General features: G+C 36.7%; 751 protein-coding genes, 15 tRNA genes, 2 other RNA genes, 6 pseudogenes and 2 riboswitches (1 of these 776 running past the window's edge). Of the genes and pseudogenes, 413 read left to right on the forward strand and 361 right to left on the reverse strand.

Annotation, left to right across the window (positions count from 1 at the left end):
• On the reverse strand, positions 1-207 hold the 5' portion of the coding sequence (locus SOI85_RS05860) for a winged helix-turn-helix transcriptional regulator (protein ID WP_320663486.1). The gene continues 444 nt to the left of window position 1, outside the view; only the first 207 of its 651 coding nucleotides appear in the window; its start codon is at positions 205-207; its stop codon lies beyond the left edge, outside the window.
• A 252-nt stretch (positions 208-459) separates the two neighbouring features.
• Between SOI85_RS05860 and sufB the strand changes: the two genes are divergently transcribed.
• Genes sufB through SOI85_RS05880 form a run of 4 tightly spaced genes read left to right on the forward strand, consistent with a single transcriptional unit; the run spans position 460 to position 5,236 of the window.
• Positions 460-1,902: a Fe-S cluster assembly protein SufB gene (gene sufB, locus SOI85_RS05865; RefSeq protein ID WP_320663487.1), complete on the forward strand. Its 1,443-nt coding sequence runs from the start codon at positions 460-462 to the stop codon at positions 1,900-1,902.
• 51 nt (positions 1,903-1,953) lie between these two features.
• Complete coding sequence (gene sufC, locus SOI85_RS05870; RefSeq protein ID WP_320663488.1) at positions 1,954-2,739, forward strand: Fe-S cluster assembly ATPase SufC; 786 nt, start codon at positions 1,954-1,956, stop codon at positions 2,737-2,739.
• Positions 2,740-2,741: 2 nt separating this feature from the next.
• Positions 2,742-3,989: a Fe-S cluster assembly protein SufD gene (gene sufD, locus SOI85_RS05875; protein ID WP_320663489.1), complete on the forward strand. Its 1,248-nt coding sequence runs from the start codon at positions 2,742-2,744 to the stop codon at positions 3,987-3,989.
• Positions 3,986-5,236: a SufS family cysteine desulfurase gene (locus SOI85_RS05880; RefSeq protein WP_320663490.1), complete on the forward strand. Its 1,251-nt coding sequence runs from the start codon at positions 3,986-3,988 to the stop codon at positions 5,234-5,236. Before sufD ends, SOI85_RS05880 begins: the two co-directional genes overlap by 4 nt.
• Here the strand turns inward: SOI85_RS05880 and SOI85_RS05885 are convergent.
• Positions 5,233-7,194: an alpha/beta hydrolase family protein gene (locus SOI85_RS05885; protein ID WP_320663491.1), complete on the reverse strand. Its 1,962-nt coding sequence runs from the start codon at positions 7,192-7,194 to the stop codon at positions 5,233-5,235. The genes SOI85_RS05880 and SOI85_RS05885 overlap by 4 nt on opposite strands.
• Positions 7,195-7,259: 65 nt before the next feature.
• On the opposite strand from SOI85_RS05885, the gene def reads away from it, so the two are divergent.
• The 6 genes from def (at position 7,260) to SOI85_RS05915 (ending at position 11,503) form a co-directional block, all read left to right on the forward strand.
• On the forward strand, positions 7,260-7,865 hold the full coding sequence (def, locus tag SOI85_RS05890) for a peptide deformylase (protein WP_320665134.1): 606 nt from the start codon (positions 7,260-7,262) through the stop codon (positions 7,863-7,865).
• A gap of 72 nt (positions 7,866-7,937) precedes the next feature.
• Entirely contained in the window at positions 7,938-8,114 is a 177-nt protein-coding gene (gene rpsU / locus SOI85_RS05895) for a 30S ribosomal protein S21 (protein ID WP_320663492.1), read from the forward strand.
• A 244-nt stretch (positions 8,115-8,358) separates the two neighbouring features.
• Positions 8,359-8,700: a histidine triad nucleotide-binding protein gene (locus SOI85_RS05900; protein ID WP_320663493.1), complete on the forward strand. Its 342-nt coding sequence runs from the start codon at positions 8,359-8,361 to the stop codon at positions 8,698-8,700.
• 103 nt (positions 8,701-8,803) lie between these two features.
• On the forward strand, positions 8,804-8,992 hold the full coding sequence (locus tag SOI85_RS05905; protein ID WP_320663494.1) for a hypothetical protein: 189 nt from the start codon (positions 8,804-8,806) through the stop codon (positions 8,990-8,992).
• Positions 8,993-9,256: 264 nt separating this feature from the next.
• Positions 9,257-11,248 carry an ABC transporter ATP-binding protein/permease gene (locus tag SOI85_RS05910; protein ID WP_320663495.1) on the forward strand — a complete coding sequence of 664 codons (1,992 nt, stop codon included), beginning with the start codon at positions 9,257-9,259 and terminating at the stop codon, positions 11,246-11,248.
• Positions 11,249-11,311: 63 nt separating this feature from the next.
• Entirely contained in the window at positions 11,312-11,503 is a 192-nt protein-coding gene (locus tag SOI85_RS05915) for a chlorophyll a/b-binding protein (RefSeq protein WP_320665135.1), read from the forward strand.
• 11 nt (positions 11,504-11,514) lie between these two features.
• Here SOI85_RS05915 and SOI85_RS05920 read toward each other — a convergent pair whose 3' ends face one another.
• Positions 11,515-12,483 carry a Ycf66 family protein gene (locus tag SOI85_RS05920; RefSeq protein WP_320663496.1) on the reverse strand — a complete coding sequence of 323 codons (969 nt, stop codon included), beginning with the start codon at positions 12,481-12,483 and terminating at the stop codon, positions 11,515-11,517.
• An 81-nt stretch (positions 12,484-12,564) separates the two neighbouring features.
• Positions 12,565-12,741, reverse strand: a complete 177-nt coding sequence (psbX, locus tag SOI85_RS05925; RefSeq protein ID WP_320665136.1) for a photosystem II reaction center X protein — start codon at positions 12,739-12,741, stop codon at positions 12,565-12,567.
• A gap of 76 nt (positions 12,742-12,817) precedes the next feature.
• Here psbX and SOI85_RS05930 point away from each other — a divergent pair, with 76 nt between their 5' ends.
• Entirely contained in the window at positions 12,818-13,153 is a 336-nt protein-coding gene (locus SOI85_RS05930; protein ID WP_320663497.1) for a YggT family protein, read from the forward strand.
• 20 nt (positions 13,154-13,173) lie between these two features.
• Here SOI85_RS05930 and accC read toward each other — a convergent pair whose 3' ends face one another.
• On the reverse strand, positions 13,174-14,517 hold the full coding sequence (gene accC, locus SOI85_RS05935; RefSeq protein WP_320663498.1) for an acetyl-CoA carboxylase biotin carboxylase subunit: 1,344 nt from the start codon (positions 14,515-14,517) through the stop codon (positions 13,174-13,176).
• A 117-nt stretch (positions 14,518-14,634) separates the two neighbouring features.
• On the opposite strand from accC, the gene SOI85_RS05940 reads away from it, so the two are divergent.
• Both SOI85_RS05940 and SOI85_RS05945 read left to right on the forward strand, forming a co-directional pair.
• A tRNA-Leu gene (locus SOI85_RS05940) sits at positions 14,635-14,716 on the forward strand.
• A gap of 37 nt (positions 14,717-14,753) precedes the next feature.
• A complete protein-coding gene (locus tag SOI85_RS05945; RefSeq protein ID WP_320663499.1) occupies positions 14,754-16,025 on the forward strand; it encodes a glycosyl transferase in 1,272 nt (423 codons plus the stop codon).
• Positions 16,026-16,040: 15 nt separating this feature from the next.
• Here SOI85_RS05945 and SOI85_RS05950 read toward each other — a convergent pair whose 3' ends face one another.
• Genes SOI85_RS05950 through SOI85_RS05965 form a run of 4 tightly spaced genes read right to left on the reverse strand, consistent with a single transcriptional unit; the run spans position 16,041 to position 21,421 of the window.
• A complete protein-coding gene (locus SOI85_RS05950) occupies positions 16,041-17,081 on the reverse strand; it encodes a PRC-barrel domain-containing protein (protein ID WP_320663500.1) in 1,041 nt (346 codons plus the stop codon).
• A 60-nt stretch (positions 17,082-17,141) separates the two neighbouring features.
• The gene (smc, locus tag SOI85_RS05955) at positions 17,142-20,750 is read right to left on the reverse strand and encodes a chromosome segregation protein SMC (RefSeq protein WP_320663501.1); all 3,609 of its coding nucleotides are present in this window, start codon (positions 20,748-20,750) and stop codon (positions 17,142-17,144) included.
• Positions 20,751-20,787: 37 nt separating this feature from the next.
• Positions 20,788-21,192 (reverse strand): hypothetical protein, encoded by a 405-nt coding sequence (locus SOI85_RS05960; protein WP_320663502.1) that lies wholly within the window; start codon positions 21,190-21,192, stop codon positions 20,788-20,790.
• A gap of 19 nt (positions 21,193-21,211) precedes the next feature.
• Positions 21,212-21,421 carry a hypothetical protein gene (locus SOI85_RS05965; protein ID WP_320663503.1) on the reverse strand — a complete coding sequence of 70 codons (210 nt, stop codon included), beginning with the start codon at positions 21,419-21,421 and terminating at the stop codon, positions 21,212-21,214.
• A gap of 108 nt (positions 21,422-21,529) precedes the next feature.
• Here SOI85_RS05965 and SOI85_RS05970 point away from each other — a divergent pair, with 108 nt between their 5' ends.
• From SOI85_RS05970 to SOI85_RS05980, 3 genes are all read left to right on the forward strand, one after another.
• Entirely contained in the window at positions 21,530-21,748 is a 219-nt protein-coding gene (locus SOI85_RS05970) for a hypothetical protein (RefSeq protein WP_320665184.1), read from the forward strand.
• A gap of 187 nt (positions 21,749-21,935) precedes the next feature.
• Entirely contained in the window at positions 21,936-22,385 is a 450-nt protein-coding gene (locus tag SOI85_RS05975) for a glycine zipper domain-containing protein (RefSeq protein WP_414477781.1), read from the forward strand.
• Positions 22,385-22,771: a phage holin family protein gene (locus tag SOI85_RS05980; RefSeq protein WP_320663504.1), complete on the forward strand. Its 387-nt coding sequence runs from the start codon at positions 22,385-22,387 to the stop codon at positions 22,769-22,771. Before SOI85_RS05975 ends, SOI85_RS05980 begins: the two co-directional genes overlap by 1 nt.
• Here the strand turns inward: SOI85_RS05980 and SOI85_RS05985 are convergent.
• Positions 22,768-23,904 (reverse strand): THUMP domain-containing class I SAM-dependent RNA methyltransferase, encoded by a 1,137-nt coding sequence (locus SOI85_RS05985; RefSeq protein WP_320663505.1) that lies wholly within the window; start codon positions 23,902-23,904, stop codon positions 22,768-22,770. The two genes, SOI85_RS05980 and SOI85_RS05985, sit on opposite strands and share 4 nt — an antisense overlap.
• A 440-nt stretch (positions 23,905-24,344) precedes the next feature.
• Here SOI85_RS05985 and SOI85_RS05990 point away from each other — a divergent pair, with 440 nt between their 5' ends.
• Positions 24,345-26,195 (forward strand): ABC transporter ATP-binding protein, encoded by a 1,851-nt coding sequence (locus tag SOI85_RS05990; protein ID WP_320663506.1) that lies wholly within the window; start codon positions 24,345-24,347, stop codon positions 26,193-26,195.
• Between the two features lie 352 nt (positions 26,196-26,547).
• Here SOI85_RS05990 and SOI85_RS05995 read toward each other — a convergent pair whose 3' ends face one another.
• From SOI85_RS05995 to SOI85_RS06005, 3 genes are all read right to left on the reverse strand, one after another.
• Positions 26,548-26,865 carry a hypothetical protein gene (locus SOI85_RS05995; protein WP_320663507.1) on the reverse strand — a complete coding sequence of 106 codons (318 nt, stop codon included), beginning with the start codon at positions 26,863-26,865 and terminating at the stop codon, positions 26,548-26,550.
• A 138-nt stretch (positions 26,866-27,003) separates the two neighbouring features.
• The gene (locus SOI85_RS06000) at positions 27,004-27,468 is read right to left on the reverse strand and encodes a nucleoside 2-deoxyribosyltransferase (RefSeq protein ID WP_320663508.1); all 465 of its coding nucleotides are present in this window, start codon (positions 27,466-27,468) and stop codon (positions 27,004-27,006) included.
• A gap of 6 nt (positions 27,469-27,474) precedes the next feature.
• Positions 27,475-27,861: a phosphoribosyltransferase gene (locus tag SOI85_RS06005; RefSeq protein ID WP_320663509.1), complete on the reverse strand. Its 387-nt coding sequence runs from the start codon at positions 27,859-27,861 to the stop codon at positions 27,475-27,477.
• Between the two features lie 303 nt (positions 27,862-28,164).
• Here SOI85_RS06005 and hemG point away from each other — a divergent pair, with 303 nt between their 5' ends.
• Positions 28,165-28,716 (forward strand): menaquinone-dependent protoporphyrinogen IX dehydrogenase, encoded by a 552-nt coding sequence (gene hemG / locus SOI85_RS06010; protein WP_320663510.1) that lies wholly within the window; start codon positions 28,165-28,167, stop codon positions 28,714-28,716.
• Positions 28,717-28,961: 245 nt separating this feature from the next.
• On the opposite strand, the gene SOI85_RS06015 is transcribed toward hemG, so the two are convergent.
• The 3 genes from SOI85_RS06015 to SOI85_RS06025 all read right to left on the reverse strand — a co-directional run bounded on the left by SOI85_RS06015 (position 28,962) and on the right by SOI85_RS06025 (position 30,256).
• The gene (locus SOI85_RS06015; RefSeq protein WP_320663511.1) at positions 28,962-29,354 is read right to left on the reverse strand and encodes a hypothetical protein; all 393 of its coding nucleotides are present in this window, start codon (positions 29,352-29,354) and stop codon (positions 28,962-28,964) included.
• A 304-nt stretch (positions 29,355-29,658) separates the two neighbouring features.
• Entirely contained in the window at positions 29,659-29,898 is a 240-nt protein-coding gene (locus SOI85_RS06020; RefSeq protein ID WP_320663512.1) for a hypothetical protein, read from the reverse strand.
• Positions 29,899-30,076: 178 nt separating this feature from the next.
• Positions 30,077-30,256, reverse strand: a complete 180-nt coding sequence (locus SOI85_RS06025) for a hypothetical protein (RefSeq protein ID WP_320663513.1) — start codon at positions 30,254-30,256, stop codon at positions 30,077-30,079.
• 347 nt (positions 30,257-30,603) lie between these two features.
• On the opposite strand from SOI85_RS06025, the gene SOI85_RS06030 reads away from it, so the two are divergent.
• Together SOI85_RS06030 and SOI85_RS06035 are read left to right on the forward strand one after the other, a co-directional pair.
• Positions 30,604-30,909 (forward strand): hypothetical protein, encoded by a 306-nt coding sequence (locus SOI85_RS06030; RefSeq protein WP_320663514.1) that lies wholly within the window; start codon positions 30,604-30,606, stop codon positions 30,907-30,909.
• A 17-nt stretch (positions 30,910-30,926) separates the two neighbouring features.
• A complete protein-coding gene (locus SOI85_RS06035) occupies positions 30,927-31,202 on the forward strand; it encodes a hypothetical protein (RefSeq protein WP_320663515.1) in 276 nt (91 codons plus the stop codon).
• A 70-nt stretch (positions 31,203-31,272) separates the two neighbouring features.
• Here the strand turns inward: SOI85_RS06035 and SOI85_RS06040 are convergent, their stop codons facing one another.
• The 5 genes from SOI85_RS06040 to SOI85_RS06060 all read right to left on the reverse strand — a co-directional run bounded on the left by SOI85_RS06040 (position 31,273) and on the right by SOI85_RS06060 (position 35,669).
• Positions 31,273-31,905: a HupE/UreJ family protein gene (locus tag SOI85_RS06040; RefSeq protein ID WP_320663516.1), complete on the reverse strand. Its 633-nt coding sequence runs from the start codon at positions 31,903-31,905 to the stop codon at positions 31,273-31,275.
• 10 nt (positions 31,906-31,915) lie between these two features.
• Positions 31,916-32,063: riboswitch (cobalamin riboswitch) on the reverse strand.
• A gap of 113 nt (positions 32,064-32,176) precedes the next feature.
• A complete protein-coding gene (locus SOI85_RS06045) occupies positions 32,177-32,914 on the reverse strand; it encodes a HEAT repeat domain-containing protein (RefSeq protein ID WP_320663517.1) in 738 nt (245 codons plus the stop codon).
• Positions 32,915-32,922: 8 nt separating this feature from the next.
• A complete protein-coding gene (locus SOI85_RS06050) occupies positions 32,923-33,813 on the reverse strand; it encodes a formate/nitrite transporter family protein (RefSeq protein WP_320665138.1) in 891 nt (296 codons plus the stop codon).
• A 55-nt stretch (positions 33,814-33,868) separates the two neighbouring features.
• Positions 33,869-34,012: a ferredoxin--nitrite reductase gene (locus SOI85_RS06055; RefSeq protein ID WP_320663518.1), complete on the reverse strand. Its 144-nt coding sequence runs from the start codon at positions 34,010-34,012 to the stop codon at positions 33,869-33,871.
• 43 nt (positions 34,013-34,055) lie between these two features.
• Positions 34,056-35,669, reverse strand: coding sequence for a ferredoxin--nitrite reductase (locus tag SOI85_RS06060; RefSeq protein ID WP_320663519.1), 1,614 nt, complete (start codon positions 35,667-35,669; stop codon positions 34,056-34,058).
• Between the two features lie 474 nt (positions 35,670-36,143).
• Between SOI85_RS06060 and SOI85_RS06065 the strand changes: the two genes are divergently transcribed.
• Positions 36,144-36,776 carry a CbiX/SirB N-terminal domain-containing protein gene (locus SOI85_RS06065; protein WP_320663520.1) on the forward strand — a complete coding sequence of 211 codons (633 nt, stop codon included), beginning with the start codon at positions 36,144-36,146 and terminating at the stop codon, positions 36,774-36,776.
• Positions 36,773-37,588: a uroporphyrinogen-III C-methyltransferase gene (gene cobA, locus SOI85_RS06070; RefSeq protein WP_320663521.1), complete on the forward strand. Its 816-nt coding sequence runs from the start codon at positions 36,773-36,775 to the stop codon at positions 37,586-37,588. Before SOI85_RS06065 ends, cobA (SOI85_RS06070) begins: the two co-directional genes overlap by 4 nt.
• Positions 37,589-37,713: 125 nt before the next feature.
• Here cobA (SOI85_RS06070) and argJ read toward each other — a convergent pair whose 3' ends face one another.
• Positions 37,714-38,955: a bifunctional glutamate N-acetyltransferase/amino-acid acetyltransferase ArgJ gene (argJ, locus tag SOI85_RS06075; protein WP_414477782.1), complete on the reverse strand. Its 1,242-nt coding sequence runs from the start codon at positions 38,953-38,955 to the stop codon at positions 37,714-37,716.
• 43 nt (positions 38,956-38,998) lie between these two features.
• On the opposite strand from argJ, the gene coaE reads away from it, so the two are divergent.
• A complete protein-coding gene (gene coaE / locus SOI85_RS06080) occupies positions 38,999-39,619 on the forward strand; it encodes a dephospho-CoA kinase (protein ID WP_320663522.1) in 621 nt (206 codons plus the stop codon).
• On the opposite strand, the gene gatB is transcribed toward coaE, so the two are convergent.
• Positions 39,616-41,091: an Asp-tRNA(Asn)/Glu-tRNA(Gln) amidotransferase subunit GatB gene (gatB, locus tag SOI85_RS06085; protein WP_320663523.1), complete on the reverse strand. Its 1,476-nt coding sequence runs from the start codon at positions 41,089-41,091 to the stop codon at positions 39,616-39,618. The two genes, coaE and gatB, sit on opposite strands and share 4 nt — an antisense overlap.
• A gap of 101 nt (positions 41,092-41,192) precedes the next feature.
• Here gatB and thiO point away from each other — a divergent pair, with 101 nt between their 5' ends.
• Positions 41,193-42,299, forward strand: a complete 1,107-nt coding sequence (thiO, locus tag SOI85_RS06090; RefSeq protein WP_320663524.1) for a glycine oxidase ThiO — start codon at positions 41,193-41,195, stop codon at positions 42,297-42,299.
• 2 nt (positions 42,300-42,301) lie between these two features.
• Here thiO and ndk read toward each other — a convergent pair whose 3' ends face one another.
• Positions 42,302-42,760 (reverse strand): nucleoside-diphosphate kinase, encoded by a 459-nt coding sequence (ndk, locus tag SOI85_RS06095; RefSeq protein WP_320665140.1) that lies wholly within the window; start codon positions 42,758-42,760, stop codon positions 42,302-42,304.
• 145 nt (positions 42,761-42,905) lie between these two features.
• On the opposite strand from ndk, the gene speA reads away from it, so the two are divergent.
• Positions 42,906-44,858, forward strand: coding sequence for a biosynthetic arginine decarboxylase (gene speA / locus SOI85_RS06100; protein ID WP_320663525.1), 1,953 nt, complete (start codon positions 42,906-42,908; stop codon positions 44,856-44,858).
• 1 nt (position 44,859) lies between these two features.
• On the opposite strand, the gene alaS is transcribed toward speA, so the two are convergent.
• Entirely contained in the window at positions 44,860-47,523 is a 2,664-nt protein-coding gene (gene alaS, locus SOI85_RS06105) for an alanine--tRNA ligase (RefSeq protein ID WP_320663526.1), read from the reverse strand.
• Between the two features lie 350 nt (positions 47,524-47,873).
• Here alaS and SOI85_RS06110 point away from each other — a divergent pair, with 350 nt between their 5' ends.
• The 5 genes from SOI85_RS06110 to SOI85_RS06130 all read left to right on the forward strand — a co-directional run bounded on the left by SOI85_RS06110 (position 47,874) and on the right by SOI85_RS06130 (position 56,232).
• Positions 47,874-51,032 (forward strand): DEAD/DEAH box helicase, encoded by a 3,159-nt coding sequence (locus SOI85_RS06110; protein ID WP_320663527.1) that lies wholly within the window; start codon positions 47,874-47,876, stop codon positions 51,030-51,032.
• Positions 51,033-51,035: 3 nt separating this feature from the next.
• Positions 51,036-51,926: a hypothetical protein gene (locus SOI85_RS06115; RefSeq protein ID WP_320663528.1), complete on the forward strand. Its 891-nt coding sequence runs from the start codon at positions 51,036-51,038 to the stop codon at positions 51,924-51,926.
• A gap of 167 nt (positions 51,927-52,093) precedes the next feature.
• Positions 52,094-53,851 (forward strand): diflavin flavoprotein, encoded by a 1,758-nt coding sequence (locus SOI85_RS06120; RefSeq protein WP_320663529.1) that lies wholly within the window; start codon positions 52,094-52,096, stop codon positions 53,849-53,851.
• A complete protein-coding gene (locus SOI85_RS06125; RefSeq protein ID WP_320663530.1) occupies positions 53,851-55,659 on the forward strand; it encodes a diflavin flavoprotein in 1,809 nt (602 codons plus the stop codon). Before SOI85_RS06120 ends, SOI85_RS06125 begins: the two co-directional genes overlap by 1 nt.
• Positions 55,660-55,707: 48 nt before the next feature.
• Positions 55,708-56,232 (forward strand): NAD(P)H-dependent oxidoreductase, encoded by a 525-nt coding sequence (locus SOI85_RS06130; RefSeq protein ID WP_320663531.1) that lies wholly within the window; start codon positions 55,708-55,710, stop codon positions 56,230-56,232.
• 103 nt (positions 56,233-56,335) lie between these two features.
• Here the strand turns inward: SOI85_RS06130 and mrdA are convergent, their stop codons facing one another.
• From mrdA to cbiD, 6 genes are all read right to left on the reverse strand, one after another.
• Positions 56,336-58,153 carry a penicillin-binding protein 2 gene (gene mrdA, locus SOI85_RS06135; protein WP_320663532.1) on the reverse strand — a complete coding sequence of 606 codons (1,818 nt, stop codon included), beginning with the start codon at positions 58,151-58,153 and terminating at the stop codon, positions 56,336-56,338.
• Positions 58,154-58,160: 7 nt separating this feature from the next.
• The gene (locus tag SOI85_RS06140; protein WP_320663533.1) at positions 58,161-58,562 is read right to left on the reverse strand and encodes a hypothetical protein; all 402 of its coding nucleotides are present in this window, start codon (positions 58,560-58,562) and stop codon (positions 58,161-58,163) included.
• 14 nt (positions 58,563-58,576) lie between these two features.
• On the reverse strand, positions 58,577-59,188 hold the full coding sequence (locus SOI85_RS06145; protein ID WP_320663534.1) for a hypothetical protein: 612 nt from the start codon (positions 59,186-59,188) through the stop codon (positions 58,577-58,579).
• A gap of 466 nt (positions 59,189-59,654) precedes the next feature.
• Entirely contained in the window at positions 59,655-59,849 is a 195-nt protein-coding gene (locus tag SOI85_RS06150; protein ID WP_320663535.1) for a hypothetical protein, read from the reverse strand.
• A 186-nt stretch (positions 59,850-60,035) separates the two neighbouring features.
• Positions 60,036-61,622 carry a glutamine-hydrolyzing GMP synthase gene (gene guaA / locus SOI85_RS06155; protein ID WP_320663536.1) on the reverse strand — a complete coding sequence of 529 codons (1,587 nt, stop codon included), beginning with the start codon at positions 61,620-61,622 and terminating at the stop codon, positions 60,036-60,038.
• Positions 61,623-61,674: 52 nt separating this feature from the next.
• Entirely contained in the window at positions 61,675-62,844 is a 1,170-nt protein-coding gene (gene cbiD / locus SOI85_RS06160) for a cobalt-precorrin-5B (C(1))-methyltransferase CbiD (RefSeq protein ID WP_320665141.1), read from the reverse strand.
• 55 nt (positions 62,845-62,899) lie between these two features.
• Between cbiD and SOI85_RS06165 the strand changes: the two genes are divergently transcribed.
• On the forward strand, positions 62,900-64,042 hold the full coding sequence (locus tag SOI85_RS06165; protein WP_320663537.1) for an alanine--glyoxylate aminotransferase family protein: 1,143 nt from the start codon (positions 62,900-62,902) through the stop codon (positions 64,040-64,042).
• A gap of 91 nt (positions 64,043-64,133) precedes the next feature.
• Here the strand turns inward: SOI85_RS06165 and SOI85_RS06170 are convergent, their stop codons facing one another.
• Complete coding sequence (locus tag SOI85_RS06170; protein WP_320663538.1) at positions 64,134-64,556, reverse strand: hypothetical protein; 423 nt, start codon at positions 64,554-64,556, stop codon at positions 64,134-64,136.
• A gap of 549 nt (positions 64,557-65,105) precedes the next feature.
• On the opposite strand from SOI85_RS06170, the gene SOI85_RS06175 reads away from it, so the two are divergent.
• Positions 65,106-65,519, forward strand: coding sequence for a DUF6554 family protein (locus SOI85_RS06175; protein WP_320663539.1), 414 nt, complete (start codon positions 65,106-65,108; stop codon positions 65,517-65,519).
• Between the two features lie 176 nt (positions 65,520-65,695).
• Positions 65,696-66,097 (forward strand): HNH endonuclease signature motif containing protein, encoded by a 402-nt coding sequence (locus SOI85_RS06180; protein WP_320663540.1) that lies wholly within the window; start codon positions 65,696-65,698, stop codon positions 66,095-66,097.
• Between the two features lie 5 nt (positions 66,098-66,102).
• Here SOI85_RS06180 and SOI85_RS06185 read toward each other — a convergent pair whose 3' ends face one another.
• Positions 66,103-66,321, reverse strand: a complete 219-nt coding sequence (locus SOI85_RS06185) for a hypothetical protein (protein WP_320663541.1) — start codon at positions 66,319-66,321, stop codon at positions 66,103-66,105.
• Between the two features lie 30 nt (positions 66,322-66,351).
• Here SOI85_RS06185 and SOI85_RS06190 point away from each other — a divergent pair, with 30 nt between their 5' ends.
• Positions 66,352-67,257, forward strand: coding sequence for an SDR family oxidoreductase (locus SOI85_RS06190; protein ID WP_320663542.1), 906 nt, complete (start codon positions 66,352-66,354; stop codon positions 67,255-67,257).
• 55 nt (positions 67,258-67,312) lie between these two features.
• Positions 67,313-68,338 carry a 4-hydroxythreonine-4-phosphate dehydrogenase PdxA gene (gene pdxA / locus SOI85_RS06195; protein ID WP_320663543.1) on the forward strand — a complete coding sequence of 342 codons (1,026 nt, stop codon included), beginning with the start codon at positions 67,313-67,315 and terminating at the stop codon, positions 68,336-68,338.
• Here the strand turns inward: pdxA and accB are convergent.
• Complete coding sequence (gene accB, locus SOI85_RS06200; protein WP_320663544.1) at positions 68,325-68,831, reverse strand: acetyl-CoA carboxylase biotin carboxyl carrier protein; 507 nt, start codon at positions 68,829-68,831, stop codon at positions 68,325-68,327. The genes pdxA and accB overlap by 14 nt on opposite strands.
• Positions 68,828-69,391, reverse strand: a complete 564-nt coding sequence (gene efp, locus SOI85_RS06205; protein ID WP_320663545.1) for an elongation factor P — start codon at positions 69,389-69,391, stop codon at positions 68,828-68,830. Before efp ends, accB begins: the two co-directional genes overlap by 4 nt.
• A gap of 63 nt (positions 69,392-69,454) precedes the next feature.
• Here efp and SOI85_RS06210 point away from each other — a divergent pair, with 63 nt between their 5' ends.
• The gene (locus SOI85_RS06210; protein WP_320663546.1) at positions 69,455-70,531 is read left to right on the forward strand and encodes a peptidylprolyl isomerase; all 1,077 of its coding nucleotides are present in this window, start codon (positions 69,455-69,457) and stop codon (positions 70,529-70,531) included.
• An 11-nt stretch (positions 70,532-70,542) separates the two neighbouring features.
• On the forward strand, positions 70,543-71,523 hold the full coding sequence (thiL, locus tag SOI85_RS06215; RefSeq protein ID WP_320663547.1) for a thiamine-phosphate kinase: 981 nt from the start codon (positions 70,543-70,545) through the stop codon (positions 71,521-71,523).
• An 11-nt stretch (positions 71,524-71,534) separates the two neighbouring features.
• Here the strand turns inward: thiL and gap are convergent, their stop codons facing one another.
• Entirely contained in the window at positions 71,535-72,557 is a 1,023-nt protein-coding gene (gene gap, locus SOI85_RS06220; RefSeq protein ID WP_320663548.1) for a type I glyceraldehyde-3-phosphate dehydrogenase, read from the reverse strand.
• 189 nt (positions 72,558-72,746) lie between these two features.
• On the opposite strand from gap, the gene murC reads away from it, so the two are divergent.
• The 3 genes from murC to SOI85_RS06235 are packed head-to-tail and all read left to right on the forward strand — an operon-like array spanning position 72,747 to position 75,463.
• On the forward strand, positions 72,747-74,177 hold the full coding sequence (gene murC / locus SOI85_RS06225) for a UDP-N-acetylmuramate--L-alanine ligase (protein WP_320663549.1): 1,431 nt from the start codon (positions 72,747-72,749) through the stop codon (positions 74,175-74,177).
• A complete protein-coding gene (gene murB, locus SOI85_RS06230; RefSeq protein ID WP_320663550.1) occupies positions 74,174-75,085 on the forward strand; it encodes a UDP-N-acetylmuramate dehydrogenase in 912 nt (303 codons plus the stop codon). The genes murC and murB overlap by 4 nt, the downstream gene beginning before the upstream one ends.
• A 24-nt stretch (positions 75,086-75,109) precedes the next feature.
• Positions 75,110-75,463, forward strand: coding sequence for a YbaB/EbfC family nucleoid-associated protein (locus SOI85_RS06235; RefSeq protein ID WP_320663551.1), 354 nt, complete (start codon positions 75,110-75,112; stop codon positions 75,461-75,463).
• On the opposite strand, the gene rsgA is transcribed toward SOI85_RS06235, so the two are convergent.
• The 5 genes from rsgA to msrB form a co-directional block, all read right to left on the reverse strand.
• Entirely contained in the window at positions 75,441-76,376 is a 936-nt protein-coding gene (gene rsgA, locus SOI85_RS06240; RefSeq protein WP_320663552.1) for a ribosome small subunit-dependent GTPase A, read from the reverse strand. The two genes, SOI85_RS06235 and rsgA, sit on opposite strands and share 23 nt — an antisense overlap.
• Complete coding sequence (locus tag SOI85_RS06245; RefSeq protein WP_320663553.1) at positions 76,366-76,614, reverse strand: sulfurtransferase TusA family protein; 249 nt, start codon at positions 76,612-76,614, stop codon at positions 76,366-76,368. The genes rsgA and SOI85_RS06245 overlap by 11 nt, the downstream gene beginning before the upstream one ends.
• Positions 76,615-77,742: a molecular chaperone DnaJ gene (gene dnaJ, locus SOI85_RS06250; RefSeq protein WP_320663554.1), complete on the reverse strand. Its 1,128-nt coding sequence runs from the start codon at positions 77,740-77,742 to the stop codon at positions 76,615-76,617.
• 39 nt (positions 77,743-77,781) lie between these two features.
• A complete protein-coding gene (grpE, locus tag SOI85_RS06255; protein WP_320663555.1) occupies positions 77,782-78,561 on the reverse strand; it encodes a nucleotide exchange factor GrpE in 780 nt (259 codons plus the stop codon).
• 75 nt (positions 78,562-78,636) lie between these two features.
• A complete protein-coding gene (gene msrB, locus SOI85_RS06260; RefSeq protein WP_320665142.1) occupies positions 78,637-79,080 on the reverse strand; it encodes a peptide-methionine (R)-S-oxide reductase MsrB in 444 nt (147 codons plus the stop codon).
• 129 nt (positions 79,081-79,209) lie between these two features.
• On the opposite strand from msrB, the gene dusA reads away from it, so the two are divergent.
• Positions 79,210-80,205 (forward strand): tRNA dihydrouridine(20/20a) synthase DusA, encoded by a 996-nt coding sequence (gene dusA / locus SOI85_RS06265; RefSeq protein WP_320663556.1) that lies wholly within the window; start codon positions 79,210-79,212, stop codon positions 80,203-80,205.
• 27 nt (positions 80,206-80,232) lie between these two features.
• Here dusA and SOI85_RS06270 read toward each other — a convergent pair whose 3' ends face one another.
• The 6 genes from SOI85_RS06270 to SOI85_RS06295 all read right to left on the reverse strand — a co-directional run bounded on the left by SOI85_RS06270 (position 80,233) and on the right by SOI85_RS06295 (position 86,722).
• A complete protein-coding gene (locus SOI85_RS06270) occupies positions 80,233-80,979 on the reverse strand; it encodes an RNA-binding protein (protein ID WP_320663557.1) in 747 nt (248 codons plus the stop codon).
• A gap of 125 nt (positions 80,980-81,104) precedes the next feature.
• Entirely contained in the window at positions 81,105-82,484 is a 1,380-nt protein-coding gene (gene argH, locus SOI85_RS06275) for an argininosuccinate lyase (RefSeq protein ID WP_320663558.1), read from the reverse strand.
• A 50-nt stretch (positions 82,485-82,534) separates the two neighbouring features.
• Positions 82,535-83,944: a SpoIIE family protein phosphatase gene (locus tag SOI85_RS06280; protein ID WP_414477783.1), complete on the reverse strand. Its 1,410-nt coding sequence runs from the start codon at positions 83,942-83,944 to the stop codon at positions 82,535-82,537.
• 59 nt (positions 83,945-84,003) lie between these two features.
• Positions 84,004-85,317 carry a signal recognition particle-docking protein FtsY gene (gene ftsY / locus SOI85_RS06285; protein WP_320663559.1) on the reverse strand — a complete coding sequence of 438 codons (1,314 nt, stop codon included), beginning with the start codon at positions 85,315-85,317 and terminating at the stop codon, positions 84,004-84,006.
• Positions 85,317-85,952: a transcription antitermination factor NusB gene (gene nusB / locus SOI85_RS06290; protein ID WP_320663560.1), complete on the reverse strand. Its 636-nt coding sequence runs from the start codon at positions 85,950-85,952 to the stop codon at positions 85,317-85,319. The genes ftsY and nusB overlap by 1 nt, the downstream gene beginning before the upstream one ends.
• A gap of 23 nt (positions 85,953-85,975) precedes the next feature.
• A complete protein-coding gene (locus SOI85_RS06295) occupies positions 85,976-86,722 on the reverse strand; it encodes a DUF502 domain-containing protein (protein ID WP_320663561.1) in 747 nt (248 codons plus the stop codon).
• A 210-nt stretch (positions 86,723-86,932) separates the two neighbouring features.
• Between SOI85_RS06295 and queG the strand changes: the two genes are divergently transcribed.
• From queG to SOI85_RS06310, 3 genes are all read left to right on the forward strand, one after another.
• Complete coding sequence (gene queG, locus SOI85_RS06300) at positions 86,933-87,889, forward strand: tRNA epoxyqueuosine(34) reductase QueG (RefSeq protein ID WP_320663562.1); 957 nt, start codon at positions 86,933-86,935, stop codon at positions 87,887-87,889.
• Positions 87,890-87,900: 11 nt separating this feature from the next.
• Positions 87,901-88,785 carry a tetratricopeptide repeat protein gene (locus SOI85_RS06305; RefSeq protein ID WP_320663563.1) on the forward strand — a complete coding sequence of 295 codons (885 nt, stop codon included), beginning with the start codon at positions 87,901-87,903 and terminating at the stop codon, positions 88,783-88,785.
• A gap of 79 nt (positions 88,786-88,864) precedes the next feature.
• A complete protein-coding gene (locus SOI85_RS06310; RefSeq protein WP_320663564.1) occupies positions 88,865-91,336 on the forward strand; it encodes a DNA topoisomerase (ATP-hydrolyzing) in 2,472 nt (823 codons plus the stop codon).
• A 6-nt stretch (positions 91,337-91,342) separates the two neighbouring features.
• Here SOI85_RS06310 and purF read toward each other — a convergent pair whose 3' ends face one another.
• The 7 genes from purF to SOI85_RS06345 form a co-directional block, all read right to left on the reverse strand.
• On the reverse strand, positions 91,343-92,803 hold the full coding sequence (purF, locus tag SOI85_RS06315) for an amidophosphoribosyltransferase (RefSeq protein WP_320663565.1): 1,461 nt from the start codon (positions 92,801-92,803) through the stop codon (positions 91,343-91,345).
• A gap of 63 nt (positions 92,804-92,866) precedes the next feature.
• Complete coding sequence (gene purL, locus SOI85_RS06320) at positions 92,867-95,263, reverse strand: phosphoribosylformylglycinamidine synthase subunit PurL (RefSeq protein WP_320663566.1); 2,397 nt, start codon at positions 95,261-95,263, stop codon at positions 92,867-92,869.
• A 3-nt stretch (positions 95,264-95,266) separates the two neighbouring features.
• Positions 95,267-96,022 (reverse strand): PRC-barrel domain containing protein, encoded by a 756-nt coding sequence (locus SOI85_RS06325; RefSeq protein WP_320663567.1) that lies wholly within the window; start codon positions 96,020-96,022, stop codon positions 95,267-95,269.
• A gap of 1 nt (position 96,023) precedes the next feature.
• Positions 96,024-97,157, reverse strand: coding sequence for a DNA polymerase III subunit beta (gene dnaN / locus SOI85_RS06330; RefSeq protein ID WP_320663568.1), 1,134 nt, complete (start codon positions 97,155-97,157; stop codon positions 96,024-96,026).
• Positions 97,158-97,534: 377 nt separating this feature from the next.
• The gene (gene thrC / locus SOI85_RS06335) at positions 97,535-98,641 is read right to left on the reverse strand and encodes a threonine synthase (RefSeq protein WP_320663569.1); all 1,107 of its coding nucleotides are present in this window, start codon (positions 98,639-98,641) and stop codon (positions 97,535-97,537) included.
• 1 nt (position 98,642) lies between these two features.
• Positions 98,643-99,179, reverse strand: coding sequence for an alpha/beta hydrolase (locus tag SOI85_RS06340; protein ID WP_320663570.1), 537 nt, complete (start codon positions 99,177-99,179; stop codon positions 98,643-98,645).
• 39 nt (positions 99,180-99,218) lie between these two features.
• A complete protein-coding gene (locus tag SOI85_RS06345; RefSeq protein ID WP_320663571.1) occupies positions 99,219-101,069 on the reverse strand; it encodes an ABC1 kinase family protein in 1,851 nt (616 codons plus the stop codon).
• Positions 101,070-101,147: 78 nt separating this feature from the next.
• On the opposite strand from SOI85_RS06345, the gene SOI85_RS06350 reads away from it, so the two are divergent.
• The 3 genes from SOI85_RS06350 to SOI85_RS06360 all read left to right on the forward strand — a co-directional run bounded on the left by SOI85_RS06350 (position 101,148) and on the right by SOI85_RS06360 (position 108,167).
• Entirely contained in the window at positions 101,148-102,833 is a 1,686-nt protein-coding gene (locus SOI85_RS06350; protein WP_320663572.1) for a DNA repair protein RecN, read from the forward strand.
• A gap of 44 nt (positions 102,834-102,877) precedes the next feature.
• Positions 102,878-105,820, forward strand: coding sequence for an excinuclease ABC subunit UvrA (gene uvrA / locus SOI85_RS06355; RefSeq protein ID WP_320663573.1), 2,943 nt, complete (start codon positions 102,878-102,880; stop codon positions 105,818-105,820).
• Positions 105,821-106,037: 217 nt separating this feature from the next.
• Positions 106,038-108,167 carry an HAD family hydrolase gene (locus SOI85_RS06360; protein ID WP_320663574.1) on the forward strand — a complete coding sequence of 710 codons (2,130 nt, stop codon included), beginning with the start codon at positions 106,038-106,040 and terminating at the stop codon, positions 108,165-108,167.
• On the opposite strand, the gene purT is transcribed toward SOI85_RS06360, so the two are convergent.
• Genes purT through SOI85_RS06380 form a run of 4 tightly spaced genes read right to left on the reverse strand, consistent with a single transcriptional unit; the run spans position 108,157 to position 111,078 of the window.
• The gene (gene purT, locus SOI85_RS06365; RefSeq protein WP_414477784.1) at positions 108,157-109,341 is read right to left on the reverse strand and encodes a formate-dependent phosphoribosylglycinamide formyltransferase; all 1,185 of its coding nucleotides are present in this window, start codon (positions 109,339-109,341) and stop codon (positions 108,157-108,159) included. The genes SOI85_RS06360 and purT overlap by 11 nt on opposite strands.
• Positions 109,342-109,380: 39 nt before the next feature.
• Positions 109,381-109,626, reverse strand: a complete 246-nt coding sequence (locus SOI85_RS06370; RefSeq protein ID WP_320663575.1) for a hypothetical protein — start codon at positions 109,624-109,626, stop codon at positions 109,381-109,383.
• Positions 109,627-109,638: 12 nt separating this feature from the next.
• A complete protein-coding gene (gene mraY / locus SOI85_RS06375; protein WP_320663576.1) occupies positions 109,639-110,757 on the reverse strand; it encodes a phospho-N-acetylmuramoyl-pentapeptide-transferase in 1,119 nt (372 codons plus the stop codon).
• 42 nt (positions 110,758-110,799) lie between these two features.
• Positions 110,800-111,078: a DUF3134 domain-containing protein gene (locus SOI85_RS06380; RefSeq protein ID WP_320663577.1), complete on the reverse strand. Its 279-nt coding sequence runs from the start codon at positions 111,076-111,078 to the stop codon at positions 110,800-110,802.
• Positions 111,079-111,137: 59 nt separating this feature from the next.
• Here SOI85_RS06380 and SOI85_RS06385 point away from each other — a divergent pair, with 59 nt between their 5' ends.
• From SOI85_RS06385 to SOI85_RS06395, 3 genes are all read left to right on the forward strand, one after another.
• Complete coding sequence (locus SOI85_RS06385; protein WP_320663578.1) at positions 111,138-111,335, forward strand: hypothetical protein; 198 nt, start codon at positions 111,138-111,140, stop codon at positions 111,333-111,335.
• 68 nt (positions 111,336-111,403) lie between these two features.
• Positions 111,404-111,607 carry a cytochrome B6 gene (locus SOI85_RS06390; protein WP_320663579.1) on the forward strand — a complete coding sequence of 68 codons (204 nt, stop codon included), beginning with the start codon at positions 111,404-111,406 and terminating at the stop codon, positions 111,605-111,607.
• Positions 111,608-111,699: 92 nt separating this feature from the next.
• Positions 111,700-112,905 (forward strand): argininosuccinate synthase, encoded by a 1,206-nt coding sequence (locus SOI85_RS06395; RefSeq protein ID WP_320663580.1) that lies wholly within the window; start codon positions 111,700-111,702, stop codon positions 112,903-112,905.
• Here SOI85_RS06395 and rpsF read toward each other — a convergent pair whose 3' ends face one another.
• From rpsF to SOI85_RS06410, 3 genes are all read right to left on the reverse strand, one after another.
• Positions 112,906-113,382 (reverse strand): 30S ribosomal protein S6, encoded by a 477-nt coding sequence (gene rpsF, locus SOI85_RS06400; RefSeq protein ID WP_320663581.1) that lies wholly within the window; start codon positions 113,380-113,382, stop codon positions 112,906-112,908.
• A gap of 80 nt (positions 113,383-113,462) precedes the next feature.
• Positions 113,463-113,924, reverse strand: a complete 462-nt coding sequence (locus SOI85_RS06405) for a Tic20 family protein (protein ID WP_320663582.1) — start codon at positions 113,922-113,924, stop codon at positions 113,463-113,465.
• A gap of 19 nt (positions 113,925-113,943) precedes the next feature.
• On the reverse strand, positions 113,944-114,840 hold the full coding sequence (locus SOI85_RS06410) for a shikimate dehydrogenase (protein ID WP_320663583.1): 897 nt from the start codon (positions 114,838-114,840) through the stop codon (positions 113,944-113,946).
• A gap of 123 nt (positions 114,841-114,963) precedes the next feature.
• Between SOI85_RS06410 and dnaK the strand changes: the two genes are divergently transcribed.
• Positions 114,964-116,862, forward strand: a complete 1,899-nt coding sequence (gene dnaK / locus SOI85_RS06415; protein WP_320663584.1) for a molecular chaperone DnaK — start codon at positions 114,964-114,966, stop codon at positions 116,860-116,862.
• Here dnaK and SOI85_RS06420 read toward each other — a convergent pair.
• A complete protein-coding gene (locus SOI85_RS06420) occupies positions 116,855-117,955 on the reverse strand; it encodes an FAD-dependent oxidoreductase (RefSeq protein WP_320663585.1) in 1,101 nt (366 codons plus the stop codon). The two genes, dnaK and SOI85_RS06420, sit on opposite strands and share 8 nt — an antisense overlap.
• A gap of 115 nt (positions 117,956-118,070) precedes the next feature.
• On the opposite strand from SOI85_RS06420, the gene purU reads away from it, so the two are divergent.
• Both purU and SOI85_RS06430 read left to right on the forward strand, forming a co-directional pair.
• Positions 118,071-118,925: a formyltetrahydrofolate deformylase gene (gene purU / locus SOI85_RS06425; protein ID WP_320663586.1), complete on the forward strand. Its 855-nt coding sequence runs from the start codon at positions 118,071-118,073 to the stop codon at positions 118,923-118,925.
• Positions 118,922-120,232 carry an O-antigen ligase family protein gene (locus tag SOI85_RS06430; protein ID WP_320663587.1) on the forward strand — a complete coding sequence of 437 codons (1,311 nt, stop codon included), beginning with the start codon at positions 118,922-118,924 and terminating at the stop codon, positions 120,230-120,232. Before purU ends, SOI85_RS06430 begins: the two co-directional genes overlap by 4 nt.
• Positions 120,233-120,271: 39 nt before the next feature.
• On the opposite strand, the gene SOI85_RS06435 is transcribed toward SOI85_RS06430, so the two are convergent.
• Positions 120,272-121,612 (reverse strand): ClC family H(+)/Cl(-) exchange transporter, encoded by a 1,341-nt coding sequence (locus SOI85_RS06435; RefSeq protein WP_320663588.1) that lies wholly within the window; start codon positions 121,610-121,612, stop codon positions 120,272-120,274.
• A 7-nt stretch (positions 121,613-121,619) separates the two neighbouring features.
• Entirely contained in the window at positions 121,620-124,217 is a 2,598-nt protein-coding gene (gene acnB / locus SOI85_RS06440; protein ID WP_320663589.1) for a bifunctional aconitate hydratase 2/2-methylisocitrate dehydratase, read from the reverse strand.
• A gap of 118 nt (positions 124,218-124,335) precedes the next feature.
• Between acnB and SOI85_RS06445 the strand changes: the two genes are divergently transcribed.
• A complete protein-coding gene (locus SOI85_RS06445; protein WP_320663590.1) occupies positions 124,336-125,406 on the forward strand; it encodes a 3-deoxy-7-phosphoheptulonate synthase in 1,071 nt (356 codons plus the stop codon).
• Between the two features lie 19 nt (positions 125,407-125,425).
• On the opposite strand, the gene SOI85_RS06450 is transcribed toward SOI85_RS06445, so the two are convergent.
• The 4 genes from SOI85_RS06450 to SOI85_RS06465 form a co-directional block, all read right to left on the reverse strand.
• Positions 125,426-126,079 carry a dolichol kinase gene (locus tag SOI85_RS06450; RefSeq protein ID WP_320663591.1) on the reverse strand — a complete coding sequence of 218 codons (654 nt, stop codon included), beginning with the start codon at positions 126,077-126,079 and terminating at the stop codon, positions 125,426-125,428.
• Positions 126,080-126,087: 8 nt separating this feature from the next.
• On the reverse strand, positions 126,088-127,116 hold the full coding sequence (locus tag SOI85_RS06455; RefSeq protein WP_320663592.1) for an RpoD/SigA family RNA polymerase sigma factor: 1,029 nt from the start codon (positions 127,114-127,116) through the stop codon (positions 126,088-126,090).
• A 212-nt stretch (positions 127,117-127,328) separates the two neighbouring features.
• Positions 127,329-129,437 (reverse strand): polyphosphate kinase 1, encoded by a 2,109-nt coding sequence (gene ppk1 / locus SOI85_RS06460; RefSeq protein ID WP_320663593.1) that lies wholly within the window; start codon positions 129,435-129,437, stop codon positions 127,329-127,331.
• 41 nt (positions 129,438-129,478) lie between these two features.
• Positions 129,479-130,783 carry an MFS transporter gene (locus SOI85_RS06465; protein WP_320663594.1) on the reverse strand — a complete coding sequence of 435 codons (1,305 nt, stop codon included), beginning with the start codon at positions 130,781-130,783 and terminating at the stop codon, positions 129,479-129,481.
• A 64-nt stretch (positions 130,784-130,847) separates the two neighbouring features.
• On the opposite strand from SOI85_RS06465, the gene SOI85_RS06470 reads away from it, so the two are divergent.
• Entirely contained in the window at positions 130,848-131,324 is a 477-nt protein-coding gene (locus SOI85_RS06470) for a GNAT family N-acetyltransferase (RefSeq protein ID WP_320663595.1), read from the forward strand.
• Here the strand turns inward: SOI85_RS06470 and SOI85_RS06475 are convergent.
• A complete protein-coding gene (locus SOI85_RS06475) occupies positions 131,321-132,376 on the reverse strand; it encodes an anthranilate phosphoribosyltransferase family protein (RefSeq protein ID WP_320663596.1) in 1,056 nt (351 codons plus the stop codon). The two genes, SOI85_RS06470 and SOI85_RS06475, sit on opposite strands and share 4 nt — an antisense overlap.
• On the opposite strand from SOI85_RS06475, the gene cobA (SOI85_RS06480) reads away from it, so the two are divergent.
• The gene (gene cobA, locus SOI85_RS06480) at positions 132,375-133,160 is read left to right on the forward strand and encodes a uroporphyrinogen-III C-methyltransferase (protein ID WP_320663597.1); all 786 of its coding nucleotides are present in this window, start codon (positions 132,375-132,377) and stop codon (positions 133,158-133,160) included. The two genes, SOI85_RS06475 and cobA (SOI85_RS06480), sit on opposite strands and share 2 nt — an antisense overlap.
• An 11-nt stretch (positions 133,161-133,171) precedes the next feature.
• Here the strand turns inward: cobA (SOI85_RS06480) and SOI85_RS06485 are convergent, their stop codons facing one another.
• From SOI85_RS06485 to gcvT, 7 genes are all read right to left on the reverse strand, one after another.
• The gene (locus SOI85_RS06485) at positions 133,172-134,002 is read right to left on the reverse strand and encodes an aminotransferase class IV (protein ID WP_320663598.1); all 831 of its coding nucleotides are present in this window, start codon (positions 134,000-134,002) and stop codon (positions 133,172-133,174) included.
• Positions 134,003-134,006: 4 nt separating this feature from the next.
• Positions 134,007-135,332, reverse strand: a complete 1,326-nt coding sequence (locus SOI85_RS06490; protein WP_320663599.1) for an anthranilate synthase component I family protein — start codon at positions 135,330-135,332, stop codon at positions 134,007-134,009.
• Positions 135,329-136,009 carry a 7-cyano-7-deazaguanine synthase QueC gene (gene queC / locus SOI85_RS06495; protein ID WP_320663600.1) on the reverse strand — a complete coding sequence of 227 codons (681 nt, stop codon included), beginning with the start codon at positions 136,007-136,009 and terminating at the stop codon, positions 135,329-135,331. The genes SOI85_RS06490 and queC overlap by 4 nt, the downstream gene beginning before the upstream one ends.
• A 66-nt stretch (positions 136,010-136,075) precedes the next feature.
• Positions 136,076-136,699, reverse strand: coding sequence for a 7-carboxy-7-deazaguanine synthase QueE (locus SOI85_RS06500; protein ID WP_320663601.1), 624 nt, complete (start codon positions 136,697-136,699; stop codon positions 136,076-136,078).
• Positions 136,699-138,366, reverse strand: coding sequence for a CTP synthase (locus SOI85_RS06505; RefSeq protein ID WP_320663602.1), 1,668 nt, complete (start codon positions 138,364-138,366; stop codon positions 136,699-136,701). Before SOI85_RS06505 ends, SOI85_RS06500 begins: the two co-directional genes overlap by 1 nt.
• Positions 138,367-138,466: 100 nt before the next feature.
• On the reverse strand, positions 138,467-140,290 hold the full coding sequence (gene aspS, locus SOI85_RS06510) for an aspartate--tRNA ligase (RefSeq protein WP_320665145.1): 1,824 nt from the start codon (positions 140,288-140,290) through the stop codon (positions 138,467-138,469).
• A gap of 73 nt (positions 140,291-140,363) precedes the next feature.
• Positions 140,364-141,476, reverse strand: a complete 1,113-nt coding sequence (gene gcvT, locus SOI85_RS06515) for a glycine cleavage system aminomethyltransferase GcvT (protein WP_320663603.1) — start codon at positions 141,474-141,476, stop codon at positions 140,364-140,366.
• Positions 141,477-141,607: 131 nt separating this feature from the next.
• Here gcvT and SOI85_RS06520 point away from each other — a divergent pair, with 131 nt between their 5' ends.
• Positions 141,608-141,838 (forward strand): metal-binding protein, encoded by a 231-nt coding sequence (locus SOI85_RS06520; protein ID WP_320663604.1) that lies wholly within the window; start codon positions 141,608-141,610, stop codon positions 141,836-141,838.
• Here SOI85_RS06520 and speB read toward each other — a convergent pair.
• From speB to SOI85_RS06540, 4 genes are read right to left on the reverse strand one after another with little or no spacing between them, the layout of a single operon-like run.
• Positions 141,825-142,739, reverse strand: coding sequence for an agmatinase (speB, locus tag SOI85_RS06525; RefSeq protein WP_320663605.1), 915 nt, complete (start codon positions 142,737-142,739; stop codon positions 141,825-141,827). The two genes, SOI85_RS06520 and speB, sit on opposite strands and share 14 nt — an antisense overlap.
• On the reverse strand, positions 142,736-143,599 hold the full coding sequence (speE, locus tag SOI85_RS06530; protein ID WP_320663606.1) for a polyamine aminopropyltransferase: 864 nt from the start codon (positions 143,597-143,599) through the stop codon (positions 142,736-142,738). Before speE ends, speB begins: the two co-directional genes overlap by 4 nt.
• A 14-nt stretch (positions 143,600-143,613) precedes the next feature.
• The gene (gene mazG / locus SOI85_RS06535; protein ID WP_320663607.1) at positions 143,614-144,441 is read right to left on the reverse strand and encodes a nucleoside triphosphate pyrophosphohydrolase; all 828 of its coding nucleotides are present in this window, start codon (positions 144,439-144,441) and stop codon (positions 143,614-143,616) included.
• A 52-nt stretch (positions 144,442-144,493) separates the two neighbouring features.
• On the reverse strand, positions 144,494-144,964 hold the full coding sequence (locus SOI85_RS06540; RefSeq protein ID WP_320663608.1) for a metal-binding protein: 471 nt from the start codon (positions 144,962-144,964) through the stop codon (positions 144,494-144,496).
• Between the two features lie 57 nt (positions 144,965-145,021).
• On the opposite strand from SOI85_RS06540, the gene SOI85_RS06545 reads away from it, so the two are divergent.
• A tRNA-Val gene (locus SOI85_RS06545) sits at positions 145,022-145,093 on the forward strand.
• Positions 145,064-145,474, forward strand: a complete 411-nt coding sequence (locus SOI85_RS06550) for an AIR synthase (protein WP_320663609.1) — start codon at positions 145,064-145,066, stop codon at positions 145,472-145,474. The genes SOI85_RS06545 and SOI85_RS06550 overlap by 30 nt, the downstream gene beginning before the upstream one ends.
• 63 nt (positions 145,475-145,537) lie before the next feature.
• Here the strand turns inward: SOI85_RS06550 and SOI85_RS06555 are convergent, their stop codons facing one another.
• Positions 145,538-146,323: a metal ABC transporter permease gene (locus SOI85_RS06555; protein ID WP_320663610.1), complete on the reverse strand. Its 786-nt coding sequence runs from the start codon at positions 146,321-146,323 to the stop codon at positions 145,538-145,540.
• 53 nt (positions 146,324-146,376) lie between these two features.
• Here SOI85_RS06555 and SOI85_RS06560 point away from each other — a divergent pair, with 53 nt between their 5' ends.
• Complete coding sequence (locus SOI85_RS06560; RefSeq protein WP_320663611.1) at positions 146,377-146,778, forward strand: transcriptional repressor; 402 nt, start codon at positions 146,377-146,379, stop codon at positions 146,776-146,778.
• 16 nt (positions 146,779-146,794) lie between these two features.
• Here the strand turns inward: SOI85_RS06560 and SOI85_RS06565 are convergent, their stop codons facing one another.
• Both SOI85_RS06565 and SOI85_RS06570 read right to left on the reverse strand, forming a co-directional pair.
• Positions 146,795-147,484 carry an ABC transporter ATP-binding protein gene (locus SOI85_RS06565; RefSeq protein ID WP_320663612.1) on the reverse strand — a complete coding sequence of 230 codons (690 nt, stop codon included), beginning with the start codon at positions 147,482-147,484 and terminating at the stop codon, positions 146,795-146,797.
• 76 nt (positions 147,485-147,560) lie between these two features.
• Positions 147,561-147,821, reverse strand: coding sequence for a hypothetical protein (locus SOI85_RS06570; RefSeq protein WP_320665146.1), 261 nt, complete (start codon positions 147,819-147,821; stop codon positions 147,561-147,563).
• 56 nt (positions 147,822-147,877) lie between these two features.
• On the opposite strand from SOI85_RS06570, the gene SOI85_RS06575 reads away from it, so the two are divergent.
• The 3 genes from SOI85_RS06575 to SOI85_RS06585 all read left to right on the forward strand — a co-directional run bounded on the left by SOI85_RS06575 (position 147,878) and on the right by SOI85_RS06585 (position 151,836).
• Positions 147,878-148,336 (forward strand): protein phosphatase, encoded by a 459-nt coding sequence (locus SOI85_RS06575; protein ID WP_320663613.1) that lies wholly within the window; start codon positions 147,878-147,880, stop codon positions 148,334-148,336.
• A 64-nt stretch (positions 148,337-148,400) separates the two neighbouring features.
• Positions 148,401-151,199, forward strand: coding sequence for a valine--tRNA ligase (locus tag SOI85_RS06580; protein ID WP_320663614.1), 2,799 nt, complete (start codon positions 148,401-148,403; stop codon positions 151,197-151,199).
• A gap of 16 nt (positions 151,200-151,215) precedes the next feature.
• Positions 151,216-151,836: a TVP38/TMEM64 family protein gene (locus SOI85_RS06585; RefSeq protein WP_320663615.1), complete on the forward strand. Its 621-nt coding sequence runs from the start codon at positions 151,216-151,218 to the stop codon at positions 151,834-151,836.
• A gap of 186 nt (positions 151,837-152,022) precedes the next feature.
• On the opposite strand, the gene ligA is transcribed toward SOI85_RS06585, so the two are convergent.
• Both ligA and SOI85_RS06595 read right to left on the reverse strand, forming a co-directional pair.
• Positions 152,023-154,113 carry an NAD-dependent DNA ligase LigA gene (gene ligA / locus SOI85_RS06590; RefSeq protein WP_320663616.1) on the reverse strand — a complete coding sequence of 697 codons (2,091 nt, stop codon included), beginning with the start codon at positions 154,111-154,113 and terminating at the stop codon, positions 152,023-152,025.
• 23 nt (positions 154,114-154,136) lie between these two features.
• Positions 154,137-154,559 carry a hypothetical protein gene (locus SOI85_RS06595; RefSeq protein ID WP_320663617.1) on the reverse strand — a complete coding sequence of 141 codons (423 nt, stop codon included), beginning with the start codon at positions 154,557-154,559 and terminating at the stop codon, positions 154,137-154,139.
• Positions 154,560-154,676: 117 nt separating this feature from the next.
• Between SOI85_RS06595 and SOI85_RS06600 the strand changes: the two genes are divergently transcribed.
• Both SOI85_RS06600 and SOI85_RS06605 read left to right on the forward strand, forming a co-directional pair.
• Positions 154,677-155,222, forward strand: a complete 546-nt coding sequence (locus SOI85_RS06600) for a SprT family zinc-dependent metalloprotease (RefSeq protein WP_320663618.1) — start codon at positions 154,677-154,679, stop codon at positions 155,220-155,222.
• Between the two features lie 108 nt (positions 155,223-155,330).
• Positions 155,331-155,852 carry an RNA helicase gene (locus tag SOI85_RS06605; protein WP_320663619.1) on the forward strand — a complete coding sequence of 174 codons (522 nt, stop codon included), beginning with the start codon at positions 155,331-155,333 and terminating at the stop codon, positions 155,850-155,852.
• Between the two features lie 2 nt (positions 155,853-155,854).
• Here SOI85_RS06605 and SOI85_RS06610 read toward each other — a convergent pair whose 3' ends face one another.
• The 5 genes from SOI85_RS06610 to SOI85_RS06630 form a co-directional block, all read right to left on the reverse strand.
• Positions 155,855-156,412: a chorismate lyase gene (locus SOI85_RS06610; protein ID WP_320665147.1), complete on the reverse strand. Its 558-nt coding sequence runs from the start codon at positions 156,410-156,412 to the stop codon at positions 155,855-155,857.
• Between the two features lie 29 nt (positions 156,413-156,441).
• Positions 156,442-158,451, reverse strand: coding sequence for a tRNA uridine-5-carboxymethylaminomethyl(34) synthesis enzyme MnmG (gene mnmG / locus SOI85_RS06615; RefSeq protein WP_320663620.1), 2,010 nt, complete (start codon positions 158,449-158,451; stop codon positions 156,442-156,444).
• 37 nt (positions 158,452-158,488) lie between these two features.
• On the reverse strand, positions 158,489-159,904 hold the full coding sequence (dnaB, locus tag SOI85_RS06620) for a replicative DNA helicase (protein WP_320663621.1): 1,416 nt from the start codon (positions 159,902-159,904) through the stop codon (positions 158,489-158,491).
• A 70-nt stretch (positions 159,905-159,974) separates the two neighbouring features.
• Positions 159,975-160,433 carry a 50S ribosomal protein L9 gene (gene rplI / locus SOI85_RS06625; RefSeq protein WP_320663622.1) on the reverse strand — a complete coding sequence of 153 codons (459 nt, stop codon included), beginning with the start codon at positions 160,431-160,433 and terminating at the stop codon, positions 159,975-159,977.
• Between the two features lie 47 nt (positions 160,434-160,480).
• Positions 160,481-161,413: an acyl-CoA desaturase gene (locus SOI85_RS06630; RefSeq protein ID WP_320663623.1), complete on the reverse strand. Its 933-nt coding sequence runs from the start codon at positions 161,411-161,413 to the stop codon at positions 160,481-160,483.
• Positions 161,414-161,493: 80 nt separating this feature from the next.
• Between SOI85_RS06630 and SOI85_RS06635 the strand changes: the two genes are divergently transcribed.
• The 5 genes from SOI85_RS06635 (at position 161,494) to SOI85_RS06655 (ending at position 167,318) form a co-directional block, all read left to right on the forward strand.
• Positions 161,494-162,216 (forward strand): hypothetical protein, encoded by a 723-nt coding sequence (locus SOI85_RS06635; protein WP_320663624.1) that lies wholly within the window; start codon positions 161,494-161,496, stop codon positions 162,214-162,216.
• Between the two features lie 11 nt (positions 162,217-162,227).
• The gene (locus tag SOI85_RS06640) at positions 162,228-163,529 is read left to right on the forward strand and encodes an aminotransferase class I/II-fold pyridoxal phosphate-dependent enzyme (RefSeq protein ID WP_414477813.1); all 1,302 of its coding nucleotides are present in this window, start codon (positions 162,228-162,230) and stop codon (positions 163,527-163,529) included.
• 23 nt (positions 163,530-163,552) lie between these two features.
• Positions 163,553-163,942 carry a glycine cleavage system protein GcvH gene (gene gcvH / locus SOI85_RS06645; protein ID WP_320663626.1) on the forward strand — a complete coding sequence of 130 codons (390 nt, stop codon included), beginning with the start codon at positions 163,553-163,555 and terminating at the stop codon, positions 163,940-163,942.
• Positions 163,943-164,029: 87 nt separating this feature from the next.
• On the forward strand, positions 164,030-166,915 hold the full coding sequence (gene gcvP / locus SOI85_RS06650; RefSeq protein WP_320663627.1) for an aminomethyl-transferring glycine dehydrogenase: 2,886 nt from the start codon (positions 164,030-164,032) through the stop codon (positions 166,913-166,915).
• Between the two features lie 142 nt (positions 166,916-167,057).
• A complete protein-coding gene (locus SOI85_RS06655) occupies positions 167,058-167,318 on the forward strand; it encodes a hypothetical protein (protein WP_320663628.1) in 261 nt (86 codons plus the stop codon).
• On the opposite strand, the gene SOI85_RS06660 is transcribed toward SOI85_RS06655, so the two are convergent.
• The 7 genes from SOI85_RS06660 to rpmI form a co-directional block, all read right to left on the reverse strand.
• A complete protein-coding gene (locus SOI85_RS06660; RefSeq protein ID WP_320663629.1) occupies positions 167,319-168,473 on the reverse strand; it encodes a glycosyltransferase family 1 protein in 1,155 nt (384 codons plus the stop codon). It abuts the gene before it with no gap.
• Positions 168,474-168,500: 27 nt separating this feature from the next.
• Positions 168,501-169,697, reverse strand: a complete 1,197-nt coding sequence (locus tag SOI85_RS06665) for an NAD-dependent epimerase/dehydratase family protein (protein ID WP_320663630.1) — start codon at positions 169,695-169,697, stop codon at positions 168,501-168,503.
• A gap of 59 nt (positions 169,698-169,756) precedes the next feature.
• Positions 169,757-169,924 (reverse strand): high light inducible protein, encoded by a 168-nt coding sequence (locus tag SOI85_RS06670; RefSeq protein ID WP_320663631.1) that lies wholly within the window; start codon positions 169,922-169,924, stop codon positions 169,757-169,759.
• A 93-nt stretch (positions 169,925-170,017) separates the two neighbouring features.
• A complete protein-coding gene (locus tag SOI85_RS06675) occupies positions 170,018-170,821 on the reverse strand; it encodes a thiazole synthase (protein WP_320663632.1) in 804 nt (267 codons plus the stop codon).
• A gap of 34 nt (positions 170,822-170,855) precedes the next feature.
• Complete coding sequence (locus SOI85_RS06680; RefSeq protein WP_320663633.1) at positions 170,856-171,413, reverse strand: tetratricopeptide repeat protein; 558 nt, start codon at positions 171,411-171,413, stop codon at positions 170,856-170,858.
• Positions 171,414-171,548: 135 nt separating this feature from the next.
• Positions 171,549-171,896, reverse strand: a complete 348-nt coding sequence (gene rplT, locus SOI85_RS06685; RefSeq protein WP_320663634.1) for a 50S ribosomal protein L20 — start codon at positions 171,894-171,896, stop codon at positions 171,549-171,551.
• A 63-nt stretch (positions 171,897-171,959) separates the two neighbouring features.
• A complete protein-coding gene (rpmI, locus tag SOI85_RS06690) occupies positions 171,960-172,157 on the reverse strand; it encodes a 50S ribosomal protein L35 (protein WP_320663635.1) in 198 nt (65 codons plus the stop codon).
• Between the two features lie 164 nt (positions 172,158-172,321).
• Between rpmI and SOI85_RS06695 the strand changes: the two genes are divergently transcribed.
• Positions 172,322-173,815 (forward strand): SpoIID/LytB domain-containing protein, encoded by a 1,494-nt coding sequence (locus tag SOI85_RS06695; RefSeq protein WP_320663636.1) that lies wholly within the window; start codon positions 172,322-172,324, stop codon positions 173,813-173,815.
• 27 nt (positions 173,816-173,842) lie between these two features.
• The gene (locus tag SOI85_RS06700; protein ID WP_320665148.1) at positions 173,843-175,162 is read left to right on the forward strand and encodes a glycosyltransferase family 2 protein; all 1,320 of its coding nucleotides are present in this window, start codon (positions 173,843-173,845) and stop codon (positions 175,160-175,162) included.
• Here SOI85_RS06700 and SOI85_RS06705 read toward each other — a convergent pair.
• The 4 genes from SOI85_RS06705 to tig all read right to left on the reverse strand — a co-directional run bounded on the left by SOI85_RS06705 (position 175,159) and on the right by tig (position 180,563).
• The gene (locus SOI85_RS06705) at positions 175,159-176,898 is read right to left on the reverse strand and encodes a DNA polymerase III subunit gamma/tau (RefSeq protein WP_320663637.1); all 1,740 of its coding nucleotides are present in this window, start codon (positions 176,896-176,898) and stop codon (positions 175,159-175,161) included. The genes SOI85_RS06700 and SOI85_RS06705 overlap by 4 nt on opposite strands.
• A gap of 95 nt (positions 176,899-176,993) precedes the next feature.
• Complete coding sequence (gene clpX, locus SOI85_RS06710; protein ID WP_320663638.1) at positions 176,994-178,355, reverse strand: ATP-dependent protease ATP-binding subunit ClpX; 1,362 nt, start codon at positions 178,353-178,355, stop codon at positions 176,994-176,996.
• Positions 178,356-178,466: 111 nt separating this feature from the next.
• On the reverse strand, positions 178,467-179,117 hold the full coding sequence (gene clpP / locus SOI85_RS06715) for an ATP-dependent Clp endopeptidase proteolytic subunit ClpP (protein WP_320663639.1): 651 nt from the start codon (positions 179,115-179,117) through the stop codon (positions 178,467-178,469).
• Between the two features lie 36 nt (positions 179,118-179,153).
• Positions 179,154-180,563, reverse strand: a complete 1,410-nt coding sequence (gene tig, locus SOI85_RS06720) for a trigger factor (RefSeq protein WP_320663640.1) — start codon at positions 180,561-180,563, stop codon at positions 179,154-179,156.
• Positions 180,564-180,727: 164 nt separating this feature from the next.
• Between tig and SOI85_RS06725 the strand changes: the two genes are divergently transcribed.
• From SOI85_RS06725 to SOI85_RS06735, 3 genes are all read left to right on the forward strand, one after another.
• On the forward strand, positions 180,728-181,759 hold the full coding sequence (locus SOI85_RS06725; protein WP_320663641.1) for an aspartate-semialdehyde dehydrogenase: 1,032 nt from the start codon (positions 180,728-180,730) through the stop codon (positions 181,757-181,759).
• Positions 181,756-182,658 (forward strand): 4-hydroxy-tetrahydrodipicolinate synthase, encoded by a 903-nt coding sequence (gene dapA / locus SOI85_RS06730; RefSeq protein WP_320663642.1) that lies wholly within the window; start codon positions 181,756-181,758, stop codon positions 182,656-182,658. Before SOI85_RS06725 ends, dapA begins: the two co-directional genes overlap by 4 nt.
• 90 nt (positions 182,659-182,748) lie before the next feature.
• The gene (locus SOI85_RS06735; RefSeq protein WP_320663643.1) at positions 182,749-184,737 is read left to right on the forward strand and encodes a ribonuclease J; all 1,989 of its coding nucleotides are present in this window, start codon (positions 182,749-182,751) and stop codon (positions 184,735-184,737) included.
• 5 nt (positions 184,738-184,742) lie between these two features.
• Here the strand turns inward: SOI85_RS06735 and tilS are convergent, their stop codons facing one another.
• Positions 184,743-185,756 (reverse strand): tRNA lysidine(34) synthetase TilS, encoded by a 1,014-nt coding sequence (gene tilS / locus SOI85_RS06740; RefSeq protein WP_320663644.1) that lies wholly within the window; start codon positions 185,754-185,756, stop codon positions 184,743-184,745.
• An 86-nt stretch (positions 185,757-185,842) separates the two neighbouring features.
• Here tilS and SOI85_RS06745 point away from each other — a divergent pair, with 86 nt between their 5' ends.
• Both SOI85_RS06745 and uvrB read left to right on the forward strand, forming a co-directional pair.
• Complete coding sequence (locus SOI85_RS06745) at positions 185,843-186,613, forward strand: DUF561 domain-containing protein (RefSeq protein WP_320665149.1); 771 nt, start codon at positions 185,843-185,845, stop codon at positions 186,611-186,613.
• Between the two features lie 80 nt (positions 186,614-186,693).
• A complete protein-coding gene (uvrB, locus tag SOI85_RS06750) occupies positions 186,694-188,730 on the forward strand; it encodes an excinuclease ABC subunit UvrB (protein WP_320663645.1) in 2,037 nt (678 codons plus the stop codon).
• 1 nt (position 188,731) lies between these two features.
• On the opposite strand, the gene SOI85_RS06755 is transcribed toward uvrB, so the two are convergent.
• Positions 188,732-190,492, reverse strand: coding sequence for an aspartate kinase (locus SOI85_RS06755; RefSeq protein WP_320663646.1), 1,761 nt, complete (start codon positions 190,490-190,492; stop codon positions 188,732-188,734).
• Positions 190,493-190,542: 50 nt separating this feature from the next.
• Positions 190,543-191,550 (reverse strand): DNA polymerase III subunit delta, encoded by a 1,008-nt coding sequence (gene holA / locus SOI85_RS06760; RefSeq protein ID WP_320663647.1) that lies wholly within the window; start codon positions 191,548-191,550, stop codon positions 190,543-190,545.
• Positions 191,551-191,607: 57 nt separating this feature from the next.
• Between holA and SOI85_RS06765 the strand changes: the two genes are divergently transcribed.
• Positions 191,608-192,240, forward strand: a complete 633-nt coding sequence (locus SOI85_RS06765; RefSeq protein ID WP_320663648.1) for a precorrin-8X methylmutase — start codon at positions 191,608-191,610, stop codon at positions 192,238-192,240.
• A gap of 32 nt (positions 192,241-192,272) precedes the next feature.
• On the opposite strand, the pseudogene mutS reads toward SOI85_RS06765, so the two are convergent.
• Positions 192,273-195,057, reverse strand: a pseudogene (gene mutS / locus SOI85_RS06770) (DNA mismatch repair protein MutS).
• A 159-nt stretch (positions 195,058-195,216) separates the two neighbouring features.
• Between mutS and psbZ the strand changes: the two are divergent.
• The 3 genes from psbZ to SOI85_RS06785 all read left to right on the forward strand — a co-directional run bounded on the left by psbZ (position 195,217) and on the right by SOI85_RS06785 (position 196,107).
• Complete coding sequence (gene psbZ, locus SOI85_RS06775) at positions 195,217-195,414, forward strand: photosystem II reaction center protein PsbZ (RefSeq protein ID WP_320663649.1); 198 nt, start codon at positions 195,217-195,219, stop codon at positions 195,412-195,414.
• Positions 195,415-195,470: 56 nt separating this feature from the next.
• A complete protein-coding gene (ribH, locus tag SOI85_RS06780) occupies positions 195,471-195,947 on the forward strand; it encodes a 6,7-dimethyl-8-ribityllumazine synthase (protein ID WP_320663650.1) in 477 nt (158 codons plus the stop codon).
• Between the two features lie 88 nt (positions 195,948-196,035).
• Positions 196,036-196,107 (forward strand) — tRNA-Gly (locus tag SOI85_RS06785).
• A 412-nt stretch (positions 196,108-196,519) separates the two neighbouring features.
• On the opposite strand, the gene SOI85_RS06790 is transcribed toward SOI85_RS06785, so the two are convergent.
• The gene (locus SOI85_RS06790; protein WP_320663651.1) at positions 196,520-196,990 is read right to left on the reverse strand and encodes a GNAT family N-acetyltransferase; all 471 of its coding nucleotides are present in this window, start codon (positions 196,988-196,990) and stop codon (positions 196,520-196,522) included.
• Between the two features lie 170 nt (positions 196,991-197,160).
• Here SOI85_RS06790 and secA point away from each other — a divergent pair, with 170 nt between their 5' ends.
• A complete protein-coding gene (secA, locus tag SOI85_RS06795) occupies positions 197,161-200,004 on the forward strand; it encodes a preprotein translocase subunit SecA (protein ID WP_320665150.1) in 2,844 nt (947 codons plus the stop codon).
• Positions 200,005-200,053: 49 nt separating this feature from the next.
• Here the strand turns inward: secA and cysE are convergent, their stop codons facing one another.
• The 4 genes from cysE to miaA all read right to left on the reverse strand — a co-directional run bounded on the left by cysE (position 200,054) and on the right by miaA (position 203,509).
• Positions 200,054-200,800 (reverse strand): serine O-acetyltransferase, encoded by a 747-nt coding sequence (gene cysE, locus SOI85_RS06800; protein WP_320663652.1) that lies wholly within the window; start codon positions 200,798-200,800, stop codon positions 200,054-200,056.
• A gap of 20 nt (positions 200,801-200,820) precedes the next feature.
• Entirely contained in the window at positions 200,821-201,807 is a 987-nt protein-coding gene (locus SOI85_RS06805) for a GntR family transcriptional regulator (protein WP_320663653.1), read from the reverse strand.
• A gap of 131 nt (positions 201,808-201,938) precedes the next feature.
• A complete protein-coding gene (gene infC, locus SOI85_RS06810) occupies positions 201,939-202,547 on the reverse strand; it encodes a translation initiation factor IF-3 (RefSeq protein WP_320663654.1) in 609 nt (202 codons plus the stop codon).
• A 62-nt stretch (positions 202,548-202,609) separates the two neighbouring features.
• Entirely contained in the window at positions 202,610-203,509 is a 900-nt protein-coding gene (gene miaA / locus SOI85_RS06815) for a tRNA (adenosine(37)-N6)-dimethylallyltransferase MiaA (protein WP_320663655.1), read from the reverse strand.
• A gap of 169 nt (positions 203,510-203,678) precedes the next feature.
• On the opposite strand from miaA, the gene gyrB reads away from it, so the two are divergent.
• The 6 genes from gyrB (at position 203,679) to SOI85_RS06845 (ending at position 209,381) form a co-directional block, all read left to right on the forward strand.
• The gene (gene gyrB / locus SOI85_RS06820; protein WP_320663656.1) at positions 203,679-205,655 is read left to right on the forward strand and encodes a DNA topoisomerase (ATP-hydrolyzing) subunit B; all 1,977 of its coding nucleotides are present in this window, start codon (positions 203,679-203,681) and stop codon (positions 205,653-205,655) included.
• An 8-nt stretch (positions 205,656-205,663) separates the two neighbouring features.
• Positions 205,664-205,990, forward strand: a complete 327-nt coding sequence (locus SOI85_RS06825; protein WP_320663657.1) for an SH3 domain-containing protein — start codon at positions 205,664-205,666, stop codon at positions 205,988-205,990.
• On the forward strand, positions 205,983-206,378 hold the full coding sequence (locus tag SOI85_RS06830; RefSeq protein ID WP_320663658.1) for a CrcB family protein: 396 nt from the start codon (positions 205,983-205,985) through the stop codon (positions 206,376-206,378). Before SOI85_RS06825 ends, SOI85_RS06830 begins: the two co-directional genes overlap by 8 nt.
• A gap of 43 nt (positions 206,379-206,421) precedes the next feature.
• A complete protein-coding gene (locus tag SOI85_RS06835; protein ID WP_320663659.1) occupies positions 206,422-206,751 on the forward strand; it encodes a CrcB family protein in 330 nt (109 codons plus the stop codon).
• 109 nt (positions 206,752-206,860) lie between these two features.
• The gene (gene mgtE / locus SOI85_RS06840) at positions 206,861-208,285 is read left to right on the forward strand and encodes a magnesium transporter (RefSeq protein WP_320663660.1); all 1,425 of its coding nucleotides are present in this window, start codon (positions 206,861-206,863) and stop codon (positions 208,283-208,285) included.
• 94 nt (positions 208,286-208,379) lie between these two features.
• Positions 208,380-209,381: an RpoD/SigA family RNA polymerase sigma factor gene (locus SOI85_RS06845; protein ID WP_320663661.1), complete on the forward strand. Its 1,002-nt coding sequence runs from the start codon at positions 208,380-208,382 to the stop codon at positions 209,379-209,381.
• Here SOI85_RS06845 and SOI85_RS06850 read toward each other — a convergent pair.
• Positions 209,366-210,280, reverse strand: coding sequence for an alpha/beta fold hydrolase (locus SOI85_RS06850; protein ID WP_320663662.1), 915 nt, complete (start codon positions 210,278-210,280; stop codon positions 209,366-209,368). The genes SOI85_RS06845 and SOI85_RS06850 overlap by 16 nt on opposite strands.
• On the opposite strand from SOI85_RS06850, the gene mutT reads away from it, so the two are divergent.
• Positions 210,260-211,462 carry an 8-oxo-dGTP diphosphatase MutT gene (gene mutT, locus SOI85_RS06855; protein ID WP_320663663.1) on the forward strand — a complete coding sequence of 401 codons (1,203 nt, stop codon included), beginning with the start codon at positions 210,260-210,262 and terminating at the stop codon, positions 211,460-211,462. The genes SOI85_RS06850 and mutT overlap by 21 nt on opposite strands.
• Before the next feature lie 38 nt (positions 211,463-211,500).
• Complete coding sequence (locus SOI85_RS06860) at positions 211,501-212,517, forward strand: carbohydrate kinase (protein ID WP_320663664.1); 1,017 nt, start codon at positions 211,501-211,503, stop codon at positions 212,515-212,517.
• Here SOI85_RS06860 and tsaE read toward each other — a convergent pair.
• Positions 212,498-212,989 carry a tRNA (adenosine(37)-N6)-threonylcarbamoyltransferase complex ATPase subunit type 1 TsaE gene (gene tsaE, locus SOI85_RS06865; RefSeq protein ID WP_320663665.1) on the reverse strand — a complete coding sequence of 164 codons (492 nt, stop codon included), beginning with the start codon at positions 212,987-212,989 and terminating at the stop codon, positions 212,498-212,500. The two genes, SOI85_RS06860 and tsaE, sit on opposite strands and share 20 nt — an antisense overlap.
• Before the next feature lie 24 nt (positions 212,990-213,013).
• Between tsaE and ahcY the strand changes: the two genes are divergently transcribed.
• Positions 213,014-214,447 carry an adenosylhomocysteinase gene (gene ahcY / locus SOI85_RS06870; protein ID WP_320663666.1) on the forward strand — a complete coding sequence of 478 codons (1,434 nt, stop codon included), beginning with the start codon at positions 213,014-213,016 and terminating at the stop codon, positions 214,445-214,447.
• A 50-nt stretch (positions 214,448-214,497) separates the two neighbouring features.
• Positions 214,498-215,154, forward strand: coding sequence for a DedA family protein (locus SOI85_RS06875; RefSeq protein WP_320663667.1), 657 nt, complete (start codon positions 214,498-214,500; stop codon positions 215,152-215,154).
• Positions 215,155-215,167: 13 nt separating this feature from the next.
• Here SOI85_RS06875 and SOI85_RS06880 read toward each other — a convergent pair whose 3' ends face one another.
• Entirely contained in the window at positions 215,168-215,560 is a 393-nt protein-coding gene (locus SOI85_RS06880) for a single-stranded DNA-binding protein (protein WP_320665151.1), read from the reverse strand.
• 141 nt (positions 215,561-215,701) lie between these two features.
• Between SOI85_RS06880 and SOI85_RS06885 the strand changes: the two genes are divergently transcribed.
• From SOI85_RS06885 to SOI85_RS06910, 6 genes are all read left to right on the forward strand, one after another.
• Positions 215,702-216,754, forward strand: a complete 1,053-nt coding sequence (locus SOI85_RS06885) for a rod shape-determining protein (protein ID WP_320663668.1) — start codon at positions 215,702-215,704, stop codon at positions 216,752-216,754.
• A 13-nt stretch (positions 216,755-216,767) separates the two neighbouring features.
• Positions 216,768-217,511 carry a rod shape-determining protein MreC gene (mreC, locus tag SOI85_RS06890; RefSeq protein WP_320663669.1) on the forward strand — a complete coding sequence of 248 codons (744 nt, stop codon included), beginning with the start codon at positions 216,768-216,770 and terminating at the stop codon, positions 217,509-217,511.
• A 2-nt stretch (positions 217,512-217,513) separates the two neighbouring features.
• Positions 217,514-218,041, forward strand: a complete 528-nt coding sequence (locus tag SOI85_RS06895) for a rod shape-determining protein MreD (RefSeq protein WP_320663670.1) — start codon at positions 217,514-217,516, stop codon at positions 218,039-218,041.
• A 170-nt stretch (positions 218,042-218,211) separates the two neighbouring features.
• Positions 218,212-218,952: a response regulator transcription factor RpaB gene (gene rpaB / locus SOI85_RS06900; protein WP_320665152.1), complete on the forward strand. Its 741-nt coding sequence runs from the start codon at positions 218,212-218,214 to the stop codon at positions 218,950-218,952.
• A gap of 51 nt (positions 218,953-219,003) precedes the next feature.
• Positions 219,004-220,512 (forward strand): lysine--tRNA ligase, encoded by a 1,509-nt coding sequence (gene lysS, locus SOI85_RS06905; protein ID WP_320663671.1) that lies wholly within the window; start codon positions 219,004-219,006, stop codon positions 220,510-220,512.
• Positions 220,513-220,578: 66 nt separating this feature from the next.
• Positions 220,579-220,833 (forward strand): hypothetical protein, encoded by a 255-nt coding sequence (locus SOI85_RS06910; protein WP_320663672.1) that lies wholly within the window; start codon positions 220,579-220,581, stop codon positions 220,831-220,833.
• Between the two features lie 131 nt (positions 220,834-220,964).
• Here SOI85_RS06910 and smpB read toward each other — a convergent pair whose 3' ends face one another.
• Positions 220,965-221,459 (reverse strand): SsrA-binding protein SmpB, encoded by a 495-nt coding sequence (gene smpB, locus SOI85_RS06915; RefSeq protein WP_320663673.1) that lies wholly within the window; start codon positions 221,457-221,459, stop codon positions 220,965-220,967.
• Positions 221,460-221,509: 50 nt separating this feature from the next.
• Between smpB and ruvB the strand changes: the two genes are divergently transcribed.
• The 5 genes from ruvB to thiC all read left to right on the forward strand — a co-directional run bounded on the left by ruvB (position 221,510) and on the right by thiC (position 226,405).
• A complete protein-coding gene (gene ruvB, locus SOI85_RS06920) occupies positions 221,510-222,562 on the forward strand; it encodes a Holliday junction branch migration DNA helicase RuvB (protein WP_320663674.1) in 1,053 nt (350 codons plus the stop codon).
• Positions 222,559-223,368: a tetratricopeptide repeat protein gene (locus SOI85_RS06925; RefSeq protein WP_320663675.1), complete on the forward strand. Its 810-nt coding sequence runs from the start codon at positions 222,559-222,561 to the stop codon at positions 223,366-223,368. The genes ruvB and SOI85_RS06925 overlap by 4 nt, the downstream gene beginning before the upstream one ends.
• A complete protein-coding gene (locus SOI85_RS06930) occupies positions 223,368-224,543 on the forward strand; it encodes an amidohydrolase (RefSeq protein WP_320663676.1) in 1,176 nt (391 codons plus the stop codon). The genes SOI85_RS06925 and SOI85_RS06930 overlap by 1 nt, the downstream gene beginning before the upstream one ends.
• A 17-nt stretch (positions 224,544-224,560) precedes the next feature.
• A complete protein-coding gene (locus SOI85_RS06935) occupies positions 224,561-224,779 on the forward strand; it encodes a DUF3188 domain-containing protein (RefSeq protein ID WP_320663677.1) in 219 nt (72 codons plus the stop codon).
• A gap of 77 nt (positions 224,780-224,856) precedes the next feature.
• A riboswitch (TPP riboswitch) is annotated at positions 224,857-224,961 on the forward strand.
• Between the two features lie 43 nt (positions 224,962-225,004).
• Positions 225,005-226,405, forward strand: a complete 1,401-nt coding sequence (gene thiC / locus SOI85_RS06940) for a phosphomethylpyrimidine synthase ThiC (protein ID WP_320663678.1) — start codon at positions 225,005-225,007, stop codon at positions 226,403-226,405.
• A 60-nt stretch (positions 226,406-226,465) separates the two neighbouring features.
• Here thiC and tkt read toward each other — a convergent pair whose 3' ends face one another.
• Genes tkt through acpP form a run of 3 tightly spaced genes read right to left on the reverse strand, consistent with a single transcriptional unit; the run spans position 226,466 to position 230,015 of the window.
• Positions 226,466-228,475 carry a transketolase gene (gene tkt, locus SOI85_RS06945; protein ID WP_320663679.1) on the reverse strand — a complete coding sequence of 670 codons (2,010 nt, stop codon included), beginning with the start codon at positions 228,473-228,475 and terminating at the stop codon, positions 226,466-226,468.
• A gap of 44 nt (positions 228,476-228,519) precedes the next feature.
• Positions 228,520-229,767 (reverse strand): beta-ketoacyl-ACP synthase II, encoded by a 1,248-nt coding sequence (fabF, locus tag SOI85_RS06950; RefSeq protein WP_320663680.1) that lies wholly within the window; start codon positions 229,765-229,767, stop codon positions 228,520-228,522.
• Between the two features lie 5 nt (positions 229,768-229,772).
• Positions 229,773-230,015 (reverse strand): acyl carrier protein, encoded by a 243-nt coding sequence (gene acpP / locus SOI85_RS06955; RefSeq protein ID WP_320663681.1) that lies wholly within the window; start codon positions 230,013-230,015, stop codon positions 229,773-229,775.
• Positions 230,016-230,206: 191 nt separating this feature from the next.
• Between acpP and psaC the strand changes: the two genes are divergently transcribed.
• Positions 230,207-230,452 (forward strand): photosystem I iron-sulfur center protein PsaC, encoded by a 246-nt coding sequence (gene psaC / locus SOI85_RS06960; protein ID WP_011295528.1) that lies wholly within the window; start codon positions 230,207-230,209, stop codon positions 230,450-230,452.
• A 79-nt stretch (positions 230,453-230,531) separates the two neighbouring features.
• Entirely contained in the window at positions 230,532-232,433 is a 1,902-nt protein-coding gene (glmS, locus tag SOI85_RS06965) for a glutamine--fructose-6-phosphate transaminase (isomerizing) (RefSeq protein WP_320663682.1), read from the forward strand.
• An 11-nt stretch (positions 232,434-232,444) separates the two neighbouring features.
• On the opposite strand, the gene SOI85_RS06970 is transcribed toward glmS, so the two are convergent.
• Positions 232,445-233,887 (reverse strand): mannose-1-phosphate guanylyltransferase/mannose-6-phosphate isomerase, encoded by a 1,443-nt coding sequence (locus SOI85_RS06970; RefSeq protein ID WP_320663683.1) that lies wholly within the window; start codon positions 233,885-233,887, stop codon positions 232,445-232,447.
• Positions 233,888-233,929: 42 nt separating this feature from the next.
• Complete coding sequence (gene rimM / locus SOI85_RS06975) at positions 233,930-234,472, reverse strand: ribosome maturation factor RimM (RefSeq protein ID WP_320663684.1); 543 nt, start codon at positions 234,470-234,472, stop codon at positions 233,930-233,932.
• Between the two features lie 46 nt (positions 234,473-234,518).
• Between rimM and SOI85_RS06980 the strand changes: the two genes are divergently transcribed.
• Positions 234,519-234,707, forward strand: coding sequence for an NAD(P)H dehydrogenase subunit NdhS (locus SOI85_RS06980; protein ID WP_320663685.1), 189 nt, complete (start codon positions 234,519-234,521; stop codon positions 234,705-234,707).
• Here SOI85_RS06980 and SOI85_RS06985 read toward each other — a convergent pair.
• Together SOI85_RS06985 and rnpB are read right to left on the reverse strand one after the other, a co-directional pair.
• Positions 234,704-235,456: a ribonuclease III family protein gene (locus SOI85_RS06985; protein ID WP_320663686.1), complete on the reverse strand. Its 753-nt coding sequence runs from the start codon at positions 235,454-235,456 to the stop codon at positions 234,704-234,706. The genes SOI85_RS06980 and SOI85_RS06985 overlap by 4 nt on opposite strands.
• Before the next feature lie 52 nt (positions 235,457-235,508).
• Positions 235,509-235,921, reverse strand: an RNA gene (gene rnpB / locus SOI85_RS06990) — RNase P RNA component class A.
• Positions 235,922-235,958: 37 nt separating this feature from the next.
• Here rnpB and SOI85_RS06995 point away from each other — a divergent pair.
• The 3 genes from SOI85_RS06995 (at position 235,959) to SOI85_RS07005 (ending at position 237,111) form a co-directional block, all read left to right on the forward strand.
• A tRNA-Arg gene (locus tag SOI85_RS06995) sits at positions 235,959-236,032 on the forward strand.
• Positions 236,033-236,276: 244 nt separating this feature from the next.
• On the forward strand, positions 236,277-236,615 hold the full coding sequence (locus SOI85_RS07000; protein WP_320663687.1) for a hypothetical protein: 339 nt from the start codon (positions 236,277-236,279) through the stop codon (positions 236,613-236,615).
• 37 nt (positions 236,616-236,652) lie between these two features.
• Complete coding sequence (locus SOI85_RS07005) at positions 236,653-237,111, forward strand: hypothetical protein (protein WP_320663688.1); 459 nt, start codon at positions 236,653-236,655, stop codon at positions 237,109-237,111.
• Between the two features lie 26 nt (positions 237,112-237,137).
• On the opposite strand, the gene SOI85_RS07010 is transcribed toward SOI85_RS07005, so the two are convergent.
• A complete protein-coding gene (locus SOI85_RS07010) occupies positions 237,138-239,666 on the reverse strand; it encodes a glycogen/starch/alpha-glucan phosphorylase (protein ID WP_320663689.1) in 2,529 nt (842 codons plus the stop codon).
• Positions 239,667-239,826: 160 nt separating this feature from the next.
• Here SOI85_RS07010 and SOI85_RS07015 point away from each other — a divergent pair, with 160 nt between their 5' ends.
• From SOI85_RS07015 to SOI85_RS07035, 5 genes are all read left to right on the forward strand, one after another.
• Complete coding sequence (locus tag SOI85_RS07015) at positions 239,827-241,206, forward strand: cation:proton antiporter (RefSeq protein WP_320663690.1); 1,380 nt, start codon at positions 239,827-239,829, stop codon at positions 241,204-241,206.
• 138 nt (positions 241,207-241,344) lie between these two features.
• Positions 241,345-242,241 carry an alpha/beta fold hydrolase gene (locus SOI85_RS07020; RefSeq protein WP_320663691.1) on the forward strand — a complete coding sequence of 299 codons (897 nt, stop codon included), beginning with the start codon at positions 241,345-241,347 and terminating at the stop codon, positions 242,239-242,241.
• A 25-nt stretch (positions 242,242-242,266) separates the two neighbouring features.
• Positions 242,267-243,121, forward strand: coding sequence for a galactose mutarotase (locus SOI85_RS07025; protein WP_320663692.1), 855 nt, complete (start codon positions 242,267-242,269; stop codon positions 243,119-243,121).
• 67 nt (positions 243,122-243,188) lie between these two features.
• Positions 243,189-244,367, forward strand: coding sequence for an alpha-hydroxy acid oxidase (locus SOI85_RS07030; RefSeq protein ID WP_320663693.1), 1,179 nt, complete (start codon positions 243,189-243,191; stop codon positions 244,365-244,367).
• Positions 244,368-244,406: 39 nt separating this feature from the next.
• The gene (locus SOI85_RS07035; RefSeq protein ID WP_320663694.1) at positions 244,407-245,765 is read left to right on the forward strand and encodes a four-carbon acid sugar kinase family protein; all 1,359 of its coding nucleotides are present in this window, start codon (positions 244,407-244,409) and stop codon (positions 245,763-245,765) included.
• Between the two features lie 13 nt (positions 245,766-245,778).
• Here the strand turns inward: SOI85_RS07035 and SOI85_RS07040 are convergent, their stop codons facing one another.
• Positions 245,779-247,203 (reverse strand): NADP-dependent isocitrate dehydrogenase, encoded by a 1,425-nt coding sequence (locus SOI85_RS07040; protein ID WP_320663695.1) that lies wholly within the window; start codon positions 247,201-247,203, stop codon positions 245,779-245,781.
• An 80-nt stretch (positions 247,204-247,283) separates the two neighbouring features.
• Here SOI85_RS07040 and SOI85_RS07045 point away from each other — a divergent pair, with 80 nt between their 5' ends.
• The 4 genes from SOI85_RS07045 to SOI85_RS07060 all read left to right on the forward strand — a co-directional run bounded on the left by SOI85_RS07045 (position 247,284) and on the right by SOI85_RS07060 (position 250,180).
• Positions 247,284-247,991: a heme oxygenase (biliverdin-producing) gene (locus tag SOI85_RS07045; protein WP_320665153.1), complete on the forward strand. Its 708-nt coding sequence runs from the start codon at positions 247,284-247,286 to the stop codon at positions 247,989-247,991.
• A 123-nt stretch (positions 247,992-248,114) separates the two neighbouring features.
• Entirely contained in the window at positions 248,115-248,813 is a 699-nt protein-coding gene (locus tag SOI85_RS07050; protein ID WP_320663696.1) for a 15,16-dihydrobiliverdin:ferredoxin oxidoreductase, read from the forward strand.
• Positions 248,814-248,848: 35 nt separating this feature from the next.
• Entirely contained in the window at positions 248,849-249,625 is a 777-nt protein-coding gene (locus tag SOI85_RS07055) for a phycoerythrobilin:ferredoxin oxidoreductase (protein ID WP_320663697.1), read from the forward strand.
• A gap of 75 nt (positions 249,626-249,700) precedes the next feature.
• The gene (locus SOI85_RS07060; protein WP_320663698.1) at positions 249,701-250,180 is read left to right on the forward strand and encodes a low molecular weight protein-tyrosine-phosphatase; all 480 of its coding nucleotides are present in this window, start codon (positions 249,701-249,703) and stop codon (positions 250,178-250,180) included.
• On the opposite strand, the gene SOI85_RS07065 is transcribed toward SOI85_RS07060, so the two are convergent.
• The gene (locus SOI85_RS07065) at positions 250,164-251,723 is read right to left on the reverse strand and encodes a bifunctional pantoate--beta-alanine ligase/(d)CMP kinase (protein WP_320663699.1); all 1,560 of its coding nucleotides are present in this window, start codon (positions 251,721-251,723) and stop codon (positions 250,164-250,166) included. The two genes, SOI85_RS07060 and SOI85_RS07065, sit on opposite strands and share 17 nt — an antisense overlap.
• Before the next feature lie 131 nt (positions 251,724-251,854).
• Here SOI85_RS07065 and purM point away from each other — a divergent pair, with 131 nt between their 5' ends.
• On the forward strand, positions 251,855-252,889 hold the full coding sequence (purM, locus tag SOI85_RS07070; RefSeq protein ID WP_320663700.1) for a phosphoribosylformylglycinamidine cyclo-ligase: 1,035 nt from the start codon (positions 251,855-251,857) through the stop codon (positions 252,887-252,889).
• 156 nt (positions 252,890-253,045) lie between these two features.
• Positions 253,046-253,669: a histidine phosphotransferase gene (locus SOI85_RS07075; protein ID WP_320663701.1), complete on the forward strand. Its 624-nt coding sequence runs from the start codon at positions 253,046-253,048 to the stop codon at positions 253,667-253,669.
• 238 nt (positions 253,670-253,907) lie between these two features.
• Here the strand turns inward: SOI85_RS07075 and SOI85_RS07080 are convergent, their stop codons facing one another.
• From SOI85_RS07080 to SOI85_RS07090, 3 genes are all read right to left on the reverse strand, one after another.
• Entirely contained in the window at positions 253,908-254,339 is a 432-nt protein-coding gene (locus SOI85_RS07080) for a hypothetical protein (protein ID WP_320663702.1), read from the reverse strand.
• A 401-nt stretch (positions 254,340-254,740) separates the two neighbouring features.
• Entirely contained in the window at positions 254,741-256,114 is a 1,374-nt protein-coding gene (locus tag SOI85_RS07085) for an MBL fold metallo-hydrolase (RefSeq protein WP_320663703.1), read from the reverse strand.
• An 809-nt stretch (positions 256,115-256,923) separates the two neighbouring features.
• A tRNA-Cys gene (locus SOI85_RS07090) sits at positions 256,924-256,994 on the reverse strand.
• On the opposite strand from SOI85_RS07090, the gene SOI85_RS07095 reads away from it, so the two are divergent.
• Positions 256,959-258,266 (forward strand): lipid-A-disaccharide synthase-related protein, encoded by a 1,308-nt coding sequence (locus tag SOI85_RS07095; protein WP_320665154.1) that lies wholly within the window; start codon positions 256,959-256,961, stop codon positions 258,264-258,266. The genes SOI85_RS07090 and SOI85_RS07095 overlap by 36 nt on opposite strands.
• Positions 258,267-258,317: 51 nt before the next feature.
• On the forward strand, positions 258,318-258,587 hold the full coding sequence (locus SOI85_RS07100; RefSeq protein WP_320663704.1) for a hypothetical protein: 270 nt from the start codon (positions 258,318-258,320) through the stop codon (positions 258,585-258,587).
• 20 nt (positions 258,588-258,607) lie between these two features.
• Here the strand turns inward: SOI85_RS07100 and SOI85_RS07105 are convergent, their stop codons facing one another.
• Positions 258,608-259,252 carry a ribonuclease D gene (locus tag SOI85_RS07105; protein WP_320663705.1) on the reverse strand — a complete coding sequence of 215 codons (645 nt, stop codon included), beginning with the start codon at positions 259,250-259,252 and terminating at the stop codon, positions 258,608-258,610.
• Between the two features lie 213 nt (positions 259,253-259,465).
• On the opposite strand from SOI85_RS07105, the gene SOI85_RS07110 reads away from it, so the two are divergent.
• Complete coding sequence (locus SOI85_RS07110; protein WP_320665155.1) at positions 259,466-260,017, forward strand: cofactor assembly of complex C subunit B; 552 nt, start codon at positions 259,466-259,468, stop codon at positions 260,015-260,017.
• A gap of 97 nt (positions 260,018-260,114) precedes the next feature.
• Here the strand turns inward: SOI85_RS07110 and hemF are convergent, their stop codons facing one another.
• Positions 260,115-261,161 (reverse strand): oxygen-dependent coproporphyrinogen oxidase, encoded by a 1,047-nt coding sequence (hemF, locus tag SOI85_RS07115; protein ID WP_320663706.1) that lies wholly within the window; start codon positions 261,159-261,161, stop codon positions 260,115-260,117.
• Between the two features lie 73 nt (positions 261,162-261,234).
• On the opposite strand from hemF, the gene SOI85_RS07120 reads away from it, so the two are divergent.
• The 8 genes from SOI85_RS07120 (at position 261,235) to SOI85_RS07155 (ending at position 271,716) form a co-directional block, all read left to right on the forward strand.
• Positions 261,235-262,311 (forward strand): Mrp/NBP35 family ATP-binding protein, encoded by a 1,077-nt coding sequence (locus SOI85_RS07120; RefSeq protein ID WP_320665156.1) that lies wholly within the window; start codon positions 261,235-261,237, stop codon positions 262,309-262,311.
• A gap of 8 nt (positions 262,312-262,319) precedes the next feature.
• Positions 262,320-263,591: a rod shape-determining protein RodA gene (gene rodA / locus SOI85_RS07125; RefSeq protein WP_320663707.1), complete on the forward strand. Its 1,272-nt coding sequence runs from the start codon at positions 262,320-262,322 to the stop codon at positions 263,589-263,591.
• The gene (locus SOI85_RS07130) at positions 263,588-264,958 is read left to right on the forward strand and encodes a sensor histidine kinase (protein ID WP_320663708.1); all 1,371 of its coding nucleotides are present in this window, start codon (positions 263,588-263,590) and stop codon (positions 264,956-264,958) included. Before rodA ends, SOI85_RS07130 begins: the two co-directional genes overlap by 4 nt.
• Positions 264,959-265,087: 129 nt before the next feature.
• The gene (locus SOI85_RS07135) at positions 265,088-265,513 is read left to right on the forward strand and encodes a photosystem I reaction center subunit II (RefSeq protein WP_320663709.1); all 426 of its coding nucleotides are present in this window, start codon (positions 265,088-265,090) and stop codon (positions 265,511-265,513) included.
• Between the two features lie 64 nt (positions 265,514-265,577).
• Positions 265,578-267,104: an anthranilate synthase component I family protein gene (locus SOI85_RS07140; RefSeq protein WP_320663710.1), complete on the forward strand. Its 1,527-nt coding sequence runs from the start codon at positions 265,578-265,580 to the stop codon at positions 267,102-267,104.
• Positions 267,101-268,234, forward strand: coding sequence for a glutamate--cysteine ligase (gene gshA / locus SOI85_RS07145; RefSeq protein WP_320663711.1), 1,134 nt, complete (start codon positions 267,101-267,103; stop codon positions 268,232-268,234). The genes SOI85_RS07140 and gshA overlap by 4 nt, the downstream gene beginning before the upstream one ends.
• Positions 268,235-268,239: 5 nt before the next feature.
• The gene (gene ppc, locus SOI85_RS07150) at positions 268,240-271,257 is read left to right on the forward strand and encodes a phosphoenolpyruvate carboxylase (RefSeq protein WP_320663712.1); all 3,018 of its coding nucleotides are present in this window, start codon (positions 268,240-268,242) and stop codon (positions 271,255-271,257) included.
• Between the two features lie 3 nt (positions 271,258-271,260).
• Positions 271,261-271,716, forward strand: coding sequence for an N-acetyltransferase (locus tag SOI85_RS07155; protein ID WP_320663713.1), 456 nt, complete (start codon positions 271,261-271,263; stop codon positions 271,714-271,716).
• 19 nt (positions 271,717-271,735) lie between these two features.
• Here SOI85_RS07155 and SOI85_RS07160 read toward each other — a convergent pair.
• Positions 271,736-271,809, reverse strand: a tRNA-Arg gene (locus tag SOI85_RS07160).
• Positions 271,810-271,910: 101 nt separating this feature from the next.
• Between SOI85_RS07160 and recF the strand changes: the two genes are divergently transcribed.
• Together recF and speD are read left to right on the forward strand one after the other, a co-directional pair.
• Positions 271,911-273,008 carry a DNA replication/repair protein RecF gene (gene recF, locus SOI85_RS07165; RefSeq protein WP_414477814.1) on the forward strand — a complete coding sequence of 366 codons (1,098 nt, stop codon included), beginning with the start codon at positions 271,911-271,913 and terminating at the stop codon, positions 273,006-273,008.
• 26 nt (positions 273,009-273,034) lie between these two features.
• A complete protein-coding gene (gene speD, locus SOI85_RS07170) occupies positions 273,035-273,496 on the forward strand; it encodes an adenosylmethionine decarboxylase (protein WP_320663715.1) in 462 nt (153 codons plus the stop codon).
• Positions 273,497-273,519: 23 nt separating this feature from the next.
• Here the strand turns inward: speD and larE are convergent, their stop codons facing one another.
• Positions 273,520-274,359, reverse strand: a complete 840-nt coding sequence (gene larE / locus SOI85_RS07175) for an ATP-dependent sacrificial sulfur transferase LarE (RefSeq protein ID WP_320663716.1) — start codon at positions 274,357-274,359, stop codon at positions 273,520-273,522.
• Positions 274,360-274,433: 74 nt separating this feature from the next.
• Here larE and SOI85_RS07180 point away from each other — a divergent pair, with 74 nt between their 5' ends.
• Positions 274,434-275,639, forward strand: coding sequence for a cob(I)yrinic acid a,c-diamide adenosyltransferase (locus SOI85_RS07180; RefSeq protein WP_320663717.1), 1,206 nt, complete (start codon positions 274,434-274,436; stop codon positions 275,637-275,639).
• Between the two features lie 15 nt (positions 275,640-275,654).
• Here the strand turns inward: SOI85_RS07180 and moeB are convergent, their stop codons facing one another.
• Both moeB and SOI85_RS07190 read right to left on the reverse strand, forming a co-directional pair.
• Positions 275,655-276,800, reverse strand: coding sequence for a molybdopterin-synthase adenylyltransferase MoeB (gene moeB / locus SOI85_RS07185; protein WP_320663718.1), 1,146 nt, complete (start codon positions 276,798-276,800; stop codon positions 275,655-275,657).
• Positions 276,801-276,804: 4 nt separating this feature from the next.
• A complete protein-coding gene (locus SOI85_RS07190; protein ID WP_320663719.1) occupies positions 276,805-277,341 on the reverse strand; it encodes a M67 family metallopeptidase in 537 nt (178 codons plus the stop codon).
• Between the two features lie 122 nt (positions 277,342-277,463).
• On the opposite strand from SOI85_RS07190, the gene SOI85_RS07195 reads away from it, so the two are divergent.
• Positions 277,464-277,820, forward strand: coding sequence for a CAAD domain-containing protein (locus SOI85_RS07195; RefSeq protein WP_320663720.1), 357 nt, complete (start codon positions 277,464-277,466; stop codon positions 277,818-277,820).
• Here the strand turns inward: SOI85_RS07195 and SOI85_RS07200 are convergent, their stop codons facing one another.
• Positions 277,821-278,711, reverse strand: coding sequence for a fructosamine kinase family protein (locus SOI85_RS07200; RefSeq protein WP_320663721.1), 891 nt, complete (start codon positions 278,709-278,711; stop codon positions 277,821-277,823).
• A 34-nt stretch (positions 278,712-278,745) separates the two neighbouring features.
• On the opposite strand from SOI85_RS07200, the gene crtD reads away from it, so the two are divergent.
• Positions 278,746-280,260: a C-3',4' desaturase CrtD gene (gene crtD / locus SOI85_RS07205; RefSeq protein ID WP_414477815.1), complete on the forward strand. Its 1,515-nt coding sequence runs from the start codon at positions 278,746-278,748 to the stop codon at positions 280,258-280,260.
• Here the strand turns inward: crtD and SOI85_RS07210 are convergent.
• A complete protein-coding gene (locus SOI85_RS07210) occupies positions 280,257-281,123 on the reverse strand; it encodes a prephenate/arogenate dehydrogenase (RefSeq protein WP_320663723.1) in 867 nt (288 codons plus the stop codon). The genes crtD and SOI85_RS07210 overlap by 4 nt on opposite strands.
• 75 nt (positions 281,124-281,198) lie before the next feature.
• On the opposite strand from SOI85_RS07210, the gene SOI85_RS07215 reads away from it, so the two are divergent.
• Both SOI85_RS07215 and SOI85_RS07220 read left to right on the forward strand, forming a co-directional pair.
• Positions 281,199-282,644, forward strand: coding sequence for a helicase (locus tag SOI85_RS07215; protein ID WP_320663724.1), 1,446 nt, complete (start codon positions 281,199-281,201; stop codon positions 282,642-282,644).
• 36 nt (positions 282,645-282,680) lie between these two features.
• Positions 282,681-282,929 carry a DUF2839 domain-containing protein gene (locus SOI85_RS07220; protein WP_320663725.1) on the forward strand — a complete coding sequence of 83 codons (249 nt, stop codon included), beginning with the start codon at positions 282,681-282,683 and terminating at the stop codon, positions 282,927-282,929.
• Positions 282,930-282,993: 64 nt separating this feature from the next.
• Here the strand turns inward: SOI85_RS07220 and recA are convergent, their stop codons facing one another.
• The 5 genes from recA to SOI85_RS07245 all read right to left on the reverse strand — a co-directional run bounded on the left by recA (position 282,994) and on the right by SOI85_RS07245 (position 286,690).
• Entirely contained in the window at positions 282,994-284,130 is a 1,137-nt protein-coding gene (gene recA / locus SOI85_RS07225; protein ID WP_320663726.1) for a recombinase RecA, read from the reverse strand.
• Positions 284,131-284,187: 57 nt separating this feature from the next.
• A complete protein-coding gene (locus tag SOI85_RS07230; RefSeq protein WP_320663727.1) occupies positions 284,188-284,964 on the reverse strand; it encodes an HAD family hydrolase in 777 nt (258 codons plus the stop codon).
• A gap of 16 nt (positions 284,965-284,980) precedes the next feature.
• Positions 284,981-285,052: transfer RNA gene (locus SOI85_RS07235), tRNA-Gln, on the reverse strand.
• Between the two features lie 145 nt (positions 285,053-285,197).
• Positions 285,198-286,208 (reverse strand): LdpA C-terminal domain-containing domain, encoded by a 1,011-nt coding sequence (locus tag SOI85_RS07240; RefSeq protein WP_320663728.1) that lies wholly within the window; start codon positions 286,206-286,208, stop codon positions 285,198-285,200.
• 20 nt (positions 286,209-286,228) lie between these two features.
• Positions 286,229-286,690 (reverse strand): NAD(P)H-quinone oxidoreductase subunit N, encoded by a 462-nt coding sequence (locus SOI85_RS07245; protein WP_320663729.1) that lies wholly within the window; start codon positions 286,688-286,690, stop codon positions 286,229-286,231.
• Positions 286,691-287,065: 375 nt separating this feature from the next.
• On the opposite strand from SOI85_RS07245, the gene rplC reads away from it, so the two are divergent.
• The 30 genes from rplC (at position 287,066) to prfA (ending at position 303,642) form a co-directional block, all read left to right on the forward strand.
• The gene (rplC, locus tag SOI85_RS07250; RefSeq protein WP_320663730.1) at positions 287,066-287,722 is read left to right on the forward strand and encodes a 50S ribosomal protein L3; all 657 of its coding nucleotides are present in this window, start codon (positions 287,066-287,068) and stop codon (positions 287,720-287,722) included.
• The gene (rplD, locus tag SOI85_RS07255; protein WP_320665157.1) at positions 287,722-288,357 is read left to right on the forward strand and encodes a 50S ribosomal protein L4; all 636 of its coding nucleotides are present in this window, start codon (positions 287,722-287,724) and stop codon (positions 288,355-288,357) included. Before rplC ends, rplD begins: the two co-directional genes overlap by 1 nt.
• Complete coding sequence (locus SOI85_RS07260) at positions 288,350-288,652, forward strand: 50S ribosomal protein L23 (protein ID WP_320663731.1); 303 nt, start codon at positions 288,350-288,352, stop codon at positions 288,650-288,652. The genes rplD and SOI85_RS07260 overlap by 8 nt, the downstream gene beginning before the upstream one ends.
• A gap of 16 nt (positions 288,653-288,668) precedes the next feature.
• Entirely contained in the window at positions 288,669-289,532 is an 864-nt protein-coding gene (gene rplB, locus SOI85_RS07265) for a 50S ribosomal protein L2 (protein ID WP_320663732.1), read from the forward strand.
• A gap of 35 nt (positions 289,533-289,567) precedes the next feature.
• Positions 289,568-289,843, forward strand: coding sequence for a 30S ribosomal protein S19 (gene rpsS, locus SOI85_RS07270; RefSeq protein WP_320663733.1), 276 nt, complete (start codon positions 289,568-289,570; stop codon positions 289,841-289,843).
• 4 nt (positions 289,844-289,847) lie between these two features.
• Complete coding sequence (gene rplV, locus SOI85_RS07275) at positions 289,848-290,234, forward strand: 50S ribosomal protein L22 (RefSeq protein WP_320663734.1); 387 nt, start codon at positions 289,848-289,850, stop codon at positions 290,232-290,234.
• Positions 290,234-290,965: a 30S ribosomal protein S3 gene (gene rpsC, locus SOI85_RS07280; RefSeq protein ID WP_320663735.1), complete on the forward strand. Its 732-nt coding sequence runs from the start codon at positions 290,234-290,236 to the stop codon at positions 290,963-290,965. The genes rplV and rpsC overlap by 1 nt, the downstream gene beginning before the upstream one ends.
• 14 nt (positions 290,966-290,979) lie before the next feature.
• Positions 290,980-291,459, forward strand: coding sequence for a 50S ribosomal protein L16 (gene rplP, locus SOI85_RS07285; RefSeq protein WP_320663736.1), 480 nt, complete (start codon positions 290,980-290,982; stop codon positions 291,457-291,459).
• 2 nt (positions 291,460-291,461) lie between these two features.
• The gene (gene rpmC, locus SOI85_RS07290; RefSeq protein ID WP_320663737.1) at positions 291,462-291,671 is read left to right on the forward strand and encodes a 50S ribosomal protein L29; all 210 of its coding nucleotides are present in this window, start codon (positions 291,462-291,464) and stop codon (positions 291,669-291,671) included.
• 17 nt (positions 291,672-291,688) lie between these two features.
• Positions 291,689-291,955, forward strand: a complete 267-nt coding sequence (gene rpsQ, locus SOI85_RS07295) for a 30S ribosomal protein S17 (RefSeq protein ID WP_320663738.1) — start codon at positions 291,689-291,691, stop codon at positions 291,953-291,955.
• The gene (rplN, locus tag SOI85_RS07300; protein ID WP_320663739.1) at positions 291,952-292,317 is read left to right on the forward strand and encodes a 50S ribosomal protein L14; all 366 of its coding nucleotides are present in this window, start codon (positions 291,952-291,954) and stop codon (positions 292,315-292,317) included. Before rpsQ ends, rplN begins: the two co-directional genes overlap by 4 nt.
• Complete coding sequence (gene rplX / locus SOI85_RS07305; protein ID WP_320663740.1) at positions 292,318-292,683, forward strand: 50S ribosomal protein L24; 366 nt, start codon at positions 292,318-292,320, stop codon at positions 292,681-292,683. It abuts the gene before it with no gap.
• A 104-nt stretch (positions 292,684-292,787) separates the two neighbouring features.
• Positions 292,788-293,327 carry a 50S ribosomal protein L5 gene (rplE, locus tag SOI85_RS07310; protein WP_320663741.1) on the forward strand — a complete coding sequence of 180 codons (540 nt, stop codon included), beginning with the start codon at positions 292,788-292,790 and terminating at the stop codon, positions 293,325-293,327.
• A gap of 17 nt (positions 293,328-293,344) precedes the next feature.
• The gene (gene rpsH / locus SOI85_RS07315) at positions 293,345-293,746 is read left to right on the forward strand and encodes a 30S ribosomal protein S8 (RefSeq protein ID WP_320663742.1); all 402 of its coding nucleotides are present in this window, start codon (positions 293,345-293,347) and stop codon (positions 293,744-293,746) included.
• A gap of 15 nt (positions 293,747-293,761) precedes the next feature.
• Complete coding sequence (gene rplF, locus SOI85_RS07320; protein WP_320663743.1) at positions 293,762-294,301, forward strand: 50S ribosomal protein L6; 540 nt, start codon at positions 293,762-293,764, stop codon at positions 294,299-294,301.
• A 35-nt stretch (positions 294,302-294,336) separates the two neighbouring features.
• Entirely contained in the window at positions 294,337-294,705 is a 369-nt protein-coding gene (gene rplR, locus SOI85_RS07325; protein ID WP_320663744.1) for a 50S ribosomal protein L18, read from the forward strand.
• A gap of 15 nt (positions 294,706-294,720) precedes the next feature.
• Positions 294,721-295,347 carry a 30S ribosomal protein S5 gene (gene rpsE / locus SOI85_RS07330; RefSeq protein ID WP_320663745.1) on the forward strand — a complete coding sequence of 209 codons (627 nt, stop codon included), beginning with the start codon at positions 294,721-294,723 and terminating at the stop codon, positions 295,345-295,347.
• Between the two features lie 5 nt (positions 295,348-295,352).
• Positions 295,353-295,802 (forward strand): 50S ribosomal protein L15, encoded by a 450-nt coding sequence (gene rplO / locus SOI85_RS07335; RefSeq protein WP_320663746.1) that lies wholly within the window; start codon positions 295,353-295,355, stop codon positions 295,800-295,802.
• A gap of 61 nt (positions 295,803-295,863) precedes the next feature.
• On the forward strand, positions 295,864-297,183 hold the full coding sequence (secY, locus tag SOI85_RS07340) for a preprotein translocase subunit SecY (RefSeq protein WP_320663747.1): 1,320 nt from the start codon (positions 295,864-295,866) through the stop codon (positions 297,181-297,183).
• A 42-nt stretch (positions 297,184-297,225) separates the two neighbouring features.
• Positions 297,226-297,774 (forward strand): adenylate kinase, encoded by a 549-nt coding sequence (locus tag SOI85_RS07345; protein WP_320663748.1) that lies wholly within the window; start codon positions 297,226-297,228, stop codon positions 297,772-297,774.
• 47 nt (positions 297,775-297,821) lie between these two features.
• Positions 297,822-297,938: a 50S ribosomal protein L36 gene (rpmJ, locus tag SOI85_RS07350; RefSeq protein ID WP_011125841.1), complete on the forward strand. Its 117-nt coding sequence runs from the start codon at positions 297,822-297,824 to the stop codon at positions 297,936-297,938.
• Between the two features lie 114 nt (positions 297,939-298,052).
• Complete coding sequence (gene rpsM, locus SOI85_RS07355; protein ID WP_320663749.1) at positions 298,053-298,418, forward strand: 30S ribosomal protein S13; 366 nt, start codon at positions 298,053-298,055, stop codon at positions 298,416-298,418.
• 55 nt (positions 298,419-298,473) lie between these two features.
• Entirely contained in the window at positions 298,474-298,866 is a 393-nt protein-coding gene (gene rpsK, locus SOI85_RS07360; RefSeq protein WP_320663750.1) for a 30S ribosomal protein S11, read from the forward strand.
• 54 nt (positions 298,867-298,920) lie between these two features.
• Complete coding sequence (locus SOI85_RS07365) at positions 298,921-299,856, forward strand: DNA-directed RNA polymerase subunit alpha (RefSeq protein WP_320663751.1); 936 nt, start codon at positions 298,921-298,923, stop codon at positions 299,854-299,856.
• Between the two features lie 37 nt (positions 299,857-299,893).
• On the forward strand, positions 299,894-300,244 hold the full coding sequence (gene rplQ, locus SOI85_RS07370; RefSeq protein ID WP_320663752.1) for a 50S ribosomal protein L17: 351 nt from the start codon (positions 299,894-299,896) through the stop codon (positions 300,242-300,244).
• A gap of 36 nt (positions 300,245-300,280) precedes the next feature.
• Positions 300,281-301,150, forward strand: a complete 870-nt coding sequence (gene truA, locus SOI85_RS07375) for a tRNA pseudouridine(38-40) synthase TruA (RefSeq protein ID WP_320663753.1) — start codon at positions 300,281-300,283, stop codon at positions 301,148-301,150.
• Between the two features lie 159 nt (positions 301,151-301,309).
• On the forward strand, positions 301,310-301,762 hold the full coding sequence (gene rplM, locus SOI85_RS07380) for a 50S ribosomal protein L13 (RefSeq protein WP_320663754.1): 453 nt from the start codon (positions 301,310-301,312) through the stop codon (positions 301,760-301,762).
• Positions 301,759-302,169, forward strand: coding sequence for a 30S ribosomal protein S9 (gene rpsI / locus SOI85_RS07385; RefSeq protein ID WP_320663755.1), 411 nt, complete (start codon positions 301,759-301,761; stop codon positions 302,167-302,169). Before rplM ends, rpsI begins: the two co-directional genes overlap by 4 nt.
• A 46-nt stretch (positions 302,170-302,215) precedes the next feature.
• Entirely contained in the window at positions 302,216-302,491 is a 276-nt protein-coding gene (gene rpmE, locus SOI85_RS07390; RefSeq protein WP_320663756.1) for a 50S ribosomal protein L31, read from the forward strand.
• 56 nt (positions 302,492-302,547) lie between these two features.
• Entirely contained in the window at positions 302,548-303,642 is a 1,095-nt protein-coding gene (gene prfA, locus SOI85_RS07395; protein WP_320663757.1) for a peptide chain release factor 1, read from the forward strand.
• An 8-nt stretch (positions 303,643-303,650) separates the two neighbouring features.
• Here prfA and SOI85_RS07400 read toward each other — a convergent pair whose 3' ends face one another.
• On the reverse strand, positions 303,651-304,157 hold the full coding sequence (locus SOI85_RS07400; protein ID WP_320663758.1) for an HNH endonuclease: 507 nt from the start codon (positions 304,155-304,157) through the stop codon (positions 303,651-303,653).
• A 93-nt stretch (positions 304,158-304,250) separates the two neighbouring features.
• Between SOI85_RS07400 and alr the strand changes: the two genes are divergently transcribed.
• The 6 genes from alr (at position 304,251) to SOI85_RS07430 (ending at position 308,488) form a co-directional block, all read left to right on the forward strand.
• Entirely contained in the window at positions 304,251-305,435 is a 1,185-nt protein-coding gene (gene alr / locus SOI85_RS07405; RefSeq protein ID WP_320663759.1) for an alanine racemase, read from the forward strand.
• Between the two features lie 69 nt (positions 305,436-305,504).
• Positions 305,505-305,593: transfer RNA gene (locus SOI85_RS07410), tRNA-Ser, on the forward strand.
• A 259-nt stretch (positions 305,594-305,852) separates the two neighbouring features.
• The gene (locus tag SOI85_RS07415) at positions 305,853-306,884 is read left to right on the forward strand and encodes a hypothetical protein (protein ID WP_320663760.1); all 1,032 of its coding nucleotides are present in this window, start codon (positions 305,853-305,855) and stop codon (positions 306,882-306,884) included.
• A gap of 98 nt (positions 306,885-306,982) precedes the next feature.
• Positions 306,983-307,492: a hypothetical protein gene (locus SOI85_RS07420; RefSeq protein ID WP_320663761.1), complete on the forward strand. Its 510-nt coding sequence runs from the start codon at positions 306,983-306,985 to the stop codon at positions 307,490-307,492.
• Positions 307,493-307,640: 148 nt separating this feature from the next.
• Positions 307,641-307,775, forward strand: coding sequence for a hypothetical protein (locus SOI85_RS07425; protein WP_320663762.1), 135 nt, complete (start codon positions 307,641-307,643; stop codon positions 307,773-307,775).
• 251 nt (positions 307,776-308,026) lie between these two features.
• Positions 308,027-308,488: a hypothetical protein gene (locus SOI85_RS07430; RefSeq protein WP_320663763.1), complete on the forward strand. Its 462-nt coding sequence runs from the start codon at positions 308,027-308,029 to the stop codon at positions 308,486-308,488.
• 37 nt (positions 308,489-308,525) lie between these two features.
• On the opposite strand, the gene SOI85_RS07435 is transcribed toward SOI85_RS07430, so the two are convergent.
• A complete protein-coding gene (locus SOI85_RS07435) occupies positions 308,526-309,419 on the reverse strand; it encodes a serine hydrolase (RefSeq protein ID WP_320663764.1) in 894 nt (297 codons plus the stop codon).
• A gap of 19 nt (positions 309,420-309,438) precedes the next feature.
• On the opposite strand from SOI85_RS07435, the gene SOI85_RS07440 reads away from it, so the two are divergent.
• Positions 309,439-310,185 (forward strand): C40 family peptidase, encoded by a 747-nt coding sequence (locus SOI85_RS07440; protein ID WP_320663765.1) that lies wholly within the window; start codon positions 309,439-309,441, stop codon positions 310,183-310,185.
• Positions 310,186-310,218: 33 nt separating this feature from the next.
• The gene (locus SOI85_RS07445) at positions 310,219-311,184 is read left to right on the forward strand and encodes a glycosyltransferase family 2 protein (protein ID WP_320663766.1); all 966 of its coding nucleotides are present in this window, start codon (positions 310,219-310,221) and stop codon (positions 311,182-311,184) included.
• Here SOI85_RS07445 and SOI85_RS07450 read toward each other — a convergent pair.
• On the reverse strand, positions 311,139-311,606 hold the full coding sequence (locus SOI85_RS07450; protein ID WP_320663767.1) for a hypothetical protein: 468 nt from the start codon (positions 311,604-311,606) through the stop codon (positions 311,139-311,141). The genes SOI85_RS07445 and SOI85_RS07450 overlap by 46 nt on opposite strands.
• A gap of 129 nt (positions 311,607-311,735) precedes the next feature.
• On the opposite strand from SOI85_RS07450, the gene SOI85_RS07455 reads away from it, so the two are divergent.
• From SOI85_RS07455 to SOI85_RS07465, 3 genes and pseudogenes are all read left to right on the forward strand, one after another.
• Entirely contained in the window at positions 311,736-311,855 is a 120-nt protein-coding gene (locus tag SOI85_RS07455; protein WP_320663768.1) for a photosystem I reaction center subunit VIII, read from the forward strand.
• A gap of 39 nt (positions 311,856-311,894) precedes the next feature.
• Positions 311,895-312,422, forward strand: coding sequence for a photosystem I reaction center protein subunit XI (locus tag SOI85_RS07460; protein ID WP_320663769.1), 528 nt, complete (start codon positions 311,895-311,897; stop codon positions 312,420-312,422).
• A 76-nt stretch (positions 312,423-312,498) separates the two neighbouring features.
• Positions 312,499-312,669 (forward strand): annotated as a pseudogene (locus SOI85_RS07465) (photosystem I reaction center subunit XI); the annotation flags it as partial.
• A 153-nt stretch (positions 312,670-312,822) separates the two neighbouring features.
• On the opposite strand, the gene psaB reads toward SOI85_RS07465, so the two are convergent.
• Both psaB and psaA read right to left on the reverse strand, forming a co-directional pair.
• Positions 312,823-315,051, reverse strand: a complete 2,229-nt coding sequence (psaB, locus tag SOI85_RS07470; protein WP_320663770.1) for a photosystem I core protein PsaB — start codon at positions 315,049-315,051, stop codon at positions 312,823-312,825.
• Positions 315,052-315,076: 25 nt separating this feature from the next.
• The gene (psaA, locus tag SOI85_RS07475) at positions 315,077-317,383 is read right to left on the reverse strand and encodes a photosystem I core protein PsaA (RefSeq protein WP_320665158.1); all 2,307 of its coding nucleotides are present in this window, start codon (positions 317,381-317,383) and stop codon (positions 315,077-315,079) included.
• A 593-nt stretch (positions 317,384-317,976) separates the two neighbouring features.
• Between psaA and cobJ the strand changes: the two genes are divergently transcribed.
• Positions 317,977-319,710, forward strand: coding sequence for a precorrin-3B C(17)-methyltransferase (gene cobJ, locus SOI85_RS07480; RefSeq protein WP_320663771.1), 1,734 nt, complete (start codon positions 317,977-317,979; stop codon positions 319,708-319,710).
• Positions 319,711-319,782: 72 nt separating this feature from the next.
• Positions 319,783-320,652 carry a lipoyl synthase gene (gene lipA, locus SOI85_RS07485; protein ID WP_320663772.1) on the forward strand — a complete coding sequence of 290 codons (870 nt, stop codon included), beginning with the start codon at positions 319,783-319,785 and terminating at the stop codon, positions 320,650-320,652.
• Here lipA and SOI85_RS07490 read toward each other — a convergent pair.
• Both SOI85_RS07490 and gltB read right to left on the reverse strand, forming a co-directional pair.
• On the reverse strand, positions 320,645-320,962 hold the full coding sequence (locus SOI85_RS07490; RefSeq protein WP_320663773.1) for a YciI family protein: 318 nt from the start codon (positions 320,960-320,962) through the stop codon (positions 320,645-320,647). The two genes, lipA and SOI85_RS07490, sit on opposite strands and share 8 nt — an antisense overlap.
• Positions 320,963-320,964: 2 nt before the next feature.
• On the reverse strand, positions 320,965-325,554 hold the full coding sequence (gene gltB / locus SOI85_RS07495; RefSeq protein WP_320663774.1) for a glutamate synthase large subunit: 4,590 nt from the start codon (positions 325,552-325,554) through the stop codon (positions 320,965-320,967).
• A 380-nt stretch (positions 325,555-325,934) separates the two neighbouring features.
• Here gltB and rpsL point away from each other — a divergent pair, with 380 nt between their 5' ends.
• From rpsL to SOI85_RS07530, 7 genes are all read left to right on the forward strand, one after another.
• Positions 325,935-326,309: a 30S ribosomal protein S12 gene (rpsL, locus tag SOI85_RS07500; protein WP_320663775.1), complete on the forward strand. Its 375-nt coding sequence runs from the start codon at positions 325,935-325,937 to the stop codon at positions 326,307-326,309.
• Between the two features lie 39 nt (positions 326,310-326,348).
• Positions 326,349-326,819, forward strand: a complete 471-nt coding sequence (gene rpsG / locus SOI85_RS07505; RefSeq protein WP_320663776.1) for a 30S ribosomal protein S7 — start codon at positions 326,349-326,351, stop codon at positions 326,817-326,819.
• A gap of 92 nt (positions 326,820-326,911) precedes the next feature.
• Positions 326,912-328,984, forward strand: a complete 2,073-nt coding sequence (fusA, locus tag SOI85_RS07510) for an elongation factor G (RefSeq protein WP_320663777.1) — start codon at positions 326,912-326,914, stop codon at positions 328,982-328,984.
• Between the two features lie 61 nt (positions 328,985-329,045).
• Positions 329,046-330,239 (forward strand): elongation factor Tu, encoded by a 1,194-nt coding sequence (gene tuf, locus SOI85_RS07515; protein ID WP_320663778.1) that lies wholly within the window; start codon positions 329,046-329,048, stop codon positions 330,237-330,239.
• A gap of 142 nt (positions 330,240-330,381) precedes the next feature.
• Positions 330,382-330,702, forward strand: a complete 321-nt coding sequence (rpsJ, locus tag SOI85_RS07520) for a 30S ribosomal protein S10 (protein ID WP_320663779.1) — start codon at positions 330,382-330,384, stop codon at positions 330,700-330,702.
• Between the two features lie 66 nt (positions 330,703-330,768).
• Positions 330,769-331,431, forward strand: coding sequence for an LON peptidase substrate-binding domain-containing protein (locus tag SOI85_RS07525; protein ID WP_320663780.1), 663 nt, complete (start codon positions 330,769-330,771; stop codon positions 331,429-331,431).
• Positions 331,431-332,369, forward strand: coding sequence for a methyltransferase domain-containing protein (locus tag SOI85_RS07530; protein WP_320663781.1), 939 nt, complete (start codon positions 331,431-331,433; stop codon positions 332,367-332,369). Before SOI85_RS07525 ends, SOI85_RS07530 begins: the two co-directional genes overlap by 1 nt.
• 1 nt (position 332,370) lies before the next feature.
• Here SOI85_RS07530 and pheA read toward each other — a convergent pair whose 3' ends face one another.
• The gene (pheA, locus tag SOI85_RS07535; RefSeq protein WP_320663782.1) at positions 332,371-333,210 is read right to left on the reverse strand and encodes a prephenate dehydratase; all 840 of its coding nucleotides are present in this window, start codon (positions 333,208-333,210) and stop codon (positions 332,371-332,373) included.
• 53 nt (positions 333,211-333,263) lie between these two features.
• Between pheA and SOI85_RS07540 the strand changes: the two genes are divergently transcribed.
• On the forward strand, positions 333,264-333,794 hold the full coding sequence (locus SOI85_RS07540) for a DUF1997 domain-containing protein (RefSeq protein ID WP_320665159.1): 531 nt from the start codon (positions 333,264-333,266) through the stop codon (positions 333,792-333,794).
• Here the strand turns inward: SOI85_RS07540 and SOI85_RS07545 are convergent.
• Entirely contained in the window at positions 333,791-334,378 is a 588-nt protein-coding gene (locus tag SOI85_RS07545; RefSeq protein WP_320663783.1) for a ribonuclease HII, read from the reverse strand. The genes SOI85_RS07540 and SOI85_RS07545 overlap by 4 nt on opposite strands.
• Before the next feature lies 1 nt (position 334,379).
• Complete coding sequence (locus tag SOI85_RS07550; RefSeq protein ID WP_320663784.1) at positions 334,380-336,275, reverse strand: Rne/Rng family ribonuclease; 1,896 nt, start codon at positions 336,273-336,275, stop codon at positions 334,380-334,382.
• A gap of 458 nt (positions 336,276-336,733) precedes the next feature.
• Between SOI85_RS07550 and SOI85_RS07555 the strand changes: the two genes are divergently transcribed.
• The 3 genes from SOI85_RS07555 to SOI85_RS07565 are packed head-to-tail and all read left to right on the forward strand — an operon-like array spanning position 336,734 to position 339,173.
• Entirely contained in the window at positions 336,734-337,963 is a 1,230-nt protein-coding gene (locus tag SOI85_RS07555) for an LL-diaminopimelate aminotransferase (protein WP_320663785.1), read from the forward strand.
• A 53-nt stretch (positions 337,964-338,016) separates the two neighbouring features.
• Positions 338,017-338,328 (forward strand): ATP-dependent Clp protease adapter ClpS, encoded by a 312-nt coding sequence (clpS, locus tag SOI85_RS07560; protein ID WP_320663786.1) that lies wholly within the window; start codon positions 338,017-338,019, stop codon positions 338,326-338,328.
• 5 nt (positions 338,329-338,333) lie between these two features.
• Positions 338,334-339,173 carry a CPBP family intramembrane glutamic endopeptidase gene (locus SOI85_RS07565; RefSeq protein ID WP_320663787.1) on the forward strand — a complete coding sequence of 280 codons (840 nt, stop codon included), beginning with the start codon at positions 338,334-338,336 and terminating at the stop codon, positions 339,171-339,173.
• On the opposite strand, the gene SOI85_RS07570 is transcribed toward SOI85_RS07565, so the two are convergent.
• Together SOI85_RS07570 and SOI85_RS07575 are read right to left on the reverse strand one after the other, a co-directional pair.
• On the reverse strand, positions 339,146-340,738 hold the full coding sequence (locus SOI85_RS07570; RefSeq protein ID WP_320663788.1) for a photosystem II high light acclimation radical SAM protein: 1,593 nt from the start codon (positions 340,736-340,738) through the stop codon (positions 339,146-339,148). The two genes, SOI85_RS07565 and SOI85_RS07570, sit on opposite strands and share 28 nt — an antisense overlap.
• 376 nt (positions 340,739-341,114) lie before the next feature.
• A tRNA-Thr gene (locus SOI85_RS07575) sits at positions 341,115-341,186 on the reverse strand.
• A gap of 36 nt (positions 341,187-341,222) precedes the next feature.
• On the opposite strand from SOI85_RS07575, the gene SOI85_RS07580 reads away from it, so the two are divergent.
• Complete coding sequence (locus SOI85_RS07580) at positions 341,223-341,492, forward strand: DUF3493 domain-containing protein (protein WP_320663789.1); 270 nt, start codon at positions 341,223-341,225, stop codon at positions 341,490-341,492.
• 55 nt (positions 341,493-341,547) lie between these two features.
• Here SOI85_RS07580 and infB read toward each other — a convergent pair whose 3' ends face one another.
• From infB to SOI85_RS07600, 4 genes are all read right to left on the reverse strand, one after another.
• Positions 341,548-345,135 carry a translation initiation factor IF-2 gene (gene infB / locus SOI85_RS07585; protein ID WP_320663790.1) on the reverse strand — a complete coding sequence of 1,196 codons (3,588 nt, stop codon included), beginning with the start codon at positions 345,133-345,135 and terminating at the stop codon, positions 341,548-341,550.
• Positions 345,136-345,197: 62 nt separating this feature from the next.
• Complete coding sequence (locus tag SOI85_RS07590; RefSeq protein WP_320663791.1) at positions 345,198-345,476, reverse strand: YlxR family protein; 279 nt, start codon at positions 345,474-345,476, stop codon at positions 345,198-345,200.
• Complete coding sequence (gene nusA / locus SOI85_RS07595; protein WP_320663792.1) at positions 345,473-346,900, reverse strand: transcription termination factor NusA; 1,428 nt, start codon at positions 346,898-346,900, stop codon at positions 345,473-345,475. Before nusA ends, SOI85_RS07590 begins: the two co-directional genes overlap by 4 nt.
• 56 nt (positions 346,901-346,956) lie before the next feature.
• The gene (locus SOI85_RS07600) at positions 346,957-347,421 is read right to left on the reverse strand and encodes a ribosome assembly cofactor RimP (RefSeq protein ID WP_320663793.1); all 465 of its coding nucleotides are present in this window, start codon (positions 347,419-347,421) and stop codon (positions 346,957-346,959) included.
• 225 nt (positions 347,422-347,646) lie between these two features.
• Between SOI85_RS07600 and SOI85_RS07605 the strand changes: the two genes are divergently transcribed.
• Positions 347,647-348,750, forward strand: a complete 1,104-nt coding sequence (locus SOI85_RS07605) for a trypsin-like peptidase domain-containing protein (RefSeq protein ID WP_320663794.1) — start codon at positions 347,647-347,649, stop codon at positions 348,748-348,750.
• 37 nt (positions 348,751-348,787) lie between these two features.
• Positions 348,788-349,501 (forward strand): ribose 5-phosphate isomerase A, encoded by a 714-nt coding sequence (gene rpiA / locus SOI85_RS07610; RefSeq protein WP_320663795.1) that lies wholly within the window; start codon positions 348,788-348,790, stop codon positions 349,499-349,501.
• Here the strand turns inward: rpiA and hisD are convergent.
• The gene (gene hisD, locus SOI85_RS07615) at positions 349,479-350,825 is read right to left on the reverse strand and encodes a histidinol dehydrogenase (RefSeq protein WP_320663796.1); all 1,347 of its coding nucleotides are present in this window, start codon (positions 350,823-350,825) and stop codon (positions 349,479-349,481) included. The genes rpiA and hisD overlap by 23 nt on opposite strands.
• 128 nt (positions 350,826-350,953) lie before the next feature.
• On the opposite strand from hisD, the gene rpsT reads away from it, so the two are divergent.
• The 13 genes from rpsT to SOI85_RS07680 all read left to right on the forward strand — a co-directional run bounded on the left by rpsT (position 350,954) and on the right by SOI85_RS07680 (position 366,384).
• Positions 350,954-351,256 (forward strand): 30S ribosomal protein S20, encoded by a 303-nt coding sequence (gene rpsT / locus SOI85_RS07620; RefSeq protein ID WP_320663797.1) that lies wholly within the window; start codon positions 350,954-350,956, stop codon positions 351,254-351,256.
• A gap of 80 nt (positions 351,257-351,336) precedes the next feature.
• Positions 351,337-352,113 (forward strand): TatD family hydrolase, encoded by a 777-nt coding sequence (locus SOI85_RS07625; protein ID WP_320663798.1) that lies wholly within the window; start codon positions 351,337-351,339, stop codon positions 352,111-352,113.
• A 291-nt stretch (positions 352,114-352,404) separates the two neighbouring features.
• Complete coding sequence (gene rpoB, locus SOI85_RS07630) at positions 352,405-355,698, forward strand: DNA-directed RNA polymerase subunit beta (protein WP_320663799.1); 3,294 nt, start codon at positions 352,405-352,407, stop codon at positions 355,696-355,698.
• Between the two features lie 46 nt (positions 355,699-355,744).
• Positions 355,745-357,652, forward strand: a complete 1,908-nt coding sequence (locus SOI85_RS07635) for a DNA-directed RNA polymerase subunit gamma (protein WP_320663800.1) — start codon at positions 355,745-355,747, stop codon at positions 357,650-357,652.
• Positions 357,653-357,694: 42 nt separating this feature from the next.
• Positions 357,695-361,816, forward strand: a complete 4,122-nt coding sequence (locus SOI85_RS07640) for a DNA-directed RNA polymerase subunit beta' (protein ID WP_320663801.1) — start codon at positions 357,695-357,697, stop codon at positions 361,814-361,816.
• Positions 361,817-361,884: 68 nt separating this feature from the next.
• Positions 361,885-362,037 (forward strand): high light inducible protein, encoded by a 153-nt coding sequence (locus SOI85_RS07645; protein ID WP_320663802.1) that lies wholly within the window; start codon positions 361,885-361,887, stop codon positions 362,035-362,037.
• Complete coding sequence (gene rlmN, locus SOI85_RS07650; protein ID WP_320663803.1) at positions 362,034-363,101, forward strand: 23S rRNA (adenine(2503)-C(2))-methyltransferase RlmN; 1,068 nt, start codon at positions 362,034-362,036, stop codon at positions 363,099-363,101. Before SOI85_RS07645 ends, rlmN begins: the two co-directional genes overlap by 4 nt.
• 18 nt (positions 363,102-363,119) lie before the next feature.
• Complete coding sequence (locus tag SOI85_RS07655; RefSeq protein WP_320663804.1) at positions 363,120-363,245, forward strand: hypothetical protein; 126 nt, start codon at positions 363,120-363,122, stop codon at positions 363,243-363,245.
• 30 nt (positions 363,246-363,275) lie between these two features.
• Entirely contained in the window at positions 363,276-364,085 is an 810-nt protein-coding gene (locus SOI85_RS07660; protein WP_320663805.1) for a HEAT repeat domain-containing protein, read from the forward strand.
• Between the two features lie 88 nt (positions 364,086-364,173).
• A complete protein-coding gene (locus tag SOI85_RS07665; protein ID WP_320663806.1) occupies positions 364,174-364,377 on the forward strand; it encodes a DUF2997 domain-containing protein in 204 nt (67 codons plus the stop codon).
• Positions 364,377-364,769, forward strand: a complete 393-nt coding sequence (locus SOI85_RS07670; RefSeq protein WP_320663807.1) for a DUF1257 domain-containing protein — start codon at positions 364,377-364,379, stop codon at positions 364,767-364,769. Before SOI85_RS07665 ends, SOI85_RS07670 begins: the two co-directional genes overlap by 1 nt.
• 9 nt (positions 364,770-364,778) lie before the next feature.
• Positions 364,779-365,138, forward strand: a complete 360-nt coding sequence (locus SOI85_RS07675; protein WP_320663808.1) for a ferredoxin — start codon at positions 364,779-364,781, stop codon at positions 365,136-365,138.
• Between the two features lie 25 nt (positions 365,139-365,163).
• On the forward strand, positions 365,164-366,384 hold the full coding sequence (locus tag SOI85_RS07680) for an aldo/keto reductase (protein WP_414477785.1): 1,221 nt from the start codon (positions 365,164-365,166) through the stop codon (positions 366,382-366,384).
• Here SOI85_RS07680 and rsmG read toward each other — a convergent pair.
• The gene (gene rsmG / locus SOI85_RS07685; protein WP_320663809.1) at positions 366,381-367,124 is read right to left on the reverse strand and encodes a 16S rRNA (guanine(527)-N(7))-methyltransferase RsmG; all 744 of its coding nucleotides are present in this window, start codon (positions 367,122-367,124) and stop codon (positions 366,381-366,383) included. The genes SOI85_RS07680 and rsmG overlap by 4 nt on opposite strands.
• 89 nt (positions 367,125-367,213) lie before the next feature.
• Here rsmG and SOI85_RS07690 point away from each other — a divergent pair, with 89 nt between their 5' ends.
• Together SOI85_RS07690 and SOI85_RS07695 are read left to right on the forward strand one after the other, a co-directional pair.
• A complete protein-coding gene (locus SOI85_RS07690) occupies positions 367,214-367,726 on the forward strand; it encodes a J domain-containing protein (RefSeq protein WP_320663810.1) in 513 nt (170 codons plus the stop codon).
• Complete coding sequence (locus SOI85_RS07695) at positions 367,704-367,970, forward strand: DUF3143 domain-containing protein (RefSeq protein ID WP_320663811.1); 267 nt, start codon at positions 367,704-367,706, stop codon at positions 367,968-367,970. Before SOI85_RS07690 ends, SOI85_RS07695 begins: the two co-directional genes overlap by 23 nt.
• A 19-nt stretch (positions 367,971-367,989) precedes the next feature.
• On the opposite strand, the gene bioA is transcribed toward SOI85_RS07695, so the two are convergent.
• From bioA to SOI85_RS07720, 5 genes are all read right to left on the reverse strand, one after another.
• Positions 367,990-369,294, reverse strand: coding sequence for an adenosylmethionine--8-amino-7-oxononanoate transaminase (bioA, locus tag SOI85_RS07700; RefSeq protein WP_320665161.1), 1,305 nt, complete (start codon positions 369,292-369,294; stop codon positions 367,990-367,992).
• 426 nt (positions 369,295-369,720) lie between these two features.
• The gene (gene bioD / locus SOI85_RS07705; protein WP_320663812.1) at positions 369,721-370,398 is read right to left on the reverse strand and encodes a dethiobiotin synthase; all 678 of its coding nucleotides are present in this window, start codon (positions 370,396-370,398) and stop codon (positions 369,721-369,723) included.
• Positions 370,365-371,117, reverse strand: a complete 753-nt coding sequence (locus SOI85_RS07710; protein ID WP_320663813.1) for a methyltransferase domain-containing protein — start codon at positions 371,115-371,117, stop codon at positions 370,365-370,367. The genes bioD and SOI85_RS07710 overlap by 34 nt, the downstream gene beginning before the upstream one ends.
• Positions 371,114-371,830 carry an alpha/beta hydrolase gene (locus SOI85_RS07715; RefSeq protein ID WP_320663814.1) on the reverse strand — a complete coding sequence of 239 codons (717 nt, stop codon included), beginning with the start codon at positions 371,828-371,830 and terminating at the stop codon, positions 371,114-371,116. Before SOI85_RS07715 ends, SOI85_RS07710 begins: the two co-directional genes overlap by 4 nt.
• A complete protein-coding gene (locus tag SOI85_RS07720) occupies positions 371,827-372,969 on the reverse strand; it encodes an 8-amino-7-oxononanoate synthase (protein ID WP_320663815.1) in 1,143 nt (380 codons plus the stop codon). The genes SOI85_RS07715 and SOI85_RS07720 overlap by 4 nt, the downstream gene beginning before the upstream one ends.
• Before the next feature lie 173 nt (positions 372,970-373,142).
• Here SOI85_RS07720 and SOI85_RS07725 point away from each other — a divergent pair, with 173 nt between their 5' ends.
• Positions 373,143-375,875 (forward strand): DEAD/DEAH box helicase, encoded by a 2,733-nt coding sequence (locus tag SOI85_RS07725; RefSeq protein WP_320663816.1) that lies wholly within the window; start codon positions 373,143-373,145, stop codon positions 375,873-375,875.
• Between the two features lie 15 nt (positions 375,876-375,890).
• Here the strand turns inward: SOI85_RS07725 and SOI85_RS07730 are convergent, their stop codons facing one another.
• From SOI85_RS07730 to SOI85_RS07740, 3 genes are all read right to left on the reverse strand, one after another.
• Positions 375,891-377,285 carry a class II fumarate hydratase gene (locus tag SOI85_RS07730; protein ID WP_320663817.1) on the reverse strand — a complete coding sequence of 465 codons (1,395 nt, stop codon included), beginning with the start codon at positions 377,283-377,285 and terminating at the stop codon, positions 375,891-375,893.
• 124 nt (positions 377,286-377,409) lie between these two features.
• Complete coding sequence (purB, locus tag SOI85_RS07735; RefSeq protein ID WP_320663818.1) at positions 377,410-378,705, reverse strand: adenylosuccinate lyase; 1,296 nt, start codon at positions 378,703-378,705, stop codon at positions 377,410-377,412.
• A gap of 43 nt (positions 378,706-378,748) precedes the next feature.
• On the reverse strand, positions 378,749-379,009 hold the full coding sequence (locus SOI85_RS07740) for a hypothetical protein (protein WP_320663819.1): 261 nt from the start codon (positions 379,007-379,009) through the stop codon (positions 378,749-378,751).
• Positions 379,010-379,106: 97 nt separating this feature from the next.
• Here SOI85_RS07740 and SOI85_RS07745 point away from each other — a divergent pair, with 97 nt between their 5' ends.
• On the forward strand, positions 379,107-379,910 hold the full coding sequence (locus tag SOI85_RS07745) for a TlyA family RNA methyltransferase (RefSeq protein ID WP_320663820.1): 804 nt from the start codon (positions 379,107-379,109) through the stop codon (positions 379,908-379,910).
• Here the strand turns inward: SOI85_RS07745 and SOI85_RS07750 are convergent.
• Positions 379,907-380,245, reverse strand: a complete 339-nt coding sequence (locus SOI85_RS07750; RefSeq protein ID WP_320663821.1) for a P-II family nitrogen regulator — start codon at positions 380,243-380,245, stop codon at positions 379,907-379,909. The genes SOI85_RS07745 and SOI85_RS07750 overlap by 4 nt on opposite strands.
• A 42-nt stretch (positions 380,246-380,287) precedes the next feature.
• Positions 380,288-380,518 (reverse strand): hypothetical protein, encoded by a 231-nt coding sequence (locus SOI85_RS07755; RefSeq protein WP_320663822.1) that lies wholly within the window; start codon positions 380,516-380,518, stop codon positions 380,288-380,290.
• A gap of 97 nt (positions 380,519-380,615) precedes the next feature.
• On the opposite strand from SOI85_RS07755, the gene queF reads away from it, so the two are divergent.
• Positions 380,616-381,020, forward strand: a complete 405-nt coding sequence (gene queF, locus SOI85_RS07760) for a preQ(1) synthase (RefSeq protein ID WP_320665162.1) — start codon at positions 380,616-380,618, stop codon at positions 381,018-381,020.
• On the opposite strand, the gene SOI85_RS07765 is transcribed toward queF, so the two are convergent.
• From SOI85_RS07765 to SOI85_RS07775, 3 genes are read right to left on the reverse strand one after another with little or no spacing between them, the layout of a single operon-like run.
• The gene (locus SOI85_RS07765) at positions 381,021-382,316 is read right to left on the reverse strand and encodes a cytochrome c biogenesis protein ResB (RefSeq protein WP_320663823.1); all 1,296 of its coding nucleotides are present in this window, start codon (positions 382,314-382,316) and stop codon (positions 381,021-381,023) included. It abuts the gene before it with no gap.
• A 4-nt stretch (positions 382,317-382,320) separates the two neighbouring features.
• The gene (locus SOI85_RS07770) at positions 382,321-383,031 is read right to left on the reverse strand and encodes a cytochrome c biogenesis CcdA family protein (RefSeq protein ID WP_320663824.1); all 711 of its coding nucleotides are present in this window, start codon (positions 383,029-383,031) and stop codon (positions 382,321-382,323) included.
• A 46-nt stretch (positions 383,032-383,077) separates the two neighbouring features.
• Entirely contained in the window at positions 383,078-384,226 is a 1,149-nt protein-coding gene (locus tag SOI85_RS07775; protein ID WP_320663825.1) for a putative peptidoglycan glycosyltransferase FtsW, read from the reverse strand.
• Positions 384,227-384,611: 385 nt separating this feature from the next.
• On the opposite strand from SOI85_RS07775, the gene SOI85_RS07780 reads away from it, so the two are divergent.
• From SOI85_RS07780 to SOI85_RS07825, 10 genes are all read left to right on the forward strand, one after another.
• A complete protein-coding gene (locus tag SOI85_RS07780) occupies positions 384,612-385,154 on the forward strand; it encodes an ATP synthase subunit I (RefSeq protein WP_320663826.1) in 543 nt (180 codons plus the stop codon).
• Positions 385,155-385,210: 56 nt separating this feature from the next.
• Positions 385,211-385,936, forward strand: coding sequence for a F0F1 ATP synthase subunit A (gene atpB / locus SOI85_RS07785; protein ID WP_320663827.1), 726 nt, complete (start codon positions 385,211-385,213; stop codon positions 385,934-385,936).
• A 168-nt stretch (positions 385,937-386,104) separates the two neighbouring features.
• Positions 386,105-386,353: an ATP synthase F0 subunit C gene (atpE, locus tag SOI85_RS07790; RefSeq protein WP_011125758.1), complete on the forward strand. Its 249-nt coding sequence runs from the start codon at positions 386,105-386,107 to the stop codon at positions 386,351-386,353.
• An 89-nt stretch (positions 386,354-386,442) separates the two neighbouring features.
• Positions 386,443-386,904: a F0F1 ATP synthase subunit B' gene (locus SOI85_RS07795; protein WP_320663828.1), complete on the forward strand. Its 462-nt coding sequence runs from the start codon at positions 386,443-386,445 to the stop codon at positions 386,902-386,904.
• Positions 386,901-387,416: a F0F1 ATP synthase subunit B gene (locus SOI85_RS07800; RefSeq protein WP_320663829.1), complete on the forward strand. Its 516-nt coding sequence runs from the start codon at positions 386,901-386,903 to the stop codon at positions 387,414-387,416. The genes SOI85_RS07795 and SOI85_RS07800 overlap by 4 nt, the downstream gene beginning before the upstream one ends.
• Positions 387,416-387,964: an ATP synthase F1 subunit delta gene (gene atpH, locus SOI85_RS07805; protein WP_320663830.1), complete on the forward strand. Its 549-nt coding sequence runs from the start codon at positions 387,416-387,418 to the stop codon at positions 387,962-387,964. Before SOI85_RS07800 ends, atpH begins: the two co-directional genes overlap by 1 nt.
• A gap of 46 nt (positions 387,965-388,010) precedes the next feature.
• Positions 388,011-389,528, forward strand: coding sequence for a F0F1 ATP synthase subunit alpha (gene atpA, locus SOI85_RS07810; protein WP_320663831.1), 1,518 nt, complete (start codon positions 388,011-388,013; stop codon positions 389,526-389,528).
• A 30-nt stretch (positions 389,529-389,558) separates the two neighbouring features.
• Positions 389,559-390,509 (forward strand): F0F1 ATP synthase subunit gamma, encoded by a 951-nt coding sequence (locus SOI85_RS07815; protein WP_320663832.1) that lies wholly within the window; start codon positions 389,559-389,561, stop codon positions 390,507-390,509.
• Positions 390,510-390,542: 33 nt separating this feature from the next.
• Positions 390,543-390,722: a hypothetical protein gene (locus SOI85_RS07820; RefSeq protein ID WP_320663833.1), complete on the forward strand. Its 180-nt coding sequence runs from the start codon at positions 390,543-390,545 to the stop codon at positions 390,720-390,722.
• Positions 390,723-390,783: 61 nt separating this feature from the next.
• Positions 390,784-391,902 (forward strand): DUF3326 domain-containing protein, encoded by a 1,119-nt coding sequence (locus SOI85_RS07825; protein WP_320665163.1) that lies wholly within the window; start codon positions 390,784-390,786, stop codon positions 391,900-391,902.
• Here SOI85_RS07825 and ald read toward each other — a convergent pair.
• The 5 genes from ald to SOI85_RS07850 all read right to left on the reverse strand — a co-directional run bounded on the left by ald (position 391,883) and on the right by SOI85_RS07850 (position 397,238).
• Complete coding sequence (gene ald / locus SOI85_RS07830; RefSeq protein WP_320663834.1) at positions 391,883-393,022, reverse strand: alanine dehydrogenase; 1,140 nt, start codon at positions 393,020-393,022, stop codon at positions 391,883-391,885. The two genes, SOI85_RS07825 and ald, sit on opposite strands and share 20 nt — an antisense overlap.
• Positions 393,023-393,084: 62 nt before the next feature.
• Positions 393,085-394,776: an NAD+ synthase gene (locus tag SOI85_RS07835; RefSeq protein WP_320663835.1), complete on the reverse strand. Its 1,692-nt coding sequence runs from the start codon at positions 394,774-394,776 to the stop codon at positions 393,085-393,087.
• Positions 394,777-394,779: 3 nt separating this feature from the next.
• A complete protein-coding gene (locus tag SOI85_RS07840) occupies positions 394,780-395,361 on the reverse strand; it encodes a nicotinate-nucleotide adenylyltransferase (RefSeq protein WP_320663836.1) in 582 nt (193 codons plus the stop codon).
• Complete coding sequence (locus SOI85_RS07845; RefSeq protein WP_320663837.1) at positions 395,358-396,686, reverse strand: GTP-binding protein; 1,329 nt, start codon at positions 396,684-396,686, stop codon at positions 395,358-395,360. Before SOI85_RS07845 ends, SOI85_RS07840 begins: the two co-directional genes overlap by 4 nt.
• Positions 396,687-397,052: 366 nt before the next feature.
• Complete coding sequence (locus tag SOI85_RS07850) at positions 397,053-397,238, reverse strand: hypothetical protein (protein ID WP_320663838.1); 186 nt, start codon at positions 397,236-397,238, stop codon at positions 397,053-397,055.
• Between the two features lie 183 nt (positions 397,239-397,421).
• Between SOI85_RS07850 and SOI85_RS07855 the strand changes: the two genes are divergently transcribed.
• The gene (locus tag SOI85_RS07855; protein ID WP_320663839.1) at positions 397,422-397,637 is read left to right on the forward strand and encodes a hypothetical protein; all 216 of its coding nucleotides are present in this window, start codon (positions 397,422-397,424) and stop codon (positions 397,635-397,637) included.
• Positions 397,638-397,775: 138 nt separating this feature from the next.
• Here the strand turns inward: SOI85_RS07855 and SOI85_RS07860 are convergent, their stop codons facing one another.
• A complete protein-coding gene (locus tag SOI85_RS07860) occupies positions 397,776-398,750 on the reverse strand; it encodes a CNNM domain-containing protein (protein ID WP_320663840.1) in 975 nt (324 codons plus the stop codon).
• Positions 398,751-398,851: 101 nt separating this feature from the next.
• Here SOI85_RS07860 and SOI85_RS07865 point away from each other — a divergent pair, with 101 nt between their 5' ends.
• On the forward strand, positions 398,852-400,174 hold the full coding sequence (locus tag SOI85_RS07865; protein ID WP_320663841.1) for an aminopeptidase P N-terminal domain-containing protein: 1,323 nt from the start codon (positions 398,852-398,854) through the stop codon (positions 400,172-400,174).
• Between the two features lie 39 nt (positions 400,175-400,213).
• On the opposite strand, the gene SOI85_RS07870 is transcribed toward SOI85_RS07865, so the two are convergent.
• Entirely contained in the window at positions 400,214-401,002 is a 789-nt protein-coding gene (locus SOI85_RS07870) for a TIGR01548 family HAD-type hydrolase (RefSeq protein WP_320663842.1), read from the reverse strand.
• Positions 401,003-401,071: 69 nt separating this feature from the next.
• Here SOI85_RS07870 and SOI85_RS07875 point away from each other — a divergent pair, with 69 nt between their 5' ends.
• Entirely contained in the window at positions 401,072-401,575 is a 504-nt protein-coding gene (locus SOI85_RS07875) for a 30S ribosomal protein PSRP-3 (RefSeq protein ID WP_320663843.1), read from the forward strand.
• A 50-nt stretch (positions 401,576-401,625) separates the two neighbouring features.
• Here the strand turns inward: SOI85_RS07875 and atpC are convergent, their stop codons facing one another.
• Positions 401,626-402,033 carry an ATP synthase F1 subunit epsilon gene (gene atpC, locus SOI85_RS07880; RefSeq protein ID WP_320663844.1) on the reverse strand — a complete coding sequence of 136 codons (408 nt, stop codon included), beginning with the start codon at positions 402,031-402,033 and terminating at the stop codon, positions 401,626-401,628.
• An 80-nt stretch (positions 402,034-402,113) separates the two neighbouring features.
• Positions 402,114-403,574 (reverse strand): F0F1 ATP synthase subunit beta, encoded by a 1,461-nt coding sequence (atpD, locus tag SOI85_RS07885; RefSeq protein ID WP_320663845.1) that lies wholly within the window; start codon positions 403,572-403,574, stop codon positions 402,114-402,116.
• Positions 403,575-403,800: 226 nt separating this feature from the next.
• On the opposite strand from atpD, the gene groES reads away from it, so the two are divergent.
• Complete coding sequence (gene groES / locus SOI85_RS07890; RefSeq protein ID WP_320663846.1) at positions 403,801-404,112, forward strand: co-chaperone GroES; 312 nt, start codon at positions 403,801-403,803, stop codon at positions 404,110-404,112.
• 74 nt (positions 404,113-404,186) lie between these two features.
• Entirely contained in the window at positions 404,187-405,824 is a 1,638-nt protein-coding gene (gene groL, locus SOI85_RS07895; protein WP_320663847.1) for a chaperonin GroEL, read from the forward strand.
• Between the two features lie 214 nt (positions 405,825-406,038).
• Here the strand turns inward: groL (SOI85_RS07895) and secG are convergent, their stop codons facing one another.
• The gene (gene secG / locus SOI85_RS07900) at positions 406,039-406,269 is read right to left on the reverse strand and encodes a preprotein translocase subunit SecG (RefSeq protein ID WP_320663848.1); all 231 of its coding nucleotides are present in this window, start codon (positions 406,267-406,269) and stop codon (positions 406,039-406,041) included.
• Between the two features lie 14 nt (positions 406,270-406,283).
• Complete coding sequence (gene gpmI, locus SOI85_RS07905; protein WP_320663849.1) at positions 406,284-407,906, reverse strand: 2,3-bisphosphoglycerate-independent phosphoglycerate mutase; 1,623 nt, start codon at positions 407,904-407,906, stop codon at positions 406,284-406,286.
• 162 nt (positions 407,907-408,068) lie between these two features.
• Between gpmI and pyrR the strand changes: the two genes are divergently transcribed.
• Positions 408,069-408,623 carry a bifunctional pyr operon transcriptional regulator/uracil phosphoribosyltransferase PyrR gene (gene pyrR / locus SOI85_RS07910; RefSeq protein ID WP_320663850.1) on the forward strand — a complete coding sequence of 185 codons (555 nt, stop codon included), beginning with the start codon at positions 408,069-408,071 and terminating at the stop codon, positions 408,621-408,623.
• A 39-nt stretch (positions 408,624-408,662) separates the two neighbouring features.
• On the opposite strand, the gene SOI85_RS07915 is transcribed toward pyrR, so the two are convergent.
• Positions 408,663-410,264 carry an Hsp70 family protein gene (locus tag SOI85_RS07915; protein ID WP_320663851.1) on the reverse strand — a complete coding sequence of 534 codons (1,602 nt, stop codon included), beginning with the start codon at positions 410,262-410,264 and terminating at the stop codon, positions 408,663-408,665.
• A 185-nt stretch (positions 410,265-410,449) separates the two neighbouring features.
• On the opposite strand from SOI85_RS07915, the gene SOI85_RS07920 reads away from it, so the two are divergent.
• The 3 genes from SOI85_RS07920 (at position 410,450) to SOI85_RS07930 (ending at position 411,650) form a co-directional block, all read left to right on the forward strand.
• Entirely contained in the window at positions 410,450-410,677 is a 228-nt protein-coding gene (locus SOI85_RS07920) for a DNA-directed RNA polymerase subunit omega (protein WP_320665164.1), read from the forward strand.
• A 3-nt stretch (positions 410,678-410,680) separates the two neighbouring features.
• The gene (locus SOI85_RS07925) at positions 410,681-411,061 is read left to right on the forward strand and encodes a DUF1818 family protein (RefSeq protein ID WP_320663852.1); all 381 of its coding nucleotides are present in this window, start codon (positions 410,681-410,683) and stop codon (positions 411,059-411,061) included.
• A 304-nt stretch (positions 411,062-411,365) separates the two neighbouring features.
• A complete protein-coding gene (locus SOI85_RS07930; protein WP_320663853.1) occupies positions 411,366-411,650 on the forward strand; it encodes a DUF2811 domain-containing protein in 285 nt (94 codons plus the stop codon).
• Between the two features lie 11 nt (positions 411,651-411,661).
• Here the strand turns inward: SOI85_RS07930 and SOI85_RS07935 are convergent, their stop codons facing one another.
• Positions 411,662-412,138 carry an EVE domain-containing protein gene (locus SOI85_RS07935; protein WP_320663854.1) on the reverse strand — a complete coding sequence of 159 codons (477 nt, stop codon included), beginning with the start codon at positions 412,136-412,138 and terminating at the stop codon, positions 411,662-411,664.
• A 471-nt stretch (positions 412,139-412,609) separates the two neighbouring features.
• Entirely contained in the window at positions 412,610-412,789 is a 180-nt protein-coding gene (locus tag SOI85_RS07940; protein WP_320663855.1) for an SHOCT domain-containing protein, read from the reverse strand.
• 275 nt (positions 412,790-413,064) lie between these two features.
• On the opposite strand from SOI85_RS07940, the gene SOI85_RS07945 reads away from it, so the two are divergent.
• The 3 genes from SOI85_RS07945 (at position 413,065) to SOI85_RS07955 (ending at position 415,321) form a co-directional block, all read left to right on the forward strand.
• Positions 413,065-413,202, forward strand: a complete 138-nt coding sequence (locus tag SOI85_RS07945; protein ID WP_320663856.1) for a hypothetical protein — start codon at positions 413,065-413,067, stop codon at positions 413,200-413,202.
• Between the two features lie 32 nt (positions 413,203-413,234).
• Entirely contained in the window at positions 413,235-413,897 is a 663-nt protein-coding gene (locus tag SOI85_RS07950) for a tetratricopeptide repeat protein (protein ID WP_320663857.1), read from the forward strand.
• Between the two features lie 140 nt (positions 413,898-414,037).
• Positions 414,038-415,321 (forward strand): S1C family serine protease, encoded by a 1,284-nt coding sequence (locus SOI85_RS07955; RefSeq protein WP_320663858.1) that lies wholly within the window; start codon positions 414,038-414,040, stop codon positions 415,319-415,321.
• Positions 415,322-415,687: 366 nt separating this feature from the next.
• Here SOI85_RS07955 and SOI85_RS07960 read toward each other — a convergent pair whose 3' ends face one another.
• Positions 415,688-415,828 (reverse strand): hypothetical protein, encoded by a 141-nt coding sequence (locus SOI85_RS07960; RefSeq protein ID WP_320663859.1) that lies wholly within the window; start codon positions 415,826-415,828, stop codon positions 415,688-415,690.
• Positions 415,829-416,242: 414 nt separating this feature from the next.
• On the opposite strand from SOI85_RS07960, the gene SOI85_RS09745 reads away from it, so the two are divergent.
• Both SOI85_RS09745 and SOI85_RS07965 read left to right on the forward strand, forming a co-directional pair.
• Positions 416,243-416,335, forward strand: coding sequence for a chlorophyll a/b-binding protein (locus SOI85_RS09745; protein ID WP_414477786.1), 93 nt, complete (start codon positions 416,243-416,245; stop codon positions 416,333-416,335).
• 44 nt (positions 416,336-416,379) lie between these two features.
• Entirely contained in the window at positions 416,380-416,565 is a 186-nt protein-coding gene (locus SOI85_RS07965) for a hypothetical protein (RefSeq protein WP_320663860.1), read from the forward strand.
• Between the two features lie 410 nt (positions 416,566-416,975).
• Here SOI85_RS07965 and urtE read toward each other — a convergent pair whose 3' ends face one another.
• The 8 genes from urtE to SOI85_RS08005 all read right to left on the reverse strand — a co-directional run bounded on the left by urtE (position 416,976) and on the right by SOI85_RS08005 (position 423,961).
• Positions 416,976-417,683 carry an urea ABC transporter ATP-binding subunit UrtE gene (gene urtE / locus SOI85_RS07970; RefSeq protein WP_320663861.1) on the reverse strand — a complete coding sequence of 236 codons (708 nt, stop codon included), beginning with the start codon at positions 417,681-417,683 and terminating at the stop codon, positions 416,976-416,978.
• The gene (gene urtD / locus SOI85_RS07975) at positions 417,683-418,435 is read right to left on the reverse strand and encodes an urea ABC transporter ATP-binding protein UrtD (RefSeq protein WP_320663862.1); all 753 of its coding nucleotides are present in this window, start codon (positions 418,433-418,435) and stop codon (positions 417,683-417,685) included. Before urtD ends, urtE begins: the two co-directional genes overlap by 1 nt.
• Positions 418,432-419,559 (reverse strand): urea ABC transporter permease subunit UrtC, encoded by a 1,128-nt coding sequence (gene urtC / locus SOI85_RS07980; protein ID WP_320663863.1) that lies wholly within the window; start codon positions 419,557-419,559, stop codon positions 418,432-418,434. Before urtC ends, urtD begins: the two co-directional genes overlap by 4 nt.
• Positions 419,560-419,562: 3 nt before the next feature.
• Positions 419,563-420,720 (reverse strand): urea ABC transporter permease subunit UrtB, encoded by a 1,158-nt coding sequence (urtB, locus tag SOI85_RS07985; RefSeq protein WP_320663864.1) that lies wholly within the window; start codon positions 420,718-420,720, stop codon positions 419,563-419,565.
• Between the two features lie 78 nt (positions 420,721-420,798).
• Positions 420,799-422,076: an urea ABC transporter substrate-binding protein gene (gene urtA, locus SOI85_RS07990; protein WP_320663865.1), complete on the reverse strand. Its 1,278-nt coding sequence runs from the start codon at positions 422,074-422,076 to the stop codon at positions 420,799-420,801.
• A gap of 143 nt (positions 422,077-422,219) precedes the next feature.
• Positions 422,220-422,828, reverse strand: a complete 609-nt coding sequence (gene ureG, locus SOI85_RS07995) for an urease accessory protein UreG (RefSeq protein ID WP_320663866.1) — start codon at positions 422,826-422,828, stop codon at positions 422,220-422,222.
• Positions 422,828-423,499 carry an urease accessory protein UreF gene (locus tag SOI85_RS08000; RefSeq protein WP_320663867.1) on the reverse strand — a complete coding sequence of 224 codons (672 nt, stop codon included), beginning with the start codon at positions 423,497-423,499 and terminating at the stop codon, positions 422,828-422,830. The genes ureG and SOI85_RS08000 overlap by 1 nt, the downstream gene beginning before the upstream one ends.
• A 21-nt stretch (positions 423,500-423,520) precedes the next feature.
• On the reverse strand, positions 423,521-423,961 hold the full coding sequence (locus tag SOI85_RS08005) for an urease accessory protein UreE (RefSeq protein ID WP_320663868.1): 441 nt from the start codon (positions 423,959-423,961) through the stop codon (positions 423,521-423,523).
• Positions 423,962-424,063: 102 nt separating this feature from the next.
• Here SOI85_RS08005 and SOI85_RS08010 point away from each other — a divergent pair, with 102 nt between their 5' ends.
• Genes SOI85_RS08010 through ureC form a run of 4 tightly spaced genes read left to right on the forward strand, consistent with a single transcriptional unit; the run spans position 424,064 to position 427,379 of the window.
• Positions 424,064-424,984 (forward strand): urease accessory protein UreD, encoded by a 921-nt coding sequence (locus SOI85_RS08010; protein WP_320663869.1) that lies wholly within the window; start codon positions 424,064-424,066, stop codon positions 424,982-424,984.
• A gap of 52 nt (positions 424,985-425,036) precedes the next feature.
• The gene (locus SOI85_RS08015) at positions 425,037-425,339 is read left to right on the forward strand and encodes an urease subunit gamma (protein ID WP_320663870.1); all 303 of its coding nucleotides are present in this window, start codon (positions 425,037-425,039) and stop codon (positions 425,337-425,339) included.
• A gap of 8 nt (positions 425,340-425,347) precedes the next feature.
• Entirely contained in the window at positions 425,348-425,665 is a 318-nt protein-coding gene (locus SOI85_RS08020; RefSeq protein WP_320663871.1) for an urease subunit beta, read from the forward strand.
• Between the two features lie 4 nt (positions 425,666-425,669).
• On the forward strand, positions 425,670-427,379 hold the full coding sequence (ureC, locus tag SOI85_RS08025; protein ID WP_320663872.1) for an urease subunit alpha: 1,710 nt from the start codon (positions 425,670-425,672) through the stop codon (positions 427,377-427,379).
• A gap of 310 nt (positions 427,380-427,689) precedes the next feature.
• On the opposite strand, the gene SOI85_RS08030 is transcribed toward ureC, so the two are convergent.
• Complete coding sequence (locus tag SOI85_RS08030) at positions 427,690-427,881, reverse strand: hypothetical protein (protein WP_320663873.1); 192 nt, start codon at positions 427,879-427,881, stop codon at positions 427,690-427,692.
• Positions 427,882-428,233: 352 nt separating this feature from the next.
• Between SOI85_RS08030 and SOI85_RS08035 the strand changes: the two genes are divergently transcribed.
• The 4 genes from SOI85_RS08035 (at position 428,234) to SOI85_RS08050 (ending at position 431,204) form a co-directional block, all read left to right on the forward strand.
• Complete coding sequence (locus SOI85_RS08035; protein ID WP_320663874.1) at positions 428,234-429,013, forward strand: GTP-binding protein; 780 nt, start codon at positions 428,234-428,236, stop codon at positions 429,011-429,013.
• A 10-nt stretch (positions 429,014-429,023) separates the two neighbouring features.
• Positions 429,024-429,842, forward strand: coding sequence for a metallophosphoesterase family protein (locus SOI85_RS08040; protein ID WP_320663875.1), 819 nt, complete (start codon positions 429,024-429,026; stop codon positions 429,840-429,842).
• Positions 429,839-430,552 (forward strand): phosphoesterase, encoded by a 714-nt coding sequence (locus tag SOI85_RS08045; RefSeq protein ID WP_320663876.1) that lies wholly within the window; start codon positions 429,839-429,841, stop codon positions 430,550-430,552. The genes SOI85_RS08040 and SOI85_RS08045 overlap by 4 nt, the downstream gene beginning before the upstream one ends.
• A 274-nt stretch (positions 430,553-430,826) precedes the next feature.
• The gene (locus SOI85_RS08050) at positions 430,827-431,204 is read left to right on the forward strand and encodes a SaoD/DsrE family protein (RefSeq protein WP_320663877.1); all 378 of its coding nucleotides are present in this window, start codon (positions 430,827-430,829) and stop codon (positions 431,202-431,204) included.
• 87 nt (positions 431,205-431,291) lie between these two features.
• Here SOI85_RS08050 and SOI85_RS08055 read toward each other — a convergent pair whose 3' ends face one another.
• On the reverse strand, positions 431,292-431,495 hold the full coding sequence (locus tag SOI85_RS08055; protein WP_320663878.1) for a hypothetical protein: 204 nt from the start codon (positions 431,493-431,495) through the stop codon (positions 431,292-431,294).
• A gap of 106 nt (positions 431,496-431,601) precedes the next feature.
• Between SOI85_RS08055 and rpmJ (SOI85_RS08060) the strand changes: the two genes are divergently transcribed.
• A complete protein-coding gene (gene rpmJ / locus SOI85_RS08060) occupies positions 431,602-431,718 on the forward strand; it encodes a 50S ribosomal protein L36 (RefSeq protein ID WP_320663879.1) in 117 nt (38 codons plus the stop codon).
• A gap of 194 nt (positions 431,719-431,912) precedes the next feature.
• On the opposite strand, the gene arsJ is transcribed toward rpmJ (SOI85_RS08060), so the two are convergent.
• A complete protein-coding gene (gene arsJ, locus SOI85_RS08065) occupies positions 431,913-433,172 on the reverse strand; it encodes an organoarsenical effux MFS transporter ArsJ (protein WP_320663880.1) in 1,260 nt (419 codons plus the stop codon).
• Between the two features lie 327 nt (positions 433,173-433,499).
• Complete coding sequence (locus SOI85_RS08070; protein WP_320663859.1) at positions 433,500-433,640, reverse strand: hypothetical protein; 141 nt, start codon at positions 433,638-433,640, stop codon at positions 433,500-433,502.
• Positions 433,641-434,054: 414 nt separating this feature from the next.
• On the opposite strand from SOI85_RS08070, the gene SOI85_RS09750 reads away from it, so the two are divergent.
• From SOI85_RS09750 to SOI85_RS08090, 5 genes are all read left to right on the forward strand, one after another.
• Positions 434,055-434,147: a chlorophyll a/b-binding protein gene (locus SOI85_RS09750; protein ID WP_414477786.1), complete on the forward strand. Its 93-nt coding sequence runs from the start codon at positions 434,055-434,057 to the stop codon at positions 434,145-434,147.
• 44 nt (positions 434,148-434,191) lie between these two features.
• Positions 434,192-434,377, forward strand: coding sequence for a hypothetical protein (locus SOI85_RS08075; protein ID WP_320663860.1), 186 nt, complete (start codon positions 434,192-434,194; stop codon positions 434,375-434,377).
• A 204-nt stretch (positions 434,378-434,581) separates the two neighbouring features.
• Entirely contained in the window at positions 434,582-436,057 is a 1,476-nt protein-coding gene (locus SOI85_RS08080; protein WP_320663881.1) for a PspC domain-containing protein, read from the forward strand.
• Positions 436,058-436,391: 334 nt separating this feature from the next.
• Entirely contained in the window at positions 436,392-436,874 is a 483-nt protein-coding gene (locus SOI85_RS08085; protein ID WP_320663882.1) for a hypothetical protein, read from the forward strand.
• A 243-nt stretch (positions 436,875-437,117) separates the two neighbouring features.
• Positions 437,118-437,819, forward strand: a complete 702-nt coding sequence (locus tag SOI85_RS08090; RefSeq protein ID WP_320663883.1) for a hypothetical protein — start codon at positions 437,118-437,120, stop codon at positions 437,817-437,819.
• 53 nt (positions 437,820-437,872) lie between these two features.
• Here SOI85_RS08090 and SOI85_RS08095 read toward each other — a convergent pair whose 3' ends face one another.
• The gene (locus SOI85_RS08095; RefSeq protein ID WP_320663884.1) at positions 437,873-438,268 is read right to left on the reverse strand and encodes a thermonuclease family protein; all 396 of its coding nucleotides are present in this window, start codon (positions 438,266-438,268) and stop codon (positions 437,873-437,875) included.
• Positions 438,269-438,463: 195 nt separating this feature from the next.
• Positions 438,464-439,651, reverse strand: a complete 1,188-nt coding sequence (locus SOI85_RS08100; RefSeq protein WP_320663885.1) for a serine hydrolase domain-containing protein — start codon at positions 439,649-439,651, stop codon at positions 438,464-438,466.
• A 319-nt stretch (positions 439,652-439,970) separates the two neighbouring features.
• Between SOI85_RS08100 and SOI85_RS08105 the strand changes: the two genes are divergently transcribed.
• From SOI85_RS08105 to SOI85_RS08115, 3 genes are all read left to right on the forward strand, one after another.
• On the forward strand, positions 439,971-440,453 hold the full coding sequence (locus SOI85_RS08105) for a hypothetical protein (RefSeq protein WP_320663886.1): 483 nt from the start codon (positions 439,971-439,973) through the stop codon (positions 440,451-440,453).
• Positions 440,454-440,559: 106 nt separating this feature from the next.
• A complete protein-coding gene (locus SOI85_RS08110) occupies positions 440,560-440,802 on the forward strand; it encodes a hypothetical protein (RefSeq protein WP_320663887.1) in 243 nt (80 codons plus the stop codon).
• Between the two features lie 170 nt (positions 440,803-440,972).
• Entirely contained in the window at positions 440,973-441,302 is a 330-nt protein-coding gene (locus SOI85_RS08115) for a hypothetical protein (RefSeq protein WP_320663888.1), read from the forward strand.
• 1,257 nt (positions 441,303-442,559) lie between these two features.
• On the opposite strand, the pseudogene SOI85_RS08120 reads toward SOI85_RS08115, so the two are convergent.
• Together SOI85_RS08120 and SOI85_RS08125 are read right to left on the reverse strand one after the other, a co-directional pair.
• A pseudogene (locus SOI85_RS08120) lies at positions 442,560-443,420 on the reverse strand (DnaB-like helicase C-terminal domain-containing protein); the annotation flags it as partial.
• Positions 443,421-443,578: 158 nt separating this feature from the next.
• Positions 443,579-443,764 (reverse strand): hypothetical protein, encoded by a 186-nt coding sequence (locus tag SOI85_RS08125; RefSeq protein WP_320663889.1) that lies wholly within the window; start codon positions 443,762-443,764, stop codon positions 443,579-443,581.
• Between the two features lie 419 nt (positions 443,765-444,183).
• Between SOI85_RS08125 and SOI85_RS08130 the strand changes: the two genes are divergently transcribed.
• The 7 genes from SOI85_RS08130 (at position 444,184) to SOI85_RS08160 (ending at position 446,495) form a co-directional block, all read left to right on the forward strand.
• On the forward strand, positions 444,184-444,393 hold the full coding sequence (locus SOI85_RS08130; protein ID WP_320663890.1) for a hypothetical protein: 210 nt from the start codon (positions 444,184-444,186) through the stop codon (positions 444,391-444,393).
• Between the two features lie 70 nt (positions 444,394-444,463).
• A complete protein-coding gene (locus tag SOI85_RS08135) occupies positions 444,464-444,643 on the forward strand; it encodes a hypothetical protein (protein ID WP_320663891.1) in 180 nt (59 codons plus the stop codon).
• A gap of 215 nt (positions 444,644-444,858) precedes the next feature.
• Complete coding sequence (locus tag SOI85_RS08140) at positions 444,859-445,170, forward strand: hypothetical protein (protein WP_320663892.1); 312 nt, start codon at positions 444,859-444,861, stop codon at positions 445,168-445,170.
• 203 nt (positions 445,171-445,373) lie between these two features.
• Complete coding sequence (locus SOI85_RS08145; protein ID WP_320663893.1) at positions 445,374-445,568, forward strand: hypothetical protein; 195 nt, start codon at positions 445,374-445,376, stop codon at positions 445,566-445,568.
• Between the two features lie 59 nt (positions 445,569-445,627).
• Positions 445,628-445,789, forward strand: a complete 162-nt coding sequence (locus SOI85_RS08150) for a hypothetical protein (protein WP_320663894.1) — start codon at positions 445,628-445,630, stop codon at positions 445,787-445,789.
• 340 nt (positions 445,790-446,129) lie between these two features.
• On the forward strand, positions 446,130-446,291 hold the full coding sequence (locus tag SOI85_RS08155) for a hypothetical protein (protein WP_320663895.1): 162 nt from the start codon (positions 446,130-446,132) through the stop codon (positions 446,289-446,291).
• 72 nt (positions 446,292-446,363) lie between these two features.
• Complete coding sequence (locus SOI85_RS08160; protein WP_320665165.1) at positions 446,364-446,495, forward strand: DUF2905 domain-containing protein; 132 nt, start codon at positions 446,364-446,366, stop codon at positions 446,493-446,495.
• Positions 446,496-446,880: 385 nt separating this feature from the next.
• Here SOI85_RS08160 and SOI85_RS08165 read toward each other — a convergent pair whose 3' ends face one another.
• Together SOI85_RS08165 and SOI85_RS08170 are read right to left on the reverse strand one after the other, a co-directional pair.
• A complete protein-coding gene (locus tag SOI85_RS08165) occupies positions 446,881-447,111 on the reverse strand; it encodes a hypothetical protein (RefSeq protein WP_320663896.1) in 231 nt (76 codons plus the stop codon).
• A gap of 548 nt (positions 447,112-447,659) precedes the next feature.
• Positions 447,660-449,444, reverse strand: a complete 1,785-nt coding sequence (locus tag SOI85_RS08170; protein ID WP_320663897.1) for a tetratricopeptide repeat protein — start codon at positions 449,442-449,444, stop codon at positions 447,660-447,662.
• Positions 449,445-449,968: 524 nt separating this feature from the next.
• Between SOI85_RS08170 and clpS (SOI85_RS08175) the strand changes: the two genes are divergently transcribed.
• Entirely contained in the window at positions 449,969-450,265 is a 297-nt protein-coding gene (gene clpS / locus SOI85_RS08175) for an ATP-dependent Clp protease adapter ClpS (RefSeq protein WP_320663898.1), read from the forward strand.
• A gap of 46 nt (positions 450,266-450,311) precedes the next feature.
• On the opposite strand, the gene SOI85_RS08180 is transcribed toward clpS (SOI85_RS08175), so the two are convergent.
• Positions 450,312-451,103: an SIMPL domain-containing protein gene (locus SOI85_RS08180; RefSeq protein WP_320663899.1), complete on the reverse strand. Its 792-nt coding sequence runs from the start codon at positions 451,101-451,103 to the stop codon at positions 450,312-450,314.
• 477 nt (positions 451,104-451,580) lie between these two features.
• Here SOI85_RS08180 and SOI85_RS08185 point away from each other — a divergent pair, with 477 nt between their 5' ends.
• Positions 451,581-451,928 (forward strand): hypothetical protein, encoded by a 348-nt coding sequence (locus SOI85_RS08185; protein WP_320663900.1) that lies wholly within the window; start codon positions 451,581-451,583, stop codon positions 451,926-451,928.
• A gap of 398 nt (positions 451,929-452,326) precedes the next feature.
• On the opposite strand, the gene SOI85_RS08190 is transcribed toward SOI85_RS08185, so the two are convergent.
• Positions 452,327-452,575: a hypothetical protein gene (locus SOI85_RS08190; protein WP_320663901.1), complete on the reverse strand. Its 249-nt coding sequence runs from the start codon at positions 452,573-452,575 to the stop codon at positions 452,327-452,329.
• A gap of 208 nt (positions 452,576-452,783) precedes the next feature.
• Here SOI85_RS08190 and SOI85_RS08195 point away from each other — a divergent pair, with 208 nt between their 5' ends.
• Genes SOI85_RS08195 through SOI85_RS08205 form a run of 3 tightly spaced genes read left to right on the forward strand, consistent with a single transcriptional unit; the run spans position 452,784 to position 454,092 of the window.
• Positions 452,784-452,948 carry a hypothetical protein gene (locus SOI85_RS08195; protein WP_320663902.1) on the forward strand — a complete coding sequence of 55 codons (165 nt, stop codon included), beginning with the start codon at positions 452,784-452,786 and terminating at the stop codon, positions 452,946-452,948.
• Positions 452,949-452,977: 29 nt separating this feature from the next.
• Entirely contained in the window at positions 452,978-453,889 is a 912-nt protein-coding gene (locus SOI85_RS08200) for an OsmC family protein (protein ID WP_320663903.1), read from the forward strand.
• Positions 453,890-453,933: 44 nt separating this feature from the next.
• Positions 453,934-454,092 (forward strand): hypothetical protein, encoded by a 159-nt coding sequence (locus SOI85_RS08205; protein ID WP_320663904.1) that lies wholly within the window; start codon positions 453,934-453,936, stop codon positions 454,090-454,092.
• Positions 454,093-454,108: 16 nt separating this feature from the next.
• On the opposite strand, the gene SOI85_RS08210 is transcribed toward SOI85_RS08205, so the two are convergent.
• On the reverse strand, positions 454,109-454,483 hold the full coding sequence (locus tag SOI85_RS08210) for a hypothetical protein (protein WP_320663905.1): 375 nt from the start codon (positions 454,481-454,483) through the stop codon (positions 454,109-454,111).
• A gap of 326 nt (positions 454,484-454,809) precedes the next feature.
• Here SOI85_RS08210 and SOI85_RS08215 point away from each other — a divergent pair, with 326 nt between their 5' ends.
• The 5 genes from SOI85_RS08215 (at position 454,810) to asnB (ending at position 461,914) form a co-directional block, all read left to right on the forward strand.
• Positions 454,810-456,312, forward strand: coding sequence for a metal ABC transporter solute-binding protein, Zn/Mn family (locus SOI85_RS08215; RefSeq protein ID WP_320663906.1), 1,503 nt, complete (start codon positions 454,810-454,812; stop codon positions 456,310-456,312).
• 106 nt (positions 456,313-456,418) lie between these two features.
• Positions 456,419-457,801: a GTP-binding protein gene (locus SOI85_RS08220; protein ID WP_320663907.1), complete on the forward strand. Its 1,383-nt coding sequence runs from the start codon at positions 456,419-456,421 to the stop codon at positions 457,799-457,801.
• Positions 457,789-458,862 (forward strand): hypothetical protein, encoded by a 1,074-nt coding sequence (locus tag SOI85_RS08225; protein ID WP_320663908.1) that lies wholly within the window; start codon positions 457,789-457,791, stop codon positions 458,860-458,862. Before SOI85_RS08220 ends, SOI85_RS08225 begins: the two co-directional genes overlap by 13 nt.
• Positions 458,863-459,086: 224 nt before the next feature.
• On the forward strand, positions 459,087-459,959 hold the full coding sequence (locus SOI85_RS08230) for a PD-(D/E)XK nuclease family protein (RefSeq protein ID WP_320663909.1): 873 nt from the start codon (positions 459,087-459,089) through the stop codon (positions 459,957-459,959).
• Positions 459,960-459,997: 38 nt separating this feature from the next.
• Positions 459,998-461,914: an asparagine synthase (glutamine-hydrolyzing) gene (asnB, locus tag SOI85_RS08235; RefSeq protein WP_320663910.1), complete on the forward strand. Its 1,917-nt coding sequence runs from the start codon at positions 459,998-460,000 to the stop codon at positions 461,912-461,914.
• Between the two features lie 73 nt (positions 461,915-461,987).
• Here asnB and SOI85_RS08240 read toward each other — a convergent pair whose 3' ends face one another.
• Entirely contained in the window at positions 461,988-462,920 is a 933-nt protein-coding gene (locus tag SOI85_RS08240; RefSeq protein ID WP_320663911.1) for a putative sugar O-methyltransferase, read from the reverse strand.
• Positions 462,921-463,157: 237 nt separating this feature from the next.
• Positions 463,158-463,856: a methyltransferase domain-containing protein gene (locus SOI85_RS08245; RefSeq protein WP_320663912.1), complete on the reverse strand. Its 699-nt coding sequence runs from the start codon at positions 463,854-463,856 to the stop codon at positions 463,158-463,160.
• Positions 463,857-464,520: 664 nt separating this feature from the next.
• Here SOI85_RS08245 and SOI85_RS08250 point away from each other — a divergent pair.
• The 3 genes from SOI85_RS08250 (at position 464,521) to folE (ending at position 466,830) form a co-directional block, all read left to right on the forward strand.
• Complete coding sequence (locus SOI85_RS08250) at positions 464,521-464,673, forward strand: hypothetical protein (RefSeq protein ID WP_320663913.1); 153 nt, start codon at positions 464,521-464,523, stop codon at positions 464,671-464,673.
• 3 nt (positions 464,674-464,676) lie between these two features.
• The gene (locus tag SOI85_RS08255) at positions 464,677-465,543 is read left to right on the forward strand and encodes an EamA family transporter (protein ID WP_320663914.1); all 867 of its coding nucleotides are present in this window, start codon (positions 464,677-464,679) and stop codon (positions 465,541-465,543) included.
• Between the two features lie 552 nt (positions 465,544-466,095).
• On the forward strand, positions 466,096-466,830 hold the full coding sequence (gene folE, locus SOI85_RS08260) for a GTP cyclohydrolase I (protein WP_320663915.1): 735 nt from the start codon (positions 466,096-466,098) through the stop codon (positions 466,828-466,830).
• Between the two features lie 358 nt (positions 466,831-467,188).
• Here folE and SOI85_RS08265 read toward each other — a convergent pair whose 3' ends face one another.
• Positions 467,189-467,383, reverse strand: coding sequence for a hypothetical protein (locus SOI85_RS08265; RefSeq protein WP_320663916.1), 195 nt, complete (start codon positions 467,381-467,383; stop codon positions 467,189-467,191).
• Positions 467,384-467,541: 158 nt separating this feature from the next.
• Between SOI85_RS08265 and SOI85_RS08270 the strand changes: the two genes are divergently transcribed.
• The 3 genes from SOI85_RS08270 to SOI85_RS08280 all read left to right on the forward strand — a co-directional run bounded on the left by SOI85_RS08270 (position 467,542) and on the right by SOI85_RS08280 (position 468,973).
• Positions 467,542-467,751 (forward strand): hypothetical protein, encoded by a 210-nt coding sequence (locus SOI85_RS08270; protein ID WP_320663917.1) that lies wholly within the window; start codon positions 467,542-467,544, stop codon positions 467,749-467,751.
• A 396-nt stretch (positions 467,752-468,147) separates the two neighbouring features.
• Entirely contained in the window at positions 468,148-468,330 is a 183-nt protein-coding gene (locus SOI85_RS08275; protein WP_320663918.1) for a hypothetical protein, read from the forward strand.
• Positions 468,331-468,583: 253 nt separating this feature from the next.
• Complete coding sequence (locus tag SOI85_RS08280; RefSeq protein WP_320663919.1) at positions 468,584-468,973, forward strand: DUF3804 family protein; 390 nt, start codon at positions 468,584-468,586, stop codon at positions 468,971-468,973.
• A gap of 102 nt (positions 468,974-469,075) precedes the next feature.
• Here SOI85_RS08280 and SOI85_RS08285 read toward each other — a convergent pair whose 3' ends face one another.
• Complete coding sequence (locus SOI85_RS08285; protein ID WP_320663920.1) at positions 469,076-469,234, reverse strand: hypothetical protein; 159 nt, start codon at positions 469,232-469,234, stop codon at positions 469,076-469,078.
• A 140-nt stretch (positions 469,235-469,374) separates the two neighbouring features.
• Between SOI85_RS08285 and SOI85_RS08290 the strand changes: the two genes are divergently transcribed.
• A complete protein-coding gene (locus SOI85_RS08290) occupies positions 469,375-469,563 on the forward strand; it encodes a hypothetical protein (RefSeq protein ID WP_320663921.1) in 189 nt (62 codons plus the stop codon).
• A 92-nt stretch (positions 469,564-469,655) separates the two neighbouring features.
• A complete protein-coding gene (locus SOI85_RS08295; RefSeq protein WP_320663922.1) occupies positions 469,656-470,135 on the forward strand; it encodes a hypothetical protein in 480 nt (159 codons plus the stop codon).
• A 22-nt stretch (positions 470,136-470,157) separates the two neighbouring features.
• Here the strand turns inward: SOI85_RS08295 and SOI85_RS08300 are convergent, their stop codons facing one another.
• From SOI85_RS08300 to SOI85_RS08340, 9 genes are all read right to left on the reverse strand, one after another.
• Positions 470,158-471,873 carry a protein adenylyltransferase SelO gene (locus SOI85_RS08300; RefSeq protein WP_320663923.1) on the reverse strand — a complete coding sequence of 572 codons (1,716 nt, stop codon included), beginning with the start codon at positions 471,871-471,873 and terminating at the stop codon, positions 470,158-470,160.
• Between the two features lie 303 nt (positions 471,874-472,176).
• Positions 472,177-472,506 carry a hypothetical protein gene (locus tag SOI85_RS08305; RefSeq protein WP_320663924.1) on the reverse strand — a complete coding sequence of 110 codons (330 nt, stop codon included), beginning with the start codon at positions 472,504-472,506 and terminating at the stop codon, positions 472,177-472,179.
• Between the two features lie 49 nt (positions 472,507-472,555).
• Positions 472,556-473,161 carry a hypothetical protein gene (locus SOI85_RS08310; protein WP_320663925.1) on the reverse strand — a complete coding sequence of 202 codons (606 nt, stop codon included), beginning with the start codon at positions 473,159-473,161 and terminating at the stop codon, positions 472,556-472,558.
• A gap of 74 nt (positions 473,162-473,235) precedes the next feature.
• Positions 473,236-473,415: a hypothetical protein gene (locus tag SOI85_RS08315; RefSeq protein ID WP_320663926.1), complete on the reverse strand. Its 180-nt coding sequence runs from the start codon at positions 473,413-473,415 to the stop codon at positions 473,236-473,238.
• Entirely contained in the window at positions 473,406-473,552 is a 147-nt protein-coding gene (locus tag SOI85_RS08320; RefSeq protein ID WP_320663927.1) for a hypothetical protein, read from the reverse strand. Before SOI85_RS08320 ends, SOI85_RS08315 begins: the two co-directional genes overlap by 10 nt.
• A gap of 324 nt (positions 473,553-473,876) precedes the next feature.
• Positions 473,877-474,122, reverse strand: a complete 246-nt coding sequence (locus SOI85_RS08325; protein WP_320663928.1) for a DUF1651 domain-containing protein — start codon at positions 474,120-474,122, stop codon at positions 473,877-473,879.
• A gap of 35 nt (positions 474,123-474,157) precedes the next feature.
• Positions 474,158-474,448: a galactose oxidase gene (locus SOI85_RS08330; RefSeq protein WP_320663929.1), complete on the reverse strand. Its 291-nt coding sequence runs from the start codon at positions 474,446-474,448 to the stop codon at positions 474,158-474,160.
• A gap of 230 nt (positions 474,449-474,678) precedes the next feature.
• Entirely contained in the window at positions 474,679-475,104 is a 426-nt protein-coding gene (gene arfB / locus SOI85_RS08335) for an alternative ribosome rescue aminoacyl-tRNA hydrolase ArfB (RefSeq protein WP_320663930.1), read from the reverse strand.
• Positions 475,105-475,254: 150 nt separating this feature from the next.
• The gene (locus SOI85_RS08340) at positions 475,255-475,596 is read right to left on the reverse strand and encodes a DUF1330 domain-containing protein (RefSeq protein ID WP_320663931.1); all 342 of its coding nucleotides are present in this window, start codon (positions 475,594-475,596) and stop codon (positions 475,255-475,257) included.
• A gap of 152 nt (positions 475,597-475,748) precedes the next feature.
• Between SOI85_RS08340 and SOI85_RS08345 the strand changes: the two genes are divergently transcribed.
• Entirely contained in the window at positions 475,749-475,907 is a 159-nt protein-coding gene (locus SOI85_RS08345; RefSeq protein ID WP_320663932.1) for a hypothetical protein, read from the forward strand.
• 153 nt (positions 475,908-476,060) lie between these two features.
• On the opposite strand, the gene SOI85_RS08350 is transcribed toward SOI85_RS08345, so the two are convergent.
• From SOI85_RS08350 to SOI85_RS08390, 9 genes are all read right to left on the reverse strand, one after another.
• The gene (locus SOI85_RS08350) at positions 476,061-476,330 is read right to left on the reverse strand and encodes a DUF3764 family protein (RefSeq protein ID WP_320663933.1); all 270 of its coding nucleotides are present in this window, start codon (positions 476,328-476,330) and stop codon (positions 476,061-476,063) included.
• Between the two features lie 82 nt (positions 476,331-476,412).
• Positions 476,413-476,721 (reverse strand): DUF3303 domain-containing protein, encoded by a 309-nt coding sequence (locus tag SOI85_RS08355; protein ID WP_320663934.1) that lies wholly within the window; start codon positions 476,719-476,721, stop codon positions 476,413-476,415.
• 246 nt (positions 476,722-476,967) lie between these two features.
• Positions 476,968-477,927: a glycosyltransferase family 2 protein gene (locus SOI85_RS08360; protein ID WP_320663935.1), complete on the reverse strand. Its 960-nt coding sequence runs from the start codon at positions 477,925-477,927 to the stop codon at positions 476,968-476,970.
• Between the two features lie 188 nt (positions 477,928-478,115).
• Complete coding sequence (locus SOI85_RS08365) at positions 478,116-478,805, reverse strand: nucleotidyltransferase family protein (protein ID WP_320663936.1); 690 nt, start codon at positions 478,803-478,805, stop codon at positions 478,116-478,118.
• Between the two features lie 131 nt (positions 478,806-478,936).
• On the reverse strand, positions 478,937-479,203 hold the full coding sequence (locus SOI85_RS08370) for a hypothetical protein (protein WP_320663937.1): 267 nt from the start codon (positions 479,201-479,203) through the stop codon (positions 478,937-478,939).
• 157 nt (positions 479,204-479,360) lie between these two features.
• On the reverse strand, positions 479,361-479,492 hold the full coding sequence (locus SOI85_RS08375; RefSeq protein WP_320663938.1) for a hypothetical protein: 132 nt from the start codon (positions 479,490-479,492) through the stop codon (positions 479,361-479,363).
• Positions 479,493-479,527: 35 nt separating this feature from the next.
• Positions 479,528-479,773, reverse strand: coding sequence for a hypothetical protein (locus SOI85_RS08380; protein ID WP_320663939.1), 246 nt, complete (start codon positions 479,771-479,773; stop codon positions 479,528-479,530).
• A gap of 157 nt (positions 479,774-479,930) precedes the next feature.
• A complete protein-coding gene (locus tag SOI85_RS08385) occupies positions 479,931-480,071 on the reverse strand; it encodes a hypothetical protein (protein WP_320663940.1) in 141 nt (46 codons plus the stop codon).
• Entirely contained in the window at positions 480,064-480,318 is a 255-nt protein-coding gene (locus SOI85_RS08390) for a hypothetical protein (protein ID WP_320663941.1), read from the reverse strand. Before SOI85_RS08390 ends, SOI85_RS08385 begins: the two co-directional genes overlap by 8 nt.
• Before the next feature lie 190 nt (positions 480,319-480,508).
• Here SOI85_RS08390 and SOI85_RS08395 point away from each other — a divergent pair.
• Together SOI85_RS08395 and SOI85_RS08400 are read left to right on the forward strand one after the other, a co-directional pair.
• Positions 480,509-481,252: pseudogene (locus tag SOI85_RS08395) on the forward strand (potassium channel family protein); the annotation flags it as partial.
• Positions 481,253-481,410: 158 nt separating this feature from the next.
• Positions 481,411-481,668, forward strand: coding sequence for a hypothetical protein (locus SOI85_RS08400; protein ID WP_320663942.1), 258 nt, complete (start codon positions 481,411-481,413; stop codon positions 481,666-481,668).
• Positions 481,669-481,725: 57 nt separating this feature from the next.
• Here the strand turns inward: SOI85_RS08400 and SOI85_RS08405 are convergent, their stop codons facing one another.
• Positions 481,726-481,953, reverse strand: a complete 228-nt coding sequence (locus SOI85_RS08405; protein WP_320663943.1) for a hypothetical protein — start codon at positions 481,951-481,953, stop codon at positions 481,726-481,728.
• A 142-nt stretch (positions 481,954-482,095) separates the two neighbouring features.
• Between SOI85_RS08405 and SOI85_RS08410 the strand changes: the two genes are divergently transcribed.
• Both SOI85_RS08410 and SOI85_RS08415 read left to right on the forward strand, forming a co-directional pair.
• Positions 482,096-482,251 carry a hypothetical protein gene (locus tag SOI85_RS08410; protein ID WP_320663944.1) on the forward strand — a complete coding sequence of 52 codons (156 nt, stop codon included), beginning with the start codon at positions 482,096-482,098 and terminating at the stop codon, positions 482,249-482,251.
• Between the two features lie 103 nt (positions 482,252-482,354).
• Positions 482,355-482,765 (forward strand): MAPEG family protein, encoded by a 411-nt coding sequence (locus tag SOI85_RS08415; RefSeq protein WP_320663945.1) that lies wholly within the window; start codon positions 482,355-482,357, stop codon positions 482,763-482,765.
• On the opposite strand, the gene SOI85_RS08420 is transcribed toward SOI85_RS08415, so the two are convergent.
• The 4 genes from SOI85_RS08420 to SOI85_RS08435 all read right to left on the reverse strand — a co-directional run bounded on the left by SOI85_RS08420 (position 482,762) and on the right by SOI85_RS08435 (position 484,601).
• On the reverse strand, positions 482,762-483,700 hold the full coding sequence (locus SOI85_RS08420) for an NAD(P)-dependent oxidoreductase (RefSeq protein WP_320663946.1): 939 nt from the start codon (positions 483,698-483,700) through the stop codon (positions 482,762-482,764). The two genes, SOI85_RS08415 and SOI85_RS08420, sit on opposite strands and share 4 nt — an antisense overlap.
• An 80-nt stretch (positions 483,701-483,780) precedes the next feature.
• Positions 483,781-483,870: a hypothetical protein gene (locus SOI85_RS08425; protein ID WP_320665166.1), complete on the reverse strand. Its 90-nt coding sequence runs from the start codon at positions 483,868-483,870 to the stop codon at positions 483,781-483,783.
• Positions 483,833-484,438 (reverse strand): DUF938 domain-containing protein, encoded by a 606-nt coding sequence (locus SOI85_RS08430; RefSeq protein ID WP_320663947.1) that lies wholly within the window; start codon positions 484,436-484,438, stop codon positions 483,833-483,835. The genes SOI85_RS08425 and SOI85_RS08430 overlap by 38 nt, the downstream gene beginning before the upstream one ends.
• Complete coding sequence (locus SOI85_RS08435) at positions 484,428-484,601, reverse strand: hypothetical protein (RefSeq protein WP_320663948.1); 174 nt, start codon at positions 484,599-484,601, stop codon at positions 484,428-484,430. The genes SOI85_RS08430 and SOI85_RS08435 overlap by 11 nt, the downstream gene beginning before the upstream one ends.
• Before the next feature lie 567 nt (positions 484,602-485,168).
• On the opposite strand from SOI85_RS08435, the gene SOI85_RS08440 reads away from it, so the two are divergent.
• From SOI85_RS08440 to SOI85_RS08450, 3 genes are all read left to right on the forward strand, one after another.
• Positions 485,169-485,300, forward strand: coding sequence for a hypothetical protein (locus SOI85_RS08440; RefSeq protein WP_320663949.1), 132 nt, complete (start codon positions 485,169-485,171; stop codon positions 485,298-485,300).
• 36 nt (positions 485,301-485,336) lie between these two features.
• A complete protein-coding gene (locus tag SOI85_RS08445; RefSeq protein WP_320663950.1) occupies positions 485,337-485,522 on the forward strand; it encodes a hypothetical protein in 186 nt (61 codons plus the stop codon).
• Positions 485,523-485,931: 409 nt separating this feature from the next.
• The gene (locus SOI85_RS08450; protein WP_320663951.1) at positions 485,932-486,255 is read left to right on the forward strand and encodes a hypothetical protein; all 324 of its coding nucleotides are present in this window, start codon (positions 485,932-485,934) and stop codon (positions 486,253-486,255) included.
• Positions 486,256-486,459: 204 nt separating this feature from the next.
• Here the strand turns inward: SOI85_RS08450 and SOI85_RS08455 are convergent, their stop codons facing one another.
• On the reverse strand, positions 486,460-486,903 hold the full coding sequence (locus SOI85_RS08455; RefSeq protein ID WP_320663952.1) for a hypothetical protein: 444 nt from the start codon (positions 486,901-486,903) through the stop codon (positions 486,460-486,462).
• 6 nt (positions 486,904-486,909) lie between these two features.
• Entirely contained in the window at positions 486,910-487,128 is a 219-nt protein-coding gene (locus SOI85_RS08460) for a DUF3721 domain-containing protein (protein ID WP_320663953.1), read from the reverse strand.
• 230 nt (positions 487,129-487,358) lie between these two features.
• Here SOI85_RS08460 and SOI85_RS08465 point away from each other — a divergent pair, with 230 nt between their 5' ends.
• The 4 genes from SOI85_RS08465 to SOI85_RS08480 all read left to right on the forward strand — a co-directional run bounded on the left by SOI85_RS08465 (position 487,359) and on the right by SOI85_RS08480 (position 489,662).
• On the forward strand, positions 487,359-487,733 hold the full coding sequence (locus tag SOI85_RS08465; protein ID WP_320663954.1) for a DUF2237 domain-containing protein: 375 nt from the start codon (positions 487,359-487,361) through the stop codon (positions 487,731-487,733).
• 323 nt (positions 487,734-488,056) lie between these two features.
• Entirely contained in the window at positions 488,057-488,419 is a 363-nt protein-coding gene (locus SOI85_RS08470; protein WP_320663955.1) for a hypothetical protein, read from the forward strand.
• 119 nt (positions 488,420-488,538) lie between these two features.
• Entirely contained in the window at positions 488,539-488,781 is a 243-nt protein-coding gene (locus SOI85_RS08475) for a hypothetical protein (protein WP_320663956.1), read from the forward strand.
• A 518-nt stretch (positions 488,782-489,299) separates the two neighbouring features.
• Positions 489,300-489,662, forward strand: a complete 363-nt coding sequence (locus SOI85_RS08480) for a hypothetical protein (RefSeq protein WP_320663957.1) — start codon at positions 489,300-489,302, stop codon at positions 489,660-489,662.
• 16 nt (positions 489,663-489,678) lie between these two features.
• Here SOI85_RS08480 and SOI85_RS08485 read toward each other — a convergent pair whose 3' ends face one another.
• The gene (locus SOI85_RS08485) at positions 489,679-490,515 is read right to left on the reverse strand and encodes an A24 family peptidase (protein ID WP_320663958.1); all 837 of its coding nucleotides are present in this window, start codon (positions 490,513-490,515) and stop codon (positions 489,679-489,681) included.
• 101 nt (positions 490,516-490,616) lie between these two features.
• On the opposite strand from SOI85_RS08485, the pseudogene SOI85_RS08490 reads away from it, so the two are divergent.
• A pseudogene (locus SOI85_RS08490) lies at positions 490,617-491,165 on the forward strand (ammonium transporter).
• A 376-nt stretch (positions 491,166-491,541) separates the two neighbouring features.
• Here the strand turns inward: SOI85_RS08490 and SOI85_RS08495 are convergent.
• Complete coding sequence (locus SOI85_RS08495; RefSeq protein WP_320663959.1) at positions 491,542-491,709, reverse strand: hypothetical protein; 168 nt, start codon at positions 491,707-491,709, stop codon at positions 491,542-491,544.
• Between the two features lie 626 nt (positions 491,710-492,335).
• Between SOI85_RS08495 and SOI85_RS08500 the strand changes: the two genes are divergently transcribed.
• On the forward strand, positions 492,336-493,643 hold the full coding sequence (locus SOI85_RS08500; protein ID WP_320663960.1) for a divalent metal cation transporter: 1,308 nt from the start codon (positions 492,336-492,338) through the stop codon (positions 493,641-493,643).
• A gap of 93 nt (positions 493,644-493,736) precedes the next feature.
• On the forward strand, positions 493,737-493,994 hold the full coding sequence (locus tag SOI85_RS08505; RefSeq protein WP_320663961.1) for a DUF1651 domain-containing protein: 258 nt from the start codon (positions 493,737-493,739) through the stop codon (positions 493,992-493,994).
• A gap of 31 nt (positions 493,995-494,025) precedes the next feature.
• Here the strand turns inward: SOI85_RS08505 and SOI85_RS08510 are convergent, their stop codons facing one another.
• Positions 494,026-495,204: a DegT/DnrJ/EryC1/StrS family aminotransferase gene (locus SOI85_RS08510; protein WP_320663962.1), complete on the reverse strand. Its 1,179-nt coding sequence runs from the start codon at positions 495,202-495,204 to the stop codon at positions 494,026-494,028.
• Positions 495,205-495,312: 108 nt separating this feature from the next.
• Here SOI85_RS08510 and SOI85_RS08515 point away from each other — a divergent pair, with 108 nt between their 5' ends.
• From SOI85_RS08515 to SOI85_RS08525, 3 genes are all read left to right on the forward strand, one after another.
• Positions 495,313-495,636 (forward strand): hypothetical protein, encoded by a 324-nt coding sequence (locus tag SOI85_RS08515; protein ID WP_320663963.1) that lies wholly within the window; start codon positions 495,313-495,315, stop codon positions 495,634-495,636.
• A gap of 117 nt (positions 495,637-495,753) precedes the next feature.
• Entirely contained in the window at positions 495,754-496,464 is a 711-nt protein-coding gene (locus SOI85_RS08520; protein ID WP_320663964.1) for a hypothetical protein, read from the forward strand.
• Between the two features lie 91 nt (positions 496,465-496,555).
• Positions 496,556-496,999, forward strand: coding sequence for a hypothetical protein (locus SOI85_RS08525; protein WP_320663965.1), 444 nt, complete (start codon positions 496,556-496,558; stop codon positions 496,997-496,999).
• Here SOI85_RS08525 and SOI85_RS08530 read toward each other — a convergent pair whose 3' ends face one another.
• Complete coding sequence (locus SOI85_RS08530; RefSeq protein ID WP_320663966.1) at positions 497,000-497,356, reverse strand: DUF1499 domain-containing protein; 357 nt, start codon at positions 497,354-497,356, stop codon at positions 497,000-497,002. It lies immediately after the preceding gene.
• A gap of 261 nt (positions 497,357-497,617) precedes the next feature.
• Between SOI85_RS08530 and SOI85_RS08535 the strand changes: the two genes are divergently transcribed.
• Entirely contained in the window at positions 497,618-498,151 is a 534-nt protein-coding gene (locus SOI85_RS08535) for a hypothetical protein (protein WP_320663967.1), read from the forward strand.
• Positions 498,152-498,219: 68 nt separating this feature from the next.
• Here SOI85_RS08535 and SOI85_RS08540 read toward each other — a convergent pair whose 3' ends face one another.
• Positions 498,220-499,734, reverse strand: a complete 1,515-nt coding sequence (locus SOI85_RS08540) for a cryptochrome/photolyase family protein (RefSeq protein ID WP_320663968.1) — start codon at positions 499,732-499,734, stop codon at positions 498,220-498,222.
• A 589-nt stretch (positions 499,735-500,323) separates the two neighbouring features.
• Between SOI85_RS08540 and SOI85_RS08545 the strand changes: the two genes are divergently transcribed.
• Positions 500,324-500,596 carry a DUF4090 family protein gene (locus tag SOI85_RS08545; protein ID WP_320663969.1) on the forward strand — a complete coding sequence of 91 codons (273 nt, stop codon included), beginning with the start codon at positions 500,324-500,326 and terminating at the stop codon, positions 500,594-500,596.
• Positions 500,597-500,949: 353 nt separating this feature from the next.
• Entirely contained in the window at positions 500,950-502,026 is a 1,077-nt protein-coding gene (locus SOI85_RS08550; RefSeq protein ID WP_320663970.1) for a chlorophyll a/b binding light-harvesting protein, read from the forward strand.
• A gap of 86 nt (positions 502,027-502,112) precedes the next feature.
• On the opposite strand, the gene SOI85_RS08555 is transcribed toward SOI85_RS08550, so the two are convergent.
• Positions 502,113-502,295 carry a Nif11 family protein gene (locus SOI85_RS08555; protein ID WP_320663971.1) on the reverse strand — a complete coding sequence of 61 codons (183 nt, stop codon included), beginning with the start codon at positions 502,293-502,295 and terminating at the stop codon, positions 502,113-502,115.
• 74 nt (positions 502,296-502,369) lie between these two features.
• Here SOI85_RS08555 and SOI85_RS08560 point away from each other — a divergent pair, with 74 nt between their 5' ends.
• The 3 genes from SOI85_RS08560 (at position 502,370) to SOI85_RS08570 (ending at position 504,506) form a co-directional block, all read left to right on the forward strand.
• Positions 502,370-502,627, forward strand: a complete 258-nt coding sequence (locus SOI85_RS08560; protein ID WP_320663972.1) for a hypothetical protein — start codon at positions 502,370-502,372, stop codon at positions 502,625-502,627.
• Positions 502,628-503,016: 389 nt separating this feature from the next.
• Positions 503,017-504,060, forward strand: a complete 1,044-nt coding sequence (locus SOI85_RS08565; RefSeq protein WP_320663973.1) for a chlorophyll a/b binding light-harvesting protein — start codon at positions 503,017-503,019, stop codon at positions 504,058-504,060.
• An 86-nt stretch (positions 504,061-504,146) separates the two neighbouring features.
• The gene (locus SOI85_RS08570) at positions 504,147-504,506 is read left to right on the forward strand and encodes a hypothetical protein (RefSeq protein ID WP_320663974.1); all 360 of its coding nucleotides are present in this window, start codon (positions 504,147-504,149) and stop codon (positions 504,504-504,506) included.
• 26 nt (positions 504,507-504,532) lie between these two features.
• Here the strand turns inward: SOI85_RS08570 and SOI85_RS08575 are convergent, their stop codons facing one another.
• From SOI85_RS08575 to murD, 5 genes are all read right to left on the reverse strand, one after another.
• A complete protein-coding gene (locus SOI85_RS08575; RefSeq protein ID WP_320663975.1) occupies positions 504,533-504,658 on the reverse strand; it encodes a hypothetical protein in 126 nt (41 codons plus the stop codon).
• 224 nt (positions 504,659-504,882) lie between these two features.
• Complete coding sequence (locus SOI85_RS08580; protein WP_320663976.1) at positions 504,883-505,113, reverse strand: hypothetical protein; 231 nt, start codon at positions 505,111-505,113, stop codon at positions 504,883-504,885.
• A gap of 77 nt (positions 505,114-505,190) precedes the next feature.
• Entirely contained in the window at positions 505,191-505,556 is a 366-nt protein-coding gene (locus tag SOI85_RS08585; protein ID WP_320663977.1) for a hypothetical protein, read from the reverse strand.
• Between the two features lie 229 nt (positions 505,557-505,785).
• Positions 505,786-506,094 carry an MATH domain-containing protein gene (locus tag SOI85_RS08590; RefSeq protein WP_320663978.1) on the reverse strand — a complete coding sequence of 103 codons (309 nt, stop codon included), beginning with the start codon at positions 506,092-506,094 and terminating at the stop codon, positions 505,786-505,788.
• A 109-nt stretch (positions 506,095-506,203) separates the two neighbouring features.
• Entirely contained in the window at positions 506,204-507,610 is a 1,407-nt protein-coding gene (gene murD / locus SOI85_RS08595; protein WP_320663979.1) for a UDP-N-acetylmuramoyl-L-alanine--D-glutamate ligase, read from the reverse strand.
• Between the two features lie 107 nt (positions 507,611-507,717).
• On the opposite strand from murD, the gene SOI85_RS08600 reads away from it, so the two are divergent.
• On the forward strand, positions 507,718-507,864 hold the full coding sequence (locus SOI85_RS08600) for a hypothetical protein (RefSeq protein ID WP_320663980.1): 147 nt from the start codon (positions 507,718-507,720) through the stop codon (positions 507,862-507,864).
• A 29-nt stretch (positions 507,865-507,893) separates the two neighbouring features.
• Here the strand turns inward: SOI85_RS08600 and SOI85_RS08605 are convergent.
• From SOI85_RS08605 to SOI85_RS08615, 3 genes are all read right to left on the reverse strand, one after another.
• A tRNA-Val gene (locus SOI85_RS08605) sits at positions 507,894-507,965 on the reverse strand.
• A 68-nt stretch (positions 507,966-508,033) separates the two neighbouring features.
• Positions 508,034-508,822 (reverse strand): photosystem II S4 domain protein, encoded by a 789-nt coding sequence (locus tag SOI85_RS08610; protein WP_320663981.1) that lies wholly within the window; start codon positions 508,820-508,822, stop codon positions 508,034-508,036.
• A 56-nt stretch (positions 508,823-508,878) separates the two neighbouring features.
• Complete coding sequence (locus SOI85_RS08615; RefSeq protein ID WP_320663982.1) at positions 508,879-509,451, reverse strand: hypothetical protein; 573 nt, start codon at positions 509,449-509,451, stop codon at positions 508,879-508,881.
• Positions 509,452-509,552: 101 nt separating this feature from the next.
• Here SOI85_RS08615 and serA point away from each other — a divergent pair, with 101 nt between their 5' ends.
• The 5 genes from serA to SOI85_RS08640 all read left to right on the forward strand — a co-directional run bounded on the left by serA (position 509,553) and on the right by SOI85_RS08640 (position 513,319).
• Positions 509,553-511,139: a phosphoglycerate dehydrogenase gene (serA, locus tag SOI85_RS08620; protein ID WP_320663983.1), complete on the forward strand. Its 1,587-nt coding sequence runs from the start codon at positions 509,553-509,555 to the stop codon at positions 511,137-511,139.
• Positions 511,136-512,044, forward strand: a complete 909-nt coding sequence (prmA, locus tag SOI85_RS08625; RefSeq protein WP_320663984.1) for a 50S ribosomal protein L11 methyltransferase — start codon at positions 511,136-511,138, stop codon at positions 512,042-512,044. The genes serA and prmA overlap by 4 nt, the downstream gene beginning before the upstream one ends.
• Before the next feature lie 130 nt (positions 512,045-512,174).
• Complete coding sequence (locus SOI85_RS08630; RefSeq protein WP_320663985.1) at positions 512,175-512,474, forward strand: ferredoxin; 300 nt, start codon at positions 512,175-512,177, stop codon at positions 512,472-512,474.
• 126 nt (positions 512,475-512,600) lie between these two features.
• Positions 512,601-512,978 carry a hypothetical protein gene (locus SOI85_RS08635; protein WP_320663986.1) on the forward strand — a complete coding sequence of 126 codons (378 nt, stop codon included), beginning with the start codon at positions 512,601-512,603 and terminating at the stop codon, positions 512,976-512,978.
• Positions 512,979-513,127: 149 nt separating this feature from the next.
• On the forward strand, positions 513,128-513,319 hold the full coding sequence (locus SOI85_RS08640; RefSeq protein ID WP_320663987.1) for a hypothetical protein: 192 nt from the start codon (positions 513,128-513,130) through the stop codon (positions 513,317-513,319).
• Positions 513,320-513,434: 115 nt separating this feature from the next.
• Here the strand turns inward: SOI85_RS08640 and SOI85_RS08645 are convergent, their stop codons facing one another.
• A complete protein-coding gene (locus SOI85_RS08645; RefSeq protein ID WP_320663988.1) occupies positions 513,435-513,989 on the reverse strand; it encodes a pentapeptide repeat-containing protein in 555 nt (184 codons plus the stop codon).
• 75 nt (positions 513,990-514,064) lie between these two features.
• Entirely contained in the window at positions 514,065-515,021 is a 957-nt protein-coding gene (rnz, locus tag SOI85_RS08650) for a ribonuclease Z (RefSeq protein WP_320663989.1), read from the reverse strand.
• Positions 515,022-515,123: 102 nt separating this feature from the next.
• Between rnz and SOI85_RS08655 the strand changes: the two genes are divergently transcribed.
• Positions 515,124-516,329 carry a SpoIID/LytB domain-containing protein gene (locus SOI85_RS08655; protein ID WP_320663990.1) on the forward strand — a complete coding sequence of 402 codons (1,206 nt, stop codon included), beginning with the start codon at positions 515,124-515,126 and terminating at the stop codon, positions 516,327-516,329.
• A 112-nt stretch (positions 516,330-516,441) separates the two neighbouring features.
• Here SOI85_RS08655 and truB read toward each other — a convergent pair whose 3' ends face one another.
• A complete protein-coding gene (truB, locus tag SOI85_RS08660) occupies positions 516,442-517,374 on the reverse strand; it encodes a tRNA pseudouridine(55) synthase TruB (protein WP_320663991.1) in 933 nt (310 codons plus the stop codon).
• A 102-nt stretch (positions 517,375-517,476) separates the two neighbouring features.
• Here truB and SOI85_RS08665 point away from each other — a divergent pair, with 102 nt between their 5' ends.
• Positions 517,477-518,223 (forward strand): class I SAM-dependent methyltransferase, encoded by a 747-nt coding sequence (locus SOI85_RS08665; protein ID WP_320663992.1) that lies wholly within the window; start codon positions 517,477-517,479, stop codon positions 518,221-518,223.
• A gap of 39 nt (positions 518,224-518,262) precedes the next feature.
• Here the strand turns inward: SOI85_RS08665 and rpmA are convergent, their stop codons facing one another.
• A complete protein-coding gene (gene rpmA / locus SOI85_RS08670) occupies positions 518,263-518,526 on the reverse strand; it encodes a 50S ribosomal protein L27 (RefSeq protein ID WP_320663993.1) in 264 nt (87 codons plus the stop codon).
• Positions 518,527-518,564: 38 nt separating this feature from the next.
• On the reverse strand, positions 518,565-519,026 hold the full coding sequence (rplU, locus tag SOI85_RS08675) for a 50S ribosomal protein L21 (RefSeq protein ID WP_320663994.1): 462 nt from the start codon (positions 519,024-519,026) through the stop codon (positions 518,565-518,567).
• Between the two features lie 167 nt (positions 519,027-519,193).
• On the opposite strand from rplU, the gene kaiB reads away from it, so the two are divergent.
• Both kaiB and kaiC read left to right on the forward strand, forming a co-directional pair.
• On the forward strand, positions 519,194-519,511 hold the full coding sequence (gene kaiB, locus SOI85_RS08680) for a circadian clock protein KaiB (protein WP_320663995.1): 318 nt from the start codon (positions 519,194-519,196) through the stop codon (positions 519,509-519,511).
• A gap of 100 nt (positions 519,512-519,611) precedes the next feature.
• Positions 519,612-521,141 (forward strand): circadian clock protein KaiC, encoded by a 1,530-nt coding sequence (gene kaiC / locus SOI85_RS08685; RefSeq protein ID WP_414477787.1) that lies wholly within the window; start codon positions 519,612-519,614, stop codon positions 521,139-521,141.
• Between the two features lie 12 nt (positions 521,142-521,153).
• On the opposite strand, the gene SOI85_RS08690 is transcribed toward kaiC, so the two are convergent.
• Positions 521,154-523,217 (reverse strand): ATP-binding protein, encoded by a 2,064-nt coding sequence (locus SOI85_RS08690; protein WP_320663996.1) that lies wholly within the window; start codon positions 523,215-523,217, stop codon positions 521,154-521,156.
• A 5-nt stretch (positions 523,218-523,222) separates the two neighbouring features.
• A complete protein-coding gene (gene purD / locus SOI85_RS08695) occupies positions 523,223-524,548 on the reverse strand; it encodes a phosphoribosylamine--glycine ligase (RefSeq protein ID WP_320663997.1) in 1,326 nt (441 codons plus the stop codon).
• Between the two features lie 202 nt (positions 524,549-524,750).
• Here purD and purC point away from each other — a divergent pair, with 202 nt between their 5' ends.
• From purC to msrA, 7 genes are all read left to right on the forward strand, one after another.
• Positions 524,751-525,518 (forward strand): phosphoribosylaminoimidazolesuccinocarboxamide synthase, encoded by a 768-nt coding sequence (purC, locus tag SOI85_RS08700; protein ID WP_320663998.1) that lies wholly within the window; start codon positions 524,751-524,753, stop codon positions 525,516-525,518.
• 29 nt (positions 525,519-525,547) lie between these two features.
• A complete protein-coding gene (locus SOI85_RS08705; protein WP_320663999.1) occupies positions 525,548-527,818 on the forward strand; it encodes a BamA/TamA family outer membrane protein in 2,271 nt (756 codons plus the stop codon).
• On the forward strand, positions 527,782-528,669 hold the full coding sequence (gene lpxC / locus SOI85_RS08710) for a UDP-3-O-acyl-N-acetylglucosamine deacetylase (RefSeq protein WP_414477788.1): 888 nt from the start codon (positions 527,782-527,784) through the stop codon (positions 528,667-528,669). The genes SOI85_RS08705 and lpxC overlap by 37 nt, the downstream gene beginning before the upstream one ends.
• 6 nt (positions 528,670-528,675) lie before the next feature.
• Complete coding sequence (fabZ, locus tag SOI85_RS08715; protein WP_320664000.1) at positions 528,676-529,131, forward strand: 3-hydroxyacyl-ACP dehydratase FabZ; 456 nt, start codon at positions 528,676-528,678, stop codon at positions 529,129-529,131.
• Between the two features lie 5 nt (positions 529,132-529,136).
• Positions 529,137-529,988: an acyl-ACP--UDP-N-acetylglucosamine O-acyltransferase gene (gene lpxA / locus SOI85_RS08720; protein WP_320664001.1), complete on the forward strand. Its 852-nt coding sequence runs from the start codon at positions 529,137-529,139 to the stop codon at positions 529,986-529,988.
• Entirely contained in the window at positions 529,988-531,166 is a 1,179-nt protein-coding gene (lpxB, locus tag SOI85_RS08725) for a lipid-A-disaccharide synthase (RefSeq protein WP_320664002.1), read from the forward strand. Before lpxA ends, lpxB begins: the two co-directional genes overlap by 1 nt.
• 69 nt (positions 531,167-531,235) lie before the next feature.
• On the forward strand, positions 531,236-531,796 hold the full coding sequence (gene msrA, locus SOI85_RS08730; RefSeq protein WP_414477789.1) for a peptide-methionine (S)-S-oxide reductase MsrA: 561 nt from the start codon (positions 531,236-531,238) through the stop codon (positions 531,794-531,796).
• A 44-nt stretch (positions 531,797-531,840) separates the two neighbouring features.
• Here the strand turns inward: msrA and SOI85_RS08735 are convergent, their stop codons facing one another.
• On the reverse strand, positions 531,841-533,337 hold the full coding sequence (locus SOI85_RS08735) for a leucyl aminopeptidase (RefSeq protein ID WP_320664004.1): 1,497 nt from the start codon (positions 533,335-533,337) through the stop codon (positions 531,841-531,843).
• A 38-nt stretch (positions 533,338-533,375) separates the two neighbouring features.
• Entirely contained in the window at positions 533,376-533,975 is a 600-nt protein-coding gene (locus SOI85_RS08740) for a GIY-YIG nuclease family protein (protein WP_320664005.1), read from the reverse strand.
• Positions 533,976-534,171: 196 nt separating this feature from the next.
• Between SOI85_RS08740 and SOI85_RS08745 the strand changes: the two genes are divergently transcribed.
• From SOI85_RS08745 to pyrF, 3 genes are read left to right on the forward strand one after another with little or no spacing between them, the layout of a single operon-like run.
• Positions 534,172-534,498 (forward strand): DUF1825 family protein, encoded by a 327-nt coding sequence (locus SOI85_RS08745; RefSeq protein ID WP_320664006.1) that lies wholly within the window; start codon positions 534,172-534,174, stop codon positions 534,496-534,498.
• 45 nt (positions 534,499-534,543) lie between these two features.
• On the forward strand, positions 534,544-535,791 hold the full coding sequence (gene tyrS / locus SOI85_RS08750) for a tyrosine--tRNA ligase (RefSeq protein WP_320664007.1): 1,248 nt from the start codon (positions 534,544-534,546) through the stop codon (positions 535,789-535,791).
• A gap of 13 nt (positions 535,792-535,804) precedes the next feature.
• The gene (gene pyrF / locus SOI85_RS08755) at positions 535,805-536,536 is read left to right on the forward strand and encodes an orotidine-5'-phosphate decarboxylase (protein ID WP_320664008.1); all 732 of its coding nucleotides are present in this window, start codon (positions 535,805-535,807) and stop codon (positions 536,534-536,536) included.
• On the opposite strand, the gene plsY is transcribed toward pyrF, so the two are convergent.
• The 5 genes from plsY to SOI85_RS08780 are packed head-to-tail and all read right to left on the reverse strand — an operon-like array spanning position 536,533 to position 540,696.
• Positions 536,533-537,153, reverse strand: coding sequence for a glycerol-3-phosphate 1-O-acyltransferase PlsY (gene plsY, locus SOI85_RS08760; RefSeq protein ID WP_320664009.1), 621 nt, complete (start codon positions 537,151-537,153; stop codon positions 536,533-536,535). The two genes, pyrF and plsY, sit on opposite strands and share 4 nt — an antisense overlap.
• Positions 537,154-538,191 (reverse strand): DUF3086 domain-containing protein, encoded by a 1,038-nt coding sequence (locus SOI85_RS08765; protein ID WP_320664010.1) that lies wholly within the window; start codon positions 538,189-538,191, stop codon positions 537,154-537,156. It abuts the gene before it with no gap.
• The gene (locus tag SOI85_RS08770; protein WP_320664011.1) at positions 538,191-538,598 is read right to left on the reverse strand and encodes a DUF3119 family protein; all 408 of its coding nucleotides are present in this window, start codon (positions 538,596-538,598) and stop codon (positions 538,191-538,193) included. Before SOI85_RS08770 ends, SOI85_RS08765 begins: the two co-directional genes overlap by 1 nt.
• The gene (locus SOI85_RS08775) at positions 538,598-539,344 is read right to left on the reverse strand and encodes an ABC transporter permease (protein WP_320664012.1); all 747 of its coding nucleotides are present in this window, start codon (positions 539,342-539,344) and stop codon (positions 538,598-538,600) included. Before SOI85_RS08775 ends, SOI85_RS08770 begins: the two co-directional genes overlap by 1 nt.
• On the reverse strand, positions 539,341-540,696 hold the full coding sequence (locus tag SOI85_RS08780; protein ID WP_320664013.1) for an MFS transporter: 1,356 nt from the start codon (positions 540,694-540,696) through the stop codon (positions 539,341-539,343). Before SOI85_RS08780 ends, SOI85_RS08775 begins: the two co-directional genes overlap by 4 nt.
• A 138-nt stretch (positions 540,697-540,834) precedes the next feature.
• Here SOI85_RS08780 and SOI85_RS08785 point away from each other — a divergent pair.
• Positions 540,835-540,905 (forward strand) — tRNA-Gly (locus tag SOI85_RS08785).
• 11 nt (positions 540,906-540,916) lie between these two features.
• Here the strand turns inward: SOI85_RS08785 and SOI85_RS08790 are convergent.
• Positions 540,917-542,953, reverse strand: coding sequence for an isoamylase (locus SOI85_RS08790; protein ID WP_320664014.1), 2,037 nt, complete (start codon positions 542,951-542,953; stop codon positions 540,917-540,919).
• Positions 542,954-543,503: 550 nt separating this feature from the next.
• Here SOI85_RS08790 and SOI85_RS08795 point away from each other — a divergent pair.
• The 5 genes from SOI85_RS08795 (at position 543,504) to SOI85_RS08815 (ending at position 546,050) form a co-directional block, all read left to right on the forward strand.
• The gene (locus tag SOI85_RS08795) at positions 543,504-543,779 is read left to right on the forward strand and encodes an HU family DNA-binding protein (RefSeq protein ID WP_320664015.1); all 276 of its coding nucleotides are present in this window, start codon (positions 543,504-543,506) and stop codon (positions 543,777-543,779) included.
• A gap of 64 nt (positions 543,780-543,843) precedes the next feature.
• Positions 543,844-544,227, forward strand: a complete 384-nt coding sequence (locus SOI85_RS08800; RefSeq protein ID WP_320664016.1) for a glutamate--tRNA ligase family protein — start codon at positions 543,844-543,846, stop codon at positions 544,225-544,227.
• 742 nt (positions 544,228-544,969) lie between these two features.
• Positions 544,970-545,239 (forward strand): hypothetical protein, encoded by a 270-nt coding sequence (locus tag SOI85_RS08805; RefSeq protein WP_320664017.1) that lies wholly within the window; start codon positions 544,970-544,972, stop codon positions 545,237-545,239.
• Between the two features lie 300 nt (positions 545,240-545,539).
• Positions 545,540-545,698, forward strand: a complete 159-nt coding sequence (locus SOI85_RS08810; protein WP_320664018.1) for a hypothetical protein — start codon at positions 545,540-545,542, stop codon at positions 545,696-545,698.
• A gap of 109 nt (positions 545,699-545,807) precedes the next feature.
• Entirely contained in the window at positions 545,808-546,050 is a 243-nt protein-coding gene (locus SOI85_RS08815) for a hypothetical protein (RefSeq protein ID WP_320664019.1), read from the forward strand.
• 6 nt (positions 546,051-546,056) lie between these two features.
• Here SOI85_RS08815 and SOI85_RS08820 read toward each other — a convergent pair whose 3' ends face one another.
• Complete coding sequence (locus tag SOI85_RS08820; RefSeq protein ID WP_320664020.1) at positions 546,057-546,281, reverse strand: hypothetical protein; 225 nt, start codon at positions 546,279-546,281, stop codon at positions 546,057-546,059.
• Between the two features lie 60 nt (positions 546,282-546,341).
• Positions 546,342-546,632: a high light inducible protein gene (locus SOI85_RS08825; RefSeq protein WP_320664021.1), complete on the reverse strand. Its 291-nt coding sequence runs from the start codon at positions 546,630-546,632 to the stop codon at positions 546,342-546,344.
• Positions 546,633-547,476: 844 nt separating this feature from the next.
• Between SOI85_RS08825 and SOI85_RS08830 the strand changes: the two genes are divergently transcribed.
• Positions 547,477-548,727 (forward strand): glycosyltransferase, encoded by a 1,251-nt coding sequence (locus SOI85_RS08830; protein WP_320664022.1) that lies wholly within the window; start codon positions 547,477-547,479, stop codon positions 548,725-548,727.
• Between the two features lie 81 nt (positions 548,728-548,808).
• Positions 548,809-549,528, forward strand: a complete 720-nt coding sequence (locus SOI85_RS08835; RefSeq protein WP_320664023.1) for a sugar transferase — start codon at positions 548,809-548,811, stop codon at positions 549,526-549,528.
• A gap of 14 nt (positions 549,529-549,542) precedes the next feature.
• Here the strand turns inward: SOI85_RS08835 and cbiB are convergent, their stop codons facing one another.
• From cbiB to SOI85_RS08860, 5 genes are all read right to left on the reverse strand, one after another.
• The gene (gene cbiB, locus SOI85_RS08840; RefSeq protein ID WP_320665169.1) at positions 549,543-550,553 is read right to left on the reverse strand and encodes an adenosylcobinamide-phosphate synthase CbiB; all 1,011 of its coding nucleotides are present in this window, start codon (positions 550,551-550,553) and stop codon (positions 549,543-549,545) included.
• Between the two features lie 6 nt (positions 550,554-550,559).
• Positions 550,560-551,549 (reverse strand): ketol-acid reductoisomerase, encoded by a 990-nt coding sequence (gene ilvC / locus SOI85_RS08845; protein WP_320664024.1) that lies wholly within the window; start codon positions 551,547-551,549, stop codon positions 550,560-550,562.
• Positions 551,550-551,702: 153 nt separating this feature from the next.
• Entirely contained in the window at positions 551,703-552,311 is a 609-nt protein-coding gene (locus SOI85_RS08850; RefSeq protein ID WP_320664025.1) for an ATP-dependent Clp protease proteolytic subunit, read from the reverse strand.
• A gap of 68 nt (positions 552,312-552,379) precedes the next feature.
• Positions 552,380-553,051, reverse strand: coding sequence for an ATP-dependent Clp protease proteolytic subunit (locus SOI85_RS08855; protein ID WP_320664026.1), 672 nt, complete (start codon positions 553,049-553,051; stop codon positions 552,380-552,382).
• A 68-nt stretch (positions 553,052-553,119) separates the two neighbouring features.
• Complete coding sequence (locus SOI85_RS08860; RefSeq protein WP_320664027.1) at positions 553,120-554,199, reverse strand: PIN/TRAM domain-containing protein; 1,080 nt, start codon at positions 554,197-554,199, stop codon at positions 553,120-553,122.
• 109 nt (positions 554,200-554,308) lie between these two features.
• On the opposite strand from SOI85_RS08860, the gene hemW reads away from it, so the two are divergent.
• A complete protein-coding gene (hemW, locus tag SOI85_RS08865) occupies positions 554,309-555,559 on the forward strand; it encodes a radical SAM family heme chaperone HemW (RefSeq protein ID WP_320664028.1) in 1,251 nt (416 codons plus the stop codon).
• Here hemW and panB read toward each other — a convergent pair.
• A complete protein-coding gene (panB, locus tag SOI85_RS08870; protein ID WP_320664029.1) occupies positions 555,528-556,298 on the reverse strand; it encodes a 3-methyl-2-oxobutanoate hydroxymethyltransferase in 771 nt (256 codons plus the stop codon). The two genes, hemW and panB, sit on opposite strands and share 32 nt — an antisense overlap.
• A gap of 44 nt (positions 556,299-556,342) precedes the next feature.
• Here panB and ffs point away from each other — a divergent pair.
• An RNA gene (gene ffs / locus SOI85_RS08875) (signal recognition particle sRNA small type) lies at positions 556,343-556,439 on the forward strand.
• Between the two features lie 20 nt (positions 556,440-556,459).
• Here the strand turns inward: ffs and ftsZ are convergent.
• From ftsZ to SOI85_RS08905, 6 genes are all read right to left on the reverse strand, one after another.
• Positions 556,460-557,581 (reverse strand): cell division protein FtsZ, encoded by a 1,122-nt coding sequence (ftsZ, locus tag SOI85_RS08880; protein WP_320664030.1) that lies wholly within the window; start codon positions 557,579-557,581, stop codon positions 556,460-556,462.
• A gap of 185 nt (positions 557,582-557,766) precedes the next feature.
• A complete protein-coding gene (locus SOI85_RS08885; RefSeq protein WP_320664031.1) occupies positions 557,767-558,561 on the reverse strand; it encodes a cell division protein FtsQ/DivIB in 795 nt (264 codons plus the stop codon).
• Between the two features lie 15 nt (positions 558,562-558,576).
• Positions 558,577-558,987 (reverse strand): hypothetical protein, encoded by a 411-nt coding sequence (locus SOI85_RS08890; protein WP_320664032.1) that lies wholly within the window; start codon positions 558,985-558,987, stop codon positions 558,577-558,579.
• Positions 558,988-559,033: 46 nt separating this feature from the next.
• A complete protein-coding gene (locus SOI85_RS08895; RefSeq protein WP_320664033.1) occupies positions 559,034-560,098 on the reverse strand; it encodes a D-alanine--D-alanine ligase family protein in 1,065 nt (354 codons plus the stop codon).
• A gap of 29 nt (positions 560,099-560,127) precedes the next feature.
• Entirely contained in the window at positions 560,128-561,531 is a 1,404-nt protein-coding gene (miaB, locus tag SOI85_RS08900) for a tRNA (N6-isopentenyl adenosine(37)-C2)-methylthiotransferase MiaB (protein ID WP_320664034.1), read from the reverse strand.
• A 108-nt stretch (positions 561,532-561,639) separates the two neighbouring features.
• Positions 561,640-561,712, reverse strand: a tRNA-His gene (locus SOI85_RS08905).
• Between the two features lie 178 nt (positions 561,713-561,890).
• On the opposite strand from SOI85_RS08905, the gene SOI85_RS08910 reads away from it, so the two are divergent.
• Together SOI85_RS08910 and SOI85_RS08915 are read left to right on the forward strand one after the other, a co-directional pair.
• Complete coding sequence (locus tag SOI85_RS08910; protein WP_320664035.1) at positions 561,891-563,186, forward strand: amidohydrolase family protein; 1,296 nt, start codon at positions 561,891-561,893, stop codon at positions 563,184-563,186.
• Positions 563,183-564,526 carry an FAD-binding oxidoreductase gene (locus tag SOI85_RS08915; protein ID WP_320664036.1) on the forward strand — a complete coding sequence of 448 codons (1,344 nt, stop codon included), beginning with the start codon at positions 563,183-563,185 and terminating at the stop codon, positions 564,524-564,526. Before SOI85_RS08910 ends, SOI85_RS08915 begins: the two co-directional genes overlap by 4 nt.
• On the opposite strand, the gene SOI85_RS08920 is transcribed toward SOI85_RS08915, so the two are convergent.
• The 4 genes from SOI85_RS08920 to murA all read right to left on the reverse strand — a co-directional run bounded on the left by SOI85_RS08920 (position 564,523) and on the right by murA (position 568,456).
• Positions 564,523-565,773 carry a Mur ligase family protein gene (locus SOI85_RS08920; RefSeq protein ID WP_320664037.1) on the reverse strand — a complete coding sequence of 417 codons (1,251 nt, stop codon included), beginning with the start codon at positions 565,771-565,773 and terminating at the stop codon, positions 564,523-564,525. The two genes, SOI85_RS08915 and SOI85_RS08920, sit on opposite strands and share 4 nt — an antisense overlap.
• On the reverse strand, positions 565,774-566,955 hold the full coding sequence (locus SOI85_RS08925) for an aspartate aminotransferase family protein (protein WP_320664038.1): 1,182 nt from the start codon (positions 566,953-566,955) through the stop codon (positions 565,774-565,776). It abuts the gene before it with no gap.
• 8 nt (positions 566,956-566,963) lie between these two features.
• Positions 566,964-567,045, reverse strand: a tRNA-Leu gene (locus SOI85_RS08930).
• A gap of 34 nt (positions 567,046-567,079) precedes the next feature.
• Positions 567,080-568,456: a UDP-N-acetylglucosamine 1-carboxyvinyltransferase gene (murA, locus tag SOI85_RS08935; protein ID WP_320664039.1), complete on the reverse strand. Its 1,377-nt coding sequence runs from the start codon at positions 568,454-568,456 to the stop codon at positions 567,080-567,082.
• Positions 568,457-568,747: 291 nt separating this feature from the next.
• Here murA and SOI85_RS08940 point away from each other — a divergent pair, with 291 nt between their 5' ends.
• Genes SOI85_RS08940 through trpC form a run of 3 tightly spaced genes read left to right on the forward strand, consistent with a single transcriptional unit; the run spans position 568,748 to position 571,926 of the window.
• The gene (locus tag SOI85_RS08940; protein ID WP_320664040.1) at positions 568,748-569,590 is read left to right on the forward strand and encodes an RNA methyltransferase; all 843 of its coding nucleotides are present in this window, start codon (positions 568,748-568,750) and stop codon (positions 569,588-569,590) included.
• Positions 569,591-569,592: 2 nt separating this feature from the next.
• Complete coding sequence (locus tag SOI85_RS08945) at positions 569,593-571,035, forward strand: dihydrolipoyl dehydrogenase (RefSeq protein ID WP_320664041.1); 1,443 nt, start codon at positions 569,593-569,595, stop codon at positions 571,033-571,035.
• 6 nt (positions 571,036-571,041) lie between these two features.
• The gene (gene trpC / locus SOI85_RS08950; protein ID WP_320664042.1) at positions 571,042-571,926 is read left to right on the forward strand and encodes an indole-3-glycerol phosphate synthase TrpC; all 885 of its coding nucleotides are present in this window, start codon (positions 571,042-571,044) and stop codon (positions 571,924-571,926) included.
• Here the strand turns inward: trpC and SOI85_RS08955 are convergent, their stop codons facing one another.
• Together SOI85_RS08955 and SOI85_RS08960 are read right to left on the reverse strand one after the other, a co-directional pair.
• Positions 571,927-572,097 (reverse strand): chlorophyll a/b-binding protein, encoded by a 171-nt coding sequence (locus SOI85_RS08955; RefSeq protein ID WP_320664043.1) that lies wholly within the window; start codon positions 572,095-572,097, stop codon positions 571,927-571,929.
• A 1,002-nt stretch (positions 572,098-573,099) separates the two neighbouring features.
• Positions 573,100-573,345, reverse strand: coding sequence for a NifU family protein (locus SOI85_RS08960; protein ID WP_320664044.1), 246 nt, complete (start codon positions 573,343-573,345; stop codon positions 573,100-573,102).
• A gap of 75 nt (positions 573,346-573,420) precedes the next feature.
• Between SOI85_RS08960 and SOI85_RS08965 the strand changes: the two genes are divergently transcribed.
• Both SOI85_RS08965 and lepA read left to right on the forward strand, forming a co-directional pair.
• On the forward strand, positions 573,421-574,920 hold the full coding sequence (locus SOI85_RS08965) for a malate:quinone oxidoreductase (protein ID WP_320664045.1): 1,500 nt from the start codon (positions 573,421-573,423) through the stop codon (positions 574,918-574,920).
• A gap of 80 nt (positions 574,921-575,000) precedes the next feature.
• A complete protein-coding gene (lepA, locus tag SOI85_RS08970) occupies positions 575,001-576,809 on the forward strand; it encodes a translation elongation factor 4 (protein ID WP_320664046.1) in 1,809 nt (602 codons plus the stop codon).
• A gap of 14 nt (positions 576,810-576,823) precedes the next feature.
• Here the strand turns inward: lepA and SOI85_RS08975 are convergent, their stop codons facing one another.
• Positions 576,824-576,982 carry a hypothetical protein gene (locus tag SOI85_RS08975; protein ID WP_320664047.1) on the reverse strand — a complete coding sequence of 53 codons (159 nt, stop codon included), beginning with the start codon at positions 576,980-576,982 and terminating at the stop codon, positions 576,824-576,826.
• A 142-nt stretch (positions 576,983-577,124) separates the two neighbouring features.
• On the opposite strand from SOI85_RS08975, the gene SOI85_RS08980 reads away from it, so the two are divergent.
• Positions 577,125-577,928: an ABC transporter permease gene (locus SOI85_RS08980; RefSeq protein WP_414477816.1), complete on the forward strand. Its 804-nt coding sequence runs from the start codon at positions 577,125-577,127 to the stop codon at positions 577,926-577,928.
• 28 nt (positions 577,929-577,956) lie between these two features.
• On the opposite strand, the gene SOI85_RS08985 is transcribed toward SOI85_RS08980, so the two are convergent.
• Positions 577,957-578,646, reverse strand: coding sequence for a TrmH family RNA methyltransferase (locus SOI85_RS08985; protein WP_320664049.1), 690 nt, complete (start codon positions 578,644-578,646; stop codon positions 577,957-577,959).
• A 194-nt stretch (positions 578,647-578,840) separates the two neighbouring features.
• Between SOI85_RS08985 and SOI85_RS08990 the strand changes: the two genes are divergently transcribed.
• Entirely contained in the window at positions 578,841-579,029 is a 189-nt protein-coding gene (locus tag SOI85_RS08990; protein WP_320664050.1) for a hypothetical protein, read from the forward strand.
• Positions 579,030-579,063: 34 nt separating this feature from the next.
• On the opposite strand, the gene SOI85_RS08995 is transcribed toward SOI85_RS08990, so the two are convergent.
• The 3 genes from SOI85_RS08995 to SOI85_RS09005 all read right to left on the reverse strand — a co-directional run bounded on the left by SOI85_RS08995 (position 579,064) and on the right by SOI85_RS09005 (position 583,032).
• A complete protein-coding gene (locus SOI85_RS08995) occupies positions 579,064-580,977 on the reverse strand; it encodes a tetratricopeptide repeat protein (protein WP_320664051.1) in 1,914 nt (637 codons plus the stop codon).
• A gap of 144 nt (positions 580,978-581,121) precedes the next feature.
• Positions 581,122-582,462 carry a carbohydrate porin gene (locus tag SOI85_RS09000; protein WP_320664052.1) on the reverse strand — a complete coding sequence of 447 codons (1,341 nt, stop codon included), beginning with the start codon at positions 582,460-582,462 and terminating at the stop codon, positions 581,122-581,124.
• A 384-nt stretch (positions 582,463-582,846) separates the two neighbouring features.
• Positions 582,847-583,032, reverse strand: a complete 186-nt coding sequence (locus tag SOI85_RS09005; protein WP_320664053.1) for a hypothetical protein — start codon at positions 583,030-583,032, stop codon at positions 582,847-582,849.
• A 220-nt stretch (positions 583,033-583,252) separates the two neighbouring features.
• Here SOI85_RS09005 and SOI85_RS09010 point away from each other — a divergent pair, with 220 nt between their 5' ends.
• Positions 583,253-584,575 (forward strand): 16S rRNA (cytosine(967)-C(5))-methyltransferase, encoded by a 1,323-nt coding sequence (locus SOI85_RS09010; protein ID WP_320664054.1) that lies wholly within the window; start codon positions 583,253-583,255, stop codon positions 584,573-584,575.
• Here SOI85_RS09010 and SOI85_RS09015 read toward each other — a convergent pair.
• The 3 genes from SOI85_RS09015 to SOI85_RS09025 are packed head-to-tail and all read right to left on the reverse strand — an operon-like array spanning position 584,568 to position 587,578.
• Positions 584,568-586,385, reverse strand: a complete 1,818-nt coding sequence (locus SOI85_RS09015; protein WP_320664055.1) for a PBP1A family penicillin-binding protein — start codon at positions 586,383-586,385, stop codon at positions 584,568-584,570. The genes SOI85_RS09010 and SOI85_RS09015 overlap by 8 nt on opposite strands.
• Before the next feature lie 10 nt (positions 586,386-586,395).
• Positions 586,396-587,343: a chlorophyll synthase ChlG gene (gene chlG / locus SOI85_RS09020; protein ID WP_320664056.1), complete on the reverse strand. Its 948-nt coding sequence runs from the start codon at positions 587,341-587,343 to the stop codon at positions 586,396-586,398.
• 16 nt (positions 587,344-587,359) lie between these two features.
• On the reverse strand, positions 587,360-587,578 hold the full coding sequence (locus SOI85_RS09025) for a DUF2862 domain-containing protein (RefSeq protein WP_320664057.1): 219 nt from the start codon (positions 587,576-587,578) through the stop codon (positions 587,360-587,362).
• Between the two features lie 71 nt (positions 587,579-587,649).
• Between SOI85_RS09025 and hisF the strand changes: the two genes are divergently transcribed.
• Together hisF and ubiE are read left to right on the forward strand one after the other, a co-directional pair.
• Positions 587,650-588,423: an imidazole glycerol phosphate synthase subunit HisF gene (hisF, locus tag SOI85_RS09030; RefSeq protein ID WP_320664058.1), complete on the forward strand. Its 774-nt coding sequence runs from the start codon at positions 587,650-587,652 to the stop codon at positions 588,421-588,423.
• A 60-nt stretch (positions 588,424-588,483) separates the two neighbouring features.
• Complete coding sequence (gene ubiE, locus SOI85_RS09035) at positions 588,484-589,185, forward strand: bifunctional demethylmenaquinone methyltransferase/2-methoxy-6-polyprenyl-1,4-benzoquinol methylase UbiE (protein ID WP_320664059.1); 702 nt, start codon at positions 588,484-588,486, stop codon at positions 589,183-589,185.
• An 11-nt stretch (positions 589,186-589,196) separates the two neighbouring features.
• Here ubiE and SOI85_RS09040 read toward each other — a convergent pair whose 3' ends face one another.
• Positions 589,197-589,664, reverse strand: a complete 468-nt coding sequence (locus SOI85_RS09040; RefSeq protein WP_320664060.1) for a DUF721 domain-containing protein — start codon at positions 589,662-589,664, stop codon at positions 589,197-589,199.
• A 117-nt stretch (positions 589,665-589,781) separates the two neighbouring features.
• On the opposite strand from SOI85_RS09040, the gene SOI85_RS09045 reads away from it, so the two are divergent.
• Both SOI85_RS09045 and SOI85_RS09050 read left to right on the forward strand, forming a co-directional pair.
• Complete coding sequence (locus tag SOI85_RS09045; protein WP_320664061.1) at positions 589,782-590,585, forward strand: PspA/IM30 family protein; 804 nt, start codon at positions 589,782-589,784, stop codon at positions 590,583-590,585.
• A 37-nt stretch (positions 590,586-590,622) separates the two neighbouring features.
• Positions 590,623-591,378: a biotin--[acetyl-CoA-carboxylase] ligase gene (locus SOI85_RS09050; protein WP_320664062.1), complete on the forward strand. Its 756-nt coding sequence runs from the start codon at positions 590,623-590,625 to the stop codon at positions 591,376-591,378.
• Between the two features lie 14 nt (positions 591,379-591,392).
• Here SOI85_RS09050 and SOI85_RS09055 read toward each other — a convergent pair whose 3' ends face one another.
• On the reverse strand, positions 591,393-592,094 hold the full coding sequence (locus SOI85_RS09055) for an ABC transporter ATP-binding protein (protein WP_414477790.1): 702 nt from the start codon (positions 592,092-592,094) through the stop codon (positions 591,393-591,395).
• Positions 592,087-593,619, reverse strand: a complete 1,533-nt coding sequence (locus tag SOI85_RS09060; RefSeq protein ID WP_320664064.1) for an NAD(P)H-quinone oxidoreductase subunit N — start codon at positions 593,617-593,619, stop codon at positions 592,087-592,089. The genes SOI85_RS09055 and SOI85_RS09060 overlap by 8 nt, the downstream gene beginning before the upstream one ends.
• Before the next feature lie 165 nt (positions 593,620-593,784).
• Between SOI85_RS09060 and topA the strand changes: the two genes are divergently transcribed.
• Genes topA through SOI85_RS09085 form a run of 5 tightly spaced genes read left to right on the forward strand, consistent with a single transcriptional unit; the run spans position 593,785 to position 599,960 of the window.
• Positions 593,785-596,553: a type I DNA topoisomerase gene (topA, locus tag SOI85_RS09065; RefSeq protein WP_320664065.1), complete on the forward strand. Its 2,769-nt coding sequence runs from the start codon at positions 593,785-593,787 to the stop codon at positions 596,551-596,553.
• On the forward strand, positions 596,553-597,056 hold the full coding sequence (locus SOI85_RS09070) for a hypothetical protein (RefSeq protein ID WP_320664066.1): 504 nt from the start codon (positions 596,553-596,555) through the stop codon (positions 597,054-597,056). The genes topA and SOI85_RS09070 overlap by 1 nt, the downstream gene beginning before the upstream one ends.
• 56 nt (positions 597,057-597,112) lie before the next feature.
• Positions 597,113-597,745: a DUF2232 domain-containing protein gene (locus SOI85_RS09075; RefSeq protein ID WP_320664067.1), complete on the forward strand. Its 633-nt coding sequence runs from the start codon at positions 597,113-597,115 to the stop codon at positions 597,743-597,745.
• Positions 597,746-597,762: 17 nt separating this feature from the next.
• Positions 597,763-598,935 carry a nicotinate-nucleotide--dimethylbenzimidazole phosphoribosyltransferase gene (locus tag SOI85_RS09080; protein WP_320664068.1) on the forward strand — a complete coding sequence of 391 codons (1,173 nt, stop codon included), beginning with the start codon at positions 597,763-597,765 and terminating at the stop codon, positions 598,933-598,935.
• Positions 598,936-598,955: 20 nt separating this feature from the next.
• Entirely contained in the window at positions 598,956-599,960 is a 1,005-nt protein-coding gene (locus tag SOI85_RS09085; protein ID WP_320664069.1) for an ABC transporter substrate-binding protein, read from the forward strand.
• On the opposite strand, the gene SOI85_RS09090 is transcribed toward SOI85_RS09085, so the two are convergent.
• Positions 599,949-601,085 carry an aldo/keto reductase gene (locus tag SOI85_RS09090; protein ID WP_320664070.1) on the reverse strand — a complete coding sequence of 379 codons (1,137 nt, stop codon included), beginning with the start codon at positions 601,083-601,085 and terminating at the stop codon, positions 599,949-599,951. The genes SOI85_RS09085 and SOI85_RS09090 overlap by 12 nt on opposite strands.
• Positions 601,086-601,201: 116 nt before the next feature.
• Between SOI85_RS09090 and SOI85_RS09095 the strand changes: the two genes are divergently transcribed.
• A complete protein-coding gene (locus tag SOI85_RS09095) occupies positions 601,202-601,846 on the forward strand; it encodes a riboflavin synthase (RefSeq protein ID WP_320664071.1) in 645 nt (214 codons plus the stop codon).
• Positions 601,847-601,867: 21 nt separating this feature from the next.
• Here SOI85_RS09095 and SOI85_RS09100 read toward each other — a convergent pair whose 3' ends face one another.
• The 4 genes from SOI85_RS09100 to SOI85_RS09115 all read right to left on the reverse strand — a co-directional run bounded on the left by SOI85_RS09100 (position 601,868) and on the right by SOI85_RS09115 (position 605,425).
• Complete coding sequence (locus SOI85_RS09100) at positions 601,868-602,221, reverse strand: AbrB family transcriptional regulator (protein WP_320664072.1); 354 nt, start codon at positions 602,219-602,221, stop codon at positions 601,868-601,870.
• A gap of 97 nt (positions 602,222-602,318) precedes the next feature.
• Positions 602,319-602,933: a cytochrome c oxidase subunit 3 gene (locus SOI85_RS09105; protein WP_320664073.1), complete on the reverse strand. Its 615-nt coding sequence runs from the start codon at positions 602,931-602,933 to the stop codon at positions 602,319-602,321.
• A 3-nt stretch (positions 602,934-602,936) separates the two neighbouring features.
• A complete protein-coding gene (ctaD, locus tag SOI85_RS09110; RefSeq protein ID WP_320664074.1) occupies positions 602,937-604,604 on the reverse strand; it encodes a cytochrome c oxidase subunit I in 1,668 nt (555 codons plus the stop codon).
• Positions 604,601-605,425 carry a cytochrome c oxidase subunit II gene (locus SOI85_RS09115; RefSeq protein WP_320664075.1) on the reverse strand — a complete coding sequence of 275 codons (825 nt, stop codon included), beginning with the start codon at positions 605,423-605,425 and terminating at the stop codon, positions 604,601-604,603. The genes ctaD and SOI85_RS09115 overlap by 4 nt, the downstream gene beginning before the upstream one ends.
• 251 nt (positions 605,426-605,676) lie before the next feature.
• On the opposite strand from SOI85_RS09115, the gene SOI85_RS09120 reads away from it, so the two are divergent.
• The 5 genes from SOI85_RS09120 to SOI85_RS09140 all read left to right on the forward strand — a co-directional run bounded on the left by SOI85_RS09120 (position 605,677) and on the right by SOI85_RS09140 (position 610,299).
• Complete coding sequence (locus SOI85_RS09120; protein WP_320664076.1) at positions 605,677-606,603, forward strand: COX15/CtaA family protein; 927 nt, start codon at positions 605,677-605,679, stop codon at positions 606,601-606,603.
• Positions 606,596-607,600: a heme o synthase gene (locus SOI85_RS09125; RefSeq protein WP_320664077.1), complete on the forward strand. Its 1,005-nt coding sequence runs from the start codon at positions 606,596-606,598 to the stop codon at positions 607,598-607,600. The genes SOI85_RS09120 and SOI85_RS09125 overlap by 8 nt, the downstream gene beginning before the upstream one ends.
• A gap of 85 nt (positions 607,601-607,685) precedes the next feature.
• On the forward strand, positions 607,686-608,699 hold the full coding sequence (locus tag SOI85_RS09130) for an ABC transporter ATP-binding protein (protein ID WP_320664078.1): 1,014 nt from the start codon (positions 607,686-607,688) through the stop codon (positions 608,697-608,699).
• A 45-nt stretch (positions 608,700-608,744) separates the two neighbouring features.
• Positions 608,745-609,599, forward strand: coding sequence for an ABC transporter permease (locus SOI85_RS09135; RefSeq protein WP_320664079.1), 855 nt, complete (start codon positions 608,745-608,747; stop codon positions 609,597-609,599).
• Between the two features lie 4 nt (positions 609,600-609,603).
• Positions 609,604-610,299, forward strand: coding sequence for a hypothetical protein (locus SOI85_RS09140; protein WP_320664080.1), 696 nt, complete (start codon positions 609,604-609,606; stop codon positions 610,297-610,299).
• A 65-nt stretch (positions 610,300-610,364) separates the two neighbouring features.
• Here the strand turns inward: SOI85_RS09140 and groL (SOI85_RS09145) are convergent, their stop codons facing one another.
• A complete protein-coding gene (groL, locus tag SOI85_RS09145; RefSeq protein WP_320664081.1) occupies positions 610,365-612,101 on the reverse strand; it encodes a chaperonin GroEL in 1,737 nt (578 codons plus the stop codon).
• A 128-nt stretch (positions 612,102-612,229) separates the two neighbouring features.
• Here groL (SOI85_RS09145) and SOI85_RS09150 point away from each other — a divergent pair, with 128 nt between their 5' ends.
• A complete protein-coding gene (locus tag SOI85_RS09150; protein ID WP_320664082.1) occupies positions 612,230-612,409 on the forward strand; it encodes a hypothetical protein in 180 nt (59 codons plus the stop codon).
• Positions 612,410-612,411: 2 nt separating this feature from the next.
• Here the strand turns inward: SOI85_RS09150 and fabG are convergent, their stop codons facing one another.
• A complete protein-coding gene (fabG, locus tag SOI85_RS09155) occupies positions 612,412-613,164 on the reverse strand; it encodes a 3-oxoacyl-[acyl-carrier-protein] reductase (protein WP_320664083.1) in 753 nt (250 codons plus the stop codon).
• Positions 613,165-613,371: 207 nt separating this feature from the next.
• Between fabG and ispD the strand changes: the two genes are divergently transcribed.
• Positions 613,372-614,049: a 2-C-methyl-D-erythritol 4-phosphate cytidylyltransferase gene (gene ispD / locus SOI85_RS09160; RefSeq protein ID WP_320664084.1), complete on the forward strand. Its 678-nt coding sequence runs from the start codon at positions 613,372-613,374 to the stop codon at positions 614,047-614,049.
• On the opposite strand, the gene SOI85_RS09165 is transcribed toward ispD, so the two are convergent.
• Entirely contained in the window at positions 614,036-614,935 is a 900-nt protein-coding gene (locus tag SOI85_RS09165; protein ID WP_320664085.1) for an LD-carboxypeptidase, read from the reverse strand. The two genes, ispD and SOI85_RS09165, sit on opposite strands and share 14 nt — an antisense overlap.
• A gap of 8 nt (positions 614,936-614,943) precedes the next feature.
• Positions 614,944-615,855, reverse strand: a complete 912-nt coding sequence (locus tag SOI85_RS09170) for a 4-hydroxybenzoate polyprenyltransferase (protein ID WP_320664086.1) — start codon at positions 615,853-615,855, stop codon at positions 614,944-614,946.
• A 57-nt stretch (positions 615,856-615,912) separates the two neighbouring features.
• On the opposite strand from SOI85_RS09170, the gene SOI85_RS09175 reads away from it, so the two are divergent.
• Entirely contained in the window at positions 615,913-617,550 is a 1,638-nt protein-coding gene (locus tag SOI85_RS09175) for a Ppx/GppA phosphatase family protein (RefSeq protein WP_320664087.1), read from the forward strand.
• A 5-nt stretch (positions 617,551-617,555) separates the two neighbouring features.
• On the opposite strand, the gene SOI85_RS09180 is transcribed toward SOI85_RS09175, so the two are convergent.
• The 5 genes from SOI85_RS09180 to petC form a co-directional block, all read right to left on the reverse strand.
• The gene (locus SOI85_RS09180) at positions 617,556-618,065 is read right to left on the reverse strand and encodes a helix-turn-helix domain-containing protein (protein WP_320664088.1); all 510 of its coding nucleotides are present in this window, start codon (positions 618,063-618,065) and stop codon (positions 617,556-617,558) included.
• Positions 618,066-618,292: 227 nt separating this feature from the next.
• Positions 618,293-619,045 carry a precorrin-4 C(11)-methyltransferase gene (cobM, locus tag SOI85_RS09185; protein ID WP_320664089.1) on the reverse strand — a complete coding sequence of 251 codons (753 nt, stop codon included), beginning with the start codon at positions 619,043-619,045 and terminating at the stop codon, positions 618,293-618,295.
• Entirely contained in the window at positions 619,045-619,962 is a 918-nt protein-coding gene (lgt, locus tag SOI85_RS09190) for a prolipoprotein diacylglyceryl transferase (RefSeq protein WP_320665170.1), read from the reverse strand. Before lgt ends, cobM begins: the two co-directional genes overlap by 1 nt.
• A 19-nt stretch (positions 619,963-619,981) precedes the next feature.
• Positions 619,982-620,914, reverse strand: coding sequence for a cytochrome f (gene petA, locus SOI85_RS09195; RefSeq protein WP_320665171.1), 933 nt, complete (start codon positions 620,912-620,914; stop codon positions 619,982-619,984).
• 44 nt (positions 620,915-620,958) lie between these two features.
• Entirely contained in the window at positions 620,959-621,495 is a 537-nt protein-coding gene (gene petC, locus SOI85_RS09200) for a cytochrome b6-f complex iron-sulfur subunit (RefSeq protein ID WP_320664090.1), read from the reverse strand.
• A gap of 96 nt (positions 621,496-621,591) precedes the next feature.
• Here petC and SOI85_RS09205 point away from each other — a divergent pair, with 96 nt between their 5' ends.
• A complete protein-coding gene (locus SOI85_RS09205; protein ID WP_320664091.1) occupies positions 621,592-621,921 on the forward strand; it encodes a DUF3067 family protein in 330 nt (109 codons plus the stop codon).
• On the opposite strand, the gene tatC is transcribed toward SOI85_RS09205, so the two are convergent.
• From tatC to SOI85_RS09220, 3 genes are all read right to left on the reverse strand, one after another.
• A complete protein-coding gene (tatC, locus tag SOI85_RS09210; RefSeq protein WP_320664092.1) occupies positions 621,872-622,642 on the reverse strand; it encodes a twin-arginine translocase subunit TatC in 771 nt (256 codons plus the stop codon). The genes SOI85_RS09205 and tatC overlap by 50 nt on opposite strands.
• 167 nt (positions 622,643-622,809) lie before the next feature.
• The gene (locus SOI85_RS09215) at positions 622,810-623,061 is read right to left on the reverse strand and encodes a hypothetical protein (protein WP_320664093.1); all 252 of its coding nucleotides are present in this window, start codon (positions 623,059-623,061) and stop codon (positions 622,810-622,812) included.
• Between the two features lie 12 nt (positions 623,062-623,073).
• Entirely contained in the window at positions 623,074-624,801 is a 1,728-nt protein-coding gene (locus SOI85_RS09220) for an NFACT family protein (RefSeq protein ID WP_320664094.1), read from the reverse strand.
• 57 nt (positions 624,802-624,858) lie between these two features.
• On the opposite strand from SOI85_RS09220, the gene gmk reads away from it, so the two are divergent.
• A complete protein-coding gene (gene gmk / locus SOI85_RS09225; protein ID WP_320664095.1) occupies positions 624,859-625,416 on the forward strand; it encodes a guanylate kinase in 558 nt (185 codons plus the stop codon).
• Between the two features lie 11 nt (positions 625,417-625,427).
• On the opposite strand, the gene psaJ is transcribed toward gmk, so the two are convergent.
• Complete coding sequence (gene psaJ / locus SOI85_RS09230; protein ID WP_320664096.1) at positions 625,428-625,559, reverse strand: photosystem I reaction center subunit IX; 132 nt, start codon at positions 625,557-625,559, stop codon at positions 625,428-625,430.
• Between the two features lie 48 nt (positions 625,560-625,607).
• Positions 625,608-626,162 (reverse strand): Photosystem I reaction center subunit III, encoded by a 555-nt coding sequence (locus tag SOI85_RS09235; RefSeq protein WP_320665172.1) that lies wholly within the window; start codon positions 626,160-626,162, stop codon positions 625,608-625,610.
• Positions 626,163-626,242: 80 nt separating this feature from the next.
• Here SOI85_RS09235 and tsaD point away from each other — a divergent pair, with 80 nt between their 5' ends.
• The 3 genes from tsaD (at position 626,243) to SOI85_RS09250 (ending at position 628,926) form a co-directional block, all read left to right on the forward strand.
• A complete protein-coding gene (gene tsaD / locus SOI85_RS09240; protein ID WP_320664097.1) occupies positions 626,243-627,310 on the forward strand; it encodes a tRNA (adenosine(37)-N6)-threonylcarbamoyltransferase complex transferase subunit TsaD in 1,068 nt (355 codons plus the stop codon).
• Between the two features lie 30 nt (positions 627,311-627,340).
• Positions 627,341-627,520, forward strand: coding sequence for a high light inducible protein (locus tag SOI85_RS09245; RefSeq protein WP_320664098.1), 180 nt, complete (start codon positions 627,341-627,343; stop codon positions 627,518-627,520).
• 203 nt (positions 627,521-627,723) lie between these two features.
• Positions 627,724-628,926 (forward strand): cation:proton antiporter, encoded by a 1,203-nt coding sequence (locus SOI85_RS09250; protein WP_320664099.1) that lies wholly within the window; start codon positions 627,724-627,726, stop codon positions 628,924-628,926.
• A gap of 4 nt (positions 628,927-628,930) precedes the next feature.
• On the opposite strand, the gene gltX is transcribed toward SOI85_RS09250, so the two are convergent.
• The 5 genes and pseudogenes from gltX to rplS form a co-directional block, all read right to left on the reverse strand.
• The gene (gene gltX / locus SOI85_RS09255) at positions 628,931-630,364 is read right to left on the reverse strand and encodes a glutamate--tRNA ligase (protein ID WP_320664100.1); all 1,434 of its coding nucleotides are present in this window, start codon (positions 630,362-630,364) and stop codon (positions 628,931-628,933) included.
• Between the two features lie 18 nt (positions 630,365-630,382).
• Positions 630,383-630,456 (reverse strand) — tRNA-Asp (locus SOI85_RS09260).
• Between the two features lie 220 nt (positions 630,457-630,676).
• Positions 630,677-630,865, reverse strand: a complete 189-nt coding sequence (locus tag SOI85_RS09265) for a hyperconserved protein Hcp (RefSeq protein WP_006043540.1) — start codon at positions 630,863-630,865, stop codon at positions 630,677-630,679.
• Between the two features lie 36 nt (positions 630,866-630,901).
• Positions 630,902-630,974: transfer RNA gene (locus SOI85_RS09270), tRNA-Trp, on the reverse strand.
• 61 nt (positions 630,975-631,035) lie between these two features.
• Positions 631,036-631,425, reverse strand: a pseudogene (gene rplS / locus SOI85_RS09275) (50S ribosomal protein L19); the annotation flags it as partial.
• Positions 631,426-631,993: 568 nt separating this feature from the next.
• Between rplS and map the strand changes: the two are divergent.
• On the forward strand, positions 631,994-632,830 hold the full coding sequence (gene map, locus SOI85_RS09280; protein WP_320664102.1) for a type I methionyl aminopeptidase: 837 nt from the start codon (positions 631,994-631,996) through the stop codon (positions 632,828-632,830).
• Positions 632,831-632,840: 10 nt separating this feature from the next.
• Here map and SOI85_RS09285 read toward each other — a convergent pair whose 3' ends face one another.
• Positions 632,841-633,587 (reverse strand): SDR family oxidoreductase, encoded by a 747-nt coding sequence (locus SOI85_RS09285; RefSeq protein ID WP_320664103.1) that lies wholly within the window; start codon positions 633,585-633,587, stop codon positions 632,841-632,843.
• Between the two features lie 188 nt (positions 633,588-633,775).
• On the opposite strand from SOI85_RS09285, the gene SOI85_RS09290 reads away from it, so the two are divergent.
• The 5 genes from SOI85_RS09290 to SOI85_RS09310 all read left to right on the forward strand — a co-directional run bounded on the left by SOI85_RS09290 (position 633,776) and on the right by SOI85_RS09310 (position 637,197).
• Positions 633,776-634,867 (forward strand): phosphotransacetylase family protein, encoded by a 1,092-nt coding sequence (locus SOI85_RS09290; protein ID WP_320664104.1) that lies wholly within the window; start codon positions 633,776-633,778, stop codon positions 634,865-634,867.
• A gap of 39 nt (positions 634,868-634,906) precedes the next feature.
• Entirely contained in the window at positions 634,907-635,425 is a 519-nt protein-coding gene (locus SOI85_RS09295; RefSeq protein ID WP_320664105.1) for a DNA recombination-mediator protein A, read from the forward strand.
• Between the two features lie 156 nt (positions 635,426-635,581).
• Entirely contained in the window at positions 635,582-636,079 is a 498-nt protein-coding gene (locus SOI85_RS09300; protein ID WP_320664106.1) for a YajQ family cyclic di-GMP-binding protein, read from the forward strand.
• Positions 636,080-636,113: 34 nt separating this feature from the next.
• The gene (locus SOI85_RS09305) at positions 636,114-636,317 is read left to right on the forward strand and encodes a hypothetical protein (RefSeq protein ID WP_320664107.1); all 204 of its coding nucleotides are present in this window, start codon (positions 636,114-636,116) and stop codon (positions 636,315-636,317) included.
• A 73-nt stretch (positions 636,318-636,390) separates the two neighbouring features.
• Positions 636,391-637,197 (forward strand): prohibitin family protein, encoded by an 807-nt coding sequence (locus tag SOI85_RS09310; RefSeq protein ID WP_320664108.1) that lies wholly within the window; start codon positions 636,391-636,393, stop codon positions 637,195-637,197.
• 81 nt (positions 637,198-637,278) lie between these two features.
• Here the strand turns inward: SOI85_RS09310 and hemL are convergent, their stop codons facing one another.
• Complete coding sequence (gene hemL, locus SOI85_RS09315) at positions 637,279-638,619, reverse strand: glutamate-1-semialdehyde 2,1-aminomutase (RefSeq protein ID WP_320664109.1); 1,341 nt, start codon at positions 638,617-638,619, stop codon at positions 637,279-637,281.
• A 222-nt stretch (positions 638,620-638,841) separates the two neighbouring features.
• On the reverse strand, positions 638,842-639,675 hold the full coding sequence (gene xth / locus SOI85_RS09320) for an exodeoxyribonuclease III (RefSeq protein ID WP_320664110.1): 834 nt from the start codon (positions 639,673-639,675) through the stop codon (positions 638,842-638,844).
• 74 nt (positions 639,676-639,749) lie between these two features.
• On the opposite strand from xth, the gene SOI85_RS09325 reads away from it, so the two are divergent.
• From SOI85_RS09325 to larC, 3 genes are all read left to right on the forward strand, one after another.
• Positions 639,750-640,052, forward strand: coding sequence for a hypothetical protein (locus SOI85_RS09325; protein WP_320664111.1), 303 nt, complete (start codon positions 639,750-639,752; stop codon positions 640,050-640,052).
• A gap of 68 nt (positions 640,053-640,120) precedes the next feature.
• The gene (locus SOI85_RS09330) at positions 640,121-640,786 is read left to right on the forward strand and encodes a hypothetical protein (protein ID WP_320664112.1); all 666 of its coding nucleotides are present in this window, start codon (positions 640,121-640,123) and stop codon (positions 640,784-640,786) included.
• A gap of 86 nt (positions 640,787-640,872) precedes the next feature.
• The gene (gene larC / locus SOI85_RS09335; protein WP_320664113.1) at positions 640,873-642,108 is read left to right on the forward strand and encodes a nickel pincer cofactor biosynthesis protein LarC; all 1,236 of its coding nucleotides are present in this window, start codon (positions 640,873-640,875) and stop codon (positions 642,106-642,108) included.
• 30 nt (positions 642,109-642,138) lie between these two features.
• Here the strand turns inward: larC and SOI85_RS09340 are convergent, their stop codons facing one another.
• Positions 642,139-642,591, reverse strand: a complete 453-nt coding sequence (locus tag SOI85_RS09340; protein ID WP_320664114.1) for a hypothetical protein — start codon at positions 642,589-642,591, stop codon at positions 642,139-642,141.
• Positions 642,592-642,685: 94 nt separating this feature from the next.
• Here SOI85_RS09340 and SOI85_RS09345 point away from each other — a divergent pair, with 94 nt between their 5' ends.
• The gene (locus SOI85_RS09345; protein ID WP_320664115.1) at positions 642,686-643,084 is read left to right on the forward strand and encodes a hypothetical protein; all 399 of its coding nucleotides are present in this window, start codon (positions 642,686-642,688) and stop codon (positions 643,082-643,084) included.
• Here the strand turns inward: SOI85_RS09345 and SOI85_RS09350 are convergent.
• From SOI85_RS09350 to SOI85_RS09370, 5 genes are all read right to left on the reverse strand, one after another.
• A complete protein-coding gene (locus SOI85_RS09350; protein ID WP_320664116.1) occupies positions 643,073-644,665 on the reverse strand; it encodes an iron ABC transporter permease in 1,593 nt (530 codons plus the stop codon). The genes SOI85_RS09345 and SOI85_RS09350 overlap by 12 nt on opposite strands.
• Positions 644,666-644,699: 34 nt before the next feature.
• On the reverse strand, positions 644,700-645,743 hold the full coding sequence (locus SOI85_RS09355; protein ID WP_320664117.1) for a GTP-binding protein: 1,044 nt from the start codon (positions 645,741-645,743) through the stop codon (positions 644,700-644,702).
• 76 nt (positions 645,744-645,819) lie between these two features.
• Positions 645,820-646,110 carry a 4a-hydroxytetrahydrobiopterin dehydratase gene (locus SOI85_RS09360; RefSeq protein ID WP_320664118.1) on the reverse strand — a complete coding sequence of 97 codons (291 nt, stop codon included), beginning with the start codon at positions 646,108-646,110 and terminating at the stop codon, positions 645,820-645,822.
• A 77-nt stretch (positions 646,111-646,187) separates the two neighbouring features.
• Positions 646,188-646,643, reverse strand: a complete 456-nt coding sequence (locus SOI85_RS09365; RefSeq protein ID WP_320664119.1) for a secondary thiamine-phosphate synthase enzyme YjbQ — start codon at positions 646,641-646,643, stop codon at positions 646,188-646,190.
• 44 nt (positions 646,644-646,687) lie between these two features.
• Entirely contained in the window at positions 646,688-646,873 is a 186-nt protein-coding gene (locus SOI85_RS09370) for a hypothetical protein (RefSeq protein WP_320664120.1), read from the reverse strand.
• 95 nt (positions 646,874-646,968) lie between these two features.
• Between SOI85_RS09370 and SOI85_RS09375 the strand changes: the two genes are divergently transcribed.
• Together SOI85_RS09375 and SOI85_RS09380 are read left to right on the forward strand one after the other, a co-directional pair.
• Positions 646,969-648,534 (forward strand): carboxypeptidase M32, encoded by a 1,566-nt coding sequence (locus tag SOI85_RS09375; protein WP_320664121.1) that lies wholly within the window; start codon positions 646,969-646,971, stop codon positions 648,532-648,534.
• A gap of 26 nt (positions 648,535-648,560) precedes the next feature.
• On the forward strand, positions 648,561-649,148 hold the full coding sequence (locus tag SOI85_RS09380; RefSeq protein ID WP_320664122.1) for an inorganic diphosphatase: 588 nt from the start codon (positions 648,561-648,563) through the stop codon (positions 649,146-649,148).
• A gap of 1 nt (position 649,149) precedes the next feature.
• On the opposite strand, the gene hemC is transcribed toward SOI85_RS09380, so the two are convergent.
• Entirely contained in the window at positions 649,150-650,097 is a 948-nt protein-coding gene (gene hemC, locus SOI85_RS09385; RefSeq protein WP_320664123.1) for a hydroxymethylbilane synthase, read from the reverse strand.
• A gap of 91 nt (positions 650,098-650,188) precedes the next feature.
• A complete protein-coding gene (gene rpoD / locus SOI85_RS09390) occupies positions 650,189-651,529 on the reverse strand; it encodes an RNA polymerase sigma factor RpoD (protein WP_320664124.1) in 1,341 nt (446 codons plus the stop codon).
• A gap of 396 nt (positions 651,530-651,925) precedes the next feature.
• On the opposite strand from rpoD, the gene priA reads away from it, so the two are divergent.
• Positions 651,926-654,181, forward strand: coding sequence for a primosomal protein N' (gene priA, locus SOI85_RS09395; protein WP_320664125.1), 2,256 nt, complete (start codon positions 651,926-651,928; stop codon positions 654,179-654,181).
• A 61-nt stretch (positions 654,182-654,242) separates the two neighbouring features.
• Here priA and SOI85_RS09400 read toward each other — a convergent pair whose 3' ends face one another.
• The 3 genes from SOI85_RS09400 to SOI85_RS09410 are packed head-to-tail and all read right to left on the reverse strand — an operon-like array spanning position 654,243 to position 656,204.
• Entirely contained in the window at positions 654,243-654,722 is a 480-nt protein-coding gene (locus SOI85_RS09400; RefSeq protein WP_320664126.1) for a hypothetical protein, read from the reverse strand.
• A gap of 2 nt (positions 654,723-654,724) precedes the next feature.
• The gene (gene argB / locus SOI85_RS09405) at positions 654,725-655,597 is read right to left on the reverse strand and encodes an acetylglutamate kinase (protein WP_320665173.1); all 873 of its coding nucleotides are present in this window, start codon (positions 655,595-655,597) and stop codon (positions 654,725-654,727) included.
• A 31-nt stretch (positions 655,598-655,628) separates the two neighbouring features.
• On the reverse strand, positions 655,629-656,204 hold the full coding sequence (locus SOI85_RS09410; protein ID WP_320664127.1) for a DUF2854 domain-containing protein: 576 nt from the start codon (positions 656,202-656,204) through the stop codon (positions 655,629-655,631).
• A 53-nt stretch (positions 656,205-656,257) separates the two neighbouring features.
• Here SOI85_RS09410 and SOI85_RS09415 point away from each other — a divergent pair, with 53 nt between their 5' ends.
• Positions 656,258-656,443 carry a hypothetical protein gene (locus SOI85_RS09415; protein ID WP_320664128.1) on the forward strand — a complete coding sequence of 62 codons (186 nt, stop codon included), beginning with the start codon at positions 656,258-656,260 and terminating at the stop codon, positions 656,441-656,443.
• 19 nt (positions 656,444-656,462) lie between these two features.
• On the opposite strand, the gene SOI85_RS09420 is transcribed toward SOI85_RS09415, so the two are convergent.
• Positions 656,463-656,945 carry a single-stranded DNA-binding protein gene (locus SOI85_RS09420; RefSeq protein ID WP_320664129.1) on the reverse strand — a complete coding sequence of 161 codons (483 nt, stop codon included), beginning with the start codon at positions 656,943-656,945 and terminating at the stop codon, positions 656,463-656,465.
• Between the two features lie 29 nt (positions 656,946-656,974).
• Between SOI85_RS09420 and SOI85_RS09425 the strand changes: the two genes are divergently transcribed.
• Together SOI85_RS09425 and cutA are read left to right on the forward strand one after the other, a co-directional pair.
• Complete coding sequence (locus SOI85_RS09425) at positions 656,975-657,769, forward strand: precorrin-6A/cobalt-precorrin-6A reductase (RefSeq protein WP_320664130.1); 795 nt, start codon at positions 656,975-656,977, stop codon at positions 657,767-657,769.
• 40 nt (positions 657,770-657,809) lie between these two features.
• A complete protein-coding gene (cutA, locus tag SOI85_RS09430) occupies positions 657,810-658,157 on the forward strand; it encodes a divalent-cation tolerance protein CutA (protein WP_320664131.1) in 348 nt (115 codons plus the stop codon).
• Here the strand turns inward: cutA and SOI85_RS09435 are convergent.
• From SOI85_RS09435 to SOI85_RS09450, 4 genes are all read right to left on the reverse strand, one after another.
• On the reverse strand, positions 658,141-659,148 hold the full coding sequence (locus tag SOI85_RS09435; RefSeq protein ID WP_320664132.1) for an adenosine kinase: 1,008 nt from the start codon (positions 659,146-659,148) through the stop codon (positions 658,141-658,143). The two genes, cutA and SOI85_RS09435, sit on opposite strands and share 17 nt — an antisense overlap.
• A 45-nt stretch (positions 659,149-659,193) precedes the next feature.
• Positions 659,194-660,507, reverse strand: coding sequence for an adenylosuccinate synthase (locus SOI85_RS09440; protein WP_320664133.1), 1,314 nt, complete (start codon positions 660,505-660,507; stop codon positions 659,194-659,196).
• A gap of 96 nt (positions 660,508-660,603) precedes the next feature.
• On the reverse strand, positions 660,604-661,038 hold the full coding sequence (gene psb27 / locus SOI85_RS09445; RefSeq protein WP_320664134.1) for a photosystem II protein Psb27: 435 nt from the start codon (positions 661,036-661,038) through the stop codon (positions 660,604-660,606).
• A 25-nt stretch (positions 661,039-661,063) separates the two neighbouring features.
• Positions 661,064-662,875: a proline--tRNA ligase gene (locus SOI85_RS09450; protein ID WP_320664135.1), complete on the reverse strand. Its 1,812-nt coding sequence runs from the start codon at positions 662,873-662,875 to the stop codon at positions 661,064-661,066.
• Between the two features lie 141 nt (positions 662,876-663,016).
• Here SOI85_RS09450 and SOI85_RS09455 point away from each other — a divergent pair, with 141 nt between their 5' ends.
• From SOI85_RS09455 to lepB, 3 genes are all read left to right on the forward strand, one after another.
• Positions 663,017-663,478, forward strand: coding sequence for a resolvase (locus SOI85_RS09455; RefSeq protein ID WP_320664136.1), 462 nt, complete (start codon positions 663,017-663,019; stop codon positions 663,476-663,478).
• 203 nt (positions 663,479-663,681) lie between these two features.
• Positions 663,682-664,200 carry an inorganic diphosphatase gene (locus SOI85_RS09460; protein ID WP_320664137.1) on the forward strand — a complete coding sequence of 173 codons (519 nt, stop codon included), beginning with the start codon at positions 663,682-663,684 and terminating at the stop codon, positions 664,198-664,200.
• Positions 664,201-664,305: 105 nt separating this feature from the next.
• Positions 664,306-665,007 carry a signal peptidase I gene (gene lepB, locus SOI85_RS09465; protein ID WP_414477791.1) on the forward strand — a complete coding sequence of 234 codons (702 nt, stop codon included), beginning with the start codon at positions 664,306-664,308 and terminating at the stop codon, positions 665,005-665,007.
• Here the strand turns inward: lepB and SOI85_RS09470 are convergent.
• Entirely contained in the window at positions 664,997-666,244 is a 1,248-nt protein-coding gene (locus SOI85_RS09470; RefSeq protein WP_320664138.1) for a dihydroorotase, read from the reverse strand. The two genes, lepB and SOI85_RS09470, sit on opposite strands and share 11 nt — an antisense overlap.
• 13 nt (positions 666,245-666,257) lie before the next feature.
• Positions 666,258-667,589, reverse strand: coding sequence for a histidine phosphatase family protein (locus SOI85_RS09475; RefSeq protein ID WP_320664139.1), 1,332 nt, complete (start codon positions 667,587-667,589; stop codon positions 666,258-666,260).
• 108 nt (positions 667,590-667,697) lie between these two features.
• On the opposite strand from SOI85_RS09475, the gene SOI85_RS09480 reads away from it, so the two are divergent.
• The 4 genes from SOI85_RS09480 to SOI85_RS09495 all read left to right on the forward strand — a co-directional run bounded on the left by SOI85_RS09480 (position 667,698) and on the right by SOI85_RS09495 (position 672,491).
• Positions 667,698-669,038: a CPBP family intramembrane glutamic endopeptidase gene (locus tag SOI85_RS09480; protein WP_320664140.1), complete on the forward strand. Its 1,341-nt coding sequence runs from the start codon at positions 667,698-667,700 to the stop codon at positions 669,036-669,038.
• 91 nt (positions 669,039-669,129) lie between these two features.
• Positions 669,130-669,606: a hypothetical protein gene (locus SOI85_RS09485; protein ID WP_320664141.1), complete on the forward strand. Its 477-nt coding sequence runs from the start codon at positions 669,130-669,132 to the stop codon at positions 669,604-669,606.
• A gap of 29 nt (positions 669,607-669,635) precedes the next feature.
• The gene (locus SOI85_RS09490; RefSeq protein ID WP_320664142.1) at positions 669,636-671,387 is read left to right on the forward strand and encodes a penicillin-binding protein 2; all 1,752 of its coding nucleotides are present in this window, start codon (positions 669,636-669,638) and stop codon (positions 671,385-671,387) included.
• A 99-nt stretch (positions 671,388-671,486) separates the two neighbouring features.
• Complete coding sequence (locus tag SOI85_RS09495) at positions 671,487-672,491, forward strand: transaldolase (protein ID WP_320664143.1); 1,005 nt, start codon at positions 671,487-671,489, stop codon at positions 672,489-672,491.
• A gap of 56 nt (positions 672,492-672,547) precedes the next feature.
• On the opposite strand, the gene SOI85_RS09500 is transcribed toward SOI85_RS09495, so the two are convergent.
• The 5 genes from SOI85_RS09500 to SOI85_RS09520 form a co-directional block, all read right to left on the reverse strand.
• Positions 672,548-673,681 (reverse strand): NAD(P)/FAD-dependent oxidoreductase, encoded by a 1,134-nt coding sequence (locus SOI85_RS09500; protein ID WP_320664144.1) that lies wholly within the window; start codon positions 673,679-673,681, stop codon positions 672,548-672,550.
• Positions 673,678-674,226 (reverse strand): ribosome recycling factor, encoded by a 549-nt coding sequence (gene frr / locus SOI85_RS09505; protein ID WP_320664145.1) that lies wholly within the window; start codon positions 674,224-674,226, stop codon positions 673,678-673,680. The genes SOI85_RS09500 and frr overlap by 4 nt, the downstream gene beginning before the upstream one ends.
• Positions 674,227-674,284: 58 nt before the next feature.
• Positions 674,285-674,992 (reverse strand): UMP kinase, encoded by a 708-nt coding sequence (gene pyrH / locus SOI85_RS09510; protein WP_320664146.1) that lies wholly within the window; start codon positions 674,990-674,992, stop codon positions 674,285-674,287.
• A gap of 299 nt (positions 674,993-675,291) precedes the next feature.
• A complete protein-coding gene (gene cobO, locus SOI85_RS09515; protein ID WP_320664147.1) occupies positions 675,292-675,984 on the reverse strand; it encodes a cob(I)yrinic acid a,c-diamide adenosyltransferase in 693 nt (230 codons plus the stop codon).
• A 32-nt stretch (positions 675,985-676,016) separates the two neighbouring features.
• Positions 676,017-677,315, reverse strand: coding sequence for a site-specific integrase (locus SOI85_RS09520; protein WP_320664148.1), 1,299 nt, complete (start codon positions 677,313-677,315; stop codon positions 676,017-676,019).
• A gap of 146 nt (positions 677,316-677,461) precedes the next feature.
• Here SOI85_RS09520 and hemH point away from each other — a divergent pair, with 146 nt between their 5' ends.
• The 3 genes from hemH (at position 677,462) to SOI85_RS09535 (ending at position 680,978) form a co-directional block, all read left to right on the forward strand.
• Positions 677,462-678,637 carry a ferrochelatase gene (gene hemH, locus SOI85_RS09525; RefSeq protein ID WP_320664149.1) on the forward strand — a complete coding sequence of 392 codons (1,176 nt, stop codon included), beginning with the start codon at positions 677,462-677,464 and terminating at the stop codon, positions 678,635-678,637.
• A 140-nt stretch (positions 678,638-678,777) separates the two neighbouring features.
• Positions 678,778-680,637, forward strand: coding sequence for a biosynthetic-type acetolactate synthase large subunit (ilvB, locus tag SOI85_RS09530; protein ID WP_320664150.1), 1,860 nt, complete (start codon positions 678,778-678,780; stop codon positions 680,635-680,637).
• Positions 680,634-680,978 (forward strand): nuclease, encoded by a 345-nt coding sequence (locus tag SOI85_RS09535; protein ID WP_320664151.1) that lies wholly within the window; start codon positions 680,634-680,636, stop codon positions 680,976-680,978. Before ilvB ends, SOI85_RS09535 begins: the two co-directional genes overlap by 4 nt.
• Here the strand turns inward: SOI85_RS09535 and pgeF are convergent.
• From pgeF to SOI85_RS09550, 3 genes are read right to left on the reverse strand one after another with little or no spacing between them, the layout of a single operon-like run.
• The gene (gene pgeF, locus SOI85_RS09540; protein WP_320664152.1) at positions 680,968-681,717 is read right to left on the reverse strand and encodes a peptidoglycan editing factor PgeF; all 750 of its coding nucleotides are present in this window, start codon (positions 681,715-681,717) and stop codon (positions 680,968-680,970) included. The genes SOI85_RS09535 and pgeF overlap by 11 nt on opposite strands.
• A gap of 4 nt (positions 681,718-681,721) precedes the next feature.
• Positions 681,722-682,618 carry a Tab2/Atab2 family RNA-binding protein gene (locus SOI85_RS09545; RefSeq protein ID WP_320664153.1) on the reverse strand — a complete coding sequence of 299 codons (897 nt, stop codon included), beginning with the start codon at positions 682,616-682,618 and terminating at the stop codon, positions 681,722-681,724.
• Positions 682,615-683,874 carry a S1 RNA-binding domain-containing protein gene (locus tag SOI85_RS09550; protein WP_320664154.1) on the reverse strand — a complete coding sequence of 420 codons (1,260 nt, stop codon included), beginning with the start codon at positions 683,872-683,874 and terminating at the stop codon, positions 682,615-682,617. Before SOI85_RS09550 ends, SOI85_RS09545 begins: the two co-directional genes overlap by 4 nt.
• A gap of 68 nt (positions 683,875-683,942) precedes the next feature.
• Here SOI85_RS09550 and SOI85_RS09555 point away from each other — a divergent pair, with 68 nt between their 5' ends.
• The 5 genes from SOI85_RS09555 (at position 683,943) to SOI85_RS09575 (ending at position 688,540) form a co-directional block, all read left to right on the forward strand.
• A complete protein-coding gene (locus tag SOI85_RS09555) occupies positions 683,943-684,761 on the forward strand; it encodes a creatininase family protein (RefSeq protein ID WP_320664155.1) in 819 nt (272 codons plus the stop codon).
• A 100-nt stretch (positions 684,762-684,861) separates the two neighbouring features.
• On the forward strand, positions 684,862-685,590 hold the full coding sequence (locus SOI85_RS09560) for an aldehyde oxygenase (deformylating) (protein ID WP_320664156.1): 729 nt from the start codon (positions 684,862-684,864) through the stop codon (positions 685,588-685,590).
• A gap of 158 nt (positions 685,591-685,748) precedes the next feature.
• A complete protein-coding gene (locus SOI85_RS09565) occupies positions 685,749-686,789 on the forward strand; it encodes a long-chain acyl-[acyl-carrier-protein] reductase (RefSeq protein ID WP_320664157.1) in 1,041 nt (346 codons plus the stop codon).
• A 27-nt stretch (positions 686,790-686,816) separates the two neighbouring features.
• The gene (locus SOI85_RS09570) at positions 686,817-687,806 is read left to right on the forward strand and encodes an acetyl-CoA carboxylase carboxyltransferase subunit alpha (RefSeq protein WP_320664158.1); all 990 of its coding nucleotides are present in this window, start codon (positions 686,817-686,819) and stop codon (positions 687,804-687,806) included.
• Between the two features lie 26 nt (positions 687,807-687,832).
• On the forward strand, positions 687,833-688,540 hold the full coding sequence (locus SOI85_RS09575; RefSeq protein WP_320664159.1) for an SDR family oxidoreductase: 708 nt from the start codon (positions 687,833-687,835) through the stop codon (positions 688,538-688,540).
• Between the two features lie 54 nt (positions 688,541-688,594).
• Here SOI85_RS09575 and SOI85_RS09580 read toward each other — a convergent pair whose 3' ends face one another.
• Positions 688,595-689,254, reverse strand: a complete 660-nt coding sequence (locus tag SOI85_RS09580) for a phosphoribosylanthranilate isomerase (protein ID WP_320664160.1) — start codon at positions 689,252-689,254, stop codon at positions 688,595-688,597.
• 62 nt (positions 689,255-689,316) lie between these two features.
• Between SOI85_RS09580 and SOI85_RS09585 the strand changes: the two genes are divergently transcribed.
• Complete coding sequence (locus SOI85_RS09585; protein WP_320664161.1) at positions 689,317-690,588, forward strand: site-2 protease family protein; 1,272 nt, start codon at positions 689,317-689,319, stop codon at positions 690,586-690,588.
• A gap of 7 nt (positions 690,589-690,595) precedes the next feature.
• On the opposite strand, the gene SOI85_RS09590 is transcribed toward SOI85_RS09585, so the two are convergent.
• On the reverse strand, positions 690,596-691,312 hold the full coding sequence (locus SOI85_RS09590; protein WP_320664162.1) for a lipoyl protein ligase domain-containing protein: 717 nt from the start codon (positions 691,310-691,312) through the stop codon (positions 690,596-690,598).
• A gap of 345 nt (positions 691,313-691,657) precedes the next feature.
• Between SOI85_RS09590 and SOI85_RS09595 the strand changes: the two genes are divergently transcribed.
• Positions 691,658-692,077 (forward strand): hypothetical protein, encoded by a 420-nt coding sequence (locus tag SOI85_RS09595; RefSeq protein ID WP_320664163.1) that lies wholly within the window; start codon positions 691,658-691,660, stop codon positions 692,075-692,077.
• A gap of 77 nt (positions 692,078-692,154) precedes the next feature.
• Positions 692,155-693,171: a protochlorophyllide reductase gene (locus tag SOI85_RS09600; protein ID WP_320664164.1), complete on the forward strand. Its 1,017-nt coding sequence runs from the start codon at positions 692,155-692,157 to the stop codon at positions 693,169-693,171.
• A 13-nt stretch (positions 693,172-693,184) separates the two neighbouring features.
• On the opposite strand, the gene bchL is transcribed toward SOI85_RS09600, so the two are convergent.
• The 4 genes from bchL to SOI85_RS09620 all read right to left on the reverse strand — a co-directional run bounded on the left by bchL (position 693,185) and on the right by SOI85_RS09620 (position 697,679).
• Positions 693,185-694,072, reverse strand: a complete 888-nt coding sequence (bchL, locus tag SOI85_RS09605; RefSeq protein ID WP_320664165.1) for a ferredoxin:protochlorophyllide reductase (ATP-dependent) iron-sulfur ATP-binding protein — start codon at positions 694,070-694,072, stop codon at positions 693,185-693,187.
• Positions 694,073-694,252: 180 nt separating this feature from the next.
• A complete protein-coding gene (locus SOI85_RS09610; protein WP_320664166.1) occupies positions 694,253-695,854 on the reverse strand; it encodes a ferredoxin:protochlorophyllide reductase (ATP-dependent) subunit B in 1,602 nt (533 codons plus the stop codon).
• 4 nt (positions 695,855-695,858) lie between these two features.
• Positions 695,859-697,115 carry a ferredoxin:protochlorophyllide reductase (ATP-dependent) subunit N gene (locus tag SOI85_RS09615; RefSeq protein ID WP_320664167.1) on the reverse strand — a complete coding sequence of 419 codons (1,257 nt, stop codon included), beginning with the start codon at positions 697,113-697,115 and terminating at the stop codon, positions 695,859-695,861.
• 192 nt (positions 697,116-697,307) lie between these two features.
• Positions 697,308-697,679, reverse strand: a complete 372-nt coding sequence (locus tag SOI85_RS09620) for a hypothetical protein (RefSeq protein WP_320664168.1) — start codon at positions 697,677-697,679, stop codon at positions 697,308-697,310.
• Between the two features lie 98 nt (positions 697,680-697,777).
• Here SOI85_RS09620 and SOI85_RS09625 point away from each other — a divergent pair, with 98 nt between their 5' ends.
• Positions 697,778-698,551 carry a BMC domain-containing protein gene (locus SOI85_RS09625; RefSeq protein ID WP_320664169.1) on the forward strand — a complete coding sequence of 258 codons (774 nt, stop codon included), beginning with the start codon at positions 697,778-697,780 and terminating at the stop codon, positions 698,549-698,551.
• On the opposite strand, the gene rdgB is transcribed toward SOI85_RS09625, so the two are convergent.
• A complete protein-coding gene (gene rdgB / locus SOI85_RS09630; protein WP_320664170.1) occupies positions 698,548-699,135 on the reverse strand; it encodes an RdgB/HAM1 family non-canonical purine NTP pyrophosphatase in 588 nt (195 codons plus the stop codon). The genes SOI85_RS09625 and rdgB overlap by 4 nt on opposite strands.
• A 351-nt stretch (positions 699,136-699,486) precedes the next feature.
• Here rdgB and SOI85_RS09635 point away from each other — a divergent pair, with 351 nt between their 5' ends.
• The 9 genes from SOI85_RS09635 (at position 699,487) to SOI85_RS09675 (ending at position 707,185) form a co-directional block, all read left to right on the forward strand.
• A complete protein-coding gene (locus SOI85_RS09635; protein WP_019476633.1) occupies positions 699,487-699,798 on the forward strand; it encodes a BMC domain-containing protein in 312 nt (103 codons plus the stop codon).
• A 68-nt stretch (positions 699,799-699,866) separates the two neighbouring features.
• Positions 699,867-701,282 (forward strand): form I ribulose bisphosphate carboxylase large subunit, encoded by a 1,416-nt coding sequence (locus SOI85_RS09640; RefSeq protein WP_320664171.1) that lies wholly within the window; start codon positions 699,867-699,869, stop codon positions 701,280-701,282.
• A 96-nt stretch (positions 701,283-701,378) separates the two neighbouring features.
• Complete coding sequence (locus tag SOI85_RS09645) at positions 701,379-701,720, forward strand: ribulose bisphosphate carboxylase small subunit (RefSeq protein ID WP_320665175.1); 342 nt, start codon at positions 701,379-701,381, stop codon at positions 701,718-701,720.
• Positions 701,721-701,824: 104 nt separating this feature from the next.
• Positions 701,825-704,206, forward strand: a complete 2,382-nt coding sequence (locus SOI85_RS09650) for a CsoS2 family carboxysome shell protein (RefSeq protein WP_320664172.1) — start codon at positions 701,825-701,827, stop codon at positions 704,204-704,206.
• A 7-nt stretch (positions 704,207-704,213) separates the two neighbouring features.
• The gene (locus SOI85_RS09655; RefSeq protein WP_320664173.1) at positions 704,214-705,743 is read left to right on the forward strand and encodes a carboxysome shell carbonic anhydrase; all 1,530 of its coding nucleotides are present in this window, start codon (positions 704,214-704,216) and stop codon (positions 705,741-705,743) included.
• 1 nt (position 705,744) lies between these two features.
• Positions 705,745-706,020, forward strand: a complete 276-nt coding sequence (locus SOI85_RS09660; RefSeq protein ID WP_320664174.1) for a carboxysome peptide A — start codon at positions 705,745-705,747, stop codon at positions 706,018-706,020.
• Positions 706,020-706,271 carry a carboxysome peptide B gene (locus tag SOI85_RS09665; RefSeq protein WP_320664175.1) on the forward strand — a complete coding sequence of 84 codons (252 nt, stop codon included), beginning with the start codon at positions 706,020-706,022 and terminating at the stop codon, positions 706,269-706,271. The genes SOI85_RS09660 and SOI85_RS09665 overlap by 1 nt, the downstream gene beginning before the upstream one ends.
• Positions 706,253-706,891, forward strand: coding sequence for a BMC domain-containing protein (locus tag SOI85_RS09670; RefSeq protein ID WP_320664176.1), 639 nt, complete (start codon positions 706,253-706,255; stop codon positions 706,889-706,891). Before SOI85_RS09665 ends, SOI85_RS09670 begins: the two co-directional genes overlap by 19 nt.
• A 45-nt stretch (positions 706,892-706,936) precedes the next feature.
• Complete coding sequence (locus tag SOI85_RS09675) at positions 706,937-707,185, forward strand: 4a-hydroxytetrahydrobiopterin dehydratase (protein ID WP_320664177.1); 249 nt, start codon at positions 706,937-706,939, stop codon at positions 707,183-707,185.
• Between the two features lie 7 nt (positions 707,186-707,192).
• Here SOI85_RS09675 and SOI85_RS09680 read toward each other — a convergent pair whose 3' ends face one another.
• The 3 genes from SOI85_RS09680 to gloB all read right to left on the reverse strand — a co-directional run bounded on the left by SOI85_RS09680 (position 707,193) and on the right by gloB (position 708,693).
• Entirely contained in the window at positions 707,193-707,417 is a 225-nt protein-coding gene (locus SOI85_RS09680) for a DUF3136 domain-containing protein (RefSeq protein ID WP_320665176.1), read from the reverse strand.
• Between the two features lie 90 nt (positions 707,418-707,507).
• Positions 707,508-707,903: a Rid family detoxifying hydrolase gene (locus SOI85_RS09685; RefSeq protein ID WP_320664178.1), complete on the reverse strand. Its 396-nt coding sequence runs from the start codon at positions 707,901-707,903 to the stop codon at positions 707,508-707,510.
• 31 nt (positions 707,904-707,934) lie between these two features.
• A complete protein-coding gene (gene gloB / locus SOI85_RS09690; protein WP_320664179.1) occupies positions 707,935-708,693 on the reverse strand; it encodes a hydroxyacylglutathione hydrolase in 759 nt (252 codons plus the stop codon).
• Between the two features lie 50 nt (positions 708,694-708,743).
• Here gloB and hisG point away from each other — a divergent pair, with 50 nt between their 5' ends.
• From hisG to SOI85_RS09705, 3 genes are all read left to right on the forward strand, one after another.
• Positions 708,744-709,397: an ATP phosphoribosyltransferase gene (hisG, locus tag SOI85_RS09695; protein WP_320664180.1), complete on the forward strand. Its 654-nt coding sequence runs from the start codon at positions 708,744-708,746 to the stop codon at positions 709,395-709,397.
• On the forward strand, positions 709,397-711,190 hold the full coding sequence (locus tag SOI85_RS09700; protein ID WP_320664181.1) for an ABC transporter ATP-binding protein: 1,794 nt from the start codon (positions 709,397-709,399) through the stop codon (positions 711,188-711,190). Before hisG ends, SOI85_RS09700 begins: the two co-directional genes overlap by 1 nt.
• A gap of 62 nt (positions 711,191-711,252) precedes the next feature.
• Positions 711,253-711,759 (forward strand): GNAT family N-acetyltransferase, encoded by a 507-nt coding sequence (locus tag SOI85_RS09705; RefSeq protein ID WP_320664182.1) that lies wholly within the window; start codon positions 711,253-711,255, stop codon positions 711,757-711,759.
• A gap of 26 nt (positions 711,760-711,785) precedes the next feature.
• On the opposite strand, the gene SOI85_RS09710 is transcribed toward SOI85_RS09705, so the two are convergent.
• Together SOI85_RS09710 and SOI85_RS09715 are read right to left on the reverse strand one after the other, a co-directional pair.
• Positions 711,786-712,490 carry a TIGR04283 family arsenosugar biosynthesis glycosyltransferase gene (locus tag SOI85_RS09710; RefSeq protein ID WP_320664183.1) on the reverse strand — a complete coding sequence of 235 codons (705 nt, stop codon included), beginning with the start codon at positions 712,488-712,490 and terminating at the stop codon, positions 711,786-711,788.
• On the reverse strand, positions 712,475-713,080 hold the full coding sequence (locus SOI85_RS09715; RefSeq protein WP_320664184.1) for a TIGR04282 family arsenosugar biosynthesis glycosyltransferase: 606 nt from the start codon (positions 713,078-713,080) through the stop codon (positions 712,475-712,477). Before SOI85_RS09715 ends, SOI85_RS09710 begins: the two co-directional genes overlap by 16 nt.
• Positions 713,081-713,165 lie beyond the last annotated feature (85 nt).

Genomic DNA, 713,165 nt, shown 5'->3' on the forward strand with positions numbered 1-713,165 from the left:
ATGCCATACATTTGAAGGTCTACCTGGTCCTAAAGATATAGAAATAGACTCAACTAAACCATCATTCTGCAAACTTCTCAAATGGCGCCTAATCGCCTGAACAGAAATACCCAAAGACAAGGACAGGCTAGATGCACTCAACTCTCCCTTCTCTAAAAGCAAAGAGAGAGCAGCTTCTCTAGTGGGGACTTGAACCTGTCCAATCATTAGCAAATTCTAACTTGCGATGATAATCACCCATTAATTCCCATCATTAAATCAATATACGAAAATGACAAGATCATTGGCTTCTAATTAGTGTGACGGAGGGTCTATGATACGAAACAAATTGGTTTCGTAAATGAACATCTAATAACTCTCGCTTGCTGTCTAAGGTATTGCACATGCAATGCTTACCTTGAAAGCAAAAATTTTTATTTTTCTCAACTCTCACTGCGATGAACTTGAAATCCAAAAATCATGAATAATTCCAATACAGTAGAAAAACTTGTTTCAAAGCCATATAAATATGGATTTATCACAGATATAGAAACTGAGAAAATAAGAAAAGGTATAAATGAAGATGTAATTAAGCTTATTTCAAGTAAAAAAAATGAACCTGAATTCCTTCTTAAATTCAGATTAAGAGCATATAATCAATGGTTAAAGATGAAAGAGCCTGAATGGGCTTTATTAAATTATCCAAAAATCAATTATCAAGATATTATTTATTACGCAGCGCCTAAACAAAGTGAGAAAAAAGAGAGCTTGGACGAGGTTGACCCAAAATTATTAGAAACATTTGAAAAACTTGGCATTCCAATAAGTGAACAAAAGCGTTTAACAAATGTTGCTGTTGATGCTGTTTTTGATAGTGTCTCAATAGCAACTACATATAAAGAAAAGCTTGCAGAACATGGAGTAATATTTTGCTCAATTACAGAAGCTATTAAAGAATACCCTGAGTTAATTGAAAAGTATTTAGGCAGTGTGGTGCCTATTAATGACAACTTTTTCGCTGCTTTAAACTCAGCTGTATTTAGTGATGGCTCTTTTGTTTTTATACCAAAAGGCGTCAGTTGTCCAATGGACTTATCTTCATACTTCAGAATCAACTCTGGAGATACAGGGCAATTTGAAAGAACATTAATAATTGCGGAAGACCGAGCTTCAGTTAGCTATTTAGAAGGATGCACTGCACCAATGTTTGACACTAATACTCTTCATGCCGCTGTTGTAGAACTGATAGCTCTTGAGGATTCATCTATCAAGTATTCGACTGTGCAAAACTGGTATGCAGGGAATGAAGAAGGTGTTGGAGGTATTTATAACTTTGTCACCAAGAGAGGTCAATGCCGAGGGAAAAGGAGCAAGATCAGCTGGTCACAAGTCGAAACCGGTTCAGCTATTACATGGAAATATCCAAGTTGTATTTTGCAAGGAGACGAGTCAGTAGGCGAATTTTACTCCGTAGCTCTTACCAATAATCATCAAAAAGCTGATACAGGAAGCAAAATGATTCATATTGGAAAGAAAACTCGTTCTACTATCGTAAGTAAAGGTATAAGTGCAGGTAATTCCAAAAATAGTTATAGAGGACTTGTTCATATAGGAGCTCAAGCCAAAGGTGCAAGAAACTACAGTCAATGCGATTCAATGTTAATAGGAGACAAAGCTGCAGCGAATACTTATCCCTATATTCATTCAGGGCAACCTCAATCAAATATTGAACATGAAGCAAGCACATGCAGAATTTCTGAAGACCAATTATTTTATTTGCAAAGTCGAGGGATAGTCTTTGAAGAAGCCATTTCCATGATGGTAAGTGGATTTTGTCAAGATGTATTCACTCAATTACCTATGGAGTTTGCTGCAGAAGCTGACAAATTACTTGCTCTAAAGCTAGAAGGATCTGTAGGTTAGTGATTCTAAGTAATTTCCATATCAATTAAATAATCTATTTATTAAACAAAAGTGACTAATCTAGAAACACAATTAATTCTTGAAGTAAAAGATCTTCATGCTTCTGTTGAAGGTCAAGTAATACTTAATGGAGTCAATCTGAAAGTAAAAGAAGGTGAAATTCATGCAATAATGGGAAGAAATGGCAGTGGCAAAAGCACTCTTTCTAAAGTTATCGCTGGTCACCCTGCTTACGAAATAACTGCTGGAGAAATTACTTATAGAGGCAAAGATTTACTCAACATGGAACCAGAAGAACGGGCACAAGCGGGAATCTTCTTAGGCTTTCAGTATCCAGTTGAAATACCTGGGGTTAGCAATCTTGAATTCCTAAGAGTTGCAACGAATGCGCGTCGTAAAGAACTCAACAAAGAAGAGCTAGACACTTTCGCTTTCGAAGACTTCGTTAAAGAAAAATTAGATATCGTCCAAATGAATCCTTCATTTTTAGAAAGAAGTCTTAATGAAGGTTTCTCAGGTGGAGAAAAGAAGCGTAACGAAATTCTTCAAATGGCAATGCTAGAGCCATGTATATCTATTCTTGATGAAACTGACTCAGGTCTTGATATAGATGCATTGAGGATTGTTGCATCAGGAGTCAAAAGATTGTCGAAACCAACAACATCAACAATATTAATAACCCACTATCAAAGACTTTTAAATGAGATTACTCCTGATTTTGTTCATGTAATGTCTGATGGGAAAATCATAAGGACAGGAAATAAAGAGCTAGCAATTAAATTAGAAAAATCAGGCTATGACTGGCTTGAAGAAGAGCATGAGAATACAAGGAACTAATAATGATTGACTCTGAAATATCTCTAAAATGGTTGGAATCTCTTAAGGAGCCAAATGGCAAACTGAAAAAGATTCAGGAAAATGGTCGAAAAAATTTTTATAAAATAAACTTTCCAAGTAATAAGGATGAAGATTGGAGACTAATTAATATTAATAATTTAAAAAGCTTTCTGAGAGTATCTAAACCTAAAGAATCGAAGGCGAAGTTCAAAGAGCAATATCCTATTCTTAAAACGACTTTAAAAAATATCTATAAAATTGAGCTAGATCCTTCCAATAATCTAGATAAAGAAAAATCCTTACCTAAAGGCATAGAAAAATTAACACAATCTGAGCTTGACGTATATTTAGGTAAGGCAATTAATGATTGCAAGCGTGATTCAAGTTGGCCTATTTTACTCAATGAATCCTCTGCAAATCAAGTTATTGGGTTAAAGGTAAAAGGCAATAGTTTACCCATCATTGAAATTGTTATTCCAGCAATAGAAGATTCCGTTAGTTCTACAAGACTAATTATAAAAGTCGAGGAAAATACAAATTTAGATTTGGTTCAAGTAATTCTTGGATCCAAAGATTCTGCTCAAAGTAACTTGACTGAGATAATTGCAAGCAAAAATTCACATATAAATCATGGCTTAATTGCCCTAGGAGGAGGGGATGCAAGTCTGCTTTCAAATTTAGCAATTACGCAAGAAGTCTCAAGTGAATATTCCTTTACATTCCTGCAAGAAGGCTGGAGATTTAGTCGATTAGAACCAAGTTTCTTACAAAATTCTGGTGGCGCAAAGACGACATTAAAAGGCCTGCAAATTTCTTCTAAAAGTCAAGAAATTTGCACTCATACCTGGGTACGTTTCAATGGTCCTGAAGGTGAGCTAGATCAATTAAATAAAGCATCGGCAAAAGATAATTCCCACACATCCTTCAATGGTGTAGTTCAGGTACCTAGAGCTGCACAAAAGACTAAAGCATCTCAATTAAGCAGGAATCTAATGCTTTCTAAGAGAGCTAAAATCGATACTAAACCAGAATTAGAAATTATTGCTGATGATGTTAGGTGTACTCATGGAGCAACTGTCAGTCAATTACAAGAAGATGAACTTTTTTATTTAATGAGTAGAGGAATTGGATCGAAGCAAGCAAACAAATTACTTCTTGAAGGTTATTACAAAGAAATTTTGACTGGCCTTCCATTATATGAAGATAGATGGTCATTTTTAAATAACCTTATAACTGAGAATAGCAAATGAATAATTCAAAATTTACGGAAAAAGTGAGAGAAGATTTTCCATTATTCTCTTCATTTAAAAAAGACAATAAAAAGATTATTTATTTAGATCATGCGGCAACAAGTCAAAAACCTAAGCAAGTAATAGATGCTTTAAAAAACTATTACAGTTTTGAGAATGCCAATGTTCATAGAGGCGCACATCAACTAAGTGCTAAAGCAACTGAAGCATTTGAACAAGCAAGAGATATAACAGCTCGATTTATAAATGCTAAAACTTCTAAAGAAATTGTATTTACTAGAAATGCAACAGAAGCAATAAACTTAGTCGCTAATTCATGGGGGGAAATGAGCCTTAGAGAAGGAGATGAGATTCTTTTAACCTTAATGGAACATCATAGCAATATAATTCCCTGGCAAATGATTGCAAAGCGCAAGGGATGTACTATTAGATATGCAGGTATTACTGAGAATGGAGAGTTAGATCTTGATGATTTACGCTCTAAACTAACTAATAAAACACGTTTAATTAGTTTAGTACATATCAGTAATACACTTGGTTGTTGTAACCCAATAAAAGAAATTTCTAACTTAGCTCATAATCTCGGAGCACTAGTTTGTTTAGATGCTTGTCAAAGTTTGGCTCATAAAAACATTAACGTAATAGATTTAAATGTTGATTTTCTAGCAGGTTCATCTCATAAACTTTGTGGTCCTACTGGCATTGGTTTCTTATGGTCTAAAGAAAACATTCTTGACTCTATGCCTCCTTTTCTGGGTGGAGGAGAAATGATTGAGGATGTATTTTTAGAATACAGCACTTGGGCAGATCTACCGCATAAGTTTGAGGCAGGAACACCTGCGATAGGAGAAGCAATTGGTCTTGGTGCAGCATTAAAATATTTAGAATCCATTGGTTTAGAAAGCATTCAAAAGTATGAAAGAGAAATTACAGAATATTTATTCGAAAAATTACACAGTATAGAAGAGTTAAATATTCTTGGCCCCAATCCAATCAATGATCAAAGCCGCGGTGCTCTAGCATCCTTTAATGTCAAAGGTATTCATTCAAATGATATTGCTGAACTTTTAGATAATCAGGGAATTTGCATTCGAAGTGGGCATCATTGCTGTCAACCTCTTCACAGGTACTTAGGATTAAACTCAACTGCAAGGGCTAGTCTTAGCTTCACATCAACCCAAGAAGAAATTGATATTTTTACTAATGAACTTATAAAAAGTATTAATTTTATAAAAAATAATTCTTAACCACCTAAATGCTTTTTAAAAAATTTCTCTGTTAAATCTAAAATATCTATTTTGACTTCAGTTCCGCGAAAACCATGTGCTTCATTTGCAAAAGAATAGTATTCTACTGGGATATTATTTTGTGATAGTTCTTTTACAATCTTATCGGTATCGCTAGACAAAACTACTTTATCTTTTAATCCTTGGAAAAAGATAACAGGAGAAAATATCTTGCTTAAATTATTTATTGGAGATCTATTCTCATATTTATTAGAATTATCTTTTAAACTCCCAACTAATGTATCAAGATAATTTTCTTCAAATCGATGCGTAGATTGAGACATTGATATTAAATTAGTTACTGGATACCTACAAGAAGCAACCTTAAATAGATCTGTGTAAGCCAAGCATGATAAGGCAGTAAAACCCCCTGCACTCCCTCCTTCAATTGCAATCATATTCTTATCTATCTTGCCAAGTTTTATAATAGATTTTGTTGCACATATGCAATCAATAACATCAGCTTCTCCCCAATTCTGATTTAATCTTTCTCTATAATTTCGACCAAAGCCAGTTGAACCGGAGTAATTAACATCAAGTACTGACCATCCTCTGGTGGTCCAAAACTGAATTTCTAAATTTAAAGAAGACTTAGCCATGGCAGTTGGTCCACTATGAATTTTAACCAAAAGTGGAGATAGTTCATTCACAGTATTAAGTGGAGGGTAATACCAAGAATGAGTAAGTTCGCCTAAATAACCTTGAAACCAAAAAGGCTCTGGAGAGCTAATTTGTTGCCGTTTTATCTCCAATTGACCTGAATATGAATGGCAAAAAGAATCATTTAGTAAATCAACTTCTAATAATCCTTGAGTGGAATAAGAATTAGCTGCAATTGCAACTACTCTATCTTTATCTGCCGCTAATCCTGCTAAATCATTAAATGGTTGTCTAATAACATCAACAGAACCTTTAAGAGAAAACTTAGAAAGATCCCAATTACCTTCAAAACATCTTGCTACAATAATTTGTTCATTGGCGACAGCAAAAGTTGACATCCCAAAAACCCATTGAGGCATTGCACAATCTGCTTTCATTGGCCATAGTCTTCGCCATAAAGGAGCACTGTATAATTCAGAATCGACTCTTGCTATCATCAAATTCCACCAACCAGTTTGATCTTCTGCAACGATAATTTCATCATTAGAGAACCAAAGAGGCTGAAAAACAGAGACTTTTTTCTCCTGAGTATTAGTTTGACCTGCACAAACTCTGATTCTAGAAATACTTCCACAAGATTCAATTACAGCAAGAACAAGGCAACTGGCATCCCATGGCATAAAAGACTTATCCCATTCAACCCAAGCAATTAGATTGCATTTAGGGTTCAACGTTAAGTAACCAATAAAATCTTTTGGTTTATACAAAATTGATGGATTTTGTCTCTCTGCCTTCAGACAAAATTCAACAAGGTAATCTTTATTGTCTTTTTCCATTACCCCTATCCAGCGATTCATTCTTATATCAATAATTCCACCAGACAAGATATGGTCTCCTACTTTAGAAAGGCATTTAGATCTTTGAACTGGAGTCAAATAATTATTTGAATTTTTTTTGCATGAATTATTAATTGACCATATTTGAAACCACAAACAACCATCCCTCGAATCTATCCAACTAATTAAAAATATATTTTCTTTTTTGGTTACAGCAAAGACCCCTCCTCCATAACCATGGATTTGACTACGTAAATTTATGGAGAATGGGGTTAACTCTTGCGGCTCACAATGTTTTTGCTTCCAAGGTTTAACTAATGCTGTTGTACGTCCTTCTTCCTGAGGTCTCTGTTCTAACCAAAAGACAAAATCTTCTATTATTCTAGGCTCCTTAAAACTTGATGTTTCTCCAACCGCCTGCGAAGGAGTTAAAGGTTGAAGATCTTTTTGAGAGCTTTCACTCCCATCTACAATAAAATTCATCGATGCAATAGGTCTTAAGTTCTCAAAAGCGAGTAAACTCTCATTTGTATTAAATGAGAGTACCTTTGGCTGGAAGCTTTGCTCAACTTGCAAAAAAAGCTGAACTCGAGAATGTATCTATAACAGTGCCAAAAGAGCCTGTTGATGATCCGCCTCTAGAAATTTATCAATTAGGTAATGAGGTCTTAAGGAGCACAGGAAATCGCATCAGCAAAGTAGATGCATCTATGAGAGATTTAGCAAAGAACATGCTTATTAGCATGTACTCAGCTAAAGGAATTGGTCTAGCTGCACCTCAAGTAGGAATTCAAAAACGAATCTTAGTAATTGATCTAGATATTGAAAATCCAGCTACTCCTCCACAGGTATTTATCAATCCAGAAATAATTACATCAAGTGCAACTATCGATACTTATGAAGAAGGATGCCTGAGTATTCCAGGCGTATATCTTGATGTAATAAGGCCAACTGCGATTAAGGTTGGTTATAGGGATGAAATGGGAAGGCCAAAAAAAATGAACGCAGATGGACTATTAGCTAGATGTATCCAACACGAAATTGATCATTTAAATGGAATTCTCTTTGTAGATAGGGTTAAAAATGAAGAGAATCTCATTAAAGAGTTAGAAGAAAATGGTTTTTCCCATAAAGACGTACAGAAGATTGCGTAACTAATAAATGCTGATTATGCATGGTTGAGTTCAATCCCTTGCTATCATTAATCACACTAAAAGTTTTATTGGATGTCTCAAGTTACCATTGGAGAAAACGAAGGAATTGAATCAGGGCTAAGAAGATTCAAGCGACAGGTATCCAAAGCAGGTATTTTTGCTGAATTGAAACGGCTGCGTCATCATGAAACGCCTGTAGAAAAGTACAAGCGTAAACTTCAACAAAGACTCAGACAACGTAGGAAATAATTGAGAGAGCCTTTGAAACTACTATTTTCCAAGGAAAATATCAGAGTAAAACTAAATTAGAGTTAATAATTAAAAACGAAAATTCTGAATGGTGCAGTCAGGGAATGGTAATTAAATAGATTGGGATATACACTCTGCAATTCAGATATACCTCAGGACCCCCACCTCAATGGGAACTGAGTATTTTAGTTAAAAGCACTGAAAGGTAAGATCTTTAGAATGCGCCAACTCTTTCTAATACTTGATGACTGAAGAAACAATTTTTAATCGTATTTTAAAAGGAGAAATTCCTTGTGATGAAATCTATAGAGATGAGCTTTGTCTAGTTTTTCGTGATATTCAGCCGCAAGCTCCAGTTCACCTACTTGTAATTCCGAAGAAAAATATACCAAGTCTTAAAGAGGCAAGCCATGAAGATGCGTCTTTATTAGGCCATTTACTTCTAGTAAGTGCAAAAGTTGCTAATAAAGAGGGTTTGGAAAGTTGGAGAACCGTTATCAATACTGGTGAGTCAGCCGGTCAGACAGTCTTTCACCTCCATCTTCATGTGATTGGGGGCAGAGATTTACTGTGGCCACCTGGCTAATAGAGACAACATTCTGGAATTGCAATCATTTAAATCACTGGCCAAACAAAATCTTATGTGCAAGCTACTTATGAGTTATAGATGAACCCATTGGAAATTTATAATGCAATCCCAAGAAAGTTTTTCAGTTTCTGCGACTGAAGATCGATTAAAAGAGCTATTTCTTTCACAATGGAGCAGTCTGAGCTATAGCCAAAAAAAATGTCTTAGAGAGATAATGAGCCGTTGTCAGCTAGAAATGGCAATGGCAAGTATTAATAAATACTGCCTTTCTCATTATTTGGATTCTTGATAGAACTATTACTGGAATAAATAGGTTTGACATCCACATCCTTCAGTCATCTTATGTACCTGAATGGATTGCATGAATTGTGGGAATTCATTGATTATGCTTATTGAATAAAGCGATTTATGTAATTACGCTAAAACGATATTGATTAAAATTAAACTATTAAGACTTTAAGGACGATATAGTTACTTGAAATATTTGGTTTACTGTATTGATGGTCAGATAAACCTTTACCAACTTCTTTCTCAAGAATACAAATAAATTAAAATGCAAGAAAATCTAAACATAAATAAAAAAAATATTAATATAACCCTAGAACAGCTAAGGAGATTAGCCCAGCCTTTCTTCCTTCCTTTAGATCAAAGTAATGGTTGGCAGTTTATCTGGCTACTTGTTTCATTACTCTTTTGTGTAGGAGGCTTAGTCCTTGTTTTACTAACTGGGCTAATTGAAAGCTTAGATAATATACAACCTCTTCTTACAGAAAAATATCTTGGAGGTGTTGTAAATACTATTGAACAAATATGGTCAAGTTGGTGGGGTTGGTTTTTCTCGGCACTGTTTATAATTGGAACAACAAGTTTCTTTAGTTTTCGTCATCAATTAAGGAACAAAAGATGGCTGCATTGGTTATTCCTAGGAATAATTGTTTTAATGCTACTTGCTGTAAATGGTATAAATGCAGGCATTGGATTCATTGCTAGAGACCTTACAAATGCTTTAGTAGCAAAGCAACAGGAAGGATTTTATAGAATACTTCAGATATATGCATGTTGTTTCATAGTTGCTTTACCAATAAGAGTATCTCAAATATTTTTTACTTATAAGTTAGGAATTATTTGGAGAGAATGGCTATCTAAAAGTTTAATTTCAGATTATATGAATAATAAAGCTTATTATATCCTTAATCCAAATGATGAGCAATCTACAGATGTTGACAACCCAGATCAAAGAATAACTGATGATACAAGGGCTTTTACAGGACAAAGTTTAACATTTACTCTTGGAGTCTTTGATGCATTGCTAACATTTTCACTGAATATTATAATTCTTTGGAGTATTAGCACAACACTTACCTTCTCTCTTTTTGGTTATGCAACTTTCGCAACATTGATATTAATAATTGCGGGTAAGAATCTAGTTAGAATTGATTATGACCAACTCAGATATGAAGCAGATTTTCGTTATGGTTTAGTACATATTCGTGACAATGCGGAATCTATTGCTTTTTATGCAGGTGAAGAACCTGAAAAAACAGAAACTCAAAGGAGACTTGGAGAGGTTGTTAGAAATTTCAATCTTTTAATTATCTGGAGAGTCATCATTGATGTAATGAGGCGCTCAATTAATTATGCAGGAAATTTCTTTCCCTACCTAATAATGGCAATCCCATATTTTGCAGGTGAAATAGATTATGGAAGATTTATTCAAGCAAGTTTTGCTTTTGGTATGGTTGAAGGTTCTTTATTTTTTGTAGTTAATCAAATTGAAGAGTTAGCTAAATTTACAGCGGGCATAAGTAGACTTGAAGGATTCCAATCGGAAGTTGAAAATGTAAATAATAAATTGCCCGAAAATGTAAATAATCAAGAATCTGAATTCAGTGATTCAATATTAATTAATCATACTAATTTATGTCCTCCAGGAAGCCTAAACCCAATCATATCTGATCTTAGCTTAAGCATTTCTAATTCAGAAAGTTTGTTGGTAGTAGGTCCATCAGGATGCGGGAAAACCTCTCTTCTAAGAATGATAAGTGGATTATGGAAACCCACCAATGGATCAATCAAGCGACCAAAAAAAGAAGATCTACTATTTATTCCTCAAAAGCCATATTTAATTCTAGGTTCTCTAAGAGAACAATTATGTTATCCAGCAGAAGAAACTAAGTTTAGTGAAGATCATCTAAGATCAGTTCTATCAGAAGTCAACCTTGAATCACTTTTAGAAAGGTATCCAAATCTTGATATTACGCAAGACTGGTCAAGAATACTTTCGCTTGGGGAACAACAAAGATTAGCGTTTGGCCGACTACTACTAAATTCGCCTAGATTTGCCGTTTTAGATGAAGCGACTAGTGCTTTAGATGTAAAGACTGAAAGAAAGTTATATGAACTTCTTAAGAAAAGAGATCTCGCTTTTATTAGTGTTGGGCATAGGCCAACACTAATTGAATTTCATTCATCAGTATTAGAGCTTTTGGGCGAAGGTGCTTGGCGTCTTATTCCCTCAACAAACTACAAATTTGATCAACTATGAAGAAGGTTAATTTTCATGAATAACGAAAAAACAAATCTCGAAGAATCTTTAGAGGAAGAAATCATGTTAGAGGAAAGCAAAAAAACCCTTAAAGGGACACCAAGTGCCACCACTACAGATGTTCCAAGTTTTGGTTGGAGTAATTATGCAGAAAGAATCAATGGGCGATTTGCGATGATTGGTTTTATATTTATTTTATTTATTGAACTCTTAAGTAATAAGGGATTTCTCTTTTGGTCTGGTTTTTTAAACTAGATTCCTTCTTTTTAATCATCAAACCTAGAAGTATTGTCTCTATTTCTGTTCTGAGATGAACGAGGAGAACGGCTATATGTTGAACCAGATGAAGATCTTTTAGCAGATGAATTACCTAAATTAGATCCAGGTTTGTCTTGAGGCCTTCGTTGAGTAGGAGGTTTAGAAGAGGAAAAAGCTGCATCTTCAATTTTTGGATTAGAGATGTTTCTCTGTGCATTGCTAGCTCTCCTTTTCGGTAGTTTCATATCTTTAGGAGGCGAATCAATATCTTGAGAACTCTTTCTTCTTCTAAGTGGAGGCTCTTCATTAGATAAAGGCCTAGTTCCCCTTCTTAGATCTTGGCGAGCATTTCTACGAGATCCAAAATTTGATCGTTTTTCATCTTGATAATCATTTTTTCTAAATCTTTCTCTTCTTCTTCTTGGGTCTTCTGTATCCCCAAAACTATCTGTTTGAGTCCTTCTCCTTCTACCTACTCGACTTTCTGCTTCTTCAGGTATAGCAACTCGGGAAGCTCGTCTAGTTCTGTAAATATCCCTTTCTGAAGGTTCTTCTTCATATTCATTCCTACTAGAGAATCGTCGATTTATTCGCTGAGGTTCATCAAAACTATCAACATTATCCTCCCAGTTACGTCCTCTTAAGCCTTCGACACGAGAAGGATCAGAAGGCATTGGATCATCGAAATATGATGACCTTCGAGCTTGATCTGTAGCAACACCCCTTAGACGAACACTTTCATAAGCAAAAAATACTGTTGTGCCAGCTAATAAAAACTGACCAAACTGAAGGATTGGATCTAGTCTCCAACCCTGGAAAAACAGGATTCCACCACAAAGCAGACCAATTGCAGCAAAGAAAACATCGTAATCACGCGCAAGAGCTGGCTTAAAAGACCGCATGAAATATAAGCCTGCCCCGCAAATAGCGAGAACAATGCCAACAATGCTGGCCCAATTCAGACTGGCATTGACCAAGGTTGCGCGCCCTCCAAAGAAAGAACTGTAGATTGAAAATCAATCTCAGTACATACAGTCTAAGAAAAGCGCAAGAGTTGACTAGCGGCCACGAGTTAATGCGTCATTCTGGCTAACCCAGATAAGAGCAAATGCTGCTGGTACAACAATCAAAGCGCCAGCAGCCAGGAAGCTGCCAATCATTCCAATAGCTGAATTTGTAGCGACCTCGCCTGAAAATCCAGTGGTGAGGAAGGTGTCTAATAATGGAAAAGCCATTGCAGCTGTTTCTGAAGCAATATCGAACAATATTACGAAGTAACGGCTTGTTTATACGATGTATTAGTAATTAGTGATGCTTTTCAGAACAGAAATGTCTTCTTTCATGAGTTTCCTGCCAATATTCAATTTAATTTTGGGGCTAGTGCTTGCAATATTTATATTGGGATTCCTTTTAAGGATTATTCTCACTTGGTATCCTCAAATCAACCTTAACAAGGGATTTTGGCCTCTAATTGCATGGCCAACTGAACCATTTTTAGCATTCACACGAAAATTTATAAATCCAATAGGAGGAGTGGATATAACCCCTGTCATATGGCTTGGCATAACAAGTCTTTTTAGAGAATTACTTGTTGGTCAGCAAGGTTTACTGACACAAATCCTTAGAAAAAGTGAACATTTAATTTAATTTTTTGATCAGGCAAGAAATCACATCATCTGTTGTTCAACAAATTTTGTATGAACGTCTCCTTCTAAGAATTCAGATCTACTAAGTAAAGTCAAATGGAAGTCAATAGTTGTAGGTATACCAGTAACTGCGCATTCATTTAATGCTCTTTCCATTCTTTTAAGAGCAGCCTGTCTATCATTCCCCCAAACAATTAGTTTCCCAATCAAAGAATCATAAAAAGGAGGTATTTCATACCCCGTATAAACATGGCTATCTACTCTGACACCAGGTCCTCCAGGAGGAAGCCATCCTGTAATTCTTCCTGGACAAGGTCGGAAATTATGTGATGGATCTTCAGCGTTTATGCGACATTCAATTGCATGCCCATTGAGATGAATATCTTCTTGACAAATTTGTATTGGGTCACCTCCAGCTATTCTCAATTGTTCAGAAATTAAATCAATCCCAGTAACCATTTCTGTAACTGGATGCTCTACTTGAATACGTGTATTCATTTCCATGAAATAAAAATTACCTTCCCGATCTAAAAGAAACTCCACAGTTCCTGCACCCTCATAATTAATACTTTTTGCTGCAGAGACAGCTGCTTCGCCCATGCGAAGTCGTAATGAATCATCTAAAGCAGGGCTAGGGGATTCTTCTAATAATTTCTGATGCCTTCTTTGAATAGAGCAATCGCGCTCCCCTAGATGAACGACTTTTCCAAATTTATCTGCCAAAATTTGAACTTCTACGTGGCGAGGACGATCTATAAATTTCTCCATATACAAACCAGAATTACCAAAGGCGGCCTCAGCTTCGCCTTGAGCGGCCTTAAATAGAGATTCAAGCTCATCTGGACTATTTACTAATCGCATCCCTCTTCCGCCTCCGCCTGCGGTGGCTTTGATCATTATTGGATAGCGCATGTCAGCGGCTAATCGTGCTGCCTCTTCACAATCTGCTAGTAAACCCTGGCTACCCGGAACAGTAGGCACACCAACTTTTTCCATGGTGGATTTTGCCGTAGATTTATCTCCCATCGATCTAATTGAGCTTGGAGAAGGACCCACAAAAACAATCCCATGGTCATTACATATTTCGGCAAAACGATCATTCTCAGCAAGGAACCCATAACCAGGATGAATTGCATCAACTCCTCGAGAAGTTGCAGCCGCAATGATGTTTGGAACATTTAAATAGCTTTTATTGCTCGGTCCATCGCCAATACAAACTGCTTCATCAGCGAGCTGGACATGCAAAGCATTTCTATCAACTGTGCTGTAAACAGCAACAGTTGATATGCCCATCTCCCTGCAACTACGAAGGATTCTCAGGGCAATCTCGCCCCGATTAGCTATTAGAAGTTTTCCTATCGGCATCCAATCTGCTGAAAGCCTAAGAATGATCGTATCAGCGCTAGCTCCCCTCGCAGTAGAAAAAATAAAATAGGTTGACCGTTATGATCGTTTTTACTGAGTCTTTAGACTTGGTTTATTGCGGATGTGGCGGAATTGGTATACGCGCACGCTTGAGGGGCGTGTGGCTTCGGCCTTGCGAGTTCGAGTCTCGCCATCCGCATAAATTTCTTAAACCACGAACCATTATTTGCAAAGGAATGCAAGAAGCTTCACTAGTAGTGGTGATGGTCTCAAATGGTCCAGGAGAGTTATCAACCTGGGTAAAACCTTTAGCTGAACAATTACATTCAAGGTTGTTGATCAGACCAAGATATAACAATTCATCAGTCAGTCTGAGACTAGTTTTGGTGCCTTGCCCAAATTCAACTGGAACAGAAAAGAAAGCAGCTTCTAAATGGAATCAATTTGAACAAATCACTTCAGCAAAAAACTTTTGGAGCTTATTAATAAATCCTAGAAAATATGGATATTGGCCTTCTAAAGGTTTGGTGATTTTTTTAGGAGGTGATCAATTTTGGAGTGTATTACTTGCAGCAAGATTGGGTTACTTGAATACAACCTATGCAGAATGGGTCGCTCGCTGGCCTTATTGGAATGACCGAATATTTGCAATGTCAGAAAACGTAAAAAAACAACTACCAAAGAACTTAAAAAAACGTTGCATAGTTGTTGGTGATCTCATGGCAGATATTTCCAATCAAGCAAAAATAAAAAAACCTCTCCCAGAAGGAACATGGATAGCTCTATTGCCAGGGTCAAAAAAGGCAAAGTTAAGTATAGGAATACCCTTCTTTCTTGAACTTGCAGATCAACTAGCAGAATTAATGCCAAATTGCAGATTTTTTCTTCCTGTAGCACCAACAACTAGTGTCAATGAAATTATATCTTTAAGCACTTCGGCTAACCCAATTGCAAAAGAATATTCTTCAGGAATTGCTAAAATGGTGGATTCCAAAAATGAAAAAAGTTGGAGTAAGTTAATCACAAATTCTGGAACAGAAATATTTTTAAACGAAGAGTATCCTGCGCATACTTACTTAAGTCAATGCAATCTAGCACTTACCACAGTAGGGGCTAATACTGCTGAATTAGCAGCATTAGCAGTCCCAATGATTGTTGTAATACCTACACAACATTTAAATCTAATGGAAGCATGGGATGGGTTATTAGGAATTTTTGCAAGACTTCCATTTTTAAAAAAATGTATTGGAATTGCAATCAGCTTATGGAGACTAAGGCAACAAAGGTTTATGGCATGGCCAAATATTTCTGCTGGAAGGATGGTTGTACCAGAGAGAATGGGAATAATTAGCCCTAAAGATATTGCAAAAGAATCATACGAATGGCTTTCATCTCCACAGAAACTTAATGATCAAAAGCAAAATCTGATAAAACTTCGAGGATCTAAAGGTGCTGTGAAAAAAACTAATGATGAAATAATAAAGTTAATTAATTCTATAAAAAAATAGCCTTATAGAAAAAATTTACCAAGGGTCCTCAATAGGATTATCAATTATTTTTTTAAGGTCTTCTTTTCTCTTACTTTCAAAATTCTTGTCATTTGGAATAGGTTCTATATCTAAAGGATCTTCAATTTGCCTGGCAATTCTTCTACTTGAAGCTTGTTCATTTATCGTTGATTGATTTTTAATAACTAACTCCCGCTCAAAATCTACATTAGAGGTATTCGTTTCTTCATCATTAAAATTATTATCTAATGGAATATTCCCTTCATCTATATATCTTAATTTTTGCGTTTCTTCTTGAATATTCTCTCCAAGTTCAACATATTCAAATTGTTCTTCTTCAAAGTTTTCCTCCTGAGAAGCTTCTAAAACTTTTTGAGACTCTTCAATAAGTTCTCCTGAACCCAATTGATTTTCAACAGGAACAAGATTGACTCTATATCGTTCTCTTTCTCTTTCGTCCCAACTTGATCCACCAACTCCTAACTTCTCCAAAACTCCACTATTAAGCTGCTTGAGATTATCTTCAGCTCCTTCGTAAACAATAATACGATCAGCGCCACTGCTTACAATCTCATCAACTTTAATTTCCCAAGTACTCAAGACTCCTTCGCCTAAAAGTGGGACCCCTAAAGCTCCCATAACCAAAGTTATCAATTCTCCTGTTTCTATATCAAAAGAAAATCCAAGTACTCTTCCTAATTGCTGTCCTGATTCAGTAATTACCTCACAATTAATAACTTTGCTATAACGATCCGGAGTGAAATCTTCACTCAAAGAATCTATTGAATCAACAAGAATTACATCGCCAACCTGACATATTCGATCAAGTGTCATCCAACGAGGCAAACCTGGCAAAAATCTAGTTAAAGGGTTATCTCTTAAACCAAGAGCAATTACCTCTCTTCTATCAATATCTACAACAACCTCTCCAACAACTCCCAGTCGGCGTCCACCATCTCTAGTAATTACTTGGGTGCCCATCAACTCTGATCGCAACCAGAGCCTGTCACTCGGTACGGAGTTAATTGGATCAATTGGAGATTGAGTATTGGTCAAACTCGGTTTTCAGTGATGGGTTATCAATTCATTTTGGCGCAAAGACCAAATTGAAAAAGTTCAAGCTGCAATAGGCAAGCCAACTACCTGCGTATGGGCACCCCTTGCTTGAGTAACTCCAATAGTACGAGTAGATGCACCAATCATTGGGCGGCGATGACTAACAACTAAGAATTGTGCCTCAGTGGATTGCTTAGCAATTAAAGCAGATAACCTTTCAACATTCACTCCATCCAAAAAGCTATCCACCTCATCTAATGCATAAAAAGGTGAAGGACGAAAACGCTGTAAAGCGAATAGAAAACTTAATGCAGTTAAAGATTTTTCTCCTCCTGACATAGCGGCAAGTCGTCTTACCGATTTACCTTTGGGATGCGCAACCAAAGTCAGTCCTCCCTCTAAAGGATCTTCCATATTTTCAAGTTGAAGATGTCCATCTCCTTCAGAAAGATTTGCAAATATTTCTCTGAAATGAATATCAACTGCCTCGAAAGCTTCCATAAATGCTTCCTGACGAAGAGTTGCAACAGTTTCAATCCGAAGCAATAGTTCTGTTCTTTCTTCAGATAAAACATCCAATCTTTGGCATAAATCCTCTAATCTTTTTTCTAGCTTGCCAAGCTCTTCAAGTGCCAACATATTTACTGGTTCAAGAGATTCCATACGGCGCTGTAAATTTTCCAAATCAGCTTGATGAGCAACTAATCCATTGGTTCTTATAACATCAGAAATTTCAGGTAACGGATCAGGCAATTTTTGTTTTAATTCTTGGAGACGAATATTTCCATTGCGAATCTCTTCTTCCAAAGAAATTCTTTCATCTCTAAGACGATCGAGATTCCATTGTGCCTCTTGCAAAACTTGTCGTTGTTTTGCAACATCGGCCTCCACTAGATCTCGTGTGCGCCGTTGTTCACCAAAATGTATTTCAAGATCTTTTTGTTCATTTGAAAGCTGATTTCTTCTTCGATCAATATCAATATTTTGTTGTCGCCAAGTCTTATGAGAGCTAGAAAGTTTTTCTACTGATTCTTTTAACCTATTTTCCTCAATTAATAGACTATTCATCTGATCTTGTAGACGTTCTAAAGAAAACTGATGCTGCCTAGATTCATTAACTAGGTTATCTCTGTGTAACCTTGCCTTATCTAATGCAGAGTCTGCTGACTCAAGGTCTATTTGTAATTGCTTTAAGTTTTCACCATCAACATCTTTATCTAAAAACTCTTCGTTTTTTTCTATCTTTTCTATTGCAGATAACAATGGTTCAATCTCTTTAATGACTAAAGCTAGATCATTCTTATAAATATCTTTTGAAGAGTGAAACTCTTGAAGCCTATTTTTACGTAAATTTTGTCTTTCTAAAAGAGGTTCATTAGAAGTTTGACTAGAAGTTCTCTCAGTTTCTAATGCAACTTGACGTTCGTTCAACTTGACTAAATCAGTTCGTAATTCTGACAGTAGTTTATTGAGTCGAGCCTCTTCTAAAAAGCATTTTGCAAGAGTTTCTCCAAGTAGAAGTAATCTTTCACGCATTGGTTCCAATTCATCTCTTTCTTTGCTAATTCCAAAAGATAATCCACTGCTTTTAGCTGCAAAACTTCCGCCTGTCATCGCGCCATTCTTTTCAAGTAACTCGCCTTCCAAAGTCACAGTCCTTTTTCTTCCTAGCTGAATACGTGCAGAATTTAGATCTCGATAAACTAGTGTTTCTCCAAAAACATAATTAAACACATTCTCATAAATAGATTCAAATTTAATCAAATCAACTGCTCGCCCAATGAAAGGCTCATCAAGAGAAATAGAAGATGTGAAAGTATTTCTTTGTATTGCTTTATTAATTCCTAAAGGTCCTTGATTGATTTTATTAAGTGGTAAAAATGTCAATCTTCCTGCTTTTCGTAACTTTAATAATTCAATGGCTTTTGCAGCAATTTGATCATTATCAACAACAATTTGACCCAGTCTGGCTCCTGCTGCTACTTCAAGAGCTTGGCGATAGCAGTCATCAACTTCGCCCAATTGAGCAACTGGTCCATGAATTCCATCTAGTCCGGCTTCTAAAAGAAGCCGTAAAGCACCAGTACCTCTGCTTTCCTGCAATGTTTCTCTACGACTTTCTATACGAGCAATGTCTCTTTCTAATTTCGTTTGTTCTTGCTCCATTCTCTGACGAGTTCTTTCTTGAATAGAAACATCGTCTGACAAATCTTTTATACATTTTTTCTTTTCTGTAATTTCAGATATCAATGATTTCCATGCATTGTCTAAAGAAAGTAGTTTTTCATGAACTTTTTTATTATCGCTAATATCTCTTTGTTGAGCCTCTTCTAATTCTTCAAGTCTTGTATCTAATTGAAGTAATTTTTCCTCAATAGTTTGCTTTTTTTCTATGAGAGGTCGAAGAGAAGATTGAATCTCTTGTTTATAAGAACTTCTCTGACGCTGATTCTCCAACCAAGCGCCAGACCTTCCTGCAACCTCAGATAACCTTCTCCGTGAAGCATCAACAGCTGCCTCAGCATTTTGACAATCATTTTCTGCCTTTTGAATAAGGTCTGGATCTATAAATGTTTTACTACTTTCTTTTTTCTCTTCTATTTTATCTCGTCTAGATAATAAATCCTTTCTCTGTTCATGTAATTGCTCTCCTTCCTGTTTGTGGATCTGAGCTTGACGATCTAACTCTTTAGATTGGGTATCTAATCCAGCAATCTCTGCCTGAATTGAAAGCAATTTATCTTCACCAAGGTCTTTTACTATCTGCTGCAAAGTTTTTAATTTTTCAACCGAAGAAGATAATTTTTCTTTTAGCTCTGTAATTTCACATTCGTCTTTCTTAGCTTTTTCACCTAATTGTTCATGGCGAGATTGTAAACCAATTAAGCCTTTTTTAGCTTCTTCAAAAATTAACACTAATTCTTGCTTTTTCCCAATTTGAAATTTTTCCTTTAAATCCCTGTAGATACGAGCTTTCTCGCAATCTTTTTGTAAGCGTTGCTGACCAACCAGCAATTCTTGTTCAACTATTCGACAACGTTCTTGTCGCTCATGAACATCATCAAGCTTGAAGCGTGTTTGCTCAATTCGACTATCAAATAAGGCAACTCCAGCTAACTCATCTATTAATCCACGACGATCTTTATTACTCATTGAAACAATTCTAGTAACGTCTCCTTGCATAACTACATTGCTCCCTTCGGGGTCAACTCTGAGTCTTCTTAATTGAGTTTGTAATTGCTGAAGATTACATATTTCACCATCTGAGTAATAGGTAGAGCTATAAGAACCTCCAGGCATAATTCTCAATTTACGCGTCACTGTCCAATCCTTTTGGTCAGATTTAATCCAAGGACCCTCTTGAGAAGGTTCTAATCCTTCCTCTGCACTATCAGGCTTCCAATCCGTTAGATCAAATCTCACGCTAACTACTGTTTCTGCTGATTTACCTGCTTTTAAGACACCACTATTGACTAAGTCTGGCAATCGATCAGCACGCATTCCTCTACTCGTAGCCAAGCCCAAACAAAATAAAACACCATCTAGAATATTGCTTTTACCTGAGCCGTTTGGCCCAGTAACAACAGTAAAATCTTGCTCTAGAGGGATTTTCATAGTCCCTCCAAAGGACTTGAAATTCGAAAGTTCAACCTGATTGATGTAAACCAACAGGCAGAGCCCGAAATCGATTAAAGACTAGCGAAACTTACGAGAAGCTCAAGTTGAAATTATCAATTTTAGATTTTTGAGAAAAAATTTTACAGAAGCCCGATTTAATTACTATGTATCCACAGATTGTTTTGCTTTGCAATTGAACACTTAGCTCATCTAACCGTTCAATTGGAAGCTGTCCAATAAAGACTCCAGACTCTATTCTGCTAGCCCAGCCTCTCCCTCCTGAAACTTGAGCTTCCTTCTTCTCTAACCATTGAAGTTTATGCAAGGGAGAATGAATTGCTTCGACTTTTTTTCCATCTAAAACTGGTATTTCTAATAACTTCCAGGTTCTACAAGCATTTCTATCCTCTATAAGTAGATCAAAGTGTATTTTTTTTTGATCATCAGGGGCATTAATATGCTTTAACAGCACCCATCGATTTCCTGTAGACATTAAAAGAAATAATCTAGTGTTAATTATTTATTTTTCTAGCTTTTTCTAATTCAACTGCTCTTAATGTAGCCCAATTTGCAATGGCCGTTTTTTGCTCATTTATTTTTACTAACTCAAGTGCTATTTCCTTTAAAAGATGAATATCTCTACAACTCTGGATAGTTCGAGATAATCTCTCAGTATGGAATTTAAGCTGAAGAGTTGGTTCTATTGAATCTTGAATAGTCACATGAGCTAAATTTGTTTGATCTTGAAAATTGAGAAAACAAATAATGAATAATATACCTTTATTGGATTATCCAATAAAAGGATAAAAAGTTTCTTTCAGAATCATTGAATGAAAGAGAAAACACTCTTTCAAAGTTTCTTAAGAAAAATTGTTCAATTGTCTCCCTGCGGAACAAAGCGCAAAGCAATCAATAGGAGACTTCCTGCTCCAGCAAATGCAGCTAAAATCATGCCAAAACTAGTAGGCAAGGTACTGGACGCAAAAAACATTGCTAATACTCCACCGTCCATGGTCAAAAAAACTAGAGAATATATACAAGACCTTTAGCACTAAATCACTTCTCATCGCAATAAATGTAAGCAAAGACGACGGAGAAATTTTAAAAAGGGCCAATATTTGAGTTTTTTTTAAGAGAAAAGGAAATTTAAGCTGCTTTGATTTGAAAAAATCGACCTTTAGAAGGGTTTCGATTCAGCAAAAGCCTAACTAGGCTTGAACAAAGTTTCTGGGGCTTATGGAATCAGTGAATTCTAATTCCCACGATCAAAGTCAGATGGATCCTCCTCCTGAAAAAGAGGAGCAATGGTTCAATGATCATTTTGAAAGCGTACTTCCTCAAATTCAAGAACGATGGCCGGATATGGCAAAACAAACTTTAGAAGCCACACGTGGCAGCTTGGATGAATTGGTGCGTGTCATTTCTCTTCACTCAGGTAAAACAAGTTATGGGGTCAAAGAACAACTTGAAGAACTGTTCAACACAGCAAGTAATCGAACAAAAAACCTAGCTGAAAATTTAGAGCCTCTTGAAAAACAATTGGAAGATTTATTAGATGAATTAAATAGTTCACTGCGCCCAAGAATAGAAAAACCTGTCCGCCAAAGACCCTTACTTTCTATTGGAATTGCAACTACTGTTGGTGTTCTACTTGGACTACTTCTGGCTGGAGGGAGGAAATCCTAATGACTGAATATAAAAGCAAAAAAAACTTTGGTGCAGCAGCAAGAGTCACAGCACTAGCTAATTCAATCATGGATTTACATGTGAGAATTGCTCTGCAAGAAATGGATAGAGAGAAGCGACGTCTCATTAGTGGTGGAGTTTTCTTGGCTTTAGGAGGAATATTAATGCTATTTACATTACTTTTTCTTCATCTATTACTGGGAATATTAATGGTATCAAAATTACAATTCTCAATAGAATTAACTATTTTATTAATTGCTTTTATGGATGTAACTTTAGCTGGTATAAGTTTAAGGGTAGGAGGTTATTTAGCCAGAGGTCCATACTTGCCAGAAACTTTAGAGGGTATTAGCAAGACGACAAAAGCCGTACTCGGAAAAAATTAATTAATTCTATAATTTAACCACCTACAATCAATACCTCCGTTGCTAATAGGCATACGTTTAGTTGCTTTCATTTTAAGGAATTTAGTTAAATTAGCATTACCACTCAATAGCCATAAATTCCAACCAGATGCTTTCGTTTTGCAATATATACCAAGCTCTTTATAAAGTAATTCTAACTCATTTTGATTCCCTAGCCTTTTTCCATATGGAGGATTACATAACAATATTCCTTTTTCATCAGGCAAACTTAAATCACCAAAATGTATATTTTTAACCTCTATAAATGACTGCAAATTCGCTTCAGCAATATTAATCCTTGCTTGCTCAGCAATATCAAAATTCTTTTCACAGCCGATGATTAATGGAAGTTGATTAGTTTTAGGTAAATGCTGTTTAACAATTTCTTTTTCATTAGCCCACAGCTGAGAGTCAAAATCCAACCACTGCTCAAATAGAAAAGATTGCTTAAGGCCAGTTTGTAATCCAAGGGCAATACTTACTGCCTCAATTAAAAAGGTTCCAGAACCACATAAAGGATCAATTAGCGGTGTTGAGTAATTCCATTGTGTTGCCCGAATAAGTCCTGCTGCAATATTTTCCTTGAGTGGCGCTAAACCCATTGCAGGTCTAAATCCTCTTCTATGCATACTATGAGTAGAGCTAGCAAAACTTAAAGCTGCCTTACCTCCTCCAAGATGAAGATGTATACAAAATTCAGGTTTATCTAAATTTACGTTTGATCGCAAACCAAAATATGATCTCTGTACATCGATAATTGCATTCTTAACTTGTAAAGCTGAGTAATGATTACTGGGTAAACCATAGGTGCTGCCTGAAACATCTACTCTAAAGCTCAAAGAAGGATGTATCCATTCCTTCCAATCAAAAGCTCTTTGAACATTTTCATAAAGAGATTCTGGGGAATTACATTGAAATTCTGCTATTTCTCTTAAAAAACGAAAGGGTAATCTTGCACAGAGATGAACTCTATAGAAGCAAGACCAATCCGCATTGAATAATACACTTCTACTTTTTGGGACAACTGACTTAGCACCTAATTCTATTAACTCTTTTGCCCCTTCTTCTTCAAGACCTTGGGGCAATACAGCTATTAATTTCATTGATTGACTCATCGATCTAATCTAAGAAATATCTATCTGTAGGTATATAAATAAATCTATTGCTTCAATATTCGTATTGCTGCAAGAATGTAACTGTCTATTTTCGAATGGACTAGGTGATCCACACCGGTTTCTCGGACAGCGGTTCGATTCCGCTCAGCTCCATTAATTAATAATCTGGGGCTGCAATGGTTTCGACGGGGCATTAGGAGGGTGACTGAAGCCTGCTCGGTAAGAGCAAACACATAAACGCTAACAACATAGTTAGTTTCTCTCGTCAGAAAGCACTTGTTGCGGCCTGACCCTTATAGGGAGATGGGGTTAGATCAGCCTTATTAACCAAATGATCCATGGAGCCTGAAAGGGCTCCTCTTTATTTTTGTAATCGCACACAGCCGTCGAACTGGCCTGAGCACATAAAAGTAACTCACAAGAATGAGTAACTTCGGTAAATGATTAGAAGCAGTAAAACCTTTGATCTTCTTTGGAGGCTTCTGAAAGTTCTTTCTTTCAGAAGGAAAAGATCGATTGGTCTACTGTTACCTGTATCTGCTATTGCAGGATTAGCAGACTTATTCGTAGTAGGACTAATTTCTAGACTATTTAGTCTTGTTGTCGGTCAACCTAATAAACCTTCAATACCCTTTCAAGAACTTGTCCCAAATGATCCAGTAGCAAAAATTTTATGGTTAGTAATTTTTTATATAAGTATGAATTGGTTGGCATCATTTTTAAAATTCTTCTTAAGAGCATGTCAAGAAAAACTTACTGCTTCTATATGGCTAGATCTATCAGAGCTAGCACAACAAAAGTTAATGGCCCAAAAATATGAATTCTTTTTGAATAATAAGACGAATGATTTATCAGGAAAAATTCTATTAAATATTTCACGAGCATCAGAAAAAGTAATTTTCCCTCTATTACAAATAAGTAGTGGTTTATGCATAGTTGCTTTTATTTGCTTGGCGATTCTAATAGTAGGCGAACCAAGAGCACTTTATTTAATTTTTAGCTTACTAGTTTGCTATACATTTATATCACTGATAGTCACTCCTTATATCAGATCAGCCAATAAAGAAAGAATTTTATTAGAGACAGAAACTAATAATGTCTTAACTGAATCTATCAAGGCTATAACTGATGTACATTTAACTAATTCTGAACTTTATTTTGAGAAAAAATATGCCAAAGCTGGTGAAAATGCTATACCTTTTTTATGGAAGGCTGAAACACTGCCAACACTTCCCAGAGCAATTATAGAACCATTCGGAGTCACTCTAATCTTTGCAGTAGGTTTATTTCCTTTAATAAGTAATAAACAACCTTCAAACCTTGTTGAAATTGTACCTTTTGTTGCAACTATTGCAGTAGCATCTCTAAAGTTAACACCTCCACTTCAAGATCTATTTCAGGGTTTAACTAGACTCAGGGGAGGACTACCAGATCTTGAGGAGACTCTAAAATTAGTAGAATTACCAAATGAAAGATTGATATTAAGAAGCAAAGGCGTTACATCACCTGAAGGTTTAGAACCTAGAAAAAATATTAGTTTAAGTAACTTAAAATATAAGTATCCAAATAATAATAATTACGTTTTAAAAAATATAAACATCACTATTCCAGTAGGAGCAAGAATTGCACTTGTAGGAAAAACTGGTAGTGGAAAAACAACAACAGCAAACCAATTACTCTCTCTATTAAGACCATCATCAGGTTCATTACAAGTTGATGGTATTGAAGTTAGTGAGTCTGAAATTCTTTCATGGCAAGCTTGCTGCTCTTATGTACCACAATCTATTAATCTCCTCAATGGAAGTATTCTAGAAAATGTTGCCTTTGGTATTGAAGAAAATAATATCAGTATTGAAAGAGTATGGGACTCATTAAAAGCTGCCCAAATTGATAATGTTGTTGCTGATTTACCGTTAGGCCTATATACCTCTGTAGGTGAAAATGGAATTAGATTATCAGGTGGACAAAGACAACGAATTGCCTTAGCGAGAGCATTCTATAAAAACTCTCATTTTCTAGTTCTTGATGAAGCCACTAGTGCACTGGATACAAAAACAGAAGCAGAAGTAATGAATGCAATAGAGCTAATTGGTCGTAGATGCACAATTGTTATAATTGCACATAGACTTTCAACGATAAAAAAATGTGATTGTATTTACGAATTCGAAGATGGAAAAATTAAAGCCTCAGGTAATTATGAAGAATTAATAGATAGTTCAAAAACATTTGCAGAAATGATCAGTACTGAAGAAAAGAAACACCATGAAAGAAGTAATGAGATAGATCTATAGATAATTTATTTATGTAGATTGATTAACTTGAATCATTTTCTTAAGCACTTTATCTAACGTACTAAGCTCACTATTCAAATCAATAAGCTTTTGAGTAATAGTTTCTTTAGAAAAGCTTATATTACTTGCGATATGTTGGTTAACTTTATATCTTCAGTAAATATCTATAATAAGAGAAAAACTGAAAAGCATGAAATGATTAAAACAAAATTGAGGCTAATATAATTTTTTTAATTTTAAAACTCTGTGTAAATAAAGTCACTCAGAATATTTTTCTATAAATCTAAAAATTATCCTTAAGTATTAATATACTTAATGATAATTGCTTTTACTAGAACTAGTTCAAATTAATTTATTCTTCTGAGTTTTCAAATTGCTTGGCAAGTTTTAATGCCTTGCGAATAATTAAATAACCTCCATACACTCCTGCAATTAAAGGGATAATAATATATGGATTAGGGCTGTAATTCGCATAGTCCTTAACTCCATCAACATATTCAACACCGGAGCATTGTAAAGAGAAAAAACTTATAAATATTATAGACCAACCAATTATAGAAAGTATTCCTCCTTTCTTATCTCCCTCATAGAACCTGTCTAGGCCTAATCCCCAGCCTACTGAAAGAAGAACTCCTCTCGTGATAGCGTTTTTTTCTTGCTTACGAAGCATTGTCCAATAATTTGTAATTTCAACAGTGACAATAACGGAATTATTTGATTTCTGCTTAAAGAGTCAGAAAAATTTGTTAATCCAGAAAAATGAATGTCAAAAGATGATCCAAAATTATTAGCTTGATGAAAAATATATTTATGATTTGAGCCATTTGTAAAGTGATTTGTCTTTGGTTCGAATATCTATGAGGGAAGTATAAAAGTAATCCTCCCAACCAATGGCGGGAAGACCTGCAAACACCATTAAATTAAGTGGATAATCTTCTGAATCTGTACAACGACGAAAATCATCACGAAACAAAAAAATTGGTTTACCTAATGCTATTGCTGCACCCAATTCAATCATCACTCCTTCATCTGGTGGAGTTCCATTAATAATGGCAAACATACCATCAGAGTTTTTAACATCTTCAAGATCAGAAATAGCAACCTTATGTGCCCAACCTTTACGAGAAGTATCAATTTGATTATTTCTTTGGAAGGGTTCCCAAACTTCAGCTCCTATTGCTTCAAGTTCGTCAATAAATTCAGGAAGAAGTTTTTCACGCCATTGCTCCGCAAAACCATATGGAGATGCTAAATAAATAATTTTTTTAGGCATTTACATTCAAAGGCGACGACTTTTGTAAGAACACTCATCTTCAACTGCAAAATCTATATTCTCCCAAGGAAAAATAATCCATTCATGAGACTCGGATACATCTATAGCATTCCACCACTTTGGTTGAACTTTGCTACACCAAACAAAAGCTGTCATATCTGCATGGTCAAAGACTTCGCTAAGTGTTGTCCCAGTTTCGTAGACATCGTCAACGACGAGACATCCAGTTTGAGGATGATCAAGGAAGGGGATATTCAAAGCATGGCTAAGCGCAACCGCTAAACAAATACCTCCTCGAGGAATTCCATAAACACCACAAAATTCTTTTTTATCACAAGCCAAAACAATGCTTTTAATACAGATATCAAAGTCGTCCCAACTGAGTATTCTCATATGAAGAACTAATAATTACAGTAACAAGGATGAACAAAGAGATGTGTAAGAGAAGAAATAGAGTCTATATGCTAAGAAAATTATTTTAACAGCTCTCCTAAGAGCATTCATTTAAATGTAAATATGCTTTTTGTGTTCCATAGAAAGATAAAGTGGGTGGCTCTATAGTTTTAGCCATCTTTAAATCCAGACATACTTCTATAGACTAAAATAGACCGATTTCAATATTCTTAAAGATTGAATAATTCATAGAAATTGATAATTCTCAAATTTAGGTATTTGGGTTAGTAAACTGCAGGGAGTTTGAAACTTCAAGACGTGGCTGTAGAGAAATCTAAACTTCTAATTCTATATTCTAGTATTGACGGGCATACCAAACATATTTCTGAATATATTAAAGATAAATTAGATCAAGAAAAAGAAATATCAATTTCTTCTATGGAAGAATATAATCAATTTAACCTGGATGCATTTGATGAAATAGTTATCGGAGCAAGCGTAAGATACGGTTATCATAGGAAAAATGTTTATGAGTTTATTGAAACACATAAACAACTATTAGAAAGAAAAAAATCTGGTTTCTTTTCTATTAATCTAACAGCACGAAAACCAGAAAAAAACGCTCCTGAAACTAATCCCTATATTATCAAATTCCTAAAAAAAGTTAACTGGAATCCATCTATAAAAGAAGTTTTTGCAGGAAGGTTAGATTATCCAAGTTTAGATTGTGCAAATAAGCTAGCCATTTTGTTCATAATGGTTATTACTAATGGTCCTAAAGATATTTCACAAGTATATGAGTTAACAGACTGGGAAAGAGTTGATCGATTTGTTAAATCTATTTCAAAACTCTAGTTTCAATAGAGTATGAATACAATACTCTATTTTGATGTCACCTAATATACGATATCAAAATATAGAGCAAGTAGAAAGATTTTTAGAAAGTATAAGTATTTAAAATCTTTATCAAGATTTTAAATAAATGCAATGATTATGTAATAAGAATAAATCTATGGATAAGTTAATTAAACTTAAAGTGAAAAAAGATGATAAAAGAATAAATCTTAATCATGGTATTTTATTATCATTGATTCTTTGTACTAAGTTCGTAAGGATAATCTTGCCAACAAGCCCAGCTCTCTTCTTTTTACTGAAATTAGATTACCTTTAGGTGTAAGAAAAACTTTCTCAATAACCTGGCCTTTGATTACAATTATCTGTACTATTTGACCAGAAAATCTACCACGAGTCCAATCAATATTGTCTTTATGATGATTATCTGCTTTTTTATTTGATAATGTCGGTAATTTAGAGTCCTTAATCTGCGATATTGTTTTGTTTTTAGTAGGTATTATAGATTTTTGCAGCAACCTATTTAAGTTAGATCGTACTAATTCTATTTCAGTTGTTTCTCTATAAAACCTTGAAGTTACCTTCTCTTGAATTAATCCATATGTAGATTCAAGCTGTTTTGCTACATGTTGATATCTCAACCCTAGTGTCTTCTGCTTATCCCGCAAATACGTCTTAACAGCCATCTCATTATTAAGTACTAAACTTTTTTATCGTATATATGATTAGATTTCCAGATATTGAAATACTTTTAATTCATACGACAAAAAGCAAAATTACATTTGTAGAACAATTATTCTCATATGCTTTAAAAAAGTAAACAGGCCACGATTGATATTAATGAAACAGATAGCTTCACCGACAACGTTTTAGGAATAAAAGAGATTCTGTTAATCCAATTCTTATAGTTAAAAGTAAGGAAGAGAACCAGGGACTAAAGGGTTCTTATTTCCCTCCATTACAAAAACGGACAGCCGCAGATGTACGGCTACCAGCTTCTCTTAGATCTTCAACGCAATTATTAAACAATTTTGACTCCTTAGTAACTGAAGCAAAACCTAATGCAATTAAAGAAAGTGATAATGCGGAAACGAAGCTAGAACCTAACTGAACAAAACCATAAGCAATCATTACATGCCTGTTTTTCTGACACTTTTTTGAATCGGTTTTAATCTCGTCAGTCATTGGAATTAGTTAAGTATATATACAACATTAGTAAAAATATGATCAAGAAGTAAAAAAATCCCCTTTTAAAGAAGCTTTTCTAATAATCATGAAAACTCTGTTCCTTGGCTATGCATCCAAGAAGATCGGGACCTGTTGGCTTAAGTATTATTACCTGTAGATTAATTGCCTGCAATATCTAATTATTTGGTCTTATGGTTTCAGACATCATAGGCAGTGGTTTATTAGTTATTTGAAATCTTGGTTTATTTAGAGTCTGCTTAAAACTACCAAAAACCATAAATATCAAAGGCGCAATAAAAGCAGTTGCAGCAATGAGAGCAAATACTTGAACGGGCTTTACCAAAGTTTTTTTCACTAATTGATCTCCACATTGGCCGCAGATCATTACTCCATCTCTACTCCGTTTATGAAACTGATAACGTGGTGAACAATAAGGGCAATAATATTGATGAATTAATTTCAAGAATCTTCTCTAACTTTAGACAATTAAAAAAATTATAGGATCTAGACAAAACTGAAGACAAGTCTAATAAGCTGTAAAGCTATTAAAAAGAAAAATAACCACATTAATGTCATTCCCAATTTGTTGTGAAATGATCCTTTCCTGTATTCAGATGGTCGAGAATCAAAACGCATTAAAAGTTTTATCCTTTTTTATATGATATAAGACTGTTGTATCGAGTACAAAAAAAAGCTAGTAGTGTGGCGAATAAAGATTTCTATAAAATATTCAAAGGCTTTAGAGATGAATATTATTGCTTAAATATAGTTCCAAGAAAAGAAATGGGACTTAGTAGAATAGAAATGGTAACCATTGTTTTTAAATACCAAAAGCTTTTGTCTTTGCTTACTCCTATTCAACAAGCAGGGTGTGAGAGGTCTTCGGACAAGAAATCAATGGATGTCATGGCCCATGGTAGATGTTTTGAATTATTGAAGGGTCCGATATGTTTCTTTGCAAAGAAACTATTTCTGGAAATCTCTAAACTAGCGTTCCTTTTAAACTAATGAATGAAGATGAACTAATGATTAAATACTCAACAGGAGAGATCCTCAATGAAAATGAAATAAACTACTTAGAAGATAAACTAATTATTTTAGTTAACGAAGTAAGATTATCCCATGCTCGACCTACAATCGCAAATGATCACATATGTAATTTTTTGGGGATAAGGAATGAATCATTTAAAATGAGTTGCATTGCAACTATCCTCGATAGAATTAAACCTATAGACAATAATATGTGTAGAGAACAACAGGTTTTTCATGTCCTTTTACAAGCTAAGTTTCTTTACTATTGATCTTCATTAACGAATAAATTTTAAGGCCTATAATGTTTCATTTCTTCTAACATCTCTTAAGTGCTAGAGATTATTGAATAAGAGCAACCCAAGAAAACGCAACTCCTATTCCTATCCAGATACCAGCAAAGACATTCTGTCGATTTACATCAAAACTATTTATCACTTTTTGAGATGCTGCAGTGACAAGTAGCAGTAAAGATCCTTGGCCAAGAAAAAGACCTACGAAATAACCTATCAGAGGAGTCGATTCAACCCCAACAATGGTGTTCCCCAGTAAATAGCCGTGTAAAGCAAACATTGGAAGGAGCCACTTTGAACTCAAAAAATTGAGAACAATGCAACCTTCTATGGCTAACGATAAAGAGACAATTGCCTCTATCCACGGAGTAAGCAAATAAGGTAAAGGCTGCAACTGCGCAAATGCACTTCCTCCTAAACCAAAAGCTAAAAGAGGTAAAACCCATCTCTTCGTACTTTTTAATCCCAATAAGGCAATACCTAACATAAAAAGCAAATGGTCTGGTCCAAGCAATGGATGTCCAACACCACTAACTAGAGATTGCCAAACTGACAGATCCGAACCATCTCCCATGCCGAAGGGATGATGGGCTAATCCTGGAGAAACTACAGCAATTAACAAAAAACAACAAGAAGCTAAAGCGAAAAGCAAATACTTACGCACAAAAAAAGTAAGAGTCATAGACCGATCCTCGTCGAATTTGAAATAAGGCGGGCATTCTGACTGATATCGATGAATTTCGATAGTTCACAGCTGCGGGACAGCAGCGGATTTACACCGCTTTTCCCCGTTACCTCCAATGGCTGATATCCATTAGAACCTATTAACATTAATCTAATACTTCTCATCCGAAAAAAAAGAAGATAAAGGTTAAATTAGAAATTAAATCCTTTGAAGTCAGTAGATTTGAGAACTAGATAGTATCATTAGCATTTGAAAATTTCTTCAGGAGTCAAATCATGCAGTCTAACGAAGAATTTATATGTTGATGTGAGATTTGTTTTTGCGCGATACTTCTATGAGTTTCACTCACGAATTGTTGTGATAATTTAGACAATGACTCTACACTTTGTATGGTTCCAATAGAGCCCAAAGCTATCAAAGCAGTTTCTACTATTTTGTCAGTCCCATTACGTGCAATTTGACTGATACAATCAATGATTTCAACTTCATCTCGACGCTGAAGTATTTTTATAACCTGTATAACTACTTCTTCTCGAAAATCATCTAACAAATCCACAACTATATCCAGTAGTTCATTTACAGTCAGCAAATGAGCTTTAAAACTTAGCAAATTTAAACCGGCTAAACGCATCTGCATTGAATTTTCACCTAAGATTCTTTTAAGTTCTTGCGTGGAAAGTATTGCACCCCAACAGGCGAGAGCTCTGACAAGAATAATGTTAGGTTTAGCTTGTTCTCTTAAAAGCTGCAACAAAAAGTTGCAGGCTCCTTCTTGATGACATAGACCTGCAGCATGTATTAACTCAGGTTGATTACCATAGACATCGATAAGCACCTTAATCACATCCCAACCTTCTTTCGCTAAAAGCCCTAATCGTTCTCCAATAGTCCAACGAAGTTCATCAGATAAATCTAATGAATAAACACCCTTTAACCAATCTGCTGATATTAAGGTGGATTTATTCGTATTAAACCTATCCCATATTTGAGTTTCTGTAATAATCATCTATCAAACTAACGTGCCCCTAGTTCCGCAGCCAATTCTCTTTCTAATTTCTCATCATGAACCTTAGGTAGAACATTACTCATTTTGGTTCTATGAGTGCTATAGAAAAGCATACCAATAAAGACCATCCCACCAACAATATTGCCTAGAGTTACTGGCAGAAAATTCCAAAAAATAACTTGGTTAAAGCCAACCCCTGAACCTAGTAAAGGTCCAGCTGTATGAAGAAACATATTCACTACTATATGTTCCATACCCATAGTTTGGAATGCGGTAATAGGAAGCCAACAAGCAAGGATTTTGCCAGGAACACTTTTACTAACTAAAGCCATTGTCACGCCAAGGCAAACCAACCAATTGGCAATAACACCCCGTAAAAAAGCTAAAAACAATCCTGTGCTACCTAATGCTTGATACTTAACCAAAACATTTGACTTATTTATAGCAATAATTTTTGCAGCGACTACAGCCCAACCTTTCCCTCCCGCCGCCGCAGCTAGCGGTTCAACAGTACCTGCACTAGTAAGGCTAATAGACAATAAAAGTGCAACAAGAGCTGTTCCAAGAAAATTACCTATCCACACCCATATCCAATTCCTAAACGTTGCTTGCCACGTACTTTTACCCGCCCAGGTTGCCATAGGTAACAGAGCAAAGTTACCAGTCACTAATTCCATTCCAAAAAGAACAATGCTTGCAAAACCAAAAGGGAATAGTACTGAGCCCAAAAAAGGCATACCTGATTGAATCCCTACAGTAATAGCAAGGCATGTAGCCAATCCAAGAATGGCACCGGAATAGAAGCCACGTAGCAATAAATTTTTGATACTTACATTAGATTTTTTCCCTCCTGCCATTATCATCCCATCTACTAATTCATTCGGCAGGACATAGTCCATCTGGGAAGGGTTTGATTGCATTTTGATTTGTAAATTGTTTTTTTGGTGAATACTTTTAGCCGCTTATACGATTCATTAATTTAGAAAAGAAATCCTGGCCTCCATTAACTTCCTTAATTGAAGGTTCATCATTGACTAAAGCAGAAATCCAATGAAAGAATGAAGAGAAAGAATTTTGTTTTTTTGATTTTGTATCCATGAGTTGAATAAAATAATTTTAAAGTTGAGAAGAAAGTAATTAACTAATCAGTACTAGCTTCTCCGAGTTCACTAAACCAATTCATAAAACGCGAAAAAAAATCATCATTATTTTGTAGCCTGGGTAATGCTTTATAATTATCAATCAAAAGTTGCTTAATAGTATCTTTCAATTCATAAATAGGAACTGATTTTTTATGTAATTTACCTACTTTATTAACTGGTCCTTGCATCCCGCCAATAGCAATATCAAATGCCTCAACTGTTTTGCCATGTTTGTCTTTGGTTCTTTTACCAGTCAAACCAATAGCTCCCATGTATGCCTGACCACAACTATTGGGACAACCGGTCCAATGAATCTTTAATTCCTCTGGCAGGATTAGCTCATTATCTAATTCTTCTGCGATTTTTTGAGCTTGATCTTTGGTGTTGACTAATGCAAATCCGCAATAAGTCTTCCCTGTACATGAGACAGTTCCAGCAGATACTTTACGAGGGTTTAAAGGGAATTTCCTTAGTAAATTATCATTTTTGAAATCAAATAGATTTTCCTCAGGAATATCAATAATGATTATATTTTGATCTTCAGTAAGTCGTAATTCTCCAGTCCCATACTTGTTAATAAGATCTGATAAATCTTGAAGATCATTCGATGTAAGCCTACCAACGGGAACATGAATACCAGCATAGAATTTACCTTCTTGCTTTTGATTATTAATACCAAAAAATGATCTAGGTTTCTTGCTAAAGTATGAACCTGGGTCTTCCTGAAGTTCTCCAAATTTCTCTTCTACTAAAGAACGAAATTTTTCAATCCCTATCTGATTTAAATAACTCCTAAACCTACCTTTTGGCCTTGCAGACCTTTCTCCATTATCTCTCCATATAGTTAAAATTATTTGAGTTAATTGACAAATTTGATCTTCTTGAATCCAAGCATTCAATGGAATCGCATAATCATTTAAAACAGAAGATAGAATACCTCCAACCCAGACACTAAAACCTAATTCTCCATTATTAAAAACTGGATGAAAAACTAAATCATTGTGTAAAAGAAAATTGTCACTTGCCCCTGCAACAGCTGTGTTCCACTTCCTTGGAAGATTGGAGAATTCTGGATTACCTTGACCATTTTTTGTTAGAAATTCATTTAACTTAAATGTATAAGGTCTGGTATCAATTACTTCTTCTGGATCTACTCCTGCCAAAGGATTACCTGTTACATTTCTTGGATTATCAAATCCTGATTGTATTGTTTCTATACCTGCCAATTTCAATCTTCTAAGTATTTCTGGCAGATCACTTATCAGAATCCCTCGCAGCTGTAAATTTTGCCTAGTGGTTATATCGCAGTTTCCATTCTCACCATATCTGGCAACAATTGAAGCTATGATACTTAGTTGGATTGAATTAAGAACGCCATTTGGTATTCTTAATCTCAACATAAACTTTCCTGGGGTCTTAGGTCTCCAGAACATTCCATACCATTTTAATCTTAATTGTAAGTCTGTTTTATCAATATTTTCCCAGCCTAGTCTTGCAAATTCCTCTAATTGACTACCTACTTCTAATCCATCTTTTTCATGCTTATCTTTTTCAATCTTATTTAATTTTTTATCTTTGAGATAATACTTTAAAGGTTTAGAAATTGTCGTCATTGATACATTTTTTTAGAAAGTAAATCTAATTGAATTTAAATTGAACACATCCAGTTAATTGAATGATCGATATTTAAAATCGAATTAGTATTATTAACTCTCATGGTGTGCATATCTTTTGTATCTGAAATTACAATTTATAAATTTTGATTAAAATAATTTTTTAGTATAAATGACTACCTAAAGCGGTACCTGTTTTTTGCTATTTACTAATCAACTTGATCAATGATATTGGCGTCCGATTTCACCAAAAGCTGTAATAGTTCCTCTTTTCAGCATTTCCCAGACGTGCTTCATCGCAGCCAGGTCTCTATGAAAAGTGGTCTTAAATTTTCGAGTTCTTTTCACTTTATGAATTCTCAAGTCACTAATTATAATGTTAATAGTATACATAGTTCCTCTATAATTTCTTCGTATAATAAAAACAAAACTAATTTTAGCTCAACATCTTTATCTAAAAAAAATCCGTTGCGAATGATACCAAAAATTAAGAATGTTAGTCCATTTCGAAGCTTGAGATTAATTATACATGGCTCATCAGGAGGTTATATCCACCCATTAGTAAATTACGTCATCAAACAAGTAGAATATCTTAGAGGGTCTAGTGTTGATCTAGAAGTACTCACACAAAAGAAACCTAAACATTCAAGATCTTCTTCTGTTCTAGTGGTTCCATTATTGTTACTGCCTGGCAAACATGTGCAACATGATATTCCTCAAATATGTAAACGTTTAAATCATGAAGGGATAAATACACAATTACTGCCTTTTTTAGGTTGCTGGTACCAATGGATTTCAATATTAAAATATTTCATTAATATTGAATCCCAAATCGGAAAACCTATACTACTTCATCATCCATTAAATAATAGTATTGGTTCAAGTTATTTAGAAAAGTTAAACAGAACATTAAAAATACCCATTGAGCCATGGAGCAAATGGAGTAAATTAAGAGAAAAAGAAGATCCAATATATACCCCAATTCCTTTTTCATTAACACCTAATAAAAATACAAAAAATTTAAGAACACATGACTCAATTTCATCTTTATTAGAAATTGATATCTTCTTATTTGGATTAATTAATATTTTGACTCACTTACCATGAAAAAAAACAATAATGGAACAATTTATTTAGTAGGAGCAGGTCCAGGAGATCCTGATTTACTAACAGTCAAAGCAAAAAGATTGCTAACTGAATGTGATGCCTTGGTTTATGACGCTTTAATACCAAAAGAATTTCTCAAATATACTCCTGATTCATGTAGACATTTTTTTGTTGGCAAAAGACGTGGTAACCATTCACTTGATCAAAAGCAAATCAACAAATTCTTAGTGGAAATATCAAAAGACCACAATTCTGTAGTGCGTCTTAAAGGTGGAGATCCTTTCTTGTTTGGTCGAGGGTGTGAAGAAGCAGAGTGGCTAATTAAACATAATATTCAGGTTCAAGTAGTACCTGGTATTACTTCAGGTATGGCGGCACCTACTTACATGGGAATTCCTTTAACACATAGGGAAACAGCATCGTCAGTTACATTCGTGACAGGTCATGAGGGAAAGGACAAAAAACATTCTTCAGTAAAGTGGCGTAGACTTGCAAACGCCTCAGATGGAATAGTCATTTATATGGGTATGCATAATCTTAATTACATTATTAATGAGCTGATTGCTGGTGGTTTAGATCCTGAAACGCCATCAGCCATAATTCATCAAGCGACGTTAGCCAATCAGCAATATATCAAAGCACCATTAAATAAACTTTTACTAAAACAGAGATATAGAGGTATAGAATCTCCTTCCATAATAGTAATTGGGAAAGTAATTACTCATCAAATTAAAAAATGTGCACCTGAACCTACAGGTTTGAATTTGTCTAAGCTAAATAATTTAATAGCGTTAAAAGCAAAGCTTATCTAATTTTTAAATTCGAAAGAAATTGTCTATCACGATCTGTATGCAATACATTCCAAAGTACTTTTACTTTGTAGTTACTCCTCTATCTAAATGTGCTTATATCCGCTGTCCTGTAATAGATCTTGAGCTTAAGTAGTATAATCTGCATTTATCCTTATATATTCCTCCGATAAGTCACAACCCCAAGCTACGGCCTCTCCTTTACCTTTGCCAACTTTAAGTCGAATTGTAATTGAATTATTCTGCAAATAATTATCGTTAAATTTCTCCTTCATATACTCTGAAACTTTAGAACGATCAAAAAGAATTGGTTCGCCTCTGCTAACTAATTGAAAAGATCCAATCCATAAATCAATTTCGTCGGATGATAATGGCACTCCTGCTCTTCCAGTAGCAGCTACAATCCTTCCCCAATTTGGATCATGTCCATTAATCGCTGTCTTAACTAATGAAGAACTAATAATTGTTCTGGCTATCAAGCGCGCATCTTCCGAAGTTTTACAACCTTCTACTTTAATCTCAAGCAAAGAATTTGCTCCTTCACCATCTCTAGCAATAGCTTTGGCTAAATGTTGAGATGTCTTGAGTAATCCCATTTCTATATGTTCTAGGAATTTATCTGCAACAGGTTCACCAGAAGAAAAGGCTAAAAAAGAATCATTAGTACTTGTATCTCCATCAACGCTAATTGCATTAAAAGAAGAGTTCACAACTCGTTGGATCATTGTCGACCATAAATCAAAAGATACACCAACATCACAAGTTAAGTATGCAAGCATCGTTGCCATATTGGGGTGAATCATACCTGAACCTTTTGCCATACCTCCGATTCGGACTCGTCTGCCATCTACAAATGATTCATAGGCTATTTGTTTATCAACAAGATCTGTTGTAAGAATTGCTTGAGCAGCATTATTACCACCAGAATCATCTAAACTAGAAACAAGTTTTTCCAATCCATTTAATAATTTTTGCATAGGTATTGCTTCGCCTATGACACCTGTCGAACACATCAAAACTTGCGAAGTAGGTAAACCTAAGTGATCTGACAAATCATTAATAGCTCTATAAGAGTCAATAAATGCTTGTTTACCTATACAAGCATTGGCTTGACCAGAGTTAATAAGAACAGCTCTAACTTTACCTGCGCATTCTTTAAGCTTTTGTTGACAAATATCTACACATGCAGCACGAATTGAAGATTGCGTAAAAGTGCCTGCACAAATAGCATCCTTTGGAGCCAAGAGTAGGGCTAAGTCTAATTTACCAGAGCTTTTTAAACCAGATTTTATTCCAGCAGCTCTATATCCTAACGGACTAGTTATACCTCCACTAATAGGAGACCATAATGATGGGGGGGAAGGAGTCACAACCTTCAAGAACAAACTTCATTAATACTCATCGTGATCCATTATGGAAAAGTTTCAAGAAGAAATTGACATCCCTAAATGTATAGGAGACCAAAGGCGTATTGGCATCACAGGTGGTATAGCCAGTGGTAAAAGTACTATTGGAAGTTATCTAGAGAAAATTAAAAATCTTCCAATTTTAGATGCTGATGTTTTTTCAAGAGAAGCTCTCAAGCCAGGAACTAATGCTTATCACTCGGTAATTCAAAGATATAAAACAGGAGTTCTCAAAAACAAACTTATAGATAGAAAAGTACTTTCTAAGATTATCTTTAATGATGCAAATGAGCGATTATGGTTAGAAAGTCTTATTCATCCGATAATTTACAATAAGTTTTCAGAGGCAATACAATGTCATCAACAATCAAAAATCCTAATAATGATAGTGCCATTATTATTAGAAGCAAATTTCACAGATTTATGTACCGAAGTATGGGTAGTTAATTGTTCTAAAGAGCAACAATTAAAAAGACTTATAACGAGAGATAGTTTAAATAAAGATGAAGCCATTAAAAAAATAGAGGCCCAATGGCCATTGGAAAAAAAAATAAAATTTGCTAATTTTGTTATTGATAATTCTTCTGAATCAAACGTATGGAAGGAACAAATAGACAATTTAATTTAAGATGAGAGCTTCTTGCTTAATATTTGATTAGCCTTTTTGGGATCGGCTTTACCTTTTGTTTCTTTCATTAACTGACCAATAAAAAATCCTTGCAGTTTTGTCTTTCCTTCACGGAATGCTTGCACTTCATCAGGATGATTAATCAAGATTCTATCAATAATCTCTGCAAGAAGATCGGAATCACTAATCATTCCTAGTCCACGTTTATCAACTATCTCTAAAGGAGATCCACCTTGATTCATTAATTCAGGCAAGATATCTTTTGCGATCTTGCCACTAATCTGCCCGTTAATTATCATCTTAACCATTTCAGCCAGTTGATCTGCTTTAAAAGGAAGGTCTTCAAAGCTCTGCTTAGTTGCTTTTAAATGAGCTGAAATATCGCCAGTAATCCAATTACATGCTGCTTTAGGTTCAGCACCAGCTGCTACAGCATTTTCGAAATAAATAGCCATACCAGATTCATCAGTTAACACTCGAGCGTCATACATTGAAAGGGCATATTCTTTGGCATACCGATATCTTTTAGCGGATGGCAACTCAGGTAATTCAGAAGACCACAGTTGAAGCAATTCTTTTGTGATCTCAATAGGTCCCAAATCAGGATCAGGAAAATAACGATAATCACTACTACCCTCTTTTGACCTCATGCTCTTAGTTAATTGCTTACTTTCATCCCAAAGACGTGTTTCTTGAATCACTGATTCTCCAGCTTCATACGCTTTAATTTGTCGTTCTATCTCATATTCACAAGCTTTCTGAATAGCCGAAAAAGAATTCATATTCTTTATTTCTACCTTTGTCCCAAAAGGAGCTGTGGAACTAGGCCTCACTGAAATATTAACGTCACATCTCAAAGAGCCTTCTTGCATATTCCCATCAGATACGCCTAAATATCTAACAATTCTTCTTATTTCTGCAGCATACTCTGACGCTTCTCTCCCAGTTCTAAGATCAGGCTTACTAACTATTTCTGCTAGAGCAACCCCAGCTCGATTGTAATCAACAAGAGAATGTGTAGAACCTGCTAATCGATCACTTCCGGCATGGACTAATTTGCCTGCATCTTCTTCCATATGAAGACGCTCAATGCCTATTTTTTTTATATAGGTTTCTTTCCCTTTTTCAGCAACTTCAACTTCAATCCAACCATTCTCAGCTATTGGCTCATCAAATTGAGAAATCTGATAATTTTTTGGTAAATCAGGATAAAAATATTGTTTCCTATCAAATTTACTGTGCTCAGCAATGTGTAAATTTAAAGCTAAGGATGCTTTAACTGCATACTCCAATACTTTCTCATTCAAAACAGGGAGAGTTCCTGGCAATCCACAAACAACAGGATCAATATGAGTGTTAGGCTCATCACCAAAATTAGTAGATGCTGAAGTAAATATCTTGCTATTAGTTCCTAATTGAACATGTGTTTCCAATCCAATAACAGGCTGCCATGCACTATTGGTTTCAGACATTAATTTTGACTTAGATGCTTAAATCTTATGGAATCAAGGTCCATTCAGGCTATATATGCTGAACTTAAACAAAACAAAACGCTACTTTCATACCCAATAAGATGGGGGTTCATTCAACAGACCAGTTACTAATTATTGGTGGTGGCTTAATGGGACTTTCTGTCGCTCATAGCCTTGCCAAGAAAGGAAAGAAGGTGATTATTTTTAGCCGAAGAAGGAATGAAGCTGCAGGCTTTGTAGCAGCGGGAATGCTTGCTCCTCATGCCGAAGGACTAACAGGACAGATGCTTAAACTAGGTAAATTAAGTCTTCAGCTTCAATCTAATTGGGTTGCAACAATTGAAAAAGATAGTGGTTTAGATTGTGGTTTAAGGAATTGTGGAATAGTTGTTCCATTTAGAAATTTTGCAGAAAGAGATAAATATCCAACTGCTCAATACGGAGAATTATTAGATCGAAATGCACTATTAAAGGAAGCCCCAGGCTTACATCCTCAATGGAAAAGCGGAATTATTTTTCATCAAGATGGTCAAATTGATAATCGACGTCTTTTAATGCGAGCACTTGAAAAAGCTTGCTTTGAATTAGGTGTGCAATTCCAAGAAGGGGTAAAAGTTCTCAAGTTAATTAATAGCTCTAAAGGATTTGAAGGTGTTCAAATTCAAAATGCAGAAGGAAAAATTAAATCTATTCATAGTAAAGAAGGTGTTTTATGTAGTGGTGCATGGGCAAAAGAATTACTCACAGACCTCCCAATATTTCCAGTAAAAGGACAAATGTTATCTATTCAAGGGCCTAGAAATGCACTTAAAAGAGTAATTTTTGGGCCAGGAACTTATTTAGTCCCTCGTCAAGACGGGTTAATTATTGTAGGAGCCACAAGTGAAAAAAATGCTGGATTCGATGAAGGATTAACTCCAATTGGTCAAACCCAATTACAAGAGGGCATTAGCTCTCTTCTTCCAAAAGCAAGTAATTGGCCACATATGGAACGCTGGTGGGGATTTCGACCCTGCACGCCTGATCAAAAGCCAATTCTAGGAGTTTCATCTATCAAAGGCCTCTGGCTGGCAACTGGCCACTATCGTAACGGGGTCTTGTTGTCAGCTATTACTTCATATCTTTTGCAAAAAATTATTTGCAACGAGAATCTAAATACAGAGGAAAAAGAAATTTTGAAAACTTTTAAATGGGATAGATTTCAATAATATTATTCTTCCTTTCTCCATATTTGATCTGCTGGTGTCCAATCAGCAAGTTCAGAGCTTTCAAACCACAATGCAATCTCAAAATTTGCAGTATCTAGTCCATCTGAACCATGAATTACATTTCGACCAATATTTACGGCCAAGTCACCACGAATAGTGCCAGGTTCAGCTTCTAAAGGTTTCGTTGCTCCTATTAACTTTCTTGCACTAGATATAACACCATCTCCCTCCCAAACCATTGCAACCACAGGGCCACTTGTAATGAAAGCGACTAGATCAGAGAAAAAAGGACGATCTTTATGAACCCCATAATGTTTTGAAGCCAATTGCGTGCTTGGTACTACTTGCTTAAGTCCTATTAATTTAAATCCTTTGCGTTCAAACCGTCCCAAAATCTCTCCAACCAAACCACGTTGAACCCCATCAGGCTTAATCGCAATAAAAGTTCTTTCAGCAGACATAGAATCAAAAGGCCAGAATGAGGCTATCGTCATCTTCTGACCACCCACTTGGCAAGCAAAATCTGACAAGAAATACAAGTTTTCTTAGATTTTGTCTAATAATTAAACAGCCAAATCATTATTTCAAACACAACTCTTTACTCTCTTGAACAAAGAAGGACTTACTTCTGAAGATACATGGAATGTTTCCCACAGCTCATCGTTATACGGGCTAAATCGTTGGGGTGAAAAATATTTTTCAATTAATTCACTAGGAAATATCGTTGTAAAGCCAAAAGGAGAAAATGGAGAAACACTTGATCTCTTTGAACTGGTGAAAGAATTAGAAGGAAGAAATCTTAAATTGCCTTTATTAATTAGGTTTGATGACATTCTAGAAGATAGGATAAAAAGTATAAATACAGCATTTGAGCAAGCAATAAAAAAATATAAATATGAAGGCATCTACCAAGGTGTCTATCCTGTCAAATGCAACCAACAGCAACAGGTTGTTGAAACGTTGATGAAATATGGACGACCATGGAATTTAGGATTGGAAGCCGGAAGCAAAGCCGAGCTCTTAATCGCTTTATCTTTGATTAGTGATCCAAAAGCTCTTTTAATTTGCAATGGATATAAAGATAAGAGGTATATAGAAACAAGTATTCTCGCTAGACAGCTAGGTCAGCAACCTATATTAGTTATCGAACAAGCAGATGAAGTAGAACGAATAATAAAAGCGAGTAAAGAGCTAGGTGCTGCACCCTTAATAGGTATTAGAGGGAAACTTTCAACTCAAAGTAATGGCAAATGGGGGGAGTCTATTGGAGATAAATCAAAATTTGGACTTTCTATTCCAGAAATATTGCAAACTGTGGAATCTCTCAAACAGGCGAACCTCCTTCACGAGTTAAGACTTTTACATTTCCATGTAGGAAGTCAAATCAATGACATAGCTATTTTTAAGGATGCTTTGCAAGAAGCAGGGCAAATCTATATCGAACTAAATAAATTAGGTGCACCTATGGGATACCTCGATGTAGGCGGTGGCCTTGGAATCGACTATGACGGGAGTCAAACGTCGACTGCAGCATCAACAAATTATTCTCTCCAAAATTATGCTAATGACGTAGTGGCAACTATTCAGGAGTGCTGCCTCGGTCGTGATGTAAGTCCACCCAATTTAATTAGTGAAAGTGGTAGAGCAATAACTAGCCATTTTTCTGTACTTATTTTTAATATCCTTAGTGAAAGCAAAGTACCGTCAAATGTTCCTTCAAAGCCTGATAGTCAAGAATGTCTCATCATTAAGAATCTAAGAGAAACACTCAATTCAATAAATGACTTTTCAGATAGCTCAAAAGTAAAGATAACTCAACTCCAAGAAGCCTGGACTGATGCTCTGAAATTCAAAGAAGATTCATTGGCTGCGTTTCGACTTGGTTATATGAGTATTTTAGAAAGATCCACTGCAGAGCAATTAACCTGGGCATGTGCAAAGTCATTAATTAGAGAAGTTGAAAAAATAAATGGTCAAATCATTCCAAAAGAATTACAAGGTTTAAATTACTATCTTGCAAGAACATATTATGCAAATCTTTCTATTTTTCGATCTGCACCAGACACATGGGCCATTAATCAACTTTTCCCAATTATGCCAATTCATAGACTCAGGGAAAAACCAACAAACTTAGGAGATTTTGCTGATTTAACTTGTGATTCAGATGGAAAGCTATCAAGCTTTATAAATAATGGTCAAGTAAAGCCTTTGTTAGAACTACATGAGTTAAAAGCCGATGAAAGTTATTTAATAGGAATGTTTTTAGGAGGTGCATATCAAGAAGTAATGGGTAACTCTCATAATCTTTTTGGAAGCACTAATACTGCACATATTCGCTTATCTAATGAACGTAGCTATAAAGTAAATCATGTTATTCGAGCCGACAGTAAAGCCGATCTATTAGAGGCTATGGAACATAATCCTAAGCTTGTTCTAGAAAGACTAAGAATAGCTAGTGAGTTGGCAATTCAGGAACGCAGGTTAAGCATCAACGATGCACAACGGCTAATGGAGCATATCGAAATTAGTCTAAGAGAAAGCACATACCTTCAAGAGTAAATCATTCAAACAAGGCAATCAAATTCTGCCTTGCATTGTCTAATGCCAAAGATAATGACTTGGCATCACGTCCACCCGCTTGTGCAATATTAGGCCTACCACCACCACCACCACCGCAATCTCTAGCAATTGGCCCAATAAATTTTCCTGCATTTAAACCTTTCCGAACCAAATTTAGTCCAAAGGCTACTATCAAGGTAACTTTATCAGGATTGTCTAAATCTGGTAAACCACCAAGAATTACAGCAGTATTATCGCCCAATTCATTAAGAAGTTTCAAGGCAGCAGATTGAAGTGAAGTAGCATCAATGCCGTCAAGTTGTTCAATAATATATTGACTATTCCCAATAGAAGTTACATGTTTCTTCAACGCTAATACCCTTGACATAGCTAGCTCTTCTTTAGTCGTTTTAAGGTTAATTTTGAGTTCTTTTATTTCATCCTGCAGTGCACTCACCCTATGAATAATTTGATGAGGTTGTGACTTAAATAGCTCACTCAATTCCTTAACGATCAAATCTCTATCATTTAAATAACTTAAAGCTGATGGACCAGCTACAGCTTCGATTCTTCTAATTCCGGAAGCAATCCCCGATTCGCTAATAATCTTAAAAACACCTAATTCGGAAGTACTTGTTACATGAGTCCCTCCGCAAAGTTCCTTAGAAACTCCTGGAACATCTACAACTCGGACAATATCACCATATTTCTCACCAAACATAGCCAATGCACCTTCTTGCAAAGCTTCATCAATTGGCATGTATTCAATTGCAATTGGATGATCCTCAATGATCCACTTATTTACCAGAGTTTCCATTTCTCTTAATTGACGATTATTAATAGCTAAAGGAGCATTAAAATCAAATCTCAATCGATCAAATGCGACTAAAGACCCTCTTTGCCCAATATTAGAATCAATAACTGATTTGAGAGCAGACTGTAATAAGTGTGTTGCAGTGTGATTAGCTGTTGCGGCACTCCTGGTGAAACTATTAACTATCGCTGTTACTCTATCCTTAATAGCCAATGTACCGTGAATAATCTCAGCTGAATGGACAAAAATATTTTGCACTCTAGTTACATTAGATATATTTACTTTCAAATCATCTCTTATTAAAGATCCTGTATCGCCTATTTGGCCACCAGACTCGCCATAAAAAGGAGTTCTATCAAGGATGATTTTAACTTTATCTCCTACTGTGACACTGTCTGCTACCTGTCCATCAAAAATAATTGACAAGACTGAACTTTGAGACTCTAAAGCTTCATAACCTAAGAAATTAGTTTTTTTCAAGTTTAAGGCAATTTTTTCAATTGCTCCTTGCGCGGTTAAGTCTATTTTTACGGCTGCATCTTTAGCTCGCTTACGTTGTTGATCCATTGCGTCATCAAAACCTTTTATATCAACTGAAAGATCATTTTCTTCAGCTATTTCTTGTGTTAACTCTAGAGGGAATCCATAGGTGTCATACAATTCAAATGCCTGATTACCGGTAATTAAACTTGTATTGCTAGCAATGATTTGATCCAGTAGTTTCTCACCTCTATCTAATGTTTCTAAAAAACGAAGTTCTTCGATTTTAAGTTCAGAAAGAATCAAATTACGTTTACCGACAAGATTAGGATAAGGCTGCTTCATTAAATTGATGGTTGCATTGCCAAGCTCTGCTAAAAAATTTTGTTTATTACCCAGCAATCTTCCATGCCTCACCATCCTTCTAATTAGACGCCTCAAAATGTAACCTCTTCCAAGATTACTAGCAGTAACTCCATCTGCTATCAGATGTATAACAGCTCTAGAGTGATCACCAAGTATTTTTAGAGATGTTTGTTTAGTTTCATCTAATTTATGATAATTGACATTAAATAATTTATTTAATACTTCTATTAATGGAAAAATTAGATCGGTTTCATAATTATTAGGAACTCCTTGTAATATTTGAGCCATTCGCTCAAGACCCAGACCTGTATCAATATTACGTTTTTCTAAGGGTGTGAGTTTGCCCGCTTTATCGCGATTAAATTCCATGAAAACAAGATTATAGAATTCGATAAATCGGTCATCATCCTCAAGATCAATATCTATATTGCCGAGATCAGGTTTAAAGTCATAATAAATCTCGGAACAAGGTCCGCAAGGACCAGTCGGTCCAGAACTCCAAAAGTTATCTTGCTCATCCATTCGAATAATTCTCTTAGGAGTTACACCTACTAAATCACGCCATATAGATTCAGCCTCATCATCTTCTCGAAAAACACTAACCACAAGATTACGGGGATTTAATCCGTAAATATTGGTACATAATTCCCAAGCCCATTGAATTGCTTCTTTCTTGAAATAGTCGCCAAAAGAGAAATTACCAAGCATCTCAAAAAAAGTGTGATGTCTGGCGGTGCGACCGACATTCTCAATATCATTTGTCCTAATACATTTCTGACTGCTCGTTCCCCTTGCTGAAGGCCTTGGCTCCTTGCCCAAGAAGACAGGTTTGAAGGGTAACATCCCTGCAATTGTCAACAATACTGTTGGATCATCAGGGACTAAAGAAGCACTTGGAATAATCTTATGTCCTTTACCAGCAAAAAAATCAATAAACGTACTTCTAATCTCGTCCCCACTCCATGATCGGGACAAATTAGACTTAGATTTTTGCTTAGCTGTCATAACTTAGAAAAATATTAAAAGTGGCTGGCAGGCAAATCCTTTTGGAAAATAACAGCCTTATAGATCATTTTATAAATTAAAGGTAATGATTTGCATAGTTTTATCGTAAAAAGTTTTTAACAGGGTTAATTAAAAGTTCAATAAGGAAATATATGAAGAGCGTAGAGTAGTGTTCTGATGGATCTTCTCAAGAAAAATAGTAAAAACAACTTCCTCTTAGATAAAATAGATGACGAGATAACCTCTAACCTGTCATCATTACTAAAGAACACGTTTTATTATGTTGGATATTCAACGACTCAAGCAGAAATCTTTTTTAAACCTCTAAATATCATGAGTGCGTTGCAGCAATGACATTACTGCACGCCACATGGCTTCCAGCTATACGAACGCGAACAAGTTCTGGACGTCCTGCAATGTTGGTATGGGCTGATAATTGGTGTGTTGCTTCTCCGACTGGGCCAGATATCACTCCAGCTGAAAATCCTTTTTCTCTCCGTCATAAAGAATTACGCAATTGGCTAAAAGAAATAAATTTACTCCCAAATGGAATTATTGACGCAAGTGCTTGCTTAACTCTTCCTACTAAATCTATAAAAGGTAAAACTGATTTAATTTGGCAAGGTCTTCCATTACAAGCCGACGAACCTATTCCTCAAGATTGCGAATGGTGGCCATGGCAAGTAGAAGGACTGGCAATAGAGCCAGCTGCTACTGTTGAATGGTTGTCAAAAATTCCCCTTTCCGGACACCATCAAGCTTTAGGAGATGAAATTCGTTGGTGGAGTCACTTGCAACGGTGGTCTTTAAGTTTAATTGCACGCGGAAGATGGCTACCTCAAGTAGAGCTAAGTAAAGGAGAAGGTTATCCTCATCGGGCACGCTGGGTACCTATATTAAATCAAGAAGATGATAGACATAAACTAGAAGAACTTGCATTGAGACTACCTCTTGTAGCCACCTGTGCTCTGCCATGGAGAGAACCCACTGGGAAAAGAAACAACAGAACGACAAGATTACGTACCGAAGCAATGAGGGAAGCAAATCCAATTGCTTCTTGTCGACCAAGAAGTGGTCGATTAAGAGTAGCAACACTCCTTCAAGATTTAGTTGATGCACAATTACGTAAACAATTTACGACTAAAACGGAGGGACTAGATGGACTATTAACAGCATGGCAATTAGCACTATCTTCAGATACAGGAATTCTGAATTTGAATGAAGAAGAGATTGAGCGACTTGCTAAAGCAAGTAATCATTGGAGAGAAGGTATTAGTGGCAATGTTGCACCAGCTAGAGCATGCTTACAACTGAGTAGTCCCGAGCAAGGAAAAGATGCATGGAAATTACGTTTCTCATTGCAAGCAGAAGTAGATCCAACATTGATTATTCCTGCAACAAGTGCATGGAATGCTGGTTCTGAAGGTGTCCAGCTTGGGGAAATACAAGTCAATCAACCTAGCGAAATACTCTTAGAAGGGTTAGGTAGAGCTCTTTCTATATTTGAACCAATTAAACGCGGATTAGAAAATGCTGTACCAGAATCTATGGATTTATCAGCATCAGAAGCTTTTATATTAGTAAGAACAGCAGCTTCTCTCCTACGAGATGTTGGCGTCGGAGTAGAGCTACCTCCTAGTTTGTCTGGTGGACTAGCAAGCAGACTTGGTATAGCGATTAGGGCTGAGATACCTAAAAAATCTACTGGTTTCTCTTTAGGCGAAAACCTCCAATGGAGTTGGGATCTAATGATAGGAGGAAATTATTTAACACTAAAAGAGTTAGAAACTCTTATGAAAAAAAATATTCCATTAGTAAAACACAAAGGGGTCTGGATTGAATTGCGACCGAATGATATGAGAAACGCAGAAACATTTATGAGTTGCTCTCAAGAAATGAGTCTTGATGATGCTTTAAGGCTTACATCAACTGAAGGAAATACATTCAGAAAATTACCTGTGCATCAATTCGAAGCAGGACCCAGACTTCAAAATGTTTTAGAGCAATATCATCAAAAAAAAGCTCCAGAAGCTTTACCCGCACCTGAAGGCTTTCAAGGACAATTAAGACCATATCAAGAGCGTGGATTGGGGTGGCTCGCTTTTCTTTATCGTTTTGATCAAGGTGCTTGCTTGGCAGATGATATGGGCCTAGGAAAAACTATACAACTACTAGCTTTCTTCCAATATTTAAAAGTGGAAAAGAAACTCAAAAAACCAATATTATTAATAGCTCCTACATCTGTACTGACAAATTGGGAAAGAGAAGCAAAAGTTTTTACACCCGATATCCTAGTCTTGGAACATTATGGTCCAAAAAGATCTTCAACGATCAAATCATTAAATAAAAATCTTATCGGTATAGATCTAGTACTTACTAGTTATGGACTTATGCAGAGAGACAATGAACTTCTGGAACAAATAGATTGGCAAGGAGTAGTCATAGATGAAGCACAAGCTATAAAAAATTCAAGTAGTAAACAAAGCTATGCTACAAGAAGTATTGCTAATCAAGTTAAAAAAAATAGATTTAAGATCGCGCTAACTGGAACACCTGTTGAAAATAGAATTAGCGAACTATGGTCGTTAATGAACTTTTTAAATCCTACTGTCCTAGGCGAGGAAAATTTTTTCCATCAAAGGTATCGACTACCAATTGAACAATATGGAGATGTATCCTCTCTCAAAGATCTTAAAGCAAGAGTAAGTCCCTTCATTCTGAGACGATTAAAAACTGATAAATCTATAATATCTGACCTTCCTGAAAAAGTTGAATTAACTGAATGGGTCAGTCTGAGTGGTGAGCAAAAACAGCTTTATAATAAAACAGTAGAGAAGAGTATTCTTGAAGTAGCAACGGCACCAATAGGGAAACGCCATGGCAAAATTCTAGGATTATTAACTAGATTAAAACAAATTTGCAATCACCCTGCATTAGCCTTGAAGGAAGAAAAGATAACAAGTGATTTTCTGCATCGATCTATAAAGCTACAACGCTTACAAGAAATTCTAGAAGAGGTAATTCAATCCAGTGACAGAGCTTTGCTTTTTACGCAATTTGCAGAATGGGGAAAACTACTAAAAATTTATCTAGAAAAAGAATGGAACTGTGAAGTCCCTTTCCTCTATGGTGGAACCAGTAAAAACGAGCGGCAAGCAATGATTGACCGCTTTCAAGAAGATCCACGGGGTCCACAACTCTTTATCCTCTCTTTAAAAGCAGGAGGGTTGGGACTGAATCTGACACGCGCAAATCATGTTTTCCATATTGATAGATGGTGGAATCCGGCCATCGAGAACCAAGCGACAGACAGAGTTTATAGAATAGGACAAGAAAATCGTGTGATGGTTCATAAATTTATTACTAGTAATTCAGTAGAAGAAAAAATTGACAAACTAATTCAATCTAAATCACGTCTTGCGCAAGAAGTTATTGGATCAGGAGAGGATTGGCTAGGTAGCCTTAATATTAATGAATTAAAAAAAATCGTGGAACTTGGAGAAAACTAAATAATGACTATTGAACATAGAGATATTATGACAGCTATTGGAAATGAAGGTTTAGGCAATCAACCTTGGTGGGTAGAACAATGGATGGAGTTAATTAATTCATATCGCTTTAAAAAAAGACTTGAACGCGCATGGACTTATGCAAGAGAAGGTAATGTTACTTCAATCCGATTTGAAGGTAGACGTGTTCATGCACGTGTACAAGGAACAGGGGAAGAGCCTTATAAAGTCAAATTATGGCTTGATACTCTTAGCGACGAAGATTGGATATATGTATTAGAAGCATTGGCCCAAAAAGCCCGTTGGTCGGCACAATTACTTGCCGGAATTATGCCTGAAGATATAGAGAGAGCGTTTGCAGCAAGTGGTAAAAGACTATTTCCTTTTAAATTACAAGAAATTCGGAGTGAATGTAATTGTCCTGATAAAGCTAATCCTTGTAAACATATAAGTGCAATATATTTCTTGATGGGCGAGAGGTTTCGCGAAGATCCATTTGTCTTATTTCAACTACGTGGTAGAAGTCGAGCAACTTTATTACTCAACTTAGCCGATCAACGCAAGCAAGCCTTGGATCATAATCTCCCTCAAAAATTAGAAAAAGCCAAGTCAAATGATCAAGCAAGCGAATTACTAGAGAAAGCATCTATGCAAAACCCAGCCATTCAGGATCCAAGTTTATGGTGGAAATACGAAGGGGAGCTAGACCCTGATCTAGTAGTTATCACTCCTGCATTAGAAGAAGAAACTGGACTATCAGCTGCAGGGGAATTACCTTTAGCAGAAGAACCAAACTATCCAGGATCGCGTCAAAAGTTCCTGGATCACCTTCAAGAGCAAAGACAAGTGTTTGCTAACCAAGCGATGATCCAAGCAATGAATACAAAAGTCTAAATAAAACAAAATACGAACATATGCAAATAATTGAAGCAAGATTCAAAGCATCCACTTTTTGATGCGCTTTGCTATAAACTAAACAATATTCACATAGGTATTTATAGCCATGAATACCAAGTTTTTTAATCTAAAGACCGCTTAAGCCAAACTTCGTCTCTGAAGCAATGACCAGCAGTATTTCAAAACCAAAAAGACATAAAGGGCTGTCGATTCAAGTCAAGGCTATAGCTGAAGATACTTCAACAATAAGGTCACTGGATTGGGATCGTAATAGATTCGATATTGAATTTGGATTAAGGAATGGAACTACTTACAATAGTTTTCTAATTCAAGGAGAAAGAACTGCACTTATAGATACAAGTCATGAAAAATTCCAAAACACTTGGTTTGAACTACTAAAGGAAACGATTAACCCGCAAAAAATTGATTTTCTCATCGTCAGTCATACTGAGCCAGATCATTCAGGACTCATCGGTGAGCTGTTAGAAATTAATCCAAATATTGAAATAGTCGCATCAAAAGTAGCAATAAAGTTTTTAAACGATCAAGTCCATCGACCATTCCGTTCAATAGAAGTTAAAACTGGAGAAAAACTAGATTTAGGTATTAATCCGACAAGTGGAGTACATCATCATTTTGAATTTATAAGTGCGCCTAATTTACATTGGCCAGATACGATCTTTTCTTTTGATCAAGGTACTTCTGTACTATATACATGCGATGCATTTGGGCTTCATTATTGCTCGGAAGAACTATTTGATAGTCAGCCTGAACTAATCAATGAAGATTTCAGATTTTATTATGAATGCTTAATGGGTCCAAATGCTCGAAGCGTTATTCAAGCACTCAAGAAATTAGATAAGCTTCCCAAATTACAAATGATCGCGGTAGGGCACGGGCCACTCCTAAAATATAATCTCAATCTTTGGCTTGAAAATTACAAAAACTGGAGCAGCAAGCGCAGTAGTGGAGAGAACTACGCAGCCATTTGCTATATAAGTCAATATGGCTACTGTGATCGTCTAAGTCAGGCTCTTGCACATGGAATAGGAAAAGCTGAAGCTCAAGTACAACTAGTTGATCTTCAAGCATCTGACCCACAAGAACTGAGTGCTCTTATCAATGAAGCCAATGCAGTAATAGTACCAACTTGGCCAAATAGGCCTGATAATGACTTGCAAAGTTCGCTTGGAACGTTATTTGCCTCACTTAAGCAAAAGCAATGGGTAGGTGTTTACGACTCCTTTGGTGGGGATGACGAACCTGTTGATGTAATTGTCAGCAATCTAAAAGCACTTGGACAAAAAGAAGCCTTCACTCCACTCCGTGTCAGAAGGACCCCAGATAGTAATACTTATCAAAGATTTGAAGAGGCTGGTACTGATTTAGGACAATTACTAAATCGTAAAAAAAATATTGAGACTATAAAAAATATTGACGGCGGGCTATCAAAAGCAATGGGTCGCTTAAGTGGAGGGTTATATATCGTAACGGCAAGTCAAGGGGAAGGTATTAGTAAGCGTAGTAGTGCAATGGTTGCAAGCTGGGTAAGTCAAGCTAGCTTTAATCCTCCAGGTTTGACAGTTGCAGTAGCGAAAGATCGTGCAATTGAAACTTTAATGCAAGTCGGGGATAACTTCGTTATAAATATTCTGCAAGAAGATAATTATCTTCACTTATTTCGTCATTTCTTGAAAAGATTTCCACCTGGAACTGATAGATTTCAAGGAGTAGAGATACTTGAGTTAGCCAAAGGTGGGCCTGTTTTTTCAGATGCACTAGCATATCTAGGGTGTAACGTCCAACAAAGACTAGAGACTCCAGACCATTGGATAATTTATGCAATTATAAAAGAAGGTAATGTAGCCAATGCAGAGTCTAAAACAGCTGTACATCATCGACGAGTAGGAAGTAACTATTAATGTCTATATCAGTTGTTAAGCGAGAAGTAATTTTTCTACCTATAGAAAATAATTTTCTATGCATTAGAGGACTGAGTCCTAAAAAATTGCGCTTTGAAATTGAATACGGTCTAGAGAGAGGGAGTACAGCTAATTCATTCCTCATAACTCCAAATAAAATAACAGAACCTGCTGTTCTTATTCATCCACCTGGTGCAACTTATGCTGAGATTTTTATAAAAAATTTAAAGAATGTTATTGACACTAAAACCCAACCAATACAAATAATTATTGGTCATATTAATCCGAATAGAGTTGGATTATTAAAAGAAATTACACATCAATATTCTAACGTAACTTTAATTCTATCAAGCCCAGGAACAAAACTTTTAAAAGAACTTTGGTTCCAAAAACATCCTTCTAATGAAAAAAACAATGACACAGAATCAATAATGCCATTGCCCAAGATTCAAACAATTGTCAATGAAGAAATACTTCGTATAAATAACAACTACGAATTGGAGTTAATCCCTACACCTACGGCTCGTTGGCCTGGAGGACTAATGGTCCTGGAGAAAAATTTAGGTCTTCTAATGAGTGACAAATTTTTTGGAGCTCATATATGTACTCGGGATTGGGAAGAAACAACTCCACTAAGTACAGAAGAAGATCGCAGGTATTACTACAATTGCTTAATGGCCCCAATGAGCACACAAGTCAATGCAATAGTTGAAAGACTTGAAGAACTTGAAATTCAAGCTATTGCGCCTAGTCATGGACCTGCAATAGAAGGAAGCTGGAGAAGTTTGCTAAAAGATTATCAAAGATGGGGCGAAATCGAAAAAAGAACAAATATTAAAGTATTGATGTTATTTGCGAGCGCATATGGAAATACTGCATCGATGGCTGATGCACTTTCCCGAGGAGTAAGTCGTACCGGAATCAAGATCGAAAGTATCAATTGTGAGTTTGTTAGTACAAGTCAATTGATTGAAGCAATTCAAAAAGCAGATGGATACTTAATCGGATCACCGACAATTGGAGGTCATGCACCAACTCCGATTGTCTCTGCATTGGGAAGTCTTCTTAGTGAAGGTGATAGATCTAACCCTATAGGGATTTTTGGTAGCTATGGATGGAGTGGAGAAGCAATTGATTTACTTGAAAATAAATTACATAATGGTGGGTTTAAGTTAGGTTTTGAACCAATCAAAATCAAATTCAAACCAGATCCTTTAATGATTAAAACCATTGAAGAAACAGGAACACTCTTTGGAAGAAATCTTTTAAAAATCAAGCAGCGCCAGCAAAGAAAAACTAGAGGAAGCTTAAATGCTGCTAAAAGTGATCCTTCAATGCTGGCATTAGGACGTATTGTTGGATCATTATGTATCCTCACGACAGAGAAAGGCGATGATACAAAATCAATTACAGGTGCAATGGTTGCCAGTTGGGTAAGTCAGGCTAGTTTTAGTCCACTTGGATTAACAGTTGCGGTCGCAAAAGATCGTGCAATTGAAAGTCTTCTATATAAAGGAGATAAGTTCACGCTAAATATTTTAGGAGTAAAAAACCACCAGGAGATACTTAGACAGTTTCTTCAATCTTTTAAGCCAGGTGAAAATAGACTAGAAGGAATTTCGATTAAAAAAAGCCCAGGAGGTCAGCCTATCCTTCCCGACGCTTTAGCATGGCTAGAGGGTTGCGTAAAAGATCGGATGGAATGTGGAGATCATTGGCTAATATATTCAGAAATTAACTTTGGCAACGTGCTAGATCAGAATGGAACAACAGCTGTACATCACCGACGAACCGGAGCAAATTACTAATATTTTAATTAAATTAAAATATTAGACCCCCATCGCTATAACTATCAAATGGATACAACACAAGATCTCTTAATCATTTCTGCAAGCAATGGAGAGAATTTAAAACTGGCTACTAGATTTCTCCAAAGAGCAGAAAAGCAAGAAATAGGAGTAGAGTTAATAGACTTAACTGAATTATCTCTTCCGCTATTTAATCCAAGAACTCACGCACAAGATGCCATTACTGCTGAAATAGATGTATTAAGTAAAAAATTACGCTCTGCTCCAAGATGGGTTATTTGTGCTCCAGAGTATAACGGTTCAATACCTCCTGTATTGACAAGTGTTATTGCATGGCTTTCGACAGAAAGTGATGATTTCAGAAGTCTATTCAATGGAAGACCTATTGCTCTAGCAAGCTTCTCAGGAGGTGGATGTATGGAATTACTACTTTCAATGAGAATACAATTCACGCATTTAGGAGCCCAAGTCGTAGGAAGACAGCTGGCCAGTAATAGCCAGAAGCAAGCTAGTGAAGAATCAATCGACGATTTATTAAAACGTATTATGCAAATGAAACCCTTAAAATTATAAAAACAAAACCTAATTAGGTTGAGATGTCAAATATGTTACCTACTTTTAAGAGCTTGAATGTATCCATAAAATTATTGTTCTGACAGTCAATAACAAAATCTTTTCAATCACTATCGCTAGAACGTATTAATTGCCATATTTCCAGCATCTGTCTTGCCATTGGCAATGCATGTACCGAGCCACCTCCAGGGGTGTTTTGTGCAAATGCAACCACTACTATTTCACTTTCTTCATAAGGAGCAAAGCAAGCAAACCAAGCATGATCCAATCCTCCACTACTATCTTCCGCAGTCCCTGTCTTCCCAGCAACAGGTGGTAAGTTTGGTAAATTATAATTTATCTGCATCCCTGTACCTCTTCTAACTACTTGCCTTAAACCATTACGAATAGTATTGATAGTAGAAGGTTTTATGTCTACTTTTTTCCTGTATGGTGTCGACGTCCAATCAATTTCTCTATCCACAAAGTGAGGGGTGATTAAAAAGCCACCATTAGCAAAAACTGCATATGCTCTAGCAAGTTGTAATGGAGTTACTTGAACAACAGATTGTCCTATAGAAGCACTAGCAATATCTTCTGGAATCCAAGGTGTTTGACCAGCTTTACCCCAACCTCTTCCTGAATTTGCCCAAATTTCATTACCAACTAATCCCTTGCTTTCTTCAGATTTAAGTTCTATTCCAGTCAACTGATCAAAACCTAGTTTTATTGCTGCTTCATATAAAGCCCTTGATCCAGTGCCTACACCTACTTGATAAAAAAATGTGTTACTCGAGACCCTAAATGCATCTGCATAGCCAATTCTTCCAAATCCTTTTTTATTATGTTCGGGGAAACAATGGCCTCCATATTTTATACATGGAGCCGTCTCAAGTTTAGTCTTTGGAGGAAACTTTCCACTTTCCATTCCTGCCATTCCAGTTACTACCTTCCAGGTACTTCCAGGGTCATATGCATTGAGAGCCCTACTTAAAAATGGTAAAGAGTTTCCTAAAAACAAATCATCGTATTCTTTTTTATTAGTCTTTGATTGAGTAAAAAATTCTGGAGAAAATGTAGGTTTACTAGCCATAGCTAAAATTGCACCTGTTCTTGGGTCCAAGGCAACAATTGCACCAGCTGACTTATCCTTCAAAGCGCTTTCTGCCGCTTGTTGAAGTCTCAAATCAATCGTTAAGGATAAATCTTTACCTGATTTAGGAGCTCTAAAGCCTAAACTTTTTTGCACAATTCCCAGTGAATCTACTTCCAATAATTCTCCACCCCATTGTCCTCTTAAATGACTTTCATAAGCAGCTTCTAAGCCAGTTCTTCCAATTCGATCGTTGATGGAATAACCTTCTTTAGATAGTGCATTATATTCATTATCTGTAATGAATTGAGTGTAACCAAAAGAATGAGCAGCTAATGAACCAAAAGGATAGCTCCTGACAAATTCTCGATAAATTTGAGCTCCTTGTAATTGTTGCTCTTGCTCCTTAAATCTCAAGATCATTTCATCTGAAATGTCTCGAGATAAAATCACTCTTAAAGATTGTTTTTTTAATCCTTCATTAAACGCTAAATCCATTTTCTGTTGAGAAAGTCCTAAGTATTGAGAAAGCTTATTTCTTAATATGGGCCACCTCTCTCGATTAATCGAAAGAGGTTGAATAGAAATAGAGTATAATAATTTATTTTTTACTAGCACCTCTCCATTTCTATCAATGAAACGGCCACGAATAGGAGGTGTATAAACTAAACGAATGCGATTCTCATCTGATAATTCTTTATAATAATTTCCTTTTAAAACTTGTAGCCAAAGTAATCTTGAAATAATAATAAAAAAACAGAGTACAACAAAAGAAAATAAAACTGTTGGCTGATTAATTAACCTTAATTTCTTTTCCTTAAATGAGCTATTAGTGTTTATACTTTTCATTTAAGAACTAATTTTCTACAGAAGATTCAGTAATAGACTTTTCATCTGTATCCGATTGCAAATATCCATTTAAAATATTTAATCGATGTTCAATATTATTTAAAATATGAAGCAAAGGCTTCATATTTTCGTTGTCTTCTATTTCAACTTCCTCTTCATTGACCTCAATATTTACAGACATAATAGGATTTCCTAAACCTGGTTTAATTTTATCCAATTGCTCTCTAATAGATTTAGCTAAAGGTTCTCCTTCTTCTCGTAAATCTTGTAATGGTTGAGTGGATTCCGTCAAAGTATCCAAAACACTCCGGGGTCCTTTAATCTTGACACGATCAAAAATTGCAATGCCTACAGGAAGTAAATCCTGCATTAAAGTAAGGCGAAGGCGTTCAAGGGGTTCTTCAGCCATTTCAAGCCATAAATCTATTTAATAATAGTTTGATCAGTAGAGTTAAAGAATGGGGAACAAGTGTTATTTGAAATCCCCATTGACCATCCGGTAAAACATGAGATTACAATAATTGCAAAAAATGGAACAAACGCTTGATGTGTAGCTTCTAAAGACAACCATTCTCTCCAAGACCTAATGAAGCGCTCCCTAGCAAATCTTTGTTTCTCTCTATTAGCTTGATTAGATCGACGTCGGAAAGTTTTTTCTATCCATCGTTCAAAGGCCAACTTTTTTGTAACTGCCATTTTACGCTCAATCTCTAATAACTGACCAGCACTTAGTTCAGGGTGATATGTGCTAATAAGATCTAATGTCTTTAAAAACATTTCCACAGCACCATCTTTAATTGAAAGTTCTTCTTCGTCTAAATAGTTCCAATCTATTTCTGGATAAAAGCGACATCGATTCAAAGCAATTTGTTCTTCAGTTAATTGTCCAGGCTCCCTAAGCCATCTGTCTGTATTGCTATCAAAACGACGCCAATATAAAAATGGATTTATATAAATAACTTTACCTGCAAGATTTATACTGTCTTTCTGCAAGCGTTGATTGAGCTGCAAATCAGTTTCTTGAGCTACTGTCAATTTTAACTAAGCTATTAAACTAGATTATCTTTAATTTAATCAAGAAACCAGTCTTGATTGATGTAATCTGATTTTCGTCTTTATTCAAGTTCGTATGTGCTAGAGATTAATTCAGAAAGAATCTTGTATATGCCAATTCAGTAACTTAACCACTACATATTGAGCCTTCTAATTTCCTCTAATAAGTTTTATTTGTGAGGAGTTAAGATCCTTCGCAGTGGAAACAAGGAAACACTTGCGACGGATCATAAAAAAGACCTGCTAGAAAGCAGGTCTTTTTTATGATTATTAAGCCTAATAACGAATTTTATTTACGGGGTCAATAATAAAGAGAATCATTTGAAAAACGAGGTTAGGAAGTAATGAAAGTTTTTTAAGCAGCAAAACAGTCATTCACTATTGCACATTAAAACTTTGATTCACTTTAGTCATCTTGTTTCTCCCAAAAAAGATACAAGTCAGAAAATTATTCTCTCGTATTAACAATAGCGGTACTCTTGGAAAGTAATTTCCATCCCAATGAATTGCTTTTGTTGATTATTTGTCCAATTCCAGTTTCTTCTCTAAAAGTATTGACATTCTCGACGGCGTAGTAAATATCAAGATCTTTTTTAATTTTTGCCATAACGCAAACTATGTAGTCCTTGTTATTCCCACTCAATAGTTCCTACCATATATGGGGCGTAAAAACGCAGTGAGTGACTTGGTTTCTTAAATGTAATATAGCATGGGGAACATACGGGGAACAGAGCAGTTGAAACCCCTTATCACTCCGTCACTTCATTCCCACGGGGAACTCACGGGGAACATTCATTTTCAATCTATAACTACGTTTTAGTAGTCGATACTATTCCCACTCAATAGTTCCAGGTGGTTTACTTGTTATATCTAAAACAACTCTATTAACTCCTTCGACTTCATTAACTATTCGATTAGAGATGATCTCTAATGTTTCGTAAGGCACGCGCGACCAATCTGCAGTCATTCCATCTTCACTTGATACACAACGTACGACAATCGGCCAAGCATAAGTTCGCTGATCTCCCATAACTCCTACAGAACGAACAGGAAGTAACACGGCAAATGCTTGCCAAATATCATGATATAAACCTGCTTTAGCAATTTCTTCTCTAACGATTAAATCTGCATCTCGCAAACAATTTAATTTTTCAGCGCTCACCTCACCCAGAATTCTGATTGCTAATCCTGGCCCAGGGAAGGGATGTCTACGCACGATTTCATCAGGTAGCCCTAGAGATTTACCAACTTTTCGAACCTCATCTTTAAATAATCGCCTCAATGGTTCCACTAACTTGAATTGAAGATCCTTAGGTAAACCTCCCACATTATGATGGCTTTTAATTTTGACTGCTATACGTTCTCCAGTTTTAGGATCAATATTTGTTCCTGAACTTTCAATTACATCAGGATAGAGAGTGCCTTGAGCTAGATAGTCAAAAGGTCCTAAACGAACACTTTCTTCTTCAAAAACTCTAATGAATTCAGTGCCAATAATCTTTCTCTTTTCTTCAGGATCAATAACTCCTTTTAACTTAGAAATAAACCTTTCGCGTGCATTGATATATTCAACATGTATATCAAACTTTTGATCAAAAAATTCCATTAAAAACTCTGGCTCACCTTTTCTCATAAAACCTTGATCAATAAACATACAAGTCAATTGGTCTCCTATTGCTTTGTTTAGTAAAAAAGCAAGTGTTGATGAATCAACACCACCAGACAATGCAAGTAGTACTTTTTTTTCTCCTACTTGGTTTCTAACCTGTGCAATAGCTTCATCAATAAAAGTGTTAGTGGTCCAATCAGGTTCACAATTACAAATGTTGTATACAAAGTTTCTTAGTAATGACATTCCGTGTATTGAATGCACAACCTCTGGATGAAACTGGACGCCGTAACGTTGATGTTTATGAGAACCAATTGCAGCAATTGCAGTATTTGAAGTATGAGCTAAAGAAACAAAATCTGGGGGTAAGTCTTTTACGGAATCACCATGACTCATCCACATCGTTGAACCATCAAAAACATTGGTCAAAAGAGCAGTGGGATCATCTACATATAATTCAGCTTTGCCATATTCAGCCATGCCACTTGCTACCTGAACTTTTCCTCCTAGTTGATGAACCATTAACTGCATTCCATAGCAAACGCCAAGAACAGGGATATTCAAGTTCCATATATTGGGATCACATACTGGTGCACCCTCTTCATATACAGATTTTGGGCCCCCACTAAGTATTATTCCTTGAGGATTAATTTCTTGTATCTCTTCTATAGAAGTGTTATAACTCATCACTAAAGAATAAACCTCTGTCTCTCGAACACGTCTCGCAATTAATTCTGAATATTGTGAACCAAAGTCAAGAATTACAATTGCGGGATTTCGCTTTGTATCAGCCAAAGAAACAGACATATATCAAAGGAACTAAGATCTCTTTAAATACCAGATTAGATACACATTAAATCTAAGTCCTTAGAGATTGCCCTAAACTTCCAAGTTGCTTAAGACCATGAGGTCCAAACCACCTCAATTTTCGATGGCGATCAAATAAAACAGCTCCGATTTCCATTGAAGAATGAACATATCTACCTAAATACTTAGAACTCCTAAATTCTATTTCTCGAGCTATTCTTAGCCATAAACTCTTTGCAATATCAGAATGCTCTTTATCTAGAAGCAGAAAAGCCTGTTCTATAGTTTTCATTTTACTCAGTGACTCTATTAAATACTGAGGTATACCCTCTTGAACAGCTAGATAAGTAAGGATTTCTAAACGACTGTCAGCCAAATGATGATGCGTATGAAATATACCTCCAGCCAACTTAATTAATTTGCCATGATAACCAAATAAAAGAAGTTTTTTTACCCCCGAATTAGCAGCCGCAACTATTGAAGGGCCAATCCAATTTCCTGTTTTGATAATTGATGTTTGGTCAAATCCAACCTTGGTGGCTAGCTCAAAACCATTTTCACCAATAACAAAAATTAAATCTCCTGAGAAATTACAATCATCACATCTTGTTCGTAAATCATCAATGATTTTTTTCAATTGATCTGGAGAAGCACTGGTTTGGACTTGAGCCTGTGTCCCAATCAAAGCAAGACCTTCTACTACTCCAAAAGCACTATTACTTGTTCTCTCAGCTAATTCCTTGCCTTGTGGGAAAACAATTTCTAAGTTCAAAGAAAATCCTTTAGGAACCAAATCTCGAATATTCAAATTCAGCAATTCATAAGTAAAGGTTGAAATTGACGGTTTGCCTGTAGAAATATGTCTACCAAAGCCAAAACCAGGAACCAAGTTTAACCAAGAATTAATCTCATCAGAATTTTTTCTGCTCTTTAACAATTCATGATTTTTCTGAAATTGGACCAGAGCCCATATCTCCATACCTCTAGTAATATCTAGCACTTCTCCAGGGTCAGAATAGTTAATTGCTAAAGCTTTATTTCCATGATCAATCAAAGAGGTTGATTGAACTGGTATTGATATTTTTTCTTGAGTATTAGGTAGTCTAATCAGTTGATCAGGTTCAAAATCATTCCCCAACAAAACTTGGGTAGCCGCTTTAGCAGCTGCTACAACCCAAACAGGGAGAGTAAATCCTTTCTCAACTGTAGAAAAATGATTAATAACTGAAAAAACTCCAAAATACTTTTTAGTATGTTTAATTTTGGACCTCGAGACTATGCAGGACAAATTAACCCTGATGATCCCGGGCCCTACTCCTGTGCCAGAGAGAGTACTAAAAGCATTGTCTCAGCACCCAATAGGACATCGTAGCCCTGAATTTCAAGGTATTACCAAAAGGACTAATGAGTTACTTAAATGGTTACATCAAACAAGTCAGGATGTCTTGACAATTGCTGGTAGTGGAACAGCTGCAATGGAGGCAGCAATCATTAATACCCTTAGTAAAGGAGATAAAGTTATTTGCGGGGAAAATGGAAAGTTTGGAGAACGTTGGGTCAAAGTCGCACAATCTTTTGGATTGGAAGTAGAAGTTATAAAAGCTGAATGGGGGAATCCTTTAGATCCTGAACAATTTAGAAAAGCACTTGAAGCAGATGCAGAAATAAGAGCAGTAATTGTCACCCACTCAGAAACATCAACGGGTGTAATAAATGATTTGAAATCAATTTCGAATCACGTACAAAAACATAAAAATGCATTAATTATTGCGGACTGTGTAACTAGTCTTGGGGCATGCAATGTACCCATGGATGAATGGGGAATAGACGTTATAGCTTCAGGATCGCAAAAAGGATACATGATGCCTCCGGGTTTGAGTTTTGTAGCCATGAGCGAAAAGGCATGGGAAGCAAATAAAAGATCTAATTTGCCAAAATTTTACTTAGATCTAAGTTCTTATCAAAAAACAATTTCAAAAGACAGCACACCTTTCACACCATCAGTAAATCTATATTTTGCTTTAGAAGCTTCACTAACCATGATGCAGGAAGAAGGACTAGAAGTTATTTTTAAAAGACATGAACGTCATAAAAAAGCTACTCAAGCTGGGATCAAAGGTATGGGTTTAAATCTATTTGCAGCAGAAGGGCATGGAAGTCCATCTATAACTGCAGTGGCACCACAAGACATTGATGCAGAGAAGATCAGAAAAATTGTTAAAACTAAATTCGACATATTGCTTGCTGGCGGACAAGATCACCTAAAAGGAAAAGTTTTCAGAATAGGACACCTTGGATTTGTAAATGATAGAGACATAATTACAGCAATAGCAGCTATTGAAAGTTCTCTGGAAAGTCTAAACTTGTTAAAAAAACCTATAGGTAGCGGTATAGCAGCAGCCTCCAAGGAGCTTAATTAACTTATAAAGTCAAAATATAAATTAAATATTTGAGTTGATTTAATGTAAATAATAGACATCAAGAAATTAATATTAGTTAGGGCTCTTCAGTTTATGCTGCAATGCTTTCATCTTTTTCTTCTTCCCAATTTTGCTCAGAATCATTTTCAACAGTAGGTGATTCTAAAATCTCTATTTGTTCAGAATCTGCATGATCAACATTTAACAACTTGTTTTCATTTGACTGTAATTCACCCTCACTTAATGACTGCTCTGCGAACTCAAGAATTGGAGAAGGTTCTTGTTCTTCCTCGTAAGACCCTTTCAGCAAGTCTTGGCAAACCTTTATTTGTTGATCTATACCGTCTAACATTTGAATCTCATTTACAGGCAATTCAGATTGAGATTGATCTAATTGCAATTCTATTGCCTCAAAACGCTGTTCCAACTTGATCAATCTTTGCGATAAAGCAGTAATTGTTTGTGCCAAATCTTCCGTAGTGCGAGTAATTCTGAAAGAACAATTAGAATCCATTAAAAAATCAAGAACTTACACTGATGACAACACATAGATGAAGAATGCTCAAGTGTTAGTTAAATCCCTGACAAAAACTTGTATACAAAAATAACTTATGTGCTAAAAGGACTTCGAGAGCAACCTTAAAAATTGTTATAGGTACTCTTTTCAAATCTATTATTGGATTTAATTATAGACCTAAGCCTTGATTGAATGTATCTGGAAAAGCCATATGTTTAAGCGAATACAAATTACAAGAGCAATCTCATAAGTTAAAATTATAAGTGTGTGAGCTTGAATTTAAGAATTGATAAAACTTTGTTCCTCTCAGCTTTATTAGAGGCCTAATAAGCAATTATAGTAAAAGCTATGGGTACTCAAGCATAAGAATTTTACGCTATGATTGCAAGGTTCTAATGCATAAACATAAAATCAGAAGTCATCTCATACGCTTCGCTAAAGCAGTTCAATTAAAATTACAAGTTTTTCACGATTTAATAAAAAAATAAAATACTAGCAAAATCTCTATATATAGATACTATATGGCTACATGAGTACTAGACCACAATGCGTAAAATTTTTAATCTCTCTTGTCTATCATTATCAATAATTCTTGGTAGTTTAAGCGCTTTGAATAACAAAGCATATGCAAGCGTAACAACAGGATCAGATATTTATTGCACTATGCGCCAAGGAGGCAATAATCATGAAAAAAGTTGGATAGCTGCATACACTAATATAAAAAAACAAAGGTCAGGTTTTTTTAAAACATCACCAAAACAAGCTGCAAATATGATTGTAGAACAAGTTGTTGCTGATACAGAAAAATACGAAGAATGTATCCCTTTTCTAGGAGATTTGTACACAAGTAAGGTCACACCAAAGCCGAAAGATAGTATGGAAAGTATGACAACAGATCCCGAGATTTTAGAATACTCTCCCTCAAAAGGAGAGTATAAAAATGATCGATACAGTTATTAGGATGAGTTTAAAATTAGCTATATTAATATGAATAGAAATGAATCAATAAAGTTATCTCTATATATGAACCTCAGGTCAAGAATAATCTTTGAAAATAATAAAATCGGAAGATATAAGTAAAAAAATATTGACTTGTTCATTAAGCAAGGCAAAATTAAATTAATTAAGCGACTCATATGCAAAACAGGGACGCAGTTTTCCTAGAAGATTTCTGTCCTAAACTACGTGATCGACAATGGAGAAAATCACTTCATACCTTTACTGGAAAAAGTTGTATTTATTGTGGGAAGAATTCAGAATCAATAGACCATATTCTTCCAAAAAGCAAAGGGGGGTTAAGCAATACAGAGAATTGCGTACCGGCTTGCCTCTCCTGCAATGGTGACAAGTCTGATATGGAAGCATTCGAATGGTATAGAAAACAACAGTTTTACGATCCAAGAAGGGCAATGGCGATAAGAGCTTGGACAGAAGGGGATATAAGATTGGCATTACGTTTGCTGCAATGGACAGAACCTCAAAATTCAAACAAAGCATCAAACAGATCCAACCAAGATCTGACTCTCCAAGTCGCTTGAGATTGCTACCAAACGCTGCAGGCTGATGGAGAATTATACTTTTCACAAATTGAAGCCAATTGTTCTGGGCTATCAGGAACGGAACAAATAGCAACAAGAATGAAAATAGAAGGAACAAAAAAAATGATCCTTAATGAATCGCCAATTGTGTTTCTTAAGCACGCTTTCTCATCACTAACAACAGTCGACCTGGCTACTTGAATCCTTAAACAAGAATCAACCATCACCAACATGCAAGTAATACATTTGTACCAATGCTAGAAGCAGTTGTCAACAGATTTCCTAAATTGCCTGCAGGAACAAAGATTCTTGTTTTCGGGGGAGGCTTTAGCGGGCAACACTTTGCAAAATTAGGACGCAGGCTTGGGGCGGAAGTACTTTGCAGTCGTCGTACAAAAGACAAAATTGGTACTGATTTTGTTTTCGACAGCACTAAAGCTGAATTACTTTCAGATCATGTCCTAAGTGGTACAACACATATACTTAGCTGCATTCCTCCAGACGAAAATGGACAAGATCCTGTACTTAATTCTCTAAAAGGATTTTTGCAACAACTTCCTTTGAAATGGGTCGGCTATCTATCAACAACTGGCGTATATGGTGATTCAAAAGGTGAATGGGTCGACGAATCAACTACTCCTTACCCCAATCAACTTAGAAGCAAAAGAAGATTAGAGTGTGAGCAACAGTGGCAAAAATCTGGATTACCTGCACAAATCCTGCGCTTACCAGGAATTTATGGTCCTGGGAGGTCGGCCTTTGAAAGTATTATTCAAGGGAAGTGCAGACTTATTAATAAACCTGGGCAAATATTTTCTAGAATACATATAGATGATATTGCAGGGGCTGCTATACATTTATTACTCTTAGCAAATAAAGGAATTAAACCAGAAATTATAAATATTTCAGACAACTTACCAAGTACAAATATTGATGTATTGAATTTTGCCGCAAAATTAATTAATTATTCATTACCGCCTGAAGAAGAATTTGAATTTGCATCAGCAACAATGAGTCCTATGGCTCTTTCATTCTGGAAAGAAAACCGAAGAGTTTCTAATAAACTACTTTGTAAGGGCCTTAATTACTCTTTAGTTCATCCTGACTACAGATCAGGCCTTAAAGAATGTTTATTAACTTTAAACAATGATGTGAAATAACTTGTAAATATTCCTTAAATTTATTTATTAAAAGCTTTCCTTAAAGTAAAACAATATGAAATCTAAACTTCCTATTATAATCTCAACTGGAGATCCTGCTGGAATTGGAATAGAGATAATACTAAAATCACTTTACTCATTAGAATCGTCAACACAAATAGATGTTGTATTAGTGGGGTGCAAGAAAAGTATTGAATTAGCTCATAGAAGACTTATTGATAAAAAGGAGAATGTAGTTACTGACCTATCGAAAATTGAAATAATAAATATTCCATTAAAAACAAAGATTGAATATGGCAAGCCTACTGAAATTACTGGAAATGCAAGTTTTAAGTATTTAAATCATGCAGCAAGTTTAGTCATGCAAAAAAAAGGAAGGGCATTAGTTACAGCACCCATAGCAAAGTTTGCCTGGCATAAAGCAGGGCATCTTTATGATGGTCAAACAGAACTTCTAGCAGAATTAACAAACACTAGAGATTATTCAATGCTTTTTACGGCTAAGTCTCCGGTTAATGGATGGAGGTTAAATACTTTATTAGCAACAACACATATACCAATAAAACAAGTTCCTGAAGATCTAAATACAGAAAAAATAATTTCTAAATTAGATAGTCTTTTAAACTTTTGTCAGAGATTTAAACATAGTCCAAAATTAGCAATCGCAGGTTTAAACCCCCATGCCGGGGAAGAAGGTCACATTGGCAACGAAGAAAAGAATTGGCTATCATTCGCAATTAATAAATGGCGAGACAATCACCCTGAAATAGTCCTGGATGGCCCACTCCCACCTGACACATGTTGGCTTTCTGCTGCCAAGTCATGGGAAGAAAATACTAATTCATTGGCACCAGATGGATTATTAGCGCTTTATCATGACCAAGGGTTAATAGCAGTCAAATTAATTGCTTTTGACTATGCCGTTAACACGACTTTAGGATTGCCATTTATTAGAACATCTCCTGATCATGGAACAGCTTTTGATATAGCTGGAAAAGGAGTTGCAAATCCTAATAGCATGTTAGAAGCAATTAAAACAGCATGGGAATTATCAAATAAACCTAATCCTAAACAGGCTTGACTCTCATCAAAACTTGGCCAAATTCAACTGGTGTGCCATTTTCAACCATGATTTCTATAATTTCTCCACCCACCTCAGATTCCAATTCATTCATCAATTTCATAGCTTCAAGAATGCAAACTGTCTGACCGACCGCAACACGAGTTCCAACTTCAACAAAAGGAGGATCATCTGGAGATGGTGCCCTATAAAAAGTTCCAACCATTGGTGCAGTAACTTCTAAGAGGTCTGTTCTGGAACCAGGAGAAGGGGGAGGGTCAATAGACGGGCTTAAGGTACTCCCTGGTTGAGTCTCTTGAGTTAATGGAGGAGCAACCTGTTGTTGTGGGGAGGTTGCAATTGTTGATTCAACTGTATTGAAAGAAGAAGTTGTGAGATTTCGCTTGATTTCCAAGCAAAAATCTTCTCCTTCTAATCGAAATTCATTGATATCACTATCAGCCAAAGTGGCTAATAAGCGATGCAATTCATCATGATCAAGTTGCATAGTCATTGGTTCTCACGACCTAAATAACTGTCATTACGAGTATCAACTCTTATCTTCTCACCAATTGAAATAAATAAAGGCACCATAACTTGAGCTCCTGTCTCAAGTATTGCAGGTTTTGTGCCTCCTGTAGCAGTATCACCCTTGACTCCTGGATCAGTTTCTTTGATTTCTAGAACAACAGAGTTCGGAAGTTCAACCTCTAAAGGCTTGTCATTCCAGGTGACTACATTAACTTCCATACCTTCTTTAAGGTATTTCCGACTGTCACCGATTTGTTCAGCAGTCAGTCTCGTCTCCTCATAACTTGACATATCCATAAAAACATAATCACCTGTCTCCATATAAGTATGTTGCAAAGTTGATTTCTCAAGAATTGCTTGAGGAATCATCTCTCCAGCTCTAAAAGTTTTTTCTACAACATTCCCCCCTTGTACTGACTTTAATTTTGTACGAACAAAGGCAGAGCCTTTTCCAGGCTTAACATGTAGAAATTCAACTACTCGCCAAACAGCACCATCTAATTCAATAGTGGTGCCAGTGCGGAAGTCGTTACTTGAAATCATTTCCGCAAAACTTACCTATGAATCATAAGACTGTGCCAAAGTCATGCAAAAGTTCACTTTGATATGGCAAAACAATTTTTTTTGTTTTTGTTGGCTATAGCTCTTATTCCAGGAGGGTTTTTCTTTAATAAGCAAGCAATAGCAAGCTTACCTCCAGGAAATCGTGTAAAAGATCCCTACGCAATTCTAAGAAATTCATTACCAATAGAACAAAAAGATCTCAGAGAAGTTCAAAATCAACTTGAAGAAACCAGTGATGCACTAAGAGGAAGTCGTTGGCCCACAATTAGTAAAGCAACCTCAAGAAGCAAATTTGTAATAAATAATAAAAAAAATCAAATCCTGCAATCCCTTCCTGAATCCAAAAAGAACAAAGGCGAAGCAATTCTCTCCTCGCTCAAAAATCACCTAGATGATTTAGCAGAAGAAGCTAGTGAAAAAGATAAATCAAGTTTTATTGAAAGTCGCAAACAAAGTCTTCAGGAGATTGGTGAATTGGAATCACTAATCGTAAAAGATGAATTCCCATATGAAATTCCGGCGAAATATGACAATCTTCCAAGGCTTCTTGGAAGAGCAAGCGTTGAAATTAATACAACCAAAGGAAACATGACTGCAATAATCGATGGATATAATGCGCCTTTGACTGCAGGATCATTCATAGACTTAGTTCAAAAAGGTTTTTACGACAAATTACCAATCAATAGAGCAGAAGAGTTTTTTGTTTTGCAAACAGGCGATCCTGAGGGTGATGCAATAGGTTACTTAGATCCAGAAACAAATAAAGATAGGCTTGTTCCTCTAGAAATAAGAATTCCTGGACAAAAAGAGACTATTTATGAAAATTCTTTTGAAGAACTTGGGCTTTATACCGAAAACCCTGTTCTTCCATTTGCAACATTAGGAACTCTAGGTTGGGCTCATTCGGACAAAAATCTAAATGATGGTTCATCTCAATTTTTCTTTTTTCTATATGAAGCAGAACTCAATCCTGCTGGAAGAAATCTGATTGATGGAAGATATTCAGCATTTGGTTATGTTGTAGAAGGAGAAGAAATACTTAGCAAACTAGAAATTAAGGATCGAATTAATTCCATAAAAGTTTTAAATGGATCAGAACGCTTTAAAAAACAAGCATAAGGAGTAAAAGATTGATTGAAACTATTGCAGAGCTTGGGGAAATAGAAGTTCTTAATCGACTAAAAGAATTTATGGATAATGGTCAAATAGATGACGACACAGCATTAATTAAAGAATCAAATAAAAAACTACTTATTAATACTGATTTACTCGTAGAAGATGTTCATTTCAGTTCGCAAACATCATCTCCAGAAGATATAGGTTGGAAAGCAATAACTACAAATCTTTCAGACCTTGCCGCAAGCGGAGCACATCAATTCCTTTACATAACAGTAGGTCTAGTTGCACCACCTTCAACTCAATGGAAATGGGTTGAAGGTGTTTATAAAGGAATGACAGTAGCGTTACAGAAATTTGGCGGGAAAATAATTGGAGGTGATTGCTCAAAAGGTGAACAAAAAATAATTTCAATTACGGCAATAGGAACATTAGGCATTCTTAGGCTTCATAGATCATTTGCTTTGCCTGGAGATTATCTTCTAACCAGTGGCCCACATGGTCTTAGCAAGCTTGGTCTTGAATTACTTACCTCAAAAGATGACAAAAAACTAGGAAAAGTTCAAAGCTCTTTAAAGATGCAAGCAATTAATGCACATCAAAGGCCTAATCCGCCCATCAAAGCCCTTAAAAAGCTTGAAGAATGCAAACCAATACATTTGCCTTGGAGAGCAGCTGGAACAGATAGTAGCGATGGATTAATAGAGGCTATCAAAGGTATATGCACAAGCAGCAGATGCCAAGCAATAATTGATCCATTATCGCTTCCCAGACCTTTTGAATGGCCTAAAGGTGATCAATGGGACAATTGGTGTCTTGCCGGAGGCGAAGATTACCAGTTGGTAGTAAGTCTTCCAGAAGAATGGGCAAATGCATGGTTAAAGACAATGCCTTCCGCTAAAAAAATAGGCAAAATCAGAAAAGGTAATCCTCAAGTTTATTGGGAAAACGGAAAAGCCATTAAGCTTTCATGTCAAGGCTTTAAGCACTATTAAATATAACTGTTTCACTTCCAATTCTTAGCAACTATTTCAGCAAGATCTACTACTCTTTGACTATAGCCCCACTCATTATCGTACCAAGCGACAACCTTTATTAGGTTATCTCCGATTGCCATCGTTAAATCTGTATCAACAATTGTGGATTCATTCGTACCTGCATAATCACTTGAAACTAAAGGTAAATCACCGTATTTAATGATTCCTTTCATGGAACCTTCAGATGCATTTTTTAATACAGAATTTACTTCTTGAGCAGTAGTAGCTCTAGATGATTCAAAAACAAGATCAACTGCAGAAACATTTGGAGTAGGAATTCTCATGGCAATTCCTGTCAACTTACCTTTCATTTGTGGATAAACTAAAGCAACTGCTTTTGCGGCTCCTGTAGAAGTTGGAACTATATTCATCGCAGCAGCACGAGCTCTGCGAAGATCACGATGACTGTTATCAAGAATCCTCTGATCACCCGTATAGCTATGAATTGTGGTCATCAAACCTTTATTGATGCCAAAAGATTGATCTAATACTTTAACTATGGGAGCAAGGCAATTTGTTGTACAGCTTGCATTACTAAGAATTTTAAAATCGTCATGGCGATATTGATCAGCATTAACTCCAACAACATAAGTTCCAACTCCATCTCCTTTCCCAGGAGCAGTGAGAATCACTTTCTTAGCACCAACTTCAAGATGCTTACTAGCTCCAACGTCAGTATTAAAAACTCCGGTTGACTCAATTACTAAATCAATTCCCCATTCTTTCCATGGCAAATTAAGAGGATTTCTATCGGAAAAACATTTAATTGTTTTACCATTAATTACAAATGTATCGTCTGTGTAATCAATCTCAGCGTCTTTGATTTGCCCAAGAATTGAATCATACTTCAATAAATGAGCATTGGTCTTAGGGTCTGAGGTGACGTTAATACCAACTACTTCAAGATTTGTGTTGGAGCCTCTGCTTAACCAACAACGCATGAAATTACGACCGATTCGGCCAAATCCATTTATCGCAACACGCAAGGTCATACTAAAAGCGGCTTAACCGCGAAACGTTAGGTAGGCCGCCGATCATACAGACAGAAGTTCGTTTTTTGCCAATAAATACGCAACATTGAATTGTTATTGGAAGAAAAAACACAATTCAGACCCAAAAATCTAGAAGAATGAGCCTCTAGATGAAGAGAGAGGTATCTTTCAATCGTCAGTCCAAAAAGTGTGAGAAGCATTTTTTCCAAAAAATCTCATATCCACTTCATAGGTATTGGTGGTATTGGTATGTCAGCAATTGCGTTGGTTCTTGCTAAACGTGGATTTTCAGTCTCAGGTTCTGACAAACAAATCAATTCTCAGGTTGAAAGCTTGATCGCAGAAAATATCACTATTTTCAAGAATCAAGAGAAAGAAAATATTACAAAAATTTGCTCTGGAAACAATCTATCTCCAGTGGTTGTTACTAGCACAGCAATTCCTGAGAACAATCCTGAACTTCAAGAAGCAAAGAAAGCCAAGTTAAATATCTTGCATAGATCAGATATTTTAAATGATTTAGTAAAAAATCAACCTTCTATTCTTATTGGAGGAAGCCATGGGAAGACAACTACAAGCACTGTAATTTCAACTTTATTAGCTCTTTGCAAAGAAGATCCAACTTCTATAATTGGTGGAATAAATCCCTATTATAATAATAATGCGCATTCAGGATTAGGGAAATTTCTAATCGCTGAAGCAGACGAATCAGATGGTTCAATTATTAAATTTAAACCCGAAATAGGTCTTTTAACTAATCTTGATCTTGATCATACTAATTATTATGCAAGTATTGAATCATTAATAGAAACGATGCAACATTTTGGAGAAAATTCTAAAACATTACTTGCAAATTATGATTGCCCAAAAATTAGAGAGAACTTTAATGCAAAAAAGTGGTGGTCAACAAAAACGATTAAAGGAGTTGATTTTTCTGGAATACCCATAGAGCAAAAAAGTGATAGAACAATAGCTAAATATTATGAAAACGAAGAGTATCTAGGCGAATTAAATATTCCTATAGCAGGATTACATAATTTAAGTAATGTAATTGGTGGAATTGCTGCATGCAGAATTGCTGGTATTCCTTTTAAGAGGTTGGAATCAAATGTTATAAACATTCAATCTCCTGGTAGAAGATTTGAATTTAGAGGAATATGGAAAGGAAGAAAGATTTATGATGACTATGCACATCATCCCAAAGAAATAGAAGCAGCTTTATCTTTAGCACGCTTATTAGCTGATAATGAAATTAAAAATAATGATACTCAAAACTGTAAAATTATATCTGTTTTTCAACCACACCGCTTTAGCAGAACAAAAGTATTTTTAAAAGATTTTGCGAAATCACTTTTAAATAGCGATTGTATTATACTAGCTCCAATATATGATGCAGGAGAAATAGAGATTGAAGGAGCAAGTAGCCAGCTCTTAGCTAATTCAATAAGAATGATCAATCCATCTATGTCAGTATTAGTTGCAACTGATTTTGAAGAAATAATTAATTTAATAAAGCAAAAAACTTTAGAAGGTGATTTAGTAATAAATATGGGGGCTGGAAATATTAATAAGGTTTGGACAGAATTAAACAATTTAAACTATGATCCATTAAATAATTGAATATCTTGATTGAGAGCATAGATCTAAAGATTCATAATCAAATTAATTTATCAAGTTTTACAAGCTTGAAAATAGGAGGTCCTGCTGAATGGCTAAGTGAACCAAGAAATATTAATGAACTGCATAAACTAATCTCTTGGGCAAAAAACAAAAAAATTCCTAGCAGAGTTATTGGAGCAGGTTCAAACCTATTAATAAGTGATCGGGGCCTAGATGGCTTAACAATATGTACGAGAAAAATGCATGGTGGAGATATAAATCACAAAACAGGAAAAGTCATGGCACTTAGCGGAGAATCTTTACCAAGCCTTGCGAGAAGAGCTGCCAATGCAGGACTTCATGGATTGGAATGGGCAATTGGAATCCCTGGAACAGTTGGAGGTGCAGTTGTAATGAATGCTGGTGCTCAAGGGTCCTGCATTGCAGAAAAAATTATTTCTGCAGAGGTAATGCCATTGATAGGAGGCACATTACAAAAACTTGCTAAAAAAGACCTGTTATTTTCTTACAGAAATAGCCGACTACAAAAAGAAGAATTAATTGTCTTGTCTGCCCTTTTTCAACTAGAACCTGGCCATAATCCCAAAGAAATTAATAAAAAAACAGATGAGATTTTAAATCATCGAAAAAATACACAGCCATACCATTTGCCAAGCTGTGGAAGTGTATTTAGGAACCCAGAGCCTCATAAAGCGGGTTTTTTAATAGAACAGCTTGGATTGAAAGGTACCAAATCAGGGGGAGCTGAGATCTCCAAATTACATGCAAACTTTATAGTCAATACCTTGAACGCTTCTGCTGAAGACATTCAAAAATTAATCTCGATGATACAAATAAAAGTTAAAGAAAAACATGGTTTTTTACTGCATCCGGAAGTAAAGCAACTTGGTTTCAAAAGAAACGAGTAATGTAAAAATTAGCAAATTAAAAAAATGGCTGGATTCGGATTACCAAATTTTGGACAACTAACCGACGCATTTCGGAAAGCTCAACAAATCCAACAAAATGCTCAAAAACTTCAAGAAGAACTTGAAGTAATGGAGGTAGAAGGGAAAAGTGCTGATGGCAGAACTAGTGTTTGGCTTTCAGGAAACCAACTCCCATTAAAAGTGAGGATAGATCCAACTGTTCTAGCCGAAGGCAAAGAAGTTACTGAGAGCTCATTTTTAGATGCTCTGAAATCAGCACATGAAATATCTACAACAACAATGAAAGAAAGAATGGAAGAACTTACTGGTGGATTAAAACTTAATTTACCTGGTCTTAATAGTGAAGATCAGGAATAATTATTTCATCTAAGCATTTTAAATAATAAGAATACCTGGGCCAGTTCTTATTCATTTTGCATCCAGGCTCATCACGATGCAAACAATCCCTAAATTTACAATCTTTTCCATTAGTTTGAATTCTAAACTCAGGGAATAAATTAGCTAATTTTCTTGCCTCTATTCCTAATTCTGGTCTATTAAAACCTGGCGTATCCGCAACATAACAGCCTTTGACTAATGAAAACAATTCAACATTTCTAGTTGTATGCCTACCTCTTTGCAACTTCTTTGATACAGACGATATGGAAATCGATTTATCCGGAAGTAACAACTTAATCAAACTACTTTTACCGACACCTGAAGGACCACACAAAACTGACAATTTAGATAATTTTAATTTATTTAATAAATCTACTGTGCCCATTCCAGTGATTGTAGAAAATAAAATAGGTTTATAGCCCCACTGTTCAATCATTTTTTTATATGAAAGTAATTCATCAGATGAAATCAAATCAGATTTAGATAAGACTAAAGATACATTTAGACCTGTTCTTTCTGCTGTAATTAAAAACCTACTTGCTTGATCAAGATTTAAAGATGGTTCTGAAACTGAAATAAATACAAAAATATCAGAAACATTTGCAACTGGAGGCCTCTTAAGAAAGCTAATTCTTTCTTTTACACCATAAATAACACCTCTCTTTTGTTCCAAATCTATACTTTCTACAAACACTCTATCCCCTACATTAACTTCATAACCTTCATATTTCATTTTACTTCTTTGAGTACATAAAATGCGAATTGGATTAACATTATTCTCACTGTAATTTAGCAAAGAAGTATCTAATTTAATTGGCTCAATCTCTACAATTAAATAATTAGCTTTTAATGAAATAACAAGCCCTTCGGCTTTTTTTAAATCAACTATCAAGACGATTAATTAATAACGTTAAAAACTCTTTGGTTTCATAAATAATTTTGACATTATGTCCAGATTTAGAAAGACCAGAAATAATTGTTTCTTCTGGCTCTCCTCTATCAATATCTACTTGCAAAAATTCTTGATTGTTTAATTTTTCTAAAGTCAAATTACAACGTACAAAATTCAACGGACATGGAGTACCACGTAAATCAAGATGTTCAATTAAAGAATTATTTTCTTCTATCATTTAATTATTTCCAAATAATCTAGCGAACAAACCACTTTTATGATGATGATGTTGAGGACCTCTAGCTGAATGATGACTTGCTAATTGTTCGAGCAAAATCTTTTCTTCCTCAGAGAAACGGCTTGGTAATTGAACATTTACAGTAATAGATTGGTTACCTCTTGCTACCGGATTTCCTAATTTAGGAATACCTTTATTTTCCAAAGTAAGCACAGAGTTTGGTTGGGTACCAAGAGGAATATTGAGTTTAATAGGACCATCAACTGTTTCTACCTCAATAGTGTCGCCTAAAATAGCTTGTAGATAACTTATCTTAATTTCAGAAAAAATTGTCAGTCCATCTCTTTTTAATTTTGGATGGCTCTTAACTTTAATAAAGACATATAAATCACCAGAGGGTCCTCCTCTTAATCCAGCATTACCTTCGCCAGTTACTCTTAAACGAGTTCCAGTATCTACACCTGCAGGAATATTAATACGAAGTTTTTTCCTTATTTGTTTAACACCTTTTCCACTACACGAAGAACAGGGGTCTGAAATTATTTGACCAGAACCATTACAAGTCGGACACTCTGCTACTTGTGTAAAACTTCCAAATGGCGTTCTTGTTGCTCTGCGAACTTGACCAGCTCCTCCACAGGTATTGCAATTTGATGGTCCACTCCCTGGTCTTGATCCACTGCCTTGACAAGAATCACAAGCTTCTAAATGAGGAATTTTAATTTCTTTTTCTTGGCCAAAAACTGCTTGATTAAATTCAACTGTTAAGTCATAACGTAAATCGTCTCCTTGTTGCGGACCTCTTCTCTGAGAGCGTCCTGAGGTAGGTCCTACTCCTCCAAAACCACTAAAAAATGTTTCAAACAAATCACCAAAACCACCCATGTCTCCCATATCAGGCATACCCCCGCCACCAAGGCCTGCTTCACCAAATTGGTCATACTGAGCTCGCTTTTGAGGATCACTTAAGACTTCATAAGCCCTGCCAATTTCTTTAAAACGATCTTCAGCACCAGGTTCCTTATTAATGTCAGGGTGAAATTGACGTGCCATTTTTCGATAAGCACTTTTTAAAGTGTCTTGATCGGCATTTTTCCCAACGCCTAATAAGTCGTAAAAATCAGCCATTAGATCTTTAACATGTCTTGAAGAAAAGCTTGCATTTAATTAATCTGGTAGATTTCCAGATTCTCCTGTGTCATCACCATTATCAACAAGATTAGAACTTTCTTCTGACTTAGATGACACATCAGAAGATGGGCCAGGGCCCATAGATACTTTTACCAGTGCATGTCTAATAACACGCCCTTCTAAGTGATATCCCCTTTGCAACTCCTCAGTAATAATATCCTCAGAATGTTCCTCACTTGGCTCACGAAGAACAGCTTCATGAAGATTTGGATCAAATTGCTGGCCTACAACTTTCATTGGAGCAACTCCTAATTTTTTCAATACTTCAACAAGTTGTTTATACAAGCCTTGATAACTTCTATGAAGAGTTTGTGCTTCTTCTCCTTCAGGAGTTAATTGCTGTCTAGCTCTCTCAAAATTATCAATCACAGGCAACACCTCACTTAAAGTATTACAAGTTAATTGGATGCGAAGATCATCGTTATCACGAGTTTGTCTTTTTCTAAAATTGTCAAAATCAGCTGCAATTCTTATATATTGACTTTTTAATGTCTCATGTTCTTTTTTTAATGTCTCATGTTCTTTTTCTAATTGCTCTAAACGCGCTTCAGTATCTGCAATTTGACTAAATTGACTTTTAGAATTTTGCAAATTTTCTAGATCTTCAGTTTTAGGCCCATCTGGAGAAACAGAAGTGCTTGATTCTTCAGAGTTATGAGCATCTTTTGGCAAATCAGTATTTGAATTGGTATTTTGCTCCACGTCCGAATGATTGTTTTGACTGTCTTCTTGATGGTTATTCACGTCTGAGCTCATCAAATTAACAAGATTATTATCTATGTTGAATGTTTAATGATCTATGCACAAGCTGCGGAAGCCCACACCTATAAATTAATTATTTAATTTAAAGTTAAGAGCTACTCCATTATTGCAATAACGCTTACCTGTTGGCTTAGGACCATCCTCAAATACGTGACCTTGATGACCTCCACAGCGGCTGCAATGATATTCAGTACGAGGAACGATTAATTTAAAATCTAATTTTGTCTCTATTGCATTAGGTAAATGATCCCAAAAGCTTGGCCATCCTGTGCCACTGTCAAATTTTGTCTGAGATGAAAACAAGGCCAAATCACAGGCAGCACAATGAAAAGTTCCTTCTCGCTTTTCTTCATTAAGCAAACTTGTAAATGGTCTTTCAGTTCCTTCTTTTCTAAGAACGGAATAAGCTTCTGGAGAAAGTCTTTTTTTCCAGTCTTCGTTACTCAATTCCCAATTATTTTCTATAGATTTAAAAGAAGCAGAAGCTGATTTTGCTTGAAAGAAAAATCCCATGAAACTAGTACAGAAAATAATGATTGCTTCTCTACGACTAAAAAAGAAAAACCTGTTTTGCATCGCAGAATAAGAGAGTATGAAATTCTATCTAAATAAAACTTCAATCGGCTAAAGGAGTAATAAAAAATGTTTAGTCAAAATTCATCTTTAATAACAGAGGCTTACAAATTTAGCGTTGCTCCAATGCTTGATTGCACAGACAAGCACTTCAGAGTTCTAATGCGACAAATAAGTAAACGAGCTTTGTTATATACAGAAATGGTTGTTGCACAAGCTTTACATCACAACGATAACAAAAAAAAATTTTTAGATTTTGAATCAATAGAACATCCAATATCACTTCAAGTAGGAGGGGATAATCCTAAGCTTTTATCCGAAGCAGCTGAGCTTGCTCAAATATGGGGTTACGACGAAATCAATCTAAATATCGGATGTCCTAGTCAAAAAGTCCAATCGGGTAATTTTGGAGCATGTCTTATGGCTCAGCCAGAAAAAGTAGCCGAATGTGTAAAAGCAATGACTCAAGCATCTGACTTACCAGTTACTGTTAAGCATAGAATTGGAATTGATAATGAAGAAGGTGAATTATTTCTAATAAATTTTGTAGATAAAGTATCAGAAGCTGGAGCTCAAAGATTTTCTATCCATGCAAGAAAAGCATGGCTTAAAGGGTTAAATCCAAAAGAAAATAGAACAGTCCCACCTCTTGAATATGAAGTGGTTTCTAAGCTTAAAGAAGATAGGCCAAACCTATTAATAGAACTAAACGGGGGGTTAAACACACTAAATGATTGTTTAGCCGCTCTTAAACAATTTGATGGAGTAATGGTAGGAAGAGCTGCCTATAAAAATCCACTCTTGTGGAAAGAAGTAGATGCAATAATTTATAAAGAAAAACCTAAGGAAATCAATGCCTATAAAGTTTTAAAAGGGATGATTCCATATGTAGAAAGACATCTTTATATGGGAGGAAGATTATGGGACATCACGAAACATACAGTTAATCTTGTACAAAACGTTCCTGGAGCTAAAAGCTGGAGACACAAAATTACTCAAGAATCACAAAGGAAGGATGCAGGAATTGATATTTATCTAAAAGCTATTGATCTACTCAAATTTTAAACTTAAAAAAGAACTCATTAAATATATTTAACCTTCTGCACCACCATAATCAGAGGTTGTGTCGTCAGCCGGAGCTCCTCTTCTTCTTCTGCTGCGACCCTCTTGATCGTCAGATTCAACAGACGATGATGCTCCATAACTTCTATCCTCCCAGCCTTTAGCTCCAGAATCTCTTTCAGCGGAGCCATCTGCTGAAGCAGAAGGACCGCCGTAACCGCCACCGCCATAGCCGCCGCCGCTGTTGTTGTTATAGCCGCCGCCGCCATAGCCGCCGCCGCTGTTGTTATAGCCACCGCCATAGCCGCCGCCGCTGTTGTTGTTATAGCCGCCGCCGCCGCCATAACCGCCGCCGCTGTTGTTATAGCCGCCGCCACCGCCATAGCCGCCGCCGCCGCTGTTGTTATAGCCACCGCCGCCGCCATAACCGCCGCCGCTGTTGTTATAGCCGCCGCCGCCGCCATAGCCACCGCCACCGCCATAGCCGCCACCGCCGCCGCCATAGCCGCCGCCGCCTCTTCTAGGGCCGCCGCTTCCACGAGGTTCAGCTTTATTAATACGTAATGGTCGACCCATCAATTCTGCTCCTTGTAGAGCCTCAATGGCAGATGCTTCGACTGACTCATCTGCCATCTCAACAAAAGCAAAGCCTCTTTTACGCCCTGTGTCTCGTTCTAAAGGTAGAGAACAGTTAGTTACTTCCCCAAAAGGAGTAAACAACTCAACTACATCTTCCTGCTCAGCGCGGAAAGGCAAGTTACCAACAAAAATACTCACTTGAATCGTGGACCAAAAAATAAATGTGCCTGAGAGGCTTTTAAAAAGCCAAATTTAATGATTCAAAAGAAGAATCATCTCACAAATTATTCTAATACTTTGAACCTACAAAAAGAGTAAAAGAATTATTTAGCAAGCTTGGACCGCCATACAACCAACTGTTCCTTAACAAGACGAAAGCCTGTTCCACCTTGACTAGTCCTAGAAGCAACAACATTCTCGGGCAAAAGTTTTGTATAGATATCTTGAGAAACTGATGGATGAAATTCTTGCCATTTTTCAAGAGTTAAGTCTTTCAATAAAATATTTTGCTCTAAACAATACTTAACAAGTGCTCCAACCAACTGATAGGCCTCCCTAAATGGTACTCCTTTTATGACTAAATAGTCTGCAACATCAGTCGCATTAGAAAAATCCGAAATAACAGCTGCAGACAATGAATCTCTAGAAAATTCTATTCCTTCTTCAAATAATATTGTCATTGCATTTAAACAATTATCAACTGTTAAAACTGTATCGAAAAGAGCTTCTTTGTCCTCTTGAAAATCCTTATTGTAAGCCAAAGGCAATCCTTTTATCATCGTTAATAATGCTTGTAAATGTCCAAAAACTCTTCCAGACTTACCTCTTATTAGTTCAGGAACATCTGGATTCTTTTTTTGAGGCATAAGGCTACTGCCTGTTGCACATCGATCTGTAAGTTTTACAAATGAAAATTCTTCTGAAGACCATAAAATTAATTCTTCCGATAACCTGCTTAAATGAGCCATAATTAATGATGCTGAAGAAACAAATTCAACAACAAAGTCTCTATCACTTACTGCATCTATACTATTATTGCAAATATTCTCAAAGCCTAAAGTCTTAGCTGTTAAGTACCTATCTATCGGTACCTTTGTTCCTGCCAATGCTGCTGCACCTAAAGGACAAGTATTCACTCTTCCTCTTACATCTAATAAACGTTCTCTATCTCTTTCAAGCATCTCAATATAAGCTACTAAATGATGAGCTAACGATACAGGTTGAGCTCTTTGTAAATGAGTATATCCAGGTATTATTGTATTTAAATTTTCTTCTGCTTGATTTAATAAAATTAACTGAAATTTTTTAACTTGATCATCTAATCTATCTATTTTTTTCCTTAGCCATAATCTTAAATCTGTCGCAACTTGATCATTTCGACTTCTTCCTGTATGCAATTTTTTTCCAATATCTCCAATTTTATTAATCAATCTATGTTCAACTGCAAAATGAACATCCTCATCATCTACTCCTGCTTTAAAACTACCTCTATGATATTCAATGAGAATTTCCTTAAGTCCTTCTTCAATCAGTTTTGCCTCTTTACTCGTAATTACTTTTGTCTCAGCCAGCATTTTTGCATGTGCTATTGAACCTTCTATATCTTCATTTAAAAGTTCAATATCAAAATTAATAGACGCATTAAATACTTTTATAAAGGGATTCAGACCCTTCTCAAACCTATCACTCCATGCTTTAGTCAAATTTAAATCCCTCAGATACTTATCTACTAAAGCAACTTGCTAAAAAGTTGTCAGTGGTGAATTTTTCTTATGTTAGGAAGAGTTATATCTTCATTAACTTTTAAGACAACCATAGAGGCATCATCTTGTAGGTGCTGCCCTATTCCTACAAAACTATCTAAACGTTTAAAAAGCTTATCTAAAATTGGTTTTGCACTTAAACCTTGAACTGCATATTCACTCAAGAGATGAATTAAACGAACTTCATCAAAACGTTCGCCTGTAAGACCTTGTGCCTCAGTTACTCCATCTGTGTAATACAAAAGAATATCCCCTGGTTCAAGAATAGTTTCACCGCAAACATATTCTGCGTCAGGTTGAAGTCCAATTAATAAGCCAGGTGAATCCAATCTAGATATTGCTTTTGTTGCAGCTCTCCAAAGTAATGGAGGGTTATGAGCAGCGTTGGCAAATCTTAATTTCCTAGACCTCGGATCATAATCAGAATAAAAAAGAGTAACAAAGCGATGAGATTGAGCCAAATCATCAAGTGCTAACTGATTTAAGTCATGAAGGATCTGATTCGGTGGTAATCCACTAATTACCTCAGCTCTCAACATTCCTCTAAGCATTGTCATCAATAAACCAGCTGGAATTCCTTTGCCCATTACATCTCCAATAACAAAAGACCATTGGCCTCTTTCTCTTCTTCTACCTAATAATTCAGGCCTGGTCGGCATAAAATCGTAGTAGTCGCCTCCTACCTGAAATGCAGGCCGACAAAGAGCAGCTAATTCAATACCCTCAATCATTGGACATCTGTCAGGAAGTAATTGCGCCTGTATTTCCGCTCCAATGCTTAATTGCCTATCTAAACTTTCATGTCTTCTAATCTCTTGAATAACCAAATCATTTTCAATTGCAACTCCTGTTAAATCAGCAACTAATTGAACATGCTGTCGATGAATATCACTCCAGAAACAGTTTTTTTGAGTATTAAAAATATATATTCTTCCTCTAACTCTGCCTCTAGCTATTAATGAAGTAGTGAAAACTCCTGAATCTGAAAAATGACTTTGAAAAAAACTATCTAATAAAGCTAATTGATTCTCGTCAAATGCAAACCCTTCCTTCTTTCCAGGATCAAATACAGATAATTGTCTAACTAGTTCCTGAGAATCATCATTTGAAGATAAATGAATTTGTTCTCTCCAAACTCGTCCATCTTCATGAAATGGAATTAAGCAACATCCTTCAACTCCAATTAGTTGAGTTATAACAACTGGGACAAATTCCAAAAACCTGCTCAAATTGGTAAAACTTCTTAGAGCAAATCCCAATGAAGATAACAATTCTTGATTTCGTTTTTGTTCTCTAGATAAACTATCTAATAATTCTCTAAATGATGAGGAAGGAGAAAATAATTGGGCATTGCTCAATGAAGAGTTTTTTATATTTAGTGGAAGTCGTTTATTTGGCAATTACAAACAACCTAAGAATTCAAAAGGTAGCAAAATTTGGCAAAAGAGTCTTTAGAAAATCAACGTTTTGCCAATAGAGCTTCAACAAATTCAAAACTATTAAAAGGCCTTAAATCTCTAATACCTTCACCTGCACCAATAAATCGAATAGGTAATTTTGCTTCTGATGCAATTGCTAATGCAACTCCTCCTCTGGATGAACCATCAAGTTTCGTGATAACTACACCTGTTAATTGAGCTGATTTAGCAAATGCCATGGCTTGTCTAAGACCATTTTGCCCTTGACTTGCATCTAAAACCAAAAGAGATTCAACCTCAGCATTTGGAGATAATCTGTCAATTATTTTTCTAATCTTTTCTAACTCATCCATAAGATTATTTTTTGTTTGTAATCTTCCTGCTGTATCTACTAATAATAAATCGACATTCTTTGAGCTAGCTGCTCCTATAGCATCAAAAACAACAGCCGCAGGGTCAGCATTGGCTGTTTCATTAGCAATTAAAGGTACAGAGCTTTTTTTTGCCCAAACTCTCAATTGCTGTACTGCTGCTGCTCTAAATGTATCTGCTGCTGCTATTAAAGCTGAATATCCACTTCTAACTGCAAGGTTAGCTAACTTTCCTAATGTAGTTGTTTTTCCAACTCCATTAACACCAACAAATAACCATATATTTAATGTATTCTTCTCGGGAACTAATAATTCCTTTTCAGAAGATTTTATTGGCTCATCTAATATTTCTCGCAATTTCTCTTTTAAGAAATTTAATCCTTCTTCTGCTCCCAAAACTTCCTCGTTTAGACGGGTACGCAAAGCCGCTAAGATTTTATCCGTCGCATCTATACCTGCATCTGCTTTTAAAAGTAACATTTCCAAGTCATCAACTACTTCAGGCGTTAAAGGATCGTCTCCAAATTTATCAAGTAAATCAGTTACAAACTCTTTTCGAGTCTTTTCTAACCCATCTTTTAATCTACCGAGCCAATCAATTTCTTCTAATGAGATGTCAGCAGATTTTTTCCCTTGGGCAGCTAAAATATCTGCTGACCAAGTAAAGTCATTATCAAAATCACCAAGAGTCGGCTCTTCATTAACTGAGGGATCTACTTCTTCAACTCCAATATTTGAAGGCTTCGATAAAACCTCATTGTTGCCAGACAGTTCAATTTCTTCTTTTTGAATAGAAATTTTAGTTTCTACTGATTTATCTTTTATTTTTTTCTGATTTTCTGCTATTTCTTCCTTTCGTTTTTGTTGTTGTTCTTTTAACCTTTCATATGCATCTTTTGCCCAATCTAATGAGTTTTCAGATTCTTCATCCAATATATTTTTAGAAGAGTCTAAGTTTTTACGCTTAAATTCATCGTAAGTCATTATTTTAGATTTAAAGACATATTATCTTGTAATTTCCTTAAAATGCCATTAATCATTTTTCTACCTTGTTCATCACTATAACGATTAGCTAAATTAACAGCTTCATTACAAGCTACAGCAACAGGAATATTTAAATTATTTAAGTCAACAAAAGCAATCCTTAAAATATCTCGATCAATTCTAGGAAGTCTCTTTAAGCGCCAACCTTCCATAACATTATCAATGTTTTGATCAATATGAGAAAACTTATTTAAAATAAGATTTACTCTATTAATTGCTCCAAACCTAATTTCCTCGTGATCACTTAATGATATTAATCGTGTTAGATCAATTGTTTCCTCAAGACTGTTTAATATAAGTTCTCCTTTTTTTAAACTATTAGTCAAGTGTTTTCGAACTATCTGATTTGAAGATTTATCAAACTCTTTTAATTCACTATCATTTAATTCTTCATAAGCAATTTCTAATAGGTTAGCGCAGTCCGCCAACTCTTCTTTCCAATGATTTGTTAAAGTGTCTAATGCTTTATTTAAAACTTGTTCAATAGAAAAATTTTTATTGACTTTAATTTGATTTTCTTCCATTTGTCCTAACAGTAATAAAGCAAGTTCTCTTGAAACAGATCTAGATTGCATGATTTTATATTTTACTGGTGAAATTATGTATTTGAAGAAGAAGTATTAGTCGAAGCAGATTTCAATTGTGAAAATAAACTGGAAAATGTTGGATTAGTAGAGTTACTTCTTTCATCTGGATTAACAATTCCTGCGGAGATAATAGTTCTAAAAGCATCCTCTACTGATATATTTAAATCTTTTACAGAATCTTCTGGAACCAATGTATACCAGCCAGTAGTTGGATTAGGTGCAGTAGGGATAAAAACACTAAGCAGGGTTGCCTCTAGTTCAGGTTGTAGAGAAGGGCCTACTACTCCCGTAACAAAACCTACGCTAAACAAACCTTCTCGAGGATACTCTACTAAAACAACACGCCTAAATCTTGTTGAATTATCTTTTAAAAACGTTTCCAATAATTGCTTAAGCGTTTTATAAATAGAACCTGCTAAAGGTATACGAGATAAAGTACCTTCACCAAACTCCAACAAGAATCGACCAACAAAATTTCTAGCCATCAAACCAATTAGCAATATTCCCAACAATGGAACTGTCAAACCCAAAGTTAAATTAATTAGATCCTGGAGAAGAGGGTTAAGGGTTATGAAAGGATTTAACTGTTTAGGAATGGACGTTAAAAACGCCAAAACAAAACGACTGAATATTGTGGAAAGCCAAATAGTGGTGGCCAATGGGATGACAACCAAGAGACCAGCTATAAGGTCATTCTTAAGATCTTGCTGGAGCCTGGAAGCCAAAGGAAGGTCTTGTCTTTGAGAGGATTGCACCAATATTGGGTCTGATGCGTTGTTCTATATATACTATTTAAACAAATAATGAATTTAAATGTAAGTTGATGGATCTTACTAACCAATTTAAAATTTGACTATTAAATGTTTTACAAGCAGCCACCCATTGATTTTAATAAGAAAAAGAATCCTAAATCAAGTAAAATTTCTTTTATAAAACAAAATAAAACTAGTCTTTTCAAAACTTAAATTGTGAAGATCAATAATTTCAATCAATATCAACTCAGTAAAATTCTAAAAGAAAAAGCAAAAGAAGAAGGATTTGAACCAGTTGGTATAGCAAGAGTGCCTGGTAGCTCTCGAATCAAACTAAGAACAGCAGCTTTAGAAAGATGGCTGGAAGCTGGTAATTATGCAGACATGAATTGGATGAATGCCCCTAGAAGAAAAAATATAGAAACACTTTTAGAAGGTATTAGTAGTGTAGTTGCTGTAGGTCTTAATTACTATGTAGATAAAGAACAAAATCCAGAAACCATGCAAATTGCTAGATTTGCATGGGGTAATGATTATCACAAAGTGATAGAGAGAAAACTCAAAAGAATTGGGAAATGGCTTAAAAAAGAAAGGCCTGATTGTAATTGGAAAGTTTGTGTGGATTCAACCTCTTTACTTGAAAAAGCATGGGCGGAAGAAGCCGGGATAGGTTGGATTGGGAAACATTCCAACGTAATAAATTCAAAAAATGGTTCTTGGATAGTTTTAGGTTTTTTACTATGCACTGAACCTCTAACACCAGATGAACCTGCTAAACCTCTATGTGGCAAATGCGAGAAATGCATTGATGCATGCCCTACAAACGCAATAACAGAACCATTTGTAATCAATGCAAATAAATGCATTACATATCACAATATAGAAAACAGAAATCTAAATTTGCCAAAAGAAATTGTTGATTCAATGGGTAATTGGATTGCAGGTTGTGACATATGCCAAAATATTTGTCCTTGGAATACAAAAGAAATTGAAAGCAGTAAAGACCCTGAAATGCAACCAAAAGAATGGATTATGAATTTAACTAATCAACAAATTTTTAATTGGAGTGATGAAGATTGGAAGCAAATTCTTGTTGGGTCAACTCTAAAAAGAGTAAAGCCTTGGATGTGGAGAAGAAATGCTAATGCTATAAAAGAAAAAGAAGAAAACTAATTAAATAAACCATGAGATCAAAAAGAAATAATAATTTAATATTATTAACTTATTATATTTTAATAAGCCTAGTATCTATTAATGTTAGAAAGCCAGTATTAGCTTTTACTCCAGCTGTATATGAGCCAAATATCAAAGAAATGAAAAATAAAAGTAAAGGTTTTGGCGAAATTGCAGCACAGTTATTATATTTCGGTGAAAACAAGAAAGCGATTCAAGTAGCAAATTTGGCTGTTAAACTAAACCCAAAAGAAGAGAAGCTCTGGGGAATATTAGCAGAAGCTCAAATGAGAAGCAAAGACTTAATTTCAGCAAGAAATTCTTTAAAACAAGCGCAAATATTGAACCCAGGAGAAGCAGTTTATTATTTTAAAGAAGCAAGTATAGATTTTGAAATAAATAAAATAAATAATTCAATACATCTAATAGAAATAGGTTTATCTATAGATCCTAAAAACCCAAATGGATACTTTCAATTAGGAAATTCTAGAATGAGGCTAAAAGAATACAAAAAAGCTCTTTTAGCATTTGAAAAAGCAAATGATCTTAAACCTACCTTTTGGCAATCTATTAATAATCAAGCATTAGTGCTATACGAAATTAATTCCAAAGAAAAAGCAATCAAATTATGGGAAAAAGTCATTGAACTTAATGCTGATGCAGAACCAATGCTTGCTTTAGCTGCTGCAAAATATCAAAAAGACAACAAAGATAAAAAATCTATTGATTTTGCCAAAAAAGCTTTATTAAAAAGTCCCATTTATGTTCATAAAAGTCATCAAAAAGATCAACTATGGGGAGATGAACTTCTAAAAGCCGCCAATGAACTGTTTAAAGCTCCTGAACTAAAAAAAGCAGTTTCTCAAGCAATTGCTAATTCAAGGATAAAAGATTGATGATAATAAAAAAAGATTGTTGTAAGAGAGATTGATCAGTAACCTGAAAAAAGTGAGGCACTCTTATTCCTAAATCTGGATGGCTGGAGAGCGCCTAAATTCAATTTCCCTGCATCAAGAGATGCAGCGCTCTTACCTCGAATACGCGATGAGCGTAATCGTTGGAAGAGCTTTGCCTGATGCAAGAGATGGCTTAAAGCCTGTCCAACGGCGCATTTTATTTGCAATGCATGAATTAGGTCTAACTCCTGATAGACCATTCAAAAAATGTGCTCGTGTGGTTGGCGACGTACTAGGTAAATATCACCCTCATGGAGATCAAGCTGTATATGACGCACTAGTCAGACTAGTTCAAGATTTTACGTGTAAGCATCCAATACTTGATGGTCACGGCAACTTCGGATCAATAGACGATGATCCACCTGCAGCAATGCGATATACGGAAACTCGATTAGCAGAAATTTCTAGTGAGTCCATTCTCAAAGAAATAGACGAAGAAACAGTTGATTTTTCTCCAAACTTTGATGGATCACAACAAGAGCCAAATGTATTACCTGCTCAGCTTCCCTTCTTGATCCTCAACGGATGCTCAGGGATAGCAGTTGGTATGGCTACAAGTATTCCTCCACACAATCTGAATGAAGTTGTAAATGGGTTACTTGAATTAATTAAAAACCCTGATATGCCAGAGGAGTCATTAATTAAACTAATACCAGGCCCAGATTTTCCGACAGGTGGAGAAATATTGCTGAGTAGTGGAATTAGAGAAACCTATACAAAAGGAAAAGGAAGCATTGTAATGAGAGGTATAGCGCATATTGAAGAAGTAAATCCAGGAAAAGGTAAACATAAAAGAAATGGAATTGTAATAACAGAATTGCCATACCAAATAAGTAAATCTGGTTGGATTGAAAAATTAGCCGAACAAGTAAATGATGGAAAAATAACTGGAATAGCAGATATAAGAGACGAAAGTGATAGAACTGGTATGAGAATATTAATAGAAATAAGAAGAGATTCTGACCCTGAAAAAATACTTAAAGAGTTATATAGAAAGACAAATTTACAATGCAATTATGGTGCAATTTTACTTGCTCTGGTGAACGGACAACCAGTGCAATTATCTCTTAAAAGATTATTAATTAACTTTTTAGAGTTTAGAGAATCAACAATCGTAAGAAGAACAAATAACTCTTTAAGAAAAATCTTAAAAAGACTTGAAATAATAGAAGGGCTGATTAAAGCACTAAAAAACCTAAGACTTGTCATAAATACTATTGAAGAAGCCAAAGATGTAAGTATAGCTAAAAATAATTTAATGATAAAATTAAAGATAAATGAAAAGCAAGCAGATGGGGTTTTGTCAATGCCATTAAGAAGGTTAACTGGACTTGAGAAACAATCTTTATACTCTGAATTAGAAGAATTAAAAGTATCTAAAAAGGATTTAGAGCTAATACTAAAAAATAGGAACGAATTATTAAAGTTAATGAGCTTAGAGTTTAAAGAATTAAAAAAAAGATTTGGTCAAAAAAGAAAAAGTAAATTAATAAAAGGTGGAGATCAATTAATAGCAGAAAGAAATGCTAATCTAAGGCCAAATAAAGAGCTACAAAGGAAACAAGCTTTAGAAGCTTTGCCTAAAGATGGACTTTTAGCCATCCAAAATAATAATGTAGTAAGAGTAATTAATCGTAAATCCATACACAAACTAAAACTAGATGAAAATATTCCATTATCAAAAGAGAATTTCCAAACAAAAATATTAATTGAAGCTAATGATAAAACAAAAATTTTGGCAATAACTGTGAATGGGAAAGTAGCCCTTTTACGTTGGGAGTTTATTGGTCTAAAAACTTCTGAGGTTACTAACCTAGTCCCAACAGGATTAGAAGAAGAAAAAATACTAAAATTAATTCCTATTACTGAAAATAAAAATCAAAGTCTTGGACTATTGACTTCAGATGGAAGATTTAAAAGAATAAGTATAAAAGAAATTCTAGAAATTTCCAGTAGATCATCAACAATACTAAAGTTAAAAGAAAAAGTAAAAGTAATATCTGCAATCTTATGTGATGATAATGATGATTTATTTATAACTACTAGTATAGGAAGATTATTGAAAATAAAAATTAACGAAAATGATTTACCTATAACAGGAAAGTTAGCTCAAGGAGCACATATAATTAGTCTATTTCCAAGTGAATCAATTGGTAGTTGTTATACTTCAAAACAATCTATAGAGAATAAAATTATTATAATGTCTAGCGATGGTAATTGTATAAAGATAAAAACCGATCTAATAAGAAACTGTGAAAAAGGTGACATAGGAATAATGTTATCGTCCATTAGTCATATAAAAGAATTTAAGGATAAACAATTGTTTGTTTTCAATTCAAATAGTGGCTGCATTATTAAAACTAATATGGAAAACTACACTCAAATTTCAAAAGATGAATTAGTAAAAATACAATCTAATGAATTCAATAGAAAATTTATACCTTTAATTGAAGGAGAAGTAATAGATAATATAAAAAATATAATTGTATAAAGTAAGTTATGAAAGATATTCCATTTCTACCCAATTCAAATACTCCTCTGTTACGTCGCCAGTTATATAATTACCAGTAAAGCAAGATAAATCTAAATCTTTAATATTAGATTCATAAGTAATGGCTTTTTGCAAGTTTTCAATATTCTGATAAACAAGTTTATCTATGGATAATTCAAAAGCTATTTCTGATATTGATTTGTTATAAGCTATTAATTCGTTTCTACTAGGCATATTAATACCATAAATATGAGGGAATCTAATTGGAGGTGCCGCAGAAGTAAAAATTACTTTATTGGCTCCAGCACCCTTAGCCATTTGAACTATTTGCTGTGAAGTTGTTCCGCGAACAATTGAATCATCAACTATAAGTACATTTTTGCCCTTGAATTCCGTACCCATAGCATTTAATTTTTGTCTTACAGACTTTTTTCGTAACGATTGGCCCGGCATTATAAATGTTCTGCCAACATACCTATTCTTAAAAAAACCTTCTCTATATTCTATCCCCAATTGTTTGGCAACCTGCATAGCAGCTGGACGAGAAGAATCAGGAATCGGCATAACAACATCTATTTCGCCTAAAGTAATTTCTTTCCTAATTGTTTCTGCTAATAAATTGCCCATTCTAAGTCTTGCTTCATAAACAGAAATTCCATTCATAACAGAATCTGGTCTAGCCAAATAAACATATTCAAAGGAACAAGGAAAAAGTTTTGGATTTTGGGCACATTGTAAAGAATATAAATCTCCAGATGGAGTGATAAAAATAGCTTCTCCAGGTTCTACATCTCTAATTATCTCATAATCATTATTTTCTAAAACAAGAGATTCACTTGCTACTATCCACTCATTTAATGAATTTAATTTAGAAACCCTCTTACCAATAACTAATGGTCTTATGCCAAATGGATCTCTAAAAGCTACTAGTCCATGACCAGCTATTAATGAAATAGCAGCATAAGATCCTTTTACTCTTTTATGAACTAATTTAATTGCTTCAAATATATTTTCAGGAGAAAAATTCTTTCCTTGTGTTACATGCTGAAGTTCTGTAGCAAACACATTTAAAAGCATCTCCGTATCACTAGATGAATTCGTATGTCTACGATCATCGTTAAAAAGTTCTTTTTCTAATTGCCTTGTGTTAGTAAGATTTCCATTATGTACTAAAACAATTCCATATGGTGCATTAACGTAAAAAGGTTGTGCTTCTTCTTCTCTATCAGCTGCACCTTTTGTTGCATATCTAACATGTCCAATACCAATATTTCCACGTAAACTTCTCATATCTCTTGTTCTATAAGCTTCTCGGACCTGACCTTTTGACTTATGTAAATGAAAAACACTATCATCCATTGTGACTATACCAGTCGAATCTTGACCTCGATGCTGTAGCAATAGCAAACTATCGTAAATCTGCTGATTTACTTGATCTTGGGAAACGACACCTACAATTCCGCACATATTAAAAAAAGCTAGTAAAACTTTTTAAGAAATTATTTAAATATAAAATTTTCAAGGCAAAATTTAAAACTTATTATTAATTCTACTTGAAAGAGAATTTTCAAAAGCAAATCTTAACTTTGATATAGGAATATCTACTAATGAACAATTATTTTGAGTAATAAATAAATGATTTACCTTTTGAACAACTCCTAGTTTAGTTAAATTAATGTCTTTAGACCTACTATTATTAAATTCATTTACTAAAGAACTAATATTTTTTTGATTAGAAGGGGAGACACTAATTATAATTCTTGCTCCTCCTTCAGCAAATAACAAACGATCAATACGTGAATTTAATGAAGGAAGGTTTATTTTAGCACCATATTTTGAAGAAATAGAACACTCAGATATAGCAATTGCTATACCTCCATCACTCACATCATGAGCTGATTCAATATAACGTTTAGAAATAGCTTCACGTAAAAAAGCTTGAACTTGCTTTTCTAAATCTAAATCAATTTCAGGAGGTCTACCTGTTATTAATTCATGAATAAATTCTAAATAAGCCGATCCAGAAAGGGTTACTCTACTATCTATTTTATTATCAAAAGGTAAACCTAATAAATAAATTATATCTTGGTCATTTTTCCATGATGGAGTACAAATATTATTTAAATCATCCAATAAACCAACCATTCCAATAATTGGAGTTGGTTGTATTGGTTTAACTGTATTATCTATTTCTTTAGTTTCATTATACAACGAGACATTTCCTCCAATAACTGGTGTCTCCATTTTTCTACATGCAATAGATAATCCTTCACAAGATGAAGCTAACTGCCAAAAACCTATTTCATTTTGAGGAGAAGAAAAATTTAAATTATCAGTAACAGCAAGGGGTAAAGCTCCTACACAACTAATGTTTCTAGCAGCTTCTGCAACTGCGGCCATACTTCCTCTTGCTGGGTCTAAGTAAACCCATCTATTAGGACAATCAACAACAGCAGCAATTCCTTTGTTGCTATTTTTTGTAGAATTAGAATCGTCCTGTGAACGAATCCTTATAATTGCAGCATCAGCTAAACCTGGACCTAGAACTGTATTAGATTGAACTTGATAGTCATATTGATTATAAATCCAACTTTTTGAAGCAATGGAAGGGGAGTCTAATAAATTTAGTAAAATTTGATTCCAAGAAATTAATTTATCTTTTTTATAAATGCCCTTCAAAGTTTCTTTATCTAATAAACTTTCGGTCCATTTCCAATGATTTTGAATAAATTTAGGAGGCTCTTTTAATACACTATGTTTTTCTACAGGTGTATCATCAGCTAATGCTGTCGTTGGAACATCTGCAACTATTTGTTTATTATGAATAACTCTTACTCTCTTTTCTGGAATAACTTTTCCAACAATAGAAGCATAAAGCCCCCATTTAGTAAAACGATTCATCAACTTAGACTCTAAACCAGGTTTAACAACAAAGAGCATCCTTTCCTGTGATTCTGATAAAAGAAATTCATATGCAGTCATCCCTTTCTCTCTAGCTGGTACAGAGTCAAGATCTAATTCAATACCTACATCTCCTTTGGCTGCCATTTCAGATGAACTACATGTAAGACCAGCTGCTCCCATATCTTGTGCTGCTATTACATCCCCAGCCTTAAAAGCTTCTAAACATGCTTCTATAAGACCTTTTTCAAAAAACGGATCTCCAACTTGTACAGCAGGTCTATCATCATAAGAAGAATCAGTAAGTTCCGCACTAGCAAAACTTGCACCACCCATTCCATCTCTACCTGTTGTATTACCTACATAAACAACAGAATATCCAATACCTTTGGCTCCAGAACAAACAATATCTTGTGTTTCCATTAAGCCTATAGCCATTGCATTAACTAAAGGATTTCCTGAATAGCTTTCATCAAAAACAACTTCTCCTCCAACTGTAGGTACTCCTACACAATTTCCATAATGAGCAATTCCTGAAACTACTCCCTGTATTAAAGATATATTCTTTTCCTTATTTAAAGGGCCAAATCTTAGAGCGTTTAATATTGCAATAGGACGTGCACCCATAGTAAAAATATCTCTTAGAATTCCTCCTACACCTGTTGCAGCTCCTTGAAAAGGTTCTATAGCTGAAGGGTGATTGTGACTTTCTATTTTAAAAACTAATCTATCTCCATTTCCAATATCTATAACACCTGCATTTTCACCTGGACCAACTAATACATGAGGTGCTTTTGTTGGAAAATTTTGTAATAAAGGTCTAGAATTTCTATAACAACAATGTTCAGACCACATTACTCCAAACATTCCTAACTCAGTTCTATTTGGAGCTCTATTTAATCGTTGACATATTTCAACAAAATCTTCTTCTTTTAATCCTTCTTTAATTAAAGCTTTTACAATATCATAATCACAAGTAAATTCGTTGGAATTTAAAATATTTAGAAAATTATCACTCTGTGTCATAGATCAAATCCAAGGGTCAGAATCATTATTATTTGACTTATTATAAGACTCTGTAGGGTCTAAATCATATTGTAGTTCTTTGTTTTCATAATTACTTCTAACATTATCAAAACTATCTTTTGTATTTGAAAAACCTATGGTTCTATCTTCCCAGGGAGATTCTTCTAACCATCCTTCTAATTTATTAGTTGCAACATTAGTAATATCTTGAATTTGATTTCTCCAGCCTTTACTTTTCTTTAAAATTTCTTCTTTAACACTTGCTCTTAACAAAGGAAGATCATCTAGGGAGTTTAAATTAGACAAAATCATACCTGGCTGTTGATCCTTAATATGATCTATTTTTAATGACCAACGACTAGAACCTGGTATTCTAGGATTACTTCTAGAAACAAGATAATATAATATTCTGCCAGAATTATAATTAAAAACTAAATCTACTAAAGTAGCTATTTTAAGTCCATTCTTATTTAAAAGAGTTGTGTTTATCAAAGAAGGAATTCTATCTAAAGTAGGTTGGTCAGAAACAGAAGGCAATCCTTTAACATAAATAAATTCATTTGATATTTTCTTTAACTGATCAAGCCTCCAAACTTCCTTATGAAGATTTAAAGAAGAAGTACTAGTTACCCATCCCAAAACCCTATGAACAGGTGGATGCATCCAAACCATATATCCTTTACCATGATCTATACCTTGATCACACCTAACAATTAGCTGTGAAAAATCAGATAATAATATATTATTTAGATTAACCAATTTAACTTCTGATTTGAACAGGCATTACTAGGTATATAAATTTTAATTCTTCTGAAACTGGTGAAAAAATTGCAGGTGTTGTAGGTGAATTACATTTTAAAATTACTTCTTCAGAAGAAATAACTTTTAAACCTTCAAGTAAATATCTTACATTAAAAGCTATTTGATCTATATTTCCATTTGTTTTTACGGGTATTGATTCAGAACCACTTCCTACATCTTGAGCGTCTGCACTTATTAAAACAGTATTATTATTGTTCGTTAATTTAATAATATTATTATGCTGATCGGCTAAGACAGCTACTCTTTCTAAGGATGCAATAAAATCCAAGCGATTAAATTGAAGTTCATTTGAAAATTCGTCTGGTATCAATTGTAAATAATTAGGATAAATTCCATCTAATGTCCTAGTAGTAACTATTTGGTCTGAAGCCATAAACACTACTTGACCTTGATCTGAAAAGAAACTTATAGATTCAGCATCTTTACAACTACCTATAAACCTTTCAACTTCTCTCAAAGATCTTGCAGGAAGAGTTAATGAAAAATTTTCTTCATTATCGTTATCTAAAATATTTGATAAATTAAAAACAGCCAATCTATGACCATCAGTTGCAGCCGCCTCAAAAGAAGAACTTTTAAAATTTAAATTAACACCTGTTAAAAGTTGTTTAGCTTCATCATTACTACTCGCAAAAAGAGTAGACCTTAAAGAATTAACAAATTCAGAGGCATTTAATTTAATAGAATTGCCACTTTCTACTAAAGGTAGATCAGGAAAATCATCTGAAGGCATTCCTCTAACTTGATAAGTGCCAGATTTGCTTTTCAGTGAAACCATCTCACCGTTTTCATCAGTTTCAAAAACTACAGGTGATTCATTTGATAATTTTGAAATAATTTCTACTAATAATTTTGCAGGAAGTGTTATTGCACCACTAATTTCGACTGAAGCAGTTAAAAAAGTCTGAATACCAAGGCTTAAATCAAATCCTGTTAAACTTAAGCGATTTGTACTTTGGTCAGCTGTTAAGAGGACATTAGCCAAAATAGGGTGAGTTGGTTTTGTAGCTACAGCCCTACTCACCAACTGGAGAGCAGAGTTCAAATCAGTTTGAGAACAAGTAAGTCTCATTAAATAAAAAAATTGAGAACCTTAAAGGCGATAACTAAGGATTTCATAGCTATTTCAGAAGCGCAATACCCTTAAAAAAATCGATATCTTTGTTTTCTTTTTCTAATTCTATTTCAAAGAAAATATATGAATAGTAGTAGTAGAAGCTGAGGAAACTGTGGAAATTACCCATAAAGCATTGGTAAGACTACTCTTTATGGAATCATTGTATGTTGAAAAAAAAAATTAAAAGTTAAAAAACAAACCTTTTCCACAAAAAATTATATGTGTGAAAAATCTTAGAAAATAAATAATTCAAGTTTTTGCCTTTTCTCCACAAAAAATGAACTAAACAATATTTAAACTCCACAGACACTTTTTTTTTTGACCACTTCTTTTTAAAGTTTCATTGCTTTGACTACGTCATTAATAGTTGGATCTAAATTTGTATGGAATATTGCATCATTATTATTAATTGCACAATCTGGGTCTTTTAACCCATTTCCAGTTAACACACAAACGATTGTGGAATCTTTTGGTACTTCTCTTTTAAGTTTTAATAGTCCAGCTACGGAGGCTGCACTGGCAGGCTCGCAAAAAATACCTTCCTTTTCTCCCAGTAATTTATATGCTCTTATAATTTCTTCATCAGTTATTGCTAGAAACTTCCCATTGCTTTCTTTTTTCACTTTTAATGCTTTTTCCCTATTTACAGGATTACCAATTCGTATAGCCGTAGCTATTGTTTGAGGTTCATGTATTATTTTTTCATGAACTAGTGGAGCTGAACCGCTTGCTTGAAATCCCAACATTCTTGGTAACTTATCTGACCTCTTATGTTTAAAATATTCTTGAAATCCCATCCAATAAGCACTGATATTTCCTGCATTTCCCATAGGGATACATAACCAATCTGGTGCATTTCCTAATGACTCAATGATTTCAAAAGCCGATGTTTTTTGCCCTTCTAATCTGAATGGATTTACAGAGTTAACTAAAGTTACAGGATATTGAGTAGATATTTCTCTTACTATATCTAATGCTTTATCAAAATTACCATTTATAGAAATAACCTCTGCCCCGTATACAAGTGCTTGAGCTAATTTTCCTTGAGCAACATATCCTTCTGGAATTAAAACAAATGCTCTCATGTTTCCTCTTTTTGCATATGCTGCTGCAGAAGCTGAAGTGTTTCCAGTACTTGCACAAATAACAGCTTCACAATTATTTTCTTTTGCTTTGCTTATTGCCATAGTCATTCCTCTATCTTTAAATGAACCTGTAGGATTTAGACCGTCGTATTTAACATATACTTTTACATTTTTTCCAATTTCTTCTGATACAGATCTTATATAAATTAACGGTGTTGCTCCTTCTTGAAGAGTTATTATTGGTGTTTTTTCACTTACTGGTAACCATTGCATATAAGCTTCGATTAAACCAGGCCAGGTTTTGTGAACAGTATTTTTCTTAAATGAATTTTTTATAGTTTTGATAAAAGACATTTTAAATAGAATTAATGTTTTTAAGTTTGTCTAATGGAGATCCACTAAAAAATTCTACAAGATCATTCATTGATTCAACTTTATTAATAACTTTACTTAAAGCTGAATAATTAATAGCTATATTTTTATTTGGATAGGATTTTAAAAATTGAATTAAATTTATTCTTCCATTTCCTTTTACTATTCCATTAATTAAAGCTGCTCTTATCGCCGGAACACTTATTGATTTATTTTCTACTTTATTTGGATAGATTATTTCAGCTACTCTCGATAAAATAACGGAACCTATCTTACTATTTATAAGTTTACTTGTAAGTACTAGAGGAGCTTCGTACTCTTGGTTTAACAAGTCAGAAATTTCATCTTTATTTTGATTAGTTAGCTTTATAATTTTTTTTAATGAACCTTTCAGTTTTTTTGTTTTTGCTAGATGATCTAGTGATTCAACTGATATTGATCTACTTAATATACCTTTATAAATTATAATATTCTCTGCACAATTAACTTTTTCACAATAAATAAATGAATTGATTGTCATCAAACAACTTATAGTTAAGGAGGTAAAAAGGAACTTCATTTAGACTTCTACTCCTGCAGCAATTTTTACTAACCTGACCATACCTTTTTCACTCGTTTTTTTGAAAACGTCTAAGCCCATTTTTCTTGTTACAGGCTCCTTAATTATTCTTGGTATCTTTTTGAAAAACATTCTTTTTTTGAAGCCAGGAATAACATTAACAATGTTATTTACTTTATTATTAGTCTTTAGATTTAATTTATAATTATTTAATGATTTTTCAATGGTTTTTGATCTTAGTTTTACTGGTAAACCATGATTTATTTTTTGAATAGCACCCCAACTCAATCTATCTAACTTTTCTGCGATTATTTTTACTATTTCATTTCTTAAAACAAGTCCTTTTTCAGAAAAGATAAAATTAATTATTTGATCTAGTAAATCATCAATATTTAATTCAGCTTCTAAAGTCGCACTTCCAATCAAGTCTTCAAGTCTTTCCCACATAAAAGCATTTTTATCAAATAACATTTCTTTTAGACTTTCTCTTAAGCCCGGGTCTTCATCTTCTATTAATCTTTTAGCAAAGTAAGGATAAGCTGCTCCTAAGATTTTAAATTTTGGATCAACACTTAAGGCTATCCCTTCTAGAGTTATTAGAGATCTAATGATTAAGGCATAATAAGGTGGGAGTTGGAATGGAAATTTATACATTACACCGGATAAATCATCGGTCACACGTTTAAAGTCCATTTTATTCACACCTACTTTTACAGCTTTACTAAAGACTTTTTCAAAAGCAGGAACAATAGGTTCTAAATTGACTTCTCGTGGTAAAAACCCAAGCTCAACAAAATCTTTAGATAATTTATCAAAATTCTTATTAACTAAATGTACTACAGCTTTTATAAGTCCAGTCCTAGATTCTTTTGTTACGTTGCTCATCATTCCAAAATCTAAATAACATAATTTTCCATTCTTTAAGGCTAAAATATTTCCTGGGTGAGGATCTGCATGGAAAAAACCGTGCTCTAACAATTGTTGTAGACTACAACTAACTCCTATCTCAATCATTTCTTTAGGCTTGAAACCTAATTCTTTTACTTTTTCGATATTTGTTAGTTTTACACCGTCAATCCATTCCATTGTTAGTACTCTTCTACTTGTTACTTCTCTATATATTTTAGGAACAGCAATTTGTTCATTATGCTTGTGCAACTCTCTAAATCTTTCTGCATTGTCAGCTTCATTTAAATAATCCATTTCTTCAAATACTCTTTTACCTAATTCATCTATTAATGCGACTAAGTCACTTCGAATAAGTTTAATATTAGCTTTTAGCCAATATGCAATGTTTCTTACTATATATAAATCAAGAGTGATTTGCTCTCTTAAACCTGGCCTTTGAACTTTTACTGCAACTATATGCCCATTCTTTAAAATTCCTTTATGCACTTGTCCAAGTGATGCAGCAGAAATAGGTTCTTTTTCTATTTTTTCAAAGATATCGTGAATTTCTACATTTAAATCTTGTTCGATACATGCCATTGCTAGATCTCCATCGAACCCTGGAAGTTGATCTTGAAGTTGGGCTAGTTCTTCTAGGACTAATTGTGGTACAACATCGGGCCTTGTTGAGAGAGCTTGTCCCGCTTTTATAAATGCTGGGCCTAGCTTTACTAATAAATTTGTAAACTCTTTTGATCGATCACGTGCTTTTTCTTGATCTTTAAGTACACCAATAGTTTTCTCCCAAAAAATTTTCCCAAGAAACAGTGCAATTGGAATTAATGTTTGCCAAAGTCTTGTTAAAAGTCGACTTGGGTTTCTTTGATATATTCTTCTTATTGCTTCAGGGTCATATTCCAGTAGGCCTGCTGCCTCAATAAAATCATTTACTTCGTCTGCCATATTTTATGGCGGTAGAGCTCTACCCCCTTCTAATTTCCTAGTAGTCTAGCTACCGTTTAGTCGGTTACTTAGATAAATGTGCTCAGAAGCCTAAGAATTAAGAATATTGCTCTTCTTAAGAGCCAAGATATTCTATTTAAAAAAGGTTTCACAGTTATTACTGGTGAGACAGGTTCAGGAAAATCAATACTTTTGGATTCAATTGATCTTTTATTAGGTGGCCAATTAACAGCGGGCACAAGACTTTTTGTACCAAACAAAGAAATGTGCTCTATAGAAGCAATTTTCTCTTTAACAGAACCTTTAAAAAAATTGTTAAAAAATCTTTCAATAGATTATGAAAATAATGAAGTTTTAATTACTAGAGAATGGCGTTTTAATGAAGGTCGTGCCACAAGCCGAAGTCGAATAAATGGGATTTTTATTAATAAAAATCAGTCTCTTCAAATACGTAATTCTTTGATTGATTTTACTTTTCAAGGATATTCATATAAATTGAACTCTCCATCACAACAACTTGATTGTTTAGATGCAGCAGGACATACATTATTGGGAAAAGTAAAATCACAAGTGTCTTTAAGCTGGAATAATTGGGTTAGATTAAGAGATGAATTAAAAATTATTAATAATAAATTTGATTTGATTAAAATCAAACATCAAGAAATGGAAGAATGTTTAGATGAGTTAAATAAGGCAGATTTGACCGAAGACAATGAAATTACAAAACTTAAAATTGAACAAGATAGATTAGTTAATAGTGTTACTCTTAAATCTTCTATAGAAAAGATATTATTTATATTAAAAGAAGGGACAGATCAAATTCCTTCTTTATATGATCAACTTTCATTATGTTCCCATGATTTAAAAAATTTGCTTCAATATGACAATACAGTAGAAACTCATAATGAAGAATGTCTAAATCTTTTAGACAATTTTAATCGGTTTACTGTTTCATTGGAGTCCTATTACTCTACTTTAGATGCAGATCCGGGAAGACTTGAAGAGGTTCAAATAAGATTAAACTTTCTTAGAAGCTTAGAAAAAAAATATAATATGGACCTTTCACAATTGATCCACAAAAGAGATCAAATACTTGAAGAGTTATATAATATTGACATTAAAAATACTGTTGATCAGTGTTCTAAAAAAGAAGAATTAGCAAGATTAGAAAGAGATAAGAATAATTCTTTATTATCTGATTTAAGGAAAAAAATTGCTCAAGAATTTGAGACAAACCTTATGAAGGCTCTTAGACCATTAGGTTTGTTAAATGTCCGCTTCAAAATTCAAATTGATGCCAATGAACCTAATCAAAGCGGATCAGATTCTGTCAGATTTTTGTTTTCGGCTAATCCAGGAGAAAAGATGCTTCCAATTGAACAAATTGCTTCTGGAGGAGAAATGTCAAGATTCATATTGGCCTTAAAAGCAACCCTTGCTTATAGAGAAACATCAAAAATTTTTATCTTTGATGAAATTGACTCTGGTGTCAGCGGAAAAGTGTGTGAAGCAATTGGGAAGTTATTAAAGGATTTGTCTAAAAATGGCCAGGTATTGTGTGTAACACATCAGCCAATTGTTGCGGCAGCGGCTGACCACCACCTTTGTGTAACTAAGTCTGTAAACGGAGGAATTACTAGCTCTAACGTCAAAGATCTTAATAATCTTTCTGATCGACAAAAAGAATTAGCAGAGCTTGCTGGAGGAGAAATTCACGATGCATCTCTTTATGCGGCCAGCTTGCTGGAACAACAAGTAGCTTAATAGGTTAAAAACTCTTTAGAATAAAAACTTATATTTTTTCCCACATGGGAAGCTCTAAAAACAAGTCTGAACAAAATCAATTAAATGACGTTCCCTTGGAAGAGGTAATACGTGTTAGAGGAGCTCGACAACACAATCTTAAGAATGTTGATCTAACTCTTCCTCGGAATAAATTGGTTGTTTTTACTGGGGTGAGTGGCAGCGGTAAAAGTTCTTTAGCTTTTGACACTATTTTTGCTGAAGGACAACGAAGATATGTAGAAAGCCTTTCTGCTTATGCAAGGCAATTTTTGGGTCAAGTAGATAAACCTGACGTTGATGCTATTGAAGGTTTATCTCCGGCAATTTCTATTGATCAGAAATCAACAAGTCATAATCCAAGATCAACAGTGGGAACTGTTACTGAAATCCAAGATTATTTGAGATTATTATTTGGTCGTGCTGGGGATCCCCATTGTCCACAATGTGAAAGACCAATTACTCCTCAAACGATTGATGAGATGGTTGATCAAATACTTACTTTGCCAGAAGGCACTCGTTATCAATTACTTGCTCCAGTAGTTCGTGGTAAAAAAGGAACTCATGCAAAGCTTTTATCTGGTTTGGCTGCAGAAGGTTTTGCTAGAGTAAGAATTAATAAAGAAGTTAGAGAATTATCTGACAATATTGAGCTTGATAAAAATCATTCGCATTCCATAGAAGTTGTTGTTGATCGTTTAATTGCACGAGAAGGAATACAAGAACGTTTAAGTGATTCCTTAACTACGACCTTAAAAAGAGGAGATGGTTTGGCTTTGGTAGAGGTTGTACCGAAAAAAAATGAGGAATTACCAGAAGGTCTTGAAAGAGAAAGGTTGTATTCAGAGAATTTCGCATGTCCTGTTCATGGTGCTGTTATAGAAGAACTTTCACCAAGGTTATTCTCATTTAATAGTCCATATGGTGCGTGCTCCGAATGTCATGGTATGGGCTATTTGAAGAAATTCACTGCAGAAAGAGTGATCCCTGATCCTTCTTTGCCGGTTTATGCTGCAGTTGCTCCATGGAGTGAGAAAGATAATTCTTATTATTTTTCTTTATTATATTCAGTCGGTGAGGCTTTTGGGTTTGAAATTAAGTCTTGTTGGAAGGATTTAACGCCGGAACAAATACAAATCCTATTACATGGAAGCGAGAAATCAATATTGATAAAAGTTGATAGTAGATATAGCAAAAGCTCAGGTTTTAAAAGACCTTTTGAGGGTATTTTACCTATTCTTGAACGACAACTAAATGATGCAAATGGTGAATCAATAAAGCAGAAATTAGAAAAATATTTAGAATTAGTACCTTGTGAGAGTTGCTGTGGAAAACGATTGTGCCCAGAAGCACTAGCTGTTAAAATTGGACCTTATTCAATAACAGATTTAACTTCAATTAGTGTTTCCGAAACACTTGAACATATAGAAAAGTTGATGGGTGTTAGTGAATCGAAGAAATCTTCACCTTTGCTAACTTCTAGACAAATACAAATAGGCGAACTCGTATTACGAGAGATTCGTTTGCGATTGCAATTTTTGCTTGATGTAGGTCTTGATTATTTGAGTTTAGATAGACCTGCAATGACACTTTCTGGAGGAGAAGCTCAAAGAATTCGTTTGGCTACCCAAATAGGAGCTGGCTTAACAGGTGTTCTTTATGTGCTTGATGAACCAAGCATTGGTTTGCATCAAAGAGATAATGATCGTTTATTATCTACATTAAGGAGATTGCGTGACTTAGGAAATACATTAGTTGTTGTAGAACATGATGAAGATACAATTAGAGCTGCGGATTATTTGGTAGATATAGGTCCAGGTGCTGGAATTCATGGAGGCAAAATAGTTGCTAAAGGTTCTATAGACGATGTCTTAACTGCAAAGGATTCTCTTACTGGTGCTTATTTAAGTGGGAGGTCTTCTATACCTACACCAATTAAACGTAGAAAAGACGGGTCAAGACATTTACGGTTAATCGACTGCCAACTAAATAATTTAAAAAATGTTTCTGTGGACTTCCCTTTGGGACGTTTGGTTTCTGTTACTGGTGTCAGTGGCAGTGGTAAAAGTACTTTAATTAATGAGTTGCTGCATCCAGCTCTTAGTAATTCTTTGGGACTCAAAGTTCCTTTTCCTAAGGGCTTAGGTGAATTAAGGGGGTCACATTCTATTGATAAGGTTATTGTTATAGATCAATCTCCGATTGGGCGAACGCCTCGTTCCAACCCTGCTACTTATACAGGTGCTTTTGATCCTATACGACAGGTTTTTGCGGCATCTATTGAGGCAAAGGCTCGTGGTTATCAGGTTGGTCAATTTAGCTTTAACGTAAAGGGAGGTCGTTGTGAAGCATGTAGAGGCCAAGGGGTTAATGTTATTGAAATGAATTTTTTACCTGATGTCTATGTTCAATGCGACGTATGCAAGGGAGCTAGATTTAATAGAGAGACATTACAAGTCAGATATAAAGGATACACAATTTCAGATGTTTTAGAGATGACTGTTGAACAGGCTGTAGAGGTCTTCTCTACACTTCCTCAAGCAGCAGATAGATTACGTACTTTATTAGATGTTGGCCTTGGCTATATTAAATTGGGACAACCCGCTCCAACACTTTCTGGTGGAGAAGCCCAAAGGGTTAAATTAGCTACTGAGTTATCTCGTCGTGCAACAGGTAAAACACTTTATTTAATTGACGAGCCAACTACGGGACTTAGTTTTTTTGACGTTCATAAACTGATGGACGTTATTCAGAGATTAGTAGATAAGGGAAATTCAATTATTGTCATTGAACATAATCTTGACGTAATTAGATGTTCCGATTGGATTATTGATATGGGCCCAGAAGGTGGAGATAAAGGTGGTGAAATTATAGCTATTGGAACTCCTGAGGATGTTGTTAATAATTCTTCAAGTCATACCGCTCGTTATTTAAAAAAGGTCCTGTCTATACACCCTCCTAAAAAATAAATTTTTATTATGAATGAATTTAATCGATAATTTTTATAAATATAACTTAGCATTTTTAAAAATAAAAAATCTTTTCTTCTTTTATAATCTCTCTAATCGCCTATAGCCATTGCCTTTTCTTTGATTTCTTATTATCCAGGGCTAAATCCGTTATCTTTTCTTAAGTTTTAAATGGCTCGAAATGACTTAAGGATGCAGAAGTTTATGGAGATGTGAGATGGGCTTACAACTCCTACATTTGAATATTCACGGATTAATCCGTTCACATGACCTTGAATTGGGACGTGATGCAGATACAGGAGGCCAGACTCTTTATGTATTAGAGCTAGTTAAGGGATTAGCGTCTCGCCCAGAAGTTGAAAAAGTTGATTTAGTTACACGTTTAATTCAGGATAGAAAAGTTTCTTCTGATTATTCTCAGAGCAAGGAGTTTATTTCTCCAGGTGCTTCAATCTTAAGATTTCCTTTTGGACCTAAACGTTATATCCGAAAGGAATTGTTGTGGCCATATTTAGACGATTTAGCAGATTTATTAGTTAATCATCTTCAAGAACAAGACAGACTTCCTGATTGGATTCATGCTCATTATGCAGATGCTGGTTACGTAGGAGCTTTAATTAATAGACGATTGGGTATTCCACTTGTTTTTACAGGACATTCTCTAGGACGGGAAAAACAACGAAGGATGCTTGCTGCGGGTGTTGACTATGATCAAATCGAGCAAAATTTTTCTATAAGTCGTCGTATTGAAGCAGAAGAATTAGCTTTAGCTCATTCTAATTTAGTAATTACGAGTACCCAACAAGAAGCTGATCATCAATATTCCCGTTATGGCAAATCAGGATCTCAATGTATAGAAGTTATTCCTCCTGGTGTTGACTCTAAACGATTTCATTCAACCCATATAGCGACTGAGACCCAGGCAGTTGACGATTTATTAGATCCTTTTCTTCGAGATATTTCTTTGCCTCCTCTTTTGGCTATTTCAAGAGCCGTACCAAAAAAGAATATTCCTGCATTGGTTGAAGTTTATGGACGTTCTTCTGTTCTTAGACAAAGGCACAATCTTGTTTTGGTTTTAGGTTGCCGTGAGGACTCGCGTCAATTAGACAAGCAACAAAGAGATGTTTTCCAGCAAATTTTTGATTTAGTTGATCGATATAATTTATATGGGAAGGTTGCATACCCTAAACACCATCGTCGCGATCAAATACCTTCAATTTATCGATGGGCATCTAATAAAGGAGGATTGTTTGTAAATCCTGCGCTAACTGAACCTTTTGGTTTGACTTTGCTTGAAGCAGCGGCCTGTGGTTTGCCTATGGTGGCGACTGATGATGGAGGTCCAAGAGATATATTAGCTAGCTGTAACAATGGGCTACTTGCGGATGTCTCAGATTTAGAGTCTTTACAAGATACTCTTGAAATAGCAGGATCCAAGAATAGTAAATGGATTACTTGGAGTAATAATGGAATTGAAGCGATTTCACGACATTTCACTTGGGACGCACATGTTTGTAATTACATAGCCTTAATGGAAAGACGTCTTAAAGATGTTCAAAATAGAAGTTGGATTATTGGAAACCAGCATAAAATAAATCCTTTAGGCCAAAGATTGTTATTTTTAGATTTGGATAGCAATCTAGAAAAACCTGATGGCGATAGTTTATCGTTATTAAGAAATGGACTTGCAAAAGAAAACTCGAAGGTCATAAACAAATTAGGAGTTTTAACTGGACGTTCTCTTAAATCAGCTAGATATAGATTTTCGGAATTACATTTACCTGATCCATCTGTTTGGATTTGTAGAGCTGGTACTGAGATTTATTATCATCAAGAAAGTCAAGAAGATATATTCTGGCAATCATCTATTTGTATTGATTGGGATCGAGAAGGCGTAGAAAATGCTCTGTCTGAGTTAACCGATTATTTAGAACCTCAACGAATAGAGCAACAAAGTGAATACAAGTTGAGCTATTTGGTTAAACAGCCAGATGAATCAATTTTACCTTTAGTGAGAAAACGATTAAGGCAAAATGGGTATGCAGCAATGCCTTATTTGCGTTGTCATTGGTATTTAGATGTTGTTCCTTTAAGGGCTTCTAGAGCTGAGGCTATTAGATATTTGGCGATACGTTGGGATTTGTCATTAGAGCAAGTATTTGTAGTAGCAAGCCAACAAGGTGATGCAGAATTGATCACAGGTTTAACAACGACTCTTGTACCGGCTGAGCATGATCCCTCGTTAGATGGATATAGGTCCCAAAAACGAGTCTATTTTGCGTCTAAGTCTCAGGATGGATTAATTAAAGGATTTAATCATTATCGTTTTTTTCTCAACCGTTAGTTTTGTTTTTAGAGTTGATTAGTGTTACTAAGCTTGCTGACTTGTCTGCTTTTTGTTTCGCATGATTAATATCTTCACCAGTTGCTAAGACTACACCCATACGTCTATTTTCTTTTGCACTAGGTTTTCCAAAAAGAAACAATTGAGTACCTTCATAATTCAACGCCTTATCTACTCCTTCATAGTTAATACTATCCATTATACTTTCTGCAAGAATAACTCTGCTTGCTCCTGCTTCTTTTCTAATAATTTTGGGTATAGGCAATCCTAGGATAGCTCTTATATGTAGTTCAAATTCATTTAAATTCTGAGTGATAATAGTAACTAGACCCGTATCATGTGGTCGAGGTGATAATTCAGAAAAAATCACTTCTTCACCACGAATAAAGAATTCGACTCCAAAAATCCCAAAACCGCCTAGCTTATCTGTTACTTGTTTTGCCATTTGTTTTGCTTCTTCTAACAATGGCTGTTTCATTTTGGCAGGTTGCCAGCTGCATTGATAATCACCGTTAGCTTGTTCATGGCCAATAGGGTCGCAAAATAATGTAGGACCATTTTCTTGCCGAATAGTGAGTAGTGTTATTTCGAAATCAAACTCAATAAATTCTTCTATAATTACACAATTAGAGTGTCCTCTGGATGCTTCCATAGCAAAGTCCCAACCTTTTATTAAATCTTTTTTTGTTTTCACCAAACTTTGACCTTTTCCAGATGAACTCATTATTGGTTTAATTATTAATGGGTATTGGAAATAATTAGATTTCTCTTCAAGTTCAATTTTGTTATTTGCATATTCGAATTTAGCGGTTTTTAGCTTTAATTCTTTAGAAGCTAGATTTCTAATTTTATCTCTATTCATTGTTATAGCTGTTGCTTGTGCATTAGGAATTACCTTGACACCTTTTTTTTCAATTTCAATTAATGTTTCTACATCAATCGCTTCTATTTCTGGAACTATTATGTCAGGCTTTCTTTTAAAGATTATATCTTTAAGTTTATTACCATCATTCATATCTAACACTTCAGCTACGTCTGCAACTTGCATTGCTGGTGCATTTGGGTATCTATCACATGCTATTACTTTGCATCCCAGTCTTTGAGCTGCTATTGCAATTTCTTTCCCAAGTTCCCCACTCCCAAGGAGTAAGATTGTTTTAGGTAAAATACGCATCTTAAAAAACGTTTCTTTCAGGTTAGATTTTGATAGAGATTAAATCTCTTCAGAAATTAATAATAATTGCTTATATGGCGACTCTTCATTAATAAATCCCCAATGTGTAAATATTTTAGGATCAGAATGCATGATTAATTGTTTCTTTTCTTTGATTGTTAGAGAAAATCCCTCAGCAGCTAATTTTCTCATTAATCTCGCTGACTCTTCAAACCTTGAAGCCATTGCATCTAGTGAAGTGCAATCACTAGTAAGGCCGGTTTCTTTCCAGGTGAAATAATTCATTAACTTTTATCCTTATAATGTAGAGCTTATTAAAAGACCCATCCATATTAGGACTAGATTGGTTAGCCAGAAATATTTGACTATTTGAGCTTCTTTGTTTCCTTTTAATTCATAGTGATGGTGCAAAGGGGACATTAAAAATAATCTTTTCCCTTTCCCATAAAATTTTTTAGTTATTTTAAAAGTACAAACTTGTAAAATTACGGAAATTGATTCAGCTACAAAAACTCCTCCCATTAATAGTAAAGCGAATAAACTATTAGTTAATAAAGCAACCCCACTTAAAGCTGCTCCCATAGAAAGAGATCCTGTGTCACCCATAAAAACTTTGGCAGGGTTTTTGTTATGAAAAAGAAATCCAAGCCAACTACCAGCCATCACTATACAAAAATAAGGAATTGAAAAATCGTTGTAATTCTCTCTGAGGATTAATTGTATGCTTATCCCTGTAAAAACTAACCCTCCACATCCAGCGGCTAGTCCATCTAGTCCATCCGTTAAGTTCGTTGCATTACTCTCTGCAAGTATTACAAATAAGCACAAAGGGATTATTAATAATCCTATTTCATAAGAATAATTTAAAAATAAATAGACATTCGAATTAATCCAATTTTCTGTTATTCCAACTTTTAAAAATAAAGACCCAATTGTTGCTTGTAGAAATAATTTATACTTTGCCGATAAACCTATATTTGTATTTTTTATTAAACTTTGACTATCATCAATTAATCCAATTAGCATAAATGCAATTGTTAACAAGCTGAGCAGCAAAATCTGATTATAATTAGCATTATTAATATTAATTAAATTGGCGATTAAAAGAGCTGTAGGAACTATTAAAAGTCCTCCCATAGTTGGGGTGCCAGCTTTTTTTAGATGATTTTGAGGACCTTCTTGCCTTATTATTTGTTTAAATTGAAAATTTTTTAATACTAATAATCCATATTTTGTTGCTAATCCAGAAAGAGTAGTTGATATAATTAGCAAACAGCTAAGTAAACTGCTTGCGGTAAATAAGTCTGTTAGTACACATGCGGTAAAAACTATGAATAATAGAAAAATAAAAGATATATTATTTTTATCTTTAAACCAATAAGTTATATTAGTTATTTTTTCAGATAAGGTCTTCAACTTAAAGTACTTACTAATCCGGGAAAAAATTTCATATACGAGCTATTCTTCCCATTCTTCTTCAGAGCTTTCATCTTCGTCCGTTTTATAGTCTTCTTTTTCGCCCATTAGTGCAGAGAGCTCTTCTTCTTCGATAGTACTTACTTCTTGATCTGCTGAATCTTCATCTGCGACTAGACGACCAGTTGATTCAAGCCAAGATAATAAATCTGGTTCTTCTCTTAATGGTAAAACTGGTGCTGGTTCTGTTCTGCCATAACGAGTTAGAGCTGGATTGATTTCATCTAATGCACTTAGGTCGATTTTTTCAAGATTGGCCATTACTGAATGTCGAGACCGACTAACTAACATAATGCATTAAGTATAGGTTTATTTCTTTTGTGTCCCTAAAGACTTCTTTAATTTTGCTGATTTGGGGCATTGCTTTGCTTACAAGCTTTGCTTTTAGATTTTGGGGCTTCATTCATCCGGATTCCTTTTTAATAAGACCATGGCTGATTTTTTTACTTCTTTTTGGCCCTTCATTTGTAATTGCTTTTGGGATATTTGTTTTTGGCTTTCGTGAAGCAGACAATTAATAATTAATGTTTTGGTCTGTTAACTAAGAGCAGGTTCTATTAGATTAAAAATCTTACATACTCTGGCTTTGAATTTTTTTCTATGCTTATTTGCTTTTATTAGCAATGCAGATGCAGCAGATGGCTTTGTATTTGGAAAGCATATTGAAACTTGGTTGATTTATACACTTGTTGTATTGGGATTGACTTTATTTGGTTATATGGCTGTTTGGGGCCTAGGTATTTTGCGAGATTTGAAATCTGGTCAGTCTATTAAGCAGCCTTGGGACTAGTACTTTTGTAGTTATTTTCGATTCTTCTCTTTCTTATGCATACTTTCTAGTGTTTAAAAGTTTAAACTTTTTGATAGGTGAATAATTTAAGCATGGTTAAAAAGGTTGTACTTGCTTATTCAGGCGGGGTTGATACGAGTGTTTGTATTCCTTTTTTGAAAAATGAATATGGTATTGAGAATGTAATAGCCTTTGCTGCGGATCTAGGGCAAGGAGATGAACTGGACGCGATTAGAGACAAAGCATTGTTAGCAGGCGCTTCTGAATCTCTTGTTGGTGATTTAATTCAGCCTTTTATAAAAGATTTTGCTTTTCAAGCTATTAGAGCAAATGCTCTGTATGAAGGCCGTTATCCATTGTCTACAGCATTAGCAAGACCACTGATTGCTAAGCATTTGGTTGATGTGGCAAGAAAATTAGGGGCTGATGCTGTTGCGCATGGATGTACAGGAAAAGGGAATGATCAAGTTCGCTTTGATTTAGCCATAGCGACCCTTGCTCCTGATCTGAAGGTTTTAACGCCAGCAAGAGAGTGGGGAATGAGTAGAGAGGAAACTATTGCATATGGTGAAAAATATGGAATTTCTGCTCCCGTTAGCAAGAAATCTCCTTATTCAATTGATTTAAATCTTTTAGGAAGGAGCGTAGAAGCAGGACCTCTTGAAGATCCTTTTGTTTGTCCACCAGAAGAAGTATTTGATATAACTTCTTCCATAGAAGAAGCACCTGATCAACCAGAGGATATTTTGATTGGTTTTGAAGAAGGTAATCCAGTTTCGATTAATGGAGTTTCTTTAGACCCTGTTGAATTAATGCGCAAGGCGAATTTGATTGCAGGAATTCATGGCTTTGGACGTATTGATATGATTGAAAATAGAGTGGTTGGAATTAAAAGCAGGGAAATTTATGAAACCCCTGGATTATTACTGTTAATACGTGCACATCAAGAATTAGAAAGCCTAACATTACCAGTTGATGTTATTCGTACGAAACAAATGCTAGAAATAAAATGGGCTGAATTGGTATACCAAGGACTATGGTTTAGTGCCTTAAAGGATGCTATAGATGGTTTTTTTGATCGAACTCAAAATGATGTAAATGGCTTTGTAAAGATCAGACTATTCAAAGGTAATGCAACAATTATTGGAAGAAAATCTAATACCAGTTTATATGTTTCCAATATGTCTACTTATGGAAGTGATGATAACTTTAAGCATAATGCTGCAGAAGGATTTATTTATATCTGGGGTTTGCCTAACAGGTTATGGGCGATGAGAAAAAAACAAAAAAATAAATAATTAGCTATCTTTTTCCTTTTTAGACTCTTCAGTTGCTTTGGCTTCAGTCTTTTTTTCTTCTTCTTTTTTTTCTACACCTTTGTCATCTGCCTTTTCTTCAATTTTTGCTTCTTCTTTTATTTCTTTTGTCTCTTCATCTTTCTTTTCCTCAACTTGTGTATTCGCTTTAGGCGTTGGAAGTGGGCCTTCTTGCTTAACAGTCAAATAACGAATAACATCTTCGCTTAATCTCATAGCTTTCTCCAGAATAGCTACTTGTTGGCCATTACCTTGATGACTTAATTGAACATAAATCCCCTCTTTATGCTTTGAGATTGGATATGCAAGTCGTCTTTTGCCACGCATTTGACTATCAAGAACCTGCACCTCAGCTTTTTTTAGAAGATCTGTATATTTGCTCAAATGACTTTCTACTTCGTCTTCAGGAATATCCGGACGAAGGATGTACATTGTTTCGTAATAGGTTGGATCAGACATAATTAAAGATTCCGACAGGGACTAAGGGCTCTTTTAATTGAGCGACGGATCTACCAGCTTATATCTTGATGGTCATTATTTTAAATTTGGATTTTGACAGCCTCACTAATTAGTGGAAGATCCGGCTCCTTTCCTTGTACGCATTCAAATACACAAAAGATAACTATTGCTAGTATTGAAATAAGAATAGTGCTCGAAAGCGTTCTAATTAAAAGACTACTCCCAACAGATTGAGATAAAATTTCGAAGATAAAACTTATAATTATTAATGAAATATTAATAAGTATTGCTTGCATAGCATTATATTTAATAAAATATGAAAACTTAGGATTTCTAACTACCGCGAAAATAAGAAGAATAAATATCAATAAGCTTCCAAATGGAATTATTCTTTCAAGAATTATTATCGGTAATGCAGGCAAGAATAAGAACTGAATGAAAGAAAAATCATTAATTAAGTATCTTCCAAAAGGTATAGCATCACTTAATGGAAGCATGTAGATAAAACTACTAAAAACTTTTTCCCAAAAACTTTTCACCATATCTTTGATTTTGCTGTAATTATTTATTCAAATATTTTAGTGCAGCTTGTCTCATAACTTCCGTTGGAATTTTCTCTATACCACTCCATAATTTTAATGATGCAGCCCCTTGCTCAATCAGCATTTCCAAACCATCGATTGTTTTGCAATTCTTTTTTGCACCATTTCTTAACCAATCAGTTGGCTTTGGTGTGTAAATCAAATCATAAAGAGTAGTGCTCTCTTTGAGGTTGTTCCAAATTTTTGGACCCAAAGGCATTTTCTGAGATGATTTTGTATTTTGAAACATGCCAACTGGCGTTGTGTTGACTATTAGATCAGCATTTTTAATATGTTGCTCAATTTCTTCATCTTCTTCAGACAGTCCTATTATTTCAATTGATTGATTTCTATTTAACATAAGTTTTGGTTCCATTTCTTTTATAAATTCTTTTACTTTATATTTATTCCTAGAAACTATAACAAATTGTTCAAAGTCCAGCAGCTTTGCTCCTATTAAAACAGCTCTTGCACTACCTCCACATCCTAATATTATCACTTTTTTCTTTTTCCAATCTCTATCTTTTAAAGGAGCTATAAAACCGTCTATATCTGTGTTGGAACCATTCCAAGCACCTTTTCTATTTGCTACTAGTGTATTGACCGCGCCAATTTGCTGCGCTGTTGAAGTTACTTTTTCACATAGCATTATCGCTTCTCTTTTATGCGGAATGGTGATATTTAATCCGACACATTCCATTTTAAGTAAGGCATTTGTAACTTCTTTAAGATCTTCAGGTTTACAAGGTATTGCTAAATAAGACCAATCAAGATTCATTTCTGAAAAAGCAGCATTATGAATAACAGGAGAGATTGAATGCCTGACTGGGTTACCTAGTACGGCTACAAGTTTTGTTTGACCTGAAATTGTGCTCATTGATTTTTTGTTTGATGATCAGGATGCGTAGCTGTTCGGGAACCACGCCTCGCCTCTAAGTGGGCTCTCTGACGAGGATATCTCTGTTAATGAAAGATGCATTCATTTAGGAGCTAGGTACTCATGGCGAAAGTTGTTGGTATTGATCTTGGAACAACTAATAGCTGTGTAGCTGTTATGGAAGGTGGTAAACCAACAGTTATTGCAAATGCTGAAGGTTTTAGGACCACTCCATCAGTAGTTGCTTACACAAAAAATCAGGATCAATTAGTTGGCCAGATTGCTAAGCGGCAAGCTGTAATGAATCCTGAAAATACATTTTATTCTTCTAAGAGATTTGTTGGCCGTCGAGTTGACGAGGTAAATGAGGAATCTAAAGAAGTTAGTTATGGAGTAGAAAAAGCGGGTTCTAACGTGAAATTAAAATGTCCAATTCTAGATAAGCAATTTTCGCCAGAAGAAGTTAGTGCTCAAGTTTTAAGAAAACTTTCAGAAGACGCTGGTAAGTATCTCGGTGAAAATGTTACACAGGCAGTCATCACTGTTCCTGCATATTTCAATGATTCTCAAAGGCAAGCGACAAAAGATGCAGGGAAAATTGCTGGTTTAGAAGTTCTCAGAATTATTAATGAACCTACTGCTGCTGCTTTAGCTTATGGATTAGATAAAAAAAGTAATGAAAGGATCTTAGTATTTGATTTAGGAGGAGGTACTTTTGATGTTTCAGTGCTTGAAGTTGGAGATGGAGTATTTGAAGTTTTATCCACTTCTGGAGATACTCATCTTGGAGGAGATGATTTTGACAGGGTTATAGTTGATCATTTGGCCGCTACTTTCAAGGCGAATGAAGGAATTGATTTAAGACAAGACAAGCAGGCATTACAAAGACTTACTGAAGCAGCAGAAAAAGCAAAGATTGAATTATCTAATGCAACTCAAAGTGAGATCAATTTACCTTTCATAACTGCAACACCTGAAGGTCCTAAACATTTAGATTTGAATTTAACCAGAGCTAAATTTGAAGAATTAGCATCTAATTTGATAGATCGTTGCAGAGTACCAGTTGAGCAAGCTCTTAAAGATGCAAAGTTATCTACTGGCGAGATTGATGAAATTGTGATGGTAGGTGGATCAACACGTATGCCTGCTGTTAAGGAACTTGTTAAACGTGTTACGGGTAAAGATCCTAATCAAACTGTTAACCCTGATGAGGTCGTTGCAGTTGGAGCGGCAATTCAAGGAGGTGTTCTTGCAGGTGAAGTTAAAGATATTCTTTTGCTTGATGTCACTCCTCTTTCTTTAGGTGTTGAGACTCTAGGTGGAGTAATGACAAAAATGATTACACGGAATACAACTGTACCTACAAAAAAAACAGAAACATATTCAACAGCTGTTGATGGTCAAACAAATGTAGAAATACATGTTTTGCAGGGTGAGAGAGAAATGGCATCAGATAACAAAAGTTTGGGCACTTTTCGTTTAGATGGAATTCCTCCTGCTCCGCGAGGCGTTCCCCAAATTGAAGTTACTTTTGATATTGATGCAAATGGAATTCTAAGTGTTAATGCAAAAGATAAAGGTAGCGGGAAAGAGCAAAGTATCTCTATTACAGGTGCTTCAACTCTGTCTGATAACGAAGTAGAAAAAATGGTTAAAGATGCAGAAGTTAATGCTTCTGTTGATAAGGATAAGAGAGAGAAAATAGATATTAAAAATCAAGCTGAAACACTTGTTTATCAAGCTGAGAAGCAAATGAGTGAATTAGGAGACAAAATTGATGAAGAGGCAAAGAAAAAAGTTGAAGATAAACGAATTAAACTTAAGGAAGCTACAGAAAAAGATGATTTTGAAACAATGAAAACTTTGCTAGAGGATTTACAGAAGGAATTATATTCATTAGGTGCTTCTGTTTATCAGCAAGCTAACGCTGCTTCCGAAGCTGCTGAAGGTACAGGAACTAATACCAATACTTCTACAGATGGAGATGATGTAATTGATGCTGAGTTTACAGAAACTAAATAATATTATTTTGCATTAATTTTTGTACTTCCTTTCCTACCCACTCAGCACAAGCTGGAGCTAGCAATAAACCATTTCTGTAGTGACCAGTATTTATTATTAAATTCGGTTCCAGTGTTTCTAGAATTGGTGCAGGTTTGCCAATCGGTTTTGCACGTACTCCTTCCCAATGTTTTTCGAAAGATGCTTTTTCAATAAAATTGGATCTATTCGTAGCTAAGTTTTTCATTGCTAATAAATTTTGAGGACTTCCCATTGCTCCGGTTTCTACAGTCGCACCAATTGTTATGATTTGATTGTCACTCACTATCAGATTAATACCATTTACTGAGAGAACAGCAGGCCATTTTTCTAAGTTTAAATCTTCTTTAAAACGTAGTCTTAATGCTTGTCCTACAACTGGTTCCATGTCTACGTTATGTCCTAGTGGTGCTAATAATTTCTGACTCTCTAATGCTGCACAAATAATAACAATGTCGTATACATGTTTATTTTCATCGGATAAAAATACCTCCCATTTTAATTTATTACTTTCACTAAACCTTTGAAGAGCAATTACTTTTCTTGATATTAATGAGACATTATATTTATGTAATTTATTTTTTAATAAGTGCATTAATTTTAATGGATTAATTCTTCCATCTTGATATGAAATTAGACCTCCCAAAATATTCATATTTAACACCTTTGAAAAATATTCAGTTGAAATTTTATCTATATGTTTAATCTTAAAAGATTTTTTATTTTTAATTAATTCTTCTATATATTCCTTTTCTTTTTTTGAACTTGCTAGACGAATTAGTGGACACTCTATTTTTAAATCATCTTTCTCGGTACATATTTCTTGGATTATTTTTGGCCATAAGAGCATACTTCGCCTTCGAAGTTCAAAGCTTCTTCCTTTTGATTTCTTGTATATATTTCCCATCAATACGCCTAAGGAAGCTTGAGTTCCATTTAGGTTCGAAGACAGGCTTGATTTTTTACCAAAGCTTGGATCAACTATCGTTATATTATGCCCTTCTTTTGCTAGTTCTAATGCAGTAGTGCATCCAACGATGCCACCTCCAATAACAGCGATTTCACTACATCTCATGGATTTAATCAGTGTTTATTTTTAAGCAGAGATGTTTGGAATCACTAGTAATTTTATCTCCTTATTTGGCACTAGATGCTATGAGCGAGAGAATGAAATTTTAAATCTAAAATACTTGAACTCGACGAGTGTAATTTTGCAATTCATTTGCCCGGATCGACCAGGTTTGGTCAGTGAATTATCTGGATGGGTTGCTAAAAATAATGGAAATATATTTCATGCAGATCATCATACTGACTTAGGAGCGGGTCTTTTCCTGAGTCGAATTGAATGGGATCTAGCAGGTTTCTCTATAGAAAGAAATCGAATCAGGAAAGAAATAGGCATTTTATCTGAAAAGTTAAATGGAAAAGCACAATTAAATTTCTCTGATGAAATTCCAAAGGTAGCTATTCTTGTTAGCAGGCAAAGTCATTGTTTATTAGATTTACTGTGGAGAGCTAGTAGTCGAGAGTTGAAAATGGAAGTCCCTCTTGTAATTTCAAATCATCAAGACTTAGAAAATTTGTGCAATGAATTTCATATCAACTTTAAATATGTGCCTGTGGATCCTCAAAATAAACGTCAAAGTGAGAAGATAATATTAGATCTTCTTTTAGAACATGATATTCAAATCACAATTTTAGCTAAATATATGCAAATTTTAAGTAGCGATTTTTTAGAGCAAATTTCTTCTTGTATTAATATTCATCATTCTTTTTTACCAGCTTTTAAAGGTGCTCAACCATATCATCAGGCCTGGGATCGTGGAGTAAAACTTATAGGAGCAACCGCACATTATGTCACTAAAGATTTAGATGGAGGGCCAATTATCGAACAATCCGTAGCTCAAGTTAGTCATCGAGATGAAGTAGCAGATTTAGTTAGAAAAGGACGAGATTTAGAGCGTATAACTCTTGCGAATGCTGTGAGATTGCATTTATGTAGACAAGTAATGGTTTATCGCGGAAGGACTGCGGTATTTGCATGATAAAAATTGATAGAGCACATATCGTTCAATCACTTTCTACTAATCGTGTAGGTAGTTACTTCTTTCAATTTGGCCTTTTCCTACTTCCATCAAGTGCTTTATTAGGATCAATCTTTTTATTAAGTTCTAGTTTTATAAAACCTTGTCATAGAGAGATTTCCTTTTGGGAAGACAAATGGAATTATTTATTAATATCAACTGCGCTTTTAATGATAATTGGATGTTTTCATGCGTATTCAGGGACTTTGGCTTGGCTTGGACTGGCTAATTGGATTCCTCTTTTTTGGTGTTTTTGGGGATTTCAACCTTATCTTCGGACTCCAGACTTAAGAAGACGTTCAGCATATTGCTTGATTCTTGGTACTGTACCTCTTTTGATTACCGGATTTGGAGAGTTATGGCTTGGTTGGGATGGTCCTTGGCAAACATTTAATGGTTTGATTATTTGGTTTATTAGTGCTGGTGGTGAGCCGGAGGGACGTTTATCAGGTTTATTTGAGCATGCTAATTATGCTGCTGCTTGGTTAGTAGTAGTTTGGCCATTGTCTTTAGCTGCCTTGATTCAGCCTTTCTTAAATTTAAGGAAACGAAGTTTTGTATTTTGCTTCGTCATGGCAGTTTTTATTGCACTTGTCATGACAGATTCTCGAAATGGTTGGGGAGGATTAATATTCGCTATTCCTTTTGTATTAGGACCTATTAATTGGACTTGGTTCTTACCTTTATTTTTTATCATCTTATTACCAATTGCTTTGGCAGTACTTCCAGGAATTGATACTGGTCTTCAAGAATTAGCAAGAAAAATTGTTCCAAAACATCTGTGGTCTCGCTTAAATGATATGAGATTTGTTGACTCTAGACCAATTGAAGGAACTCGTCTTGCTCAGTGGAATGTTGCTTTTGGACTTATTAAAGATAAACCTTGGTTCGGTTGGGGTGCCGCAGCTTTTTCAGTTTTATATCCGATACGTAAAGGTTTGTGGCATGGACATGCGCATAATTTGCCTATTGAATTAGCTGTATCTCATGGATTGCTCGTTTCTATATCTATTGTGGGAATGGTAGCTTCTTTGTTAATCATTGCTTTGCTGCGTGGTGTTTTAGTAGTTAATCAAAATCGAAATATAGACAATGATAATTTAAGTTTTGATAGAGCATGGTGGACATCTACTTTTTTACTTGTTTGTTTTCATGGTACGGATATGCCTTTTTTTGATAGTCGCATTAATCTTGTTGGATGGGTTTTATTAGCAGGGTTAAGATCTTTAATATATTCACAAAAGCTAGAATCAAGAAATAGAGCTTAAAGGGTTATTCTTTTACTTCCATTGAAGATATTTATTAATTTATTTATATTCTATTTTTTGATCAAGTTCCATTCTTATTTGTCTTTCATAAATTGATGATTCATTGAATATCCGTGCAATGACAAAACTAGTTATACAAGTAATTAAAATAGGTTTTAATATAAGAAGATCCTTAGTCAAAGCAAAAGCTAGAAACATTGCTGTTATAGGTGTTCTTGAACAAGCAGATATAAATCCGCCCATTCCAGCAAAGACATAGGTGCTAGGTATATGCCCAGTAAATAGTTCGATTGAATTCCCACAAGCTAGGCCAATTGATCCTCCTAGAATTAACATTGGATAAAACAAACCACCAGGTGCGCCTGAAGCTGCAGCTATTCCTGTACTAATAAACAAAACAATAAATGTGCCTAATGCCATTGATATTGTTGCTTCACCTTCGGCAATTAAATTTTGCAGTCCTCCTAAGTGGTGAAAATCTTCAGGAAGGAAAGAGAATATCCCACCAAGGACAATTCCACTCAAGACCATTCTTAAAACAAGTTTATTCCCAAACCAAATATGTCCTTGTTTTTTCATTATGAGGAGGTAACGGCAATATATTTCTGCTAGTACACCAATTATTATTCCTAATATGATTAAGTAGCCTAGATCGATAGGAAGGAAGTCTACAGAGGGCGAATACTCTCGCTGCAATTGAAAACCTAAAACATTATCAAAACCTCCAGCTTTAGGGTCTAGACCAATACTTTGCAATACATCCGCCCAGGTATCAGCCCAAAAAGTTGTGACTACTACTAATAGGAGAACTATAGGCTTGGCCGAATTTAATAATTCTTCTATCGCGTAAATGAACCCTCCTATTGGGGCACTGAAAATTGCTGCGATTCCTGCCCCGCCACCAGCGGCGACAATTACGCGTCTAAATGCTACAGGAGCTTTCAACCATTGAGCCATTTGCCATGCGACAGAGCCACCCATTTGAACTGAGGGACCTTCTGGTCCTAATGGAAAACCACTTCCTATCGCAACAATTCCTGCAAATAATTTCACTAGACCAACTTTTAATCCCATAGGTACAGGCTTATGTCGCAAAAAAGCAATTATTTGACTAACGCCGGAACCGCTTGCAGCAGGAGCAATCTTAGCTATTAAGAGTCCAGAGATAAGACCTCCCATTCCGCCAAGAGTTGGCAGAATAAACCAGACAGGGAATTTCTCAAGAAGGTTTAATCTCCAATCATCTAAGGCATGAACGCCTGTTTTAAAAAGAACTCCAGTTAATGCTGCACCTAGACCGGTAAGTGCTAAAGCACAAATAACTACAAACCATCGTTGTTGTAATAATCTACGAATACTCCGATTAGATATCTCAGCCATCATCTAATTAACTTTCAAGAACTTGACTTTTGATTTTTCCTTGGGAATTATCTATGTGCCCTTCATTTTCAAATCCGGGAATCTCATTGAAATTTAAGTATCTATATACTTCATTTGAAATGGGTTCGATTCTTTTTGCTGCAATCGACTGATATTCATTAGGCGTTGGAATATATCCAAGTAAAGCACATACTGCTGCTAATTCTGCACTACCTAAATATACTTGTGCTCCTTTACCTAGTCGATTATTGAAATTACGAGTACTAGTTGAAAATACTGTTGTATTATCGTCTACCCTAGCTTGGTTACCCATGCATAAGGAGCAGCCTGGCATTTCCATTCGGCTTCCGGCATTTTCGAAAATTTTATAATAGCCTTCTTGTTTTAATACTTCTTCGTCCATTCTAGTAGGTGGACAAATCCATAATCTTGCTTTCGCTTTACCTGCTCCTTCTAGTATTTTTGCGGCTGCACGATAATGTCCAATATTCGTCATACAAGACCCAATAAATACTTCATCAACAGAATCACCAGCAACTTCACTTAGTAGTTTGACGTTATCAGGATCATTAGGACAGGCAAGAACTGGCTCTATTAATTCATCGAGATTAATCTCTATTTTTTCTGAGTACACAGCATCTTTATCAGCTTTTATTAATTGTGGATTAGCCAACCATTCTTCCATTGACTTAATTCGTCTATTAATTGTTTTGTGATCTTCATAGCCTCTACTAATCATATTTTTTAATAAGGAGACATTACTTCTTAAATACTCTCTAACTGTTTCTTCTGAAAGTTGAATAGTACATCCTGAACATGATCTTTCTGCGCTTGCATCAGTTAATTCGAATGCTTGTTCAAGCTTTAGATTAGGTAGTCCTTCTATTTCCATTATTTTTCCATTAAATACATTTATTTTGTTTGCTTTTTCTACTGTTAAAAGTCCTTTCTGGATAGCTGTCCATGGTATTGCGTTGACTACATCTCGTAGGGTGATTCCTGGTTTTAGAGAGCCTTTGAAACTGACTAAAACTGATTCAGGCATATCCAGAGGCATTGCACCTATTGCTGCTGCAAAGGCTACTAATCCCGAGCCTGCAGGAAAAGAAATACCTAATGGAAATCTTGTATGACTATCTCCACCAGTTCCCACGGTATCTGGCAGTAGCATTCTATTTAGCCAACTATGAATTATTCCATCTCCTGGACGAAGTGCAACGCCACCTCTTTCAGAGAAGAAATCAGGTAACTCTTTTTGCGTTTTTATATCAACAGGTTTTGGATATGCGGCAGTATGACAAAAGCTTTGCATTACTAAGTCTGCGGAGAAACCTAGACAAGCTAGTTCTTTCATTTCGTCTCTAGTCATTGGCCCTGTTGTATCTTGACTGCCTACTGTGGTCATGACTGGTTCACAATTTGTTCCAGGTAAAACACCACTCAAGCTACAAGCTTTTCCCACTATTTTTTGAGCTTGAGTGTAACCGTGAGAAGGTTTTGTAGGCTGGCTTGGTCTAGTGAAAATATCAAGAGGATTTAGACCTAATCGTGTTCGTATTTTGTCTGTTAATGCTCTTCCAATCATTAATGGAATACGTCCACCTGCTCGAACTTCATCACTGATTGTGCTCGGTTTTAAATTAAATTTTGTTATTGAATTGTTATTGCTGGAATTATTTCTAATTACTCCTTCATTTGGTTGAATTGTGATGATATCTCCGTTTTTCAAGCTAGTAACATCACATTCGATTGGTAATGAACCTGCATCTTCAGCAGTATTAAAAAATATTGGAGCAATTTTTCCACCTAAAATTACTCCTCCTGATCGTTTGTTTGGTATGTAAGGTATATTTTTTCCTATATGCCAGAGTACTGAATTAATTGCTGATTTCCTTGAACTACCTGTTCCAATAACATCTCCTACATATGCAATTGGATATCCTTTTTTCTTTAAATCTTTAATTTGTTCTAATGCGTCAGGAATTCTATTCTCAAGCATTGCCAGAGCATGTAAAGGAATATCTGGACGTGTCGTAGCATGAGTGGCTGGAGATAGATCGTCAGTATTAGTTTCCCCATCAACTTTGAATACAGTTACAGTAATTTCATTTGGTAATGCTGGTTTTGATGTAAACCATTCTGCTTTTGCCCAACTTTGAATGACTTTCTTTGCAAAAATATTAGTTTGAGCTAACTCTATTATTTCATTTACTGTGTCATAAACTAAAAGAATGTGACTCAAATTATTAGCTGCGCAGTTTGCGAGCTTTTCATTTTTATTTTCTAGTATTTCGACTAAAGCAGACACGTTATAACCACCAACCATCGTTCCTAAAAGATCTATTGCTTCTAATGGAGTGACATTTTCTGTTTTTGTGGAGCCTTGGGCTACTGCACTTAACCATGAAGCTTTTACATACGCAGCCTTGTCAACTCCAGGGGGTATACGATTTTTTAAAAGGTTCAGAAGAAAATCAAGATTATTTTTGTCAGGAGCTTGCTCTAGCAAAAAAGTAAGCTCTTGAACTTGTTCAGCAGTTAATGGAAGCGCTGGAATACCTAGCTTTTCTCTCTCTGAAGCTGATTTAAGATAATTGGTTAGCATTGCTTATTTTATTTATTTAATTTTATGTTGCGTGTAGATAGATGCCGAATTGCAAGTGAGAAGTGTATTCATATTGTATTTTCCTTAATCTTATTGTGTTGATGAAGGAAAGCATTCAATGAGTCTTGCATCAGATCTTCCTCTGATAGATAACACAGCAGATCTTCATGTGGTTGAGACACGTCCTTTAGTGCCTCCTATTTTGCTTCATCAAGATTTACCTATTGATAAGAAAGCGGTTGAGATTGTTACTCAAACACGTAAAAGGATCCAATCTATCCTTCAAGGTACTGATAATCGAATCCTTGTGATTGTCGGACCTTGTTCTGTTCATGATATAGAAGCTGCTAAGGATTACGCTGAGCAGCTAGCGGTTTTGAGGAATCGTTTTCAAGACAAGCTTGAAATTGTAATGAGAGTGTATTTTGAAAAACCTCGTACGACAGTTGGATGGAAAGGATTAATAAATGATCCTCATTTAGATGGTTCATATGACATTAATACAGGTTTAAGAAGAGCTCGTTCATTGCTTTTGGATTTATCAAATATAGGTATGCCAGCAGCAACAGAATTACTAGACCCTGTCGTTCCTCAATACATAGCAGATTTAATAAGTTGGACTGCAATTGGTGCTAGAACTACAGAAAGTCAAACTCATAGAGAAATGGCATCTGGGTTATCAATGCCAATAGGTTATAAAAATGGAACAGATGGAACTGTTAAAATTGCCGCTGATGCTATGCAGGCTGCATCTAGACCGCATCATTTTTTAGGAATTAATCAAGAAGGGTCTGCGTCAATTGTTACCACGACAGGCAATCCAGACGGTCATATTGTTTTAAGAGGAGGAGCTAAAGGAACAAATTATCACCTTGATGCAGTAGTTGAGGCAGCCGTAGAATTAAATAAAGCAGGTCTGATAGATCGAGTAATGGTTGACTGTAGTCATGGGAATTCAAATAAAGATTATCGTCGTCAGTCTGAAGTCCTTCGAGCTGTTGCTACTCAGATTAGTCAAGGTTCAAAACATATTATGGGAGTAATGATTGAAAGTCATCTTATTGAAGGTAATCAGAAACTGTGTGCAGATTTGTCCCAACTCAAATACGGTCAAAGTGTTACTGATGCATGCATTAATATTCAAATGACAGAAACCTTATTATCTGAATTGGCGGCTGTAGTCAAATAGTTAATTTTAAATGTGTTATTTAATTACTAATCATCAATACCCACAATGAAGAGACTCCTAATGGAACTGTTAAGTTATCAATGCCCCTAAAGCTAATTTGTTCAAGTAGCACAGCTATAGCAGTGATTATTAATAATTTTAATGGATCGAAAAATTCTCCGGTTAGATAAACCATTATTGAAAGCACTAATCCACTTACTATTCCCATAGTTAAAGTTCCTGCGGTGGATTTATTTTGACCAAAAATCAGCCAAGTAGGAGATTTCAACCCTTTCCCGATTAATCCTGCCAAACCATCACCTAGAGCCATAATTAGAACCCCTGCTGTTACTGCCGCTGAATTATTAGGCCAAAATAAAATAATTAACAAAGTTATACTTATACCGTAGAAAATAGTTCCATAGCTTTTCCTTTCAATATCTTCCATGCTAGATATTATCCTAAATCGATGATTAATATATAAAGCTAAGGAGATAGAAGCACAGATAAATATCGCAAGTTCTTTGCTAACTTCTATTAACCATGCAAAAGGAATGATAGGTCCGCTACCAATATGAATTATCTTTCGAACTAATTCTTTATTATTAGGAAATTTCTTTTGACAAATCCATGAAATTATAAAAATAATGATTAACCATGTAAAAATTACAACTATAAGATTGACGTTTGCCAAACTATTCCTCAAGCAGCTCGTTGATGTGTAGTCATTACTCTTAATTTCAGAATAGCTTTAGCTTCTAATTGTCTGACCCTTTCTCTTGAAACATTAATTTGCCTACCAATTTCAGCAAGGGTTAAAGGTTCTTCTCCATCTAGCCCAAACCTTAATCTCATTATTTTTTGCTCTCTTTCATTTAATTGAGATAACCATCCTCCTAAATGTTCTTTCTGAATACTTCTATCCATACCTTCCATAGGTTCATCATAATTTGGATCTGGAATTAATTCCCCTAGTGTGCTTCTATCTTCTTCACCCCTTGCATGAGCGTCTAGAGATGCACATGGAGCACTTTGAGCGATTAAGTCTTCAAGATCTTTAGGCTCTATACCCATAGCACTTGCAAGTTCTAATCTATTTGGTTGTCGGCCAAAGCGATGTGCTAACTCTCGCGTTATACGACGCATTTTAGATAGCTTTTCACTGATATGAATAGGTAGTCGAATAGTACGAGCACTATTGTCAATTGCTCTGGTCATTCCTTGTCGAATCCACCAATAAGCATATGTAGAAAACTTATAGCCCATAGCTGGGTCGAATTTATCTACCGCTCTTTCTAAACCAATGGCTCCTTCTTGAACTAAATCAAGCAATTCAAGTCCTTGATTTTGATATTTTTTTGCAACACTTACAACCAGTCTTAGGTTGGCAGCCATCATTCGATCACGAGCACGTTTGCCCATGCGAATTTGATGTTTTTGGCGCGTTGTTCTTTCCTCGTCAGCAGTTTCTAATAGTTTTTTCATGGCTTGTACATGATGTGCAAGCTCAATTTCTTCTGCTGCAGTTAACAAAGGAACTCTTCCAATACTACTTAAATAGAATCCAATAGCATCAGTACCTAAGCGACCAGAAGATTTATGCGGGCTTTTTGCAGCCTGACTACTTCGATTACTCTTCTGCGCCCCTTTGATTTTCGAGGCATTTGGCAAAACAGGTTTATCTGCAGGTACTTTAGAAGTACCATTTACAGACTCCAGAGGGATCCCCATCACCCTGGCCTCCTATATTTATTTAGTTTGAAGTTAGCACTGAAAATGCAAACTTGATCAAATGAAACGAAAAACTTTCGATAGACCTATAAATTGTTGCATTAATCACCTTCGATTAGGTAAAAGACGCAATTAAAATAGCTAATATTTAGAAGAAATAGAATGTCAAGGTTCACTTCAATAGAGAATGAGCCTAATTCGTTTTTGAGATTTTAAATTTTTATTAATTGCTCCTGGATAGAATTTGCTTTTTTTGCACTTTCTATACGAATAAAGCTTCCATTGTTTTGCATTTCCCATATCCCATAGTTTACGTTCAGGTAAAGATTTAATAGTTCATCTAATTGTTTTTTGAGATCTAAGTCTTCTATAGGAGTAACGGCTTCAACTCTTCTATCAAGATTTCTTCTCATCCAGTCAGCACTTCCGATATAAACTTCAGATTTACTATTATTTAAAAACCAAAAGATTCTTGAATGCTCAAGGAATCTACCAATAACACTTATGACTCTAATATTCTCGCTGATTCCTTTTTTGCCAGGATAGAGGCAACACATGCCTCTTATAATTAGTTCGACTTTAACTCCAACACTTGAGGCTTCATAAAGTAAATTTATAATTCTAGGATCAACTAAAGAATTCATTTTTGCTCTTATATGACCATGATTACCTTTTTTTGCATTTTCAATTTCTCTATAAATAAGCTCTTCTAAGCCTTTTCGTAAAGTTACTGGAGCCACGAGTAACTTCCTAAAGTGTTGTTGCTTGGAAAAACCAGTTAAATAATTAAACAACTCTATTAAATCTTGGCCAAGTTCTGGTTGAGCAGAAAGTAAGCCAATATCTGTATATAAAGTAGCTGTTTTCGAATTGTAGTTTCCTGTACCAATATGAAAATAAGTACGCAAAGAATCTTTTTCTTTTCGTACAACTAAAGCTATTTTTGTATGTGTTTTTAGACCAACGACTCCATATACAACATGTACTCCACATTGCTCGAGTCTCTTTGCCCATTGAATATTATTGTCTTCATCAAAACGTGCTTTTAGTTCTACTAGTGCTAAGACTTGCTTTCCATTCTCTGCAGCTCTTATGAGAGAAGATATTATTGGCGAATCTTTTGAAATTCTATATAGAGTCATTTTTATACCCATTACTTGTGGATCAGCAGCAGATTGATTAATAAACTCTTCGACAGATGTTGAGAAGAGATCGTAAGGATGATGTACTAATAAATCTTTTTTTCTTATAATTGAAAAAATACTTTTAAATTCTTCTTGTTTTATTGACCCATCTTCGAGTAAGCCGATTTGGCTGCTTTTTAGTGATTTATGAGTAATGCCTTGATGAAGATCAAATTTAAGTTTTGGAATATCTAGGTTGTAGAGCTCTATCAGTTCATCTAGACCTAGAAGGCCTTCAATTCTATATAAATCATTTTCTTTGACCTTCATACCCTCTTGGAGTAATTCTAGAATTTGAGTTGGCATATCCTCAGAGACTTCTAACCTCACAACCTCTCCACCCATTCGTCGTTTTCTTAAACCTTCCTCGATAGCACTCATTAAATCATCAGCTTCAAAATCTCTTAGTTCAAGATCTGCATCTCGTGTCACACGGAAAAATGAATAATCTTGGATTTTCATTCCAGGAAATAGTACTTGCAGGTTGTATGCCACTACTTGTTCAATTGCAATTGCTGTATGAATTACATCAGAATGCTTTTTACTTAAATCAGTCGGAATGGAAAGAAATCTGGGCAATGATTTTTGTGGAATTTTGATTCTGGCAAACTCTTGTTGATTAGTTTCTGGATCCAAAATTAGAGCAGCTAAATTCAGGCTTAGATTGCTTACGAATGGAAATGGATGTGATCGATCAACTGCTAAGGGTGTAAGAACAGGGAATATAGTTGTTTTAAAATAGTTTTCAGTCCAAGATTTTTGCTGATCATTTAGGTCTTCGTAATTAAGTAGATGTATTTTTTCTTTTTTTAAATTTTTTATTAAACCAGAAGCTATTTGTTTTTGCTGCTTTTGAATAATGGGAAGAAGTTTTGACCTGATATTGATTAATTGTTCTTCTGGAGTTTTCCCATCAATACTTTTCTTCCTCATACCTGCCTCAACTTGTGATTTTAATGATGCGACTCGAACCATGAAAAATTCATCAAGATTATTGCTAAAAATGGAGCAAAATTTTAGTTTTTCTAGTAGTGGTGTACTTTTATCAAGTGCTATGGCCAATACTCTTTCATTAAAGTTGATCCAACTCAATTCTCTATTGATATAAATTTCTTGGTGGACCATTTTCTGATTCATTGATTCTGTTATGTGTAATTCCTATAAATGCAAACTAGCAATTAAAAAGACCTAATTGTTGTCTTCTTCTTTATATTTGTTAGGCCTCCAGATATGAGTATTCCAACTCCAATTAGTAGAAACATCCCTAACCAAAAAGGACTACTTGGTCCAATATTTTTATATGCTGCACCTGCTAATAATGCGCCTAAAAATGAGCCCAAGCTTTGTAGGCCTTGTAAGTTCCCTAATACTGCTCCTTGTCCAGATGCTGTCAGTTTTTTTGAAATTATTGCTCTAAGAGAAGGTACTACTAAACCGGTCCCGATGGCTAAAAATGAACAAGCTGTAAATACCATTGGAATTGAATTTGCTGGATTTGCTACCACTAGAAGTAGACATCCTGTAATAACGAAACCAATACCTGACATGGTTAGTCTTGATTCTCCAAATTGTTTAACTAATTTTCCAATTAATCCACCTTGAACGACTATTGCGATTACACCAACCCATGCCAAACTCAGGGCCGGCAGGTAACCTTTAGTGATGATAAAATTATTTATAATTAGTACAGGCTCTTTCCCAAGCCATTTAAAAACTTCTTCTTGATAAAGTAGGAGGAAAGAAGTTAATCCATTGAACGCCATAAAAAATAGGAAAAAAGCAAATGATAGTTTATTAATTAATGGATTTTTAAAGACCTTTATTAATTGATTAACAGGGTTTAAATCTCTTTTCTTTAGACGTATATTCTTTTCTTTATTTTTATACGTTTCAGGAAGTACTGTGATAACAAGTATTAAATTAAAAATTGCAAATAATGTTGCCATGATTCCTGGAAGACTAAAATTTATATTCGTTAAATAACCACCTATCAAAGGTCCAACAATAAATCCTAAACCAAATGCTGCTCCTATTATTCCAAATGTTTTTGCTCGATTTTCTGGGCTAGAAATATCTGCAAGAACTGCAGTGGCTGTTGCAGCAGTTCCTCCACTTGCACCATCAATGACTCTTGCTCCAAAAAGCAATCCAAGAATTAATGGTGTTCCTCCTTTCCAAGCAGGTAAATTTGCATCCCAAATATGAATTGATAATGCAAATAGACTAAGACCTAAAACTGAGCCAGCTACGCAAATTATTATTATTGGCTTTCTACCATATTTGTCACTAATTGCTCCAATTAGTGGAGCTACAGCAAATTGAGAGAATGCATAAGTACCTGCAAGTAGTCCTAGAACTACAGGACTGATGCCAAAGGTTGTTTTTAATTTTGGTAATAATGGCAATAGAACAGTTTCACCTAACCGGTCGTTCAGTAATGTTGCAAATGCACAAAAGAGAATGCCAATTTTAGATAGTCGCACTTAATTGATTAATCAGTATTTATTCCACCACTCCAGAAGAATTGTTTTCTAAGATTCAAAGAAAATGAGACCTAGTTTTCAGTTAAAACCAATGAGTGGTGAGCATCACTCTACTGTTCGAGAGGTTTATGAGGATGCAATTCAGTCTCAAGGACATTGTTTTTATACGAAAGATCAAATTCAAGCTTGGGCAGGATTAGCTTGGTTACCAGGAATTTTAGAAAAGCCCCTGACGGATGGAAAAGGTTGGGTAAGTATTCAAAATCTTTCAATAGAAGCATTTGCTGTGAGATATCCAATGAATCGATTAGCACTTTTATATTGCAGGGGACGTTCTTCTCGCAAAGGCCTAGGGACTTCATTATTAAAAGTAATTGAAGATGAAGCTAGGCGAGAAGGCCAAACGAGATTAATAACAGAAGCCAGTTCTTTTAGCTATCCTTTGTTTTTGAAACATGGTTGGGTATTAGAAACACCTGAAATTATTAAAATTGGAGGCATACCTTTTACTAGGTATTTAATGATTAAAAACTTCCTTTAAAGATTAGCCTTCCATTTAATAATTTTATTTAATGTATTTTGAACTTTTCCAGACTTAAGTAATCTATCTGCCTTTTCTATACCGTTCTCAAGAGTTTCAGTTATGCCAGATACCCATAAGTAAAAACCTGCATTCCATACAACTGCATTTAATAATGGACCTTGATAATTTATAGCAGCTATAGCCCATTGCCCCCATTCTTCTCTAGACGTAAATCTTTGATCTTTTCCATATAAATTAAAATCTTTGGGGCTCAATTCAATACGTTTAACTCTATTATTGTCTAATTTATTTGCGATACATAATTTACTACTTGGGATATCAGTACCTCCTTCAAGACCTTTGACTGTAATGATCTCCTTTTCACCTAAGAGTTCTAATGTCTGCCAATGCCTTTCTTCTGTGGGTGAATGTACGAAACCTGTAACGAAAAGATGTTTTGACTGATGAGCAGTCCAAAGTAATTCCATGCTTGCAATTGTCGGCCGCTTACCTATTTCTTCTCGGTAATAAATTAAATTTTCTGCAAGTGGAAAGTGTTTTGGTTGATATATAAAACCAATATCATTTTCACATAGACATTTCTGTACTTGATTGATTGTTAGATCTATCAAGTTTAAATTTATGTCTGCCAGTAATTCACTACTTGTTACTCCATACTTAATTGGCATCCTTCTCCCGCCTTGTAGTACTACTGGTTGACCAGCACTCACAAGTACTAGAGCTGTTACTGGATAAATTGGTGCAGTTCTGGTACGGCCATCAAAAGGCATCCCGAAGCAAATAGGTCTTTTTTGAGAATTTTTTGATTGCAAGTTTGGCCCTAGTTTTAAGTATGTATCGACCATTCCTGCTAACTCCTGTGGTTCTGGCCTTCTAATGCGATGAGCGATCATAAATGCTCCAATTTGTGTCGGACTAGGTATTCCTGTCAGAATCAAGTTAAGTGCATCTGACGATTCTTCTCGTGTCATACTTCGACTAGTTTGCTCTCCACTCCCTATTCTTTTTAGGTACTTTTTGAAACGCTCTTGACTAGTTTTTTTCTGCATGAATGACACCCTATTTGGAACCGTATATTTAGTAGGTGCAGGCCCAGGTGACCCTGATTTGCTAACTGTGAAGGCGCAACGTCTTATAAGTAATTGCGATGCAATTGTTTATGATTCGTTGGTGCCTAATGAGATTCTTAGTTTAGTCAAAGCATCTTGTGAGTGCATTTTTGTAGGTAAACGTCGTAATAAGCATTCTGTACCGCAACCAAAAACTAATGAATTACTTCTTGAGTTAGTGAAATCTTTTAAATGTATTGTTCGCTTAAAAGGTGGTGACCCCTTTGTTTTTGGTCGAGGAGGTGAAGAAGCAGCGTATTTATCTGGAAAAGGTGTCTCTGTAGAAGTTGTGCCTGGAGTTACCTCTGGTATTGCTGCTTCTGCTTATATGGGAATTCCTCTAACACATCGCTTGTGTGGGAGTTCCGTAACCTTCGTGACAGGTCATGAGGGCTTTAATAAAAAAATCCCATCTGTTAACTGGAAGGAGTTAGCTAAATCAAGTGACAGTATCGTGATTTATATGGGCGTACATAATTTGCGATATATAGTTGAACAGCTTTTAATTAATGGATTAAATCCTTTAATGCCTGTTGCAGTTATTCAACAAGCTACTGTAAAAGGACAACGTTATTTAAAATCAACCTTGGCGGAGATTGTGGGTCAAGTAGAAAAAGAGAAATTTGAATCCCCCGCAATAGTTATAGTGGGTTCAGTTGTTAATTACCAAGTTTCAGAATGTGCGCCAACTCCTTCTAATGTCACGATGCCAATCTCTTTTTAACTCACCTTCAGTTATTTCAGTCCATATAGTAATAACCAGAAGTCTTGAGTATTAGTAAACGTATTAAGCTCATAGTCATTAACTTTATAAATACTTTGACAGCCTAAACTATTGATTAGTAGCCATTCATCATTTTTATTTGGAGAAGTTGAGAGCTCAGCTTCTTTTAAAATTCCTAGATTTATACCTTGTTGCCTCATTATGCCGGGTAGACATCCGCTTTTTAAGCTTGGGGTTAGCAATTGATTATCCCGTTTAATAATCAAATTTGATGTGCTACCACAACAAATTGCACCGTTTGTACTTTGTAATAGTGCATCGTCATATCCTTGCTTTTTAGCTTCATTACGACTTTGTATAGCTTGACTGTAACCAAAAGTTTTATGTGAGCTCAGACTACTATCAGCATTACGTTTTTCATTACAACTAATTAATGTAGAAATTCGACTGAAACTTGGTTTATTTGAATACATTTCAAGCCAAAAACGATGAGAAGAAAAGTTCAATTGTTGACTAGGAAGATTGATTCCTCTATTTTGATTTCTTCCACGACTCCAATTGAGACGAATTGCGCCTTTTCCGTTGTCTAGGGAGCAGTGCTCTAGGCCTTCATGAATTAATTTCATAATCTTTTCTTCTTTAGGCGGTGTTTCCATACCAAGCTTGACAGAACTATTTCTCCAGCGTTCAAGGTGTTGTGAAACTAGTTGTGGGGATTGATTCCAAATTAGAATAGTTTCGAAAATACCATCTCCAAAACTGACACCTCTATCATTGATAGGTATTTTTAATTCATCGAGTTGTTGCCAACGTCCATTAAACCAACCAATTTGAGTATTCATTATTTTATTTTTCTAATGCTTTCAGAATGGGCATGAGCTTCCAGGTCATTTCTTCAGTTTCATTCAAGGGATCAGAATCTGCAACTATTCCACAGCCGGCGTTTGCTCGAAGAGTAGAGTTTTTCATAATTAAAGATCGTATAAGGATATTGCTATCAAAAGTCCCGTCCCATCCAATAGTTATAAATGACCCACAATATGGTCCTCTTGCTATTTTCTCTATTTCATTGATTCGTTGACATGCTCTTAGTTTCGGGGCACCACTTATTGATCCTCCAGGCCAACATGCTTCTAATACATCTACCCATGATTTGTTTGCTTGAATAGAACCTCTGATTACCGAAGTTAGATGATGAACTTGTGCATAACTTTCTAAATTAAGTAAGTAAGGAATATGAATTGAACCTGGTTTACACACTCTGCCAAGATCATTTCTGAGGAGATCAACAATCATGATATTTTCGGCTCTGTCTTTAATACTTGAAACCAGATCTATTGCCATGTCAGCATCTGTTTCAAGATTCTTATTACGTGGTCTAGTTCCTTTAATTGGTCTTGTCTCAATTTCACCCTTTGGATCAACTTGTAGAAAGCGTTCTGGAGAAGTTGAGATAACGGCTTCACCTAATGCATTATCTGAGCCAATCATTACTCCACTAAATGGTGCCGGGCATTTTTTACGTAATTGTTCAAATATTGTCATTGCTGAAAGCTCGTTTGACAATTCTGTAGTACAACCAGTTGTTAGGTTTGCTTGAAAAATATCGCCCTGTTCAATTAATTCTTTTATATGTGCAACATTATGCGAAAAGTCATGCTTTGATGTATACCATTGCCATGAATTTAATGGGATTTCGGCAATTCTTGGAATTGCATCTTTACTTATATCTCTCAATTGGAGCTTTCTTATCCAAGATGACATTCTCTCGAGACGCCTTTTATTTTTTCCTTCGATCCATAGTTCTTTTTTCATAAGATCGAATTTTAGAATTGGATCGTGAGATGCAATCCAAAGTGTTGCCATCGAATCACTTTTCCAGGGATTATTAGGTTCTATCCATGCCCCTGCCTCATAGCTAAGCCATCCTGTCCAATGCCCTGGCTCTAAAGTTCTTAAAATCTCAAATGGATTAACACTTCCTTTTTCGGTTGGTAATCCTCTACAACATATACTTTCTATTGGGTCCGTAGCCAACGTAACCCAACGACCAAGCTTACTTCCATCTCCATCAAGCCAAATAAGGCCATGCTCCCCCCATTTTTCAATTAATTTTTGTGCTATGAATTCTGGCTCTTTCCACGAGCAAAGTTCGCGATATAGAGCTGTCATTGCCTCTGGTTACTACAAAGATCAGGGCGTCCTATTTTTTCTAATGCTTCATCACGAATACGACAACTATCACATTTACCACAAGGATTTGCGTTTTCACTATAACAACTCCAAGTTAAGTCAATAGGTAAATTTAATCTCAATGCCTCTTTAATAATCTCTGTCTTTTTCCAATTTACTAGAGGAGCCCAGAGTTTGATTATATTTCCTTCACGACCAGCTTTATTAGAAAGACTTGCAAGCTTTTGAAATGCTTCAAGATAGTCTGGTCTGCAATCTGGATAACCAGAGTAGTCCATTGCATTGATGCCCAAAACAATCTGTTTTGCATGGCGAACTTCTGCGAGACTTAGTGCTATAGCAATGAATATTGTATTTCTTCCAGGCACATAAGTGTTGGGTATGACTCCATCTGATGTTTTACTTGTTGGTAAATTTTCTCTAATATCTGTCAATGATGATCCGCCCCATGTGGCTAAATTAATTTTAATGATTTGATGCTCTTTTAATTTTAAATGATTAGCAATTTTAGTCGCTGCTTGTAATTCTTGCCTATGTCTTTGTCCATAATCAAAAGATAATGCTATGACTTCATGGCCATTTTCTTTCGCAATAGCTGCGGCTGTTGCTGAGTCTAATCCACCAGAAAGAAGAGCTATTGTTTTTCTATTATTCATGATATTTGTCTTATTTAGATATTAAAAATTGAATATATGAATTATGAATAATAACAAATAAAAACATCAGTCAATATTAAGCCATTTGTGAGTCTGTACACTCATTCGCCATGCTGGATTACGTTTGACATAGTCAAATGCAAGACTTTGACCATTTTCGTTTTTCCATCCTGGTTGCAGAAAAAGAAACGGCAATTCATCTCGAATCGACATAACTTGTTTTGCGATTGATTCTGCAAATCTTAAATCATCTTTTTCCTGAACAATAATTTTCAATTCTTGACAAGCCTTTAGTAATTCTAATTTAGGCGGAGCATGTTTTTTCGGAGAGAGTGTTATCCAATCTGGTTGTCCACTGAGTGGATCAACGCCGCTAGTTTCAAGATGAATAGGAATTGTTTGAGACTTTCTGATGATGTCACATAACGGATCCAGGTTGTGATGTAGGGGTTCACCACCAGTGATTACAATAAATGCAGCACCTTCAGAATGGGCCTTTGAAGCATTTTTAGAAAGCTCAATCACACTTTTCCTTGGATACTTCTTGTCTGACCAAGACGCTTTTGTGTCGCACCATGGACACCCTACTTTGCAACTAGCAAGTCTAATAAAATATGCGCTCCTACCAGTATGAGCTCCCTCTCCTTGTAGAGAATGAAAGCTTTCAACTATTGGAAGATTAGCTTCCATTAGGGTTTGCTAAAACGTTCTTTGTCTAGATATTCCATTTTATTGACGATCGCTTCATTTGGAGACGTTGGCAGACGTAATTGAGCGGCTTCAATTAGGCCGCGGAATAATGGATGGGGCTTACCTGGTCTTGAGAGGAATTCTGGGTGATATTGGCAAGCTATAAAAAATGGATGATCTTTTAGTTCAATAAGCTCTACTAATCTACCGTCTGGAGAAGAACCACTAATTACATAGCCTGATTCAATAAATAGGTTACGGTACGAGTTGTTAAATTCATATCTATGTCTATGACGTTCGTAGACTACTTCTTCTTTATATAGACGATGTCCAATTGTTTCTGCATTTAATCGACATGGGTAAACTCCTAGACGCATTGTTCCACCAAGATCAACTATATCTTGTTGTTCGGGAAGTAAATGAATTACAGGGTGATCAGTGTGTGGATTTAGTTCAGAACTTGAAGCTTCTTTTAAATTTGCTTTATTTCGTGCCCATTCTATTACTGCACATTGCATACCTAAGCATAGTCCAAGAAAAGGAACACGTTCTTCTCTTGCCCATGTAATAGCTGAAATTTTTCCATCGACCCCACGATTACCAAAACCTCCAGGGACGACAATAGCGTCCATACCTTTTAGCAGTTTTTCTGGACCATCTGTTTCAATTTTTTCTGCAGAAACCCAATGAAGATCAAGTGATGCATCTTGTGCTATACAAGCATGTCTCAGAGCTTCTACTACAGATAAGTAGGCATCATTTAATTGAATATATTTTCCTACTAAAGCCACTTTTACTGATGGACCGGGATTTCGAAGTTTATGAACAAGCTCTTCCCATTCTTTTAGCTCACAATTGTGATCAGTAAGATTGAGAACATCAAGAACTTCTCTACATAGGCCTTCTTTTTTGAGTGCAAGAGGTACTGAATAAATACTATCTGCATCTAGTGAAGCAATTACAGCATTTTGATTCACACCACAAAAACCACTGATTTTTCTTTTGAGATCATCATTAATGGTTTTATCGCTTCTGCAGACCAATATGTCTGGTTGTATACCAATCGAACGAAGTTCTTTTACTGAATGCTGAGTCGGTTTGGTTTTAATTTCCCCAGATGTTCCAATGAACGGTAATAGCGTTACATGTATATAGGCGATATCACACCTTCCGACGTCGCCTTTGAACTCTCTAATTGCTTCCAGAAATGGCAGAGACTCGATATCTCCTACTGTCCCACCTATTTCCGTGATAATTACATCTGCACCACTGTTATCAGCAACTCGTTTAATTCTTTCACGAATTTCCTCTGTGATGTGCGGAATGACCTGTACTGTCCCACCGTTGTAGTCTCCACGACGCTCTTTATTGATAACCGATTGATAAATAGAGCCTGTTGTTACGCTATTCAATCGTGACATTGCTGTGTCAGTAAACCTCTCGTAATGCCCTAGATCGAGATCAGTTTCCGCCCCATCTTCTGTTACAAAAACCTCTCCATGTTGGAAAGGACTCATTGTTCCAGGGTCTACATTGAGATATGGATCTAGTTTTAAGATTGAGACACTGTACCCTCGAGATTTAAGAAGGCGTCCAAGACTTGCAGCGACAATTCCCTTCCCAATGCTAGAAACTACACCACCTGTAACGAAGACAAACTTTGCCATTTAGTTTTTTCGTATTCTTTAAATTACCTCGAACTTGTTCAAGGCCAAGAAAAATAAATAGTTTTTAGCGGAATTGAATGAAGTTTTTTGAAATACCCTTTCATTCTTCTTCTTCCTTAAAAGTTGATTCTATATGTAGATCTTCCAATTGGTGCTTTGATACATCTGCAGGTGCTTTTGTCATAAGGCATCTTGCTTGTTGGGTCTTTGGGAATGCAATTGTATCGCGAATAGATTCTTCTTGACTCAGGAGCATTACTATGCGGTCTATACCATATGCAATCCCTCCATGAGGAGGAGCTCCTGTTTCTAAAGCATTCATTAAGAATCCAAATTGTTCATTTGCTTCGTTATTGGAAAGACCAATTGTTTCAAAAACAATTTTTTGCAGTTCCGAATTGTGAATACGTAACGAACCTCCTCCGAGTTCAAGTCCATTTAAAACAAGGTCATAAGCTTGTGCTTTTGCAGAAGGTAATTTATTTTTCCATTCTTCTTGTTGACTTCCTATATCCCCAGAATTTGGTGCGCAAAAAGGATGATGCATTGCTTCGAGTCGATTCTCTTCAGTGTTGTATTCGAACATTGGGAAATCTACAACCCATAGAAATTCCCAAGCTTGTTTATCTTCTTTTTGGGGGATTAGGTTTAATTGGTTCGCTAAATATTGTCTAACTCTATCAAGCGTTTTATTTACAATTTCGGTTTTACCTGCACCAAATAGAATTAAATCTCCAGGCTTTGCATTTGTTTTCTTAAGTAGAAGATCTTTTTGCTCAGATTTGAGATTGTCTTTAATTGCACCAATTGAATCAATGTTGCCATCTTCTCTTACTCTAATAAAGGCTAGTCCACCAGCCCCTGCTTTCTGAGCTTCATTAAAAATATCTCCACCTGGCTTTATTCTGACATTGCTTATAGAAGCATTACCTTGTTCAACATTGATACATTTCACACATCCTCCACTTGAGATTGCGTTAGAAAAAACCTTAAAAGATGATTCTTTAAAAATTTCACTAGTATCTTTAAGTTCCATCCCATAGCGAGTATCGGGTCTATCTGTCCCAAAACGATTCATTGCTTCTTCCCAGGACAATCTTGGGAATGGTGTTTCAATATTGATATTTTTTACCTTTTTCCATATTGATGAAATTAATTTTTCATTCAGATCAAGAATTTCTTCTTGGCCCATAAAGCTCATTTCTATATCTAACTGCGTAAATTCTGGTTGCCTATCAGAGCGTAAATCTTCATCTCTAAAGCAACGGGCTATTTGATAGTACTTTTCTATTCCTCCTACCATTAGCAACTGTTTAAAAAGCTGTGGTGATTGTGGAAGAGCAAACCATTCGCCAGCGCATACTCTTGAAGGCACTAGATAGTCTCGCGCTCCTTCTGGGGTAGATCGAGTAAGTATTGGAGTTTCTACTTCTATAAACTCTTGGTCTTCAAGAAAATTTCTTGCTGCTTTAATGGTTTCATGACGCAATCTCAAATTTTTATTCATTCTTTCGCGCCGCAGATCTAAATATCGATAACGAAGTCTTATCTCTTCTTTAATTTGTTCATCATCATGAATTGAAATTGTGAAAGGTAGATTTTCAGTAACTGTATTTAGAATGATCAGTTTCTTAGCAGTAATTTCGATTTCTCCGGTTTTTATTTTCTCATTAATCGACTCTTTAGGTCTCGAATTTACTTGGCCGACTGCTTTCAGAACTGTTTCATTTCTAAGTCCCTCTGCGATCGTGAACATTTCTGTTCCTTGATCCGGATCAACCGTTATTTGCACTGTGCCGGTCCGGTCACGAAGATCTATGAAGATGACACCTCCATGATCTCTACAACGGTCAACCCAGCCACAAAGTTCCACTTCGGAACCAATATGGCGCTTGTTTAGTTCTCCACAGCAGTTGCTGCGCATCAGAAATGTTTTCGTATTAAAGAATGAGTTTCCCATAAAAAGGGATCTTCTCTTTTTAGAAATCAGCTAAAAACTATTTTTCTTTTATAAAAAACGTTCTTTTGACAATCTTTGCGGCGTGAAATTTACCCCGAATTTCAACCATGACTTCAGTTCCCATTTGAGCAAATTCGTTTTCTACATAACCCATCGCTATTGCTTTTTTTAAACTAGGAGACCAAGTACCACTTGTAACTTCACCTATAAATTTTTCGTTTTTAAATAATTTATAACCTTTTCTAGCAATTGCGCGTCCATTAATTTCAAGGCCAACCAATTTTTTTTGAATTCCTTCTTGAGCTTGCTTTTCTAATGCTTCTCTACCAATAAACTTAGCAGGCATTTCTAAATTGACTAACCATCCTAAGCCTGCTTCAAATGGAGTGGTGTTTGCATTCATTTCGTTTCCATAAAGGTGCATCCCTGCTTCTAGTCGAAGGGTATCTCTTGCACCTAGGCCGCAAGGCGTAATTCCAGCATCGATTAATTTGGTCCATAATTTGACCCCATCTTTTTCGTTTAGAAGTAATTCAAAGCCATCTTCACCTGTGTAACCAGTCCTGCCTATAAAGATAGATTCAGAGCTTTCATTGTTCTTGGGAAATATAGTTTGATGCCCAAAACGAGGGATGTTTACAAGAGATTTATTAAAATATTGTTCTAATACTTTTAATGAATTGGGTCCTTGAATGGCAAGTAAAACCCCATCTTTTTTGAAATCATTTATGGATAAATCTAATTGATCTACGTGCTGTTTTATCCATTCAATATCTTCTTCAATACAAGCCGCATTAATTACTAATAAAACAGATTCTATATTTTTTGCATCGTGTCCTTGATCATAGATTATTAGGTCATCAATAATTCCACCATTTTCGTTTAATAGGACTGTGTAACAGGCTTCACCAGGACCAATTTTATGAAGATCTGTGGGAACTAATCCTTGAAGTAAGTCTTTTATATTTTTGCCTTTTATAAGAAATACGCCCATATGGGAAATATCAAACAAGCCCACTTCTTTTCTTACTGATTCATGTTCATTGATTAATCCGGAAAATTGTATGGGCATCTCCCAGCCTGCAAAAGGTGCTGTTTTGCAAGGTGTATTAATGTATGTTTTATATAGAGGAGTTTGTTTTAAGGTCATTGTTGCTGGCTTTAGGATTTGTTTTAAGCAGATTAACCATTAATTCGGAGATAGATTTAGATTGGTAAATGTAATGCTTCGTGGCTCGATTTAAGAACTGTTATTAGCCTGTGATTCCGAGCAAAGAACAAATGATTAATAAAGAATCTTGTAGATCTTGTGCACATTGTACTTCTGCTCAGATAAGCAAGGAATTTTGGTGTCGATTGAGGAAGATAAAAGTGCATTCTGAGATAGCTACTGTTGCTTTTTGCCATCATTGGACAAAATCAGTTCCTTCTTTACCTGTATTGAATAAATCTGATGTCAGTCTTGACAAACAATTGGATTTCGCAAGAACCTTATCTTCTACTGAGTCTTAGCTGGAATTCTAGAGCTTAATAAAATCAAGATGCTTCTTGTTACTTTGGCGGCAAAAATACTACTCATCCCGAATGGATCTAATTGAGGAGATAATTCAACAATATCTGCAGCGACAATGTTATGTTCTTTCAGCACATCAATTACAGCTGCAAAGTCATCCCATAAGTATCCTCCTGGTTCTGGTGTCCCAGTACCAGGTAAAACGCTCGGGTCAAACCAATCAAGATCAATAGATAAGTAAATAGGAGTTCCAATAAAAGGTTTGAGTTTTTCTTTTAGATTGTGTGCTTGCGTTCCTTTTATGAAAGGAATTAAACGATTACTTTCTGCAAGTTTTTGAAACTCTTCTCGGCTTCCACTTCTAATACCTATTTGAAATAGCTGTTTACTTGGTAATACGTCTAAGCATCTACTCATTGCACAAGCATGATTATACTTTGACCCTAACCATTCTTCTCTTAAATCGGCATGTGCATCTAATTGAATAACAATGAGATTATTGTGATGCTCTACTGTTGCATTGATAGCACCAGAGCTAATGGAATGTTCTCCTCCAAGAATTAGTGGCTTATGCCCTTGAGATACAATTTTTCCTGTAGCTTGTCTTACTAGTTCAATAACTGGTTCAGGATCGCCATAAGGTATTTCTAAAGAACCAAGATCTGCAAATTTCAACTCTGCGATATCTAACTTAAATTGTGGACAGAAAGTTTCTATGCCATTGCTTACGTCTCTAATTGCAGCAGGTCCGAAACGTGATCCAGGTCGAAAGGATGTTGTTCCATCATAAGGCACTCCAAAAATTGCTATCTCGCAATTTTGCGACTCTCGTTCTGCTCCCATGAAAATTGTTCCTTCACTATTGAAGTAAATATTTTCAGAGTATTTAGCTTTTTTCATTGTTTTAAAGCTCTTTCAACATACGCTGGTATTGCATTAAAAGCTCCTTGCTGCCAACGAGGACTCCAAATTTTGCAATCCATAGAGATTAAACTTGCCCTTGTGGTTGATGGATGTAGATATCTAGCTTGATCTTTTGCTGCAAATGTCCAACTCCACCACCCACTTGGATAAATGGGCACTGACCCATACATTGGGTCGGCGTATTCGAAAATTGTTTTAATCATCTTTACTGTATCCATATGTGCATCATAAAAAGCTTCTGGTGATTCAGTTTGAGCAGCAAAAACACCACCTTTTTTGAGAATTCGTTTGCAGTTTTCAAAGAAAGATCTATTGAATAAACTTTGTGCTGGTCCTTTTGGATCTGAGCCATCAACAATAATCACATCATAAGAGTTATCTTTTGTATTTTCTACCCATTGAATGCCATCTCTAATTTTTAAATTAAGTCGAGGATCACTCCAAGCAGTACCTCCAATTTTTGGAAGATATTCTTGACATAAGTTAATCACCTCTTGATCTATCTCTATAAGGTCTAGATGTTTTACTTCAGTATGGCGAAGACATTCTCTTGCGCTTCCTCCATCCCCACCACCGATGATTAAAATTCTTTCTAAGCTTTCTGCTCCACACATTGCTGGATGAACTAAACATTCGTGATAGTCCTTTTCTTGCTTTTCTGTTGTCATCCAACAATCATCTAGTAACAGACCGTTGCCATATCGCTCAGTTTCTACGATCGTAATTTTCTGGACAGCGCTTTTTTTGACGATTAATATTTTCCCCAAAAGGCCATATCGTTGATTAGTTTGGAACTCATCGATCCACGAAGCTTCTTCTTTTCTCTGGTTTTTCATCTTTTTAGATATATTTAGTCAAGAGATGTTTGTTCTCTAGTACTATCCTTAGCCTTTTCCCACATCTCTTCTAATTCTTGAGTTGATTTATTGGCTAGGTTACTACCAAAAGATTTCTCCATAAAGCTGAACCTTTCGAGGAATCTTCTGTTAGCACTGCTTAGACTTTCTTCGGGATTGATTTTATACCATCTTGCGATATTAATTAGTGTAAATAGCACATCTCCAAATTCTTCTTTTATCCGAGTTTTGTTGTTCTCTTTTATCTCCTCTTTAAACTCATACATCTCCTCATCAAATTTTTTCCACACTGCATTAATATTTTCCCATTCAAATCCTATTCCTGCTACTTTTTCTGATATAAACATAGTACCTGCTATACATGATTGAGAACGGTTTTTATGTTTGAGTTTTTCAGTAAATGGACTAGTTGAATGCTCTAGTAATTGTTCGGATGATTTAATTTGCTCCCAGCTTTTTGAGACTTCATCAATATTATTTATTTTCTTATTCCCGAATACATGTGGATGTCTACGGATTAATTTTTTTGTAATTCCTTTTATTACATCATTTAGGCAAAACCGATTCTCTTCTGAAGCAATTTCTGTATGAAACATTATTTGGAGAAGTAAATCGCCAAGTTCTTCAATTATGTGATCATCATTTTTTTCTCGAATTGCATCTACAACTTCGTAGGCTTCTTCTAGCACAAATGGTATCAAGGAGATATGAGTTTGCTCTACATCCCAGGGACATCCCTGATTAGGATCTCTAAGCTGAGAAATTACATTTCCGAGTTCATTTATTAGGCCTGCATCAATTCCTTTTTTCTCTTTTTGCATTAGAAGTCATATTTCTACTTCTTATAGTTTCTCATTTTTTTTTCTATAAACTTTAGTCCTTAATTTGATGATATTTGTCTTGAATTATGTGAACCCATGCACTAACTTCAATTCCCACAACTAAAGCAATTATTTTTTCAGGGTATAGAGTTATTATTTTATTGACATTCCGCAGCAGGATTAAAGGTTCTAGATTAATGAATTTTGATAGGAGCAAATTAATAATTATCAAGATCCCAACTAGATAAATTAATCTTATAGTCGTTCCAATAATTGGGGAATGGGATAAATTTGATCTGTGCGGAATAATTTTTCTATATGGCCACCATAAAACCTGGAGAAACCCCCATCTTTTTAGCGGTTTTGAAATAATATCCAGATCTGGAGAAAGCCATAATCCCCCTACAGCAAAGGCAAAGCTAAAGATAAAAGCAATTTGTAGGTTGTAAATTACTGCAGCTAATAGTCCAAATGGCAAAATCCATAGCTTGATAGCTCTGTCATGTTCTTTCCCAGAAGCCATTAATCTAAAAATGGTTTAAAGTGATTTAGCCTTTTAAGGCATAATGAAATTTAGTGTGGGCGATTAGCTCAGCGGTAGAGCGCCTGCCTTACAAGCAGGATGTCCCTGGTTCGAACCCTGGATCGCCCATTTAATTTTGATCTTCATAAATTCTTTATGGAATCGGATCAACGATTGGTGAATTTATCAATAACGCCTGAAGCAGCAGCTGAACTGGTTCGGCAATCAGCTTTTGCAGGTACTCCTGGGGCTATGAGAATAGATTTAATGGAGGACAACTGTAAAGAAGGTTGGTTGCATATTAGGCTGCTTCCTGGGGCTAATGAAGGAGTTCCTATTGCTCGTACTGAAGGAGTTACTTTGTTTGCCGATGAAAATCAATTATCTTTACTTCATGGCCTTAGGTTAAATTATTTTGGAGATTTAAGTGGAGGTGGATTTTTAATAAGTACTCCTGATGGAGCTGAAAGTTGTGCTTGTGGAAGTGGGTTTAGATTCTTAAAAGGTTAGATATCTATAAATTAAATAATAAATATTTCCCATCAATATTTTTAGAATATTTTCTTATTTAGCTTACTTTTTAGATGGCAAAAGTCCTAAAGACGCCATGCAGATAACACCTATAAGAGGTCCTGGAGACAAGTTTAATTTTAGGGCTAGCCAAAAACCTAATAATGAAATGATGCATCCAAATACGGAAGAACGAATCATGGCTACATAAAGACTTGGTGATTTTATTAATCCCAGTAAGCTAGGACCAGATAGCAAGCCAACAACTATAATTACTCCCACTGAAGACATCGAGCTAACGATTGCTAGTGCAGTTGAGAAGCCTAAAATGAATCTTAAAGTAGGAACTTTGATATCACTACTAGCAGCACCTTCTGGATCTAGTCCTATGTGAATGACTTGCTGGTACGACGAAATCATGATTAATGAGAATATTGTAAATGCAATTAAGTTTCTTAATAGATCATTCCAATTCGCTGTAAGAAGATCTCCAAATAAAACTGCTTCTAGATCAATTCTTATCCCTAATATTGGGATCAAGAGAACTCCAAGACCAAGTGCACCTGCAAGAACTGTATTAATAACTGCTTCATAATTTTCATTTCGCCTTAGCGTCAATTTTTCTGCTGTTAGAGCCCCAACCATGCCACTTATAACCCCTCCTATGACAGGCTCAATACCAAGTGCTAATGCCAAAGCTAAACCTGGTAAAACTGAGTGAGAAATAAGATTGACTTGTAATAGTCGTTTATGAGTGATTAATACAGTTCCTATTGCAGGACATAGTATTCCTGTCAGGATTGTGACTAAGAATGGTATTAGCCACCAATTTTCAACAGAGAAAGACATTAAGCAGAAAATTAACTAATGTTTTCCAAAGAGATCAAATTGCTTTTTTGAAAATGGTGAAAAGTAATCCAAATATTTCTAATCGTCAAAATCAGATTCTTGAAAAACTTGGAAATTGTGATGATGAGTTGAGTGGTCAAGAACTTTACCGTGTCTTGCATGCAGGAGAATCTTCTATGGGACTTGCTACCGTTTATAGAAACCTGCAAGTACTTGTTAAAAAAGGTTTGGTTCGTTCCCGAAATCTTCCAACAGGTGAAGTTCTTTATGCACCTGTAAAGCGGGATGTTCATCATTTGACCTGCGTTGATTGTGGGATAACTACATCTCTTCAAGGTTGTCCAGTCAAAAATATTAATCTGCCACAGAGTAAAACTAAGAATTTTCAATTGTTGTTCCATACTCTTGAATTTTTTGGCCTTTGTCAACATTGCCTTGAGCGACAAAGCACTTGAAGCACCTATTTCAAAATTAACCACAACAATAATTCCCCATGCAAGTAATGGAATCGAGTTTTTCTTGTACATCTGTAGGAGTGCCAAAGCCTAAAATTTTTTTATCTATTGCAATGACCTTGTCATAAGCATTTAAAGACTTCCCCCAATCGTGACTAGTAACACAAATAGTTAGTCCAGCATCAGCCAGTTGGCGAATAATTGTCAGAAACTGTTCCCTTGTTGGAGGGTCCAAAGCAGAACATGGTTCATCAAGTAGAAAAATTGATGCCGGTCTCATTAAAGTTTTTGCTAATAAAGCCCTTTGTTGTTGACCTCCGGAGAGAGAATCAAGTCTTCTTTTTGCAAGCTTAGACATACCAACTCTTTGTAGACAAGCTTCTATGTCACAGCAAGTTGAATAATTGATACGACCTAAAGCAACTAAACCTTGAACAGTGATAGGAAAATCCCAGTTAATAGAATTTCGTTGAGGCATCAGAGCAACCTGATCACGAGAGTTTTTTAATGGCTGTCCATTAACCGTGACTTTTCCTCTATAAGGCTTGCTTTCCCCTTTTAGTAACTTTAATAATGTTGATTTTCCAGCACCATTTGGGCCAACGAGCGCAGTCATAGTACCTGGTAATAAAGTTAGTGAAATGTTTTCTACGACTTCTCGTCTTTCATACGCAAAAGATAAATTCTCAGCTATTAAATTACCCATAATTGAGAAGACTCAGAAATAGACAGAAGCAATTACCCTAGCCATGATAATCATTATCAAATGATTATCATGGCAATTATTCTGTTTCAGGAAACAGTAAGCCTGCTAGCTCTTCTTCATCAACTTCATACACTCTTGCTAAACTGGTTTCAATTGCACTGGTGACTTCCCCAGGCAAAAATCGCATTGCATCCAGAGCTTCATCTGCAATTTCATCGCTGAGAAGCTTGTCATCATTATTTAATTTTTCATCATTAATTACAGCCATGACCCAGCTTTGATATGCGTAAACCAAATCTGAAAATTCAAGGTCAGGGTTATTTAAATCCATGATAATTGTGATGCCGTCACAAAGACAAGATCACTAAGACTTTAAAAGACAGAATGTCTTTTATGGATAAAACTCAGCAAATCACGATCCAAGCTAAAGCGTTTGACTTTGCATTACACGAATTAGTTTTATGTCATAGAGAGAGCTTTCAGCCACTTTGGACAGTTGATAGTTGGGCAAAGTTTTTGATTTGGATGGCTTTAAATTGTGGCTTGAGTGGAGATAAACAAAGTCTTCAATTATTTGCGGATTCCTTGGGACCAGCTTTAACAAGTCGAATTAGAAGAATTTTCTTTGAAAGAACTATGGAAAATTTTTCTGTGTGTGTAATGGCTGATCCAGCAGAAAAGAATGTCTTGATTATTCCTCTTGAAGACAAAGTGGAAATATCATTTTCTGAAGCTACTAAGGCGCTGGAATCTATCGCTATAACTGATTTTATTAATCGAGACCAATCTCAATGGAGAGTCAATGATGGGTTAATTAGTATTCCTTGGCTTTCTTCAGAAAGTAAAAGGTGACTTGTGCAAAAACATTGAATTTTATTAGTGTTTGAGAGGAGAGGTAACTTTTTCTTCTTTTTAAGTGACTGAGCAGTTTGTAGATACGAGTGCTTTCAATGCAGCAGAAGGTCTCCCAAAGACATATGACCCACAGGGCACAGAAAGTCGTTGGCAGAAGCTATGGGAGGATCAAGGTGCCTTTCATCCAAATCCGGATAATCCAGGAGAGCCTTTTGCAGTTGTAATTCCTCCTCCTAATGTCACAGGCAGCTTGCATATGGGGCATGCTTTTAATACATCTTTAATTGATACGATTGTCAGATTTCAACGTTTACAAGGTAAGAATGTCTTATGTCTTCCAGGGACTGATCATGCATCGATTGCAGTTCAAACAATTCTTGAGAAGCAATTACAAAAGGAAGGATTAAACCGAGATAAATTGGGAAGAGAGTCTTTTCTTCAGAGAGCATGGAAATGGAAAGAAGAAAGTGGTGGTCAAATTGTTGGTCAGCTCCGTCGTCTGGGATATTCAGTTGATTGGAAAAGAGAGCGTTTTACGCTTGATAAGAATTTAAGCAAAGCAGTTTCGACGGCTTTTGTTCGTTTGCATGAGCAAGGTCTTATATACAGAGGAGAGTATCTTGTTAATTGGTGTCCTGCTTCAGGCTCTGCTGTCAGCGACTTAGAAGTAGAAATGAAAGAAATAGATGGTTATCTTTGGCATTTTCGTTACCCATTAGCAAATATTCCTAGTGACAGTGAAATTACACATTTAGAAGTTGCTACGACGCGTCCTGAAACGATGTTAGGTGATGTAGCCGTAGCAGTGAACCCTTCAGACAAACGTTATCAAGAACTTGTAGGCCGATTTTTGAATTTACCTTTTACGAATCGCGATATTCCAATTATTGCTGACGATCATGTTGATAAAGATTTTGGGACTGGATGTGTAAAAGTTACCCCAGCTCACGATCCTAATGACTTTGCAATTGGTCAGCGCCATAAATTACCACTGATAACAATTATGAATAAGGATGGAACGATGAATAATAATGCTGGAAATTTTCAAGGCCTTGATCGTTTCGAAGCACGGAAAGCAGTTGTAGATGCTTTACAAGAACAGGGACTAATAACGAAGATTGAGCCTTATCGTCATACGGTTCCTTTTTCTGATAGAGGCAAGGTTCCAGTAGAGCCTTTGTTATCTACTCAGTGGTTTGTAAAGATGGACCCTTTAGCTTCAAGGTGTCGTGAATCGTTCACCAACGGAGAGCCTCGCTTTGTTCCGGAGCGTTGGGGTAAGGTATATCAGGATTGGTTAGAAGGTATTAGAGATTGGTGTATTAGTAGACAATTATGGTGGGGACATCGTATCCCAGCTTGGTTTGTTATTAGTGAAACCAACAATAAATTAACTGATACGACGCCTTATGTGGTTGCACTTTCTGAAGCAGAAGCTTTGACGTTAGCTCAAAAAAAATATGGTGGTTTGGTTAATCTTCAGCAAGATGAAGATGTTTTAGATACTTGGTTTTCAAGTGGGCTATGGCCATTTTCAACATTGGGTTGGCCTGATCAAAATAGTGCGGATTTGGCACGCTGGTATCCCACTAGTACTTTGGTAACCGGATTTGACATTATTTTCTTCTGGGTCGCGAGAATGACAATGATGGCAGGTGCTTTCACAGGCAAAACACCTTTTGCTGATGTCTATATTCATGGACTAGTTAGAGATGAACAAAATCGAAAAATGAGTAAAAGTTTAGGTAATGGAATTGATCCATTGTTATTGATTGAAAGATATGGCACTGATGCTTTGCGCTTTGCGTTAGTTAGAGAAGTTGCAGGAGCAGGTCAGGATATTCGTCTTGATTTTGATCGCAACAAAGAGACTTCAGCAACAGTGGAGGCGTCTCGAAATTTTGCAAATAAATTATGGAATGCTACAAGGTTTGCTTTAATTAATTTTGGGAATTCTTTGCCTGATGTATCGGAGCCAATAGATATGGCTACTTTAAAGTTGGCTGATCGCTGGATATTATCTCGTCTTATGAGAGTGAACATAGAAACCCTTCATCGTTTTGATAATTATGCTCTTGGTGAAGCTGCGAAAGGCTTGTATGAATTTGCTTGGAATGATATCTGTGATTGGTATTTAGAATTAATTAAACGACGATTGACTAAAAGTAAAAATCCTACCGAAGATGAGTTAATTGATAGATCTATCGCGAAAAAAGTACTTTCTAAGGTCTTATCAGAATTGTTAATTATGCTTCATCCCTTAATGCCTCATTTGACAGAGGAATTATGGCATGCAATTACAGGTGTCTCTGAAAAAAAGTTGCTTGCACTTCACACTTGGCCATGTTTAAAAAATAGTTTTTTGGATGATGGCTTAGAAGATGATTTCTCACAATTATTTGAATCTATTCGCTTAGTCAGGAATTTAAGAGCAGAAGCTGGGCTCAAACCTTCTCAGAAAGCCCCAGTTAGGTTTATAACTTCCAACGAAAACTTAGTAAAGATTTTAACGAATAATGAAGATGATATTCAGACCCTTACTCGCGCAGAATATGTCGAAGTACTTAATCCTGACAAAGTTAAAAATGAATCCTCGACGAAGGCTTTAGCCGCAGTAAATGGAGACCTTGAGGTTTTATTGCCAATAGAAGGTTTAGTTGATTTGGAAGGATTGAAAACAAGGCTTGCAAATGATTTAGAAAAGGCGGAAAAAGAAATCTCTACTTTAAAAGGTCGATTGGCGAATACTAATTTTATTCAGAGAGCACCCGAGAAGGTAGTCTCTGAATGTAGAAGAAATTTATCTGAGGTAATTACGCAGGCTGAGCTAATTAGTAGACGTTTATCAGGGCTTAGATAAATCAAGTTCAAACAACATGAACTCTTTCACATCGTTTTTACAAGACTATTTAAATTTTTTCGATACTTCTACAGGAGTATTTTTGTTTATTCTGTTTTATGCTTTATGGATTACCTGCTTACTCCCAGGCCTTTGGCCTTCAATGCTAGCAGGTGCTTTATATGGCTCTTTTTTTGGGACAATATTTGTTTTTATGGGTGCATTCATAGGTGCAGAGTTAACTTTTTATTTGAGCCGTAAATATTTCAGAGATTGGTCTCAAAGGCGTATTGCGAACTTTCCCAGATTTCAAATAATTAAAAAGGCCTTAAGTAAAGAAGGTTTGAAACTAATAATATTGACTCGCTTATCCCCAGTGTTTCCTTTTAGCATATTAAATTTATTTTATGGTTTAAGTGAAGTCACTTTCCTTGATTATTCCATTGGTATAACAGCCATTTTACCTGGAACGATTTTATATTGTGGGTTGGGTTCATTAGCTGGTGATATCGCGAATTTTGATACAGTTTTATCTAATAAGGATGACACAACATCATTATTCTTTAGTTTGTTAGGAGTTGTTGCTACTTTTGCCGTTATTTGGATTGCTTCTAAAGCAGCACAAAAAGCACTTCAAGAATTTGAATCTCCTAGGTGATCAGGGTTTTTTAAGGATAAATCTCTGAGGATTGCAAAAAAAATAAACCAATAAAGTCTCAACTTAGAAACGATACTTTTATTCTCAGCAAGAGTTAAATATTTTGTTCTTCCACAGGAAGATTTAATAAATGAGAAGATTTTCGGCTGAGACATTTTTAGATTAAGTTTAAAGAAATTTTAGTGTTTATGTAAGAAGCTTCAATAATTCATTTTGATCAATAATTTTAATCCCAAGTGTTTTCGCTTTTTTGAGCTTGCTTCCTGCTTTTTCTCCTGCAACCAGAAAACTTGTGTTTGTGCTGATTGAAGAACTTATGCTTCCACCGGAATTTTCAATTAACTCTTTTGCCTTGCTGCGACTAAGAGAGGGTAACGTACCAGTCAGGACGAAAATTTTGCCAAATAGCAATTTTGTTGAATTGTCAGATATTTGGTCTTTTTTTAATTTCTCTTCTTGTGTTGCTTCAAGTGTTAACCCCACTCTTTTTAAATCTCTAATTAATTTTTGATTGGCTTCTGAAGAAAACCAAGTTTTTAATGAATCACTTATTTCTTCTCCGATGCCATTAATTTCTTGAATTACTTCTGGTGATTTGCAAGCTACATCTTTAAGTATTGAAGAATTGGTAAATTGCATAGCAATCGTTTGGGCATTTCTTTCCCCTATGTGAGGAATGCCTAAACCATATAGTTGTTTATGCCAAGGTTTGCCTTTAGAAATTTCTAGCTCCTGTATAATTTTTTTTGCAGATTTTGCTCCCATTCGGTCTAATTTTTCAAGAAGATTTATATCTAATTCATATAGGTCGGCGATTGAGTTGATTAATTTTTTTTCAACTAACTGTTCTATTAATTTTGAACCCAAACCTTCTATATTCATTGCTCCTTTGTTTACCCAATGACGTAATGCACCTTGAAGTATTGCAGGGCAATTGGTGTTAATACATCTAGTAGCAGCTTCATCATTTTCGCTTATGAGAGTTGAATTACATATTGGACAGTTAATTGGTAATGAGAGACATTTAGCATATTGATTTCTTAATCCAGGTAACACGCGCACAACTTCAGGGATAATTTCACCAGCTTTTCTGATAATGATTGTGTCATCTGAGTGTAAATCTAGTGAAAGTAATCTATTTGCATTATGAAGAGTAGCTCTACTTACAGAAGTTCCTGCAAGCATAATTGGTTCGAATTCTGCTACTGGTGTAACTACTCCAGTCCTACCAACTTGAAAAGTTAAACCTAATAGTTTGCTAGGAGCTTCTGCTGCTGGATGCTTTAAAGCTATCGCCCATCTAGGTGCTTTTTGAGTAAAACCTAATCTTTTTTGCAGGTTAAACTTATTAACTTTGATGACCAAACCATCTGTAGAGTAAGGAAGATCGTGCCTTTTGATTTCCCACTCATTTAAGAACTCTTTCAAGTCTTTAAGGCCTAAGAATACTTGATTATAAGGATTAATTTTAAATCCTATATTTTTCAAATATTGCAATGCTTCTATTTGAGTTTTTGGCTTAGCTAGGTTGTATTTAATCTCATCTAACTCTTCAGGTAAATGAATTGTGTAAGCAAAAAAATCTAGTTTTCGTGAGGCAACTACTTGAGGATCTAGTTGTCTAAGTGTACCTGCACATGCATTCCTTGAATTGGCAAATTCAGATTCTAAGGCCATTCTTCTTTTTTTATTTATTCCTTCAAATGTTCTATGAGGTATGAATGCTTCACCTCTAATTTCAATCCATTTAGGTGGATTTTCCATCCTTAAGGAAAGAGGAATAGAGTTAATTGTTTTTACATTAGAGGTTATATCTTCTCCTTGAATTCCATCACCTCTTGAGCAAGCTCTTACTAGTAATCCATTCTCATAGCTTAGTGCTATAGCATTTCCATCAATTTTTAATTCACAAATAAGTTCGATACTTGTCAGAATATCTTCTTTACTTTCCCCTTGGTTCAGTATTTTAAGGCTTCTTGCATTCCATTCACTCACTTCTTGGAAATTAAATGCATTATCTAGACTTTGCAATGGAACTCTATGAGTTTTTTTTGGGAAATTTGATGATAACTTGTCGCCTACTCTTTGTGTAGGACTATCTGCTGTTATTAGCTCAGGGTACCTATTTTCTAAATTAACTAATTCTCTATAAAGTTGATCATAAACTGAATCTTCTATAGAAGGAGCATCTAAAACATAATAAGCATGACTTGCTTCATTAAGCAATTTCCTCAACTCTATTGCACGGTTAAATTTTTTATTTAAATCAGAATTCACTGCAAGTATACGAAACTTTTTCTTTAGAGATTGGTTTTTTTAATTCGATCTATACGCCAATCTTTATCAACCTTGATAAAAGTAAAATCTAATGGAAGTTCAGATTTCTTATCTTCAGATTTTAATTTCAGAGTTAGAATTATTTGATCATCTTCAATTCTAGGTCTTCCTGATTTGAGATTTCTATAGCGATTAAGTTGCAGACTGGCTAGAAATTTAATAAATTCTTGTCGATTTACGTGCTGGCGATAGGCTTTTGTAGTTAATAGATAGGCACCATCAACTCTTCCTGAAGCTATTTGATTGAAAAATTGTTTCACCAGAGGATTGATACCTCTTGCACCTATAACAAGCTTGATTGCATTAACTATCCAGAAGAGTACAAGCGCGCCAGCACCTATTAGCAGGCCTTTGGTTCCAATTTCCCTTACTAGAGCTCCGTCCATTAGCTGAATGCGAGTTTTATAGAGTCTGACTTATTATCTCTATAAATTGGTTGGATTATTGGTTACCCTTAGGCAGAATGTCATCGATTGTAGAAGGGTTCTTCCCTTGTTATATGAATGCCCTTACTGCCTCTTTTGCCAATTTTTCACCGTTTAAATCGAGAATATTTTGATGGTTTGTTAGTAAAAGAACATGAGCCAATCGTTTCAGTTAGGTGGAGTGACGGTCGTTTAAGAAATACAGCTGGTTTTTATCAGCGTGGACCTTCCGTTGCAGGCCGTAATGGCTGTCAGATTGTTCTATCCAGACCAGTTTTAATAAATTTGCCTAAATCTGCTATTCAGAGCACTCTTTGCCATGAAATGATTCATGCTTGGATTGACAGGGTCCTCAAGGTTAGAGAGGCGCATGGACCTAACTTTCGTGCTCGAATGCAGGAGATTAATGCTTCTCAAAATGAGTTTGAGGTAAATATTCGTCATAATTTTCCTGTCCAGAACAAAAGGCCAAAATGGATTGCGACATGCCCCTTGTGTGGGACTTCGTCTTTCTATAAGCGCTTACTTAAAGGAGCTGCGTGTAAACATTGTTGCGATATTCTGCATGGAGGTAAATGGCATGCAAGTTGTTTACTTATTTATGAACCTATTTTAAGGAATTAAAAATTGAAAGATTTTCTGTTGGTACTTCAGTTCTCTGGTTTGGTAATTGCTTTAATAGGTTCCCAACGAGAATATTGGTTGAGACAAAAGCGAAGTTAGGGTTGTTTTATGAATTCATATCGTGAAAGGAATCAAAATCGTCAGCGTTCTAAGGATCCCTTAGAAAGACGAATGGACCAGTGGTTTAAAACTGGAAGACAATTTGTTGATGGTGTTTCTGGCAATCGCCCCGGTCAAAGAAGATCCAGCAAACCGATCTCCTCTCGCTTAGATAATGTTGGGAGATGGGTTGAGGATAAGATTGATTGGTTCTTTGAAGATGGCGAAGACTGGATGGAACCTTGGCAATTAGATCAACAAAACTCTCAACAACAGAGGCCTGCTTCAAAAAAAAGACCTCTAGAGGCAATTTCCTTAAGAGGCACTAAGGCAATTGGACCTAATAAAGATATAACTAATAGCTCTTATGTTTCAGAAGATTGGCCTGATGAATCATCATTTCGAGTTAATAAATGGGAAAGACAAGAGAATACCAATAATGATCAATCTCAAAATTCTTCCGTTGATAGAGATGACGTTAGAAGTAATCCCAAAAGACCTTTACCGAAATCTAATAGAAGAAAACCGTAGCCTCAATTAATATTCAGTTTTTGTCTGTCTGTTTTCCCAAGCCATTTTTCAAGCTCTGGACTGAATACTTCGCGAATAACAGTAAGCTCTTTTTGATTCCGGAAAAACCTATAGTGTCTACTCCAAAAAGGACCTTCAGTATGAAATTTTCTTTCTAACCATTCTGCTTGTACCAAAGCCAATCCATCTACTTCTCGAAAAAGCTCTGAGCGATCTTGGGTCAAGCTTCTCCATATTGGCTGTTCTTTGTTATGCAGATGCTTTTCTGCTTGAACCAGATTCCACCAGCTCTCAGCCCAGGCGAGAGTTTGTTCTTTAGACTTCAGCCATACTTGCCTTCTTAAGAGAGGTTTGTTTAGTTCACTTACTTCTTTAGGTGCTCTTTGATCAGCTATTGGCTCAGATTCCATTGCTATGAGCTCTACAGTCACTTCCTCACCGGTTAATAGGTGAATATGCCTAGTAGGACTACCATCACCTAATAGCATTAACTGCCATGGACCTGCCATTGTTCTTTGCGCATTCCATTTCAGAATTTCTTCAGTGGATGCTTCCCAAATTAATTCGGGAGAATATAAAAGACGCTTAGTCAGGATGACCTCCTGTTTTTTGCAGAATGGCCTTCATTCCTTGCTGGATCTTTAATTTGTTCTAACGAATTTTTGCTTTGTCTCAGATTATCAATCTTTAGCCAAATTAAAAGTGCGCTTAAGTCGGCTTTGCTTACTCCTGGTATTTGTGAAGCATCTCCAAGATTGTGAGGCTTTGTGGCATTTAGTTTTTCGCGGGCCTCCTGCGATAGTGTTGTTATTGTTTCGTAGTTAATATTTTGTGGGAGAGGTCTTTTCCTTTGTTTTTGGATTTGATTGATTTGTTTTTTTTGTCTTTCTAGGTAGCCACTATATTTAATATCTATTTCGGCTCCTTCTCTGATTGCTATGGGCATGTTGACATCCATGTGACCATAACGAATTAGGTCATTTGTGTGCACACCTGGACGTCGCAACAGGTTAGCTAATGTAATTGATCCTTTTATGGAGGCCTGTGTTTCTTTTTCTATGATATAAGCTTCTGGACTATTTGATTTAACCCTTTTGCTTTCTAATCGCTTCTTCTCAGCTTCTATTGAATGTATTTTATTTTTGTATATTTTCCATTGCTTGTCACTTATGAGACCAATTTGATATCCAAGTGGCGTTAGACGACGATCAGCATTATCACCACGTAGTAGAAGTCTATATTCACTACGACTGGTCAATACACGATAAGGTTCGCGAAGATCTTTAGTTATTAGGTCATTTATCATTGTGCCTATATAGCTTTCCTCCCGAGGGAACTCAATAACTTCTTTATTATTAATTTGTTGAGCTGCATTGATGCCTGCTACTAACCCTTGTGCGGCAGCCTCTTCGTAACCTGTTGTTCCATTGAGTTGCCCTGCGCAAAAAAGGCCTCTCACTATTTTTGTTTCTAATGTAGATAATAGTTGTGTGGCTAATACATAATCGTATTCAACTGCATAAGCAGGTCTTAACATGATGCAGTTCTCAAGCCCTGGTAATGTCCTGAGTAATTGAAGTTGTAAGTTTTCAGGTAAGCCAGTTGAAAACCCTTGCACATAAATTTCTGGTGTATTAAGACCTTCTGGTTCTAGAAAAATTTGATGAGACTCTTTATCTGCAAATCTCACGATCTTATCTTCTATAGAAGGACAGTATCTAGGCCCTTTGCTGTCAATAAATCCTCCATAAATAGGTGTTAAATGGAGATTATCTTTAATCAATTTATGAGTGGATTGAGTTGTTCGAGTGATGTGACAACTAATTTGTTTTGTTGTTATCCATGAATCCGGATCAAAAGAAAAAAAACGATTTTCTGCATCACTAGGTTGCTCTTCTAATAATTCAAAATTAATACTTCTTTTATCTACTCTTGCTGGAGTACCAGTTTTTAATCTATCAGTTTGGAATCCTAGTTTTTGTAATGACTCTGTCAATCCTTCTGAAGCTTGCTCCCCTGCTCGGCCTGCTGACATTGATTGACTACCAATCCAGATTTTCCCGCCTAAAAAAGTTCCGGTTGTTAAGATAACTGTCTTTGCAAAATATTGAGTGCCGAAGTAAGTTTTAATACCTTTAATTATTTTTGTTTGTTTTTCGTCTGCAATATCAATTAGAGATTTTTTATTTAAATCATCTACAATGAGATCAGTTACCATAGCTTCACGTAGCGCTAAGTTTGGAACCTCATGGAGTAGTTCCAACATTTTTCGTGAATAAAGACGTTTATCTGTTTGTGCACGTAGTGCTCTTACAGCAGGTCCTCGACTTGCATTAAGAATTCTTTTTTGTAATGACGTTGAGTCAGCCAACTTACCTATCACTCCTCCAAGTGCATCTACTTCATGTACTAACTGACTCTTTGCTGGCCCTCCTACAGCTGGATTACATGGTTGCCAAGCAATACGATCTAAGTTAAGTGTGAATAATGCTGTGGCTAGACCTAGTCGAGCAGTGGCAATAGCTGCTTCGCAGCCAGCATGTCCACCTCCTACAACGATTACGTCAAACCTCTCATCGGAATAGTTGTTATTGCTCATGGTTCCCTTCTTTAGACAATAGTCACAACAAAGATAGTTAGGTTGCTAAATTTCTAAACCTTGTGTATTGAGGTTCAAAAAGTAATTTTACTGTGCCTATTGGACCATTTCTATGTTTAGTTACTATTACTTCTGTAATGCCTCGGTCTGTGGTGTCAGGGTTATAGTACTCATCTCTATAAATCATTAGGACTAAATCAGCATCTTGCTCGATAGAACCAGATTCGCGTAGATCACTTAGCATTGGTCGTTTATTTGTACGAGATTCTACTCCCCTGCTTAGTTGAGATAGTGCTACTACTGGAACTTTAAGTTCTCTTGCCATACCTTTTAATCCCCGTGTAATTCGTGATAGCTCTTGTACACGATTATCAGGAGTAGACCCTTCCATTAACTGTAAGTAGTCAATAACGATTAATCCAAGTTCTTTGCCTTGTTCTGCAATAAGTCGTCTACACAGTGAGCGCATTTCTAAAACAGTTGAATTTGGTTTATCGTCTATATACATCCGTAGATTTCCAAGAGTATTAATTCCTTCTCCTAATAACGGCCACTCCTCTTGTTGCAATCTACCAGTTCTGAGCCTTCCGCTTTCAATACCTACTTCCATCGAAAGTAACCTATAGGCTAGCTGTTCTTTACTCATTTCTAAACTAAATATACAGACAGGTAAGTCGTGTAATTGAGCAACATTTTTTGCAAGATTTAGAACAATGGATGTTTTCCCCATGGCAGGTCTGCCCGCAACAATGATTAGGTCACTGCGCTGTAGACCTTGCGTTATTCCATCTAAATCATAAAAATTGACATGGATACCAGGTATTGAGGTTCCTATTGAACGACCTTCAATTTCATTAAATGTACTTGTCAGTATTTCTGATGTAGGTGTAAGCCCTTTCGAAGGTCTCTCTTGGCTAATTGCAAAAATCTTTTGTTCAGCTTGATCTAAGGCTTCTTCCATAGGCAGGTTTTGATCAAAACCAAGTTTGATAACCTCATTCCCGGAACTTATAAGTTGCCGACGTAGAAACTTATCAGAAATTAATTGTGCGACTTGTTCGATAGAAGCTGTGGATGGAACACGCTCAACCAGTTCAACTAATCTGTTATTTCCTCCTATTTGTTCTAGAGAACCCGTATCTGCCAACCATGCACTCATCGCAGTCAAATCTGTTGGTTTACCTTGACTATGGAGCATTAATGCAGTTCTAAAGATTTCTCTATGTGCTTTCAAATAAAAAGCCTCGGGCCGAATGAGGTCTGCAACTCTACTTATGGCATCTGGATCAAGCAGAATGCCTCCAAGCACTGCCTCTTCAGCCTCTAGATTCTGAGGAGGCAGTAAATCTTGCTGGACTTCAAACTTTGGTTCGGACAAATTGCGTGACTTTTTAAATGATTTTTCTGGATTTTTTGATCTTTCGGTTTGATCCGAGAAAGGTATATTAACCATTTAAAGAATTATTTAGTTTAAATAGAATTCATGGATTTACTTTGGCAATTAATTTGCAGCTTCCAAGAATTTAGTAACTAATTACTTCAAGGTTAATTTCAGCAGTTACTTCGCTATGAAGTTTGATTTGTACCTTGTAATTTCCAATACCGTTAATTTCTGGAACTAATATTTCACGTCGATCTATTTCTTTTTTAGTCGCTTCTTTTATCGCTTCTGCGATGTCTCCATTAGTTACTGTCCCAAATAAAACTCCATCCTCTCCAACCTGTTTTTTAACAGTGAATCTTCCGATCGTGATCAGTGCAGTTTGAAAATCTAAGGCTTCTTGTTTCTTAGCTGCTTCAAGCTTCGCTTGTTTAGCGCGGCGGTGCTCAACTTGTTTTAATACAGCTGGAGTAACTGCAAGGGCTTTGCCGTAAGGGAGAAGGAAGTTTCGAGCAAAACCTGGAGCAACTTCTACAAGATCTCCATCCTTACCCAAATTAACAATGTCTTCGTTGAGAACGATTTTTACTCTTTTAGCCATGGTTTGATTAAAGGATTACCCTTGATTCAATTTCTTATTCTCTAACCTTACGATGAAATAGGTAACCTTATCTTTTTAGCAACACCTAAAGCATTTAGAAGACGAATATGTTGCCAGGTTAAATCGATTTGACGCTTTTTCAGTCCGTGACGAGCTGAATTTGGAAAAGCATGATGGTTGTTGTGCCATCCTTCTCCAAATGTAAGAGCTGCAACCCAAGGATTATTTTTTGAATTATCTCCACTGTCATATTCCACTGTTCCCCAGCAATGTGTTGCTGAATTAACTAACCAAGTGATGTGATAAACAAAAACCAAACGTAATGGTATCCCCCATAAAACCATTGCCCAGCCGCCCACTGCTGTAATTTCTCCAATTCCAAAAAGCATTAACCCTAATGGCAGTTGAAGAAGGAGGAAGTATTTATTTAGCCATCGATAATAGGGATCTTTTATTAGGTCTCCAGCAAGTCTAGGGACTGTATCCATGGCAGGTACATGTTCAAACATCCAACCCATATGACTCCACCAAAAACCTTTATTGCTGTCATGATGATCGGGCTCGGTATCTGAAAATGTGTGGTGGTGTCTATGAAGGCCTACCCAGTCAATTGGACCATGTTGACAGCTTAAGGCTCCGCAGGTTGCAAAAAAACGTTCAAGCCATTTTGGAAGTTGAAAAGATCTATGAGATAAAAGACGATGATAACCAAGTGTTACTCCTAGGCAGGCAGTAACCCAATAAAGAATTACAAAGGCTATAAAAGATTGCCAGCTCCAGAATTTTGGAAGTAATGCAAATATTGTTAAAGCATGAATTATGGCCATGAAAATAACTGTGCCCCATCTTTTATGAAGCCTTTCAGGCTTAAGGACAGTTACCTTAAGAGGCATTTGTAGTTTCTTAGAAGCGGCAATTGCTTTCTCTGCGGCCACTGGCTTTTTCAATGGAGCAGACGCTTCGATCACACTGGAATCCATGAGTGATCCGTATACATAATGTTTATAATAGCTGATAAGGATCCATATCAATTCTTGGAAGTGATCTTTTGGATGATCTTGTGACTAAAGGATTCCGCGATAAGCTTGCCGATGGCAGAAGGGCTATGGCCCATCTTATACATGTGTGGCATGAGCGTAATGGTTGGTCTCATAAAGTTTTACCTGCACTAGTTGAATCTCTTGACCTTGGCAAAATTCACAATTCTCAGATTTCTAATTTAAGGAATGGAAAGCTTGCATCGCCTGGGCCGGAAGTATTTTTTGCTTTAGCTCGGGCAAATATAATGCTTGATCAAGGCATTGAGTTAATACGCGATCAATTACTGGAAGCTCATCCTGAATTGCTAAAAGTTCTATTAGAATCATCTATTCCTATACATTCAGATGATGGTAAACCTCTTGGGGCAGGAGATTTACTTGAAATTTTCGTTGGACTAGCGCCTTTGCCTTCATCACTTGATTGGTTTATTGAAGACAATGAGGCTGTGATCTTAAGTGCAGCTTTAGCTGAATATTTATCCAACGGAAAATCATGGCGTCAATGTAGAGATGAGATTATGGCTGCCTATCCAGTAACTAAAATTAGTAGAAGAGAAAGGTTTGCTGAAGTGATGGCTGGCTTGAGAGATTATTCCGCTGAAGAATTTGATGGTGAATTATTTGATTTATATATGACTAACCGTTCTTTAAGAGGAACTTTTTTACAAGGTGCAGATGATTTTCTTAATGCTTTAAGAAACAAAGCTATAACTCTTAGAGATGAACAATTACTTAAAAATTAAAAAATTTTCTTATTGTGGATAACTCTATTCAAGAACCAATAGACGATCAATTAAGAAAACTATGGGCCAAGAATTATGTTTTTTCTATTTCCAAAGAATTAACTTCACTTGCAGAAAGAAGAACAGAGAATGTATTCCCTCAATTAGAAAAAATTTTACAAGCTTTCTCTTCTGTTCGTTTAGCCCCTCAACATTTTTCCTCTTTAACGGGATATGGTCATGGTGATCAAAGTAGAGATATTATTGATCGTATTTTTGCAAATGTTCTAGGAGCTGAGAAGGCAGCAGTAAGGCTTCAATTCGTTAGTGGTACGCATGCTATTAGCGCTGCCTTATTTGGAGTCCTGAGACCAGGAGATAATTTACTATCTGTTACTGGTAGACCATATGAAACTCTTGAAGAAGTAATAGGAATAAGAGGTTCAGGTCAGGGTTCATTATTAGAGTTCGGAGTTAATTACCAAGAGGTTTTATTAGATGAAGAAGGCAAGATAGATTTTGTGTCTCTTGAAAAAGCTTTAGATAATCCAATTAAAATGATTTTTATTCAGAGAAGTTGCGGATATACGTGGAGGCCATCTTTATCAGTTGATACTATTTCTAAAGTATGTTCATTAGTTCATAACAAACAACCTAATTGCATTTGTTTTGTAGATAACTGTTATGGAGAGTTTGTAGAACAAAAAGAACCAAATCAAGTAGGAGCAGACTTGATAGCGGGTTCTTTGATTAAAAATCCTGGTGGAACAATAGTTCCTGCAGGAGGGTATGTTGCGGGTCGCGCAGATTTAGTAGAGAAAGCTTGCTGTAGGCTTACTTCTCCAGGCATTGGTTCAGAAGGAGGAATCGCATTTGATTTGAATAGGGTGATTTTGCAAGGGTTGTTTCTTGCACCTCAAATGGTTGCAGAAGCCTTAATAAGTGCAGACCTTATTGCAGCTGTCTTTAAAAAACTTGGTTTTCAAGTAATGCCAGCTTCAGGAGATAAAAGAGGAGACTTGATTCAGGCTATTAGAATTGGATCTCCTGATGCAGTGAAGTTAATTTGCCAAGCATTTCAAAAATCCTCACCAGTTGGATCTTATTTACAACCAGTTCCTTCTGAGATGCCTGGCTATGCGCACGATTTAATAATGGCTGGAGGAACATTTATTGATGGCAGTACTAGTGAATTTTCTGCAGATGCACCTTTGATTCATCCTTATAATTTGTTTGTTCAAGGTGGAACCCATCGCTCACATGTCAAAATTGCATTGATTCAAGCAATTTCCGACTTAAATAAAGCAGGTTTTGTAAAATTGCCTCAAAATTAAGTTAGTTTCTTGGCCCTACCTAAATGGCCTTCGATTTTCCAGACCATTTCCTTTTTGCTGATAGTCATGAATATGCATCACCTGAAGGAGACTTGGTGAAAATAGGCATTAGTGCTTTTGCTGTAGATCAATTGGGAGATATTGTTTTTGTAGATCTTCCAGATATAGGTACCTCTTTGGAAAGAGGTAGCGCTTTTGGCTCAGTTGAGTCTGTCAAAGCTGTTGAAGATATGTTTGCTCCAATATCTGGAGAAGTTGTAGGAATTAATGAAGCTGTTTTGGATAATCCTGAGGGGCTTCAAAATGATCCACATGGAGAAGGATGGCTTTTGAAAATTCGTCCCTCAGCTTTGAGTGAACTTAAAGAACTTATGGATACCGAAAGTTATAAAACGAAAGTTGCGATGAAATAAAAATAATTTATCTCATGCCAGGTATATGATTTATTAACCTAAATAGATAAGAATTTAGCTTTTTATTAGCTATCAAAATATTTGGTAATGGATCAATCAAGTTTTTTTAGCAGGCATGTTGGTTTGTCTGAAGTAGATCAAGGGAAAATGCTTGATTTATTGGGAATTTCTCAAATGGAAGACTTTATTTCTTCTGTTGTTCCTGCAAATATTCTGGATAAAACAAATAATAGTCAATACTTGCAGGACTCTTGCGACGAAAAAAAAGCGTTGGAAGAAATTGCCTTGATTGCAAATGAAAATAGAGCTTCTCGTTCTTTAATAGGACTTGGTTATTACGGGACATCGCTTCCAGCTTTAGTAAAGAGGCATATTTTGGAAAATCCATGTTGGTATACCGCTTATACACCTTATCAAGCTGAAATTTCACAAGGTCGATTGGAGGCGTTGTTTCACTTTCAAACTCTTATTAGTGAACTTACTGGTTTGCCTATAGCTAATGCGTCTCTTCTTGATGAGGCTACTGCGGCAGCAGAAGCGATGAGCTTGAGTTATGTGGTAAATAAAAAGTCTCAGGCAAAACGTTTCCTTGTTGATAAGGAAGTTTTACCTCAAACCCTCGCTGTTTTGACAACAAGGGCTAAACCATTAGGGATAATTTTAGAAGTAATAGATCCTCAGAAATTCAATTTAAATAAGGATGTATTTGGACTGCTTTTGCAATTACCTGGAAAGAATGGACATTTATGGGATCCAACTGAAGTAATTGCCAAAGTGCATGAAATTGGAGGTTTGGCAACAGTATCTATAGATCCATTGGCTCAAGTGCTTATAGAGCCAGTGGCATCCTTCGGGGCGGATATTGCAGTTGGAAGCGCTCAGCGTTTTGGAGTGCCTATGGGATACGGAGGGCCACATGCTGCATTTTTTGCAACTAAGGAAGTTTTTAAACGACAAGTACCTGGCCGTTTAGTTGGACAATCTATTGATAATGAAGGTCAGCAGGCATTAAGACTTGCTTTGCAAACTAGAGAACAGCATATTCGTAGAGATAAGGCGACTAGTAATATTTGTACTGCTCAAGTTTTGTTGGCTGTTCTTGCAGTTTTTTATGCTATTTATCATGGTCCTAGTGGCCTTAAATTAATAGCTCAAAGAATTGTTGAACTGAGGTTAAAGCTAGAAAGTTATTTGGAGGAATTAGGATACCCTTTTCAAAAAATTGATCGTTTTGACACGGTAGAGGTTTATTGCTCAAAAGCACCTCAAGTCCATCAATTAGCCTATTCTAAAGGGTTTAATTTGCGCATTTTGCCTTTAGGTTCTTCTATAAAAAATGCTAAGGGTTTTGGTATTACTTTTGATGAATTAACTACTGAAGATGAGCTACTAAGATTGCATGAGATTTTAGCAGATGCTTGTGGTAAAAAAATACTTAAGCAATCTATAAATCCAGATATAAATAGTTATTTAATGAAGGACATACCACTTAGGAAAAGCGATTGGTTGGAACAACCAGTGTTTAATATTTATAGAAACGAAACAGAACTTCTTAGATATATTAATCGATTAGTAACTAGAGATTTTTCTTTGGTTCATGGAATGATTCCTTTGGGGAGTTGTACGATGAAGCTTAATGGAACTGCTGAATTGCTTCCAATAAGTTGGAAGCAATTTGCTGATATTCATCCCTTTGCTCCTAAGGATCAAGCTCAAGGTTATAAACAATTAATTTCAGATCTCAGCAATTGGCTTGGGGATTTAACTGGTTTTCAAGGAGTCTCTTTACAGCCAAATGCAGGTTCTCAAGGCGAATTTGCAGGATTGCTTGTTATTCAAGCTTGGCATCAATCCCGTGGCGAATCGCATAGAAATGTATGTTTAATTCCAACTAGTGCTCATGGAACTAATCCAGCAAGTGCTGTAATGGCAGGGCTGAAAGTTGTACCTATTTCTTGTGATCAAAAAGGTAATGTTGATATAGAGGATCTGAAAAATAAAGCAGCAGATTATTCTGATAAGTTATCTTCCTTAATGGTTACTTATCCTTCGACTCATGGAGTATTTGAACCACAGATTCGCGAAATTTGTGAAATAGTTCATAAAAATGGTGGGCAGGTTTATTTAGATGGTGCAAATCTCAATGCTCAAGTTGGTCTATGTCGCCCAGGTTCTTATGGAGCAGATGTTTGCCATTTGAATTTGCATAAAACTTTCTGCATCCCTCACGGAGGTGGAGGTCCTGGAGTGGGGCCTATTGCAGTTGCAGCTCATTTAACTCCTTTCTTGCCAAGTCATCCTCTTCTTGATTGTGGAGGCCATTCTGCTATTGGGCCAGTTTCTTCTGCTCCATATGGGAGTGCTTGTATTTTGCCAATTAGTTGGATGTATATACGAATGATGGGGGCAGAGAATCTCAGAAAAGCTTCCTCTATTGCAATGCTTTCTGCTAATTACATAGCCAAACGTTTAGAGCCTTATTACTCAGTTTTGTTTAAAGGTGTAAATGGATTAGTTGCTCATGAATGCATATTAGATTTAAGGCCAATAAAAGATTCTACGGGTATCGAAGTTGATGATATTGCAAAGAGATTAATGGATTATGGTTTTCATGCACCAACGGTTAGTTGGCCAGTTGCTGGAACACTAATGGTAGAGCCCACAGAAAGTGAAAGCTTGATTGAATTAAATCGTTTTTGTGATGCGATGATTGCAATTAGATTAGAAATTCAAGAGATTGAACTGGGAATAAGTGATAGAAAAAACAACCCACTTTCACGCGCACCTCATACATTAAAGACAGTTACTGCTGATAAATGGGATCGTCCATATTCTCGCACTACAGCAGCTTTTCCGATGGAAGATCAATTTAAAACGAAGTTCTGGCCTTCTGTTTCTAGAATAGATAATGCTTTTGGAGACCGTAATTTAGTTTGTAGCTGTGCCTCTTTAGAGGATTTGTCTAACAATTAAACCTCTTTCCCCCTGGCACATATCAAGTTTTGTAGTTATGGTTCCATCGAAAACCTAATTAATGGTTTTAATTTGTTCATTGAGAGAAATTTTTAATTAAAATTCCTCAGTGTTTTCATCTCTTTCATAATTTTGGGGATACATGAAGAGATCTAACTCAGATGAAGTTATAAAAAAACTTCAAAATAAAAAAAATTTAACGCTTCCAGATTTTTCAAATGGTCTTGAATCAGTTTTAGGAGATGGGAAGCTATTACAAGTGGATGGCACTAATGTCATTAGAGTTCCATTTGGAATTCGACAGCCAATAAAGCAAAGACCTCAAAGGCCAGAAAGATGGGCTACTTTAGTCATACCTTTTCAGCCAGCTGGATCACCGACTCCACCACCACAAGCTGCTTGATTAATTAGACAAAGATTGACCATCATATTTTTTATCAATCACATCGGTGTAATAATTTCTTAGTTGATTAGTTGCGCTACGCCATCCCCATTTTTCAGCTTCTTCACGAGCAGCTTTTCTCATAGATAGTCTTTGAGATTCATTCCCTAAGATTGCTTGAGTTGCTTGAATTAAACTCTCAGATCCTTCATTTTTTCCGTCTGGATTGTAAAGACATCCATTTATTTGATCTGTAATTATATCTGGTATTCCTCCTCTATTAGCTCCTACAACGGGACAACCTGCAGCCATAGCTTCAAGAAGTACTAAACCAAGGGTTTCTGTGCTTGAGGGGAAAAGGAAGGCATCGCCACATGCATATGCGCTAGCTAACTCTTCACCAGACAAATATCCAACGAAATTAGTTGCAGTATTTTGAAAGATTTTCTCTAATTGCTGCCGATATGGACCATCTCCAACTAAAGCTAAGCGAGCATTAGGGAGTGCCTCTAGTACAGGTTTAATTCTTTCTATTTGTTTTTCTGCAGATAATCTACCAACGTAGATAAGTAGTGATCCTTCATCACTAAATTCCCCAAGTAAGCGTTGACGCATATTGTCATTTCTTAATTCTGGCCTAAATGTTTCTGTATCTACTCCTCTTTGCCATAAAGCAGTGTTTTGAATACCCTTTTCACTAAGCTCTTTTACCATTGCTGTCGAAGTACAAAGATTAAGAACTGCTTGGTTATGAGCTGCTTTCAGTAATTCCCATAAAAGAGGCTCAAGCATTCCCATCCCATAATGTTCGAGATACTTTGGCAGGTGAGTATGATAACTAGCAATTAATCGAATATTATTAGTTTTTGCAAGCCATATTCCTCCTAAGCCAAGAACAGCTGGATTAACTACATGAATTAAATCAGGTTGAAAGTTTTCCAAAGCATCTGAGACTGCTGGGCCTGGAAGTCCAAGTTTTAGTTCTGGGTAAAGTGGCAGAGGCATTGCTGCAACTCCAATCACTTTTGCGCCCATGTAAGTATCAGGACATCCTTCTGGGCAGAAAACAACGACTTCATCTCCAGCCTCCACAAGATATTGAACAGTTTTAGTGAGTCTGGTAACTATTCCATCAACTTTGGGTAAGAAGGTTTCTGTAAAAAAAGCTATTTTCACTTGATTAAATGATGTATAAATAGAAATTTAACTCGATTTTTCAATTGCCTTAGCTTGTGTGCTTGTCCAAGCTGATATACAGGGGATACGTTTTCGATCACATCTATCTGACCATCTTTTTGCAATATCTACTACTTCCGTAAGGAGGCCATCATCAAGCGTGGTTGGATCTAACCCAAGCTCAATGAAGCATCTATTGTCTACGATGAGATCATTCTCTACAGCTTCATTGCGAGGGTTGGGAAGATAATTAATTTCAGCTCCAGTAAGCGACGCCACTTTTTTGGCTAATTCACCAACTTGATGACTCTCAGTCATTTGATTAAATATCTTGACGCGTTCTCCTTTTTCCGGAGGATTTTCTAGAGCAAGTTGGACACATTTCACTGAGTCACATATATGAATAAACGCTCTAGTTTGACCACCAGTTCCATGAACAGTTAGGGGATATCCAATTGCGGCCTGCATGAGAAATCTATTTAGAACAGTTCCATAGTCACCGTCATAGTCAAATCTGTTTGTTAGGCGCGGATCTCGATTCGTAGCATCTGTATTTGTTCCCCATACGATTCCTTGATGAAGGTCAGTAATTCTGATTAGGTCGTTTTTGTTGTAGTACAAAAAGAGTAATTGATCTAAGGTTTTGGTCATGTGGTAAACACTTCCTGGACTTGCAGGGTGGAGGATTTCTTCCTCAAAACGAGTGCCATCTGGTTGTGGAACTTCTACCTTTAAATATCCTTCTGGAATAGTTGCGCCTCTATGAGATCCGTAACCATATACACCCATAGTTCCTAAATGAACTATATGAATATCCAGTCCACTTTCTACTATTGCAGCAAGTAGATTATGAGTACCATTTACATTGTTGTCTACGGTATATCTTTTGGTAGAACTGCTTTTCATTGAATATGGAGCAGCTCTTTGTTCAGCAAAGTGAACTATAGAGTTTGGTTTTTCTTCAATTAATAGATCAACCATTCTTTGAAATTCTTTCGAAATATCTAGATTGATAAATCGAATTGGCTTTCCACCAATTTCTTCCCATGCTTTGACTCTGTCTCCAATACTTGCAATTGGAGTAAGCGAATTGACTTCTAAGTCAATATCAATTTTTCTTCGACTGAGGTTGTCGATTATCAAAACATCGTGACCTTCGTCAGCCAAATTCACTGCACAAGGCCATCCGCAGAAACCGTCACCACCGAGAACAATGATTTTCACCCCAAAAAACTCCCGCAGACGAAAAGCTATTCGATCATACGCAAGCAACTAACGGTGATTCATTTGATTGTGATAGAGAAAGATATAAGAACGAACACAAATAAGCCTCCTAAAAGAATAAAAATTCTAGATCCTTTGCTATTACTAGTGTTATCTGAGATCAATTCAATTTCAGGCTCTTTAGCAAATGCGTTAAGACGACCTTCTGATTCTTTTGTAACAGTCATTAGTCTTATTTTTAGTCTCGGATGCTTGACCTTATGGGCAATTTCTAAATTTTTAAAATTCCGTTACTTACCGTTACTAAGATCTCAAGATGTTTAAGCAGTAACTATTCCATGACTTGGTGAACTGGCACTAGCTTTTTTTCTTTCTTCTAATCTCCCAGCTAAAAAAGCTTGTCTTCCAGCTTCAGTTGCTTTTTTCATTGCTTCTGCCATTGAAGGAGCATCTTTTGCTAATGCAATAGCACTATTTATTAATACAGCATCTGCACCTAATTCCATAGATAGAGCAGCTTCACTAGGGACTCCAATCCCCGCATCAATAATGACCGGTACTTTTGCATTTTCTATAATCAAACAAATATTGGCTTCGTTCCTAATTCCCTGTGCAGATCCAATTGGTGAACCAAGTGGCATCACTGTTGCACACCCAACTTCCTCAAGTTTTTTTGCTAATAAAGGATCTGCATTTATATATGGAAGTACTGTAAAACCTTCTTTTATAAGTTGTTCAGCAGCTTGTAGTGTTCCAAATGGATCAGGAAGTAAATATTTTTCGTCAGGAATAACTTCTAATTTTATGAAATTATTATCTTCTTGACCGGCTAATTTTGCCAATTCTCTCCCCATTCTGGCTATTCGAATGGCTTCTTCAGCATTTGAACAACCTGCAGTGTTGGGCAGCATCCAATATTTTTTCCAATCAATTGCCTCTAAAAGTCCTTGATGGCTTGACTCCAGTGCTTGAATTCTTCTAATTGCGACAGTGATAATTTCGCATTTGGAACTCTCTAGACATTTTTTCATTATTGCTAGATTTTCATATTTCCCTGTTCCAGTAAGTAATCTACTTTTGAAAACCTTGTTGCCGATATTTAACATGTCTTTTTTGTTGTCCATTTAGGGTTAATTAATTATTGAAATTGTAGAAAATTTAGAAACCTTTACTATCAATATTATTTTGAGAAATAGTTCCTTTGGTTTTTTTTAGCTTTTCAAATTCTCTTAAAGCAGTTTTATTCTTTGGATCTAATCTTAGAACTTCTTCATAGAGCTCTAGGGCTTCATCTGTATCCAGTAAACGCTTTTTAGCAAAAGCTAGGTTATTTAGTGCGACCGGATAGTCTGACTTAGCTTTAATAGCAGTTTTGTAATGAATGACTGCTGATTTGAAATCATTTTGAGCTGCTAATGAGAAACCAAGTGCATTTTCAATTAGTGCCTTAGCTTCAGAGGGCTCTCCATTAAGTTGTTTTAAAGCTCTTTTAAGTGTTGCAGTTGCTTGTGGATAGAGCCTTTTCCTTAATTGAACAGAGGCGAGTTCATATAGATCCCCAGCATCTTTTGATGAGTTACTAGACCCTTCTTCAAGTTTTATTAGCTTTATTTCGTCTTTACGAGTCCTGAAAAACTGTCTGCCGACTAAAATCGTAATTACTAATAAAAGACCACTTAGCCCGATTAAATAAGTCTCTGGAAGAGAAAAACTCATAAGAAGAAGATATCTTGGATAATTGATATATAGAATTTATAATCATCGAGATAATTGTAGCTTACTCATTAATACTATTAGATATTATAAATATGTTAAATAGCTTGATATTAAATAATTAAGGCAGCAAAACTATTAACTTTTAACAGATTCAACAATTTTACTGAAATTTGACGGATCAATCACGGCCAATTGAGCAAGCATTTTTCTATTTATTCTGATATCAGCTTTCTTTAAATTTCCCATGAAAGAGCTATAACTCATTCCATTAAGTCTTGCAGCAGCATTAACTCTCGCTATCCAAAGACGACGGAAATCACGTTTTCTGCGCCTTCTATCCCTATAGGCATTGCATAGAGCTTTCATTACTCTTTGATTAGCTGTGCGGAAGAGTTTTCCATTCCCACCTCTAAATCCGCGGGCTAATTTCAGAATTTTATTGCGACGCTTTCGTGCAACATTGCCTCTTTTTACTCTTGCCATGACAAATCGAAGTTAGTTAGTAATTGTAGAAGCAAAATAGATTGCTTTATAGAGGGAATTGGCTTAGGAGTAAGGGAGCATCAGACTGACATTGTCTGCATCTCTCTCATTGACAACTGCTTTAGTTGCCAAATGTCTCTTGAGTTTAGGACTCTTATGATCTAGTAAGTGATTACGAAAAGCCCTGCGCCGCATGAATTTTCCTGTGCCAGTAGCTTTGAACCGCTTTGCGGCAGCTTTGCGGGTCTTTAGCTTAGGCATGTCTTAGGGGAAAAGCACCATTGATAAGCCTAGGACTTTAACCTCCCAAAAGCCAAATCAGATCATTATCTGAATGTTTTTCAATTGAATTATTGCTAATGAAAGCAGGTTTATTCAAAAATAAATATTTTTTTTCCGGATCACTACTGTGTTTTTTCGTCTGCTTGGGACCTTCCTTTACTAAAGCTGATGATTTGATATTTAATTATCGAAATATTTATTTTGAAGAGAGTGAGCCTGTTAAAACTTCTGCAATAAATGGCAGTAATAAGTTCTTATTAGTTGGATTGGAACCATATTTGGGTCAATTAAATATTCAATCCCATCAAGCAAAGGATATTAATTTAGTCAGCGTAGCTGGGAAATTGGTTCTTACCGACTCTCAAGGAGTTATCCATAAGGCCGGGAGCATAAGAATTGGCTGGAGGAAATCACCTTTGCACTCTTCTTTAACTATTTCTAGAAAAACAGCAGGACCTTTTTCAAGTTTTGAGTCTGCCGAGCAATTTGCAAACAGATTAAAGGAAGCTGGAATTGCTCCTGTTGTTGCTTATCCCAAGGATTGGGAAGTGTGGGTGCCTCATAATGCCAAAATTCCTAAAGGCATTGTGATGAAGCCTTGGGAAAAGTCTATTAATACTCTGGTAAGACCTGTTTTAAAAGTTGGAGGTACAGACATACCTTTATCAGGAAATATTTCCATAGATGCGCCTAAGGGTTTGCGATGGAAGAGTGGTATTTATTCCGGTCCATTTTTTTTAAAACCTGATGCTTATGGAAGTTGGACATTTATACAGAAAGTAAGTCTTAAGGAATATTTAAGAGGAGTTGTTTCGCATGAAATTGGCTCTGGATCACCTTTAAATGCTTTAGCTTCTCAAGCCGTTCTGGCAAGGACTTGGGCACTTGCAAATAGTCATCGTTTTGCGATTGATGGTTATCATTTATGTAGTAATACACAATGCCAGGTTTATAAGGATCCCCAAAACTCAAGCCCGGAATTAGAAAAAGCTATACAAATAACTGCTGGAAAAGTTCTTAGCTGGAAAGGTAAACCAATACATGCGGTTTATCACGCTACTAATGGAGGCGTCATGGCATCTATAAATGAAGCATGGTCCGTCTCGTCATTGCCTTATCTGAAGACTAAATTAGATGGCACTATTGCCTGGAAAAAACAGTTCCCCTTACCTCTGAATAACAAATCCTCACTTCAGAAATTTCTGTTAGCAAGTAAAGGGGCATATGGAAACAGTCATTATCGCTTCAGATGGAAACGAATTATTACATCAGAAAAACTTCGGCAAGTTCTTGATGATGCTTTTCCAAAGTCTAATAATAGGGCCCCAATTTATTGCAAAGTCCTCCAAAGAGGTTCCAGTGGAAGGGTTTTGGCTTTGCAAATTCTCGGAACTGATAAAAAGCCTGAATTAGTACTTCGACTTGATAGTATTCGCAGAATTATTCAAGATCTACCTAGTACTTTATTCGTTATAGATCAATTAGAGGAAGGGGTTTGGAGATTCTCAGGAGGAGGATTTGGACATGGTGCAGGGTTATCTCAAGCTGGTGCAATTGAGTTAGCTAGGAGAGGATGGGATGTTGACAAAATTCTCATGCATTATTATCCAGGATCTATTTATGGAACTTTGCCGTAGAGTTTGTGATTGAACTTAGTTATATCCATGGCAATAGTTGCTGCGAGTGGAAATAACCGACGCTCTAAGGCGGCATTATTTATAGTTTGTTGTTTTTTTGCTGGAGCATTTCCTCACTTCCTTGCACCAATAAGCAATCTTTTGCCTGGGATTACACTTGCTGTTTTGCTAGGTGGATATGGTTTAAGAGTGGTTTTGAGAGATAGGGAAAATACTTTTCAAAATTTAGAAAAATATAAATCTGACTCTTTTATTAGTAATTCAGAAAACATGCCATCTGTTGATATTTTGATTTCAGCTAGGGACGAAGAAAATGTAATTGAGGAATTGATTAACAGACTTAAATTAATTAATTATCCAAAGCAAAAGTTATCAGTTTGGATTATTGATGATGGAAGTCAAGATAATACTTCTAGCATATTAAAGAGTTTAATAGAGGGTTTGCCTAATTTTCATTTATTACAACGTGCAAGATCGGCCGGTGGTGGAAAATCTGGAGCATTGAATCACGCACTACAATTTTTGCACGGAGAATGGTTGTTGATACTTGATGCAGATGCTCAATTAAGTGAAGATGTTTTGTTAAGACTTATTTTAATAGCTCAAAAAACAAATTGGTCTGCAGTTCAACTTAGAAAGGCTGTGATCAATCCAAATCAAAACTTATTGACTTGTTTTCAATCTATGGAAATGGCAATGGATGCTGTGATTCAAAGAGGAAGGTTATGCGGTGGTGGAGTTGTTGAGCTTAGAGGAAACGGACAACTCTTACAGAGACAAAGTTTGGACAAATGTGGGGGTTTTAATGAGGGAACTGTTACAGATGATCTTGACTTAAGTTCTCGATTATTAATTGCTGGAGAGCCTATAGGAATAATTTGGAATCCGCCAATTCAAGAGGAAGCAGTTGTTCAATGGTCTGATCTAATAAAACAGAGGCAAAGATGGGCAGAAGGAGGATTGCAAAGGTTTTTGGATTATTGGCTTGATTTACTGTCTAATAAAGTTTCATTGAAGAAGAAAAAAGATTTGTTTTTCTTTTTTCTTCTTCAATATGCAATACCATTAATTTCATTTAGTGATCTAGCCACCTCAATTTATTTGAGATCACTTCCTTTATATTGGCCTTTATCTTTTGTTGCACTTAGTGTATCAGGATTAGCCTATTGGAAAGGTTGCTCAAGAGACAGTGAAGGTCCAGACATACCTAATCCTAGACTTATAAGATTAATATTAGCAATTATATATTTACTACATTGGTTTATCGTGATTCCTTTTGTTGCTTTGAAAATGGCAATTTTGCCAAAGAAACTTATTTGGGTAAAGACAACACATACAGGAGCTTAATTATTATTGCTAGAGTTCTCTAGATTGACTATTTCACCATTAAAAAAATTTGCTAGTTTCTCAGCATCATTTTCTTGCTTGACTTCATTTTTATTTAATTCTTTTTTTTCAGAAGAATTTGATTGATTAATCTGCTCTTTGATTATATCAATATCTTTTTTAATATGATTTGTTTTTTGCAGAACTTGTTTGCCTTGAACGTTATTTTCTTTTTGTTTAATAGGTTCTTTTCTACCTTTGAAGATTAACTTTCGTGGAGTTCCTATGGTTTCTTGAATAGCTTTTTCTATAAGAACTCTTCTACTTTCAATCATACTTATCCAATTGGAGGAAACACTTATTTCAGCATGCTCTTCAGTCAGTCTGACTAAAGTAGCTTGTTGTGATAAAAGCATTTTCGTGGATGGAAGCTCAAGCGCAGCTAGTACTTGTTGCCATAATTCTGAAAGTTGATTACTTTGCTTATTTATATCAACTTTTATATCCTCTTCTTTTGGAGTAATTTCCTCTAGATTTCTTGATGTAGTTATCTCTTCTTGTTTATTAACTTCCTCTCTTGTCTTGTTTTTTTGATTAAAGGATAGATTATTAACAATTTGATTTTTACCAATTAATTCAACTTTATTATTTTCTATGATACTAGGCTTTGAAAGCAGACTAAGTAGAAGAACTTCTAGCCAAAGTCTTGGCTGTAGACTTTGCCTTAATTGATGTTCACTTCCTTTTAATTTATATTGCCATTCTAAAATACTTTCTAACTCTATTTTCTTTGTAATCTCTTCAAGCTTCTTCTCAGAATCTTTTGATAGGTTACATAACTTACTTTCATTGGGAGCGACAGATTTAATTACTAAGTCTCTGAGGACAGAAGCAAAACCTTGAAGAATAGAGATTGGCTCTCTTCCTAAATCTAGTAAATCTCTGCAAATTGTTAATGTTGAAACTGGGTTTGAATCTACTAGGGAATTAACTAATTTTAGTAGTTCATTCTCAGGTATTACTCCCAATAATTCACAAACAGAATCTAATGTAATTGGCGGAGGTATAAGGCTTAATTGATCAAGCATGCTTTCTGCGTCTCTTAGCCCTCCTTGTGCATGCTTCGCAATCATTTCTAATGCTCCACTTTCAATAGATATTTGTTCTTCTGAAGCAATGAATCCTAAATGCTTGATTAATTCTTCTAATGAGATTCTACGGAAATCAAATCTTTGACATCTACTAAGAATCGTAGGCAAGACTCTTTGAGGATCAGTAGTTGCTAAAACAAAAACAACTTTGTTGGGAGGTTCTTCTAGTGTTTTTAATAGCGCATTAAATGCAGCTGTTGAGAGCATATGGCATTCATCTATTACATAAACCTTCCAGCGCGCTTGAACTGGGGCAAATTGCGCTTTTTCTATTAATTCACGGATATTATCTACACCTGTATTAGATGCGGCATCTATTTCTATTACATCTAGCGCGGATCCAATAGAAATTCCTTTACATAGTTCACAGGAATTACAAGGATCAACAGTAGCGCAATCTTGATTAATACAATTTAAAGATCGTGCAAGAATTCTTGCGCTTGATGTTTTTCCAGTTCCCCTTGGCCCGCTGAAAAGATATGCAGGTGCTATTCGACCAGTCTTAATTGCTTGTTGAAGAGTAAGTGCTATTGACTCTTGACCGATTAAGTCATTAAAGCTTTGAGGGCGGTATTTATGATGTAGTGGAACGTAGGCCTTGCTCATGCATCATCACGAAGATCTAGAGGATACTCATTGATGAGTTGAAAATTCTTTCAGAATTGAATGAATTATTTTTTTAGATTAATAGCTTTAAAGATTTAAGCTCTAGCTTGTTCTTTTATTTTCTTATTTGAAGTTAGAGGCAGTACTTTCCCTCCGGTCAGCTCATCAACCATTTCTTTTGTAATAGTAAAGTTTTTAATGTCTTTTTGAGATGGGAGTTTGTACATCAGATCTAGCATTAAATCCTCAACTATTCCTCTTAAGGCTCTTGCACCAGTCTTGCGACGAAACGCTTCCTTAGCAATTGCTTCTACGGCTTTTTTGTCAAACTCTAGTTGGACATTATCCATACTTAGTAAAGTCTTAAATTGCTTGACTACAGCATCTCGTGGCTCAGTAAGAATTGATTCGAGTGCTTGACTGTCAAGTGGTTCTAGAACAGCTGTTACTGGCATTCTTCCAATGAATTCAGGGATAAGTCCGTAACGAACAAGATCATCTGGTTCAAGTTGCTTGAGGACTTCATTGTCTTTTATATCTCTATTTAATCTTGGTACGCCATCATTGCTATTTGGCATAAAGCCAATTGAATTTCTGCCTAGCCTTTTTTGAACTACATCTTCTAGGCCTACAAATGCTCCCCCGCAAATAAATAAGATCTGACTAGTGTCTATTTGAATGCATTCGCTATAAGGGTGTTTTCGGCCTCCTTGTGGTGGAACATTTGCTACTGTCCCTTCGAGCATTTTGAGCAGGGCCTGCTGAACACCTTCGCCAGAAACATCCCTTGTAATTGAAGGATTTTCGCTTTTACGAGCTATTTTATCTATTTCATCGATATATATAATTCCTCTTTGAGCAACTTCAACATCCATATTTGATTTCTGCATGAGTCGCAGAAGAATATTTTCTACGTCTTCTCCTACATAACCTGCTTCTGTAAGTGTGGTTGCATCTGCCACAGCGAAAGGAACATCAAGCAATTCAGCAAGAGTTTGGGCAAGAAGTGTTTTTCCACTACCTGTAGGCCCTATTAAAAGAATGTTGGATTTATGAAGCTTAGTAGAAGTTAATTCGGTCTCTCCTTTCCCATCTCCTTTCCAGGCAAGTCTTTTGTAATGGTTATAGACCGCAACGGAAAGTATTTTTTTAGCTTCTTCTTGCCCAACAACTTGTTCGTCAAGAAAAGATTTGATTTTGATTGGTTTGGGGATGGAAGCAAGCGTAGGTGCAGGTTTTTTGGGAGCACTTTCAGCATTGACAGAAGATTTACGGCTTTGCTCGGATCCTTGTCTAGGATTTCCTTCACTATCTAAAAGTTCTTCTTCAAGAATTTCATTACAAAGGTCTATGCATTCATCGCATATATAAACACCAGGTCCAGCAATTAGTTTTCTTACTTGATCTTGCGCTTTCCCACAAAAGGAGCACTTTAGATGGGCGTCAAATTTTGCCATCGAGCTCTGAGCAATTAGTGAAATTGGGTTTGATTGACAGATGTTTGTCAGACGTAACTAATAGGATTGTTTAATTAAGGCTGAGAGTCATCATTCCTTAATAATTACCTGCTAGTTCAGACTGGTTACCACTTTGTCTATCAGGCCGTATTCAACCGCTTCTTGAGGAGAAAGGAAGTGGTCACGATCAGTGTCTTCGGTAATTTTCTCAATTGGCTGTCCAGTATGCTCTGATAGCAATGTATTTAGGGTTTCTTTAAGAAAAAGAATTTCTTTTGCTTGTATCTCGATTTCAACAGCTTGACCTTGAGCGCCTCCTAACGGCTGATGAATCATTATTCGAGAATTAGGAAGAGCTAATCTTTTACCTTTTGCTCCTCCTGATAGGAGAAAAGCACCCATGCTTGCAGCAAGTCCGTAACAGATCGTCACTACATCAGGTGCGACTTGTTGAATCGTGTCATAAATAGCCAAGCCTGCCGTTACTGATCCTCCAGGGGAATTGATATATAACTGAATATCTTTTTCAGGATCTTCTGCTTCAAGAAAAAGCATTTGAGCTACTAATGAGTCAGATACCTGGTCATTTACATCAGTACCTAAAAAAACAATTCTCTCTCTTAGAAGTCTTGAGTAAATATCAAAGGCTCTATCCCCTCTTCCAGATTGTTCAATTACTGTTGGTAATGCATTAAGAGAGGAATTAGGGTAATAGCCTTCCCATTTGTTTTGGATTGGGTGATGGCTTCTGGAATTGTTCACGCGAATCTATTTCCTTTAATACTAATTTAGTAAAACTTAGCCTTTATCAGAGATTTTATTGCTTTTTTTTTGAGTTTTCCCTTTTGATTCCTTGGTTTTGGATTCATTTTGTTTAGTTTTTACTTTTTTTTCAGGGCTTTTTTCTATGACTGTGTTGTTTTCCTCAAGCCATTGTAAAAGCTTGTCTTGCATAAGTTCGTCAGAGACCACTTGCTTAAGCTTTGATTGATCAATATTCTTTTCTTCAGATAGCGTAGCTTGTAACTCTTTTAATCTTGTCTCAATATCTTTTTCATTAATTTCGATATTCTCTGCTTTTGAAAGTGCATTTAGAGCAAGATTTTTTCTAAGATTATCTTCTGCTTCTTGACGTGAAGATTTCATAAGTGACTCAACTAATTCAGGTGTAAAAATAGATTTAACGTCAATACCTTGCTGTGAGAAATTTCTTGCAGTTTGCTCAATAATGTTTCTTACTTCTATCTCAATCATAGTGTTTGGAATCTCTACTACTAGCTCTTTAACAAGAGCATTCAGAAGAGATTCTTGCCTTGCTTTAACTTGTCCTCTCTTTGCTTCTTCTTTAAGTCTTTTTTCAAGGTCTGCTCTTAATTCACTCATATTATCTTTATCACTTGTCTGTTTAGCAAATTCATCATCAAGCTTAGGCAACTCCCTAGTTTTTAAATCCTTTAGATTTAAATTGAAGTTCGCTTTTTTACCCTTTGACTCTTCTTGATGATAGTCATCTGGGAACTGACATTTTAATATCTTTTCCTCATTAACATTCATTCCAATAATTCCTTCAATAAAGCCAGGAATCATACGCCCATCTTCTAATTCCAAATCCATCGAATCTGCGCTTCCACCTTCTATAACGGAACCATCTTCATAATGTCCTTTGAAACTAACAACAGCAACATCTCCCATTTTTGCAGCTCTTTTTTCTACAGGTACTAAGGTTGCAAGTTCTTTTCTAGATTGTTCAATCAATTCATCTATTTTATTTGGGTCGTAAATAACTTTCTCAGCTTCAGCTTTAAGACCTTTGGTTGATTTAAGAGTTGGTTCAGGGGCAATATCAGTCTCCAATGTGATTTTCAAATCCTTATCAGGATTGAAATTATCCAATAAAGTTTCAAATCCATCTTTTAATTCTGGCTCACAAAGAGGTTCTAGTGACTCTTGTTCAATTGCTTTTTCCCAGGATTTTTGTAAAAGAGATTCTAGTGCTGATGCTTTAATTCTAGCGACACCAAACTGTTGAAGAATTACAGCCCTAGGGACTTTCCCTTTTCTAAATCCAGGCAAATTCGCTGTTCGACATAATCGTGACACTGCTTCTTCGTAGCTGTTTTTGCATCGTTCTGATGAAACTTCTAGCTCTACAGCTATGCGACTACCAGGGATAGCGCTGGTTTTTACTTTTAAATCGTTTGAGCTCATGGTTAAATCTCTAAGTCAAATACCTTAAGTAACTGTCAGGTCAACTTTATAAAGCTAATGTGTTTTGAAAGGTTTTCAAAATCTGCATTTATTAATTTCTTTCTTCAAACACAGCAATAGCTTCAATTCAATAACTCATTTTGTCCTGAATCTCATTAAAAAGTTTGGAACCTCATTCAATTTTTCCTGATCGCCCTTTAAAAATCGCAATACTTGGATCAAGTGGTGCGGTTGGTCAAGAGCTGCTTCAAATATTATCCGAACGCCTTTTCCCTATACAGGAAATTCGTTTATTGGCTTCTCCACGTTCTGCTGGCCGAACTCAAATCTGGCAAGGTAAAGCCATTACTGTTCAAGAGGTAACCAGAGATGCATTTGAAGGAGTTGATTTGGTTTTAGCCTCTGCAGGAGGATCTGTATCTAGAGAATGGCGTGAGGTAATTAAGGCTGCTGGTGCATTGTTAATTGATAATTCCAGTGCTTTTAGAATGGAGAATGATGTTCCTTTAATTGTTCCTGAAGTTAACCCTCATTCTGTTAATGACCATCATGGAGTAATTGCAAACCCTAATTGCACGACTATCTTATTGTCTTTGGTTTTAGGCCCTCTTGCAGCTCAATTTCCGATTAAGCGAGTAGTGGTTTCAACTTATCAATCCGCGAGTGGAGCTGGTGCATTGGCTATGGAAGAACTTAAAGAGTTGAGTCAGCAGGTTTTAAATGGTCAAAAACCTAAAAGCTCAGTTTTACCTAATTCCTTAGCTTTCAATTTATTCCTGCACAATTCTCCTATCCAAGAAAACAAATATTGTGAAGAGGAGATGAAGATGATTAATGAAACAAGAAAGATCTTAGAATTACCAAAATTAAATTTTACTGCTACTTGCGTTCGAGTGCCTGTATTAAGAGCTCATTCTGAAGCGGTAAATATTGAATTTGAAGATCATTTTGATCTCAATAAGTCAATTAAGATTTTAGAAGATGCCCCTGGGATTGAAGTGACTCAAGATTTCGTAAATAATCGTTTCCCTATGCCTACAGATGTCACAGGCAAAGATCTAGTCTCAGTTGGGAGAATCAGAAAGGATATTAGTAATAATAAAGCGCTTGAATTATGGCTTTGTGGAGATCAAATTCGGAAAGGAGCTGCATTAAATGCAATACAAATAGCTGAATTATTGCTTCCTAAATTATGACTAGTTCTTATCAAGACTCTTCTGTTCCATTTGGAAGGTTATTAACTGCAATGGTTACTCCCTTTAATGATAGTGGTGATGTAGATGTAGACCAGGCTGCAAATCTTGCAAGACATTTAGTGCATCAAGGTTCAGACGGAATTGTTGTTTGTGGCACGACAGGAGAATCTCCCACGTTAAGTTGGAAGGAACAGAATTTAATGCTTCGAACTGTTAGGGAAGCAGTTAGCGGAGATGTCAAAGTCCTTGCTGGAACTGGAAGCAATAGTACTGCTGAAGCAATATTGGCGACTAAAGAAGCTGAGGCTGCAGGAGCAGATGGTGCTTTAGTCGTAGCTCCTTATTACAACAAGCCTCCTCAAGAAGGCCTTGAAGCTCATTTTCGCTCAATTGCTTCAGCTGCTCCATCTTTGCCTTTGATGCTTTACAACATTCCAGCTCGTACAGGATGCTCTATTTCCCCAATCACTGTAAAACGATTGATGGATTGTTCGAACATTGTTAGTTTTAAAGCTGCTAGTGGATCTGTAGAAGAAGTTACTCAATTAAGAACTTTTTGTGGTTCTCAATTATCTGTTTATAGCGGCGATGATGGCCTCTTATTACCAATGCTTGCAGTGGGTGCAGTCGGAGTTGTTAGTGTCGCTAGTCATTTGGTTGGGAGTCGCATAAAAGCGATGATTGAGGCTTATCTCAGTGGGCAATGTAAGCTAGCAGTTAGTTATCACGAGCAATTGCAGCCACTATTTAAGGCTCTCTTTGCTACGACAAATCCGATCCCTGTTAAAGCAGCTCTTGAATTAACTGGTTGGCAAGTGGGTTCTCCTCGTAGTCCGTTACTTCCGCTCAACCTTGAAATGAAAGAAGAATTGTTCCACATTCTTGAAGCTTTGCCTTGAAATCTATTTTTTCAAGTTCTTCTAAAGTTGTCTTGACTGCCTGATCGGTTTTTAACACACCAAGTTTGTTTCTTTTATACTTTTTCCCTCATGACTTCTAGTTCAATCAATTCAAATACTTCATCAGTTCAATCAAATGGAATTCGCAAATCAAAAGACCCTTGTTTAAGAATTATTCCACTGGGTGGTTTAGGTGAAATTGGAAAGAACACATGTGTTTTTGAGTATGGCGATGACATTATGATTGTTGACGCTGGTTTAGCTTTCCCTACTGATGGAATGCATGGTGTCAATGTTGTCATGCCTGATACCACTTATTTACGTGAAAATCAAAAACGAATTAGGGGAATGGTTGTGACTCATGGTCATGAAGATCATATTGGCGGTATTTCTCATCATTTAAAAAATTTCAATATTCCAATTATTTATGGCCCTCCTTTGGCAATGGCAATGTTAAAAGGAAAAATGGAAGAAGCTGGAGTTGCCGATAGATCTACAATTCAGACTATGGGCCCACGAGATGTTGTAAAAGTTGGCCAGCATTTTTCCGTTGAATTTATAAGAAATACACATTCCATTTCTGATAGCTTTTCTTTCGCAATTACTACACCTGTCGGAGTAGTTTTCTTCACCGGTGACTTTAAATTTGACCATACTCCTCCTGATGGGGAGCCAAGTGATCTATCTAGAATGGCTTATTACGGAGATAAAGGAGTTCTTTGTCTGCTGTCTGATTCTACAAATTCAGAGGTTTCGGGATTCACACCCTCGGAGTATTCCGTATTCCCTAATCTCGACCGTTATATAGCCACAGCTCAAGGAAGAGTAATGCTTACAACCTTTGCAAGTTCTACTCATCGGGTGGCAATGATTATCGAGCTTGCAATGAAGAATGGACGCAAAGTTGGATTATTAGGACGTTCAATGTTGAATGTTGTAGGTAAATGTAGAGAGTTGGGCTATATGCGTTGTCCTGATGATTTGTTCTTTCCTATTAGGCATATCAGAGATTTACCAGATCGCGAAACTTTACTCTTAATGACAGGTAGCCAGGGTGAACATATGGCAGCTTTAAGTAGGATTTCCAGAGGGGAACATCAACACGTTCAATTAAAAACAACCGATACTGTTATTTTCTCTGCTAGCCCTATTCCTGGAAATACTATTTCAGTTAGTCATACAATTGATAGATTAATTCGTCTCGGAGCAAAGGTTATTTACGGCAAGGAGCATGGCATACATGTTTCAGGTCATGGTTGCCAGGAAGACCAAAAGTGGATGCTTGGTTTAATAAAACCTAAGTTTTTCATCCCTGTACATGGTGAATACAGAATGCAAGTGCTACATGGTAAAACAGCAGTGTCTATGGGTGTACCTCCAGAAAATGTACATGTTATGCAAAATGGGGATGTTGCTGAATTGCGACCAGAGTCTTTAATTCAGGCTCAACCTGTCAAATCAGGCGTTGAGTTACTTGATGGATCAAGAACTGGCATTGTTGATGACAAAGTGTTGAATGAGCGTCAAAAACTTGCAGAAGAAGGCTTAGCTACTGTCCTGGCGGCAGTTAGCACAGACGGAGTAATGGTTGCTCCTCCTAGAGTTAATCTTCGTGGAATTATTACTAATTTAGATGCTAAAACCATGTCTTTATGGACTGAAAGAGAAATTGCTTGGGTACTTGAGAATCGATGGAAGCAATTAACCATTCAAAGCGAAGGTAAATCAGTGGAAGTTGATTGGATTGGATTACAGAGAGAAATTGAATCAGGATTAGGAAGAAGAATGAGAAGAGAACTACAAGTAGAACCTTTGATTTTATGCCTAGTTCAGCCTGCCCCTGCGGGAACTCGTGCTTATAAGCCAGCTCTTGAAGATAAGGACTTGCCAGTGAATAATTCAGCCCAATCTAAAGTCCAAATGAACTCTCAAAAGAGTGGTTCTTCTCCTAAGAGATTAGATACTTCAACTCAAAGTTCTTCAGAATCAAATCCATCTGAAGTATCAGTAAAAGAAGAGAGTAAGACTGATGGACCTCAAGGAAGAACAAGGAGAAGACGTTCAGCAGTTACTTCATAATTAAATTAACTCTTAGAAAGATATAGGTATTCTCTAGTCCAGCCAATTTTCCATCCTGTTTTTAGGTTTATAGAACCAGGAGGCTTACTCCTACTAGTTTTATTAGCAATTTCTTCTAAGAGATTTGAAGATAAACCTGGAACTTGATGTTCTGATAGCCATAAAGCAATAAGGGTTTGCCTTGAGTAATGAGGGATTGCGATTAGTTCCTGTCTACATAATCCCTTTGGATGTCGAATAGTCTTTAAAGCTAGTAATGCCAAACTACTTTGCGTTGCATGATAGTTAGATAATCGTTCAGCCAAGGCCGCAATTCTTGTTGAGCAACCTGTATAGAGCTCCTCAAGAATTGGCAGAATTTCATAACGAATTTTATTACGACGAAAATTTAAGTTTGAATTTGATGGATCTACCCATATTGGTAAATCGAGCTGTTCACAAATTTTTATCGTTTCAGATCTATTGAAATTTAATAAAGGTCGAACTAATTGAATATCTTTTTGTAAAACTCTTTTCTCTCTCAGGCTGGTCAATCCTAATAAATCACTTCCTCTAGCAATATTTAAAATTAAAGTTTCGGCTCTATCACTTGCAGTATGACCGGTTAGAACGTGTAAACAACATTTTTTTGTAGGATCTTCAGAGATCATTAATGCTCGCTTAGTAAGATTTTCATATCTCCATTCACGTGCTGCATTTTCCGTTTTAGTTGCTTTTGCTGTGGCACGATCACAAAAAAAAGGCAGCTTTTCTTTTTCGCACCAATCTTTTAATTCTTTTGCGATAGATGATGATTCCTGGTGCCATCCATGGTCGCCATGCCATACATTTAATTCCCATTTATGAAGTCTTTGCAAGTCAAGTAATAACTTCACAAGGACCATTGAGTCTTGTCCTCCAGATACTGAAAGAAGAAGACAGGAACCTTTAGGAAGAAGATCTATGTCTTTTTCAAGTTTGTTGTGAAGGCGATGATGCCATGTTGTCCATGGCATTTGAATTTTTTGGTATCGAGACATTCTTATGGGGTTAATCACCCTTATTCCATTTTGTTAGTTTTTCGCCCTGAAGAATGCCAAAATCAGATTATCCATTTGATGTTGTGATGACGCGTATTAATCATTTGCCAGCTTCTCTCCAAAACAGTTTTTCGAGTAGGTCATTGCTAAAGGTCATTACGGGTTTAAATAATTTTGATAAATCCTCAGTTGCTTGTGTTGCAAAAGCAGCGGGAATTGGAGGTGCTGATTTGTTAGACGTTGCATGTCATCCTGAAATAATTGATTTAGCTATTCAACACTCGAGCTTACCAATTTGTGTTAGTGCCATAGACCCTGAGCTTTTCCCACCGGCTGTTGAAGCAGGTGCATTAATTATAGAAATTGGTAATTTTGATTCTTTTTATCTAAAAGGTCGTTTCTTTAGCTCTGATGAAATCCTGGCTTTAACGAATCAAACAAGAAAGCTTTTACCTGATATTCCTTTGTCTGTAACAGTTCCTCATACCTTGCCTTTAGACAAGCAATCACAATTGGCATTGGATTTAGCGGATATAGGTGCAGATATAATTCAAACTGAGGGTGGTACATCTGCGAAGCCCCATAGTGCAGGGACACTAGGTTTAATTGAAAAAGCTGCCCCTACATTGGCTGCTGCTCATGTGCTTTCTGAAACGATAGATAAATCAAATTTCAATATCCCTATTCTTTGCGCATCTGGTCTGTCAACAGTAACTATTCCTATGGCATTTGCTACTGGTGCATCAGGAGTAGGAGTTGGATCGGCAGTAAATAAATTAAAGACTGAAATTGAAATGATAGCAGCTATTAAATCTTTAAGAGAAGCAACTAATTCTTCAAGAAGTTTAGTTAAATAATTCTAATCAATTAAACATGAAAGATATTCTTCTGATTAAAAATAATAAAAGATCGTAATTACCATATTTATATATATTAAATGTCTATTTATAATCTTCAATCACCCTATACTCCTAAAGGAGATCAGCCAAAGGCTATTCGACAATTAGTTAAAGGATTAAATGATAGAAAAAACTTTCAGACTTTATTAGGAGCGACAGGTACTGGTAAAACATTTACTATTGCAAATGTAATTGAACAGACAGGAAGGCCCGCACTTGTTTTAGCTCATAACAAAACTCTTGCAGCTCAACTTTGTAATGAATTAAGAGAGTTCTTTCCTGATAATGCAGTTGAATACTTTATTTCATATTACGATTACTATCAACCCGAAGCTTATGTTCCTGTTAGTGATACTTATATTGCTAAGACATCTTCTATTAATGAAGAAATAGATATGCTTCGTCATTCAGCAACTAGGTCTTTATTTGAAAGGAAAGATGTAATAGTTGTTGCATCAATTAGTTGTATTTATGGGTTAGGAATACCTAGTGAATATCTTAAGGCATCTATAAATTTTAAAGTAGGAGAAGAAATAGACATAAGATCTTCTCTTAGGCATTTAGTAAATAATCAATATACTAGAAATGATATTGAACTTACTAGAGGAAGATTTAGGATTAAGGGAGATGTATTAGAAATTGGACCAGCTTATGATGATCGACTTGTAAGAATAGAGTTATTTGGAGAAGAAATAGAAGCAATTAAATATATTGATCCAATTACTGGAGAAATAATTGAGAATCTTCAGACAGTCAATATATATCCAGCGAAGCATTTTGTTACACCTAAAGATAGATTAAAACTTGCTATAAAAGATATCCGAAATGAATTAAAGGAGCGTTTAGATTGTTTTCAAGAGGAAGGAAAATTACTAGAGGCACAAAGATTAGAACAACGAACTAAATATGATTTAGAAATGCTTCAGGAAGTAGGTTATTGTAATGGTGTAGAAAATTATGCTCGTCATTTATCGGGAAGGTCTGAAGGTACTCCCCCAGAGTGTTTAATTGACTACTTTCCTGATAATTGGTTGTTAATAGTAGATGAAAGTCATGTCACGTGCCCTCAACTTCGTGCAATGTATAATGGAGATCAATCTAGAAAAAAAGTATTGATTGAGCATGGATTTAGGTTGCCAAGTGCTGCTGATAATCGACCTTTAAAGAGTCAGGAATTTTGGGAAAAAGCAATTCAAACATTATTTATTAGTGCTACACCGGGAGATTGGGAATTAGATCAAAGTAAAGATAATATAGTTGAACAAGTTATTAGACCTACAGGTGTATTAGATCCATTAGTCGAAGTTAGACCTACAGAAGGACAAATTGATAATTTACTTCTAGAAGTTAATAAAAGAGTTGTTAAAAATCAAAGAGTACTTATTACGACTTTAACAAAACGTATGGCTGAGGATTTAACTGATTACTTATCTGAAAATAGTGTGAGAGTTCGTTATCTTCACTCTGAGATACATTCTATTGAGAGAATAGAGATAATACAAGATTTACGTAATGGCGAATATGATGTTTTGGTAGGTGTAAATCTTTTAAGAGAAGGGTTAGATCTTCCGGAAGTTTCATTGGTAATTATTTTAGATGCAGATAAAGAAGGTTTTCTTAGGGCTAAAAGGTCATTAATTCAAACAATTGGACGAGCTGCAAGGCATGTAGATGGTTTGGCGATTATGTATGCAGATAATATGACTGACTCTATGTCTCTAGCCATCGATGAAACAAATAGACGTCGTATAATCCAGGAAAAGTATAATGAAGTTAATGGTATAATTCCTAAACAGGCAGGTAAAAAAGCTAATAATTCTATTCTTAGTTTTCTTGAACTAACTAGACGCCTACAAAACCAAAATTCATCCAAAGATTTCATCGATATTGCTACTGATGCTGTAGATAAAATATTAACAAAGAAGGATGTAGAGATTTCATTAGAAGAATTACCAAATTTAATTAACCAACTAGAAAGCAAAATGAAATCTGCTGCTGAAGATTTAAATTTTGAACAAGCTGCAGCTTTGAGAGATCGAATCAAGAAACTCCGCCATAAGTTGGTAGGAAAATAATTTATTTTTCTCCTAACTTAAAGAATTCATGAACAGCATTTAAGGCTTTTATTCCGTCTGCCTCTTTAACTACACAAGTAGTCCTGATCTCACTAGTTGCGATCATTTCAATGTTTACACCTTTCTTTGCTATTGCTCTAAACATTTTTCCTGCAGTACCCACTGTATTTGGCATTCCTGCACCAACAGCACTGACTCTTGCAATTGCTGGACCTTCTTTAAATTCCGCTTTTAGCCATTTACTTAATAAGGGAGATAATGCATTCTCAGCTGCATAACGATCATGTTTCTTCAGGGTAAAACTTAAGTCTTTGCTCCCATCTTTTTGCTTTCGTTCTGATTGGACAATTGTATCTAAAGTAATCCCTCCATCAGCTAATGCGGAGCAAATTGCTGCAGTAGTACCTGGCTGATCTGGCACTTTAGTTACGCTTACTTGTGCTTGATCAAGATCTAGTGCAACCCCTCTAACTTCAGGCTCATCATTAGACTTATTAATAGGATTCACGTTAATTTGTTTATCAGATAGTTCAAAACATTCGCTTACAGCGCGTAAGGCTTTTTTCCCAAGCTCTGCATCAATAACACAACTCACTTTGACTTCACTAGTTGCAATTAAACGTATATTTATACCTGATTTAGCCAATGTTTCAAAGAAGGTTGCGGCTATCCCTGGTCTGCCCATTATGCCTGCTCCACTAATACTTAGCTTGGCCATATTGTTTTGACTTGTAAGGTTACCTCCTAAAGATTTGATGAAGTAATCACATTGTTTTTTTGCCTTTTCGCATTGATCATTACCGACAGTAAATGTAATGTCATTACTGTTTTCTTCGCGTATAGCTTGTATTATTAAATCTACATTTACCCCTCCGTCTGAAAGTTTTTCAAATAAATTTGCAGCAACACCTGGTTGATCAGGTATATGAGATAGACCAATGACAGATTGATCTTCCATTAATTCCAGCCCATCAACAGGGCGACTGTGTTCCAGCCCTTTTTGATTTGCGGAACGATTACTTTGACTAGTTAATACTGTTCCAGGAAGATTATCCCAACTAGAGCGAACTAAAAGTTTTACCCCATAATTTCTTGCGATTTCAACTGCTCTTGGATGTAATACAGCAGCTCCAAGACTTGCTAATTCCAGCATTTCATTACAGGTGATATTTGACATCAATTGCGCATTAGGCACATTTCGGGGATCACTTGTTAATACCCCTGGAACATCTGTATAAATTTCACAAGCACTAGCGTTTAAGGCGGCTGCTAAGGCTACTGCAGATGTATCAGACCCCCCCCTGCCTAAAGTTGTGATTTCAGCGGTCCCTCCACTTCCAAGACTCGTCCCTTGAAAGCCAGCTACAACAACTACATAACCTTGATTAATAAGAGTTTTGATGCGCTCTGTACGAATTTCTAAGATTCTTGCTCTGCCATGAGATGACTCAGTAATGATTCCAACTTGACTCCCAGTCATTGAGACTGAAGGGATTCCTAGTTTATTTAGAGCTATTGACAATAATGCAATAGTTACTTGCTCGCCTGTTGCAAGTAACATGTCCATTTCTCTTTTAGGCGGGTTCATATTTATTTCTTTTGCCAGAGCGCTTAATTCATCTGTTGTTTTGCCCATCGCAGAAACAACAATTACCAGTTCATCTCCAGATTCTTTACTGGTCGCAATTTTTGCTGCAACAGATTTAATTCTGTCTACGGTTCCAACTGAAGTCCCTCCAAATTTTTGAACCAGTAATCCCATTTATTGTTTTGAATGTATAGATTGATTATTTCAGTTTTTGCTAAAAAAAATCAAAACTTTGTTAGGAGACCATCTTGGAAAGCCTGGAAAGGCTTACTACCTTTTTTAAGACTAATTTCAATCTCTAATAAGCAATTTAGTAGGTTTAGGAATAAACCGGATTCTTTTCCTTGTATTTGTTTTCTTATTACATAAATACGTTTTGGATTAGCTATACCGGCTGTTTTTGCAATAAAAGCAACATCTTTATGATTATTCTTCTCTAGGAGGCTTACCCAAAGCCAGCCTCTAATTTGTGTGGTTAATGAAGCAAGTAATCTTAGGGCTGGTTCTCCTGAAATTAGTAAGGCATTAATTCGTATAAGCGCTTCACCAACGTTTTGTTTTAAAAGGGATTCTCCTACTTGGAAAGAGTTTGTAGTTATCCCTTCTATAGATTCATTAACAGTTTCTAAACTAATTTTATTGTTTTTTTCTTTTCTAATTCCTTTTTCTTTTGATTCTTGTAATAATGAGATCTTTTCTAATTCTGAAATCAACCTAGAGCTATCATTTCCAATTGCTTCTACTAGGGAAATAATAGCCTCTTCTTCAATCTTCATGCCTAAGTCTTTGGCTGTAATTCTTACTAATTGCTTTTGACCTTCTGAATCCCATATAGCTGGAAGATTGAAGCTCTTTTCATGAGCTTTATTTGATTGAATTAGCTTTTTTAAAATTTTTGTTGTTTTTAATCTGCCATCTGGTTTCAGATCATGTATTAAAAGAAGATGTGTGCTCTCAGGAATTACATTTATTACTTCTTCAAATTTCTGAGCAAGTTCAGTTTGGCATCCATTACAAAAAGGACTTTTTTGTACTAACACTACTCTGCAACCATTCCCAAATGGTGGCACTCTTGCATCTTCCAGCGCTTTATTGGCTTGTTCAATATCGTTGCCATTTAACCTGCTTATATTCATTGTATGCCAAGCAGGGTCAACAATATTTGTAATAAGTTTTTCTATAGCTCTGGTTCGCGAGCCCGAATCATCTCCCCAAATTAGATGTATTGGCATTGACTATGAAATGATTTCATTATTTTCATTATTCATTAATTACTTTATAAAAGATTGATGCAAAGTGATCACCCCATTTTTAAGAAAAGTTTGAAAATTATTCAATCTCAGCTTGGATTTACTGGATTAAATGATTTAGAGCAACAAGTGTTGGAAAGACTAATTCATACAACTGGTGATTTTGCTATTCAGCATTTGTTGAAATTTAGTCCAGATGCGTGTCAAATTGGCATCTCTGCATTGAAATCAGGAGCTCCAATTCTTACTGATACTGCAATGGCTATGGCTGCTATAACTCCTATGGCCTCAAGAACATTATGTTCCCAAGTTAACTCTGTTTTGGATTGGGCCCCAAGTTCGGTTGAAGGTAACCAAACAAGAATAGGAATAGGTATGAAGAATGCTTGGATTGAGCTTTCGCGCAAATTTACAAATAGTCAATCACCAATTGTAATTATAGGAAGCGCACCTACTGGATTGGACTCTTTATTGGATTTAATTGACTTAGGTTTGAATGCCCCAAGTTTGATTATAGGAATGCCAGTTGGGTTTGTTGGAGTTACTCAAAGTAAAAATCGGTTGCTTACCTATGATTGTCCACAAATTCTTTTAGAAGGAAATCGTGGAGGTGCTGCAATAGCAGGTGCAACTGTTAATGCTTTATTAAGGGCAGCGATCTTATCTCATTAATTAGAATGAAATTATTTAATTTCATTCTAATATTATTTCCTATTTGAGATGTTGATATTTTTATTTTGTTTTGTCGAATTATTACTTTGAAGTTGATTTAAAATATTTTTTGCTCTTTCAATTACATGTTTTGGTACACCTGCTAGTCGAGCTGCTTCTATTCCATAACTTTTATTAGAACCTCCAGGGATTATTTCATGCAAGAAACAAAGATCTTCTCCAGTTTCTTTAACTAATACTTGATAGTTTACTACATTACTTAGGTTTTTAGATAGTGAGTTTAATTCATGATAATGTGTAGCAAATATTGTTCTGCTTTTAATTACATCAGCTAAATATTCACTTACTGACCAGGCTATAGATAAGCCATCGAATGTTGAAGTACCACGTCCTATTTCATCTAGAAGAACAAGAGAGTTTTTTGTTGCTTGATTAAGAATAAAGGCTGTTTCTGCCATCTCTACTATAAATGTAGATTGCCCAGCAGCTAGATCATCTACTGCACCAACGCGGGTAAAGATTCTATCTACAGTTGTCATTGATGCTTTTTGAGCAGGAACCCAGCTTCCTATTTGAGCTAACAATTGAACTATACCTATTTGTCTTAGATAGCAACTTTTTCCACTAGCATTAGGTCCAGTAAGTATTATCAGATTAAAATTATTTCCAATATTAATATCATTAGATTTAAACTCCTTTTCAACAAGCATTTGCTCTACAACTGGATGTCGACATTTCGTTATATTCATCGTATTTGAAACACCATCGCTGCAGTTGCTTGTAACTATTGGTTTGCAATATGAATTTGTTGCAGCAATCTCTGCCAGACTGATTAGTGCATCTAAGCCTGCAATTGCCTTTGCAGATTTACGAATCTCTTGTGCACTTTCACCTACAATTGACCTAAGATTACAAAAAAGTTCATACTCTCTTTGCGAAGATCTTGATTTTATTTGAAATATCTTTCCTTCTCTAGCTTTGAGATCTGGCGTGATAAATCTTTCTTCATTTGCTAATGTTTGTCTTCTAATCCAATGTTGAGGAACATTCTTTGCTTTTGATTTGCTAACTGAAAAAAAGTATCCAAATGTTCTATGATATTGGAGTTTTAAGTTATTAATACCACTATCTTTTTTTTCATTTTTTTCTTGGCTTTTAAGCCAGTTTTCTTGATCATCTATTTGATTTCTTAAACCATCAAGAAGCGGATCAACTCCATCATGAATGAGTCCACCTTCAGTTAAGCTTAAAGGGGGGTTGTTAATTAGTTGATGGTTAATTTTTTCCGCTAGTTTTATAAGATTAAGATCAATGTCTTTAAGGGGTAATAACCATTTTGGAGATTTCCGGGGTAGCCCTTTCAAGCATGAAGCTAAACGAGGTAACCTTTCTAATCCATCTGCAATAGCCACTAAATCACGACCACTCGCTTGTCCCGCCCCAGCTCGCCCAGCTAAGCGTTCGAGATCTCCCATTGCTCTCAATAAGCGACGAAGTTTAACTCTTAGGGAACTTTCATTAACAAGCATGCTTACGACTTCTTGTCGTTCCAATATCGATTTAACTGATACAAGGGGAGCCTCTAACCATCTGCGAAGGCATCTTCCTCCCATCGCAGTTAGTGTTCTATCAATTGCCCATAAAAGTGATCCTTGGAATTGACCATCTTTTTGAGTAATTGTAATTTCGAGATTTTTTCTGGTTTGTGAATCAATTAAAAGTATTTCTTCTGAGCAAATAAGCTGTGGTAACTCTAAAGGGATTTTTGATTTGTTCCCATCTAATAATTCATCAGAAGGTTTTGTTTCTCGTAAATAGTTGATTAGTCCACCGGCTGCTCTTAAAGCCAATGGAAAACTCTTTTAACCCAATTCCATGGGTGGTACTTAAGTTGTAATGCTTTTTTAAAGAAGCCTCAGCCTCTATGAAACTAAAAGGTGTAATTTCTACTTTCGTTAAGTGGAGATTTGAAGGACACCAAGAGTTTGAGTCTGAGGTGTTTTGGTCTCCCCAGATAAGTTCTGAGGTTTCACTTTTCATTAATTCTTGATAGAGACTATTGCTACCTTTACCTTGTCTTACAAAAAACTCGCCAGTACTTACATCTGCAGTTGCAAGTCCCCAATTAATTAGTTGATTGTTTGTATTTTTTTCAATTAATATTGCTCCTAACCAATTATTTTTTCTTGCTTCAAGCATTCCTTCTTCAATAATTGTTCCTGGAGTAATAATTCGGGTAATACCTCTTTTAAGAAGAGCTCCTCCTTTGCTGGGAGTAGTTTCTAATTGATCACAAAGCGCAATAGATATTCCTCTTTGAACTAATTCTCCGCAATATCGTTCGACAGCATGATGCGGTACTCCTGCCATAGGTACTCGACCTATCGCTTTACCGCCTTCTTTTCCAGTAAGAGTTAATTCTAATAATTGAGAGAGCTTAATTGCATCTTCAAAAAAACATTCAAAAAAATCACCAAGTCTATAAAGCAAAACTCTGTCTGGATTTTTAATTTTAAGTTCTACATAGTGCTTTAGCACTGGAGTCAATTCATCGATATTGACCTGACTGTGATGAGACCAGGGAGGGAGATCATTGCTTATTGCAGAAATACTCTCCTTAGAATCATCCAGCGCCGATTTTGTATAAGAATCAAGATTTTTTCGTGAACGAGGGCGTGCTTTTGAATCAGAAGCTAATTCATCATCTGAAAGGTAATCATCATTATTAGTTTGCTTGCTAATAGCACTTTTTTGCTTTATCTCACTATCTTCAGGCCCTGTAAACAAGCTGCCTTGTAATGTTTCTTCGGCAGCCATTGTTTTTTTTCTGCCAAATGATTGTTGGCATAGTAAGGGGAATTTTTGGTTTTGCATGTGAAGCCTCGCGACAACTCTGTAAGACCTTGTCGAAAAATTGCATTTCACATGTGACAATTGTTTGATATCTAGAGCCTAGGCTCGATAGCAACGATTCTCATGCAAGCCATTAGCTTCATTCTCGCGAATGCCCTTTTATTCGCATCATTGATATTGGTAGTTGGTGTTCCTGTCCTCTACATGACTCAAGCAGATCCTTCTAATCCAAGAAATGGAGAAATTAGAAAGATCGAAATTATTGGTGGAGTTTGGTTCCATTTGGTTTTAGCTAATGGTGCTATTGCCGGATTGGTTTGAACTTGAGCAATTCATATGCGAAGGTTGTAATAATTTAGAACTTCCGCCAATAAGAAATGGCCACATTTGAAGGGCTTTTTACACAATCCTCTTCTTTGAAGGTTGGTATTGTTGTTGCTCGATTTAATGATTTGATCACTAATAAGCTCTTATCGGGGTGTCTCGACTGCTTATCCAGGCATGGAATAGATGTCTCAGCTAATAGCTCACAATTAGACACAGCGTGGGTTCCTGGATCCTTCGAATTGCCATTAGTGGCTCAATCCTTTGCAAAAAGTGGGCGCTATCAAGTGGTTATAACTCTTGGGGCTGTAATTAGGGGAGACACCCCACACTTTGATGTTGTGATCTCTGAAGCTAGTAAAGGTATCTCAGCTGTCTCTAGAGAAACTGGAATCCCAATAGTATTTGGGGTTTTAACCACTGACAATATGCAGCAAGCCCTTGAAAGAGCTGGAATAAAAAATAATTTAGGCTGGAACTATGCTTTACAAGCCTTAGAGCTGGGCTCTTTAATGCAAAAACTTGGTTAAAATAAATTCCAAATAATTAGTTCAATTGACCATTGCACCTTTTTTAGTGCATGCTGTTTTTATAAAGGGTTTCAAATTCCTTTTTCTTGCGGATGTAGCTCAGTGGTAGAGCATCTCCTTGCCAAGGAGAATGTCGAGAGTTCGAATCTCTTCATCCGCTTTTTAGGTGAACAATCAATTATTCTTGTATTTTTATCTCATAGATATCAACATTTTTAATTATTCTGATAGAAATTTATGAAGGAATAGTCCAAAATTTAGGAGTTATTCCTCATCTATTTCAAATGTTAATAGAGGCTTTTTATAATAAATTACGTAATCAACTTCCTCAAGAGATAAGTTATTCTTTTCTAAGCAACATTTAATAGCATTTTTCAGAAACTTAAAATCGTATTTTTTCTGGTAAATTGTTCTTCTTGAGCAGCATTAATTATTAATGGTGAAATAATTAATGCTGCCGCACTATCATTTTAATAGCAGGGTATCCTAATGAATATAATTTGATCAGACTTGCTTTCATTCACTTGATATTTAGTCAGCTTTTTAAGAGTCAAATTATTTACAATGCTTTGCTACTGCTTTAAAGAATCTCGTTGTATTAGTAAAAGTTTTTGATTACTTACTATTTTAAAGCCTAATTGCTCATAAAATTCTGAGCAATTTGTAGTCATTAAATAGACTTTTTCTACTTTTTGCAATTGAGGGGCTTTTAGTAATGCTTCTACTAATATTCGTCCAATTCCTAGTCCTTGTGAATCATTTGCTATCACAACATCCCATAAAGTTGCTCGGAAAATACCATCACTGTTTGCTCTACCAAATCCCACCAGTCTGGTTCCTTTCCAGATACTAATTACAACAGAACTATTTGAGAGCATTATTTTTAATGCTTTGTGACTTCTGTTTTTCGCCCAGAATGTATTTTGTTGGAGCAGCTCTTGTAGTTTTTTTAATGCGGCACTAGGTCTGAGATTAGGTCCCAGTCCAAAATATCTTAGTCCTGGCGAACCATTTCCATGTCTGACAATTGATATCCCAGTCATCGGAAGAAGTGGATTAAATTAGAAAAAGGTCCTGTATTCATTTGGTTTAATTTTGCAGCTGCTTCGGAGATTTAGGATTCATTAGTTTTAGGTATACCAATTAAGCGATAGATAGGTGTACTTGTTTAGCGATATCTGGTTATTCTTAAATGTACATACTTGATTTATATATGCTCAAGCAACTGCTGGGTGACCCTAATGCCCGCAAGCTGAAGCGGTTTTCTCCTTTAGTTACGGATATAAATATTCTTGAGGAAGATATATCCCCTCTAAGTGACGATGATTTGAGAAGTAGGACAGCAGAGTTTAGGCAACGTTTAGAAAAACCAAGGTCTCTTAGAGAGCAACGTGATCTTCTGGATGACCTATTGCCAGAGGCATTTGCAATAGTTCGCGAAGCGGGAAAGCGTGTTCTCGGCATGAGACATTTTGATGTGCAATTAATTGGCGGAATGGTGCTACATGAAGGACAGATTGCTGAGATGAAAACAGGTGAGGGTAAAACGCTTGTTGCAACTCTTCCAAGTTTTTTGAATGCCCTCACCGGAAGAGGTGTTCATGTGGTCACTGTTAATGATTATTTGGCAAGAAGAGATGCCGAGTGGATGGGACAAGTGCATCGCTTTCTTGGTTTGAATGTTGGTCTGATTCAGCAGGAAATGACTCCGCAACAGAGAAGAAAGAATTATGGATGTGATATTACTTATGCAACTAATTCAGAACTGGGTTTTGATTATTTGCGAGATAACATGGCTGCAGATATTTCAGAAGTTGTTCAACGAGACTTTCAGTTTTGTGTCATAGATGAAGTTGATTCGATTCTGATTGATGAAGCTAGAACTCCCCTAATTATTTCTGGTCAAGTAGAGCGTCCGCAAGAAAAATATCAAAAGGCTGCTGAAGTTGCATCAACTCTTATTCGTGCTGCTGAAATAGGAAAAGATGGAATAGACCCTGAAGGAGATTATGAAGTTGATGAGAAGCAGCGAAGTTGCACACTTACAGATGAAGGATTTGCCAAGACTGAATCACAATTAGGAGTTAATGACCTATTTAACCCTCAGGATCCCTGGGCTCATTACATAACAAATGCATTAAAAGCTAAAGAGCTTTTTACAAGAGATGTTAATTACATAGTTCGTGATGGAGAGGCAGTAATAGTAGATGAATTTACTGGTCGAGTTATGCCTGGTCGCCGCTGGAGTGATGGCCAGCATCAAGCTATAGAAGCAAAAGAATCATTATCTATTCAGCCAGAGACTCAAACTCTTGCATCTATTACTTATCAAAATTTCTTTTTGTTATATCCTCGATTATCTGGGATGACCGGAACTGCAAAAACAGAAGAAGTTGAGTTTGAAAAGACTTATAAGTTAGAAACTACTGTTATACCAACCAATAGGAAAGTTGCTCGACAAGATTGGGTGGATCAGGTCTATAAGACTGAAACTGGTAAATGGCAGGCTGTTGCGAAAGAGACTGCATTGGTTCACAGGGAAGGACGCCCAGTCCTAGTGGGTACAACTAGTGTTGAAAAGAGTGAATTACTAAGCGCCTTACTGTCTGAAGAAGATATTCCTCATAACTTATTAAACGCAAAACCAGAAAATGTTGAAAGAGAAGCAGAAATAGTTGCTCAGGCGGGTAGAGCAGGTGCAGTAACTATTGCAACCAATATGGCTGGTCGAGGCACAGACATCATCCTTGGAGGTAATAGCGATTATATGGCAAGATTGAAATTGCGAGAGGTCTTGATACCACGTTTAGTAAAACCAGAAGATGGTCATCAACCTCCTAAACCTCTTCAACGTAATAAGGAATCAGTAGAAGGATTTTTAGATAAATCAGATATATCTGAGAACTCATTTAAATCAATTAAGCAATCAAAATCTCTTGGTAGCTTGTTCCCTTGTCAATTGACTTCTGAGACTGATGATTACTTGGCTGAACTTGCAAGAAAGTTAGTAAAGTCTTGGGGCGATAGATCACTTTCCTTAATTGAGTTAGAAGATCGAATCTCAACTGCTGGGGAGAAGGCTCCTACTTCAGACTCAGATATAACTTCACTTCGAAAAGGCATTGAACTTGTCAAAACTGAATATGATGTAGTGGTTAATCAGGAAGATATAAGAGTTCGGGAGGCAGGCGGTCTTCATGTGATTGGAACAGAACGACATGAATCTCGAAGAGTAGATAATCAATTACGTGGCCGATCAGGTAGACAAGGAGATTTAGGAAGTACAAGATTCTTTTTATCCCTTGAAGATAATCTCCTAAGAATTTTTGGAGGAGACCGTGTTGCTTCTTTAATGAATGCTTTTCGTGTTGAGGAGGATATGCCGATTGAATCAGGAATGCTCACACGTTCCTTGGAGGGTGCTCAGAAAAAGGTGGAAACGTACTATTACGATATTCGTAAACAAGTTTTTGAATATGATGAGGTAATGAATAATCAACGTAAAGCAGTTTATTCAGAGAGAAGAAGGGTATTAGAAGGTAGTGAATTAAAAAAACAAGTAATTGGATATGGCGAGAAAACAATGGAAGAAGTAGTTGAAGCTTATGTTAATGCAGATCTTCCACCTGAAGAATGGGATATTAATCAATTACTCACAAAGGCAAAAGAATTTATTTACTTGCTTAATGATTTGCAGCCTGAGCAATTAAGAGGTTTAAATATAGAAGAATTAAAGGCTTTCTTGCAAGAACAATTACGTAATGCATATGATTTAAAAGAAGCTCAAATAGAAGAGAGTAATCCTGGGATGATGAGAGAAGCAGAGAGGTACTTTGTGCTTCAACAGGTTGATACACTTTGGCGAGAACATTTACAAGCAATGGATGCATTAAGGGAGTCTGTTGGTCTTCGTGGATATGGACAAAAAGATCCTTTAATAGAGTATAAAAATGAAGGCTATGATATGTTCCTTGATATGATGACTAATATGCGCAGAAACGTCATTTATTCAATGTTTATGTTTCAGCCAGCATCTAAGAAGGAATTAACTAATTAATAATTTTAACTTTAGCTAAATGATGTTAAGTTATTTGATTTAGTCATATTTAAAATTCAGAATCATTTTCTCCAAAAAATTCAATAATTTCTTTGTCTTTTAAATTTTGTGATTTGCCTTGAGAAATATTTTTAGGTTCTCTTCCTTCCATTAGATCTTTGAGGTTATTTTGATATGTAATGACTTGATTTTCTAAGTAATCAATTCTTTCCATAAGGTTCAATATTACATCTGCTTCTGTATCAGGTAATGCAGAGTGAGCTAAGGGATTTATTCTTACCCCACTTTTATGAACAACTCGACCTGGAATACCTACAACAGTACTTTCTGCTTCTACATCTTTTACTACAACTGAGCCAGCTCCAATTCTAGTATTTTGTCCGATGGTAATTGCGCCTAAAACTTTTGCCCCAGCTCCAATAACTACGTTTTCAGCTAATGTCGGATGTCTTTTTCCATCTTCTTTCCCTGTACCTCCCAAGGTGACTCCTTGATATAAAAGACAGCGATTACCTATTTCAGTTGTTTCCCCGATAACTACACCCATTCCATGATCTATAAAGACTCCTTTCCCAATTCTTGCTCCTGGATGAATTTCTATACCTGTTAATGTCCTCGTTATTTGACTAAGTAATCTTGGTATTAGGGGAACACCTAGATTCCATAATTTATGATTAATACTATGAAGAGCTAAAGCATGAAATCCAGGGTAGCAAAGGAGTATTTCCAAAACTCCCCTAGCTGCCGGGTCTCTTTCTTTGATAATCCTTATATAAGAATTAATAGATTTAAACATATACATTTCAATAGCAATTATTAATTGGTGAGGCCTATCTCTTTTCTCAAGTCTTCAATAGTTGAATTGCTTAAATAATTTTCTGCACAATGTAGTTGAGGCATCCGAATCAATTGAGATCGATTCTGCCTCAGAGTGTGTTCAACTATTGGAAGACTAGGACTGTCGCAAATCACATGACTTGCTGCTCTTAGAAGAGCAATTAATCTGCTCCCGACATCAGGGTTAGCTGTCATTAGTAATAACTCATTTCCGCGCATGCTGTGCAGAATTACTTGAGCTGCTCTTAAAATACCTGGGCTGATGCTGACAATCCCTACGCAGCTACCAGCTCGTAATTCTGTAAGCATTGCCAATTCTTTTTTAAAGTCACTTAGATCCACTGCTATAGCTCTAACACTATGTTTTTTTGCTACTTCTTCTATAGGTTGTAGGAAATATCTGCTGGTAACGACTGTCCCATTGTTTGAATTTTCAAGAATATTTTCTAATTCTTCCATTGGAACTACTTCAACTGGTACATCTAAATGTGGTGTTAGTTCTTCAGCAATCAACATAGATGCTCCAATATCTTCTCTTGGTGTACTCACTAACACCCTTGCACCACATCTTAATCTCCAATTAATTTCTTGATTAAATAAATCGCGTGTTTGTTGAAGTGTACATCCAGAGTTAAGTAGTGAATCTACCGATTTTCTTACTTCTAAATCAATATCTTTAATACCTTTATTCTTAACATTTGCTGCAGTTCTTATATCACGTTGTTTTTGTTGATCTCTGACATAAATACCTGAGCCTGCAATGGCCTCTACCACTCCATCAGTTTCTAATTGTCGATAAACTTTACTAATTGTATTTCTATGCAATCCAGTTTGCATGGCTAGCTGCCTAGTACTAGGCAATCTGTGTCCTGGAGGATAATGTCTAGCTGCTATTGCAAAACAAATTTGATTATAAAGCTGGCTAGATGCAGGTATTTCACTTTCTTGCTGAATATGGAATCTCACATTAACTAGCCAATTTTTCTTTCATAACCTTAATTAAACCATGTGTTAGTGACAATTGCCCTGTTGTCCCATTGCATTGCACATAGCTTGAGCAATAACTTGTCATTATTTATATTTATATATTTCGCTAATTAAGAAATTGTTCTAATTGCTTTACGAGGAACATCTTCTTCAGACTCTTTTTTTACTAAAGGTGTTTTGCGTGGAGAAAGAAACATGATCATATTTCTACCTTCTCTTTTCGGATGTTGCTGTACTTCAGCTTGTTCTTCTAAGTCTTTTGCCATTCTAATTAAAAGTGATTCAGCTAGATTGGTATGTTGAATTTCTCTCCCTCTAAAAATCACAGTACATTTAACTTTGTCTCCTGATTTGAGGAAACGAGTTGCTTGCCCAATTCGAACTTTGTAGTCATGCTGGTCAATTTTATATCTCATTTTTACTTCTTTAACTTCTGTTTGATGAGATTTCTTCTTGGCTTCTTTAGCTTTTTTCTCTTGTTCAAATTTGAACTTCCCATAGTTCATAATTCGACAAACAGGAGGGGATGCCTTTTCGCTGACAAGCACAAGATCTAGTTCTCTATCTTGTGCAATATCTAAGGCCTCTTCTCGGCTAATTACACCAAGCTGAGATCCGTCTGCATCAACAACTCGAAGCTTTGGATACTTAATTCGCTCATTTATGTTGGGGAGCTCCCTTTCAGGGGCGCGGCGATCAAAACGGGGACGTGGTGGCATTCAGTGATGTAGAACCTTGTAAGAACAAAAAAGGGAACTTGTTAAGTTTATGACTATTTAGATCACCTTATAGCCTCTTTTATCAAGGATATAGATTCTTTCAATGAATTTTCGTCATTCAGCCATATGGGTGAATGTTGATTTTTGAACCATGTTCGTTGCCTTTTAGCAAAATTTCTAGTGCGTTGATTAGTAATGGGAATTGCTTGAGTTATGTTAATTGTTCCCTTAATGATACATAAAGCTTCTTGATAGCCAATTGTTTTTAGCAGCGGAAGCTCTTGACCATATTTTTTTAGTAACTCTTCCGTTTCTTCAATTAGTCCATTTTTGTACATTTCTTCAGTCCTCATCTCGATTCTATGTGCGAGATTTGTTGGATTTAGTCCAAGTTCTAAAACATGCCAATCAGGAATTTTATTGACTCGTTGAGTACTAATTGGCTTTCCAGTTGCGTAAAAGACTTCCAAAGCTCTAATTATTCTAATTGAATCAGTTGGAGAAACTTTATTTGCTGTTAACGGGTCACAAACTTTAAGTATTTGATGACATTCTTTGAGATCCATCTTTTGTAATTGTTCTCGGAATTCTTTTTGTGCGGGCACTGAAGGAGGTTCTAGTCCTTTTGTGATTGTTTTCAGATAAAGCCCACTTCCTCCGGATAACAAGCCAATACCAGACTTCTTAAGGCTGTCATTAAGACTTGCGCTGGCTACCTTTTTAAATTCATTGATATTTAGTTGTTCATTAGGTTCACAAATATCAATTAAAAAGTGCTGAACTTGTTCCTGCTGTTTGGGAGTTGGCTTTGCAGTTCCAATGTCCATACCTTTATAAACCTGTCTTGAATCGATATTTTGGATTTCTAATTGGAAATACTTAGCGATCTCAATTGATAGAGATGTTTTGCCACTGGCTGTGGGACCAAGGACAACAATAACTAGTGGTTTCTTGGCTTCCATAGAAATTTTCTTGAAGATTTATTCTTTGGATGTACTCAAAGTGAAATTTGATTAATTTAGTTTTAGCGATTTAACAAAGACTTTCTGTTAAGCCAGTGGTAAGTTGAGTCCTCAAGCGAAGGTTTATGAGAAGTAGAAGAACTCCCAATCCTGCCTGCTTTTTAACATAATGAGCAAGGATTCTAAAGAGATGAAAGTTCAAGCCGCCTATGGGGCTGAGCAGATTCAAGTCCTCGAAGGCTTAGAGCCAGTAAGGAAACGTCCTGGCATGTATATCGGATCTACGGGTCCCAGAGGATTGCATCATCTTGTCTATGAGGTTGTGGATAATGCTGTAGATGAAGCTCTTGCAGGTCATTGTGATCAGATTTTAGTAGTACTTGGAAATGATGGATCAGTTTCAGTTACAGATAATGGACGAGGTATACCAACTGATGTACATCCAAGAACAGGTAGGAGTGCACTTGAGACTGTCCTAACAGTCCTTCATGCTGGCGGTAAATTTGGTAGTGGTGGCTATAAGGTTTCAGGTGGTCTACATGGAGTTGGTGTATCAGTTGTAAATGCCTTGAGTGAGTGGGTCGAGGTTACGGTTAGGCGAGAAGGGAAATTACATTCTCAAAGGTTTGAGAGAGGAAACCCAATAGGAAATTTAAATTCTGAAACGCAACCAAAATCAGAAAAAAATCAGACTGGAACAACTGTTTGTTTTAAACCAGATATTCAAATTTTTACTACAGGAATTGAATTTGATTATTCAACATTATCCTCAAGATTAAGAGAACTTGCTTATTTAAATGGAGGTGTAAAAATTGTATTTAGAGATGAAAGAACTGCTTCATTAAATTCTCAAAAAGAGTCTTATGAGGAAATTTATTTTTACGAAGGAGGCATTAAAGAATACGTTGAATATATGAATTCAGAGAAAGATTCTCTACATCCCGAAATTATATATGTTAATTCTGAAAAAGATTCTGTTCAAGTTGAAGCGGCATTACAGTGGTGTGTTGATGCTTATTCAGATAGTATTTTAGGCTTTGCAAATAATATTAGAACTGTTGATGGAGGTACTCATATCGAAGGACTCAAAACAGTTTTAACTAGAACTCTTAATACATTTGCCAGAAAAAGAGGTAAGAGAAAAGATGGAGATAATAATTTAGCAGGAGAAAATATTAGAGAAGGTTTAACAGTAGTTCTCTCAGTTAAAGTACCAGATCCAGAATTTGAAGGTCAAACTAAGACCAAATTAGGTAATACAGAAGTTCGAGGAATTGTTGATAGTCTTGTAGGTGAAGCATTAGGTAAATACTTAGAGTTTAACCCTAGTGTTATTGACTTAATTCTTGATAAAGCTATCCAAGCTTTTAATGCAGCAGAAGCTGCAAGAAGAGCAAGAGAACTTGTTAGAAGAAAAAGTGTATTAGAAAGCTCAACTTTGCCAGGTAAGTTGGCAGATTGTAGTTCTAGAGATCCTTCTCAGTCTGAAATATATATAGTTGAGGGTGATTCTGCTGGTGGTTCGGCTAAGCAAGGAAGAGATAGGAAATTTCAGGCAATTCTTCCATTGCGAGGAAAGATATTAAATATAGAGAAAACCGATGATTCTAAGATATATAAAAATACTGAAATACAAGCTTTAATAACAGCTTTGGGCTTAGGTATTAAAGGCGAAGAATTTGAATTAAAGAATCTTAGATATCATCGAGTTGTCATAATGACTGATGCTGATGTAGACGGTGCACACATAAGAACTCTTCTGCTTACCTTCTTTTATAGGTATCAGAAGCAATTAGTGGAAGGTGGTTATATTTATATAGCTTGTCCACCACTATATAAAGTAGAGCGAGGGAAGAAACATAAGTATTGTTATAACGAAGCGGATTTACAGAAAACCCTTCAGAGCTTTGGTGAAAAAGCAAACTATACAATTCAAAGATTTAAAGGTTTAGGAGAGATGATGCCTAAGCAGTTGTGGGAAACAACTATGGACCCTACTACTCGTACTATGAAAAGAGTAGAAATTGAAGATGCACTTGAGGCAGATAGGATTTTCACCATATTAATGGGAGATAAAGTTGCCCCAAGAAGAGAGTTTATTGAAACTCATAGTGTTGAACTAGATATGGCCTCTTTAGATATCTGATGATTTCAATGCGCTCATTGTTTAGCTGGGGCTTTATTTTGTCATTTGCTCTAGTTGCTCCAGTATCTTTGCCGGCTGGAGGAAGTTCTTTAGCGAGGAATGTGATAAGGCGATCAGGAGAATTAGAACCTTGCCTTGCTGGCGATTCTTGTGATTTGTTAGTTAGCCCTTTTTCTGAATCTAATAAAGTGAGAAAACTCGAAATAGGTACTCCAATGCGTGTTTTGAGAGTTTGGAATGCTCCTGATGGTGGAAGTTGGATACAGGTGCAAATCACTTCTTTTGAATTGATAGAAGTAATTGGATTAGCAACCCGTGGATGGGTTAATGTCTAAATATTATGATATTTTTAATGCTATTATATTAATTTCTTTTGGATCAATTTGTGGTTGTTATATAAGGTTTAAAGCTGTTAATTATATAAATTCAATTAGTAAAATAAAATATCTAGCTATTTTTATAGTTAATACATTTGCGACTTTTTTGCTGGCCCTTGTCTCTAATTTAATTTTTAATAATACCTTAATTGCATTTAAAGATTCAATAATTCTCTTCCTTATGATTGGATTCTTGGGAAGCTTGAGTACGTTTTCTTCTTTTATATTAGCTTTGCAATCACTAATAAATGATAAAAAATGGTTTCATTCTTTATCATTTATTATGTTATCTATTGTTGGAGGTATATTTGCGGCTTTTTTAGGATTTAAACTTGCAAGTATTTGATTTGTTGAGAAATTTTCGCTCAGAGCTACATAACATCATCTTCTTGACTATAGGTTCTATTCCAGGTGCTTTAATTCGTTGGCATGTTGGAAATGATTTTCTAGTTAATATTATAGGAGCTTTTATTTTGGGATTTATTTTTGGTTTTAATTTTAGGATGCCTTCACAGATAATTTTAGGGATTGGCTTTTGTGGTGCTTTGACAACTTTCAGTAGTTGGATGTTGGCTTCTTTTCAGTTAATTCACCTTGGAAATTTTTTCGAAGCATTTACATTTATTGTTTTACCAATTTTGTTTGGTTTGCTCTTTGCTTCCTCTGGATACTTGATTGGCTTGAGAATTAAATCCTATTATTTGGAGAAAAAAATATAGAGTTTTTTCGTAGATTTGAGATGATTTAGTGTTAGATATTGCTTGAGAAATAAATCCATAGCAATAAATTGAATAAGGAATAAAATAAATTTGCTTTATTGATGTTCCGATGAGTGAAACTTCGGCTTCATCTGTTCAAGCTTCTACCTCGTTGGTAAAAGGTCCTTTTATGGCAGATGTTGTTGCTCAGCAATTAGAGGAACTGCTTTCTGCTGGAAATTATGATGGAGTTAAAATTTTACTGCAGCCAGTTCAACCAGTAGATATTGCTGAAGCTATTGGAAACTTGCCTTTAATTTTGCAGGCATTGGCTTTTAGACTTTTAACTAAAAATGAAGCTATTGAAGTTTATGAGTATTTAGAACCTTCTGTGCAGCAGAGCCTTTTAGATCGTCTTAGATCTAGTGAGGTGTTGGAAATTGTTGAGCAAATGTCACCAGATGACAGGGTCCGACTTTTTGATGAATTACCTGCCAAGGTTGTAAGAAGATTGCTTGCTGAATTAAGTCCTTCTGAGAGGAAGATTACTGCTGAATTATTGGGATATGAGGCTGAGACTGCAGGCAGACTAATGACTACGGAGTTTATAGATTTAAAAGAGTTTTATAATGCTGCTCAGGCTTTATCGATTGTCAGAAGACGTGCTGCCTTTACTGAAACAATTTATAGTCTTTATGTAACAGATAAAGAAAGGCACTTAACCGGCATCCTTTCTTTAAGGGATTTGGTTACTGCTGATCCTGAAGCTTTAATAGGCGATGTAATGACGCGTGATGTGGTCAATGTTGCCACTGATACTGATCAGGAAGAAGTTGCTAGAGCTATTCAAAGATATGATTTTTTAGCATTGCCAGTTGTGGATCTTGAAAAAAGATTGGTAGGTATTATTACGGTTGATGATGTAATTGATGTTATTGAACAGGAGGCTACTCGCGATATTTATGCGGCTGGTGCTGTGCAAGCAGGAGATGAAGATGATTATTTCCAAAGTAATTTATTTGTTGTTGCTCGTCGAAGGGTTGTTTGGCTTGCTGTATTAGTGCTCGCAAATGGTTTGACAACTCAGGTGATAGCGATGAATGGAGAAGTATTAAAGCAAGTGGTTTTATTAGCAGCATTTATCCCTTTATTAATTGGTGCTGGTGGAAACGTGGGAGCACAAAGTTCAACAGTAGTTATTAGAGGTTTAAGCACTCAGCGAATACAAGTGTTAGGTCACGTTAAAGTCATTATTCGAGAAACAATTGCTGGCGCACTTCTTGGATTGTTAATGCTTATTGTTGTCGTGCCATTTGCTTGGTGGCAAGGTGAAGGACCTTTGGTTGGTACTGCTGTAGGAATAAGCCTTTTAGCAATAACTACTTTAGCTGCGACAGCTGGAGCAACTCTCCCTTTGTTATTTGATCGTATGGGGTTAGATCCGGCTTTGATGTCAGCTCCTTTTATTACCACTGCAACTGACGTAGCAGGAGTTTTGATTTACCTGAGAACAGCTTCTTGGCTGCTAGCTCAAGTAAATGGAGCCACGCTTTAGGTATTTATGCTTAAAAAAAGCAAGAATTTTTATTTTTAATTGATCTTTACATTTCTTAGTAGTAATCTTCACAAAACTAAATATACGTTTTCAGATGGAGACGGTTAAGACGAGTCAATCAGTGGAGACAAGAGCTGCTTCCATGAAATCAGTTGGTGAAGTTGATCTCGTTAGATCTTATTTGCGAGATATAGGGAGAGTACCTCTCTTGTCTCATGAGCAAGAAATTACTTTCGGACGCCAAGTTCAAGAATTGGTCTTTTTGGAAAGATTACAAATTGAGCTAGAAGACTCTCTTGGGGAACATCCTTCTTTGGACCAAATAGCAGATAAATCAGGTTTTACGGTTACGGAGGTCAAAAGAAAATTGAATAATGGTCGCCGTGCGAAAGAGAGAATGGTTTCAGCTAATTTGAGGTTGGTAGTAAGCGTTGCTAAAAAATATACCAAGAGAAATATGGAGCTTTTAGATTTGATTCAAGAAGGAACTATTGGATTAGTTAGAGGCGTAGAAAAATTTGATCCCAAAAGGGGATATAAATTTTCCACATATGCCTATTGGTGGATTAGGCAAGGAATTACTAGAGCTATCGCTGAGAAAAGTAGAGCTATTAGGCTTCCTATTCATATAACTGAAATGCTCAATAAACTGAAAAAAGGACAAAGAGAATTGAGCCAGCAATTGTCCAGGACTCCAAGTATTAAAGAGTTAGCATTACATCTAGAACTTCCTGAATCAGATGTTAAAGAGTTGATCTCAAGAGCAAGTCAGCCTTTGAGCTTGGAATCTAAGGTTGGTGACGGAGAAGATACTTCTTTGATTGATTTACTTGCAGGTAATAATGATTCACCAAGTGAACATATTGAGATGGATTGCATGAAAAATGATCTAGAAACTCTCTTATCACAATTACCTGAACTGCAAAATAGAGTTCTGAGAATGCGTTACGGGATGAACGGTGATGATCCAATGACGCTTACAGGTATTGGGAGAATTCTTGGTATTAGTAGAGATCGCGTGAGAAATTTAGAGCGTGATGGGTTAAGAGGTTTGCGTAAAGGTAGTGATAGAGTTGAGGCTTATATGGCTTGTTGAATAATTTCCAAAAGGACTTTATTGACTTCTTTAGGATTTTCATCATGTGGACAATGACCACAACCCTTGATGATTTTTAGAGACTGAATATTTCTTATAGATTTAAACCATTTATTGGCTTCTTCAAGAGGCTCCCATGGATCTTTTTCACCCCAAATTAAGTCTACTTTCACATTATTTACATCTTTAAGTAGTTCAGGAGCTAGGTAATCATTAAATAAGTTTATAAAGCCTCTAAAAGCTTCTGAAGCACCTTCCCTTTGCGTAGGCTTATATAGCATATTTATAAGTCCTGCATTTAAATTATTTTTGGTTGGATAAGCGATATTTAAAAACTTTTCTATAAAAAAAGGTCTAGCTACTGCTTTGAAAATGTTTTGACTAAAAACTCTTTGCTTTACCAAACTTTTTAAAATAGGTCTTAATATTTGCATCCCAATGGGTTGTTCGGAAAGTCTTTTGTCGTCCATTGTTCGTTGTGCGCAATCGATAAGAACTAACCCAACACATTTATTTTGTAGTAGTTGTGATGCTCTTATAGCAATGATTCCACCAATAGAATTACCAATTAGTAAGACAGGTTTTTTAACTATTTCAGCGCAAAAATCTGCTATTTGTTGACTCCAGTTTTCAAAGCAATAAAAAAAATTATTTTTTTCAATAAGTTCATTATGAAGTCTTGCTTTAGGTTGGCTGCTTTCTCCAAAACCTATTAAATCAATTGCATAACAAGGTGAAATTTCACCACAGAAACGTTGATTGTTTCGCCAGTGTTCTTTACATGCTCCAAAACCATGAATTAACACTATAGAAATTGGAGATTCATTCTTAGATTCTTCTAAGTTCCAAGCAACATTCAAGCCATTCCATTCCCATATATGAGCATTAGGTTTAGTCAATTAAACAACTCCTTAGAAATCAATGGTTTTGTTCATAAGGTCGACAATTTTCGTGCATCTCTTCTGAATTGGTTTGATGAAAATGGGCGTCATTGGATTCCGTGGAAATTAACGCTTGATGGAAGAATCCCTCATAGAGGAGAAAAACTACCAGTTTATGGTATCTGGATAGCTGAAGTTATGCTTCAACAAACTCAGCTGAAAGTTGTATTGCCATATTGGCAAGAATGGATGAAGACTTTTCCTACTTTGATATCTCTTGCCCATGCTAACGAAAATGATGTTTTATTGATTTGGCAGGGACTGGGTTATTACTCTCGTGCTAAGAGGATTTATCAATCATCAAAGCTTTTGCTTGATTTAATTGGCTACCAAGATTGTATTGATACCAAGAACTGGCCCAATAGTTTAGAGATATGGGAGTCGCTACCAGGTATTGGTAGAAGTACTGCTGGAAGTATTATTTCCTCTGCATTTGATTTGCCTATTCCAATCTTGGATGGCAATCTAAAACGAGTTTTTTTACGATTAATTGCTAGTACTAATACCCCTCATCAGGAAAGCTACAGATTATGGAACTTAAGTTTCTATTTATTAGATAAAAAATTTCCAAGAAAGTTTAATCAGGCCTTGATGGATTTAGGTGCATTAATATGTACACCATCTAATCCTAATTGTTGTGAATGCCCTATTAATAATTATTGCCTTGCATACTCAAAGTACAATCCAAAAGATTTTCCTGTTAGACAAATGAAAAAGTCATTACCTTCTTATATTATTGGAATTGGTATAGTTATGAATTCTAGTGGAAAAATATTAATTGCTCAAAGAAAAGCTGATAATTCAATGGGAGGTATGTGGGAATTTCCAGGTGGAAAAAAAGAAGAAAATGAATTAATCGAGGAGACAATCGTAAGAGAAATTAAAGAAGAAGTTGATCTGGATGTTGAGATTGTAAAAAAATTAATAACTTTCAATCATTCATATAGCCATAAGAAGTTCCAGTTTATTGTTTGTCTTTGTGATTTAGTTGCTGGGACGCCTAAACCTTTAGAGAGTAATCAAGTGATATGGGTTGATCCTAATCACTTGAAGGATTACCCTTTTCCTTCTGCTAATACTCGTATAATCAATGAAATATTTAAATATTTAGAAATAAGAAGCAAAGCAATTCATAATTGACTTTAAATTAATTTGTAAGATATAAATAAAGTTTTATTATGGATAAACAATCTCCAAAAGTTATTTGTTTTGGAGAAGCATTAATAGACCGTTTAGGGCCTTTAGGTGGAGATCCATCTGTTGATCATCCTGTAAAGGATTACTTTGGTGGAGCTCCTGCAAATGTTGCCTGTGCATTGGCAAAACTTGGTGCAGACGTAGGTTTTATTGGAAGACTCGGAGATGATCAAATTGGGAATGATTTTCGAAAGTTAATGCTCGAAAGAGGAATCAATATTTCTTGCTTACAAACTGATTTTGAAAAACCTAGCAGAATTGTCCTTGTCCGGCGAGATGTCAATGGAGAGCGTTCTTTTGGAGGATTCTCTGGAAAAAATTTCAATGGTTTTGCTGATGAAGAAATTAATTTAAATATTCTTTCTCAAAATTTGTCTAAAGTTGCTTCCTCTGCAGATTGGTTGTTATTGGGAACTATTCCACTTGCCTTTAGATCTTCTTCTAAATGTCTTTGGTGGTTAATTGAACACGCACTTTTAAAGCAAGTTCGAATTGTTCTGGATGTTAATTGGCGTCCAATTTTTTGGGATTCTAAATTGAATCCAGATTCAGGTCCTACAAGTTCAGCAGTTTTAGCGATAACCCCTCTTCTAGAGATAGCTTCTTTGATCAAACTCTCTAAAGAGGAGGCAATATGGTTTTTTGATACTGATGACCCATCTGTGATATCAAAATCGCTTCCTCAAAAGCCGAATATAGTTGTCACTAATGGATCCTTGCCAATTCGTTGGTTTATGAATTCATTCTCTGGAGAAACTTCAGTGATTTCTTCCATTGTCGTTAGAGATACAACTGGGGCAGGAGATGCCTTTACTGCTGGTTTAATTTTTCAGCTAATTCAACAATCAAATGCTATTGAGAACTCGACAGAAATAGATCGAATAATTACCTTCGCCGCCGCATGCGGAGCTCTTGTCTGTCAAGCTCCAGGAGCTATTGAAACTCAACCTGGATTGAAGCAAGTGGAGAATTTCCTCTTTAGCAATCGGGAGGAATAATCTCGACCATTCGCTCTCCTTTGTTTGTGTAATTTAATTTAGCTAGCCATGCATCAGGCATATGAAGATTCATTCTTTCTGGCCATTCAACAATTATGAGACTTCCCATTTTATTAGCTTCCTCTTCTTCTTGTAGGAATAATTCATTTGCAATTTTAGGGTTTTCTAATCTATAGAGATCTATATGAACTAATGGAGGTTTACCATTGGGGTAGTGCTGAGCCAATGGAAAAGATGGGCTTGTAATTGGTTCATTAATTCCTGCAGCTTTAGCAATTCCCTTGACAAGGGAAGTTTTGCCTGCGCCTAGCTTCCCTTGCAATAAAAGGAGCTTTATTTGTGGCAGTTTTTTAAATAACTCTTCCCCAAAGGAAATAGTTTCTTCTAGGTTGCTTAGTTCCCAACAATTATTGTTAGATTGCTGGCCTAATAGATCAGGAACTTTGATTCTTTTGTCTTTGCTCCTATTCACAATCAAAAAAAGGAAGTTTTAACCATGGTTGTAGCACCTTCTACAAATTTAGATGTCGCAATTGGTAATAAGGATTATGCAATAGCGGATATCAAGCTTGCTGATTTTGGCCGTAAGGAACTTTCAATTGCTGAAAAGGAAATGCCTGGACTGGTTGCTTTAAGAGAGAAATATGCTGCGGATAAGCCTTTGGAAGGTGCTCGAATAGCTGGAAGTCTTCATATGACCATTCAAACGGGAGTTCTTATTGAAACTTTGGTTGCACTTGGCGCAAATGTTCGATGGGCTTCTTGTAATATTTTTTCGACCCAAGATCATGCTGCAGCAGCAATTGCTGTAAAAGGGATTCCTGTATTTGCGGTAAAAGGAGAGACCTTAGATGAATATTGGGCTTATACACATAAGATTCTTGAATGGGATGAAGAATCCGCTCCTAATATGATTCTGGATGATGGAGGAGATGCTACTGGATTAGTGATGCTAGGCAGTCAAGCTGAAAAAAATATCTCAGTATTAGATAATCCAGCTAATGAAGAAGAAGTCGCTCTTTTTGCTTCTATTAGAAAGAAATTAAAAGAAGACCCAAATTTCTATTCAAAAGTTAAAGACTCTATCCAAGGAGTTACAGAAGAAACTACTACTGGAGTAGCTCGTCTGTATCAAATGCAAAAGAATGGTGAGCTCCCATTCCCAGCAATTAATGTTAACGATTCAGTTACTAAAAGTAAGTTTGATAATCTTTATGGTTGTAGAGAATCTTTAGTTGATGGAATTAAAAGAGCAACTGATGTCATGGTTGCAGGAAAAGTTGCTTTGGTTATTGGTTATGGAGATGTAGGCAAAGGATCTGCTCAATCTTTGAGAGGCTTGGGAGCAACAGTAATGATTGCGGAAATAGATCCTATTTGTGCATTGCAAGCAGCTATGGAAGGCTATAGGGTTGTTCGATTAGATGATGTAGTTGATCAAGTAGATATTTTTGTTACTGCTACTGGTAATTTCAAAGTTATTACTCATCAACATCTTATTAAGATGAAAGATGAGTCAATAGTTTGCAATATAGGGCACTTTGATAATGAGATAGATGTCGCTTCTTTAAAGAATTACAAATGGGAAAATATAAAACCTCAGGTTGATCATATAACTTTACCTAGTGGAAATAAAATAATACTTTTAGCAGAAGGAAGATTGGTGAATTTAGGTTGTGCAACTGGTCACCCTAGCTTTGTTATGAGTAATTCATTTACCAATCAAGTTTTAGCCCAAATCGAATTATTTACAAAAGGAAGCAAATATAATAATCAAGTTTATGTTTTACCAAAAAATCTTGATGAGATGGTAGCTAGACTCCACTTGGAGAAAATAGGAGCTAAATTAACAAACCTGACTAAAGAACAGGCAGATTATATTAGTGTTCCAGTAGAAGGACCTTATAAGCCTGAACATTATCGTTATTAGTTTAATTTCAACTAGAACTGAAGAAAAATTATCCTTGTTATTAAAGAACAATGACTTTGCAGGAGTTTATATTATCTATTCCTAATCTCATAGGAAATGCAGTAGAAGCAAATCAATGGTTTGGTTATTTTGCAATATTGGTTGCGATGCTGTTAGAGAATCTTGTCCCTCCTATTCCTTCAGAATTGATAATGCCACTTGGAGGATTTTATATTCATCAGGGTCAATTAAGTTTTTTACCTGTTGTTTTGGCTGGTTTGTTTGGAACAGTTCTAGGCGCTTTGCCTTGGTATGGAATAGGTAGGTTGGTTAATGAAGAAAGAATAGAATCTTTTTTACAGACATATGGCCGATGGATTGGGATTGGTCCAAAAGATTTATCTAGAAGTCGAATATGGTTTGAAAACCATGGATCATTACTGGTTTTTTGGGGTCGTTTAGTACCGGGAATTAGGACTTTAATTTCAGTCCCTGCTGGTATTGAAATGATGCCTATCTTGCCTTTTCTTATTTGGACAACAGCAGGTAGTTTAATTTGGACATTGCTTTTAACACTTGCTGGTTACTTCTTGGGGGAAAGTTACTCAAATGTGGGTCTGTGGATTGAGCCTGTTTCGAGACTTATGAAATTTATTCTTTTATCTGGAATGTCAGTTGTGATACTTGTGTTAATTTTCCGCACTTTTAAGAAAATCCGCAAAAATTGAGGCTTTAAAATTCTCAGAAAGGAATTTCATCTTCGCTAGGACTATTAGCTGAAGATTGATTTTGGCCTCTAAATCCATTTGACTCTGTTTCTCTTTTGCCTCCTAGAAGTTCGAGGCGATCAACTCTAACCACTGGCTTGCTTTTCTCTTCTCCACTATTTCGATCTTTCCATGTATCTAATTTAAAGCTGCCAGTTATACCTATTAGAGATCCTTTTTTTACATAGTCTGCTGCGACTTGTGCTTGCTTTCCCCATATTTCTAAGTTAAACCAATCCGGCTCATCGTTTTTACTGCGTCGGTTTACTGCCATGGTTAGGTTTGCAACTACTGAACCTGACTCGAAGTAGCGCATTTCTGGATCTCTGCCAGCCCTTCCAACGAGTGTGACGGAATTGATTCCCATTTGATCTGCCATAAATCATGCTTACTCTAAGTAATGAATTAATTTTCTTCAGACTTTCTGCCAGGTGTTCCAGACACTTGTCACTTAGTAAGCAGACTTTCTGAAACTCCAATTTATTATTTAGAAAATGCAATCTGAACAGTGTTTTTAAGTCGATTTAAATTTTCCCGTGATATTGGAATTGATCTAGGTACGGCTAATACTTTGATTTATGTTTCTGGTAAGGGAATAGTTCTTCAGGAACCATCTGTAGTGGCAATGGATCTAGAGGAAGGAGTTCCGCTGGCAGTTGGTGATGACGCGAAATTGATGTTAGGCAGGACTCCTGGAAACATTCGAGCAGTAAGGCCTCTTAGAGACGGAGTAATCGCAGATTTTGATGCTGCTGAACAAATGTTGAAAACATTTATTCAAAAATGTAATGAAGGTAGGGGAATTATTGCGCCAAGACTAGTAGTTGGAATTCCAAGCGGTGTAACAGGCGTTGAAAGAAGGGCAGTTAGAGAAGCTGGCTTAGCTGGAGCAAGAGAAGTACATTTAATTGATGAGCCAGTCGCTGCAGCAATTGGCGCGGACTTACCAGTTACTGAACCCATTGGCACAATGATTGTGGATATTGGCGGAGGTACGACAGAGGTAGCAGTTTTAAGTCTTGGTGGAACAGTTCTAAGCGAATCAGTTCGTGTGGCTGGTGATGAAATGAATGATTCGATAGGAACCTATTTGAAGAAAGTTCATAATCTTGTAGTAGGTGAGAGAACAGCCGAAGAGATCAAAATCAGAATTGGATCCGCTTTTCCCATTGATGATTTTGATATGAATTCAATGGATGTGCGCGGTTTGCATTTGCTTTCTGGGTTGCCAAGGTCTGTCAATTTGCAAGCAGGAGAATTACGCGAAGCTATGGCGGAACCATTGAATAAAATAGTTGATGCAGTTAAAAGAACACTTGAAAGAACACCTCCTGAATTAGCCGCTGATATTGTAGATAGAGGAATAATGCTTGCTGGTGGAGGTGCTCTTGTAAGAGGTATTAGCGACTTAGTGAGTCATGAGACCGGTATTTTTACGCATGTAGCAGAAGACCCGCTTTTGTGTGTAGTTAATGGGTGTGGTTCTGTACTTGATGACTTTAAGAGTTTGCAAAGAGTATTGGATACTCCTGATTTTGTTCGAAATTCTTTGAGAGATTAAAAATATCAATCTTATGAGTGAATTCAGAAGGAGAAATAAATTAAATTTAATTTATAAAAAAAGATTTTGGAAATTATTATCAATATTAATTTTATTTTGCTTTATTCGCTACTCTAGAGCATCATTTTTTATTGATACTTATTCTTATATCGTAAGCTTAATGTGGTCAGGTACATCACAGAAAGAATGGCTACAAAGTAGCAATAGGCTAGAACAAAAAATAAAAATTAATTTACTAGAAAAAGATAATCAGAGATTAAGAAAAATTTTATCTTTAAAAAATACTTCTGATAAAGATAAAGTTTCTGCAGTTGTGATATCTAGAAAATATAGTGGTTGGTGGCAACAACTTGAATTAAATAAAGGTAATAAAGATGGAATATTAATTGGTGATTCAGTTATAGCTCCTGGGGGCCTTATTGGCATTATTCATGGTGTTTCTCAGAATACTTCTAGAGTTAAATTATTAACTTCTCCTGGTAGTAAAATAGGAGTATGGGTTGATCGTATTAAGCAACATGGAATTTTGGTTGGAATGGGAACTGATAGAACAAAATTATCTTTTTTGAAGAAAGATGCTGACCCTAAGGTGGGAGACATTGTTAGTACCTCTCCCGCAAGTACATTGGTTCCTCCTAATTTAGTGATTGGAGTTATTCAAGCAATTAATAATCAACCTGATGATGTCCCTTTTGCGATTGTGCAATTGCTCGCAGTCCCAGAGGCTGTTGATTGGGTTCAGATTATTAAGAATTAATGATGTCTAAAAGTCGCGAGAAATCTTTCATCCTCTTTTCTCTATTGTTATCTGTTTGCTTATTTTTAGGATCTCCTAAATGGCTTACTTTGCAAGGGGTTACGCCTTGTTGGAGTGTTCTTTGGCTATTGCCATGGGCTTTAAGTAAGGGTAGAAATTTTGGATTATTTACAGGGTTATGTTTGGGTTTGGTGTTTGACTCTTTAACAGTTAGCTCTGTATCTCAGATACCTGCATTAACAACTCTTGGTTATTTTTGGGGAGTCGTTGGTAGTAAGAATAAAAGTATTGAGTTGAGTCTGAATTTAGGGCTGCTTGCTTGTGTTGGAACAATTTTCTTTGGTTTTAGTTTATGGGTGCAAAATTGTTTGATCACAGGTATTTACAGTTCAGCTTGGTTACATTCTTGGTCTTTCCATACGTTGTTGTCTCAAACAATCATCACTTCACTAGTCGCTCCGCTCTCAACTTCTTGGATTCTCTTGGCCATTCGAAGACAAAAAAACAGCAAAATAGGTCATTACACTTAAGTGTAAATACTTAAAAATGCGAAAAAAATTGGTTCACGGTCTTTTCTTTTTTCGGAAGAAGGGGTTGGAAGGTTATCGTTAAACATGATGTTGAAATGCTAATGGTTGAGGGTGATCTTTCTCGGCATCAGCAAGATGAAAGGCCTCTCAATCAGGCCTCGCTAAATCACATGACCAGTATTTTGGTTGTTGATGACGAGCCAGCTGTTTTGAAAGTTTTGGTGACAAGACTGAAACTAGCTGGCTGTCAAGTTTTAGAAGCAAAAGATGGAGAGGAAGCTCTTGAGATTTTCCATCGAGAATCTCCTGACTTGGTTGTTCTTGATGTCATGTTGCCTAAAATTGACGGTTTCGCCGTTTGTAGAAGGATTAGGGCAGAATCTGTTGTTCCAATAATCTTTTTGACTGCTTTGGAAGCTATTTCGGAGAGAGTTGCTGGTTTAGATCTGGGCGCAGATGACTATTTGTCAAAACCTTTTAGTCCTAAAGAACTTGAGGCTCGCATAGCAACAATTTTGCGTAGAGTTGGTCCTACGGCCACTGTTGCTGAACCAAGGGAAGTTCCTGCAGGACAAGGAGTGATGAAACTGGGAGAGCTAGTTGTAGATACTAATAGGAGACAAGTTAGTCGAGGTGGTCAAAGAATATGTCTTACTTATACAGAATTCAGTTTGCTGGAATTATTGTTCAGAGACCCAGGGAAAGTGGTACCAAGAGCAGAGATCCTTGAACAGCTCTGGGGCTATCCACCGCGAAGAGCAGCAGATCTTAGAGTCGTAGATGTTTATGTTGCGAGATTAAGAGGAAAGCTTGAGCCTGATCCCAGAAATCCAGAGCTAATTCTTACAGTTAGAGGAATTGGTTATGCATCACAAAGGACAGGAGATTTCCCTGCTGCTTTAGCTGTATAAATAAAAATACCTATAGGAGCAGAATCTCGATAATCTAAGCATGATCCCCTATTGATTGGAAGTGCCTTGTCTGACCTAAGAGAAATTCGTCTAGAGAAGGCGAAAAAATTAGCATCCATAGGGCAAGGGCCTTATGAGATCAAGTTTGAAAAAACTCATAATGCTGCTGCCTTACAAAAAGAGCATGCTGATTTACCAAAAGGGGAAGAAAGGCAGGTAGATGTTTCTATCGCTGGAAGAATTCTTTCCCGCCGTGTAATGGGAAAATTAGCTTTTTTTACCTTGTCCGATGAAACTTCGAAAATTCAATTGTTTATAGAAAAAGCTACTTTGGATAATGATTCTGCAGGTGAAGGCACTTTAAGTAGTTTTAAGCAAATTACTGAACTTGTAGATGTTGGAGATTGGATAGGGGTCTCAGGAAGTTTGAGAAGAACTGATCGAGGAGAATTATCGATCAAGGTTTTCTCATGGAAAATGCTTACTAAGGCCTTGCTGCCACTCCCAGATAAATGGCATGGTTTGGCTGATGTTGAAAAACGATATCGTCAAAGATATCTTGATTTAATTGTTAATCCTCAGACTCGCAAAACTTTTCGAAGCAGGGCTTTGATGGTTAGCGCAATTAGACGATGGTTAGATGAGCGTGGATTTTTAGAGATAGAGACACCAGTTCTACAGTCCGAAGCAGGAGGAGCAGATGCCAGGCCATTTGTTACGTATCACAACACTCTTGATATTCCTTTATATCTGCGAATTGCCACAGAATTACATCTTAAGAGACTTGTTGTTGGTGGATTTGAAAGAGTCTATGAACTGGGTAGAATCTTTCGTAATGAAGGAGTAAGTACAAGACATAATCCTGAATTTACATCAGTTGAGATTTATCAAGCCTTTGCAGATTACTTTGACATGATGGATATGACTGAGCAGATGATCTGCTCATTGAGTAATCAGATATGTGGCTCGACTCAAATCTCTTATCAGGGTATGGATATTGATTTTGCTAGTCCATGGCGACGAGCATCAATGCACGAGTTAGTTCAAGAAAAAACAGGAATTAATTTTGAAATTTATAAAGAAGTAAATAAAGCCGCTGAAGCTATGAAAGATGCTGGTTTGTCCGTTCCTACTAAAGCAAATACTGTTGGCAGATTATTAAATGAAGCTTTTGAGCAAAGTGTTGAACCAAGCTTAATTCAACCAACTTTTGTTATTGATTACCCTATAGAGATTTCTCCTTTAGCCAGAAAACATAGAACTAAGAAAGGACTTGTAGAGAGGTTTGAATTATTTATTGCTGGGAGAGAGACTGCAAATGCCTTTAGTGAGCTCATAGACCCCGTCGATCAAAAGGAAAGATTGTTGCATCAACAGTCTCTTCGTGAAGCGGGTGACCTTGAAGCTCAAGGAGTGGATCAAGATTTTGTTAATGCTTTAGAGGTCGGTATGCCACCAACTGGAGGTCTTGGTATAGGTATTGATAGATTGATAATGCTATTTACAGATAGCCCTTCAATTAGAGATGTAATTGCTTTTCCGCTACTTAAACCAGATTAATGAATACATTAATCTCCAAATTGAACCATCAAAGTGGATAATTAATAGTAATAAGTTTCTGTTCAGATGAGTGGAGAGAGAGTTGGTTTTCGTTTTAAGCACGCGGATGCTGTGGTTAAGCGTAATCCCCAGGGCCGTTCCAGGCGTGGTTGGGTAATGGAGCCGGTTGAGCAAACAACCAGCAGAGGCACAAAAATGCCTGCATATAGGATCCGTTGGCGTGACAGCGAGCGTCCGGAGATAGTGCTTCAGCATATGCTCATTGCTGACCCTGACCCAAGTCCACCACCAGAGAATGTCAGTTTAGATTTTGAGCCTTGATTTTGTGCGTGATCATTATGTTTTGATCTGCTGCTTTTGAGTAGCAGAAAGATCTTTATTCAAAAAATAATGAGGTTTAAAATTAAATATTTGATTATTTTACTTTTTAACCTTAATGAATTTTTTTTAATTTAAAAATGTTTTAAGGCTAACTTTGCTTCTTTATTTGTTTGCTTTTCTTTTTCCATATGTCTTTTGTCATGCAGTTTTCTTCCTTTTCCTAGGCCAATAATTAATTTAATCCATGAACCTTTTAATTGAAGGCTCAGAGGAATAAGAGTTAGGCCCTTTCTTTCTAACTCCACTTTTAGTCTATTTATCTCTTTACGATGTGCAAGAAGTCTTTTGACGCGTAAGGGATCATGATTATAGAAGTTACTAGAGTGATTATGAGGTGAGATATGTACATTATGTAGTTGCAGTTCCCCTTTTTTTACTATACAAAAACCATCTCTTAAATTAGCTTTACCTGCTCTGATTGATTTAACTTCTGTACCTAATAACTCTATTCCAGTTTCTAAAGTATCGATAATTTCATATTGATGTCTTGCAAAACGATTCTCGGCTAATCGTTGATTGGCTGAGAATCGTCCCTTTTTTGATTTTGAGTTACCTATTTTAGTCATCTGCGTTTATTTACGTTTCAACTTTATCGATAGATCGGTACCCTTCCAGTATGGCAATAGTTTCTTCTAATATTGAGAATTCTCAATCACCTAAATTACTGGGAAAAGAACGATTGACTGACCCATCTTCTTTAATAGAGGATTTAGTACCTTTTGAGCGAGAATCTTTTAGGCCAGAAAGGTTTCAAGATTTTATTGGTCAATCTGAATTAAAAGAAATTTTGGATATTTCTGTAACAGCTGCACTTTCAAGGCAAGAGGCATTGGATCATGTTTTGCTTTTTGGTCCTCCTGGTTTAGGTAAAACAACAATGGCACTTGTTTTGGCGCGTGAATTGGGAGTTAATTGTCGAATAGCTAGTGCACCGGCTCTAGAGCGTCCTCGTGACATTATTGGCTTGTTAGTTAATTTGAAACCTCGTGAAGTGTTGTTTATTGATGAAATTCATCGTTTAACAAGCGTTGCTGAAGAGCTTTTATATCCAGCTATGGAAGACAAGAGACTTGAACTCACTGTAGGGAAAGGAACAACTTCTAAAATGAGAACCATAGATTTGCCAGAATTCACGTTGGTTGGAGCTACAACTAGGCCTGCTCAGTTGAGTTCACCTTTAAGAGATCGATTTGGATTATCTCAAAGGTTTGATTTTTATAACAATGATGACTTGCAAAATATAGTTAAAAGAGGAGCTCAATTATTGAAATTTAACTTATCCGATTCTTCTAGTTTTGAGATAGCTAAAAGATCTAGGGGAACGCCTAGAATTGCGAATCGTTTACTAAGGAGAATTAGAGACTTTGCAACAGTTAAAAATCAGCTTGAAGTTGTTGACATCTCTCTTGTGAATGAAGCATTAAAGATTCATAGAGTTGATCATATAGGTTTAGACGAAAGTGATAGAAGATTGTTGGAACTGTTAGTTAATGTGTATGGAGGTGGCCCTGTAGGTTTAGATACTTTATCTGCTGCTCTAGGAGAAGATGCGGCAACAGTAGAAGCTGTAATTGAGCCTTTTCTTTTGCAAATAGGTTTTTTAAAAAGAACACCTCGTGGAAGAGTAGTTACACCTGCAGGTCAAAAACATTTGGAGTTTAACAAGTGAAAATAAAAGATTATGTAAAACAGATTTTTTATTCTTTTAATCTATTTCTTTGTTTAGGATTTTGCCTTCAAATTTTTCTACCTTTACCTGCTTTGTCAGCAACTAATCTTCAAAATTTATTTAATACTGCGTTACTCAAGAGTCAAGAAGGAAATTGTTTAAGTGCTATAGAAGATTGGGATAACTTTTTAGAATTATCGCCTGATGAACCTGCTGCTATTAGTAATAGAGGTAATTGTTTATTGGTGTTAGGTGATCCTGTTGGAGCGATTGAAGCTCATACGAAAGCCTTGACAATCCTTCCTCAAAATCAAGATGCTCATTTAAATAGAGGAATTGCTGAAGAGGCTTTGCACCAATGGGATTTAGCAGTAAATGATTATGAATGGATCCTGGAACGACATCCCAAAGATTCTTCAGCTTTATATAATTTAGGAAACGTAAAGGGTTCTCAAGATAATTGGGAAGAAGCTGAAAATTTGTTTAATCAAGCTTTTTTAGCTAGATCAGGATTTGCTATGGCTCAGTCAAGTAAAGCTTTAGCTCAATATCAGCTTGGGAAGATTAATGAGGCGGAAACTGAATTGCGTTTACTTATTCGAAAATATCCAATGTTTGCTGATGCTAGGGCTGCTTTGAGTGCTCTTTTAGCTAAACAAGGTCATCTAGGCGAAGCTGAAAGTCATTGGGCTGCAGCTAATGGATTAGATGTTCGTTATAAAGATAGAGATTGGTTGTTAAATATACGTCGATGGCCTTCTGTGCCAATTGATGACTTGATGTATTTTCTTAACTTAGATAATTAATGACTTTTATAAAACAACCAAGCTCTTCGCTTAAAGAATTTTTGCCTGAGTTGCTTGAGTTAAGAAGGCATTTACATGCACATCCTGAATTAAGCGGTCAAGAGTATCAAACTGCTGCTTTGGTTGCTGGTGAATTGAAGAAATATGGATGGCAAGTAAAAGAAGGAGTGGGAGGGACTGGTCTGATCGCTGAATTGGGTTCTTCAGATAAACCTTTAGTGGGATTAAGAGTTGATATGGATGCTTTACCTGTTGAAGAGAGGACTAATCTTGACTATGCATCACTTAATCAGGGTGTCATGCATGCATGTGGTCATGATTTTCATACATGTATAGGACTAGGAGTTGCAAGAGTTCTTGCATCACATCAAGACCTTTTATCTGGTATACGGATTTTGTTTCAACCGGCAGAAGAAATAGCGCAAGGTGCAAATTTGATGAGATTAGATGGTGCAACCAAAGATCTGAAGGCACTCTTTGGAGTGCATGTATTTCCAGAGTTACAGGTTGGGCAAATTGGTATTCGAGTGGGCAGCCTTACCGCTGCTGCTGGAGAGTTGGAAATTGAAATTATTGGTAATGGAGGTCATGGCGCCAGACCACATCAAGCTGTCGATTCTATTTTGATTGCAGCAAGGATTGTTACGGGTATCCAAGAAGCAATTTGTCGGCGTTTAGATGCACTTCAACCAGTAGTTATTAGTTTTGGAAAAATTCAGGGAGGCAATGCATTTAATGTAATTCCCGATCGAGTAAAGCTTCTTGGAACTGTTAGATGTTTAGATGCATCTTTACATCAAGAATTACCGAGTTGGATAGAAAGTCTTTGCAAAGGTATAGCTTCTCCATTTGGAGGAGATGTAAGGGTTAATTATCGTTGTATTGCTCCTCCAGTTTATAATGATTCTTATCTCACTGATTTGGTGGAAAAAGCAGGTATTGATTTACTTGGTAAAGAAAATGTTTTGAATTTAGATAAACCATCTCTTGGAGCAGAAGATTTTGCGGTATTTTTGCAAGATGTTCCAGGAACAATGTTTAGACTTGGAGTGTCAAAACCAGATGGTTGTGCTCCTCTTCATAATGGAGAATTTTCACCAGATGAGCGGAGTCTTGAAATTGGCATTGAGGTTTTGACCAAAAGTCTTCTTGCATGGATTAACAACCAACAGTAAATTGCAAAATAATTGTTATGAAACGCTTTGGAAATCCGCTTTTATCTTTTGCGGCGCCGTTCTTGTTTTTACTTGCAAGCTTAGGGCTGTTACTGAGGCAAGGCGGCGAAAGATTTCAATCTTTACCAGCATTTTGTGTTAGTGGAGGGTTGATAATTGCTGGCTCTGTGAGACGTGTTCGCCGTAGACAAATGTTGTTATATGAAATAACAAGAAACAAGGAAGAAGAAATCTGAAAGATTTTATCTGTTATTAGGTTGAATATATTTCTTGTATGATTTTGCAGCTATTTGCGAAAAAATAGCTAACTTACAACTATCACTAGGGGTGCCTATAAAGCTATTGCTTTTTGGCTGAGATCACACCCTCCGAACCTGATCTGGTTTGTACCGGCGAAGGGAAGTGAATTCGTGATCTTTTAGAACAAATCTCCTCTTGCTTGCTCTTAAGCTTTAAAGGTCATGCGCAATTCATGGTTATCTTCTCGGAAAGGTGAAAAGAATGTAACTCAACTTCATTTTGCAAGGAAGGGAGTAGTTACTGAAGAGATGTCTTATGTAGCTGATAGGGAGAATCTTCCGGTTTCTTTGATTATGGAAGAAGTCGCAAGAGGAAGAATGATTATTCCTGCCAATATTAATCATTTGAATCTTGAACCAATGGCGATAGGCATAGCTTCAAAATGCAAAGTCAATGCAAATATAGGTGCGTCTCCTAATGCAAGTGATATTAATGAAGAGATTAAGAAATTAGAACTAGCTGTTAAGTACGGAGCAGATACTTTGATGGACCTCTCCACAGGTGGGGTCAATTTAGATGAGGTTCGAACTGCAATTATTAATGCATCGCCAATTCCTATTGGAACAGTTCCTGTTTATCAAGCTTTAGAGAGTGTTAATGGTTCCATAGCAAAATTATCTGAGGATGACTTCCTTCATATCATTGAGAAACAATGTCAGCAAGGAGTTGATTATCAAACTATTCATGCTGGTTTATTGATTGAGCATTTGCCAAAAGTAAAAGGACGTATTACTGGAATTGTTAGTAGAGGAGGAGGTATTTTGGCTCAATGGATGCTGCATCACTATAAACAGAATCCTTTGTATTCTAGATTTGATGATATTTGCGAGATCTTTAAAAAATATGATTGTACTTTCTCTTTAGGAGATTCATTGCGACCTGGATGTCTTCATGATGCCTCTGATGAAGCCCAATTAGCAGAATTAAAGACTTTAGGAGAACTTACAAGAAGGGCTTGGGAGCATGATGTTCAAGTAATGGTTGAAGGCCCTGGTCATGTTCCGATGGATCAAATTGAATTTAATGTGCGTAAGCAAATGGAAGAATGTTCGGAAGCACCTTTTTACGTTCTTGGACCTTTGGTCACAGATATTTCACCAGGTTATGACCATATTTCTAGTGCAATTGGAGCAGCAATGGCTGGGTGGTATGGGACTGCAATGTTGTGCTATGTCACACCCAAGGAGCATTTAGGATTACCTAATCCTGAGGATGTAAGAGAAGGTTTAATTGCTTACAAAATAGCCGCACATGCTGCTGATATAGCAAGGCATAGAGCTGGAGCTCGTGATAGAGACGATGAACTGAGTAAGGCTCGTTATGAATTTGATTGGAATAAACAGTTCGAATTGTCTTTAGACCCAGAAAGGGCTAAACAATTTCACGATGAAACTTTGCCTGAAGAAATATTTAAAAAGGCTGAATTTTGTTCTATGTGTGGCCCTAAGCACTGTCCTATGAATAATAAGATTACTGATGAAGATCTAGACCAGCTTGATAATGCAATAAATTCAAAAGGTTCATCAGATATACAACTTGTCAAGTTAAATAAAGAAAATTAATTCCTTAACTTGAGAAAAATAATATAAATATATTTCTATAATATTCGCTCTTAATAGATATTATTTTAATAATGCATTTGCTTTGTTAATTAGATTTTCAACGGTAAATCCAAACTTCTCCATGCATGTTCCTCCAGGTGCAGAAGCTCCAAATCTATTCATAGTCAAACTATCGCCATCAAGGCCAATATATTTATGCCATCCAAATCCTTCAGCAGCTTCTACTACTATTCTTTTCCTAATGGCTTTAGGTAAGACTTCTTCTTTATAAGCTTCACTTTGTTCCTCAAACAGCTCTACACAAGGCATAGATACAACACGTACTTTCTTTCCTTGATTTTTTAGCTCTTTCGCAGCTTCAACGCACAAGTGCAGTTCAGTGCCTGTCCCAATAAGAATCAGATCAGGAGTAGTTTCGCAATCTTCAAGTACATATCCACCAAAGGCTACTTTTTCAATTGATGAATTGGCCTGATTTGGCATTCCTTGTCTACTTAAACAAAGAGAACTTGGACGCTTTCTATTTTCAATTGCAATTTTGTATGAGCCACTGGTTTCATTGCCATCTCCAGGCCGAAAAACAAGCATATTTGGCATTGCTCTTAAAGATGGAATTGTCTCTATTGGTTGGTGGGTAGGTCCATCTTCACCTACTCCTATTGAATCGTGAGTCAATATATAAATTACACCTAGCTCACTGAGTGCAGATAGACGCATTGAGCCTCTCATGTAATCAGCGAAGACAAGAAAAGTTCCACCATATGGAATTAAACCACTGTTGTGATAAGCAATTCCATTTAGTATCGCTGCCATCGCGTGTTCTCTAACACCAAAATGCAAATATCTTTTTTCAGGAGTATTGGCCTGAAATGATCCTGTCTCTCCTGAAATATCGGTGTAATTCGAATGTGTTAAATCAGCTGAACCCCCAATTAATTCCGGCAGATTTGGTCCTAGCGCGCCTAGACAAATTTGAGAATGTTTTCTTGTAGCAAGTCCTTTATCTTCAGAAGTATAAGAAGGCAGATCATTGTCCCATCCTTCTGGTAGCTCACCTCGGAGCATTCTTTCGAATTCGGCGGCTTCTTTCGGATACTTGATTCGATAACTTGCTAATTCTGCGTTCCATTGATTTTCGATATCCGACCCTTTATTAATTGCTTGTCTGTACTGGTCATAAACTTCTTGAGGGATTTCGAAGGTGTTGTAATTCCAATCAAGTTCTTTACGGGTAAGAGCTGCTTCTTCTTCTCCTAATGGAGCGCCATGGACTCCTGCTGTATCACTTTTATTAGGTGATCCATAACCAATAGTCGTTGTAATTTTTATTATTGAAGGTTTATCAGTTACCTCTTTCGCTTTCTTTATTGCATGAGATATAGCTTCAATATCATTATTTCCATCTTCCACATGCTGAACATGCCATCCATAAGCTTCATATCTTTTTAAAACATCTTCGGTAAATGAAACATCTGTTCTGCCATCAATTGTGATGTGATTATCGTCATATAGAGCAATAAGTTTTCCTAGTTTAAGGTGCCCTGCTAATGAGCATGCTTCGGATGCTATTCCTTCTTGATTGCAACCATCTCCCATGATCACATAAGTGAAGTGATCAACGATTTTGGAATCTTGCTTATTAAACTTTGCGGCTAAATGAGCTTCTGATATAGCTAGACCAACTGCATTTGATATGCCAGCTCCTAAAGGTCCTGCTGTCACTTCTACGCCTGCAGTTTCAAAGGTCTCTGGGTGTCCGGGTGTACGAGAACCCCACTGCCTGAATTGTTTTATATCTTCAATCGTTACTGAGTCATAACCTGTTAGGTGTAAAAGCGCATAGAGCAACATACAGCCATGCCCAGCTGACAAAACAAATCTATCTCTGTTAAACCATTGAGGATTTTTGGGATTGTGATTAAGAAACTTGTGCCAAAGTGCATATCCCATAGGAGCGCAACCCATTGGCAGGCCTGGGTGGCCACTTTTGGATTTATTTACTGCATCTACGGCGAGCATTCTGATGCTGTTAATGCAAAGTGTATCTAGAGAAGCGGGCGCAGCGACCATTGTGAATAAGTAAGAATTTGGGGTTTCAGACGTATGAAAAAGTTTTAATTCATTTGGCTAAAGGCAAGACACACATTGTGACCTCCAAAACCAAATGAATTAGATAATACGACTTTTGGTGTTTCGTCTCTGGCTGAGTTGGACACATAGTCCAAATCACATTCAGGATCTGGGTTGGAATAATTGATTGTGGGAGGAATTATTCCATGTTTTATTGCAAGAACTGATGCAACAGCTTCAATTCCCCCTGAGCCACCAAGTAAGTGACCAGTCATGGATTTTGTAGAGCTTACAGGTATGTGATGCGCTCTTTCCCCGAGAGAACTTTTTATAGCAGATGTTTCATTGCTGTCATTAGCTGGAGTGCTAGTTCCATGAGCATTGATGTAATCAACTTTGTCAGGGTCAATTCTTGCATCTGTTAATGCCAGTTTTATCGCTTCTGCACCACCTAAGCCTCCTGGAGTTGGGGATGTTATGTGGTGAGCATCACATGTAGTTCCATAGCCAATGACTTCACCATAAATTTCAGCATTTCTTTGTCTGGCATGTTCAAGAGATTCAAGAATGATTATTCCTGACCCTTCTCCGATAACAAATCCATCTCGCTGAGAATCAAATGGTCGACTTGCTGTGGCTGGATCATCATTACGAAAAGATAGAGCTTTTGCACTTGCAAAACCTGCTACTCCAAGAGGAGTGATACTTGCTTCTGCTCCACCGCATACCATTGCATCTGCTTTTCCAAGCTGAATAAGTCTGAAGGCGTCGCCAATTGCATTAGAACCTGCAGCACAGGCTGTGGAAACTGCAGAGCTTGGTCCTTTTGCGCCTAAGGCAATAGATGCAAGTCCGGTTGCCATGTTTGGAATCATCATTGGAACAGTGAATGGACTTACACGACTGGGTCCTTTGCTATGAAGTACGCCAGCTTGAGTTTCCATTGTTAATAATCCGCCTACGCCAGAGCCAATAATCACTCCAATTCTTGACGAATTAGTTTCATTGATATCAAGACCTGAGTCTGCAATTGCTTCTTTGGCGGCTATTACTCCAAATTTGGAATACCTGTCCCATCTTTTGGATTCCTTTGGTTCCAAGATTCCTATTGGATCAAAGTTTTTTACTTCTGCTGCAAAGCGGCAGGCATGCTTTTCAGCATCGAAGAGTGTTATGGGTGCAACACCATTGAGACCTGACTTTAGTCCCAGCAAGTATTCATCGACATTGTTCCCAATCGGTGTGATTGCACCGAGACCTGTAATAACAACTCGATGGAGGTTCTCCATCATGTGACTCAGCCTTGTTTGTCTTCTATGTATTTGACAGCATCTCCAACTGTGGCGATGCCTTCGGCTGCTTCATCAGGAATTTCAATATCGAATGCTTCCTCAAGCGCCATCACCAGTTCGACCGTGTCAAGTGAATCGGCACCCAGGTCATTTTGGAAATTTGATTCAGGCTTAACTTCGCCGGAATCGACACTTAGTTGTTCTGAAACGATAGAACGAACTTTTTCGAGAATTGCTTCTTGAGACATAGACGTTAAAACCAGACTCGCATCCTACGAGTTGATGTGTCTTATTGAGCGAAATCTATGAAATATCAATAACCTTGTTATCTAGATAGGAATAATTGCTCAGTTACCAAAAATGACAGAACTGCTCAGAATTAACAGTCATTCAAAGTAAGGGTATAAAATTTTACATATTAAAACCACACGTAAAACACTTGTCGCACGCTGTCAAAATCTACGACACATGCATTGGTTGCACGCAGTGCGTTAGAGCTTGTCCACTGGATGTGCTTGAAATGGTTCCTTGGGATGGATGTAAAGCAAGTCAAATAGCTTCTTCCCCGCGTACTGAGGATTGTGTCGGATGTAAACGTTGCGAAACTGCTTGCCCGACTGACTTTTTAAGTATTCGAGTTTATCTTGGTGACGAAACTACAAGAAGTATGGGATTGGCTTATTAGATTTTGATCAGAAACTATAAAAAGGTAATTTTATAAAATTCTTATTAATCTCATACTTAGTAATTAAACGAGTCATTTTATGTGCGGGATTGTTGCATTAATTGGCTCACGTGAAGCTGCGCCTCTAATTCTTGAAGGTTTAAAAAAGCTTGAATATCGAGGTTATGATTCCGCTGGATTGTCAACTGTAAAAGTAGATGCAAATAATAAAAGTAGTTATATAACCTGTAAAAGAGCCAAAGGGAAATTAGTTAACCTAATCAAGTTAGTTGAGAAGGAAGGAGCGATAGGTCATTTAGGTATTGGACATACTCGTTGGGCAACACATGGAAAGCCAGAAGAGAATAATGCTCACCCTCATAGGGATTTATCAGGTCAAGTTGCAGTAGTTCAAAATGGAATTATTGAAAACCATACTTTTTTGAGACAAGCTTTGCAATCAGAAGGTGTTCAATTCTTATCTGATACCGATACAGAGGTTATCCCTCATCTAATAGCAAAGGAAATTAAGACTCTTCAATCTAATCAAAAGGAATCAAATCGTTCGATTCTTTTGAAAGCTGTCCAAAAAGTGATATCTCTTTTAGAAGGTTCTTATGCTTTAGCTGTTATTTGGGCAGAAGCTCCAGATGCATTGGTTGTTGCAAAAAGACATGCTCCATTAGTAATTGGTTTAGGAGAAGGTGAATTCTTTTGTGCAAGCGATACTTCAGCTTTAGCTGGATTCACGAGGGCGATTTTACCTTTGGAAGATGAAGAAAGTGCTTTATTAACGCCACTTGGCGTTGAGTTATATGACTCAAAAGGTCATCGCAAGCAACGATCACCTTCGTTATTAAAAGCAGCTGAATATGAAATTAATAGATCTAATTTCCGACATTTTATGCTCAAAGAAATCCATGAACAGCCTGAAACAGCACAATTCTGGATTGATAGATATTTGCCTAAGGAGACTCAATCTGGAATCATTGCTTTGCCTTATCAAGAATCTTTTTATAAATCGATAGAGCAAATTCATATTCTTGCTTGTGGTACGAGTAGACATGCATCCATGGTGGGAGCGTATCTACTAGAGCAATTTGCCGGTATTCCTACCTCTGTTTTTTATGCAAGCGAGTTTCGTTATGCACCGCCTCCTCTAACTCCTCATACCCTAACTATTGGAGTTACGCAATCGGGTGAGACAGCCGATACTCTTGCTGCATTAGCAATGGATGCTAATAGACGAGAAGGATATTCAGATCAATCTTTAGCTTCAAGGCAGTTAGGTATTACAAATCGTCCTGAGAGTTCATTGTCTAGACAAGTTTCTAGAATCATTGATACAGGTGCAGGCATAGAAGTTGGTGTTGCCGCAACGAAGACTTTCTTAGCTCAATTATTTGCTTTTTATGGATTGACTATAGGTTTTTCTATGCAACGACAATCTCGAAGTAATCAAGACGTTTTAAATCTAGTAAATGAATTGAGAAATGTTCCCCAACAGTTAAGAGATCTTTTGCAAGATCATTCTCGATTATCTGAAGAATTGGCACATCATTTTTCTAGTGTAAAAGATGCAATTTTCTTAGGAAGAGGAATAAATTACCCAATTGCACTAGAAGGTGCTTTGAAACTTAAAGAGATTAGTTATATCCATGCGGAAGGATATCCGGCTGGTGAAATGAAGCATGGACCAATTGCATTGTTAGATAGGCATGTTCCTGTTATTTCAATTGCTTCGCCTGGAATTGTATTTGAAAAAGTTCTAAGTAACTCTCAAGAAGCCAAAGCTCGAGATGCAAAACTTATAGGAATTGGTCCAAATGGATCAGGTATGGAAATATTTGATTTTCTATTTGCTATTCCAAAAGTTAGTGAATGGATAAGTCCTTTATTAACAGTAATTCCAACACAATTGCTAAGCTATCATATTGCAGCACATAGAGGATTGGATGTTGATCAACCTAGAAATCTTGCTAAAAGTGTTACTGTAGAGTGAAACCATATTATTTAATTAATAGCTCTTCCATAGTGATCAGCAAATCGTATAATGTCATCTTCCCCTAGATAACTACCACTTTGAACTTCAATTAATTCAACTGTTATTGCACCAGGGTTACTTAGCCTATGCTTGCAACCTAAAGGGATATAAGTACTTTGATTGGCTTGTAATATTTGCTCTTCATTATCACGTTGAACTAAAGCTGTTCCTTTTACAACTATCCAATGCTCAGCTCTATGGTTATGCATTTGTAAAGAGAGACTTCCCCCTGGAATAACCTCAATTCTTTTTACTTGCCACTTCTTTCCTTTTACTATTGAGGTGTAGTTTCCCCAAGGACGATATATTTTTCTATGGTCCTTGGCTTCAGACCGGCCTTTCTCTTCAAGTTCTTTTACGATATCTTTAACTTTTTGAGTTTCATCCATATTAGCTACAAGAACAGCATCATCTGTTTCGATTATCGCAAGATTATCTAATCCAATTCCAACAACTAGGCGATTTTCACTACGTAAATAACAATTTTTTGTATTAATTGTCATACTACTTCCTTCTATTAAATTACTATCTTTGTCTTTTTCTCCTGTTTCCCAGATTGATTTCCAGCTCCCAACATCACTCCACCCGGCATTTAAAGGAAGCACTGTTCCTAAATTCGTCTTTTCCATAATTGCAATATCAATTGACTTATTAGGACATTTTTCAAACGAATCTTTGTCTAATCTAAAAAAATCAAGATCATTCTTTCCTTGTTCGATTGATGATTGGCAAGTTTTCAATATTGTTGGCTGAAGTCTTTCAAGTTCTTTTAAAATTGTGCTTGCTTTAAAAAGAAACATCCCACTGTTCCAAGTGAATTTCTTATCTTGAAGAAACTTCAAAGCAGTTTTTTTATTTGGTTTCTCAACGAATTTTTCAATATCTAATCCTATTAAGTTGTTTTTTTGGAATGATTCAGTTGCTTCGATATATCCATAACCTGTTTCAGCTGAAGTAGGAACTATTCCAAAAGTTACCAACCTGCCACCTTCTGCATAAGGCTTTGCTGCAGTTACTGCAGCATGAAATTTATTTATATTTTGAATTTCATGGTCTGCAGATAAGATTAATAAGAGAGGATCCTCTGCTTTTTGAATAGCTTTTAAAGCTGCAATAGCTATTGCAGGAGCTGTGTTTTTCCCACATGGTTCAAGGATGATTGCACTGGGCTGAATATTAATTTGTCTCATTTGTTCAGCAACAATAAAACGATGATCTTCGTTGCAAATTAATATTGGGTCTCCTAAATTCTCAAGATTTTGTAGACGAATTTGTGTATTTTGTAAAAGGCTTTTATCATTATTACCAATTAAATTCCAATATTGTTTGGGATAAGAGGCTCTTGACAGAGGCCATAGCCTTGTCCCTGAACCTCCGCAAAGGATTATTGGTAATAGGTTGGTCTTTGTCACGAAAAGTCACTGCATATTTTCAGAATCTTTCAATTGAGCGTTTTAGTCAAGATTTTCGATATCTAAAAGTCCAGGAGGAGGATTAATCTTTAACCAACCTTCCTCCAGATTTAATGAAGGGACTATTTCACTGACAAAAGGAATTAATATTTTTTTTCCTTCTTTTGTTTTTACTTCTAGTAGATCATTGCCAGCATTAATTAGGTTTGAAACTTTTCCAATAGATGGTTCTTTGAGATTGATTTTTACTTCTAAGCCCACCAGATCTAATAAATGGAATTCGTTGGGTTTAAGCTTTGGTCTGTCTGTTGACGGGACGAGTAATTTACTTCCAATAAGGCCTTGAGCTGATAATCGATTTGAAATACCTTGTAGAGAAATTATATAAATTGATTTGCCCGGTATTTGCCTGCCTTTCAATAATTCGATTTCTTGTGGCTCCTCTGATGTTTTTTGAATCCACCTAGAACCTGGTTGCGTAAATCTTTCAGGGAAATCGCTACTTGGATTTATGCGTATCTCCCCATGAAGGCCTTGAGCCGATACAACTTTTCCAACTGTTAGCCAGTCTTGTTCGCTAAACATTTTTTTTTAGGCGATAATTAGTCAAAATTTGGGTTTTATAGAAAAAATGGTCGTATCTGATAATCCTATTTTACCCGGCACTACTGTTGTTGTAATAGATCCAGGATCGATTTATCGTGGATACAAAGGTTTTGTACAACGTATTAGTGGTACTAATGCAGCTGTTTTGTTTGAAGGAGGTAATTGGGACAAATTAATCACTATTCCTATAAAAGATATTCGGTCAATTAATTAACAGAAGTTTTTTAGATTTTTCAAGGCTTCTTTGGCTGCAGCTTTTTCAGCTTCTTTTATAGAACGGCCCCAACCTTCTGCAATTGATTTGCCAGACACTTGAACTTTGCAAAAAAATCTTTTTGGATTTCCATGAACATGAGAAAGCTCGTTTGTTTCATAATTTGGTAATAACATTCCTTTAGCCTGACTCCATTCTTGTAAAGCGGATTTCGGGTTGTTTTTATGAGGGTCTGCCATGACTTTTTTACTTTCTTTTGTCCAGTAAATGCCTAGCCACTGATGAATAGGTTGCAAGTCATTGAAGCACTCAAATAAAGCTCCAATTAGTGCTTCAGTTGTTTCTGCCTGAAATGTCGCCAAGGCAGATTTGTCTTTTGCAGCTTTAGGACCTAATAAAAGGGTTTTTTCAATAGAAATATCTTGGCCTACTTCATGGAGCCATTGATCGCTTACTAGTTGAGAACGTAATTCAGATCTTTCTCCGACTGATAAAGATGAGTATGTTCTTTCAATAAATTCAGTCGCAGCAAGGCGAAGTACCGCATCTCCTAAAAACTCTAACCTTTCATGGTTTATTAAGGAATTGGCTGAGGTATGTGTTAATGCCTCATCAATTATTTTTAGTTTATTTGTTTCATTATATTTAATACTTTGTACGTAAATTGTATCGATTTTTAATCTCTCAATTAATTCATATAGTTTCTTTCTCCTTTCAATTGAAATTGATTTTTCTTTATTCAGTGACATAACGTGTATTTCGGAATTTTTAATTTATACGGGAACTTTTAAATTAAAATATAGAAGAAAGCAGGTCATAAGCCGGGTTCTGTGCATCCATTAATAATATGAAAATGGATGGGAGATCATCTATCTGGGATTGCTGTTTCCAGCAACCTCTAGCGGCGTATTTAATCTGAACAAGGAATGATGGTCAGCCTTTGTTCATTAGCCTTGCACCTAGCCGGGGTTTACCTAGCCAGCACCTCTCGATACTGCTGGTGCGCTCTTACCGCACCTTTGCACCCTTGCCTGTGCTTTATGGATGACCATTAAGCCATTGGCGGTGTGTTTCTGTGGCACTATCCTCACGGTCACCCGCACTGGGCGTTACCCAGCAAGCTTGACCATCGTGGAGCCCGGACTTTCCTCAACTGAGGAACTAATTTGCAAAAGAGCAAAAAAGTCTCAATTGCGATCGCCTCTCCTGCTTTCTTTGTCCATAATGCCTTAAGACAGTATTCATTTCAGTGGGGCTGTAGCTCAGCCGGATAGAGCGACGGTTTCCTAAACCGTAGGTCGTGGGTTCGAGTCCCGCCAGCCCCGTTTCCTTACCTTTAAGAAGTCAATTATTTCAATAACTCTCAGATATTTAGTTGGATGTTCAAAATGCCTTATTTCTAAATAATAAGCTTTGTTTTCAGTATGAATATATTTTCATCCAATCATTTCATGCGTGTTTTTGCTGTACAGCAATTAGATCATTCTAAAAACTAGCAGAATTTCTATATATAGTGGGTAGTCAAACTGCCTACTCTCTCGCTAGTGTTGTTGTAGTGAAACAGTCTGGATGACAAAGCTTCACGATCTTCGACTTCGTCTTCTTGTTCAGCAAGAGAGTGAGCAAATTGCGAAAGCTCAACCTACTGACCTAGATCTTTCTATTGTTCAGGCGCGTTGTCTATGCTGGCTGGCTCTATTAGCCGAATCGCATGAGGATCAAGCAACTGATGCGGAACGTAGAGGTGATACTGAGCAAGCTATGGGTTGGTTCGCTGATCACATGCGATTAAGAGATGTTATTCATGTTGTAACTAGTATTGAGATTCCTTTGCCTGACAGTCTTGATGGGAGTGAAACAGACCAAGGTGATGATAGTTTTTCTGGTGAACCTCCTTTAGTGGCATAGAAGATGTAATGATAGGTAATGAAATACTTGAACCACGGTGCCTGAAAAGCCCTGTCAATGTTCTGATTGTTTAAGGTTCTACAAAGAACATGATCGATTAATTCGAGAATTTCCAACGCTTCGACAGCAACAAGAATTGAATTGGGCTTCTTTGCAAGCATTTAGAACTTTGTGCAGCATGGTATTGGAAGATTTGCAGAAGCATCAACATGGCTCCAAAACTGAAGATAAATTTTTAGAAACAACATCAGCAGAAGTTTGTGAGAATAAGATTGAATCTATAAATCAAGCCATAGCCGATTTGGAGAATATTAATGCTCATTTATTTTCAATTGAAGTATTAATGGAAAGAATATTTGATGTAAAAGTACCTGAAGAGATTGAGAGAAAATTCCAAGAATTAGCTGGTGAGTTAGCGCCAGATCCATTAAATGTAGATCGCATTAGGTTGAATCGTTTATTGCATCAAACTCCAGATGTACAAGACAAAAGCTAATTACTATTATTGATTAAATTTATTTTTTATCGCTTACTTACATCACATGTTATTTCTACGGGCATTGGTTTTACTTTCCAAATTAAATCACAATATTCTTTAATAGAACGATCAGATGAAAAGAACCCTGATCTTGCGGTATTCAATAATGCCATTCGGTTCCATTCTTTTTTATTATGCCAAGCTTTGTTAACGTTATCTTGTTCTTTAAGATAATCTGCAAAGTCTGCCATTACAAAAAATGGATCTTCTCCAGTTAATGAGTGAAGTATTGGACGGAATAGATCACTATCTCCATTGCTAAATTGACCTACTTCAATTAACTTTATGACTTCTTGAAGTTCAGGACTTTTATTAATAAATGAACTAGCTTTATATCCATTATTTCTTAATTCCATAATTTGACTTTCCGTATTACCGAAAAGAAAGAAATTCTCTGCACCAACTTTCTCTCTAATTTCTATATTCGCTCCGTCCAGAGTACCTATTGTTAAAGCACCATTCATTGCAAATTTCATATTTCCAGTACCAGATGCTTCTTTCCCAGCTGTAGATATTTGTTCAGACAGATCAGTCGCTGGATAAACTTGCTCGCCTAGCTTCACATTAAAATCAGGTAGGAAAATCACTCTTAATAACCCATCCATATCTGGATCGGCATTCACAACCTCAGCAATACCATTGATGAAACGAATCATTAGTTTTGCCATAAAATATCCAGGAGCGGCTTTTCCTCCAAAAATGACTGTTCTGGGTGCAATATTTTTGGCTACCCCATTTTTTATACGAATATATTGAGCAATAATTTGAAGTGCATTTAGATGCTGGCGTTTGTATTGATGAATTCGTTTTACTTGAACATCAAACAAACTTGTTGGATCAACTAAAACTCCTGTTTGCCTATGGATGTAGCCCGAAAGTTGTTTTTTTGCAGATAGTTTTGTAGCTGCAAATTTTTCTATGAATCCTTCATCTTTTTCTTTCGATTCTAATTTAGACAATAGATCCATATTTTTTATCCAGTTTTCACCAATTTCTTGTTCCAGAAGACTCGTTAACTCTGGATTTGCCAAAGCCACCCAACGTCGAGGGGTAACGCCATTGGTAACATTAGTAAATTTTTCAGGCCATAGTTGAGCAAATTCAGGAAGGAGTTGACGTTGAATAAGGTCAGAATGTAATGCTGCAACACCATTAATATGATGAGCACCAATAGTTGCAAGGTGAGCCATTCTTATAGCTTTGCCACCTTCTTCATCAATAATGGAAAGCTTTCTCAAGATCCCGTCATTTCCTGGATATTTCAGACGTACTTGCTGTAAAAACCTTTTATTGATTTCGTAAATGATTTCTAAGTGACGAGGCAATAAATCTTTGAATAAGCTTAAATCCCATTTCTCTAGAGCTTCCGGAAGCAATGTGTGATTTGTATATGCAACCGATTTGTTTGTAATCTCCCATGCCTTTTCCCATTCAAAGTGATGCTGATCTATTAAAAGCCTCATTAATTCTGCAACCGCAATTGCAGGATGAGTATCGTTTAATTGAACTGTCCAATGTTCTGGAAAGCTTTCAACTGAGAGGCCTCTTTTCTCAAGACTTCTGAGCATATCTTGCAAAGAACAACTTACAAAAAAATGTTGTTGCTTTAGACGAAGTCTCCTCCCCTCATCAGTTCCATCATTAGGGTATAAGACCTTTGAAAGAGTTTCAGAGGCAACTTTTTCTTCTACAGCTCCATAGTAGTCTCCAATATTAAAAGCATAGAAATCAAAGCTTTCAGTTGCATCTGCTCTCCAGAGTCTGAGTCTGTCACAAGTGTTGACTTTGTAGCCAAGCACAGGGACATCATGAGGAACTCCAATTGCATGCTCTGAAGGGATCCATCTAGATCGATAGTTTCCTTTCTCATCTATGTAATTATCTGTGTGTCCTCCAAACCCAACGAAACAAGATTCATCTGGCTGAGGAAGTTCCCAAGGCCATCCTCCTTTAAGCCATTTGTCAGTTACTTCGACTTGCCATCCATCACGTATAAGTTGATTGAAAATTCCAAATTCATAGCGAATTCCATAACCTATAGCTGGTATTTGCAAGCTTGCTAGTGATTCCATATAGCAAGCCGCTAAACGTCCTAATCCACCATTACCTAATCCAGGTTCTTCTTCAACTTCAAGAATATGAGATAGAGATTCAATGCCAAATCGTTTTAATGCCTCTTCTGCTTCTTGTTTAATTCCAAGGTTTAGAAGATTATTATTTAATTGAGGACCGATTAAAAATTCAGCTGATAAATAAGCAACAGTTTTTTGGGGTTTTTCTCTTATAGCTTCTTGACTGGCTAAATATCTAGTCATTAATCTGTCTCTTACTGCATAGCTAAGAGCCATATATAGGTCTCTTAAACTTGCAGTTGTTGCAAGTTTGCCAAGAGTAAAGAAAAGATGTTCTGTCATCCCATCAAATACACCATCGGCATCAACGCCTGCTCTTTCGGGGTATGCGTAACAGCCAGGGGTTGGCAGACGCAGATCTAATGGCTGTGAGCTGCTCATTTGAACGATTTATAGGGTTGTAGGTTAATCCTGGTTCAATAGTTAAGAACTCAGTAACTTCAGATCCACACCTGTCAAAGAACTTTTCTTAATGAGTACAAATCTTAAATAGTTGGTTCTTGGTCATTTATCTTTCTATATGTATGGTCCATAAAAAGTTTTGGAATTTTTCTTATCTCCCCTTTTCTCTGTTTTAAGTACACATGATGTTGAGGTAGCTGAAACACTGATTGGAGTCATTAATTTTTTACTTATTTTTGTTGCTGCAAGGACTTTGGCAGAGATTTTGGTCAGGTTGAGTTTGCCTACGATTGTTGGTGAACTTCTTGCTGGGGTATTAATTGGTGCCTCTGGTTTGCATTTGCTTTTACCGCCAAGTGCACATGCTGAATTAAATACAGGGTTTGTAAATGTGATTAGTGCTTTGGCTTCTATCCCAAGAGAAGCTGTACCTGATTTGTATTTTGAAACCTTCCCATCATTGCAAGCTGTCGCAACACTGGGTCTTTATGCACTCCTATTCCTAACAGGTCTTGAGAGTGAGTTAGAGGAATTAGTTGCTGTTGGAGCTCAGGCGTTTACCGTTGCTATGGCTGGAGTTATTTTGCCATTTGCATTTGGAACCTTTGGGTTAATGTTTATTTTTAATGTGGATATTATTCCTGCAATCTTTGCAGGAGCATCTATGACTGCTACAAGTATTGGCATCACTGCGAGTGTTTTTGGAGAATTAGGTTATCTCAAAACCAGAGAAGGTCAGATCGTAATAGGAGCAGCAGTTCTTGATGACATTTTGGGAATTGTTATTCTTGCAGTTGTAGTAGCTCTAGCGGCTGGAGGCACTTTACAAATTAGCCCGATAGTCAAATTAGTAGTAGCTGCAACAGTATTTGTGATTGCTGCAATTGCCTTAAGTAGAACAGCAGCCCCAGCTTTTGATGCGTTATTAGAGAGATTAAAGGCTCCTGGTGCAGTAGTAGTAGCTTCCTTTGTGATATTGGTTCTTAGTTGTTTTGTGGCTACTGCGATTGGATTGGAAGCAGCATTGGGAGCTTTTGCTGCAGGTTTGATTTTGAGTAGTTCGAAGAACAATCATGCAATACAGCAATCAGTTCTTCCGCTGGTTTCCCTTTTCGCAACAATTTTCTTTGTTTTAGTTGGTGCAGGTATGGATCTTTCTGTTATCAATCCATTAGATCCAAGCAGTAGATCAGCGCTTGTCGTTGCAGGCTTTTTATTAATTGTTGCAATTATTGGAAAGATCGCAGCTGGATGGTCTTTTGTTAGTGATAAGCCCACAAATAGACTTGTAGTTGGATTAGGCATGATGCCCCGTGGAGAAGTTGGTTTAATTTTCTTGGGACTTGGTACTAGTGCTGGCTTGCTTACTCCTTCTCTAGAAGCTGCAATATTGTTAATGGTTATCGGCACTACCTTTCTTGCGCCTATTCTTCTGCGTTTAGTGCTTAAAGATAAACCACCCGGAGGAGATAATTCTATTCCTGATGATGTTGCGGCAAATCCAGTTGGATTGATCTAATAATTCATTATCAGGTTTTATTTCTTGTTTTAAATTTTAGGATTAGGGATATCCCTTCTTAAATTGTTGATGAGTTCTACAAAAGTCTGCTTAACATCAGTTTTGAATAAGCGGATCTAGTCTTTGATCACTTTTGGCATGCCTGAAACTAGTTGCTATTGGAGATACTTAGATCACACAGTCTTCGGTCTTAGTAATTCCGATACCTATCGATCATCCGCAAATTCATCTCTTTCAAGACCTGCGATTCTTCTTATTCATGGATTCGGCGCTTCAACTGACCATTGGAGGTATAACATTCCAGTCCTTTCAAATTCTTATGAAGTACACGCGATAGATCTGCTTGGTTTTGGAAAGAGTGCCAAACCGAAAGGTTTGAAATATGGTGGACCTTTATGGAGAGATCAAGTAGTTGCTTATGTAAATGAAAAAATTGGAAGACCCACTGTTTTAGTAGGGAATTCTTTGGGAGGTTATGCAGCTTTAGCAGCTGGCTCTGCATTAGGTTCTGAATCTGCAGGAGTTGTTTTATTAAATGCAGCAGGAAGATTTAGTGAAGAAAATCAATCATCTAATAGCTTGATTAGTAAATTAACGAAATTTCTTGGAACTGGCTTATTACGAGATCCTTTGGTTCAACGATTAATTTTTGAGAATTTAAGAAGACCAGCAACAATAAGAAGGACATTAAATCAAGTTTATATTGATAAAAAAAATGTTAATGATGAGCTAGTTGAAGCAATAAGGAAGCCATCTTTAGACCCAGGCGCATTTGGCGTTTTTAGAAGTGTATTTGAGCCAGGAGGACCACCAGGAAAACCTCTTGATGAGTTATTTGAGCAATTGCAATCTCCACTTTTATTACTTTGGGGCAATCGAGATCCTTGGATGAATGCACCTGGTAAAAGAGCTACTTTCCGACGTTATTCTCCAGAGGCGACTACTGAGGTTGTATTAGATGCAGGTCATTGTCCTCATGATGAAGTGCCTGAGCAGGTTAATGATGCTCTTCTTAAGTGGCTAAAAGAACTCTGAGGTTGTTATAAATCACATTTTTTATATGAATAGTCAATTGATTAGGAAGTTATCTCCTTACCATCATTGGGAGTATAAGAATTTGGAGACAGGTGACCTTTTAAGAATTGTCCCTGAAAGAGGTGGCTTGATTACTCAATGGATATGTAATAAAAAAGAAATCCTTTATTTAGATCAAGAGCGTTTTAAATCATTTAATAAAAGTGTTCGTGGAGGTATACCTGTCCTCTTCCCTATCTGTGGAAGCTTGCCTAAAGATCTTTTGCGATTACCTCAAGGTGATTTTTTAATTAAGCAGCATGGTTTTGCAAGAGATATTCCATGGGAAATACATTCTCTTGATGATCAAAAAGGTATTTCTTTGAATTTGTCTGACACTGAAGCAACCAGGAAGCTTTTCCCATTTAAATTTTTGATTGAGATGAAAGTTAGGCTTCAAGAAAACGCTTTGGATATAAAAATTATTGTCCATAATCGTGGAGAAGAAAATATGCCTTATTCAATTGGTCTGCATCCTTATTTTAAGGTAAGTGATTTGTCCAATGTTTCTTTTAGAGGATTGGCTGAGACTTGTACCAATCATTTTGATATGTCTATAAATTCTACAAGGGTTCAATTAGAAGAAATTTCATCAGGTATTGACTTCATTACAACAACAACAGGACCTGTCTCATTTATTGACTTGGAGACTAATCAATCTATTGAAATGCAAAATAAATCTCCTATGGATTTAGCTGTTATTTGGACTGACCCTCCAAGAAAAATGATTTGCATGGAGCCTTGGACTAGTCCAAGGGAATCTTTGATCAATGGAAATAGAAGGTTAGTTCTAGAACCTGGATGTCTCCATTCTTTTGCTTCTAAGTTCGTTTCTAATTGATCAATTCTTATCTTCTAGGAAGTTGATGATGTAATTTGCTTTAAATTAAAGATCAGTTCTTATTGATATGAGAGCCAATGTTTCATCGACAAATGCTGTCAATGTAAGTGACCTGCGTCTGTTGGCTAAGCGGCGCCTACCTCAAATGGTTTTTGATTATATAGATAGTGGAGCGGATAGAGAGCAGACATTGTCAGATAATTGCACTGCATATAATCAAATTTTATTTAGGCCAAGATGTGCCGTATCAACACCAAATTGTGATCTATCCATTTCGGTTTTGGATCAGAGTTTCAAGTTGCCTTTCATTCTTGCTCCAGTAGGAAGTAGTCGAATGTTTTTCCCTAAAGGTGAAGTGGTTGCAGCTCGTGAAGCTGGAATAGCAGGAACTGGCTATTCTCTTTCAACTTTATCTGGATGCAGATTAGAGGACGTAAAAGAGGCAACAAATTGTCCAGCTTGGTATCAGCTTTATTTACTAGGAGGCAGAGATGTTGCCCTTAAAACTATTGAAAGAGCTAAGAAGGCAGGTTTTTCAGCGATTGTTGTCACTATAGATACCCCAGTTTCTGGATTAAGAGAACGTGATGTAAGGAATGGGACCAAAGAATTGTTATCTATGAACCCTCTTGTGATGCTTCCTTATATTGCTCAAATGTTAGTCAAACCTTGTTGGTTAACTGAGTGGTTGGGAGATGGAGGTTTAATGAGTTTTCCCAATGTGCAATTAGAAAATGGACCTATGGGTTATACCGAGATTGGACCAGCCTTGGAACAATCGGTCGTAACTTGGGAAGATCTGAAATGGATCAAAGATGCATGGGGAGGAAAAATAATTGTTAAGGGAGTGCATATCGGAGACGATGCACGAAAAGCTATTGATTATGGTGCAGATTCAATAGTTGTTTCTAATCATGGTGCAAGACAACTTGATAGTGTCGCACCTACAATTAGGGTTCTTCCTGAGATAGTTAGAGCAGCAAATAATGAGATAGATGTTCTTTTGGATGGAGGAATTCGTCGAGGAAGTGATGTAATTAAAGCGCTTTGTTTAGGAGCTAAAGGTGTTTTAATTGGGAGAGCATATGCCTATGGACTTGCAGCCGCTGGTGGCCCTGGCGTGGCAAGATCGATAGAGATTCTACGTTCAGATATTTTGCGCACTATGAAATTACTTGGTTGTGATTCAGTTAGTAAATTAGATCCTTCATTTGTTACTCTTCCAGATGAATGGGGTTATAATTAAAATAGAATATTGAGAGTCAATTAAAAATAAAAGGTATCAATGAAAATAATTGTATTTGATGATGATCCTACTGGATCTCAGTCAGTTTATGGATGCCCATTATTATTGAAATTTGATGAAGAAATACTTAGCGAAGGTATATTAGATCATTCTAAATTACTTTTCTTATTAACTAATACAAGGTCTATGTCGGCTAGTAAAGCAGAAGACAGAACCCGACAAATTTGCAAATCTTTCTATAAAGCTGCATATAAAAATCTAGATTTTAGAAAAGTTTTATTTATTAGTAGAGGTGATTCAACATTAAGAGGACATGGAGTAATTGAACCTAATGTTATTAATCAAGAGTTAGGACCTTTTGATGCAACTTTCCATGTGCCAGCATTTTTAGATGGAGGAAGAACAACCGTTGATGGAGAGCATTTATTGAATGGTTCCCCAGTTCATCTAAGTTCTTTTGCGAATGATCAAGTATTTGGCTATTCCACTAGCTATTTACCTGATTGGCTTGAAGAAAAAAGTGGCGGGAAAATACTTTCAAGTAATGTATTGAGATTGTCATGTGAACAATTAAATGCTGCTATTCAGAGTAGTAAAGGTATGGATAATCTCATTCAATTCTTAAAGAAATTATCTAATAATTCTTTAGTTGTTGTCGATGCAGAAAAATCAACTCAATTAAAGATATTTGCGAAGGCAGTTATTGAATTAATGAACGAGAAAAGGTTTCTTTTTCGATCGGCTGCAAGCTTAATTAGCGCATTAGCTGATTTGCCAGTAAATCCTATGAATCAATCTGAATTCTCTTCTTTAAGACTAAAAAGGAATAGATCTAATTTAAAAGGATTAATTATGGTTGGATCTCATGTTGAATTGGCAGATAAACAATTAGATTTTTTGCTAAAAGACTCTGGCTGTAAAGGAGTTGAGTTGCCTGTAAAGGAGATCGCTCGTGCTTTAGATAGTCCTTTATCTCAAGTGTTATTACGTGATTTAAAAGAACTTTATTTATCTCAATTAGATAACATTATAGAGTCTGGAAAAACTCCAGTTATATATACAAGTAGGGGAGAGATTGATTTCCCTTCGGTTTCAAAAAGAATGCTTTTTGGTATTCAATTAGCAGAGCTAATGGCTAATTTGGTTGCAAGACTTTTACCTCGAATAGGATACGTAATAAGTAAAGGAGGTATTACAACGCAAGTCTTTCTTGAGAAAGGATTGAATTTAGGTATGGTTGAATTAAAAGGTCAAATTTTGCCTGGATTATCAGTTGTTTGTCCCTATAAGAAAAATAGTAATAGCCAAATTCCTGTTATTACTTTTCCTGGGAATTTGGGAAACTCAGAAACATTATTAGAGTCTTGGAAGCTGATGGAAAATATGATCAAAGACTGAACTTAATTATTATTTAAAATCTACTAATAATAGACTCTGCAAAACCACTGCAACTTAAAGGTTCAACAGGAGGTTCTAAAAGGCGCGCTAAATCATAAGTCACTTGTTTGTCTGAAATGGACTTGCTTAGTCCATTTCTTATTAGCTCAGCAGCCTCATTCCATCCCATATATTCCAACATCATTACACCACTTAAGATTACCGAACCTGGATTTATGCGATCCAGTCCGGCATGTTTTGGAGCTGTTCCATGGGTTGCCTCAAAAATCGCAGCGTTGTCACCTATGTTTGCGCCTGGGGCCATCCCCAGTCCTCCTACGATGGCTGCTGCTGCATCTGATATGTAATCTCCGTTTAAGTTAAGCGTTGCCAGGATCGAGTACTCCTGAGGCCTTGTTTGAATTTGTTGAAAGATACTGTCTGCAATACGATCATCCACCATTACCATTTTTCTCCATTTCCCGTTCCCGTGACTATTGCCAATATCTTTGACCACTGATTTAACTTCTTCGCAAATCATATTTTTTTTCTCATTGGTTAAAGAGTTGAAACCAGGGTCAATTTGTTTTGCATTCTCTTCGATGGTTAGTTCAGGATCATTTTCTAGGTTTCTTAGGATCCAACTTTCCCTTTCAGTAATACATACTTCTCGGAATTCATTCGTAGCTAATTCATATCCCCAATCGCGAAAAGCTCCTTCAGTAAATTTCATGATATTTCCTTTGTGCACAAGAGTTACATGACGTTTGTTCTGATGTAGGCGAAGGGCGTGTTGAATTGCTCTTCGAATATGTCTTTGACTTCCAAATTTGCTTACTGGTTTAATCCCTATTGCAGATCCTCTTGAAATCTTTCTATTGGTTAGTTTTTTACTACCAGGAATTACCTTTGAATTTAAATGTTCAATGAGCTTGATCCCTTCAGGATCAATGTCTTCCCATTCGATTCCCATATAGATATCTTCTGTATTTTCTCTATAAACAATTACGTCTAAGTCTTCTGGTTTTTTATGTGGACTAGGTGTTCCTTGGAAATATCTACAAGGTCTAACGCAAGAATAAAGGTCAAAAACTTGCCTTAAGGCAACGTTTAGTGAGCGTATTCCTCCACCTACTGGAGTAGTAAGTGGTCCTTTAATAGCAATTCCATATTTTCTAATTGCTTCAATAGTGTCTTCTGGAAGATATTGATAAGTGCCATATAAATCACACGCTTCATCTCCAGCATAGATTTTAAACCATTCAATTTTGCGTTCATTCCCATAGGCTTTTTTAATTGCCTCTTCTAAAACTTTTTGCGTTGCAGGCCAAATGTCAATGCCAGTACCATCTCCACGGATAAATGGGATTATGGGATTGTCAGGAACTATTGGATTCCCATTCTTGAAACTTATTGCTGCTCCTTGGGTTGGAGCTATGAGTTTGTGGAATTGATTCATAAAGTGCTTATTCACGATTAATAAATCACAAGATGAGCTTATGTCTTAGTGGTATGTTTCAGTCCTATGAACAAGTCCTGATGTCAGTAGATCTTGCAATTCAACTTCGGGAGGGAACGAAAAAGTCCCATACGATGGCCGAAAACACTGGCTTTATTAGTTGTTTCTTGAAAGGGGTAGTTGAAAAAAACTCCTATCGAAAATTGTTAGCAGATTTATATTTTGTTTATTCGGCAATGGAAGATCAAATAACTAGGCTTGCCTCAGAAGGGCATCCCATAGTTTCTAATATCAATTTCAAAGAATTAAATCGGCGAAATGCTTTAGAGAAAGATTTGAATTTTTATTTCGGTATAGATTGGCAAAGTTCTCTAAAAATGTCTTCTTCGGCGCAAGTTTATGTCGACCGAATTAATCAAATAGGGCAAGAACAGCCTGAGTTGTTAATTGGCCATCATTATAGTCGCTATATAGGAGACCTATCAGGTGGCAAGATGCTTAAAAAGATTACACAAAGATCTTTAGATTTATCAAATAATGATGGATTAAATTTCTATATCTTTAATGGAATTGACGATGAAAAAGCTTTTAAAGATAATTATCGGAAAACTCTTAATTCCTTATCAATAGATCAAGGAATGGCAGATTTAATAATTGAAGAGGCAAATAAAGCATTTACTTACAACATGAATATTTTTCAGGAGTTAGAAGGTAATCTGATAGCATCAATAGGTAAAGTCCTATTTAGGTATTTGACCAAAAACAATAGAAAAGGAAGTACAGAATAGAATCCATTCTTTAAGTTAGTATTTAATAAATAGTCTTCAAATGCACGTTTATATCAATTTGATTTATAGTAGATTTGTTCATTGGTAAGTAAACTCTTTGCCATTTTTAGAGATCTATCTTTAATGTTTAATCATTTGCTTGAGGAATTACATGAAAGTATTCGGAACCACGGAGGCGATTTACTAGAGATACCTATGGAATTTAGTGAATATTTTTCTATTAATAGAGAATCAAAAATTAGAAGTTGGTTGTGGAATGTACCTGGATTTAGGCGCTGGAGGACTACCAGTTTAGACGCAGGCGAAAATCTACAAGTTTTGAATTCAGTTGCTTATCCAGTTTATGAAAAAGACCAACCAATAATGGGCATTGACCTTTTATGGTTTGGGAAGAGAAAAAGATTAGTAGCAGTTCTTGATTTTCAGCCATTAATCCAAGATCATCTTTATTTTGATCATTACTTTCAAGAACTTGAGTCCCTTAAGAATCAATATCCAGAATTTAACTCGAAGCAGGAAATGTTTGCATATGATCCAAAGCAATATTTCTCTCCATGGGTTCTTTTTTGCAAAGGAGGTATTAGTCAAGCTCAAGAAACGCTCCCTTTAATTTTCAGCTCTTTTCTCGATTTATATTGGAAAATTCAAAGTAAGAGTAGAAATAAAGCACTTGCTTTGACAGTAGAAGAGATTGAGAATTTGCATGTTAATTATGACAAATATAGTGCAGAGAAAGATCCTGCCCATGGTCTATTTACTGGTTTTTTTGGAAAAGATTGGTCTGATAAATTCCTTCATGAATTTCTTTTTCCATCTAGTTAGATATAATTCATTTTTTTATTGCTCTATTTAAATTTATGGATACACAGCGTCAATCAAGTTTAGATAGTATAACTTTCCCTAATTGGCGATGGAAATTTTTTTTAGATTATGCTATTGATCAGCTTTGTTTTTTAAAATTAAAACCTTATCCGATACAAGATGAGTTTCTTGATAAAGAAGTTGATATAGGAGCTAAAGGTAAGTCACTTCTTGCAATGACTTCGACATGGGCATGTAAGACAAATAAAATTAGACAAGCAAGAGCAGTCTGCCTTGAGGCACCAGGTATAGCATCAGTATTGAATTTTGTAATTGCTCCTTCTCCACAATATGATCTTCCTTTTTTTGGTGCTGATTTTGTAAGTCTTCCATCTGGCCATCTTTTAGCTTTAGATCTTCAACCTGCTGTCAAAAATGATAAAGAGCATACATCAAAAGTTTGGGATAAATTATTACCTTTACATCAGAAATGGCAAACGCGTTTACCATATGGAGGTCCAATTCCTGAAGAAGCTCAGCAATACTTTTCACCAGGATTCTTGTGGACAAGAATACCTTTAGGTGTAGATGGAGATGCACTTATTTCTACAGTGATTAAACCTGCTTTTCAAGACTATTTAAATTTATTTCTTGAGCTTTTGAGAAATGCAAGTGAAATTGCTGAAGAAAGAAGGCTTATGATATTAAATGGCCAAAAATTATACATGAAATATAGAGCGGAGAAAGACCCAGCACGATCAATGTTAACCAGGTTTTATGGAATAGACTGGACAGAAGAATACATTAATAAAGTACTTTTTGATTTGAAGTGAAATTTAAAAAGTCTTCTAACTAATAGTAATTTATATTCTCATATAATAGAATATAAATTATCGACAAAATCATTTATGAATAAGAGAATTTTATTTGTTTGTCTTGGTAATATTTGCCGGTCTCCAGCTGCCGAAGCTATTTTTCTGAAAGAGATAGAGGTTAATGGTCTAATTAAATACTTTACCGTTGATTCAGCGGGAACTGGAGGATGGCATTCTGGTAATCAAGCAGACTCTAGAATGAGAGATGCTGCTTCAAAAAGAGGAATAGATATACAAAGTAGGGCAAGAAAACTTAATCTTAAGGATTTTGAAAAGTTTGATTTAATTTTGACTATGGATAATTCGAATCTTTCAGACGTTCAATCTCTTGCTAAAAAAGCAGGTGATAAAAAAATATCTCATATCTATCCAATTTTAAAGTATGCAACTAAGACTAGCTTAATAGAAGTTCCTGATCCTTATTATGGAGGAGTTAATGGATTTAATACCGTACTTGATTTGCTTCAGGATGCAATTGAGGGCTTGATATCATCATTTAATCTTGACGATTAGGAGTTGGCCAGACCTCTTCCGGGACTCTTAATCTAAACATTTCTATTATTATATCTACCACCTCTTCAATATTCATACCATCTGTTTTTAACTCCTTAGCATCATCAGCTTTAGATAAAGGGGAAATCATTCTAGAGCAATCTAACTTGTCTCTAGCATCTATTTGTTGCTCTAAATCTAATAAGTTTGGGACTGGATAACCTTGCTTTTTCAAGTCAAGTGCTCTTCTTCTTGCCCTTTCTTTTGGACTAGCGGTAAGAAAGATTTTTAACTCTGCATTTGGAAAAACAGTTGTACCGATATCTCTACCTTCTGCGACAAAACCACCCTTAATACCAATTTCTTTTTGTTTAGATGTCATAGCTTGTCTAACACACAAATATGTGGCAATTATGGATACATTTTTAGTTACTAGAGGGGATCGAATCTCTTTAGTAACATTGTTTCCATTTACAAGGATTTCCTGGTCCCCTGATCGTGTTAATTCAATTTGTAGGTCAAAGTCTTTTAGAGCTGCCTCAATACTTTCTTCATCACTAGAGTTAATATTTTTCTCTTTTATCATCCAAGTAAGAGCTCTATACATTGCTCCTGTATCCAAATACATTAAACCAATTTCTTTTGCGAATTTCTTAGTAACAGTACTTTTCCCTGCCCCAGCAGGTCCATCTATAGCAACTATTGGAGATCGAGTCATAAGAAATGTGTGATCAATAAGTCGTGTGTTCCCAATGTGTACCGCTGCAGCAAGAAGAGATAATTTTGATGGATCTCTTATTGGCTTGAGAGATTCTGGGTCAACATTTTCAACATACTCAACATTTAGATTATTATTCATTAAGGAAGTTTTGAGGGTTTCGAGATTTAGTACATTTTCTTTAAAAAAACTATTGGAAATTTTCTTTAATTCCCTGGAAAGTGTTAATGCTTGTGTACGTTCGCTTGTATTTAAATATTTGTTTCTTGAACTGGTAGCCAGTCCATCTGAATCTCTATGAGTCGCAACACTTTCAACTTTGATATTTAGATTTAAATCTACTATCAGCTTTTTTAAGATTATTAATTGCTGCCAGTCTTTTTCTCCTAAGACAAGATAATTTGGCTTAATAAGAGTTAAAAGTTTTAATACTATTGTTGCGACTCCATCAAAATGTCCATTTCTCTTTTTCCCGCAGAGTTGAGATTTGAGTAGTTTCGGTGCTTCTATTGAGAAATGAGCACCTATTCCTCCAGGGAAAAGATCTTCAAATGAAGGCGTCCAAATAGCATGTGCTCCTGCTTCATATGCTATTTGAGAATCTTGTCTCAAGTTTCTTGGGTATTTTTCAAAATCTTCATTATCTCCAAACTGCAATGGATTTACAAAAATACTTACTAAAACTGTACGGGATTTCTGCTTTTTCTTTCTTTTGGCTGCTTCGATTAGTTTTTTATGCCCATCATGGAGGCATCCCATTGTAGGAACAAATGTGACTTCATCTAATTGGTTCTTTCGCCATTCTTCTAGTTCCTTTTTTGTTTTTAAGATGAGTAAGTTCCGCATGTTCTAAAATTAAATTAAAGAAGCTTCTCTATAGAGATTTTTCAAAAAACAAATAGTCTTTTTACATATTGAACCAAATTTCCTTTCTGAGGAAGGTTAAATTCCAAGTAATAGGAGGATTACAAGCAACTATGGATTACAAAACATCTGGCGTTGATGTACAGGCAGGAAGAAATTTTGTTGCTCAAATTACTTCAAGTGTTGAATCAACTCATCAACCTCAGGTTCTTGGAGGTTTGGGTGGATTTGGAGGCTGTATAAGAATCCCAGAGGGATATAAGAGCCCTGTTTTGGTGGCGGGTACAGATGGCGTTGGAACAAAGCTGGAATTAGCCCAACAACATCAAAGACATTTTGAAGTTGGAATAGATTTAGTCGCAATGTGCGTAAATGATGTAATAACAAATGGCGCAAAACCTTTATTTTTCCTTGATTACATTGCTACTGGCACTCTTTCTCCTCAATCATTAGTAAAAGTGATTGAAGGAATTGCTAATGGCTGTAAAGATTCTGGCTGTTCGTTGTTAGGAGGAGAAACAGCAGAAATGCCAGGTTTTTATGAGAAAGATAAATATGATCTAGCAGGTTTTTGTGTTGGTGTTGTAGAAGCAGAAAAATTAATCGATGGTCATTTAATTCGTGCTGGCGATCAAATCCTTGCAATTCAAAGTAGTGGGATTCATAGCAACGGTTTTAGTCTGGTTCGAAAAATTTTGTCTCAGCAAAAAGACATAGACCAAATCTTTTTAGATAAAGACAAAGTTTCCTTAGTTGATAAGTTGCTTTCTCCAACTTTGATTTACGTAAAGCTTATTCAATCTTTGTTGAAAGCTCAAATTCCTATCCATGGGATGGCTCATATAACTGGAGGAGGATTGCCAGAAAATCTTCCTAGATGTCTGCCATCAGGATTAAGAGCAGCAATTGATACAAAGTCTTGGGAAATTCCTTCGATTTTTAGATGGCTAGAAAAAGCAGGCCAGATTCCAGTTTCTGATCTTTGGAATACATTCAACTTAGGTGTCGGTTTTTGCGTAGTTCTTCCATCTGAAACAGTAAACCCATCTATAGATATATGCAGTCGGTTTGGTCTCTCCGCCTGGAATATGGGTCGTGTTGAAGAATCTTCTCGAGATCATCAGAAATTGATTGGATTACCTTTTTGATTTATTTATTTTGCATAAGGTTTGAACTTCACTTTGCATCGGAGTTAAACAGTAATTAGTCTATTGATATATTCTTAGGATTAATATCCTAAAATCATCTAAAAGCAAGCCGAATATTTTTTCGGAAGCTGCGTAGTTAGATCTCGAATTAGTGCAATGCCTTTTGAAAATCAACAGCGGCTAACCCGTAGGAGAAGCTCTGCAGGACCAACACCTCCAAGAAGACCTCTAGGGGGTGAATCAGATTCAATGCGTCAAGGGCCTAGGCCAACATTCTTGACACTGAGAGATCATGGCAAGGTATATGTTGCTGAATTGCCTAATCTTTCTGATGGCCAATTAGCCCATATCTCTAAAGAAGTTGAAGAGGTTCTAGAAAGTCTTGAGAGGCGTATACAAGATTTGCAACAGGAAACTAGTAATGGTTTTCGAGATAATGACACCTTAATCAAAGCAACAACTAAGCATGAGGTGACCCAGAGATTTATAAGTGCTATCCAAGACGAACAAGAGCATCGTAGAAATAATCCTGCATTGAAAGATGCTGCTTCTGAATCTTTACCATTAACGTTTTTAGAAGTTGCTCGACATCGTTTACCAGGTGCTACTTTTGACTCTTTATTACGAGAGGCTCTAGAAGCTTGTGCTCAAGATGAAAAAGCAATAAATGAAGATGTTCTTAAAGATAAAACTTCCTCGAGCTCTATTCCTGAAAAAATTATTGATCTTCCATCTCCTTCTCAAAATGGGATGCCAGTAGTAGTAAGTCCTGATTCGTAATTAATAACTTTTATAAATGGCACAACATTTTTAATGATAGATATTTATTGATATGGAAGCTTTGATTAAAGATAGTAACGAATTTGAATGTGAAGATAAAAAAGATTTTTTCTCATTAAAAAATAATAAAATTCTCTGTATACATTGTCTCAGGACGAAAGAAAATGGAATTAGATGTAAAGGTATGTGCGTCGCTGATAACGAATATTAGTTTTATAGGGATAGATTATTACTATCTTTACTCTAAAAAGTCTATTATCCCTTCAGTTATATATTGAGCCATAGGTCTTACATGCTTATTGATTTCTCTTTCTCGGACTTGCCACTTAGTTGCCATTTCTTTTGACATTTTTTGTTCTCTTACGAATGTAATCATTGCATTAGCTAGGTATTGAGGCAATGCAAGATCATTTTTCTCTGCAAGTTCTTCCCATTTATCTTTGTTTATATTACTTATATATTTAAGATCTTTATTTTCACTGTATTCATACAGTTCTGTAAAGCCTATATGTATAAACCTTTTGCCAAGTTCGTCTAAGAAGCTTTTTGGTTGATCAGGGTCTTTGTATTCACTGATTATTTTGTTAATTAAGTCGTTATTGGTTTCATCTCCTTCTTTTATTCCATCAAGAAGCTTGAAAAAATTGCTGAATTCAATTGATTCCGACACAAAAAATAATTAAATTAACTTGTAATTACTATACTTAAAATAATGATTGCCACTATACATATATTCATCGTTGTAATGAAATTATTAATTTTCCATATTTAAGATCCAATCAGGAATTCAAATTTTGCTGATTATGTTAACGAGTGTTTCTACCTAATGACTTAAGGCTAGTGGAGGCATTATGAAGTTAATGGACACTCCTCACACAAGTTTGTCCAGTAGGGCGCTGCTCGATGAGGGCGCCCATTTCTTATGACCATCCACTTGATTTATCTCTAGAGACTTTTAAGTTTTTATATTAGTCATAATTTATCAGCAAAGACATAGGAAATATATTGTCTTAGTATATTCAAATAACATTATTTTCTTCTTGATAGAAAGTAATTTTTAGAATACCTAAGTTAAAAGCTATCAAAAAACGAAATATAAAGCTCTGGGTAGTAATCTCCATTCCTTTTGAAATCAAAAAGTCCACTCCCATCTGCTTCATTAATATGGAAAACACGTTTTGAGATTTCCTGAAGTATGATTGGTTCTATTCTAATTGAAAGCCAATATTTTATATCTGAATCATCTATATATCTAAAAAAATCATTCCCTGTAAAATCTATTATTTCAAACCCATCAAAATTTATTAAAATTATTTTACTACCTGAATTAACAATAAAAATCTGATCATATTCTGGGTATGAATTCTTATCATTTTTATTTTGAAGCAATGTTGTAAGTTTTTCACCAATAGAATTAAAGTAATCTTCTATAAACTTAGTTGAAGGTGTTGTGAAATTTTTATGCTTTATATCAAGGGCTATCCTGGAAGAGAATGATTCTATAAAATGTGATTTCCTAAACTCAAAATCAATAGATAAATCTTCTATATTATCTTTATCAAAAAAAGTTTCATTTATATCAATCACATTACCGGGTTCGAAATATATACCTTTTGACGACAAAACTTTTTTAGAACTATATGAAAGTGTTTTATATGGGTTCAATAAGAAGCTCGTTGTTTTATGCCAATCCATTGATTTGCCAACGATAATATGATTACCAGCTACTGGCATGAAATACTCAAAATTTGATTGATTTAAAAAAGAAATAGCCTGATCCTCATAGTTATTTCTAATGGCTTTTGCTATATTTAGTTTCTCTTCATGGGATAAGTTTAGATAACTTGATGGATAACCACTTCCACCTGAAAATGGAATTAAAGCTAGCAAAGACTTAGTATTTAAGGAATTAATAAATTTTGCATGCTTAGAATGAGCTATATTGTCATTAGAAAATAAAATCAAACCATCTTTTGATTCAATTAGTAAAGAGGAATCTACTAATTTATTTATTGGACTATCATCCTCAGGCGGAATACACCATGTTCTAAATGTGCCATTTGATTCTTGTTTATATGGATCCTGTATTAAAAACTTATCTTGAATCGACTCACCCAGTTTAATTAAAAGTTTCTTCTTGAGGAAACAACGCCCTTCTTCTCTATTTAAAAAAATAAATTTAGCATTAGGACTATAAGTTAATATTTTTTTTATTGATTGAAAGCAACAATGATCTGAATGGACATGACTTATAAAAATATGAGTGATATTTGTTAGATCTGAAATACTAATACTAGGAGGTGGAAACTGAGTCCAAGCGCCTCCATAGATTGATTCTCCAAACCAAGGGTCTGTAATTAATTTTGTCTCCCCTTGTGAGAAAATAAAACTAGATTCACCTAAAACCTTTATCTTGAAGTCATCGATATTTTCCTTTAATCGCATCTTAAATCTGTTTAACTGAAATTATACCCTATCAAAAACTATATAAAATGACTCTATTCAACGGGAAAATGTATAATTTGACTTGTTTCAATGGATTTAAAAATTGTATAAAAATCAATAATATTTCTCCCGATTACTATCTCTTTGAAGGTCTTCATTAACTTTATTACTTTATCTATATCCTTATTGCCCATTATATTTATTAGAGAGCATCTTATTGCATGAGCTATTTTCCAAAAATGTAAGTAGTTGTTGATATACCTCACCAGCACCCCATAAGAGATATACACGAGGAGTAATTATTTTTTGTTAACTATCTTTTGTATTGACTTAAACTCACGTACTAATTGTTACTTGTCTGTTTATTTGTGAAACTAATCAAATGCCTTCACCTTTTCAGTATCATCATCAAAGGAGAGACTTTCATTTGGTACATCTGCCAGTAATTGTGGAATTTGTTTTCTTTTAAAACATCAACCTGACGATCAGTTCCCTAATGTGAAGTGCTTACGTGCTCGTAACCAATAATTTAAGGTCTGAACTCGTACGAAAATCCACCAATAACTGACTGGTCAGAGAAGACGACTAACGAACGAGATAAGAAATGCAAATATCCTGTATATCGAAACAAGCCAGAGTGCAGGTAATGACTTGGTGGAACACAGACGGCATACTGAAAACAGGGCGATGGTACTAGCCGTGTACCACCTGTGTACCACAACCATTTATGGCGAAAAGAATTAGAAAAAGAGATCTAATAATTGAGTTCCTGCAACTGATTACAGGAATTGGAGTGAAGAAAGGTAAGAAGGCGGCACCCAGATTCGAACTGGGGATAAAGGATTTGCAATCCTCTGCCTTACCACTTGGCCATGCCGCCAACGAAATTGATGATCCAGTATCAGTCAATCATATTAATCAATCTAATGAAAAATTTCTATTCATATCGAATGGACATGGTGAGGATCTTATTGCATTGCGTGTTTTAGAAAAACTTTATCAACTTCATCCAAATAATTCTTTTGAGATTCTTCCTTTAGTAGGAGAAGGGAAGGCATTTGCAAGTGCAATCTCAGAAGGTTGGTTAGTCCAAAAAGGGCGATCCCAAGCCTTGCCTAGTGGTGGCTTTAGTAATCAAAGTTTGCGTGGATTGTTTGCTGATCTTTTGTCTGGATTATTAGTGAATTTGTGGAATGATTGGCGTTATATAAATTGGGCAGCTAGAAATGGAAGATTAATTGTCTCAGTTGGCGATCTACTCCCTCTTCTTTTGGCTTGGTCTAGTGGCGCTCCTTTTGGATTCATTGGAACTCCAAAAAGTGATTACATTTGGACAAATGCTTTTGGGAGAAAACCTAGTGATTTTTACCATCGCTTAAAAGGCTCAGAATGGGATCCTTGGGAATATGCGTTAATGAGATCTTCTCGCTGCAGATTTGTCACTGTTAGAGATGAAATAACTGCTCAAGGACTAAGAAAACATGGGGTTTGTGCTAGTGCCCCTGGTAATCCAATGATGGATGGCTTTTCGAAAGAACCTTGTCCTGATTGCTTGAAGCAATACAGGCGATTGATTTTGCTTTGCGGTAGTCGCATGCCAGAAGCTTTAAAAAACTTCAAGCGGATTATTAATTCTCTTGAGCTTGTTAGGACCAAAGATTCTCTTGCAGTTTTTGTCACACTTGGTCAAGACCCATCAGTAGAACTTATTGAAGAACATTTAAATTTTGCTGGTTATTCTAGATCGTTGGATTATTGCGCAGATATAAATGCTAAATCTGCTTGGGACAAGGGTCCTTTAAGAATTTTTTTAGGACCTGGATGTTTTAGTGATTGGGCTATATGGGGCGAACTTGGTTTAGCTAATGCTGGCACGGCTACAGAGCAACTAGTAGGACTAAGGATCCCGTGCCTTTCACTTCCAGGTAAAGGTCCTCAGTTCAAGTATGGCTTTGCGAGTAGGCAAAGTAGATTGCTTGGTGGGTCAGTTCTGCCTTGTGAGAATCCAAAACTCTTTGCTGAACGAGTCGAATTGCTTCTAAAAGACGAACAATTTAGGAAGCAATTGGGTCTTATTGGAGAACAAAGGATGGGCTTACCTGGTGGAAGTAAATCTTTGGCTTTTTTAATATCTAAAATGCTTTTGAGCTAGTTAGTCATTTAGAGTTAGTGCATTATCTTTACTTTTTCAGGAATATTAGATATGCCAAAAATTGATGATCATTCATATCTAAAAATTTGCGCGGAATTAGCATCTTGCTTAAGTATTAGTCTCGCTGCTGCCAAAAGAAAAGTTGAGCTTGCTTTAGCAAGTACAGGCAAAAAGAGTTTGCAAGATAGAAAAATAATGGCAGAGAAATTACTTAAAATAGCTATTTCTGATAGACAAAGTAAGGCAGAAGATCCCTCCACTAATTTAGATATTTTGTTAAAAGCACTGGCTCAAGATGAAAACTTTATGATTGAAGATTAATTTAAAGTTAGTGAATTCAATTAATGCTCGAAAGTATTTGCAAATTTAAATCTGTCAAGCTCAGAAAGAGTAGGTATACAAGAGAAACAGCTCTTTGCTAGACCCCATCTCCCTTCTCTTTGGAGCATGTCCTGGAGTTTAATTTTTGCAGCCAAAAGAAAACGAACGTCATTTGCTGCATAAATCAATTGTTTTTCCGATAACTCGTCACTTTTTCCCCAATCACTACTTTGAGCTTGTTTATCAAGCTCTACCCCTACAAGTTCCATAACAACTTCTTTTAGACCATGTCTTGGGCTATATGTTCTACCTATTTTGCTTGCCACTTTTGTGCAAAAAATCGGATTTACTTTTATGTTTAGATTTGCTGCGAGTGCTGCAACATCAAATCGAGCAAAATGAAAAACTTTTTCTATATCCTTATTTTCTAATAAGGATTTTAATTTTGGAGCATTACTTTGTCCTAAGCGAATGCGTATGCAAGCAACATTATCATTTGGGTCACAAATTTGAACTAAGCACAGTCGATCACGACCATGAATTAATCCCATTGCTTCAGTGTCAATTGCAACTGCTGATGAGCTAGAAAATCTTATGAGGGTTTTCTCATCAAGATCTTCATCCAAGACGATGAAACTAGCCGGATTCGTTAGAGAGATAGACATGGCTTAAGAAAGATTATTTTGAAAGAGATCTATAGATGTAGAATATCGATTCATATGTAGTCCAAAAATTTATTGTTAGGATATTATTGAAAGTGAACTTTAATGTTTAAATTTTAATTAACTTGACACTATCAAATAAATTTTTAATAGAAACCCAATTTGTATTTTTTAAGGCTTAGTAAATTGATTGAACGAATTAAATTATTTTTTGAGATGCAATATGCATTCTCTTCTATCTTATTGTTAACCATTTTGTTAGCTATAGGATTGGTTTTCTTTCTTAGAGCAGCTAGCAAAGATAGAACAACGGTAATTGATATTTCTTCTCCCTTGCCACCATTAGAAGTGCTTGATGGGATTACTATTTGGCTCAATGCTAGAGGCTGGAAGAATGATGGAGGAGACATCAGTAGGAAAGTACTTAGATTTAATGGGAAAGTCTCTTCAAGTACGGGTTTGGCTATTTTTTTATCGTTTCTGGGAGGGGTAGGAGCTAGTTGCTTGGGTTTAGTCCTATCCCAATTATTTCCTGTACTAGGTTATTGGCCACTAATGCTTGCAGTATTTGGTGCTCCAGCTGCAGGGATTATTTATAGGTCTAGATCTGCGAGAGTTGAGTCTTTGGAATTGAGATTAATGAATGAAAAGAATGGAAGCATCTTAAGACTGCGAGCTCATCGAGATGAACTGATAGCTATGGAGTTGGATTTAGCAAAAAGCCTTAAGTTGAAGAGTGATGGGACTTTGTTATCTTCGCCTATCTAGTCCTTAATATTCTTCTTATCTAAATAACTTATCGGTTTAGAAAATACAGGTTTATATATTTAACTTGAAATAAAATACTTAACCTAGAAAATCAAATTTAATTAACAGCATCAAAAGGTTCGCATTTTTCTAAAAGTGATTTATCAGTAAACCATTCTTGCGGTTTTGTAAATAGTTTAGTAAGAAGTTCTTCTCTACTATTTTCTTCAGCTTTGAACCCATATTCCCAACGAGCAAGAGGTGGTAATGACATTAGTATTGATTCTGTTCTTCCATTAGTTTGTAAGCCAAAAATTGTTCCTCTATCCCAAACTAAATTGAACTCTACATATCGTCCTCTTCTATAAAGTTGAAATTGTCTCTCACGATCTGTATAGCTTTGATTCTTTCTTTTTTGGATAATTGTCTCGTATGCAGGTAAGAATGCTTTGCCACATGATTTGGCTAAAGAAAAAAGTTCTTCCCAAGTTAATTTGCACTCTCCTATGCTCTGGGATTTTTTTGATGCTTTGCCGTTAATATTTTGTCCTTTGTAAATAGTACCTCCTCCATCTTGGTAGTCATAAAAGATACCTCCTATTCCTCTTGTTTCATTTCTGTGTTTGAGAAAAAAGTATTCGTCACACCAAGGCTTGAAAACACTATGAAGAGACGTATTGACTGAATCACATGCGTCTTTATGGACTTGATGAAAATGTTGCGCATCCTGTAAATATGGATAATAAGGAGTTAAATCAGCTCCTCCTCCAAACCACCAAACTGGACCTGCTTCGAAATAGCGGTAATTTAGATGGACAGTTGGAATGTATGGATTTCTAGGATGGAGAACCATTGAAGTGCCTGTGGCAAACCAAGGGTGTCCTTTGGCTTCGGGTCTTTGATTGGTAATTGATGGTGGTAATTCTTGCCCTCTAACCTCAGAGAAATTCACACCTCCTTGTTCAAAGACTTTCCCTTCAGTCATGACTCTCGATCTACCTCCACCCCCTTCAGGTCTATCCCATGTTTCTTCGTGGAACTTTCCTTCTCCATCAAGACTCTCAAGTCCTGTACAAATTTCATCTTGCAGGGATAGCACAAGTGCTTTTGCTCTTTCTCTAGAATTGAGAGGAGGTGATGAAATTCTTTCAGTTGATCTAGACAAAATGACTCTATTTCTTTCTTGAGGCTATCTCAAGAGATTGCTTACTCAGCCTCTCCGACATCTATTGCTAACTATGACAACTGCTGATGACGTTTTAAAAGTCTTAAAAAGCATTGAGGATTCTGGAAGTGGCAAATCAGTTGTTGCCCTTAATTGGGTTGGAGAGGTAAGAGTCAATTTGCCACGAGTAGTTTTGCGCCTTAGTCTTCCAGATTTTGCCCAAAAGCAACGGGACCGAATTGCAAAAGAAATTAAGCAGTTATTGCTCAAATTTGATGACGTTAGTGATATTCAAATCGAGTTAGCAAATGTAACTAATCCCTCCATTGGCAATGCAGGTCATGGTGAAATAACTTCTTTACAGCCTATTAGAGGGATAAAAAAAATTATTGCAGTTAGTAGTGGGAAAGGTGGAGTTGGTAAAACCACTGTGGCTGTAAACCTTGCTTGTTCAATTGCTCAACAGGGATTCAAAGTAGGTTTACTTGATGCAGATATTTATGGGCCTAATACTCCAACAATGCTTGGGATAGGTGATGTTTCACCTGAAGTTTCAGGAGAAGGAGCTAATCAAAAAATCACACCAATAGATACTTGTGGAATTTCAATGGTGTCGATGGGATTACTTATTGATGAAGATCAACCAGTCATTTGGCGAGGGCCAATGCTTAATGGAATTATTCGACAGTTTCTTTATCAAACAAATTGGGGTAATAAAGATTTTTTAGTTGTTGATTTACCTCCTGGTACTGGAGATGCACAGTTGTCCTTGGCTCAATCGGTCCCTATGGCAGGAGTTTTAATTGTTACTACTCCTCAGAGAGTTGCGTTAGAAGATTCCAGACGAGGATTGGCAATGTTTAAAAAAATGAACGTACCAGTTTTAGGCGTGATTGAGAATATGACTGCATTTATCCCCCCAGATAATTCAAATAAAAGATATGAATTATTTGGAGCTGGTGGTGGTCAACAATTGGCAAGTGAAAATGATGTTCCGTTGCTATCTCAGATACCTATGGAAATGCCTATCTTGCAAAATGGGAACAAAACCATGCCTCTAGTAAATATTGCGCCTGATTCTATAACTGCTACAGAATTTAAAAGATTGTCCCGACTAATTATTAATCAATTAATTAAGACTAAAAATTAGTTGCAAAAATGAAGAATTTAATTATCACAAGAAATTCATTTTTACGACGTAAGAGACCTAATAAAAGCTTTAAAGACTTTAATTTTATTTTGTGGATTATCCCTTCTATATTATTTTTACTGGGGGGTATATTGATTGCTAGCATTCAACGCCAAGTTGAATTATCTAATTGGAATCCTCACTTAATCACTGGTTTGATTGGAATTGCCATTGCTTTTTTTGTTGCCCAATCGCCGGTTGATCTAATTCGTAAGTATTTATCGCCAATATACTTTTTAACCATTTTAAGTCTGATTGCAGTATTGCTTTTCGGTACGGAAGCCTTTGGAGCACAAAGATGGCTAAGTATAGGAGGAATTAATATTCAACCTTCCGAAATTGCGAAATTAACTTCGATACTTGTACTTGCTGGAATTCTTGATCGCAATGAGTTTGATAATCCCAGCAAATTAATTAAGCCATTGCTTGTTATTTTTATTCCTTGGATATTAGTTTTCATTCAGCCAGACTTAGGGACTTCATTAGTTTTTGGTGCTGTCTTACTAGTGATGATGTATTGGTCAGGTATGCCATTTGAATGGGGATTGATTTTCTTGTCAGGTATCTTTACAGCAATCTTTTCAGGAGTCTTTAAAATAATTCTTTTTCTATGGATACCATTTTTAGGATTTTTAGCTTATAGATCTTTACCTAAGAAAAGACTCATTTCTTTATTAGTGATGCTGAGCCAGATAGCTATAGCTTGGATGACTCCTTGGTTATGGACATATGCTCTGCAGGACTATCAAAAAGATAGATTGACCTTATTTTTGGATCCTGGAAAAGATCCTCTTGGCGGAGGCTATCATTTGATCCAGAGTCAAATAGGGATTGGGTCAGGACATCTATTAGGGACTGGTTTGTTACAAGGTCAATTAACCAGATTAAACTTTATTCCCGAGCAACATACTGATTTCATTTTTAGCGCATTAGGAGAAGAGACAGGTTTTTTGGGTACCATTTTTGTAGTAGTTTCGTTTTCTTTATTGATACTTAGGTTATTGGCAATAGCAAGAACTGCTCGTACAGACTTTGAATCTCTTGTGGTCGTTGGCATTGCTTCTATGTTTATGTTTCAGGTGATTGTCAATGTTTTTATGAATATTGGATTAGGCCCAGTTACTGGAATACCTCTTCCTTTTATGAGTTATGGGAGAACTGCATTAATAGTTAATTTCATTTCTATTGGATTGTGTATTTCTGTGGCTCGTCGGAGTCTTTCATTAAGCAAAAGCTTGTGATTAATTCAAATACAATCAAATCAATTCAAGAGCGAATGGCACTAGATGTGCCTGTTGGAAAGCTTGATGAGACTACTGTTAGAAGACTTTGGTGGGCCGCTTTAGACACTTTGCAGGATGAAATTTTATCTAAGATTGATGTAAAAGGAGGGATTTGGCTAGCTTCTCCTTTGCCTGCTTTATATGAGCCAAAGTTACTTGAATCTATGAAAGGTTGGGTTTGGTCCCCTGAGGGTTTAGAGACCTCACGCTTTACAAATATAGGTCTTTTACCTCCTACAAGATCTAGATCATTTAATAATCAAGCATTGAAAGATTCAAGTAGCTTTAAACGATTACCTTTGCGATTAGAAGATGGGAATGATCCATTATTGATAATTATTACTTCTGAAGTTCAAGTTTTATTGGCTTTGCAAGGACAGAGTGGCGAACGTAATTTGTTAATGAGAAATGATAAAGATACTGTTCAAGATGTTCTTAAGATGATTTCTTTAAGACTAGAAGAAGAAGATTTTCCAGAGTCCTTAGATCTGAGGAAAGCTTTGCAATCAATTAGACCAATTGATATTAGTAATGATTTAGATAGGGTTTTTTGGCCTCTTGTTTCAGAAAAGCTTGCTGGATTTGCTCCTAGTCTGAATATTCAAACACTGCCAGACAGGTCTAACTTAGAGAATATCTCTAATATTAATCAGGGCCAAATATCTCTTTTAGAAGCAATTACTCATGAGGTAAGAACTCCTCTTGCAACAATAAGAACCCTAGTTCGTTCTTTGCTCCGTAGAAATGATATTACCAATGAAGTTCTAACGCGATTAAAGCAAATTGATTCTGAATGCAATGAGCAAATTGATCGGTTTGGATTAATCTTTAAAGCCGCAGAACTTGAGCGAAATCAATCATCACATGCTGGGTTAGCAAGAACTGATTTGGGAAATATGATAGAGATTATGTACCCAGTTTGGTCTAAGCAACTGGAAAGAAGAGGTCTTGAACTTAAGCTAGAAATTGCACCAGACTTACCTCAAGTTTTAAGTGATTCAGAGCAATTGGAATTAATGTTGGGGGGGTTAATAGACAGAAATTCCAGAGGATTAAAGTCTGGTGGAAGTTTAATTCTAGAGCTTAGTCCTGCTGGTCATCGTTTGAAATTACAGATAATTTGTAAGTCCGCTAATATTCAATTAAAGGGTATGGATAAAAATCAAACTAATGCTGATCTAGGACCCGTTGTTAGTTGGAACCCTAGTACTGGGAGCTTGCAACTAAGCCAGGCCGCAACTCAGAGGCTCTTAGCAAGTTTGGGCGGGATAGCTACTGATAGACGTGAAAAGGGATTGACCGTATTTTTCCCTGTAGCAAATTAAAATTAATAGTCTTTTCGTGCTTGCGATTGTTGACGCGTGTGAAGGTTATTGAGCTTAGGTACTAAAAATCACAATTTTAAGTGCTACTTTCAACTAATGAATAGTGAAAGTTGATTCCCCAGATTAGCTATGACTGAAGGTTTAACAGGCAAAATTCCTCAAAGCATAGGAAGCACAGGTGGTCTTCTTAATGCAGCAGAGCAAGAGGAAAAATATGCGATTACCTGGTCAAGTAAAAAGGATCAGGCTTTTGAGTTGCCTACTGGTGGTGCAGCGCTAATGAATGAAGGTGCAAACTTAATGTATTTTGCCAGAAAAGAGCAATGTTTAGCTTTAGGCACGCAGTTAAGATCATTTAAGCCTCGGATTGAGGATTTCAAGATTTATAGAATTTATCCAGGTGGTGATGTTGAATTTCTTCATCCAAAAGATGGAGTATTTCCTGAAAAAGTTAATGAGGGAAGGGTCTCTGTAAATCATAATCCAAGGAGAATTGGTGAAAACCCTGATCCCTCAAAGCTTAAATTCAGCGGTAAAAAGACCTACGACGCTTGATCAATCTATATATTTAGTTTTTTGCAGCATCTGATTTTATCTTATTGGCTGCGATGATGCAGTCATGGACAGCTCAAACAGAGCAAAATTTTTGAAATCTGCTGCCCAAGGGGCAAGCTTTATTCCTCTTTCACAAAGTTGGCCAGCTGACTTAGAGACCCCACTTTCAACGTGGTTAAAAGTGGGAAATGGAAACCCCCCAGGCGTTTTGCTCGAATCTGTAGAAGGAGGAGAAACTCTTGGTAGATGGAGTGTTGTTGCTACTGACCCTTTATGGGTTGCAACTGTAAGAGGAGACCAATTAACTAGAAAATGGCGTGATGGGAGATGTGAAACTTCAACCGGTAATCCATTCGAATCCTTGAGGGAATGGCTTGCACCATACAAATCAGAACCTTTGTCAGGTGTTCCTCCTATAGGCCAACTTTATGGAATGTGGGGGTATGAATTAATTCATTGGATTGAACCTTCTGTCCCTGTGTATCAATCTTCTGAAAATGATTTGCCAGATGGAATATGGATGTTTATGGATAGAGTCTTGATATTTGATCAAGTCAAAAGATTTATCACAGCTATTGCATATGGAGATTTAACTAATCATTCTGAACCAGAAGAAGCATATGAAATTGCTCTTCAAAGAATAAATAATCTCAAAGATTTGATGTGTACTCCACTTGCTAATGCTAATATTAATAATTTGAATTGGAAATTAAATAGAGAAAATTTACCTTATACTAAAAGGAATTGGACGAAATCTAAATTTGAGAAAACAGTTAAAACTGTTAAAGAATTTATTGCAAAGGGTGATATCTTTCAATTAGTAATTAGTCAAAAATTTAATGCAACAGTTTCTGAAAATCCATTTGATTTGTATCGAAGTTTAAGGATGGTGAACCCTTCACCTTTTATGGCGTTCTTTGATTTTGGTGATTGGCAATTAATAGGTTCAAGCCCTGAGGTAATGGTGAAAGCAGAGCCATCTCAAGATGGTATTGAAGTTAGTCTTAGACCAATTGCTGGAACTCGTCCTAGAGGAACTACAGAGATTGAAGATCTAATGCTTGAAAGAGAGCTGTTATCCGATCCGAAGGAAAGAGCTGAACATGTAATGTTAGTTGATTTAGGACGTAATGATTTAGGTCGTGTATGTCAATCAGGCACTGTTTCCGTTGATGAGCTCATGGTTATAGAAAGATATTCACACGTTATGCATATCGTTAGCGAGGTTAAAGGTTTACTGGATGCTGATAAAGATGTTTGGGATTTACTGATGGCGGCTTTCCCTGCTGGAACAGTGAGTGGAGCGCCAAAGATAAGAGCTATGCAATTGATTAATCAACTTGAGACAGAGAGAAGAGGTCCTTATTCAGGAGTTTATGGATCTATGGATCTCAATGGAGCTTTGAATACAGCAATTACAATCAGAACAATGATTGTGGTACCTAATGGTAAAGGTGGTTGGAATGTGCAAGTACAGGCTGGAGCAGGAGTAGTTGCAGATTCAATTCCAACTAATGAATTTCAGGAGACCTTAAATAAAGCCAAGGGAATGTTATCTGCGGTTGCCTGTCTCAATCAAGATAGTAAATGAATATGCGTTTCTTATTAAAAGGTTTTGAAGTAGAGCTTTTTACAGGTTCTTTTACCGGGAAAAATGTGGGAGTTGCCGCATCTGTTACGGAAGATCTATCGGAATTTGTTATAGAGCCTGATCAACGCAATTTGGAATTTATTACCTCTCCAGAAAGACAATATTCGGTATTAAGAGAAGCGCTTTTGTCTCCTAGAAGAAAATTAAGAAAATGGTTAGCACAAAGAAATCTTACGATTTTGCCTGGGAGTACTTTGAGCCTTGGAAATAGTAATTATTTTGAACGCTCTGATCCTTTAAACCCATATCACGAGCTAATTGAAAATACGTATGGAACAGACGTTGTTACAAGTAGTGTTCATATCAATTTAGGAATCGAGGATTCATCCATTCTATTTGCAGCTTTGCGACTAATTCGTTGTGAAAGTGCTTTGTTTTTAGCTTTGAGCGCAAGCTCCCCATTCTTGGATGGACGTTCTACTGGGGTGCACTCGCAGAGATGGATACAGTTTCCAAAAACCCCTAAACAAGTACCTCTTTTTGTTAATCATGACCATTATGTGAGTTGGTTTAAAACCCAGCTAGATAAGGGCATCATGTGGAATGAAAGACATTTCTGGAGTTCAGTGAGGCCTAATGGTGATAGAAGACCTCATGATTTGAATCGATTAGAAATACGTATTTGCGACTTGATAACAGACTGTGATTTGCTTTTGGCCGTAACAGCATTAATAGAGTTAAGAATTTTGACTCTGATTCATGGAGTAGAACAACTAGATCCACTGGAGGTAAGTAACCTTAATGTGAATGAACTTGCTCTTCTAAGCGATTTGAACGATATTGCTGCTGCAAAAACTAGTATTGATTCAACCCTTAACCATTGGGTGGATGGGAAATCGATAAAATGTAGAGATTGGATTGAGGAGTTGTTAGAAAGTGTTTCACCATTAGCTATGGAGATGGACATGATAGAAACTCTTAAGCCCATACAACATGTTTTAAATAATGGTAATCAGGCTATTCAATGGTTAGATAGATATTCACATGGTGAATCGATTGAGGCATTAATTCAACAAAGCATCTCAAGTATGGAGCAAGAAGAATCCACTACACATCAAGATATATCTTGAAAATAATGACAAAATCCAATTCTCCGAATTTCTCTTCTGAACAACTACCTTCTTTTACTGAAAATGAAGCTTCAGGTAAGATAATAGACTTACTTTCCGATCCAGGACGTTTGTTAGAGCAAAGACTTGAATTAGTTGAAGATCTTTGGAAAACAGTCCTACGAAGCGAATGTCCTACAGATCAAACCGATCGTTTATTACGTCTTAAGGAACTTAGTAACCCTGGAGTACTTGAAGGTTTAAATCAAACAAACTCTAGCAGTGAAATAGCTCAACTTATTGGCAATATGGATCTTGCTGAGGCGATTTCAGCAGCCCGTGCTTTTTCACTTTATTTTCAATTGGTAAATATTCTTGAACAACGAATTGAGGAAGATAGCTACCTTGAATCGATTAGTACATCAAAGACTAAAAAAGAGAATGAGCCAGATCCCTTTGCACCTCCCTTAGCTAGTCAAACGGCACCTGCAACCTTTAGCGAATTATTTCAACGCTTAAGACGATTAAATGTTCCCCCTGGAAAATTAGAAGCACTTCTAAGAGAAATGGATATTAGACTTGTATTTACAGCACATCCAACAGAGATAGTGCGACATACTGTTAGACATAAGCAAACAAGAGTAGCAACTTTGCTACAACAATATCAATCTGACACGACACAATCAATCACTGAAAAAGAAAGCTTGAGATTGCAATTAGAAGAAGAAATTCGATTATGGTGGAGAACAGATGAGTTGCACCAGTTCAAGCCGTCAGTGTTAGATGAAGTTGATTATGCACTTCACTATTTTCAACAGGTATTATTTGATGCAATGCCTCAGCTTCGTAGGCGTCTTATCTCTGCATTATCTCATAGTTACCCTGATATTGAAATCCCCCAAGAAGCTTTTTGTACTTTTGGTTCTTGGGTTGGTTCAGATCGTGATGGAAATCCATCAGTTACTTCGGAAATTACGTGGAAAACAGCCTGCTATCAGCGTCAATTGATGTTAGAGAGATATATGCAAGCAGTAAAGGACCTTAGGGATCAATTGAGTATTTCCATGCAGTGGAGTCAAGTTAGTCCCCCACTTCTTGAGTCTTTAGAAATTGATAGAGTGCGTTTTCCTGAGATTTATGAAGAGAGAGCAGCTCGTTACAGACTAGAACCATATCGTTTGAAATTGAGTTATACAATTGAAAGACTACGTTTAACTCATGAAAGGAACACGCAGTTAGCGGAAGCTGGCTGGCAGACCTCTCTAGACATTACTAGATCTATTGCTACTATTAGTAGTCCAAGTGATACACTTCACTATGAATCATTTATCGAGTTTAGAAGTGATTTAGAACTAATTAGAAATAGCTTGGTTAATACAGACTTAAGTTGTGAATCTTTGGACACCTTGCTAACACAAGTTCATATCTTTGGATTTTCTCTAGCAAGTCTTGATATTAGGCAAGAGAGCAATAGACATAGCGATGCTATCAATGAATTGACTAAATATCTTAGACTTTCCAAGCTATATGACGATATGAGCGAAGAGGAGAAAGTTACTTGGCTGATGGATGAATTGAAAACCCGAAGACCGTTAATACCTACTGCTGTCGAATGGTCTAGTAGTACTGAAGAAACATTTTCTGTTTTTCGAATGTTGCATAGATTGCAGCAAGAGTTTGGTAGTCGAATTTGTCGCTCTTATGTAATTTCAATGAGTCATACTGCTTCTGATCTTTTGGAAGTTTTACTCTTAGCCAAAGAGTCAGGACTTGTTGATTCCTCTAGCGGAACATCTGATTTATTGGTAGTACCTTTGTTTGAAACAGTTGAAGATTTACAAAGAGCCCCAGCTGTTATGGAAGCATTGCTTCAATCGCCAATTTATAGAAAACTTTTACCTGTTGTAGGGGAAAAATCCCAACCACTTCAAGAGCTCATGCTTGGTTATTCAGATAGTAATAAAGATTCTGGATTTTTATCGAGCAATTGGGAAATTCATAAAGCTCAGATAGCTCTTCAGAATCTCGCTAGTCAACAAGGTATAGCTCTTAGATTATTCCATGGACGAGGTGGTTCTGTTGGTCGTGGAGGTGGGCCTGCTTATCAAGCAATTCTTGCTCAACCTAGTGGAACTTTGCAAGGGCGTATAAAGATCACTGAACAAGGAGAAGTGCTTGCTTCTAAGTACAGTTTGCCAGAGCTTGCTCTTTACAATTTAGAAACTGTTACTACGGCTGTCCTCCAAAATAGTCTCGTAAAAAATGATCTTGATGAGACTCCTAGTTGGAATGATTTAATGACAAGACTTGCAGGACGCTCCAGAGAGCATTACAGAGCCTTAGTTCATGAGAACCCTGACTTAGTCCAATTTTTTCAAGAAGTGACTCCAATTGAAGAGATTAGTAAGTTGCAGATTTCAAGTCGTCCAGCGAGAAGAAAAACAGGAGCTAAAGATTTATCTAGCTTAAGAGCCATTCCATGGGTTTTCGGATGGACCCAAAGTAGATTCTTACTTCCTAGTTGGTTTGGGGTAGGCACTGCTTTATCTCATGAATTAGAAGCAGATCCCAACTCAATAGTTCTATTAAGAGCCTTACATCAGCGTTGGCCTTTTTTTAGGATGTTGATCTCGAAGGTGGAGATGACACTCTCCAAGGTTGATCTAGAAGTGGCTCATCACTATGTTACAAGTCTTGGAAGTAGCGACAATAAGAAAGCCTTTGACGATATTTTTGAGACAATATCTTCAGAATATAGCTTAACTAAGAGACTAATTCTTCAAATCACTGCTAAATCAAGACTGCTCAGTGATGATCCGGCCTTGCAATTATCTGTTAATCTTAGAAATAGGACAATTATTCCTTTAGGCTTTTTACAAGTTGCTTTATTACGTCGCCTACGAGATCAAAACCGACAACCTCCGATGAGTGAATCTTCTTTTCATAAAAGAGAAGCTAAGCGAACTTATAGCCGTAGTGAATTGCTGAGAGGTGCCTTGTTAACCATTAATGGTATTGCTGCAGGAATGCGTAATACAGGTTGAGCCTTGATCAGTTTTCCTCATCGATACTCAAAAGCACCTAAAATCCCCGATAGATTTATCTTGGAGTCTAAAGATCCCCCTGCCCCCCAGGCGATTAACAGATTGCTTTCAAGGTGTAAGTTGCAAACCCACCCTCCGCAGAGGCTAGAGTTAGCAATAAAGAAAAGCGACTACTTTTTAAGTCTTGTAGAAAAGAGTACTGGTAGATTATATGGATTTGTCCGGGTAACAAGTGATCGAGGATTGAATGCGAATTTGTGGGATCTTTCTGCTGAACCAGGAAAATCCCAAGATTTAGTAATGAGTATTCTGGTGCATCGTATTTTGGTAATGATTAGGCAAAAAATGCCTGGTTGCAGTATTTCTGTAGCAGCTCCTGGCATTGCTGTAAAAGCACTACAAGATCATGGATTTCTTCTTGATCCTGGTGGAATTAGAACTATGGGATTTAGAGTTTAATTAAAATTTAATTTCTTAACGAGCATGGAGGGACTCGAACCCCCGACTCTCAGAACCGGAATCTGATGCTCTATCCAACTGAGCTACATGCCCTAAATAGGGTTACGCCATAAAATGAGACCAATATTAAGGCCCTCACAAAATCACTTTAGCTAATGATTTCCAGGGCAAAGATTCGACTTAATTCCTTAGAACTGAAGTGGTTTAGAAACTACAAACGGTTTCAACTTGAGTTGACTGAAAATCGTTTATTGGTGATTGGGTCAAATGGTATTGGGAAATCAAATCTTCTGGAGGCTGTTGAATTAATTGGAACCTTAAGGTCTCATCGTTCAAGTAGAGATCAAGATATTATTTTTTGGAATGAAAAAACTGCTTTTATAAAAGCAGTTTCGAATGAAGAAGAAAAGCTTTTCTTGGAATTGAATAAGCAAGGAGGCCGCAAGGTTTTTCGTAATGACAAGCCTCTTTCTAGACAACTTGATTTAGTTGGTCCCTTGAGGTGTGTTTGCTTTAGTGCTTTGGATCTTGGCTTGGTAAGAGGAGAGCCATCACTCAGGCGTAATTGGCTTGATCGACTTGTCCAGCAACTTGAACCAGTGTATTTAGATTTAATAAGTAGGTTTAATAAATTATTGCGGCAAAGAAGTCAACTATGGGTTCAATTAAGGGATGTATCATCTCTAGATCGCAAGGCATTGTTGGATGCGTTTGATGTTCAGATGGCATTAGTTAGTACTCGTATCCATCGCCGCCGGAGACGAGTTTTAAGCCATTTACAGCCCCTTGCTGATTCATGGCAAAAAAGGTTGAGCAATGAGCAAGAATGCTTGCAAATTGAATACTTACCAGGCAGTCATTTAGAAGAAGAAGAAGATGAGCTTGTTTGGCGACTTTCAATAGAGAAGCAGTTATTTGCTCAGAGAAATGATGAAGAAAGAATAGGAAATTGTCGCATTGGCCCTCATCGGGATGAGGTTGGATTTTTACTGAATGGATTTCAAGCAAGACGATTTGCTTCTGCAGGTCAACAAAGAACTCTTGTGTTGGCATTAAAGATGGCAGAATTAGAGCTAATTGGCCAAATTTATGGAGAGTGTCCAATCTTGCTTCTAGATGATGTGCTTGCAGAACTTGACCCTCATCGCCAATTATTACTTTTAGAGGCCGTGGGGAACACTCATCAATGCTTGATAAGTGCAACACATCTAGATGCTTTCGAAGGTGACTGGAAAAAACATTCACAAGTTATGGACTTAAAATCTTCAAAGTCCATACATGAAATCAGTTAATCTAAAACTCATTTTTTAATTTTTCTATGGATCATTTTCTATCTTGTTTACATCCAAATCCTGGGTGGAGTGAAAATCAAATCAGCGATTTTCCTCAGGAAATATCTTTAAGTGATTCATATGTTATCGGTAAACATTGCATTCTTGAATTATATGAATGCAATAAATATAAACTCAATGATGAAAAATTCGTCAATAAAGCAATTAAACTTGCAGCTAAATATGCAGGAGCAACCTTACTTAATCTCACTACTCATAAATTTGAGCCACAAGGACTAACTAGTCTTGCATTACTCGCAGAATCTCATATTTCTATTCATACATGGCCTGAAATGGGATATGGAGCTGTGGATGTTTTTACCTGTGGAGACCATGCAATGCCTGAGCGAGCTTGTGATGTTTTAATTAAGGAGTTATCTGCAAAAAGATTTTCTTTGCAAAGTCTAAAAAGAAAGGCGCCAGTTCAATTTTCTCATTCATCTAATTAAGCTAAATAATAAGATCTTATTATTTAGTTATTTTTATCCCGATTCAACTTACCGCTTACGAGTCCTTCAAGATCTAAACTTACAGATGTAAACCCTATAGATATGAAATACTTGACAACATCTTCACGTACAGAACTTTTTAGAAAATCATCAATACATTCTTTGGGTATTTCAATTCTTGCAGATAAGCCATGTAGTCTGACACGAACTTTTATGAACCCTCTAGAAATAAGCCATTTTTCGGCTAAGGCGATTTGCTTTAGTCGTTTTGAGCTAATTGCTTCACCATACGGAAACCTCGAAGCCAAGCATGGTTGAGCTGGTTTGTCCCACCATGGAAATCCTAACCCTTTCGATAAGACTCGAACAGTGTTTTTGGGAATTTTTAATTCAGCTAGAGGGGAAATAACACCTGCCATTTTTGCTGCTTCTATCCCTGGCCTGTCTTCACTGAGATCATCATGATTTACACCATCTAAAACTTTTGCACCTGCTGAAAGCTCCGAAATAGCTTTTAGATGCTTGTGCAATTCCTTTTTGCATGCATAGCAACGATCTACAGGATTACTGTTGTAATTGGGATCAAGAAGTTCTTGCGTTAGACATTCTTGATGATTAATGCCGATCCAATTGGCTTGTTGCCTTGCCTCATTAAGAAGATATGGAGCTAGTGCAGGAGAAACCCCAGTGACAGCAATCGCTTCAGACCCTAATTGTTCAAATGAAATGGCAGCAACAAGAGTGCTGTCAACCCCTCCTGAATATGCAATAAACACTCTGCCTAGATTTCGGATAAAATCTCTAAGATTAACTAATTGCTTTTCTTTTGTTTTGTCCAATTTTTCAACCAGAGGGAATTCCACTTCTTTAGGTTTTTATTTAGAGTTTATTTTCGCCTATAGATGTGGTTAAGCTTTAATTGAAATCAAATTGATTTATGGAGTCTATTAGAAAAGAAGAAAATATATCTTCTCAGAGTAAAGCTAACCGTCCTTCACGTGGGAAAGGAATTGGGATAGTTACTGCTAGCGATAGTCAGGAAAGAAAGCAAGGACAATTACATATTTATGATGGAGATGGTAAAGGCAAAAGCCAAGCTGCTTTAGGCGTAGTTTTACGGACTATAGGGTTAGGGATTTGCGAGAAGAAACAAACAAGAGTTCTCCTTCTCCGATTTCTTAAAGGACCTGAAAGATCCTATGACGAAGATCCAGCAATAGATGCTTTGCAGCAGGGTTTCCCCCATTTAATCGATCAAGTTAGGACGGGAAGAGCAGATTTTTTTACTGCCGAGGAATCTACAAAATTTGATATTCAAGAGGCTCAAAGAGGATGGGATATTGCAAAAGGGGCTATTGCAAGTGCTCTTTATTCAGTTGTTGTACTTGATGAATTAAACCCTGTATTGGCTTTGGGCTTATTACCCGTAGAAGAGGTTGGGAAAACACTTGCCGCAAGGCCTAATGGAATGGAGATTATTGTCACTGGCAGAGCTGCTCCCATTGGGTTAATAAAAATTGCACAATTACATTCTGAAATGAAAGCTCATCGTCGACCAGGGATGAATGAAAACATTGCAATTCCTTCAAATCTAGGTGGAATAGAAATATATACAGGGGAAGGCAAAGGGAAATCTACTAGCGCTCTTGGTAAAGCTTTGCAAGCTATTGGGCGCGGGATTAGCCAAGACAAGAGTCATAGAGTATTGATATTGCAGTGGCTGAAGGGTGGTAGCGGTTATACAGAAGATGCTGCAATAGCTGCTTTACGTGAGATTTATCCACATTTGGTTGATCATCTTAGATCTGGTAGAGATGCAATAGTTTGGAGAGGCCAGCAACAACCTATTGACTATGTAGAAGCAGAAAGAGCATGGGAGATAGCAAGTGCGGCTATCTCTAGCGGCCTTTATAAAACTGTAATCTTGGATGAATTAAACCCAACTATTGACTTGGAATTGCTTCCTGTTGAACCAATTGTGCAAACATTATTACGTAAGCCATCTGACACAGAAGTAATAATTACTGGAAGATGTAAGAACCAACCTGCATACTTTGATTTGGCTAGTGTTCACTCTGAAATGGTATGTCATAAACACTACGCTGAGAGTGGGGTAGATTTAAAACGTGGCGTTGATTATTGATTAATATAATATCTATTACATATTTTCCTTCTCCCAGGCTTCTATTCCTCCTTCAACATTTATACAATTAATACCTTCTTCCTTGAGCTTGAGAATTGCTTGTATAGATCTTTTACCAGTTTTGCAGTGAACATAAATTTTTTTGCCTTTTCCAAGTTTTCTTATAGTTGGAATTGAACTTTCATCATTAATTGTATTTAAAGGAAATAGTTTTGAATTCTCTATAGATTTTAATTTATGCTCAGACTCACTTCTTACATCTATTAATAGTAAATTATTAATCCCACTTTCTAAAAGACATTGCAAATCTTTTATTGAAATATTTTCTATAGAGTTTATTTTAGTGAGTTCTCTCTTATTAAAATAGAAACCCTCATATTCGATTAATTTATTTATATAATTTTTTGTTCCGTTAGATTTAATATTTAATTCTTTAAATTTCATCTTAAGTGCATTGAACACTAAAAGTCTTCCGTCTAGAGTATCTCCTATATTTAATATAATTTTTATTACTTCTGTAGCTTGAATTAATCCTATAATTCCTGGTAAAACACCTATCACGCCTCCTTCGGAACAGCTAGGAAGAAGTTCACTTGCTGGGGGCTCAGGAATTAGATCCCTTAGATTAGGACTTCTAGAGTTCAAGTTGAAAACTGACGCATGTCCTTCAAATTTGGCTATTGAGCCATATATCATTGGTTTGTCTAGTATCACGCAAGCATCATTTATTAAATACTTAGTTGGGAAATTATCACTGCAATCACAAATTATGTCAAATTCTTTAATTATCTCTATAGCATTATTTTTATTTAGAATCTCTTCAAAGGTATTAACTTCGCAATTTGGATTTATTTCAAGAATCCTTTCTCTAGCAGAATCAACCTTTAATCTACCAACTGCATTATTCCCATGTATTACTTGTCTTTGTAAATTTGATTCTTCAACTATATCAAAATCGACAATCCCAATTCTTCCTATACCAGCAGCAGCTAGATAAATAATAATTGGAGAGCCTAGACCACCACTCCCTATACATAAAACAGAACTTTCTTTTAGAATCTTTTGTCCACGAACTCCTATCTCCTCTAATGAGATATGCCGTGCATATCGTGCTAACTCTTCATTAGTTAATTCATAAGCATCATTTATTTCTTTTCGCATTTAATTAAGTGAGAGTGGAATTGAGTCTGCTTGTAGATAATAAATAAGAAACAATTTTAATTTCTTGAAATTGTTTCTTATTTATTATCCACCAAGCACGCAAAATATCACCACTGTCTACAATAATCATTAAATTATGACTTGAACTCAGGGCAATATCAATTTTCGAAGGAATTCCCTCGCTAGAAGGGTGTGAATGAGCATTCCCTAAAATTTTTAGATTTTTAGAACGTGCCCATTTTTGAGCTTGAATCTGGTCAGTTGGGGAAATTAAAAATCGATTTTTTCTGGATAAATCTAATATTCGATCCCTGGATTCTTTGGGGGTAATTGCATCTTCTTTGAATATTCCAGATTCCCATACATTTGAACAGGGCCAAACTTTTTGAATAGTTAAATTAATTTCACCTGATGAGACTGCTTCCTTGACTTCTTTGCCTATGAGCAAAGCACAGCCTTCATTGGGTATTGCATCTAAAATTATTCTATGCAAAACATTTTGATTCTCTTCGGATAGTTCAACAAAGCGTGGAATGTTCATTAGTAAATCTTGAAGTTCGGTATCCTCTCTATTCAGGTTCGGAATTATCTGTATTGTTACCCTGGCATAAAAAAGATTATTTCGATAGGCTAAAAAAAAGTACTTGATTAGAGTTTGCGTTCATGTCAGATGCTCCTTCAGAGTCAAAAGAAGGCTCAAATACTACTCAAGGCAGTGGCTTCTCCGAACGTTCCGGTGAGGTTATGAACAAGCTCAATGAGACCCTAAGCAAAATTGATTGGACTCAGATGGGTAAATATGGCAAGGCCGCAGGCATTGTCGCCATCGTAATACTTGCTCAAGTACTAATAAAAATAGTAATTGACACTATTAATTTCTTCCCAATTTTGCCTGGATTGCTTGAACTACTTGGAGTTGTTGTTCTATGCCAATGGTGTTGGCAGAATCTTACAACTAGTGAAAAAAGAAATGCGGTGGTAGAGAAAGTTCAGAATCTTAGACAAGAGTATTTAGGTTGATTAACTCAGGTAAAGGTTTAATTTCTTCATCATCAATAAACTTTGGTTTATATAAGAACCTCCAAATATATTTGCATGATTTATTAAATGATAAAGATTATAAATATCAATCCTTTTAATTGCTAACTCAGACTGAGGAGATATTTCATTATATGCATTATAAAAATCATTAGTGAATCCACCAAATAGATAAGTCATTGCTATATCGACTTCCTTGTCTGCCCAATAAGAAGCAGGGTCAAACAAAATACCTTTATTATTTTTATTAGTTGCAACATTACCTCCCCATAAATCACCATGAACTAAAGCAGGTTTGGGGTCATGTTGATTTAAAAAGGATATTACTTTGCCTAAAAATCTTTGGAAATCACCATTTATTTTTCCTTGTTTTGCGGCTAGAGATAGTTGTGGCTTTAATCTAAATTCTACAAAAAACTCCCCCCAATTCTTCATCCATCCTCCTTTTTGCAAATTTGAACCTATAAATCCATCATTTGGCCATCCAAATTTTTCTTGGTTATTATTTTCAGAATTCTTATGAAGCATAGCCAGACCTTTTCCTAAATTAGTTTGATTTCTATTTCTTAGATCCAACCAAGGTAAAAGCAGTATGGAGAATTGGTTTAATTGTTTTATGCTAATTGGGTGGGGTATTTCAAGGAGCTCTTTATTAGCAAATTTTGTAAGTTCTTCTAAGCACTGAACTTCGAACTTAAGCATTTCAAATTTTTCTTTAGCAGTTGTCTTTGCAAAAAAGTGTTTTCCATTTTTCAGTTCTATATGCCAGGATTTATGGATACTTCCTCCAGAAACAGGAACGATTGTTTTTATTTCTGTTTCTGGGAAAATGTTTTTTTCCTTTCTCAGTTCATTAACAATTAACTCTTGCATTGATTATTGTTTAATTTTTAAAATTTATTGAATGATACAAGACGAATCAGTAATTGTTGTTGGAGGCGGCATAGCCGGCTTAACTGCGGCATCCTTACTTGCTCACGAAGGAATCCCCGTAACCTTAATAGAAGCCCATTCCCAGTTAGGCGGATGTGCAGGTACTTTTCGTCGAGGTCATTATGTGTTTGATGTAGGAGCCACTCAAGTCGCAGGATTGGAGCCTGGAGGCATTCATGAACGATTGTTTAGATATTTGAATTCTCCTATCCCTGAGGCAACAATTTTGAACCCAGGTTGCTTAGTGGATTTAGTAGATGGTTCTGACCCTATTTACATCTGGCATGATCGTCAGAAATGGTTGGAAGAGAGGAAACAACAATTTCCTGGAAGCGAATCTTTTTGGAATCTTTGCTCTGCATTACATAACAGCAATTGGTCTATAGCAAGTCGAAATCCTGTTTTACCTGTACGCAGTTATTGGGATTTTCGGTGCTTTATCCAGTCCATTCGTTTAGAGAATCTACCCGCAGGATTATTCACTACACTTTCGGTTGCCGATCTTTTAAAGTTAACGGGTTGTTATGCCGATAAGCGATTAAAGAAATTTTTAGATATACAGTTGAAATTATATTCCCAAGAATCTACTGAAAGAACAGCCGCTTTATATGGAGCAACCGTTCTTCAAATGGCACAGGAACCTCTTGGCTTATGGCATTTATCAGGTTCTATGCAAAAAATGAGCGATTATTTATCAGCTTGTTTTAATCGGGATGGAGGGAATTTATTACTAAGTCAAAAAGTAGTTGGATTGAAATCATTAGCTCCAGAAAAGTTGTGGGAAGTAGAAATTGTTAGTAAGAATAATTCAAAACGTTTATTGCAATCCAATGATGTGATTTTTTCACTTCCTCCCCAGTCTTTATTGACTTTGTTGCCAATTCGTCATGGCATGCCAAGAAATTATTATAAGAAGTTAAAGAATTTATCTAAGCCAAGTGGAGCTATAGTTTTTTATGGAGCAATTAATCGTGAGGCTTTGCCCAGCAATTGCCCAGAGCATCTGCAAGTAGTTTCTAAAATATTTGGGTCGCTATTTATTTCAATTAGTAGAGAAGGTGATGGGCGAGCTCCACTAAGAGAAGCTACTTTTATCGCGAGTTTATTTACAGATGTTGATGATTGGTTCTCTTTAAATCAAGATACTTATCAAGCTAAAAAAGCAATCATTTTCGAGCAGATTACTTCTGAATTAAATTGTTACTTTCACTTTTCTGATGATGATTGGCTACATCGAGAATTATCCACCCCGGTCAGTTTTGCAAAATGGACTGGTCGTCCCAAAGGTATTGTTGGAGGACTTGGACAGCACCCATTGAATTTTGGTTTCTTGGGGTTACCAAGTAGAACGCCAATGAAAGGACTATGGCTTTGTGGAGACTCTATCTACCCTGGAGAAGGTACAGCTGGCGTAAGTCAATCAGCTTTAATGGTGTGTAATCAAATTATGGCTACTAGAGGTAGACAACGAATTGATGTATATCATTAATTATTGAGGAAATCAGGCCGAATTTCATGTGTTTTTTCTAATTTATTTCTCAAGCTATTCCAATCTTTAGAAGATATTGTGTCTTTGAACTCTTTTAAAGTCTCTTGATAGGAATTTAAAAAGTAGATGATTGCTTCAGTATTATTTGCCATCATTGACAAACCAAGTTCTGCATTACCTCCACCAATTCGGGTTGTATCCGCAAAACCACTAGAAGCTAGGGCTCTTGCTAGGTTTGAAATAGATTCGCTTTTCTCATTGTCAGCTGTTTTTAGAAGTGCGGCACTTACTAAGACTGGTAGATGAGAAATTAACGCTACCGCTTGGTCGTGATCAGCAGGATTTGCACTTATCCAATGACATCCAAGATCGACAGCTAACTCTCTAACTGTTTGAAGGGCTTCTATATCAGTTGATGAATCGGGAGTAGTGACCCATGCTTTTCCATTAAAGAGGTTTACTTCTCCTGCTTCTACACCTGACTGGCTTGTTCCAGCCATTGGATGACTTCCTACAAACTTAGGATGCAAATTTTTCCATATCTTTACAATAGGTTCTTTCACAGAACCTACATCTGTAATAGTTGCATTAATTGGTAGTGCATCAATCAAGTTTTGATTTGGATTTAAAAGCTGGTTTAGCGGTAATGCAAGTATCACAGTTGAACAGTTCTGCAGAATTTCATGATTCGTACTTATTAGATTTGCTAGACCTCTTTTTTTTGCTCTAGCCGCGGTAATAGAACGATGAGTTAGTCCGTGGACGTTATAACCAACTTTCTGAAGGGCTAAACCTAATGATCCTCCAATAAGTCCTAGTCCAACTATTCCAATTGTTTTTGAGGGTTTGAGTGTTTGCGTCATATAGTTGTTTTGTTCAAAATGATCATCTATAGATCAATATGGAGATCAAGCTTCTCTTGATCTTAGGCAATTGTGATGTTGGAAGCTAATGCTCATAATCATCTAAAAGTCTTATTGCAAAGTGAGACTTCAATTTGGCATCACAATTTAACTTTAAGTCGATTAGTTGCTAGAAGTTTGCGCAGAAGAGATAAATCCTTATTGCAATTACCAATTGGGAGTAAGAATTATTGGTGGCCTGGCATACTTATTCCTCTTTGTTTAGATAGTTCTGATGCGGTTTTGGTTCTTTCTTTAAAACAACGTAGACGTCTTTTGGATTTTGAATTACCTCGATTAAAAGATGCTGGTTTACATTTCCCTCTTTGGGAAGGATTAGAACCTCCTCCAAATGGAAAAGTTTGGTTACTGGATTATGCCGGTTTTTTATATGTTTTTGAAAATGGATTGTTAAATTTTAAGCAAATAATTATTCCGGAAGCAGAATTTCTTTGTGAAAGGCTGAGGGAAACAATTGCCATTAAAATTCATCATTTAGATTGGGAACAATTAAGAAGAGCTTTACCAGTTTTTGATTCAGCTTTTTTAGAGATTTATCAGAGAATTACCAAAAGAATTTTTATTCAAGCGGCATCTGAAGATGCACAAGTTTCCATTGATAATGGTGACCTTCTTGCGTTAAAGGATCTTTTGACGATTGCAGGATCCTTGCCTTCTCCGTGGCCTGAGATTGTTCATGCGATTAAAAGTGGTTGGGCTAGCTGGGGACAATTGAATCACAAAACACTAGACTGGACATGGCATTTACAGCCTTTAGAACCTTTGAAACATATTCAAAGTCTTTTAAATAAATCGTCTTTTTTGATGCTTGCAGGGTCATTGCAAAATGATTTACTTCTATCAGAGTTGAAAACTATTCCTTGTGAATTAAATGTTTCTATAAGTCTTGGAAGAACAATTCATCAAGAGCCTATTCAACTATTTGTTCCTTATCGTCAGCCATTACCTAATACAGAGTATTTTGCAGAATACCTTCTGGATCAATGTCGAAGATTAATTCTTGGAGTTCCAGGAATTACAATTATTTTATTGGATGATTTTCAGCTTAGAGCTAAATTAACTAGTCAATTGGCTGCAGAGTTTGGCAGGAGAGTTGTTCAAGAAACGACAACACCTGAATCTAATGGAGTTGTTAGTTGTAGTTGCTCTTGGTGGTTAAAACATCATGAACAAATACCAGTACCTCATCAATTAATATTTGCCATACTGCCATTTACAAGCTTGGAATCACCGTTGCTCCAAGCAAGAGTTAATGAACTCAAAAAAGAAGGCCGAGATTGGTTCCGAGATTTATTATTACCTGATGTTTTAAATATGATACCTTTTGCGGTAGAGCCAATTCGCAAAAATCAAGGTAGAGTGGCTATTCTTGACGGACGATTACGTTCTAGAAGTTGGGGTGGGCTTGTTTTTAGAACATTGGAACCATGGACTCCATTGGAAAGGTTGATGCCGTCTTAAGATTTAATTATCAACTAGAATATTCTGAGGGGATTCATGGGAGAAGCTCGACGTAGGGCTGAAAAAAAGGAGTTTCCTTTCAGCAAAAACAAGCAGCCAAGAAAAAGTGACTCTTCTCAGAGAATTTTTTCTTGGCTTCCTATTACCGAAGAGCAAGAGCAATTATTTATCGAACTCTCCATTAAAGGAGCTTGGTTTGGAATAGGTCTTTTAGTTTTACTTTGGGTCGTAGTTCGTTTTATTGGTCCTGCAGCTGGTTGGTGGATTCCAGCTGATTTGCATTAGCAATTTCATTAGGATGTAGCGATTAACTTTTCCTCATTTATCTCATTCATACTCTCCATTTTATTTAAGCAGCCGTAGCTATTTTACTATTTACAATTGGTGGTGTTTTTTGTGCAACCGCAGCTATTGGTTTCATTGAATTAGAGCTAACTTCTGAACCTTCTGTGAGTTTTTGCTTTACTAATACTTCAATTTGTTTTTTGGATTCTGGGTTTTCTTCAAGCCAACTAATTGTATTGTCTCGACCTTGACCAATGTTATCGCCTTTATAGCTATACCATGCACCTTTTCTAGTTACGATATTAGTTTCTTCTGCTAAGTCGAGTAAACAACCAACGGTACTTATTCCTTGACCAAATAGAATGTCAAACTCTGCGATTCGGAATGGTGGTGCAACTTTGTTCTTGGCTACTTTGACTTTTGCTCGTATTCCGTATTCTTCAGTTCCTCTTTTCAGAGTTTGAATGCGACGTATATCGAGTCTGACAGATGCATAAAACTTAAGAGCATTTCCTCCAGTTGTTGTTTCTGGATTTCCATAAGTGATACCAATCTTTAGGCGTAATTGGTTTAGGAAAATGACTGTGCAACCTGATTTCCCAATATTGCCTGTGATTTTGCGCATCGCTTGACTCATTAGTCGCGCCTGACTTCCTACTGCGTGATCACCCATTTCTCCTTCAATTTCTGATCTTGGGGTTAGTGCTGCTACAGAGTCAACAACTACTAAATCGACGGCTGCAGAACGTACAAGTTGATCGACAATTTCCAATGCCATCTCGCCTGTATCTGGTTGCGAAACAAGAAGATTCTCTACATCTACTCCCAGAGCTGCTGCATATACAGGATCCAATGCGTGCTCTGCATCAACAAAGGCTGCTACTCCACCATTCCTTTGTACTTCGGCTATTGCATGCAAGGTTAATGTTGTTTTACCAGAGCTTTCTGGCCCATAAACTTCAACTACTCTTCCTTTCGGATAACCTCCCCCGAGTGCAAGGTCTAACGTAAGAGCACCTGTGGATATCGTTTCTACTCTCATCTTCGAGGCATCTCCTAGGCGCATGATCGATCCTTTGCCGAAGTTTCGTTCTATTTGCCCTAGTACGAGATTTAATGCTTTTTCTTTTTCTCCAGACTTTGAATTAACTGGTAGCTTTCCGTTACTTGTGGATGGATTGGTGTTTGCTTCGGTTTTCATGATGTTTTATGGCCTTTAATAGCAATATTTTGATTAGTACAGGCGTACGCTAGCTAATTAATGCCACTTCGCCAAGGGCTTTATGAATGTTTTGGGCTCTAGCAAGTAAATGCCTTCGGGGAGATTCTTGCAATCACTTGGCTTCAGATAGCCCCAACTTGCTAAGAAGCAAGGTACCGTATCTAAATTTGGAGTAATTAAAACTTTCTCAAGAGTGGATCTTCGGTCTTCTATGAAGCCCCTTATAGTTCGATTGCAAGACATTTCAAGTAATACTTCTGTTTTGCTTCCTGCTTCATAGCCAAATAAAAAATCTACACTTATCTGGAGTGAATTTAGTATCTCAGATGTGAATTTTTTACTTTTAGTTGTCAGGATAGCAATCTCAATTCCCTCTGCTTTAAGACGATTAATGCGATCTTTTATTCCAGGAAAACCTTTGTGAAGACTCAGCCAATGATCTAAATTTCTATGTATATTCTCGTTTCTAATATTATCTAAAGCTTCTTGAAGTTGTTTCGCATTCCAGCCTCTTGAGATTAATGCTGTATCACATCTGTCTGTGTAATTCCCGGCAAAAATCTTATAATTTTCGGAAGATAGTTCACTATTAGGATCTATTAACTCTGTAGCAATTATCACCATTTCCCACCCATGATTCACCCATGGCCGTAAATATTTGAAGGATTCTGGAACTATAGATGGAGAAAAAGAAGCATTGATGCTTTGCTCAAGCAATTTCATGGATGCTTTTAGAGAGCTAGACCAATACTCAGCAATACCGTCAATAATTACCCCATCAAAATCAAAAACTAAAAGAGATTTTTTAGTCACCAATAGTTTAGAGAAACTGGGGCGGTAGGATTCGAACCCACGAATGGCGAGACCAAAACCCGCTGCCTTACCACTTGGCGACGCCCCAATAAAGAGATCAAAGCTTTAAGACTCGTCTCTCATTCGAAATAATGGCATATCTTAGATTCAACTGGGCTCGTTCGTCATACCTAATTCGGTTTTATGAGGGTTTCTTCTTTTTTTTGTTGCACTTTTTATGAGTTGTATTGTTCTTATCTTTGAAGCCATGGATTAATAAGTTTTTGAGCTCTTTCAAGAGCGGTATCCCATCCTTCATTCCAATCGATAAGATTCATATTTTTTGCTTGGGCTTCTAGTAATAATGGTTGTATTAATTTGCGTGCCATTCCACCAAATGCCACGCCTGATGGGCTATGACCCCTAGATAAATAATTAATTGTCTCTGAATTTGTCCCTCCAGCTAGTTGCAGAGGCCCTGGAGGGGCAATTGGTCGAATTTTTTGCCAAAGAGATATTGCGAATTTGCCTGTTCCTTTTCCTAAATCTCCACTCATTGGTCTCCCGTCTAGCTGCCAGATTGGTTTTTGTTTATATCGACATAGGCATTCATGGCGTTGCCAAAGTTCTTTTGAAAGAATCTCTATGTTAATAGAATGATTTTGCAGTCCACAGCTCACAGCTATTCGTTTTAGAGGAACATTGGATTGAACGATTGCTTTAACTGATTCTTCGAAAGCTTGTAATCTCCCTGGTGCAGTATGGATTTCGACTGCATCAGGATTAGCTTCAGCAATTAAAGACCCAAACTCATTAATCTTTAAAGACTGATCTTTCTCTTCGATAATTCCTAGTGGACATGTTGTTAAACATCTTCCACACCCATAGCAAAGGTTTTTATTAATTCCATCCCCTTGGTTGATTGCATTAGTGGGGCAGACTTTTTCGCAAGGTCTAGGACAATCTGCTGGACAACTTTCAGGATTAAAGTGTGCTTTCCTGAAATGCACATCTTTACCGTCACTAACGCTAATCATTAGCCACGGTCTTTTCCCAAAACGAGTCTCAACCCAATTAAGACCTTTTTCTGCAGCATTTACTACTGCAATATCAGCAGCTACATCAATGCAGTTAACTCCTGCAGCTGCGTAAATGGCGCACAGATCACTTATAGAAGCTAAATCTTGATTGCTCGCTCCACAAATTAATTTTACCCAGGTACCTTTGGAAAGAGCTAATTCATTTGCAATAGTAGGTTTTTTCACATTGTATTTATTTATATGAATTAAGCTTTTATAAATTCAGTTATTGATTGCCATTTGATACTTCTTGCCCCTCCCATTTCTATGACAATTTTTAAACGAGGTTCTCGTTGACAAAGATTATTTAAGTTAAGTAGTTCAGATTGGGATAAAACTTGTCCCTCAATTAACCAAAGAACTATTGGACAATTGTCTTTTAAAAATTCATTAATTTGTGGGATTACTTGTTGAACTTCTCCAAGTGCACCATTACGACCAATATTTTGATGCCCCAGATGTGGAGGCCTTATTCCATGAAGTTGGCAGAGAAATATTTCAGGATCTCCAAGACCTCTAGCTGAGATTATTTGAGTTCTATAGCCTGCTGCTCTAAGGCGGCGTAATAGACGTGTTTCCGCCCCTCCTTCTAAAGGTGTGAGTATTGCAAGGCAGCCACAATCCTCAAGATCTTGGCGGAACTTGCGACCTGAGAGCAGAAGAGGCATTGCTTTAACTCAATTGGAGTTAGAAGACACTTTAAAGATAATTATTAAAGGTGCCATCGTGGTGTAGGCTTTTATATCGCTGAAGCTTTTCTGTGCTCGTTCGCTAGCCGAGCCTCCAGAGAGTAAGGCAGATTCAACGTATGCGTGAATCTTTAGGCCAAGCAGAAAGGGTTTGAGGCCCTTGCTGCGGAGAAACTAATCAATCTAAATTATTAGTTTGATTAAGTCTCAGCCAGCTGATGAACTCGCTAGCTAACTACAAGTTTCGACTCTGTTTACCCAGTTCTCGATCCTTTAGTGCATAAGCGTCTATTTATCAGCACTTCCAAATAAATCTCCTATTGGAGATTTTTGATGCTGGCGTTATTAACTCTCATGTCTATTGGCATTCTTGGAAAGAAATTGGGAATGTCCCAATTCTTCGATGATCAAGGCAGGGCAATTCCAGTCACTTTGATTGAAGCTGGCCCATGTCGGATCACACAATTAAAAAACGACGAAACTGATGGCTATTCAGCCGTTCAGATAGGTTTTGGATTTGTTAGAGAAAAACTAATAAATAAACCTTTTAAAGGTCATTTATCTAAGTCTGGAAAAGATCTTCTGCGTTATTTACGTGAATATCGTGTAAAAGATCTAGCTGACTTTGAACTAGGAACAGCAATAACTGTTGGTAATTTTCAGGCTGGTCAAAAAGTTGATGTCAGCGGAGATTCCATGGGAAGAGGTTTTGCTGGTTATCAAAAACGACATGGGTTTAGTCGGGGACCAATGAGTCATGGTTCCAAAAATCATCGATTACCTGGATCTACTGGAGCGGGTACAACTCCAGGTCGAATATATCCAGGAAAGCGAATGGCTGGTCGCTATGGAGGGAAGAAAATTACAACTAAAGGTTTGACTATTTTAAAAGTTGACAGTGATAAAAATCTCCTAGTAGTAAAGGGTTCAGTCCCTGGTAAGCCTGGCTCACTTTTGAACATATCACCTGCTAAACGAGTTGGTTCTATATCTACTAAAGGAGGTAAATGATGGCTACTTGTATTATTCGTGATTGGCAAGGTAAAGAGGCAGGTAATGCGACTCTTGATCTAAAGGTAGCCAAAGAAACAAGTGCATTAGATTTGATGCACAGAGCAGTTTTACGCCAACAAGCTCATAGTAGGCAAGGTACTGCAAGTACTTTAACTAGGGCTGAAGTCCGAGGTGGTGGTCGCAAGCCTTATAAGCAAAAGGGAACGGGAAGAGCTCGGCAAGGTTCCATTCGTACCCCCTTACGTCCTGGAGGTGGAATTACATTTGGTCCAAAGCCTAGAACATATAATTTATCGATGAATCGTAAGGAGCGACGCTTGGCTTTGCGTACAGCTCTTATGGCCAGAATTGATGATGTGTTGGTTGTAAAAGATTTTGGAGGAACTTTAGATACTCCAAAAACCAAGGAGATTATTAATGCTTTTACTCGATTGGGAATAAAGCCTAATTCGAAGGTGCTCATTGTTCTTGCCAATCCATCAGAGGTTCTTCGTAGATCTATTAGAAATATTGAGAAGGTCAAGCTAATAAAAGCTGATCAGCTCAATGTTTTTGATTTACTCAATGCAAGCTCATTACTTGTAGGAGAAGATGCATTGAAAATTATTCAGGAGGTGTATGGCAATGACTGACAATTTTAAAGGCAGACTTGCTGATGTAATTAGGCGTCCTTTAATTACTGAAAAAGCAACAAGAGGTATTGAGTTAAATCAATACTCGTTTGAAGTCGATCATCGGGCTGCAAAGCCAGACATAAAGGCAGCTATTGAAGAAATGTTCGACGTTAAAGTTATTGGCATTAGTACTATGAATCCTCCTCGAAAAAGCAGGAGGGTTGGTAGATTTGCGGGCAAACGAACTCAGGTAAAAAAAGCTGTTGTTCGCTTGGCTGAGGGTAACTCAATTCAACTATTCCCCGAGTCATAAGGAGAGATTAAAAACTATGGCAATTCGAACTTTCCGACCTTATACACCTGGAACTAGAACCAGAGTTGTAACTGATTTTAATGAGCTTACAGGTCGCAAGCCTGAACGCTCATTAGTAGTTTCAAAACATCGACGTAAAGGTAGAAATAATAGAGGAGTTATTACTTGCAGGCATAGAGGAGGAGGCCATAAGCAACTTTATAGGTTAGTTGATTTTCGAAGGAATAAGCCTGGAATAGCCGCTAAAGTTGCGGCTATTCATTACGATCCCCATCGCAATGCTCGACTGGCTTTGCTTTTTTATTCTGATGGAGAAAAACGATATATTCTTGCCCCTGCTGGAATATCAATAGGTCAAGAGATTATTTCTGGAGTTGATTCTCCTATTGAGCCAGGCAATGCTCTTCCTTTATCTGCAATCCCTCTTGGCTCAAGTGTGCACTGTGTTGAGCTATATCCTGGTAGAGGAGGGCAGATGGTTAGATCTGCTGGTGCGAGTGCCCAGGTTGTGGCTAAAGAAGGTGACTATGTGGCGTTGAAATTACCCTCGACTGAAGTTCGTTTAGTTCGTCAAGAGTGTTACGCAACTCTTGGTGAGGTAGGTAATTCTGAGATTAGAAATACTAGTCTTGGTAAAGCAGGTCGTAGGCGTTGGTTAGGCAGAAGGCCTCAAGTTAGAGGTAGTGTGATGAACCCTTGCGATCACCCTCATGGTGGTGGTGAGGGTAAAGCACCTATAGGTCGAGCTGGTCCTGTCACTCCATGGGGTAAGGCAGCCTTAGGCCTTAAGACTCGGAAGAAGAATAAGCCAAGTAATCGGTTTGTTCTTCGGAAACGTCGTCGCGTCTCCAAGCGGAGCCGAGGAGGACGCGATTCCTAATGTCGAGAACCATTCTCACTTTCTTTTAATCATCTATGGGACGTTCACTTAAAAAAGGACCTTTTATTGCTGATAGCTTGCTCCGTAAGCTTGAGAAGCAAAATGAAAATGATGACAAATCTGTTATCAAAACTTGGTCAAGAGCCTCAACCATTCTTCCAATGATGATTGGCCACACAATTGCAGTTCATAATGGCAGAAGTCATATTCCAGTATTCATTACTGAACAAATGGTTGGCCACAAGTTGGGAGAATTTGCACCAACTCGTACTTATAGAGGTCACATTAGAGATAAAAAAGGAGGTAGATAAATAAATGACTAATTCATCCGCCAATTCTTCAGTTGCCAAGGCTCATGGCCGATTTATAAGAGGCTCTGCTTCCAAAGTTCGTCGGGTTCTTGATCAGATAAGAGGTCGAACTTATAGAGATGCTTTGATCATGCTTGAATTTATGCCTTATCGTTCAACAGGACCAATCACAAAAGTATTGCGTTCTGCAGTTGCAAATGCTGAACACAATATGGGACTAGATCCTTCTTCATTAATTATCACCACTGCAAGTGCTGATATGGGTCCTACAATGAAACGCTTTAGACCTAGAGCTCAAGGAAGGGCTTTTGCTATCAAAAAGCAGACCTGTCATATCAGTATTGCTGTGGCAGCGCCAACAAATACACTCGATGCGGAGGCTCAAGACTGATGGGACATAAAATTCACCCTACTGGAATTCGTCTTGGAATAACTCAAGAACATAGGTCGCGTTGGTATGCACCAAGCAAGACTTACCCTCTTTTACTTCAAGAAGACGATCGTATTCGCAACTTCATTAATAAAAAATATGGTTCAGCCGGAATTAGCGAAGTTCTTATAGCGCGCAAAGCACATCAACTCGAAGTAGAACTTAAGACTGCTCGTCCAGGAGTAATTGTTGGCCGACAGGGTAGTGGGATTGAGGATCTCAGATCTGGGATTCAGAAAACCATTGGAGATACAAATAGGCAAATTCGTATAAATGTTGTCGAAGTTGACCGAGTTGATGCTGATGCGCATCTTTTAGCGGAATATATTGCTCAGCAGTTAGAGAAAAGAGTTGCGTTTAGGCGCACAATTCGTATGGCAGTTCAGAGGGCTCAGAGAGCAGGAGTACTAGGTTTGAAAATTCAAGTTGGAGGAAGGCTTAATGGTGCTGAGATAGCCAGATCTGAATGGACTCGAGAGGGCAGAGTCCCGCTACATACTTTGCGTGCCGAAATTGATTATGCAACTAAGATTGCGAGTACGACTTATGGAGTACTTGGAATAAAAGTTTGGGTTTTCAAAGGTGAGGTCTTACCTAAGGAAGAGCAACCTTTACCTGTTGGCGCAAGTCCTCGACGGCGAGGTAATCGTCGCCCTCAACAATTTGAGGATCGCTCAAATGACGGTAAATAAGGAGATCTACAACCATGCTTAGTCCAAAACGAACAAAATTCCGCAAACAACAACGAGGTCGCATGCGCGGTGTTGCAACTCGTGGAAATAAAATTGCCTTTGGGCAATTTGCTTTACAAGCTCAAGAATGTGGCTGGATCACATCTAGGCAAATTGAAGCAAGTAGGCGAGCAATGACTCGTTATGTCAAGAGAGGAGGACAGATATGGATTCGAATTTTCCCAGATAAACCTGTAACGATGAGAGCTGCTGAAACCCGTATGGGGTCTGGTAAAGGTAATCCAGAGTTTTGGGTTGCAGTTGTTAAGCCTGGTCGAATTCTTTTTGAAATGGGCGGTGATGCAGAGATTACCGAGTCAATTGCAAGAGAAGCAATGCGACTTGCTCAATATAAATTGCCTATTAAAACGACCTTTTTAGCATTAGATGATCCCCCTCAGACTCAGAATGGATCTAGTACTTCTAATGCCACACCCGTCACCTTGGAGTCTTAATCATGGCTAGACCAGATACAGCCGAGGTGCGAAAGCTCACCGATGCTGACATCAAGCAAAAAATTGACGATTTACGTCGTGAATTATTTGATCTTCGTTTTCAGCAGGCAACTAGACAGCTGAATAAGACTCATCGTTTTAAAGAAGCCCGCATTGAGCTGGCTCAACTTTTGACGGTTACGTCCGAGCGAAGTCGCTCAACTTCATCCTGATCACCTAATTAGAAACCATGGCACTTAAGGAACGGATAGGCACCGTAGTCAGCGACAAGATGGATAAGACAGTTGTAGTGGCTGTTGAAAACCGTTTTCCACATCCAATCTATGAAAAGATTGTTAGTCGCACTACAAGATATAAAGCGCATGATGCTCAGAATAACTGCATGGAGGGAGACAGAGTTCGTATTAAAGAAACTCGTCCCATGAGTGCACATAAACGTTGGGCTGTATCAGAGGTACTAAATAAAGGTATGAAATCTAGAGAGGCAGAAAAATGATTCAACAAGAGACATTCCTAACTGTTGCAGATAACAGTGGCGCTAAACGACTTCAATGCATACGAGTATTGGGTTCTAATAGACGTTATGCCCATGTAGGTGATGTGATAGTGGCTGCAGTGAAGGATGCTATGCCAAACATGGGAGTAAAGAAATCTGATGTCGTAAAAGCTGTTGTGGTTCGAACAAAAGCGACAATGCGACGCGAGACAGGTAATTCAATTCGTTTTGATGATAATGCAGCAGTTTTGATCAATGATGATAAGAACCCTAAGGGGACAAGAGTATTCGGTCCTGTTGCGCGCGAATTGCGTGATAGAAACTTCACGAAAATTGTTTCACTTGCCCCGGAGGTTATTTAAATGTTGAATACTCCTCAAAAAGCTAAGTCTTTAAAACCTTCAAGTCGCATAAAAATGCGAATTCGGAAAGGAGATACTGTACAAGTTATTAATGGAAAAGATAAAGGTAAAACAGGAGAAGTACTTCAAACCATGCCAATAGAAAATCGAGTCATAGTTAAAGGAGTAAATATGCGTACAAAACATGTAAAGCCGTCACAAGAAGGAGAGAGTGGACGAATTGTTACTGAAGAAGCTTCATTACATGCATCAAACGTTATGTTTTATTCCACCTCTAAGAAAGTTGCTAGTCGTATAGAAATATTTGTGGATAAGGATGGAGCGAAGAAACGACGACTTAAGAAAACTGGTGAATTGATTGACTAATTCCCCAGTTTTTCGAATGACAAGACAAATCTTGTCTAATTAAGCTTCTTTCCTTTTGTTTTCTTATTTGATTCAGCTAAGCATTAATCCCCCTTCCCTAAACTATGTCACTTAAAAAGCGCTATCGCGAGACAATTAGACCAAAACTCCTCAAGGAATTGGGCCTAAGGAATGTTCACCAAGTTCCACAGGTGACGAAAGTCACTGTAAATAGAGGACTAGGTGAAGCTGCCTCAAATTCCAAGTCTCTTGAGGCTTCTTTATCTGAAATGGCAGTAATAACTGGACAAAAGGCTTTGGTCACAAGGGCTAAGAAAGCAATTGCAGGCTTCAAAATTCGTCAAGGCATGCCTATTGGTTGTGCTGTGACTCTTAGAGGAGACCGAATGTATTCTTTCTTAGAACGTTTTATTAATCTCGCTTTGCCACGTATTAGAGACTTTAGAGGCGTGAGCCCAAAAAGTTTTGATGGCCGTGGTAATTACACAATAGGAGTTAAAGAACAATTAATTTTTCCAGAAGTATCTTTTGACAAAGTCGATTCAATTAGGGGGATGGACATCACTATTGTCACAAGTGCTAGTTCAGACGAAGAAGGTAAGGCTCTCCTGAGTGAGATGGGAATGCCCTTCCGCAATAACTGACCTAAACTAATAAATTCATGGCTAATCACGATCCAATTTCAGATATGCTCACTCGTATTCGAAATGCGAGTGAGAAGAAACATCAGAATACTAAAATCCCTGCTTCGCGAATGTCTCATAGCATCGCCAAAGTATTGCAAAAAGAGGGTTTTATTGCTGATATTAGTGAAGAGGGAGAAGGAATTACAAAACATCTTGTCCTTGAATTGAAATATAGCGGTAAGCATCGTCATCCCATTATTCGTTCAATGCAAAGAGTGAGTAGACCTGGTCTTCGAATCTACAAAAAAACTCGTGGATTACCAAAGATCTTGGGAGGTTTGGGCGTTGCAATCGTTTCAACTTCAAAAGGTGTCATGAGTGATCGCGATGCTCGAAAACAAGGTGTCGGAGGCGAAGTCCTCTGCTACGTCTACTAATTAGGAGCCTGCATTATGTCTCGCATTGGTAAGAAACCGATTTCAGTACCAGAAAAGGTAGCTGTGACTGTTGAAGGACTATCTTTGACTGTTAAAGGCCCTAAAGGAGAACTTAGTCGAACACTTCCTCAAGGCGTTTCCATTAGTCAAGAGGAAAACTCGATTGTTATTTCACCAGTTAATGAAAAGAGAAAGTCTCGAGAGCGCCATGGTTTATGTAGAACCTTAGTTTCCAATATGGTTGAAGGGGTGACTAAGGGATATTCAAGGAAGCTAGAAATTATAGGGGTAGGATCAAGAGCTCAAGTTAAAGGACGTAATTTGGTGGTTAGTGCTGGCTATAGCCACCCTGTAGAAGTAATTCCGCCTGCTGGTATTACTTTTGCGGTGGAAAATAACACGAATGTTACTGTCACAGGTGTTGATAAAGAGCTTGTGGGGAATGAAGCTGCAAAAATTCGTGCAATTCGTCCTCCTGAGCCATATAAGGGTAAAGGAATTAAATTTGAAGGTGAGAGAATAATTAGGAAGGCTGGTAAATCAGGAAAGAAATAGCTTTCTATTTAATTGCTTTAATTCATTTTTTTAACATGGCCACACTTTCAAGAAAACAACAAACTCAAAAAAGGCACAAAAGGCTTAGGAGGAATTTATCTGGGACCTCTCAAAAGCCTCGTCTTGCAGTTTTTCGCTCGAATAATCACATTTATGCCCAAGTAATAGATGATGATTCTCAAAGCACTATTTGTGCAGCATCTACTATCGAGAAAGACTTAAGAGTTAACCTCAAATCCAATGGTAGTAATTGCGATGCATCTAAAGCTGTTGGCGAACTTGTTGCTCAAAGAGCTTTATCAAAAGGTGTTCAGCAAGTAGTGTTTGATCGAGGGGGTAATATTTACCACGGTAGAGTTAAAGCTCTCGCGGAAGCAGCTCGAGAAGCAGGTCTTGAATTCTAAGCTCTTATTTTTATTATGACTGACACAAAATCACAATCTAAAAATACTGAATCTTCAACAGGTTCTAACGTTCCGGCAGCAGAAGGTCAGAAGGAACAACGCAGAGGACGCGGCGGAGAAAGACGCGGGCGACGTAGAGACAGACAAGGCCAAGAAAGAGATTCTGAATGGCAAGAAAGGGTTGTTCAAATTAGAAGGGTTTCTAAAACGGTCAAAGGTGGAAAAAAGATGAGCTTTCGAGCAATAATTGTTGTTGGAAATGAAAGGGGTCAAGTTGGAGTTGGTGTTGGTAAAGCTGGAGATGTGATTGGAGCTGTTCGAAAAGGTGTTGCTGATGGTAAGAAACATTTAGTAAAAGTTCCTTTAACACGAAATAGTTCTATCCCAACAATTTCTAATGGGCGTGACGGAGCGGCTAGTGTTCTGATTCGTCCAGCTGCACCTGGTACTGGAGTAATTGCAGGAGGCTCTATTCGAACTGTCTTAGAATTAGCTGGAATTAAAAATGTTTTAGCTAAGAGGTTAGGAAGTAAGACTCCTTTAAATAATGCTCGTGCTGCAATGGTGGCTTTATCCGATTTAAGAACTCATAAAGCAACTGCCAAAGAGAGAGGCATTTCCCTCGAACAGATTTACTCATGAAAACAATGAAACCAACTCTGGATTCCCTTAAATCAAATATTGGCTCTCGTAGAAGAAAGCTAAGAAAAGGCAGAGGAATTGCAGCAGGGCAAGGAGCTAGCTGTGGTTTTGGTATGCGTGGTCAAAAATCTCGCTCAGGTCGCCCAACTCGCCCTGGATTTGAAGGTGGTCAAATGCCTTTATATAGAAGAGTTCCTAAACAAAAGCATTTTCAATTAATTAATCAAAAGTCTTTTACTGTAATTAATGTATCTGATTTAAATAAATTAAAGACTGGAACCACGGTGAATTTAGATTCATTAGTAAAAGAAAAAATAGTTACTAGTCCTAAGCATCCTTTGAAGATCTTAGGTAAAGGGAAATTAGAAGTTAAATTGACAGTACAAGCAGCAGCTTTTACTGCATCCGCTAAAACAAAGATAGAAGCTGCCGGCGGGGCTTGTGAAATCTACTAGTATTTGTTATTTCATATATATTGGTTCAATATCAATTGAAGCTCATTGTAATTTTTCCTAAATGTTAGTTAGCAGGGGTCGTAATCCAAGTGCAGGTGAAGTAGTAACTCAGTTATTGCTAAATAAAGAGTTGCGTGGAAGAGTGTTAACAACTTTAGCTCTTTTGCTTCTTGTTCGTTTAGGTATCTACATCCCACTGCCAGGTATAGATAGAGAGGCTTTTAAAACCTTTATTGAGCAAGGGGGACAGCTATTAGGTTTTTTAGATATTTTCACCGGAGGGGGTATATCTACTTTAGGTATCTTTGCGCTTGGAATATTACCTTTCATCAACGCTTCGATAATTATTCAATTACTTACAGCGGCTTTACCACAATTAGAAGATTTACAAAAAAATGAAGGAGAAGCTGGAAGAAGAAAGATCTCCCAAATCACTCGTTATGTAGCTCTTGGATGGGGATTTGCCCAAAGCATAGTATTTGCGTTGATTTTAAGAAACTATGCAATAGAAAGCTTGAGTGAAGTTTCTTTTGTTCTTCAGACTTCCTTGGCTTTAGTAACTGGATCAATGATTGTTATGTGGCTAAGTGAGATTATTACGGAGAAAGGTATAGGCCAGGGAGCTTCATTAGTTATTTTTTTGAATATTGTTGCGACACTGCCAAAAGCTCTTAGTTCCACTATAGAGAAAGCGCAAACTGGAGATAGAAGTGATGTGGTTGGAATTATTGTTCTTCTTCTTGTCTTTTTAATAACAATTGTGGGAATTATTTTTGTGCAAGAGGGTGCAAGGAGAATTCCTATAGTTAGTGCTAAAAGACAAATTGGGGGGACTGCTTTATTGCCAAGTAGACAAAGTTATCTTCCTCTGAAGTTAAATGCAGGTGGAGTTATGCCCATAATCTTTGCCTCAGCTTTGATATTCCTCCCGATAACAATTGCAAATATAACTAAAAACCCCCTTTTAATTCGCGCTGCGAGTTCTTTAAATCCTAGTGCAGCTAACCCTTGGCCTTATGCATTGACTTTCTTTGCTCTAATTCTTGGTTTTGCTTATTTTTATGCATCTTTAACGATTAACCCTGTTGATATCTCTGCAAATTTGAAAAGGGGTGGGGTTGCTATCCCTGGAGTTAGGCCTGGGAGTGCCACAGCCAATTATCTTTCAGGTGTTCAAAATCGATTAACTTTACTTGGAGGATTATTCTTGGGTTCAGTTGCAATTATTCCTGCAGCGGTTGAAAGAGCAACTAATGTTCAGACTTTTCAGGGTTTAGGCGCTACTTCTTTGTTAATACTTGTTGGTGTGGCTATTGATACTGCTAAACAAGTTCAAACATATGTCATATCGCAAAGATATGAAGGTCTTGTTAGGCAGTAGTTATTTTAAAATTCCAACTCTTTTTTGATTTTCCCTAGTTAGATGAAAAAAAGACTTCTTTTCCTTGGACCACCAGGAGCTGGTAAAGGAACTCAAGCTTCCATTTTTTGTAAGAATAATGGGTTCTTACATTTATCGACTGGTGACTTATTAAGGCAGGAAGTCTCGGCAAAAACTCCTCTTGGGCGAGAAGCCGCATTAATTATGAATAAAGGAGAGTTAGTAAGCGATTCAATAGTTTTATCAATTGTTCAGAAAAACTTATCAAATCAAGATAAATCTTGGTTATTAGATGGCTTTCCTCGAAATTTATCTCAAGCAAAGTCTTTGGAGCGACTGCTAAAACAAATTGAACAACCTATAGACGCAGTAATTTCTATAGAAATAAATGATGAAGTGCTTATAAAGCGTCTTTTGGCAAGAGGTAGAGATGATGATAATGAAGATGTAATTAAGAATAGGTTGGTGGTATATAGAGAGAAAACTGAACCATTAATTGGATATTATGCTAGTCGTGGACTAATTAAGTCTATTGAAGGAGATGCTGAAATTGATATTGTGGCGAATCTGATCCAGAAAGCTTTAAATTGAACGATGTAGTAAAGTCTAAGTTTGGAATCTCATAGAGCTACGCCATTATGAAGGTGCGAGCCTCAGTCAAGAAAATGTGTGAAAAGTGCCGGGTTATTCGACGCCACGGCCGAGTTATGGTCATTTGTACTGCAACTCAAAAACACAAACAGCGTCAGGGGTAAATCTCACCTCTGATTATTATCTAAGTTACAAACTTTTAGGTTTGTCTTAGAAAACCACCTTTTTTCAAATTAAGGTGGATTCCAGATCTCTTCTATTCCCCGTTAACTAGCTAAGTGGCACGGATTGCAGGCATCGACATACCTCGTGAAAAGCGAGTGGAAGTTGCTCTCACATACATCTATGGCATTGGCCTTACAAGAGCCAAGACCATCCTCGATCAAGCAGGAGTTAATCCTGATATTCGTGTTAAGGACTTGGATGATGGAGATGTGCAGAAACTCAGGATTGCGACTGAATCATTCACTCTTGAAGGTGATTTACGCCGTCAAGAAGGAATGGCTCTTAAAAGATTGCAGGACATCGGATGCGTTAGAGGCCGTCGGCATCGAATGAGTCTCCCAGTTAGGGGGCAACGCACACGCACTAATGCACGTACTCGTCGTGGCTCGAGAAAAACTGTCGCGGGTAGAAAGAAATAATTAATTTCTTTGTGCAGTTTTTAATCACTGATCTTTATTTACAAGGCCCAACAATATGGCCACTCCAACTAAGAAAACCGGCTCTAAAAAGGTTAAGCGCAACGTCCCAAATGGCGTAGTGCATATTCAAAGCACCTTCAATAACACAATTGTTTCTATTACGGATACCGCTGGACAAGTAATTTCTTGGTCCTCAGCTGGTGCTAGTGGATTCAAAGGTGCCAGGAAAGGCACGCCTTTCGCAGCCCAGACTGCAGCCGAAGCAGCAGCTAGAAGGGCCCTTGAGCAAGGTATGCGTCAAATAGAAGTTCTAGTTCGAGGTCCTGGTTCAGGTCGTGAGACTGCCATTAGAGCTTTACAAGTAGCTGGACTTGAGATCACATTGATTAGGGATGTAACTCCACTTCCTCATAACGGATGTAGGCGTCCAAAACGCAGACGCGTTTAATTCAATTCACTTTATTAGTGAATTTTTGTTCCTTTCTCTACATTTTTTAGACCGTTGCCATACCAGATTGACCGAATTGAGCATCAAGTCTCTGAAGATCGCTCTCAAACAGGTGTTTTCCTCATAGGTCCTCTTGAACGAGGTCAAGCTACAACTCTTGGTAATTCTTTGCGAAGGGTTTTAATGGGTGGGCTTGAAGGTAGTGCAGTTACAGCTGTGCGAATTGCAGGCATAAACCATGAATATGCCACAATCCCTGGAGTTAGAGAGGATGTTTTGGACATTCTTTTAAACTGTAAACAGCTTTCTGTTAATAGTCGTAGTGAAGAACTCGAGATTGGAAGGCTAGTAGTCTCTGGCCCAGCAGAAGTGAAAGCACGTGATATTCAGTTCTCCTCACAAGTTGACATTGTTGATGGAGAAAGGCCTATCGCAACAGTAAATGATGGACATAATCTTGAGCTTGAATTACATGTTGAAAGAGGTACTGGTTATCGCCCAGTAGATCGATACAACGAAGAAACTACAGCTATAGATCTACTTCAGATAGATGCTGTCTTTATGCCTATTCAGAGGGTAAATTTTACTATTGATGAAACTGCAGTAGCTGAAGGAGGATCTACTAGAGAAAGGCTGAGAATGGAGATTGTCACTGATGGTTCTACTTCTCCTGATGATGCATTAGCAGAAGCTGCTAATCAATTGATTGAACTTTTTCAACCTTTAGCAACTGTGACAATGGTTGAGGAGGTTCCACAAGAGCCAGAACCTTCTGCAGAAGCTCAAATCCCTCTAGAAGAACTTAACCTTTCTGTGAGAGCATATAACTGTTTAAAACGTGCTCAAGTTAATTCAGTTTCTGATTTAATGGGCTTTAGTTATGAAGACCTTTTGGAAATTAAGAATTTCGGATCCAAATCTGCGGATGAGGTTATTGAAGCTTTAGAAAGAATAGGAATAACAATTCCTCAAAGTAGGACTTCAGTATGAATTCCATTCTTAATTAGTCCTTCTAATACTAAAAACGATGAGACATCAACTACGAGTACCAAAATTAGGTCGGCCTGCTGACCAGAGGAAAGCAATGCTTCGGGGGTTAACAACTCAGTTAATTCGAGAGGGAAGAGTTACTACAACAAAAGCACGTGCTAAGGCAATTAGGGATGAGGCCGAGAAAATGATTTCACTGGCAAAAGAAGGAACTCTTTCCGCGAGAAGACAAGCGATTGGTTACATTTACGATAAGCAGTTAGTTCATGCGCTTTTTGATAAAGCACAGGATAGATATGGAAATAGGAAAGGTGGTTATACAAGGATTGTTAGAACTGTTCCTAGGCGTGGAGACAATGCAGAGATGGCAATAATTGAACTAGTTTGATTGATAAGGAAGTTTTATAATTAATTATTTGGCTGGATGTTTTCTGATGGCTCTAATTCAAAGACCGGGAAAAATGTAGTAAGAAGAATTGGATTATCATTGCAATATGACGGCTCAGCATTTTGCGGCTGGCAAAAGCAAAAGCAAGGAATAAGTGTTCAGAGTGTTATAGAAGAAGCAATATATGATTTGGATCCCAATAGACCCATAAACCTTTTTGCAGCTGGTCGAACTGATTCAGGCGTACATGCTGCTGGACAGGTTGTTCATTTTGATTGCTCTGGTTATATACCACCTAATCAATGGGCTGGCGCCCTTAATGGAAGATTGCCAAATACTATTAGAATTAGAGAATCTATATGCCGTCCATTAAACTGGCATGCATGTTATTCAGCTATTTATCGAAGATATAGATACACAATTTATAACGGTTGTCGGCCAAATATTTTTTTAGCCAATTGGTCTTGGCATAGATATAGATTTCGTTTGGATGAAAATTTAATGAGATTAGCCGGAAAGGAACTAATTGGTTTACATGACTTTTCGGCTTTCCGTCGAGCTGGAAGCAATCGAAATGATTCATGGACAACTATTCAAGAAGTTTCTGTTGAGAGGGAAGGGGATTTAGTTGTTTTAGATATCCAAGCCAGTGGTTTTTTATATGGAATGGTAAGACTTTTAGTTGGCCAATTAGTTGCTCTTGGAGAGCATAGATTGACTCTCGATCTTTTTAGAGACAGATGGAAACAATGTCGGCGTGAGGAAGTACGATATGCGGCCCCTCCGAATGGGCTGTGTTTTGTTCGTGCTGGTTATAAGGATTCGATATTCTCCGAAGCTGCTTGGTTTGATAGTTTTCCGAAATATTTTTTAGGTATAAATGATCCTCCTAATGATCCTCCTTAAGATGTTTTTCAAGAAATCCTTTCTATTAAACAAAAAAGGACTTGTTAAAGTGTAAAATCATATTTCTTGATCTCAATAATCCTCTTAAATGGATATGAGATTGATTTTAACCCTATCTTTATTGATAGATCTATAAAAAATACCCGCTGACCGGGGGTAATGAACAAGACAACAATCCCATCTATAGATTCAATCAACCGCCACTGGTATTTGGTGGATGCTGAGAATCAAACTCTTGGTAGGCTCGCCACCGAAGTGGCTTCTGTTCTTCGTGGCAAGAATAAGCCCAATTACACCCCTCACTTAGATACAGGGGATTTTGTAGTTGTAATTAATGCTGAAAAAATCCAAGTAACTGGAAACAAAGCTGATCAGAAACTTTATCGCCGGCATTCTGGTCGCCCAGGAGGAATGAAAGTAGAAACATTTAGTGCTCTGCAAGATCGAATCCCAGAGAGAATTATTGAAACAGCTATCAAAGGGATGCTTCCACATAATTCTCTTGGCAGACAGCTATTCAGAAAACTAAAGGTTTATAAGGGTTCTGAACATCCTCATGCTGCACAAAATCCCGAAACAATGAACTTACACTCCTCTTCAATAGCACAATGAGTAGCTCTAGCACTAAGCAAGTTGTTTACTGGGGAACAGGACGAAGAAAAACCTCAGTAGCGAGGGTTCGTTTGGTTCCTGGTAAAGGAGCCATTACTATTAATGGCCGCCCAGGTGACCATTATTTGAATTTTAATCCTGCTTATATCTCTGCGGTTAAATCACTATTGGAAACACTTGGTTTAGTTGATTCCTATGACATTTTGGTCAATGTTTATGGTGGGGGATTAACTGGTCAATCCGATGCTATTAAACAAGGAGCTGCTAGAGCTCTTTGTGATCTTTCTCCTGATAATCGAAAACCATTAAAAGTCGAGGGTCACCTCAGTAGAGACCCAAGGGCTAAGGAGAGAAGGAAGTATGGACTTAAGAAAGCTCGAAAGGCTCCACAATTCTCCAAACGCTAAATTTGTTGTTCTTGCTTGACTCTTTTTAACTTAATTTATTAATTAAATGCCTAAGTCTGACATTCATCCCAAATGGTTTCCAGAAGCAAAAGTTATTTGCAATGGTGAAGTGGTAATGACAACTGGATCGACCCAAGAAGAGCTTCATGTGGATGTTTGGAGTGGTAATCATCCATTCTTTACTGGTACTCAAAAAATTCTTGATACAGAAGGTCGAGTTGATAGATTTATGAGAAAGTATGGAATGTCCTCTTCTGAAGTTGAGAATCCCACAAATACAAAGTCTTCTGATAATAAAAGTGATGAGAAGCCTGCAAGTTGAACTGGAAGGACTTAACTTTCAATTATTAATAAAAACACTATGACTTGTTGATGGGTATGGACTCTTCAACGCTTAAGTCGCGCCTGGAAACAGCTAAGAGAAGTTTCAAGAATTTGGAATTACAATTAGCTGATCCTGATGTTGCATCAGACCCAAAGAAGTTAGAAGGTATTGCTAGAGAGAGATCTAGGCTGGAACCTCTTGTTGTTGACTATGAAGCATTAGAAACTCTCGAGAAAGAATTTAGCGAAGCAAAAGACTTATATAAAGAAAGTAAAGATGATAAGGAGATGGAGTCTCTTGCTCAAGAAGAAATGAAACGAATAGAAGTTGTAAAAGATGAATTAATTCAGAAAATTACATTAGCTCTTATACCGCAAGACCCTAGAGATCAAAAAAGTGTAATGCTCGAAATCAGGGCAGGAGCAGGAGGTGATGAGGCATGTATTTGGGCAGGTGATTTAGCGCGCATGTATGAACGTTATGGCCAAAAAGTTGGCTGGCTAGTAAAACCAATTAGTTCTACAGAAGCTGATCTAGGGGGGTTTCGAGAGTTAATTATTTCAGTCAAAGGAGAAGCAGTTTTTAGCCAGCTTAAATTCGAAGCAGGAGTTCATAGAGTTCAGCGAGTACCAGCGACGGAGTCCCAAGGTCGCGTTCATACTTCAACCGCTACAGTCGCTGTAATGCCAGAAGCAGATCCAGTTGAAGTACAAATCGAACCTACTGATATAGAAATAAGTTCAGCTCGTTCTGGCGGGGCTGGCGGACAAAATGTGAACAAAGTTGAAACTGCAATTGATTTGTTTCATAAACCCACTGGGATACGAGTTTTTTGTACCCAAGAACGCTCTCAGCTTCAGAACCGTGAAAGGGCTTTTGAAATTCTAAGGGCAAAATTATTAGAAATAGAAATTGCTGAAGCCAATGCCAAAGAACGATCTGAAAGACTTTCTCAGGTTGGTACCGGTGATAGAAGTGAGAAAATAAGAACTTATAACTATAAAGATAATCGAACAACTGACCATCGATTAGGTTGCAACTTCCCACTAGATCCAGTACTTGCAGGCCAACTTGAGAATATTATTAATGCATGTATAGCAGAAGAGCAACGTCAGAAGATGGAGAGTTTAGCTAAAGAGGCTGATTAATAACTTTCTCAAGAAAACCAGCCAATTACATATTTTCCCCATTCTTTATGTAAGCCAGAATTAATCTGTTTTGTTGCCTCAAAGCTAAGATTGCTAAGAGGTTTATAAGGTTTTTGTTTTAAAATCATATTTGCTTCTTCAGGAGTTCTGTTTCCTTTGATTATATTGCAAGTCAAACAAGCAGTCGTTACATTTTCCCAAGTATCAGGACCTCCTCTGCTTTTTGGCAATATGTGGTCTATTGACAGTTTTAACCCTTTATATCCGCAGTATTGACAACAGTTATTGTCTCGATAAAGAATATTTTTTCGCGTTAAAGGTATATCTCTATAAGGAACTTTTATGAAATGTCTTAGTCGAATCACAGTAGGTATATTCTTGTCAGGCCTAATTTTTAAGTCTGGATTTTCTTCCAGGCTTTCAGCTTTCCCTTTTAGCATCAAAACCGTTGCTCTTCGCCAAGTCGTGATGTTTAAAGGTTCATAAGAGGCATTTAAAACGAGAACTTGGACCATGCCAGCTCCCTAAATTTTAATCATATTAATTGGAATACAAGGAAGGTGCAGTTCTCTTAATTAGAGCTTAAATAACCTTGGAGCCAGATCCTTATGAACCCAAATAGTTTTGTAAATTTGACTAATCAATATATGAGTTCAACTGACTTTGATCCCTGTCAAAGAGCATGGATAGAAATAAATTCATCGGCAATAGAAGCTAATACTCAATTAATTAAAGAATTTGTTGGCCCAAAATGTTCTCTAATGGCAGTTGTAAAGGCTGATGGATATGGACATGGAGCAGAGACCGTTGCAAGAGCTGCTTTACTAGGAGGAGCTAATTATTTAGGAGTGGCTACTCTTAAAGAAGGCATTGACCTGCGTAAAGCAGGTTTGAAATGTCCCATACTTATTCTTGGGAATTTAGTTAGTAAAAATGAATTAAAGGCATCTTTATTATGGGGACTAACTGTTACATTAAGCAGCATTAGAGAAGCATTAATATGCCAAGATATTGCAGAAGATTGTAAAAAGAATTTTAATGTACACATTAAGGTAGATACTGGTATGTCAAGACTTGGGTGTGATTTACAAGATGCATTGAGCTTTTGCACGGAAATTGAATCTTTAGATAATATTCATTTAGAGGGAGTTTATAGTCACCTTGCTTCAGCAGATTCTGATTTCGATTCAAAAGGTGATTCGGTTACTTCATCACAAAAGAATAAATTTGATACTCTTATAAATTCTTTATCTTCAAAAAATGATTCTTTATGTTTTCATTTAGCAAATTCTGCTGGAACTCTTTGTAATAACAGTTTGCATTACAACATGGTAAGAGTTGGTCTTGCTTTATACGGACAAAATCCACTTCCTAAAGCTAAAAGTGATTTAGCTTTAGAGCCTGCAATGTCTGTTAAAGCAAGAGTTAGTTTATTAAGAACAGTTCCTAAGGGTACTGGTGTTAGCTATGGACATAAATTTAAAACCAATCGAGAGAGTCGTTTGGCAGTTGTAGGTATTGGGTATGCAGATGGAGTTAGTAGGGCTCTTTCTGGAAAGATTTCTGTTATGTATAACGGAAAGTTAATTCCTCAAATCGGATCTATAACAATGGACCAACTTGTTTTAGATATAACTGATTATTCGGATCTCAAAGTTGGGAAAATAGTCACTTTGCTTGGGAAAGATGGTTCTAATAGTGTTGATGCTCAGTTATGGAGCGAAATGATAGGTTCGATTCCGTGGGAGATTCTTTGTAGTTTTAAAAATAGGCTTCCCAGAGTTGTCGTTTGAGGGTCCTGAAAATAGGAACACTTTTTGAGAAAAAAAATAAGTTCTTGATTAAGGTATGTACATGCTGCTGGAGAGGTGGCTGAGTGGTTGAAAGCGGCTCCCTGCTAAGGAGTTACAGGAGGCAACTTCTGTCGAGGGTTCGAATCCCTCCCTCTCCGTTTGTTAGAAGGTGTTTATAGAAATATAGTCATCGACTTCGATGACAGAATTTTTTATGCCATAATTTTTATTTCTAATACCTAATTAGTTTCTGAAATATTAAAATTTCTGATAAGAATTTCAAATTTTTTTTTTATAGTTTTTCCATATTTTTTAGTTGCTAATTACCTTTTTGAATTTTATCGCATCATTTTTTTTCACTTTTTTTAGGGAAGAGGTGCTTGAATAAGCTGTTATTTCTTGGATTAATCAGTGGCAGTGAAGAAAGCAGCAGAGGCGAAGAAAGCAGCTGAAGTGAGGAAAGCAGCAGAGGCGAAGAAAGCCGCTGAAGTGAGGAAAGCAGCTGAAGCGAAGAAAGCCGCTGAAGTGAGGAAAGCAGCTGAGGCGAAGAAAGCAGCTGAAGTGAGGAAAGCAGCTGAAGCGAAAAAAGCAGCTGAAGTGAGGAAAGCCGCTGAAGCAAAGAAAGCAGCAGAGGCGAAGAAAGCCGCTGAAGTGAGGAAAGCCGCTGAGGCGAAGAAAGCAGCTGAAGCGAAGAAAGCAGCAGAGGCGAAGAAAGCAGCTGAAGCGAAGAAAGCAGCAGAGGCGAAGAAAGCCGCTGAGGCGAAGAAAGCCGCTGAGGCGAAGAAAGCAGCTGAAGTGAGGAAAGCAGCTGAAGCGAAAAAAGCAGCTGAAGTGAGGAAAGCCGCTGAAGCAAAGAAAGCAGCAGAGGCGAAGAAAGCCGCTGAAGTGAGGAAAGCCGCTGAAGCAAAGAAAGCAGCTGAAGCGAAGAAAGCAGCTGAGGCGAAGAAAGCCGCTGAAGTGAGGAAAGCCGCTGAAGCAAAGAAAGCAGCTGAAGCGAAGAAAGCAGCTGAAGCGAAGAAAGCCGCTGAGGCGAAGAAAGCAGCAGAGGCGAAGAAAGCAGCTGAAGTGAGGAAAGCAGCTGAGGCGAAGAAAGCAGCTGAAGTGAGGAAAGCAGCTGAGGCGAAGAAAGCAGCTGAAGCGAAGAAAGCAGCAGAGGCGAAGAAAGCCGCTGAAGTGAGGAAAGCAGCTGAGGCGAAGAAAGCAGCTGAAGCGAAGAAAGCAGCTGAGAGGAGAAAAGTAAAAGCTTTAAATCAAAACAAAACAGGAATCAAGGCTCAATCCGTTTTGCAAAAGGATAAAAAATCTGTTTCTGAAGAAAAGAGAGCAAAAAGAAATGAGTTATTGACTGTTTCTATTTCTGTAAATACAGGAAAAATCGCTAGCATCGTTGCTGTTGGAATTATTGCTTCAGCTTTACTAGTTGCAGCCCTTAGTTTTGTGGCAATGTGATATCTAATTGGTTCATTTGAAGAACTTTTTCGATTAATACTTGTGTTTTTGGGCCAACAAAGTTCTTTAAATGCTTGAATATGTTTTGATTTTGAGGATTGAAAGTGGTACGAGAGAGGATTATTGAGGTTGTTGATTTTGCGAGAAGTGAGTCTCCATATCGCAATGCGAACAAAGGATGGATAACTAATGATCTGTTTTTGCAATGGGGAAAAGCCTCTAATAGACAGCCAAATTCAGGTGATGAAGTACTTGATCTTTTTGTTTATTGGGGTCCAGTTCAAAAACTTTTGTCAATTTTGTTTTTGGTTATATCGCTTGCAGCAGCTTTTGTTTTTTTAAGTATTGGATTTTCTAAGGGAAGAATTGCATTTACTTTTAACAGTTCAACTTTTGACACTCCAAAGCAAGAGGTTGTTGAACTGGTTCAACCACTGAATAATAAAATTGACTATCTGGAGAAAAATATTGAGATAGATCAAGACTTAACAGGTGCAAAAATCAATACAGCTAATAAAACTGAGCTGCAGAGAACCATTGAACAGGAGGAAAAGGCTCCTCAGTCTTCTTTTAAGAAAAATTCAGGCACTGCAGGTAACTTGTTTTAAAAAGCTAATACAAGAGGCTTTTAAATTGTCCTATGAGAAATCTTTAAATTTTATTTTGGTTTTTGTCGTTTTTGTGTGATGACAATTTCCAGAGCCTTTTATTGCGACATGTGATGCTTGAATATGTTTGTTTATATAGGATTCTCCAGTGGCTGAAAAACAAGGAAATGAGTTAGCAAGCATATCTGTTTATTTGAACACTCCTATAGCAGCTGTTCTTTTGGGAGTTGGATTTATCCTCGGATCTGTCTTGTTTGCTGGTGTGATGCTCATTGCTCGTTGATCAAAATGAAGTAAAAAGGTAGATTTTGATCTGTATAAAATTTCATCGTTGACACTCTGGTATATCCGTGCCTAGAAAAGAAAAGTCAGAACACTCCTCACGCAATTAGTTCTGATAATTAGGGCACCTCGTGAGCAGGGTGCCCTTTTTAATGAGAAAATACCTGAGAAGCTATGAAAAGCATTTAGTTATATACACCTTCTTTTCTTTCTATTTTTGACAAAACTATGAAAGTAAGCGCTAAAGCAATTATGAGAACTTCACCATTATATAGCTATTGGCAGACGAATCAAAATGAATTAGATGAAGAAGAAAGACTATTAATGGTTAATGAAGAGGATGTATCTTCTTCATTATTTAAGAATGAACCATACAAATGGGAGAATTTATATCAGAGTATTATTAGGGAAATTTGTAATGGAGATAAAAGTGCTATTAATGGATTGTTAATTGTATTAAATACTGTCAAAGAAGACTATAGAGAAAGAATTATTTTGTCTTTAAGAGATGAAAAGATCTTTGATGAAGAGACGCTTGATTTGCTAAATAGTAAAAAAAAAGTTGAATTTAAGAAAAAATATAAAACTCTTAGATTTCTAAGAATTTTATTTGCTATTTTTACTAACCCATATTGTATTAAATTAAATCGTAAGAAACATCATCTTTATGAGAAAACAGGCGCTTTTTTCTTTTCTATAAGAAAATTATTTTAGACTAGAAAGTAAATTATATTTAATCTATAATATCTATTTAGCTATTGAAATTACGTAATTCGTCAGCAAAAGCAGGAAGTAAAAAAGGGTCTTTAGATAACTCTGTACCTCGAGTAAAAATAACTAATAGCATAGGATTTTTGTTTTCCTCCTCCCACCAAGCAGCATCATGGCGCACTTCACTCATCCATCCAGCCTTGCTCCAGATTTTCGATTTTTGAGAAAGTCCTTCTCCAATAAAACCATCTATTTGATTATCTGGATTTTTCTTACGATCAATCATATTTAATGATCTGGATAAATAATTTTTTAACCTTCCCGTGGCTTTCGGAGATATTAAAGAATTGGTCATTAAAGCTTCAAATATTTTTGCTACTGCGCCAGTGCTTAGAGCATTACGGTTCTCGTTATTTTCCCCATAGAAATCTTTTTCTCTTCCATAAGGTCCATCGCTCCATGTTTTTTGGCAGCAGTTGATATTTTCTAGCTCTGACCAGTTAAATGTTTTTAACCATTGATTTATTAAGCTTCTTTGTTGCTTCCATGCCTCCCATTCTTTCTCTGGAAGAGAAGCACCACTATTTGTCCCAGTCAGAATATCGACAATATAACTAGTTGCATCATTACTCGAATGGATAATCATGTCAGAAAGAGCTCTACGCAGTTCTTCAGATTCAATAAGAAGGTCATTTTGTAGCCATATTTCAGTTGCGATTGCATAAATAAGCTTTACAACGCTAGCTGGATAGAAAAGGTTGTTTTGGGACCATGTCGCACCGTGTCCACTCCCCGCATTTGGATATAGTTTTAGATACCGAATCCAGCAAATTGAAATATTCTTATGTAATTCAGGTCGACCTTCATTTGAGAATCTATTTATTAATGATTTTAGATGATCCAACATCTCTGGATCTGATTGGTAAAACGCCATATTGTTTGATTAGCAGAAAATGAATTTAGGAGATTTCCTAAAAATCGAAAATTTCGAGACTCGAGGCTACTGGAAACTAAATGTAGCTGTAAATGGATATGAAAATAGCTTTGATAATTCCTTAGTTACTCAAGTTGCTAAGGGCAGAAATTTCCAAATTATTCAATTACCCAAGATGAACATAGACCTTAAACTGAATTCTCAGAGAATGAAGGTGCGCCTATTAGAAGATGGTTACTTGTGTTGGTTAACGGTTTCAGAGGTCCTTGGAAATGCATATTGCATATCGACATGGAAGCCCAATTTCTTAAATAGCAGGCAAATATCTGAATGTATTCCAAAAGTTCTGGAATGGGTTCGAGAATCTTCGCAAGTTCCTAATAAATATCTATGGGGGGGTGCAATTGGACCAGATTTTGATTGCTCTGGGTTGGTTCAGGCTGCATTTTCGAGTGAAGGAATTTGGTTGCCTAGAGATGCATATCAGCAAGAGCAATTTTGTCTAAAAGTTGAATATTCATTGGGTAGTGACGAATTACTTTTGCCAGGCGATTTAGTATTTTTTGGAACAAAAGCTAGATGCAACCATGTCGGAATTCATATCAATAGAGGTAATTATTGGCATAGCTCAGGGATTTTGAATGGTTTAGATGGAATAGCAATGAGCTCTTTGTATGAAAATGACTCCGTTTCCTCCTACTATCGTTCTATATTTCGATCTATCGGAAGAGTTTATAGATGTCATGATGGAACTACTCTCCCTTAATTGAATTCTTTTCTTTTGTAGAGGAATTATTAAATGACTAAAAAGATAGATGTTTCTGTAGTTGTTCCAATATTTAATGAAGAGGAGAGCTTGCCTGGATTGGTAGAACAAATCGTTCAAGTCATGCGTTCTAATGGCGAGACTTTTGAATTGGTATTAGTTAATGATGGGTCTACAGATAAAAGTGCTGATGTTTTATTCAATTTAAGTTTACAAGTCCCTGAAGTTTTATGCGTTTTACTTAGAAAGAATTATGGACAAACTGCAGCTATGGCAGCAGGGTTTGATATTTCTAAAGGAGATGTGATTGTTACTCTTGATGGGGATTTGCAGAATGATCCTGCTGATATCCCTTCGCTAGTGAAACGACTTAGAGAAGGTTTTGATTTGGTCAGTGGTTGGCGTTATCGACGAAAAGACGCAGAAATTACTAGGAAACTTCCTTCTCGTATCGCTAATCGCTTGATTGGTGCAGTTACAGGAGTTCGATTAAATGATTATGGCTGTTCTTTGAAAGCATATCGCCGGGACGTCTTGGCTGATATAAGACCATATGGAGAATTGCATAGACTATTACCCGTTTTGGCAAATATTGAAGGTGCAAAGATTACTGAAATTAGGGTAAATCATAGATCTAGGAAATATGGTAAAAGCAAATATGGCATTGATAGAACTTTTCGCGTATTGATGGATTTATTAACTGTTTGGTTTATGAATCGCTTTCTAACAAGACCAATGTATGTATTTGGATTTGGTGGAATTGTTGCAATTTTTGCTAGTTTTTCAACAAGTATATATCTTTTGATTCTTAAAATAATGGGTCAAGATATTGGCAACAGGCCTTTACTGACATTTTCATTAGTTCTTGGTATCGCTGGTGTGCAACTTTTTTGCTTTGGTTTATTAGGAGAGCTACAGATACGTACTTATCATGAAAGTCAAGGAAGACCTATTTATCGCATTAGAAATATATTTAGGGGTAAAGATTCCTTGGATTGATTATCTTTTTTTATTGAACACTTTTTAAACTTATGAATACCCTTTGCCGCTAACACAACTATCTCACTCTCGGAATCTCGTAGTCCTTGTCTAAGGATTGATAGTACACAAGGATCACCCCATTCATTTGCAACTGCAACGGCATAGATCCTATCTTCAGGGTTTGATTTAATTAATTTGAAGAGTCTTTTTCGAAGGCTTATCTTTTCAAAACTTGTTTCAGGACGATTCCATATAATTTTATGATTTTCATAATTAGTGGATGATCTTTTTTCTTGAATCAAACTTATTTCTGGTAAACCATTTGCTGCATAAGGCTTTTTCGAGTAAAGACCATGAATAGTTTTCTTTGATTTTTTACCAATCCCCCAAATTACTAAAGCTAGAATGAAAGCAATTCCACCTGCGAAAAGTTGATTCATGAATCAAATATAGGCTTTAAGGACATTTTAGACCCTTGAAAATCAATATTGGATTGAACTTTTATGTCACCAATGAGAATTAAAGATATTCAAACTTTAGACTATTCAAGAACCTAGTGAGATATCTAAATGACTAGTGACTTTGCAGTAAATTTCTTGCCGCAAATTTTTGTTCCACTTATTGGGATTATGGCACCTGCTGTGTTCATAGTTCTTATAGGTCGTTACATTACAGCGTCTGCTGAATAAATTCTTTTTTAAGTGAATTAAACCAGTCTTTCTATTCCCATGCCTGAAAACAAAGAAACTATGTCTGAGCAGTGGGCTGTAAAAACAGTCTCTGACCCTTTTGCTGGAAACCTCGCTACTCCTGTCAATTCAGGTTGGTTTACCAAATGGTTTATTAATAATCTTCCTTTTTATAGGGAAGGCCTCTCTCCTAATTTCCGCGGTCTAGAAGTGGGCGCAGCTTTTGGATATTTGCTTTATGGTCCATTTTTTATGACAGGACCTCTTCGTAATTCAGACTTCGCATTGACTGCTGGTTTGCTTGGATCTGTTGGAGCTGTTCATATACTTACTGCTTTATTTGTTTTATATAACTCTCCTGGTAAAGCCCCTAATATTCAACCTGCAGATGCAACGGTAAACAATCCTCCAAAAGATTTATTTACGAAAGAAGGCTGGTCAGATTTCGCTAGTGGTTTTTGGTTAGGAGGATGCGGAGGCGCAGTTTTTGCTTGGCTATTAATGGGTACTTTGCACTTGGATACTTTATTACCTCTTGTTAGGGAATATCATTTATTTGGAGCTTAGATTTTTTTAGAAAATATCAAAATCTAATTAATTTTTTCCCCTAGTATTATTATTGGGGGAATTTTTATTGATTCAAATAAGCAATCCCCCAACAGATTCACTGACGAAAGAAGGTTGGTCAGATTTCGCTAGTGGTTTTTGGTTAGGAGGATGCGGAGGCGCAGTTTTTGCTTGGCTATTAATGGGTACTTTGCACTTGGATACTTTATTACCTCTTGTTAGGGAATATCATTTATTTGGAGCTTAGATTTTTCATTCCTTCAATTAATTTTCAATTACCAAGAAGTTGACTTTTCATTTTAAGAACTTATTAAACCATGCTCAAATCATTATTAAAGAAATAAAAAAGCGCCTTTAAATAGATAAAGACGCTCTTTTATTTCTTTATTAGATATAGCTGCTAGCCAAACTTACCAGAGGTTGACGCAACTACAAATGCTCCAAAGGTTACAAAATTACCAACAGTAAAATGAGATAATCCAACTAATCTTGCCTGAACAATTGATAAAGCTACTGGCTTATCTCTCCAACCAACAAGATTGGCAATTGGAGTTCTTTGATGTGCCCAAACAAGGGTTTCAATCAGTTCTTGCCAGTAACCTCTCCATGAAATTAGGAACATAAAACCTGTCGCCCAAATTAGGTGACCAAACAAGAACATCCATGCCCAAGGAGATAAAGCATTGACTCCAAAAGGATTGTATCCATTTATAAGCTGAGCACTATTTAGCCACAGATAATCTCTAAACCAACCCATTAAGTAAGTTGCTGACTCGTTGAATTGAGCTACGTTACCTTGCCAAATGGCTAGATGTTTCCAATGCCAGTAGAAAGTTATCCAAGCAATTGTATTTAAAGCCCAGAACATAGCGAGATAAGTGGCATCCCAAGCAGAACTATCACATGTACCTCCTCTTCCAGGGCCATCACATGGGAATGCATAACCAAAGTCCTTTTTATCAGGTATTAACTTGGAACCTCTTGCATCAAGTGCGCCTTTTATGAGAATTAATGCAGTTGTATGAAGTCCAAGAGCAATTGCGTGATGTACTAGAAAGTCAGCAGGCCCTATAGGTAGGAAATTAGTTAAGGCATCAGGCCTATTGATCATATCCAACCAATAGTGATTTCCTGGCATTGAACTGGATGCAATTGTTGCTGAACTTGCTGAATTAGAAAGCAATGCATTAAATCCATACATTACTTTTCCACTTGCTGCTTGAGCAAACTGAGCAAAAACTGGTTCAACCAGAATTTGTTTTTCAGGATTGCCAAATGCAACTACAACGTCGTTATGCACATAAATTCCAAGAGTGTGGAATCCTAGAAGCATTGTTACCCAGCTCAAATGACTTATCAGAGCTTCCTTTGTTCCTAATACTCTTGCTAATACGTTATCTCTATTTAGTTCAGGGTCATAATCTCGGACAAAAAATATTGCTCCATGTGAGAATGCTCCAACCATTAGGAACATCGCTATGTATTGATGATGTGTATATAACGCAGCCTGGGTTGAATAATCCCTAGATAGGAAAGCATATGCAGGAAGCGCATCCATATGTTGAGCAACTAAACTGCAAGCAACACCTAATGCCGCTAGAGCTAGTCCAAGTTGAAAGTGAAGTGAATTATTAACTGTTTCATAAATACCATTATGATTAATTCCAAAATATCCTCTATGAGGATCTTTGGGGTGACTAGTGTTATGAGCTTCTGTGATCTCCTTTAGAGTGTGACCTATGCCAAACGTATTTCTATACATATGGCCAGCAATAATAAAAACAACACCTATTGCTATGTGGTGATGAGCTATATCAGTTAGCCAAAGAGATTCACTTTGGGGATGTAGTCCACCTAAAAAAGTAAAAATCGCAGTTCCAGCACCTTGAGAGGTTCCGAAAACAGCATCTATAGAATCTGGGTTTTGCGCATATGCTCCCCAATTACCTGTAAAGAATGGCGCTAAACCTGCTGGGTGAGGAAGTACTGTTAACCAATTGTCCCAACCAACATGCTGTCCTCGGGATTCGGGAATAGCCACATGAACTAGGTGGCCTGTCCAAGCAATACTACTAAATCCAAAAAGAACAGCTAGATGATGATTAAGCTGGGCTTCTGCATTCTTAAACCAAGCTAGAGAAGGCCTGAACTTTGGTTGTAAATGTAACCAACCAGCAAACAACATCCAGCAAACCAAAGTGATCATAAAAATCGACCCTTGGAAAAGCTGCTCATTTGTACGCATTCCAATTGTGTACCACCAGTGGTACAAGCCTGAATAAGCAACATTGACTGGTCCTGTTGCACCAGCTTGAGTTAAAGCATCAGTTAAACCTTGCCCAAAGTGAGGGTCCCATATTGCATGCGCTATGGGACGAATATGAGTTGGGTCAGTAACCCATTGCTGATAGTTACCCTGCCAAGCAATATGAAACAGATTACCTGCAACCCATAAACCAATAATTGCAAGATGACCGAAATGGGTTGCAAAAAGCTTTTGATAAAGCCTTTCTTCGGTCATTCCATCATGACTTTCGAAGTCATGTGCTGTCGCAATCCCGTACCAAATTCTACGGGTTGTAGGGTCTTGAGCTAGACCCTGACTGAACGAGGGAAATTTCGTTGCCATTGAAGGAAAAAATCAGTAAGAGGGTTTAGCCCAGCCCTATTAGGCGAGCGTGGAAGAATGCCCAAGTCGTGGCTATGCCCCCAACTAGGAAGTGTGTAACTCCTACGGCACGTCCTTGAGTAATTGATAGTGCCCTGGGTTGAATAGTAGGAGCTAATTTCAACTTATTATGAGCCCAAATAATAGACTCGAACAATTCTTGCCAGTAGCCTCTGCCGCTAAATAAGAACATTAGACTGAAGGCCCAAATAAAGTGAGCTCCTAAGAACATCAAGCCATACATGCTTATAGGTTGACCATAGCTGGTCAGAACTTGTGATGCTTGCGCCCAAAGGAAATCCCTTAGCCAACCATTAATTGTTATTGAGCTTTGAGCAAAATTACCACCAGTTAGTCCCCAGACATCACTTTGCATTTTCCAAGAAAAATGGAAGATAACAACTGAAAGCCCGTTATACATCCAGAATAATCCAAGGAAAACATGATCCCAAGAGGAAACCTGACATGTTCCGCCTCTACCAGGGCCATCACATGGGAATCTGAATCCTAATAAAGCTTTATCTGGAATCAAGCGAGAGCTTCTTGAGAATAAAACACCTTTAAGAAGTATTAGCAAAGTTACGTGGATAGTGAATGCATGAATGTGATGAATCATGAAATCAGCTGTTCCTAAGGGAATAGGAGCAATAGCGATTTTCTCTCCTATTTGAATAACACTTCCATTGAAAACTTCGCTAACAGCGCCATTCTGTAATTGAACTTGTGTACCAGCGAGAGTGGTTGATCCTGATGCTGAAGCATGAATGTTTTGTATCCATTGAGCAAATACAGGTTGAAGTTGAATTGCCTTATCACTAAACATGTCTTGAGGACGTCCTAAAGCCCTCATTACGTCGTTGTGAATATATAGCCCGAAGCTGTGAAAGCCAAGGAACATACAAGCCCAATTTAAATGGCTAATTAATGCGTCACGAGCTTTGAGGATTCTGTCTAGAACGTTATCTATATGTTTTGCAGGGTCATAATCTCTAATCATTGCAATTGCTGAATGAGCAGCAGCGCCACATATAAATAATCCACCTATCCACATGTGATGAGTGAACAGTCCTAAAACAGTTGGATAATCAGTAGCAAGATAAGGATATGGAGGCATCGCATACATATGATGCGAGATGATAATGCTTAAAGAGCCAATCATTGCAAGGTTTATTCCAAGCTGTGCATGCCAGCTATTTGCTAAAAAGTCATAAATTCCTTCATGACCTTTAGGTGCTGGGAAAAGGATTGGATCTCCATTGTGGCTATCAAGTATTTCTTTTAGAGAGCTTCCTATTCCGTAACTTGTTCTATATAAATGTCCACCGATTACTGCGACTACTCCAAAAGCCAAATGGTGGTGAGAGATATCAGTCATCCATAAGCTTCCAGTCACAGGACTTAAACCACCTTTAAAAGTTAGGAAGTCAGTAAAAGCCCACCAATTAAGATTAAAGAAATTTTCTACTGTTCTCCCGGCTAATCCTGGAAAGATTTGACTGACTAATGCTGGGTTACAGAGCTCATGAGGTAAAGGTAAGTCTGAAACTGAGGCAATAGGAGTTCCATTTAAAATCAAAGGATTTCCAGCATCAATAGCATCTAATAGTGCAGCAGTAGGAGCGCCTATATGAATGCAATGACCAGCCCAAGCGATTGAGCCTAGTCCTACAAGTCCTGCAATATGGTGATTGAGCATTGATTCAAGATTCCTGAACCAATCAAGCTTTGGAGCTGCTTTGTGATAGTGATAAATCCCACCATGCAGCATTATTGCTGCCATCAAAAGAGCTCCAATGGCTAAAGCCATCAATTCTGTTTCGTTGGTGACACCCCACCCTCTCCACATTTGGAAAATTCCTGAAGTGATTTGAATGCCGTGGTAATTACCACCTAAATCAGCATTCAACATCTCTTGACCAACAATTGGCCAAACGACTTGTGCGCCAGGTTTTACATGGGTTGGGTCAGCCAGCCAGCCAGAATAATTTGAAAAGCGTGCGCCATGGAAAAACGCGGCACTCATCCAAATAAAAATGACTGCAAGGTGCCCGAAATGGGCAGAGAAAATCTTTCTACTGGTTTCCTCTAAATCTCCGATATGGGTATCGAAGTCATGTGCATCGGCGTGGAGATTCCAAATCCAGGTTGTGGTTTTGGGGCCTTTAGAAAGCTTGCTAGACCAAAATCCAGGTTTGTCTAATTTTCCAAAGTCAATTGGCTTTGGATCAGACTCGACTGGTTGATCGAGCATGGGCTTACTTTTTTCGCCACGTTCAGGTGGGCTAATGGTCATCGAGTGATTCCTTGAGGAATGTGATCGAGGTGGGTTCTCACCACTAATAGATCCGTAAGTGCAAGCATAGAGCCGAGAAGCAGTTACTACGGCAGCATGTAACAAATGTTCTATACCCTGATTCCTCATGGGAATCGTTATGATCGCTAGATTTTCTAAAATAACGAGAATTTAGCGATTAAATCCCAAAGGGATTTATAGGGAAGGGAAATAGATCAATATTTGTTTTTTTATCATAAACAACTTCGTATCTCTATTATGAAAATAAAAACAATCCTGTAAAGCTTGTTCTTATTGATAGCTTGCTCTTGTAAAGAATTCTTCTTCCTAATTGAAAAAAAGCTTTCAAGGCCTTTTGATCTTTTCAAACAGATGCTGATTAGAAGAAAAAGATGCTACTAATCATTGTTTGGTTTTAATCATTCTCTACAAGCATTTTTTTTATATAGAGCTAAATTTAATTAATTTTTGAATGTTTAGCTTCTCTGAAAAAAAATCACTCTTCTTCTTCTGAATTCAGTATTGCAATAGGTCTTGCTCCCGGAGCTTTATCAGCGCTTCGAAGACTTAAGGAACGCAATTATGCTGATAAATTGGCTCTGACCCCTTATGCAGCTTTACATGTTGATTCATCTTTAGATGGATTCCTCATAAAGCCGGCACGAGAAATAGTCGATTTATATTGGACTAATTGCAGATGTTTATTTTTTATTGGAGCACTTGGTGCAGCTGTTAGATTAATAGGACCTTTTTTAAAAAGTAAAGATACAGATCCTGCGGTATTGGTTCTTGATGGGAAACTAGAAACAATAGTTCCACTTGTAGGGGGTCACCTTGGTGGTGCCGATCAAATTGCTAATGAATTATCTGCGGAATTTAATGGGATAGCAGTTTTCACTTCAGATACAAAAACTCAAGAACGAATTCCAATAGATAGTTTTGGATTTTATTGGGGCTGGGATCGTTCAGGTAATAGTAAAGATTGGAATCAATTAATGATTAATCAATCCTGTGGTCAGTCAATTGCCTTGAATCAGTTCTCAGGTACAACTTTATGGAAAGATTCCGAGTTGTTTACGAAGAACTTTATTCAAAAGAACAATAAGACTTCAGAGAAAATATCAGATTTGAATGTTGGTTTTAAACTAGGAAAGGGATGTTGGTGGCATACACATAATCTTTGGATAGGGATTGGATGCGAACGTGAAACTAGTGAAAACTTGATTAGTAGAGCAATAAATGAGTCTTTTGAGAAAACAGGCTTGGCTAAAAAATCTATAGCAGGAGTATCGTCTATTGATTTGAAAAGAAATGAGCCAGGCATCATTTCTTTGATTGATAAAAACTCTTGGCATCCGAGATTTTATGACTCAGAAACTCTTTCCAGAATTTCTGTTCCAAATCCTTCTAAAGTCGTTGCTCAAGAAATTGGTTCTCCTTCAGTAGCAGAAGCTTCTGCGTTATTAGCGGCAGGTGAAGGAGCAGAGTTGTTACTTGAGAAAAATATTTTCCGGGCAAACTCAGATGAACGTGGTGCTGTAACTATTGCAATTGCAAAGTCTGTTAATTCATTTGCTCCACAGAGAGGAGAATTACATCTGATTGGAAGTGGTCCTGGGGATATTTCTTTCCTTACGAATGATGCTCGTATGGCTTTGTCAAGATGCGTCATTTGGATTGGATATGGGCTTTATTTAGACCTTTTGGAACCCTTGAGAAGGAAAGACCAAGTTCGCATAGATAGTTCAATTAATTTTGAGCATGATCGTTGTCAGAAAGCCTTGCAATTAGCTCAACAAGGCATTCATGTAGCTCTGATCTCGTCAGGGGAAAGCGGAATTTATGGGATGGCAGGCTTGGCGTTAGAACTTTGGTTAGAGCAAAAGAATAATGAGCGTCCATGCTTTGAAGTCCATCCTGGAATCAGTGCCTTTCAAGTAGCAGCGGCAAAGAATGGTGCCCCACTTATGAGTGATTTCTGCTCTATAAGTTTAAGTGATCTTTTGACGCCTTGGTCGCAGATCGAGGCACGTCTGAAATCTGCCGCTGAAGGTGATTTTGTCTTGGCTATTTATAACCCGCGATCTAAAGAACGTAATTGGCAGTTAAAACGTGCAATAGAAATTTTACTTGAACATCGTTTACCTAATACTCCTGTGTCTATTTCTCGCCAGCTCTGTAGAACAGGAGAAAAAAATGATCTTTATAGGCTCGATTGTGTACCGCTTGAAAAAGTCGATATGCTTAGTGTATTGATAGTAGGGAATAGCAAGAGTTTCTTGAAGGACGATCATTTCGTAACTCCTCGAGGTTATTCATTTTGTTGAAGTTAGATAAAACTGAAGAAATGTTTGCCTTTTCTACAACGTTCCTAAAATTGTTATACACGAGGTTTTGTCTTGCTTAAACCCGATTGGTTGCGTGTAAAAGCCCCTCAGTATCAAAGGATTGGTGCTGTCGCTGACTTGTTAGTTGACCTTAAGTTGAATACTGTTTGCCAAGAGGCTAGTTGCCCTAATATTGGTGAGTGCTTTGCAGGTGGTACGGCAACATTTTTAATTATGGGGCCTGCTTGCACGCGTGCTTGCCCTTATTGTGATATCGCTTTTGATAGAAGTAAAAGAGAGTTGGACCCTTCTGAGCCAGATCGCCTAGGTGAAGCAGTTGCGAGAATGAGACTTCGCCATGTGGTCATAACTTCAGTAAATAGAGATGATTTAGATGATGGAGGTGCTAGCCAATTTTTAGCTTGTATTAAGGCAGTTCGTAAGTTTTCTCCTGGGACGACTATAGAGCTGTTGATTCCTGATCTATGTGGTAATTGGGAAGCATTGAAAGTTGTTTTGGACGCTTCTCCTGAAGTCCTAAATCATAATATTGAGACAGTTCCAAGGCTTTATCGAAGAGTTAGGCCCCAAGGAATCTATGAACGCTCATTAGAACTTCTAAATCGGGTTAGAAATGGTTGGCCAAAGGTTTATACCAAATCTGGATTAATGGTTGGTTTAGGAGAAAAAGATGAAGAGATTAAAAAGGTACTTATAGACCTACGTCGGAACCAAGTTGATATTGTGACCATCGGTCAATATCTATCTCCTGGACCGAACCATCTTCCTGTTGATCGTTTTGTTACACCCGATCAATTTGACTCTTATCGTAGGGAGGGAGAAGAGCATCTTGGATTCTTGCAAGTTGTAAGCTCACCTTTGACAAGAAGTAGTTACCATGCAGGTGAAGTCCAGAAACTAATGTCTACTCATCCTAGATAATTGAATTATTAAACGCATTCTCTATAAGAACCCACTCTTGTAATGTCCATTTTACGAGATTATTTTTAATCATTGGATCTTGTTCAATAATATGAATTGCATCTTGATATGATTCAGCTTCTATTACTAAGAGTCCTCCGCCGCCAGGTTCTTTTTTTTGATTCACTAAATAACCGCTGATAATTCTTTTTCCTTGAGTTTGCATATTTTTTATCCATGACTTATGTTCAGCTAAAAATTGGCTACGTTTCTTAGACGATAAATTTAATGTTGCTTGTGTGAAACGTTCAGTCTTAATGAACCAAGGCATTTTTATACAAAAACTTCTTCAAGTAGTGATAAGCCAACTTTGCTTTTTTCACTTGGTGGAACAATTACTTTGAATCGTCTCTTCCAAGTTAACCAGTTAGCAAGAATTTGTTTCGCTTTAGAGCTTTCAGTTTGCTGCACATATTCTTCGAGCAATGGTTTGATTAATGATTCTTGCTGAGGGGTAGTTAAATCATGTATTTCTACAATCTCTTGATTTATCTTCTCAGTAACTATTTCATCTTCGTCAAGCAAGAAGGCAACTCCTCCAGTCATGCCAGCTCCAATATTTCTTCCAGTAGGGCCAAGAATGACAATTACTCCACCAGTCATATATTCGCAACAATGATCTCCTACTCCTTCGACGACGGCTTGCGCTCCACTATTTCTAACAGCAAAACGTTCTCCGGCTCGTCCAAGGGCAAATAATCTACCTCCTGTTGCTCCATAAAGGCATGTATTACCGAGAATCACCTGATCACTCGCGTTACCTCGTTCCATGGGCGGAATAATAGTTATCTTCCCTCCATTAATACCTTTGCCCACATAGTCATTGGCTTCGCCAATTAAGAGCACATTCATCCCCTGTATTAAGAAGGCTCCAAAACTTTGTCCTGCCGCACCTTTGAAAGTTAAGTTTAACTTTCCTTGGAATCCTTTATTCCCATATCTTTTTGCTATTTCACCAGAGAGTCGAGCGCAAACACTTCTGTCAGTATTGACAATTGATACTATTTGAGTTGTTTCACCGTGGGAATCAAGAGCTCTATTTATTTCGTTGTTTTGTAGTAATTCATTTTCTAGAACATCTCCATTGCTATGAGCATTGACTTCATGATTTAGCCATGATCTATCAATTGATTGTTGGCTAGGCTTTATTAAGCTAGAGAGATCAACTTTATTTGTTTTTTCAAGATTGATTGCTCTAGGTTCTAAAAGGTCGGTGCGACCAATCAGATCTTCAATTCTAGCTATACCAATAATACTCATTAATTGTCTTACTTCTTCTGCAACAAAAAGAAAAAAGTTAACGACATGTTCTGGAAGACCTGGGAAACGTTTCCTTAACCCTTCTTGTTGAGTAGCTACGCCTACTGGACATTTATTGGTATGACAAATTCGAGCCATAATGCAACCTTCTGCAATCATTGCAATTGTTCCAAATCCATATTCTTCGGCACCTAGTAATGCTGCGATTAATACGTCCCACCCAGTCTTGAGACCACCATCAGTTCTAAGTAAGACACGGTCACGTAACCCATTTGCTAATAACGCATTATGAACTTCAGTAAGACCTAATTCCCAAGGCAATCCAGCATGCTTTATAGAGCTTAAAGGGGAGGCTCCTGTCCCACCATCATGCCCAGAAATTTGAATAACATCAGCGTTTGCTTTGGCAACTCCAGCTGCAATAGTACCAATTCCAATTTCAGCGACTAGCTTGACGCTGACTTTAGCTTCAGGATGAATTTGATGTAAATCATGAATTAATTGTGCTAGATCTTCAATTGAATAAATGTCGTGATGTGGTGGTGGAGATATGAGAGCAACGCCAGGTTTGCTATTGCGTAGTTTTGCAATATATGGATCTACTTTTGGTCCAGGTAATTGCCCTCCTTCCCCCGGCTTTGCTCCTTGAGCAACTTTAATTTCAAGTTGTTGACCACTTCTTAAGTATTCAGGTGTTACACCAAAACGTCCAGAGGCTATTTGTTTAATTGCAGAACAGGCTGTATCTCCATTGATGAGTCCTTTAATTGATGGCAACGTTGAAGATCGGTTGTCTTTGTCGACATCTTTTAAAACTTTAAAACGAGCAGGGTCTTCTCCTCCCTCTCCACTATTACTCTTCCCTCCAATCCTATTCATTGCTATTGCCAGGACTTCATGAGCTTCTCTTGAGAGGGCTCCTAGGCTCATCCCGCCTGTACAAAATCTTGTACAGATACTTTCAGCACTTTCTACTTGCTCTAATGGTAATGGAGACTTGGCTAAACGAAATGTCAGCAAATCTCTTAATGCTGTTGCTGGTCTACTTTCTAAAAGTTTTTGGTAAGTTGAGAAATGGTCATATTCAGGTCCTTTTTTGACTGCCGCATGCAAAAGCTTAGACATTTCAGGATTATTTAAATGGAATTCTCCACTATTTCTGTATTGCACAAATCCTAAAAATTCTAATTTCTTACGATCAATTGCTGGGAATGCTTTTGAATGAAAAATAAAGGTTTCGCGTGCTAATTCTTTCAAGCTCAAGCCTGCAATTCGACTCGTGGTTCCTTTGAAAGCAATATCTATTAAGTCTGCGCCAATGCCAATTGCCTCAAAGATTTGAGCGCCGTGATAACTAGCTAGAAGTGAGATCCCAATCTTTGAAAGAATTTTTCTTAATCCATCTTCTAAAGCTTTTCTTAAATTGGCTTGAGCTTGGTTAATACTCAGATTTGGCAGTTTGTTTGATTCAATAAGTTTTTGAGTTTTAGGAAGGTTCCACCAATGTCGTGTGGTCTCCCACGTTAGCCATGGACAAATTGCACTAGCTCCATAGCCAATTAGACAGGCAAAGTGATGCGTGCTCCAGCATTGAGCAGTGTCAACAACTAATGATGCATTCAGTCTGAGGCCTTTTTTTAGTAAGTGATGATGTACGGCACCAACGGCTAGTAATGGTGGAATATAACTAGTCTTTGTATTTATACCTCTATCAGAAAGTATGAGAATCTGAACGCCACTCTGAACAAGGTTTTCAGATTTTGTGCAAAGAGAAGCTAATTCTTTTTCTAGACTATCTATCCCGTTAGATATATCAATTAATGTTGATAGAGTTTCTGTCTGAATTCCTTTTTGTGTGATTTCAATTAATTCAGCTTCATTCAGTATTGGCGTTTCCAGGTGTAAATGCGAAGCCGACTCTTTTTTAATTGAAAGAGGTGAGGTTCTTTTACCTACATGCATCTCTAAACTCATGACGAGTTTTTCTCTTAAGGGGTCTATAGGAGGATTTGTGACCTGAGCAAATCTTTGTTTGAAATAGTCGTAAAGAAGATGTGGTTTGTTTGAAAGTATTGCAAGCGGTATGTCATCCCCCATGCAGTAGGTAGGTTCTTTTGCTCCACCGGCCATAGATTCAATTATAAAATCAAAATCTTCAGAGGAGAAACCAAAAGCGGTCTGTTGTTGGAGTAATTCTAATTTTTCAAGTTTTGTTTGTTCTTCCCAAGGCTGAGCTTTGACCTTAATTTGCTTTTGTTGTAGCAGTGCTGAATAAGGATGTCTCATCGCAGCTTCTTTTTTGACATCCCAATTCCTTAAGAGCCTTCCTTCTTTAAGATCTACAGCAAGCATTTGCCCTGGTCCAAGTCTTCCTTTCTCAATGATTTGGTTCTCTTGGAGTTCAACAACACCAGTCTCAGATCCCATTATCACAAAGCCATCTTTGGTAATGCAATACCTGGCTGGGCGGAGTCCATTTCGATCTAAGGTGGCGCCAATACTTCTCCCATCTGTAAAGACGAGGAGTGCAGGCCCATCCCATGGCTCTTGTGTCGCTGCTGAATACTCGTAAAAAGCTGTTATTTCTGGTTTCTTATTCAGCTCAGGCTGATCTCTGAAGGCTTCTGGAACTAGTGTAAGAAGACTATCAGTGATTGGCCGGCCACTACGAACAAATAGTTCTAGAATTGAGTCAAGATTTGCAGAGTCGCTAAATTGATCATTTACAATTGGCTTGATATCCTCTGCCTGATCGCCCCAGATATCTTCTAACGCCACTTCGGAGGCTTTTGCCCAGTTTAGGTTGCCGAGAAGAGTATTTATTTCGCCATTATGACCAAGAAGTCTCATGGGCTGAGCTAATGGCCATCTAGGTAGAGTATTCGTGCTGAATCGTCTGTGATAAACAGCGTATGAAATTTCAAATCTTGTGTCTAGAAGATCTTTGTAAAATGGAGCTAAGATTTCAGATCTGACCATCCCTTTGTAAACGATGGTTTTACTACTTAAAGAAGTTACATATAAATCCATTGCTTTTTCCCCGAAAATATCTTTTGCACGTTTTCCAATACGTCTTCTTAACCGAAAAAATATAGACTCTAAATCTTTATCGTTGTGAGATCCCTTGACAAGCCATTGAGCTATAAAAGGCGCATTATCTCTTGCAAGATGTCCTAATACAGAAGTATCTACTGGAACATCACGCCAACCGAGTGAGCATAGCCCTAGATGATTAGCTTCCTCTTCACAAAACCTTTTAGCTTGATTTCGAATTTCTTCATTTTGAGGCATGAATAACATGCCTATACCAGTTGAATCTTTAGGGGCTTTTGCTGCGTCACCCCAGACTTCTTTGAAAAAATTCCATGGGATTTCGCAAAGAATTCCGGCACCATCCCCCGAATCACTATCTCCTCCGCAACCACCCCGGTGTTCCATGCAACTCAATCCTCTCAATGCTTGCTTGAGGACCCAATTGCTTTGAATTCCCTGGATTTGCGCTAGAAAACCTACTCCGCAAGCATCTCTTTCTCCAGACAGTGCTGAAGGAGACCTGCTATCGCAGTAAGGCCAATTAGTTCTAATAGGAGGATCTTTAGGCATGATCTTCAACCGTACTGCTTCTTCTGACAAAGTGAGAAGAAATCAGAACGAAGGGCATTTTGAGGATCTAAGTAGAGGCCATCGCCTTGAAATTGATAAATAGCCAAAACTGGCTATTTATCAATCCTTAGTGGCCTCATTACCTCTATAGCTATAGCTCTTTAGGGAGGCAAAAGTCATTAGTTATTGTTTTTGATTTATTTTAGATGCGTCGATAATGATGATTTCCTAGCAATTCTATTCCCAAGATTTTATGCATCTATATCTGAGATTAATGATTATTAGTTCAAATATTTTTTTCGGTCAGATGACCAAGTAATCTATGTAATATTAAATTATTAACACAGACCTGATCTCTGATCAAAGTTTAAACTTTTTAAATGCCAACCATTCAACAACTCATAAGAACCGGGAGATTTAGTCTTTCTAGAAAGACTAAATCTCCCGCATTGCAAGCATGTCCAGAAAGAAGAGGAGTATGTACAAGGGTTTATACCTCTACTCCTAAGAAACCTAATTCAGCATTGCGTAAGGTTGCCAGGGTTAGGCTTACATCAGGTTTTGAAGTTACTGCCTATATCCCTGGCATTGGACATAATCTCCAAGAACATTCAGTTGTACTTTTGCGTGGAGGTAGGGTAAAGGATCTGCCAGGTGTGCGATATCACATAATTAGAGGGACACTAGATACTGCTGGTGTTAAAGATCGTCGCCAGGCACGTTCTAAGTATGGAGCGAAGGCTCCAAAAGACTAATTTTTCTTTTTTAAATCTGTAAAACTTCATTAACTATTTATGTCTCGTCGAAACGCTGCAGAAAAACGTCCAGTTTTACCGGATCCACAATTTAATAATCGTTTGGCCACAATGATGGTTCATAGATTGATGAAACATGGTAAGAAATCAACTGCTCAAAGGATTTTGTCCGATGCATTTGGTTTGATTAACGAAAGGACAGGAAATAATCCAGTTGAACTTTTTGAGACAGCAATAAAAAATGTCACTCCTCTTGTTGAAGTTAGAGCTCGCAGAGTAGGTGGTGCCACTTACCAAGTTCCAATGGAAGTAAGACAGGAAAGAGGTACTGCAATGGCTCTTAGATGGCTTGTGAATTTCTCTAGAGCAAGAAATGGACGAAGCATGGCTCATAAGCTTGCTGGAGAGCTTATGGATGCTGCGAATGAAGCAGGAAGCGCAGTTCGCAAGCGTGAGGAAACTCATAAGATGGCTGAGGCTAATAAAGCTTTTGCTCATTATCGGTATTGATTGAATAAAAAAACTGTTTGAGATCTTTTCTTTTTGCCGGTAGGCCTGTAGAGTCTCATCCGCCTTTTAAGCCTTAATTCGGAGAGTTATCTGTGTCTCGCGACTTTCCCCTGGAACGGGTAAGAAATATTGGTATTGCTGCTCATATTGATGCAGGTAAGACCACTACTACTGAACGCATTTTGTTTTATTCAGGTGTGGTTCACAAAATTGGTGAAGTTCATGATGGTGCAGCAGTTACTGACTGGATGGACCAAGAACGTGAACGCGGAATAACTATTACTGCTGCAGCAATCTCTACCAGTTGGCAGGATCACAGGATCAATATTATTGATACCCCTGGTCACGTGGATTTCACTATTGAAGTGGAAAGGTCCATGAGAGTCCTAGATGGAGTCATTGCTGTCTTCTGTGCTGTTGGAGGCGTTCAGCCTCAGTCCGAAACAGTTTGGCGGCAGGCTGATCGATATAGCGTCCCCAGGATGGTTTTTGTTAATAAAATGGATCGAACTGGGGCTGATTTCCTTAAGGTTTATGAACAAATCAAGGACAGACTGAAAGCAAATGCAGCGCCTATTCAGCTTCCCATTGGAGCAGAGGGTGAGTTAAAAGGAATTATTGATCTTGTAGGTAATAAGGCATATATCTATAAAAACGACTTAGGAACTGATATTCAGGAAACTGAAATTCCTGATGATATGGCAGATGAGGCAGCAGAGTGGCGATCAAAACTAATGGAGTCCGTTGCTGAAACAGATGAAGATCTAATAGAGCATTTTCTTGATAAAGGTGAATTAACTGAGGATCAACTTAAGAAGGGTATAAGAGAAGGAGTTTTAAAGCATGGATTAGTTCCATTGTTATGTGGTTCTGCATTTAAGAATAAAGGGGTTCAATTGGTATTGGATGCAGTTGTTGATTATTTACCTGCTCCAGTAGATGTACCTCCTATTCAGGGAGTTTTGCCAAGTGGGAAAGAGGCTGTAAGACCTTCAGATGACAGTGCACCATTCAGTGCCCTTGCATTTAAAGTAATGGCTGACCCATACGGAAAACTGACTTTTGTCAGGATGTATTCCGGAGTGTTAGAGAAAGGAAGTTATGTTATGAATTCTACGAAGGATTCAAAAGAAAGAATTTCAAGATTAGTGATACTCAAAGCCGATGAAAGAGAAGAAGTTGATACTTTGAGGGCTGGAGATCTTGGTGCAGTACTAGGTCTGAAAAGTACAACAACAGGAGATACTTTATGCACTACCGATGACCCGATTGTTCTGGAAACTCTTTTTATTCCAGAACCAGTTATTTCTGTAGCCGTAGAACCTAAAACAAAAGGTGATATGGAAAAGCTTTCTAAAGCACTTCAGTCACTTGCTGAAGAGGACCCCACTTTCAGAGTTAGTACTGACCAAGAAACAAATCAGACAGTAATCGCTGGAATGGGAGAACTTCATTTAGAAATATTGGTTGATAGAATGCTTCGAGAATTTAAGGTTGAAGCAAATATCGGAGCACCCCAGGTTTCTTATAGAGAGACAATTAGATCAAGTTCTAAAGGTGAAGGGAAATATGCAAGACAAACTGGTGGTAAAGGTCAATATGGTCATGTTGTAATAGAGATGGAACCTGGAGAACCTGGATCAGGGTTCGAATTCGTAAATAAAATAGTTGGAGGAGTCGTTCCAAAGGAATATATTGGACCTGCTTCAAATGGGATGAAGGAAACATGTGATTCTGGAGTCCTAGCAGGATATCCATTGATTGATGTCAAAGTCACTATGGTTGATGGATCCTTCCATGACGTTGACTCTTCAGAAATGGCCTTTAAAATTGCAGGATCCATGGCTTTTAAAGATGGTGTCAAAAAGTGCAATCCTGTACTTCTTGAACCAATGATGAAAGTTGAGGTAGAAGTTCCTGAGGATTTTCTAGGCTCTATTATTGGAGATCTGTCTTCTCGAAGAGGGCAGGTTGAAGGTCAGTCGATTGATGATGGACAATCTAAGGTTCAATCAAAAGTTCCTTTGGCCGAAATGTTCGGTTATGCTACTCAGCTAAGATCTATGACTCAAGGTCGAGGGATCTTTTCTATGGAATTCAGTAATTACGAGGAAGTACCTCGTAATGTTGCTGAAGCCATAATCTCTAAGAATCAGGGCAATTAATTCCTGATCTGTAAAATAAAACTTAAATCCCTTACAAACCCAAACCCGATTCTTTAAAAAAATGGCCCGCGAGAAGTTCGAGAGAAACAAGCCCCACGTCAACATTGGAACTATTGGCCACGTTGACCATGGCAAAACTACCCTTACAGCTGCTATTACAAATGTGCTGGCTAAAAAGGGTCAAGCCACGGCACAAGATTATGGTGATATTGATGGGGCCCCTGAGGAACGTGAAAGAGGTATCACGATCAATACTGCTCACGTTGAGTATGAAACTGAAGGCCGACACTATGCGCATGTGGATTGCCCAGGACATGCTGATTATGTGAAGAACATGATTACTGGTGCCGCTCAAATGGATGGAGCAATTCTTGTTTGTGCTGCAACCGATGGTCCAATGGCACAAACAAAAGAGCATATTCTTTTAGCTAAGCAGGTTGGAGTCCCCGCTCTAGTTGTTGCTCTCAACAAATGTGACATGGTAGATGATGATGAAATCATTGAGCTTGTTGAAATGGAGATCAGTGAACTCTTAGAAGGCTATGGCTTTACAGATGTCCCAATTGTTAAAGTTTCAGGATTAAAGGCTTTAGAAGGCAGTTCTGAATGGGAGACAAAGATTGAAGAATTAATGTCTGCAGTTGATGAATCTATTCCAGAACCAGAAAGAGAAGTTGATAAGCCTTTCTTGATGGCTGTTGAGGATGTTTTCTCAATTACTGGTAGAGGAACTGTTGCTACTGGAAGAATTGAGAGAGGGAAAGTAACAGTAGGAGAAGAAGTTGAGATAGTTGGAATTAAAGACACTCGTCTTACAACTGTTACTGGGGTAGAGATGTTCCGCAAACTTCTTGATGAAGGTATGGCTGGGGATAATGTTGGTTTGCTTCTTAGAGGATTGCAGAAGGAAGACATTGAGAGAGGAATGGTCCTTGTTAAGAAAGGTTCTATAACTCCTCATACAAAATTTGAAGGTGAAGTTTATGTTCTTAAAAAAGAAGAAGGGGGAAGACACACTCCTTTCTTTGCTGGATATAGGCCACAGTTTTATATTCGTACAACTGATGTAACCGGTCAGATAACAGCCTTTACATCTGATGATGGAAGTAACGTTGAAATGGTAATGCCAGGCGATCGAATCAAAATGACAGGAGAATTAATTTGCCCTGTTGCTATTGAGCAAGGTATGCGCTTTGCAATTAGAGAGGGAGGCCGAACCATTGGCGCAGGTGTTGTTTCAAAGATTATTGAATGATTAATAAATAGATGGCCAGGTAAGGCCTGGCCATCTATTAAGATCAAAAAATAGAGTCTAAATAATTAGCAACTGCTAATTATTTTTTTGAATCTTGAAAACTGATTTTTTTTCCTCAAAAGGTAACTAGCTATCTTTTTCCATGTCTACAGCCATTGCCCAGCAAAAGATACGCATACGTCTCAAAGCATTTGATAGACGCATGCTTGATTTGTCTTGCGAAAAAATTATTGAGACCGCTGATAATACCTCGGCTACAGCGATTGGCCCAATTCCACTCCCTACAAAAAGAAAGATCTATTGTGTCCTTAGATCTCCTCATGTAGATAAGGATTCAAGAGAGCATTTTGAAACTCGAACCCATAGGAGGATTATTGATATTTACAGCCCATCAGCAAAAACAATTGATGCGCTTATGAAATTAGATCTTCCCAGTGGTGTTGATATTGAAGTTAAACTTTGAAACTTTTAATCCATCAATATCGAATTTAATTCTCTAATATTCTAAATAGTTTGTGATGGTTTTCCCGTGACCGAACTTTCTGTCAGGGAGTTGCCTCTCTTCCCACTCCCTGAAGTAGTTCTTTTCCCTAAGGAGGTATTGCCTCTTCATATTTTTGAGTCTAGATATCGAATAATGCTTCAAAGTGTTTTGGAGTCGGATAGTCGTTTTGGGATAGTCAGGCTCGATACCAATTCAAAGAAAATGGCTGAGGTTGGATGTTGCGCTCAAATTATTAAGCATCAAACATCTGAAGATGGGAGAAGTAATATTGTGACAATTGGACAACAGCGCTTTCGGGTTTTAGATATTACAAGGGAAGCGCCATTCTGTACCGCTTTAATCAGTTGGATTGATGATGAACCGATATTTGATCAAGATAGTCTTTTAAAGCTCTCTGACTCGGTTCTAGAAGCCCTCAGAGATGTTGTCTCGTTGAGTGGGAAATTAACTGATTCGGAGGTTTCCTTGCCTGATGAGTTGCCGGATATGCCCAGAGAATTATCTTTTTGGATTGCTGCTCATTTAGGAGGACCAGCTGCTGATGAACAGCAACGGCTTCTTGAAATGCAAAATACTTCTAAAAGGCTTGAGAGAGAATTCGAAATGCTTGATCATACAAGGAGGCAACTCGCTGCGAGAACTGCACTAAAAGATACTTTCTCTAATGCGGACCAGAGAAATAATTGATGACAAATCTGACCTTTGCTACTGTTTTATTTTGTTGCTTATTCATAGCATTTGTTTTCATTTTACTTCTCGATAATCGCAGTTATAAATCTAGTAAAAGCGTTGCAAATGCTTATGATAAATGGACTAATGATTATCTTTTGGAGAGGCTTTGGGGAGAGCATATTCATTTAGGTTATTATAAACAATCCCCTAAAAAACCCGACTTTCGTCAAGCAAAAATAGACTTTGTTCATGAACTTGTACGTTGGAGTTCTTTAAACTCTCTGCCAACTGGATCTCGAATACTTGATGTTGGATGCGGAATTGGAGGTAGTTCTAGAATACTTGCTCGTGATTATGGATTTGATGTCTTAGGGATCACGATTAGTTCAGCCCAAGTTGAAAGAGCAAGAGAGCTAACTCCTGCTGGTATGAATTGCAGCTTTGAAGTGATGGATGCTCTTGATTTGGCATTTAAGGATGAAACTTTTGATGGAATATGGAGTGTTGAGGCAGGACCTCATATGCCTAATAAGCAGCTTTATGCTGATGAAATGCTTCGTGTTTTAAGACCAGGTGGAGTGTTATCAGTGGCGGACTGGAATATAAGAGAAATAGAAAATAAACCTTTGACTCTATATGAAAAATTGATTCTAAAACAACTTCTAAATCAGTGGGCTCATCCTGAGTTCTCGAGCATAAATAGTTTTAAAAAAAATTTACTTGAAAGTCCTTATAATCTTTCTGAAGTTGAAACAGAAGATTGGACTAGATTTACACTTCCATCTTGGAATGATTCTATTTTTGAAGGTATAAGAAGACCATTAGACATCTTGAGTCTTGGTGGCAATGCATTCCTAAAAGGGTTTAGAGAAATTCCAACAATACTTCTAATGAGATGGGCTTTTAGTAATTACTTAATGCGGTTTGGTGTTTTTAAAATTAGTAGTAAATGAGTTAATCATTGATTTGATGATTAGGGTATGATCCAAAGAAAACAATATTTTTACAAATAGGATTTAATAAATTCCTTAATTTCGAACTTATATCTTTGTCTTGATTTGTTAAGTCTATATCGATAAAAAAAATATACTCTCCTAACTCTCTTTTGGAAGGCCTTGATTCAATCCTGCTCATGTTTAAGCCTAATTGAGCTACACAATTTAATACTTTTAAGAGAGCTCCAGGTGAATTGGAATGTAGTGATAAAGCAAAACTTAAAATAGCACTATTTTGCTGTACTTCTTTTGTGTGAAGCAAAATAAATCTTGTACAATTTCCTTTTACATCATTTATAGGGTAAGCAAGTTCATTTAAGCCATTAGACTCTTTTGTGTTTAGAGCTCCAATAGCAGCTCTAAACTTACTTCCTTTAACTAATCGTATTGCTTCTGAAGTTGAATTAGTAGGAAGTAAGACAGCATTTGGAAGATTCTTATTTAACCATTCACTACATTGGCCAAGAGCTTGAGGATGAGATAAAACCTCAGATATATTTTGAATATTGCCACTGCTAAATAAGGCATGACGAATTGGAAGTACTAGAGCTCTGCGAATATATAGTTCAGGAAAAGACCAAAGCGCATCTAGTGTTGTAGTTACTCCCCCTTCTACTGAATTTTCTATAGGTACTACAGCAGCTTCACAATCTTTATTAGCAGTTTTTTCAATGACTGCTCGAAGACCCTTGCAAGGAAGAAATACTGGCGTGTCTAGCTTTTCAAGGTTTGCAAGAAGAACAGCTGCCTTTTCTGCATATGTTCCTTTTGGTCCTAAATAAGCCACTCGTGTGGGCATTATCAAAAAAAGAGTGAGGAGAAGATAAGATCATGCCGAACAAGATACTGAACATGCCTCTGGCTTTCGATGCACGACAGAAACTTGATTTACCAGTAAGAAGCAATTCTGAGCGACTTCCTGATTATCTCTTGCATGAGGAAAGAGTTGTTGGAGCTATGTTAGATCCTAAAAAGCTTACTCCTCTTGGCCCCAGTAGTTTTCGATATGTAGTTACTAGCTTCAATGTTTTTCAATTGCAAGTTAATCCAGTTGTTTCTATTGGAGTTGTAAGTGAACCAGGTAAATTAAGCATGCATGTAACAGATAGTCAGCTTGATGGTCTTGGATTTATAGATGATTTTGAATTAACCCTTCAAGCTACTTTGGAAGCTACAAGTGCTGGTTTAGAAGGTGAAGCTATTCTTGGCGTTACAGTTAGTCAGCCGCCTCTTTTAAAGCTGATTCCTCCAAAAATTCTGGAATCTACAGGGCATTCGATTCTTAACGGAATTTTGTTAGGGATTAAAGCTAGAGTTGGTAAACAGCTTGTTGAAGATTTTAATAATTGGTGTGAAGAGGGAACAGTTTCTTTAAAAAATTAACCAAGAAACTTTTTTATGAAAGATAATCTGTGAAGATCTGTTGGCCCATAGTTACTCAGGGCTTGACGATGGAAAGCAGTTCCATATCCAACGTTCTTTTGGAGACCATATTTTGGATATTTCTTAGATAATCTCTTAATTAATTCATCTCTTGAATTTTTTGCTATGACACTTGCTGCTGCTATTGCTGGGCAAGAGTCATCCCCTTTGATAATTGTTTTTTGTTTTCCTTCCCATCCTCTCAGGTTCAGACAGCCATCAATTAGAACGAGATCAGGTGGCTTTGCTAATTTTTGCAGAGCTCTAATCATCGCTATTTCAGTTGCTTTACGTATTCCAGTTTTATCAATTTCTTTTGCTGAAGATTGCCCTACTCCCCATTCTTCCGCATAGGTTTTAATAATAGGAGCTAATTTAGATATCTTTAATTTAGATAATTTTTTACTATCTTTTAAACCTAATTTAATCAGTCTAGTGCTATTCGCTTGACCTAAAACAACAGCACATGCAAATACAGGTCCAAATAAGGAACCTCTTCCAACTTCGTCAACTCCAGTAAGAACAATGGCATTTTTGTATACCATCTCAATTTATTGAGGCTGAAGAACGTCTTCTTTTCCTTCTAGGGTCTTCAGTATCTTCTGTAGATATTGGATCTTTAACTTCAGGTTCATTTGTTGAATCTAAAGACTGATTGATTATTTCCTGATTGATCTCACTCTTGTCAAACTCATTAACTTTGTCTTGCGAATCTTCAACTTCATTAGTGCTATTTTCTATAGACGCTTTAGTAATAAACTTTGCTGAGTATTTTCCTTTCCTTCTATTTTTCGTTGAATTATTAACTATTTGTTGCTTTGCGTTATTAATTACTTCTTCAGTCTTTTCTCCAGGCCTAACAATATTAATGAAAAGATTTTCATTTGCAGGTAGCTTATCTATCAAAAGAGCTGGGTTTAAACCAAGACTGCTGTAAACCTCTTCTTCTAAAGAATCTATATTTACAGCTAAAACTTCTGGTTTTTGCTTATGATTTGTAGATTCTGAGGGTGAATCTACATTGCTTGTTGAAGTTTGAACCTGTTGATTATCACCTTCATATATTGGGTTAGTTGGATCGATATTTGTGGAAATTTGATCAGTTTTATTGATAATAGATTGATGAGCATTTTCGTTTGACCCTCCATTAATTGGCTTTAAATTATCCTCTGATATATGTGATTGAATATTTGATTTTATATCGATTTGTTGAGTTTGATTATTATCTGGAATTGATTGTGTAAGTCCTGTTCCGTAACAATTTGGACATGATTTACCAAATAATTCATATATGTTTTGCCCTTGTCTTTTACGGGTTAGTTCTACTAGCCCTAACTCAGTAAGTTGAGCAATTTGAGGACGTGCAGAATCATTCTTTATTGCGGATGTGAAATGCTCTAATAACTGAAGTTGATCTTTTCTTAAGTCCATATCTATAAAATCAATAATTATTACTCCACCGATGTTTCTAAGCTTTAATTGGCGTGCAATTTCACTTGCTGCTTCGATGTTTGTCCAAAGAACAGTCTCGCGTGCTTTTGCTGCTCCTATAAAAGAACCAGAATTAACATCAATTACAGTTAATGCTTCTGTTGGCTCGATAATTATATAACCGCCAGATGGCAAGTCTACTCTTGGCTGTAAAGCATTATGTATAGCAAGATTAATTTTATAATGTTGGAATAATTGAGTTGGTTCTTCATGTGACTCAACTAATACATTTGATCCATGATACTTAAGGAATTCTTGGACTTTTTCAATTGAACTTTTGTTATCAACTACAACTTTAATCAAGTCAGAGCTTAGATGATCTCTAAGAACTTTATGAATAAAGTCTTCATCTCTTTTAATAAGACAAGGAGGAGAATAATCTTCTGATGATTTTTGTATTTTTTCATGTTGCTTTAGTAAGCTTTCTAAATCACTTATTAGTAGTTCTTCATTAATTGAATTAGCTTCTGTCCTTATGACAAGTCCTGTACCAGGAGGTTTTATTAGTACTCCAAGAGCTTTTAATCTATTAACCTCTTCTTCAGAACTTATGCTATTGGATACTTTGACACCTTTCCCATATGTTTGCAGTACTAGATATCTTCCTGTAAGTTCAATCTCTCCAGTAAGCCTTGCTCCTTTATTCCCTGTTGGTTCTTTTATTACTTGAACAATTACTTCTTGTTTGTAATCAAGTAATTCCGTAATACTTGCTGCAGTACTTTTACGACGTAATGGCCCTAAGTCACTTACATGCATAAAGCCGTTTTTTTCACTTTCTCCAATATTTACAAAAGCTGCATCTATACCTGGTAAAACATTATCAACTGTGCCTAAATATACATCTCCAATTTGATAGCGGCCTTTGGCGACAATTAACTCTTCAACTTTTTCATCGTTAAGCAATGCTGCTATTCGCATTTGCTCAGCAATGATTATTTTTTGGGGCATATGAAAAAAAGTGAATGTTCCAATAGATGGTTCGATTTAAATCAAAAAATGCTTTGAAGATCCAATTAGGTTTTACTGGTTAACTAGTAACCTGATTAAAGAGATCTTTCTACCAATTGCTCTTTTTTTGAGTGAGCCTGTTTAGGAGATAGCTGAACGGAATTTGTCTAGAAAAGTAAGACCTTTTTTCCCTTAAAACTTGGGTTAAGTAAGGTCCGATAGAACCCATCTTAAATTCCCAACAAACTTTAGCACTAATTAATTAAATTGTTTTGAAAATAGAAACCTAATTTTTATAATATTTTATCCTTGAAATAATCAAAATCGATTTTATGACATGCCTTTAGATTCGGTGATTTTGCCATTATGTGTCTATTGTGAGTTTCTTTTGTGAACGAAGTTGTATACAGCGTGACACATTCCATAGGAATATGTATTGAGTTAATTCGATTTTTATTGTGGTTAAGGTAAACGGAAATTATTTAAAACTGCAAGCAGGTTATCTTTTCCCTGAGATAGCTAAGCGGGTTGCGAAATTTTCTCAAGCCAATCCACACTCAAACTTAATTCGTCTTGGGATAGGAGATGTTACAGAACCTCTTCCTAAAGCATGTTCCTTTGCGATGAAAAAAGCTATTGATGAAATGAGCACCCCAGAGGGGTTCCATGGATATGGACCAGAACAGGGTTATTCATGGTTAAGGGAGAAGATTTCAGAATTTGATTTTAAAAAAAGAGGCTGTGACATTAGCGCAGAAGAGATTTTTGTTTCTGATGGATCCAAATGTGATAGCAGTAATATCCTTGATATCATTGGAGATGGTAATCGAATTGCAGTCACTGACCCTGTTTATCCCGTATATGTAGATAGCAATGTAATGGCTGGGAGCACTGGTCTTGCAAATGCTCAAGGTCGTTATGATGGTCTGATTTATATACCTATCACAGCTGAAAATTTATTTATAGCAGAGATACCCAAAGAAAGTGTTGATTTGATCTATCTATGTTTTCCCAATAATCCAACTGGTGCTGTCGCTACTAAAAGACAACTGAGTGAATGGGTGAATTATGCGCTCGCAAATAAATCGTTGATTCTGTTTGATGCTGCTTATGAAGCTTTTATTCAGGATGAGACTTTGCCACATTCGATTTATGAAATAGATGGTGCAAGGGATTGTGCGGTTGAATTTCGTTCCTTTTCGAAAAATGCTGGATTTACTGGAACAAGATGTGCATACTCGGTAATTCCGAAATCTTTAAAAGGCAAGACACAAGATGGACGTGATGTTGACTTGTGGTCTTTATGGAATCGCAGGCAGAGTACAAAATTCAATGGAGTAAATTATGTTGTACAAAGGGGTGCCGAAGCAGTTTATTCGCATGAAGGTTGTATGCAAGTCAAAGGTTTGGTGAATTTTTATATGGAAAATGCATGCATTATTCGAAATAATTTAAAAGAAGTTGGTTATGAAGTGTTTGGTGGTGAGAATGCTCCTTATGTATGGATAAAGGTTCCTGATCGAATGGATTCGTGGGGATTTTTTGATTTTCTTTTAGAGAAGGCCAATGTTGTTGGAACTCCTGGAAGTGGTTTTGGTTCTGCTGGGGAAGGTTATTTCCGTCTTTCTGCTTTTAATACCAGAGATAATGTAGAAATGGCTATGGAAAGAATATCTTCGCTCAAATGAAAAGAGAATCTTACCTTCAATTACATTGGTCTCAAATTGATGGATTTCTGTTCATGTCTGATAAGTTGACTTCTAGTCCAGGTGGAGCGGCTGTAATAGAAAGGCAAACTGAGAGAGTAAGGAAGAGATCTCCTAGATATAAGGTTTTACTGCATAATGACCCAATTAACTCTATGGACTATGTTGTCAATTCATTGAGAGAGGTTGTTCCTCAATTGAGTGAGCAAGACGCAATGGCTGTCATGCTAGAAGCTCATAACACGGGTATTGGCTTAGTAATAGTTTGTGATTTAGAACCTGCTGAGTTTTATTCTGAGTCTTTAAAAGCAAAGGGTTTGACGAGTTCAATTGAGTCGGAGAGTTAATTTAATTGCTTTATTCTCTCTGGAATAAATGGTTAACTCAACGTTACCGTTGGATACCCAGTATTTCTTTAGTTCCATCTTTATACTTTTTAGGCTGGTTATTAGTTAAGCCTTTTGATATATATATTTTAAATTTGACAAATGAAGATATTTCTTTAATAGGGACATTAATCACTTTTCTTGCATTTACATTAATTCTTCCAAGCTGGGTGAAAACTAGATGGTCTAGTTTAAGCCCATGGAATGCATTAGGTTTAAAGAATATAATAAACATTAGAGAATTATTTTTTTTATTTAGAGGATTATTTTTTGCTTTTCTAGGAATAGCTTTGCTTATATTGATAATGTACTTCAGTAAATGGTTTGACGGCTTTTCAAAAGTAAAAATAGAAATTATACTTGATGCTATTTTTATTGGCACCATTGTGGGAATTGCAGAAGAATTAATTTTTAGAGGGTGGTTATTAGGCGAGGTAAGTTATTTGCTGGGAGAAAAGTGGGCTAATGTATTGCAGGGAATAATATTTAGCTTGGCACATATAAGATCAAGCCTGAATACCAACGAACCTCTTCTGATTTACATTGGTTTATTGCTCTTTGGAATTCTTCTTTCTTTTAGACGTTCTCTTGATAAAGGATCTTTATGGGGAGCAATTGGCCTTCATGGAGGCTTAGTTGGAGGGTGGTTCTTGATAGATAATGGTTTGATTAATTTTTCTCAGCACTCACCATTGTGGTTATTTGGGGTTGGTCAATCTAATTTAAATCCTATTGGAGGAGTCGGATCAATTGTTTTTATGCTAATAGTTCTAATATATCAACGCAAAGATTTAGAAAGATTTTGACGATGTTCAGCCGAAACTGTCAAGGCTTCTTCTAGGGGTGCTGAACCATAATCTCTTTCCAGTAAATCTATTACTGTTCTGCCAAAGTTGTTTGGTTGTGTATCAAATGCTTCTAAACAAATTTTCCCAAAAGTTTTGCCCATAGGCTCAGGATTCCACAATAATTTTCTAGCTGTCCAAGGCATCATGCTCATAGGATTATACCCTTTATTAATTAAACCTTTTTCTAGACCATATTTTTCTAGAAGAGTATGAGGTTGAAGCCCAATGAAAAATATTGCTGGCTCAACATTTTTAATTCCAAAAATTTTTTCTAATTCTCTATGGTATCTAATTGTTTGTCGAATAGTCTCAGGTCTTTCATCTATGACGTTAAATGAGTAATTAACAGAAACTTGATCTTTAAAACCAGCATCTGCAAGTAATTGGCAGTTTCTTAGTACAGTTTTTAGGTTGTATCCCATTCTCATTTTTCTTACTAACTCTTGAGAGCCAGATGTTATGCCAATTTCAAAGTAACTCATTCCAGTCTCTACCATTAATTCAGCAAGTTCTTTATCTAGATTGTCTGCACGAATATATGCAGCCCAATTAATATCATTTAGACCTGCCTTAATTATTGCTTTGAGAAGTTCTTTTGCATTATCTATATGACCACGAGCAGGAATAAATTGAGCATCAGTAAACCAAAAGCCACGTACTCCTAAATTATAAAGTTGTTGCATTTCTGCCACTACTTCTTCTACAGGATTTATACGAACTTTTTTCCCTTCAATAACGGTATAAATACAATAGCAGCAGTTATGTGGACACCCTCTTTTTGTTTGAACACCTATGTAGAAATCACCGCCTTCTAAATACCAGTTAATTTCTGGCCATATAGAGGTTATATATGAATAATTACATGCAGTCTTTAGTAAGCTATTTGGTTTCTCATGGATCAACTTTTCTCTTGGAGGATCGCCAACTATAAAACTCCTTTCGTCGTTAATTGCTTGACCTCTTAAAAGCTTTTCTAGGAGAAGTTCGCCTTCCCCAACTGAAATTATGGTTCCTTTCGGGAGTGTCTTGCCAAGTTGTTGATAGAAAACGCTTACCGCTCCTCCTCCTACAACTGCTCGTGCATTCTTGGAGAATCTTTTGGCATATTTAAGACCTTTCTTGATAAGCTTTTGGTTGCGCCATAATTCTCCATAATGACTAGTCATTAATCTTATACCCCCTAAAGCTCCATGAATTCTTTTTATAGGATTTTCAGAATAGAAAGCCTCAAAGGAACTCTGTAGAGGATTGCCTTGTCTTCCATCTACAGGTGCATATATTTGTATATCCCTCCAAGAATATACTAGTAATGTAGGTTTAAAATCTTTAATAGTTTGTATTAAGTTTCTTGTTACATCTAGGCTTGGGATTGAGGCTAGATCAAGAATCTTTTGAGATAAATCAGGGAAACACTTATGTAAATGATCTGCTAAATAAATTGGTCCAATAGGAAATATTGGATTGCAAGGTAATCTTATAAAAAGAACCCTTTCGTTTTTAATTTTATTTAATGGCTTATCCATTCCTTTTGAAATGTTTTACCTAGTGCCTTATGACACTTTGCTATTAGTAATTTGAAACTTAATTAATCTAACAACTTTTAATTCTATCTGATGATACATAGCCTTATTGGTTTTCAGCTTTTCGTTCCCCAAGTTCTTGCTGTTCTTCATTGGTAATTACCTTGAGCTCAAACCTGACAATTAGACCAATCAATATGAAGAAAATTCCTAGGAGAGACAAGTGAGAATCAAATGACACTTAAATCCTCCAGTAATGGAATTACCTTGCTTAATCTTCATTAGGCTATCAGGTGAAGGCTTATGATCACAATATGCTTCTCATAATGAAGCAGAATATTGTGATTAATCTGCCTGTTTGGTCTTTACAGTTTGATCATGCCGGTGATTGGAATTGAACCAACGACCTACTGGTTACGAATCAGTTGCTCTACCCCTGAGCTACACCGGCAACTAGAAGAATTTAACATTTGGATTTGTAATTGCCATGTCCAGCCAGACTCCTAGCCCTGATCCCAAGATAGATCCTCAATTAAGAGAGAAACTACTTAAAGAGACAAGAAATCCTTTCTATGGGCCTCGTAGAATCCTATGGTTTATTTTTTTTGCTGCTGCAACCTTAGGCTTATTCATTATGTTATCGAGAGTAATTGCTGGAGAAGTTGTTTCAACGAATGATTTTGGTATACAGGCAGGTGCATTTTTATTATTTGGTTCTCTACTTTTGTTTGATCGTCGTACTGAAAAGAAAAAATAATGACAGTTTTAAATTAAATTAGCTTGAATAAGTTATTGCTTTTGATTCGAAATAGTTATGCATTTAACTTGCGTTTTTGAGTCACCATCTTAAAGGCTTCAATTAGATCTCCCTCTTTCCAATTCGAGAATCTGTCAGAGCCTAGGCCACATTCAAAGCCTGTTGCGACATCTTTGACATCATCTTTATTTCGTTTAAGCGAGTCTAGGTCTCCTGCGAAGACTATTTCATTCCCTCGTTTAACCCTTACTTTGCAATTGCGCTGTAGCTTACCGTTGATCACATAGCAGCCTGCAACTGCACTTCTGCCAATGGTGAATATTGCTCTTACCTCAGCTTCCCCAAGTGATTCTTCTACTAACTCAGGCTCTAATAAACCTTCCATTGCTAGTTGAATATCTTCTAAAAGCTTATAAATTACTTCATAGTCCCTAACGTCAACACCTGAGGAATCGGCTGCCCTTTTGGCCCCAGATGCCATTGATGTATTGAAACCTACAATTACAGCTCCCGAGGCAGCTGCTAAATCAACATCGGTTTCTGTTATTTCTCCAGGAGCTGATAATAAAACTCTGACTTGTACTTCATCTTTTGGTAATTGTTCTAGTGAGCCAAGAATTGCCTCAATACTTCCTTGAACGTCAGCTTTAAGTATTATGTTTAACTCTTTTAAGTCCCCTTCATTCGCTTGACTTGACATTCCAGAAAGTGATACTCGTCGTGTAGCCATTTGTTGAGCCAATCTTGTTGCTCTGGCATCAGAAGCTCTATCGCCTACAACAGATCTTGCTGACTTTTCATCTGGATATACTTCAAACTCATCTCCTGCAGTTGGTACTTCGTTGAATCCAAGGGCTTCTACTGGGCAGGATGGCCCAGCTAGTTTAAGTCTAGATCCATTCTCATCGACCATTGCACGAACCTTCCCAAGTACTGGTCCAGCCGCGATCACATCCCCAGATTTTAGAGTTCCATTTTGAACTAATAATGTTGCTACTGGCCCTTTGGCTTTGTCTAAATGAGCTTCAATAACAGTTCCTTTAGCCAGTCTTTCTGGATTAGCTTGTAGATCTTCTACTTCACTAACAAGTAATATCATCTCAAGAAGCTTGTCTATATTTTCTCCTTTAATTGCACTAACAGGAACCATTACCACATCTCCTCCCCATTCTTCCGCTATAAGATTTTGATCAGATAGTTCTTGCTTTACTCGATCTGGTGAAGACCCTTCTTTATCAACTTTATTAATAGCAACAACTATTGGAACTTGTGCTGCTCGTGCATGACTAATCGCTTCCAAAGTTTGAGGCCTTACTCCATCATCGGCAGCAACAACTAGAACGGCTACGTCAGTAACTTTTGTTCCTCTGGCGCGCATCGCTGTAAAAGCTTCATGACCAGGTGTGTCTAAGAAAGTTAGTTTTCTTGTTTTTTTGTCATGCTCTACTTCTATTTGATATGCGCCAATATGCTGTGTAATCCCTCCAGCTTCACCTGCTGCCACCCTTGCTTGGCGAATAGCATCTAAAAGACTAGTTTTACCATGATCAACATGACCCATAACAGTTACTACAGGTGGTCGCTTTATTAAGTGGGCAAGATCGGTGTCTTCAATCATTTCAACAGTTTTCTTGGCTGCTTCTTCCACATCGTCTTGGAGTACTGGTACTCCAAACTCTTCTGCAACAGTTTCAATTGTGGATAAGTCTAGAGATTGTGTAACGGTGGCTGTAATCCCTTTGAAGAAAAGAGATTTGATAATTTCTGAACTCTCTACACTAAGCATGTCAGCTAGTTCCTGAACAGTTAGGTTCTCGTCAGGAACAATGATCATTTCTGGCCTGACTTGCTTGGCTTCTCGTGAGGCGCGAAGTTCCATTGCCCGTCTTCGTTGTCGTTGGCGTGTTGTTTCTTTTTTACGTTTCCTAACTGCAGCAGTTGGTTTAGAGGAAGTTTTTTGAGTGCCTTTTGGTTTCGCAGGCCTAGCTAAACTTGCAGAAAGAAGAGTTGCCTGTTGTTCGCCAGCAAATCCGCTTGTTTGAGTTGTTAATGTGTCATCGTTTTCACCGATAATATGAACTTTTTGCCTTTGTTTTTGACTCGTTTTATTCTTTAAAGCATCTAGCTTGGCGCTATCATCCCAGTCAGGTCGAGCTCTTCTGGGGGCACTACTACTTCCTGGCCTATGGAAGGGTTTTTTAGGAGCAGTTGGTGGAGTGGGCCTATTTGCGGGTGGCTTAGATCCATCGGCTCTTCTAGGTTTGTTTTGTCCAGTACTATTGCTATCTGGTCGCCTAGGAGGTGCTGCACCTGGTCGCCCAGAAGGCTTTTGTAATTGCATTAATTCACCTGGAGCCACAGGCTTTCTCATGCCATTTGGAATGCCTTGTCTTCCTTGAGGACTTCCTTGTCTACCCTGAGGGGCTCCTTGTCTACCCTGAGGACCTCCTTGCCTTCCTTGAGGAGCACCCTGTCTTCCTTGAGACCCAGCTTGCCTGTTTTGTCTTCCTTGACCAGGTCTGTTGGGAGCACCTGGTCTGGATGGAGACCCTTGTCTGTTGGGCGCACCAGGTCTGGATGGAGCGCCTGGTCGAGTTGGTGTTCCTGCCCTTCCTTGAGGCAAACCTTGCCTGAGGGGGCCATTTTGCCTCGTTTGAGACATTGGACGCATTGGACGATTATTCGAATTTCTAGGACCTTGATTTTTATTATCTACCGGCCTTTCTCTTCGAATTGGAGCTCCAACAAGTTCTGGAGGATTATTCTTTTTAGTAGGCTGACCACTAGTCTTTTGTCCAGATGGTCGATTCTGTTCGTTTAAATTTTTATCTTGCCTAAATTGATTCTTCTGGGGATTGACTTTCCTTTGATCTGGCTCAATTTTTGTTCTGTAAGGATCTGCGCTGTTTTGCTTAACTGGTTTATTCGCTTTGGGCTGGAGTGATGTTATTTGAGGACGTTTTGGCTTAGGAGGATTAATTAATTGAGGCTTTGTAAGAGGTTTATGGGCATTAGGAATTTGTGTTTGATTCTTTGAATCAACTTGCTTGCTTGATTTGATATTTGATATTTGATTTTGAGAGCTTTTGGCAATATTTCGATTTTTCTGCGGAAGATTTGTTTTTTGTAATTCCGAGTTTGGTTTTAAGATTTCTCTGGGTTTTGGGGCAAGAGGCTTTATTTCGGAAGGATTTTTTTTGCCTATTTGCTTACTTGCTTTGACAGAACCTTTGGTTAATTCTTGCTTTCCTTGATCTTTACCTTTGCCAATACTTGGTTGGTTTAAAGATACCGTTTCTTTAGAGGTTGGTTTCGGTAAAGGACTTTTGGGTATTGAAGGCTTATTGGCTAATTCTTGAGTATTAACTTTCTTTTTGTCTTTTTGTAATTGTGAGGATTGCTTGACCTGAACTGGAGCTTTTTTAACAGAAAGAATTTCTTTGCTCCCTTGTGACTTCGCCTTGGTTTGTGTGCTGCTTGATTTTAAGAAGCTTTTGATCTTTTTAGCCTCATCATCGCTAATGGAGCTGCTATGACTTTTTACAGAAATGGCAAGTTTATTGGCCGCATCAAGCACATCCTTATTATCTAGGTTTAAATCCCTAGATAATTCATAGATTCTGATTTTGCCTCTGCTTGTCATTAAGTTTTCCGTTCAGTCCAAGTAATTTTTGGGTTTTTAGCCTTTATAAAGAAGCTTATGTTTTATCTTGCCTCAGAGATTGAATCATTGCCGCGATTTAGTCGATCTTGAAGACTTTCTATAACGTTGCAATTCACCTTACATCTCAAGGCTTTCTCAATACGTTTGCGACGCCAAGCTTCTTCGAGGCAAGTCTCGTTGGGACATATATAGGCAGATCTGCCCATACCGCCTTCGAGAACTACTCCATCCTTATGATCTTTGGTTACTTTGAATAGTTGATTGCGATCAATCACTTTTCTACAAGCAACACAACGACGTAGGACGGGCTTATAGGTCACCGGGCTCCTTCCTCTGGTTCATGATTTTCTTCAGTTTCAATCTCTTCTTCATTTGAATCGTTTTTAATATCATCTTCAATTGTTAATTCAACTCCAGAAGCCTCATCAGAATCTTCATTGTAATCTTCTTCATCTTCAGGTAAAGGATATAACTCTCGCAAGCGAGCATCTTCTTCAGCTCTAGCAGCTTGTTCTGCGGCTATACGATCTTCTGCTTCTTTTTGAAGAGCTTCTTCTTCTTCTCTTTGTGCTATTAGTTCAGCAACTACAGCATCTTCTGCTGTTTGATCATATTCTTGAGAATTCTTGATATCTATCTTCCATCCAGTTAATCGGGCTGCAAGACGAACATTTTGTCCTTCTCTACCTATAGCAAGACTTAATTGATCAGGCGGTACAAGAACATGAGCGTGTTGGCCTTCTGGATCAACCAATCTAACCATTTCCACTCTTGAAGGACTTAGTGAATTGCAAATGTATTCAATTGGATCTGAAGACCATCTAATTACATCGATTTTCTCTCCCCTTAATTCATTTACTACCTGCTGAATTCTTGATCCACGAGCACCTATGCAAGCTCCAACAGGATCTACCTCTCTTTCATTACTATCTACAGCAACTTTTGTTCGAGGCCCAACAGATCTTGATGGAGGATTAGCTTCTCTAGCCACTGCAACAATTTTTACAGAACCCTCTTGAATTTCAGGAACCTCATTTTCAAAAAGATAAACTACAAGACCAGCATTTGACCTGCTTACAAAAAGTTGTGGCCCTCTTCGAGGGATTTCGCTTACTTCTTTGAGGTAAACCTTGAATGTTGCATTCGCTCGATAATTATCATTGGGCAGTTGATCTTTTCGTGGAAGTTCTGCTTCTACTTCGGGTCTTCCTAGTCCTGAACTAACTGCCATAATTACAGATTGACGCTCGAAACGTATAACCCTTGCTGTTAGGACAGGGTCTTCAAGATCTGCAAATTCTTCTTGAATCATTCTTCGTTGTTGATCCCGAAGCTTTTGAGCAAGAACTTGCTTGGTAGTTGTCGCAGCCATACGACCAAAATCTTCTTTTTCAGGGGTGACATCAAGTACAACTGTGTCGCCTATTTGGGCATCATCAGCAACTTGCATGACCTCGGATAAAGCTATTTGATGGTCTTCGCTTTCAATCTCTTCAACTATTATTTTACTTGCTAAAACTCTATATCCTTCCGCTTCAAGATCTAGGCCCACATCAAAATTACTAAAGTACTCTTCTTCAAATGGATCTTGACTTATTCCTAGATAAAGAGTCTTCCGATATCTTTCATAACCTTTTAATAAGGCTTCTCGAAGAGCAGCTTCTACGACTTGAGTGGGGAGTTTCTTTTCCTCACTTATGTCTTCGATTAAGTTATTCAGGCCAGGGAGAAGAACAAGAGCCATCGATGATGGAGTAGTGAATGGGTGGTTTTAAATAAGTGGAATTGAGTTTGGAAAAATTATTCTTTTGAAGTAGTAAGTTGAACTTTAATCACACTTGTAATTGGAATAATAGTAACTCTTCCTTTGCTATTAATCTTTAATTCATCCTTTGATTTTTCATGAAGCAATCCATTCTTTTTTACCTCTGATTCTTGATCATCTATAAAGCTAACTTCTATTGGGAATCCTTTGAAGGTCTCAAAATCTCTATCTGTTGTTAATAAATCTGGTAAGCCTGGGCTACTTATTTCAAGAATATAAGGATTTTGGAGTAATTTTGATTGGTCTAATGCGTCACTAATTGGAGTGTTTAAAAGAGCACAATCATCTAGTGATACATCACCTCCGCCTTGGGGACGGATTTGTACTTGAATTGTCATTGGATTTTGATGAGTATGTAGCTCAACAGCAATTACTTCAAAACCCTTATCTAAGGCAGTTCTGTTTACGAGATCCTTAAGGTCTATGACTAGGGAATTCAACAGAAGGCAGGATTTTGATTGGACTGGTAGCCCAATCGGTTTCAGTTTTTACCTGCCTCCATTAAAGGAGGTAACCGTCAGGCGTATTTTTATATTACTTGATGATCTACTTTTTTTTATAATAAAAGAATCTTCGTCTAATCAATTCAGCTGAGGTTAGTGTTTTGAGTTAGATTTTTCTTGATTCCTTAACTAGAAACGTCAAAACCTATCAAATTAGAACAGATGAGGAAAATTTTATTGCTGTTTTTTTTGACAGTTTTTCTAGGGATTAGCCCTGTTTTTGCATCGCAAAATTCTAATGTTGAGTATGAACATAGTTTCGTATCTACTGCTGTAAAGAATGTCGCTCCTTCTGTTGTTCGAATAGATACTGAAAGGACCATTGATCGCCAAGCTTTTGACCCAACATTGATTGACCCTCTTTTAAGAGATTTATTAGGTGAGCCAGAAATTGGTCCAGAAAGACAAAGAGGCCAAGGTTCTGGTTTTTTAATAGATTCTAATGGTCTTATTCTTACTAATGCACATGTAGTAGAGAAGGTTGACGAAGTTAGTGTCACACTTTCGAATGGAGATGAATTGGATGGCTTTGTAGTAGGGACCGATCCTGTTACTGATATAGCGCTTGTAAGGTTAGAGGGAAGTAATAAATTAAATGCAGCTCCTCTAGGAGATTCAGAGGCCCTTGAAGTTGGAGATTGGGCTATTGCTCTTGGGACTCCCTTTGGCCTAGAAAGAACAGTTACCCTTGGTATCGTAAGTAGCCTCCATCGAGATATAAATAGCCTGGGCTTTTCGGATAAAAGACTTGATTTAATTCAAACCGATGCAGCTATAAATCCAGGCAATTCTGGTGGTCCATTGGTTAATGCGATTGGAGAAGTTATTGGCATTAATACTCTTGTTAGATCAGGTCCAGGAGCAGGATTAGGCTTTGCAATTCCAATAAATCTTGCAAATAAAGTAACAGAACAAATTCTTTCTGACGGAGAAGTTGTACATCCTTACTTAGGCCTTCAACTCGTTGCTTTAACTGTTCGAATTGCAAAAGAACATAACCTTGATCCCAATTCATTAATTCAATTGCCCGAGAGAGCAGGTGCATTAGTTCAAACAGTGGTTCCAGACAGTCCAGCCGAGAAAGCAGGTTTAAGAAGAGGCGATCTGGTTATATCAGCTGAAGGTAGTGAAATTTATAATCCGCAATCATTACTGCAAAAAGTTGAATCAGCGGAAATAGGAAAACCTTTTGATTTAGAGGTATTAAGGAATAGTCAAGAGATAAAACTTGCTATAAAACCTCAACGATTACCAGGAGTTGGGTAGAAATCTTGCTACTGTCTCCGCTGATGGTAAAAAAAAGATGTCTGATCTTCAATTGAAAATGAAAGAAGCTGTTGCTAATGCAGCAGTTGACCAAATACAAAATGGAATGACGCTTGGATTGGGTTCAGGTTCTACTGCTGCTTTGATGATTAGAGCTTTAGGTAGAAAGCTTGCAGATGGCAGTTTGAAAAATATTGTTGGAGTAACCACTTCTTTTCAAGGCGAAGTACTGGCTTCCGAATTAGACATTCCCTTGAAAAGTCTTTCTGCTGTATCCAAAATTGATCTTGCAATTGACGGAGCAGATGAAGTTGACCCTAACTTTCAACTTATTAAAGGAGGGGGAGCCTGTCACGTTCAAGAAAAATTAGTTGCTTCTCTTGCAGACAGATTTGTAGTCGTGGTTGATTCAACAAAGATTGTAAATCGTCTTAATCTAGATTTTTTATTACCTGTCGAAGTTTTGCCTGATGCATGGAATCAAGTTAAAAATAGATTAGAAGAAATGGGTGCAAAAACCCAATTAAGAATGGCCCAAAAAAAGGCAGGTCCAGTTGTTACTGATCAAGGAAACCTTGTTCTTGATATTAAATTTAAAGATGGCATAACAGATTCAGAAAGTCTTGAGAAGTCAATTAATAATATTCCTGGAGTATTAGAAAATGGACTATTTGTTAATCTCACGGATGAGGTTTTATTAGGAAATGTGGAGAATGGAATTGTAGGAGTTAATTCTCTTGAGAAGTCTTGATAGATCTTATTTTTATTGATTGAGCATGGCTGTGTAATCCTTCGCTTAGTGCTAATTCAATCACATCTTTCTTTGTTTTCTCAAGAGCATTAGAGGTGAATTGAATTGTGGATGTATTTTTCATAAATGTTTCGACACTTAGAGCCCCACTAAATCTTGCAGTACCAGATGTAGGAAGTGTATGGTTTGGTCCAGCTAGATAATCTCCTATAGCTTCTGGACTCCAAGGACCAAGGAATATAGCTCCTGCGTTCTTTATGTTTTTTGCGAGATCATTAGGGTTTTGAATGAGTAGCTCTAAATGCTCTGGAGCGAATTCATCGCTTAGCTTTGCGCAAGATTTGATATCTTTGCAGTGAATTATTAGGCCCCAGTTCTCAAGAGAGCTCTTACATATTTCTGCTCTTGGGTGATTTTCGAGTTGATTCTCAATTTCTGTAGTGATTGTATTAACTAGGTTTGATTCTGTTGTTATTAATATGGCTGCAGCCAGAGGATCATGCTCTGCTTGAGCAAGGAGATCTGCTGCAACTTGAGTTTTATTGGCGCTCTTGTCGGCAATTATGAGTACTTCACTGGGGCCAGCAAGTGAATCAATTCCAACTTTGCCATATACAAATTTTTTAGCCAAAGTCACATATAAATTTCCAGGCCCACTAATAACATCAACTTTAGGAATACTTTCTGTTCCAAAAGCTAGTCCTGCAATTGCTTGCGCCCCTCCTATGCGAAACACTTTTGTTATGCCAACTAAGTGAGCAGCTGCAAGAACTGTTGTATTTATTTCTCCGTCTAAACCTGCAGGAGTAACCATTGCAATCTCTTCTACACCAGCCACAAGAGCTGGGATAGCATTCATAAGAACAGTGCTTGGATAGGCGGCTCTTCCTCCAGGAACATATATCCCAGCTTTTTGAACAGGTTTCCATCTCCTCCCGAGTTGTTCTCCATATTCTCCTTCGATCAAGATATCTTTAGGGACTTGAAGCGTGTGAAAATTTTTTATACGCTTATAAGCTGTTTTAAGCGCATTTTGCAGTGATAAAGGCGTTGAATCCCAAGCTTTTTTAAGCTTAATAGGATCGACTTCAATTGGATTTGGGATAAATCCGTCAAATTTCTCGGTGTATTTAGAGATTGCTTTGTCCCCTGTTTCTTCAACCTCGTTAAGAATTGACTCGACAATATTTATGGCTTTTCTTTGAGCCCTACCACTAGTCCTTTTCGTGATTTTATCTAGCGCCTCAGAGGCTTCTTTGAGGTTTTGGACAGACTTAATCTTTAGCCTGTTAAGGCTTGTTTTTTTATTAGTGTTTGTCTTCAATGACTGCACAAGAAGCTTTAATAAAAGTCTTATCTCAAATATCTTAAATCGCTTTTGTTTCCCTGATGAATTATTAATGAAAGGGTTTTGAGCTAAAATATAAGCTTGTTTGAAAGACTTAAGCCTCAGTGGCAAATAACAACTCAGCTAAGAAGCGAATTCAGATTGCAGAACGCAATCGTTTGGAAAACAAATCTTATCAATCTTCCGTGAGAACCTTGATGAAAAGATGTTTTGCAGCTTTTGGAGCCTATGAAACTAAACCTGGTGATGAAGCGAGGAAAGGCTTAGAAGAAAATATCAATCTTGCTTTCAGCAAAATTGATAAAGCGGTAAAGAGAGGGGTTTTGCATCGTAATACTGGAGCAAATCAAAAATCTCGTCTTAGTACTGCGTTTAAAAAAGCAGTTAAGTCAAAGGAAAATAATTAGCATTTTAGAGCTTATCGTAAATATTTTGATCATTGTTCAATTGCAAGAATGCAAAATAGTTAGCAAGTGCTTTTTAAACAGTGAATTCTTATAGTCTCATTGATAGCCACTGTCATATTGTCTTTGAAAATTTCGAAGGTGATATTGATGAGGTCGCTTCGCGATGGAGGGCTGTAGGAGTCAAAAGTTTGTTGCATGCATGTGTTGAGCCTTCTGAGATTCCTGCTATTCGGGCTTTAGCAGATAGATTCCCTGAACTGAGATATGCAGTTGGATTGCATCCTCTGGATACTGAGCACTGGAAAGCAAATACTATTGATATCTTTCGCGAAGCGGCAATAAATGATCCTCGTATTGTCGCGATTGGTGAACTTGGATTGGATTTGTTTAAAGATTCAAATCTTGATCAACAATTAAGTGTATTAAGGCCTCAGATAGACCTTGCGAATGATCTTGATTTGCCTGTAATTATTCATTGCAGAGATGCCGCTAATGAAATGCTTGATTTTTTTAGTGAATTGGATAAGTGTCCCAACGGAGTTATGCATTGTTGGGGTGGCACTCCTGAAGAGATGCAAAATTTCTTGGACTTAGGTTTTTATATTAGTTTTAGTGGAACAGTTACCTTTGCGAAAGCCACGCAAATCCATGATTGTGCAAGAGAAGTCCCAGATGATCGATTTTTAGTAGAAACTGATTGCCCTTTTCTATCTCCCGTACCTCACAGAGGTAAAAGAAATGAGCCTGCAAATGTTGAGTTTGTAGCAAAGAAGATTTCAGAAATTAAAAACCAATCATTTTGTTCAGTGGCTAATAACAGTTCAGCAAATGCAAGAAGATTGTTTGGGTTACCTTGAAAACAGGATTTTTCACTAGAAAAAATTTTCATCCCAGTGTAGTATTGATAATTGCCCTGGTTTGACTTGTTTCTTCGTAATAGCTTTCGAAGAGCATTTCTCTTAATGTGCATTGTTGACGTTATTGATCTTGAGCTGAGTTCATCAAGTCAGTGTTTGCATTATTTTTTCCTCTAAGGAAATTAATAATGCTTTTTATCACTTGTCTTACAAAACCAAGTTCTATTGATCAAGTCGCAAGGCGTCCAGGTCTCGATTTATTACATCCTCTTCACTACTTAAGGTTTTCGCATGAGCAGAAGCGCGATTCAGGTAGCAAAGACTGTTACGTATCTGCCAGATTTGGTGGAGGTTCAGAGGTCTAGTTTTAAATGGTTTTTAGAAAAAGGACTGATTGAAGAACTTGACAGTTTTTCTCCTATTGCTGATTACACAGGGAAATTAGAGTTGCATTTTGTAGGTAGCGAATATCGATTAAAGCGTCCACGGCATGATGTTGAGGAAGCAAAAAGAAGAGATGCAACTTTTGCCTCTCAAATGTATGTAACTTGCCGATTAGTAAACAAAGAAACTGGAGAGATAAAAGAACAAGAAGTATTTATTGGCGAATTGCCTTTGATGACAGAAAGAGGCACTTTTATTATTAATGGTGCTGAGCGGGTAATTGTAAATCAGATAGTTAGAAGTCCAGGTGTTTACTTTAAAGATGAGCAGGATAAGAATGGTCGTAGAACTTATAATGCAAGTGTTATTCCTAATCGTGGAGCATGGTTGAAATTTGAAACCGATAAAAATGATTTACTTCATGTTCGTGTAGATAAAACCAGGAAGATTAATGCGCATGTTTTGATGCGAGCGATGGGATTATCTGATAATGATGTGATTGATAAATTAAGACACCCTGAATATTATAAAAAATCTATTGATGCTGCGAACGAAGAAGGAATTAGTTCTGAAGATCAAGCTTTACTTGAGTTATATAAAAAGTTAAGACCTGGAGAGCCTCCTTCAGTAAGTGGCGGACAGCAACTATTACAAAGTAGATTCTTTGATCCGAAGCGTTATGACTTAGGAAGAGTAGGCAGATATAAAATAAATAAGAAATTACGTTTAACTATTCCAGATAATGTTCGAACACTTACTCATGAAGATGTCCTTTCAACTCTTGATTATTTAATTAATTTAGAGCTTGATGTTGGTGGAGCATCTTTAGACGATATTGACCACTTAGGTAATCGTAGAGTTAGATCTGTTGGCGAGTTATTACAAAACCAAGTTCGTGTTGGATTGAATCGACTTGAAAGGATAATTAAAGAACGAATGACAGTTGGTGAAACTGATTCTTTAACCCCTGCTCAGTTAGTCAATCCAAAGCCCCTTGTAGCAGCGATTAAAGAGTTTTTTGGTTCTAGTCAGTTGAGTCAGTTTATGGATCAAACTAATCCACTGGCAGAGCTAACACATAAGAGACGTATATCTGCGCTAGGACCAGGTGGATTAACTAGAGAACGAGCAGGTTTTGCTGTTCGAGATATTCACCCTTCACATTATGGACGCTTGTGTCCAATTGAAACTCCTGAAGGACCGAATGCAGGATTAATCAACTCTCTTGCTACCCATGCAAGAGTAAATGATTATGGTTTTGTTGAAACACCATTCTGGAAAGTCGAAAAAGGAGTTGTATTAAAACAAGGTGATCCAATTTATCTATCAGCTGATTTAGAAGATGAGTGTAGGGTTGCTCCGGGTGATGTGGCAACTGATGATCAAGGCCAAATAATCGCAGATTTGATACCAGTTAGATATAGGCAAGATTTTGAGAAAGTACCTCCAGAACAAGTTGATTATGTGCAGTTATCACCAGTTCAAGTCATATCGGTAGCAACTTCTTTGATTCCATTTGTTGAGCATGATGATGCAAACCGGGCTCTTATGGGTTCAAATATGCAGAGGCAAGCTGTGCCTCTCTTGCGGCCAGAAAGACCATTGGTGGGAACTGGATTGGAGACACAAGTTGCTAGAGATTCTGGAATGGTTCCCATTTCCAAAGTTAATGGAACAGTGGTTTTTGTAGATGCAACTGCGATCGTAGTGAGAGATGAAGACGGTAATGATCACACACATTATTTGCAGAAGTATCAAAGGTCTAATCAAGACACTTGTCTGAACCAAAGACCCATAGTTTCTAATGGTGACCCAGTAATTGTTGGGCAGGTTTTAGCAGATGGATCAGCTTGTGAAGGAGGTGAAATCGCTTTAGGTCAAAATGTTTTAATTGCCTACATGCCTTGGGAAGGATATAACTATGAAGATGCAATATTGGTAAGTGAAAGATTAGTAAAGGATGATCTATATACATCGGTACACATTGAAAAATATGAGATAGAAGCAAGACAAACTAAATTGGGGCCCGAAGAAATTACCAGAGAAATCCCCAATGTCTCAGAAGAAAATCTAGGCAATCTTGATGAAATGGGAATAATACGTATTGGCGCTTTTGTTGAAAGTGGTGACATACTTGTTGGGAAAGTAACTCCTAAAGGAGAGTCAGATCAACCACCAGAAGAAAAGTTATTAAGAGCTATATTTGGGGAAAAAGCAAGAGATGTAAGAGATAACTCGCTCAGAGTTCCTAGTACTGAAAGAGGTCGTGTAGTTGATGTTCGAATTTACACTAGAGAACAAGGAGATGAGTTACCACCTGGTGCGAACATGGTTGTCAGATGTTATGTCGCACAACGTAGGAAAATCCAGGTTGGGGACAAAATGGCAGGTAGGCATGGCAATAAAGGAATCATCAGTCGGATACTGCCTAGAGAAGATATGCCATATCTTCCAGATGGCACACCTGTAGATATTGTTCTAAACCCACTTGGTGTTCCTAGTCGTATGAATGTTGGCCAGGTATTTGAGCTTTTGATGGGTTGGGCGGCAGCAAACTTGGATTGCAGAGTGAAAGTTATCCCATTTGATGAGATGTATGGTGCCGAAAAATCACAGCAGACAGTTCAGGCATTTTTAAAGGAAGCAGCCAAGCAACCTGGAAAAGAATGGGTATATAACCCTGACAATCCAGGGAAATTACTACTGCATGATGGAAGGACAGGTAAACCATTTGATCAGCCTGTTGCAGTTGGTTACTCGCACTTCCTGAAATTGGTTCATTTGGTAGACGATAAAATTCATGCACGCTCTACTGGTCCATATTCATTAGTTACACAGCAACCGTTAGGTGGTAAAGCTCAGCAAGGGGGACAACGTCTTGGGGAAATGGAAGTATGGGCTCTAGAGGCATATGGTGCTGCTTATACTTTGCAGGAATTATTAACTGTTAAATCAGATGATATGCAAGGACGGAATGAAGCCTTGAACGCAATAGTAAAAGGTAAACCAATTCCTAGACCTGGCACTCCAGAATCCTTCAAGGTTTTAATGCGCGAGCTTCAATCACTAGGTTTAGATATTGGGGTATATACGGATGATGGGAAAGAGGTTGATCTTATGCAAGATGTAAATCCCCGAAGGAGTACTCCAAGTAGACCTACTTATGAATCTCTAGGTGTATCTGATTATGACGATGATTAATTGCTAAGCATTATTTCCTTTATTTAAACATCTCTTTTCCTATCTAATGACTACAAGCAATTTACGTACTGAAAATCATTTTGATTATGTCAAAATCACTTTAGCTTCTCCTCAAAGGATTATGGATTGGGGGCAAAGGACCCTGCCTAATGGTCAAGTTGTTGGAGAAGTAACTAAGCCAGAGACAATAAATTATAGAACGCTTAAACCAGAAATGGACGGGCTTTTTTGCGAGAAGATTTTTGGCCCCTCAAAGGATTGGGAATGTCATTGTGGGAAATATAAAAGAGTTAGACATCGCGGAATAGTTTGTGAGAGATGTGGAGTTGAAGTAACGGAGAGCCGTGTCAGACGTCATCGGATGGGCTTCATAAAATTAGCCGCTCCTGTATCTCATGTGTGGTACTTAAAAGGTATACCGAGTTATGTGGCGATACTCTTGGATATGCCCTTAAGAGATGTTGAACAGATAGTCTATTTTAATTGCTATGTTGTTTTAGATATTGGCGATCACAAGGATCTTAAGTATAAACAGTTGCTTACAGAAGATGAATGGCTAGAGATTGAAGATGAAATTTATGCTGAAGATTCGACTATAGAAAATGAGCCAGTTGTAGGTATTGGAGCTGAAGCATTAAAACAGCTTCTTGAAGATCTAGAGATGCCTGAAGTAGCCGAACTTCTTAGAGAAGAAATTGCTTCTAGTAAAGGACAAAAAAGAGCAAAACTAATAAAGCGTTTAAGAGTCATAGATAACTTTATTGCAACAGGTGCCAACCCCGAATGGATGGTATTGGATGCAATACCTGTGATACCTCCAGATCTACGTCCCATGGTTCAGTTGGATGGGGGGCGATTTGCAACATCTGATTTAAATGATTTGTATAGACGAGTAATCAATAGGAATAATCGTCTAGCAAGACTTCAAGAGATCTTGGCACCAGAGATTATTGTCAGAAATGAAAAAAGGATGTTACAGGAAGCGGTTGATGCTCTCATTGATAATGGTCGAAGAGGAAGAACAGTAGTAGGGGCAAATAGTCGTCCTTTAAAGTCTCTTAGCGATATTATCGAAGGTAAGCAGGGACGCTTTAGGCAGAACCTTTTGGGAAAAAGAGTTGATTATTCAGGTAGATCCGTAATTGTAGTTGGACCAAAGTTAAAAATGCATCAGTGCGGACTTCCAAAAGAAATGGCAATAGAACTATTTCAACCTTTTGTAATTCATAGATTAATTAGACAGAATATCGTTAACAACATAAAGGCTGCAAAAAAATTAATTCAACGTGCAGATGATGAAGTTATGCAGGTTCTCCAAGAAGTAATAGAAGGCCATCCGATCTTGCTTAATCGTGCTCCGACACTTCATCGTTTAGGTATTCAAGCATTCGAGCCGAAATTAGTTGCTGGTCGAGCGATTCAATTACATCCATTAGTTTGCCCAGCTTTTAACGCTGACTTTGATGGAGATCAAATGGCGGTTCATGTACCTCTTGCAATTGAATCACAAACTGAAGCGAGAATGCTCATGCTAGCGAGTAACAATATTCTTTCTCCCGCTACAGGAGATCCAATTGTTACTCCTTCTCAAGACATGGTGCTTGGTTCATATTATTTAACTGCTCTGCAACCAGAACTGGCGAAACCAAAATTTGGAGATAGATCAAATACTTTTGCTTCTCTTGAAGATGTTATAAAGGCTTTTGAGGACCAGAGAATCAAGCTCCATGATTGGGTTTGGGTTCGTTTTAATGGAGAAGTTGATGATGATGATGAAAATGATAAGCCCATTGAAAGCAAAACTCTTGAGGATGGTTCAAAAATCGAATTGTGGACCCTAAGAAGAGATCGATTGGATGAACAAGGAACTTTGATAAGTCGTTTTATTCTTACAACAGTAGGACGTGTTGTTATGAACCATACGATTATTGATGCTGTTGCCTCATCAGCTTGACCTTTACAAAATCACTTTTTTTTACCTGACAAGTATTTAGCCATGACTTCATCTTCTTCTAAAACACCTAAGACTCCAAAAGCTCGTAAATCCACAAAATCTAGGAAAGGTTCTAAAAGCTCTAAAAAGGCTCTAAAGAAGAATATTGCACCACCACTTTCTAAAACTCCACCTCCATTTAGAAATCGGATTGTCGATAAAAAAGGTTTAAAACAGCTTGTTGCGTGGGCTTATAAAAATCATGGAACAGCTGCTACTGCCGCAATGGCAGACAATTTGAAAGATTTAGGGTTTAAGTATGCAACACAAGCAGCAGTTTCAATATCAGTTGATGATTTAAAAGTACCAGCTGCAAAGCAGGATTTACTAGGAGAGGCTGAGGCCCAAATAACGGCTACAGAAGAGTGTTATAGGTTAGGGGAAATTACTGAGGTTGAGAGACATACAAAGGTTATTGATACATGGACAGAGACTAATGAAAGGTTAGTTGATGCTGTTAAAAAGAATTTCAACCAAAACGATCCGTTGAATTCAGTTTGGATGATGGCTAATTCTGGAGCACGAGGAAATATGTCTCAGGTTCGTCAGTTAGTTGGCATGAGAGGTTTGATGGCAAACCCACAGGGAGAAATTATTGACTTGCCAATTCGTACCAACTTTAGAGAAGGATTAACTGTTACTGAGTATGTTATCTCTTCATATGGTGCACGCAAAGGATTAGTAGATACTGCTTTGAGAACAGCAGACTCTGGTTACTTGACAAGAAGACTGGTTGACGTGGCACAGGATGTGATAGTGCGCGAGGAGGACTGCGGAACAACTAGAGCAATTTTAGTTAAAGCCGAAGATGGCCGTTATGGAAGTAGACTAGTTGGAAGACTTACCGCTGCTCAGGTAGTTAATTTAGAAGGAGAAGTGCTTGGTGAGCGTGATACCGCTATTGATCCAGAACTTTCTAGTCGTATTGAAAAAGCAAAGATTCAATCGGTAATGGTTAGATCACCTCTTACATGTGAGGCGAATCGTTCGGTATGTCGAAAGTGCTATGGATGGGCTCTTGCTCATAACCAATTAGTTGATCTTGGAGAAGCAGTTGGAATTATCGCAGCACAGTCAATTGGTGAACCTGGAACTCAATTGACAATGAGAACATTCCATACCGGTGGTGTTTCTACGGCTGAGACTGGTGTGGTTCGTTCAACGGTTGCAGGAAAAGTTGAGTTTGGCCCCAAAGCTAGATTGAGAGGTTATAGAACTCCTCATGGAGTTGAAGCACAGCAGTCTGAGGTTGATTTTATTTTAAATGTGAAGCCAAGTGGGAGTGGAAAAGGTCAAAGAATAGAAATTTCCAGTGGCTCTCTTTTATTTGTAGAGGATGGACAAGAGATTAATGCCGATGTAACTGTTGCACAGATAGCAGTTGGAGCTGTTAAAAAGAGTGTAGAGAAAGCGACTAAAGACGTTATCTGTGACTTGGCTGGGCAAGTTAGATATGAAACTGTTATACAACCTAAAGAAGTCACAGATAGACAAGGAAATATTACGCTTAAAGCTCAAAGGTTGGGAAGAATTTGGGTGTTAGCAGGAGATGTTTATAATTTACCTCCTAATGCTTTGCCTGTCGTCTCTAGTAATGTACAAGTAAAGGAAGGTCAAGTATTGGCTGAAGCTAGTCAAGCTTCTGAGTTTGGAGGAGAGATTCGTTTAAGAGATTCAATTGGCGATTCAAGAGAAGTTCAGATAGTAACTACTTCTATGACCCTGAGAGATTTTAAGTTATTGGAAGAGACATCTCATGCAGGTGAACTTTGGAATCTTGAGGCTAAAGATGGCACTAGGTACAGATTAAATAGTGTTCCAGGAAGTAAGATAGGGAATGGCGAGGTAATTGCGGAATTATCAGATGATCGATTCCGTACCCAGACAGGTGGATTAATTAAATATTCTCCTGAACTGACTATTAAAAAGGCTAGATCAGCAAAGAATGGCTTTGAAGTAAGTAAAGGAGGGGCCTTGCTTTGGATTCCTCAAGAGACTCATGAAATCAACAAAGATATCTCTTTGTTGATGATTAAAGATAGACAATGGATAGAAGCAGGAACTGAAGTTGTAAAAGATATTTTTAGTCAAACTTCTGGTATTGTTACCGTCACTCAAAAGAACGATATCCTTAGAGAAATTATTGTAAGAAGTGGAACTTTTCATGTTTGCAAAGATTCCAAGGCCTTAGATCGTTTTGACGGTGATGGTCAAATAATTAATCCTGGAGAGACCATAGCCAAAGGCATTAAAACTGATTCTATGGTTTTTGTTCAGACTGTTGAAGCAACTGAAGGCAAAGGTCTTCTACTAAGACCAGTTGAAGAATATTTAATTCCAGATGAAGCTCAATTACCAGAGCTGGAACATGTTAATCAACCCAAAGGTCCTTCTTTAGGTCTGAAGGCTACACAAAGATTGGCTTTTAAAGATGGTGAATTAATTAAATCTGTAGAAGGAATCGAACTACTAAAAACACAATTAATCCTTGAAACATTTGAAACAACACCTCAAATGACAGTAGATGTTGAATCTATTAAAGACAAAAAATCAAAAGCTATAGATAGATTAAGTCTAGTGATTTTAGAAAGCATCTTAGTTCGCAGGGATACTATCTCAGACTCTAGTCATGGCTCTACTCATACCGAGTTACAAGTAGAGGATGGACAATCAATTAACGCCTTAGATGTTGTTGCTACAACTCAGATCCTATGCAAGCAGGAAGGAGTTGTTCAGTTTCCTGAAGCTGGTGAAGGAGAGCCGATTAGGCGCTTGATTGTGGAAAGAGAAGAAGATACTATAAAAATTAAGTCCAACGACAAAATACTTGTTAATGTCGGCCAAAGAGTTGTCGATGGTGATTTGTTAGCAGAAAACCAACCTGTTAACTGTTGTGGTGAAGTTGAAAGTATTGCTAATAAGGAAGTTACGCTTCGCTTAGGGCGACCTTATATGGTCTCTCCTGACTCTGTATTACATGTTCGAAATGGAGAGCTAGTTCAACGTGGTGATGGTTTGGCATTATTGGTGTTTGAAAGACAGAAAACAGGGGATATTGTTCAAGGCCTTCCTAGAATTGAAGAATTGCTTGAAGCCCGTCGTCCACGAGAATCGGCAATCCTTTGTAAAAAGACTGGAATAGTTGACATTAAGCAAGATGACGATGATGAATCAGTAACTGTAACAGTGATAGAAGGTGATGATTCTATTTCTGAATATCCAATTCTGTTGGGTCGAAATGTAATGGTTATGAATGGGCAGGAAGTTGCTGCTGGAGAATTCCTAACTGATGGCCCTGTAAATCCACATGAGTTACTTGATTGTTATTTTGCTGATTTACGTGATAGGAAACCATTATTGGAAGCAGCTCAAGAAGCAATTGCGAAGCTTCAACATCGCATGGTTAATGAGGTTCAAAATGTTTACAAATCACAAGGTGTTTCTATTGATGACAAGCACATAGAAGTAATAGTTAGACAAATGACTAGTAAGGTTCGTATCGAAGATGCTGGAGATACGACTTTACTCCCTGGTGAATTAATTGAACTTCGTCAAGTCGAGGATACAAATCAGGCGATATCAGTCACAGGTAGTGCACCTGCTGAATTCACTCCTGTCCTTCTTGGAATAACAAAAGCATCATTAAATACTGATAGCTTTATTTCTGCTGCTTCTTTCCAAGAAACAACTCGTGTTCTAACAGAGGCCGCGATTGAAGGGAAGTCTGATTGGTTACGTGGGCTCAAAGAAAATGTGATCATAGGTCGTCTTATACCTGCGGGAACAGGTTTTAGTGGCTTCCTGGAAGAGCTCAAGGCCGAAGCAGGACCACATCCAGATATCCTTGCTGAAGATTCTGCAAGTTACAGACGTATGCAGAATTTACGTCCGGATTACACAGTTGAGATGCCTTCATCTCCATCTGCAAAACTAACATCAGTTTTAGATGATCCAAGTGATGCAGACTTGGAGGCTACGAGGAGTCGCCATGGTATAGATGCTTCTGCTAGTAATTTTGCAGCTTTCGTGCGTCCAGAAGATGATGAACAGTCTAGTGAGAATCAATCGCTTGATCTTTCAGCTCTTGAAGGACTTCAAGAAGAAGGACTCCTCTCAGATGAGTAAAAATTTTCTTACGATAAAATCTTTATTGCTTTAACATTATCTCAGGTTGGCTTTATAACTATTAATTAATGATTGAACCACCAATTATTCCCAAGAGAAAGTTACCTCGCTATGGCTTTCATAACCATACAGAGAAATTAAATGGAAGATGGGCCATGATCGGATTTATAGCCTTAATTCTTTTAGAGCTTAAACTAGGACACGCTGTAACGGTCTGGTGATTAATAGCCTGACCTTAACTAATAATACTTTACTTGGTTTAAGTGTTGAGGAGCTTGAGCAATGGGCTCAAGATGAGGGACAGCATGCTTTTCGAGGTCGTCAAGTTTATGATTGGGTTTATAAAAAAGGTGTGAGAGATTTAGATGAGATAAGTGTTTTACCTAAAGAATGGAAGCATGCATTGAGAAAAAAAGGGGTTTCTATTGGTCGTATGAGAATAGTTGAGAAACTTGAGGCCTCTGATAAAACAATTAAATTTTTACTTGAAACTAATGACTCTGAGTACGTTGAGACTGTTGCTATCCCAACTGATAAGCGTTTAACGGTTTGCGTCTCTAGCCAAATTGGTTGTCCTATGGGATGTCATTTTTGCGCAACAGGTAAAAATGGTCTTAGGAGGTCATTACAAGTTAATGAAATTCTTGATCAAGTACTAACTGTTAATGAAGTCTTTGGAAGGCGTTCCACTAATGTCGTTTTTATGGGAATGGGCGAGCCTTTACTTAATTTGGACACAGTATTGAACTCTATTCGTTGTTTAAATACTGATCTAGGTATTGGTCAACGTCGTATCACTTTAAGTACAGTAGGAGTTGCCGATACTATGCCGAAGTTGGCTGAAAGAGCACTTGATTCTTTAGGAAGAGTCCAATTTACACTTGCTGTTAGCTTACATGCCCCTAATCAAAAGTTGCGCGAGACTTTAATTCCTTCTGCGAGTCAATATCCATTAAAAAAATTGCTTGAAGATTGTAGGCATTATTTCTCGATCACTGGAAGGAGAGTGAGTTTTGAGTATATTCTCTTAGGGCAATTGAATGATAAACCTGAACATGCTAAACAGTTGGTTGAGCTGTTGTCGGGCTTTCAGAGTCATGTTAATTTAATACCCTACAACCCTATAGAAGACGAAGATTTTCAGCGTCCGACCATGAAAAATATGAATAGGTTTAAGAATTATTTACAAACAAGAGGAATTGCCGTCAGTTTTCGATCTAGCAGAGGGCTAGACCAAAATGCAGCTTGCGGCCAGCTTCGACGAAGACAAGAGTCTATACACTAAACATGATTAATTGAATTTATGAGTTTCTTAAGATCAACCTTATTGCCAATTTTGATTGTTGCCCTTTTTGGAGTAGCTTTCTTTGCTGTTAGTGCCAGGATTTGGCTCCCAGGGGACATGTTAGCTCCAGCTCCAATTAGTTGAGGATTGCTTAATTCCTCTTAGTATTGGCTCATGAGTGATGAAAAGGAAAAATCTTCTTTTGATGCTTTGGCCGGATTAGCCATAGATCCAGATGTATTGGCAAAAGAGTTGGATGCTGAAATTGTTGGTGATCCTCTGGATGATATTGCTTTAGATGAACTTGATGCAGACGATTCAAAGAAGACTGAAGAATGTGAGGCGGGCTTAAAATGGCTTCAAGAGGGCCATGAAGAAAGACTGCAGGGTTTAAGGGTGTTTTGTGAGTACCGCGACCCAAGATCTCTTCCTTTTCTGGTCCCTCTTTTAGATGAGCCTTGTCCTGTTGAACGAATGAGTGCTGTATATGCTTTAGGAAGAAATCCATGCCCTGCTGCAGTTGATATTTTATTAAAAATGCTGCATTACGACAGTAATGCTTATGTAAGACGGGCTACCGCCTGGAGTCTCGGTAATTATTCAAGCTCTCCAGTTATTGAACCTCTTGTACATTCATTACATAAAGATGTAGCTGCTGTGAGACTTTGGGCCTCCAGTTCTCTTGCGGAAATAGGTTCGAGTTCTTTGGAAAATGCAGATTATGCTGCTAAAGAGTTAATCCTTAGCTTGCAAATAGATGTTGAACCAGGGGTTAGAAGTAACTGTATTTGGTCTTTAGGGCGTTTATACACTCATTTAAATCAGCCCAGAAAGGATCAAATGATTGAATGTATTATTACAGTTTTGTTGAATGACCTTGAACCATCTGTGAGATATGAAGCTCGAATTGCTTTAGAGCAAATTGAGAATCCCCAGGTGCAAGAACGTTTTAGAAGCTTGATGATAGATGGACAGTTGATTTGAATTTGATGTTTTAAACACATCCTTGTAACAACTGCACCTCAAAGATTACTTTCTTTTCTATAACATCAGGAACTCCTACTCAAGTTGCATGCCCCAACGCACTCTGAGATTCAAGATCCGACAAGATGGACTTGTTGAAGAGACTGTTGAAGGGATGATTGGAGATTCTTGTCTTGAACTGACCGAGAAACTCGAATCTGTATTAGGGTGCGTTGATCAAAGAAAGCTTACTGGTGATTCCTATAAGGAAGAACAGGTTCAATCTCAATCCATTTCCATGGAAATTCACTGATGTCACATTTCAGCACGGTTAAAACTCAATTACGTAAGCGTGAACCTCTTTTTCAAGCTCTGATTGATTTAGGTTATCAGCCTCAAGAAGGAGAAAGACTTGTCAGAGGTTATAGAGGTCAAACAGTTAAAGCTGACTTAGCTGTAAAGATGAACAAGGGTGCAGAAATTGGCTTTAGATGGAACAAATCCAGTAATTCTTATGAATTAGTTGCAGACTTAGATCTTTGGCAAGAAACTGTTCCTGTTGAAAGATTCATTTCGCAACTCACTCAAAGATACGCATTAAATACTGTGCTTACTGCCACAGCTCAAGAAGGATTCCAGATTGCGGAACAGAAGAAAAATATTGATGGATCTATAGAATTAGTTGTAACGCGATGGGATGCTTGATTTGGAAAATTGATTTTTGATACCTCATCCGCATTTGAAGCAAAGTCATCTGAAGAGTCAAGTCTAAATGGAAAAGAGCCTGTATTAGGAGGAAAACTTAGATCAAAAGCTGTTTGGGTTGATGAATCAAAATGTATAGGCTGTACTTATTGTGGATGTGTAGCTACAAATACTTTTGCAATGGAATCTGAGTTAGGAAGAGCTAGAGCTGTTCGCCAAGACGGAGATACAACTGAAACAATTCAAGAAGCTATAGATACTTGCCCAGTTGATTGTATTCAATGGGTGAATTTTGAAGATTTAGAAGATCTCAAATCGAGTTTGGAAAAAAGAGATATTCGCCCACTTGGTTTACCTCCTTGGACTTGATTATGTTCAAAAGATAAATGTCAAAGTGAGTGATTCTTCTTATCTCAAGAATGTTCCTTGTCGTCGATTTGGCCGCACAGAAATATCTATGCCTGTATTGAGCTTAGGAGGAATGCGTTTCCAGCAAAGTTGGTGTGATTTACCTTTTGAAGAGATTGATTTAGGAAACCAAAGACTCTTAGCAAAAATAATTAGTTTTTCTAAATCCATTGGAATGCATCATATTGAAACAGCCAGGCATTATGGAAGTTCTGAATTACAACTTGGATTAGCTCTAAAAAAAGTATCTGATACGAACAGAATTTTACAAACAAAAATCCCACCTAAGGATAATCCTCATGACTTTGAGATTGAATTGGAATTGAGTTTTCAACGAATGCAATGTGAAAAGGTTGATTTGTTATCTATACATGGTATTAATCTTGATGAACATTTATTCCATGCGATTCGATCAGGAGGCTGTTTAGAAGTTGCCCGTCGGTGGCAAAAAAAAGGCAAAATTGGCTTTATAGGATTTTCTTCACATGGAACTACTGATTTAATTGTGCAAGCAATTAAATCTAATCAGTTTGATTATGTGAATTTACATTGGTATTTCATTAGACAAGAAAATGATATTGCATTGCAAGCTGCTAAAGAATTAGATCTAGGAGTTTTTATAATTAGCCCTACTGATAAAGGAGGTCATCTTCATACACCATCTAATAAATTGATTGACTTGTGTGCTCCACTCCATCCAATTGTATTTAATGATCTTTTTTGTTTAAGAGATCATAGAGTTCACACACTTAGTGTGGGAGTCTCACAAATAGAAGACTTTAATTTACATATACGGGCAATAAGTCTTTTAGACAAAGTAAATGAACTAGTCCCACCGATTGAAAATAACTTAAATCAAGCAGCTAAAAACTCTTTAGGTAGTTTATGGCTTTCGAGCTGCTTCGAGGGTCTTCCAACGTGGGAAAACACTCCTGGAAAGATTAATCTTCCTATTTTAATTTGGCTACATAATCTTGTCGAAGCCTGGGGTATGAAAGGATATGCAAAGGCAAGATATGGATTACTGGGAAATGGTAGCCATTGGTTCCCTGGATCGAATGCAGATTCCTTGGATAATGGGATTAGTGAAGAGGATTTGTTGAGTGTGCTCATTAATAGTCCTTGGTCAAAACAGATACCTGAATTACTAAGAAATCTAAGAAATCAAGTTGGAGGACATACTCAAGATCGATTGACTGACGCTTAACTTCCTAAAGGATTTTTAGCTGGTTTCCCAATATCTCTTGGATATTTGCTTGGACAAGTGCCTGTCGAGATAACTCTAATAACATTTCTTTCTCCCCTGTTATCAGGCAAATTAGTTTCTTGAATAGTTTTTATTTTGGCTTTTAGAATAATCAGAGATTTATTCAGTTGTTTTTCATCTTTCTGACTCCACTTACCACAATAAATAAGAGCTTGTCCATCTCTATTTAATAGGGGCACCAAGTATTCCGAGACAACTGGAGGAATTGCTACTGCTCGTGCAAAAGCTAGATCGTAATTATTTCTAAAACCTGATTTTTTACCTATAAGCTCTGCTCTTTGATTACATATGGATACTCTTGAAGAAAGTTTAAGTTCGGTAACCATTTTTTCAAGTACATCCGCTTTCCTTTTAATAGATTCTATGAGAGTGACCCTTGCTTCAGGCATTGCAATCGCAATGGCTAAACCCGGGAGTCCGCATCCACTCCCAACATCAATACAATTAATTAATTGACGGGGATTATGTAATTCTTTGTTGATAGGCCAGAGACTATCCAAAACTTGTGAGATCCAGTAATCATTTCCATAAATAAGACGAGTTAAATTAATTTTCTTATTCCATAAGATAAGAAGAGATTGAAGCTTAAGAAATTGGTTCATTTGCTCAGATGATGGGTGCCAATTCATCTGAGACCAGAAAGAAGAACTAGGTTTACTTGCTGGAGTATTAAAAGACATATAAAAATCCTTGAATATTGCTATAGATCTATGAGATGTTTTGATTACTTGGTATCTCTTGCTTAATCCTATTACATTTTTCTTGTGAGTTGACTTCTTCTAAAAGCCATTATGAACTTCTTGGGATTTCTTCATCCGCTGATAGCGAGGCTCTCAGAAAGGCTTTCTGTAAGCTTAGTAAGGAGCTTCATCCTGATACCACTTCACTCCCACAAGATGAGGCTGCTAAAAGTTTCCAGCAAGTATGTGAAGCATATGAAGTACTTACCGACCCTATCTTGAGAAAGGCATATGACTCGGATATAACTCTTCAGGAAAACACTTTTGAAAGTAATAAATTTACATCTGACTTTAACGTCACTAATTCTTTGAAAAAGTATACTTTTGGGGCAGATAGAAGACCTTTTTCGGGAGGTGAGTTGTTTTCATTACTACTTTTAGGGATAGCTCTCTTAATAAGTTTGTTACTAGCAATAGGTTTTGGAATGATGCAAGGACGGGAGTTAATAGTTCGTCCAACATGGTTATCTCTTAATTATTTGCTAGCTCATGATCAGATCTTTTCAATAGGATGGGGGAATGGATCAATTACCTTCAAGTAAAACACCGTTAAATCAGCACTCCTTAGATGCACTGGAGCTATGGTTGAGAGAATTGGGAGCTGAAAAAAGTAGTTCAGATCCGACGGTGTGGAGTTTAGGAATGCCTACATGGTCGGCAGAAATTCAAATGGGTATTGAAAACTTAAGAATTACCTGGGAAAAAAATGGTTCAGAATCCTCTTGTAGTTTTCCATATGGACTGTCTAGAGAAGACGTCCAAGTTGGAATATGCCAGGGCCCTTAAAGAGTGAAACTATAAAAAATCATAGAGTTTCTAGTCCTTTATTGATAGTTGAATAACATTTTTCTAATTCATCATCTGTGATACATAGTGGAGGGAGTAGATATACAACATCTCCTAGGGGTCTGATAAAAACCCCATTTTGTAAGGCGAATTGCTTTAGAGCTTTGCCGATAGAATTTAAGTAGCCCTGTGTTCCATTTACTTCAATATTGAATGCAGCAATCGATCCATGAAGTCGCGGATTTATCACCTTTGGATTTTTGATTAATTTTTTTAAATGAGGCAAATGACGAAATTCAAAATCCAAATATTTTTTGGGGTTCTTTTCAAGTAAATCTAAACTTGCATTTGCTGCAGCACAGCCGAGAGGGTTGGCGGTAAAACTATGCCCATGCCAAAAAGTAAGCCTAGGGTCATCACCAATGAAGGCTTTAAAGATTTCCTCCGTAGACATTGTTATACCCATTGGTAAGAAGCCACCCGTCAGACCTTTAGATAGGGAGATTAGGTCAGGCTTTAAACCAGCTTTTTGAAAAGCAAAAAGAGAACCACATCTTCCAAAACCAGTTAAAACTTCGTCAACAATCAATAGAGCGTTTGCGGCCTTTACTTTCTTTTCGACTGCGTTAAGAAATTCAGGTCTAACCATTGCCATTCCACCAGCCCCTTGAACTAAAGGTTCTAAGATGACAGCACTTGTAGGTGTTTCTAGAAGCTTCTCAAGCTGATTAATTGCAGAGACTTCTTTTGCATTGACATCTTTATCTCCCCACCATGTAGCTGGCCATTGAACCCTGCTAACAGGGAACATCATTCTTTCAAAAGGAGCGTTAAAAAGATTGCGCTCACCAACTGCCATTGCTCCAAATGTATCCCCATGATATGCACCATCAAAAGCAATAATTTGGTCTCGATGATCTTCCCTATTTTCCCAAAATTGACAAGCAATTTTCAAGGCAACTTCAACAGCAGTTGACCCGTTATCAGAAAAGAATGCGCGTTCTAGCCCTGTTTTATTGCATAAACGCTGAGAAAGCCTTTCTGCTTGTGGATGGATGAAATCTGCAAATATAACTTGTTCAAGTTGCTTGGCTTGCTCTGAAATCGCTTTCGCAATGTAAGGATCTGAATGCCCATGTAAGGTCACCCACCAACTGCTTATTGCATCAATTAGAGGAGGTGCATTATCACGTTCTAGCAGAGCCCCTCTTGCCGCTATAACTCTTTCAGGCCTATTTGCGGATGCGATCTGCGTAAAAGGTGGCCAAAGACTTGGATACCAGGTTGAGGTGTCGAAATTCGATGGCGAATCCAAATAATTCATTCCCAGACTTGTGTTTTTTTTCATATTTGGATTAGTTGTTCAGACCTTAGACCATGCTCAAGAAAAACAATCTTAAATGCCCTAGGTGTTTTCTCGTTCCCATGCATAGATTGAATCAGATTGATTTGGTTCAAAATAACCTTAGAGAAGCTTTTGCAGAAGGCTATTGGCATTCGATCAAAATTAATCTTGAAATACAGGGATGATCCTTTGTGCAGATACAAATGATTCACGAGCTTTAAGAATTGGTTGACCTCTTATAAATGCAGTAACTCAAGCCTCAAATCGTTTTCGACGATGCCCGACTTATCCTAAAGAATAATACAAAAAAAAATTAATAATCAAATAAATGCTTTATCGTCAATACTAATTAGTTGACTGAGAATTTACATCTCTAGTGAAGAGTCTTCAATACTAATAGAGTTTCTATTTGATAAATTCTTTAAAAACCTTTTTTAAACCTTGTTTATCCCATTGACTCTTAAGTTCATTTGCTGAGAGGTTAGTTAAATGAGGCAGTTGAGCAATAATTGAAACTCCAGAGATGTGCTCTATTGTCTTAGGGTTGTCTTTATGTAAAGGACCATTGAGAATTATCCCTAAAATAGGGATAGACCTTTTCTTCAGTGCTTCAATACTCAGTAGCGTATGATTGATTGTTCCCAATCCAGATCTTGCCACAAGGACAATAGGTAGCTTCCATTCTTTAAGAAGTTCTATTTGTAAAAAGTCTCGATTGATTGGAACCAGTAAACCTCCTGCAGTCTCAACAACGAGAGGACCTTTTACAACTGGCAGTTTCACTAATCTGGGATCAATTTTTTGATTTTCTTTTTCAGCAGCCCAGTGAGGAGATACAGATGCTTGAAATTTATAGAGTTCTGGTATGAATTGTTTTTTTGAAAGATTTACAAGAGTTGATACTCTACATGTATCACTTCCATCTTCTAGACCACTTTGTATGGGCTTCCAATAAACTCCATTTAGACCTTGCACTATAAGAGCACTAACGATAGTTTTCCCGACATCAGTATCAGTACCGCAAATAACAATACCTTTATTAGTCGCTATCATCGTTGTATTAGAAGTAGTTGTATTTTCCATGTAAGATTAATTTCGTTCTTATTTGATAATGGCCAAGCCTTTCTTAATCGCCTCCACTCTCCAATACTAAGGCTAGTCTTTTTAGTTGCTTGTGCACCTACATTGATCATTGTTTTAAATAGAGAAGTTAATCCAGATGCTTTTTGTGTATAGCTAAGTATTTGATTGTGCTTTACTTTGTTATTTTCAATGACTCCAAGAAGAGATTGTTCTGTAGGTAAATCTAATTCTGTACATGACACACCAGCATTTTTTGATGCTTCATGCCATTCATTAAAACTACCTTTTACAGGTAGTGATATTACAACCCATCCATCATTATCTACAGCATTAATCCATTCTTTGAGACGCTCAGTGGGATTAACTAACCAATGAAGAACAAAGCTAGAGGCAATTAATTTGGGTGATTCTAACCAGTGAGGTAAACCTTGATCTAAATCCCAAACTTGGGTTTCTTTATTAGGTGCATGTTGAGCAATCATTTCTTTTGAATTGTCAACTCTAATTACACTCTGACCTGGATTTAAGGACTCTAAGGATTCTGCTAAATGTCCTGTTCCGGAGCCAAGATCTACCCACACACCTTTTGCTATTTGCTTATTAGAGCAAATGCTAGCTAATTCCCATGCAATATCTTTTTGAATACTTGCATTTTCGTTATAGACAGAAGCAGCTTTGCTAAAGTTTTTTAATATCGATTGTTGCCATTCGTTATTCATTTTGTCGCTTCTAACCATGTTTGTGTGCGTTGTATTAATTCAGGCATAACTATTGAATGTCCTTGAGAAGATAAATCCCAATGACTTGGTGGATTTAGAAGCTTTTTGTTTAGTTCAATCCTTAAACTAGTTTTTGACTGTGGATGAACTATTTGATCTTCGTCTCCATAAACTGTTAAAACTCTTGCATGTATAGGAAAGTTTTCTGGCAACCCAGAAGTTTTAATTAGTAAATTAAGATCATCTTGAAGTTGTTTCCTACCATTATTTGAAAGACCATCTTTAATTGGTCCCTCTGGAAGGATATTCACTTGAGAGAGGTTACAGGCTTTTTTTAGAAAGTTGATTAACATTTCTTTTTCAGAAGAGCTTCCTAAGGCTTGTTGCATTCCTTTTAAGGCTATTTTAATAGATCTACTTTCATTTCCCTCAGGAAGGAAACGACCAAAGCTACTAATTAGAACAATGTGAGTTGCGTCTTCTAGTACTGATCGGTTAATTAGGTGGAGCCCAAGTGAATGACAAATTAATACTCGTTTAGTCGTAGTTTCGTTAATCTTGGAGTTATGCCAATTAGAGGTTTGAGCTTGAATATCTCCATAGCCTCTATTAAGGCTAGTCCATAGCCATTGGTTTTCCATAAAAGACTTTCTCCAGGTATCCCAGGTTCTACAGTCACCACCCCAACCATGCATGGCAATTATTTCTTTCATGGGCTCTGAAGGGCGAGTAGTAACTTTTGCAATGTCTCTTTTGGCAGATTCTCTCTAACCACTAATCTGAGACAGGCTTGTCCTTCGGGCACAGTGGGAGGACGAATTGCAACGCAAAGGATTCCCTTTCGCTCAAGTATCTGTTGGTATTTGAGCGCTTTTTGGTTTGTGCCCATTAATAAAGGAATAATAGGACCGATTCCTTCTGGAAATGTCCAACCATGCTTGTTCAAGGTTCTGCGCCAATGAATTGATTCTGTTTGAAGTTTTTTTACCAAATTGGGATTCTCTTGTATGAGATTTAGAGCAGCTAATGCGGCTGCACACATTGGAGGAGCAAGGGCAGTTGTATATCTAAATGCACCACTGGTTTGTAGAAGATGTTCTTGAATTTCTTTATTGCAAGCAATAAAGGAGCCTCCACATCCAAAAGATTTGCCAAAAGTTCCGGTGATAATAGTCACAGGAGATTGAATCCCATAGCATAAACCTTTTCCACTTTTACCTAATACCCCAAGTGCATGAGCTTCATCAACTAATAGTCTTGCTTTATATTTTTCACAAAGCTTTGCTAGTTCGCTAATATTTGGACTTGTTCCTGCCATGCTAAATAAACTCTCTGTAATAACTAGAGGAGACTTATTTACATATTTTTCCTGAAAAATCTTTAAATATTTTTCAAGGTCGAGAAGATTATTATGAGAGTAACGTTGAAGCTTGGCGCCACTAGCTTTTATTCCTACTAAAAGAGAATGGTGAATAAGTTTATCTGCAAGAACAGGAGTATGCCTATCTGCTAAGGCTATAACGGCACCAATATTTGCTTGAAAACCACTTGGGAATAGTAAGACTTTTTCTCTCCCTAGCCATTCTCCCAAAGCTTCTTCAAGTTTCTTGTGAATAGGACGACTTCCTGTGACAAGCCTAGAGCCTCCAGCTCCTACACCTTCCACATGCATAATTTCATTGGCAGCGGCAATTAGTTGGGGATGCCGGCTCAGTCCTAAATAGTCATTGCTTGCAAGGTCAAGTATATCTTGGGAACTTTTGTCAGCATTAAATGCCTGAAACGATGCTGGCGTCTTACCAGGTATCCATGTCCTTACTCTTCGAATTTGGTCTTGAGCAAGCTGTTTCATTCCTTGAATCCTATACTTAATACGAATTTTCTGTTCAATACATACCAACTATAATCTTCCATATCTTTGTCACTCTGTACATATTTGATGAGATAAATTGCTTTGGTCGATAAAATTTGGATATGCACTCTGCGGCGTGAGTTACGACATCAATAGATCTCTTCAATTCTTCATTGAATCCAAAGGACATTTTCCCTTTCCCACTTGATGATTTTCAGCTTCAGGCGATTGATTCTTTAAATCAAGGTCATTCTGTTGTGGTTAGCGCCCCAACTGGGTCTGGGAAAACATTAATTGGCGAGTATGCAATTTATAGAGCAATATCTCATGGCCAAAAGGTTTTTTATACAACGCCATTAAAGGCCCTCTCAAATCAGAAATTAAGAGATTTCAGAGATCATTTTGGTCCCGAAAATGTTGGTCTCTTGACTGGTGATATGAGCTTGAATAGAGAAGCTTCAATAGTTGTTATGACTACTGAGATCTTTCGCAATATGTTGTATGCAGAAGCTGATGAATTAGATGACCCTCTTGCTGGTGTTGAAGCTGTTGTTCTTGATGAGTGCCATTACATGAATGATGTCCAGAGGGGGACAGTTTGGGAGGAATCGATAATTTATTGTCCGTCTTCAGTGCAGTTCGTTGCTTTATCTGCAACTGTAGCCAATGCTGGGCAGTTGACTGATTGGATAGAAAATGTTCATGGACCAACGGATTTGATATTTAGTAATTTTCGTCCAGTCCCATTGAGGTTCAGTTTTTGTAGTGCAAAAGGGTTGCACCCTTTACTTAATGATAAGGGTAATAAGTTACATCCAAATAATAAAATTTGGAGAGCTCCAAAAGGTCAGAAAAGAAAAGCGCGTTCTTCTCGGCCACTACAACCAGTCTCTCCATCAATTGGCTTTGTCATCTCACAGATGGCTGAGAGAGGTATGTTGCCAGGCATATACTTTATTTTTAGTCGTCGAGGCTGTGATCGAGCCGTTCGAGATCTAGGACATCAAACTTTAGTTACAAAAGAAGAGAAGAAGATAATTCGTGCATGCCTTAGGGCATATACAGAGCGAAATCCTGAAGGGATCAGAGATGGATTGCATGCTGACGCTTTACTTAGAGGCATTGCTGCTCATCATGCTGGAGTTCTTCCAGCCTGGAAGGAATTAATAGAAGAATTATTTCAGCAGGGGTTAATTAAAGTAGTTTTTGCTACTGAGACATTGGCTGCTGGGGTCAATATGCCAGCTCGGAGCACTGTAATTTCAGCACTATCTAAACGTACTGAAAATGGACATCGACAACTTATGGGTAGTGAATTTCTTCAGATGGCTGGGAGAGCAGGTCGACGTGGCTTGGATTCTGAAGGTTTTGTAGTAACTGTTCAGAGCCGGTTTGAGGGTGTTCAAGAAGCTGGTGAATTAGCTCTTAGTTCAGCGGATCCTTTAATGAGTCAATTTACTCCAAGTTATGGAATGGTTCTTAACCTTTTACAACGCTATGATTTAGAGAGATCCAAGCAATTAATTGAAAGAAGTTTTGGGCGTTATTTAACCAGTTTAGATCTCGTTGAAGAAGAAAAGCTTATTGAAGAATTGAAACTTCAATTACAGTTTCTCCAAGGTTCATTATCGGATGTTTCTTGGGATGATTTCGAAGCTTATGAGAAAGGAAGGAATCGTCTGAAGGAACAACGAAGATTACTGCGCATTCTGCAAAAGCAATCTGCTGACAAATTAGCTAATGAACTGACCTCCGCCTTACAGTTTTCTAGTATTGGGACTCTTATAACGTTGAAGGCTCCTCAGCTTCAAGGACGCATAACTCCTGGAGTAATTGTTGATAAAATCTTTAGTTCAGGCCAGTTCCCTTTGCTTTTATGTCTTACAGATCAAAATCTCTGGCTGTTAGCTCCATCTCAATCAGTAGTTAGTCTACATGCTGATTTAACTTGCTTATCAGTTGATAACTACGAAACGCCAACCCTTACACGTTCAGGTGAATTAAGGCATGGTGATGATAAAAGCATGCAATTGTCCTTACTTGTTAGAGACATGTCAAAACGATATGACATGATGACACCTCAATATGATCTTGCTGCTGAAGTTTTATCTCAGGTGAAATTAGTTCAAACTCTTGAAGCTCAATTAGAACAAGAACCAGCTCATCGTTGGATTAATCTCAAAAAATTAAAGAAGCATCGTCATAGGATGGAAGAATTAGATGATGAAATCCAAAACCGTCAAAAGATATTGCATCACAGGGCTAATCATCATTGGGATGACTTTTTATCTTTAATGGAGATACTTCAGTATTTTGGTTGTTTGCAGGATATAAATCCTACGGAAATCGGAAGGACAGTTGCTGGCTTGAGAGGTGATAACGAATTATGGCTAGGATTAAGCTTAATGAGTGGTCATTTAGATGAATTACCACCTTCTGCGTTAGCGGGTGTTATTGAAAGTATTTGTACAGAAATTAATCGTCCTGATCTTTGGAGTGGATTTGCTCCATCAGCTATTGCAGAAGAGGCTTTTCAAAATCTTTCTGGAATACGAAGTAATCTTTTAAGAACACAAGAAAGGTATGGCATTAAAATCCCAGTTTGGTGGAATCTTGAATTAATTGGTTTAGTTGAGGCTTGGGCAAATGGTGCTCTATGGAGTGATCTTATTGCGAACACTTCACTTGATGAGGGAGATATAGTCCGTATTCTGCGAAGAACTATTGATTTATTGTCTCAAGTCCCCTACTGCGAGGCTGTAAGCGAACAGCTCAGAGTTAATGCTAGAAGAGCTTATAAGTCTATTAACCGTTTCCCAGTTTGCGAGTCAGACGATCTTGAGAAGTTAGTTATAAATGAGAAGGAGGGAAGTAACCCTGCTACAAAAAGGTCTTATAAAGATTAAAACAGGCTTTCCCCTTTAATCAAAACTTGTCATTGATATTGGATCCACAAGTTTATCAAAATCAGCTTCTGTCAAATAACCAAGTTTACTGACGGCTTGCCGAAGACTAATATTTTCATTGTGAGCTAGTTGAGCAATGTTGCATGCTTTTTCATAGCCAATGGTAGGAGTTAGCGCAGTTACTAACATCAACGATTGATCTAGATCATGCTTTATCTTTTTCTCATTAGGTTTGATCCCCTCAATCATCGAGACTCTGCAGCTTAAGCATGCATCATGCAATAACTCAATACTTTTCAGAATATTGAATGCTATCTGAGGTTTGTATGCGTTCATCTGCAGATGACCACCACTACCAGCCATCCCAACGGCGACATCGAGTGCAATTACTTGTGTACAAACCATTGCCATTGCTTCGCACTGTGTTGGATTTATTTTCCCTGGCATAATTGAACTGCCAGGCTCATTTGCAGGTAGTTCTAGCTCTGCAATGCCTGCTCTTGGACCTGATGATAATAGTCGGATATCATTGACAATTTTCAAAAGAGATATTGCTAACATTTTTAAATTAGTCATTAAATTTACGAGGCCATCATGACTAGCCATAAGAGCAAATTTATTTTTAGCTGTTATAAAAGGTAAACCTGTTATGACAGATATTTCCTTGGCAATCTCATAGTCAAATCCACTTGGTGCATTTAAACCTGTTCCTACTGCTGTACCTCCTAAGGGAAGATGGTAAAGTTCTTTTAGACTTTCTTTAATTCTCTCGCTACCAGTTAAAAGCTGATCTCTCCATGCAGATACTTCTTGTCCAAGAGTAAGAGGTACTGCATCTTGAAGATGTGTTCTCCCGATTTTTATGATATTGCGCCATTCATTACTTTTTTGAGTAAATGCTCCTATTAGTAGACTTAATTCTGGTAGAAGTCTACTATTAATTTCTTTAGCCGTTGAGATCTGAATGGAAGCAGGAAAAACATCATTCGTTGATTGTGATCGATTTACATGATCATTTGGATGTAATGGCTGATGACTACCTAAAGGCATACTTTGAGAATGAGATGCAATATTAGCAATCACTTCATTGATGTTCATATTTGTTTGAGTTCCACTCCCGGTTTGCCAAACTTTTAGCGGAAATTGCCGGTCATGTACGCCGTTTAGTATTTCTTGAGTGGCTAATAGGATTAAATTTTTTTTCTTATCATCAATTAAACCAAATTTATTATTTACGATGGCTGCAGCATTTTTTATTGTGGCTAAGGCATATATAACTTTTATAGGCATTAGATCTGTACCTATTGAGAAATTACCTAAGGATCTTTGAGTTTGAGCTCCCCAAAGAGCACTTGTGGGGACTTCTATCCCCCCAAGGCTGTCGTATTCAACTCGTACTTTTTTGTCCATTTATTTTTTATAATATTGTTTATCTTCTCATGTCCGAGAGATAGTGTATCGCTTGGTTTGCAAGCTTGATAAAACAACGAAGTTTCTTGACTCTTTTAGCTTTAATAAATATATTTTGCAATATTTAAAGCTTTAGCCTTTTCCAAATAACATCCAAATTACTTTGATGTATTTCAGTAGAGAAACAATTTTCTAGTTGAGTTGGATTTAAAATTTTCCCAATCTCTATATCTGATTCTAAGTTGGCTTTAAAATTACCATCCTCTTTGTTCCAGGCTGCATGAGCATGTTTTTGTACTATTTGATAGGCCTCTTCTCGGCTCATTCCATGCTCTACTAGTGCTAACAACACTCGCTGACTAAAAACAACTCCTCCATAAACATTCATATTTCTCACCATATTTTTTGGATAGACTCCTAAGCCTTTAATGACTTCTGTCATTTCTATAATCATGAAATGCAAAGTTATAGACGTATCAGGAAGCATCATTCGTTCTATTGAACTGTGACTGATATCTCTTTCATGCCATAACGCAACGTTCTCTAATGCTGCGACTACATAACTACGCAGCACTCTTGCAAGACCGCTTATTCTTTCACTCCTTATTGGATTACGTTTATGAGGCATGGCAGAACTTCCTTTTTGACCTTTAGCAAAACTTTCCTCTACTTCTAAAACATCAGTTCTTTGAAGGTTTCTGATTTCAGTGGCAAATCTATCTAATGAGGATCCAATTAAAGCGAGTGTTTGAACATAACTAGCATGGCGATCTCTTGAGATAACTTGTGTACTTGCGGTATCAGGTATTAAGCCAAGGATATTGCATGCGATTTCTTCAACTTGCGGGTCAGTATTAGCATAAGTGCCCATAGCACCGCTTATTTGGCCAATTGATATATCTTTTTCTAAAAGTTGCAGTCTTTCAGAGTTCCTTATTGTTTCAGCTAACCATCCTGCGAGTTTAAAGCCAAAAGTAATGGGCTCACCATGTATGGCATGAGATCGCCCAATCATAACGGTTTTTTTATGTTCCTTAGCAAGTTCTCTTATTGCTACCTTTAATTCATTTAGTTCTTTAATCAGTAACTTAGTAGATGCTTTCAGTTGCAAAGCTAATCCAGTATCAAGGACATCACTACTTGTCATTCCTACATGAATAAAGCGCCCAGGATCCCCGACATTCTCATTTAAGTTTGTTAGAAAAGCTATGACATCATGTCTTACTTCTGCTTCGATTTCTAAAATTCTTTTCGGAGAAAAAGTTGCTTGAGTTCGGATTTTTTGGATTGCTTCATCAGGGATCTTCCCTAATCTCCAATTGGCCTCACAGGCTGCAATTTCAACGTCAAGCCAACTTTGATACTTTGCTTGCTCTGTCCATATTTGGCCCATTTCGGGCATTGTGTAGCGATCAATCAAAATGTCGCAGTAAATAAGTGATAGTTCAATCTAAAGCTTTATCTCAAGCTGACTTCAAACGATTGTGAGGAACTTCCCAATGAACATATCTTCCCCATGATTGCTGGCGAACCCAACATCTTCCTCCTTTGCAACTAATCACTTGAAAAGGAGGTAAGTCATTGGGTTGGTTTTCAATTGTTGCAAAACTTCCAGGTGGAAGAAGAGCAAGGATATTTTGAGGATCTACCATTGAGGCCAAACCATGAGATTTATTTTGTGAGATCTCATTTGGATCGATAGACTTTGTGAGATTTTTCGACACGACCTTTCGGGCGAGTTCTATAGATTGTCCCCGAACTTTTACTGATTTACTAAGTTCAGCGGTTTTTATTCGGTTTCATGTTGCTTTTTATAAATAAATGATCAGAAAAGTCCGACTAGATCTTCACTTGCTCACCAAAGGATTTGTTCCTTCCAGGCAACAAGCCATCAAAATGATTAGAGCTGGGAATGTTAAAAGCATTTCTGGAGAAGTTCTTGATAAGCCTGGTTTGGAGGTTAAAGATGATCTTGAAGTGTTAGTTAAAAATATTCCTCGCTTTGTATCTCGGGGTGGAGAGAAATTAATTGCTGGGTTTAATGCTTTTTCTCTAAAAGTTAATGGGAAAGTTTGCTTGGATTGTGGTATCTCAACAGGTGGTTTTACTGATTGCCTTTTACAGCAAGGTGCATCACTTGTTTATGGAGTTGATGTTGGATATGGCCAGGTTGCTTGGACATTACGTAATGATCCCAGAGTAGTACTTAAGGAAAGAACAAATATTCGTAAATTAACTAGAGAAGTTCTCTATGGTGAGAATGGATTATTGCCTACTTTTGTAGTGGCTGACTTGTCTTTTATTTCTTTAAACCTTGCTTTGCCAGCTATTACAGATTTGTTAAAAGAAGAAAATAAAGAAGGTCTATTTTTAATTAAACCTCAATTCGAAGTTGGTCGTGAACGAATTGGAAAGAAAGGGGTCGTTCGCGAACCAGATGCTCACGTTTATGCATTAAATAAAGTTATTCAGTATGCAATGAAATTAGGTTGGCTCCCTAAAGGGCTTATAGCTTCTCCTATTACTGGACCTGCAGGTAATCATGAATATTTGCTCTGGCTAGGTATTGATAAGGCAAATGATCTGCCAGATTTGAAAAGTCTTGTTTTAGATACTCTGTCTTAAAGAGCTGCTTGGTCTATTTCTCCTGTGCGGATCCTTAATACCGAGTTAACTGGCGTTACAAATATTTTGCCATCGCCTATCTCTCCAGTTTTTGCTGCCTCAGAAATTGCTTTTAAAACCATCTCTTCACTTTCATCTGCAACCACAACCTCTATTTTAAGTTTTTGAAGAAATTCAACTGTAAACTCAGATCCTCTATAGCGTTCTACTTGTCCTTTCTGGCGACCAAAGCCTCTCACTTCACTTACCGTCATCCCAACAATTCCAGCATTAACTAATGCAACTTTCACGTCCTCAAGTTTGAAAGGGCGAATAATGGCTTCTATCTTTTTCATAGCTTTTATCTTGTAATCTAAAAAAAATAATAGTAAAAAATTTTAAAAGATACCTGTTTTTGAAGAAATAACAGGGAAGCAATTTAAAATTAGACCTGCCTCTTGAGCATCTAAAGAAAGATCTTTTGCATCTGCTGTAGGGATTCGTACTTCATTATTAGATATTGCTTCCCAATGTTGTTCCTCAAAATGGGTTTGAAGCCATAGTATTCCATGAATACTTTTGGGCCTAATCTCAATTCCTTCTTGAGTATTAATTAAACAGATGTCCATAAATAGATCTCTTTGCTTTCCCCATTAACTAGGTTATAGATGTTCTTTGATGTAATCGTTGCTACTAATTTGATTTTTGGAGGTCTTTTAATTGACTATTCATGAGCAATCGGAGACTCAGTCTCCTTTGTATGGAGAAAGAGCAATAGCAGGTTCAGAATTGATTTGCTTTGAAAATCCAAATCAACAAAGGTCTTATGAAATCTCAATCGACTTACCTGAATTTACCTGCCAATGCCCTTTTTCCGGATATCCCGATTTTGCAGTATTGCGTCTGCTTTATCAGCCAGGGCCAAAGGTTCTTGAATTAAAATCAATTAAGCTTTATATAAATAGCTATAGAAATAAAAAAATTTCTCACGAAGAGGTTGCTAATAGGATTCTGGATGATTTAGTTAATGCTTGTAATCCTAACTGGATGCAATTAGAAGCTGATTTTAACCCTAGAGGGAATGTTCATATGTTGGTAAAAGTTAGTCATGGCAATAGAAGGGAGTATTGATTAGTTATTATTTAATACTCTATCTATGATGCTTGGCATATCTTTATTTGCAAAACCAGATAAGTTTCTATTGCACAATCCTCCTATATATATATTATTTTGCTCCTTCCCAATTACAGCCCATATCTGACGTGTTGCAATTAAGCTAAGCAATCCTCCTATCATTGTGACCGCAAAGCCTGAATAAACAATAGGGACACCAGGATCGCGTTTTAGTAACAAACCACTGCTTGGGATGACATTAGTTGCTTTTATAGATGCACCTAAGATGTTTTTAGGTATACCATCAATGTTTAAAGACTCGAGGTATGTGCCTTGTTCATCGAATACTTTAATTGGACCTAATTCATTATCTATAGTCATTAATATTGGATTTTCTCCTTCTGTATTAGTAGGTATCACCACACCCCAAACTTCTTCGCCAAGTTCTGGAATAGTCTTTAAAGGAAGTTGGATTTTTGGACTATTTTCAATTTGGATAGTTATCGCAGCAAGAGACCAATCAGCTTGATAAATTGTTATTCCTTTAAAACGTATAGGATGATTTACACTTACTTCTTTTAAAAAGATAGCTTGATTAATAATATCTTTAATTTCGATTTTTGAATGAAATTGTGAGGGGCGGCCTACAGGATCTCTATCAATTTGAAATTCTTTTAATTTAACAGAAAGTTGATTATCTCCATTAGAAGTAATAAGATCTAGTGATCTATCAGGGGCGAGAAAACGTTCAACTTTTTGTCCATTTAAAACACCAAAAATTGAACCAATCATTAATAAAATTAGTCCTAGGTGAACTAATAAAGGGCCAACTCTTCCAATTACACCTTTTCTAGCTGCAATCCGATTATCTTTTTGATTTACATCCCATCCCTCTTCTTTAAGTATTTTAGATAATTTATCAAGGTTATTTGTAGACCCTATTGATGGAATTGTTTGAGAAACAGCTAACTTGCTTACCTGCTTAGATGATTTATAATCTACCCAGCGTAATGCTGATTTAAGCATTGGCCATTGTCTTCTCCAACTACAAGCAATTAGCGCTAAACCAAGCCAGATAAGAAGTATTAGAAACCAATAACTTGAATATATATGATCAAATTGAAAGAATAATAATAAATTACCATTAACTATTCCCAATAAAGGATGCTCACCATATATTTCTATATAGCTTTGAGATGACTCTCCTTGAGGTATTGCTGTACCAATTGCGCTTGCTATTGCAATTACAATTAATAAAATAATTGCAGTTTTTAAATTAGATAGTTTAAGAAGTATTCTTTCTATATTGAACATTAATTTAAATCCATTCGGATAATAGATTTAAGAATCCAACTATTAATAGTATTGATCCACTTATAGGTGGGATCCACTTACCTATTGGCCTTAGATATAAAAGGTTTGGAATGCTTGCAGCGGCTGTTCCTGCAAGGATTAAAGGTATAACTTGACCTAGACCAAAGCAACTAAGTAATACAACACCTGTAATTGGATTTGCTGTTTTAGCAATCCATGCAAGAAGTACAGCTAAAACTGGAGTTGTACATGGTGATGAAGCCAACCCAAATGCCAATCCTGCCGAAATTGGTGCAAGTTTTTTGGGTACTTTATTTTTCCAAATATTTGGGTCAGGTCCTTCGGGTAATTGAATCGTGAAAATACCAAGCAAATTTAACCCCATAAAAATAGCTAAAATTGCAACTATTTTCGGAAAAAATAATGGAACTTGTCCAAAAACCTTACCGACCAAGCCACTCAAACTTCCTAGGATTACTAATGCAAGAATTATTCCTGTGCAGAAGCTTGTACTTCGAATTAAAGGACTTTGATCATCTTTAAAACCTGCTAAATAGGCAACCGTTATTGGTAAAAGAGATAGCGAGCAAGGTCCAAGACTCGTTAATAATCCTCCACTAAAAACAAGAATCAAAGTCAAAGGACCTGGTTCATTTAAACCATTGTTTAGTAATTGCTCACTATTTCTTGCTAGATCAGAAAGAGTTAAATCCAAGAAAAAGACAGATGTCGTTGAATTGGCTGATTAAACCAATTTTATTTTATCTATATTTGAATCTTTTTTTGATTGTTACCACACTAGTTAATTCATATGACTCAAGCGCACAGCGTATTAATAGTGCGGAAATTAAAATACTTGAAATCAGTGAGTTCCCCCCGTAACTCATTAATGGCATTGGCAACCCAGTCGTTGGCATTGCCCCGGAGGTAACTGCTATATGCATTATTGATTGCCCTACAAGCATTGCGCTGCATCCTATTGCTATTAATTTGGAATAATTATTTTTACATCTAAGAGAAATCTTTAATCCAATAAATGCTATTAATAACAAGAAAAATAGTAACATTGCTGATCCTATGAACCCAAATTCTTCAGCAAAAACTGCATAGATAAAGTCTGTACTTTGAATAGGAAGATATTGTAATTTCTGGGTTGATAAACCATATCCTTCGCCAAACCATCCTCCCGAACCAATTGCAAGAAGGCTTTGAATAAGTTGATATCCATTCCCTTCTGGATCTTGCCAAGGGTTAAGGAAAGACATAACTCGAAGTCTTTGGTATTCATTAATAGAGATACTTATTATGCCTAATCCTGCTCCTAGCAATGCTGTAAAAAAAAGACTATCGAAAGTTACTCCTGCTGCAAGTGCAATAATCCAAATCAATATCCCATTAAGAGCTGCAGTACTAAGGTTTGGTTGTCTTACAATTAATAGTATTAGAGTTCCAAATATTCCTAACCAGAAAATCTTTTTCCTATTACTTATACGATTCCAATAACCAAATAAATTCGCTGCTTGAAGAATAACAAATGGCTTTATAAGTTCTGATGGTTGAATTTGAATTTGTCCAATAATCAACCAACGAGTAGAACCATTAATAGTGCTTCCAAATATTGTTGTCGCGCCAACCATTAATAGCCCAATAATTAATATTGGACCAGCTATTTTGATCCATACTCTTAATTTCGTTGATATTGCAAGAAATCCTAGGCTTGAACTTGCTAGTAACCATATTAATTGTCTTTTGATGTAATAGGCCCCATCTCCCATCTCTCTTATCGCGACCCACCAACTTGAAGAACCTAGAACAAATATCCCTGTAATACTCCAAAAGGCAATTAAGCCTAAAAGTAATCTTGCCTCAATCGGCCACGTTTTCCATGGAAGAGGTAAAAAGTTGTCCAAACTTGAGCTATTGCGCCTGTCTCTTAAGTCATTTTGAATAGATTTTCTATACCTGGTTTGACGATTGTCAATGTTTTTTAAAAAATCACTCCTCAATTACTTGCATACAATATTTACTTCTATTGAGCCGCTGAAAATAGTCTTTGCCAAGTCTTTTAAAAATATAATTAATTTTTGATATTGATTTGAATATAATCCTTATTATTTTTATGCTGATATTTTCTGGCTTGAAAAAGCTCTAGGATTCCAATCAATTAATACTTATATATTAATTTTCACTTGGCTTCGATTAATATTTGAGTCCATTTAAGACAATTTGGGGATGGCGAGGGATTCCAAAATCGAAATTAAATTTTAGGAATCCCTATACATGAATTCCTAGTGCATGATAGATTTCGCGGGCCTTTCGAGAAGCTTGGAGCCTTTGCTCGCCTTTCCAAAGCTGAAATCAACAAATTTTCCTTCTGAGAAGGGAGATATTGAGGTATCAGCAATAGAAACTGCTAGCTCTGATTCCAAGTCAAATACGAATCTTGAATCTTCGGACAATACGCCTGAAGATTTTAATGCTGAATATTTGCGGCTTCAACTGAGCATCTACAGAGTGGCTTTATTTATTACTGCTTTTGCGGTTTTACTATCTGCCATTTTCCTTGATTCTCGTTCTGCTGTAAGTCTTTTGGTAGGTGCTTTTTCTGGAATCTTTTATTTACGCTTGCTTGCAAGAGGAATAGGGAAACTTGGAAAAACTTCTATGTCAGTAACCAAGGTTCAGTTGCTTGTTCCAGTCTTACTCTTCTTTTTGGTCTCAAGACTTCCACAGCTTGAATTATGGCCATCTTTGGTTGGATTTCTGTTGTACAAGCCTTCTCTGATAGTTCAATTCCTTCTTGAGCATTCAGCTAAAGCAGGGAATTTACAAAAATAGCTTAATTAAAGGCTTTTAAAATTTTGTCGGATAGCCGACTCTTTATTTGATTCTCAATGGGCTCACTTCCATTTTTATTTCCATTTGCTGAACTTGAGGTTGGACAACACCTTTATTGGCAGATAGGGAACCTAAAGATTCATGGTCAGGTTTTTTTAACTTCATGGATTGTAATTGGTGCATTACTAACACTTGTAGTAATAGGCACAAAGAAGATGGAGCGAGACCCCAAAGGTGTGCAAAACCTTTTGGAATTTCTTTGGGATTACATCCGAGATCTAGCAAGAACTCAAATTGGAGAAAAGGTTTATAGAGATTGGATGCCTTTTATCGGAACACTATTCCTATTTATTTTTGTAAGTAACTGGGGAGGAGCACTTGTCCCTTGGAGATTAATAAAATTACCAAGCGGAGAGTTAGGTGCTCCAACTGCAGACATAAACACCACAGTTGCTTTGGCTTTATTAGTTTCACTTTCTTACTTTTATGCAGGTTTGAGTAATAAAGGCTTGAGGTATTTCGAGTATTACGTCCATCCAACGCCAATAATGTTGCCTTTCAAGATTGTTGAAGATTTCACTAAGCCTTTGTCACTCTCTTTCCGTTTATTTGGAAATATTTTGGCTGATGAATTAGTTGTTGCGGTTCTTGTTTTTCTAGTTCCTTTAGTACTGCCTGTCCCTGTAATGTTTCTTGGACTTTTCACAAGTGCTATACAGGCTTTGATTTTCGCTACTCTTGCCGCTTATTACATAGGCGAGGCAGTCGAAGAGCACCACTAAAGGCATCTTTTTGTCATTAGACAAACCATCGTCTGTCAAAATCTTTGCGCGTAGGTCCGAATTGCTACGGGCCCATCTCTTGAACTATGAGATGTCCCCCGCGCAGGTATAAACTCCCGGTCCACTCTCCATGCGCTTTAAAAGCGCTTCACATATTTAAAATCAATCATGGATTCCATTACGACTGCTGCTTCTGTTGTTGCTGCTGGCTTAGCTGTAGGCCTTGGTGCAATTGGCCCAGGAATCGGTCAAGGTAGTGCCGCTCAAGGTGCAGTGGAAGGTATTGCTCGTCAACCAGAAGCTGAAGGCAAGATCAGAGGAACATTGCTTCTTTCTTTTGCTTTCATGGAATCACTAACCATTTATGGTCTTGTGGTTGCCTTGGTATTGCTTTTTGCCAATCCTTTCGCTGGTTGATTAACGCAAGGTCGCTTTGACGATCGTTGCCTTTCCATTTCTTTTAAGCCAATTTTTGGCTTCCTTCAATGTTCATGCACCTCTGCTAAATGACAAGTTTGTTTCTACTTGGAGCTGCTGAGGGAGGTCTATTTGACTTCGATGCAACTTTGCCTCTTATGGCGGTTCAAGTTGTAGCCCTCACCTTTATTCTAAATTCTCTTTTCTTTAAACCTGTAGGTAAGGTTGTTGAAGAGAGAGAAGGCTATGTATCCACTAGCCGTGCTCAAGCAAAAGAAAAACTTGCGCAAGTGCAAAAGCTTGAGGAGGATTTAAAAAATCAGCTTAAGGATGCACGACAAGCGGCTCAAAAATTAATTAACGAAGCTGAAGAAGATTCAGACAATCTTTATAAGGAAGCTTTGGCATTGGCTAATGCTGAAGCCAACGCTTCTCGAGAAGAAGCAAGAAAAGAAATTGATTCTCAAAGAGCCTCAGCTTTAAATGAACTTAAAGATGAAGCAGATCAACTTGGGGAATTAATTGTATCCCGATTACTAGAAGCAAAATGATTTTCTCACTTACTTTTGCTACCGGCGGTTTTGGTCTCAACTTTGATTTGTTTGAAACCAACATTCTTAATTTGGCAGTAGTTATTTTTGGGCTTTATAAATTTCTTCCTAGTTTTTTAGGAGGGATTTTAGAAAGGCGCAGATCAGCTATCCTTACAGATCTTAAAGATGCGGAAGATCGCCTTAACGAAGCAACAGATGCACTCTCAGAGGCAAAAAAGGAGCTTGCTTCTGCTGAGGAGAAAGCATTACAAATTCGTAAGGATTGTAAGGCTCGTGCTGAAGCAATTCGTTTAGAAAGCGAAAAGAAAACAGTTGAAGAAATGGCTCGAATTAAGCAAGGCGCTGCATCTGATTTAACTTCTGAAGCGGCCAGAGTAAGTGCTCAACTTCGAAGGGAAGCTGCACAAATGGCCATTGACAAAGCATTAGCGGCTTTGCCTTCAAGACTTAATAAAAAAACTCAAGATGAGTTTTTAAATCAGTCCATAAACAAGATAGGGAATAACTAATGCCTCTTTTAAATGCAATTACCACTCCTTACGCTGAAGCTTTTTTGCAAGTAGCAGAGAGTCGTAATGAAGTTGATGAAGTTATTGATCAATCTAAATCTATTTTGGATCTTTGGAATGCATCGCCAGAGTTTCGAGAAGCTATGGGTTCTCCAGTTTTAGAGGTTGATGCTAAAAAAGCGGCTTTGGAGAAAATGTTTTCCAAAGACTTGTCCCCATCTTTTCTTAACTTATTAAAATTATTAGCTGATCGAAATAGGATTGGTTTTTTGGATTCAGTGCTTGAGCGATTGCTTGAGCTTTACAGACAGCAGCGAAATATCGCTTTGGCAACTGTTACTTCTGCTTCTGAATTGACCGAAGATCAACAAAATGAACTTCTTAAAAAGATTCAACTCATAGCAGGAACAGAGAATCTAGAAATCAATTTGAAAATTGATTCTTCTTTAATAGGCGGTTTTATTGTCAACGTTGGCTCTAAGGTCATAGACGCAAGTCTTTCTGGTCAAGTAAGGAGGTTAGGACTTTCGCTTGCCAAAGTAAGCTAACTCTCAATTAATCCTTCTCTTTTTTTAAACTCACTTTATTACTTCCATGGTTTCCATACGCCCCGACGAGATTAGTTCGATCCTCAAACAGCAAATTGCTGATTATGACAAGTCGGTTTCCGTCACTAATGTTGGTACCGTTTTGCAAATCGGAGACGGCATTGCTCGTGTATACGGGCTTGAGAAAGTTATGGCTGGTGAATTGGTTGAATTTGAAGATGGGACAGAAGGAATTGCGTTAAACCTAGAAGATGACAATGTTGGCGTTGTTTTAATGGGTGAAGGAATAGGTGTTCAAGAGGGAAGCACGGTTAAAGCTACAGGAAAAATTGCTTCGGTCCCTGTAGGAGAGGCAATGTTGGGTCGTGTGGTTAGCCCCCTTGGAGTTGCCGTGGATGGTAAAGGAGATATTGCCACAAGTGATTCTAGACTCATTGAATCAATTGCTCCAGGCATCATTAAACGTAAATCGGTTTGCGAGCCTATGCAAACTGGTATTACTTCTATCGATGCGATGATTCCTATCGGTAGAGGGCAAAGAGAATTAATTATTGGTGACCGCCAAACAGGTAAGTCTGCTATCGCAATAGATACTATTATCAATCAAAAAGGTCAGGACGTAGTTTGTGTATATGTTGCTGTTGGTCAGAAATCTGCTTCGGTAGCAAATGTTGTTGAGGTTTTAAGAGAAAAAGGAGCTCTTGAATACACAATAGTGGTTAGTGCCAGTGCTTCTGAAGCAGCTGCATTGCAATATTTGGCTCCTTATACAGGTGCTGCAATAGCAGAACATTTTATGTATCAAGGAAAGGCTACTCTTGTTATTTATGACGATTTAACTAAACAGGCTCAGGCTTATAGGCAAATGTCTTTGCTTTTGAGACGTCCACCTGGACGTGAAGCATACCCTGGAGATGTTTTTTATTGTCATAGTCGCTTGCTTGAAAGGGCCGCAAAACTATCTGATGCTATGGGTGGAGGTTCAATGACAGCATTACCTATTATTGAGACCCAAGCTGGGGATGTCTCGGCTTATATCCCAACCAATGTGATTTCAATCACTGATGGTCAGATTTTCCTAAGCTCTGATCTTTTCAACTCTGGATTGAGACCAGCTATTAATGTTGGTATCTCCGTTAGCCGAGTCGGGGGAGCAGCTCAGACAAAGGCGATTAAAAAAATCGCGGGTACATTGAAACTAGAGCTTGCTCAGTTCGATGAACTTGCTGCTTTCTCTCAGTTTGCTTCAGATTTGGATGAAGCAACTCAAAAGCAACTTGGACGTGGAAAACGATTAAGAGAGTTGCTGAAACAAGCACAGTTTGAGCCTCTTAATCTTGCTGAGCAAGTTGCAATTGTTTATTCCGGAGTTAAGGGGTTGATAGATGATGTCCCTGAAGAAGATGTGACGAAATTTGCAAGAGAATTACGAGAATATTTAAAAACAAATAAGTCTGAATTTATCACTAAAGTACTTTCAGATAAGGTGCTTAGTGAAGATTCGGAAGCAATGCTTAAGGAGTCAATTAAGGAGGTAACCTCCTCAATGTTGGCAACTGCCTGACTTTTAAGGATATCTAGGAGACAATTATCTATGGCAAATCTAAAGGAAATCAGAGACAGAATTGTTTCTGTTAAAAACACTAGAAAGATCACTGAGGCTATGCGCCTTGTGGCTGCGGCAAAGGTTCGCAGGGCCCAGGCGCAGGTTTTACAGAGTAGACCTTTTGCTGATCGATTAGCGCGTGTTTTAGAAAATATTCAATCTAGGATGCAGTTTGAGGCTGCAGATGCGCCATTGTTGAAAAAACGAGATGTATCAACAATTACTCTTGTTTCAGTAACAGCCGACAGAGGACTATGTGGTGGATACAACGCAAATATTATCAAACGAACTGAACAAAGATATGCAGAGTTGAAGCGTCAAGGTTTTTCTCCTGACCTTGTACTTATTGGTAAAAAAGCAATTACATATTTTCAGAATAGAGCAAGTCAGTACACAATTAGAACTACGTTTAAAGAGTTAGAGCAAGTTCCTACTTCCAAGGATGCTGGATCTGTTACTAGTGAGGTTTTATCTGAGTTCCTATCTGAGAGTACTGATCGAGTAGAGGTTATATATACAAAATTTATTAGCTTAGTTAGTTGTAATCCTGTTGTCCAAACCTTATTGCCCCTTGATCCACAAGGTATAGCTGAAGCTAATGATGAGATTTTTAGATTGACTACTAAAGATAGTCGATTAGTGGTTGAGAAAGGTTCTTCCTTGTCAAATGAGCAGCCTAAGTTGCCTTCTGACATAGTTTTTGAACAAAGTCCAGAGCAATTGTTAAATGCATTGTTACCTCTTTACTTGCAAAATCAGCTTTTAAGAGCATTACAGGAGTCTGCAGCATCTGAGTTGGCAAGTAGGATGACAGCAATGAATAATGCGAGTGATAATGCTAAAGAGCTAGCAAAAACATTAACTCTTGATTACAACAAAGCTCGCCAGGCTGCCATAACTCAAGAGATATTGGAGGTTGTTGGAGGTGCAGCTGCTTAATATTTAAGGCTAAATTAATTTTTATCATTATCAGTGAAATTAGAAATCATAGATATTTCTCTTGCAAAACCCAAGGGGTTATCTATTTCAGATTTGAGAGGTTTTATCCTAGAAAATTTAAAGGAATATGGTGATCCGTTAAGATGGGCTATTACCCAGTCAAGTGAAACTCACTTAAAAGTAGAGGCAATTATTATTATTCAAACAACATAGGCTTATAAAATATTCTGATTTTATTTAATTTCTCGTGAGTACACTTCCTATCCCTATCTTGATGATTGTTCCTACGGGAATAGGCTGCTCTATCGGTGGTTACGCTGGAGACGCGATACCATCTGCGAGATTACTGGCTGCGGCAAGTGGATGTTTGATAACTCATCCAAATGTTATGAATGCCGCTGTACTTACTTGGAATGATCCTCGTATTCAATATGTTGAAGGTTATTCGATTGATCGTTTTGCCTCCGGCACCTTATCCTTAAGACCTGTTCGACAACAGAAGATAGGGTTACTATTGGATGCAGGGTTAGAACCTGATTTATATCAACGACATTTACAAGTTGCAGATGCTTGCAAAGCAAGTTTAGGCCTTAATATCGGTCCTGTTGTACAAACAGAATTCCCCTTAGATATTGACTTGAACTTATCTTCAAGTGGAACAAGTGGGGGGATTATTCAGAATCCAGACGTATTACTAGCAGCAGGGGAAAAATTAAAGGCATTAGGTTCTACAGCTATAGCGGTTGTCTCAAGATTTCCTGATGACTCTGAAACAGAGTCTTTTAAGAAATATCGTTTAGGTAAAGGTGTAGATGTTTTGTCTGGAGCTGAAGCTGTGATTAGTCATCTTTTGGTTAAGCACTTGATGCTTCCCAGTGCTCATGCACCGGCATTAGCTTCATTGCCAGTTGATTCTAATTTGGATCCTCGTGCTGCAGCTGAAGATCTCGGCCACACTTTTCTACCAAGTGTTTTAATTGGGTTAAGTCGCTCCCCTGATCTGGTAGAAGTCAGTGATTGCAGAAAAGATGAAAGTTTTCATCTTTCTTCAAGCTTAATTTCAGTAGAGAAATTGGGTGCAATCATTGCTCCACAAGAGGCTCTTGGAGGAGAGGCGGTTTTAGCTTGCTTAGAAAAAAAGATACCTTTGATTGCTGTTTCTAACCCTGGAGTCTTACGAGTAGATCTAGATTCCTTAGGAATTATAAACAATGAGAAATTAAAATATGATGAAGACGTGATCTTTGCAGACAATTACTTGGAAGCGGCAGGAATAGTTCTTGCATTAAGAGAAGGGATTGCTATCTCTTCTCTTCGAAGACCTATTGAGGCTGTTTCAATGAGTTCAAGAACGACGACAAATAGTCTTCAAGTTAATTTAGACAAGCCATAGGATGTCTTGGAGGTATATCTAGTGCTTTTGCTACTCCTGGATGACATATAGATCCTCTAATTGTATTAAGCCCAGATAATAATTCCGGACGTTCTGTGATAGCCGCCTCAAGACCTCTACCAGCAATACCAAGAATATAAGGAAGTGTGACACTGACTAACGCTTCAGTAGACGTAAAAGGTACAGCTCCAGGCATGTTCCCTACAGCATAATGTTGAACACCATGAACATTCACTGTTGGATGTGTATGTGTAGTTTCAACACTTGTTTCAACACAACCACCTTGATCAATAGCTACGTCAACTATGACAGAGTTTGGTTTCATCTGTTTAACCATTTCTTCATCGACAAGTGTCGGGGCTCTATCTCCTGGTGAAAGGACTGCACCAATTAATAGATCAGCGGAAGGGATTAGTCTTTCAATCAGTCCCCGACTACTGACGACACTCATTAATCGTCCTTTGCGATCAGCTTCGAGATTTCTTAATCGTTCAGGTGACCTGTCAAGAAGCATGACCTCTGCATCCATTGCGGAGGCCAGCCTTGCTGCATTCCACCCAACAGTGCCTGCGCCTAGAACAATGACTCTTGCAGGCCTTACTCCAGTACACCCTCCAATAAGTACACCCCTTCCACCTTGAGGCCTTTCCAATAAATGTGCCCCAACTTGTGCAGCTAACCGACCTGCTATTTCACTCATTGGAGCAAGTAAGGGAAGGCTTCCATTCTCTAGTTGAACTGTTTCATAGGCCAGAGCCGTTGCTTTACTCTTTAAAAGAGCTTCTGCAACTTTCGGATACGCAGCTAGGTGCAGATATGTAAATAGCAACATATCTTCTCTAAGAAATTGAAACTCTTCTTCTTGTGGCTCCTTTACTTTTACTATCAAATGAGCACTCCAAGCTCTTTCACGAGAAACTATTTGTGCACCTGCTATTGCAAACGCTTCATCATTAATACCTGCACCATATCCAGCACCTTCTTGTACAAGAACTTCAAGACCTTGAGTTACGAGTTCTTTTGCTCCATCAGGAGTTAGGGCAACCCTCAATTCATCAGGTTTAATTTCTGCGGGCACGCCAATACTCGACATTGGTGCAGAGAGAACAGAAGAGGACATAAGCAGAGATGACTTCTATTGAATTGCCAATTTCAGGCGTAAATGGCTAGCAAGTGTGTGGATTATTTGGATGCTATTGGAACTCGCCAACCACTCCCAAACGCTTGATTACTTATTTTAAGTAAAGGAGGTGCCTGTCTCCTTTTGAATTCTGATTTTTTTAACAGAGACTGTATTTTCTGAATTAAATCTTTGTCATAACCTTTCTTTATTAGTTTATCTTGACTTTGACGCTCTTCAATTAGTCCTTTTAGTATTGGATCAAGTATTTCATACGGGGGTAATGAATCAGTATCAAGCTGATCTGGTCGAAGCTCTGCACTCGGCGGCTTTGTTCGAATGATCTCCCCAATGAGTTCTCCTTTCGCAAAAAGCCCTAACTTTTTGCGAGCATTAGCAGATTCATTACTGTCTAACCATTCACAAACTTTAAAAACAGAAGTTTTATATAGATCGCCGATAACAGATAAACCACCATTCATGTCACCGTATAAGGTGCAATATCCCATGGCTAATTCTGATTTATTACCTGTAGATAAAAGTAGATGATTATTTTGATTGGCAATTGCCATAAGAATAGTACCTCTTATCCTTGATTGTAGATTTTCTGAGGCTAAAGCTTTTAGCCTTTCCCCTAGAGGTATGGCAAGTGTGGAATCGTAACAATCCATTAAAGTATTGATTGGAATAGTTTTTGTTTGAATTGCCAGCCTTTTAGAAAGGGCGAGAGCATCATCAATAGAGCCTGAGGAGCTCCAAGGTGAAGGCATCAATATAGAAGTTATATTTCGCGAACCTAATGCAGCAGTAGCGATTGTTGCTACTAAGGCTGAATCTATGCCACCACTCAATCCAAGGAGAGCTGAATTAAATCCACATTTAGCACAGTAGTCTTTAACCCCTAGGACAAGAGCTCTGAAAATATACTCTTGATTATTTGCGTGAGATAACTTTGATTGTGTTTGTCTGGAAGTATCCCATACTCCAATAGTTTCTTTGTAGCTTGGGAGACTGTAAACAACTTTGCTTGATGAATTCATTACAAAGCTTGCTCCATCAAAGACTAATTCATCATTACCTCCTACTTGGTTGAGATAAATTACTGGACATTTTAGATTAGTACTAGCTTTAGCGGCTAAATTTTGCCTTAAGGATTTCTTGGATTGACTAAAGGGAGAAGCAGATAAGTTGATTAAGATATCGACTTTGCTTTCTTTTAGTTGCTCTATTGGGTTGGCTCCTTGTAAACGTTGACCTTGTAGATTTTCTTCTACCCAAAGATCTTCACAAATTGTTAGTCCTAATTTCCAGTTACGCTTTAATGTTTTGATATTAATAGTACTACTGTGACTGAAAGGCCGGAAGTATCTTTTCTCATCAAAAACGTCATATGTAGGTAGTAATTGTTTCCGTGCAACTATCTCCCATTTCCCATTAGCTACTAAAACAAGAGAGTTAAATAAATTGGGCAATAGCCTATCTAAGGATTGCTCTGCAATACCTACTATGAGTGAACAATCAGGAGCATCTATACGAATTTTGTCAGCCATATAATTTAAAATTTCTTTTTGCTCCTTCAATCGGTGTGTGTCAAACAAAAGATCTCTAGGAGGATAACCCCATAGAGATAACTCTGGAGTTAGTATTAGATCCACACCCTCTTCATTCGCTTGTTGATAACTAGCTATAATTTTCTCACTATTTCCTGCGAGATCTCCTACTAAGGGATTCAGCTGTAGTAATAAAACTTTCATAGGCTATTTATTCTTAATATCATATAAATTTTGATTCATTAGCAATGGTAAAATCACTTTAGGAATTTGTGCAAGCTTAAATCTTTTACGAAATGTTGAACTAGAGGAATCAGGAATATCTAGAGGGAGGAGATCAATTACGCCTCCAAGGCCTTTAATCGTTTGCAATTGATTTTCTTGAATGGGCCAACCCTCTCGTTTGGCTACTCCAATTCTTGCTTTGTTTAATACGTCCTTAACCCTAAGCCAACTGGGGAGTTGCTCCATTAAATCACTACCTATGATGAAAATCATATTAGAGCTAGGCCACAGTTCATTTGCCTTTTCAAGAGTCTTTATTGTCCATGGACTACTTAGTTTTTGGTTGATTTCCAAGTGAGGGTTTTGAATATCCTCAACTAGTAATTTTAAGAGCTCATATCGTTTTTGAAGAGGGATAGAATGATTTTTTAGTGGATTATCACTTGCCCAAGTGACAACTTTTGGAAAGATATTTAATAAACCTTTCAGAAGAGCTTCATGACCGCATGTAGGTGGGTCTGCACTCGTCCCGAATAATGCGATTGAATCATGTTGAGTGTTCACGGAAGAAGAGATTGAAAAGATCTATATTTAAGAGGAGTGATTATTGACGATGGCCATTGATTTAATAACATCTTGACCTCTGGCTCTTTGCGAGCCAATCTATATAGCAATAAACATGGTTGGCAATTTTTTTTATTACCTCCTTGTAAAAATTCCTTTGCAGCAAGACGACCTGTGAGTTTTGTTGTATGAATAGCAAGGGCAGCTTGTGCTAGAGCGATGGGCAAAGCTGGTGTAAGACTTATTCCTCCAGTTAAAGGTGCGGCAAGTAGGAAAATCTGTCGGAGAAGTCCCAATACAATTTGAATACTGAATTGTGCGCCACCAAGCAAACTATTGTATAAAGACAGGCGCTTCAATAATTCTCTAGCTGCAGGGCCTTGTAATTGTAATCCATATAATTTACTCAATTCGATAACAAGTGCGGTATCACACGCTAATCCTGCGGTTAAATCAAGTATTAATAATGGACTAGCTGCTACTCCAGAAGCCTTTAGTGCAGCAAATTTACCTATGAGACTTTGAGCGGCTAATTTTCCTCTTTTCAATCTCCCACTTTTTATGAGGCTATAAAACTTATCTGCTACTCTTAAAGAGTTTAACACTAAAAATAACTCACCTTCTTTCTCAAGAATGTCTATGAGTGAATCGCGAAGTAATTCAATAGTTGGTTCACCTGCAACACTCCTTACTTTTCCATTATCTAAAAGCTGAGACTTTCTAGGAGCTGATGCTACGGCTACTAATAATATATTTTTAGCTATAGGAGGTAGACGGTTTTTAATACTTAATTGAAGTTGCTTTAATTCATGAGATTTCCATTGGTCGCAGCGATTTATAACGAGTAAAACTGGTTTGCCAATTTTAATAAATAATTCTAAGGCTTCAATTTCTATTCGAGTGAGATCACTATCAATGACGAATAAAATAAAGTCTGATTCAGAGTGAGTATGAGCAGTTTCTTTTTTTCGTTTTTGTTCGGAAACTTCGTCAATTCCAGGTGTGTCAACTAATTCAATAGTCTTCAGCTTCTTGAACGATTGATTCCATCTCTCAACCTTATCTTGATATGTACTTCCATGGTATACATTTGTATTGAAAGCTTGTTTGTCTAATAAAGCATTTAGCAGACTTGACTTCCCCACACCTACTCTACCAAAAACTGATATACGAAGCCTCCTTTCTTTTAATCTATCTAATTGCTCATCCAATATTTCTAACTCTCCTCGTAATTGTTCTTTTTCAAAACATGTTAAATCTAAAGAGTGTTTCCACTCTTTGAGCAGCAAACAAGACCTTTCAGCTATAGAAGGAGCATTACTCATGGGTTTGCCCCTTGCCGTATAAAGGTAAATAGGATATGACCACTCGCAAGTGATTAGAAGTCTTTGTTGTGTTTTCTATTGATTTCAAAACAATAAAAAAGCTCTGATTTAAATTTCAGGACCAGCAAAAATTGCTTATTCAATAGCAACTTTACCTAAATATGCCACCTCCTACACCTATGTCATCCTTAAATTTTAAACTAGTTCGAAAAATTAGTATTTTACTTTAAGTCTAAGCTTGGCGCATCACCAAAATATCGGCTGCTTTGGAAGAATTTTGTATTCAACAAAGTAATTCTTGAAAAGAGAATTTAAAAAATTTTATGACCTCAACTAACTGATAATAAAAGATTATTTGATTTTATATTAGTCTAGATAATACTTTTTGTTTTGCATTGCTGCAGCTGTCTGACGTTTAATTTGATCTAGATACTTCTTCTGCTTACTTCCTGCCTTATTACACTCCCAACCAATCAACATCTTAGAATCAATTTCGCTAAAAAGATTTGATTTCTGTTTCTTAATTATGACTTTAGTATAATTTATTTTCATGCCTTTAGAAATTTTATAAATAATGAGTTACTTAAGAATACTTTCATTAAAATAAACAATCAAAGAAGAGCATAAGTACCTATGAGTGCTTAATGATCTCTCGGACTGTTAAATTTATACTTAATTATATTTATAGCTAAAAAACTCTATAAATATAATTAGATTATATTTGCATACTGTTCCATGCTATTTACTGGAAGTCTTGGCCTTGATTATCTTTTACCCTCAGCGCCTTTAGGCTTACTCCTTTTAGCTGCAGGAATCATATTTTCATGTCTAATAGTATATATTTTGTATATTTCAGCAACAGACAAGCCATCATTGCATGATATTAGATCTGAAACCAAAAGAAAAGCGAGACAAGAAACAGAGATTGCAAAGCTATATCCAAAGCTTTAAATTAATATCTCGAATCAGCCTAAAAATCCTTATTTATTAATGTACAATTTTTGATGATGGCTGAAGAGATTGTCCCCTTTGAAATAAAATCTATTATTGAAATTTTCTAGCTTTCTATAGTTGCGATTCATTAGAATTTTAATTTTCCCATCCAGCCAAGACAGCTAAGACAGCTTCTGCTCCAATTACTCCAACAAATCCGCCAAATTCATCAACCACAACTCTGACCCCACTTTTGTCTTTGCTAAAGGATGTAAGTAGTCGATCAATGCGTATCATCTCGGGCACATATTCAACCGATTCACTTAGTTCAGCTGGTGTAATTTCAGACTTACCTTCAAGTAATGCTGTTAATAGTTTTTCTCGACTAATTACTCCGATTATCTTGTCGACCTCTTCTCCAAGTATTACCCACCAATGATTATCATTGCTCATAAGCGTGGGGAGAAGATTCTTAAGAGTTGTTCCTCCATTAATTGTTGGTGCAGCAACTCTCGGAGTCATAAGATCTCTTGCTGTAAGATCATTTAATTGAAATACTTTGGATATCATTGCAGCTTCATCTGCTTCTATTTGCCCTTTTTGAGAGCCTAATGTTGCCATCTGACGAATTTCTTCTTCATCTGTTGTGATTTCGCTTTCAGTAGTAATAACAGGCAATAATTTTTCAAGAAGGATAACTATCGGTTTCATTAAGATTCCTAATATATGAAGTGTAGGAGCACTTGCTAATGAAATTTTTAGAGCAAGTTTAGTCCCAATAGATTTGGGAAGAATTTCACCTAAAAGTAAAACTAAAATTGTCAGAATTATTGAGAATAATGGTAAAGCGATTCCTTTCTTGAATACAAAGGCTGCATAGCTTCCGAGCATTAAACTTCCAAAAATATTAAATCCGTTGTTTGCGATTGTTATAACTGTCAGAGTTCGAGCCAGTCTTTGACGAAGCCTGGCCAGTCTGCGTGCTCCTGGTACAGGTTTACTTTTAGCTGCCAACTCATGGACTCTTAATGGATTGACGGCTAATAGCGCTGCTTCTACTCCTGAGCAGATTGCAGAACCTGTCAATACGATAAGCACGAGAATTCCTAGTAAGGTAATGTTTTGACTCATGCTTTAGTAAGCTTTCACTTTAATTAGGTGTTCTTGAGTCTTATTTTTCCATTAAGTTTGAACTCTTGCCATCCTTCATTAAATAGAAGCAGTGATTAATTGTGAAAGACTTTGAAATTTTCAAATCCCGCCGTGAGCGATTTCTTTCTAAATTAGGCGGTAAAGCGGCAATTATTCCGGCTGCTTCATTGGTAACTCATCACTCTGATTGCGAATATCCTTTTAGGCAAAATAGTGATTTTTGGTATTTGACCGGATTTGATGAGCCTGATGCAGTAGCTATTTTTTTACCTTTTCGTCCGAGAGGAGAACAGTATGTGCTTTTTGTTCAACCCAGTGACTCAGCAATGGAGGTTTGGACAGGTTTTCGTTGGGGGGAGAAAAGAGTTGTTGAACAATTTGGAGTAGATATTGCACATTCTTTAGATCAGTTACCACAACTGTTGGCCCATTATTTAGCCGGAGCTGATGGAATAGCTTTTCGTATAGGCAAGGACTCTTCGTTGGACACTCTAGTCTTCAAAACATGGTCTTTGCAATTGGATAAAGCGCAACGAGGAGAGTCTTGTCCTTTGTCCCTTGTCCCTCCATGCTCGATATTGCATAACATGAGGCTATATAAAGATGATTATGAAGTGCAGAGAATTCGTGAGGCTACAAGGATCTCTGCTGAGGCACATGAGTTAGTTCGAGATATTGCTCGACCTGGTATGAATGAACGTCAACTTCAAGGAGTTATTGAAGAATATTTTTTACAGCAAGGTGCAAGAGGGCCTGCCTATGGTTCTATTGTAGCCGGAGGAGATAATGCATGTGTTCTTCACTACACTTCTAATAGATCAATTCTGAGGGATGGAGAATTGGTATTAATAGATGCTGGTTGTTCTTTATATGACTATTACAATGGAGATATTACAAGAACATTCCCTATTAATGGGAAGTTTTCTGGGGAGCAAAAGGCTCTTTATGAAATAGTCTTAGCCTCCCAATTAAAAGCTATTGCTGCGGTGATACCCGGTCAGGATGCTGAGGCTGTTCATTTTGCTGCTTTACAAGTTCTTGTGGAAGGACTAGTAGAACTTGGCTTACTTGTAGGAAATGTTGAATCTATAATTAATGAAGGAGCATATCGGCATATCTACATGCATAAAACTGGTCATTGGTTAGGATTAGACGTTCACGATGTGGGCGCATATCGATTAGGTGAATACCCTGTTGAGTTAACTCCTGGAATGGTCTTAACAGTTGAGCCTGGCCTTTATATAAGTGATCGATTGGAAGTACCGAAAGGCCAGCCAGAAATACATCCAAGGTGGAAAGGGATTGGAATAAGAATAGAAGATGACATTTTGGTCACAGAAAAAAATCCTGAGATCCTTTCTAAGGATGCTTTGAAATCAGTTGACTCTATGCAAAATTCTTAATTCAATGATGATTAAATAAAAACTTAATGCTAAAGAGACTTATAACCATTCTTTTGCCTCAGTGATAATTTCTGAAATGTTTAAGATAACTTTATCTGCTCCTGCTTTTTTGAGATTTTCTTCGTAAATAGACCTTTCTTTTATTGTCCCTTTTTTGTGAAGATGAGGAGGACTTATAGCAAAGCTTATAAATTTTTGACTTGGAACTTTTAATTGAGCATTCTTAATTGTTAATACATCAGCAACTGTGTCTCCTAGATATATAACTGGAGGTACACCATCCCCTAACTCAGTACCCGCCAATTCTTGTGCGATTTTAATTAAGCCAGTTGGATCAGGTTTGTCGGGAGCATCTTCCATGGCGATTAAATATGGTTGTTTTATCTTCAGTCGAGTTTCTAAGACATACTTTGCTGAAATAGATTCAGCTCCACTGACGAATCCCCATGACAAATTTAGCTTTGTAAGAGTATCAAAAAACTCTTTGTTAACTAGTAATTGTTCATTTTGGATAAAACCATCCCATTGTTCTGGATTGCTATTGGGATTATTTCCAAAGTAGTACGTATTAAAAACTTTTATCAAACTTTTAATACTTGGAATTTCCAGAAATTTGCGCTGTTTTTTGTTATGACGATTTATTAATTCTAAAGATGCATGCCAGTCATTATTCCATTTCCCTTCTGCTTTGAGGTTGTCTATATCATTGATTGAAGGCTTCCAATTGCAAAAATGAATTACGGTCTCTTGGATTGCAAGACGGTAACTTTTGGAGACATCACGAATAACTCCATCGATGTCAAAAAGTAGGAATCCAATTGGGTTCAATGAATTTGATGCATTTATGGTCTGATGACTGGTAGGTTAGTTGCTTGTTAGTTAGTTGAAGACTAAGAAATGATGGTTTCTGAAGAAGTTGGTTCTGTTCAACAAGAAGAAACAAATCTCCCAGGGACTGAACAACCAGCAGTTCAGAATAAAGCTCCTGCAGATGACAAAACAAAATCAGGTAATCCTGGCGTCCTAGGAGGGGCTGCAGCGCTTGCTACAGCAACTATCGATGCAGATGGAGTTCCTTCTGGTCATACTCCGAAGGCAGATGAAGGACGATTTTTGTTAAAAATTCTTTGGTTGCCAGATAATGTCGCTTTGGCTGTAGATCAAATTGTGGGTGGTGGTCCAAGTCCTTTAACAGCTTATTTCTTTTGGCCAAGAGAGGATGCATGGGAAACCCTTAAGTCCCAATTAGAGGATAAAAGTTGGATTACAGACAATGAAAGAGTTGAAGTTTTGAATAAAGCGACTGAAGTAATTAATTACTGGCAAGAGGAGGGAAAAGGAAAAACTCTTGAAGAAGCTAAGCTTAAGTTCCCAGACGTAACTTTTTGCGGTACTGCCTAGTGGCTTTAGGTCATATGAGGTAAATATATTTTTTCTAATTGAAGCTAAAATTACTGATCTTTTGTTGCTTGGAATCTTGCTCTTGCTCGGTTTAGAGATTCTTGGGCCTGTAACTTTTCAGGAGAATTTGGTTCCCCTTCTAATTGATTAAATTTATTTTTTGCTTCTTCTAAGTCGGCTTCTGCATTAGTTGAATTAATTGAAGAGCCTAGTTCAGCTCCATTTACAAGCACCGTAACTTCATTAGATTCAACTTCTGCAAATCCACCCATAAGAGCAATTGAATCCCACTTCCCTTTGTTTAAGACTCTAAGTACACCAGTATCGATGGCTGTAACCATTGATATGTGGCCGGGCAATATGCCCAGTAATCCAGTTGTGCTTGGGAGAATTATTTCTTCGGCATTCCCATCAAATACGCTCTTGTCTGGTGCAAGCACTCGTAGTGTTAGAGACATTTTGAGAGTCTTTAGGTGAGTTAATTAATTTGAATCAGAGCCCTTTATATAGAGCTCCGATTAGTTTGTAGAAGTTTTTTCTACTTGCTTTCAGCTGAGAGTTTTTCAGCTTTTGCTTTGACTTCCTCTATATTTCCAACTAGATAGAAAGCCTGCTCTGGTAAGTGATCAAGTTCTCCAGAGAGAATCATGTTGAAACCTTTAATTGTTTCTTCTAATTTCACGTATTTACCAGACATGCCAGTAAAAATTTCAGCAACAAAAAAGGGTTGAGATAGGAATTTTTCTATTTTCCTAGCTCTATCAACAGTTTTTCTATCATCTTCAGATAATTCATCTAAACCTAGAATTGCGATGATGTCTTGCAATTCTTTATATCTCTGAAGAGTGGATTGAACCGCTCTTGCTGTTCGATAATGCTCATCGCCAACAACTGATGGCTGAAGCATTGTGCTTGTTGAGTCAAGAGGGTCTACAGCTGGATAGATACCTTTTGCTGCAAGTGCTCTGGCTAAAACCGTAGTGGCGTCCAAATGAGCAAAGGTTGTAGCAGGAGCTGGGTCTGTTAAATCATCTGCAGGAACATAAACAGCTTGAATAGATGTTATAGATCCTTCAAGAGTGGAAGTAATTCGTTCTTGAAGTTCACCTACGTCTGTACCAAGTGTTGGTTGATATCCAACAGCTGATGGCATCCTTCCTAATAGAGCTGATACTTCAGAACCTGCTTGCACAAATCTGAAGATATTATCAATAAACAACAGAACATCTTGTTTGTTCACGTCGCGAAAATGCTCTGCCATTGTTAATGCAGAAAGGCCAACTCTCATTCGAGCTCCAGGGGGCTCGTTCATTTGACCAAAACACAATGCAACTTTTGATTGAGGTAAATCATTTGCGTTGATAACGCCAGATTCTTTGAACTCTTCGTATAAATCATTACCTTCTCGTGTTCGTTCGCCTACTCCTCCGAAAACAGATACTCCACCGTGTTCTTTCGCAATGTTGTTTATAAGTTCTTGAATTAACACAGTTTTACCTACACCTGCACCTCCAAACAAACCTACTTTTCCTCCTTGTCTATATGGGGCTAGAAGGTCAATAACTTTGATTCCCGTCTCAAAGACCTTCGGCTTTGTTTCCAGGTCTGTCAGGCTCGGCGCTGGCCTATGTATAGGAGCTGTGCCTGAATCCTTTACAGGACCTTGCTCGTCAACTGGTTCGCCTAGGACATTAAAGATCCTTCCTAGTGTGGCTTCTCCTACAGGGACAGAGATTGGAGCACCCGTATCAAGGGCATCCATTCCTCTCACAAGTCCATCAGTACTGCTCATAGCGACTGCACGAACTCTGTGATCCCCTAAGAGCTGCTGAACTTCAGCTGTAAGGGCAACATCTTGCCCTGCAGGGTTTTTACCTTCTATGCGAAGTGCATTAAGGATTTTGGGTAGTTTACCGGCTGGAAATTCGACATCTAAAACCGGGCCAATTACCTGTCTAACAACGCCCTTTGTACCGGCGGAGGTGGTAGCTGCGGCCATTTAGATTAAAGAGAAACTGTGAAAAGAACACACAAACCAGCATGTTCTTGAGTAGCCGGGCAACAATACCATTTCGTTGGTTTACTTTGCATCTGGGTTCGGTCAACCGCACAGTCAGATAGTGGTCGTCCAAGTGGTTAGACGAATAAGTTGTTCTCGGTTATGAGTAATAAAACTCTTTCCATTTGCGGCGCTTTGCGCCCTGTTCTTGCCTCTGCATTTATCCATGGCAGCTGTTTCTTTAAGTGTTTCCACAGTTCAACCATTAGGTGACCGTGTGTTTGTAAAAGTCTCTGAATCAGAAGAGAAAACGGCGGGAGGGATTTTGCTCCCTGATACCGCTAAAGAAAAACCTCAAGTAGGTGAAGTTGCCCAGGTAGGACCTGGAAAACGTAATGATGATGGATCTCGTCAGTCCCCAGAAGTGGGCGTAGGTGACAAGGTCTTATACAGCAAATATGCCGGTACTGATATCAAAATCGGTGGTGATGAATACGTGCTGTTGTCTGAAAAAGACATCCTTGCGGTCGTTAATTGACCTATTTAGCTTTTTATAAGCTTGAACTTCTAACTCTTTAAAACCTTTCTTTTACCTCAAGCAAAACGCCCAATATGGCTAAGCGCATTATCTACAACGAGCAAGCTCGTCGAGCACTTGAAAGAGGCATCGACATCTTGGCCGAATCTGTGGCCGTAACTCTCGGCCCTAAAGGACGGAACGTAGTCCTAGAGAAAAAATTTGGAGCTCCTCAGATTATTAATGATGGAGTGACGATTGCGAAGGAGATAGAGCTTGAGGATCACATTGAAAACACTGGCGTTGCTCTTATTCGTCAAGCTGCTTCTAAGACAAATGATGCAGCTGGTGATGGGACAACAACTGCAACAGTTCTAGCTCATGCAATGGTTAAAGCTGGTCTGAGGAATGTTGCTGCTGGTGCAAATGCAATCACCCTCAAGAAAGGCATAGATAAGGCAACAGATTTCCTTGTTCAAAAAATTCAAGAAAATGCTAAGCCTATTAGTGATAGCAATGCAATAGCTCAATGCGGAACAATTGCTGCAGGTAATGATGATGAAGTAGGACGCATGATTGCTGATGCAATGGATAAGGTTGGGAAAGAGGGAGTAATTTCTCTTGAAGAAGGAAAATCAATGACCACAGAATTAGAGGTCACTGAAGGTATGCGTTTTGATAAGGGATATATTTCTCCTTATTTTGCTACTGATACAGAAAGAATGGAGGCAGTATTAGATGAGCCTTACATACTTTTAACGGATAAAAAAATAGGACTAGTTCAAGATTTAGTCCCTGTTTTAGAGCAAATCGCTAAGACTGGAAAGCCTCTTATCATTATTGCTGAGGACATTGAGAAAGAAGCATTAGCAACGTTAGTCGTTAATCGTTTAAGAGGTGTTTTGAATGTAGCGGCTGTAAAAGCTCCTGGATTTGGAGATAGAAGAAAAGCGATGCTTGAAGATATGGCTGTTTTAACTAATGGTCAATTGATTACTGAAGATGCAGGCCTCAAGCTCGAAAATGCTCAGTTAGAAATGCTTGGAACAGCCAGAAGGGTAACTATTAACAAAGACAACACAACTATTGTCGCTGAAGGCAATGAAGTTGCTGTTAATGCAAGGTGCGAGCAAATTAAAAAGCAGATGGATGAAACTGATTCCACATATGACAAGGAAAAATTACAAGAACGTCTTGCAAAGCTTGCTGGCGGAGTTGCAGTAGTCAAAGTTGGAGCTGCAACTGAGACAGAGATGAAGGATAAAAAATTGCGACTTGAAGATGCAATTAATGCTACTAAAGCTGCAGTTGAAGAAGGAATTGTTCCTGGAGGAGGAACTACTCTTGCCCATTTGGCTCCTGAGCTCAATAAATGGGCTGACAATAATCTTCAAGGTGAGGAGTTAATTGGAGCGAATATTGTTGAGGCTGCTTTGACTTCACCACTAATGCGAATTGCTGAAAATGCAGGAGCTAATGGAGCAGTTATTGCAGAAAACGTTAAGAGTAAGCCTATGAATGACGGGTACAATGCTGCTACTGGTGACTATGTAGATATGCTTGCAGCTGGAATTGTTGATCCTGCAAAAGTAACGCGATCTGGTTTGCAAAATGCAGCATCAATTGCAGGGATGGTTCTAACAACTGAATGCATAGTTGCAGATTTGCCTGAGAAGAAAGACTCTGCACCAGCTGGAGGTGCTGGAGGAATGGGCGGTGATTTTGATTATTGATGAAAATTCATCAATAATAGATGTCTAAAAAATAGGGATTAGTTTAATACTAATCCCTATTTTTTTTGTTCATTTTTTAACTTTAAATAATAATTGATTAATTAGATTTTATAACTTTGAATTATGGACGATATCTTTTTTAATTATCTACTTCAACCAGTAAATCTAATCCTGTCTATAAACTCTTAACCTTATTCCTTTTGAGAATATTCTTCTAATTTAGCCATCCAGCACTTAAAACTATTGCAAGAACTATAAATATAGTCAAGCAAATCCAAGTAGCTTTATTGAGTGTAGATTCTGCACTACTTGCACTTGTAAACATAGAGCTTCCACTAGCGGCTATACCACCCATTCCGTCTCCTTTTGGACTATGTAAAAGAACTAGAAGTATTAATAACAATCCTATTGAAATCCAAACCCAAGAAAGAATTGAAATAAGCATGATTTGCGGATGTTTTATACGTGCTGAGGAACTCTATTTGAAAAGGCTGGTGTTTCGGCAGGTTCAATTAAAGATGAACCTGTCATTGCATCAGGCTTAGGTAGATTTAATAGATGAAGCAAAGTAGGAGCCAAATCAGAAAGACCACCCCCTTCTCTTAATCGTATGTCATTGCCATAACCATTTAATTTAATTTTTTCACCTTCTATAAGAATTACTGGAACCGGATTCGTTGTATGAGCTGTCCATGGTTCTCCGTCAGCTCCTTGCATTAATTCGGCATTCCCATGATCTGCTGTGATTAATAAAGTGCCGCCCATTTTTCCAATAGAATCAAGGATGAGCCCAACAGATTCATCAACTTTTTCAATTGCTTTTATAGCTGCTTTGAGATCACCAGTATGGCCAACCATATCTGGATTTGCATAGTTGATTACTACTAAAGAATAAATACCTTTTTCAATAGCGTTCTTGCATGTTCTAGTTAATTCATCTGCTGACATTTCTGGTTGAAGATCATATGTTGCAACTCTGGGGGAAGGTACTAAGTGTCTGTCTTCTCCAGTTAAGGGTTTTTCAATACCGCCATTCAAAAAGTATGTGACATGAGGGTACTTTTCTGTTTCAGCAGTTCTGTATTGGCGTAGACCATGTTCAGAAACTACTTGGCCAAGAAGATCATTTAAAGATTCAGGAGGAAAAGCAATTTCTACAGGTAGGTTTGCTTCGTATTGGGTAAAAGTAACAGTGTGAATCTTGGGCGAATTCTTACGCTCAAATTCATTAAATTCAGGAAGAGTCAGTGCTTTAATTAACTGCCGAGCCCTATCAGGCCGAAAGTTAAACATAATTAATCCATCACCATCTTTTATATAAGAAGGAGTTAGTCGAACAGGTTCTAAAAATTCGTCAGTAATTCCTTTGGAATAACTTTCTTCAAGGATTTTTGAGGTGGGTAAGGTTGAAATTTGTATTTCTGGATTGGTCAATAATTCATATGCTTTGGAAGTCCTTTCCCATCTATTATCTCTATCCATAGCCCAATAGCGACCACATAAACTTGCCAGTTCTCCTACCCCAGCAGACTTGAAGGAATCTTCAATAATTTCCAGATATTTTGAGGAGCTTTTTGCAGGAGTATCCCTGCCATCTGTAATTGCATGTAAGGAGAGTTTTGCAAGTCCATTTTCCGCTGCCCATTCAATTAAGCCATTCAGATGATTTACGTGACTGTGCACCCCTCCATCTGAGCAAAGGCCAATTACATGAAGAGTGCCTTTGCTTGTCTTTAAAAAACTACTAATGTCCTTCAGAGCTTTTATTTGATCAAGCAATCTCATACGAACTGTGTTGCTAATTCTTACTAACTCTTGTTGAAATATCCGACCTGCTCCAATTGTCAGATGGCCTACTTCAGAATTACCCATTTGATCATCAGGTAACCCTACGTGTGATCCGCTCGCTTCAATAAAAGTATGCGGATAGGCTTGCCATAGCGCATCCATTACAGGAGTATTTGCAGCCTTTACGGCATTATTAGCTAGTTCTTCTCTATGTCCCCATCCATCAAGTATTGCCAAAACGACTGGCGCAACGGGTTTGGTGTTTATTGGAATAGCCGAATTACTCTCTGCCATTAAAGAGACTGATTCCTTAAAAAAAACTATTAAATATCAAATTACTTCTTCTTTGCCAATGAGGCTATCTATAAGAAGATCCGTTAGCTTTTGCGAATGAAATTTATTGTGTTTCTCAGTTATTCTCGGTTCAGGGTGAAATCCATTTTGTAATTATTTGAGATGATTAATCCTGATAAACAGAGCAGGGTTGAAATCCTTTCAGAGCAAGAGGTCGAACTTGCTCTCAATAGGCTTGCTTCACAAGTTCTTGAAAACATATCTGATATAAACAATGTATTACTTTTGGGGATTCCCACTAGAGGCGTTCAACTGGCTATTGTTTTAGCGAAAGAACTAAACAAAATTACTGGTAAAAATGTCTCTCAAGGTATTTTAGATCCTACTTTTCATAGAGATGATTTAGTTCGAGTTGGTACTCGCATTGCTCAATCAACAGATATACCTTCAAGTGTTGAAGAAAGAGAAGTTGTTTTAGTTGATGATGTGATTTTTACAGGGCGAACGATTAGGGCTTCTCTAGAGGCTTTGCAATCGTGGGGAAGAGCAAAAAAAGTTATGTTATTAACTATGATTGATAGAGGCCATAGAGAAGTTCCTATTCAACCTGATTTTTGTGGGCGAATTGTTCCCACTAGTCGTAGTGAATCTATTGAATTGAGACTAAGAGAAGTAGATGGTGAGGGAGGGGTCTTTTTACGTAAAATTATTGAATAATTCTTTGATCTTTGATCTTTGATCTTTGATTGTTAAACTTTATCTAATTGAACCAAGAGTCTTCAAGCCTATTTCTTGATTATTTCGAAGGTCAAGACCATGAAGAGTTAACTCGCAGTTTTCATTAATATTGAATTTTAATTTGAGACAGTCTTCACCAGGTTGAGCAGGAGAATCTAACTTAATAGAAGTATTTACTTCTTTTGATGATGTAATAGTGGGTTTTATTGGACCATCTTTAATTGTAGGTATTCCATTTACATATATAATTTCATTCACTCCTTCAAAATTTGGCTCACCAGTCTTGATCTCAATTTCTTGTTGGTTTTTATTGCTTGCCCCAAGAACGATTTCCAGAGGCTTTGATGTAGGCCAAGGTTGACCTGCAAGAAATAGAGGATGCCAGATATGAATTTTGTTTTTTTGATCCCAACATCGAATTGATATTCCTTTTTGAAGTACATCTCTAACTCTTACTCCAGGCGTCAGGCTGAGAGCTCCTATCGCAATAGCTTCAATTGAAGGTGGCATAAGTAATTCAATAGGCATACATTTGTCTTTCAACCATCTTTGAATGATTGGTATTCGTGAACCTCCTCCAACTAAGACAACTTTATCCAAATCCTCAAGATTACATCCATTCTTTTTGCTGCTACTCAATGTGTGATCAAAGAGGGCTTCTAGAATTTTTATTAAACCTTTGCTTTGTAAAAGCTCTTCTAAAATTACTTTGCTCATGCCTAGCTGAAGAGAGTCTTCCTTTAATGAACTTTGTTCTTTCTCAAAAAGGATTTTTGTGTCTTTAAGAAAAGGATCACTAAGTCTGCATTTCAGTCTTTCTGCCGCATTAAGCGTGGATTGGTTGAGTGATGAGTTTGGGAACAAATGATTTGCTATCCATCTATCTATATCTCTTCCTCCTATTCTCTGTCCTGCTTTCCCAAGAACCTTTGCGCAACGTAGAACTTGATTGCTTTTTTGTTCAAGGTCTTGGCCTCCAAATCGAAGTAGTTGAGCCACTGGTTGTGCTTTACCTTCTCCTCCTTCAAGGGCAACGATTGACATGTCTATTGTGCTACCACCAATATCGACAACTAATAACTTGGAACCTGGTTCTAAGCCTGCTCCCATAGCGGCAGCAGTAGGTTCATCTACTAACGCAATTTCATTTACTTTTAGTTCACTACACACTTTGAATAGCCAAGCTCTATATTTTTGATAAGTTTCTACTGGTGCAGTTAAAACAAGTCTTTTTACTTTGTATGTTTTAGGAATTCTCTTCCAGATTTCATTAATTAAAACTTCTCCAGCTTTTTCAGGGGTTAGACATGTCCCTTCAAAGTTTGATTGATCAGATGCACCTATCCATCTTTTAAAATCACTGCAAATATTGTTGTTGTCTTGTAATCCTAATTTGGATACTTCATTGCCAACGGCTAGAAAAGGTTCTTGTGCTTTGCAAGACCAAACAAGGCTAGGAATTTCTCCTGGAGTTCTTGTTATGTCAGCTAAGTCAAGTAGTTTTATCTCTGAATTTAATTCACCTTGAAAGGCTACAACTGTATTTGAATTCCCTAGATCAATAGCTAATGTGCCTACTTCTTCATTAGTCCCGTTAGGTTTGATTTGTTCTGATTCCACTCTAAAGATGCCTTAATTTGAAGTTGGAAAAATATTTATTAGAAAATGTATAAAATAAATGATTCATAAATTGGATATATTTTTTAATTTCTTAAAGGAATCATTCTTTGAAGTGATTTTCGATTGCTCAGAAAATAGCTCAATGTGACAGATCTTGATTTATTATGAATGAAAATTTTAAGAACGTGATCTCAACAGGTACCAATTCTAAAGATCTTGCACAACGAGGAGAGAGCCTTATTCGTCAAGCCAGTAATCGCTATCTAACTACTGTTAGAATTGCATTTCGAGCTAAACAGAGAAGATTTGATGATTTTGATGGGTTGCTAGAAGAGTCAACTGTTAAACCAGTACAAAGAGCAATAATTGAATTAAGTGATGAGCAAGATCAACCAGATTTGTTGCCAGGATAAATTTTGATAAGAAATGAAGGAATAGGTTGGAGACTGGCTATTGATGATTCAAGAAAAGATTTTGTTGTCCTTCTAGGAGGGGATAATTGGGCTAGCGAATTAACAAAAGAAGAATGGAACTCCTTGGTTCCGCTTGTATTGGAATTAGTTAATCAACATGAAACCTATAAAGACAAACTAGTTAGTGATGAATCAATTAGCTTTGAGCTCGAAAGATCTCCTTGGTGGGCTTGTTTAGATGGAAATAAAAGATTTTGGAGCTTAAAGCTAATTCTGTCGAGCGAACAACTTTCATCTTCTAGAGGCTTGGAGATGTATTGGCCTATACCCACTGCACAAGCTTTTGTCTTAGCAATGAGATCAATGTGGGATTCCAGTCAATAAAGTTTATCTTTTCTCGCAAAGATTTGTTTCGCTCTTCCCAACTTTGCTATTGGTATTGCACAGGTTTTCCACAGACTTAAATCTTTTTCCTATTGATATATAACGACTATGTGGAAAAACATTCTTTTGTATTTTTTTTTATCAAAATCAAGCAGTTTTTTTAACAAGAAATCCATGTTTCTCGAGATCTCTTGGTGTGACAGGCGTCTTTATTTGGGATTACGCGAGATCAAGGAATCATAACTAAGGTGACTCCTGCCTGAATTTGTGGTGAACTAGATCTCAAGTCACGAATTTACTTTTGATGGAGTTGTGCAATTTAGAGGCTTTAAAAAGCAATACTTGTTCATTAGAAGATGAGTCAACTCAGGGATCCGAAAGCATTGTTAGTTTTCATGCAAAAGTTCCTGTCCAGCTTCAACTGGCAATGAATAGTTTTATAGAACGTTATCCTAATTGGGATCAATATAGGTTGATACAGGCAGCTCTGGCAGGATTTCTTGTTCAGCAAGGTTTTCAATCAAGATCTGTGACACGTTTATATGTTGGTAATATGTTTAGTCTGAATACCTTTAGAAGTAATGGGTAAATTGCTGAGTATTAAATATACTTTCCTAGTATATTTAATAAGTTTAAAGCAGTTTTTTCATTAACTGGAATTATAGAAAGTCTATTTCCTTTTTGAACTAATTTTAATTCCTCTGGTTTATATAAATCTTTGATTTTATTTAGTGAGAGTTTTTCTTGAAACATGCCTAAATATTTTACTTTTACACAATCCCACGTTGGCTTTTCAATTAAAGACTTTGGATCAAAATATTTTGACTTTGAATCAAATTGTGTTGGATCTACTACCTCTGTATCAATTACTTCCATAAGTCCAACAATACCTGGAGGCTTGCAATTGGAATGATAAAAGAACGCTTTCTCTCCTACTTTCATTGATCTCATATAATTTCTAGCCTGATAGTTTCTTATCCCATCCCATAATGTGGTTTTTTCTGTCGCAAGATCGTTGATACTATAAGCATTAGGCTCGCTTTTCATAAGCCAGTAGTTAGGTTCCTGTTGTGCCATGGGATCTCAGCGATATTCCGATGTGTGGATGGTGTGTGGATGGCTTAACATTCTCACCCTCATTTCTTTATTCTATTTCAACCAGGTTTTGATTACTAATACCAACAGATCGCAACTGGCTGAAATGTTTATATTCCTTGGCCTATTCCCTTGGCTTTCCCTCTAGAACCCATTTGTTCCACAACGTATTAATTTCTTTTTTATAGAAAGAAACTTTCTTGGTGATTGGTAGACAATTAACAATTAAGCCAAATGGAAATTTCATATACCAAGAATGGCAATTATCGATTAGGAACATTTCAATAAATTTGGGCTTTGTAGGAATAGCTAAACTTTTCCTCTGAGCCCATGCAATGCATGGCTTTATTTGTTCCTCAATTTCTTTATGCTTCTTTTTATATCTGGTGAATAGAAACCAGATAATGCCTACATAGATGAGTGGGATAAACAATGGTTTTCACTAAATCAGTTTTATGCATCAAGGACTATTTTTCTACGAACTGATTGATACTCCTCTTCAGTGATCACATTTCGATCACGTAAATCTCTCGCTTTAGCTATCCTCTGTTCAATATTTCTAGTTTCTTGTTTCCCGAATACATAACCTGTATAACCAATCAAAATTATCCCAAAAATTATATAGAAAACCATTCTCGATGTTCAATTGATACTATTCTAGTGCAGAGTAGATCTCAGACAATTTCTAGTTTCATTAAGTGAAACTTGGTCTACTTTTGTTGAGAAAGCTAGTAACGGCAACAGATCTGAGTTATTCCAATTTTTACTATCCACACCGTTTTTAAAACCTATCCACACATCGCTCATTGATGGAGTGATGCCAAGGTGGTACGCGTTTCAGCTCAGAGTATTCAGGTCGCTTCTCTGCGACTTCAAGGATCGATTCCAAGACTTTGGGAATCAGTTCGATGAACCAATCCATTCATCCTCATGCCTTCTTTTGGGAAGGGCGTATGGGGGTGATGGGAGTCCTTGCTACATCGTTAAACCACTTCTCAAATTTGTGCAGTTTTTGTAAGGCCCCTTTTACCGCCTGGGAAAATTAAACCATTATTATTAGAGGAGCTAGAAGAACTAGATGAAACTCAGAAATACAGCGATTGCTTTAGGAGTTGTTGTTGCTACTGCTGTGGTGTTTCTTGTTGCTAATGAGTCAAAAGCAGAAAGTGCCAAGTTTTATTCGAGGCAAGCAGAATCTAAATATAAAAAAGGTGACTATAAAGGAGCAGTATCTGATTTCTATAAAGCAATTGAGATTGATCCGAACTATGTAAGTGCTTATGGTTCTCTTTGTGGGATGTTAGTCAACCTCTATATGGATAAGGAGGCAATAATTTTTTGCGATAAAGCGCTAGATATAAAAGAAAAGAATCCATCAGTTACTCTTACTAAAGTTAATAAAGGAATTATCTATAGTAATCTTTGTGGTGCAAGATATAACCTCGAGGAATACAAACAAGGTTTACCAGACTGTGAAAAAGCAATTAAGATTAATCCCAATAATGATATTGCATATTACAATCTTGCGAACATAAAAAGTACATATTTACGTGACAATAAGGGAGCAATCTCTGATCTTGATAAGGCAATAAGAATTAACAATAGAAATCCACTCTACTTTGCTAATCGTGGGATTTTAAAGGAGCAATTAGGTAACAACAAAGGTGCATGTTCTGACTGGAGAAAAGCATCCTCCTTAGGGGATAAGGAGAGTAGCGAATGGGTAAGCAAGCAATGCTAAAAAATCTCCACAATGCTTATTTCATTTGGAGTGCGTGTTACCTTCTAGATTAGTTGAGACCTGAAGTATGATCTAGAGTCTCCACGAAATCTATAGCTCTTTATTTCTTTGCAGAGGACTTTATGAAAAGGGTATTGATAATGGCGGCTGTCCTTGGTTTAGCTAGTGCGTTAGGTGATATTCAGAAAGTAAAAGCATCTGAAGGGGATAAGGATCTTGATGTAGTTGAAATAGAGAATGCTGATCAATGGGATGTAAGTCCTAGGAAGATCCCTTACGGCCGAATAACCAAAATAAAATCTTCTTTCAGTGGAGAAGCTGAATATGCAGTCTTTGATAGGAATTACCTTAAGAGAGGAGGCAGTGAACAGTCTGTTTATACAAAATGGACATCAGATTATGTAAGAGGAGTTTATGAGCTAAGAGCGGGCTGTGGATGGGCAAGTTGTTCATTGGGATATGTGATAGATAGCGGAGATTTACCTTCTCCATTGGAAATTAAATATGGAAGTGAAAAATATACAATTTATGGTGACGATGGTAAATTCTATTTACCTAACTCTCTAGTTGAAAATATAAAGAAGAATAATAAGAGCAGTCTCTCAATTAGGTTTAAGAAAAAGGTTGTCCCAATGGGAAAAGGTACGGTAGAAACTCTTTCTAAAATGTATAATAATGTGATTAAAAAAACATGGAAGATTCCACCTGTAAAAATTTCTGCTCAGAAAGTTGGAAAGAATTTGAGTGTCGAAAAGCTATCAGCTCAATCATTGCCAAGTGTGGTTACTATTAAGAGCGGAGCTGGCCAGGGAACGGGCTTTTTTATTGATGATAATGGCATCCTTATAACTAATCGCCATGTTATTGGAGGTGGTTCTGCAAAACAAGTCAAAATTGAAACTGTTGCTGGCCCTGACTTAAAGGGTGATGTTATTTATGTAAGTAGAAAAGATGATTTTGCGTTGATAAAAGTGTCTGAAGGTAAGCTTCCTAAACCGCTTCCTCTTTGTTACGCAAGCTATCCCATTACAGGTCAGAGTGTTGTCGCATTAGGATCACCTTTAGGTTTAGCAAATACTGTTACAACAGGAATTGTTAGTGCTGTTAGACGATCTGGTAAGGATTTTAAATCAGTTGCTACTGAAGGTGCATCAATTATTCAGACCGATGCTTCTATTAATCCAGGTAATAGTGGAGGTCCTTTGCTTAACCAAAATGCCGAAGTTATTGGGATAAATACTTTTGGAAAGACTTCTAGTGAAGGATTGAATTTTGCAGTCTCAATCGTAGATATTTTGGAGCAACTTGAGGTGAAGAAACCTGAAGTAGAGACTTCTTGGTTCAGGAAGTTGAACAAATGTGGAAATTTTGATTCTTCCAACCCTCTTTTGAATTTCTTCGACAGGAAGACATCTGGAAGTTAATTGTGTGAATATTGTGTGAATGGATTTTTTAGATTTCTTCTAATCCCTTGGTATCACTTCTGGTTATCTTTTCATTGGCCAGTACCTAATTTCTTCAGTCATAGCCATAGGATCTCAGCTTTTAATTGTGATACTTAGAGGTTGTTCTCGGTGTTGAAACCTAAGAATTGCCTGCATTCTCTTTTCTATTCTTACTCAAATCGAAGAGACTTTCAAAAACAGCTAGAAAGGGGAATAGAAAAGCCTTGCTTTTTCTTGGTATAGGTTTTGGCGAGTATATAAAAACCGTAAAGCTCAAGGCTTAGATGAGGAGTGATTAATAACTTGTCAAAACAGAGGAAGTTCGAATAAGACTATGAAGTATGTCTAATTTTCATCCTTTTCTTCTAAGACTTTAGGTATCTTTGAATGGTTCAAAAGACCTTCATATGGGTCTAAGTATTCGGAATATAAGATCTCTTCGTAAAGATGAGGACTTTTCCCATGAATGTCTTGATTGTCATCCATTGTTTAAAGAGATTTCTTAAGGATTGATTGATTGACTTTTAGGTAAGGCTGAAAAGTATTCATTTGAAAGGTAATTGCAGATGGCTTGGCTTCTTTAAATTTTCTAATAATTGCTTTTCTTATTGAATTTTGCTTCTTCAGACTTATAGCTTCCATGGTGTTACTTTTAGGTTGAAATAAATATAATAATCTATTTTTTTGAAGATGTATCTAATGCAACAAAATTATATTATGGAAAGTATTTGTCCTTAAAGACTGACATCTTTGTGATGAATTATGTAGGGAGAGATACTAAATAGGATATTCATATTTGGATTTTTTCGCTGTTAATAAACAAGAGCATCAATAGCTACAGATATGTTCTCTGTAACTTTGTTAACTTAATTAGTGTTTAAGACTTATTAGCTTAGAACCATGTCTTTCTCTAATCTTAGAAAAGCTGAAATCTTTAATGGCAGATTGGCTATGATTGGAGTTTCTATATTAACTTTGACATCTTTCCTATAGCTTTATTTATTAAATATTTTTCTTCAAGTTGAGTGCTTAAGCTAATGCTATACGAACCAGGAACTAGAGAGTGCCATGCTTTAATCGAATCAAAGAATCGAATTGAAAGGATTATTTTTGACTTAAATGGGATTGAAAATATTGATCATATTAGTGCTCAATTGTTAGCTATTTATAATCAGTTAGAAGGTATACATCAATTATATAGAAGTAAGAGGAAGTTCGAATAAAGTTCGAATAAATTTTCCTCAAAAAGAGAGATCCCTTGGTATCGCTCAAAGCTCACTCTTCATTAGCCAGTAGGAAATATCTTTTTCAGCCATTACGAGGGAAGAAGTTAGGGATATTTTAGACGTTTTTAGGCTTGCTAGAATTTTGCTAGAATAGATTTTCACGAATCGCCGAGATCCATTGGTATAACTATCGGCTCGCCTTTCATTAGCCACCAGTTAATATTTTCAGTTATAGCAAGGGATCTCAGCTTTTAATTGTGATACTTAGAGGCTATTCTCGGCGTTAAAACCTAAGAATTGCCTGCATTCTCTTCCCTATTCTTACTCAATTTGAAGAGACTTTCAAAAACCGCTAGCTAGGGGGTATGAAACGCTTACTTTCTGAAGCGAAGAAAAAAGAATAATCTTTAAACGCTAAGAAACTTCTCGACTACAGATTTACTTAATTCACTTGTTGGCCCATTAGCCACTATGCCTCCACGTTGCATTGCGTAATAACGATCTGCTTGCTTAACAAAATGGAGATGTTGCTCTACCAATAAAACAGCAATACCAGTTTCATCAATTATCCTTCTAACTGCCGACTCAATAGCTTGAACGATATTGGGCTGTATTCCTTCAGTTGGTTCATCAAGTAACAGTAACTTCGGTTTACCCAATAATGCACGTGCAATTGCGAGTTGTTGTTGTTGTCCACCGCTTAAGTCTCCTCCCCTTCGGGATAAAAACTGTTTAAGAACCGGGAACAATTCAAAGATAAGTTCGTCAATCTTTTTATGCTTCGCAACCCCTCCAGGTAAAGCTTCCATTCCAAGTTGAAGATTCTCCTCAACAGAGAGATAAGGTATTATCTCTCTACCCTGAGGAACATAAGCGATACCTGCACGAGCCCTTTGATGAGGAGGCTTTCTATTGATCAAATCTCCGTTGAAAGTAATCTCGCCACTACGAGGAGTTAATAAGCCTATTAATGATTTTAGAAATGTAGTCTTACCCACACCATTTCTACCTATAAGACATACCATCTCACCTGAGTTGATATTTATATCAACATTTCGAAGTATATGACTCTCGCCATAGTAAGTATTCAAACCATTTGTCTTAAGAAGGGTCATTAAACTTCCTCCTCAGACTGTCCTAAATAAATCTCTATTACTAAAGGGTCTTTTTCTATTTGGCTCATAGACCCCTCTTTCAATATATGTCCTTGATGTAAAACACTAACTGGACAATCAAGTCTACGAATAAATTCCATGTCATGATCAATAACTAAGATAGTATGATCACCAGCTAAAGATTTAAGAAGATCAGCCGTTAAATCTGTTTCTTCATCTGTTAAGCCTGCGACAGGTTCATCGACCAATAATAGATCTGGATCTTGTCCAACTAACATTGCAATTTCTAGCCATTGTTTTTGACCGTGAGATAAAGCTCCAGCCTTGATATTTGATTTGGATTGGAGATTGACAATACTCATTAAGTGTTGGATTTTATCTAATTGTTTAACCTTTAAACTATTGATTAATAATGAAAATGGAGTTTTAGGTCTGCTAACTGATAGAGCTAGATTTTCTTGTACAGATAAATTTTTAAATATTCTAGGACTTTGAAATTTCCTACCAATCCCTTTACGAGCTATACGATATTCTTTTTGCCCAATCAATGATTTATCTTTGAAAATCACATCACCTTTTGTTGGTACTACTTTTCCGGTAATAACATCTAAAAAGGTAGTTTTACCTGCGCCATTTGGACCGATAACTGCTCTAAGATCACCTTCATTCATAACTAGATTAAGATCATTAAGAGCAAGGTATCCATCAAAACTAACTGAAATTTGTTTTATCTCTAGCAATGGAGAATTCATGATTTCACCTCACCTTGTTCATTGACTTCAAGACTTGGATATGTTTTTATCTTTTTATTAATGCCTATCAAATAAAGTAATTCCTTTATTCCACCTCTTCTTATCCAGCCTAAAATACCTTCGGGGAGTGCTGTTACAACAAAAATAAATAACCCGCCTTGTATAAACATCCAGCTAGCTGGTAGTGCTTCACTAACTAAACTTTTTGCATAATTGATGAAAACAGCTCCTAAAATTGCACCAAGTAAAGTTCCTCTTCCTCCAACCGCAACCCAAATAACCATTTCAATAGAAAAAGGAACAGTCATAAACTGAGGTGAAACTATACCGGATTGAACTGTATATAAAGCTCCTGAAATTCCTGCTAATCCACCTGCTATTGAAAAAATTATGGTTTTAAAAACAACTGGATTGTAACCAGTAAAGCGGACTCTAGATTCATCATCTCTAATTCCAATCAAGATGTCTCCAAACCTATCGCGAACAATCCAACGTGAAAAAAGCCATGCAAATATAACTAAAATTGCAGTTAACCAAAAGAACCCTCTTTGCATTATTTCTGAACCTACCATTTGTCCAAAAAGTTCCGTCACGTCTGTTTTTAAACCATTTGTTCCATTTATTAGTTTCTGTTGACCATTGAAGAAATTGAAGAAAACAAGAAGAGCTGCTTGTGTAAGGATTGAAAAATAAACACCTTTAATTCTATTTCTAAAAACTAAATAACCAAGAAGAGCAGCAATTATTGCCGGTAGCAACCAAATAGAAATAAGAGTAAAAATTGAATTTTTAAAAGGTTCCCAGAAAAATGGAAGTTTTTCTATGCCATATAAACCAAAAAATTCTGGGATAGCATTGGGAAATCCTTCTGAACTATTCAATTGAAGAAACATTGCGGCGCAATAGCCACCTAAAGCAAAGAAAATTCCTTGACCTAAGCTCAACATTCCAGTAAATCCCCAAATCAAATCAACTCCAAGTGCAACAATTGCAAGGGATAGGTACCTACCTAAGAGATTCAATCTGAAAACCGGAAGAAAAGTTGGTGCAGCAATAATTAAGGCAATAATTACAACCCAGATAGTAAGGTTGATCCAATTATTTTTTGTAGAAATAATTGACATAAATTAAGACTCCACCATTCTTCCTTTCTGAGGGAACATCCCTGTTGGACTAAATTGCAAAAATAAAACTATTAGGGCAAATATCATTACTCTAGCCATGCTTGTTGTCGCAAAGAAATCTACTGTCGAAGCTAAAGGTGAAGGCATATCTGGCCAAATCGTTAGAAGTCTTCCTGCCCCAATCAAATCAGTCATTATCCCAATTGAGAAAGAAGCAAGGATTGTTCCTAATAAATTGCCAACCCCACCAAGGACTACAACCATGAAACATCCAACGATATAATTTACGCCAACATTTGGACCAACTGAACCAAGAAGTGATACAGCTACACCTGCAACACCAGCAATACCAGAACCAATTCCAAAAGTGATGATATCTACTTTCTCTGTTGAAATACCTAAACATTCACACATGGATCTATTTTGAGTGACTGCTCTAATCCGAAGCCCCCAAGCTGTTTTATCAAGAAAGAAAATAACAACAAGAACAGATATTAGTGTAATCAGAATTATTAACAGACGTGTTTTAGGATAAGTGCTTCCCAAAAAATCAATTCCTCCTCTCATCCAGGAGGGGGCAGTAACATCAACATTTCTTGCACTAGCGCGACCAAGCTTACTTACTAAAGATGATAAAACACCTCCTGTTGCTACTCCTATTAATGCAGACATGCCCCAAGTGCATGACCTGATTAATCTACCTTTTGCACCATGAAGTAAATTATCTGACAAAAATAGTGGTGTAATTAAGCCAATAAAAATTGCTATAACCAGCCCACTTCCATAGGCAAGTGGAACGCTCCTGACAAATTGTTGGAGAATTAGACTAACCCCCCATGTCGCTAAAAGAGTCTCAAGAGGACTTCCATAGAGACGTCTAATAACTGTTCGTTCTAAAAGAATGCCAACTGTTCCACTAACTAAAAAAGCAATTCCAATAGCAACAATGACGTAGGAGTCATAGAATGGTTTTAAAAAAGAAACTTGTTTGAAAATTAATTGAGTTATGTAAGTTGAATAAGCTCCAAGCATCATTAACTCACCGTGAGCAAGATTAATAACACCCATGAGTCCAAAGACAATTGCTAATCCCAGTGCGGCGATAAGCAAAACAGAGCCAATAGCAACGCCATTAAAAAGACTTTCAAGAATAAGTTGCACTAGATTAGTTTCTATTTTTACAGAAAATAAGGAGCCCTAAAGCTCCTTATTAGAATCGATTTATAAGTCAAAATTGAATCACATTCTATATTTTTCACCTTTCTTAGGATCAGTCCAATCACATGCATAACCTTTTGAACTTGGATGTTTTTGGTTCCACGCTTGTGGTTCAACAACTCCAGTTTCTTCAAGGATTGTAAATCCACCCTTTGCGTTGATTTTACCAATTCTCACTGTTTGAGATAGGTGATGGTTTGCCATAACCTCCACGGGACCTTGAGGAGCATCGAATGTCTGTCCAACCAATGCTTCTCTAACCGCATTGTCATCAAATGTACCGGCAGCTTCAACTGCCTGCTTCCAAAGATAAACCATGTTATAAGCAGATTCTTGAGGATCAGCTACAACACGATCACTACCCCATCTCTTCTTAAAGCTCTTAGCAAATTTCTTAGAGGCTGGAGTATCAATAGACATCATGTAGTTCCAAGCACCATAGTGGCCCTCAAGGAACTCAGGTCCAATTGTGCTAATTTCTTCTTCCGCAATGGAGTAGTTCATTACGTAATAACCGTTGGAAGGAGTGATTCCTGCGTCCTGGATTTGTTTGAAGAAAGCTACGTTTTGGTCACCATTCAAGGTGTTAATGATTATTCCACCATCAGGAAGAGCAACTTTTATTTTGGATATAATAGGTGCTACCTCTGTGTTACCCAAAGGAAGGTAATCTTCTCCAACAACTTTACCGCCAAGTTGTTTAACTTGAGCTTTAGTAATTGTATTAGAAGTTCTTGGGAAAACATAATCAGAACCAACTAAGAAGAAATCTCCACCAGCAGCTGGTGAGCGCTTGTACATGAAATCTGTAGCAGGCTCGGATTGCTGATTAGGAGTTGCTCCGGTATAGAAGATGTTATTGGAGCACTCTTGGGCTTCATATTGTATTGGGTAATAAAGGAATGCATCTTTAGATTCATAAACCGGAAGCATTGCCTTACGACTTGCAGATGTCCAGCCACCAAAGACAACGGGTACCCCATCCTGGTCTATTAACTTCTTAGATTTCTCAGCAAAGGTAGGCCAGTCTGAGGCACCATCTTCAACGATGTACTTGATTTTGTAGCTTTTCCCATCGACTTTTACACCGCCAGCTGCATTGATTTCCTCAATAGCCATTTTCTCTGTATCAACAAGAGTTGATTCCGATATTGCCATTGTCCCTGATAGAGAATGGAGAATTCCAACAGTTACTGTGTCATCAAAGTTGCCTGATGAATCTGACCCACCGCAAGCAGTAACAGTTACCGCTAAAGAGGCAGTAGCTAAACCTGTAAAGATACGCTTTGAAAGATTCATGAATTACTAACTAAATTAGTTGATTGCCCACTTAGGGGATTCATCGGAATGTATTCAACTGAACAACTATCCTTTTGTAGCTAATAAGACGGTTTAGTTTATTTGTCGAAAAGAAGATAAATTTACGTATCTGTGAATACTCTTTATGTAGACAAAGGTATTTGATTACACAAAAAATCTTCAATTCTGTTTATCCCCTCTCCTGTCTTTGTATTTGTGAAGCACCATGGAAGATCACCCCTCATTAATAAAGTGTCCCTCTCCATTACTTTCAAACTGGCACCCACCATTTCAGCAAGATCAATCTTATTTATAACTAACAAATCAGAACGAGTTATTCCTGGTCCACCTTTCCTTGGAATTTTGTCTCCAGCAGCAACATCAATGATATAAACACATATATCTACCAACTCAGGGCTAAAGCTGGCGGCAAGATTATCTCCACCGCTTTCTACAAATACTAAATCTAAATTTGAAAACCTTTGTTCTAACTCTTCAACCGCAATGCGATTTATAGAACAATCTTCCCTTATCGCTGTATGTGGACATCCTCCAGTTTCAACTCCTTTAATACGTTCAGGTGCTAAAGCCTTTGAATTAGTTAAAAATTTTGCATCTTCTTGCGTATAAATGTCATTTGTTACTACTGCGATTTCTAATTGATCTTTAAGGTTTTCACATAGTTTTTGAATAATAGCTGTTTTACCAGAACCAACTGGGCCAGCAATTCCTACTCTTAATTTACTTTCCATTAGCTTCTAAATAATCTTGAATAAAGTTCTACATGCGATTGTTGGGCCATGATTGCACCAACATCGCTAATCCAAATTTCTTTTGGATTTTGCTGTGATAAGTAATTTGCTTGAGACTTAATAATTAATAGAGATTTTTTTTGAAGTTTTTGAGCTTTTGTTGGCCCTAATGACAATAACCTTAATGCTGCACTTAATTGATTAGCTACCCAACTATATAAAAATCCCTCCACTAAATCAATTGGGGGGATATTCCAACATACTCCAGCCCAAGACCAAGCTATCGGCCATATGAACTTCTTTTCATTGTCAGGAAGAGGGTGATCTAGATCAATGAGAAGCTGTAATAAAGATTCACCCATTTGTGTTTGTTGAGATCTAATATCTGGAGAATCTCTTAATGAACTAAGCCAAGAATTCCACTCTTCAATAACAAATTTATGTTGGATATCTCGATTATTCTTCCAATTAACTAAATCTTTCATTATATAAGAAATTGAGCTTGCCTCAATTGTTATCTGACCTCTAGAAAGCTCACTTTCAATCCAATTAAAAAGAGTTGTCTCGTTATTTACTTTTTTATTTTGAACAAGCCACTCCAATCCTTCTGAGTAACTAAAAGCACCAACTGGTAATGATGGACTTAATAATTGTAAAAACTCAAGTTGCATTAATTGATTTTATCAAGAATTTTATGTATAAGCACCAATCTCGGGAGAGAAAGCAACTTGAGCAAATTCTATTTCGAATCCTTGTTGTTCTAACATTTTTCTCATGACTACATCGTTTAGTAAATATATATCTCTCTCATGAAACTCTATCTCAACATGTCTATTACCTAAATGATATGCAGCTTTTAATAATTTCAATCTATTGTCTGAACTTACTTTGATTAAATCCTCTTTAGCGGCCTCGATGGTTACATAAAATAATGAATCTTCACTTTTTAAAACCTCTCCAGGAATCAACCTGCCGCCGCCTCGAGGTAAATTTAAAATAACCTCAATTCCATTTAAGGTGGATCGCTTCCCTCGTAGTTGGCCCCTCTCTTTCGCAGATAAAGATAGTATCAGACAATTTTCGTTGGCCTGTGTACTTGTTCTCTCTGTGAGATAGATTAATGTCTCTGACACATTTCAATTAGTTGTGGATTTAGATTTTAACGGTTATATCTACAAGATTAGAGAATTCTTATTTCCTCAATATTTTTCTAATTTAAATGATACAACGAATAAATGACTTCTAAATGGCATGGAACTTGTGATCTAAGACTTTTTAAGAAGCCAGGATCCAGAGACATTGACAATTTAATAACTATCCATCAAGCCAAGTGCAAAGCTCCTCTAAAAATAATGAAAGTGTTCAACAACAAAGAGGATGGGAGGTGTGAAGTTCCCATCCTTCACAGTGCAGGAGGGATTGTGGGAGGTGACCAACTAACGATAAATGTAAATGCTGAAGAAAATAGTAGTGCAATATGTTCTTCAGTTGCAGCTCAAAAAGTTTATGGAAGTAGAGGTAGATCAAAATTGAATCCAGAAGGGATCTGGTCAAATCAAAATTGTTTTTTTAATATTGAAAAAAATGCTGACTTTGAATGGATGCCTCAAGAACTAATTATTTATGAAGGGGGGCTTTTTGAACAGAATATGACTGTTAAGTTGGATAACTCATCAAGTTTCCTATGTGTTGATTTGGTTCGCTTAGGACGAACTGCGATAGGAGAAAAACTTGGATCTGGAGTATGGAGGTCCTCTTTAGAGATCTTTAGAGAGAGTAGCAAGGGGAAGCAATATGAATTCAGTGACCGACTAGAACTTTCCGGTAATGCGCTTGAATCAATTCATGGTTTAGATGATCAGCCAGTATTTGGATCGTTAACATGGGTAACACCCAAAAGTACAAACAAACAAGCCTTATCAAAATTATTAGAAGAATGTCGTCAACGAAGAGAAGGGCTTGAAGGATTCATGACTTGCAGCCTGCTTGATAATGGTATTTCAGCAAGGTATAGAGGTACATCAACGCAATCAGCTCGATTTTGGTTTTATAGAATTTGGAGTCTTACACGAGTTATAAGGAAATCTACTATTCCTGATTATATGAGGATTTGGCCTATGCAAGAGAATGCATTAACAGATACAGATTGTCCATGATGAACTTTTCGGGAATTGAATCCCAGTAAAATGATTTTGTAATAATTAAAAAATGTACTTAAGTCCTCAAGAGAAAGACAAATTACTTGTGGTTACGGCTGCTCTTCTTGCAGAGCGAAGATTGAAAAGGGGACTTAAATTAAATCATCCAGAAGCTGTTGCTTGGCTTAGCTTTCAAGTACTTGAAGGTGCAAGAGATGGAAAAAATGTCTCAACTTTAATGACTGAGGGGACAACATGGCTCACAAAAGAACAAGTTATGGAGGGTGTACCCGAGCTAATCGATGAAGTCCAAATAGAAGCCGTTTTCCCAGATGGAACAAAACTGGTAACACTTCACAATCCAATTAGTTAATTAAAATCATGTCAAATGTAATCCCTGGAGAACTTATTCCCGAAGATGGTTTCATCGAATTAAATCAAGGTAGAGACGTCACAACTCTTAAAGTCGCTAATATTTCCGATCGACCAATTCAAGTAGGTTCTCATTATCATTTCTTTGAATCTAATAACGGCCTGGAATTTGATCGTCAACGATCTATTGGTATGCGGTTAGACATCCCAGCTGGTACTGCTATTAGGTTTGAGCCAGGTGATCAGAGAGAGGTTGATCTTGTGCCTTACGCAGGAGACCGTAAGGTCTTTGGCTTCAACGGACTTATAAACGATTCACTACATTAATTAAATGCCTTTCAAAATCTCACGTCAAGCTTATGCCGAGACTTATGGCCCTACAAAAGGTGATCGTATTAGACTTGCTGATACAGACTTGATTCTCGAAGTTGAACAAGATCATACTCACTATGGAGACGAAGTTAAATTTGGTGGAGGCAAAGTTATTCGTGATGGGATGGGACAATCACAACAAACTAGAGATAATGGAGTTGTAGATACAGTTATTACCAATGCACTTATTCTTGATTGGTGGGGAATTGTTAAAGCTGATATTGGTATTAAAGACGGAAAAATTTCAGGTATCGGAAAAGCTGGGAATCCAGATACTCAAGAAGGTGTCAATATTATTGTAGGAGCTAGTACAGAAGCAATAGCAGGAGAAGGAAATATTATTACTGCAGGAGCTATTGATAGTCATATTCATTTTATTTGTCCACAACAAATAGAAACTGCTTTAGCTAGTGGGGTTACCACAATGCTCGGAGGAGGGACAGGTCCAGCAACAGGCACCAATGCAACGACATGTACACCAGGAGCATTTCATATCTCAAGAATGCTGCAATCAGCGGAGGGATTTCCTGTTAATTTGGGATTTTTTGGAAAAGGTAATGCAACGAATAAATCAGCATTAGAAGAACAAGTGAGAGCGGGTGCTTGTGGATTAAAGCTTCATGAGGACTGGGGAACGACACCGGCTTGTATTGATTCTTGCCTAAGTGTTGCGGATCAGTTAGATGTTCAAGTTTGTATTCATACAGATACTTTAAATGAGGCTGGTTTTGTTGAAGATACGATTCGGGCAATAAAAGGAAGAACAATTCATACCTTCCATACAGAAGGAGCTGGAGGTGGTCATGCTCCTGACATTATCAAGATTTGTGGAGAATCTAATGTTATTCCAAGTAGTACAAATCCGACTAGACCTTTCACTCTAAATACTCTTGAAGAGCATTTAGATATGTTGATGGTTTGCCATCACTTGGATCCCAAAATTCCTGAGGATGTTGCATTTGCAGAGTCCAGAATACGTAGAGAGACTATTGCTGCTGAGGACATACTCCACGATTTAGGAGCTTTTTCTATTATTGCTAGTGACTCTCAAGCTATGGGAAGAGTTGGAGAAGTTATTAGTAGAACTTTTCAAACTGCTCATAAAATGAAAGTTCAAAGAGGTGCTTTACCAGAAGATAATGGCAGAAATGATAATCATCGTATTAAAAGGTACATCTCAAAGGTGACCGTTAACCCTGCAATAGCGCATGGAATTAGTAGTCATGTTGGTTCTGTTGAAGTTGGAAAACTTGCTGACTTAGTACTTTGGAAACCAGGCTTTTTCGGAATAAAACCAGATTTGGTAATTAAAGGGGGATCTATTGTATGGGCACAAATGGGCGATGCTAATGCCTCAATACCAACACCTCAACCTGTACATGGCCGACCAATGTTTTCAGCATTTGGGAAAGCTATAAATTCTAGTTGCCTCACTTTCTTAAGTGAAACTGCTATCAATGCAGGTGTACCAGAACAACTTAAATTAGAACGATCTTATGCTGCTGTGAAAAACACAAGAGAGATATCCAAACAATCAATGAAACTCAATAATGCAAGGCCAAAAATAGAAGTTGACCCTCAAACTTATGAAGTTTTTGCAAATGGTGAACTTTTAACTTGTGAACCAGCTGAATCTTTACCTCTTGCACAGAGATATCTATTACTTTAATTGTTAATAGAAAAAATATTCAAAGATTCTTTTTAAAATCACTATTTTGTTCTATCGACCTTTCTCTTGCATTTTTAAAAGCATTGTGAGTAGTCGTCTTTGATGAATAAGGATAATTCCTAAAATAAAGAGAAATAAGTAAGAGAAAGTTTGGGTAAAGTTTGGGTAAATTTCTATGTTTCGCTGAGAACGTAGTCTTAGCTTGAAATGAGTGTTTTCATTAGCCAGTAGTTAATTTCTTTAGACATGTTTGTATCAGAGGGATATCGTGAAAATTAAGAAGTTTGAACAGAGTTTGAACAGACTCCTTTTACCCTCTACATGTGGTCATGCTTGAGTCTGTATCGCCAGCCTTCCAGATACAACGTACATAAATGGGATTGTCCAAAGTTCCCTTTCCACCAAATCCAGCCATGGCGACCATTGGGATACTAAAGATTGACAATGCAAGTAAGGAAGTGGCTGCAGGCTGAGCAAGTCTTAGGAGAGTTTCTTTGTCCATAGCCCAATAGTTTTTTAATTACTATAAATATAGTTAAATCGCTAGATTCATTAGCCCACAGATATTTGGCTCGCTCTCCATTAGCCAGTAGTTAATTTCAGTCATAGTCTGTAATCTTAGCGATACTTGATGGTTGGAATGGAGTTGGAATGAAACCTCATTCTTCCATCTCTTTTCTTTACTCTATCTAATTTGGAGTAGGTGGTCAGCGAAATCGATTAGTCCGTTCTGTCTTCATTCTGCTAGGAGGTAGGGGTAGTCAAACAGCCATGCATTATCCATACTTGAAAACAATAATGATAATCATTTTAATTTAGGGTGTATATTCTTATACAAAGGGTTTTGAAGGAGTATGGGGCAGGCTTGGTTAATTTCAGGATCGCCAGGATGCGGGAAAACTCATTGGATTCTTAATACGTTTAAGAATCACAAAGGTTCTTGTGCCTATATTCGTCTAAATGGATATTCAGATATTGATTTAGAACAAGTAAAATTTTCAAAAATTGACTCTGCTTTTCTAAAAGACCATCTTCCACATTTAATAGATGTATCCAACTCAAATAAATCATCCATTTCAATTAGAGAGAATACTCTTCTATTGATCGAACTTCCGCAGTTCAAGCTTCCTAGCCAAAATGGAGTTTCGGGAATAGATCCACGTGTATTACATGAGCTTGAAATATTAAAACTACAACCAAATAGATATCTTCATTTTGGTCGTGATATTGAATTGCCAACAAAAGACACACTAGATTTTAAAAAAATTGAATCCAGCAACTTAAATCTTCAAGGATGTATCTGGGATCCTCCTAGTCTCAATACTTTTTGGTTTGAACTAGTCAATGGAGCTTATGGAGATGTCTACAGAGCAAAAGCATTAATGAACTTGCCTGATGGACGATGTATGTTTTTCAATTGGATTGTTAGCCAACAAGGATCTCAATATCTACCATTAAATGGAGTTGCTCCCCTCACTGGGAGACCCGAACGACATTCTGAAATTGTTATTCAGGGAAAGAATCTTGACTTTGCCTTAATTCAATCGACAATCAATCATTGTCTTCTGGATGACTCAGTTCTGGCATACCATCAAGCTTCTCTTAGAAGTTCAGAACTACAACCTATAGGTTAAAAATAGATCTATGAATCAAGCTGTTATTTCATGTTTACATGCAAATCTCCCAGCATTAGAGGCTGTCTTGAATGACATTGAATATCTTGGGATTCAAAATATCACCTGCCTAGGAGATCTGGTTGGATATGGCCCCCAACCCAACGAAGTTGTTGAGTTAATTAGAGAAAAAGGTATTCAAACGTGTCAAGGTTGTTGGGATGAAGATATCATTGACGGATTAGATGCTTGTGATTGTAGTTATCCATCCCAGCTTGCGGAGAAGCGTGGTCATTTTGCACATCAATGGACTACAGATAAATTAACTAACGAAAATAAAGAGTTCCTAGCAAGTCTTCCTACGTCAATACGAAAAGATAAATGTCTTTTTGTTCATGGCAGTCCTAATAGTCAACATGAGTATCTCCTCCCTGATATGGATGCATTCGCAGCTCTAGAAAGAGTTGAAATGTCTGGAGCAGAAACATTGTTTTGTGGCCATACCCATCAGCCATATATTCGTGAGTTGACAAATGGCTCAATTTCTTTTCGTATACAAAATGCCTCATCTAAAGGTATTCAAGAACAACAAGGAATGGATTTACCAATGAGAAGAATAGTTAATGCAGGCTCAGTTGGTGAGCCTAGGCATGGGGGCATTAAAGCTACGTATGTGGTTTATAACGACAATACCTGTGAAGTAGAAATTAGAGAAGTTTCATATGATATTGAACGTACATGTAAGTCAATCATAGACTCAGGTCTCCCTCCTATTTTTGCATGGCGTTTAATAAATGGCTTTGAATTTGCGGAACAAGCTGAAGATGCCAGCCACGTTTGTGAAAGATGATAGAACGTTGGGCACTTGTAAGTGGTCTCAAGGGAGACCTTGAAACTTATGAACTTATTCAAAGAGATTTAAGGAAGATTCCAGGGGATAAAGCTTTATTTGTCTTAGGAGATATGATTGGTCCAGATAGAAATTGTAATCGACTTTTAAATAGGTTAATAAATCCTATTAGTAGTGATTTAAAACCTCAATGTATATATGGTTGGTGGGAAGAGCAATTACTTGCGGAAAGTGGTTATCGTGGAAATCAAAAAGCTGAAGCTTTAAGAATTAACGGAGGGGAACAAGTTGTTAACTCGCTTTTGAGTGCGGTCGATCAAGCATATCTCAGTTGGTTGGCATCACTTGAATTTGGATTTGTTGAACTTGATTGTGGATTGATTCATGGTAGTTCAAGAGATGTAGGTGATGAGTTATCAATGACTACTCCCCCCTTAACATTTCTTGATAGACTTACCCGTCTGAATGTGAATAGATTATTTACTGCAAGAAGTACTCATCAATTTTATTGGGAATTAACAGAGGCAATTGTTGAATCAGATGTAATGGATTTAAGTGGAAATCGTAAGCAGCAGCAGAAAATTCCCAAAAAAATAGTAATCGGAATTGGTGCCGGAAAAAATTACACTCTTTATGATGTAGGGAGTGATAATACTCAATTTTTACAAGCAGGGTATCAATCTAAAAAAGGAGTTAAAGGCTTTGCTTGATCTTTATAAGGTTCGAATAGATTTTGATCAAAAGCTGAAATCCATTGTTATCAAAGCAGGCTCACACTTCATAAGCCAGTAGTTAATTTCAGTCATAGTCTGTAATCTTAGCGATACTCGATGGTTGGAATGGAGTTGGAATGAAACCTCATTCTTCCATCTCTTTTCTTTACTCTATTCGCAGGGCTTTTTGTTTTTAGACGCGCATAAAATCAGACAGCTAAATTTAACGTAAATAATATAAAAATGATAATCATTCCTATTTTAAGCAACCATGAAAGTAGCCTATGTCTTTCGATCTGACATGGCCTCAACTTTTCAGTTGGCCACGATGATTCTTCCTCAACTAGAAGGTGGATTTCACGGAGTTGAAGTAGTTGGAATGTTCTTCTTCGATGACAATACTTGCTGTATGAGAAAGGGAGATCCAATTGGCGAACGTGTTTCAAAGATTGCGAAGGAAAAAGGAATGTTGCTAATGCTTTGTGATCAATGTGCTGTGAGAAGAAATCTAGCCGAAGGAACTTTTGAGCAATGTGGGACAGGAGAAGTTGAGCCAAAAGATACAGTAGAGGGGGTTCAAGTAGGTTGCTTCCCGCAGTTATATAAAGCGTTAAGTGGAAATATGCCTGACCAAGTAATAACTTTATAAATCACGCTGGTGACCGATTATTTAGTGCGAAAAACAGTCAGAATACTTTGGGAGTACTAGGTCGCTTAAATGTTAAAAGATGCCTTATCAATTTATATCACTAGTTTGAAATTCATGGGCGATTTCTATGTCTTCAAGATCTTCTCTTGTTAATTCATAGCTTGATCCTTCTCTTTTCAATTTTTCTTCTACCCAGACAATACATTCGTCAAGATTTGGGTAGAAAGGCTTCTTACTGACGATCCAGTCTTGAAGCTGGTTTGATTCATACCAGGTGAATTTAGATTCCATCAACTAAATGCTTTGCTCAGAATTATGCTAATAACTTTAAACGAAAATGGTTATCGTTATCACTTTGTGTATAATTGGGTTTTGACTCCTTTCTCTAAGAAGAATCATGAAAGTCAGATCCTCAGTTAAAAAAATTGATCCAGACGACCAAATCGTTAAAAGGAGAGGCAGGCTGTACGTAATTAACAAGAAAAAACCACGTAACAAGCAACGTCAGGGTTGATTCTTTCTTGAAATTGTCGGCCAAAAGTAGAGACAAATAAGTTAAAGAAAGTTCGAATAAAGTTCGAATAAATTTACCTCAAAAAGAGAGATCCCTTGGTATCGCTCAAAGCTCACTCTTCATTAGCCAGTAGTTAGGTTCTTGTTGTGCCATGGGATCTCAGCGATATTGCGATGTGTGGATTGTGAGACTATTTAATTAACACATCCAGAGTTCTTTAGTGAAGGAAGCTGAAGGCTGCTCAACCATGAGCAGAGGATAAATAAGCTGGAACACCACAAACAAATCTGCATGCCTAAATAAGGAGTATCTCCCAGTACAAACAAAACTCCTGAAAGAAGCGTCCCAAGAAGCCTGCCTGCCGCATTTGCCATGTAATAGAAGCCAACGTTGAGGCTTACATTCTCAACATCTGTATAAGCCAAAACCATGAATGAATGGATAGAAGAATTCATTGCGAAAACTATTCCGAACGCAATTAAACCAGCAGTAATGGCAATGCTTGGATCATTCTGTCTCCATAATGCAATGGCTATTAGTCCAGGTATCCCCATCAGCAAAGCACTCCAGAACTGAACCGTTGAAACTCCTGGGCTCGACTTCTTCCCCCAAAGATTTCTTAAAGTTGGGACCAATGCTTGTACAAAACCGTAGCCAATAATCCATAGGCCTAGGAAAGCTCCAATCTCAGAGAAGTTCCAATTAAGTGATGTCTCGAGGAAAACAGGTAATGCGACTACGAACCACACATCTCTAGCTCCGAAGAGAAAGAAACGTGCAGTCGAGAGAGTGTTAATTCCTTTTGATTTTGAGAAAAGGTCCTTAAATATTGGTTTTTCCTTCATCCGTCCAATATCACCCGGCAAGATCAATGTCATAAGAAATGACAACGCCAAGCCAATCGCCATTACCCCAACCGCTTTATTAAAACCAAAGCCAGTTAGTAATGCTCCACCTAGGAAAAACCCAACACCCTTTAGTGCATTCTTTGATCCTGTTAAAACAGCAACCCATTTGAACAACTTCCTTTTCCCTTTTTGTTCTTCTTCAGGGGTTTCAGGTACGACTGTTTTGATAGCACTCTTTGCACTCATTTTGTTGAGGTCTTTAGCAATACCACTAATTGCTTGCGCAACCATGACATAACTAACGCTTAGAAATTTCGGCCAACTTGCAGCAACAGGAACCAGCATCAAAAGAGCACTGATTTGAAGAAGTGTGCCTGCCCAGAGAGTTAGTCGTAGGCCATATCGAGCACCAATCCAGCCGCCATAGAGATTAGTAATGACCCCAAAGAACTCATAAAACAAAAAAAGAAATGCAATCTCTAAAGCTGTATAGCCAAGTTGATGAAAATGAAAAACCACCAACATGCGAAGTGCGCCATCTGTCAGAGTGAACGCCCAATAATTTGTAGTAACGATCCCGTATTGCTGAAGAGATGATAATTTCATTATTCAAGTGCTTGCTATTACTCAAGGCTCACACTTCATTAGCCAGTAGTTACATTCCTGTTGTGCCATAGGATCTCAGCTTTTAATTGTGATACTTAGAGGTTGTTCTCGGTGTTGAAACCTAAGAATTGCCTGCATTCTCTTTTCTATTCTTACTCAAATCGAAGAGACTTTCAAAAACAGCTAGAAAGGGGAATAGAAAAGCCTTGCTTTTTCTTGGTATAGGTTTTGGCGAGTATATAAAAACCGTAAAGCTCAAGGCTTAGATGAGGAGTGATTAATAACTTGTCAAAACAGAGGAAGTTCGAATAAGACTATGAAGTATGTCTAATTTTCATCCTTTTCTTCTAAGACTTTAGGTATCTTTGAATGGTTCAAAAGACCTTCATATGGGTCTAAGTATTCGGAATATAAGATCTCTTCGTAAAGATGAGGACTTTTCCCATGAATGTCTTGATTGTCATCCATTGTTTAAAGAGATTTCTTAAGGATTGATTGATTGACTTTTAGGTAAGGCTGAAAAGTATTCATTTGAAAGGTAATTGCAGATGGCTTGGCTTCTTTAAATTTTCTAATAATTGCTTTTCTTATTGAATTTTGCTTCTTCAGACTTATAGCTTCCATGGTGTTACTTTTAGGTTGAAATAAATATAATAATCTATTTTTTTGAAGATGTATCTAATGCAACAAAATTATATTATGGAAAGTATTTGTCCTTAAAGACTGACATCTTTGTGATGAATTATGTAGGGAGAGATACTAAATAGGATATTCATATTTGGATTTTTTCGCTGTTAATAAACAAGAGCATCAATAGCTACAGATATGTTCTCTGTAACTTTGTTAACTTAATTAGTGTTTAAGACTTATTAGCTTAGAACCATGTCTTTCTCTAATCTTAGAAAAGCTGAAATCTTTAATGGCAGATTGGCTATGATTGGAGTTTCTATATTAACTTTGACATCTTTCCTATAGCTTTATTTATTAAATATTTTTCTTCAAGTTGAGTGCTTAAGCTAATGCTATACGAACCAGGAACTAGAGAGTGCCATGCTTTAATCGAATCAAAGAATCGAATTGAAAGGATTATTTTTGACTTAAATGGGATTGAAAATATTGATCATATTAGTGCTCAATTGTTAGCTATTTATAATCAGTTAGAAGGTATACATCAATTATATAGAAGTAAGAGGAAGTTCGAATAAAGTTCGAATAAATTTTCCTCAAAAAGAGAGATCCCTTGGTATCGCTCAAAGCTCACTCTTCATTAGCCAGTAGTTAACTTCAGTCATATCAAGGGATCTCAGCGAAAATTGTTGCTAGTATGAGCCTTCCTGGAGTGTTTTACTCAAGCGGAAAGCCTACAGTGATTTTAATTGTAAGAATAGATAGATATAACTATTTCAGCCTTGAAGATTTTTAGATTAAAAAAAGGTGCATTGCTCGCTGGCGTTTGTAGTGGTCTTGGGGGGGCATTGGGCGGTAATGCTTATCTCTGGAGAATTGGTTTTGTTATTGGGACTGTAATTTTCCCTTTGTCGTTAGTGATCTATGCTTTGTTGGCCATTTTTCTCCCTATTAAAAGTATTAAGGATGATGGTGGCTTAGTTGAATTATCTGATATTGATTTACCTGAAATAGATCAAAGCCTTGCTAGAAAGGAACGTTGGGAAATAATCAAGAAGTCAGGGATCCCTTTAGGTAGCGGGTCAGATTTATATAAAGGTTCTATTACACCTTCTGACTCGATGTTGGCAGATTGGGAAAGACTTATTTTGTTAAGAGGAGCGCAGAATGATCAGGTTGAATATAAAAGTGTTAGTTCAACTGAATATCTACAAAAGTATAGTGGGAAAACTTGGGGTGAGATTCTTGGTGAATTAACTGGGGGAGCAACTCTTCTTGATGGCAAGCAAACTTGGCAAATAATCGACGACAAAGAGGCGAAGCAAGACTTAGGGAAAATGCTTGCTTGCTGTCAGGCAGAGTTGGCGGGAATGTATGCGACTGGAAACGTTCCTGCTCCAGCTTATTTTGAGAGAGCAGCAATACTTTTTAGAAAAGACAAGTTATATGAAAAAGAAATTCAGGTTTGTGAGTTTTATATCGATTTAATTACTCAATATTGTGAAATATCTAAAAAGCTTGGATGTTCAAAAGGAATTAGAAACTGGGATCGAGCGAGAGAAGGATATGTTGACAAGTTTCGTGTTCGTATAGATAAATCTAGAGTTCTGCTTGAAAAGCAAAGTCAGAAAAAGCTTCAGCCAAAAACAACTAATTCTAAAAAAAAGAAACTAAATCAATCTAAAACTCAATCTTCCATAGAAATAATCACTCCTCCAAAAAATTGGCAGATCAATTTAACTTCTGGAGAGTTAATACTAGATGGAGATTGGCAATTTATTCTTGAGGCAAAATCAGAGAAAGATTACGAGATCTATATTTATGAGGTTAAAGACTTCCCCAGACTTTTGAAGATTGGCATCGCAAAAGATTCTTTAAAAAGGAAAGAGTCCTATTACGGTGAATTACTTTGGAGAAAAACAATGATTAGACGCAATGCAACTTTAGTTGAATACCTATTTATGCATGCTACTTATCACTTGGCTCATAAGTCTCCTCCTAAATGGAATGTAGGGAACTTCCAAGAAGATAATGCGCTGGAAGAATTAACGGATTTCTACTCAAAGGTGGGTATGCAGGCAAAAGGTATAACAGAAGTCCGAAAGATTTCATTGGATGCTGCCATCTCAACAATTGAAAATATTGAGAATCAATTAACCTCAAAGTTTTTAAGAGATGTAATTCAGAATTTTGCAATTTCCACCTGGTTAGAAGGAGGTAGGTCAACAGTAAGCGTGACGAAAGATCAGAAGTGGTAATTGGGAATCCAGCTTGAGTTGTAAGAAGCCCACTTCACTTTGCTGGTATTTTGCTGGCATGGGTTTTGTCGATTCCTTGAGACCGATTGGTATCAAAGGTTTTTAACTTTTCATTAGCCAGTAGTTAATTTCAGTCATATCAAGAGATCTCCAGGAATTGTGGTGTGTGAATAATGTGTGAATGAGATGGCTACTGGCTTTTAAAGAGATGAGTTAGCGAGGGCTTTTCCCCATTAGGAGGTTTTGACCATTTTAAGTTTGATAGCTCACAAAAGATAAACTTCTCCTCTAAATCCGACTAGTTTCTTTTGGAGAAAGGCGCAATCGCATTTAGATGATGAAGGTTTTTAGATACGTTGCTATAGCAGTTCTGCTTTTGTTTATTCAATTAACGCCTAAACCTGTGATGGCTTGTGTTGAAGGTTTGTCGTGGGGGATGGATCTCTCAAGTGTAGAGAGCCATCTTGGAGTTTCCTTGACTCCTGTTCAAGAAGATTTAAATAGGGGTCTTTTTGAAGTTAGAGATTTTCAGATGAGCGGGTTACCTGTGAATAGTCTTCGTGTTCGTGTTGAAGACAAGGATGGGTTAAAACAGCTTGCTTATGAAATGGACTATGAAAACATGACTGAAGTATTAGCGGGCTTAAGACATCGTTTTGGTCCTCCTGTTGGAACAAGCGTTGATGTTGACGGAAGATCGCCTCAACAACAATGGATTTGGCACACAGGAGAAGATGTAATTACTGCAGTTAAGAGTGAACAAAGACCTTTCTTACTTTCTTATCGACCATCACTTTTAGACCCTTCTTTCCTTTGAAAATGTGTGAATATTGTGTGAATGGATTTTGCGAATTCCTTGTAATCGCTTTCCCTCACTCAAATGCACTTGTTCATTAGCCAGTAGTTAATTTCAGTCATAGTCTGTAATCTTAGCGATACTTGATGGTTGGAATGGAGTTGGAATGAAACCTCCTTCTTCCATCTCTTTTCTTTATTCTATTTCAACTAAAATTTTTATTTTCATCAACTAATATTATAAAGTATATTTTGCATTTATGTTTTGAATAATCCAAAAGGTTCTCTAGCACTTATAGGCGATGGGATACGGCATATCAATATTTTATTTGAGAAAAAGTCTTTCTGGCTTGCATATCTTCTTTGCCTTGGCTTTTTTGACGTTTTTTCAGCTCTTTATGCAACCACTTATCCTGATAAGATCCTTAATCAAGTAAGGTTAGATTTATATATTGGAGGCAATTTAATAATATTTTTAGGTGTATTTACTCTTCTTATTATCACTGGAAAAGAGAAGGTTTTCGGGACTCGATCATTTGCTAACGTTTGGAGGGTTTGGTCTACGCAATTTGTTGCTGGATTTTGGGTTTTGCTAGGAACTTTATGTTTTATAATACCCGGTTTATTATTGGCTATAAAGTATATTTATTCAGCTGAGATTGCTTTGCTTGAGGAGTCGCGCATTGGTCAGAGTTTGAGAAGAAGTGGCAAGCTTTCTTCTTTTAATGGAGGGAAAGCAGTTCTTTCTTGTTTTATTATCTTTATTCTGTACATGTTATTTATATTTGTTATAACCTTTGTTGTCGGATTGATTAGTATGGATACACTAGATAGCTTTGCGATGAATTACTTCATAGCAGTAACAGGCACTTTAGTTTCTACATTGCTTTGCACAATTGTTTATTCAGGATATGTTGATGCATTATCTTTTGAGTCTTCTAATCAATCGAAGGTTTCAGAAAGTTAAAAAGTTGGATTAATTTTTTCTTCAGTATGTGTGAAAATTTTGAGGGATGCTCTTCATTTATTTTGCTTTGACCAGTCGCATTGACTTGCATATCTTTCATAGATGGTTGCTAAGCCTTTATCAACTAAATGTTCTTGAATATTCATTCCATCTATAGATAGTTCAGCCACTGTTCTTCCGTAGCGGTCTTTGGTAATGCGTCGAATGTCGAGTGTTTCTCCAGCTACTAAACCATTGAGATAATCTCTAGCTGCTTTGGCTGGGATTGGATCTGCCCTTTTTTCTTTAAGCTCTGGAGTATCGATACAAGCAAGTCTGATCTTTTCTCCAGTGATTGTGGTGCAGGTATCTCCGTCATAGCAATCTTTAATAACTACACTCTCTTTGGCTAGAGGCTTTGAGCACGCTATCAATATTAAAAATACCGGTATAATTGCTATTCTTTTCAAAAGAGAAATAAGGTGTAAATGGACTAGATCAGTTGCTATGACTGGTGAAAATATCTGGCTTACTCTTCATTAGCCAGTAGGAAATTTCCTGTTGTGCCATGGGTTCTCAGCGATATTGCGATGTGTGGATGGTGTGTGGATGGCTTAACATTCTCACCCCTATTTCTTTATTCTATTTCAATCCAGTTTTGATTACTAATCCCAACGATTGTATTTACTGATCAACTTCAAACTGTCTGTGATAAAGGAATATTCAGGTATTGCAGTTGTTGTGAAAGGATTTGGTCCTTTGTTGATCAAAATTACAGCACCCTTCTTACCGTCTTTGCTGATGATAGAAAGTGAGAGATAACCAATATTCGAGCCACTGTGAGAAATATAGTCACCCTTTGAATCCTCCTGAGCATTTTTATTAACAATAAAAAATCCTAGGCTGCGTGTCGGCGTTGAACTCGGAATAATTAAAGCTTCAGCTAGTTTTTGATTAATTAGAGTACCTTCTCCTCTGAGTGCACGGGTGAAGGCTAAATTGAAGAGAGACAGATCGGTCGCTGTTGTCCAGAGTAGACCTGGGGAGAGGATAGTACTGCGCATTGGGGCTTTTTTATGCACACTGCCATCGCTGTCGTAAGGAATGGCTATCGTTGAGGAGTCTTCTAGGAAGAACTCGTCGTCAAAAGTACTATTCATCATTTTTGCAGGTTGTATCACTAACTCGTTCATTAATCTTTTGAAAGGTTTGTCGCCGACGTCTTCAATAGCAGGCTGAAGCACTGAGTAACAGCCATTGCAGTATGCAAACTTTTCTCCTGGTACGTTGGTTACCGTTACTGGGGGATTCGTTGCAGGCGGTTTACCATTTAAAAACTGCTTTACCGTCGGCAAAATTTCTTTAGGACCACAGCAACCGTCTGGATAAGGTGAGGTAAGTGCCGCAGTATGATTCAGTAGCATCCTAAAAGTAACTGGCACTTTTGCTGTGAATTGATTCTCTGGGATTTTCCAGCTTTTAAGATAACGGTTTACTGGTTCATCTAACGCGATTCCTTTATCAGCTAGTAGTTTTACTACGGCTAGAGATGTTTGTACTTTGGTGATTGAATTAGCGGTAAACAAGGTAGACGTTGTTACCTCACGTTGAGTAATTTTATCGGCTATCCCGAAACCCTTTGCCCAGGATATCTCCCCGTCATCAATTACTGCGATTGAGGCGCCAGGGATATCCATCTCTTGTCGTAGTGATTCGATTGAATTTTGAAGTCTGCGATTTGACAGGTTTGTTAGAAAGGTTGGTTTGGCAGTAATTGATTTAGCAATGATCAGTAAGAAAAAACCTGAGCTGGCCACGGTTAATACTTTTACTGCCCATTTATTAATGGTCATTTTGTCCTTTGTTACCTTTTAAGTATATAAAATTTGAATAGATAGTCCTTGTCCACGGTTAAAAGTACTGTTTTCATTAGCCAGTAGGAAATATCTTTTTCAGCAATTGCGAGAGAAGAAGTTAGAGAGATTTTATACGTTTTTTAGGCTTGCTGGAATTTTGCTGGAATAGAGCCTAGTTTCCCTATCTCATATTTTGCCTCGGCGATGGATGATTTGCTTGAAGTTCACTTAGAAAGTTATGTCCGCTTTGTTCCTGATGGGACTGCTGATCTTTACGCTAAAAGAAATAAATCTGCTAAGGCTGCATAATGAGTTTATGAAACGCTTTTTACTTCCTCTAATCGCTGCGCTTGCTTGCCCCCTTTCTGTTAAAGCTGGTATCCCTGAATCAAGAAATGTATGGATGGAAATTGACTTGAAACCTGGAATTTGGAGAGTAGATACTTCAAATGCCAAAGCACGTGGGTCAAGCGTCATCGTTGGGACAAGTAGACAACAAGAAAAAGATGAGAATGCAGATGGGTATTGGGTAATGAGTTGGACTGGTACCACTAAGGTTAATTGCAAGACTTTCAAGCAAACAATTAAGGTCCCAGGACAACTTTTTGGTGGTACAAGTAAAATCGAACCAAACCATATTGGCTATGTTTTGGCCGATAATCTCTGCTATTTAACTGGAGTAGAAGGTTATACCCCCAACCCGAACCCTCCAGAGTGGGTTGTAAACACAGTTAAAACAATAAAAAGCAAGCCAATAAAACAAGAGAGCTACGTAACCTCCCCAATGGATATGGATTAAATGAACCTAATGAACTTCCTTGCTATCGACGCTTCATTAATGATTATTGGAGTTCCATTGCTAATGATCCTTAAGGGCAAAAAGGATAAAAAGGTGGATTAAAGAAATGAAACGCTTACTACTCCCCTTACTCGCTGCTCTTGCATTACCTACTACTGCTAACGCAGAGAGCGTTTGGCTTTTAATTCAGCACGATAGGACCAGATATTCAGTGGGAGATGGAATTGCAATGGCAGTTGCTTGGGAAAAAATAGAGATGTCTGATCTTTCTCAATGTCGAACGCAAGGCAACCTAGTAAAAGAGCACTTTGGAAAGAACACTTACTGGTTGTGCGTCTATGGTAAATAGACGACTCAGAACTCTCCTTGTATAGATCAAGATTTTCTCTTTTGATAAAAAGGTACTTTCATAGTTCGGTTGTTACTGGCCGGTTTATTCGTAGTGACCGAAGTTCGGTGTAGATACCGCATAATTTTCTACGGCTTATATCACCATCCGAAACGACTACTTGTTGCATAGTGAATTTGTTGTTCGCATTCGTAGTGATGTATTCAGTTACTCGTTTCTCTCTTACTCCTTCTTTCTATCGTCCTGTCTATGTCATCTCTGATAGCGAGATGGTTCAATTAAAAGTTCAACAACATGAAGATGAACTTGATTCAGTAGTTGATCAACGAAAGAGATTAGAGGACGCTTATGAGAAGCAGAGAACACATTTGCTTGAGCGAGAGAAATTTATTAAGAGTGAGTTGAAAGCTCTTGCTCCATCTGCAAGTAATCCTGTTAAAGAAACAGTAGAGAAAGCAGTTGATGCAATTAAAGACACTGCTAAGAAGGTAGTAGCCTAAGGGTTGTCTTCACACTAAAAAGCCCTGGTTAATCAGGGCTTTAGCAGTAGTTAGACCTCAAGTAGATTGACTACTTTTGGTTTATCTTTTTGTTTTCCGTATTCGATATCTGTGAGTTCCTTGGCACATTGTTGAATGTCAATTCGTTGTCCAAAGCCCAAAAGATTCAACTGAAAATGCAGTTTCCAACTAACTAAGATTCAAATGAAGAACTTATTGGCCATTAATTTTAAATGATTTGACCTCGAACTTATTGGCTGAAGTTATGTCTTAACTATAAGGCAGATTTCCCCTGGCCTGACTTAAGCATAAAGAAAGTTGGTAGTGCTAATAAAATAACCACAGCAGTTAGAAGTATGAGGTTAATGGTGAAGCTGCTGATACCAAGCTCAGAAGACGCTAGAGCTAAAATCATTTAAATAAGAATCAAACCAATTTATTATTAATTGATAATTAGAAAAATAATCCTTGATTAAGAAAACTATAGACAATTCATAGTAAGAAGGTAGAAATTACACCTTGAAAAGTATTATTTGGTACATGGATTTGCTGTCCTCTTCTTTGGGAGCATAAGAGCGAAAGCTAGGAGCCTGTCGCCTCGACTAGGTTTAATCGTATCTCAAGATTCGTTTCCTAAGCCTAATTATTGAAATCCAGGAAGCCAAGGTCCACAAGACACCCAAGGAAGAGATAAAGATCTGAATCCGTAAGACAATCCAGCAATTAAAGACTGGTCAATTAAAACAACCCCAGAGACCCAATCTGAACCTTCAATACCATCACCAATGGATATGGATTAAATGAACCTGACAACCTTCCTTGCTATTGACGCTTCATTAATGATTATTGGAGTTCCATTGCTAATGATCCTTAAAGGCAAATAAATGACCCCAATACTTGCTTGCTACTCCCACACAAGCAAACCTTCTTTACGCATTAGGAGGAGGGTTCGTTTTATTAGGTAGTTACTTCTTTGGAAGGCTTGTGACGTTCTTTTTTTCCAAAAACCCACTTATAAGGAAAGGGAAAAAGGATAAACAGGAGAATTAAATAAAACGACTACAATTGCTCGATATTCTTCGTTTTTAACAGAAACGGCTTGCTAGTATTTTGCTAGTATAGATTTTTTCGAATCGCCGAGACCCATTGGTATAACTATCGGTTTACTTTTCATTAGCCAGTAGCGTGGTTCCTGTTTTGCCATGGGATCTCAGTGAGCTTGCGATGTGTGGATGGATTAACATTCTCACCCTCATTTTAAGCGGCCAAATTCCTAAACCGTGTGTACTGCGGTTCAAATAACATCTTCACAGTACCGAGAGGACCATTACGATGTTTGCAAGTGATTAATTCTGTAATCCCAATATCACATGTATCAGGATCGTAGTACTCATCTCGATAAATCATAACCACCATATCGGAATGACTTTCTAGCGATTGTGTTTCTCGTAGATCACAAAGCATTGGACGTTTATTGACTCGACATTCAATATCTCGATTAAGTTGAGACATCACGATGACTGGAACTTGCAACATTTGTGCCATCTGTTTTAGACGAATCACTATGTCCCCCAATTCTGCATCTCGAGATTCATCGTGGATAAACGTTCTACCATCCATAAGTTGTAAATAGTCAATAACTACTAGCCCTAGAGATTTCTTTTCTTGCTCTTGAACCTGCTGACATTTAGTAATCATTTCTTCTACTGTGATTGTGGTTTGCCCACTAATGAAAATTGGCGACCTCCCAAGAGCTTTAATGCCTTCTCCAAGGACTGTCCACTCATCTTCTTGAAGTCGTCCTGTTCTAAGCCTTCCTATTTCAATCCCAACTTCCATCGATAAAAGTCGATAGGTGTATTGCTCTTTACTCATCTCTAAACCAAAGATGCAAACAGGAAGATCCTGTATCAGAGCAACATTTCTCGCCATGTTTAATGCCAAGGATGTTTTACCCATCGCAGGTCTACCAGCAAGAACAATTAAAGACCCTCTTTGCAGTCCTTGAGTCATTGCATCGAAGTCGTAGAAATTTACAGGGACTCCATTGGAAGTACCAAGAGAGTGACTTTCGATTTCATTGAAAACTGAGGTAAGGATTTCTGCTGTCGATTCCAGTTCTTCTGGATGCGGTGTTTGTTCTCTCCCTTGAAGCCCAAGTTTCTTGTTATTCTTCTTCTTCTTTTTAACCATCAAATATTTTTGGCTGGACTATCATCTAAACCATAAAATTTTGATCTGACTAGAGGAAGAAATACTTAAGCTTAGATTCCACGTTAACTCTTTGGATTATCTTTAGCTTCTTCAAAAATTTCATCGAGAAGCCTCTCCATTACTGCTCCTCTGCGTTCTAGACCCCATTGCTCTTTGAGCTCATCAAAGCGTCTGACGATACGCTCGGGAAGCCTGATTGTGATTTCTGAATAAGCTTCTTTTTGGCTGTTTTCAGGCTCTTGAGACATGCCTTGGCCTCATCCAAGTAGGACTAATTACAGGGTTGCATTAAATAAGGAAACTCGCCATTTTATAAATCCGTCCAGCTTTCAAAATAGGTAATGAAGAGGTGGCAGAATTATTGAAGGAGAATTGCCAATGAGTGAACCTAATACTTCTGAAGAGTTTGTTGATTTTTATACCTTTCATAGACTCTTAGATTAGAACTACCTCCGCTTTATTACCTCCGCTTTATTACCTCAGCGTAATTACTGAGGTAATAAAGCGGAGGTTTAAATACTCCGGCGTAAAGACGGATTTACTGCAGGCCTCTTTCTCGACTACATAAGAGTAGGGCTTTGATGAGATCCTTCTAGGAACTCATTGAAAACTGAGGAGACCTTTGCTTTTCAGAAAGGCTTACTGTAAAACAACTAAGATTAAAGCTATGACAAATTCATTTTCAAAAACTAAATACCTTCAGGGAGATGATTATCACACTAGGCAACGTTCTGAGTTACATAGACGTTATATGGTTTTGGAATCAAAGCGCAATCAATTAGAACATGATCTAAGAACAGTCAAAGCCTTAATACTCTCAATTCATGGAGAAATGGAGCTATATTTTACTTGTGAACAATTGAAATCTTATCAATAAACAAATAGCTAATCTAAAATTGCTATTTATCTTTAATACGCACTTTGTATTTCTTGTGTATATTTTTTGAATGGACTCATTTGATCCTGCAATTCAATCAACAGCATCAAGTGGTTGGGAACCTTTTGTGACATTGGTAATTTTTGCTGCAATAGGATCTTTTTTTCTTGGCGCACTTTTTACGGCTATAACGAAAGGCATGAAAGAAGAAGGTTGGTTTAATTTGAATAACAATAAGAATGACGACTAATTAAAGATAATGGCTAAGAAAACAAAACCTTATAATGATTAATTCGATTTTTCTGAGGAACACTTCAAAAAACACAGCCAAGATGACAAAGATCAACCATATTTTCTTTTTCAAGAATCAAAAACTGCCTCACTATTAATTTATTTCCAGCCTCCTAATAGAAGGCTTAGATAAACCTGCATGAAAAGTTGAGCTAGATCCGCTAGAAAGGTTTTATGAACTATCAAATGCTGCTTGAGTGTTATGCCAAGGGAGTAACAATTTCTAAGGATGAAGCAGAACTTTTAGATATAGAACTTTATTCTCAACTAGAAAGCATAAAAGTATCTAGAACCCAAGGTTGTATTGAAGTGGCACCAGACTATATTTGCCAAGCGTCAATGGTTCGTGAAGGGAGTCTTTGGATTGTATGCTTAGCATCCGTTTTAGATAAATTGACTCCACCAGCTTTAGGTAACAAGGCAAGAGGACCAAAAGTCTTGGAGGCATTGCTCAGGTATGAATATTTAGTTGAAAATCAGATTTGATTTCATCTTCATTTAACTATTGCTCCAGTATTTCAAGATTGATAAAATAGTGATCGTAATGACTCCGTATGTCCAGATAGTCCCACTGTTACCGGATAGTCGTTCCATCCATGGAGAAAGCCCTTTGTTTTCGATGATTAGGTTGTAGATGAATCCAAGAATTAATAGAGGAAGGATCAGCGCAAGGAAGGGATTCATTCGCAATGCCACTGATTACTTCTATTATCTCTTATATGGAAATATCTAAGTGGCAACCTTCAGAAGAAGAAAGAGAAGTAATGGAAGTTGTTTGGATGCAAGTTAAATGTGCATGCGAGAAACTAAAGGAAGAAACTAATGCGCAAGATGAACACGTCAGAAAGATGCTTCAAGAAATGGCTGATCGTTATTACTCATGAAACCTTGACCTTATGATAAACAACTAAGCCGAGTGCTAATCATCCTTAAGGGCAAATAAATGACCCCAATACTTGCTACGTCCACACAAGCAAACCTTCTTTACGCATTAGGAGGAGGGTTCGTTTTATTAGGTAGTTACTTCTTTGGAAGGCTTGTGACGTTCTTTTTTCCAAAAAACCCACTTATAAGGAAAGGGAAAAAGGATAAACAGGAGAATTAAATGAAAGAGAAAAAATGCTAAAGTCAGATCCGAATTATCCAGAAAACTTCTGGCCGAGAATAATCTTTTTGTTATTCAGTGGAGCTTTTATTTATTGGTTAATGACTTCTCCTAATTCACATTCAATATTGTACACATATTTAATAGACCCAATTCAGAACAAACTAAGTTCTTCCTAGAGCTTTCTCCTTTAAGGATTGCTGACCAAAAATAGAGAGAAATAAGTGAGAGAACGTTTGAGAAAATTTATATGGTTCGCTGAGAATCTAGTCCTAATTGTTTAGTTCTCTTGAATTATAATTTGTTTGATTATTTAAAAATCGAAACCTCGTTTAAAACCATGAGAAACCTTTTGGCAAGTGAGAGATCTAAATGGATTTTCGTAATAGGAGTGGTTGCAATCGGGGCAGGCTTTATCGCAAAAAATGTGATCTCATACCCGACTGAGTGTAGACCTGAAAAGGGTTTGGAAGTAACTCAGTTAATAAGACACCTAGTTTGAAATGCAAAAACTACTAATCCACTCGGACTTGGAATTGCGGCTATAGGTGTTCTTTCCCCTTACTTCAAGCAAATAGGTTTAGGTCACTTGCCTGGCGACATAATTTTGAAAAGTGAAAACTCAACCTTTTATTTCCCAGTGGTTAGTTGTATTGCTATTAGTTTGATTGTTTCTATTCTGCTTAACTTTTTCAGATCCTCTTAATGCTTGAATTACTGCATCAGTTATATCCGCCTTGGCATATCGCACTTGATTCTGTCCTGCTAATAGGAGTTGTTTCTTATTTCATTTTCGTCAGAAGGTAGAAGCAATGATTGACCAAAAGTAAACAGAAATAAGTAAGAGAAAGTTTAGGTAAATCTCTACGGTTCGCCGAAAACGTAGTTTTAGCTTGAAGTTGCTATTTTTATTAGTCAGTAGTTAATTTCTTTATTCATAGCAATAGATCTCAGTGAAAAAGGACGGTTCGAATCCTGTCGTCCTACTGATCTTGTAGGATTCTCTCCTTGAGAAGGGAGGCGGTAGAGAGATCTATGGATTACCTAGTTCCTGGTATTTAAAGTCTTTTAGAGCTTTAGAGTGTTAGTTTTTACTTTCCCTTTAAACAAACGAAATCTAGATTCTCAAATCTATTTGGATCTTTTGATTTCCAATATTTGCCCTGCTCTTCACATTGAGCGATGCTCTCCATTTCAATCTTTTCAAGATAGGCTGCGCTTTTACGAGCAGCGATTTTTAAAACCAACCAAATACTTTCTGCATTGGCGGGGCTAGGAAGGAAAAGCCCAATAGTTAGGAAAGATAGTAAAAAGCGTTTCATCTTGAATTAATTAAAGAGAACACAAGCCCACCAAAAGTAGAACCAACTAATAAAACCACCATTGCTAAGACAATGATTTTGGTAAGACTTCCGATCATGATTTTATTTTACTCTCACCAAAACTTAAGAGAATACTTGAGTAAAGGTTGAGTTAATCTCTACGGTTCGCTCAAAGCTTAGTCCACTGCTGAAAGTTATATTTTCATTAGCCAATACCTAATCTCTTCATCTCAGCCATGATTTCTTTACTCTTTTTTGCTTTCTAGTTGATCCAGCCCAAGTCTTCAACGTCAGGCTTGAGATGAAATCAATAAATGAATAGATCGCATCTGACCAAAATCTTTCCTTGCTCTCAACAATTCTGGTCTGGTTGAGAAGTCTAGTAATAGCAATCGACTTAAGAGAAGGCTATTGGGAATCATTCCAACTTTTTATGAATCCATTCTAACTTTGAATAAATAACTAGTGCTACCAAACTGGTTTGCTTTTCTATGGGGAGTATTCAATCTTTTCCTATAGCTAATTTTGGGAGGGGTATATCTATAATTTCAGTTTGAATTTAATTCCATGAATTTATTCTCTAAATTTCTTGTAAATAATTCTGAATTGTAAAGTGTTGAGGTTTTTCTTAACTTAGCTAATTGAGATTTTAAGTTTATTAGTTTCTCAGGATTTTCTGCTATATATAATGCTTTCTCTTCGTATTCTATTTCGCTGTTAGCGATTAGCTCAGGAAGACCAATGGAAGTAAGTATACTTGCAGATACTCTTGCAGCAAAACTCTCTCCAATTTTGGTCAGGACTGGCAACCCTGACCACAAAGCATCAGAGGTGGTTGTGTGTCCATTAAAGTTAAAGGTATCAAGGCCTAAATCACCAAGAGAATATCTTGCAAGATGTTTTTTTAATAATGGCAATTTATTAGCAAAGACCAATCTATTTGGATCTATATTTCTTTTCTCTGCTTCCTTAATCAAGTTTTCCATGGAATATTTATTTGATTTATATAACCAAAGCACACTCCCTTTTACCTTTGTAAGTAACCTCATCCAAATATCAAACTCTTTTGGAGTAATTTTCTTATTGGCACAGAAAGAAGTAAATACAAATCCTTTTTCAGGTAGGTTATATTCTTTGCGACTAATATCCTCCTTACATATTTCTTTTGTATTATCATTGCATTGATAACAACTTGGCATTCTTATGACCTTTTCGGTGTAAAGACTCTCATATTTTTTAGGTATTATAATTTCATCTGCGATGATATAGTCAATAGTATTAGCTCCAAGAGTTCCTGGATATCCAAGATAGCTAATTTGTATTGGAGCTACTCTGTAAGAAAATATTTCCATTCTATTATGAACAGTATAACCCATAAGATCAATAGCAATATCTAACTTATCATTCCTAGATAACTCAACAGCTTCAACATCATTAAGATTTTTTATATCTTTAAAAATACATCCAGAACTCTTAGCAATCTCAGTATATTTATCTTCTTTTGGCGCAAATGAGTATAAGTATATTTCAAATTTAGATTTATCATGCAACTTAAGTATTGAGGCCAGTAAATACATGACTGGATGTGCTCTGAAATCTGATGAGAAATAACCTATACGAATTTTTTTATTATTTAATTTATGTATTTCCTTTGATTTCCTATAGTATTTCTTCCTATACAGATTCTTAGCTCTCAGCAATTGTTTTAAGGGATTATCTTCATAATAAAATAATCCGAATGGTTGTGTATAGGAGCCCTCAATTCCAAGATTTTCAATCCAAATATTTTGGGTTTTTTGATCACTCCAGTCGCAGATTTTTCCTTTAAGAGTTATCAAACGCCACTTGGCATCGGCAAACTTATCATTCAATTTTATCGCTTTTTTATAGAAATTTATAGCATCATATAATTCACCAAGATCTTGTAAAATGCAGCCCATATTATAATAGGCTTGTCCAAAATTAGGTTTGAGTTTAATTGCTTCTTGAATAAAGAATTTAGCTTCTTTTAAATTACCAAGATCTTTTAAAACTCCTCCTAAGTTTGAATGTGCTATTGCATCATTTGGATTAAGTGCAATTGCCTTACGAATTGATAATTCAGCTTCTTTCAATTTTCCATGATTTATTAATATCATTCCATGATTGTTAAAAACTCTTTCATCTTTGAATCCATCTTCTATTAAAAATTGATAACACTTTTCTGCTTTAGATGTATTACCTTCTGAATGATATTTAAGTGCTTGAAGTAGTATTTGATAATGATTTTGTTTAGATTTTAAATATGGTACTTTTTTTTTATGAGATTTACTCTGATCGCCAAACCCTTTCATTGATATAGCAAAAATTTTGAATCCTGCTGATTCTAGTTTCTTTTTTAAGATTAAGTTTTAAAGTGTAATTATTATAACTTTATTGTCAGTAATTTATTTTATGTATTCGCTAACGCTTGAACTTTGTCTCTTGGCGTCTTCAGAAGTAGGTCACTGCGATATTTGGGGTATCGCCTTGTTGATGGATCACTACCTCAATTGGCCTTAAAATCTTTTACGAACAGAGGTGCTGCAAGAACTAATTTCATGCAGTTAGTAGAATAATTAGAGGATTACACTTCAATTAAAACCTTATTCTTCCATCTATTTCCTTTGTTTTAGCTCAATCAAGTTTCTATTACTAATCCCAAGGATTGTATTTCAGTTTAGCAAATGTATACTGAGAAAGTGTTGTATAATTCTCATTAAAAGGAAAAGGAATCAGAGAAAAGACAGCAATATGTGCCAATTCATCCCCAGAGCTGAAGAGTTAGGAAACCACAAAGGTAATTGGGAAAAAATGTTTGAAGAGGCATGATGGATTTATGGAATTTTCAACGAATTCAACTACGACAGTCTTAGATCCAAAGACAACAAAAAAGAAATATCCAGAAGCAAGGATAATAGTTCTAGATGATAACTTTAATACGTTTGAACATGTGGCAAATTGTCTCATGACAATCATTCCAGGAATGAGTAAAAAAAGATCATGGGCACTTGCCGTCGAAGTAGATAGTGAAGGTTTGGCGGAAGTATGGAGAGGTCCCCTTGAACAGGCAGAGCTGTATCATCAGCAACTGATCAGCAAAGGATTAACAATGGCACCAATTGAAAAAACATAAATTTTCTCATTGTTTTTTCCAATAGAGTTTTAGATGACGAGACTTTTTAATTGATCGCAAACGTCACACCCATAACTGCTGTGATGTCTTTTTGTATTGTACTTGTGTCATAAGAACCCCAGTTACTAACTCTGGTTGAATTAGGAACAGTGATTTGAAAGACCCCAGTATTTACTTTCTTTACGCTGCCTAGCTCCGAGCCTGTTTCACGGACAATCGCTTCGGCACGAATACGCGCATCTTTAGTGGCTTTAGCAAGCATGTCTATTCGTTTCCCGGCAAGCTTGGTATAAGTAAATTTGGGACTATTCGATTTTACAAGTACACCTTTACCAAGTAATTGGCTTATCTTTCGATGCACTTTATTAATGTTGACAACGTCTGTGCTTTCTATCTCTATCCATTGACTAGTTAGCCAATGAGTAGAAATGATTTTACCAGTTTTATTGTTTTTTGAGACTTGCTTTGACGTTGTAGCAGGGCCTAATTCTACTGTTTGGTAGTCATTTGTCTTCAGGCCATAGCTATTAAGGAAGTTAATTGTTTTCTTTATAGACTTTATATGGTTTTGATAGGAATCAATTTGAGAAGATCCTATAGTCTGAACTTTGATGTCCCATTTCGCCATATCACTTTCGATACGCTCTGTACTTGCTCCAGTAACAGTGATAGTGTCTTCTGCAGGCTTTAGCCCTGAGACTAAGATTTTTGTCGCACTTGTAAATCCGATGAATCCCCCTATTGAAAGGATGGACATTGCAAAAACAAGAGGAGGAGTTCTTCGAAATATTTGAACAGAGTTATTGGAGAGGGTCTTCAAAAATGAAAAAGGTTGCATGAGAATAACTTCGAAGTTGTGAGGAAGAAGTTGTAAGTGAAATCAAATCTTCTTTTCTTGGCCTTGATTTATACCCCTAGCTGGCCAATCAATTTTCATTTCACCAGGAAGGCACTTCATCGATGTGCCAATCTTCAAGCCGGTTCCTGATCATGCCTTATGTTAAGTAGGCTCGCAATAGTACAAATGATTTTTCTCTCAAGAGAGTTTGCCTGAAAACTTTCGCTTGAAAATTTGTGAATATTGTGTGAATGGATTTTTTAGATTTCGTCTAATCTCTTGGTATGACTGTAAACCATGCCTCTATTGGTTGTCAGTTGATACTCTCAGTTATAGCAATAGATCTTAGGGTGATTGTGTTAATGAATAGACCTTCTTAAACAACAATAGGCCTTAATGCTCAAGCATTAAGGCCTATTGTTGTTTAGTAGCTATTGATACATAATTACCCATCTTTCTAGTAATGGAGAGTGAGTAATGACCATTCAAAAGCCTTTCCATACAACTCCTCATGGAGGCTCAATTGTTTGCTTGCAAGGTCTGACTGGCAGAATGTTTAGAGCTTGTTCTTTAAATAAATGTACTTACACAGCAGATCTTCATTCTGCTAAATCCTATTTAGATTGTATTGAGAATAAAGAGGTTAAATTTCTCCCCTCACCAGTGAATAAAGAATGCATTCCAGTTCAGCGAAAAACAACTCTTAAGTGGAATGCTGATGGAAGCCTCTCATCAGTTGATATGGTTAGAATTTTAAGTCGCCTTGACAAGGAAAATCTCACTGAGTGTGAATTATCTTGCGAGTGGGGAAGTGAAAGCAGATAAAGAGATTATGTTTTTGAGCAGAACTTGTAAGTTGAATTCCATCACCTTTTAATGTACCTTGACCTAATATTTTGTTGGGGAGTAATGATCAAAAAGAGGTGTTTATACTCTTTGCGCGTTGTTCTTAGTTGATTATAAATTATATAGGAGTCCTAGCTTGTTGGTATTAAAATAAGAGCTGGACTCAAAGGGGGACATCGAAATACGTCCCCCTTCTTCATGTCTAAAAACATCTTTATTTGGTACTTTTTTGTTGTCATTAACGATATTTATCTGAAATTGTACAAATAAAGGGGCCAGAATAGGCCCCTTTATACCTATTTAGTCACCCCCATTGCTCGACTAGTTCAAAGCCTTAAAACTGAACAGGGCACTTTTCAGTTTCTTCAGTAGCAATTTTAGGTTTGTTTTGCTGGTACTAGTGCTTTGAGTTCTTCTTGAAGTTCATGCTCACGTTCGTCAATGATTTTGATACGTGACTGATAGTTCTCCTCAAGTCTTTTACGTGCAGCTTTAAGGTTGTCGAGTTCCTCTTGCCTTTGCTTACTCTTTATCTCCTCTAGTTGACTATCAGAGATAACATAAACAGTCCTCATCGGAGAAAAGTATGAGTCGAAGAGAACTGTGTCAAATAACGATGTGTTCATGATGTTCCGTGTGGGAATAGTATTATTCTGCCTCTAATGTTATAAATCAATAATGCTGTAAACCGAAGAAATGCATACGGTAAATATCACTTAAGACGGTTAATAACACTTTGCTTGGTAAGAACCGTACAGTCTAAATACTTTCGTGAAAGCACTATATGTAATTTATAAGAATGTGTTATAAATGAATTAACCGAATAGGAGGATTATGAAACTAAGAACTCCTTTTACAGTCTTTCCAAATCCGTTGAGAGATCTTGATTATATTCATGACTTCTCTTATGAATTACCACAACAAAAGCAAGATTTATTTTGGGAAGAGGAATGCAAACTTCATCCTGCTAAATCTACTTGTAAGCTCTACGAAGTGTAGACAAAATTCTTTGTCGTTATTTAGGGAATTTGCATACAGAAGCTCAGCATGTGCATTCTGGGCAAACACTTAGAACTGATGCACCTGTTGATCATGCAGGGAAAGGCGAAAATTTTGCTCCTACTGATTTACTGGCGACAGCAGTAGGGACTTGTTTCCTTACGGTGATGGGAATTACAGGAAAAGAAAAAGGTTGGGAATTAAGTGAGATAACAGTGGAAATTGAAAAGAAGATGACAACTCATGGTCCACGCAAGATTGAATCTTTATTGCTACAAATTAAAATGCCAAGTGATTTAGCGTTTGATCAATTAAAGGTTCTTCAAAGGGCCACGAAGGACTGTCCTGTTTTGAGAAATCTAGATAACTCAATACGAATTAACGTTCAGTGGAATCAATCGAAAAGTAAAAAAAAGATTTCTTTAAACTTTGTCCCCACGAATATGTTTAGGGAAACGCCTCAAGTCACTTTCTTTGATGCAGGAGTTAAGGGCTCTAATGGATCTGATGTAGTCATTCATCATAGAAGTGCAATTTCTCCTCCAAATGACAATGAAATTGAGCAGTATTATGTCCATCATCACCAGGTTGACCACAATTTTGTCTTAGCGGGGAAGCGTACTTTTACTTTGCTCAATCCCGAATGGGAAGATCCTCATCATGTGATTTATCTCAACCAAAAAATGGGTGCTCTCCAGATACCTATTGGTACTTATCATCGATCTGTTTCAGGGCCGGAAGGCAGTATTGTATTGAATCAGGCGGTTAGAGATAGCGATTTCGATCCAACGAAGGAATTTCAGCCTGTTAGTTTGAGACATCAAGCTGACTTGCAGAAAGCAAAGGCAGCCGACCCTGTTTTCTGGATTTGGGGAGATGGAAAAATCAGAAGATTGAAAGTTGGTGGTATTTCAAGTGGCAAGCAAAATATCACGGCTTAATTTCAATTAGGTTTCCAACTTCTGCTGATTCAATTTTTGTAAAAATGCCAATTCTTGTTAACTATTCAAGGTTTGTACTTCTAGTCGAACCAGTGCTTTGGGACCACTATGTCGCAGGTTCGAATCCTGTCGCCTCGACTGGAGCCTCAAGTTTTGTACCAGTTAAAAGGTGCCATAAGGGTGCTAAGAAATCTAGGGAATAAAAGCGCTTCTAAATTTCTAATTGAGGGGTTCACACCTTGGCGTACTTGTTTTTTGATTAATTTTGTCGATTTTTGATATATCTAGATCCGAAATCTCTAGCCCATAAAGATCAGCAATTTTTGTCATAGCGAGACCTTCGGCTCCTACCCATGATTCTGCTAAAACTTTCCAAGTTTTTTGACTGAATTCAACACCTAAGTTCTCATTTTGTTCTCTCTTTGCGTCCATCTCTAAAACTTTCTTTAAGCCCTCTGCACTTAAATGACTTTTAATTCTTAGGAAAACGATCTCCAACATTGAGTAGTAGAACTTTTCCATTGCATTGGTATAAGCCCATTCAGCATCTTTTTGAGCTTTCTTGACATCTTCTGCTGTGATCTCTGGCCTCATCTCTTTTGTTGTTATATGAGATATCTAAATCGTATAGCTTTTTTTTTTTGACGATCTTTTTTTAACCTCTTTTCAAGATTTTGCTTTAGGAGCACTAGGTGACAGGTTCGAAGCCTTTCGCCCCGATCTGTGAGGGATTGTTTCCTTAGGGGGTCCTTTTTTTATTGGGTGAAAAAATTAGGCTAAGGATGGGTAATGGAGGTGGAAGCTTTCTGCCCATGAGCAAGCTTCTCATTGGCGAGAATTAGTTCACAAGATCAAAACATACTTGCCAATACAAAACGATAATGATTATCATTAGTTGGTCATTGAATAAGGCTTGGCCGATGTCGCTTCCCCTAGTAAGATTATTCCCACGAAAACCATTAATTAATAGAGTAATTTTAAGTAACTCTCTTTTAGCTGGAGCAGTATTTTTAACTGGAATTAGTCAGAGTGTTCAAGCCCAGCCTAGCTCAATAGTTGCTGTTGAACCTTTAACTTGTGATCTTGTTTCTGCAATTTCACTACCTTCGAGCCCAGTTACTTGTTTGATTGATAGGAGTCGGGATGTGCATGATGTGAAATTTTCTCCGAGGCAGGCCCAAGCTTTAAATAATGCCAGTCAGATTTTTACCCTTGGGACAGAAATGACTCCCGCAATGAAAAAATGGCTGAATAATCCAATAACTGTTGTTGTTGGTGTAAGTGCAATAGAAATTGACGACCACGACGACCACGACGATCATTCAGCTTCTAACCACGACGACCACGACGATCACGACGATCATTCAGCTGCTAAACAAGACGAACACGATGATCATGGAGCTGAAGCTTTTGAATGGGCTGGTGTCTTTGAACTTTTACCAGGGACCTACAAATGGTCTTTTGCAAAAGTCGATGGCGACTATGCGGATCCTGCAATGAAAATGGTCATCCTTAAATCTGGGGATATTGAAGCATCAGAAGAGCTTGCTGAAGAATTATTAGAGTCCAAAAATTCAGAAGTTAAACGCAATAATGACAAACTTGTTGCACAGGAAAAAGCCTATGTCCTTACATTTAATGAGAGAAAAGACAGCACAACATTCAAGGTTGAAATCAAAAAAGCTGGTAAATATGCATTCTTTACTGAGCATATGCCTTTTGAGTTTGAAGCCGATGAGCATTTCTTTAAAGATGTTTCAGGCGATGATATTGAACCGATAGCTCAAGTTCCAGATGAAGGTGGTGATCATCATCATCACCATGATCATGGAGGACTAGATCCACATATTTGGCATGACCCTCATAACATCATCAAGATGGGAAATGTCATTTCTAAAAATCTCAACAAGAAAGTTTCATTCTTTGATAGAGAAACTAAAAAAGTTATAAAAGAAAGAACTCAATCTGTTAATTCTATTTTAGAAGATTTAGATCAATGGACTCAAAGACAAGTAGCAACAATCCCTTCTAATCAAAGGACGATAGTTTCTAAGCATAAAGCTATGGAATACTATGGGGATGCTTTTGGTTTGAAAACTATTAGCTTATTAGATTTTCTTGGTCATTCATCGAGTCTTAGGCCTCAGACCATTTCAAAAGTAATAACAGAGCTTAGAGAAGAGAATGTACAAGTTATATTTGCTGAGCAAAAACCTCCTTCAAAGCTATTGAATAACTTGAGTAGACAAACTTCGACTCCTATCGCAAAACAACAAATTTTTGTTGATGGTTTAATGCTTACAGGAAATACTATTTCTGTATCTGTTCATAACACATGTACCATAGTTGATTCTTTGGGTGGTTCCTGTAATAAGAAAGCAGGTAATCAACTATCCTATAGGTGGGATTTATTAACTAATTGAAAAGTTAAATCTTTGTTCTTGTGATCTTTCATATTCGAAGTCTCCTAATCAACTATGATTAGGAGACTTTAGGGTTTATTGACTTTACTAAAAACTCAGGAGAAAAATGACTATAGAAAACAAAGTCCCTGTTACCATCCTTACTGGCTTCCTTGGCTCTGGCAAAACCACTCTTCTTAATCGGATTCTGAGTGAAGAACACGGTAAACGAATAGCTGTAATCGAAAATGAATATGGTGAAGTTGGTATTGATCAGGGTCTGGTCATTAATGCTGACGAAGAAGTCTTTGAAATGTCCAACGGTTGCATTTGCTGCACCGTTCGTGGTGATCTGATTCGAGTATTAGGCAACCTCATGAAGCGACGCGATAAATTCGACTATGTGTTGGTTGAGACAACAGGACTTGCTGATCCTGGCCCTGTTGCTCAGACATTTTTTATGGATGACGAAATCCGTAATGAATTTTCTCTTGATGGCATTGTTACTCTTGTTGATGCGGCTCATATTGATCAGCAACTCGGTCGAAGTGATGAAAGTTCTGAGCAGGTTGCCTTCGCAGATGTTCTTGTCCTAAATAAAACGGATTTAGTTTCTGATGAATCTCTTGATATTCTTGAATCACGGCTACGAGATATGAATCGTATGGCTCGTGTTGTGCGTAGTAAGCAAGCTGAGGTGTCTATTGATACTGTGCTAAACCTTAGTGCTTTTGATCTAGATCAGGTGTTAAAGCGTCGCCCCACTTTCCTTGAGCCAGAATATCCATTCGAATGGACAGGTGTCTTTTCTCTTGAGAAAGGTCTTTATGAACTTAGCCTCGAAGACGGACCTGATCCAACTATGTCGCTTGTCGTTCTGGAAGGTCAGGGGATTGACGAAGCAGCTCTTAATATTGGTGCAGAATCTTGCGTAAGACTATACGCTGACTCTGCGGAACTTCTTTATCCAGAAAGCACAATTCCAATCGGAAAACATGTGAGTCTTCAGCTTCAGTCGAATGGGCGTAAGTCTTTCTATTTAGAACTTCAAAACGCTACTCATATTGGGCTGTTTACTCAGCACACATCTGAGGAATTTGATATAAAAGTATTCCGTGTTGATAGTTCAATTACTTCAACTGCAATTGATATCAAAAATGAATTTATGGTTCAACCTAAAGCTGAGCGTACTTGGGTTGCAGAGCATGAACATGATGATGAAGTGGGATCAATTGCTATCGAGCGATTAGGTGATGTTGATCCAGAAAAACTCAATAAGTGGTTGAGTCGTCTCCTCTCAGAAAAAGGTGTAGATATATTTAGGACGAAAGGATTTATAAGTTATGCGGGTGAGTCCCGACGAATGGTTTTTCAAGGGGTTCACATGCTTTTCACTGCTCAGCCTGATAAAGAGTGGGGAAGTGAACCACGCCGCAATCAATTAGTGTTTATTGGTCGAAATCTTGATGAAGAAGAAATGTCTAGGGAGTTCGATAATTGCCTGGTATAGAAGCCTTTAGTCCAAAGGGCATGCTTCACAAGGGGTGGAGTGCTCAAGTTGAGGACTATGCCATTACATGCGGATGGGTCCTACAAGGTAAAGCCTTTTTGGTGGGCGACTCTGTAGGTGGGATTTATGCATTTGAGGGTAAGTCTGGAGATGTTATTTGGAATAAAAAGGAGGTACATAAGGGCGGATTACTTGCAATGTCTATTCATCCTGATGGAAATTCTTTTTCTACTGCAGGCCAGGATGGCCAAGTTTTGATATGGGATAGCAAAGAAGGTCAGTTAAGTAAGGTTTTGGATCTTGGAAAAGGTTGGGCTGAGAATATCAAATGGTCTCCTGACGGCAATTTCTTAGCGGTAACTCTTTCCAGATACGTCTATGTTTTCTGTGCTAATGGTCAAGAGCAATGGTGCTCAGGCGAACATCCAAGTACAGTCAGTGCCATTGAATGGTCGAAGTCGAATGAACTGGCAACTGCATGCTATGGCCGAGTAACTTTTTTCGACGTAGTTAATAAAAAGGTGAATCAGAAATTGGAATGGCAAGGTTCACTAATCTCTATGGTGCTGAGCCCTAATGGTGACATTGTGGTTTGCGGTAGTCAGGACAATTCTGTACATTTCTGGCGAAGGTCAACTAATCAAGACTCAGAAATGACTGGCTATCCTGGTAAACCAAGCCAACTGGCATTTGATCATAGTGGCACGCTTCTAGCTACAGGAGGGAGTGAAATAGTAACGGTTTGGAGTTTTCACGGGAATGGTCCTGAAGGTACAGTCCCAGGCCAATTAACTCTTCATAATGATTTTATTTCTAGTCTTTCTTTTTCTCATAACGGAATGTTATTGGCTTCAGCAGCGAGGGATGGTTCGGTTTTTGTGTGGTTTCTCAATAATAACGGTCAAGGTGATCCAGTAGGAGGTGCATTTGCAGGAGAACTTGTTAGCCAAATTGCATGGCGACCTGATGACTGCGCTCTCGCTGCCGTGAATGCAAAAGGAGGGATTATTATTTGGGATTTTAAAGTGCGTACTGAAACATCTGCCAAAGGATTTGCATGATTAGACCTTGTCTAGTGTGAAATAGTCCAATTATTTTTGCCTTGCACAAAACTTCTAAGACGCGCTTTGATATCAAATGATTTGTGATGTTAGACGCTTGCTAGTATGGCTTTCTAGAAAGTGCTGAGATCCCTTGATAGAGTTGATTGTTCGCTTCTTCTAGTGCAATGCTTAGACAGAAGTTCTCAGTCAAATCCTATTTTTAAAAGCATCTATAAAAATAAATGATCGATCTCAAGCGCAACGGAAAAAAAGAAATTGTAAAAGCAACTGGAGTGCGTAGTAGAGAATCGTCTTCTTATACCCCAAATCAAACCGCAGATTTCAAAATTAGTAGAGGTCGTTTTTCTAACTTCCTGAGTTGCAAACGTTGCTTCTATCTAGACCGAGTAATGGGTCTTGATCCTCCTGGAACGCCAGGTTGGACACTCAATGAAACTACTGACTTTCTACTGAAAAAAGAGTTTGATGAGTGCAGAGAATCACAGACACCACATCGTTTATTTGTCCCTAACGGATTGGGTCATGTGGTTCCTTTTGATCATCCAGAAATGGATAACTGGAGGAACTCTCTTCATCGTGGATTGATGCTCAGACACAAAGAGACAAGCATCATTTTGACGGGTGGTGTAGACGATATTTGGCTAGATACAAGAACTAAACAATTGATAGTTGTGGACTACAAATCTCAGGCAAAGAATGGACTAGTAAGCAAACAGGAATATCTAGATGATCCATACCATGAGGGATACAAACTTCAAATGAACTTCTATGCCTACCTTCTTAAAGGCATGGGATTTGATGTTCATCCAACGTCTTACTTTTTAGTGTGTAATGCCAAGAGAGATGGTGATGGATTCCATAAGACGATGAACTTTGATGAGTACCTCGTTCCCTACAATTGGACTACTGATGGACTGGAAGATCAAATTGATGAGATGGTTGATTTGATGAATCAACACGAAATTCCTGAACCTAATGAATGTTGTAAGAACTGTGCTTATGCCGATCAATATGCAAAAGCAGTTCATCTAACAAGTAACAGTGGCGCTCAGAGTATTCAAAGAACACTATTTTCTTCAGCAGATGAGATATAATTTAGTTTAGATATTCTTGATAAAGAAGGTTCTTTTTAATGTGTGGCTTTGTTGGAGTTATATCAAATCACTCTACGCCAGTAAAAAAATTAAAAGAGGCACTTAAGATAATTAATTATAGAGGTCCGGACTCGTCTGGCATATATCAAGATAAAAACGTTCAATTAGGATTTAATAGGCTATCGATACAAGATATCAGTGATGCAGGAGATCAGCCGATGGAATCTTTTTGCAAGAGATATATTATTGTTTTTAATGGAGAAATATATAATTACAATGAAATAAAAAAAGCATTAGATAAATCTAATAAATCTTTCCAATGGAAATCAAAAGGTGATACAGAAGTCCTTTTGAATTGTATAAAATATAAAGGGTTAGAAGAGACACTTAAAATAATAGAAGGAATGTTTGCTTTTGCTCTTTGGGATAAATTAAGAAATAAAATATATCTATGCCGTGACCATTTTGGACAAAAACCTTTATTCTATTCTACTGAAGACTTTGAGGGAGAAAAATCTATTCTTTTAGCTTCTGAAGCAAAAGCTTTTATTCCATATAAACATAAACTTGAAGTAGACATAAAAAAAGCTTTCCCATCATTATTTCTAACCGGTATGCCTTTGGAAGGATCAATTTTTAAAAGTGTTAAAAGTATTCTTCCTGGTACATACATACAAATAGATGTAGATACTATTTCAATAGAATCTGTTACTGAATACTTTCATCCTAGCTCATTAGTCGATGAAAATAAATATAATTATTACTCTAAAAGATCATTGAATGATCTAACTGATGAGTTAGATTATTTAATGAATCAATCAGTAAATAAACATTGTATTTCTGATGCTGGAGTAGGACTTTTATTTAGTACTGGAGTTGATTCTAATCTAATTACAACCTACTTAAGTAATGATAAGAAAAAGAAATTATATCATGCTTCATCATCTTCTACAAAGCTATTTGGATTCCCTCAGAAGATAGCATCTCTTAATAATTTAAATCTAGTCTCTTTAAATGTGGATGAGCCTAATCCTATTTATCAGCTCCCAAAACTTTTATGGTCATATGAAGAACCTAATAAATTAGAAGGTCTTATCCTTTCACAATTATGCAAGCTATCGAGATTAGATGGTATTAAAGTATTGTTATCAGGCTGTGCTGCTGATGAATTGTTCGGTGGGTACAGTTACTTTAGTGGGATGTGTTGGAACCAAAGAATTAATCAAATTTCTAAATTTATACCATTAGGTCTTATCCTTAATAAATTATTCTCTACCGAAGCACTTGCTTATGGATGTTCAGAACATTACAATCTATATTCACCTACTTCTTTCTCAGCAATCACACCATTACTTGCTTATTCATTAAAAGGAGATGAATTAAATAATAACTTTACTAGGGCTATGCAAAGCTATTCATTTATTAGCTCTAGCTTGGAGAGGCATGCTAATTCTTTTCTTTTAGATGAGATATCATCTAGATTACCTAGGTTTTTGTTACGGAATGATCGTTTTAGCATGATGGAGTCTATAGAATTAAGAGTACCTTACTTAGATCAAAAGATTGTATCTTTTGCTGTGAATATTTCTTCGTTAAGGAGAGGGAATCCATTTAGTCTAAATCACTCAAAGAAAGGAAAGATACTAATAAGAAAACTTATAGAAGATAAATATAAGGGTAAATTTAGAATGCAAAATTTCCCTAAGAAAGGACCTACATTTAATTGTGATAAGCAATTAGATTTAGCAGTTGGATCTTGCGAATTTCATCATTTGAGTAATCTGCTTGGAATATCTAGAGATTCAATTGCAAAACTCATGGGTATAGGTGCTTATGGTTCTAGTTTCTCAAATAGGACAAAATACTCTTTTCTTTCTTTTGAGTTGATTATGATGATGTATGAGTCATCTATGAGTATAAATGAAGTTGAAAATTATCTTTTCGAGTTAATCTAATTATGCGGAATATTTTGTTTAGCTAATCAGTTTTTATTTAAGATTTTAATAAATTATTAGTAAAAGTAACTATTTAGACTTCGATAATACATTCAAATTGTTGTGATGAAACTGGACACCTTTTCCAGCTTGATATCAAACCTTTGTAATCTTTTAAACTGCAATTAATAGATTGATACTCTTTCGATTCTAATAAAGGGAAAAAATGTGTAAATGGAAAAATATCAAAGTATTTAACATTTCCAGATAGGTTATAATCTAATATTGTTTGATTATTAGACCAACTATAGAAGGTATTTTTCAGATAGTATGGAGATGAGGAAACTCTATTTACAATATGCTTTAATTTGGAATTTTTATAAAGCTTTGAGTTTATATATTCTTTAAAGTGTATAGAACTCATCTCACCAAGTGATACATAATTGCAGCATAAGTCAAAGGATTCATTTGATGCTATTTCAAATAAATGTGCTGGTACTAAATTAATTATATTTCCTTCAAAGGATAAAGAGTCCGTAGTTTTATTAATAATATTTATCTCTTTGTCTTTAAAAATACTTTTAATATAATATGCAGCGAGGGGTATGTTTTCACCTAATTCTATAAGAGTATAGTTTTTACTTGGATATGTTTCAGCCAAGAGGGATATAAAGCCACCATAGCAACCTCCAATATCAACTATAGAATGAATATTTTTCATTGTTTCTTTCCCTAATGTGAAAAACAAGCGTTCTCTTAGGTAAAGATATCTTAGCCATCTTAGATTCCATTTAAAAGTAGAATCAAGCTTCATTATTGGCGGATTACCAATATCATTAATTGATTTATTGTAATTTGAAACTCCTAATTGAGAACGTTTATATTGTGAATAATTCCACATAATCCAATCTCTTTCAGCATAAGCAAAGGGATGCAAATATTTTAGAAGACTTCTAATAGTGTATTTAGAAATATTCTGAAATCTGTTTTTGCCTTTCAGGCACTTATATCCATTAAGCGAATGCATTTCCCCTATAATAGAATTACTTTCTGGATGACGAAAGTTCAAAAGAAAGTCTTTGCATAATGATTTATCTTCTAATATACTTCTTTGTTTTAGAATTCTACTTTTGTAACTGCGTTCAATATTTGATAGGTATGAATCGTCTGTAAAACTGAATAGTCTAGAAGATAAGCTTTTTAATATTGAAGATTTAGAATTTATAGTGAACAAATTAATAAGAGAGTTAATTAATTATAGTAACTATTTTATTGCTAAAAAGCCTTCAAAACATATAAATTTATATATACTCATAACATCTTTGAATCCAGCCCTTTTTAATAAATCCATATTCCCTTTATGTGAGAAGGGTTCAAGTACTCCCTTCAAGCTTTGTGCTTTTGATAAGATGTTTTCGGCAGTATAATTTTGCTTGACTTTATACTCAGTATAAATTTGAGTCATGTAATCTTGAAACCTTGCATCGGGCGCCCGCACTTTCTCAAACATAAGAAAACTAGACCCCCATTCTAGTGATTCATATATTTTAGAAATAATATCTTGCCTACAAGCTGTTGGTATAAATTGCATAGTATAGTAGGAAGTTATAAACGATGACTTTTCAAGACTAATGTCTCTAATATCTGAATTTATAAAGTTAATTTGATTATACTTTCTTTGACTATCTTTACACATCTCTTCTACAGGCTCTATTCCTATTAATTCGAGGTTTTTTTCTAAATGTCGTTTATGTAAATTTCCTAGAAATTTCCCAGAAGAAGATCCTATATCATAAACTCTAGAATTTTGACTGCAAAAAAAATCACTAGTCCATAAACCTAGGTCGTGTGTAAGCTTGTAGCATGGAATAGATCTTTCTATATGTGTTTCAAACTTATCTAACGGTATATCCTCAAAAGACCAAGAAGCAGAACCTTTTTTTATATTTTCGCCTAAATTCATTTTTCAGAATCAGATGATTTAATTGCTCTAGCGTTGATCATCATCGTTAGAGCAATTAACTAATTATACGACTATCTCAGCTCGCTTTCCTTCTATGCTTGATGAATCTTCTTGCTATAACTTTGTTGGAATAGATTTTCGCGAATCGCTGCTCTACATAGGTATAAGTTGTAGCTCAATTTTTATTAGCCAGTAGTTAATTTTATTCATATCTATGGGGTTAGGTCTAAAAGAGCGGCTTATTTAAAGTCTTCTAATTTTGATAATTGACGAAGTCTTTAGTTATGTCAGATAAGAAGAAGAGAAAGAATTGTACAAAGAAGAAATATCCAGCCTGGAAGGGCGGTAAATGAATTTGTCATGGTCAATAGGGTCTTCCTAAAGCGGTTTCCTTTAAGGATTACTAATCAAAAGTCAAGTGAAACTAATGAGAAAAGGTTTGAATAAAGTTTCCTCAAAACATAGATTCTTTGTGATGACTAAAGCTCCACTTTTAATGAGCAATTAGTTAGGTTCTTGTCATGCCATTGGGCCTCAGCGAAGAATACTTTTGAGGTAGAGCTCGAAAAGCCTGTAAATGCACTTTCTAGTCAAGTAAAGGATTGCATGAAATGCTTACTACTTCTCTAAAAAGCTTTATCATCAAACTAACTTTGAACCTGCAGTGAAAAAAGTTCTTCCAGTAGTACTTGCTCTTTCAATGATTCCTGTCCCTGTACTTTCTTGGGGTTGGGGAGGAGCTGATGGCGATTGCCCTTATTCGAAGAATAAAGCAAATCAAGAGAAGACAGAGCAAGTGGACGAGCCAGATCAGTAAGTTTTGTTTGGGATTATTTCTGCGTTAGGAGCTGCCAGCTCTTGGACATATGCTTGTTACTTATGGAGAAAGCAGACTAAATATCTCTCTGCTGCACAAATAAATATAACGAAAAATATAATTGCTTTTATTATATTCTTTCCCATTATCTTAACTTTTGACTTTCAATCTAGTTTTAAAGATATTTTTATTCTTTTTTTAAGTGGAATTATAGGAATTTCTGTAGGTGATACTTTTTATATAATATCTTTAAAAAAAATAGGTACACGCCGTACTCTTACTGTTGAAGCTCTTTCTCCCATTATTGCAACATTTTTAGGGTCAGTTTTTATGGAAGAGATACTTCCTTTTAAGGTATGGGTAGGAGTTTTTATAGTAAGCATTTCTTTGGTAGGTGTAGCTTTTCAGAAAACCATAAATACTCAATATATTATATCAAATAAAGATAGAAAAGAAGGTTTTATTTTTGCTATTTTTTCAGTATTATGTGCTGTTATTGCTGCCGCTTTATCGAGATCTGTACTCACACAATCTGATCTAAACCCATTTCAAACTACAGAAATTCGTTTACTTGGAAGCGTTTTTGCTCTCCTTCCTTTCCTAGGGAAAAATTTGACTTATTCAATTAGAATGATTCCTTTGAAAATTAAGCTTAGTCTTTTGTTTGCAACATTCTTGGGGACAAATATAGGCATTTTATTGCAGCAAAATGTTTTTAAATTATTGCCTATTGGATTAGGTTGGACACTTTTAAGTACTTCTCCAGTAATGGCACTTTTCCTTTCAGGAATGGAAGGAGAGGAGGTTACTTGGAAAACATATCTATTAACTGCAACGACAATATTAGGCGTCGGAATAGTATTCATTTGAGAATTACTCAGCATCTTGTTCTTCTTTCTTGATTAAGCCTGAGTAAAACCTATAGGGGCTTTTGGTTCCGAAAGTTTGAAAAGAGTTTGAGCAAGATTTAGTCCTTGCTTCTAATCCCTTGCTAGAGAAGCAGTCTCACTCTTGATGGACCAGAATTTAATTAATTCTTTCCCCGCGTCCTGACTGGTATATGGGAAAAATTAGTGTTTGTGAATTTTGCGTAAAACGAGCGGTCTGCTAATTAAGTCTGTTGTTTCATCTATTTCCTCTTACCTGGAAACACTTTCAGACTTCCTAGGATTTTACTTTACTTAGATTCTGGCTCTTTTCTAAATCAGGCTAGGGAAATCTAGTTCTAGTCAGGTCTGAGGTTAATCTGCAGCAAGAAAGTCTTTCCCCCATATCACCTGATATTACTGCTTTTCGAACAGTTGTATCTTTTGTAGCATTTAAAGTGCTGTTGAATTTGCTTCATATCTCATCTTTATATGTTAGGGTTTAAGCGCATTTATGAAATAACGAACTGCTTTTTAGTTTTTCATATCAAAGATTATGACTTCTTCAAAACAACAAGAAAATATAAAAGAACAAATATCTTGTAAATTAGTTTCTGAAATAATTAGAGATCGTATTAAATCTAATGGTGCAAGATTTCATGCTAATGATAATATTTCAGATTATATTCTACCTGGAGAGCTTGAAACTCTTGAAAAAGAAGTTGCTACTAGAGTAAAAGATTTACTTAAGACATTATTAATCGATATTGAAAATGATCACAATACTCAAGAAACTGCTGAAAGAGTTTCTAGGATGTATTTAAATGAAGTATTTAAAGGAAGATATTATCCACAGCCTAAAGTAACTAGCTTCCCTAATGATAAGAGTTTAGATGATATATATACTTTAGGTCCAATAAGTATTCGTTCTGCATGCTCTCATCATATGGTTCCAATATTAGGAGATTGCTGGATTGGCATTAAACCAGGGGATAAAGTTATTGGAATTTCAAAATTTGCAAGAGTAACTGATTGGGTTTTTTCTAGGCCACATATTCAAGAAGAGGCTGTCATGATTCTCGCTGATGAAATCGAACGTTTATGTGAACCAAAAGGTTTGGCAATTCTTGTAAAGGCTCAACATTATTGTATGAAATGGAGAGGGATCAAAGAACCAAATACTAGTATGATTAATACAGTAGTTAGAGGTGAATTTCGAACTGATAAATATTTGAAACAGGAATTCTTAGATCTTGTTAAGCAACAAGCCAATCCTTCTAATAGCTATTAGAAGAGTTGTCTCTGTAGGAAGAATTTTTATCTATTAAATAGATTCTGCTTTTAATTCATCTTTTTTAGTTATTAAATCTGTAGTTTTTAAGGCTTGATTACGATCATCTTTCTTCATTAGAACATGAATTACCTAAATACGTAATTACTTTTCTAAATCACTTAAGGAATTTCCTTCCTTAATTGGCATTATTTATCCTTCAATTGCTTTATGTTTATAATTTAATTAGAGAATTTTCTTGTTAAAAATCTGCGAATAGATTTTTTATTTTCTTTACCTGATAAACCTCTCTAATTACAAATCACTTTTTCTCTTTATGACTGAGAGGTAAATGTTTGAATATGTGGCGCAGTCATTTCTACGTTTTATCTTCTTCTTCAAATTGTTGGTACTTCTTTCTTAATCGTTTGTATTCCTCGTGGAGGCCTCCTAGTTGCCATGAATCTCTAAAACCTCTTGGTCCATCTACGAGGAGTTTTTCTACCTCAGGTGGATGCCTTTTCATTCTCAAGAACTCTTGCTGCCACGAGGTGTCATTCCATTTAGTACTCATTGTTATCACTACTTTTGGATTAGTATTGTCTAACTAATACTTATTTTGCTACTTATATAAAATAAAAAGATAATTTAAATATATTTATTAATAGTTCTGATTAATTATTCTTGGTAAATTTGATATAAAATATATTTAAATCTTTTTATTCATTGATTATGGGAGAAGCCAAAAGAAGAAAAGACTTAGGATTGCCACCTAGAGGAAATCAAAGAGAATTGCCTTCGCTTGATAAAGAATCTATACAAAAGAAGGTTAGATCTACGTTATATAAATATCCAATTATTCCATTTCTTTTTTATGGTGCTGCAATATTGAGTCTTGTTGGAGGGGCGTTTTATGCGATTAAACTCTATAAATTGATCTAATAAATAAAACAAGACTTTTTAATTTTTTTTGATGGGTTGTTTAAGGGTTTTTAACTATAATTTTTTTGATAATTCTCAAAAGGTCCTTTTATCTGAATAAAACTTTATGTCATCAAGCATTCACAAGATAAATGCGTTGCTCATTAAATTATCTAAGCCAAAAGGGAAGAGAACTTTTCTTTTTCTTTGAAAAAAAGCAAAATTTAGATTTTTAAATCTATTGGTATCTTTTGATTGGCTACGATCGCTAGACAGAATGTTGCAACCTGAGCTCATCTCCGCCTCAGGCGATAGGAATATGGGGCTAAATATTACAAAAGCAGCTGATAATGTTTACATACAGCTAGAGCAATAGTTACAGGGGCTATTAGTTTGTTGTTGCCTTGGAGAAACTCAATGCTTATTTCCTTATTTGCTCTAGCTCATTCTGAATTTGGTATAGGCCATTTCACTACTGACTTAATACTTGTGATCTCATTTGCGGTTGTGACTGCACTACCTATGTCATTTCTAAGGCCCCGCATCAAAAAATGGGAACAAGCCGGAGTCAAGAGCTCTATTTTTACAAGAAACTCTTAATAAGACATTGCTAAAAACTAAATATTAAACTTTTACAAATAATAGAAATTTACTTGCAAGCTACTGAGTCATGGTGCTTATGAATTCCTAGTTCAAAGCTTTGGTCCAGGCCTATTTCTCTGATTAGTATCTTTAGTATTTTGAATAGTTTTGGCTCAAAGAAGCTGGCATATTCATAATTTGCGTAAACAATCAAAATAGACACCCTGACTCCTTCATATATGACATCCTTTAATTAAACGCTCTCACAACATTGACTTCTGATTCACAGCAGATAGAGGCTCTTATTAAAGGTTTTGCAAATAGAGCTGAAAACAAGTCTTTTTTGATCTCTAATGTTACAGAGGATTTTTTAGCTGTTAGACCAAGTGGTAACCCTATTACTGCAGAAGCTCTTGTAGGAATGTATAGCAATGCGGATTTGATTGTTGAGCTTTCTGAATTGGTAAAGATTCATCGACTAGAAGAGTATTCAGATTGGGGGTTTGCGGCTTTCACCTTGAAAGAAGCATTTAGTTATAAAGGAGAGCAAAACAATGATTTATCAAGTTATTCAATGATCTTTAAGAAAATAGATGGGAGTTGGAAGATTTCCTGGATGCAACGATCATCTGGTACGACAGATCTTTCTACTTGGCACTGATAAGTAAAAGATAAGGAGTCTGAAAAATTAGTTTTTCAGACGAAAAGAAAGATTCTCATTAAAAATATCTAATAGATTTACTGGATAAAGAATTGAGCTGGATCAGTGATAAATGCGATTACTTATATTACAGATACCAAATTGCAAGCACTCCATTACCTCATCATTTCTTACTTGCTCTTTGGAAAAATGTAATCTTTCAGCAAGCTGTTTGAGAACACTTCGAGCAGCTATTTCAACTGCCTCGGAAGATAAAGACATAATTAATCTCATAAACACCTTCTACTAGATCTACTCCTTTAGATGACAAAATAGCTAGAGAGTATTAATACTGGTTTAACTTACAAGTTCAACGCGTAAGAATTTGGCCAGTTAATATTTAAATTCCTCGCGAGAAAGTTTTGTACGATCCTTCTATTGGACAAGAATCCCTTACTAAGATTGATGCTATAGGGGTTTTAGTAGGACATTTTGTTTTTGCTATAGCAATGACATTATTTCTTGATTGGAGCTGGATACCTTTAACAGCATCAGAAAAAGAAAGTGGAAGATCTTTGGTCGATATCAAAAAAGGATGGGGTTGGGATTAGAAATTGTTCCTCATTATTTCCCCTTGCTTTCCTCCTTTCACTAGACTTATCATTTGGAGCTTTTATGTTCATGAGAAAGAGAACACTAAATCATGACTGATAAACAAGAAGTACATTCGAACAATCAATGGGAGCAAATAGAGGTGCTTGGTTTGCTTGATGTAAGAAAAATAGCTCCTGAGAGGTTGTCCAATGGCCATACTAGGCCTAATAGATTTATAAAGGATTTAGATAACCCACCTATTAAGCACTATATAAATAGGAAGGAATCTCCTGTGAGAAATATTTGCGAAGACTTCACTACTAGAGAAGAGGCAATTAAGATGTTTGATAAGTTACTTTGGGATTCTTGGAATGCGTGCGATGCGATGGAAGAGTCAGCGCGAGAATGGTTTGCTGAGAGAGTAAAGGAGTACCAAAAGGGATGTCTAATTGACCTTATTTGTGATTGTCGAAGATTTAGAGGCAATGATGCTCAAGTTGGCCTAGGAAGTTCAGCGCATCCTTCTGATTGTCATGGCTATACATTGAAGAAATATATTGAATTCTTAGCACAGAAATCTAATAAGTAGAAGACGGAATACTGATCTTCTGTCAAGATGAACAACTATAATGTGATATACCTCCCGCGTTGAAGAACTCCTTAGGTTTTCGACGGTTGTACTTTGCCTCTATCTCCTCTGACTGCTGCTCGTAAGGATTGCTGAAAACATTCTGGAGCTCATTAATGAGGCTGTAATCACCTTGTTCAGCCTTTTCATACGCGGGAGCGATTAGCCACTCACGCCAGGTGTACTTGGGATTGATGCTTTTCATCGCTGTGGAGGCCACTCTGAGATTACTTGATTCATTAATTTGATTTCGCCATCGTTGAAGCCAGTTGGCCCACTGAGCATCAACTTGCTCTGAGCTTGGTAGGTAAAAGCTTTCTTTCAAGTCTGTGACTTGCTCTGGAATATTGGACAGCTTTCTGAAAAATATTGTGTAGTCTACCTTTGAGACAACTATGAGTTCTAGGAGTTCGTTCACGAGTATTTCGTTATAACGTGTTAACCCGAGTTTCGTTGCCCACATCATCTCGAGTTCTTGCCTCATGACTTCGGAGAAGCCATCTCGGATCTCATCAAGTCTTGTTAAAGCTTCTTTGTTACCGATGAGCAGAGGTCGAATAGCAGCACAGAACATCTGAAAATTGGCTTCGGCCGCAATTGGTTGATTAAAGAATGAGAAATGGCCTCCTCCTCCTGTCCAGGGTTGAAATCTGGGATCGAACAGTTCGCAGAATCCGAAGGGACCGTAGTCTAAAGTAAAACCACCAGCAGAACAGTTGTCACTGTTGAAATTGCCCTGGCAGTAGCCAACTCGTATCCAATTGGCTATTAGTGAAGTCAGTCGCCCACGAAATAAAGAGGCTAGTTCGACCACTTGATAGATAAAGCTAAGATTAGGATCAATGAATTCTTGGTAATTTCGCTTGATGAGATGCTTCACGAGCATCTGCAGTTCGTCGAGAGCCTCCAGATGCTCGTTGCTGTTTGCACGACGGGCAAACAGCTCAATCTGACCGACGCGCAAAAAGGATGGTGCAACACGTGTAGTAATTGCTGTTCGACTGTTTATCACAGTATCAGGATCGATAGAGATGGAATCCTTGGTATACCAGGGTCTTCGTACGGTTTCCGAACGAGAAGCATATAGTGTCAGAGAGCGTGAGGTAGGAACTCCTAGAGCATGCATATACTCCTGTGCTAGAAATTCACGCGCGCTTGAACGGAGTACAGCGCGACCATCGGCACCACGGCAGTATGGCGTCGGTCCTCCTCCTTTTAGTTGTAGCTCCCATCGCTTACCGTTGAAGAGACCTTCGAATATTGAAATTGCTCGTCCGTCACCGTACCCGTTACCTGTTCCAAATGGACACTGTTGTATATATTCAGTCCCATATATGGATAAGGCATAACCTGTTGCCCAACCAATCGAACGCATTGGCTCTTTTGCTACGGTAATGTCTCCTGAAAATAGACGAGAAAATTGGTCGTCGAGAGTAAGATCATGACTTAATCCCAGTTCATTAAATAAGGCTTTGCTGTGCGAGATGTATTCCGGCGATGGAATAGCAGTGGGGGTCACTGGTACATAATGACCGGAGAAGACTTGTCGAGGGTAGTGGTCGCGACCATCCCTCGTTGCATTTGGATCCACTTTTAAGGAATCCATATATGAATAATCGACCCGTTGTAAGAACTCAGCGAAACTCCTTGTTGTTGAAGGTTCGAACGTGGGTGATGTGGATGAGGTAGGACTGGTCATTAATTGTCGCTAAGGTTGTGGACTTTCTGGTTATTTGAAAAATAAAAACTGAATTAGAATTTTGGACGTGCTTGCTCTAAAATTATCAAATTAATGTATTACACCTATCTTTGTATTCATTTTAAGGACTTCAATATCTTGTGGATGGTTTCTGTCATATCAAGTGATTTGGATTAATTCCTAAGAGTTAATAAACTCTGAAGATAAGACATGCGAGAGATTTCCAGTTGGCTTATATTTCTTTAGTGTATTCTAAAATTACGAGTAGGGCTACTAAGGGTATTCATCCTTAATAACAACCTTTTAGCAATTATCTCTTAACTCCCTCCATTTATTTAGACCAGCTTTAATATCATCTGTTTGATATGCATTCCCACTAACTTTAAAAGCTTTTATCAGTGATTCTGTGGCTTCGACCCCGTAATTAGCAGCTTTTCTTTGTCTAGCACAAACCCTTTCACTGGCCCCTTTCTTGAGGTCTGTTTCTACTTCTTTTAATAATTTGCTTGCCATTTCTTGTTTTTTATAAAAGTCATGCATGTATAGTTCAAATTCAGTATTAGCATGCACTGGCAATAATGAAATAAAGCCAGCCAGAGCAAGAAGCAGTGGTAGTAGTAATAATCGTTTCATGCTTGAATTATGCCGCTTTAGATATCTTGTTGCTTTATTAATAAGACTTTCAGTTGGAAAATTTTTCCATCTGAGCAGATTGGGAACTTGTTTGAACCACCTGGGCAAATTGTTCTTTTTCCTTTAATTTAATTTCACATTGAAGTACTGCTAACGCCTCATTAGGCAGACCAAGGAAGATGTCTAGCACCTTATTGCCAGTGGGAGGGATCATCGCAATACCTACGAGTGTTGCTTTCCCATCGTTTTGAAGAATTAGACCTTCTTCTTCATGAAGCTTACCTTTTACTTTCCCTGTCACGAGAGTTGTTTTGACATATAAATGAGGGAAGCGAAATATAGAGCTAATACTAAAAATAAATCTTGATTCAAATCTCAATAAAATCTCTCCAGTGATTAGATCTATATTTCCTTCAAGTTTATCCATAGCCATTTCTATCCTTAGTCCAGGAACTAATGGAAGATATAAAAATTTTGTTGTTCGCCAAGTAAGTGGAGGAATGGAAAATGTTTCAGATGAAAAAACTACTTTCTGAATATTATTTCTCTCCGTTGGCAATAAAGTTGCTACCCCTCCTCCTCCTCGGGCATCATAGTCAAATGGTGGATATGAGCCAATGACTAATCGAGATCCTTTTAGACTTTTAAGATACATAGGATTTAAGTTGAATGCTTAATTAGATAAAGCTTTAATGGAAATCTCTAGGTTCTTGATTTATATGTAAAGGCCTATTTCTTTAAGAGTTTGTCTAGTCTTTGCTTTTGATATGTTAGTTGATTTTTTCGAGTATGGGTTGTGTTTTTTGCCACTCTTCCATTTTGCAGCATATTTGCGATCCACCACACTTGTAGCCCCGCAAAAACAATACTCAAAGTAGCCAAAGGAATTGTGCCTGGTCTTATCTCCATCGAGTTGTCTTGGGTTCGTTCTTTCCCATTTTCTTTAATAGGATAATTACACTTGTAATAGCCAGAGGAGTAACGATTGATTCATTGAAAAGTAAATTCTTAATATCAGGATCTAATTCTCTCTGATATTCGATCATTCTTTTTGTTTTTTAAGGCTAATTCTTTTAATCATGTTGCTAGTACAGACAAAATAGTCAATTACCCCAATAAACAGTCCAAATGCAATCAGGTTTGGCACTATCCCTCAAATAATTTGCGCCTCACCACAAACAAGAATAATGACTATCACAAATACTCTGCTCAAATTATCCGCAAAATACATTTATTTAAATATAGTTTATGCCATTAATAATATAAATTTAATTAGATGAATTTTAGAATTATAGGAATTATTACGTTTCTACAAATTTTCCTCTAGATTCAAGTTTAAATAAAGTATTGATTTGTAATCCAAAGAATGTTCATGCTGCTTCGCTAAATTGCTGCCTCAGTTCTTCCCAGCCATTGAGTACTAGCTCATTCCAAGTCTCAAGCGCTGGGTCGAAATGAACTTTTCTTCGATTAATAAGGCTGCAAGGAGTACCACTGGTAGTAACACTCCATTTATCCATATAGATTTGAGGAAGTCTTTGCAGAGATGTTGGATCTTTGTGAAAACGCAAGAGTAATGTTTTGCTTGGATCAATTAACCAGCCTTCGAGAATCATAATTAAGTAGCTCAGGTAGGGGATTCAATTTGTTTCTATAATCTTGCAAGCCACATTGAACACTTACTATTTAAATGTTTCCCATCAGGTATTAAACAATGTTTTGTTAGACATGTCAGAAGTGTTCGTGAGTGTCTGTCGCATATATGGCTGAAGTGGTAACAGGTCATGCAAACGCAAGCTGAACGTGAGTGATTGAGGACTTCTTCTTCGATATATTCCCACTCTTCGGCGTCTTTCGAATATTCCTCTTTTGAGAATACTTTTTTGGTGAGATGCGGAGACATTGGCCAATTCCTATGGGCGAATAAGTAGGTGAAATCCATTCCTCAGCTTTAAAAACAGCATACGGGGAGGCTGAAACAGTCATCTGCTTGTTAGTAGTACAAATATACTAGCAACGTATTTAGTTGGGTGTCAACACTTTTAAGTTGCTCATTAAGTAGCCTGATTGCGACTAGTCGAAATACTCCATGAATTATTTTTAGGATTGTTTGCTAACTAGATATGCCGATTACAACGATTAAATAATCCTGCTATGAAAATATGTGTGAGATTAAATGTCTTCTACTCTTGATTGCCTTTTCTTTTTGACTTCCCCGCGTTTCTTTTTTGAATCAAGTCTTCTTCTTTGAGATGCTTTAGTTGGTTTTGTTTCTTTCCTTTTTTTTTCAGGTGGTTTTAGTCCATATCTAATAGCCGAGACTAGCCTTGCTAAAGCTAATTCTCGGTTTTGATATTGAGTCCTTTTGTCCTGAACTGCGATGCAGATATATCCATTAATGACTTTATTTTTTAGTCGATTATTAATACAATTTTTTTGAAACGGAGTAAAAACCTTTGAGTTCTTAAGATTAAAAATTATCTCTACTCTGCTAGAAACTTTATTTACGTTTTGACCACCCGCGCCAGAGGAGCGAGAGAAGCGCCATTGAATTTCATTTTGCGGGATGACTAATTTTGAATTAACTGTTAAATCCATTTTTCGTTTATTTCTTTTTCTCTTTCCCTGCCAAGGGCCCAGTAAATAGCAAAACTAACGTTAAGCTCACTAATCCTAAAAATAAAATCCCATTTAATAATTGATAGTTCATTTAATTGAACAAAATTAGACTCCCTGTACACCTAAGACTTATTTACCCATTGCTTTTCTTAGTTTTTCTGCTTCACCCATACCTTCCATAATTGTGAAGGTTGCGTTTTGAGTCGCTGCATTTCGTATTATTGATAACTCTTGATACTCAGTAGACTCGTAAGCTTCAACTGCTTTACTCATTGATGGAAATTCGCAAATAACAGCCATATTGGCACCTACTGTCTGCTCTTTCCCAACTGGCTCAGTATCTTTTGCGAAGATTTCTCCGCCAACCTCTTTTAACCAAGGTCTTACTTTCTTGACATATTCAGAAAAAAGTTTTTGATCAACAACTTTTGAAGTTGAGATCCAATAACCTTTTGCACCTTTTTTATCCATAAATCAAATAAAGAACTGGGATCGTTTTCTTCTTAGACATTACCAAAACCATTTATTTTATCCACTAGAAGCAATGTCAGTTAGGAAGTAATGCGGATGGAATATCTATTCCTAATGGCTATATTGCTGATAGAAATGGTAGGAACTTTCTTATGGTTACAATCGACTCTCAATTCAGTAATTCTAAGAGAATTGACCCTATAGATGATTATCTCGAATGCATCACTTATTGTTCAGTTGAGAACTTTGCTGACGGAAACGACTGCCAAACAATTTGTATGGAAAGACATCTTCAGGGTAATTACTTTTAATCTATAAATCGTTCAAACTATTAGTTCTTAATGATTGCAAGCTCAATATTTTCTACCATCGTCTGACGAAAAACAGTCTTTTTTGTTATTTGAAATTAGATTTAATTATAAACTTAGTGCTTAATAAAGGTCTTTTGTGAGAAGCACTGTCTCTTACTCATTCCAGACTGTCTGCTCGAAACTGGCCAAGTCAACATCATGAGTAGCTATCCAGTCTCCATTCGCTTCTAGAAACTTTTCAATGGCGCCAGGAGGGTGCTGGTGAATGACAATAACTTTCTTCGCATCTTGCTTACTAACTCCTCTATACAAAGGCTTTATTTCGTATTCATCATGCCTTTTCTTGGCTTCATTGCTATCAAAGATTGAAGACCATTGGCCAAATGTCCCATTGATTTTGAAAATAAAGACTGTTGTTTCCATGAATACGTATGAGGTTGATTTTTACTAAAGCATTCTCTTTAAAGAATTGCTTTGGTGAGGACTAGGACGCAGTCCTTTGGCTTTACTCGGAGGCGTAAATTTTCTTTGCGGCTGTAACAAACTCTTTATCGGAGAAAACGGCCTCCACCTCACACATGCACCCAAATCCTTTGATCCAAGGAGCAGCATGTTCCCACACTTTACTTATGTCAGTTGCTTCAGCTACGAAAGAACCGGTTCCGTTTAGAGGATTAGTTACACGCCATAGCACTCTGAAACCTTCCGTTTCGTCAGCCGGTGCACCAGCTTCTAGATACTCCAGAAACTTTTGACCACCTGCGAAAGATGATTCCTGCGTTGGAAATGCCCAGTCAAGCTTGAAGAGAGCCACTTCTATTAAAAAAATATATAGAATATATAACTCATGTTTGATGAATTTGATGTGTGCTTCAATGCTTCTTCAGGTAATCAGAACTTCAAAAACGAAAACCTATCTTTGTAGAACTAGAGTTTGAATGTCCCACCGGTTGATGTCAGACTCTCAAAAGCCAGGTAACTGAAAGATTGTAATTTTTATTTTGCTCGTTACATGCCCCCTATGATTCTGTGAGTTTTCAATGAGTTCTTTTATTTAAAGTTATTTATTAAGGTATCTTGCATTTAAGTGATATTTAAAAAACCCTAATAAGAAACCAATTGTTCCACCAAAATCAAGGGCAATACCCACAATTGGCAACCAAATAATTAAGTATGGATTATCTCTAAACATCTCTAAACCATTTGATTTTTTTATTGGAATTAGGTATCCCCTAGATAGTATATATACATATAATAATTGAATTATGGAAGTTGGAAATAATCCAATAAAAGTAAATATTAGTAGTAATATTAATAAATAGTAATATGGAGAAAAGTGGTATTTAAGCCCCACGGTTGCCCTTGTATAATTTATCCTTTTATATAAAAGAAAACTTATTTTGTTGGCAATATTTATACCATTATACTTGACAATAACACTAGGATTTATACTTCTTTTAATCCCTAACTTCTTTAATAAAAGTGGCCAAGCGATGTCATAACCTGCTCTTCTGTTTTCAATAAACATTCCAGTCTTCTCAAAGATTGATTTTTTTACAAGTGTTGAGGGTATACAAGGCATTCGTTTTTTGTAACCATAAGTTTGAGCAACTGCCGCTTGGTCTATACTCCCTATTCCTTCTAAATAGACTTGCCCTGATACTATTTCTACCTTTTTATCTTGTATATAATTCCATTGACTCTCTATCCAATTTAATTCAAAGAGAAGTCCACAATCCATAAAAGCTACCCAGCTACTTGTGCAATTCTTTATACCAATATTTTTTGAGGAGGATGGTGTATTACTTCCTTCAAAAATATTTAGGAACTTAGTTTGATAATTATTTTGATTCTCTCTAATCCAGTTGTCGATTGTTTCAGAAGTTTTATCTGATGATGTTGAATTTACAAAAATAACTTCTCTTGGCATCTTAGATTGCCTGCTGATTAGATCAAGAGTAGTTTTTATTGTTTTATTTTCATTGTAATAAGGGAAAACAACTGTAATATCTAGAAGCATTTTATAAAGATTTTCCAATTATCTTATAATTATATCAGCATCAGTGTTGAAAGTCCCCAACGTATAATTTACTTTTGCTTCTAATTAATATATATACAGGTGCACCTATTTGTATTCACTTATTTTTATAATCATTTCCTATAATATATTGATTATAGTTATAAAAAGTTTACTTTACCAAGCTAAGTTTAGGGTGTAATTCCAATACTTTTGATATTTTTCTCTGCCAACTCAAGTTCTTCGATAGTATTAACAGTAATATGAATACCTTCATGCTTAAATCCATTTAATTGCTTCTTCTTGACTAACAAACTTAATAAATCCTCGAACTTGTCGACTTTTGTTAACATCGTTATAATTGATTTATCGCAATATATATAACCAATATTGATCCACTTATCTAATATAGGCTTCTCTTTGAATGAACAAATCATTCCGCTACTGTCAAATTCCATTAATCCAAACTGACTTTTCAGTGGCCATACAGTAACGGTTGCATTTCCAGGTTGTTTTTTATGATGCGCTATTAAATTGTCTATATTTACATCTGAGAGTGTATCTCCGTAGAAAATTATAAAATCTCCTTTGATAAGCTTTGAAGCTTCTTTTATTCGTTCTATTATATCTACATCTCCTGAATGAGATGTAAGTATCTCTAGGTTTGAATGATTTTTATTTATATAGTCTTCTATTTTATTTGATTGATAACCTGTTGCTACAATTAATTTTTCGATATTATATTTATTTATATGATCAAAAATATAACCTAGAATTGGCTTCTTATTTATTTGAATTAGAGGTTTGGGAATGGAATTTGTTAGGGGTTTTAATCTCTCTCCTTTTCCACCGCATAGTACTAAGGCTGTTATTGATGACATTCTATTTATTTTATTTTATAAACCTTACAATAGAGGAGTTATTTTTTTTGTCGATTGGTTACCTTCTTGTTCCCAAAGAATTCATTAATCAGGAAAGGGGAAAAAGAGTAGGTAAATCCGAAAAAGATACTTTACTTACTTCGACCTTCCTTTGAACCAAGCCATGAAGTAGGGCCCAGATATGGTTCTGGACCAAAAAGATCATCAATTTCTTGCGGAGACATTGAGCTAGTTGACTCTTCTTCTTGTGAAAATGCTATGTCTCTATTTGTTGTGATCTCGTTAGAAACTTCTATTTCTTCAATTTGATTTATTGATAAATCGATTTCTTGTGCCTTAATGGATACAGGTAGCGTAATGAGAATTAGTGTAAGACAAGTGCTAAGAAATAACCTCATTTTCTCTCCTTATTGAAATTTGTTTTTTCTGAGAAACCTAAAATAGGTTTTGATTAATACTAAATCTATTAAAGAGAAGAAGTCTTCTCTTTTCGATTCTTGGAATAAATATTTAATTATCTACTCTGTCTTAGTGGGGGAAAATTATTTTATTTAATTATGTAAGGCCAGAATAGAAAAAGTACCATGTAAAGACAAATCCGTTTAATAAAACAGCTAATGAACCAACAATTATTTTGAATCTTGTGCCAACTTCTATTGAAGAAGAGTCAGATTTTAGCTTAGGCATTCATATATTCCTTTAATAAGTATATTATGCACATTTTAATCTTCCTCAAATCTTTTATTTAGATTTTTACTATAAGGTTTTGGTGGAAAAAGCCTATTGATCTTTGCCTCTTGCATTTTTCTTTTTTTCTCTTCGTCTTTAATCTTACCGAAACTATTTCTAACAGCATAAGCGATAAAGATTGAATTGATAGCACCGAATAAGACAATTACTAAGACAACTGTATTTAGTCCTGCAGGAGAACTTAGATATTCGGTAATAGAGTCAGAGCTTAGAATCATATATTCAAAATCCACTTATTCTCTGGAATTGATTTAATATAGACTGAAAAAGATAATTATCCAGGACTTCACTTGAACACCTAGATTTCATAATCCAGTAAATAAATACTCCAGAAACCAAAAGGATTATTAAGGCTGGCCAAAAGTGTTCTGCTCATTATCCATCTAGCCTATCTGCATAGTCCCTTAGTATTTCGGCCATTTTTTCTGGTGGTATTTCTTCTTGATATGTCCTGCATAAATCAAAGAAATTGTTTAAAAATTCCTTAATGGTTCTTTGGCTTTTAGGTTCAGTCATTGTTTCTTAGCTTTGGTTCATGCACTGCACCATTGCAAACAGCTACAGCTAGAGATTCTTTTTCTAGCTTCTTCAATCCTGTTAATCTTGAGGATTGGTTAATCCATAGCACTGTGTTATCAAGACACCGATTCCAATAGGCTGAATGCCTGGAGATAGGTATTAATTCGAAAGCAATAGTGACTAGAGCAATCGTCGAAGTTATTAAGCAATATCTCATAGCTTGCTGACTTTTGATTGGAGACATGTGATTAGACTTTTACCTATAATGCCGTTCCAATAAACTTTTTCTAGTACTTAGAAAATCAAAAAACATATACCAAAACTTATAAGTATTTTAAAATACTTTCGTGAAAATCAGAGCTAAAAAGAAATAGGTACAAGAAGATTTTTATAGAGATTTCACTTATCGTCTTTTATACAGAGAATAGACCCGAATGAAGAGATGGGCGTTTCACCGTCTAATGCTGATAGACCTTGCTAAGCCATGGCTTGCCTCGATGATCTCTTTGGCAACGCTTTTTATTCTGGGAGCATTTGGTTATCGAGTGACTGAGGGGTGGGATTGGGGCGATTGCCTTTGGATGGTACTTATAACAACTACCACAATTGGGTTTGGCGAAGTAGAGCCACTTAGTCAAGCAGGAAGAATCGTAACTGTTTTGATTATTGGAGGGGGACTTATTGTTGTTCAATTAACTCTTCAAAAATTTGTTGGCTTATCTGAATCAGGTTATTTTCGAAAGATGAGAGAGTTAAGGTTTAGAAGAGTTCTATCGCGAATGACTAATCACGTAATTATTTGCGGCTATGGCCGTATCGGTAAGGAGATTGCAGAGCAATTGCAATCAAAGGGTATATCAATTCTTGTGATTGAGTTAGATCCAATCGTCAAGAACAAAGCTGAACAGAGAGGGTTAAAGGTTTTGCAAGCAGACGCAACTCTCGACGAGACATTGCTTTTGGCTGGAATTAAGACATGCAAAAGTCTTGTTGTAAGTCTATCTAATGACGCGTCCAATCTTTATGTTGTTTTAAGCGCAAAAGGTATTAACGCAGAATGTCGGCTTATTGCTAGAGCTGAGAGTGAAGAGGCCTCTAATAAACTCAAACTAGCAGGAGCAAATGTTGTGGTTAGTCCTTATGTTGCTGCTGGGAGAACAATGGCAGAAGCTTCTATTTGATGGATTTAAAATTCTATTCTTAATACCATTATGGATTTACTTGATAATGGTATGACTCTCAAGTCAGATAACTTCTAAAAGATATTCCTTTGCGTATCTTTTAACTTTACTGAGTTGTTTGATTTTGCTATGAGAAGAGAAGAGATCAGTAATTAATGCTTCGCAAACATGAGAAAGAGGCCCTTGTCTCTTTATTCCTTTTGTCTTTTGGTGCTGTATTTTGCTTAGACCGTTTTTATGAAAGCGGAGTTGGTGAAGGCTTGCTAGGGCTTTTAGGAGTTTTGATCGCATTTTTCTCGATAATCGGAATTGTTATTTGGGCTATTTTAGTTTTTGCAAAGATGTTTCGACTATTACGTAAATTTACAGAAGATGAGGAGATTCCTAAAATCACAGGATCTTCAAAAGATTAGTTTTTCGAGACAGTAGTTAGTTCATCTAATAGATCAATTAATTGTAAATATACAGTTTCATTTATCTTCTTTATTACTTTGAACTATTCTCACTTCTTTAATTAAGCGATCTTCAAGCTGTTGACTAATTAAGCCGAGTTTCCCGCAGTGAACTATATCTTCAATGGGTTGTTTCTCTCCTGTGTATTTGTCTAACCAACCTTTAACGCACTCTATACAGGCAAGTGATTTTAACTTTTGAGCCAGATCTGCTGATTTTTGTTGCTCAATTTCGATTTGGTTCATAGCTCCTTCCTAGTCGTGATAGTTGTGCTCAGCATGAAATCAATTAAATAAATAATACTGGTGTTTAAGCAATTAATTTGCAAGTGGATTAAGAACGAAGAATTTGGCTATATATTTTATTAGGAAATGCTGAGATCTTTCTATGCCTTTAATCGTTACCCCTGCACAAGACAAGACTAATGGAGTTGGTCAAACTTTTAGAAAAATAACTATAACTTTAGCGATTTTTTTACCTTTTTCAGCTCTTCTTGCAACGCTTGTTTGGGGATATATGCATGGTTTTAGTAGCTTTTATTAGATAATTACGTCAATTGGATAGGCTATAACTTTTCAACGGTTCCAATAGAGGAGTTGATTTCGACTTGAGTATTACACTTTAAGTTTAAGATATTCAGAATTTTATGGATCCTACTTTTGCTTGGAGTCTCTGTTGTTCCGCGTGCGTCATATTGATCTCCATTGGGCCTCTAACTTATGCCAGAGTTAAGGCCGGTTATTCCGTAGATAATATGGGAGCTCCTAGAGCTTTATTTGATCAATTACCTGAGTTTGGGAAAAGAGCTGTTTGGTGTCATCAAAATTGCTGGGAGAGTTTTACTTTTCATGCTCCAGCATGTATTTTATGTCTCCTTGTAGGAGCTGTATCTCCTTTGACTGTTGTGGCGGCATGGATTCATCCGCTTGTAAGAGTGATTTATATATGTGTCTATGTTGGAGATATTCCCACAGCTAGAGGACTTTGCTGGGCGATAGGCATTATTTCTTCTGGGCTCCTTTATAAAGCAGGTTTAGATACTTTACTCACTTATTAGTCCATATCTTCAGCCCCACTAGCAAGATTAGATGTTGTTGTATTTGTAATTCGTTTAATTGAGCGCCTTAAGACAGAGATATCCTTATCTTTGTAACCTTCTTTGAGTAGCACTTCTTCTAATTCTTTTACTTTGGATGTTATGGGAAGTGTTAGTCCTGAATCTTTGGCTGTCTTTAAGGCAATAGATAAATCTTTATGATGTAGTTGCAACTTGAAGCCTAATGGATACTTATCTTGGAGCATAGATTGTGCACGATTGCTAAGTGCCCATGAGCTTCCAGCACCTTTTTTCAGGGATTCAATAACTTTGTCCATAGGCAATTTTAATTCCTCTCCTAATGCAATTGCTTCTGCAACTGCTGCGTAACTACCTGCAACTAGTATTTGATTAATGGCTTTTACTTCTTGACCTTTACCTGTACTTCCAAAAGGATATACAGCATCAGCAATTGCACTGAGAATGGAAGCTATTGTCTTTAGGAAGTCTTCATTAGCTCCTAGAAAAACTGTAAGACTACCTGCCTTGGCACCTTCTGTTCCACCAGTTACTGGAGCATCAACATAAGTAATATTTTTACTAGAGAGTTGCGCTGCAAATAACCTTGCTTTACTAGGACTAATAGTTGACAAGTCAATTATTATGTCACCTGACTTCATACTACTTTCGGCTCCCAGATTACTGAAAAGAATATCCTCTACGGCGTTTTCATCGCTGACACAAATCATTAAAACATCACATCCTTTAGCAGTCTCTCTAGGAGATGAGCAAGGAATGGCACCTTTCAACTCCTCACTGTTTTCTGCTGTTCTACTTCTTGTATGAACTTTTACTGAAAAACCAGCTCTAATTAAGTTGGCTGCTATTGGTAGGCCAATTGAGCCTAGGCCTATAAATCCCAAACAAGGTTTGGAATTTATATTATTCCTGTCCATTGAATCTTTTCCTCTTTAAAGAAGAATTTTCTTAGTTATGGCAGTAATTCCGATCATGAGCAATTATCTAAGCCAATGATTCATTTTAGACGAAATACAATTAAAAGATTATTGGCAGGCATTTCAATAATGTCATGTTTTGCAAATCCATTTTTGAGGCTTAATTCGATTACTTCGTTTAAATCTCGAACCCCCCCAATATGGGTTTTGTTTTCTTAGCGAACAATCAAAAACCCTGTTGCTATGACTTGTGTGTCGCCCATCCTTTTTGAATGGGCCATAAATAATTAGTAGATGCCCCTTCCTTAAATGATTTTGAGCTTCTTCAAATAGAGCTTTAGTACAATCCCAAAAAGATATGTGGAGCATATTGATGCACACTATTGCTTTAATAGATGATTGAAGTTTTAGACTTAGTTGCCAAGGCCTTTTCCTTACATTTAAATCTATAGGTTGAGCCATTCTGTTCTGTAACCCTTCGTGCTCAATCCATGCTGAAATGCTTTCTCTGCAACATGAATCTGGATCACTGGCTTGCCAATTGATAGAGGGGAAAAGCTTTTGAAATATAACCCCATGCTCGCCACTCCCACTTGCTATTTCTAGAACAGATCCACTTTTGGGAAGAAGTTTTGCAAGTTCTTCTCCGATACATTCTCGGTTCTTTTGAGTTGCGGGGTAGAAGAGTCTTTCGTCGACACCTTCTTTGCTTGCTTTGTTCTTGTTATTAGTCAGCATATCCATCATCATCATCATCTGATTGAATTCTCCTAGGTGCATCACCGGTTTTCTCATACCATGGATGTACATAGGCTTCTTTATCCGAATAGACCTCACTCTTTAACTCTGTTAACAAGTCCTCTAGTTCTTGAATAATTCTTTTTAGATTGCCTTTTTTCATTATTTAATTGTAAATATAAATATATTCTAGGACTTCTATAGATAAAAATGTCTAATTATTGAAGAATCAAGTTGTTTAATAATTAGCCCTATAGCTAGCTTACTCATTTTAGTTTTTTCTTGTCAATCTTTATATATGCTAAATAAATAATTATAGATAAAGTAAATAAAAATGCATATTCATGAATTAAATTACTTATGAAGTAAGCAATTATGGGAAGGAAGAGGAGTCTTTTTGTGGCCATCTTCTCTTCGCAAGAAAGAGACTTCCAATCTAAATAGCGTTTCCATTGAAATACCCTTTTCATTTAACGTATAAGAATACATATATTATTACACTACTTAGACTGCTTTTAAAGTATTACTAGTATGAGTTTTTGCTTGTTCTAAAATATAAGAACAATGCTTTATTTAAGCCACAAGTTCTTTTCTTGTGGTTTGAATTTCTCTTGGTATTATATGATTGCTTTACAAAGTCATTCTATGCAATACATTAGGCGTAAAATTTCTTAAAAATCTTGTTAAGATTAAGGCAAGATTTAAAACGTTTTCCCAGTTTTACTTAACCATGCTTAATAAATTAGAATCAATTAAAAACTGGTTTTTCGAGCTAATCGAAGATGCTTTAGGCGAAAAGACAATGAAGAAATATAAGGATGAAATAGATAAGAAAAACAAAACTTCAGAAAAAGATGACTAATATTTGTCTATATTTATTATTAGTGGCCTTTTTTTAATGACCTCAGCTACAGCAACAAAACCAGCATCAAAGAAGATTTTGATGCATAGGCATCAATCCCTTTATGCCTCTATGCAATCAAGGTTTGCCTCGGCAAAGCTAATTCAGAATTTAGGTTCTTCAAATGAAGGTGTGCAATTTAATTTTGTCAGCAAATTACGAAATGCTTACGGAAGAGATTAAAGAGTAATGACATTGCTCTTTAATCTCTTGCTATTGGAGAGACTGTAAGTAAAGAAAAATCTCTTGAGTAATTACAATTTACAACCGACTTATGGAATTCCTGCGATCAAATGATCTTTATCATTGGCAACTTTGGACTCCTCTCATAGGAGGTATATTTCTCTACCTTGGACTGAACCTTCGAATTGTAAAAATTGAGGAAGACGAATAAATGCAAATCTTTTAGTCTATAGATTAGTAAAATTATTGAATAGTTTGTTTGACTTTTGGAAAATTTAATTAATTTTTTGCTGTAGACCCTAAACTATATTTATATAAAAGAACTTGTCAGATTCTTCTTTGTTTACTCCATAGTAAGTGATTAATTTAATGTATGAACCAAACTTAAAGAACTATGCTTTGATTTCTTATGATATATTTGTTTTTATATACCTCAATTATTGCTCTAATTTGGTTTACCTATCGCTTCGGCTGGCTAGAGTCTATAAAAATAATTCTTAGTGTATTAATACCTTCTGTATTGATCATTGCTTTTAATGTGAAAGTGGGGAGATTACTTTTCAAAAGTCCAATAGTGGGATTTTTAAGTATTCTTCCTTCCACATTTTTTATATATCGCTGGTCTCAAAACCTTGTAGGTTTAATTCATAGTTGGATTGATCAAAAAGCTAATGAAGATAAAGACTCAGCTAATGTAGTTGAGGCAGAGGTTATTTCGAAAGAGGATGCTTAAAATATATTTGGAAACAAAATGACTCTTACAACGCCTTTGATGAGTGATCCTTCACCTATGTTAACTGGAATTTCATGGATCTTGATTTTAAAAAGAAATACTAAATAAGAATTTGAATCAATTAATTACTTAAATAAATTAAAGAGTATTGATTGAAATTATAAAATGACTTCTGCTGGTGTAGGTGTAAAGGAATTTCATATGCTATTCCTTTGCGCCATGTGTTGCACAGGGCATCCATAGGGTTCCCATTTTGTGAACGCCTAAACATCCAATCTTTTTAGCTTCTTCTTCAGCTTTGGCTCTCGTATAGTAGCCATATATATTTTTAGATTCTGAAATATCTTTACTATTTAATTGTTGCTGTAGAGCGGTTCCTTCGGGACTCCAGACTTTTAGTCCCATCGTAGTTATTCCTGCAGAGAATATCCCCATGCCTACTATTGAAGCATTAATTACTCCCATAGCTACGACACCAAGTGATGCGACTCCCATGGGAATTATCCCTATAGATATAATTCCCATGGGAACAATTCCTATAGATATGAAGCCAAGAGGTGCTATCCCAAAGGCAATTTTTTTTGGACTAGTACCACAATGAGAACTTTCTTCTGATTGTGGTTGGTTAGATTGATTGGGTGTAGTCATAGGTTTTTATTTGTGGGAACCATGGCCATGGATGCCATGCTCCTTGCATGGCATCCATTTGGCACCCATTTTGTGAGCACCTGTACAGCCAAAATCTCTAGCAGCTTTTTCTGCCTCGCCTTTTGTATCAAAAATAGTCGGAACACCGCTTTCCTTTGACGCAGTGCCGCAACTAATTAAAAGTGATGCAGTAGAAAGAATTAGTATTAGTTTTTTGACGTACATGAGATCTAACAAATAGTTTTATGATAGCTGGAATTTTAGGATTGGCTCTAATTCAAAATAATCTGATTATTATCGTTGAACTGATTATTATATATTTTATGCATATTTTAATTGTAGATTTTCTATGATTTTTCTACTAATAATTTGAAATCATTAATTTAATTAAAATATTACTTGTTGCATTATCATTTGTTTGATTAGAGTCTTAGTATTAAATAAATTAAAAAAATATGAACAGTAAAAATGTTCTTGGGACTCCTCTTCAGCTATGTAACTGCAATCCCATGACAGGTTGGTTTAGAGATGGTTCATGTAGTTCAGACGTTAGAGATCTAGGTATGCATACAGTCTGTGCTGTTATGACAGATTCATTTCTTTCTTATAGTAAGGCACAAGGTAATGATTTATCTACTCCTATGCCTCAATATGACTTTAAAGGGTTGAAATCAGGTGATCGCTGGTGTCTATGTGCGCCTAGATGGAAAGAAGCTTATGATGATGGGATAGCTCCAATGATAATCCTTGAAGCAACAGACTTTAGTACATTGGAGATTATAGATTTAGAAATATTAAAGGAATTTGAATATAAAAATATTGTTAGATAATAAAAGAATATATATAATTAATTAAGCAATTAATTCTTTGATTTATTTTAATTTATTTGCTATGAAACTAAACATTAAAACAATCTTATGCTAATACTTTTAATTATCACATTGATTGCCTAAAATTAGTTGTATTATAAGCTTTAAAGCTTCATTCTCAGATTTTAGGCTCTATTAGGTAAAAGAACTCATCGATGATGATCTCAATGCTTCCCAGTTTAAATTGAAGAAAAGATAACTTATGTATCTTTAGAAGAAGATATAGATGACTTTAATGAAGCTTATCGCTTGATTAGTAAAGAAGGTCTCATCTTGCAAGAAGAATGAACTACTTTAATGCACTTTTAAAGAGGATTTTGATTGCAGGTGTAATCTTACTTAATTTTTTCTACCCTTTTGATGCTGTAACTTCCGTTGAATCGGTCAACTGGGAAAAGCTCGCTCAAACAAGTGATAAATTACAATTTATAGATACAGAAAGTATAAAGTATAAAAAAGGAATACTTTCATTTTTGACAAGGTTAGATGAGGTTACACCTGAAAATAACGAAACAACATTTGCAAAACCATATCTTCTTCAAGTAGATTGTGACAAGCGACTATTTAAGAATAACGATTCAGATTGGCAGTCTTCAAGAGGAAATAAATTTATGACAGACATAGTAATAAATAGTTGCAGCTATTAAATCTTTTTAAATAAATGTTATGTATTCATAAAAGCATTACTTGCCTAATCATACGCTGGCTTTAGCGAAAATTGTATTGTTAATTACGTATATTTGAATTGATTATTTGAGAACTTCTCTTGAACTTTATTTCAGCTAAGATGTCTTTAGCGATTGCCTCTTTCAGTATGTCTTCCAGAGAGAACAAAGCACTTAAGTCTTTGGAGGTTACTTTAGACTATGCCCTAGAACGGCTTAACGACTTAGAGGGCAAGGATAGATTGTCTTTTGCTAATGAATATAAGGAATGGTTAGCAGATGATGAATTAAAGGAGCAAGTTTGGTTTTTCACTATTGCCAGTAAAAAGATAGAGACTGATTGATTTGAAATAATATATAATTAAATTCAAATTTTTATATAGATTAAGATTTTTGATTACTGCTATTTAAGTTTCTTTATAGGGTATTTAGACTGCTTGCGCATTTAGAGCATTTCCACCCCACCCCTAGAAAAATAACTCTACTTTCGCTATATTATAGAAAAGTTTCATAAAGGAGGTGATCCATTGTCGCATCTACCAATCGGTCAGGATTCAATGGGATTAAAATCTGTCGACAACTTATTGACTTCTGCCTTGAAAGGTTTTTATATTAATAGGTTTATATAGCTTTAAGCCTATTAATATATAAAAGGGCCATTCACAAAGTGAATGGCCCTTTTATATACAATGATTGGATATGTCAATATTAAATAAATTTCTCTTTAAGCTTACTTCCTAAATATTCATCCTTTAAGATATAATTAAACTTATAACTATTTAAAAGCTAGTTATTCTATCACTGGGCATTAACAATATGATTTACTTAAGTAACGAGAATCTACTTTCAGTACCTTAAATTCATGCCTATAGATAACAAAAAAGAAGGCTTCTGGTCAGTGATAGAGGATTTAATAGAGTCAAGTGAAATAAAGTATAAATCTGGAGACTATAAGGGTGCAATAGATGATAAGCTTAAAGCAAGAAAGTTTATATCAGATAATTCAAATATAATTAATCTTAAATCGAAGTTTAAATCCTTGATAAGGGATTTAAATTGCAATAACGTAAAATATAATTTAATAGACGATTATAAAACTAAGATAGATGAAACCAAGAAATTAGAGATAATTATTCAATTAGAAAATTTAAGCAAGGTCAAATATGATTCTGGCGATTATAAGGGTGCAATAAGAGCAATGAGAAGGTCGGAAAAATATTATTAATTACAGATAGCTAGGGTTACCATATAGAATTGAAAGAGTATATACCATTAATCCAATATTCATTATTCGTAAACCAAACTAAGAATGCCGATAAACATAAGAAAGGTGCAAATGGTATATATTCGCCTATCTTTAATTTACCAATTACCATAAGTGTTAATACAATAATAAATGAAAGTAGAAAAGACAGGCTTATAGTAATTAGCCAGCCTTTTAATCCAAGTAACATTCCTAGTAGAGCTGAAAGTTTAATATCGCCTTCCCCCAATGCTTTTTTCCCTATTATATGTTTCGCTATGTATGCGATGATTAAAAAAGAAACATATCCTAAAAGCGAAGCCACTAAGTAGTTAGATAATGCCGTTATTGTTTTTAGAAAGTTTGTATTTATAGAGTAGAAGAAATTGCGTACTATCGCTAATGAGAAAGCAAATCTAAATGCCGTTTCTGGAACCCAAAAATATTTCAGGTCTATTATCGTAAAAAAAATAAGAATAGAGCTTATTATCCAGCTTTCTAAAATTCTAATATATTGAGGATCTCTATAAATATCATTTTCAGTATATAAGCTTGAGATCATAACTATACAAGAACATGCAATTTCTACAGATTCTGGATTCAATCTTATAAACCTATTTGTTCGTTTTGCGTTGTCTTTAGCAAATAACTTTACTTCACCATCTTCTATTTCTTTACTGCTAAGAGATATTTTATTTCTTATTAAGCCCGTAAAAATATTTGAAACTGATTGATTCTTAGCCCTTCTAAATGAAATTAAATTGATAAACTTTCCTACATAAATACCAATTAAACCTCCAGCTATTAATATAAAGTATCCTGTTAATTTATTCATTTATAACTAATGTCCTAAGTGCTGATTAATAATATGAGAATTAATAGATATGATTGACTAATGATTCTCATTGATAGGCCGCTCAAGAAGAATAGTCATAAATGTATCAGACGACTCATTTTTTAGCTGCAGCAGGTATGGTCACTTGGGCGCTCGTTGAATATTTTAAAGCAGGAAAAGCTACTGCTGTTGAGATGGCAACTGGAGCTGTAGCTGGATTAGTAGGAATTACTCCAGCTAGATGAGTGATTATTGGATTTATTACATCTATTCTTTGCTTCTTGGCCGTTAAGTTAAAAGTTAGGCTCAAATTCGATGATGCGCTAGATACTTTTGCTGTTCATGGAGTAGGAGGAACCTTTGGCGCATTGCTGGCAGGAGTATTTGCTAAAGCTGAATTAATTTCTTCTTACCCTGCCGCAGAAGTTCTTTTAGATCAGGGGAGGATAGGTTTAATCATTGGTCAGTTAGAGGCTGTAATTATTGCTTATGGAATTTCTGCTGGGGACACTTTATTAATTGCTTTGCTCTTAACGAAATTTGGATGTGACTTTAGGCTCACAAAAGCTCAAGAAGAGATTGGTTTAGATATGAATGAGCATGGAGAGGAGGCTTATTCAGAGAAGATAGGTTCTCCGATGATAAGTTAATTGATTTTTAATATTTCTTTCGCGACTCTCTCTGAGACTTATTTAGCCGACTTGTTTTCTTGAAAAGGATAAATAGTCAAAAATTTAAATTTATTCAATTTCAAGGAATAATTTGACCCCATACCAAAAATACGTCATAGTACACAAGTACTATGACGTATTTTTGGTATGGCTTTTTTATTCATTGCCCTTGCTGCGCAAAGTCTTCTTCTTGTTGACTTTGAGCTAATTTCAGACAGTCACTAATGTTTGATATTGATAAAGTAAGAGCACTAAACTTGCTCTAGACACCTGAGCGAACACAGTGCTAACTAATTTGCAGGCTTAATTGAGCTTCGTTTATTCAAGTTAGATAAGCATAATTAATAAAAATAAATTATCTATCGAATACTGAACTCTTTACAGCTTCCTCTTTTATATGCGGCCTTAGTAAAGACATTGGAAGTGCTGTCACTACAGCAAATGAAATAACTAGTATCAAGTCTGAGGTGAAATGACTAATACCTAATTCAGAGTGAGCAAGAGCTAGAACAAATCCTGTCATAATCCTTCAATAGAAACAGAGCTACTTTACGAGTTCGAAGTATCAAATGTTCTTTGCCTTAGTAAAAATTATCAATCTAATTTTTTCTTTGAACTTTAGTTGTTTTATAAAATTACTTTTTAGTAAGTCCATAACGCTTTAGCTTGTTTAGCGTAATCTACTATTCATAATTCTATTCTCTTTCTTGGCTCTATTATTTAATATTAGCGAATATCTAAACACTAAGGTGTAATACATATTTTGCTATTATACTTTAGCCATTATTTGTCATTCGGAGTTGTTGTACATATGGCTTTCTGCGCTTTTTAGTCAAGACTATGCTCAATTCCTTTCTCATGTTTGATCTTGATGCACTTATAGGTTAGTAAGTCTTTTAGTTGATAAATACTCTTAATATTTTTGATATGCAGAATCTTTATAACTTATAGATAGCCTTTCGTATTTTATCTATAAAGTAAATATATCCTTATATCTAAAACTCATTTCTTCTTCATTCATATCAATAAACCATTTTTTAGAAAGGACTTTTTAATTTTATTAGTCCCTGTGTCTATTTATCTATAAATGTAATTAGTCAATTCCATTAGCTCTATCTATAGTCATTATATATAAAAGTATATTTGCAGATGAGACTATCTTCAGGAGGTATTAGGAAGACCTTGGGGCCTGGGATCTTGCTTTCAGGAGCATGTATTGGTGGATCTCACTTGATGTCTTCAACAACAGCTGGAGCCAGGTTTGGATTCTCCTTAATTGGGTTAATACTGATTACTAACTTATTAAAATATCCTTTTTTACTAGTAGGCACAAGATTTACTTCCGCTACAGGGCTATCCCTCCTAGAGGGATTTAAAATAAGAAATCCTCTTTATTTACCGATATATCTCATTGTTAGTTTAATTACAGGAACATTTACAATTGCAGCTGTTAGCTTCGTCTCAGGTGTTTTATTAACAAATATACCAGTATTTTCTAGATTCCCAGCTATGGACTTATCAATAGCTGTTCTAGTTATAAGTGGATTGATTCTATTAATAGGTCAATATAAAGCCTTAGACAGGATATCCAAAGTATTGGTTCTTTTACTTGGTCTTCTTACATTATTTGCTCTCATATCATTGTTAACTAATGGGGCGTTGGATGCTGTTGATAATAGTTGGATTAATACTGAACCTAGCCCTTGGAGGCTTTCTAACTTATCTTTTTTGATTCCCTTAATGGGATGGATGCCTGGTCCAGTTGAATTATGTGTTTGGCCTTCTCTTTGGATGTTTTCAAGATCAAAAGATACTAATTACAGGCCAAATATCGAAGAGGCAGAATTTGATTTTAACCTTGGCTATGTAATAACTGTAATAACTGCAATATTCTTTGTAGCTCTTGGTGCTTTAACAATGTATAAAAGTGGTGATTTAATGATCTCTGGTACTGGTGTTTCTTTTGCTCAGAACTTAATACGTCTTTATACCTTATCTATTGGAGGTTGGGCTAAGTGGATTATTATCCCTGCATCTTTTGCTGCAATGTTTAGCACAACACTAACTTGTTTAGATGCCTACCCCAGAAGTATATCTTCAATACAAGGACTTTTATCTGGTCAAGATCAAGGCCATGGAGAATCAATTCCTGAGAGAAAACGTTTGCAAAAGTGGATTGTTTTACATATATTCGCTGCATTTATTGCCCTTTTGATCGCGCGTAGTGGGGGCATAGGAGTTAAGGATTTTGTTTTCACTGCAATGACAGGTAGTTTTCTTACTGCCCCAGTATTTGCTTGGATGGCAATGGATACAATTAATAGCCCTTTAGTAGACAAAAATTATCGATATGACTATTTCATGAGATGCTTATGTTGGGCAGGTTTACTATTCTTAAGTTTATTCAGTGTTCTTTTTATTGCGCACTCATTCTTTGGATTGGGATTTTCTTCCTAGGCTTAATTAATTTTTTATAGCTATTTTTGTTGCTTTTCCTTGACTTCCCTTTTTGACAAATAGTATTTGTATTATGTTATTTAAATGATAAAGATGCAAATAGTCGATGAATTGCCATCAGGTTGGCTTGTTTCTCCTTGTGGAGAACAACTGGTTCTTTTCATTAAAGATCCCATGTCACCCGATAACTTACAAAAATATTACCTTGATAAATGGTCAGCCTTCAATGGAAATAGAAATAAATTTAAATCTAGAAGAATATTTATAGAAAATGAAGCAATTAAAATTTGGCATGAATTAATAAATAAGGGCTGGAATAAATTTGAAATAAGAACTCATAATGTAGCTTAGACTGTACATATAAAATCTAAGTTTCTAGTCCCTATAGCTCTTTTAATACTTTTAAAAATGTATTGGAAACAATATCAATATTTTTAGTTGAGAAGTGAAGAGGAAGTCTTAGATCAAATACTTTAGATAGATTTTTTCTAGTATTTGGTAGTTTTATACTGCTTGTATTGATGAATTTCCAGTTTTGATATAGACGGGCATTACTGTTATTTATTCCTCCAAAATAGCTTATAGGAATTCCAGATCTATTTAGTTCTTCTTTAAGCCTATCTCTAGAAGATTCATCTAAATTAATTCGCATTTGAGCTGAGTCTCTAACTGGCCTTATATTTGCAGAACTATTATTAAATGTAATTAAAATATCTTCTTTAAGATTCTCTACAATTCGATCATAATTTTTATTTACCTTTGTAATAGTTGATTCAATATTATTGACTTGAGGTATTGCTAAAGCAGCTGTTAAATTATTCATTCTTACATTAAATACGGGCAGCTGATTTTTATAAAGCTTTGCAATTTGCTGATCTTTAGAAGAATGTAAAAGATAGTTATTCTCATAAGAACCTGACATGAAAACTGATTTCCAATAAATATCTGGGTCGTTAGTTACGAGAACACCTCCTTCCCCGGCATTAATTATTTTGTATGATTGAAGTGAGTAAACTCCAGCAATACCAAATGTACCAGCATGCTTACCTTTCCATGTAACTCCTAAAGCATGTGCAGAATCTTCAATTAAGATTATCTTATGTTTTTTGCATATTCTTACTACTTCATCCATGTCACATAAATGTCCACGCATATGAGAAAGTAAAAGATATTTTGCTTCTGAGGAAATAATTTTTGCTTCTAAATCCACTAGATCAATGACATAACCCTCTGTTATATCTATAAGTACTGGCTCTGCTCCACATTGAACAACAGCGCTAGGTACGGCTGTAAATGTGAAGGCCGGTATGAGAACTTTTGAATTGGAATTTACTCCAGATGCTTTTAAAGCTAAGAAAATAGCGTTTGTCGCTGAAGAAACCCCGAGAGCAAAAGAACTATTTACATAGGAACATATGGTTTTTTCTAGAATATTTACAGGACTATCAGCATTCTTAAATTGATATCTAAACAGTTTTTTAGTATAAAGAGCTTCTTGAACTGATGAGCTAACAGAATTTAAATCCAATTCTGCTTCCCAGCAAATTTCTTTTATTTCCATTAGTAAAGTATGCCTAATTAATACAGTAATGAATTTGTATAAGGATTGCTATTTTAGAAAATATTCTTCTTTGATATTTGTTTGCACTTCTCCCTTAAAGGACAGAGAATGTCTTGGAAGCCCATTGAAGTATTACAAATGCGACTTTTATTGATTTTCTTAGTAATTCCTATTCTCCTCAGCAGTTGCTCTACAAAAGTTGAGACAGACAAATTAGAACAAAAATTGGGCGAAAAGAACCTAGGCCCGGAAAAGCCAGAACTAAACCTTGAAAAGTCTTCTAAAGGGATTGATCTGAAAAATAAAATTAAGATAAAAGAATTTATAGAACCTGTTGAAAAATCAGATCTAGATAAAGTCGATGAATGTATTGAATCTCAAGAAATAAAAGGCTTGCCTATATATGAATGCACGAAATTTCTTAAACCCTAGTCTGCGAATCAAAATGCAAGATCTTTCAATCAATAAAATTCATTAGACACATAAAATTTTTCAAGGACAATAGTAATGAAATGAATAGTTGTTTTGACTAGAGATTTTTCCCATAGAGTGGAAGAGCTTCAAGTGCTTGGATGGTCTGAAGAAGGAGCTAGAATTTATTCTGAAGAGCTTCTTGAAAAAAATTATTTTCCAAACATTTTTTCTGGGAATGAGTTTTTAATTGCTATTGCGGTAACTATTTTCTCAATACTTGCAATATCAGTTTATTTTATAATGAAATATAAAAAAGAAAGGTCTATAATATTTAATACTTATCAAGATTATACTGAATCAAGCAAAGAAGCTGTTGTTGAATCAAGCAAAGAAGCTGTTGTTGAATCAAGCAAAGAAGCTGTTGTTATTGTTACAAGTGACATAGAGATAAATACAAAAATTGATAGAAGCAAGCAAGAATATAATCTTGTTTATGATCTCTTGATTATTTTTCAAGCTACAAAGGTTGATACAGATTTAATTTTAAGACATATACTGCTATTATTCCTTCTCTTGATTGAATTTATACAAGATTTGCCTAATTTGATTTCTTTAAAAACTGAGGATCTAGATGGTAGATTAATTTCAAATTCAGTAAACTCTTTTTCTAATGAATCAGAAAATATTAAATTTGACGAAAGAAAAAATATTTTAATGAAAAAGAAAAATATTGAATTGAAAAGATTATTAAGGGGAGTGCCTAAGATTTCCCGTTTAAATAAAAATCAATTAGTTAATAAAGTATTAATGATGGAGTTTCGGAAATACTATCCAGACTCAGTTTAACTTATTGATCTTTTCGTATTAACTATATTAAACTCGTTAAAACTGAGGATTTTAATTAATAATACAATAATTTGAATATATAAAATACTATATGAACCGACTGATTGAAGAACAGTTAATATATGTATTAACTAAAAAAATTTTTCAATCGCAAGACTTGCAACTTTATCTGATGGAACTATCTCCGGAACAATTCGCAAAGAAATGTCGTGATGAGGCATTAAGAAAATATCAAGATGAGCAGCAGAAATTTGCATTGCAAATGATGACTATGGGGTATTACAAAATTAAATCACTACTTAGTGAGTCAGGATTAAAAAAAGTTTCTGAGATTGATCACAGAAGGGAGCTCGACCTTGAGTTTAATAAGGAACTGAGTCAAAAGATTTGGGAAAGCACCGAAGAGGCTTGGAGTGCAGCCCTTGGTCAGCTAATTATTAAAATTTCAGATGTTTACGGTTTGAAAGTTGGATATGATATAAGAGCTGAATTACCTAATGAAGAAGATGATAATAAGTTAGACTTCTATGTTTAATTATGACCTGTCAACGATCAATGTCATTTTTTGACCAATATTATTAACCCTATTTTTATTTACTCCATTATCACTAATTCCTACCCTTGACTCTGATCTAATCTCTATATTATTATCTACTAGCATTATTTCAAGATCATCTATATATCTCATCCATCTTGTTTTTGCTTCAGCATGTAGGTAATAATTATTCTTTTCAATAATTGTAGTTCTAGGAGTTTCTTCTATTATTTTAATAGCTTCATCAAAAGCTTTTCTCGAGTCATTAACTACCCAAATTTCTTTTATACAATGAGAATGAGTTATACATTCTTTAAGTTGACTTTGTGCAGCTGTAGTTTTAACAGGCACTTCCATAAATATAATTAAGCAGAAAACTATTAATATTAGTAATTTACTCATTCTGTTTTTTTGATTTATACTAGTGTTGCAGACTCTAAACCATAATGAATGATTCAATTTTCTTTTGATCTCTTTATCTCCTGATTTCCTGTTTCTTTCTAGTTAAGGAATCAGCGCTAAAGGTTTTTTATGGCTAGCTTATTGCAAATCAATAACAATCAGGTAGGCAAACAATAAAACAGGACCTAAAAATTATAGGAACTATGAGCATCGATGATGTCTGAGAAACAACAGATTATCCATTATTGGAAATTGGCTAAGCTTGTAAGGTCTTCAGAAGCAAAGATAGCTTTTTTCGATGAAAATGAAGAAGCTTTTTACTTAGATGTTCCTCAGGGAGAAGAATTTGAAAACTGTAAATATTCTTTTTGCGAGGAGAAAGCTTTGACACCAGAGGACGCTGAGGATCTTCAAGATAATTCTTGGGCCTCTTTCCCTAATGAATTTAAAGTATATGCTTTTGATTACTGTATTTCCGGAGGCGTTGCATATGAAGCAATTGATTCTCCAGTAACCATCGATCAGATTGTTTCTTTGGTCTCAATAGAAACTCTTAATGAAAAAATAGAAGACCAAGGTTTAATGCTTTCTGAAGCGGAGGATGATGTGATGCTGATCTTAGAAAAGAAGTTGAAAAAATTGGGGATATCTGCCACAGAAGATGATCTTTGTGATGCAACAAAGAAATTGCTGCAGGATTTAAGAGATTATCAAGATGACAATCACCCAGACAATATAAAAGTAGCGTAAACATTATAAATACATTCCTAGACTTAAATTTTTTACTCATACATTTACAGTCATTAAATATACTTTTACTAGGTAAGATTTGAATAAAGATCTTTGAAAAGAGATTGTTGTTCTTTATGATTAACAATTGGCGCTGGATAACCTCTTCTCTCAATAGGCAGAATCTCGCAATTGATTAAATCTTTTGGGTTTACATGAGATAACTCGGGCAACCATTTTTTGATATATCTTGCTTCAGAATCGAATTTACGTGCTTGTATTAATGGATTGAAAATCCTTAAAGGCTTTGTGTCCATTCCACTGCTTGCGCTCCATTGCCATCCTCCATTATTAGCTGCAATATCGCCATCTACTAGTTTTTCCATGAAATATTTTTCTCCTATCCTCCAATCACAAATCAGGTCTTTAACTAAAAACGAAGCAACAATCATCCTACAGCGATTATGCATCCAACCAGTTGTATTAAGTTGTCGCATTGCTGCATCTACAATTGGATATCCAGTTAATCCATCCATCCATGAATTAAAATTATTAGTATTATTATCCCAAGGAAAATTTTTCCATTTCTTTCTAAAAGGACCTTTTTCAAGTTCAGGAAATAAAAATAGACAATGTTGATAAAACTCTCTCCAAATTAATTCTTTCTCCCAAGTATTTACTGATATAACTTCTAATTCATTCCTCCTATGTAAAGCAATTGACTTGGCATTATTCATTGCTTCCCAAGCTACTCTTGGGCTTAAAGTTCCAGTTGAAAGTGCTGCACTTATAAAAGAAGTTCCTTGTATTATTGGTAGATCTCGATTCCTATTATATTTATATATTCCCGAATTATTATTGATATTGATTTCATTCTCAAGTTCAGATAAACTACAAAATAACTTTAGTTGTTCATTTGCGCCTTCCTCCCCTGGCTTACAAGGGCATAAGGATACTTTTTTAGCTTCTATATTATAAATTTTTTGTGGAATATCTTTTAAAAGGTTGGCTTGGTTAAAGAGTTTGAAATTCTTTTTAAAAAGAATTTTTAGATCAAGCTTGATTAGATTTTTTGGTTGATTAACAACAAATATTTGATTGACTTCATTTTTTTTATTTATAAGCTCTTTCTTCCATTTTGATGAAAAAGGAGTATAAACTTTGAAATTTGTATGTGTATTTGTTTTTATGACACCGGGTTCGATTAATAAATGATCCCAATACTCATAAAATATTACTCCATTCCGATTTATTACTTCTTTTAATTCCCTATCTCGTTCTCTTGAATAAAAATCAATATCTTTATTGCATGTAATAGCTTTAGCATTAACTGCTTTGCAAAGTATTGGAAGTACTTTTATAGGATCCCCTTTTAAGAGTAATAACTCACTTCCAGCCTTCCTCCAACTTTGCTGAAGCTCTTTGAGGCTTTCAAGAATAAACCAAGCCCTGGATGTGGACATGGTTGATGGATTAAATATTTTCTGGTCAAATACATAGACTCCAGTGATAGATTTAGTTTTTTCTGCAGCTTTGAGTAGTCCTATATTGTCTCTTATCCTAAGATCTTTTCTATGCCAGAAAAGATCACATTCGAAAGACATTTGAATTACACAGGGCTAAATTATTTGGTTTTGAACCAAGTCTTTGTTATAGCTAATAAATTAGAAATTGGGTTTATTGTACGAGTCTCGAATTAAATGTCGAGATTCTTTATACTTTCAATGAGTTTTATCATTAAATACCTCTATCCTTTTTCGTTTGATGTTCATTTAAGTATTACCATGGATATATGAATAGATTATTTGCCTTATGCCGGAAGAGAAAAATACTTCAAAAGTATTTAAAGATTACATAGATAAGTTTCTTGTTGCCAACTTATTTCTAATAATTCTAGGATTTTTCTTCTTTATATTTTCAGTTGTAGCCTTTTTAAATGGTTTTGAAGCACCATTTAATTTATTCCAAAGTTTATGGTTCCCTTTGTTTATTCCTGCATTAAGTACTTTCTTTACAGCAATCTTAGTCTTATTTGCTTTGGATAGACTTAATAATTAGGCTAGCTTGTGATTCAACTATCTTTAAACAACTAATTGTATTTATGATAGTTCTATATAATCTTTCACATACTTATGACAAGGTTTATCAAGACTAATCTGATTAAATAGAATTATATCTATAGACTTTTCTGATATGGCTTTTTCAGGACCCGATGCGATTGATCAAGCAATTAAAGTTGGCTTAGATCTTGATGGATCTCCAATACCCGAAAAAATGCTAACTCTCTACAAAGAGGTTATGGAAAAGGAAAATCTAAGAAAAAGAACCGGAGTTAAAAAATCAATGCGAAATAGAATTGTTCGCACTGGTTCCAAGCACTTTGATCAGTCGAGTCTTGATCAAAGATTAAAAGAGGCCGGTTGGGATGGCCTTTCATCTAAAGAAATTGGATTTTTCTTTGGCTAGGCAAAATATTCCATCATCATCCATCTACTGAAATTATGAATTGATTAAAATCTTTCCCATTTATGTTGAATTGATTAACTAATTAACTTCTTGTAACTTTTGGAAGGAAAACTCAAAATTTAAATATAAGCGGTTTTTTTAGAGGTTCGATGTCCTAAGAGATAAGTATAAGTATTTGCAATGACAGGGTTTATAAGATTTATTTCTTGGTTTGCTACCTTGCATTAGTGAACATAAATCGCTTCTAGTAGACCGGTAATTTATATCAGTCATTAAGGATGCTGAAATGTTTGGTTTGCAAGCTGAAAAAGAGCTGTAATCTCTATATCGATTTGCGAGTGAACTTTTAACTTATGCAAACCTACGGAAATCCAGACGTCACCTATGGGTGGTGGGCTGGTAATGCAGGTGTAACCAATCGTGCTGGGAAATTCATTGCAGCACACGCCGCTCATACCGGTTTAATTGCTTTCGCCTGCGGTGCAAGCACAATTTGGGAAATGTCTCGCTTTGACCCATCTATTGCAATGGGCCATCAAAGTTCGATTTTCCTTGCCCATCTTGCTTCAATGGGTATTGGTTTTGATCAAGCAGGAGTATGGACTGGCGAGAACGTTGTTTCTGTAGCCGTTGTTCATTTGATTGCTTCAATGGTTTATGCGGGTGGAGCACTTGCCCACTCATTGCTTTTTGATGGTGATTTGGCTGATGGCCCAGTCCCTACTACTAAAAAGTTCAAACTCGAATGGAATAATCCTGATAATCAAACTTTTATTCTTGGCCATCACCTCCTTTTCTTTGGGGTAGCAAACATTTGGTTTGTTGAATGGGCGAGAATTCATGGAATCTATGACCCTGCAATAGATGCTGTTCGTCAGGTTGAATACAACTTGAATTTGAACGCTATCTGGAGTCATCAATTTGATTTTTTATCAATAGATAGCCTCGAAGATGTTATGGGAGGTCACGCTTTCCTTGCTTTTGCTCAAATTGCTGGTGGTGCTCATCACATTGCAACAAAAATGGGCTCAGGCTTGTTAGGTGAATACACAACATTCAAAGGTTCGAAAGTTCTATCAGCTGAAGGGATTCTTTCCTTCTCTCTAGCCGGCATAGGTTGGATGGCAATTGTTGCAGCATTTTGGTGTGCACAGAACACAACTGTTTATCCTGAAGCTTGGTATGGAGAGCCATTAGCCCTCAAATTTGGAATCTCTCCTTATTGGGTTGATACAGGAGATGTTTCAGATTGCACTTCATTCTTAGGACATACAACTAGAGCTGCTCTAACAAACGTTCACTATTACTTTGGCTTCTTCTTTATTCAAGGACACCTATGGCACGCAATACGCGCTTTAGGGTTCGACTTTAGAAGTGTTACCAGAGCAATTAGTAACCTTGATAATGCAAGAGTTACGCTTGAAGGTTAATTAAGCTTCGAACGACAAGAATAAAAAAACCTCGTATTAATGCGAGGTTTTTTTATTCTTCTTTTTTTTATTGAAAACTTAGAGATTTATTTCTCCCCCCAACGTTCTCCGATTTCAAATCCCCAAGATTTGGCAAGATCAACTACTTCCTGGTGATTGGAACAAGATGCTAATCGTTCTTTTCTCTCGGCAGATTTTTCTATTGACTCAATCATTTTTTTTAAACTATTAACTTTTTTGATGAATTTCTGGAGATCTTGTTCTGACATTTGGATCAATTTGATGGGTGATTTATGACTTAATAGTTTTATAGGTTTATTATTAGAAAAATAAATTTAAAATAGTGGGCACAAGTAAAAAAGACGAAGCTAAAACTATTCTTCGGTTTATCAGAGAGGAGCTCAGATATCTTGATGAAGACTTACGTAATGATGGATTGCTTCCTGAAGTGACATCTTTGAGATCAATTTATGAGCAGTTATCTGCATTACATGATTCGATAGAAGGAAAGCCTAAAAAAGTTTTTAAGCCTGATGGGGACAAAGGTAAAAAAATCAATAATGAAACTGAAAAATCTCAGAAGAAGAATAAGTCTATTTGAATGAAAAACAAAACACCACGCCCTGCTTGGATGAATTGGGCTTATCTCGCAATATTCATATATTCAAGTTGGTTTTTAGCAACTGCTTGGTCCCACCAGTTAGGGCAATGAATATCAATTTCGTTGAATTTGATATTGGTGGAATTCCTTTCAATACTTGAAAATTTGACTCTGACCATAATTAAACAAAATAAATTTATTCTTTCGATAAAACCGTTTAAAATTTTCAGCTTGTCAATTTTTTCCAACTTGCCTTAGAAAAAAACTGTTGCAAAAAGATTGAATTTAATACTTTAAGTAATCTTTTTACGGTTGCTAAAGCTTTTGTTTCTTAATTGGAAATTGATTGTAGTCTTCACTAAGTATTGCAGTCTTGCGCTTTCTAATTTATGCAGACTTATGGAAATCCAAGCGTTACATACGGTTGGTGGGCTGGAAATGCTGGGGTAACAAACCGATCAGGTAAGTTTATCGCCGCTCATGCTGCTCACACTGGATTAATAGCTTTTGCTGCTGGTGCAGCAACTTTGTGGGAACTCGCACGTTTTGATCCTTCAATCTCTATGGGTCATCAGAGTTCGATTTTTTTAGCTCATCTCGCTTCTATAGGTATTGGTTTTGATGAAACTGGATCTGTATGGACCGGGGCTAATGTTGCTTCAGTAGCAATTGTTCACCTTGTAGCGTCAATGGTTTATGGGGCTGGAGGGCTTTTGCACTCTCTGTATTTCAGCTCAGATATGCAAGAAAGTGACGTTAAGCAAGCTAGAAAGTTTAAACTCGAATGGGATAATCCCAAAAATTTAACTTTTATTCTTGGCCATCACCTCCTTTTCTTTGGGGTAGCAAACATTTGGTTTGTTGAATGGGCGAGAATTCATGGAATCTATGACCCTGCAATAGATGCTATTCGTCAGGTTGAATACAACTTGAATTTGAACGCTATCTGGAGTCATCAATTTGATTTTTTATCAATAGATAGCCTCGAAGATGTTATGGGAGGGCATGCATTTTTGGCATTTCTTCAAATAAGTGGAGGTGCTTTGCATATTGCTCAAAAAACTGGCCAGTACACTAAATACAAAGGTGCTGGGCTTCTATCTGCTGAAGCAGTTTTATCTTGGTCTCTAGCCGGCATAGGTTGGATGGCAATTGTTGCAGCATTTTGGTGTGCACAGAACACAACTGTTTATCCAACTGAGTTTTTTGGAGAGCCTTTAATTCAGAAATTTACTATTGCTCCTTATTGGATAGATAGTGGAGATTTTTCTGATAGCAATGCTTTCTTTGGTCATAGCACAAGAGCTGCTTTAACAAACGTCCATTACTATTTTGGATTCTTCTTTATCCAAGGTCATTTATGGCATGCTCTTAGATCTATGGGCTTTAATTTTAAAGACGTACTTAGTTCATTGAACGTTAAATCAGCATAGATTTGATTAAATTTGATCTACAAAGAAAAAGCCTTGTCATACAGTGACGAGGCTTTTTCTTTAACTTATTTAAAACTATACAGTTTATGTTTAACTCTCTTTTCGCATTAACTCAATTTAATCTAATTTGGATAGGTATACCATCTATCTTGCTATTAGTTTTTATTACTATATTATTTTTTAGAAAAACCGATAAAAAGTTTTTTATAGCCAAAGACGGTAGCAGATTTATTACAAAAGAAGAATGCGAAAAATATGATTCAGTCTTAGAAAAAATAAATAGAGTTTTACAAAACTTTGATAATGCCTCCAGTTCTGTTGATGATTTTGGTTTAACTACAGACTTTATTCAAAAATTGAAATCCAATGGTTTTAATAATGGGAAACAAATACTAAAACATAGAGAGGAATTTAAAACTTTGGTTGACATTATATATAATCAATAATTTTACTCAATTAATATAATCTTGCCTTATGTAGGCTTCCCTTTGTTAAATGCAGTAGAGCTTTCTTTAATGAACTCACGCATCCCTAGCAAAGCAAGTAACCCTAATGTCCCGCCAAGTAATACTGGAACTAGAGGTTCAATTTGAGTCATAATCTTTGCCTTGATTAGAATTGAATATGATCATTTAAATCCAAAATGATCTAGAAGCCTTGAAATCTTTATTTAAAAAATTTATAGGCCTCTTATTTATTTTTAGTAATTCAAGAAGGATTTGTCTATGGGCTAAAAAACTTAGGTATTTTCACCTTTTTAATTAATTCAAATTTTTATTTTATTAGAGATCAAGTTAATAGAATTATTTTGGCTTCTACTTTTTAGTATTCCTCCCAGTACTCTTCTTGGTCATCTTCAATATCTGGAGGGTCTTCGAGTTCTCCAGGGGATTCTCCTAGCATCATTAATAGCCCTTCTAAATATCTCATCTCAGAAGGATCTTCTGATGAATTAAGAATTTCCCTGATTCTTTTGGCTGCATTCGGGTCATTATTTTCTACAGCTTTAGACAAAGCATAAAAAATTTTTTCTGAAGAGTCTTTTTTTTTCATTACTTCCTCCAAAGATACTGAATTTGAAAGTAATTATTCATTTGAATACTTTGTTAAAGGAATAATTGAAAATGTGCTTAATAGTCAGATCCAGGATAATTAAGAGTTGATTCCTCTGTATCCACTTCTGAAAACTTTCTTTTCTCCCAATAGATATCTCTAACTATTAAAAACCGTATATCTTGTTCTTTTAAGAATTCTTCATTCACCAATTTTTGCAAGCTTTCGATTGAGAATTCCCCCCATCCCTCATAGTTTTCGATCCATTTTGCCATCTCCCATTCTTTTTCTGCCGCTATGTTTCTATAACCAAAAGCTGTTTTGCCATCATTAGATATTTCGCAGATATACCAATCTCCAATTACGCCAAAAAGATGTGCATAAACAATGATTTCACTCTTATCTCTCTCTTGTGTATTCAAATGAGAAATCGATGATGCCACTTCCTTCGGCATTAGTGAGAAGGAGTTCTTGTTCAAAGAGACCAAACTTTTAGGTTATGAACTTGTCATTACATACACTACCCTTTTATAGGACGTAGTTGAATTTTATATCATTAGTTTTTTTATAGTGAATATAGTTTGTTGCTTATTGCAAGTACAATTTAAAGATTGAAAACTAAAAATTTATGCTTTAATTAACCTTAATTTGTTATTTAATAAAATAAGGTTGTTAACCCGTTCTCTCTGAGGCTTTTAAGGCTTGAAGTGCCATATTTAGGTGAACTTCCATTGCACCCAAAGCCATTATAGAACTATTGTCTTTGCCTTCTGCAAGGTATTCTCCTTTTTTTTCAAGTTTAGATAGTAGCTCTTTGCTTAATGTTTTCCAACTATCAATTAGTTCTTTGTATTCTTCTAATTCTCTTTGCTGCTTGATTGATTTAGTATTTTCTTCGCCCTTATCTTTATAAGCTTTGCTTAAAAGAGAACTTAATTCTCTGTGGCTAATAGAAGTAGGGGGTGATGGTAGATCTTGCATTGTTCGTCTCGCGACTTTTTTAAATTAACAATTAAGCTGAAGAATTTCCAGTGATTTAAAGGGTGTAATCACCGGCCATTATTTTGTTAAAAGTTTTTCCGTTCTTTTTTTATACTTTCTCTTTATATTTCTTGAATAACTCCTTGAAATCATTTCCTCTTTCTTCAAAGTTTTGATATTGGTCAAAGCTAGAGCATGCTGGAGAAAGCAAAATACTTGAAGCTCCAAGGCCTTTTCCCATTTTGAAAGCGGCAAAAGAAGCTTCAGTAAGACTTCTATGAATAGATAAATGTGCTTTAAAACCTGACTCTAAGATTAATTCTTTAAGTGATTGAGCTGACTCGCCAAATAGATAAATACTACATGCGCTCTTATTCAGTTGTTCAAGCCATTTAGAAGGTTCGCCTTGCTTTATTTTTCCACCAGCTAAAACTACTAATGGATCTTGAATGGATTTAAGTCCAACTATTGCTGAATCATAGTTAGTAGCTTTGCTGTCATTAAATACTTTGATGTTGTCTATTTTACCAATATATTCGAGCCTATGTGGGACCCCGTAGAAATCTGATAGGCCAAATTTAATTTCTTCAGCTGAAAGATCTAGTTTTCGCAATGCTGCAGTCACAATTAGTAGATTTTGAAGATTATGCTCTCCTGGCATTGAAAGAATTGATGAATGGAATAATTCACTTTCTTTCTCGCAAACTATGCCTGCTTGATTGATCCAGTAAGCAGTTCTGAAGCCTCCATTTTCTTCTCCTTGTGCACTTATCCATATCCCATCACTTAGTTTTTCTTTGTGATTATTTAAATATTCATCATCAGAGTTATAAATTCGTATAGATGATTGATCTATAAGCTTTTTTTTGATTTTAAAATAATTATCTATGTTTTTATGGCGCTCTAAATGATCGGGTGTGAAAGTTGTCCATATTCCTATCTGCGGAGTGATTTCTGAGGCTGATTCAATTTGGTAGCTGCTTAATTCCATGACTAAGCAGGATGGAATACTTTTCCCATTATTTAATTCATTTAATGCAATCTCTGATGCTGGATAGCCAATATTCCCTCCCATAAGAGAGTTAATATTATTTTTCTTTAAAACATGATTAATCATTGCTGTAACTGTTGTCTTTCCATTTGTACCTGTTATCGCAATCCAAGGAATGTGTTTAAGATTTTCCCAGGCAAGAGAAATTTCCCCCTGCACTTTTATTCCTAGATTTCTCAATTGAACTAATGTCATGTGATCCCATGGAATTGCTGGACTAGTAATTACTTCAGAAATATCTTCAATCCATGGATAAAAGCTTGATATGACTAGAGATTTTCCAAGTGCTACAGTAATTCCTAAAACTTCTAACCTTTTTGAAATCTCTAAATATTCTTTACTTCTTTCTTTTTCTATCACTACTACTTTTTTACCTTTTTTTTTCAATAGCTTGGCAGCGCTTATTCCAGATTTACCTAAGCCAATAACAACTGATATTGCATTTGAGTTTTTTTTCTTAACCAATTCCATTAATAATTAGAGACTTGTTGAAGATTGGACTTAAAGGACTGGCAAGAACATTCTCTCCTTGCTTAGATCGTATTAAATAAATAACTTTTTAGACCTTTTACATGACTACAAGCTTTAAGCAAAAAGGATTGCAGAACGCTTCTCATCAAAGTCAGGCTTGTAATTGTAATCACTGTATGGGTATTAGGAGGCAACAACAAGAAAGTGAGTTGAAATGGTTGAGAGAGCATCAATTGTTTGATCGTTAAATCAATTCGTTGCTTTTAAAAGGATTTTATGGGCGATACTGGAATCGAACCAGTGACTCCTACCGTGTCAAGGTAGTGCTCTACCTCTGAGCTAATCGCCCGTGAGAAAGTTGTTAATTAGAGCTTCTATTCTTTCATCAAACAAGCTTTCCCTTTCAATTATAGTTTCTCATTGCCTTAATAATTCAATTCTCCATCGGTTCCTTTTTGTTAGTTCAAGATGTAATACTTCCAGACAACCTTTGTCTTCAAGTTGGACTCGGTCTCCAACTTTGAGTGGTCGGCTGGATTGCTTTATGGTTGCCCAATTCAATCGAAGACGCCCTTCTTTTATATGATTGACAACCTTAGATCTTGATAAACCGAAACCAGCCGAAGCAATTGCATCAAGCCTAGTGGATGCTTCTACCGAATTAATCTTTCGGGGTAATCTCTGTAATGGGAAATTTAATTCATTAAGCTCTAAAGCTTCTAACCTGATTTCTATTTCTCTTATTAATCCAACTTTGCCATTTAGAAATAGGGCAGATTCAGGAGAACAAATAACTTGAGCGCCTCTGTCTTTTATTAGCCATATATCTCCAACATCTTCTGAGGAAACACCAAATGCGTTCAAAGCATTTTTGAAATCTAATTTCTCAGCTCTATCAAATAAGAAGTTCCCTTTTATAGTAATTCCTTTTATTGGTAATAAAACTTCTTCTGAAAACTTTTCTTTAGATGCTCTTCTAAAACATATTCTCTTCTTCTCCGCCAATGGATATCCACCGTCAGAAAAGCATTCGATATCATTTAAAAGATTAAACTTTTCTTCTACTTCTTCTCTTAATAATGGTGAAATAAATTTTGTCCATATAGGTTCCCATGAGTTAAAAGCTAATTCAGCTTTAGATAGTATTAATTGAAGTTCTTTTTTATTTAAAGAACCTTTTAATAAATCTTTAATTGGTAAATTCACTTTTAATAATTAAAAAAAATAATACCTTTAAATCAAAAAGAAGATTTTTAGACGATTTAAATATCATTTAAACTAATAATTTTAAGGTTATTAGAATCTTTTATTAGTTTCCAAGGTAATTCAAACTCCAATGGAGTTTCTAGTAAGAGTAAATATTTGCCTTCTTTGCTTGTTTTACGAAGAGTTTGAATATCATCATTTATTTCTGGATTGACACTCCCAGAAGCAACATAGCTACCAATCCATCCAGACCCCATACCCAATAAACTTCCAATTAATGGTTCGGCAATTGGATCAAATCCAAATTGAGAGAATGTTTTTAGGCCCGTCATCTTTGTAAATGCTAGCCCTGTAATTAACCCAAATGGCATTAGCCAGAATGCCATTGTTTTTTGACGTAATTTCTTAGCGAGTTTAGGACTCAATAGTTTTACGCTATCAATATCAAATATTTTGACCGCACTTTTTATTTCTTTTCCCAATCCCTCCATTTGATTGAATTCCTTTTCTCCAAAAGAGCTAGGACGAACAAGTTGTACTTTTAATGGGGATTCAGATGTTCCTTGAAGTTCTGTAATTAATCCGTTGGCTTCCTCAATGCCTTTGAAGACAACTACGCAAATAGGCACAATTTCCTCCTGAATTGTTTGGATTTTGAACCCTAGGCCTCAGAAAACTGGTAAGCAACATTTAGCTCACTAAAGTTCAGAGCGGCAGCCTTAAGCCTTTAATGACAAAAGTACTTGTTTCTGATCCAATTGACCAAGCAGGCTTAGATATTCTCAGCCAAGTCTCTCAGGTGGATAAGCGTTTAGGGCTTTCACTTGAAGAGTTGATGCAGATAATTTCTGAATACGATGCTTTGATGATTCGTTCTGGCACTTTGGTGACTAGCGAAGTTATCGAGAAAGCTGAGAATCTTCGAATTATTGGGAGAGCAGGAGTTGGCGTTGATAATGTTGATGTGCCTGCCGCTACACGAAAAGGAATCTTAGTTGTAAATTCTCCTGGAGGAAACACGATTGCTGCTGCAGAACATTCATTGGCAATGCTCTTAGCTCTTTCGCGACATATTCCACAAGCTCATGGGAGCATGTTATCTGGGACATGGCAGAGAAAAAAATATGTCGGGAATGAGCTTTATAAAAAGATTTTAGGGGTAGTAGGACTGGGCAAAATAGGTTCTCATGTCGCGAAAGTTGCAAAGGCAATGGGAATGGAGATCTTGGCGTTTGACCCCTTTGTTTCAGCAGAACGTGCTCAGCAAATGCAAGTCAATTTAAGTAATCTTGAAGAACTATTTGAAAAATCAGATTACATAACACTTCATTTGCCAAGAACTTCTGAAACAGAGAATTTAGTTGATTTCAAAATGTTGTCACGTATGAAATCAACTGCAAGATTGGTTAATTGTGCACGTGGAGGAATTATTAATGAACCTGATTTAGCTAAAGCTCTAAATACAGGTGTTATTGCGGGGGCTGCGTTAGATGTTTATGGAGTCGAACCGTTGAGTGATGATTCGCCACTAAGATCCGTTGAGAAAGGATTGATTCTGACTCCTCACTTGGGAGCTTCAACAACTGAAGCTCAAGAAAATGTGGCTATTGATGTAGCTGAGCAAATTAGAGACGTTTTAAAGGGTTTACCTGCGCGAAGTGCTGTAAATATTCCTGGATTAAGTGCTGAAATTATGGATAGCTTGAAACCACATTTGCAACTTGCGGAAACTCTTGGCCTATTTGCTAATCAATTGTCTGGAGGGCAAATTCAGAAGATAGAGGTAAGACTTCAAGGTGAATTTGCTAAACATCCTTCTCAACCTTTAGTAATAGCAACTCTTAAAGGTGTTTTGACTAATGCTTTGGGAGACAGAATTAACTATGTAAACGCGTCTCTTGAAGCAAAGGGGCGTGGAATTGATGTTGTTGAGGTAAAAGAAGACTTTAATCCTGATTTTTCAGGGGGCGCATTGCAACTAACTACTTTCGGGGATAGTGGAACCAATAGTGTCTCAGGAACAGTTTTTGCGGATGGAGATCTCAGAATTACAAGTATTGATGATTTCCCCGTAAACGTATCACCCAGTCGACATATGCTGTTTACTCGACATAGTGATATGCCAGGAATAATTGGGAAATTAGGTTCTTTATTGGGAGAACACAACGTTAACATTGCTTCTATGCAGGTTGGTAGACGAATTGTTAGAGGGGAAGCTGTAATGGTTTTAAGCGTTGATGACCCTATCCCCTCTGAGCTTTTAGGATCTGTTCTATCAATTTCTGGAATCAATCAAGCAAAGTCTGTAACCTTGTGAAAAAAAAATCACATGGTTTTTTATGGCTTTATCAGATTCAGATCCCTTTTGAGCTGGAAGAATCTCTTTCTTGGAAATTAGAAAGTTTTGGAATAACTAGCTATTCCTTTGAACATGGACCTGAAGAACTGTCATTGCAAACATTATCTATTTGGCTTCCAGATTCAGAGTGGTCTATTAATGATAAAAAAGAATTAATCTCATCTTTTATCCCTCTTGCTGAAATTTTTGGAATAGATCTTCCTGCTTCAAAATGGCAAAAAATTAATGATGAAGAATGGAATGAAGCTTGGAAAAAATATTGGTTACCTGACCCTATTGGTAATCATCTTTTAATTTTGCCCGCTTGGCTTGATATCCCTAAAGGGGTAGATGGGCGAAAGGTCGTTCGAATGGACCCAGGGACAGCCTTTGGATCTGGAAGTCATCCGTCAACTCGCTTATGTCTAGAAGCTCTTGATAGGAATAAACCATTAAATAAAACAGTTGTGGACCTTGGTTGTGGAAGTGGAATTTTAGGATTAACAGCTCTTGCTTTTGGAGCTCAAAAAGTATATGCAGCAGATATAGACTGTCTTGCTGTGAGTTCTACCAGAAATAATTTTTTGCTAAATGACTTTGATGAAGATACTCTTACTATTCTGAATGGTTCTCTAGAAATACTTCAGACAAAACTTCAGCAAAACAAGGTTGATTTACTTTTATGCAATATTCTTGCTCCTGTCATTAGTAAGTTGTCAGTTGACTTTAATCAAATCTTAAGAAGAGATGGACGAGCTTTGTTGAGTGGAATATTGCTTAGTCAAATGTCTGAGCTTTCTGAAGTATTGAGAAGTAATGGATGGAAAATTTCCAAATACTGGGAGAAAGAAAATTGGGGATTAATAGAAATATATGGAGATTGAAAAAAAAAGTCAATGTAGAATCCAAACTGATTCAGGTTTTACTTTTAATGAGTGAAAATCAGAAAATCATCTTGAAGAATTTAGTCACCAAAACAAGTGATATTTATTACATTAATTTCTTCTATTCCAAATGACTTCATTCAAGATCAAATTATTAAATAAAAATGAAGGGCTAAATGAGACCATTGAAGTACCTGATGACCAATACATCCTTGATGCCATAGAGGAACAAGGTATTGATCTTCCTTACTCTTGCAGAGCAGGTGCTTGTTCAACTTGTGCTGGAAGGGTTTTGTCAGGCAGCGTTGATCAATCTGATCAGAGCTTTTTGGATGACGATCAATTGAATAAGGGGTTTATCTTGATGTGTATCGCTTATCCGACGTCTGATTGCACAATTTCGACGCACTCTGAAGAAGAACTTTATTAAAAGAGATGATATTTATGACTCATATTTTGATTCCAGGTTGCAAAAGGCTATTTTCTTGCCAACCTCATAAAGGAACTTTTGATTCAATTGGATTTTTCTGTTTTTAAAATTACTCCTTAATGAAATATGGATGAAAATAATATCAATGTTCTTCTTGAGCATGGAAGTATTCAAACAAGTATGGGAGGGCAATACAGCTTCCGAGTAGTAGGTCCTTGTTGCCGTTTATTTGATCGAGATGAATTACCTTGGCCTTGTTGTCGACTGTCTTGGAAGACTAAAGAACCAAGCTGGAGAAGGATTGGGAGTAGATTCGTTCCAGATATTGCTGCACGTAGATGCCCTTCATATTCTGTGGAAATCTTCCAGCCTGGATCTAGGCCTATTGAAACAGTTATGACGTTGTTTCCTAATAAATTTGATTCTGTAATGCAAGAGTGGTGGTATAGCAAGCATCCCAGGTCTAGAGAGGCCTCAAACCTTTATCCTTGCAAGTCTGCGTGAATCTTCAAAACCCTTTCCCTTAATTGGATTGGAAAAATTAAATAAGATATTTTAATTTTTCTTAAATGAAGATTTGAAGCATTAAAAGAAATGTCATATACGTAATTATTGATTTAGATGGATACTGTATTAACAAAATATATTTGTGCATGAATTTCGATTATCACGCAGTTGCTGCAGCAACCTCTGCTGCAATCCCATTAGCTGCAGGTGCAGCTGGTGTTGGTTATTTTATTATGCGTTCTAAAGGTGTTGGGTTTGGAACCGCACATTTACTTGTGGGTGTTCCTGTTTTCGCAATTGGAGCAGCTTCTGCTGCTTTCTTTTTGATCACAAAGTGATTGGTTCTTTTTGAACGGACATTTTATTCTTGACCTAGTTCAATGCTAAATAAGAAAAGGGACCACTTATGTGGTCCCTTTTCTTATTTAGCCAGGTTATAGAGTTGTTAGCTCTTTAGCCTCTTCCAGGGTTGAATGTATTTTGCCCTTCAGAAGCAGGAACGTAGCCAGAACTGATTGCACCACATTCAAGTGATTCTGCAGTCTTGCCGGTAGCTCTATCACAGAGTGATTTTTGCTGTGGCTTGTCCAGCACAGCATCTGTGAAGTTAGCACCATCGATAGTTGCACCATCGAAGATACTTTTTAGAAGTTCAGCCCCAGTGAAGTTCGCATTTGACAAATTTGCATTATCAAAGCGAGAAGCGTAAGCAATAACGTTAGTTAAATTTGCTCCACTTAAATCAGCATTTTTGAGACTGGCTACTGAAAAGTAAGAGCCAGTGAAATCAGCATCTCCTAAATCCTTCCCAGAGAGATCGTATTTAACGTACTCAGTGTTTTGAAGGTTTTGACCGTGGAGATTTGTGTCGAGTGTATCTACAGACGATGGATCGCTGGGATATAGAGCATTTGCCGACAGCGGACTGATAATGAGTCCCAGTACGACTGGTAACAAGATTAATAGTCTTGTCAGGGACCTTTTTAAGGTAGAAAAAAGAGAGGCCATTTAAAACGCCAGCAGTTGACGGAAGCACCAAACGCAACCATTGTTTCATGGGGTGGTGGCTCCAACGACAAGGGATCACGAACTGTTGCAGCGTTTTTTTACGTCTAATTGGAGAAAGTCTTTTGCTAGAAGGGTATTTGGGAAAATTGCCTTTGCTTCATTAAGAAGATCATTTGGAGTAATTTCGTTATTTGGCGCATATCTAGGGCTCAAATGTGTAAGTGCTAATTGTCCAACGTTTGCTTCAGAAGCTATTTGAGCTGCCATTGTGCTTGTTGAATGAGCTCTTTGATAGGCAAGATCAGCATCTTTATGAGCGAAAGTAGCTTCATGTATTAGCAGATCAGCTCCTTTCGCTATCTCTATCGCATTTTCTGTGAAAACAGTATCTGTGCAATAAACCATGCTTAACCCATCTCTTGATGGCCCAGTAAACTCTTTCCCGTTAAAGATTCGACCATCTTTAAGGGTAACCACTTCTCCCCTTTGCAAGGCTGCATAGTCTGGTCCAGGGGGGATCCTTAGCTTCTGTGCAAGTTCAAGATTGAATCGGCCTGGTTTTGGCTTTTGATCAACTCTGTATGCAAATGCGGGCACTCTGTGCTCTAAAGGTATGCAGTGCACTAAAAGATCATCATCCTCTAATAATAGATTTCTGTTATATGCGGCTTCTTCAATAGGAAAAATGTTAATTGGATAAGAAATTTTACTTGAACTGCTTTTTAGTACTCCATATATAAAATCTTTTAAAGGCTTTGGTCCATAAAGGTTTATTCCTGAACTATTGCCTGCTAAACCAATACTTGCAAGAAGACCTGGAAGACCAAAAATATGGTCTCCATGCATATGAGTTATAAATATTTTTTTCAATTGGGAAAGACGAAGATCACTTCGAAAGAACTGATGCTGAGTAGCTTCACCACAATCAAATAGCCATAATTCAGATCTTTGAGGAAGTCGCAATGCCATTGCTGAAACATTGCGATTCCGAGTTGGAACTCCTGAACTTGTTCCTAGGAAAGTTACCTGCAAGTTCTTTGACTCTTTAAGTTCATGCTGACATTTATAAGTGTGGCCACAGATTATTGAACTGTCTTGTCGTCAAAGTTAAGTTTATATTTTGAGGTAATACTTTTGAGAGAATTGCGTGGCGCTGGATGTGGTATTGCTTTAGGAATCGCAATAATTTTTCCTGTTTCAGATCAGGTTGCCTTCGCTGCAAGAGAGCCAGTGATACGCGTTTTTGTTAAGGAAAATAATTTAATTAGGTTGCGTGCTGATGGGAATATTCCACTTTTAGTAACAGGAGCCTCTCGTCGATTGAAAAGGCTCAAATCTGTGAACTTGAAATTTAATAATAATCAGTTTATGTGGGATGAAGGTAAAGGGTCTAATAATTGGTCAAAATTGAGGTTGGGGAGTTCTTTAAAAGTAAGAAGTTCTGATCCAAGGGGAATCTGGCTAGGAAATCGAAGATATAGAGGTGAATTAAGAGTGAATACAAAAAACAGAAGCTTAGTTGTTGTCAATCATCTTGGTATAGAGAAATATCTTATGAGTGTGGTAGGGAGTGAGATGCCAAAAGATTGGCCAATGGCGGCTTTACAAGCCCAAGCTGTTGCGGCAAGAACTTATGCTTTGAAGCGATTAGGAAAAAACAATATATTTGATATCAATTCTTCTGAGTCAAGCCAGGTTTATTTGGGGATTGAAGCAGAAACAAAAAGGACTATACAAGCAGTCCGTAGGACGAGGTCATTAGTACTTAAACATGAAGGTAAGCTCATTAGTGCGGTATTTCACAGCAGTTCAGGTGGACAAACTGAGAGGAGTGGAGATGTTTGGAAATATCAGCTTCCATATTTGAAAAGTGTTCGTGACTATGATCAAAACAATCCAAAATTTCGTTGGAAAACTGTTTTTGAACAAGCTGAACTTAAGAGAATCTTTCCTGGGATTGGAGGTGTAAATAGTATTCAAGTATTAAAAAAAAGTAAGACAGGAAGAGTACAGCAGACAAATATTTATGGGCCCTCAGGGAAAATATCTATTTCTGGAAATGAGTTACGTAGACGTTTAGGCCTTAAAAGCACACTTGCTAAGTTTGAAATGCTTCCAAACGCTTCTATTGAAAGAAAAAACAAATCAAGAGCCAGCTCGTTCTCCCTTAAGTCGCTGCCTAAAGCTCCCAAAGAATATTCATTATTGGTCACAGGACTTGGTTCAGGTCATGGGGTAGGTATGAGTCAATGGGGAGCAAATGGCCTGGCTAAAAAAGGAGCGAATTTCAGACAGATTCTTAATCATTATTACCATGATGTTAAAATTCTGACGTATTAAAATTTGTTCTCTTGTAAGAATCTCTCTCTTGGCAATAATATGGTAGTTATAAGTTCCGAATTAACTACTTTGAGTTGATTTACGTTGATCGAGATTTGATTGAAATTAAATCTCAACTGATTGCATTGAAAACAACTTTAGGCTTAATACTATTCTCTTTAGTCCAACTACCGATGCCTTCAAGTTCATTATTTGAATTAACTACAGCTATAGGCTTTAGAAGATCACTTTGAGGCGTCATTGATTCTGAAAGTAATGTTGACGAGCCTGTGCAAATATTTATTTCTTGTCCCATTCTCCAGGATTGAATAATTTCCTTGGTTAGAAGTTCCATTTTTTTTAGATGATTAAGCGCATTTATAGGATTAATTAGTTTCGGAACAGTGGGTAAGTCCTTATTAACCTTTGGAAGAAGTATTGATTGTTTTTCATGAAACCCTTGCGATTCAGTTCGACGTAACCTCAAAAGACACCCTCCGCACTCAAGCATTTCTCCTAAGTCTCTTGCTAATGAACGAATATATGTTCCAGTTGAACAATGAATATTTAATGATATCTGACCGCTAGTTTGATCCCAATTTAAAAGCTGTAATTTATGTATCGAGACGTTCCTTTCAGGTAATTCGAAGTTCTCTCCTTTTCTTGCTTTTTTGTAGGCTCGTTCTCCTTTGTAATGAACACTAGAAATCAAAGGAGGTTTTTGTTGTATATTTCCTCTGAAATTTTCAAGAAGCTTTTCAAGAAAGATATCTTTTATTTGAGGCCATTCTTTCTCAAGGATAACCTCTCCATGAATATCGTCAGTAAAAGTTTGCTTCCCTAGTTGGATAATTGCTTGGTACGTTTTGCCGCTGGGTAGATATTTAAAGAGTCTAGTGGCACTTCCAACTGCAATTGGCAAAACACCTGTTACTGCTGGGTCAAGGGTCCCCCCATGGCCCACTCTTCTTGTATTGAAAATCTTTCGAATAACATTTACGCAGTCATGAGAAGTGATTCCTTCAGGTTTGTCGACAATTAAAAAACCAAAATGATTATTATTCACTTTACAAGTCTCCTGTTAAATTTGAATCAATGAATTTATTGAAAAAGCCATACTTGAGAATAATAGGTCCAGTTAATTACTATTTTATGAAAGGATATACTAATGAATAATAAACAACTTGGTATTGAAGAATTTTTGAAGACAGGATTTGATTTAAAGAGTCATTTAGCTGAATTTCTTCAAATATCAGTGGTTCAACTAGAATCTAAATTGCCTAATGGGATTGATGCTTTAGCGGCTCTACATCCTGGGTCTTTCACCCCTGAAGATGCTTCTGACTTTTATGAAAAAAAAGTGGGAGATGCTCATTTAATTGATTTAGCTTCTTGGCATTTGAATAGTGCAAATTACATAGCAGATACCTTGCGCCTTCAAGAGATGTTTGCAAAAGGGAAGGTTTTAGATTTTGGAGGTGGTATTGGCACTCATGCACTTGCAGTGGCATCACTAGAGAACGTAGAACATGTTTGGTTTGTTGATTTAAATCCACAAAATAGAGATTTCGTTAAGGCAAGGGCAGAATCACTTAATCTTTCGGGAAAATTATCGGTTTATCGTGATTTACAAAGTTTAGGAGATATTAAATTTGATACTTTGGTTTGTCTAGATGTTCTAGAACATCTGCCTGATCCTTCTGCTCAATTAATTACCTTTTTAGAACGTTTGTTACCTCAATCAATAATTTTGATGAATTGGTACTTTTTTAAAGGAAATAATGGTGAATATCCTTTTCATTTTGATGATCCTAGTATGATTAATCAATTCTTTCATACACTTCAGTCTAATTTTATTGAAGTTTTTCACCCATATCTTATAACTACTAGAGCTTACAAACCTTTGAAATCCTAAGGATATTATTTAGTTGATGAATTGGAAGATATAAATTATTTAAGCAATTGCTATATTTACTCTTTTCCTATTTCGAAGCTTGCGCTTAATGCTTTCAAAATTCACAATTCCGTCGGTAAGCGCATAAAGAGTATCATCTTTACCTTGGCCAACATTCTCTCCAGGGATAATTGAGGTACCTCTTTGACGAATAATTATTGAGCCTGCTGTGACCTTCTCCCCACCATAAGCCTTTACTCCAAGTCGTTTGGAGTTGGAATCACGACCGTTTCTAGTCGAACCAGTACCTTTTTTATGTGCCATTAGTAGTAAGTAGATTTAGTCGAAATTTATTTATTTATTCAGTTTACTCCTTTTTTGGCTGTCTTAGGGGTTATAGGTTTATCTTCTGTTTCTTTTGTCTTTATTGAACTTTTGGTTGATTTCGTCTTTTTTTCTTCGCTTTTTGCTTTGCCACCAATTGAAATTGATTCAACCATTACCCTTGTTAGCTCTTGCCGATGTCCATTTTTCCTGCGAGTTTTCTTTTTAGGACGCATTTTATATACCAATATTTTTGGTCCTCTTCTATGAGCCAATACTTTTAGCTCTACCCTTGCTCCTTCTACATAAGGTTTACCAATTTTTGCGGTTTTCCCATCACTTAACAGAAGAACATTTTTCAAAATTATTTTTTCATCTATATCTGCATTTATTCTGTCTAGGTCATAGTATCTATTGGGCTCAAGCCAAAACTGAGTGCCAGAAGTTTCAACTATGGCATATTGGCCAAGAGTTTTTTTATCGGATGTTTGTGTCGTCATTGGTTTTGGAAGACGCGGACAGGCTCGAGAGTCTTGCTGAAATAAAATAATCAGTTTGACATAAATCGATTAAGCCTGAATCGCAATCGGAAAACAAACTAACATCCTCGCTTTTCAAGGATAAATTAGTCAAGATTTAAATATGAATATAATCTTATGTGATTTCTATGAGTCCGCGCAAAACATATATCCTCAAGCTTTACGTAGCTGGGAATACTCCAAATTCAATGAGAGCTTTGAAAACTCTCAGGGAAATTCTAGAGACAGAATTTCGAGGAGTTTATGCTTTGAAAGTGATTGATGTATTAAAGAATCCACAATTAGCTGAAGAAGACAAGATCCTTGCCACACCAACATTGGCAAAGATTTTGCCTCCTCCTGTACGCAGAATTATTGGAGACCTTTCTGACAGAGAAAGAGTTCTAATAGGACTTGATTTGCTTTATGACGAATTGAAGGAAGGTGACTATAAATCACCAGATTAGGTTGGGAGATGAGGACATGACTAACCAGATTCTTAAGGCTAAATGAGATAAATGAATATCTTGTAATTTTCCTCTAGCTTTTATAAAGAACAGAGATTCTATGGGATCTTCTAGAGAAAAGTTACCACCAGGAATGCAAGTACAAAAACTACCTACGGGCATTGAAGGCTTTGATGATGTATGTCAGGGGGGGTTGCCAAATGGCAGAAGTACATTGGTTAGCGGAACTTCAGGGACTGGTAAAACAGTTTTCTCTCTTCAATACCTTTACCATGGAATCTGTCACTTTGATGAGCCAGGAGTTTTTGTGACCTTTGAAGAGTCACCACTAGATATTATTAATAATGCTTCGAGCTTTGGTTGGGATCTTCAAGAATTAATTGATCAAAACAAACTATTTATTCTTGATGCCTCTCCTGACCCAGATGGACAAGACGTTGCTGGGAATTTTGATTTATCAGGATTGATTGAACGAATTAGTTATGCAATAAGAAAATATAAAGCAAAAAGAGTTGCTATTGATTCTATGACAGCTGTTTTTCAGCAATATGATGCTTTATATGTTGTAAGAAGAGAAATTTTTAGACTTATAGCGAGATTAAAAGAAATAGGTGTTACAACTGTTATGACTACTGAAAGAGTTGATGAATATGGTCCTATTGCTCGTTATGGAGTAGAAGAATTCGTTTCAGATAATGTGGTTATTCTAAGAAATGTACTTGAAGCTGAAAGGAGGAGACGCACAGTAGAAATTTTGAAGTTAAGGGGTACGACTCATATGAAAGGAGAGTTTCCGTTTACTATGGGAACTCAAGGTATTAGCGTCTTCCCGCTAGGCGCAATGCGGTTAACTCAACGTTCGTCAAATGTTCGGATAAGTTCAGGTGTTCCTGCCTTAGATGAAATGTGCGGCGGAGGATATTTTCAAGATTCTATTATTCTTGCTACCGGTGCTACTGGTACTGGTAAAACAATGCTGGTTTCTAAATTTATTGAAGACGCTTACTTGAATCAGGAGCGTGCAATTCTTTTTGCCTATGAAGAATCTCGTGCTCAACTACTACGTAACTCTACTAGTTGGGGAATTGATTTTGAGAAAATGGAAGAAGATGGTCTTTTGAAAATTATTTGTGCTTACCCAGAGTCAACAGGTCTTGAAGACCACCTTCAAATAATTAAAACGGAAATCGCTAATTTTAAGCCATCTAGAATGGCAATTGATTCATTGTCAGCATTAGCTCGCGGTGTTAGCCTTAATGCTTTTAGACAATTTGTAATAGGAGTAACTGGTTATGCAAAACAAGAAGAAATCGCGGGCTTTTTCACTAACACTGCAGAAGAATTTATGGGGAGTCATTCAATAACTGATTCTCATATTTCAACTATTACAGATACTATTCTATTACTACAATATGTAGAGATTAGAGGCGAAATGGCTCGTGCGGTTAATGTATTTAAGATGCGTGGTTCATGGCATGATAAGAGGATTCGTGAATATTTGATAACCAATGAAGGTCCTCAAATTAAGGACTCTTTCTCTAACTTCGAACAAATCTTTAGTGGAGCCCCTCATAGGATTGCGGCTGAAGATCAGTTACCTGGGGTTTTTAAGAGTATTGAAAAGAAATAAAAGGTTATAACATTAAGTTGTCTCAGTGATTTCAGGATTAAGCTTCATATCCCAATCTCTACTTTTTCTTGCTGATTTAAGGAATAATTCTTCTTTGTCAGATTCTTTCAAAGGGAGTTCAAACCAAAAAGTTGTCCCTATCCCAGACTCACTTGCCATGGATATTTTCCCTCCTAACTTTTCAATAATTCCTCGAACAATCGATAGCCCTAGCCCTGTCCCCGCTTCTGTATGTACTGCATTCTCTACTCTAAAAAAGCGTTCAAAGATTCTTTCTTGGTCTACCCCAGAAATTCCACATCCAGTATCTGCTATTTCTATTCTCAAGCTTGGCAATGGTGAAATTAACTGGCAATGAGGAGCACTTGTTTTTGTGTTAACAGAGTTTATACATGTATCTGGCCATGGATATGCTTTTAAGGAAATTATTCCTCCATCGCTGCTAAACTTTAAGCTATTCCCAACTAAGTTATCTAGGACTTGTAGCAATAAATCCCAGTTACCTCTAACTAAAGGCATACTTTCACTTATGTCTACAACTATTTTGACATTCTTATCATCTGCATTTAATTTGTAGTTCCTGACTGTTTGCTCTATTGCTGGGCTGATATCAATCGATTCAAATTGAACTGTATTACTAGATTCAAGTTTAGAAAGATCTAGTACATCATTTACTAGTCTTGTAAGCCGATCTGTTTCTGAATTAGCAATTCCAAGAAATTCCTTTTGCTCTTCATCTGAAAGCTGATCCCCGAGATCGTGCAATGTTTCCACATAACTTTTGATATTGAAAAGAGGGGTTCGCAGCTCGTGTGAGACATTGCTTATAAAACGTCGTTGCGCAGCATTTAGTTCAACTTCTCTGGTTAGGTCTTGAATAGTGACGGCAATACCTTTTAACGTTTCCCCACTTGAATCTCGAACTGATTGTAATACGATTCTAAATGTTCTTGGTGGTTCATCAAGGCTACATCTGAGGTCATCACTATCTTCTAGATTTCCTAAAAGTGAGGCAATTGGCGCATGCAAGTCATTTGCAATGATTTCTGGCAAGAGATTAAGGAGTTCTTGACCTTCCAAGTCTCGTCCTTCCCATCGAAACAGTCTTCGAGCTGTTTGGTTCACTAATACAATCTTACCTTCCTCGTCTAATAAAATTGCTCCATCAGCCATGGTTGCAATTAAGGATTGTTGCTTAACTTGGGCTGCTCTCAACTCTTCAATATTTGCATTGTCATAATCTTCTAATTGAGATGCCATAGCATTAAAGCCCTTTAATAATTCTCCTAAATCTCCACTCATAGGAATGGACATTCTAGATTTGAAATTTCCGTTTGCTATATCTCTAACCCCTTTTACTAGAGCTCTAATGGGTCTAGTTATTGTTAGCGCATTGAATACTGCTCCTATTATTACAAGTACCCAAATTGATATGAATACAGCTACTGTGACTTCTCTTGTTAATGCAGCACTCTCTAATGCTTTCTTGTTAGGAGTTACTCCTAAAGCTAGAGTTCCTAAATACTCACCTTTCCATATCATAGGAACAAATACATCAGTAACTTGACCTTGAGGTGTTGTATGTTGCCGTACAAGTGGAAACTGTGGGCGTTTCTGTAATTCAGCTGGGATTTGTAATTTTCTTGTTAACTGTAGGTTGCTATCAACATCTGAAGGAGTTGCACTAACTGGTATGCCTAGATTAATTATCCCTTCTGGATCTGTAAAAAATATATAACGCAGGTTTCTGCTTGATCTCCAAAACTTTTCTGCAACGTTAAAAAGCTCTCTGTCTTGCTTTTTGGCTACTAGTTCAGTGACATTTCCTGAAAGTAAAAGTCCTAAGTCTCTTGCATACCTAGTATCATTCAGCCCTGCATCTCTTTGAATACCGTTTAGAGCGAAGAATGTAATTAAAGTCATTATGAAACTGACTCCTAAAGTTGCTATTGCTAGGAGCTTTGATCTCAGATTGAAACCAGCCCACCAAAGATTGAGAGATATCAACCAACTGGGACGATTGAAGCTTGGACTTTCACTACTTGGTATAGATGAATTTGAGGTTTTATTAGACATTAATTTTAAGCATTAAACTCTTTTCTAACTTGATGACCAATATCCTTTCTATATGTAATTCCGTCATAATCAATCATTTTGATAATCTTATAAGCTTTTGAAAAAGCTTCATCGAAGGAATCTCCTTGACTAACGATAGAGAGTACCCTCCCCCCAGAGGTTATTAGTGTTCCATCTTTATCATGTTGTGTCCCAGCATGAAATATTTGAACTGACTCATTTGGCTCAAAGTTGATCGTAATAGGGTCCCCTTTGATGGGTGCTTCTGGGTACCCAGAAGCAGCTGCTACAACACAGGCACTGCATTTTTGCTTGATAGAAAGTTTCGAACATTGATCTAGCTTCCCTAATGCACAAGCTAGTAATACTTCGGCTAACTCTGCACCTAACAAAGGAATTAGAGCTTGACATTCTGGGTCCCCAAAACGACAGTTGTATTCAATAACTTGAGGACCTGAAGATGTGATCATTAAACCTGCGTAAATAACACCTCTATAATTAATTCCACGGCTTTTAAGAGCTTCTATAGTGGGTTCAAGAATTGATTCTCTTATAGTTGCTAGCTCAGTACTGTTAATTAAAGGAGCAGGTGTGTATGCTCCCATGCCACCTGTGTTAGGTCCTTGATCACCTTCTTTTAGACGTTTATGGTCTTGTGCTGGAGGTAAAACAACCATTCTCTCTCCATCGCATAGTGCAAAAATCGAAACTTCTGGACCTTGAAGAAGTTCTTCTAAAATAACTCGTTTTCCCGCGTCCCCAAATTTTCCGGAAAAAACATCTTTAACTGCTTGAATTGTTTCATTGATATTTTTCGGAACCATTACTCCTTTACCGCTGGCTAGGCCATCGACTTTTACAACAAGAGGTTTCTTGAATTCATTGATAATGGTTAATGCTTCATTTAGATTTTCAATTTCCCAGTGCTTAGCTGTTGGTATTTGAACTTTATTCATAAGATCCTTTGCCCAGCTTTTGCTTGCTTCTAATTGCGCCCCATCTTTGCCTGGTCCAAAAACTGCAATATTGTCCTCTCTAAGTTTGTCTGCCAAGCCTGATGCTAATGGGGCTTCAGGACCAATTACGACTAAATCAATTTTATTTAATTTGCATTCATTTTTAATTTTATCGACATCGGAAGTTGCAATATCTATGGATACACATTTATCAAAGTCTCTACTACCCCCATTCCCAGGCGCAATAAAAATCTTTTCAACACCATCTGAATGGCTTAACCCCCAAGCTAAAGCATTTTCTCTTCCACCGCTTCCTACAATTAATATATTTTTTGCATGATTATTAACTTGATTTTCTTTCTTAAGGTTTGTCATAGGTAATTACAGGAGAATGAAATTGATTTAAAAAAGCTGGTAAAGAAGAATTTATTTGGCACTTAAGCCATTGTTTATTTTATTAGTTTGACTATTTTAATGATTTTTAAGAGGATCCATCATTTATTTTGTGTTTTTAGAATAAGTTGCATCCTTTCCATTGATTTGGGTAGTTTGATATTGAAGTCTATTAAGCGTGTAAATGGAAATAAAGCATGGCCCTCTTATATATGAAGGGAAGGCTAAAAGAGTTTATTCCACTAGTTCTCAAGACAAGGTTTTGATTGAGTATAAAGATGATGCGACTGCTTTTAATGCCTTAAAACACTCTGTTTTGAGTGGAAAGGGCTTACTGAATTGTCAAATCTCAGCTCATCTTTTTAATTTCCTCCATCAAAATCAAGTCCCTACTCATTTCTTATCTCTTCAAGGTGAGACTTGGATGCTCGCACAACGTATCAATGTAATTCCATTAGAGGTGGTGATTAGAAATGTTGCTACTGGTTCTTTGTGCAAGCAAACGCCAATACCTGAAGGAGAACCAATTAATCCCCCACTCCTAGATATTTATTACAAAGATGATGATTTGGGTGACCCTCTTTTAACAGACTCAAGATTGAAATTGCTTGGATTGATAACTTCCGAGCAACGTTTAGAAATAGAGAGTCTTGCGAGAAAAGTTAATGAATTAATGATTGGATTTTTTAATAAAATTGATTTGACCCTTATCGATTTCAAGTTAGAAATGGGCTTTAATAATTTAGGAAAAATACTTGTGGCAGATGAAATCAGCCCAGACACCTGCAGGCTTTGGGACAATCGAAGCAATGATTCAAATGAGCGTATTCTTGATAAGGATCGATTCAGGAAGGACCTTGGAGGAGTGATAGACGGTTACGGTGAGATTCTTAAACGTATACAAGGGGGTGCTGATAAAGCGGCAAATGCAGTTAATCTCAGCGAAGGTTAAAAACTTTTTAGAAGAATTTTAAATTTTTTATGGCACGAACTTCAAAAAGAGGTCCAGTCGGATTGATACGTAAAGGTACTTTTGGATTGGCATTAGCCCTTCCTTTCGTTTCTTGTCCCATGTATTCCGAGGCCTCTAATATTGAAATTATTAATAGTCAGAATCAATTAGGGGTTGCTAACTCGAGGCTTAGTAATGATTTTCAGCATAAAACTATATCAGATAATCAACAAAGCCCAGATTTAGAAATAAATAAGATTGCTAATAACTCAACTGAGAAAACTCAGGAGAAACTTTTCTTAATTGCTGAAGTTATTATTGAAGGAATAGATGGACATCCTGATCAGAAGCGACTTCAATATGCTGCATATGATGCAATGAGTATTAGACCTGGAAGTAAAGTTTCTAGGAAAGATGTTCAAAGGGATTTAGAAGCTATTTATGCAACTGGTTGGTTCTCAGGAGCTACTATCGATTCTCAGGAAACCCCTTTAGGTATAGGCTTAATTGTTAAAGTTCAGCCAAACCCGTTGTTGAAAAGGGTTGATATTTTGCCTAAAGGTTCAAAGTTAGAGTTAGCTGTAATTGATCAAATCTTTAAAAGAGACTATGGTAAAACTCTTAATTTAAATATACTTCAACTTCGAATTAAAGAACTTAAAAATTGGTATTTAGATGAAGGATATTCACTTTCAAGGATATCAGGCCCCAATAGAATTTCTCCAGAAGGTATTATAGAACTAAATGTAAATGAAGGAGCTGTAGAAGGATTCGAAATAATTTTTATAAATGAAGATGGTGAAACTGTTAATGAGAATGGTAAAGAGGTTAAGGGAAAGACAAAAATTTGGGTAATTGAAAGAGAATTATCTTTAAAACCTGGAGATGTTTTTAATAGAAATAAGCTGGAAGAAGATATTAAAAGGCTTTATGGACTTGGGCTTTTTACCGATGTAAAAGTCACCTTGAAACCTGCGCCTGGTAAGCCAGGTCATGTTTTCATAGTTTTAGGTATAACCGAGCAAAGGACAGGAACTCTAACTGGTGGAATCGGCTATAGTGGTGCACAAGGAGTGTTTGGTCAAGGAGGACTACAAGAGTCAAATTTATTAGGAAGATCTTGGAAAACAAGTTTTAATATGAGTTATGGTGAATATGGTGGCTTAATCAATCTTTCTTTACGCGATCCTTGGATAAAAGGTGATAAATATAGAAGCTCATTTAGAGGTTCTATATTTGTCGCAAGAGATGTTCCTCAAGAGTTTAGGAGTGAAAAGGATGGAAATATTAAAGGTATTAGTGAACGTTATGAACCTTCTGCTTCTTATTCCACGGCTTATCAAATCGACTCTACTACTCCTACTGGAAGTTCCTACACTTCTGTTGATTTAGCTAAAGCAGCAGATAACACTGTTAGTTGGTTTGACTATGAAGGAGATTCAATAGTTCTTCAAAGGTCAGGTGGTTCATTCTCTTTTGGAAGGCCATTAAATGGAGGAGATCCATTTAAGAGAGCTAAGTGGAGCGTGCTTCTGGGGATGAATTTTCAAAAAATAAAAGCAATAGATTATGCAGGAAATAAAAGACCATATGGTGTAGTAGATAAGGATATCTCTACCAGTAAATCTGCACCAAAAGATAGCGTTATTTGCGTAGCTTTTAATTGTGCAGATGAAAATACATTAGTTAGTTTCAGAGCTGCAACTAGTTACAACAATGTGAATGACTCAAGAAATCCCACATCAGGAGATTTCTTATCATTTAGCACAGAGCAATATGTTTCTCTTGGAAATAATTCTCCTACTTTTAATCGTGCAAGGGTTGGTTATTCATACTTTATTCCTGTTAATTGGTTAAAACTTCATAAAGGTTGTCGCCCCAAGGATGGCGAAAAACGTAATTGTCCACAGACTATTGCTTTCCAAGCCAAGACAGGCTCAATTGTTGGAGACCTGCCTCCTTATGAAGCCTTTTGTGTTGGTGGTACAAGCTCAGTAAGAGGATTTGCTAGTTGTGATTTAGCGGTTGGTAGAAGCTTTGGAGAGGCTTCAGTGGAATATAGATATCCGATTTGGAGAATAGTTTCAGGAGCTCTTTTTGTTGATGCTGGAACTGACTTTGGATCTCAATCAAGTGTTCCAGGTAAGCCAGGAGTGATTCTAGATAAGCCTGGTCATGGATACTCATTGGGTACTAGTTTTGTTGTCAATACTCCAGTTGGCCCACTTCGCTTTGATGTAGCCAGTAAAGAGTTAGGAGAAGAATGGAGATACAACTTAGGAGTTGGTTGGAAGTTCTAGTGGATATATGGCCTTGTGATTATGAAGGAGCTTGGACTCTCGCAAACCCTTTTAGAAGAAAGGGTATCGCACTTCATAGTGGAGAAGTTTCAGAAGCACATATTTTCCCATCTGAAGTTGCAGGATTTCATATTTCTTGGATTGATCAAGAAGAGAAACCAGTAGCTCTTAATACGGCACAAATAAGAAATACACCTTTATGTACAACGCTTGATTTTGAAAATAAATCTCTTTCGACAGTTGAACATCTTTTATCTGCTTTAGTTGGATGTGGTTTAACTCATGTACATATAAAGGTTTCAGGTAATGAAATACCTATTTTAGATGGATCAGCAAAGTGCTGGGTAGATGCTATTCAGGAAGTTGGACTAAAACCTGCAATTACTCCTTCTGAAAAAGCTTCAATACTTAAGAAATCGATACTCCTCAATAGAGGAGATAGTGTTATTAGTGCAATTCCTGCCAAAAAATTGAAATTAATTGGTGTAATTGATTTCCCTTATCAAGCCATAGGCCAGCAAATGTATGCCATTGAATTATGCCCAAACAATTTTGTTAAAGAAATAGCTCCAGCTCGTACTTTTGGATTTATTGATCAAATAGACCAATTAAAAAAAGCAGGTTTAATCAAAGGTGGAGGATTAGAAAATGCTTTAGTTTGTGACGGCAGCACTTGGCTTAACCCACCTCTAAGGTTTAAAGATGAACCGGTACGTCATAAGCTTTTAGACTTGATAGGTGACTTGGCTCTAGTCGGTTTGCCTAAGGCCCAAGTATTGGTATATAAGGGATCTCATTCCCTGCATGCTGATTTGGCGGCTGCTCTTCTTGAGCATTGTTCTACGGATTGATTTCTCTTGACTGACTCCTCAACTAAAACAGCTTCATTAACAACTGAGCAAATTTTAGGCTTATTGCCTCATCGATATCCATTTGCCTTAGTTGACCGTGTCATTGAATATGAGCCTGGTGTAAAGGCAGTTGCCATTAAGAATGTAACTCTTAATGAGCCACAGTTTCAGGGACATTTCCCTGATAAACCCTTAATGCCAGGTGTTTTAATTGTCGAAGCAATGGCTCAAGTAGGTGGTCTTATCGTGTCTACGATGAATGATGTTCCCAAAGGCCTTTTCGTCTTTGCAGGAATAGATGGAGTGAGGTTCCGTAGACCTGTCGTTCCAGGAGATCAACTGAAAATATATTGTGAGCTTTTGAGTATTAAAAGGAAGCGTTTTGGGAAGATTCGTGGAGAGGTCAAAGTAGATGATCAACTTGTATGTTCTGGCGAACTATTATTTTCGTTATTGAATTAAAAGTCATGAGTGTACAAAAATACCCTTCAGATCTAAAAATAAAAAACGAAATTAAGATTCACCCTTTGGCTGAGGTGTCTTCACAAGCTGAACTTGCCTCTGGAGTAGTTATTGGGCCAGGAGTGGTAATTGGCCCTGATGTTCAGATTGGAGAAGGTTCGGTTATTGGCCCAAATGTAGTCCTTGATGGGAAATTAACGATTGGTGCTTATAATCATTTCTTCCCTGGTGCTTGTATAGGTTTAGAACCTCAAGACTTAAAATATAAAGGAGCAAAGACTGAAGTTGTAATAGGAGATCGAAACACCTTTCGTGAGTGTGTAACTATTAATAGGGCAACTGAAGAAGGTGAAAAAACATTGATAGGCGATGGGAGCCTTTTAATGGCTTATTGTCATGTCGCACATAATTGTAAGATTGGGGATAGCGTTATCATGTCAAATAGTGTGCAGGTCGCTGGACACGTAGTTATTGAAGATAGAGCTGTAATAGGAGGGTGCGTAGGGATTCATCAATTTGTTCATATCGGATCTTTAGCAATGGTTGGAGGGATGACAAAAGTAGAACGAGATGTACCTCCTTACTGTTTAGTGGAGGGGAACCCTGGAAGAATGAGAAGTTTAAATCTTGTAGGTATTAGACGTAGTGGTCTAGAACGCCACAATAAAATTGAATTTAGGCAATTACAAGAAACTTGGAGATTACTTTATAGATCAGGACATGTTTTAAAGAGAGCATTAGAGTTGGCAAGAGAAACAAAATTACAACCTTCTTCTGAAAACCTTTGCTCATTTCTTGAGGCTTCTTCAGGAAAAGGTAGGCGAGGACCAATCCCTTTGGCAATTGTTAATAACTAATGCTGCGTTTGCTTATCAGTACAGGTGAAGTCTCAGGAGACTTGCAAGGTAGCCTTTTGATAAAGGCTTTGAAAAGTGAAGCTATTAAAAGAGGTATTGAATTAGAGATACTCGCTCTTGGCGGAAACAGAATGAGAGCTGCTGGTGCTGAACTGGTTGCTAATACCACTTCGATAGGTGCCATTGGTTTTTGGGAAGCCTTGCCATTTGTAATCCCTACCCTCAGAGTACAATCGTTGGTTGATGAGGTGTTAAAGAAAAGAGAGCCTGATGCAGTTGTCTTAATTGATTACATGGGCCCGAACATTCGTTTAGGTAATAAAATTAGGAAAATCAAATCCAACTCTCCCATCATTTATTACATTGCTCCTCAAGAGTGGGCTTGGCGTGTTGCTGACGGTGGTACTACAGATTTGATTGCCTTCAGTGACAAAATACTTGCAATTTTTAAATCAGAGGCTGAGTTTTATTCTGATCGAGGAGGAAAAGTTACCTGGGTTGGTCATCCGATGCTTGATACTTTGACAGATTTGCCTACAAGAAAAGAAGCGTTGAATCGCTTGGGGATTGGAATTGATAAGAAAGTTGTTTTACTTTTACCTGCTTCACGCTCTCAAGAATTAAAATATCTCATGCCAGTGTTAACTCAAGCAGCTGCTTTGCTTCAAATTGATGATCCTTCCTTATATTTTCTTGTTCCGGCTAGTTTAGACTCTTTTGAAAAACCTCTAAGAAAAATATTAGATTTTTATGGAGTTATTGGAGAAGTAATTCCAGCAAGCAAAACAGATGAATTAAAACCTTTTCTTTTTGCTGCGGCTGAACTAGCACTTGGAAAATCGGGCACTATTAATATGGAATTAGCTTTGAATTGCGTTCCTCAGGTTGTTGGTTATAAAATAAGTAGGATTACAGCATTTATTTTAAGTAAACTTTTAAAATTTAATATAGATTACATATCGCCTGTAAATTTATTAATGAAAGAAAGATTAGTCCCTGAATTGGTACAAGAAGATTTTAATGCCACATCAATTGCTGACTTGGCGTTACCTTTATTGGGAAATACAAGTTATCGTTCGGAGATGATTAAAAATTATGAAAGATTCAGAGAAAATCTTGGTAATAAAGGAGTTACAAAAAGAGCAGCAAATGAAATTATTAATTTAGCCATAAAGTAATCAATTATGAAAAGAATTGCTGAATTTTTAATTATAATTATTTTTTGCTTAATTATTTATCCATTCAGTGTGAATGCTCTTGAAGAAAGTGCGATCTTAGCAGGAGGATGTTTTTGGTGCTTGGAGCATGATTTAGAAGAAATACATGGAGTAATAGATGTGAATAGTGGCTATTCTGGAGGTGACTTAATTAATCCCACTTACCGAAATCATAAAGGCCATCAAGAAGTCGTGATGGTTAAATTTGATAATCAAATAATAACTTATGAGGCTCTCTTAAGATCTTATTTGAGGAATATAGATCCTTTAGATGGCAATGGTCAATTTTGTGATCGAGGAGATTCATATAAACCAATTATATTTACAAACTCTCCAACCCAAATAGATGCAGCTAAAAATAGTTTGGAAAAGGCTTCTAAAGAGATAGGTATATCCTTAGAAGAGCTTAAAGTAGAAATAAAAAAATCAAATAAGTTTTGGTTAGCTGAAGATTACCATCAGAATTTTGCCACAAATAATAAAGCTAAATATAAATTTTATCGATATAGTTGCGGAAGGGATAATCGATTAAAAGAAATTTGGGGAACAAAATCAGGTAGTATTGAACCTTGGTTTAGAGCTAAAGGTTAAAGATATAGCGAGGACTTATTAATGATATTCAAATGACTGATTATTTAATTTTTAATGGTATGTGGAATTGCTTTGTTGCAAGCCCATTCGACTAAAGTTCTTACTCCATATCCAGTTGCTCCTGAAGGATTTATTCCATTATCTTTATCTGTCCAACATGTTCCGGCAATATCAATATGGGCCCAAGGAATTGATTCAGTAACAAACTCTTTGAGGAAAAGGGCGGCTGTAATTGAACCGCCTGCTCTTGGCCCGGTGTTTTTAATGTCTGCAAGCATTGATTTAAGGCCTTTTCTGTAAGAATTTCGCATAGGCATTCTCCATAAGCCTTCACCTGTATGCTCTGCCGCTATTTCTAATTCTTTTGCTAATTCTTCACTCTCACTCCATAGGCCAGCAATCTCATCACCTAGAGCTATAACGCATGCGCCAGTTAGCGTGGCCAGATCAACTATTGAATCTGGTTCAAGTTTGCAAGCATATACAAGTGCATCTGCAAGAGTTAATCTTCCTTCAGCATCGGTATTGTTTACTTCAATAGTTTTTCCATTTGAGGCGGTGATTATATCTCCTGGGTGCAAAGCGGATCCATTTATCATGTTTTCACAAGCAGCAACAATAAAATGAACTTCTATATTCTCTGGGGCTAATTCTCCGATAGCTCTTGCTGCTCCTATGACGGCGGCACTCCCTCCCATGTCATATTTCATTTTTTCTATTTGAGCCGCACCTACCTTGAGGTTGTATCCACCAGAGTCAAAGGTTAAGCCTTTCCCAACCATTACGATCTTTTTTTGAGCAGGACTATTTGGCTTATAAGTAAGGTGAATAAACTTTGGTTCTAAATCAGATCCTTTTGCAACAGCTAGATAAGATCCCATTCCTTTTTCTGCACATTGCTTTCGATTAAGAATTTTTGCTTCTAATTTAAATTCTTTTGAAATTTCTAATGCTTGGTTAGCTAATTCACTGGGAGTAAGGATGTTAGGGGGGGCTCCTACTAATTCACGTGCTAATTCAACTCCAGCACAAATAGGTGATATTTGATTGATTAATGTATTTTCGATTTGAGGAAGACCAAGAAGTTCGATTTTTTCTGGACGCTTGATTTCTTCTGGATTACTGCGAAACCTTAGATCTTTAAAGGTTGAAAGTCTTATTGCTTCTCCAATCGCTTTTGCTGCGATTGAATAATCAATTACTTCCCAAGGATATATAAATCCAATCTTTTCTGAGCTTCCTAAACATTCTCTTGCAGCAATAGAAGTTGCTTGTCTTATCCCATCGGCTAAAAGTTTTTCAGGTTTACCTAGACCAATTATCACAAGCTTCATAAGTTTATCTTGGGTTAAGTTAAAGGAGCAGATTTCTCCTACTTCTCCTCCAAAATTTTGATCTTTCAGTACTTGCAGCAGATAGTCTTTTTCAATTACATCTGCCAGTAGCTCTAGCTGGGTCTCAATATCGCCATTTAATAGACCAAAAATAACTATAGAGCCATCCCAATTTTTGAGACTTATTGATTTTTGAGAGATTTGCATTTACTCATTGACCTTTTTCTTGATGTTACTCATATTTCTTAGCTAATTCCTGTAGTAAATGGCGTTTGCCAACGAGTCCTGGTTTCTTTGTTAAAGGGTGGAAGCCACCTTCGAATGAGTTTCTGCTCTAAAGCTCTTCTTTTAACTGTATCTCTTGGAACATCAGTCCAAAAGCGAATACTTAATTGGCAACTCATTGAGACTTCGTTAAGGATTGAAGAATAATTATTTAAATAAGATTTGCAATCGTGCTCTCCTTTCCAGCGTTGTTCTGCTGCAATTGTTTCGCCTATATATAAAATGATACTTTTTTCCTCTTTACTAAATTTGTCCATAACTAAGTAAACTGCTGGGCCTTCAAAGAATTTCTTTGGCCATCTCCAGAAATTAATTGGTAAAGGTGTAAGGCTTAATGGTTTAAAAGATTCCTCTTGATCTCTTTCATGGTTTTGAAAAAGAGATGTTTGATGATTTATTAGATCAAGATTTTGAAAACATTTCTTTTGGTGAGAGTAAATACGAGTTTGCCATTCTTGAATTGACTTCTTACTCAATGCTATAGATTGCTCTGAAAGCGAAGCTTCCCAAAAGAAATTACTTGAGCTAAAAAACTCACCTTGGCCTTGAAAAGAGCTCATTAATTAAAGCATCGTTGGTAAAAGAGATTTTTGAATCAATGTAGTGGTGATTTCCCTCTTCCGAAATAAAATGATTTTAGGCAAAATAAATACTAGAAAAACTATTTGTGAAAATGCAAAATAGTCTTTTCAGATTCTTGTATCGGTCCTTGTCAGGTCTGTTTATGAATTTGGTAAATTTTGAGGTAAGAAGAAGATGACCTTTTTTGAGTCTGAGATTGTTCAACAAGAGGCCAAAAGGCTTTTTATCGACTATCAGGATCTTATGAAACTGGGTTCTGACTATGGCAAGTTTGATCGAGAAGGTAAAAAAATGTTTATTTGCAATATGGAAGAACTAATGGAACGATATAAAGTTTTTATGAAGAGGTTTGAATTGTCTGAAGATTTTCAGGCAAAGATGACTGTTGAACAATTGAAAACGCAACTTAATCAATTTGGCATGACACCTGAACAAATGTTTGATCAGATGAATATGACTCTTGAACGGATGAGAGCACAATTAGAAGAGTCTTCTGATTGACTTGTATCTATACGTGCTGTAATTCCTTTTTAAAGAGTTTTTAATATGAATGACAAGCTAGATCATTTGCCAGAATGGCTAAATAGAGGAATCGTCGATCTATTCCCTTCAGAGAATACTGAAAGTAATGATCAAAATCTTTCTTTTAGACTTACTGAGGCCTTAACGACAAAAAACCCTTTGAGAGTAAAATTAGGAATTGACCCAACAGCTGCAGATATTCATTTAGGACACAGCATACTTTTTCGTAAATTAAGAGCTTTTCAGGATGCAGGACATACTGCTGTATTAATTATTGGAGACTTTACTGCTCAAATAGGAGATCCCACGGGAAAAAGCAAAACAAGAGTTCAATTAAGCCAAGACCAAGTTGAGTCAAATGCGGCAACTTACTTAGATCAATTAGGTTATGGAAAATCTAGAGATCAATCGATTTTAGATTTTGAAACACCTAATCGTTTAGAGATAAGACGAAATAGTGAATGGTTGTCAAACCTTGATTTGGTGGAAGTGGTTAACTTGTTAAGCGCAGCAACTGTCGGACAAATGCTTGCAAAAGAAGAGTTTGGTAATCGATATAAAGAAGGAACCCCAATTTCACTTCATGAGTTCCTTTATCCTTTGCTTCAAGGTTATGACTCTTTTGCTATTTCGTCTGATATCGAATTAGGTGGTACAGATCAGAAATTTAACGTCGCAATGGGACGAGACATACAACGAATTTTTAAAAAGAAGCCTCAATTTGGATTACTCCTTCCAATTCTAAATGGGATTGATGGAGAACAGAAGATGAGTAAAAGTTTAGGTAATACTGTTTCTTTAAAAGAAGATGCTCTTTCTATGTATTCTAAATTAGAAAAAATACCTGACACTCTTGTTGATAGCTACCTCAGACTATTGACTAATTTAGATGTAACTAAATTAGTCAATAGTCCAAGAGAATTACAGAAATTAATGGCATTAGAAATAACGTCTAATTTTCATGGAAGAAAAGCAGCTGAATCTGCTCAATTAGCTGCTCAGAAGCTCGTTAAAGGAGACAGAGATTCTTTATTAGAGATACCCTTACTTTCTTTGGCTAGTGTTAATTTCCCTGCAAAAGCTTTTTATTTGCTTAGTGCAGTGAATTTATGCGTGAGTAGTAGTGAGGCTAGACGGCAGATTCAAGGTGGAGGAGTTCGCCTTGATGGACAAAAAATCACTGATCCAAACACAGTGTTTGAGGATAAAAAACTGTTGATTGGCAAGGTTTTGCAATTAGGTAAAAAGACTTTTCGACGTCTTGCAGATTAATTTAAGGAATCAAATGTCAAATACTTCAAAATCTTCAGAGAAAATTATTTTAGCTTTAGATAGCATGGACCCGAATGATTCAATTAGGCTAGTCTCTTCTATTCCTTCATTGCGTTGGGTAAAAGTCGGACTTGAATTATTTGTCCATGGAGGACCCGAATTACTATATCTTCTAAGAGAACATGGTGTGAGAATTTTCCTTGACCTTAAGTTTCATGATATCCCTACCACTATGTCCAAGGCTTGTTGCCAAGCAGCAAGAAGTGGTGTTGATTTAATAACTGTGCATGCATGTGCTGGAAGTAAAGCGCTTGTTGCGGCAAAACAAGGAGCAATTAAGGGTGCTATGGAAAGGAATTTACCTGTACCAACTCTATTGGCGGTGACAGTCTTAACGAGTTGGAATGAGCAATCTTTTGCTAATGAACTGTTGATGAAACAATCAATTCATAAGAGAGTCGAATTAATGGCGCAATTAGCGGTGAGTGCAGGGATGGGAGGTTGTATATGTTCCCCTTTGGAAGTCGCTAAATTACGTCAGAAGCACCCTGATCCTTTTCAGTTAATTACTCCAGGTATTCGGCTCTCAGGTGACTCTTCCCATGATCAAATGAGAACTATGACCCCATTAGAAGCAGTCGAGGCTGGAGCCTCAAAGCTAGTTGTGGGAAGGTCCATCACAGAGGCTAAAAGTCCTTTTGATGCTTTTCATAAAATTTGTGAGGAGTTGACGCCTTACTCTTAACGGGATTCTCCTATCTTTGGTTCATTGCCTTTTATCAGCCTCTGGATATTAGTTCTGTGCCTCCATATAACTAATACCATAGATATTAAGGCAACTAATAAGTAGGTATATGAAATATTATCTTTACTGAAACTTAAAAACATAAGAATAGGAAGGCTAATAGAAGCACAAATGCTTGCTAGAGAAACTATTTTCGTCAACCCTAGACATGCAAGAAAAATCCCTAATGATGCAAGTGCAACAGGCCATGATAATCCTAGGAATAAACCTAAGCCAGTTGCTACCGCTTTACCACCTCTCCAGTTCAACCATACAGGCCAGATATGCCCGGCCAATGAAAATAAGCCAGCACTAATTTCCCAACCACTATCAAGTTGAAAAGATTTAACTATCAAAACGGCTATCATTCCTTTGAAAACGTCAACTAAAAAAACAACTACTGCAGCTTTTTTTCCAATATGTCTTAGAACATTGGTTGCCCCTGTAGAGCCTGAGCCGATTTCTCTTAAATCAATATTTAAAAGCCATTTACCTGCTAGGAACCCACTAGGCAGTGAACCAAGAAAATAGCCAATAATTAAGCATATAATTCCTACTAAAATATTTTTGTCAATCATTTAGATGAAATCCTCTTCTTCATAAAGTTCTTCTGCAGTTGCAGCAAAAGCTAACCATATAGGAAATTGAAGTATGGGTATATCAACTATTTTCTCTGCCGCATCAATAATGATCAAAGGTACTTCATCTCTTTCTTCTAGTCTATCTGCTTTTTCAATTAAACCATCACCTCTTTCGAACAGCATTATCCCACTATTTGGCCCGAAATCTTCTCGCGCAAGACCAAGTGCATCTTGAAGGCCTCTTCTCCATTCACCTAATCGCTCTGGTTGACTTGCTAAAACAAGAGTTTGGAAACGGTCTCCATATAACTCGCCAAGAATTGATATCAAAGCTGCAGTCACAAGTACATTCTTAGATCTATTCCCTCTGCTTGGTTGGGCACCTCTTCCTCCTAGATTAAAGAACCAGTCTGAAAGGAGATTTATATCTTTAGGGTCTAAACTTCTTCGGAACTTCCATGGATCTGCATAAAAATCAGGTTGATCTAAAAATTGGTCTAAATAATTTCGGATTAACTCTTCATCAGGTTTAAAGGTATCTGCTATTGCAGGAGTGATCTCTGTAATTTCGTCACTTGTTGTCTTAGTAGTTTCATCAAGAGGCGATGGTTTTAAAACAACTGGTTGAACAACAAGTTCTAATTGTTCTGCAGATTGAGCCAAGTCTTGAAAGGCACCAGTTAAATAATCTTGAAAACCTTTTAGCCTTCTTGCAATTGCATCTGATTGACCAATGAAAGAGCTTTGTAATTCCTTCTCAATTTGAGACTTGCGCTCAGTAAGCTCTTTCACCTCCTCTTTAAGAATGTCTCGATTCTTTTTGATTTCTTCTAATGCTATGGAAACAATAGAAGTAATCTTTTGCTCTGATTGATTTCCTTTATTAGATATAGCAATAGTTGATGAATTTTGATTATTTTTTTTTATTGGTTCAACAATTTGCTCAACTTCAGACTTATTAGTCTTTATTACTTCTTCCTCGGAGCTCGTTTTTGAAACATTTTTCTGAGTTTCAGGTGGGTTTGTTTCTTTCATTAACTTTTTTTAATTTCTAATTCCCCAACTCTTAGTTTCAATTGTGCTTCAAGTTCTTTGGGGTTAAAAAGGATAGGAAGCAGATGAGGACTAGCTTCCTCTCTGAAGTAAAAAAAACCTGGAATAGTTGGGAAAATAAGTTTCCATGCAAGCCAATTTTTGAATGGGAATCTCCTTAATTCTTTCCCTAATTGTAAAACAACTAAATCTTCTTTAGTAAATTTCAACTTAAGAGTGAAAGATTGTAAGAGGAGGAAAAGTCCGAAACTACTAATTAAGATTGTTGGCAAGGGACTAAATGGAAGGACTAGAAGTATGGCTCCAAAACCAGTAATGATTAAGGGCAATTTAAATGAAGAAGATAAAATAATTTCTTCGTTGGAATTTAACTGCAGTTCTTGATTCATTATCCGAATAAGACTTGGGTTAGTAATACATCCATTAAAGAGACGGTGACAAGTGTCATTACTACTGCACCAGTAGTACTTGTGCCGACTTCTTTAGGCCCACCTCTAGTAGTTAAGCCCCAACCGCAGGCTATTACACCAATTTGCAAACCAAAGACAAGCGCTTTTACTAGCATGAATGGAATATCACTGAGAATCAACCATTCACGAACTGAAGTCCAGAAAACTTCGGGTGGAATTTGATAAAGTGCTGTACTACTTGCTTGTCCACTCCAAAGAGCCACTGTGAAAAACAAAAGGCATTGAATGGGTGCCATTATTATCATTGCTATTAATCTAGGTACAACAAGATATTCGACTGGATCTGTTTTTAACATCGTTATCGCGTCAATTTGTTCAGTTACTTTCATGGTCCCTAATTGAGCTGCATAGGCTGTAGCAACTTTCCCAGTTAAAAGAGTTGCTGTAAGCAAAGGCGCGATTTCTCTTGCCATTCCGATTGCTAATAATCCTCCAACTTCTGACCCGATTCCTTGGCTACTAAGCTCTGCAGCAACTTGAATGTTAAACACAGTACCTGCGGCAACAGCTGTGATTAATACAATTAAGAAGCTTCCTGGTCCTGCTTCCATTAGTTGTTCCGATAAATCTGTGCGATTTATTTTCCCTTTTGCTGTTGCATTAACTGCTTGACCACCTATTAGAAGACTATTCCAAAGCCTTTTTAGCCATCTAGGAATATTCATGAACTAAATGTTTGTTGTGTTTTTTTTCGATCAACCCAGTCTCTCATTAATAAAAGACCCAGTGTAATAAGTACTGAAGGAATTAAACCCATGCAAATTCTTATTGTTGTAATTGCACTGTTGGGTTGGCTTAAACAATCAGGCAACTCCATGCATTGATTGTTAGATTGATACCCAGCAAATGTAAGAAGGAGTCCAAGTACCTGAACGCTAAGTCCGATGCCAATTTTCTGAATTAAAACCATCCATGCTGTATAGATACCTGCGGGTTTCTCTGGATCAGAATCTATGGCATCTGGTAATAAAGACCAGGGGATTAAATATGCTGTAGAGGCTCCAAATCCTATTAATATTATAGTTAATAAAAGAAAGAACATTTTCAGGGAATTTATATTATTTATATCCAGTAATTGAGATAAACTAACCCCGTAAGAAAGAGGAGGCAAAATAATAGAAGCTAGACATGCAATAATCCATAAAATCGCACCACCATATAAAGCTTTAACTCGTCCATAATTATTTGAATAAAGACTCCAAAACTGAAGTCCTAATAGAGCACTTATTTGAAAAGGTATTGGTATCCATTTGGATATTTCTTCAGGTACTTTCATTACTTGTTCTAGGTATATAATTGAAACAGTTTGCATTAACTGTAAACTCACCCATAAAAGAAGATATAGGCAAATAATCTTAATAAAAATCTTGTTTCTAATAATTCTATTTAATTGAACCTTAAAAGGTTCAGATTTGCCTGCAGGTCTTCTAGCTTTCTTTGCGTAAGGAGCTAATCCCCAAGATGAAATTAAGGTCGTTAAGGTAGCAATTGAGCCTGTAATTCGTCCCATTAAAACATAACCACCATTTCCAGAAGATAGAAGCCAAGCTGCAACAATAAGCCCGCTTAAACCTGCTAGTATTGAACCAGTAAATCTTGCAGCATTGAGGCGAGTCCTTATATTTGTTTCTTCTGTTAATTCAGTAGAAAGTGCCGAAAAAGGGAGATTTACACTTGTATATGCCGTCATTAGCAGAATAGTTATCCCTACGTAATACAAAGTTTTTTCAGAAGTATTACCATGAGGAATCCACCAAACAGCCGCAAGGCTTAGACCCAATGGAGTAGCGCCTGCGATCATCCATGGGAGTCGAGGTCCCCATCTTGATTTTGTGTGATCGCTAAGCCAGCCAATTATTGGATCATTGAATGCGTCCCAAACTTTTATAACCATTAATAAAGAACCAGCTACAAATGCTGGTAATCCGGCTGCTCCAGTAAAAAAAGGAAAGAGGTAAAAACCCAGTTGAGTTGCAGCTAATCCTGTCCCAGCGTCACCTAAGCCATAGGAGAACATTAACCTCCTTCTGGAACCCTTATTTGGAAATTTTGATTTAGATATTGTCAATCTCTTGTTTTGGGGGCTCCGGGTAATAATGTATAAGTAATTAGCTTAAGACTTTAAACTAACGAGTTTTTGTCTTTGAGTTAATACGCGGGCGTAGTTTAGTGGTAAAACCTCAGCCTTCCAAGCTGATGATGCGGGTTCGATTCCCGCCGCCCGCTTTGTTTGATATTTACATTTTTATTTTTTGGAAATAATCATTTGAAATCATTAAAACCATGCTTCTATTTTCAAGAGAAATATCTTTTTGATTTAGTTCTGGATTATTTGAAAGTTTTTGCTTAGATACTTCTGATGTATCTAAGACCTTTATCCATTTTGAAGTCGGTTTTGGCAATTCAAAAACCATTGATTGGCTGTAAGCATTGAGTCCTATCCAAGCCGCAGCACCACTTTTCCCTATGTTGATGCTATAGCTAATAGTGTGTGACCAGCTCCCCCAATCTGGTTTGCCTAATTCGATTCCGTGCCATTCAATCCAAGTCTCTTCATCTTGCTGAATGTCAGACAGACCTAATTCAGGGCTGAAAAAACCAGGGAGACTTTTTCTAATTGAAAGTAGATTTTTTAGATATTGACTTAAATCTTTATCGCAACTTCTTGTGTCCCAAATCATCCATCCAAGAGGACTATTTTGACACCAAGCATTATTGTTTCCTCCTTGACTTCTTCCAACTTCGTCACCCATGGAAATCATGGGAACACCTTGTGATAACAATAAAGTTGATAATAAGTTTCTTTGTTGTTTTTTTCTTAATTTAGTTAAGCTAATATCAGAGCATGGACCTTCTATCCCATGATTCCAATTGTTATTGTGATTATCACCATCTCGATTATTTTCTCCATTAGCTAAATTATGCTTATAACTGAAACTTACTAAATCATTAAGAGTATAACCATCATGTGCAGTTATAAAATTGATAGATTTCTTGTTTGAATTTTCCTTATCTTTATAAAGATTGGGACTTCCTTGTAGGTGATCTTTTAGTTCCCAGGCACAGTCTTTATCTCCTTTCCAGAATTTTCTTACATTATCTCTAAAATGACCATTCCATGTACTTATTCGTTTCGCAGGAAAATCAGCTAAGCGATATAAGCCTCCACAATCCCATGGCTCACTTATTAATTTGAGTTCGCTAAGTATTGGGTCAGATTCAATCTCTTGAAAAATTGGAGGGTTATCTAGAGGTTTAAGACTTTCCCCCCTGCTTAAGGCAATACCTAAATCAAAACGAAAACCATCAACTCCTAATTCCTGAGCCCAGCATCGTAATGACTCTAGAATTAAATGTCGCGTAAGAGGATGATTTGCGGCGATAGTATTACCGCAACCACTTACATCTAAAAAACCTTTTTTCTTATTTTTATGATAATAAACAGATTCTCCAAAACCTTTCCAGCTAATAGTGGGACCATTTTCGTTCCCTTCAGCTGTATGGTTATAAACAACATCTAAAATCACTTCTAACTGTTCATCATGGCAGGCAGATACAAATTTCCTAAATTGATCTCTTCCGCTTAATTCACTGCTTTTAGATATATAACTCTCATGCGGAGTAAACCAATTTAATGGACTATATCCCCAATAATTGGATACTCCAAAAGGTGCTTCATAAGGGTTGAAGGCAAAAACCGGAAGAAGTTCAATAGTCGTTACACCAAGATCTTTTAAGTAAGGTATTTTGTCAATTAACCCTAGGAAAGTTCCTTTCTCTAATGGATTAACTCCTGAATCAATTTGAGAGGTGAAACCTCCTACATGTAATTCATATATGGTTGTTTTGTTCCAGGCATGTCTTGGTCGAGGATGATCTTCAAAGTTGAATTGTTCTCTTTCACAAACGACTGATTTTAAAGATTGTTTCGTATTTAACTGCCTGAGAGCTTCCCAGCCTTGGATTTGCCTTGAACATGGATCAAGCAAATAAATGCTATTAGATGGGCTTCCTGAGCTTATAGATCTAGTTTCGAGGACTCTGTAGCAATAGCAGCATCCATTAGACAATCCTTTTACTTCAACGTGCCAATAATCTCCTGATTGGTTGTTTTTATCCAGTCGAATAATTTGGGATGGTTCTTTATCTTTGTGATTGGAAAATATAAGAAGCTCTATTTTCTGAGCTTCTGGAGCTGCTACAGAAAAATTTACCCCTCGCTTTGTAACGGTGCTGCCTAACGGCCAAGAATTTCCTAGATAATTTTTGCTCACTGGAAAAATGCCTTCAGAGCAGTAAGCATTACTTCTAAATTAGTTCCTTGAATTAGTTAATGAAGTAAATAGCTTTTAATCCCTCACCAGATTCTTTGGATTTTTGTTGAGTCGGACCTTTTTTTAAGGTGGAAATAGCTTAAAAGATGTCCAAATAATTTGAAATGTGCTGTTCTGCAAACGTTTGTTAATTACATTAAAGATTTTTAAGGAATTTTTTTGAACTTTTTCAAGTTTTCTTTTTTTTTGAAAAAAGAAAATGAATAATTCTTTTCTTAGACTTGAATATTCCTTCTAACTCATTGCTAAAACTAGGTTTTTTATTTAATCCGGATATCTTTAAATAGTATTTGCATTTCGTTTAAGGGACCTTTTTTGAACTTTTTTACCTGTTCAAATGTTTCTTTCTTTGGATAAAGCATTGCGCCACAGGGTCTTTCGGTTGCCGGCATGCGTTTGCTTCCATACGATTAGCCCGATTGAGATTTTTGCAACTAAAGCCTTGTTTGGTTTTAGCCGCCAATATTCTCTGCTACATCCCCTCTTTTAAATGAACAAAGCAGATCTTGTAAATCTTGTTGCAGCTCGTACAGAGCTAACCAAGACAGACGTGTCACTTGTGGTTGATGCCGCAATAGATACCATTATTGAATCTGTTGTGGAGGGCAAGAAGGTCTCCATTCTAGGATTTGGTTCTTTCGAACCGCGTGATCGCTCAGCTCGTCAGGGATTAAATCCCAAGACAGGCGAGAAAATTAAAATTCCGGCTAAGCGAGTTCCTGCTTTTACAGCTGGAAAAATGTTTAAAGATCGAGTACAAGGTTGATTTTAAGAGTCTTAATTTGATCTTCGACTTAGGGATTCTGTTAATTCAGGATCCCTTTTGATTTATGGGTGATTTAATCCCTCTCCCTGAAGAGCTTTTTCGTTCTTTCAAAGTAGGAAAGAAACTTAGTGAAATGGAATATTGTGGAAGTTTTTTATCTACACCTTCAGGTCCGTCACATCTTCGGAATATTCTCACAGCACTGATGCCTTGGTTATTCGTAAGATTGAATGGAGGTAAATGGTTCTTGAGATTTGATTATCTTGATATCCCTAGACATCGAAAGTGGGCTTTGGAAAAATTTTTGGATGAATTAACATGGTTTGGATTAGAATTGTTTGAGAAAATTATTTGCCAAAGAAAAAGAATAGATATTTACAACTCTGTTTTAGAGGCTTTAAAAAGTGCAAACAAAATAAATCCATGCAGAGGCTCCCAAAAAAACTAATAAATCTTTCTTTAGATAAAACTTATAAAATTATTTATCCGGGAAAATGTAGAGATTTAAAGTTAAGATGGGAGAAAAAAATGAGCGACTTCCTATCTTGAAAATTCAGGTGATTAGCTTTTTAGCAACTTCACTTGAACTTGTGAAAAAGTCAAACTTTAAAATAATGAATCAAATAAAGCAAAAGAGCGATTTATTTGAAAATTCCTTTATAGCTATTAAGAGTTAGATTAAATGCATTTTAATCTTAAACTAAAAATTAATAAGCATAAGATTAGATTTTTAATAACCTTGTTAATTAGCATTTATTTATTTGATATAAAAATAAATGCTTTGCCTAATAAAAGTTATATCCTTAGTATTGTAGACCTCTGCTTTTCTTCTAAAATGAAGAAAGATTGCATAAAGGCATTAATAGAATTAGAAGGTCTTCAAATAAAAAAGGCTGAGCTTGGAGAATACTCATGTAATACTAGAATATTGGCATTACAATCAGATTTGATAATGATTTTACATGATTTAGAGAAGAGAAGAGTCTCAAAAAAGATGATTAGGGAAGTTAAAAAGTTTTGTTTTTGATTTTGGGAAAATACTTTTTACTATTATCTAAATTCAGATTCCTTTAAGGATGAGTTAGGGTTTTCATTGCATTAAGTCCTGGGCTCACATTAAAACCTATAACTTTATAAAGGTTCATCTTATATTTAAGTGATAATTAACTTTATTGCTTTTACGAAAAAGTATGGCATCTCAAAAAAATGATGATAAGAAGTCAAGCAAAAGGAGGTCTGCTAAAGATAAATCCTTTGCTAATTCAGCAGATCAAGGACGAGAACAAGAGGTACTTTTAAATTTGCCAGCAGGCTTGAAATATAGAATGCCTGGTCAAAGGCAAAGAGTTATCGTTGGATCGATTGTTATAGCTTTAAATGTTCTTCTTGTTCTTAGTGTAATCCTTTATTTTTATAACCCTGCTTTTCAGGAATTTATCTATAACGTTGGCAGGGAATGATTTATATCTGTTTTAGTGGATTTCTTTATAACTGAAATTAGACAAAAAAAAGCCCTGCCTAAGCAGGGCTTTTTTGAGTCAAACGGGCGTCTTTCCTAGTTTCGACTCCGCAGACTCAACTCCTCACAAATATATTATGAGTGCTTTTTTTGTTAAGCCCGCTAAGAAGAGGCAACTAACCTAACTGGCACAGTGACAGTTGAGGAGACTTCTTTGTTTTTTGATGAAGTTTCTATAATTTTTTCAATTTACCACTCCTAAGGTGGTTCTATGGATCACAAGTTACCGGACTAAGTTTTTATGTCTTCTATGCCTGAGAACAATCCAGTTTCAGATCATGATCCACTTCAGAGAAAAACCACTTTAAAATGGGGAGCAGATGGAGAGCTTTCTGCTATTGATATGGCAAGAATTATTGCAAAACTAGATAACACTAGCCTAACTGAATGTGATTTATAGTCGTCATAAGATCTAGGGTTGTACGGTATAGATCATTCTTTGGAAATAAATATTGATTAATTTTGCTAGTACCTACATATTATAATTAATAGGTAGAAATTTTAGAAACATGAAAGCTATAGGGTTAGTTTCTGTTTTGGCAGTAATGATTTTCAGCATTATTTTCTATTACTTTAGTGGATACAAATCAGCGTTTGAAGCGGATCAAGAATGTCATTCCATATTAAATACTGAATATTCAGAAAAATTGGAATATGGATGTGATCATGATCTTGAGACAAGGCAGTGGCTTCTTTTTGAGAAGGGTTTTGAGAATCAACCAGCAATTGTAATCAAGCGCTTTCGGTATTAAGTTTTTTTAGTTGGTGCTTTTAAAAATACGTTCTTTTATAATTGAGAATGATTGAATTCCCAGAACTGTGAAAAGTAACCCACTTATGGAAAATGTAGATAATTGACCTAAAGAACCTTCTGTATATAAGTTCCTCTGGAGGAAGGCATAATCTATAAGTGAACCTATACTTCCCCAAATAACTATTAGGCAAGATACATATAAAATACCTAGTAGAATGTCTTTCTTCATCTTTAGGAATGAATGTTTATTGATACCTAAATCTTATCAGTAAATATTTCACTAAGGCATTTAAAGGCCAATTCCAAAAATACTTTTTGTTGCAGCCTCTCCTTTGAAAACTAGTTCAGTTAGAATAAGCATCGCGAAACCAAACATAGCTGCACGTGCATTTACTAGCTCTGCATTTTCATTGAAACCAAATACCTCTTTAACCTCATTGCCTTGATTATTAATCCATTTAGCATTCTCTATTAAGTCATCTGTTGCAAAATCAACTTTTGTTTTATTTTCTATTGATGATTCAGTCTCTAACTCAATGTTATCTTTTTGATAACCCAAGTAGTCATTATCTTGTTTCATCTTTAAAAGTGCCAATCAATTTTAATTTAATACCTTTTCTTTCTTTTGTGTGAATTTTTCTTCAACTTCTTTATCATTCTCTTTGGCTTCGCTAATATATATGACCTTTCAGCTTGGTTTAAATTAAAACCTAACAAAGAAACTATAAATATAAAAATTATTATAGCGAAGTATGATTTCATTTCAATATGCTCCTGCTAACGAGGAATCCTTTATTATTTTACCTTTCATAATAATCTTCTAAATTGATCTAGAATAGAGATAATCAATTTTTATAGCCAATTGATGCTATCTTTGCAAAAATTATCTTGGTTGATTCCAAGTGCTCCATTATTTGGAGCTATTCTAATTGGGGGTATGCTGATTAGTTTCAATAGAACAATGAATAGGTTGACTAAGCCTATATCCTTTTTCTTGATAATTTCTGTTTTGTTCTCCACTCTACTAAGTCTTACTTTATTTTTAAAGAATGTTACTGGGCAATCTTTTGAGTTGGATTTGACTTTGGCAAGTTTTAATTTACACTTCTCTTTTTATCTAAGCTTACTTATAGATAAACTATTGCTAATTGCCGGTTCTGTATTTGTCATAATTATGACAGGCTCCTATTATTTCCTAGATCGAAGACAAGGTTATGTACGTTATTTATCATTAATTTCTGCTTTATCTGGAATAGTCTTCTTTTCGATTTTAAATGGGGTGATACCCTTGTCATTAACTTAAATCTTCATAGAATTAATTTGATATACTATAGGAATTCTTCCTTTTATATATGATCTTTATTTATCACTTGCTTGCTGGAAGATATATATAGAAATTCATTGAATATTCTAAAACTCAAAATATGAATACTTCTTTGATTGATACTCATCAAATTGATTTTCCAACAAGAGTAGCTCTTGTTCATGAATGGTTTACTCCAGGTTCTGTAGGAGGAGCCGAAAAAGTTGTTCGCCAAATAGATCAGTTTCTTTTCTCTAAAGGATGCAAGGTTGAATTAGCTGCTTTAGTTGATGGGGAAAGTCAAAGGCCAGAGAGTTGGCTTTCAGGAAGAGATATTCAAACAAGTTTTGTTCAAAAATTTCCTTTTGGAGTTAATAAAGTTCAGCATTATTTACCTTTATTACCACTAGCCATAGAACAGTTGGATTTCTGCAATTGTCCTCTTGTTATAAGTAGTAATCACTTGGTAGCAAAGGGCATTTTACTTGCTCCAGACCAGTTACATGTTAGTTATATCCATACTCCTGTTAGATATGCGTGGGATCAAATGAATATTTATTTAAAGAAATCAACTTTGAGGCGCTATGGATTTGGACCTTTAATTCGCTGGCAGCTCCATTCACTTAGGAAGTGGGATCAATTAAGTGCAGCAAGAGTTGATTGCTTGATAGCAAACTCTCGTTTTACCTCTAGAAGAATTTCCCGCTATTGGAGAAGAAAAGCCGAAATCGTTCACCCACCAGTTGACGTGGGCCGCTTTCATTTTGATAAAGAAAGAGATTCTTTTTATCTTTGTCTTTCTAGATTAGTGCCAAATAAAAGAGTTGATTTGGTTATTAAAGCGTTTAATGAACTTCAATTGCCTTTAATCGTGGTTGGTGATGGACCTGAAAAAAAATCGTTACAAAAACTTGCTGGATCTAATGTTCAAATCCTTGGTTTTCAGGCATCCGATAAGGTCTCAGAATTAATGGAAAGATGTCGTGCTTACGTATATGCAGGCATAGAAGACTTTGGTATTGCCCCAGTTGAAGCTATGGCGGCAGGAGCACCTGTCATTGCTTTTGGAAAAGGAGGTTTGTTAGATACTGTTTGTTGTGCTTCAAATGGTTTTGAATCAGCTACTGGAGTCCTTTTTAAAAGTCAGACAGTTGACTCTTTAGTTGAAGCTGTTAGGTGGTTTGAGGAAAAGAGGCTATGGACATTAATTCCTCCAGAGAAACTTAATGCTTGGGCAAGTCGCTTTAGTAATGAGGCTTTTAAAAAACGCTTTGAAAAGGTTTTAAATAAGGCTCTGATAGTCCATGAAAAAACTAATCGTGCTGCATCTATTGACCCTTCCTTAATACTTGCTCTTGAAGAAAGCAATTAAGTATTCTTGCGAAGGTAAGCGTTGCTATTAAAATTTTTAAAATCTTCCAACTTCGTTCTTCGTTTTAAATTATTTCTAGAGATGTCTAAGCTTTTTAATAAAAATATATTTTTCTCTTCTAAAGGACTTGAACAAAACCCTTCTAAATTGCCTGCAAAAGAGTTACTAGATCAACAGAGCTTTTCTGGCAGGATTATTAAAAGGATAGGAGATATTATTTTTTCTGGAAGTCTTCTAATTCTTGGTATACCAGTTTTTTTTCTTTTAGCAGTTCTCGTTAAGCTAAGTTCTCGTGGCCCAGTTTTTTATATTCAGGAAAGAGTGGGCCGAAACTATAGGAAGTTTGGGTGTATAAAATTCAGGACAATGTATAAGGATGCAGATACTCTTCTTAAAAACCTTCTTTTAAGTTCACCTGAGTTGAAAAAAGAGTTTGAAAGTGACTTTAAGTTGAGAAAAGATCCAAGGATAACTCCTTTAGGAAGGTTTCTTCGTAGGTCCAGCCTTGATGAATTACCTCAATTTCTGAATGTATTAAAGGGTGAAATGAGTGTTGTAGGACCAAGACCAATTGTTGTAGAAGAGCTTGAAAAATATGGTTTATCTATGGACGAAGTCATATCAGTTAGGCCAGGTTTAACAGGCCTTTGGCAAGTGAGTGGACGTAATAATCTTAGTTATACAAAAAGAGTAAAAATTGATTTATTTTATGCAAGAAATAGATCATTTAAATTGGACTTAGAAATTATCTTTCTTACTATAGGAGTACTTTTCTTCCCAATGGATAGAGGCGCATATTGACTCTTTAATAATAGTTATGTAGATAGATTTATTATTACTATTAAAAGCAGCCAAAATATTTGCAATTTAACTATACTAAGGATAATTTTTTTTATAGATCTTGTATTGGCTTCAGGATGATTTTTGCCAAGTTCAGGTTTATATTTTTTCGTCCCTCGATAGATATTTTCTCCACCCATTCTTATTTTTAAGCAATTAGCAAAAATAGCTTCAGATAAGCCCGAATTAGGCGACTCATCTTTTGATCCTTCCTTCCAAGCCTTTTTTATTATTTCAGGAGCAAGATTCCATGATCTGCTTACTAAAGGAAGAGTGATTAAAACTAAACGACTAGGTATCCATGTCATTAAGTCATCAAGTTTTGCACCTGTGTAACCAATCCACCTCAAGGAACCTTCTTTATATCCAATCATTGAATCTATCGTGCTGCTTGCTTTGAAAGTTAATACAAATGATAATGGCCCTGGTAAGTATAAGGAGACTTTCCAAAACATAATTCCAATAAATATCCAAAATAAAGGAGCAAAAATACCATCTACTGCATTCTCACTTGCTGTTTCTGCAACGGCTCTAAGAATTTCTTGCTTTTTAAGATTAGATGTATCCCTTCCGACTATATTGGATAACATCTTGCGTGAATTCTGAATATCTAAATAGGAATAATTATTTTCAATTGGGTGTATAACGTCTAAACAACTAGAGGCTAGACTCCTTGCAGCAATTGAGCTTGAGATTAAAAGCAATAAGACTAATGAGCTAATAGTACTTATAATATTTGACTCTGAAAGTGATAATTGTTCAATGATCCAACCTGTTAGTCCACTGATAATTACAATATTAAAAGTTAGAAGTAAGCCACCTATCTTTAGAAATAAGATGTTACCTCTTGAATATTTTTCAATTAATATCCTTGTAAAGTTTATAACCCAACCTATAACCTCAACAGGATGTAAAAATTGTTTTGGATCTCCAATTAACCAATCTATGAAGATTGCTGTTATTAAAAATAGAATTAGATTATTCAGTCTTTTCTATTTAAGCCAACTAAACATTGATCTAAGACCTTTCCCGACCCTTTCAATTGGAAGAGAAGCATCTTTTTCTCTAGATATTTTCATATTGGGTTTCCCGGCCTCGCATTCTGAGACGAAGTTTTTAGCAAACGTACCATCTTGTATATCCGCAAGAATACGCTTCATTTCTGCTTTGGTTTCTTTAGTGATTAGCCTTGGACCGCTCACGTAATCTCCATATTCAGCAGTATTAGAAATTGAATCTCTCATGGCTGTAAGTCCTCCCTTTACCATTAAATCAACTATCAGCTTTACTTCATGGAGACATTCAAAATAGGCTAATTCAGGTTGATAGCCAGCTTCTACAAGAGTTTCAAATCCAGCTTTTACTAATTCAGATAGACCTCCACAAAGGACGGCTTGTTCTCCAAATAAATCAGTCTCAGTTTCTTCTTTGAAATTTGTTTCAAGTATGCCAGCGCGTGTCCCCCCAATTCCTTTTGCGTAGGCCATTGCTAAATCTCTCGCTTTACCTGATGCATCTTGTTCTATTGCAAAAAGTGCAGGCACACCCTGACCGTTTTGGTATTCCCACCTGACCGTATGCCCTGGTCCCTTGGGAGCGATCATCACAACGTCGACAAAATCAGGAGGTTGAATGAGCCCGAAGCGGATATTAAAGCCATGAGCAAAACTCAAAATCTTGCCTGGTTTTAAATGAGGCGCAATTTCTTTTGTATATACATCCTTTTGGAATTCATCAGGCAGAAGGATCATTATCCAGTCAGCTTTTGCTGAGGCCTCTGCAACACTTAAAACTTCTAGGCCGTCAGATACAGCTTTATTTGTAGAGCGACTACCTTCGTAGAGCCCTACTAAAACATTGATTCCACTATCTTTGAGATTAAGAGCATGTGCATGTCCTTGAGACCCATAACCAATAATTGCAACTGTTTTGTCTGATAGCAGACTTAGGTTTGCATCTGAATCGTAGAAAAGTTGAGCCATCTGTTTGCTATCTCAGTGCTAATAAACAAAGCTTACGAAAGAGAGGTTATATCAAATTCTCAAAAAGATTTACTAATTTGTTCATTTTAGGCAATTACAAATATCTGATAAAAAAAATATATAAATTACGGACAAGGAATCGTCTCCATATAGTTAGGCCTGGGCTTCATTGGGATGAGATATGACTCTATCAATTAATCCATATTCCTTCGCTTCCTCGGCACTGAGGAAATAGTCTCTATCTGTATCCTTTTCTATTTTCTCAAAAGTTTGTCCTGTCATATCAGCCATTGATCGATTAAGCATTTCTTTTATCCTCAAAATCTCACGTGCTTCAATTTCGATATCGCTTGCTTGTCTTTGCGAAGTACCTCCTAGTGGCTGATGAATCATTATTCGGCTATGAGGCAATGCTAATCGTTTGCTTTTTGTTCCCGCAGACAATAGGAATGCTCCCATGGATGCGGCAAGTCCGACACAGATAGTAACCACATCACTTTTGACATATTTCATGGTATCAAAAATGGCTAGCCCTGCAGTTACAGATCCTCCAGGGCTATTGATATATAGATAAATGGGCTTAGTACTATCTTCAGAATCTAGATATAGCATTTGAGCTACTAGGCTGTTTGCAATTCCATCATTAACTTCTTGCCCTAGAAATAATATTCTTTCTGCTCCTAGTCTTGTGTAAATATCTACCCAACGTTCATATTGACTTCCAGGAAGTCTGTAAGGAACACTTGGAGTACCAATTGGCATGATTTTTTAAAAGATCGAGTGATTTGATTAATTAACAATTGATTCGAAAAGAATCTAGTTATGAAAAGTCAACTTATCTGAGCCTGATCAGGTAAGTCTTTTCTGCTGCTAAGGACTCTATCGATAAGACCATATTCGACAGCTTCCTGAGGATTTAAATAACTCATTCTGTCAGAGTCTTTAGACAATTGGTCTATAGATCTACCAGTGTTTTGAGAAAGAATTTCAAGCATTGCTTTCTTATTATGGATAACTTCTTTTGCGCGAATTTGAATATCAGTGGCTTGTCCTCTTGCTCCGCTTATGGGTTGATGAAGAACTATTGAAGCATGTGGAAGAGAAGCTCTTTGACCTTTTGTTCCAGCAGAGAGAATTACTGCAGCAGTTCCCATTGCTTGGCCAATACAAATCGTGTGAACAGGAGGCTTTACATATCTTAGAGTGTCACATATTGCGAAAGCTTCTGTTTCGAATCCGATTGCATCCCCTGTATACCAACTTGTGCCTGTTGAATTGATATAGAAGTAAATTGGTTTGTCTGGATTGTCAAACTCTAAATAAAGCAATTGAGCAATTATTAACTCAGTTACATCCATTCCTAATTGCCTTTTTGCGTCATCATCTGAAAACAAAGGTAGCCCTAAGTAAACTATGCGTTCTTTAAGAAGCAGTGATGGTAAATCAGGAGGAGGAGTCCGCATTACTGCTGAATCCCCATAGTATGGAGCTGAAACAGTCATATTCTATAAACCATTTTGACGTTGATCCTAGCTAGCTCTAATCCTAAGTTGGATTTATTTTTTGTGACTTATTTCGTTGCAGGATTTTTTTCGAGTTTTCCAAAGATCATTCTGCCTGTTGGAGTTTGTAGTGCACCTGTAATCACCACTTCTAATCTCTGCCCAATTAAATCTTTAGCACCTTCTATTACAACCATAGTTCCATCTTCCAGATAGCCTATTCCTTGAGTAGCTTCTTTACCCTCTCTAACTATTTTTAAATTTAGATGTGCTCCAGGTTGAACATCTGGTCTTAAAGATATTACCAAGTCACTAAGATTTAGAGATTTAATTGCTTTTACTTCAGCTACTTTGGAAAGATTAAAGTCAGCTGTAATTAAGACTCCACCTGTATCTTCAGTAAGTTTGAGTAAAATTTCATCTGCACCTGGCCCTTCATATTTAGTACTATTAACGACAAGCCTTCGACCATAAACTTCTCGTAATTCAGTAAGAGTTTTTAACCCTCTTCTGCCCTTCCCTCTTTTTTCGTTATTGCTTGAATCAGCTAGTTTTTGAAGTTCCTCAATAACAGCTTCTGCAACAATGATTTGACCTTCAACTAATCCACAACTTATAAGATATTTTATTCTTCCATCAATAATTACACTTGTATCTAATATCTTTGCTGTAGCCGGAGTAAGTATACCTTCTGCTACAAGAAGAGCTTCAGTACTATTTGGGTTAAATATTCTTAGAAGGGTTCTTCCATGTATATCTGCTAAGTTGTAACCAATTAACCCAAAGAAGATATTGCTTAAAATTGCTGAAAGAGGCTTAGCAAAAAAGATTTTATCTGGTATAGGAAGCAGAAGTATTGGTGCTAGAAGGAGATTTGCTACAAGTAAACCCATTATTATGCCGACAGATCTACTTATGAGAAGATCTGTTGGCATAGTTCTCACTTGTCTTATTAGACTTTTGCGAAGTTGAAGGAATAAAAAACCAATTAGAGTACTTATAAGAGCTGCTAGGGATGATGCAACTTCTCTAGGAAACTTTGAACTTATATCCATCTCTAAAATCTTTCCAGGCAAAAATTCATTGCCAAACCAACCAATTGCAGCTCCAGCAATCAAAAATAAAATCAGGACAAGAAGGTCCACCATGTTATTAATTTATGCTTATTTCCGATGAATTGCTGCAGGATGTTTTTAGTTCAAGGGTTTGCTTCACGAATTTGTTCACAGTTATGATTAATGATTGCAAGTAATAGTTGTGAATAACAACCCAAGAAGCGCATATTTGCATATTCCTTTTTGTCATAGACGTTGTTTCTATTGTGATTTTGCTGTTGTGCCTTTGGGGGATAAAGCTAATGGAGTGAATGGACCTGGGAGTAATTCAATTAAGACATATTTAGAACTCCTTCATAGAGAGATAGCTCTTATAAAAGAAGGCAGTCCTCTTTCTACTATTTATTTTGGAGGCGGGACACCTTCGTTATTGACTCCTGTTCAAATATCTTCTTTATTAAGGCATCTGCAACAGATATTTGGATTTCAAGATGGGGTGGAAATTACACTTGAGGTGGATCCGGCAAGTTTTGATAAAAACTCCTTAGAGGAATTCTTAGAAATTGGAATAAATAGATTGAGCCTTGGAGGACAAAGTTTTGATGATGATCTTCTATTACAAATTGGACGAAGACATAACCGTAAGCAATTAATTCAGTCTTGTGAATGGATTGATCAAATGTTCAGGATTGGCCAGCTACGAAGCTGGAGTCTTGATCTTATTCAAAATCTTCCAGGACATGATTTGCTTTTTTGGAAGTCTCAGTTACTTCAAGCCCTTGAGGTATCTGCCCCGCACCTATCAATTTATGATCTTTCAGTTGAACCTGGCACTGTTTTTTATCGAAAAAAACTTAAAGGTGAACTGAGTCTCCCTAATGAAGATACTTCTATTGGAATAGATAGATTAACCAAATCACTTCTTTCAGAAGTGGGCTACTCAAGATATGAGATTTCTAACTACGCATTACCTGGCCATGCCTCCCGTCACAATAGGGTCTATTGGAGTGGAGCGGGTTGGTGGGGATTTGGGATGGGAGCAACAAGTGCGCCTTGGGGTGCTCGTTTCTCTCGACCAAGGACTCGAGATGGATATGAAAAATGGCTTGAGAGCCAAGAAAAAAAGGGTTTAGAACCTTCTTTGGAGATGCCTAATGCTCGTCCAATAGACTTAGATGAGCAATTGATGGTTGGTTTACGTAGAAGAGAAGGTGTTAATTTATTTGAGATAGGAAGAAATTGGGGATGGAGTACAGATAAATGTGGAGAGTATTTAGATGCTTTGGACTTACGTTGGAAGAATTTTTATGAAAAAGGTTTAATAATAAAAAATGGCAATAGAACTCTATTAACTGATCCTGAAGGTATGGAGATTAGTAATCAAATTATTGTTGAAATGTTTTTGTGGTGGGATTCATTGCCTAATGACGCTCTACTTCCACCCATTTCTTAAGCTCTTGAATGAAAAGTTCTCTTCCTGATATTAAAGGTTTAGAAAAAGGGGGCTGTTTCAAAGAAAGCCCTAATAGGTCAGCTGTTACTCTCACTTGACCATCGCAATCTTCCCCTGCTCCAATTCCAATTATTGGAATTTTCAAGATATTTGTAATATGTCCAGTTACCTCGGAAGGTATATGCTCTAACACAATTGCAAAGCATCCAGCTTTTTCTAAATCAAGAGCTTCCGAAAGAATGTGTTCTTGGCTTATTTTGTCTTCTGCTTGTCGACGATATCCTAATTGATGCACTGATTGTGGAGTTAGTCCAAGATGTCCCATTACTGGTATACCAGCTCTAATAAGCCTCTTAATTACACTTAAAGTTTCCGGTTGCGCTCCTTCTACTTTTACAGCGCATGTAGACGAATTTTTCAGCAGACTTCCTGCTGCTGCAACTGCGTGCTCTTCGCCGCACTGATAACTAAGAAAAGGTAAATCACAAACTATTAATGGTTGTTTAGTGAGCGGTTTCTTGAACCCTCTTTCAACCGCCTGAGCATGATGAAGCATTTGTTCTAAAGTTACTGGGAGAGTAGTTGCATGGCCTAATGCCACCATTGCCAAAGAATCTCCAACTAGAACGATATCTGCCCCAGCTTCTTCAACTATTCCAGAAGAGATGCTATCCCATGCTGTTAGGACTATTATCTTTTGGCCAATTTGCTTAAAACGAATCAATTCGTTTGGGATCATTGTTATTTAACTATTTAGAAGACTGATATTGCTAAGATTTTAATGACTCGGACCCATGCGGCTTAAACGCCCAAATCTGGTCAGGACCGGAAGGTAGCAGCCACAAGGGATGCTTAAAGCAGGCGTGGATCCCGGGTCACCTCAATTTTAGATTCATTGAATCAGCTCCCTGGATATTTGCGATTTTGCCTCAAACGTAAAAACTCAGGAATATTGGCCCCAGTTTCTTTAACTTCATTTTGATTGTATGAAGGCTGGCCAGAAATTCTGTTGCGACTTCTCTGGTTGTTATATGGAGATTCTTTGTTCTCAAAACCTGTTGCAATAACAGTAACTTGAATTTCCCCTTCAAGCTCTTTATCAACAACTGCTCCAACAATAATATTCGCTTCCGGATCTACTGCTTCGTATATAACTTCTGAGGCGGAAGTCATATCCTCAAGTGTCATATCTTTGCCCCCAGTGATATTTATTACACAACCCTTAGCACCATCAATTCTTGCAGATTCTAATAATGGACTATTGATCGCAGCTTCAGCAGCTTCTAAAGCTCTTGAGCGTCCAGACCCAAGCCCAATGCCAAGGAGTGCAGTTCCAGCTTCTGTCATTACAGAGCGTACATCTGCAAAGTCAACATTAACCAAACCAGGGCAAGTAATTATGTCGCTTATCCCTTTGACTCCCATTCTTAAAACATCATCTGCGCTTCTAAATGCTTCTTGTAAGGGGGCTCCAGCAATGACATCTTTTAATCGGTCATTTGGAATGACGATTAGGGTATCTACATTTTCAGACAGCCTTGCTATCCCTTCCTCTGCTTGTCGCATTCTTCGGCGACCTTCAAATCCAAATGGTTTAGTGACTATCCCTACAGTTAAAGCTCCTATTTCTTTCGCAACTTCTGCTACTACAGGGGCAGCTCCTGTGCCAGTTCCACCCCCCATGCCAGCAGCAATGAAAACCAAATCAGATCCCTGAAGAGCTTGTTGAAGCTCATTCCTTGATTCTTCTGCGGCTTTTTGCCCAATACTTGGATTACCCCCTGCTCCTAAACCTCTTGTAAGTGTTTGGCCAAGTTGAACTCTATTGCCAGCTGATGATTCTATTAGTGCTTGAGCATCAGTATTGAGCACTCGATAGGTGACGCCCTCAAGATCACTTGAAATCATTCGGTTTACGGCATTACTGCCTCCACCTCCAACGCCAATAACCTCAATTCTTGCAGATTGACTGGGTTGGATTTGTTCATCCAAAGTTAAACCCGAAGTGTTACCGATGCCCATCACCATATTTTGAATTAATTAAGAGATTTTGGTGCATTATGTACTCACCAGAGAGTTTTGATGAATTTTTCAAAAAAACTCTCTGTTTGGTGAGACAAATAAAAAGAACATAACCCGAGTTTTAAACGGATACTTTCTTTTAAAACATTGTCAGTATATTGCTTTTAAGAACTTGATGCCGCTAATTAACGATTACCTGTTTGCAATTCAGGTTTTGAGAGATCTCTTAAGTCGAGTTTGCTTCCTCTTTGATTGATTAATCGTTGAGGTAATGATCTGCTCAAATGAGATAGAACTTTTATCTGCGCACTTAGTAGTTCAGCATTAGAGCCAAGAGTCACAGAATCGAACCCCTCAGTCCTAATCTCTAATTCTCCTGTTGAACCTATTTTTATTTCCTTTAAAGGACTTCCTAAACTCTTTTGGTGCTTGAGAAGAAAAGCAATTGATTGTTGATGGCTCTTCCTCCATCCGGAAACAAAAATATTTACTTCGGATTGATCTTTTTTATACCAATTTAGAGGAATCCATTCGGCATCCTCGTCAATCATTCCATTCTGAGTGCCGTTTGGACTATTTCTCTGAGCATAAGCAATTGGCTCCCTCTCAAGTATCTCAATAAACAATTCCTTTGAAAAAATTTGGCGATGTATTGAAACTGCTTCAAGCGAAAGCATATTTTTAAGATTCACTTCTATTCGTTTAGGAATTATTTTCAAAAGAGGCCTAGGCAAAGAAATTCCAGATGCTTTGATAATCTCTTCATCCTCAAAATATTTATTTCCATAAATATGTACTTGATTAATTGAGATTAGGGATAACCCATTATTTAAAAAGAAGAAAATAAGTACTATCGAAAAAAAAGTGTAAATAAACGATTGCCAAAGTTGTTTAAAGAAGTTTGGATTACTTGAATATCCCCGTGCTCTAGTTTTCTTGAAGTTTAAATTAGATTTTCTCCGTCTTTTAGTATTACTCATATTTGACTAGCGTTTTTACAGGTCGCAACGAGCTTTCTCCATTAATTGATTCATCCATTCTCTTGCTCTGTCTGCGTCTGTAAAAGGGACATCTATTTCTTTACCGCATCCAATTAATCTTAGACGGCAACTTCCTTGTGACTCATTAGTAAGCGGTGCTTCCCCGGAAGCTAGAGCTAATAATTCAAGTAATTCTAATTGTTTAATTTCAAAAGAAGCTTCTTCTTTGAAATTACCTGCTTCAAAACTGCTCCAACAAAGTACACCTTCTTTTAATCTTGCGGCACCGGAACCGTCCAATTTGGCAAGTTCAGACCCTTTAGCCCATTCCCTATATAAATTTTGCCTTCTTCTTTCAATCCATCCCAATCCGGTAAGAAGGATAAATGCAATTAGAAGAGGGAACCAAAGTAAGCCGTGAATCATTTTTTCTTCTGCCGAGATTATTTGAGCGTTAAAGAAATGCTTTAGTTTATTCTGTAGCTGTTTTTAAGAGTTCAGCAACTAATTCTTCAAGATTTAAGCCTGAAGCTTCCCAAAGCATTGGATACATACTTTTATTTGTGAATCCAGGCATTGTGTTTATCTCATTTATTAAAAGCTCATTTTTTGCTGGAACATAAAAGAAATCAACTCTTGCAATACTATTAATTGATAATGCTTTACAAGCTTTCAAGCTTAAATTACTAATTTCTCGGGAAATAGTCTCAGGAATAGGAGCAGGTATTAAAACTTTAATTTCTTCAGAAGAGTATTTTGTTTCATAGTCATACCACTCTGAATTGTGCATAACTTCTCCTATTACTGAGGTCTTGATATGGGTTTTGCCTAGAATCCCGCATTCAAGTTCTCTTCCGATAATGTTTTTTTCAATGATTATGCGATTGTCGTATTTGCAAGCTAGTTCTAAGCCAGATTTCATTTCGCTTTTGAAATGAGCTTTACTTATCCCAACTGATGATCCAAGATTTGCAGGTTTTATGAAGCAAGGATATCCAATTTTTTCTTCTAATTGCTCTATAAGGTTTTTTAGTAATTCAGGATCGGTTATTTGATTACTTTCAGCGGCTTGATATGTAACTTGTGGAAGCCCTAATGCCGCAAATGAATTTTTCATTGCGATTTTATCCATTCCAAGAGCTGAACCCAAGACACCAGAACCAATAAAAGGTTTGCCAATTAATTGCAAAAGACCTTGTATTGAGCCATCCTCTCCGTTTGGCCCATGTAGGAGGGGAAACCAAATGTCTATACCCGATACGTCTTGCGGAAACTCGTAAAATCCTTTCTTATTGTGTTGCTTTGGGAGTTCGCTTTCTAGGAGTCTATGCCCTTTCCTTAAGGCTTTACGTGCTACTTCATTAGGCCACCAACGTCCTCTTGGATCAATATAGATACAGGTTAAATGAAAATTTTTTAAGCTTTTACCTTTTTTAAAACAGTTTGAGACTGTGTTTGCTGATTTAATTGAAACATCATGCTCTCCAGATGCTCCTCCGAAAATAATACCTACGCAAGTTTCTTTATTAGTATTCATTTAACTTCTTATAGCATTTATGACTATTTTCATTGATTTAAAGCAACTCCAGTTAGCGAAAAAGAGCGTATCTCTTTTATCATTACCCTAATAAGATCACCAGGTTGGTATTTAATTCCATTTACAGGATCTTTGGGACAAAAAGTAAGGCGATTTGTCCTGGTTCTTCCTATTATTTGCTCAGTATTCTTTGGATTTATACCTTCTATCAGAATCTCTTCAATTTGATTCTTATAGCGCTCATTTCTCTTTTTTGCTATTTTCTCTACAAGAATATTTAATTCTTTAAGCCTAGAAACTTTTATTTCTTCACTAAGTTGATCTGGCCAGTTTGCTGCTGGAGTATTAGGTCTAGGTGAATAAGCGGCTGTATTAACTTGATCGAAACTAATTTCTTCAACCAATGAAAGAGTGTTCTTAAATTGTTCATCTGTCTCTCCAGGAAATGCAACAATTACATCTGCACTAATTGATGCATTAGGCATTAATTTTCTAATTTTATTGATAATCATTCGATACTTTTCAATTGTGTAGCCTCTAGCCATTCTCTTTAAGACTTGATCGTCTCCACTTTGAAAAGGTATATGAAAGTGTTCACATACTTTGGAGAGTTCTGCACATGTATTTATTAATTCATCAGTGAAGTATCTAGGATGGCTAGTTGCAAACCGAATGCGCTCTATACCTTCCACGTCATGAATGTAGTAAAGAAGATCTTTTAGTGAAAATTTATTTTTTTGCGTGGAGGAAGATGTCTTTAGATCGCGGCCATAGGCATCAATATTTTGTCCAAGTAAAGTAATTTCTTTAAACCCTTGTTTTGCAAGGCTTTGGACTTCCAGTTTTATTGCTTCTGGCTCTCTTGATTGTTCTGTGCCTCTGACGGATGGGACGACGCAATAAGTACAGCGTTCATTACAGCCATAAATTACGTTTACCCAAGCACATATTTTGCTATCTCTTCGAGCAGTTGTTAAATCCTCAATTATGTGTAGTTCTTCTGTTGCGACTACTTGTTGCCCAGTATCAACTTGATTTAAGAGAGTCTCAAGACGATTTGCGTGTTGAGGCCCCATAACAAGATCAAGCTCTGGGACTCTCCTTAGCAAGGCTTCACCCTCTTGCTGAGCTACACAACCAGCAACTATTAATTTGAGATGTGGCAATAATTGTTTTCTTCTAGCTTGCTTCCCTAAATAGCTATATACCTTTTGTTCAGCATTATCTCTAATAGTACATGTGTTATATAGGACTAAATCTGCTTGAAGCTCAGCCTCTGCCTCTTGATATCCCATCTTTTCAAGGATGCCTGCCATCCTTTCTGAATCAGCCTTATTCATTTGACATCCAAAAGTAGTAATCCAATAGCTACCTCGGATCTCTCCAGAATGATCAGGAGTTAATTGTTCTAAAGGTGTTTGGGCTGAAAGCACTTTTGAATTTGAATTAATTTATTCAAATTGATTGATTTTTCAATCTCAATTTAGATCAAATTTTGCTTTTGAACTCCATTTCCCCATAAAAAGATTATGGGAATCAAGGGCGAGCGAGGGGATTCGAACCCCCGAATAGCGGCGCCACAAGCCGCTGCCTTAACCACTTGGCGACGCCCGCCTTGTATTACTGAATTTACCAATTCATAGGGAATTTTCTATAAAAGATTTTTATGAGTAAATTTTCTAAGGAACTTAGAAGGTCATTTTTTTTGCTTAGGGCTTGTTATCACTTAAGTTCACTTTAAAAATATTGATTTAAGAATTTTAAAACTTTTCCCATTTTTTAGAGAAAATTAATGCAATTAACTAGTTCTGGTAAAAGAGGAAGAATTAACGCTTTGGTTCCACGTGGTCTAGTTGAGAATTTTGTAGATATTCTTTCTACACCTGTAACTCAAGAAGGTTTATGCCCTTTGAGCATTTCCTGGGAAAGGGGCAAAGTAATTAAAATTGAGGGTGCTCAGAATTTAGGGAAAACTGTCTCCAAGCTTTTACTCCCTCGTTTAGTAGAACCTCATGCCCATATCGATAAGGTTTTTACCTGGAAAAATTTCAACAACTTGATGGGTACTTATGAAGGGGCTCTTACAGCAAATTTAGATGAACTCCAGAGCAGAACTCCTCATTTGGTTCATCTTAGAGCCGAGAAAGCATTGCATTTGGCACTTAGAAATGGTCTTAGGTCAGTTCGTACTCATATAGATAGTTTTGGATTAAAAGGGCGTGAAACTTGGGAAGTGTTATCGCGATTAAAAAAAGAGTGGAAAGGCTTGATTGAATTGCAATGTGTCGCTTTAGTTCCTTTAAATTATTGGGGAACAGTCGAAGGACAGCTTTTTGCGACTCGTGTGGCAACTGAAAATGGATTATTAGGAGGAGTTCTAGTCCCTCCCTTTGATAAAAAAAAATCTTTTATGGCATTATGCGACCTTATTTGCCTTGCAAATGAAATTGGTTGTGGTTTAGACCTACATATTGATGAGGCAGGAAGTTGCCCTGGAGTAGGAATTAAGCAACTTCTTCGAGTATTAGATCAGGTTAAGACAGAAGTTCCCATTACGTGTAGTCATGCCAGCAGTATGGGATTACTTCGGCCAAAGCCATTGAAATATTTTTCAGAACGATTGGCTCATCATCAAGTTAGTGTAGTTGCTTTGCCTCTAACAAATGGATGGTTATTGGGGCGTAGAGAAAAAGAGACACCAATCAATAGACCTTTGGCTCCTATTAAGCAATTACAGAATGCAGGAGTTATTGTTGCCATTGGTTGTGACAATGTTCAGGACCCATGGTTCCCCCTAGGAAACCTTGACCCTATTTCTTTGATGTCAGTTGCTATGCCATTAACTCAGTTGGCGCCATGGCAAAGATTAGGATTATCTCCATTTACAACATCAGCATCATCTTTGATAGGTCTCAAGTGGGATGGAATGATTTACCCTGGATGTCCTGCAGACTTTGTTCTACTGGATGCAAATAGTTGGTCTGAAACTTTGTCTACAATTCCAATGAGAGAACATATTATTAATGGCGATTTTTACGATAAAAACATGCTTCCGATAAATCAAAAATCTATTAATTTGGAGACATGACTACTTCTCTTAAATCCCAACTTCTAAAAAAAGAGCTTTCAGGAGTTGAGGGCCTAAATATTTCAGACTCTCAGAGAGATATTGAAAGATTTTCCAAGGATTTCTTTGATTATTCACCTATACTTTTTGAGCAGCTTAATACTTGCCTAGCTGATCTCATTGTAAAGCCAAGTTCTTTAGAAGCAATCATTGCGGTAGCGAGGGCTTGCAAAAAGAATAATGTTCCTCTGACCTTGCGTGGTTCAGGTACGGGGAATTATGGACAATGCGTTCCTCTAAATGGTGGTGTTGTCATGTTGATGAGCGAATTTAAAAAGATAAGGCGGATTGACCCTATCTCTGGCGAAGTTACGGTTGAGTCAGGATGTCTTTTGAGAGATCTTAATAATCAACTTGCTACAAAAGGTCGACAATTAAGGATCCTTCCAAGTACCTGGAGAAGTGCTTCTATTGCTGGATTTGTCTCGGGTGGATCAGGGGGGATAGGGTCGGTTCGCTGGGGCTTTCTGAGAGATCCTGGGAATTTATTAGGTTTAGAAATTATTACTGTGGAGGACTCCCCTAGAAAATTAACTTTAGATGTAAATAAATCGGAGCCATTAAATCATGCGTATGGCACAAATGGCATTATTACAGCTTTAACGCTAGCAACATCACCATTGATTGAATGGCAAGAAGTAGCCATTGATTTTAAAGACTGGATTGATGCTGTTGATTTTATGAGAACTGTTTCTCAAGCTGCGATTGAACTTTTCCTTTGTAGCTTGTTGCAAAAAGATATTATTGAACAAATACCTGCATGGAGTGGGAAATATAATGGTTGCCATCGCCTTTTGATATTGGTTGCATCTGATGGGTTAACTACACTAGAGCGATTGGCAACTTCAGCTGGAGCTATCTTTAATTATTTAGGTCCTGAGAATGAGAAACAGGGAACAGGGCTAAGAGAGTTGACCTGGAATCATACGACTCTGCAGATGAGAGCCGTTGATACGGATTGGACTTACCTACAAATGTTGCTACCTCAACCAGAACTAAAAGCAATGAATTCATTGAGTAAAAAGTGGAGAAAAGACTTGCTATGGCATTTGGAGGCTGTGAGACAACAAGGCTCTCAAAGACTAGCGGCTTTGCCTTTAGTGAAATGGCGAGGTAAAAAGTTCATGGATCAATTAATCCATGATTGTCGGGATGCAGGAGCTATTATTTTTAACCCTCATACTATTACTGTGGAAGATGGAGGCCTTGGAGTTATTGATGTTGACCAAGTAGAAGCTAAAAAACTTTATGACCCAGAAGGAATCCTTAATCCAGGAAAACTGAAAGGTTGGCTCCATTAATTCTTTGAAAAATTGATTACCTGTCTTTCTATAAGATCTCCAATTAGATAAATAGATCCTGTGATTACAGTAATTGGAGTGTGGTGATCGTGTTCCTTACCAAAGATCATAGATAATGCATCCTCAACACTTTCTACCTCTATCATTTGTTTTAGATGATTAGGAGAGATTGCAGATATCTCTTCTCTCTTCCAACTGAGAGCACCTGGAATTGGTGTTATCCATGCTAAATCGTTTTGCTTTAGCAAAGAGGAAATTATTTTAGGAGCATCCTTATGTGTTTGAATTCCAAGGATCCAATTGACTCCCAATTCGTGGCCTTCCCACCCCTCTCTCTCTTTCGAGAGTTGATTTGCGGCATGAGGATTATGAGCACAATCAATAAAAATAGAGAAATTATTCCAAGTGACTCTTTGAAATCTTCCAGGCCAGCTTGCATTAGCAAACCCTTCTTTTACTTTTGATTCATCTATAGTCCATCCAAAATGTTTAAGAGCTTCTAGTGCTCTTTTAGCTACAGCGGCATTATGTGTCTGGATCTCTCCGGGTAATCCTAATATCCACTTCGTTGATAGTGGCGGAACAAAGTGGAGACTTGCGTTCTTTTTGGCTACTTCATCTCTTAATACTTCTTCCACTTCAGGGTGTTGCTGTGCGCTTATTACAATGCTATTTTCCCCTATAATAGAGGCTTTTTCTTTCGTGATTGCTGTCAAACTATTTCCAAGGTATTCACAATGGTCTAGCCCTATTCCAGCCATGGCAATGATAGGGCGGTAAGGATGAGCTGTTGTTGCATCTAGTCTTCCCCCAAGACCAACTTCTAAAACTATTAAATCTACTTTTTTTGAATTGAAATAGTCTAGAGATGCCGCTATTAATGACTCAAATGGTGTTAGGTGGTTCTTTTTTATAAAAGGCTGTAGCTTGATTAAAATACTTTTCAGTTCATCTTCTGAGATGACGTCTTGAGTAGTACAAATTCTTTCGCACCAACTCACTAAATGAGGAGATGTCGCGATACCTGCATTGATGCCTAAATATTGTAGGCTAGCTTTTAAGAAACTAGCTATTGATCCTTTACCATTAGTTCCTGCTATTTGAATTGCTGGGATTCTTTTACAAGGTTCTCCCATCTCCTTGAGAGCTATCTGTACCCTTTTCAGATTTAGATCCACCCTCTTCTCTTGAAGAGCTGGCATCAGTCTCTCAATGTCTTTATTTATATGATTCTTGTTTTTTTGCAATTACACAAGAACTTTAAAAGCCTCTTGGAGCCTTTTTACTAATTCATAGATTTCTTGTTTTTTAATTATTAACGGAGGTACCATGCGAACTACTTTTGAACCAGCGGGAACAAGAAGAAGCTTTTTTTCGATAGCGGCAGAAATAACTTCTTGTGACGTTAGTAATAGATCTTCTTTTATTACGAGCCCTTGCATTAAGCCTAAACCTCTTATCTCTTGGATCTGGTTAGGAAATTGTTGTTTTATTCTAGAAAGTCCTTTTTTAAGCTCGTCTCCTCTTTGTTTGACGTTATTTAGGATATTGCGTTTTTGAATTTCTTTGGCAACAGTTAAACCCGCTCTACAGGCAAATGGATTACCTCCAAAAGTGCTTGCATGATCACCAGGGGTAAAGATGTCAGCAGATTTTTTTGCAAGTAAAGCTCCTATTGCATGACCACCTCCTAAACCTTTTGCAAGAGTAAAAATATCAGGTTCTATCTCTAAACTTTGATATCCCCAGAGATATCCAGTCCTACCCATGCCAGATTGAACTTCATCAAAGATGAGGAGAATTTTTTTCTCTTTGCAAAAGCTTTTTAAATGTTTAAAAAAAGTTTTATCGCCAGGCCTTACACCACCTTCTCCTTGTATGGGTTCAATTAGAACGGCTACTACATCTGAACTACGCTCTTCTAATTCTGCAAATAACTTTATAAATGATTCCCAATTATTGTATTTAAAAAACTTAAAGCCTTCAACAACTGGCTCAAAGCCACTATGGTATTTAGGTTGTCCAGTAGCACTTACTGCAGCAAGGGTTCTTCCATGAAAACTTTCTTCAGCGGATAATATTATCGGTTCCTTTATTCCAAGTTTTGTGTGTCCATATTTTCTTGCCAATTTTATAGCGGCTTCATTTGCTTCTGCACCGCTATTACAAAAGAAAATACTATCCGCACAACTATTTTGGACTAACCATTGACCGAGCTCTTCCTGTTCAGGGATTGAATATAAGTTTGAAATATGTTGGAGTTTCTTTAATTGTTTTGTTAGTGCACTTGCTATAGCTCTATTGCTGTGTCCGAGACTGCAAGTTGCGATTCCTGCTACAGCATCAAGATATTTCTGATTATTTTGGTCCCATACCCAGCAACCTTTTCCTTTCGTGATCCTTAGTGGATAACGTGTATATGTCCCCATTAATGAAGTGGGAGCGGTCGGACTCGAACCGACAAACCCGAAGGTGCCGCATTTTGAGTGCGGTGCGTCTACCAATTCCACCACGCTCCCTTGTTTTGATTAAGTCTGAGGATATATATAAAGCTTAAGCCGCTTCTTGCTTGATGCCTAGTTTATGGTGCATTCCTAATTCATTCTTTAATTGAACATTTTTGTTGACCCTGCTTTGATTCCTTGAGATATTTGCACCAGCTTTATTTAATTTTTGTTCAAACTTTTCATAGCCTCTATCTAGATGATGTAATCCCTTAATAATACTTTGACCTTCGGATGAAAGGCTTGCAAGAGCTATTGCTGCGCAAGACCGTAGGTCTCCTCCAGTTAGATTGGTTCCTTTTAATTGATCACTTCCTTCGATTAAGGCAATAGATCCGTTTAATTGAATATTTGCACCCATTCTCTGTAGTTCCTTTACATGTTGCATTCTTTTTTCAAAGACAGTTTCTGTGATAGTGCTTTTACCTTTAGCAGTTGTCATTAAAGCCATGAAAGGTGCTTGTAAATCAGTAGGGAAGCCAGGGAAAGGAGAGGTAGTTATATCAACACCTTTTATTTCTTTAGGAATGATTTTTAGATAATTCTCTTTTTCTTCTATTATTTCGCAACCACATTCTTTTAATTTCTCTAAGACAGACGTGAGGTGCTCCTTTATTACGGGACCGACAAGAAGATTGGATCGAGTTATAGCCGCAGCTATTAAAAAGGTTCCTGCTTCTATACGATCTGGTATCGCAGTGTGACTACACCCATTTAATTTTCTTACTCCTTCAATTTTGAGTATTGGACTACCTTCACCAGTGATTAAAGCTCCCATTGAGTTAAGCATGTTTATAAGATCTTTTACTTCAGGTTCTTGAGCAGCATTTTGGATAGTTGTAGTACCTTCCGCAAGAGTTGCAGCCATTAAAATGGTTTCAGTTGCCCCAACACTTGGGTAATTTAAAGTGATATTTGCACCTTTTAATCTTTTATTTCCATCTAAAATATTTGCTGTGATCATATCCTTTTCAGTCTTAATGCAAGCCCCCAATGCTTTAAGACCTTTTATATGTTCATCTACTGGTCGAGATCCTATTTGACAGCCTCCTGGTAAAGGAATTTTTGCTTTGCCTAGCCTTGCCAGCATTGGACCTATGCAGAAAAAACTAGCTCTTAAGCAATGAACTAATTCACCGGGAAGAGTTACATCATAAAATTCTTTAGGATTAATAAATAAAGTGTGTAATTCTCTATTTATCTCTACTCCCATTTTTATAAGGATAGTTGACATGAAATCTATATCTGTAAGCGATGGAATGTTTTTAAGCTCTACCTTCTCTTCAGTTAAAAGTGAAGCAGCCATTAAAACCAAAGCTGAGTTTTTTGCTCCACTTACTTTTAAATGTCCAGAAAGCTGACAAGATCCTTTAACTGCGAGATATTGCTGTTCACTTGTTTTATTGATCGCATCCACACTAAACATTGAGTATTTCCACCAGATTTACCTGCATAATGGCAATTACTATCACTTTCGTCTAGATAGAATTATATAAACTTCTTAACTTCTTTATATATAGTTGTTTTTTTGAGAACTGAGATAATTGATTGCTGTGTTGAGAATCCATTGATGAAGGAGCTTTCGCAATATCCTTCTAAAAGATATTAATTCTTATAGTTCTTTGCGTGCATTCTTTAAAATTAAATAATAATTACCGATTCCATCTAATCTATAATTGTTATTTAAAGGAACTTAGGAGAGAAGAAAATCCAACCTGTGATCTCGAAAGTTATATCAAGTCGTCGCAACCCTTTAGTTAAAAGGTTGAAGGCAATCTCTAGTAAGCCTGGAAGAGAAGAACACTCTATGCTTTTGCTTGAGGGGACTCATCTATTAGAAGAAGCAATAAAAACTGATTTCACGCCTTTGGAAATAGTGGCTACATCCTCATGGATCGAGAAAAATACTGAGCTTTTAAAATATTTGCCTGAGAAAATATTAATTATTGAAGTTACAAAGTCAGTTTTAGAAGCCTCGTTGACAACCTTTACTCCTGACGGTGTGGCATCACTATTCCCCTTATCAGGATTGCCATCCATTCCTGATAACCCGGAATACATTCTTGCTTTGGACTACTTACAGGATCCAGGCAATCTTGGAAATCTTTTTAGAACTGCTCTCGCGGCTGACATTGAAATGTTGTGGCTGGGATCAGGCGCTGACCCTCTGAACCAAAAAGTAATAAGAGCATCTGCTGGTTCAATTTTGCATATGCCATATGAACGTTTTGGTCAGACTGAGTCAGAAGGAGTGGAATTACTTATTACTAAATTAAGAGAAGCTGTTGATAACGGTTTTCAGGTCGTTGCAACCTCTGTACCCAGTGAAAATCAATCTCAATCTGTCATCCCGTATTGGGAAATTGATTGGAATAAGCCAACTGTGTTGGTTTTAGGAAATGAAGGTTCTGGACTTCATGAAGATATAAAAAATTGCTGCAATCAAGTCGTCACCTTGCCTCATAGCAAAGTTGTTGAATCATTAAATGTAGCAGCTGCAGCCGTTCCACTGCTTTTAGAGCGGCGAAGGGCCAAAATGAAGCTTGGTATACATCAATAACAGTGAGCGAAGCCAAGTTCGACTTTGATGTGATTGTTATTGGCGCTGGTTATGGTGGCTTTGACGCTGCTAAACATGCTGCTTCTAACGGTCTAAATGTTGCGATCATTGAATCGCGAGAAATGGGTGGAACCTGCGTAAACCGTGGGTGTGTGCCCTCTAAAGCTTTATTGGCTGCTAGTGGAAAAGTCCGAGAACTGGCAAATGCTGAGCATTTATCGCGTTTCGGTATTCATGCATCCCCAGTAAGGTTTGAAAGGCAAAAAATTGCTAATCATGCAATTGATCTGGTAAAAAATATACGAGCAAATCTTACAAAAAGTTTAGAGAGAGAAGGTGTAACAATACTTTTGGGGAAAGGACGCTTGGAAGGTATTCAAAAGGTTGGCCTAAGAGAGGCTAACGGAGTTGATCGATTGTTTTCAGCTGAACATGTGATTATTGCTACTGGCTCTGATCCATTTGTTCCCCCAGGTATTGAAACTGATGGTCGTACAGTCTTTACTAGCGATGAAGCAATTAGTCTTGAGTGGTTACCTCGTTGGATTGCCATTATAGGAAGTGGTTATATAGGCCTTGAATTTGCGGATGTCTATACGGCCCTTGGATGTGAGGTGTCAATGATTGAGGCTCTTGACAGAGTAATGCCTACCTTTGATCCCGATATAGCAAAATTAGCAGCAAGAAAGTTAATTGATAGTCGTGATATAGATGCACGATCAGGGGTATTAGCTACAAAAGTATTGCCTGGGTGTCCTGTGAAAATTGAACTGTCTAATGTTAAAACCAGAGACGTTCTGGATAATTTAGAGGTTGATGCTGTCCTTGTCGCCACTGGTAGAGTCCCTCGAAGCCAAGGATTAAATCTTGACATTCTTGAGATAAAAACCAATAGAGGTTTTATCCCTGTGGATGATCATATGCGAGTTCTTTCGGATGGAAAAGTTGTTCCAAACCTTTGGGCTGTGGGTGATGTTACTGGTAAATTGATGTTAGCTCATGCTGCCGCAGCCCAAGGAACAGTAGCCGTAGACAATATTCTTGGTAGTAAGCGTGTAGTTGATTACAGGAGCATACCTGCCGCTACATTCACTCATCCTGAAATTAGTTCAGTAGGAATGACGGAAGTTGAGGCCAAGCAATTTTCTTCGGAGGAAGGCTTTGAACTTGGTCTTGTTCGAAGTTACTTTAAAGCTAATTCCAAGGCTCTTGCTGAGCTAGAAAGTGACGGCTTATTGAAATTACTTTTTAGAAAAGACTCTGGAGAAGTTTTAGGTGCTCATATTTATGGTTTACATGCAGCAGATTTGATTCAAGAAATCGCCAATGGAATAGCCAGGCGTCAAACTGTAATTGATCTTGCAAAAGAGGTGCACACTCATCCGACTCTTTCTGAAGTCGTTGAGGTTGCATATAAGCAAGCTTCACACCAATTAAAAAAATAAACCCCTATGAATATTCGCCGCCGTCCCCCAAATCCTAGTATCAAGGTTGCTAATTTAGAATATGCAATTCCTCATGTAGATGAGGAGCCTAATAATATTTTAGAGAAGATTATTTGGCAAAAGGATAAAGAGATAGAAGTTTCTCGTCAAAAAGTTCCTCTTGATAAATTAAAGTCCAAGATCTTGGACTTGCCAAGACCTAGATCTTTTATCAAGTCTTTACGTAATTCGAGTAATCATCCTGCCTTAATAGCGGAGATTAAAAAGGCAAGTCCCAGTAAAGGTGTTATTAGAGAAGATTTCAATCCAGTAGAAATAGCAAAAGCCTACTCAGAAGGAGGAGCAACTTGTTTATCAGTTTTGACTGAGAAGAATTTTTTCTTAGGTGGATTCGATATTTTAACTTCGGTAAGAAAAGCAGTAGATATTCCTTTGCTTTGCAAGGATTTTGTTATAAGTCCTTATCAGATCTATCAAGCGAGGGCAGCAGGTGCTGATGCTGTTTTATTAATCGCTGCAATTTTGTCGGATCAGGACTTAGCTTATCTTCAGAAAATTGCTTTTAAATTAGAATTATCAGTCTTGGTTGAAGTTCACAATGCTAGTGAGTTAAAACGAGTTTTTGAAATTGGAAGTTTCAGTTTGGTGGGTATTAATAATAGAGATCTGAAGACATTTCATACTGATTTAGCCACTACTGAAAATCTCGCTAAGGAGTTCGCAAAAGACTTTAGTGAAAATGAAATTATTTTAGTAAGTGAATCAGGTCTGTTTACAAGATCAGATCTAAATAGAGTTAAAGCTGTTGGAGCGAGGGCTGTATTGGTAGGTGAATCCTTAATGAAGCAAGGAGATATAAGGAAAGGCATATCTCAGCTACTAAAAGAATAGTCAGCCGGCGTAAACACCTAGAGCCAGCCAGATTGACTGAAGATTAACTAAATCTAGATTTTCTAGAAAGGTTGTTTTACTTGTAAGAGCAATTAAGAAAACAAATGCACATCCAAACATTGCCGCTCTTCCGTTGGTAATTTCGGCAAGCTTCATTCTCTTGGATTCCATAGGGGAAAATACTTACCTCAAAAGTATATCAGACTAAGGATAAATACCTAGCATTGTAACTAGTTAGCGTTTTGCTTTTTTTTATTTAGCTTGTCGTCCTTGCTTTTGTCCGAGACTCTTGACCGTCGTCACCTTGTAAATTTTCTGATTACGTCCCTTTGATAAGGCGCCCCTCTGTATACAAGCTTAGTCTTGCGCGATGAAGCTTGTGCCTGTCTGGATGTATATACAGTACGTCTGTAAGTAAGCTCTAAAATCTTTTTTGGACTCTTTCTTTCTTGTTGAAGGTAAGTGTTCTCTCTGTAAGCAAGTGATGTCATGGTTTTAGTTCAGCGAGTATCACTCAGGTCCCCGTTCCATGGACTGATTTGAGCTGCGCCCTATACCTTAAGGCGAACGTTTTGTAGCTATTGCTACAAAACTATATTAATAAGAAAATTTATGTTTCTAGTTCAATCTGCTACAAAGCCAGGATTAATTTGAGACCTGGGCCTTTCTTTCATCATTTTGAACAGCTTGTTGAAGTAGATTCCTAGATATTAAATTGCATTCTCTTATTCTGAATCTCATGGAAATTAAAGGCTTGTTTTATTTCTTTGGTTCTTTAATGAGATGGCCAGTGCAAAATATAAAAGAGTTTTTATTATTCCATCTATATATTTTAGGCCTTTACCTAGTTACTTATCTGACCAGATCTTTATCCATAAATGCATCCTCCTTTATTTTTACAATAGGGGCAATGACTCCGTTGATGATTGCTATTTATAAAGGATTACCTTTAGATTGCTTGGATTATAAGGCCTCCATCGAAAGGGAACTTGCGGCTTAATCTCCTTTTAAATTAATATTAATTCTTTAAAAGCTATATTGATTGAATTATTTGTAAGATATTAGTAGATATCGACTTTTTTGGATCATGAAAGGTAAATAATTTAAAGATGCTAGTAGTGATTAAAGCTAGTTAAATGTGCTTGTTATCTTAAGTAAAAATTATATTTATTCCTAAAGGACTTGCATAACCTCGCTTATTTCAGGGATACTTTCTCTTAATTTTCTTTCAATACCCATTTTTAAAGTCATTGTGCTACTAGGGCATTCTCCACAGGCTCCTTGAAGTCTTACTTTTACAACTGGTCCATCTATTTCTACTACTTCCACATTTCCTCCATCGGCCAATAGGAATGGCCTTAATTCATCAAGAACTTTTTCTACATTTTCTAATGTGTATTCCATGGTTCCATTGTCCATTTAGTAAGATTGCTTTGAATGTGTTTAGCCTAGTAAGTAGAGACATGATCTGACAAACAAAGGTGGTAATTATTTGTGTTCGTCAACCAAGAGCTGGGATCAGAAAGCAATTATGACGCAGTGCTGATTGGTGCTGGTGTAATGAGTTGTACGTTGGCTGTTTTACTGAATGAGCTTGATCCTGATATGCGTGTGTTAGTTGTTGAAAAATTACATTCGCCAGGCTTAGAAAGCAGCTTTGCTTTAAACAATGCAGGTACTGGGCATGCAGCCAATTGTGAACTTAATTACACTCCCGTTAATGTTGATGGAGAGATTCAAGTTCAAAAAGCTCTTGAAATTAATAGATCTTTTGAGAGGAGCCTTGAATTTTGGGCATCAATGACTTCTCTAGGGAAATTGTCTCCAAAGAATTTTTTGAATTTTCTTCCACACATAAGTTTTGTAGAAGGAGAGTCGGACGTAGATTTTTTGAAAGAGCGTTATGAGAAATTAAGTAGATTTGAAGCGTTTTCAGAGATGGATTGGAGTGAAGATAAAAAAGAATTACAAGAATGGATGCCTTTAGTTTTAGAAGGTAGGGCAACTAATTCACCAATAGCTGGTACACGTATAAAAAGAGGGACAGATCTTGATTTTGGTGAATTATCGATTAGATATATGAATTCGTTAAAAAACAGTTCTTCTGTTCAAATTGAATTTTCTACCGAAGTAATAGATCTAAGAAAAGATAATAAAAACACTTGGAATTTAACGCTAAAGGGTTCGTCCGAGATGAGGGATGTAAGAACTCCGTTTGTATTTATTGGAGCGGGAGGGGGAGCGTTGACTTTATTGCAAAAATCAAAAATCCCAGAGGGAGAATCTTATGGCGGATTTCCTGTAAGTGGTCAATGGCTAGTTTGTGATAAATCAGATATAGCGAAAAGGCATTCAGCCAAAGTTTATGGAAAAGCAAGCTTTGGTTCTCCTCCTATGTCAGTTCCTCATTTAGATACGCGTTGGATCAAGGGAAAACGCTCATTGCTTTTTGGTCCTTTTGCTGGTTTTAGTACAAAGTTTCTTAAAAATGGATCAAAATTGGATTTGTTTGGTTCTATAACAAAAACAAATATTTTTTCTTTAATTCAAGCAGGTTTAAAAAATATTGACTTAGTAAAATATTTGATTAATCAATTAACACAAGATCATGAAGAGAGAGTGGATGTCTTAAGAAAATTCATACCATTAGTGGATAAAGATGACTGGGAACTTTATCAAGCAGGTCAAAGGGTACAAATTATAAAGAACTCTAGCCAAGGAGGCATACTTAAGATGGGTACAGAAGTTGTTTGCTCTGCTGATGGATCTCTTGCTGCATTGCTAGGAGCTTCCCCAGGAGCAAGTACAGCTGTTACAACAATGATTGAGGTCTTAAATCGATGTTTTGCTGAGAAAATGACTACAGTTGCATGGCAAGAAAAATTAAAACTGCTTTTCCCAAGTCTGAGTAAGTCATCTCAGAAAGATTCTGATTCTTTAAGAAACTTGCGTGATAGAAATGATTCAATTCTGGGCTTCTCTCAAAGTCTTTGATGTACTTCTCTTCAATCGAATGACTACTCTTTATGATTGAAAAGAATCTAAGGAATTTCTAAACACAAATTTGTAATCGAATGACTGAAGTACCTGTTTCTAGATTAAGAAATTTTTGTATTATTGCCCATATCGATCATGGTAAATCGACTTTGGCAGATAGGCTTTTGCAAGAAACAGGAACAGTTTCTTCTAGAGATATGCAGGAGCAATTTCTTGACAATATGGATCTTGAGAGGGAAAGAGGAATTACTATTAAGTTACAAGCTGCTCGAATGAATTATATAGCTAAAGATGGTCAGTCATATGTCCTTAATCTAATCGATACTCCTGGACATGTTGACTTTTCATATGAGGTTAGTCGTTCTTTACAGGCTTGTGAAGGCGCTTTATTGGTTGTTGACGCGAGCCAGGGAGTAGAAGCGCAAACATTGGCTAATGTATATCTTGCGTTAGAAAATGATCTTGAGATAATACCTGTACTAAATAAAGTTGATTTACCTGGAGCAGATCCTCTTAAAATTAAGGAAGAGATTGAGGCTATTATTGGACTAGATACCTCAAATGCAATTGAATGCTCTGCAAAAACAGGCCTAGGAGTCTCAGATATCCTTCAAACAGTTGTTGATAAAATACCTCCCCCAGAAGACTTATTGAATGAACCTACCAAGGCTTTGATATTCGACTCTTATTATGATCCTTATAGAGGAGTAATTGTCTACTTTAGAATCTTACAAGGGCAAATTAGTTCTAAAGATCGAGTGCTTTTGATGGCAAGTAAAAAAAACTATGAATTAGATGAAATTGGTGTAATGTCTCCTGACCAGTGCAAAGTAGATGCTCTCCACGCTGGAGAAGTTGGATACCTTGCGGCGTCGATCAAAGCTGTTGCTGATGCAAGAGTGGGAGATACGATAACTCTTTTAAGTGAACCTGCTCTTGAACCTCTCCCTGGGTATAAAGAGGCAAAACCTATGGTTTTTTGTGGCCTTTTCCCTACTGATGCAGATCAATATCCGGACTTAAGAGATGCACTTGATAAGCTTCAACTTTCTGATGCAGCATTGAAATATGAACCTGAAACCAGTAGTGCAATGGGTTTTGGTTTTAGATGTGGCTTCTTAGGTTTGCTTCATATGGAAATTGTTCAGGAAAGATTGGAACGTGAATATGACTTGGATTTAATAGTTACGGCACCTTCTGTTATTTACCAAGTAAATATGATTGATGGCCAGGTGCTTATGGTTGATAATCCAGCGATACTTCCAGAACCTCAGCAACGTGAATCGATTGAAGAACCCTATGTTCGTCTAGAAATTTATACACCTAATGATTTTAATGGAACTCTTATGAGCCTTTGCCAGGATCGACGAGGCGATTTTATTGATATGAAGTATATAACTACTGATAGGGTTACCCTCATTTATGAAGTTCCTTTGGCAGAGGTTGTAACTGATTTCTTTGATCAAATGAAAAGTCGTACAAAAGGATATGCATCAATGGAATATCATGTAATTGGTTATCGCAAAAATGATTTAGTTAGATTGGATGTCTTGATAAATGCAGAGAGGGCAGATCCTTTAACTACGATTGTTCATCGTGATAAAGCTTATGGTGTAGGTAAAGGCTTAGTAAGCAAGCTTAAGGAACTTATTCCTAGACAACAGTTTAAAATTCCTTTGCAAGCTTCGATCGGGAGTCGAATCATAGCAAGTGAAAGCCTTAGTGCCTTAAGGAAGGATGTCTTGGCAAAATGTTATGGAGGGGACATATCTCGTAAGAAAAAACTACTACAGAAACAAGCGAAGGGTAAAAAGAGGATGAAATCAATGGGTAAAGTAGATGTTCCTCAGGAAGCTTTTATGGCAGTACTTAAGTTGAATCAATAAAATAAGTATATATTTTAATTATTGACTACTAGTGAATAGTTATCTTGTATTTCAATACCTTTTTGGGTGTTTTTCTCTTGCTTCACCCCAGACCATATTAATAGTGCAATTATTAGTACACCCAGCGCTATAGTTAACTCCCCTACGGTAAGCCCTTCGTTGTTCTGATTCATTTTATGAAAATAGTTGCTACTTACATTTAAGCAATAATTATTGTTTATTTCTACCTATTTGATTATTTTTAAAGTGTTGAAATTTGGTCTAATGAACTTGTTCGTGAAGCGACTCTTCTTAAATAACAATCTTTCTTCGCGAATGGCAAAGCTGGGTTTTGTTGTTGTGGCTATTTATATCTTTATTGCTCTCCTTACTCCGATCCTAATTGATTGGGGGTTATTGCCCAATTCACAAGAAGGCCTTAATAATCCAATTTTCTCTTCACCGTCTTTATCTCATTGGTGCGGAACTGATCGTCTTGGTAGGGATGTGTGTGTAAGAACATTAGAAGCTAGTGGAGTTGCTCTTCAGGTTGTTTTTCTTGCAGTAACTTTAGCTGTCCTGATAGGCCTGCCCTTGGGCATGTTAAGTGGTTATTTAGGAGGTTTTCTAGACAGATGTTTGGTTCTGTTAATGGATACACTCTATACAATTCCTGTGATTCTTTTGTCAGTGGTGATGGCATTTGTTTTGGGCAGAGGGATACTCAACGCAGCAGTCGCACTTTGTGTGGTGTATATACCACAATATTTTCGAGTCGTTCGAAATCAAACGACTCAAGTTAAATCAGAGCTCTATATTGAAGCCGCTGTATCTATGGGGGCTGGTCCTCTATGGATTCTACGTAAATATTTATTGAAGAATGTTATTACATCTGTTCCGGTTCTCTTGACTATGAATGCCGCTGATGCGGTTCTTGTTTTAGGTGGATTAGGATTTCTTGGCTTGGGATTACCTGAATCTATACCCGAATGGGGTAGTGACTTGAATATGGCATTAGTTGCTATGCCAACTGGTATTTGGTGGACAGCTCTTTACCCAGGGGTTGCGATGTTTGGACTTGTGATAGGTCTTTCTTTAATAGGTGAGGGCATCGAAGATCTTATAAGTGATCAAAGATAGCTCTCCATTTTTAACCTTTACTTTTTTGTTAATAACGCATCTTTATTGTTCGTGGAAGATTTTCAGTAATGACTCCTTGAGAGTCAAGAGATGGGTAATCTCTACCTACTTCGTTGCACCACCTAGCCACTTCTGGGTAAGCCCATTCAAAGATCATTTTTGTATATAGACTTTTACTTAGCCCTTCACCATGCTGAGGTGCAATACCTGCCTCTTGTCGTTGTCTTAAGGCTTCAAAAAGCAAAGTTGCGGCTGCTACCGAGACATTGAGAGATTGAACCATCCCACGCATAGGAATATAGATTATTTCATCCATCATTTTAATAGTCTTATTATCCAGCCCCCATTTCTCTGCTCCTAAAACAAAGGCCGTAGGTACTTTGAAATCACATTTGCGATAATCTAATGAACCTTTCTCGATACTTGTCCCAAACAAAGTGAACCCTTGATTTTTAAGATGTTTTGTTGCTGTATATATGTCCTTATGATCATGAACCTTTACCCACTTTTGACTACCTTGAGCTGTGCTATTGAATGTACTTGTTTTTCCATGGTTATTAATAGCATTAGCCTCTAAGACTCCTACAGCATCACAACTTCTCAAGATAGCCGACAGATTATGAGGCTTCTCTACATGCTCTAGCAAAACAGTGAGATCAGCCATCCTTCGATTTAGGACCGATTGTAATTTTAAAAAACGTTTTGTTAGAACAGGCATAATCAAAATTATATATAAAGGCGAAGTCTGCTATCAGAAGCTATGTGTTTATAACTATTTTGTTAATAGTCATAAGGAATTAAGACAATTAAAGAATATATCGATATCTTTTAATCTTGAAATATTCGAATTTCAAGATTAAAAGGGAAAGGTATGAGCAAAGAGTTAAAATTTAAAGGTGATTTAAGGTTGTTATGAACAAAATTGTACTAATGTCACCTTTTTTAATTTTATCAACACTTGCTGCTCAAGAAGCTATTGCACATATTTATGACTCAATCGGAGTTGAGGCAGGTGTTCATTCGCATCAACCTGAAAAAGCAGATAAAGCAATTAAGGATAATTGCTTTATTGACCCCAAACTAGGCCCTATCTGCAAGTGAACTGTATAAGAAATAGTATTAAGATTCCCTCTGATTAAAACTTTTCAAGTAATAGTCTGTATCTATCGCTTGTTTCCATTTCTTTGATAGCCGGTTGAAGCATCCTTTCATAGCAAGTCCAACTATTTAGAGACTTTGAGTTAATAGGTTCTCGTGCTTGTATATTACTTGCAGTCATTATTTCTCGCTTACTTAGTTCAGGTTGACAATATTTATCCTCCCAATCCCAACTAAGCCATGAAATTAATTGTTTAATTTCTTCTGAAGGGTTCGAAACAAGTTTATTATAATTCAAACTATAGATTTTCTTGGGATATATAGATTTGTATTCATCCATTATTGTTTCCTGGTTAAGCAGAACTCTTGCACAATCTCTTATTGAAGATGAATAATAATAGCTATTATTAAAATTTGCTCTAAAAATAGAAAGTATATTATCAAGTGGATGTCGATAGCAATGTATTATTCTTGCGTTAATAAAATCATTTGCTATGTATCCTGAATAAACGTAATTAAAAAGAAATTTATCTGTTGTTATTTTGTAACCAGCAGAATATTTAGATTTTTCTTCTAAATACATTTTATACAAACTAAGATTATCTTCATTTTCTTTTAAACTCTCCCACTTCTTGAAAACCTTCATTAAAATATTTCTTTCGCCTAAATCTTTGACATCTTTATTTAAGCTTATAATGGATTCTAATAATGTGCTCCCACATCTAGGTAAGCCTACTATGAAAATTGAATCTACTTCCTTTTCATCTCCTTTGACATTATTTGGAGTTGCTTTATTTATTGATTGAATTGATAACTTATTGGCGTAATTAATTGCTTCGTCAGCAGTTGATGGATAGATATTAAGCTTGATCTGGTTTGCCTTTAATAAATTCTCTGCACTTTTATCAAATTTCTTCTGCTTATGTAATATATTAGACTTTGCAAAATATATCTCAGATCTTTGTATTTGGTTTTGATACTCTTTTATTTCTAATTTCAGAATCTTCGAATCCAACTCCATAGAAGAACTATGATTCTTCATTCTAGATAAATGAAAATAAGCAGATGAATTATTTTCATTTTTTTCAATGGCAGTTACTAGTGATAAAAAACCTTCTTTAATTTTTCCTTGATCAATTAGCAAGCTACCTAAATTTGAATAGGCTTCAGAAAAATCTGGATCTATTTCAATGGCTTTTTTAATACTCACAATTGCTTCGGCTAGTCTAGATTGCTTATTTAAAATTAATCCTAGATTTGAGTGAGCAGCTGCAATATTAGGATTTATTGCAATTGCTTTTTTTATTGTAATTTCTGCCTCTAGGAAATTCCTCTTCTTAAGTAGAATTAATCCTAAATTTGAATAAGAATTATATAACATAGGATCTAAATCTATTGATCTTCTTGTTGCTGATTCGGCTTCTTCCTGCTTGCCTTGTTCTCTATAGATAGCACCAAGATTTGCATGAGCAATTGCTATTTTGGGATTCAAATCAATTACTTTTTTTAAATAAAATTCTGCTTCCGATAGTTTTCCTTGATCCTTTAGTACCATCGATAAGTTTCCAATAGCATTAATTAAATTAGGTTTTATTTTGATTGCTTTTTTAAGGTATACTTCTGCTTGTTTGAGATCTTTTAATTCACCCAATTTAGCCCCAAGTATTGCATAAGAGTCTGCATCTTCTGGCTTTAGCTTAATTATATTTTTCAATAACAAAATCCCTTCATTTACCTGATTAGAAGATAGGTAAATAATAGATAAATTTTTCATTACGGTTATATTGATTATACCTAGTTTTAGGATTTCTTCGTAAATCTTTTTGGCGGCTACAATCTCACCATTCCTTTGATGCTCAGACCCTTTTTTAATTAGTGAATTTGCAATAACTTGATTAAAATTTGATTTATTATTTGTACCTTTTCTTCTGCCTGAACTAAACCCTTTCATTATTAGATAGAATACAAATTATTATTTTATTAAAATCATGATTAAACAAGCATGATTTTAAATATAACTTATATTTCTTTTTTAAAGTCTGCCTATAAAAAAACGGCTCGCTTCATATGAAGCGAGCCGTTTTTTTTTAGTTAACTAGAAGGAGAAGCTAGTATTTATTGCAGCACCTCTTGTATCTTCTCTGTTGTCATATGTATCCCCTTCAATAAAGAATACGCCTGGTGTAATTGTTATGTAGTCATTCAGGTTATAAGTATAATAGAGTTCATACTGAATTTCATCTTCGTCTGCTGTGGCCTGACCAGGGCTATCGTCTTTGTCAGAGACATTGCTTATTGCGGCACTGAATGTACCAGGTCCGAATGCGATGTCTGTTCCGATTAGCCAAGCTTCAAGATCTTCAGTTGTATCTTCATCATCTTTAGTGTCATAAGTTGCGCTAACACTCCAATTTTCTGCCTGATAGTAAAGTCCACCACCTACTGCTGTGTAGCCAGTAGTAGTGTTCCCATGACCGAGGTGAGTAAATATTAGACCACCTCCAAAGTTATCGCCGTCATAGCCAAACATCGCCGTAAGGATGTCGTCAGACTCTTTTGTTCCAATTCCCTTATTCAAATCTGCAGCATCTGCTCCAATTATGCTAGCTCCAAAGTTGTAGCCACTATCAAGGGCAATTGAATAGGCAGCTCCATAGCCAGTAGTGCCAGGAAGAGTAAATGGGTTGCCACCAAGTTTCCATGCATCTGAATAAACAGATGTTGTAACAGAAACTACATCGTCTTGGTCTAATAGTGGGCCAGCAGTAAGGGTTCCTCCCCCAAATGGGAATGAATAAAAGAGCGAACCAACATTTAGGTCGTCACTTGTATCCGACATATCCATACTGCTTAACTCACTACTGGATGCATCAAAGTTACCTTGTGCAATTCCAGCGTATAGAATATCTTCACCAGTGAAACTAGTGTTGATGTCTAGCCCATAGCCATAGAAGCCATGTACATTCTCGTACCCCTGATGCTTAGATTCATATCCTATGAGGAAATTGCTATAACCACTTAACTTTGTAGTTGTGGAGAATTGTCCTGCTTCAAAAGCTAAGTCTCCTAGGATCTCATCTGTTCCTCTTAGGATGGCAATCTCTGACTCGAACTCGTCTATTAGACGTAGCTCGGAAGCATTCAGTTTCTCAGCATTACCTATGCATTTATTTAGAATTGCCGCTGCTTCAGCTCGTGTGATGACTCCTTTAGGTAGAGATACATTGCATCCGCGATTGTTCCGAATGTCAACCAGCGCTTGAAATGTCCAATCACTTGGATGAATGTCAGATAATTCGGAAGCGGCTTGATAAGTGTTGGTTAGTGGGGCGTAGTCAGAGATCGCCTCGATATTTAATTCGGTAGCATTTACTGCCATGGGAGCAATTAACCCCAACGCAGCAGGCGCCACCAGCAATTGCTGGAAAAGTTTCATTTGGTTCCTCACACAAAAGAATTTGACTTATTATTGTGTTCGTTAGTTCTACTTGATGTATTTCTTGCTACTGAAACAGAAACATCCAAGCGATTGAACACATCCCAATGATAATGATTTTCATACTCAAAAAAGTTAATCTTTATTGTTTGGTTAGCAAATGCTAAGATTTTCTACCATTTATATTGCTTAAAATATGTTTTATTCCTAGTTAGCAGAAGGTTATTTGTCTTGACTAAGGAATGTTATGTAGCCAATTTTATAAACTTAGCTGAAATTTTTATTCCTCCAGGAAGGGGTGTTTTATGACGCTTGAATTTACGAATCTAAATAATGAAAAAATCTACCTTATTTTTAGAATCGACCATTGATTTGTGGAGATAGTTATTCTTCTTTCTCTATCTTCCTTCGTGTTTCATGCATTTCTTCAAGTTCGTTATACAAGGCCTTTAATTGAGTTTGTATATGTTCGGTGTTTTTAATAGCACTAAGTGATTGCATTCCTTTGATTAGGTTTTCCTTTGCTTCAATGAGACTCCTACACTCTCTACTCCCCGCTTCATACGACATTGATATCTATAAAAATATCATTATAGCAATAAAATACCAATTTCCCTGTCCTGCAAGAACGGTTGATACAAATAATAAGATCAATATTCTTTAAAAATAGTGATCTTAGAGTTATTGTCTATTATCAGGCCTTTGTCTGTCGCCACTAGAATGAAAGGATGAGAAATGCTTGTGAAATGTCCTTAAAAGTAGTTAACCTAAATACAATATATTTGCATGATTGTTGTCAAATACAAAAGGTCTGTTACCTAGACAAGGGGCTTGGGAAGTCTTGCAATCTGTAGCAGCAGGTGCTTATGCAGATGTCGCTTTAGATCGAGCTATCAAGAAGTATTCTTTGCTGGGATCTGATAGATCACTTTTAACTGAATTGGCATATGGAGCTATCAGAAATAGATATTTGCTTGATTGTTGGATTGACTATTTAGGGAAGAAGCCAGCTAAAAAGCAGCCACCCTTATTACGATGGCTATTGCATATTGGTATTTATCAAATTATACGAATGAAAAAGATACCTGTTTCTGCAGCAATTAATACGAGTGTTGAGATTGCTAAAACAGGTAATTTAAAAAATCTTGCCCCTGTTGTTAATGGATTATTGCGTGCTGTTAACCGTGCATATATAGCAGAGATTGATCTTCCTCTACCAGAGAGTTTTCAGGCTCGTATAAGACAAGAATATTCTTTGCCTAATTGGTTGGTAGCAGAACTTATTAGCTGGTTTGGAGAAAGTCAAGCAGAGATAATTTCGAGAGCTTTTAATAATGTCCCTTCATTTGATTTGAGAGTTAACCGTATTCGCGAGACTCCTTTTGAACTTCAAAAACAATTAGCTGAAGTAGGTATTGAGAGTTCCTTAATGCCTGATTTCCCAGATGGGTTAAGTGTTGAAAAAGGTTTAAGAGATTTAAATCAATGGCCTGGCTACACTGAAGGTAAATGGTGTGTTCAGGATAGATCTTCACAGTGGGTTGCTCCATTGTTAGAACCACAACCAGGAGAACGTATCCTTGATGCATGTGCTGCACCAGGCTCTAAAACAACACATTTAGCTGAATTAATCGGAAATGATGGAGAAATTTGGGCAGTAGATAGATCTTTGTCTCGTTTGAAATTAGTGACTGAAAATGCAACTCGTCTAGGTACTGATTGCATAAATGTTTTAGAGGCTGATTCGTTAAAATTGTTGAATATTAGGCCAGACTGGGAGGGTTATTTTCACAGGATTTTGATAGATGCACCTTGCTCAGGACTGGGTACGCTGTCTAGGAATCCAGATGCACGCTGGCGACTAACCCCAATGAAAATTAGAGAGTTAACTCTACTTCAAGAAAAATTGCTTAAATCGATTGTTCCTTTGTTGAAACCAGGTGGCCGTATGGTCTATTCAACTTGCTCTATTCACCCAGAAGAAAACTCGCGTCAAATTGAAAGGTTCTTATCTACTTGTTCTGACATGAGTTTAAAGAAAGAAAAACAAATTTTACCTGATACGACTAGGCAAGGTGATGGCTTTTATGCCGCTATATTGGAACTTAATTAAAGTCCTCTCTTATAGCAGGATTTCTCATGGAATCGTTAAGCATAATACTTCTCATTAATGTTCTCCATGCATAAGCAGCCTTTCCACTACTATTATTGGTCTCTTGATTGTTGTCATGGCCAAACCAGACACCTGTAGTTAGTTTAGGCAAAGATCCGATAAACCAAACATCCCTTGCACCTTCTGATGTCCCAGTCTTGCCCGCGACATCTATGTCTTTGATAATTGCTGGTCTCCCTGTCCCTTCATTGACTACTTTCGTGAGCATTTTAGTGAGAGTTTCCGCAATATGATAGCTAACGGCAATCCGACCTTCGCTCCCATTTTTATCCCTTTCCCAAATAATTGTGCCCTCAGGCCCTATAATTTTTTCGAAAGGAGTAGGTTTCATATAAATTCCTCTATTTGCTATTGCAGCATAGGCTGCAGTCATATTAATAACTGTTTCTTCAAATACTCCAATTGCTAGTGGATAATACTTTTCTAGTCTACTTTCTTTTCCAATGCCTAGCTTATTAGCAATTGAAATTACTTCATCAAAACCTACTTGATCTAAAAGATAAACAGCTACGGTATTTAAGGAATACTTAAATGAATCAGACAGTGATACTTCTCCAAGATATTCGTTGTCGAAGTTTTTAGGGCAATAATCATCCCAGCACTTAGGCTCGTCTTCAACAATGTCATTGGGCTTGTAGCCTTTATTTAATGCGGCTGCATAGGTGATAATCTTAAATGTTGAACCAGGTGATCGCAATGCCTGAGTGGCTCGGTTGAATTCATTAGATTCAAAATCTTTGCCGCCTATTAAAACTCGCACGAGCCCAGTTGAAGGTTCAATTGAGACTATTGCACCTTCAAGTTCTCCCTTTGCTTGTTTTTTGACTACTTCTTTTGCTTTTTGTTGCCAATCCAAATTAAGACTTGTATGAATTGTAAGACCTCCAATTTCAAGCTGATCTTTACTAATTAGAAATGGTAATTCTTGCAGAACCCAACCAGAAAAGTACGGTGCAAGACTATTAAAATACTTAGGTGTAGAGGGGCTTAACTGTAGTGGAGAATTTAGTGCACTTTTAAATTCATTTTGAGAAATAAAACCTTCAAGTCGCATCCTTTCTAAAACAATGTCTCGACGTTTGATTGCTAATTGAGGGCTGACAAGTGGAGAGAATAATGACGGAGCAGGAGCCAGTCCAGCAATTAGTGCTATTTCATCTGTATCTAGTTGATCTGGAGTCTTCGAGAAATATATCCATGACGCATCTGCTATCCCATATGCGCCTGAACCCAAGTAGACCTTGTTAAGGTACTCTTCCAGGATTTCGTCTTTCGTTAATTGACGCTCTAATTTGAAGGCAAGAGCAGCTTCTTTTATTTTTCTTTTAATGCTTTGATCCTGTTTTAGGAAAACTATGCGAGCTAACTGTTGGGTGATAGTACTTCCACCTTCATGTACGGCTCTTTGATTTAGGTTTGTTTTTATTGCTCTACTAATACTCCAAAAGTCAACTCCATTATGTTTGTAGAAACGTCTATCCTCAGATGCTATGAATGCATTTTTGATTTTTATAGGTATGTTCTCGAAGTTGATCTTCTCTCTAGTGACGTGACCAAGTTTTTGAATCACAATTCCATTTGTAGATAGGAGTGTAATTGTTCCAGGCCTACTGAAAGTCAATACTTTTTTTGCTTCTGCTAGGGTTGCGTCGATTCTTTGAATAATTGATTTTTCTGAAATTGCAACAACGGAACCTAATATTATTGAACTAGATGCGATTAAAAACCAACGTAAGAAACCATTGATCACGTTTAATTTTTTATATGATTAATGAACTATGTCCAATAGCAAGGGCGGTAACTAGCATTCCTAGAATTAAAAAAGGCTGAGCACTTGCTTGATATTTAACGTCAAAAGCAAGAGGATCTCTTAATAGCCAAATATCTTGAAAGGTTATTTGAGGAATAATTAGTAAAACTAGTATTACTGAAGCAAAGTGTTGACCTATTAGTACCAGTACCACAACCATCATTAATTGAAAAATATCAATCATTCCAGCACTAATCCAACTTGCATTTTTAATTCCAAAAACTACAGGTAAGGAACTTAGCCCTAGCTCTTTATCTCCTTCTACACTCTTAAAATCATTTATTACAGCAATTCCTAGACCTGCCAAGCTATAAGCCAGTGTTAGAAGAGCTGTAATCCAAGTAAGTTCACCAAATAGTGCTTGCCCTGCCCACCAAGGGAGTGCGATATAACTTGCTCCAAGCGCGTAATTACCTAGCCATCCATTTTGTTTAAGCTTCAAAGGAGGAGCAGAATAGATATAACTTACGAATGAGCCGCCAAGAGCTAATAGAAATACAGTAGGCGTGGAGTGATTTGACCATAAATCTAATAAGTAGGCAACACATAGACCAGCAATTAAAAGAAACCAAATTTGTACTTTAACTTGAGTTAAAGAGATTGCGCCTGACGGGATTGGACGATTAGGTTCATTAATTGCATCTATTTCCCTATCAAAGTAGTCATTAATAGTCTGTGTATACCCTGTTAGAAGTGGGCCACTCATTAGCATGCAAGCAAAAGATGCAAGAATATTGCTTATATGCCATTGAAAATTGCCACTTGCGGCTGCACCACAAATAACTCCCCAAATTAATGGTATCCAAGTGATTGGCTTCATAAGCTGCAATCTCAGCTTCCATATGTTTTTCGTTTCGGATCCTCCTTTTATCCCAAGGAGTTGACGAGCATCACTCACTATTTAACCCTCATTATTATTTGATTTCATCTTCAAAAAACCAGCTTTTTTGTCCATTGCTAAATTCTAATACCACCCCAATACCAGTACCGTCAGTCATTTTGTAATCTCTAACGGTGCCTCTAGGATCGTTTTCTAGTTGAGTGATTAGATTTGGTGGGATCCTGTCTCTGACCCTATCAAGGTTAACCTTGATCTTGGATCCGATTCTAGTAAGAGTCGCTGGCTGGGGCATTGCCTGCTGGGCTTTAAATGTTGGGCAACCCTAACAGTTCCTTCCCCTATAGCTCCAATTAATTTCTCAAAATGGTCGCTCTTCGTTTAATTCCTTGCCTTGATGTTGCTAATGGTCGTGTTGTAAAAGGTGTGAATTTTGTGGGTCTACGTGATGCGGGTGACCCTGTCGAACTTGCTTGCAATTACTGTAGTGCTGGCGCTGACGAGTTGGTGTTTTTAGATATTGCGGCAAGTCATGAAGGTAGAAAAACGTTATTAGAAATGGTTCAAAGGACTGCTGAAGCTGTAACAATCCCTTTTACAGTTGGAGGAGGAATTAGCTCAATTGATGGGATTACTGAACTTTTAAGAGCAGGTGCAGACAAAATTAGCTTGAACTCGTCGGCTGTTCGAGATCCTTCTTTGATTTCTAAAGGTGCAGAAAGATTTGGTTCTCAGTGCATAGTTGTTGCCATTGACGCAAAAAAAAATAATGAAATTACTGATAAATGGGATGTATTTGTGAATGGTGGAAGGAAGAAGACAGGTTTGGATGCTCTCAATTGGGCTGAAAGAGTTGCTGAACTTGGTGCAGGAGAGATCTTGCTGACGTCCATGGATGGCGATGGGACACAGAATGGATATGACCTCCCTCTTACTAAAGCCATTGCAGAGGCTGTGCCGATTCCAGTTATTGCATCTGGGGGAGCAGGATCGCTAGACCATATTTCCCAGGCATTCAATCAGGGTTGCGCTTCGGCAGCTTTGTTGGCTTCTCTTTTGCATGATGGTGATTTAACTGTGCAAGAAATTAAAAGATTTTTAATTAACCAAGGACTACTGATTCGTCCTTTAGAGGATTAATTTCTATTTAGATCCTTATAATTATTTATCTAAGAACTCTTATCCAAATAAAATTAAGATATGTACAACTATAAAAAAGAATTTGTAAAAGATATATTTAATGATATATCTTTTAAATATGATTTTTTAAATGATCTTTTTAGCCTAGGTCTTCATAGGGTATGGAAGAGAAAACTATTATCTTTGCTAAAACCTACTCCTGGTCAATATTGGGTGGATCTTTGTTGTGGTACGGGTGATTTGGCAATTAATTTGGCAAATCATGTTGGCCCGGATGGTAGAATATATGGTATTGATTATGCAGAAAAAACCTTAGAAATAGCAAGAAAAAAGTGTCTCAATCATCCTGATTTACAAATTAAGTGGATCAATAATGACATCCTTAATGATTGCGATAATTTTTATACTTTTGATGGAGTGACTATGGCATATGGACTACGGAATCTTTCTGATCCTTTAATGGGTTTTAAGATTATTCGTCAATATTTAAAGCCAGGAGGTAAAGCAGGAATATTAGACTTCCAGCCTAGTAAAGATAACTCTTTTAGTGGATACTTTCAGAAAATTTATTTAAGAAATATTGTAGTCCCAATTGCTTCTATGTTTGGCTTTAGAGAACAATATGGTTATATTGAAAATAGTATTAAGAGATTTCCTAATGGTTACAATCAAATTATTTTAGCTGAGAAAGCAGGATTTAGCAGCGCTAAATACTATCCAATTGCTTTAGATCAAATGGGTATATTGATTTTGAAAAATTAAATGAGAAAGATTTATTTGGGAAGATCTTTTCTTTTACAGAAACAACACATGCTCCATCTCTTAAGTTCTCCTATTGGAGCTGGCTTTTTACATTTAGGACATATTTTTAATCCATGAATATCAATTCTGCTTGGATGTTTTTCCCAAATAACTGATTCAGTTTCCATAGCCTTTTTTTTCTGAAAATGAAATTGCTGTATACGTATATCTTTTATTTCATAACCAGCATTTACTAAAGAGTTTAGAAGTTGACTTTTTGTATATAAAAGCGCTTGACGCCATTGAGGGTGACTTGCTCCGATTACCAGAGTGCCTCTTTTAAGGCTTAAAGGTGTGCAATTCGATGCAAGTTTTTTGCCAACTAAATTTGCCCAATCATGGGATAAGGCAGCTAACTTGCTAGTTTGTTTCCAATCATTTTTTATTTGATCTAGACAACTAGATAATGAACGTTTGTTTGAATGAATTTTCTTTTGCATAGATCTAAATTTTAAAAAATGTATTTTTGATTCTCAGCTAATTATTGATATCACTACTTTAAGTGCTTTTTTTCGTGTTTTCATGGCTAGCCTTTATATATATATTTAAATTCCTAAATGGGATTCTTTGACAAATTGAGTCGCTTGTTCAGAGCTAACTTGAATGATCTAGTTAGTAAAGCTGAAGATCCAGCAAAAATTTTAGATCAGTCTATGGCTGATATGCAGAATGATTTGGTTAAGCTTCGTCAGGCAGTCGCTATGGCAATTGCAAGTCAGAGGAGATTGAAAAATCAATTTGATCAGGGTCAAATCCAAATTAAAACTTGGTATGAAAGGGCTGAAATGGCTCTTTTAAAAGGAGAAGATACTTTAGCGAGAGAGGCTTTAACTTATAGAAAATCTCTTCAAGAAAATTCAAAGTCATTAATTTATCAACTTGAATCACAAGATGGACATGTTCAAAAACTGAAAAAAAATCTATTGGCATTAGAGGGCAAGATTTCCGAAGTCAAGACTAAGAAAGATATGTTAAAGGCTAGAGCTCAGGCAGCAAAAGCCCAGAAGCAGTTAGAGAATGTGGTTGGAAATATGAATACAAATTCTGCTATGGCTGCATTCGAGAGAATGCAGGATAAAGTTGAATCGATGGAAGCATCTAGTGAAGCCGCCGCTGAATTAGCCCAATCAGATTTAGAAAGTAAATTTGCTGCACTCGATTCTAATGATGATATTGAGGAGGAATTGAATCAGATTCGTGAAGGGCTTAAAGCAGGCGTAGATAGAGTAGCTTTACCTGAAGGATCAAACCCCACTTTGAATTCAAGCATTGAATCTATTGAGAATGAAATTAAAATTGTGGAAGTGTCTGAAATTGATTCTGAATTGGAAGAACTAAGAAAAAATCTCAAAAAGCCTTGATAAATATAAAACAGTTCAACTTACTGAATTTATTTTTGTGATTAATCAAGAAAGAATAAGCTCAGCCACTATTGCTAAATCTTTGCAAAAAAAGTCAACTTTAAGCAATCAGTGGCAATTGAGATATACCCCAGTATGTGGAAGTACTGAAAGGAAGCTTTCAGAATGGCTTGAAGAAAAACCATTATCAAATAATCAATCTAGAGCTTTTCTTGCATCTCGCCAGATCTCTGGAGTAGGGCAAAGAGGGAGATTCTGGGAATCTCCAAGAGGAGGCATATGGTTAAGTGCTGCTATCCCATGCCTTGGGAGAAAGCAATCACCTAGTTTATTTGGTCTTGCTGTTGCATTTGCCTTGTCCCAAAGACTAGAACTCAAGAAAATCAAGACTCAAATCAAGTGGCCAAATGATTTATTGTTTTTCGGCAAAAAATTAGCTGGCTTCTTGCCAAGCCTTATTTATCGAGGGGAATATTTTAGGTTTGCGAGGGTTGGCGTAGGGTTAAATGTTCTAAATAGAACCCCAGTTAATGGGACTTCTATTTCTGAAATAATGGGATCTAAGTACTTATCAATACCTGATTGGTCTACTGAAGTACTTCTATCAATTGAATTAGCAAAGAATCTCTTTGATGAAGATGATTTATTTTATCTAGAGGCTGAAAAGTTATTATGGGCGAAAACGGTTGTAGATCCTAAATCTGGAAAAGAATGGGAAATAGATGGCTTAGATAATACGGGAGGACTGAGACTAAAATTAGGTAATAAGAAAATTGTTTGGAATAGATTTTAAGAAAATATTATTAATTAGCTTTTATTTATTAAATTAGTAATTTTCCCATCTTTGAATAAAGCTATTCTTTTTGCTCTTTCGGCAACATGGTCTTCGTGAGTAACAATAACAATGGTTTTACCTTGATTGTGGAGCTCATCAAATATGTTCAACACATCATCAGTTGTCCTTGAATCAAGAGCTCCTGTTGGTTCATCTGCTAGTAAAAGAGATGGTTGATTAATAATTGCTCTTGCAATTGCAACCCTCTGTTGTTGGCCTCCTGATAATTGATTTGGGAGATTTAGCATCCTTTCAGAAAGTCCTACTTTCCTTAAAGCCTCTTCTGCTAAAACCTTCCTTTCCGTATAAGGCATACAGGCATAAACCATTGGAAGCATTACATTCTCAAGAGCATTTGCTTCCTTTAAAAGGTGAAACTGTTGAAAAACAAATCCTAATTCATTATTCCTAATATCAGCTAATTGATTGTCATTTAAGTCTTGGAGATTTTTTCCATTTAATTCATAAATCCCGGAAGAAGGTCTGTCTAGGCATCCCAAAATATTCATAGCAGTACTTTTGCCAGATCCACTTGCTCCCATTACGGCAAGGTAATCCCCTTTATTGACATTCAAATCAATTTCATCAAGTGCCTTTACTTGAAGGTTGCCTTCTCCATAAATTTTGCTAACGCTATGAAGACGAGCGACAGGTGTCTGAGGATTTTTAGCCAATTGCCCCTTTGCTTGCAATTGCAATGGCATCTTGAAGGAGTGGGGTCCCCGCTACTGCATCATTAGCCCATTTGAATAAAGGGTTTGAAAGGACTCCTCCAACGGCTGTTACAAAAACACAGGCAATTAAGGCAACTCTTAGTGGAGGCAATCCAATTGTTTGCCATTGAATACTTGGATAGGACTTGACTATCTCTGAAGCTTCTTGAGGTTCTTTAACAACCATCATTTTAATAACAGAAATATAATAATAAATTGAAATTACAGAAGTAATAAGACCTACAATTACTAGTAGATATTGTTGATCTGCCCATCCTGCAAAAAACAGATAAATCTTACCAAAGAATCCCAACATTGGAGGTATGCCACCTAATGAAAGAAGGCAAAGACTTAATCCAAGGGTTATTAAAGGATCCTTTTGATATAGACCAGCATAATCAGCAATTCTGTCGCTTCCAGTCCTGATTGAAAAGAGAATTATGCAGGCGAATGCACCAAGATTCATAAATAAATAAGCCGCCATATAGAGAACCATTGCAGAAAAACCTTCTTCAGTTCCACAAACAAGACCTATCATCACAAAACCTGCTTGCCCAATAGAGCTATATGCAAGCATTCGTTTCATTGATGATTGAGCAAGAGCAACAACATTCCCTAAAGTCATGCTTAAAACGGCTAGGACCGTAAATAAAAGCTTCCATTGAGTATCAAAAGCATCAAAACATCCAATAAGAACCCTTAGGGCAAGTGCAAATCCTGCTGCTTTAGATCCAACTGACAAGAAAGCGACTACAGGAGTTGGTGATCCTTCATAAACGTCAGGAGTCCATTGATGAAAAGGAACTGCTGCAATTTTGAATGCAACAGTTGCTAGAACAAAAACGAGTGATAATGCGACTAAGGGAGAAGGACTATCTTGAATTGCTATGCCAATTCCTTTAAGACTTGTGGTGCCACTAATTCCATAGAGCAAAGAAGCTCCATAAAGAAAAACAGCTGCGGCAGCTGACCCAACTAGTAGATATTTCAAAGCAGCTTCCGAACTTCTTGCATCCCGTTTCATATAACCTGCGAGCAAGTAACTTGCGACCGAGAGAGTCTCTAACGATACGAATACGCTGACCAGGTCAGTTGATCCACATAAGAGCATTGCTCCAAGTGTTGCGGCCAACAAAATCGCTGCGTATTCCCCTACAGGACTTCCACTTTTTTCGGCATAACGCCAGCTAATTAAAAGAGATATGAGTGTTGAGAGGGCGATAACCCCTCTGAATGCGATCGCAAGATTATCAGCAACAAAAGCACCTAAGAAGGATTCTTGTAATGATCCATTCCATTGAGAAGCTAGTACTACAAGTGCAGACACAAGGCCTGCATAGCAAATAGGAGGAGACCATTTAGCTGCAGTTTCCTCACCTGCTAGATCTACTAATAAAGTGCCAAGCATTGCTAGAAGTACAAAACCTTCTGGAATAACTGCTTTTGCATTTAATGAAAGGTTTAGCAGCTCATTTGGAGCACCCATAGCCTGCTTAGTTTGTAGTGGAGAACTGATTTCAGGCTTGATTTTTTACTTTCAAACCTTTTTCCTGACTCTAGCGAGGTTATGAAATATGCCTTTTATATGATGACGTTCTATGCATTTTGCTCCACAGTGCGATAGATAGTGGTAAGAATTATTTGTTCGCCTATGGCGCACACATTGGTTATTGTTGAAAGTCCGACAAAGGCAAGAACTATAAGAGGGTTTTTGCCAAAGGACTTTGAAGTTGTTGCCTCAATGGGGCATGTTAGAGATCTCCCTAACAATGCTAGTGAGATTCCAGCTTCTCAAAAAGGTGAGAAATGGGCAAAGATTGGTGTAAACACCACTGCCGATTTTGAACCTTTATATGTAGTACCTAAAGATAAAAAGAAAGTAGTCAAAGAATTAAAGGCTTCTCTAAAAGGCGCTACTCAGCTTTTACTAGCAACTGATGAAGATAGGGAAGGAGAGAGCATTAGTTGGCACTTAATGCAGATTCTTGCTCCAAAGATACCTGTTAAGAGAATGGTTTTTCATGAAATAACCAAGGAGGCTATTGCAAAGGCTTTAAATAAAACAAGGGATGTTGACCTTGAATTAGTTCATGCACAAGAAACAAGAAGAATTCTTGATCGTCTTGTTGGTTATACTTTGTCCCCTTTGCTTTGGAAGAAGGTATCCTGGGGATTATCCGCTGGGCGGGTTCAGTCAGTTGCAGTACGATTATTAGTACAAAGAGAAAGATCTCGAAGAGCTTTTAGAAGCGGTAGCTATTGGGATTTAAAGGCAAAATTGGAGCAAGATAATATTAATTTTGACGCTAGGTTAGTGATTCTTGAGGGCAAAAAAGTTGCGACAGGAAATGATTTTGATGAAGCTACTGGAAAATTAAAAGAGGGAAGAAATGTAAGGCTTCTCGACGAAAGTGAGGCGAAAAATCTTTCCATTAAATTAGAGAAAACTCAATGGAAAGTATCTTCAGTTGAAGAGAAACCCTCTATTCGAAGACCTGTTCCTCCTTTTACGACAAGCACCCTTCAGCAAGAATCAAATAGAAAACTTCGTCTTTCAGCAAGAGAGACCATGAGATGTGCCCAAGCCCTTTATGAGAAAGGTTTTATTACATATATGCGTACGGATTCAGTTCATTTGTCTGATCAAGCAATTAAGGCAGCAAGGGAATGTGTCTGTTCTAGATATGGTGATGAATATTTAACTGATAAGCCAAGGCAGTACAGCAACAAGACTCGTAATACCCAGGAAGCCCATGAAGCAATAAGACCAGCCGGCGAAACTTTTAAGACGCCTAAGGGAACTGGTTTGCAAGGAAGAGACTTATCTCTTTATGAATTGATTTGGAAAAGGACTGTTGCCAGTCAAATGCCAGATGCTCGTTTAACGATGCTTTCAGTTGAGCTGAATGCTGAAGAAGCTACTTTTAGATCAAATGGAAAAAGAATTGATTTTCCAGGATTTTTTAGAGCTTATGTTGAAGGTAGTGACGATCCTGAAGCGGCGTTAGAAGGGCAAGAAGTTCTTTTGCCAAATCTTTCAGTGGATGATTCACCTACTTCCAACGAAGTAGAGGCTTTTGAGCATCAAACCCAACCTCCTGCTAGATATAGTGAAGCATCCCTTGTTAAAACCCTTGAAAAAGAAGGGATTGGGAGGCCCTCGACCTATGCGAGCATTATTGGAACTATTGTCGATAGAGGATATTCACTTCTTCAAAACAATTCATTAACTCCAAGTTTTACGGCTTTTGCTGTTACCGCTTTACTTGAGGAACATTTTCCGGAATTGGTTGATACAAGCTTTACCGCGAAAATGGAGTCAACCTTAGATGACATTTCAACTGGGAAAGTTGACTGGCTTCCCTATCTAAAGAAATTTTATAAAGGAGATGAGGGGCTGGAATCCCAAGTTCATCTAAGAGAAGGCGATATTGATGGAGGAGAATTTCGCTCAATTTCATTAGAAGGTCTTTCTTGTTTAGTTCGACTTGGTAAATACGGTACTTATTTAGAATCAAAATATTCGGGAGAAGATGGGAAGCCAATTACAGCATCTATTCCTGAAGAGACTACACCTGCAGATTTAGATGACGAAAAAGCAGAGTTAATATTAAAACAAAAGGCTCAAGGTCCAGAGTCACTGGGCATTGATCCAGAAACGGGAGAAGATATTTACATTCTTTTAGGTAAATATGGACCGTACGTTCAAAGAGGAGAAATTACCGAAGAGACCCCCAAGCCAAAGCGCTCATCACTACCTAAAGGTGTTAAGTCAGAAGATTTAACTCTTAACGATGCTCTTGGGTTACTTCAATTGCCAAGAACTCTGGGAGAACATTCTGAAGGTGGTCGTATTCAAGCTGGTTTAGGTCGATTTGGACCATATGTTGTTTGGAGCAAAGGTAAAGGAGAGAGGGACTATCGTTCTTTAAAAGGTGAAGATGATGTTTTAACAGTAGATATTGATAGAGCTCTTGAACTTCTTGCAATGCCTAAAAGAGGAAGGGGAGGAAGAACCGCATTAAGAGATCTTGGAATCCCGAAGAATAGTAAAGAAAATATACAAGTTTTTGATGGACCATATGGACTTTATGTGAAACAAGGAAAGATAAATGCTTCATTGCCAGAAGGGAAAAAAGCTGATCAAATTACTCTTGAAGAAGCCATAGAATTATTGTCAGCAAAAGTTGCGAGTAAAAAAACAACCAAAGCTAAAACAACCAAAGCTAAAACAACCAAAGCTAAAACAACCAAAGCTAAAACAACCAAAGCTAAAACAACCAAAGCTAAAACAACCAAAGCTAAAACTACTCCAACTAAAAAAGTCGCTTCTAAAACTGCGGTAAAGAAACCTACTACGACTAAGACGGGTAGATTACGTGCTAGTGCAGTAAGGATAATTAAGCCTGGGGAAATTTAATGATTTTATTTAGTAAAAGATTTTGTTTTAATCTAATTAAAACGATGTCTCTATCAATTGTCTTTTTAATGCAATCATGTTCTAGCCAGAAGCTAGGTCAGCAACTCTCAAATAATTTTGACTATCCTCAGACGGAAATATCTTCATCAAACCTAAAAGAAGGATCCAAAAGAGTAGATAAGGATAAACAAAAGAAAATCTTTTCAACTAAATTACAGAATAAACCTAATAAAAATTTTATTTCCGACTCTTCAGCTGTTGGGGAAAAAGCCAAATTAAAAAAACAGAAGCCAAATAACCCTTCTAAGAAAATACTGCGTAAAATAAAATTTAAACCACAACCTTATCGAATAACTATTAAATTGTCTGGTGCGAATCCATCTGCTCCAGCAGAATCAGTAACAAAAGCATTACGACAAGCAGGGATAAATTTTGAGGTTGAGAAAATAGAGAGGTTTAACGCCCAATCTGATATGAAAACCTCTTCCACTGTTGAGAGATAGTTATTTTGAGTAGATTTCAGAAGCGAAAAGGAGAAAGTGTGAAGACATTTGTAAAAATGAAAAGGCTGCAGGCTTTAAGAATTGTAGAGACATCTTATTTGTCAGCTGCAACTTCATTGATTTGGATGGCCCTTTATTACTTGCCTATAGGCGGAGCACTATTCAGGCTTGCACTTCCATTGCCTTTGGCTTTATTGCATATAAGAAGAGGTTCTAAGGCTGCATTTGAAGGAGTATCTTTATCCGTTTTACTTTTGATTGTTTTGATGGGGCCAGTTAGAGGGCCCTTAATACTTTTCCCATACGGCATACTCTCTTTTTGGATTGGTTGGTGTTGGTATAAAAATTGGAATTGGTGGATTAGCTGGATTGTCGGGGTTTTTATTGGGGTGGGAGGGTTCCTGGTTCGAGTTATTGTTCTTTCTCTTTTGGTCGGAGAAAACCTTTGGGTGATTATTACTCGAGCAGGCGCTTCGCTTATAGAGAGGTTCGTTGATTTGTTCAATCTTCCTTTTAGTCCTGATACGGCACAAGTTCAATTAGTAGCAATAGGCTTGGTTATTCTCCAAGAGGTAATTTTTGTCTTGTCTTTACATGCATTGGCTTTTTGGATTTTTCCGAGACTGCAAGCCTCCATGCCAGAACCACCATCCTTATTAAGTGGATTGATAGCAATGGACCCACGCTGATAATTAACTTTCAATTAATGAAATCACAATTCTTTGAGCTATTGAGTGGAAATAAAGCCTTTGGTGTGGGCTTATCACTGGATCAAGTCAAGAATTTTCAAGAGAAATGGAAAAAGTCTCTTGATGATTTTGTTTTTTTGTTGATTCTGGCAGGTTCCAAAACCTCGGAAGTTGAAGGAATTTCTTGGGCAGGCTCTACTCCTCAATCTCGTAGCTATACCGCATTAGCAGATGCTGATTTAGTTTTAAAGGGCCCCTTAAAATCTAGAAAGTGGCCTTTGCCGGTATTGCCAGGAGGAGTCTCGCCGGCTCTTATTAGCTATGTCTCTTCGTGTTTTATCGGAACGAAACCTACTGTTATTGCAGCTGGTTTATTACATAAACCAACTTTTCCACATCTTTTACTTGAACCCTCATTCTCTGGGCCTGCAGATTGTTTGAGCTCAGGGAAAGCAATGAGTAAAAGTCGAGTTGATCAATTGTGGCAGGAAGGATTCTCTATGGGAGTTCGTTTAAAAACACCTTTGTTAATAACAGAATGTGTTCCAGGTGGAACAACAACTGCACAGGCCATTCTTTGTGGGATAGGAATCGAAGTGTCTGAATTGATTAGTGGGAGTGTCTTAATTCCCCCATTCTCTTTGAAAAAAGAACTTGTTAGAAAAGGACTTGAGAATGCTGCGTTAGGACCAAACCCTTTACCTAAAAAATTACTTGCCGCTGTTGGAGATCCTTTTCAGGTAATAGCAGTAGGATTAGTTCTTGGAGCCAGGGAAGCAAAGCAGCCTGTTTTGCTAGGTGGAGGAAGTCAAATGTTAGCTGTCTTGGCTCTTGCTCTTGCCTCGATAGAACCTGAGTTGCGCTTTTCTTTTGTTGAAAACATCGCAATAGCAACAACCTCTTGGCTTGTAAAAGAGTCTCATTCTGGGAACAAATTTAATAGCTCTTTTATTCGTTTAATGGAACTTGTTTCTGATTATTTCGGTGTATGTCTTATGGGATTTTCTAGTGGATTAAGCTTTGAGGAAAGTACAAAAAAGGTACTTAGAGATTATGAACTAGGTTATGTTAAAGAAGGTGTTGGAGCAGGGGCTTTATCATTCTTAGCGAAGATGAAAGGAGTAACTTCTGCTCAACTGGTACAGGCGTGTGACCTTGCTGTTGAACAGTTGGAGTCGACTCACCATTGATGAAAACTTGAAGATATATTATGAATGACTTTCAATTTGGGAGACGTGACTTTGTCAGACTAGCTTTTGGCTCTAGTCTTTTAAGTCTAATTGGGTGTAGCAAAAGGAGTAATAGTCCTATCCTTCGGGCTGTTGGAGCAACTTTACCTAAAGAATTAATAAGGTCACTACCTTATCCTTGGACGTTTGAAAAGATTCAAAATATAGATAATATTAATCCTTATGAGCTAAGTTTAAATGAACGTATAGATCTATTAGTAGTTCAAGATGGATGGATTAAGCGTCTCCCTTCCTCAAACCTATTACCTATAGCTTCGGAAGCTTTCTCAAAAAACCTTAGCAATAAAGCAAAAGATTATTTGAAAAAGCTCGGACCTGATTACCAAAATAAATTATTACCAATAGGTGTTACCCCTTGGGTGATGATTTTTAGGAATGGCGAGCAGTTGATAGATAAAGCAAGGAAATCTTGGAGTGTTTTACTTGACCCAAAACTAAAAGGTCAAATAATTTTTCCAAAGAGTCCAAGATTGTTGCTTTCCATAACTGATAAGATTGGAGATCCTGAACAGTTAACAATAATAAAAAGTCAGATAAAAATATATGATGATATGAATGCAATGAATTGGTTGCTTTCTGGAAAAGCTAAAGTTGCCATTTTGCCATTACAACGCTGTATAGCTAGTTTAATACGTGACTCTCGGCTTAGTGCCATCCTTCCCGAAACAGGAGCGCCTTTAAACTGGTCCTTACTCGCAAGACCATTTTCAAGTCAAACCTTGCCTCCCTTGCCGTGGTTAACAAATTCAACAAAAACTCCATTGTCAACAAGATTACTTGCGAAAGGTTGGATACCTCCCATTCCTTATATAGAACTTGTTGAGCAAAAAGATTTTATTAGAAGTGATTTTCAGTCGGCCATTTTACCTTCATATGAAGTATGGGAAAAATGTTGGCCAATCTTACCTTTAACTCAAGAGGAAGAGAAAAGCTTAGAAAGAAGATGGCGTAACTCAATCCCATAGCCTTCGGCGTGGCTTATCTATTAATTTGAGATGTATGTCTTTTAGTAGATCTGGTATCTCTAAATGGTATGGACAACGTGGTAAGCAATCCCCACAGTTATTGCATGCACTTGCATCAACGGTTTCCCACCAATGACCAGCTTTATTAATCAAGTTATACCGTTCTTTTGCAAATGCCTGCAAGTCATGGCCAACAGTGAGGTTCCTTAGTCTTAATATTTCCGGGATTGGGATTTGCTTGGGACATGGTAAGCATGCTTTACATTGACCACAAAAGTCATTCCCTAATCGAGTACGCCGTATAGAATTAAGCCTTTCAATTGATCGCTGTTCTTCTTGGCTTAGAGGTCCATCTGCTGAAGAAAGTTTTTGAGGTAATCTTAGGTCTTCTGTTTTTGAAGCTCCTACAGTCAAAGTAGAGATACCTTGTGCTATTAAGTACCTATAGGCAAGTTCAATTGGCGGAATTGGCTTGCAGTCTTCAATAAGCATTTGACTTGGATTTTGTAATTGACCACCTTTATCTGCAGGTGAAATAGCCATAACGCCCATACCTTGCTTTATGGCAAGTTTTGCGAGAGGAATTCTTTGTGGATCGAGTAAATGAAGGTGCAAACTGCAGAAAACAAATCTGTTGCTGTTGATAGCTTTTTGGATAAGAGGTATAGAGCCATGTGAACTAAAGCCTATTTGGTCTATGAGGTTCTCTTGTTGTGCCCATGTCAATAGATCAGCCCCTTCTCCATTTAGTGCCCATTCGAGATGTTCATTGAGGTTGATCCCGTGAACGGCTAAGTTGTCTATTTTGGATATGCGTAACCTTGACAAAATATTCTTGATTTCACTTTTACCTTCATCAAAACTTATACCAGGTTGAATCTTGCTTGTAACTATTAATCCTCCTTCAGGTAATTTATTCTTTAACTTAAGTCGCTGTATTGAATCTCCTAGAAAATCTTCCGCAGGCCCATAAGCTGGAGCAGTCTCTATATGATTAATACCTGCAGCAATTGCTGATTCTAGAACCTTATACATTTGTTGAGAAGATTCAATTGCTCTCATTGTCCCTAAGGTAAAAAGACTTACCTGGGAGTTTGGACCGAAACTTCTTCGATTAAAACTCATGTTTGACTAGAATTATCTAAAAAAATCATTGCAATACAAATCAAAAGATTTTTTACCACTGTCTACTGATTCATTTATATAATTATGATCGTTTTTCCCCGTTTTCGCTCTAGTTAATGTTTACTGGTTTAATTCAAGCTGTGGGGAAGATTTGTCGTCAAGACAAAAGGCTGCTAATTAAGGGATGTAAACCCTTCGAACCTTTATCTTTAGGAGATAGTGTTTCTGTAGATGGCGTTTGCTTAACGGTTGTTGAGATATCTCCTAATAGTTTCTTCGCAGATGTTAGTGAAGAAACATTGATGAGAACAACCTTGGGAGAGAAATCACAGAAGAATGATTTTGTTAACCTTGAGCCCGCATTAAGACTTTCAGATCGATTAGGAGGTCACTTGGTTAGCGGACATATAGATGGGCTTGGTGAAGTTATTTCTATAGAAGAACTAAAACAATCGTGGATCATCAAATTGCGTTGGCAAGTTGTTGACTATGGAAAATATATATGTGAGAAGGGAAGTATCTGCCTTAATGGAACAAGTTTAACCATTGCAGATTGCACTAATGATGGAAATATTTTTTCTATTGCAGTAATACCCCATACTTGGCTAAACACCTCGTTGCAATATTTATCTATAGGATCCTTGGTTAATTTAGAAGCCGATATTATGGCGAAATATGCTGAGAGAATATTGAGTAAAGCTAAAACACCTTTAACAGAAAATATTTCCAATGAGTGGTTACAGACTCATGGGTGGATTTGAAAAGCTTTTTCTTTAGGTGATTTATTTAAGAGGAACTAAATATATAGCGCCTGAGTCTTTTTTGATATCTATTTTGAACTCTTGGCCAGGTTCTAATCCAAGTTTTTTTGTGTAAGCATGACCGATTAGCAGATTGCCATTTCCATGGACACGGGTTCTGAATTCAGCTTGTCTCCCTCTTGAAGACCTATTGCCAGCCCTTCCAGGACCATTTGATCTGAGCTTGATGCCTTTGGCTTCTACAAGTGCTCTATAAAAACTTTTACGTAGTACCCTTCCGCTTGGTCCTACATAGCCACAGCCTTTGGCGATTTCGTCCTCTGGCAAGTGGCTTAGAGATCTGTTTTTATCCAGTAGTTCTTTTCCTACAAGCATTTACTTGTTTTATTTAATTGCATTAATTCTGACGAATAACTGGAATTAATGCAACAAAATAATTGTAATCCTTCTAATTGGTATCAATTTTAGTCTCTTAAAGTAAGTAAAGGATGATGAATAAAACCACCCAAATCCCATCAACGAAGTGCCAATAGAGCTCAGTTGCCTCTAAAGGAAACTTATTTGAAGCATTAATGCGGCCCCCGGGATCTCTTGCTTGCCACCAAACAATAAATATCATTAATGTTCCAAGAGTTACATGAAGGCCATGAAATCCTGTTAATGCATAAAAAGTGCTTGCATATAAATTGTCAGTAAGACCGAAGGGTAGCGTGAAATATTCGAACATTTGGCTGATGAGAAAAGCCAGCCCAAGTATTGCGGTAATAAGTAACCATTTTTGGCATTTGGCAGATTCTTTGCGCCCTAAAGCATTTCCTGCTCGATGAAATGTTGCACTGCTTACTAGAAGTAAGATAGTATTTATTGTTGGTAAAGGTAGTTCTAATTCATATATTGCATCTGGCAGTAAAGGGTTGACTGCTTTAAAAGTTAGGTAAGCAGCAAAGAATCCAGCAAAAGTCATTCCATCTGCGACTAAGAATGCTATTAATCCAAATAATCTATGGTCGCCATGTGACTCCTCTACCGAATTATGCTTGGACAGCACTTTTTCAGAGTCCTTTTCTTTAGAAGCAATAGTTGTCATTGTTTATCCCTCTCTCCCTCGTGATTGTATTTGTTCTGTATTTTGTAAATCGTTTTCTATCTTTCCATACCCATATGGCTCAGTTACCAAAGGAGGATCTCCTTCCCAGTTCTCCACTGGTGGAGGAGAAGATGTTAACCATTCTGGTGTTAAAGCTTGCCAAGGGTTATCGCCGGCTTCTTTCCCTTTAAATGCACTTATAAATACGTTCAACAAGAAAGGAATTGTACTAATAGCCATTATCAAAGCGCCCGCACTGCTGATTTGGTTTATAAATGTAAATTGAGGATCGTATTCTGCTACACGCCTAGGCATTCCGTTTAGCCCTAACCAGTGCTGAGGCGCAAAGCATAGATTAAACCCAACAAAAGTTAAGATAAAATGAAGTATGCCAATATTTTCATCAAGCATTTTCCCTGTGACTTTTGGATACCAGTGATAAATGGAAGAAAAGATTACAAAAACAGATCCGCCGTAGACAATATAGTGAAAATGAGCAACTACGAAGTAGGTATCATGTACATGAACATCAAAGGGAACCTGAGCTAGTGCTACCCCTGTAATGCCGCCTAAAACGAAATTCACAATAAAACCACAAGAGAAGAGAAGAGCGGTGTTCAGTGTTATTTTGCCTCCCCAAATAGTTGCTACCCAGTTAAAAAATTTAATACCAGTTGGGACAGCAATAAAAGCTGTGGCAATAGTAAAGAAGAGTCTCATCCACGGAGGTGTGCCACTGGTAAACATATGATGAGCCCAAACAACCAGACCTAGAACTACAATTGCCATTATTGAATAAACCATTGTGACATAACCAAAAAGAGGTTTACGGCAATGGATTGGAAGTATCTCGCTAACTAAACCAAACGCTGGTAATACCATTATGTATACAGCAGGATGAGAATAAAACCAGAAAAGATGTTGATAAACGATTACATTGCCGCCTAAAGTAGGGTTAAAGAAACCAGTATGAGCAACAATATCGAAACTTAAAAGTATGAGAGTTCCTGCAAGGACTGGAGTTGCTAGTACAACTAAAATACTGGTCCCAAGCATTGCCCAGCAATACATTGGGAGTTGCATGAGTTTTAACCCAGGCCTTCTAAGTTTTAAAATAGTTGCAATGAAGTTGATTCCTCCAAAAATGGAGCTTCCGCCTAAAAGTAAAACACTTATTATCCAAATTATTTGACCAGCAGCAGGTGTAGTTATGCTTAAAGGTGGATAAGCCGTCCATCCTGATTGAGCCGCTCCATTTATAAAATAGCTGCTAATTAGCATTAGCCCTGCTGGTGGAATTAGCCAAAAAGCAACCGCATTTAAGCGGGGGAATGCCATGTCTCTCGCTCCAACATAAAAAGGTATTAAGTAATTGCCAAATGCACCATTTATAACTGGGACTATCCATAGAAATATCATTATAGTTCCATGAAGAGTTAAGACTTGGTTATAGACATCTCTTGCCATAAAGTCTGAAACTGGGCTTGTTAGTTCTATTCTCATTGCACTAGCAAGAGAACCACCTATTAGATAAAAAATAAAACCACATACAAGATATTGAATGCCAATCACTTTATGATCGAGACTAAAGCTGAAATACTTCAACCAACCAGAAGGTTGAAGGCTATCTTTTTTTGACTGTTTATTTGATGGAGGGATTGCAATAGTCATAATTCTGAAGAAGGTGTTTTTGCATTTTTTTCAAACCAGTCTTGATATTCATTGGAGTTCTCTACGACTACAGTTGAACGCATGCCCCCATGATATGGACCACAAAGTTCAGCACATACGATTGGATAACGCCCTATTTTTGTTGGTGTGAAATTTAAAATAGTTGGTTGTCCAGGTATAACATCCTGTTTAATCCTGAATTGAGGCACCCAGAATGCGTGAATAACATCTTTTGATGTCATCCTCATGCTTATTTTTTCATTAACAGGAACATGAAGTTCTCCTGAAATAATGTCTCCTTTTGGATAGTGAAAAAGAAAAGCAAATTGCATAGCGGTAACTTCAATAGGAATTGAAGTGGAGTTAGCCCCATTGGTAAAATTGTCTTCTCCTGATCCAATACCCCCCCAAACCCTCTCTTCTTGCATCATTCCAGCATGATCATGTTCAGTATGAGATAGAGGTTTCATTCCGCCCATTCGATCATAAATGTCATAGCTATAAAGTCCCACAAATAAAACCACAATTGCTGGAACGGCTGTCCAGAATATTTCCAAAGATAAGTTCCCTTCTATTGATAGCCCGTCACCCTTCTCTCCTGGTTTTTTCCTAAATTTAATCAAGCTATAAACGACAAAACTGACCATTCCAACAAAAAGGACTGTCCCTATCGAAAATAGAACCATCGACAATTCATCGTATATAGGAGCGTTAGTACTGGCCTGTTCAGGCAAGAGGTTTATGTTATTCCCTATCCAAATTATCCCTATCGAGAGGGCTATACTTAATATAAGCGTGATGATGGCCGAGAAATTCGACAATTGAATTCTCTATCTACTATTAGGTTATTGAAAACTTGCAACTATGCATTAAATAACCTCTTAAGTTTGCTTGAATTTAAGCGTTTAGATATATTTTCTATTTTTTTAATTAATGTCAGCATTTGAGGGGATTATGTCAGGGATAGATGATTTAAAGTTCCTTTTATAAGTTCTACTCATCAGTTAGGTGACGTAATCGCTTAAATCGCTACCTTGCAAATAGGAAACTCTAATTTGACGGGGTTAGGTCTTTGATTACTTCCTCTCCTCCATTGATTCGTTGGCGCCTTGCCCAACTTTCCTCTCATTTAGTTGTAGCTTTAATTGTTTTGATTGTTATTGGAGGAGCTACACGAGTTATGGAAGCAGGCCTTGCCTGTCCAGATTGGCCACTTTGTTATGGCTCGCTCTTGCCTGGGCGACAAATGAATATACAGGTTTTTCTTGAGTGGTTTCACCGTTTAGATGCTTTCTTAGTGGGAATTGCTCTCGTTGTGCAATTTATTGTTGCCTTGTTTTTTAAATCAGCATTGCCTAAATGGTTACTTTGGTTTTATGGACTTTTGTTGTTCTTGGTTTGCGTACAAGGTGGGCTTGGGGCTTTTACCGTTGTTCAACTTTTGCCGTCAACCATTGTTACTACGCATCTTGCAGTCGCATTAGCTTTGGTTTCTTTGATGAGCGCTCTCTCTCAAAGTTTGATCCAGATTAAGCATTCTCCTCCCCCTAGCTGGTGGCGACCTATGGGATTCATCTCACTTTTATTAGTGATAGTTCAATCTCTTATAGGAGGTCGTATGGCTACAACATGGACTTCAAAGAAGTGTCTTATTCAAGGGATTGACTGCGAATTGCTTGATTTACATAAACTTTTTGCGATGCCAGTTTCCGCTTTTGTCCTTTTATTCGTTTTAACTGCTTTTGTTACAGGTGGATGGCCTCGTCAACAATGGCCATTTTTAATTGCTATTACCTTTTTGATTTTCATGCAAATATCCCTAGGAATAGCTTCTGTTCACTTTTCCCTCGCTCAACCTATTTTAACGGTTTCGCATCAGTTGATAGGAGCTCTTCTTGTTTCCTTCCTTGCAGCTCTGAGCTTTAGGCGCCCAAAGCCTTTAGATCAGATTGGTTTTGATTTAACAGATAAAAATTTGTTGGAGGTATGTCATGGTTAGTTCTTCTGTTGAAACGTTCAAAGAAGCTCTTAATAGAGACAATATTGTTCCTTCTCGAAAGAGGGTAAAGCTTCCTCCATGGCTTGAAGTTGCCAAGCCTAGGCTTATACCTTTGTTATTAGCCACTACTTTGGGTGGCATGGCTTTAACTGAAGATTGGCCTTTGTCTTCTACTAAATTAGCTTGCACTCTTTTTGGAGGTGCACTTGCTGCTGCTGCTGCTGGTGCTCTTAATTGTTTGTGGGAACAGGATTTAGATAAAAGGATGAAACGTACTAGTGACCGTGCTTTGCCTTCAGGTCGCTTATCTCCTCAAGCAGTATTTGCCGGTGCAATATCATGTACTTTGGCGGCTTCTATTTTATTAATTGGCGGAGTTAATTGTTTAGCGGCTGGTCTCTCATTACTTGGTCTTTGTAGTTATGTATTGTTATATACAGCATTCCTAAAACCTAGAACTACGCAGAATATTGTTATTGGAGGAGTCGCAGGTGCAATACCTCCTTTAGTTGGGGCAGCAGCAGCAACTGGCCACATTGGATTAGGTGGATGGTGGTTATTTGCTCTTGTAATGACATGGACCCCTGCTCACTTTTGGGCTCTTGCAATTTTCTTAAAAGATGACTATCGATCGGTAGGTATTCCCATGTTGCCAGTTATTAAAGGCCCATCCTTTACTGCTAAGGCTATTTCTCATTATGGTCTCGCTACGGTCGTTTTAAGCTTTTTTGGCATTTTTGCTTTACCTGAAGGCGGACTTTTATATGGAATTCTTGTAGTGCCATTTAATACCCGCCTTCTTCAAATGATTAATAGACTTTCTTCTGATCCAGAAGATATGAGCAGAGCTAAAGGTCTTTTTCGCTGGTCAATTCTATATATGTTTGGAATATGCTTTTTGCTTGTTATAAGTCGATTATCAATATCTGTTCAGTTTGATAATCAAATTTCACAATTGCTTCATGAAATGGCTGACCCTATTATTGGGAAGCTATGAAAATTTACTTTTCATATTTATTGCTAACGCTTCTTAGAATTGCTTATTAGATTTCTAATTAAGTTCGCCAGACCCTGATTTCTTGATGGCATTAGTTGAAATAAAAGATCTTTATAAGTCCTATGGTCCTGTTAAGGCTCTTAATGGCTTGAGTCTTGAGATCTCAGAAGGAAAGCTTTTTGGTTTACTTGGCCCCAATGGATCAGGTAAGAGCACTACGTTGAGAATCCTTTGTACTTTATTATCCCCAGATTCAGGCAGTATCTTGATTTCTGGTTTAGATGTTTTGAGAGAATCTAGAGCTGTTAGGAAAAAGCTTGGATATGTAGCACAGGAGATCTCTATCGATAAAATACTTAGTGGCCGTGAATTGCTTCAACTTCAAGGGGATCTATATCATTTACCTTATGGAGAGAGGAATTTTCGAATAGATGAGCTGATAAGTCTATTGGGGATGGATGAATGGATTGATCGTAGGTGTGGATCTTATTCTGGAGGGATGAGGAGGAGGTTGGACTTGGCTTCTGGATTATTACATAAACCTAAATTATTAGTGTTAGACGAACCAACGGTAGGCCTGGATATTGAGAGTAGAACTGTTATATGGGAATTATTAAAAGAACTTAGATCTCAAGGTACGACAATTCTTCTGAGTAGTCATTATCTTGAAGAGATTGAATCCCTTTCTGAAGAGATGGCCATTATTGATAATGGTTGTGTAATAGCTAAAGGTACGCCTGAAGATCTGAAACAAGAATTAGGGGGAGATCGAGTAACTCTTCGAGTAAGAGAATTTAGTGATCCGGAAGAATCTGAGAAAGTTAAGCAACTGTTAGAAAAGATCTCAGGAGTTCGTCAAATAGTGATTAATCGTGCGCAAGGATTTTCCTTGAACCTTGTTGTAGATGATGAAGCAGTCTTGTCATGTCTCAGAGAACAGCTAGAAAGTGCACAGTTGGAAGTTTTTGCATTAACTCAGAGTCGACCAAGCTTGGATGATGTCTATCTACAAGCGACTGGGAGAACACTAATGGATGCAGAACTTTCAGAATCAGGCAAAAGGGATTTAAAACGTGAAAGTAAAGCCTCAATGAGGTGAAACTTTCCTAACTTGCGTTTTCATTATTATTCTTGAAGTTAATCTATGGCCACTTCAACTAAATCTATTTCAGCTAAACCTGAGATTGAAGATCGACTTTTAGATCAAATTCAAGAAATTTTAGCTTTAACTAAAAGATTATTTATTCAGCTTATTAGAAGGCCTTCAACTTTGATTGCAGGCATTCTTCAGCCTTTGATTTGGCTTGTTTTATTTGGTGCACTCTTCTCCAATGCCCCTGATGGACTTTTACCAGGAGGGATGAGTTATGGGAAATTTCTAGGAGCAGGAGTTATTGTTTTCACAGCTTTTAGTGGAGCTCTTAATGCCGGCTTGCCTGTAATGTTTGACCGTGAATTTGGATTTTTAAATAGACTTTTAGTTGCACCATTAGTAAATAGAAGTTCCATTGTATTTGCCTCCGTTATATATATAACTTTTCTAAGCTTTATCCAGAGTCTGTCAATTATGGTAATGGCTGCATTTCTTGGTTATGGATGGCCCGGTTATGGAGGCTTATCTTTAGTAGTAATAACATTAATTCTTCTAGTCTTTTCAGTGACTGCTATTAGTCTTGGATTAGCTTTTGCTTTGCCTGGTCATATTGAGTTAATAGCAGTTATTTTTGTTGCGAATCTTCCTTTGCTATTTGCAAGTACGGCGTTAGCTCCTATTTCATTTATGCCCAATTGGTTGGGATGGATTGCTTCACTTAACCCTTTAACATTTGCGATTGAACCAATTCGATCGGCTTATCAAGGATCATTGGATTTAACCAAGGTTTTAATAAGTGCACCTTATGGAGAAGTCACAGGATACGGCTGCTTAATGATTTTGTTAGGGTTAACTATTATTTTATTCATGTTAATTAGACCACTTTTAGATAAAAAACTTGCTTAAGCCAGTGAAAAATTCAATTATCCAAAGCCAATTTTCAGATCGCCAAACAGCCCTGCAATATGAAATATGTAAGGCATTTGATATTGGAGATCAAGAAAGGTTTGACCTTCTGAAGGCACTTTGGGTTCATCGATATGGCTTGAGTACTTTTCTTCAGGATGAAGAACTTAAGGGCTTTTCCTCTGCAAATAAGGAGGTGAATGAATTGAACTCTGATCAAGTCTTGAAACTTAAAAAGCCTTTAGGAGTAAACTTAGAGGATCAAAGTATTTTCTCAGATAATTTCCAAGAGTTGGTAGCTGATAAAAAAAATAATTTATATAAAGAGTCAAAGCAGCTAGAAATAGATCAAGATGGAATGATTTATACTTCGACAAATATTGAAGAAGAAGTAAATGATGTAAATGAATTTATAAATAAAAATATCGCTGAAACAAATAATGAAAACTTACTTGAAAAAGAAATTGTAAATGATTTGCTTAATTCAGAAGAAAAAGATTTAGATCAATCAGGAAAAAATGAGTTTATAAAAGAAGAAAAGCAATCTGAAAATAAATTAAATAAATCAGGGTTTGACGAAAATATACAAGATGCTAAATCAAGTGTTAGTAATAATGATCATTCAGGCGACTCTGATATGGCACCACCACCACCACCACCACCACCATCAATAAACGAATTTAGAAGATGGTTGAAATAAACTAATAATTAATTAAGTAATATCTTTTCTTAAGAGTGGTGTTGATGTTTTTGTAATTTTAATCTTTACATCATTCCAGGCATACCCATACCGCCCATTCCAGGCATGCCCATACCGCCCATTCCAGGCATGCCCATACCGCCCATTCCAGGCATACCCATTCCTCCCATTCCTCCCATTCCTCCCATTCCTCCCATGGGATCTCCACCTTCCCCCTGAGGTGCAGCCTGAGGTTCAGGCTTGTCTGCAATTACAACTTCTGTTGTTATGAGCATAGAAGAAATAGATACTGCATCTTGAAGAGCTAGTCGCAAAACTTTTGTAGCATCCACTATCCCCGCTGCAAGTAGATCTTCGTATTTACCAGTGAGAGCATTGAAGCCTTTATTCAGTCTTTGCATCTCTGATACAACAACATCTCCATTCTCTCCTGAATTAATAGCTATTTGTTTTGCAGGAGCGGCTAAAGCTTTTTTAACGATCTCAACCCCAGTTTTCTGATCTCCAGAAAGTGTTTTTGAAAATTCTGTTAGTACATTGCTTAGTTTCAGTAATGTAGTTCCACCTCCTTCAACTATTCCTTCTTCTACTGCTGCCCTAGTAGCATTTAATGCATCTTCTATGCGCAATTTTCTGTTTTTTAGTTCGGTTTCAGTTGGAGCTCCTACTTTGATAACGGCAACACCTCCTGCAAGTTTTGCGATTCTTTCATTTAATTTATCTCGATCATATTCAGATTCGGTTGCGTCAAGTTCACGCTTAATAGCGGCAACTCTTTCAGAAACCTTTTCCTTATGAATATCCGTAGAAACGATAGTTGTTGTTTCTTTATTAATTGTGACGCGTCTAGCTTTTCCTAAATCAGACAGCTCTACCTTTTCAAGAGTCATCGCTTTATCTTCACTGATCATAGTTGCCCCAGTTAGGATTGCTATATCTGCTAACGCTGCTTTTCTACGTTCGCCGAAAGACGGAGCTCTGACTGCCGCTACTTGTAGTACACCTCTATTTTTATTGACCACTAAAGTCGCTAAGGCTTCTCCTTCGACTTCTTCAGCCAAGATGAGGAGAGGGGATCCGCTTTTTGCAACGGTTTCTAGAACTGGAACAAGTTCAGTAATTGAACTAATTTTTCTGTCTGTTATTAATAAAAGAGGGTTTTCAAATTCACAAATTTGTCTGTCTGGGTCAGTAACAAAATAAGGGGAACTATAGCCACGATCAAACGCCATCCCTTCAGTTATCTCTAGCTCAGTTGATAATGACTTTGATTCTTCAACAGTAATCACACCTTCAAAAGTTACCTTTTCCATAGCGGCTGAAACCATCCTTCCGACCTCTTCATCTCCTCCTGAACTAACTGTTGCGACTTGCAAAACCCTTTCTCCACTAACAGCTTTGCTTTCTTTCTGAAGTGCTGATAGAACTCTTTCAAGGGCCTTGTGCATTCCCTTCTTTAGTTCTATAGGACTTGCCCCGGCTGCCGTATTTCTTAGCCCTTCATGAACCATTACTTGGGCTAATACTGTCGCTGTTGTCGTACCGTCTCCAGCTTTATCTTTTGTTTTATTGGCAACCTCTTCGATTAATTTTGCTCCAAGGTTTTCAACAGGATCCTCAAGTTCAATTTCTTTTGCAATAGTCACCCCATCATTAACAATATCTGGGGCACCAAATTTTTTATCAATAACTACATTGCGACCTTTAGGCCCCATAGTGACTTTTACAGCGTCTCCCAAAGCGTTTACACCATTTTCTAGTGCGCTTCTTGAATCGTCAGAAAAACTAAGAAGTTTAGCCATTTTTATCTAGTACTTTAATTAATTTCCCACACTAAACTTGCAAAATGGGAGGGGTACTAAGTGGGGAAAGCCGAATCCTTTTTCAACTTCCTATTCCAAGATGACCATAAGGAAGTTATGTTCAAAATATGAATGATCCAGGAGTTTTATTTTTTGTACTTATGGCTGGCCTTGCCGGAACCATGACTTTGATTTATTTCCCCCTTAGGCTATTTCTTACTGTAACTGCGCGAAGCAGAAGATTAAAGCTTTTGCAGAAAATAAGAAGATTGAGAGATGAGCTAGGTCAACCTTTAGAAGATAAATAACTTCAATTCATTATCATCCCTCCGTCAACATTAAAAGTTTGTCCAGTTATATAGGCAGCAGCAGGGTCTGAGGCAAGAAATCTTACTGTGCCAGCTACATCCTCAGGCTTTCCAAGCCTTCCTAATGGTATTGCTGAGATGATTGCATCATTATTTATTTCTTTAGTCATGTCAGTAGAAATGAAGCCAGGTGTGACACTATTAACAGTTATGCCTCTACTAGCAAATTCTTTGGCAGTACTTTTAGTAAGCCCTATTAATCCTGCCTTTGAAGCGGCGTAGTTTGTTTGTCCAGCATTTCCCATAAGCCCCACTACAGAAGAAATATTGATAATCCTTCCTTGTTTTTGTTTAAGCATTTGTCTTGCGACTCCCCTAGTACAGAAAAAAGCTCCATTAAGATTTAGGTTCAGGACTGCTTGCCAGTCTTCAGTTTTCATTCTCATTAACAGTCCATCTTTTGTTATCCCTGCATTGTTAACCAATACATCAATTCTCTTGCTTCGTTCTAAAACGATATTGATCATTTCATTCACAGAGGATTCTTCTGCGATATTTGCTTTAACACTGTAAGCATTCCCTCCATTGGCTTGAATGCTTTCAACTACAGACTCTGCCTTATCTGGAGATTGTGAGTAATTCACAATTATTTCAGCACCTGTTTCAGCAAGTGCCAAAGCAATAGCTTTGCCTATACCTCTACTTGCTCCAGTAATGAGAGCAGTTTTACCTTCTAGGAGTTTTGATTCAGTCATTGATTGGAAAGATTAAAAATTGGAAAAGAAAATTCGAAGCTTTTGAATCGATTTGTTCAAATTTTCTGAGAATAAACGTTTTTATGATTCATAATTTGAAATTGGTAAGACTCTTGTTAATCAAGTTCATTTAATATCAAACGGTCAATATTGTATAAAAGTTTCCTTTATGAGAATCTTTGGACCTTTTTATTCTGAGGATAAATTGTGCATCTTTTAATAGCGGCTGCTGGAAGTGGTAGGAGAATGGATGCTGGGTGTAACAAGCTTCTTTTGCCTTTAGCGGGTAAACCAATAATTTATTGGACTATTCAAGCCGCTATTGCAGCACATTCGATTACTTGGATTGGAATTGTTGGACAACCGATTGATAAAAAATCAATTATGGAAGCAGTGGAAGATTGCAATAAACCTTTGGTGTGGATTAATGGAGGTTCAACTCGTCAGGAATCAGTTCAATTGGGCCTTTCTTCGTTACCTTCTGAGGCTCAATATGTACTTATTCATGATGGCGCTAGATGTCTAATTGAAGCAGATCTATTAAATCAATGTGCGAAAAAAGTCTCTCTTGGTAATGCTGTTATTGCTGCTACTCGAGTAACAGATACAATAAAAATTGTAGATAGTAGTGGATATATACAAGAAACTCCTGAAAGATCGTCTCTTTGGGCGGCACAGACTCCTCAAGGTTTTGCAGTGGATCAATTAAAGCAAGCTCATAAGAAGGCAATAGATTTGGGATGGACGGTTACTGATGACGCTTCTCTTTATGAGAGATTAGGCTTGCCTGTAGTCGTTTTGGAATCTGCTCCATCTAATCTAAAAATTACAACGAAATTTGACTTATCAATAGCTGAATCAATAATTCTTTCTAAGAACAAATAGTTAACGTTCCTTTATTCCCATCAATTAAGGCAGGTCTTCCCATGGGAATTGCGGCATTCCCACAACAATGACCAATTGGAAGTTTTCCGATTACTGGAATGCCAAGATCAAAACATCTTTCTTTGAGAACCTCTTCTAAAACAAATGAGCTTTTTGTCTTATTACTCTCCTCTTCTACACAGTTATTAAAATCTCCAAATGCTAGTCCTGAAATTTTAGTTAACAAACCAGTTAGTCGCCAATGTGTAAGCATACGATCAATTCTATAGGGCTCTTCATTCGTATCTTCCAATATTAAAATAGCCCCTTCTAAATTAGGCATATGTCTACTTCCAATGAGATGTGTCCCGACAGTTAAATTAGCTGCAACTAAAGGCCCAGATGCTCTTCCCCCAACCCATGCTTCTCCACGAAGTTCAGGTACTGAGGAGCCAAACAAGATAGCTTTCAATCTTTCTTTACTCCAATCCGGTTCATATCCCAATGATGTAACGAGTGGGCCATGTATCCCCCCATCGTATCCCTCCGATAGTCTTGACAAGAGAATTGATGTTATATCGGAGAACCCAAGTAGCCATCCATTCTCCCAAGCTTGTGGCCGTTCGAGTAGCCGTGCTGCGCCCCATCCGCCTCGTGTGAAAGCAATTAGTGCAGTTTTAATTTTGGGATGAAGTTGATCATATCTAAAATCATCGCTCCCTGCTAAGTAGCCCCAGGGTTCAAATTGTGTAACTGATGAACGACAGACTAACCCCCATCCTTGCAAAACCTTTAGACCTTCTGACAAGGAATTTTCATCATCTAAAGGAGAACTAATTGAGATGGCAATAAATTCATCTCCTCTTTTGAGTGGAGGCGCAGTATTTTTTGAATGAATTTTAACCATTGACTCCTTTAAAGTCTTCCTAAGACTAATCCAAACAAGATTAATCCCCCGAGTTTTACTTGATTGCTAAAATGCTTTCCATAACTCTTAGATTGAAGGTCTAAGAGCAAGATTTCTCTTTGCATTCCAATAGTTGCTATAAGCCAAAAAGGCCAGAAAAATAAATTTACGTTTGCGCTAAAAGCACTTATGGCTATTAATAATGAGGTTAATGCGTAGCTAATTGATACTGGCCGAATAATCTCTCCTTTTAAAGATAGTGCACTACTATTAATTCCTAGGATTTCATCATCATTCTTATCAGACATTGCATAGACTGTGTCAAAACCAAAAGTCCAAATCATTGTTCCTATCCAGCATGATAATAAATCTAAATTTGGTTCTATACCTTGCTGAATTGCTGCCCAAGGAATAAGAACAGAGAATCCCCAACAAATTGAAAGTATGGCTTGAGGGTATTTGAACCATCTTTTTGTAGATGGATAAATAATGATTATTGGTAATGCTAATAAAGAGAGCTGTAGACAAAGCACTCTACTCCCAACCGGTAGAGAAATAACTACGAGAAGACTTAAGAAAAACATTAGGCATAATAGGCCCCATGCAGTAGATGTTTTGACAGTACCAATCGCTAAGGGCCTTGCTTTTGTGCGGTTAACTTGCTGGTCAATCTTCTGATCCCAAAGATCATTTGCTATACAACCAGCGCCACTAATAAAAACGGTGCCTGCAATAATTAAAATTGTCATCCCCAGACTTGGTGGAGCATTAGGTGCTAGCCATAGAGCCCAACCGGCCGGAAGAAGAAGAATTAATCTACCGGTTGGTTTGTTCCATCTCAAAAGTTCAATTAGTGTTTTAGTTTCTTTCTTAAAACTTGAAGTTCTGAAAAGTTTGTGTATTTGCAAAAGATTAGACATTTTCTTCACAGTTAAAGTCTCAGATGTCAGAGTGTCTTTATCTAGGATCTAGATAAAATGCCAGGAAATGAATCAGGCACTTATTTGGCTGAAAACTCTCAAGATAATAATTCTCGGTTAACTCAGTCGGGAAAAATAATTTATGTTGGAGCAATTGATATAGGAACTAATTCCACACATCTCTTGATCGCTGCTGTGGATACCTTTTTGCAAACATTCAGCATTGAATTTGCGGAGAAGTCAACAACAAGGCTAGGTGAAAAGGATCCGTTATCGGGAAAACTTACTGATATTGCTATATCAAGAACTTTAGAAACATTAAAAAGATTCAAAGACCTTGCTGAAAGTTATAACGTAGAGAATCTTCTTACTGCTGCTACTAGTGCTGTTAGAGAAGCTCCTAATGGAGATCATTTTGTAGATCTAGCAAAAGATAAGATTGATTTAGATATTGAAATTATCAGTGGGACAGAAGAAGCCAGATTGATTTATCTAGGTGTTATTTCAGGGATGCAATTTGAGAATCGCCCACATCTATTAATTGATATTGGAGGAGGTTCTACGGAGTTGATTCTTGCTGATGCTAATGATTCAAAAGCTTTGACTAGCACTAAAATAGGAGCAGTTAGATTGAAAAGAGATTTTGTAAATAAAGAACCTCTATCATTGAAGGATCATGAATTTTTAAAAACCTATATTCAAGGTTCTTTTGAGCCTGCAGTAGATAAAATTTCTCGTCGTATAAAATCTGGCAAGCCACCTTTAATGGTTGCTACAAGTGGAACAGCAATGGCGATTGGTTCATTACTTATTAGTCAATTCAAAACGCATAAAACTAAGTTACAAGGTTATAAAGTCTCGAAGTTAGGGTTAGACCAATTAGCTGAAAATATATTGAAGATGGATTCTGATCAGCTTAGGAAGCTAACACCTTTAAGTGAAAGAAGGGCGGAAATAATAGTTCCAGGGATTTTAATTCTTCAAACAATTATGAAAATGATGGAAGTAGAAGAAGTTATTTTGAGTGAAAGAGCTCTAAGGGAAGGATTAGTCGTTGATTGGATGTTTAGAAATGGTTTCCTACAAGATCGATTTAGTTTACAAGGCAGTATTAGGCAACGTACCGTGCTGCATCAGGCCAAAAGATTTGGAGTAAATCTTATTCGATCTGAAAAAGTTGCGAAATATGCATTAACTCTCTATGATAATACCAAGGGTGTTTTACATTCAGATGATGGAAAAGGTAGAGAATTGCTTTGGGCCGCCTCTATTTTGCATTGCTGTGGTCAGCATATAAATCTAGCTTCATATCACAAGCATTCATGGTATTTAATAAGACATGGAGAGTTATTGGGCTACTCTCAGTTAGAACATTTTATGGTTGCAGGGATAGCAAGGTATCACCGAAAAAGTTTCCCTAAAAAACGACATGAAGCTTGGCAATGTATAGATAGCAGAATTCAGAGAAAAGTTGTTTCCGAGATGTCAATGCTTTTACGATTGTCAGCCTCTTTAGATAGAAGACCAGAGCCTGTCCTTTCGTCTATTGAGGTTGAGGCGAAAAACAATGAAGTTATAATAAAACTCATACCCGTAGATGCTGAAAAGAATTTAGGACTTGAGAAATGGAGCATTAAGAATATATTGGAATATTGCGGTGAAAATATCAAGCCAAGTTTCAGGATTTTATCTTGAAACTTCTAAAATATAGAATTAGATTGATTTTTATTAGAAATAGATTTAAGAGAAATATCATTAGTTTTATTTGAAGAATTATTGAAATTTTCAATATATTTAGTTAAAAGAATTGAGGAAGTTAATCCTAAGACCCCTGAGAAAACAATAACTAGAGGCACTAAATTCGGTTTTTCTGTTGCTGTTTTTTCTTCAATTTTCTCTTCGTATAGACTATTCATTGAGATTTTTCGGCCTTTTAGTTCTTCAAGTATAAAATCAGTTTGTAAACCTAGCTTTTCAGAAATCCTTCTAACCATTGCTTTAATGAATACTTCTTCAGGTAGGAGTTCCTCTTGTCCGTTTTCCAGGGCTAAGATCTGTTCTTCTCCAATCCTTAAACTGTTTGCAAGATCTTTAATAGAAAGATTTCTTCCTTGGCGGGCCTCTTTGATAAAGGCACCAACTTTTTCTAGTGGAGTTTTATTCTCGTCATAATTGAGATTATTTGCTTTTTGTGTGCGTATTATATCCACCGAAATTTATACAATTATTTTTATTCTAATCAAAAATCAATCTTTAGCCTGAATTGGCTTTAAAGGTTTAAATTGTTTATAAATTTTTTCTAATATGATTTTATTTTTTAAACCATACAATTTAACCTTTCAAATTCCTCCTATTCCTATTTAGGTTTAGTAAACTTTCATAAAATTAATTAAGATCTTAGGACACTTATGAAAGTACTAATCCTGAAAGAACTTATTTAATTTAATCTAAAAAGATGATTGTGAGATTTGTCGTATAATTTTGACCGTTTATCCTTTGTATTAAATGCTGGACTGATTATATAAATTGTAGTTCTAATTAAACCCTTTTCTTTTGATTTGGCTGCCATCTGTTTAAGAGGTACAACTGTCAACCATTCATCTTCCCAGCTAACTCTGTATCCAATGGCTACTGGAGTATCATGGGGATAATATTTTAATAAAGTTTCTTCAACTTCTTCAACGTGTCTTGCGCTTAGATAAAGGCATAATGATGATCTGAGACAAGCAAGTTTTTCTAGCTTTTCTCTCTCTGGTGTACCTGTTCTTCCACTCGCACGGCTAAGAATAATGGTTTGAGTTATTCCAGGTATAGTTAGTTCTGCTTGTAATGCTGCCGCAGTTGCCTGATATGCACTTATCCCTGGTATTACTTCTACATCGATTTCGGCTTGCTTGATTAAGTTGATTTGTTCTGTTAAAGCTCCAAAAAGACATGGGTCGCCATCATGAAGCCTAACTACCTTTTTCCCTGACTTAGCCTTTTTAATTAATATTCTCAGAATTTCTTCAAGAGTTAAAGAGCCTGAAGGGATTCGCTCGCAATTGTTTTGTGATAATTCTAGAAGCCTTGGAGGTATCAAGGAATCTGTCCAAACCAGCACCTCGGCCTCTTCTATTCGATTTAAAGCTCGTTGGGTTATTAGGTCTAGGGCTCCAGGACCAGCTCCAACTATTGAAATCTTTCTCACTAAAAGTTTTGATTTGTGTTTGTTTTGTGGAGAATCTTTTCCTCTCGTCGTTTATAGACCCACGAGAGACCAAGAACTCCTATGACAATTAACAATAAGCTAATTAATTGAGCGACTCTAATACCCCCTTCACAAAAAGGAGGAATTGAATTTATACAAAGAGGATCTATCCTTAAGCCCTCAATCCATAGTCTTCCAAGGCTATAATTGATTAAATAGATAAAAGTTAAAGTGCCAAAAGGCAAAAGTAATTTACCCTTTGACTCGCATTGGAATAAGTAGATCAAAGTTAGAAAAATCAAGAAATTCCATATTGACTCATATAGAAATGTTGGGTGAAAGTATTCTTGATTGCTAAATATCAAAGGCCTTTCGTTAATAGGAATAAATAGCTTCCAAGGTAGTGAGGTAGGGGTTCCAAAGGCTTCATTATTAAAGAAATTTCCCCAACGACCTATAGATTGCCCTAGCGCTAAAGAAGGCACTAAAACATCTAATACATTCCAGAAATTCTTCAGCCTAAGTTTGCAAAATAATATTACTGAGATAAATCCTCCTATTAATGCGCCATGTATAGCAATACCCCCTCCCCATATCTCTAATATGCTTGGGAATGGAACTTGTAGGCCAAATAAATTTATATGAGACCAAAAATATAATCCGCTATAATTTCTCCATTCAAATATTACGTAATAAACTCTTGCCCCTATTATTGAGCTTAATATAAGAATCGGTAAAAGATCATTGATTAAGCCTTTTTCTAAAGCTCTTCTCTTGGCTAAATAACTTGATAAATTAAGTCCAATTATTACTGAAACTGCAATTAAGAATCCATACCATCTTAAAGCTATTGGTCCAGATCTTAATATTTCAGCACCTGGTGATTTAAGAAATGCAAGTATAAAAACATTCTCCATCATTAAAAATTAAATCGATCTAAATACCCTCTGCTGCTTGAACTTTTTCTACTTGCTTTTTCTTTAGAACTAGCATTATTTGTGATAGAGCAACACCTGCGAAGAATACTACTAGTCCAATAACTCGTGCATAACTTTGTAAAACTATTTCAGTATCTACTTGTCCAAATCCTCCAACATTTGGATTTTCAGTTAGAGGTTCGCCTTCCTCAATTTGATCTCCAACACTAACTATCAGAGTTGGTCCTGCAGGTATGTTTTCCGTTTTAACTTCTCCTCCATTAGTGTTAATAGCAATAACTTGAGATCCATCGTCTGAAGGTTCTATTGATATTATTTCTCCAGAATTTCCGCTGTTATAAACATTGTTATTGCTTTTGTCTCCAGTTGGATAAACCTGGCCTCTACCTCTATTCCCTCCTACATGAATTGCATATTTTCCAAAGTGAATATTTTTATTTGTTTTTGGGTTGGGAGATAGTACAGGAAATACTATTTCTTTATTTTGATCTCCTGGCAATGGTCCGACAAGAATAATGTTGTCTTTCTCTTCGCTGTACTCACTGAAATAGACGCCTTGAGTTTCTTCTTTTATTTCTTCAGTCCAACGGTCTTGTGGTGCAAGTTTAAATCCATCAGGAAGCATTACGACTGCACCTACTTGCAATGGAACTTTTGAGCCATCAGCTCCAATTTCTTCGGTTCCATTCTTATAAGGAATCTTAACTACTGCTTTGAAAACACTATCTGCCGCAACTGCTTGAGGTACTTCAGCCTGAGTCTTCATATTCGCGAGATGGCAATTTGCACAAACAATTTTGCCAGTAGCTTCTCGTGGATTTTCATAGTTTTGCTGAGCCCAAAAGGGGTAAGCAAAAGTTGCAGAAGGTGCTATGAATACTGCTATTCCTATCAGAAATGAACTTAGAAGGATTGTTATTGAGCGTCGCATTTTTTTTAATTTAGATTTAGAGAAGCTTTCTTTGATCATCAATATCACCCCCACCAGGGTTGATTGCCTGTTCGGAAGTCTGTCTCAGTCCACTGACTTACCAGTACATTGTCATCTTCAATTGAAACGTGAGCAAGAGCTAGAGATAGCGGCGCTGGCCCTCTTACTACTTTGCCAGTTGAATCATATTGACTTCCATGGCATGGACATTTGAATTTATTTTCTCCATTGTTCCAGGGCACCACGCACCCTAAGTGTGTGCAAATTGCATTAATGCCATAGTCGGTAATTGCCTCTGGACCTTCAACAATTAAATAAGTGGGATCGCCTTTTAAGCCTTGAACAAGGCTTCGATCTCCTACTGCATGATTGGATAACCAGCCACTTGCTGTTACAGCATTGCCTAATTCATCCTTTGCAGAACTTCCTCCACCACCTCCTCCCGCTCTTAAAGGCGTGAAGTAATTAGCAACTGGGTACAAAGCGCCTAGCGCAACACCAGTCACTGTCCCAAAGGTAAGTAGGTTCATGAACTGCCTCCTGCCCATTGAGGGCACATCTGAGGCGGTCATTTGTGTCATTACTGATGTTCACCTGAGTCAGAATATAAACCAGCGTGGATTCAAGATGGGCTTTTCTTGTTGCACCTACAGGGTTTTTGATGTTGAGGATTCAAATTGTTAGATAATCAAATCCCTTTGACAGCAGAGGAAGTAATTAATTGCTTCCGAAATAGGTGGGGTGTTACCTATGACATTCAGCTAATGGTCCGAAACAATTACCTTTATTTTCAGATAATGTGGGGATATTTAGAGCAGCAGTCTTTCCCCCTGAATGAGGAAGATTTTAATGTTCATATAAATGAAATTTTGGAAATTGTTAATCGAACCGGTCAGGCTGAAGTGGTTAGAGTTTGGATGAACAAGGTAGGAGCAAAACCGAGAATAGGAAGAGCTCTTACTCTGCAGTTGAAGGGGGACGAAAGATTGGAGGAGTTTGTCCTTTGAACTTTTCTGTAAATGCAACCATCCCTACACCGAACAAAAATAAGGCACTTATTGCTGCTGCCAGTAAAAGCATTGTGACTGGATCAGTTGAAGGTGTAAGGACAGCTCCAGCAAGGGCTGAGCCCATTACAACCCAGCGCCAACTTGAGAGCATTTTTTTTGATTGAACAATTCCTAAAGTTCCTAATATGAGTTGGAGTACTGGAATCTGGAATGCTAATCCTGCGCTAAGCATGATTAAAAAGACAAAATCTAAATAACGCTCAATCGACCAAAGAGGTTCAACAATTTCTGCTCCATAAGACACTAGAAACTTCAAGGCGGCGGGGATTAGCACCCATAGACCAAATGAAATTCCCGCCAAAAACAATATTGCTGAACCCATAACAGCTGGACCGATTAAACGTTTTTCATTTTTAGTTAACCCAGGGAATATAAATCTAAGAATTTGGTAAATAATAAAAGGAAGTGCAATTAATAGGCCTGAATACCCAGCAACTTTTATCGAGGAAAATAAGAATTCGCCGGGAGATAATTGTAGAAAATGGATTGATTTCGCTGGTCTCTCTAACAATTTGATAATAGGTTTAATAAATAACAAGCTAATGAATGCGCCTACAATTATTGCGATAAAACTTTTTATAACTCTTTCTCGAAGTTCTTGTAAATGATCTGTAAAGGTCATTTTCAAGTCTTCTTCTTTTGAAATTTCTTCATTCATGAATTTGAATTAATTCCAAAGTGATATTCAAATCTATTTATTTGATTTTATACAATTATAGTTGCACTTTCATTAATTCATATTCCTAGCTTTTGAAAAAAGGCTAGGAATATGAATTAATGAAAAATCTTTAATGTAATTACATGGAATTATCAAATACTTTTGCTTTAGTTATTTTTGGTTGGATCAGGGAGAATGAATGGAGGGCAATCATTTAAAGAGGATTTCCCATAATTAGCATATTCTTTGTAGCCTCCCATCTTCCCGTTGGTTTTCATTAGTGCACTCATGAATGCAAGTAAGAGAAATACTGTTGGAGCTCCAATTATCAGTGCTGCGCCAAAGATATACCCCACTAAGAATTCAGGGAAAGAATGATTCCCTAGAAATTCATGAGTACCTAGAAGGAAATCAAGCATTGAACAAACTCTTTAGTCAGATGATAAGCCATCGCGACTAGCTCCTGTTGCCATATGTTTCAAGGCTCTTTCTGTTTTACCCCATATAACCGAACTTTCTCTATAGCGAACCGTTCCAGGGACTGTCCCTTGAATTCTTTGAAGACTTTCAATAGGCGCCATCACAACAGAAACGAATTTATTTTTTTTTGCTCGACTAAATAAAGCTGCATAATCAGCTGCGAGCTGAATATCCGATTCGCTTGAAGATTTTATGGAAGCTTTCAGAACAATATGACTGCCAGGGCATTCTTGGGCATGAAACCATAGATCTCCTTTGCGTGCTTTCTTGATACTGATAAATTCATTCTGTCTATGGTTTCGACCAATTTGGATTGTTAGGCCATCTGGGCTAAATATTTCAAGATGATGTGATAATTTTTCTTTTTTAGTGTTATTTGTATAACTATTATTCTTTGATTTAATAATATATTCTTCTAACTCATGTTTTAAATCAATAAGCCTATTTAGTTTCTCACTCTCTTCTCCTGATTCTATCAAAAATACATTTTCCAGCATAGTGATACTCTCTTCTATTTCAGTAATTCTTTGTTTAGTTAATTCGATTCTTCCTTTTATTATGGAAGTTGATCGCTTAAGTTTCTTTACCTTCTTATATAGTTTCTGAGCTTCTTCAATTTCACTTCTCTTAGGAGACTCTAGACAAAGTATTCTATCAGCTTTTTCTTTTATAAATTGATGGTTACAGCTTTCTTTAAGAAGACTTTCTTGATTGAACAATGCTGACTCCTGTTCTTTTTTAACCTTAGAAAGCTTCGCCTCCAGATTTGCTTTTAACTGATTACTTTTTCTTTGATTGATTTTATAATTATAGTATTCACCTAATCTTAGGCCGACGTTTATATGAGAAACTTTATTTTTTTTTGTTGTCCAGTTCTTATAGTCTGTAGGACCTGAGAAATAAATAATTGGTTTATTTTGCGAAATACTATTCAGCCAATCAATCCACCTGCCGTATATAAATAACCATGTCTCCATTTTTATTTCGTCGACTTTAAGTTCAATAAATTCTTTTGCTATTTCTTTATCTTCATTTATTAATTGGAGAGCTAAAGAAGGACTAATCCCTTGATAAGTTTCTTGTAACGCTCTTTTGAAATTAATAGGTAATAAAGAAAGCCTTTCTTTCCAGCTTCTAAATGACTCTTCTTTGTTCGGAGGCAGACCTTTTAAAGGAGGAGGAGGTACATAGGTATCACCCGTGCTAATAGGCCTTAATCGTGATTGATGATCTCTAACTTGCCGTCCAAGAGTTATAACTTTATTGCTTTGATCTAATAAAAATAAATTGCTATGCCTTCCCATTAATTCAATTACCAGCGTTTTTTTTATATCTCCCCCTGGACGAAGGCCTAATGAAAAATGAATTATTCGTTCAAAACCTTGTTGTTTAATTTCCAGTAATGCCAAACCTTTCAGCCCATGATGTATTTGATTTGCAAGAGTTGCCTTTGAGCCAATCTTTGATTGAGGAATAACTTCCACAAATCTTGGAGCTTCAACATCCCAACTTATTTCAATCCATATAAGTCCTTTTAAAGTTCTTAATCCAAGCTGAATAGTATTAGGGTCTGATTGTTGTGCTTTTTCGAAACGACTAGGAATTATTTTTTTACTTAGATCTGCAATTACAGCCTTTAGGCTTGTTACATCCATTATTTGCAATGAAGTTCTTTTCATTTTTTGAATGAACTCGGCTTGCGAATACTTATTCTGCTCATTAATTCGACAAAATACATGAATTCTTTCAGCAAGCTCACTTTGATTACAGGACCAAGTGGCGTTGGAAAGGGCACCTTAGTAAAAAAACTTTTAGAGCGTAATAAAGATCTTTGCCTTTCTGTCTCAGCAACTACTCGTTTACCAAGAGAAGGAGAAAGAGATGGGAAAGACTATTATTTTTTGGAGCGAGAGGAATTTAAAGCTCTTATTCAGGAAAATGGGTTTCTTGAATGGGCTGAGTTTGCAGGTAATCTTTATGGGACACCTATAGAACAACTTCGTCAGAAATTAGAAAAGGGATTAAAAGTACTTCTTGAGATAGAGCTTGAAGGAGCCAGACAAGTAAGAGCAAGATGCCCAGAGGCGTTACAGATTTTTATTTCTCCTCCTAGTTTTAATGATTTAGAAAAACGTATTCGAGGCAGAGGGACTGAAACTGAGGACTCAATTAAAAAGCGACTTCTAAGAGCTAATGAAGAGCTAAAAGCCAAAGTTGAATTTGATGCTGAAGTGTTAAATGATGATATAAATGTTGCTGTGATTAAATTGGAAAAATTGATAAAATTTAGATGAATAATGAATTCTTATATTGGGTGAAAAAGAAGGTCTGGAACAAATCTATTGAATTCAACAATGATACTTGCTGTTATGAAAATCCAGATTGCAGCAACTACAGGAGCTGATCTGAACCATTTTGTATAGAAGATTTTGAGCATTGATTTAAAGAATAAAAGTTTTAAAGAAATAAATAAACTTGAAGATTTTTATCTAGGCCCATTGAGAGATACGTTTTTGTCACTTTCTCTAAGGTCCCCATTCTTGCCTTCTCTATTTGCATGTAATGGCCATGCGGCTCCTTTCTTGATGCATTCCCAAGCTATTTTTGTATCAATAATAATTTCGTATTCCGCTGCATTCTTTTGAGTCTTTGCATATCTTAAATACTCTCTTCCAGACCATCCAATAATGCCAGCTATATAGATAAACATTACCCCAGGAATTAATAAGTCTCCTTCATGACCTCTGTTAAGCAATGCCCCAAAAGGTTCAATCGGTGGTCCTATTAGTAGGTGAGGAAGTCCATCCTCTCCACAGGAAGCTTTGCTATATCGAGCAAATCTTGCAATGTCTTTGGGGGTTGTTGCGGCACTTGCTCTCGCTTGGAAACGTTCATTTTCAGAGCAAGGAGTTAATGCTGAAGTAGTGAATTCAGTTGAAGGCCTATCTTTATTTAGAGTGGCTCCTTTGGCAGCATTTGCTGTTGGAACAAAACCTACAAAGATTAAGGCTGATAGGAGAATGCCCAGAAGGCGACCTATTAGATTAAATTCTTTTTTCATTTGATTAGCTTTTTGTGAAGCTCTTCTATATAACAACTTAGATGAAATTTGTCTCCAAAATGCAAACAGTACTTGCGCTCGAAACAAGTTGTGACGAGTCAGCTGTTGCTGTGATGGGTTTAGAGCGAGGGAAAATTCATGTTTTAGCGAATTATATTTCTTCTCAAATTGATGAGCATACTAAATGGGGAGGTGTTGTCCCGGAAATGGCATCCCGTATTCATCTTGAGGTAGTGCCATCATTAATAGAAAAGGCATTAGCAAAATCGGGAAAGTCAATTACAGAAATTGATGCTATAGCAGCAACTGTTGCGCCTGGATTAGCTGGATCATTATTAATTGGTTCAGTATCAGGGAGGACATTAGCGTCTCTTTATGATCGAAGATTTATTGGAATACATCATTTAGAAGGACATCTTGCTTCTGTTCTTCTTTCAGACTCCCCCCCAAAACCTCCATTTTTGGTTCTTTTGGTAAGTGGAGGACACACGGAATTAATAAAAGTTGACTCGTTTAATAAATTCAATCGTTTGGGGCGAAGTCATGATGATGCAGCTGGAGAGGCTTTTGATAAAGTTGCAAGATTGCTTGGCCTTGGTTATCCAGGTGGACCTGTAATTGAAGAGATTGGTAAGAATGGTAATTCTAAAAGATTTTTGCTTCCAAAAGGCAGAGTCTCAAATCCTGAAGGTGGATTCTATCCTTATGATTTTTCTTTTAGCGGTCTCAAAACTGCCATGCTTCGTAAAATAGAAGAATTAAAATTGTCTCAGGAAGTTTTACCAGTAGAAGATCTTGCGGCTAGTTTTGAAAGAGTTGTTGCCGAAGTGCTAGTTGATAGAAGTCTTCGCTGTGCAAATGATCAAGGCCTTAAATGCTTGGTTATGGTAGGTGGTGTGGCTGCAAATTCTTGTTTGAGAAAGACTATGAGAGAAAGAGCTTTGAAGGATTCTATTGATGTTCATATCGCACCTAAGACTTTTTGTACTGACAATGCAGCAATGATAGGCACAGCCGGGTTATTGCGATTAGTATCTGGAGTGAAATCTTCTTTTGAATTAGGAGTCTCAGGACGCTTGCCATTAACTCAAGCGAATTCCTTGTATGACCAAACCCCTCCTTTTTAAAAGACGTAAAATTATTTGAGTTTCTCAGCTATGTACTCTGAATCAAAAAATAATTCACCCAATACTCAAAATGTTAGCAAGACAGAACTTAATTCATGGAGAAGAGGTTTTACTTACCAGGCTGAAATATGGAATGGCCGAATGGCTATAGCCGGTTTATTTCTGCTTTCTATCATTTTGTTTGCTGCTAATTACTTTTTTTCGGGATAAAAATTTTTAGTTTTCTCACTATCCTTTATCAAAAAGGTTATAAAGAGATATACCTATCTCATTTTCTTATAGTTATATAAGAGGAATTTTAATGTTTTACTAAATTATCTTCTTCATAATGATTGATAGCAAAATTAGTTTTTCGGGTATATACCTTATGAATGTTAATGAAGTGAGATTCAACTTTTTATGCGCCAGTATCTATGACGCCTGAGCGTCTTGGCCTTCTTTGGGGAATAACCGTTTTTGCAGGAGCGGGAGCAAGATTTTTGTCTTTAGTTACTGGATTACCAGGAGTGGTCTTGCTATTGCTATCTGGCTTGCTGATTGGTCGTTCAGGTCTTGGGTTAGTCGAACCACTCGACCTGGGAGAAGGATTGGAAATAATTGTTGGCCTATTAGTAAGCCTTGTTTTGTTTGACGGTGGATTAAATTTGCGGCTTCCAGGAGAAACAATTAAAGCAATTGTCATAAGAATTTCATTTATAAGACTATCTATTTCTTTGGCGGCAGGCCTTCTTGCGGCTCATTGGTTGGCAGGACTCGGATGGAATGTTGCTGCTGTTTATAGCGCAATTGTTTTAGCAACAGGCCCTACCGTGGTGACTCCTCTTGTGAAGCAAATACGGCTTGAATCTCCGTTAAGCGATGTTCTTGAGGCTGAAGGACTTGTACTTGAACCAGTGGGTGCTGTTTTAGCATTGCTTTTATTGGAACTATTAGTTGGAGACCTTCATGGTTGGAAAGAGGTTGCCTTAGGGCTTTTTGCAAGATTAGGAGGTGGAGTCTCTATTGGTTTGCTTACTGGTTGGATATTGTCCGAGTGTTTAAGAAGATTGCCCCCTGATCCATCTTTAGGTATTCGATTGCAATTAACCCTTGGTTTTCTTTTTCTTTTATATGGGATATCTGAATGGCTTTTACCAGAATCAGGATTACCTGCATCAGTAGCTGCTGGATTTGTAGTAGGCCGTAGGCCATCAACTAATGCAAATGAATTAGATGAACTTATTAGGCAATTAGCTCAACTTGCAATAACCATGCTTTTCCCTTTGCTTGCAGCAGATGTCTCTTGGGGAGAATTAAGTCCTCTTGGATGGGGTGGTGTTATATGTGTCCTTACTCTGATGGTGATAGTTAGACCGTTGGCAGTTAGTCTTGCAACTATTGGATTACCCCTAGATTTAAAGCAAAAATTATTTCTGGGCTGGCTTGCTCCTAGAGGTATTGTTACAGCGGCAGTTGCTTCTTTGTTTTCAATACGATTAGAGCAAGCAGGAGTTTTAGGTGCTGGACCATTACAAGGTCTGGTTTTTCTGACAATTCTTATGACGGTAGGGATACAAGGACTTACTGCACAGCCAATTGCAAATGCATTGGGCTTACTTAAAAAAGAAAAAACTTAAAAAATTATTTGATACTTTTTCTTAATCGATTTTTATCTTTATCTATTTGAGCTAATAAAGACCAGGTGGTTATTAGGTCAGGTCCTTGTAAATCTCCTAGGAGAGAAGCTCTTAGACTTTTCATGATAAGCCCCTTTTTGATTTTGAGAGAAGCAGAAATTTCTTGAATAAGACTTTTTGCTATTTGTATGTCTTTACCGTCCCATGGATTCTTTTCTAATTCTTCTAAAAGCGCTTTCAGAGAGCCTTTTGCTCCTTCACTCTCAAGTTGTTTGATCCCATCAGATTTTAATTCAGGTTCATTAAAGAATGGCTCTGATTGTTTTAATGAGTCTTGAAGAGTTATTAGTGATGGTCCTAAGAGTTTACTTAGCTCAATCCCCCAAGCTCGACTGGGAATTGTCCAACCAGCCTTTGCCCAAATAGTTTCTAACGATTCATATAAGATCTCAGGTTCCCATGAATGAATGACTTGAGAGTTCAGCCAATTAAGTTTGTCCCAGTCAAATTTTGCCCCTGCTTTATTTACACGTTTAAAACTAAATAATTCAGCAGCCTCTTCAATATTAAATCTTTCATTCATTCCTTCGGGTATTGACCACCCCAGTAAAGCCATGTAATTAGTCAAGGCTTCTGCTGTGTATCCCATATCTCTAAATTGATTTATAGAAGTAACCCCATCTCTTTTTGAAAGTTTTTTCCCTTCTGAATTAAGAATTAAAGGAGTATGAGCAAATTCAGGAATTCTAAGTCCTAAAGCTTTATAAAGGAGTATTTGTTTTGCTGTATTTGTTATATGGTCTTCACCTCTAATGACATGTGATATTTGCATTTCAGCATCGTCAATTACAACAACTAAGTTGTAAAGAGGCTCGCCAATCTCCATTGAGTTCGCTCTCCTGGAAATAACCATGTCTCCTCCCAAGTCTTCTCCTTTCCATTTCATTTGTCCTCTTACAAGGTCATTCCACTCAATTCTTTCTTCATCATTTATTCGAAAACGAATCACATAAGATCTTCCTTCAGTTATGAAATTTGCTTCATCTTCTTTACTGAGATCTCGATATCTATTGTCATATCGAGGAGCTTCTCCTCTCCTCTTCTGCGCTTCTCTCATCTCTTCAAGTTCTACTTCGGTTGCAAAACATCTGTAGGCATAACCTTCTTCAAGAAGTTTCTTAATGGCTTGTCTATGACAGTTGATACGTTCACTTTGAATTATTAAATCTTCATCCCATTGAAGATTTAGCCATTTTAGTCCCTGAAGAATATTTTCTAGGTGCTCTTGCTTCGATCTCTCTTTATCAGTGTCTTCTATCCTGAGTAAGAACTTCCCACTATTTTTTTTAGCAAAGAGCCAATTGAATAATGCTGTTCTAGCTGTTCCTATATGAAGAGTTCCAGTGGGACTAGGGGCAAGTCTTACTCGAACCGTCACGCTTGATTTTGTGAAGAACGGGACCGACGGGATTCGAACCCGCAACTTCCGCCGTGACAGGGCGGTGCTCTAACCAGTTGAACTACGGTCCCAGATGAACAATGCCCTAAGAGGGCTTTAGTTAATGAGTCTGGGTGGCTTGGATTGAAAAAAAAACATCCTAGAATGATTAATCTAATACCAGCGACTCTCTAACTAAGGAATTTGTGTTTTTTCAATAATTTTCAAGTAGCAAATGATTGATAAACGATGATCAATGTTTTTTGATTTGGATAAATAGCTCCTTTGAGAACGTAATCATGGAAATGAAATTTAAGGGCGAAATCCTGCAGGTTCTATTAACCGAACTTGATTTCCTCTTGCAGTGAATTCCCTACCTTGATCACTTTGAACAACAACTCTACCTCCAGATTTAACTCGAATTACTCTTGCTCGAACCCAGCCTAGTGCGGCTGATTCAAGGACTTTTACAACATCACCAGGTTGAAGATCTAACTCCATTCTTTAAACAAAGTAACTGCAGAGAGGGTGATCGAACGCGCCGTGGAGGACTCGAACCCCCGACATCAGGTTTTGGAGACCTGCGTTCTACCAACTGAACTAACGGCGCATTGTGAATACCCTCGGGTCATTATTTCAATAATGACATTTGGATGGACGAGGCCGAAACCTCAGCGGTCGAAGCGCTGCTTTACTCGAGTGGCTTTACCAACACGATCACGCAGGTAGAAAAGCTTCGCTCTTCTAACTTTACCTCGGCGTTCGACTTTTATAGAAGCTACTTGTGGGCTATGAACCATAAAAACTCTCTCTACGCCAATTCCTTGGAAAATTCTTCTAACAGTGATTGTTTGATTTAACCCTCCGTGCCTTTTTGCAATTATCACTCCTTCATAGGGCTGGACACGCTCTTTGTTTCCCTCGCTTATTTTTACCCCGACTTTAACTGTGTCGCCTACATATATCTCAGGAAGGTTTTGCTTTTCTTGAGATTTTTCGAATTCGCTAATGATCTCTTTTGGGCTGATTCTCTTCGGAGCATTGCTTTTGGTTCCCTGTGAAATACTCTTAGTAGCTTTAGAAGCTGACACTTTTTCAGTAGAGACCTTGGTTTCAGAGGCCTCAACGGCTTCTGTTTTTGCGGGAGTAGATTTTGAGTCTTCTGACATCACTGATCCTATTTTTTTCCAGATAATTATTGTAACTGCTAATTAATCAGTCTTGCCTAACTTTCTTTGCTTTTTAGAGAAAAATTTTCTGAAACTTGGCTTACCCTTTAGAGAGGCATTAAAAGAATTTTGTTTTGTATTGAATTAAGCAAAGATGATTCGCATCCGTAGCTTTTATGATTTCATTCAAATTAATGGCCATCAGCTTATTTAGTTCACTTTTTAACAAGTGTTTTGAATCTATTACTAGTGAGTAATATCTTCCTAAAAAATGTGATTTCAAATAATGGGATAAATTCTCTAGTTAAAGATGGCTAAGTCAAGCTGCCTGCTTTCTTAATCAGCACCTCTTTCCTTGTTTAACTGATTTTCTTGATGGCTTTCTGCGAGTGAGTTATAAATTATTTTTTCTTTATTCAAATTGAGCTATGCAAATTAATATTATAAAAATTTGGGAAATATGAATCTTTTTTCTGACCTACTAGCATCTTCCAATGGAAGCATTAGCAAAACTGGCCCTAGGATTCAGCAGAGAAGAGGGATAGAGCTTAAATCTCTACGCGAGATAAAGATAATGAGAGATGCCAGCAAAATAGTAGCTACGGTCCTAAAAGAAATTGAATCAATGGTTTCTCCTGGTATGACAACAGGAGATTTAGATGAATATGCTGAGCGAACAATTAGAGAAATGGGAGCAACTCCAAGTTTTAAGGGCTACCAGGGATTCCCTTCTAGTATTTGCGCAAGTATTAATAATGAAGTTGTTCATGGAATCCCTTCCTCGAAAAGAATTATAAAATCAGGAGATTTACTTAAAGTTGATACTGGCGCTTATTTTGATGGCTATCACGGAGATAGCTGTATAACTATTTGCGTAGGAGAGGTTTCGGAAATTGCTAAAGAGCTAAGTCGAGTTGCTCAAGAAGCTTTAAATGCTGGTATATCTAAAGTTAAGCCTAAAAACACTTTAATGGATATTGCTGGCGCAGTAGAAGACGTTGTAAAGGAGAATGGCTTTAGTGTTGTAGAGGACTACACCGGGCACGGGGTTGGTCGCAATCTTCATGAAGAACCATCTGTTTTTAACTTTAGAACTACAGATCTTCCAAATGTAACTTTGCGGCCTGGGATGACTCTTGCAATAGAACCTATTGTTAATAGTGGGAGTAAAGCCTGTAAAACCTTGAAAGATGGCTGGACAGTTGTAACTCAAGATGGGAGTCTTTCTGCTCAATGGGAACATACGGTCCTTGTTACAAGTAAGGGTTTTGAGATACTTACTGAAAGAAACAATTAGACCTAATTTCTTATTTATTGTTTATAAAACTAGTAAACCGGAAATAAATAAATCTTAAAACTTCAACAATAGGCATTATTAGATATGTAAATGGGTTTGGACTTATAATAATTAACTTTAAATTAAGTCCTGACAGATTTAATATTTGACGTGCTACGAATTCAGCATTCATTATGCCAATAGGATTGAGATTGGACTTAAAAGGACCTAAAATGATTTTTCGGATTGTCAGATAAGATTTCTTTCCTTTAGCTATATTACTCATTTTAATAGAAACTATTTGCCCTAAAAGCCTCTTGCTTATTTCATAAGTAGGACTAAAGGCTGGCTGTATTTCTGCTTCAGACGTATTAACCCAAACCTCACACCTTTTTGTTTGAGATGTATCTTTCTTGAGTAGTTCTTCAAAACGATCTAAAAAACGTAATGTGCTTAAAGCATTTATTTCCAAAGCCTTACTAATATCTTTATTTGTTTGTGATCCTTGAAGGTTAATTCCATGATTTAAAATTAAAATATCAAGAGAATTTAAAACATTATCTAATTCTTTTTCTTCTCCACACTTCCAATTAATTAATTCGTTTGGGGAATCTGATGTGAAGGAGTTATTGGATTTTTGATTGCTTGTTAATCCTACAACGTATGCACCTTTCTCTCTAAGCGTTTTAGTTAAGGCTTTCCCTAGGGTCCCAGAGATTCCAGTAATACCTATTCTGAGATCAGACCAACGAGAGGTATTTGGACTTGAAGAATTCATGAAATTCATTAAATCAATATGGATTGAGGTAATAGCTTTTTTGCGAGAAAAGATTATTGCCTCATTGAAAGCTCATATTTGAAATGCTTTCATAAAGTTGTGGATCTCCAAGCATTTATTTTCAATGCTGTTGAGGAATTTTTTTTAAATTATAAAATTAATAACTAATACTGTTTAGGAGTCCGGTCGTGGCAAAGACCTTGATGATCGGATCATGCGAGCCATTTAGTGGTAAATCCGCTTTGGTGCTTGGTATGGCAAGAAAGTGTATTGCTTCTCAAAAAAAAGTTAGATTTGGTAAGCCCCTTGCTACTACTGTTGAGTTGTTTTCGGAATCTGAATCTAGAAATTCCAAAATCATTGATGAAGACGTTCGATTTATTGGTAAGACTTTAGGCTTATCTGCAAAAGATTTAATACCTTCTGTAGATTATATATCTTCTGAAAGTTCTGAAAGTCGATTAATTGATTCAAACCTTCAACCTGGAATAAGATTTGAAGAATTTAAGGAAACATTATTAGACCCTATAGATGGAATAAATATTCTTGAAGGTGCTGGCAGCCTTCATGAAGGGTTGCTTTATGGATTAAGCCTTGTTGAATTAGTTAAAAGATTAGATATACCGGCTTTATTAGTTCATACTTGGCAAGACAGCAGAAGTGTTGATGATTTATTGGCTGCTAAGCAAGAGCTTGAAGAGCATTTTGTTGGTGTAGTACTGAATGGTGTTGACCCTAGTGAAATTAATAACATCCAAACTAAAGTAGTACCTGCTTTAGGTGCATTAGGTATAGAGGTGTTTGGAATTATGCCTCGTTCGCCTCTTTTAAGAAGCGTCACAGTAGAAGAGCTGGCCAGCAGATTGGAAGCAAGAGTTATTTGTTGTTCAGATAAATTGGAATTAATGGTTGAAACACTAAGTATCGGGGCAATGAGTGTTAATTCTGCAATGGAATTTTTTCGAAGGAGACGTAATATGGCTGTCGTAACTGGAGCGGATCGTACTGATTTGCAATTAGCTGCTTTGGAGGCTTCAACTCAATGTTTAATACTTACAGGAGCTGGCGAGCCTCTTCCTCAATTGGTTAACCGAGCAGAAGAACTAGAAGTTCCTTTATTACGAGTTGATAGAGATACTCTTTCTACTGTTGAGGTAATTGAAAATGCTTTTGGCCATGTGCGATTGCATGAATCGGTAAAAGCTACTTATGCCTTTCGTCTAGTGGAAGAGCATTGTGATTTAACTCGACTTTTCTCAAGACTAGAAACTCATTCATAAATTCATGCGCACTACTAGTTTCAATAAGTCTTTATGGGAATGTCCTTGAGTCGATCTATGGACCTCCCCTCTCTTGGCCGCGTTGATACGTTGGCTCAGGAGTTGGCCTTGTTACAAGACAAGGGAAAACGAAGAATTGCTTTCTTAGGGAGCAGGCATGTACCTGTAGTAGCCATTCATCTTGTGGAGTTGATAGCTAGATCTTTGGCGCAAGAAGGACATTCTTTGATCACATCAGGCTCTCAAGGTGTCAACGCTGCTGTAATACGAGCCGTTTTAGAGGTGGATTCTTCACTTTTAACAGTACTTTTACCTCAAAGTCTAGAAAGGCAAACCCCAGAGATTCGAGATCAATTAAGTAATGTATTGCATTTGATTGAGAAACCTGATAATGATGAGTTATCTCTTCCGATGGCTAGCAGCCTTTGCAACCAAGAGATTATCAGTCGCTGTGATCAGTTAATATGCTTTGCATTTCATGATAGTGAAACACTTTTAAGTAGTTGCAATAATGCTGAGGAAATGGGAAAGATAGTTAGCTTATTGTTTTTTGATTGAAACTTTTTGATGGGTGAAAAGAATATTTAGATATTTTTTATTTACATTTAATCATAACTTTTTATGAAGCCTTGAGTTAAGTTATTGATTTAATAAGAAAAATGATATAGGTCTATTCATAATATAATTTGAAAATTAGAATCCCAGATTAATTAAATGTCAGGAACTTATTCTTTTGATGTTGTCTCAGACTTTGATCGTCAGGAATTGATCAATGCAGTTGATCAATTAAATAGAGAGGTAGGTCAACGTTATGATCTTAAGGCTTCAAATACTGAAATTGATCTACAGGAAAATGAATTAATCATAATAACGGCAAGTGATATGACCTTGCAGGCTGTTGAAGCTATTTTAAGGCAAAAGGCAACTAAGAGAAATCTGTCTCTAAAGATATTTGACTTTCAATTACCTGAATCATCTTCGGGTAATCGTGTTAAACAAAAGATTTTATTAAAGAAAGGATTGTCACAGGAGATTTCCAAGAAAATAAGTAAAATTATTCGAGATAAGATTAAAAAGATAAATGTATCCATTCAAGGAGAATCTTTAAGAATTACTGGTAAAAATAAAGATGACTTACAGGAAGCAATTACTTTGTTAAGATCTCAAGAGGAAGAACTTGAAGTCCCTTTGCAATACGAAAATTTCAGGTAATCAAGTTAATTTATTAAGATCAATTTGTAGTCATATGGATTCTTTCCAGGAATTGGTTGATGAATTAGCTCAGAAGGTTATTAGACTGACTGATAAGCGAAATGAAGATCTTGATAGAGATTGTTGGATGGTTTTGCATGAATATCATCATGGAGTTAGACCTTCGGAATATGACATTAAGGAGGTCGACGAAGAACTTTATCTTGCAATCCTGAAAAGAGTCAGAGAATTGAACTGAATTACTGAAAGAAACTAAAAATTATCACAAATTCCACTAGTTATTCATAAAATTTGAATAGTTGAGTCTTCCAATGACAACCCCATTTCGTAACGTTACACCTAATGGACCTGGTGGTGCGACAACTCTTTTGTTGGTCCTTTCTTTTACGGGCTTCTTGCTGCTTACACAAGCTCTATTCGTTGTCCCAGCTGGAAAGGTGGCTGTGGTAACAACTCTTGGGAAAGTTAGTGGCAGGCCCAGAAATCCAGGCCTTAACTTTAAAGTTCCTTTCATTCAGGCCACTTATCCTTTTGACGTAAGAACTAAAGTTATACCAGAAAATTTTGAGGCGCTTACAAAGGATCTTCAAGTTATTGAGGCTACAGCAACTGTAAAATATGCAGTTAGGTCAAGTGAGGCTGGAAGAGTTTTTAGTACTATCTCTTATACTGATTCAGAAGTTTATCCTCGAATAATCAAGCCTTCTTTATTGAAAGCTTTGAAATCAGTTTTCTCAAAGTATGAGCTGGTTGCCATTGCAAGTAATTGGAGCGATATTTCTCGAATAGTAGAAGAGACAGTTGCTAAAGAATTAGATAAATTTGACTATGTAGATGTACAGGCTCTTGATTTAACTGGTTTACAAATAGCAGAAGAATATAGAGCAGCTATTGAACAGAAACAAATTGCTGAACAGCAGTTACTTAGGGCACAAACTGAAGTTAAAATTGCTGAGCAAGAAGCCCTAAGGTATGAGACTTTGACTCAAAGTCTTGATGATCAAGTTCTCTTTAAATTGTTCTTAGACAAGTGGGATGGAAAAACACAAGTAGTTCCGGCTTTGCCTGGTAATAAAGGTGGTGGAAATCCTGTTATTGTCGGCGGTAGAGGTAATTAATTATTACGCTAATTAAATCTTAAATACTAAAACTCGGCTTCTTTATTATGTAAGAAGCTGAGTTTTAGTATTTAATCATCGTTACTTTTTGATTTCAGAGAAGCACTCTTGAAAGCATTGTAAAGTGGAATTTATATCATCTTCAGAATGAGCAAGTGACGTGAAACCTGCTTCAAATGCACTAGGTGCTAGATAAATACCCTTTTCAAGTATTGCTCTATGAAGTTTTCCATATAATTCTGAATCGGCTGATTTTGCTTCCTCAAAGTTTCTTACCGGCCCTTCGCATAAATAGAAACCAAACATTGCGCTTATGCTGCTACCCGTTATAGGTATGCCTTCATCTTTTCCAGCTTGAACAATACCTTTGATAAGTCTTTGAGTTATTGATTCAAGCCTTTCGTATGAGCCTTCTTGTTTAAGAAGTTCTAGTGTTTTTATTCCAGCCGTCATTGCAAGTGGGTTTCCACTAAGAGTACCCGCCTGATACATGGGGCCTGCAGGTGCGACCATCGACATGATTTCTTTCTTCCCTCCATAAGCACCTACTGGCAGCCCACCGCCGATTACTTTGCCCATTGTTGTTAGATCTGGGATGACTCCAAAACGTTCTTGAGCCCCACCATAACTAATCCTAAATCCAGTCATTACTTCATCAAAAACAAGTAATGCCCCGTTCTCTTTAGTTAGCTCCCTAAGTCCTTCAAGGAATCCAGGCTCTGGTGTAATGAAACCAGCATTCCCAACAACTGGCTCAAGAATTACACCTGAGACTGCATCTGGGTTTTCTGCAAATAATTCTTTAACAGCTTCAAGATCGTTGTATGGAGCCGTCAAGGTGTTTGCCGTGGTGCTGCGTGGTACTCCTGGAGAGTCCGGCAGCCCCAAAGTTGCAACACCAGAGCCAGCCTTCACAAGAAACATGTCAGCATGTCCGTGGTAGCAGCCTTCAAACTTAATCACCTTATCCCTTCCTGTATAAGCTCTCATGAGCCTTAGGACTGCCATGCAGGCTTCTGTACCGCTATTGACGAAGCGAACCATCTCAATACTTGGAACAGCCTCTATAACCATCTCTGCTAATTGGTTCTCCAGTTCACATGGAGCCCCAAAGCTGGTTCCCTTCTCTAGGGCTTCTTGAAGAGCTGCAATTACTTCAGGATGAGCATGACCGCATATAGCAGGCCCCCAGCTCCCTACATAGTCGATGAAGCGATTTCCATCCACATCCCATGCATAAGGGCCTTTAACTCGATCAAAGACAATTGGATTGCCATTAACAGATTTAAAAGCTCTAACAGGAGAACTTACCCCCCCAGGCATTAGTTCTTTAGCAGCACTAAAGATTGCCTCTGAACGATTTGTGTTCAACGCGTTTGTCACGGCAACTATGCGATTGGGCTCATAAACACAGTTGGCCATATTGGCCTACAACAGTCTGATTCGTCTTTAATTAATTTGTAAGTTGTATAAATTTTATAGGTAATTTTTTGCTTCGTGACTTTTTTGCATAGATCCTTACAACTCATAATTCAAATCCATTACTGCTATTTCAAGGAATAATCTAATCTTTTCAATAAAATTTTTGAATTGTTTAAATCTTTTATTCTTCGTGTGATGATTTGAGAATAGAAAGTCACAATTTCAAGTGAAATACGGAAAAGAGTCCTCAAGATCTTCTGCGGGCCAGTTGATTTCAACAACTACAGGTGCATGATCGCTTGGTTTTAAATTAGATCTCACTTTTTTGTGAATTTTGCAGCTTTTTGCATTTTGAATGAGTTCTTCGCTGAGATAAATCTGATCAATTCTCCACCCTTTATCTCTTTCCCACGCAGAGCTGCGATAATCCCACCAGCTCCAATGCCCAGAATGAGGTTCAAATATTCTAAAAACATCTTCTAATCGTTTATTCAATAAATCACGAAGACATTTTCTTTCTAATTCACTGGCCATTATTGAACCAGTTAATTTTTCTGGATTATGAATATCTCTATCATCTGGTGCGATATTGATGTCTCCTAAAAGACAAAGAGGCTCTTCTCTTTTTGATTGAGCTTCTAGATATTTTTTCATGCATTTAAGCCATTTTATTTTGTAGTCATATTTGTCAGAATTCACAGATGATCCATTGGGAACATATATGTTTACTATTCGAATTCCTTCTATTAATGCACTAATAACTCTTTTTTGCTCACTTAGTTTTTCAGCTTCATCATTATTTTTTAATTCATCTTTAATTCCAAATCTCACGTCATTAAGTGGTTCCTTACTGAGAAGAGCTACTCCATTATAAGATTTTTGACCATGAAAATAAGTGTGATAACCATATTCTTCAAATTGTTCTTTAGGGAAAGACTTATCTTCAACCTTTGTCTCTTGCAGGCAAAGTAGATCAGGATTAACTTCCTTAATCCAGTCCATGACTTGAGGCAAGCGAGTTCGTATTGAATTAACATTCCAGGTTGCAATTAACACAGCTCAAGATTGGGAAATCAGGTAATATGATATTGAATTTTATCCAAGAAAAATCAAGGTTAAACTCATAACACATGAAATATTCTCTAAAAGCACTCTTAATTTCTCAAGGGTTAATGGTTATTTTTAGTTTTTTTCAAAGTAGTTCCATGGCGTCTCAATTAGGTTCTTATTCGGGAAACAAGGATATTCATGAAAATCATGCAGGAGAAAGGACCAATGAATCTGTTTTACCTCAGAACCCATTTGAATTGATGCATATATTGAGGAAAGCTTCTGCACTTGATGATGCAACGAGTCCAGAAGATGCCATTGATCAGGCTTTAGAAGGTTTCTATGATAATTATTCACAGATTGAACAATCTGTGAATAATTAATTGAAACTGAGAAATTATCAAAAGCTAGCTAAATTGTTAGTTGGGCAAACAATGTCCCCTTTATTTTGATGCGCAATCATCCGATTCCACCAGTTACAGAACCTTTGCAATATCGAGCCATAGGCATCGTTAGAGGATTCTATAAGCCAGAAGATAAAGATCAATTTAATCGAGGAAAATTAATTGACTTGCAAGGGGAAGAGATTGATTCGGTGGTTTTAGGACGAGTAATTACTTTGATGCGTAGGCATATCTCTATAGAAAAACCACATCTTTGGGTCGTGTATCCTCGGTGCCGTGAAGCAGGACATCTTCATTTGCAGATAAGTGGAATATGGGAACCGAGCACACTGGATAAGACAGATATCAAATCTCAGAATAATGAAAATCAAAGTATTTTGAATCGTAGAGATGTTTTTGATGAATTACCAGAAGGCGATGATTATTTTTCCATTAGAGGCGATTTGATTTTTACTAGACCTGAAAACAATGAAGCAATAGTTAAGATCAGGCAAAAAAATAAGAATAATGGAAGGAAATCTGTACCATTTAAAATTATTTTAGAAGGGAATATACCAATCGATGGATTAAGGAATTTTGTAAGTCTTAATATTAGAAGAAATGGACAAAGTTTAGTAGTTGAAGATTATCAATTACTAGGTCCTAGTATAAGTAAAATAAGGAAGAGTGGAGTTAGAAAAAATCCAGTTCAAAAGAAAAAGGGGAAGTTATAAAAGATGCTTAAAAATATAAGATTAATAATCTCTAGAAATTTAATTTCTAGATGAATAATTTTAATTATTAATAAAAAGATCTTATCATGAAAAATCTTTATCTCGAGTGTCCAATAGGTATATCTGGAGATATGTTTTTAGCAGCTTTAATTGACTTGGGATTTCCAGAAAACTTGCTCAAAGATGAAGTAAAAAAAATAGGATTAAATAAATCTTTTAAACTAGAAGTAATAGAATCTAAAAGCTATGGATTAAGAGGAAAGAAGATTGATATCGAAAAAATTAAGACTTTACCCTCTATAAAAAGTTGGCTAACTATAGAAAAAGAAATTAATAGTCTTCGAATAAAGGATTCCGTAAAAGTAAATATTTTAAATGTTTTTAAGGAAATCGCTTTAGCAGAATCTGTCGTTCACGGATGTGAACTTAGTGATGTCCATTTTCATGAATTAGCCTCTATTGAAACTCTTGTAAATATTTTTGGAGTATGCCTAGCAATTGATTTTTTTAAGCCAAAAAATATTTATTGCACACCTCCGGTAGTTGGCTCAGGGAATATTAAAACGGCTCATGGTGTCATGCCCGTACCAGTCCCTTGCGTTATGGAAATAGCAAAGAGAAATAACATTCAATTGTCTGGTGGAAGTGATTCGCCTGAATCCGAATTAACTACTCCAACTGGGATTGCCTTGCTCAGTGTTTTTGTAGATGAATTCAAGCAACCTTCTTCTATTAAAATTTCATCGATAGGAATTGGCTTAGGCAAAAAAGATTTCTGCAGGCCAAACTTCTTAAGATTAAGTCAAATTGATAATGTGAACCTTGGAAAACAAGACAAATTAATCCCTAAACTATCTTGGGAGATACTGATAGTTCAAGAGGCCTGGATAGATGATAGTTCTCCAGAAGACCTGGCGGATTTAATAACTAAGTTGCGAAAAGGAGGCGCTCTTGATGTGATTTCTTACCCAGTCCAAATGAAAAAAGGTAGGCAAGGTATGAATATTCAAGCAATTTTATATTCTAATTTAGCTGAGGAACTTAGAATGATTTGGTTCTCTCAAGGCACAACAATAGGATTAAGAGAAACTGAGATTGGTCGATGGGTCTTACCCCGCAGAAAAGGAGTTTGCTTTACTAGATTTGGGGAAATCAAAGTTAAACAAGTGAAGAGACCTAATGGGGAATTAACGATAAAGCCTGAACATAATGATTTACTCAAGATAAGCAAAGAAACTGACAAGTCTCCAGATCAAATTAGAAAGGAAATGTTTCAATCATTAGAGAATTTTGTCCCATCCGAAGATTGGTCTTTCGAATAATAAAAATAAACAGATGATCCTAAGAATATATTATATTTTCAAGATTCTTTTTTCAAAAATTAATCTTAAAATATTATTTTCAACTTTAAGCTTTTTGTTCTTAGGATATTCAATTTCAATTAATTTGTCAAAACTATTGGAACTATCTTTAGATAGTTCTGTTTTTATGCTTATGATATTTTCAACTTTATTGACATCGCTAAGTTTGATAGCCAATGCTTTAGCTTGGAAGCTTTTGCTAGAAGCTAATGCTGGTAAGAATATTAGAATTAATCTTGTAGCTTTATTTCTCAAAACAAATATATTTAAATATATACCCGGCGGTATTTGGCATTTTGTAGAACGTATTAGAATCTTAAAAGCTGATTTACCTTTTTCAAGGTCAATATTAATAATAGCTATTGAGCCATTCTTAATGATACTTTCGGCTTCTATATGGATACCTATGGGTGATCTACCTTTATATATAAAATTTTTCTCCATACTACCCTTTTGTATAATTTACCCTCCTATTCGAAAAGGTATATTCTTTTATTTGCAAAGAAATGTATATAATAAACTTCGTAAGATAGATGATATGGAAGATACATTTTTAAATATAGATATTCATAATTCATATTTATTTAAAATACCATTTAGGCCATTTATAGTGGAGATGGTTTTTATCTTATTAAGATTTTTAGGTTTTTGGCTCTGTCTGAAAGCTTTTTCGATTGCACCAGACCTTGGGTTCTTAAACTGGCTGTCAATATTTTCTTTAGCTTGGATTATAGGATTAGTTGTACCTGGCGCGCCAGGAGGTATAGGGGTTTTCGAGTCTATTATTTTATTGATAACGACAAAGCAAGAATTAGGTGCTTCTTTGATATCATCATTACTTTGCTACAGAGTTGTATCAACGATTTCTGATGTCTTAACTTATTCTTTAATTAGAGTTAACAATAGATTTAATGAGTTATTTAAATTAGTTAGATAGATTCTTGCTTTTGTTGGAGTGGATTTCTCCAAGACTTGGAATTAAGGCTAAAGAAGCAATTAAGCCTATTATTAAAATTAACATTGCAGGTATTATTGCTTCAGCCATCCTTTCGTCCCCAGCATATTGAAATATTCTTACTGAAAGAGTATCAAAATCGAATGGCCTGAGTACAAACGTTAAAGGCAGTTCTTTTAATGTGTCTACAAATACTAGAAGTGATCCAACCAACATTGGACCTTTTAGAAGAGGCAGATGAATCTTTTTAAGTACTCTTGGCCATCTAGAACCTAGGTTTACAGCTGCCTCATCTAGATTTGGATGCATGCGTTCAAAAGAGGAATCAATGCCTCCTTTCGCTACAGCCAGAAATCTCACACTATAACCCCAGATTAGTAGTAGAAATGGTGGAAATCGCAATGCTGAATTACTAAAGGAAAGAAGAGCCATTGCCATTACTACTCCTGGTATTGCATAGCCTATTCCTGATAGAAAAGTTATGAGATTAATAAATCTACTCTTTGCCCATCTTTTTGAAATTGCCAATAAGATAGCTGAAGATAATGTAATTAATGAAGTTACTAAACCAAGTAAAATACTTCTAATAGTTATTGAAAAAAGATCAACATCTAAACTTTTTATTAGTTGATCACTATTTATAAGGCACCAGAAAATCGGAATTCCCAGAGTAAAAGTAGGAGCTATTATTCCAATAAATTGAGAGAGAATTGCTCTAATACCTTTAAGTTCCCACTCTGGAGCTTCACCTCCTGCAATTCCTTCATTCCATCTTCTGCTTCTTCTTCTAAGAATTCGTTCAAAAGTAATTAACCCAATAACAATAAGCAGAGCTATTAATGCAAGGCCAATTGCTCCTGATGGATTATTTTCCGACATCCAATTCTCTACTATGCCTGCAGAAATTGTTGGAATATTCAGTAGCTGAACAGCTCCGAGTTCATTGATTATCTCCATTCCCATAAGAGCAATTCCTGCTCCTATTGCGGGTATAGCCATAGGTAATGCTATGCGAAAAAAACTTTTCCAAGGACCTATACCCATGCTTCGGCATGCTTCTAATTGTCTTTTCCCAGAGATAGAAAAACTTTCTGTACTTAGAAGATAAACATATGGATATGTTGTAAATGCCATTATTAATACTCCCCATGGAAGTCCATAAATTCTTATTGAATTAATACTCCCTAAGTCAATTAAAGTTGCGGATAAAAGATATGCAGGAGTAGCTAAAGGTATTAATTGAGCAATCCTAAGTAATTTGCGTCCAGTAAATCTACAATTGGAGTGAAGCCAGCCATTTACTGTTCCAATAATTGCGCCCAAGGTTGAAGAAAAAACAAATAGTATAAATGTTCCTTTTATTTGATCGGCACCATCTATACCTAGATTTACAGATCCATTTTTAATACCATTAACCCCTTCACTAATAAGATTAACTAATGGGAATAATGCTATTAGAGCAACAATAATAGTTAATATATACAGAATAGATCTGTCTTGTATGAAACTCCTACGTAAAAAGTATTTATTAGATCTTCTTGCTTTTAGGTTATTACTCTTCACTTTAAATACACTTATATAACTATTATAGAAAATCTTAACTAATTTTTCTATCTATACAATTATTTAATTGCTCTTTGATCTTGTCTTGATCTAAATTTTTTCCAATTAAAACCAATTGATTTCTTCGCTCTCCTTGCCAGTCGCTATCATCTATAGAGAATCTCTTCCCTGCTAAATGAAAGACATGTCTTCTTTCACTTTCGTTAAACCATAATATACCCTTTGCTCTAAAAACTTCGATTGGAATTTGGTTGTCTAGAAAATCCTGAAACTTTCTTAAGGAAAATGGTTTTTCTGTTTTAAAAGATACCGAGGAGAATTCATGTTTTATATGATTGTGACTGTGCTCAGCATGATTATGCTCATGAGTGCAATGACCGTGTAAGTGATCGCAATTGCCATGATCTTCTGATTCTTTCTCTTGATTGCTATAAACAAAATCAGTTTCAAAAAGGCCAACACTAAGTAGTAGTGAAAGGGAAACTTCACCTTTTATACTCCTTAGGATACGAGCTCCATGTTTTATTCCTTTTAGCTCGCTTTCAATATTGAAAAGTCTTTTTTCATCAACTAAATCACATTTATTTAATAACAAAATATCTCCATAAATAATTTGAGCACGTCCGACTTCGCTATTGACTAATTCTTTATTGAAGTTCTCAGCATCGATTAAAGTAATGATTGAATCAAGACGTGTTGCTTCTCTAAGTTCACTCCCAAGGAAGGTCATTGCAACTGGTAAGGGATCTGCTATACCAGTTGTTTCTACAACTATATAGTCTATTGAGTCAGCTCTTGTTAAAATACCCTTAATTGCATCGAGTAATTCCCCATTAATTGAACAACAAATACACCCATTACTTAATTCAATTGTGTTTTCTCCGGTCGAAACAATAAGGTCATTATCTATCCCTATCTCTCCAAATTCATTTACTAGAACAGCCGTCTTTAATCCTTCTTGATTGCTAAGTATATGATTAAGTAAAGTCGTTTTTCCTGCACCAAGGAAACCAGTTAATATTGTTACTGGTATTCCAAGTTTTTTATCTTCATAACAAGTATTATTTTGATTGCCCATGTTTTAAATAAATTAGAAGAGTAAATAAATTTATTAAGGAGAAAATATAAATTGGATTATAAAATAGTTTTTGTAATTAGTTATGCATTAGGTTATCAATACTTGAGGCGAGTTTAACATCAAGATTGCTTAACCCCTTTAAATCATGAGTTGTTAACTCAATTTTTACTTTAGAGTATACATTCTTCCACTCTGGATGATGATTCATCTTCTCAGCTATTATTGCCACTTTAGTCATAAATGCAAAAGCTTCAATAAAATTAGAGAAGTTGAATACACGTTTAATTACTTTGTCTGATACTTCCCAATTTGGGAGTTTGCTTGGAATTAAATCTATCTCTTCAGGAGTTAGTAACAAGGCTTGCATCTTTAAATATTTTCTATGTATAACTATTTTGGCTGGAAATTTGCTGATTTAATAAAATTTACTAAATAATTTTATTCTTAAGATATTTCTCCAATTGAATGAAAGTTTAACTTCCTTGTACTACCTTGATGACGATGTTCCCATAAATAAATTGCTTGCCAAGTACCTAGAACTAATTTTCCCTCATTTATACTCATGCTGATATTGCTAGATGTAAGCATTGTTCTTATATGAGCGGGCATATCATCAGGACCTTCTTCGTAATGAAGATATCTCTGGGGCTTTTTGTCTCCATTAATAGACATGAACGTATCTTCAGGAACAATAGCCCTCATATAGTTAGAAAGATCTTTTAAAACATTAGGATCTGCATTTTCGTTTATTATCAGACTACAACTAGTATGTTTTGTTGATATTACTAATATAGCTTTATTTAATTTATTTTTATCGATCCAATCTTCTACTGTAGGTGTTATGTTAGTAAAACCTTCTTTATAAGTTTTAAAATTAATTTCGGAGAAAAATTGTTTCACAATAAATAGTAAATTAATTTCAGATTTACTCTGGTATTAATTTACTATTTATGATGATTTAAATGCATTTTTGAATTAATTTGAGGCATGATTCCATGACTCTCTGCAAGATTCTTTAATGACTTTGTTCCACAAATTGCACTTAAGGCTATTGCTACTAAGGAGGCTGTACTTATAAATTGAAGAACGATTGGAAGGTGAGTATTCAGCTTGTCTCTGAAGTTTGTCATAAGATCAACTTTTTAGTAAGGATTTATACTATTAATCTAACCATAATAAGAGAGGAAATGGGAAGGATTTATTTCTCATTAATCTCTAATACAAATTGAGTGATAGAAAATTGTCTTCGAATGCATGGGATCAACTTGGTGATTATTTGCGTGAGACCCAGTTGCTTGGATCTATTCAAAGCACCCTTTATTGGGATCAAAATACGGTGATGCCTTCTTTGGGGGCTTCTTGGAGAGGAGAACAATTATGCCTTTTGGCAAAAAACTTGCACTCTCGTCAGACTAGTAATGAGTTTGAATTACTCTTACAAGAAGCGAGTCTTGAATTTGATCGCCAGTGTTCTGAAGAAGAGCTTAGTGGAGTTGAAATTCAACAAAAGGCTAGGAATATTGAACTGCTAAAAAATGATTTCCACCGACAAAAATCTCTTGATCCTGATTTGGTAGCAAGATTAGCCCTTGCTAAGGCTAATGGATACAACCTGTGGCAGGAAGCAAAAAATAAGTCAGCTTTTCATATATTTTCTCCTGCTCTTAAGGAATTGATCTCTTTGAGACAAGAAGAAGCAAGACAATTATCTGAATCAAGAAGTTGTTGGGAGTCTTTGGCGCAGCCCTTTGAACCGGATATAACTATTTCGAGATTGAAAGAACTTTTTGATCCACTTCGAACAAAATTGCCTGAATTACTTGAAAAGTTAAAAAGCAAAAAAAATCTACCAAGAAATTCCTGGGATATTGATGAAAAATCTCAGGAAAAATTGTGTAATCAATTATTGAAATGTTGGTCAAGAGATTCTCGTAAAACTTCAATAGCAAGATCTCCTCATCCATTCTCAATAACACTTGGCCCAAATGATTTTCGTATAACTACAAGAGTAGTTTCTGGGCAGCCTCTTTCTTGCTTTTTGGCTACAGCTCACGAGTGGGGTCATTCTCTTTATGAACAGGGTTTACCCTCTCAGAGTCATCAGTGGTTTGCATGGCCTTTGGGGCAAGCTACTTCTATGGGGTTACATGAAAGTCAGTCACTTTTTTGGGAAAACCGAGTAGCTCGGAGTCTCGCCTTCTCTGAGAGATTTTGGCGTGAATTCTCAAATTGTGGTGCCCCAGTATCTTGTGCCCAAGATTTGTGGCATGCAATGAATCCTTTGGAGCCTGGTTTGAATAGAGTTGAAGCAGATGAGCTTAGTTATGGCTTACATATTCTTATTAGGACAGATTTAGAAATCGCATTGCTCGAAGACTGTTTAAATGTTGATGAATTACCTCATGAATGGAATAAAAGGTACAAGTCACTACTTGGGGTTATACCCATAAATGATCGTGAAGGTTGTCTTCAAGATGTCCATTGGAGTGAAGGTGCATTTGGATATTTCCCATCATATTTAATTGGACATTTAATAAGTGCTCAATTATCTGAATCTATGTCTTCTGGACTCATAAAAAAAGGATTTTCTAAGGATAATCCAATTGAGGATTGTATTCGAGGAGAGAATGAATCATTTTTAATCTCTTGGTTAAGAGAGAATGTTCATTGTCATGGAAGACAAATGAATGCAGAAAAATTAGTTGAACATGTCACCGGTAAAAAATTGTCTAGTGAAATTTTTCTGCATTATTTGGAGAATAAGTTGGATCTTCTTACGAGCAACTCTTAGTATGAACTTCGAAAATTTCTAGCAACATGGCAAACCTTAAACAAGCTCCAAGTAGGATTACTCCAAATCTTCTCCATGTATTGCCTGCTTTTGCAGACGAGGAAGATTTAAGAGTAAACACAATCGTTGAATTGAATTCGAATACAATTAATAAATACGAATTAATTACAGAAACAGGGCATTTAAAACTTGATAGGGTTGGGTATTCATCTCTTGCCTATCCATTTGCCTATGGATGCATTCCTAGGACTTGGGATGAAGATGGGGACCCTCTTGATATAGAAATCATTGGAGTAACAGAGCCTTTAGTCCCTGGTTCAATTGTTGAGGCGAGGATTATTGGGATAATGACTTTTGATGATGGAGGAGAAGTGGACGACAAGGTTATTGCTGTAATTGCAGATGACAAACGTATGGATCACATAAAAACCTTTGAACAGCTAGGTGATCATTGGATCAAAGAGACTACTTATTATTGGGAGCACTACAAAGATCTTAAAAAGCCTGGCACTTGCAGTGTTAACGGATTTTTTGGAGTAGATAAAGCAATCGAAATTATTAAATCTTGTGAGGCTCGTTACCTTGACGAAATTGAGCCTAAATTGATTAATTAAATTAACTTCTTTCTGCTTTGAATATGTCTTGCAGGATTTCGCGTGCGCCTTTAGAGCTAAGGATGTTTGCAAGTTGAGTTCCAATTAACTCCGGTTCATTAATTGATCCCTTCTTTTGATCTCGAATTAATTGCTTGCCGTCAAGGCTTGCCACCATCCCTTCAAGTATTAATTCTTCCCCTTGAATTGAACTTTTTACTCCTATTGGAACTTGACAGCCACCTTCGAGCTCTCTCAAAAAAGATCTCTCGGCCAAGCATCTTTGAGATGTTGGTAGATGTTCAAGGCTTTTTATTATTTCAAGTACTTCTTGTTGTTCACTAACACATTCAATCCCAAGTGCCCCTTGCCCAACGGCATGAAGTGAAATTTCGCTTGGAATTATTTGATGAATCCGGTCCCTAAACCCCAATCGTGTTAACCCAGCTGCCGCAAGTATTAGGCAGTCATACTGACCTTCATCAAGCTTCTCAAGACGAGTGATTACATTCCCTCTTACGTCTTTGAAAATTAAATGAGGGTAATGGTGTCTGAGCTGTGCCAGCCTTCTCAATGAACTTGTCCCAACAATTGCTCCAGATGGAAGAGTCTCTAATTGGTAAATTTGATTTTTTTTGTTTACGACCAGAGCATCGGCAGGATCTTCTCTTTCAGTAACACATCCAAGAATTAGACCTTCGGGGAGATTTGTTGGAAGATCTTTTAATGAATGCACTGCTATGTCGGCACGCCCTATCAGCATCTGAGCTTCAAGTTCTTTCGTGAAAAGACCTTTATCTCCAATTTTGGCTAGTGCGACATCAAGAATTTTGTCGCCTTGTGTCGCCATGGCTTCTATGGAAATAGCAAGATTTGGATGTGCTTTTTCCAGTTCTTGCTTTACCCATTCAGTCTGGACCATGGCCAGCTGGCTTCTGCGAGAAGCAATGCGCAGTTGCTCTAGTGCCATTTTTAATCTTTATTTACTATTTACCTTAAACTCACGCATTCACCATCTTTACTTTGTCTGACAATCCTTTATTTGAATTCGAAATAAAGACCTAATTGAATTTTATGTATTCCTTCAGTACACCATTACGATTTGGGTGGCGAAGTTTCCTCAGAGCCTTTGCTTCTATCTGACGAATTCTTTCGCGAGTTACGTCAAAAATCTGCCCAATCTCTTCAAGAGTTTTCATTCGACCATCATCTAGTCCATAACGAAGTCGAAGCACATCTCTTTCTCTAGGACTAAGCGTTGCTAAAACACCTTCCAAGTCTTCTCTTAATAGAGTTTTTGCTACATCTTGTTCAGGATTCTCAATATCTGCTTCTATAAAATCTCCTAGACGGGAATCTTCCTCTTTCCCAATTGGTGTCTCAAGAGAGATAGGGAGTTGTGCACTTTTTGCTATAAATCTTAGTTTTTCAATTGTCATCTCCATGCTTTCTGCAATTTCTTCTTCCGTAGGCTTTCTTCCAAATTCTTGACTTAAAACTTTAGTGGTTTTCTTGATTCTTGAAATTGTTTCATATAGATGAACTGGTAAACGAATTGTTCTGCTTTGGTCTGCAATGGCTCTTGTAATTGCTTGGCGTATCCACCAGGTTGCATATGTGGAAAATTTATATCCTTTTTCATGATCAAATTTTTCAGCAGCTCTAATCAGCCCAAGACTTCCCTCTTGAATCAGATCTTGGAAGGAGAGGCCTCTATTCATATATTTTTTAGCAATAGAGACTACTAAACGTAAGTTTGACTGAACCATCTTTTCTTTAGCTCTTCGTCCAAGCATTACCCGACGACGAAATCTCATTAATGGCATTGATACCAATGCGGCCCACTCTTTTGTCGTGGGATATCGATTATTCTCACTTTCAAATTGGGCAGCAATTTCTTCTAGCTGAAGTAGGTCGGCAATCTTTCTGGCAAGTTCAATCTCTTCATCTGGTCGAAGCAATCTTATCCGCCCTATCTCTTGTAGATAAACCCTTATGGAATCTTCGGTATAAACACCTTTTGGTCCTATCTTTATACTTGCAAGTGCTTTAGCTCTGGCATCAAGTTCAAACTCTGATGTCTCAATATCTTCTGTATCTTTAACTTCGCTTAGTTCTATCTCAGAATTAATTGACGGTTCATTGGCTGCTGAAAGTAATTCATCAGCCGCTTTATTTAAATCTTGACTGTTTGCAATTAAGGCATTTGAGCTGCTTTTCTTCCCCTTGGAAGTCACAAGGGACTTGCTTTTCTTTGCCTTTGAATCTTTTGCTTTGGTAGCCATTTTTTTCTTTTTGCTTGAGCTTTTACCTGATTTGACAAGTGATTTTGAAGTTGCTTTAACAGCTTCTTTTGACTTGTTTGTTGACTCAATAGTCTTTTGGGCGGTGACAGTACTCATGTCAATAATCTAGAAGAAGGAAAGAATCTGCTATGTAAAAAGAATTATTATTAAAAGAGCTTTTAAGTCATTTAAATAAAACGATCGAAATGTTCTTCTTGTAAATCACATTATGATAAAAACATCAATGAATAAAAATAAATTGATGTTTTTAACTATGAGATTTGTGAGAACTATTCGTGCTTAAAGAACAAATGACAAGTTTAAGGAATGAAGTTTTCAAGATTGTTTGGGGCTTTCTCAGGCAGGTTTTGCAGACGAGGGTATTCCCCATGTCGTTCGAACTTCGTGCCTTCCCTCTGAACAGAATCTTGAGCTTTCTCGTAACCAGCTTTTTTACTGCTTACATTAGAAGCTTAAGAAAAACTTTTGAAGTCGGCAAGTGTTTTTAGCTTTATGGAATATCAAGAATTTGAGGTATGGCTTGAAATTGGTAGAGAGGGGAAGTGTTTTACGTACAAAGATGGTTTGAAATTAGGTATATCTTTTGGTGATTTAGTCCTGGTTCGACTTAGAGGAAGACCTATGCATGGTTTAGTAGTTGAGAAAAAGAAGCAAGAAAAAAATAATTTAGGTGGGCCTACAAATCCTGTGGTTTCATTATCAAATATAGAAGCACTAGTCCAAAAAGCGGCTGTAGATAACAAATGGCGCGAGTGGTTAGAAGAGACAGCTCTAAATTGTTATACAAGTCCTTATCGCATGTTGAAAACGGCTTTGCCGCCAGGTTGGTTGGGGCAGGTAAAAAAAAAGTCAACTGGGCCAAGGATGTTGTGGTGGATCCAACTAAAGGAAAGTAGGGATAACAATCAAAATCTATCTGTGAGACAAAAAGAACTGGAAAATTTTCTATATTCAGTTGGTGGAGGAGTATGGATGAGAGATCTCAAGAAGAAAGGTTTTGCTCATGGATTGGTAAATGGTTTTGTCTCACGAGGTCTAGCAACGAGAGAGAGGAAGCAAGAGTTCTCTGAGACAAATAATCTTTTTGAAAATGAGGAATGTCTTGCAGTAAGGGATTTGGAAGAACCTCAGTTGCTTACAGAAGAACAAAGATGTGCGGTAGATGTCTTTGATTCAATTCTTCCTGGAACAGCTCTTTTGCTTTGGGGAGTAACTGGTTCTGGAAAAACAGAGGTATATTTACAGGTTGCTGCAAACGAATTATCTGCAGGTAAAAATTGTTTAATGCTTACGCCTGAGATTGGCCTTGTACCTCAATTAGTTGATCGATTCCGTAGACGGTTTGGAGATAGAGTTATGGAATATCATAGTAATTGCTCAGAAAAAGAACGAGTAAAAGCTTGGAGGAAAATATTAAATAGCACGCAACCTCTTGTGATTGTGGGGACACGTTCGGCAATATTTCTACCTCTTTCTCCATTAGGACTGATCATTCTCGATGAAGAGCACGACACCTCTTATAAACAGGAGTCGCCCATGCCTTGTTATCACGCAAGAGATATTGCCCTTAATCGAGCATTAAAAACAGGTGCCAAAGTTATCCTGGGGAGTGCGACACCTTCCTTGTCTACGTGGAGACGTTTGTCTCCACGTGGTCCTATTTCTTTAGCGAGATTAAAAAATAGAATTTCAAAAAGACCATTACCAAAAGTTCATATTGTTGATATGCGTAAGGAATTGCAACGAGGTAATCGACGTTTAATTAGCCGCTCTCTTATGCAACGACTACTTGACTTGAGAACCTCCAGAGGACAAGCGGTCATCCTTGTTCCTAAAAGAGGTTATAGCAGCTTTTTGAGTTGCCGTAGCTGTGGAGAGGTGGTGCAATGCCCATTCTGTGATATCGCCTTAACAGTACATAAGAGTGACTCTGGCAATCAATGGTTGCGTTGCCATTGGTGTGATTATCGTGCCAAGGTGGAAATGAAATGTAAAGAATGTGGGTCAACAGCTTTTAAGCCGTTTGGTGCGGGGACGCAGCGAGTTATGGAGAATTTAACCAGAGAGCTAGAAGGTCTTAAGCTTTTGAGATTTGATAGAGATTCCACTTCTGGTCGAGACGGACATCGAACATTATTAGATAAATTTGCTGGAGGTGAGGCCGATATTTTGGTTGGAACTCAAATGCTTGCAAAAGGGATGGACTTACCGCGTGTAACTTTGGCAGTAGTTTTAGCGGCCGATAGCTTGCTTTATAGACCTGATCTTTCAGCGGAAGAACAGGCTCTTCAATTGTTTATGCAATTAGCAGGACGTGCTGGTAGAGGAGAACGTCCTGGAGAAGTTGTCGTCCAAACTTACTGCCCAGAACATCCAGTCGTTTTGCACTTGAGAGATGGTCTTTATGAGGAGTTTTTAAGAAAGGAATCACAGTTGAGAAAAGAATCAGGATTGGTTCCCTTCAGTCGGGCATGTCTACTACGTTTCTCAGGGGATTCAGCGGAGAGAACTTCCTCTGCTGCATTCTCTTTAGCTGAGAAGATAAAACCAATCTGTAAGTCTAATCAATGGAAAATTGTTGGTCCAGCACCTGCTTTGGTTGCGAAAGCCTCTGGCAAAAGTCGTTGGCAACTTTTACTTCATGGCCCCGAATTAAGTCCTTTACCTTTGCCAGAAGGAGACGCTCTGTGGAGAAGATTGCCAAAAGGTGTAAGTCTTTCAGTTGACCCTGATCCCATACAACTTTAGTGAAGATTTAATTTGCATGAGAAAAATCCAATAGTAAAGTAAGTTTCTATAGCTATCTTTCTCATAGACTTAGAAATATAATTAAGACAAATATTAACAACATGAAGGCTGTAGCAAAACCCATATCAAAAGCTTTTGTTGTTCCTGTCGGTGGATAGCTAGGAGTTACTTTAGGCTTGATTCGTTTTTCTCTCTTTGAGTGATCACTCCACTTATTTGATTCGAAATCGATATTAGGTATTTTTATAGACCAACTCTCAGGTCTTGGTAATGAAGGTGCCTCTAAAATAGATATTAATTGCTTTGCCTCCTGGCGAATTTCAGGATCACTTACTTTTGTTAGTTGTTTGCATGTCTTGATAGCCTTTGTTTCATGCCCTTGCCCCATCCAAGCAGTAACCATTAACATCCTAATTCTTGCTCCTTCTTGAGAACTCTCAGGATGTTGTTTTGACAATTCCTCTAATAATAGTAGGCATTGTCTATAGTCACCTCTTCCCATAGCTTTCTCGGCATCTATAAACTCTGGTGAGCCAAGCATTCTCACCTGCTCCCAATTATCATTGTCCCGATGCCAACTTTTGTAAAGACTTCAAGAAGAAGAGCATGAGGGATCCTGCCATCAATAATGTGTGCGGCTGATACTCCTTGAGATAAGGCTCTAATACAGCATTCTGTTTTAGGTAGCATTCCTCCTTCAATTATTCTTTCGTTGATGAGTTGAGTGATTTCGGATAGTCGGAGTTGGCTTATAAGAGTGGTTTGATCATCCTTATCTCTTAAAATCCCAGGAGTGTCAGTTAAAAGAATTAATTTTGTGGCCTCTAATGCTGCTGCAATTTCACCAGCGACTGTATCAGCATTAATATTTAATGATTGCCCGTCAATAGAAGCGGCAACACTTGAAATGACAGGTACGTATCCTTTGGAGAGCAGAGGTTCTAATACATCTGTGTTTACCTTCGTGATCTCTCCGACGAGGCCATAACTGTCATCCTCAAATGTTCTTGCTTCGATGAGGTTGCCATCAATTCCACAAAGGCCTATTGAGCGGGCACCTAAGTGATTGATCCCTTTAACTATTTGTTTGTTAACCCTTCCAACGAGAACCATTTCAACTACGTCCATAGTCTCTGGCCTTGTTACTCGTAAACCGTCTTTAAATTCACTTGATATTTTAAGTTTGTTGAGCCAATTATTTATTTCAGGCCCACCTCCATGAACGACTACAGGCTGAACTCCAACAGTAGAAAGTAAGGCAATATCTCTTAAGACGGCTTTTTGAAGTTTTTTATGTGCCATTGCAGCACCTCCGTATTTGATCACTATTCTCTTGCCAGCAAAACGTTGAATATATGGCAGTGCTTCACTTAAGACGGATACCCTTAAAGCATCAACATCTTTATCAAGCTCCATATTTACAGAGGAGTTTTTATGTAAAGACTTTTTAACTTGATCCTTCATTATTAGCTTGTTCTGTTGAATTTGTTTTTGGAGTTAGGGCTAAATCAAGAACACCTGAAGAGGGAGAAGTGATTTCTGCTTTTAAACCCTGTGCAAAGAATCTACTTAATCGAGCCTCCTTCTCTTTCCACCTTTCTAAGGAGACCCCAGCCAGCTCAAATCTAAGACGAATACCATAGCCGTTAATAGAAGCTAATTCTTCAACTTCTATCAATCTAGGAGGATTATCTATATCCCACAGATTTAGAACTTTTAGTGAAGACTCCAGGTGAGATGCTGGGCCATATTTCCAACCTGTTACATCTTTGACGACTTTTTTGAGTTCATTTGTCGATTCTTTCTCACTCTTTGGGCTTAAGGTATAAGAAGTGCCAACTTTTTTTGCTGGAGGGAGTTCAACTGTTTTCAGGGATAGACCAATTAAGAGAATTGGTACTCCATAAAAGAAAGTTGGTACACTTAGATTTGTGGCATTTGTAAAGTACGCTAAAAGACCAATTACAGACAACATTGCCCCTGTGACTGTAATTATGCTTCCAGGAGAAAAAAGAGGATTCATAACATTGATTTTGACTTTTATAGGTGCAAGATGGAGCTTTAGGAGACAGTCTTATGATCTCACCTGAAGAGAATTCCACTTCTTATAGTGAGTTGATAAATCAGTTAAACAAAGATAGAGCTTGGCTTCTCGAGCAAATAGATAGTGGCTCTTGGCCTGAGCTGCGTCTTGATCTCGCTGCTTTAGAAAGAGAATTAGGATTGCTTTTGATCAGAGCATCAGAAAGGAATGAGGAATAAATTAAATTTTCAACTTAATCTAAAAAGGTATTTCATCTGTATCTGGAACTAGTGGCGATGTGTCCCAACTCAATTCTTTTTTTGAAGATGGATCACTATCTGTTTTATTAGGGGATGATTGGCTATTTGAAGTGGGATTTGTAAAGCTTTTATTCTGATCAAAACTTAGATTTTTTGCGTTATTTGATATCTGAGAATCTTTTGAAAAAAGATGAATCTTAGAAAGAGTGAACTCAGCTTTTTTTTCTTTAGTTCCATCTTGCTTAGGGACGGTGTTCATTCTTAAACGACCTTCTATTACAAGCTTTTGTTCAGCTTTTATATTAGTTTGAAGCTCTTGTGCCATATTTCCCCATCCCACTACTTTGATTATTGAAGGAGGCTGTTCTGCTCTGAGATTGTCGAAAAACACCTCCATTTCGGCTATTGGCGTTTTGTTGTCTTGGGTATAACGGAGAGTAGGAGCCTCTTTGACCTGGACTTCAAGCATGCAATGGTTCATTTTACTTCTGAGTATTGAGGTTTATCTTGATGCAGATTAGAAGAAATTGCCAGAGACATATCTGGTTATTGTCTGGGACTGGTGAAGGCCCTTATATTGCGAGGGCTTTAATAAAGTATGGATGGAAAGTAACTGTAAGTGTTGTTTCAAGTCAAGCTGCTGAGCCATATATTGATTTCTCATTGGAAGAATTAAAGGTCGGCCCACTTGATGGAGTAAAAGGAATAAAAGAATTTTTAGAAGAGGCTGAAAAGCATTCTGGCTTTGATTGGGTCTTAGACGCTACTCATCCATTTGCTTTAAATATAAGTAATAATCTCCATCATGCTTGTAAAGAGTTTAATCAAGCCTTACTTCGCTATGTAAGACCGCTAGAAGATTGCTCGGGCGCAACTTTAATTCATTCTTCAAAAGAACTTTCTCATTTAGATATGAAAGGTCAAAATATTCTTATAGCTCTTGGTGCTAGATATTTAAAAGAAGCTGTTCAATCTGCTAAAGCTGCTGGTGCAATTGTTTATGCTCGTATTTTCCCGACACCTGAAAGCTTGCAATCTGCATTGAATTGCAATATTGAGCCTGATAATTTGGCTGTAGTTAGGCCTCAAAATGGTGAGTTAATTGGTGATTTTGAAATGGCTATTTGCAGAAGATGGTCAATTAATGGAATCGTTTGTAGGCAGTCTGGTGGTAAAACAGAAAAACTATGGATTGAAATTTCAAGAAGAAGAAAACTTAAACTTTGGCTTATTTCTCGCCCATTTTATCCTGATAAGGTCGAAACTATTCATTCTCTTAATAAGCTTTTGCTTCGTATTGACTAGAGTAATCAGATATATATCGTTTTTAAAAGACTAACCTTATATGAAAGAGATTGAATTATCAAAGGGGTTAGTAATGTTACTTACTACAGAATCTAATCTTAACAATGCTCAGAAATTATCTGATTATCTTTTGAAGAAAAAATATGCAGCATGTATTAATTTTATAGAGATAAAATCATCATTTTGGTGGAATGGAGTGATTGAAAAATCTGTTGATGAAGTTCAAGTAATTATTAAAACTACTGAAAAGAAATTAAAGCTAATTTTGCCTGTAATTAAAAAAATACATAGTTATGACAATCCGGAAATAATTTCGATACCTATTCAAGTTTCTAGACAATATAAGGAATGGGCTAATTATTCGTTAGGGATTAAAGATTCTCCTTGACTAGATCTTGCAAAGATACTTCTGCCCTGGAACCTAATTGAGTAACTATATGACCAGCGCAAATCGATCCTATCTTTCCACATGTCTCTAAGTCTTTTTTCTGAATTAAACCATATAAAAAACCACTAGCATAAAGATCACCTGCTCCTGTGCTATCTATAACTTTACCGAAAACATATGGATTGATTTTATACTTTTTATCTTTGCTAATCACTATGGAACCATTGTCTCCAAGTGTAATAACAATTATTTCGCAAATTTCTTTTATCTTTATTAGAGCATCCTCTAGGCTATTGCTCTCAGAAAGTGCAATAATTTCAGATTCGTTAGAGAAAAGAATATCAACACTTTCCTTTATTAAACTAAGAAAGCTTTCCTTGTGACGATTAACACAGAATGAATCTGATAATGATAGGGCTACTTTTTTATTATATTCTTTAGAAATTTTGGCTGCTTTATAGAAAGCATTTTTTGCTGCTTCGGCATCAAAAAGATAACCTTCTAGATATAGGATTTCCGAATTCTTTATTATGCCAGGATCAATATCTTTTGGTTCGAGTAAAGCAGAGGCTCCTAGGTAAGTACACATGGTTCTCTCTGCATCTGGAGTAACAAGAATTAGACATCTTGCAGTGGAAGGACCTTTATTACTTGGAGAGGTCTTGAAATAAGTGCCAGTAGATTTAATTTCTTTAGTGAATGTCTCACCTAAGAGGTCATTGTTTACTCTCCCTATAAAACCTGCTCTCCCGCCTAGTTTAGAAAATCCTGCAAGAGTATTTGCTGCTGAACCGCCTGATTTGTTAATGCTATTCTCTATTTTATTGTATAGATTATGAGCTTCTACTTCATTAATAAGAGTCATATTTCCTTTGCTTACTGAATAATTTTTAAGGTCAGATTCTTCTATCCTTACCAGAATATCTACAATTGCATTACCTATTCCAACAATATCTAGTGAATCGTAATTTGCATTTTCTTGATTGCTCATATTTAATTGATATAATTTTTTAAAGTGGAAAAGTTTAAATTCAAGTTAAGCCCTTAAAAGAGCCCTCTTAGGTCCATGAATTGGATCTTCAATAACAATAGTCTGATCTCTATTTGCACCTAAAGAAACTATTGCTATAGGCACTTCCATTAATCCAGCGAGAAATCTTAAGTAGTCCATTGCTTTAGTGGGCAAGTCTTCTAATCTCCGACAATCGGCAGTGGAACATTGCCATCCTGGAAGAGTCTTGAAAATAGGTTTACATTTTCCAAAGTCTTCTGCACTACTAGGAAAATATTCCACTCTTTCTCCATTTAACTCATATGCAATGCAGACTTTTATTTCATCTAGTTCATCAAGTACATCTAGTTTTGTTATGGCTAAGCAATCAAGACCATTGACTTCCACTGCATACTTTCCAATAACACCATCAAACCACCCGCATCGCCTTCGTCTTCCAGTGGTTGTCCCAAATTCACCGCCTCTATCACAAAGTTGATCATTAATTTCTCCTTGCAACTCTGTAGGGAATGGGCCTTCTCCTACTCTTGTTGTATAAGCTTTGGCTACTCCAATAACTCGATCGATAAGCGTGGGACCTACCCCGGCGCCAATACAAGCACCTCCGGATATGGGATTGGAAGATGTGACAAAAGGGTATGTGCCATGATCTAAATCTAGAAGTGTTCCTTGAGCTCCTTCAAAAAGGATATTTTGCTTCTTTCTTGCTGCCTGATGTATTGCTCGAGTGCAATCAACTACATGTGGCTTTAGTCTTTTTCCATATTCTATGTATTCATTTATTACTTCATTTAAATCAAGAGGTTCAACTTCATAAATCTTTTTAAGTAAACCATTCTTTTCCGTTAATGGAGTTTTAAGACGTTCTTTAAGTTTTTCTCTATCTAATAAATCAATAACTCTTATACCGCTTCTCTGTGCTTTGTCTGCGTATGTAGGTCCGATCCCTCTCCCAGTTGTTCCTATCTTTTGCGTTCCCCTTTGCTTCTCCATCTCTGTATCAAGGAGACGGTGATAAGGCATTGTGACATGGGCGGTAGATGCCAGCTGAAGACCTGAAATGTCTATATCACTTTCTACAAGCATATCTATTTCACTAATCATTACTTTTGGATCTACGACTGTCCCGGAACCTATTAAACAAACTGTCTTTGGATAGAGAATTCCGGATGGAATTAGATGCAACTTTAGAACTTTATTGTCTACAACAATTGTGTGGCCAGCATTAACACCGCCTTGATATCGGACTACTACATCAGCTGATCTACTTAGTAGATCGGTGATTTTGCCCTTGCCCTCATCACCCCATTGTGCTCCTATGACTACAACGTTTGCCAATGATTATGTAGCGGCTCTAAGCCGTTCTAAAGCAGAAGCTTATAAATTTACAGATGCCACCTACATGAGTCAAAGAAATGAAGTAAAAATTGTTATTTAACTCTGTTTCAAGACAAGAGCCTCAGCTTTTGATAACTCTTCTTCTAGGCGATTTTTTAGATTCTCAGGAACTGGTCTATTAGGAAAAGTTTTATAATGGCCGGCTAATGAATTCAGAGCGGTCTGCATTGTTGTAAATGAGACACTTTTGTTCACTTGTGATCTGTTTCTATATCTAGAAATGTAGTCCGTGATAAGGAAAACGGTTTCTTCATCTGAAATTGACTCTTCTTGGTCGGATTCAGGCAGAACAACTGATGCTTTAAGGACTTTTGCAACATTCATAGTGTCTTTTGAGTAATCACCAGTCATAGAAGTTCTGCCGGCGTCAGCGCTGATTCCAAATGGGAATATGGCTAATAAAGCGCAAATGCAAAGTGAAAGAACTGATTTCAAGACTCCTAAGATCCTTGGATGAAGGGAATAAATCATTTAACTTGTCTGGTTTTATCAGACTCTAATTGGGAGTCGGATCAAATTCCCTTCTTTGTGCTTTGATTTCTTCTATTAGTTTTTGGATAGCAACCTCTACTTCTAATAATTTTGTTTTTCTTGTGGACCTTTCATACAATTCAACTTTATTAGAGATTGAGTCTCTACCCACTATTACTCTCCATGGGATACCTATTAAATCAGCATCTTTAAATTTTATCCCTGCTCGTTCATTTCTGTCGTCAAAAAGAACATCTATTCCGTACTCTTTAAAATTTTTATATAACTTTTCCCCACAAATCTTTTGATTTAAGTCTTTCATATTTGCAACTGTAACTATTACCTCAAAAGGTGCGATTGATATAGGCCAAATTATGCCTTGCTCGTCATTATTTTGTTCTACGGCAGCTTGAGCAAGTCTAGAAATGCCTATTCCATAGCACCCCATCCAAAATGGTTTTTCTATTCCATCTTTATTTGTAAAACTCGCATCTAACGATTGAGAATATTTACAACCTAACTGAAAAATATGACCAACTTCTATCCCTCTACATTCTTTCAAGACTTTGGTATTATCATGTACACATTGATCACCAGCTTTAGCCTTTCTTATATCAATAACTTCTGGTAAATTACCGATTAAATCCCAATTCACTCCTGCTCTATGTTCATCTTTTTTATTAGAGCCACAAACAAAATTAGTTAATTCAGAAGCTGTTACATCAGCAAGTCTAATAAATTCCCTATTCCAAGTCTTAGCACCTTTTAAGAAAGAGTTTTCCAAGTCAGGGCCAATCGAACCAAAAGGTAAAGGGTTCAAGTTTTCTTTTTTTAAATCATCATTTGTAATGGAAATAAGATCGATCAAGTTATCTTTTAAATGTTTAGAAATCTCATTACTAAGCTTGACTTCATTTAACTCTTGATCACCTCTAATACTTATTAAGATTGGTTGCCTACCCTTCTTCTTTAAAATGGCAAGCATTATAATTACCTTTACAATTTGTGATGGATCTATATTTTGCTTTATGCATAGGTCTTTTATAGATTTTTGATTTGGTGTTGCTATTATTTTAAACTCCTTATAATTACTCTCAATTGCTTTTGAATATTTTGAGATTGCTTTTTCTTGGTTTGCCGCATAAGTCTCATCTGAGCTGATTAAAATTAGATCTTCTCCTGATTCAGCAGTTACCATAAATTCTTGAGAAGCAGATCCTCCTATAGCACCACTGTCAGCATCAACAGCAACTGTCTTTAAGCCACATCGGTAAAATATTCTTTTATAGGCATCATTCATATCCTCATAAGTTGATTTAAGATCTAATTCATCTTGATGAAATGAATATGCATCTTTCATGATAAATTCTCTACTTCTCATGAGCCCAAACCTAGGTCGAATTTCATCTCTAAATTTTGTTTGTATTTGATAGAGATTTATTGGTAATTGTTTATATGAATTAATTATTTCACCGGTGATTGTTGTTATAACTTCTTCATGTGTGGGAGCTAATCCTAATTCTCTACCCTGCCGGTCTTTTAGATTGAACATTATTCCTTCTCCTGCAGTGTATCCCTCCCACCTATCGCTTCTTCTCCAGATGTCAGCAGGATGAAGTTGTGGCAAAAGAGTTTGAAGTGCACCTTTCGTATCCATTTCTTCTTGGACGATAGTTGTGATTTTTTGCAGTGTTTTCCACATTAAAGGCATATATGCGTAGATACCTGACGTAACTCTTCGAACAAAGCCCCCTCTTAGAAGCAACTGGTGAGAGACGATTTCAGCCTCAGCTGGGACGTTTCTCTGCGTTGACAGCATCATGCGCGAGACTCTCATGATTCTTTTCTTGGGGCCTAATTACCTATTTTCTAACAGGAAGAGTTTCGGAAAAACTCTTCGTATCTTTAATGCTTGTTCTCTTGGAGCTCATCTGCTAGGTTCTGACAACGATTTTCGAGAATTCAAAAAATTAGAATTATGTTCAATGGATCGTTACAAAATTCTAAAGATTATTCAGTTGATTTGGGGATAAATAACGAAATACAAGCTGTAATGGCTAGTTCTGATTCATTGATTGGGATTGAAGAAGTCCAGAAATCTTTAAATCGCTCTCGGGCTTCTGTCTATAGATATACGAATACTGACACGAGGAATATAAACCCAGCTTTTAATCCTAGGAAATTAAATCCTGAGTATAGGACGGATCAAAAAGATCCTCTTTTATTTCATCCAAATGAGGTTGCGCGATTTGCTAAAGATATTCTAAGAATAAAAGAAGTTAATGTTGAAGTATTAAACTCTCCATCAACGGTTACTCAAAATGTTCTGAATTCTATATTGGAGGAGCTAAGAGCAATAAGACTACATTTAGAGAGTAATTCAGATGGATCAAAGCCCATCTCAAGTACACAGGATATAAAAGATAGATCCGTCGCTTAAGATATTTAAATTAGTTAATTTGCGTAGGAGGCTTTTCTTCAGTGTTTAATAAATATTGATTTAATTTATCAATAAATACAGCTATAGTTATTATATTCTCAGTAATTAAATGATCTTTTGATGATTCTAAAATACTATTAGGAAGCCTTTGCGCTAAGAGGCCTTTTCTTGAAAAATTATTAACTCTTTTGCATTCGAAATCGATGGATTTAAGTTCTATTGCTCCTTCTCCATCAAAAGGGCTGGTTAATTTAATAGTTGAAATCCCCGCTGGAAGCAGGAATAAGTATGAATACTTTGAAGATGCTGGAGTAATGGCTCTTGATAGGGTTTTACATTCTTCCGTTCGTTATCCTTTTGACTATGGCTTTGTCCCAAACACTCTTGCGGAAGATGGAGCTCCACTTGATGCAATGGTAATAATGGAAGAACCTACTTTTGCGGGCTGTTTAATTAGATCTCGTCCTATTGGGGTTCTTGATTTACATGATACGGGTGCTTATGATGGCAAATTATTGTGTGTTCCGGTAGATGATCCTCGTCAAAAAGAGATAACGAGTATTCGCCAAATAGCATCGAGTCAACTTGAGGATGTTGCTGAATTCTTCAGAACTCATAAAAGTCTTGAAGGTAGAGTTATCGAAATAGATGGTTGGAGAGACTTTGATGAAGTTGATGAACTTTTAGAAAGATGTGTATTAGCTAACAATCAAAAGATTTAATTTCAATCTGACGATTCGATACAAACTATCTAAATGGTCTTTACAAAGAATGAGTATAATCTTTTGATTTTTTCTTTAAGCTTATAAAAAATGTGGGGGTTTGATTTGAATCCAAGTAAAACTGACGTCAATCAAGGAAAAGATTCTATTAGAGGCAAAAAGATGGAGAATACAAATATTTGGTTTGATTTTTGGATCCCTCTTTTTATTACATTAGGTTTGTACGTAGGCATTCGAAGTTATATAGCGGAGGCGAGATATATTCCGTCTGGATCAATGCTTCCAGGTTTACAGATAAATGATCGTCTATTAATTGAAAAAATAACATTTAGGAACAGAGTCCCTAAACGAGGTGAGATTGTGGTGTTTAACTCTCCTTATGCATTTGATGAAGAATTGTTGGCTAAACGCTCTAAGAGATTGCCTTCTTCTTTTAAATGTGTGGTTTCCAGCCTCCCTTTAATTAACTATTTTCCGAGCTTGGGGGATCCGGCATGTGATGCCTACATCAAACGTATAGTGGCGGTCGGTGGTGATCAAGTTTGGGTGAATTCAAAAGGTGAAGTTTCAGTAAATGGTCAGAAGTTAATAGAGCCATATGCTGCGAATTACTGTAGCTTCAACTTCTGTAATTCCCTTGATCTGGTGGTTCCAATGTCTCATGTATTAGTTTTAGGAGACAACCGAAGCAACAGTTGGGATAGTCGTTTTTGGCCTGGTGGCCCTCTTTTACCTGAGGCTGAGATTATAGGAAGAGCTGTATGGAGATTTTGGCCTTTAGATAGGATTGGAACTCTTAAGCATTAAGTCCACAATGGATTATTTTGCCTGTGATATGTTTGCCTTCAAATGGCTCATTGTTGATCCCTCTTGAGTCTTTTGGGTCAATAGTCTGAATCCATCTTTGATGTGGATCAAAGATTAACCATCTCCGACTTCCCTCCTCAAGAGATTCTTCAGGTAAATTAAGCATTCTTGAAGGGCCAAAGCTAAGAGCATTCCATAGTTGTTTTATTGTCCAATTTGAGTTGACGATTAATTCATTCCATAACGATGGAAGCACTAAGTGATGTCCACTAACTCCTAACATTCTTTCATTATGATTACCTTTGGTTTTAGAAAAATCTAGCGCTATAGAATTAACGGCTATGGCAGAAAGTGTACCTTCAAGGAACCCTTGCTTTATTCTAGCCCTATCTTTAGGATTCCCAAGTGAGGGTGACACCCTCCAACCTATTTCTGCTGGATTGAGATTGGAATTATCAGAAACAATATGCCACCAGTTCACACTTGTCAGAGGTTGATACTTACTTTCACTAATCATCTCAACTGCAGTAGCCGTTGAGATATTCATTAGTCTCAATAATATATCGGGAAACCTTTTTTGTAATTCAATTAGCTGACATAGAGGCATGGCTTCACTCTCAATTGGATCAGGAGGCCAGCCTGCTCTTAAGGTATCCACACCTTCCCTAACTATTCCGGTACCTTGAATTTCGATATCTCTAGGCGCAAGTAGTAAAGGGTATTTGCCTATCTCATTCGCTAACAAGCTTTTTCTTAATAAATGAATTGGTGGAATGTAGTCGTCTTCTGCAATGCCAATGGCTCCGTGTTCAATTAGGTCTTTATGCGATGAGAGCTCGATACCTTGCCCTCCCATGCTAAAAGCTCCCCATAAATGAATATCTACATCGCTAGAAGAGTCTTTGAAGTTTTGGAGTAACTCTGGCTTATCTCTCCAAATACTAGCTCTAGGAAGGAGTGCTAATTGCCCATAACCTGATTTGGCGGCTTTTTTTCTAAGACTTTTAAGAGATTCGTTTTTACCTGTAAGGGGATTAAGAAGAAATGAGTGAGGGTCTACTAAGCAAGGTGCTATTAAACTTTCAGGCAGTGCTTTCGCTTTAACGTTTTCTTTTTTTGCGAGTAAACGAGCTTGTTCCCCAAATGCTTTTATTTTGCCATTACTTATTAAAACAGCATCTTTAACTATAGGTTCATTTGATCCATAAAGAATTTGAATAGGATCAAATAAGTTCATGTTTTTCATTCTCTCATAATGCTCCTATCGCGGTTGTATCAATCACACCTCCTAGGTGTGAGGTAAGGTTGAGACATGTAACTATATGTGGCTGGTCGTCTTCGTTTGAGAGGTCAATAATTGTTATTCCTCCATTCCCTTGTTTTATCATCCATATATTGGATTCATTAAGTCCTAGAAGACGGCAGAGGATTGTTTTATTTACGGCATCATGAGCTACAACTAAAGCAGTCTCTGAGGGAGCAAGACTCTTGCAAATATCTTCTATGCATTTAATTGATCTATTCCAGACTTCTTGAATGGTTTCACCTTGAGGCATTTGTACTGTCTGAGGAGCTTGTTTCCATTGGCTTAACAACTTTGACCATTCTTGCATAATTTCTGATTCTAATTTCCCTTCCCAAAGACCATGCCCAATCTCAACTAAGTTATTTTTCAATTCAAGAAGTACTTTTGGATGAAATCTTAAAATAATTTCTGCGGTTTCTTTCGGCCTACTCATAGAGCTGCTAAAAGCCTTATCTATTTTTAGACCTTTTAAAAAAGAACTTGCAGCTAAAGCTTGCTTTTTCCCATTGCTATTTAAAGGAATATCAATTTGCCCCTGAAAGCGCCCCTCTAAATTCCAATTTGTTTCTCCATGTCTAACAAGGATTAAACGACTATTGCTTTTTTTAGGGGGGATTTTTGGAGTGAGGTGAGTTGTACTATTCAAACAGTTTATTTGGACTTCATAAGGGTTGGTTTTCTCTGAAAGTATGTCAATTATTGAAATTGATGCATTATCCATCTGAACTCTTCTAAATGCTAGTGGTGGATTGCCTAATAAATTAAGGAGAATGCATCTAAGAATTGCATTATGACCAACAATTAAAACAGTCTGAGTTTCTTCGGAAAAGTGATTTTTTAGTAGCTTTTGTAAGAAATTATTCGCTTGAAGCAATAAGTCTTCTATGGGTTTGTAGGTTGTTCCATCATTGCGTCTGAACACTAGCTCATTTGGATTCCTTTGCCACGTGAGATAGTCTTCGGGAAACCTTGTCTTGACTTCTTCTTTGGTGAGCCCAGTCCATGGGGCTAGATCAATTTCTAATAAGTCGTCTGTATAAATTGCATTATGATTGTCTTCCCGTTGGTTAAGAATCTCTTTAGTGGTTTCAACCGCTCTTTGTAGAGGAGAGCTATATACTCCTGCAAAAGGTGTATTGGATAGGTGTTTCCCCGTTTCAGAGGCTTGAAAACTTCCTTCTTCAGATAGTTTTGATAGATCGTTGCGTCCTTGGATGCGAAAATCCTTATTGAAGCTACTTAAACCATGACGGACTAGGAGAAGACGTAATGTCATTTGCAGTAGAGCTTAGATGAATGCAAAGGATTGATCATGATTAAAATTAATATTGATTCAGGCAAGAAAACAGTTCTTTGTTCATTCCCTTTCTTTAAATAAATCTTTATGAGACAAGTTCCTTCGGTATGGAAGCTTTTAGCAGCTCTTCTATCCCTTGTTTTGACAGTGTTTGTTTGGCAGCAAGGGTTAAAAGAAAGCTTAGATCGTCCTTCTGTGGCACCTAAGCTTTCTCTTCGTCAGCAGGAAATGGCTTTAGTGGCTTCTTGGTCACCCTCGATACCGGAATCTATAAAACCAGTTTTAGTTGGACTTAACCCAGAAGAAAGTTTAAAGCAACTTCTTCAGCAAATTCCTTTAAAAGAGTTAAAGGATCGAGATAGATTAGTTTTAGCTGCTCTTGAAAAACAGGAGGGAAAACGTCTTGCCCTCTTGGATTTTCCTTTGAATGTCCAGGCTTTTGCTCAATTTCAAAAGGACTTACAAAATACTTCTACTTTTTCTAGCTCACTGTTTCTAAAAGAAAAGGATCCATTTCTTTTTCAAATCGCTTGTCATTCCCTTGAGAGTGATTCAGCAGTTTGCTTTGATAGAAAACTATCAAATTCAATCGCTTTAAGATTGCTAGGTATTCAGGTCTTTCCCATTTTTGCAACAGGCTTAGGGGTGGTTTTATTGTTGCGGCAAGCTTGGATTGCTTTTAGGAACAACACCCCTGCATTGCCATACCTTTCAGAGATACCTTTGTCATTTGTTGATATGACTCTTTTAATTGCCGGAGGTTTTGTTGTCTTAGGAGAAATTATTTTACCTGCATTGATTGTCCCTTTGGTGTCCTCTCTCTCGAAGGGTTTATCTAGTCCAGTGAATGAATCTTTAAAGGTATTTATTGGTTATAGCGCAATGACAATCCCTCCTTTATTTATTTTGCGTCAGCAAATTAAAGGATTAAAGAATCTAGAGCGGCCTGTGGATGGATGGTTGCAATGGAGAGTATTCCCTCTTCTTAAAACTTTTATCCCAGCAATTAATGGATGGTTAATGGTGATGCCATTTGTTTTGTTAACAGGTTGGTTAATGAATGTTTTTGTAGGAGATCAAGGGGGTAGTAATCCATTGTTGGATCTAGTCCTGAGTAGTAAAAACTCTTTAGCATTATTCTTACTATTAATTACTACAGTTATTTTGGCACCTGTTTTTGAAGAGCTTATCTTCAGAGGAGCGCTGTTGCCTGCATTGGCTATGAAATTTGGACGTTATTGGGGGGTTATCATAAGTGCTTTAGTCTTTGCTCTCGCGCATTTAAGTGTAGGTGAATTAGCTCCTTTATTTGTCTTGGGAATTGGATTAGGAGTATTGAGAGTGAAATCAGGCAGGCTTTTTTCGTGTGCAATCATGCATTCTCTTTGGAATGGAATTACTTTTATAAATCTTTTACTATTAAGATGAAGATTATATTGCAAGATTGTAGAGAATTCTTGTCTATAGTCTTGCAATGATTTACAGGTGATGTTTCACTAAATATGTTTGCAAGTATTGGGTGCCAATTGCTAATCAACCTTATAAGATAAATATAGAAACAAAAGGGACAAAACTGATTTCAGGCCTTGTGGCTTCTAAATTATTCAAAAGGTCTTTATCTTCGAAGAAGCTTTCTCGTGACTTCCCTGTGCTTGCAGGACTTCACCGAATAACAGATGGAGCTCTAATAGGCTTTGCGTTTATTGTTGTTGTGATGTCTATTGTTTCTTTACATACACAACATCTTTGGACTCTCTCTTTTTCTAGATTAGAAGCTTCTAGAAGTTTAATACACAAACTTAAGGAATCTATTTCAGTACTTGAAAGTCATTTCCTCTCTTCTTCTAACTTATCAACTACTTTGATTGAAACTAAAACTTCAAATTTGGAGTATTTGGATAAGCCTGATATGAGTAGGCGTCTGCAAACTAATAACTCAAAAAAAAGGAGTTATATAAGAAGAATTACTTCTTTCCCTTTAAGTAATGGCTATTAACATTCCAAGTATATCTCAAGGGGGAACGAATGCATAAGAGAAAAATTCTACGTGCAATTCCTTTAAATCCAGTTCCTGCAATTAGGCTTAAGTTTGTTTTTGCGATCCTTTGCTTAGGTCTTTCTGGTCTAATGGGACGTATTGCATGGTTGCAAATTCTTCAGGCTCCTGATTTAGAAGCGCGTGCGCGTTCTTTTCAAACAGAAAAAAAATCTCCCTTAGGGACAAGGAGAGTTTTGATTGATAGAAGGGGGCGATTATTAGCACTTGATGAAGAGAAATTTACACTTTGGGCTCATCCTAAATATTTTCACTTTCTTGGAGATCCCTCTGATAAAAGAAGGACACCTAAGGAAGTAGCTCAAAGACTTTCAGGATTAATAAATGTTTCTCACGAAGACCTTATTTCTTTAATGGAAGGGAAGTCCTCTGGAGTCAGGGTTAAAGAAGGATTGTCTCCAGAAATTGCAAGACTTGTTGAACGTCTACAAATAAGTGGAGTAGATTTGGAAAGGTATCTTCAAAGGGTTTATCCTCAGGGAGACGCATTTGCAAATGTGATTGGGTTTTTGGATAGAGACCGAATCCCTCAAGCAGGATTAGAGCAGAGTCTTAATAAGCAATTTTTGCGTAAAGAGAAAGTTCAAACCTTGAGACGTGGTGGAGATGGCACTCCTTTACCTGATAAATTGGAACCTGGGATTTTTGATGATGACGACCGTGACTTGCAATTGACTATAGATACACGTCTTCAAATGGTTGCTTTAAGAGAATTAAATAATCAGGTTGAGAAATGGGATGCCGAAAAAGGTGTGGCAATCGTTATGGATGCCAATAATGGAGAAATATTGACTTTAGCATCGACTCCATCCTATGACCCTAATAAATATTGGAAATATTCACCTAAACTATTTCGAGAATGGTCTGTGCAAGATTTATTTGAACCAGGATCTGTTTTTAAACCTATTAATCTTGCGGTTGCTCTAGAAGAAGGTGTGATAAAACCTGATGGCACTGTTTACGATTCAGGAGTTGTACATGTTGGAGGATGGCCTTTGAAAAATTGGAATCATAAAGCAAATGGATTAATCGATTACGCAAAAGTGCTTCAAGTTTCAAGTAATGTTGGTATGGTAAATATTATGAAGGAATTAGATTCAACTTCATATTGGGAATGGCTACATAGACTAGGTATTAATAAGACTCCAGTCACTGATCTGCCAGGCGCAATTGGAGGACAACTGCGGGGGAAAGATATATTTATTGAGCAACCAATTCACAAAGCAGTTGCTTCGTTTGGACAGGGCTTTTCTATTACGCCATTAAAATTAGTACAGTTACATGCTTTAATCGCGAATGGAGGCAAGCTTGTAACTCCTCATATCACAAAGGGCTTTGTAGAAGTAGAAGGTTCAGAGAACATAGAGAAAGAATTTGTTGAAAGCAACCAATTCTTTAGCCCTGAAGTGACACAAACTGTTCTCTCTTGGATGGAGTCTGTTGTTGAACGTGGAAGCGGTAAAGGCGTTCAAACAGAGAGCTATCGAATAGGAGGAAAGACTGGTACAGCCGATAAGTCTGAGAATGGGAAAGGATATACATCAAAAATATGCAGTTTTGTCGCTATCTTGCCAGTCGAAAAACCAAAATACGTAGTCTTAGTTGCTGTTGATGAGCCGAAAAAGCCTTATGCTTATGGATCAACTGTAGCGGTACCGGTTGCAAAAAAAATTATAGAGAGCTTGCTGGTTTTAGAAAAAATACCTCCATCTCAGAATTAGACTTTTTTTCTGAAAAATTAATTTAGTTTTAACCTATAGATATAAGGATGAAAACCTAAAAGAATGGAGCTAGGTTACGCATAATTGGATATATATGTAATGGCTTCTCTTCTTGAGCAACTATCAGCAATGACAGTTGTCGTTGCTGATACTGGTGATTTAGATGCGATTAAAAATTTCAAACCAAGGGATGCGACTACCAATCCATCGTTGATTTTAGCTGCAGCTCAAATACCTTCATACCAATATTTAATTGATAAGGCTCTTTGTTCCTCAAGAAATAAATTGGGACAAAATGGCTCTCCTAATGAAGTAATTCTTGAAGCAATAGATGAAGTATGTGTTTACTTTGGAAAAGAGATTTTAAATATTATCCCAGGACGAGTCTCTACAGAGGTTGATGCTCGATTGAGCTTTGACACTACTGCAACTATAGAAAAAGCTAGAAAGATTATCAATTTATATAAAGAACTTGGCATCTCTAAAGATAGGATTTTGATAAAGATTGCATCTACATGGGAAGGGATTAAGGCAGCAGAAGTCCTAGAAAGAGAAGGGATTCATTGTAATTTAACACTGTTATTTAATTTTTATCAGGCTGTTGCTTGTGCTGAAGCAGGAGTCACTCTTATTTCTCCTTTCGTGGGACGTATTCTTGATTGGTATAAGAATGCAACTGGTAAAGATTTCTATTCAGGAGAAGATGACCCTGGAGTTATTTCTGTAACTAAAATATTTAACTATTTCAAGTCAAAGGGTTATAAAACAGAGGTAATGGGAGCTAGTTTTAGAAATATAGATGAAATTAAGGAATTAGCTGGCTGCGATTTATTAACCATTTCTCCAAAGCTTTTAGATGAATTGAAAATGAATGAATCATTATTGGTAAAGAAACTTGATGGTTTAAATCCATCTTGTTCAGATGATGAAATTAACCTTGATAAAGCTAGCTTTGAATTACTTATGGCAGGCGATCGAATGGCAACTGAAAAGCTAGATGAGGGAATAAAGGGATTTAGCAAGGCGATAGAATCCTTGGAGTTACAATTACATGAACGTCTTAATGTAATTGAGTCTGAAAAGAATGCTAATCTTGTTAGATGAAATTATATTTATGAAGCAAGACCTTCTTCTTAATTTAATATTTACTAGATTAGAAATTAATTTTTTTGGAGGATTAGTCTTCTTATAACTCTTTGAGCAATATCTTCATAGCTCATTTCACCTGAAAGAATCTCAGCAATTCTTTTTGGGGCTGTAGCTCTTTTAACTCCTAATTGATAACCAACTCTTGGAAATCTATAAAAAACCTGGGCTATTCTTTTCCCCCAAGCCATAGACTTCCCCCATTTTTTTTTAATAGCGTCACTATATGAACTTAAATCTTTAACTTCACCCTTTAACCAATAATTAAGGTGTTTTGCAGCTTCACATCCACTCATTAAAGCGGGTCTTAACCCTTCAGCCAGAAATGGGTCAGCTAGTGAGCCTGCATCTCCTATTAGAACGACATTATCGCCGTGAAGATTGCTATGTCCATTCCATATATTTAATAATTCTTCTTTTCTGATTCCGTCTGAAGATTCAAACCCAAGAGAGGGAAGCATTTTATTTAAAATATTTTCACTTTTAAGTATTTGATTTCCACCTAAGAAAGTTCCAATCCCTAAACTTACTCCATCATTTAAAGGAAAAGCCCAAGCGAATCCATGATGAACTAGTCCAAATTCAAATTTAGCTGCAGTTTTCTTTAAGTTTCCCTGTCCTTTTAATTGAATAGATATAGTTGAAGCACGGCGTTGTTTTTTGGGGCCAAGATTCAATAATTCAGGCCATGGAGAATATGACCCATCTGCGATTATTAATGTTTTCCCTTCTAGATGCAGGCCTTCTCCTGAAGTTACTCTCCAAATTTTCTTTTCAGTTTCAAGTTTAATTACATTGAAAGGTCTAATAATTTCTGCTCCTGCATTTGCGGCCTTGTCTCTAAGTAGCTCATCAAACTGTCCCCTTTGGACAATCCAAAAGGGTTCTGACTCAGATATGTCTGCAATTACTTGGTCAGAAAGATTCCAGGTAAATTGGACTTCTTTGATTACATTATCAACTGCTGGTTTAAGGTCAAAAGGAAACCATCTTTGTACAGATGACGCCATTCCAGCTCCACATGGGTTCGAAATGATTTCCGGGTTTTTTTCTAATAGGGCTACTTTATAATTTTCCGAAGCTAGTTTAAAAGCTGCTGTTGAGCCAGCAGGCCCTGCTCCAATAATCAGAACATCTTTAATTGTCAAACTTTTAGAATCTCTGATTCTTTATCGGAAAGATTTTTATCGACTTCATTTATAAACTTGTCAGTAATCTTTTGAATGTTTTCTTGCTCATCGTGGCTTTGGTCTTTCGATATCTCTCCGTCTTTTTCCGATTTCTTTATTCTTTCAATTGAATCTCTTCTTATATTTCTAAGTGCGACTTTTCCCTCCTCAGCATATTTTGAGGCAAGCTTACAAAATTCTTTACGACGTTCTTCTGTTAATGGTGGAATATTTATGCGAATTGTTTTCCCGTCATTATTCGGAGTAAAACCAAGATCACTAGTTGCGATGGCTTTCTCTATTAAAGGAAGGGATCCCATATCAAAAGGTTGAATAGCAATGGTTTGTGAATCTGGAGTCGTAATTGTTGCTAATGATTTTAATGGGGTTTCAGCTCCGTAGTATTCGACGCTAATGCGATCTAGAAGAGAGCTATTTGCTCTTCCTGTGCGAATGGTATTGAAATTACGCTGTGCTGCTTCTACCGATTTACTCATACTTATCTGAATTTCTTGATTAGTCATAGCAATTCCTTTTAAATAGTTGACTTGATTATGGTTAATAATTTAATTGTTTTTCAATCTAGTTGGAAATTCTAGAACCAATTGATGCTCCAGCTACTGCCTTTGAGATGTTGCCAGGCTGAAAAATATCAAACACTACGATTGGTATTTTATTATCTTTACAAAGTGCTATGGCGGTACTGTCCATTACTCTTATCTCTTTGCTGAGAACTTCTTGAAAAGTAAGGTTTTCATACTTAATTGCATCAGGAAAAAGTTTGGGATCTCGATCATAAACACCATCAACCTTTGTGGCTTTGAAAACAACTTCTGCATTAATTTCTGCTGCTCTTAATGCAGAAGTTGTGTCAGTCGTGAAGAAAGGGTTTCCGCATCCACCTCCAAACACGACTACCCTTCCTTTTTCAAGGTGCCTAATAGCTCTTCTACGAATATAAGGTTCTGCAATTTGCTGCATCTCTATTGCTGATTGGACTCTTGTTGGTACGCCAGCTCTTTCTAGTCCATCTTGAAGAGTGATTGCATTCATAACAGTTGCCAACATTCCGACATAGTCAGCAGTAGCTCGGTCCATCCCAGCGGCTGAGCCTTTAAGCCCACGGAATATGTTTCCGCCTCCGACAACAATTGCTATTTGCGTTCCAGTTGAAACAACTTTAGAAATATCTTCAGCAATTGATTGAACAATTGCTGGATCAATCCCATATGGCTGTTGACCCATCAGGGCTTCACCGCTGAGTTTTATGAGTGCTCTCGCGTAGGTCATTATTTATTTATATCTTAATGACAGTAGCAAGAGAGTTATAGACAGCTTTATTTCTGTATTGGTTTCTAGCTATTTGACAGGGAGTTCCTTTTGAAAACTTGATTGACTTTTCGAAAAACGTCGCCTTAAAGTGGTCGTTTTTTTGATAGGAAGTAAGTGCACAGAAGCTTTAGATGCAATTTTGAGATTTATTATCAATAATAGATTCCCTGTAATGTATTAGCTAAGACTTATCTAGGTGATCTGGGCTTTTGTTTAGGATCGAAGTTCTTTTTAGAGAGTTTTTTAGAAATTCTTGTTTAATACTCTATTCCTTCTTGTGCTTTAACACCTTGTTCTTTAAAAGGGTGATGAAGCAAAGTCATTTCAGTTACTAGATCTGCAGCATCAATTAAATCTTTTGTAGCCCCTCTCCCAGTTAAAACAACATGATTTAAATAGGGTCTATTCTTTATACCACTTAGTACTTCTTCAGATGAAATATAACCAAGTTTTATAGCAATATTTATCTCATCAAGAATTACTAACTTGTGTGATTTTGATTTTAAATAACTAATTGATTTTTTCCAAGATTCTTTTACTAATTCTTTATCCCTATTTCTATCTTGTGTCTCCCAGGTAAACCCTTCTCCAAGTGAATGCCAATTTAAAGAGTCCCCAAAAACTTTTAAGGCATTAAATTCTCCAGGTATCCAGCCCCCTTTTATAAATTGGATAATAGCCACCTTGTGCCCATGGCCAAGCGTTCTTAAAGCTAGACCAAGCGCAGCAGTGGTTTTTCCTTTGCCATTTCCAGTAAAAATAATAATGAGGCCTTTTTCTTTATTTCTTATCGCAACCCTCTGCTCTTGAATCTCTTTGCGTTTTTCCATTCTTTGGCGATATTTATTCTCATCGATTCCTTCGTTTAAATAACCTCCTATTCCAATCTTAGATGAACTTTCATCAAGACTCTTAAGATTGGAGTTTTCTTGATCAACTATGGGGTTCATTTTGCGAAACTTTTTAGATAAAGGAAAAATGATTAACCTATATTTAAAAGTTTATTTGTTTTTGGAGAATTTAACGTTATTAGGTTCTTTCTAGATAAAGCGGTATCTACAGCTTGTTGTTGGTCTCGTCTAGTTATCCAATGATGGTAGGTTCGATTATGAATTGATACTGAGTGACCCATCATTCTTGCTGAAACAGTGTCGGGTAATCCTATATGTACAGTTCTAATGGCCCAGGCATGCCTGAGATCATAAGGTTTTATTGGTAAATTATATCTCTTAAATTGTTCAGAAACTCTTCTTCCAACTTGCTGAAGGGTTGTTTCGTTTAGATCAATATTAATGTTTGGTAATGAATTTTTATCCTCGGCTAATTCTGATAATCCAAAAAAATCTACCCATTCAGGATGAAATGGCCAGACTTGATGTTCGCCAGTCTTTGTGGTTGGTAATACTCTCAAAATATGATCTCCATTAATTAAAAGTGAAGAGTAATCTGAGAAAAAGACCTCATGATTTCTTAGCCCATATGTCGCCATTAGTCCATAGACTAATTTCCATTTGTGATTGGGAATTAATTCTGATATCTCTTTTATCAACTCATCATTGGGCAACTCTCTGAAATTATATTTTTTTAGACCATAACCTGAACCAAGAGCTTTCCAATTACTAGGTAAATCTAGATTCAAGTACTTTGCAAATACATTTAGCGTGGACGCACATTGCTGTCTACTTCTACTACTTTCTCTATAACTTTTTAGAGTTTGGCAAAACATATCTGAATTCAATTCTTTGCTGCCGCTGATCTCCTGAAGTCTTCTTAAATAAGGTTTATAGGCATAATCCCATGTACTTTTTTTACTTGATTGTAAAATGCTTTGACTCTGATTGAAGAAAACTAATTTGAAATCATCAATTTTTTTGATAAGGGATTGATTCTTTATTTCTTTTCTTGATTTATTGGATTTCCAGTTTTTCCAATTAAATTGCCCATGATGCAATTGAAGAAGCAAAAGCTCCAATAGCTTTTTAGCTTTTGAAATACCTTCTTTGTTTGCATTTAACCCAAGACTGATTCTTTGATCTTTAATTTCCTTTGGTTCATCACTTATTGGTAAAGGTCCTCTGAAATTTAGAGAACTTCCTCTCTTCTCTAAGCGAATTTTAATGCCTTTTTCAATTAGGCCTTTGTTGATATCTTCAATCTCCTTAACAGCTTCCATATATATAAGAATTAAATGTTGTCTTGATGGATTTCTCTCTCTCTTATAACAAAAACTCATGCAAGTGCATATTTGTAAAAGAGATTTTTTTACTTGCAGGGAATTCACGATTATTTGAATTCATCGTCTCAATAAAGGTTTATTTCGCTTTGAATATAATTTGATAGGCGCCTAAAGTACTATTTTAACAATTTTTCTCGTTGGCTAGAAGTTTTAAGGGGTTAATCTGAAGTGATTAATACCAGCCTTTTTTAATGAAACGTGTTGGCGTCCTTTTGATAAATCTTGGAGGACCTGAACGAATAAAAGATGTTGGACCTTTCTTATACAATCTTTTTTCTGATCCAGAAATAATCCGATTACCTACTCCTGCTTTCCAAAAGCCTTTGGCATGGGTGATTAGTACTCTCCGAAGCAAGAAATCTCAAAAGGCTTATGAAGCTATAGGTGGAGGATCTCCTTTGAGAAGGATCACAGAGCAACAAGCAAGAGAGTTGCAAAGTGAGCTTCGTCAAAGAGGACTAGATGCAACAACTTATGTGGCCATGCGCTATTGGCATCCTTTTACTGAGTCAGCTGTGGCTGATATGAAAGCCGATGGGATTTCTCAAGTCGTTGTTCTTCCTCTTTATCCTCATTTTTCAATAAGTACTAGTGGTTCAAGTTTTAGAGAGTTAAGTCGCCTTAGAGAATCTGATGCGGAATTTAAAAAGTTGTCTATTCGATGTATTCGTAGTTGGTTTGATCAAGCTGGGTATATAAAAGCGATGGCGGAGTTGATAGAAAAGCAAATATTAATGTGTGATTCACCGAACAATGCCCACGTTTGTTTTACTGCTCATGGGGTACCTAAAAGTTATGTTGATGATGCAGGTGATCCTTATAAAGATGAAATTGAAAATTGTTCATTATTAATAATTGATCAACTGGAGCAATCTCTTGGTTATACCAATCCATATACTCTTTCTTATCAAAGTAGAGTTGGTCCCGAAGAGTGGCTTAAACCTTACACGGATGATGTCTTGGAAAACTTAGGAAGATCAGGTACTAGGGAATTAGTAGTTGTTCCGATTAGTTTTGTTAGTGAGCACATTGAAACATTACAAGAAATAGATATAGAATACCGGGAGATAGCTAATAAATTTGGGATTACAAAGTTCTTAAGAGTTCCAGCTTTAAATACATATCCAATGTTTGTAAAAGGTCTGGCAGATTTAGTTATTTCATCTTTAGAAGGCCCTGAAATCACTCTAGATGAGGCTTCAAAATTGCCGGACAGAATTAAGTTGTACCCTCAAGAAAAATGGCAATGGGGATGGAACAATAGTTCTGAAGTATGGAATGGCAGAGTTGCAATGATAGTGTTTTTATTTTTCTTCATGGAATTTATAATTGGGAAAGGCCCACTTCACAATTTGGGTTTGCTTTAAATATTTTCTATTGTTAATTTATTATTTAGGCCACAATTAATCATTTATTGGTATTTCCCTGATTATTTATTTCATATCTTTGAGACAGTTTCTGCGATTTGGATTAAGATTTAGTCTTAATAAATTGAATTTACATTGCCGTGACCCTGACTTCTGCGCCTATGTCTCTAGGTGATTCAGGCGGCAAAGATTATTCTCGAATGTTGGGGGCTGATGCTCTCATGGATGCCTTGCGGAGAAACGGCGTTAATACGATCTTCGGATATCCAGGCGGTGCAATTCTCCCTATTTATGATGCGGTTTATAAGGCTGAAGAAGAAGGATGGTTGAAGCATATTCTTGTTAGACATGAACAAGGAGGAGCTCATGCTGCAGATGGTTTTGCAAGAGCAACAGGAAGAGTAGGAGTTTGTTTTGGCACTTCAGGCCCTGGAGCGACAAATCTTGTTACGGGAATAGCTACAGCACAAATGGATTCAGTCCCTTTGGTAGTTATTACTGGTCAAGTACCCAGGCCTGCTATTGGAACTGACGCTTTTCAAGAGACAGATATTTTTGGAATCACTCTTCCCATTGTTAAGCATTCTTGGGTGGTAAGAGATCCCTCGGAAATTGCTTCAGTTGTATCCCAGGCTTTTTTAATAGCTTCTTCTGGTAGGCCTGGTCCTGTCCTTATAGATATTCCAAAGGATGTAGGACAGGAGCTTTTTGAATATGTTCCTGTTGAGCCGGGAACAATTATTCCCGCTGGATTTCAGGTGCCCTCTCTTCCTGACGAAAGCTCTATTAAAGAAGCTCTAGAACTAATTGAGAAAGCTGAAAAGCCACTTCTATATGTTGGAGGAGGAGCTGTATCTGCTGGTGCTCATAATGTTCTAGCGGCTATTGCTAATAGGCACCAGCTTCCAGTTACTACTACTTTAATGGGTAAAGGATCTTTTGATGAGAGAGACCCTTTGTCTGTTGGTATGTTGGGGATGCATGGAACGGCATATGCAAATTTCGCTGTTACTGAATGTGATTTGCTAATTGCGGTTGGGGCTCGCTTTGATGACAGAGTTACTGGAAAGCTTGATACTTTTGCTGCAAAAGCAAAAGTAATTCACTTTGAAATAGATCCAGCTGAAATAAATAAAAATAGATATGCAGATGTAGCAGTTCTTGGTGATGTTAGAAGGAATCTAGAACAGTTGCTTGCAATTAGTAAAAAGAAAAAAATTAAACCAATTACTTCTAAATGGTTGCATCAAATTGATATCTGGAAAACTAATTATCCATTAACAAAGCCTCCTAAAGAAGGTGCAATTTTCCCTCAAGAAGTATTACTAGAAGTAAGAGACTTGGCACCTAACGCATTTATTACGACTGACGTAGGTCAGCACCAAATGTGGGCTGCTCAATATCTTCGTAATGGGCCTAGGCAGTGGATTAGCAGTGCAGGTTTGGGAACTATGGGGTTTGGAGTCCCAGCTGCGTTAGGAGTTCAAATTGCGTTACCTAAGGAGCAAGTTATCTGTATAGCTGGTGATGCAAGTATTCTTATGAATATTCAAGAGTTGGGTACAATTTCTCAATATAGATTAAATACAAAAATAATTATCATCAATAATCATTGGCAGGGAATGGTTAGACAATGGCAGGAAAGTTTTTATGAAGAAAGATACTCTGCTACAGATATGACAAAAGGAGAGCCTGATTTTATGTCTTTAGCCAAATCTTTTGGAATTGGTGGCGTATTAATTAGAGATAGGAAAGAATTAAGGGAAAAACTTTTAAATGCATTTAATGAAGAAGGACCAATGCTTATTGATGTCCACGTTAGGAGAAATGAGAATTGTTATCCAATGGTTCCTCCTGGTAAAAGTAATGCACAAATGGTTGGGTTGCCTTCTAACAAAGATATTCTTATGAAAAACAATAAGAAATGTCAGAAATGTGATATTGAGCAGTTAAATAGTGATTATCAATTCTGCCCTGTTTGTGGAGAATCTATTAAATGAAGTTGTTAATTCCTTTCTTAATATTAATATCTTCTTTGATTTTAGTTCCTTTAAATCTTATTGCGGCAGAGGTCCTTAATATAAGTAATTCAACCACTTTGTTGATCGGAGATCATAACAGGAATTATACAGTTCAGATTGCTTGCTTAGCAGTAGATCCTTCTCAGGAAAAAACCGTAATAGGATTCCTTGAAGCTAGTTTGCCAAGACATTCTAAAATTAATTTAAAACCTAAAGGTTCAGATGATGGAGTTTTAATTTCGAACATTATAAAAATAGGTCCAGACTTAGATATTGCCGAAGAAATTGTTTCGCGTGGATTAGCGTCGTCTACTTGTTGAGATTCCCCGAGATAATACAACTCCATTGAAATAATTTCATTTTATCTCTTCTCCAGGAGTAAAATAGTTCTTCATCTAAGAATGTACAATAATTACTAACCGTAATATTCTCTCCTGTTATTCCTTCTTTAATTAATTGCTTGTAGGCAAATTTCTTTAGATCAACCAATATATCTCCTTCTTTTAATTTAAATAGATCAGACTTGATTGATAAATTAATATTTTTTTCGTTTATACTCCTAAGTAATAGGTGTAAGACATCGTCTTTAACTGTATATTTTGAAAGACTAATTGAAGGACCAAGTGCAACGATTAAATTTTTTCTTTCTGATCCACTTAGTTCTAATTCTTCTATTGTTTGTTTTATTATTTTATTGCAAACACCTTTCCATCCTGCATGAGACGCTGCCACATCTCCTGTCTTTGTGTCAGCAATGAGAATAGGAATACAATCTGCAGTATATATCCATAAGCTTTGATCTTTTATATTGCTGCTGATAATTCCATCTGCTTGCGTTAAATTAAATTCATTTAACTCTGTTGTTTTTATTACCTTTTTACTATGAACTTGATTTAATTGATGAATTGAACAACAATTAGATATCTTTTTAATTAATTTATTTGGTTTAGAGCTTTTATTCAATCTTGTATAGAAAGCATGATTAAACTTATATTTTAAAAATAGTCGCGATTGTATATATTCGTTTGTTTTTGTTATTAACCATTCATTCTTTTTCATCCTTTTAGTTGAAAGTTAGATCTCGCATCATCAAAAAAGCAGTGAAATTTTTTTCATTAGGAGTAGCTTGTACCGATATAAATTGAAGTCCATTAGCTTGCTCTTTGGTTTTTGAAAAATTTTTATTAGCAAATTCTCTTGTTATTAAGTCCATATCAGTAACTAGCCAACGCTCATCTTGGCCTGCTTCAAGAATTAATTGAGACTGCTCTTGTATTAAAAAAACTGGTTCTAGTCCTCCCAGCCAAGCTGCTAAAGCCAGAGCTCTTGATTTACTAAAGAGTCTTATTCCAGGTATCTCAATTTCATTATCAATGCTTTCTTTTATAGGAAGAAGACTACTGAATTCAATAGGCCATTGATCGGCTTCTCTTAGAACTCCTACTGGAAGTGTTGACAAACTCCATGCATCTCCTCTTACAGCTTCAGGTAAGGGGATTGGTTGATTACTTATAGGAGAAAAAGGAGGAGCTAAAGGTCCTGCTATATATCCAGGTTGTTTTGGATAAATTTCTATGGATCGTTTAGCCAACCAGTCAGAAAGAGAATATGTACGACGGCTAGACACTGGATCTATGTTTAGCTTCTCTGAAGCTTTTTGAATCATTGTTCTCATAGAAGGTCTCCAAAATCTCAACTTTGAGGGCCTTGCCCAGCCTTCTTCCTGTGCTTGATTTATTGCATCTTGCATAGCATTAGCAAGCCAAATGGAATTAACTTCAGCTGCAGGGCAAATCTTTTCCCATTGAAAAGGCTTTTCTCCAGAAAAATTTTCCGTGCTTGATATAAGTAATTCCCAACGTTTTTTCCCATCTGATTCCATTACTGGACGTGAGTAAAAATCCAGTTCCCAATCTGCTTCTTTAAGGGTGTTCTCTGTTAGGAATTTGCTTGCAGTCATTCTGAGCTGCTTATATCTTTATTTTTAATTATGGTCTGAGCTTTTACTGCTCTTTCTTTCGCTTCTGACATTACTTTTTCTTTGTCTGAAACAATCTCCCCAGGTGGGCCTTCAAGCAAAGCTGTGTTTAACCCAATCCTTGCTCTCCGGGGATCAAGATCAGTAATGAGAGCTTTAATAGGATCACCTTTCTTAAATACTTCAGATAGAGATCTTATGCTTCCATTCGTAACTGCAGTGTGATGGAGCAAGCCACTTACTCCTCCAAGTTCAACAAAGTAACCGTAAGGTTTTGTTGATGCAATTTTACCTTCTACAAGTTGGCCAACTTCTAAGTCAGCAAAAAGTTTTACTATTCCCGCTTTTTTTTCAGACAAAACAAGTTTTCTTGAATCAGGATTAACTTCGAGGAAAGTTACCCCAAGAGTTTTCCCCACAAGTGATTCATGCTTATCTCCCTCTTGTAATTGAGAGCGAGGGATAAATCCTCGTAAACCTTCTAAGTCGCATGTGACTCCACCACGATTAAAACCATTTATCTTCACTTGTAAGACTTTCCCCTCTTTCTCAAGAGATTTAACATTTTCCCAGCTTTTTCGTAAGGCAAGGGCTCGGCAGCTAATAGTTACCATTCCATCAGCATTTTGTTCCCTTGTTACAAGAACTTCGACTTCTAAACCCTTTGGAAATTTCTCTTTAAGACTAGTTATTACACCTAGTCCACACTCTTTCTTTGGCATGAAACCTGGTGCTTTACCACCTATGTCTACATAAATCCCATCACTCTCAACTCCAATAACTTTTCCTTTTGCTATTTCTCCGGTGTTCCCAATTGGCTCATTTTGATCAAGTGCTGCTAAGAATTCGTCTTCATCGAAATCAAAATCATCCACACTTCTTGAAGCGAATCCCAATTGGTTTTGATCGTTTTGTCTTTCCCTAGAGAGATTTGCTTCGTTAATTTTCTCTTCTTGCCCTAATAGATCTTCCATCGTTATTCCCATCTCAGGATCTAGACCATTTTTTTCGCTTGGAACAAAACCTTTTAATGGCGGTGTAATCCCTTTTGGTGATGTAGGAGGGGAGATTGAACTAGCATTTTGCTGATTAATATTTAAATCATTAGTTTTTTTCTCGTCTTGAAGTTCTTCATTTTTTTTACTTATGTGCATTACTTGCAAAGGCTTTCGGGGAGAATTTGCCGAAAGTCTTGGAGGTGTAGCTTTTTGGGGCTTCGGACTATCTGATCCGGCCATAATGCCCTTAGGTTCGTCAATGAGTCATTCTTACAGGGAATCTGAAGTTGTTAACAGTCTTGGAACAAATGTCATCTAGTTCTTCTTCTCGCAGATTTGATGTTCTTAGTTGGACTAAAGCCTCAGAAGCCTCTTCCAGAGAGGGTTCTACACTTGTATGGCCTTTCGGCGCTTGTGAACAGCATGGTCCACATTTACCTTTAATTACTGATACTTATTTTGCGAAAAGCATTTTAGTTAGCGTCTTAGAACTTTTACCTAAGGATTTACCTATTTGGATGCTCCCACCTCAATCAATAGGATTTTCTCCTGAGCATGCTTCTTTTAAAGGAACGATTTCATTGTCAGCAGATTTAATGCTTCAGCTGATTACTGAAGTGGGAGAACAAATTTCCGCTATGGGTTTCAGGAGACTTGTCCTTTTTAATGCTCATGGTGGACAAATTGGATTATTACAAGCTGTTGCACGTCAATTGCGAGTTAGATGTCCATCTATGGCTGTTTTGCCTTGTTTCTTGTGGAGCGGGGTTAATTCTTTAAAAGATTTAATTCCAGATAAGGAGGTTGAAGAAGGATTACATGCAGCTTTAGCCGAAACAAGCTTAATGCTTCATTTGAATTCCCAATTGGTTGGGCAAGAAAGGCCTATTGATGGAATCGTTCAAGAAAAATCAGATAAAAATATCCTTATGGCCCCTAAAGGCTGGAGCTTAGAGGGAGCTGCTCCTTGTGCTTGGCTTACAAAGGATTTAAGTAATAGCGGAGTAATCGGAAATAGTACCGAATCAAATGCTGATCTTGGTGAAAAGATTGAGAAAGCTTTGGTGGAGCACTGGGTGGGGCTATTTTCCAGCTTGATGGAAAGTGAATGGCCACCAATTAAGTAAATAAATATCTTTAAGCACTACTAAGTTGTAGTATCTTCCCTGCAAATTTCTAAGTAATTCGGTAGTATCCCTCAAATAGATTAATTTTTAGCTTAAATCCATGGCTTCCCTTGCACCGACCAAGGTAGATATATCTAAAGAGATTGCATGTAACTCTGCAGCTCTTCCTGATTTCACGACAGTTGAATACAAAGATGCTTATAGCAGAATAAATGCAATTGTTATTGAAGGTGAAAAAGAGGCTTATGACAATTACATATCAATAGGTACTCTCATTCCAGATAATGCTGATGAGTTGAAGAAATTAGCTGTTATGGAAATGAAGCACATGAGAGGGTTCACAGCATGTGGCAAAAACTTAGGTGTAACCGCTGATATGCCTTTCGCTAAAGAATTCTTTTCAAAGCTTCATGGAAACTTCCAAAAAGCTTTATCAGAAGGGAACTTAACTACATGCTTACTAATACAAGCAATATTAATAGAGGCGTTTGCTATATCCGCTTACAACGTATACATAAGAGTTGCTGATCCATTTGCGAGAAAAATAACCGAAGGTGTCGTAAAAGATGAATACCTGCACCTCAATTATGGTCAGACATGGTTAAAGGAAAATTTGGATACTTGTAAAGATGAATTAATAAAAGCAAACAAAGAAAATCTTCCTCTTATTAAGTCTATGCTTGATGAAGTGGCTAAAGATGCTGAAACTCTTCATATGGACAAAGAAGAATTGATGGAGGAGTTCATGATTGCGTATCAAGACTCTTTGATGGAGATGGGATTGGATAATCGCCAGATAGCAAGAATGGCTCTAGCTGCAGTGGTTTAATTTCTTTAATTGATATGGCTAGTTGAATTCTATCTTTCAAAAAATATTTATATAGAGTTACCTGATCGGGGAATAATATCTTTTATGGGACCCTTGTGAACTAATGTTCAAATCCCTAGGGATTTTTTAGTTCCAACTTGAGATTATTTTTCTAGGAAATGTTTGGATTAATAGGTCATTCAACAAGCTTCAAAGACGCAAGGCGTAAAGCCATGGAATTGGGATATGACCATATAGCAGAGGGGGATTTAGATGTTTGGTGCACTGCCCCGCCTCAACTAGTGGAGTATGTGAAGGTGAATAGTGCTACAGGCAAAACTATTGAGGGGGCTTACATTGATTCATGTTTCGTTCCGGAGATGCTTTCCCGTTTTAAGACGGCTAGAAGAAAAGTCTTGAATGCTATGGAATTAGCTCAGAAAAAAGGTATAAACATCACAGCTTTAGGCGGCTTTACCTCAATAATTTTTGAAAATTTCAACCTTTTGCAGAATAAACAAGTTAGGAATACAACTCTTGACTGGGAAAGGTTTACAACAGGCAATACTCATACTGCTTGGGTGATTTGCAGGCAACTTGAGAAAAATGCCCCTTTAGTAGGAATTGATCTTAAAAAAGCTAAGGTTGCTGTCGTCGGAGCCACTGGTGATATAGGTAGCGCGGTCTGCAGATGGCTTTCTCAACGTACGGGCGTTGCAGAACTTCTACTTGTTGCAAGACAGCAGAAACCACTTCAGGAATTGCAATCAGAACTCAATGGTGGTTCTATTTGTAGCTTGGAAGAAGCTTTGCCAAGTGCGGATGCAGTTATTTGGGTTGCAAGTATGCCTAAAACTTTAGAAATAGATTCTTCAAAGTTAAAAAATCCATGCTTAATGATTGATGGTGGATATCCCAAAAATTTAGATGAGAAATTTTCAGGAGAAGGAATTCATGTTCTTAAAGGTGGAATCGTTGAATTCTTTAAAGATATTGGATGGAGCATGATGGAATTGGCAGAGATGGAAAGGCCACAGAGAGAGATGTTTGCTTGTTTTGCTGAGGCAATGCTTCTTGAATTTGAGGAGTGTCATACGAATTTTAGTTGGGGACGAAATAACATCACTCTTGAAAAAATGGATTTCATAGGCAAAGCTTCTGTTAAGCATGGCTTTTCAGCTGTTGGATTGAAAACCCAAATTCAGGCAGCGGTTGTCTGAAGTTATCTTTTTCTAATTTTTAAAATTATGGCAAGACGTTATCTTTTGGAATTTGAGAAACCGCTGGTAGAGCTAGAAAAGCAGATTGAGCAAATCCGCCAACTGGCTCGAGATTCTGAAGTTGACGTTAGTCAGCAGCTGTTGCAATTAGAAACTTTGGCAACAAGAAGAAGGGAAGAAATTTTTCAAGCTTTATCTCCTGCTCAAAAAATCCAGGTTGCTCGACACCCTCAAAGACCAAGCACTTTGGATTATATACAGATGTTTTGTGATGACTGGGTTGAATTACATGGAGACAGGAATGGAAGTGATGATCAAGCTCTTATAGGTGGTATAGGGAGAGTTGAAGAAACACCAGTACTTGTAATCGGACAACAAAAAGGCAGGGATACTAAAGAAAATGTTGCAAGAAATTTTGGAATGGCAAAGCCAGGTGGTTATAGAAAAGCCTTAAGGTTGATGGAACATGCAGATAGATTTAAATTACCAATCCTTTCATTTATAGATACACCAGGAGCTTATGCAGGATTACTTGCCGAAGAGCAAGGACAAGGAGAAGCCATAGCTGTAAACCTCCGAGAAATGTTCAGCATTAGAGTTCCAATTATTGCAACTGTAATTGGAGAAGGAGGCTCAGGAGGGGCTTTAGGAATAGGAGTAGCAGATAGACTTTTAATGTTTGAACATAGTGTTTATACAGTGGCCAGCCCAGAAGCTTGCGCTTCAATACTTTGGAGGGATTCTGCTAAAGCACCTGAAGCGGCCGCAGCTTTAAAAATTACGGGGTCCGACCTTTTGAAGCTTGGAGTTGTTGACGAAGTATTAAAAGAGCCAGCTGGAGGGAATAATTGGGCTCCGCTTCAAGCTGGCGAAGTGCTTAAAGAAGCTTTGCAAAGACATCTAACAGAGTTATTACGTCTGGATATTCAAGAACTTCGAGATAATCGATACAAGAAATTTAGGGAAATGGGCAAGTTCTTTGAATCAAATTCAATAGAGTCGGGTATGGGTGTTTAGAGTTATTCCAATTCATTATTTTCAATTTGCCTACAGCACTTATTACAGGAGCCTCAAGAGGATTAGGGAGGGCATGCGCTATTTCCTTTGCCAAGGCTGGATGGGATCTCTATTTGGTTGCACGAGATGAAACTGCTCTTCTAAGTCTATCTAAGAAACTTTCTAATACTAAAAGCAAAATTTCTTATGAATCCATTGATTTTTCTCAGCCAAAGAATATCGAACCAGGTTTAGAGAAATTACTTTCAAGAGGCTTGCCCCCAAATGTATTGATTAATAATGCAGGAGTCGCTTGGACTGGAGAGTTGATAACAATGCCTTTAGAAAGTTGGCAATGGATCTTTCAAATAAATCTAACAAGTGTCTTTCAGGTCTGTTCTAAAGTTGTTCCTTTGATGAGAAATAGCGGAGGCTTAATTATAAATGTTAGTAGTCATGCATCAAGAAATGCTTTCGCAGAATGGGGGGCATATTGTGTTAGTAAAGCAGCTTTAGCTAGCTTTACTAAGTGCTTAGCTGAAGAGGAAAGGCAATATTCAATTCGAGCTTGCACGCTTACGCTTGGATCTGTAAATACCTCAATTTGGGATTCGGATACGGTTAAGAGTGGTTTTAATAGAGATGCAATGCTTCAAGTTGAACAGGCAGCTAATGAACTCCTTCATCTTGCTAATCAACCTTCAAATCAAGTAATTGAAGATCTAACTCTTATGCCTGCTTCAGGAGCTTTTTAATTTTTATTTATAACATCAATTTTAAAATAAAATAATTATCAAAATATATTAGTACTATGAATATTCTTTAATAGCTTGAATTAAGTGCTCAACTTTTTCTAAATCTTTTACTCCAGGTGATATTTCCAGTTTGCTTGAAGCATCTATTCCATAGGGTGTTATGACGCTTAGAAGTTCTGGAATCCAATCTGCAGATATTCCTCCCGCAATCCACCATGGAATCTTAAATTCTTTTTCTTTTAATAAATTCAGACTTACTCTATGGCCTGTCCCTCCAAGCAAATTTTCATCCCAGGCATCAATTAATAAAGCATCTACTATTTCCTGATATTTTCCGGCTGAAATAAGATCATTTTCTGATCTAATTCTCAATGCTTTCCAAAACTTGACTTGAGGATGCATGGCTCGAAGAGCTTTACAACGTTTCACTGACTCTTCTCCATGAAGTTGAATGATTGTTGGTGCTGCATCGCTCTTTAAGGATTCGTCTAGATCAAAATCATTTATATCTGCAACCACTAAGACCCTTTCTGTTCTTGGATAAGAATCCTTTAAAACTTTAAAAATTTTATCCCTGCTTTTCTGGGCAAGGTATCTAGGAGATTTGCTTACGCCAATTATTCCTATTGCATGAGCACCTAAGGAGGCAATATGGATTGCTTGTCTGGCTTGCGTTATTCCGCAGATTTTCAATTTTATTTGTGATTGGATCACTGTTAGTTAGTTGATTTGGCCTTTATTCTCTAGGATTAGATTAAATACCTTTTTGATTGATTTTGGGAGGAGAAAGCTTGGAAGGCTTGGAGGTAATAAGAATTAAAGGTATTCCTTTGAGGATTCATTCCAGTTGGGCTGTAATCCTTTTGCTTTTTACTTGGAGCGCACAAAATCAGATTACTAATTTAGCTGATGCTCAAATTCCTTTGTGGACCTCTTGGTTGATTGGCTTTGTTACTGCTTTGCTTTTATTTATGTCAGTATTGCTTCATGAGCTAGGCCATTCTTTTATGGCTATTCATGAGGGAGTAAAAGTTAAAAGTATTACTCTTTTCTTTCTTGGAGGTATCGCGAAGGTAGATAGAGAATGTAAAGACCCCATGTCTACTCTTAGAGTTGCAATTGCAGGACCAATAGTTAGTTTTATTCTTTCCATAATCTTTCTCATTTCAATTCCACTTTTTTCAGTGAAAAGTATTATTTTCTCAAATTTACTTACTCAAATTGGCGCATTAAATTTGCTATTGGGTTTATTCAATTTGTTGCCAGGTTTACCACTTGATGGTGGAATTATTATTAAGTCTTTAGTTTGGCATTTTACTGGAAGTAAGAAAATAGGAATTAAGGTTGCTACTAAGTCAGGTAGATTCCTTTCCTTAAGTGCAATTTTTCTAGGAAGTTTTATTAGTATAAGTGTTGGAAGTTTGGCTGGATTATGGCTAATAGTTTTTGGTTGGATTGGTTTTTCTGCTTCTAGATCACAGAGTCAGATTCTACTTTTTCAGGAGACTTTATGCGAAATAAAAGTCTTTCAAGCGAAAAATCGACGCTATAGGGTTTTAGATGCAAATTTATCTTTAAAGCATATTAACTCAGTAAGTTTGGATTCGGGAAATAGTCAATTTAATTCAGAGTTAATTCTAGTATCAAAGTCTGGTAGATGGATTGGATATATTAATAATGATCCTTTAAAGGAAGTTCCAGTTCAAGATTGGGAGAATTATTGTTTGGAGGAATATGTTTTACCATTAAGCAACCTTCCTTTTATTAGTGAAAAAGAATCTTTATGGAAAGCTGTTTTGGAAGTTGAGAAGAACAAAGGTGAAAGATTGTTGGTTATGAACCTTGCCGGGTTACCAATCGGAACATTAGATAGAATTGATATTGGATTAGCTGTTCTGAAAAGGATCGGAATCAAAGTTCCAAGTAATTTTCTTGATCTAGCTAAAAAGCAAAATGCCTATCCATTGGGCTTATCTTTACCAGAAGTAGTAGAAGGTATGCTTGTTTCTGGTTTGATTGAAAAAGATAATATAAAAGGCCCTAAGTAGTTAAATTTTATCCATTTATGATTTTCTTGATATTTATTTCGTCGTATAGATTTTTTTTAACCCACTTAGTTTCTGGCCAAGAAAAAATTAAAGCTTTTAATAGATGATCCTCTATTTCTTTTGCTGATAAATTAAGTTCTATTGGGGGTGGTGGATCATTCTTAAATAAATTCTTCCATATTTCTCTTGGTGGATCTAAAAGTATCTCACCATGTTGCAAAAGGGATCCTTTTTGCCAAAACTGAGCACTTCCAATCCTTTTATTGCCTTTGTGATCTATAAGATCAGCAAGTGTAGAAGTGGAAAAACAATTGGAAGTCGAGGATGTAGACATTTGACTGCCGAAGAATAAAGGGATTCCTAATTCGGCGAAACCATTAATTAACCATTGACTTGCTTCAAAGTAAGCCTTTTTCTTTTTTCTTGGTGGCTCTTTCCAAGTTAAAGCATAAGTTATTCCACCACTATGTAATACAGCATCTCCTCCTGTTGGTCTCCTAATAATGTTTATTTTTTCCTGCTTGACTACCTCATTCCATCGCTTAGGAAGATCTTTTTGATTTTTACCAATAGATAGCCAAGTGCCTTTCCATGAATAGAAGCGAGCTGACATTGAGTAGTTGGAATTTGGCAAAGATTTTTCTAATAAGTATTTGTCTATTTCCATTTGCTGATTCCCAGCAAGTTTTATGTGATTAAAAATAGCTCCTTGCTTAATTTTCATTGTTGATTTGTTGGACAGGAACAGTATTCATTGATTCGATCTCTTTGAGAGAACTCAACTTCCTCGAGTAATTATTTTAAAATAATTGTATTCATTGAATAAATAATAGAACTTTATATCCAGTGATGGTTTTTTAAAGTTTGTTTGAAAATGTCAAAAACTTTCCAAGCTTTCTAATGGGAAAGATAGTTTCTTTTGATCTGTAGTCTTTTCAATATGAATTGGAATCTTTTCTTGATTACTAGATTTTAGTCGGTGAATTGATGTAAAAGATGCTTGATTAAATCCTTAAATGATTGCAATTTCAGTTTTATACGCTACAAGCAAGTTAATAGTTAAATAGTTTTGCTTGCGAACTTAGAAGAACCTCGGATTAATCCCGAGCCAAAAAGAAGAATTCGCAAAAGAAGCTTAAGCCGCAGACAAAGATCGAATGCTTCTGTAATTGTTGATAAGGCAACTATTGCGGCAGCATTAGAGCTTGAGGAGCTTCAGAGAGAATTTATATACAGCTGCATTTCTCTTGGAATGAAAATGGGCTTACTTGCAATATTTGCAGTGAGTTTCGTTAAGTTGGGAGTTGCTTCTCACGATAGGATATTGCGTCAGTTAGAAATGGTTTCAATACTTAGGTTTGAATCAAGAAAGCTAAATCAACTTAATTCAAGGTTTGATAAATTATTTGCGATTGGAGGAGAAAACCGACTAATTAGTGAGCAGGAACATTTAATTACTCCAAATAGTGTCAGGGTTGTTTGGAAATAAAAGAGATTGACAAATCAGATTTAATATTTTATTTGTTTAATACTTGATAATTAATCAAGAGCATTAAGGCTTAAAAGATGGCTTCACTTCAAGCTGCTCCAGGCACTGTTCTAATTACTGGAACCACTTCAGGTGTTGGGTTATACGCAACTAAGGCATTAATAGATCGAGGATGGAGGGTTATTACAGCAAATAGATCGCCTTTGAAAGCGGAGGCAGCTGCACAACAATTGGGCTTGCCATTTAGAAGACCCCGTCAGCTTCAACATTTGCAGATTGATTTGGGAGACTTGAATTCAGTTAGGAGTGGAGTTAAACAATTGATTGAGGGTTTGGACTCCCCTTTAGATGCGTTGGTTTGTAATGCAGCAGTTTATCTTCCAAGATTAAGAAAACCTCAAAGATCAGCTCAAGGATATGAAATATCAATGGCTACAAATCATTTTGGGCATTTCCTTCTTATTCAGCTTTTACTTGACAATTTAAGAAGGTCTAATCGTCCAGTTTGGACAGGACGGTCTTGGGGGTTTGAAGCTCCAAGAGTTGTCATCCTTGGAACAGTTACGGCTAATTTGAAAGAATTAGGAGGGAAAATTCCCATACCAGCACCAGCTGATCTTGGTAATTTATCAGGCTTTGAACAAGGCTTTCTTGATCCCATTAGCATGGCAAGCGGAAAACGTTTTAAGCCCGGGAAAGCCTATAAAGACAGTAAATTATGCAATATGATTACAACCCAAGAATTACATAGAAGATATAAAGACTCTTCGATTGTTTTTAGCTCTCTTTATCCAGGTTGCGTTGCAAATACCCAACTTTTTAGAAATACGCCAAAATTATTCCAAATTTTATTCCCTTGGTTTCAAAAACTAATTACAGGTGGTTTTGTTAGTCAGAGTCTTGCTGGGGAAAGAGTTGCTCAAGTAGTGGCTGACCCTGCATTTGGAATTTCAGGAGCGCATTGGAGTTGGGGAAACAGACAAAGAAAAAATGGAAAACAATTTTCTCAGGAATTATCATCTAGAGCAACTGACCCAATTACTTCAAAGAAAGTATGGGATTTATCAATGAAATTAGTGGGTATTAGCGAATGAATAATTCTTTAAGTTAATCAAAGCCAAGTAAGTCAAAAATCTCTCTATCTTTTAAAGGTTCCGCTGTGAGAGGCTCTACATTCTCCAGCATTTTTTTGGCAAGAGATAAATATTCGTTTTGAACCTCTAAAACATCTTCATCAGGCTCCATTTCGAAAATTGTACATTTTTTAAGCCTTGAACGTCTGATTGCATCTACATTTTTAAAGTGAGCCATTGTTTTAAGGCCAGTTCGAGCATTAAATTTATCAATTTGATCTAGCTCTGCAGATCTATTGGCAACCACTCCACCTAGGCGAACTTTATAGTTTTTGGCTTTTGCATTTATCGCTGCGACAATTCGATTCATTGCAAATATTGAATCAAAATCATTTGCGGTAACTATTAAGCAGTAGTTGGCATGTTGCAAAGGGGCTGCAAATCCTCCACATACCACATCTCCAAGCACGTCAAAGATAACAACATCTGTATCTTCTAGAAGGTGATGTTCTTTTAAAAGTTTTACTGTTTGACCGGTTACGTAACCTCCGCATCCTGTCCCAGCAGGAGGGCCTCCACTCTCTACACACTGAACTCCGTTAAAGCCTTTAAACATAAAGTCTTCTGGACGAAGTTCTTCACTATGAAAATCAACTTCCTCAAGAATATCTATTACGGTAGGCACCATTTTATGAGTAAGGGTAAAGGTGCTGTCATGCTTCGGATCGCAACCAATTTGTAGAACCCTTTTTCCCAGTTTTGAAAAAGCAGCGGATAGATTGGAAGAAGTTGTGGACTTACCAATCCCCCCCTTCCCATAGACAGCTATAACCAGAGCACCCTCTTCTATTTTAATTTTAGGATCTTGCTTTACTTGAACACTGCCTTCTCCATCAGCTTTCCGGGGCAAGGTGGTAGTCATTATTTACCTATAAACCAATGAGTTATATATACATTCAAGCAGGAAGATGAGCAGTTGGTAAATGTTTGCGTAATTCGATACATCTGTAATAATTTAATAGATTAGAAAATCTTTCTTTCCTCATAAAAATCAATCAATAAGTCTATTTACTCATCCCTGATGAATGTTTTCTGGCAATAATTAAGCCCCGAAATGCGCCTTAGCGTCAAACAATGTTTCGCTATTTATTTCTGCGCAACCAACTTGCTTTGCATATTTCTCAGTATTTCTTTTTACTTTACCTCGAACGAAAAAAGGTATTTTAGCTAGCTCTGTCTTCCCATCCGAGGTCCATTTAGGTATATGAGTTTCCAATGCATTTTCAGCAACAACTTTTTCTGGAACAGGTGTAGATGCAGCTGGTATTTTTGAATCTGTCTGATGACCTCCCAAGTGACCTAGATGACTTTGGTGGCCGTCAGTAAATTCAAAATCGTGACGGAACATTCCAATTAGATGCTCTTCTAATCCCATCATTAGAGGGTGAACCCAGTCGTCAAAAATCACATTGGCCCCCTCCCAGCCCATTTGAGGGCTATATCTAGCAGGGACATCCTGTACATGCATTGGAGTACTAATAACAGCACAAGGGATGCCAAGTCTCTTTGAGCTATGCCTTTCCATCTGTGTCCCTAAAACCAGCTCTGGTGCAGATTCTTTTATCGCCTCCTCTACTTCTAAATAATCATTAGTTATTAAAGCTTTAATGCCAAGATCTTTTGCTTTTTCTCTAACTTTCCTAGCCATTTCTCTGCTGTAAGTTCCTATACCTACAACTTCAAAACCTAATTCTTCGCTAGCGATTCTTGCAGCAGCAAGAGCATGGGTTCCATCACCAAATATGAAAACTCTTTTTCCAGTTAAATAATTTGAATCAACTGATTTTGAATACCAAGGTAAGCGAGAAAGATTTGCTTCATCTAACTTGTATGTGGTGGGCATGCCCAATATGTCATGCAGTTCTTTGAGAAAATCTATCGTTGCCCCTACACCAATGGGAATGGTGGTTGTGAATGGGAGGCCTAAATTTCTTTCAAGCCAAAGACATGTTGATTCTGCTATCTCTGGGTAGAGACAGACATTTGCATCTGCCTCTCCGATTCTTGCTAAATCTGCTGGAGAAGCTCCAAGTGGTGCTATTACATTCACATCAATTCCATGCTGAGCAAGGATTTTCTGAATCTCGAGGACATCATCTCGACAACGGAAACCAAGTAGTGAAGGACCTATTAGATTTACTTTTGGCCTTCTTCCTATTTCTTTCCATTGAGTTGGATTATGTTCTGATGAGTCTTTAGTAACATCGGCTAATATTCCTCTAACTAATTGATAGAGGGTTTCGGCTGCTCCCCAGTTTTCTTTTTTACTATAAGCAGGTAATTCTAGGCTTATAATTGGAATATTAAATCCCATCCCTTTAGCTAGAGATCCAGGTTGGTCTTGAATTAATTCCGCAGTACAGCTTTCTCCAACAAGAAGAGCCTCAGGATTGAACCTCTCTACGGCTTCATTAATATGACCTTTAACTAGTTCGGCAGTATCTCCACCTAAATCTCTAGCTTGAAAAGTTGTATAAGTTACAGGAGGCCTTTCCCCTCTTCTTTCAATCATTGTGAAAAGGAGGTCTGCGTATGTATCGCCTTGAGGAGCATGTAATACGTAATGAACTCCTTTCATTGAAGTTGCAACTCTCATTGCACCTATGTGAGGTGGCCCTTCATATGTCCAAAGAGTTAGTTCCATTAGATCAAGCTTTTGTGAGTTGTTTTTTGTTTAAAAGATCGTGCCTATGAAGAGGTCTTGAGAACAGTTCAGCAAGATCAGATGCCTGGTCTATTCCATGTATAGGGCTGAAAACCATTTCAATTGACCATTTTGTTGAAATACCTTCAGCCTCTAGGGGATTAGCTAGGCCCATTCCGCATACAACAAGATCTGGATGTTGTTCTCGAATTCGATCTAGTTGTTTCTCTACATGTTGTCCTTCAACAATTCGAGTTTTTTCTGGAAGTAGGTCTATTTCAGGTCCCATCATGTCCCTATTTAAATAAGGAGTGCCAACTTCTATAAGTTCCATGCCACACTCTCTTTTTAGAAAACGTGCAAGAGGAATTTCTAATTGTGATTCAGGTAATAGAAATAATTTTTTGCCAGTAAGCTTTTTTTTATAAGGTTCTATAGCTTTGTGTGCTCGTGAAATCAAAGGTTCCAAGGTGGAATCCACCAAGGCTTTATCTATATTAAAGGAGTTTGCAGCAGCCTCTATCCAGAGTTTACTTCCCTCAATTCCTAAAGGGAAAGGAGCTCTTAGAATTTCAGCCCCTCTATCTTTAAGTGCTCTAGCGGTATCAGTTAAATATGGCTGAGCCAACAAAACCTTTGTACCTGGTCCTATTGGAGGTAGTTCGGTGGACTGCCTTGGTGGAAAGCTGTCAATTTTATTTATTCCAAGTCGATTGAAAATAGTTATTAATCTATCTTCGACTGGGTTTGCCAGCGTTCCAACGAGAAGCAATTTGCTCTCTTGACTTGCTGGCATTAATGGAACTAATGCTTTTAGAGCCCCATCTTCTCCTTGGGTAAAGGTTGTTTCAATTCCACTCCCTGAGTAATTGAGTACCGTAACTTGACCTTTTAATTCCAGATTAAGTTTTTCAGCAACTCTTGCTAAATCAATTTTAATTACTTCACTGGGGCAAGAACCTACAAGAAAAAGAGTTCGAATTTCGGGACGCCTTTCTAATAGATTTTTGACAACGCGATCAAGCTCCTCGTGAGCATCTGCTAAGCCAGCAAGATCTCTTTCTTCTAGGATTGCTGTGCCAAATCGAGGCTCAGCAAATATCATCACTCCAGCTGCACTTTGGATGAGATGTGCACAGGTTCGGGAACCTACGACCAAGAAAAAAGCATCTGGCATGCGTCTATGCAGCCAAACAATTGAAGTAAGGCCACAAAAAACTTCTCTTGGACCAGTTTCCTTTAGCAGCGTGGCGCCGCCCATAAATAAATGCCTCTTCTATATTTTAATTTGATGTTCTTTTTGGTGTTAGTCAACAATTCATAGAAACTTTTTGGAATTGAAGATATTTTTGTTGCGTTTTATTTTTATTTTCAGGAAATCATGTTATCTCGGTCGTTTTCGCTAGGTAAAAATTACATCCTTAGATGATTTAGTCTCAGGAGTTTAATTAACTTAGTTTCTCCAGTAATTTGAATCTTTTTCAGCTTTGTAGAGCTTCCAAACATTTCTAGTTAATCTTCTAGCTACCAAGCCACCTCTTTCTGTCTTTGCGGAAGAGGGACGAACTCCAAGAAGATGAGTTACTTCAGCAGTACTTAAGGGTGCTCCAGTTTCTATGGCTAATGATGTCAGTTCTAAACGTTGACGTAATGAAACAAGATCCGCTTTTTCTTCAGTTTCCTCGAATAGCCAGTTTAATCCGGACTTTCCTTCACTGGTGATTTTTTGCATAAGTCCAAGACCCACTAAACCTAGTGCCTGTTCGGCTTTTAGATCATGTGAGGTATTCTTTGGATCAGTCTCTTTTACTGGTGAAGTAGTCATTTTTTTGTTGCCTATTTTTTTGAAGGTATCGGCTTATAAAAATGCATGCAAGCTTTTGTGATAGCTAATATGGCTAACTTTAATGTATTATCCGCGCCATGAGCGCTAGCTTGGATGATAGGAATCGACGCGCTAGAAATGGCGTAATCGTTACGGGTACGGAGGTTGATCCTCCGGCATCAGGTGCTAGCTGTGTAATTACTACAGATACGGAGAAGTCATTAGTAGCTAGGCAAGCGAGTCATGTCCAACAAATTGAATTAAGATCTTATGTTTTCTTAGATTCTCTTCAGCCTCAACTTGCGGCCTATATGGGAACAGCAAGTCAAGGTTTCTTGCCTATTCCAGGAGATGCATGTCTTTGGATGGAAGTCTCTCCTGGAATGGCAGTACACCGAGTAACTGATATTGCATTGAAAGCAAGTAATGTTCGATTAGGTCAGATGGTCGTTGAGAGAGCCTTTGGTTCAATGGCTTTGTATCATCGAGATCAAAGTACAGTCATACATTCAGGTGATGTTGTTTTAGATGCAATAGGAAGCAGTATTGCTAGACGAACAAAACCTGAAGTGAGTTGGACTGAAATTATTAGATCAATTACACCTGACCATGCGGTATTAATTAATCGACAAAATAGAAGAGGTTCAATGATTCAATCCGGAATGAGTATGTTTATTCTTGAAACTGAGCCCGCTGGATATGTATTGATGGCGGCGAATGAAGCTGAAAAATCATCTAATATTACTGTCGTAGATGTTAAAGGAGTTGGTGCATTCGGTCGCCTTACACTTGCTGGTCGTGAAGGTGATGTAGAAGAAGCGGCCTCAGCTGCAATGAGATCAATAGATCAAATCAACCGAAGTGAGTTTTAAGAAAAGATTTTTAATGCTTTCTTGAGATATGGAGCTAGTTCTCTAGCGGCTTTACCTCTACTCCCTAGTTTTGATAATTGCTCTTGGCTTAATTCTCCATAAGTACATTTTGCTTCTCTAATCCAAAAAAGAGACTCGAATTCGCCATTTGGATAAGCAGGCTTTTTTAATATTTCTCCCCAGCAAATGCCTTCAGAATCTTTTATGTGATTCCCTTTTGGGTCACAAAGAACCATGACGCTACAAAATCGTGCGCTTCTATATGGAGTATCTCCAATCTCATAAAGAATTTTTTTTATCTTCTCTTCATTTGTTTTTGCAAAACGTGCAGAAAATATTCCAGGTTCTCCATTTAAAGCATCAACTTCCAGGCCTGAATCATCTGCAATTGTCCAGCTTTGAGTAATTTCTGCTGCGGCTTGTGCTTTTAATAAGGCATTCTCTAAATAAGTAGTCCCTGTCTCTTCAATATTAAGTTCACTTGGTTGTCTTTGTACTTCTAAAGGAAGAGGTCCGAGCATTGCTTCAATTTCAGCTACCTTTCTAGGATTTCCACTGGCAATAGTTATTAATGGTCTTGACAATGATCGAATTGGAATTTAATAAGACTATTTTGCAAGATTAATGGTATTTCTTAAAGCAAGAAATGAAATTCGAGACAGGATGGGTTGAACATTCCACCCTTTGCAAAAGCTAAGGACCTGTCTCGATCGGTAAAAATACCTGTTGTAATCCGACATGACAACATAATGTTTTGAGGTGCTAACGGTTAGGCGAACAGTTGTTTATAACAGTCATACCAGTGGTGATAAGTTTTGCTTATCAATAGGAGTAAGAACTGTAATCTGGTTTCTAGTGAAAAGAGCTTGACGAAATCGTATGTATGCGGGCATTGTCCATACCGAACATTCCCCCTTTATTTGCAGGTTTAGGCAATGGCTACAGAAACTATGGGTATCGCACTCGGCATGATCGAGACACGCGGACTTGTCCCAGCTATTGAAGCTGCTGACGCAATGACAAAGGCTGCTGAAGTGCGCCTTATAGGTCGTGAGTTTGTTGGTGGTGGCTATGTAACAGTTTTAGTTCGTGGAGAAACAGGTGCTGTCAACGCTGCAGTTCGTGCAGGTGCAGATGCTTGTGAGCGTGTAGGTGATGGACTTGTTGCAGCTCACATCATTGCTCGTCCTCATAGAGAAGTTGAGCCTGCTCTTGGCAACGGCAACTTCCTTGGTCAAAAGGACTGAGATTTGATCGCAGTTCTATAACAGAAACGCGACATTTTTAGCCCTATTACTACCTAAAGGATTTTCCTATGAGTAAGAAGTACGATGCTGGCGTTAAGGAGTACAGAGACACCTACTGGACTCCCGATTACGTCCCCCTAGACACTGACCTTTTAGCCTGCTTTAAATGCACTGGTCAGGAAGGCGTTCCGAAAGAAGAGGTTGCTGCTGCTGTTGCTGCTGAGTCCTCAACAGGTACTTGGTCTACAGTTTGGTCTGAGCTTTTAACTGACCTTGAATTTTATAAAGGTCGTTGTTATCGCATTGAGGATGTGCCTGGAGATAAGGAATCCTTCTATGCCTTTATCGCTTATCCCCTAGACCTTTTTGAAGAAGGTTCAATTACAAACGTTTTGACTTCTTTAGTTGGTAACGTTTTTGGATTTAAAGCCTTAAGACATTTACGTCTTGAAGATATTCGCTTCCCAATGGCGTTTATTAAGACTTGTGGTGGTCCTCCAAACGGCATCCAAGTGGAACGTGACCGTTTGAATAAGTACGGTAGACCTCTTCTTGGTTGCACTATTAAGCCAAAACTAGGTCTTTCTGGTAAAAACTACGGACGTGTTGTTTATGAATGTCTTCGTGGTGGACTAGATCTAACAAAAGATGATGAAAACATCAACTCACAGCCATTCCAAAGATGGAGAGAACGTTTTGAGTTTGTGGCAGAAGCTGTAAAGCTTGCACAACAAGAAACAGGTGAGATAAAAGGTCATTATCTAAACTGTACTGCTACTACACCTGAAGAGATGTATGAGCGTGCTGAGTTCGCTAAAGAACTCGGACAGCCAATAATCATGCATGACTACATAACAGGTGGATTTACGGCTAATACTGGTCTGGCTAATTGGTGTCGTAAGAACGGAATGCTTCTGCACATTCACCGTGCGATGCATGCTGTTATTGACCGTCATCCCAAGCATGGTATACATTTCCGTGTCCTAGCGAAGTGTCTACGCCTTTCTGGTGGAGATCAACTTCATACAGGAACGGTTGTTGGAAAGCTTGAAGGAGACAGACAGACAACTCTTGGATATATTGACAACCTTCGTGAATCCTTTGTCCCTGAAGATCGTACTCGCGGTAACTTCTTTGATCAGGATTGGGGTTCAATGCCAGGAGTATTTGCGGTTGCTTCAGGTGGAATTCATGTTTGGCACATGCCTGCATTGCTAGCAATTTTTGGAGATGACTCTTGTCTTCAGTTTGGTGGAGGAACTCATGGACACCCATGGGGTTCTGCTGCTGGTGCTGCTGCAAACAGAGTGGCTCTAGAAGCTTGTGTTAAAGCACGTAATGCTGGTCGCGAAATTGAGAAAGAAAGTCGCGACATCCTTTTGGAAGCTGCAAAACATAGCCCAGAGTTGGCTATCGCGCTAGAGACATGGAAGGAGATTAAGTTCGAATTCGACACTGTCGACAAGCTCGACGTACAGGGATGAAGTTAAGAGGAGACAATTTTGTCTCCTCAACCTTTCTTCTTAGAACGTCTCCGGGCACAGTTCCGGCTATTCACTATTCACACTCTTAAGTTCACCATGCCTTTCCAGAGCACAGTTGGTGACTACGCAACAGTCGCCACCCTGGAAACATTCGGCTTCTTACCGCCGATGACCCAGGAAGAAATTTACGATCAAATTGCTTACATAATTGCGCAGGGCTGGAGTCCTGTTATTGAGCACGTTCACCCAAGTGGATCCATGCAGACTTATTGGTCTTATTGGAAACTACCTTTCTTTGGTGAAAAAGATCTCAACTTAATTGTGAGTGAGCTAGAGGCTTGCCATCGTGCATACCCTGACCATCATGTTCGCATAATTGGTTATGACGCTTACACACAGAGTCAAGGCACTGCATTTGTAGTGTTCGAAGGCCGTTGATTTTACGGTATTAATTAACTAAGCCCCGAAAAATTTTTTCGGGGCTGAAGTTTTCCCGAGGATTATTAATCCTCATTGTCCTAAGACATTTACATTGGGCTGTCATGGCAAACAAATCCAGTCGAGAACTTGCACTTGAGCGTCGTAAGGCACTTAGTGATGGTGGGAAAAAGGCATCTGTATTACATGCTTCTAGTCCTAATAGAGTTCGGTCGGCTATAGACGCTCGTGTAACGAGGACAGACCAGTCTTACTTAAAGAAAAATGCAAATAAGCCTTCTTCAAGTCCAGGTAGACATGATTCAATTTTATCTGCCTCTAATTCTGCCCCTAAAATGAGTGCCTCTTCTAATCGTCGGATTCAGCCAATAAGTAATCCAAGTAGAGATCTTGTTTTAGCTAGACGTGTAGCTCTTTCTACTAAAGGTAAATCAGCTAGTACAAGTAAAGACAGAACAAGAGGAGATCTAGCAAGGACTTCTTCCCCTTCATATCCTGCTACAACACCTGCTTCTACTACTAAGTCAGGTTCCTCTTGTCAGAAAGAAAATTCTAAAGATGCAAAACCCACTATTAATACAGTTAAAACTTCAAGCCTTTCAAAAACTTCTGGTGGAAGACGTAACGTTCAAAAACGTCGCCCTATTGAGAATTCAAGCAGAGCTCTTGTGTTAGCAAGAAGAGAAGCTCTTTCTAAGCATGGTAAGTCTGCTGGGCATAAGGCTACTTCTGCTGCTTCAGTTGCTCGTCATGGAAACCCAGACTTATCTAGTAGAGAAATTGCTTTGCGTGTTAGAGAATTGCGAAGTAAATCAGGCGCTACTGGGAAACAGCGTTCAGGAGGTACTAGACCTTGTGGACCAAATCGTAATGGGTCAAAACAAAAAGCTACTCCAGACGCACATTGGAAAGTTGGTGTTAGTGAGACATCCTCTGGACAAGTTGTTACTGGAACTCAAGCGAATAGATCTGTAAAAACTACTGGAAATGAGTCAAGTACATGTCGCTCCGTTACTGGAACTCAGTATGTAGGAGTAGATACAATTGAAACTTTTTGTAAGTCATCTCCTTCCTATAAGCAGCCTTCTAAGGTTGGCGTAACAAATACATCACATGGCAATGTAGTTACAGGAAATGAAGTAGGGAGATCGGAGAAGGTTACCGGTGATGAGCCTGGTACTTGTAAAAATCTTACTGGGACCGAATATATTTCAGCTAATCAATCAAATGAATATTGTGGTGCAGTTAATCAATCTCCACGCAAAGTAGGGCATAGTCAAACTTTGGATGGAAGGAGTGTTACAGGAGTGATGGTAGGTCGCTCTAGCAATGTTACTGGCAATGAAGCTGGTTCTGGAAGAGGTCTTACAGGTGATCAGTACATAGGGGATGATCCAATACCTTCTGGTCGTCCTGCTCAGAAAGTAGGTTCTTTAAATACAGTTAGGGGTTCAGGTGTTACTGGAACAGACGTGGCAAGGTCAGAGTGGGTAACTGGAAACGAAGCTGGAAGCTGTAAACGAGTAACAGGTGATGAATATGTGGGGGCTGAGCAATACCAATCATTCTGTGGGAATAAGCCTGCTCCGGAAGCAGCAAAAGTTGGATTGAGTCTCACAAATAAATCTCAATCTGTTAGTGGAACAATGACTGGGCGTTCAGAGTTGGTAACAGGGGACGAGCCAGGAAGTAATAAAGCTGTAACGGGTACTCCTTATGCAGGGTTAGAGCAATCTTCGCAGTTTGGAAATGCTAGCAATACTAAAGAAATTCAACAAAGGACTCCAAAAAGACTTGGTACCCCTGGATCAAATTTAACTGGACTGCAACCAGGGATAGGAGGAGTTATGACTGGTGCAGAAAAAGGTGCTTGTGAGCCTTTAACGGGTACTCCCTACATAGGCGGTGATCAATTGGATAAAGCATGTGGAACTTCTTCTGTAGGTATTGATAGTAATGAACCTAATAATGCGCCATGGACTGAATTCAGTGTTCAATCCCCCGCGAGATCGGCACAAGGAAATAGAGAAAAAGCTTCTTCTGTAACTGGTAACCGTTATGAAGATAGTTCGAGGATTACTGGTCCATTTGATATGGCTGCCAATAAAATCACTGGAACTGAACAATTTCGTTTTGATAATAAGGAGTTTCAACAAAAACAGTTAAACAAAGAAGCTGCAATAGATGTAAACAAATCTGAGCAAGTGAAAGAATCTAGACCTGTGTCACGTGTTACTGGTGAGGGGCAATCAGCCGGTTTAAATATCACTGGAGACGATTGGGATCGTGGAGATAGTGTTACAGGAACAGAAGGTGTATCGGCTCGTCGTCGTAATCCATCACGTCCAGGAGGTAGAACAGCTATGCGAGAGTTTGAGGCAAAGCGGAACCAAGAATTGCCAGAACCTGATTTTCTTATAACTGGATCTAGTGGTAATACTAGGGATGGTCAAATGGTTACTTTCTCAGGCGGAGCGAGGGGGTAGTTAATTGATGGCCTATAGACGACCTTTGGCCAAAGATATTCAACGTATTAAAGGACCAACTGCGCCTAGAAAACGTTTTGAAAACTTTGAAGAGACCCGTGCCATCGCGAGTGAAACTATTGAGAGTGCAGTTTGTCACCCATTGACAAATACTTCACAGAATAAAATTCTTGAGGATTATGAACATTCAGTAAAGGGAAGTTTTGACAAAATAGTACCAGTTTTAAAAAGTATTTCTTCCATTCAAAATAGTAATGACTTTATACTTCAAGCGCAGAAATTAGCTATTGAAGAATTAGGATTTGAACTTCCTCTGCATGTATTAGAAAAAGCCTGGGTTCGTCCATTGGATATGAGGGCTTTATTTGCTTGGTCTGTTTTCCAAGCTCATCAAAAAGCAAGCGCTGAATTCTTTAACTCCGATCCTTTGAATGGCTCTGAAAAAAGTCCTTTGGCAAAAAAATTTCAGTCTTTTCTTCTCGAATGTGGGTTCCATTTATTGGACGTTACTCCTTGCTCAGATGGAAGATTGGCTCATTCCATTGCATATGCGATGAGAATACCCTTTAGCTCTGTTAGACGTCGGTCTCATGCAGGAGCTCTTTTTGATATTGAAAGAACAGTTAACCGTTGGATCAAAACTGAACATAAGAGATTTAGAGAAAATATGCCTAATGAGGCACATACTCCAACCCGTTATTTAAAAGTAGTTACTTATCATTTCAGTTCAATTGATCCGAAACATCAAGGATGCGCAGCTCATGGAAGTGATGATGTGCTAGCCGCTAAAGCCGGTTTTCAGAGACTATTAGATTTCAGGAAAGCCGTAGAAAATAGTTTTTGTTGTGGTGCCTCTGTTGACCTTTTGTTAATTGGTTTAGATACCGATACAGATTCTATTCGTATACACGTACCTGATAAAGATAGTAAGACTGATTTAAGTAGTTGGGTTTCCTCTCAGGATTTATATCGATTAACTCATCATTTATCTGCTTCTATGGCACTCAAAAAAATAAAAGAAGTTATCAAACAGAAATCAACTGGTAATACTGAAGTTGGCATGATTAACTTTATCGCAAAATTGATTGAAAATAACTTCTCTCAAATTGACTACGTGCGACATCTTCATAGTGGGCCGTATCCCGATGCTGGTCATGCAGAACGTTTTATTGGAGTAGGTATAGGTTTTAAAGAAGTTCATCTAAGAAATCTCACTTACTTTGCCCATCTTGATACAGTTGAAGAGGGAGCACCAGACTTAGATGTAGGGATAAAAATTTTCAAGGGTCTAAACGTTATTCGAGATTTACCTATACCTGTAGTAATTCGATTTGATTATTCGGGTAGAGTTCCTGGTGAAAGAGAAAGGGCTATTGATGATTGTCTACGTGTAAGGAATGCGATATCAAATAGATATCGTAGTCTTGTAGATGATGGTCTTCTCCATACATTACTTACTATTCGAGATAGAGATCTGAAAGACCCAGCTGAGGTTGTAGGTTCTTCTCTTGACTCAATTCCTAAGGAGGCTCATTAAAATGCTTATTTGTAAAGTCTTAAAACCGCTTGTATCAACCAATCGAATTCCTGGATTTGAACATAAACATCTTCAGGTTGTTTTAGATGGTAGTTCTAAAAAGGTTGCTGTTGATGCTGTTGGTTGTAAACCTGATGATTGGGTTATTTGTGTAGGTAGCTCCGCCGCTAGAGAAGCTGCAGGAAGCAAGTCATACCCAAGTGACCTGACTATTGTTGGGATTATTGACCATTGGGATCCTGACAATTCTAGAAGAAGTGATGGAGGTACGAGTTAATGGAAATTATGCAAGTCATGGGGCGATTGGTTTGTACTCAAAGAGTCCCAGGCCTAGGTCATATGCATTTAAGAATTCTGCGAAATAATAAAGGTAAGGATTTAGTTGCAGTAGATCCAGTTGGAGCGAGGGAAGGTAATTGGGTCTTTACGGCTAGTGGTTCTGCTGCAAGATTTGCCTGCCAGGACCCCACCACTCAAACTGATTTGACCATAGGAGGAATTATTGATTATTGGACACCCGACGGGTAAATGTACTAATACCTTTTACTCTCTTTGCTCCTCTATCTGTTTCTTCAATGCCTACTCCGTCAAAGCGAGATACTTCTAGAAAATCTATACCTTCTAAAGAGGTAGATACATCACTCTCAGATCCCTCTAAACAAATAGTAGATGTTTCACCTAATCCACCAATTAAGGGAGAAGATACACCTAAACGAAATTCTCAAAATAATAAAAGTTCCACTGTTGCTCCTGCTAAGAAAAAACCTTTTACCTCTACTAAGAGTAATGATGGTGTAAAAGGTCCTTCTAAGCCATCATTTACGACTTCCTCTGCAGGGAATAAAAATTCCTTTAAAGGGATTGCATTAGGCATGATTGAAACTAGAGGAATGGTCCCCGCAATTGAGGCAGCAGATGCTATGACTAAAGCTGCTGAAGTTAATTTAGTTGCGAAAGAATTTGTAGGTGGTGGTTATGTCACTGTTATGGTTAGGGGCGAAACAGGTGCTGTTAATGCTTCTGTTAGAGCAGGCGCAGATGCATGCGAAAGAGTTGGAGATGGATTGGTAGCTGCTCATATTATTGCTCGACCTCATGCGGAGGTAGAGCCAGCGTTGCACCCAAGTGGTGCAAAAAGGCGTAGTTAAGTTGACTTGATTATTGTTAGGTTCAGATAAGTCTCAAAATTTTTTATGGATAAATGGAATCTAAAAAAAAGACCAGTTTGTCTTGAAAAAAGGTTTGAATTTGAGTCGTATACAATTACTAGAGATTTTCTTGACCGCTTAGGAGATTATTGCGAAAAAGTAAAAAGATACCCTGACATAAGTTTTGGAAAGACATATGTAAATATCACATTGCGACCTGAGGATGATTCAACTGAAGCTAAGATTACTTCTTCTGAACATCAATTTGCTGAGGAGATTGATCGTCTTCTCTAGTTAGTATTTATTCTTTTGGTTGAGAAAGGTCTCTCTTTATAAGCGCCATAAGATAGGAAGGTGACTTATATCGTCCTGGCAGGCATCTGTTAAGTGTTTCCAGGTGCCCCCAACAGACAGTCCTTTCAATCTCTTGAGCGGTACGACCCTGTTGAAGTAATCTCCTCAAAGCTTTGCAGTAGAGCGGGTAACCAGCCTCTAGCTCTCCAATCGTTAGCTTGGCTACGGTCATACTCGATCGCATTGCAAGTCTTAATTTAGACAATAATGTGTCCACTTTGCAAAGCGGAGTTTATTTGAAGTGGTTTGTATTTTTTGAATTTCACCCAAGGAATGCTACGCAGTCAATTTCTACCTTTGCTTTTTTGGGCAATCCAGATACTTCAACGCAAGCTCTGGCTGGGCTAACCCCATCTGAGAAAAATTCAGAGTAAATTTTATTTACTTGATTAAAGTCATTTAAATCAACTAAATAAATTGTTGTTTTAACCACGTTGCGGCTATTTGCCCCTGCTTCAGAAAGTACAGCAAGAAGATTTTTTAGAACCTGACGAGTCTCTTGTTCAATATTTCCTTCACCTATCATTTCTCCATTGGATGAATCTAAGGCGATTTGTCCAGAACAATAAAGCCATTCATTGACAAGGACAGCCTGATTGTATGGGCCTACTGGAGATGGCGCCAAGTTTGTTGTGATAGCTTGCATTGCATTACTCATTAACTTTTTTGAGGCTCTGATAAGTGTTAATTCAACCTAACCATTTATCTTTATGTTCTCTTAGATAAGATAATTCTTCAATATTTTTAGCACGAATGAATAAATTTGTTTTGCGCTCTTCCGAAAGACTTGTCGGCAAGGTTACTTTTCCTTTATCTCTAATATCTTTGATTTTTTGAAGTCTATTCTTTATCGAGATATCTTTTGGTACAAGACTGTTAGCCCATCGAAGATTTCCTTCAGTGTACTCATGTCCACAAAATATTTGTGTTTCAGAGGGGAATGAATTTATTAGAGTAAGAGAGTTATACATATTTTCAGGTGAGCCTTCGAAAAGACGACCACAGCCTCCTGCAAATAAAGTATCACCACAAAACAAGACAGGTTTGTTCATGCACTGACTTTTTATATAGAAAGCTATATGTGTTCTGGTATGGCCTGGGATTTCTAAAATTTCTACGGTTAAACCCATGATCTCTAATTCGTCTTCATGGCTAACCGAGATAGTCTGTAAAGGAATTCTTGGTAAATCTTCTTTTGATGCTATTACTTTTGTCTTGGGCCATTTAGTTAATAACCCTTTTGTTCCTCCAATGTGATCATCATGATGATGAGTTAGTAAAATCGCTTCAAGATTCAACTCTCTTTTTTGCAGCCAAGTTATTACTGGACCAGCTACTGATGGATCTACAACGACTGCATTTCCGTCCCAAATCCAAATCCAAATTATATTATCGGTCAGTGCAGGAATAGGATGGATTATTAAATTGCCTCTATCTTCGGTGAGCATTTCATTTAAGGGGTGAGGAATAGTTAAAATTAAATTGGGATAGTAAATTCATGATTACTGTTGCATTGGCTAAGGGAGCTTTGCTTCAAGATTCAATTTCCAGGTTTGCAAAAGCTGGATTGGATTTTTCTTCATTGCTAGAGCCTGGTAATCGCCAGTTAATGGTTCCTTCAGTATGTGGTAAAGCCAAAGCTTTGCTAGTTAGAAATGCAGATGTTGCTGTTTATGTTGCATATGGGCAAGCCCAATTGGGGATAGTTGGATACGACGTGCTAAGTGAACAAGATATGCCAGTAGCAAATCTATTAGATCTTGAATTTGGCCACTGTCGGATGTCTGTTGCAGTAAGAGAGAATAGTGGATATAAAAGAGCTTCTAACTTGCCACCCCATTGCCGAGTAGCCAGTAAATTTACTAATTGCGCAAAAACATATTTTGAAAAAATTGATTTACCAGTCGAATTGGTTCATTTGACTGGTTCAGTAGAACTTGGTCCATTAACTGGCATGGCAGAAGCAATTGTAGATTTGGTAGCAACTGGACGCACTCTGAAGGAAAATGGATTAATAGAAATAGAACAATTATTTCACTCAACTGCAAGATTGATTGGTAATCCATTGTCACTAAGGCTTGATAATGGCTACTTGCAAGAAATTATTGAAGCAATTCAATTACAAAACATTTCTCATAATTCTGCTAACTGATGTTTTCCAAGGATTTAAAAAGAATTAGAAATCTTGGCCGTTACTTAACGAAGGAGAAAAAGCGATTATTATTAATTGTTCTAATTCTTATACCTGTAGCTATATCTGGAGCTATTCAGCCTTTGTTAGTAGGACAAGCAATTAGTGTATTAAAAGGGGAAGAAAATATCTTTGGCTTTGAGAGTGGTTCATTAAGCTCATCTATAAATATCTTGGTTGCAATATTATTTTTCTCAGTTCTTATTCGCTTACTATTTCAAGGTCTGCAAAGTTATTCAATACAAGCAGTTGGACAGCGACTAACAGCTCGAATTCGGGACGATTTGTTTTCACATTCAATGTCTTTATCGTTAAGGTTTCGCGACAAGATGCCAGTAGGAAAATTATTGACAAGACTTACTAGTGATGTTGACGCTTTAGCTGAAGTCTTTGGAAGTGGAGCAGTTGGAGTGCTTGCTGATGTTGTTAGTTTATTGGTTATTTCAATAACTATGATTTTGATAGAGTGGAGATTAGGTATCTTACTTTTAGTTACTCAGATTCCTGTTACTTACTTTATTCTTTGGCTTCAAAGTAGATATAGGAAATCTAACTATAGAGTCAGAGAAGAACTCTCTCAATTAAATGCAAACTTCCAGGAGAACTTGCAAGGAATAGAAGTAGTTCAAATGTTTAGGAGAGAAGAAATAAATGCGAAAAGTTTTTATAAAACTGGAATAGATTATCGAAATGCTGTAAATGGGACGATATTTTATGATAGCAGTATTTCAGCATTTATTGAATGGATATCTTTAGCGGCTGTGGCAATTGTCATTGCTCTTGGAGGAATGTTTCTTACGTCAGGTGCAATAGGATTAGGAACTCTTACAACATTTATTCTTTATTCTCAAAGGCTTTTTGAGCCATTACGCCAGCTTGCGGAACGATTTACTCAGATACAAGGAGGATTGACTGCGGTAGAAAGAATTTCTGAATTATTAGAAAAAAAGATTGAAATATTTGACCAACCTACTGAAAAATTAAATGTTAAATCTACTTTATTAAATATAGATAACTCTGGAGAAGTTATATTTGATAGGGTTTCGTTTGCCTATAAGAAAGGTGAGCAAATTATTAGGGATCTAAGTTTCAAAATTTCTCCTAGTGAAATGGTTGCCTTGGTTGGTCCTACGGGATCAGGTAAAACGACAATTATTAGATTGCTTTGTAGATTATATGAACCACAGAGTGGAGCAATATTTCTTGATGGAGTAGATATTAAAGATATACCTCTGGAAAGATTGCGTATGAAATTAGGGGTAGTTCTCCAAGATACTTTTTTATTTAGTGGGAATGTTGGAGATAATCTTAGATTAGATTCTTCAATAAGTAATGATCGACTTGAACAAATTTGTAAGGATCTGGGGTTAATTAATTTTCTTAATAAGCTTCCTAATGGCTTGGATACATCATTAAGAGAAAGAGGGGCCAATCTTTCATCCGGAGAGAGACAATTGTTATCTGTTGCAAGAGTGGCTATTCGTAACCCAAGTGTATTAGTTATGGATGAAGCTACTGCTTTTATGGATCCTTCTACAGAAGCAACTTTACAAAGGGATTTGGATCGATTGCTAGCAAAAAGAACAGCTCTAGTAATTGCTCATCGTCTTGCGACGGTAGAGCGGTCAGACAGGATACTAGTTTTAAGAAAAGGGGAAATAATAGAAGAAGGTACACATCTTGAACTTAGAGCTCAAAAAGGGCTTTATTCTCAATTGGCAGACCTCCAAGAGAAAGGTTTGGCAAAACTTTAATCAAAATTATTTATAAGCAGAGGATGATGAATCAAGGCCCATTCAGAAAATCAATATTCCAAATGAATAAAAGTTCTTCTGTATTGAGTAGAGGGCTCATTGAGGATATTTATGGAAAGAGATCAATTGAATGCCCTTCTCCTTATGAGGGGGAAAGTTTTGTGTTTAGTCAAGCTAGAACATTTGACTTAATTGAACTAGAGCAGTTGCTTCAATCCGTGGGCTGGAGTAACAGGCCTTTAAGAAGGGTGAAAAAGGCTTTAGATAATAGTTTGTTGAAAGTGGGGCTTTGGAAGCATGATCCTAAGTTTCCAAGGTTAATTGGATTTGCTCGTTGCACTGGGGACGGAATATTAGAGGCTACTGTCTGGGATGTAGCAATTAACCCTGTTTATCAAGGATCAGGTTTTGGATCAACATTGATGTTATATGTTATTAATTCAATTAAAGAAATGGGGATCAAGAGAATAACATTATTTGCAGACCCTGGAGTTATCAATTTTTACAAAAGTCAAGGCTGGGATCTTGAGCCAAAAGGAAATAAATGTGCTTTCTGGTATGCAAATTAGCGAGACAAAATAAGATTAATCAATCATTACTTATAGTATTCACTCGCTAATAATTTAGTGTCTTCTCCCTTTTGCCACCTGGCTTTAAAACTGGCATTTTTTAAAGCTTGATTCAAAATATTAGTGTGCTGCCATTTTCGGTGGTCTGTAAATAGAGGTATGCCAATTCTTTTTAATTTTGTCTTTTGACCCAGCCTTATTACAAAATCAAGATCTTCCATTATATATAGATCATTATAACCTCCTATTTCATTATAAAGCTGTTTGCTTATTAGTAAACCTTGGTCTCCATAAGGCCTTTGGAAAATATAACTTCTTATATAAACCGCAAGTTGTAAAATAGTAAAGAATATATTTGTTTTTTTTAATCTGAAATCAAAAAACCAACCATATTGTTTATTCTGTGATTGATTAATAATTTGCATTATTGCCTTTGACCAGTTTTTATGCAGTCTGCAATCAGCATGTAGAAAAAGTAGCCACTCTCCTTTTGCTGAATTTGCTCCATGGCTAAGTTGCTTTCCCCTATTTGGTTCTGCTGTTGTTAGAAGATTTGCCCCGCTTAGGTTTGAAATAAATACTGTTAAATCTTTGCTCCCACCATCTACTATATTTAATTCAATATCATCAGGCCAAAGATTTAAATCAGCTATAAGTAGAGGGAGGTTGCCTGCTTCATTTAATGTAGGGCAGATAATGCTTAGATTAATTGTGGTTAATTTCTTATCCATGGTTTTAAATCTTCCAATTGATCTAAATCATTTTGTTGCCTTAATAAGTGAATCTTAATATGATTCTCATTTGCTTTCTTTATAGTTTCAGATAAAACATTATTTCTGCCCCAAGGTATACCAGTAAAGGGCCAGTTTGCTATTGGCCGTGTGAGTTTCGAGGAAAGGCCCAAGAGCCAATATCCTCCATCCATTGAGGGCCCTATAACCATTCCATGAGTTTCTAATGAGAGAGAGGCTTTTAACAAATCTTCTTCGCTTAGTGTTGGTAGATCTGTACCAATAATGATTATTGGGGAAATTTTGTTTGTTTGTGCTTTTAAGATTTCTTTTTTCATTCGTAATCCGAGATTCCCTTGCCCTTGGGTTACAACTCTGTCGATTCTTAGCCCTCTTCTCTCTCTCTTACATGCGTTTGGCCCTAGCCCTGCAATGGCTAAATGAATTTTTGCTAATCCTTTTGTTTCCAATGATTTTGCAACATGAAGGGTGTGATTGGTAAGTTTTTGTTGGATATAAGCTGCTCTCATTACACCAATATCTTTTGCAAGCCTTGTTTTACATCTGTTGGGAGAGTGCCATCGGGCCATGATGATTATTGTGGGAATACTCTTCATAAAGCTTTTACGTGCTTGAAAGTATTTCTGAATATTTACTATTAGTTGATTTTCTAAT

The organism is Prochlorococcus sp. MIT 1223, from assembly GCF_034092465.1.
Lineage (GTDB): Bacteria > Cyanobacteriota > Cyanobacteriia > PCC-6307 > Cyanobiaceae > AG-402-N21.

Bases quoted from the DNA above. Each gene is read 5' to 3' on its own strand.
- sufB (WP_320663487.1), top strand. From the start codon at position 460: ATGAATAATTCCAATACAGTAGAAAAACTTGTTTCAAAGCCATATAAA.
- sufD (WP_320663489.1), top strand. From the start codon at position 2,742: ATGATTGACTCTGAAATATCTCTAAAATGGTTGGAATCTCTTAAGGAG.
- SOI85_RS05880 (WP_320663490.1), top strand. From the start codon at position 3,986: ATGAATAATTCAAAATTTACGGAAAAAGTGAGAGAAGATTTTCCATTA.
- SOI85_RS05885 (WP_320663491.1), bottom strand. From the start codon at position 7,194: ATGAATTTTATTGTAGATGGGAGTGAAAGCTCTCAAAAAGATCTTCAA.
- rpsU (WP_320663492.1), top strand. From the start codon at position 7,938: ATGTCTCAAGTTACCATTGGAGAAAACGAAGGAATTGAATCAGGGCTA.
- SOI85_RS05900 (WP_320663493.1), top strand. From the start codon at position 8,359: ATGACTGAAGAAACAATTTTTAATCGTATTTTAAAAGGAGAAATTCCT.
- SOI85_RS05905 (WP_320663494.1), top strand. From the start codon at position 8,804: ATGCAATCCCAAGAAAGTTTTTCAGTTTCTGCGACTGAAGATCGATTA.
- SOI85_RS05910 (WP_320663495.1), top strand. From the start codon at position 9,257: ATGCAAGAAAATCTAAACATAAATAAAAAAAATATTAATATAACCCTA.
- SOI85_RS05915 (WP_320665135.1), top strand. From the start codon at position 11,312: ATGTTAGAGGAAAGCAAAAAAACCCTTAAAGGGACACCAAGTGCCACC.
- psbX (WP_320665136.1), bottom strand. From the start codon at position 12,741: ATGGCTTTTCCATTATTAGACACCTTCCTCACCACTGGATTTTCAGGC.
- SOI85_RS05930 (WP_320663497.1), top strand. From the start codon at position 12,818: ATGCTTTTCAGAACAGAAATGTCTTCTTTCATGAGTTTCCTGCCAATA.
- accC (WP_320663498.1), bottom strand. From the start codon at position 14,517: ATGCCGATAGGAAAACTTCTAATAGCTAATCGGGGCGAGATTGCCCTG.
- SOI85_RS05945 (WP_320663499.1), top strand. From the start codon at position 14,754: ATGCAAGAAGCTTCACTAGTAGTGGTGATGGTCTCAAATGGTCCAGGA.
- SOI85_RS05960 (WP_320663502.1), bottom strand. From the start codon at position 21,192: ATGTCTACAGGAAATCGATGGGTGCTGTTAAAGCATATTAATGCCCCT.
- SOI85_RS05970 (WP_320665184.1), top strand. From the start codon at position 21,530: ATGAAAGAGAAAACACTCTTTCAAAGTTTCTTAAGAAAAATTGTTCAA.
- SOI85_RS05975 (WP_414477781.1), top strand. From the start codon at position 21,936: ATGGAATCAGTGAATTCTAATTCCCACGATCAAAGTCAGATGGATCCT.
- SOI85_RS05980 (WP_320663504.1), top strand. From the start codon at position 22,385: ATGACTGAATATAAAAGCAAAAAAAACTTTGGTGCAGCAGCAAGAGTC.
- SOI85_RS05985 (WP_320663505.1), bottom strand. From the start codon at position 23,904: ATGAGTCAATCAATGAAATTAATAGCTGTATTGCCCCAAGGTCTTGAA.
- SOI85_RS05990 (WP_320663506.1), top strand. From the start codon at position 24,345: ATGATTAGAAGCAGTAAAACCTTTGATCTTCTTTGGAGGCTTCTGAAA.
- SOI85_RS05995 (WP_320663507.1), bottom strand. From the start codon at position 26,865: ATGCTTCGTAAGCAAGAAAAAAACGCTATCACGAGAGGAGTTCTTCTT.
- SOI85_RS06000 (WP_320663508.1), bottom strand. From the start codon at position 27,468: ATGCCTAAAAAAATTATTTATTTAGCATCTCCATATGGTTTTGCGGAG.
- SOI85_RS06005 (WP_320663509.1), bottom strand. From the start codon at position 27,861: ATGAGAATACTCAGTTGGGACGACTTTGATATCTGTATTAAAAGCATT.
- SOI85_RS06020 (WP_320663512.1), bottom strand. From the start codon at position 29,898: ATGACTGACGAGATTAAAACCGATTCAAAAAAGTGTCAGAAAAACAGG.
- SOI85_RS06035 (WP_320663515.1), top strand. From the start codon at position 30,927: ATGATTAAATACTCAACAGGAGAGATCCTCAATGAAAATGAAATAAAC.
- SOI85_RS06040 (WP_320663516.1), bottom strand. From the start codon at position 31,905: ATGACTCTTACTTTTTTTGTGCGTAAGTATTTGCTTTTCGCTTTAGCT.
- SOI85_RS06045 (WP_320663517.1), bottom strand. From the start codon at position 32,914: ATGATTATTACAGAAACTCAAATATGGGATAGGTTTAATACGAATAAA.
- SOI85_RS06050 (WP_320665138.1), bottom strand. From the start codon at position 33,813: ATGGACTATGTCCTGCCGAATGAATTAGTAGATGGGATGATAATGGCA.
- SOI85_RS06055 (WP_320663518.1), bottom strand. From the start codon at position 34,012: ATGGATACAAAATCAAAAAAACAAAATTCTTTCTCTTCATTCTTTCAT.
- SOI85_RS06060 (WP_320663519.1), bottom strand. From the start codon at position 35,669: ATGACGACAATTTCTAAACCTTTAAAGTATTATCTCAAAGATAAAAAA.
- SOI85_RS06065 (WP_320663520.1), top strand. From the start codon at position 36,144: ATGATACCAAAAATTAAGAATGTTAGTCCATTTCGAAGCTTGAGATTA.
- cobA (WP_320663521.1), top strand. From the start codon at position 36,773: ATGAAAAAAAACAATAATGGAACAATTTATTTAGTAGGAGCAGGTCCA.
- coaE (WP_320663522.1), top strand. From the start codon at position 38,999: ATGGAAAAGTTTCAAGAAGAAATTGACATCCCTAAATGTATAGGAGAC.
- gatB (WP_320663523.1), bottom strand. From the start codon at position 41,091: ATGTCTGAAACCAATAGTGCATGGCAGCCTGTTATTGGATTGGAAACA.
- thiO (WP_320663524.1), top strand. From the start codon at position 41,193: ATGGGGGTTCATTCAACAGACCAGTTACTAATTATTGGTGGTGGCTTA.
- ndk (WP_320665140.1), bottom strand. From the start codon at position 42,760: ATGTCTGCTGAAAGAACTTTTATTGCGATTAAGCCTGATGGGGTTCAA.
- alaS (WP_320663526.1), bottom strand. From the start codon at position 47,523: ATGACAGCTAAGCAAAAATCTAAGTCTAATTTGTCCCGATCATGGAGT.
- SOI85_RS06110 (WP_320663527.1), top strand. From the start codon at position 47,874: ATGACATTACTGCACGCCACATGGCTTCCAGCTATACGAACGCGAACA.
- SOI85_RS06115 (WP_320663528.1), top strand. From the start codon at position 51,036: ATGACTATTGAACATAGAGATATTATGACAGCTATTGGAAATGAAGGT.
- SOI85_RS06120 (WP_320663529.1), top strand. From the start codon at position 52,094: ATGACCAGCAGTATTTCAAAACCAAAAAGACATAAAGGGCTGTCGATT.
- SOI85_RS06125 (WP_320663530.1), top strand. From the start codon at position 53,851: ATGTCTATATCAGTTGTTAAGCGAGAAGTAATTTTTCTACCTATAGAA.
- SOI85_RS06130 (WP_320663531.1), top strand. From the start codon at position 55,708: ATGGATACAACACAAGATCTCTTAATCATTTCTGCAAGCAATGGAGAG.
- mrdA (WP_320663532.1), bottom strand. From the start codon at position 58,153: ATGAAAAGTATAAACACTAATAGCTCATTTAAGGAAAAGAAATTAAGG.
- SOI85_RS06140 (WP_320663533.1), bottom strand. From the start codon at position 58,562: ATGGCTGAAGAACCCCTTGAACGCCTTCGCCTTACTTTAATGCAGGAT.
- guaA (WP_320663536.1), bottom strand. From the start codon at position 61,622: ATGTCTGTTTCTTTGGCTGATACAAAGCGAAATCCCGCAATTGTAATT.
- SOI85_RS06165 (WP_320663537.1), top strand. From the start codon at position 62,900: ATGCAGGACAAATTAACCCTGATGATCCCGGGCCCTACTCCTGTGCCA.
- SOI85_RS06170 (WP_320663538.1), bottom strand. From the start codon at position 64,556: ATGGATTCTAATTGTTCTTTCAGAATTACTCGCACTACGGAAGATTTG.
- SOI85_RS06175 (WP_320663539.1), top strand. From the start codon at position 65,106: ATGCGTAAAATTTTTAATCTCTCTTGTCTATCATTATCAATAATTCTT.
- SOI85_RS06180 (WP_320663540.1), top strand. From the start codon at position 65,696: ATGCAAAACAGGGACGCAGTTTTCCTAGAAGATTTCTGTCCTAAACTA.
- SOI85_RS06185 (WP_320663541.1), bottom strand. From the start codon at position 66,321: ATGGTTGATTCTTGTTTAAGGATTCAAGTAGCCAGGTCGACTGTTGTT.
- SOI85_RS06190 (WP_320663542.1), top strand. From the start codon at position 66,352: ATGCTAGAAGCAGTTGTCAACAGATTTCCTAAATTGCCTGCAGGAACA.
- pdxA (WP_320663543.1), top strand. From the start codon at position 67,313: ATGAAATCTAAACTTCCTATTATAATCTCAACTGGAGATCCTGCTGGA.
- accB (WP_320663544.1), bottom strand. From the start codon at position 68,831: ATGACTATGCAACTTGATCATGATGAATTGCATCGCTTATTAGCCACT.
- efp (WP_320663545.1), bottom strand. From the start codon at position 69,391: ATGATTTCAAGTAACGACTTCCGCACTGGCACCACTATTGAATTAGAT.
- SOI85_RS06210 (WP_320663546.1), top strand. From the start codon at position 69,455: ATGGCAAAACAATTTTTTTTGTTTTTGTTGGCTATAGCTCTTATTCCA.
- gap (WP_320663548.1), bottom strand. From the start codon at position 72,557: ATGACCTTGCGTGTTGCGATAAATGGATTTGGCCGAATCGGTCGTAAT.
- SOI85_RS06235 (WP_320663551.1), top strand. From the start codon at position 75,110: ATGGCTGGATTCGGATTACCAAATTTTGGACAACTAACCGACGCATTT.
- SOI85_RS06245 (WP_320663553.1), bottom strand. From the start codon at position 76,614: ATGATAGAAGAAAATAATTCTTTAATTGAACATCTTGATTTACGTGGT.
- dnaJ (WP_320663554.1), bottom strand. From the start codon at position 77,742: ATGGCTGATTTTTACGACTTATTAGGCGTTGGGAAAAATGCCGATCAA.
- grpE (WP_320663555.1), bottom strand. From the start codon at position 78,561: ATGAGCTCAGACGTGAATAACCATCAAGAAGACAGTCAAAACAATCAT.
- msrB (WP_320665142.1), bottom strand. From the start codon at position 79,080: ATGGGATTTTTCTTTCAAGCAAAATCAGCTTCTGCTTCTTTTAAATCT.
- dusA (WP_320663556.1), top strand. From the start codon at position 79,210: ATGTTTAGTCAAAATTCATCTTTAATAACAGAGGCTTACAAATTTAGC.
- ftsY (WP_320663559.1), bottom strand. From the start codon at position 85,317: ATGACTTACGATGAATTTAAGCGTAAAAACTTAGACTCTTCTAAAAAT.
- nusB (WP_320663560.1), bottom strand. From the start codon at position 85,952: ATGCAATCTAGATCTGTTTCAAGAGAACTTGCTTTATTACTGTTAGGA.
- SOI85_RS06305 (WP_320663563.1), top strand. From the start codon at position 87,901: ATGAGATCAAAAAGAAATAATAATTTAATATTATTAACTTATTATATT.
- SOI85_RS06310 (WP_320663564.1), top strand. From the start codon at position 88,865: ATGGCTGGAGAGCGCCTAAATTCAATTTCCCTGCATCAAGAGATGCAG.
- purF (WP_320663565.1), bottom strand. From the start codon at position 92,803: ATGTGCGGAATTGTAGGTGTCGTTTCCCAAGATCAAGTAAATCAGCAG.
- purL (WP_320663566.1), bottom strand. From the start codon at position 95,263: ATGACACAGAGTGATAATTTTCTAAATATTTTAAATTCCAACGAATTT.
- dnaN (WP_320663568.1), bottom strand. From the start codon at position 97,157: ATGAGACTTACTTGTTCTCAAACTGATTTGAACTCTGCTCTCCAGTTG.
- thrC (WP_320663569.1), bottom strand. From the start codon at position 98,641: ATGTCTTTTATCAAAACTATAAAAAATTCATTTAAGAAAAATACTGTT.
- SOI85_RS06340 (WP_320663570.1), bottom strand. From the start codon at position 99,179: ATGACAATCAATTCATTTATTTATTGTGAAAAAGTTAATTGTGCAGAG.
- SOI85_RS06345 (WP_320663571.1), bottom strand. From the start codon at position 101,069: ATGGCAGACGAAGTAAATGATTTTATTGAGGCAGCAGGCCTACTGGAA.
- uvrA (WP_320663573.1), top strand. From the start codon at position 102,878: ATGGGAAGCTCTAAAAACAAGTCTGAACAAAATCAATTAAATGACGTT.
- SOI85_RS06360 (WP_320663574.1), top strand. From the start codon at position 106,038: ATGGGCTTACAACTCCTACATTTGAATATTCACGGATTAATCCGTTCA.
- purT (WP_414477784.1), bottom strand. From the start codon at position 109,341: ATGCGTATTTTACCTAAAACAATCTTACTCCTTGGGAGTGGGGAACTT.
- SOI85_RS06370 (WP_320663575.1), bottom strand. From the start codon at position 109,626: ATGAATTATTTCACCTGGAAAGAAACCGGCCTTACTAGTGATTGCACT.
- SOI85_RS06380 (WP_320663577.1), bottom strand. From the start codon at position 111,078: ATGGCCAATCTTGAAAAAATCGACCTAAGTGCATTAGATGAAATCAAT.
- SOI85_RS06395 (WP_320663580.1), top strand. From the start codon at position 111,700: ATGGTTAAAAAGGTTGTACTTGCTTATTCAGGCGGGGTTGATACGAGT.
- rpsF (WP_320663581.1), bottom strand. From the start codon at position 113,382: ATGTCTGATCCAACCTATTACGAAACAATGTACATCCTTCGTCCGGAT.
- SOI85_RS06405 (WP_320663582.1), bottom strand. From the start codon at position 113,924: ATGGTGAAAAGTTTTTGGGAAAAAGTTTTTAGTAGTTTTATCTACATG.
- SOI85_RS06410 (WP_320663583.1), bottom strand. From the start codon at position 114,840: ATGAGCACAATTTCAGGTCAAACAAAACTTGTAGCCGTACTAGGTAAC.
- dnaK (WP_320663584.1), top strand. From the start codon at position 114,964: ATGGCGAAAGTTGTTGGTATTGATCTTGGAACAACTAATAGCTGTGTA.
- SOI85_RS06420 (WP_320663585.1), bottom strand. From the start codon at position 117,955: ATGAGATGTAGTGAAATCGCTGTTATTGGAGGTGGCATCGTTGGATGC.
- SOI85_RS06430 (WP_320663587.1), top strand. From the start codon at position 118,922: ATGATAAAAATTGATAGAGCACATATCGTTCAATCACTTTCTACTAAT.
- SOI85_RS06435 (WP_320663588.1), bottom strand. From the start codon at position 121,612: ATGGCTGAGATATCTAATCGGAGTATTCGTAGATTATTACAACAACGA.
- acnB (WP_320663589.1), bottom strand. From the start codon at position 124,217: ATGCTAACCAATTATCTTAAATCAGCTTCAGAGAGAGAAAAGCTAGGT.
- SOI85_RS06445 (WP_320663590.1), top strand. From the start codon at position 124,336: ATGAGTCTTGCATCAGATCTTCCTCTGATAGATAACACAGCAGATCTT.
- SOI85_RS06455 (WP_320663592.1), bottom strand. From the start codon at position 127,116: ATGGGGATCCCTCTGGAGTCTGTAAATGGTACTTCTAAAGTACCTGCA.
- ppk1 (WP_320663593.1), bottom strand. From the start codon at position 129,437: ATGAATCAGAAAATGGTCCACCAAGAAATTTATATCAATAGAGAATTG.
- SOI85_RS06470 (WP_320663595.1), top strand. From the start codon at position 130,848: ATGAGACCTAGTTTTCAGTTAAAACCAATGAGTGGTGAGCATCACTCT.
- cobA (WP_320663597.1), top strand. From the start codon at position 132,375: ATGAATGACACCCTATTTGGAACCGTATATTTAGTAGGTGCAGGCCCA.
- SOI85_RS06475 (WP_320663596.1), bottom strand. From the start codon at position 132,376: ATGCAGAAAAAAACTAGTCAAGAGCGTTTCAAAAAGTACCTAAAAAGA.
- SOI85_RS06485 (WP_320663598.1), bottom strand. From the start codon at position 134,002: ATGAATACTCAAATTGGTTGGTTTAATGGACGTTGGCAACAACTCGAT.
- SOI85_RS06490 (WP_320663599.1), bottom strand. From the start codon at position 135,332: ATGACAGCTCTATATCGCGAACTTTGCTCGTGGAAAGAGCCAGAATTC.
- queC (WP_320663600.1), bottom strand. From the start codon at position 136,009: ATGAATAATAGAAAAACAATAGCTCTTCTTTCTGGTGGATTAGACTCA.
- SOI85_RS06500 (WP_320663601.1), bottom strand. From the start codon at position 136,699: ATGGAAGCTAATCTTCCAATAGTTGAAAGCTTTCATTCTCTACAAGGA.
- SOI85_RS06505 (WP_320663602.1), bottom strand. From the start codon at position 138,366: ATGGCAAAGTTTGTCTTCGTTACAGGTGGTGTAGTTTCTAGCATTGGG.
- aspS (WP_320665145.1), bottom strand. From the start codon at position 140,290: ATGCGCAGCAACTGCTGTGGAGAACTAAACAAGCGCCATATTGGTTCC.
- gcvT (WP_320663603.1), bottom strand. From the start codon at position 141,476: ATGACCTTAAAACAAACTCCTCTATATAAAACATACATTAATACACCT.
- SOI85_RS06520 (WP_320663604.1), top strand. From the start codon at position 141,608: ATGATTAATAAAGAATCTTGTAGATCTTGTGCACATTGTACTTCTGCT.
- speB (WP_320663605.1), bottom strand. From the start codon at position 142,739: ATGAAAAAAGCTAAATACTCTGAAAATATTTACTTCAATAGTGAAGGA.
- speE (WP_320663606.1), bottom strand. From the start codon at position 143,599: ATGAAAAACCAGAGAAAAGAAGAAGCTTCGTGGATCGATGAGTTCCAA.
- mazG (WP_320663607.1), bottom strand. From the start codon at position 144,441: ATGCAAAAAGAGAAAAAAGGAATTGATGCAGGCCTAATAAATGAACTC.
- SOI85_RS06540 (WP_320663608.1), bottom strand. From the start codon at position 144,964: ATGGCTTCTGGGAAAGAACATGACAGAGCTATCAAGCTATGGATTTTG.
- SOI85_RS06550 (WP_320663609.1), top strand. From the start codon at position 145,064: ATGTCCCTGGTTCGAACCCTGGATCGCCCATTTAATTTTGATCTTCAT.
- SOI85_RS06555 (WP_320663610.1), bottom strand. From the start codon at position 146,323: ATGTCTTTCTCTGTTGAAAATTGGTGGCTAATACCATTCTTAGTCACA.
- SOI85_RS06560 (WP_320663611.1), top strand. From the start codon at position 146,377: ATGGTGAAAAGTAATCCAAATATTTCTAATCGTCAAAATCAGATTCTT.
- SOI85_RS06565 (WP_320663612.1), bottom strand. From the start codon at position 147,484: ATGGGTAATTTAATAGCTGAGAATTTATCTTTTGCGTATGAAAGACGA.
- SOI85_RS06575 (WP_320663613.1), top strand. From the start codon at position 147,878: ATGGATAAAACTCAGCAAATCACGATCCAAGCTAAAGCGTTTGACTTT.
- SOI85_RS06585 (WP_320663615.1), top strand. From the start codon at position 151,216: ATGAACTCTTTCACATCGTTTTTACAAGACTATTTAAATTTTTTCGAT.
- SOI85_RS06595 (WP_320663617.1), bottom strand. From the start codon at position 154,559: ATGGACGGAGCTCTAGTAAGGGAAATTGGAACCAAAGGCCTGCTAATA.
- SOI85_RS06600 (WP_320663618.1), top strand. From the start codon at position 154,677: ATGCCCTTACTGCCTCTTTTGCCAATTTTTCACCGTTTAAATCGAGAA.
- SOI85_RS06605 (WP_320663619.1), top strand. From the start codon at position 155,331: ATGAATTCATATCGTGAAAGGAATCAAAATCGTCAGCGTTCTAAGGAT.
- mnmG (WP_320663620.1), bottom strand. From the start codon at position 158,451: ATGAGCAATAACAACTATTCCGATGAGAGGTTTGACGTAATCGTTGTA.
- dnaB (WP_320663621.1), bottom strand. From the start codon at position 159,904: ATGGTTAATATACCTTTCTCGGATCAAACCGAAAGATCAAAAAATCCA.
- rplI (WP_320663622.1), bottom strand. From the start codon at position 160,433: ATGGCTAAAAGAGTAAAAATCGTTCTCAACGAAGACATTGTTAATTTG.
- SOI85_RS06630 (WP_320663623.1), bottom strand. From the start codon at position 161,413: ATGGATTCCAGTGTGATCGAAGCGTCTGCTCCATTGAAAAAGCCAGTG.
- gcvH (WP_320663626.1), top strand. From the start codon at position 163,553: ATGGCCTTCGATTTTCCAGACCATTTCCTTTTTGCTGATAGTCATGAA.
- gcvP (WP_320663627.1), top strand. From the start codon at position 164,030: ATGGATCAATCAAGTTTTTTTAGCAGGCATGTTGGTTTGTCTGAAGTA.
- SOI85_RS06655 (WP_320663628.1), top strand. From the start codon at position 167,058: ATGAAGAGATCTAACTCAGATGAAGTTATAAAAAAACTTCAAAATAAA.
- SOI85_RS06670 (WP_320663631.1), bottom strand. From the start codon at position 169,924: ATGACTGTTACAAAAGAATCAGAAGGTCGTCTTAACGCATTTGCTAAA.
- SOI85_RS06675 (WP_320663632.1), bottom strand. From the start codon at position 170,821: ATGGACAACAAAAAAGACATGTTAAATATCGGCAACAAGGTTTTCAAA.
- SOI85_RS06680 (WP_320663633.1), bottom strand. From the start codon at position 171,413: ATGAGTTTTTCTCTTCCAGAGACTTATTTAATCGGGCTAAGTGGTCTT.
- rplT (WP_320663634.1), bottom strand. From the start codon at position 171,896: ATGGCAAGAGTAAAAAGAGGCAATGTTGCACGAAAGCGTCGCAATAAA.
- rpmI (WP_320663635.1), bottom strand. From the start codon at position 172,157: ATGCCTAAGCTAAAGACCCGCAAAGCTGCCGCAAAGCGGTTCAAAGCT.
- SOI85_RS06700 (WP_320665148.1), top strand. From the start codon at position 173,843: ATGGCAATAGTTGCTGCGAGTGGAAATAACCGACGCTCTAAGGCGGCA.
- SOI85_RS06705 (WP_320663637.1), bottom strand. From the start codon at position 176,898: ATGAGCAAGGCCTACGTTCCACTACATCATAAATACCGCCCTCAAAGC.
- clpX (WP_320663638.1), bottom strand. From the start codon at position 178,355: ATGGCAAAATTTGACGCCCATCTAAAGTGCTCCTTTTGTGGGAAAGCG.
- tig (WP_320663640.1), bottom strand. From the start codon at position 180,563: ATGAGCTCAAACGATTTAAAAGTAAAAACCAGCGCTATCCCTGGTAGT.
- dapA (WP_320663642.1), top strand. From the start codon at position 181,756: ATGACTAGTTCTTATCAAGACTCTTCTGTTCCATTTGGAAGGTTATTA.
- SOI85_RS06735 (WP_320663643.1), top strand. From the start codon at position 182,749: ATGACTTCTAGTTCAATCAATTCAAATACTTCATCAGTTCAATCAAAT.
- tilS (WP_320663644.1), bottom strand. From the start codon at position 185,756: ATGTCTCGATACCAAAAAATTCAAATGCCATGGACAACATGGCATCAT.
- SOI85_RS06745 (WP_320665149.1), top strand. From the start codon at position 185,843: ATGACGCGTATTAATCATTTGCCAGCTTCTCTCCAAAACAGTTTTTCG.
- uvrB (WP_320663645.1), top strand. From the start codon at position 186,694: ATGTCTATTTATAATCTTCAATCACCCTATACTCCTAAAGGAGATCAG.
- SOI85_RS06755 (WP_320663646.1), bottom strand. From the start codon at position 190,492: ATGGGATTACTGGTTCAAAAATTTGGAGGGACTTCAGTTGGAACCGTA.
- holA (WP_320663647.1), bottom strand. From the start codon at position 191,550: ATGCCAATACATCTAATTTGGGGAGATGATTCGGGCTCGCGAACCAGA.
- SOI85_RS06765 (WP_320663648.1), top strand. From the start codon at position 191,608: ATGCAAAGTGATCACCCCATTTTTAAGAAAAGTTTGAAAATTATTCAA.
- psbZ (WP_320663649.1), top strand. From the start codon at position 195,217: ATGCAAGCCATTAGCTTCATTCTCGCGAATGCCCTTTTATTCGCATCA.
- ribH (WP_320663650.1), top strand. From the start codon at position 195,471: ATGGCCACATTTGAAGGGCTTTTTACACAATCCTCTTCTTTGAAGGTT.
- SOI85_RS06790 (WP_320663651.1), bottom strand. From the start codon at position 196,990: ATGACTGGGATATCAATTGTCAGACATGGAAATGGTTCGCCAGGACTA.
- secA (WP_320665150.1), top strand. From the start codon at position 197,161: ATGCTCAAGCAACTGCTGGGTGACCCTAATGCCCGCAAGCTGAAGCGG.
- cysE (WP_320663652.1), bottom strand. From the start codon at position 200,800: ATGTTTAAATCTATTAATTCTTATATAAGGATTATCAAAGAAAGAGAC.
- infC (WP_320663654.1), bottom strand. From the start codon at position 202,547: ATGCCACCACGTCCCCGTTTTGATCGCCGCGCCCCTGAAAGGGAGCTC.
- miaA (WP_320663655.1), bottom strand. From the start codon at position 203,509: ATGGAAGCCAAGAAACCACTAGTTATTGTTGTCCTTGGTCCCACAGCC.
- gyrB (WP_320663656.1), top strand. From the start codon at position 203,679: ATGAGCAAGGATTCTAAAGAGATGAAAGTTCAAGCCGCCTATGGGGCT.
- SOI85_RS06825 (WP_320663657.1), top strand. From the start codon at position 205,664: ATGCGCTCATTGTTTAGCTGGGGCTTTATTTTGTCATTTGCTCTAGTT.
- SOI85_RS06830 (WP_320663658.1), top strand. From the start codon at position 205,983: ATGTCTAAATATTATGATATTTTTAATGCTATTATATTAATTTCTTTT.
- mgtE (WP_320663660.1), top strand. From the start codon at position 206,861: ATGAGTGAAACTTCGGCTTCATCTGTTCAAGCTTCTACCTCGTTGGTA.
- SOI85_RS06845 (WP_320663661.1), top strand. From the start codon at position 208,380: ATGGAGACGGTTAAGACGAGTCAATCAGTGGAGACAAGAGCTGCTTCC.
- mutT (WP_320663663.1), top strand. From the start codon at position 210,260: ATGAGCATTAGGTTTAGTCAATTAAACAACTCCTTAGAAATCAATGGT.
- SOI85_RS06860 (WP_320663664.1), top strand. From the start codon at position 211,501: ATGGATAAACAATCTCCAAAAGTTATTTGTTTTGGAGAAGCATTAATA.
- ahcY (WP_320663666.1), top strand. From the start codon at position 213,014: ATGGTTGTAGCACCTTCTACAAATTTAGATGTCGCAATTGGTAATAAG.
- SOI85_RS06875 (WP_320663667.1), top strand. From the start codon at position 214,498: ATGACTTTGCAGGAGTTTATATTATCTATTCCTAATCTCATAGGAAAT.
- SOI85_RS06880 (WP_320665151.1), bottom strand. From the start codon at position 215,560: ATGGGAATCAATTCCGTCACACTCGTTGGAAGGGCTGGCAGAGATCCA.
- mreC (WP_320663669.1), top strand. From the start codon at position 216,768: ATGAGTGAATTCAGAAGGAGAAATAAATTAAATTTAATTTATAAAAAA.
- SOI85_RS06895 (WP_320663670.1), top strand. From the start codon at position 217,514: ATGTCTAAAAGTCGCGAGAAATCTTTCATCCTCTTTTCTCTATTGTTA.
- rpaB (WP_320665152.1), top strand. From the start codon at position 218,212: ATGACCAGTATTTTGGTTGTTGATGACGAGCCAGCTGTTTTGAAAGTT.
- SOI85_RS06910 (WP_320663672.1), top strand. From the start codon at position 220,579: ATGAGTGGAGAGAGAGTTGGTTTTCGTTTTAAGCACGCGGATGCTGTG.
- smpB (WP_320663673.1), bottom strand. From the start codon at position 221,459: ATGACTAAAATAGGTAACTCAAAATCAAAAAAGGGACGATTCTCAGCC.
- ruvB (WP_320663674.1), top strand. From the start codon at position 221,510: ATGGCAATAGTTTCTTCTAATATTGAGAATTCTCAATCACCTAAATTA.
- SOI85_RS06930 (WP_320663676.1), top strand. From the start codon at position 223,368: ATGACTTTTATAAAACAACCAAGCTCTTCGCTTAAAGAATTTTTGCCT.
- SOI85_RS06935 (WP_320663677.1), top strand. From the start codon at position 224,561: ATGAAACGCTTTGGAAATCCGCTTTTATCTTTTGCGGCGCCGTTCTTG.
- thiC (WP_320663678.1), top strand. From the start codon at position 225,005: ATGCGCAATTCATGGTTATCTTCTCGGAAAGGTGAAAAGAATGTAACT.
- tkt (WP_320663679.1), bottom strand. From the start codon at position 228,475: ATGGTCGCTGCGCCCGCTTCTCTAGATACACTTTGCATTAACAGCATC.
- fabF (WP_320663680.1), bottom strand. From the start codon at position 229,767: ATGATGGAGAACCTCCATCGAGTTGTTATTACAGGTCTCGGTGCAATC.
- acpP (WP_320663681.1), bottom strand. From the start codon at position 230,015: ATGTCTCAAGAAGCAATTCTCGAAAAAGTTCGTTCTATCGTTTCAGAA.
- glmS (WP_320663682.1), top strand. From the start codon at position 230,532: ATGTGCGGGATTGTTGCATTAATTGGCTCACGTGAAGCTGCGCCTCTA.
- rimM (WP_320663684.1), bottom strand. From the start codon at position 234,472: ATGTTTAGCGAACAAGACTGGCTAACAGTTGGAAAAGTTGTATCGGCT.
- SOI85_RS06980 (WP_320663685.1), top strand. From the start codon at position 234,519: ATGGTCGTATCTGATAATCCTATTTTACCCGGCACTACTGTTGTTGTA.
- SOI85_RS06985 (WP_320663686.1), bottom strand. From the start codon at position 235,456: ATGTCACTGAATAAAGAAAAATCAATTTCAATTGAAAGGAGAAAGAAA.
- SOI85_RS07000 (WP_320663687.1), top strand. From the start codon at position 236,277: ATGACAAAGCTTCACGATCTTCGACTTCGTCTTCTTGTTCAGCAAGAG.
- SOI85_RS07010 (WP_320663689.1), bottom strand. From the start codon at position 239,666: ATGAGCAGCTCACAGCCATTAGATCTGCGTCTGCCAACCCCTGGCTGT.
- SOI85_RS07020 (WP_320663691.1), top strand. From the start codon at position 241,345: ATGCCTGAAACTAGTTGCTATTGGAGATACTTAGATCACACAGTCTTC.
- SOI85_RS07025 (WP_320663692.1), top strand. From the start codon at position 242,267: ATGAATAGTCAATTGATTAGGAAGTTATCTCCTTACCATCATTGGGAG.
- SOI85_RS07030 (WP_320663693.1), top strand. From the start codon at position 243,189: ATGAGAGCCAATGTTTCATCGACAAATGCTGTCAATGTAAGTGACCTG.
- SOI85_RS07035 (WP_320663694.1), top strand. From the start codon at position 244,407: ATGAAAATAATTGTATTTGATGATGATCCTACTGGATCTCAGTCAGTT.
- SOI85_RS07040 (WP_320663695.1), bottom strand. From the start codon at position 247,203: ATGAATCAATTCCACAAACTCATAGCTCCAACCCAAGGAGCAGCAATA.
- SOI85_RS07045 (WP_320665153.1), top strand. From the start codon at position 247,284: ATGTCAGTAGATCTTGCAATTCAACTTCGGGAGGGAACGAAAAAGTCC.
- SOI85_RS07050 (WP_320663696.1), top strand. From the start codon at position 248,115: ATGTTTAATCATTTGCTTGAGGAATTACATGAAAGTATTCGGAACCAC.
- SOI85_RS07055 (WP_320663697.1), top strand. From the start codon at position 248,849: ATGGATACACAGCGTCAATCAAGTTTAGATAGTATAACTTTCCCTAAT.
- SOI85_RS07060 (WP_320663698.1), top strand. From the start codon at position 249,701: ATGAATAAGAGAATTTTATTTGTTTGTCTTGGTAATATTTGCCGGTCT.
- SOI85_RS07065 (WP_320663699.1), bottom strand. From the start codon at position 251,723: ATGCGGAACTTACTCATCTTAAAAACAAAAAAGGAACTAGAAGAATGG.
- purM (WP_320663700.1), top strand. From the start codon at position 251,855: ATGGATTACAAAACATCTGGCGTTGATGTACAGGCAGGAAGAAATTTT.
- SOI85_RS07075 (WP_320663701.1), top strand. From the start codon at position 253,046: ATGCCTTTTGAAAATCAACAGCGGCTAACCCGTAGGAGAAGCTCTGCA.
- SOI85_RS07085 (WP_320663703.1), bottom strand. From the start codon at position 256,114: ATGCGATTAAAGGAAAATATCGATGACTTCAAGATAAAGGTTTTAGGT.
- SOI85_RS07100 (WP_320663704.1), top strand. From the start codon at position 258,318: ATGCCAAAAATTGATGATCATTCATATCTAAAAATTTGCGCGGAATTA.
- SOI85_RS07105 (WP_320663705.1), bottom strand. From the start codon at position 259,252: ATGTCTATCTCTCTAACGAATCCGGCTAGTTTCATCGTCTTGGATGAA.
- SOI85_RS07110 (WP_320665155.1), top strand. From the start codon at position 259,466: ATGCAATATGCATTCTCTTCTATCTTATTGTTAACCATTTTGTTAGCT.
- SOI85_RS07120 (WP_320665156.1), top strand. From the start codon at position 261,235: ATGACAACTGCTGATGACGTTTTAAAAGTCTTAAAAAGCATTGAGGAT.
- rodA (WP_320663707.1), top strand. From the start codon at position 262,320: ATGAAGAATTTAATTATCACAAGAAATTCATTTTTACGACGTAAGAGA.
- SOI85_RS07135 (WP_320663709.1), top strand. From the start codon at position 265,088: ATGACTGAAGGTTTAACAGGCAAAATTCCTCAAAGCATAGGAAGCACA.
- SOI85_RS07140 (WP_320663710.1), top strand. From the start codon at position 265,578: ATGGACAGCTCAAACAGAGCAAAATTTTTGAAATCTGCTGCCCAAGGG.
- gshA (WP_320663711.1), top strand. From the start codon at position 267,101: ATGAATATGCGTTTCTTATTAAAAGGTTTTGAAGTAGAGCTTTTTACA.
- ppc (WP_320663712.1), top strand. From the start codon at position 268,240: ATGACAAAATCCAATTCTCCGAATTTCTCTTCTGAACAACTACCTTCT.
- speD (WP_320663715.1), top strand. From the start codon at position 273,035: ATGGATCATTTTCTATCTTGTTTACATCCAAATCCTGGGTGGAGTGAA.
- SOI85_RS07180 (WP_320663717.1), top strand. From the start codon at position 274,434: ATGGAGTCTATTAGAAAAGAAGAAAATATATCTTCTCAGAGTAAAGCT.
- moeB (WP_320663718.1), bottom strand. From the start codon at position 276,800: ATGCGAAAAGAAATAAATGATGCTTATGAATTAACTAATGAAGAGTTA.
- SOI85_RS07190 (WP_320663719.1), bottom strand. From the start codon at position 277,341: ATGAACATTCCACGCTTTGTTGAACTATCCGAAGAGAATCAAAATGTT.
- SOI85_RS07195 (WP_320663720.1), top strand. From the start codon at position 277,464: ATGTCAGATGCTCCTTCAGAGTCAAAAGAAGGCTCAAATACTACTCAA.
- SOI85_RS07200 (WP_320663721.1), bottom strand. From the start codon at position 278,711: ATGCAAGAGTTAATTGTTAATGAACTGAGAAAGGAAAAAAACATTTTC.
- SOI85_RS07210 (WP_320663723.1), bottom strand. From the start codon at position 281,123: ATGACGCAAACACTCAAACCCTCAAAAACAATTGGAATAGTTGGACTA.
- SOI85_RS07215 (WP_320663724.1), top strand. From the start codon at position 281,199: ATGTTGGAAGCTAATGCTCATAATCATCTAAAAGTCTTATTGCAAAGT.
- SOI85_RS07220 (WP_320663725.1), top strand. From the start codon at position 282,681: ATGGGAGAAGCTCGACGTAGGGCTGAAAAAAAGGAGTTTCCTTTCAGC.
- recA (WP_320663726.1), bottom strand. From the start codon at position 284,130: ATGAAAACCGAAGCAAACACCAATCCATCCACAAGTAACGGAAAGCTA.
- SOI85_RS07245 (WP_320663729.1), bottom strand. From the start codon at position 286,690: ATGCCTCTTCTGCTCTCAGGTCGCAAGTTCCGCCAAGATCTTGAGGAT.
- rplC (WP_320663730.1), top strand. From the start codon at position 287,066: ATGTCTATTGGCATTCTTGGAAAGAAATTGGGAATGTCCCAATTCTTC.
- rplD (WP_320665157.1), top strand. From the start codon at position 287,722: ATGGCTACTTGTATTATTCGTGATTGGCAAGGTAAAGAGGCAGGTAAT.
- SOI85_RS07260 (WP_320663731.1), top strand. From the start codon at position 288,350: ATGACTGACAATTTTAAAGGCAGACTTGCTGATGTAATTAGGCGTCCT.
- rplB (WP_320663732.1), top strand. From the start codon at position 288,669: ATGGCAATTCGAACTTTCCGACCTTATACACCTGGAACTAGAACCAGA.
- rpsS (WP_320663733.1), top strand. From the start codon at position 289,568: ATGGGACGTTCACTTAAAAAAGGACCTTTTATTGCTGATAGCTTGCTC.
- rplV (WP_320663734.1), top strand. From the start codon at position 289,848: ATGACTAATTCATCCGCCAATTCTTCAGTTGCCAAGGCTCATGGCCGA.
- rpsC (WP_320663735.1), top strand. From the start codon at position 290,234: ATGGGACATAAAATTCACCCTACTGGAATTCGTCTTGGAATAACTCAA.
- rplP (WP_320663736.1), top strand. From the start codon at position 290,980: ATGCTTAGTCCAAAACGAACAAAATTCCGCAAACAACAACGAGGTCGC.
- rpmC (WP_320663737.1), top strand. From the start codon at position 291,462: ATGGCTAGACCAGATACAGCCGAGGTGCGAAAGCTCACCGATGCTGAC.
- rpsQ (WP_320663738.1), top strand. From the start codon at position 291,689: ATGGCACTTAAGGAACGGATAGGCACCGTAGTCAGCGACAAGATGGAT.
- rplN (WP_320663739.1), top strand. From the start codon at position 291,952: ATGATTCAACAAGAGACATTCCTAACTGTTGCAGATAACAGTGGCGCT.
- rplX (WP_320663740.1), top strand. From the start codon at position 292,318: ATGTTGAATACTCCTCAAAAAGCTAAGTCTTTAAAACCTTCAAGTCGC.
- rplE (WP_320663741.1), top strand. From the start codon at position 292,788: ATGTCACTTAAAAAGCGCTATCGCGAGACAATTAGACCAAAACTCCTC.
- rpsH (WP_320663742.1), top strand. From the start codon at position 293,345: ATGGCTAATCACGATCCAATTTCAGATATGCTCACTCGTATTCGAAAT.
- rplF (WP_320663743.1), top strand. From the start codon at position 293,762: ATGTCTCGCATTGGTAAGAAACCGATTTCAGTACCAGAAAAGGTAGCT.
- rplR (WP_320663744.1), top strand. From the start codon at position 294,337: ATGGCCACACTTTCAAGAAAACAACAAACTCAAAAAAGGCACAAAAGG.
- rpsE (WP_320663745.1), top strand. From the start codon at position 294,721: ATGACTGACACAAAATCACAATCTAAAAATACTGAATCTTCAACAGGT.
- rplO (WP_320663746.1), top strand. From the start codon at position 295,353: ATGAAACCAACTCTGGATTCCCTTAAATCAAATATTGGCTCTCGTAGA.
- secY (WP_320663747.1), top strand. From the start codon at position 295,864: ATGTTAGTTAGCAGGGGTCGTAATCCAAGTGCAGGTGAAGTAGTAACT.
- SOI85_RS07345 (WP_320663748.1), top strand. From the start codon at position 297,226: ATGAAAAAAAGACTTCTTTTCCTTGGACCACCAGGAGCTGGTAAAGGA.
- rpmJ (WP_011125841.1), top strand. From the start codon at position 297,822: ATGAAGGTGCGAGCCTCAGTCAAGAAAATGTGTGAAAAGTGCCGGGTT.
- rpsK (WP_320663750.1), top strand. From the start codon at position 298,474: ATGGCCACTCCAACTAAGAAAACCGGCTCTAAAAAGGTTAAGCGCAAC.
- rplQ (WP_320663752.1), top strand. From the start codon at position 299,894: ATGAGACATCAACTACGAGTACCAAAATTAGGTCGGCCTGCTGACCAG.
- truA (WP_320663753.1), top strand. From the start codon at position 300,281: ATGTTTTCTGATGGCTCTAATTCAAAGACCGGGAAAAATGTAGTAAGA.
- rplM (WP_320663754.1), top strand. From the start codon at position 301,310: ATGAACAAGACAACAATCCCATCTATAGATTCAATCAACCGCCACTGG.
- rpsI (WP_320663755.1), top strand. From the start codon at position 301,759: ATGAGTAGCTCTAGCACTAAGCAAGTTGTTTACTGGGGAACAGGACGA.
- rpmE (WP_320663756.1), top strand. From the start codon at position 302,216: ATGCCTAAGTCTGACATTCATCCCAAATGGTTTCCAGAAGCAAAAGTT.
- prfA (WP_320663757.1), top strand. From the start codon at position 302,548: ATGGACTCTTCAACGCTTAAGTCGCGCCTGGAAACAGCTAAGAGAAGT.
- SOI85_RS07400 (WP_320663758.1), bottom strand. From the start codon at position 304,157: ATGGTCCAAGTTCTCGTTTTAAATGCCTCTTATGAACCTTTAAACATC.
- alr (WP_320663759.1), top strand. From the start codon at position 304,251: ATGAACCCAAATAGTTTTGTAAATTTGACTAATCAATATATGAGTTCA.
- SOI85_RS07430 (WP_320663763.1), top strand. From the start codon at position 308,027: ATGAGAACTTCACCATTATATAGCTATTGGCAGACGAATCAAAATGAA.
- SOI85_RS07435 (WP_320663764.1), bottom strand. From the start codon at position 309,419: ATGGCGTTTTACCAATCAGATCCAGAGATGTTGGATCATCTAAAATCA.
- SOI85_RS07440 (WP_320663765.1), top strand. From the start codon at position 309,439: ATGAATTTAGGAGATTTCCTAAAAATCGAAAATTTCGAGACTCGAGGC.
- SOI85_RS07445 (WP_320663766.1), top strand. From the start codon at position 310,219: ATGACTAAAAAGATAGATGTTTCTGTAGTTGTTCCAATATTTAATGAA.
- SOI85_RS07450 (WP_320663767.1), bottom strand. From the start codon at position 311,606: ATGAATCAACTTTTCGCAGGTGGAATTGCTTTCATTCTAGCTTTAGTA.
- SOI85_RS07455 (WP_320663768.1), top strand. From the start codon at position 311,736: ATGACTAGTGACTTTGCAGTAAATTTCTTGCCGCAAATTTTTGTTCCA.
- SOI85_RS07460 (WP_320663769.1), top strand. From the start codon at position 311,895: ATGCCTGAAAACAAAGAAACTATGTCTGAGCAGTGGGCTGTAAAAACA.
- psaB (WP_320663770.1), bottom strand. From the start codon at position 315,051: ATGGCAACGAAATTTCCCTCGTTCAGTCAGGGTCTAGCTCAAGACCCT.
- psaA (WP_320665158.1), bottom strand. From the start codon at position 317,383: ATGACCATTAGCCCACCTGAACGTGGCGAAAAAAGTAAGCCCATGCTC.
- SOI85_RS07490 (WP_320663773.1), bottom strand. From the start codon at position 320,962: ATGCCTTGGTTCATTAAGACTGAACGTTTCACACAAGCAACATTAAAT.
- gltB (WP_320663774.1), bottom strand. From the start codon at position 325,554: ATGCCTAAAGATCCTCCTATTAGAACTAATTGGCCTTACTGCGATAGC.
- rpsL (WP_320663775.1), top strand. From the start codon at position 325,935: ATGCCAACCATTCAACAACTCATAAGAACCGGGAGATTTAGTCTTTCT.
- rpsG (WP_320663776.1), top strand. From the start codon at position 326,349: ATGTCTCGTCGAAACGCTGCAGAAAAACGTCCAGTTTTACCGGATCCA.
- tuf (WP_320663778.1), top strand. From the start codon at position 329,046: ATGGCCCGCGAGAAGTTCGAGAGAAACAAGCCCCACGTCAACATTGGA.
- rpsJ (WP_320663779.1), top strand. From the start codon at position 330,382: ATGTCTACAGCCATTGCCCAGCAAAAGATACGCATACGTCTCAAAGCA.
- SOI85_RS07530 (WP_320663781.1), top strand. From the start codon at position 331,431: ATGACAAATCTGACCTTTGCTACTGTTTTATTTTGTTGCTTATTCATA.
- pheA (WP_320663782.1), bottom strand. From the start codon at position 333,210: ATGCCCACACGAGTGGCTTATTTAGGACCAAAAGGAACATATGCAGAA.
- SOI85_RS07540 (WP_320665159.1), top strand. From the start codon at position 333,264: ATGCCTCTGGCTTTCGATGCACGACAGAAACTTGATTTACCAGTAAGA.
- SOI85_RS07545 (WP_320663783.1), bottom strand. From the start codon at position 334,378: ATGGTATACAAAAATGCCATTGTTCTTACTGGAGTTGACGAAGTTGGA.
- SOI85_RS07550 (WP_320663784.1), bottom strand. From the start codon at position 336,275: ATGCCCCAAAAAATAATCATTGCTGAGCAAATGCGAATAGCAGCATTG.
- clpS (WP_320663786.1), top strand. From the start codon at position 338,017: ATGTCTGATAAGTTGACTTCTAGTCCAGGTGGAGCGGCTGTAATAGAA.
- SOI85_RS07570 (WP_320663788.1), bottom strand. From the start codon at position 340,738: ATGGATAAGCCATTAAATAAAATTAAAAACGAAAGGGTTCTTTTTATA.
- SOI85_RS07580 (WP_320663789.1), top strand. From the start codon at position 341,223: ATGTCCAGCCAGACTCCTAGCCCTGATCCCAAGATAGATCCTCAATTA.
- infB (WP_320663790.1), bottom strand. From the start codon at position 345,135: ATGACAAGCAGAGGCAAAATCAGAATCTATGAATTATCTAGGGATTTA.
- nusA (WP_320663792.1), bottom strand. From the start codon at position 346,900: ATGGCTCTTGTTCTTCTCCCTGGCCTGAATAACTTAATCGAAGACATA.
- SOI85_RS07605 (WP_320663794.1), top strand. From the start codon at position 347,647: ATGAGGAAAATTTTATTGCTGTTTTTTTTGACAGTTTTTCTAGGGATT.
- rpiA (WP_320663795.1), top strand. From the start codon at position 348,788: ATGTCTGATCTTCAATTGAAAATGAAAGAAGCTGTTGCTAATGCAGCA.
- rpoB (WP_320663799.1), top strand. From the start codon at position 352,405: ATGAGCAGAAGCGCGATTCAGGTAGCAAAGACTGTTACGTATCTGCCA.
- SOI85_RS07635 (WP_320663800.1), top strand. From the start codon at position 355,745: ATGACTACAAGCAATTTACGTACTGAAAATCATTTTGATTATGTCAAA.
- SOI85_RS07640 (WP_320663801.1), top strand. From the start codon at position 357,695: ATGACTTCATCTTCTTCTAAAACACCTAAGACTCCAAAAGCTCGTAAA.
- SOI85_RS07645 (WP_320663802.1), top strand. From the start codon at position 361,885: ATGATTGAACCACCAATTATTCCCAAGAGAAAGTTACCTCGCTATGGC.
- SOI85_RS07655 (WP_320663804.1), top strand. From the start codon at position 363,120: ATGAGTTTCTTAAGATCAACCTTATTGCCAATTTTGATTGTTGCCCTT.
- SOI85_RS07660 (WP_320663805.1), top strand. From the start codon at position 363,276: ATGAGTGATGAAAAGGAAAAATCTTCTTTTGATGCTTTGGCCGGATTA.
- SOI85_RS07665 (WP_320663806.1), top strand. From the start codon at position 364,174: ATGCCCCAACGCACTCTGAGATTCAAGATCCGACAAGATGGACTTGTT.
- SOI85_RS07670 (WP_320663807.1), top strand. From the start codon at position 364,377: ATGTCACATTTCAGCACGGTTAAAACTCAATTACGTAAGCGTGAACCT.
- rsmG (WP_320663809.1), bottom strand. From the start codon at position 367,124: ATGTCTTTTAATACTCCAGCAAGTAAACCTAGTTCTTCTTTCTGGTCT.
- SOI85_RS07695 (WP_320663811.1), top strand. From the start codon at position 367,704: ATGGATCAATTACCTTCAAGTAAAACACCGTTAAATCAGCACTCCTTA.
- bioA (WP_320665161.1), bottom strand. From the start codon at position 369,294: ATGAATTATTTGGATTCGCCATCGAATTTCGACACCTCAACCTGGTAT.
- bioD (WP_320663812.1), bottom strand. From the start codon at position 370,398: ATGGAAAATACAACTACTTCTAATACAACGATGATAGCGACTAATAAA.
- SOI85_RS07710 (WP_320663813.1), bottom strand. From the start codon at position 371,117: ATGAATAACGAATGGCAACAATCGATATTAAAAAACTTTAGCAAAGCT.
- SOI85_RS07715 (WP_320663814.1), bottom strand. From the start codon at position 371,830: ATGAAAGAAATAATTGCCATGCATGGTTGGGGTGGTGACTGTAGAACC.
- SOI85_RS07720 (WP_320663815.1), bottom strand. From the start codon at position 372,969: ATGAAACAGCTTGCTCAAGACCAAATTCGAAGAGTAAGGACATGGATA.
- SOI85_RS07730 (WP_320663817.1), bottom strand. From the start codon at position 377,285: ATGGACAAAAAAGTACGAGTTGAATACGACAGCCTTGGGGGGATAGAA.
- SOI85_RS07745 (WP_320663820.1), top strand. From the start codon at position 379,107: ATGATCAGAAAAGTCCGACTAGATCTTCACTTGCTCACCAAAGGATTT.
- SOI85_RS07750 (WP_320663821.1), bottom strand. From the start codon at position 380,245: ATGAAAAAGATAGAAGCCATTATTCGCCCTTTCAAACTTGAGGACGTG.
- SOI85_RS07755 (WP_320663822.1), bottom strand. From the start codon at position 380,518: ATGGACATCTGTTTAATTAATACTCAAGAAGGAATTGAGATTAGGCCC.
- SOI85_RS07765 (WP_320663823.1), bottom strand. From the start codon at position 382,316: ATGTTCAATATAGAAAGAATACTTCTTAAACTATCTAATTTAAAAACT.
- SOI85_RS07780 (WP_320663826.1), top strand. From the start codon at position 384,612: ATGATAGATTTCGCGGGCCTTTCGAGAAGCTTGGAGCCTTTGCTCGCC.
- atpB (WP_320663827.1), top strand. From the start codon at position 385,211: ATGGGCTCACTTCCATTTTTATTTCCATTTGCTGAACTTGAGGTTGGA.
- atpE (WP_011125758.1), top strand. From the start codon at position 386,105: ATGGATTCCATTACGACTGCTGCTTCTGTTGTTGCTGCTGGCTTAGCT.
- SOI85_RS07795 (WP_320663828.1), top strand. From the start codon at position 386,443: ATGACAAGTTTGTTTCTACTTGGAGCTGCTGAGGGAGGTCTATTTGAC.
- SOI85_RS07800 (WP_320663829.1), top strand. From the start codon at position 386,901: ATGATTTTCTCACTTACTTTTGCTACCGGCGGTTTTGGTCTCAACTTT.
- atpH (WP_320663830.1), top strand. From the start codon at position 387,416: ATGCCTCTTTTAAATGCAATTACCACTCCTTACGCTGAAGCTTTTTTG.
- atpA (WP_320663831.1), top strand. From the start codon at position 388,011: ATGGTTTCCATACGCCCCGACGAGATTAGTTCGATCCTCAAACAGCAA.
- SOI85_RS07815 (WP_320663832.1), top strand. From the start codon at position 389,559: ATGGCAAATCTAAAGGAAATCAGAGACAGAATTGTTTCTGTTAAAAAC.
- SOI85_RS07825 (WP_320665163.1), top strand. From the start codon at position 390,784: ATGATTGTTCCTACGGGAATAGGCTGCTCTATCGGTGGTTACGCTGGA.
- ald (WP_320663834.1), bottom strand. From the start codon at position 393,022: ATGTCCTCTTCTGTTCTCTCTGCACCAATGTCGAGTATTGGCGTGCCC.
- SOI85_RS07835 (WP_320663835.1), bottom strand. From the start codon at position 394,776: ATGAAAGTTTTATTACTACAGCTGAATCCCTTAGTAGGAGATCTCGCA.
- SOI85_RS07845 (WP_320663837.1), bottom strand. From the start codon at position 396,686: ATGAGTAATGCTCCTTCTATAGCTGAAAGGTCTTGTTTGCTGCTCAAA.
- SOI85_RS07850 (WP_320663838.1), bottom strand. From the start codon at position 397,238: ATGAAAATAAATTATACTAAAGTCATAATTAAGAAACAGAAATCAAAT.
- SOI85_RS07855 (WP_320663839.1), top strand. From the start codon at position 397,422: ATGCTATTTACTGGAAGTCTTGGCCTTGATTATCTTTTACCCTCAGCG.
- SOI85_RS07860 (WP_320663840.1), bottom strand. From the start codon at position 398,750: ATGAGTCAAAACATTACCTTACTAGGAATTCTCGTGCTTATCGTATTG.
- SOI85_RS07875 (WP_320663843.1), top strand. From the start codon at position 401,072: ATGATGGTTTCTGAAGAAGTTGGTTCTGTTCAACAAGAAGAAACAAAT.
- atpC (WP_320663844.1), bottom strand. From the start codon at position 402,033: ATGTCTCTAACACTACGAGTGCTTGCACCAGACAAGAGCGTATTTGAT.
- atpD (WP_320663845.1), bottom strand. From the start codon at position 403,574: ATGGCCGCAGCTACCACCTCCGCCGGTACAAAGGGCGTTGTTAGACAG.
- groES (WP_320663846.1), top strand. From the start codon at position 403,801: ATGGCAGCTGTTTCTTTAAGTGTTTCCACAGTTCAACCATTAGGTGAC.
- groL (WP_320663847.1), top strand. From the start codon at position 404,187: ATGGCTAAGCGCATTATCTACAACGAGCAAGCTCGTCGAGCACTTGAA.
- secG (WP_320663848.1), bottom strand. From the start codon at position 406,269: ATGCTTATTTCAATTCTTTCTTGGGTTTGGATTTCAATAGGATTGTTA.
- gpmI (WP_320663849.1), bottom strand. From the start codon at position 407,906: ATGGCAGAGAGTAATTCGGCTATTCCAATAAACACCAAACCCGTTGCG.
- pyrR (WP_320663850.1), top strand. From the start codon at position 408,069: ATGATTAATCCTGATAAACAGAGCAGGGTTGAAATCCTTTCAGAGCAA.
- SOI85_RS07930 (WP_320663853.1), top strand. From the start codon at position 411,366: ATGGAGTTGTGCAATTTAGAGGCTTTAAAAAGCAATACTTGTTCATTA.
- SOI85_RS07935 (WP_320663854.1), bottom strand. From the start codon at position 412,138: ATGGCACAACAGGAACCTAACTACTGGCTTATGAAAAGCGAGCCTAAT.
- SOI85_RS07940 (WP_320663855.1), bottom strand. From the start codon at position 412,789: ATGGTTTTCTATATAATTTTTGGGATAATTTTGATTGGTTATACAGGT.
- SOI85_RS07945 (WP_320663856.1), top strand. From the start codon at position 413,065: ATGAACCAATCCATTCATCCTCATGCCTTCTTTTGGGAAGGGCGTATG.
- SOI85_RS07950 (WP_320663857.1), top strand. From the start codon at position 413,235: ATGAAACTCAGAAATACAGCGATTGCTTTAGGAGTTGTTGTTGCTACT.
- SOI85_RS07955 (WP_320663858.1), top strand. From the start codon at position 414,038: ATGGCGGCTGTCCTTGGTTTAGCTAGTGCGTTAGGTGATATTCAGAAA.
- SOI85_RS07960 (WP_320663859.1), bottom strand. From the start codon at position 415,828: ATGGATGACAATCAAGACATTCATGGGAAAAGTCCTCATCTTTACGAA.
- SOI85_RS09745 (WP_414477786.1), top strand. From the start codon at position 416,243: ATGTCTTTCTCTAATCTTAGAAAAGCTGAAATCTTTAATGGCAGATTG.
- SOI85_RS07965 (WP_320663860.1), top strand. From the start codon at position 416,380: ATGCTATACGAACCAGGAACTAGAGAGTGCCATGCTTTAATCGAATCA.
- urtE (WP_320663861.1), bottom strand. From the start codon at position 417,683: ATGACCCTTCTTAAGACAAATGGTTTGAATACTTACTATGGCGAGAGT.
- urtD (WP_320663862.1), bottom strand. From the start codon at position 418,435: ATGAATTCTCCATTGCTAGAGATAAAACAAATTTCAGTTAGTTTTGAT.
- urtC (WP_320663863.1), bottom strand. From the start codon at position 419,559: ATGTCAATTATTTCTACAAAAAATAATTGGATCAACCTTACTATCTGG.
- urtA (WP_320663865.1), bottom strand. From the start codon at position 422,076: ATGAATCTTTCAAAGCGTATCTTTACAGGTTTAGCTACTGCCTCTTTA.
- ureG (WP_320663866.1), bottom strand. From the start codon at position 422,828: ATGGAAAGTAAATTAAGAGTAGGAATTGCTGGCCCAGTTGGTTCTGGT.
- SOI85_RS08000 (WP_320663867.1), bottom strand. From the start codon at position 423,499: ATGCAACTTGAGTTTTTACAATTATTAAGTCCATCATTACCAGTTGGT.
- SOI85_RS08010 (WP_320663869.1), top strand. From the start codon at position 424,064: ATGACTTCTAAATGGCATGGAACTTGTGATCTAAGACTTTTTAAGAAG.
- SOI85_RS08015 (WP_320663870.1), top strand. From the start codon at position 425,037: ATGTACTTAAGTCCTCAAGAGAAAGACAAATTACTTGTGGTTACGGCT.
- SOI85_RS08020 (WP_320663871.1), top strand. From the start codon at position 425,348: ATGTCAAATGTAATCCCTGGAGAACTTATTCCCGAAGATGGTTTCATC.
- ureC (WP_320663872.1), top strand. From the start codon at position 425,670: ATGCCTTTCAAAATCTCACGTCAAGCTTATGCCGAGACTTATGGCCCT.
- SOI85_RS08030 (WP_320663873.1), bottom strand. From the start codon at position 427,881: ATGGACAAAGAAACTCTCCTAAGACTTGCTCAGCCTGCAGCCACTTCC.
- SOI85_RS08035 (WP_320663874.1), top strand. From the start codon at position 428,234: ATGGGGCAGGCTTGGTTAATTTCAGGATCGCCAGGATGCGGGAAAACT.
- SOI85_RS08040 (WP_320663875.1), top strand. From the start codon at position 429,024: ATGAATCAAGCTGTTATTTCATGTTTACATGCAAATCTCCCAGCATTA.
- SOI85_RS08045 (WP_320663876.1), top strand. From the start codon at position 429,839: ATGATAGAACGTTGGGCACTTGTAAGTGGTCTCAAGGGAGACCTTGAA.
- SOI85_RS08050 (WP_320663877.1), top strand. From the start codon at position 430,827: ATGAAAGTAGCCTATGTCTTTCGATCTGACATGGCCTCAACTTTTCAG.
- SOI85_RS08055 (WP_320663878.1), bottom strand. From the start codon at position 431,495: ATGGAATCTAAATTCACCTGGTATGAATCAAACCAGCTTCAAGACTGG.
- rpmJ (WP_320663879.1), top strand. From the start codon at position 431,602: ATGAAAGTCAGATCCTCAGTTAAAAAAATTGATCCAGACGACCAAATC.
- arsJ (WP_320663880.1), bottom strand. From the start codon at position 433,172: ATGAAATTATCATCTCTTCAGCAATACGGGATCGTTACTACAAATTAT.
- SOI85_RS08070 (WP_320663859.1), bottom strand. From the start codon at position 433,640: ATGGATGACAATCAAGACATTCATGGGAAAAGTCCTCATCTTTACGAA.
- SOI85_RS09750 (WP_414477786.1), top strand. From the start codon at position 434,055: ATGTCTTTCTCTAATCTTAGAAAAGCTGAAATCTTTAATGGCAGATTG.
- SOI85_RS08075 (WP_320663860.1), top strand. From the start codon at position 434,192: ATGCTATACGAACCAGGAACTAGAGAGTGCCATGCTTTAATCGAATCA.
- SOI85_RS08085 (WP_320663882.1), top strand. From the start codon at position 436,392: ATGATGAAGGTTTTTAGATACGTTGCTATAGCAGTTCTGCTTTTGTTT.
- SOI85_RS08100 (WP_320663885.1), bottom strand. From the start codon at position 439,651: ATGACCATTAATAAATGGGCAGTAAAAGTATTAACCGTGGCCAGCTCA.
- SOI85_RS08105 (WP_320663886.1), top strand. From the start codon at position 439,971: ATGAAACGCTTTTTACTTCCTCTAATCGCTGCGCTTGCTTGCCCCCTT.
- SOI85_RS08110 (WP_320663887.1), top strand. From the start codon at position 440,560: ATGAAACGCTTACTACTCCCCTTACTCGCTGCTCTTGCATTACCTACT.
- SOI85_RS08125 (WP_320663889.1), bottom strand. From the start codon at position 443,764: ATGTCTCAAGAGCCTGAAAACAGCCAAAAAGAAGCTTATTCAGAAATC.
- SOI85_RS08130 (WP_320663890.1), top strand. From the start codon at position 444,184: ATGACAAATTCATTTTCAAAAACTAAATACCTTCAGGGAGATGATTAT.
- SOI85_RS08135 (WP_320663891.1), top strand. From the start codon at position 444,464: ATGGACTCATTTGATCCTGCAATTCAATCAACAGCATCAAGTGGTTGG.
- SOI85_RS08140 (WP_320663892.1), top strand. From the start codon at position 444,859: ATGAACTATCAAATGCTGCTTGAGTGTTATGCCAAGGGAGTAACAATT.
- SOI85_RS08145 (WP_320663893.1), top strand. From the start codon at position 445,374: ATGCCACTGATTACTTCTATTATCTCTTATATGGAAATATCTAAGTGG.
- SOI85_RS08150 (WP_320663894.1), top strand. From the start codon at position 445,628: ATGACCCCAATACTTGCTACGTCCACACAAGCAAACCTTCTTTACGCA.
- SOI85_RS08155 (WP_320663895.1), top strand. From the start codon at position 446,130: ATGAGAAACCTTTTGGCAAGTGAGAGATCTAAATGGATTTTCGTAATA.
- SOI85_RS08165 (WP_320663896.1), bottom strand. From the start codon at position 447,111: ATGAAACGCTTTTTACTATCTTTCCTAACTATTGGGCTTTTCCTTCCT.
- SOI85_RS08170 (WP_320663897.1), bottom strand. From the start codon at position 449,444: ATGAAAGGGTTTGGCGATCAGAGTAAATCTCATAAAAAAAAAGTACCA.
- clpS (WP_320663898.1), top strand. From the start codon at position 449,969: ATGGAATTTTCAACGAATTCAACTACGACAGTCTTAGATCCAAAGACA.
- SOI85_RS08180 (WP_320663899.1), bottom strand. From the start codon at position 451,103: ATGCAACCTTTTTCATTTTTGAAGACCCTCTCCAATAACTCTGTTCAA.
- SOI85_RS08185 (WP_320663900.1), top strand. From the start codon at position 451,581: ATGACCATTCAAAAGCCTTTCCATACAACTCCTCATGGAGGCTCAATT.
- SOI85_RS08190 (WP_320663901.1), bottom strand. From the start codon at position 452,575: ATGAACACATCGTTATTTGACACAGTTCTCTTCGACTCATACTTTTCT.
- SOI85_RS08195 (WP_320663902.1), top strand. From the start codon at position 452,784: ATGAAACTAAGAACTCCTTTTACAGTCTTTCCAAATCCGTTGAGAGAT.
- SOI85_RS08205 (WP_320663904.1), top strand. From the start codon at position 453,934: ATGCCAATTCTTGTTAACTATTCAAGGTTTGTACTTCTAGTCGAACCA.
- SOI85_RS08210 (WP_320663905.1), bottom strand. From the start codon at position 454,483: ATGAGGCCAGAGATCACAGCAGAAGATGTCAAGAAAGCTCAAAAAGAT.
- SOI85_RS08215 (WP_320663906.1), top strand. From the start codon at position 454,810: ATGTCGCTTCCCCTAGTAAGATTATTCCCACGAAAACCATTAATTAAT.
- SOI85_RS08220 (WP_320663907.1), top strand. From the start codon at position 456,419: ATGACTATAGAAAACAAAGTCCCTGTTACCATCCTTACTGGCTTCCTT.
- SOI85_RS08230 (WP_320663909.1), top strand. From the start codon at position 459,087: ATGATCGATCTCAAGCGCAACGGAAAAAAAGAAATTGTAAAAGCAACT.
- asnB (WP_320663910.1), top strand. From the start codon at position 459,998: ATGTGTGGCTTTGTTGGAGTTATATCAAATCACTCTACGCCAGTAAAA.
- SOI85_RS08240 (WP_320663911.1), bottom strand. From the start codon at position 462,920: ATGCATTCGCTTAATGGATATAAGTGCCTGAAAGGCAAAAACAGATTT.
- SOI85_RS08245 (WP_320663912.1), bottom strand. From the start codon at position 463,856: ATGAATTTAGGCGAAAATATAAAAAAAGGTTCTGCTTCTTGGTCTTTT.
- folE (WP_320663915.1), top strand. From the start codon at position 466,096: ATGACTTCTTCAAAACAACAAGAAAATATAAAAGAACAAATATCTTGT.
- SOI85_RS08265 (WP_320663916.1), bottom strand. From the start codon at position 467,383: ATGAGTACTAAATGGAATGACACCTCGTGGCAGCAAGAGTTCTTGAGA.
- SOI85_RS08270 (WP_320663917.1), top strand. From the start codon at position 467,542: ATGGGAGAAGCCAAAAGAAGAAAAGACTTAGGATTGCCACCTAGAGGA.
- SOI85_RS08275 (WP_320663918.1), top strand. From the start codon at position 468,148: ATGCTTATTTCCTTATTTGCTCTAGCTCATTCTGAATTTGGTATAGGC.
- SOI85_RS08285 (WP_320663920.1), bottom strand. From the start codon at position 469,234: ATGTCTTTATCTTCCGAGGCAGTTGAAATAGCTGCTCGAAGTGTTCTC.
- SOI85_RS08295 (WP_320663922.1), top strand. From the start codon at position 469,656: ATGACTGATAAACAAGAAGTACATTCGAACAATCAATGGGAGCAAATA.
- SOI85_RS08300 (WP_320663923.1), bottom strand. From the start codon at position 471,873: ATGACCAGTCCTACCTCATCCACATCACCCACGTTCGAACCTTCAACA.
- SOI85_RS08305 (WP_320663924.1), bottom strand. From the start codon at position 472,506: ATGAAACGATTATTACTACTACCACTGCTTCTTGCTCTGGCTGGCTTT.
- SOI85_RS08310 (WP_320663925.1), bottom strand. From the start codon at position 473,161: ATGTATCTTAAAAGTCTAAAAGGATCTCGATTAGTCATTGGCTCATAT.
- SOI85_RS08315 (WP_320663926.1), bottom strand. From the start codon at position 473,415: ATGGAGATAAGACCAGGCACAATTCCTTTGGCTACTTTGAGTATTGTT.
- SOI85_RS08320 (WP_320663927.1), bottom strand. From the start codon at position 473,552: ATGATCGAATATCAGAGAGAATTAGATCCTGATATTAAGAATTTACTT.
- SOI85_RS08325 (WP_320663928.1), bottom strand. From the start codon at position 474,122: ATGATTCTCGAAGGCTGGTTAATTGATCCAAGCAAAACATTACTCTTG.
- SOI85_RS08330 (WP_320663929.1), bottom strand. From the start codon at position 474,448: ATGGATTTCACCTACTTATTCGCCCATAGGAATTGGCCAATGTCTCCG.
- arfB (WP_320663930.1), bottom strand. From the start codon at position 475,104: ATGGATTTAACAGTTAATTCAAAATTAGTCATCCCGCAAAATGAAATT.
- SOI85_RS08340 (WP_320663931.1), bottom strand. From the start codon at position 475,596: ATGGATAAAAAAGGTGCAAAAGGTTATTGGATCTCAACTTCAAAAGTT.
- SOI85_RS08345 (WP_320663932.1), top strand. From the start codon at position 475,749: ATGGTTACAATCGACTCTCAATTCAGTAATTCTAAGAGAATTGACCCT.
- SOI85_RS08350 (WP_320663933.1), bottom strand. From the start codon at position 476,330: ATGGAAACAACAGTCTTTATTTTCAAAATCAATGGGACATTTGGCCAA.
- SOI85_RS08360 (WP_320663935.1), bottom strand. From the start codon at position 477,927: ATGCTTCTAGATATTACAGTTGTTTTCCCTTATTACAATGAAAATAAA.
- SOI85_RS08365 (WP_320663936.1), bottom strand. From the start codon at position 478,805: ATGTCATCAATAACAGCCTTAGTACTATGCGGTGGAAAAGGAGAGAGA.
- SOI85_RS08370 (WP_320663937.1), bottom strand. From the start codon at position 479,203: ATGAGGTTATTTCTTAGCACTTGTCTTACACTAATTCTCATTACGCTA.
- SOI85_RS08375 (WP_320663938.1), bottom strand. From the start codon at position 479,492: ATGCCTAAGCTAAAATCTGACTCTTCTTCAATAGAAGTTGGCACAAGA.
- SOI85_RS08380 (WP_320663939.1), bottom strand. From the start codon at position 479,773: ATGATTCTAAGCTCTGACTCTATTACCGAATATCTAAGTTCTCCTGCA.
- SOI85_RS08385 (WP_320663940.1), bottom strand. From the start codon at position 480,071: ATGACTGAACCTAAAAGCCAAAGAACCATTAAGGAATTTTTAAACAAT.
- SOI85_RS08390 (WP_320663941.1), bottom strand. From the start codon at position 480,318: ATGTCTCCAATCAAAAGTCAGCAAGCTATGAGATATTGCTTAATAACT.
- SOI85_RS08400 (WP_320663942.1), top strand. From the start codon at position 481,411: ATGCTTCGCAAACATGAGAAAGAGGCCCTTGTCTCTTTATTCCTTTTG.
- SOI85_RS08405 (WP_320663943.1), bottom strand. From the start codon at position 481,953: ATGAACCAAATCGAAATTGAGCAACAAAAATCAGCAGATCTGGCTCAA.
- SOI85_RS08410 (WP_320663944.1), top strand. From the start codon at position 482,096: ATGCCTTTAATCGTTACCCCTGCACAAGACAAGACTAATGGAGTTGGT.
- SOI85_RS08415 (WP_320663945.1), top strand. From the start codon at position 482,355: ATGGATCCTACTTTTGCTTGGAGTCTCTGTTGTTCCGCGTGCGTCATA.
- SOI85_RS08420 (WP_320663946.1), bottom strand. From the start codon at position 483,700: ATGGACAGGAATAATATAAATTCCAAACCTTGTTTGGGATTTATAGGC.
- SOI85_RS08430 (WP_320663947.1), bottom strand. From the start codon at position 484,438: ATGCTGACTAATAACAAGAACAAAGCAAGCAAAGAAGGTGTCGACGAA.
- SOI85_RS08435 (WP_320663948.1), bottom strand. From the start codon at position 484,601: ATGAAAAAAGGCAATCTAAAAAGAATTATTCAAGAACTAGAGGACTTG.
- SOI85_RS08440 (WP_320663949.1), top strand. From the start codon at position 485,169: ATGCTTAATAAATTAGAATCAATTAAAAACTGGTTTTTCGAGCTAATC.
- SOI85_RS08445 (WP_320663950.1), top strand. From the start codon at position 485,337: ATGACCTCAGCTACAGCAACAAAACCAGCATCAAAGAAGATTTTGATG.
- SOI85_RS08450 (WP_320663951.1), top strand. From the start codon at position 485,932: ATGATATATTTGTTTTTATATACCTCAATTATTGCTCTAATTTGGTTT.
- SOI85_RS08455 (WP_320663952.1), bottom strand. From the start codon at position 486,903: ATGACTACACCCAATCAATCTAACCAACCACAATCAGAAGAAAGTTCT.
- SOI85_RS08460 (WP_320663953.1), bottom strand. From the start codon at position 487,128: ATGTACGTCAAAAAACTAATACTAATTCTTTCTACTGCATCACTTTTA.
- SOI85_RS08465 (WP_320663954.1), top strand. From the start codon at position 487,359: ATGAACAGTAAAAATGTTCTTGGGACTCCTCTTCAGCTATGTAACTGC.
- SOI85_RS08470 (WP_320663955.1), top strand. From the start codon at position 488,057: ATGAACTACTTTAATGCACTTTTAAAGAGGATTTTGATTGCAGGTGTA.
- SOI85_RS08480 (WP_320663957.1), top strand. From the start codon at position 489,300: ATGCCTATAGATAACAAAAAAGAAGGCTTCTGGTCAGTGATAGAGGAT.
- SOI85_RS08485 (WP_320663958.1), bottom strand. From the start codon at position 490,515: ATGAATAAATTAACAGGATACTTTATATTAATAGCTGGAGGTTTAATT.
- SOI85_RS08495 (WP_320663959.1), bottom strand. From the start codon at position 491,709: ATGACAGGATTTGTTCTAGCTCTTGCTCACTCTGAATTAGGTATTAGT.
- SOI85_RS08500 (WP_320663960.1), top strand. From the start codon at position 492,336: ATGAGACTATCTTCAGGAGGTATTAGGAAGACCTTGGGGCCTGGGATC.
- SOI85_RS08505 (WP_320663961.1), top strand. From the start codon at position 493,737: ATGCAAATAGTCGATGAATTGCCATCAGGTTGGCTTGTTTCTCCTTGT.
- SOI85_RS08510 (WP_320663962.1), bottom strand. From the start codon at position 495,204: ATGGAAATAAAAGAAATTTGCTGGGAAGCAGAATTGGATTTAAATTCT.
- SOI85_RS08515 (WP_320663963.1), top strand. From the start codon at position 495,313: ATGTCTTGGAAGCCCATTGAAGTATTACAAATGCGACTTTTATTGATT.
- SOI85_RS08525 (WP_320663965.1), top strand. From the start codon at position 496,556: ATGAACCGACTGATTGAAGAACAGTTAATATATGTATTAACTAAAAAA.
- SOI85_RS08530 (WP_320663966.1), bottom strand. From the start codon at position 497,356: ATGGAAGTGCCTGTTAAAACTACAGCTGCACAAAGTCAACTTAAAGAA.
- SOI85_RS08535 (WP_320663967.1), top strand. From the start codon at position 497,618: ATGTCTGAGAAACAACAGATTATCCATTATTGGAAATTGGCTAAGCTT.
- SOI85_RS08540 (WP_320663968.1), bottom strand. From the start codon at position 499,734: ATGTCTTTCGAATGTGATCTTTTCTGGCATAGAAAAGATCTTAGGATA.
- SOI85_RS08545 (WP_320663969.1), top strand. From the start codon at position 500,324: ATGGCTTTTTCAGGACCCGATGCGATTGATCAAGCAATTAAAGTTGGC.
- SOI85_RS08550 (WP_320663970.1), top strand. From the start codon at position 500,950: ATGCAAACCTACGGAAATCCAGACGTCACCTATGGGTGGTGGGCTGGT.
- SOI85_RS08555 (WP_320663971.1), bottom strand. From the start codon at position 502,295: ATGTCAGAACAAGATCTCCAGAAATTCATCAAAAAAGTTAATAGTTTA.
- SOI85_RS08565 (WP_320663973.1), top strand. From the start codon at position 503,017: ATGCAGACTTATGGAAATCCAAGCGTTACATACGGTTGGTGGGCTGGA.
- SOI85_RS08570 (WP_320663974.1), top strand. From the start codon at position 504,147: ATGTTTAACTCTCTTTTCGCATTAACTCAATTTAATCTAATTTGGATA.
- SOI85_RS08575 (WP_320663975.1), bottom strand. From the start codon at position 504,658: ATGACTCAAATTGAACCTCTAGTTCCAGTATTACTTGGCGGGACATTA.
- SOI85_RS08580 (WP_320663976.1), bottom strand. From the start codon at position 505,113: ATGAAAAAAAAAGACTCTTCAGAAAAAATTTTTTATGCTTTGTCTAAA.
- SOI85_RS08590 (WP_320663978.1), bottom strand. From the start codon at position 506,094: ATGCAAGATCTACCATCACCCCCTACTTCTATTAGCCACAGAGAATTA.
- SOI85_RS08600 (WP_320663980.1), top strand. From the start codon at position 507,718: ATGACTACAAGCTTTAAGCAAAAAGGATTGCAGAACGCTTCTCATCAA.
- serA (WP_320663983.1), top strand. From the start codon at position 509,553: ATGACAAAAGTACTTGTTTCTGATCCAATTGACCAAGCAGGCTTAGAT.
- SOI85_RS08630 (WP_320663985.1), top strand. From the start codon at position 512,175: ATGACTTCATTCAAGATCAAATTATTAAATAAAAATGAAGGGCTAAAT.
- SOI85_RS08635 (WP_320663986.1), top strand. From the start codon at position 512,601: ATGGATGAAAATAATATCAATGTTCTTCTTGAGCATGGAAGTATTCAA.
- SOI85_RS08640 (WP_320663987.1), top strand. From the start codon at position 513,128: ATGAATTTCGATTATCACGCAGTTGCTGCAGCAACCTCTGCTGCAATC.
- SOI85_RS08645 (WP_320663988.1), bottom strand. From the start codon at position 513,989: ATGGCCTCTCTTTTTTCTACCTTAAAAAGGTCCCTGACAAGACTATTA.
- SOI85_RS08665 (WP_320663992.1), top strand. From the start codon at position 517,477: ATGAATAATAAACAACTTGGTATTGAAGAATTTTTGAAGACAGGATTT.
- rpmA (WP_320663993.1), bottom strand. From the start codon at position 518,526: ATGGCACATAAAAAAGGTACTGGTTCGACTAGAAACGGTCGTGATTCC.
- rplU (WP_320663994.1), bottom strand. From the start codon at position 519,026: ATGACGACACAAACATCCGATAAAAAAACTCTTGGCCAATATGCCATA.
- kaiB (WP_320663995.1), top strand. From the start codon at position 519,194: ATGAGTCCGCGCAAAACATATATCCTCAAGCTTTACGTAGCTGGGAAT.
- kaiC (WP_414477787.1), top strand. From the start codon at position 519,612: ATGGGATCTTCTAGAGAAAAGTTACCACCAGGAATGCAAGTACAAAAA.
- SOI85_RS08690 (WP_320663996.1), bottom strand. From the start codon at position 523,217: ATGTCTAATAAAACCTCAAATTCATCTATACCAAGTAGTGAAAGTCCA.
- purD (WP_320663997.1), bottom strand. From the start codon at position 524,548: ATGACAAACCTTAAGAAAGAAAATCAAGTTAATAATCATGCAAAAAAT.
- purC (WP_320663998.1), top strand. From the start codon at position 524,751: ATGGAAATAAAGCATGGCCCTCTTATATATGAAGGGAAGGCTAAAAGA.
- SOI85_RS08705 (WP_320663999.1), top strand. From the start codon at position 525,548: ATGGCACGAACTTCAAAAAGAGGTCCAGTCGGATTGATACGTAAAGGT.
- lpxC (WP_414477788.1), top strand. From the start codon at position 527,782: ATGGAGATACAACTTAGGAGTTGGTTGGAAGTTCTAGTGGATATATGG.
- lpxA (WP_320664001.1), top strand. From the start codon at position 529,137: ATGAGTGTACAAAAATACCCTTCAGATCTAAAAATAAAAAACGAAATT.
- lpxB (WP_320664002.1), top strand. From the start codon at position 529,988: ATGCTGCGTTTGCTTATCAGTACAGGTGAAGTCTCAGGAGACTTGCAA.
- SOI85_RS08735 (WP_320664004.1), bottom strand. From the start codon at position 533,337: ATGCAAATCTCTCAAAAATCAATAAGTCTCAAAAATTGGGATGGCTCT.
- SOI85_RS08740 (WP_320664005.1), bottom strand. From the start codon at position 533,975: ATGAGCTCTTTTCAAGGCCAAGGTGAGTTTTTTAGCTCAAGTAATTTC.
- SOI85_RS08745 (WP_320664006.1), top strand. From the start codon at position 534,172: ATGACCTTTTTTGAGTCTGAGATTGTTCAACAAGAGGCCAAAAGGCTT.
- tyrS (WP_320664007.1), top strand. From the start codon at position 534,544: ATGAATGACAAGCTAGATCATTTGCCAGAATGGCTAAATAGAGGAATC.
- pyrF (WP_320664008.1), top strand. From the start codon at position 535,805: ATGTCAAATACTTCAAAATCTTCAGAGAAAATTATTTTAGCTTTAGAT.
- plsY (WP_320664009.1), bottom strand. From the start codon at position 537,153: ATGATTGACAAAAATATTTTAGTAGGAATTATATGCTTAATTATTGGC.
- SOI85_RS08765 (WP_320664010.1), bottom strand. From the start codon at position 538,191: ATGAAAGAAACAAACCCACCTGAAACTCAGAAAAATGTTTCAAAAACG.
- SOI85_RS08770 (WP_320664011.1), bottom strand. From the start codon at position 538,598: ATGAATCAAGAACTGCAGTTAAATTCCAACGAAGAAATTATTTTATCT.
- SOI85_RS08775 (WP_320664012.1), bottom strand. From the start codon at position 539,344: ATGAATATTCCTAGATGGCTAAAAAGGCTTTGGAATAGTCTTCTAATA.
- SOI85_RS08780 (WP_320664013.1), bottom strand. From the start codon at position 540,696: ATGTTCTCCTATGGCTTAGGTGACGCTGGGACAGGATTAGCTGCAACT.
- SOI85_RS08795 (WP_320664015.1), top strand. From the start codon at position 543,504: ATGAACAAAGCAGATCTTGTAAATCTTGTTGCAGCTCGTACAGAGCTA.
- SOI85_RS08800 (WP_320664016.1), top strand. From the start codon at position 543,844: ATGGGTGATTTAATCCCTCTCCCTGAAGAGCTTTTTCGTTCTTTCAAA.
- SOI85_RS08805 (WP_320664017.1), top strand. From the start codon at position 544,970: ATGGCATCTCAAAAAAATGATGATAAGAAGTCAAGCAAAAGGAGGTCT.
- SOI85_RS08810 (WP_320664018.1), top strand. From the start codon at position 545,540: ATGTCTTCTATGCCTGAGAACAATCCAGTTTCAGATCATGATCCACTT.
- SOI85_RS08815 (WP_320664019.1), top strand. From the start codon at position 545,808: ATGAAAGCTATAGGGTTAGTTTCTGTTTTGGCAGTAATGATTTTCAGC.
- SOI85_RS08820 (WP_320664020.1), bottom strand. From the start codon at position 546,281: ATGAAGAAAGACATTCTACTAGGTATTTTATATGTATCTTGCCTAATA.
- SOI85_RS08825 (WP_320664021.1), bottom strand. From the start codon at position 546,632: ATGAAACAAGATAATGACTACTTGGGTTATCAAAAAGATAACATTGAG.
- SOI85_RS08830 (WP_320664022.1), top strand. From the start codon at position 547,477: ATGAATACTTCTTTGATTGATACTCATCAAATTGATTTTCCAACAAGA.
- SOI85_RS08835 (WP_320664023.1), top strand. From the start codon at position 548,809: ATGTCTAAGCTTTTTAATAAAAATATATTTTTCTCTTCTAAAGGACTT.
- ilvC (WP_320664024.1), bottom strand. From the start codon at position 551,549: ATGGCTCAACTTTTCTACGATTCAGATGCAAACCTAAGTCTGCTATCA.
- SOI85_RS08850 (WP_320664025.1), bottom strand. From the start codon at position 552,311: ATGCCAATTGGTACTCCAAGTGTTCCTTACAGACTTCCTGGAAGTCAA.
- SOI85_RS08855 (WP_320664026.1), bottom strand. From the start codon at position 553,051: ATGACTGTTTCAGCTCCATACTATGGGGATTCAGCAGTAATGCGGACT.
- SOI85_RS08860 (WP_320664027.1), bottom strand. From the start codon at position 554,199: ATGGTGGACCTTCTTGTCCTGATTTTATTTTTGATTGCTGGAGCTGCA.
- panB (WP_320664029.1), bottom strand. From the start codon at position 556,298: ATGATCCCAAACGAATTGATTCGTTTTAAGCAAATTGGCCAAAAGATA.
- ftsZ (WP_320664030.1), bottom strand. From the start codon at position 557,581: ATGGGCATCGGTAACACTTCGGGTTTAACTTTGGATGAACAAATCCAA.
- SOI85_RS08885 (WP_320664031.1), bottom strand. From the start codon at position 558,561: ATGAGTAATACTAAAAGACGGAGAAAATCTAATTTAAACTTCAAGAAA.
- SOI85_RS08890 (WP_320664032.1), bottom strand. From the start codon at position 558,987: ATGATTCACGGCTTACTTTGGTTCCCTCTTCTAATTGCATTTATCCTT.
- SOI85_RS08895 (WP_320664033.1), bottom strand. From the start codon at position 560,098: ATGAATACTAATAAAGAAACTTGCGTAGGTATTATTTTCGGAGGAGCA.
- SOI85_RS08910 (WP_320664035.1), top strand. From the start codon at position 561,891: ATGCAATTAACTAGTTCTGGTAAAAGAGGAAGAATTAACGCTTTGGTT.
- SOI85_RS08915 (WP_320664036.1), top strand. From the start codon at position 563,183: ATGACTACTTCTCTTAAATCCCAACTTCTAAAAAAAGAGCTTTCAGGA.
- SOI85_RS08925 (WP_320664038.1), bottom strand. From the start codon at position 566,955: ATGGGGACATATACACGTTATCCACTAAGGATCACGAAAGGAAAAGGT.
- murA (WP_320664039.1), bottom strand. From the start codon at position 568,456: ATGTTTAGTGTGGATGCGATCAATAAAACAAGTGAACAGCAATATCTC.
- trpC (WP_320664042.1), top strand. From the start codon at position 571,042: ATGAATATTCGCCGCCGTCCCCCAAATCCTAGTATCAAGGTTGCTAAT.
- SOI85_RS08955 (WP_320664043.1), bottom strand. From the start codon at position 572,097: ATGGAATCCAAGAGAATGAAGCTTGCCGAAATTACCAACGGAAGAGCG.
- SOI85_RS08960 (WP_320664044.1), bottom strand. From the start codon at position 573,345: ATGGACAATGGAACCATGGAATACACATTAGAAAATGTAGAAAAAGTT.
- lepA (WP_320664046.1), top strand. From the start codon at position 575,001: ATGACTGAAGTACCTGTTTCTAGATTAAGAAATTTTTGTATTATTGCC.
- SOI85_RS08975 (WP_320664047.1), bottom strand. From the start codon at position 576,982: ATGAATCAGAACAACGAAGGGCTTACCGTAGGGGAGTTAACTATAGCG.
- SOI85_RS08980 (WP_414477816.1), top strand. From the start codon at position 577,125: ATGGCAAAGCTGGGTTTTGTTGTTGTGGCTATTTATATCTTTATTGCT.
- SOI85_RS08985 (WP_320664049.1), bottom strand. From the start codon at position 578,646: ATGCCTGTTCTAACAAAACGTTTTTTAAAATTACAATCGGTCCTAAAT.
- SOI85_RS08990 (WP_320664050.1), top strand. From the start codon at position 578,841: ATGAACAAAATTGTACTAATGTCACCTTTTTTAATTTTATCAACACTT.
- SOI85_RS08995 (WP_320664051.1), bottom strand. From the start codon at position 580,977: ATGAAAGGGTTTAGTTCAGGCAGAAGAAAAGGTACAAATAATAAATCA.
- SOI85_RS09000 (WP_320664052.1), bottom strand. From the start codon at position 582,462: ATGAAACTTTTCCAGCAATTGCTGGTGGCGCCTGCTGCGTTGGGGTTA.
- SOI85_RS09005 (WP_320664053.1), bottom strand. From the start codon at position 583,032: ATGTCGTATGAAGCGGGGAGTAGAGAGTGTAGGAGTCTCATTGAAGCA.
- SOI85_RS09025 (WP_320664057.1), bottom strand. From the start codon at position 587,578: ATGCCCCAGCCAGCGACTCTTACTAGAATCGGATCCAAGATCAAGGTT.
- hisF (WP_320664058.1), top strand. From the start codon at position 587,650: ATGGTCGCTCTTCGTTTAATTCCTTGCCTTGATGTTGCTAATGGTCGT.
- ubiE (WP_320664059.1), top strand. From the start codon at position 588,484: ATGTACAACTATAAAAAAGAATTTGTAAAAGATATATTTAATGATATA.
- SOI85_RS09040 (WP_320664060.1), bottom strand. From the start codon at position 589,664: ATGCAAAAGAAAATTCATTCAAACAAACGTTCATTATCTAGTTGTCTA.
- SOI85_RS09045 (WP_320664061.1), top strand. From the start codon at position 589,782: ATGGGATTCTTTGACAAATTGAGTCGCTTGTTCAGAGCTAACTTGAAT.
- SOI85_RS09060 (WP_320664064.1), bottom strand. From the start codon at position 593,619: ATGGGTGCTCCAAATGAGCTGCTAAACCTTTCATTAAATGCAAAAGCA.
- topA (WP_320664065.1), top strand. From the start codon at position 593,785: ATGGCGCACACATTGGTTATTGTTGAAAGTCCGACAAAGGCAAGAACT.
- SOI85_RS09070 (WP_320664066.1), top strand. From the start codon at position 596,553: ATGATTTTATTTAGTAAAAGATTTTGTTTTAATCTAATTAAAACGATG.
- SOI85_RS09075 (WP_320664067.1), top strand. From the start codon at position 597,113: ATGAAAAGGCTGCAGGCTTTAAGAATTGTAGAGACATCTTATTTGTCA.
- SOI85_RS09080 (WP_320664068.1), top strand. From the start codon at position 597,763: ATGAAATCACAATTCTTTGAGCTATTGAGTGGAAATAAAGCCTTTGGT.
- SOI85_RS09085 (WP_320664069.1), top strand. From the start codon at position 598,956: ATGAATGACTTTCAATTTGGGAGACGTGACTTTGTCAGACTAGCTTTT.
- SOI85_RS09090 (WP_320664070.1), bottom strand. From the start codon at position 601,085: ATGAGTTTTAATCGAAGAAGTTTCGGTCCAAACTCCCAGGTAAGTCTT.
- SOI85_RS09095 (WP_320664071.1), top strand. From the start codon at position 601,202: ATGTTTACTGGTTTAATTCAAGCTGTGGGGAAGATTTGTCGTCAAGAC.
- SOI85_RS09100 (WP_320664072.1), bottom strand. From the start codon at position 602,221: ATGCTTGTAGGAAAAGAACTACTGGATAAAAACAGATCTCTAAGCCAC.
- SOI85_RS09105 (WP_320664073.1), bottom strand. From the start codon at position 602,933: ATGACAACTATTGCTTCTAAAGAAAAGGACTCTGAAAAAGTGCTGTCC.
- ctaD (WP_320664074.1), bottom strand. From the start codon at position 604,604: ATGACTATTGCAATCCCTCCATCAAATAAACAGTCAAAAAAAGATAGC.
- SOI85_RS09125 (WP_320664077.1), top strand. From the start codon at position 606,596: ATGGTTAGTTCTTCTGTTGAAACGTTCAAAGAAGCTCTTAATAGAGAC.
- SOI85_RS09130 (WP_320664078.1), top strand. From the start codon at position 607,686: ATGGCATTAGTTGAAATAAAAGATCTTTATAAGTCCTATGGTCCTGTT.
- SOI85_RS09135 (WP_320664079.1), top strand. From the start codon at position 608,745: ATGGCCACTTCAACTAAATCTATTTCAGCTAAACCTGAGATTGAAGAT.
- groL (WP_320664081.1), bottom strand. From the start codon at position 612,101: ATGGCTAAACTTCTTAGTTTTTCTGACGATTCAAGAAGCGCACTAGAA.
- SOI85_RS09150 (WP_320664082.1), top strand. From the start codon at position 612,230: ATGAATGATCCAGGAGTTTTATTTTTTGTACTTATGGCTGGCCTTGCC.
- fabG (WP_320664083.1), bottom strand. From the start codon at position 613,164: ATGACTGAATCAAAACTCCTAGAAGGTAAAACTGCTCTCATTACTGGA.
- SOI85_RS09165 (WP_320664085.1), bottom strand. From the start codon at position 614,935: ATGGTTAAAATTCATTCAAAAAATACTGCGCCTCCACTCAAAAGAGGA.
- SOI85_RS09170 (WP_320664086.1), bottom strand. From the start codon at position 615,855: ATGTCTAATCTTTTGCAAATACACAAACTTTTCAGAACTTCAAGTTTT.
- SOI85_RS09175 (WP_320664087.1), top strand. From the start codon at position 615,913: ATGCCAGGAAATGAATCAGGCACTTATTTGGCTGAAAACTCTCAAGAT.
- lgt (WP_320665170.1), bottom strand. From the start codon at position 619,962: ATGGAGAATGTTTTTATACTTGCATTTCTTAAATCACCAGGTGCTGAA.
- petA (WP_320665171.1), bottom strand. From the start codon at position 620,914: ATGCGACGCTCAATAACAATCCTTCTAAGTTCATTTCTGATAGGAATA.
- petC (WP_320664090.1), bottom strand. From the start codon at position 621,495: ATGACACAAATGACCGCCTCAGATGTGCCCTCAATGGGCAGGAGGCAG.
- tatC (WP_320664092.1), bottom strand. From the start codon at position 622,642: ATGAATGAAGAAATTTCAAAAGAAGAAGACTTGAAAATGACCTTTACA.
- SOI85_RS09215 (WP_320664093.1), bottom strand. From the start codon at position 623,061: ATGCTTGATTTCCTTCTAGGTACTCATGAATTTCTAGGGAATCATTCT.
- SOI85_RS09220 (WP_320664094.1), bottom strand. From the start codon at position 624,801: ATGAAAAGAACTTCATTGCAAATAATGGATGTAACAAGCCTAAAGGCT.
- gmk (WP_320664095.1), top strand. From the start codon at position 624,859: ATGAATTCTTTCAGCAAGCTCACTTTGATTACAGGACCAAGTGGCGTT.
- psaJ (WP_320664096.1), bottom strand. From the start codon at position 625,559: ATGCTCAAAATCTTCTATACAAAATGGTTCAGATCAGCTCCTGTAGTT.
- tsaD (WP_320664097.1), top strand. From the start codon at position 626,243: ATGCAAACAGTACTTGCGCTCGAAACAAGTTGTGACGAGTCAGCTGTT.
- SOI85_RS09245 (WP_320664098.1), top strand. From the start codon at position 627,341: ATGTACTCTGAATCAAAAAATAATTCACCCAATACTCAAAATGTTAGC.
- SOI85_RS09250 (WP_320664099.1), top strand. From the start codon at position 627,724: ATGACGCCTGAGCGTCTTGGCCTTCTTTGGGGAATAACCGTTTTTGCA.
- SOI85_RS09265 (WP_006043540.1), bottom strand. From the start codon at position 630,865: ATGGAGTTAGATCTTCAACCTGGTGATGTTGTAAAAGTCCTTGAATCA.
- map (WP_320664102.1), top strand. From the start codon at position 631,994: ATGAATCTTTTTTCTGACCTACTAGCATCTTCCAATGGAAGCATTAGC.
- SOI85_RS09285 (WP_320664103.1), bottom strand. From the start codon at position 633,587: ATGAATTCTTCAAGTCCAAATACCTCTCGTTGGTCTGATCTCAGAATA.
- SOI85_RS09295 (WP_320664105.1), top strand. From the start codon at position 634,907: ATGTCCTTGAGTCGATCTATGGACCTCCCCTCTCTTGGCCGCGTTGAT.
- SOI85_RS09300 (WP_320664106.1), top strand. From the start codon at position 635,582: ATGTCAGGAACTTATTCTTTTGATGTTGTCTCAGACTTTGATCGTCAG.
- SOI85_RS09305 (WP_320664107.1), top strand. From the start codon at position 636,114: ATGGATTCTTTCCAGGAATTGGTTGATGAATTAGCTCAGAAGGTTATT.
- SOI85_RS09310 (WP_320664108.1), top strand. From the start codon at position 636,391: ATGACAACCCCATTTCGTAACGTTACACCTAATGGACCTGGTGGTGCG.
- hemL (WP_320664109.1), bottom strand. From the start codon at position 638,619: ATGGCCAACTGTGTTTATGAGCCCAATCGCATAGTTGCCGTGACAAAC.
- SOI85_RS09325 (WP_320664111.1), top strand. From the start codon at position 639,750: ATGAAATATTCTCTAAAAGCACTCTTAATTTCTCAAGGGTTAATGGTT.
- SOI85_RS09330 (WP_320664112.1), top strand. From the start codon at position 640,121: ATGCGCAATCATCCGATTCCACCAGTTACAGAACCTTTGCAATATCGA.
- larC (WP_320664113.1), top strand. From the start codon at position 640,873: ATGAAAAATCTTTATCTCGAGTGTCCAATAGGTATATCTGGAGATATG.
- SOI85_RS09340 (WP_320664114.1), bottom strand. From the start codon at position 642,591: ATGGAGAAAAATTTTATATATAAAGGTAGATCACCCATAGGTATCCAT.
- SOI85_RS09345 (WP_320664115.1), top strand. From the start codon at position 642,686: ATGGAAGATACATTTTTAAATATAGATATTCATAATTCATATTTATTT.
- SOI85_RS09355 (WP_320664117.1), bottom strand. From the start codon at position 645,743: ATGGGCAATCAAAATAATACTTGTTATGAAGATAAAAAACTTGGAATA.
- SOI85_RS09360 (WP_320664118.1), bottom strand. From the start codon at position 646,110: ATGCAAGCCTTGTTACTAACTCCTGAAGAGATAGATTTAATTCCAAGC.
- SOI85_RS09370 (WP_320664120.1), bottom strand. From the start codon at position 646,873: ATGACAAACTTCAGAGACAAGCTGAATACTCACCTTCCAATCGTTCTT.
- SOI85_RS09380 (WP_320664122.1), top strand. From the start codon at position 648,561: ATGGCAAACCTTAAACAAGCTCCAAGTAGGATTACTCCAAATCTTCTC.
- hemC (WP_320664123.1), bottom strand. From the start codon at position 650,097: ATGGCACTAGAGCAACTGCGCATTGCTTCTCGCAGAAGCCAGCTGGCC.
- rpoD (WP_320664124.1), bottom strand. From the start codon at position 651,529: ATGAGTACTGTCACCGCCCAAAAGACTATTGAGTCAACAAACAAGTCA.
- priA (WP_320664125.1), top strand. From the start codon at position 651,926: ATGGAATATCAAGAATTTGAGGTATGGCTTGAAATTGGTAGAGAGGGG.
- SOI85_RS09400 (WP_320664126.1), bottom strand. From the start codon at position 654,722: ATGCTTGGCTCACCAGAGTTTATAGATGCCGAGAAAGCTATGGGAAGA.
- argB (WP_320665173.1), bottom strand. From the start codon at position 655,597: ATGGAGCTTGATAAAGATGTTGATGCTTTAAGGGTATCCGTCTTAAGT.
- SOI85_RS09410 (WP_320664127.1), bottom strand. From the start codon at position 656,204: ATGAATCCTCTTTTTTCTCCTGGAAGCATAATTACAGTCACAGGGGCA.
- SOI85_RS09415 (WP_320664128.1), top strand. From the start codon at position 656,258: ATGATCTCACCTGAAGAGAATTCCACTTCTTATAGTGAGTTGATAAAT.
- SOI85_RS09420 (WP_320664129.1), bottom strand. From the start codon at position 656,945: ATGAACCATTGCATGCTTGAAGTCCAGGTCAAAGAGGCTCCTACTCTC.
- SOI85_RS09425 (WP_320664130.1), top strand. From the start codon at position 656,975: ATGCAGATTAGAAGAAATTGCCAGAGACATATCTGGTTATTGTCTGGG.
- cutA (WP_320664131.1), top strand. From the start codon at position 657,810: ATGAAAGAGATTGAATTATCAAAGGGGTTAGTAATGTTACTTACTACA.
- SOI85_RS09435 (WP_320664132.1), bottom strand. From the start codon at position 659,148: ATGAGCAATCAAGAAAATGCAAATTACGATTCACTAGATATTGTTGGA.
- psb27 (WP_320664134.1), bottom strand. From the start codon at position 661,038: ATGATTTATTCCCTTCATCCAAGGATCTTAGGAGTCTTGAAATCAGTT.
- SOI85_RS09450 (WP_320664135.1), bottom strand. From the start codon at position 662,875: ATGAGAGTCTCGCGCATGATGCTGTCAACGCAGAGAAACGTCCCAGCT.
- SOI85_RS09455 (WP_320664136.1), top strand. From the start codon at position 663,017: ATGTTCAATGGATCGTTACAAAATTCTAAAGATTATTCAGTTGATTTG.
- SOI85_RS09460 (WP_320664137.1), top strand. From the start codon at position 663,682: ATGGATTTAAGTTCTATTGCTCCTTCTCCATCAAAAGGGCTGGTTAAT.
- SOI85_RS09470 (WP_320664138.1), bottom strand. From the start codon at position 666,244: ATGAACTTATTTGATCCTATTCAAATTCTTTATGGATCAAATGAACCT.
- SOI85_RS09475 (WP_320664139.1), bottom strand. From the start codon at position 667,589: ATGACATTACGTCTTCTCCTAGTCCGTCATGGTTTAAGTAGCTTCAAT.
- SOI85_RS09480 (WP_320664140.1), top strand. From the start codon at position 667,698: ATGAGACAAGTTCCTTCGGTATGGAAGCTTTTAGCAGCTCTTCTATCC.
- SOI85_RS09490 (WP_320664142.1), top strand. From the start codon at position 669,636: ATGCATAAGAGAAAAATTCTACGTGCAATTCCTTTAAATCCAGTTCCT.
- SOI85_RS09495 (WP_320664143.1), top strand. From the start codon at position 671,487: ATGGCTTCTCTTCTTGAGCAACTATCAGCAATGACAGTTGTCGTTGCT.
- frr (WP_320664145.1), bottom strand. From the start codon at position 674,226: ATGACTAATCAAGAAATTCAGATAAGTATGAGTAAATCGGTAGAAGCA.
- pyrH (WP_320664146.1), bottom strand. From the start codon at position 674,992: ATGACCTACGCGAGAGCACTCATAAAACTCAGCGGTGAAGCCCTGATG.
- cobO (WP_320664147.1), bottom strand. From the start codon at position 675,984: ATGAACCCCATAGTTGATCAAGAAAACTCCAATCTTAAGAGTCTTGAT.
- hemH (WP_320664149.1), top strand. From the start codon at position 677,462: ATGAAACGTGTTGGCGTCCTTTTGATAAATCTTGGAGGACCTGAACGA.
- SOI85_RS09535 (WP_320664151.1), top strand. From the start codon at position 680,634: ATGAAGTTGTTAATTCCTTTCTTAATATTAATATCTTCTTTGATTTTA.
- pgeF (WP_320664152.1), bottom strand. From the start codon at position 681,717: ATGAAAAAGAATGAATGGTTAATAACAAAAACAAACGAATATATACAA.
- SOI85_RS09545 (WP_320664153.1), bottom strand. From the start codon at position 682,618: ATGACTGCAAGCAAATTCCTAACAGAGAACACCCTTAAAGAAGCAGAT.
- SOI85_RS09550 (WP_320664154.1), bottom strand. From the start codon at position 683,874: ATGGCCGGATCAGATAGTCCGAAGCCCCAAAAAGCTACACCTCCAAGA.
- SOI85_RS09555 (WP_320664155.1), top strand. From the start codon at position 683,943: ATGTCATCTAGTTCTTCTTCTCGCAGATTTGATGTTCTTAGTTGGACT.
- SOI85_RS09560 (WP_320664156.1), top strand. From the start codon at position 684,862: ATGGCTTCCCTTGCACCGACCAAGGTAGATATATCTAAAGAGATTGCA.
- SOI85_RS09565 (WP_320664157.1), top strand. From the start codon at position 685,749: ATGTTTGGATTAATAGGTCATTCAACAAGCTTCAAAGACGCAAGGCGT.
- SOI85_RS09570 (WP_320664158.1), top strand. From the start codon at position 686,817: ATGGCAAGACGTTATCTTTTGGAATTTGAGAAACCGCTGGTAGAGCTA.
- SOI85_RS09590 (WP_320664162.1), bottom strand. From the start codon at position 691,312: ATGAAAATTAAGCAAGGAGCTATTTTTAATCACATAAAACTTGCTGGG.
- SOI85_RS09600 (WP_320664164.1), top strand. From the start codon at position 692,155: ATGGCTTCACTTCAAGCTGCTCCAGGCACTGTTCTAATTACTGGAACC.
- bchL (WP_320664165.1), bottom strand. From the start codon at position 694,072: ATGACTACCACCTTGCCCCGGAAAGCTGATGGAGAAGGCAGTGTTCAA.
- SOI85_RS09610 (WP_320664166.1), bottom strand. From the start codon at position 695,854: ATGGAACTAACTCTTTGGACATATGAAGGGCCACCTCACATAGGTGCA.
- SOI85_RS09615 (WP_320664167.1), bottom strand. From the start codon at position 697,115: ATGGGCGGCGCCACGCTGCTAAAGGAAACTGGTCCAAGAGAAGTTTTT.
- SOI85_RS09620 (WP_320664168.1), bottom strand. From the start codon at position 697,679: ATGACTACTTCACCAGTAAAAGAGACTGATCCAAAGAATACCTCACAT.
- SOI85_RS09625 (WP_320664169.1), top strand. From the start codon at position 697,778: ATGAGCGCTAGCTTGGATGATAGGAATCGACGCGCTAGAAATGGCGTA.
- SOI85_RS09635 (WP_019476633.1), top strand. From the start codon at position 699,487: ATGGCTACAGAAACTATGGGTATCGCACTCGGCATGATCGAGACACGC.
- SOI85_RS09640 (WP_320664171.1), top strand. From the start codon at position 699,867: ATGAGTAAGAAGTACGATGCTGGCGTTAAGGAGTACAGAGACACCTAC.
- SOI85_RS09645 (WP_320665175.1), top strand. From the start codon at position 701,379: ATGCCTTTCCAGAGCACAGTTGGTGACTACGCAACAGTCGCCACCCTG.
- SOI85_RS09650 (WP_320664172.1), top strand. From the start codon at position 701,825: ATGGCAAACAAATCCAGTCGAGAACTTGCACTTGAGCGTCGTAAGGCA.
- SOI85_RS09655 (WP_320664173.1), top strand. From the start codon at position 704,214: ATGGCCTATAGACGACCTTTGGCCAAAGATATTCAACGTATTAAAGGA.
- SOI85_RS09660 (WP_320664174.1), top strand. From the start codon at position 705,745: ATGCTTATTTGTAAAGTCTTAAAACCGCTTGTATCAACCAATCGAATT.
- SOI85_RS09665 (WP_320664175.1), top strand. From the start codon at position 706,020: ATGGAAATTATGCAAGTCATGGGGCGATTGGTTTGTACTCAAAGAGTC.
- SOI85_RS09675 (WP_320664177.1), top strand. From the start codon at position 706,937: ATGGATAAATGGAATCTAAAAAAAAGACCAGTTTGTCTTGAAAAAAGG.
- SOI85_RS09680 (WP_320665176.1), bottom strand. From the start codon at position 707,417: ATGACCGTAGCCAAGCTAACGATTGGAGAGCTAGAGGCTGGTTACCCG.
- SOI85_RS09685 (WP_320664178.1), bottom strand. From the start codon at position 707,903: ATGAGTAATGCAATGCAAGCTATCACAACAAACTTGGCGCCATCTCCA.
- gloB (WP_320664179.1), bottom strand. From the start codon at position 708,693: ATGCTCACCGAAGATAGAGGCAATTTAATAATCCATCCTATTCCTGCA.
- hisG (WP_320664180.1), top strand. From the start codon at position 708,744: ATGATTACTGTTGCATTGGCTAAGGGAGCTTTGCTTCAAGATTCAATT.
- SOI85_RS09700 (WP_320664181.1), top strand. From the start codon at position 709,397: ATGTTTTCCAAGGATTTAAAAAGAATTAGAAATCTTGGCCGTTACTTA.
- SOI85_RS09705 (WP_320664182.1), top strand. From the start codon at position 711,253: ATGAATAAAAGTTCTTCTGTATTGAGTAGAGGGCTCATTGAGGATATT.
- SOI85_RS09710 (WP_320664183.1), bottom strand. From the start codon at position 712,490: ATGGATAAGAAATTAACCACAATTAATCTAAGCATTATCTGCCCTACA.
- SOI85_RS09715 (WP_320664184.1), bottom strand. From the start codon at position 713,080: ATGGCCCGATGGCACTCTCCCAACAGATGTAAAACAAGGCTTGCAAAA.